The sequence below is a fragment of the Cohnella rhizosphaerae genome (assembly GCF_029525575.1).
Taxonomy (GTDB): Bacteria; Bacillota; Bacilli; order Paenibacillales; family Paenibacillaceae; genus Cohnella; species Cohnella rhizosphaerae.
This window is the reverse complement of the sequence record NZ_JAPDIA010000008.1, coordinates 113,766-1,036,511: the sequence shown is the minus strand read 5'-3', so window position 1 is coordinate 1,036,511 and position 922,746 is coordinate 113,766. Positions and strand designations below refer to the sequence as shown.

The window sequence follows — 922,746 nt, the reverse complement described above, 5'->3', positions numbered from 1 at the left end:
AGCGCGGCCGATGAACCGATCAGGCTCCTCGGGCCGGCCGGTATAGTCGCCGGATCCAGCGTATGGACCGTCAGCGTGATCCTGCGCGATCCGGCCGCCAACACGCCGCGCGCCGGGTCGACCGGGATCGCGACGACGGCCAGTCCGGTATCGATGACGATCTCGCGGATCCGCGCAGCTTCCTTAAGCACAAGTTCGACGGGCATGGCGATCTCTACGTTTCGGTAAGGCTGTCCGCCCTCCTCCCGCACGTCTATACGCAGTTGTCCGTTCGCCGATGCCTCAATCGCCCGCTGCAGATCGGCGGATTGCAGCTCGATTTTAAGCGTCCCTCCTGCGTTCGTCTGGCCCAACGCGGGCAGCCCGCCGCCCCCGCTGCCGGGGCGGATCGAGATGCTGGCCAGACGGGATGGCGCGTACTTGTCCGCCGAGACATCGGCATGCACGACTTTCACTTCGGACAGCGAGATGGATCCGCTCCCCCGCCTTTTTCGCCTGGAAAACGAATACCGCGAGCGGCTGATCGCCGCTGACGCCGGAGATTCGCCCGACCTTGGTATGGGCAAAGGTCACCTCGTTGCCGGAGATTACGGGCGTGATGGAGAAGCCGTTCGATTCGCCGGCGCTGCCTTTCGGCAAGGCGTTCCGCGCCGAGACGAAGGTGAATTGATCCGTGTCGAAGGTTACGACCGCTTCATATCCGTATACGTCGCTAAGCCCCTTGCCGCTGACCGTGAGACGAACCGTATCTCCCGCGGCGACCTCCGACCGGTCGGCGTCCAGTCCGAACGCGGTAGCGGCCGCATTCGCCGAAGGAGACGGAAAACCCATGATGGTCAGCAGCGCAGCCAAGCAGAGCAGCGTCCATTTGTTCGTCATCGCGTCAACCTCCACAAATGGAAGGAGGAAGAGAGACTCCCCTTCCTCCCGCCTGCGTTAATCTCCCAGAATAAGACGTGCGACGAATACCAGATCTTGAATATCGACGACGCCGTCGCCATTCACGTCGAGCTTCGCGTTCGACGTACCGTAGCCTGCGGCGAGAAGCGCGAGATCGCTCAAGCTGACGCGGCCGTCGCCGTTCACGTCGCCAGGGACCGTCGGTACCGTGTAGGTGATCTGTACGGCATGCGGAGCCCCGGGCACCGCCGATTCCTCCGCGGCGCCGTCCGACAAAAGCGCGCTCGCGATCTTAAATTCACCGCTCTTCGTTTCCGTCAGGGACTTCGCTTTCCAGTTCAAGCGCAGCATATCGCCGTCCGCGGTGACCGCATGCTGCTTCCCTTCGCTCGCCAGGAGGATCCGAACCGAGCCCGGCGTGTCGGACTTCGTCCCGACGATGGCGACGCCGTCGATCAGGGAGTCGGCTCCGACGAATTCGAACAGGGCCGGGTCGTATTCGATCCGTACGTCCTGGGCATAGACCGTCTTCGTAACGCCGGACAGGGAGAATGTCAGCGAGAACGCCGCTCCCGGACTCACGCTGCCGACGCCGGCGAGAGACGCAGCAACCTCCGCGGTCGTGGATGCCGGCGAGATCGCCAGCGTATGGGTCACGGAAGCGGTTCTGCCAGCGGCATCCGTCACCGTGATGGCGACCGTATACGGACTGGACGAATCCGCGCCTTCAGCGGGCGTGCCTGAGATTTTCTTCGCCGATGCGTCGAAGCTCAGACCTTCCGGCAATCCGGACGCGCTCCAAACGTAGGGCTCGGTGCCGCCGGTCGCCGCCAGTGCGAGCGATTGCTCATAGACGGTCCCGACTTGACCTGCAGGCAGTGCGCCGCCCGCCTCGGGATCGTTGATCTTCAGCACGCTCGTAAACGCGCTCGGCTTCCACAAATAATCTCTCGCGTAAATCGCGAACATCTGATTCCAGGTGTTAAAATCGTGTCCGCCGGCGACCACGATATTTTTATAATTCGCGATATTGTCCAATGCGGCGACTTGGGTCGGATTCGGCAGACCGAAATCATAGCGGCCGCCCGCAAAGAGAATATACGGCACATCCAGATGCTGCGAGGTGGCGCGTACGCCGACGCCGCCGCTCCATACGCCATAGTAGCCGAACTTCGTCGCGTCGAAGTTAATGATGTTGGCCGTCGCGATCCCGCCTGCCGACAGACCGGCGAACGACCGATCTTCCGCTTTCTTGGACACGTTATAGGTTTCTTCCACGAACGGCAGGATGATGTTGAACAAATTCGGATAGCCGGCGTTCGCGTTGCCAAGATACGTGGAGTCCGTCGTGACGACGACTGCGGGCTCTGTCAGACCCTGCGCGAGCAGGTTATCCATGATGTTCGGCACGCTGCCGATCGTCATCCAGTCGGACGCGTCCTGGCCGCTGCCATGCTGCATGTAGATCGTTTTGTAAGGCTCCGCCCGGTCGGGGTCATAGCCGTGCGGCAGGTACACGCCCAGATACCGCGTTCTGTCGTTGATCTGCGTCGGGATAGCTACATAATCCCACGTGCCTTTCTTGCCGTCGGTTCTCGGGTTTTCAATCTCGCGCGCCCCCATGAGCGCGTCCTGTTTGTCCGGATCGTTCGGCACATACACCGCGTTGAAGGCGCGTCTGGCGTTGCCCGTCAGGCCATCCGGCGCGAACTTCGGCGGATTCGCCGGATCCGGCGCCCAGAAGTTGCGGTTGCCGTCGATGTAGAACCAGTATTGATTGGCCCCGGCCGCGAGCGGCACCTCCGTCACCCAATAGCCGCCTTCGCGCTTTTCCATCGCAACCTCGTACGCGCCGCCCCCGCGCATCAGCCCGTGCTTGTATTCGCTAGGCTGGTACACCTTCGTGTCGGAGGGGTCCGCCCAATTCCGCAGCAGCATGTCGCCCGCGAACGTTACGCTGGTCGCATTTTCGTTCTTATAGACGAACCGCACGGTGTAGCCGGTCGGCGACTCGGCATCCTTGATCACGGTCGGTCCTTCTACCAGCTGCTCCTCGCCCGTAAATGCCTTGGGCTTCCACAGATAGTCTCTGGCATACATCGCGAACAGCTGGTTCCAGGTATTGAAGTCGTGACCGCCGGCTACCACGACATTCTTATACTTCGCGATGCCGTCCAACGTGGCTAATTGGGTCGGATTCGGCAATCCAAAATCATATCTGCCCCCGGCGAACAGAATATAAGGTTTATCCAGGTTCGCCGCGTTGGCACGAACCGTGCCGCCGCTCCACACGCCATAGTAGCCGAACTTCGAAGCGTCGAAGTTGATGATGTTCGCCGTGATGCCGCCGCCCATCGACAGACCGGCGAACGACCGGTCGGCCGCCTGCTTCGACACATTATAGGTTTGTTCCACGAACGGCAGGATGATGTTGAACAGATTCGGAAAGCCGGCGTTCGCGTTGCCAAGATACGTGGAGTCCGTCGTGACGACGACCGCGGGCTCTGTCAGACCCTGCGCGAGCAGGTTATCCATGATGTTCGGCACGCTGCCGATCGTCATCCAGTCGGACGCGTCCTGGCCGCTGCCATGCTGCATGTAGATCGTTTTGTAAGGCTTTGCCCGGTTCGCGTCGTAGCCGTACGGCAGATACACGCCAAGATACCTTGTCCTGTCGTTGATCTGCGTCGGGATGGCTACATAATCCCACGTGCCTTTTTTTGCCGTCGGTTCTCGGGTTTTCAATCTCGCGCGCCCCCATGAGCGCGTCCTGTTTGTCCGGATCGTTCGGCACATATACCGCGTTGAAGGCGCGCCTGGCGTTGCCCGTCAGGCCGTCCGGCGCGAACTTCGGCGGATTCGCGGGGTCCGGCGCCCAGAAGTTGCGGTTGCCGTCCACGTAGAACCAGTATTGATTGGCCCCGGCCGCGAGCGGCACCTCCGTCACCCAATAGCCGCCTTCGCGCTTTTCCATCTCAACTTCGTATGCGCCGCCTCCTCGCATCAGCCCGTGCTTATACTCGAACGGCGTGTAGACTTTCGTATCGCTTGGATCCGCCCAGTTTCGGAGCAGCATATCGCCCGCGAACGTTACACGGGTAGCGCTTTCATTTTTATACACGAACCGGACGGTATAGCCGGTCGGCGATGCTGAATCCTTGATCACGGTCGGTCCTTCGACAAGCTGCTCTTGAGCCGCAACCGCATTCGTCTTCCCAGCCGGATTCTGGTCGGCCAGTGCCGTCAACGGCATCCCCAATACCATCGCCAAAGCGAGTGCCATCACCGTGAGCTTGATGGAAATGGGGTTCTTGAATAAGAAGTTCATGATTGGATTATCATCCTCTGCGTTTAGATTTTTACTTTCCGCGCAGCAAAGGCGTTCATTCGAATTTTGGGTTTGCGGTGGCTTGAATACGCGCCATCCGCTATGGATTAACGATGGTCAGCTACATTGCTCTGATCGTATACGCCTTTCCCCCTCTCCCTTTGAATAAGGTTTGTGCGCCTGGGTCAAGCAAGACCCAAGTTAGAGCTGCATCAGCAGACTGACCTTGATGTTTATTTTAATAAAACCTAAAACTGTTTACGTTTTCATGATAATTACAATCCTGCCTTTCTGTCAATATTTATATAAAATCTATTTTCCTGTTAATTTCACCAAATCCCCTATTATTATGACACGGTTTATGCATATATGTGTTCATTCCTCCCTTTATAACTCTTCCATCTGTAAGAATATGACGATATTTGTATTTAAAAATCCAGTTTTAACTTTAGGTTTTATTAAAGTATTGGTGTACTTGGAGAGAAAAAAAATAGGCCCTCCGCCGGTTGGGCGGGAAGCCTATTCAGTGTTCGCTTGCTTTCGTTGAGAGCTTTGCGAAGCCGTTAACGGTTGCGGGTTCTCTTGCACTCATTCCACAGCAAACGGGATTTTAATCAGACCCTCGCTCAGTTTCCATAACCGAGCCGCCAATTCCGGATCGATCGCCCATGGACGAACACCGTCCGGACGGGGGCTGTCGGCGGGTACGGCTTCCGCAATATCCGCGTCTTCGCAATAAACGCCGCCCAAGCCTTCAAGTTGCGGGCTGACCGCGCACCATACGCTCGTCGCTGCACCCTGTTCCGCAGTCTTGAACACGGCATATTGTTCGTTGGAAACGGAGTGTCCCCGCTCGTCTTTGATCGGCTTCGGGCCCCGCTCTTCTTCAGTCAAGTCCCGCCCAAGATTCGTTTCGGGGATCAGGCCCGGATGGACTGAGAACGCTCGGACGCCATGCGCCCTGCCCCGTTTATCCATTTCCAAGGCAAACAAGATGTTCGCGCTTTTGGACTGGGCGTAAGCTTTCCATTTGTCATACGCTTTCCGCTCGAAATTCGGATCGTCAAAGTCGACACCCCCCAGCCGATGCCCTCTCGACGAAATCGAAACGACTCGTGCGCCATTAGCACGTTTCAGAGCCGGCCAGAGCCTTGCGGCTAGTTGAAAATGGCCGAGATGATTCGTGGCAAGCTGTGATTCATATCCTCGACGATCGCGCCGAAGAGGAGTCGCCATCACGCCGGCACTATTGATAAGGATGTGAAGCGGCCTGTCCGTAGCCAAAAAACGCTCGGCGAACCTGTCAATCGAGTCAGGATCCATTAAATCCATCGGTATTAATTCTGCACTCGGGATGTCCTTTAGTGCGGTCACCCCTTTCTCAAAGCTTCGTACTGGGACAAGAACAGTCGCGCCGGCATTTGCTAGAACCCGCGTCGTCTCCAAACCGATCCCTGAATATCCGCCGGTCACGATCGCAACCTTTCCCTGCAAGCTTACAGTTCCCAAGACCTCCTTCGCGGTTGTCCGAGAGCCGAAACCAGAATGGATCGGCGATTGATTTACATTTTTGCTCATATCACTCACTGCCTTTCTTGGAAGATGGGACTAGTCTATAATTTAAAGTGAACTTTAAGTCAATACCAAAGTCTTTTTCGAGAAAGAACGTGAGATGTAAAATGGCATATTCCGTAAAGGAAGTCTCGAAGATGTTTAATTTACCCCAACACACATTTCGATATTACGAAAAGGAGGGCTTGCTGCCTGCCATTGAGCGGTTGGACAACGGAAGACGGATTTACCGGGAGTCCGACCTGGCGAGAATTCGTATGATTATTTGCATGCGCGAAGCGGGGATGTCAGTCGACTCGATCAAAGCTTTTAATAGGCTTGACCTGCTCGGCGAGGATACGCTCCCGGATAAGCGCCGGATCATTCAAGAGCAGAAAACTCAGGTCGAAGACAAGATCCAAGAACTTCAAGAACTGCTTGAACTCTTAAACATGAAGCTTGACCATTACGACGAACGAATCGCCAAACGTGGATAGGACGTGACCAAATCTCTGCAAATCGAAGTAAAGGCAGCATGCCGACCGCCATCCCGGATGTATATGCCAGTTATTCCCCCATTTGCCGCTGCAAATTAAAAGGCCGCCTGGATTCAGCGGCCTCTCCTCTGATGAAATGGCTTAATTCAGCCAGAAGCTATAGCTTGCGCTGGATAACGTTCCGGTGTCGGACACGATAAAGTATGCTTTGCTTCCCGGACCAACCGTTATTTGAATCGAATCTAAACCGCCGATGCCGTTATCCCATGGATTAAGGTAAGTGACAGAGCCGCCCGGATTGTGTACCTCTACCCAATAGTTATAATTAACGTCTGAAGGGGAAAGTAGATTTGCCGTCGTCGTGATCGATTGAGCAGTGTTATTTTTGAATACGAAAATATCGGCTTCGCCGCCTTGCAGAAACGTTCCGTAGCCGGATCCGAGACTGACATTAACAGCCGTACTTACCGTATCCCCATATCCATATTGGGCATACGCGGAAGGCACGCCAAACAGCATCCCAAAGATAGACAGCAGAACGACGAACTTTTTCACGAATATACACCTCTCGCCTTCAGATTGAAAAACTGGCCGAGCTGTTTAAAAGCTTCTTTTTTTACACAGCTGATAGCACGACGTCGTCGATGAAGTCGGTGTTGTCTCCGGTTGTCGTACCGACGAAGCTAATCGTATGGGTGCCCGCCGTTGCCGTGAAATTGCTCGTCGTAAGGGCCGCGAACGTACCCGTCGAAGGCGTATAAGTGCCGATCAAGGTCGAATCGAACATGACCTTGAAGGTTTGCGTACCGCCGTAACTCGTTCGTTTGGCCGCCTTAAAGGTGACTTTGTACGTACCCGCCGCCAGACTGACGAGTTGGGACATCGTCCCGCTATTCTGAACGAATGCGGTCTGCACCCCCAGCGGAGCGGCCGAAGCGCCGAAGTCGCCGCCGTTGCGCTGAATGCCCGCATCGCCCGTAAACGTCCAAGTCGCGCCTAATGGCCTGTAAGCGAAGTTCGTGGTGGTCGGCGATTCAAAGCTTCCGTTCGACACGACGCCGGGGCTCGGGGTTTGCTCAGTCAGTTTAATGCCGATAACCGATTCGTACGGCGTCCAAAAGGATAGGGTCGCGTTCCCGCTCGCGTTCGTCGTGAACGAGGTCGTGAAGCTTACCGCCGTTCCGTTCTGCCACAGGCTCGCCTCGTAAGCCGCGGCTACATACGACGTGTTCGCTTTTAATCCGTTAAAATTAAAGTTCAGGTTATCCCCGCCCGAGGTGGATGTATTGACGACCCAAGCGACCGGATTCCCGCTCGCGTTGGTCGCGCCGCCCGCCACGATCGTCGATGCTCCGTTGACCCAAGAGCTGCCTCTCAAGGTGAAAGCGCCGGCCCCGAGTCCCAATTGTTTGGCCAATACGCGATAGGTGTTCATCTTCGGCGTCAGGCTTCCGTTCGAATAGATCGAATAGAAATCCGGATGCGTCGTTTGCTTGTTGAAGGCAAAGTAGCCGGTTCCCGCAGCGTTGTTCCATATCATATCGTTCAATCTTTGGGCGACGTAAGGAATGGCATGAATCGAATCATTGTTCATCGAAGAGCCGATGTACTGCCAATCCCAATTCCATTCGGTGATATAGATCGGCATATTGGAGACGCCGTTCGCGGCGGCCACGTTCCTTAAAGCCTGAATATTCGGCTCGCCGTTAGGGACCATCTGATATTGGTGATAGGACAGGAAGTTGACGTTCGGCTTAATGTTCGCGTCCTGAAGCAAGGCATTCGCCCAGCTCGTGTCCGTCGTCGACAACGAAGGCCCGCCGATCGGAATCGTGGCGTTGACGCTGCGGACCGCGTTGGCCGCATGCGTGTAGATCGCCTTGTAAGCCGCCAAGCTGTTGGCGTAACCGCTATTCGAAATATCGAGGAATTGGGCGAGATCCGGTTCGTTCCAAACCTCGATGAAATCGATCTTCCCTTGGAATCGCTGCGCGATTTTCTTAACGATGTCCTCGTAGACGGTCCAGTTCTTCGGAACGCCGTTATTCGCGTTGTTAGAAGACAACCAAACCACGTTATAGGACAGGATGATCATGGTCTTGAGCCCTTTGTTATGGTAGGTATCCACCCATCCGTACTGGCTCCAATCCCAATTGTTCGGGTCGTCCACGCCGCCCGCGACGGACATGTCCGCCAAATATTGCGCGACGGTCGTATTGGGCAGGATTTGGGATAAATAGACGTCGCGGCGGGCGAAGCTAATGCCTACGGAGCGAAGGGAATCCACGTCGGATGCGCCGTCCAGCTGGTTGATCGCGCCTCCGAAGACGTTCGGGCTGCGTTGACCCTGGCTCTGATTGAATTGAATCGTCGCGGACGTCGCCGCGAAGCCGACCTGCGGAAAGGACAAGAGAATCGTCATGGTCATGATCGCAATTAGCGCCAGCGAGATCCGCTTATTCCCATTCACGCCCTTGAACAAACTGTTCTTCCCGTTAGCCTGGTTCATTGAATTCACTCCTTCGTTTTATGAAAGCGATTTCAACATAAGGCGACTTGCTCGATCATCGTCACCTCCTTTCCATTAATTTACTTGGGTTAGGAACGAGCTGACCAGCTCGCTCGATATTTGCCGGACCCCAGAACGATTCGGTTGTCCTCCCTTACATAATCGACGCCCTCGAACAGCGGCTGCCCGCTTTCGAAGAGCGAGATCGACTCCCGCAAGCGATCCGGCAGCTCGATGACGATCGACCCGTTGACCGGCACGGCGGCTTCCAGCATCAATAAATCCCCGTCCCGCTTCCAGCCGGCGGCATACGTTCCTCTGATCGTCGAGATCTCCGCCTTGGCGAATGCGAGCTTCGAAGTAACCGGCGGCTTCACGACCATTCGCGCGAAAGCGACGGATTGTTCGCACATGCGCAAGCCCGCCACATGCTCGAACATCCAGGCGCTGATGCTCCCGAACATCGGATGATTGCGGGATTCCAGCCCGTCCCATCTCTCCCAGAGGGTCGTAGCGCCGTTTTTGATCATGAAGCCGTATCCGGGATATTCGTCTCGGACGGCCAGCGCGATCGCGGTATCCGTCTCGCCCCAATCGGCCAGCGCGTCGAACAGCAGACCGGTTCCGAAAATGCCCGTATCCACGCAGCCCCCCTTGTTCCTCCGCGTACTGCATCAGCAGCCGGTTTCGGATGACCGGTTCCCGTTCGGGCGGAACGCAGCCGAGCGCGTAAGCGAAAAGATCCGCTCCCTGCCTGCCGATCGAATAGCGATTCCGATCCGGGTCCAGAAACCGCGCATTAAACGCCAAGCAAATATCGGCGTATCGTGCCTCGTAGCGTCGCTGATCTTCTCCACTGCCCAGCACCTGCGCAATGCGTCCGAGCAATTGCGTGACATAAGCATGAAAATAAGTGTTCACGACGCGTTCCGGAAGTTCGATCGAACCCGGGATGCACCAATCGCCCAGGCACCAGCTCCCCGGCTCCTCTCGCTCGACGATGCATCCGTCATCCGTGCAGCCATGGAGATAGTCGACCCATCTCTTCATGCCCTCATAGTGGTCCCGAAGCAGGCTCAAATCGCCGTAAGCCCGGTATGCAAGCCAAGGCACGATGACATAGGCGCTTCCCCAACCCGGTCCGCCTCCGCCGCCGTTAAAGGGAGCGGTATGGGGAACGAAGCCGGTCCGAACGTTCTGCGCGTCGCCGATGTCTTGAACCCACTTCCGGTAAAAGGAGGCCATTCCGAAGTTATACATGGCGGCCTTGGCCGTAATATGGCCGTCCCCCGTGTATCCCAATCGCTCGCGATGCGGGCAATCGCTCGGAACGCCGCCGTGCAGGTTGCTCAGTTGGGACCAACGGTACATACGCTGAATACGGTTAAGCGTCTCGTCCGAGCATTCGAAAGAACCGCCGGAATCGACCGAAGCGTGTACGATAACGCCGATCGCGGCGTCGTCCGCCGGCTCGCCGGGAAATCCCGATATTTCAACGTAACGAAACCCGTGCCAAACGAATCTTGGCTCGTAATCTTCAATCGCGTCGCCTTTCGCAATATAGACGTCATGCTGAATTTGGTCCGTTCCGCCCGCGCTCGTAAAGTCGAGCGTGCCGTCCGGGTGCAGCTCTTCCGCAAACCTGAGGATATAGCGGGAGCCGGCGGGCGACGATCTCACCCGCAATCTGACCCATCCCGAGAAGTTTTGACCCATGTCGTAGACGTAACAACCGTCTCCGAGCTGCGTTCGGCTTATCGGCCGAATCGTGCCCATGACTTTATCCGCCGGAGACTGCTGCGCCCTTAACACACCGCTGGGCGCCGTCATGATTCGGACCGATTGCCAATCCGATTCGTCGAAGCCCGGCTCGCTCCATCCTTCGATCTCGCGCCTGGCGTCATAAACCTCGCCTACGAAAACATTGTCGTACAGGATCGGCCCGCATTCGCAGCGCCAGCTGCCGTCGCTTACGAAACGCTCCGCGCTGCCATCCGCGTATTGAATATTTAATTGAAGCAGGAAACGGGGAGTCCCGTAAGACATTCGGCCTTCGACCGTACGGGCGGTTTGATTGTAAAATCCGTTGCCTAACATCGCGCCGAAACGATGCTTTCCCACGGTCAATTCGGCAGTGATGTCGTAGGCCACGTAATAGACCGACTTTTTTCCGTTATCGTCATAAGGGTAAAGCAATCCTTCGATCGTCCGATCGTCGTAGTCGCTCCAGTTGGGATCGAGCACATGATCGCCGACTTTGCCGCCGTCCAAGTAGAGCTCCCCATATCCGAGGCAAGCGAAGTAAACCACGGCGCGCTCGCACGGCTTGCCGACCGAGAACGTTCCGCGGAATAACGGAGAGCCCGCGATATCCGGCGCGCCGATCCATTGTCCGGACCAATCCGCTTCATGCAGCAGCCCGATATGGAAGGAGGCCGTTTCGCTGGGCTCCCCCCTCGCGATCCGTTTCGTCCCAGGCGACGACGCGCCAATAATAGCGGGTATCGCTCTCCAACCGAATTCCCTCGTAGACGACGTGAAAGCTGTTATTCGAAATGACTTTGCCCGAATCCCAGTGCAAATCGCGCTGCGCGCTCAGCTTCCCCGGATCGTCGGCAACCGTGACCCGATACGCGGTTTGCGACCGATTGCGACCGTCGGCGCTTAATTGCCAGCTGAAGCAAGGCGATTCCGTCTGGATCGCTACGGGGTTCGGCAAGTATTCGCAAAGCAGATGCACCGAAAGAATGTGAATCGCCTCCTCCTTGCGTCGATCATCCGACCTTTTCTGCTATCCTTTGACGCCCGAGAACGCGACGCCCTTCTCGATATACTTCTGAGCGAAGACGAAAATGACGAGCAAAGGAATCATCGAAATAAACGAGCTGGCCATAATCATGTTCTGTTGGACGTTGCTCTGATTTTGCAGATCGTTCAGCGCGACGGTAAACGTCCAATATTGAGGCAGGTTGTTCACGACAAGCGGCCAGACGAATTCGTTCCAAACGGGGATGAACGTCAATACGCCGACGGCCGCGAAGATCGGCACGGATAGCGGAACGACGATCTGAAGGAACGTGCGAAATTCGGAGGCTCCGTCGACCCTCGCCGCTTGCAGGAGCTCCTTCGAGATTTGGTCGAAGAAGCCTTTGAACAGGAATATAACGATGCCCCAGGCGGAATGAGGCAAAATGATCGCCCAAAGCGAATTGACCAGATGCAAATCCTTCATGAGCAAATACAGCGGCAATAGCAGCGAAATATCCGGTATCATAATCGTCGCCAGGAAGAACATGATCCAAAAAGAACTGCCACTTTTTTGTTCGGAATCAGATGAGCGAGCGTATAACCGGCCAATCCCCCGAGCAGCAGCTGTATCGCCACCGAGGACAGCGTCACGATCGCGCTGTTGATGAAATATTTCGTGAATCCAAGCGGACCGGCCGCATTCATCGCGATCTTGTTCACCGAAATAAAGCTGTCGAACATGCGGATCCAGGCTTGTTTCTCCTCGATCGTCGCGACTTTTCCCTGAACGATCTCCGAAGAACCGTAAAAATCCGCGAACCGCGACGAAAGCTCGCTCTCCGCCACGCCCTTCCTGTCCGAAACGTCGCCTCCTCCGTCCCCGTACCAAGTAAACTTGGACAGCTTTTTCTCGCGAATCATCGGAAGCTTGCGATCCATCAACTGATCGGTAAACAACGTGGAAGGAACGATCGAGGGCTGTCCGGCCCGAAACGAGGACGAAGCCGTAAAGGCTTGGAAGATCCTCTTGCCGTCCCGGATGCCGGTAATTCTGACTTCGCCGATATTCTCCCGTATATTCTTCATCCAGGGAAACCAGGTCGCTTCCATGGCATCCTTTTCGTAATCCGCCCGCTCCATCGGTCCAAGTCCCGAATAATCGAGCGTGACCCGGATCGATTGGGGAATCTGAGGGATCCACTTGGGCGGATAGGCGTCGATGTCCTTATCCGATTTGAACGCCGAAGAAACCATCCATAGCACGGGAACAAGGGAAAAAACCGTAAAGAGAATCGTCACCGCGTAAGCCGTAAAGGTAAGAGACCGCTGCCCTTTCTCCGCCATGCGCGTTCGTTTCATATCGCTCAATCCTTTTCAGCGGAGATTTTGTTTTGCAGAACGGTCAATAAAGCGATCACGAAGAACATGAACAAGGACATGGCGCCCGAAATCCCGAAGCGCGATTGCTGGAACGCCGTGTTCACGACCAGCATCGATACGACGGTCGTGCTTCCCGCAGGGCCGCCTTGCGTCATGACGTAAATATTGTCGTAAGCCAGCAGGACGCCGGACATGAAGGCGATGAACTGGATCACGATTATGAAGCGGATGTTCGGCAGCAGCATCGTCCACATTCTTCTCCAAGGACTGGCTCCGTCTACTTTCGCCGCCTCCAAGATTTCCGTCGGAATCGATTTGATCGCCGAATAATAAAGCAGAAGCGAGATGCCGTTGCCCGCGAACACCGCGGGCAATACGATGGCCAGCTTCGTTATATTCAAGTCGTTGAGCCACATATACGGGCCAAGGCCGAAAAATTGGAGCCAATAATTCAGCAAGCCGTAGTCGGGGTTGTACATCCATTTCCAGACGAGTACGCCCGCGACCGCCGGCATGATCGTCGGCAATTGGTACATGAAGCGAAAGAACGCGTTCGCCTTGCGAATATCGCTGAGCAGCAGCGCTTGCACGATCGGTATCCAGAAGGTAAGACCCAGATAAAGCGCAAAAAACACGAACGTGTTGGATACGGCTTGCCAGAAGGTCGACGAGGAAAGAAACTCCGTATAGTTGGCCAGGCCGATGAACGCCCCTGGGGATTGACGATGCTGTAGCGAAAGAAGCTGACGCGGATCATGCTGAACAACGGATAGTATTTAAACAACAAATAGCACAGCACGGACGGCAACAGAAACAAGACGGGCATCCAACGGATGTTCGTTATTCTGGTCATACGGTTCGTTCACCCCTGGAACAGCATCGGGATTCCCTCTTCGAGAGAATCCCGATCCCCCTTATTTTTTTGACTTCCTCGTTATACTTGTCGATGACTTCCTTCTGCGCGAGATCCTGCGCCGTCTGCAGCACGGCCGACAGATCGGTCTTCTCGTCCAGGAGCGCCTGTTGGATCGGCTTGACGATATAAGGGCTCAGGCGCGCTTTAAGGAAATATTCCAGATGCGTGTCTTTCGCAGCCGATTGAACGCCGCTCACGACCTCCGCCGGGAGTCCGTCGACGAAATCCGTCACGTCGACGTCGGTCCGGACGGATAGCAGGTTCGGGAACATGCCGTTGTCCTTGTTGTATTGCAGCAACGATTCGAGGTATGCTTTCGATGTCACATAGGTCGCATACGTAAAGGCCGCCTGCTGCTTTTCGGGAGAAGACTTCGGATTGAGGATCCAGTAGCTTCCGCCGACCTGCGCCGGCGCTTTGCCGGAAGGACCGACCGGCAAGGCGGAGAAGCCGATGTTGTTCAGGTCCATGCCTTTGGCTACGAGGCCCCCGATCCAGTCGGATCCCGCGATCATGGAAGCCGCGCGTCCCGTATAGAAGTCCTTCTGATTGTCGTCAAGGCTCTGTACGACGTTCTTCTGCGTCGCTTTATACTTGAATTTTAAGTCTTTGTAGTATTGCAGGGCTTTGATCGTCGCGTCGGACGTGAACGTCAATTTGGCCGTGCCGTCCGGCTGCTTCTCGGTCAGATCGCCGCCCGCTTGCCATACGTAGTACTCGAAGAACCAATCCGCCCAATCCATGCCGAGGATCGCGTAGCCGTAAGTCCCCTTGGCGGCGTCCGTCATCTTCTGCGCGGCCGCTCCGAACGAGTCCCAGTCCTTCAAGGCCGCAGCCGGGTCGAGTCCCGCGTCGGCGAACATCTGCTTGTTGTACAAAAGTCCCGTGACGTACATATCGTTCGGAACGCCGTAGATTTTGCCGTCCACCGTTGCGGCGTTCAGGGACGAAGGCAGATAGCCGTCCTTCCCTTCGAAGCCGTTCCAAAGATCGGTAATGTCTGCCGCAATGCCCTGCGCGATGTAAGATTCCATGTCCGGATACGGGTTCTTGTAAAGATCGGGCTGCTCCCCGCCGGCTACCGCGGTCATGAATTGCTCGCGTTCTTTCTCTTTGGTCTGCTCGACGTGAGTGACCTTGATGTTCGGGTACTCCGCTTCGAAAGCGGCGAAAGCCTCTTCCTTAAAGGCTTTGTCGGCCGCGTCCGCGCTCGGTTTATCCCACACGACGATCTCTACGGGCTCCGCTTGCGCGGAAGCGCCCGGAGATTCGGAGGCCGATGCGGCGGCGCTGCTCCCAGGGGCGGCGTTCGTACTCGGAGACGCGTTTCCAGACGCGTTGCCGTTACCGTTGTTCCCTCCGCATGCGGCGGTCGTTAAAGCGATCGTCAGCAACAACATGGATGCAGCGGACATGCGTATCTTCTTTTTCATTCTAGCCAGCTTCCCCCTCGTGTACGTTTCGTCTTGCTTGTTTAAATTATAGGTCCGCCCATTCGAAGGTTTAAGCGAATATCTTAACGTTTTATTCCGATTCGATATGAAATTTTTAAGTTGAATGTAAGCGTTCCCGGTATTGCTTAGGCGTCTCGCCGTAACACTTGCGAAAGACGCTTCCGAAGTAGGCTGCGTCTTCGATGCCGACTCTTTCCCCGATTTGATGGATTTTTAAATCCGTGTCGCTTAGCAGCTCGGCGGCCATCTTCATTCGCAGCGAGGTTAAATATTCGATGAAGCTTTCGCCGTATTTTTCTTTGAACCGTTTGGAGAAGTAGTTCGGATGAATGGAAAACCGCTCGCCGATGGACTGCAGGGATAAAGGCTCGGCGAAGTGATGATCGATATACGCCCGCACGACCTCCATCACCTCTTTGCCCGACCGGTCTCCGCTTCTGGCAAGAACGCCGATCACGTTCGAAGCCAAACCGATCATCCGTTCTTCGATTTCGCCGATTCGCGTGACCTGCTGCAGCCAGCGCAGCAGATCGTCCAACTCGCCGATCGTCCATTCCGCGTTTACGGCATTGGCAAGCAAGTACTTGTTGAACAGCAGATAGAGATCGACGCAAAACCATTCGATTTGCACGAAAACGGAATTCGAATCCTGCGCGATCGCGCCCAGGCGCCGTTTCGTCCATCGAATGATTTGATCCGCATCCAGACGTTCCAGCCATTCCGCGAGCAATTTGCCGTCCTCGCTGCCGATGAGGGATTGCCTGTTTGCCTTATAGGGGAGCTGCGCGGTCCAATGCGACACCCTGTTGCCGCCATGGAGCACTGCGTTCCGAGCCGATTGCTTCGCTTCGCGGTAAATCTCCTGGATGCGGTCAAGCTTATCCGCGAACGGACCGATCCCGACCACCGCGTTGATTTTCAAATACTTGCGAACGCCGTAAGCGACCGTGTCGGCTGCGGAAAGGACGATTGAGCGATCCTGGCCCGCTTTGAGACCGAACACATAGACGAATTCGCAGCGGTTGAGCGAGCTATGAACGAGCAAGCCCGCGACGCCTCCGGCCTTAAACCCTTCCGTAATGATGTTTTTTACCGAGAACCAAATCAGGTCCTCTTCGTCCTCAGCGAACGAATAATGGGGCAATTTGACCGGCTCCACCTGCAAGACGACCGATGAAAAAGCAACGCAGCCGACGGACAGTTCGTCCAAATACGGATCCGCGATGTTCGTTTCCTCTTCGTTCAATAGCCGCGTGAGCGATTGTCTTCGCGCCGCTTCCTGCCCCGTCTCCGCTTGCTGCTGCAGCTTTAAGACCATTTTGTCGCGGTAGTTCTCCGCCTGCAGCCGTTCGATCAAGCCGCTCAAGGCCTCGTATAGTTCATCGTCCTCCACCGGTTTTAAGAGATAATGGCTCACGCCGTAGCCGATCGCCTTCTTGGCGTATTCGAAATCGTCGAATCCGCTCAGAATGATATATTCCATCCGCGGGTACAAGGTCTTGGCGTTGCGAATGAACTCCAAGCCGTTCATTTCCGGCATCTGGATATCCGTCAACACGATATCCGGCTTCGCCGATCGAACCAATTCAAGCCCCGATACGCCGTCGTCGGCCTCGCCCGCGAATAGCAGCGGCAATCCCGTCTGCCGAATTTTATGGATAACGCCCTGGCGTATGATCGGCTCGTCGTCAAGAACGATGTATCTCATTCTTCGTTTCCTCCCTTATGCACCTTGTTCCTTAACGTCAATGTAAACGTCGTCCCGTACGCGCTGGTGCTTTCGAAAGAAACGCCGCAATCGTCGCCATATAGCAGTCTGATCCTCGACTGAACGTTCAGCAAGCCGATGGAAGAACGGTTTTCGACCGTCGCTCCGTTTTTAGGCGTTCCGGCCAATCTTGCAAGGAGCCATTCCTGTCTTTCCGAATCGATCGGCATGCCGTTGTTCCAAATTTTCACCTGCACGCGATCTCCGTCTTCTCTTGTCGCTTCGATTCTGACGATTCCGGATTGACGGCTTCGGCTTACGCCATGGAGAATGCTGTTCTCCACGATCGGCTGCAGAAGCATCTTCGGAATCGGCGCTTGCTCCAACCCCGGTTCGACGTAAACCGAATAATCGAATTTCTCGTCGAACCGGATCTTCTGAATAGACAAATACAAACGGATTTGTTGAATTTCCGCCCCCCATCGTCGAGATATCTTCGCCGCTGATGTTGTAACGAAACATTTTGGCGAGCGATCTGCTGATAAACGATATTCTGGCATCTCCGTCGATGGCGGATAAACTATCGATGATGCCGAGCGTATTATAAAGAAAATGTGGATTGATCTGGGATTGCAAGCTTTTGATTTCCGCGTTTTTCTTGATGATTTCAGATTCGTATACCTTCATAATCAGACGGTTGATTTCCTTGGCCATTCGGTTGAACGACGACGTGATGTATCCCAACTCGTCATAGCTTCTAACCGGGAGGCTAACCTTGTAATTTCCGACTTCGATCGCCTTCATGCCTTTGCTTAATTCTTTAAGAGGCGTAATCGTCCGAGAATAGAACACCCCGGCTAACAGCATGGAGAAAAGCAAGCTTAAGGATCCGAATAACAGGGTACTCTTCGTAAAATCGTTCACCGGTTTAATGAGCAGCTTCACCGGCATCATCGTCACGAGCATCCAGTCGGAACGCTCCAATTTCTCGTATAGGACCAAAGCCGATCCAAAATCCCTTTTTGAATAGAAGTGTCCGCCTTTCGCTTTCTTGACGGATTTCAGATCTGCGGGACTAAGCAGGGATTCGCCCCTTTCCGCCGGAACGAGGGAATGCACGATGGTACCATCGGTCGCCTTGACAATATAAGTACGGTTAGACTGGTCTCCTTCTACTTTCTTGAACCATTGATCTAACGAATAGAAAGACAGATTGTACATCATGACGCCGATGATCGGACCCGGAGAAGTGAGCGAGATGCTGCGAATGGCCTGCGCAAAAGTGAGCGTTTGCTCCATCTGGTCCGCGTTCAATCCGTAAATGGTCGACGGCACCCATACGCCTTTGCCGCTGGCTTCGATGGCGATGCGGGCGATGCGCGCCTTCTCCTCCGGCAGCATATCCGGGATCGCGTTTCCGGCTCTTAGGGAAAATCCGTTTAATTGGTCGACGGTAATGGACCAAACGATGGGGTTGTCGTTCACGTAAATCGTAAAATCGCCCGTGTATTTGCTCAGCGCGTCCGGATTGCTGCCCATGCTTTGGACGAACTTCTGAAATTCAAAATCCCTGAAGTTGCTCCAGGCGAAGCCGCGAACATTCTCCAAATAAGAATTGAACGCGACCGCGGACTGCTGCATCGCTCTTTCGCTTGTCTCGACGGCCTGCCTTTTTTAAATCCCCCCGCCGTACGGGAATAAAAATTCGCCACGAGCGCCGACACCGTGAGCACGATAATGAGAAAGGACGTCAGCATCATTTTTCGGTACATGGATCTGCCGAAATAGCGGAAAATAAACAACGCAACCAGAGCCCGTCACCCTCCTAATCGAACTTGCTCTCTTGTCTACATCTTACATCAAATCCCGGTTCTTTTTTTTCAATCGTTCGGGCCCCGGAATATGAAATTATGAATGAAAGAATATGAAATTCATAAGGTCCGCGATATCCCGGTAACGTAATGAAACCGACCGCCCAAGCCCTTCAAGGAAGAGCGCGGACGGACGGTTTCATTCGCGGCCAATCGTTATGAATAAATGGTCTTCCGGTAACGGGCCAGTCCGAACATATAGAGCCCGTACGCTACGAACCCGAACGCCGCTACGCCGAGCAGCCAGCGGCCGTACGGCTGCAGCGCGAGCTCGGCGAGCGCGTCGTCCATGCCTTTCGTTTCTTCAGGATCGGAAAAGACGGCGGTGCGTACGAGAAAATAACCGATGAGGCCGAATACGACGCCCCTGGCACACAGACCGAACTTCGCCGTAGCCGCAAGGTATCGATACATAGCGGGTTGTATTTTATCCAATTTGAATGAGTCCGTAAAAGAGTTGCGTATCGCTTTGACCATCTCAATAATCCCATATATAGCGAAGCCAAGTCCGGCTGCAGCAATTAACGAAGCGCCAAGCGGCTGCCGCAGAAGTACGGCTGTCAGCGTCTGTTCGTTGTTATCCGAAGACGGCCGGCCGCCCAAGATCGTATTCGCCGCCTGATAGGTGATTACCGAATAGAAGATACCTCCGCCAAAACGAGAGGCGCGTACGAGGATTCCTTTTACGTCCCCTCCCTCGCCGTCCGGATCCGCGAATGCTTGGACAAACCGCCAAGCCGAGAATCCCGCCAGCCCGACGGCAAGTATGAGCAGGAGAATGCCGCCTAACGGCTGTGCGCCGATCGTCTCAATGGCACCCTTCGTATCCGACGTTTCCTTTCGATGCCCGACCGCGGTCATCATTGCCAATGCCCCGATTATGATATAGACGGTCCCTTTAGCCATGTAGCCCGCTCTGGCGAACTTATCGATCGCAGGCAACGCTTCGTGAATCGCCTTTCGCGATTTCGTTGTAGTCGAATCGTTTATATGCATGTTCTGCGCGTATTTTTCCGTTTGAAGGCCGCTCATCGTTCGGCGAAATTTTTAGTCTTCGCCTTCCCTCCCCCGCTGATTTATGCGTCCCTTTCGGTCACCATTTCTGGATTTTCATCTTGAAGTACCATTTGCCGGACATGTCGATATATCCGTTATCCGTCTTTGTCACGGCCCATGCGACATGATTTTGATACTGCTGGATCTCAGTGAATTGGAACGGCGTCAGCGCTTTGCCCGTCTGCTGGATGACCGCCCACAGACCGTTTTTCTTGACGCTTGCCAAGCCTTCCTGGAAAGTTGAAGCGTCCTCGTACTGCGCCGCGATGACAAGTTTGCCGGAGAGGTCGGCATAGCCCCATTTGCCATTCAGTTTGACAGGTGCCAATCCGGCGTTCGAGAAGCTTTTCGCTTCCTCATACCGAGGCTTGATCTTCCACGCGCCCGACTTGTCGATGAAGCCCCATTTGCCATTTTGCTTGACGGGTGCCGTCTGTATCGCAGCGAAGGCGCCGGCAGCGGCATATTGGGCTTTGACGGCGAATCGGCCCGTCGAATCGATGAAGCCCCATTTACCGTTCGTCTGCACGGCTGCCAATCCGTTCTCGAATCGCTGAGCGGCCGCGAATTGCGGCTTGATCTTCATTTTTCCGTCCAGCCCGAGATAACCCCACTTGCCGTTCACCAAGACAGGAGCGAGGCCGTTCGCGAATGAATCGACATTGGTGTAGCGGTCCTGATTCAACGGCTTGCCGTCCGTTCGGACAAAATGCCAGCCATCCTGGAGCTTTACGCCGGCCCTGTCCTGGTGGAAGTCCTTCACGATTATAAAATTGTCCGAAAACGCCGGCTTGCCGTCGGTCTTAATGAATGTCCACAGATTGTTGGACGCTCGCTGTACCGCCGCCTTGCCCTCCGAGAACGGCTTCACGCGCAGGTAAAGCTGATTGTCCTTAATTACGTTCCCCTTTTCGTCCAAAAATGTCCAGGTGCCAGGATCTCTCGGAATAGGGAGCGCGTAGTTGACGGACGGCACCGTAAAGGGCACCGGCGTCGGAGGCAGTATGTCGGCTCCCGCATTCGAGATCTCCCCGTTCCGGTTGCTGCCCCACTCGTATAGCGTGCCGTCCTGCTTAAGCGCTACGATGACCTCTTCCCCGCTCGTTATGTCGATGACCTGATCGATGCCGGTCAACAGAATCGGCTTTGGCGTAATCTTTTTCGTGCCGTCGCCGACCTGCCCATAGTCGTTCCGGCCCCAAGCCCAGACTTGGCCCTCCTTCGTGAGTGCATGCGTCTTGGACACCTTGACGATGTTCTCAAGGCTAGGAAGCCGCTCCGGATCGTCAAAGTAGGCGTATTCCGTAGACCCCGTTCCCAAGCTGCCCTGGTAGTTGATGCCCCACTTGGCGACCGTGCCGTCCTGCAGGATCGCGATCTCATCCGACAGCGATTGCACGCTGCTCAAACCCTCGAATCGCACGGGCTCGGCCGAAGGCGCCTCCTTGCATACGCTGTCGCACTTGAGCGCGGCTCCCCATCTCCATACGTTGCCGTCGGAAGTGACTGCATAGCCTTCGTTAAATGTCGCATAGATGGCCGTGACCCGGGGCAGAGATTGGATCTGCACCGGTTGCGATTCCTGCGCGCTGAAGCGCCCGATGCCCAGCTGTCCCTTTTCGTTTGCCCCCCATCCCCAGACTGTGCCGTCCTCTTTTAAGGCAAACGTATAGTAAGCGCTGTCCGCAATAGCCTGAACATGGTCGATACCTTGCACCTGCATCGGTTTAGCCGAGAAATCGAGCTTGTCCGGATCGACGCCCAGCGCGCCGGCCGCGTTCGACCCCCACTTCCAGACCGTTCCGTCCTTTTTGACGGCGGTCGAATGTCCGTATCCGGCGGAAATAAGCTTCACATCGCCGATCCCCTTTATCTTCGCGGGCACGACCAGATAGCTCTGATCCGATTCGCCGAGCTGATTCCCGATGTTCGTGCCCCATCCCCACACGTTGCCGTCGGTGTCCAGCGCCAGAAAGTGATAATATTCTCCAGCGACGTCGGTAAATATAGGCTTCGATTCGTTTGCATCGGCATTCTCCGCATATTGAGCGCACGCCCCGAACAGTAAGATGCCGAGCAGGGGAACCATAAGTCTAGCGATTGTAAGCCTTAATCGAAGAGACATGCCGAGACCCCCTTACAATGTAATTCAAAATGCTAATATTGAAAGCGCAAAAAAGACTCACCTTTATATTCCCCCCACCGCTAATACGATGAAGCCTCGCCAAATGTGGGCGTCGGTTCAGGCCAAAAAAATAAAACGCCTCTACACGAGGCGCTTAATCATTTTCTATCCTTGCTGTCCTTCGATGACAACCAACAGCACCGCTGCAGCCAGTCCTAACCTGCGGTCCAATTGGTTGCCCTTATCGAGAGAGAAGTCCAGCTTCAGTTTACCGACGAAAGGATTGAGGTCTTGCTTGAACAACGCAACAGGCGCGCCGCCCATCTCCACATGGAATTTTTGCGGTATCAAATTGGTCAAAAACCTTCTTAGCAGTGCCATGAGCGCGCTGTCTTCCTTTATGAGCCCGATCTCTCTCTCGCTGGTATCCAATATGGCCCATTCGTCCTTCAGCATCGACTTCACGCCCTTACGGCGAAGAGAACCGAGGCTTTCTCCGGTGGTCGAGTCGACGACGTCATAGATCGCGGAGAAATCGATGATGCTGCGCGCCTGAATCGAGATGAGCTCTTCCTGCATCGTATCGTCGGAAAACAGCCGAATATCTTCTTTTAGCTTGAACGCCTTCATTTGCGAAAATAATACCGGTTGTCCGCTGCCGTCGAAAATATCGATCTTTGCCCCCACCAACGACATTACTTGTTTTCTGACAAGGTATTGCGTATGCGTAAACTTAGGATTCATGGATAGCCTCCAGTGACTTGATTTTCATCTTAAATTCGACAAAACGATGGAAAACCCCTCCTAAAGGAAGGAAAACGACAGCCGCGCTTATGGGCCGGCTGCCGTCGTATGCTTAACGAAGGTTTAATACGTCACACCGTCACGCGCAGCGAATCCACCAGCATGTACGTGCCCGTCTTTTTTGACGGCCTTGATCGTATGGGTGCCGGCTGCCAATCCGCTTGTGCTGTAGATCGGCTGATTGACAAGGCGCGTCGCGTTGTACGTGTTCACCGTCGTCTGCAGGACGTTGTCGATATAAATGTCGATGTTGCCCTGATCCGATGCCTTCTCGCCCAACAGTTCGATCCCCGTTCCGTTAAACGTGTATTGCATGTAATCGTTGTTGGCGGCCGTGAACTGCACATCGTCGTTGTAATCCCCGTAGCCGCGGCTCGCGCTCAGGGACCAGGAGCCGGAGTACGTTATGCCTGCGTCCGTATTGTTCAGCTGAATGCGGCTGCTGCGGACACTCAGCTTGTCGAGCAGCATGTACGTACCCGACTTCTTCACGCCCTTGATCGTATGGGATCCGCTTGTCAAGCCGCGGATGCTGTAGACGGTCTGCTGCGCGAGCCGCGTCGCGTTGTAGGTGCTAACCGTCTGCTTGAAGACGCCGTCGACGTAGATGTCGATATTCCCTTGCGAAGAATCCTTCTCGGTAACGAGATCGACTCCCGTCCCATTGAAGGCATATTGGAAATAATCGTTGTTCGTCATCGTGTAATGGACGTCGTCGTGGTAATCTCCGAAGCCGCGCGCGGTACTGGTCGACCAGGAACCCGAGTACGTGATGCTAGCGTCCGTATCGTTCACTTCGATCGGCGCAGCTATGTTATACGAAAGCTTGTCGAGCAGCATATACGTACCGGTCTTTTTCACCGCCTTCAACGTATGGACGCCGTTAGCGAGCCCCGAAGCGCTATACACCTTCTGCTGCGTCTGCCGCGTCGCATTGTACGTGCTGACCGTCTGCTTCAGAACGCCGTCGACATAGATATCGACATTACCCTGCGACGAATCCTTCTCGGTATACAGATCGATGCCCGTTCCGTTAAACGCAAATTCGAAATAGTCGCCGTTCGTCTGCGTATAGTGAACGTCATCCTTAAAATCGCCGAGCCCGCGATTCCAGCTCCGCTGCCAGCTTCCCGTGTAGGAAATGCCCGTATCGTCGTCGTTTACGACGTTGGCGCCGCCGTTCGATACGACGCGCAGCATTCGGGACGCATGCGGAGCGAGATTAACGGAGCTGTAACCTGTCGCGTACGTGCCGAGGTCGGAATGCGTCCACAGATCGCGGACCGTCGCCGAGCCGTACAGGCCGATGTCGCTCCAGTTCGCCGTCACCGTCGCCGCAGCGCTGCCGAGATTGAACAGAGCGACCGTATAGCTGCCATCCCCGTTATTGGCGTACCATACCTGCTGGTTGGTCGCGGTCGAGACCGGATGCGCCGGGCGTCCCGCCTGATTGACCGCGATCACCTCGTCATTCGTCAACAACCCGATGCCGAAGCTGTCCAGATTGGTCAAGTCGTTGCCCGTATAGAGCTGCGCCGACGACATCGACCATAACGTCATCGCGGTTCGCCGCTCGTCCTGGGTCAGGCCGTCCATCGCTCCGTTGCCGACGTTCAGGGAGTCGAAGTCGTTCCAACCGCCCGGCCTCGCGTCGCGCCACCAGACTTCTGCGTCCGGAAATAGGCGGGCGATGTTGTTCCATTCGGTCAGCTTCACGCCTGGCTGATAAGCTTCGACGTCCCAATCGACGCGCCAGCCGTTGGCGTACTTCTTCCAGTAATCGACATAGCTATGGTCGAGCGCCCACGAGAGCTCGAACCAGATGCCATGCGGCGCCAGCGCGGTCGCCCACGCCTTCACGTCGTCGCGCGCGTCGATCGACGTATCGTTATGGCCGGAGCCCGGCGTCACGCTGTCGAACTTCACGAAGTCGATGCCCCAGGACGCGATCAAATCGGCGATGGAGTTGATGTAGCTCTGGGCGCAAGGATTCGAGAAGTTGATCTTGTATCCGATGTTCCAGTAGTCCGATGTCGTAAGCGGCTGGACGGCGATATCCTGCATGTGACAGGAAGTCGTGCCGTAAATCGGCAGATTGGCATTGTAAGCGTCCTTCGACAGCCCTGGAATGAGGTATATGCCGATTTTCTGTCCGTTATTGTGCACGTAGTCGATGACGTCCTGAAAGCCGTTCGGGTAAAGCGTCGTGCTCGGGACCGGCCGTCCGTATCCGTCCATGCTTCCGTTCCAGCCCGCGTCGATGTTGATATATTCGTAGCCGTGCGACTGCAGCGTGGCATGCATGGCATCCGACTGCGCCTTGATCTGGGCGGCCGTGATAAAGGGAGTGCTGCCCGAATAAACCTGCATGCTGTAGCTGCTCCAGCCCATATAGGGCTTCTGGCCGAGCCCATTGATGGCGGCGCTTGCGACTTGCGCTTGCGGAATCGCGATGCCCGCTTGTGCCGCGAGAAGGGCAATGGTCAGCAAGAGGATGCGAAGCTTGGACGAAAAGTTGAACATGACGAACATCATCTCCTTTTGAATGGGTCGTGAAGCCACGAACAGACCGCGAAAGGGCGCGTTGTCTTCCCTTCGGCCGCCATGCAGCTGCCTACCGTACGCTCCGCAACATCCCCCCTTTCCCAGTCAGGCTGACTCTTGAGCAAGAAATACCATGTAAAATCCAATATATGATAACGCTTACATAACAGGCTAGATTCATTATGTAAGCAATATGGCTTTAAAAATAGGTACAATTGCGCTTTTCGGCGTACCGATGTCCGATTTTCCGATAGAACCTGAACAAAAGCGGACGGAGAGACACTGGCTTCAGTGCTTCCCGTCCGCTTATGGTTTGATGGCGTGCTATGGCGTGTTTGGTTCATCACTTCATTTAGTAGTCTCTCCGCTTATGGAAACGAAACGCAACTGGCCTTAGCATGAAAAACCGGAGCGTTCGTAGACGCCGAGTGCCGCTTGAACGGCTTCGCCGGCAGGGAGCCGGAATCCGCAGCGCAGCAGCGTCGCCTCCAGCGCGCCGAGCGTATGCAAGACGTTCGTCTGCCTGCAGCTGTAGCCCATCGTGCCGATCCGCCATATTTTCCCTTTGAGCGGACCGAAGGCCCCGGCGATCTCGATGCCGAAGCCGTGCAGCAGCATGCCGCGCACGCGCTCGCCGTCGACGCCTTCGGGGACGACGACGCAGGCGACCATCGGCATCTTGTTCGCCGGATCGCCGAACAGCTCGAGACCCATGGCCGACAGGCCTGCCGTAAGCGCCGACTCGTGAAGGCGATGGCGGGAGAAACGGGCTTCAAGCCCTTCCGACAATGCGATTCGAACGCCCTCCCGCAGCGCGTACAGCATGGAGGTCATCTCCGTGTGGTGGTTCAGACGATGCGGGCTCCAGTAATCCTGCAGCTGGCCAAGGTCCAAGTAGTTGCTGCGTATGGGCGCCTCTTGTCCGGCGCGGTCTTCTTCGACAGAGATACGAAGTCCACGTTCGATCCGCTTGCGGGCAAGCAGCTTCCGTTCGGCCCGATCGTTGTACGTCAGCGGCGCCATGCCCGACGGAATCGACAAGCACTTCTGCGTGCCGCCGACGACGACGTCCAGCAGCCACGCGTCGGTGTCCACCGCCGTCCCTCCGATCGTCGCGACCGCATCGACGACGAGAAGCGCGTCGACCTCGCGGCAGACAGCTCCGATGCCGCCGAGCGGCTGCATCCGCCCGGTCGAAGTCTCGCCGTGAACGAGCGCGACCAGATTCGGCCGCTCCCGCCGGATCGCCTCCGCCAGCGTCTCGGGCGGGAAGACGCTCCCCCCACTCCCGCTCCATGGCGATCACCTGCGCGCCGCAGCGCTCCGCAATCTCGTACAGCAAATAGCCGAAGCGGCCGATGATCGGAACGAGGACGCGGTCGCCGGGCTCGATCAAGCTGACGAGCGCCGCTTCGAGGCCCGCGCGGGAAGTTCCGTCGATCGGATACGCCCGGCGATTCTCCGTGCGGAACAGATGCCGAAGCAGCTGCATCGTCTCGTTCATCAACGTCGTGAATTCAGGATCGAACTGACCGAGGATCGGATAGGACAGCGCCCGAAGGACGCGCGGATCCGCCTCGACCGGTCCGGGCGTCATGATGATCCGCTGGGATGGCGACAGCTCCGGATACAGACTCCGATCGAATTGATCGTTCAAATCGGCCACTCCTCTTCGTAGGCTAAGGCGTAGAGACAGGCGGTCAGCGCCGCGGCCCCTTCGGCCAGGAGCGCAGGGGACGTATATTCGTCCGGGGAGTGGCTCACCCCGCCCCGGCTCGGGACGAACAGCATCGCGGCCGGGCAGATTCGCGCGAACAGCTGGGCGTCGTGGCCCGCGCCGCTGACCATGGACCGGACGGACAGGCCCTTGTCGAGACAGACGCGCTCAAGCAAAGAAGCGAGGCCCGCGTGCATCGGCGTCGGCTCGGTCGTCAACCATGCCCGCCGCTTCAGGGCGAGGCCCCGACCGGCGGCGATCGCCTCGAACCGTTCAAGCGTCGCTCCGGCGAACCGATCCAGCGTCTCTTCTCGGTCGTGGCGAAGGTCCAGCGTGAACCGGACTTCCCCCCGGGATCACGTTCGGCGTATTGGGGACGACCTCCAGCCTGCCGACGGTTGCCACGAGCGGGTCTCCCGCCTCGGTCGCCGCGCGTTCAAGCGCCGCGATCATCTCGGCGGCGCCGGCCAGCGCGTCCGACCGCATCGACATCGGCGTCGTGCCCGCATGATTGCTCGCGCCGGACACCGTGAGCGCGTACCGTCTCTGGCCGACGATCGTCGTGACGAGACCGATCGCGTGCCCGGTCCGCTCCAGGACGACGCCCTGCTCGATATGAAGCTCGACGAAGGCGCCGAGGCCGGTCCGCAGGCAATCCGGCAGATCGCCGCGTCCGAATCCGCTCGACGTCATCGCCGCCTTCAGCGTGATGCCGTCCATGTCGACGGGGCCGGAGGCGTCCTCGAGCCGGTAGGCGCCCGTCGCATTGCCGGAGCCCCAGTACGCGAGCGGGAACCGGCTCCCTTCCTCTTCGCAGAGCGAGACGACTTCCAACGTTCGCCGCGGCGCGCCGCAGGTGCGCTTCAAATAATCCAGCGCCAACAGCCCCGCCGCGATCCCGTATGCCCCGTCGTACCGGCCGCCGGAGCGGACGGTATCGATGTGCGAGCCGGTCAGCACGACGGGCGCGCCAGGGAGCGACCCCGGCAGCCGGCCGTACAGATTGCCGACCCGGTCGAATCGAGCCTCGAGACCGGCCATTCGCATCCTCTCGGCCAAAAACGTCTGCGCGTCGAGCCAAGGCTGCGAGTAGAGCAGTCTCGTGACGGCGCCCCGTTCGTCGGCGCCGAAGGCGGCCAGGCGCTCCAGCAAAGGGGTTAATTCGGCGAATGCGTCCGCCTTCGGACCGGCTTTCATGCGCGCCCTCCTTTCGGTTGCCGTCAGGATGAATATCGAACGAGCGGATTATCCGTCGGCATGCCCGGGGCCGGGTATCGCGCCGAAGTGCCTGCCGGCGCCGGGACAGACGATGCCGTCCTCCGCCGCGTAGACGGTCGTTCCCCGGCATATGGCGGCGACCACCTTGCAGCTGAGACGCCTCCCGATGTAAGGACTGTGAGGGTGCCGATGCAGCAGCTCGGCGCGAGCGATCGTGCGGGGGCGGGAAGGATCGACGATCGCCAGGTCGGCATCGAAGCCGACGGCGATCTCGCCCTTGCGCGGATAGAAGCCGAATCTTCGGGCGGGATTGGCCGACAGCAATGCCGTCAATTGCGTGAGCGGCATGCCGCGCTTCGCCCACCCTTCTTCGAGCATCAGCTCCAGCGTGTGCTGCGCGCCGGCAATGCCGCCCCAGGCGTCGAAGAACGTCAGCCCCGGACCGAGCTTCATCTCCTCCGGACAAGGCGAATGATCGGACGCGATCAAATCGATCTCCCCGGCCTTCAAAAGCGCCCACAGCGCTTCGACCCGCGCGGCGTCCCGCAAAGGCGGGGCGCACTTGGCGACGGGACCGAGCGCCGCCATATGCCGATCCGTCAGCGTTAAGTAATGCGGGCAAGTCTCCGAACTGACGTCCATCCCGCGACCGCGCGCACGCGCGACTAGCCGAGCCGCCTCGGGCGAGCTGATGTGGACGAAGTGCAGCCGGCAGCCCGTAGCTTCCGCCAGCGCAAGCGCCTCCGCCACCGCGGACGTCTCGGCTTCGACGGGCCGGGAGGCGGCGTAATCGAGCGGACCCATGCGCCCTTCGCGCCGCATCCGATCCGCCAGGCCGGAGGTGATCGCCTCGCTCTCCGCGTGCAGCGCGAGCAATCCGCCGATCTGGGCGATCTTCTCCATGCCGGCGCGCAGTTCCGCGACATCGACTTCGCGGAACCGTCCTTCGCCTTCGCCGCCCGGATTGGACATGAACGCCTTGAATCCGACGACGCCGGCGTCCGCCAGCTCCCGCAGATGGTCCAGGTTCCCAGGCACGAGGCCGCCCCAGAAGCGGTAATCCACGGCCGAGCTGCCGGCCGCCAACCGCTCCTTCTGACGCAGCGCATCCAGATGCACAGTCGGCGGATTGCCGTTAAGCGGCATATCCGCATAGGCGGTGCAGCCTCCGGCGGCAAGCGCCGCGGTCCCGGTAGCGAAGCCCTCCCAGTGCCCGAAGTTCGGCTCGTTGAGATGGACGTGCCCGTCGATGACGCCGGCCATGACGAGGCAACCGTCCGCCATGATCGTCCGGGCGGCCAAGCGCTCGTCGATGCTGCCTTCGATCGCCGCGATCGCACCGTCCTTCACCGCGATGTCCGCTTCGACGACGTCGGCGGGCAGGACGACCGTCCCGCGCTTGACGAGTAGATCGTAGCGTTCGCTCATGGCCGGTCAACTCCCTCGATACGTGCTATAGCCGCCTGGCGCGACCAACAGCGGAATGTGATAATGCGCATCCGGGTCGTCCACGCGGAAGCGGACGGGCACCGAACCGAATATCGGCTTGTTGTTCGAGTCTTTCCCGTCCGCCGCTCTGCAGAAGTAATCGTTCGCATCGAACGTTAGTTCGTACACGCCCCGTTCCAATCCGCCATCCGCGAGCAGCGGCTCCTCCAGCCGGCCGTCCGCGTTCGTCTCCGCCTCCGCGAGCAGCAAGCCCGGCGGACCCTCGGCCTCATCGTCCGCGAGTCGGCGCAGCCGTACCTTGACGCCGGCGGCCGGCCTCCCTTGGGACAAATCCAGCACATGCGTCGTTAGGCGGCCCTTCACGACGGCATCTCCGGCGCCGACAGCAGATCGTCCCGGGTCATCGAGAAGCCCTGGAAGCCGTACGGCGGACGAGGCTCCGTGAACACCCCGGCAGATGTTCCATTTGCGGGCTCGATCACGGCTTCCCACGTGCGGTTGTTCGATTCGAACCGGACTTCGGCGAGCTGGGGAAAGCGGGTCAGGATGCGCTGGCCGATCAGCCATATCAAGTATTGGATCGAGGGGGGTGGCGAATTCGTAAAAAACGTTGTGTGCGATATCGCGAATCTGCTCGGCCGCCACGTACCTTCCCGTCTCGGGCTTGAGCGCGTCCTCGGTTTTTTTCGTATGTCCATAGGATGTCGAGGAAAATAAAAAGCGGGCGATCCTTCGCCTCGGGAAGTGTCGTATACTCGTCGCGGATAAATCCGTAGAAGGAGCTGCCGCTCACCTTGATCAGCTGCAGATCCGTAAGCTTGCACCAATGAGCGGCGATGCGCGCCCCCCGACGCGGTGTTTTCGAGCGTAAGCCCCGCGCTGGCGCACTCGTTATGCGACCGCCGGAATACGAGGCTGCTGTCGAAGAATCCCCCCCGGACCGGGGACTTCGACCGGCTGGAACGGCAGGCGGTCCGCGCTGATCTCGACCGACTCGATATGGGGATACGTTTCCAAAAAACGCTCGCCCAGGAAGCACAGAAGCTCTTCCGTGGCGCACCCTTGGAACGATGCGGCTTGTCGGAGCAGGAAGTTTTTCATCGAATCGGTGGCGACGACCTTGCCGTTATCCCCTTCCGTGAACGAGGTCAGCAGCGATTGTCCGCTGACGGCGAATCTGACGTTATGGGCGAAAATTACGTTGCGGTTGCCCGCGAACGGCGACTCCGGAATCGGAACAATTTCGAGCGGCTTGGCGTACGTTCGATAGACGAGGACGTCTCCTTTGCCGTAGTACAGCGTACGTCCGGAAGGTAAATTCAACATGAACGATGCCCCCCTCAATTGGATGTCAGGAATCGATCCCTATGCGGCTCAGGCGGATTTCGGCGATTCGGAGCACTTCCAGCATCGCTCGCGCTTCCTCTTCCGCTTGCCCGTTCTCGATGCGGAGCCCCATCGCCTCCGCGATCTGCTCCTTCGTTTTGCCGGATACCGCCATAATGAAGGGAAAGCCGAATTTGTCCCGGTAGGCGCGGTTCAGACCTTCGAAACGCCGAAATTCCTCCGGCGACAGCCGATCGAGCCCGGCCCCCTGCTGCTCGTCTTCCGACCATTCCGAGATTTTGAGCCGGGTGGCCAGATCGGGATGCGCCCGGAACAGATCAAGCTTCATTTCGTCCGGGCTGCGGAGCACCTGGCGTTTCATCGCCTCGAACAAGGCGTCCATTGAATCGAACGGTCTCATCGCCCACGCTTGTTCCGCCACCCAAGGCGAGTGCTCGAAGACAGCGCCGAACGTTTGCGAGAAGAACGCCCGATCCATCCTGTTTACCTCATCCATCGTGATGTTCATCGCCATCGCTCTCCCGTCCCTCCTCGATCGCTCGCTGAACCGCTCGAAGGATGCCTCCATAGCCGGTACACCTGCACAAGTTGCCCGACAACGCCTCCTGCACTTCTTCGGGCGAAGGGTCGGGGTTCGCGTCCAGCAGCGCCTTCGTCGATACGATCATGCCCGGCGTGCAGTAGCCGCATTGATAGCCGCCTTCTTCGAGAAAAGCCCGCTGCACCCGATGGAGCCCGCCAACTTCCGCGATCCCTTCGATCGTTACGAGGTCGCGGCCGGCGCACTGATAGGCCATCATCAAGCAGGCATTGACCGGCGCGCCGTCGACGAGCACCATGCAGGCGCCGCATCTACCGATCTCGCAGGCGCGCTTCGTTCCGGTGAGTCCCAGATCTTCCCGAACGATATCGAGCAGTCGCTTGGCTTGCGGCAGCTGCAACTGCACCGGCTTGCCGTTCACCGTGCATTCCCAAGCCGTAAACGCAGCAGGCGCTTCGAGTGCCGCATCGTGCAGACCGTTTACCGGCGAGACAGAGGCGCGGAGTTGAACCGGCTCCTTATCGTTCATCGCGCCTCACCGCCTTTTCTCCAATAGGCCATGCTTCCTGCAGCAGCGAAGGTTCGATTGGAAGCCGGTTGACGGAGAAGCCTGCGGCGTGCCGGACCGCCGACGCGATCGCGGCGGCCAAGCCGACCGAGCCGATCTCGCCGACGCCTCTCGGCCCGTGCGCGTCCCCCCTCCGGCAAATGTTCGATCGCCTGCACTTCGACGGGGCCGTTCAGATCGGCGATCGCGGGGATGAGATACGTGTCGAAATTGTTGGCGAGGTATTGACCTTGATTCATGACCGCCTCTTCAAGCAAAGCGTAGCCGAGCGCCATCGCGCTGCCGCCTTCGATCTGGCCGAGAAACCCCTGCGGGTTCATGACCGGGCCCGCGGCAACGGCGTGGTATTGCGAAAGAACGCGGAGCCGTCCGGTCAGTCCGTCGATCTCGATCTTGACGACGGCGGCCGCGTACGAATACAGGTAGTGGGCGCCGACAATGTCCGTATCGGGGACCGGGTAGCTTGTGCGCGTCTCGCATACGATCGGCTCCGTCAGCCGGACCGCCAGCTCCGTATAGCCGATCGCCCTGTCGCCGGATTCCCGGTCCCAAACGCCGCCAGGCCCCGGTCGCAGCCGCTGGACGGGCAAGCCGCAAACGTTCGCCGCTTCCGCCAGCAGTTGCGCCGTGAACGGCTTCTGCAGCTGATTTAGCGACTTCCACATCATGCTCGTGGCTCGCGACGCGGTGCTGGAGCCGCTGTCCGGAACGGCGTCGCTGTCGCCGATGACGATGCGCAGATCGTCGGCGGCGAAGCCGAACCGTTCGACGAGCATCTGCTCGAGCGTCGCGATCAATCCTTGGCCGCATTCTTCGAAGCCGAACGAGGCTTCGATCTTTCCGTCCTTTTGGAGCGCGAGCCTGCCGCCGGACGGGTCCGGGATTCCGTATCCAAGCCCGGCTCCGTGCATCACGAGCGCGGCACCGATGCCGATGCGCTTCCAGGGCAGGAGATCTTCGCCGTCCCGCATCGACGCCGTGCGTTCCTTCCATATGGCGCTTTCGGCAGCCGCAGCCCATACCTTCGCCAAGCCTTCCGTTTTCGCGATCGCCTGTCCAAAGGGCCCCGGATCCTCCGCCGTCTTCATGTTGAGCCGCCGAAATTCCCAAGGATCCATGCCGACCGCGTCCGCCAGCCGGTCCATCTGGCCTTCCAGCGCGAAAATCGCCTGGTTCCCGCCGAAGCCCCGGAACTCGCCGGACATGCCGTTGTTCGTGAAGACGGATACGCTCTCGACGTCGACGCAGCCGAACCGATACAAGCTGACGACGTGCTCGGTCGCGAAGTTCAGCACCTCGGCGCCAAGCGTCGCATCAGGGTCCCGTGTCTGCGACGATCCGCACCATGTGCGCGAGAATTCGTCCGCTCTCGTCCGTTCCGGTCTTCATGCGGATCGTCATCGGATGCCGCTTCAGCCCCGAGCGGACCGATTCGCGGCGGGAATTGTGAATTTTAACCGGACGGCCCGTCGCCATCGCCAGCAGCGCGCCGTACGGCTGCACGTTAAGCTCGTCCTTGCCGCCGAACGAGCCGCCGATCGGACTGGACACGACGCGAATGCGACGCTCCTGCATCGCCAGGATGCGGGACAGCTGCAGCCGGTCCATGAATCCGTGCTGCGTGGGCGCGTATACGGTCAAGCTGCCGTCCGGGCCAGGGACGAACAGGCCGCCCTCCGTCTCCATATAAGCATGCATCTGCCGCTTGGTGACGTACGTCTCTTCGACGACGTGCGCGCATCGTCCGAAGACCGCTTCGGCGTCTCCGCTTCTGTACGCTTTCGTGTGGAGGATGTTGCCTTCGGGATGCAGCCGAGGCGATTCAGGAAGAAGCGACTGCTCGGGATCGTCGACCGTCGGCAATGGTTCGTAGTCCACTTCGATCAAGTCCAGGGCGCGCCGGGCGAGCGACAGCGTCTCCGCCGCCACTGCGGCGACGGCGTCTCCGACGTACCGCGCCCGGTCTTCGCAGAACACCGGCTGATCCTGCCGGGCGATGCCGAATCGGTTCAGCCCGGGTACGTCCTCCCAAGTCAGAACCGCCTCAACGCCTTGCAGACTGCGCGCCGCCTCCGTCCGAATGGATACGATTCGCGCATGCGGGTGAGGGCTGCGCAGCACGAGGGCGTAAAGCATGCCGGGAGCGACCATGTCGGTCAAATAGGAGAGCGAACCGGTGACCTTGCCCGGGCCGTCCGGCCTGATGCGCCAACGGTCGCCGCTATTCCTTCGATTCAGCAGCATCGTTTCCCCTCCTCTCGCTGCGCGAATTCGCGAATGGCCCGCCAGAGATGGGAAGCGGCGACGTTCGCCGCGGTACGCTTCCGGTATTCATCCGATAAGAAAGGATCCGGCGCCGGGGCGTAATCTTCCAAGATGCCGTGAAGCATGCCGTGAAGCAGACGAACGGCATGCTCGTCGGCTATCGCGTTTTCTAGACGGGCTTCCGCCGCCGGATAGCGTCTCGGAATCGTCTTGCCGCCGCCGGCCGCGAGCCGAATGCGCCGCAAGCGGCCGCTTGCCTCGATCGTTCCCGTCAGCGCCGTCGTAACGGCCGACGGCGCGAACGAATCCCGCCTCCCGATCTTTGCGTAATAAGCGAACGGGTGCGCCGTTCCTTCTCCCCCCTGCGCCAGCTTCCGAAGCGTGGTTCTCGCCGCCGGTCGGATCCGGGTTCGCCGGCCCCGGCGGCAACGATACGCGCAGCAGCAGCGGATCGGTCCCGGCCGTTCCGTCCGCCGCCCGCATCAGCCAATCCTCGAGCGCTTCCGTCCGCTCGCCGCCGTCATCCAGCCAATCCAGACGCGCTTCGTAGACGAGCAGGGCGGGGAGCGAATCTCCGACCGCGGATAAGACGTTGCCGCCGATCGTCGCCAGATTGCGTATGGAAGGCGCGGCGATGGCGCGCGCCGCTTCGACGACCAGGGGATAACGCGCCTGAAGCCGAGGAGCGTTGCGGCAGTCGGTCAGCGTCATCATCGCGCCGAGCGCGAGCCCTCCGTCAGCCAGAGCGCTTTCCTTCCGTTCCGCTGCGCCCGACAGATCGATCAGGCAGCCGGGAACCGGGCTCGCGCCATTTTCCCAGTGCGTCCTAAGCAGCGTCCCGCCCGAGACATACGCAGCGTCGCGGCCGAACCGTTTCTTAAGCCCGTAGGCTTCCTCGGCGCGAAGCGGTCGCCATACGGCGGGGAAAGAGGCGGATGTCCGGACGGGATCTGACATGGCGACGCCCCCTTTCAGGAAGTCGATTGTTACAATCAATATAAGAAAGTGTCGACTTTACGTAAATATAGTTAACGTTGAATTGTGTGAATTACCCATGAATCAGAACTTTAATTGGTCTCGCTGCACAATTAATCGGATTAAATACGTTATGTTAAATAACATTCAATTGTGCGGCGATACGTCTCGCTCGCGCTAAATCATGAGGCGTATCCACGTCCAGCAAAAGCGCCGGTTCCTCGAACGGGCATTCCACGCCAATGAACCCGGCGCTTTGAATCAGCCGTTTGGCCCCCGTATCGCCTTCCAAATCAAGGATTCGCGAGAATGTCGAGCGGGCCAGCAGCACGGGAGGCGTCATCGCGTCTCCCGTTCCGCCGGCCGCATAATCGCTCGCGGGATTCGCCCGCCAACAGGCGATCAAGGCGCGCACCATCGCCGCCGTGACGAACGGCTGGTCGGCGAGCATCACGATCGCAGCCTCCTGCCCGGTAGCCACCGCCCGGCCGATGCCGCAGCGGAGCGAATGGGCCATCCCCCCGCTCCGCGTCGTTGCAGACGACCGTCTCAAGCGGCGTCCCGCGTTGCTGTGACGCCGCCCCCGCTTTCCATAACTTATCGGCCGTGTTTCTCGAGAGCCAATCGAACTCGGCTCCCGGCCTGACGATCGCATAGACGACGTCGAGTCCGGCCGTTAACAGCGTTCGGAGTGCGTATGCGCCAAGCGGCACGCCAGGCAATAGCTCCGCGGCCAGCTTCGGCCCGTTCATCCGGCTGCCCGCTCCGGCGGCCAGGTAGATGCCCGCGATCATGGCGACTGCCTCCCTTCTCCGTAGGAAGCGCGAAGCCGGCGGCGCCATTCGATCAGCTCCGCCGCGATGCTGACAGCAATCTCCGTTGCTCCCTCCGCAAGGATCGGAAGGCCGATGGGCGCCTTGACGAACGAAGGCGGCGCAGTCCCCTCCAACAAACGGCCGATGCGGGCCTTCGAGCCGACGATGCCGAGATAAGCGGGGCGCAAAGGGACGATTCGGTCATACATCTCCTTGTCCCGCCGCAGGTTGTGGCTCGCCAGCATGACAAAGTCGGTTTTCCCGACCTGAAGCTGCGCGACGATCTCGGCCGCGTCGCCGACAATCGTGCAAGACGAAGGGAACCGGCCCGGTCCGCAGAGCGCCGGGCGCCAATCGGCCACGATCGTTCGGAATCCGATGCCTCTCGCCAATTCTTCCGTCGCCGCCGCCTCTTCCCCCGCTCCGAAGATCAACAGACGCTCGCTCGGATAATGAAGCGATTCGTAGAACGGCGTTTCCGCGTCCCGGCGGCTTGTGTCCGAACCGACTGGAATTAAAGAAGGACGGACCTCGTATGCGAGCCGGTCGCCGTTTAAACGACGAACGAGCCGCGCTCCCCGGCCTTCGCGCACGGAGCGGACGACTTCGCCAAGCGCCGACCGCAATTCGTCCGTCAACGGCTCGAGCAAAACCCGCAACGTTCCGCCGCAGCCGATCTCTTCCCCCCACACGGCATCCTCCTCGGGCCTCAGATTGTACGCGGCGATCGCATGTCTGTTCGCGGTCACCGCCTCCTCGGCCTTGAGCGCAAGGTCCGCCTCCAGACAGCCCGGGCTGAGACTGCCGACCGTCTTGCCGCGAGACGTCAGGAGCATGGCAGCTCCCGCTTTGCGGTAGGAATGACCTTGGGCCTCGATTAGCGTGGCCAGCGCCGCGGGGGAGCGGCATCGTTCGGCAATCGCGAACAACGATTCTGTGTCCATGACCCATGCCTCCCCGTCAAGATTGCGATTTCCCCTGGCTCGTCGGCGCAAAGACGTCGTCAGGTCGTCGCCTGGCCTTGATCCCTTCGCGAAAACCTGTCGCTTACCCAGCGAAGCAGGCGTTTATCCCGCTGCGGACCGGCGATGAACGACAACCCGACTGGCGATCCGCCAGGGCCGTCGATCGGTATCGTCACTTGAGGCAGCCCGCCGAGACCGGCGATGCAGGAGAGCTGCATCGTTTTCGTTCGCGTCCGCTCCACTTCATCGTCCGGCAGCCCGATGCGAGGGGCGGGACCGGGCACCGTCGGAATGGCGAGCAAGCCGTTATCCCCCCAGCAGCGAAACAAGACGCTCCCGAACCTGATGCCGCTTGGGCAAGGCGCCAGCATAATCCTCCCGGCGAATCTTGCTCGCCCAAGCGAAACGCTCGGCGATGCCCCGGCCGAACCGCGGCTTCGCACGTTCGATCCATTCGCCGTGGGCCGCCCAGATCTCGAAGCCTTGAAGGGTACGGAACGCAGCCGCCCAGTCCGCCAGCCCTGTCGGGCTCAGCGCGATCGTCTGGGCTTCCATTTTCCGATCCCATTCATCAAGCGAAGCGCGAAGCGCCTGCCTGCAGCCGTCCTCGGCGATTTCCCAGGCGTCTTCCGCTACCAGCAGGCGGCCGAATTCGCCTGCGTCGTTAACGGCGTCGCCGATCAACGCTTCCCCGACGAGCCTGAGCGTCCGGGCGTCGCGCGCCATCCAGCCGACCGTGTCGAAGCTTGAGGCTAACGGGATCACGCCCTCGACCGGTACGAGGCCATGGGTCGGGCGAACGCCGAACAGCCCGCAATAGGCGGACGGAACGCGGACGGAGCCGCCCGTATCGGTGCCGAGCCCGAAGTCCGCGAGACCGGCGGCGGCGGCCACGGCCGAGCCGCTCGAAGAGCCGCCGGGAATGCATCCGGGCGCACGGGGGTTGACCGGCGTGCCGAAGTGATGGTTTTCGCCGTTCAGGCTGAACATCAGCTCATCCGTGACGGCCGCCCCTTGGAGGCGGGCGCCCTGCCGCAGAAGACGCGCTATGGCTTCCGCGTTTTTCCTGGCGGGCTCGTGGCTGTTCAGCCAATCCGGATTGCCCGCGGAGTTGGCGTGTCCGGCGATCCCGAACACGTCTTTAGCGGCGAATTTCAAATGGTCGAGCGAGCCGGCGCCGGTCGGTTCCACCGTTAAAGCTTCTTTGATATATGCGTTCCAAGCGCCCGGCATCGGCTTCCCTCCCTTTTTCGTTAATGTAAGTATATATAACATTAACGCCGCCAAACGAACGGGGGAGCGCTCGAATTGTAGGAAATTACAATAAATCACCCATTGATTTGTAATTCTTTATCGTCTAAAATGAGTGAAAATCAGCTCTCGTCTATTTGTGGCATGTAATCTCACGCGCATCCGACTTCAAAATCCATTTGCAGATCGTCCCCCCCTTCCCTCCGACCGACAGATCCGACCGCTGCCGTCCCGTCCGCGAAGAAGCCGCATTTATCGTGCCTTCAAGGTTAACGCAAGCTTAAAAAAGAATATCGGGAATTGCGATCGAGGAGGGATTCCGCCATGTATTTAACCGTGGAAGACGCGCTCAAAATTTACCCGCTGTCCGAAGGCAAACTTACGGCAGGGCAGAACGGCGTCAATCGGATCGTCAAGTCCGTCAATGTGATGGACGCCCCCGACATCGCCGATTGGGTTCGCGAAGGCGATATTCTGTTCACGACCGCTTATCTGATGAAGGACGCGCCGTCCGACGGGGTGCAGCTGCTTCGCAAGCTGGCTCGGATGGGCGCCGCAGGCATCGGCATCAAACTCGGCAGGTTCTGGGCGCAAGTGCCCGAGGATATGCTGGCGGAAGCCGACAGGCTTGGATTTCCGCTGATTGAGCTGCCGTTCCCCTTCACCTTCTCCGATCAGATGAAGGGACTTTTCAACGCCGAGCTCCAACGCAGTACCAAGCTTCTGCACGGCGTTCTCGACAAACAGAAGGCGTTGATGCGCTTCGCGCTGGCACCCGGTCCCGCGAGCGAGATGCTTCGGACGATCGACGCCATCCTGGGGGTGCCGATGGCCGTCGTCGGCCTTCGCGGCCAGGTCCTTCATTGCAGCTTGAACCCGTCGGAGCTGGATCCGATTCTGAAGCAGCCGCAAAAGCTGAATGCCCAATGGCTCAGGACGGAGAACGGCCGCCTGATGCGGCTGCCGCTGAAGAGCGCGGCCGCGGGGCAGGATACGATGGGCAGCGTTGTCTTCCAGCTTTCCCGAGGCTTGCCTCCCAAAGAGGAAGAAGGTTTGTACCATCAAGCGGCGGAGATGATCTCCCACCATCTGAACGCTGTCGAACGGCAGGATCTGGAGCAATCGACGCAGAACGAGTTCGTGTCGCTGCTCCATAATTACTTGAAGCGCCATATCTCCGTCGATACGCTGCTCGAATGCGCCTCGAGGCTCGGCATCCCGTTCGGCAGCGGGTCCTACCGATGCGCGGTGTTCCACGTCGGCGCCATCGGCGTGACGAAGAAGGAACGGCTGCTCCGGACGATCCGCCAGGAGTTCCGATACAATCCCTTGCTTAAAGAATCAAGCAATCTCCACTTCCAGGTCGGCGATTCGATCTTGTCGGTCCTGCCGACCGGCTGCTCCGCTTTCGCCGGAGGCAATGCTTCCTCCCTGCTCGCGCGCATTTTCTCCGACCTTGCTCTCGAACCGGGAGGCAAATTGCGAATCGCCCTCAGCTATGCGAAGCATAAGCCCGAGCAGCTCGAACAGGCGTACCGCGAATGCGTGGACGCCAGGGAAACGGCCGATCGGCTGGGCATGGACGCTTTATTGACGGAATATGAAACGGTCGAGATGGCCTACATCTTCCAATCGGTGCCGGAAGAGAAAATGCGCCGCTTCCTCGACATGACGCTGTCGCCGATCATCGACAAGTCGCCTGACTCCGCGCAGGATTTGCTTCGCACGCTCGAGCTTTATATGGAAAACAACGGTCAAATCAACGAGACTGCGAAGCAGCTTTATATTCACCGCAATACGGCCGCATACCGTCTCGATAAGATTGGCGAATTGCTTCAAGTCGACTTCAAGTCGCATGCCCATCTGCTGAAGCTGAAGCTCGTCCTTCTATTCAAGCATATGCTGAATCAGCAGCGCGCTTGACGGTCGCCAAGGGAGGCCGGAACGCGCAGGGCGGCGTCGGCTCTACCAGCCGATGGCCGCCCCGTCGCTGCGAGGATCGGCGCCGCCTTCCAGGAAGCCGGCTTCGTCCACTTTGATCGCGTGGGCGTGCCCCATTCTTCCGTCATAGGCGCCGACGACCCGCACTTCATGGCCGGCGGCGGCAAGGGCGGCGGCGACTGCCGGATCGATCCGCGATTCCAGCTTCAGCTCGCTCGTCGGTTCGCCCCACGTTCGCCCCCATAGCCAGCGGGGTTCGCTTACCGCACGCTGCGGATTCATGCCGTAATCGACCATTCTCGTAAAGACGGCCGTCTGCGTCTGAGGCTGTCCTTCCCCGCCTTGCGTGCCGTAGAGCAGGCATGGACGTCCGCCGCGCAACGCCATGGCAGGCATCAGCGTATGGAACGTCCGCTTGCCCGGCATCACGCAGTTGACATGGGCGCGGTCCAGCGAAAAAAACGAACCGCGGTTTTGCAGCAGAATGCCTGTGTCGCCCGCGACGACGCCGGAACCGAACTCGAAGTATAGACTCTGGATGAAGGATACGGCGTTCCCTTCCTTATCGACGACGGCGGCATACGCCGTATCGCTGCCCATCGGCTTGGCTTCGGCAGGCGCGGCGCTGTTCCGGCCGATGGCGGAGGCCAGCTCGGCCGCGTACGATTTGTCGAGCAGGCGCCCAAGCGGGATATCGGCAAAATCCGGATCGGTCAGCACCTCGTCGCGATCGCGGAAGCAGCGCTTGACCGCTTCGATCAGAAGGTGGTAATACGCGGTGGAGCCATGTTCGATCGCGCCCAGGTCGAACTTCTCCAAGACGTTCATCGCCATCAGTCCGACGAATCCTTGCGAATTCGGCGGCATCTGATAGATATCGTAACCCCGGTAGCCCGAAGTCAACGGCTCGACCCAATCGCCCCGGTGCGCGGCGATGTCCTCCCTCGTCAACAAGCCTTCTCGCTGCCGCAAGTAATCGGCGATCTCCGCCCCGATCTCTCCTTGGTAGAACGCGTCGCGTCCGCCGGCCGCGATCGTCCGGAGCGTGCGTGCGAGCTGCTTTTGAAGGAATCTCGTGCCGGCAGCCGGCACGCGTCCGTCCGGCAAGTAGATGGCCGATGTGCCGGGCGTCGCCATCAGCATCTGCCTATGCCGACTCGAATGGGCAGCTTGGTCGGCCGACAGCGGGAATCCTCCCTCGGCATAGGCGATCGCGGGCGACAGTACATCGGCCTGCGGCAAGCGTCCGTATTCGCCGTGAACGGCCGACCATGCGTCGACCATCCCCGGCACCGTGATGGCGCTGCGAACCCCGCGGGTCGGAATCGTCCCGCAGTTCGCGAACGCTTCAGGCATCGCCAAAGACCCGGCGCGCCCGCTGCCGTTGTAGCCCCGTACGCTGCCTTCGGCAGGTGAATAAGTTAACCAGAAGGAGTCGCCTCCGAGGCCCGTCATGTGGGGATAGACGACCGCCAGACAAGCGCTCACGGCTACCGCCGCATCGAAGGCGTTGCCTCCTCGCTCCAAGATCCGCGCGCCGGCCGCGGATGCCAGGGCATGCGGGCTGACCACCATCGCTTCCGTTCCGATCGCTGGCCGCAGCTCCTCCATCCCGTCCACTCCCCCTGAATCGAATGACACCCACCATATCATGACGAAAGTTAGTCGCACAATCGCGCACGACGACATTTCGTAACGACGAACAAGAACAGAAAAAAATTTCGTTATTTTTATTGCATCTTGCATCCCTCGCTTTCGCCCGTTCTTATGTCCGTTGCCGATAAGAAAAGACCGCTCTTTGACAGCGGCACTCCTAATGTCTCGGTTGTTCATTCATTGACCGGATACTTCGTCCGCAATTCGCTTCTGCTCGCTCCGATAGCGGCCCGGCGGCATGCTCAGCTTCCTGCGGAAGCTTTTGGAAAAGTGGTGCACGTCGGCAAAGCCGCAGTACAAGGCAATTTGCTCCTGGGACAGATCCGTATTGCGCAGCAAATCGCAGGCATGGGCGATGCGCATATCGAGCAAATACTGATGCGGCGTAACGCCGTATTGCGCCTTGAACACATCGTTGAACCGGGACGGCGACAGGTTGGCGCGATTGGCCATATCCTCGATGCCGATGTTCTGATCCAGGTGCAAAGAGAAATAGGAAGTAATCCAATTGAGCGTCAACTGAGGGGTGCGCAGCGATGGCCGGTCGGCTAAATGCTGTTCCAGCAGCATGATCGCCAATTCGGTCATCCCGGACTGCGCGCGAAGCTGCATCACCGGATCTCGATACTGCCAGTGCTCGACGACCTGCAGGAACTTGTCCCTGAACTTCGAAGCGGTACGAAGCTGTAGCTTGGCAGGGATGCTCACGCCCAGCAGCTCGTCAAGACGAGGCTGCAGCAGGTGCAGATATGACGTGAGCACGGTTTGTCCCGCTTTTGTCGGAAAGCTGTTTTCCCGCTCCGGGTGATAGAACAGATCGAAGTGTGCGAACGGCGTAACCGTGTTGCTGAGACCTTCCAGCACAGTCGTGCTGTTCGGTTGGATTAGACAAAAGTCTCCTTGTTCGAGCAAATAAGCCTTGCCGTCCACCCAAAACCGGCAGCGTCCGTTCTGAACGTATACCAGCAAATAATCGAGCAGCCGTCGTTCCGCCAAATGCCAAGGCGTGCGCACGGCGAAGTCGCATTGGCGAATATAAGGAACGATAGGATGGCGGGCGATAAAGTCGGCTAAATTTTGCATGGGCGGCTCCTTCGGCGATCCATGTTTCCTGAATTATAACAGATTGCTTCGCGCTCTAATCAGGTGTTTTTGACAAAACACTCGTTTGGATTTACAAAGCCCTTTTGAGCGATGAGAGATAAAATGAAAGCGATTCAAGGAATTAAGCGAAATCTACTCAAACGACTTCAGGAGGTAACGTCCATGAGCAAATTGTACGAATCGTCGTCGGATCTGAACGCGGAATATTCGTTGTCGGCCGAGCAGGTCGCCAGCTATCAGGAGAATGGCCACATTTATTTGAAAAACGTCGCAAGCGCGGAAGAAATTGCGGAGTACGAGCCTATCATTTCGGATTGGGTCATGAAGCTGAATTATCACGATAAGCCTGTATCGGAACGCGATACGTACGGCAAGGCCTTCATTCAAATCGGCAACCTGTGGGAAAAAAGCGAGGCATGCAGACGGTTCACGCTGGCGCGGCGATTCGCCAAGATCGCCGCGGAGCTGATGGGCGTGGACGGCGTTCGTATCTATCACGACCAGGCGTTGTTCAAGGAGCCTGGCGGCGGTCATACGCCTTGGCATCAGGATCAAATTTACTGGCCGTTGGATACGGACAAGACGATCACGATGTGGATGCCGCTCGTACCGATTCCGCAGGAAGTGGGTACGATGACGTTCGCATCCGGTACGCATCGCCTGGGCTATGTGAACAGGCAGGAGATTTCGGACGAGTCGCATAAGACGCTGGCGCAGTATATCGAAGCCAAGCGGTTCCCGACGGTCAATTACGGCGCGATGACCGCCGGCGATGCGACATTCCATTCCGGCTGGACGATGCACTCGGCCCCGGGCAATCCGACCGATCATATGCGGAAGGTCATGACGGTCATTTACTATGCGGACGGCACGCGCGTAGCCGAGCCCGACAGCAAAGCCAGAGAAAGCGACCTGCGAAGTTGGCTGACTGGCTGCAAGCCGGGCGACCTTGCAGCCGGTCCGCTCAACCCGCTTGTTTACGTTAATAAGAGCTAACTCATTTTTCCGAATAACGGGCAAAAAGCAACCGGGGCAACTCCTACGCCGTTTCGGTTGCTTTTTGGCTTCTAAGTTCAACGGGTTAATAACTCCCCGTTGCAATTGCGCCTGCGCGCTCATAATTTACGACGATAACGCCGTTCGAGGCGACCGCGCTGTCGGCCAGCATGAATGCCGCCGGGATCGCGCCGCCGGCGAACAGCCGTTTCCCGCCGCCGAGCGTAATGGGATAGATGATGAGCCAGAATACGTCGATCAAATCATGCTTCATCAGCGTCTGAACGAGTTCGCCGCTCCCCCCAAACGCGCAGGTCCGGTCCATCCTGCTGCTTGATTTTTGCGATTTTATCTACAAGATTGCCGTTTAAAAATTCATAAGGCCCCCATTCGCCCGATGTCATCGTGTTCGAGGCGACATACTTCGTGGCTTGGTTGGCATTGGGCCATACATCCGCGTGCCGCGGCCAATACGGCGCCCATATTTCATACGTTTTGCGTCCTAACAACAGATCGAAAGGCGCATTCATTTGCTTGCGCAGGCGTGTACTCACCGTCTCATTGCCATAAGGTGCCGTCCACCCGCCAAATGCAAAACCGCCGCTGGCATCCTCGTCCGGTCCGCCCGGGGCTTGAATGACGCCGTCAAGGGAGATATGTTCATGCACAATCAATTTTCGCATACTCGCTTTCCTCCTGCATCGTTATGTGTTCTCCTTTAAATAGACGTGCGACAATGGCCTTATTCATCGGAGTGGCAAGCGCGAATTAATCCATTGAAGCGGACTTAATCCCGTAACGGCTTTGAATACGCGAGAGAAATAATACGGGTCTTCGAATCCGACCTGCGAGGCGACGAACTTTACGGACAGCTCATCGCTGTATACTTTCTCGAATAATCGCTTGGCAGATTCGATTCGCAACGCAGTCAAATACTGAATCGGCGTCTTGCCCGTTTCTTTCTTGAACGTCCGCCGCAAATAATCGGTCGTTACGGGAAATTGCGCCATACAACGGTTCAGCTTGAAATTGACGTTGGCGATATTGCCGACAAGCGCTTCCTCCAACTTCTCCACGTATTCGCTTTTTTGCTGCCTGGCCGTCAGCGACATCGTATAAGCGTAAACGGTTGCAAGAATTTGCTCTGTAAGCGCTCTCCAGCGCGTGCGTTTCAATTGAAATTCTTTGTACAGCATCCCCAGCAGGACTCCGATATCGCCCGAAGGCGTATCCTTAAGCGCAATGACCGGTTCTCTTGCCGGCAAATCAAATTCAGACACGGTGAAATAAATATTGCGATAGCCGTTTTCGGAATGCTCGCTGTGCGCTGTGCCCGGCGGAAGACAGAACAGATCGCCGGGCTCGAAGGGCATGTCCCCCCTCATCCAGCCGCAGAATCCCCTTTTGCTCCGTGAAGTATAAAATTTCCCATACCGCATGGGAATGCCGCGGCGCAGTAATGGTCGTGATCGGGGTTAAGCCGGCGCCAATCAGATTTCTCATCGCTCTGATCTCCTTTAACGTTCCGGTGCGCTGGACCGGTCAGGTCTTTTTTTATCCATCCATTGGACTGAAACCTGCATTCCCTATCCGACGCCGTCCTCTTACGATGTATAGGAGAGGAAAAACGAACGAATGACACCGAATTTGCATCCCATAATAAAATCCGGCGGAGGAGCTGTATTAGTGGAACAGAAAGTGTTGAAAATCGGCCTTATCGGTCTGGGAGAAGTTGCGCAAGTGATCCATCTGCCCGTGCTTGAGCTTTATCCCGAATGCTTTCGCATAAGCGCGATCTGCGATATTTCTCCCAAGCTGGTGGAAAGCATCGGTCGGAAATATCGTGTCGACAACCTGTATACCGACGCGCACGAGCTCGTTCGTCAGCCCGACCTGGACGTCGTATTCGTGCTAAACAGCAATGAGTATCATGCGGAATGCGCCATAGCCGCTGCCGACGCTGGAAAACATGTGCTGATCGAAAAACCGATGTGCTTGACCCGATCCGAAGCCGAAGCTATCGTCGAGGCTCGGGACCGCAACAATGTACTTATCATGGTCGGCTATATGCGGCGATATGCCGCTCCGTTCGTACAAGCCGTTCAGGAAATCAAGCAAATCGACCGCATCCATTACGCGCGCGTTCGCGATATTATCGGACCGAACAGCAAGTTCATCAACCCCGTCAGCCGCGTACTTCGCTTCGACGACGTTCCGGCTTCATCGGCGGCAGACCGCAGAGAGCGCAGCGATGCCTTGATGCTTGAAGCCGTGGGAGAAAAACACGATGGCCGTTATGCTTCCTTATACGGCTTCCTCTGCGGCCTGTCAAGTCACGATTTATCGTCGATGCGGGAAGCGATCGGCATGCCGGTTGGCGTCGTCGGCGCCAACCGGTCCAAAAACGGGAATTTCCTTAACGTCATTTTCGATTACGAGTCATTTACCGTCACCTTCGAGACCGGGGTCGATGATCAGGGACGCTTCGATGCCCATATTGAAGTCTACGGCGCCAACAAATCGGTAAAAGTTCAATATAATACGCCATATATTCGTCATCTGCCAACCCTCCTTCATATTACGGAATCGGGCGACGAGCATTTTGCGGTCAAAGCGCAGCGTCCGACGTTTAAGGATCCATACAGGCTTCAGTTGGAGCATCTATACGATGCCGTCACGCAGGGGACTGCGCCTAAAACGACTCCCGAGGATTATATGGAGGACTTAAAGCTTTTTTAGCATGATTGTAGAAGCGGTTCGCCGATATGAGCAGCAAGCCGAGCGCTAAGGCGACAAAGGAAACGCGGTGCGACAAGGAGAGGCCGCGGTGGTCGTATACAAAAAAGCCGATGCACGAAAGCGTGCAATCGGCTTGGCACCGCAATCTTTATTTTCAAAAATAATCGTTAAGCGACGAGACTGATCAAGTTGTCGTCGGGGTCCTTTACGATCGCATACCGTTCGCCCCACGGCGTATCCCGCGGCTCGAGGCAGCCCTCGTGTCCAAGGGCCGTCAACTGAAGATATACGTCGTCGAGCGCTTCGCGACTGGAGAGCTGAAAGGCCAGCTCGGTCCGATTGCCGATAGGCGTATTCCAGCCTTCAATTATTCGTTTTACCGATTCCACCAGGTCGAATGCAAAAACGATGCCATCTTGCTCCACATCTACATGATGCGCTTCGTCGGCGTCGTCTGGAATGGTAAGCCCAAGCGCGCGATAAAAATCCAATGCTCGCTTCATTTGTTCCACGTAAATGCCGACTCGCTTCAGCCTTGCCGCCATACTGCCAGCTCCTCTCGATTTGCTTGCTGTTCACCCCCATTGTAGCGATTGTCCCGCGATCGCAACTAGTAAAAAACGGACTTCTTCACGCCTGCCTGGTCAGACGTTTGAGCGGCAACCCATAATAACGCATAAACGCGCTGGAGAAATGAGACTGATCGTAATATCCGTGCTGCAGCGCAAGGTCGGTCAAGCTGGCATAATCGCCGCTGTATAGCTCCTCCAGCACGCTTTGAAAGCGCACGATGCCCAGCATCTCCTTTGGACTGACGCCAAGCTCCCGATCAAAAGCCCGCCTTAGATGCCGCTCGCTGAAGTTCACTTTGTCCGCCAAATCCGTGACGGCAAGATTGCCCTTCGAATCGTATATATACTTCATGCTCTGATACACTAAAGCGTGCGCGGTCGGCTCGGCCGCAGCCAGGATTCGGTTCAATTGCCGCTCGACGACTTCGATCCTTTCTTGAACCGATTTGGCGACCAGCAGCTTTTCGACCCAATCCAGCCCCTCCTGCCCCCAGAGATCTTCTATATATACGCGCTGTGACTTGATTGCCGACAGGGGCGCCTTGAGAATCGCGCGCGCGCTTTCCGAATAAAGGCGAATGCCCCACACGGAACGCGCCTTTGTAAACTGGAGCACTTCAACTTGCGTTTCCAGCCCTACGACGTAAGCGGCCTGCCGGCTCGCGGGCGCCAGCAGATCCACGATAATATCGACGCAGCCGTCGGGAATGACGCGGTGTCCCGGATTGCCCGGTACCGGCTTGAAATCCACCGTCCAATAGGCGACCACATGCGACGACAGGCCGCGACTCGGCACGAACTCACGGAAGCTGTGCGAGCGGCGATGCTGATGCGGTTGTAATTGAGGCGCATGAAGAGGACGATAAGAATGCGGCATCTGCGTTTCTCCCTCCTGTTGCTGCTTACCTGATCGATTTTATCGTAGATACGCATGTTTAACTACATTTTAACCGATGACCGCTCGATAGGTGCAAAATTACAATAGTTATAGACATTCTCATGTTCCTCCATCTTTAGTATTGTATAGTCGAAAGGCGAACGGACCGCAAAAGGCGGGAAAACGGGAGGCGATGTCATTCTCGGGTGCCGTGTATATCGGAACGACAACTGGAACTGAAACGCGGGCATCGCAGTTAAAAAGCTTTGGGTCTTAATATCTTCTTGCGCCAAGGAGGCCGATCATGTCCATGCGTAATTCAATTCTGAAGAAGAGATCGTCGATCGCGTTAATGCTCACGCTATTGCTTGCCGTTTCGCAGCTGGGGTTTCATGCGGGCAGCGCCTCCGCTTCTTACAATCTGGCTTTGGGCAGCTATGTATGGGCCAGCAGCGGAGCCGGTCCGTCCAACGCCGTAGACGGCGTACAGAGTACCTTCTGGCAGCCGAATTACGGCGCGGCGGGCTGGATTACGGTCGATCTCGGCAGCGTGCAATCGGTCAATCAGATCGTCCTGAAAACCCCGACTTACGGACACTTCGTCGAAGCGGTAACGATTCAGACGAGCAATTCGACGGATGACGGCAGCTTTACGACGCAATCGACCAGCACGCAAGCTTTTTACACGGGGAACGGCTACATGGTCACCATCAATCTGCCGAGCGCCGTCAGCACGCGATACGTTCGCGTAAACCTCGCGCCGGTCAGCGGCGGCGGCACCGCAACCATGCTCGGCGAGCTCGAGATATACGGACCGTGAACCGCGATCGCAGGTATGCGTCGCACCTCCGCAGCAGGCACCCTCGGCCAAGCCTGCGATCCTGATCGGACAGTCAAAAGAAGAGCAGCCCGCGGGCTGCTCTTCTTTGACGTACCGTGATTTTTCCGAATCGCAGGCGCTTAAACAAGTTCGGAGCGGGCCGCAGCGACCGCATCGACAGCGTCTTCCCTTTGCTCCGTTGTCCGGTCCGAACCTGCCGCCGCGATTAAAAATGCCGCATCCACGACGCGCGATGCGTAACCCCATTCGTTGTCGTACCAAACGAGCAGCTTCAGTTCGTTTTCGTCCGTTTGCAAGCTTAGACCGTCTACGATCGCCGAATGCGGGTTGCCTATGTAATCGGCGGATACGAGGGGAAGCTCGCTGTATGCGAGAATGCCGCGCAGTTCGCCTTCGGCGGCGCGAACGAAAACATCGCGTATCTCCGAAGGCTTGGCTGCGGACCGCAGCCGAAGCACGAGGTCCACCAGCGATACGTCTTGGACCGGCACGCGAATGGATATCCCGTGGATTCGGTCGGCAAGATGCGGCAAAACCCTTTTTTAACGCTTTGCCGACGCCTGTGCTCGTCGGGATGATCGAATTCGTACACGCGCGAGCCCTCCGCAAATCCTTGTGCGAATTGTCCAAATGATTCTGATCGTTCGTGAACGCGTGAACGGTAGACATCCAGCCTTTTTCAACGCCGAACGCTTGATCGAGCGCATGCAGCACCGGCGCCAGACAGTTCGTCGTGCAAGACGCAGCCGACAAGATGCGGTGCCGTTCGGCATCAAAGCCGCTTTCATTGACCCCCATCAGCAACGTATAGTCCGCTTGATCCGCCGGCGCCGTCAGCAATACGCGATTCGCGCCCGCAGTCAGATGTTTGGAAGCGCCGATGCGATTGTTGAAGCGACCGGTAGCATCGATGGCCAGACCTATGTCCAACGCGCGCCACGGGAGTTTTTCCGGATCCTTCTCGGAGACGATCGCGATCTTCCTGCCATTGATCGCCAGTTCTCCCTCGGCAATCCGAATGTCCGCATCCCAGGTGCCGTGAACGGTATCGTACTTTAACAAATGTGCCAGCGCTTCGGCGGAGCCGGTCGTATTGATCGCCGCAAGTTCTGCTTTCCCAGGTGGACGATTCATTAAACTTCGAACAACAAGTCTACCGATTCTGCCGGTCCCGCTAAGTCCGATTTTCATGCATAGTCCTCTCCCTTCTCTATATAATACATCATAAATAAATCAAAATTGCAATATATGATTCATTTATATTTTAATTATTACGCATATAAATCCGTTTTATTTGCTATATCCGCCCTTTTAATGCGTCATAAATAGGTAAAAGCGAGATTGCCGAATGAGCAACCCCGCTTATCGTCCTCGCTTCTATCCGCGATAACAGCATCCTCACGTTTAAACACCATTCCACCGCAGCCTGTTGAAGATGGCGGAAAACAGCCCCTCCTCGTTGCTTGCTAAAAGCCTGAACGCGGCGCGCCGCGTCCGTCAAGCCGTTACACAAAACGGCTTCTTTTGCGGTATGTTCCGGGCTGCATGCCCGTATGCTTTTTAAACCATTTGCAAAAATGGTGCACGCTGCCGAACTTCATTCGCTCGGCGACCGCGGTGGAGCTCAGCTCCGTTTCCTCGAGCAGCTGACGGGCCGCTTCCAATCTCGCCTGGTTGTGATAGTCGCGCGGAGACTGCCCGAAGCATTGCTTAAATAACCGGGACATATAATCGTGGGTAAAAAGGCAGACCGTCCGTCAGCCATTCGGACCGATAGCTTTCCATCGCGTTGCGCTCCAGGCTTTCCTTGACGCGGACGATTCGCTTGTCCTGCGGCAGCGCACGATCGGGCTGGTCGACGACCCACCGCGCGACTCTGGCCAGCAGCTCGGTGATCAATCCGCTTAACACCATGGCGCTCAACGTCCTGCCCCCCCCCGATATTCCTCGATCAATCGTTCGAAATATGGCAGCGGCCATGCGCCCGTCTCCATCCGCGGAGGAAACGGGACGGGGACTTCGGGGTTCGTTTTTTCGAAGCTGTCCCAATCCACGTTCCGAATCATGCGCAAAACGTCCTCCAAACCAGCATGTCCTTCATACCCGAAGTGCAGTCCATAGAGCACGAGCGGTTCGTCCTCGCTCGAGCGGAACCAATGGGGCTGCCCGGGACCGTAAGTGAACAAACAACCGGCATATACGCGGAAGGACTCGCCGCCGATCCGCGCGCTTCCTTTGCCGCTCTTCACGTACAGCCACTGATAGTCCCCGATGATCCGCGGACCGAAGGATTCGCCCGGCGCGCCGACCCACCGGTTCGCAAAATGAACGACCGGCTTCGCCTTTTCGATCGCTTGAATAAACGTTTCCATCCGCGTGCCCCTCCCCATAAGTTCATACCGGTAAATGACAATGTTGTCCGCTGCCATCTAAATGATTTTACCGATTCGGATGCTATGATAGCAACATTACGAGAGGAGGAGTGTTACACAATGAATCCTGTTTTGGACAATGATCTCAAACCCGTCTCCGGCACCTACGCGGATTCGAGTCCGCTCATCGGCAAGCCCGATCTCCTGCGCGACAGAGCTAACGAAGACGGACTGCTTTTCTTCAAGGGACTTCTCCCGCGTACGCGCGTGCTTGACGTTCGACGGGGCGTCCTGGACATTCTGGACAGCTTCGGGGTGATGGATCGGAACTACCCGCTGATGGAAGGGATGGCAGATATCGAAGCCGTCAACCGCTATACCTCGGAAGAGCTGCAATGGAACGGCGTCGGCGTCACGCTTGAGATGTATCATCGGATTCAGAAGCTCGAAGCCTTTCATGCCTTGGCCCATTCGCCTGAAATCTTGTCGGTGTTCGCCGGCTTGTTCAATGAAGCGCCGTTTCCGCATCCGCGGAACATCGGCCGGATCATGCTGCCGCATCGCGAAACGAAAATCACGCCCTCGCATCAGGACTTCCTGCATATCCAGGGCGCGACCGACACATGGACCTGCTGGATGCCGCTCGGCGACGTATCGAGAGAATTGGGCGGCCTGGCCGTGCTCAAAGGAAGCCATAAGGCCGGCCTGCTCGGCGTATCGAGCAACCCGGGCGCGGGCGGGCTGGAGTCGATCTTGTGCGGTCTCGACTACGACTGGCAGACGGCCGACTACGAGGCCGGAGACGTGCTCGTCTTTCACAGCCATACCGTTCACAAATCGATGCCGAACCGCGTTCCGGGTCAGATTCGGCTATCGTGCGACTATCGCTACCAACCGGCAAGCGCGGTCATCGAGCCGGCATCGCTGAAGCCTCACGGCCCATTCGAATGGGATGAGCTCTACGAAGGCTGGGCAGACGAACGGCTGAAGCATTATTGGGCCGACAACCAATTCCAATTGACCGAATTCGACCATTCGATCCGCTGGCAAAAAGAAAAAATATGCTGATAGAAGCGAAGCTGCGCGCCGGATTGTCGGCGTCGCAGCTTCTGTCTTCCTATCAGTCGGCTTATCTATTCAATCCCCTCTTCCGCCGGGATACCGGTCCTGAAACCAGTGATACCGCGCGTCGGTCCGAAGCGGCTTCCCGTCTTGGGACGGGGCGCCTCGATGCCGCACGGGTTGTGCAAATATTCCGTTTTGAGATTCGTCGGAACGACGTCGCTCATGCTATCCCCTCCACTGGGGATACGCGAGGCCCTAGAGCAATTGGCCGATTCGCGGCTGGAACTGCGGGTCCTGCGGATCGTAGAACACCATCTCGCGCTCGAAGTTCGCGCCGAAGCGATCCAGCTTCGCGACGTCCAGATCGATGCCGAAGCCGGGGCGGTCCGGAACGGCGATTTTCCCGTCGTTAAAGACGAGCTCCTCGCGCAGCAGATCGCCCTTCATGAACTTCAGGTGGGTGTCGTTCGCGAACGGGAAATTCCGCGAGGAGGCGATCATATGCATGTTGCCGAGCGTGCCGATGCCCGTCTCCGCCCAGCTCCCCGTGGCGCACCAGACGCCCGCGTGATTGGCGAGATCGACGATCTGCCTCGCCTTGAGGATGCCGCCCGCTTCGGACGGGTAGACGAGGAAGCAGGCGCACGCCCGTTTGTCGATCAGCCGCAGCGCGTCCTCGTACGTGGCGCAGCCTTCGTCCGCGATGATCGGCACGTCGACGGCGCGGGCGACGGCGGCCATGCCGTCCACGTCGTCATAACGCGTCGGCTGCTCGACCATTTGCAGATCGTACTTCTCCATTTTGCGGATCGCCTTGATGGCGGTCGGCACGCTCCAGTTCTGGTTGGCGTCGATGCGGATCTTCATCTTCGGTCCGACCGCTTCGCGCACGGCCTTGACCCGCTTCGTATCCAGGTCGATGTCGCGTCCGACCTTGAGCTTCAGCTCCGTATAGCCGGCTGCCGCGAATTTGCGCGCTTCTTCGGCGTTCGCTTCGGGCGAATCGATGAAAATATAACCGGAGAAGGCGACCTCCTGCTTCACCTTGCCGCCCAGCAGGTTGTAGACCGGCGTATTCAAAATCTTGCCGCGCAGGTCGAGCAGCGCCATCTCGATGCCGGCCAGGCCATAGTTGCCGATTTGCTTCCAGTTGACGCAATATTCCTCGAGCCGGTGGAGGATCGACTCCAGCTCCATCGGATCGCGGCCGACGACGAACGGCGCGAACTCCTTGTCCACGACGGATTGAATAACCGGGATCGTCGGTCCGACCGATTCCCCGATGCCGATCAAACCTTCGTCCGTCTCGATCTGCACGATAAGCGACGGCGCGCTGTACCGGGTGCCTCCGGACCACTTTTCTCCCTTGAAAAAGGGGATTTTTACGGCTTTCGTATGCACGGCGACGATTTTCATGGCAATAACCTCCTAAGTTAGTTGAAACGGCAGCGCTGCCCGATCAAAGGGCGATCGCCGTATCGTAAGTCGTCAATGCGCCCGCGCTGTCCAGGATCGCAAACGACAAGGGCGCGAGCTGAACGGGATAATGGCGGTCCGCCCACTGGATCGTCCCCTGATTTTCCGATTCGAGCAGGTTAAACAAAAGACATTTGCCGTTGTCCTTGAGCCATATCAAGCCGATCAGGGCACCCTCGGCGAGCCTTGGGAAATCGCAGGCGCCTTGAGCCGCCAGCCGCTGCAGCGAGGCGATCTGTCCGGCGGATGGCCTGGCGGACGCTTCCTCCTCCCAAAAAGCGACAGATGTATCGGCCAGCTGCAAACGCTTTAAAATGTCCTCGTTCTTTTTCGCCGCCGTCTGGTCGAATATGACTTTTTTTGTATTTGGACAGCTGCGCCTGCCACTCCTCGCCCAGCCTGTAGTCCCCGAAAAACAGCAGCAGCGCCCCGCCTTCGCCGCTCTGGTCCGCCCGAACGGCCTTGGCCGGCAATCCGGCCAGCAACGGCAGGCTCGTCGGAACGAACGCCTCCGCGTAGGCGCCATGCGTGCCATAGGCGAGATGCACCGGGTAGGCTCTGCGCGCGTCAGCGGTCGCCCGGTAGAGTTCGCGCAATACGGGAAGCGCGTCGGCGATCGCCCGCCAATAGCGCTCGTCCAGCACCCAGGTGCCGCTCATGAAGAGCACGTTCTCGAGACCGGCCGCTATGGCCAGCTTCGCTTTGTAGACCAGGTTGTGTTCCTTTAAAGCGCGCGGCGGAAAAATCGTCGATTCGCTGTAGGCGTATTTTTTGTCGATAAAGCTCAAGTGGTACAAAATGCCGAGCAGCTCTTCCGCTTTTGCGTGCGGACTCGCGAATCGCTCGTCGTTGAATTGATATTCTCCGACGCGGAACAACGCGTGGGGCATTTGATCGCGAATCGAAGGAATATCGATCCCGTGCCGCTCGTCGCCGAAATGCATCACCATAATCCCCGGCTGCACCCCTTCGATATCCGTCGCCTTCACCACGTCCGTCACTTTTACGCATTGGAACGCCACCCAATCCTGCATGACCGCCGCATCCCGCTTCTGCGTCACATGGAGGAGCAGCGACTCCCTTGTCTCCCGGCGACCGAAGGTCTCGTTGAATTCCTGGATGCAAGCGTCGCAGTAACAGCCCTCTATAAATTCGTTGAAGTTGCCGGCCCGCAGATCGTCGTCCAGGAAGACCTCCTTGAAGCCCGCCTCGCGCAGCAGCTTGGCGGCCTTGCCGTTGTCTTCGATCAGACAGCGATCGATCGCTCCGCAGTAGTAGACGGTTTGGCCTTGGCTATCGACCCGGTAGTGCCAGTGCTTGGGAATCTCGAGATCCAGGTCGGGATCGTCCGGATTCAGCGCGTTGCCGGGGTGCCCGATCGGGATCGTCACCGCGCCGACTTCGAGGCCGTGCCCCTCCGCGAACGCTTTGGCCTCCTTCAACTGCTCGATATCGACCATCTTGCCGGAAAAAAAAGCCTGCGATCCAAATTTTTTCGATGCCGGCGTTTTTCATGTTCGCCACCAATCGTTCTCGCGTCGACGCGTTCAGCAGCGGCTCGTGCGCCATGCTATATTGCAGCTTCATCTATGAAGCTCCTCCCCGTTATAGGATGTTCGATGCCCCGAACCTGCCGTTTTTTCGCCCATCATATCAAGTTCACGTCCCGCGCCTCCCGGTCCGGAAGCGGCGGGAATGCCGCGTGAGGTTCCGACTGGTACCAAAACGCCGTGGAGGCTACGTCGTCCTGCAGGTGCATATATTTTTGTTTGTCTTCCGCGTTCACCTGCCAGCCTAGCGGCTGAACGGTCGCCTTAAAGTCTTGCCCGAAAAAAACGGGGTCGCGAATATGCCAGCGATACAAGCCGTGCCGCATGGAGGCCGACATAAAACCGTCGGGTTTGATGAGTTGAGGGTAGCCGAGATAAGGGGCGCTATAGGTCTCGTAAGCCTTTCGGTCGTTCGCGAAAAAGCCCCACGCCCCGCCGAAATAATCCTCCAGGCCCGTACCGCAATACGTCGGGAACGTCGTGTCCCCGTCGATATAAAACTTGACCTCGCCCTCCCCCCCACCAGCGGTTGTGGCGCTGCCCCCATGCCAGGTAGACGCCCGCGAACCGTCCTTTGCCGGCGATGCCGTCCACGATCGTGTAGGCTTCGCCGCACGGGACCGGATTTTTCCTGCGCCATTGCGCATGGAAATAGGCACTGTCTTGCGGGACGTCCGCGAGCGCATAGTCGATCTGGTAGAACAGCATGTCGAGATCGACAAGACGCGTGTTTTCGACCGTAATGCGCGCGGAGCGGCGAAAGGGCATCGGCCAGTAGCAGTTGAAGCCGCCGAGCGGGTTGACGTTGACAGGCTCGGACACCACGTTGACCGGCACGCCCCAGCCGTTGCAGAAGAAATCGCCATACGGCACCTCGACCGAAGGCGCCGCTTCGCCGTCCCAGTAAAAGCGAAGTACGAGATCGCGATAAAACGGCTCGCCGACAAGTGTCGTCCAAAGGTGCGTGACGATACCGGGACCCCGGATGTCCGCCAGCACGACCGTCTCTCCGGCTTTGACCGTAATATAAGGCTGCGCTTTCCAACCAATGCCCATGTCCGAGGCGGGTCCGTCCGGACTCGGCAGCGCCATCGCGCCCTTGCCCTTCTCCCCGGTCGGATTCTCGGCGGAGATCGAGCGGGATACGGCATTCGAAGCTTGAAAGATCGTGGACAGATCGAACGATATGCTCATCGTTAACCTCCGGTCATCTTGTTCGTGGATAGCGCGCGGTCGCCCTACGGAAGCAGGTGCGGACGCCCCGGGACCGGGAACATGGGCAAGCTGCGAAAGCCTTCGGCATATTTGAAGCCCGGCGCTACCCCGCGCATCGAGGCGACTCGGGCCATGTTCGCGACGATATCGGCGCCGTACACATGCTGCATCCAGACGTCCTGGCTTTCGTGGCATTTGAGCATCCGCGACTTGACCTCGAACGTTTCGGTAATATCGACGTAGGCCTCGGGCTGAAAATCCACGGCGCCGACGTTCTCGTACAAAAAAACGTGCGGCACGTTCGCCATCGCCGGATATTCCGTGACGATGAGCGGCACGGTCACCGGGATGCGGCAATCGATCGATATTTCCGAACAGACGCGATGATCCGGGTGGTAATCGTTGGGACTATGCACGAACATGACGTCCGGATTCGCCCTGCGGATGGCGTTGATGAAGGTCATTCTGGATTCGCGGTCATGGAACAAAAACTCGTCGTCGTAATCCAGCCAGATCAACTCAGCCCCGATGACGTCCGCTGCGGCCTGCGCCTCTTTTTTGCGCACGGCCGCGATTTCTTCCTTGCTCAGCGACGGCGAGCCGACGTTCCCGTTGGTCGCCACCATGATCGTCACTTCGTCCCCGCGCGCCGCATACTTCGCCAACGTGCCGCCTACGCAGCATTCCACATCGTCCGGATGGGCGCCGATAGCCAATATTCTCATTTGTATTTCACTCCTTGTGCTCTGCTTAGCAGGGATTCGAGGGCATCATTTCCCATACGTCGATCGTCTCGAAGGAAGCGGTGCCTCCCTCGCAGAACAGATAGACGCCCGTGCTGTCCGCTCTCTCCGGATACACCCGTCTTGCGATCGCTTGGCGCTCGTTCGCGAAAATCTCGATCACGCCTTTATCGATATAAATCGCTAATTCCAGCCGTTCGGACGCTTGCAACGCAAAAGGCGCGGCTTCCCTCACCTTCCAGCCGCCATCGCCGCTGCGCGTCGAATCGAAGACGAGCGTCTTCGATTCGGCATCGTAATAGAGCAGCGTCGCCTCCGCGCCGTCCGGAGATGCGCGTACCTGAAGACCGACCCTGCCGGCCGTTCCCGGCGCGATCGTCAGCCGAAGCTCGCAAGACTCGCCGTCGATGCCGTCAAGCGAGAACTTTTCTCCGGCGCACAGCGCGACAGCCGGGAAGCGCTTCGCGTTATACCGCAGCAAGGCCAGCTCGTCGACCGGCGCCATCCGCAGCGTCCCGTCGGCGCCTAACCAAAGGGAGCGCGGCAGGCTGTACACGCCCGACCACCCGAAGCTGGTCTCGTCGTCCAGATTATCGATGAGCCATACCCAGACGATTTGCCGGCCTTTGTCGTCCGTCAACGCTTCCGGCGCGGCGAACGCCCTGTCCGCCCATGTCATGCGTCCGTGGCTTTCCGGCCAGAACCGGTCGTCGCGGTATTCGCCGATATAATATTGGCAGCCTCTGTTATGCGACAGGAAGAGCTGCAGGTACTTGCCGCTCGGCGCCCCGCCCTGCCTGGACAGCGGCAGCGGGAGGAAGCTCGGGCACATGTCGTCCTCGGACTCCTCCGTCCATCGGTTCGAGCGATCCCTTTCGTAAAAGCGGTCTACGTATTCCCACGTCTTCAGATCCGCCGACCGGAATAAATCCGTCCAGTCCCCTCTTGCCTCGAGCGGGGAATCCGCGCTTCTTCCGTAATCGCCGAGCACGCAAAGATTTCCGGTTTGCAAATAATACATGCCGTCTTTTTTCCAGATGTTGCTCGGATCGCAGCTTCCCGCATGCACGAGCTCGCCGTTTTTGCCGACGACCTCCGTAATGCCGTTGGCCGTGCTCTGGATCGCCAGGGAATCGAACTTCTCCCAATGGTCGTAATGTCTGTCCGAGCTCCGTGCGATGCCGACGCCGCCGCCGGTCATCGTCTCCATGTCGATCGCCAAGCTGGAATATGCGAGATAGGCCGTTCCGTCGTCGTCGACGAACGCGCCTCCGCTGAACGCGCCGTTATCTCCCTCGCTCGGGACGATCGCGTCCGGGTGATGCCGCCAATGCACCAGATCGTGGCTCGATATATGTCCCCAGTTAAAGGCGCCGGTCGTGCTCGTATCATTTTGATAAAGGTACATGAGATGATATCTGCCGTTCGCGTAAAAAAGCGCCGTTCGGGTCGCCCGGCAATCCGTAGCCCTCGGGCATGGCAAAGTGATAGCCCGGACGGCGGCGGTCGCCGAGCAGCAGCGTTCTGAATCGCTTGACCGCCCGAATCGATTGGTCCAAATCGTTCTGGTCCAAATCGTTCTGCTCCCTCTCGTTCTGCTCCCTCTCGTTCTGTGCCATCTCCGGCATCTCCCGTCCTTCCATCACTATCGGAGTATTTTTAATATCGCGTTGCTCAGCACCCGATCGAACGCCCCCCAGTTCTGATCGACAAGCCCGTAGGGATGGTTGACCATATTGCCTTTAAGCTCCGTGATGAAGTACTTGCCGTATCGATGAAGATTGCTGAAATAGCCGTACGCGCCGACGAAGGCGAACCGGTATTCGGCTGCCAAGCTTCGGTACAAGTCGTGGTAACGCTGGAAGCTCGCGGACGAGCCGTGCCTGGAAAATAGGGGATTGGCGCCGTTGTTCGTCAGGAGGATGCAAGGAATGCCGGCGTCGCCGATGCTTTGCAAAATAAATCTTGCGGCTTCCTCCGTCTCGTCCGGCCGGCCGTGGCAGACATCGTTGATGAAATATTCCATCACGATCAAGTCGGGCGCGACGCTTAGCACCTCATGGTGGAAGCGATGCCGGCCATGGCGCATTTCCTCTCCGCCGTAGGCGATGACGGAAGTGGAGATGGCCGTCTGCGGGAAGGCTTGCCTGAGCGCGCTCACGACCTGAGCCGGCCATAGACCGTGCCTCGCATTGCTCGCGCCGAAGAATGCGATGCGCACCGGCCGCCCGGAAGCCGCCTTCTCCCTGAAGCCGTCCAGGCTGTCCCGCTGCTCCAGCGGGACGGCGTCCAGCGGATCGCAGCCGTCCAAGGCGTGTCTGCGATCGAAGATCATCTCCGGGTAGACCGTTACCTTGTACGTGCCGGACAGGTCGCCGCCGGCGGGTTCCTTCATAGTCGAGAAATCCAGCGCCAGCCCCCAGCCTACCGGATAACCGTACGCGGTTTGCAGCAGAAGCGGCAGCTTCGAATCGCCAGGGAGCGATCTGGCTTCCGTCCAACGCAACGTGTCCATCGTCAATGCGCGGTTCGTGCCGTAATCTTCTCCCGTCGCCCCGATGCTCGCCAGGAACCGCCCTTCGTCATCGTGCTCCGCATGACGTACCTCGACGACGTAGGTGCGTTCGACCATATCTTCGTATCTGCCCGCGAGTGCCGGCAGTCCATCCGTCGAACGCGCGGCCGTCAAGCGATCCGCGACGATCGCGCTTCCTCCGCCATAGACGCAGGTCTGCCCCCAGCCCGTGAATATATGGGCCAGGACAAACCCCCCGCTCCACCTTCGGCGGCTCGGGCAGCAGCAGCTCGCGGGATTCGGGCGCGTCGCAGTCTCCTTCGACGACGCTTATCGTACCGTCCTCAAGCAGCACGATCGCGTCGTATCGGCATAGCCATACGGCATAATCGATGGACAGCTCTTCGTCGATGGCGATGCCCCCTTGCGGGTTACGCTTGATGGAGCCCCAGTAGCTGTCCTGCGTATAATCGGCTTCCGGTACGTAACGTTTGCTCCGGTCCCTCGCATACACCTGCAGCGAGCCGGGCACCATGCGCTGGTATGGCATTCCCGCGGTGCCGCGAATGTTCTCGCCGTTCCAGCCGCTTGGGGATGCGGCGCCTTCCCCGACGATCCGATAGCGCTGGTCGTTGAACCGCCGTTGTCCGGCCACCCGAATGCATACCGTCGCGGCCTCGGCCAGCTCCACGACGCGGCTGCCCGTCATGATGCGTCCGGGTTCGACGATGACGTTCATGGAGGCCGGCGTCGTAGGCAGGACCGCCAGGCCCGTATAGGTCGTTTTCATGTATGGTCGCTCCCTGTCTCGATTCGCTACTTATTCTTTGTCAGCATTATCATTTGCGAGGTCAAAGCCGTATCCAGCTCGATCTCCAGTCCCTCTCTCGTCAATGCGTAACCGCCGGCCTCGAAGGCGCTCCCCTCCGGCTCGATCCGAACGGTATAGATCGCCTGCTTGTCGAGTCCTTTGAATTTCAGGACGTAGCGGTTTTCCTCCGCGTTGATGAGCCGGAACACGGTCGCGACCGCCTTGGTCCGATCTTCCGATACATACTCCAGCGCAGCCCAGCCGGTGCCGTCGGCGCCGGGGATGACCGGCGTATGATGATATACCTTGGCCGTCCGATGGAACGTCCGAATGAAATTTTTGTAGATGCCGATATATTTTTTCACGCAAGCCATCATGGCGGGACTCGCCGCCGCAAGAGACGGCACGACGCCGCACAGCATCGGATGCGCCATCATGATCGCATGCATGTGGGTGTCCAGATTCCCTTCCATCCCGGGCGTGTAGGATCTGTTGATGAATTCGGGCGGGAGCGCCATGCTCATGCCGTTCAGGATCCGCACCGTGCGCGGCATTTTGAACCAGTCGGAAACCCAGGTCGTCGTAAACCGGCTGACGATGCCGATATCCGTTCGTCCGCCGCCGCTGGCGCAGTTTTCCAGCTGAAGATTCGGATACTTTCTGCCGACCCGCTCGAAAATCTCGTAAATCGCCTCCATATGCCTCCAATGCGTGTTTTCGTTCCGGCCGTCCTTGAGGTTAAAGCCCCCTTCGTGCGAGCTTGAATTGTAGTCCAGACGGAACATGTCCAATTGATATTTGTCGACGAGCCGGACGATTTCGGATTCTACGAAATCCTTCACCTCCGGCTTCGACAGATCGAGCACCCGCGGGAACGTTTGGCCGTACTTCGTTAAGAACCAATCGGGGTGCGCCTGCGCCAGCTTCGATTTCGAGCCGGCCGTTTCGATCTCGACCCACAAGCCGCATTTCAGACCTTTTGCGCGCGCATACGCATACACGGGGTGCAGATCGTTCGGCAGGATGTCGGCGGCGTACCAGTCGCCCGTCGTATTCCCCCAATCGGCTCCCGCCGTCCCGTTGTTGCCGTACCAGCCGGCGTCGATCATGAATAGCTCCGCGCCAAGCTCCGCCGCGATATCGACCTCTGCTTGAAGTCCCGCTTCGCTCATCTCGGGCAGCTTGTAGCCGGGCACCATATATCCGGACTGGTTGTAGATGACGGGCTGCGCGCCGTCGCCCGCCTGTCGGAGCACGGATTGCCGCAAATAGGCGTGGAGGCTTTGGATCGCCGAATCCAGGTCGACGTGGTTCATGCCGAAATGCATGTCGGGCGCCGAGATCGTCTCGCCAGGCGCGATCAATCTGGCCGGAGCCGGCGTCACGGGCAGTACTTCGAAGTTCAGATTGATACGGTTCGGAAGACGGCTGTCGTTAAAATAGTCGGCGAAAAAGGCGGTCTTCCAATTGGACGACCACCCCATCTGGCAAACGAAATAGCCGCCGTTTATGTTGTTGCGCAAAATAAAGAAAGGGCTGCTGTGCCCGCTCATGCCGAAGGTCGAGTTAAAGAAGACGCCGGTGTTGACCGGTACGTCCTGCCAGGCGAATTTGCCCTCGTTCGCCCAATACAAATCTTTAAAGCGTCCGACGGAATAAGGCGAGACGGTGTCGTCCCGCAGATTGTCGGCGACGTTGTCCGTTATGCTCCACAGGCTTCCCTTGAGCGGCGTCACGTTCGTCAGCCCGCAGGTCGTATCGCTAGATAGATTGACGATCTCGACCGATCTTCTGAAGAAGCCGAATCCGCTGCATCGCGTGACGACTTTTAATCCAATCGGCTTTGCGGCATGCTGTAACGTCAACGTGCCGGTCGTGTTCCCGCGTTCGTCCGTAACCGAATCAAAATCGCGAAATTCCCATCCGTAATCCAACGATTCTCCGTCGATCGTCAGATCGAACGAAGGTTTATCCGCGATGTCCGCGTGTTCGTAGATGATGGTGCCATTGTCTTGAAAGCCGCAGAACAGCAATCTTCCGTCCGACAGCTTTTCTGTGTATACCGCCAGCTCCGACTTGTACTGGAAACGCATGCGCGCCAGATCGGCGATAATGGAAGTCGAATTCGTAGACACTTGTTTTCCCTCCCGTACGGCACCCTGAAGGCGCGAGTCAGTAGAAAAGGGACTACCTGTAGGCAGTCCCTTTTCAATTGCGCGCAATCGGCACCCGTTCCTATTCCAGATTGTTCTCTTTGACGAAAGCCTTGGCGTCGTCGATCAGCTTGTGGAATTCGGCATACGCTTTGTCCACGCCCATCGCTTTGAAGTCGTCGATGGCTTTGTTCTGCGCGGCTTCGAAGGCAGCGTCGTCCTTCGCCATGATATATTTCGCAACGTTCGCCAGGAAGTACGTTTCCGCCTTCGTCATCACTTGTTGATTCGGTTGGGACAACTGCTTGACGAATGCAGTGAACGCAAAGTATTTAGAGTCGGTGATGGCTTTTCCTTCTTTAATCAACTTATCGTATACTTGACCGGGATACAGCTCCGCGCCAAATTGCTGGGCCAATTCTTTTTCGGCAGTCGTAACCGTAGCCGGATCGATAACCAGCTTCAGGTCGAGCGGATAGCCGTCTTCTGCCGGCCATGCTTCATGAAGATTGGACAATTTGTTCAGCGTCGTCGTACCTACGCTCTTCAGATAGTCGCTGTATCCAGGATCGGAAGGCTTCGCCATCTTGCCGATCAATTGCGGCTTGCCGTCTACGACATCCCAATCTACGCCCTTGACGCCGGTGAACAGCAATCTTCCGCCTTCGTCGCCGCTAAGGAAATTAAACAACTCCATCGTGCGCTCCGGATACTTGTTGGCTTTCGTAATGGCGCGTGCCGGTCCCAGGAGATTGCCGCCCGGCGCGTCTTTTGGATACAACGCCATGTAGCCGGGGAACGGTCCGGGCAATTGCAGCAATTCCGCATTGGCAACGCCGGTATTGGAGACCAAATCGCTGCCGCCCATCCAGAAGCTTGCCGCCGAGTTATACACTTGGCCGTTGTTTAGCTTGGCGATGTATTGATCGATTTTTTGCGTGAATCCTTCCGGATCGAATATGCCCATGCGGTAAGCTTTGTTGAAAAACTTGATGCCGTTCCAGAATACGCCGTCTTTTTGCAGGAAATTGTCTTGAACGTCGCCATCGACCGCGCCGATGGAAGTATCGTACGACCAGTTGTTATATCCCATGGAGAACGGATAGGAGATCATGTACGGGAACATATCTCCTCCGGCCCATGCCGAGAACGCATAAGCTTTTTTGCCGTCTTTCGTCGTCGGGAACTTATCTTGAATTTCCTTGTTCACTTTCAAGAAATCGTCTTCGTTCGACATCGCCGGCGCGCCGATCGCTTTATACAGATCCCATCTGGTATAGAATCCGGCAAGCGCGCTGCTCAGCGGGACAGGATTGTCGCTGGCTTTATTCACCCGAACGGGCAGGAAATAAACTTTTCCCGTATTGTTGCTTGCCGACGCCTTCATGATTTCCAGCGCTTGCGGGGTATTCTTCTTGATATTCGGGCCGTACTTATCGATCAGATCGTCCAACGGAATCACTTGACCGCTCTGAATCAAAGAGTCCACCAGGTCCGAGATTCCGGCAGTCGAAAGAACGTCGGGCAAGTCTCCGCCGGCAACCAGCGTTTTCGCTTTAACGGCGTCGCCGGTAATCAAATCCAGCGTAATTCCCAGTTTTTCCTGAATGACCTTGGCGATCGACGAATTCCAAACGCCGTTCAAGCTCGCATCCGAACCGCCGATGAAAACTTTTAACGTAATCGGATCTCTGGGAAGCCCGGTTCCGGCCGAAGGATCGGCCGCCCCGCTTGATGCGGCCGCTTCGCTCGACGATGGCGCAGCGCTTGAAGCCGGTGCGGACGATGAAGCGTTGTTCGATCCGTTGTTGCCAGAACACGCCGTCATTGCCAGAAGAGACAAGCTGGCAACCATCGCGAGCAAACTCGTTTTCTTTTTCATCCCTGACATCGAATAACCTCCCAATGTGATTGACTTTCAGCTTTATCTATTGATACATGGTTTTCTAGAAAAAACCATCATATCCGAATTAACCTTTCACCGCGCCCAGCATAATGCCCTTGATAAAATTCTTTTGCAAAAACGGATAGACAAGGATGATCGGAAGCACCGAAATGACGGTGATGCTCATCTTGATCGTCTCCGGCGAGAGCTGGAGCTGTCTGCCCGAACCCGAATTGGCCGTCATGGCCGCAAGATCCTGAGACAAGCTTTGCGCTTCGTTCAGATAGCCGTACAGGATGACCTGTATCGTTTGCAGACTGGCTTTTTCGACCAGCAAGTAATTGTCGATCCAGTAATTCCAGCACCCCACCGAAGCATATACGGCTACCGTTGCGATGATGGGCTTGGACAAGGGAAATATAATGCGATTGAAGACGGTCATAAATCCGGCGCCGTCGATCTGGGCCGACTCTTCAAGCGAAGCGGGCAATTGCTCGATATAAGTCTTGACCAGGATGATATAGAAGGCGTTAATGATACCCGGCAGGACGTAAAGCAGGAAGGAATTGCGCAAACCGTACGTTTTCATCGTGATATACCACGGGATCAGACCGGAGTTGAGATACATGGACGATATTACGATGCGATACATGAGTTTGCGGTAAGGCATCGAGTGTTTCGTAAAGAGATAGGAAAGCATGGCCGAGAAATACACGCATAAAACGGTGAATATCACTGTTTTTTCTACCGAAACGAGAAAAGCATGCGGGATCGTATTTAAACTGAATATTTTAATATAAGCGTCGATATTGAAGTTGCCCGGCCATAGATAAATGCCTTTTTGCGCCAATCGCGGTTCGCTGATCGAATAAATAAACACATAATAGAACGGATAGATACAGATAAAGGAGAACAAGGCCATAAATACGTAGTTGAATTTGTCGAAAATCCGTTCGCCCAGCGAATGTTGGTTCTTTATCACAGGATCGACTCCCCCCTTCGTTTTCTTGGAGAGATAGTTGACGGCGAACAACAGCCCGATGCCGAGCAAGGACTTCACCATCCCCAAGACGGTCGCATAGGAGTAGTCGCTGACAGCCCAGCCGACCTGATAGATGAAGTAATCGAGCACGTTTAATTTGTCGGCGACGAGCGGGTTATAAAAGACGAGGAATTGATCGAGCCCGTTGTTCAACAAATTGCTGATCTGCAATAACAGGAGGACAAAAAAAGGTCGGCCCCAGGCCCGGTATCGTGATGTAGCGCATTAAGCCGAATTTGCCCGCGCCGTCGATTCGGGCCGCCTCGTACTGCTCGCTGTCGATCCCGGCGATCGCGGCCATGTAGATGATCATCGTCCAGCCGATCGTCTTCCAAACATAAAGCCCGGCCTGGAAAAACCAGGCGGCACCGTTGTTGCCCATGATTCCGATAACCGGAACGTCGAAATGCAGATTTCTTAAGAGGGTGTAATAGAGGCCATCGCTTGAAAAAACGGCGAACGTAAGAGAAAATACGACGATCCAGCTTATAAAATTAGGCAGCGTGGTCACGGTCTGAATAAATCGTTTGTACTTGCTGTGCTTAATTTCATTGATCATGACGGCCGCGATCAACGGCAACGGCGTAACCAGGATCAGGAGAAGACTCATCGCCAACGTATTTTTGAGGACCCGGTAAATTTCGCTTCGTTCGTTGTAGATCTTAACGAAATTATCGAAGCCTACGAACTTCAGCTGCGAGAAACTTAACGCCGGATTGTAGTTGTAAAAAGAATAGATCCAGCCGAATAACGGTACAAAATAAAAAAGCGATGACGTAAATCATAAACGGCATGGCGATGAGGAAGTATTTCCACCCGATTCTATTCTTTTTTTGATCGCATCGTTTCGTTCTCCTTGGATTGAATTGGTCTCTATTTGGTCTCTATATTGATTATAGAAAACGTTTGCAGGCATAAAAATGAACGATCTATTGAAATACACAACAAACCTGCGCGACTCGCGCGGCGTGTTTGCCGGCGCGCCGTAAAAGTTGTATTTTCTTTACGTTTGTTGCACTTTTGGGATCGTGAATTTCAATTCGGTTCCCGCCTGCTGTTCGCTATGAATGACGATGCCATGACGGTCGCCGAAGTGAAGCTGGATTCTGCGATTCGTATTGTATAGGCCGATACCCTTCTTTTCTGAAGCGGGTTCGCTGCGGCCATGGACGAGAGATTCCCTTACCTCCTGCAGCTTCGCTTCGGACATGCCTTCGCCATTATCGGATAGCGTCCAGACAATTTCGTTGTTATTTTCCTCGGCCGTAATCGTAATCGTACCGCCGTTGCGATTTTTCAAACCGTGCGTAATCGCGTTTTCGACCAAGGGCTGGAGCAGAAAACGGAGACACTGGCGGTCCATCACTTTCGAGGAAATGTTTTTTTTGGAGTTTTACGCCGCCCGCCATGCGATAATTCATAATCTTGATATAGTTTTCGATATAATCGATCTCTTCGCGAATGTTGCAGAGCATGCCTTGTTTAAACATCGGCTGCAAATAATCGCCTAACGTCGCGATGCTCTCGACGATATTGTCCGCCTTGACCATGATGGCCATCCATTTGATCGTATTTAACGTGTTGTAGAAAAAGTGGGGGTTGATCTGCGACTGCAGCGCGCCGATCTCGATCGTCCGCTTTTCTTCCTGAATGGATTCCTTCTGCTCGATCAGTTCTTGAATATTCCGGGACATTTTATTGAATTGCGCGATGAGAATCCCGAGTTCGTTTTTTAGATCCAGCTCCAGCGTGAGTCCCAGATTGCCTTGCCCCATCCTTCTGACGACGGTCGTCAGACTGTTAAGCGGCCTCGTTATTCTGCGGATCCAATATTTCGAGAGAATGGCCGCCGATGCCAAACTGAAAATAAACATCGTCACGACGATGAGTCTCAAGGTCAAAATATCCCGGATGAATAAACTTACGGGAATTTCGTTGACCAGGATCCAATCCAACGCGTTAATCCGATACGACATGATTTGTTTGCCTTTTCTTTCTTCGCTGGCAAACTTGTCGCTTATGCGCGCAGGATCATGAACTTGCGCAGGAACGTCCCCCCGCTTGCCCGATTTTTTCTTCGTTCCCGTGGGATACGACGCGGCCCGATTCGTCGACCAGATACAACTCGTTATTTTCAATATCGTTGGCATGATTGTAGATATCGTTGAAGTACCTCATGTCCATATTGAGGACAAGCGTAGCCGAGTGGTTATTCGAGTAAAAGCTGCGCGCGGCGGTAATATAGTGAGTCGGCTTCTTCGCTTTTTCGGACGGCGTTCCCGTATCGGCAATGTCAAAATCCCGATCGGTAAAGCCGCCGAACCAGACGAGCGTCTGCGCGGCCGATCTCATTTTGCCGTAAATTTGCGCTTGGTAAAAGGCATTCACTTTACTGGTCGAGTCGAACAAGATATCGTTTCTTTGCGCGGTCGTTCGGATCATGAAGCCGTTATCGCCAAAGTAACTGATCGAATCGATAAAAGGGTTGTCCGAGAGCGCTTCCGAGAAGTATTGAAACGCCGCCGAAACCTGCACGACGCTGTCCAACTCTCTCATGCTCTTGAAATTGATCAAATTTTGCAATTCGGCCTCTAAAAAAGAGCTGTTTTGAAACTTGGTCCACCTCGTTGACAAACACCGACAAATTATAATCGTTTTGTTTGAACTGCTGTTGATTCGTTTCGATCGCGTTTTTTTTTGAGCACGTTCATGATGCCGACATAAGCGAACAGCGAGCTGATCGTGAAAATAAAAAGAAAGATGATCAGGAACGAGAAGACCAATTGATTCGCCAGCGAATATCGGTTCGCTCTATTGAACAGTCGCATCATCCGCGCCATCTTCTCTTTCCTCCCTGCTGTCCACGAACCATTGCATCCGGAACTCATGGGGCCGCATGCCGGTAACCCGTTTGAAAATTCGGCTGAAGTAGCTGTCGTCCTTATATCCTGTCTTTGCGGCGATCTCATAGGATTTTAAATGCGTATTCATAAGCAGGTTTTTGGCCATATCGATTCGATAAGCGTTCAAATACTCGACAAAGCTCGTCTGCAGATGCTTTTTGAACAGCCTGCTCAAGTAGCTTGGATTCATTTGCACTTGATCGGCCAGCTGCTGCAGGGACAGGTCCTGGTCGTAGTGGGCCTGAATGTACTTGACGGCATCGGCGATTTCTTTGCTGATCGCCTTTTTCTTCTGGTGATAATTTTGAATCTGGCGCAAATATTGCGCAAAAACGGCGATATGATCGTCCAGCGTCGCGCTCTGATGGATTCGGCCGGCGTAATCGAGCGCCATGCTGGAAATGTCGTCGGCATAAAAGTTGAGATTGACGGTCGGCCAGTGGATCCAGCGTATCATCATGACCTGAATATCTTGCCTGGAGATGCTTTCCTGTTGACCGAGCGATTCGATTCCGGCTTCGATTTCTTTGAAGTACCGGTCGTTAAAGGGCTCGCGTTCGCGAATCATCTTGCCGAGCTTCGCGGCTACGCTTTTCGTAATGTGCTCCGCGTTCATGAGATCGGATCGGATATAAGCCGCATTTCCGAGCACGAATCGCAAGTCCAGCATGCGAAGACACTCGACGTACATCTGCTTGAGCGCGGCGTAGCCGTTGTGGATCGAGCTGATTCCGAAAGTGACGGAGGCGTTCAGGTAAGTTTTGACGACGCTGCTGATATGGGAAAGGATGTCCTGCAGCTGCCGGTAAATATTCGACTCGCTGACGATGTCGTGGAAGCTGAACGCCAGAATATATTTCTCGTCCCGCTCGTAGATGACCTCTCCGCGATTGTAGCCGGCGAGCAGCTCGCTCATCATGTTGAGAATGCTGAAACGGATCAAATTCCCGTGGCTGTCCATGAATTTGCTTTCCATCTGTTTGAAGTTGTCGATGGCCATGACGCATACGATGAGCCGCTCCGGCTGGAGACGAAAGCGCAGCTCCTTCGCGATAACGGCGAATTCCGCATCCGAATAGCGTCCGTAAGACAAATAATCCTTCATGGCGTTTTCCTTGAGGTTGATAGCGTTAAGCAGGTCGTGCCGGGGCTCCGGGGGAAGATTGCGCGCTTTTCGTTTTTAATTCGGTCTGCACTTTTTGCAGAACCTTCTCCATCTCGTCGATGGACATTTTGAACTTGAGGATATAGTCCGTCACGCCGAATCGGATCGCCTTGTGAACCCAATCGAACTCTTCGTAAGCCGTCAGAATGATGATCTTGGTCTCCGCATCGTTCTCCCTGATGCGGGAGATCAGCTCCATGCCGTCCATATTGGGCATTCGGATGTCGGTCAGAATAAGATCGGGCTTGGCCTGTGCATAGAAGTCCCAGGCCGCTTGTCCGTTCGAGAAGTCCGCGATTACCTCCATGTCCAGCTTTGACCATTCGATCGAGTTTTTCAGGCCGATTCGCACCAGCATCTCGTCTTCCACGATGATGACCTTGATCATGGCGCACACCTCATTCTTCAAGATGCATGAGCAGGTAAAGAGAAAGAGCCTATTCGGTTAATGAATCGGCTCTTTCGAACGAGGCAATCGATTAATTCTGAGGGGGAGACTATGTCAGTCTGATTTTTAAAAGGCGGTCGCCAGGCGCATACCAGCCTCGGGCGACGCCGGCTTTCATGCCGCTGCCTTGCCGAACGGCCCGGCCAGACGCGTCCAGTTCGACCGGCTCTTCCTCGGCAAGATCATAAGCCGGATGAGCGGGAAGAAAAACGACGCCGCGGTCCTGGACGATCCCGTACGATCCCGGCGAGATCGCGTCCAACGCCGTTCCGTACAGCCGTTCGCCGAATGTCCAAGGCTTCACCCCGTCCCCGATCAGCGCGACCGGGCTCCCTTTGCCGATCCGCGCCGTACCGATGTTCCGGACGAACCGGTGTAACGAAGGATCGCAGATGGACCATTTGCCTTCGCACAGCTCGTCGAAGGCGGTGGGAACGGAAGTGTAGCCGAGATCCGTCGTCGTGACGGCTTCCACATAATCGATCGAATTGCCGCGGAGCTCAAAGGTAAAGCTGGCCTGGACGTAGGAACGAAGCCGCTGCGGCGCGACGTCTTTCAGGTAAAGATAACGCAGAAATTCGGCTCTGCAGCCCTCGACGACGACGGTGTCTCTGCCGTAGGTGATCAGATCGCCGACCACGATATGAGTACAAATACAGTTGTAAAGCTCGAATCGGCAGCCTTCGCCGGCGTAAGGCTCGAAGCCGTTATGCATCCAGAGCATGCCGTTGGAATGGACGCCTCTGGCGACGACCCTTTGGCCTTGCCGCAGTCCGCAAGCGAGTCCGTTTTGATAATTGCCCATGTCCGGCGTGTTTTCGTTGATCAGCGTGCAGTCGACGAGTTCGATCGTTCCCTGCACGTGTTCGTCGTCGATATGCACGGGCGCCTTCAAATTATAGCTGACGATGGTCAGATTCCGGAGCGAGGCGTATTCGATCCGTTGTCCGTAGCAGGCCGTGTCGAACACGCTTTTCGCGTCGCTGTACTCGTCGTCCCGTTTGACGATTCGCACGCCGCCGCGGGATTGTCCGACGAGCTCCACGTAATTTTTCAAACCCAGGTAAAGGGCGCCGTCGTTCGAGACATCGTAGGTGCCGTTCATAATCCGCAGCACGTATCGCTTCCGGGCGGAATGATCCGCGATGTCGTCGAGCGCGGCCCTGATCGCCGTATAATCGCAGTCCTCTCCGACGGTGCCGCCGGCTTTTACGATCTTCTCGACGCGCTCGAAGTCGTCGCTCCTCATGGCTCGTCGCCTCCACTTCGCCTGCCGGCAGCAAGCGGTCGCTATAGAACGGTTACGCTTTTTTTAATCGAATGACGTTCCAGGACAGCTGCGGCAGTCTCGCGTGCAGGCGCCCGTCGCGAAGCGCGGTGCCGCTCTCGGCATGCGGCGTTACGTTGAACGGCTCGCTCGCCGTATTCCTTGCTTTCGGATCCGCATGGGTCAGCGCCAGATGTTCGACGACCCGGTAGCCGGCGAACTGCCGCAGGTCCGCTTCGACCTCAAGCGTCTCCGTCAGATCGCGATTGACCGCGAAAATCGTCAGCTGCCCGGCTTCCTCGTCGTAGACGACGGCCGACTCCAGGCACGGGACGTCCGTGAATTGCGCGCAATCGTACTTAGGACTTTGAACGATCGGCTTCAACGAGACGCCCCGGCCGTACATCGACGCATGCAGGTAAGGGTAAAAAAATCGTCTGCCGCCACGCGATGCCGTTATTCTCGGTCATGATCGGCGCGATCACGTTCACGAGCTGGGCGATGCACGCCATCCGAATGCGGTCCGCGCGCTTCAGCAGCGAGATGATCATGCAGCCGACTACGATCGCATCCTCGTGCGTGTATATGTCTTCGATCTGCGGAGGGGCGATCGTCCAGCGCTCGAGCTGGCGGTCCGCTTCCGCGCTGTGGTACCAGACGTTCCACTCGTCGAAGGAGAGCATCATCTGCTTTTTGCTCCGCTTCTTGGCCTTCATGTAATCGCAGACCGCGATGACGGAATGAATGTAGTCGTCCATCTCCAGCGTCTTCGCGACGAAGCTGGCGGTGTCGTCCTTGCGGTTCCCGTAGTACGTATGGAGCGACAGATAGTCGACCTGCTCGTACGTATGGTCCAGCACCGTCGCTTCCCACTCGCCGAATGTCGGCATGTCGCGCATCGAGCTGCCGCAGGCGACCAATTCGATCGACGGATCGACCCATTTCATGAGCTTCGCCGTCTCGAGCGCCGTGCGTCCGTATTCGTTCGCCGTCTTGTGACCGATCTGCCAGGGTCCGTCCATCTCGTTGCCCAGGCACCAGGTCTTGAAACCGTGCGGCGCTTCCTGCCCGTGCGATCTGCGCAGGTCGCTCCAGTACGTGCCGCCGGGATGATTGCAATATTCGATGAGATTGCGCGCATCCGCGGGTCCGCGCGTGCCCAGGTTAACGGCCATCATCACGTCGGCGCCGACCGAGCGCGCCCATGCGGCGAACTCGTTGGTGCCGACTTCGTTCGTCTCCAGGGCCCCCCCAGGCCAGGTCGAGCCTGCGCTTGCGCGACGCGACGGGACCGACGCCGTCCTCCCACTCGTAGCCGGACACGAAGTTGCCGCCGGGATAACGGATGATCGGAACGCCCAGCTCCCGGACCAATGCCATAACGTCCTTCCGGAAGCCTTGGGCGTTCGCCTCCGGATGTCCCGGCTCATAGATGCCGCCATATACCGCCCGGCCGACATGCTCGATGAACGAGCCGTACAGTCTGGGATCCACGGTACCAATGACGAAATGTTTGTCGACGATCAGTTCAGCTTTGCTCATTTGCGGCGTTATCCCCTTTTCGATGCTTGCTCCGGCTGCTGTGCGGTTGCGCTGGCGCCTGGGTCGGCGGCAGGCGGCAGGAACGCGGTTGCCGAACGGCTGCGGTTGGCCGGCGGACTGCAAGAATGCGGTTGCCGAACGGCTGCGGTTGGACGGCGGACTGCGAGAATGCGGTTGCCGAACGGCTGCGCGGTTGGCCGGCGGACTCCAGCGCCTTTATTATTGGCATGATAGACACTTTGCGGCCGTTCGCGGACTGGAGGGCCGTTAACCCGATCATTCATGCGCCTAAACCGTTACTTTAGCGAGAATAACGGCTGCTGAGTCCACATCCCCCGCTAAAAGGCCGATTACCCTGCAAATAACGGCCCCTGAGTCCTTCTGCTTGGCAAGTTTGTGCGGTGGTTTGGCAAAATGGTCGGAGTTGGCTCATGAACCTAATTTTTGAAGAAACCTTTCGCATAACGTAAGCGATTACAGCGAACGGAATCCATTCCTATCTTAGGTAAGTTGTCTGACCAATTTAAAGATAATATATGTGATTTCTCAAGCGCCGTCAATCTCTTTCAAGAACCGCGGCGAAGCTGGACTTCAAAAATTATCGCCAAGCCGGCAGTCAAGGGTCAAACTAAAAAAAGCAGCTGCCCCATCGGCAACTGCTCGGCTTCCATATCTTGCCGATCAATACTGTACGAGGAGGTGCGGCGTGTCAATCGCCTCGCCTCCGCTCGCGAGCGAGCGCATGCACGCATCGAGCGCGCCGGCGGTGAGTAGCGAGCGTTCGAACGCATGCGGCGGGTTGCGCGTATGAATAAATTTCTCGATCTCCAGCACAAGCCGGCCAAAATGAATGTAAGGCTTCTGCCCTTGCAGCAAAAATTCCCTGCAGATCGGAGATTCATGAGCATACACTTGATAGGCGGAGGCGAACGTCAACACTTCGGGATTGCTTGTCGCGATGCCGGACCGTAAACCGTCCGCGTAGTAAATCTCTACGAATGCGGGTTCGATTACCTCGTCCGGAAATGCATCGAGATCGCGAAGGTTGATAAATCCGCCAAGCGTCCGATACAAGCCGTTCCAATCTTCCGACAACAGCTGCGCTATCGCCGCTTTCCCTTTATAAGCCCGAACGCTTCGAATGCCCGACTCGCCGCATGCGCGGCGCTCTCCGACCGATTGCATCATCTCGATCGTATGATACATGTACCGTTCTAAAGGGCCGTAAGCAAACCCGAACATCTTATGCAGCGGAGAGCCTGCCGGAAACGGCTCTACGGATGGCCGCGTACGCGAATAAGGGACGACCGAGCTGGACATGAATGGGATCTGGCGCGTTTTGATCTGCCCGTACATCCACGCGATGTCTTCCTGGATGACCGCAAAGCCTTTGTCCGAGAATACGGGGACGATTCGGTCGAACTCCAGCATCACGTTCAGGCATTCCTCGAAAAAACGGCGGCGAGGGTACAGGGTCTGTCCGATCTCATTATCGAGATAATCGCCGTGTTCCCCGATAATGAGAATGCCGTCTATATCAAAAGAATCGCTGCCGACAAGTAGCGTTTCCCGGATGCTTGGCAAGATCGGGATGCCATGCTTGGCAGCCAGCTCGCGGCTCAAGTCGTTTTCCGGAAACTGATCCACGTAAATGGCCGCGATCTCCAGCGTCGATCGGTACAACCTGCCATCCAGTCGAAACCCCTCAAGCATTTTCGTGATGATGACGTCGGCGTGGCAAATATCCCAAAATTCCGTAATGACGGCTGCGACTCTCTTTTTCATGACACCCCTCCTCTTCTGTTGGTTTATGATCGGTCGGCACGGGGGAGGACCGGTTGATCTGTCTTATTTTTTGTCGACATCGGCTGCGCTTCACGTTCTTCATGCCGCTCCGTCTCCGGGTCGGCCAACAGCTCCTTCGACCCGCTCCTGAATTCGCGCAGCGTGCGTCCGAAGGCGCTTCCCAGCGCGGGGAGCTTGCTTGGACCGAATAATAACAACGCCACTAAAACAAGAAGTATCAAACCGGCGGAACCAATGTTAGGCATATCTATCCCTCCACTCGTTAATTGTCCACGATGACCTTGATCGTTTCGTCTCCGCCGGACATCGCGCAATTAATCGCTTGATCCAGTTGTTCATAAGGATAGCGGTTCGTAATCATCGGCTTGACGTCAATTGAACCTGAAGCAAGCAGCGCGATGACCCGCGGCCATACCTGCGGCGCGTTCGCGCTGCCTATGCAAGTCACTTCGCGCAGAATGAGATCCAAGACATCCACTTCGACCTTTCGTGCCGGAAGTCCGAACAGCAGCACGCGTCCCCGGTTGGCAACGAACCGCTGGGCAAGCTGAATCGTTTCCGGTTTGCCTACCGCTTCGATAACGACATCGTAGCTTTGTTGCACGGCAACGGATAACAAGTCTTGCTCTATTATATTAATCGCTTCATCCGCGCCGTAAGCCAGGGCCAGTTCAAGCCGCCTTGGCCGCGTGCCGGCAACCGTTAAACGCGAAACTCCCATAATCTTGCATAACCGGGCGAAAAACAATCCGGTCGGACCATCGCCGATAATGATCGCCGTCTCGCCCGCACGCAGACGGACCTTATCCATCCCGCCCAGACAAACATGAATCGTTTCAGCCTGCGAGGCTTCGTCGAATCCGATCGATTCGGGCAGCACATACACGTTTTTCTCCGAAACGATCACATGCTCCTGCCAGAAGCCCGACCGATTCAAGCCGTACTCCCCACTATGCGCGCATTGATGCTTGTCGCCTGCCAGGCATACATCGCAGCTGCCGCAGCCGACGCTCGGATCCAGCGCGCAGCGCTCCCCGACTTGAATTCGCGTGACGCCTGCGCCGACCCGAACGACTTCGCCTGCCGCTTCATGCCCGAGCGCATACGGCGGCTCCGCAAACGAAACGGAACGATTCATAATGTGCAAATCCGTCGCGCAAATGCCGATCGACCGTACTTTTACCATGACGTCATATTCCCGCAGCTCCGGCAATTCCAGGGATGTGAGTTCGGGAACGAGCGATCCGTTCCATACCCATGCTCTCGTTTCCATGACGCACGCCTTCTTTCTTGGACGATTCGGTAAGATCCGCGCTTAGCGCGGCAAATGAACTAACGGTCGCAACGGTATTTTTCGAGCGCCGCTTCGTTAATTTCGATCCCCAGGCCAGGCTTGTCGCTCACTTGCGCATAGCCGTCCCGGACGCGGATGTCGCTTTGCAGCAATTCCTGGCGAATCGGCGTTTCTGCGACGCAATATTCCAGCAGACTGCCATTGGGGATTGCCGTAATGAGGTGCAGCGAAGCCGCGATCACGATGCCGCTGCTCCAGGCATGCGGAACGCAGGTCAGATGATGCGCGTGGGCGAGCTGGGCGATTTTCTTGGCCTCGGTCAAGCCCCCGCATCGGGTCACGTCCGGCTGCACGATGTCGACGCCGCCTTGCTCGATCAACTGCCTGAACCCGTATCTCGTCGTTTCGTTTTCGCCTCCTGCAATGCGAATATTCGTCGATTCGGCCAGCTTGCGGTAGCCGTCGTAATCGTCGGCGAAAAGCGGCTCTTCGATCCAGTAGGGTTTATAAGGCTCCAGCTCTTGAATAAGCGCCATGCGGGAGGCGGCATCGATCGGATGATCGTCGGACGGAATAAATCCGAGGTCGAACAGTAGATCGGTGTTCGGACCGGCGGCCTCGCGGGATGCTTTGACCAATTCGACGATCTCGCGATTGCCTTGTTCGAATCCGCCCCATCCAAGCTTAATCGCCGTGTACCCCTGCTCGACCCATTTACGCGTTTCGTCAGAGGCTTCCTGGGGGGAATACGGCATAAGCGTACTCGCATAGGCCCGCACCTTCCCGCGTTGGGCGCCGCCGAGCAGCTTATAGATCGGCAGGCCCAGCGCTTTGCCCATGATATCCCACAAGGCGATATCGATTCCGCTCATCGCATGGACGACGACGCCCCGTCTGCCGTAGAACTGGCTGCCGACGTACATTTTTTCCCATATACGTTCGATCTCGAACGGATCTTCACCCAGGATCATCTCGCCTAGTCCGCGGCAAATCCGATGGGACGAGGGCGACTCGATGATCGCTTTAACGACCCAAGGCGCGGAATCCACCTCGCCGTAGCCGACAATGCCTTCATCGGTATGAACCTTGATGATAATACCATCCTGGGCACTGTCGTTGTTTAACTGAACGTCGTTTTTCTGACGAACCGGTATGGCTTCGACCTTCGTGATTTTCATTGAACCTGACCTCCGTGAATGGGATTTTAGGGAAGTAGATGCGGTCCGCCGGTAACGGGATACATCGGCAGCGTGCGGAAGGCTTCGGCATATTTCACGCCGATGGCCATCCCGCGCATCGTTGCCGACTTTGCCATATGCGTGACGATATCGATGCCGTAGAGATGCTGCACCCACGCGTCCTGGCTTTCATGGCAGCGCTGCATGCGGCATTTCGTTTCGAAGACGTCGGTAATGTCCACGTATAGCTCGGGATCGAAGCCGATCGAGCCGATGTTGTCCATAATAAATACATGCGGCACCTTATCCAGGTGCGGATGAGCCGTTTCGATCAAACGGACGGTAGCCGGTATTCTGCAGTCGCTGGCAATCTCGCCGCATATTCGATGATCGGGGTGGTAATCGTTCGTGCTGTGCACGAACATGACGTCCGGCTGCGCCTGCCTGATCGCGTCGATGAACAGCAATCTTGTTTCCTTGTCGTGGAACAAGAATTCGTCGTCGATATTGAGCCAGATGAGATCGGCGCCAATAACCGCCGCGGCATGCTCCGCTTCTTTGCGGCGGATCGCGCCGATTTCCTCCCTTGAGAGCGTGGGCGAGCCGACATTCCCGTTGGTCGCGACAAGGATGGTCACTTGATCGCCTCTCGCAGCATATTTGGCCAGCGTACCGCCGCACAACCCTTCTGCGTCATCCGGATGCGCTCCTACGGCTAAAATTTTCATGACGCGCCCCATCTCCTTTTCGACGGTTGTTCGACCTCAATTACTTCGTACTGTCGTAAACGTAAAGTTTCACCATTCCTCGCTCGCATAAGAGCCGTTCGATTCTCGACGCATCAGCAAGCAAGCGTCGGCAGGCAGCTCGACCCGATGCGTCCGCCCATCCAAATGGAGCGTTCCTACCGTTCGCGAACCGTGCATGTTGAGAAGAAATAACGCCTCTTTTTCCGGCAGCCAGATCAAGCCGATATTCAGGCCTTCCGAGAGATAGGGAAACTGCGGGTTTGTCGATGCGATCAGCTCTCGCAATTGCCGACCTTCCTCGTCCGCCGGTTTCGTTCCGACGGCGTGCGCCCAATAGACGATCGGAACATCGGCGAGCCCGGACAGCAGATCCTGATTGAAGGCGGCGGCGGTTTGATCGAGAATGATCGTACGATAGTTGGAAAGCGACCGGATCCACGGCTCTGTCATCCGGTATTTTCCGAAAAAAAGCAGAATCTCTGCCTTTTCCGCGATTTTCTCCGCTTCCAGGCCTCGAATGGGCTTGACCGGAATACCGGATAAAAAAGCCGATTGCGGTACTTCCGTCGGTTCCCCGCGGGCTCCTTCCGTTCCGTATGCCTGATGCACGGGAAAAACGCGGGCGACGCGCTCGTACGCGTCCGCAATTCGTTCTATCGCTTGTTTGCGGTCGATCCATGCCTGCCAGTAATCTTCCTCGATCATCCACGTACCGCTCATGAAAAAAATATTCGGAATTCCGGCGGCAACCGCCATTTTGACTTTGAATACGAGACTTGAAGGGCTTAGCGATCTGGGGGGGAATACGGTCGTTTCGCTGAATGCCTGCTCGCGAGGCACGAGGTTCAAAAAATGGAGGACGCTAAACAAGTCGTAGGCGCGCGCTTGCGGATTGCCGAAGTCCGCGTCGTTGAAATGTCCTTCGCCGACCCGGAACATGCAGCCCGGGTTGGCGTCCCTGATGCCGGGCACGTCGATGCCGTGCCGTTCGTCGCCGAGATGCATGACTTGCAGGCCGATACGGACGCCTTGCAGGTTCGAACGGTTCATCAAACGGCTGATTTTGCCGCAGAGGTATTCCACCCACTCCTGGGCGATATTAGAATCGCCCGGCTCATCGGGCCCCGGCAGCGACCGAACGAGCGCCTCCCGCGATAATCGGCGATTATAAGCTTCGTTGTACGCCTTCAAGCAATCGTCGCAAAAGCAGCCCTCGATGCTCGGCCCCCAATTCCCTTGTCGCAAATCGTCGTCGTAAAAAATCTGTTCGAAGCCCGCGTCTCTCAGCATTTCGATCGCCCGGACGTTGTCGCCCTGCATCGTATCGTCCAGATCGGCGCAAAAGTAAACGGGCTTCCCGTCGCGGCCGACGCGATACCGCCAACGCGAAGGTATCGATAAGTCGAGCGTATCGTCGTCCGGATTCAGGCTGTTGCCCGGATGACCGACCGGTACCTGCGCGACGCCGACCTCGAAACCGTTACGAAGGAGAATTTCTTTGGCCTTGATCATATCCGCCATCGGCGCCCACCAACGGCCGAAAAAATAGCCCCAAAGCCAGATCGTGCGGATTCCGCTTCGTTTGTACAAATCAAGCGTTTCCTGAACCTCCGCCTCATTGATAACCAGCTGCGGATTCATATTATAGTGGATATGCATGTCCGACCTCGCTTCCGATTCGGTTATCGATATCACCCATGGACATTCGCAAGGCCTAGCGCGTTCCCATCGATGGCTTGAAACTGGCCGTTCTCCGCTGACCGCCTGGCATTCAAACACATCAACGCACTTAGCAGACCATCGTGAAGCGGAAAAATCGACTTGCTGTTTCCTTGCATTACATCAATAAAATTGATCGCAAGCGCGTTGTCGCCGCCGGCGTGCCCGCCCGGTCCTGGTTCGATATCGTACGTTTCCACGCGATGGGTATGGTGCATGAACACTTTGATTTGATTCGTGTAAATATCGAATTCAAGCGTCCCTTTGTAGCCAAGCAGCCGGTAATGCCGCGTTGCCGCCTTTTTCCGCGCAAAGAAATTTTGCGAATAAGACGCGTGCATCCCCGTCTCGTAGCGAATCAACGCGCTGCCGGAATCCTCGTTGCCGGTGTCGACTGCATACGCGCAATACTCGCCGTGCGGATCGTCCCCTTTTTGACGCCGGAGCACCACGCTGTCCTGGCAGGTCAGCCGCTCGTCGCAGGCCTCGCAGCGCAAGCCAGCCGGCTTGTCGCCCTTGAAGATCTGCTTCGATGTCATCGCCGCGATTCCGGTCGGCCGGATGCCGAGCAGATGATTGATGCAATCGAAATCGTGCGTCGCCTTCTGCAGGAACAGACCGCCCGTCTCCCGCTCGTCCCTGTACCAATATTGAAAATAAACATGGCCGTAGGGCACGTTATTCGCGACTTGCATATGCTCGATCGTTCCGATTCGTCCGGATTCGACGATCTCTTTGGCCAGCCTGACATGCGGGGTTTCCCGCAACGGGAAGGAAACGACGACCTCCGACCGCGATCGTTCAAAAGCGTCCTTCAGCCGCAACAGATCGGCTTCGTTCGTCGCAACAGGCTTCTCAAGGAACAGCGGAATACCGCTAGGGAGCGCGCGAATCGCCATATCCGCGTGCAGCGAGCAGCGCGTTCCGATCAGGATGCCGTCCAGCTGCGTCCCTCCGATCATTTCTTCCGGCGTATCGAAGTAGACGATATCTTCGGAACGCGTCCGCTGACGCTCTTCGATACTCGTTCCTGCCAGTTCGGCGCGAATCGCTTCGTTGCGAATATCGGCGATCGCAGTCACGCGGCAAGCAGGCTCGATCCGGACGATCTCTTCGACGATATTTCGGATTCTCGTGCCATAACCAATTACGCCGAGTCTCATTTGCATTCTCCCTTGTTCCATACTCCTCTTGCCGTCCGGCAAGCTGACGAATGTCGCAATGCGCTACCCTTTAACGCTTCCGAGCACAATTCCTTTCATGAAAAAACGCTGCAAAAACGGATATACGATCAGAATAGGCAAGGTTCCGACAAAGATCTGCGCCGCCTTAACCGTTCGTTCGGTCACGTCGAGAAACGCGCTCAGGTTCGTAATCTGCAAAATATTCGGCTGCACGATCAACGACTGCAAATAGGTTTGCAAAGGATAATGAACCGTTTTGTTCATGTAAAGCAGACCGTCGAACCAGGCATTCCAGTGACCGACCATCGTGAACAGGGCGATCGTCGCCATCGCCGGCATGGATAACGGCAAGTAGATACGGAGCAGAATCGTCAGATGTCCCGCACCGTCGATAAAAGCCGACTCCTCCAACGGCTTCGGCAATCCGCGGAAGAAGTTGAGCAGCAGCACCACATGAAAGACGGCCACCGCTCCCGGCAGTACAAGCGCCCAGATCGAATCGAGCAAGCCGTAGTTGCGGATCGTCATGTAGGTAGGAACCATGCCGCCGCCGATCAGCATCGTCACGATGAAATACCAGACATACGCCGGTCGCGATCGAAAGGCAAGCGATTCCTTCGAAAGCGGGTAAGCCGTGAAAAGCGTCAGCGTCAGGCCGAGTAAGGTGCCCAGCAGCAAGCGTTCCAACGAAACAGAAAATGCGCGTATAAACGCAGGCTCTTTAAGAATGAACCTGTAAGCGTCAATGTTGAATTGTATGGGCCAAAACGTCACGTATCCCGCCGAAACCGCGCCGGCGCTGCTGACCGACATCGACCAAATATGGACGAACGGCAAGATGCACGCCAAGCCGAGCGCGGTCATGAACGAATAATTGGCGACGATAAACAGCCGTCGGGAGAGCGAGCGCGATTCAATCATGCTTCAAGCACCTCTGCCTAAAAAATTCTGTAATTGGCATAAACGTATGCAAGCCTGTAGGAGGTGACGATTAACACAAGGCTTATGACCGATTTGAACAATCCGACCGCCGTAGACACGCTGTATTGCGCCTCCACGAATCCGATCCGGTAAACCAGGGTATCGAGAATATCGCCGGACTCGTAGACTTGCGGGCTGTAAAGCATGAAGATCTGTTCGAAGCCTGCGTTCAAAATGTTGCCGAGACTCAGTACCGCAAGCAACAGGATGGTCGTTGCGATACCCGGGACCGTAATGTGCCAGGTTTGCTTCCAGCGACCCGCTCCGTCGACATAAGCCGCCTCATATTGCGTAGGATCGATGGAGGTCAGCGCCGCCAGATAAATGATCGTTGCGAATCCGAATTCCTTCCAGACGTCCGATACGACGATCGCAAAGGGGAACCAGTCGTTGCTGCCCAAAAAAAAAGATCGGGTCGATGCCAAAGGTGCCGAGGACGCGGTTGAATATCCCCTCCGTCGATAAAATATCGATCATGATTCCGCCTCAGGATGACCCAGGACAGAAAGTGCGGCAAATAAATCAGCGTTTGAACGCCACGCCTCATCAGCTTGTGTCTCATTTCGTTCAGCAGCAGCGCTGCGATAATCGGCACAATCAGGTTCAGAATGATCTTCATGACGGCTATATATACGGTGTTCCATATGACTTGACCGATGTCGGGCATTTGTAGCATATACTTGAAATTTTCGAGGCCGATCCATTCGGAGCCGAATAGTCCGCGATTGGGAATAAAGCGTTGAAACGCAATGGAAATACCGGCAAGCGGAACGTAGTTAAACAGAAATACCATAATCGCGCCGGGCAGGAGCATCAAGTGAAGCGGCAAATTCCTTTTCCATTTTGCAAATGTCATCCTTACTACCACCTTAAAGCCGGTAGGCGAGGAAGAAGCGCGCGACTTGCGGCCTCTTCCTCAATCGAGCCGGCTGTCATTATGTGCGCGAATGGCGATTGCGCCGGAACGGCCCTGTCGGGTCTATTGGCCGGCCGCCGCCGCCCACTCGTTGACTTCTTTGGTGATCTGATCGCCGCCGAGCTTTTTCCAGTCGCTAACGAACTTGTCGAACGCTTCGGTGCCGCCGGAACCGAGGATGATCTTGGTCATCATGACCTTTTCCATCTTATCCAGCGTGGCCATTTTCTCCGACATAGCCGGCGTGGACCCGCCCAGGAATGTCGTTTGCTGCAACTGATTGCCCACAACGTAGCTATCTACCGCTTCGAGTCCTGCATGATCCATGCCGAACACTTTGTAGAACATCCAGCCCTCCACATAGCTCGGATCTTTGCGCCATTTATCGATTTTGTCGTAATACATCTTTTCTTCGGAGTTGAGTCCGGCCGGATCGTTGGCGATCAAGGCGGCTTTCACTTTGCGGTGAGCGTCGATGTTTTTCATTACCTTGCTCGCTTGCACTACATTGTAGGGATAGTAAAATACGCCGGTTTCGGGGTTTTGGGAGATGGTGGGATCCGGATTCACCCAGTTTTTTTCGTTGTAGTAGTTCATCAGCTTGACAAGCGCTTCAGGATTTTTGAAACCCTTCTTGACGACATAAACGACGGTGATCGGCATGTTCATCGAAACTTTGGCCGGCGTTTCGTCGGCGCTCGGGATCGGGTATGCGTTCCAGTCCGCTCCAGGGTCGTTTTTCTTCGTTCCGTTATTGGCATACAAGGTGGCTGCCATATCGCCGTAGAACAGGCCGACCTTACCTGAATTGATCGACTCATACACTTTGCTGACGTCCTTGACGCCGAATTCCTTGTCGATCATGCCTGCCTTATACATTTCAGCCAGCTTGAGAATCGCGTCCTTCATTTCCGGCTGGATGCTTCCGTACGACAACTGACCGTTCGCATCCTTCACCCAAATGCCAGGATAGGCGTGAAAGGCGTTAAAGAAACCGCCGATGCTGGGGCTTCCCGATGTATTGAGCTCCTTCGAGAGCCCGATGCCGAAAGTGTCTGCTTTTTGATTGCCGTCCGGGTCTTGCTCGACGAACGCTTTGGCGATTTTGTACACGTCGTCCATCGATTTCGGATCGCTCAGTCCGAGCTTCTTTATCCAGTCGCTGCGGACCCATAGCACATCCGAACCGTCGATCGCGCTCACAGTCATAGGCAGCGCGTACAGCTTGCCTTGGTAACTGGAGGCTTTCATCGCCACGCCGCCGTCTTCCATGAACAGATCTTTCAGCTCTTGCGTCGCGTATTTGCTGTACACGTCCGTTAGATCTTCGATCATATCCGCTTCAACCAGCTTCTTCAGCTGCAGCGGGCTGACTGCGAGAATATCCGGAATGTCGCCGGAAGCGATCGAGATATTCGCCTTGTTCGTATACGCTTCCGCATTGTTGACGACCCACGAATTTTTGACCTGGATGCCGAGGTCGGCCATATACCTGTCGTATATTTCATTGTTGTCGATGCTGCGGCCCGAATCGAACTGCATACCTTGCTCGTTGCGTCCTGTCGTAATGGTGATGGGCGGATCAAATTTTCCCATCGGGTCGACTTTCTCCGGAGCCTGGCTGCCAGAAGCCGATGCCGATGTTGAAGCCGACGATTCCGATGGTTGTCCGGTCGGAGAACTGCTGTTGCCGTTATTGCTGCTGCATGCGTTTACGAATAGCAAACTGCCGACAAGCGCCAATCCGGCATACTGGTTAATTCGTCTTTTTTTTTCGATTCACTTTTTTTGTTGTCCCCCTCTTTATCGGTAGGTAAGTAGGTCGATCTAAGCTCATTCTCAGGGAGTTCGAGCCTGCCGAACAATCCAAATGTGTTGTCATTCCATGCACTCTGTTGCATAATCGGTTACTTCGATCCGCTCGCAGCTTCCTTCGTATCCTGCGGGATAGCGAATCTCGTACCGAAGAGAAGCGGGAGCCGACACGCGAATGTGAATCCGATCGGCGGCTTCGTCGATTCGCCAGGACACGTCGATCCGTCCGCCGCCGAATACCGGAACGGCGCCGCTGGCCCAGCTTAATCCGCATGGCTGGGGCGCGATGACTGCTTCCTTCCATCCTGGCGCCGTTCGGCGAACGCCAAGCACGATCGCGCCGAGGAAATAAGCGGGCGCAGCGGACCAGGCATGACAATGGCTGCGAGTCGGAGCAGCCGGCTTGGCGTCGGCTGCCTCTTGGGCCGGGTACATCTCCCAGCAGGTCGTCGCGTCATGTTCCAGCATATTGCCGTAATGGTGCCGAATATCGTCCACAATCCAACGATGTTGCCCGATCTTGTCCATGGCTTCGTAATAGAAAAACGACATAAAGGGACTGCCGATCGGCACAAATCCGACAGGCGGCTGCATCAGCGAACCTTCAACTGCGGCTGCTCGGTCCGAATCCGGCATCTCGCATAAATAGGCGGAGACTTGCGTTTGCATGCTGTAAGTATTCGACATCCGTCCGTCCGCATGTATGCAATCGGCATAGGCGTTGTTTTCCTCGGTCCACAGATGGCGGTTGATCGCCTTGCGGAGCTCCGACGACCGCCTGGTCCATTCCTCGGCCTCGGCTAGGCATCCTGCGGCCATGGCCAAACGGCTGGCGGCCAGCATCGCTTTGCGCAGGAAGACGTTCTGATGCGTGACGATGCCGTCATCCGGTTGATCGATCGGCGCCCAATCGAGGAAATTCCAGCCGCGCATATTCAGCAATCCAAGCGCGTCGATCCTCAGCACATAGTGCCGCAGCGTAAAACGGACATGCGGCCAAATCCGGGCAGCGAAGGTCGCGTCGCCGGTTTGCTCGAAATATTCCTGGCAGGCGATTATCCAAAGAAAGGTCCAATTGGGAATGACGCTGCTCAGGCCGCCCGGCAGTTGGTCCGCATACAGCGGCGTTTGTACGCTGGAGCCGGGGACGAGCTCAAGGCAGCGCTTGACCAGAGCTTCGGCACCGAACGTGTAGTAGCCGATCAGCGCCTCGTTTCGGCTGTCGCCGACCCAGAAAGTTTGTTCATAAGCTGGACAATCGACGAACGTATCCTCCATGCAAAGCTTTGTCGTATACGCGCTCATTTTCCAAACTTCGTTAAGCAGCGCATCGGAGCACCGGAACCGGCCGATATCGGCGACCGGATAATGGCTTTGGATGACGGAGATGCCGAACAATCTCACGGGCTTGACGCTCGCCGAAGGATGCCTGATCGTCAACATCAAGTAGCGCATGCCCCGCCGAATCAGCGACGAATAGCTCTGCCGGCCCGCCCGGCACGTGTAGCGTAACGTATTGTCCAGGCTGTGCGTATCCTGCCGCCAGCCGGCCCGCATATACTCGAAGCCGTAGCAATCGACGACCGTGCCTTCCTCAGCCGTCAGTTCGAATTCGATGTACCCGCTTAGCTCCCTTCCAAAATCGATGACGATCTCCGTATCCGCGTCTTTGAACCTCGGAATTTCAGCCGGCGCCCCGTTGGGCGCGACCAGCAGCTGTAAAGTTGCTGGAACCGTAACCGGACGCGCCTCTCTCTTCCAGATGCAGGAAGCAAAAACGTCGTCTTGTGCGACCAGGCTTACAGGAATCGGCGCGACCCATTCCATGCTTGCGGCAAGCGTGCCGGAATTCATGTTCCGGCGGACCTGCAAATATTCTTCGCCTTTCAGATTCAGCTCTTCTCCCGGTTCGTGATCGATGAACTTGACGGTATGGAAAGGGCCGATCGATACAAAGGCGGAATCGGCGCCGGTCCCGGCAGCGAGCGGAGATGCCCAATCGAGCGGGGCGTCCCCGTCCAGTCCGATATGAAACCCGCGGCCGTGCTCCATCCCGCTCACGTCCATCACGAACAAATGGTCTCCCGGTTCCAGATTGAGATCCAAAAAAAAGCGCAGGCTTTTCCCCGCGAAAATCTTCTTCTTCGAAAGCTTTGCCGTCAATCCAGCATGTGCCGAAATTGACCGCCGAGAAGATAAAGCCAAGCGTCGCATGGACCGGTCCCTCGGGAACACGGATCAATGTCGCCACGAATCCGGTGTAGCCGACGAGATGGGCATGCGCGGTGCTTTCCGGCACCATATGATTGCGTACATCGATGACGGTGGTCCTTCGGACCGGTACGACCCGCGCCAGCGACTCGACGCGCGCCGGATACACGGGTTCTTCCGTCAGCGGCGGAATCCCGCTCGCCTGCAGACTGTCCCACGGCCACGTTCCGACAGGTCCGAGCACCTTGCTATATTGCCAATCCGAATCGTCGAAGCCCCGCTCCGTCCAGCGCTCGTCCCTCAGCCGGCCGTCCACCCGCTCCGTGAACGCTTGCTGGCACGCCATTCGCGGAGCTCGCGGGTCCTGACCGGCGTAACGGACCGTTTTCCACGTCTCGTCCGTTCCGTATACCGCGAGACGCTTGCCGTCTCCATACGTTTCCAATTGCGCAAGCAATCCACCCTGACCCTTTACATAATAGAAATTAGGGATGCCAAAATGCAGTACGACGATGGCTATCGTATTAACAGAACCTGGGCGAAGCAAATAAGCGATGTCGTATTGATCGTAAGCCTGTTCGGAAGGCCAGGAGCGAACGGGACCGCGGCCTACCCGCTCCCCGTTCACATAAAGTACATATCGCGAGTCGGCGGAAATGCGCATGACAGCGGCTTCCACCGGATGCTCGTTAAAGTGCAGATTTTTGCGGAAACATCGCCATTCGTTGCGCGGACTCGCATCCGCGGCATCGTTCCATATCCATTTCGCCAACCATTCCGTAGTCATCGCAAGCTTGTCCTTCCTTGCCAATATGAGGTTATACGGCCGTGACCGTAATAGCGCCGGCATCGCTTACCGTGATGCGATACGGCGTGCCGTTAGGGGATTTCAGGATAAGACCCGAACCGTTGTAGTTCAGCGCTGCATTCATTCGGTTCATAAGTGAAGGTAGATATTTCGTTTGCAGCGAAAACAACTCAAGTCCGGTCAAGGCAAGCGTTACTGCGGCGCTTCCGTTCCCTTGCGCACCGGCCTGAAGCATGGCGAAATAAGCATCTGCGGGGACCGCGCCTTCGATGTAATATTCTTTCCAGGCATTGCTCAGCTGTCCCGCTCCGCTCGCATTCGACAGCAGAACGGTTTGAGGCGTCGTCGAAGATAAGGACGTACCGTTTTCTTTAAACCAAATGACCTTGACCAAGGTGTCGTTGCCTGCGGTGGCCGCGCTAATCTTCCCTTGCGTTTGGAAGGCGAAGGGCTCCTCGGGAACGACCGGGAATTTGGCCGAAGACGCGTACAAGTTATTGCCGGCTCCGTTGGCGCTGATTTCGATGGCTGAACGGAAGCCGGCGGGCATAGACGCGGTCGTCTTCCGGAAATAGTTCCCGCTCCCGCTTACGCTGAAGCCGGACCAACCGGCTTTGGTGGACATATCGGCCGCCTGCGACATTTGCTCCCCGGTCGTATCGACCGATTCGGCCCAGTTCACGGCTCCCTGCAGCCGATCGCAAACCCGCGTCGACGTTCCGGATACGGAGAAGGTTGAATTTGTCACCCGCACGAGGTCTCTGCGGCTGTCCGCGATTCTTTGCGCCGACCACTCGGTCAGCTGCGCGTTGTCCAATACGGCAGAATAGCCGGGAGCGCTTCCAAAACCGGCGATGAGCGCAGCGGTTGAAGTCAGACCGCCGGCGGGTCTCCGGCAAACGATGTTATCGAGCAGCAGTCTTCCCGCACTTCCCGCTTCGATCGTGAACAAATCGCGATCTAACTGGCTTAAATAACCGCCGGTGACGTCTCGGATAACCGCATCGCCCTGCAAATAGCCCCAATGCGTGGCAACCTCGATCGCGCAATCGAGCAGCTGGAAGTCCTTGCCCTTAAAGCCATAACCGAGATTCGACGCGGTTTTCAAAATTTCGCTGCTGACGATGGTCAACGTGGCCGTGCTGGCGCTGGGCTTCACCTCGAAGGCGGTCGCCAGGTTGTTGTCGAATGCGGAGCTCCAGGCGTATTGATTGCAATCGAATATGCCTCCGATCATTTTCAATACGCCATTAGGTTGGTAGCAATTCAAGCAGTTTTGAACTTCTCTCGTTCGGAAACCGTAGATTAAATTCTCGCTTTGAGGGGCGTCCGTCACGACATCCGTATAGTGAGAGCCGAATTGCAGGCCGACAAGCACTCTGGATATGAACATGCCGAAAACCGTATTATGCTGTGCGGCGTGGCTTGCGGATTGAGAATACCAGTGGATGCCGCATTTGTACGCGGTATTATAATTGCCGTATACAAAGACGTTAAATAAGTTCAGGTACCGGCCGGTGATTTTTAATATGGCGTCCTTGTCTGCGGCAGAATCGCTCGCGGCGCTGATGCCGAATAAATAATAACCGTTAAAGTCGACGGTCTGATTGTCGGCGCTTATTTCCACGGATCTTACATTGTAGCTTCGCGTGAAAACGACGGTTCGGCCGGAGTTGAAGGCGTCTTGAACGGCTTGCGTATCGTCGGTTCCCGTTCCGATCTTGTAAAAGTCCGGCGTCACCGCCCGATTCGCAAATTCGCTGTCGATCCGCTCGAAGTTATCGTTCATATCCGTTACGACGAGCGGGTCCGATTTCTTCAATTTCAAATTCGGAGTATAGGTTGTGGCTGCAAAAACTTTGCTTGGCAACAGATTGGCGCTACCTGCAGCCAGCACTACGCCGGCAGCGCCAAGTTTGGCCAAGAAGGTTCTGCGGTTCATTCGGGTTCGGTCCGTTTCCATTCTCTTATCCCTCCCCGTATCGTCATGCCGCCTTTCCGATCGCTTCCGCTCCTTTCCGCGTGGATGTCTTCATTTTAGTGCTCCCGAATCGGCCCAACAATCCGAAAGCATTGCGATCCCGTGTTCTTTGTTGTCATCTTGCATGGTCCCTGTATTCTTGCGGCGTCATCCCGACATGTTTCTTGAAGTATTTGCTGAAATACGAGAAGTTTTCGAAGCCCAATTCCAAGCTGACCTGCTGGACTTTTATAAAATCGTTGCCGAGAAGCTGCTTCGCCTTGGCAATTTTCAATTCGATCAATCGTTCGGCAAGCGTATATCCTTTTTCCGAATGATAGAGCCTGGATAGATAGTAGGGGCTTAAATGAACCTGCTTGGCCAACTGTTGGAGCGATAAATCCCCGTTTAGGTTTCGGATCATATAACGGTCGACGTAATCGACGATATGCTGTTTTTGATCGGTTTTCTTCATCTCCATCTGCCGAAAAAGAATGTCCGACAGCTTGACGAAGTAATCCAGCAATTCATCCCAATTCACGTGGGCTTTGAAATCGGATAAAAGCGCCAAATCGAGTCCGCTTTCTTTGACTTCGTTCACTAACCGCTTCTTGTTGATATAAGCGAGAAACATCGCCCCAAGGGAGCAATATACCTCCTGCTGATACGTATAATCGACGAACACCGTTTTCTGCGTATGACGAAAATAATCGATCAGCTCGTTCTTGAATGCTTCGGTCTCTCCCGATTCCAAAAGCGTTTGCAAGGCAAATACCGCTTCCTGCGGTCTTTTATCCAACTCGGGCGGCCGATCGACAGGCGGAACATCCACCAGAATGATCTCTTCTTCCAAACCGATTCCTTGCGAGAAGAGCTCGCTCATCGAACGATATTCGCTTCGCAAGCAGCGCCAGTTTTTCATCGGACGGCTGAGTACGATCGACAAAGGCAAGTTCAATATCTGCCGCACGGACACCTGAATTTTTTCAAGCATCTCTTTCACATAAAGGTACGTTTGTCCGGCATCCCGCAGCGGAACCCCGTTGTCCTCTGCCGGTTGGATCATCCAAAGCATATAGGTTTCCATTTTAACCGCAAGCCTCTGGCTGACCGGAGATAAATGTTCCAGCATGATATTGTTGCAAGCGTATTCCAGGAGCAGCCTATCGTTGCTCGTCAAATGGGGCGGCCAGCGATCGATTCTGGCCATCATCAGCATGACGGCATTGTCGCTTCGCATCGGACGATCGAGAAAATTTAATTGCTCCTGAATATCTGCCAATGAATCAATGCCTGGGCCAAGCAAGCGTTGAACAAAATCCTGCAATAGCAAGGGCTGGGCGCTTAGCAGTTGCGCTTTCGCTTTGGCCATCATCTCCATTTCGTCGATCTCGCGTTCGATCGTCTCGACGGCGCCCTCCATTAAGCCGAAGATGGCGTCTTCATCCGCCGGTTTTAATAAATAATCGTACGCTCCCTGACGCAAGGCGCCTTGTAAAAACGCAAAATCCGCATAACCCGACAAAAAAGATTATTTTACACCTGGGCCATTGCAGGCGAACCTGTTCGGCTAACTCCAGCCCTGTCATCCCCGGCATTTTTATATCCGTCAGCATGATATCGATGCGATTGCCGTCTAATATTTGCAGCGCCTCGCGGGACGATTCCGCTTTCCACACGACCAATTTAAGGTCAATTAATTCTTCCAGGATCTCCGCTATTCCATCGACGATGATTCTTTCATCGTCGACAACCAGCACATGATGCATCGGAGTCACTCCCCTTCGCCTGTTCGGTCGATCGTGATCATCGCCGTGACGCCGCCCAGCTCATTGTTTGCGAGACAGATTCCCGAGCCGCTGCCGTACAGCAGCTTCAGCCTTTTGTGAACATTTTCTAATCCGTGTATGCCGTCCTTCGTCGCATCCTCTTTGCGGGAAGACAACGCGATTCCCGCCTGCCAGCGTTCGAGCTGCTTCGGATCGATCCCGATGCCATTGTCCTTGATTCGGATGTTCAATTGACGGTCTTCCGCTTCCACCGCGACGACGATCGAGCCGCCCGTCTCTTTGTACTCTAATCCGTGAATAAAGGCATTTTCCAGAATAGGTTGAACGATGAGGCGAGGCACCTCCCAGCTATCGACGATTCCCGCCAACTCGAATCGGCAAGAAATTCTGTTTTGAAACCGGATTTCCTGTATGGCCGCATACATCTGCGCATGCTTAAGCTCTGCCGATAGCGGAATAAACTCCGATTTGTTATAGGTGATGAATTTGAAATATTCTCCGAGATACTTCGCCAGCTTTTTTAACGCCGTCAAGGTCTTCGCCGCGCGCCATCAAGTATAGGATGTATAAGCTGTTATAGAAAAAATGAGGATTGATTTGAGATTGCAAGAGCTTCAGCTCCGCTTGTTGACTGTAAATGGTTTTCTCGTAGACCTCCTGAATGAGTTCCTTCAGCTTCCCTGTCATTCGGTTGAACTGCGTATAGATGAATTGAAATTCATCAATTTCTTTGCGCTCGATCGTGACGTCCAACTCGCCGTGCTCGACTCTCCGGAAGCCGCCGATCAACTTCTTCAACGGCCGGTTGATGAGCCTGGAAATCGTGAGCGATGCAGCGATTACGATAATAAAAGAGAGAATGGACAGGTACCAGATCCACTTATTGATCGCGTACACCGGATGTAAAATTTCGTACTCCGGAATTAACGTCGTTAATGACCAATGGAGCGATTCCGAACGTTTCTCGAATACCATGTAGCGATGTCCATCGATCTGAATCCGTTTTTTTCCTGCTGCCGCCGTCAATATATTTCTACTGACTTGAGTATTGGCGCTTTCTCCGAACAGTGGAAAACGGTATCGCTCATCCATTAAAAATGTGCTCGAATGGGCGTACGGTTTGAGCGCGCTTATTTCTTTTCCGATGCTTGACAACGACATCTCTACGACGAGCATAAATGAAGATTGCGACGTTAACGGATAGCCTATCGGAAAAAACAACCGGTTTTTATAATAAAATGCCGCATAAGGCACCAGATTCGCGCTCTGAAAAGCTCCCCATTCCTCCGCATCGAGAGGGTCCACGCCCGTTCGCGAAGAAATGCGTTTTTCCGGAATCGGCATCATGGCGAACACTTCTTGGATGTACTTGCTCGAAGTGCCTAACATGACGATTTTGGCATGCAAATCGTTATATGCCTTTGTTCGTTCATACTCCGTCAAAGATTCCGAACGGATGCTAAGATCGTTCAGATCCGAATCGTTGACAAACGTTCGCATCAGATCGGTCACCCGGACTATTTCCGTTTGCAGCGAAGCGAGAATGTAAGCCGTTTTTTGATCCATCGAACTGGCGATTTCTTTCCGCACGATGCCGGCGCCATAGTCATTCATAAACAGACTGATTACATATACGGGAATAAGGATGATTAAAAAAAGTGCCCACGAGCTTATGGTAAATGCCGAGCTTTAGTCTTTTTCCAAAACCGCTCCCCCATTCCCTCTTGCTCCTTTCTTCGTGCGACGCACATAAATGCCAAAGACTGCCGAACTTATTCGGCAGTCTTCCATCTTTAATCCGGCCATGAGGTTTAACGGTTGGCGGCCGCGGAGACGCAGCCGCCCCCCCCGAATCACCCTGCCAGCCGAAACGTTCATAAACTTTCCGTTTTGCACGGCGATTTGCCCGTTTACGATGACGTATTCGATACCGGCGGGTTCAAGCAGAGGCTGGCTGTAAGTCGACCGATCCGCTACCGCAGCCGGATCGAAGATGACGACATCCGCATGCATGCCCTCTCGCAGCAGCCCCCGGTCCTTCAATCGCAGCAGTTGGGCGGGCGCGCCCGTCATTTGACGTATCGCCTGGGGCATCGACAGCGCGTTTAAATCCCGCACGTATCTTCCCAGGACACGCGGGTACGTGCCGTACAGTCTGGGATGAGGCTTGCTGCCGAAGATGCTGTCGGATCCGAAGAGTTGAAACGGATGCTTCATGGCCGTCATCACATCCGCTTCGACGCCCCAATGAACGATCATGGAGACGGCGCCCCGCTCCTCGACAATCAGATCGAAAGCCGCATCTGCGGGATCGATATTTCTGCGTTCGGCAATATCCGAGATGCTCATCCCTTCCATCGGCTTGTTGCGTTCGGAGTCGACCGATGCGATGACGATATGGCGCCATCCGCAGTTTTTCACCCAATTTTCGAAGCTGTCGTTGTCCAGAAAATCCTGCTTGATTCGATTGCGGATTCCGGCGTTCGCCAGTCTTTCAAGGCAGCGTTCGGACCCTTCTTCGTGCATCCAAGGAGGCAGTATCGTTTGCAGCAACGTCGATCCTGCCGTATATGGATATTGGTCGAACGTAATTTCCAATCCATTGGATCGCTCCTTGTCAAGCAGCGCCAGCGCTTCGGCGAATTTGTGCCGGTTCGCTTCCCCCGATCGCTTTAAAATGAGAAAGATGCAAACGAACGCCCGATGCGCGCGACACGTCGATCACTTCTTCAAGCGCCTCGATGAAATGACTGCTTTCGCTTCTGACGTGGACGACAAAACAACCGTCGTAAGTGGCCGCGCCTTTGCAAATCTCAATCAGCTCTTCCTTGTCGGCAAAAACGTTCGGCGGATAAACCAATCCGGTGGATATGCCAACCGCCCCTTCTTGCATAGCCTTTTCTACCAATCCGCGCATGCGAATCCGTTCTTCCTGCGTTGCTTTGCGGTCCTCGAAGCCCATAACGAGCGTCCTTACCGCGCCATGAGGCACCAGATACATGACATTGCCGGATAAGTCGGATTTGTCTAAAAAAGCTTAAATATTCCTTCACCGTGTTCCATGGCCAATCGCCGATATCGCCGTTCAGGCCCTTCAGCTGACTTTGCCATTGCGGCTTCGTCTGCGCGGACACGGGGGCGACGGAAATGCCGTCCTGTCCCAACAGCTCGGTCGTAACGCCTTGCAATACTTTTACATAATGGATCTCCGGTCTCGTGCACAACAAGTCGGAGTGCACATGGGCATCGATAAATCCGGGACAGACGGCGAGCCCTGCCGCATCGATATCCATGCGTCCATGAACGTTCGGCAAGCTGCCGACTGCCGTCAATTTCCCGTCTTTAATTCCAATATCCGCTTTTATCCATGGATTTCCCGTACCATCGTATACTTGTCCGTTTCGAATGACAATATCCATCATGGTTATTGCCCTCACTTTAATTGAATTGAAAGACTTGTTCGTATAAGGTGCGATCGCGAATGCGCCGGATCACCGGTTCAAAGCCGATGCCGGGTCGTTCGGGAACCCGGATCACGCCGTCTTGTATCGTGACTTCCGGTTCGATAATATCTTCCGACCAATAGTTGGAGGAAGCTGCCGTATCGCCCGGGAACATGAAATTAGGGAGCGTGGATATCGCGATGTTGTGCGCGCGGCCGATGCCCGATTCCAGCATGCCGCCGCACCATACGGGGATTCCCGCTTTATGGCAAACATCGTGCAGTCGAATAGATTCGGCAATACCGCCGACTCTTCCGATTTTTATGTTGATGATGCGGCAGCTGCCCAACTCGATCGCTTTCCTCGCATCCTCGCTTGAATGGATGCTCTCGTCCAGGCAAACGGGCGTTGCGATTTGTTTTTGCAGCACGCTGTGATCGACCATATCGTTGTAGGCAAAGGGCTGTTCGATCATCGTAAGTCCGTATTCGTCCAGCTTCTTTAGGCGATCGATATCCCCGAGCGAATAGGCGGAATTCGCATCCACCATCAAGGCGATCTGCGGGAATCGGAGGCGTACGGCTTCGACGATATCGATATCCCATCCCGGCATGATTTTGATTTTGATGCGCTTGTAGCCTTTAGCCAAGTTGCTCTCGATTTTTTCAAGCAATTCGGTTAAGGAAGCTTGAATGCCGATACTGACGCCGACATCAAGCTCTCGCTTATTGCCGCCGATCGCTTCGGTCAGGGTCAATCCGTTCAGCTTGCTGTACAGGTCCCAGCACGCGCTCTCAAGCGCGGACTTGGCCATGTAGTTTCCGCGAATATGGCGCCATCTTGCCGATATTTCGTTCGGATGTCCGATGGCCGATTGCTGCAGAAGCGGAATCAAAAATTGCTCCATCAGATGCCAGTTCGTTTTGAGCGTTTCTTCATTATAGGAAGGTTCCGGAAAAGCCACCGACTCGGCCCATCCCGATATCCCGTCGCGATCGACCGCTTCTACAAGGATAAAGGGCTTGTTCCGCATCGTACCGAAACTTGTCTTGAATGGGTGAATCAGATCCATGCTGACGTGCCGTAAAATGATCCTGTCAATCCGCATCGATTAATCCTCCTGCCCGGCAGCGAATATTTTTACGATGGACAAAGCCAATATCGCCGCGCCTATCTGAAGCGCCTCAAGATTAAAGCGCATATCGGGGTGATGAAGCCCGGGCTTGAGGTCGGCGCCTAATCCGATCATGGTCGCCTTGATACCGGGCTTGCGCTGCGCGTAAAAATGAAAATCTTCGCCTCCCGGCGTTACCGGCGGAGAGGCTAAGCCGTCGTCCCCCAAGATCTCCGCGATCGCCGAGGCGACCATGGATTCCATGTAGTCGTTCGGAACGGCGGCAACCGTTCGCATTCCCGTCTCCAGTTCCACGGTTGCGCCATTCGCCGTTCCGGCATGAGTCGCCGCGCGTTGAATTTTTTCCACCAATTCATCCATCGCCTCGTTAGTTCCGGCACGCACATCGATCGAAAATTCCCCCTGTATCCGGAATGATGTTGCTGCTCGCGTTGGCCACCAGAAGACGAGTTACCTTGCAGGAGAACGGAACGCTCGGATCGGTTTTAACGGCGTTGACGGCCTGGACGATCGCGGCAGCTGAATCTATCACGTTAATCCCCTCGTTCGGCCGGGCCGCATGCGCTTGTCTTCCCATGATTTTGCCGTTCAGCGTTGCAGCCGCGCCATGGTAGATGGCGCTTGAGGCCTTACCCATGGGCAGCTCCTTAACAGGGCGAAGATGGATGCCGAGCATATACTCCACTTGATCGAGCACACCGGTGTCAAGCAGCTTCAAAGCCCCTTCTCCCGTTTCCTCGGCAGGCTGAAAAACGGCGGTCAGCTTGCCTGAAGGCTCATAGCCGATGTTTATCAAACACTTCAGTGCATACAAAGCCATCGTCATATGCGCATCATGTCCGCAAGAATGATTGGCTGTCCACTTGCCGCCAACTTGCTGCCATAAGGCATCGATATCGGCGCGGACTGCGACTGTCGTCGACCGAGGCGCTGCTCCCGACCATTCTGCCATCACGCCCGTATGCCCTTCAAAGGTCCGGGTCGGTAAATGAATTTGTTTCAAAGCCTGCTGAAGATAAGCAGTCGTTCGCTTTTCTTCCCAACTGATCTCGCCGAGCTCATGCAACTCCCGGTAAGCGCTCTCCAATTCGGCTTGATGCTGCTTAAGCCAATTTACAATCGCCTGCTTCATCGACGGGCCTCAAGCAAATAATGATGGCTGTGCCCGTTCGTTCGAACGAGATTCACGACTTGAAATCCCCGGCTAAATGCTTCGGCGACATGCTCGCGCAAATGATTGTGCCAAGCGGCAAAAAGATCGGGCTGTTCCCGTTTGAGCAGCTTTCCGGATCTAGGCACGGGTATCGAACATCCGGATATGTTATCCAGAATTTGATTGGAATTTCGAATTCCTGCGATTCGGTTCCCGTCCGATTGCAAAACGAATAATTCAGGGTAATCGCCGAATTCGGCCGATACTTCGTTCGGATTGGCAATCGCGCTGACGACACGCTCGGAGAGAATCTCCCATTCGACCATGAAGCGGTCGATCGCCAGTCCATTTGAATCCTCTCCGTAAAACGAAGGAAGGAAGCGACTCACGATTCCTCCCAACTTGGCGAGGTTTAAATACCCGTTGCGCGCTTCGAATGGGTCATACGTCCAAACAATCTTCCGGTATCCGTATTGTATCGCCCACAAACGTTGCTCAAGTTTAAGCTGCATGCCTATACCTTTATCTCGATAATCCGGATGAATCGCCATCATATGCGAAGCAAGATACGTTACTTGTCCGTCATAGCCGGCAAATCCATAGTTAAACCCAATCAGCCTGCTCTCGTGGAACGCTCCGATCACTGAGCCGCCATGCAGGATGGCGGCTTGCATTTGAGGCATTGAAGTAATCGTGTCCTGCGACCACGCTGTCTTCTGCAGTTCTACGGCCGAATGAAGCTCCTTAACGTGTGTGAGCGGCCTATAAGAAATTGTCTCGTTACGATTCATAAGTTCATTCCTTTTCAAGCGAATAGGACGCAAGGGACGATGTGAAGTGACCTTTTTCTCCTATCTATAATTATAAAAGCCCGAACAGGTCGGGCAAGAAAAAAGCGTTGTCCTTTATGGCACTCGATTGCGCAATATTCCAATTGTACGGCATTTGCCGCATCCGTTTTTGACAAGTTAAATTCACACCCCGTACAATGAACCGCCATCCATGCGATACCACGCGTCTATCCGATAGGGCTGCTCTCCCGAACCGCCGAACCTATGCTCCCGGTATTGTACGCTTCCCGTGCCGCCAAGCGAATATATAATCTTCCCTTCTTGGACGTCGTACAAGTACGTCTTGCCATCGACCTTATACAACGCCTTGCCGTCCGGCAGTCCTCTAGTTTGATAATGGGATTGTCCTTCCCCTTCCCATTCGTGGACGACGGCGCCGTTTTTCCATTCATACGTCGTCGGCGAACCGTCTGCCGTTAACGTGTATACGACGCCTTCGACGGACAATCCGCCTTTCGTGATCATGCTTGAGGACCCGCTAGCCTCGTAAATCTTGACTTGGCTTTTATCGATCCGGTCGTAAAGCCAAAGGGCGTTATTGCCGGACTGCTTCCATAAAATACGTTTTTGGTCAAAGTCGAGTATCGTACCTTCGAAGCTGTAAAGCAGCGTTTCCGGCTTGGGGACCGGCTGATAGACGACGGTGACGATCGCTGCGGTTTTTTTCTCGCTTTCGTTGCCTGCGGCATCGACGGCGACCAGCGAAAAAAGGTAAGTCGATTTGGGAGATAATGCTTGCGCTTCATAGCTGTTCGCGGTTCCGCTCAAGGTCGCCAGCAGTTGATCGTTCTGGTAGAGCAAATACTTGGACACGCCTCCCTCATCGGCAGCCTGCTGCCAACGAAGGGCTGCGCTCGAATACGTGGCATGGGAAAAGGTCAGCACGTCCCCCTCGGGCCATGCCGGCGCTTCGGTATCTTCTGGCGGTTGCTGCTGTACGGCAAAGATCGTATCCCCCAGCAAATAGCGAAGCTGACCGTCGATCCATCGGACGACGCCGGCGGCTCCTGCGATTCGTGTCGAATTGTTGATTTCCCGGTCGTATCGGTACAATTGGCCATCGCGGTTAAAGATCAAGGTACCCGAGCCGTCTAAACAATGAATGTCGGCATTCGAATCGAAGTTCGTGGCTTGGGTCGCCGTACCTTCCGGGGATTGCAAATAAAGCTGTCCTTCCGAACCTGCATCCGGCTTCCGGAAGGCGATCCAGCCCTCGTTGATTTCATAGTCTTTATGGGGCGACCGCCGTTCGCCAACCGTTCCGGCATTCACTTCGGTTACCGTCCCATCCGCGAATTTCATCAATCGGCCGTCGTTCAGGGTGAACAATATGGCGCTGCCGTCGGTCACCGGACCGCGCGGCGCACCCGGATACGAGAAGGCGGTCGTCGCGCTGCCGGTTAAAGGATCGTAACGTACAATGTCGTCATTGTGCCCGTCGTTGCCGCTTGGCTCCAGAAGAAGCGTGCCGCCCGGCTCCAGCTCGAAGTTCAGATCGTATGCGTATGGAATATGGCGTACTGTTCCGGCCGCGGTATCGATCCAATGAAGCGTCCCAGCGTCCGAGCACGCGATATAGTTCCCTCTCGCCTGCCAGACCGCTCCCGACTCCAGCGGAATGGACATGAGCGACTCTCCGTTCCACCAAAAGAGTTTCAATTCATACCAACCCGTGTCAATTAAGAAAACGGCGCCGGCGGGCGTGAGTTTAAATCCGTCCGACCTATCGGTCGTAACGCCCTCTAAAAGTTCGGTCTCCGTGCCGTTCATTCGCTCCTTGACGATCAACGCCCCGTTGCGGAGCAGCAGCAGACGGGACGCATCCGCGTCCAGAATCTGCGCGTCGGGTTCGCGATCCGTCTCGGCCAACGCAGGGCTGGATTCGATATGAACGGTACGCTTCACGTTAACCCGTCGATTGTCTTCGCCGTCGGGAAGCCTGCCATCCGATATGGAATATTGAATATTCAGCGACTTGCCATCGTAACGCGTCACATCGTATACGCGATCGAACCGGCCCGCTCCCTGGTCGCTCTCGACGATATCCGGATACCGGAGATCTCTGCCAATCTGCACCAAAAACGAAGGCTGCGCAAGGTCGTCTTCGGCTTCGGCAAGGACTTGCAGGCTATTGCTTCGGATCACGGCATGATCGCTTGCCGGCTCCAGGCGCGTTATGACCGGAGGCTCGTCCGCAATGTCCGACGAGATCGCCGATGAAGCGGCTTCAGCTTCACGCGTTGTCTGGAAGAACACGGTCAGCGCAAGCACCAATGCCGAGCCGATCAGAAACAGGAACCTTCGATCCATTTTACTTCACTCCCATGGACGTTTTTATTAAACGTACCATAATCAGGAAAAAGTTGAATCACTCGTGCGAACCATCAACTATGCCACCAAGATCTACCTTTTCCCTCGCCCGCTTCGAATACGCAGCCTGATTGTTTCCTTTCTACAACAAAGTCAAAACTAGTTGCAAACATATGAAAAAAGGTTGCAAATCCCGCTAGGAATCGAGTTAAACACCCGTTTATAATAGAGCTTACGTCTGCCTTGATACGAATCACCTTTCAACGCGACAACAACAGGCAGGAGGCAAAAAGAAGTGCAGTTGGCGAAAAGAATTTTACACCTAGCGCTACCATCTATCGCTACGTTTTCATCGATGACATTTACGGGCTTGCTCGTATTGATGATTGTCGGGAAGCTGGGCGCGGCCGCGATCGCGGTCGTAGGCGTGACGAACATTCTCATCTACAACATGTGGGCGCTATGCGCCGGCATACAGAACGCGATCAACTATCTGGTCGCTCAGAACTACGGCTCCGGCGAGATGCGACTCGCCAATCAGCGAATGCAAATCGCGTTGGCGATGACAGGCATACTCGGCGTCATTTTGCTGGCGGGCAGCTTGCTTGCGCCCGAACTCATCCTGAGCGCGATGGGACTGAACGACGAGATCGTCGCACTTGGCTCCGATTATGTCATGATTCGCATGATCGCACTCATTTTCGGCATTTTTAGCGGCGCATTCTTCGCTTATCTTCGAGCGATCGGCGACACCAAGACGCCGATGACGATCGCGCTGATCAACAGCGGCCTGGTCGTCGTGTTGACGTATGTGTTGGCCTACGGCAAGTACGGCTTTCCGGACCTGGGGCTTCAAGGCGCCGCTTGGAGCATCTTGATCGCTGAGATCGTCACGGCCGGCATGTGCGTGTGGGTTTATTTCGGCTACTTGAACGCTACGCTGCTGACCCGAAGCTTCGAGCGATTCGATCGGAAGCAGGTCAAGCTGATGGTATTCGAGAGCGCCAAGCTCAGCATGATGGAAATGTCCAACAGCCTGGGCATGCTCGTATTCACGATGTGCATCTCTCGCTTGGGGACGGTCGCCATCGCGGCGAACGAGATCGCCTTGAACATTTTGTCCTTCGGGTTCATGCCTTCGAACGGCTTCGGCGCGGCTGCCACGATCGGCACCGGACAAGAAATCGGGAAAGGACATCACGCGGAAGCGAAGCGATTCGGCCTGATGACGGTCTTGCTGGGTCTGCTCCTGATGGTGCTCATCTCGATTCTCATGTTCGTCTTCGCCTTGCCGATCGCAAAGCTGTATACCCCCGAGCGAGCCGTCTATATGGCCGTCGTGCCGCTCATTCATCTCGCGGCATTTATCCAATTGTTCAATACGACGGGCATTATTTTCGGCGGCGGACTGCGCGGCATCGGCGATACGACGTATCTGTCCCGCGTGGCGTTCGTCCTGAACTGGATTATCTTCATTCCTTGTACGCTGCTGCTGACGGTCGTGCTGGACTATGGCCAGGTCGGCGCCTGGATCGCGCTCTGCGGCAACATGGTGTTTGCCGCGCTGGCCAACGGCTGGCGATACGTCAAGCTGGACTGGAGCAAAGCCCGCGTCAAGTCGGGGAAGGCGTCGGCGCCCGCGATGGTGTCGCATTGATTGCATGCAAAAAAGGACGGCGCCGCGGCGTCGTCCTTTTTGCATTTATTCCTCCGGTCTTCCAAGCTTGAAGCCGTTCAGCTTGCTAAGATTGGCTTTGGAGTTGCCCATCTTAGTCGGTGCGGCCGGCGGAGCGTTTTTTTTGAATCAGCTCGTATATTACTCCTTTCGATCCGGCGTTTCGCTTCCCTCCTTTAGACGTTGTTGAAAGGGGGGCGTTGCGGAAAAATGCGTTGTCCGTCAAGGAAGCGCCTATCGGGCAAAGCGCCTCATCGTCTCAAACCGCTCGAATCCGTATTGTTCGTATAACCCGTGTGCATCCCGCGTGTTGAGCCCCATGTGAACCCCCTGCAGGCTCGGATGCGCAACCAATACGCGCACCAGATTTTTTCCGAGCCCTTTTCCCCGGTCCCCCGGATCTACGATCACATCGCATATCCAAGCGAACGTGGCATAATCCGTAATGATTCGCATGAAGCCCGCTTGTCTGCCCGAACCTTCCTCATAGGCGCCGATGCACATCGATTGCTCGATGCTCCGTTCGATTTGTCCGCTGCTGCGCGCGTTGGCCCAGTACGAATCCGCTAACCAGTTCAGGATGCGGTCCATTTGAAGCAGCGTCTTATCGTCGCTAAATCTGTACCCGTCCATGTTGCAGTCCATCGTTAACACTCCAATCTGATCCTCTAATTTCGACGATAATTCAATCTTTATCTGAAGTATAATAAGAAACGAACGACATGTCTTCCATTAAACCGATTGTCTGTACGGGTACAGAAGAGGAGCGAAAGCATAGATGGTGTCGCGTCAGGACGATCGTCAACTTAAGTTTGAGTTCGTCGTCGACGAGCTTACCAGGCAATCTAAGGACGGCCGATTAAAGCCGGGCGATAAGCTTCCGTCCATCCGCAAGCTCACCGAAACGTATGGCTGCAGCAAAAACACGATTTTACGAGCCTATGCGGAATTAGAACGTCGTCATCTCGTTTACGCAGTTCCGAAAAGCGGCTATTTTTTGCTCGATTCCACCGCTTCCCCCTCCTCGCCGGCACCGGTTGGACTGCCGATCGATATGCGCTCCGCGTCGCCCGAGGGAGACTGGATGCCGTACTTGGACGTGCAGCAATGTTTAACGCAGGCGATCGAGCGCTATCGAGACGATTTATTCGCTTATGGCGATACGCAGGGGTTATTAACGCTTCGGTCCACCCTCACCCGTCATTTTGCCGATGATCAAGTGTTTGCGAAAACGGAGGATATTTTTGTCGTGTCCGGGTCCCATCAGGCGCTCAGCTTGCTGGTCGAAATGCCGTTTCCGAACGGAAAAACGAATGTTCTCATCGAGCAGCCGACCTATTTCGGAGCGATGCAGGCAGCCGGAGTAAAGGGAATAACGATGATCGGGATCGAACGCGCATGGGATGGAATCAATCTGGAGGAATTGGAACGGCATTTTCAGCATAACAACATCAAATGCTTCTATACGGTGTCCCGGTTTCACAATCCGCTCGGCTGCTCCTATTCGAAGGAACAGAAGCAGGCGATCGTCAGGCTGGCGGCCCAATACGACGTTTACGTGATCGAAGACGATTATTTGGCCGATCTGGATCCCGACGGAAAAGCGGATCCGATGTTTGCCTATGATCGGGAAGCGCATGTGATCTATGTCAAAAGCTTTTCGAAGGTCATGCTGCCGGGACTTCGGTTAGGCGCCGTCGCGCTGCCGAAAAAGCTCGCCGCCGCTTTTCACCGGTACAAGCAAGCGGCGGATTTGTTCACGCCGGCGTTGTCGCAGGGCGCGCTCGAGCTCTATATCGCAAGCGGCATGTTCGCGAGTCATACGAAGCGATTGCGCAAGCTCTATTCGGCACGGATGTCGGCCTTACAGTCCGCTTGCAGGCGTGCGCTCCCTTCGGAGGCGGCCATACAAGTACCGGAGAGCGGCGTGTTTGCCACGCTTGCGCTGCCTGAGCAGGTGTCCGCTTCGAAGCTTTGCGAGCGGCTCGAAGCCGAAGGGGTCTTGACGATGAACGTCGACCGTCTTCTGCTGCCGGCTTTCCGGCACGATCGGATGATCCGCCTCAGCGTCATGCGGGCGAACGAGCAAGCGATCGACGCCGGTATCGCGGCGATCGCCCGAGAAATGCAAAAACTGCGGATCGCAAAGCCGACAAGCCATTCTTTTCGCGAGCAGCGCATTTGATTTGCCGGAAAAGGCAAAAAAGAATCCGACTCACGGCCGGATTCTTTTTTGCTGTCCCTATGAAAGCTTTGCATGATTGCCCGGTCGCTCCGACTTCTAGCGCCCCTGCCTCATCTCGTACAGCTTGACGGCCAAGTGAAGCTGCAGCCGGTCGTTCACCTTTTCCGGGTCGAGCCCGAGCAGCTCGTACGCGCGTTCGATCCGGTAGGCGATCGTGTTGTAGTGCGAAAATAGCGCCTCCGCCGTCAGCTTGCCGTTCTCGTTGTGCTGCAGGTAACATTGCAGCGTTTTGAGCAGCTGCGTATTGTGCTTGCTGTCATAGTCGACGATCGGCTTGACGTTGCGGTCGAGATATTCCTTGACCTGCTCGGACGCCGGCAGCAAATAAAGCAGCTGATAGACGCCAAGCTGGTCGTACCGGATATGGGCGTCGCGAATGCCGCAGATCGAGCTGATAAAATGGATTTTGCGCGCTTGCTCGCAGCTGCGCCTTACCTCGTCCGCTGCGTCGACAGGATCGCCGATGCAAAAGGAAACGTCCGCCTTGGCGTCCAGTCCAAGCAGGTGCGTCAGCCGATACAGACATTTCTCGAGCTGTCGGTCCAGATGCTCCGCCTTCTCATGGGAGAGGAGCAGCGCCATATGTCCGTCGAGCTGCGTGGCCCAGATGCCGTCCCGCTCCGTGCCGAACCGGCGGAACTGCTTGATCGCCTTGGTCAGCAGCTTCGGACTCGCATGGCTGTCGGACAGCCTGACGTATACCGCGCTGTACGCGCCGTTGCGGGCGATCCGGCATCCGCAGGCGTCCGCCCTTGCCTCAATGTCCTGAATGGCGACGATGCGCCCGGTTAGCCAGTCCTGCAAAAACTGATCGACGTACTTGGATTCGACCTCCCGCCTCGCATGCAGATTGGCCAGCTCCAGGCTGACCAGCACGCCGATGCGATCCAGCGTCAGCTTGTCCGCGTCGTCCAGCTCCCGGTTCCACTCGAGCAGCAGCAGGCTGCAAGCATTGCCCTTGCCGTCTTCGTTCGAGATGTATACGCGTATGCGCCGGTCGCCTACGGTCATCAGGCTGACGCCCAGCTCGATGTCGTGGCTGAGCCTGGCCCACTCGTCGGAGTCCTCGTTTCCCGGGAAGAGACTTCTAGCCGTCGGCGAAAAATAAAGCTGATTGGCGTCGTCCATCAACACGACCGGGTTCGACAGCGTCTCGTCCAGCTCGCCCAGAAATTCCTCGATGCCTCCCCCCGTGCAGCAGCTTCTTGGACAGCTTCTGGTATCTGAATTGAAGCAGCGTCAAATGTCTCGCTTCCTGGACCAGCACCCGCTCCATGACCTCGCGGACGACATCGGAGAAGGAGGTCGGGAGCGGCAGCTCGATGAGCGGAATGTCGAATTGATCGGCCATCTCCAGCACGGACGGGGGGGATCTCCTCGATATATCTTCGCGTCTTGATGCCTAATGCGGCTACGCCTCGTTCCGCGAGCTGCGGGATCATCTCGGCGATACGATCCGGATTGTCGCGAAAAGGAAAGCCGCTCGTCACGAGAAACTCGCCGGGCCGCACCCAATCGATCACGTCGGGCACTTCCATGACGTTGACCCGATTGACCGCCCGATCCATCCCCTTATGACCCGCGCGAACGGTCGCGCCTTGCAGATTCGGAATGAGCAGCAGATCGCGGCAGGTGAAGGCCAACGTGTCGTTAATCATGATCCGAGCTTATCGGTATAGACGTCTTCGACGAGGTGCGTATTGAAGTAGGCGTTCTTGGGCGCAACGGCTTCCACGGGCAGGAAAATGCTGATCTGCTCGCTCGGCGAATCGCCGACGCATGCGACGGAATGGATGACGCCGGCCGGCACGTGGAAGGTATCTCCCGCTTTGTACAGCGTCCAGGTCCCGTCGCGCAGCAGCTTGACCTCGCCTGCCGTAATATGAATGATCTCGGCGACGTCGTGATAGTGAGGCAGGACGGCTCCCCCCGACTCCGATTTTCTCCCACAGCACCGAGCTGACCCTTACGCCGAGTTCGTCCGCTTGCGCGGCATTCACGATCTCCCGATGATACAGATGCCAGTGGTTGGGCATCAGTCCCCATTCCATGTCGGCTCCGACGACGACTTTTGTTTCCTCCGCTTTGATCATGCTGTCGCGCTCCTTTTATAGGTCTAGTTATTTTTGAGCAATTGTACGTTCCGCCAGCTCCCGGCAAAGGTCACGTCCTCCGTATCCGACGCCGCGTATCCTTCGCACACGAACCCGGGCACCTCGGTGCCGTCGGCCAGCTCGACCTTGCCGATGCCAAGCGGTGCGGGGATGAGCGCCGCGAATCGGCCAAACGCTGCGAGCGGCATCTCCCATATTTCCATCTCGATCGCGGAGCCGCCCTTCTCCTGCTTGACGAGCCCCGGCTTGGCCGGAGATGTCGGCAGACGGTAAAGCTTGTATTTGGAAGCCGTCTTCGCTTCCTTGACGAATGCGGCGCCATGCGCCTTCATTTGCGGCTCCAGCGGATAACCTCTCATATGAAGCCCGCATACGGCAACGAACGTCGTCATCGGCTGCTCCTCGGAAACATCGGATGAGCGTTGGCTCGCCTTCCCGGAAGGATCGGCCCAGCGGATCGCCAGCTTCGCCAGCATGTCTTCGCCGCCCGACACCGCAAACAAAGTAATGCCGAACGGCACGTCCGGCGCCGCTTCTCCCGCCGGAACCGCAAGGGCGCACAAATCGAGCAGGTTGCAGTGATTGGTCCACCGCCCCATGTCGCTGTTCGTCCGAATCGGATCGACCCGGACCTCGTCGCGAGACCATGTGCCGCCGGCCGTGGGCAGCAGGAGTGCCGCATCCTCGAGCAGCTTGGCCGCTTCATGCTTCAAGGCTTGAATCCGGTGCATGGCCGAAAAGACCGAAGCCGCATCGTGCCGGTCACCGGAGCCTGAGCGCAGCACCCGCTCCGTCACGGGGAACGCCGCGCCGGGATGGGCATCGATGAACGCGCCCAACGCAGACCAGCGCTCGGCGACCCACGGCCCGTCGTAAAGCACGGCGGCCGCCTCCGCGAACAACGCGTAATCGATCGTTTGAACCTCGATGCCGAGCTGTGCCGCTTTCCGCTCCGCCTGGCGCCAAGCCGCTTCGTACCGGGAGGCGTAAGGGCCGAAAAAAGGCCAATCGCCGCCAGGGAGCAACAAGCGCTTCGGTAGCTCCGGCGAACGCCGGACGATCGTGCGCGTCCAGGGATCCGCAGCATCCGGTCCGCGCGCGACCCCGTCGACGCGCATCGCGTCCTCCAGCTCGTGCGCGAACACGGTCACGCAGTCCAGACTCCGGCAAGCCGGCACGACGCCTCGCGTCGGCCAGGAACCGAGGCTCGGCTTTAAGCCAATCAAGCCGTTCAGGGCTGCGGGCACGCGTCCCGAGCCTGCGGTATCGGTGCCGAGCGCGAAAACGGCATGTCCTCTTGCGACGGCGACGGCCGAGCCGGAGCTGGAGCCGCCGCTGATCAGTTCGGGCTTCAGCGCGTTGTGCGTCTCGCCGAACGGGCTTCGCGTGCCGACGAGTCCGGTCGCGAATTGGTCCAGGTTCGTCTTGCCGAGCGGGATCGCGCCCGCTTCGATCAGCCGCTGAACGACGGCGGCGTGCGCATCCGGCGTATAGGCGAATGCGGGACAGCCCGCCGTCGTGGGGACGTTCGCCAGGTCGATATTATCCTTAATGGCAAACGGGATTCCCCACAGGGGCGCCGAGCGGTCCATCGTATCCAGCCGCTTCAGATAGGGCTCGATCGTCTCCGCATCCGGCGGCGCGATCCAGATGTTCATATGTTCATCGGCGACCGATCGGCGGATCATCTCCGCCACGACGTCGCGCGGCGCAAGCTTTGAAGCCGCGTATTGCTCCCGCAGCCAGGACGCGGTCATTCGAAGGGGGGAATTGTGCAGCAGTCATCTTCGGCCTCTCCTCCTTGGCGCTTGACGGCTGCGCCTGTACCGTACCTTTAAGTTTATTTGCTTGAACTACGTATTGGTGCGGCGGAAAATGACGGCTACCGGTCCGCCGCCCGCCGGCCCTTGATGCTCCGCGCCTCCGGAGACGTAGATCATCGGATCGCCGACGATGGAAGCCAGCACGGCGCCGACGGCCGCCCGCGCATGACGCGTATGGTTAATGTCCGAATCGTTAAGCATCGTATGTCTGCGGCCGCGGATGAGACCCGTCGGATCGGCCTCGGCCTTCGCCAGCACCTGCACGACCTCCGCTCCCGGGTGGTCAGCCAGCATCGCGAGCAGCGGCTTCGCATCGATCGCGTCGGTCATGACGCCGTGGCTCATGAACAGATCGCCGCTCGCCTGCGCCGAGTTGCCGAAGACGATCACCTCGCAGTAGGCGAGCTCGCTTCCCGCCGAGGTGGACGCCACTTCGCTGAATTTGTCCCACGAGTGGCAGACGTCGTCGTCGCCGATCTCTTCGCGGCCGATCTCCCCCGAGCGCCACGGCGGCGCCGAGCGCGGACGCGCCGCGGGAATAGCCCATCGACTTGTACGTATCGTCGACCGCGACTTCGGCGCCCCGGGCTCTGGCCTCCGCGATGTCGGCATCCGTCAGCAGCGGGCATTTGATCTGTACGAAATGCACGTCGGAAGCCGCTTCGATCCGCGCCTCCGCCATAGCTCGGCTAACGGCTGTCGACACTTCCTCGATTTGGGCCGAGCGTCCGAGCTCCTCCGGAAGGAAGCGCCGAGTATGCGCGACGCCGACCGCAAGCGACTTCAAGCCAGCGCCAGCCGGCCCTCCCTCCGCTTCGGATCGGCTGATGACCGTGAAGTGCGGCGCAAGCACGCCCTCCGTACCGCCCGACATAATAAAGGAGATCTGCTCCGCCGCTTCCGCGCCGATCAGTCCGGCGAAGAAGCCGCGAAGCGTTTGAACCGCGTACCCTCTCGTAAAATCGTTGACGCAGCCGTTGCCTTCCGTTTTGCCCAATACCGCGATCACCTGAGAAGGATGAATCGAGCCTGCTTCGATATGTGCCCGCAGCGATGCCGTATCGCTGGGAGACGCTGCCGGGACGCGTACGACCGAGATCCTCATACTTCATCCACCTTCTGCCAGAAAATGACTCTTTTTTCGACCGATGCAATGATTCCGAACAAGATCAGCCCCGCGACCGCGGCCGCGGCGATCGCCGAGAACATGACCGGCGTGTCTAGATGATAGGAAGACAACAGCACCAAGTAACCGAGCCCCTTGTTCGAACCGACGAACTCGCCGACGATGGCGCCCACGATCGCGAGCGAGCTTGAGATTTTGAGCGCGGACAGCACATAGGGAAGGCTGGTCGGCAGCCGCAGCTTCCAGAAGATCTCCGCCTTCGTCCCTTTATAAGCCGAGAATAGCTCCCAGGCTTCGTGCTCGACCGCCTTCAAGCCTTTAACGCTGTTAACGAGTATCGGAAAAAAGCAAATGATCATGGAAGCGGCCACTTTCGACCAATAGCCGGTGCCCAGCCAAATGACGAGCAGCGGCGCCAGCGCCACGACCGGCGTCGTCTTGAGCGCGATCGCGAGCGGGAAGATCCCCTTCTCGGCCGGACGGGAATGCACGAACAGAATCGCCGTCAAAAATCCAAGCACGTTGGCGAGCAGGAAGCCGAGCACCGCCTCATACAAGGTCGCGCCCATGTTGCGCAGCAGCTCGCCGTCGACGACCCGGGCGATGTCCGAGGGCGCGGGGAGCAAATAAAGCGGGATGTCGAATATGCGGACGACGGCCTCCCAGATCAAGATCAGACCGACGGCGAATGCGATCGGATAAAGAACGTCCTTGATTTTAGTCGTCATAGCGCCTTCACCTGCTTTCGAATTTCCCTGACCGTGCTCAGGAATGCCGGGAGCTCCTGCATCTCGGCTTCCCGCGGATGGGCGAGCGGCACCTGTACGATATCGCTAACGTTGGCCGGGCGCGGCGACATCATGACGATCCGGTCGGACATGAGCACGGATTCCTGAATCGAGTGCGTGACCATGACGACCGTGTTCAACTTGGTGTCCGGGTTCGCCCATAGGCGGAGAAGCTCGATATTGAGCTTCTCGCGCGTGAATTCGTCCAGCGCGCCGAACGGTTCGTCCATCAACAGAATCGACGGGTTCGCCGCCAGCGCTCTGGCGATGGCGATCCGCTGCTGCATCCCGCCGCTCAGCTGCTGCGGGTAGTGGTTGCGGAAGTCCGCCAGCCCGACGAGCTCCAGCGTCCACTCCGCCCGCTCGCGGCGTTCGGCCTTCGATTGCTTGGCGCGCTGCGGACCGATGTTCAGCGGCAGCTCGATATTCTGAATCGCGGTTTGCCACGGCATAAGCACCGGTTTTTGAAAAACGATGCCGATCTCCTCCCGGGGCACATGAAGCGTGATCCCGCCGCCTTGATCCGGCCGCAGCAAGCCGAGGATCAGCCGAAGGAGCGTCGACTTGCCGCAGCCGCTCGGACCGAGGATGGACATGAATTCGCCGCTTCGGACGTCGAGCGACACCCCGTTTAAGACGCGTACGCTGCCGAACGTCAGCGAGCAATTTTGTATGGAAATGGCGCTGGTTTGGAGGTGAGCGCCTGAGCTTGCGCCGGCACTGCCTCCGGCGTCAAAGGCTGCGCCGGCGGCGCGTTCTCTGACGGATCCTGCTAGGCTACTGATGGCCGCCATCGGCGATCACTCCTTTAAGGTTGAATGAATTCGTTCGTGAAGGCCGAGGCCAGGTCCTGCTTCTTCTTCAGGAAGCCGACGTCGATCAGGCTGTCCTGCAGCGTGCTCCACTGCGACTCTTCCATCTGACCGAGCGGTCCTTTGTCCGCTTCGAGCAGCGGAATGCTGGCTTTCATCATTTTCGTCTCATGCTCCAGGTTCAGCTGATCGCCGAATTGGACCGTCACCTGCGCCGCCTCATCCGGGTGGTTGATGGCATAATCCCAGCCCTTCATCGTCGCTTGAACGAAGCCCTTCACCGTCTCGGGGTCCTTCTGGATCATTTTTTCGGTCGTGAACAGCGTATCCGCGTAAAAATTAATGCCGTAGTCGCTCGGATAAATGACGTTTACTTCTTCTCCTTGCTCTTGGGCGGCGATCACTTCATTGATAACGTAGCCCGGCCAAGCTTTGACTTGTCCCGTCAGCAGCGGGCTGAGATCGAACTTGACGGGCATCTCGCTGATCGATTTGGCCTTCACGCCGGCCTTGTTGACCATGGCCCGGTACGTGAGCTCCTCGTTGCCGCCGAGCTTGACGCCAACCTTCTGGCCTTCGAGATCCTTCATGGACGTAATGCCGGAGCTCTTAAGCGTGAACAGCACGAACGGCGTCGAGCGGTAAATGACGGACAGCGCGACGACCGGCGCCCCTTTTTCGCGGGACATCAGAATCTGGTCGGCTCCCGTGACGCCGAAGTCTTCGCTGCCCGAGGATACCATCTGCACCGACGGGAAGTCCGAACCGCCCGGTCGAATGTCCACGTCGAGGCCGGCATCCTTGTAGTACCCTTTCTCCTTGGCCATGTAGAAGCCGGCGAATTGCGCCTGATTGATCCATTTCAGCCGGACGACGACTTTTTTAAGCTTCTGGGTACCCGCATCCATGCTCGCCGCCGAAGACGTAGCCGCCGTCGCGGACGAGGCCGAGCCGCCGTCCGGCGCCTGACTGCCGCTCGTTCCGTTGCTCGCAGAATTGCTGCCGCAGCCGGCAATCGCGACGATCGAAGACAATAATAGAGCCGACATCCATTTTCCGTTCACTTTACGCATGCTTGATTCCCCCCGTTGTTATGTTTTTATAGCGATTCAAGAGCGGTCAGCAACTTGCTAGAATCGGATACGCTGCCGAACACGCCGCCTTGCATCTGCACCATGCGAAGCGCGGCTTCGTGGTTGGAAGGATCGGTCGCTCCCGTGCAATCCTCCAGAATCAGGCATTCGTAGCCGCGGTCGTTCGCTTCGCGCATCGTCGTATGGACGCATACGTCCGTCGTGATCCCCGTCAGAATAAGGTGCGTGATCCCGCGCGTTTTCAGCAGCAGATCCAGGTCCGTCGCATAGAAGCTGCCCTTGCCCGGCTTGTCGACGATCGGTTCCCCCCGGCAGCGGCGCAAGCTCGGGAATGATCTCCCAGCCGGGTTCCCCGCGTACCAGAATCCGCCCCATGGGACCAGCGGAGCCGATCTCGGCTCCTGCCCTGGCGCTTCTCCACCGTTTGTTTTCCGGCAGGTCGGACAGGTCCGGACGGTGTCCCTCTCTCGTGTGGATGACCGTGAAGCCCGGAATTTCCCTCACTCCTTTGAGCAGCCGCGAGATCGGCCCGATCGCCCGCGCCGTCAAGGACAGATCGTAGCCCATTCGCTCGACGTAGCCGCCTTTGCCGCAAAAATCGGTTTGCATATCGATCACCAAAAGCGCCGTTTTGTTCGGATGAATTTTGCCGTCAAAGGGCCAAGCATAGGGTGTCGCCTCTACCGTCATGTTAGCTCCTCCTATCCCTAATGTCTTATCTCTTTGTTATGTGTCACATTATATCACGCAAATTTTTAATATTCTTTGTGTATTTCCCAAATATCTTTGCAATATTGTTGTAAAAATCACGAATCAGCTTAAATATATGACACACAATGTAATATAAATGTTGTGCCAAATGATTTATCTTTGAATTCCACTCTAAAAGAGACGGTTCGCGCCATTAGAAGAACCACTAACCTATGAAACTTTTAACAAAAAGTGGTCGTCTAAACCTAGACGCTTCTTGCGCTTAAAGTAGAAAATCTATTGCTGAACGATCCGAACTTCCAAGTTATGATGACGCGTCGCGACGACACCTTTGTCCCGCGGCCGGAACGCGCCTCGCTCGCAAATGCGGTACATGCCGATGCCTTCGTATCGATTCACGCCAACATCGCAGACGGCAAACCGACCGTGCGGGGTACGGAGACTTATTATTATATAAATAGCGGCAAAACGTTGGCGGACATCATGCATAAGCATGTACTGGGCGCAACCTGCTTCACCGACCGCAAGGTCAAGAACGCGAATTACCAGGTGCTGCGCGAGACGACGATGCCCGCCACGCTGCTTGAAGTCGGGTTCCTGTCCAATGCGACGGAAGAATCGATCTTGTTCAGCGACAGCTTCCAGAACCGGGTTGCGCAGGCGATCGTCTACGGGCTGCAGGAATACTTCGGCGTGAAATGATTTTTAAGCAATAAGAAGCCCGCGATTATCGCGGGCTTCGTTCATTTTACGGCTGAAAAAAACCTTTGGATATGTATTCCTCTCCGTCGCTCGAATGCAGATGCAATCCGTTCATTCTAAAAGACCTAGCTTTTCGTATACGGCCTGCGTAACGACACCGCTCGGGACGAGGCCGTTTTGACGCTGGAATTTTTTTTAACGCGATCGTCGTCGAAGATCGAAATCTGCCGTCGCACGGGCCATGGTAATAACCCGCGCCTTGCAATCGGTTCTGGACGAGCTGAACGACAGCGCCTACGTCCCCTTCGCTTACCGGTTTTAATTCTTGATTCGCTTCGCCGAGCACATGGCCGAATATGGTGACTTTTGTTCCGACCGGTATGATCTCGTACAGTTCTTCAACATCCCGGTTCCGCATGCGAATGCAGCCGTGGCTCGCGTGCTGGCCGATGGAAAAGGGCTTGTTGGTGCCGTGGATGCCGTATACGCCCCAGGGCACGTTCAAGCCGATCCAACGCGATCCGAACGACGGACCCCAGTTTTTCCCCTTATAGGTGACGCTGTATTCTCCAACGGGCGTAGGCGTTGAAGGATTGCCGACCGCGACCGGGTAGCTTTTGTACGGCTTATGGTCCAAATTTACCAATAACCGATGTCGATCGGGATATACTTCGATTGAGAGCAGACCGCTGTCTTTGACGATCGGCAGCGCCGGATTTGCTTGAATCGGCGCAGGATGCGGCGTTTGAAGCGCGAAAAAGAAGATCGTCAAAATCCAGGCTTGCTTTTTGCATCGACTCATTCCGTCACCCGTTTGTTTTTCTATATCGTGACCGGATCCCGGAAAATCATGCAACATAGGCCGGGTCCAAAGTTACCGATGCGTTTGCGCCGATTACGGACACGACGACCATCGGTCCGCCCGCAAACCGCGAAAAGAGGGCCGTCCCGCATGCACAGCCTCGCATTCAAGCGCATGCGGCGCCCTCTTAACCGTTTTAAAACGTATTATATACGTTCTCGCACTCCTGTACCGTCGGTTGATAAAAGCAATGCTTTTTCCATCGCCCGACGAGCGGCTGGTCGTACCAGGTCGGCGGGCACGGTCCGGGGTTTTCGAACGATCCCGGCCGGAAATACCATAGCGAGAATTCGGCCGGCCAGCTCCGCTCCCCGTCCACCGCCCGCTGCGCCAGACGGCGCTCCCGTTCCCTGGCGTTTTGATAATACAAACCGTGCTGCAAAGCTTCGAACGCATGCGGCTGCTCGATCATTTGAGGAATCGTCCGGATGCCTTTAAAATCGGAGCAATTCGCCCGGATTCGATTGATACCCACGTTTCCGACGAGGAGCATGCCCGTTTCGCCTTCGGTCTCCGCCTCGGCCCGCAGCAGCCTCGCCAACATGTCGATATCCTGTTTCCTGGCTTTTACGACTGCCATAGGCTCACCTCATTCGATTTCTAGGCCATCATATTAAAAGGCAAGCCGATGTGTGACTCATTGCGCATCGAGTCGATACAAATCGCCTTCGGCCGAAGTCAAATACAGCTCTCCTTGCCCGTCCAGGCCGAATGTCGTGATGTTCAGCCGGGACTCCAGCAGCAGTTCGTTGCGATAACGGCCGGTAGCCGCCTCGCGAAGCGCCCAAATGGCTCCCGAACCATAGTCGCCGTATACATACCAACCGGCAAGCGCCTTCAGTGCCGAGCCGCGATATACATATCCGCCGGTTACGGACTGGCCCGCCTCGCGCCCGTAGGACCAGACCGGATCGATGGCTTGCGTTTGCTCCGCCGCGGCCTCGCAGCCGCCAGCCGGCTCGAAGCAGGACTTGGCCTCCATGAGCTTCCAGCCGTAATTGCCGCCCTTGACGATCTTGTCGATCTCCTCGAACTGGTTCTGTCCGACGTCGGCCGCCCATAGCTCTCCGGTATCGGCATCGAAGCTGAAGCGCCAAGGATTGCGAAGACCGTACGCGTAAATTTCCTTCGCGCCTCCGTTCGACGCGAACGGATTGTCGGCGGGGATCGCGTACGCTTTGCCGCCTTCCGTCCGGCTCGCGTCGATGCGAAGTATTTTGCCCAACAGCGTCCGCTTGTTCTGAGCGTTGCCCTGCGGATCTCCGCTGCCTCCGCCGTCGCCGGTCCCTATATACAAGTATCCGTCGGGTCCGAATGCCAGCTGGCCGCCGTTGTGATTGGCATAAGGCTGTTCGAACGTCAGCAGCGCCTGTTCGTCGAGCGCGTCTCCCGACGATGCCTCGCCCTCCTTGGGCAACCGGTAACGGGCGATGACGGTGGCCGTTTTCGTCGTATAGTTGACGTAGATGAATCCGTTGTCATCGTAGCCGGGATCGAAGGCGAGACCCAGCAGCCCTTGTTCCGCGCCTTTGGCGTAGACGCGATCCGTTATGTCCAGTTCTGTATGAGGCGCGCCGCCCGCGTCGGCCTCGCCTGTCCGAAACGATACGATGCGCCCTTCCTGCTCCGTCACGTACATTCGGTCTCCCTTCGCTTCGATCGACGTCGGTCGAACGAGCCGAGTCCCATCGAACACGCGCGTGAGTTTAACCCTCGCCGGCTGCGAGTCGTTATTCGGGGCGTTGTCCGAAGCGCTGTTTTCGAAGTCTTCAGTCGTTCCGATGGCCGTTTCTCCCTGCGGCTCATTCGCGCAAGCTTGCGACGACGCCAAAGCAAGGCCTAGCAGCGCATAAAGCCCCCACTTGGATTTCATTTCATCCCCCCCTGTCCTGCGTTCATCGTGCCGCAGGTCGTTTCGGGCTTCTGCTTGAAGCCTTCCCAAAGGGCATGCGGCATATCGTGCTTGAACCTGCTGCGCGGGAAGGCTTCGACGACAGTCCGACTTATTTCTTCCCGAATGGATTCGAAGTTTTGCCGACGGCGTCATAGCGGATCATACATCGATAGCTGCTGGCTCCCTCGGATCGACGCGAACAAAATCCTGTTCCGCCTCTTCCCGCAGCCGCTTGAGATCGCTGATCGGCGGCAACCCGAACAACCTGGCGTATTCGCGGCTGAACTGCGAAGGAGATTCGTAGCCGACCCGGTAGGCGGCATCGGCGGCATCTAGCGATTCGGTCAACAACAGCCGGCGCGCCTCCTGCAGCCGAATCCGCTTCTGGTATTGCAGCGGACTGAGCGTCGTGACCTCCTTAAAATAGCGGTGCAGCGAAGACGGGCCCATATGGGCCATCCTGGCGAGCTCGTCGATATGGAGCGGCCGAGCGTAATCTTGTTTGATGCGGGCGATGACGTCCGCCACACGGCTTGTGCCGCTTCCGGCCAGCGCAATCTGCTTGAAGGCGCCGCCTTGTTCTTCGCTAAGCAATCTGAAGTAGATCTCGCGGAGGACCAGCGGTGCCAAATAAGCGACTTCGCGTGGCGAATCCAGCAATCGGACAAGCCGAACCGCTGCGTCCAGCAAGGCGGGACTCGTCCGATCGACGTACGCTCCCCGCTTCGACTCCCTTGCATCCTCTCGGTCCAGCTTTGCGTCTTTGATCACCTCGAGCACTTGAGCCGGATCCAGACCGACACGCAAGCACAAGTATGGCGATTCCGCAGAAGCCTGCAGCAGCCGCGAGGTCACCGGCAGATCGACCGAAACGACAAAGTGAGCCGACGGTCCATAAGTAAAGCTTTCCCCGCCCAGCATGACCACCTTTGCGCCGCGGGCCACGATCACGACGCCGGGCTCGTAGACCGTATGGACGGGTAATGTCGCCTGCGAGCTGCGAATCAAATGAATCGATGGAATGTCGGTACGGAATATGCCGTCTTTGCCCGTATGTCGTTCGATCAGCTCGGCCAGCACGGCGAGCTTGTCGGCAGTCTGCTGATCGAAGTCCGTAAAAAACGCTTCACCGCCGGACGGTGGAGCGGCAATCTGCGATTGCGGCATCTTCTTCCCTCCGTCGTTTTTCGGAAATAGGTTAACAATATTATAGCACCGAACGAGGACCTTATCTGATCAGTTGGAGGATTAGGCAACAACATGGTACGAACCGGCTACCGGATCTCTTGCCATTCGTCGCATAATAAAGGTGCAGCTCCTAAGACCTTAAACAGGAAAGGCGGAATCGAAAATGAGAAGAAGAAAGTTGGGCAACGGCGGACTGGAGGTGTCGACGCTCGGACTTGGCTGCATGGGCATGTCCGATTTTTACGCCGGCAGAGACGACGAGGCTTCGCTTCGCACCATCGACCGCGCGCTTGAACTGGGCATCGATCTGCTCGATACGGCGGATATGTACGGTGTAGGCAAAAACGAAGAGCTGGTCGGCAAAGCGATCAAAGGTCGCCGCGACCAAGTGGCGGTAGCCACCAAGTTCGGCAGCATGCGCAGCGAGGACGGCAAGTTTCTCGGCGTCAACGGCCGCCCGGAATACGTCAAGGCCGCCTGCGAAGCGAGCCTGCGAAGGCTTGGCGTCGATTATATCGATCTGTATTATCAGCACCGCGTAGACCCGAATACGCCGATCGAGGAAACGATCGGCGCGATGGCCGAGCTGGTGCGGGAAGGCAAGATTCGTTATCTTGGCATGTCCGAGGCGGCGCCGGCGACGCTCCGTCGTGCGGCTGCCGTCCATCCGATCGCCGCGCTGCAGACGGAGTATTCGCTCTGGAGCCGCGATGTCGAGGACGATATTTTGGCCGTATGCCGCGAGCTCGGCATCGGGTTCGTGCCTTATAGTCCGCTCGGACGCGGCTTCTTGACCGGGCAGATTCGCAAGTTCGAGGACCTGGCGGAGGACGATTACCGCCGCTTCTCTCCTCGCTTCCAGGGCGACAACTTCCAGCGCAATCTGGATCTCGTCGATCGGGTCTCCGAGATCGCCGCGGAGAAGGGCTGCGAACCTTCCCAGCTGGCGCTGGCTTGGCTGCTGGCTCAGGGCGAAGACATCGTGCCGATTCCAGGCACGAAGCGGATCAAGTACCTGGAAGAGAATGTCGGCGCGCTTGACGTCATGCTGACGCCAGAGGATCTCGCGAGGATCGACGACGCCGCACCGCGCGGAACGGCCTTCGGCTTGCGCTATCCGGAAGCCTCGATGAGCAGCGTCAATATTTGATGCGAACGAAAACGCTTTGTTCGGAGGTTTGTCCGGGCAAAGCGTTTTTAAGAATGTTGACTTGCTCGTCAGAAACGGTAAAGCATCCGGCTTATGCGCGAATTCGTTTGATCAAGTCGTACCAGACAACGCCGCCGTGCTGGGAAGCGGACCTGCCGTGGTTCGAAAACCCCAGCTTTTCGTAAAAGGCTGCCAAATCAGCCTTGCACGTTAGCGTGATGCCATCCCTCTCGTTTTCTTCAGCGAGCTTCTCCCAATTCTCCATTAATCGCTTGGCAATGCCTTGTCCTCTGGCTTCTCGGGATACGGCCAATCCCAGAACGCTTTGATAGCCGCCTTTCTTCGGATTCGCCTTGATTTCTTCGAACAGATCGTCCGTGATGTACGGCCTTGCGATGACGGGTCCATTGATGTAGCCCCATATTTCCCCTGCGTTTTCAGCCACGATAAACGTATCCGGGATCAATCGTATCCGCTGCGCGAAGGCCGCTTCGGTGGCGGCTTCCTCCAGAGGGAAGCATTCCTTTTTCAATCCGCACCAGTTGTTCCAAATCCGATGCTAACACGTTTCGAAGCGTGATCATGCCTGTCGTCCTCCCGATTATAGTCCACTCCCCATTCTAGACGAATTCGGCCGATCCTGCCCGTTCCTTTCTTCGCGCGCCAAAAAAGGCCGATGCAGCAGCGCACCGGCCTCCAAACGTTTATTCGGTTGCGAATCAGTCTCTCCAATAGCTTAAATGCGGATATCTGAACGTATTCGACGCCTTCCGTTCGCCGAGGACGAGCGCGCCGTCCGGACGGTAAACGAACGGCTCTTCGCCTTGCGCGTATGACGCGTCTGCCCGGCGGTCCAGGCATGAGAGCAGCATCTGCTGCTTCAAGCCCAAATACTCGCGCGTATGCGGTCCGTAGTTCCATTCGATCTCGCCGGGACGGAACTCGTAATAAACCGTGCGGCGAAGCGGATTGCCGTCTCCGGCCGGGGAGCCGTGCAGCACCGTGATATCGTGGAATATCGCGTCGCCCGCTTCCAGCGGAACCGGAATCGCATCCTCCGTGCTGAAGCGATCGGCGCCATCCTTCTCGATCCGCGCTTTGCACGCTTCCTTCGACCACTTGTTGCTGCCGGGAATGACCCACAGGCAAGTCGCGAGATCGGCCGCGTCCAGATAAAAATCGACGTTAAAGATCGGGCGGGGATCCGTGCAGCCGTCCGGCACCTCGGCATCGCGGTGCCACGGTACGATGATGCCTTCGTCCGGCATTTTGAGCACCATCGAGTCCCAGGTCGGGATAAAATTACGGCCCTGCAGCTTTTCGACCGAGCGCAAAATAAAAGGATGACCGAGCAGCGCTTTCATCGGATCGCTTTTGTCGATGATGTACTCGATGCGGCGCAGGATATTGCGGCCGGATTTTCCGCCTTTGCCGTACATATAGTCCGGGTCGTCCTGAACGCCCGCCACGCCTTTTGCCACCTGCTTCTCCATCTCGTCCTGAACGATTTTCAGCTCTTCGCCGTGAAGCACGCCTTTGATCACGAGGAACCCGTTGTCCAGGAAAAACCGGGCCTGCTCCTCCGTAATGCTGCTTTGCGAACGCGCGTCCGCATAGATCGCTTCCGTCTGCTGCTTGTTCATCGAATCGTCTCCTCTATAATCGACTGTTGTCCTTTCGAATTCGATTCTATCGGACCGGAAGACCGATGTATTTGGTCCGAACATTGATTCTTGTTGCCAAAATCACTTTCCGTTACGATAGTAAAAAAAGGGGCGATGACGATGAGCGGCGAGGAAGAGGTTCGGGCGGCGCCGGGAGGAACGCGAACGAACGATGCAAGTTCAGATCAACCGGATTTTCAATATCCTCCCTACATCACGCTGGCGCATCTGTTTCATGCGCCGGCCGGATGGGCGATTCATAACCGAACGATGGGACAGTACGTCCTTCAATATGTCGTGGAAGGCAGAGCGGATTATCCGGTTAGCGGACATCCGTATCCGACCGTCAAAGGCGACCTGCTGTTCCACCGGCCCGGCGAGCCGCATTCCATCCTGACTTTGGAGGGGGGGAGCCGTACGTTTGTCTTTCCTTCGTGTTCCATTTCGGCGCGAACGAATTCCCGATACGCCAGTTATTCGGCGAGACGCACCTGCTCGGCAATTTTGCGGGCTCGGCGCTCGAAAAGAAGCTCCTTCGGCTCGTGCAGCAGTATCGGCAGCCTGAACTTGCCGCGCAGCTGCAAGCGAAGGGCCTGCTGCTCGAAGTGCTGGGAGAGGCGGCAGCGGGGCTGTATGGGACGCAAGCAGGCTCCGCAGCGGAGGACCGGACGAAGGCCAAGCTGCTGCTGGCGCAAACCTACATCCGCGAGCATTACGCCGAAAATGTCCGGCACAGCGACCTGGAACGGATCGCCGGCTTAAGCCGCAATTACATCATCGTGCAATTCAAAAAGCAATTCGGTCTATTGCCGATGCAGTATTTGACGTTCGTGCGCATTCAGAAAGCGAGGGAGCTGGCGCTGCAGACGAATCTGTCGGTCAGCGAGATCGCCGAACAGGTCGGATACGCGGACGTCCATACGTTCGGCAAAATGTACAAGAAAAAAACCGGGACAAGCCTGTCCCAGTTTTGCTCGGCGCTCGTTACGTATAAGGTTTAATCTAAGATTTAATCGCCGCTTGAAAAATCACAGGCCGCTCCTCGCTGAAGGACTGTCGGGCGACCTGCCGATCAGTTTGGCTGAGACAGCGGATTGCTCGGATTTTCGACCATGACGCCGATCTCGCAGAAGTCGGAGCTGCCTCCCGAAGCTTCGAGTTCTGCGCGAAGATGATAAAATCCGTTGTGAAAACGGAGCGTATCGAGATAGAGCGGCTCGGGCGCTTCGGTGCCTTCGTACAAAACCTTGCTGCCGAACCGGAAGGCGAACCGCTTGATCGATTCTCCCGCCGGCAAGCCCGCTTCGACGTCGATTTTCATTACGTTATTTACTTTCTGCCGATCCTGTATGCCGCGCATATTGACGGCAGCCTTGGGCGCCGGGGCGACATAGACGCCGTCGATCCAAAGCTGCCCGTTTTTGCGTTCCTGCCGGCCTCCGGCGGGCGTTGCGACCAGGAGGACCGCGTCTTCGGCGGGCACGACGAATGTTGCGGTCCCTGTGACCGCCTTCGCCAGGAATCGGCCGCTCACCGTGTCGTAGAGATCGACCGCATCCTGACCGAGACCGTTGATCTCGACCGACTGTTCCGAGCCGAACGGATTGTAGTACAAGAACGTCGGATACGCCGCTTGATGGTAATAATCCGTTTTCAGGCAATCGATCTGCAATATTCCCTCGACGTTCGTCTTCCCGATCAAAGCGCCCATGAATCCGACATGGCTGCCGCTGTAGACCGAAAAGTCGAGCGGCCCCCACCCGATCACGGTGGCGTCTCCGCTCGCATAGGGCGACTTGCCGTCATATTCCTTTCGAATGCCCTCGTACGGAAGCGCGTGCTCGGGGTCGCCTTTCCAGTCCGCGCCCGACTGCTTGTCAGCGGGCAGACCGTCCGCATAGAACAAGCGTGATTGGTTAGCCACGTTCAGCATCCACTTGCCGACCGTGCGCGCATAGCGCGAATCGTAGCGCAGCAAAGGCGCCAGCGTGCTGAACAGGAAAAAGCCGTTCATGACGAAAATGTAGCCGCCGAAATCCTTCAAATTGCCGACCAACCCGTGCATGTCGTAATTTCCCCAACGCTCGATGCACATGCCCCAATCCGGGCGAATCTCCACCCCGCCGTCGAAAATCCAATTGATGTATTTCGTAATGTCATGGCGCGTCCCGTGCTCGACTTCCATACGGGCAGCCAAATAAGGCGAATAGTACATGAGCAGCTCGTAGTATGGATTGTCTTCCTGGTCGTCGAGAAAATCCAGGCATGCGTCGGCCGTATCCAGATACTTTTGGTCTCCGAAGCGTAGATAGGCCAGGTACATGAGCATCGCAACGCCTGAAGCCGCATCAGGCTCCTTCCATTTGCCGTTGTCGACAGGCTCCATATTCTTAAAATCGAACGAAGTATAATTGAAGTTGATTCGTTCGTCTTCATCCGTCATGACCCTCACCGCTTCGACCCAGCGGTCCGCGGACGAACGGACAAGCGCCTCCATCTCCGGCTGATTCGGATAAAAATAACTGATGACGGCGTACAGAATATTCGCTTGAATCTCGTACCAGAACGTATCCCCGCTCGGAATGCAAGGATACCAGACGAAGACGCCTTCCTCTTTTCGAAAAAAGGTTTGCAGCATTTTTACGTAGTTGCTGCCGTCCTGACCGCTCTTGTCGATGCCGACAAGCGTCGCGCCAAGCACGGAAGCCATGACCGTAATCGCTTCCTGCGAGCCGTTGCCGCCTTGATCCGACTTGCCGACGTAGGACATAAGGCCGAACGTATCCTCGTCCATATTGTAGTGCGTCCTGTCACGCCAAATGACGGGCAGGTAGTCGCCCTTGCGGTCGAAGTCGAAAGCGAACCGGTCGAACGCCTTCGCCTTTTCCCGCCAATCCCGGATCTCGAACGGTTTGGGCACCGTCGGCATGACTTGAACGAGATGGAGGTTTTTTTGAGGCGAGGGCGTCGCCGTTTCTTGCATCGATTTGCGCATGGGCAGCTGTGTAGCCATCCGACTTCGCCTCCTGAGTAATGTTGGTTGCCGCAACAATTTTTTACCCTGAATAGACGAATTGATAAAAAGAAAACGACATCCTAATATATGGAAGTCGCTGTGGGTTGCTTCTATGTAATTGTTGATCGTGGCCCAACGCCCTTAAGCGCGTTGGGCCATCTCGCCGCGCTATTTGTGCTTCAAATGCTCCAACGTCACCCGAATGATCTCTTCGATATGCGAATCGTCCAAGGAATAATAAACGGTTTTTCCGGCTTTTCGCCGTTTGACCATTCGCAGGTTCCTCAAATATCTCAGTTGGTGCGACACGGCGGATTGTCCCATTTCCAGCAGCTCCGACAAATCGTGAACGCATAGCTCGCGTCCCATCAGCGCGCTGATGATCTTTACCCGGGTCGGATCGCTGAGCGCTTTGAACCATTCCGCGATATCTTGAATGAGCGGTTCGCGGATCATCTCCGCCTTGATTCGAGCCAGATCGGCTTCCGAACCGCCGCACGGCACTTCGCAATCTTCCGCGATCGGCTGCTGCATTCCGGCACCTCGTTTCTTCCGTAAGCGATGATTCATTATACCAGACAGCCCTGTAATTAGAAAAGATTACGATTAGCCCGGTAGCGAATCCGCTTTCAACTATTTGAACGGCAATCCGTCGAATGGCTTGTCCTTAATCCGATGTAGACGGAAAGCGCACCCATCATGGACAATAGAATCGATGCAAAACGAAGGATGACGATGTCGAATCGATCTAAGGTGAAGGAGGCGTTACTGCAAGTGAACACGAATGAATCCGCGCCGGATCGGCGGCGTTCTCCATCCGGATGGCATGCGCTGCCTGAAGTCCTCGCGGTATCGACGAAGCTCGGTCTGACTTCGTTCGGCGGCCCGGTCGCCCATCTCGGCTATTTCCGCAACGAATACATACGCAAGCGCCGTTGGCTGGACGAACGCAGCTACGCGGACCTCGTGGCGCTCTGTCAGTTTTTGCCCGGTCCCGCCAGCAGCCAGGTTGGCATCGGCATCGGCGTCATTCGCGCCGGACTGCTGGGCGGACTGGCGGCGTGGTGCGGCTTCACGCTTCCCTCCGTCGTCGCGTTGGTCGGCTTTGCGCTGGTAATGAAAGGCATGGACATCAGCCAAGCCGGCTGGATTCACGGCCTCAAGCTCGTCGCGGTCGCCATCGTCGCGCAGGCCGTCCTCGGCATGGGTCAAAAGCTGGCGCCGGATAAAAAAAAGAGCCACCCTTGCCGTCGTGGCGGCATCGGTAGCGCTATTGTGGCAATCCGTGCTCAGTCAAGTGCTGATCATCGCGGCAGCCGGACTTGCCGGCTTGTGGATGTACCGAAAATCGGCTGCGGCGGAAGCGCCCGTTTTTGATATACCGATTCGCCGCGGCGTCGCTTATGTGTGTCTCGCCTTGTTTTTCGGGATTTTGATCGTTTTGCCGCTGCTTCAACGGCTGTATCCGTCGGACGGGCTCGCCCTGTTCGACAGCTTTTATCGATCGGGCGCTCTGGTGTTCGGCGGCGGCCATGTCGTACTCCCGCTGCTGGAGCAGGAAGTCGTTCCCTCCGGCCGGGTCGGCAAAGAAGACTTTCTGGCCGGGTACGGCGCCGCCCAAGCCGTTCCCGGTCCGCTATTTACGTTCGCCTCGTATTTGGGCGCGATGGCGAACGGGATACCGGGAGCGATTCTTGCCACCGCGGGCATCTTTTTACCGGCATTCCTTCTGATCGTCGGCGCGCTGCCGTTCTGGATTTCGCTTCGTAAAAGCGCGCGGGTTCAAGGCGCGCTGGTCGGCATAAACGCGGCTGTCGTCGGCATTTTGCTGGCTGCGCTTTACAATCCGCTGTGGACGACGGCGATTTTATCCGCTGCGGATTTTGCGCTCGCCGCCTTCTTGTTCGTACTGCTCGTTTTCTGGAAGGCGCCTCCCTGGATGGTCGTCGTGCTAGGCGCGGCCGGCGGGCTGTTGACTCAACAGGTATTCCATTAACGCGCGGATTGATAACGCCGGATTTTGTTGAAAATCGCGCGGTTCGGGTGCTTCAGGAAAATATACGGGTCAGGCTTGGTGTTGACCTCGAGAATCCACGGCTTCAGCGTTTTGTCCATCGCGATATCGAGCCCGATTTCCGAAATGCCGGGAAACGAATGTCTGAGCGAACGTCCGGTTTGAACGCCTAGCCGGGCCAGCGCCCTAAGCTTGGCATCCACTTTCGCTACGTGCGGCTTTAACAACGTTTCCGCCGTATAGATCTTGCCGCCATTGTGATAGTTGGTGACGATCTTGCCTTTGGCGGCCGCTCGGCCGATGATGCCGGTCGTTTCCCAACGCCTTTTCGGAGAAAGCTGGGTCATGACGCGCAGGTCGAAGCGGTTGCCGCGAAAGCGAAGCAGGTGAATGCCTCTTTGAACCAAATACGTTTTGCCCCGCGTTAACCGGCGCAGCGCTCCGAATAAAGCTTCGAAACTGCGAAACTTGACGATATTGCGGCCCGCCTGATAGCGATAGCCCGCTTCGTTCTTTTCGACCCGCACCACGCCAATGCCGTAGGAGCCTCGGTCGGGTTTGACATACACCATCTTATAGCGATCGAGCATGCGCTTTAAACTGCCGGCAGTCATTTTTGAAGTTTCGGGCAAGTATCGGGCGACCATCTTGTTGCGTCTCAGCGCGATCGTTTTCGCCCACTTGCTGGATATGCGTCGAACCATCGCCTGCTTCCCCTCCGCTAGATCTGAAGTCCCTCCTATCCTATTCGGCTTCGCCTTTGCCGTGTTGGCCTTCTATACCGGTTAGGCTTCGAAAGTTAAGGCTTAACGGACCGGCGGCGAAGCTTCGACGCCGTCCAGGACGTCGCGATGCCCAATGAATATATCAGCAGCGCAAGGAAAATGCAGCCCCCGACGAAAGGGACGTTCATCGCCGATACGAGGATGACGGCGCCGGCGCCGGTTCGTACCCATGCCGGTCTGTCCGCAGTCGCGCGAATCTGTTCGCCGAGCGTCTGGCCGACGATCGTTAGTCCGAGCGATAAAGCCGAGAGCGCAAGCAGGATAACGATCAGAATAAAAGGTATCGCCACGATCGACAGCAGCAGCAAGACGCTGACTGCGGCGAGCATGAGGGCCGCGAAAAAGCCGGCGGCGAACAAGGGGCCTCGCGGCGTCTGACGGTATCGGTCGAACAGAACGTCGGTTTTCCGTTTTCCGATCAGGACGATCAGCACGGGCAGGATGAGCATGAGCAGACTCGCCGCAAGCTTGACCGCCCCGTATCCGATCAGCATCCCCGAGCCGATGACAAGACTGTTCGCCGTGGCGCTGTCGAACGAGACGTTCACGATGTCGTTGGTGACGTCCGCCCCTTCCTCCAATATCAAGCTGCCTCCGATGAGGACGACGGCGCCTTTGATGCGGGCGGTCGAACGTACGCGCAAGTCGCCATGGACGACGACGACGGTATTGTTCACGGTTCCGGCGATGGAAGCGTCTCCGCCGACGACGACGACATCCTCGACCGTTTGCGAGGACGATACCGTCGTATCCTGATGCTCGAACAAGCTTTTGGCCTCCGTCGTTCCGGGAAACAACAGGAAGCACAGCAGCATGGGAATGGTAAGGATTCTTAAGGTCTTTAGCATCGTTCTCCCTTTCATGGCGCGGCGCTTCTCAGAATGCGCCTCAGCGATAAGCCGGATAAAATAAAAACGAAGGCGCTTAATGGCAAGACCGCCACCCATACGGCAGGCATCGTCGATGCGACCTTCGATGCGACGTAGGCGGCCGTCAACAGAAATTGCACCGCGATCGAAAACAATTTGAAAAAAAGTTCCGCCGTAAAGGAAGGCCAATACGATTAAAGCGGCCAGCGCGGCAATCGACACGGCGGCCAGCCCGGTCGACGCTGCGGCAGGCGACGCTTGTCGACGGTTCAGAGCGGCGATTACCTTATTTTCAAGATCTGGAGGGGCAGCCAACCTGGCATAAAAGCCCGCGATTTCGGCGCGCATGTCGACAAGATCGCGGGCCAGGCTCGCGCAAATCTCGCATTCAAGCAAATGCGCCTCGATCAGCCTTCGCTCCTCCGCTTCCAGCTCCTCGTCTACATAGGCCGACAACGATTCGGTCGGATGCCCGTTCATGATGGCTCACCTCTTTTCATCGCTTGGCGGAGCGCGAGTCTCGCCGCATTCAACCGGGACTTCACGGTCCCAATGGGGATGTCCAGCAATTGCGCGATCTCTTCATACCGGTAACCTTGCGCATCGTGGAGCAATACGACCTGTCGATGATCGGGCGACAGCCGGGCCATCGCCTCCTCGATCTCGCCTCTTAGCTGCTCGGTCCGGTATTGCTCACGCGCCTCCTTTCGATCCATGCCGGCCAACGCCGATTCCGAAGCCGCGGACGTCTTTTCCCTGCTTCGCTTTTTTGAGTCGATCCGCGCACAGATTAAATACGATCCGGTTGAGCCAGGAGACGAAGGCGAATTCGCTTTCCAATTTGGACAGAGACCCGTAACATTTTACGAAGACTTCCTGCGCCACGTCCTCCGCCTCCATTGTATCGCCCAGCATGCCGTACGCATAGCGATATACGTGATCCTTGAAGCGCCTGACAAGCGCGGCGAATTCCTCTTGATCGCCTTGCTTGGCGTTACGGATCAGGCGATGAAGTTCTTCATCCACACGAGATCGTCGCCTCCCGAGATCGAACTCTCTTTTTTATTTTAACGGGCGGCGGTCGTTTGCGCTTGGATTTTCGCGTTCGCCATCTTGCCCTGCATCCATTCGTACAAGATCGGAATGACCAGGAGACTGTTCAAGGTCGAGGTGATCATGCCTCCGATCACGACGATGCCGAGCGTCCGGGAGACGACGGCGTCTCCGCTCGAAGAGAGAGCAAGCGGGATCAAGGTCAGTACGGTCGTGGCGGCCGTCATCAAGATGGGGCGAATACGGGACGCGCTGCCTTGCACGACCGCTTCCCGAAGCGGCATGCCCGCTCTGCGGTTGCGCTCGATCTTGTCGATCAGCACGATGCCGTTCGTCACGACGATGCCGGTCAGCATAAGCACGCCGACGAGCGCCGGCAGGTTCCACTGGCCGTGAATGAGATACAGCGACAGCACGACGCCGGTTAAGGCGAGCGGAATGCTGACAAGCACGGCCATCGGCGCTTTAAGCCCGTGGAAGACGAAGCTGACGATGAGGAGCACGAGCAGGATCGACGCGGATACGGCGATGATCATCTCTTCGATCATCTGGCCGACTTGCTTCGAAATGCCGTTCATAGAGTAGATTACCCCCTGCGGCAGGTCGGTATGCGCAAGCGTCTTGTTCACTTCCTTCGCGATTTTGCTCATCGGGCTGCCTACGATCTCTGTCGTGACGACCGCGAAAGGCCGGCCGTCGCGCGCTTGAATGGTAGAAGGCGCATCGTCGACTTTAACGGCGGCCAGTTGGTCCAGCCGAACCGGCAGGCCGTCCTTGCCCAAGAACGTTTCCGCGGACAGCGTCCGAAGCACGTCCGATGCCCTTTCATAGCCCTTCGATTCGCCCGTCGCGACAGGGTCAAGATAGACATCGACCGGAATGTCGCCATTGGACGAAGGGACCTTAAAGTCCTTTCCTTTGGCGGTATAGCGCGCGATGACCCGGTTGATGTCGTCCGGATTCACGCCGTATTTCTTGATTCGGGCTTCGTTCAGCGCGATCGCGTATTTCGGCGCGCCGCCCGTCAGATCGGCTTTGCCGTCCACGCTCAGGCCGTCGATGGCGGCGAGCTTTTCCCGGATCGTTTGCGCCGCCTTGTCCAGCGTCTGCTGATCGCTTCCGGTCAGCGTAATTTTCATTTGCGCGTCGTCGCCCGCGATGTTCTGGTTGGAGACGGTTATGACCGAGCTGCCGGCGACCGGGTCGAGCGTATGCCGAAGCGCTTCGATATAGGCTTCCAGATGGCGCCGGTCATGCAGCTTAAGCGAGAGATTGGCGACGTTGGGTTGCCGGATAAAGCCTCCGCCCTGATCGAATACGTCGTCCGCCTCCGGCGTGCCGGCAGAACCGAACTCAGCGTCGTACGAAGCGACGTTCGGGTCGCCGCCAAGGACGCCCTCGACCTTCAGCGCCTCGGCATCCACCTCCGGCAGCGTGCTGCCCTTCGGCAATTCCACCTTCACGGCGACCTGCCCCGTTGCCGTGCCCGGAAGCAGGCTGAACGGGAGCTGCGAACCTCCTGCCGCCGCGAGCGCGAGCAGCGCCAGCGTGACGCCGATGACCGTCTTTTTGCGCTTGAGCGCAGCCAGAACGATCGGCTTCATCATCGGCTCAAGCGAGACCGGGTTCGCGCCGATTCCTTTCCCGCCCATGAAGGCCAGCGCTGGCAGCAGGAGCGCGGCAACGAAAAAGGAAACCGCGATCGCAATGACGACCGACCAGGCGAAGCCCGAATACGAGGCGCCGACGATCCCGCCGACAAACGCGATCGGGATATAAACGGCGACAGTCGTAGCCGTCGAGGCAAGTATGGCGGGCAGCATCTCTACAACGGCCGACGCCAGCGTCTGCAGCGCGGGCTTTCCTTTTTCATCCTGCGTCTTGCGGTACATGTTGTCTAAAATGACGATGGCGTCGTCCACGATTCTTCCCATGGCCACGATCAGTCCGGAGACGGTCAGTATGTTCAACGTGATGCCCATCGACTTCAGAATCGCCGTCGTCGCGAGCAAAGAGACGGGCAAGGACACCGCGATGACGAGCGTCGATCGGACATTGCGGAAAAAGAAGAGCACGCACAGCATCGAAAACAGGCAGCCCAGCAGACCTTCCCGCAGCAGCCCCTTCAGCGAATCGTTCAAGTCATGCGCGCGGTCCAGCGTCAGCGCTAGCGACGCGTCGCCGCTTTTTACCGCCGGCACACTGGCTGCCCGCTCTTTCACCTGCTTGGCGACGTCGATAATGTTGGCTGAAGGCGACTTGATCACGTCGATCCGGACGCTCGCTTGACCGTTCGTTCGCGACACCGTCTTTACGTCGGTGGGCGAATGCGAGATATCCGCGATCGCCGAGAGCGGGACGGCAATGCCGGCCTTGTTACGAATGAGAAGGCTGGCGAACGCCTGATCGCTCAGGTCCCAGCTCTCGATCTTGACCGGGATCGCCGCCCGAACGTTGGCGATGTTGCCTTGCGTCCAATTCGGCAGCTCCTTCGATACCGAATCGTTGAAATCGTCGATCGTAAGTCCCGCTTTGGCGAGGTCCTTCATGCGCACGTACACGACATAACCGTCGTTGGCGGCGCCGGTCGTATTCACGGCCGCCACGCCCGGCACGGTCTTCAGCGCGTTGACGATGTCCCGCTGGACGGTTGAACGCACCCCCTCGTCGCCCAGTTTGCCGCTCTTATCCGTCAGGCTGTAGCTCAAAATCGGGAAGGTGCTCGTCGTCAACCGGGTCACCGCCGGCGCTTTGACGTCATCCGGCAACGTCGCCGAGGCAAGCGCCTGTTTGGTGTCCGTCTCGGCTTTTTTCATATCGTAGTCCATCGGAAAATACAAATTCATCAGCAGCCCGCCGTCGTAAGACGTCGTCTCGATATTCGCCAGTCCGTCGACGTTCTTCAGCGCGTCGTCAAGCTTGTCGGCGATGCCCGCTTGCATTTGATCCGCTTGATAAGAAGAAGCCCGCAAGGACACCATTAGCGTCGTATTGTTGATGCCCGGCATATAATCCCGCTGCATATGAAAGGCCGCCGCGCCTCCCCAGGCGACGATCAGCAAGACGATAACAAGCATGACGACCGATCTTTGCATGACGGCTTGTAGCATTCGGTTCATGAATAAAGCCCCTTTCGGTTGGATATTTCAAAGGACTTTATGCATTGCGAGAATGTTCGCCTGCCCGGTAATCTTTTTTTTCAGCAGAAAAAAGGAACCAACGCGACGTTGGTCCCTTCAGTCTTGCTGCGTTTGTCCGGACGCTCATTGCGCCGTGTATCCTCCGTCGATCAGCAGCGCCTGACCCGTGATGCCTTTGGCCGCATCGCCGGCCAAATATAGCGCGAGCTCCGCGATCTCGCTCGCGTCGATCAGCCTGCGCTGGGGCACGAGCGGCAAGATCACTTTTTCAAGCGCCTCCTCGACCGTTACGCCGTGCAGGGACGCGAGGTCTGCGAGCTGATTGCGCACGAGCGCCGTATCCACGTACCCCGGACAAAGCGCGTTGACGGTGATGCCGTCCGCTGCCGTCTCGAGCGCCACCGCTTTCGTCAGGCCGATGACGCCGTGCTTGGCGCTGTTGTAGGCGGATTTGCCGGCAAAGCCGACCACGCCGTTGATCGAGGCGATATTGACGATTCTCCCGAATTTTTTTTGCCCGCATGCCCGGCACGACGTGTTTGATGAGCATAAAAGGCGCCGTGAGCATAATCCGGAGCATCCGTTCGAAGATTTCGGTCGGAAAGCGCTCGACCGGGGAGACATGCTGCATGCCCGCATTGTTGATCAGCACGTCGATGCCGCCCCATCGCGCTTCGGCGCTTCGCACCGTACGCTCGATCTCGTCCTCGCACGTTACGTCGAGCCGCATCCCTTGGACATCGTACCCTGCTTGTCTCAAATCCGCAGCCGACCGCATCGCGGCCGACTCGTTGAGATCCGTCAATACGACCGTCGCGCCCGCGGACGCGAATCGGCGTCCGATGTCGAGGCCGATGCCTTGAGCCGCCCCCCGTGATCAATACCACTCGTTTTTCGGTCATCGCGCGGTCCCCCTTTTAATACGCATCGAGAAGCAGGCGATCCGAGATCCGTAGCGGAGCGCCGGTCGATGCCGCAATCTCTTCTAAAGAGCATCCGCGCGCTGTCTCCATCAAGACGAGCCCTTCCGGCGCGACGTCGATGACCGCCCGATCCGTGATGATGCGGTGGACGACGGACTTCCCCGTCAGCGGCAGCGTGCATTGCCCGACGATTTTCGGTCTGCCGTCCTTGCTTACATGCTCCATTACGACCACGATCCGCTTGGCCCCATGGACCAGGTCCATCGCGCCGCCCATGCCTTTGATCATCTTGCCCGGAATCGTCCAGTTGGCCAGGTCGCCCGAAGCGGACACCTCCATGCCGCCCAGAATGGCCAGATCGATGTGGCCGCCGCGGATCATCGCGAAGGAAGCGGCGCTGTCGAAGTAAGAAGCTCCTGTCACGGCGGTCACGGTTTCTTTCCCGGCGTTGATCAAGTCGGGATCGACTTGCGACGGCTGCGGATAAGGACCGATGCCAAGCAGCCCGTTTTCGGATTGCAGCCAGACCTGTTTATTGTTCGGAATATAGTTGGCTACCAAAGTCGGCATGCCGATGCCCAGATTGACGTAATAGCCGTCCGCGATTTCCTTTTCGGCTCTCAGGGCGATTTTTTCGCGCGCAGTCGCGACGGTCATCGTGATCCACCTCCGGCTTCGGCTTGATTCGCGACCGTCAGCTTCTCGACGCGTTTTTGCTGCGCGCCGACGATCAGCGAATGAACGAATACGCCCGGCGTATGGATGCGATCCGCGTCCAGCCTGCCGGCTTCCACCAGCTGTTCCGTCTCCGCGATCGTGACGCGGCCGGCGGTCGCCATGATCGGATTAAAGTTTCTGGCCGTTTTGTTGTACGAGAGATTGCCGTAAATGTCCGCCTCATATGCGCGGATCAAGGCAAAATCCGCGGTTAACGCTTCCTCGAGCAAATACGTCTTGCCTCCGAAGACGCGCGATTCCTTCCCTTCCTCAAGAGGCGTGCCCACGCCTGCGGGCGTATAAAAGGCAGGGATGCCGGCGCCGCCCGCCCTGATTTTCTCGGCCAGCGTGCCTTGCGGCAACAGCTCGACTTCGAGCTCGCCGGCCAGCGCCTGGCGTTCGAATTGTTTGTTTTCGCCCACGTAGGATGCGACGATCTTCCTGATCTGCCTGTTGGCCAGCAGCAAGCCTAGCCCCCAATCGTCCACGCCGCAGTTGTTGGAGATGACCGTCAGTTCCTTGACGCCGGTCTCGGCCAGCGCCACGATCAGATTTTCAGGAATGCCCACCAACCCGAAGCCGCCGACCATGATCGTCGCGCCGTCTTGAATGGCCGCAACCGCTTCCGCAAACGTAGAATGAATCTTTTTCAATGTGTTCAGCCTCCTCTGTCCGATCTAGCCGCAGCGCTCGACGATCGCCGCGATCCCCTGTCCGCCGCCGATGCAAAGCGCGGCCAGTCCGAAGACGGACCCGCGGCGATTCATCTCGTGCAGCAAGGTGACCAGCACTCTTGCGCCGCTCGCCCCGATCGGGTGACCGAGCGCGATCGCGCCGCCGTTGACGTTCACCTTGCGCTCGTCCAAACCGAAGTGTTCGATAAACGGAACGACTTGGGCGGCAAACGCTTCGTTCACCTCGATCAGATCGATATCGGCCATGCGCAATCGCGCTTTTTCGAGCGCCTTCTCGGCTGCCGGGATCGGCCCCGTGCCCATATAGGCCGGATCCACGCCCGCCACCGCAAAGGCGCGGATGACGCCGAGCGGCCGAATTCCTTTCTCCGCCGCGCGCTTTCCGCTCATCAGGACCAAGGCCGCCGCGCCGTCATTGATGCCCGAGGCGTTGCCGGCTGTGACGATGCCGTCCGGCTTAAATGCGGGCCTCAGCTTGGCCAGCGCCTCCGGCGTCGTGTCCGGACGCGGATGCTCGTCTTGTTCCGCTACGGGGTGCGGTTCCTTTTTTGCCGGGCAGCGCGACGCCGACGATCTCATCGGCAAAAGTGCCTTTTTGAATCGCTTCGGCGGCTTTTCGTTGGCTGCCGAGCGCGGTTTCGTCCAACTGCTCGCGCGTCAGACCGAATTTGGCGCCTACGTTTTCCGCCGTGATGCCCATGTGATAATCGTTGACCGCGCACCATAAACCGTCTTTGATCATGCTGTCGGTCAGCGTTCGATCTCCCATTGCGTATCCGGCGCGCGCCCCCGGAAGCAAATAAGGCGCCTGGCTCATGCTTTCCATGCCGCCGGCGACGACGGTATCGCAGTCGCCCGTCCGTATCGACCGACTGGCCAGATAGACGGACATCAGGCCGGAGCCGCATACCTGGTTCACGGTCGTCGAAGGCGCCTCGACCGGCACCCCTGCCTGAAGCGCAGCTTGCCTGGCGGGATTTTGTCCGAGACCGGCCTGAAGCACGTTGCCCATATACACTTCATCGATATCGGAACCGGCGATGCCCGCCCGATCGATGGCCGACCTGATCGCGGCAGCGCCCAGCCGGACGGCCGGCACATCTTTGAACATGCCGTTCAATCGCCCGATCGGCGTTCGGACAGCGCTTACAATGACAACATCATGGTCGCTCATATGAGATCGACTCCTTTGTTCGCCTTTCCTTCAGGCTTCCTATTTACCATTGTAGGGCCAGCTTATTTATGTGTAAAATACAGATAGTGAATAGGATTTATTCAATATACGAATATATTAGGGAGGGCTACCATATGGAATATTTACAGCTGCGTTATTTCGCGGAGGTGGCCAGGCTGCAAAGCTTTTCGAAGGCTGCGGAGGCGTTGCACATCGCCCAGCCTTCGCTAAGCCGGGCGATCAAAAGTCTTGAAAACGAGCTTGGCGTCGTCCTGTTCGATCGCACGACCCGTTATATGCGGCTAACCGACGACGGCGAGATCGTGCTGCGCCATGCGACGGCCGCGCTGTCCATGATACGGGATCTGGTGACGACGCTGAACGAGGGCCGACAGCTGCAAAGCGGCGAGCTTTTGCTCGGTTTGCCGCCCGTTATCGGCGCCAGCATATTTGCCGGGATCATCGCCGGCTTCCGGTCCGAATACCCGGGGATCCGTCTGCGGCTCGTCGAGGAAGGCGGCAAAATCGTGGAACGGCTGCTCATTGAATCCAAGCTGGACGTCGGCATCGTCGTACTGCCCGTGGACGAAAAACAATTCGAGTCGCTGACGCTGACGGAGCGCAGGTTGTCGTTGGTGTTGAAGGCGGATCATCCGCTGGCCTCGAATGATTCCGTGCGATTGTCCGAACTTAGGGGGGAGTCGTTTATTATGTTTAAAAAAAGGCTTCTCTCTTTACGATCGCGTGAGAGAAGCCTGCATCGGGGGAAGGATTCGAGCCTCATATCGCTTACGAGAGCTCCCAATGGGATTTGATGGCGGAAATGGTAGGCGCAGGCCTTGGCGTTGCCTTGCTGCCGGACGTAGCCGCACGGAAGATTCAATCCGACGCGGTATGCATTATACTGCTGACCGAGCCGGCGATCCGCTGGGACATCGCCGCGATCTGGCCGCGCGACCGTTATTTGTCGCATGCGGCCAGGGGCTGGATCGCCTATATGCGCGAGTGGAAAAAAGGAAGGGACGCGAACGTCGAATCGCAGTCGGGCAAGCGTTAAAATTTTAGTTTTTCCGCCGCCTTCCGCTTGGCGTTCAACGCCATTCGGCCTGTCCGGATGAGCGCCATCGCATCCGGATTGTCCGCGACATTTTGGGCGGACTGGTTCAGACGTTTCGACAGCTTGCCCAGCGTACCGTTGGAATCGTTTAAAAACGCGTTCATATCGAACACGCTTTTGGGCAGCTTCGTCTTTTGAATCGTTTGAACCAATCTTCGTACCGCTGCCACCTGCCGTGCTTGCTTGTCCGCTCTGAGTCTTGCTATCTCTTCTTCGTCCATCGGTTTAAGCTCGGTCGTCGAGCCGGAACTCACGGCGTTCAGCAGTTCTTTGAACGCTTTTTTTATTGTGCGGCGTATGACTCATCTGGCGCTCGAGATTTTCCGAGTAGGCGAACGGATCCCGCAGTACCGCAGCCCCTCCGAGCTTATTGCCGCTGTGCTCGGCGCTCGGCGCGCCAAGGAACAAGCTGTCCATGCCGCCTGTCCCTTCGAAGAAGACGGCTTGCAAGGACGTTACCTTACCGTCGACGACCAGCTTCAGCATCATCTTGACGAGCGTCTCGGCGGAGTAGCCGGAGGCGCTGCCGTCTTTCTTTTTCTTCGATTTTTCCTTGGACCGTTCCTCTTTGCCGCCGGCTTCGAAGCTGCGCGTCAGTTCGGAGACGCCCGTGACGCTGACGAACTTCTGGAGATGCTCGGTCAGGTTGCTTCGGACGGTGTGCGATTTCGATACGTTGTGGTTGAGATAATACAGCATAATCGCCGCCAGTTCGCGGTCTTCGAACGTCGCTTTGTCGTCCAGCTCGGCACCCGTCGCCAGCTTGTACAAGGAAGCGGCGCTCGGATCCTTGGCCATTTTCAGCATCGCTTCAATGAGCTTGTCATAATCGGCGGGCGGCTCTTTAATCGTAGTGCCGCGCGCCTCCGCATTGCCGCCGGCTTGAATGAAGTGGCCGGTGCCTTCGCCGATTCGCAGCCGCTGCTCGCCGACAAAAAAATAATCCTGAGTCGTCAGATCGGCGATTTTCGGATTTTTGCTGCTGCGGTCTGCCGCATAAATTTTCCGATGGAGCGGCTCGTCGAACCGATGCTCGTCTTTTTTCGATTCCAGGGAAGACGATCGAAGGATTTCCATATTGGAAGCGGTCAGATTGATTAATATTCGCAGCTTCTGCTTGGCGTCCAGCTCCGTCGTTTCGTCGTCGCTGCTCTCCTCGACGTCCGAGGAATACTTCGTTTTTTTCGGTTTGACGTCGGCGTCCAGCTTTCGCTTTTTCTTGTCGGGTCTTCCGTCGCTTTCTTTGCGCTTGCGCTTTTGAGGCAGATCCTTGGCGTCTCCTTCTAAGTCCATGCCGCGCATGCGGAGCATATCCTCCGCGGCCGTAAGAGCCCCGCTGTGCCTGACAGTCCAGTCCGACAGCGACACCGGATCGTCGCTCCCGCGGCTGTCTTCGAAATCTTTGAGGACCGTCTCGAACACCGCCATCATGTCCGTATCATCGCGCTTCCATGCCATGAAGTCGCGGAGCAGCGCTTCGATTTTTTGCTCTTCCCGCTTGTCTTCGCCGCCGGTTTCCGTTACGAACTTCCCCTGCATAACCGGTTCCGCCGGGCCTGGCGCGCCTGTGTTCGCCGGCACCGGCGCGTTGGCGCCGCGCAGCATGCCGAGCAAGCCGCGATTGCCGACCGCTCGCTGCAACTGCAGTAAGCGGTGAACGGACTTCGGGCGATCGGCATCGCCTTTAATCGGACCCGCTTGGGCCGCTCGCTGCGGCGACTTTCTCGCGGACGGCTTGTTCGCACGATCGAACATCCTCGATTCCCCCCTATCGGCTCTGCGCTATTCCGCCGGCTTGATCCCCGTGATGTCTCGCCCGACGCAGATCGTCTGCACGATCTCTCCGGCTTCGTCCCGAACATAGTCGGACGTCGTCTCGTAAAGGCGGTATTCCCCGTTTTTATGGCGAACGCGCCCGATAAAACGGACCGACTCGCGATGAATATACGACAGGCCGCGAAATTCGACCAATCTCCTGATCTCGTCCGGATGGTTAAAAGCCGCCGCGGGCTTGCCGATGACTTCTTCCGGCAAATAGCCGAGCAGCGCAGTGACCGACGGCGATATGTAAGTGAACACCCCGTCCGCCGAAAAGACGGAGACGATGTTTTGTGGGCGCTCCAGCTTCTCGAGCGTGATGAGCCAGCCGGCTTGTCGATCGCCGCTTCGAAGCGGCACGCAGGAGAGCCTGATCTCGAGTTCATGTCCCTGCGAATGACGGGCGCTGCATTCAAGCTTCGAAGCGGTCATGCGGCCGTCGGCGAATGGGACTGCGCCGGCGGGTTCGATGTATCGATCAAGGGGCATTTGCAACGTTTCCTCCCGCACGAATCCCAGCATAGACAAGAGCGCTGCGTTGACCTGCTGAATGCGGCCGTCGGGATCGACGACGAGAAGTCCGTCCGGATGATCCTCAAAGTAATGTTGAAAAAGGCCCTGCGATAAAAGCACGTCGTTTTGCAGCATGTTTGTCCGCCCTCTGGTTGTTGCATAGGCTAATTATATACCGACTTTTCCGGTTCATAAAAGACAAACAAGTCAAAAAATGCGCATTTCGCCCAGCTTAGGAAGAAAAACGGCCCTTGCAGCCTTTGTTTGCGCAATGGCGCGCAGCGACCGGACTGAAGAGCCCTTATTTTTGTTCCTAACGCGATTTGCGGCCCGCTCGCGGACCCAGGGGCCTTTATGGAGGGATTGGAGACTTATTTAGCCCGGATCTGGGTGAATAACGACTCTCCAGTCCGAAATAATCGCAATTGCGCCATTTTTTTATGAAATAGCGTCATCGGAGTCCATCTGAGTCCGGCATCTTCGCTCGGCGTACATTCGGCTGCTCAGCAATTCTCAATTGCCTCTCAAGCTTACCTTTCCGCCTAACGTCATCGTAAGGTTAGAAAATGAAGTCGGCGGAGGGGATTGAATGCCGCCGCTCAAAAGACCCGGCCGAATCCGACCGAGTCCGACCGAGTCCGAACCTTAGTCTGGTTCTTGCGCTTTATTTTCCTGCGAGCAGCTTTCCTGCCAGAAGCATGCCCAAGGTGCGATACAGGAGTACGGCCAGAACGATGCTGAGCAAGCCCAATACGGCCGCGGACAGGAGCGTGAAAGGCCAGGCGTGCCTTAACAGCGCGTATTTTAATGCGGCGATGCTGAGCGCGGCCATCGGGAAACCAACGCCCCACCAGGAAGCGCCGAACGGAATGGACTTGTTGAACACTTTAAAGAACAGGACGGCGAAAAGAAATAAACCGAAGTAAAACAGCGCGGATGCGAGCGAATCGACGCGTCCCGCAACGTTCGAATACCCCAGAAATCCAACTTCGAACGGGGCGATCAGAATCAACAGGGAAGGCGTTATTCCAGCCGGCAGCGGGGCCTGATGAACCAATCTCGATAAAATCAGCGTGAAGTAAACGAACGCGATGAAGCCGCCGATCGCAAGCGACAGCAAATTGATCTCATGCGTCCAGGAGAATGGCATCGTGCCGCCCGCGACCGCGATATCGAGCGTACCGACGACGGGAACGAGCATAGCCGGCACCGTATGTCCTGGCTCGCGATGTCCGGTCAGTATTCTAGATACGAACACAAAGCTGAGCGTTAGCGTAGTCGCCGTCCCCGCGATCCAACAAGCTTGTCCGGCCAGCGGAAAATAGCGTCCGACGACGGAGGAAAGGAGCAGTACGGAAATCGTAATCGTTCCGAAAAAATTTCCGGAGATGGGGTGCTTGAATTCTTCCTTGACAGTGCGCGGATATAAAAAACATTTTGACAAATAGCCGATGCTCAGCGCCATGAATAAGACGACCGCGACCATTCCGCAAATATCCGCGATCTCGACAGGCGTCCCGAAGAGCTGGCTTGCTTCTCTCCATGCCAAGGAAAGGCCCGAAAATCCCATCACCGAGGCAAACAAATTGACGGGTAGAAACTGAACGGATCCGACTGTAGACAGTTTAAACTGTGCAGTTAACGCACGCATCGATGGCTCTCTCCCTTCTATTGTCGCTTCATTGTAGAGGGAGAAGGATCGATAGATCAATATTGCGTTTTCTATAAAAACGATAGACGCGACCCGCACTTCAGGTGTTTGACTTCAACCTTTTAACTCGTGCACGCATGAGTTCGATAAATCCCTGCGCGGCTTTACCCATATATTTATCGCGCACATAAGCGATTCCTACATCTCTCGTCAAGGCGGGATTATGAATCGGAATGGAAACTAAATCTTCGTATTCATACATCTCAATCAGCGTTTTGGACAAGACGGAGCCGCCTGCGCCTGACCGGACGAGCCCGAACAATGAATCGATCGTCGTCGTCTCGATCAAAGGCTTGAGCCTGAGTCCGGCTCGGGCGCAGGTCGAATCGACCAATTGACGGCAGCGATGGGATTCGGGGAAGGTCACGACCGGCACGCTCAAAATTTCCTCAAAATCGATGGCACTGCGGCCGGCATATGGATGTCCGGTTGTCGCGACAAAGTAAAACCGTTCGCGGTATAACGGAATCGTAACGATCCTCTCATCCTCGATCGGCAGTATCGTAACGGCGATATCCAATTCGTTTTGCAGCAGTCGGGTCGCGATATCTTCCACGCCTAAAATTTTTATCTGGACTTTGGGATAATCGCGGTGAAAATCGATCAGCAGGTTCGATACCAATTGGTTGAGCTCGCCCGGGAGCGCGCCGATCGACAGTTTGCCGCGCTCGATCTGCTGCAGCTCTTCAATTTGTTCTTTCGCGCTCGCGAGATTGCCGAACGCCAATTTGCTTTGCGCGTACATAATCATGCCGGCTTCGGTTAAAGCGATTTTTCTCCCGATCCGGTCGAACAAAGGAACGCCGATCTCGTCTTCAAGCGCCTTGATCTGATGACTCAAGGACGGCTGCGTAATTCCGAGCTTCTCGGCCGCTCTCGTAAAGTGCAGCTCCTCGCAGGTCGCGATAAAATAATCCAGCTGTCTTAATTCCAACGGGGCCGCCCCTCCTTCGCTTTACGGCTGTCGCCTCTTATTTATGAAAAGGAACCTTCAAACGGCATTGCCGTATCGTCGCTAACCGCCGACGCGAAGCTGCTTCGTAATCGCAAAATGATCGTTCGGATATATCAGATGAATCGTGATCGTATATTACCCGTCGGAAGGAAACGTATAGCCGGCCGTGTAGCCGTCGCCTGATTTTACGGCGTCGATCAGGCTGGGCAAATTGTTTTTGGAATTGATTTGAAATTGAGCCTCGGCTTCCAATGCGGCAAATTTCTCGTTATCGATCGTGGCGATCAGCTTGGCTGCCTGCCCCGCCTCGGGCGGCGACGGTTCGCTGCTAAGCGTAACTTCCGAAAATTTCAGCGTCCGCTCTTTCCCCGCTGCCCCGCAGCCGGCCAGCATCAGCAACGCGACGATTGCGAAAATGACGCATAGCGAGCGCCATCTCGCGTCGTGTATCTTCATGAGCGTTTCCCCCTGCTCTTGTCCTGTGACCATCAATCATACGCTTTTCATCCGGCATAAACAAACAGCCCTTTGCGTCCAAAGATCGCTAGGGCTCATCCGCTTTTGCATCAAAAGCTCAATATGGCATAGTCGCCTTAATCGTCCAGTCCTTTGCCTTCGAGCATTTTCTGCTTGTACTTTTCGATCCTGGCTTCTCTCGTTTTCGACTGCTTCGGCTGCGAAAAATGAAGCAGATAACCTCTTTGCCTCCCCGGCGTCAAAGACTCGAACGCAGCCTTGAGGTCGGGATTCTCGTCGAAGGCGCGTTGAAGCTCTTCGGCGACGGGGTATTCAGCGTTCTTTTTAAACGTGACTTCCAGCCCCGACTTCTCCACGTTGATCGCATCGCGAACGTACGCCTTTACGATTGCCTCTTGTTCCACGATTTCATCGACGCTCGTGAACCGGAGCTGGCGGCCGGCCTGCACGTTCTCCGTCTGCTGGATCAGAATCCCGTTCGGATCCTTCAGTAGAACGCCTTTATGGAACAACAGGGCGCAATATTCTTTAAAGCCGTGAATGAGGAGGACGTTTTTGCTCTGATACGTGTAGCACGGATGCATCCATTTGAAGTCCTCGGTCAGTCCGCAGTCCATGACGATTTCTCTTAATTGCTCGTATTCGGCCTTCCACCGTTTCGACTTTTCGAAAAAGGCGTCGGCTTTCGGATGCGTTTGGCGGTTGATCATGGAACAGCCTCTTTTCTGCTTTAAGCCAAATATTTGCCCGTGATCGACCTTTCCTCGCGTACGATCTGCTCCGGCGTGCCCTCGAACACAACTTGTCCGCCCCGGCTGCCCCCGTCCGGTCCCATGTCGATGATCCAATCGGCCTGGCTGATCACGTCGAGATTGTGTTCGATGACGATGACCGTGTTGCCGGCGTCGACGAGCCGGTTCATGATCTCGAGCAGATGGCCGATGTCCGACATATGCAGCCCAGTCGTCGGCTCGTCCATCACGTAGATGCTGCCCTTCTTGTGCAGCTCGCTCGCCAGCTTGATACGCTGGCACTCCCCGCCCGACAGCGTGCTGAGCGGCTGACCGAGCGTAAGGTAGTTCAGTCCGACGTCGCTCATCGCCTGGAGCTTGCGCACGACCTCTTTCAGCTTGAAGAAAGCGAGCGCCTCCTCGACCGTCATTTCCAGCACTTCCGCGATCGACTTGCCGTCCAGCTTGTACGCGAGCACTTCCTCCTTGAACCTTTTGCCGCCGCAAACTTCGCAGGGCAGCTTCACGCTGTCGAGGAACGCGAGGTCCGTGTATACGACGCCGAGCCCTTGGCAGTTCTCGCAGGCGCCTTTGGAGTTAAAGCTGAACAAGCCTTGGTTGACCTTGTTCGCGGATGCGAACGCCTTGCGCACGTCATCCATGATGCCCGTATACGTCGCCGGATTCGAACGTGTCGATACCCCGATCGCCGTCTGGTCGATCACGATCGCATCCGGATGTTCGCCGAGAAATACCTCGTTGATGAGCGTACTCTTGCCCGAGCCGGCGACGCCTGTCACGACGGTCAGCACGCCGGTCGGAATATCGACGCTCACGTCCCGCAGATTGTGCAGCGAAGCGTTGCGCACGGGTAGCTTGCCCGTCGCCTGCCTGCAAGCGCGCTTGAGCTGCAGCGGACGCCTCATGTAGTTGCCCGTCAACGTGCCTGCGTCAAGGAGGCCTTCGAAGCTTCCTTCGAACACGATATTTCCGCCCCGGCCGCCGGCATGCGGACCGACGTCGACGATATGGTCAGCCACCTTGATCACGTCGGGATCGTGCTCGACGACGATGACCGTGTTTCCTTTGTCCCGCAGCTTTTGCAGCAGCTCGTTCAACCGATGCACGTCGCGCGGATGCAAGCCGACGCTCGGTTCGTCGAAAATATAAGTGACGTCCACGAGACTGCCGCTCAGATGCTTCACCATCTTGACGCGCTGCGACTCGCCTCCGGACAGCGTATCCGTCTCCCGGTCGAGCGTCAGGTAGTCGAGACCGATGTCCACCAGATGCTGCAGCCGTTCCGTCAGCGATTGGACGATCGGCGCGGCTGCGGGATCTTCGATTTCGCGGATGACGTGAACGAGCCGCCCGACCTCCATCGCGGACAGCTCCGCGATATTGTAGCCCTGGACCTTGCAGCTCAGCGCGGCTTTGCTGAGTCTCGCGCCGTGACAGCTGGGGCAGATTCCTTCGGTAATGAACGGCGCGACCGTCTTCTGCGTTCGCTCGGACTTCGCTTTCAGATCCTGTTTGATATATTTATTGGTAAATTTCTCGAGCGCGCCTTCGACCGTAATATTCATCGCCTTGCCGGCGAAGTCCATCTTTACTTTCCTCGCCTTGCCATACAGCAGCTGGTCCAGCTCTTCCGCCGAATAGTCCTTCAGCTTCTTGTCCGGATCGAAGTCGCCCGACTGCAGGATCATGTTCAACTCCCAGCCGCCCGCGCCATAATCGGGGGAGCATGATCGCGCCTTCGTTCAGCGACCTGGACATGTCCACCGCCTTGCTCATGTCGACGCCGAGGCTGCGTCCGATGCCGTTGCACGCAGGACACATGCCTTGCGGATCGTTAAAGGAGAACAGGTTGACGGAGCCGACGCGGGGCTTGCCGATGCGGGAAAACAGCAGGCGGACGATGGGCGATATGTCGGTGATCGTCCCCATTGTGGAATGCGAGCCGCCGCCGAGCCGTTTTTGGTCGACGATGACGGCCATGCTTAAGTTCTCGATCGCATCCGCTTCCGGCTGCGGATATTTAGGCAAAAAGGTCCGCACGAACATGCTGAAGTTCTCGTTCAGCAGCCTCGTGGATTCCGCTGCGATCGTATCGAAGACGATCGAGGACTTGCCTGAACCGGACACGCCGGTGAAGATCGTAATTTTACGTTTGGGGATACGCAGCGAAACGTTGTTGAGATTGTTCTCCCGCGCGCCTGAGATGACGATATACTCCTGGTTGGGTGCGTTCATGATCGGCATCCTTTCCTATGTATTCGTTGCAAAAACGAGCCGGGCTTTCGGTATCGTGTCAATCTCGGAAACTGGCCATCGATCAACGATTAACATCTGACGTGCTTGCGTTTAAAACCAAGCTGATTTTTCTCGACGGCCTTGCGGATCGTGTCGGCGGCATTCAGATGCTTGCTCTTGCCCTTGGCGCCGTTCACTTCGACAGGGCCGACGGCAAGCGCCGTCTCCATTGCTTTGGCATGGAGCGGCAAGTAGGATATGGCCGTCGTATAAATGAACTGATTGATCGCGTATCTCGTCCGTTCCGGCGCGTCATGGATCGAATTTGCCGCAAGTTCAAGCATGCCGGCGAGCTTCCGCTCCGAAAAAGCGTCGTCCGTCCGATTGCCGATCAGCCAGCAATAGCAGTTCCAGCCTGCCGACATCTTGAGCTCGTCGCCGCTGGCGATCCAGACATCGGCGACGTCCTGCGCGATCGGCGCTTCGGATAAAGTCACGGCGACGACGAAGTCGGACAGCATATAAAAATAGGCCGAATCGATCCACCGTCCGAAGTCGGCCGCCGTCATGGCCTTCGGATCCGCGATGATGCCGGCGAAGTACATGGCGTCATAGTTGCCCGTCGCGTAGAGCTGCTCCGCGAGCGGCTGATTGATTTTAATTTTACGGAACAACGGCTTCATCTCGCCCGTCGCGACGCCGAACAGCGGCTCGCGCGCTCCGTTCGAAATATACATTTTTTTCAAGCGCTCCTTGCCCAGCGCCTCCAGCTCCTGCATGACCGTATCCAGCTCCATTCGCCGGCTCCCCTCCATCGCGAGATGCATCCTGTCGCTTTTTCTCATTATACAAGCTTCTCGCGAATCGCAAAACGATAGCATGTCGCTTGCCGTCTTCGTACGCGCGCTTGAGATCGTTCGAATCGGACAATGGCCGGTTTGCGCGAAAATCATAAACTGTACGAGACAAATTCCGCGCAAATCTCAAATCTGATGAAAAGCGCGATGTTACGAAACCGCCGAATGTGATAAAAATAAGGAATCGGAAGCTTTTAATCAGGGAGTTATCGTACATGGACAATGGCAGGAAATCGAACATCGGTACGGCAAAGGACAAAAATCCGTTCGAAAGAAGCTTCGACGGCTTGGAGATGTTGGCAGACGCGATCAGCGAGCATTTGCGATGCTCGGTCACGATCGAGGACGCCGGCCATCAATTAATCGCCTACAGCTCCCATCAAGGAGAGACGGACCCGGCGCGCATCTCGACCATCATCGGCAAAAGAGTGCCCGATAAAGTCGTGCAAGCGCTGTGGCGGGAAGGCGTAATCCCGAAGTTGATGAAAAGCGAAACGCCCCTCCTCGTTTCTCCGATCGACGAGATCGGGCTGGGCGAGCGGGTGGCGGTCGCGATTCGGAAGGAAAGCCAGGTGCTGGGCTACATTTGGCTGGTCGCGGGCGACAAAGACCTGAAGCCGGATTATATATGCGAAGAGCTGGCCAAGGCGGCCAAAGCCGCCAAGACGAAGCTGCTTCAGCTTCATCTGACGCACCGCAGAGCGGAAATCGGGCAGCAGGAATTTTTTCGACAGCTTTTGTCCGGCGATTTAAGGACGGATTCGGAGGTCAAGCGGCGGGCTGAGGAGCAAGGGCTCGCGCTTCCCTCTTTTTTACTGCGTGAGCATTCTTCCCTTTCCGGCGGAGGTCTCCGAGAAGCAGCAGCAGCAAATCCAGTACTTGATCGCGACGGCGCTCCAGAAGCGCATCGCGCTTCACGCGATCGATCGCGATCGGCTCCTCTTGCTCGAAGCCGTCCCCGCGCGGGAGCCTTCGGCTTCGACGACGTCGGCTCTGACGCTGTTGGCCGACCAATTGAGGCAGCGGTTCGACGCCCCCGCGCTTCCGGGCGGCAGCGGCGCCGTCTACGACGACTATGCGCGCGTATCCGCGAGCCGCGAGGAAGCCTGGACCGTCATTCGGCTTCGCGGCTCCTTTCCCGATGCATTGAAGGACGTCCATCGCTACGCAGAACTGGGCTACTACCGTCTGCTGCCCGACGTCCAGCATCACCGACAGGAGCATTATTATAAAAACGAATGCCTGCATCGCCTGGAAATATACGATCTCGAGCACAACGGCGACCTGCTGCGGACGCTGGAGGTTTATCTTGATCGGGACAGCAACCTGAAGGAATCGGCGGAAGCGCTCCACGTGCACGAGAATACGCTAAGCTACCGGTTGAAGCGGATCGCGCACATCGGCGGCATCGATCTCTCCCGCATGGATCAAAAGGTGACCTGTTACCTGGAATTCAAATCCAGGCGACTTCGTTAAAAACCACAAACCCCCGCTCTCCGATTCTCTTTTTCCGACAAACCGTCGCAGGACGCGCTCCCTTATACTGTTCATAAAACGAACGATAAGGGAGTTTTCGACATGATCATCGGCGTGCCCAAAGAAATCAAAAACAACGAAAACCGCATCGCGCTCACGCCCGGAGGCGTCTCTGCCTTTAAGCAGTCCGGTCATGAAGTCGTCGTCGAGCGCGGAGCCGGCGCGGGCAGCGGCTATCGCGACGACGATTTTGCGGCTGCGGGCGCCCGTATCGCGGCTCGGGCTTCCGAGGTCTGGCAGGCTTCGGACCTGATTTTGAAGGTCAAAGAACCGATCCCCGAAGAGTTTGCGTATTTCCGCAAAGACCTCATTCTGTTCACGTATCTTCATCTTGCGGCGAACCCCGAATTGGTCCAGGCGCTCACGCAAGCCGAGGTGATCGGGGTCGCCTACGAGACGGTCTCGCAAGGGAGAACCTTGCCGCTGCTCACCCCCATGAGCGAGATCGCGGGCCGCATGTCCGTTCAGATCGGCGCCCATCTGCTGGAAAAGATGCATGGCGGCAAAGGCATTCTGCTTGGCGGCGTGCCCGGCGTCCGGCGCGGCAAGGTGACGATCGTCGGCGGAGGCGTCGTCGGGACGAACGCCGCCAAGATCGCGGCGGGCATGGGAGCGCAGGTGACGATCCTGGACAAGGATGCCGACCGGCTGAGGCAGCTCGACGATCTGTTCGGCGCGAGCGTCACGACGCTGATGTCGAATCCGTCCCATCTTGCGGAGGCGGTCGCCGAAGCGGACCTGTGTATCGGCGCCGTGCTCATCCCCGGCGCGAAGGCGCCGAAGCTCGTGAGCGAGGATATGATCCGGTCGATGCAAGCCGGCTCGGTCGTCGTCGACGTCGCCGTCGACCAGGGCGGCGTGTTCGCGACGATCGAACGCGTCACCACGCACGACAGCCCCACTTTCGAAAAGCACGGCGTCATTCATTACGCGGTCGCGAATATGCCCGGCGCCGTGCCGCGGACTTCCACCATGGCGCTGACGAACGTTACCGTTCCCTATGCGCTGCAAATCGCCGATCAAGGCATCGCGAAGGCCGTCGAGCGTAACGCCGCGCTTAAGCTCGGCGTCAATACGGCGGCAGGGTACGTGACTTACGAGGCCGTTGCCCGGGATCTGGACCGCGAATACGTTCCTGTCGAGATGGCAATGCGCGGCGGAAAGCTCGTATGATGCCTGTCGGTTGCCGGGATACGCGGGCGGAGGTATCGCTCGATGCGATCGCTTACAATGTAGGCTTGTTCAAAGGGAAACTTGCGGAAGGCTCGCGGCTCATGGCCGTCGTCAAGGCGGACGCCTATGGGCATGGCGCAGTGCCGGCGGCGCGGGCCGCTCTCCAAGCGGGAGCCGATTATTTGGGCGTAGCGTTCGCGGATGAAGCCATCGCCTTAAGGGCTGCCGGCATCGAGGCGCCGATACTCGTCCTCGGACATTCGGCGCCGCGGGCGATCGAAGCCGCGATTATCCGACGGATCGCGATCGCCGTAACTTCTTGCGAGATGTGGGACGACGTCGTCTCCGTCGCGTCCAGGCTCGGCAAGCAGGCCGTCGTTCATTTGAAGGTCGATACCGGCATGGCCCGCTTGGGCTTTCAGCCCGAAGATGTGTTGTCCTTTTGCTTGGAAAGCGCGCATCCGCTCGTGACGATCGAAGGTATTTTCACGCATTTTGCCGATGCGGACAACCCTGATCCGTCGTTTACCAACGCTCAATTTGAGCGCTTCGTCTCCTTAACCGGCCAGTTGGCAGATCGCGGTCTTTCGATCCCGATCAAGCATTGCTGCAACAGCGCCGCTGCGATGCGGTTCCCCCGAGATGCGTTTGGATATGGCCAGAATCGGCATCGCGATGTACGGCCTTTCCCCGCTGGCAGGAGCGCCGCTTCCTTCCTTTCCGTTGCGGGAAGCGATGCAGCTGAAGACGAGCATTTCGTACATAAAACCCGTAAAAGAAAATCGGACTGTCGGCTACGGCTTATCGTACAGGACGCAAAGGGAGAGCCTGATCGCGACACTCCCGATCGGTTATGCAGACGGTTTGTCGCGTCAGCTATCGAACAACGGCTTCGCGCTCGTTCGGGGCGTTCGCGCGCCGATCGTCGGCCGCGTATGCATGGACCAGACGATGCTCGACGTCACCTCGGTGCCGGACGTCATGCCGGGAGACGAAGTCGTGCTGTTCGGATCTCTGGGAGACGAACGAATCTCCATTGGCGAAGTCGCCGCGCGCATGAACACGATCGCTTATGAGACCGTCTGCCTGATCGGCAAAAGAGTGCACCGAATTTACGTAAGAAACGATATCGTCACTGCACCGTGGCGCCCGCGTTCGCGCTGTTGAGATATTCCAGCTTGGCGAAGTTCATAGACATGATTCGATCTTTTTCCGTTCATGAACGCTTTCCCTCCCCGCCGAAGCTTGTGCAATATAATGTTAAACAACCCGAGCCTCAGAGGCATCGGGTTGTTAGCGCTGCTTCGCGTTGAATCAGGCGGCTAATAACTTGAAATAATCGATATTGCCGATTTCGTCGCCGGCCGCGTTCTCGAACGTGAGGTACAGGTTTTGAATGCCCGCGGCAGGCGCGAGCGCGATCTGCGCCGTTTTCCACGTCTGCAGGCCGCCCGTCGACGCGATATTAAGCGTGCCGATGACGGTGCCTGAAGGACCGCCGATCCGCAGCCGAACGATGCCCGTCTTGTCCGAAGCGAATTTAAACTCCGCTTTGGTCATTCCCGTCAGGTTCACGTTGGCGTAAGCCGTCCAATCGCCGGGCTTCAGGGCGCCGATATATTGCGCGCCGGTCGAGCCGGAGGCGATTGCGACGCCCAGCTGCGCGCCATATTTCTCGGCTTCGATCATGGTTGGAGCCGGTGCGGTCGCGACCGGCGCAGCGGCGCCGGCATGCAGGCTCTCCAGTACGGCATGCGCTTCCTTCATAGAGGCCACCATTTCCGTATAGGGCTGATCCTGCTGATTCACGAGACCGGTGTTGTAGCTCTCGCCGTCCGGCCTTCCCGTCACCGGCTGATCGTAGTACGAATACCAGCCGGATCCGACGAACAGCGGATTGGCCGCTTGGCTCTCGATAAACGTCTCGAACGCCCTGCCTCTGTCCGCGATGCTCTCCGTCTTCGTCGGAGCGCTAATATAGGTCAGTCCCCTGGTTGCGGTACCAAACGAGTATTCTTGATTCAAGAGCGGTTTGTCGTAAGCCGCGTATTTAGCCATCCAATCAGCGTTCTGCGTGTAGCTGTCCACAGAAAAGGCGTCGACGTAGGGCATGGCTCCTTGATCCCAATCCAAGCTCGTGCGCCAGGTCGGAACGACGGAGCTGCCGAGGAACAGATGGTTCGCATCGTACTTTTTGATGATGTTGCGGATCGTGGAATAATACGTTTTGGACGCCAGCCGGATATATTCGGATACGTCGACGGCCGGCACCTTGGCGATGTCGATTCTCGTATTCTTCAGCGCGACGAACGATGCGGCGCTCGTTCCGAGCAGTCGATTGACCGTTCCCAGGTCGCCCCTGTATCGGGCGGCCATAAAATCGACGAACGCACTTTTGGCGGGGGAGCTCTCGTCGTATTGCAAGATTTGCTTCACGATCTCGCTGTCCCAGCCCGCTTCGTTGTCATACGTATATCCGATGAGCCATGCGCTGCTTCTCGCAGCTTGAAGCTGCGTCTTCAGCGCGCTGTCGATGATCGTCTCGCTCTCCGGATCGAAGACGTCGTACGTCCACAAAATTCTCCGCAAGTTCGCAGGGTCCTGCAGCACTTGAACGTAAGGGAAAGTGACACCCTTCGGCTTTGTCCATTTTGCGAACGCGTTAAAGCCCCAATCGATCAACCGCTTCTTGGTGATGTCTTCCCATTTCGCCTCGTAGTTGTCGCCGTATTTTTTCATGACGTTGGCGACGACGAAGCTCACGTACTGGCCGTTGGTATCGTTGGTATAAGCCGGAGCATACAAGCTCTTGTCCGGCAGCTCGTCGAACACAATCCTCGGGCTCCCGTCGGCTTTGTTGACCGGCGTCTTGTAGCCGGCCTCCCACAGACTTGCCGCATCGACGCCTTTCATGATATACGGATAGCCATCGGGCGTGATGAACCACCATTTGCCGTCTATTTTTTTGCAGTCGGAAAAATCCGGTCGCTGCGTACTTGCCCATACTTTTAATTCCGCCGTAAGCGTCGTATTTAGCCAGGTTCAAAGCAGTCGTCGCCAGCTGAGTCGCTTCGTTCGCATACTCAAATTGAAGCTGCACGTCGTAGCCGACTTTGCCGGGCCACGTCTCGCTTATCCATTGACCATACTTGTCGACCATCAGCGCATCCTTGGACAGCTCGGCCTTGAGATCCGTCGCAGTAAGGGCGTCGGTCGAAATCTCGCGCGCTTCGCCGGTCCCTTTGTAAAACTCCACTTCCGTGAGCGGGATATGCTGATACTGCTGCGTTCGCCGGATTTCCAGGATGACATATCTGGCCGTTGCGTTGGCCATCGGCACGGTGACGGTATAATTCAGATTCGTGCCCGACCTGACATGCCTGGCGGCGATATAGTAGCCGAGCTTCGCTTCAGGCCGATACTTGACGGTGATATCTTTAAAGCCCCAATAAATGTTTTGGGAATTCATGACGATGTTGATCTGCTCCAACGGATAGTCCCTTAAGAGATCGAAAACGACTCTTACGGTCGTCAAAGCGGTCCCGCTGCCCATCCAACCGGCATAGTTGCTCAAACCGTCAACCAGCACGCCGTTCGCCGTCGATACCAGTCCGCTTGTCACGCGATCGGGAGAGCTGCCCGCGTCTGGCTGCGGGCTGTATAAATAATTGCCCGATTTGATCAACGTGCCTTCGGCATGGGCGCTTTCGTTCGGGAGCGCGGGTATTGCAATGATGAACGCCAAAACAACTGAAATAATAATCTTTAATTTCCTATTATATGAATTTTTCATCATAAACCTCCTTTGTTACCCTTTTATATCGGATGTCAAATCGATAATATTAATTTATATATATTAATATTATTCCCTCATAATGGATAACGTGAACACTCCCTTTTGTAAAATGCGTCAGATGACCCGGTAAACGATATACTTTTGCCGGATGGCATAGCATCTCTTTTCGCTTCGGTAGGCCGAACCGCACAAAAAAAAGGAGCCGAAAAGGCTCCTTGAGCCGCAAGGGCATAGCTCACCCTGACGGTGTTTGATTACAGCCACTGTCACCATATGGCCATCCCCGAGCGGCTACAGCAGTTCCTCCCGCAGCGCCTTCGGCAGCAGGAAGTCAAAATCGCAGCCCAAATTCGCCTGAAGCACCCGTTCGTGGAACAACAGGCCGTAACCCCGGTCGTCCTGCGGCGCAGGCGCCTGCCAGTGTTGACGGCGCTCCTTCAGCTCTTGGTCCGTGACCTTCAGCTCCAGCTTGCGGCGGTCAATGTCCAGCTCGATCCAGTCGCCCGTGCGCACCAACGCCAGATTGCCGCCGACCGCCGCTTCGGGCGCCGCGTGAACGATCAGCGCGCCGTAGGACGTGCCGCTGATTCTCGCGTCCGAGATCCGTACCATGTCGCGCACCCCCTGGACGAGCAGCTTCTTCGGGATCGGAATCTGCCCGATCTCGGGCATGGCCGGTGCCCCCCTTCGGCCCCGCATTCTTCAGCACGAGAACACTGTTTTCGTCCACGTCCAGATCCGGGTCGTCGATCCTGGCCTCCATATCCGCCGGGCTCTCAAAAACGACCGCTTGGCCCCGATGCTTTTTCAAGCGCGCGGTTACCGCGGTTTGCTTGACCAGCGCGCCATCCGGCGCAAGGTTGCCCCGCAGCACCGCGATACCGCCCTGCGCGTCGAGCGGCTCCGCCGCCGTGCGTATGACGTCGCGGTTCAGCGTCCGCGCCGAAGCGAGATTCTCTCTTATCGTTCGTCCGGTCACCGTCAGGCAATCGAGGTGCAGGTGCGCCTCGAGCTCCTTCATGAGAGCGGGTACGCCGCCGGCCTCGAAGTATTCCTCCATCTGGTACTTGCCGGAAGGCCGCAGATTCAGAATAAACGGCGTGGAGGCGCTGATCGCGTCGAACGTCTCCAGCGGCAGCTTGCGGCCCAACCGCTGGGAGATCGCGATCAAGTGGATAATCGCGTTGGTCGAGCCGCCGCTGGCCATCGTGACCGCGATCGCGTTCTCTAGCGCCTCCGCAGTCATGATGTCGCGCGGACGGATATCCCGGCGGACCAGCTCGACGATCTGCTTGCCCGTCCGTTCGGCCATATGCCTCCTGCGGCTGTCCGGCGCAGGGATGGCCGCGTTGCCCGGCAGCGCCATGCCGATCGCTTCCGCGATCGAAGCCATCGTGCTGGCCGTCCCCATCACCATGCAATGCCCGTCGCTTCGGCAGACCGCATTCTCCGCGATGGCCAGCTCTTCGTCCGTGATGTTGCCCGCCTTGTGCTCCAGCGTAAAGCCGTAGCAATCCGTGCAGGCCCCGAGCGAGCGGCCGTTCAGCCTGCCGTTCAGCATTGGGCCGCCCGTGAGCACGATCGCCGGAATATTGACGCTGGCCGCCGCCATGAGCTGTGCCGGCACCGTCTTGTCGCAGCCGCCGATGAGCACGACGCCGTCGATGGGCTGCGCCTTCATCATCTCTTCGGTGTCCATCGCCATCAAATTGCGAAGCAGCATCGATGTCGGCTTTATATACGGCTCGCCGATCGAGATCGTCGGGAATGCCATCGGAAGCCCGCCCGCCTGCCAGACGCCCCGTTTGACATATTCGACCAGCTCATTGAAGTGAGAATGGCACTTGTTCAGCTCGCTGAACGTATTGCAGATGCCGATGACCGGCTTGCGGAGATCCTCCTCGGTATACCCCATCGACTTCGTGAAGGAACGATGGATGAAGCCCCACAGTTCCTTTTCCTGAAAATACGACTCGCTCTTCAGCTTGCGGGCGGACGAAGCCTCAGCTTCGTGCTCGCCGTCTCCTTGCGCCATCGGACTTCTCCCCTTCTTCATTTTTGAAGCTGCGCCCTATGGAACAAGTCCGAGCAGCTCCGGCGTCGGCCGATGGATGATCGCCTCGACGACCGTATCCGGGACTCGCGGCAGCTTCGTTCCCTCTACCAGATCGTTGATGCGCATAAGCGATTCGATCGTCTGCCGCGTCGTGAAAAACGGATAGTCGGAGCCGAACAAAATTTTGTCCTGCACGCCGTACTCCAGCGCCGACACGAGTGCATTGTAGAATTGCCACGGCCGTCCGCCGAGCGCCGACAGGTCCATGTACAAATTCGGATGCTTGCGAACCAGCGATATGCATTCGTCCACCCACGGATGCCCCATATGCGCCACGATCATTTTCAGACGGGGAAAAGCTCTGGCGATCGGATCCAGCATCGCCGGACGGGACGCGTCCAGATAGCCTTCGGGCACGAACGACGTACCCTGATGCCACAGAATCGGCACGTCAAGCTCTTGCGCCTTGGCATAAAGTGCGAAGTGCGCTTGGTCATCCGGATAAAAGTTTTGATAGATCGGACCGAGCTTGAGGCCGCGCAGCTTCAGCTCCCGGATCGCGGTCTCGAACGCGTCCACGCAGTCCGGACGATTGGGATCGACGCTGGCGAAGCCGAACAGACGGTCCGGATCGGTCCGGCAATAATCGGCGACGTACTCGTTCGGCACGACCATGCCCGTCGCGTGCCCGGCAAAGGCAAGCACGATCGAGCCCCGAAGTGCCTTTATATTTTCCCGATGCTGCGCCGGCGTCGCCTCTACGTTCATATCCGGCCCCCCAGGCGCGCTTAATCGCCTGATCGGACGGACCGGACACCATGCCCGGACCGAACAGATGCGTATGACTGTCGAAAATCATGGGCTCGCCGCCTTCCTTGTTTGTTCCTCTTTTAAAGCTCGCTGCCGTTGGCCAGATGGCCGCCGTCGACGCGAAGCGTCGAGCCGGTCACGTATGAAGCTTCGTCGGAGGCGAGGAACAAAAAGACGTTCGCGATCTCCTCCACCGTGCCGCCCCGCTTCATCGGCGTGCGCGACGAATACGCCGGCAGGCCCGATTCCGCCCGGAGCTTGCGATCCAGCGGCGTGTCGACGAAGCCCGGCGCGACAGCGTTCACGCGAATGCCGTGCGCCGCGAGCTCGACCGCCATCGATTCGGTCAATAAAATGACCGCCGCCTTCGAGGCATTGTAATGGGCGAGCCAGCTGCTTGCGGCCAGTCCGTTTTTCGAGCTCATGTTGACGATCGAGCCGCCGCTTCCCTGAGCGATCATTCGGCTCGCAGCCAGTTGACCGAGCCTGAACGTCGCGCGCACATTGATATCGAAGACGGCGTTCCAGTGCGCGGAAGGGATCGACAGGAACGCCTCCCGGTAGGCGATGCCTGCGTTGTTGATCAAGATGTCGATGCCCCCCGAAGCGTTCGAAGGCGCATTGTGCCGCCCGCTCCAAGCCGGCTTCGTCGCCCAGGTCGCACGATTCGATCGCGACGCGCCCCGGCGATCGGGTCTCCAGCCGCGAGAGCGCCGCTTGAAGCTCCGTCTCGCTTCGGTCCAGCAGCACGACGCTGGCGCCCTCCTCGAGGAAGCGCTTGGCTATGCCTTCGCCGATGCCTCTTGTCGCTCCGGTCACGAGCGCCCGTTTACCCCGCAATCTCACGGCTGCCGCCAACCTCCTTTTTTCGCAAGTGCTTACAATACCCCGTACTTGTCGTAAACCTGACGCAGCGTCCTTCCTTGCAGCAGCTCGTCGCGCGTATGGTTCTCGCGGGTCGCCTTGTCCAGCGCACGCCTGAATGCCTCTTCTGCCAGCGCGGCCGGAATGACGACGATGCCGTCCCTGTCGCCGAAGATGACGTCGCCGGGATGGACGAGCACGCCGCCGCATTTGACCGGAATATCGTATTCGATGACGAGTCCGCGTCCTTGCGAATCGACCGGCTTCGTCCCCGTCGCGAATACAGGGAAGCCCAGTTCGAGAATTTTTTTCGTATCGCGGATGAGGCCGTCGACGATCGCGCCGCGCGCGCCTCTCATCTTGGATGCCGTCGAGAGCAGCTCTCCCCCACAGCCCGTTCTGCAGCGACTCGTTCGTGCAGCCGACGACCACCTCATTCGGCTTGATGCTGTCGACTGCCGCAATCTCCTGTTCATAGGGTTGATCCGGCAAGTAGTGCACGTCGACGGACAGGATCGTCTTGGCGCGTCCGGCCACGACCCAATCCGGATCGATCGGATTGATGTTTTCCCTCATCACTTGATTGCGGTAGCCCAGCTCGTCGAGCGTGTCGGACAGGACCGCCGAATAGAGCGATTCGCTCATGCGGTCGAACAGTTCTTGATCGTTCACGATTGTTATCCTCCATGGTTAACGCTTATTTTGTCGAACGTGCCGGCAGCAGGAGATTGCCTTCGCGATGCCTGATCGCCGCAGATTCGGGCGGCAGGGCGCTTCGATCCACGCCGCGTTCGACGTTTGAATCGTACAGCATGCAGCTCCCTTCGCCGAACGCGCCTTCGGACACCTCGAAGCGGCCGCCTTCAAAGGCGGATCCGGTCACGAAGCACGCGTGATCGGCGTCGTTGCCGGCGATGGCGAAGTGCGCCGTCGCCGGGCAGGCGGCCATGCTGCTCGCGCCGTCGAATCTCCAGCTCGTCGCGCCTCCTCCCGGCTCTCCGCTTCTGCTGAAAAACGCTTGCTCTCCGTTGCTCCCCCGAGATCGTCGCGCCCGATCCGACGTCCAGTCGGACTTCGCCGCCGCCGGTTAGTCGGAATCCTGAATTTCGAATCTCTCCGCCGCGAATCGTCAATCGCTTACCCGCAAATCGGATCGGGCGGGCGTCGGGTCCCGCCCCCCCTCGATTCGGCAATCCAGAAAGCGCAAATCCCCCCGTTCCCGCGAACGCGTTGCCGTCCGAGCCCGTGAACCGGCACCCGCGGAACGTCAGCTCGGACGCGACTTCCTCATGGGAGACGCGTCGCCCTTTCGTCAATGCAAAGGCGCAATTTTCCACGACGGAGGGGCGCCGAGAGCGCGCGGAGACCTGCTTGAATTTCACCATTTTTTCCGCCGTGCAGTTTTTCATCTGCACCCCGTCGGCATTGAGCCAGAAGGAGCCTGTATCCGCGGTATTTTCGACGCCGGCGCGCGCGTAGACATGCACGTCTTCGAGCGTCAAATCGGTCACCTTTCGAAAGGCCAGAAACCACGAAGCCACATGCTGCTTGACCGTAATCCGCTTCGCGCTCTCTCCCCAGGTCGGCCCGCTGTTGGCGAACGACATGAGGCCCGAGTTGCCGACATAGGTGAGATCGTGCTCAAATTGTCCGTGCGTCACGAACGCGCCGAGATCGTCCCCGTCGGCATGGCAGTTTTCGACATGGCAATAGGCCGAGCCGGTGAAGTCGTTCAAGTGCCTGCCGTTGCTCGTCAGGCAGTCCCGCACATGGCCGTACAAACAATAAATTTGCTGCGTCAGATAGCCGGTGCCTCCGACGACGACCTCGGCCGGATTCAGCAGCTGGCAGCGCTCCGTTACGTAAAAGGTGTTGTAGCGCCGCATGACGACCGGCCAATACGTGCCTGTCGCATCGATGCCGACGGCATCGCATTCGACCGCGTACTCGAAGGCGAGCGGATGCGAGCCGGACGCTTCGGTCGCGCCCTTCGCGACGAACTTCATGTTTCGCACGTTCGCCTGCACGATCGGCTTCACCCGCCGATACTCGAGGACGCGGCCCGCCTCCAGCGTCCATCCATTCTTGTACTGCAAGCGCACATGCTTCGGGTCCGGCACATCCGTCACCTTGACGAGCTTCTCCAGCTCCCGTTCGGCGCCGCCGGACAGCCGGTCGCCGCGCACGAGCCACCAATCGCCGACCTTGAACGCCGCGGCGTCCGCCACTTCGAAGCGATCTTCCAACTCCGACAGCGTCTCCGAGAGCACGACGCGCTGCACGTCGCCCGTCTCCTCGCCACGGAAGAAGAAAACCGCCGCGAACGGATTGTTTGGCGGTGCGGGCTCGATTCCCGTCGTTGTGACCGTGAAGCCGTTGAAATTCAGATCGATAAAGCCGCGGGCGATCCGGTGCCGCTGCGTGAAGTTCAAATCGCAGTCCGCTTCGATCCGCCGGATGGAAGGATGTGCGAGCATCGCATCGAGTGCGGTGTCCGCAGCGGTCTCAGGTCCGAACACGCCGAAGTAACTGAATTTTCCGACGCCTTCGTGCGCGACGATCCATCTCCCTCGCCCGCCGTCCGCCGGCGCGTGAACCAAGCCTCCATCGTCTTCCAGCTCGCATTCCGGATGCCACGCCACCGACTTCGCCCCGCCGTCTCCGGCCGCCGCGAAGCCGCGCACCAGAATCGTCTCGCCGGCCCGAATTCCGCCTGACGGCAGTCGCTTCAGCGCCGTCACATCGTCGGCCTGCCGTTGCCAACCGTTCATGTGCGCTCCCCTTTCGCTTCTTCATTCGACGAAGGCGGAGAGCCGGTGCCGGCTCTCCGCCTTCAGCTCTATCAAGGCGATCAGTTGCCCGCGTCGAAGCTCACCGTCGTACCTCGCGCCTCCGAAACTTGCTGCGCGTAGTAATCGAAAATTTCCTTGCCTGCATACTTCGTCATCAGCTCCTGGCGGTAAGCCGGCCAGTTGGCGGCGGTCTTGTCGTCGTAGAGCACCTTGATCTGGAGCTCGTTCATCCGCTTGCGAAGCGCGGCCAGGTCCATGCCTTCCTTGACGACAAGGCTGGTACCGACCGACGGTACAAGCTTGTAGGCGTTCATCGTCGCCACGATCTCCTTGTCGCGCTCGGTGATGTTCGGATCGGACACCTCGACGCCGAACGCCTCGGGTCCCGAGATCGGCGTGAACCATTGGTAGACGGACAGGAAGTTGCCCTGATCCGTGACGTTCGTCTTGTACGCTTCCTGGTTCAGCGTGATCGTGCTGCCGCTGCGCGCGTACTCCGAGCCTTCCCGGCCGTAGTGGGTCATCAGGAAGCCCTCTTCGCCCGCGAGCCAGTCGAGGATTTGCATCGAACGCTCGATTTCCTCATCCGTCGACTTCGAGCTGAACAAGAACGGGTTGCCGGGTACAGGCGTCAGGTACGTGCCCGTGTCGGCGAACGGATCGAAAGCCACCCAGTTTGCGGTCTCGACTTTGGTGATTTCCTTCGTTTTCGCTTGGAGCCCTTCCGGGTTGTTGTCGAACGCCAGGTTTTTGCCGAAGCCGAGCACGATGCCCGCTTTGCCCTGCTCCGCCTTTTCGAGCTGCTGTCCGTTCTTGTTAAGCAGCCAGTCCCGGTCGACGACGCCGAGATCCAGAAGCGCGCGGGTATCCGTCAACACCTGTTGCATGCGAGGATCCGTGCGGGTATCGATGAATCGGTCGCCTTCGACCATGAAGTCGCCGAACAGGCCGTTTTTTACGTAGGTCGGAAATTCGAGCGACATATTCGTTCCGTTGCCGTATGCGGTGAAGCCGTAAGTATCGTTTTTCTTGTTGCCGTCCGGATCTTTGGTCGTGAAGGCTTTCATGACCTCGACCATCTCGTCGTATGACTTTGGCACCGACAGGCCGAGGTTGTCGAGCCAGTCCTTGCGTACGTAATAAGAACGGTAATAATTTTTCTCGTAAGGAACCGGCGCGCGCGCGAACTTTCCCTGGACCTGGTACTTCGGCAGCTCTTCCTCGGTGACCCAGTACTTGAAGTAGTTCGGCATGTTGGCCGGCGTCACGAGGCCAGTCATGTCGCGGGCGACGCCGTCCGCAATGTATTGGTTCGAGGGGGATGCCTTCGGCGAAAAAGACGTCGGGAATATCGTTGGAAGCGACCAGCGAGTTGAATTTGTTCTGGAAGTCCGTTCCGAGCGGCATGTAGTCGATGACGAGGTCGACGTTGAACTTCTCGTCGATCGCCTTCTTGACGAAGTCGGCATCCCCTTTGGGAAGCAGGGCGTCCGCCGAGGCAATGACATACCAGTTCAGCTTGAGTTTCGCCGCGGCCGTGGCGGATGATGCGGAGGAGCCGGACGAGGAAGAGCCGGCGGACGGCGACGCGCCGTTGTCGTTGTTACCGCAAGCGGTAGCCAATAGCGATGCGGCGGCAAGGCTTGCCAGTATGGCGCTTGTACGTTTCATGTGGAATGACCTCCCTGGATTGGGTTGCTTGACGAGCCGGCTTGTTTGGAATGTGAGAAATGCCTTCTTTTGCATGCCTGTCGAATTGTGGATCGCCGGCGCCGAGGCGCTTCGGCTGACGCATTCCCCCCCTTGACGAGATGGACGGATCAGCCTTTGACGGCGCCGAGCAGCATCCCTTTGATAAAGTATTTTTGAAGAAAAGGATAAACGGCGATGATGGGGACGATCGCGACGACGACGGTCGCCATCTTGATCGATTCCGGCGGCAGCGCGCTGAGCTGGGATTGGGGCACGGACAACTCTTGGCTGACGCTGGGCGTGATAATCATGTTGCGGAGGACGACCTGCAGCGGGTACAGATCCCGGTCGTTCAGATACATGATGCCGCCGAAGTAGGCGTTCCAGTGGTTGACCCCGTAGAATAGTCCGAGCGTCGCCATGATCGGCATCGACAGCGGCAGCACGATCCGAAGCAGCGTGCCGACGTCCGAGCAGCCGTCCACCTTCGAGGCTTCTTCGATCTCGGACGGGAGCGATTCGAAGTAGGTTTTCATCACCAATAGGTTAAAAGTCGATACCATCCCGGGAATGATGAGCGCCCAGAGCGTATTCATCAAGCCCGTCGCCTTGACGGTGAGGAACGTCGGGATGAGTCCGCCCGAGAACAGCATCGTGAACACGATGCCCATGAGCACGGCGTTGCGTCCCGGCAAGTATTTTTTGGAGAGAGGATACGCGAGCAGCGTTGTGACGATCAGGTTCAGCGCGGTTCCTGCCAGCGTGACGAAGATCGTCACGTTCAGCGCCTTCGGCACGACGCCGCTGTTAAAGATCGCTTTGTAGGCGTCCCACGTGAACGTATTGGGTATCAAGAGGAAGCCGCCGTTGCGTAGCACTTCCGTATAAGGCGTAATCGAGACGACTGCGACGTAATAGAGCGGGAACAGGGTAGCCAGTCCGAATACGGAGAGAATGACGATGATCAACACGTCCACGATACGGTCTGGAATCGACTTTTTGAAAATATAGGGCAATTGCGCCACCTCCGTTCGTTGCTTGTTGGCCTCACCAGATGCCTGAGCCGCCGAATCGCTTCGCCAGCTTGTTCGCGCCCAGCACGAGGACGAAGCCGATCACCGACTTGAACACCCCGACCGCCGCCGGCACGCTGTAATTCATCTCCTCGATGCCGCGCCGGAAGATCCAGGTGTCGAGGATGTCGCCGACGTCGTAAACGCGAACGTTCAGGAAAATGTACACTTGCTCGAAGCCCGCATCCAGAATGCCGCCCAGCCGGAGAATGACAAGCAGCATGAAAACGTCCCGGACGCCGGGCAGCGTCACGTACCACAGCTGGCTCCATCGGTTGGCGCCGTCGATCGCGGCGGCCTCGTACTGCTCGTGGTTGATGTTAGCAAGCGCTGCCAAGTAGATGATGGCCCCATACCCCGTGCTTTTCCAGATGTCCGTCATGACGAGCATCGGCCGGAACAGCCCCGAATTGGTCAGCGCGTCGATGTCGCCCCAGCCCATATCACGGAAGAACGTCGTCACCAGGCCCGATCCCGGCGCGAAAAAGGAAAACATGATGCCGTACACGATAATCCAGGACAGGAAGTGGGGCCCGTAGGTTAGCGTCTGGATCGTCTTTTTGAACCATCTGACCCGAATCTCGTTCAGCATGAGCGCCAGCAGCAGATCGGGCAGCATGCCGAAGACGAGCCGGTACAAGCTGAGCAAGACGGTGTTTTTCATCAGCTGCGGGAAGTCGGGCGATTCGAATACCGCCTTGAAGTTGTCCCACCCGACCCAGGGGCTGCCGGTGACGCCTTTCATCAGATTGTAGTCCTGAAAGGCGACGACCAATCCGAACATCGGGACGTAATGATAGATGAGGTAATAAAGAATGCCCGGAACCATAAACACGTACAGCCAACGGTAGCGCCATAGCTTGGTTCCGAATGAAGGCTTATGCGCGTATCCGCTCGATACGTCCGCGGTTTGCGCGCTTCCTTTTAACATGCCGTTCACTCCTCTCCTGCCGCTCTAATCGAAATGGACGACGATGCCCATTCTGTTCTGGGGCGCCGAAGCGTACTGGCGGTAAAGCTCGGGCAGCTCGCGAAAAGACACTTGGTCGGAGATCAGCGACCGGATGTCGATGCGTTTCTCCTGAAGCATTCGAAGGAAGTCCTCCATGTTGCGTCCTTCCGTCCAGCGCACGTAGCCGATCGGATAATCGACGCCCCGCTGCTCATAGTCCGGTTCGTAGCGCCCCGGCCCGCCGGCCCGCGAGATGTGCACGCTCGCTTCCTTGGCAAAGAGCAGGTCGCGATCGAATGCGGTACCGGTGTCCCCGACGATGACGACGCGACCGCGGTCCCGGAGCCATCCGATGGCTTCGTCGATCAGACTCGCCTGCCGATTGCTGGCGCATACGAGCACGGCGTCCGCGCCGCCGGCGGCCGACGTCTCCCGCAGCGCGGCGGCGACCTCTTCGCCGTTTTTGCAGGCGTGGCGGATGCCGGCCGAGACGAGCAGCGACCTTCTCTCTGCAAAGGGCTCCAAACCGATCACACGGTAATTCGAGGCATGCGCGATTCGTGCGATGATCTGTCCCAGAATGCCGACGCCTACGACCAGCGCCGTTTCTCCGAACTTCAGCTCGGCCTGCCGAAGCGCGTGCACGGCGATCGCGCCGAGACCGGCGAATGCCGCTTCCTCCGGCGCGACGCCGTCCGGCACGGGAGCGGTAAGATGCTTGGGCGATAGCATGATCTCCCTGTGAGCCGGACTGCCGTAGCACGCAACCCGTTGACCGGGCGCAACGTGGTTGACGCCCTCCCCAACCTCCATGACGATCCCTGTCGCGCTGTAGCCGAGCGGAGCCCCAGGATTCGTGCGGATCATGAGCAGCTCGGTGCCGATGCTGACGGACGAATAATCGATTCTGACTTTCACATGCTGCGCTTTAATCTCGGGTTCTGGCAGATCGACGACTTCCGCCGTGCCGTTTCGGCTCTTGATCGCTCGCATTGGCGCCTCCTGATTCATGATTGATTTACATGTTAATCTTTGTAAATCGATCTTTTAAGGTTTTGATGTACATCTGATGTACTGATTATACACAGCCGGCAAAAAAGACCGTCAACCCTAAATCGTCGATTATTCCTCTTTTGTGGACCCCTGACAGACTTTGTCCGACTTCTTTGTTATGAATGCGGTAACATGTTGACGGGACAACGCTGTAATCGCTCTCAGAAATTTGCAGGAATGGACCTGATTTTACGGCTGGGACCGATCTTAGTCATGGGCGGCCTTCCCTTCTTGCACTCTGTCTTCCGACGATTCCTGCGGTATATTTCCCGTTTTCCCGTCATGAAAGGTCCTGAAAACACAAAAAAAACCGTTTCAATGTCACACTGGCGACATTAGAAGCGGCTTGTGATGTACGAAATATAAGTTAACGAGTTAGAATTTCACTCTCTGATGTATGCGGGTCTCCGGGCAACTTTCCTTTGCCGTACAGCTCCTTCAGCTTGGCGAGCAACATCTCCTCACCGATCATGCCGGACCAATATTCCTTCAGCCACTTGGTGAATTGCTTGAGATCCCTGATCTGAAGACCCATATCGCGGTGATAGGAAAAAGAGGGGAACATCTCTCGGAACATGGCGTATCTCGAAGGCTGGTTCCGCCCCTCCCCGATCGTCCGTTCCGCCGCCGACTTGCGAGCCGGTATGCTCGCGGTTCGCTCGCGGATGACATTTTGCGCGTCTGTCGAGGCCAGAAAGTCCAAGAAGCGCCGCGCCGCTTCCTTCGATTTGGAATGCCGGACGAGCGACATGCCGATGGAGAGCAGCAGCGTCCGCTGCGGATCGCCTCTCTGCAGGCTGGGCAGCGGACAGATGTCGTATTCAAGCGGCAGATGCGCGAATTCGTTCAGATTGAAGTACGTACAAAGGATGACCGACACCTGTCCTTCGGCGAACAGCTGGACGGTCTCGTCGTTGCCCTGCGCCCAATAATTCGGAAATACTTCCCGATTGCCGATCAGCCCGTCCAGCGCGCGCAGTCCCTTGAGCATGTCGCCGCTGGGATCGCGAGCGTTCGTACCGCTTGCGCGGCCGCTCATGCCCTGCAGCAGGAACACGGGATAACGGTTCTCGGATGCGGGCAGGAAGTACATGCCGTGTCGCCCTCTGGCCTTCGATAGGCGGGTCGATTCGCGCAGCAGATCGCTCCAGGTCCAATAGCTGTCGGGCTCGTGGATGCCGGCTTCTCGGAAATGCCGCTTGTTGTAGCAGAGGACGACCGGGGAAAAGGAGATCGGCTTCGCGTAGCTCGCGCCGTCCACCAAAAACGCTTCTTCGGCGATCGGATAAAGATCGGGGTCGGATTCGAGCTTTTCCAGGAGCGGGGTCAGCCCCTCCTCCGTCCACTCCTGGAATTGGGGACTGTTGAACGCGACGACGTCCAGCAGACCATTGTCGATCATCTCCTGCGCGGATTGGACGTAGCTTAAATGATTGAGCGTGATTCTGCGCACATGTATGCCTGGATTGCGCCGTCCGAACTCCGCGATGAGATCGTCGATCAAGAAGTCGGTGGTCAGCGAGATCGGGCAGCCGAAATTGAGCGTGATCGACGCCATCGGCCGCGGCGTCACCATGCTGCCGACCCGGTCGATTTTTTGGATAAGTCCCTCCTCCACCAATTGATCGAGTCCTTTTCGGATCGACTTGTTGCTCAACTGATACTGCTTTGCAAGCGCGCTTTCGGCAGGGAGGTAAGTGCCTTCCTGCCGGATGCCGTTTATTATATCCGTACGGATGACATTCACGAAATGGTCGAGTCTTTCCTGGAAAGAGGGGCGATCTGATTTATAGCTCATGTACAACTCACCTAACTCTCGAATAATAGACATCAGGTACATTCTCAAACATTTCATAAGAAAAGTCAACGCGACGATTTAAAAAGAAAAAACCCGCCTGGAAAAATCGCTTGTACAGCGATCTGACGACGTTTATGTTAAGAAGATGCTTGATTAGAGAAGATCAAGCGTCACTCATCTTGTTACGGTTGAGCCGGGAGCTGGGCGATAAGTGTTCAAAAGCAATTAATCGGCGCGCTAACCCGGGCTACGGAGGAAATAAGTGTTCAAATGTCAAATGCATTTATTTTTTTGTAATCCGGGCGAAAACGTTCGAATGCGAGTAATTAACTGCGCCTCAACACTTATTTGCCCTAGAACGTCGCGATCGGGGGGAAATAACGGCGTTTCAACAACTATTGGGTAGGGGAATAACGCAACAACGCCAGGCCCGATGGCTTGGCGTTGTTCAACGTTCAATATTGAGGCATTGCAGGCCATTCCTCGAGCGGATAGATCGTGAACAGAGAAGACGGTCATTCAAACGCGCCTCGCTAACGAGCCGCTCCGGAGACGTTGACGCGTTCTATCGTGCGTTCAGGCGATCCGGCGCCGCTCTGTTCGCTGGTCGTGAACGCGACTGCCGTAAGCGCCGTCAGGGCGATATACCCTGACGGTTTATCCTATCCTGCCTCGATCGGGAGCCACCGTCCGGCTTAGTCGTGGAAATTGGTACCGTCGGTCGTCGCCGCGATCACGCCGGCTCGGATGACGAAGTCGCCGAAGTGCTCCCCGCCGTTTCTTTCCTTCGCGTAACGCGGGAGCAGCGTGCCCAGCTCGCGCAGGATCTCGTCCTCGCCGATGTTTTCCCGATACATTTTGCTCAGCCGGCTGCCGTCGAACGCGGCGCCCAGGTACATATTGTACTTGCCCGGCCCCTTGCCGATGAATCCGATCTCGGAAAGCGCATGGCGCGCGCAGCCGTTCGGACAGCCCGTCATGCGGATCGTGATCTCTTCGTTGCGCAGTCCGTTCTCGTCGAGAATGCCCTCGATCTTATCGATCAGCACCGGCAGGTAGCGTTCGGCTTCGGCCATCGCCAATCCGCAGGTCGGCAGCGCGACGCAAGCCATCGAGCTGCGGCGCAAGCCGGAATACTGCTGCACGTCGATCAGTCCGTAGCGGCCGAGCAGCTCGGTGATTTCTTCTTTTTTCTGCGGCGAGACATCGGCGACGATCAGGTTCTGGTTGGCGGTCAGGCGGAAGTCGCCGGTGTGAACCTTGGCGATCTCGCGCAAGCCCGTCATCAGCTGGAAGCCGTCGTAATCCGCGATGCGGCCGCCCTGGACGAACATCGTGAAGTGCCACTTGTCGCCTACGCCCTGGACCCATCCGTAACGGTCGCCGTTGTCGTTGAAATGATAAGGCCTCGCGGCTTCGAGCGACCAGCCGAGACGGCTCTCCAGCTCGGCTTTGACGTTGTCCAGGCCAAGCCGGTCCACCGTGTACTTGAAGCGCGCGTTTTTACGCTGGGAACGGTTGCCGTAATCGCGCTGGATCGTAATGATTTTTTCGGCGACGTCGTAGATCTGCTCCGGCTTGCAGTAGCCGATGACCTTCGCCAGCTGCGGGTAGGTCTCCTTGTCGCCGTGCGCCATGCCCATGCCGCCGCCGATCGCGACGTTGAAGCCGGCGAGCTTGCCGTCCTCGACGATCGCGATGAAGCCCAGATCCTGGGAAAAAACGTCGATATCGTTAGACGGCGGAACGGCGATGCCGATCTTGAACTTCCGCGGCAGGTAGAGCGGGCCGTACATCGGCTCGTGAACTTCCTGCTCCGGCGTCGAAGCGACCATCTCCTCGTCCAGCCACAGCTCGTGATACGCTCTCGTCCGCGGCAGCAGGTCGTTGCTGAGACGCTTGGACCATTCGTAGACTTCGGCGTGAATGTCCGATTGGTACGGATTCGGGTTGCACATGACGTTGCGGTTGACGTCGCCGCAAGCCGCGATCGTATCGAGCAGCGACTGGTGGATCGACTGGATCGTCTTTTTCATGTTCCACTTCAGAATGCCGTGCATCTGGAACGTCTGGCGGGTCGTAAGTTTAAGCGTGCCGTTCCCGTATTTGCGGGCAAGTTCGTCCATGACGAGCCATTGTCCCGGCTGGGCGACGCCGCCGGGCATGCGGACGCGCAGCATGAATTGATAGGCGGGCTCCAGCTTTTGCTTTTGCCGTTCGTTGCGCAGGTCCCTGTCGTCCTGCAGGTAACTGCCGTGGAACTTCATCAGGCGGTTGTCATCGTCGGAGATGCCGGCGCTGAGCGGCTCCAGCATCGAAGCGGCCAGCGTACCGCGCAAATAGTTGCTCTCGCGCTTGATGCGCTCGACGTCGCTCGGATTGCCTCCCGGCGCGGTTAGTTTCGTGTTTGACATTCTGAACGGTACTCCTCTCTATCTCGCGATCAATATACGTCCCGTTGGTAACGGTGGCTTTTCTTCATGTCGGCAAGGTAAGCTTCCGCTTCCTCGAGGCTCTTGCCGCCTTCCGCGGAGATGATCTCCGCCAGCGTCTGGTGAACGTCCTTCGCCATGTTTTTCATGTCGCCGCACACATAGAAGACCGCGCCTTTTTCAAGCCACTCGTAGATCTCCTTGGCATGCTGCCGCATGCGATGCTGCACGTACACCTTCTCTTCCGTGTCGCGCGAGAACGCGACGTCCATGCGCGTCAGCACGCCGTCCTTGATCCAGCGCTGCCATTCGGTCTGGTACAGGAAGTCGGTCGTAAAGTGCTGGTCGCCGAAGAACAGCCAGGACGGTCCGGCCGCGCCGGTCTCTTCGCGCTCCTGCATGAACGAACGGAACGGCGCGATGCCCGTGCCGGGCCCGACCATGATGATCGGCGCGTTCGGATCTTCCGGCAGCTTGAAGTGATTGTCAGGCTGCACGTATACCGAGATCTTGTCGCCGGCTTCGAGGCGCTCGGCGGTTTGGGTGGAGCATACGCCCTTGCGCGCACGTCCGAACGCGTCGTAGCGGACCGCGCCGATCGTCAGGTGCACCTCGTCGGGATTCGCCGTCTGGGAGCTCGCGATCGAATACAGCCGCACCGGAATTTTGCGAAGCAGAGAGACGACGTCCTGCGCCGAGCCCTGCAGCGGGCCATAGTCGCGGACGAAGTCCAGCAGATCCCGGCCCTTGACGTAAGCCTTGAGCGCCGCTTCGTTCCCCGCCGCGGTCAGCTGGGCCAGGTCGGGGTTCGTGGCCAGCGGGGCCAGCTTTTCGAGCAGCGCTTTCGTCAGGACGGTAATCTCCAGGTGTTCGGTCAGGGCGTCGCGCAGCGGGCGCTTGTCGCCTTGCTTGCCTACGGATACTTCGGCCTGCGGGTCCCACTTCGTCTCCGCGAGCAGCAGATCGACCAGCTCCGGATCGTTGTGCGGATAGATGCCGAGCGCGTCGCCGGGCTTGTAGACGAGACCGGAGCCCTCAAGCGAGAGCTCGAGATGCCGCGTTTCCTTGTTCGAGCCGCGGCCGTTCAGATTGATGTTCGCGAGCACCTCGGCTTCGAACGGATTGGTCCGGGAGTAAGCGGATTCCGCAGCGGGAGCTGCAGGCGCGCTTGGCGCCCCGACCGCCGGCGCGACAGCCTCGCCGGCGCCTCCCAGCCCTTCGGTCAGGCGCGTCAATACGCCTTCAAGCCAGGCCTTCGTCGGCTCCTCGAAGTCGACGTCGCAGTCGACCCGATCGTGCAAGCGCACGGCGCCGAGCGCTTCGAGACGCGTATCGAACTCCTTGCCGGTCTGGCAGTATTGCTCATACGAGCTGTCGCCGAGCGACAGCACCGAATATTTGACGCCTTCAAGGCGAGGCGCGCGCTTGCTATGCAAAAACTCGTGGAAAGATATCGCGTTGTCCGGCGGCTCGCCTTCGCCGTGCGTGCTGACGACGACAAGCAGCTGCTCCAACTTTTTGAGCTGGTTCGTCTTAAAGTCGCTCATGGCGGACATAGTGACGCGGAAGCCCTTTTCCTCGAGCATTTTAGCCGCTTTCTTGGCAATGCCATGTCCGTTGCCGCTCTGGGAGCCGTACAAAATCGTAACATCCTTGCTCGCGGTCGCCGCGGCCGGCGTTCCTGCCGGTACGGCAGCGACAGGGGCCGCCTGCGTCGAAGCGTAAGCGACCAGATACCCGCTGAGCCAAATTTTTTGAGCGTCGTTCAGGCCGGGCAGCAGCTGATTCAGAAGATCGGCCTGCTCCTGGCTGAACGGACTGTTGGTTGCCTGCAATTGCAACGTTCTCCACCTCACGATAGTTCGAATGACGGGACGGCCCGGTATACGCTTGAGCGCGCCGCGCGATTCATGATCCTTTTGAAAACTATACCACATGTGCAGCGCCAAGAGGATAGATGCGAATATAAGGATTTTTGATAGTCGTTATAAAATCCGAAAGAACACGATTTTTAAATATAATTATTTACTTATATAAACGATCGCATATATAATAACAACGGACGCGGCGCGAACGGACGGTATTCGGAAAGGAGGTCACGCCATGACGTCTATCCAGGAAATGTCCGATGTTTTTAAGCTGCTCTCCGACAAAACCCGTCTCACTATCCTGGCGCTGCTCAAGCATAAGGAGATGTGCGTATGCGACATCGTCGAGATTCTGGCCACCACGCAGCCTAACGTAAGCCAGCATTTGAGAAAATTGAAAAGCGGCGGCCTCGTCCGCGAGACGCGCAAAAGCCAATGGATTTATTATGCGCTTGACGTTCAGGACAAGCCATATTTAAAACCGGTTATCGAGCAGTTGCCCTCCATGCAAATGCAGATCGATGCCGCAAAACCGCAAGCTTGTACTTAATCGGGGGGAAGATTTATGCTGGCGCTCGCATTATTCGTTTTTTTTACTAACGCTTTTGTTCGTGATCTGGCAGCCGAGAGGCCTCGGCATCGGCTGGTCCGCCTGCGGCGGCGCGTTGATCGCGCTGGCTTGCGGCGTCGTCGATTTTGCCGACGTCGGCGAAGTCACCCGGATCGTCTGGAATGCGACGCTGACCTTCGTCGCGATCATCATCATCTCGCTCGTGCTGGACGAGATCGGCTTTTTCGAATGGGCCGCCCTTCATGTGGCCCGGGCGGCCCGGGGCAACGGCAACCTCATGTTTGTTTACGTCGTGTTGCTCGGCGCCGCGGTTTCCTTCTTTTTCGCCAACGACGGCGCAGCGCTCATCTTGACGCCGATCGTCCTCGCCATGGTCCGGGCGCTTCGTTTCGACGAGCGGATGATCCTCCCCTTCGTCATGGCTAGCGGATTCATATCCGATACGGCTTCTCTGCCGCTGGTCATCAGCAATTTGGTGAACATCGTGTCCTCCGATTTTTTCGGCATCGGATTCGCGGAATACGCGGGGCGGATGATCGTGCCGACGCTGTTCTCCGTCGGCGCCAGCTTGCTCGTTCTCTACTGGTACTATAGAAGAACGATACCCAAGTCGTACGATTGGGCGCAGGCGAAGCGTCCGAGCGAAGCCGTCAAGGATATCCGAATGTTTAAATTTTCTTGGTTCGTTCTCGGCGCGCTGCTGGTCGCTTACTTGCTCAGCGCGTACATCGCCGTGCCCGTATCGGCGATCGCCGGCGCCGCGGCCATCGTCTTCCTGCTTATGGCCAGGCGGAGCGAAGCGGTACACACCCGCAAGCTCGTCAAAGGCGCCCCATGGGCGATCGTCTTTTTCTCCGTCGGCATGTATGTCGTCGTATACGGCCTTCGCAACGTCGGCTTGACCGACGAGCTGGGCAAGGTGTTCTCGTGGATCGGCGATCAGGGCTTGTTCGCGGCCGCGGTCGGCGCCGGCTTCGTCTCCGCGATCCTCTCCTCCGTCATGAACAACTTGCCGACGGTCATGATCAATGCGCTCGCCATCCAGGAAGCGCATGCGAGCGGCGCCGTGCGCGAAGCGCTCATCTATGCCAATGTCATCGGTTCGGATCTCGGCCCGAAGATCACGCCGATCGGATCGCTCGCTACCCTGCTCTGGCTTCACGTCTTGTCCGGCAAAGGCGTTAAAATCACCTGGGGCGCCTACTTTAAGACAGGCATCGTGCTTACCGTTCCAGTCCTTTTTTATTACGCTCGTCGGGCTTTACTTGTGGCTCGTCATCATCGGATGACAGACCGTCTGTGAAAATTCAATCGTTATCGGAGAGATGCTGCATGAACGAAAAACCGTTGGTCTACTTTTTATGTACGGGCAATTCCTGCCGCAGCCAGATGGCGGACGGCTACCTGAAGGCGCTTGGCGGCGACCGCTATGAGGTTAGAAGCGCCGGGCTCGAAGCGCACGGACTTAATCCGCGGGCCGTCGGCATCATGAAGGAAGACGGCATCGACATCGGCGGGCATCTGTCGGAAGTCATCGATCCGGCGATCCTCGACCGGGCAACCTACGTGATCACCTTGTGCGGCCACGCGGACGAGCATTGTCCGGTCATCTCGAACAAGAACGTCGTCAAATGGCACTGGGGCTTCGACGATCCGGCCAAGGCGACCGGCACGGAGGAACAAATCCTGGCGCAGTTCCGCGCGGTGCGAGACGCGATAAAGGCGCGAATCGAGACGTTCGTGAGAACAGGCGCCTAATAACGTCCGTCTCCTCCTTCTTTTCTATATGATGCCCGCGACGAAGAAGCCGCTGCCCCTGTATGCCAGGACGCAGCGGCTTCAACTATTTTCAATGGATTCGATTTAAGGCGAGATCTCCAATTCGTACACAAGCGGCGGCCTGCCGTATTTGTTGACCAGGACATAGACGCGTGCGCTGCCGGCTTCGAGCGGAATGGGGTAGATCCCGGAGCCCTGCGCAGTGGCGTTCACCCATTCCCACCAGCCGTTTTTGACCAAGTAGACACCCCCCGATATACGTGTCGGATAGCGCAGCGACAGGCGCCAGCATCGCTTGGGTCGCGCCCGCGGGAGACTGGCCCAGCCAATGCGCGGTTCGGGAAGCGTCCGGCGCCAATGCGATCGTTCCATTATTCGGCACGGCCGTACCGGACAAGCTTAACGAATAACCGTCCGGCGCGTCGTCTCCCTGATAGACGTCGATCGTATACACATCGATGACATCGCCGAGGCCCAGGCGGTTAAGGCGGACGACAACGCGGTTCCAGCCTTCGGACAGACTGACGAGGTAGCCGCTGCCGTCGTCGGCGATCGGCGCGTCGTTCGAGCGAACTTCAAGCGTGCTGTAGGGATCGGCCGCCTGGAACTGCATGCGAACCTGATTCGTGCCGCTCGACGCCGCCGCGGTGTAACTTCGGATCCCCGCATTGAACACCGGGACCGTCGCTCCGTTGGCGACCGCCGCTGGCGTGTACAGCGACAAGGCGGCGATGTACAACTTGAATTGAACCGTATAGCTCGTCGACGTTCCGTTGCCGTTATCCCGCGAATAAACGATACGAATTTGATTTTCGCCATACTTGAGATTCGACAATGCCGCATTGCCGCCCGCCGCAAGCAGGTTTACGTTATGATTCGTATTTTGATTGTCGTCGTAAATCAAGCTCGCCGCCTGGACGGAGCTGTCGAAGCGGTAAGACAAAGCGAGGGCGCTCGGCATTTGGTCGATATACTTCGCGTATTCGAACGTGCCGGACGTTTGCCCCGATTCGCCCAGTTAATACGGATCGACCGACGTTCCGTTCGCCGTCAGGTTCCAGAGCTCCAATCCGGCCAGCGCCGGCGCGGGAAGTTGAACGAAAATCGTCGCCGTCGCAGGCGCGGAAACGTCCGTGCCGTTAGATACGGTATAGTCGAACGTTACCGCGCCAAGCGCGTTCGCCGCAGCTTGGTATTCGAACGTCCCGTCCGGATGGAGCGCAAGCGATCCGAATGCGGGGCCGCTGCCCGACACCAGCGTATAGGCGAGCGGCAATCCCGCAGGGTCGCTTCCTTCCAGCTGCCCGGCAAGCGTCTGCCCCGCGATCGCGTCAAAATGCACGGAATTTCCCATGATCTTCTTGCTTACGATCCACGTGTAGATGTTCGTCGCGCTTTTGTCCGCGGATTGGATGACGATTTCGATGGCCGTTTCCCCGGTCGCATGGAGCGGAATCGTGTAATTGCTCGTCTGCGGGTCAGGATATAGATTCTGATCCGAGCCGGCCAGCCTTACGCGGATATAGCGCCAATACGGATCGCTCTGCGGGAATGTCGGCTGAAATTCGACGCTCGTTCGCGTCACGGGTACGTCCCAGGACATACGCAGATCGGAATCCGGCGTTAGCAGGCCCGTTTGCTGGCTGCCGTTCATCAGCTTGACGCCGCCGAGCGTCGCATCCGTGCCGGCGCCTGCCGGAAAGCGGTCCAGCGCTAGGACGTAATCGGTCGTCGTGCCGCTCTCCGATCGAACCGTCACCGCGATCTCTCCGATATTCGATGCGAGCGAGACCGGTGCGGACTGTCCGTAGCCGTACGAGATTCCGTTCAATAGGATCGTCGATCGGCTGTCCGAGGGCCAGAAAAAGAGCAGCCCCTCCGTCATTGCCGCCGGAATGGTCGTTCTGAACTTGCCGTCCTGTCCGAGCATGGCCCCAAAGTCGCGCTGTCCGTCCAGGCTCTTAATCGTCAGGCCCGACAGGCCGCTATTTTGAGACAAACGATTCGCATACAACGTATAGGTCTTGCTCCTGCCCCCGGCCGTCGCCGTGATGGCAATCGCGTTGTAGCCGGTCTGCATCGGCAAGGTGTAACGCCATGAGACGTTCGCCGCATTCGTGGATGCGGGCCAAGCAGTAACGGCTGTGCCATTAACGAGAATGACGGGAGCTTCCGCCGCGTCTAAAGTCATCTCCAGCGACGCGATGTCGCCGGGTACGGTGATCGGCGTCGACAGGCTGCCGCTCGCAAAGTCGATTTGCACATAGCCCGCGCCGATGGCGAAGTCCGCGGTCTCTAGGAGCTCCCCTCGCGATCACGAGGCTGTAATCGCGAACGAGCGAGCGATCCGGAGCGACGACGCGGATACCGATCGCGTTCGAGCCGTATGCCAGCGCAACCGTCGCCGCTCCGTCTGCCGGGGCTTGCCCGTTTACCGTGATCGTCGCCGCCGGATCCTGCGCCGCGGGCCGTATCGCTACGCTGGCGACGCCGCCGTTGACGATCGCCGTGTAGCTCGGTTGATTTGGCGAAAAGGCCGGACTCAACGTCGCGCCGGAAATCTCCAGCGAAGCGAGACGCGCTTCGGATGACGCCTGCGGCGACGGAGCGCCCGGCTCATTGGTCGGCGTATCGGCCGGCGTTGCCGGCGGCGCGGTAGACGCCGCCAGATTCTCCGTCTTGTCCGCCTGGAACCGCTGCTTCTGCGTCTCGGTCATTTGCGACAGCAATGCGGCCTCGGCCTTCGCCTGCGCGTCCGCCGCCGCCTTCTCGTTGGCTGCCAGCTGCGCCTGCTTCGCTTGTTCGATCGCCGGCAGCCGATCCGCCAGCCGATCCTGAAGCGACTTCAGCTTGGCCGCAGCTTCCTCCGCCTGCTTTGCGGCGTAAGTCGCTTCGCGCGCCTTGGCGGCTTCCTGCTTGAGCTTGTCCGATTCCGTCAGTCGGAGTTCCGCCTTCTCCAGATTGAAGGTCGTTCCTTTCTCACGCTCGATCCGCTTGATCTGGGCGGGATCGAGCTTTTTCTGCTCGACCGCTTGCCTGGCGAAGACGCCGGTCAGATCGAGCGCGTTTTGCAAGAACCGCTCCAGATCCTCCAAGGTCGCGCCGAGCGAGGACGGCAGCTTGTCTTGCGCGAACCCGGCCGCCATCGCTCTATTTTCATCGTCGATCTTGGCCTTGCTTCGAAGCAGCGAGACGACGACGGCAGGCGTCATCCCCCGGACGAGTTCGCCGATGTCCAGAAGCGTCACCAGGTCTTCCCCCGCCGGACTGCCGTCAGGCAGCGCGACCGTCTCCTGCGTCGGATACAGGTTAAGCGTATGGCCGGTCGAGGCCGCGCTGCCGGTCTTCGCGAACTGAACGACGCCCGACAGGACCGCCGTCGTCGTTGCTCCGGAATCCGGGCGGACCGCAGCATAAAAAGCCGTTCCGCGCACGCCCATGACCGCCGTCGGCGTCTCCAACCGGAAGTCGTCCTCCTTGCGCTTGATCGACTTCACGTCGACCCAAGCCGTTCCTTGCAGCATGCTCACTTTCGTGACCGTTCCCTTTTTATCCGACAGCTTGGAAAAACCGAGTGTCGTATGTTCGCCCACGCTGAGCAGGTCGTCCTCCGACGTCCCGTTGGCGAATTGCAGTTCGGCGGCCCCGTCGCTCCCCGTCATCAGCTTGTCTCCCTGGTTCAGACTCAGCTTCGCGAACGCTTTAAACATCTTTGATCCGCCGGCCTTTTGCACCTGAACGTCCCCGCTCATCGACCTGATCACCGCGATGCGCGAAGACGCGCCCGCGCTTTTGGACGCGCCGAAGCTCATCGATACAGGCACGCCGATCAGCAAAAATACGAGCGCGCAAATTCCCCAACTGCGAATCATGACCCCACTCCCTCTATGTACGCACAACAAGGCCGGCTTGAGCAGCGCGGTTTTTTTTGAAAAACTTGTCATAATTACTCGATTATAATTGAAATTATGGAAATTCAGCTACCTACTATTTAGGTTAGAAATAAAAGTCGTATGAAGTTGAACCTAGAAAAGCCGCTTATCGCCTTTCTTGTCGCAATGGCGCGCAGCGGACGGACTGAGGAGCCCTTATTTTTGTTCCGATCGCGCTTTACGGTCCGCTCGCGGACCCCGGAGCCTTTATTTCGGGATTGGGGACCTTTTTTAGTCTGGTTCTGGGTGAATAACGGCTCTCCAGTCCGATATGATCGCAATTGCACCGTTTTGGACGAAATAGCGTCATCTGAGTCCATCTGTGTCCGGTATCTTCGATCCGCTTGCCTTCGGTTACTCCCGCAGTTCTCATTTGCCTCTCACGCTTACCTTGCCGCTCACCTTATCCGCTTACCTCTCCGCCTATTGCCGTCGTCAGGTTAGCCAATAAAACACGCAGGAGCGGTGGGACGCCGCCGCTCCTGTTCACGTTCCGCATGCGCGAGGGATAACCTGTCAAAGCCTGCAAAGGATTGACTGGCGTTTCCGCCTCGGCTCGTCCTATCGGCTCAAAAAAGCCTGCGTTATCCAGCGTAATCCCCTTTCTGGCCTTGCGCGACGATGCGAGAGGGGCCGTAGGGGCACTACAGCGTTACCTGCCGATTTTATCGCTTTTTTACCATGCAAAAGAAGCACGCCGCAAATGCAGCGTGCTTCTTTTGCGTGAATGAACGCGCAATATTATTGCTGGCCGTCGATCCATTGGAAATGGAAGCTGCCCTCGCGGTCGAGCCGCTCGAACGTATGCGCGCCGAAGTAGTCGCGCTGCGCCTGGAGCAGGTTGGCCGGCAAACGCTCCGTCCGGTAGCTGTCATAGTACGCCAGCGCCGAAGCGAACGCGGGAACCGGAATGCCGTTCGTCACGGCCGCGGCGACGACCTTTCGCCATGCGCCCTGGTAGTCGCGCACGACGCCGCCGAAATAATCGTCCAGCAGCAGGTTTTGCAGCCCGGGATTGCGGTCGTACGCATCCTTGATGTTCTGCAGGAAGCCGGCGCGGATAATGCACCCTCCCCCGGAAGATCATCGCGATGCCGCCGTAATTCAGATCCCAGCCATAAGCGTCGGAAGCGGCGCGCATTTGCGCGAAGCCCTGGGCGTACGAAGCGATCTTGCTGGCGAACAGCGCCTGGCGTACCGCTTCGATAAATTCCTTCGGATCGCCCTCGTAGCGCGATACCTCCGGACCGGTCAGCTTGCGGCTCGCGACGGCGCGCTCCTCCTTCATCGCCGACAGGAAGCGGGCGAATACGGACTCGGTGATGATGGACAGCGGCACGCCCAGATCGAGCGCGCTCTGGCTCGTCCACTTGCCGGTACCCTTCTGACCCGCCGAGTCGAGAATGACGTCGACCATCGGCTTGCCCGTCTCCGGATCGGTCTTGGAGAAGATGTCTGCCGTGATCTCGATGAGATAGCTGTCCAGCTCGCCCTGATTCCATTCGGTAAAAATGTTGTGCAGCTCGCCGGCGTCCAGACCGAGCACGTCCTTGAGCAGGTGGTACGCCTCGCCGATCAGCTGCATGTCGCCGTACTCGATGCCGTTGTGCACCATCTTGACGTAGTGTCCGGCGCCGTCGGCGCCGATATACGTCGAACATGGATCGCCGTTCACCTTGGCCGAGATTGCGGTCAGGATCGGCTCAACGAGCGCGTAGGCGTCCTTTTGGCCGCCCGGCATGATCGCGGGGCCGTGCAGCGCGCCCTCTTCGCCGCCCGATACGCCTGCGCCGATGAAGCGGAAGCCCTTTTCCTGCAGGGCTTTATTTCTGCGCTGGGTATCGGGGAAGTACGCGTTGCCGCCGTCGATCAGAATGTCGCCTTGATCGAGGTAAGGCAGAAGCTGCTCGATCGTGTCGTCGGTCGGCTTGCCCGCCTTGACCATGATCAGGATTTTGCGCGGCGTTTCCAGGGATTGAACGAATTGTTCCACGCTGTAAGCGCCCACGAAGTTTTTGCCTTTCGCCTCTTCGAGCAGTTCCGTCGTCTTCTCGGGCGAACGGTTGTATACCGCGACCGAGAATCCTTTGCTCTCGATGTTCAAGGCCAGGTTTTTGCCCATGACCGCAAGGCCCACGACGCCGATTTGCTGCTTGCTCATTTTTCTCCATCCTCCCGGGCTTTCTGTTCTCTCTCTAAATTGAAATTTGATTGGCGCTGCGGCCGTCGATTATTGAACGGCTTTTTTCCAGTCGGCCGCGAATTTTTCCATGCCTTGCTCGGTCAGCGGGTGCTTGGTGAGCTGTTCGATGACCGAGAACGGAATCGTGGCGATGTGCGCGCCGGCCATGGCGACGCGGGTGACGTGGTCCGGATGGCGAACGGAAGCCGCGATGATCTGCGCCTCCAGGTTATGGATGCGGAACAGCTCCGCGATCTTCGCGACGAGCAGGACGCCGTCTTCGGAGATGTCGTCCAGGCGGCCGAGGAACGGCGACACGTACGTAGCGCCAGCGCGGGCGGCGAGCAGCGCCTGATTGACCGTGAAGATCAGCGTGACGTTCGTCTTGACGCCTTTCTTGGTCAGATAGCGGCAAGCTTCGAGGCCGGCCAGCGTCATCGGGAGCTTGATCGTGATGTTTTTGTCGTTGTTGTTGATCTTGATCAGTTCGTTCGCCTGGGCGATCATCTCTTCCGCCGTCAGGGCGTCGGGCGTTACTTCGGCGGATACCGATTCGACGTCCGGCACTTCCTTCAGGATCTCTTCGATGCGATCCTCGAACTTCACGCCTTCCTTGGCGACCAGGGACGGGTTCGTCGTGACGCCGGACAGGACGCCGATTTTGTACGCTTTTTTTGATGTCGGCCAGGTTCGCGGTATCGATGAAAAATTTCATTGCTCAAAAACCTCCGTTTATTTTGATTTTGTTTTGAATCGTTCCGAATACAGATTATAGCAGTTCTTTGGCGATGCGGACGACATTGGCGACGGAAAAGCCGAACAATTCCATGACCGCGCCGCCTGCGCCGGATGCGCCGAACGTATCGATGGCCAACACTTTGCCTTCCTTGCCCGCGTAGCGATCCCATCCGAGCGAGATGCCTGCTTCAAGCGATACGCGCCTTGCGACCGCGTCGGGAAGCACGGATTGCTTGTAGGCTTCCGGCTGGCGGTCGAACAGCTCGCGGCTCGGCATTGCCACGACGCGAACGGAGACGTTATCTTTTTCAAGCTCCGACTTCGCGTCGACGGCCAGAGATACCTCGGAGCCGGTCGCGATGAGAATGAGGTCCGGCTGCGCGTTCGTCTCGGTCAGTACGTATGCGCCCTTGGCGACTTGCTCGCGATTCGCCTTCGTTTGCTCGAAGGTCGGCAGATTTTGCCGGCTGAGGACGAGCGCGACGGGTCCCTCCTGTTGCGTCAGCGCATACGCCCATGCGCTAGCCGTCTCGTTGGCGTCCGATGGCCGGATGACGGTCAGGCCGGGGATCGTGCGCAGCGCCGCCAGATGCTCGACCGGCTCGTGGGTAGGTCCGTCTTCGCCGACCGCGATCGAATCGTGCGTGAATACGTAGACGACCGGGAGCTTTTGCAGCGCGGCAAGTCTGATCGACGGGCGCAGGTAATCGCTGAACACGAAAAACGTGCTGACGAAGGCGTTGACGCCGCCGTGCAGCGCCATGCCGTTGCCGGCCGCGCCCATCGCATGCTCGCGAACGCCGAAATACACGTTGCGGCCGGCGAAGGAATCGACCGCGAACTTCGGCTCGCCTTTGATGTCGGTCATCGTCGAGTGGGACAGATCCGCGCTGCCGCCGAAGATGGAGGGCACTTTTTTTGACGTAATGGTTGATCGCTTCGCCGCTTGCGACGCGCGTCGAGATCGCCTTCGCCGCGTCGAACGTCAGGATGTCGGCGTCCCCGAGCGTTACTTTGCCGCTAATCGCGGCGGACAGCTCTTGACCGAGCGCGGGATGCGCTTCGCCGTAAGCGGACAGCAGCTTCTGCCACGCTTCTTCTTTGGCTGCGCCTTGACGCTTCAGCAGCTCGAAGTGCGCGCGTACCTCGTCCGGTACCGTGAATTCTTCCTCGTAGGCCCAGCCGTAATTTTGCTTGGTCGCCTTCGCTTCCTCAAGACCGAGCGGGTTGCCGTGCACCTTGTGCGTGCCGGCCGACTTGCTGCCGTAGCCGATGATCGTGCGGATCTCGATGATCGTAGGCCGATCGCCTTGCGCCTTTGCCGCGGCGATAGCCGCAGAGATGGCTGCCAGATCGTTGCCTTCATCGACGCGCAGGTACTGCCAGTTCGCGGATTCGGCGCGTTTTTGCATATTTTCGCCGAAGCTGAGGTTGAGATCGCCGTCGAGCGAGATGTCGTTGGAATCGTACAGCACGATTAGCTTGCCCAGCTTCATGTGTCCGGCCATCGACATCGCTTCGTACGAGATGCCCTCCATCAGGCAGCCGTCGCCGACGAGCGCGTACGTATGATGATCGACGACCGGGAAGCCGGACTGATTGAACTTCGCGGCCAGATGCGCTTCGGCCATCGCCATGCCGACCGCCATCGCGATCCCTTGCCCGAGCGGGCCGGTCGTCGCGTCAACGCCGTCCGTATGACCGTACTCGGGATGGCCCGGCGTCTTGCTGTTCAGCTTGCGGAACTGCTTCAGATCTTCGATCGTTACGCCGTAGCCGAACAGGTGAAGCAAGCTGTACAGCAAGGCGGAGCCGTGTCCGGCCGACAGCACGAAGCGGTCGCGGTTGAACCATTTGGCGTTGGCCGGGTTGTGATTCAGATGCTCGGACCAGAGCGCGTACGCCATCGGGGCCGCGCCCATCGGCAGACCGGGATGGCCCGAGTTGGCTGCGTTAATGGCGTCGATCGACAGTGTGCGAATCGTATCGATCGACAGTTGTTCAATGGTTTGCGTGGTAGGCATAGTTGGCTCCCTCTTTGTTTTCGTTTTTCGGCAACGACTCATTTTCTTCGTCGAACCACCAGTGATACCCGTCCTCTGCCAGCAGAGCGTCTGACGCTTCGGGACCTCGGCTGCCGGCTGCATAGCTATGCAGCGGCACAGCGTTCTCGGCGAATGCGTCCAGCATCGGCTGCACATACTGCCAGGACAGCTCGACTTCGTCCCAATGCGCGAAGAACGTCGGATCGCCCTTCAGCGCATCGCCGATCAGGTTCTCGTAGGCTTCGGGCGAATCGGCCGGCGTCGAATGCAGGTCCACATGAATCGGCTTGAAGCCCCCATGCGCGCCGGCCTCCTTCGTGTTTAATTGGAGTGTGATGCTCTCGCCGGGACCGATCTCGATGACGAGCAGGTTCGGCGCGACGCCGCCCTCCGCTTGCGACCAGGCTTGCTTGAGCGGCTCCTTGAATTCGACGACGATACGCGTCGATTTCTTGTTCATGCGCTTGCCGGTGCGAATGTAGAACGGCACGCCGCGCCAATCGTTGTTGTCGATTCGCAAGCGGGCCGCGATGAAGGTGTCGTTCATGGAGTCCGCCGCGATGCCCGGTTCGGACTTGTAGCCTTCGACCGGTTGTCCGCCGATGCTGCCCGCCGCGTATTGTCCGCGCACCACCTGCAGCCCGACATCCTCCTGCGCGACGGGAACCAACGCCTCCATGATCTTCTTTTTCTTGAATCTGACCTTCTCGGAGCTGCTGTCGTACGGCAGGTGAATCGCCGCCATCATCAGCAGCTGAAGCAGATGGTTCTGGAACATGTCGCGGATCGCGCCGACGTGATCGTAATAGCCTGCGCGCTCTTCGACGCCGACCGATTCGCTGGCCGTGATCTGCACGTTCGCGATATACCGGTTGGTCCACAGTGCCTGGATGACCGGGTTGGCCTGCTGCAGCGATTCGAGGCGCTGAACGACTGGCTTGCCGAGGTAGTGGTCGATGCGGAAAATCTCTTCTTCGGCGAACGATTCCGACAGCTTCGCGTTCAGCGCGCGAGCCGATGCGAGGTCGTGGCCGAACGGCTTCTCGATGACGAGACGCTTCCAGCCGTCGGCGGAGCCGAGCCCGCTTGCGCGAATGTTGTCCGCGATCGGCTCGAAATGCTCGGGGCCGACCGACAGGTAGAACAGCCGGTTAGGCGGCATGTCGAGCGCTTGTTCGCGCGCTTCGACGAGCGCAAGCAGCTCGCGGTAGTCCTCCTCGCGTCCGATATCGAGCACGCTGTAACGGAAGGCTTCCAAAAAAGGCGTTCAGCTTTTCCTTGTCGGCCGGCTCCGTTCTGGAAAATTGATATAAAGACCGCTCCACGGCGGCTTGGAATACTTCGTCGGTCCATTCCCTTCTGCCGAGTCCGACGACGGAGAAGGCTTGCGGCAGCTTGCCGCGGACGAACAAGTTAAAGAGGGCGGGATAGATTTTGCGTTTGGCCAAATCCCCGGTCGCCCCGAACAGGATAAAAGTGGTCGGTTCCATCTTCCTTCTCCTTCCCCGAGCGAGGAGCCGCTCTGGTTTCTTTTTTTGTATTTTCACTATAATACGAATCGAAGCCATACAAGTAATCAATATATTTCACAGGAGATATAGACCATGTCTATGGGTAACAATTACGAGCTGTACAAGGTGTTCTATTGGGCAGCGAAAACGGGGAGTTTGACGCAAGCGGCAAAGGCGCTGTATTTGACGCAGCCCAGCGTGAGCCATGCCATCAAACAGCTCGAGGAAAGCTTCGGCGTCTCGCTGTTTTACCGCAACTCCAAGGGCGTCGAGCTGACGCAGGAAGGCATGGTGCTCTACTCGTACATCGAGCAGTCGCAGATTTTGATCACGTTGGCGGAGGAAAAAATGGCCGCGCTCAAAAACCTGGACAGCGGCGAGCTTCGAATCGGCGGCAGCGACTCGTTGTTCAAGCATTACGTGCTGCCCTATCTGGAGCAATTCCACAAGCTTCATCCGGGCGTCAAGCTGCATCTGAATCACGGCACGACGCCGGAGGTGATTACTTTTTTTGAAGGAAGGCCGCATCGATCTCGGCGTCGTGCGCATGCCGATCGTCGATCCGCAGCTCCAGGTGACGGAGAGCTTCCAGCTCCAGGACTGCTTCGTCGCTGGCGCGAGATACGCGAAGCTGAAGAACGAAGTGCTGACGCTCGATGCGCTCCTCCAGTACCCGATCATTCTGTTTTCCCGCAACAGCCGCGCCCGGATGACGATTACCGAGGTGTTCCACAACTACGGCTATTCCATCAAGCCCGAGATCGAAGTCGGCAGCGTCGACCTGCTCATCGAATTCGCCAGGCGCGGACTCGGCATCTCCTACGTGACCCGGGAATTCGTATCCAAGGAGCTCGAAGAAGGCTCGCTGTTCGAGGTGGCGCTCGACATCCCGCTCCCGCCGTCCCAGGTCGGATTGTTAACGATGCGAAATATGCCGCTCTCCAATGCGGCGAAAACGTTTATCGGGCTAGTGAAATAAGCGGGCGCAGTCGGGGACAAGCGAGCCGCGCGGCGGCGGCTGTTCGATTCGACGAGATCCGCACAAAAAAAGAGCAAGCAGAAGGATATCCGCTTGCTCGCTCGTTTGATTAATATCGTTAAATACCTTGATTCAACTCGATCACATGACCGGCCGGGTCGCGAAGATAAGCGACGCGGTGACCCCATTCAGGCGTATCGTGCGGCGGCCGAACAAAAGGGACTCCCTTTGTACGCAGCGCCTCATATACGTCATCGACGTTTTCTACGCGGAATACGAGCGCCACTTGATCCCGGCCGCTAAACGGCTTCGTCCTCGCTAAGGCTTCGGCAGGAGCGTCGGCCATCGGCGGTTCGAGCGCAAAGCTGACGTCCCCGGTGGCAAACTCCGCAAAAGGCGTCGTCTCGTCACCGTACCTCACCTCAAGACCGATGATGTCGCGGTAAAATAAAAAGCATTCATGGATATTCGGCGCCAACAGTCGAACATGGGAAAGCTTCAAAAGCGACCTCCACCCTTCGTTGCGGATGGATACAGTGTACCATTGCGAGAACGACGGCGTTTCTTTTCGATTGCTGAATTCGAAGCCGATTGAGATGGCGTCGTTCAAAACGGATCGCGGCCAGGTCTCGGGCGGATGCCCCAGCCATCTCCGCCAAACGACGGGCGGCGTTGTCGCCCGCCGTTCGGATCGAAGCCGCGGTCCCCGTGGCCCGGGTGTCCGCCATGTCCAGGATGGCCGCTTTGGCCCCTCCCGCGCGGATCGAAGCCTCGTGGCCCGAAGCCATGTCCATGATGCCCGCGACCGTCGCGGCGACCGTCTCCGCTTTCCGCAAAGTCCTCCTCGCCGACCAGCTGCCTTTCGAGCTCTCCGATCAACCGATCCAGATATTCGCCCATCGTGAGCTGCTCATCCTCGCTAAGACACTCGAACAGCTTGTTGTGACTCTCCTGCTGCTTCTCGATCTCGGCCGCCGCTTGCGCTCCCGCCTCCGTCAGCGTCACGTTCATCACCCGGCGATCCTGCTCCGAAGTCGTCCGCGTAATATACCCGCTTCGCTCCAGCTTGCCCAGCAGCTCGCCTAGCGATTGATTGCGCATATCGAGCAGATAGGACAGCTCCTTTTGTGTAATTTCCGGCTTCAGCTTGAGCAGCGACAAGACGCGTCCCTGGCCGCGAAGCGGATCGCCGCCCTGCGCGCCCTCCCTTAACAGGCGGTGCTGATATCGGCGCAGCAGAATGACGATGCGGAACAGCTGCTCCATCAAATTCGACTGGTTATTTTCCATGGCGTAAGCCTCCAATAATTTTATCAGGAACCTGATATTCAGGTGCCTTGTTATTTATAATACAGGTACCTTGTTATTTAGTCAAACCCTTTCCTTAAAAGAAAAAAAGCCTCTGCCATCGTACGGCAAGGCTTAGGTTAGCTTACGACAACAAGTACAGCGAGGAAGTCCCCTGACAGAAACAAACCCGGCTTTCACACCGTCACTCTGGCGGAAAAATCTCAGGTAGAAACAAACCACGCCGCACCTACCGCCACTCCAGCGGAGAAGTCTCAATTAGAAACAAACCGTGCCGAACCCACCATCACTAGGGCGAAGAAGTCCCGGTTAGAAACAAACCACGACTCATTCGCGACCACTCCGGCGAAGAAGTCTCATGTAGAAACAAACCACGCCGCACCCACCGCCACTCCGGCGAAGAAGTCTCAAATAGAAACAAATCGTGTCGCACCCGCCGTCACTCTGGCGGAAAAGTCTCGGTTAGGACCAAAAAGTCCGCCCCTCCCCTCACACCACTCGGTTGGCCGACTTCCCCGCCAAGAACGTCTCCAGATTGGCGACGGCCGTCTCCATCAGTCTCGCTCGCGCTTCGCGTGTGGCCCAGGCCTGGTGCGGCGTGATGATGCAGTTGGCGGCCGACAACAGCGGATGGTCCGCCGGCGGAGGCTCCGCGGACAGGACGTCCAGGCCTGCGCCTGCGATGCCGCCCGCGTTCAGGCAATCCGCGAGATCCCGCTCCGCGATCAAGCGTCCGCGTGCCGTATTGATCAAGAAGGCGGATCGCTTCATTCGAGAGAGGCTGTCGCGGTTGATCATGCCTTCCGTTTCCGGCGTAAGCGGACAGTGCAAGCTGATCGCGTCCGACTTTTCCAGCAGCTCGGACAAGTCCGTCCACTCAAAGCCTTCGAACGGCGGCGGCCCGTCGGGATGACGCTTGTTCGCCGCCACCTTCATGCCGAAGGCATGCGCGATGCGCGCGACCGCTTCGCCGATCCGGCCGTAGCCGACGATTCCCAACGTCTTGCCGCTCAGCTCCGTAAGCGGCGTTTTCCAATAGCTGAAGTCCGGACTGTCCGCCCAATCCCCCCGCCTTGACGGAGCGATCGTGCAGTCCGACATGCTGGCAAAGCTCGAGGAGCAGGGCAAATACAGTTTGAGCGACCGATTCGGTTCCGTAACCCGGTACGTTCGTAACGGCGATACCTCTTTTGCCAGCCGCCTGTACGTCGACGTTGTCGTAACCGGTCGCCAGCACGCCGATATATTCGAGCGCAGGCAGCTTCTCCAGCAGCTCTGCGGGAACCGGCGTCTTGTTCGTCAGCACGACGCGCGCCTCGCGCGCGCGTTCAACCGCGAGCTCGGATGCCGTCCGGTCGTATACCTCCACTTGGCCCAAACGCTCGAACCCGCTCCAGGACAGATCGCCCGGATTAAGCGTATAACCGTCCAGCACGACGATTTTCACATCGATACCCTCCTGTTCCTGGGGTCCGCGCCGTCGCAGCCCCTGCCCATAACATTATCGACAATCTATTTTGTGACTAAGCCGATCGTACTTATATCGGTTGCCGATCGAAACCTGCCCTCCGCGACGTTCGTCTTACCTATGTGATCGATTTAAACCCAGACCGTATTCGAGGTGCAGCCAAATGAATCCATCTCCCTGCCTCGTCGTTCTTCGCGGATATCCGCATGACGAGGGCGCAATGCTGATGCTTGCCCGGCCGATCGTCATACTCGGACGCCGAGACGCCGAATGGGCGCCCGATATCGGCTTCGACAATGCTTACGTATCGAGAAAGCATGCCGAGATCGCTTGCGAAAAAGGCATCTGCAAAATAACGGACCGCAACAGCAAACACGGCACCGAGGTGAACGGAATCCGATTGACGCCGTTCGAGCCTGTCGTTCTTCGCGCCTCCGACATCGTCGCGTTCTCCAAAGGCGCGGTATGTCTTTCCTTTGCCGATCGAAGCTGGGGGGATACGATGGAGATCGAGCTCGAACGCGACGCCGCGCTACCGGTCGCCGAATCGAACGATATCGCGCTTGATCCGATCCGGCAGGTGCTCACCGTCAACGGCACGCCCTTTTCGTTTACGGATAAGGAGTTCAGATGCGTCGAGCTGCTCCTGCGAAGGGAACGGAGATTCGTCGGAAAAGAAGAAATCGCCCGCTATGTGTGGCCTGAACGAACAGGCGAAGACGGGAGCCCCGAGGCCGGCGCCGAAGAGATCAACTCCCTTCTTTACCGCATCCGCAAAAAAACGGGTCCCGTCCTCGCCATCGAAAACGTACGCGGAAAAGGCTTCGTGCTCAGCCTTTCATCGCTTGCTGAAAAATTCGTTTGACCATCGGCGTGACGTACGTGCTGCCCCCGCGCCCGCTGACGCCTTCGACCATAACGGCCAGCAGCAGCTTCGGATCGTTCGCGTCGAAGCCGACGAACCAGCCGTTTTCCTCGCCCTTGACGCCTTTGCTCGCCTTGAGCTCGGCGGTGCCCGTCTTGCCCGCGATCGCCGCCCCTTGAATATAGGCGCCGTGACCGACGCCTTCCGGACTCGTCACCGCCTGGACGAGATCCTTCTTCAGAATGTCCGCCGCTTCGGGCGTCATCGCGGCCGCCTTCCATATTTGCGGCGAATCCGGATCGTCCTCCAGCGTCAGCCGCGGATAGGCGATATTGCCGCCGTTCACGACAGCCGAGAAGGCGAGCGCCACGTGAAGCGACGTCATCGTCACTTCGCCTTGACCGTAGCCCGAATCCGCGAGCTGGATCTCGCCTTTAATGCCTTTGTTCGACAGCTGCGACTTGGCCAGCGGATAGGCGATCGGGATTGCCTCGCCGATGCCGAATCTGGCGGCGCCCGACTCGAACTTGTCCTTGCCCAGCGCCAGCGCCGCCTGCGCGAAGTAGATGTTGTCCGAGTAAGTTAACGCCTTGGACAGATCGACCGGATTGACCGCATGCACGCGCTTCACGTAATAGCTGCCCCACGAGCCGTCCTTCGTCCATTTCAAGCCGGAGATGTCCACGCCCTTATTCGGATCGAGCGTCCCCTCGTCCAGCCCGATCGCCCCCGTGACGAGCTTGAACGAAGATCCGGGCGCGTAGCCTTTGGAAAACCGGTTCAGGAACGGATGGCGCGGATCGTCGTTCCAGGATGCGTACTGCTTGGCGGACAGGCCGCGCACGAAGGCGTTCGGATCGTACGACGGACTGCTGAGCAGCGCCAGCACCTCGCCGGTCCGGGGCTCGATCGCCGCAGCCGACGAAGCATCCGCCTTAATCTCGTCGTAAATCGTTTTTTGCAAGCCCGCGTCCACGGTCAGCTGAAACGAAGTTCCCGGCACGGCAGCCTTCTCGGCAAGCACCGCCTTCCGCTGGCCGGCGGCGTCTTCGATCGCGACGACGACGCCGGCCGTTCCTCTCAGCTTGTCCTCAAGCACCTGCTCCAGTCCCGCCTTGCCGATGACGTCGCCGGACTTGTAGCCCTTGTCCTTCAGGCGCTCCAGCTGCTCGGCGTTAATCTCTCCGACATAGCCCGTCAGATGGGCGGCGGCTTCGCCGAGCGGGTATTCGCGAAGCTTTTTCTGCTGAAAGACGACGCCGGGCACGTTGTCGAACGCAGCCATATCGGCTTCGTCCACGACGCCGATCGGCACGAACAACTCCGGCTTGACCCAGGAAGCGCCGAGCTTGCGATCGATATCCGCTACGGTAATGCCCAGCTTGGCGGCGACCTGAGCTTTGACCGAGGCAGGATCGTCTCCGAGCTGGCCGGGCACGATGCCGAGCTGGGGGGGCCGAGCCGTTCACGGCGAGGCCTTCGCCCGTTCGGTCGACGATCTCGCCCCGCTCGGAGGCGAGCGTCTGAACGCGTACCTTGTCCCCATCCTTCATCTCCGGGAAGATCATGGACGTATCCCAGTCGATCCGCCACTTCTGCGCTTCGCCATCCAGCGTTTTCCGCGCCGTGCCTTCGTGCTTGAAGGCGACGGGCCCGGCGATCGTCTCCATTTGAACGGAATACTGAAATTTTTGAACGACCGGACCGGCCGAAGCGGTCGCGGACGGCGCCGCCGAAGGAGAGCCGGCAGGCGACGGGGAGACATCCTCGACCTCCAGCTTCGACGCCTTGATGCCCTCGTATATTTTGCCGTAGCGCTCGGCGAACTGCTCCGCGGTCAGCTTGGCCCTCGCATCGGGCGTCAGCATCGCGTACATGCCCGCATAATCGAGCTGCTGCCAATCCTTGAGATAAGCGCCGATGGCGTCTTCGGCCGTCGGCTCCGGCGTCGGCTCGGGCGTCAGGTTATCGCTGCCGCCGTCTTTGCATCCGGCCAGCACCGTCAACGCCAGCAGGGCCGTTATTGCCCCATTGCGTATTTTCATAGTTCCGCCTCCCGGCTCGCGTTGTCCGCTATCGCTGCGTTTGAGACCGATCATAGGACGATCGATTCTACTGCTATCATAGATCGCCAGCTCTTCCCATTCAATAGAAGAAAAGTGATAGACGGCTGATAGACGCAGCATGAGCCGGGCGGTTCGCCCATCGTCGCGTTAACGCAAGGCGTCCCGGATCGCTTGATTGATTCGTTCCCGCCTGCGCAGCAGCCAGGCCGCATCGCGCGGGTACGCGGCAAACGTGAGCGGTTCATCCAGATCGCGCTCGACCAGCGCGATCGCCGCATCGCGGCCCGTCAGCCGCTCGAGCAGCTGCAAGGCGCGCTGGTCCTGGAGCGCTTCGCGCACCACTTTGAGCCGGATCGACTCGACCGGGCCGTCGCCTTCGTTGCCGGGATACACGAGAAAAGCGTCCCCGGACGGAAAAGCGCCGCCCGCGTCGGTCACCTCGAATGGCCGGATCGGCCGCTTCGAATACTGCTCGTACCAGAAATTGAAGCCCCAGTGCAGGAAGCCCTTGATGCCGAACTTATACAGCTGAAGGCCCAGAACGCGGCTGCGGGCGGAAGGCATGTCGAAGAAGCGGTTCGCGACGTCCTTGTATTGCGAGCAGCAGTAATAAGTCCATAGCTCCGGCACGCCGGCCGCAAGGAACGGATCGATCCGGTCGTTCGACGGGATCGGCTGCCCCACCAGTCCAAGCTCGTAGAACGCAAAGTCGGACAGTGCGTCGATGATCGGAAATCCGGACATATGCTTGCGCATGATGTCGGATGCGGCGCGATACGATTCCACGTCGGCCTCGTGCGGTTCGTCGGACACATGGAAATAGACGCGGTTTTCCAACCCGCGCGCGCGGATATATGCGACGAGCTCCGGCAAAAAAGCGTCTAGAAACCGGCGATACGGCGCGCCGGCCGCATCCGTATGCCAGCCGAAAAGCTTGATCGGCACGCCTTCCGCCAGCGCCTCGATCTTCGGGGCATGCTTCGCGCCCCACTGGGTGAACAGGTGGGAAAATTCAAAGTATCGGATGCCTTTGCGCAAGCCCATCTCGATCCAGCGGGTCAGCTTGTCGAAGCCGAAGCGGTAAACGTCCCCCTCCAGCCGGACGTCGACCAACTGGACCGTCGGCCGCTCGCCGCCGACCGCCGTGTCGAGCGGCGGCGTGAAGAGCGGCGTGAGCAGCATGTTCATGCCATGCTTCGCAGCGGTACCGACATAAGCCTCGATCAGCGCCCAGTGCCGGGCGCTGAAAATATCGACCCCGTATTCCGTGGCGAGACAATCGGCATGCAGCCATTCGGTATGGATCAGCTCCTGCTCCGGCAGCTCGGCAGGTATGACCTCCAGCGCGAACACCTCATGCGCAAGCGATTCGCCCGCCTCGGAGACGAACGCGATCTCGATCGCGTGCGCGCCCGCCCGGGCGTCTCGGCCGATCGCGGCTTCGATCCAAAGCGACCGCCACTGACGCGGCGGCACTTTGACCATGTCGTCCGGTCCGAGCGGCAGAAGCGGGTCCGGGTATAAGCCGGGGACGCCGCGCAAGATATCGTCGTCCGGATCTCCGTAGCAAGGCAGCGCAGACGGCGCGAGTCCGACGGCTTTGACTGCGATCTTGCCTTCAAGCCCCGGCGCGGCGACGCTCACGCATACCTTCGCGGTACGCGTCAGCTCCGGCGCCCTGTAGGCGATCTGAAACGAAAAATGCTCCCCCCGCAGCGCGGAGCCGAACCCCGATCGTTCGGCAGAAGCCGGCTCCGCATCGGGGAACACCTTGGACAGCGAACTCAAACAGCGGGTTTCAATCGCGATCTTCTCCGTCATCGTTGTGTACCTCCTCTGGATGAACGAATCCCGCAGCGCGGAACGCGCTCGCAAGATCCGCGATCAAGTCGGCCGGGTCCTCCAACCCCACGTACAACCGAACGACCGGTCGCACCGTGCGCGGTCGTCCCGCCGCTCCTTCCTGCAGCGAAACAAGGCTTTCGTAGCCGCCCCAGCTGAAGCCGATTCGAAAATATGCGAGCGAATCGACGAATCGCGCCAGGCGCGCCCGGTCTTTTCCGGCCTCGAACGAGAGCAGTCCGCCATAGCCGGACATTTGCGAGCGCGCGAGCGCGTGCTGCGGATGCGAGGTCAAGCCAGGATGCCGGACGCGATCTACGAACGGCAGCGAAGACAGGTAGGCGGCGACGGCAAATCCGCCGGCCTGGTGGCGCTCCATCCGCAGCGGCAGCGTGCGAAGGCCGCGCAGGATGACCGAGGCCGTCTGCGGCAGCATGACCGCGCCAAACAGCACGAGCTCGCCGCCGCTAAGCGCCGCGATCGCTTCGGCGCTGCCGACGACCGCGCCGCCCATCGCGTCGCTATGGCCGCCCGCATACTTCGTAAGCGAATGCACGACCAGGTCGATCCCGAGCGCGAGCGGATTCTGATAGCAGGGCGTCGCCCAGGTGTTGTCCACGATCGTGCGGATGCCGCGCTCGCGGGCGATCGCGGCGCACCGTCTCAGATCCTGGAGCTCGAACAGGAGGCTGCTCGGGCTTTCCAGATAGAGCAGCCTCGTCTCCGGGCGGATCGCCTTGACGATGTCGTCTACCGAAGCGCCGTCGACGAACGTCGTGTCGATCCCAAGCCGCTTCAGATAGCCGCCCATCAGCTCTCTGGCCGGACCGTACGCCTGATCTACGCATACGATATGGTCGCCCGTCCTTACGGACGACAGCACCGCCGCCGAGATCGCGCCCATCCCGGTGGCGAAGCAGCGGGCCCGCTCGCCGCCCTCGAGCTCGGCAAGCTTGTCCTCGAGCGCGCGGACGGTCGGATTGTTGCCGCGCGAATAGACGAACGCATTCGCATCCCCGCCCGCGCGCTCCATAGCGGCGAGGGTCGGGAACGTAAACAAGCTGCTGTCGTAGACCGGCGTGTGCACGGCGCCGAAGTGCCGTTCGTCATGCGGGTCGTGCGTCAAAGCCGAATAAACCGACTTGCCGCTCATCATCGCGCACCTGCTTCTGTCTTCGCGGCCGGTATGATTCGGAACTCGCCGCTCTTGGACGACCGCTCGGCTTCAAGGCAGGCGAGCGCGCTGGCAATGCCCATCGAGAGCGGCGTCGCCGACTTTTCCTTGCCTTCCATGACGCCGATAAAATTGCGCGCAAGCGCGGAATCGCCTCCGAAGTGCGGCAGCTTGACGGTTTCCAGCTTATAGTTTTCTACCCGCCGCGAATGGTGCATGAACACGTTAACCTCATCCCGGTAAAAATCGAATTCCGCCGTACCGTCATAGCCGATCAGCCGGGCGCCTCGCCGCGCGGCCGCTTTGCGCGCGTAGAAATTTTGCGAATAGACGGCGTGCATGCCGGATTCATAACGAATAAGCACGCTCGCCGAATCGTGATTGCCGGTGTCGACCGCGAATGCGCACTGGTCGCCGGTTACTTCTTCCGCGCTGAACTTCTGAAGCACATACGGACTTTCCGGGCAGACGCGATTGTCCTCGCAGTCGCCGCAGCGCAGACCCGCCGGCTTATTTCCCTTGAACACCTGCTTCGACGCCATCGCGGCGACCGATACCGGGCGCTGGCCGATGAGGTAGTTCAGACAATCCAGATCGTGCGTCGCCTTCTGCAAAAAAAAGGCCGCCGGTCTCTGCCTCGTCCCGATACCAGCTGTGGTAATAGACGCCGCCGTACGGCACGTTGTTGACGGCTTGGGCATGCTCGATCGTGCCCAGCCTGCCCGAGTCCACGATCTCCTTGACCAGCTTGACGAGCGGCGTGTTGCGGAGCGGGAAAGAGACGACGACCTCGGAGCGGGACGTCTTCGCCGCTTCGGACAATCGCTGCAGATCCGCGTCCGTAATGCCGACCGGCTTTTCGAGAAAAAGCGGCAGATGAAGCCGCATGACTTTGACCGCCATCTCGGCATGCAGCGCGCAGCGCGTTCCGATCATGACGCCGTCCAGCGTCTCGCGCGCCAGCATCTCGTCCGCGTCCGTATACAAGCTTACCGCCGGAGCTTCGATTCCTTTTTCCGCGAGCAGCTTCGCCGCCTTGGCGGTGTCGATATCCGCGACGGCCGCGACCTCGACGCCTGCATCCAGCTCCAGCAGCCGATCGAGAAAATAATGCATCCGGGTGCCGTATCCGATGATTCCGATTTTCATATGAAAATTCCCCCCTTCACCTCGTGACCGTCCGCTCGACTTTAGCGGCATTATCCGAGTTCAGCCGTATCCTGAAGCGTCGCCCGCGGCGACGACGTGCCGTGCAGCTCGAAGACGACGAGTTCGTTGATCCCTTGGCGCAGCAGCGGACCAGGTACATACAGTGTCTTCTGCGGCCCCTTTTCCCAGTAGCGTCCGAGATTGAAGCCGTTCACGAAGGCGACGCCCTTTTTCCAGCCGTCCAGGTTCAAGAAGGTATCGCGCTCCTCGTCCGCCTCGAAAAATCCGCGGTAAAAAGCGGGCTCCTCCGCTCGCGTCTCGCCGCTTAAAGGCGTAAACCGCAGGCCGGACAAGTCGTCCAGCGGCAGACAGCGCATCGTCCATCCGAACAGGAATTGATGGTACAGCTTCGCGCCCGCTTTGACGCCCTCGGTAATGCCCTTCGGGTCGTGCAGCTTCGCGCCGTAATTGATCCGTCCCATATTCTCGACCAGAATGCCAAGCTTCGCGCCGCTCTCCGGAATATTCGCTTTCACCGAATCCTCGCCGCTCCAGCGTTCGACCGTGCCGAGGTAGGCGCCGTCTACGTACACGGTTGCCCGGTCCCGCACCTCCTGCAGCATAATCTCGCAGTCCGCCTGCGGTCCGCTCACGTCCGTCTCGTACCAGATGAAGCCGTAGTCCTGGCCAAGCCGCTCCATCGTGTCCGGAACGACCGACTGCACGGCGCCGCCAAGCGAATCGAACGCATCGAACAGCGACACGCGCTCATCCATCAGCACCGAGCCGTAGCTTCGCTTCGCTGGCGTCGCGGGCGGTTCCTCCGGCAGCTCCGCGTAGCGGCCGATGACCTCGCGAATCGCCCAATATTTATCCGTCGGCTCTCCCGATTCGGACAGCAGCGCGTTATAGTCGTAGCTCGTCACCGTCGGCTCGTAATGCTCGATATGATTCGCCCCGTTGTAGAAACCGAAGTTCGTGCCGCCGTGGAACATGTAGAAGTTGACCGAAGCGCCCGCCGCCAGGATGCGGTCAAGCACGTCGACCACGTCGGCGAAGCCGCGCACGTGATGCTCGTCGCCCCAATGGTCGAACCAGCCGTTCCAGTATTCCATGCAGACGAGCGGTCCTTCGGGCCGGTATTCGCGCAGCTTGGCGAACGCCTGCTCGGGCTTCGAGCCGAAGTTCAGCGTGGCGAGGACGCCGGGCAGCGTGCCTCCCTGGAGCATATAATCTTCCGAGCCGTCGGACGTGAACAGCAATACGTCCATGCCGCCGTTTTCGAGCTTGGATTTTAGAAAATTCAAATAATTTTTATCGTTGCCGTAGCTGCCGTACTCGTTTTCGATCTGCAGCGCGATGACGGGACCGCCCGACGTGCACAGCAGCGGCTTCAGGCGCGGCAGCAGCTCGTCATAATACGCCTTTACCTTCGACAGGTAGGCCGGATGGCTGCACCGCAGCCGCATGTCGGGCTCGGCGAGCAGCCAGGACGGCAGTCCGCCGAATTCCCATTCGGCGCATATATAGGGGCTTGGCCGCAAAATGACGTGCAGCCCGAGCTCGCCCGCCAGCCGGACGAAGCGCTCCACATTGGCGATGCCGTCGAATCGGAATTCGCCTTCCTTCGGCTCGTGCAGGTTCCAGGCCACGTACGTCTCGACCGTATTGAACCCGCAGGCGCGCAGCTTGCGCAGCCGGTCCTCCCAATATTCCGGCACGATGCGGAAGTAATGCATCGCGCCGCTGATAATGCGGATCGGCTCGCCGTCATAGACGAAGCCGTCCCCTTGGATCGCGAATGTAGCCATGAGAGATCGCTCCTAGCCGTCGATCCTCCCGCCCCGGTATTCGTTGGGCGTGACGCCGACCGTTCGTTTGAACAGCTTCTGAAAATAAATTTTGTCTCCGTAGCCGACGATATGGGCGATCTCGTACACTTTAAGGCTCGGGTGATCGCGCAAAAACTGCTTCGCCTTGTCGATGCGCACCCGGTTCAAATAGTCCGTGATCGTCTCTCCCCGCTCGCGGCTGAACAGCTTGCTGATATAGCTCGCGTTGAAGCCGACCTTGTCCGCAATATAAGACAGATCGATCTCCTTGTTGTATTCTTGATCGATCAAGCGGCAGATGCGATCGGCCGTCGAGACGCTTTCGGCAGGCGCGACGGCGCCGGCGGCACGCGTCGGCTCCGCGTCGTCGGCTATGCCCCGGCGCTCGCGTTTCTGCGCCGCGAAGCGATCCAGCAGCTTGAACACCTCGACCTTGTCCATCGGCTTGAGCAAGTAGTCGGCCGCTCCCGCCCGCATCGCCTGGCGCGCGTATTCGAAGTCGTTGTAGCCGCTCAGCATGACGATCGATACCTCGGGCAGTTTCGCTTTCGCCTGCTCGATAAAGCGCAGACCGTCCATCATCGGCATCTCGATATCGGTAATGATGACGTCGAGATCGTCCGGCCCCATGTCCGACAGCCGGAGCATCGCCTCCAGCCCGTTGGCATGCTGCCCGGCGATCTCGAGTCCGCCCGGGTACCTGGACAATATTTTCGCGATGCCGAGCCGGATATGCTCCTCGTCGTCGACGATCATCACCTTCAGCATCGTTCGTCCGCCTCCTCTTCGTCCTGACGGCCGGGAATGGCAAGCTCCACCGTCGTCCCTTCGCCGGGCCGGCTGTCGATGCGAAGCCCGTAGCTTTCCCCGAACTGCATTTTGATTCGCTCGTGCACGTTGCGCAGTCCGATCCCTCTCCCGGCGACCGCGAGCGGACGCTGCCCGTATACATGGTCCCGAATTTCCTTAAGCTGGGTCTCGTTCATGCCGCTGCCGTCGTCGCTCACGGCAATGATGCACAATTCCCCCCTCGTGGCGGACGCCGATCCGGATCGTGCCCGGTCCGGTCCGCTGCTTGAAGGCGTGGTGAATGGCGTTTTCCACGACCGGCTGCAGCATCAGCTTGATCGACGGAAGGGCCAAGTCCCGTTCGGGAATATCTACGATCAGCGTATACTTGTTCGAGAACCGCATATTTTGCAGGGCGACGTAATTGTACAGATGCTCGAGCTCGTCCGCGATCGCGACCCGCTGTTCGCCGTGGTTGACGCCGTACCGGAGCAGCTTGCCGAGCGTGAACGTCATGTCCGCGACTTCTTCGTCGTCGTTCAGTTCGGCCTTCATCCGGATCGTCTCCAGTGTGTTGTAGATGAAGTGCGGATTGATCTGGCTCTGAAGGGCTGCGTATTCGGCTTCCTTCTTGCGCGTCTGCGTCTCCTTCACTTCCTCGAGCAGATCGCGGATTCGGGTCACCATGATATTGAAGTGTCGTCCGAGCAATCCGACTTCGTCGCGGTACTTCTGATTAAAGCTCACGTCCAGGTTGCCCGTCTGAACCTCCTGCATGAGCAGCTTGATCTTGCTAAGCGGCCGCGTCAAAGCGTACGAGATCGCGATGGCGATCAGCAGCGCGAGCAGGACGAAGGCGGCCGACGTGAGCAGCGTCACATTGCGCGTCACCGTCGCCTGCCGGGTCGCCTCAGCCATCGGAATATAGACGAACATTTTCCAGCCGGTGAGCGTCGATTTGGCGTACGTCGTAATATACTTTTTGCCGTCGATCTCATAGGGAAAAGCGCCTTCGTTCCCGGTCGCTTTCCGGATCGAAGCGTCGGCGGACAGGTCGTGCGTCGTGAGCCGGCCTTCGCTGTCGAACACGACGCGGTCGCGGTCGTCGACGAGCACCGTCTTGCCCTTGGTCACCTGATCGAAGTCCTCGATCTGACGCTTGATCGCCGTAATATTCGTGTCGAACACGATAAAGCCGATGGGGCTCAGATCCTTCGTCTGCTTCAGCTCTCGGATGACGGAGAACGCGTAATACGCCTCCTTGCCCGTCGACACCTCCTGCGTGCTGACGAGCATCGGTTTGCCGTCTCCCTGCGCCGCGATTTGCGCCCATTCGTTGCGTACCTGATCGAGATTGTTGCGTTTGCCGCCGGTCTTCACGTTCAGCATGACCGTGCCGAAGTTGTCGAACACGTACACCGACACCGTGTCCGGCTTGATCTTGTTCAAGTTCGTGATGTACAGGTCCATGCCCCTCGACTTGTCGAGCGAAGTCTCCGGGTCGGCCAGCCAGTTCAGGAAGTCTTTGTTGTAGAGCGGCATGGCGGACATGTTGTACAGATCGGTCACGTAGTCGTCCAGCTTGAGCAGCATTTTCGAGGTCATCTCGGTGCCGTAAGCGGACGTATTCGCTTTAATCGACTTCGTATAATAATAAGAGGAAGCGTAGCTGATCATGACCAGCGGGAGACAGACCAGCGTCAGGAAAACGATCAGCAGCTTCTGCTGCATGTTCAGGTTGGCGAACGCGAGCCACAATCGCTCTCCCGTCCTGCTGGCCGCTCCCTTTATGCTTCCTCTCATCCGTCGTATCCCTCCGTGTCCGCCCTGGCAAGTAACGTTATTTTACTGCACCGTTGACGATTCCGGCAAACACGTACCGTTGGAAAAACAGGTAGATGACGACGATCGGCACCATGATCATGAGGATCGCGGCGGACATGAGCTCCCACTCCGTGCTTCGCTCCGAAGAGAAGTTCATCAGGCTCGTGGAAACGACGGCGAGCTTCTGCGCGGGCATGTACAAATAAGGAATGAACATGTCGTTGTAAATGTCGATCGTCTTGATGATGACGATCGTCGCCGTCGCGGGCGTAAGCAGCGGAAAAATGATCGTGCGGTAAATGCGGAACAGGGAAGCCCCCTCCATCATCGCCGCCTCATCGAGCTCACGAGGAATGTTGTGCAGGAACTGCAAATAGATGAACAGCTGCAGGACGCTCGTGCCCAAGTGCAGCACGATCGAAGCCCAGATCGTGTTGTACAAATGCAGGTTGTGGACGACGGTGAACGTCGCCACCTGGGTCGTGATCGTCGGCACGAACGATACGGCGATGTAGGCGCCCAGGACGGTCTTCTTCAGCTTGAATTCGAAGCGGCCGAGGATGTACGCCACCATGGTGCCGAGCAGCACGTTGCCGATGACCGCCACGACGATGATCGTCAGCGTATTCAGGTACGCGCGGTCCAGATGCGCTCTCGTCATCACGGTGCCGAAGTTATCGAAGTTCAGGAAGCTGGAAGGCAGCTTGAACACGCTCGTTTGCGAAAACTCGGTTTTGCTCTTGAAGGCGTTCAGCACCAGAACCGACGGCGGGAAAAGGATCATGGCGACGGCGACCCATAGGATCGCGTGCTTGAAGACGGAAAACGGACCAAACTTCGCCCCGGTCAATCCGACCACCTCCTCGTCGCAAACCGCTGAATGCTGAGCACGACGATGACGGCGACGATCAAGGTGACGCTCATCGCGGAGGCCATGCCGAAATTGTTGAACTTGAACGCCGTATCGATCGTCTTGGTCAGGAAGGTCTCGCTGGCGCCGAGCGGTCCGCCGCCCGTCAGAATGAACGGCAGGTCGAAAATCTCGAGCGTGCCGATAATCGTCAGGAACAGGTTGAGCTCGATCACCTTCGTTATATTCGGCAGGACGACGCGCAGCGAAGTCTGCAGGCGAGACGCGCCGTCCATGCGCGCGGCCTCGATGATTTCCGACGGAACCGACTGAAGGGCTGCCAGATAAATGACCATGTTCAAACCCATGAACTTCCACAGCGTGATAAAGCCGAGTACGTGGTTGACCGCGTGCGGCGAGCCGAACCAGCTGATCGCGAGCGAGTCGAGCCCTACGCTGCGCAGCAGCGTGTTGAAGGAGCCGTACTCCGAGTTGAACACGTAGTTGAACATGTAAGCGACCGCGACGCCGTTCATGATATAGGGCATGAAGAGCATAACCCGGTAGGCGTTGCGGCCCTTGAGCTGCGAATTGAGCAGCAGCGCGAAAAACAAACCGAGCGCGTTCTGGAAAAGACCCCAGCCGAGATAGACGAGATTGTGGAGGAAGGCCGCCCAGACTTCCTTGTTTTCGAACACTTCTTTATAATTGCCGACGCCGACCCACGTCTTATCGGGACTGAAGCCGTCCCAACTCATGAAGCTGAGGTAGACCAGATAAAGGGCCGGGTACAGGGCGAACATCGCCAGCAAAACGATCGGCACGAGCAAAAACAGGATGATCAGCAATTTCTTCTGTTTGGCATACGATAGGCTTTCGGTCATCCGATTCAACTCCTTTCATCCGCACGCGAGAGACGACAAAACGGACGGCGCGGACCGGCCATCCGTTTTGTCGGTCGGAATCGGGCTGCGGAGCTTGTCGCTTGCTTACTTCGCGACGGCGGCTTTCGCTGCTTTCCATTTTTTATTGTAGTTGTCGAACACGCTCTGCATTTTGCCGACCGTCACTTCTTGAATGAACTTGAACGTATCGAATTGCATTTTGTTCTCGACCGCGGTCACTTGCTCGCTCACCGATTGCGCTTCAAGCATTTCCGGCTTGTTCGCCATGAAGTCTGCGATCGGCGCCAGGTCTTGCGGCTGGTCCTTAAGCGGCGAGATGATCATGTGATCCGCATAGTCGCCGGATTCCTCGATCATGAACTTGATGAACGCTTTGGCGAGCGGCTTGTTTTTGCTCGTGGAGCTGACGGCGTATGCCCAGTCGTTGCGCATCATGCCTTTGACCGTGCCGCTGTTGTCGTACGGCAGCGGCGCGAAGCCGATTTGTTCAAGCGGCAGACCGTTGTTGATCAGGTTCGAGATCGCCCAGTTGCCGATGTACATCATAGCGGCTTTGCCCGAGGCCAGATCCTTTTGCGTTTGGTCCCACGTCGCGGAGTATACGTCCTTCTCCAGCTCGCCCTTGTCGAACAAATTCTTCAGAATACCGAGGCCTTGCCCGTAAGGGCCGTCTACCGTGAACGGCGCGTCCGAGTTGATCTTGTCGTTGCGCAGGTTCGTGCTGCCGTAGATGAACTCGGCCGGATCCGTCCAGTACTGCAGCGTCCAGGCATCCTTGAACGCCGTCGCCATCGGGACGATGCCCGCGGCTTTGAGCTTGTCCGCGTCCGCGTACAGCTCGTCCAGCGTCTTCGGCGGCGCGGCGATGCCGGCTTTCTCGAATGCCTGCTTGTTGTAGAGCAGACCGTTGATCGCGACCTGCTGCGTAATGCCGTAAAGCTTGCCTTCATAGGAATTGTAGTCTTTGAAGTAAATGTTGTCGGTGAGGCCGAGATCGTCGAGCGGCTCGTAAAACTTCGGCAGGTCCGACTTCGTCGTTTCGACGAGCGACAGCACGTCCGGCAGCTCGTTCGCCGCCATGCGCACGCGGATCGTTTGCTCGTAATCCTTGAGGCCTTCGATCTTGACCTCCGTGCCCGGGTACTTCGCCTCGAACGCATCCACATACTTCTTCAGGTCGGTATCGACCAGCTCGGTACGGTGCGTCGCCCAGGTGATCGTACCCTTCAGGTTGCCCTCTGCCGCTTCTCCGCTCGCTGCGGAGCCGGAAGGGCTTGCCGCTGCGGATCCCGATGCGCTTGCCGCAGGCGAAGATGCCGATGCGTTCGTATCGTCGCTGCCGCTTCCGCAGCCCGCCAGCAGTCCGACGCCAAGTGCCATTGCCATAGTTGCCGCTACATTCTTTTTCATCTCTCGTATCTCTCCCCGTTTCAGCTTGTTGTCTGGCCTAACCTCATATTATGTAAATTTAAATCACATTCAAATGGCCGCAAATTGTTTTTATTAGCTTATTTTTGCCTGTTGTTCGGATTCGACAATGAAAAGAAGCGTTGTGTTCGCTTACATTTATTGGTGAAAGCGGATGCAGAGCAGAGAGTGCTCTTTATGTTACTTTTCATGACATAAATAAAGTTATAACCCCTTCCGGCGGTGCCGATTAAAGCCGTCTGTGGCCGAGAAGTTTTCGCACCAGGGCTTAGAGCGGACCGAGGAGACGCAATCCTTGCTCATATCGCGATTCGCGGCCCACGATCGGACCCAGTGGCCGTTATTTAGACCGTTTCGGCTCGATTCTTCACTGAGGGCGGCACATAACGTCCCTCCTGTCCGAAACGATCGCGAAAGAGACCGATTTTTACGAAATAGCGTCCCCTGAGTCCGCTCTCCCCCACTCCCCACTCTCCCCTATTCAATGCGACCACGCAACAGTTCCAATTCGCACCTTTCCGCATTACCTTCCCAGGTCCCTGGTCGGCACTCGAATCAACATGCATCCATGGACGATGTCATGACAATAGTCGTATGATGTTCATTTAGCCGTAAAGTTGTAGATTGGGGGATGAGCATGGAAATTATAATACGAGAAGTTGAAGCAGAAGATTATGCCGAGGTTGTTTTCTTATGGAGCGAGGTGCTTGGCGTACGCACGGTTACGAAGTGTACGGGGATGAAGCGAACTGGTGCTCATGCTTTCTATGAGCGTAATGGCTATGACAGAGATTCTTACTGTTTTGATAAAGTTATTAAGGTTTAACGACAACAGCGGAAGTCCAATACTTATTTTACAAGTCTTGGTCAGCCGCCGGTTGTTTGATTCCAAAGTCTGTTGTAGTCTACGGGGTGCGTTTCACGTCGCTTTTCGAGGTTTTAACGGTATCCCCTTCGCTCAGGATCGGAAGGTACATTAATATCCTTTGCCGCCGAGCGGCTTGACTTTAATGCCTCCCGCATTCGCGATCAGATGCCGACAGCGGCCGATCAGCTCGCGAACCTGCTCGTTTTGCAAGCTGGCCGCATGCGCTTCCCGGCTCTCCCACAGCTCTGTGATCCACAGCACGTCGGGCTCTTCCTCGGCTTCGTGGATAATATAATAAATGCACCCTTCCATTTCGCTCAACGTATCGTCGGACGCCAGCATCATATCGGCGAGCTCCCGGCGTTTTCCGGGCACGGCCGTCAACTTTCCGAACATCGCGAATTTGCTCATTCGTCATCTCCCTCTCCGTTATCGTTGACAGGCTCCATTTGTTCGTAGTGGGCAAGAAGTTTGGCACCCGCCTCCCGCATTCGACGAACCAGCAGCGGCGATTCGATCCGCAAAGCCGTCCCGTACGGCATCAAAAAATAGGGCACGTACGTCGTCAGCGTCGACCGCTCGAGCTTAAAGGTCGCCTTTTCCGGCTCGCGGCAGGTAAGCGCGTGTCCGAACAGCCAATGCCGGCACAGTTCGTTCAGCGCTTGCTCCTGACCATGAATGCTCACCGTCTCCCAACTCGTCCCCTCCGCGGAATCGCGAAGCAGCTGTCCGAGCAAGTAGTCCTTTGCGGAAAAGGACTCCGGGCGTTCGAAGCGTCCGTCCGTCCGACGAAGCCCGCGTATGCGGTCGACCCGGAAGCTTCTGACTTCGTCCCGGTATCCGCAATGTCCGACCGCATACCAGTTTCCTTTCCAATACACGATGCCGTAAGGATCGAACAAGCGCGGGGGCGATGGCTCGCCCCTGCCCTTGTCGTACGTCATTTCCACCGTGCGTCCCTGTCCGGCGGCCTCCTCCAGCTTCTGCAAGTAGGACCGGAATGCGCCGTCCAGCGGGGGATAAATGACCGACAGCCCACCGCCGTGCCGTTCCAGCGCCTCAAGCTGCGCTTCGTTCGCGTATTGCTTCAGCTTGTCCGTCGCGCGGTCCAGCGCTTCGGTATGCGGATAGCCGGCTTCTTTGGCGAATATGGCGGCATGGATCAGACTCTTCTGCTCCTCGGCGTCGAAGACGAGCGGGGAATCGGCAAAGCGGCTCAGAATCGTATATCCGCCGTTCGGCCCCGACTCCGCGACGATCGGCACGCCGCTCGCGCAGAGCGAATCGATGCACCGATAGACGGTCCTCACGTGAATATCGAGCGCTTCCGCCAGCTGCTTCGCCGTCTTGCGCTTGCCGGACCGGAGCATCCACAAGATCGACAGCATGTTATCCGCCTTGGTCATGGCGCTACCCGCTTCCGGTTGACATGAACCGTTTTCTTTCTATTGTAAGTCAATCAAGCGCGAGGCGCCATTCCCTGCGCGATCCAAACCTCGTAGATCGGTCCGTACAAACCTGGCGGCCGAAGTCCGGCTTGTCTCATCAGGACGGTCATCTGTCCGCGACGATGCGCTTGATGCGTCAGGGAGAAACGAAGCGAATCGCCGTTTATCCATGACTGGCCCGCGATCTCTAACCGGTCCAACGATCAGAAGTATAAGCCCTTAACGCTGACAGATACGGTCAGTGATTATAAAAAAATAATACCCGCGCCGTAGCGCGGGCATAAAAACGCTTTTTTTAAAGCCAGAATCTAGCGCGGATACGGCTATCTTCGCGCGCGCGGTCGTTTAGGAATGCCGGCTGCGATTAAGCGCGCTGGCGTTGGTATGACGATTCGGCCTGAAAAACATAGCGGTGAATAAAAAAATTCGGCGATGCCGGTAATGAGCGCGACGATAAAAATTTCTCCCGGACTGATCGTCCATTTCATCGTGGATGCCGCAACCCACAGCACCAGATAGCCCAGGATGCCATCGGATACGGTCGCGATTAAGTTGTTGGTGGACCGCAAAATAATCTGGTCGACGACCATGTACGCGATGATCGTCAGAATCGTCGCGGTCGTCACGGAGCCAAGGAACGAGGCATTGGAGTAATACATAAGCAAAGTCGTCGCGATGGTGCCGTTCACGAGCCACTTCAACAGAAATTTCATGGGGCGGGCCTCCCTTCGTTAGGCATGAAGCACTCACGGCTTATGATTATGATCGGGCCCGCTTAATTTGCCCCGATCGAACGTCGGGCATCCCGCAGCAAAATCCCCCATCGTTCGCCTGAAGGCGAATGACGGGGGACCGGGTTGACGTTAGCGAGAAGGAACAGCCAAGACGCGTATTTAGAGTCTGATCTCTTGTCCGCGCTCGGCGGATTCGTAAATCGCGGACAAAATCTTGATCATATCCACGCCGTGCTCGGGCAAGAAAATCGGAGACTCGTGGCCGAGCACGCATTCGACGAAGTGACGGATGTTGGCCGTATGCTGCGGAACTGCTGCCTCCGGGAACCTCGGCTGCTCGTCGATCAGCACGCCCTCCTTTTCCGTATACAGCTTCAATTTGTCGTTGATCAGGCTGAAGCCGCCTTCCGTGCCGCGCCATTCGAGGAACTTCTGCTCCTCCTCGATATTCGATGCCCAGCTGAATTCGATCTGAAGCGAAGCGCCGCTGTCGAAGCGGATAAAGCCCGCGGCCAGATCCTCGACGTCGAACGTGCCTTCGGGTACGTTGCCGGCGGCGTCGGGACGGTCCGCGAACTTCCGGTACGTGGAGCCCGACACGGTGACCGGCTTCGGATTGCCGGCGGTCCACATCGCCATATCGATCATATGCACGCCAAGGTCGATCAGCGGACCGCCGCCCGACAGCCCCTTGGTCGTAAACCAGCCGCCGCGCCCTGGAATGCCTCGGCGGCGGATCCAGCCGCATCTGCCCATGTACATCTCGCCCAGCTTGCCTTGCGTAATCAGCTTTTTTGATGAACTTCGCCTCTTCGCTAAAACGGTTGTTGCGCATCGTCATGAGCAGCCTGCCCGATTCGCGCGCGGCGTCCGCCATTTTTTGCGCCTCTTCGGCGTTGACCGCGTCCGGCTTTTCGCAGAATACATGCTTGCCCTTGCGCAGCGCCGCGATCGCGATCTCCGAGTGGTACAGGTTGGGCGTGCTGATGCCGACGATATCGATCGACGGGTCCGCGATCAGCTCGCGATAATCTTCGTATACCTTCGCCCCGGGAAAAGCGAGCGCAGCGGACTCGGCCGAAGCGCGGAAGGCGTCGCAAAAAGCGACGAGCTCCACTTCCTTGTGGGACAGCCAGCCCGGCAAATGCGCGAATTTGAAAATGCCGCCCGTTCCGATAACGCCAACCTTCAACATGATTCAATTATCCCCTTTAGGTATCGATTGTGGTCAAGCCTGTTCGTCGTTTCCTCCCTTATTTTAGACTGCGAGAGCCGGCGGATCGATTGCAAATTCGGTTCATTTTATACGGTATTGTATCATGGAGGCATCCTTCTCATGGCTCCAACGCGCGAAGGGCGCAAGTCATTCCTTCTTGAATGCAAGAAGAGACCGTCTGCGGGACGGGTGCTTCCTTTCGGAAACGACCCGCCAGACAGTCGGTCTCGTCGATTCGTTGCGAATGCTTTTCTCAGGCTTCGCCGAGACGTTTAAGCAGCTCGGCCTTTTTCGCTTCGAAGCCCGGTTTGCCCAGCAAAGCGAACATATTGACTTTATACGCTTCGACGCCGGGCTGGTCGAACGGGTTGACGCCAAGCAGCAAGCCGCTGATGCCGCACGCTTTTTCAAAGAAATAGACCATTTCCCCGTACGTATACTCGTTCAGCTCGTCCAGCTCGACGATCAGGTTAGGAACGCCGCCGTCCACGTGAGCCAGGCGCGTGCCCTCCGCGGCCTTGCGGTTGACCTCGTCCATCGACATTCCCGCCAGGAAGTTCAAGCCGTCCAGATTGCCCTCGTCCGCTTCGATCGTCCATTCCACGCGCGCCTTTTTCACCGCGAGCACCGTCTCGAACAGATCCCGCCGTCCCTCCTGCACGTATTGGCCCATGGAGTGAAGGTCGGTCGAGAAGTCGACCGAAGCCGGGTACAGCCCCTTCTGATCCTTGCCTTCGCTCTCGCCGAACAGCTGCTTCCACCATTCGGAGACGTAGTGGAGGGACGGCTCGAAGTTGGCCAGCAGTTCGATCGTTTTTCCCTTGCGATATAGCGCATTGCGGACCGCGGCGTATTGGTAGCTTTCATTGGCGGCGAGGTTCGGATCGGCATACTTTTTCGCCGCCGCGGCCGCCCCTTCCATCATTCGGTCGATATCCAGGCCGGCGGCCGCGATCGGCAGCAGGCCGACGGCGGTCAGTACGGAATAGCGTCCGCCGACGTCGTCCGGAATGACGAACGTCTCGTACCCTTCCTCGTCCGCCAGCTTCTTGAGCGCGCCCTTCTCGGCATCCGTCGTGGCGTAGATGCGTTTGCGGGCTTCCGCTTTGCCGTATTTCTTCTCCATATAATCGCGCAGGATGCGGAAGGCGATGGCCGGCTCGGTCGTCGTGCCGGATTTGGAAATGATGTTCACCGACAGGTCCTTGCCCTCCAGCAGCTCCAGCAGATGAGCCATATACGTGGAGCTGATGTTCTGTCCGGCGAAATAAACCTGGGTGCGGCCTCCCATCTGATTGTGGAACGTATGGGAGAGCGCTTCGATCGCGGACCTGGCGCCCAAGTAGGAGCCGCCGATGCCGATGACGACGAGCGCGTCCGAGTTGCCGCGTATTCTCGCGGCTGCCTCCTTGATGCGTGCGAATTCTTCCCGGTCGTAGGCAGCGGGCAGGTCCACCCAACCGAGGTAGTCCGAACCCGGGCCTTGCTTCTCGTGGAGCATGCGGTGCGCGGCGGCCACGAATTCGGCGGCATAGTCGATCTCGTGCTGCTGCATAAAGGACAGGGCATGGCTGTAATCGAAACGGATGGTCAAAGGGTTCTCCTCCTCTTGTCGCTTGCTCTGGATTCACTATAAATCAAATTCTAACCATAAAGGTAATTGATAGATCGGAGAAGTGGCATAGACCTTATCTATGGCATTGGCGAAAAACAGTCGGGATGTCATGGTTGACTGTGCGAATGAGGTGCTGTGGCTGCGGTTGCGGGGAACGCGAGGCAAACCTGGATAAGTGAAGCTGTGAGGCGTATGTAGGCGGGAGACCGCGGCCACGGGCGGCGAAGAGACGCTGTGTGGCGTCTCTTCGCAGGATATCGTCCCGAAATGCCGAAGCGAGGCTGCATGCGGATTAAGACCATTGACCTTGCGCGTTGCATCGCATTTTGCGAATGAAACACTTCAGGTGCCGCAAAACGTTCTGTATCTGCCGCATGACGGATCCGGCGGCGCGGCGTATGCGGCTTGCTCCGGCGCGTAGGCAAAAGGATCGCGGAGCGCATCGACCAGCCGATCGAGGACGCCGTAATCGCCGCGCTCTACGGCCGCCGCAAGCGCTTCTTCGACGCGATGGTTGCGGGCGATCGCGGCGGGATTGCTGCGCCGCATCGTTTGCCGCGAGCCGGCAACCGCTTCGTCCGCGCCGCCGATTCGGGCTTTCCATCTGCCTTGCCAGCCGGCGAACGCATCCGATTCGAACAGAGGTCCCCCCTGCGGCCGCGCCCGAGGACAAGCTCGCGAACGTGTTCGTAAAGTCGGCCCGATGCGTCTCCATCAGATCGAGCAAGTCCCGCGCAAGCGCTGCGTCTTCGGGCGCTTCGTCCAATATCCCGAGCTTCGCCCGCATGCCCGTCTGCCACTCGGCTTCGAACAGATCGGGAAATGCGGCGATCTCTTGCTCTGCCAAGGCGACCGCCCGCGCCTCGTCTTCGTCGAGCAGCGGGAGGAGCGTCTCGGCGAACCGCGCCAGGTTCCAGGCCGCGATCCGCGGCTGCTGGTCGTAAGCATAGCGCCCGTGGGCATCGATCGAGCTGAACACCGTCGACGGATCGTACGCGTCGAGGAACGCGCAGGGTCCGTAATCGATCGTCTCCCCCGCTTATCGCCATGTTGTCCGTATTCATGACGCCGTGCACGAAGCCGACCAACTGCCACTTCGCGATCAGCGACGCCTGCCGGCGGACGACAGCCTGAAGGAACGATAAATAATCGCCGGCATCAATATCCGGATAATGCCTTCGCAACGCATAATCGGCTAGCTCGCGAACTTGATCGGCCCCGCCGGCGCCGGCGGCGTACTGGAACGTCCCTACGCGAATATGGCTTGCGGCCACGCGGGCGAGCACGGCGCCAGGCAGCTCGTCCTCGCGATATACGGGCTCGCCTGTCAATGCTACGGCCAGGCTTCGCGTCGTCGGAATGCCCAGGCCGTGCATCGCCTCGCTGACGATATACTCCCGCAGCATCGGGCCGAGCGCCGCCCGGCCGTCTCCGCCGCGCGAATAGGGCGTTCTGCCCGAGCCTTTAAGCTGGATATCCAGTCGCTCGCCTCTCGGCGCGATATGCTCGCCCAGCAGCAGCGCGCGTCCGTCTCCGAGCATCGTAAGGTGTCCGAACTGATGGCCCGCATACGCTTGCGCGAGCGGCTCTGCGCCGTCGGGCGCCGCGCTGCCGGCGAAGACGGCCACGCTCGCTTCGCTGCGCAGCGCTTCCTCGTTCAAGCCGAGCGACTCGGCCAAGCGTTCGTTCAGCACGGCCAGCTTCGGCGAAGCGACCGGGCTTAGCGAAATTTTCGAATAAAAAAAAGGACGGCAGACGCGCATAGCTGTTGTCGAAGCGCCAGCCGGCCGTCGTCGTTACGGGTTGCATCATAACGTCTCCTTTCGCGTGCGTACATTCGGCTTAGTTTTTATCCGAATAAAAAAACATGTCTCGCGCTTAATTTGCCGTCCAGCGCCGTCATGATGCCGAACGAATACCGTGCCTGCCTTCGCTTGTCTGTCGGCGAGCCCGGATTAAAAATCAGCATGCCGCTCTTCGCGTCCCGCCGAAGCGCAGGAATGTGCGAATGACCGTACACGATCGCATCCGGGCGTTCGTCTTTAAACGCCGCTACGGCATGCGCCTCGGTCTTCGTCCGCAGCGCCGCGCCGTGTCCGTGCACGACGCCGATGCGGCAGCCGCCCAGCGTCAGCAGCGTTCGCATGCCGAACTTCGCCGCGATCTCCGGTCCATCGTTGTTCCCGATCACGCCGAACACCGGGGCGTACTCGGCCAACGCCTCGTATACCGACATTCGGGTCCAGTCCCCGGCGTGGATGATCGCCGCCGCGTCCTTCAGCTCGTATTGCAGCGCCGCAGGCAGCCGTTTGCTCATGCGAGGCATGTGCGTATCCGAGACGACCACGATCTTCATGCGCGACTCCTCGCTTTGCCAAATTGTCGGTTTAATTAATCTTACCCTAGCCGCGGTCATTCATGAAGACCGTTTGCGTTCTAATTTTCGCATGCTGTTCAGATCTCGGCAGCGGCCGCCAGTTCCCGCTCCACCTCGTCCGCGTAGTCTGAACGCTGCGCTTCGGTATATTGGAGCGCTTCGGTCATGTAAGCGACGACCGCCGCCCGGTTGCTTCTGACCCAGCCGATGTCGAAAAACATCGCGCCTGTCCGCCTGATCAGGAAATCGGCCGGCTTCGCCGCCATCTCCTCCTCGATCGCGTAGACGAGCATGCCATAGACCTCGTCCGGCAGTCCGGCGCTGCGCTCGCCGGCCTGCCTTCTCGCGATGCGCCGGAACACGGCGCCGGCGTTCGAGCCGTACCGGCAAGCGATTCGCAGCGCCGCATCGGCGTTCAGGCCGGCCGCTTGCCCTTCCGCAGCCGCCGTTCGCGCATATTGCGTGAAGCTTGCGGAGCCGCCGACGTCGCCGCCCGAGATCGGCAGCTTCCGCGTCGCGCAGGGACCGAACGGCCCGCGTCCGTCGGCGCGCAGCGATGCCGCCAGACGGTCGACGACGGTCTCGGCCATTTTGCGGTAGCCGGTCAGCTTCCCTCCGGCGATCGTGACCAATCCGGACGGCGACACGAAAATTTCGTCGCGCCGCGACACCTCGGAGGGAGATTTTCCTTCCTCGTAAATGAGCGGCCGCAACCCCGCCCAGCTCGACTCGACGTCCCGCGCGCCGAGCCGAAGAGACGGGAACATGCCGTTGCAGGCGGCCAGCAGATAGTCCCGGTCCTCGGGCGTCGCCCGCGGCTGCGCCGTATCCCCCGCATAGTCCGTATCCGTCGTGCCGACGTACGTCTTGCCGTTTCGCGGAATCGCGAACACCATCCGGCCGTCCGGCGTATCGAAGTAGATGGCCTGGCGCAGCGGGAAGCGAACGCCGTCGAAAACGAGGTGGACGCCTTTGGTAAGCCGCAGCGTCTTGCCCCGCTTCGACCGGTCCAGCTCGCGCAGCGCGTCGACCCATGGCCCCGCGGCATTGACGATCCGGCGCGCGCGGATGCGGTATTCGCCGCCGCCGATCAGATCGCGGACCAGCAGGCCCGTGGCCTTGCCTTTTTCATCGTATAAAAACCGCTCGGCCTTGGCATAGTTGACGGCCTTGACGCCCGATTCGGCCGCTTTCTTGAGCACCTCGATCGTCAGGCGCGCATCGTCCGTCCGATATTCTACGTACGAACCGCCGCCGCGCATGCCTTCCTTTTTTTAACAACGGCTCCAGCGCCAGCGTGTCCGCCGGGCTCAGCATGCGCCGTCGTTCGTCCCGCTTCACGCCGGCCAGAAAATCGTACAGGCGCAAGCCCAGCGAGGTGCTCAAACGACCGAACGTTCCGCCCTTGTACAAAGGCAGCAGCATGCGCTCGGGCATCGTGACGTGCGGCCCGTTCTCGTAGACGATCGCCCTTTCCTTGCCGACCTCGGCGACCATCTTGACTTCCAACTGTTTCAGGTACCGCAGTCCGCCGTGCACCAGCTTCGTCGACCGGCTCGAGGTGCCGGACGCGAAGTCCTGCATCTCGATCAACGCGGTTTTCATCCCCCTTTGCTGCGCGTCCAGCGCGATGCCTGCCCCGGTTATGCCGCCGCCGACGACCGCCACGTCGAACCATTCTTCTTCCATCTCCGCCAGCTTGCCGCTCCGGCCCTTCGCCGAAAATCCGTATGTCATGTCGATGCCCTCTTTCTTTCGTTTTCGAATACAGCAAAACCACGATGATGCAGACCGCGCCCAAGCGGCGCGGCCGATATCGTGGTTTCTCCTGATCTCCGACCGGATATGAACTTGTCGTTTATTTGAAAGCCATGGCGGCCCGAACCGCCTTGCGCCAGCCCGCATACAATCGCTGCCGCTCTTCGTCCTCCATGGCGGGCTTGAACGAGCGGTCGAGCCGCCAACTGTCCGCGATATCCCGCTTGCTCTGCCAATAGCCGACAGCAAGACCTGCCAGGTAAGCCGCGCCGAGCGCGGTCGTCTCGCCGACGGAAGGTCGCTCGACCTCCGCGCCGAGCAGGTCGCTCTGGAACTGCATGAGCAGGCCGTTGGCGACGGCCCCGCCGTCGACGCGCAGCCGCCGCAGCGGCAGCCCCGAATCCTCGATCATCGCGTCCAGCACGTCCTTGCTCTGGTAGGCGAGCGATTCGAGCGTGGCGCGGATGAAATGCTCCTTGGTCGTGCCCCGCGTCAAGCCGAAGATCGCGCCGCGTACGTCGCTGTCCCAATACGGCGTCCCCAAGCCGACGAACGCCGGGACGACGTAGACGCCTTCGGACGAATCCACCCGCGCGGCATACGTCTCGCTGTCGGCCGAACGCTTCAGCATGCGCAGGCCGTCCCGCAGCCATTGAAGCGCCGAGCCCGCGACGAAGACGCTGCCTTCGAGCGCGTACTCCACTTTTCCGCCGAGCCCCCCAAGCGATCGTGGTCAGCAGCCCGTGCTTGGACGCGACCGCGTCCGCGCCCGTATTCATAAGCATGAAGCACCCGGTGCCGTACGTGTTTTTAACCATGCCCTTTTCGAAGCAGGCTTGCCCGAACAGCGCGGCCTGCTGATCGCCCGCGATTCCCGCGATCGGAATGTTGCGCCCGAAAAAGTGGTGATCCACCGTATGCGCGTAGACTTCGGAGGAGGATCGAACCTCGGGCAGCATCCCGCGCGGCACGTCCAGCATGTCCAGCAGCTCTTCGTCCCATTCGAGCGTATGGATGTTGAACAGCAGCGTGCGAGAAGCGTTGGAATAATCGGTCACGTGCGCCTTGCCACCGCTCATCTTCCAGACGAGCCACGTATCGATCGTGCCGAAGAGCAGGTCGCCGCGCGCCGCCCGCTCCCTTGCGCCCTCCACATGATCGAGCAGCCACTTGATTTTCGTTCCGGAAAAGTAAGCGTCGACGAGCAGCCCCGTCTTCTGCCTGAACAAACCGTCCAGACCCCGTTGTTTTAACGATTCGCAAATCTCGTTGGTCTGCCTGGACTGCCACACGACCGCGCGATGGATCGGCCGTCCCGTATGGCGGTCCCAGACGACCGTCGTCTCGCGCTGGTTGGTGATGCCGATCGCTTCGATCTGCTCCGGCAGGACGTCGGCATCCGTCAGCGCGCGCGCGATAACGCCCAGGACGGACAGCCAGATCTCGTTGGCGTCGTGCTCGACCCAGCCGGGCTTGGGAAAGTACTGTTTGATCTCCTGCTGCGCCGCGGCGACGGCGCGGCCGCCCTTGTCGAAAAGAATCGCGCGGGAGCTCGTCGTCCCTTGGTCGAGCGCCAGAATATATCGATTAACCATATTCGCCCCCCTATCGTCTTCTATCGTCGCCCGTTCTCGTCCGTAACGTAATGCTTCCATAAGGCCGTGTTGGAGGTCGTAACCGCGGAAGCGCCGGCCGCAAGCGCTTGCTCCACATCGTTCACCGAGCGAATGAGACCGCCGGCGAAGACGGGAATGCCGGTGCGCGCGTGCACCTCGGCGATCATATGCGGAATGACGCCCGGCAGCACCTCGATATAGTCGGGCTGCGTCCGTTCGAACATCGTATAGCTCTTTTCAAGCGCGTTGGTATCGAGCAGGAAAAGGCGCTGGATCGCGAGCAGCTTGTTCTGCTTCGTCTTCGCGATGACGCTTGCGCGGGTACTGACGATGCCGGCCGGCTTCGCGATCTGGCAGATGAATTCGGCTGCGTATTCGTCGTTCTTGAGTCCTTCGATCAGGTCCGCGTGCACGATCGGCTTCTTGCCGTTCGACTTGGCCAGCTGCACGATCGGCTGCAGCTGCGCGACGTGCATGTCGAGCAGCACGATATACGCGTAAGGCAGCCGCAGCAGCTTTTCAAGATCCTTGACCTTGCGCGCCGCGGGAAGTATGCGCTGTCGGCTGAATGGCATGATGGGCGCCTCCGTTCGGTCTGTGAAAAAAAAGAAAAAGGAAATCACGAACTCGTCCCGTGGGGACCTGAGTCGCGTGCTCTCCTTTTCTCCGCCGCGCTTATGAACTTGACACGATTATATTACAGGATGCGAGCGGCGTCTACCCTGTCGTTAGGCGTGCGTCGAAACCTTGTGGTCGGACCTTGCTCGAGCAAAACAGTGCCGCAACGGTTAAGCGCGCTGCGTCGACCCGAGCCGGGTCGCCCGCACGAGCAGGCCGCCGAGCCGCGGCGCGAAGCGCGCCGCGGCCAGCGCCGTACGCGCCAGAGGCGGCTTGCCTGCAGCGCGCTGAAGCAGGTTCCCCCCACCGCAGCGGGCCGCTGAACGCGCCCCGAATCGCGAGGGCGTAAGCTTCCTCCCACTCGCTAAGGGACAGCGCGCCGCAAAGGTAGCGCTCGGCGGACGCCGCGCACAGCTGCGCGGCGCGCAGCGCCATCGACATGCCGTCCCCGCAGAGCGGGGGAATCGCGGCGCACGCGTCGCCGACGAGCGGGACGCCGTCCCAAGGGGTCGGCTTCGCGTACAAGCGCACCGGCGCGACTGCGGCCTGCGTGCCCGGAACGGGCGCCGCGCCGGCCAATCGCCTTGCGAGCGCGGGACAGCGGGCTCGCGCCAGATCGAGCCAGCCCTGCACGGCGGTCGGCGCCTCCCGGCACGCGCTTCTGTCGAACAGCGCGGCGGCGTTGACGATGCCGCCGCCCGCAGGCGACAAGCCCAGATAGCCGCCTTTAAAAAAAGTAGAGCTCGACCTCTTCCGCGGCTTCCATGCCCGCGAAATGCATTTTAACGCCGAGATAAGGCGAAAGTGCAGGTTTGCTCGTTCGTTGCCGGCCGGTTATATCCGGCACGCGTCCGTTGCCGCCCCACGCGCCGATGACGGCGCGCGCGCGCACGATGCGCGAGCGTCCGCCTTGCGCGAGATCAAGCGCATAGCCGTCCGCGTCGCGCCGCATCGCGGCGACGGCCGCGCCCGTCGCGATCGCTGCGCCGGCAAGTTCGGCTTCGCGGTGCAGCGTCGCGTCGAGGGCGTGGCGGCTCAGCCCCCCAGCCTGTACCGGGCAACGGCATGCGCAAAGGCGCGCCGCCGAAGGCATGGATTCGCGCCGCCCGGATCTCGGCCGGACCGAGCGCCCGGATCGCCGCTGCGAAGCCGAGCTCGGCGAGCATGCCGATCGACTCCGGCGACAGAAATTCCCCCGCATGCCTTGTGCCGGGGGGAACGTCTTCCTGTCGATCAGCAGCACCTTCCGCCCGCGGTCCGCGAGCGCCTTGGCGAGGCCGCTGCCCGCGATCCCCGCGCCGATGATCGCCGCATCCACCGAGTCCGGAAACGATGCCGAGCCGTCCTTAACCGCGATCAAGCGGCATCGCCCCCGTTTCTTTCGCTTCCTCCCTCGGAGGGGCAGCCTTCGGCACAGTAACGACGTACCGGAACAAAGGCCGCCAGCTGTAAGCAAGCCGCCGCTCGCCGAGCCGCTCGCGCAGCCGCTCCCAATCCGCGGCACGGAAGCCCTTCGCGACCGACAATGGACCGTCGTTGACGACATACCTGTTGCCGGATATGAGCCGGGACGCCAGCCACACGGCCGTCCAGGCAAGCCAGTGACGGTGGATATCCTGAATGACGATGCCGAGCCGGGACGCCTTCAGCATCGCGCTTGCGACGTCCGGCAGCTCCTCGTCCGCAAAATGATGAACGAACTGGGAAGCGGTCACGATATCGGCCGCCCCCCCTCCTCCAGCGCGAACAGCTCTTGCCGCAAGACGCGCACGCGAGGCTCGTCCGCATACAGCGCCCTGGCCTCGGCGCATGCCTCTTCCGTCCGATCCGCGAGCGTGATTCCGATCTTGACGCCGCGCGCATCGGCCCAACGGAGCAGCGCGGCGTTGACGTCCCCGGAGCCCGAGCCGACGTCGAGCACCGTCAGGCGTCTCGGCCTGCCTGCCAGCTCCCAGAGCGAGGCGACGCCGGACAGCGTTCTCCCGGATGCGGCGAACAGGCGGTTCAGCCTGCGCAAATGACGGAGCGCTTCGCGCAGCTCGGCTCCGCCCTGCGCCAGGTCGTCCATCAGCTCGGGCGCCCGGGCGCGAACCTCGAGCGGCCTAAACATGGGACGCTAACCGCGCTTCGCCGCTCGGCTCGCCATCGCGAGCGCCGGGCTCCGCATTCGAATGCGCCGGGCGCAGGCCGACTGGCCGATACGCAATCGGCAGCAGCTCGCACGACAGCCCCGGTCCGAAGGCGAGGCAGACGCCTTCCGTGCGCGGCGCCCCTTTTTCGCGTTGGGCCGCCCGAATGGCGTCGAGCACGAACAAGAGCGTCGCCGAAGACATGTTGCCGAAGTCGCGCAGCACGCCCCTGCTATATCCGGTGCGCGCTTCGTCCAGTCCGAGCTCCGCTTCGAGCGCGTCGATGATCCCTTTGCCGCCGGGGTGAATCGCCCAGATGCCGGGCCATGTCTCCCGCCGGCCAAGCAATTCGTCCAAGCGCTCCGGCAAATAACGCCCGATCAAAGCCGGGATGCGGGAAGACAAATAAAGGTCGAAGCCGTGATCGCCGACCTCCCATACCATCTCGCCTTCGCCCTCCGGCAGCAGCGCGCTGGTCGGCTTGCCCAGCTCGAAGACATCCCGCTCGTCGTCGGCCGACGCGCCGATCACGCAGGCGGACGCGCCGTCTCCGAAAAACGAGGCGCCGAACAGCGCTTCCTTCGCTGCGGAAGGCTGAATATGCAGCGTGCACAGCTCGACGCAGACGACCAGCACCGTCGCGCCCTGCTGTCCGCTCGCGATGTCGCGGGCGAGGCCGATCGCTTTAAGTCCGGCCGCGCAGCCGAGAAAGGTCAGCGGGATGCGGTTCACCGTGTCCTTTAAACCGAGCGTCTTGGCCAGCTCGGCGTCCAGCCCCGGCAGAAACTGCCCCGTACAGCTGACCGTCAACAGATGCGTCAGCGCGGAAGGCGAGACGCGCGCGTCTGCGAGCGCCGCGGAAGCCGCGCGAAGCGCTAGCGGCACGGACGCCTGCTTGTACGTCGCCATCCGCTGCGAGGTCGCCGGCACAGGCAGCCCCGACAGCTGGGCGAAATAACGGTTGCTCGCCGCCGGCTCAAGCAGCGCGGGCTCGCAAGTGTAGCGGGTTTGCACGCCGCACTGCTTGAACAGGCGTCTGGCCCAGCGGGCTGCGTCGGGCGTCTCCCGAAGGGCCTCCGCAAGACGCTGGGCCGTATCGAGCTGATCCAGCTTGTGCGCGGGTACCGCGGTTCCGATGCCGAGCATCGCGATGGAAGGCGCTATCGTTCGCATATAAGAATCCAACCCCTTTTCGTTCGGATATCGCGAGACAAGCTGCTATCCTTCACTGTATTCCGGGCAGGATTCGAATATGTGCCCGACTGTACCGTTGCTCGATGATGTCGGACAACTGCGCCATTGCGCAAAAAAGAGCCGCGCAAAGCGCGGCCCCTTGAACAAACGTTATCGGTTCAACGCATAAATCAGCACGGCAACGATCGCGATCGTGCAGATGACGTAGATCCAGCTCAGATTCGCCCATTTCTTGCCCGTCTGCCGGAAATAGTCCGGATTGCCTTCTTTATTGGCTCTGGATTGCCCGATCGCGATCGTCGCCGCGAAGCCGGCGACCATCACGACGATGACCAGAATGATCGGAAATGTCATATCCGCGCTCCATTTTTCGCAAGATGCGTTTATTATAGCAAACTCGGCTTAACGGGTGAACGCGATGCTGCCAGCTGTCCTACAGCAGTCGTTCGCGAAGCGCATCGGCCGCGTAAGGGGACAAATGTCCGAGCGGGATGTCGAATACGGTCTTCGCGCCGGCGGTCCCCTCGGAAGACAATCGCGCCGCCGCCCGGGCATAGGCAACGAGAACGCTTGCGGTAAACTCGGGATTGCTGCCCAGCTTCAAGCCGAATTCGATCAATTGCGGCGTGCCGTCTCCCGTCGCGCCGCTGCGGAGGACGAACCCGCCATGCGGCATCCCGCCGTGTTCCGCCTTCAGTTGCTCCTCGGAAATGAATTCAACCGTCGTGTCGTAGTCCGCGAAGTAATTGGGCATTTCTTTGATCTCGCGCGCGATCGCAGCCGTATCGGCTCCCGGTTCTGCGACCACGTAGCAAAGACGCTCGTGTTTGTCCCGCGTCGCCAGGTCGGGGTTCTCGCCGCCGCGCACGCTCGCGATCGCGCTCTCGACCGGGATCGTGTACTGGACGCCCGCTTTAACGCCGGCGACGCGCCGGATCGCATCCGAATGCCCCTGGCTGACGCCCTTCCCCCAGAACGTATATTCCTTGCCTTGCGGCAAGATCGCTTCCGCCAGCAGCCGGTTCATCGAAAAGAGGCCAGGATCCCAGCCTGTCGAAATGACGCTCACATTGCCTCCCCGGCGCGCCGCTTCGTCGACCGTCTTATAAAATTCGGGAATTTTCGCATGCGTGTCGAAGCTGTCGACCGTATTGAAAAGAGCCGCAATCTTCGGCGTCTGCTCCGGCAGATCCGTCGCCGAGCCGCCGCATAAAATCATGACGTCGATCTCCCCCCCGGAACCGTTCGATATCCGAGATCGACTCGAATCTCGCATTTGCGTTCGTTTCAGCGCTCATTTTGGCGGCATTGCGCCGCGTGAAAATCGCGATCAAATCCATGTCCTCGTTCTGTCCGATTGCCTTATGTACGCCGCGGCCCAGATTGCCGTAGCCGACGATTCCGATCCTGATCTTGTTCGACATGCGCGTCTCTCCCTTTAGCGAATATTCACAAAGTATAACTCACACGAGATGTTATACGCAAAGCTTGTTTTGTCGGCCTCGGACGCTGACATGTTTCTTTCATCTCCAGTCCAGACCCTTGATGCGATGGCGGATCGGCAAGCGACGCCGTCCGTGGGAGGCATTCCGCTACGAAGCTGTCCGGATTTCGGACGGCCCTTTCTTTTCGAAGCTCGAATCGTTTAAAGTATATAAAAAAGAGCTTGTATATCGAGTAAAGGATGAAGGAAGGAATGCACCTTTGAAGCCCCATCGCAGGAAAATCGCGGCGACCGCCGTCGCACTCTACGCTATGCTTATTTTGTTTTTTTATGTTTATTGCGTTCGATAGAACCGACCGTCTCAGCAGCGAATCTACGTTTATGCTCGTGCCGGAGTACCCGCCGCTGCGTTTTCCGGAGCCGACTTTTTTCTGGCTGTTCGATTTTGGCAACGTCGCTGCCTTTATTCCATTCGGCATGTTGATTCCCTATTTATGGCGATGGTCCTTCGGCAGGTTCTTCTTCGTCTTCGTACTCTCCATTACCGCCCTGGAGACGCTCCAAGCCTTGACTCGACTGGGTTCGTTCGCCATTGACGACATTATTTCCAACACGCTGGGCGCTTCGATCGGATATGCGGCTTGGCGATTCGGCTTTCGCTCCGGGCACAAGGCACGGCAATGGACGAGAGCTGTTCTGGGTGCCGTCGCGCTGCTGATCGTCTCCACGTTTGTTTCGGAAGGGATCGAAGCTTTTTTCAAAAAAAAAGGAAGGCCCGTTCCAAGCCGTAAGCGTTCCGGCACAACCGAATGCGGCGGCAGGAACACCTTTGCCCGTTTTTTCAATCGGAGGCGAATCGATATCGCCCCGGTACAACGCCATTACCGCCGTTCCGTCCGGCAGCTACACGTGGAAGCTTGGACAATTGAAAAACGTGCGCTTTTTCGCGGAATTCGGAATACCGGACGACAAGGCGCATGAAGGCAGCGTTTCCCTTTTCGCGGACGGCAAGCCATTCTTAGAATACAGCGCCGCATATATTACGGGAATGGAAACGATCGAAGTCCCCTTCGAGCGGATCGAGGAGCTTCGGATCGTCTTGGAGGGCAATGCGGTCCTGTGGGACGTAGGCTATCGCAGGATGCAGCATTGGTGGGAATAATATAGCGAACCGAACGGGACAGCGCGGAAACATGGAAAGGCTGCCCGAGCCTCAAGCTCGGCAGCCTTTCTTTCGTGTATAACGCCATGCATATCGCCTTATAAAATTTAGCCTAACGCCTTTAGCAGGGCGAGTGCTTCCTCGTGATCCGGCTCGAGCGTAAGCGCCCGTTGCAAATACGTTCGCGCCTCGTCCTCCCGCTCCATTTCCAGGCTGCAGATCGCCAGGCAAAAGTAAACGGTCGACACCGGATCGTCGTCGAATTGCGCCGAAGCGTCGAGCAGCGGCTTGGCATCCGCGTACATGTCCATCTCGAACAGGATCAGGCCGGCGTCGAGCGCCAGATCGTAACGTTGCGGCATCCGATAGAACGACGTCCACATCCGCAGGATGCCGTCGCGCAAATCAAGCTTCTCCTCGTCATTGGCTCCCTCCAGCAAGCTGGAGATGCGTTTGGCGGTCTGGATGAACCACTCCGCGTCATAGCCGCCAAGACGCCAAAATGCGAGAATTTGCTGAAGACGCAAATGATCGATCTCGCGGTCGACCCAAAGCTTCAGGCTGAAAAAATCGTCCGGCCCGAACTTTGCGACGCTCTTGCGATATGCGACTCTGGTGTTCACGTAGCGCTTGGGCGATTCCAGCATGAGGAGGCACGCCACATTGATGTTGTTATAATGATGCTCGGTAAAAAGCGCTTCCGCGCCTCTGCCCTCGAAAACGTGCTGGATCGCGTGATAATTCGCCGTCAGGGAGATGCTGCCGTGGTGGACAAGCTGCGGCGGCTCCGCGAATCGCCAGTTGTCCAGCCGGTGGTCTCCCTTGTCGGCCGTGATCATGGCGAAGCCGGCTTGCGACAACTGCCCGAGCCGCTCCAGGCAGCGCAGGCCGATCTCGGGAAACAGGACGTGCGAATCTTCGAGCTCGCGCTGATACAGCGCGATCGCGTCGCGGTACGGGTAGCGATCGTCCTCGAACCTAGGCGCCAGACTGTATTCGTAGGCAAGCGTCAGCCGCTTGAGCTGCTCCGATACGGTCAATCCCGGTTCGGGAGCGGCTTCGCCGACGACGACGTTGCAATCGTAGACGCGGCCTTCGCCGATATAGATGAGCTCCTGCGGAATGGCGTCAAAAAAAGTAATTCGCGACGACAATCAAAGGCTGCCGAAGCTGTCCCGGCACGATCTTGTCGCCGGAGACGATCAAGTTAAGCTCCGTATCGCGCTCGGCGTCGAACGTCGCGAAGTCAAGCATGCCAGCCTCGATAAAAGGCGCAAGCGCCGGGTGCGCGCGCCAGCCTTCCACGTTTTTGAGGGCGAGGTCGGTCATGACGTACCGCAAAGGCGGCAGCGCGACCTGCGCATAGTTCTGAAGAAGCGTCAGCTCATGCAGCACATGGTACGCGAGGCGTCCGGCGCCGGCGCCCAGCTCGACGAGGGTTACCGCCTCCTCCATCTCTCCTTGCGCCGCCCGGTCCTGCAAAAAAGCCGAAGATCAACTCCGCGTAGACCGCGCCGACCATCGGATTGCTCGTTATATATTGCGGGACCTGATCGTTGTTCCATGCCTTTAAGCCAAGCTGTTCGTAATAAGCGCGCTGCAGCTCCCACAGGGGTGCTTCGCTGAAGCGGTATTTCTGATTTTCCGTCGCTGCCATGCCGAGTTAACCTGCTTCCGTTTGATTTATGAGTCGTGGGGACTTTACGTCTTGGGCTTGCCATGCGAACCTCTGCGGGCAGCGCGAGCGTGATCTGATAGCCGCGCGACCGAGCGCTGTGCAGCACGTCGAACACGACGATTGCGCGACAGCGACGTCAGTTTCGTCTGACGCTCCTTTTTTAGTTCCTTCGACCTTAAGCTCGATCTTTCCATCGATCTTATATGAAAATTTCCTTGAAATCGTATGCGGCCTCGATCAGCGGGAATGCCGCGGCGGCTTGCTCGATGAGGGCTTGGACTTGCACGTCGTCATACCTGGCGCTGATGTGGCTGACGACGAGCCGCTTGGCTCCGGCAGCGGCTGCGGTTTCCGCCGCCTGCAAAAACGTCGAATGCCCGTATAGCGCCGCCTTTTCCTCCAGTCCGATACCGAACGTCGCTTCGTGGACGAGCACATCGGCGCCTTGAGCCAGTCGTGCCGCGTTTTCGCACTTTACCGTATCGCCTAAGATCGTAACGATCCTGCCGGTCGCGCCCGGCCCTACGGCGTCCGCAGCCCGAATAACGGCGCCGTCGGGCAGCGTGATATCCTCGCCGCGTTTGAGCTTGCCGTATAGCGGACCGGGCGCCGCCCCGCGGCTGGCCAAATATGCCAGATCAAGCTGTCCCGACCTCGGATGCTCCTCGATCCGGAAGCCGAAGCTGCGCACGCGATGCGAGAGCTCTCCGGCAACGATCCTGAATCGCCCGTCGTCGAACGCCTCGCCGTCGCGATCGAGCTCGCGGATATCGAGCTCGTAGTTCAAATGCGCTTCACTGTAATGCAGAACGCCTTCGACATACGCGCGCAAACCCGGCGGACCGTACAACTCCAGCTTGTCCGCGCCTTCAAAGTACGTCCGGCTGCTTAATATGCCGGGCAATCCGTATAGATGGTCTCCGTGCATATGCGTAATAAAAATCCGGTTCAGCTTACCCAGCTTCAGCTTGGACCTTAGCAGTTGATGCTGCGTGCCCTCGCCTGCGTCGAACAACCAAAACCGGTTTTGATTTTCCGGGAAGACGAGCGCGATCGACGTCACGTTGCGGTGAGCGGTCGGCCGGCCCGCGCTCGTGCCTAAAAAACAACAGCTTCATGAACCGCACCTCGCTTGGTGTCGCCGACGAACGGCAGGAATAAGGTTTAGGATGCCAAGCGAGCAGCGCTTAAATCCAAATGACCTCATTCGTCAAGGTTCAGCGCAGACGTATCGAGTCCGAGGTACATCTTTTGCAGCAGCGCCTGCAAAGTCTCGATCTCGTCCGCGGTTAAACGGGCCGTCAGCAACCGATTATAATCGTCTAATATCGCTTGCAGCGTCGGCTCGAAGCTGATCGCCCGTTCCGTCGGAAAAAGCCGGTACGAACGCCGATCCTGTTCATCGACCGTCCGCGTCACGTATCCCGCCTCTTCCAACTGCCGGATACAGCGGGTGGTCGTGGCTTTATCGAATTTGACGACGTTCGTCAATTTGTCCTGATTCATGCCGGGCGTCGCCAATATCGCTCTCAGATAGCTGTGCTGCCCCCCGCTGCCGATGTCGTGCGGCTTCAGCTTTTCGGCCAGCTCCCGCTGCGAGATTCGGTTGATCAAAGACATGAGCCTGCCTACCGTGTACGGTCTCATGTCGGGCCTCCTTCCGGCGAAACGATCGAATATTCCTAGCTTAGCGCAATGAAGTTGCTGTCGCAACTAAATTGAGTTAAACTAGCTTTATCTCGAATTTAGTTGCGCCCGCAACCAAGTGTCTGAAAAAGGAAGGTTGGCATGCGATGACCTACCAGGACGATCCGGTTATCCAAAAAAACAGATGGCTCATTCTTATCATTCTTAATCTCTTTACCTTCATGGCGACGCTGGACGGCAGCATCGTCAACATCGCCTTGCACGTCATATCGAAGGAGCTAAGCCTACCCGTCGCACAGACCGAATGGATCGTCACCGCCTATTTGATGACAATCTGTGCGGCCATTCTGTTTTTCGGAAAGCTCGGTGACATCGTCGGCAAAATAAAAGTATTCCGCACGGGCATGACGATCTTTACAGTCGGTTCGCTTTTGTGCGGGCTTAGCGACAGCCTGCCGGCAATCATCGCATCGCGTCTCGTCCAAGCGCTTGGCGCATCGATGACGATGGCGAACAGCCAGGGCATCGTTACCGATATTTTTCCCGGCAGCGAGCGTGGCAGAGCGTTGGGGCTGACCGGCACGTTTGTTTCGCTCGGCATAATCGCCGGTCCCAGCCTTGGCGGGCTTATTTTATCGGGACTCGGCTGGGAATATATTTTTTGGGTCAACGTTCCAGTCGGACTCGCAGCGCTGGCGATCGGCTGGCGCAAGCTTCCCGCCGACTTGAGCAAACTCAAAGTCAAGATCGACGCGGCCGGCAGCGCGCTGTTCACCGTCTTTATTTTGCTGCTTTTTGCAGGACTGCTGCTCGGGCAGCAATATGGTTATTCGCAGCCATGGATCTTAACCTCGCTTGCGGCTTCGGCGATCGTATTCGTTTCCTTTATCCGTTTCGAGAAAAGAACCCCGAACCCGCTGCTTCGGCTCTCCATGTTTCGTAATCCGCTTTTTTTCGCTCAGCATTTTATGCGGGTTTCTCGTGTTCGTCTCGAACGCCTGCTTCAACATCATCGCACCCTTTTACGTGCAGGACATTATTGGATTGACGCCGTCCCAGGCCGGATTACTCATGATGCTGTTCCCGATCGTCATGGTCGTCGTCGCGCCTCTCAGCGGCGCCCTCTCGGACAAGATCGGATCCGAGCTGCTGACGTTTTTCGGCCTCCTCGTACTGATCGCCGCCCAGTTGGGCATGGCCGCGCTCGGCCAGGACAGCTCGATTGCGCTGGCAGGCACGTGGATGGCGCTTCTGGGCCTGGGCAGCGGCTTGTTCCAGTCGCCAAACAATTCATTGATCATGTCCAAGGTGCCCAAGACCCAGCTAGGCATCGCAGGCAGCATTAACGCGCTGACCCGCAACATCGGCATGGTCGCGGGCATTACGCTCGCGACAACCACGCTCTTCGGCGTCATGAGCGTAAAAGCCGGCCGTCGGGTGCAGGACTTCGGCTCCGCCAGTCCCGATCTGTTCCTCGCGGGCATGCGCGTCGTATTTTTGACGGCATCCGTCATCTGCATGACCGGCGCGCTGTTAACCGGCTGGCGCCTCTGGTCCGCCCGCCGCAGTGCCCGCGCGAAGACGCTGAACGCTTAGCGCGACCTTCAGGATGCGTGCCGCGGTTCGTCAATTTTCTCCTCGCTTAACGGCAAAAAAGCATGGCGCTGTCCGCCATGCTTTTTCTCATGCCTCCAAGCCGCCTGCGGTATCTTTAGCCGTTTCGTCCAACGAAGACGCAGCCTTACGGATCGAACCGTATGTCTGCCAGACGCCGTAGCTTACGAGCAGCATAATCGCCGGGAGAAGATCGAGCCGGTATCGCGTCTGAATCTCGATGACCAAATGTACGCCTGCGTAAATCAACAACAGAAGGATATACAGGAGCGGCCCCCCTGTACATCCCGGCTCTCCATAACGCAAGCAGAGCAAATAAAGCAAACCCGCAAAAAAACGACGTATTGCGGCCGTTCGGCCTTGCTGAGCGACCGCTCCAGCTGGTTCCGACCGCTCCCTTCAAGACTCCAGTAAGCCGACGAATCACCGCTTCCCCACATGAGCGCCAGTTTCCTGCCCATTAAAGCCACGACCTGCGCTTTATCCTCGAGTCTCTCCTTGATTCGCAGAAGCTCCGCGCGATGCCGTTCATCGCCGAACGCAAAGCCGTTCGCGTACTGCGCATCCTCTTTGTTCCAGCCCCCCGTTGGCGTCGGCGTTAAGTCCAACCATGAACTTCCAATACTTATCTCCATCCGACAAGGCGTGCTGCGTGACGCCCGCATTGTGAAGCGAGACGTTCGCGGCCCATTGAATGGCGGCATAAATGCCGATCATCGCGACCAGCATGCCCGCTTGCCTCCAGGCTTTTCTCCTTCTTCCCTCGCGAAGCTTTTTCCACACTTCCAGCATGGCGAACAAAACGATGCCCACGATATATACGACGCCGATCGGCCGGATCAACTGACCGGCTCCGATGGCGAGCCCCGCCCACAACCAGGACAGCAGCGAGCCTCTCCGTTTGAGCAGCAGCGAACATCCGAGGAAAAACAAGAAGACGGATAAATGCTGGTTCGTAAGCACCGAGCACATCAAAATGTTCGGCAAATAAAAAGCGTAAAAGCACGAAGCGATTCTCCCGCACGTCTCGTTGAACAATCGAGCGCCCGTGAAATAAAGGATCACGGCGGTACCCATGTTGAAGGCGGCTCCGATCACCTTCAAAGCGACCAAAGAATCTCCAAATATCCGGATGATCATGGCTTCGTACATCGTAAATCCGAGCTGATAGGGAAAACTCGTAAAATAGGCCGATTCCGCAAAATCGAACTTCCCTGAAGCCGCTTCGCGCGCCGCCTCGTACAAAAAAAGAAAATCCGAGCGGGGCGGCGCCTGGTTGAACAGGATCCAACCGATTCGGACGCCCAGGCCGATCGCGACAAGCAGAACCAGAAACGCGTTGCGCCCAGGCCGTCGGTTCAGCACATGCGCGATCAACAGCGCTACAAGCGCGCAACAAACGGTCGAGGCAAGCGTTTGTGCGAACGAGCCGTAAGCATCCACCGTAAACACGAACGACGAAATAAAAATAATAGCCATAAACAGGCTGCCTATCGTAAGAAACAACCGCGCTCCATACATGTAAGACACTCCCAATAGCGCATTCGGGAATCAAAATCGTCTGCGCCTATCTTCTATTGGAGTCTAACACACTAACCTCGCTATTAGAAATTTTGTGCGTCCGCCAGGACGGAAGATGCCCTTTTCGCCCATTAAAACGATATCCCCGTCGCTCAGGAGCAAATCAATTCCAAGCGAGCGCCGCTTATTTTCGACGATAGCCGGCTAATGACTATGTAAATAATGGTTGCATATCGGCGACCCAGGTTCAACAGACGCAAAGCGAGGCAGAAAGCTTCGCCGATGCGTTTGACCGGTCCAACGAATCGAACGGACGCCGTACCGCTTGCGTACGAGCTCGGGTTGCGTAATCGTGCGAATACGGCCGCACAGGGATAGCAGCGAAGCGAACCCCTCCGTTCGTACGTTCACGCGAAAGCAGTATTCGTCCAGGTAAGCCTGCAAATGCTTGGGTCCGATGCCGCCGAACGTCCGCGCCAGCCAACCGATCGCGCCGCGCCAGACGACTCCCAACGCCGTCACGCCCTCGCAACCAGACGCCTTGACGACCTCGATGCGCCGATGACCCGCTTTGTCCTCTGCCGCATGCCGCCACAAAAATCCGCCGAACGAATCGGCGGCGAACGCACGGCGACTGAATGCGTCGGCGGACATTCGCTTGATCTTAACCCTCCGCCAGCGCTCCGCTAACCGGGTCGATCGAAGCGCCGGCAACGGCGGGCTCTTCCCGGTATGTCAGCGGATCCGCGGGACGGTTCGTCGCAGGCCGCGCATAAAAGTCCCCCCAACAACTGCAGATCTCCGATCAACGGCCGGCCCTCGTCGTGCACCTGGATCGCATAGCGAAGCTTGTGATTGATCAGCCAGGCGGTCTTGTACGTCACCTGGATCAGCTCCGACAACAGCTTGGCCGATATGCCGGTCTGCATCAGATACAACGCATGAAACCACTTCACGAGCGGCGTACGGGTGCCTTCAAGAATCGTGCCGGCCGTCAGCGAGGTCTGGCGAGCGCACGAGCGGCACTCGAACAGCCGCGGGCCGCGCGAACCGATCCGATAAAAGTCGGGTCCCCCGCATCGCGGACAACGAAAGCCGTCAGGCCACTTCGCACGAAAAAGGGCGGTCTCGCAATCTTCTTCGCAAAAAGTCGGCGCCTGCTCGCATATCCGGTTCGAAGCACTCATGACGTTCCCCCCAAATAAATAAGATCATATGTTCCCATTATACCTGTTTATTCCATGGATTGCAAATCCTTATTTACCTGTGCGAAAGGGATACCGGTGTTATGGTTTCATGAAATGCTGGATCAGTATTTGACCTGTACGAAAGGGATAGCGTTGTCACTGTCCTATCAGCACTTCCCCTGTGCGAGGGGGGATATCGTTGTAATTTGAAAAATAGAGGATATTGCGGAGTCTCAGCGTTCGGAAAAGTCGAAATCGTCCATTAATGCGAAGCAGTCTGCGGACAAATTAAAAAACCCGCTTGCGCGGGTTCGAATTATTCTTCCGTATCGACGTTGTGATAAACTTGCTGAACATCTTCGAGATCTTCGATCGCATCGAGCATTTTCTCGAACTGGGCTTGGGCATCGTCGGTTAACGTCACGTAGTTCTGAGGAATCATCGACAGCTCCGCGACGGCGAATTCGGTTATGCCGGCCTGCTTGAACGCCTCTTGCACCGCATGAAATTGCTCGGGATCGGCGTAAACGATAACGGTATCGTCTTCTTCGACCACATCGCGGACGTCGACGTCCGATTCAAGCATCAGTTCGATCACTTCGTCTGCGGTTTTGCCGGAAACGCCGATGACCGCGGATGCGTCGAACATATAAGCGACGGAGCCGTTTACGCCCATATTGCCGCCGTTCTTGCTGAACGCGGCGCGTACGGCGGAAGCCGTACGGTTGACGTTGTTGGTGAGCGTGTCGACGATGACCATCGAACCGTTCGGCCCGAAGCCTTCGTATCTCAGCTCGGAGTAACTCTCCTCGGAAGATCCCTTTGCCTTGTCGAGCGCCCGGTCGATGATCGCTCTGGGGACATTGTATGTTTTCGCCCGTTCAAGCACGACCTTGAGCGCGCGATTCGCTTCCGGATCCGGCTCGCCCTTCTTGGCCGCTACGTAGATCTCGACGCCGAATTTGGCATATACGCGACTTGTATTCGCGTCCTTGGATGCTTTTTTCTCTTTAATATTGTTCCATTTGCGTCCCATGCTTCTACCTGCCTTATCTCGATATAAAAAAGCCGCTTAGGCAATATTCTGATAGGACGGTATGCGAATGTCAAGCTTGGCATGAATGGAAGAGCAATTCGTCAAGAACCCGCATGGTCGCCATCAACTGGTCGAGCGGCGCTCTGCCGGCAGAGAGCCGAAGCGCGTTTTCCTCCGGCGTATCACCATGAACCGCATTCAGCCGGAGCGAATCGAAGCCGAAGCTGCCTCCGGAAATCAGATGCATGCCTGTCGGCGCAGCGCTCGCGCACGCATCGATGCGCGCTTGATAGGCTTTTTCGGACAGCTCACCGTGCAGTCTGATGTAGAAAACGGTGCCGATCCAATGCTCTCCCTCCAACGTAAAAGCGTCGGAGGCGTTAACGGATAAAAAATAATCTTTGATCCTGCCTTGTTTTTGCAGATAACGCAAATAGGCATTCATCCAATGCGCGTTACGATTGAGGCGTCCAAGCCGCGCTTCGATCGTCGAAAAGTCGGGAGCGGGCAGTTGACGAACGTGGAGCGGGCTCGCCCCTGCGTCCAGTATGGACAACAGCTCGACCCACCTTGCGCGATGCGACGCCTCCAACATCGCTTGGCCGCAGGCGACCAAATATCCGACGTTCGCAAGATCGAAGCCGTATTGCAGGTACTTGATGCCGCTCTCCACGCTCACAAGCACGATGTGCGAAGGCAATTCGTTCGCATAACGCTGGAACATCCGATTGGAGATGGAGGTCAGCGTCCTGTCCACCACTACAAATAGCCTTTCATTCCCGCAAGGCTGATGGCGGCGCAAACAATCGAACAGTCTGTCCAGGTCTACCGGCGGCCTGACAGGCCAGCACTGTCCGGGATCGACGATGAGGCATCCGATCTTTTGCGACGACTCGAGAATGCCGTATATTTCGTCGGGGGCTGCCACCCTGACGTCTTCCAGCAAAGTTTTTGCAAGTTCAACGCCTTCGCCATAGAAGCCGGATTGAATAATGCAAGGCAGACGCCGTTCCGAAAACGTACGAAACGCCGCGATGGCGAGCTCCAGCGCTTTCATGCCCGAAGTGGTCAGAAAAAGCGAGCTGCGGCTCAGCAAACCGTCCGGCATGCCGTAAAACGCTCGCAGCGCGGCATCCTCGTATGCTTTTACCGCCTCGCTGCCATAGCAGCGCTGGTAGGTGCCCTCCTCCGTCTGCGCAAACCCCGCTTCGTCGGTCAACGTCTGTCGCCCGCTGTGCGACTGCTTGCCGGGCGTTTGCCAGTCGCTGCCCGATACGATTCCGCCCAGCTGTTTGTATAGCTTGCGAATTTCGTATTTTAACGTTAAATAATCGTCCCAGGTCGACTTGGCCGGTCGTTCGATGAACGACGACGCTCGGCTGTCGAGCGTATCCACTTGGCGCGCGAAGGCGGCAGCCAGCTCGCGTTCGAAGGGGGCATCGGGATAAATATCGTTAAAATAAGCGAGCTCGCGCCGAATGCCTTTGAGCAGCCAATGGAGTTCCTCCGCATCCGACCGACGGTCGGCATCGCCGATTCGCGCGAGCGTGCCGGCAGCCGAAGCGTCTAGCGGTTGATTGTCCGCGATGCGGCGCCAGTCCCATGCGTTTGGATCGAGAGCCGTTTCCGAATAAGGTACCCCGCTGGACATGATTCGCTTTCCTCCTCGCGGATTAACGTTAGAATGGACTCTTTTACCCTTTCGCAAACTGCTGCAAACGCCAACGAGAGGTCCTTCCGGACCTCCGAATGCGGATAAGTGCGGCTTTATCCTTTCCAAAACTGCCGATAGCCTTCGTATTAGCCTTTGGCAGGCTGCGCGTCTTCTTTAGGGCGAATCAGGAACAGGGTCAGAAGCGCAGCCGCAAACGCGCAGGCCACCATGACCCAAAAAAACAGCGGTATGGATTGCTGCATCAGGACGGAAGCCGCCGGCGGGCCGCCCGCTACGCCGACGAAACGCATGCTGCTGTAAAAGGAACTGATCGACCCGCGCTGTTCTTTTTCGATGCCTTCGGTGACAAAGGCGTCCAAACATGGCAGAGCGGCTCCGATACCGAGTCCGGCCGCGCTAAAAAGCGAGATGCGCCCAACCGTCACATCCCACAGCAAACATCCCGCAACGGCAAGCGCCGTGATGAAAAAGCCGATGGTTACGGTCCATTTCATCAACTTTTTACGTCTGCCGATCCATTTACCGGCCGCAAAGGAAGCTGCGCAAAGAACGGCTAGCGGGATGGCCAGCACCAGCCCTTTAAGGATGCCTTTCATCTGGTGTTCCTTCTCGAGCGTTTCGGACAAATAAAACAAAAGACCGAAAAGAATGAACATCGTAAAGCAAATGACGATAAACAACGCCGTCAGCCAGCGGGCTTTTTCCTTGTAAAGCTCCCATACGGTACGAAGAAACAATTTGGGACTCGGCGGCTTCTCCTTTTTCTCTGTTTTCGGAGGACGGACGAGCCACAGCACCAGGACGATTGAAACGGCGCAAAGTACGGGAATCGACCAAAACGGCGTACGCCAAGCGATGAGGGCGAGCGCCGATCCTAAAATCGGACTAAGTACTTTTCCGAAGGTATTAAACGTCTCGATGAGGCCCAGTCCCGTGCTGATCCGCTCCTCGTCCTTGAACATATCTCCGACGAGCGGCAGCACGATCGGCATTGCGCCAGCGGCGCCGATCCCCTGCAGCGCGCGCCCGGCGAGCAGCAGGCCGTAGCTGTTCATGCCCGCCGCCCAGATGCAGACGCCTCCGCCAGCGGCAGCCAGGATCAGACTCGGAATGATGATTCGTTTGCGGCCGATCCGGTCGGACAAATATCCGGCCACGGGGATCAGGATGATCGCCATGATCGAATAAACGGTAATGACCAGGCTCGACTGAAGCGCGGATATGTTGAGCGCCCGCTCGATCGCAGGGAGAACGGGGATCAGCATGGAGTTGCCTAACGTCATGATCAGCGGGATGGAGGAAAGCGCAAGGAGTGCCGCGGTTTGTTTACGGTCTTGGGCATGCTTCATTTTCGGCAACCTTCTCCTCATCGTCGAAGTGATCCGTACATCAGCAAATGATCCTCGAATACTGTTTGCATCTAAAGGTCGATCCATACATGACGCCGCGTTCGGCCTGCCCGAAAACGCAAAAAGCCGGCTAAACCGGCTTTCAAAGCAATTTCCACTTGCATATCAAGCGTAACGTATGGCCGTTCATCTCGGCGGTCAAGAGGCCCCCCATCTTGCTCATCAGACCCCGCGCGATAGATAAACCAAGTCCCGAGGCAACGCCCGAACGGGAGGCATCCGCCATATAGAAACGGTTGAACAACAGCTCCGTATCCGTCCCGCTCAGCTGCGGGGCTTCGTTCGAGAGCGTGAAGATCGCCGCGTCCGAACGGACCTCCAGTCTGACGCCAAGCGTGCCGCGCGCGTGTCTGATCGCGTTGACGACGAGATTTTCCACCACTCTCCGCACCGCGGATTCGTCGGCTAGAACCGTTATGCTTCGCATGTCCAATTCGAATGACGGCGCCAGCCCCTTTTCCGCCATCTCGTCGTGAAAGCCCATCAGGATGTCCGGCAAGAGCTTGTCGAGCCTAAGCTTCGACGGCTTCAGCGTATAATCCGTTGAATCGATCATCGCCAATTCGTAGAAATCGTTAAGCAAAGCTTGGAGCCGCAACGTCCGTTTGCGAATGACGCCGATCGCTTCGTCACGCTCTTGGGCCGACAGATCGCGCGAATCGAGCATCTGGATATACCCGAAGATGGAAGTGAGCGGCGTACGCAAGTCATGCGAGATGTTGGCGACCGCCTGCCTGAGCTCTTCTTCGGTGCGTCCGCGTTCCGCGTTTGCCCGGACGATCAGATCCGTATGCCTGTTGATCTCCACCGCGAGCGCTTCCAGATCTCGATCCGGTATCCCCATCGTGAGCTTGGCGGCAGTTTCGCCGTCGTTGTAACGCCGAACCAGCTTCGTTAATCCGCGGATCTCTCGTTTCAACAAAAGCAGGCGCAGCAGACAGATCGCCGCCGCGAGCCCCGCGACGATGACGAATACGAGTCCCATGCGCCCGCCTCCTTTCGCAATGCGTTATCGGATTTCTTTGCGTCTGAATATGGCGACCGCAACGGCCCCAAAGGCAATAGCCACGAGCAAGGGAACGTATAAGCTCTCTGCAAAAAAAAGCTGCGCTCATTTGGGGATCCGCATAATGATTAATCAAGTTAAATATCGAATGCTCGTAAAGGGTCTCGACGAACGGAATATGCCTGCCGGCCATCACATAAAGGCCGTCCGCAAAAAAGTAAAATACGAACGCGAATCCGATCGTCTTCCCGCTGTCCGTAAGCAGCGTCGCGATGGCGCCGGTCAAAGCCGCAAAGGCGGCTGCGAACGCGAGCGTCAGGGCGAAAGATTGAATTAGATATTCCGATTCCGATACGCCCGGCAGATCTCCCAAGCCGAACAGCATTGTGCCAAGCGCAACGTTCACGGCCGGGAAGACGAGCGCGGTCAGCATGGATCCGAAAACGAATACGATCATTTTAGCCACGATATATTTTCCTCGGCCGTAGCCGGAAGCAACCGCGCGTTTGATCGTCCCCGTCGAATATTCGCTCGAGATGTAGAAGCCGGCCAACACGCTGAGTCCGATCTTGATGATATAGTTGTTGCCCCCCATCGCCGAGGTCAGCATATCGAGTCCGGTCGTGCCGGAAAGCGCGCCGCCGTCGTTGGGGTCGTCGAAATAGTTGAGCAGCACGTATGCTGCTGCCGAGAGAAACAAAAGCGACAGCAGCAGCCAAAACGAACGGTTCCGCAATAGCTTGTACCATTCCGATCGAAGCAGATTAAGCATGTTCGCCGCCTCCGATCCGCGACGTGAAGTAGCTCTCCAGGTCTTCGCCCATCGGCATGAATTGTTCGAGCGCGAGCCCCTCGCCGACCAGCGTCGACGAGACCGACGCCGGACGATCCAAATACGCGAACAAACGAATGGATCCGTCGTTCGTCACTTCGAATGCCGTCGTGGCCAGTTCCCGCTCGATGACGGCAGCGGCGCGTTCCGGACGATCGACCTTGATATGAATGAACTGCCTGCACTTTTCCTGAAGCTCCCTGCTCGTCAATTGCTCCAGCAGCTTGCCTTTATGGATAATGCCATAGTGCGTGGCCAACAGATGCAGTTCGCTGAGAATGTGGCTGGAGATGAGGATGGTGATGCCCATCTCCCGGTTCAGCTTCGTGAGCAGCTCTCGCATCTCCACGACGCCCATCGGATCAAGCCCGTTCGTCGGCTCGTCGAGAATGAGAAATTCGGGCGAACCGAGCAGCGCGACCCCGAGCGCCAATCGCTGCTTCATCCCGAGCGAGAAATTTTTCGCTTTTTTTCTGCCCGTACCCGACAAGCCGACCAGTTCGAGCGTGCGTCTCACGGCGTCCCGTCCCGGGATGCCTTGCTGCAGACGATGGGCCTCCAGATTTTCGGCAGCGGTCAGCTGCGGGTACAGCGCGGGATTTTCGATGGAGACGCCCATTCGCTTGCGCGCGCGGACCAGCTCCGATCCGCCCGTGGCGCCGAACAGCTCCACCGTGCCGGAGGTGGGGAAGGCGAGCCCCGTCACCAGCTTCATCAGCGTAGACTTGCCCGCCCCGTTCTGCCCGATGAAGCCGTAGATCGTTCCCTGGCGAATGGCGATGTCCACGCGGTCCAGCGCCGTCTGGTTTTTGTACTGTTTGGTCAGTTGATGCGTTCGAAGCACGTATTCGTTCAATTTTGTCAGCCTCCTCTTCCCTTTTCAAGTTTAGAGGCCGACTCATAAGACTTGATTAAGGCGATTCATAAGAAAAGCTTAAGATTTAAGACGATAGCCCATTCCCCAGATCGTCTCGATATATTCTTCCCGGGGATTCGCTTTGGCAAGCTTGTTCCTCAGGTTGCTCATATGGACGTTGACGACGTTCTCTCCGCCGCCGATATAATCCTCTCCCCAAACGCTCTCGAACAAATTCGCTTTGGCGAACAGCTTCTTCGGCGAGGACAGGAGCAGCGCCAGAATGTCGTATTCCCGGGCCGTCAGCGAAAGCCGGACGTCTCCCGCGCATACCGTTTTTGCTTCAGGATCGACCGTCAGATCTTTGTGGCGCAGCAAAGAAGGGCCGTTCGCCGGCGCAACAGACAGCCTCCGGTGCCGGCGAAGCACGGAGTCGATTCGCGCGGCGACTTCTTCGATATCGAACGGCTTCGTAATATAATCGTCCGCTCCCGCCTTGAGCGCCGTGATTTTGGATTGCTGTTCGCCTTTGGCGGAGATGACGATGACCGGACAGCCGTACCGTTCGCCGATCTCCTCCAGAAGCGATTCCCCGCGCATGCCGGGCAGCATCAGATCAAGCAGCACCAACGCCCATTCGCGCTGTTCGAGGTAAAGGGCCGCCTCCGTGCCCGAATAAGCCGGCTGCGGCGCATACCCGCTCGCGCGAAGCACGCTGCAGAGCAGCCGATTAATGTCGTCGTCATCCTCCGCGACCAAGATATGAAGGCGATCCGCCATATTCCGACACTCCTGTTCGACGATCCGAATGATCGCCATAATCGTATGATTTTCGCAAGCGAATAACAAGTGTTGCGCGCGAGAACAACGACAAAAAGCTTCGCGCTCGCGCGAAGCCCCGATCGATAGCCGAACGGTTAATTGCCTATTCTGCTTAAAAATCGATTCATGAGCACCGGCAGCGAGATCAAGATCGGCGGATCGTCGGGACGGGGCGGATACAGCTTCACCTGCTGAGGGGGAAGCCCGCCGAGCAGACCGACGAACAGCGGCGCTCTGGATCGGGTGCGCAGCGTCCGCTGCGGCAAAAGAAAATCCTTGGCCCGCATCTCCCAGGCAACCGATGTCGCCATGAGGTAATAGACGCCGGGTCGAACGTCTCTGAAGGCGAACCTGCCGAGTCCGGGCAGCAGCGTGCCGTAGATCGGCATCCCCCTCCGGTATCGGCTTGGCGAACAAGCCGATCAGCACGAAGCCGTCGAACGGCTCGTCGGCAACGACGGTGCCGGTCACCGACATGCCTCCCGCCTCTGAAGCCGCGGCATGCTCCTGCCAGTCCGACAGCTCGCGGAGCGCGCGCAAGTATCGGACGGCCTCAGGCTCCGACTGGCGGAACTCCCCCGGCGTCATCCCCACCCGCTCGGTGAAGCGCGTCGTAAACGTGCCGAGGCTCTGCTGTCCGATCTCGAGCCCGATCTGCCGGACGGACAAATTGGAGTTGAGCAGCAGATCCTTGGCGCGCTGCAGCCGCAGCGACGAAACGTAATACAGCGGCGGCAAGCCGATCCGTTCCTTAAAAATCCTCGCGAAGTGATAAGAGCTGAATGCGACGTGACGGGCGAGGCGCGACAACGGCAGAGGCTCGTCCAGATTCTGATGAATGTAGGCGATCGCCTCGTCGATCTCTGCATATCGGACGTTCATGTCTTCGGCCCTTTCCATCTCTTGGAATCGTATTCTTTTCCATTTTAAAGGGCTAGGTGCCGTTTTACAACCCTTTTATCGAACATTTGTTCGTTTTATTTAAACTGATCGCTTTTCAAGTTCGCCTCTTGCGGTTCTCCTTCGGCGGGCACGAATCGGAGCGCCGCCGAATTGACGAGGTAGTGGAGCTTGTCAGGGCCCGGGCCGTCGTATCGCAAATAGCCGAGTCGCGTGCCGCCCAGCCTGCTCGCGAGCGCCGTGCGCACGGCGCCTCCCCGATAATCCGCCTCCCTCCGCACCAGGCCTTCGTGCAAAGGCTTCGTAAAGCTGGGCCAGCCCGTTCCAGAGTCGAACTTGTCTTCGGAGCCGAACAGCGGATCGCCCGTCACGATGTCTACATAGATGCCGGGTTCAAATACATTCCAATAGGCGTTGTCGAATGCAGGCTCCGTCGCGCCTTTCTGAGTAACCTCGTATTGAAGCGGCGTGAGCCTTCGCCGAAGGCTCGTCTCGTCCCGCTTCGTCCGCCAAGCGCGCCTGAGGTAGTCCTCGCGTCCCGATCCTTCGGCATACAGTTTGTAATGCCTTACATGCGTCTTGTAATAATGCTGATGCTCGTCCTCTGCCGGAAAAAAAGGTCCGGCGGGGACGATCTCTGTGACGATCCGCGACTTGAACCTTCCGCTTGCGGCGAGCGCCTGCTTGGAAGCCAGCGCCAGCTCTCGCTGCCGCTCGTCGTGGTAGAAGATCGCCGTGCGGTAAGAGCTGCCCCGGTCGTTGAATTGGCCGCCGGAATCCGTTGGATCGATCTGCTGCCAGTAAATGTCGAGCAGACGTTCGTAAGGAAATATTTGCGGTAAAAAGGCGATCTGCACCGCTTCCGCGTGCCCCGTCGTCTCCGTGCCGACCGACTCGTACGTCGGGCGATCCGTATGGCCGCCGGTGTACCCGGAAGTGACGCTGATAATGCCCGGCAGCTCATCGAACGGCTTGACCATGCACCAAAAGCAGCCGCCCGCGAATGTTGCGAGCGCCATCGGCCCTGCGGTATCCGCTGTCATTCGCCATTCCCCCTTCTTCTTCCGATGCCCGCGGCCGACATGGTTAGATGCACAAGCTATCCCGTTTCATCCGCATAAAATAGTAACAAACCTGGAGCGTGGTCGCAGTCACCGGCCAGGCGATGCGTTCAAACGGCGTCGGTTCGAAGCCGTATATCGTTATCCTATACGATTCGGCCCGTCGAATAAAGGAGGTGATCGGCTATGGCGGTTCGGCCGAAAGCGCGGTCGCGCAAGCAGCTGCCAGGATACTGCGGACAGCCCGTATGCGTTTTGATGAAGGATGGGACCTATTACGTAGGGCTGATCGGAGAAATCAAACGCGGAGAGCTAACGCTATCCGGCGTGCGCGGAAAGGAAAAATGGAATCCGCAGGCGGCGAAGCGTTCCTGGCAAAAAGCGAAAATCAGCGCGCTTGGAGCGGCGGCGGCTCCTGCCGCTGCGGAAGTTCCGGTCGCGGCGGCCGGCTCAGGCGTCGCGGGTGCCGGCGGCGTCGGCCAGGGCCTCGGCTTGGGTGGACTCGGGGGCATCGACGACCTCATGGGCTTCATGCAGAAGGCGCTGCCGCTTATGAAGATGGGCATGGACATGATCAAGACGATCATGCCGCTCATGGGCGGATTGAAGATGTAAGACGGCCCCTGCCCCGCTATCGAACGAAAACAAGGGAGCGAACCGTCCCGCGCGGACGATCGCTCCCTTGTTTTCAGTGCCCTTTTTTTGCGAATCTGCTTGTCGTGGTCCTCGCCCCACTCCTTGGCCTTGGCCGTGGCGATCGAGATCGCCCGCTGCTCGGAGTAGCCGTCCTTCAACAGCTCGTTGGCGATATCGATCGCCTTGTTGCGAACGGGCGCCATGAAGTTTTTGAGCGAGTCGGGGTAATCGTCCTTGTCCCATGGCATAGCCATCCCTCCAGTCGTTGCGTCTTCTAATCTTTTGGACGTACGCGAACGGATTGAATCAGTCCGGCGCAGCGCTCGCGCAGGTTCCGGTTCAGGAAAGCTTCAAGCCAGGATCTCCTCGATGCGGTCGATCGTCTCCTGCGAGAGCGAGACGCCGGACGCTTTGACGTTTTCTTCGAGCTGGGACGTCTTCGTGGCCCCCCACGAGCGCGCTTGCCACGCTCTCGTGCCTCAGAATCCAGGCGATCGCGAGCGTCGACAGCGACAGGTCCAATTCCTTGGCGACGGCGTCGAGACGCTCTACCTTTTGCAGATGCGCATCGGTCAGGAAGCCTTTGATCCACATGTTCGTCTTCGGGTCCGCCGCTCGGCTGTCGGCCGGCAGCTGCTGACCCAGCCTGTACTTGCCCGTGAGCGCACCTTGCGCAAGCGGCGAAAACACGACCTGGGACAGCCCGTTCTTCTCGCTGACCGGCAGGACGTCGCGCTCGATATTGCGGTAAAACATATTGTACTGGGGTTGATTGACGACGATTCGGTCCAGCAAGTATTTGTCCGCGACCTGAAGCGCTTCTTGAATCTGCGCGCCCGTCCATTCGCTGACGCCGACGTATAGCACCTTGCCCTGCCTTACGAAATCCTCGATCGTCCGCAGCGTCTCTTCCAGACGCGTATCCGGATCGTAGCGGTGGCAGTAGAATATGTCTACGTAATCCTGCTTCAGTCGCTTGAGGCTGGCGTTCAACTGCTCATAGACGTGCTTGCGGGACAAGCCGCGGTCGTTCGGACCTTCGCCCATCGGCCAGTAAGCCTTCGTCGCCAGCACGTACGATTCGCGCGGGTAACGGGGCAGCACCTCGCCAAGCATGCGCTCCGCCTCGCCCCGTTCGTATACGTTTGCCGTATCGATGAAGTTGATGCCGAGCTCGAATGCGCGGTCGACGAGCTTGGCGCCCGTATCCTGTCCGACGGTGTGGCCATAGGTCATCCAGCTGCCGAAGCTGATCTCGCTGACTTTTAAGCCCGTAGGGCCCAACTTTCTGTACTTCATAATCAAACACCTCTTTCGCCCGGTATGAACACGCGTTTATAAGTGTATCACGTCTATCTGTCGCTATTCAAACGCCGGCGGACGCGCGAAAAGGAGAAGAGCGGGATACCCCTGCTCTTATAAGGCCGATGCCGCCGTCTGTTTCTCCGGCAAGGGCGTCTCATACGCGGGCGAGACCGGCAGGCGCAGCGAGAATGCGCTCCCCTTCCCCCTTTTTGCTTTGCAGAGACAGCGTCCCGCCGAGCAGCGTCGCCAGCTGCAGGCTGATCGACAGCCCGAGCCCAGTCCCGCCAAACCTGCGATTGATAGACCCGTCCTCCTGCCTGAACGCTTCGAAAATGAGTTCCTGCTTGCTCTGCTCGATGCCGACGCCCGTATCCTTCACCGTGAAAACGACATGGCCGATGCCTTCTCCGTTTGCCTGACGTTCAGCCGTGACGATCAAAGCGACAAAGCCGCTATCCGTGAATTTAATGGCATTAACGAGCAGATTGCGCAAGATCTGGCCCAACCGCAGCCCGTCGGACAGCAGCGTCTGCGGTACGTCTTCGTTCACCTGAAGACGAAGCTCCAGATTTTTCACTTCGGCGAGCGGCTTCATCTGGCGATGCAGCAGCTCCACCGTGTCGCTTAGGGACAAGATGTCCAACACGATATCCATTTTTCCGGCTTCCACCTTGGACAGATCCAAAATATCGTTGATCATGTGGAGCAGCTGTTCGCCGGACGCATGGATGATGTTCGCGTACCGGCGATTGTCTTCGACAAGGGCGTCGTCGGATTCGCCGATCATCTGCGACAGCAAAATAATGCTGTTGAGCGGGGTCTTCAGCTCGTGAGACATATTGGCCATGAACTCCGACTTGTACTTGGAAGCCTGAAGGATCAGCTCGGCCTTTTCCTCCAGCATTTTCTGAGACTCCAACAGCTCGCGCGTCCGTTTTTCCAGCGCTTCGTTCGTCAACTTCAACTGGACGGCGCGTTGTTGGTCCAGGAAGAAGTCGCGAATGATAAAAAAGGAAAAAGGTGCCGAGCAGAACCGTAACAGGCAATGTATACGGCATCATATGCGTCGCGTAAGCTACGCGATCGAGCGCGCCGTACGCAAGAATGCCCGCCACCTGCAGCGCGTTTATTGTCAATAGCGATATCGTCGCCTTGCGCAGGTACCCCCACTTCGGCCTGCGCCGAAACAGGCTGACAATCGCGGCGCCGGCGACGCCCAGCGTCGATATGTTGCAAAAAGCGGTAAAGGCGGACGCGGACATCCCGTTCACGCCGAACCGCGCCAAGGCGATGCCGAAGCCGATGGCAAGGATCGGCCTGGGATCGCGGAAAACGAGCGTGGCGAAAATGATCGGCACGTTGCGCAGATCGAAAATCGCCGATCCGTTGTAGCGAACGCCGAATTTCATGGCGATCCAACCCAGCGCGATAAAGCCGACGACCATCGCGATCTGCTTGACGGCTTCGGACGTATGCTGAAAAACGTATTTGTAAATGAGGTTAAATAAAAAAAGTAAACGTGATCAGGATGGTGATGCTCGTAAAAAAGGCAGCTCCGTTGTCCATGTCACACCTCCCGATTCTTCTAGTTTACATCATAAGAATCGGGAGCGTACAGCCATAAAATGAGGCGGACCGCACGGCTGGCGCTTATTTTAGAAACCGCAATATCGCTTCCAGCGACTGCTGCGGCGTTTTCGCGATCAAGTCGCCTTTCGCCGCCAGCCTCGCTTCGATCGTATGCAGGGTAAATTCGCGGGGGTCGACGTTTTTTCTCACTTCCTCCCAAGTTAAAGGCGTCGATACGGTCGCTTCCGGACGTCCGCGCGGCGTGTAGGGTGCGGACAGACTTTTGCCGGCCGCATGTTGTACGTAATCCACGTAAATCCGGTCCTTCCGGTTTTTGATAAGCCGCTCGATCGTGAACAGCTCCGGATACTTTTCCGACAAATATCGGCCTACGAATGCGCCAGCCTTGCGCAGCTCGTCAAAGCTGTAGCCCCTCCGCACGGGAATGACGATCTGCACGCCGGTGGCGCCGCTCGTCTTGGGCACGGAGTCGATGCCCATACCATCAAGCGCCTCGCCGATGAGCGACACCGCCTCCATGAGCCGATCGCGGAGCGATTCGCTCGGATCGATGTCGAGCACCCATTCGGCCGGCTCCTCGCCGCCAACGAATTCGAACGAAGGATGAAATTCGAGCGCGGCGAGATTGCCCATCCACAGCAGCGTGGGCAGCGAATCGGCAACGATGTAGCGTACCTGGTCTTTGACGGCCGTCCGTACGAATTCCGGCAGCGGATGCGGGGCGTTTTTCTGGTAAAAAGCTTTTCCTCCGGCGCCGTCGGGGTAACGGATCGCGGTCATATAGCGGTTTTTGCAATAGGGGAGCAAGTAAGGCGACAGCGCGACGAGCTTCTGCAAATACATCGCTTTGTGAATGCCGGCTTCGGGCCACATAAGCTTGTCCGGGTTCGTCACTTCGATCTGGAAGCCTTCCACTTCGATCGAATAGCGCTCCGCCGCGCTCATAACGGAATCCCCTCCAGATCGATCAATTTGGGATGGCGCAGCAAGCCCGCATCCGTAACCTCTCTGCCGCTCACTCTTCCGGCTAGCGGCGTGTCGAGCCATCGAACGTCGGCGCCGCGCAGCCCTTCGGGCAAAGCGTCCCAATAGTCCGCGCGCGTTCGGCCTGCAGGCAGCCCGCGAAGCGCCGCCTTCGCTCTCTCGTTCAAGCCGGACGACACGCGGCCCATGTAGCGATCGCCTTTTCGCATGACGAGGCTCGATACGCGTCCATCCTTCCAAATAATGCCGACGATGTCGACGTCCATATGGTGAACGGTTTTTCGCTTGATCCAGTCATGATGCGCCTTGCCTTCCTTATAGGACGACACCTTCTTTTTGCTCACGACGCCTTCCCAGCCGTTCGTTTCGACCCAACGCCACAGCGCTTCGCCGTCCTCGAACTCGTCCGCGACGTAAAAAGGCGACTGCCAACCCTGCGTCAGGCGCAGGCAGCCGCTCCCTTCGCTCGGCATAGGGAAGCTGCCGCAGGTCCTCGCCGTTCGCCGCCAGCAGGTCGAACAAAATGTATTGAACGGGGTGACGCCGGGCCGAAGCTTCGATCAGCCTGTCGCCGATCAGCTTGCCCCGCTGCTGCATGAGCTGGAAACTGGGCTTTGCGGTGCGCGGATCCAGGATGACCGCTTCGCCGTCGAGTATGTAGTCCCCCCGGATGGCCGGCGAACGCCGCCGTCAGCTCGGGGTAGGAATCGTTTTGCAGCAACATGCGTTTGGAGTACAGCCGGACGCGATCGCCCGCCATCTGGGCAATGAGGCGATAGCCGTCCCATTTCAGCTGATGTATCCAGCCGCTTCCCGTCGGGATGCGTTCCTCCGCGACGGGAGACATCGGGATGAATGGCTCCATCGGTCAACTCCCTGTTTTTTTCGTCCTTGCCTTGGAGGCCGTCGCCTCCGATTTTCCCTTTTTCGCTTTAGGCTCGTCCTTTTCGGCTTTGGAGGCGCTTCGTTTGCGCGCCGGCTTTTTCGATTCTTTTTTCTCTTCGTCGTCTGCGGAAGCTTCGCCTGATTGCCCCTTGTCCGGTCCGGCCTGCTTCAAGCTCGCCTTCAGCGCTTCCATCAGATCGATGACGTTCGTCTTCTTCTCCTCCGGCGCAAACTTGACTTCCTTGCCCTTGACCTTGTCCTCGATCGCGTCCATCAGCCGTTCCTTGTAGACGTCCTCGTACTTCTCCGGCTCGAAGGGCGCGCTTAGCTGCTCGATCAGCATGCGGGCCATTTGCAGCTCCCGTTCGTCCGCCTTCGTCTCCTCCGGCAGGTTCGGAATTTCTTTTTTTGCTGCGAATCTCCTCCGCGTAGAACATCGTCGACATCGAGAGGACGCCATCTATGATGCGGATCGCCGCCAGGCTGCTGCGCGAGCGGATGCTGACGTTGGCGATGCCGATCTTGCGGGTGTCGCTCAGCGCCTGCACGAGCAGATTATAGGCGTGCGTGCCGTTGCTTTCCGGCGCGAGATAGTACGTCTTCTGGTAATAGATCGGATCGATCTCTTCCAGATCGACGAAGTCGACAATGCGAATCTCACGCGTAGTCTCCGAGGCAATGTCCTCGAGCTCGTCCTTGTCGAAGGTCACGAAATGGCCCGGCTCGTATTCGTAGCCTTTGACGATATCGCTCCATTTTACCTCTTCCTCGCATTTCGGACACGTTCTGTGGTATTGAATCGGCACGTTAAGCTTTTTTGTGCAGCATGCGCATCGGCAGATCGTTGTCTTGCGTGGCCGTAAACATTTTGACCGGCACGTTGACCAGCCCGAAGCTGACCGCGCCTTTCCATATCGTTTGCATGGCGTCTTCCCCCTTCGCATTATTGCCGTCATCGAACCTGTATCATTCATTAACCGGAGCCGGCGGACGGTGAATCTTCCAACTCCTGTCCGTGTCGGAAGACGGCGGGCGAACATATGGTATGGCGAACGGAGGGAAAACGATTTGATCAACCGGAAAGGCATGCACATCGCGAACAAATGGGCGAAGACGGTCGCGGTGGCGAGGGACCCGTCCGTCGCGGCGCACGTTCCCGACACGCGGAGGATGAATCGGAAGTCGCTTGCAAAAATGCTTGACCGGTACGGCATGATCTACGTGAAGCCGGTCTCCGGCACGTTCGGCCGCGGCGTGATGCGAATCGAACGGTCCCCGGGCCATCGGCTGCCGTACAGCTGCCATGCCGGGCTCGACATCAAGCGCTTTGCGTCCGTCGACAAGCTGTACGGTCATATCTCGCGGACGCAGCGGCGCCGACCCTATCTCGCGCAGCGCGGCGTCCATCTGCTCAAGACGAACGGCAGGCGCTTCGATATTCGCGTCATGGTTCAAAAAAATCCGGCGGGCGCCTGGGAACCGACCGGCGTCATCGCAAGAGTCGCCCAGCGGGGCAAAGCCGTCACGAATTATCATGCCGGCGGCACGCCCGTCGCGCTAAGCCGACTGCTTGGGCCAAAACTTGGCGCTGCCGGCGCGAGTCGCGCCGAGGGAAGACTGAGGGCGCTTGGACTTCGCTCCGCCAGGGCGCTGGCAAGGGCCTATCCGCGAATCAATATGGTCGGCGCCGACATCGGTCTCGATACCCGGCTTCGACCGTGGATCATCGAGCTGAATACATCGCCTGATCCGTATCTTTTCCGGCATCTGAAGGATAAGTCCACGCACCGCAAAGTGATGCGGTACGCCCGCTTGCTCGGACGCATCCCCGCCCCGCGAACGAAGGATAGGACACTTGTGGCGAAAAGAACGCGCCGCAAACGTTAATAGGACGTGTCCGCTGTCGGACACGTCCTTCTTCACGCTTGCACGACTGACGCTAGTTCGCTCTCGCCGTCGCTTGGCCGAAACCCGAGACCGCCTCGCGCATCACGAATCGCTTCAGCAAGGCGCGTCGCTCGGCCTGCGTCGCTTTGCCAAGCTCTCCCTCGCAGTAGAACGCCAGCAGCGCCCGCTTGGCCGCCTCGCAGGCCGGCTCCTCCGCCTCGAGCAAATAATACGCCATCCGGTAGGCTTCGAGCTCCAGGCTGCGAAGGATATCGATGCGGCGGTTCACGAACGCAGCTCCAGATTGAGCAGCACGGTCTGGCTCAGCTCAGTCGTGGCCTTATTGCTCGGTCCGTCGTAGGCGACCTGCCCTTCGTAGACCGTTTTTCCGCTGCTCGCTTCAACGACGGCTACCTTCGTTGAAGCCCTACCGATTGATCCTTTCGCCTGCTCGCCGGGAACCACAAAGTAAAGCTTGCCGTCCTTAAACCTTGGTGTAAGAAGCACTTCGCCGCTCATATCCGAAGCAAGAAGCGTATAGGCAGCGGTCTGCGATTGCGCTTGGAGGTCCGTTTCCACGATAGAGAAGCTTTTACCTTTCCATCCGCTAGAATCGCCGGATGTCGTTACGGAAAATAACTTACTGCCGTCAACATAGTAATTCGTATTCTCCATATTGGTCGGAATCTTCAGATGAAGCGGCAGCAAACGCTCCTCGTCATAATCGTAAATAAAAGGTTCGTATTCGATAACGGGCCGTTGTTCGGAAGCGGCAGGCGCCGAACGATCGCCTCCGGCTGCTTTTTCTGTCGCTGCATCCCTGGACGCGAATATGACGGCATGCAATGACGTGACGCTAGTCCCCCCGATCGCCGTTTACCGACACGTTAAAGCCCGCCTTAATCGGCAGCTTGATCTCCCGCGAGCCGATCAATTTACCGGCTGCAAGATCGAACGTATAGTGAAACAGCTGCGGATCGCTCTGCCTATTGGACTGCGTCGTATTATAGCGTTCTAGCATGAAATGCGCGCGATCCCCCTCGATTTGCAAATCCGCCAGTCCGACATTCTCCCTTGGCTTCCACGGACCAGCATCCCAGACATAGTCGGTGGACTTTTCCGTTTTTTTGTTCAGGACGGACAGCTTTACTTTTGCAACCCCTTGCTTCGGGACGACCTCGACGTACAACAGCAGTTCGTCGGTCTGTTCCAACACCCCGTACTCCTTGCCTCGCATAAAGCCTCGATGCGCCTTTATTAGCGCTTCCGTAGACGCACTGTAGGTCTTGGAGAAAGGCAATATGAACAATCGGCCAACTCGGTTCGCGTCTGTATAGCGGTTTCCTTCGGCGTCAACCTTCATCGGCCGGTTGCCCTTTCGTCCGACATAGCTGCCGTCCAATACGATCGCCGCGCCGATCGTAGGATCTCCCTTCACCGTCTCCAGATGAAAGCTCGGCAGCCGTTCGTCGGACGCATAGCCGTAATAAACGCCAAGCGCAGCGATCGAGAATAAGGCGAGCGCGCCCACCCATACGTACCTGAACCGTCCCATTCGCTTTACGCGGATATTTTGCGGGTGATCAGCTTTAAGCTCAGCCATATCGCTCCTGCGACCTCCAATCCGAAAATCGTCAAACAGATGGCTATCGTTTCCGACGGGTACAAAGGAAGTTCGATGGTCATTGAAGCAAGAACCAGCAGCGTAATGTTGAGCGCCAAGTAAAGCGCCGCCATAACGATCCCCCCGAATCCGGTAGCTGCGTTCCAGTAAAATGCCGGCGAAAACGATCAGCACGCCGAGGAGACCTAAGCCGTAATTGATCAGGAACTGACTGAAATGCAGCGGCAGCAGCAGCTTAAAAATCTCGCTCGCATACATAGCGTCGGTGAAACGGCTCGGCTGCTTTAACAGTTCGGGCGTCATGATCGCATATTCGAGCTTTAAAATCGCCATGGCAGCCAGCTGCCAGGCCAGCAGCGAAAAGACGAATATAAATAGGGCAGTCAGCTTGGCAAAGTAAAGCGGGATACGTCCGCCGGGTATCATCAGTTGACGGTAAGCGAACGGGTGGCGTCCGAACCAGTCTCTGTACCAAATGATCAGCACGTAGGCGATCAATGCGGCTACCGGGATAAAGATCGCAAGCGCGAAGCCCTGTTGGGCATTGCCAATGATATCGGCGAACGAGATTGTGTTCGGCAAGACGCCTGGCTCCCGCGTTCCCTCTCTTATGCCGTAGCGGTTGGCGAAGTTACGGATCTCCCAAGCGACGGCCAAGCCTTCCACGATAAGCGTATAAAACATCATCCCGACTAACACATATCTGAATCTCCGAACCTCCAGCGCCAGCAGCTTGAAGTAATGGCTCATGCCCGGTACACCTCCCGCATCACGTCGAGCACGGACTTCCCCTGTTCGTCCCGTACCTGCTCGCAATCGATGTCGCGGGCGACCTTGCCGTCCTTCAGCAGCACGGCCCGATCGAGCAAATGCTCGACCTCGTCGATCTCGTGCGTCGTCACCAGCACGCCCCGATCCTCGATCAATCGGCTGGAGAAGACGTCGCCGATCATCTCCCGGCTGAATACGTCGATGCCGGAAAAAGGCTCGTCCATCAGCACGAACTCCGTATCCGCGGCAAGACCCAGCACCAAGCCGAACTTGGCCGCCGTCCCTTTGGACAGATTGCCGACGCGATCGCGCGGGTCCAGCCGAAAAAACGTCATCAGCTCCTGCGCGCGCGATTCGTTCCAGCTCTTGTAGTAGTCCGCCATAAACCGAAGCCCCTCTTCGAGCCTGAAGCCGCCCGGCATTGCCGCATGGTCCGGAATAAACGAAATTTTCTCGTACAGCTCTCGTTTCGAGCCGACGCCGTCGATGCGGATGCTGCCTTTGGATAATGGCGTCAGTCCCATGATCGCCTTCAGCAGCGTCGACTTGCCCGCGCCGTTCATGCCGACGAGGCAAGTGATCTGACCCTTCTCCGCGGAAAAGGTGACGCCGTCCAGCACCTTGCGCCAGCGGTAGCGCTTGTGCGCGTTCTCGATCCGAATCAAGCGCCGTCACCTCCCGGCCTTCGATCCCGGCTCCCGATGTCCGCTTCGTATTGTTCCTTCACCAATGCCACGATCTCCTGGAGCGGCACCTGCATATTGCGGATCGAGCCGACGAACGTCCGGACCGCTTCCCCCAACAGCTCCGACCGGATGCTGCGCAGCACGGCCTCGTCCCTCGTGATTCGGCTTGGCGAATTGCCTTCCGTGACGATCAAGCCTTGTTCCTCCATTTCCTTGTAAGCTCGCTGTGCCGTATTCGGGTTCATCTTGAGCAGCGAAGCGATCTCCCGTCTCGACGGGATCGCCTCTCCCGCCGCCAGCCGGCCCGTGACGATTCGTTCCTTGAACAGCCGGACGACCTGCAGGTATACCGGATCTCGCGTATTGAACGCCGTCTCCATCCAGCCGCCTTGATTATCCATCGCTCTGCCTCGCCTTGTCGTGGAGTGTGTGTACTAAGTAGTTCATACACTATGAGTGTATTATGCCCTTCATACACTTGGGCTGTCAATGCGGGATAAGCGAGCTTTAGGAAAAATTAAGGTGAACAGCGAGGCTCGCTTCCCACAAGTAAAGCCGCCCGCTGCCTTTGTTTGCGCAATGGCGCGCAGCGTACGGACTGAGGAGCCCTTATTTTGTTCCGATCGCGCTTTGCGGCCCGCTTGCGGACCCAGGAGCACCTGATATGAACGAAACTGTCAAGCGTCTCTGTTTGCACCCGTGTTTTTGACAATAGCGAATAGAAGCCTGTCAAGCGATTTTCTTTACAGGCGGTCGCATCATTTCCCATACTTTTCTGGATCTCCGGCATGGAAATGCCCGGAGGTGCCCCTACGGCGAGTAACGGGGTGCAGGGGGCGTCGCTCCCTGCGTTTCCCCTTTAGGGGACGGAAGGGGCCAATTCTTCTTTAGCTCAGAGGCAAAAGCAATTCGCTGGTCGGCAATCTGATATTCGTGGATTCACACATGTTATTCATACGTCTGGAGAGAGCTTACCCGCTAACTATTGACGAGCATAAGCATTCGCTTGCTCAAGCGGCTCACGCGGTTTTCTCTCCACCTTGCCTGATTTTGCCTCTGAGGTAAAAAAAGAATCGCTTCCCCTCAATCGCCTCCTTTGTTCGGACCCGTTGTTTACACCGCTGCTTGCAAACGAAGCTTCTCGATCTCCTTAGCAATCGCCCATACAAACCCCGCCAGTTCTCTGGCAATCGCGACCGCGATGCAACCCTTGTGCTTTCCTCTTCGCGCCAGACTCCAATACTTCTTGTGTAATCGATGCTGCGCGCTCCAGGCAATCGACTGAACCTCCGGTGGCAGCCCCTCGATACGGTCGCGCATTCTTCTGCGAATCGCGGGCGCGTGTCGGTAACTTTTCGCGGCTTCCACCAGTACCCGACGCAGATGCGCATTCCCGGCTTTCGTAATACGGCCTTGCCAGCGGCTGCCTCCCGAGGAGTATTCGCTGCTGACCAGTCCGCAGTAACTCATAAACGAAGAGGCGGAGTGAAAGCGGTCGCTGCTCATCATCTCGGATGAAAGCGTAACGGCTGTGACGGCTGCTACGCCTCGCAAGGCTTGCAGCGCTTGAACGACCGGCGCCTGCTCGCTTAAAGCGGCTTGTTCTTCAATTTGCTTTTCGTATCGTTTGATTCGCTCCTTCGTTTCCCAAATCGATTGGCGGTACTCCTGAAAGGTCATTTGTTTGCAGCTGTCCTCGGGAAAACGCAGCGTATCCAGCCATTCCTCGTACGCGAAAGTTCCGGGTTTGGCGCCTTTGGCGTCCTGAAGCTGGTGGCGAAGCAGAAACTTGCCCAGTCGTTGCTTAAAACGATTCAAATCCTCGACCGCATCCTCGCGTGCGCGAACGAGATCCCGCAAGCTTTCGTCTGCTGGCGTGGGCACGTATACCGGCGTCAGTTCTCCTGCGCGATACAGCTGTGCGAGTCGAATGGCATCCCGTTTGTCTGTTTTGACCCGGTCGCCGGCACGCTTGGGAATGAGCGAGGGCGCGACCACGCTGCAAGCGATGCCTGCCGTCAATAGCCAACGATAGAGCACATAGCCGGTGGGACCTGCCTCGTAACAGACCCTTAAAGTCACCTCCTCTTTCTCACCCGGACGACGCAGCCTTTGCAGGAGTTTCAATACCGCTTCCTTGCTATGCTCGATGACGCCAAAGTACCGTGCTTCTCCTCGTCCCTCATCCGCGAAGGCAACCGCGATTTTGGATTTGGATACGTCTAAACCTACGTACTTGATGGCCATACTCATACTAAACCGACTCCTTTTGCTTTGAGCTCTGTATTTGGTAAATGGGTGTTTCTGTAAACGCCATTTTTCCCAAATGTAACCTCCGAGATAAGCAAACAGGATGTCGGTTTCGTTCATGATAACTATTGCGGAATTTGAGACCTTTTTTTAGCCTGGATCTGGGAGAATAACGACTCTCAAGTCCGAAATGATCGCAATTGCACCGTTTTTTACGAAATAGCGTCATCTGAGTCCGCTATCCCTCCCCCGGCTTGCGCTGCTCCGGTTTGCAATCTGCCTACGCGAGGGATAACCTACGGCCTGCAAAGGATGGGCAGGCATTTCCGCCACGGCTCGTCCAGTCGGCTGAAAAGCCTGCGTTATCCAGCGTTGCCTCCTTTCTTGCCCCGCATGACGATGCGCGAGGGTCGTAAGGCGCTGTACAGCGTTACCTGTCGGGACTGTGGCGTATTCCGATTTTATAGCTTTCTATCCTATTGAAAAAAGCTGGATTGCGCGCATCCATTAGGATTCGCGCATCCCAGCTTCCCTTTTCCGGCTGCTCGAATTTGTAAAGCTCTCGCCTGCTAAGCCGCCAGTAACAATGCCCGCGCCGGCGGCATGGCTTCGGGCGCCTGCGTCCGGTCGCCTCGCATGGCGCGCGAAGCGGCGCCCTGAACGGGCAGCTGTCTCGCTTGCATGCGCGCTTCCCCGTTGGCCAGCGCAACGAGCGTGCCGATGTCTCCCTTGGCATAGGCTTCGGCCATCAGATGCGCTTCGATCCGTTCGTCCGCATCCGCCGGCAGACCCGGACCATCTTCCCGGACGAGCGACGCGCGCACGAACGCAAGCGATCTGCGCGCGCGCGCATGCGCGGCCTTGACCGCGCCTTCGGTCGTGCCGAGCCGGTCCGCGGTCTCCCTGATCGAATAGCCGAGGACGTCGCGCAGCAAAAACACCGTTCGCTGCAGCTTCGGCAAAAACGCGTTTAAAGCGGCGAACACCGGCGCGAGCTCGAGCGCCAGCAGCGGACGCTCGGTCGCCGCCTCCTCCGGCGGCGTCTCCATGATCAGCTTCGCCTTGCGCGCATCGCGGCGCAAGCCGTCGATCCACGCATTTCGCGCGACGCGCAACAAGAGCGCCTCCGGATTGGCATGACCGCCGTTCTCCCGCAGCGCGGGCAGCGCGCGGCTCCAGCTTTCTTGCGCGAGATCCTCCGCCGCGGCTTTCGAACGCACGAGCGACAGGCTGTACCTGCTCAAGCTGGCCGACAACCGCTCCACGTTTATGACAGAATCGATCACTCGCACCTCCTCCTTTCGCGGCACCACGCTGGACTTCAAGCGCAGGCAGCCCTTTTAATCAAGCAAACGAACGGCGTGACGAAAAAGATACGCGATAAAAATAATCTAGGCTGCCGTATCCTTTCGGCCCGTGCGGACGATTACCGGATCGAACGTCCACACCAACAGGCGGGAGGAATTCGCAATGAACGGCTATATCCCCTATGTCATCGACCAGACGGCGCGCGGCGAGCGCTCGTACGACATTTATTCGAGGCTGCTGAGAGACCGGATCGTCTTCCTGGGCGCGGCGATCGACGACGCGATGGCCAACGCCGTCGTCGCGCAGATGCTGTTCCTGGCCGCGGAAGATCCCGACAAACCGATCAGCATGTACATTAACAGTCCCGGCGGATCGACGACGGCAGGCATGGCGATCTACGACACGATGCAATTCATCCGGCCCGAGGTTCATACGATCTGCACCGGCATGGCCGCTTCGTTCGCAGCGATCCTGTTGCTGTCGGGCGAACCGGGCAAGCGCTTCGCGCTGCCGAACAGCGAAATCATGATCCACCAGCCGCACGGCGGCGCGCAAGGGCAGGCGAGCGATATCGCCATCAGCGCGAAGCGCATCCTGCTTATCCGGGAGCGGCTGAACCGCATTACCGCCGAACGGACCGGACAGCCGCTCGAGCGGGTGGAAAAGGACATGGACCGCGATACGTTCATGAGCGCGGAGGAAGCGGTCGCTTACGGCATCGTGGACCGCGTCATCGAAAGACAGCCTTAACCATAAGCGCCTCAACTTCCGTCTTCCGTCTAAACTTCCGTCTGCGCCGCCAGCTCGCCCAGCTTGTTCATCGTGTTCCAGTTGCGGGCGGTTAACGTCAGCTTCATTTTTTGGAACAAAATCGCGAAGGCGGAATCCAGGATGCTCGGCGTAAGCAGCAAATAGATCGCCCGATCCCCGATGACGCATTGTTCGCCCTCCGCGGACAGCTCGGCGATTCGGGCGATCTGCGCGTCGTCCGGCGGCTTGTCCAGCAAATTCACGTACAGCTGGCTGGCGGCCGCGATTTGCGCTTCGGAGAACGGGCAGTCGCGAAGCAGCCCGCTGCCATTCGTCGTTCGTGCGCAGCAGCGCCGTCGCCTTTTTGACGCCGAACCCTTCCTGCAGCTTCGACTCGATCAGCTCGCGGATCTCTTCCTGGGACCGGTCGGAACGGAAAACGATATTGCCGCTTTGGATATACGTGCGCACGTCTTCGAAGCCAAGCTGTTCGCAGGCGGACTTCAGCTCCGCCATCTTCACTTTATTGTGGCCGCCGACATTGATGCCGCGCAGCAGCGCGATTTGAACCGTCATCCGCACCCCTCCAAGACGCGATTCGAGACAGCGCGAACGCTCCGTGCACGCCCGGCATGCCGGACAGCCCGATCTTGTCACGAATTCGTCGGTACCCGTATCGGGTAAGATTAAGTTACGATAAGGGTAACCAAATCCGGAGGTGTTGGCAATGGTCTATGCTATTATTCTGATCGTCTGCATGTTCGTAGGCGGCGGCGTCATCGTGCTCGGCGGGAAAAGCGCCATCGAAGCGGGAGATTGACCGCCTCTTCCCCCGCATAAAAAACGCCCGCAGCCTCAGAGGCTGCGGGCGTTTTTCGCGTGGTCATGCGCGAATCTTGATCGAATACCGGGCGCGCTCCGTCACGAGCAAGGCGGCGCTTTCCGCCGTTTCCGTCAAGCTCAGTCCTTCCAGCGGAATCTCGAAGGCATCGTTCGGCAACGGCGCTTCCCTGCCTTCCGTGACGACGGTTCCGTTCCCTCTGAGCACCAGCGCGGCCCCGTTCGTATAGTCGTCGAGCGCATCCCTCCGTTCTCCCGTCCGCTCGATGCGGGCGAGCCGGATGACGGTCTCGTCGATATCGTCGTCCTCGTGTTTGGTAATGACCAGCTCTTTGTCCGTTTGCGATTCGAGCCATTGCGTGACATCTGCGATCGATGCGGGCATCTCGGGTCCTCCCTTCGTTGGCGGCGATTCATGGACGCCTATGCAGTCCCTTACCCCTTCCGGGCGCGCCTGCTACACAGCCATCCGCCCAAATTTAACCGGGCGGGTGTCCTTGGCGGCAATCGCGGAATAGGCTAACCCATCAATTGAAGAAATTGGAGGTTAGCGCCATGTACATCAATCCGCGGGGCTCGAACGGTCAAGGCTTCGGCTACGGCTACGTTCCGGCCTTTAATGGCTCCGTACCCGATTATTATGGATATCCGGGTCTCGCTTATTCGGCGGGCTATCCTTCGCGCCCCTATTACGCCGATTCGTATCAGCCGTACGCGCCTTATCCGGGACTCGAGCAGATGCCGATGCCGGTGCTTCCGCCCGAGCAGACCGGCCCCGACAGCGGGACGCATCATGCGGGCTTTCAGGCGCAGAGCCATATCGGGCCGATAGAGGCGGGCATGCATACGCAGGGTTACTACGGCGGCGGCCAAGGAGCCGGCGTCCATGCGGGCGCTTATTTAGGAGGCTATAACGGTCTTGGCGTGCAAGCGGGCGGGGGGGATCGGCGGCGGTCACGGCATTCACGCGAATATGGGCGGTCAGCTGGCGGGGCCTCACGGCGCCGGCGTTCAGGCCGGCGCTCAGATCGGCGGCGGCCAAGGCGCATCGCTGCAGGGCGGCGCGCAGCTCGGCGGCCCATACGGCGCAGGGCTCCACGCAAAAGGTCAATTGAGCGCGAACGCGGGAATCGAGGCGAAGGCCGGCGGCCAAGTCGGCGGCAAATACGGCGTCGGTCTCGAGGCCGGCGCGCACGTCGGCCCGCAAGGCGCCGGCATTCAGCTCGGCGGCCAGGCCGCAGGTCACGGCGCGGGCTTTAAGACCGGCATCAAGTGGGGATAACGCGACTGGTCGCCTTCCAAGGGCAGCCGTCCCGGCGCGCAGGAACGGCTTCGGTCGACCTGCGCGCCTAAACCGCGTTGAAGGCGCGTCTGCTCTGCCGCGAACGAAGCGGAACGGTCAGCGTAAAGCAGGAACCGCCGGGTCCCGTTTTCGTCAGATCGATGCTGCCGTCCATCAGCTCGGCGTATTGGCGGCAGATCGACAGACCGAGTCCGATGCCGCCGTAATTGCATTTGATCGATTTGTCGTGGACCTGGGAAAAGGAGCGGAAAAGCTGATCCTGACGTTCCGGCGCGATGCCCATCCCCGTGTCGCATACGCTGAAGGAGATCCATACCTCGCCGTCCGCGCCGGGCCGGTCCGCCGGTTCGATCTTCAGCGAGATTTCCCCCCCGCTCCGTGAATTTAACGGCGTTGCTGACGAGATTAATGAGGACCTGCCTGATTTTCAGACCGTCTCCTTCATAATTACCGAGCAGCTTGTCATCGATGGACAAACGGAGTCCGATGTTCTTTTTTCCCGCTTCGAAAGCATGCATTTGAATTACCTGCTCCGCGCATTCCTCCAGATTGAACGGTTCGGATGCCACGCACATTTTCCCCGCCGCGATCTTGGCATGCTCCAATATCTGGTTCAGCATCTCCATCAGCCCTTCTCCGCAGCCCTCGATGACGGAAACGTAGTTAAGCTGTTCTTCGGTCAGCGCCGTCGAACGGAGCAGATAGGCCATTCCGAGCACGCCGTTCATCGGCGTACGAATCTCGTGGCTCAGCACGGCAAGCAGATTGTCCTTCTCTTCGAGCGCGCGCATCGCCTGCTCCTGCGCCGTCTGCAGCTGCGCGACGGTTTCGTCCAGCGCCAGCACGTCGGTAAAAAAACGGGATAACGACAGAAGAAGTTCCACGTCCCGTTCCTCGAAACGATAAAATCGGTCGTCGAACGCGCACAGAGAACCGAATATTTGGCCGTCCGGGGTCAGCACCGGCACGCCTAAAAAAAGAACAGCCTCCGACGAATTGCGTTGCCGGCATGTCCCTGGTCAGCGGATGCGTCAGGTTATTTTCGATGACGAGCGGCCCCTTGGCTTTTTCCGTGACCAGCGCGCAATACGATTCCTCGTTGGCCACGACCAGTCCTTCCGTCAGGATGACCTTGTCGCGGTTGAAGGCGCCCAGGACAAGCGTGTTCGCGCGATCCAAATTCGCGATGCAAAACGTATTGGCCGGAATGAGCCGGCTGGCCGTCTGCATGACGTCCATGCCCGAATTGTACAATTTATCCGAGATTTTCGCGAAGACGTCCACGTAGTCGATTTTCATTCGTCCACACCACACCTTTCGATTGAAGGAACAGCATGCGCGGCGCCTTTTCGCTCGATTTGCTTGATATACCATCATATGAAAGAAGTTTCATTTTTTGCCGCCTGTCGTCAAGTTTTCAGCCACAGCACGAGCGACCGCATCTGTCTCTCCGCGCCTTCGGACAATAGCGCGCGACCGGCTTCCGTTTCGGCCGCCGCTTTGCCGTTCCACGCGTCCAGCTTCAGCTTGACCAGCTTCTGACGCCGGATGATCGTCTGGAAGGCGGCCTGGAGACGCTCCGTTCTGCCCCGCCCCTTCAGATCTTCCGCTTCCGGAGACAGGCTGAACACGCGCTTGCCGTTGTTTTCGATCCAGTAGAGCCACTTGTCCCCGTCGAGCAGCAAAAAGTTGCCTGGCTTGCGCGCGAACGACACGCCTTTCGATCCGGCCGGCCAGTCGGCGATCAGCCCGAAGGGATTGGCCGGATCGGCGGCGGACAAGACCGCCAGCTGTCCTTCGTCCCTGCCTGCGGGCCGCTTGACGGCGTCGCGGAATGCCGGCGTGGCGAACTGCAGGGCGTCAAGCCCGCGGATAAACGCGCCGCGCGTGACCAGCCCCCAGTCCTCGAGCTGTCTGAGCACGCCTTGAAGGACGTCCCAGGGATACGGCGATACCTTCGCGACCAGCTCCCGGTTGACCATCCCGTAGGTATCGAGCAGATGCTTCGTCCAGGCGAGCGCCGGGGATTGCTCGTCCGGTTCGCCGCTTTGGCCGGACGTGCGCACGGCTTCGCCGTTGTCGTCATGGCCCCCCGCATCAAGCAAGCTCGACACGGCGTACCATCTGCCGAGTCCCGAGCCCGTCTTGCCTTGCGCATGACGCCGGGCGCCGGCGGGATCGGCGTGGAGCCGGAGCGGCGCGAATTGGTCGTTGGAGACGAGCCCCTCCCAGGCCAGATCGATCAGCGCGGGCAGCAGCTCGGACGGACGGGTGTCGGTCTCCCTGGAGAGCTTCGTCAGGAAGCTCGCCCCGCCTTCCCTGACGAGCCGCGCCAAGCGCGGGTGGCGCGACCTCGCTTCCTTCCTCAGGGCCGCTTCAACGTAGGGCTCGTAGAGCGCTTTGTCGTCCGCGAGGAAAAAGGCGATCTTGCCTTCCCGCTCCTCCTCCTCGCGACGGCCGATCCAGAGCACCTCGCCCGTCGCGCACAGCAGGTCCAGATCCTCCTTGCGATACCCTTGCACGCGCGCGGGCAGGATGAGCGTCTCCCAATGGGACAGCGGCAAGAAGATGCCCTGCAGCTTGCCGATCGCGGCGAGCAAGCCTTCGCCGCCCTGCAGCTGCGAGCCGGGCAAAGCATGCTGAAGCAGCGCGATCTGGCTGCACCACCTTATCGCATCCGCCGGCTCGGCCTGGGCTCTCGCCTGCCGTACCGACCATCGGACGAGCTTCGCGGCGACCTGCGCGCTCGTCCACAGCCGCTCGTCCTCGCCGGAGGCGTGCGGCGCGCGTTGGATCAGCTGCCGATCGAGCAGCAGCCTGACCGCATCGGCCGCATGGACGAGGTCCAACTGCGGATAGCGCTCGACGAGATCCGCTTCGGTGAAGGACATCCGGTGATCCGCGTAGCGTCCGAGGATAAACAGGACCGCGGCCGGATCGTCCGGAAAATTCGCGTACAGCTCCGCTTCGTCCGCCGCGATATATCGGGGCTCCTCGGCGTCGGGCACGCTCAGCGCGGCGACGGCGCCGCGCTCCTCGAGCCCGCCCAGCCACGCGAGGCTGCGCTCGCCCGCGGCTTTTACGAGCTCGCCTGCCGTCAGGTCGCCTCTCGTCTTGAGCAGCGCGACGAGATCCGCCGGGCCTTGCGGCTCGCGCGCCTGCGGCGACAGGCTTGCTTGCATTTGCGTCAGCGCTTCTTCGGATACGGCCTGTCCGGCCTTTTCCCCGCCGAACAAATCGCGCGCCAGCGCCTGATTGATCTGCAGGATTTGCCGCCGGGTCGATTCGTCCAGACCGTCCCCTTCATAGATACGCATATTCACGTAGTCGGCCATAAATTGGGAGGCGAGCGGCGAAGGATAAGGCGTCTCGCGGACGACGATCTCGAGGCGTCCTTCTTCGACGGCCTCGAGCATGCGGCGCAGCTCGCCGTAGCTGAGATATTCGTGGAGCGCCTCGCGCATCGCTTCGCCCAGATAAGGGAACTGCGCGCCGAACGGAAGCGCCTTGCGAAGCAGCTCCTCGCTGCGCAGTCTCTTTTGCCACATCGGCGTCCGCGTGAAGCTGCGGGCGAGGAGCAGCGACGTTTCCGCGATCTTGCGGAAGGCGACGGCGAGGAGCGGCGACCCGGTCACCGCCTCCGACAACAGCGTTTCGACGTTGGACGTCGAAACCTGGCTCAAGATTCGCAGCCAGGAGGCGTCCCACTCCGGCAGCACGATCTCGATGCCGTTGTCCTTCGCGTTGCCGTACAGCCGATACGGCATGAGCAGCTCGAACTGCCGCTGCAGCGCCAGCAACCATGCCCTGTTCACGCTGCGTCCGAAAAAGTTGTGGATGACCATATGCGTCTGGTTCATCACGTCGCGGTAATGCTCGACGACGATTCGCCTGTCGGTCGGCAAGAAGCTGGCCCGGTGCTGCGCGCGTATGTGGCCGATCAGCGCTTCCGAAGCGGCTGCGTCCATGCCGAACGCGTCGCGCAGCCAGACGGTCGCCGCATCGTCGTATGCGCGCTCCCGCGCCGCATCCGCGGCATCGCCGTCATGCGCGTCCGCGTCAAGTCCGAGGCGCCCGGCGATCTCCCGCCAGAACGCGCCGATCTTCTCGCCGAGTTCATAAGAGCGCCCGCCCGCTTCGTTGCGCCAAAAAAGGCACCTCGCTGAACCGGTTGGCCGCTTCGGCGACGTAGACGCGGTCGTTTTTGATCTCGCGGATCATCCACGATCCCGCGCCGAGCTGGAAGACGTCGCCGACGCGACTCTCCTGGATGAATTCTTCGTCGAGCTCGCCCAGATGGGCCCTGCTCTCCATGTGGTGAACCGGATATCCGCCGCTTTGCGGAATCGTGCCCGCCCCGCGCACGGCGGCGGCCCGTCCGACCGCCCTGGCAGACAGAACATCCGTTCGCGCGTCCCAATCGAGCAGCGGCTTAAAGAAGGGATAGAATCCCGACAGCACCTTCAATACGTCCCTGAAGCGCCTTTCGTCGTATTCCCGATAGCAGTCGCTGCGACGGACAAGGCGCAGCAGGTCGTCCAGCCGCCAATCGTCCATGGAGACGATGGCCACCGTCTGCTGCGACAGGACGTCCATCGGCCCGTACGGGATCGCGATATCCTCGATCTCGCGCAGCGAGACAAGCCTGCTCAGCACGGCGGCCTCGGGCAGGAGCGCCTTGGCCCGCACGATCATGAGCCCGCGGCTCTCCTCGCCCACGGCATGTCCCGCGCGGCCGATCCGCTGAATGCCGCGATCGGCGGCAAGCGGCGTATCGATCTGTATGACGAGGTCGATATGCCCGATGTCGATGCCGAGCTCGAGCGAAGACGTCGCGACGATGCATCGCAGCTCGCCGTTCTTGAGCAGGCGCTCGGCTTCGAGCCTGCGCTCGCGCGCCAGGCTGCCGTGATGGGATCGCGCCATCTCGTAGCCGACATGGTCGTTGAGGCGAAGCGTCAGCCGCTCCGATAGCCGCCTGCTGTTCACGAACAGCAGCACGGAACGGCTGTCCGCCATCGCTTCCATGATCCGGTCGAGCAGCGGCTTCCACACGGCTTCGCGTCCTGCCCCTGGCGCCGTCGGCTCGGGCACGTTCACCTGGACGCGCAGCCGCTTCGTCATGCCGCTCTCGACGATCTCCACGGGCCGTGGCCTCATCGCTCCCGTGCCGCTAACCGGCGCTTCCTCCCAGCCGCCGAGAAACTGCGCGACGCGAGACAGCGGCTTTTGCGTCGCGGACACGCCGATCCGCTGGACGGGACGGCCGCACAGGACCGCGAGCCGTTCCAGCGATAGCGACAGATGCGCGCCTCGCTTGTCCGCGGCCAGATCGTGAATCTCGTCCACGATGACCTGCTCGACGGTGGACAGCATGTCCCGCCCTTTGACCGATGTCAACAGCAGATAAAGCGATTCCGGCGTCGTTACCAGCATATCCGGCGGGCGGCGCAGCATGGCCGCCCGCTTCGCAGGCGTCGTATCGCCGGTCCGAACCTCGCTCCGGATGCCCGGCCAGCGTTCGCCCCGCTCTGCGGCCCAAGCGTCGAGCTGGCGCGCGAAGTCCGTCACGTGATGATGAATATCGTTGTTCAGCGCCTTCAGCGGCGTCACGTACAGCGTGCGCAAGACAGGTTCCCGTTTTCCGACCGCATCGCGCTTGGCGATGCGGTCCAGGCACGGGAGCAGGGCCGCCAGCGTTTTGCCTGAACCGGTCGGCGCCGCGATCAGCGTATGCTTTCCTTCCGCGATCGAAGTCCAGGCTTTACGCTGTACGTCGGTGGGCTCCCCGAAGGAGGAGGCGAACCAGGCGGACAGCACGGGATGGAACGGCAGCTTGCGGTCCTCAGTCAACGGAATCGCTTCTTTCTTGTCCAGGGATCATCGTCCGAAAAATTTGCCGATCATTTCCTTGACCAGGCTCTTGTAAATCGGCTTGCTCATATATTCGTCCATGCCCGCGGCCATGAACCGTTCCCGGTCCCCCTTGAGCGCGTTCGCGGTCACCGCCACGATGATGGGACAGGTCTCGGCCGGCAGCCGATCGCGGATCATCCGCGTCGCCTCGATGCCGTCGACGCCCGGCATTTGAACGTCCATGAAGATCAGGTCGAACGCCTCGCGCGACGCCGCCTCGACCGCTTCGTTCCCGTGTTCGGCGATCAGAACGCGATGACCGAGCTTTTCGAGAATTTTCAGCATGACGAGCTGATTGATCTTGTTATCCTCGGCGACGAGAATCTGCAGCGGGCGCACAGCGCCCGATTCCTCCGCTTCGCCCGCCGGCTGGACTGCCGAAAGATCGGATGCAACCTCAGGTTCGAGCGCCACCGTAAAAGAAAACGCGGCGCCCTGCGTTTCAAGCTGCTCGAGCCAGATGTCGCCGCCCATAAGGACGGCAAGCTTCTTGCTGATCGCCAGCCCCAGGCCCGTGCCTTCGGTTTCCCTCGTGAATGGATTGTCGATCTGGTAGAACGGCTGGAAAAGCTTGGACGCCTTTTCCTTCGGAATGCCGATCCCCGTATCCTTCACCGTAAACTTGAGCCCGATCTTGCCCCGCTCGCCCGGGATCCGGACGACATTCACGTAAACGCCGCCCGACGTCGTAAATTTGACGGCGTTGCTCAGCAGATTCATCAATATTTGCTTTAACCGGCTGGCGTCGCCTACGGCAAGTCCGGGAACGTCGCGATCGACGGCCACTTCGATCCCAAGGCCCTTGTCCCTCGCCTTGGCCGAGACGATGTCGACCGATTCCGCGACGCAGGCGCGCACGTCGAACGAATCCAACGCCAGCTCCGTCTTGCCCGAGTCGATCTTCGAAAAATCCAGAATGTCGCCGATGATGGCGAGCAGCGTCTCTCCGCTCTTGCGAACGACGTTCAAATAGCTGCGCTGCGTATCGTTCAGGTTGTCGCCGTCGAGCAGGAGGTCCGTCATGCCGATGATGCCGTTCATCGGCGTGCGGATTTCATGGCTCATCATCGCCAGAAACTCGCTTTTCGCTTTGTTCGTCGACTCGGCGCTTTCCTTTTCGATCAGCAGCTTTTTTTTGCTCGGTAATGTCTTTGATGATTAAATAATAGCCAACGTTTTCGCCATGAATAATGATAGGCGCAAGCGTCGTCAGCACCTCGCGCGTGCTGCCGTCCTTATGCGTAATTTTGTCGTTCTGGCGAATCTCCGCCTCGGAGGTCTCGGCGTTGCCGCTAAGCGGAGCGAATCGCCTCCAGCCCGTGAAGCTCGCGATCGGATAACCGATCATCTCGCTAACCGTATAGCCGGTCAAGTCCTGGGCGACTTGATTGGCATTGATGACGCGTCCTTCCAGGTCGATGGAGACGACGGCGTCGTGATTGTATTTTTTGAGCGACGTATAGCGTTCGACGCTTTCTTGCAGCTTAAGCTCCACCAGCTTGCGATCGGTAATATCCTGAACGGAACCGACGAGCCCGGTCGCTTCCCCCCTGATCCGAACAGACGGCGGTCCCCCCGCACATGCAAGTATTTGAACGAAGCGTTCTTCATAGGCAATCGCGTCTCGAAGCTGATCTCTCCGCCGTTCGCGGCTTCCTTCGTCATTGCCTCAAAGTCTTGGCGATCGTCGGCCGCGACCAGAGTAGAGAGCGTCAGCGCTTCGCCCGGCGGACGATCGGACGCATTTTCGTAAATGCGGGCCAAATTCGCGGAATGGGAAAAACGTCCGCTCGCCGTTTCCCACTCCCAACTGCCGATCGCCGCGATCCGTTCGGCTTCCGCGGACATGCTTTCATGCTTTTTGCGCGCCGTAATCTCTCGGCCCACGAACAGCTTGAACGGGTTCCCGCTCTTGCCCGCAAGCGGTTTGACGCCGGCTTCGAACCAGAGCGATTTGCCGTCCTTGTGTCTGAGCCTGTATTCTTTTATCGTATGCGTCCTTGGACATTGACTTTGATAGCGCTGCAAGTCCGCCGGATCGAATAGGATACGTTCGTCCGAACCGACCAGTTCGTCCTGTCGATAGCCGAGCAGCGCATGGGCGTTCGGCGACGCTTCGAGAATCCGGCCTTCGCAATCGCATATGTAATAAAGATCGACGATATTTTCGCCGATGATACGCTGCCGTTCCCGAAGCGCTTCGAGCTCGTCTTCGGTGCGATTCTGATCCATTGCCGCGTAAAATTGCCAAATCGTGAGCCGCTCTCCCTCGGTCTCCGCCGGGATCGTCGCTGCGGCGGCGTCGAACCTGACCGGTCTGCCGCCGCTATCCTTAAGCGTAACGCCGAATACGTTGCTGCCACCCGTTTCAGACGCCGCCCGGCGTTCCGCTTCGGGCTGTCCCGCCGAAGCGAACAGCGCTTCGACGGGCATTTCAAGCAAGGCGTTTTCCTCGTATCCCAACAAGCTCGCCATCGCTTCGTTGACCGCGATCCACCTGCCGGCGGCATTCGCGATTCCGATGCCGTGGCGCGATAAATTAAACCATTGTTCCCCCCGTGCTGAGCAAGGACTGCGGCAAGCCCGACATCGCGTTAACCCCTTTCGCATGTCCGCCGATCGGTTTCAAGTCTACACGGACTGTCTATACCCCGTACGGCCGATCCTTAAACATTCAAACCACGAAAAAGACTGTCGATTGATCGACAGTCTGCACGCTACATCGATTATAACGCATCGTTACAATTTTCGGTAATCGCTTTTCATGATTCCTTTTACCTTTCCGGCCCAGCTTGAGCTCGCCGGGCAATACTTGGCAGCGACCTTGTCGATGGTCGTAAACCCTTTGTCCACGTATTTATCCGCCAGCAATTGTCCGAACTTGCGCACCGAATCGGCCTTCGTCTTGAAGCTGAACGCTTTATTGTTCGGATCTCCGCTCGTCGCGTTCAAGCCGAATAAATTGTTTTTTTGTACGGGACAGCTTGCTCTTCCCGTTGCCGCTCTCGAGCTTCATGACCGCGATCGTGAACAAAGCGTTGATACCGTAGTCCTCTTCGATCTCCAGGACGACGTCCTCGATGCCGTGTCCGGCAAGCGCCGTCCCTTTGAACAGCTTCGCAATATGCGCTTCCGTCAAGCCCGAGTCGGACTGGACGCGATTAGTCGGACTCGACGGATCCGGGAGCGCTTCTTGCGATTCGTCCGAGCCGGCGGCGCCTGCATCGTTCTGCGTGGGCTGCTGCGCCGGCTTCGTCTCCGGCGCAGGGAGGCCGTTTCCCGGGACTCGAACGGCCGGCTCGTCGGCATCGATCTTCGAGGCGTAACCCCCCATGAACGTAGCCGCCCCCGCTTAGACGAAGCCAGCCCTTGTCCGTGACGGCCGCAACCTCGAGGCGCGTGCCTTTTTCGACGACGCGCAGCACCTTGGAGCCGTTGTAGGGATTGGCGCGAACGTTTAAATAATATGCGGACACTTCGTATATCTCAACGGCCGGCGCTTGCGGACTCGCCTTTGGGACATCCGGGCCGTTTTTTTCGTCTTTGCCTGCGACCGTACCGGCCGCTTTGGTCCCGAGCTCTTCGTCGAGCGTAAATTTAAGCGGTTTTTTTCGATTGTCGGCGGGGAGCTCGTTGGGGTTGACGGAGGACGGACCGTCCTGGTAGGACAAATGTATCGTAACCGGCAGCGAAAGGACGGGCGAAGTCGGCTGCCGGGGCAGGCTCGGCTGTTGCGGTTCGGCATCGGCCGCCTGCGGGAAGGACGAAGGCTTCGAGATCGGGGCGGCGACGGCAAGGGGGGCTTGATCCTGCAAAGCACCGAACGAGGCCAGGCCAAGCGTTGCAAACAACGTCGCGACGATCAGTACGACAAGGGGGGAACCGCTTCTTATCTCCACGCATAACTGCACCTCTCTTCTTTTGATGAAGGACGAGCGAATCGTGAATATAGGATAGATTGTACAGACGCCCCCCTGAAAAACATGTCAATTCGTCAACGAATATTTACATTTCCTTTGTCGACGAAGCGTGCGAAAACGCGTCTTCTCCCTTTCCATGCGTTGTCATTCAACGTATTCCTTCAGGTATCCGTTCCCGCTGGCAGGTCGTGTCGTCTGCTGCTGCGTTCCGCGCAGACGTTCGCCGGCAAAGTCGGACGCTTCTTGACGCGCAAAAAAAAACAGGAACGCCTCCCTTCATCTGCCCGATGATTGGGGTAACGTCCCTGCTTCTATTCAGCTTCTATTCCTGCTCCTATACCTTCGAAGACATGCTCGCCAGGAGAAAATCAGCCCTCGCCGCTTAGCTGTCGTCGCCCCGATCCAGCCAGCTCCGCATCATCGCCAGCAGCTGCGCGCTGTTGACGGGCTTGGTGATGTAGTCGGAGGCGCCCGCCTCGATGCATAGCTCCCTGTCGCCCTTCATGGCCTTGGCCGTAAGCGCGATGATCGGCAAGTCCGCAAATGCCGGGTTCGCCCGGATCGCGCGAGTCGTCTCGTACCCGTCCATGACGGGCATCATAATGTCCATCAGCACGATGCTGACGTCAGGCGTCGCCTCCAGGATATCGATCGCAGCCTGGCCGTTTTCCGCCGGCAGCACGGTCATCTGGTGGCGCTCCAATATCGTCGTCAAAGCGAAAATGTTGCGTACGTCGTCGTCCACGACGAGCACCTTGCGCGATTGAATCGCTTCGTCGGATTGGTAGATCCGCTCGAGCGCCTCTCGCGAACCCGCCGGCAGCTCGTCCGATCGCCGGTGAAGGAAAAGCGTCGTCTCGTCCATCAGCTGGACGGCCGTGCGAACCTCCTTCACGACGGCGGACTTCAATATTTCCTCCCACTCTTCCTGCTCTTCCCCGCTCAGCTTGAGACCGCCCTCTACGACGACCGGAATTCGCCTTCCCGCCGACTTCTTCTGAATCTCGCGCAGGAACTTGGGCAACGGTATGTCGGCCAGTTCGCCTTCCGTCACGACGCAATCGAACGGCTTCACCCCGATCTGGTTCAGCGCTTTGCGCGCCGTGTCGACCGCGGTGATCTTGAGCGTGCCGCCCGCGAGCGAGTCGACGATCTGCTTCCTTCGTTCGGGCGACTTCACGACGGCGAGCAGCTGACGCTCCCCGCGCGACGCGAACGCGTTCAGGCTCTCAAGCGCCAGATCGAGCTCGTCGTTGGTGACGGGCTTGCACAGATAATCGTATACGCCCTTGCGCAGCAGCTCCGTCTTGTCCTCGTCGACGGTAATGACGCATACCGGAATGTGGCGGACCGACATATCGTTTTTGAGATGCTCCAGCACGAGCCAGCCGTCGGTGTCTCCCAGATGGAGATCGAGCGTGATCGCCATCGGATTGTACTTCTTGGCCAGCTCGAGCGCCTGAAGGCCCTTGGACGTGATCACCGTCTTGATGCCCTTGCGGCTCAGCGCATCCTGGACGATCTCGCAGAACTTCAGATCGTCTTCGACGATCAGGAAGACGGGGTCGCCCGGCTCGATCTCGTCCCGGTCGTCCCGGAGTACTTCGCCTTGCGACGAAGGGGTCAGACGGATCCGCTTCGGCGGAGAGACGTCGATAACTTCGGGCATATGCCGCGTCTTCGGTTCGGGCTGAACATCCCAGGCGTCGATCGGCAAATACAGGTTAAATACGCTGCCGCTGCCAGGTTCGCTGAACAGAGTGATCTCTCCGCCCAGCATCTCCGCGATCTCGGTCGAGATCGTGAGGCCCAGACCGGTGCCGCCGTATACCCGGTTCGTGCTGCCGTCCGCCTGCTGGAACGCCTCGAAAATGATCTGCTGCTTGTCCTTCGGAATGCCGATGCCGGTATCGCTTACGGTAAAGCATAGCACCGAGGCCGCCCGGTTAAGCCGGTCCGCGCTCTCGCTCCAGCCTTCCGTCGCCCTGCGAACCCGGAGCATGATTTCTCCCTTTTCCGTGAACTTGAAGGCGTTGGAGAGCAGGTTTTTCAGGATTTGCTGCAGTCGCTTCGAATCGCTGACGATGCGCGTCGGCACCTCGGGTTCGACCTTGATGCGGAACGCGAGCAGGCGCTCGTCCACCATATGCCGGAAGGAGCGGTCGAGCCCATCCGTCAGATCCCTGATGTTCAGCTCGCTGTACTCGGCCGACACCGTCCCCGATTCGATCTTCGACAGATCCAATATATCGTTGATCAGATTCAGCAGCTCGTGACCGGAATCCTGGATCGTCTTGGCGAACTTGACCTGATGCTCGGCCAGATTGCCGTCCAGATTGTCCGCAAGCTGTTCGGCGAGCAGCAGCAGCGAATTGAGCGGCGTGCGGAGTTCGTGCGACATGTTCGCCAGAAACTCGGACTTGTAGCGCGACGTCAGCGCCAGCTGCTCGGCCTTTTCCTCGAGGAATCGTCTTGCGACTTCGACCTCGTTGTTTTTGCTCTCGACCTCTGCCTTCTGGATGACGAGCAGCTTGGCCTTGTCCTCCAGCTCTTCGTTCGTGTTCTGCAGCTCCAGCTGCTGCTTCTGCAGCTCCTCGGTCAGCGACTGGGACTGAATGAGCAGCTCCTCGGTGCGCCGGTTCGCCTGCATCGTGTTGATGACGATGCCGATCGAATCCGTCAGTTGGTCCAGCAGGGCGATATCGATCTCGCTGAACGCCCTGAACGAAGCAAGCTCCAGTACGGCGAGCACCTGATCTTCGAAAATGATCGGGAGCAGGACGATGTTCAGCGGCGTCGCCTCGCCGATCGCGGAGGTGATCACCACGTAATCGCCGGGCACGTTGGTCAACAGGATCCGCTGCTTCTCGATCAGGCACTGGCCGACGAGGCCTTCGCCCGCGCGGAATTCGTTCGAGAGATGCTTGCGATTGTGAAAAGCGTAGCTTGCGAACAGCTTGAGCACGGACTGGCCGTTCACGACTTCGTTCATATAGAAGACGCCGTGCTGCATCGAGACGAGCGGCGCGAGCTCCGACAGGATCATGCGGCAGACGGCGTACAGGTCCCGCTGTCCTTGCATAAGCCGAGAGATCTTCGCGAGATTCGTCTTCAGCCAGTCCTGCTCGGTGTTGATCCGCGTCGTCTCCTTGAGATTGCGGATCATCTCGTTGATGTTGTCCTTCAGCGTCTCGACTTCGCCCGCCGCCGCCACGTCGATCGTCCGCGACAAGTCGCCGTTCGTCACCGCGGTGGCGACGTTGGTGATCGCGCGAACCTGCGTCGTTAGCGTGCTCGCCATATAGTTGACGTTGTCGGTCAGGTCGCGCCACGTGCCGGCGGCGCCAGGCACGCTTGCCTGGCCGCCCAGCTTCCCTTCGGCGCCGACCTCCCGGGACACGGTCGTGACCTGATCGGCGAAGATCGCCAGCGTGTCGGTCATGTTGTTGATCGTATCGGTCAGCTCCGCGATCTCGCCTTTCGCGTCGACGGTCAGCTTCAGCTTCAGGTTCCCGTTCGCGACCGCGGTCACGACCTTGGCGATGCCGCGCACCTGGTCGGTGAGGTTGGCGGCCATGATATTAACGTTGTCGGTCAGATCTTTCCAGATGCCGCCGACGCCGCGCACCTGCGCCTGGCCGCCGAGCTTGCCGTCCGTGCCGACCTCCCGCGCCACCCGCGTAACCTCGGACGCGAACGAATTGAGCTGGTCCACCATCGTATTGATCGTATTTTTCAGCTCGAGCAGCTCGCCTTTGACGTCGACGGTGATCTTCTTGGACAGGTCCCCGTTCGCGACCGCCGTCGTGACGCCCGCGATGTTGCGCATCTGGATGGTCAGATTGCTCGCCATATAGTTGACCGTGTCGGTCAAGTCCTTCCACATGCCCGAGACGTCCTTGACGTCCGCCTGCACGCCGAGCTTACCTTCCGTGCCCACTTCGCGGGCGACGCGCGTGACTTCGGACGCAAAGTTGCCGAGCTGGTCCACCATCGTATTCATCGTATTTTTCAGCTCGAGAATCTCGCCCTTGACGTCGACCGTGATCTTCTTGGACAGATCGCCCCGCGCGACGGCGGTCGTGACGTCCGCGATGTTGCGTACCTGGTCGGTCAGATTGCGGGCCATGTTGTTGACGCTCTCGGTAAGATCCTTCCAGGTGCCGCCGACGCCCTTGACCTGCGCCTGGCCGCCGAGCTTGCCGTCGGTGCCGACCTCGCGCGCCACGCGCGTAACCTCGGAGGCGAACGTCGACAATTGGTCGACCATCGTATTGATCGTGTTTTTAAGCTCGAGAATTTCGCCCTGAACGTCGGCCGTGATCTTCTTGGACAGATCGCCGTTCGCGACCGCCGTCGTGACGACGGCGATGTTGCGCACCTGATCGGTCAAGTTGGAGGCCATGTCGTTGACCGATTCGGTCAGGTCGCGCCACGTGCCGGCCACGCCTTTAACTTGGGCTTGTCCGCCCAGCATCCCTTCGGTACCGACCTCGCGGGCGACCCGCGTAACTTCGGACGCGAACGTCGACAACTGGTCGACCATCGTGTTGATCGTATTTTTAAGCTCGAGAATCTCGCCTTTGGCGTTGACGGTGATCTGCTTGGTCAGATCGCCCTTCGCGACCGCCGTCGTCACCTCGGCGATGTTCCGTACCTGGTCGGTGAGCGTGCCGGCCATGAAATTAACGCTGTCGGTCAGGTCCTTCCACGTGCCGGAGACGTCCTTGACGTCCGCCTGGCCGCCGAGTATGCCGTCATTCGATACCTCGCGCGCGACGCGCGTAACTTCGGAAGCGAAATTGCCGAGCTGATCGACCATCGTGTTGATCGTGCTTTTCAGCTCGAGAATCTCGCCCTTGGCGTCGACGGTAATTTTCTTCGACAGATCGCCTTTGGCGACGGCCGTCGTCACCTCGGCGATATTGCGAACCTGGTTCGTCAAATTCGAAGCCATATAGTTAACGCTCTCGGTCAAGTCGCGCCACGTGCCGGCGACGCCGCTGACCTCCGCTTGACCGCCGAGGATACCCTCGGTGCCGACCTCGCGCGCCATCCGCGTAACTTCGGACGCGAACGTCGACAGCTGGCCGACCATCGTATTAATCGTAACCTTCAGCTCCAGAATCTCGCCTTGAACGTCCATCGTGATTTGCTTGGACAGGTCGCCGTTCGCGACGGCGGTCGTGACGACCGCGATGTTGCGCACCTGATTGGTCAGATTCGAAGCCATGTAGTTGACGCTCTCCGTCAAGTCGCGCCACGTGCCGGATACGCCTTTGACGTCGGCCTGTCCGCCGAGCTTGCCTTCGGTGCCGACTTCGCGCGCCACGCGCGTAACCTCGGACGAAAACATCGACAGCTGATCGACCATCGTGTTGATCGTGTTCTTCAGCTCCAAAATTTCGCCCTTGGCGTTAACCGTAATCTGCTTGGACAGGTCGCCCTTGGCGACCGCGGTCGTCACGGCCGCGATGTTGCGCACCTGGTCGGTGAGATTGCTCGCCATGTTGTTGACGCTCTCGGTCAGATCCTTCCAGGTACCGGATACGCCCTTGACGTCCGCTTGTCCGCCGAGCTTGCCCTCGGTGCCGACCTCGCGCGCCACGCGCGTGACCTCGGACGAAAACATCGACAGCTGATCGACCATCGTATTGATATTGGCGGCCGTTCGTTGAAACTCGCCCGTCAGCGGCCTCCCTTCCAATTCGAGTTCGACCTTCTGCGACAGATCGCCCTGCGCGACCGCGTTAATGACCCGAACCATCGCGCTGGTCGGCTGGGTGAGATCGTCGATCAGGCCGTTCAGCGATTCGACCGTCTGATCCCATGCTCCCCCTTTGTGCTGCAGCGCGAATCTGCGCGACAGATTGCCCTCCTTGCCGACGACGCGAGCGAGCTGCTGAATCTCGTGAACCATGGATTCTTGAATATCCATGATCTCGTTGAACGTATCCGCGACCTTGCCGGCTACGCCCGTATAATGGTAAGGCATGCGATAGGCGAAGTTTCCTTTTTTCAAAGCCATCAGCGCGTTCAGCAGTTCTCCGCTGTCCGGCGGGTTCTCCCCCGACAGCCGATCCATATCCTTATCCGTCATGTCTCCTCATCCCCCCATGAAGCCTAAATAATTATCTGATTTGAAGGTTGCCGATCAATCGTTTGAGTCGCTCAAGGGAAATCGGTCTTTGTATATAATCGCGAATATCGTCGGCTTCTTCCGCCTCGCCGGCGCGCGCCGGCGTTTCTTCGTATTTTGCGCATAAGGCGACGATGTAAGGCGGTTCCCTCGGAACGCGGTTCGTTCGCCCTTTTCGATCCGCGCCTCCGGGCGCCGCGACCGTCGCCAGCAGCTCCTCGTCGGCGAATACGACGTCGTACTCGCCGACGCACAGCGCCTCGCGCAGCGCTTCCGCGTCCGCGGCGACCGTCGCGCCGATGCCGAGCATGTCCAGCATATGTACCAGCAAGGAGCGGTAGATGGGACAAGACTCGCCGACGAGCACGCGCAGGCCTTCGGGTATGCCCCCGCCTCCCTCGTAATGCCGTTCGGGCAAGACAGCCAGCGCTTCCGGACGCATCGGCTCCGAAGCGTCCCCGGGCACCCTGCCTGCTTTTACGGTGAATACGAACATCGCGCCCGGTTCCCGCGTATCTTCGATGCGGATCTCCCCGCCCATGAGCTCCACGAGCGATTTGCTGATCGATAGCCCGAGTCCGGTGCCGTCGAACTTGCGGTTCATCGACGTGTCGAGCTGGGCGAACGGATGGAACAGTTGACCGATCTTGTCCGCTGGAATGCCGATGCCCGTATCGAGGATGGTGAATTCGACGATCAGCATGCCGTCTGCTTCCGACAATTGCTTGACGAATATGTAGACGCCGCCTCTCTTCGTGAACTTTACGGCGTTGCCCACGATGTTGATCAGCACCTGTCTTAATCTGTTCTTGTCGCCTGTCAGTATCGTCGGCAGATCGGGATCCAGCACGACGATCAGCTCCAAATGCCGCTCGCGCGAAGCGGCAGTGAACAGATCGATCGTCTCGAGCAGGCACATCCTGAGGTCGAACGGCTCTTCCTCCAGCTCCATTTTGCCTGACTCGATCTTCGAAAAGTCGAGGATGTGATTGATAACGGACAATAGCACGTTGCCGCTCGTATGTATGATGCCGACCATGCTGGCGTATTCCTCCGGCAAATCCGAAGAGAGCAGCAGGTCCGACATGCCGATGATGCCGTTCAGCGGCGTCCGGATCTCATGGCTCATGACGGCGAGAAATTCCGATTTGACGCGAAGGGCGATCTCGGCCGTTTCTTTCGCCTGCACGAGCGCCTGGTTCGTCCGCTCCAGCTGCCGCGTCTGCTGCTGCAGCAGCTCGCTCTGTCTCTGCAGCGCTTTTGTCGTTTCGTACATGCTGACGTAGCCCGCGATCTTCGACCTGAAAATATGCGGCGCCAGCGGTCTCGTCAAATAATCGATGGCGCCGCCGGCATGTCCGTCGAAATCGTATTGGCCTTCGTGCGCGTCTTGCGAAACGAAAATGATCGGCACGACGCGCGATTTCTCCCGGGCCCTGATCATGGCCGCCGTCTCCAGCCCGTCCATATCGGGCATATGTATATCCATGACGATGACGGCAAACTCTTTTTCGAGCAGACAGCGCAGCGCCTCGATCCCCGAATACGCTCTTACGCACAGGTAAGGCTCTCCGGCCAATATGGCTTCGATGGCCATCAGGTTTTCCGGACGATCGTCTACTAGCAAGATATGGGCGGCGTCTTCCATTCCGCTCCTCCTTGAATTTCGATAGATTGTCGAACAAAATCTTATGGCGGATTCATCGCACAGCTGTCACGCTTATATACCCACGACGCTTCTGTCCGAAACGCTCGAGGTTTGGCTTTTTTATACGTTTTTTTTAAGGTGGCGGACGCACAAGTACGGGTAAATCGCAGTGTATCTAGTTTACATAACTTATTTAACGTCGTCTTATGGAAAACCATTGGACACAGGAGCCCTTATTATGGCTCAAATCGCCATTCGCAGCCCGCTCTCGGACCCAGATGCCGTAATCCGGTCATTGCCAGTCTTTTTTTAGCGTCGATCAGGGTTCATAACGTCTCTACGGTCCATAACGATCGTGTTTTGATTTGTTTTTACAGATATAACGCCTCCTGGGTCCAAAGCCCGGTACGCATAGCCTGCCCTGACTTTCACGCTATCTGCCGGGTCGTATTTGCGCCCTCCGTTCGCTTTCCGGCCATTCGTCGTCTTAAAGATAAAAAAAAGCAGCCCTGTTAAAGGCCGCTTTGGCATGGCTTATGTGCTGTCCGGCGTGCCGAACGCGTTATTCGAACGTGAGCGCCACGCCTTCGGGAAGGGCCGCGCGAAGCCTTGATGCGAGCGCTTCGTCGCCTTCGAGCGCAGCCTCCAGCACGACGATCTCCCCCGCGATCCTCGCGCGTTCGGATCAGACGCCCGATCCCCTGTCTGAATCTGAGCAGCATGTACGGCAGATCCACTTCCTTGTAGGGATCGTCCGCCTCCCTGCGCTTGGCGTCGAACACCGGATCGTTCGGCGGATACGGCAGCGCCCACATGATCGCGGCCGAGAGCGACGCTCCCGGGACGTCGAGTCCTTCCCATAGCGTGACCGCGCACAAGACGCTGCTCAAATCCCGTTGGAATTCCGAGATCAGCACCGTAATCTCCCGATCCCCTTCGAACAGGAACCGGCGGTCGGGCTTTTTTTTCCATCCCATCGTACGCCGCCTTAAACGCCGCCAACGTTTCCCTGGACGGAAAGAGCATCAGCGCTCCCCCCATCCGACCTGCGGATTGCCGCGAGCGCCGCTTCCGCCTTCCATGCCGTCCGTAACCGATCGTCTTCCTTAATAGAAGCATTCGGTCGCGGGACCGTGACCTTCATCCGGTCAGGATAATCGTAAGGCGAAGGAACGCTGAACGACAAATAGTTCGGCACGCCCAGACTATGCGCGAGGTAATCGAACGTTCCATCGGAAGAAAGCGTCGCCGAAGAAAATACGATCGGCATCGGTTTTGCGAACACCCGCTCTCCGAGCACCTCGCGCACCGTTCGAGGCATAATGACGAGCGTTAGTCCCGACAACCCGTCGACCGTCCAGCATATGGGCGGCTTCGGCGCCGCGAACAGTCCGAGCGCGGTCCGCATCATCTCGAGATGCTCCTCGACGATCCGCAGCTGGTAGCCGTCGAGGTTGAACAGCTCGCTCTCGAACACGAGATTTTCTTCGATGCGCTCCAGAACGGCGTCGAGCTCCGCGACCGACCTGAGCAGCGTCGGGTCTGCTTTGATCTCCATCCGGTCGGAGCCCGCGACCTTCGCGCTGCGCGCCGCCAGCGCCTCGAACAACAGCTCGCTCCGTTCGATCGCCAGGTCGATTTGCACCGCGAGCGACTCGCGTATATCGTTTTTAAGCAGCCGTGTGACCAGCTCCTCGAATGCGGCATGCTTCAGCCTGTAGGTGAGCGCCTTCTGCGCGGCGGCCTCTAGCAGATGGCCCTCGTCGAAGACGACCGAGCTGTGCTCGGGCAAGAGCGGCAGCTGGCCTTCGCGCTTGCGGCTGTCGTAAGTCCACACGTGCTCCATGTAAAAATCGTGCGAGCAAATGACGATGTCCGCCGCCTTGCGGTAATGCTCTCTCGACAGCGTCATGCCGCAGCGATGGCGCTTGTCGCACACGAAACAGTCGCGGAAGCTGTCCCAGCCGATGCGCCCCCACTGGACGTCGTCCAGATCCGGATATTCCTTGCGGTCGCCGTATGCGTGAAACGATTGAAGCGCTTCTGCTTTGCCTACGAACGGCGGCAGGCTCTCGTAGATGTCTTTGTAGAGTTCGGTATCCGCATAACCGAGCCGCGCGTCGTCCAGCTTTTGCAGGCACAAATACCGGTCCTGCGACTTGCCCAGTCTGGCGTCGACCGTCAGATCCAGATGCTTCGCCAGCTTCGCGAGGTCTCCCTCCGGCTTGGCCAACTGCTCGATCAGCGACTCGTCCGCGCAGGCGACGATCGCGGGCTTGCCGGTGTACCGCGCATAGCAGACGGCGTACAGCAAATAAACGAGCGTCTTGCCCGTGCCGACGCCCGCCTCGGCGAATATCGTTTTTTTTATCCGCATAGGCCCGTTCGACCTGGTAAGCCATGAAGATTTGCTCGTCCCGAACCTCGAATCCCGCTTCGGGCAAAATATCGTAAAAAACGTCCGCGACCCATTCCCCGACTTGCTCGATGAAAGGTTTGCCGCTTACGACCTCGAATGGATAACGCTTGCTCAAGCTTTATTGCCTCCAACCTTGTCTCGTATAGGTCTGACGAAAATGCCGAAGCACTCATTATACCACAATCGCGCACCGTCGAGGCTTCGATTAACGCGGTTCGCCTGCAGCGAAAACAACCGAAACGCGGGCGCGCTCCGGCCGGAAACCTGCGATATTCGTGCGAATCCGTCAAGACGATCCTATCGTTCATTCAAATCGCGATAATGCGCTTCAAGCCGGTCTTGTCGTGCCCCTGCGGATTAATTCCGACCGCGACGCCGTCAGCAGGCGCAACATTGACGAGCTCGAGCGCTCCCCCCGTCCGTCCGCAGACAAACGCCGACGATTCCTCCCCAGCCCTCGTTCTTCTCCAGAAAGTCGGCACCGAGGATGAACCGGCCGACGTAGGGCGCCAGTTCGCAGCGGTCCGTCCGCCATTCGTAAGCAAGACGGCGTTCCCCGCCGCGAGCCTGCACGTCTTTGGCAATCGGTGCGTTCATCTGAATCCGGTCGAGCGACAACCGGATCAAGCGACCGCTTGCGAACCCGATTTCAAGCCTAACGTCATCCAGCTCGAATACGATCGGCGAAGACGCGCACCAACGTTCGGCACCGATGTCCCATGCCGAAAAGACGTTGCAAATGCGAGCGCCGCGCAGCCCCTCCAAGTCGATTCCCGCGTCCGCCAAAAGCGACTGCGTATCGCCGAAACCCGGCGGATCGTAGCCCGGCCATTCGAAGGCCATCCGACTCCCCCCATTCTAACCGAACCAATGCGCGATGTAGATCATAATGATCAGACCGATGATAAACGAATAAGTCGATGGGCGTTCGTAGCCGTGCCCGTGACTTTCGGGGATCAGCTCCTTGTAAGCGATGAACAGCATGGCGCCGGCGGCGAAGGCAAGACCGATGCCGATCAATGAATCGACGTAGCTGGCCGTGAAGTAGCCGATGACCGCCGAGACGACCTCCATCAAGCCTGTGAGCGTCACGAGCGACAGCAGCTTGAGCTTGCCGACATTGGATCTGAGCAGAAACACAGCCAGTACGAGCCCCTCCGGCATATTTTGCGCGCCGATCGCGACGGCTACCATCGTGCCGAGCCCCTCGCTCGCGCTGGCATAGCTGAAGCCCGTGCTCAGCCCTTCCGGTATATTGTGTATAAAAAAGCGCTACCAATACTAACAAGGCCTTGTTGTCGAACCCGCGCACGCGCGCGCCGTTCTCGACGTCCACGTGCGGAATGTTTTTTTCGATCAAGTCGAGCGAAACGATGCCGATGAGCAGTCCCAAGGTAAGCAAGACGAGTCCCGATTCATTCAGCGATTGCGGGATCAGCCCGAACATGGACGCCGATACCATGATGCCGGCCGTAAAAGCGACCAGCATGTCCTTCCACTTTTCCGACAGCCTCTTGATGAACAGGATCGGGACGGCGCCGAGCACCGTCGCCATCGCGGAGATAAAGCTGCCGAGCAGCGCCGTTTCCAAGCGTCAGTTCTCCTTTCACATACGAAGCAATGGCCTCGCGTTTCCCTTATCGTATGCGAACGCAAGCCGTTTTTGACTTGACTCTCGCGAAGAGAAGCACGATAAACCGGATGAGATTAACAATAAACGATATACGCCCTTCATTCCAATCTATATATTTGAAAAAAAAAGAACGGGGCGCTCTGCCCCGTCCCTCGCATAACGCTTGCGATTATGGCTTGTCAGCTTATCCTTCGACCAACGTCAATCTCGCCTGACCTTCCTGCTTCCGCGCGATCTCCAGCTTGCGGATCCGGTTGCGGTCCTTGTCGCGGATGATGAACGCCAGGTTTTCCTCCTCGTAAATCCAGGGTACGTTCTTCGGCAGATCCGGCTGCATCGCGAACAGCCAGCCGCCGATCGTGTTGACCTCGTCGCTCGGAAGCTGTACTTCGAACAGGCGGCCGACTTCGTCGACGAGCGTCTTGCCGTCCACGAGGTATTTGTCCTCGCCGATCGCTTCGATCGGCTGAATCTCGTCCTCGTCGAACTCGTCGCGGATCTCGCCGACGATCTCTTCGAGAATGTCCTCGATCGTCACAAGGCCGGCGGTACCGCCATATTCGTCGTGCAGGAGCGCGATATGCTTGCGTTCGGCCTGCATGCGGATGAGCAGATCCTTGACCGGCATCGCATCGGGCACGGACAGCACCGGCTGCAGCAAGGCGCCGAAGTCGAAGTTCGGATTGTTGTCGTAACTCAAGAAAAACTGCTTCGTATTGACGAAGCCGATAATATCGTCTTTGCTCTCGCCGGCGACCATGAAGCGCGTGTACTGCTCTCGTTTGATCGTCGCCAGGTTTTCTTCCAGCGATTTGCCCCGATGCAAGCACACCATATCGGTACGCGGAATCATAATATCGCGCGCCAGCAGTCTGTCGAACTGGAATATACGATTCACGTAGCCGAATTCTTCCTCGTTGATCTTGCCGCTCTCGTAGCTCTCGGACAAGATCAGCCGGATCTCCTCCTCCGAGTGGGCCTCTTCATGCTCGCTCGCCGGCTTCATGCCGAACATCCGGATGAGTCCGTTGGCGGAGCCGTTAAGCGCCCAGATGAACGGGTACATGATCTTGTAAAACCAGACGATGACCGGCGCGACGAGAAGCGAGATCGCTTCGGCCTTCTGAATGGCAAGCGTCTTCGGCGCCAGCTCGCCGAGCACGACGTGCAGGTAGGTGATAAGCGCGAACGCGATGACGAAGGACAGCAGATGCCCGACGCTCTCCGAGACATGAAGCGAATGGAACAGCGGCTCGAGCAGCTTTTCGACCGTCGGTTCTCCCAGCCAGCCGAGACCGAGCGCGGTGATCGTGATTCCGAGCTGACAGGCCGACAGATAGCCGTCGAGATTGGCGATGACCCGCTGTACGGCGACCGCGTTTTTCCTCTTTTCCATGACCAGTTGGTCGACGCGGCTGGACCGGATACGAATAATCGCGAATTCGGTAGCGACGAAGAAGGCTGTAAGCAGAATGAGCAACGCAACCCAGACCAGATTCAGTCCTAGCATTCGCAGTCACCTCCTTCGATCGTCTTCAAGGCGATGGCTGCCGAGCGATTGACTAACGGTCGCAAGCTGCGTAAATCAGATTCTGTGTCCACGTACGATTGTCTCCTCCTGCTCCAAATGGATTGTCCATAATTGATCTAATTCATACATACGCAAAAAGTGCCGATTTAGATTCAAAAAAAATCCGATTTTTATCCCATACCCGTTCATTCGAAACTTAAAACAACGAACGAAGCGGTCATTATGCCATTGACAACCATAGCCGGCCTTGCTAATATGTAAAACAAATTATTCCTACATATTTTATCAGATTAAAAAACGCGAAGGGGACTGGATTTTATGAAAACATACGCGATCGACGCTCGCAAGCTGCTCGTATCCGCGCTCGTTGCCGCAACGCTTGCAGGCGGTTCGCATGCATGGGCGGCTGCGCCCGCTGCCACGGAGGTTCAAGCGCACGAAGTACTGGCGTCCGAGTACGCAGCCTTTCTGAAGGATAAATACGCGATCGCGATTACCTCAGGCGTCACGAAAGGTCAGTTTTTGTCCGCGCTGGCCGAAGCGCTGAAGGCGCAGCCCGCCGAGAATCCGCATGCCTTCACCGACCTCGCGGCTTCCGATCCGCTTTATGCGGATGCTGCCGCGTTGTACGCCCTTGGCGTCATTACGACCGACGCCGTAGGCGCCGGACAACGCTTGTCGGCCGTCAATGCGCTTCAGATCGCGGTTAAAGCGGCCGGACTCAAAGAACTCGCTTATACCTATCCTGCCTCGAAAACGGCAGCCGCGCTGGCCAAGGTCAAGCTGAAGTCCGAATGGCTGGGCACCACGGCGGCGCAGGAGGTGGCCGCAGCGGTCGACACCGGCCTTCTGCCTTCCTCTTTTTTACGGAGAAATCAAGCTGAAGGCAAGCGCAACCGCGGAGCTGGCCGAGGTGCTTATCGGACAAACGCTTAGCGTGCAAGGGCTTTACAAGCATTTTCTCGGCTACGCTTCCGACGCCGATATTTACGCCAAGCTTCAGGATGCGTTCGCCCAGTCCGATATCATCCAGTCGCCCGAGCTGCAGGCGGTCGTGGACGCCGCGCTCGAGCGCAATATCGTGACCGGCTACAATCTGAAGGACAGCCGTTACGAGGCGAACTTCATCGATCGCCTGTCGCTTGTCTACGGCCATTCCGATCTGAAGCACGCTATTCAACTGATCGGGCTGCTGCGCAGCGAAGGCATCGACGCCAAGGTACAGTTCGAGCCAAAAACGTCCGCCTTCATTTATTTGAAAGAATGGGGCGAGCCTGGCGAATCCGACCTGTACACGGTCAAGCAGATCGCGAACGGCAACTATATCGAATATGCCAAGGAATACGATCTTGCGTTCGAATTCGCGAACGCGGGCGACAAGCAGCGGTTCGACGGCATCGTGGCGGCCTACGCCAAGAAAAACGAAGACGGCCAGCAGGGCTTGCTTTACGGCTCTTGGTGGCAGCCTCTCTACTATTCGCTCACGGAGCTGCCGGGCTATCGGAAGATTACGAACAACAAGATCGCGTACGGTCATTATTATGCGCAATCTTTCTCTCTTCAAAGCAGCTCGCAAGCCGTCGCCGCCGGCTTCCGCGAGATCGATCCGAGCGTAACCGTCGCGAGCTACGACTTCTGGACGGACGTCCCGTTCTTCAACTATTTGAACGGCGAATCCAAGTAACGGGTTCGCATGCCGCATCGCGAATGAAGGACCGCTCCCCCCTGCGGTCCTTTTTACTGTGCATGAAATTGATCCGATTTTCCGTTTGCGGGTAGTATATGTAGGAAATCTTTTTTTTAACTCGATATCGCGCGCGGAGGTTAAAGGTATGGAAGTGTTCGAGATTATTTTGTTCATGCTCGCGATCATCGCCTTATCCAACATTGTGAACCGGCTCCTGCCGGCCGTTCCCCTGCCGCTTGTGCAGATCGCGCTGGGCATGGCGCTCGCGCTGCTCCCGCTCGGACATCATGCCAAGCTGAATCCGGAGCTGTTTTTCGTACTGTTCATCGCTCCCCTTCTGTTCAACGACGGACAGCGGACGCCGCGCGACGAGCTGTGGGCGCTGCGCTTCCCCATCCTGCTCATGGCGCTTGGCCTCGTCTTCGCCACGACCGTCGTCGTCGGTTATATCATTCACGCGATGATCCCTTCGATCCCGCTTGCCGCCGCCTTCGGCCTCGCCGCGATTTTGTCGCCGACGGACGCGGTCGCGGTGACGTCGATGGCCGGCCGCGTATCGCTGCCGAAGCGGATTATGCGGCTGCTCGAGGGCGAGGCGCTCATGAACGACGCATCCGGACTCGTCGCGTTCAAGTTTGCGATCGCAGCAAGCCGTTACCGGCTCGTTTTCGCTGGTAAACGCTACGGGCAGCTTCCTCTTGATTTCGATCGGCGGTCTGTTATGCGGCACGATTATGGCGGCGCTGCTCATCCGGCTGCGCCTGTTTTTAAGGCGCTGGGGCATGGAAGACGTGACCGTACATATGCTGATCCTGATCCTTACGCCCTTTATCATCTTCCTCGCGGCCGAGGCGCTTAACTTGTCCGGCATTCTTGCCGTCGTGGCCGGCGGCGTCGTGCATGCCGTCGAGAAGGACCGGATGGAGTCCCGCATGGTCGAGCTGCAGATCGTCTCGAAAAGCACCTGGTCCGTCATTTTATACGTGTTGAACGGGCTTGTCTTCTTGCTGCTGGGTTTGCAAGTGCCCGATGTCGTCAACGCCATTTTTTTCGAAAGTCCGATCAACAACGGCATCGTCATCGGCTATATCGCCGTCATTTTCGTATCGCTTATCGTCATACGCTTTTTGTGGGTGTACCTGTTCTGGGAAAATCGCTTTTCGCGAAAAAAACGGCCGTTCGATGCGCGAAGGACTGGGCATGTCGGCGCTCACGTCGCTGTCGGGCGTGAGGGGCGCCGTCACCCTGGCGGGCGCCTTCTCGATTCCTTACGTGCTGAACAACGGCGATGCGTTCCCCGAACGCGACCTCATCCTTTTCTTGGCTGCCGGCGTCATCCTCATCAGCCTGATCGTCGCCAGCATAAGCCTGCCGCTGCTCACGCGCAACGCCGACGAGGTGCCGACCGAAGACGAAGAAAAGCTCAACGCGGCGCAAATCGCCACGCTCAAGGCGGCGCTGCGTTTCCTCGCTCAATCGATGAACGAAGACAACCGACATGCGACCCATGCCGTCATCGCCCGATACGAGGCCAGACTGCGGAGTCTGTCCTTGCACGAAGAAGAACGAGCCGAAGGCTTCGAGCTCGCCGTCGCGGAGAACCAGGCCCGATTGATCGGACTTCAGGCGGAACGAAAAGAAATCGCGCGGATGTTCAAGGCCGGCGAAATTCCCGATTATGTAGCGAACCGGTTCAACGATTCTTTTGCGGCGCTTGAAACGTCGCTCTCACGGCGATCCAGAATGCGTGTCCTCTTGCTGACGCGGGGTCTGAGAAAACTGGGAGCGGCCATTATCAAGCCGAAGGAGGTAGAGCCCCGGCTGGATAAGGGCATCATCCGCAAAACGAAGCTGAAAACGTGTCAGGCCGCCATCGGCGCGATCCGCGCGCAGATGACGAAGGAAAACCGCAAAGCCTCGCTGAACGTCATCGGCCAGTACCGGGAGATCATTCGGGCGATCTCGCGCAAAAACGAAGATCCGGAAGACGAACGGCTTCAACGCAAGCTGCGTCAGGAGATCCAGCTGCGGGCCTATCAGGTGGAACGGGATGAGATTCAAGCGATGTACGAGCGAGGCGAAATCAAACGCGATATGGCCAACGCGCTGCGCAAAACGATCAGCTATGCGGAGGCGACCGTCTTGGAAGGAGAGCTGGCATAAGCCGGCTCTCCTCGTCGTTTGCGGAGGGCCTTCCAATCCTAGCGCCGCTTGGAGCGCGCCCGGCCAAGCCAAACGCGCCTGCCCAACATAGCGGCCGCGCCGGCGGCGAGCAAGACGCCAACCGCATAGACGGCAACGGATAACTTCGTTGAGGCGGCGGCATCGCGGCCGCCCTGAGCCGCTTCTGCATCTTGCCGGCCGGAAAAAGCGGAAATGGCGACTTCCTTTTTTGAGCGGCGACAGCTCGCCCGCGGCGTAGGTTCCTCGTTCGCTTTCCAGGAAGACCCGACCGTTCTCGTCGATCTTCATGACGGGCGACGCTCGCTTCGGATAGACGCCCCATATCGCGCGATCCGCGATCCATTCGCTCGCCTCTACCGCCCCATCCTGCCGCTTGTAGCGTTCGCCTTCCGCGAACAGGAGGCGGACGCCGAAATTTTCGAATCCGTAGTCGAGCATCGCGGCCATATCCGAATAGGCGATTTTTTTCGAGTCGGCCTTCAGCACGACGCCGATCAACGACATCCCGTCCCGCTCCGCCGATCCGACAAGCGTGTTGCCCGCAGCGATCGTGTAGCCGTTTTTAATGCCGGTGGCGCCCGGATAGTCGGTCAGCATTTTGTTGTGGTTTTCGAGCGTCGACGTCCATTCCTGTCCGGACCAAGGCAGCTTGCGCGTGGACACGATCCGTTTGAACGTCTCGTTGTCCATCGCGTACCGGGCCAGCTTGGCCATATCCGAAGCCGTCGTGTATTGATTCGGGTCGGGCAACCCGGACGGATTGACGAAGTTGGAATCGTAAGCCTTGATCGTGTCGCGCATAAACGCGTTCATCCGCTCGGCGAACTTTTCCTTCGAGCCGTCGATCCGTTCGGCGATCGCGGTCGCCGCGTCGTTGCCCGAGTTGAGCATCATGCCGTACAGCAGCTTTTCCATCGTGACCTGTTCGCCCTCGGCGAGATATACCCGCGTGCCCTCCTCGCCGCGAGCGGTCTTGGAGACGGTCGCCACGTCGTCCAGCGACGCCTGCTCGAGGGCGATGATCGCCGTGGCGATCTTCGCGATGCTGGCCGGATACAGCCGCTCGTCGCCGTTTTTAACGTACAGCACGTTCCCCCGTGCGCTGCTCGATCAGGATCGCGGCTTCGCTCTGCGCCGATGGCGGCGCCGCCCCTTCTGCCGGATCGGCAGCCGAGCTATGCGGCGGGCCCGTCAAAAACATCGTCGCTGCGGCGATCCACGCCAGCGCTGTCCGCTTGCCAAACACGCTCATCCTGCGCACCTCTCTCGCGCTTCGTCCCTCTTATTTCCTGCGTCTCTTGTAGATCGATACGACGATCAGCACGGTGACGATGAGCCCGATGCCGAATACGATGGTCGCCGACAGCGAAAATCCGGCTGCGCCGGCCTCTCCCGCATTTTCCTCGACGATCCGTTTGGCGCCCGATGGCCATTCGATGACGGAATTCAAGCTAAATCTCCTCTCGAAAACATACGAAAATATCGATCTGCAACAAGAAGGCGCCCTCTTCGCTAATCGAAGAGGGCGCCGGCCTGGCATGCCGCCGAATCAATCGAGCCCGTGCTCTTCGCGGATGCGGTACAAACCTTGAATCAACAAATCGGCGGGGTCGCGGTTGAGCAAGTAATGCGCCATCAGGAAGTGCAGCGGCATCGCGCACACGTTGTTCCCTTCCGTGATCGACGGGAAGCCCGCTTCCACGACCGGACCGTGCTCCTCGTGAAGCTCGAGATCCGCATGCACCGGCTCCGGCGCGAACTCCTCGCGAACCGACTTGACGCAGTGCGGGACGATGATCTTGTCGATCAGCGCCTTCGCCTCGTCCTCCGACTGCGGCGGCATCGGCAGCAGCCTGCCCTCCGGCGACTTCATCAAATCGACGAAAAAGGATGACATCCACTGCGAAGGATCCTGCTTCGTCTGGAAGCCCGCGATCATCTCTCGCAGGAAAAATCCGCTGACGTAAGGCTTGCCCTCCGCCGACTTCACCATATAAGTAAAGATCGGACCGTAAGCTTCGTGGTTCATCACCTGGCCTTCGACCTGTTCGTCGCCGAATTCCATTTTCAAAGCCGTCATGCCGTTGTAGTGAACGGCCGCGATGAGCTCCTGCGCCTTTTCGGCTTCGGTCTTGTCCGCGCCGGCCGTCTGCGCGTCCGGGCCCTTCTGCTCTTCTTTAAGCTCGTTGTCGGTTGTCATCTTCTTCATCTCCTTGCCTTGCTACCATGATAGCATCCCGCGCCGAGAAGTGAAAGCGCTCTTCGTCAGAAATTCCGATAGACGTACGGATCGTCGGGCTTGTCGATCGGCGCCCAATCCTTGACTTTAAGCACCGGAATCATTTGCTTGAACGGTTGATAGTATTCGCGCGTCAGCTTGCCGGTGACGCGAAGCCAGTCGTCGTCGGACAGCTTCGTGCCGGCCGGCATCTGGACGAGCATGCCGAACACGCCCGAATCCGCGACGCAATGAATGAACCCGAAGCGGAAAACGAAGTAGGACGAAGCGCCGATCTCCTCCCCTTTATAGGCGAATCCGTCGAACGTAATCGTCTTGTCCGCGAACGCGTCCGGGTAGTTGTACAGCACCTCCATGCCCTTCAAGTAGTTCGTATCGTTCAATTCGACGGCAGACTGGCCCGCAAAGTCGGCCATGTCTTTTTTGCTTGACCTTGTCGTAATTTTCGGCGCTGTAAAATACGCTCGTATCCGGACGCAAAAACTGGTGATAGCCGGCGTCCTTGCGCCGCTGGTCGAGCTCGGGAAACGAAAAGCCCTTCGCCTTGACGAAGCTGGAATCCAGCGTCGCGACCGGCAGGAAGATGCCGGTGAAGATCGGCACCGCGAGCACCCCATAAGTGAAGCCTCGCCGCCATTTCGTCCGGCCGATATGCGAATGCCCTGAATGCCCTTCGTGGTCGTGCGCATGGGCATGTGCATGATCGTGACGATGCGCATGCTCGCGTTGATGGCGAGCGCCGGCTTCCGGATGCGCATGACCGCTCTGGGCGCCATCCGCCGGATCGGCCGACATCGTCGCCTTCGCATCCTGCGCCGCCATCTCCTCGGCTCTTTTTTCCGCGCGGTACGCCACGACGAATTGATACAGACTGAGCAGCGCCAGCAGCACGATCGCGCTGACGGACAAATAGGCGTATCTCATATTGATGTATTTGTCGAGATCGCCGGTCCGGTGGAGCAGCAAAAACATGAATGCCAGGCCGAACAAAATCGCGAATCGGATCATCCGAACAACCTCCCTACGATCAGCGAACCGGCTACCGTAAATACCGCCACGAGCGCGATCAGCGAGACGACGAACCGCGTGCGGAAGGCGCTCAGCAGCATGAGCGTGTTTTTGATGTCGATCATCGGGCCGAATACCATGAAGGCGGAGAGCGAACCGACCGTAAAGCCTGCTGCGGAACGAAGACGCGATGAACGCATCCGCCTCCGAACAAACCGACATGACGAAGGCGAGGACGATCATGACGAGCGACGCCTTGAGCGGATCGCTGCCCAAATCGAGCAAATACGAGGTCGGGATATACGTCTGCATCGCCGCGGCCAGAAAAGCGCCGATGACCAGGTACTTGCCGACGTCGAAAAACTCGTCGATGCCATGCGATACGACCGATGACAGCCTGGCGCGGACAGAAGGCTTGACGGCCGTCGCGATGGAAGGCTCGAGCGCGGCCGCCACAGGCGCGGCGTATCCGCCGGCGGGCGCCGGCGCCAGGCGAAGCTGCGGTCCGCGGAAGAGAAGCGCGACGGCCAGCGATACGCAGAAGGCGACCGCGATCGCGAGCCCCGCGCGGATGCCGACCATCCGCCAGTCGTTGCCGAAGGCGATGAAGGTGGCGAACAGGACGATCGGGTTGACGATCGGCCCCGAGAGCATGAAGGCGACGCCGGCGTTGAGCGGCATGCCCTTCAGGACGAGCCTGCGGGTGATCGGCACGATGCCGCATTCGCAGGAAGGGAACAGCAGGCCGATGCCGCAGCCGAAGCAGGTTCGCAGCAGGACATTGCGCGGCATGATCCTGGCGATCCAGGCTTCCGTCACGAACGTCTGGATGACGCCGGACACGAGCACGCCGATCAGCACGAACGGGATGGCCTCCATGATCATGCTGATGAAGATCGTATTCAATTGCAAAAACGAAGTCATGAAAGGATCACTTCCGTCAAAATAGTATGAAGCCGATCCTTTTTATTATGGATATTATACGAAAAATAGCAAACCGCCCCGCAGTCCGCATTCGGCCTTGCGCCGCGGATGCGGCGGCTTAAACTTCCAGTTGCGAATCCGGCCGTTCGCCATTACAACATCTAATTTATGCTTGTCTGCCGAAAGGAACGTGCCTTCTTTGAACCCGATCTCTCCAAAGCCGCCAATCGCCCCCGCCATCCCGCTGCTCGTCGGCATGATCGCCATCTCTTTCGCGCCGATTCTCGTCCGTTATTCGGACGCGCCGGTGTCGGTGCAAGGCATGTGGCGCATGCTGTTCACGCTCGCCCTGATGGTGCCGTTTGCCGGAGGCAAGCAGCTTCGCGCCCTGCGGGCGATCAAGCGCTCCGACTGGTGGCTGCTCCTGGCCGCCGGCTTTTTTCTTGCCCTGCACTTCCTGCTCTGGATGGCGTCTCTTAGCTATACGTCCATCGCCAGCTCCACGCTCATCCTGTCGCTGGAGCCCGTCTTCGTCATGATCGGCGCCTATTTCCTGTTCAAGGACCGTCTCTCGGGAAAAGCGCTCGGCGGCCTCGCCGCCGCCCTCATCGGGATCGCGATCGTCGGGGCCGGCGATTCGGGCCTGTCCGAAGCGGCGCTGAAGGGCGACCTGCTGTCCTTCCTCGGCACGGCCGCCGTCGCGGTCAACATGCTGCTCGCCAAGCGAATTCTCGAACGGGTGCCATCCTTTTTTTATACAGCCTGGTCGTCTTCGCGGTTACGGCCTTTTGCTTCTATTTGTACAATGTCGGGATTGGCGCGGACATGACCGGGTATCCGCCGCGCGAATGGCTCGTTTTCGCGGGTCTTGCGATCGTGCCAACCGTTTTCGGCCATCTGATCTTCAATTGGCTGCTTCGCTACGTCAAGCCGGCGACGATCTCCATGAGCGTGCTGGCCGAGCCGGTCGGCGCGAGCGTATTGGGCTTCTTCCTGTTCGGGGAAGCGCTCGGGGCCTGGCAGCTGGTCGGCGGCGCCTTCGTCATCGCGGGCCTTACGCTGTATATGCGCTCGGAAGCCGAGGCGTACGACCGGCCGGCCGAGCCTGCATCCTGATCGAGCGACGATAGAGGCTGTCCCGAAGGCCTGCTCGACGCCTCCAATTTATCAAGGAACGGTTTCTATTTGTTTTGCAAGCAAAAAAAAGGGCGATCTCTCAGGCCGGTTTACGACCCTTTCGAGACAGCCCCTTCCTTTTATTGTGAAAATCGCTCGCGAACGCAATCGGTCATCCAATGGTTGACTTCCCACAGATCGGCGACGGGCGCGTTCGTGAACGGCAGCGTGTGCATATAGCCTGGCGGCCCGAATTCTGCCGTAAATGTACCGTTCGCCTCTCCTTTTAGACGCTTCGCGTTCAGTATTCGCCCCCACCAGCCGAGGTATAGCTCGAGTTCGGACCGGTATTCCGGCGCCGCCGGGTGCGGCACCTGCGGACCTTCCGGATAGCCGATCCGCCCATGGATATGAACGGCCCGTTCGATCGCCAGCGACACATTCTCCTCCTGGTCTTCGAGATGCGATTCGCATACGGTCATCCAATGGCTGAAGTCGGCCGTGATGCGCAGCTCCGGAAACTTGCGCAGGAGCCTCGCCGTCGTCCAGGGTGTGAACATCGCACGCACCCGATGCGTCTCGTGTCCGACCGTGACGCCAAGACGCGCCTCTGTCTCAAGCGCCGCTTCAAAGAAACGATCCTGCTCCGCTTCCGACATGCAGTCCCGCGCGCTGTGCGAGACGATCAGCGCCGGCTTGAAAGAGGCGGCATACGCCGCTCGCTCGGCGAAGCTGGCCGCGTGATCCTCGCTCGTAAAAATTTGCGCGATGTACGCCATCCCGTGCCGCTCCAGCAGGGCGGCGAACGCCTCCGCTTGCCCGGGCGCCGGGGTCGGCGCCTCGATGCCGTCGTACCCCGCTTCGGCTGCCCGTCCCACCTGTTCGGCCAGCGTCCCTTCCATGCCCCACAACGCTTTGAAATACTGAATACGCATTCCGATTCATCCTCCCCTGCTCAAGTTACTCTTCTTGATGTTCTGCCACGGGCATCATCATGCCGTTCGGCATCCCCATCATGCGCACGCCTGCGCTTTCCTCATGCCTTTCAGCCAAATAAACCTCCGTGCCGAACGACGGGGACGCATGCGGCAGATGCGTGGCGCCGCGCGCGAGGATCTGCTTCGCGTTGCCCGAGTCTCCTTCGAACCCGTCGTGATCCCAGGGCACCCACGATCTCGCATTGCAGTAATGACACACATAGGACCGCCGGAACCGGTCGGGCGACCGGTTCGGATAGGAACGATGGAACAAATGGGAGTCGAAAAACAGCACGTCGCCCGGCTCCAGCACGACCGGTATCGGCGACGGGTACCGGGACACGACGCGCGATAACGTGTTCACTTCGTCGTCCAGATGGCTGACGTTCTGCACCGGGTGCAGATCCTGAAAAGCATCGACCGCATGCACGTTTCCGCCGCCTATCTCTTCCGGCGGATAGACGGGCTCATGATTCGATCCCGGCACGACCCACAGACAGCCGTTTTCCTCGTCCGCCCGCTCGAGCGCGATCCAAGCGCCGATCAGCGTGTCAGGGTGCGTCTTGATGTAGCAGGCGTCCTGGTGCCAGCCTTGCCCGCCTTTGCCGGGCGGATTGAGGAACATCATCGATTGCAGCGCATAGACGTCCGGACCGATCAGCGCCTCGACGACGTCCAGCACGCGCGCGTTCAGCAGGCCCCGTTCCGCGGCGGCATCGATCCGCGAGAGCATATGCACGCGCGTCGCTTGCGCAAACTCTTCTTTCAACGGATCCCGGCCGTTTTCCTGCATGGCGGTTTGCCGTTTTTTCTCCATTCGCGTTCGCTCGGCCAAATCGAACAACTCTCCGACGGCTTCCTTTGGCAGAAGGCCGCGAACGATCAAATAGCCGTTGCGACGATAATGCTTGTACGCTTCGACGGTCACCTGGTGACGATCGTGATCTCTGGATTTTGGCGTATAGTAGACGGGCATGCCGGACACGCTCCCTTTACCGTTTGGAATAGTACAAATGTAAAGGTTTTCTTATCGCTGCGCCATGCACCAGATTAGCATTTTTGTATCTAGGAATGATCCTTTATTGGGCTTTGATATTCATGCTGTATCTCTTCTTGATTCGCTGGGCAATCCTCTTTATGATGGGCATGGAGGTGATCGACCGATGTTCGCCATGCCCGATTTATCGTTCGACCGGATAACCCATGCCGTCGCCGGCTCGATCGTCTATCCGCCCGGCAGCAGGTTCGGTCCGCGCATTCAGCAGGACGTTCAACTGGTTATGCTTTACACCGGCGAGATGACCGTCACGCTCTCGGGCCGGGCGCTACGCGTTAAGCCTGGGCATGTCGTCCTGCTCAAGCCGGGCTTGGAAGAGACGTTCGTTTTTTCGAAAAGCGAAGACAGCTGGCATCGCTGGATCGCCGTTCATTTCGAGGACTTGCCGGAGACGGCCGTCGAACAGCTAAGCGAACTTCCGGAGTGCCTGCCGTTATCCGAAGAGATGAACGTTCTCGTGGATCTCATGGTCCGTCTGAATCGCCGAAGCGCTCCGACGGACGCCGACGTGAGAAGTCTAGGGCTCGCCGCCCTCCATCTGTATCCGCGCGAATCCGGGAAGTCGCCGCTAAATCGCGAAAAGCACCCGGCCGTCTATGCGGCGCTCGCCGAGATTCGCGAGAATTACGCCCGCGAACTGTCGCTCGCGCAGCTCGCGCATGCCGCAGGCGCTTCGCCCGAGCACCTCGTTCGTTTGTTCAACAAGCACGAACGAACGTCGCCGATTCAGTTTCTGTGGCAATATCGCGTGAACCGCGCCGTCGAATTGCTCACCCATACGGGGCTGACCGTCTCGGAGATCGCGGCGCGGTGCGGCTTTAAAACTTCGCATCATCTGGCCCGACTCGTCAAAGAGACGACGGGACGCACCGCGACCGACATCCGTCGGGCGTCCTGGAGCGGCGCAGACGGCGTCCCGCCGCCCGTTTAATGGCCGGCCATCATGGCAGGGTCGGGTTTATCTGCGCCCGGCGTTCCTTCCGTCTGCTGCTTCGGCTTGCGCAGCAGCAGCGTAAGGGCGACGCCCGCCGCGACGATGCAGGCGGACAAGAAAAAGGTGTCGCCGTAACCCGCGACGACGGCGCCGAGCGGATTCGCGTCCGCGCCCGCACCGGCGGCATGCGCGGCGATCCGCGACGTCAGATACCCCGTCAATCCCGCGACCGCGAACGAGACGACGACTTGCTGGGCGGCCGTCGTCAGCGGCGTGACGCGGCTTACAAGACGGCGCGGCGCGGAATTCAACACATGCGTATTGAGCGGCATCATCGAAAAGCCCATGCCGAGACCGATGAAGCAGACGCACAAAATGATCTTCCATAGCGGCGTATCGACCGAGATGCCGGACAACACGAAGAGCGAGACGGAAATGACGGTCAATCCGGCAAAGGCGAGCGGTCGCGCCCCGATCTTGTCGAACAATCGGCCGCTGATCGGCATGGCAAGCCCAGCGCACAGCGCCTGCGGCATCAGAATCCAGCCCGTCTCGAGCGCGGAATAGCGCATGACGCCCTGCAGGTACAACGGCACGATCAACATCGCGCCGAACAGCGCGAGTTGAACGATCCACGTCAGCACGATGCTGCGCGTAAAGTCGGACGATTTGAAAACCTTGAGCTCAAGCAGCGGCTGCTTCTGCTTCAGCTCTACGAAAATAAAGGCGATGAGCGCGGCGCCGCCGACGGTCAGACCCGTAATTGTAGACGTTTGAGACCAGCCGGTCCCCCCCTTCGCTGACGCCGAACGCCAGCATGGAAAAGGCGATCGGCGCCAGGCACATGCCGACGACGTCCAGATGCGGCGCCGCATGCCGGTCCGACCGCGGCAAATATTTGGATGCGAGCACGAGGGCGATAATGCCGATCGGCAGGTTGATGATAAAGATCCAATGCCAGCTGACCGAATCGACCAGCCAGCCCGACAGCACCGGACCGAACGCCGGCGCCATCAGCATCGGTATGCCGAGCACGCCCATGATCGAGCCGCGGCGCTCGGGGGGCGCGATCTTGAACACCATGGCCATCCCGATCGGGGCCACCATGCCGCCGCCCAGGCCTTGGACGACGCGGAAGAGAATGAGCTGCTCCGGCGTTTGCGCGATGCCGCACAGCAGCGAACCGACGGTAAATAGAGCGATCGTCAGCATGAAAATTTGCTTGGAACCGAATTTATCGGTCATCCAGCCTGCAAGGGGGATAACGGCGGACAAAGCGAGCGTGTACCCGGTAACGGTCCATTGGATCGTCTTCAGGTCGGTCTGGAAGTAGTCGACGAGCTTCGGAATGGCATTATTGACGACGGTACTGTCCAAGATAACCATGATCATGCCGACGATAATCGCCATTAGCGGCGGCAGTATCGCCTTCAGCGAGAAGGGTTGCTCGCCTGCGGTCGGGCTCTGTTGGGTAGAAGCTGACATCGTTCCCTGCTTTCTGCTCATTGAGCGGGGTATTGTCGTGCTGAGACGCGAATCTTGCCGCTTGACAAATCAAAGCTCCCATTGTACAATTAAAGTGGAAATAGCATTCGGAAGCCCTTATATTTTGATTTGCCCAGTAGCGCTAGTGATTGTATCACGGCGTTATTTTTCGTGCAATGATTTTTTTTGCATCCAAAATGACCGACAGCTGACGCGCTTTATTCGCGGTCAGCCTCGGCTCCACTCGTATTTGCGTCGATCAACGGAAGACGCAGTCCTCCGTCTTCCGAATCCGATCATTCTTTCGACACGCCTTCGACGATCACGCCCCGGTAAACACCGCCGTTCAGACGATGCTTGAGCGCATCTTGATAAACAGGACTATAATACCAAGCCCTTGCTTCCTCCATGCTCGGAAATTCCAATACAGCTACGCCTTCCACTTCCGGTCCTTCGATCACTTCCTGCTTGCCATACATAGCAAGAGGTTTTAACGGATGACCGGCCAAGCCGGCCGGCGCCTTGGAAGCGTAAACGTTCAATTCTTCCAAATTGGTCGTTTTTTCTCTCATCAAAATCACATAAGCCGACATGGAAGTCCGTCCTTTCTGCGGTTATGATTGCTAACTGACGAAATCGCTACGTCCATCCTTGACTATAAACGCGCCATTCGCATTTGTATAATTCATGATTTTTATTTAATGAATTAATTTCATTCATATCAAAAAGTTCATTTGAACTTGTCTTCCACATATTCGACGAATTTCTGCGCAGCTTTGGATAGGAATCTGTTCTTTGGATATTGCAAACCCACTTCCCAAACCCAGCCTTCATCCTCGATCCCGATCCAGCGCAAGCCTTCCAACTCCAATCCGGCGGTTCTCGGCAACACGGATACGCCTAGTCCGGCCGATACAAAACCTGCCACCGTCGCCAGATCTTCAGCGTCGTAGGTCGATGCTAATGTGAAGTTCGTATGATGAACACGCGCCAAAAGCGAATCTCTGAGAGAACAATTATGCTTTAAGCCTACAAACGGCTCGCCGGTTATTTCTTTCAGTCGGATGGATTTCCGCGCCGCGAACGGATGCGCGGACGATACGACGAGATACAACGGCATCGAGACGATCGGCACCCAAGTATACGACTCCTCCTCGGGCCTTTCGGAAGTAATCATGACGTCCGAATCGCCGCGCTCGGTCTGTTCGAGGATCGTGCCTTTGTCCCCTTGCGACAAATTGAACGTAATTCGAGGATTGGCCTCCTGATATTGCCGGATCAGATGCGGAATTAAATCAACGCCCAATATATTTAAATACGATAGATAAATGACGCCGGCGTTTGGATCGGCGCTTTGTTCGATCTCCTGTTTTCCTCGCTCTACCTCCCTTAATATGGTTTCCACGCGTTTTGCGAACATGGTGCCGTAGCGGTTGATATGCAGCTTTCTGCCCTTCCGTTCAAATAACGGCACGCCGAGCTCCGTTTCCAGTTTTGAAATCGAGTGACTGAGCGCGGGTTGCGTGACGGACAAATGTTCCGCGGCTTTCGTTAAGTGTTCCATGCGGGCCACGGTCAAAAAATATTCCAACTGGGTAAGCTCCATAAAATCCTCCCGCATCATTTTTGGAGTTATCATACCGATTGTCTTCACGCGAAGCAAGCGCAAGAAATCATGTTGCTAATTAATGAATAATGTTTATTTATAATATTATTATTATGAATTAGATTTATTATTGTGATCGAAGTATGCTAAGGCATGTGATGATGAAAACTAATTCAAGCAATAGGAGGATACGAAGATATGGATAAAGCATCGTATGAAAATGAGTTTCAGGGCAAACGGGCTTTAATTACCGGAGGAACAAAAGGAATGGGCTCGGCAATCGCCAAACGATTGGCGGAAGCCGGAGCCGACGTGCTTACGACCGCACGCTCCATCCCGGCGAGTGACGCAGTTCCAGGCATCCGATTCGTTCAAGCCGACGTTACGAAGCCCGAAGGCACGGCATTGCTTGTCGAGGCCGTGAAGGAAAAGCTGGGCGGGATCGACATTCTCATCAACACGGTCGGCGGCGCCTCTACGCCTCCAGGCGGAGCGTTAGCCCTGACAGAAGAAGATTGGCTGGAAACGCTAAACTTGAATCTGCTCGGTTCTGTCCGACTAGACAGAGGTTTACTGCCGATGATGGTGGAGCAAGGGAAGGGCGTTATCATTCATGTAAGCTCGATACAAAGAAGAATGCCTTTATACGAAACGACTTTAGCGTATGCCGCATCAAAAGCGGCACTGACGAATTACAGCAAAGGCCTCTCCAAGGAATTTTCGCCAAAAGGAATACGCATTAATACGATTGCGCCGGGCTTTATTCAAACGGAAGCGGCAGATCGAATGATCGACCGGATCGCCACGGCCGCCGGCAGCCGCGAAGCGGCGCTGCAGGAACTGATGAGCTCCCTCGGCGGCATTCCAATCGGACGTCCCGGACTTCCCGAGGAAGTCGCTGAACTTGCCGCATTTTTGGTTTCCGATCGTTCGGCCTCCATTACGGGGAGCGAATTTACGATCGACGGCGGTACTGTACCTACGGTGTAACGGTCATTTTCGATAGCCAAAAAAAGGAGGTATTCTTTCATGATTCAATTGCCAAACGCCGTTAAAGCTTATTTTTCTGCTTCGAACGAGGAACGGCTGGATTCATTGATGGCCGCATTCGACGAAGATGCATACGTCTTTGACGATAACCGTGAATTCAGAGGAATCGAAGCGATCCGCCATTGGTGCGAATCTGACATTTTGGGCGCTCGGGTTCGATTTGAAGTTACCGACGCGACGGAACAAGACGGTACGTATGCGGTCATCGCATCGATTGACGGCGATTTCGATAAAACGAATCTCCCCAGTCCGTTTTTATTGAAGCATACCTTTAAGCTGTCTGCCGGCAAAATTCAAGAGCTGCATATCGCATTGCCTTCATTCGGGAAACGATGAACGCAAGGTTCTCCCACATCAATCGCTCCTCGCCAGGCGTTCTAGCTTGGTGAGGAGCGATTTTTTTTCGTTCCTTCGCTAAAAAAAGTCTTCACGTTAAACTTTGGATTTGATAAGATGAAGCGGAAATGAGTAATTACTCACTCATAAATCGGAGGTTGCATTGCGATGAAAATAGGCGGTTCGTCCAATGAAAGCGGCGAAACGTATGCCGCTGTCGGAAATAACGACGCATTCTCTCTGGAAATCGAAGGTGTCTCCCGCAGCTTCGGCGATCGCATGATTTTAAGGGAGGTCTCTCTGCGTATCGGCCGCGGCGAGCTGTTCGGCCTGCTCGGTCCCTCCGGATCGGGCAAGACGACGCTGATCAAGCTCATCACCGGCATTGACGCCGCCGACGAGGGGCGGATCGCGATATTGGGCGAGCGCGTCCCTTCGCTGCCGCTGCTCGGCAGGATCGGTTATATGGCGCAGGCGGACGCCTTGTACGGCGAACTCACCGCCAAAGAAAATTTGATGTTTTTCGGCGCAATGTTCGGGCTGGGCGGCTCCCGCCTTACCGAGCGCATCGGCGCAACGCTGGCGACGGTCGGGCTTGCGCAAGAAGCGGGCAAGCTCGTCTCGCGATTTTCCGGCGGCATGAAGCGGCGGCTATCGCTGGCTGTCGCGCTGCTCCACGAGCCGGAGCTGCTCATTCTCGACGAGCCGACCGTCGGCATCGATCCGGCGCTCCGGGTGTCCATCTGGACGTCGCTGCTGGCGCTGCGCGAGCGGGGCACGACGATCGTGCTGACGACCCACGTCATGGACGAAGCCGAGCGCTGCGACAGGATCGGTCTACTTCGGGAGGGCTCGCTGACCGCGGTCGGGCATCCCGATGCCCTCAAAGCGCGTACGGGCGCGGCGACAATCGAAGAAGCGTTTATCCGTCTGGGCGGTGATCGCGCATGAGAGTCCGCGCCCTGACCATGCGCATCTTCAGGCAATTCATGCGGGACAGACGCACGCTGGCGCTGTTGTTCGTCGCGCCGATCTTCATCCTGACGCTCGTCTACTTCATCTTCGGCGGTCCCGGCAGCGCGCCGAAGATCGGAACGGCCGGCTTGCCGGATACGATCGCCGGCGCCTTGCGCGCATCGTCCGCCGATATCGTCCCGTACGATTCCGCAGCCGCGGCCCGCTCCGCCCTTGACGAACGCAAGCTGGATGCCGTCCTCGCGGTGACGGAAGGCAAGCCGACGCTTCTGCTCGAGGGCAGCGACCCGTCGCGCAGCCGCGCCGTGCTGCTCGCCGTGTCGACCATGCAGCGAACGTCCGCTGCCACCGTTTTTCAGCCCGACATCGCCTATCTCCACGGCAAGCCCGGCATGTCCTCGTTCGACGCCTTCGGGCCGGTCATGATCGGCTTTTTCTCGTTCTTTTTCGTCTTCCTGCTTGCGGGTGTCGCCTTTCTGCGCGAACGCACGACGGGCACGATGGAGCGGCTTATGGCGACGCCGATCCGCCGGCACGAGGTCGTGCTCGGGTACCTGGGCGGCTTCGGCTTATTCGCGATTTTACAATCGGCGCTCGTCGCTTGCTTCGCGATCTATGCGCTCGGCATGTTCATGTCCGGCTCGATCTGGTTGATTCTGCTCGTCAACCTGCTTTTGACGCTTACGGCGCTCACGCTGGGGACGCTGCTGTCGGCGTTCGCGGGCTCCGAATTCCAGATCATTCAATTCGTGCCGATCGTCATCGTGCCGCAAGCCTTCTTTTCCGGACTGTTCCCGCTGGACGGCATGTCCGCCTGGCTTCACAAGCTAACCTACTTGATGCCGCTTTATTACGGCGGCGAAGCGCTGAGAGGCGTCATGATCAGAGGCGAAGGCTTCGGGGGCATCGGGGTCGAGGTCGGCGCGCTGCTGGGCTTCTCCCTGCTTTTCGCGGCACTGAACGTCATCGCGCTCAAGAAGCAGCGGGCCATTTAGCGCGTCGGCGCTGCGTATGATACGATAGGTTGGACAGGACGCCGCCTCGTGCGGCGCTCCGCGGCTTCAAGACGAATGAAGGAGCGACAGCTTGATGAACGCGAATGAAGGCTCGATGGAACCTTGGATGGAAGAGCTGCTGCAGGAGGGCGCGTTCGGCGAAGGGCAGCCGGTAAAGACCGAGAAACAGGCGCGCATTTTGGCCGCCGCGATCGAAGTTTTTGCCGAGAAGGGCTACGCCGGGTCTTCCACGAGCGAGATCGCGCAGCGCGCAGGCGTCGCGGAAGGGACGATTTTCAGGCATTACAGGACGAAAAAGGACCTGCTCGTGTCCATCGTCACGCCGGCGATGATGCGATTGATGGCGCCGTTCGTCATTCGCGGATTCGGCGACGTGCTCGATGCCGAGCACGACAGCTTCGAGCAGTTCGTCCGCCGGATGATCGACAACCGCATCGCGTTCGCGAGCCGCAACAAGCGGTTGTTCCGCATCGTCGCCCAGGAGCTTCCCTTCCATCCCGAGATGCGCGAGCAATTCAAATCGATCATCCTGACGCAGGTGCTCTCTCGCTTGACGACCGTGATCGAGAAGTTCCAGGGGGCTGGCCAGATCGCGCCCCTGCCCGCGCATACGGTCGCTCGGCTGACGGCCTCCGCGCTGATCGGCTACGTGCTCCCCCCGAATGCTCGTGTCCGGTGAATCCGGATGGGACGATGCGGCTGAGCGCGAAGCGACCGTCACCTTCTTGGTCAAGGGCCTGTCACCGTAGTTTAGGCTTCGGCCGGCACGGGTATATTTTAAGGTTGCGTACGCGCCAATTTTGACGGAAAGAAGGGATTCAGCTTGATCGTTACCTTTCTCGGACATGCCTGCGTGAAGCTCGAAAAAGACGGCCGTTCACTGATCATCGACCCCTACCTGACGGGCAACCCGTTAGCGGCCGCATCCGCGGACGACATTCAGGCGGACCACATCCTGCTCACCCACGGCCACGGCGACCATGTCGGCGACACGGTATCCATCGCGAAACGCACGGGCGCCCAGGTCGTAAGCACGCCGGAGCTGGCAACCTTTCTGGGCTGGCAGGGCGTCGCCGATACGGTCGGCATGAATATCGGAGGCACGTACGACCTCGGCTATGCGAAGGTTAAAATGGTGCAGGCGTTTCATAGCTCCGGCTACACGCTGGCGGACGAGCAGCGCATCGTCTACTTGGGGATGCCGACGGGCCTGATCGTCACCTGGGGCGGGCTCACCATTTTGCATGCGGGCGACACCGGACTTTTCGGCGACATGAAAATGATCGGCGAACGCCACGACATCGATCTCGCGTTCATCCCGATCGGCGACCATTTTACGATGGGGCCCGCGGATGCGCTGACGGCGGCCGAATGGCTGAAGCCGAAGCAGGTCGTGCCCGTTCACTACGACACTTTTCCGCCCATTCGCCAAGACGCGAACGCTTATGCGCAAGCGCTCGGTCAAAAGGGCATCCAAGGCACCGTGCTCAAACCTGGAGAACGTTTGGAGCTGTAAGCGGGACCGCGTGCACGAAAATAGACCCGAACGTCCGGCGCATGGCGCCGGTGTCGGGTCTATTTCTTTTTCGCGGACCAAGGATCAAGCATAGAACAGGTAGTAGACGGCCACGCCGATGGCGATGCCCCACAGCGCGCCGGCGAATACTTCGATCGGCCGGTGGCCGAGCAGCTCCTTCAGCTCCTTGACCGGATGCAGCTCGCCGTGCAAATCGGGCATTTTGCGCAAAAACCGGTTCAGCACGGATGCCTGCAAGCCCGCGTGCCGCCTGACGCCGGCTGCGTCGAACATAATGATCATCCCTACGACGGCCGCGATGGCGAATGCAGCCGAGCCGAGCCCCTCCTCGATGCCGAGCGCGGTCGCCAGCCCCGCCATGGCGGCGGAGTGCGAGCTCGGCATGCCCCCGGTGCTGAAGGCCATACCGCCCTGCCATGAGCGTCTGCCGACGAATTGGATCGGCACCTTGACGGCCTGCGCCGACAGAATGGAGACGATCGCTGCGACGAGCGGAAAGTTGGCGAATATGGACATGACGACGGTCTCCCTTCTCTCGCGTGAGCGCTACCGATACGCGGCGGCAGCCAATAGAGCTATTATAGCTTATTACACCGGAGGACGGACAACCGATTCGCCGCCTGTCAGCGGGGCTTCGACTTCACCTTTTTCACGAGCGCGGGCAGATGCTTCATCGTGCGGAGCATGTCTCCCTTGCACATCGGGCACTTCTGCGCCTCGGTCGCGAATTCCTCGCGCACCCATGCCTTGCAGTCGGGGCTTTTACACTTCCAGATCTTCGTTAAATACAGCTTGCCGCCTTCATCTTGCGATGCCAATCTCGCATGCCTTCCTTTCAAAACCGGTTTAAAGTCAACTGACCTAATATAGGACGTTCTGCCGCAAGAGTCAAGTTCGCGTCGCAGGCGTTCCGCCCGACAGGCCAGGCGCGGCGCCGACGCCGAATTGGCTCTCGAACATCCGGTAGTAAGCGCCGCGCCTAGCCATCAGGTCCGCGTGCGTCCCCCTTTCGGCGATGCCGCCTTCCGCGACGACGAGGATCTGATCGGCACCCCGGATCGTATTGAGCCGGTGCGCGATCACGAAGCTGGTGCGTCCCTTCATGACCGTCAGCAGCGCCTCCTGGATCTGCAGCTCCGTCCTTGTGTCCACGCTGCTGGTCGCTTCGTCCAGAATGAGGATCGAAGGTCGCGCGAGCATCACGCGGGCGATCGCAAGCAGCTGCTTCTGCCCTTGGCTTAAGCTGCCGCCGTTCTCGGCGAGGGTCGTGTCGTAGCGTCCCGGCAAACGCCTGACGAAGGCGTCCGCGCCGACGAGCCGCGCCGCCTCGATCATCTCATCGTCGCTCGCGCCGGGATTGCCGTATTTGATGTTGTCGCGAATCGTCCCGGAAAACAAGTACGTATCCTGAAGTACGACGCCGAAGGCGCTTCGCAGGCTGCTCCGCGAATAATCTCGGATATCGCGCCCGCCGATGCGGATCTCTCCTTCGGTCACGTCGTAGAACCTGTTCAGCAGCTGCACGATCGTCGTCTTGCCGGCCCCGGTCGGTCCGACGAGCGCGACGCTGGTGCCCGCCTTCGCCTCGAAGCTCACGTTATTTAAAATCGGTCGCGCCGGGTCGTAGCCGAAGGAAACGTCATCGAAGACGACGTCCAGCGCGCCCGGCCGAAGCTCGGCGGCGTCCGGACGGTCGGGGCGCTCCTCCGCTTCGTCGAGCACCTCGAAGACGCGTTCGGCGCCGGCTACGCCGGATTGAAGTACGTTATACACGTTCGCGATGTCGTTGAGCGGTCGCGCGAATTGCCTTGAATAGCTTAAAAAGCTGGCGATGACGCCGACCGATATATGGCCTTTGACAGCCAATACGCTGCCCACCACGGCCACCGTCGCGAAGCCGATGTTGTTGATGACGCTAAGCAGCGGCATGAGCAGGCCGGACCAGATCTGCGCCCGGATGCCGATCTCGCTTAAGGACCGGTTCACCTCGTCGAACTCGGCGACCGAGCGGCGTTCCCGGCCGAACGCCTTGACGAGCGCCAGCCCGGTGACGCTCTCTTCGATTTGTCCGTTCAGCCTGCCCAGGTAGGCTTGCTGTTCCTTGAACAGCTTGCCCGTCCTTCGGGTGACGACGCGCGCCAGCAGGTAGACGAGCGGCACGGTCACGAGTCCGGCCAGCGTCAGCAGCGGGCTTAAGACGAGCATCATGACTAGGGAGCCGACGATGGCGACCGCTCCGGCCATTAGCTGGACGACCGTCTGCGACAGACTCGCGCTCACGTTGTCGATGTCGTTGGACAAGCGGCTCATGAGCTCGCCGTGCCTGCGCGCGTCGAAGTAAGACAGCGGCAGCCCGTGAAGCTTGGCGAACAGCCCGCTCCGCAGCTTGCTCACGGCGCGCTGGGAGACGCCGGCCATCAGCCAGCTTTGGACGAACGTGAGCGAAGCGTCCATCGCGAACGCAGCGGTCATTAGAGCGAGGAGCACGTGCAGCGCGCCGAAGTCGACGCTTCCCTGTCCGTGCATCGCATCGATGGCGCGGCCGATCAAGTAAGGGCCGACGAGCGCGGCGCCCGCGCTCGCGAGCGAGAACGAGAAGACGACCGCGAGCAGCCTGCGCTCCGTCCGCAGATACGACAGCAGGCGGCGAACCGTCGGGCGGAACGCCTTCGGCTTTTGGACGGGCCCTCCTCTTCCCCGGGGACCGGCTCCGCCGCCGCCCGGGCGAACCGGCGCGGCAGGCGCTGGAGGCCGCTCGCTTGGTCGATCAGATGCCCGAGACATGCGGGATCGCCTCCTCTCCGAACTGCGAACGGCATATATCGCGGTATACGGCGCAGCCGAGCAGCAGCTCGTCGTGCGTGCCGAGTCCGACCAGCCGTCCGTCGTCGAGCACGGCGATCCGGTCGGCGTCGATGACCGAAGAGATGCGCTGGGCGATAAGCAGGCAGGTCAGCTTCGAGCCGTACGCCTTCAGCGCCGCCTTGACCTTGCTCTCCGTGACGGCATCGAGCGCGCTCGTGCAGTCGTCGAGGATTAAAATTTGCGGCCGCCGGATCAACGCGCGCGCGATGGACAGCCGCTGCTTCTGGCCGCCGGACAAATTGACGCCGCCTTGGCCGAGCATCGTATCGTAGCCGCCCTGCAGCGTCATGATAAATTCGTGGGCGCAGGCCGCGGCGGCCGCCGCCTCCAGGTCCGACTGCGAAGCCGTTTCGTCGCCCCAGCGCAAATTGTCCGCGATCGTGCCCGTAAACAGCACGGTGCGCTGCGGCACGATCGCCACCTTTTCGCGCAGGACCGATACGTCCAGCTGCCGGTGATCGACGCCGCCGATGCGCAGTACGCCTTCGGTCTGGTCGTACAATCGCGGGACCAGACTCACGAGCGTACTCTTGCCTGCGCCGGTCGATCCGACGATAGCGAGCGTCTCGCCGGGTTCGCAGGCGAGCGTCACGCCGCTCAGCGCGCGCTCCCCTCCCGACCCTTCGTACGAAAACCCGACGTCTTCGAAGGAGACGCCAGCCGCAGCCGCAGAAATGGCGGCAGAAGGAGCCGGAGGCGGCACGGCCGCGCCCCTCCCTTTCGCGCCGGATCCGTCGTCCGTGGATGCGGACTCCCCCCTCGGGCAACGCCAGCACCTCCGCGATTCGGCCGGACGAAGCGCGCGCGCGAATGAACATATTGAACACCCAAGAGATCGTCATCAGCGAAAAGAGAATCTGCGTCATGTAGTTGACGAAGGCAATAATGTTGCCGACCTGCATCCCGCCCTCGTTCACCCGGATGCCGCCCAGCCAGACGATGGCGACGACCCCCAGATTCACGACGAGCGCGATCGCCGGACCGAAGCCGGACATCGCGCGAAGCGTCGTCGTCGAACGCATCCGATATTCGCCGTTGATCGTCTCGAATTTGTCCGATTCGTATGCGGCGCGGTTGAACGCCTTGACCGATCGCACGCCGGACAAATATTCGCGCATCGCGCCGTTCAGGCGGTCGAGCGCCGATTGCACCTTGAGAAATAACGGGAATCCGACGCGCATGTTCAAAACGATGAGCAAGACGACGAGCGGCACGACGACGACAAGCACGAGCGACAGCTGCGGGTTCAGCCGGACGGCCATGAAAAGCCCGCCGACGCAAAGGAGCGGCGCCTTGGCGAATATCCGCATCATCCCGTTGGCGAAATTCTGTACCTGGGTGACGTCGTTCGTCAGCCGGGTCACGAGCGAAGCCCGGTCGAAGCGGTCCGCGTCGCGGAGGGACAAATATTGGACGCGGCGGAAAAGATCGCCGCGCAGATCCGCGCCGAAGCGCTGCGACACGCGGCTCGAGACGACGTTGCGTCCGAGCGCCGAGAGCGCGCCGACGGCGGTAATCGCCAGCATCCAGCCGCCGTACCTCGCCACGACATCCAGCTCGCGCGTTAGCACGCCCCGGTCGATCATGTGGGACATCAGCGTCGGCAGCAGCAGGTCGCATACGCCTTCGAGCGCGACAAGCGCGAGCGACAGCGTAAAAAGCAGGCCGTATTTCGATGCGTATTTGCGCAAATAGTCCAACTCGCTTGCCTCCCGTCCCCTTTACTTGCCGGCCGGGCGCCAGATCAGGAGCTTCGGCTCGGTGAGCTCCCCGATCGCGTACCGGACGCCCTCGCGGCCGAGACCGCTCTGCTTGACGCCGCCGTACGGCATATGATCGAGCCTGAAGGTCGGGATGTCGTTCACGAGCACGGTCCCGGCGACGAGCGCGTCCATCGCCAGCATCGCCGCATCGATGCGGTTCGTATAAATGCCGACCTGGAGGCCAAAGTCGGAATCGTTGGCGCGGCTGACGGCCTCCGCGATCGTCCGCACTTTATTCACCATTACGACGGGAGCGAACGCTTCTCGCCGCGACAGCTCGGCATCGTCGGGCACGCCGGTCAGCACCGCCGGCGGAAGCACGCCGCCATTCGGCGGGCCGCCCGCCAGCAGCATGGCGCCTCTGCTCACGGCGTCGTCGATCCAGTCCGCGGCTCGCTTCGCCTCCCGGGGCGCGATCATCGCCGAGAGGTCCGTCCTCGGGTCGAGCGGGTCGCCGACGACGAGCTTGGAAGCCGCGTCCGCGATGCGCGCGGCCAGCTCGTCCGCGACGGCCTCCATCGCGTAAATCCGCTGCAGCGAGATGCAAACCTGTCCCTGGTAGCCGAACGCGCCCTCCGCGCAGCGACGGGCCACCGCCTCGATATCCGCGTCGTCGTCGACGATGAGGGCGCTGTTCGAGCCAAGTTCGAGCGTCACGCGCTTCAGGCCCGCCCGGGCGCGAATGGCTTCGCCCACGGCGGCGCTGCCCGTAAACGAAACTGCGCCGACGCGCCGGTCTGCGACGATCTGCTCGCCGACGCGCTTGCCGTCGCCCGTCACGACGTTCAGCGCCCCGCCCGGAAGCCCTGCTTCGTGGAGCAGCGACGCGACGAAAAAGGCCGACAGCGGCGTCTGCGGCGCAGGCTTCAGCACGACCGCATTGCCCGCGGCCAGCGCCGGACCGACCTTGTGGGCGACCAGGTTCATCGGAAAATTGAACGGCGTAATGGCGCCGACGACGCCGATCGGCTCGCGCTTCGTATAGGCGATGCGTCCTTCGCCTCCGGGCGCCGCGTCCATCGGAACGGTCTCGCCATGCAGCCGCTTGGCCTCCTCGGCCGCGAACTTGTAGGTGGCGGCCGTGCGGTCGATCTCCGCGTACGCGGCTTTGAGCGGCTTCGCCGCCTCAAGGGCGACGATGCGCGCCGCCTCTTCCCTGCGCTCGGTCAGCAGATCCGACAGCCGCTCCAGGATCGCCGATCGCCGGTACGCCGGCAACGCCCGCATCGCCTTGGCGGCCTCCGCAGCGGAGGCGATCGCCCGGTCCACGTCCTCCGGAGCGGCATCGGCAATCTCCGCCAGCTGCGCTCCATCGTAAGGAGCCGTTAATACGACGTAAGACTCCGTCTCATATTGGGCGCCGCCGATCCACAAATGCTTGCGCAAGATCATTTTGCATCGCTCCTTCATAAAAAAGGATGTTAAACAACCATACTTCCAAGAATAGCACTTGCCGCGATGCGGTTCAAAAACAAACGCTGCCGATCGGACCGAAGCAGTTCTTCATCCGATCTTCATGTACCCGCCCGAGGTTTATGTTAAGATGAACTCAGAATTTAAATTAAGTCTAAATATAATATTTGGAGGGGATTTTTTATGAACGCAACCAAACAAGTCGAACAACTAACCGTCGTCCTGAACCGTCAAGTCGCCAACTGGACCGTGTTGTTCACGAAGCTGCACCATTTTCACTGGTACGTCAAGGGCAGCGAATTTTTTACGCTTCATTCGAAATTCGAGGCGCTCTATGAGGATGCCGCAGCGCGTATGGACGAGACCGCCGAACGTCTGCTCGCCATCGGCGGCCATCCCGTCTCGACGCTGAAGGAAAGCTTGTCGCTCGCGACCGTAGACGAAGCGTCAGGCGGCGAATCGGCGGCGCAAATGGTCGGCATCGCGATCGCCGACTATGCCAAGCTCGTAGAAGAGCTTGCCGCCGGCATCGCATCGGCGCAAGCGGCCGGGGACGAAGCGACCGCCGATCTGTTCATCGGCCAGACGGCCGACCTGCAGAAGACCATCTGGATGCTGAACGCGTTTCTCGGCAAATAAAGACGCAAAACGGCCGCTCCTTCGAAGGGAGCGGCCGTTTTTATTTTCGGTAGGCAAGCCTTCCGGATTCGGCTGCATGACGCCGGTCAGCTTTTCGTTCCCAGCAAGTCCGCGACCAGCTTCGCGTAAGCTTGCGAGCCGGCTTTGCCCAAATGCACGCCGTCCTTGCCGAAGTACTCGTCGTGGCCCGCGCTCGCGCCGTACCAGTCGCCGATCGAGACGTTCGGATAGTCGGATGCGACATCGTTCAGCATGTCGTTCACGGTATCCTGCCATTTGCGCGGGACGCGGGTGTTCATCAAGATCACTTCGTCCGCGTCGGCAAGCGCGTCCAGCAGCTTCGTCAGCTGTTTTTTCGTAAACGAGCCGTTCGTGCCCAGCTCGACGACGACGCGATCGCCAAGCTGCGCGTTGCGCTTAAGCGCATCGATCTCCGCAGGCGCCTCACGCATCTGCCGGCCGACCTCGCCGTCGACGACGATGCCGGGCAGCAGATCCTCCAGATAAGGCTTTACGTTCAGCATGACCGAATCGCCGATGACGGTAATGCCTGCTCCGCTGCGCGGCTCCGAAGCACTTTCGCTTCCCGGACTCTCCCTCCCCCTGCGCTTTGCTGCGGCGCCGGAGAGCCGGACGGCGTCGGCGAAGGCGATTGCGCGTGCTGTGCAGGCGGATTGGCGCCCGGAGATGGCTTAGGCGTCGGTTCGGACGCCGGCTTGGACGTCGGCGTCGCCGTCGGACCGGATGTTGGCTTGGTCGTCGGCTCGGACGTCGGCTTGGACGTCGGATCCGAGGTCGGCTTCGGTGTCGGTTTGGACGTGCCGACAGGACCTTTGACGGGTCGCACATCCGCGCCTCCGTTTCCTCCGCCGGCTGCCGGACCGCCCGAAGCATCGTCGGCGTCCGGGCCGGAGCCCGCGATAACGCCGGTTCCGTCCGAAGCGACAGCCTTAGCGCCCTCACTCAGCGGCTGCGCGCCGCCCGTGCAGGATACGCATAGCAGAATGAGCGCCGCGACGGACAAACACGCCGCCGGACGGCTCGGAGCGGACGGACGACCGGATCGGATGCCGCTGCCGAAGCTTGCTGCGGCGGCAAGCAAACCGTCCTTGACGGCGGCCAGACCGCGGCGTCGAATCGGATTTTCGACGAAGCGGTAGGAAAGCGCGGCCAGCGCGACGCTGACGGCGAGCTGAAGCGCGATGCGAAGCGGCTCCGGTCCGTCCGCGTTCACTTGCTTCTCGCTTAGGGCGATGACCGGATAATGCCACAAATAGATCCCGTAGGACCGCTTGCCGATCCAGCGCATCGGTCCGCAGCCCAGCCAGGCGCCAAGCCGGCTATCCGGATGAGCGAGCGCGGCGACGAGCGCCGCCGCAAGGAGCGAGAGCACGACCAATCCGCCCCGGTACAGGAAAGAATCGTATTCGCTCGTGTAGCGAATCATGAGCAGGATGCCCGCAAGTGCGGCAATGCCGGCACCGTCCAGACCGACCCGGTACCGCCCCGGCAAACCCGCGGACAGTCTGCCGCTCGGCCAGACGAGCGCGAGCGCCGCGCCGATCAGCAGCCCGAACGCCCGCGTGTCGGTGCCGTAATAAATACGGCTCGGATCGGCTCCGGGCACGTACAGCGCGGCCATCAGGACGGCCGACGCGGCGGCTGTCGCGGCGATGGCCAGCGCCGTCTTGCCCCGGCGTCCGAACAGGGCCGCCGCCGCCGGCAGGAGCAGCGGCCACAGCAGGTAGAACTGCTCTTCGACCGCGAGCGACCATAGATGTCCGAACGGCGAAGGCGGCCCGAAGCTCTCGAAGTAAGACACATGATGATAGATTAAGTACCAATTGCTTGTATAAGTGACGGCCGACCACACGTCGCCTGCCAGCGACGGCAGCCGATCACGGTCGAATAACAGTAAATAAAGCGATACGGCGGCCATGACGAGCAGCATGGCGGGCAGCAATCTGCGCGCGCGGCGAACCCAGAACCGTTTCAGGTTCAGACGGCCTTCCCGGTGGAGCTCGGAGGCGATCTGATCCGTAATGAGGTAACCGGACAGCACAAAGAACACGCCTACGCCCAATAGGCCTCCCGAGGCCCAGTCGAAGTCCAGATGATAGGCGATGACCGCGATGACCGCGATCGCTCTCAGACCGTCCAGACCCGGCATGTAGCGGGATGGTTCTGCTTTAGTTGTATGCATGCTTAGCGGACTCCTTTGGCAGCTCTTGACACTTGCTTGGATAATCGGATTGATTCTTCGTTAAAACATCGTTCGTCGTTCGATAGCCCCTTTGCCGGGGATGGTGCCTTTGCCGGTGCGAAAAAAAAATCCGGGCGATGCCTGATCATGCGGCGTTCTAGCGGTCACTTGCGTGTCAAGGACTAGCGCTGCGTTCGGTCTAACATCCGACTATGCGACTGCTCCGGCATCCCTCCCCCTTGTCCAGCCTATCGGACAAATTTCCAATGATTTTGACATTCAATCATTAGACGGCGCACCCCTGTCCATTGTTCAAGAAAAAAAAAGATTTTTTTTAATGATTTTTGTATACCGAAAAGAGGCTGACCCTAAGGGGAGGAAACCGCGATAGGCACATGGGGAACAACCGGGTTTTAGCCAATCTGGAACGGGCCGCCCGCAAACCGCGATCGAGCTGTCGGATCGGGGCGGAAGGATACGCGCCTGGCTCCGTTGAATGTTAGAAAGACGATTAGAAGGGGGGTATTGCCATGGAGATTGAACGCCGCATTAGCGAGATGGGCTTGTATCTGCCTGAGCCGGCCAAGGTGCCGGCGGACGTCATATTGGATTTTGCGTGGGCGCGCGTGCACGGGGATCGGGTTTACGTGTCCGGACACGGTCCGCAGGCGGCAGATGGCAGCGTCATCGGTCCGTTCGGACGCGTGGGGGCAGAAGTGACGGCGGAGCAGACGGCAGAGGCTGCCCGACTCGCGACGCTCGCGGCGCTGGGCAGCGTCAGGCGAGCCATCGGAGATTTGGATCGCATTACCGCTTGGTTGCGGGTCGACGGCTACGTACTGGCAGCCGGACTTTAACCGAACGACGAACGTCGTGAACGGATGTTCCGCGCTCCTTCATCGTCTATTCGGCCGCGAGATCGCCCAGCATGCCCGCACGGCGATGGGCGTCGCCGCCACGCCGCTGAGCTGCCCGGTCGTCATTGCGGCGGAGCTCGCGTTCAGAGCGTAGGTAGGTTAATAGCAAGCCTTCGAGGCCCTTCCGCGCGTGGCGATACATGATTTTGTCTTTAACGCCGGACAAGAAAGTGTATTCTCACAGAACAAAAAAGCCCAACTGCTTCGCGCCAGCATAGAAAAGCCGCTTGGGACCTTTGTTTGCGTTATGGCGCGCAGCGTACGGACTGAGGAGCCCTTATTTTTGTTTCGATCGCGCTTTGCGGACCGCTCGCGGACCCGGGAGCCCTTATCGCGGGACTGGAGACCTTTTTAGCATGAATCTGGGCGAATAACGGCTCTTCGGTCCGAAATGATCGCGAGGGCACCGTTTTTTACGAAATAGCGTCATCTGAGTCCATCAGCGTCTATCTGAGATCTGAGTTCGGTATCCTTGCCCGGCTTGCCTTCGATAACTACCGCAGTTGACGCGGACTTTATAAAATCCTATGTTCATATGCTCCGACTTCAGAGAAGAGCGCCTCTCAGTCCGATGCCCGGCTGCGCAGGCCGAAGCGCTGCCGGTAGCCGCATTTTCTGCACAGCTCCTCGACGACTTCGCGCCGGGAAAAGCCGTCGTACATGCGCTGCGCACGCTCGCCCTCGATGATGTCGGCGAAGGGTCGCTCGTGAATGTTGCCCAGATTGATGACGCCTTCGCCGTCCAGACAGCAAGGAATGACCGTGCCGTCTGACAGCACCCCCGCCTGATTGCGCAGTCCGTGGCAGAACCCTCTGCCTTCGTCCTCCGGCTCGGCGAGATCGGGCCACTTGAACTCATGGTCCTGGTTCAAATAGATGCGCTCGGCCAGCTTCAAGCCTTTGCCCCGCTCCCAGCTTTCCTCGATCGGACGTTCGAGTCCGAACGCCCGTTCGAGCAGCGCCAGAATGTCGCGATTGCGGCTTCGAACCGCGTTTTCCGCGTTGTCCAGCTCCAGATTCCACAGCCGCAGCGAGATCGTGACGCCGCTCGTCCGCACCGCCTCCTTCGCGAAGGCGACGATGCCAAGCACGTAATCATCCTTGTTCGGCTCTTCCATATGCGGCCCTTCGCTGTGCAGCGAAAAGTTGATCTGCCTCAGCGCCGGCTTGCCGAGCAGCTTCGGTCCCGCCTTGTGGAGGAGCGTGCCGTTGGTCGTCAGATTCACCTTAAACCCTTTGTCGTGACTCAGATCCATCAGTTGATCCAGCTTCGGATGAAGCATCGGCTCTCCCTTGACGTGCAGGTAAATATGATCCGTAAAGGGCTTGACCTGATCGAGCGTATGCGCAAAATCTTCGATCCGGATGAATTTCGCCTTCCGTTCGGTCGGCGGACAGAACGAGCAGGACAGGTTGCATACGCTCGTTATTTCGATATAAAACTTTTTTGAATCTTTTCAAACGAATGTCGCTCCTTCCGGGCGTCCGGCTTCAGACGCCTCTCGCCCTTCTGCGTTCCCGCAGCAATTGGGCCGCGAAAATGCCGGACAGCGCCGCGCAAAACAATAAATAGGTTCCGATAAGCACGCGGATATCGGTATCCGGGAATAAAATCGACGAGCTGACGATGCCGAACAGCCAGATGTGGGACATGACGCCGACCAGCGACGAGACCATGTAGGAGCGATGCGAAATTTTGGACAACGATGCCATGAAGGAGATGACGTTGTTCGGCATGATCGGCAGCGTACGCAGGAAAATGATCGACCACACGCCGTACTTCATGAAGTAGCCCTGCCATTTTTCATAACGATCGGCCTTCGCCTTCATCTTGCGCTCGAACCAGTCCGCGAACAAATATTTGCACGCATAATAGACGACCAGCGAAGCGACGATGCCGACGAGCCAGCTGGTGATCAGACCGTTGACCAGGCCTAACGCGGAGATCTGCAAAAAAATAAGCGTGGAAAAAGGAAATATGCCGAAAAAACCTTGTATGATCGCCAGAGGCACGGTGAGGAGCAGCACATAAAACCCCTGAAGGTTGGTCGTCTCCAGCAGCCAGTCTATGGCACTGTTAATCATATCGCTCAAGCTCCGTTCCTCCTTCGCCCGCTCTTCGGTTTGCTTCCCCCGTCATCGTTTTTACGCGCAAACTCTTCTTGTACCTTACCATGATGGCAGCCATGCAAGCAAAAAAGATTATACGCCGGACAGGACCGATCGATGCATCGCAAGCTTTCGTTTTTGACCGGAAGCCCGCTTTTTCACTAAAGATTTCCTTAAAGCGGCGATTTTGCGTTTGCGAAACGCCGTTGCGGTGTACATTCAACAAAGAAGTACCGCATTTATCTGCTTTGAACATCCGACAGAAAAAAGGGAGAGAGAGAAGTCATGAAAAACAAGGCGAATCGAACGAATTCCTACTTAAAATGGACGGCTCCGATAGGTCTGGCGCTGATCCTCGCGGCATGCGGAAACGGCAAGGACAACAATGAAACCGCTGCGACGGACAGTCCTTCCGCCACGGCGACCGCAAGCGTCTCCGCCAGTCCCAGCGCCAGCGTGGACGCGAGCGCAAGCCCCAGCCCGAGCGTTGATGCCGGTTCCGCATCCGAACCCGCCGCTCGACCAGCCGGGGAACTCAAATCGGGCTTCGAGCTGTACGAAGACGCCGACGACGGCTACAGCATCCAGTATCCGAAGGATTGGACCGTGCAGACCGACATTCAAGGCGTGAGCGCCGCTTTTCTGTCGCCGGCCGACGGCGATTCGGATCCCTTCAAAGAAAACGTGACGCTGGTCGTCCAGGAGCTGGGGGGCGCCGCTACGGGCTCGCTCGATCAATACGCGGCCGAGACGCAAAAAGCGCTTGAAAAAATGATTACGAACTTCAAGCTCGTCAGCTCCGAGAAGTCCGACGCGGACCACGCCTTTTTCCTCGAATATACCGGTACGCAAGGCCAGTTCGACCTGCATTGGCAGCAGGCGGCGATCATCGACGACGACAAGGCGTATATCGTCACCTACACGGCCGAACCGGGCAACGTGGAAAAATATCAGGATACCGTCGGCGAAATGATCGACACGCTCTCTTACGAGTAACCGCGCAAAAAAGATGCCGGAACGAATGCCAAAGGGACCGAAGTCCGCTTGCGAAGCGGACCGGTCCCTTTTTCACGGCGCATTCCTTTTTACTTGAACGATTTCCAGTCGAGGCGGCTGTTGTCCAGCAAATGCCCGAAGTCGCCGTCAAGCCGCTTCTCCTCGGCCCGCTTGGCCTCCGCTTCGGCCGCGCGCTTTTCCTCCGCCTGCTTCCGGTCTTCTTCCTTGATCGAATCCGCGTGCGCCTTCAGCTTTTGCAGCGTCTCCGCGCTGAGCAGCTCCTTCAGCGTCGATCCCGCCGCCGCCGGTTGCGCTTCACGGGCTTCCGGCCTGCGCGGCGCGCCCGATTTTTTCTTCGCCATCGCGATCACCTCGGTTTCTATTATAGCGCGGTTGTGGAAACTTCGTCCTGCAGGTATAATGATCAAACAAATGTTCGCATGCCTGTCCGCGCGATCGGCAATTCAGTTACGGAGGCGCACATCATGAAAGGTTCTACCCATCTGATCATCGGTCTCGTCGTCGGCGGCGCCGCCGCCTGCTATTATCCGCCCGGTCCCGTTCAGTCTTCCGCCTACGTAGCGGCCGCCGCCTTGTCCGCGCTCGCGCCCGACCTGGACGGGACGAATATGCTGAGCGCCAAGCTCGGCGGCCTCTCCAGAGCGATCCACCGCGGCGCGCTCGTCGGCGGCGTCGTTGCGGCCGCGGCCGCGCTTTACCTTTACGCGACCGGCCAGCCCGTGCCGGCGGTGCTCGGCTGGATCGGCATTCCGCTCATGCTCGTGCTCATGTCCGTTTCCTCGGGCACGATCCGCAACGGCCTCGTCTCCCTCGTCGGCATCGGACTGGCCGTCGCCGGCTACCGAAGCGGCGAGACGTGGCTCATCGGCCTCGGCGCTTATACGGCATGGGCGCCTTGGCTGAAGCATCGCGGCATGACCCATACCGTCTGGGCGCTGGCGATCTGGTACTGGCTTGGCCGGGAGCTCGAGACCGAGCGGGACATTCCCGGCATCGCCATCGTCGCGGCGGCAGGCTATGCCTCCCACTTGGTCGCGGATACGCTGACCTCGCTCGGCGTCAAGTGGCTGTATCCGCTCTACCGCAAGTCGATCAAGCTCCCTTTCTTTTGAACGCTCGGCCCGTCCTTGTCCCGGCTTATCGTTTGGGAAGCAAGCGGACATAGCGGTCCGACAATCCCATCAGCTTCATAATATAATCGTAGTCGCTCCGGTAAGGCGACAGGTCGTCGACTCGCTCCAGCGTGTCCAGCGATACGGCCGTGCCGTCTTCGAATCCCGCACCCGGCACGTACAGCACTTCATCGTTAAAAAAAGGAGCCCGTCGGCAAGTAATAGCGGCTGCCGACCACGTTCCGGTCGATATTCAGCAGGTCGTGACCGAAGGCGACGACGCCGGCGTCGCGCGGCTTCTTCCCGAGCAGGTTGGCGATCGTCGGCAGCATGTCGAGCTGCCCGCCGACCTGCTCTACTCTCTTCCCGGTCGGCTGACCGGGCGTATGCACGATAAACGGAATATTCATCCGGGAGATGCGCGAATCGTACTGGATGCCGAGGACGCTGCCGACCCATTGCGGATCGTTGTCGTCCGGCTGCAGGCCGTAATGGTCCCCGTAGACGGCGAGCGTCGTCCGGTCCCACAAGCCTTCTCTTTTAAGCCCTTCGATCAATTGGCCGATCGCATAATCGGTATAATTCGCCGCGATCAAATAATCCCCGAGCTGCGTGCCTTCCAGCGCGTCCGGCACCTTCAGTCTTCGGCGGTCTTCGGGCACCTTGAACGGAAAGTGGCTCGAAGCGGTCACGAATTGCGCGTAAAAAAGGCGTTCCCGCCTTGCTCGTCTTCGCCAGCTCCTCGACGCCGAAGCGGTACAGCTCTTCGTCGGACGCGCCGAACTCGTTGAAGTGGTCGTTCTCATAATAGGGCCGATCGAAATACCGGTCGAAATGAAGCGCCGGATACAGCCGGTTGCGATCCCAAAACTTGACGTCGTTCACATGGAACGTAAACGCCTTGTAGCCGTCCCGCTGCAGCAGCCGCGGAAGGCTCGGCAGCGCTTTGTCGCCGAATCCCGTGGACATCGCGATCTTCGCGGTCGGATAGATCGACGTGTTCGCCATGAACTCGGCGTCCGATGTATTCCCCTGTCCGATCTGCTGGTAGACGCGGGGGAAATAGTACGATTCGTCCGCCAGCTTGTTCAGCACCGGCGTCACCTCTCGCCCGTCGACCTTCAGATGAAGCGGGAAGTTTTGAAACGCCTCCAGCTGCAAGACGATCAGATCGCTGCCGGCAGCTTCGCCGAAATGCGCCGGCGCCGCGCCCGCGCTTTTTCGATAGGGGAACGACGCTTGCAGCGCGTCGATCTCGCTCACGGTCTGCGCGAGATCGGCCGCCGACGCTTGGCGGGATTCGCGGCCCGCCTTGATCGCGGCAATGACCTGATAGCTCAGGAAGCCTTCGCGGTCCGCGGCGGCCAGCTCGTTGTCGATGCCGAGTCCCTGGCGGACGCCTGAAGCGACGATGCCCGCGCAGGCGACGAGCGCGACGGCGGCCAGCCATCTGCGGGCGGCGGGCGCTGCGGCGCGAATGGCCGAACGCCTTCGCAAGACGAAGCCCGCCGCCGCCCATAAGGGCAGATCGGCGAAAAACGAATAGTACAGCGGGTCCATCGTCGATTGCACGCTGGCCTGGACTTGCGGAACCTGATGCAGCTCCAGGAGCGCCGTATACGTCGGCATCGAGCCGAAGTGAGCGAAATAAAGCGTCGCCGCGAACAATATCGCGGAGACGAGGGCGTCGAGCAGCCAGCAGGCGATGCCTCGGCCGCGGCCGGGCAGCATCAAGGCCACAAGACTCGTCAGTACCGCTACCGCGGCCGCGTCGGCGCCGATATGGCGCCAGGCGACCTCGCCGAACGTAAAGTAGCGAAGCAAACCCAGTTTGATCCACAGGAGAGCGGTCAGGACGACATAAACCGAAGGCGCCCGGCGCAAACGTCCGATCGCCGTTCTGCCGTTCGGCAAGCCGGCGGAAGCGGAGGCGCCGCCCGCTTCCGGTCCGATACCGCCGTCCGCGCGGTTACCGTTGAGCCGTAACATAAGCGATCAGCAGCGCCGCAGTTCCCATTATGGCGTCCGCGTGCGTGCGCTCCATGCCGTGCGAGGCGTGCACGCCGGGACCGATGAGCGCGGCGCGCACGTTGCTGCCGCCCCGAAGCGCGGCCGTGGCGTCCGAGCCGTAATGCGGGTAAATATCGACCGCATGGGCAATGCCTTCCCGCTTCGCGAGCTCGACGAGGCGCGTCGTCATGCCGTAGTCGTACGGCCCCGACGAATCTTTGGCGCAGATCGAGACATCCCGTTCCGTCGCGGACAGATCGTCGCCGAGCGCGCCCATGTCGACCGCGATCAGCTCCTCGATATCCGCGGGAATCCAGGCGGCGCCGTGCCCGACCTCCTCGTACGTCGAAAAGACAAGCTTAAGCGTCCTGACGGGCGCCCGGCCGGTTCGCTTCAGCCATTCGAGCAGCCCGAACAACGCGGCGACGCTCGCCTTGTCGTCCAGATGGCGAGATTTGATCCAGCCGTTCGGATACATCCTTGTCCGGGGATCCCAGGACACGAAGTCGCCGGGCGCGATGCCGAGCGCGAGCGCGTCGTCTTTGGCGCGGACGTCCTCGTCCAGCCGAATCTCCATGTTTTCCTCCTCGCGCTTCCATTCGCGCACATCCGCATGCACGTGAACCGACGGCTTCGTGGACAGCACCGTTCCCTCGTACTTGCGACCGTCGCGCGTATGTACGGTGCAGTATTCGCCTTCGACCGTCTGCATCGCATAGCCGCCGATCGGCGTAAACCGCAGCGTGCCCGCCGCTTTGACCGCTCGCACCATCGCGCCGAGCGTATCGACGTGCGCGGACAAACCGACGGCCGCCCCTTCCTCGCGTCCCGGCACCGTGACGATCACGTTGCCTTTGGGCGTCGTCTCGCTGGCATAGCCGAGTCTCGCGGCCTCTTCGCGCAGCATCGCGGCGATCTCCATGCAATAGCCACTCGGGCTCGGACAGCCGAGCAGACGCGCCAGCCATGCCAGTATGTAGTCCCGATCGAGCGACCGGTAAGCGGACTCCGTCATCTGAATGACCTCCTGTGAAACTCGCTGATATACTTGAATAGCTTCATGCCGTCCGGCGCCGGAAAACGGCCCGGCTCGAAGTAGCGGACCATCGCCCTGTAAGGCTCCGGCACCCAAATATATTGATGAACGTAAGCCGTGCGCGCGAACCCGCATTTTTCCCAAAACCGGATGCGGGCTTCATTTTCCGGCGTGTCCTCCGCTTCCGCTTCGATCAGAAGGCCGTCCAGGCCTTGCGCCTTGGCCCAATCGGCGATCATAGACACGAAGGCCGTGCCCGCCCCGCGTCCCCGGTCCGCCGCCCGAACCGCCAAATAATCGATCAGCAGCAGCTTCGGTTCCGCCAGAACGCCGCATACGGCCATCGCCTTCATGACGCCCTCTTCGCTGCCCGCAGCCAGAACGCCGAGCCGCTTTTCGAACATGCGGGCCAGGATCGCTTCGGGCTTGCGCCCTTCGGCCGGAAAGGCCGCGCGGTAAAGCGCCAACGCCTCGCGCCAGCTCGATTCGTCGGGCTTGTCCTGCAGCGTGAGCTCCATTCAAGCACCTCCCGAGCGTCCGATTTTTATTCCATAATATTAGTCCACCGCATTTGAAAAGTCCAACCGCGTCGCACGTCTTCGGCTCCATCTCGTCTTGCGAACAAAGGACGCTGGCGTTTTGCGGTTAAATGTGCGATTATAAATCACAGATAAATAACGCATGCTGGAAAAACAAATCCGATCGCCGAGGTGAAGGCTTTATGAAATTAAGCATATTGGATCAATCGCAAATCGCCGAAGGGCGAACCGCGACCGACGCGCTGCGCGAGACGACCGAGCTGGCCAAGGAAGCCGACCGGCTTGGCTACCACCGATACTGGGTGGCCGAGCATCACGCTTCCCATGCGCTCGCGTCCTCGAGCCCCGAGGTGCTCATCGCCCATCTTGCCGCGAATACGCAGCGCATCAAGGTCGGCTCCGGCGGCGTCATGCTGTCCCACTACAGCGCCTATAAAGTCGCCGAAAACTTTCGCGTGCTGGAGGCGCTCCATCCGGGCCGCATCGACGTCGGGCTCGGGCGCGCGCCGGGCGGCATGCCGATCTCGACCCGCGCGCTCCAGGAGGGCAAGATCTCGCACATCGACAATTATCCGCAGCAGGTTGCGGATTTGATCGGCTACTTGAACGATGCCCTGCCCGAAAAGCACAGATTCAAGGGACTGACGGCTTCGCCCTCCATCCCGACGGCGCCCGAGCTTTGGCTGCTCGGCTCGAGCTTCGGCAGCGCCGCGATCGCAGCGGAGATCGGCGCCGCCTACGGCTATGCCCAATTTTTCGGCGTACCCGACAGCGAAGTATCGGTGCAGCACTACAAGGACCGATTCAAGCCGTCCGCGCTGAACGACGCGCCGAAGCTGCTCGCCGCCGTATACGTCGTTTGCGCGGATACCGACGAGGAAGCGCGCCGCTTGGCTTCCAGTACCGAGCTGTTTTTCCTGTCGCTGGAGAACGGGCGCCTGCTCGACCGCTTTCCGAGCGTCGAGACCGCCGAAGCTTACCCATATACCGAATACGACCGTATGCGGATCGCGTCCGGCGCCCACCGCCGGATCGTCGGCACGCCGGCGTCCGTCAAGCGGCAGCTCGAGGAGATGTCCGAGCGCCTCGGCATCGACGAGCTGATGATCGTCACCGTGACGCACAGCTTCGAAGCTCGGCTGCGTTCTTATCGTCTCGTCGCCGAAGCGTTCGGCCTCGGCCCGGCCGGCATTTAAGCGCGTCCGCCCCTCATCCTCCTTTTGCGAACGACCAAAAAAGACGCGAAAAAGCCGCCTCGCAAGGCGGCTTTTTCTTCGGAATCGCGATGAATGAATGTCCCCGATCCGATTATTGCTTGTTGAACGTATCCGTCAGCACCGGCACGATCTGCGATTTGCGGGACACGACGCCCTTGAGGATCGCCTTGTTGCCGTCCAGCTTGACGCCGTAGGCCTGCTCGACGACCGCTGCGGACTTGCCAAGCGCGACGCCGACCGAATCGTTGTTCAGGATATCGGTCACGACGAACAGGAACAGGTCGAGCCCCTTCGCGGCGATGATGCCGTTCAGCTTGTCCTCGAGCTCGCCCTGGCGGGACAGCACGTCGTTCACGTCGACGGCGTTCACTTGCGCGATCTCGACCTTGGCGGCCCCCATGGAAAATTCCTTCGCGTCGAGGGAAACGAGCTCGTCGATCGACTTGTCGAGCAGGTTCGCGCCCGCTTTCAGCATATCGAGGCCGTAAGCGTCGGCATCTACGCCGGCGATCGAAGCCAGCTCGCGAGCGGCGTCGATGTCTTCCTGCGTGCAGGTGGGCGACTTGAAGAGCAGGGAGTCGGAGATGATGGCGGAAAGCATCAGGCCGGCGACGTTCTTTTCGATCTCGACGCCGTTTTCCTTGTACAGCTTCTTCAGGATCGTAGCCGTGCAGCCGACCGGCTCGGCGCGGTAATACAGCGGCGCGCTCGTCTCGAAGTTGGCGATCCGGTGGTGGTCGATGACTTCGATCACCTGTACCTGATCGATGTCGGCGGCGCTTTGCTGGCGCTCGTTGTGGTCGACCAGAATGACTTGCTTCGCTTCGGAAGCGACCGTCTCGACGAGGCGCGGAGCGGCCGCGCCGAACGTGTCGAGCGCGAACTGCGTCTCGGCGCTCACGTTGCCGAGGCGCACGGCTTCGGCTTCGACGCCCAGCTTGTTCTTAAGCGCCGCATAGGCGATCGCGGAGCAGATCGTATCCGTATCGGGATTTTTGTGACCGAAGATCAATACTTTTCCCATCTTCATACTCCTCTTTAATAGAATTGGCTTCAAAATTATAACGCACAAGAAGCGGACCAGGCAAGTCGCGCCGTCCGTATTTTGTCAGTCTTTGCGCTGGACGTACAGATCTTCCCCTTCGCTCCATTCGGCGTACAGCACGCTCTTGATGTCCTCGACGCCACGCCGCCCAAGCTCGCGGACGAGCCATCCGCCGTCTCTTCCGAGCTCGCGCAGGCTGGCCGCATCGATTCGCCCGTTGACGACGAGCGCCACCGGAAGCACGACCTCAGCGGTCGGCGGCTTCAGATCCGCTCTTTCTCCTTCCTTAACGTCGGATTTGAGCATGACGCTGAGGCTGCCGTTCGTCTCCAGCACCGCATACTCCACCTGGCCGATCGCGAACACGCCGCTCTGCCTGAGCATCGCATGCAGCTGCCCGAAGTCCAGGTTATTGCGTTTCATCGCTCCGTAAAGGATCTTGCGGTTATGTATGAGCAGCTCTGGTTTGCCGCTCGCGAGACGGCCCAGGCGCGGAAACAAGATGCTGAGCTTCTCCAGCCCGATCGACAGACAGGTCCAGAGCGCCAGCGCGTAAAGCAAGTGAACGAGCTTCGCGTCCTTGTCGTAGATCGTATTCCCGACCAGTTCGCTCAGCATGAGCGATGACACGAAGTCGAACGCGGTCAACTGGGAGATTTCCTTCTTTCCGAGCAGTCGCGTCATGGTCCACAGGCCGAAGATCGCGATGACGAGCTTGAACGTGATCATCTCAATCATGGATAAGTTCTCCTTTCCGTCCTTTGCCGGCGAATGCCTCTCATTACCCGCAACGTTCGGACGCTTAACCATGCCAAAATCCCCCCGATCGTCGCCGTCGGGGGATTCGCAAGCCATATTCGATGCGTTATGAGTTCAGGTCTTGACCGTAATAATTTTGGAGCGACTGCGCGATGCCGAGCGTGTTTTTAAGGAGCGACGATGCGCTGTAATAAATATCGCCCTGCACCATCGGGTGCGCGGCATTGTATTTAAGCTGATTAACGATCTCGCCCGCCGACTGCCAGCCGGCTTCCGCCGTGCCAAGCTTATACGTCGCATGGCCGACGTACAGCTTCACGCTCGTGCCCGCCACTTCGCCGGACCACCAATCGACCAGCTTGTCGTAGCGCGCGGCCGCATTGGACATGCTCCAGTAAATCTGCGGCGCGACATAATCGATCCAGCCTTGCCGGATCCATGTCCGCACGTCGGCGAACATGCTGTCGTACGCGGTCACGCCCGCCTTCGTATCGGAGCCGGTCGGATCGGCCGCGACGTTCCGCCATACGCCGAAGGGGCTGATCCCGAACGAGACGCTCGGCTTGGCCGCATGGATCGAGGCGCCGAGATCGCGCACGAACGTATTGATATTTTCGCGCCTCCAATCGGTCTTGAGCAGGATACGCGTAGGATTGTGAAGCGCGAACGTCGCGTCGTCGCTGAATAGGCCGCCCGAAGGATAGAAATAATCGTCCAGGTGCACGCCGTCGATATCGTAGCCGTTGACCACTTCCATAATCGTGTCGATGATGTGCTGCCGGGCTTCCGGAATGCCCGGATTGATATACGAAGCCGTACCCGTCGTCACGATCCATTCGGGATGCTGCATTGCCACGTGGTTGCCGGCGAGCGCGGCCGTTTTCGTGTCCGTATTCGCGCGGAACGGGTTAAACCAGGCATGGAACTGCATGCCGCGACGATGGGTCTCCTCGACCAGGTAAGCAAGCGGGTCGTAGCCCGGATCGCGACCCTGCGTGCCGGTGAGCACCTTGGACCAAGGCACGAGCGCCGATCGGTACAAGGCGTCCGAGGCGGGGCGCACCTGCAGGAATACGGCGTTCAAGCCCATTCGCTGAAACTGGTCCAGCATCGCCGAGAACTCCTGCTTCTGCTTGTTCGCGTTGCCGGAAGCGGCTGTTGACGGCCAGTCCAGGTTGTACACGGTCGATATCCATGCGCCGCGCAAGCTTTCGGACGTCGAACCGCCGCCGGGATCGCTGCCGGGATCGCTGCCAGGATCGGAACCCGGATCGCTGCCAGGATCGCCTCCCGCTTCGCCGCCTGCGCCTCCATTTTCGCCGCCGTTTTTCGAACGCATGACGACGGATCGAGCGGACGGGTCCCACACGACGTCGAGACCGAGATTTTCGCCGATAAAGCGAAGCGGCACCATAATCCTTCCGGCTTTGTTTTGAACGGACGCGTCAAGCGGCACCGGACTGCCGTTCACGGTCGCGGTCTTATTGCCGCTCGTAAGCACGATCTTGTCCCCGTCTTTGGCGATCGCGGCCGTCTGCGTCTTCTGCGTCCATACGATCGAAGCCCCCAGGCCTTCGCTAACGGTGCGGATCGGCACCATCGTGGCGCCGAGCTTGGGATCGATATAGGGCGGTACGTCGGCGGGCAGCTTCTCGCCGTCCAGATAAACGGTAATGTAGGCGAGCTTCGCGGCGGCCGCCGGTTGCCAGCCCGGCAAGCTCATCGACAGGGCGAACAAGAGCGGCAGCGCCAGTTTTAATATCCGTTTCAATCGAATAGCCTCCAAGCTCCCAAAGTATGATCGATATCGCTTATCGACGCTATGGGTATAGACGACAAAGCCCGCCAATTGTTGCTAAAATAAAAAACACGGCGCGATGAGAATGCTCTCATCCGCCGTGCCCTCTCTATATTGCCGCTCTATATTGCCGCATATCCGGTCATCGTTCCTGATCCGTCCCGGCGCCGGTCGACTGCGTATCCGAGGCGTTGCCGTATTCCTCCAGCGACTTCCAGGCATCCGCGTCGTCGAACCGTCCGGCCTGGCGCTGGCGATGCGCGCCGGCGCCCGTCGGGGGGCGCGTCATGACGTCCTCCTCGACCGGCCGGTAGTCATCCTGCGCCGTCTCTTCGCCAGGCACGTGCGCGATGCTGTACCGGGCGGCAGGCATCGCCTCAAGCCGTTCGTATCCGATCGGCTCCCCCGCTGACCTCGCACAACCCGTATGTGCCGTCTTCGAACTTGGCCAGGGCGCGCTCGACGTCATCTCTTCGTTCGAAATATCGCTGGTCGATCGCGGCGTCCCGTTCCCGCTCGAACGTCTCGGTGCCCAGATCCGCCGGATGATTGTCGTACGACGACAGTTCGCCCGTATCGTCGGTCATCGACGTCGTTCCGTCGTCGGCTTCCAGCGCGAAGTGACGGTCGATCTCCGACTTTTCCGCCAGCAGCAGTTCCTTCAGCCTGGCGAGCTGCTTTTCGTTTAATCCGTTCATCGCTTCACACCTCCCGGCACGCGTCCTTGACGATGCTCAAGCGGCTTGTCGGCCGCGATCAGATCGGCGACCGCTAGCGCCGCCGCCCGCGAGGATGCCGGATTTTGTCCCGTGACGAGACCGCCGTCGATCTCGACGTGCTCGGCGAAGTCGGGACCCGCGACGAACTTCGCCTCAAGCGCCTTCAGTTTCGTCTCAAGCAGAAACGGCAGCCTGCCCTTAAGCGGCGTCCCCTCCTCCTCCGCATTGGTGAAGCCGGTCAAGCGTTTGTTCTCGACGAGCGGATTGCTCGTGTCCAGCTTCGCGCCGACAAGTCCGGCGACGCCGTGGCAGACGGCGCCGATCGGCTTGCCCGCCGTGACGAAGTCCGTCAACAGGTTCTGCAGGTGGACGTCGTGCGGAAGATCGAACATGGCGCCATGCCCGCCGGCGAGAAAGATCGCTTCGTAATCCTGCGTCTTCGCTTTGCCGAGCGGCATCGTGTCCGACAGCCATTTTTTATAGGAATGCGCTCCGCCTTCGCCGGCCTCCTTCATGCTAGCCGGGTCGACCAGCGCTTCGCCTCCTTTGGGACTTGCGATCGTCACTTCGTAGCCGCGCGCGGCGAATTCCTCGATCGGCTCCGCGACTTCCGACCACCATACGCCGGCGAGCGGACCGTCGTCCAGCTGTTTGCCGTTCGTCACGACGATGAGCACGCGATTCGTTTGATTCATATTTAATCACTCCCAGGTGGCAGAATGGATAGTCATGCTACCTTCTTACCCGCTGAGAGAGATGCGTAATCCTGCGCAACAATGCGACGCGCCGAATTATGCTTCCGCAACGACGGAGCCGGCCGCCGACAATCTGCGCTTCGCTTCTTCGTATACGTCCGGCGACAGCTTCCCTTTTTGCGCCTGCGCGACATTTTCGCGAAGATGCGCCGGGTTTTTCGTCCCGATGATGATCGTCGAAATGTCCGGATGGCTCAGCGTGAAGCGCAGCATGAAGCCGGTCCGGGTCTCCCCGGCGCCAAGCAGCTCGTCCATGTTCGCGTCGTTCCAGTACGCCCATTGGTCCTGTTGGCCAAGACCCGCGCCGGGCTCGCCCCTGCCGACGCCGCCGCGAACGATGACGCCCGCGCCTTGGGCGGCCGCCTCCGACAGAAGCGACTCGTGCGCGCGCTCGATCGCCGAATACGGCATCTGGATCGTATCGAACTCGCCCGTCCGGATAAAATGCGCCGCGGCCGGCAAAAAGCTGGAGATGCCAATCCAGCGCACCTTCCCCGCCTGTTTAAGCGCCTGCAAAAACAAGACGAGCGACTCGCGCTCCGCATCCTCCGGCATCGGGCCGTGCAACTGAAGCAGGTCGACGTAATCCGTCTTGAGCCGCCGCAAGCTCTCTTCGAAGCTTTCCGTCAAAAAGCGCCGGTCCCAGCAGTGCGGCGTGTCGACGTAATCGCCGCGGTCGATGACTTCCCGGCCGCACTTGGTGGCGAGCAAATACTCGTCTCTTCGGTGGGCAATATGCTTGCCGATCGCCGCCTCCGCAATGCCGTAAGAAAAAGCCGTGTCGATAAAATTGATACCCTGATCCAGCACCTCGTTCAGCACGCGCCCCGCTTCCGCGTCGTCCACCGGCCTGCCGCTCCAAACGCGGTCTCCGCGCAGTTCCATCGAACCGTAGCCGATCGGCGTTACGCGCAGCCCGGTGCGGCCGAGCGTCCGCTTTTCGAATGGCATGGCGATTCCCTCCCATGGGTTTCAAATGCGTTTGTTTTATTCGTCCGTAGGCTCCACGTCGCACATCGCTGACGATTTCGCTACAGATCCCCGTTTTTGCCGAGCAGCCATTCGCCCGATATGCCTGGCGATGTCATATGGTAGGGGTCGAGGATGACATCGATCTCCTCGGGCGTGAGCAGCGCCCGCTCGAGAATGATGTCGCGGATCGGCTGTCCCGACTTGAGCGCTTCCTTGACGAGCCCCGCCGCAACCTCGTAGCCCAGATGAGGATTAAGCGCGGTCACGATCCCGAAGCTGTCGCGCACGTAGGCCGCGCAACGTTCGAGATTCGCCTCCATGCCGTCCAGCGCAAATTGTATGAAAACGTCGACGGCATTGCGCAAAATGCGAAGCGACTGCAGCAGATTGAGCGCGATGACGGGCCCCATGACGTTGAGTTCGAATTGGCCAGCCTCCGACGCCAGGCAGATCGTATGGTCGTTGCCGATCACTTGAAACGCGGTCTGGTTGACGACCTCCGCCATGACCGGGTTGACCTTGCCGGGCATGATCGACGATCCGGGCTGTCTGGGCGGCAGCGCGAGCTCGCCGAGCCCGGCGCGCGGTCCCGACGCCATAAGCCGAATATCGTTGCAAATTTTGGACAGGTTGACCGCGCAAACTTTAAGTGCGGCGGACAGCTCCGTATAGGCGTCCGTATTTTGGGTGGCGTCGACGAGATTGTCCGCGGACGCGAGAGCGATGCCGAGATCCTCGGCCATCAATCGTACGACTTCCTTTATGTATTCGGGCTTGGCGTTCAGCCCCGTGCCAACGGCCGTCGCGCCCATGTTCACCGTCAGCAGGTGCCCGGTCGCGCTGGCGATGCGCTTGACGTCGCGGCCCAGGACGGCGGCGTAGGCGCCGAACTCCTGTCCGAGCCGGATCGGCACCGCATCCTGCAGGTGGGTTCGGCCCATTTTGATAATGCCGTCCCACTGCAAAGCTTTGCGATCGAACCCCTCCTGCAGCGACTGCAGCGTATCCAGGAGCCGATGCGCCTGCTGGTACGCCGCGATCTTGATCGCCGTCGGTATCGCGTCGTTGGTCGATTGGGACATGTTGACGTGATTGTTCGGGCTGCAGTGGAAATAGTCGCCCTTCTGTTTGCCCATCAGCTCGAGCGCCCGGTTCGCGAGCACCTCGTTCATGTTCATATTAATGGAGGTGCCTGCCCCGCCCTGGATCGAATCGACGATGAACTGGTCGGCCAAACCGCCGAGTATGATCTCGTCCGCAGCCTGCACGATCGCGTCCGCGATGGGCTGCGTCAGCATATGCGTGGACGCATTCGCGCGCGCGGCCGCTTTCTTGACGTGCGCCAAAGCGATGATCAACTCATGATGCACGGAAATGCCGGTGATCGGAAAATTTTCGACCGCGCGCATCGTTTGAATGCCGTAATACGCGTCGATCGGCACCTCCTTTTCTCCGATAAAGTCGCGTTCGATCCGAAAACTCATTTCGCTTCTCCCCGCTTTCGCCGTTTTGAAATGCACGCGGCCGTGCCTTTGGTGCCGATTGTAACATAAGCGCGCAAATATCCATAATGGAGCGGACCGGAGGAATGCCGCACGCGGCCGATACGAAAAAAAGCGGGATCCCCGGCCATTCATCCGGCGGATCCCGCTTGGCGCCGCTTCTGCTTGGCGCGCTCCCTGCTTATTCCCCTGCTTATTTAACGCCCCTAAACAACCTGTTCGATCTTGATCAGATTGGTCGCGCCGGACTTGCCGATCGGCGTGCCAGCCGTGATGACGACGTGGTCGCCCGAGGCGATAAGTCCGCTTGCGCGGGCGTGCCGCACCGCCGCAGCGATCACGTCGTCCGTCGACTGCTCCTTCGTGCCTTTGACGGGAACGACGCCCCACAACAGACAAAGACGCATCAACGCTTTGTCGTCGTAAGCGATCGCGACGATCGGCGCCTTCGGACGGTATTTGGATACCATCCGCGCGGTGAACCCGCTCTCGGTCGGCGTCAGAATCGCCTTCGCGTTCAGCTCGAGCGCAGAGCTGACGACCGCCTGGCTGATGACTTCGGTCGTCGCCTGCGGCTGCACCTTGGCGCGCTGCAAAAACGCCTCCTTGTAATCGAGCATCGATTCGGCCTTGAGCGCGATATTCGACATCGTCGCGACCGACTCGACCGGGTACTTGCCGGCCGCGGATTCCCCGGACAGCATGACCGAGTCCGCGCCCTGGATGACGGCGTTGGCGACGTCGCTCACCTCGGCGCGCGTCGGACGCGGATTAACCTGCATCGAATCGAGCATATGCGTCGCGACGATGACGGGTTTGCCCGCGCGGTTGCACTTTTCGATCATCTGACGCTGGATCATCGGCACTTCTTCGACGGGGATCTCGACGCCGAGATCGCCGCGGGCGACCATGATGCCGTCGGAGACCTCGATGATCGCGTCCAGGTTTTCGACGCCTTCCTCGTTCTCGATCTTCGAGATGATCTGGATGTGCGTCGCGCCCAGTTCTTCGAGCAAGCCGCGAATTTGCAGGATGTCCTCGGCGCGGCGCACGAACGACGGCGCGATGATGTCGACGTTTTCGCCGACGCCGTATTTGATATGCATAATATCGCGCTCGGTCACGCCCGGCAGCGTCGTCTTGATGCCCGGCAGGTTGACGCCCTTGTTGGACTTGATGACGCCCCCCGTTCACGACGCGCGTAATGACCTCGGTATCCGTCACGTCCGTCACGGTCAGCTCGATGAGTCCGTCGTCGACGAGAATCCGGTTACCCGGCTTCACGACGAGCGGCAGCTCGTTATAGTTGACCGAGATGCGCTTCAAATCGCCCACGATCATCTCCGTCGTGAGCGTGAGCGTATCGCCGGCTTTCAGTTCGCCGGGCTCGGCCAGCTTGCCGATGCGGACTTCGGGACCTTTGATGTCCATCAGCACCGGCACGAGCGCGTTCATCTCTGCCGCCGCTTCGCGAATGCGCGCGATTCGGCCGCTGTGGTCGGCAAGCTCGCCGTGCGCCATATTGAGACGCGCGACGTTCATGCCGGCGCCGATCATTCTTTTCAGCGTCTCCGTAGTGTCGCAGGACGGCCCCATCGTACATACGATTTTTGTTTTTCGCAAGTTGCTCTTCCTCTCTTCATCGCCTGATTCGACATTATCCTTCTATATTAAACTTAGAATTGCCGATTGAATATGAAATATAGTACGATTAGTGCATTATTGTACGATTGGAAAGGGAGCTTTGGATGGCGCGCATCAGCTTGATCGATTTTCGGCTCGACCGGGGGCCCGAGCGCTTGAACCGGCAGGAAGCCGGGGAGACCTGCGATTTATTGGCCGTCGTCACATACGGCAACTTCCGCTTGCGCATCGACGGCGTGTCCTACGCCGCCTCGAAGGGAGACGTCGTATACGTCCCCGCGGTCGCGCAATGCGAAGACGATGCCGCCGGAAACGTTTTTCACGAAAAGTATTCGGCTTTGCTGGCGGCGCGGAATTCGGCAACCGGTCTCCCGCTGCTCGACGACGGCATGCCCCGGGTCGCGAAGGGCCTGCCGTTCGAATGGATGGCCGACCGGCTCCGGACGCTGCTGGGCGAGTGGCAGGAGCAAGCGCCTTACGCGACCGTACGCTGCGAGGCGATCTTGCTTGAGCTCGCTGCGTTATGGAGCCGTGAACTGCAAAAGGAACCGCCGAGCCCGTCCTCCCTCTTGCTCGCCGAAAGGATGAAAGCCTATATCGCGGGTCACTATCGGGAGAAAATCACGAAAGAGGAGCTCGGCGCCGCGATCGGCCGGACGCCCAATCACGCCGCGGCGCTGTTCAAGCGCGCGACGGGCCAGACGATCAGCGAGTATGCGCACGCGATGCGGATTAAAACGGCCGTTTACATGCTTAAGGAATCGCTGCTTACCGCAGGCGAAATATCCGAATATCTCGGCTACCGGGATCTGTCTTATTTCCACCGCATCTTCAAAAAACTGACGGGATTCCCGCCCGCCTCCTTCATGAATGAACGGAATATCAAATAACTAATGCCGTTAAACGTCGCCAAAAGTCGATTAATGACATAAAATGTTGCTTCACGTGAAACAATTCGTATCCTTAAAAGCTTCTTGGCGGCCGTATAGAAGGAACTGCCAATCGATATAATAACCTCCATCAACGGAGGTGATAGACATGTCCAGAAGCAATCAACTCGTAGTTCCAGAATGCCGCGCCGCGCTCGAGCAATTGAAGTTCGAAATCGCCAGGGAGCTTGGCATTCAGATCCCGCAAGACGGCTATTACGGCAACATGCTGACGCGCGAAGCCGGACAGATCGGCGGCAACATCACAAAAAAGGCTCGTGCAAATCGCCGAGCAGCAATTGGGCGGCCGATTCTGAATTTCGCCTGATGCGCCCATAGAACGAAAAAGGAGCCATCGGCGGATGGCTCCTTCGCAGGGAATCGCATTTTTTCTCGTTAAACGACGTCGTAGCCTTGCTCTTCAATCGCCGTCTTAATTTCCGAAAGTCCCAGCTTGCCCTCGTCGTAGCTTACTGCGACCGAACCCGACGCCAGATCCACCTTCGCCTGCGCGCCAAGCTTCTTGATCGCGCCCTCCACGCTATTCACGCAGTGCGCGCAAGACATGCCCGCTACTTTTAGAGTCGTATTCACGGTTAAAGGCCTCCTCGATTGGTTGATACTTTCAATGTAATATACCCCCGTAGGGTATGTCAAGCGAATCTGCCCGCCATCGGCCCGCAGGTTGCGTGCATGTCGCTGCATTCGCGTGCATGTCGCTGCATTCGCGTGCATGTCGCTGCATTCGCGTGCATGTAAAGTGCTTTCCAGCTTTCAAGCGGCAGTGCTTGTATCTTCGACTGTTCGTGGACACCATTGTGCTATCAATGGACAGCACTTTGCAGCTTCGACTGTACTAATGGCCCAAAGTGCTTTCCAAAGGCAGTACTTCGCGGCTCAAAAGGCTCCTCGGCCGGAGAGTGCTTTCATTCGAAAGCACTTTCCGGCTTCGACCGTTTGTTGCTCCTCAAGTGCTTTTATTCGAAAGCACTCAGCGCTTTAAATGGCTCGATCCTACTCAAGCGCTTTCGATCGAAAGTAGTTCGCGGCTGTGACGGAACGGTTCACAACGACGGTTTGCGATCGGCGGCGCTTGCAGAGCGATACAAAGTCAAGCGACCACAACGGCCAACAGAAGGTGCAGGCCCGCCATTCTCGGCTCTTCCACGCAACCAACACAACGCCAAAAGCCTTCAGCCCGATAAAAGGGGTCCTGAAGGCTTTCGCTTCATCGATTACGCTTAGCTTGGCACGTAACGGTTCAGCACCGTTCTGTACGCCTCGATCGGACGGAGCCCGACGAGCTTCTCGACGGGCTCGCCGTCGTTGAACACGATGACGGTCGGGTTGGACATCACGCCAAAGCTTGAAGCCGTCTCGGGCGACTCGTCCGTATCGACCTTCACGATGGACACCCGTTCGCCGTATTCTTCGGCCAGCGTCTCGATGACCGGCAGCAACGCCTTGCACGGCGGGCACCAGGTCGCTCCGAAGTCCACCAGCGTCACGCCCGTAGGCCGCACCGCAGTTTCAAAATTAACGTCGTTCGCTGCTCTCATCTCGCTTCGACACTCCTTCGCCCTGCTTGGATTCGCCGCGGAAGGAAGCGATCCGGTCGGTCAGATTGTCCCGAATGCGCGTCAGCTGCGCGATCTGCGCTTCGATGTCCGCCAGCTTGCTCTCGTATACCGGCAGCACCTCGGTGCAGAACGTCTCCGGACGGCTCAGCACGCAGTTCAGAAAACCGGCGATCTGCTCCGTCGTCAGCCCCAGCTGCAAATAAAAACGGATCGTGCGCACCTGCTCCTCGGCCAGCGTCGAATACTCGCGGTAGCCGTTCGATTCGCGCAGCGGCGCGATCAGACCTTGAGCTTCATAATAGCGAAGCGACCGGATGCTCGCGCCTGTCCTGCGCGACAGCTCGCCGATTTTCATATGCGACCGTCTCCCTCCTTCCAGGCTGAATCCAGCATACACCCTGCCATTAATGTCAGGGTCAAGCGGCGCCCGCAAGAACTCAATCGCGTTCGTAAATCGATCCGGAGCGGCTCGCGAAAAATTCGGCGTACACCTTTTCCGCATAAGCATCCGTCATGCCCGACAAATAGTCCGCCACGAGCCGCTCCCACTGCCAGCGTCCCTTGTGCTGTTCGTAGCTCTCGTGCCAGTCCGGCGGGATGATCAGCTTGCCTGCCTCGTATTCCTTGAAGCTGCCCCACAGCCTGCGAATCATCACTTCGCTGCGCTTGTGCAGCCGCTGTACGCGAAAATCCTTGATCAGCGTCACCCATGCCAGCTTCTTCAATATTTCCATCGTTCGCAGCAGCTCGATGTCCTGGGCGCCGTCGCGGATGAACGTCACTTTTTTCCATCCCCTCGCGGGGTCGTCCAGGATGCCCACCTGATTGGCGAATTTGCGCACCCAGCGCGCCTTCATCTCGCGCCTCGCCCGTGACGGTTCGCCTCCGCACTCGACATAGATTTGTTCCCATTGCTCGAGATACCCGCTTAGCACCGTGCGCACCATGGACGGGAGATCGATCTGCTCCCAATTCATGCTGTGGTTGCCCGGATCGTCCTTGATCTCCTGGATTAGCGCCGCTACGATGCGTTCGTCCTCGAACAGCGTCCGGCTCATCGGAATTTTCCCCGCGCGGATGCCGTCCTCGAGATCGTGGGTCGAATAGGCGATGTCGTCGCACAGATCCATAAGCTGGGCCTCGAGCGTCGCGCAGCCGTCGGGCATGCCCCACAGATCGCGCAGGTACCGGATGCCTTCCCATTCCATATGATAGACGCCCTTGAGCTGTCCGGGCATATCGAGATTGTACGGATACTTGTTGATGCCGAGCAGCACGGACGCGCTTAGATCGAGACCGCTGTCGCTCCCCCGCGCGCTTTTCGAGGAACATCAGAATGCGGTAATTTTGCGCGTTGCCCTCGTATTTAAGCCCGAACTCCTCCATCAACAGGTCGTTCAGCACCTCTTCGCCCTTGTGACCGAACGGCGGATGCCCGAGATCGTGCGCGAGCGCCGCCACTTCGACGACCTCCGGGTCGATCATAAGGCCGGGATGCTCCCGCCTGCTCAGCAGCTCGTACTGCTTGCCCAGCCGGCGAGCCACCTCCCGCGCGATCTGCGATACTTCGATGGAGTGCGTCAGACGCGTCCGGTAGTAGTCCCCGCTGCCGGCGCCGAACACCTGGGATTTTCCCTGCAGCCGCCGAAACGACGGGGATTGGATAAGCCTGGCATAGTCCTTTTCGTATTCGTCGCGGTCGTCGCCGGAGTGGATATTTTCGGTATCGAACAATCTCATTTTGCGGAGATTCGTTTGTCCTTTTTTGCAGGGTCATCGGCCTCTTGCTCCTCTGCGGTTTGAACGGCAGGCTTGGTCCAACCGGCATTGATATCTGGATTAGTATATGCGTCAGGCGGTCCTGAAGCAAGTAGGATGTGAGCTCCGCGGCAGCTTGTCTGCCCGATCCGCGGCGGTTGCGGTTATACGGCTGAATGGGTTAGTCTGAACAAAGGAATCTGCGGCGAAAAAAAAACCGGCGGATGACGCGCGATGGCGTAAATACGGCGGTTTGTCGGCGGAAGGTGCAGCGATGAAAAAATTCGGATGGGCTTTGGTCATCTATGGCCTGGTCGTATGGGTGGTTTGGCTATTCAAGAACGATTTGCTCGCGTTCATGCAGAGCGGTTCCTTTTCAATAGGGACGATGCTGCTGCTCGCCTTGACGCTCGCGTTGTTTCCCGTTCTTCCCTATAAATTGTTCATCGCGCTAGCCGCATACGCATACGGCGCGCCGGGGGGCGCGTTGATCAGCTGGTTCGGCGCGACGGTCGCGGCCGTGCTTATGTATGTGTATGCGCGCCTCTTCCTTGGTGAAGCCGCCTCGGGCTGGCTCGCCCGCAGCCCAAGGCTCCAGGCGTTCGCCGGCAAGCTGGACCGAAGGCCGTTCTGGTTCGTCTTCGTCGCCCGGCTCGTCCCCTTCCTGCCGCAGCCTCTCGTCAATCTGTACGCAGCGGCCGCCGGAATCCGGCCGTTGCCCTATATCGCGGGCACCGCGCTCGGCAAGCTGCCGATGATGGCGCTTTATGCGTTCGCGGGGGAGAAGCTGCTCGGCTTTTTGCTAGGCTGACCGCGAATATATTTATTCGCGACCGTGTCCCCGCTTACGGTTACGAAAGCCGCTCTAGAAATTCAAGTCGATTTTCAAACGGATCGTTTACATAAAAGCGTCGTACCCCTTCATCGGCCCTCGCTTCATCGTCAACGATCGGAATGAGCTGACAATGCAAATGTTCGCGCAACGCTTCCAAGTGACGCACAAGGAACGCCGGGTGCGCTTTCGTCGCTGGAATGAACTCTTTTTGAACGCCGACGTGAACTTGCTGCGTGCCGCATCGGAACCAAACGCCGCCGCGCTGTTGCAAATTCGCAGGCTTAGGAAGCTCGGGCCAACCTAATAAGCGACTAAAAAAAGTTCCGAGCCTCCGCTTCGCAGCCTTCCGGAGCTGCAAGTTGTACGTGATCAATTCCGAAAAATTCGTAAGCCATATTGCCCCCCCTATAGTACCGCGTGGTGAAACTTCGTTTCATTTTACAATTCCATTTTACACCAAAAGAAGCCATACGCCAGGACGATTTGTTTTTGGATTGCAGCGATTAGCGAATTGGACGCAGCCGTTTTTTGGTAGTAGCGATTTTTGGTAGAATCCGTTTGATGAAAACGATTACGGAATTATGCTTGATCAGCAAGGTTATGCGGTTGTCGATTACATGCGTTCAGAGAATGGGTTGGTCGGGGATTTGTTCTCCAGTAGGAACAAACAGCGGACTGCGACGGGGATGCTCGCGGATTTGTTCTCCACTAGGAACAAACAGTGCGCTGCGACGGGGACGCTCGGGGATTTGTTCTCCACTAGGAACAAACAGCGCGCTGCGACGGGGACGCTCGGGGATTTGTTACCCAGTAGGAACAAATAGCGCGCGGCGACGGGAACGCTCGCGGATTTGTTCTCCAGTAGGAACAAACAGCGCGCTGCGACGGGGACGCTCGCGGATTTGTTCTCCATTAGGAATAAACAGCGCGCGGCGACGGGGACGCTCGGGGATTTGTTCTCCACTAGGAACAAACAGCGCGCGGCGACGGGGACGCTCGCGGATTTGTTCCCCAGTAGGAACAAACAGCGCGCGGCGACGGGGATGCTCGCGGATTTGTTCTCCACTAGGAACAAACAGCGCGCTGCGACGGGGACGCCGAGGATTTGTTCTCCGTTAGGAACAAACAGCGGACTGCGACGGGGACGCTCGGGGATTTGTTACCCAGTAGGAACAAATAGCGCGCGGCGACGGGGACGCCGAGGATTTGTTACCTAGTAGGAACAAATAGCGCGCGGCGACTGCGGCTTCCCGACGGCTGAAAGCGATCTTGCCGCAGCAAAAGGACGAAGCGCGCGCGCCTCGTCCTTTCCTTTTCTGAACACGACTGCCTTACAGATGCCGCAGCAGCATGCGCTCCACGTGCGCGAGATGCTCGTTCATTCGCAGCGAAGCCGCGACCGGCTCTTGCTCCGCGACGGCGTCCAGAATCGCCGAATGCTCCTCGAACAGCCTACGCGCGACGGAACGATTCGCGTACAGCTCGACGCGGCGGATGTCGCGGATCGCCCGCTCCATCTGGCCCGTGATCGACGCGAACAGCGAGATCATGATGTCGTTGCGCGTCGACTTGGCGAGCAGCAGGTGAAACTCAAGGTCGGTCCGCTCCCCTTCGATGTCGTCGCCGATGGCGGCTTCCATCTCGATCTGCAGCGCGCGCAGCGCGGCAAGGTCCTCAGGCGTGCGCTTGGCGGCGGCGATCGAAGCGATCGACACTTCGAGCGTCTGGCGAACCTCGAGCAGCTCAAGCAGCGTCTTGCGGTCGTCCCGCAAGGACGACAGCTCGGGAGGCTCCAGACCGGCCGCGCCCATCGGCGCGGGGCCGGCCGGCAGGGCGGCAGCGACCCGGCAGCCCCCGCCCTGGCGGATGTCGATGAGTCCCATCGCCTTAAGCGCGCTGAGCGCTTCGCGCGTCGTCGACCGGCCGACGCCGAACTGCTCGGAGATCTCGCGCGTCGACGGCAGCTTGTCGCCGGGCCGGAGCCGCCCATCCTCGATCTGCCGGCGGATCTGCATCGCGATCTCCTCGTAATGATTGCGCTTGGTCAGTCGCTTCGCTTCGATCGGACTCGCCTCCTTGAACGGCCGCGCTTCAGCCGATGATGACCGCATAGACGACGCCGGGGCCGTGCACGCCGATCGTCAGATCGTTCTCGATATCCGAGGACCGGCTCGGCCCCGTGATGAAGTGGACGCCGGCGGGCAGCGCGTCGCGGCCGCCCTCGTCCATCGGAATGAGCGCTTCGCCAAGCCGCGTGCCGAGCCGCTCCGCCGGGATCAGGATGAACAGCACGGTCGGCAGCAACGAGACCGAACGGCCCTTGTTCGGCGCCGAACGGACGACGACCGTGCCCGTATAGGCAAGCGCCTGATCGGCGATCACGACGCCGATGTCCGCCTCCGCCGCGCGCGCCTTCCAGGCGACGTCCTCGTCCGCGTTCCAGACCGACACCTCGGCATCCGGCACGGAAGATTCCAGCCCGAGCGACGCCAGCTCCGCTTGATCCTGCCGCACGATGATGCGGGCGCTAAGCTCCTGCGCCCGCTCCGCGATAAAGCGGCCGGCTTCGGCCAGATCCTTCGCGCGCGCGGTATGCCCGCCGACGCTGCGCCAGTTCGCCTCGAAGCGCTCGACCCGTTCCTCCGGCGTCCAGTCGAACGTCCGCCAGAAGTCCGGCGCCCCGCGAACCGGCTGCGCCGGCTTCGACGTCATCCGCGGATGCCGCAGCCGGGCGGCGATGCCGTTCATGAACGTCTCCTGCTTGGCTCGGGACGCGCGTTCCATCTCCGCCAGCCATGCCGCACGTTCCGACTCGCCGCCTGCCGCACCAGTCTGCCTATTAATGTCCGCCATGTCCGCCGCCTCCTTTTCCCCGTTCCTTGACGATCTGCTCCATCCGGCGCTTCATGTCCGGCGCCATCTGCGGGCGATCGGCGTCGACTTCCCGATTGAGCTTCTCCCAGCGGTCGCGGAAGGAGCGCCTCGGCAGGCTCGGCGTCACCCGATAGCTGTTCCAGCCCTTGAGCGGACCGAGCTTGGTCCTGATCTCGCCGCCCCGCACGACGAGCCGCTGGCCGATCTTGCCGATCGCGAGCGCCGCCTTCATCGCCGCGCTCGAGCCCGTGAGCGCCGCAAATCCCTTCATGCCCGCCGTCTCGACGGCTTTGCCGTTGCCCGTCTCGACCTTGCGGCGACGCAGATAGATAAGCATCTCGTGAAGCGGTATCTTGACCGGACACGCTTCGTAACAGGCGCCGCACAGGCTCGACGCGTTGGCGATGTCGTCCCACTCGGCGACGTTCTTATTGAGAGCCGGCGTGAGCACCGCGCCGATCGGTCCGCTGTACGTGCTTCCGTAGGCGTGTCCGCCGATGTGGCGGTATACCGGGCAGGCGTTCAGACAAGCGCCGCAGCGAATGCAATTGAGCAGCTCCTGGAACTCGGGATCGCCGAGCTGCAGCGAACGCCCGTTGTCGACGATGATGATGTGCATCTCCTCGGGTCCGTCCGCGTCGGCCGTCCGCTTGGGGCCGGTGATCGCCGACATGTACATCGTCAGCTTCTGGCCGGTCGCCGAACGCGGCAGCAGCGTCGCCATCACTTCGAGATCCTCGAAGGAAGGAATGATGCGCTCCATCCCCATCAGCGTAATTTGCGTTTTCGGCACCGTCGTTACCATGCGCGCGTTGCCTTCGTTTTCGAACAGCACCATCGAGCCGGTCTCCGCGATCGCGAAGTTGCAGCCGGTCATCCCGATGTCCGCCTCGAGGAACTTCTCGCGCAGCTTCTTGCGCACGAAGCCGGCGAGCACGGTCGTATCCGCCTCCAGCTTCTCCCCCGCCACCTCGGAGAGCAGGTCGGCGATTTGATACCGGTTTTTGTGAATCGCCGGGATGACGATATGCGAAGGCATCTCGCCCGCCAGCTGGATGATGTACTCGCCGAGGTCGGTCTCGATCGCTTCGACGCCGATCTGCTCGAGCGCATGGTTCAGGTGCAGCTCCTCGGAAACCATCGACTTGGACTTCACGACGGTCTTGGCCGCCTTGCGCTGCGCGATGTCCATCGCGATGGCGACCGCGTCCTCGCCCTTGTCGGCGAAGTGCACGTGCACGCCGTTCGCCCGCGCGTTCTCGACGAACAGATTCAAATAGTAGTCGAGATGGGCGATCGTATGCAGCCGGATCTGCCGTCCCCGCTCCCGCCACTCATCCCAATTCCCGTGCTCCGCCGAGGCGTTTTTTTTCCCGTTGCGAAGCCGCTCGGTCGTGAACTTGACCGCCTTGACGAGAAACTCGTCGTTCAGCGCCAGCTCCGCCCGCTCCTTGACCGTCGCTCTGCCTTTTTGCGCGCTCATGCCAGACCCGCTCCTTCCGCCAGCACCTCTGCCAGGTGCATGACCCGCACTTGTTCGCCGCGATAACGCAAGTTGCCCGCGATGTTCATGAGGCAGGCCATGTCGAGTCCGACCAGCACCTCGGCCTCGGTCTCCTTCACGTGATCGACCTTCTCCGACACCATCGCGCCCGAGATGTCCGCCATTTTAACCGCAAACGTCCCGCCGAACCCGCAGCAGTCCTCCGCGAACGGCAAAGGTACGAATTCGAGACCGCGCACGTTCGACATGAGCGCCATCGGCTCGTTCTTGACGCCGAGCAGCCGCGTGCCGTGGCAGGACGGATGATACGTCACCTTGTGCGGGAAGCTGGCGCCCACGTCCGTCACGCCGAGCACGTTGACGAGAAATTGCGTGAACTCGTAAGATTTGTCCCGAAGGCGCTCCGCCCGCGCGAGCTGGACCGGATCGGACTCGAACAGCTTCGGATAGTGGTGAATCATCCCCCGTGCAGGAGCCGGACGGCGAGATGACGAAGTCGCTGTCCTCGAAGGCGTCGAGAATCGTCTTGGCGCTCGCCCGCGCCTCCTGCCAATAGCCGCTGTTGAAGGCGGGCTGGCCGCAGCAAGTTTGGAGCTTCGGAAATTCGAGCGACACGCCGTGCTGCGCGAGCACCCGAACCATCGCCTCGCCGACGCGCGGGTAAATGGCGTCTCCGAGGCAGGTGATGAACAATGAGACCTTCATAGTTTGACACCTCGCGGTTTCGAATGAATATGTCAGGTTGTCAGACAAGTTGGTGACGGGAAAAGCGCAGACGAATCTGCGCCAAAGCTGCTGTTCGACAATTCCATGCCGCATTCTTGTTGTTGCCTTGTTTGTGCGAAAGCCGCCGGAACGCAAGCGATCCGGCAGCATTTTATGGCGTCGGCCGATCCGGGCGGCACGTTCCCGATGCGCGATCGGCGTCAGGCGATGCTCACGGCGATGCCGCGGGACTCGAGCTCGCGCACGATCTCGCCCGGCAGACGCCGGTCGGTAACGATCCGGTCCACCCCGGACAGATCGGATACGTGCGTGAACGCCTGCACCCCGAACTTGCTTGAATCCGCCAGCACGTGCACTTGATCGGCCATGCCGATCATCTTGTGCTTGATTCGCGCTTGCAGCTCGTTGGACTCGCTGATGCCCCGCTCGAGATGGACGCCCTTGCACGAGAGAAACAGCTTGTCGACGTGATAGGCGTCGAGCGAGCGTTCGGCAAGCGGACCGACGTACGAGAGCGACCTTCGGGCAAGCTGTCCGCCCGTCGAGATGACCTCGATCTTCTCCTTTCCGGACAGCTCGAGCGCGACCTTGATCGAATTGGTGAGCACGGTGAGCGGTATATCCGGCATCTCGCGCGCCATGTACCACGCCGTCGAGCTCGCGTCGAGCAGTATCCGGTCCTTCGGAGAAATGAGCTTGATCGCCTCGATGGCGATGCGCCGCTTGTCGTCCGCGCGGATGATCTCCCGCTCGGAGTAAGGCGTCTCCGGCTGCGCATGCACATCCAGATCTTTGACGCTCACGGCGCCGCCGTGCGACCTTCGCAGCCGCCCGGCCTGCTCCAGCCGGTCGAGATCGCGCCGGATCGTCTCCTCCGTCACGCCGCATTGGTCGGACAGCTCGGACACGCGGATGCTGCCGCGTTCGTTAACGAGCTCTACGATTTTTTCATAACGTTCCGCGACGAGCATTCGGCGTCCTCCTTTCTTCTATCCTACTGCGACAACGACGTTATCCGCAAGAATTTTCGATAAGCGTCTTCCCACGCCGACGCATCTTCCGGCGCGTAGGTCACGACGTCGAACGATTCGCGGATGACCCGGCGCGCTTCGCGCAGGTCGGCCAGCTCGCCGGACGCGATCCACTGGACCGCGAGGTTGCCGATCGCGCTCCCCTCGGCCGGACCGGCCCAGACCGGTTTGCCGATCGCGGACGCGGTCCAGCGGCAGAGCAGCGTATTCTGGATGCCGCCGCCGACCATATGGAGGCCGCCGTAGCGCATGCCTGCCAGCTCCTCGACCCGCTCGAGCGCATAGCGATACTTGAGCGCGAGGCTTTCGAGAATGCAGCGCATCGTCGCACCTACGCCTTCCGGCGGCTGCTGCCCGGTACGGCGGCAGTATTCGGCGATCCGCCCGGGCATGTCCCCAGGCGGGAGGAAGACCTCGTCGTCCGGATCGATGAAGGCGCCGAATGCCGGCGCTCCCTCGGCCAGCGCGACAAGCTCCGGAAAGGAATACGCGCTTCCCTCGCGCTCCCACGCTCTGCGCGATTCGTTGACGATCCACAGCCCCATGATGTTTTTGAGCAGCCGGTACGTGCCGTAAGCGCCGCCTTCGTTCGTGAAGTTCAATTCGCGCGCGCGATCCGTAAGCACGGGCTCGGTCACTTCCGTGCCGATGAGCGACCATGTCCCGCAGCTAAGGTAAGCGAACTGCTCCTCAAGCGCAGGCACCGCGACGACCGCAGAGCCCGTGTCGTGCTCCGCGACCGCGTATACCGGGATCGCCGGCACCCCGAGCTCCTCGGTCACCGCTTGACTCAGCGAGCCTGCCCGGTCCCCCGGCGCGAGGACGGGGCCGAACCACTCCGCCGGCAAGCCAAGCTTCGCGAGCAGCGCTTGATCCCAATCCTTCGCCGTCGCGCTGAACAGCTGCGTCGTCGTCGCGTTGGTGAACTCGCCGTGCATCTCTCCCGTCAGGAAGTAACGCAGCAGATCCGGGATCATCAGAAAGCGCTTGGCTTCTCGCAGCAGCGGATTGCCCGCGGACTTCAGCGCGTAAAGCTGAAATATCGAGTTGAACGGCAAAAACTGAATGCCGGTGCTGGCGAACAGCTCGGCCTCGGGAATGTCGGCGAACAGCCGGGGCATGATGCCTGCCGTGTGAGCGTCGCGGTAATGATACGGGTTGCCGAGCAGCTCGCCGTTCTCCCCGGCGAAGCCGAAGTCGACCGCCCAGGAATCGATCCCGATGCTCTGGATCTCGATACCGCCGTGCTTGGCCTTAAGCAGCGTCTGCTTCATCTCGTGCAGCAGCCGCAGAATGTCCCAGTGGAGCCTGCCGCCGACCTGTACCGGGTCGTTCGGGAACCGGTGAAGCTCCTCCGTCTCGATCCGGCCGTCCTTCAGCCTGCCGAGCAGCGCCCGGCCGCTGCTCGCGCCCAGATCGTAAGCCAAAATGTCGGCCATTATCCGCTACCTCCCGTATCCGTCTTAGGCTTTAGGCGCGCGCGGCGAGCACGTCGCGTTCGTACGCCTTGACCTCTTCCAGCCAGCGCTCGCGGACCGGTACGCCTTGCGATTCGCAGTAGTAGTCCCAGATCGCGCCGAACGGGTACGTCTTGAACTCCTCGGTAAGCGCGAGACGCGACGTGTAATCGCCCTCGAGCTCGGCCTTGCGAAGCAGGTCCGTCGGCTCGAGCAGCGCCTGGAGCAGCGCCTTGATCGTGTTGCGCGTGCCGATGACCCACGCCGCGACGCGGTTGATGCTGGCGTCGAAGAAGTCCAGGCCGATATGCGTCTTGCCGAGCAGGTCGCCGCGGACGAGCTCCTTGCCGATCTCGTACAGCTCGTCGTCGAGAATGACGACGTGGTCGCTGTCCCAGCGGACCGGACGGCTCACGTGCAGCAGCATGCCTTCGGCGAACAGCGACAGCGAGGACAGCTTGCCGGAGATGACCTCCGTCGGATGGAAGTGGCCGGCATCCAGGCAGATCAGCTTGTTGTTTTGCAGGCCGTAGCCCATGTAAAACTCGTGCGAGCCGACCGTGTACGCTTCGGCGCCGAGGCCGAATACCTTGCTCTCGACCGCGTCGAGGTTGTGCGCCGGATTCAGCTCCTCCGCGAACACTTCGTCGAGCGCATCCTTCAGACGCCGGCGCGGGGCGAGACGATCGACCGGATTGTCCTTGAAGCCGTCCGGCACCCAGACGTTCGTGACGCAGGTCTGGCCGAGTTGTTCGCCGAAGTAAGCGCCGACGCGGCGGGAGCGCTTGCAGTGCTCGATCCAGAAATCGCGGATTTTCGGATCGGCATGGCTGAGCGTAAAGCCGTCCTTGGAATTTTCGTGCGAGAAGCAGGTCGGATTAAAATCGAGTCCGAGTCCCTGCGCCTTCGCCCATTCGACCCAACGCTCGTAGTGGCGAGGCTCGATCGCATCGAGGTCCACTTTTTCGTCGGTGTCCGCGTAGATGGCATGCAGGTTCACCTTGTGTTTGCCGGGAATGAGCGAGAACGCTTTTTCCAGATCCGCGCGAAGCTCGTCGGGGGTGCGCGCCGCGCCGGGATAGTTGCCCGTGACCGCGATGCCGCCCGTCAGATCCTGGTCGCGATTCATGAAGCCGCGTACGTCGTCTCCCTGCCAGCAGTGCATGGAAATTTTAATCTCGGACAGCTTCTTGAGCGCCGCGTCGACGTCGATGCCGTGTGCCGCGTATTGCGCCTTGGCCGCTTCGTATTGCTTGGTCGTATCGGTGGATGGCAAATGGGTCTCCTCCTTATTTAAGCCAGGCGAGCGACGCGGGTCATGCGCCGCGCCGCTCGGGCTTGCGATCGTTCGGTTATTGCTGTTGGGACAGGTCGGACAGGTCGGGCGATTAATGAATCGGAAACGCCATGACCGACATGAGCGCGTTTTCCGCCTGGGTCGCGTCGAGCCTGCTGTACTGCACGATGACCTTGATGTCGCTGCGCACTTCGATCGCGTACGGCACGCCGGGCGGGATGCTCTTGCCGTCCTTGGCCAGCGAGGAGGTGCGGATATGGCGCGTGCGACGTGCCGGGACGACGACCAGAATGTCCTCGATCGGCTCGCGGTCCTCGAAATAAATGGTGAACTGGAGCAGCGCGTCGTCGGATGCGGTATTCAGCACGCATACCGATTCGTGGCTCGTAAGCTGGCCCGCGCTATGCTCGGGAATGTAGGCGTCCGGAATGAACCAGCGCTTTTCGCCTGTCGCTTGAGGCATACGCGTATTCTCCTTCGTCGGCTATTGAACCGCCAAGCGGGCGATTAGCGCGTGAACGCGGCCGGTACGCCGCCGTCGATCGTAAGCATGCAGCCCGTCGTCTTTTCGGCCTTCGAGGAGGCGAAGAACGCGACGCCTTCCGCGATGTCGCGCGGATAGATGTTGACGAGCAGCGTCGTGCGCTTGCGGTAATACTCCTCGAGCTGGTCGGGCTCGATGCCGTAGGCCGCCGCGCGTTCGTTGCGCCAGCTGCCGTTCCAGATCGCGGAGCCTTGCAGGATCGCGTCCGGCAGGATCGTGTTGACGCGGATGCCGTGCTCGCCGCCTTCAGCCGCGATGCAGCGCGCCAGATGGGCTTCGAGCGCCTTGGCCGCGCTGTAGGCGGTGGCGTTTTTGCCGGCGTAGACGGAGTTCTTGGAGCCGATGAACACCATGCTGCCGCCGACCGCTTGCGCCTTCATCAGCTTGAACGCTTCGCGGGCGACCAGGAAATAGCCGGTGCCGAGCACGTTCATGTTCAGGTTCCATTCCTTCAGCGACGTCTCTTCGAACGGGCTGGAGGTCGCGAGACCCGCGTTGTTGACGATGATGTCGACGCCGCCGTAGGCAAGCGCGGTAGCCGCGTAAGCTGCCTGAACCGCCTCTTCGTTCGTCACGTCCATCTTGACCGCGATCGCGCGGCTGTCGCCGAAGCGGGCGTTGATCTCGGCCGCGACCTTCTCTGCGCCTTCGAGGTTCAGGTCAGCCAGCACGACGTGCGCGCCTTCGGATACGAGGCGGCGAGCCGTCTCGCTGCCGATGCCGCCAGCGCCGCCGGTGATGAACGCCACCTTGCGCGAAAATTCGGCTTCGGCCGGTGCAAGCGTCAGCTTGTAAAGCTCGAGCGGCCAGTACTCGACGTTATAGGATTCGTTTTCGCTGAGCGAGACGAATTCGCCGAGCGCGGTCGCGCCGCGCATAACCGCGATCGCGCGGTGGTAGAGCGCGCCGCTGACTTGGGACATCGCCCAGCTCTTGCCGGTGTTGATCATGCCGACGCCAGGGATCAGGATGACGCGCGGCGCAGGCTCGAACATGACGTCGCCTTCGTTTTTGTTGCGCTCGAAGTACGCTTTGTACTGCTCCTTGTAAGCGGCGACGCTATCCTTGAGGACCTGCTTCAGGCCTTCGACGTCGTCCGCGTTCGGCGTCCAGTCGATGAACAGCGGCACGACCTTCGTGTGCACGAGGTGGTCCGGGCAGGCGGCGCCGACTTGGGACAGCTTCGGCGAGCGTTCGCCGCCGACGAACGCCAGCACGTCGTCCGCGTCGTCGAACGACAGGATCATCTTCTTGGCGTCGGAGACGGCGCCGCGGATCGTCGGCATGACCTGCGACGCGATGCTGCGGCGAACGTCGGCCGGCAGCGCTTCGTGCTTAACGCCGCCGAACAGCGTCGCGGCGTTGACGCGCGCTTCGATGAACGCTTCGGCTTCGCTGATGATCTTGATCGTCTGCGCGTAAGCCTCCTCGCTCGTCTCGCCCCAGGTGACGAGGCCGTGCTTTTCCATCAGGACGAGCTCGGCGTTCGGGTTCGCCAGCACGCCTTCCGCGATCATCTTGGACAGCTTGAAGCCCGGACGGATGTAAGGCACCCATACGAAGCGGTCGCCGAAAATTTCCTTCGCCAGCTCTTTGCCGTTGTCGGCGCAGCACAGGCTGATGATCGAATCCGGATGCGTATGGTCGACGTGCTTGAACGGCAGGAACGCATGCAGCAGCGTCTCGATCGAGGCGCGCGGGTGCTTGACGTCGATCATGCAATTGACGAGATAGGCGACCATCTCTTCATCCGGCATCTCGTCCTTCTCGAACAGCGGGCGAATGTCGTCCATGCGCAAGCCCGTGAAATTGCCGGCTTTCATCGAAGCGAGATCGGAACCGCTTCCTTTCACGTACATGACTTCGACGTCGCGGCCGCGGAAATCCTTCACGATCGTCTTCGCGGACGTATTGCCGCCGCCCCAGTTGCAGACGCGGCGATCGGCGCCGATGATGTTGGAGCGATAAACGAGCTGGTCCAGCGCGTTTTCTTGCTTCGATGCTTCCGAGGAATTCCACAAGCTTTGAACCATGAGATGAGACCTCCGAGTATGTGTTTTGTTTTCTTTTGTTTTCACTATATCATCTTTGTTTGTTTTTGAATATGCATTTTCGCAGAAAAACAAAAAAAACACCCTCGCGAATGAGGATGTACATGCTAACATGAATGATTCATGAGGACGTATACAATAACAAAACCGGAGCAGCACCGATAAATCCCGCCTCCTCGTTTACCGGAAGCGTATAAAAGCATCAGCAGCACTGAGCAGCACTATTACTCGCCAAGTGCAGCGTTTTTTTTGAAATAGCGGCACGGGACACCCTTATTTCTCGTCGACGACGAGGTTTTGATGCAATAGCGGCACGGGACACCCTTATTTCTCGTCGTCGACGAGGTCTTGGTGTAATAGCGGCACGGGACACCTTTATTACTCGCCGACGACGAGGTTTTGGTGTAATAGCGGCACGGGACACCTTTATTTCTCGCCGACGGCGACGTTTTGGAGCAATAACGGCACGGGACACCCTTATTTCTCGCCGACGGCGACGTTTTGGAGCAATAGCGGCACGGGATACCCTTATTTCTCGTCGACGACGAGGTTTTGGTGTAATAGCGGCACGGGACACCCTTATTACTCGCCGACGACGAGGTTTTGGTGTAATAGCGGCACGGGACAACCTTATTTCTCGTCGACGACGAGGTTTTGATGCAATAGCGGCACCGGGCGCCGTTGTTACTCGCCACGAGACGGCCTGTTTAGCGACTAAACCTCCTGCGGAGTCTTCCGATCCGCTTCAGCCGACCCGCAGACCGACGATGACCAAATCCCGTTCGATGCCGTCGAGCTCCGCGACGCGGGGCAGCAGTCCCCAGCGTTCGAAGCCGTGCTTGCCGAGCAGGCGGAGGCTCGGCTCGTTGTGACCGAATACGAGCCCGACCAGCGTCTTGACGCCGAGCGGCGGAGCGGCCGCGATGGCATGGCGGATGAGCATGCCGCCCAGGCCACGGCCCCGTTCGGCTTCGGAGACGTAGATGCTGAGCTCGACCGTCGCATCGTATGCCGCCCTGCTATGGTAGGACGAGAAGCTTAGCCAACCGGCGACGCGCCCTTCCGCGCGCAATACCCACAAGGGATGCCGATCCTGCCGATGCGCCTCGAACCAGCCGATGCGGCTCTCGACCGATACCGGCTCCAGATCCGCCGTCACCTGCCTGCCCGGGATCGTGGCGTTGTAGATCGAGACGATGTCCGGCAGATCGTCGAACCGGGCGACTTCAATGCGAAAGGCTTCTTGCTGCGGCACGGCTTCCCCTCTTTTCCTAATAAATAAGTTAGTCCAGACGAATGCGAATGTAATGGTCGCTCTCCGGTTCCCGTTCGTAAAATTCGTTCAACGCGGCCTGCCACTCCCCCTGGGCCGGAGAACCCATAAACCCGACGACGTGATCGCCGATGGATTGCCATCGGACAAGCAGCATATAGCGGCCCTCCCGCTCCACGCATTTGTGAAGCTCATGCGAAATATAGCCCCGCGTGCCGGCGAGCAGCTTCTGGGCCTTGCGGAAGCTGCTCTCGAACTCGCTTGCCATGCCGGACTTGACGCTGAGCGTCGAAGATTGCAAAATCATCGCTACACCTCCGGAGGATTGGCATATGTACGACGCCTGCCGCCCTATCGCTCTGCCTAACGATCGTTCCCTTCCCCTGTCTGACGGATCGTTCGGAGCGAGATGCGGTCGTTTTCCCTAATGCCGGATAGACCGATCGCGCTCAGCATGACATAAACATGTCCTTCGCTCCAAAAGAGAGGCACGCCGTCGGAATAACGGTCGGAAGCGCGAAGAACGACCGTCTCGCGGTCCGGAAGCGCGAACGAATAACGGTTGTCGACGCTTTCGATATAATTTCGCAGCGCTCTCGACCGCACGTAAACTTCGCCGTTCAGCTCGATCCATTTGTACGGCGCGTCCGCCGAAGGATACACAGCTACGCCGATATCGGAGCCGTCGACGACGTACGCCGGCGCGTTTTTGATCAGGCTCCGGACCGTATCCGGCGTCGGCGCCAGGTTCAGGAGACGCGCCTGCACGTTTTCCGCGATGCCAATCAAATGCCCCAGGCCCAATAGGACCGGACCGCCGAAGAGACTGAGCACGACAAGCGTGACGGAACCGCTCGTCAAGCCGACGAACGTCCCGCCCGCCAATATCAAATAGCCGAACAAATCGATGATCGCCCGCATGCGACTGACCGCTCCTCGTTCGCTTTAGTCGTCTTCCTCTTCGTCCAAAGACACGGCGTACGCGCAGCGAAAACGTTCGATGCCCGGATATTTTTCGCCCAGGCTTTGCACGGTGAAGCCGATGCTGCGGTAAAAATTCACGCCTTCCTCGTCCGTCTCCGCTTCGATCCGTTCGGGATCGGCGGCGGTCAGGAGATGCAGCACCATGCCTCTGCCGTAGCCTTTTCCCCGCTCGTCCGGATGAACCGCGATATGGCGAATGGTCGCGACGCGGTTCGCATCCGTTTCGTAGCCGATGACGCCGATGATCTCCCCCGTTGTCCTCGAAGCCCAGCAGGCGCAAATCGTCATTTTCCCTGTATTCGTTCAGCACTTCAACCAGCCGGTCGGGGTCCGGAAAAACGGACAGCTCGAGCAGTTCGTAAATTTGTCGTTGTTCCAACCGTTCCTTCACGTCAACCAACATGCGTTCTACCATCCTTCGTTCATGAATTAACCCATTTAATTATCGCCATTAAATAGTTGTCTAGGATCGCCAACGCACAACACTCAGCTCCAGCCCCCCTATTCAACGTCGAAGTTAAAATACGTTTTCGGATAAGGCTCCTTTGCGAGCGTGTAATGCCACCATTCCTTGTCGTACGCCTTGAATCCCCGCTTCTCCATCGCCTTCTTCAGCAGGTTCCGGTTCGCCGTCTGCGCCGCGTTCGCAAGCTTCGCTCCATGCGCGGACACCGGTCCGAGGAAGTCGAAGCTGCCGCCCATATCGACGGCCTTGCCTGTCTTAAGGCCCGCGATCGACAGATCGACCGTGCTGCCTCGGGAATGCCCCGATTTGCTTGCGAGATAACCGAGCTTGAACAGCTTGCGCTTGTCGGTGTCCGGATAAAAGACGTCTTTCGTCTTTTGGTCTTTCGGGTCCTTCGACCAGCGGATGAAGTGATCCACCGCCTTTTGCGGACGGTACGCGTCGTACACCACCAGCTTGTAGCCTTTGGCGGCAAGATCGGCGGCGACCGCCTGCAGCGCCTTGGCGGCCTGCTGCGTCATAACCGCATAGGGCGCCTTGTATCCGTCTACGCGGGCGCCGACGAAGTTGTAATCGCTATAATATCGAATCTCATAGACGGCCGAAGGAATAACCTCGTCCAGATAGACGAATCCTTTAGGCAGCTTGCGCTGCTTGGCCGCCGGGGTCTCGGCGGGTTCGGACGATTTGACGCCGGATGCCCGGACGTCCGCGTCGGCCGGGACCGCGCTTGCCGAATCCGAAACGTTCGCTCCGATCCTGGCGCCTGCGGCGACAGCGGCCGCCGCGGAATCGCCAAGCGTAACGCCTGCCGCGACAGGTTGCGCGGCCGCCACCGCACAGGCGAGAGCCGCGAGCGGTAAGATCCGTTTGCTGCGCATGAGCAAGCGCTCCTCCTTCACGCGATCGTAACCATCATTATAACATCATTCCTTCGTGGAGGAATAACGCGTTGTTGCAGGTTGCCGAGCGACGGGTATAGCTTTTTTGTGTAAAAACAACTTGCCAATCGAAGGAGCGATCGAACATGGCTAACGCTGCGCAAGGCAGTGCCGGAAACGGCGATCTCGCAGGAAAGGTAGCGCTCGTGACCGGCGCCGCATCGGGCATCGGACTCGCGTCGGCCGTCAGACTCGCCCAAGATGGAGCGAAAGTGGCGCTGCTCGGACGGGGCGGCGACGACGAGCTGGAGCAGGCGGTACATAAGATCGCCGAAGCGGGCGGCGAAGCGATCCCGGTCGAAGCCGACATCTCCGTCGAAGCCGACATGCAGACAGCCGTAAAGAAGGTGCTCGATACGTGGGGCCGGCTCGACATCGTCGTCGCCAACGCCGGCATCAACGGCGTGCTTCTGCCGATCGAGGATATGGGCATGGACGACTGGAGCGCGACGATCGGCATTAATCTGACCGGCACCTTCCTGACGGTCAAGCACGCGGTGCCGGCGCTTAAAAAGCAGGGCGGCAGCATTATCATAACGAGCTCTATCAACGGCAACCGCGTTTTCTCCAACTTCGGCTTCAGCGCCTACAGCACCTCGAAGGCGGGACAAGTCGCGTTTATGCAGATGGCCGCTCTCGAACTCGCCAAGTATCGCATCCGCGTCAATGCGATCTGTCCCGGCGCGATCGAGACGAACATCGGGGAAAACACGGATCGCCGGCCGGAGGTCGACGAGATCGCGATTCCGGTAGAATTTCCCGAGGGCGACCAGCCGCTTCGCCACAAGCCGGGCAGCGCCAAGCAGGTCGCCAGCCTCGTGAAGTTCCTCGCTTCCGACGAGTCTTCGCACATTACCGGGACGCCCATTTACATCGACGGCGCGGAATCGCTCCTTCACGGCTGATCCCGGCTTCGCCGCTTGCGCGTCCGTACCGAATAAGCCAGAGCCGTCCGCCGCAAACATACTAGCCGAAGAAGGTGCGCGACATGCAGCTCGAATGCTTCTACCATTCCCCGCGCAGCAACTGGGCTTATTCCTACGACAAGGACACGTTCCATCTGCGAGTAAGGACCAAAAAAGGACGATGTCGACGGCGTCGTCGCCGTCACCGGCGACAAGTACGATTGGCAACGACACCGCCAAGATTGCCGCATGGAGAAAATCGCCGGCGACAGCTTGTTCGACTATTGGGAGTGCGAGATCAAACCCGAACGAAAACGGTTCTCGTACGGTTTCCGGATGATTTCCGGCGACGAACGGGTATGGATGATCGAGTCCGGCATCTTCCGGGAGGAGCCTTGTCCTCCCGGCGGCTATTACGAAATGCCGTTCATTCACGAGATCGACATCTTCAAACCGCCCGAGTGGACGAAGTCGGCCGTCTTCTACCAGATCATGCCCGACCGCTTCGCCAACGGCGATCCGTCGAACGATCCCGAAGGGGTGCTCCCGTGGGGCGGCAAGCCGACGCGAGAGAGCAACTTCGGGGGCGATCTCCAGGGCATCATCGACCGGATCGATTACTTGAAGGAGCTCGGCGTGACCGCCGTCTATTTGACGCCCGTCTTCGAGGCGCCCAGCAATCATAAATACGATACGATCGACTATCGAAAAGTAGACCCGCATTTCGGAGACGCGAAGACGCTTAAAAGATTGGTCGACGCCGCGCACGAAAACGGCATCCGTATCGTGCTCGACGCCGTATTTAACCATACGAGCGTAGACTTCCCCCCCGTTCAAGGACATCGTAAAGCATGGCGAAAAATCCAGGTACAAGCATTGGTATCATATTTACGATTATCCGGTTCGTATCGAGGAAGGCAATCCGAACTACGACACGTTCGGATTTTTCGCACGGATGCCCAAGCTCAACACGGCCAACCCCGAGGTCAAAAACTATCTGCTCGGCGTCGCCGAATACTGGCTCAAGGAAGTCGGCATCGACGGCTGGCGACTGGACGTCGCCAACGAGATCGACCATACGTTCTGGCGCGACTTCCGGCGGACGGTCAAAAGCATCAATCCGGATGCTTATATCATCGGCGAGGTATGGTCCGACTCGCTTCGCTGGCTGCTCGGCGACCAGTTCGATTCGGTCATGAATTATCCGTTCGCGGACCGGGTCAACGAATTTTTCAGTCCGGGCGAAGCCGATGCCGGCGACTTCGCGAGCAAGATCAACAACGTCCTGATGCGTTATCCGCAGCAGACGAACGAGGTCGTTTTCAACATGCTGAGCAGCCACGATACCCCGCGCATCTTGACGATGATGGGTTCGGACAAGCGACGACTCAAGCTGGCGATCGTGTTTTTGCTTACGTTTATCGGTACGCCCTGCATCTTCTACGGCGACGAGGTCGGGCTCGCCGGAGACGGAGACCCCGATTGCCGCAAGTGCATGGAGTGGGATTACGACCGGCAGGACCGCGAGCTGTTCGACTTCTACAGGCTGCTGATCGATCTTCGCAAATCGAACCCGGCGCTTCGCTCGGGACGCTTCCGCTTCCTGAAGGCCGAACCCGGCGACAGCGCGCTCGTCTACGAGCGGATCGACGCCGCGAATCATTTTACCGTATGGATGAACAACGCGGACAAGGAGACGATCATTGCCCACCCGATGCAAACGCACGATTGGGTCGACGCGCTGAGCGGCGATCCGGTCATGCCGGAGGACGGGCTGATGCGCATCGGCCTGGAGCCGCTCGGATACCGGATTTTGCGCCGTTCGATCGTCTGAATCGAATAAGGAGATGTTTGCATCGAGCATGCAGACATCTCTTTTTTTCGGACACATTTTGTTCACGATTGAAAAAAAAGTTCGAGTTTCAAGTTATATATGCGTTGGTTAATAACTATCTATGATTGATCTGGCAGTTATTTTCAAGGAGGAAGAGCAGAGAATGAGCAAGCAAAATGTTCTAGCCATGCTATTAGCCGGGGGGGAAGGCAAACGGCTGCATCCGCTGACGCAGCAATGGGCCAAACCGGCCGTACCCTTCGGAGGAAAACAACGCATTATCGATTTTCCGATCAGCAACTGCCTAAACTCCTTTATCGAAAATATCGGCATCGTGACCCAATACCGCGCAGAATCCATCCACCAATATTTGAGCGACGCCAAGCATTGGAGCGCCGGAGCGCACGCGCAGCGGGGCCAAACCTTGCTGCCGGCCGACCGTCTCGGCGGCGAAGGCTACTTAGGCACGGCGGACGCCATCTATCAAAATATAGATTATATCGACAGCCACGAACCCGAAGACGTCTTGATCCTCTCAGGCGACCATATCTACCAAATGGACTATGCTCCCCCTCCTCTCGGCTCACCGCGAGAGCGGCGCAAGCGCGACGATCGTCGTGAAAAACGTCGCCTGGGAGGAAGCGAGCCGATTCGGCATCATGAGCACGGACGATGAAGGCCGTATCGTCGACTTCGCCGAAAAGCCGGCCGCGCCGAAAAGCAACCTCGCATCCATGGGCGTCTACGTGTTCCGCTGGAGCGAGCTGCGCCGTCTTCTGCTGCTGGACGCGGCGGATCCCGGTTCCTCGCGCGACTTCGGCAAGGACGTGATCCCGCGGATGCTCGCTGAAGGCGATTCGCTCTACGCCTACAAGTTCGGCGGCTACTGGCGCGACGTGGGCACGATCGACAGCCTGTGGGAAGCCAATATGGATCTGCTCGACGGCGCCGTTCACGTCGGCACGCCGGAATGGCCGATGAACGCCTCCGCCCTGTCTTCGGTCGTTCACTTCTCTTCCGGCGTAGGCGCGCAAATTCGCGGATCGCTGATCCATCAAGGCGTGGCGGCGCGCGGCGAGATCGAACGCTCCGTCGTCTCGATCGGCGGCCAGATCGGCGCGAACAGCCATATCCGGGACACCGTCGTCATGCCGCACGCGAAGATCGGCAAGCATGCGAGAATCAATCGCGCGATCATCGGCGAAGGCGCCGTCATCGAGGATTACGCGGTGGTCGGCGACGGCTCGGACATCGTCGTGATCGCCCCGGGCGAGCGCGTCAAGGCGAACGTCTTCATGGCGCCGGCATTCGACCGCATCAAGGACATGAAGGACCGCATCGTGGCCGCGGGCAAGCTGGATCAACCCGCAGCGCTGCTTACGATCGCCGAATAGCCGATTTTCTCGCGAAGAAAGCGGGCCCCCGCTCCGGGGGCCCGCCTTCTTTTTGACGCATGGCTTGCCACGCCCGCGAATCCTAAAGCATGTTTAGAGCACGCTTCCTAAACTGCTCATACTCGCGGATGCGCACGCCGCCAAAAAAGCCTTCGCGATACGCGATAACGATCCGTTATCGCGAGCGCAGCCGCCTGCGGACTATCGCCCCGCCGGCTTAATCGGCTCCGGCTTGCCCCACAGATAGCCTTGGAACAGCCGGTACCCGAGCGTCTGGAGCCAGCGAAAATCCGCCTCGCGCTCAATGCCTTCCGCGAGCGGCACCGCTCCGACCTGACGGGCGACCCGGAGCAGCTCGCCGGCTATCCGCTGCTTGGCAGCATCGCCGCTCACCCCGTCCGCGGCGCCCCGGTCCAGCTTCATATAATGAGGCTTGATCTCGCGAAGCAGCTCCGGCGTGCTGAAGCCCTCGCCTACGTCGTCCAGCGCATAGCTGAACCCCTGTTCGGAGTAATAGGCCAAGATCGACTTCAAATGGTCGATGTCTTCGACCTGCTCGCTCTCCACGACCTCGAAGACGAATCTCGAAGCGTCAAGACCGAGCTCGCGCGTCAAAGCGGTAGTCGTCCGCAGACAGTGCTGAGGCGAATAAATCGACGTCGGAATGAAATTGATGAACACCTTGCCCTTTAAATGAACGGCGCTGCGCACGGCGGCGATACGGCACATGCGGTCGAGCGCATAAAGCCGATTGCGCAGCTTCGCCGCAGCGAACACCTCAGCCGGCGGCAGCAGATTGCCGTCGTCGGCCATAAACCGCGCGAGCACCTCGTACCCGTAGATGTCGCCGTCGCCCGTCATGATCGGCTGGGCGTAAGGCACGACGCGCTCTTCGGCGATGATGCCTTCCACCCACCTTTCGCGCAACGCATCCGGCAGCGTCGCCATCGGTTTCCATACCCCATCGTTCACGCGGTAATTCATCGACTCCGAAGTCATATGGTCGAGGCAAAAATCGTAAAAATCGGCGACCGCGGATTCGCGAAGCACGATTGCGTACGGTTGGCTTTGCTTCGGCGCGCCCCGCTCTTCCAGAAACCGCGCGATATCGCCGGCTACCGCCTCGTTGGCGGCGTCGGCGAACCTCATTTCGTACAAGGGCTCGCCCGCCATGCATTGTCCGCAACTCATCTGCACACTTCCTTCGATGTCTAGCGCGATTAAGGTCCGACTTATACATTCGCCGCATGCGTCTTTATTCCTACCTTTTCCGCAAAAGGAAATAAAAAAAGACAGCACAAAGGCCGTCCTGGATGCCAGAGCAGCAAACCGTACTTGACGATAGCCCTGGTTGTCCCGTCAACGCCGCAACATAAAGCATGCAAATATGGACAGCGTCGCATATCCGGTCTTCCCCTCGCCGAATCGCTCGGTTAAAGTAGAAGAACCGGTTAACGATTGGAGGCTTTATTTTGAATATGCCGTTATTGACAGAACGGATCGCCGCCGCCCGGCGTCGTCCCATCGCGGCCAGGGACCATGTGATTTTCGCCGCCGCGACGCTGCTCTACTGGGCGACCATGTACATTTACGTGCCGATCCTTACGCCTTTTCTCGAGAATCGCGGCCTGCCGTTGGGCACGATCGGGCTCGTCGTCGGCAGCTACGGACTGACGCAAGTGCTGATCCGCTTCCCGCTCGGCTTGTACTCGGACCGCCTCAGAAGGCGCAAGCCGTTTCTTTTCGCCGGCATGGCGGCCGGACTTTTGAGCTGCGCGCTGTTCATGTATATAGGCGGGTGGGCCGGGCCGCTGTCCGGCAGGCTTGTCGCGGGCATCTGCGCGTCGACCTGGGTGCCGTTCACCGTGCTGTACGCCTCGTATTATCCGCCGGCGCAATCGGGGAAGGCGATGAGCACGTTGAGCTTTCTGACGGTCGTCGGACAACTCGGCGGCATGACGTTGAGCGGCTATCTGGCGGGCTCGGGCGACTGGAACGCAGCTTTCGCGGCAGGCATCTTCATTGCCGCGGCCGGCGGCGCGCTTGTCGTATTCGTCCGCGAACCGGGCCCGGCCGCCGACATCGAGGCGAATGCGGGATTAAAAGCAGAGCGACTCGGCAAAAGGCGTACGCTTGCGCTTCTTCGGGACGCGCGGCAGCTGCAGATCGTATCATTGCTGTCGTTGCTCGCCCATTGCGTCTTGTTCATTACGATGTTCGGCTTTACGCCGCTGCAAGCCCTCGAATACGGCGCCGGCAAAAACGGGCTCACCGGCCTCGTCGTCGCCTTCATGGTTCCGCATGCGCTCGTCTCTCTGTGGACAGGCCGCTATATCGCGCCTCGCTTCGGCACGCGCCGCGTGCTGGTGTGCGGCTTTTTGCTGGCCGCTGTCTGTACGGCGCTTATCCCGTTCAGCGGCAGCTACGCAGGCCTGCTGGCTACGCAAGCGGTCAACGGCGCAGCGCAGGGCTTGTATCTGCCGCTTCTGCTCGGGCTTGCGATCAAGGATATTCGGCCTTCCGAACGGGCGACGGCGATGGGATTTTATCAATCCGTCTACGCCGTCGGCATGTTCGCCGGGCCGTATCTAGCCGGGTGGCTGAACGCCGGCGGCGGATTGAAGGCCGGGTTCGGATTCGGCGCGGCGATCGCCGCGGCCGCCGCCGTCGTTGCGCGGCTCGCCGCAAAGCCCTAACCTGCGGGTTCATCGCCGTTCCGCCCTGGATGAAGTCCAGATTCGTCAGGCGCGGCGGACATGCCTATCGGGTTCTCGCTTCCATACTTGAGCAGCGTTAAAAAATCCGGCCTTGCAGCGTCAAGCCCGCGCACGCCAGCGCGATCGAAGCCAGCAGCAGACTGTCGCGCGTCCGCCAGCGCAAGCGCTCGGCCTCGGCCGGCGCGTCTCGCCGTCCGATCCCGCGGCTCTCGAGCGCCAGCGTCACGGTCTCGCCCATCCGGAACAGCGACAGCATAAAAGGCAGTGCGGTGCTGCGCATCCTGCGAAGAACGGCGGCCGGCGAACGCCCGATGTCTTTGCCGCGCGCCAAGGCGATGCGCGCAAAGCGATTCCACTCCCCGAGCAGCTGCGGCACGAATCGCAGGAGCAGCGTCACGGTCAGGACGAGTCGCTGCGACCGTCTTCCCGCGCCGCCCTTTCGCGGCAGCGTCTGGGCGAGCGCGCGGCGAAGGCGAAGCGGCGGAATGGCGGCCGGCAGCGCGATTCCGATCGCGAGCACGAGCCAGGTTTTCGCGAACGAGCGGAACGTAGCGAGACTGTCCGCGGCGTGCCACCAGGCGCCGCTCTCACCGCTGCTCCCCGTCAAACCGGACAAGACGGCAGATCCGAGCGCGAACAGCGCGAACGCGAACAGCGGGCCTCTATATTCGACCAACGGCAGACGGGCGAACCCGACGACCGCCGCCGCCAGCGCGGCCGAAGCCGCCAGCCCGCTCCATCCTGGCGCCGCGAACATGGACAACGACAACGCGACATATCCGAGCCATATGGCCCTTGGATCGAAGGCGGACAGCCGATTGCGCGGGGCTACGGCCTTCGGGCGCGTTCGCGCCTTGGCTCGCGCGCCGACCTCGGTCTTCATCGCGGCGGCTGTACCGGCGCGACGTCCTTCTTCCCCCTTTTTCGCGTCTATTTCATCATCGCCATCTTGTACCCGCCCCCCCATAAAACGCCGCAAGGTCGGCCGCTTGCCACGCGTATCGTTCCGCCTGTCCAAGGCGCCATGCTTCACGGGCGGCCGCATACGATTCCGGCATGCGAAGCCCCGCCTCCGCCCACCACTCGGGATGCTCAAGCAGCGCGCCCCGCGCGCAGTGCCGGATCTCGCCGTCGTCGCCGAGCAGCAGCAGCTCGTCCGCAAGCGGCAGCGCCCAGTCGGGATCGTGGGAAACGAGCATAATGCCGCGCCCCCCTTCGCCTCTCTTGCGCAAGGCTTCCGGCCAGACGATCGCAGCCTTGCGCATCGAGGCCGGCCGTCGGTTCGTCCAGCAGCAGCCATGGCGCCGGCGCCGCCAGCGCGCAAGCGAGCGCCGTCCGGCGCCGCTCCCCGCCGCTCATGGCGAACGGATCCCGATCGAGCCAATCCGCTCCCCATCCCGCCGATTGCAGCGCATCGGTGATTCTATCTTTGCGCGCCTCTTTGTCCAGCCTGTAAGGGCGGAGCACGTAGTCGAGCTCTTCCTTGACCGAGCGCGCGAACAACTGATCCTCGGGCGATTGAGCGGCGTAGCTGTAAGCCAGCAATTCATGACGGCGCGCGCGCGTCTTGCCGCCGGCACGCGGCTGCGAAGGCAAGGCTTCGAAGACGGCCTGTACGTCATCGGCCTCGCGCAAGCCTGCCGCAAGTTCGAGCAGACGCGTCTTGCCCGCGCCGTTCGCACCGAGAAGAACGACGATGCGACCAGGCGTCAGCGTCAGCGAATCGCTCTCGGACCGGTCGCCGCGAGCGCCTACGCGCAGCCGCAAGCCGTCAAAGCGTATCGATTGCGGTTCATAATACGGCCGTTCGGACGGCCGTTCCGACGGCGGCGCAGCATCCGACGCTTGCAGCGCCCAGCCCTTCGGCCATGCGGATTCGCGCGGCGAAGCGGCGATGCGGGAGCGGCCGGCCGAGCGGCGCCGCAGCTCGATTTCCCGCGCCAGCTCGACGCGGAACGGCAGCCGAAGCCCGGCCAGCATACAAGGCGGCACGAGTGCGTCCGCCTTGTTCCGCGCTTCGCCGCGCAAAAATTCGTCCGCCTTGCCGTCAAAGATAAGCCGCCCGGCGGCAAGCGCGACGACGCGGCATTCGGGATCCTGCTCGAGCTCCTCGATTCGCTGCGTGATCCAGACGACCGCCGCGCCTTCGCGCCGCCTTTTTTGCGCCAGCTTCCGCACGAGCGCCTGCGAATCGCCGTCGAGCATCGAGGTTGCCTCGTCCAGGACGAGCAGCGGCGCATGTCCCGCCGCCGCGGCGGCGACGGCCGCGAGCTGCCGTTGGCCGCCGGACAGCGCGCTCCACGGCAGGTCCGCTGCCGCCGCAAGACCGGCTTCGTCCAGCGCCTCGTCCGCCAGACGATGGATGGCGGCGCCGCTCGCGCCGAGCCATTCGAGCGCGAAGACGATCTCTTCGCGCGGCGTCGTCGCGAAAAGCTGCGCGTCCGGCTGCTGCATGACGTAAGGCGCCGGACCGTTTCCCGCGAAGCCGCGCTCCCAACGCTCGGCGCGCAGCACGCCCGGTATGCCGAGACCCGCGACGATTTTCCCCAACGTCGACTTCCCGCTGCCGTTCGTACCGACGATATAGAGCCATTCGCCCGGCGACAGCTTCAGGTCGATCCGATCGAGAAGCGCGGCGGCATTCCCCAAAGGGTCGGCCATCGCATCCTCCCGGCTGGCGATCAATCCCTTGACGATAAGCGGCGAGCCGCCGGAGCTCGGAGCCGCGTCCGAATCTATCTTTTCCGTCATAGCCGAATTCCCTCTTCCCAAACCGGTAGTACCATGCTAGAATTCCAATTGTTAACCACCAAGATGATAACAGGTTAACATTTGAGAGGAGAATTGACAATGTCTCTACCGAATCAATCGCCTGCCGTGCCGGAACTTGTCGATCGCGACGCGGAACCGACCTTTATACGGCAGAACGCTCCGTCTGCCTGGATCGGCAAAACGGTATTCACCGCGCTATTCGCGGCGCTGTTCATCGCCTTCAGCTACGTGTCGGTTCCGCTGGGCTTCACGACCGTTCCCATCACGCTTCAGACGCTCGCCGTCATGCTTGCCGGCGGCTTGCTCGGCGCGCGCCTCGGCTTTTCCAGCATCGCCCTCGTCGTGCTGCTCGCCGCCGCCGGACTGCCCCTGCTGCATGGCCGGGGCGGGCTGGCGACCGTCTTCGGGCCGACCGGCGGCTTTATATGGATGTTTCCGTTGCAGGCGCTGTTCATCGGAATGACCGCGGATCGGCTGCTCGGCAAAGGCCGCAAGGCGACAACGCGTACATACGTCCTTCTCGCCGCATCGATCGTCGTGTTCGGCATCGCGCTCTCGTATGTCGGCGGCGTGCCCTGGTACGCCTATAAAGCGCATCTTTCGCTGCACGCGGCGTTGATCGGCGCCTGTTACCCGTTCCTGCCCGGCGATTTTGTCAAAGGAGCGGCGGCGATGATCCTGATCGCCGCGCTTCGCCCGGCGCTGGCCGTCACGCTCAGGCGGCTGTCGGGGCGCTGACCGCCCCCGTTCCCCGCCGGCGCCAGGCCCGCTTCGTCGCTGCTTCGCCCCTTCGATAGACAAAGATCGCCCTTCGACAGGCATAAGCCTGCGGAAGGGCGATCTTTGTTCGCCTGACGGCATGTTGCTTCAGGATGCCGCTGCCCGGTTGCCGGCGTGCAAGCCGACGCGCCGGGTATGCGGCGCCGGGAACGGCGCCTTCGCCGCTTGAACTTGACCTGCGGCGCGGGATGCCAACCCCATACAGGAAGTCGCCGCCGTCGGTCGCGATCAAAAAACCGTCAGCCCGCCGTATCTCGCCAGCTCCTCGATCAGACGCTTGTAGATCGGCAGCCGGAATTCCATCGGGCCCGCGCGATGAATGCCGCCGCGATGATGCACGACGACTTCTTTCGCATACACCGCGTAGTACGCGGTTCCCGCCGCGATCGAGCCGTAGGCGATCTCGCCGCTCGCCGTGCGGGCCGCGCTCATCGCCTTGCGGTCGAGACGGACGCTCTCGCAGGGAACGACGCTGACGATATGCTCGAATAAGATGTAATAATTCATATGCGGCTTCTGCACGACGAGCTCTCGCGTCGACAGCGTCAATCCGAAAGGGCCTTTTTTGTGAGACACTTTGAGTTCTCCGGTCAAGCCTTTGATTTGCAAAAAATCCGAAATCGGAAACACCTTCCTCCCTGGGATATACGCCAAGCGTCTCGTCTCCTTGCAGTCGGACGGGACGCTAGACGAAGGTACAGGCACCGGTCGGCCGTGCGGCATATCCTGATGACATGCGGCTGCCGCGCGGCAGCATAGTCCTGCAATCGGGAGCGTGAAACGTTGCGATGATCAGCAGCACACTGGACCTAATCGTCAGCGATCTGCCGGAAAGTACGGTCCAAATGACGTCCGGCTGCGCGTACGGCGAAGAAAATGCCTTGACGGAAATCGGGGACGGTACCGAGGTCACGCTTGTGAACGGCAATTACGCCGAAAAAGCGGTCTTACGCTTGCGCAGCGGGGGAGAATGCTTTTTCGGCAGCTTCGAACTCGGCGCCCCCCTTGGCGAAGCGGCTGCGGCTGAGCAGCGACAAGCGCTACAGACTAGTCTACGACGCAAAAAGCAAATCGCTCGGCATCGGACCGTCGCCCGTGTCGGCGGCATCCGCCCCGCTCGGCAGCGATACGAAGCTAGGCGCCGGCCGCCTGTCGATCGGCTACGCGCTGCTCAGCCGGCTCGGCTTGCCCGACGATCATCGGAATCTGGCGCTGACGCTTAAACATGGCGGCCGATCCCGGCGACTTGCCGTCCGTTCGCCCGCGAATTTATTCGAGGGCGGGCTGAACCTGCACCCGGATGCGATTCGCGCGCTCAATCTTCGGAGCGGCACGGCGTACAGGCTCAGCTACGATCAGCGGGCGAAGGAGCTTGTCGTGAGGCCGGTCGGCAGGGCGTCCGCCGACGCCGGCCCGGGCAAAGCCGATGCCCGCCGATCGCGCGACGTTAACCGATCCGGCGGCGCTGCCCGTTCTGGCGGCGCCAACCGATCAGACGGCGCAACCCGCCCGTCGGGAACGAACCGATCAGACGACGCGAACCGCTCGGCCGGCGCGAACCGCGGGACGGACATCAACCGCCCGGCCGGCGCGAATCGCCCGGCCGGCGGTCTCGCTTCCAGACGGCCCGCTTCTGCGCGACAAATCCCGCGAGGCGCCGCCGGCAAGCGCGCCGTTCCGCAGCCGCGGGCGGTAACGCGCAACCCGCCGGCGGCCGCAGCGCCTCCCGCCGACCGCCGGGCGTCCGCTCCGGTCTCGAAGCCTCAGCGGACAACAAGCGTCGCCCGACCGTCCGCCGTCTTCCCCGCGGCCCTTAGGGGCGGCGCCAAGCGGAGCGCGACCGGTTCCGCCGCCTTATCCAAGCCGTATATGCCGAAGGGCCGCGCATAAAGCCGCGGCCCTTCTTGCCGTTAGCCGAGCATTTCCTGCCGGGGCAGACTCGCGCTTCCTGGTTCTATCGTTTATCGTTCATGTCTTTTCCAAACTCAATCGATGCACGTCTCCGGCTCCTCGGCGGGCGGCGTCGCCGCTTCGACGTCGAGCTTCTCCGCGACCGTATCGCGAATGATGCTGACGACGGACTGAAGCATGTAGTTGACGTCCGTCTGGCTTTGCTGGAACTGCTGCACGACCGGCATGCCGTCCAGCTCGTCCTGCAGCGCCGCGATCTCGCCTTCGATCTTTTCGACCATCCCCGGATTTTTGAACGTCTTCTGGAAAGCCACGAGCTCTTTTTGCTTCTTTTTGATCTGGGAGATCAAGCCTTGCACCTTATCGTGGCGCTGAATGAGCCGCTCCGCGTTCTGGTACGTCTGCACCTCGTCGGCCGTCGTGATGAGCTGCGCCAGCTCCTTCGCACGGGCGAGGATATCGTCGCGCAGGATGAGCTCCCGATTGTCGAACTCGGGAATGACGTAGTCCTCGGGTTGTCCGAGATCGGGCACGCCGTGGCTGCAGTCGTCGTGGCCGTGATGATGATCGTGCGAATGCTGAGACATGTTTGGAGTTCCTCCCGAATGTGATCTGCCTTTAATTCGTTCAAACGCCGCCGGCGGTTTTCGGCCATTCGACCGCTTCTTCGGCAAGGCCGATCGCTTCGGCGCGAATGAACCAGGTTTGCGGCTGCGTAACGCGTACCATGGCGAACTGCCCGATCCAGGACTTGGGTCCCTCGAAGTGGATCAGCTTGTTGCTGCGCGTGCGTCCGGATAGCACGTTCGCGTTGTTCTTGCTCTCGCCTTCGACGAGCACCTCGACGATCTGACCGGCAAGCTCCTGGTTGCTGGCCAGGCTCATCTCCGCGATCACCTCGTTCAGACGCGCCAGCCTCCGCTGTTTCGCCTCGTAAGGCACATTGTCCTCCATCTCGGCGGCCGGCGTGCCGGCGCGGGGCGAATAAATGAACGTATAGGCCATCGAAATGCCCGCCTCGCGCACGACCTCGATCGTCTCTTCGAATTGCTCCTCGGTCTCGCCCGGGAAGCCGACGATGATATCGCTCGTCAGCACGGCATTCGGCATCGCGGCCCGGATGCGGCCGACCAGCGACAGAAACTGCTCTCGCGTATACTTGCGGCTCATCCGCTTGAGCACTTCGCTGCTGCCCGACTGGAACGGCAGGTGAATATGCTCCACCAGATTGCCGCCCTTGGCCAGCACCTCGATCAGACGGTCGTCGAAGTCGCGCGGATGGCTCGTCGTGAACCGGACGCGCGGGATGTCGATCTTGCGGATATCGTCCATCAGATCGCCGAATCGGTAGTTCCGGTCCGCGAAGTCTTTGCCGTAGGCGTTGACGTTCTGCCCGAGCAAGGTAATCTCCTTGAAGCCTTGGCGGGCGAGCTCGCGCACTTCGGCGATTACGTCTTCCGGCACCCGGCTGCGTTCCTTGCCCCGCGTGTAGGGTACGATGCAGTACGTGCAAAACTTGTCGCAGCCGTACATGATGTTCACCCAGGCGCGAAGGCCTTCCCGCTTCTTGGGCAGATTTTCGATGATGTCGCCTTCCTTGGACCACACCTCGACGACCATTTCCTTGCCGTAGTGCGCTTCCTTCAGCAGCTCGGGCAGGCGGTGTATGTTATGCGTACCGAAAATGAGATCGACATGCGGATGCTTTTGCAAAATGCGGTTGACGACCGACACTTCCTGGGACATGCAGCCGCACACGCCGAGCACAAGATCGGGCTTTTCCAGCTTCAGCCGCTTCAGGTGTCCGAGTTCGCCGAACACTTTGTCCTCCGCGTTCTCCCGGACCGCGCACGTGTTGATCAGAATGACGTCCGCCCGGGCCTTGTCTTCGGTAGCGGTGTAGCCCATCTCTTCGAACAGGCCGCGCATGATCTCCGTGTCGTGCTCGTTCATCTGGCAGCCGTAGGTGAAAATGCAGTAGTGCCGGCCCGCGCCGAACGTCTTCATGTCCTCGCCGATGCCGGTATCGTAGTGGACCCGGATCTCTTCCTTGCCGCGCTTCTTGCCTTCCCGCAGATCGGGAGGCGAAGAGATTTGAACGTTGCGGCCGTTGATGCGATATGTCGTCTTTCCCTCCTCCTCGGCGATGACCTTCGCGCCGGAGAAGTCGAAGTATTTGGCATAATCTTTAGCCGGACCGGCTGCTTGCCGTCCTTGGCCTTCCTTCGTCATGCGAAGAGATACCTCCTGTCGTGCGCCCTCATAGCGATGGGACCATTCGATTCTCCATTATAGCATAGCAATGTAAGCGGCCCAAGCCTATTCCGACGGCAAAAACGCGCCCGTTGCCGCAAAACGCGCGAAAAACCCGGCAGCGCTCGCTGCCGGGTCGTCGTTCGATCTTCTATTTGCGTAAATTGCGCGTGTCGATCATCCGATTCTGCCTGTCGGGGTGACTGTTGGTGCCGACCGCCCGCTGCTCCTTGACCGCCTCGAAATTCGCCTTCGCGCGATCCGCGTGCGCCTGCCATTGCTTGCCTTCCTCCTGCACGTCGATACCCTGCCTGTCCAACCTGCCGTTGTTCGTCATGCGTATCCACCTCCGGGTTGAATAAGGACTAGTCTTTTTTTACCCTTGGAAGCGCAATCTTAAGCAGGATTAAGCTCGATTTTCAGAGTTTCCGAGTTTCCGAGTTTCCGGGTTTCCGAGCCGTTACCGACGCCTCCAGCCGAACACGCGCACGTGGACGAGCAGCTTCGTTCCCCATTTCGACAGCATGTACGGCACGATAAACGGCGGCAGACGCAAAAAACGCGTCTCCGCTCGTATCGCGGAAACGCGCCCGTTCTGACTTGCTATTCCGGCAACAGCTCGGCGAAGTCGCCCGTCGCGGCGCCGGAGGCGTTGCCTTCGTCGGTGTCGATGTGCATGTCGAGCGAAAACGAAGGGGAGACGCGCGCGATGACGTTTTCGAACACGAGACCGCGATCGCCGCCGACGCGCACCTTGAGCAGCTGCTTGTCCGCGACGCCGAGCCGCTCCGCGTCCGACGTATGAAGATGAATGTGCCGGGCCGCCACGATGACCCCTTCGTCAATCGTCACTTCGCCCGCAGAGCCGACGATCCGAATGCCGGGCGTCCCTTCAATATGTCCGGATTCGCGCACCGGCGGCTTAAGCCCGAGCGAGAAGGCGTCCGTGCGCGATACTTCCAACTGCGTGGCCTTGCGGACCGGACCGAGGATGCGGACTTTCGGAAAAGAGCCTTTCGGACCGTATACCGCGACCGTCTCGTTCGCGGCGAATTGACCCGGCTGCGACAGCGGCTTCATCTCCGTGAGTTCGGCGCCTTCCCCGAACAGGACCCGGACATGCGCCTGCGTCAGATGAATGTGTCTGGCGGATACGCCGACCGGTATTTTTCTGTCTTCGTTCATCGTCATGACCTGCCTTCCGCGAGCGGCTTTTGTTTATTGAACCTTTACACGATGTCATTATAACGCAAACTGGAGACCTTACGCAGGAAGCGAACGCAAGTTCACGAACCGTCCACGCCATTGTCATATTTCTGCCTTATATTACGTGTTCCGCATCCAGCCAACGCTCCGCCTGCGCGATCCATGCGCCGTCTTCGTCGGCAAGCAGCGTTTTCCAGCCGAGCGCGGCGCCTTGCGGCAGGTTGCTTTTCGCATCGTCGACGTACAAGACGTCCGCGAAGCCCCGGAGCTTCGCATCCATCAGGCCGTAGATCTCCGGCTCTGGCTTGCGGCATCCCGCCTCCGCCGACACGAGCACATGGTCCGCGAGCGGGTAGAGGCGCTCGAGCACGGGCGCGATCCACTCGGTTCGGTGATTGCTCAGGATGTTCAGGCTCGCCCGGTCTCGCCATCCGGCCAGCCGCTCAAGCGCCGGCAGCGGCCGGATCTCCGAGATCAGCCTGGCCCTCGCGTCCGCTGCGTCGATGACCGGGAAGCAACCGGTCATCCGTTCCCAAAATGTCGTCTCGGCGATCGCGCCCGTTCATAGTTCCGCTCTGACGTCTTTGCGAAATTGCATCAGCGATGCGTGCGGCACCTTGTAGTCTTCCGCGAGCGATTCCCAAAACCGCGGCGTATAATTCGTGGCGAGCACGCCGCCGACGTCGAGCACAAGCGCTTTGCTTTTAGCCATCGTGATGATTCCTCTCCGTCTGTCGTCCATGAAAGTATATCATTCCAGGGCGACAAGTAAAAAACGGTTTCGCCGTCCTTAAAGACGGTGAAGCCGTTTTTATCGGAGACGATTCAAATTTAGGGATAGCAGTTGTACTGAATCGTTTACAAAAGCCCTTGCAGCCTTTTCGTTTACGCATTTACTACGCATTAGGGCGTCGAGAAAAGACTGAGGAGCCGTTATTTTTGTTCAAATCGCTATTGGCTTCCCGCTAACGGACCCGGGCGCCGCTATTGCGGGATCGCCTGCCTTTGTTAACCTTGATCAGGATGAATAAAGTCTCTCCAGTCCGCTACGATTGCCATTTGAACCGGTTTTTAAGAAATAACGTCTTCTGTGTCCTGCATCCCTGCCTTCTACGAGATTTCAAACGATTCCAAGCTTCATTTCAGCTTTATTTTTTTTCGTCCAGCGTTTTTCATTGCCGCTGTCGTCCTTGAACAAGAAGCTGACCTCGCCCTCTTGCCCCTTCAGCGCGTCCGGATAGAAGAAGCCCATGAACTGTCCGTCGCCGCTGATGTAAAATCCGTCCTCGCCGTTGCCGCCGTGCGCGATCGCGTCCTGCAGCGTGTTGACGATTTTCGTGTCGCCGGAGGTCCAGCTCATTTCGGACAAGGCATAGCCGCGAGGCACCTGCTTGACTGCGAAGTCGAAGCTGTTGCCTTCGATCGGCTTCTCCGTCTGGTCGATGACGATCAGAATTTTCTCGTTATCCGGCTCCCCGGACGCCGCCGCACCCGAACCTTCGCCGGACGAAGCCGGCGAAGAAGCGGGCGCGTCCGTGGATGCCCCGGCGGAAGACGAGGGCGACGGGGAAGCAGCCGGCGAAGCGGACGCGGAAGGCAAAGGCGTCGCTTGCGCGGCGGAAGAAGAAGCGCCCGCCGAAGCCTGCGTATCCGCATTCGTTTTTTCCCCGCAGGCGCTCGTCATGAGCAGCGCCGCCACCGCGGCGGTCATCATCCATTTTTTACGGTTCATCATTCGAATCTCCTCCGATTTCTTTTAATGTAAAGTAGAACGCTACGCCGCGCGGCGTATTGCGGACGCCGAATTCGCTTCCGTGAAGCGTCAGTATATGCTTCACGATGGCGAGTCCCAGGCCCGTGCCGCCGGACTTGCGGTCTCTTGAACGCTCGGCGCGGTAAAATTGCTCCCAAATCCGGTCCAGGTCGGGTTCGGCGATAGGAGGACCTTCGTTTTCGATCGTCGCGCGCACCAGGTCCGGCGATTGGCGCGTCACTGCGATCGCGAGCGCGCCGCCTTCGGCAGCGTGGCGAATCGCATTGCCCAGCAAATTCATGAGCACCTGCTCGATTCGCTTCGGGTCCGCTTCCACTCGCCAATCCTCGTCCGTACCCGCTTCCAGTCGAAGGCCCTTCTCTTCGATCTTTCCGGAAAACGACCGCAGCGCTTTTCGAATCAAATCCGTCAACGATATCGCTTCCGGCTGCAGCTTCACGGCGCTAACCTCGAAACGGGACAGCTCCAGCATATCCATAATGAGCGCGTTCATCCGATCCGTCTCCGTTACGATCAAGGACAAATACCGTTCCTTTTTATCGGCCGCTACGCCGTCCTGCAGTCCCTCGGCGAAGCCCTTGACGATGCCGAGCGGCGTCTTCAGCTCATGCGAAATGTTCGCGACCAGCTCCTTGCGCAACCGCTCGGCGCGTTCTTTTTCCTCGACGTCCCGCTTCAACTGCGCGTTCGCCTGCCTGAGTTCCGCGAGCGCCTTCTCCAGATTCCTGGACATTGCCGTCATGCGGCGCGACAGCTCGCCGAATTCGTCCTGCGACCTTATCTCCTCATGCCCGGCAAAATCGAGCTCGGACAGCCGCGTCGCCGAGCGGGTCAGCCGAACGAGCGGACGCGATACCATTCTCGAATAAACCCACGATAATAAAAGTCCGATTACCAATACGACCGGCGCCAAAAACGCAATGTACCGCTTAAGCGTATCCACGGCTTCGCCAACCGGCTGAAGAGACGTCATGGCGAACAAATAGCGAACCTCTCCGCTCCCCGGCGCCACAGGCTGCAGCAAGACCGCATAGCGAAGCCCGCTCCATGGATCGGTCCATTCCGTTTTCGCCGTTCCTTTGGCCATCGTCCGGATCGAATCCCGTTCCGCACTGGCGGTCCACGCCGACAACGCTTCTTTCATTTTCATATCCTGATAAAAAAGGATTGTACGAACGGCGCTCCGGCACCAGCAGATCCGCGATCGTCCCGTCGACCCTTACGAGCCCGTCCTCAAGCGCGCGTTTCTCCTGTCCGATGGCGATCGGCTGCATGATCGTATCTTCCTCGTCCATATAAATGCCGTCGATCGTCAGCCGATCCCCGATCTTCAGACCTTGCGGGAGCGCGTCGGCGGTCATCCCTTCGCTTGCGAGCGGCACGGTGACCGTCTTGCCGTCCGCGCGCAGCTTCAAAAAGTAGGGATTAACGGCAACGAACTCGAACCTTTCATTCAGCAGCGCCACACTCGCGTCGCTTCGGTTCATGAGGTCGCCGAGGAGGCGCGCGCCGCTGCCCGCTTTCGTTTGCTCGGCCTGCCGGTACGCCTTTCCGAACGCCGTCAGGCTTCTTTCGATCGCCTCGTTTTTGGACGCGCGGTAAAACCGTTCGAAAAATAATCCTTCCGCGAGAAGCAGGAGCACGAAAAGAAGGAGAACGAGCGAAGCCGTCACGGCGAACAGCTTAAAAACGACGCTGCGACCTTTCATGATGACCGCTCGAATTTGTATCCGGTACGCACGACCGTGGAGATCAGCCGGCCTTCGGGACCGAGCTTGGCGCGCAGCTTTTTGACATGCGTATCGACCGTGCGCGGATCTCCGTCGTATTCGTAGCCCCATACCGAATCCAAAATATATTCGCGGGCCAGCACCTTGCCTTCGTGCTTCGCGAGAAACGCAAGCAGCTCGAACTCCTTCGGCGACAAATGGAGCGCCTCCCCCGGATATGGCGGCGGCATGCGCATGCCTGTCGATCGACAGTTCGCCGAACACGAGCCGTTCTCCGTCGCGTCCGACCGTCCCTTCGGTCCGGCGCATAAGCGCAGAGGCTCTGGCGACGAGCACGCGCGGGCTGAGCGGTTTTGTGACATATTCGTCGGCGCCGAGCTCGTACCCCAGGATCTGGTCGTCGTCCTCCGTTCGCGCCGTGATGATGATGACGGGCACATCGGACTTTTCCCGGATGCGCCGGCAGGCCGTCCAGCCGTCCAGCTCCGGCATCATCAGATCGAGCACGACCAGATCGACGGCGTTCCGTTCGAACAGGTCCAGCGCCGTTCGACCGTTATCCGCCTCGAGCACGCCCCATCCTTCTCCTGCGAAATAATCCGTAATAAACTCCCGCATGAGCGCATCGTCTTCCGCCAGCAGAATCGTTCGCTTCATCGCCTCTCCCCCCTCTCTAACCCGCCATGCGGTACGACTCTAACTTTATCCTACCCTTGTGTCCATCGTGTGTACGCCGAAAACCCAAAAAAATAGCGGCAGCCGGGACAAACTTGCACGTCCCGGCTGCCGCTATACGAGGTCTTGCCGTTCTTATCTGAATTCCGCGAGCAGCTTGTCGAATTCCGCTTCGGGAAGCGTGAGGTCCTGCTTCGCGAGCGCTTCGGGCTTGAAGCCGACCGCCATGTCCTCGTACGACTTGCGCGTGGTGTCCTGGTAGATCAGGCCCGTCAGCATGCCGTTCGTCTCCATGATCTTCGTCATCGCCGCGATCCGGTTGCCCGGATCGTAGTCGGGGAACTGCTCCAGGTTGACGATGTTCTCCTTGAACCAGTCATACGTGTTGACTTTGTTGAACGTGACGCACGGCGAGAAAACGTTGATAAGCGAAAAGCCTTTGTGCCGGATCGCCTGCTCGATCAGCGAAGTCAGCTGCTTCAGGTCGCTGGAAAACGATTGGGCGACAAAGGTGGCGCCTGCGGACAGCGCGATCTCGAGCGGCGACAGCGTCGTCTCGATCGAGCCTTCCGGCGTCGACTTCGTCTTGAAGCCTTCCGCGCTGCGGGGAGACGTCTGGCCCTTCGTCAGGCCGTAAATCTGGTTGTCCATGACGATGTAGGTGATGTCCAGGTTCCGGCGGATCGCATGCACCGTATGGCCCATGCCGATCGCGAAGCCGTCGCCGTCGCCGCCGGAGGCGATGACGGTCAGCTCGCGGTTCGCAAGCTTGACGCCTTGGGCGATCGGCAGCGCGCGGCCGTGAATGCCGTGCAGCCCGTACGCGTTAATGTAGCCGGAGATCCGGCCGGAGCAGCCGATGCCCGAGACGACGGCAAGCTGTTCTGGCTCGAGGCCTACGTTCGCGGCTGCGCGTTGAATCGAAGCCTGCACCGTGAAGTCCCCGCAGCCGGGGCACCAGTTCGGCTTGACGTTGTTGCGGAATTCCTTGAAAGTCGCCATTACAGCTTCAGCTCCTTGCAGGCTTGATAAACTTCGGAAGGCAGGAAAGGCGTGCCGTCGTATTTGAGCAGATTCACGATTTTGTCGTGAAAGCCGACGTTTTGCTTGATCAGGTTGGCGAGCTGGCCCGTCGCGTTATTCTCGAGCACGACGACCTTGCCGGCTCGCTCCAGATAAGGGGCGAGCAGGTCGCTCGGGAATGGATGCATCTGGCGCACCGTCACATGGCTCGTCGCGATACCCGCCTGCTTGAGCCGGCTTTGGGCCTCGTTAATCGTGCCGCCCGTGGAGCCCATCGACACGATGAGCAGATCGGCAGGCTCGCTCGGCCCGTCCGACTTCACGGCATCGGTCATGCGCAGGGCATTCAGCTTGTTCAATCGCTTATCCATCATCTTGCGGCGGTTGACCGCGCTCTCGGACGGACGGCCCTCCTCGTCGTGCTCGACGCCGGTCACATGGTGAATGCCGTGCTTCGCCCCCGGCAGCACGCGGGGCGATACGCCGTCTTCGGTGAATTCGTAGCGCTTGAACAGCTTGTTCGGCTCCGCCGGCGCAAGCTCCTGCTCGAGCGGGATAAGCTTGCCGCGCTTGATCTCGATGCGGTTGTAGTCGAGCGGCTCGCACGATTGCTTGCCGAGGGACAGCTGCAGGTCGGTCGCCACGATGACCGGCACCTGGTATTCCTCCGCGATGTTGAACGCTTCGATCATATCGTAGAAGCATTCCTCGATCGTGCTCGGCGCGATGACGACCTTCGGGATCTCGCCGTGCGTGCCGTAGATCAGCGCGTTGATGTCGGACTGCTCCTGCTTCGTCGGCAAGCCGGTCGAAGGCCCGCCGCGCTGCGTATCGATGATGACGAGCGGCGTCTCGGTCATGCCCGACAGGCCGATCGCTTCCATCATGAGCGACAGGCCCGGGCCGGCCGAAGCCGTCATCGTCCGCACGCCGCCATAGTTGGCGCCGATCGCCATCGTGACCGCCGCGATCTCGTCTTCCGTCTGCACGACGGTGCCGCCGAACTTCGGCAGCTTTTTGATCAGATACTCCATCACTTCCGACGCGGGCGTGATCGGGTAGGCGGACATCAGCCGGCAGCCGGCAGCGACGGAGCCGAGGCCCAGCGCCTCGTTGCCGATCATGAACAGCTTCTGTTTGCCGTCCGCTTCAGCCAGCTTGAACGCTTCGATCGGACCGCCGGCCTGCGCGAGCACGAATTCCGCGCCGCGGCGCACGGCTTCGACGTTTTTCTCGACGACGGCCGCGCCCTTGCGCCCGAACTCCTCTTCGACCGCCCGGTTGAACACCTCGATCGGCAGACCGAGCAGCGCCCAGGAAGCCCCGGACGCGACCATGTTTTTCATCAGCGACGTGCCGAGCTCCTCGGCAATCGCCGTGATCGGCACGGCGAACAGCTGCGCGTCCACGCCCTCCGGCACGGCCGGCGCGAACTTGGCGTCCGCGACGATGACCCCGCCCGCGCGAAGCTCCTTCGCGTTCAGGTCGATGCTCTCCTGGTCGAACGCCACAAGAATGTCCAGATCGTCCGAGATCGCGCGAATCGGGTGCGTGCTGATACGGATTTTGTTGTTCGTGTGACCGCCCTTGATCCGCGAGGAGAAGTGGCGATAGCCGTATAAATAGTAGCCGAGCCGGTTGAGCGCCGTCGAAAAAATACGGTCCGTACTCTCGACGCCCTCCCCCCTGCTGGCCGCCTATTTTCCAAGAAAGTTGCTCGATCAATGCTTCCATCTCCTCATGCATAGGGTGACTGGTATCGATAATAGCCATGCTCGAACAATATGCGATATACTTATTCGCTTTCGACATAAACAAGGCGCTGATCTAATAAATTTTATGATTCGTCCTGTCAAATTGCAATAGTTTCAGTCGAAATGCACGACGATACTTTTTACGTACGGTCATCGTTTTGCCTTTAGATTCACCAGGTTTTTGCGTTATTTCAGATTGTCGGTTAAAAAGCGCCGCGCATGTCCCGACAGCCAGCCGCGAACGAGCCGCTCGGGGTGTCGCGCCAGCAGCGCATCCGCTAACGCAGGATAATCGGCGGGGCCGGCAAGGCCTTGCGTATACGTATCGATACCGTCGAAGTCCGAGCCGAACGCGATGTGGTTCGCTCCGCCGAGGGCGCACACATGCTCGACATGCCGCAGCACGTCGTCGATGCCGGCGGGTCTTAGCGCTTGGAGAAAAAACGGAACGAACGTGATGCCGATCAATCCGTTCGCCGCGACGAGCGCGCGGATCTGATCGTCCGTCAGGTTGCGCGGGTGCGGACAAAGCGAGCGGGCGTTGGCGTGCGAAGCGACGAACGGCCGTCTCGCGAGCTCCGCCGTATCCCAGAAGCCTTTTTCGGACAGATGCGCGACGTCGACGAGTATGCCGAGCGCTTCGCATTCCGAGACGAGGCTGCGCCCTTCCTTCGTCAAGCCGGCGCCTCGGGGTTCCATGATGCCGTCGCATGCCCAATTCGCCTCGTTCCAGGTGAGACCGAGCATCCGAAGCCCGAGCCGATGGAGCAGGCGAAGCGCCCACCGCTCTCCGCGCAGCGCGTCCGCGCCTTCGAGCGTTAGCAGCGCCCCCTCTCTGGGATGCCTCCGGAGCGAGTACCGCTTCCACGTCCGCGCCGCTCCGCACGAGACGCATGCCTGGCGCGGACAGCACTTTGTCATGGAAAAGCGCCGCTTGGCGCAATGCGCTTTCAGGCGTTTTCGGCATACCTGCCGGCACCCAGATCGCGAACGCCTGAAGACCGACATTCCCCCTCGTCAATCCTTCGGCGGTCACGTCCAATCCGCCATTGGGCGCTGCGCTCCAATCCAGCTTCGGGTCGCGATCGAGCTTGCTGAGCGCGTCGCAATGCAGATCCGCGATTCGCATGCCATCTCCTCCTCCGATTTTCGGGCACAACAAAAAACCTGCGGGCGCGCGAGAAGCGAGCTGCGCGGCAAGCTCCGCGGCATCCGCACCCCTGCGAGGCAGGTTAACGCTTGTTATCGGACGATCGCTTCCGGCCGGTTATCTGGGCTCCACGATGAGCTTGATGGCCGTGCGGTCTTCCCCGTCGATGACGATATCCGTAAACGCCGGTATGCAAATCAAATCGACGCCGCTCGGCGCGACGAATCCTCTCGCGATCGCCACCGCCTTGACCGCCTGGTTCAGCGCGCCGGCGCCGATCGCCTGCAGCTCCGCCCCTCCACGCTCACGTAGCACCCCTGCCAATGCGCCTGCGACGGAGTTTGGGTTCGATTTTGCCGATACCTTTAATACATCCATGACCAGTTCCTCCTTGGGGTTAAGGATGGGCTCACTAACCGATCATATTCGGGACGACGAGGATTAATTCCTGCCCTTCCGGATTGGCGCGGCGATCTATTTTCGAATTATTCAGAAAATGATACTTACAATTGAAAAAAGGCGCTTCAACATGCGAAAAGCCGCGCTCCCGGGCGCGGCTCCGCTTACGTCGTTCGTGTTCGCTGTCATCGCGCGACTTGCCTGCTTGGCGTCACGCAGGAATCCAGCTGTCTTCGTCCACGCGTATCGTTCGGACGCTGACGGCTTTGCCCGTCGTTTCATCGATGTCGACGAACAATCCGTTCAGATGCCACTTCGTCTCGGCCACCTGAAACCGGGCGGGCATGCCGGTGATGAACTTGCGCAGCACGCTCTCCCGCTCCATGCCGAGCACGCCGTCGCGCGGTCCCGTCATGCCCGTGTCCGTCACGTACGCGGTGCCTTCCGGCAGAATCCGGTCGTCGTTCGTCTGCACGTGCGTATGCGTGCCGAGCACGACCGAGGCGCGTCCGTCGAGGTGCCAGCCCATGGCGATTTTCTCGCTCGTCGCCTCGGCGTGGAAGTCGACGAGGATGCACTTCGTCTTGCGCCGCAGCTCGTCCACGATCTCGTCCGCCTTGCGGAACGGGCAGTCGGACGGCGGCAGGAAGGTGCGCCCGATCAAATTCACGATGGCCAGCTCCCGGCTGCCGCTCTTGATGATCGTATAACCCCGGCCTGGCGTGCCCGGGGGCAGGTTGGCCGGACGAACCATCCGGGCTTCGTCGTCGATAAATTCAAAGATCTCGCGATTGTCCCAGGTGTGATTGCCCATCGTGATGCCCTGCACGCCGGCCGCGAACAGCTCGCGCGTGATCGCGGCGTTAATGCCCCGCCCGCCTGCGGCGTTTTCGCCGTTGGCGATGACGATATGCGGCTGGTACCGGTCCTTGAGCCACGGCAGCAGACGCTTGACGGTATCCCGGCCGACTTGGCCGACGATATCCCCGATAAAAACGACTTTCATGTCATCCACCTTTCTGTCGCTCGGCCTGTCTATTCCCGCAGGTCCGAGAACGGAGAAATGGCCGCCAATCGTGGCGGCCACTCCCCCGTATAGCTTTGCTGTTACTTGGCGTATTCGACCGCCCGCGTCTCGCGAATGACCGTGACCTTAATATGTCCCGGATAATCGAGCTCGCTCTCGATCTTCTTCGTAATATCCCGCGCAAGCCTGAATGCTTCGCCGTCGTCGACCTTTTCGGGCTGCACCATGACGCGAACTTCGCGTCCGGCCTGGATGGCGTACGACTTCTCGACGCCTTCGAACGACTCCGAGATGGCTTCGAGCTTCTCCAGCCGGCGAATATACGTCTCGAGCGTCTCGCGGCGCGCGCCCGGACGGGCCGCGCTGAGCGCGTCGGCTGCGCCGACCAGCATCGCGATGACCGAAGTCGCCTCCACGTCGCCGTGGTGGGACGCGATACTGTTGATGACGACCGGGTGCTCCTTGTATTTCTTCGCCAATTCTACGCCGATCTCGACATGCGAACCTTCCACTTCGTGGTCGAGCGCCTTGCCGATATCATGCAGCAAGCCGGCGCGTTTGGCGAGAGAAATGTCCTCTCCGAGCTCGGCTGCCATCAGTCCGGTCAAATATGCGACCTCCATCGAATGCTTAAGCACATTCTGGCCGTAGCTCGTACGGAACTTCAGGCGACCGAGAATCTTGATGAGGTCCGGATGGAGACCGTGAACGCCCACCTCGAACGTCGCTTGCTCGCCGTACTCGCGGATCCGCTCGTCCACTTCGCGACGGGACTTCTCCACCATCTCCTCGATGCGGGCCGGGTGAATGCGTCCGTCTGCGACGAGCTTTTCGAGCGCGGTGCGCGCAATCTCGCGGCGGATCGGGTCGAAGCCCGACAGGATAACGGCCTCCGGCGTATCGTCGATAATCAGGTCGATGCCGGTGAGCGTCTCCAGCGCGCGGATGTTGCGGCCTTCGCGGCCGATGATCCGCCCCTTCATCTCTTCGTTCGGCAGCGTAACGACGGATACCGTCGTCTCCGCCACGTGATCCGCGGCGCAGCGCTGAATCGCGAGCGAGATGATGTCCCGGGCGCGCTTGTCGCCCTCTTCCTTCGCCTGCTGCTCGATGTCTTTGATCAGTTGAGCGGTCTCGTGACGCACTTCCTGCTCGACCGTGGACAGAATCAGCTGCTTCGCGTCTTCCATCGTCAGGTTCGAGATGCGTTCGAGCTCCGTTATTTGCTGCTTATGAAGCGTCTCGATCTGTTCTTGGGTCTCTTCGATCCGTTTCTCTTTGTTGGCGACTTGCTCCTCCTTGCGTTCCAGCTGCTCCAGCTTGCGGTCCAGCGATTCTTCCTTCTGAACCAGCCGTCTTTCCTGCCGCTGAATCTCGTTGCGGCGCTCTCTAATATCGCGTTCCGCTTCGTTCCGGAGCTTGTGCACCTCGTCTTTGGCTTCCAGTACCGTCTCCTTGCGGAGGGCGTCGGCTTCTTTTCTCGCATTTTCTACGATTTGCTTGGCCGCCTCTTCGGCACTGGATATTTTAGCTTCCGCAATGGACTTGCGTACAACATAACCGATCCCAAAGAAAAGCACGCCAACAACGATGACGATCAAGACCCAGATCCATGACTCCATGGTCTTCACCTCCTCGTTGTATCACCAAGGCAAATCTTGGGACACCTATTCAATTGTGCGCCGGTTTCAGAACCGTTCCGTAATCTCGCGTAAATCGTCGAAAATTCACTATCCGAATCGTTTTTTTGGAAGGAAAAAGAATCGGTAGCGCGATGATGGAATACTCATTCATTGTATCTTTTGTGAAAATGGATTGTCAAGCAATGCAAGGACGCGCTCTTCTCGCTCGTCCTCAGATTCGGTAGCGCCCGACGAAAGCGTCTCCGTCGGCTCGGCAGGCGGCACAGGCGGCAGGCGGCGAGGCAGGCCGGAGCAGCCCGCTTGAACGCCTTAATCCAGCCCGTCCTCTTCGTACGGCTCCTCCGGCGCATCCCACTCCTCCGCGTCGGCTGCCGCTTCGGACGCTTTGCGCACGGCTTCGCGAGCCGCCGCGCCGGGAAATCCTCTTCGCAGCAGGATGTTCATCAGCTTCATCTGCCGCTCCCGTTCGCTCTTCCCTTTTACGGAAGGCCAGCGCTTCAGGGCAAGCGCCAGCGCGGCGCTTCGCTCCGCATCTTCGTCGATTCCCTTGATCGCTTCGTCGATCTCGCGCTTGTCGACGCCGCGCTGCATCAGCTCCTGACGGACCAGTCGGCTCCCTTTCTTTTGCCCGGACACGCGCTGCTCGGCAAATCGCTGCGCGAACATGGCGTCATTGACGTATCCTTGTCTCGCCAGGCGCTCAAGGCAGCCTTCGATCGCCTCGGCCGCATAGCCTTTGCGGGCCAGCCCCCCGCCGGAGCTCCGCTTGCGTGCGGGCTTTAAAATCGAGCATATAAAGCGCCGAGCGGTACGCCTCTTCCTTTTCCTGCTCTTTGCGGAGCATCTCCCATTCTTCCGGCGACAGGCGCCGGTCCTTCAGAAGCCGCCAAGCGACAAGCGTGTCCTCGTGGACGCTGATCAGCGCCTGCTCCGCCTGACCCTCTACCGCGATCGCAAGCTTGTACATGGCAGGCCGCTTCGCATCCGCCTCCACCGCCACGATAACGGCGGATGCGGAACCCGAAGACGCAGCCGGCGCTTCATCGCTGTTCGTCTCTTCTTTTAAAGGACGTTTCGGCGAAGCCGCGCGCCGCGTGCGCGAACGCTCCCACTCCCGTTCGTCGGAGATATCGACGACACCGTCCGCCGGATTCGGTTTTCCTTTTTTTCTGACCATCGCCGGTCAACCTCCCAGCCTGCGTATGCGGCGGCGCGTTTGAGCCGCCTATGTTCAAAAGGGCATCCGCGGCTGCGGACGCCCTCAAGCTGTAACGCTTATTCGTTTTCGAAGTCAGGCTCTTCCTCGTCTTCTTCGTCCTGCGCGGCGTTCGTACGGGCCGCCACGGCCACTTCGTTCAGTGTGGCCTCGCGAATTTGCCGCTCGATCTGCCCGCAAAGCTCCGCATGATCCTTCAGGAACTGCTTGGAATTTTCCCGTCCCTGACCCAGGCGTTCGCCATTGAAGGAGAACCAAGCGCCGCTCTTCTGCACGATATCGAGCTCGACGCCGATGTCGATGATGCTGCCTTCGCGCGAAATGCCTTCGCCGTACATGATGTCGACCTCGGCTTGCTTGAACGGCGGAGCGACCTTGTTCTTCACGACCTTAATGCGCGTCCGGTTGCCCACGATATCGTTGCCCTGCTTGATCGATTCGATCCGGCGCACGTCCAGACGCACGCTGGCGTAGAACTTGAGCGCGCGGCCGCCGGGCGTCGTCTCGGGATTGCCGAACATGACGCCGACCTTCTCGCGAAGCTGGTTGATGAAGATCGCGATCGACTTCGACTTGCTGATGGCGCCGGACAGCTTGCGCATCGCCTGCGACATCAAACGGGCCTGCAGGCCGACGAACGAGTCGCCCATGTCGCCTTCGATCTCCGCCTTCGGCACGAGCGCCGCCACCGAGTCTACGACCACGATATCGACAGCGCCGCTGCGCACGAGCGCTTCCGCGATCTCCAGCGCCTGTTCGCCGGTATCCGGCTGGCTCAGCAGCAGCTCGTCGATGTTGACGCCCAGGTTCCGCGCATACATCGGATCGAGCGCATGCTCGGCGTCGATAAAGGCGGCTTGTCCGCCGGACCTTTGCACCTCGGCGATCGCATGCAGGGCGACGGTCGTCTTACCGGAGGACTCCGGTCCGTATACTTCAATAATCCGGCCCCGCGGGAATCCGCCGATCCCGAGGGCGATATCCAAAGCCAGCGCTCCGCTGGAGTAGGTCTCGACTTGGAGGTTGGCTTGCTCTCCCAGCTTCATGATAGAACCCTTGCCGAATTGCTTTTCAATCTGGCGCAATGCCATCTCTAATGCGGCGCGACGATCGGACAACACACCCACATCCTTATCCTTTGATAGTTATATTATAACTTTTTACGAACCGTTTGCCAAGCATTTTGCGAACATTTGTTCGAAAAACTTCCAAAAAAAGAACCGTAGCAAAGTATTCTTCGCTACGGTTCTTCCGCAACTTTCCTATTAAATCTATCATAATTCGACTATTGGCGCAAGCATTTGCGCGCGATGCGATTTTATTAAAGACTGCCGATCGATAGATAAATTCCCCCGGAATCGCGAAACCCGCCAGCGGCCACGCGACGGCCATCTCGCGCAAAGCGCGCGATGCAACCGATCAATCCTTGCCGGTCAACCGCAGCCAAGCCATGTAAAGCGCTCGCTTCGCGGCCCGAATCCGGATGCCTTCGCGGTCGCCCTGCAGCTGGAGCTTCTCCGCGCGAACCGGCTTGCCCCGCTCGGCGATTCCGATGAAGACGAGGCCGACCGGCTTGCCTTCGGAGGAAGCGGGACCGGCCACGCCGGTCACCGACAAGGCCAGATCCGTGTCGGTCGCCTGACGGACCCCCTCCGCCATCGCCTTCGCCGTCTCCTCGCTGACCGCGCCCGGCGCCCCGTCGCCTTCGAGCAGCGCCTCGTCGACCCCGAGCAGATCCCGCTTCACGGGATTGCTGTAGCTGACGACGCCGCCGAGGAAAGCGTCCGCACTGCCCGGCACCGTCGTCAGCAGCGTCGCGATCAGGCCGCCCGTGCAGCTCTCCGCGCAGGAGATCGTCCGCCGCTGCTCCGCGAGCAGTCGGATAACCTCGGCCTCCAGCGCCACGTCGCGCTCGGCGTATAGGTACCGCTCGCCGCGTCTGCGAATCTCCTGAAGGGTCGGCGCCAGCCTCGCTTGCGCCTCTTCGGCGGTCAACGCCTTCGTCGACACGCGAAGCGCGACCTCGCCTTCCTTGGCGTACGTCGCGAGCGTCGGATCGCGCTGCGCCTCGATCAGGTCCTTGAAGAGCTCTTCGAGCGCGGACTCGCCGATTCCGCAGAAGCGAAGCATAACCGAGTGAAGCGATGCCGCCTCGCCGAGCTTTTCCTTCAGCCAGGCGGTGCCGTCGTTCAGGAACATCGGCTTCATCTCGCGCGGCGGGCCCGGCAGCAGCATATAATGCGTGCCGCCGGCCGCGAGCGCGCTGCCGACGGCGAGACCCGCGTCGTTGCGCAGCGGCGACGCTCCCTCCACGAGCATCGCCTGGCGGCGGTTGATCGCGATGAGCGAAGGCTCCCTGCCCGCGAACATCGCTTCGATCTTGGCCAGCGTCGGCTCGTGCATCTCGATGCCGACGTCAAGATGGGCGGCCAGCGCATCGCGCGTAAGGTCATCCATCGTCGGGCCCAGACCGCCGGTAAAAAGAACGAGATCGGCCCGCGACTCCGCGACAGCGATCGCCTGTCTCAGACGTCCTTCATTGTCCCCGACGACCGTTTGAAAATAAACGTCGATCCCGAGCTCCGCAAGTCGCTGCGACAAAAACTGCGCGTTCGTATTGACGATCTGACCGAGCAATAGTTCCGTGCCGACCGCGATAATCTCCGCTCTCATGCGCCCGGACGCGCCCCCTTGCCGTCGCCGCCCGGTGGATCGGACAGCGGGATCAAATTTTTGTTTTTAACGAAGTAATCGACGCCCGAGTAGACGGTAATAGCCGCTGCGGCCCAGACGGCGATCGTATCGAGCGGAAAGTGCACGTAAATGAACGGAAAGTTGTTCAGCAGCAGCACGATGATCATCGCGATTTGAATCGCCGTTTTCCATTTGCCCCACTTGCTGGCGGCAAGCACGGCGCCTTCGAGCAGGGCGACCTGCCGAAGGCCGGTGACCGCCCATTCGCGGCTGATGATGACGATGGCGACCCAGGCATCCAGCTTGCCCATCTCGACGAGCGAGATCAGGACGGCCGCCACGAGCAGCTTGTCCGCGAGCGGGTCGAGCAGCTTGCCGAGGTTCGTGACGATCTTGTGCTTGCGGGCGATATATCCGTCGAGACCGTCGGTGCTCGCCGCGATGATGAAAAGGAGCAGCGCGAACACCTGGTTGTAGGAAATCGAATAATCGCCGAAGGTAAGCGGAGACACGTCCAGCTTGATCAGCAGGAAAAAGGTCATGATCGGCACGAGGAAGATGCGGACGAGCGTGATGCGATTCGCCAGATTCATGCGGACACCTCCCCATCGTCATGCCGGCCGCGCGCTTGCGCGGCGGGGTGCGGGTTGCGGAGCCATTGTCCGCGGACTGTCTCTACCATGAATGACTTCCCCCCAGGTTTTTCGCCAGATTAAATGTTCATGTCAGTATAAATGAAGGCTCGCCGCAGTGTCAAAAACGGTCGAATCGCAAGCGGACGCTCAACGGTAATTCGTGAATTGAAGCTCGAGCGGCAAGTCCGCGCCCGTCAGAAGCGACATGACCGCCTGCAGATCGTCCTTGCTCTTGCCCGTCACGCGAAGCTGATCGCCCTGGATCTGGCTTTTTACCTTCAGTTTGGAATCCCGAATCAGAATATTGATTTTTTTCGCGTTTTCCTGATCGACGCCCTGCTTGAGCTTGATATGCTGGCGAACGGTGCTGCCGGACGCGGGCTCGATCTTGCCGTAATCCAGATTGCGAATCGGCACGCCGCGCTTGATCAGCTTGCTCTGCAAAATGTCGATGACGCTTTTGAGCCGATATTCGTCGTCCGAAGCGACGGTCAGCGCCTCGCCTTCGAGCGCGATGCTGCTTTTGCTTCCCTTGAAGTCGAACCGGGTCTCGATTTCCTTTACCGCCTGCTGTACCGCGTTGTTCACTTCTTGGAGATCAACCTTGGAGACGATGTCGAACGAATATTCGGATGCCATATGTAGTCTTCCTTTCCCTTTCATCGATTGTGTACATTATAAACGATATGCGCCGGGGTTTCCAAGACGACGGGGCCAGGCGCGATTGCCGCCGCCGCAAAAAAAAAGAATGAGTGCTTTTTCGCGCTCATTCTCCTTCCCGGTTCGGCTATCTGCCGCGGGCCGGCTCCCGAAACAAATCGAGCACGCCGAGTACGATCCACGCCAGCCCGAAGCCCAGAATGCCGTAACCCCAGGCGCTCGGCGTCATCACCCAGCCCAGCAGGCCGACAACGACGCCGATCGCGGCCACGATCCAACTGACTGCCATTCGCCCCCCACCTCCACGCTAGCGTATCCGTTGCTTACACTAGCCTGTCTCTTCGGGGTTGCGAATATTCGCCGTCATCGTCTGTCAAGGCGTCGGGGTCGCCGATGGTCCCGCATCGCCGACCACCGTGAAAATGAATCTTCTGCGGCCCGGAACGTCCTCGTCGTCGACGGCGATGCCGTCGATCTCGATCTGCGCGCCTTTGGCGAAGCCCAGGTTCACGTACAGCGGCGTCTCGCCGAGCTCGAACGTCAAAATCTCGCTTTGCTCGGGCGTTTTCCCGTAAAGCGACTTGCCGGACGAGTTGTTCTCGTTCACGCCGACCCAGCTCTTCCCGCCGGGGAACGTAATCTTCAACTGGTGCGTCCCCGCCGGAGAGACGTCGAAATAATAACGGCTGTTCTTTTTCTCGCGGAACGTCACGGTCGTCTGCGGCGGCGTAGGCGTCGGCGTAGGCGTCGCGGTAGGCGTCGGCGTCGGCGCCCCGGCGGAGGACGGCAAAGCCGTCTCCGTCGTAATCGACGGCGGCGACGACGCCGGCGGCTTGTTCGTCTCCGTCTTATTGTTCGCGTAATAGACGTAGATGACGACGGCGATCAAGATCGGGAACAGCCACATGAGCGAAGTGACGACCACTTTGCCGATCCGGTCGTTGTGCTGGACCCTGCGGCTCTTGGGCTGTATATAAGAAGGCTCCGGCGAACCGGCTTCCGGCGCCTGCGCCTTCGGCAATTCCTTGTGATAAAGGCGAAGTACCTCTTCGGCGTCAAGCCCTACCGTCTCGGCATAGGTCTTGACAAAGGCGCGAACGTAAAACGATCCGGGAAGCACTTTATAATCGCCCGACTCGATGGCTTCAAGGTAGCGTTTGCGTATTTTCGTAATTTCCTGGATGTCGTCGAGGGTGTACCCCCGCTGCTCCCTCGCTTTGCGAAGCAGCAATCCCAGATCTGACACACACTTCACCTCCCTGCCGTTTCCGTAAGAATCTGCTCCAAGCCGTTAAAATCGAATTCGTCAAAAACCGCCGTCGAGGCCCGCGGTCGTAAAGTTCTCGTACGTAATCTCCTCGTCGGGCGTATTGCGCAGCTCGATGATGCAATCGAAGACGTCGTAGTCGAAGCTCGATTCGCGGACGAAAATGTCGGGATGCTCGATCACCTTCGTCGAAGGCATCGCCATGATGTCCTGCAGCAAGCCGTAATGCTTGTCGTTGGAGCGGATCGTGCTCACGATGCCGTCGATGATGAACACGTTGTGCGGATTCATCTCCTCCTCGGACAGCTGGCTGCGCACCGTCTGCCGCAGCAGCGTCGAGGATACGAACGCCCAGCGCTTGTTCGCGCAGACGCTGCCGGCGATGATCGATTCGGTCTTGCCCACGCGCGGCATGCCGCGCAGCCCGATCGTCTGGTTCCCATCCTGCTTGAACAGCTCTCCGAGAAAGTCGACCAGCAGGCCAAGCTCGTCGCGCGTAAAACGGAACGTCTTGCGATCGTCGGAATCCCGTTCGATATATCTTCCGTGGCGCACGGCCAGAATATCCGTCAGCCGCGGCGGACGAAGCGTCACGATCGATATATTTTCGACCTTGGCCAGCATTTTGCCGAGCAGCTCGATTTTTTCGTCGTCGTCGGTCTGCAGCAGCATGCCCCGCGTCCGGTCTTCGACACCGTTGATGGTCAGGATGTTCACTTCGAGCATGCCGAGCAGAGACGCGATATCTCCGAGCAAACCCGGACGGTTTTTATGTATCTTATATTCCATATACCACTGTTTCGTATTCATTAGACACCTCGTCGCCGTTTCCTTCAAACTTCATTCTACAACGGTGGACCCGCTCCTGCAAAAGTCAGCATAAGATTCCTACTAAAGTCCTATACGGTAAACCACGCCGCTCGGAGCCGGCAGGTCCGCGCAAGTCCGAATAGAAACAAAGAAGACTCCGCCACCGATCGGCAGAGCCTTCCTTCTTGTCCGTCGTCCAGCTTAGCTATGCTTGGCGAGCTTGACCATAAGCGCGGCCATCGTCTTGCGTTCGGACTCGTCGCCGACGTCCCAAAGCTCCTTCAGGACGCGCTGTTCTTCGTTTTTCGGGTCGACCTTGTTGTCGAGGAATTCGCCGATCTCGTACGCGAGCTTGGCAATCGCGTCTTCGCCGATCCCCAAGTCCTTCGCGGCCTCGATCCGGTCGCCCAGGAATTTTTTCCAGGACTCAAAGTTGCTCAGCACGGTAGACATCCGACATCCTCCTTGATGGGTGAGATCAATGCATGGATAGGATGTCCCCGGACGCCGCGCATTATTCGGCTCGCCCTGCCGCTACATTCGCCATCCGCCGGTAAGGCCGATGACCTGGCCCGTAATATAACCGGCGTCTCCAAGCGTCAAAAAGCGCACGAGCTCCGCCACCTCGTCCGGGTCCGCGAACCGCTTCATCGGCACCTCCGCGCGAAGCTCCGCGAGCTCCGAAAGCGCAAGCTCCGCCAGCATGTCCGTCTCGACGAGGCCCGGCGCTACGGCATTGACCGTGACGCCGGCAAAGGCCAGCTCCCTCGCCAGCGCCTTGGTCAAGCCGTTCAAGCCGCCTTTGGCCGCGGAATACGCGGCTTCGCCGGCGGCGCCGACGACGCCCCACACGCTGCTGACGTGCACGATCCGGCCGCTCCGTCGCCATGACATCGTCGGCCCGAAGCGCTTGGCCAGTCCGTAAGCGGCTTTGAGGTGGACATGCTGAATGTCGTCCCACGCCTCTTCCTCCAGATCCTCCAGCAGCCCGTAGTGCGCCGTCCCTGCCGCATGCACCAAAATATCGGGCATGCGGCCGGCTTGCTCAAGCGATTCCTTGAGCGCCTGGATATCGGCGCTCGACCGAACGTCGGCGGACGCCACCTGCGCGAACGGGGCGCCGAGCGCCAGACACTCGGCAGCCACCGCTTCGGCGCGGTCACGCGAACTGTGGTAATGCACGATCAAGCCGGCGCCGTCTCTGGCTAGCCTGCGCGCGACCGCCGCCCCGATGCCCCGGGAAGCGCCGGTGACAAGCGCGCAGCAGGGCGCGCGGCGGGCGCTTGCCTCATGCTCCGCCAACGTCACTCGGCGTCCGATCGGACGATGCAGACCGATCTGCTGCCGTCGTCGCCCAGCAGACGAAGCCGATCATGAACCTCGTCCAGCGTGATGCTCTCGTACAAACGCACGACGTCGAACAGATCTCCGCCCTTGAAGCGGTAGCGGGTAAATTCGCCGGCGATCGCTTCGGGACTGTTCAACATTCGCAAATAGGCGCCGATCTTTTTCGCCCGCGTGCGCTCGAACGACGCTTGCGGGAGACCGTTCTTGATCGCTTCGTCGATCGCCGCCGCGACGCGCTTCAACAATTCGTCGGGATCCCGCGTATCCCCGCCGATGACCGTAAACGCGTAGCCCGGGCCCGTGTTGTACTCGTGTCCGAAGCTGTCCGAGATGAGATTGTCGTCATAAAGTCGCTGGTAAACCGGCGAGCTCGAGCCGATCAGCACGTCGAGCATCAGCTTGGCCGCGAGCTCTCTGCGGATGCCCGCCTCCCCGTCGGGGAACGGGCCGGATTCCTTGAAGCCGATCATGCACTTGGGAAGCGATACCGGCAGTTTGACGACGCGGCGCTTTTCGCGCGCGCCGGACGGTTCGGCTTCGAACAGACGCTCGATTTGGCCGCCGGGGGCAAACGTTTTGCGCGCCTGATTGCGCCTGACCCGTTCGAGCGTCGCCTCCGGTTCGATCCCCCCAACGACGAACAGCGTCATGTTGGAAGGATGATAAAACGTCCGGTAGCAATCGTAAAGCTGCTCCTTCGTGATCGAACGAACGGACGCTTCCGTGCCTGCGATGTCGATATTCACGGGATGCTTCTCGTACAGCGCTTCGATCAAGCCGAAGTAGACGCGCCAATCCGCATTGTCCTTGTACATGTTGATTTCCTGGACGATAATGCCTTTTTCTTTTTCCACGTTCTCGTCCGTAAAATACGGATTCTGCACGAAATCGAGCAGCGTATCCAGGCTCGCGAGCGGATCGCCCGCCGTCGAAAACAAATACGACGTCCGGTCGAAGCTCGTGAAAGCGTTGGCGGAAGCACCCTGTTCGGCGAAGCGGGAAAAGACGTCGCCTTCGGGCTCTTCGAACATTTTGTGCTCGAGGAAATGGGCGATGCCGTCCGGTACCGCGCGCGCCTCCTGCCCTTCGGGGCGGAAATGATTGTCCACCGAGCCGTATCTGGTCGTAAAGGTCGCGTACGTCTTCGTAAAGCCGGGCTTCGGCAGTACGAATACCTCGAGACCGTTGTCCAGTATCTCGCGGTAGAGCGTCTCCTGCAGCTTCGGATAATCAAGCTTGGACATGGGCCGCCTCCTCCTTCAGGTCGCGCAGGAAGTAGATCGTATCCAGTCCGACGCCCCCGGCTACCGCGGCGGCGCTTTCCGCCGTCACGGACGCGATCGCCGCGATCAGTTCGTCCGCGCTCCGCTGCTTGCCCGATACGACGCCGTTAAAGTCGAACGCAATGCGCTCGAATGCCGAGTCCTGAATCTCGCGCAGCTGATTGACGAGCATCGCCTTCGTCTTGGAAAGCTCCTGCTCCTCGATGTTGCCCGCCCGCATCTGGTCGAGCTGCTCGCGGATAATGTCAAGCGCGCGTTCGTAATTCGCGATCTCGATGCCCGACTGGATCGTGAGCAAGCCTTTGTGGCCGTCGAGACGGGAAGAGGCGTAATAAGCGAGACTGGCTTTTTCCCGAACGTGGATAAAAAGCTTGGAATGCGGGAAAGCGCCCAATACGCCGTTGTATACGAGCAAATCCGGGTAGCGGTCGTCGGAATAGGCAATCCCGGTCCGCAATCCGAGGTTAAGCTTGCCTTGGCCCACGTCCAGCCGTTCGACGATCGTCCGCGGCGCCTCGGAAGCGGGCTTGATCTCGGCGGCGCGATAGCCGCCCGGCTGACCGTCCGGAAGCTTGAAGTACTGCCCGGCCCATGCGGCCACTTGTTCGAGCGACGTATCGCCGGACACGTACAGGTCGAACACCGCTTCGTCCAGCCATCGTCGGTAGCTCTCGTATAACGTTGCGGGCGTGATCTGCGGCAGCTCTTCCTTGCGGCCGAGCGCGAGCAGCCTGTAAGGCTCGTTTCTGCACATCTCCTCGAGGCAGCGCTCCGCCGCATAGCGGATTTTATCGTTGATAATGGACTCGATCCGTTTTAGTACGGTCGTTTTTTCCGATTCGACGTACTTGGCGTTAAAGGCGCCGCCCTCCAGGGCCGGCTCCGTCAACGCCTCGCCGAGGAAACGCAGCGCCTCTTCCAACAGCGACTGGCTCGAGGACACGAATGCGTCGTTAATGATATCAAGGCGGAATTGAACGATCTGATAGTCGCCCCGTTTGTAAATATCGAAGCCGAAGCCGGCGCCGTATAACTCGTCGAGGCGCTCGCGGAACTGGATCGTCTCCGGGTAGGACCGGGTGCCGCGGCGAAGCACGAACGGCGCGAGCGCGACCGGCGTGACGGTCGATTCGCTCAGCGGAACGCCGGCGAACAGCGACAGTGAAAAGGTCTTGAACCGGGTGGTCGGCAATACGTGGATGCGCATCCGGCCGACTGCGCCGCGCTGGAACACTTCAGTCTGCAAGGCCTCAGATCCCTTCCCTGATTCTGGATTCAAGCCCATTCTAGCGCATGGTCAAGCCCGAAGCAAATAAGGCGCGGCAGAAAAAAAGATCAGTTGCAAAAAATATGCTGCCCGATCGTCTTGTACTGCGGCCTCGACCAGATCCACTTCGAAGTCGCCGTCTTCGGATTGAAATAATACAGGCAGCCGTCCGTCGGATCCCAGCCGGACAGCGCGTCCTTGACGGCTTTGGCGGCCGTCTCGTTGGGGGTCAGATAGATCTGGCCGTCCGCCACCGCGGTGAAGGCGCCCGGCTGGAAAATGACGCCCGATACGGTGTTGGGGAACTCCGAAGCGCGAACGCGGTTCAAGATAACCGCCGCCACGGCAACCTGCCCTTCGTAAGGCTCGCCGCGCGATTCGCCGTATACGGCGTTGGCCATCAGCTTCAAGTCGTTGGCCGACAGTCCCATATCGTTCGACGCGGGCAGGTTGGCCTCGTTCGATCCGCCGCCGCCTCCGTTACCGCCGCCGGCGTTTTGTCCCGATCCGGTCTCCTTGCCGAGATCGGCAGCGGTGGGCTTCCAATCCTTCGTCGCTTCCCACAACTTCAGCTTCGTCTTGCCGCCCACGACGCCGTCCGCCTTCATCCCGAACTTCCATTGGAACCACTTGACCGAATTCAGCGTGGCCGACCCGAAATTGCCGTCCACTTTACCGCTAAAGTAGCCTAAGTATTTAAGTCTGCCCTGGAGCTCGTAAACGTCCTTGCCCGATGCGCCGCTTTTGATGACGGCACTGCTGAACACCTCGCGCGCCGCGTGCGGCTTGTCGAGCCGGTTCAGCGTATAAAGCCCGAACAGGCAGCAGACCAGGCACACGGTCAAAATAACCAAACGATAGCGCATTTTCATTCACGCCTTCCTCTCCTTAATCGTCGTTCGTGCGCGCAGCCCTGGTGGGCCGCGGGCATGCTTGAGGATAGTATGAGGAAGGTCATGGATGGCTATTCATGGACAAAAAAAACGCCCTCCCGACGAATCAGGAAGAGCGCTGTTGGAATTGTTCGAGCGTGACGAGCACCTCTCTGGGCTTGCTGCCTTCGTACGGACCGACGACGCCCCTCGCCTCCATCGAGTCGATCAGGCGCGCCGCGCGCGTGTAGCCGATGCGCATGCGGCGCTGCAGCAGCGAAACCGAAGCCTGCTTGGCCTCGAGCACGATGCCGACCGCCTGATCGAACAGCTCGTCGAGCTGCTCGTTGTCCGCGGCATCGTCCGACTCCTCGATCTCGGGAACGAGCTCTTCGTTGTACTCCGCTTCGGCCTGGCCGCGCGCATAAGCGACGACGGACTCGACCTCGTTGTCCGACAGGAACGCGCCCTGCACGCGGATCGGCTTCGAGGCGCCCATCGGCAGAAAGAGCATGTCGCCCCGACCGAGCAGCTTCTCCGCGCCGACCATGTCGAGGATCGTGCGCGAGTCCACTTGCGAGGAGACGCCGAACGCGATCCGGCTCGGAATATTCGCCTTGATGACGCCGGTAATGACGTCGACCGAAGGACGCTGCGTCGCGATGATCAGGTGGATGCCGGCCGCCCGCGCCATCTGCGCGAGACGGCAGATCGCGTCTTCGACGTCGCCGGCCGCCACCATCATCAGGTCCGCGAGCTCGTCCACGATGACGACGATATAAGGCAGCACGCCATCCGGATTGTCCCCGCTCAGCATCAAATTGTTGTAGCCTTCGATGTTTCTCGTCCCGGATTTGGAAAACTTTTCATAGCGCTTTTCCATTTCGACGACGATCTTCTTCAGCGCGAGCGAAGCGCGCCGCGGATCCGTGACGACGGGCGCCAGCAGATGCGGAATGCCGTTGTAAACGTTAAGCTCGACCATCTTGGGATCGATCATCAGAAACTTCACTTCGTCGGGCTTGGCTTTGTACAGCAAACTCGTGATGATCCCGTTGATGCATACGGACTTCCCCGAGCCCGTTGCGCCCGCGACGAGCATATGAGGCATGCGGGCGAGGTTGCCGACGATCGGCTGACCGGAGATATCTCTGCCGAAGGCGATCGTCAGCTTGCTCGGCGCCTCCTGGAAGGTCGGCGTCTCGAGCACTTCGCGCAGCGTCACGACGCTGACCTCGTTGTTCGGCACCTCGATGCCGATCGCCGACTTGCCGGGGATCGGCGCTTCCATGCGAATATCCTTCGCCGCGAGCGCCAGGGCGATGTCGTCGGTCAGGCTGACGATCCGGCTGACCTTGACGCCGACGTCCGGCTGCAGCTCGTAGCGCGTGACGGCGGGTCCGCGGGCCACGTCGAGCACCTTCGCGCGCACGCCGAAGCTCTCGAGCGTCGCCTCCAGCTTGCGCGCGACCTCGCGGCCGCCGTCCCCCGCGCCTCCCTTGCCGCCGCCTTGCGGCTTGCCGAGCAGATGTATCGGCGGCATGCGGTACACCCGCTTGGGCTTGACGGGAGCCGCAGCGGCGGTCGCCGTCGCGTCGTCCGCGATCGAACCGTCCGGTCCCGAACCCGGCGCGGCAGCTTGTACGGGAACGGCTTCGCCTGCCGCCGTATCCGGCAGTACCGCCGCATCGATCTCGTGACCGACGCCGGCCGGATCGTCCAGCTCCAGCTCGGATTGGGTCCAGGCCGACTCGTCGGCATCGCCGAACGAAGGTACTTGATCGGCGAAATCGTGGAAACGCGGACCTGGGTCAGGCTCGGCGAACGTCCGCTCCGGATCGTCTTCGGGTTCTATGTAGGGGGCTTGAACGGCCGGCGCGACAGGCTCTTCCATCGGCACGAACGCGGGCTCCGCTTCCTTCTTCCGGCTCTTGCCGCGCCCCTCCGGACGGGCCGCGATGTTGACCGCGGGAGCGGACGGATACAGGGCGGGTTCGCCGTCCAGATCGTCAGGCTCCGCAGCCTCCGGTCCCCCGGGCTTGCCGTGAAACAGTTGGAAGAAATAAGGCTTCTTCGCATCCGCGTTCCGTGCGACGGGTTCGTCCTGAAAATCGTCGTCGTCGATCCCCGCCATCGCCGCGGCGACCTGTCCTTTCTTCGCCCTTGGCTTGACCGGCACCGCCTTCGCCTTGGCCAGCTTGCGTCCGCCGGACAACCGCTGCGCGAGCAAGGGCAGCAGGCGCTTGCCGAACGTGCGAATCCCTTTCATCATGTCGACGTAGGAACGGTTCGTCAGCAGCATGAAGGCGATCACGAACTCGACGATCAACACGAACTTCGCGCCGTAATAGCCGAACAGCCAGTAAAATATCGAATATTGCATCGCGCCGAGCAGTCCGCCGCCAATATCTTTTCCGGTGATCCGGGCTTCGTTTTCGATCGGCGCATTCCACAGCTGCTCGTACAGCTGGTGCGTCGTCTGGCTGAAAATCGCCGAGGGCCGAATCGCCTCGAGCGGGCCGAGACGCGAATCGACGAAGCTCATGGAACTGAGCAGCGTCAAACCGCAGCAGACCATGACGAAGCCGCTTCGGCGGATCGTCCAGCCTCGCGGCCAGGCTCTGCGGATCATGACATGCAGTCCGAGCCAGATGCCGGCGATCGGAAGCAGAAAATAAAATTTGCCCAGCAAATAGCCGAACAGCTTGGATAGCGAACGCCCGCCTGCGGCTTCGCCGTACATCGCGATGACGGATATCGTAATCAGCAATATGCCGTAGATCTCGTATTTGAGGCTTGCGCCCAGCGTATCTTTTTTTCGTTTGCGCTTGGCCAACTCCGCCACCTCCGGTCACCCATTATACCATAGTTTACCGAAGCGTCGCATGAGCCCAGGATCGGCCGTCAGGCGGTCTAAAGTCCCCGTTCCCCGTCGCCGATCGACGGCGTTCCCGGTACCGGGTTCGACGAAACCGAGCCGAAGCAAATCAGCTTGCCGGGCTCGAGGGACGGCATCAGATACGCATCGAGCGGCGCCGAGACAAGACGGACGAGCTTCCCGACGCCAGGGGCGACCGGGGTCAGCAGCATGCGAAGCGAACCGAGTTCCACCTCGATCATCGGCGCCTGTCCGTCGCTCCACCCTTCGAGCACGAGCTCCATCGGCATCGGCGTATACAGCGTCATTGCACCTCGCCCCCTTGCGGCGCGGCGAACGCCAACTTGCGCTCGGCGATTCGCCGGTTGAGCTCGCGCAGCGCCTCGCCGATTCCCCCCGATCGCGTCGATCAGTCCGTACGACACCGCGTCCGGCCCGACGACCGTCGTCCCGATGTCGCGGGCAAGCTCGCCCGTCTTGAACATCAATTCCTTGAACTTCGTCTCCCCGACTCTGCTATGCCTCGTGACGAAGCGAACGACCCGCTCCTGCATTTTGTCCAAATATTCGAACGTCTGAGGAACGCCGATGACGAGACCGTTCATTCGGATCGGATGAATCGTCATCGTCGCGCTTTCGGCGATCAGCGTATAATCGGCCGCTACAGCGATCGGCACGCCGATCGAGTGCCCGCCGCCGAGCACGACCGCCACCTTCGGCTTCGACAGCGACGAGATCATCTCCGCGATCGCAAGGCCCGCCTCGACGTCGCCGCCGACCGTGTTGAGCACGATCAGCAAACCTTCGACCTTCGGACTCTGTTCTGCGGCCACCAACTGCGGGATAACGTGCTCGTACTTGGTCGTCTTATTTTGCGGCGGCAGCATCATATGTCCTTCGACCTGGCCGATGATCGTCAGGCAAAACACGTTCGACTCGGCCTGCGGCACGCTCGCCGTGCCGAGCTGGACGATATTGTCCGCCGCGACCGAGCCTTTGCGCGCTTCGTCCGGCGTCGCGGGCTGCTCCGACACGCGAGGCGTTTCGTTGTTCGTCAAGTTGCCACTTCCTTCCCCAATCCTGCGGTTGCGCCGCGCTGCGGTAGGCGCAGGCGACGGCGGTTCGACATAGTATGGGCGCAATGACGCGCATTATGCGATTTCGCGGCGCTCGGCGAGCGGGAGGCGCAGCGCCAAAAAAAGCCGCCTGCCCGGACTTATCCGGGGGAAGCGGCCTTTGGTTTGAGTGTGCGGGTTGCTAGGTTTTCCGTTTATACTTCCATGATGATCGGCAGGATCATCGGTCTTCTTCTCGTTTGCTCGTACAGGAAACGCCCGAGCGCGTCCTTCACGTTGGTCTTCAGCGAAGCCCACTCGTTGACGTTGTCGCTCATCAGCTTGTGCAGCGTGCCCGTCACGATCCGATTGGCTTCTTCGAGCAGGCCTTCGGATTCGCGCACGTACACGAAGCCGCGAGAGATGATGTCCGGGCCGGACAGGATCGTGCCGTCCTGCTTGGACAGCGTGACGACGACGACCAGAATGCCGTCCTGGGAGAGCAGCTTGCGGTCGCGAAGCACGATGTTCCCGACGTCGCCGACGCCAAGTCCGTCGATCAGTACGTTGCCGGACGGAATCTTGCCAGCCTTGCGCGCGGTGCCGTTCTGGAATTCGACGACGTCGCCGATGTCGCACAGGAAAATATTTTCGCGGTCGATGCCGACGGACTCGCCGAGGTTGGCATGATGACGAAGCATCCGGTATTCGCCGTGGATCGGAATAAAGTACTGCGGACGAATCAGGTTCAGCATGAGCTTCAGCTCTTCCTGGCTGCCGTGACCCGATACGTGCACGCCGGACACGGAACCGGGTCCGTAAATGACGTGCGCGCCCAGACGCATAAGCTCGTCGACCGTACGGCCGACATATTTCTCGTTGCCCGGAATAGGCGTCGCCGAAATAATGACGGTGTCGCCCGCAAGGATGTCTACTTTGCGGTGCGTCGAGCGCGCCATGCGCGACAGCGCGGACATCGGCTCGCCCTGGCTGCCCGTCGACAGGATGACGACGCGGTCGGCCGGCAGCTTGTTTACTTCTTCGGGCTCGATGATCATGCCCTCGGGAACGTCCAGATACCCCATCTCCGAAGCGATCGTCACGACGTTCACCATGCTGCGGCCCACGACGGCCATCTTGCGGCGCGTCTCGGCGGCCGCATTAATGACCTGCTGTACCCGATGAACGTTCGACGCGAACGTGGCGACGACGACGCGCTGCTTCGCCCGGCGGAAGATCTCCTCGAATTCCTTGCCGATGTTGCTCTCCGACGGCGTGAATCCGGGGCGCTCCGCGTTGGTGCTGTCCGACAGCAGCGCGAGCACGCCGCGCTTGCCGATCTCGGCCATCCGCTGCAGGTCGGCGTACTGATCGTTGACCGGCGTATGGTCGAACTTGAAGTCGCCCGTATGCACGACGACGCCTTCCGGCGTCTCGAGGCAAACGCCGACCGAATCCGGAATACTGTGGTTCGTGCGGAAGAAGGACGCCTTGATCGCGCCCATCTGCACTTCCGAATCCGCGGTGATCAGGATGCGCTTCGTATCGCCGAGCAATCCCGCTTCCTTCAGCTTGTTTTCGATCAGGCCGGTCGTCAGACGCGTGGCGTAGATCGGCACGTTCAGCTGCTTCAAAACGTAAGGAAGCCCGCCGATGTGGTCCTCGTGTCCGTGCGTGACGAGGATGCCGCGAACCTTCTCGCGATTGTCCAGCAGGTGGGTAATGTCCGGGATGACGACGTCGATGCCGAGCATCTCTTCTTCCGGAAATTTCAAGCCTGCGTCGACGACGACGATGTCGTTCCCATACTGAACGACATACATATTTTTCCCGATCTCGCCGACGCCGCCAAGCGCGTAAATCAATAATTTGTCTGTGCTGTTTTTCTTGGACAAGTCTGAGTACCTCCTACGATAATTCGACGATCCCGATCTATGGAATTGTCAAGTTGCAAATTTTGGCCGCACCCATTCACTCCCCCCTCATTATACATGATGCCAATCCACTCGTACAAGTCAGGCTAACGAATACGGCCGAATACGATTAATTTCTCCATTTAACGCAAAACCGATGCCGGAGGCATCGGTCGCTCGAAAAGTTATGGAACAGGCGTCCGCCCAGCGGCCTGACGCCTTAGTTAAATAAGGCCTCGATAAAAGCTTGTTCGTCGGCCGAAGCGGGAGCGAGCGGCAATCGGACGCCGCCGACGTTCAGTCCCTTGACGGTGAGGGCATGCTTGACCGCGACCGGATTCGGCACGGGATGCGGACACTGGAACAGACCTTTGAATACGGGATACAGCTTGGCATTGAGCTGCGCCGCCTCGTGTATGCTTCCCGCGAGGAACGTATCGATCAGTTGCTTCATCTCCGCGCCGACGACATGGCTCGCCACGCTAATGATGCCGTAGCCGCCGACGGCCAGCGTCGGAAGCGTAATGCCGTCGTCCCCGCTGTATACGACAAAGCCATCGGGCGCTTCTGCGACCAACTCGGTAATTTGCTCGACGGACACGCATTCCTTGGTCGCCACCACGTTCGGAAGTTGCGCAAGTCTCAGCGTCGTCGCGGTCGACAAGCTGACGACGGTGCGTCCCGGCACATTGTAAAGAATAACGGGCAGCTTCGTCGCTTCGGCGATGGCCTTGAAATGCAAGTACAAGCCTTCTTGATTCGGCTTGTTGTAATAAGGAGCGACGAGCAGCAGGCCGTCGACGCCCGCTTCTTCGGCGAGCTTGCTCAGATGGATGGAATGGGCCGTATCGTTGCTGCCGGTGCCGGCGATGATCTTGGCACGACCGGCCGCGCGGCGCACCGAGAACCGGAATAGCTCCAGCTTCTCTTCTTCGGTTAAGGTGGGCGATTCGCCGGTCGTGCCCGATACGACCAGGCTATCCGACTTCTGTACCTCGATCAGCTCGTCGATCAGCCGACCGGTCGCTTCCCAATCAATCTGCAATTGCTCGTTAAACGGCGTCACCATCGCCGTAATCAGGCGGCCGAAATCCATACCCGTATCCTCCTTCGTCTATAAGCCGATCCTTGGCGCACATTCGTCATAAACTTCATGATACCGCATGCAAGGCAAAAGCGGAATGGAGCGCGGTTAACGCAGCCGCCATATCCTCCTCGCGCACGAGCACCCATATCGTCGTATTGGAGTCCGCGGATTGCAAGATCGGGATCTGACGCTCGGCAAGCGCCTCCACGATCTTCGCCATGACCCCCGGCTCCCCGTTCATGCCTCCCCCCGATGACCGACACCTTCGCGCAGCCACCGCGCACGCGCGGCTCGAATCCCATCTCCGCGAGCAGCCGCAGCGCGAGCGGCGCATCCCGGTCCGTCACCGTGTATAAAACGCCGGCAGGCATCACGTTGATGAAGTCGACGCTGATCCCGTTTTTCGCCATCGACCGGAACACCTCAAGCTGCGGATTAAGCGAGGCGCCCTCGGCCGAGATCGAGATCTGCGTGACGCCTCGCACATGCGCGAGCCCCGTCACCGCGCGATCGCTCCAGCCGATATGGCCTTCCGCCGCGTTGGCATGCGTGACGAGCGTCCCCTCCCCCGTCCGAAAAGGTGGAGCGGACGCGCACCGGAATGCCGGCCTTCATCGCGATCTCGACGGCTCTCGGATGGATGACCTTGGCTCCGTTGTGCGCCATGTTGCAAATCTCGTCGTAACTGACGACCGCCAGCTGCCGCGCTTCCGACACGACGCGCGGATCGGCCGTCAGTATGCCGTCCACGTCCGTGTAAATATCGACCACGTCGGCTTGGAGCGCGGCGCCGAGCGCGGTAGCCGACGTATCGCTGCCGCCGCGTCCGAGCGTCGTGATCTCGCCGTCGGCCGTGGCGCCTTGAAAGCCCGTCACGACGACGATCTTGCCTTGCGCAAGGCAGGCGAGGATGCGCTCGGTCTTCACCTCGACGATGCGCGCGGCGCCGAACTTGCCGTCGGTGACGATGCCCGCTTGGGCACCGGTAAGGACGACGCTCGGCAGATCATTGGCGTTTAGCAGGCTGCATAAAGTAGCTGCGGAGATTAACTCTCCGCAGCTCATCAGCAAGTCCTTCTCCCGTTCGCCCAGTCCGGCTCCGTTCGCGCCGGCCCACTCGAGCAGCGTATCCGTCGCGTACGGATCGCCCCGGCGTCCCATTGCCGACACGACGACCACAAGGCCCGCGCCGGCCTCGTATTCCCGCCGAATATGACGGAGGACGTGCGCCCGAGCGTTAGCGTCGGACAGCGACGTCCCTCCGAACTTTTGTACCGTAACCATCCATGCATCCTTCCTCGCCTCAATAATGTCGGAACCGCGGTGTCTGTGGCGCCGCTCGGAGAGGGAATGAAGCTGCATCCGTCAGTCAGCCCTCCCCGGCTTCGGGAAGGGCTGGGGCTGGCGATTTATGCGCGAGAGGCTGCGATGTGTTCGGCGATCTGAACGGCGTTCCAGGCGGCGCCCTTGAGCAGATTGTCGGAAACGATCCACATATTCAGCGCGCGCGGGTTGGACAGGTCGCGCCGGACGCGCCCGACGAACACTTCGTTTTTGCCCGCCGCGTCGGTCGCCAGCGGATAAAGCTGACTGTCCGGATCGTCCTGCAAAACGAGGCCGGGCGCGCCTGCGAGCAAGGTCTTCACTTCGGCGACGTCGAAATCCTGCTTCAGCTCGACGTATACGGATTCGGAATGGCCGTATACGACCGGTATGCGTACGCAAGTCGCGGTCACTTCGAGCGTCTCGTCGCCCATGATCTTTTTCGTTTCCCGGATCATCTTCATCTCTTCGAGCGTGAAGCCGTTGTCCTGGAACTTGTCGATCTGCGGGATCGCGTTAAACGCGATCTGATGCTTGACAGGCAGCGAGCCGACCGGCAGGATATCCGGCTTCGGATCGCCTCCGGCAAGCACTTCCTTCGACTGGCGCAGCATCTCGTCGATCGCGCGCGCGCCGGCGCCGGAAACGGCCTGGTACGTCGATACGATGATACGCGAGATGCCGAAGCGGTCGTACAGCGGCTTGAGCGCCGCCACCATCTGAATCGTCGAGCAGTTCGGATTCGCGATGACGCCCTTGTGCTCGGCGACCTTATCGATGTTGACCTCCGGCACGACCAGCGGCGTCCCGGGATCCATGCGATAGGCGTTCGTATTGTCGATGCAGACGGCCCCGCGCTCGATCGCATGCGGGATGAGCGCCTTGGAGACGTCGCCGCCGGCGCTGAACAGCGCGATCTCGACGCCCTTGAAGCTGTCGGGCGTCGCTTCTTCGACCGTATAGGTCTGGCCTTTGAATTCGATCTTCGTTCCGGCGGAGCGCGCCGAAGACAGAAGCTTCAGTTCCTTGATCGGGAAGTTGCGCGCTGCGAGCTGCTTCAAGATCTGTTCCCCAACGGCGCCGGTGGCTCCCACGACGGCGACGTTAAACAACGTAGGCGTAGACATGATGATGACTCTCCCCCTCTAATCAAGCGACAATCTCTATATGGATAAGTTCAAGCGTATAAAAACCGTTCGATAATCATCGGCTGCAGCTGCTTGCCCTGCAGAGCGGCTTCGCACGTATCGATCGCGAGGTCCATCCGGGCGACGAGCGAATTCGGCTTCTGAGCCGGATTGTCCTGGCCGAAGGGCACGAAGTAAATGTTCTTCGCGACGAGCAACCGGGCGATATTCGCGGCGTTCAGACCGAGGCCGTCGTTCGTGGAGATCGCCAGCACGAGCGGCCTGCCGTTGCGCATCTGGGCCTTGGCTGCCATCAGCACCGGTCCGTCCGTCATGGCGTTCGCCAGCTTGCTCGTCGTATTGCCCGTGCAGGGGGCGATGATCATGACGTCGAATCGCTTGGACGGACCGAGCGGCTCCGCGTCCACGATCGTGCTGATAATCTCGTTGCCCGTCATGCGGGTCAATTCGGACCGCCAATGCGCGGACTCGCCGAAGCGCGTATCCGTCGTCAGCACGCTCTGACTGACGACCGGCACGACGTTCGCTCCGGCGTCGACGAAGCGCTGAATCTGGGGCATAATCTCCGGCAACGTGCAATGCGAGCCGGATAACGCGTACCCGACCGTGATTCCTTGCCAATTCATGGCGCTTCCCCCCTGTTTGTAGTCGTCCAGAATGCTCTGGCACAGACTATTCGCGATAATGCGTCCTGCCGTCTTGGGGGCGACGATGCCGGGCAATCCGGGCGCCAGCAGCGCCTTGATGCCGCGCTTCTCCGCGAACCGGAAATCGGTGCCGCCGGGCTTGGATGCAAGGTCGATAATGACCGCGCGAAGGGGGAAGTTTGGAGATCACTTGTGCTGTGACTATCATATTCGGTATCGTATTAAAAATCAAGTCAATATTCCCCGCCAGACGCGCCAAATCAGCGATGTAGAAGGGCTCGAAGCCCATCTCGTACGCCCTCGCGAACGCGTCTTCCCGACGCACGCCCGCCATTACGGACGCCCCCAAGCCCTGCAGCACGCGAGCCATCGTCATCCCCGTCCGGCCGAGTCCAAGCACCATGCATTTCGATCCGTGAATCGTGATGTCCGTATGCTGAATCGCCATCATCAAGGCGCCTTCCGCCGTTGGTATCGAGTTATAAATGGCCACGTCGTCCCTCTCGAACAGCTCTACGACCGTCAGCCGATGTTTCTCGCCGAGCTTGCGCAGATGGTTCCTCGCGAGTCCCGTATATACCTTGCAGGTTTTCGGCAATGCCGCGGCGAAATCGTCCGTCAGTTTCAGCTCTTGATCCGTGAAGATCGCCGAAATCGCGCCGTCCTCTTCCGTTCCGGCCACCGGCAGGAGCAGCGCGTCCGCGCTTCGCAGCGCATCGGGCGTCCACTCCCCCTTTGGTCACGCCCGAAAAAGGCGTGTCGAGACGCTCGAATCCCATCAGCGTTACCGTCGCGTCCAGTTCGGTAAGCCGTCTAATGACCTCGAGCTGCCGCGCGTCGCCTCCGGCGACGATAATATGCACGCCCGTAAGCATGACTTCTCCCTCCTTTGCCCTTGGCGCCTGGCGGCTTCCTCAGCGCGAGACGGCCGAGGTCGATGCCTCCCGGGCGATGGCGTCGCGGCTCGGGCGGCACGCATCGCGACTTGCATAACTCATCGTATGCAACCGCCCCCCGGCGGGTGCGGAGCCAGTCGCGGCGGCCTCGCAGGTTCTCGAAGGGCATAAAAAAAACGTCTTGCGGGGCATGCGCGCCCTGCAAGACGTTCCTGAACAAAATTCAAACGCCCGTATGTCCGAAGCCGCCTGCGCCCCGTACCGTATCCGGCAGCTCGTCGGTCTCCTCGATCGTAACCTGCGGCACGCGCTGGAACACCATCTGCGCGATGCGCTCCCCCCGTTCGATCGCGAACGGCTGCTGTCCCAGGTTCACGAGCAGCACCTTCACCTCGCCGCGATAATCGGCATCGATCGTGCCCGGCGAATTCAGGCAGGTAATGCCGTGCTTGTAGGCCAGCCCGCTGCGCGGCCTGATCTGCGCTTCAAGCTCTGCCGGCATCGCCATCGCGAAGCCTGCGGGGATCAACGCCCGTTCGCCCGGCGTTAGCACGACCGGCTCCGCGACCGCGGCGTGCAGATCGAAGCCGGCCGCCCATTCGGACATGCGGCGCGGCAGCGGAACGTCTTCATTCCCCGGCAGCCGCTTCAACTGGATTGGATACAACGAATTCCCTCCCCTATTCCCGCCAACGCCTTCTCCTGCGAGCCGACGAGCGCCAAAGCCGCCGGCTGGCTCATAATGCGTTTCATCATGTTGGCGACGTCGTCCATCGTGACCGCGTCGATCCGTTCGATCATCTCGTCGAGCGTCAGATGGCGTCCGAGCATCAGCTCGTTTTTGCCGAGCCGGTTCATCCGGCTGCTCGTGCTCTCCAGACTCAGGATCAGGTTGCCTTTGAGCTGCTCCTTGCCGCGGCTCACTTCGGCTTCGCTTAATCCGCTGGCATACGCCGCGTTCAACATTTCCATCGTCAGATCGTAAACGTCCCTCGTCTGCTTGGGCGCGGTACCCGCATAGACGGTGAACAGCCCGCAGTCCGCGTAGCTCGTATGGTACGAATAGACCGAATAGGCCAGTCCGCGCTTTTCCCGGATTTCCTGGAACAGGCGCGAGCTCATTCCTCCGCCCAGCGCGTTGTTGAGCAGCGTCATCGCGTACATTTTCGGATCGTCGATCGGACAGCCCGGAAACGTGAGGCACAAATGATTCTGCTCCGTCTTTTTGCCATGGAAGAGCGCGTCCGGCCTAAAGTCGGGGGCCGACAACGTCGGCGCTTCCGAATGGATCGCGAAGGCGCCGAAATGCTTTTCGAGCAGTTCGAGCACGCCCTCATCTACGTTGCCCGCGAGGCTGACGACCGTATTTTCGATCGTGTACCTGCGCTTCATATAACCTCGCAGATCCTCGGGTCCCATCGCATGCAGGCGATCGGCCGTCCCCAGGATCGAATAGGCGAGCGGATGATCGCCGAACGCGGCCGTCGACGCCAGATCGTGCACCGTATCGTCCGGCGTATCGTCGTACATCGCGATCTCTTCGAGGATGACGTTCTTTTCCTTGGCCAGCTCTTCCTCGGCAAGCTGGGATTCGAAAAACATATCCGACAAAATGTCCACGGCGATCGGCAGATGCTGGTCGAGCACCTTGGCGTAATAACAGGTGTACTCCTTGGCGGTGAAGGCGTTGACGTTGCCGCCGATCCCGTCGAAGCGGTCGGCGATATCCTTCGCCGAATGGCGGCGCGTGCCTTTGAACAGCATATGTTCGACGAAATGCGAGATTCCGTTGTCCGTCTTCGTCTCGTAGCGGGACCCCGTCTTCACCCAAATGCCGAACGCAACCGACCTGCTGGTCGGGATATTCTCGATCATCACGCGCAAGCCGTTGTTCAGCGTGTACTTGTTCAACCGTTCTCCCCCTTGCCATGAATGATAACATGATATCAAAAATCGACATCCCTCACAACCGAAGAAGCGCCGCGAATCATCTCCGCGAACATTTATTTACCCGCTGACGAACCGTCCAACCGGCGTTCGGACAGGACCTCCGACACGGTTCCGGGCACGAGCCCCTTGGCCCTCGACGCGCGAATAATGCCTTTGAGCGCTTGCTCGGTCGTCGGCGTCGGGTGCATTAAAATAAGCGTTCCCGGACCTACGCCCGCCGCGATCTTGGCGACGACGCCGGCCGCGGGCGGTCGCTTCCAATCGACGGTATCGAGCGTCCACAGAACCGTCGTCAGTCCGAGCCCTGCCGCGATTCGCACCGTTCTGGCGTCGAAATCGCCGGAAGGCGGGGCGAACAGGCGGTTGTCGACGTCCAGCGTCTTTTTTGAGCAGCGTCTGCGTCTTGGCGATCTCTTCGAGCTGCTTGGCATCCGTGATCGTACTCATGTTTTTGTGCGAATACGCATGATTGGACACCTCGTGACCGCGCCGTTTGATCTCTTCCGCCGCCGCCTCGTTTTTGCTGAGCCAGCTTCCGTCGAGGAAAAACGTCGCTTTCGCATGCTCTTCGTCCAGCGTATTTAATATAGAAGCTAAATATTCGTTGCCCCATGCCACGTTGATCATCAGTCCGACCGCGGGCTTCGCGGGATTGCCGCGATAAACCGGCGATGGCGGCAGATCCTGCAGCGATACCTGAGGCGCGATCTCCCGGTAAACCCAGGGAATCTTCTCCGGATCAGCGCTCGCGGAAGCGGCCGTCCATCCCGCAGCGGCTGCCTTGGCGTAGGTCGCGTCGACGTCCACCGCCTTTCCGTTATAACCCGGCATTGCTTTCCATACCCGGTCGACGACGGCATTTTTCGGCTTGACCGCGCGCTTTTTCGCTTCCGCCGTCAGCCAAGCTTTCAGCGCTCGTTCTTCGGTCGTTTGCGCTTCTTCCGCCGTCTGCCGCTCGTTGTTGCCGAGAAATCCCGTCTCCGCGTACGTCGCTTCTCCGCTTGCGGACTTGGCGGATTCCACGTAAGCGCGCAACGGACCGTACCTGCCCGCCCCGAGCAGCAGGACAAGCAGCGCCAGCATGACCGCGGACGGCCAACGCGTTTTGCTCATGGCTGATTCCCAGCTCCCATCCGGGCGCGGACGCGCCCTCGCTTGTCTACAGCCTATGCCGCTCGGACGAAAAATATGAAAAACCGCAAGGAGGAGCAACCGCTGCAAACGGAGTCAACCGAAAAAAAGGAAATAAAAAAAAGAGACTGAAAAAACCGGTCTCTTTTGGCTTAACCTATGCGATTGGAGAAACGAGGCTGCGATTACTGGCCGCTCTGCACTTGTTCGGCCGTGAGCATCGCCTTGCGCGACAGGTTGACGCGTCCCATATTGTCGATCTCGGTGACCTTGACCATGATCTTGTCGCCGATGGCGACGGCATCCTCGACCTTGGCCACGCGCTCGGTCGACAGCTGCGAAATGTGAACGAGGCCGTCTTTGCCCGGCAGAATCTCGACGAACGCGCCGAACTTTTCGATGCGTTTAACCGTGCCGAGATACGTCTCGCCGACGATGACTTCGCGGACGATGCCTTCGATGATCGAACGCGCCTTGTCGTTGGCCGCCGCATCCGAGGACGCGATGTAGACGGTGCCGTCCTGCTCGATATCGATCTTGACGCCGGTATCCTCGATGATCTTGTTGATGATCTTGCCGCCGGAGCCGATGACGTCGCGGATCTTGTCCGGATTGATGTGCATCGTGATGATCTTCGGCGCGTATTTGCTCAGTTCCTTGCGCGGCTCGGACATGACTTCCATCATCTTGCCGAGGATGAACATGCGGCCTTCCTTCGCTTGCTCGAGCGATTGCGTCAGAATGGAGCGATCGATGCCGTCGATCTTGATATCCATCTGGATCGCGGTGACGCCCTTTGCCGTGCCGGCCACCTTGAAGTCCATGTCGCCGAGATGGTCTTCCATCCCCTGGATGTCCGTCAAAATCGTGAAGTGGTCCCCGTCCTTGATGAGACCCATCGCAACGCCCGCGACAGGCGCCTTGATCGGCACCCCGGCGTCCATCATCGCCAGCGTGCTGGCGCAGATGCTTGCCTGGGACGTCGAGCCATTGGATTCAAGCACTTCGGAAACGAGGCGAATCGTATAAGGGAACTCGGCTTCCGACGGGATGACCTTCAGCAGCGCGCGCTCGCCGAGTGCGCCATGACCGATCTCGCGGCGCCCAGGGGCGCGGAGCGGACGGGCTTCGCCGACCGAGAACGGCGGGAAGTTGTAGTGATGCATGAAGCGCTTGGATTCTTCGAGGCCGATGCCGTCGAGAATCTGCACTTCGCCGAGCGGACCAAGCGTACAGATGCTGAGCGCCTGGGTCTGTCCGCGGGTAAACAGGCCGGAGCCGTGCGTGCGCGGCAGCAGCGATACGTCCCCCGAGATCGGACGGATCTCTTCCGGCTTGCGGCCGTCGGGACGTACTTTGTCGTGCGTGATCAGGCGGCGCACTTCGTTTTTGACGATATCGTAGAGCACTTCCTTGACGTCGCCAAGCTTGCCGGGCTCGTCCGCGTAAACGGCGGAGAAATGCTCGACCGTCTCGGCGTTGATCGCGTCGATCGCTTCCTGGCGGGCATGCTTCTCTTCGATGCGGACGGCTTCGACGAGTCTCGCTTGGGCATACGCGTTGACGTCGCTCTCGACGGCTTCGTCTACGGCATGCAGCTTGACTTCCATCTTCGGCTGGCCGGCGACGGCAACGAGCTCGTTGATCTTGTCCACGATCTTCTTGATCTCGTCGTGGCCGAACATGATCGCTTCCAGCACGTCCGCTTCCGGCACTTCGTCGGCTTCGGCCTCGACCATCATGATCGCGTCCTTCGTGCCTGCCACGACGACGTGCATGTCGCTTTTTTCTTCTTCGGCGACCGTCGGGTTGATGATGAATTTGCCGCCGACGCGTCCGACGATGACGCCGCCGATCGGGCCGTCGAACGGAACGTTGGAGATGGCAAGCGCCGCGGACGTGCCGATCATCGCCGCGATCTCAGGCGGGCAATCCTGATCCACGCTCATGACGAGGCTGACGATTTGGACGTCGTTGCGGAATCCTTCGGGGAACAGCGGGCGAATCGGACGGTCGGTCAGACGCGAAGCCAGGATGGCTTTTTCGCTGGGACGGCCTTCGCGCTTGATGAAGCCCCCGGGAATTTTGCCGACGGCGTACAGCTTTTCTTCATAGTTGACGGTGAGCGGGAAAAAATCCAGGTCTTTCGGTCCGGAAGAAGCCGTGACCGTGGATAAAACGACCGTATCTCCGTAGCGGACGACAACGGCGCCGTTCGCCTGCTTCGCCAGACGTCCCGTCTCCAATGATAACGGGCGGCCGCCGAGCGACATCTCTACTTGGTGTGCCAGTGCAATCCCTCCTCTAAATTAGACATATGTAAATTCGACATACGCTCTATTATTTCCTGCCGGACGAATCTTAGGCGCGTAGAACAAGCCCTAAGCTTGAAAAAAAGCAACCCGCCGCCCCGGACCGATGCCCGATTGGCTAAGCAGGTTGCTTGTGTCGCGAAGCGAATTAACGGCGCAGGCCGAGCTTCTCGATCAGCGCGCTGTAACGCTTGACGTCCTTGTTCTTCAGGTATGCCAGCAGCTTGCGACGTTGGCCGACCATCTTAAGCAGGCCGCGGCGCGAGTGGTGGTCCTTTTTGTGGGACCTGAAGTGGGTCGTCAGGTTGTTGATGTTCTCCGTCAGGATCGCGATTTGAACTTCCGGGGATCCGGTGTCCGAAGCGTGCGTCTTGTGCAGCTCGATCAGTTCTTGTTTGCGCTCTTGCGTCAATGCCATCCCAATCACCTCCGTGTTCGATTTGTCTAATCGCCTGTGGCCGAGCTGGCGCCGGTGAGAGCGTCCGGCCAAGCCAAGGTTCAAGTGAAGCCGGCATTGCCGACAACGTTCAATAGTATAGCACAATGCCTATGATCATAGCAACAAGCGTATTAAACGAGCGAATGCGCAGCTTCAGCGCAAGCCGAGAGAGCGCAGCTCGTCGCGGGCTCGCTCGGCGTCCCTGCCGATCTGCGTCTTGAGCTCGTCGAACGAAGAGAACTTCGTCTCCGGGCGCAAAAAGCGGTGGAACCGCACGGTGAGCTCGCGTCCATACAGATCGCCTTCGAAATCGAACAAATTCGTCTCCAGCCTCGTGGCGCCTCCCGGCGCATCGAACGTAGGCCGGACGCCCACGTTAATGACGCCTCCGAGCTCGCGCGTCCCGTTATCCGCCCCGCCTACGGTCACCGCATAGACGCCATGCCGCGGAATGACGTACGGGACGGCCGTCAGCATGTTCGCCGTCGGAAAGCCGAGCAAGCGGCCGCGGGCGTCGCCGTGGACGATCTCGCCCGATATCGCATAAGGGCGTCCGAGCAGCATGGCCGCCGCTTCGCAATCGCCGGCCGCGAGACATTCGCGGATCCGGGTGCTGCTGATCTTGGCATCGCCCTCGAATACCGGCTCGACGACGCGAACCGAGATCGCCTCGTCGCTCAATCGCCGGAGCGCCTCCGCATCGCCTTGCCCCCGGTGCCCGAACCTGAAGTCAAAGCCGACGACGGCGGATCGAACGCCAAGCGGAAGGAGCAGACGCCGGACGAAGTTCTCCGCCGACACTTCGGCGAAGCCCCGGTCGAACGCCACGACGTAAGCCAATTCGACGCCCAGTTCGGCGAACAGCTTCAGCTTGTCCTCGAGCGGCGTAAGAACCGTATGGTAACCGTCCTTGCCGAGCACGGTCCGCGGATGCGGGCTGAACGTCAGCACGGCGGGCGCGAAGCCCCGCTCTCTCGCGGACGCCACCGCCTGGCGGATCACCTCGGCATGGCCTCTGTGCACGCCGTCGAAGAAGCCGATCGCCATCGCGACGCGGTCGCGGCAGGCGCCCGGCGGCAGTCCGCCGCCTTGCGTCAACATCGTATGAGTCAAATCGTAACGTTCCACCCTGCTGTCCTCCTGCATCTTCGAAAGAGCGCGGAACGCCGCCCGGCGGACCTTTAAGTCACTCTTCCGGATGAAATACTTTGACAGCCTTGAGCCGCCGGCCCTGCATGTCCGCTTCGAACAGGCCCAGAAAAGCGCCGTCGTCGCGATACAGTCGCCATAAGCCGTCATGGCCGGGCGCCGGCGACAGCAGCTCGAACGGAATCGGCTTCCCCCTGGCGCGCGTTCGAGGCCGCCGATGCGTCGCCGGTCGCCAGCGGGAACGGAAGCAGGCTGTCAGCCTGAATCAGACGGCTTCCTAGCGCTCCGCGCTCCCGCAGCTCAGCCATCTCCTCGAGCGTCAAGCTGTCTCCCGGCGCAAGTCCAGCGCTCTCCGTCCGTTTCAGAACGGCCATCGCCGCCGGAAACCCCAGCTTGCGCCCGATATCTACGCATAACGTACGAATATAGGTGCCCTTCGAGCAGCGAACGGAGAACGACGCTTCGGGCTGCGGCACGCCGGTCTTGATGTCAACGATCCGAATGTCGTAAATCGTCACCGGACGGGCAGGCCGTTCGACCGTAACGCCCTCCCTCGCCAGCTCGTAGAGCCGTTTGCCGTCGACCTTCAGGGCGGATACCATCGGGGGTACCTGCATGATATCCCCCGCAAAGGAGAGAATGGCCTCCTTGATCGCGCCTTCGCTTAATTCGCCGGCATCCCGCGTTTCCAGCACTTCGCCGGTTAAATCTTCGGTGTCCGTCGCGATGCCGAAGCGGATCGTCGCCTCGTACGTCTTGGGCAGCTCCTGGAGGTATTCCACCATGCGCGTCGCCCTCCCGATGCAAATCGGAAGCACGCCGGTCACGGCCGGGTCCAGCGTGCCGGTATGGCCGATCCGCTTGACGCCGAGAATGCGCCGCGCTTTGGCCACGACGTCGTGGGACGTCCAACCCGCGGGTTTCCATACGGCCAACACGCCTTCGCAGCTATGCGTTTTGGCTTGCGTCATGCGATTCCAGCGCCTTTCCTACCGCCGCCGTCAGCCTGCCGATCGCATCCTCGAGCGCGGCGTCGACCCTGCAGCCGGCCGCGCGGACATGACCGCCGCCTCCGAACAGCTGGGATACCGCCGCGACGTCGACCTTGCCCGCCGAGCGCAGGCTGACTTTGACCGAATTTTCCGCGTTTTGCTTGAACAGAATGCCGACCTCGACGCCTTCGACGTTGCGAGGGAAGTTTACGATGCCTTCCAGGTCCTCGTTCCTCGCGCCGGTGTCCGCCATGTCCCCGGGCGTCACCCAGAGCCAGGCGATGCGCTTGTCCGCGCTGAACGTCAGCCGGGACAGCGCCCGCTGCAAGACGAGCATCTGCTGAAGCGTCATCCGTTCCAGCAGATGCTCGGCCAGCATCGGCCCGTCCACACCCAGATCGATCAGTCGCGATGCGATCGAGAGCACGTTCGGCGTCGTATTGCTGTAGCGAAATCCGCCGGTGTCGGTAAGCATGCCGGTATAGATCGCCGTCGCGGCATCCTTGTCCAGCGCCGTGCCCGTGCGTTCTATCAATTCGTACAAAATCTCGGCCGTCGCGGCTGCGTCCGAGCGAAGCACGTTAACGCGTCCATAGCCGTTGTTGGTCGGATGATGGTCGATGTTCAGCAGCTCGAAATTTTCTTCGAAGCGTTCCGTCGCATTGCCGACCCGGCTGAAATCGGCGCAATCGACCGCGATGACATGACGATAGGCACGTCCGGCTGCGCCGGACGCGTTCGTCTGAATCCGTTCGCTCCCCGTCAGGTAATGCAGACGGTCGGGAACGGGCCCTTCATTGTACATGGTGTAGCTTTTGCCCAGCTTGTCCAGCAGCCAGGCGACCGCCACCGTGGAGCTGATGGCGTCGCCGTCCGGCTGAACGTGCGAGACGACGAGGAAGTCGTCCCGCTCCCGGATAAAGTCGACTGCGGCGTCGAGCTGCGCGATCCAGTCGTTCATGAATGCTGGTTCCCTTTGTTGATGTCCGCCAGCAGCGCCTCGATCCTGCTGCCGTAAGCGATCGAGCTGTCGAACCGGAATTCGATCTCGGGCGTATGCCGCAGCCGCATGCGGTTGCCAAGCTCCGAACGCAAAAATCCTTTGGCTCTCGCGAGCGCATGCAGCGTCGCTTCCTTCTGTTCGTCGTTGCCCAAAATGCTGAGATATACGCGAGCCTGGGAAAGATCCCCGGTCACGTCCACGCCCGTCACCGTGATAAAGCCGATGCGCGGATCCTTCAGCTCGGTCTGGATCAGCGAGCTGATCTCCTTCTTGATCTGTTCGCCGACTCGGCCGACGCGGAATTTAGCCACTGTCCATCCCCTCTTCCCTGCATCGTACGCGGATTAACGCTCGACGGACTCCATGATGAACGCCTCGAGCACGTCGCCGATCTGTAGATCGTTGAACTTGTCGAGCGTAATGCCGCATTCATAGCCTTCCGAAACTTCCTTCGCGTCATCCTTGAACCGCTTGAGGGAATCGATCTTGCCTTCGAAGGCGACGACGCCCCCCGCGCACGAGACGCACTTCGGCATTCCGGGCGACCTTGCCGTCCGTGACCATGCAGCCGGCAATCGTGCCGACCTTGCTGACCTTGAACGTCTCGCGGACTTCGGCGTGGCCGATGACCTTTTCCTTGAAAACCGGATCGAGCATGCCCTTCATCGCCTGTTCGATCTCCTCGATCACCTTGTAGATGATGCGGTGGAGACGCAGGTCGACCTTTTCCTGCTCCGCGGCCTGCGCGGCGCGCGGCTCCGGACGGACGTTAAAGCCGATGATGATCGCCGCCGATGCGAGCGCGAGCGACACGTCCGACTCGGTGATCGCGCCGACGCCGCTGTGGATCGTCTTGACGCGCACGCCTTCGACCTCGATCTTCTCGAGCGAGCCCTTGAGCGCTTCGAGCGAGCCTTGAACGTCGGCCTTCAGGATGACGTTCAGATCCTTGATCTCGCCTTCCTTGATCTTGCTGAACAGATCCTCGAGCGTAACCTTCTGGTTGGAGCGCATCGATTCCTGGCGCGTCTTGATCGACCGCTTGTCGGCGATCTCGCGCGCTTTGCGCTCGTCCTCGAACACCATGAACGGATCGCCGGCTTGCGGCACTTCCGTCAAGCCCGTGATCTCGACCGGCGTCGACGGACCGGCTTCCTTGACGCGGCGTCCGCGGTCGTTGGTCATCGCGCGGATCCGGCCGAAGCAGTCGCCCGCGACGAATGCGTCGCCGACCTTCAGCGTGCCGTTCTGAACGAGAATCCGGGCGATCGGTCCCTTGCCCTTGTCGAGCTCGGCTTCGATGACCGTGCCGCGCGCCCGCTTGTCGGGATTGGCCTTGTAGTCGTTCACTTCGGACACGAGCAGAATCATCTCGAGCAGCCCGTCGAGGTTCAGGCGCTGCTTGGCGGACAGTTCGACGAAGATCGTGTCGCCGCCCCAGGCTTCCTGAACGAGACCGTATTCGGTCAGCTCCTGCTTCACCTTGTCGGGATTCGCGCCCGGCTTGTCGATCTTGTTGACCGCCACGATGATCGGCACGTTCGCCGCCTTGGCATGGTTGATCGCTTCGACCGTCTGCGGCATGACGCCGTCGTCGGCCGCGACGACCAGAATCGTAATATCGGTAACCTGGGCGCCGCGCGCGCGCATCGTCGTGAACGCTTCGTGACCCGGCGTATCCAGGAACGTGATCTTCTTGCCGTGCACTTCGACCTGATAAGCGCCGATGTGCTGGGTGATGCCGCCGGCTTCGCCGCTCGCGACCTGCGTCTCGCGGATCGCGTCAAGCAGCGTCGTCTTGCCGTGGTCGACGTGGCCCATGATCGTGACGACCGCGGGACGCGTGATCAGATCGGCCTCTTCGTCGGTTTCCTCGATCGTCTCGAAGTTCGTGTCTTCGACCGCGATCTTGACTTCGACTTCGACGCCGAACTCGCCGGCGATGAGGAGGATGGTGTCCATGTCGAGATCCTGGTTGATCGTCGCCATGACGCCCATCATGAACAGCTTCTTGATGACCTCGGAAGCGTCCTTGTGGAGCAGCTTGGCCAGATCCCCGACGGTCATCTCGCCGCGAACGATGATCTTCTTCGGCGTGTTGTCGATCTTCTCGCGCGGAGGCAGGTTGCGGCCCTTGGCGTTCTTGCCGCCCTTGCCCTTGCGCGGCCCGCCGCGTCCGGTCTCCTCGAAGCGCCGGTTAAAATCGTTGTCCTTGCGCTTCGCGCCGCCGTCGCGGTTGAATCCGCCTTCGCGCGATCCGCCGCGGTTGTCGCTGCGCTGGCCGCCCGGACGGCTGCCGAAGCCGCCGCCTTGACCGCCGCGTCCCGCTGCCGCCGCCGGCGCCGGTGCCGGGCCTCTGCCCGCGCCGCCGCCGAAGCCGCCGCCTTGGCCGCCCGCCGGACGGTTGCCTTGGTAACCGCCTCCGCCTTGACCGCCCGCCGGACGGTTGCCTTGGTAGCCGCCGCCTCCGCCTTGGCCGCCTGCCGGACGGTTGCCTTGGTAACCGCCGCCTCCGCCTTGACCGCCCGCCGGACGGTTGCCTTGGTAACCGCCTCCGCCTTGGCCGCCTGCCGGACGGTTGCCTTGGTAACCGCCTCCGCCTTGACCGCCTGCCGGACGGTTGCCTTGGTAGCCGCCTCCGCCTTGACCGCCTGCCGGACGGTTGCCTTGGTAGCCGCCGCCTTGACCGCCCGCCGGACGGTTGCCTTGGTAGCCGCCTCCGCCTTGACCGCCCGCCGGACGGTTGCCTTGGTAGCCGCCTCCGCCTTGACCGCCGCCTTGGCGGTTGCCTTGATAGCCGCCTCCGCCTTGACCGCCGCCTTGGCGGTTGCCTTGATAACCGCCTCCGCCTTGACCGCCGCCTTGGCGGTTGCCTTGATAGCCGCCTCCGCCTTGACCGCCGCCTTGGCGGTTGCCTTGGTAGCCGCCGCCCTGACCGCCCTGGCTGCCTTGACCGCCGCCTTGCGGACGATCCGAAGCAGGCGCGGATGACGCCGCGCCGCCGGACGCGCTAGGCTGCGAAGGCGCCGCCGCTTGCGAAGCCGGCGCGGATGCTTGCTGCGCCGCGGGCGCCGGAGCAGGCGCCGGGGACGGTGCCGTCGGCGCAGGCTGCGCCGGACGAGACGCGACCGAAGCCGTCTCCTCCGATCGGCGCGCCGGCTGCTGCTGCCCGCCGCCCTGGCGGTTCTGGCCGCCTTGGTCGCCCGCAGGGCGATTGCCGGCCGGCTTGTTCTGCGCCATCTTGGCCGCCGCGTTCGCCTTCACGTCGCGGAAAAACTTTTCCACGGAAGCGACCATGCCGTCTTCCATGACGCTCATATGGTTGTTGACCGGCTTGCCGACCCGCTCGAGAATTTTCTGGACCTCTTTGCTGCTCATATTCAGCTGCTTGGCGTATTCGTACACCCGCAGCTTATCTTTGTTATCCGATTGTTTATTACTCAATATTCTCCACCTCCGAATGTTGAACGAAGCCCTCGCGAACGAGATTCGCGAAGCCTTGGTCCGTGACGGCGAACAGCACGCGTTCGGGCTTGCCGACGGCGCCTCCCAGGTCGTACCGGGAGTAGCCGGCGAGCAGCTCTACGCCATAGGTTGCGCATTTGTCCGCCACTTTCTTGCGCGTATTGTCGGAAGCGTCGCGGGCGATCACCACCAGCTTCGCTTCGCCCGCGCGAATGCTCTTGAGCACCGTCTCGTCCCCGGAGACGAGCTTCCCGGCCCGCATGGCGAGCCCCAGCCGCGACAGCGTCTTGTCGCTAGTCGTCATCGCCGTCATCCAACTCCTTCGCGGCGATGAATTCGCCCTCAAGCTTCAAAAACTCTTCTTCCAGCCGATCGTAGACCTCGGGCGGCACGGGCGCCTTGAGCGCGCGTTCCAGCGCCTTCGTCTTCTTGGCCAGCTTGAAGTAGGACAGCTTGCCGCACAGATAGGCGCCCCTACCGGGTTTTTTACCCGTCAGATCGAGGGAGATCTCCCCCCGTCGGCGACCGGACGATGCGGATGAGCTCTTTTTTTAGGCATCATTTCCTGGCTGGCGATGCATTTGCGCTGCGGTATCTTCCTCGGTCTCAAGGTTTATCGCCTCCCATGCGGACCGTCTATATGATTGCCGCTTGAAAATTAATCGATCGTCACGCTGTCCTGGTGCATGGCAATGCCTTCCGTCCGCGGACGGCCGTACTCCTGCTCCGCCTGCGTCTCGCTCTTGATGTCGATCTTCCATCCGGTCAGCTTCGCGGCGAGCCGCGCGTTCTGACCCTTGATGCCGATCGCGAGCGACAGCTGGTAATCCGGCACGATGACGCGCGCCATCTTTTCGGCTTCGAACACGATGACCTCCAGCACCTTGGAAGGGCTGAGCGCGTTGGCGACGTATTCTTCGACGGCGTCGGACCAGCGGACGATATCGATCTTCTCGCCCTTCAGCTCGTTCACGATCGTCTGTACCCGCACGCCCTTCTGTCCGACGCAGGAGCCGATCGGATCGACCTCTTCCGTGCGCGAGTGAACGGCGATCTTCGAGCGGAAGCCCGCTTCGCGCGCGACCGAACGGATCTCGACCGTGCCGTCGAAAATCTCGGGCACTTCGAGTTCGAACAGCCGCTTGAGCAGCCCGGGGTGCGTGCGCGACAAAATGATCTGCGGCCCCTTGCTCGTATTCTCGACCTTCGTGATATAAGACTTTACCCGGTCTCCCTGCTTGAACTTGTCGGTCGGCATCAGCTCGGTGAGCGGCAGCGCCGCCTCGACCTTGCCCAGGTCGACGTAAAGGTTGCGCATGTCGATGCGCTGGATGATGCCGGTCACGATATCCTGCTCTTTGTCCACGTACGCATGGTAGATCAGTCCGCGTTCCGCCTCGCGGATGCGCTGGGTGACGACCTGCTTGGCCGTCTGGGCCGCGATCCGTCCGAAATCCCGCGGCGTCACCTCGATCTCGGCGATATCCTCGATCTGATAGTGCGGGTTGATGGAGCGGGCAGCGTCGATCGCGATCTCGAGGCGCGGGTCGAGCACCTCGTCGACGACGGTCTTGCGCGCGTACACTTTGATCAGGCCGGTATTGCGATTAATGTCGACGCGGACGTTCTGCGCCGTATTGAAATTGCGTTTATAGCTGGAGATGAGTGCCGCTTCGATGGCCTCGATGAGGACATCCTTGGCGATGCCTTTGTCGCGTTCGATCTCGCCCAAGGCTTCAATAAACTCCATGCTCATAGCTCCTGCTCTCCTCCTCTCGCAAATTAAAAGACGATGGCCAGCCTCGCGGAAGCCACTTTATCGTAAGGAATCTCATGGCGCTTGCGCCCGACGGTCACGGTCATCACGCTGCCGTCGAAGCCGTCCAGGCTGCCTTCGAATTCCTTGGCGCCGTCCACCGGCTCATAGGTCGTAACGAATACATGTTTGCCGACAGCAGAAGCGACGTCCTCCGCTTTCTTCAGGGGACGTTCGGCGCCCGGCGAGCTCACTTCGAGGAAGTAAGCTTCGGGGATCGGGTCGGCTTCGTCGAGCTTCCCGCTTAAATATTCGGACACCCGGCCGCAGTCGTCGATATCGATGCCGCCCGCCTTGTCCACGAACACGCGCAGAAAGTAATTGCTGCCTTCCTTGACGTATTCTACATCCACCAGCTCGAAGCCGTTCTCCTCCACGAAGGGGGCGACCAGCTGCTCGACCGCGGATTTGATCTTCGAAACGCTCAAATGACCAGACCTCCCGATTGCTTCAAATGGATATCTGCAGCATCGCACATGCAAAAGTGCCTATGCAAAACGTAAAAGAGTGGGTTTCCCCACTCTTCTGCAGACAGTGATATCCACATGATTACCAGAAATAATATACCATAACCGCCAGGCCCCTTGCAATGCAATATTCAGGAAGCCCCGGCCGGGCGCAGACGCCGCCTTGCCCCCCGCTGTCGCGCAAGCCTTAGAAAAGCGCCAGTTGGTTCGACTCCGGCAAGCCGCGGAAGCAGCCCATCGTCGTCAGCAGCTCGATGATCGTCTTCGTCGCCTTGGAGCGCTGCTGGAAGTCTTCGATCGACAGGTAGTCGCCGTCCGCGCGCGAGGCCGCGATGTTGCGCGCCGCGTTTTCGCCGATGCCGGCGACCGCCGAGAACGGCGGGATGAGCGCGTCGCCGTCCACGATGAACCGGGTAGCGTCCGACCGGTACAGGTCGAGCGGCTTGACCTTGAAGCCGCGCGCCGTCATCTCCAGCCCCATCTCGAGGATCGGAATCATGTTTTTCTCCTTCGGCAGCGCCTGGAAGCCCTTCGCCTCGATCTCGGTCATCGCCTTCAGGAGCGCTTCGTAGCCCTGGCAGAACAGCTCGACGTCGAAGTCGGCCGCCCGCACCGAGAAGTACGTCGCATAGTAATGGATCGGATAATAAAGCTTGAAGTAGGCGGTCCGCACGGCCGAGATGACATAGGCGGCGGCATGCGCCTTCGGGAACATGTACTCGATCCGAAGACACGAATCGATATACCATTGCGGCACGCCGCAGCGCTTCATCTCTTCGATCCATTCGGGCGTAAGCCCCTTGCCCTTCCGCACGCTCTCCGTAATCTTGAACGCGAGCGACGCGTCCATGCCCGCTTTGTAGATGAGAAACAGCATGATGTCGTCGCGACAGCCGATAACGGTCTTGATCGTGCACGTGCCGTTCTTGATCAGTTCCTGCGCGTTGCCGAGCCATACGCCCGTCCCGTGCGACAGTCCCGATATTTGCAGCAGATCCGCGAACGACGACGGCTTCGTCTCCTCGAGCATCTGGCGCACGAACCGGGTGCCCATCTCCGGCACGCCGAAGGTGGCGACCTGGGACTTGATCTGGTGCGGCTGGATGCCGAGCGCCTCGACCGAGTTGAACAGGCTCATGACCTTCGGATCGTTCATCGGGATCGTCGTCGGATCGACGCCGGTCAAATCCTGAAGCATCCGCATCATCGTCGGATCGTCGTGTCCGAGAATATCGAGCTTGAGCAGGTTGGCGTCGAAGGCGTGATAGTCGAAGTGGGTCGTCTTCCACTCCGCGCTCGTATCGTCGGCCGGGTACTGGACCGGCGTAATGTCCTCGACTTCCATATAATCGGGAACGACGACGATGCCGCCCGGATGCTGGCCCGTGCTCCGCTTGACGCCCGTCACGCCCTGGGCGAGACGGTTCAGTTCGGCGCCGCGCCAGTTTTTGCCGTGCTCCTCCTGGTACTTCCTCGCGAACCCGAAGCCGGTTTTTTCCGCGACCGTCCCGATCGTGCCCGCCCGGAATACGCCTTTTTCCCCGAACATCTCCTTGGTGAAGTTATGCGCATGCGGCTGGTATTCGCCCGAGAAGTTCAAGTCGATATCGGGTACCTTGTCCCCCTTGAAGCCGAGGAACGTCTCGAACGGGATGTCCTGGCCTTCGCCGCGCATCATCGTGCCGCAGTCCGGGCAAGCCTTGTCCGGCAAGTCGAAGCCGCTGGGCACGCTGCCGTCGAGGAACCATTCCTGATGCTTGCACGCGGGGTTGCGGCACAAGTAATGCGCGGGCAGCGGGTTGACCTCGGAAATGCCGAGGAACGTCGCGACGACGCTCGAGCCGACCGAGCCCCGCGAACCGACGAGATAGCCGTCGCGGTTGGACTTTTTTGACGAGCCGCTCCGAGATCAGATAGTTCGCCGAGAAGCCGTACTTGATGATCGGGACGAGCTCCTTTTCCAGCCGGTCGATGACGACCTGCGGCAGATCTTCCCCGTACAGCTCGCGGGCGGTCGCGTAGCACGTATTGCGAATCTCTTCGTCGGCCCCTTCGATGTTCGGCGTGAACAGCTCGTCGGGGAACAGCTTGATGTCCTCGAAACGGTCCGCCAGCTCGTTCGTGTTGGTCACGACGACCTCGAACGCTTTGTCCTTGCCGAGGAAGGCGAAGGCGTCGAGCATCTCCGTCGTCGTCCGGAAGTGCGCGTCGGGCTTGCGCTGGTCCTTGAGCGGGCTGAAGCCCGTAATCCCGTGGATCGTAATGTCGCGGTACAGCTTGTCCCGAGGCTCCAGATAATGCGTATTGCCGGTCGCGATGACCGGCTTGCCGAGCCGTTCGCCGATGGCGACGATCTTGCGCAGCGACTGCTCGAGCTCCGCCCTGCTGCCGACAAGCCCTTTGTCCAGCAGGTGCATGTAAAAATCGAGCGGCTGAATCTCGAGAATGTCGTAAAATTGCGCGACCTCGGCAGCCTCTTCCTCCGACTTGTTCAGCACCGCTTCGTAAAATTCGCCCTTCTCGCAGCCCGAGACGACGAGCAGCCCTTCCCGATGCTCGATCAGCTTGCTACGGGGAATGCAGGCGACGCGGTGAAAATAGTCCGTATGCGACAGCGAGATGAGCTTGTACAGGTTCTTCTTGCCGGTCGCGTTCAGCATGTAGATGCAACAGTGGAACGGACGGGTCGTTTTCCAGCTGTTCTCGTTCACCTCGTTGAGGCGCGCCATCCGGGTAATGCCGCGGGTCTGCGCGTCCTTCAGCAGCCCCTCCAGCACGCCGGCCAGGGCGATCGTGTCGTCGATGGCGCGGTGATGGTTTTCGAGACTGACCTTATACAGGTTCGCCAGCGTGTTGAGCCGGTGGTTTTTCATCGACGGATGCAAATACCGGGCCAGTTCCAGCGTATCCAGGACGGGGTTCGTCGGCTGCGGCAGTCCGAGCTGCTTGCAGTTGTGCTGAATGAAGCCGATATCGAAGCGGGCGTTGTGCGCGACCAGCACGGCGTCGCCCGCGAATTCGAGAAACTCGGTCAGCTTCGGCTCGAGCTCCGGAGCGCCCGCGACCATCTCGTCCGTGATGCTCGTGAGCTGCTGAATGTTGTACGGAATCGGCTCGTGCGGATCGATGAACGTGGAAAAGCGTCCGATCTCCCTGCCTTCCTTCACTTTGACGCCCGCAAGCTCGATGATCTTGTTGGCCGTGACCGACAGGCCGGTCGTCTCGATGTCGAATACGACGAACGTCTCTTCCGCGAGCACGGTGTCGCGGGCGTTCAGCACGATGTCGACCGCGTCGTTTACGACGTTGGCTTCCACGCCGTAGATCATCTTGATGCCGTTTTTCTTGGCGGCCTTCGCGGCTTCGGGAAAGCATTGCACGTTCGCGTGGTCGGTGACCGCGATCGCCTTGTGCCCCCACTTGGCCGCCGTCTTGATATAGGCGTCGACCGGCGCGATCGCGTCCATCGTGCTCATGGACGTGTGCAGGTGGAACTCGACGCGCTTGTCGCCCGACTCGTCCTTGCGCGGCTTCGGACCATTGATCTCCTTGAGGTCGCTCGGCATCATGACGAGCTCCGGCGGGTTGAGGAAGCGGTCGTATTCGACGCGCCCGCGGAGCTTCACCCATTTGCCGTTCGCGAGCAGGTTCAGCATTTTGACGTCTTCCTTCGTCTTGCCGAACATCTTGACGGTGAGCGAATCCGTGTAGTCGGTCACGTGGAACTGATAAAGCGTGTTGCCGTTGCGCAGCTCCTTGACCTCCAGGCCGAACACCGTGCCCTGCACCGTCGCTTTCTTTTCTTCCTCCTGGATGTTCTGGATCGGCACCGCATCGTCTTTGATCTCGTAGCCGTGCTGGAGCGTCTGCGGCGCTTCTCCGCCCGAATCCTCCGGCGGCGCCTCCTCGGGCATGCTCTCCATCAGCTTGCGGACGTGCATCCGCTCCTCCTCGAGCTGCCGCTGCATGAACGCCTCGACGGCCTCCTGCTGCTTCTCGCCTACGGCGAGCTTGATGCGGCAGGCACGGCCGAACCGCTCCTCGAAAAACTTGGCCGCGTACGTGTCGACGGTCTTCTTGCGCGCCATTTCCAGGCTCGCCTCGTTCAGCATGAACAGCGTCAACAGTTCGCCTTCCGTCTCGGGCCTTGCTTTGCCCAGCCAGCCGTTGACCGAAGCGAACTCGCTTTGCATCCACTCGACGAACAGCGGCCAATAATGCAGCAGCAGCTCGCCCGTGGCGATCGTCTCCGCGTAACGAACGCACATTTCGATCTGCGCGAGGTGACCGAGCTTGTCCCTGACGCGGCTGTGAAAACCGGCATAGACCGGCGGCGGCAGCAGCGATTCCTTGACGAAGTGGAAGCGCCAGCTGCGGTTCGCCTTGCTCACTTCGACTCTCTCTATGTAACCGTCGCGGAAATGGGCGTCGATCCAGTCGCCCGGTATCTCCGCTTGCGCCAGCAGCAGTTCGAACCTTTTCCTCTGATCGGGCTTCGGCAACATATTCGAAAGATTCATCCCTTTCAACAACAAAAGCCCCCCGACCGCGCTCCCGCAAGGCGAATGCCTGCGGCAGTTAAAGTCGGGAAGCTTTCTGTTCTCGTACTTGTTCTATTATTCTACCTGATAGACTTTGCGGCAGCAATAGTCAAAGAACGACATTCCGGGGACGATCAGGCGTTGTTCGCGGGGCCGACCGTCGATATCGGCGCTCCGCCCGCATGAAGACTGCTTTCCGCGGCCTCCAGAAACCGGATGATCGCCAGCGTCTCTTCGAGCGGAACCGGCGCGACGCCAGAGTCGAAAAAGGAAACCGCGTCCGCCACCAGTCCCGCATAATGCATGTTGAAGTCGGACGAGATCGGAAGCGGCATGCGCGCATCCCCGCTCCGGACTTCGGCCTCGTAACTGTAGCCCGCCTCCGGCCGCCTGCAGATGGCCGTGCCCGTCCGGCCGCCCTCCCACTCGCCGACGATGCGGTCGCATTCGTCGCAGCGCTCGGTCCTGACGGACAGGCAGTCCGGCCCGAGCAGCGTGAAAAGCATCTCGGCGAGATGAATGCCGTACCAATAGTAGACCGACTGCGTCGGCTCGATATGAATCGGACCGCTGACGGTCGCTTCGAGTACAGGCGTCCCTGACGCCCAGACGCGCCGCATGGCTTCCTGCACGGCGTAACGGAGGGCGGAAACGCTGAAAACCGGGACGCCGTGCGTCCGGGCAAGCGCCTCGACCTCCGCGGCGCCCCGTCCGGAAATGGCCAGCGGCTTGTCGATAAAGACGGGTTTGCCGTACGGCGCAATGCGCCCGAACAGTTCGGTGCGCGACCGGCCGTCGATCGACAGCAGCATCAGCGCGTCGCAGGACGCCGCAACCGCCTCCGGCGACGCCGCGCGAACGACGCCAAGCTCGGACGCTAGACGTTCCATGATCGCGTCGACGCGCGACGCGCTGAGCGGAAAATCCGGCGAACCGCCCGGCCAGGCGGTCGTCACGCGGTAACCGGGCACGTGCAGCGGGCGGCTCGGGTCGTTCAACAGCTCTGCGAACGCCGTCGCGTGGGAGGAATCGGTACCGATCAGCCCGATCGTTCGAAACTTCATCGGGCGTCGCCTCCTTCCGCTTGCGAGCCGGATGCGAGCGGTCCTTCTTCCAGCCTGCGCGCCGCGATGCCGGCTAGCAGCGCCGCGCCGAGCGGCAGGCAGTCCTCGTTCAGCTCGAAGCGGGGATGGTGCAGGCCGAATGCGCGCTCCGCATGTTCGGTCGGACCCGAGCCCAGCCAGAAGAAGCAGCCGGGGACATGCTTCAGATATTCGGAAAAGTCCTCGCCGGCAAGCGTCGGAACGGCTTCGAGCCTTCTGCCCGGCCCCGCCACCGCGTCGATCGCCGCGCCGACGCGGCTGGCCGCTTCGGGATGGTTGACCAATACTTGCGTCTGGCGTATATAAGCGACGCCCGCACGGCAGCGGTAGCCGTCCGCGATTCGCGTCACGATCCGCTCGATGCTTTCCGGCAATCGCTCCCTCACGTCGGGGTCGAACGCCCGGACGGTGCCCGTCATTTTGCAGACGGACGGAATCACGTTGTTAGCGTCTCCCCCCGTGGATGCTGCCGATCGTTACGACGACGGGTTCGAACGGCGACGTCTCGCGGGAGACCAGGCTCTGCAGCGACATGACGATCGCGCTGGCGCAAACGATCGGATCGATGCCTTGATCGGGAATGGCGCCGTGTGCGCCCTTGCCCTCGATCTCGATCTCGATCCGGTCGACCGAGCCCATCAGCGGACCGGGACGAACGGACGCAAAGCCCGCGGACAGCGTCGGCAGGTTGTGAAGACCGTAGATCTCGCCGACGCCCTCCAGCACGCCTTCGCGAATCATCGCCTTCGCGCCCGCGTTGATCTCTTCAGCGGATTGAAATATAAGCCTGACCGTGCCTTTCAGCGTCGACCGGCTCCGGACCAGCAGCTCGGCGGCTCCGAGCAGCATCGCGGTGTGCGCGTCGTGCCCGCAGGCATGCATCGCGCCGGGCCGCTCGCTGGCGAACGGCAGTCCCGTCTCTTCGGCGATCGGCAGCGCGTCCATGTCGGCGCGGAGCGCGATCGTCGGCCCCGCCGCGTCGCCGACGATATCGGCGACGACCCCATGCCCGCCGAAGCCCGTGCGGCACGTCAATCCGAGCCGGGCGAGCCGATCGGCGACGAGACGCGCCGTCTCGCGTTCCTCGAAGCTGAGCTCGGGAAAACGGTGCAGCTGTCGTCTTACGGCGATCAGGTCGTCCGTCAGCGGCGCCGCCGCGCCGTTCCAATCGATCGGGTTCGCGCTCATGACCGGCCGCCTTTCTTGCGAAGGTCGCTTAAGATCGCTTTGCCCGTAGGCGTCTGGGCAAGTCCGCCCTTCGCCGTCTCCCGGTGCGCCTCGGGCATGGCCGCGCCGATATCCTTCATGACGCCGATGACTTCATCCGACGGAATGACGCTGCGCACGCCGGCCAGCGCCATATCGGCCGCCGCGAGCGCCGTCACCGCGCCGAAGCCGTTGCGTACGATGCACGGAATCTCGACGAGGCCGCCGACCGGATCGCAGATGAGGCCAAGCGAATTTTTGAGCGCGAGCCCGACCGCATGGACGGCTTGCTCCGGCGTGCCGCCGCGCAGCTCCGTCAGCGCGCCGGCCGCCATGCCGACCGCGGACCCGACCTCGGCCTGGCAGCCGCCCTCCGCGCCGGAAATGAACGACTGATTGGCGATGACGTAGCCGATCGCGCCGGCCGCGAACAAGGCTTCGACCATCCGGTCGTCGGTCCAGCCGAACCGCTCCTGCGTGCTGACGAACACGCCCGGAATGATGCCGCAGGAGCCGGCGGTCGGCGTGGCGATGATGCGCCCCATCGAGGCGTTGACCTCGGATACGCCGAGCGCATAAGCGAGCGCCGCGCTCGCTTCGTCGCCGAGCGCCGTTCCCCCCGAGCTCGCGGTGCGCCATCACCCGCTTCGCGTCTCCGCCCGTCAGCCCGCTTCGCGATTTCGTGTCTTCCGTCGTGCCTTTTCGCACCGCTTCCTTCATGATCTGATAGTAGCCGGCCATCTGGCCGAAGACCGCTTCCTCCGATTGATCCGATTCCCGGACCTGCTCCTCGATCATGTAGCGGCCGATCGTCTTGTTCGCTGCCCGGCATTGCGCCGACAGCTCCGCGAGCGTGGCGAATCTCATCCTTGCCCCTCCCCCTCGTTCAGATCGATGAGTCGAACCCGCTCGACCTGCGGAAGCGCCTGAAGCTCGCGTCTCACCTCCGGCGGCACCGCCTGGTCCATCTCCATGACGGTCAGGGCGCGGCCGCTTCTGCTCTGGCGGTCCACTTCCATCGCCCGGATGTTCAGGCCTACCCGTCCCACGATCAACGCCATCGCGGCGACGGTGCCCGCCATGTCCTGGTGGTTGACGAGCAGCGTCGGACAGTCCGCGCCGAACTTGACGTCGAAGCCGTCCACGTTCACGATCTCGACGTTGCCCCCGCCGATCGAGCATCCGATCATCGTCGTTTCTTGCTCCCCCCATGCGCAGCGCGAACCGGACCGTATTGGGGTGACCGCCGGGCCGAAGCTCCGTGCCGAAGCGCAGCCGCATCCCGGCCGCCTCGGCCAACGCGATCGATTCGCGTATCCGGACGTCGTCCGGCGCGCAGCCGAGCAGACCGGCGGTCACCGCAAGATCGGTGCCGTGACCGCTGTACGTTTCCGCGAACGAACCCGAAAAGACGATATGCGCTTCGTCCGGCCGGCCCCCGAGCGCCTGGCGCGCCGCAAGTCCAAGCCTCGCGGCGCCCGCCGTATGCGAGCTGGAGGGGCCGATCATACTGGGACCCATAATGGAAAACACGTCTTTAAATCGCATGTCCGCCCCTCTCCCTTCGCACCGTCGATCTGCGAGTTAACGTTCCTGCAGCCATTCTTCCAGATGCGCCGCGACGAAGGCGTCGTCGTTCAGATCCGGATACTGCGCGTATACGCGGTCGATCTCCTCCGATTGGCCCGGCGACAGCTCTTCGTGCGGGTTGAGACACCAGGTGCCTTGAAGCAAGCCTTGGCGGCGCAGCACCTCGTGAATGCCGGGAATGCACCCCGCGAATTGATGCGAAGGATCGAAAAATGCGGCGTTGGCGTCGGTTACCTGGATATTGCGGACGAACCATTCCTTCGCGATCGCAGGCGCTCTTCTTGCCGTCTTGATCTCTTCGAGAAGCGCGACCGCCTTGTGCGTCCATACCGCCCAGTGGCCCAACAGACCGCCGACGACCTGCTTTTCGACCGTATGGCCGTCGATCGCAAAACGGTACGTCGTGAACAGGTCCGCGACGATGTTGTCGTCGTTGCCGGTGTAAAGCGCGATCTCGTCCTTGCGGGACGAGTGGCAGACGGCGCGGGCGACATCCAGCGACTGGTAACGGTTGAACGGCGCCATCTTGATCGCGACGACGTTCGGGATGTCGGCGAAGGCGCGCCAGAATTCGTAAGTGAAAATCCGTCCGCCGACCGACGGCTGCAGGTAGAAGCCGATGACCGGCATGACTGCGGCAACCTGCCTCGTCCGCTCGAGCAGCGCTTCCTCCGTCAGTTGTCCGAGTCCGCCCATGCTGAGCAGCACCGCGTCGTAGCCCAGCTTAAGCGCCGTCGCCGTCTCGCTTAGCGCTTGCTCAACGGGACCGCACACGCCGGCAACCTTGATGAACGGGCGGGAAGGCGCGGCCTTGTCGACTTCCTCCGCCGCCATGCGCAGCACGGTCTCGTACAGATCGTGCTCCGGATCGCGAATCTCGAACTGCGTCGAATGAACGCCGACGGCGACGCCGCCCGCGCCCGAGGCGACGTAATAGCGCGTCAGCGCCCGCTGCCGCCGCTCGTCGAGCTTGCGGTCCGCATCGAGCGCAAGCGGATGAGCGGGGATAACCAGGCCGTCCTGCAGCGCCGCGTTCAGCGCATCCGGCAAATATACGGTCGCCATTAGAATTTCCCCTTTCGTTCCTGGAAGTGCGTCGGCTTGTTCCAAGTCGCGCCGCCCTGCAGCACCCATTCCGCCGTCCAATCGATCATCTGCAGCAGCGAGACGCCCGGATAGCCGAACAGCTGGTGGGACTTCGAAGCATTGTTCAGCAGCGCCGTCTCGGATTCCTTGCCCTCGAACGTCGCTTCCTTGCCGATTCGCTTGGACAGTTGACCTGCCGCCCATCTGATGGACATCGTCTCGGGTCCGGTCACGTTCAGAATCGCCGGCGGACTCGAAGCGATCGACAGGCCGCGCAGCGCCATCGCGTTGGCGTCGCCTTGCCAGATAACGTTCGCATAGCCGGTCGTCAGGTCGATCGGACGCTCTTCGTTGATCGCCCGCGCCAGCTCCAGCAGCACGCCGTACCGCATGTCGATCGCGTAGTTCAGCCTGAACATCGTCATCGGCGTGCCGTACTTGTGCGAGTGGTATTCGAAAATCCGTTCTCTCCCCAGCGTCGATTGGGCGTATTCGCCGAGCGGCTCCGGCGCGACGGATTCGTCAGCGCCGCCGCCGCCGACCGGAACGAACGGATAAATGTTGCCCGAAGAAAAGACGACGATTCGCGAATCTTTGTATTTTTCCGCGACGCGCCCGGGCAAATACGTGTTCATCGCCCATGTGAAATGCTCGCGGCCCGTCGTGCCGAACTTGTTGCCCGCCATATAGATGACGTTCGCCGTGTTCGGCAGCGCCTTCAGCGCCTCGTCGTCGAGCAGCTCGCACGAGATCGTCTCGACCCCTGCGCTCTCCAGCTCCTGCCGCGTCTCGCTGCTGCTGAAGCGCGATACGCCGATGACGCGCTTGCGCAGTCCGCCGGCGCGTACGGCATTGGCGGCCAGCCTGGCCAGGCTCGGGCCCATTTTGCCGCCGACGCCGAGCACGACGATGTCCCCGTCGATCGCCGACAGCTCTTTGATTAGCGCCTCCGACGGTTCGGCCAGCTTTGCTTCCAGTTGTTCGATCGTATGCATGAGACCAGTCTCCTCTCGACTTGTACCTGATCCCATCATACGTGCGATCTTCATATAAAGACAGGTCCATTTATCGTCTTTAAATAATCGGAACAATGGCTTCGCCTGCCTAAGCAGACCCAGACATCGTTATAAATAATGATCCGCAAGAAAGGAAAAGCGATAAACCTGGCGCGGTCTGCCCTTCGGCATTTTTTCCATGCCGGCGACGCCGACCAGTCCCGCGTCCGCCCATTGGAGGAGCAGCCGATGCGCGCTGCGCACCGTCACGTTAAGCATCGCCGCCAGCTCGTGAACCTGGTAGTCGTACTTGCCGTGGCGGGACATATAGGCGAGCAGCTTGCTCAAATAGGCGCCCGTCATTCCCGCCTCCTCGGCCCGGCGCAGCAGCTGCGGATCGAGCGGCGCCATGATCGACGCGACCGGATCGGCCATCTCCAAAGGCCCGATAAGCGTTCGATCCTCGCGTACGATAAAACAGGCGTTGCCCCCCGCCGCTACCGATTTGCGAAGCGCGCTCCGCGCGTTCGATCCGGCCTCGCTGGCCGTCGCTCCGAAGCCGATGCCGATGCTGAGCGAAATGCCGTACGACAAATTGGCATCCTTGGCGAGCGGGATCGTCTTGTAGCCGCCCGTCTCCCGCTCGAAAATGCCGCGGGTCGTAAAAAACAAATATTCGTCGCCGCCGACCGACGTTAAATAGCCGTCCAACGATTCGACGTAGTCGAGCACCATCCGGTGAATGTCCAGCTTGAGCTTCTGAATCCCGTGCTCGCTCGCGCTCCGCTGGACGAGCTTGCCGAACTCGTCGACCGTGACCATGCCGACGACGATCTGCGACTCCTTGCCCTTGCGGGACTCGGTCGACAGCAGCGCGCGTTCGAGCGTGACGATGATATCCTCGTCGGAAGGGAGCAGCAGCGCGTGCGGAATGCCCGTCCGCGCCAGCTCTTCCGCGACCCGCTCGACGCCGGTGAAGGCGAATACGCAATCGTGCGCGGCGGCGATCTTGCGGTGATGGGCGATCAGCTTGTCAGGCGCAGCGTACGAAGGACCGTCGTATACGGCAACCGTCAATTCATCGAGCGACAGGTCCCGCAGCGTCCGCATCGTCATCGTCTTGGTCAGCGAATCGACGGATAGAACGGCCTCCGTCCCCAGCCGCCCTGCCCGCTGCGCTTCGAACAATGCCTTGTACAAGCCCGCCCCCGTCAGCGGAACGTGATGCACCGGTACGGCAACCGGCTTTTTCTCCTTAAGCAGCCGCTGCGGCGCAGGCCCGGATAGCAGCAGCGCCTCTACCTCGTCTTCGAGCGCGGCCGCCGTATCGGGCGCCTCCTGCTCCTGCCCGACCACCCGGACGACCGGCTCGAACGATGGGAACGCATTCAAAACTCTCAGTACGCGCGAAACGACGGACGCCGTCCCCACGATTCCGATCTTGATGTGCATCCGGTATTCCTCCTGTGAAAAAGACCCCCCGAAGCGGCGCTGTCGGGAGTCCTTGGTTGTTGGCGAAATCTCGCTTAGTACGCTCTCGCGAATACGACCGTATGCGCCGCCGGCTTGCCGCAGCACAGGCACGCGGTCTTCGTCGTCTGGGGCTCGAACGGGATGTTGCGGCTCGTCGCGCCGGTCTCTTCCTTCACCTTGCTCTCGCAGGCGTCGTCCCCGCACCAGCCTGCGTAGGCGAAGCCGCGCTTCTCTTCGAAAGCGGCCTTGAGCTGGTCGAGCGTCTCGACGTCGAACAGATGCGACTCGCGGAATGCGAGAGCGCGCTCGTACATCTGCGCGTGAACCTCTTCGAGCATCTCGGCCACGGAAGCCGCCAGACGATCGAGCGGCACCTGCTTCTTCTCGCCCGACACGCGGGAGACGAGCACGCAGACGCCGTTCTCCAGGTCGCGCGGCCCGAGCTCGAGACGGATCGGAATGCCGCGCATCTCGTATTCGTTGAACTTCCAGCCCGGCGATACGTCGGAGCGATCGTCCACGCGGACGCGGATGCCCGCTTTTTTCAGTTCGGCGAACAACTCGTCCGTCTTGGCGATGACCGTCTCGCGCGTCTTGGGCGGACCGATCGGAATCATGATGACCTGCGTGGGCGCCACCTTCGGCGGCAGCACGAGTCCGCGGTCGTCGCCGTGAACCATGATCAGCGCGCCGATCAGGCGCGTGCTGACGCCCCAGGACGTCGTGTGGCAATATTCCTGGGTGTTCTCGCGGCTCAAGTACTTGATGTCGAACGCGACCGCGAACTTGGTGCCAAGATAATGCGAGGTGCCGGCCTGCACGGCGCGTCCGTCCTTCATCATCGCCTCGATCGAGTACGTGTCGACGGCGCCCGCGAAGCGCTCCGAAGGCGTCTTCTGGCCCTTGATGACCGGAATCGCCAGCACGCTCTCCACGAAGTCGGTGTAAACGTCCAGCATCTGCATCGTCTCGCGGCGGGCGTCCGCCTCGTCTTCGTGCGCCGTATGCCCTTCCTGCCACAGGAACTCGCTCGTCCGCAGGAACGGCATCGTCCGCTTTTCCCAGCGAAACACGTTCGCCCATTGGTTGATGAGCAGCGGCAGATCGCGGTACGAATTAATCCACTTGGCGTACATATGCCCAAACATCGTTTCCGACGTCGGCCGCACGGCCAATCTTTCCTCCAAAATCTCGCCGCCCGCTTCCGTTACCATCGGCAGCTCCGGGTTAAAGCCCTCGACGTGCTCCTTTTCCTTCTGGAAAAAGCTCTCCGGAATGAGAAGCGGGAAATACGCGTTGCGGTGCCCCGTCTCCTTGAAGCGACGGTCCAGATCGCGCTGAATGTTTTCCCACAGTTCGTAGCCCTCGGGACGGAATACGATGCAGCCGCGCACCGGCGAATAGTCCATGAGCTCGGCTTTTTTTGATGACATCGATATACCAGCGGCTGAAGTCCTCGGCCTGCGGCGTTATTTCGGTTACGAATCCTTTATCCTTAGACATAAGCTCCCCTGCCTCTGACAACCTGATATTTAGCCTTTTACCAATCTGAGAATATCGTTGTACGTGACGACGACCATGAGCAGCATCAGTGCGGCAAAACCGATAAAGTGCACGAGGCTCTCGCGGTTCGGATCGACCGGACGGCCGCGGATCGCCTCGATGCCGATGAACAGCAGCCGGCTGCCGTCGAGCGCCGGAATCGGCAGCAGGTTAAAAATGCCGAGGTAAAGACTAAGAATCGCGCCCCACCACGTCAGCTGCGTGACGCCCTGCTTGGCGATCTCTACGGTCACCTGCGCCGTGCCGACCGGTCCGTTGAGCTCTTCGAGCTTGACTTCGCCGAATATGATCTTGCGGAAGCCGTCGAAAATTTTCTTCGTGCTGTCGACCATCGCATGGCCCGCCAGCGAAAACGTCTCTCCGAAGCCCGGATGACGCATCTCTGGCGCCATGACGATGCCGACCTTGCCCGTATCCGCATTCGGCGTGACCGTTAATTTCATTTGCTGCCCGTCCCGGTTCACGATCCAGTCCATCGGCTTGCCGGCGCTGCCCGTGATCGCCTGAGACAGCTTCTGGCTGTCTCCCTCGACGGCGATGCCGTTAACGGAGACGACCAGATCTCCTTTTTGAAGACCGGCAGCCTTGGCCGCGCCGTCGGCGGTCACTTCGTTGATGAAAATTTTCGTATTCGGTTCGACCGCGACGCCGTACGACTGGAAAAAGACGGCGAACAGCACGAAAGCCAAAATGAAGTTCATCAGCGGTCCGGCGAAAATGGTCATCGCCTTCTTGCCGGTCGAAGCGCTGCCGAACTGACGGTCGAGCGGCGCGATCTGCGTGTCCCTGCCCTTTGCGACGATGAGCGCCTGCGGATGTACGTCGAACCGCTGCACGTCGCCGTCCACGTCCAGCGTCAGGTACAAATGGCGCTCGAGATCGATCGCGGTGACTTCGCCCCGCAAAATCTGGGTGCGCTCGTCAAGACGGTCGAGATAGATGCGGGTGATCTTGTCGTCCTTGATCCGGACGCCTACCGTATGCCCCGCCTGCACGTCGACGACCTCCGGATCTTCGCCCGCCATCCGCACGAAGCCGCCGATCGGCAGCAGCCGAAGCGTGAACCGGCTCTCCCCCGCGCTTGATCGAGAACAGCTTCGGGCCGAACCCGATCGCAAACTCCCGCACGAGCACGCCCGCCCGCTTGGCAAAGTAAAAGTGTCCGAACTCGTGTATCGAGACGAGCACGAAAAAGACGAGAACCGTTAAAAAAAACAACCTGTACCATCTCCATGCAAGCAACCCTCCGTCCGCCTAACGGCTGTCCTTAGATTAACATTATTCGCCGAGGCGATACAAGAGAATACGGGCGTTGCGAAAGGTCGTTGCTATTTGCGCCACCGGGCCGCCGCATCCCGCGCCCGCCCGTCCGCGAAAGCGATCTCTTCGAGATCGGGCTCCGGGATCGCCTCGTGCGCGGCGAGCGCCGAGGCGATGATGTCTTCGATCGCCAGGAACGGAATCTCGCGGTTCAGGAAGCGCGCGACGGCGACCTCGTTCGCCGCGTTGAATACGGTCGGCGCGGTCCCTCCGGCTCTCCCCGCCTCGTAGGCCATCTTCAGGCAAGGATAGCGAGCGAAGTCCATGTCTTTGAAATGGAGCGTGCCTGCCCGCAACAGATCGAGCGGTGACGCGGGCGACGGACGACGCTCCGGATAGGTGAGCGCGTATTGGATCGGCACGCGCATGTCCGGATTGCCGAGCTGCGCCATGACGCTCGTATCGACGAATTCGACCATCGAATGCACGATGCTCTCCGGATGAAGCATGACGTCGATCCGGTCGTACGGAAGATCGAACAGCCAGTGAGCTTCGATCACTTCGAGCCCCTTGTTCGCCATCGTCGCCGAGTCGATCGTAATCTTCGCGCCCATCGACCAGTTCGGGTGCTTCAGCGCGTCCTCGACCGTCACGCCGGCGAGCTCGCCCCGGCCGCGGTCGCGGAAGCTTCCGCCGGAAGCGGTAATGACGAGGCGCCGTATCGTGCCGCGATCTTCGCCGTTCAGGCATTGAAAGATCGCGGAATGCTCGCTGTCGATCGGGAGAAGCGGAACGCCGCGCTCCGCCGCCCTGCGCATGACGATATGACCGGCCGTGACCAGCGTCTCCTTATTGGCCAAACCGATCGTCGCGCCGGCATCGATCGCGGCCAGCGTGGACTTCAAGCCGAGGCTGCCCAATAGCGCGCATACGACATAGTCCGCGCCGGCGCCGGCCGCGGCTTCGATCAAGCCTTCTTCGCCCCAGACGAGCTTCGTGCCGGCAGGCAGGTCCCCCCCTGATCTTGTCGGCCAGCGCCTTCGACCCGATCGAGACGAGCTTGGGCCGGAACCGACGGGCTTGTTCGAGCAATTGCTCGTGGCGCGTTCCGGCCGCCAGACTGACGACCTCATAGGCGTCCGGTTCCCGCGATACGACGTCAAGCGTCTGGGTCCCGATCGAGCCGGTGCTGCCGAGCACCGCTACTTTCTTTTTCAAGCCGTTCCCTCCGTTATGTATGGCTAGGATGCATGTGCAAGCCGTCCCGGCGCCAAGCGAATGCATCGGCTATGGTTCGCCGCTCAGATCAACCCGAGCAAATGAATGAGCGGGAAGACGATCAGCCAGCTGTCCGTGCGATCGAGCACGCCGCCGTGCCCGGGGAGCAGACTTCCCGAGTCCTTTACCCCGCGCAGCCGCTTGTAGGCGGATTGGATCAAATCGCCGAGCTGTCCGGCAACCGCCGCGGCGATCGCGACGGCGATCGCGGTTCCGTAACCGATCCAGTCCGGCCACGCAACGGCGAACACGAGCGATACGAGCAGCGCGATGACAAGGCCGCCCAGCGCGCCCTCGACCGTCTTGTTCGGACTGATCGAAGGCCAAAGCTTCGTTCTGCCGATCGCCTTGCCGACGAAGTACGCGCCTGCGTCCGAAGCCCAGATGCAAAAAAAAGACGAGCAGCGGCCAGAACATGCCGTGGGGCATCTCGCGGGTCAGGGCCATGTAGCGAAACCCGAGTCCGATATAAAATGCGCCGACGAACAGCAGCGCCGATTGATCGAGCGTGATCTTGTTTTTGCTGAAAACGGTCGCCGACAACAGCGCGAACATGAGTACCCAGCAGACCGCTTCGACACTCGGCGTCGACCAGCCGAAAGGCAGGCGCGGCAGGGCAAGCACGAGCGCAGCGGCAAAGCCGAGGAGCACGTCCGGACGGTTCGCCGGCAGCTTGTTGAGCTTGACGAATTCATGATAACCGATAAGCGCGAGCGCTGCGAGCATGAGCGAATAGTACCAGCCGCCCAGTGCCAGCAAAGCTAAAAACGCGGCGCCGGCGACGACGCCCGTCACGATCCGTTGCCCCATCGCCTTAAATCCCTCCGTAGCGGCGCGCGCGCCGCTGGTACTCGCGAATCGCATCGTGAAAATGCGATTCGGAAAATTCCGGCCAATACACGTCCGTAAACCAAAATTCGCTGTAAGCCAGCTGCCAAAGCATAAAATTGCTAAGACGAAGCTCGCCGCTGGTGCGAATGAGCAGATCCGGATCGGGCAGGTCTCCGCTGAGCAAAGACTGCTGGAACGTTTGCTCGTCGATCTCGTCCGGCGTCAGCTCGCCTGCCGCTGCGCGCTTCGCGATCGTCCTGGCCGCTTCAACGATTTCCATCCGGCTCCCGTAATTAAGCGCAAAGTTAAGGACGAGGCCCGTATTGTCGGCCGTGCGCCGAACCGCCTCTTCGATCGCGTCGAGCGTGAAGTCGGGCAGCAGATCCCGGACGCCCATCATCTTGACTTGCACGTTGTTGCGAATCAGATCCTCGAGCTCGATCGACAGAAACTCTTGCGGAAGCTTCATCAGAAAATCGACTTCCGCTTTGGGCCGCTTCCAATTTTCCGTCGAAAACGCGTACATCGTCAAATATTCCACGCCCAGACGGTCCGCGGCCTGGGTGATGCGTTTGACGGCTTTCATGCCGCTATGGTGTCCCGCCACTCGCGGCAGTCCGCGGGCTTTGGCCCAGCGTCCGTTGCCGTCCATGATGATGGCCACGTGCCGGGGAATTCGGCCTTCCTTCAGCAACTCTTCGGACGCGTGGGACTGCGAGCTTCCCGCTCGGCTTTGCCCGCCGTCCTCCCGTTTGCCGAACAGACCGCCTAAGAATCGATTGCTCATGGCTGTTCCCCCTGGATCTGGCGACCATTAAATAGCCCCACCGAGTGGGGCTTCGCGTTTGGGCCTGACTGAAGTTCGCATGGGAGGCTCCCCAAAATTCAACGAACCCCACCTTTCGGAGGGGCCGGTCGGGAACTTACACTTCCATGATCTCTTTTTCTTTGGCGGCCAATATTTTGTCCACCTCGGCGACGAAACGGTCCGTCGACTTCTGGATATCGTCCTGATGGCGGCGCGATTCGTCTTCGGAGATCTCGCCCTTTTCCTTCTTCTTGATATCGTCGTTGGCGTCGCGGCGAATGTTCCGAATGGCGACCTTCGCTTCTTCGCCGAATTTCTTGGTCGACTTGGCGAGATCGGCGCGACGCTCTTCGGTCAACGGCGGGATGTTCAGCCGAATGATCGTGCCGTCGTTCGCGGGAGTCAGTCCGACATCCGACTTGAGTATCGCTTTTTCGATCGCGGCCAGCGCCGACTTGTCCCATGGCTGGATAATAAGCGTGCGGGAATCCGGCGTATTGATCGTGCCGAGCTGGTTGACCGGCGTGAGCGCGCCGTAATACTCGGCTTGCACGCGGTCGAGCATCGCTGCGGATGCGCGTCCGGCGCGAAGCGTAGACAGGTCGCGGCGCAGCGCGGCCAGCGCTTTTTCCATTCGTTCTTCTGCGTTTTTCTTGATCGTTTGAGGCACTTAATTCACGCTCCCCTTGACGATTGTTCCGATTTTCTCGCCCAATACCGCGCGTTTGATGTTGCCCGGCTCGGTAATCGCGAAGACGAGAAGCGGAATGTTGTTGTCCATGCAAAGCGAGGACGCCGTCGAATCCATGACGCCCAAATTTTTGTTAAGCACGTCCAGATACGTCAACTGCTCGTACTTCTCAGCCGTCGGGTCCTTGAACGGATCGGCGCTGTACACGCCGTCGACCTTGTTTTTGGCCATGAGGATGACTTCGGCTTCGATCTCGGCCGCTCTAAGCGCGGCCGTCGTATCGGTGGAGAAAAACGGATTGCCCGTTCCCGATGCGAAGATGACGACGCGTCCCTTCTCAAGATGGCGAATCGCCCGGCGGCGAATGTACGGCTCCGCGATTTGCTGCATGGCAATGGAGGATTGTACGCGAGTCGGCACATCGATCTGTTCCAGCGCGTCCTGCAAGGCAAGCGAATTCATCACTGTCGCCAGCATCCCCATGTAGTCGGCCGTCGCGCGATCGATGCCCTTCTGGCTGCCCGAGATGCCTCGCCAGATGTTGCCGCCTCCGCATACGATGGCGACTTCTACGCCAAGCGCCACGACTTCCTTGATTTGTTCGGCGATCGAGACGATCGTCGTTGCGTCGATCCCGTAACCGGTCGATCCGGACAACGACTCTCCGCTTACCTTCAACACCACGCGTTTGTAGACGGGTCGATTCAACGTTAGTACCTCCACCATGGTCGATTTCTTTAGGGGAAACGAGCTCCCCCGCACTACCTTAATCGTTTAGCGCTCTTTAAAAAAAGGGAACACCGCGTGTCCCCCCCGACATTTCGATTAAACTTTGACTTGCGCCATAACTTCTTCGACGAAGTTGTCTTGCTTCTTCTCAAGACCTTCGCCAAGCTCGAAGCGAACGAAGCGGCGGATCGAGATTTGTTCGCCGATCGTGGAGATTTTTTCGTTGAGCAGCGTTTGGATCGTCTTGTCCGGATCTTTGACGAACGATTGCTCGAGCAGTACGTTTTCTTCGTAGTACTTGTTCAGACGGCCTTCGACGATCTTTTCGACGATTTTCTCCGGCTTGCCTTCGTTCAGCGCCTGGTTGCGAAGAATCTCGGCTTCCTTGTCCAGGTCGGCTTGTTGAACTTCTTCGCGGCGGACGACGAGCGGGTTAGCGGCAGCGATATGCATCGCGATGTCGCGCACCAGTTCCTTGAACTGATCGGTCATGGCAACGAAGTCGGTCTCGCAGTTGACTTCGACGAGCACGCCGATGCGGCCGGCGCCGTGGATGTAAGATTCTACGCGGCCTTCGGTAGCGATGCGGTCGCCCTTCTTGGCTGCAGCGGCAAGTCCCTTCTCGCGGAGCAGGTCGGCTGCCTTCGCGATGTCGCCGCCGGCTTCCTCCAGCGCCTTTTTGCAATCCAACATGCCTGCTCCCGTTCTTTCGCGAAGCGCTTTTACGTCTGCTGCGTTAACTGCCATGGGATTCCCTCCTGGTATGTGCCGCCGGACGCAAGACGCGCGGACGGCTATCGATTGGTTTATGTTTTCAAAAAAAGGGCGGTGAGAAGGTTCTCTTCTGACCACCCTTGACCTCGCAATGCTGTAAAACCGGCTGGCTTAGGCGGTCGTTTCTTCGCCTTGGCGGGATTCGACGATGGCGTCGGCCATCTTGCTCGTCAGCAGCTTAACGGCGCGGATCGCGTCGTCGTTGCCCGGAATGACGTAGTCGATCTCGTCCGGATCGCAGTTCGTGTCGACGATGCCGACGATCGGGATACCCAGCTTGCGGGCTTCTGCGACGGCGATGCGCTCCTTGCGCGGATCGATGATGAACAGCGCGTCAGGCAGTCTGCGCATATGCTTGATGCCGCCGAGGAACTTTTCGAGACGCTCTTTTTCCTTGCGAAGGATGATGACTTCCTTCTTGGGCAACACTTCGAACGTGCCGTCCTGCTCCCACTTGTCGAGCTGGTGCAGACGATCCGTACGCTTTTGAATCGTGGAGAAGTTGGTCAGCGTGCCGCCGAGCCAACGTTGGTTGATGTAGAATTGGCCGCTGCGCTCCGCTTCTTCCTTAACGGAATCCTGCGCTTGCTTCTTCGTGCCGACGAACAGCATCGTGCCGCCTTGCTCGCCGAGCTGGCGAACGAAGTTGTACGCTTCGTCGACTTTCTTGACCGTCTTTTGCAGGTCGATGATGTAGATGCCGTTCCGTTCGGTAAAGATGTACTTGTCCATCTTCGGGTTCCAGCGACGCGTTTGGTGACCGAAGTGTACGCCAGCTTCGAGAAGCTGCTTCATCGAAATAACTGCCATTTTAACTTGCACCTCCGTATGGTTTTGGATCGTGAATCTCCTCCGCCGGTTCGCGCTTTCCGCCAGAACTTCGCGCTTGCGAAGCACCGCTGACGGAATTGAACGGCGTGCGTTTTTTCACACCGTTTAACAATATAACATACGGATGGCCGGCTTGCAACACAAGCCGGCCATCCGTTCGGCGCCGCCGTTCGGAGCGGCGGCGGCCGTTTATTTGTTTTTGTCGCGCAGCAGCTCCGCGATGATCTCGTCGTACGTCACCCGGCCTTCGAACACGCTGAGACCGACCCGCATTTTGCCGCTGAACGGTTTGGCCGCCTTCACGAAGGCCGTTTTGTCGCCGATAACGCCGAGCGCCTTCAGGCCTGTCGCGACCTTGTCGAGCGAATCCCCCGGCAGCGACGTACAGGCCGAGCCGCGCTTCGGGAGACGCTCCCGATTCGGGAGGCGCAGGGGTTGGAGAGGCGCCAGGCGCAACCGTGCCCGTTGGCTTCGCGGACTCGCCGGCAGCTTGCTCCGGCTTTTCGTCCGCGGCCGCCGACGCATCAGCTTTGGCCTTCGCGGCTGCCGCGTCGAGCTGCGCCTGCGTGTACATCGGCTCGCTCAGCTTGTACATCGCGTAGCCTTCGCCTCTGGCCTGCTCCTGAAGCTGTTCGACCGTAAGCTGCACGGGCATCGCCGTGCCCTCGCTTAAATCTTCTCCGTAGTTCATCAGCTGCAGCAGGGCTGCGCCGGCCATCAAGCCGACGCCGAAGCCGACCAGCAGCGCGCGGCGCTTGTTCATGGCCGATTCGCCTCCCGCTTGGCGAGCTGCAAAATAAGCTGCACTTCGCCCTTGTTCATATTCATCGCCTTCGCCACCTGCTCCACCGAACGCCCCCGTTCGTACAGCTCCAGCAGTTGCGCGTAGCGATCGCGGATGAGCGCCGGCCTGTCGGCCGCTCCATCGTCAGGAACCGCCGAAGCTTCGTTATCGGCCGCATGATCGGCCGCATGTCCGCGAAGCGGAACGGCGTCTGCTTCCTTGCTCGCCCGTGCCGCAGAACTGCCAGCTTGTGCGTGCAAGTCATCGGCCGCCCGCACGGCTCGCCCCGCGCCTTCCGCGGATTCGCCGGCTGGCGGCCGGATATCCGGCGCCTCCGGAAGATAGATGGCGGGTTCAGGCCTTGTCGGACCAAAGCGCTCATTCGCCGCCGCCGGCTCCGCTCGGCCGTAGATATCCGCCTTCCTGTACGCGGCGGATTCCTCCATCTGGCGCTCCAGCTCGCGAATGCGCCGGCCGAGACGGCTCACCGTGTCGTCCTGTTCCCGCTTGAAGGCTGCCACCGCGTCCACGAGCTCGCGATTTTCAGTCTCCAAATCTTCGAGCAGCCTGTCGTAGGCTTCTTCATTGACCACCGAAGCTGCCTGCTCCTTCGGTTCGGGCTTCAGCCAGCCGTAACCCGCGATCGCGGCCCCGGCGATGACGAGCGTAACCCACGGATCCATGTCCAATACTCTCTCACCTTCCCGATGCTATAGCGACAGGTCGATATGATGTCCTTTGTAAGGGTGTTCGGCCTCATGCGTCTCGGTCCGCTCGCGCTCGTGCTCGTCCGCCCGCTTTTTTGGGGCGAAAGGTCTCTTTTGACGGCTTTCCTTCGGATCGTCCTCGTCCGAAATCGATTTATGTCCGGTGCCTTCCGACTTGGCGTTCCGTTTGGCGTCGCGCTCGGCGAGCTTCTGGGCCTGCGCGCCGAGCGCGGCCTGGTCGGCAGCCTGGCGCAGCTGCTGGGAAGCCTGCAGGGGCGTCAATTCGATCGAGCGAGGAATCGAGGTTTGCACGTCGAGCGGCTTATAGCTCATGGCCGTTCCCCTCCTGTCGCATTATAACAGCGTCGCCATCGCGATCTCGCCTTCTTCGTAACGGAAGGTTACGCGTTTGGCGCTATCCTTGACAAAACGCGTGTAGCGCCCGATGACGATTTTCGTACCGCCGTAGACCGTATGTAAGACATTCACCTTCGCCTGATCCGTATCCTCGAGCGTGCGCTCGATCTCGAGGATGTTCGCCTTCGCGGCCTTGAGCTCCTCGGTCACTTGTCTGCGCGTCGAATTCAGCTTGATCCGCATCGTCAATCGATCGGCGGACAGCTGGCCTGCCGCGGCAAGATGATCCAGCATGACGAGTGCCTTTTCCGTTTTATCCAAATTTTCGGACATTTGACGAACCTGCTGCCTGAGGTCAGTCAGCTCCTGCCGCAGTTCGGGCTTTAGGCCCACCTCGACGGAGGTGACCGTGGACATCGAATTGCCGATCGTGCGGGCCACGACAAGGTCTCCGGCCTGGAGCAAGCCGCCGACGACCAAGCCTTTGGCGCCTTCGCAGCGAATGCTCCGGACCGCCCGAATGTTCGAATGCATGATGCTCTGGGACACGAGCACGTCCTGTCCGGCCGTGACGTTGCTCTCCTGCACGAACGAACACTTGACGTCGACGCCCGCTTTGACGTGGCCTTTGCCCGAACCGATGATGCCGCCGGAGATCTCGATCGAGCCGTCCGACTCCAGGTCCGCGCCTTCTACGCCCCCGGTGACCCGAATGTCCCCCCGAGGCGCGGATGCGAAACCCGGTCAGCACGTTGCCGCGAATGACGACGGTGCCCACGAAGTCGATGTTGCCCGTATGATAATCGACGTCGCCGTTGATCTCGAAAACGGGAAAAACGTTCAGCTTTTCCTTGTCGGTCCACGTGACGAGTCCGTCCATCGCGGCATACATGGCCGTCTTGTCCGGATTGACGACGACGTTTTTCCCCACCTTGAAGCTTGCTTCTTTGCCTTCCTTCGGCGCGACCGTTTCTCCCGTCACCGTCGTTCCCGCAGTGCCCGGGAGCGGAGGCACCCGCGTTGCGATCAGCTGGCCCGTTTTGACGTTGGCGAGCTGTCTCATCTCCCTGTAATCGACGCTCCCGTCTTCGCGCTCCGCCGGCCTCTTCTGATCCTGCTCCTCGAACAACACCTTGACGTAGCCGTTGACGCCCGGCGTCGGCTGCAATCCGACGGCCACGACGTTGTCGGTATAAAAATACGCTTGCGGATTTTGAGCGATTCGAGCAAGCAGCTCCTGTTGAACGCCGTAACGGACGCCCGAAGCGGCAAGCAACGCCTCGAGCTGCCGAACGCTCGCCTCCTTCGCGTCTTCGATCGGCTTGATCGACAGGCTGGCCGTCATGCGGTCTTCGGAAATTTTAACCTCAAAGATCTGGCCGATCGCAAACGCCTCTTCCCCTTGCATAATAAATCCCCCCTTTCCGGTTTATTTTTGGAGCAGTTGATCTCTTTGTTTGCCGAGCGCGCCCCGCAACCGCAAAATCGCCTTCGAATGAAGCTGCGAGATCCGGGAAGGCGACAAAGACATCACCTCGGCGATCTCGCTCAGAGACAGATCCTCGTAATAAAAAAAGAGAGACGACCGTTCGCTCCTTCGGCGTGAGCTTGTCGATGCCGGCCGCGAGCGAGTCCCGTAAATAGGTCTCGTGCACTTTCGACTCCGGGCTCTGCGCCTTGTCGTCCACGAGCAGCGACATGCGCGTCTCGGCGTCTTCCTCGCGAATGGGCTCTTCGAGCGAGCCGACCGTCGCGACGGCGACCTCCTGCAGCATTTGCTGGAATTCTTTGTCCGTTATATTTAAATAGTTGCATATCTCTTCGTCGGTGGCGGAACGCAGGTTGCGCTGCTCGAGGACGGCATATGCATCTTCCATTTTTTTCGCTTTGTCCCGGACGGACCGCGGCACCCAATCGCCCTGCCTCAGCCCGTCGATGATCGATCCGCGAATGCGCCAGGAAGCGTAAGTCTCGAACTGCAGCCCCCCGCAGATGATCGAATTTTTCGATTGCGTCGATCAGGCCCATGGAACCGTTGCTGACCAGATCGTCCTTGGATACGTTTTTGGGCAATCCGGCCGCCATGCGGCTGGATACGTAATCGACGAGCGGAATGTACTTTTCGATCAATCCTTTTTTTAGCTTCGGTATCGCCTTCTTCTTTCCAGCGACACCACAGGTCGTAATGGGACAGCTTGGAACTTTTGGGTTCTGCCATCGCTGCATCACCTTCCTTAATCGTCGTTCAGACGCCGGATCGCCTGTGCGACTTGTTCCGGATTCGGGTCGTCGATCGAGACGAGCCTTGGGGGCTTGAGCGGCTCGAAGCCGGCGGATTGCGGCTCTTCGTTGCCCGTCCATTGTTCACGCATAAGCCGCGATAGCGATTCGTCGTCTTCCGTAGGCGTCGTCACGTCCAAAACGATTCCGCGTTCCTCTTGCGCGCGCTCTTTGTCTCCGCCAAGCGTTTTGGCGGGCTGCAGCAGCTGCTGCAGGACGACGCGGGAGAAGAAGCCGAGCAAGCCGAACGCCAGGAAGGCGTACAGGCCCCTCACAAGCGAAGTGAGCGGCGGATTGCTGGACGAGGAGATCAAGAAAACCAAGACGGCTCCGAAAATAGCGAACCCAAAGTTCCATCGCCATGGCACGCTCATTTCAAATCTCCTTTACCCCATTCTGCACGCTGCGGATCGTCAAAATCCCGCTCGCGCTGCTGAATTCGATCGTTCTGCCGAAATTGCCTCCCGTATCCTCGGCGACGACGGGAATATCGTACGCCGCGAGCGCCAGTTTCGTGGATTCCACGTTGCGGGGGCCGATGCGCATGCTGTCGCTTCCGCTCGCGAACGCGAACATTTGCGCCCCTCCCGCCAGCTTCGCGACAAGCCTTCGCAAGTTGGCGCCGCCGGCCTTGAGCCTGGACAGCAGCTCGGGAACGGCAGTATCCGCATACTTCGCGATATTGATCTGTCCTTCTCTGGCGATATCCGAGCTCGGAAGCATAATATGCGCCATCCCCGCGATGCCGATGGTCGCGTCGTGCAGCGTTAGTCCGACGCAGGAGCCGAGCCCGGTCGTCTTTAGCGCGTCTCCGCCCGAGGCGACGTTCAAGTCCGCCATTCCGATTTTCACGATAATGACTTCTTTCATTAGATAGGCACTCCTAGCGCGCGGAACAAGCGCTCGAACGACTCGGGATCGGGAATAAAGAAAAAGTGGCCCTCCGCCCGCCGATCGTCCTCCAAAAATGTCGTATCGATGAGCAGCGCCTCGTCGCCCATCGTGCCGAATTGAACCAGTCCGTAGCTTAAGATCGCTCCCGCCATATCGACCGCGATCGCCGGGACGGTCGGCGACAGCGGCAAACCCGTCAGATCCGCTAGCGACGACAGATACGAGCCGGCAAGAATGTTGCCGATCTCGCTCAACGCGGACAACTCCATTTCCGAGTACTCGGGGCCTTCCGACAGTTCGAAGTGCAGGAGACCCTGCAGCAGCACGCGCGCCTGATTCTGGCTCATCAGAAAAAACATGTTGCCCGGCGCCTCGCCTTCGACGCGAAGGAAGATGGCGACGACGACTTCCTCGGCGCCGCCGACGCGGTCTGCGATATCCTCGAAGGGAATGAAGCTAACTTTAGGGACGGCCATGTCGATCGGCTTGTCGAGCAGGCGGGATAGCGCGGTGGCCGCATGCCCCGCCCCGATGTTGCCGACCTCGCGCAGCACGTCCATTTTGAACTCGGCGTTGTGGCTGAACAGTTCCATGCGGTCAGGCTCCGAATTGTTCGAGCTGGATAATCTCCGATCGGTTAAGAACTTCGGACAGATTCAGCAGAATAAGCAGCCTGTCCTCGCCGAACTTGGCCACGCCGCTCAAATATTTGGCTTTGATGCCGCCGACGACTTCAGGCGGATTCTCGACCATATCCGTATTCAGATCGATGACGTCGTTCGCCGAGTCGACGATAAATCCGACTTCAAGCTCGTTCGCCGCGACGATGATGATTCGCGAGTTTTCCGTCGGTTCGGATTCGGGAAGCCCGAACCGGCTCCGCAAGTCGATGACCGGCACGACGACGCCGCGCAGGTTGATGACGCCTTTTACGAATGCCGGCGTCTTCGGCACGCGGGTAACGGGCGTCATGCGTTCGATCGTACGCACCTTGTCGACCTCGATGCCGTATTCCTCGTGAGCGAGCGTAAACACGATAACCTTGAAATCTTCTGCCATGACAGCATCCTCCTCGAATAGAACTTTATTTGATGAGTGCGTTCGGATCTACGATGAGCGCGACTTGACCGTCGCCCAAAATCGTCGCGCCGGAGATGACGTCCAGGTTCGTGAGATATTTGCCGAGCGTCTTGAGCACGATCTCGCTTTGTCCGATCAGCTCGTCCACGAGCACGGCTGCTAGTTTTTCGCCTTTTCGGATGACGAGCATTTCCGTCTCGAGCTCGTTTTCTTCCGAATAATCGGGCGAGTCCAGCACGGCCGCCAGCGACAATACCGGAATAATCGACTTGCGGTATTCGATGACCTTCGCGCCGTGCAAATCGCGAATCGCGCTGCGCTTCACGATGCCCGTCTCGACGATGGAGGACAGCGGAATCGCGAACTTTTCCGAACCGAGCTTGACCAGCATGGCCGTGATGATCGAGAGCGTAAGCGGCAGTTGAATCGACCATTTCGAGCCTTGTCCCGCCTTGGAGGTGACCGATGCGACGCCGCCGAGCGACTCGATCTTCGACTTGACGACGTCCAGGCCGACGCCGCGACCCGAAATGTCCGAGATTTTGTCCGCCGTGCTGAAGCCCGGCGCAAAGAGCAGCATGTTGATCTCGTCGTCGCTCAGCTTTTTTGGCTTCTTCCGGGGGAAACGATGCCTTTCTTGACGGCGATGTCGAGTACCTTCGGCTGGTTGATGCCGCGACCGTCGTCCTCGATCTCGATAAACACGTGATTGCCGCTGTGGAACGCCCTTAAGTTAACGACGCCCGTCTCCGGCTTGCCCGCCTCGCGGCGGCCTTCGATCGTCTCGACGCCATGGTCGACGGAGTTGCGGATCAAGTGCACGAGCGGATCGCCGATCTCGTCGATGACCGTCCGGTCCAGCTCCGTCTCTGCGCCGGTGATGACAAGATCCAGCTTCTTGCCGAGCGACTTGGCCAGATCCCGAACCATGCGGGGGGAAACGGTTGAACACGCTGTCCACCGGCACCATTCGCAGCTTCAGGACGATGTTTTGCAGATCGCTGCTCACGCGCGCCATATGTTCGACCGTCTCCGTCAGATCGTTGCGGCGAACTTCGCTGGCAAGCTGTTCGAGTCTGACGCGGTCGATAAGCAGCTCGCTGAACAAATTCATGAGGGAATCGAGTCGCTCGATGTCTACCCGAATCGTCTTGTTCGCCACGGGCGCGGACGCGGGCGCTCTCGCAGGCGGCGCATCGGACGCAGCGGGCTTGTCCGCGGCTGCGGCCGCCGCGGGAGCGGGCGCCGTCGCCGTTGCGGCCGCTTGTTGAACGGCCTCCTGGATCTGCTGCTCCGCGGCGCGCGACTCGTCAAGCTCGCTTAAGCTCTCGAGGTCCAGCGGAACGATGCTTACCGACTCGAGCTCGGAGATTTTGTCGAGCGTGTCGCGCAGCTCTTGCTGCGGAATCCGGGAAATGTAATAGACGGAAAATTGATGCCCGAACTGCTCCTGCTCGATGTCCTGCACCGACGGATGGGACTTGACGAGCTCGCCGTTGCGTTCGAGCGCATCGAATACCATATAAGCCCGAACGCCCTTCAGCAGGCAATCCTCGCGGATGACGACTTCGATATGAAAAGCGGGACTGCCGTTTTCGATCGATTGCCGAAGCACGGATAGCTGATATTGGTCGAGCAGCAAATGCGTGGCGACCATCGCGAGCTCCGATGCGCCGGGAGCGGCGGACGCTTGCACGGCCGCGGCCGGCGCGGCAGGCTCGCCTTTGACGATCTGCTTGAGCTGGGACACGAGCTCCTTGACGTCCGCGCTTCCGGTGCCGCCGCCGACGACGTCCTGAACCATGCCTTCAAGCGAATCGAGGCATTTGAACAGCGTATCGAAAATATGGCCGTTCATTTTCAGCTTGTCGTTGCGCACCAAGTCGAGCACGTTCTCCATCTCGTGCGTGAGCGAGGCCAGATCCTCGAAGCCCATCGAGGCGGACATGCCTTTAAGCGTATGGGCGGACCGGAAGATGATCTGAACGATGCTGATATCCTCAGGTTGCTGTTCGAGACGCAGCATGTTTTCGTTAAGCGACTGCAGATGCTCGTTCGCTTCGTCGATAAAAATGGACAAGTACTGATTCATTTCCACTGGGCGTCACCTCCTGAATGGCACATCTGCATTAAAGCTGCTTCGCTTTAGGCTTTTCGACCGACCGGACCAGCTCCGGGGCGATGCGCTGCAGCGGCAGCGCCGTCTGCGCCGCGCCGTTTTCCACCGCTGACCGCGGCATGCCGTAAACGACGCACGTTTCTTCGGATTCGGCGATCAGCGTCGCCGCCCCGTCGTCTCGCAGCGCCTTCATGGCTTTGGCTCCGTCGCTGCCCATGCCGGTCATGAGAACCGCATGGCGTCTCAGCTCCCGCCTTCCGACGAGCGAGCCGAACATGACGTCGACCGACGGCCGGTGACCGCTGACCGGATCTTCCTCGGTGAGATTGATCTTGTAGCCGCCGTTCGCCTCCCGGATCAGCTTCAGATGCTTGCCGCCCGGCGCCAGGTAAGCTTTTCCCGGCAGCACCCGATCGCCGTCCGCCGCTTCTCGCACCTCGATCGCCGAGCAGGAATCGAGCCGCTGCGCCAGCGAATGCGTGAACTTGGGCGGCATATGCTGCACGATCAGAATCGGAGCCGGAAACGAAGCGGGAATCGACGACAGCACTTCGTGCAGCGCCCGCGGTCCGCCCGTCGACGTCCCGATCGCGACGATATCGGTAAACGAATCGGCCTGGCGAAGCGGCGAGGCGGCGGGCGGCTTCGGGAGCATGTCCGGCGGCGGCGCTTTGGACGCTCGATCCGGGTCCGGAGCAGAGCGCTTAAGCGGCTTGGTCGCATTCCCGACTTTAGCGCTCTGCTCCGGCGCGGTTTTACCGGTCCCCTCCGGTTTGCGGAGCAGCCGGTTTTTCTCCTCGTCTTTGCCTGCCGCTCCAGTCAGCGGCGAACGCGGCGGCGCCTTCTTCGCCGGCGGCAGCTCCCGCAGCGGCTTGCCGGGCGCTGCCGGACGTTCGATCGCGGCAGCCGTCTCCTGTCGTACGTCGGCATCGTTCGCATGGCCGGGCTTAGGCTCCGATTCCGCGCGATTGGCCGAAGACGCCGGCGGCAACCGATCAATGTCGGGCGGCGGCGATTGCGCAACAGTCTCGTTCCCGGTGCGCGGAGGCGCCGGCGGCTTCGCCTTTGCCTGCTGCGGCGCCTTCTCTTCCTCGGCGGCCGCGATCTCGGCAGCAGCCTCGGCGTCGGATTGTGCGACAGCGGCTTCTGCGCTTTCCTCCGTCATTCGCCTTAGTCTCAGCTCGCCGGAAACCAGCAGTTGTTTGACGATATGCAACTTTTCGATCAACGTCTCGCCCATGTGCGAAACATCGAGCTTAAGCGCACCGTCGGGCTTCCGCACGAAATCGAATGCGCCGTATTGGAGCGCGCGGATCGTATCCCGCGTCCCTCTGTCCGTCACCGCCGACATCATGATGACCGGCGTCGGGCATTCGGCCATGATCCGCTTGAGCGCTTCCAGCCCGTTCACTTCCGGCATTTCCAGATCCATGACCGCCATATCCGGCTTCAGCTTGCGCACCTGCCTCAAGGCGTCGGCACCGTCGGCTGCCGTCCCTACGACCTCGAATGCGGCGTCGCCGGCCACCAGGTCTCCGACCAATTTCCTCATGAAAGGGGAATCGTCAACGACCAGCACCGTAAATGCCTTCATGCTTTCTCGTCCCCTTTCGCTCTCGTCCGGTACGTCAGCTCCACAGCTTGCGAACGCGCTGGAGGAAGCCTTTGATGCTCGTCTGAACCGATGTTTTCCGGCTTTCGTTTAAATATTCGGCGGCAATGCCGTCAATTCCTTTGGACGCAGGACAATCGGGGTATAAATATGACAAGGCCGTCTGTTTTTTGACGGCTTTCGACACATGCGCGTCGTCCGGAACGAAGCCCAGCAGCGGGATTTCAAGCGATAAGTAGGTTCTGGCGACCTGCCGAATGTTGTCGGAGGTCTGAAGTCCCTCCCGCTCGTCGCCGACCCGATTGACCACCAGCCGGAACTGGGCCTCTTGTCCCATCGTCCTCACCATCTTCATAAGCGCGTAAGCGTCGGTGATGGACGTCGGTTCCGGCGTCGTCACGACGATCGTCTCGTCGGCCGCCTGGATGAATCGCAGCGTCTCCTTGGACAGTCCGGCGCCCGTATCGAACAAGACGTAATCGACTTCGCCGTACAGCTTGGCGATCTCCGAAGCGAAATACTCGAGCTCCTCGTCGCTCAGCCGGATCAGATCCTTGAAGCCGGAGCCGCCCGCGATGAACCGCAAACCGCCTGGGCCTTCCTGGATGATTTCCCAGATCGACTTGTCCCGCTTCAGCAAGTGAAACAGGCTGTATGCCGCCGGCGTGCCGAGCAGCACGTCGATGTTCCCCATGCCGATATCGGCGTCGAACAACAGTACGCTATAACCTCGTTTCTGCAGCGCCAGCGCGAAGTTCAAGCTGAAATTGGATTTGCCGACGCCGCCTTTGCCGCTCGTGACCGTCAATATCCGCGTTTGCTTGACCCCGTCCGACTCGCGCGACAGAACCATATGCCGAAGCGCCTCCGCCTGATCACGCATGAGCCGGCGCTCCTTCCAGCAGCTTGTCCGCCAGCCATGCCGGATCGAACGCCCGAATGTCGTCCGGAACCGTCTGGCCGAATGTGACGTAGGGAATGCTGAATCCGAACTCGCGTACCAAATTCAGGATCGCGCCGTACGAATCGGTCTCGTCCATCTTCGTGAGCAGCAGGCGGGACACGCCGTATTTGACGAACTGGGCGGATACCTGCCTCATGTCCAGATATTTATGGGTCAGGCTGAGGACCAGGATCTTCTCCGCCTCTTGGCCCGGCGACAGCAAGCTGTTCACTTCGGAAACGTACAGCTCGTTGCGGTAATTTCTTCCCGCCGTATCCATCAGCAGCAGATCTCTATCCTCCAGCTTTTTGTACGCTCTGGCGAGCTCGGAAGGCGAAAAGACGACTTCGAGCGGCACGTTCAGAATATCCGCGTACGTCCGCAGCTGATCGACGGCGGCGATTCTGTACGTATCCGCCGTAATGAATCCGACGGCTCGTCTTTGCGACAGCGCTTGCTCCGCACCCAGCTTCGCGATCGTCGTCGTCTTGCCTACCCCCGTAGGGCCGACGAAATGCACGATGCGCGTATCCGGCGCGATGCCGGCATCCCTGGCAGGAGCGAGCCAAGCGTAAAGCAGTTCGCGCGCTTCTTCGTTTGCGATCCGATCAAGGTCGCTTTCGCTTTCATTTCCGTCCTCTTCTTCTCGCGCTTTCAGCTTTGCGGTCAAGGCGCCTGCGAATTCCTCGATATAAGCCGGCTCCACGCCTTGCTGCGCAAGCAGACGGCTTAAGCGCAGCACGGGCTCGGGCATGCGCTGCGGGACCGATTCGCGAACCGACTGCTGGCGAAGGAGATCCTTCATGGCCCTCAGCTCGGCCAACAATTCTGCCGCTTCGTCCTGCGGCAAAGCGGCGGCGTGCGATGCCTGCCCTGTTGAGAGCGGCGGCTCCGCAGCTGCAGGCGGAGGGGTACCGGCCTCCTGTCGGGGGTCGCTTGCGATACGATCCGACGCACCATGCGCGCGCGCAGACGCGAGCGCGCGGATCATGGCGTCGTCGAAGGCCGCTTGCGAGCGCGTGCGCGACTCGTGCGATTCAATCGGCACGTCAGGCCGCCGGGTTAACCCGTCTGCGTCTTCGCCGGCTTCGCGCAAGACGCCGACCTGGCCGCCTGCCAAAGGCAGCGAATCCGAATGGTCTGCGGGAGCGGGAACGCCGGAGGCGGCGCCCCCGTATCGTTGCCGCACGGCGCTCGCGGGCAGCGGCTGCGCTGCCGGCTCGGAGGCGCCGCGCACCGGTTCCCGGTCTACAGCCGGTTCGCTTACTGTCTGCGCGGCCGGCTGCTTTTTCAACGGCTCTGGCTGCGGGCGTAAAATCGGCTTCGCGGAAGGGCGCGACTGCGGTTTGGCGGACTCGTCGACCGCCGCGATCACTTCCATCCGTTTTTTGCGGAACATGCCAAGAAACCCGCCAGTGCGGATTTCCTTGGTGTTCAAGATGACGGCATCGGAGCCGAGCTCGCTTCGGATTTGTTGGACGGCCTGCGGCAAATCATCGACTAAGTAGCGTTTTACCTTCATGCGTTCACCACCCCGACGCTTTGTACTTCGATATTGGGTTCAAGCTCGCTGTAGGAGAGCACGGGAATGTCTTGCAGGCTGCGTTCGATCAATTGGCGCATGTACATTCGAATGTTCGGAGACGTCAGGATAATCGGCTGCTGACCGGCTTGCAGCGTTTTGTTGATCTGCTCGCTGAGCCTGTTGTAGATGGCCTGGGTCGACGATGGCTCCATCGCCAGATAGCTGCCTTGCTCCGATTGCTGAACGGATTCGGCGATCCTTTTTTCGACGCCCGGGCTGATCGTGATAACCCGCAGCGGCTCGCTAGGATTGGCGTATTGCTGCGTAATTTGCCTGGACAGCGCCTGCCTGACATACTCGGTCAGCACGTCCGGATCCTTGGTGTACTTGCCGTAGTCGGCCAGCGTTTCGAATATCGTGACAAGATCCCGAATCGAAATTTTTTCCTTCAGCAGCTTCGCGAGCACCTTCTGGATATCCCCGATCGTGAGGATGTTCGGAACGAGCTCTTCCACGAGCGTCGCATAGCTCTCCCGCACGCTCTCGACGAGGGACTTCGTCTCCTGACGGCCGAGCAGCTCGTGCGCATACCGCTTGATGACTTCGGTCAGATGCGTCGCGACGACCGATGGCGGATCGACGACGGTATAGCCGGATAGCTCCGCGCGCTCCTTCGTCGCCTCGTCGATCCATAGCGCCGGCAACCCGAAGGCAGGCTCCTTGGTCGCGATGCCCGTGATCGAATCGTCCTCGAAGCCCGGACTCATCGCAAGGTAATGGTGCAGCAGGAGCTCGCCGCGCGCCACCGTATTGCCTTTCATCTTGATGACGTATTCGTTCGGCTTCAATTGAATGTTGTCCCGGATTCGAATGACCGGTACGATGAGCCCAAGCTCAAGCGCGCATTGCCGGCGGATCAGAATGATTCGGTCGAGCAGATCTCCGCCCTGCGACGTATCGGCCAGCGGGATGAGACCATAGCCGAACTCGAATTCGATCGGGTCGACCTGCAGCAGGCTGATGACGCTCTCCGGACTGCGCACTTCCTCGATTTCCTTTTCCTCGACAAGCTGCTCTTCGGCTTTTTGACGCTTCGCCACGTTCAACTGCATGCGATAGCCGGCAATCACAAGGAGGACCGAATACGGAAGCGTGGCAAACAGACCGATGGGGGTTGCGACACCGAGCAGCAAGATCGTTCCGGCGACGATGTACAACAGCTTCGGATAACGGAACATCTGCTTGGTGAGATCCTCCGCCATATTGCCTTCGGATGCGGCGCGGGTAACGATGATGCCTGTCGCGGTACTGATGAGCAGTGCCGGAATCTGGCTGACGAGTCCGTCGCCGATGCTGAGAATCGAATACGTACTGAGCGCTTCGTTGATCGACATGCCGTGCACGGCCATCCCGATAATGAAGCCGCCGATAAGATTGATCGTTACGATAATGATACTGGCGATCGCGTCGCCCTTGACGAACTTGCTCGCGCCGTCCATCGCTCCGTAAAAGTCTGCTTCGTTTTGGATTTTTTCGCGCCGTTCTTTGGCTTGCGTCTCGCTGATCATGCCGGCGTTGAGGTCGGCGTCGATGCTCATCTGCTTGCCGGGCATCGCGTCGAGCGTGAAGCGCGCCGCGACTTCGGCTACGCGCTCGGAGCCTTTGGTGATGACGATAAACTGCACGACGACGAGAATGAGGAAAACGATAAATCCGATCGCGAGCTGTCCGCCGGCGACGAAGCTGCCGAACGTGGCGACGACCTTGCCCGCTTCGTGCTCCGACAGAATCAGGCGCGTCGTCGATACGTTAAGCGCCAGCCTGAACAAAGTCGTAATCAGCAGGAGCGTCGGGAAAATCGAAAAGTGCAGCGCATCCGTCGTATTCATCGCGATCAGGATGATCATGAGCGCCGCCGAGATGTTGACGATCAACAGCAAATCGAGCAAATGCGTCGGGATCGGGACGACCATCATCAGGACGATGCCGATGATGCCGACCAAAATGCTAATGTCCCGAACCTTCACTGGTCTTCCCTCCCCGCTTGAATGTCTATACTTGAACTTGGGCCTCGATTAAACATGACGTCGGCCTTTAAGTCTATATACATACGCCAGCACCTCGGCTACCGCCTGGAACAGGTCCGCGGGAACCGCGTCCCCGATGTCCGTCCGCTGGTATAGCGCGCGCGCAAGCGGCTTGTTTTCCATCGTCATGACGCCATTTTCTTTGGCGATCTGCCGAATCCTGAGCGCCAGATAGTCCTGGCCTTTTGCGATCACTCTCGGCGCGTCCATTTTGGATGCATCGTACTGAAGCGCGACCGCGAAGTGCGTCGGGTTCGTGATGATGACGTCGGCCTTCGGCACTTCCTGCATCATCCGCATGAGCGCCAGCCGGCGCTGCTTTTCTTTGATCTTGCCTTTAATGAGCGGATCTCCATCCGCGTTTTTATGCTCGTCCTTGATATCTTGCTTACTCATCTTAAGGCTCTTGTCGTGCTCGTATTTGTGATAGTAGTAATCTCCGATCGCCAGAATAAACAACGTAATCCCGACCAGCAATCCGAGTCTCACCGTCAAACTCGCCGCATAAGAAAAAATATCCGCTACGGGCACATAGGATAAAGACATAATCTTGTCGTGCTCCGCCCATATCGTAACGTAGACGATCGTACCGACGGCCAACAGCTTTAATGAGCTCTTGAGGAACTCGATAACCGAACGAAGTCCGAACAAATTTTTGAGGCCTTTAAGCGGATTAAGCTTGCCGAATTTGGGCTGGATAGGCTGAAGCGTGAAAAGCCAGCCGATCTGCGCGTAATTCGTGCCGAGCGCGATAATAATCGTTACGATAAGGATAGGAGCAAGAATGAGCAGCAACTGAAGAACGTAGTTGGCGAACAAGCCCATCACATTGGCGTCGGTCACTTCCATCGACAGCTGTCTTCTGAAAACGTCGCCGAACAGGGCGAATACGCGCTCATGAAAAAACGGCCCTAACGCCATCAGGATGCTAACCGTCCCGACTAGTATAATGGAACTGGCGAGCTCGGCGCTCTTGGCGACCTGACCCTTTTGCCTCGCATCGTTATATTTTTTCGGCGTTCCTTTTTCCGTCTTTTCACCGGCAAAGAGCTGCAAATTCATCCGCAAACGATTGGCGGTCAACGATTCCTCTCCCCCTTCGCGGCGGAACATCACCGATCAACCGGATCAAGTGGCCTTCATGATGACGAACATCTTCTCGAGCGCGTTGAACATGCGGTCGAATATGATCTGGAACAGCGTGCTGAATCCCGGCATCAACAAAATTAATAGCGCGAACCCTATTAAAAGTTTGATCGGTACGCCGATAACAAAGACATTGTACTGCGGTGCCGTACGCGCCAGCAGCCCGAGTCCGATGTCGGTAATAAACATGGCGACGACTAAGGGAGCCGCGATTTGCAGAGACAGCATAAACGTATCGGCGAACGTTCGAACCAAAAATTCAGTTAAGCGTCCCTCGTATACGGTCTGAAACAATCGGTTGTCGAGCGGAAGCCATTTATAGCTGTTCATGATCGCGCCAAGCAGGTAATGATGGCCATTCATCGACAGAAACACGAGCATCATCAGCATGAACTTCAAATTGCCGAACAGCGGTGCCGATACGCCGGATATCGGATCCAGGATGTTCGCCATCCCTAGACCGATCTGCATATCGATAAAGGTGCCGGCCGTCTGAATTAAACTGAAAAATAACGAGGCCGTATAGCCGATGAGCAAACCCGCTACAATCTCCTTCAGCACAGCTAAAATGTAAGTGGCGTCGGTCGGTACGGGATGATCGAAGCCTACGGTCAAAAAAACGAGCAAAGCGATAAACACGCTCATTCCCGCCTTAAAAGGCCTGGGCAGGGAACGGGACGAAAAAAATCGGCGCTACGACAACAAAGGAAGAAATTCGACAAAGAACGAGCATGTAGGCAGGCAATAGCTGCATCACTTGATCGATCGTCATATCAGCCGATATAGCTCGACAGATTGCCGAGCAAATGACTGGTGAAGTCGACCATCGTGTTTAACATCCAAGGTCCGAACACCAGAATGGCAACGAATACGGCGACGATCTTGGGTATAAAAGCAAGCGTCTGCTCCTGGATCTGCGTCGTCGCCTGGAATATGCTGACGAGCAAGCCCACGACCAATCCGATGACCAGCATCGGCGCGCTGACTTTAAGAACGGTGAACAGCGCCTGTCCGGCCAGCCCGATTACGAATTCCGCACTCACTTTTTATCTCCCCCTCTTGCTCCATCAAGTTTGAAAACTCGTCAGGAGCGATTTGACGATCAGATACCATCCGTCCACGAGCACGAACAGCAGGATCTTGAACGGCAGCGAGATCATGACGGGGGGCAGCATCATCATCCCCATGGCCATCAACGTACTGGCGACGACCATATCGATTACGAGAAAGGGAATAAAGATCATGAATCCCATTTGAAACGCGGTCTTGAGTTCGCTGATCGCATAGGCGGGCACGAGCACCGTGATCGGAATATCCTGATAAGACGCAGGCTTGGCCGTCTTCGTGTAGTTCAAAAACAACAGCAAGTCCTTCTCGCGCGTATGCTTGTACATAAAAGCCTTCATCGGTACCGACGCTTTCTCGAGGGCGACCGTCTGGGAAATCTCGCCTTTCAGGTAGGGTTGAACCGCCTGCTCGTTCACCTGCGAGATCGTCGGAGCCATAATAAAGAAGGTCAAAAACAACGCGAGGCCGATCAAGACTTGATTGGGCGGCGTCGTCTGCGTACCAAGCGACGTGCGGACGAAGCCTAGCACGATGACGATACGCGTGAAGCTCGTCATCAGCACCAAAATCGAGGGCGCCAGACTCAGCACGGTCAGCATGAGCAGCAGCGACAAAGACGAAGCGCCCACTGGCTGAGTGCCGTCGCCGAGCGAAATATCGATGATGGGCTCGGCGTAGACGGACGAGGCCGCGGCGAATAACGTGCCGGCACTCAATAGGAAACTAAACATTAATTTGCGTTTCATGGCTCTTCCGTCCGATCCGCTGGCCGGCTGTCCGACAGCAGGCGATCGACCTGCTGCTTGCGCTCGGACAGCTGACGCAGGCGTTTTTCCAACGTTTGTTCAAAGCTGCTCGTATCGGCACCTCGCTCGGCGACGCCGGAAGCTTCGGCATTGCCGCTTTTGCGGTTCAGCCATTGCTTGAGCCAGGGCGGAACCGGAGATTTGGCGGACGCATCGGCATGATCATATTGGGCGATAAGCGCCGCCACGAGTTCGGGGTCGGTGATAGACTCCAGCAGTTGTACGTTTTCCCCTACGCCCAGCACGTAGATGCGATTGTTCCACTCCACGATCTGCATCGACTTGTTCGTGCCGAGCGTCAAACCGCCGAGCGAGCGCATCGAACGGTTGACCCACCAACCGCGATTGCGTCTGCCGACGAATCGCAGCAGCATCACGATGCCGCCGATCATGAGCAGCAGCACGAGCAGCACCCACAACATATCCCAAGATGAAGTCATGCCGTTCGTTCGCCGATCAACCCAGCGTTTTCTTGATCGCTTCGATGACGCGGTCCGCTTGGAAAGGCTTTACGATAAAGTCTTTGGCGCCAGCTTGAATCGCGTCGATGACCATCGCTTGCTGGCCCATTGCGGAACACATGATCACTTTGGCGTTGGAATCCATCTTGCGGATTTCCTTCAGCGCAGCGATTCCGTCCATCTCGGGCATCGTAATGTCCATCGTGATGAGGTCCGGAGACAATTCCTTGAATTTTTCGATCGCCTGCGAGCCGTCCTGCGCCTCGCCCACAACCTCATAGCCGTTTTTCGTCAAGATGTCTCGAATCATCATGCGCATGAATGCTGCGTCGTCCACGACCAAAATACGATTTGCCATAACGATTTCCTCCCAGGATGCTGATTATTGGATTTTTTTGAACGCGATCCCACTGACTGACGATGTCCGTCACCCGAACGCCGAAGTTTTCGTCGATGACGACGACTTCTCCTTTGGCGATGAGCTTGTTGTTGACCAGAATATCCACCGGCTCGCCGGCCAGCTTGTCCAGCTCGATGATCGAGCCCTGGGACAGCTCTAGAATATCCTTAATTTGTTTGTGCGTCCGGCCCAACTCTACTGTGACTCGCAGCGGTATGTCAAGCAAAAGATTCAGGTTGGTCTCATCCGCATGCGCGCCGCCCCCCGTCGGGAATCCGGCGAATTGAACGGGCTGCACGTTGACGTTGCGTCCGGCCGGTCCGCCGAGCGTCTGCGGCTGCTGCGGCGGCATGGCGTATTGCGGCTGCGCGTACTGCGGTTGTGCGTACTGCGGCTGCGCATACATCGGCTGCTGCGGCGGATAGCCCGGCGGCGGCGGGTAGGCCCCCGGCGGCGGGTAGTCGTACGCCGGCTGAGCCGGCTGCTGAGGCGCCGCGGCTTGCGGAGGCGGCGCATACTGCGGCGCTTGCTGGGAAGGCGCGGTAGGGGCGCTAGGCTGCGGAGCGGGCGCTTGCGCCGCCGGGGCAGGCGTTTGGTCGATGCTGCCGATCAGCGAATGTACGAGCTCCTTGGCGAACGCCACCGTCAGCAGCTGCATGATCGTCGAATCGATCAGTTCGCCGATTTTCAGACGGAACGATATTTTCACGAACACTTCGTCCGGCGGAATCTTTTCGATGCCGGTGTTTTTTTTGAACGTCCATCACGTCGACCGCCGGCGGCGAGATGTTCACGAAGCGATTGAAGATCGTCGACATCGACGTCGCCGAAGATCCCATCATTTGATTCATCGCTTCCTGAACGGCGCTGATATGAATCTCGTTCAGCTCTTCCGTCTCCACGTTGCCTTCGCCGCCCAGCATCAGATCCGCGATAACCTGCGCGTCATGCGTCTTGATGACCAGCGAGTTAATGCCTTCGAAGCCGTCTACATAATCCACGTGAACGGCGACGTGCGGTCTTGGAAACTCGCTGACGAACTTGTCCCGCGAGATCATGGACACTTTGGGCGTCGTAATGTCGACCTTTCTGCTCAGCAGCGTCGATAACGCGGTCGCCGCGCTGCCGAACGTTATATTGCCGATCTCCCCGAGCGCGTCCTGTTCCAGCGGCGTGAGGAAGTCGTCGATGTGCATCTCCGCCTTCGCGGCGGGCGCTTCTTCCTGATCGCCGGCTGATTGTCTCAGCAGGGCGTCAATCTCCTCCTGGGACAAGTAATCCTTACTCGTCATGGGCTTCTTCCACTCCTTCGTCGATGATCTCGAGGATCTGGACCGCGATCTTGTCTCGAACCGTACCTGGGCTGCCGATGTACTTCAGCTTATCCCCGACTTTAATATCCAGACCGCTGTCGACGCTCTTGCCGAGCGTAATGACGTCGCCGATGCCGAGATTTAAAAATTCGTGGATCGAGATTTGAGAGGTTCCGAGTTCCGCCGTGATCGGCAGCTTCGCTTTCGTGACCCGCTGCTCCAACTGTTTAAACTCTTCGGGCGCGCGCGATTTTTTTTGGGATACGAACCAGTGATGCACGGAAAGCTTGGACATGATCGGCTCGATGACGACGTGCGGTATGCACAGATTGATCATTCCGGTCGTATCGCCGATCTTGGTGCTGAGCGAGATCAAGGCGATGGTCTCGTTCGGAGAAACGATCTGCATGAACTGCGGGTTCGTCTCCAGCGCCTCGAGCCTCGGCTCGATATCGATGACCGTCCGCCAAGCTTCCTGCAGCGTCTCGAGCGCGCGGCTGAATATTTTCTCCATGATGATGTTCTCGATCTCGGTCAAGCTGCCGATCTTGGTCGGCGCGACCCCCCGTGCCGCCCAGCAGCCTGTCGAGCATCGCGAACGCGACGTTGGGATGAACTTCCAGCACCATCCGTCCCTCGAGCGGTTCCGCTTCGAAAATGTTCAATATCGTCATCTTCGGGATGGATCGGATGAATTCGTCGTAAGGCAGCTGTTCGACCTGTACGACATTGATCTGAACGAACGTCCGCAGTTGAGCAGAAAAATAGGTCGTTAAAAACCGCGCGAAGTTTTCATGGATACGCGTCAAGCTTCGGATATGGTCTTTGGAAAATCGCGTCGCCCGCTTAAAGTCGTAAGCTCTGACCTTCTTCTGGGTATCTTCCTTGCGAAGCTCCTCCGCATCCATCTCGCCGGAGGACAACGCGGCCAGCAAGGCGTCGATCTCGTTTTGCGACAGAACGTCAACCAATTTTGTTCACCCCTTTCCCCTATCCGGCGCGACTCAAAGCTCTTGCATTAAAAAAGTTCGTAATTCCGATCTTGACGACGTTGCCTTTGGTGAGTACCGGATTGATCTCGTTGAGCAGCTCCGCTACCAGCTCGTCCTTGCCCTTCGTGCCCTGCATGTCGTCCGGCGTCGTATTCCAGAGCGCGCGATTGATGATGGGCTTAATGACGCTTTCTTTGATCTCGTCGAACTCAACTTTCGCTTTGGCGTTTTCTAGTTGAAAGGTGAAGCCGAAGATGACGATGTAGTTCGTGTCGGACAGATTCGTTTTTATATCGTTTAAATCGGATGTGACCTTGCTCCGTTCTTCCGCGGAGAGCGCTTCGGCCTCTACGTGCTTCACGCTATCCTGCACAGCCGTCGCCGTGTCTACGGCTTCTTTCTTGCCGTAGAAGGTTTTCCAGGAATAGAGCCCGGCGATTACGATCAACGTGATCGCCAGAAGCAGAGATACAAGCCAAGGCAACATTTTTTTCATGAAGAAGCTCCCTCCGTTTGCGTATCGGACGGACTCGTGAGCGCAGCCATGATGCCAATGCTTCGCAGATAATGGCGAATGGAGCGGATCACATCCGAACTATTTTCGACGACGATGTATTTTTTGCCGGTCGTCAGCGTGACCAGCGTATCAGGCGTCTGCTCGATCGATTCGATCAGCAGCGCATTGATGAAAAATTGCGAGCCGTTAAGCCGCGTTACGGCGATCATGGGAATCCCTCCGTGATTGGGGAGGGATTCCCCCCTCCCGCGGTGATTCTAGCCTTGCGTAAATTCAGCTCGATTCGGATACTACGATTAGCGCTTCAGGTTGACGACTTCTTCGAGGATCGAGTCGGAGGTCGTGATGATGCGGGAGTTCGCCTGGAAGCCGCGCTGCGCGACGATCATCTCCGTGAATTCGCTCGTCAGGTCGACGTTGGACATTTCAAGCTGGCCGGCAACGATCGTGCCCGTGCCGCGTTCCGCGTCCTGCGCGGCTCCGAGGTTCAGCTCGCCTTCCGGATTCGCATTCGGCGTGACGCGGTACAGATTGCCGCCGATCTTTTCAAGACCGCTCGGGTTTACGACCTTTGCGACGCCGATCTGAATGCCGGTATCCGTCTGATTGCCGTCCTGGTCGATCGAGACGATGCTTCCGTTTTGAGAGATAGAGAACGAGGTTACGCCTTCATCCAGGGTGATCGGAGCGTCTCCGTCGGCGGATACGACGAACATCCCGTCGCCGTTGACCAATTGTCGGTTCGCATCGAGCGTGAAGTTGCCGGCGCGCGTCAGGTAGGTGGCATCGGAGTCGCCGCTCGGCTTAACCGCGAAAAATCCGTCGCCGTCGATACGCAGGTCGGTCGGCACGTTCGTAGTCATCGCGCTGCCGGCCGTATGCACGTTGTCGATCGAAGCGACCGATACGCCCAGACCGATCTGCTTGGCGTTAACGCCGCCCGACGTTCCCTCGACCGGCGACGTGACGCCCGACATCGACTGGCTCAAAATGTCCTTGAACATAACGCGGCCCGCCTTGAAGCCGACCGTATTGACATTGGCGATATTGTTGCCGATAACGTCGAGCTTGGTTTGGAATCCCCGCATGCCGGATACGCCCGAATACATGGAACGCAACATTAATATTCACTCTCCATTTAAGTTTCCTTCGCAGACGAACCGCTTCCTTCATTCCACGGTTCAGGCCTCCTCGGGAGGTCCGGCCCTTATCTGCCTGGCTATTTGACGAAGACGGCGCTATCGATGTTGGTGAATACGTGCTGCTGCATCGACTTGTCGTCCATGGCCGTTACGACGGTGCGGCTCGGCACGTTGACGATCATCGCCACGTTCCGGTAAAGCACAAGCGAGTCCTTGGCGCCCTTCGCGGATGCTTGATCCAAGGCCGATGCGATCGCGCTAAGCTGTTCGGGACCGAGCTCGATGCCCCGCTGGGATAGTCGCTGCTCGGCATGATGGCTGAATTTCAGCGATTCCGCGGCAAGCATCGTTTTAAAAGCATTGCCGTCATGCGACTTCGTTTCTTCCGTATTCCGCAACCTTTGAGGCGTTGCGGCCGTCAATGGTACGATAGCTCTTCCTGGATGCCCGGCGTTCAGACCGGACAGCGGATCATTCACCGGATTCCGCCTCGCCCTCCTGCGCGGCGATGGTCACGGACGTCAAGTCCTTGATCGCCACTTCGTCTTTGCCGATAACGGCGAACTGGTCTCCGTTTTTCATTTTGATCGAATCGACAATGCCCGATTTGGTTACCGTCGCGCCGTTATTCGTCGCGCCGAGCCATTCGACCTGCTTGCCGATCAGACTGGAGGCGAGCGCCGCGGACTGGCTCAGGCTATGCAGCTCGGTGGCCATGTTCATCGTTTGTTCGAGCGAGGAGAAGGTCGCCATTTGCGCAATAAAATCCTTGTCCTGCATCGGCTGCATCGGGTCTTGGTTCTGAAGCTGGGTCAGCAGGATTTTCATAAACTGATCCTTGCCAAGCTCGGCTCCGGCGCCGGTCGGTTCCGTCTTATTGAAGGTCGAATAGTTCGACCACACCGTTTTTGAGATCGTCGCCATCGTGTTGGGTCACCTCCCTGGTTCGCGTTAAGCCTTGACGTTAAGGGAACCGCCGAAGCCCGCTTCTCTTAAAGTAGCGGAACGTTCAAGCTCTTCTTCGAAATCCTCCAAGGTCTGCGCGCCGTCCGTCGAGCGCTTCGCTTCGCCCTCGCCCTGGGATTGTTGTCTTCGTTGCTCCTGGTTCATGAACGAAGGGCTGTCCGCGGCGGTCTGCGGCTGTTGTTGAACGACCTCGACGCGATCGACCTGGATGCCTTGATTCTGAAGCGAGCCTCTTAGCTGGGCCATTTGGTTTTCGAGCAATTCCTTGGCCGCTTCGTTGTGCGCAACGAATTGTGCGTTCAGAACCCCGTTCTGAATCGTCAGGCGAATCTGGACTTCGCCCAAATGCTCCGGACGCAGGTTGATGTTCGCTTCGGAGATGCCGTTACCGCTTGTCAGCTTAAATTGCTTGACGAGAAACTTGTCCATCTGTTCCGCGAACTGGCTGGCCGGCACCGTAACCTGCGGCTGCTGCTTCGCGCCGATACCTCCATCCGGTTTAACGCCGGCATCCGAGGCGATTTGCTGCCAATTAAGAGCGACCGGTTGTTGCTCCGCTTCTGCGGCTGCATCTGCGATCGCGGCTTGTTCGGCGGAGACGGCTTCGCCTTGCGCCGACGAAGCATGCAGGTTCCAATACACGACCGGTTCTTTGAACACCGGGAAGGATCGCTTGACTTCCGTATGCGAGACGGCAGCCTCGACGCTTTTCGCGTCCGGCTCGGCGGTTTGGACGGCGGTCGATCCTTGCGTCGTTCCGGCAGTCTTGCGGTCGGTTTTGATCGTCGAAGGACCCGGCTGTTCCGTTTGCAGGACCTGCCGTATTCCCGTCACGGCTTCGGCTGCCGCGGCAGTCGACAATTGACCGCTCTGCATCATCGACCTCAGCGACTGAATGACGTCGCGTAGCGCAGGCACGATGATCGAAGCTTGAACTTGCTCGGCCAACGGCGCGTTCGCCGCGACTCCGCCTTGCGAATCATCCGACACGGCGCTCCCCATGGCGGCTTGTCCCGCATTTTGTTGCAGCAGCGCTTGGAGGCTGGCAAGCAGTTCCGCCATTTTTTGAAGCAGCGAATCGGATGGCTGTGCCTCCTGCTCAACCTGGGCCAGCTTGTCCTCCAACCCGTTCAGCAACTCGGAGAGCTCTTTTTGACCAGCCGCCGTCTCTTCGCCATTCGAGTCTGCAGGCGTTGCGCCGAGCACGGCAGTCAACATGCCGAGCAATCCGGCCATCGGATTGGATGCGGCATTTCCCGCACTGCCGGTCGTTTCGGCCGCATCGATCTTTTGCACCAGCACGCCTTGAAAAAGGCCGGCAGCGGCTGCGTTTTTGGACGCGCCGGCCCCTCCCCCCGTTCGCGGTCGCAGTGGCGTTCGTGGATTGAACATTCATTGTTTTCACCTCCCTTCGAAGACAATCGGTGTGCGCGCTTCGCTTAAGGATTCGCCGGCACGAGCTTGCCCACCAGTTGAGCGGTCTTTTCCGCATCCTTCTTCGACATCGCCGCGAGCACGCCGGACCTGGCGGTATTGTCCATCCCGCTCAAGATTCGCAGCGTCTTCGTTTGCTCGCTGCTTGCCATCTTGAGCAGGAGATCCGCGGCGCTGGCCGCGTCCATCGAAGAAAACGTGCTTGCGAGCGCCGCGCTGTCAAGCGAACTCGATGCGGTCTTCGTTTGGCTTTCCAGTTGTTTGACTCGCGCCTGCAGCGCCGCGATCTGCTGGTTGGCGACCCCGTCGGAATCTTTCAGACGCATCGTAATGTCCGCGGCTACCGCCGGCGTCATCTTTTCGAGTATGCGGCCTCTGGAAGCGTCGTTCATCGCGCCCATCACGAGCGCCGCCTCTTCTGCCGTCAAACTTTCCATGATCGGCGCCGCCTTGCCCGGCGTCATCTTGCCGTACATATCCGCGAGCGAACGAATCTTGGCCTGGTAGGCGTCCACGTTGATTTGATGATCGCCGGCCTGCTTGTCGAGCGCGGCGATTTTTTCCTGAAGGTCCGCGATCGTCTTTTGCTGCGAGACGCTTTTGGCGTCCGCGGCCTTCAACGCGGCGTCGCGCTGGGTCAAAAGCGCCTGCAGCTCGGACAGCTTCGACCGCGCTTCGCTCACCGACTCGACCTCCGATTGCTGCGCGGGATCCTCGGCGATTTTTACGTCGGGCACGAGCGAATCGATGACCGGTATTTGATTGCCGATCTTCTGCGCCTTTTCTCTCAGGGACGGATTGAAGATGATGAGAAGCACTAGCAGCAGAATCGCCGTAAAAACGATCGGCGTTATAAAAAAAGAGAAAACGTTCAAAGCCGGAATAGCCGCTTTTTTCCGCGCTGGCATCCGCCACGGCCTCCCCCCTCCATTCACAAAGCTGACTAAGTTACCTTCTGGCCGAAGCTCTTCGCAGCGCAATCTCGTCCAGTTCGTTCTGCTCGCGAATGAGCGCTTCCTGACGGTACTTTTGCAGCGATTTGGAGCGTGCGTTCTGCCATACCTTCTCGTCCACCATCTTGTCGGTGAGGAAGACCTGACGCTGCTGGACATGCTCTTCGGCCGCGCGCACGCCTTGTCTTTGTTGCCTGATCCTGTCGTCCAAAAAAAGAGATGTAATCCTGCAGCAGGTGAAGCTCCGCGAGCGCCGTCGGCTTGGACGAGCGTTCGGTCAATTCCCGTTCGTAAGCGCCGCGCTCTTGGCGAAGCTGATCCAGCTGTTCTTCTTCGCTTCTGAGGCGTCCCAGCGACGCGGCATACTCCCATTCCGCCATCGACTTCTCGCTTCCCTTAAGATCAACGATCTTTTGCAATGGATATCGGAATCGCAAGAACATTCAGCCTCATCTCTTGTAGAAGTCAATGACCAACCGTTCCTGCGCCTGCTGCAGCGTCAGCTTTTCCGTCGTTCGCTGTTTGCAGTAATCGTTGATGGCTTCGATAAATTGAATGGCTTTGTCGATCTGCGGGTTCGTTCCCCGCTGGTAAGCGCCGATATTGATCAGGTCCTCCGAATCGCGGTAGACCGATAACAAACGTTTTAATTGTTCGGCGGCCTCCTGCTGTTCGCTTGCGACGATATCCTTCATGACGCGGCTGATGCTGGCCAGCACGTCGATGGCCGGGAAGTGGCCTTTGTGCGCCAAATGCCTGCTCAATACGATATGGCCGTCCAAAATGCCGCGTACGGCGTCCGCGATCGGTTCGTTCATATCGTCGCCGTCCACCAGAACGGTATAAAACGCGGTAATCGATCCGGCCGGTCCCGTCCCCGCCCTTTCGAGCAGCTTGGGCAGCGCCGCGAAAACCGAAGGCGTATATCCGCGCGTCGCCGGCGGCTCGCCGATGGCGAGTCCGACCTCGCGGAGCGCCATCGCGTATCGCGTGACCGAATCCATCATCATCATGACGTTCATGCCGCGGTCCCGGAAGTATTCCGCGATCGACGTCGCGATGAGCGCGCCTTTGATCCGGATCAGCGCCGGTTGATCGGACGTCGCCACGATGACGACCGACCTCGCGAGCCCTTCAGGCCCGAGATCGCGCTCGATGAATTCGAGCACCTCCCGCCCTCGCTCGCCGATCAAGGCGATGACGTTGACGTCCGCGGACGTGTTGCGCGCGATCATGCCGAGCAGCGTGCTCTTGCCGACGCCCGACCCTGCGAAGATGCCCATCCGCTGCCCTTGACCGACGGTCAGAAGCCCGTCGATGCAGCGCACGCCCGTACCCAGCGGATCGGTCACGCGCGGACGCTTGAGCGGATTGCTCGGTACGCTTTGCGTCGAGTACCTCGGCATTCGTGCCGGCAGTCTGCCGCCATCCAGCGGCCTTCCGAGTCCGTCCAGCACTTGTCCGAGCAGTTCGGATCCGACTTGCACGGTGAGCGGCCTGCCGGTCGCGACGACGTCGCAGCCAGGTCCGATCGCCTGAAGTTCGCCGAGCGGCATGAGCAGCACCCGGTTGTCGCGAAAGCCGACGACCTCGGCTTCGATCGGCGAACCGCCTCGCACCGGGTAGATCAGGCAGACCTCGCCGATCGCGGCATCCGGCCCTTCGGATTCTACGGTGAGGCCGATGATCTGCGCCACCTTTCCGTTCACGCGAACCGGATCGATATGCTTAAGCGCTTCTGCGTATTTCCCGAGATCAAGCGCCATCGGGCGTCGCCCCTTCGTCGGAAGAATGAGCCGCGATCTGCAGCAGTTCCTCGCGAATCGTCTCCAGCTGCGTATCGACTCTCGCATCGATGCTGCCGTATGCCGATCGGATCACGCAGCCTCCGCTTTTTACCGTCGGGTCCGGAACGATCTGGAGCTCCGCTTGCGAATCGACGGCCAGCGCAAGCTCATCTTTGGCCGCTTCGACGAATTCGAACTGATCCGGCGCCACGCATAGCGTGATCGTCCCTTGCTCCTTGCGCCGCGACAATGCTTGCTTCATTAGGTCCAAAGCCATCTCCGGCGCGCGTTCCAACGCGCCGCGCACGATTTTTCCGGCGATGTCGCAGCTTAGTTCGACGACGAACCGTTCGGCTTCGGCGATGATTCTCGCCTTGGCTTCGTAAGCCTGGGACACGACGCGCTGCGCTTCCTGCATCATGTGTTCCAACCTGGCCAGCGTCTGATGCTCGGCTTGCTCGGCACCGCTCGCGAAGCCTTCCTCATAGCCTCTGCGCTTCGCCTCGTCGACGAACGCCGCATCTTCGGTACGACGCCCCTCCCACCATGCGGTAGCTTCCGCTTCGGCTTCGGTCTGGATTCGGCTCGCTTGCTCGGACGCATCCTGCAGAATGATCTTCGCCGTCTCCTCGGCATCGGCCAATATCCGGTCCTTTAACTGAAGCGTCTCTTCGTCAACCGCTCCCGCATCGTCCGCATCGACGCCGCCCGTCTTCATCGCGTGAGAGACGAATCGAATTTGCTCCAGACGCTTCAGCTCTTCGACGGAAACGACATGCGAGGATTTGATCAGGTTAGACAATGATATCGTCTCCTCCGCCGCGAGCGATGATGATCTCGCCGGACTCCTCGAGTCTGCGGATCGTCGCTACGATGCGCGTCTGCGCTTCCTCGACGTCGCGCAAGCGGACGGGACCCATATATTCCATCTCTTCGCGGAATGTCTCGGCCATACGCTTCGACATGTTGCGGAAAATCGCGTCACGCACTTCTTCGCTCGCAACCTTGAGCGCCAGCTGCAGATCGGGGCTTTCGACGTCGCGAATGATCCGTTGGATCGAACGATTGTCGAGATTGACGATATCCTCGAACACGAACATCCGTTTCTTGATCTCTTCGGCCAGCTCCGGGTCCTGAATCTCAAGCGAATCGAGGATGGTGCGCTCCGTACCGCGGTCTACGCCGTTCAAAATCTGAACGATCGCTTCGATGCCGCCGGCATTCGTGTAGTCCTGGGTGACGGTCGACGACAGCTTCTGTTCGAGCACCCGCTCCACCTGTGCGATGACATCCGGCGAAGTACTGTCCATCAGCGCGATTCTTCGCGCGACATCGGCTTGCTTTTCGGTCGGCAGGGAGGACAGAACCGCCGACGATTGCTCGGGCGCAAGGTAAGAGAGCACGAGCGCGATCGTTTGCGAATTTTCGTTTTGAATAAAATTCAAAATTTGCGTCGGCTCCGCCTTGCGCGCGAAGTCGAAAGGCCTGACCTGAAGCGTCGCCGTCAGACGATTCAGGATGTCGTTCGCCTTTTGAGATCCGAGCGCCTTCTCCAGAATCTCTTTGGCGTAGGTGATGCCGCCCTGCGTCAAATATTCCTGCGCTACGCATATTTGATGAAACTCGCTGAGAATCGATTCTTTCTCGATATGATCGACTTTGCGGACGTTGGCGATTTCGAGCGTGAGCTGCTCGATCTCTTCCTCCCGGAGGTGCTTGAAAACTTGAGCCGACACTTCGGGACCGAGCGTGATGAGCAGAATCGCCGCCTTTTGCCGCCCGCTGAGCTGCGTTTGCGTTCCTTTAGCCATGTATGCCACCTCTATTCATCCACCAGCCATGTGCGCAAAAGATTGACGAATTCGTCGGGCTTGCGCTTCGCGAGCCCTTCAAGCTGCTTGCGAACCTGGCTCTCGTTCGTGACGCTCTCGATGTCGATCGTAGGCAGCTCCGCGCGCGGGGCGTCGAGCAGCTCTTGCGCCGCCGCCTCGGCTTCCCTTGCGTTTTTGCGTCTGCGGTATACGAGATACCCGGCACCGCCCAGCAGTGCCAACGCCGCGACGCCGATGCCCGCCAGCCAGAGCGACGAAGCGGATACGCCACCGCTTCCGGCCGCGTCGTCCGAGAATGCCTGAGAGACGACCGACACCCGATTCGCAAGGTCTGCGTCGGACAGCGATTGTCCGGAATCGGCCAGCAAAATTCGCACGTTGTTGCGGAGCATCTGCTCGAGCTGCGTCTGCTTCTCCGGCGTCATGACCGTCGAATCTACGGCTACGCTGATCGCAAGATCCTTGACCTGGTAAGGCGCGTAGGCGATGTTCGTCGTTTCGCGGCTCGGCTCGTAGTTCGTCGTGCTGCTAGCGGTCTCGGAGCTCGCCGTGCCGGTAGTGCCGCCCGACGGATAATTCGGCACGTCGGTAGACCCTGTGCCCGCGACGCCGCCGGCCGTGCCCGTGCCGCCTGTCGTCGATTCGGTTTGCGTCTGCTCGCTGATGACGATGCCTTTGTTGTCGTTGTTATCGAGCGGCTTGACCAGGTTGAGCTGCGTGGATCTCTGATCGAAGTTCAAAGTCGATACGACGCTGACGACGAAGTTGTCCATGCCGACCGTCTTGGCCAATATCGACTGAATGTTCGTCTTTACGCCGCTCTCGTATTGCTTCTGAATCGCGAACTGCTCGTCGAGGGCGCTGCCCCCGACCGCTCCCGTCCCGCCCAGCTTGGCGGACGGCGCGAGATCTCCCGTCGTGCTGGTGATGGTGATGCCTTCGTACTCGAGGTTCGGCACCGAAGTCTTCACCAGCTTGTAGTAGCTGTCGATCTCTTCCTGCTTCGGCCGATAGCCTGGCTTGAAGGTGATTTGCACGGATGCCGTGGCCAGCTCCTTGTCCGAATCGTTCAGGAATACGGACTCCTCGGGCAGATTGACAAGCACCTTCGCTTTCTTTACGCCCTGCATGCCTTGGAGCAGCTGCTGCACCTCGCCGTTCAACGCATTGCGATATTTCACTTTGAACTCCTGATCGGTCGTCCCGATCGTCGAGGAGGACTTGCTAAGTTCGTCGAACCCGATGCTGCCGTTCTGCACGAGACCTTGAGAGCCGACGTCCACTTTGACCTTGTCGGCCGCCGCGCTCGGAACGGAGATGCTCGTGCCGCCGTCGCCAAGCTTGTAAGGAATGCCGCTGCCGTTCAAATATTCCATGATGGCCGCGGCGTCGCCGCTGTCGAGATCCTGAAAGGCCAGCTCGTACTGCGTGCGCGTAAGCAGATATGAAATGAAGATGATAAAAATCAGGATAAATGCCGCGGAAGAAGCTAAAATCCATTTTTGCTTTTTGCTGTACTGATTCCAAAAGCCGATCGTTCTATCTCTCAAGCGGGCCCATCTTTCGTTCACAATTTCACCTCATCTGCGGACTTTGGATGCTCGTCTTACCCAAGTTACATCTGCATCCGCATGACTTCTTGGTAGGCCTCGACCACTTTATTGCGAACCTGGGCGGTCATCTCGAGACTGAGTTCGGCTTTGGTGGAGGCGATCATCACGTCGCTCACGTCCGCATTGCCCACAATAAACTGATCGGTCACGGCATGCGAATTTTCTTCTTGGGCGGCGACGCTGTCGACGGCCTTTTTCAGAAAGTCCGCAAAGCTTGCCGTCGCCTCGGAAGGCGTCGTACCGGCCTGCGCATTTTGAAGAGGAGACATTGAGGCGGCCGAGATGCCGGAAGCGCCCAAAAGATTATTAATAATCATGATTCAATCCATCCTCGCGTGGGTAATGATGTTTAAGTGAACCGGGTTACATACATAATTTAAGTGTTTTTGCCGATTTCAAGCGTTTTGGAAAACATCGATTTGCTTGCGTTGAGGGCCGTGACGCTGGCTTCGTAGGAACGCGTGGCCGAGATCATATCGACCATCTCCTTAAGCACGTCGACGTTTGGCATGCTGACCATGCCGTTCACGTCGGCGTCCGGATGCGTGGGATTGTAGACTTGCTTGAACGGCGTCTGATCGTCGGTGATCGCAGTCACTTTCACCCCTTGGGCGCCCGTAGCGTCCAACTTGTCGTTCAATAAGTTCTGGAATGTGGTATCGACAGGCGCGACCTCTACCATTTTGCGTCTGTAGGGAACGAACTTGCCGTCGACGTAGGAGGCGCGCGTCGTCTCCGCGTTCGCGATGTTCGACGAGATGACGTCCATGCGCAGCCTTTGCGCGGTTAAGGCGGAAGCGCTGATATCGAAGCTTCCCAAAATCATTAATGCCCCTCCTCGAGTGGGTCTTTTGTCGAATTATGGCGTAAATTTATTTGCCCATGCCAACGCGCATCATTTTGACGTCATGATTCAGCTGTTGAATATATAAGGAATATCGCAGTTGATTTTCGGCAAGTTTCGTCATCTCGCTGTCGATATCTACGTTGTTGCCGCTGTTGTTGAAGACCGTCGTCTTGTCCGACGTCACTTTGGCGTCGGGGAGCGATCCCGAAGCGCCGATCGCGATATGTCGTTGATCCGTCCGCTTTCCGATCAGTGCGGATTGCCCGCTGTCATTCATCGCCTGGCTCAGCAGTTGCTCGAATTGAACGTCCGACCTTTTAAAATTAGGCGTATCGACATTGGCCACATTGTTTTGCAGAACGCTCTGCCTTAACGAAGCCGCATGCAATGCGCCCTCAAGCCGCTGGTAGCTCACGCCGCTCAGCAAATCCATGTCTCTACCCCCTTTTATTAGAATTCTGTCACTTCTCTAATAATAACTTCGTCCTATAAATCCAAATTCCTCTTTTTTTTCGACAAAGTCTTCACCGGGAGTGGAAAAAAGTCGATATATAGGAGATTAAAAAAATTCTAAAGATATCATCTATTAGCGGGCCTAATATGACAATAAGAAAAAAGCCCTAATCTTCAAAATGAAGATTAAGGCAAAAATCGCTTTAATTTTGGAATAATCAGGATTTTCTGGACGCCAATTCTGGCAGCAGCTTGGGGTTCATGATTCGAATGTAAGTCCCCTTCATGCCGAGCGACCGCGTCTCGATGACGCCCGCGCTTTCGAGCTTACGCAGCGCGTTTACGATGACCGAGCGCGTGATGCCTGCCCGATCCGCGACCTTGGAAGCGACGAGAAGCCCTTCTTTTCCCTCTAATTCCTCGAAAATATGGTCGACTGCCTCCAATTCGCTAAACGATAAGGAGCTGACCGCGATCGCGACCACCGTCTTGCTGCGGGATTCAAGTTCGGCTTCCTCGGCACGTTCCCTTAAGATTTCCATGCCGATTATCGTCGAACCGTACTCCGCGAGGATGAGGTGATCGTCGCCGAAATGGCCGCCTTCGCGGGCAAGGACTATAGTCCCTAATCGGTCTCCCCCCCAATAATTGGTACAATTGTCACATGCGTGCCCGCGAAAGCGACGTCTACCGGCGCCAGTTGCGCTTGGACGTCTACGTCTACCGCCGTCGCTTCGATTCGAAGCAGACGCGCGTTCGTCTCGTTCGGGAAGCGGTACTCTTCCTGCCCTTCCGGCTTCAGCATCCAATCCTGAAAATGGGATGGCAAAGCCGCACCCAAAATTTTACCGCGCCTGCTGACGACGAACACGCCGCCCGTAAGCGTTCCCCGCAAGCCTTCCGCCATCTCGCGAAAGCTAAGCGATTTTCCCGCGGCCTTCTGCAGCAGCGCGTTGAGCGAGCGGGTTTTTTCCAACAGCGTCATGACGGCTTCCTCCTGCCTGACTTAAACACCGGCTTTTACAATATATACTGGCTTAAATCGCGATTGCTCGCAATCGTGCCGAGCTTTTCCCTCACGTATTCGGGCGTAATCTCCAGCCGTTCGAGCTGAAGCTCGGGCGCCTCGAAAGACAAATCTTCCAGAAGCTTTTCCAAAAGGGTATGGAGCCGTCGCGCGCCGATATTTTCGGTGTTGCGGTTCACTTCCTGCGCCATGTTGGCCAGCTCCGCGATCGCCTCGCCCGTGAACACGACCTCGATGCCTTCGGTACGCAGCAAAGCCGCGTATTGCTTCGTCAACGCGTTTTCCGGCTCCGTCAAGATCCGGACAAAGTCTTCGTCCGTCAGACTGCTCAGCTCGACGCGAATCGGAAAGCGGCCTTGAAGCTCCGGAATCAAATCCGACGGCTTCGCAACATGAAAGGCGCCTGCGGCGATAAACAAAATGTAATCCGTCTTCACGGGACCGTACTTGGTGACGACGGTCGAGCCTTCCACGATGGGCAAAATATCGCGTTGAACGCCCTCGCGGGATACGTCGGGTCCTTGTCCGCGTCCGTTGCTGGCAATTTTGTCGATCTCGTCGAGAAAAATGATGCCGGATTGCTCGGCTCGCCGGATCGACTCGGAGACGACCTCGTCCATGTCGATCAACTTGCCCGCTTCTTCCTGCACGAGCAGCTTGCGGGCATCCCGGACGGGCAGCTTGCGCTTTTTGCGTTTTTTGGGCATGAACTGACTCAACATTTCCTGCATGTTCTGGCCCATTTGCTCCTGGCCGGGGCCGGAAAACAAATCCATCATCGAAGGCGTCTGGTCTTCGACTTCGACCTCGACAAGCTCGTTTTCCAGCTTGCCGCCTTCAAGCTTGTTCAGCAGATCGGCGCGCTTGGAGACCAGATCGGGATCAACGGGATCGGGTTCTTCTGCCTGGACGTTCGAATTGCCGCCGAATAGCATTTCCAGCGGATTGCGCTGCGACTTCGCCTTGGCCGGAGAAGGCGCGAGCAAGGCGGCCAGCCGTTCGTTGGCAGCGCGGACGGCCTTGTCCTTGACCTTTTCCGTTCGCTCCTCTTTCACCATGCGGATCGAAGTTTCAAGGAGATCCCGAATCATCGATTCCACATCGCGCCCTACGTAGCCGACTTCCGTAAACTTGGTCGCTTCGAGTTTAATGAAAGGCGCATGCACGAGCTTCGCAAGCCTGCGCGCGATTTCCGTCTTGCCGACGCCTGTGGGCCCGATCATCAAAATGTTTTTGGGCACGACTTCGTCCCGAAGCTCGTCCGGGAGCCTGCTGCGGCGATACCGGTTGCGCAGCGCTACGGCCACCGAACGCTTGGCGGGCTTTTGACCGACGATATATTTGTCCAGTTCGGCCACGATCTGCCGCGGGGTAAGTTGATCGTTCATCGCTATCCCTCCACTTATCCGATTCAAATCTCTTCGACGACGAGATTGTCGTTCGTGAATACGCAAATTTCGGAAGCGATCTGCAAAGCGTTTCTTGCGATCTCCGCGGCCGTCAGCTGCGGCGCGTGACGCTTCAGCGCCCGGGCCGCGGAAAGGGCGAAACTGCCGCCGGAGCCGATCGCAAGAATCCCGTCGTCGGGCTCGATCACTTCGCCGTTACCGGACAGGAGCAGCATGCCCGTGGCGTCGACGACGAGCAGCATTGCCTCAAGGCGGCGCAGCACGCGATCCGAACGCCAGTCCTTGGCGAGTTCCACGGCCGCCCGCTGCAGGTTGCCATGATGCTCCTCCAGCTTGCCTTCGAACTTTTCGAACAACGTAATCGCGTCAGCGACCGAGCCGGCAAATCCGGCCAGCACCTGGCCGCGGTAAAGCCGGCGCACCTTTTTTGGCAGAAGCTTTCATTACCATGCTATTGCCGAACGTGACCTGGCCGTCCCCAGCGATCGCGCCTTTTCCGTTGTGCCTGACGGCGCAGATCGTCGTTGCGTGAAAAGCTGCGTCCATGCTAATTCCTCCCTCTCTTATCTAGCCAAAGCGTAAACCGCACGAATCGGACACGGACTATAAAATAGAAAACGATAGGTTTTGCGCCAAAGAAGCGGCCAGCTCGTCGCACGCTGCCGCCGCCTCGACTGCCTATAGCTCTAAGAGCCGACTAACCGCGATTCCTCGGCGAACGCATGAACCGCCTCAAGCGCGCGCTGCGCGATCGCTTCGTTTTTCTCCTTCTTGCTCTTCACCTTCCTGCCAAGCGGCGGGAACAAGCCGAAGTTCGCGTTCATAGGCTGGAAATGGCGAAAATCCGCCGTCGTAATATAATGCGCCATGCTGCCAAGCGTCGTGTGCTCCGGGAGCGTCAGCGGCTCCAAACCTCGCGCGAGTCTGCCCGCGTTCAACCCGGCGATCAAGCCGGACGCCGCCGATTCGACATACCCCTCTACGCCTGTCATTTGCCCTGCGAAAAAGAGCGTCTCTCTTTCGCGATATTGATACGTTGGCTTAAGCAGCTTCGGAGAATTAATGAACGTATTCCGATGCATGACGCCATAACGGACGAATTCTGCGTTTTCGAGTCCGGGAATCAAGGAGAACACGCGCTTCTGTTCGCCCCACTTAAGGTGGGTCTGGAAGCCGACGAGGTTGTACAGCGTACCGGCGGCGTTATCCTGCCGCAGCTGAATGACGGCGTGCGGCAGCTTGCCCGTCCGGGGATCGACAAGACCTACCGGCTTCATCGGCCCGAAAAGCACGGTCTGTTTGCCGCGGCCTGCCATAACTTCGATCGGCATGCAGCCCTCGAAGTACATTTCCTTCTCGAAGTCCTTGATTTCGGCCGTCTCGGCAGTCGTGAGCGCTTCGTGAAACGCGTCGAATTGCTCCTCCGTCATCGGACAGTTCAAATAAGCGGCTTCGCCTTTGTCGTACCGCGAAGCCAGAAATACTTTTTCCATATCGATCGAGTCTTTCTCGACGATCGGCGCCGCCGCGTCGTAGAAATAAAAGTATTCTTCGCCGAACAAGTCCTTGATCTGCGCGGACAGCTCCGGAGAAGTCAACGGACCGGTCGCGATAACGACAATTCCGTCCCGCGGAATCGAGGACAGCTCTTCGTTGACGACGGTGACGAGCGGATGCTCGCGCAACCGGCTCGTCACTTCGCCGGAGAAGCCTTCGCGGTCGACTGCAAGGGCGCCGCCAGCAGGCACGGCATGGCGATCTGCGGCCGATAAGATTAGCGATTGCAGCAGTCTCATTTCTTCTTTAAGTACCCCGACCGCATTGGTCAGGCCGTTGGCTCTTAAGCTATTGCTGCATACGAGTTCGGCGAACCTGTCGGTATGGTGCGCCGGCGTCTTGCGAACGGGCCTCATCTCGTACAGCTTGACCGGGACGCCTTGGGAAGCGATCTGCCATGCCGCTTCGCTGCCTGCAAGTCCCGCCCCCCACCACCGTCACGACTGGATAAGAATTCACGATCAGTTACCTCCTGCCCTGCAAATGCATTCGGCTCTCGCGACCGGCAAGACGCGCTTGCGATCTGGAGAGCCGCCTTTTCTAGTCGAGCGCTTCTTCGAGTTCGGCCGCTTCCTCATGGTGGGTACATGCGGTGCAGTGCCATTCCGTCTGGCCCCGCACGCGTTTTTCCACCATCATGCCTCCGCAATCGGGACAAGGTTTAGGTACCGGTTTATCCCAAGAGACGAAGTCGCATTCCGGATATTTATCGCAGCCGTAAAACATGCGTCCTTTTTTGCTGCGCCGCTCGACGACTTGCCCGCTCTTGCACTTCGGGCACGTGACGCCGGTCGCCTTGACGATCGGCTTCGTATTGCGGCATTCGGGAAACCCCGAGCAAGCGAGAAACTTGCCGAATCTGCCCATCTTGTAAACCATCTGGCTGCCGCATTTTTCGCAAATCTCGTCGGAAGGCTCGTCTTTGATTTCGATTTCCTTCATTTCTTCCTCGGCCACTTCAAGCCGCTTCTCGAACGACTTGTAAAACTCGCCGATGACGTCGACCCAATCTTCCTTGCCGTCCTCGACGTGGTCGAGGTCGCCTTCCATATGCGCCGTGAACTCCGCATCCAAAATCTCCGGAAAAAACTCCTCCATGAGCTGAATGACGAGCTCGCCGAGCTCGGTCGGAAAAAACTTTTTTTCCTCGATGGCCACATAATTGCGCTTTTGGATCGTCTCCAACGTCGGTGCGTACGTGCTCGGCCGGCCGATGCCGAGCTCCTCGAGCGCTCGAACCAGCCGCGCTTCGGTATACCGCGGAGGCGGCTGCGTAAAATGCTGCTTGGGCTCGACGGACTCGGTGAGTACCTTGTCTCCGGTCGTCAGGGCGGGCAGCAGCCGTTCTTCGTCGGTCGTGTCGTCATCGTTGCCTTCGACGTAGACCTTCATGAATCCGGCGAACTTCAACTTGGAGCCCGCGGCGCGGAACGTCGCTTCTCCGTTCACCAGGTCCACCGTCATCGTATCGAGCACGGCGGAAGACATCTGACTGGCGACGAAGCGCTCCCATACGAGCTTGTACAGCCGGAGCTGATCGCGCGACAGAAACGATTTGACTTCTTCGGGCGTGCGCAGCACCGAGGTCGGCCGAATCGCCTCATGCGCGTCTTGCGCGTTGGCGTTCTTCTTTAAGTAGACGCGCGGCGTTTCGGGATAGAAGCTCGCGCCGTATTTGGCCACGATGAACTCCTTGGCTTCCTCCTGCGCGATCGGCGAGATACGCGTCGAGTCCGTACGCATGTACGTGATAAGACCGACAGTGCCCTCTACGCCGAGATCGACGCCTTCGTACAGCTGCTGAGCGACCTGCATCGTCTTGGAGGCGCGGAAGTTCAGCTTCCGCGCGGCCTCCTGCTGCAAGGAACTCGTAATAAACGGCGGCGAAGGGTTGCGCTGTCTTTCCTTTTCCTTGATCTCGCCCACGGTAAAGGGATTGTTGCCGATTTTCTCCAGTACCTTGTTGACGTCTGCTTCCGTGTGCAGTTCGCTTTTGTCGCCGGACAGCGAATGGAACTTGGCTTCGAACGCCGACGCTCCCTGCTTCAAGTGTGCGGTGATGCTCCAGTATTCGACGGGCTCGAAAACTTTAATCTCGTTTTCCCGGTCCATGATCAGCTTCACCGCAACGGATTGAACGCGGCCAGCGCTCAATCCCTTCTTCACCTTTTTCCAAAGAAGCGGGCTGATCTTGTAGCCGACCAGACGATCGAGCACGCGCCGGGCTTGCTGGGCGTTCACGAGATCCATGTTGATCGGGCGGGGCGTCTTGAAGGCGTCCTTGACCGCCTGCTTCGTTATTTCATTAAATACGACGCGGCAAGCGTCCTTTTCGTTCAACTCCAAATAATGGGCGAGATGCCATGCGATCGCTTCGCCTTCGCGATCGGGGTCGGCCGCGAGATAGACGCGCTTGACCCTTTTGCTGGCGTCCTTCAGCTCTTTGAGGACGCTCCCCTTGCCTCTGATCGTAATATACTTCGGTTGAAAATCGTTTTCCACTTCCACGCCGATCTGGCTTTTCGGTAAATCGCGGATGTGCCCCATGGATGCCTTGACGATGTACTTGCTGCCTAAGTACTTGCCGATCGTCTTGGCCTTGGCCGGGGATTCTACGATGACGAGTGAATCCGCCACGTCAAAACCTCCTCTCCTACGGTCAACGGGCCCTTGGCCGGACCGTCGCCCGCTGGAAATGGGGGATCGACGGGACGGCTCATAGGGCTATATATACGGAACCGGGCTGCTGGTGTATTCGTTGCTTTATTTGTAAAGATATCAGAACCGCGTGTAAAAGTCCAAACGTGAGGCCGCTGCGATGACTTAATTCTTCCGCCGAAGCCGGCCCGTCGGACAGCAAGCGGTATATTCGCGCCTCCTGTTCCGTAAGCTCGGGCTCGCTGTACGAAGGCATTTCGGGTATTCGAACGCCGTTTAGATAGCGCCGATACTGCTTGATCACATCCTCCGCGTCAAGCACTTGGGCAGCCGCTCCGTCGCGCAGCAGTTCGAGCGTGCCTCGGCTGCGAGGCGAATTGATCGGACCGGGCACCGCAAAAACGTCGCGATTTTCCTTGATCGCTTCGTTCGCCGTGAGCAAGGCCCCGCTGCGCGATGCCGCTTCCACGACGACGACCCCCCAGCGACAATCCCGCGATAATTCGATTGCGCATCGGGAACATGCCGGGATGGATCGGGACATCCGGCGGCGTCATGGAGACGATCAGACCTTCTTCTGCGATTCGTCTGTAAAGCATGCGATTTTCCGGCGGGTAGACCACGTCGGCCGGCGATCCAAGCACCGCTACCGTCCCGCCGGCGCCGCGAAGCGCGCCGGCGTGGGCGGCGGCATCGATTCCCTTTGCCATCCCGCTCGTCACCGCGAGTCCCGCATGGCTGAAAGCGTCGGATAAAGTCTCGGCCGCGCGCTTGCCGTAAATCGTCGCTTGTCGCGTGCCGACGACGGCGACCTGCGGTCTAGCAAGCAATTCCAATCGTCCAATATAATAGAGCACCCAGGGCGGTCTGTAAATATGCCGAAGCAATTCGGGATAATCCGGATCCATCTCCGTCACGATGGACAGTCCGGTTTTCTCCCACCTGGCGCGGCGCCGCTCCATCCGGCGGCTGTCCAGGCTGGCGACGATCGCCTCCGCTCGGCGGGCGGATAGCCCTAATTCCCGCCACTCGCCCGGCCTGCGCAAAGCGGCGTCCTTCAATCCGTCCTTTGCCAAAATCGTGTTGATCGTTTCCCAGCCGACGCCTTCCGTCTCATGGAGCGCCGCCAGCGTGTCGCGCATCTGATCGAGCAATCCGGACACACCCTTTCCGCTTTTCAAAAAAAACAAACAGCCCTCCACGCTCCGACCGGAGCGCGGAAGGCTGCCTGCCATCCGAAAATCACGTATATGGACTAAAAATATGGTCTAAAAATCAGCTCTTGCATTTTTCCAGCATGCCGCGCTCTTCGAGAACCGCGACCAAAGTCGCGCCCATGTCGGAAGGCGTCGGCGCAACGCGAATGCCGCATTCCTCGAGCACCTTGATCTTCTCGGCCGCGGTGCCTTTGCCGCCCGAGATGATCGCGCCCGCATGGCCCATGCGCTTGCCGGCCGGCGCCGTCGCGCCGCCGATGAAGCCGACGACGGGCTTGGTCATATTCGCCTTGACCCACTCCGCCGCTTCTTCCTCTGCCGTACCGCCGATCTCCCCGATCATGATGACCGCGTACGTATCCGGGTCTTCGTTGAACAGGTTCAAAATGTCGATGAACTCGGAGCCTTTGACGGGGTCGCCGCCGATGCCGACCGCGGAAGACTGGCCGATGCCGCGCGTCGTCAATTGATGAACGGCCTCGTAAGTCAGCGTTCCCGAGCGGGATACGACGCCGACGTGGCCCTTCTTGTGGATATACCCCGGCATGATGCCGATCTTGATCTCGTCCGGCGTGATGACGCCAGGGCAGTTCGGCCCGATCAGTCGCGTCTTCTTGCCTTCCATATAACGCTTAACCTTGACCATGTCAAGCACCGGGATGCCTTCGGTGATACAGATGACAAGGTCAAGCTCCGCGTCGACCGCTTCGATGATCGAATCGGCGGCGAACGGCGGCGCGACGTAAATGACGGACGCTGTCGCCCCGGTCTTTTCGACGGCTTCGCGGACCGTGTTGAAAATCGGCAGCGTTACCTTCGTGCCGTTCTCCAGATCGAAATCGATCGTTTGGCCGCCCTTGCCCGGCGTTACGCCGCCGACCATTTGCGTGCCATACTCGAGCGCGCCTTTGGCGTGAAACGCGCCAGTCGCCCCCGTGATGCCTTGGGTAATAACTTTCGTATTTTTATCGATCAAGATGCTCATGACTTCACACTCCCCGGTTCTCCCTGATTATTTCACCAGCGCGACGATCTTTTGGGCGCCGTCCGACATCGAATCCGCGGCCACGATATTGAGGCCGGAGTTGTTCAAAATCTCTTTGCCGAGCTTGACGTTCGTGCCCTCGAGACGAACGACGAGCGGCTTGTCGAGGCCCAGCTCGCGCGCTGCGGCCACGACGCCTTCGGCAATGATGTCGCACTTCATGATGCCGCCGAAAATGTTGACGAAGATGCCCTTGACGTTCGCGTCGGACAGGATGATCTTGAACGCTTCGGTTACTTTTTCCTTCGTCGCGCCGCCGCCGACGTCCAGGAAGTTGGCCGGCTCTCCGCCGAAATATTTGATAATGTCCATCGTAGCCATGGCGAGGCCCGCGCCGTTGACCATGCAACCGATGTTGCCGTCAAGCGCGATGTAGGACAGATCGTATTTGGAAGCCTGGATTTCCTTTTCGTCTTCTTCGTCCAGATCGCGAAGCTCTACGATGTCCTTGTGGCGGAACAATGCGTTGGAGTCGAAATTCAGCTTGGCGTCGAGCGCCATGACGTCGCCGCCGCCGGTAACGACGAGCGGATTGATCTCCGCGATCGAGCAGTCCTTGTCGACGAACGCTTGGTACAGAGAGAGCATGAACTTCGCCGCTTTGTTAACGAGCTCGTTCGGAATGTTGATGGCGTATGCGATGCGACGCGCCTGGAACGTCTGCAGACCGATCGCAGGATCGACGACTTCCTTGATGATCTTCTCGGGGGGAGTGCGCGGCGACTTCTTCGATCTCCGTGCCGCCTTCTTCGGAAGCCATCAGCACTACGCGGCCGGTGCCGCGGTCGACGACGAGGCCGACGTAGTATTCCTTCTTAATGTCGCAGCCCTCTTCGATCAGCAGGCGCTTGACTTCCTTGCCCTCCGGGCCGGTCTGGTGCGTGACCAGAACCTTGCCGAGAATGTCGGAGGCGTACTGGCGAACCTCGTCCAGGTTTTTGGCTACCTTGACGCCGCCGGCCTTGCCGCGTCCGCCGGCATGAATTTGCGCTTTGACGACCGAGACGGCCGTGCCGAGCTCTTCGGCAGCCTTGACCGCTTCGTCGACCGTAAACGCGACCTTGCCGCGAGGTACGGCGACGCCGTACTGTCTCAAGACTTCCTTGCCCTGATACTCATGAATATTCATGGCCCTGCATCCTCCCGTTTAAACCGCATCATAACAACCTTGTAGGCGCTTCGAACAAGCACCAAACCTAACCCATTGTATCACTTTTCGACTTGGCGTTCCTCTGTTTTTCATCAAATTTTTAGATGACTTTGGCAACGATTTCATCTAAAAAAGGAGAATGGAAAGCATTCCAAACAGTCGCACAATCTTTAACATGGCCCAATTGGGAGTCGCGATATTCATCGGCCGGTTCCATCGTCGCTGTCGCAAACGGCTTGCCCGGCTTGATTTGGAGCGCCTTGCGTTCCCGGTCGTTTACGTCCCTTCGCAGCACGGTCGCTTGCCGAAGCGGCCGCCGCTTCGTTCCGTGCCCGAGCCGCTTGCTTTCCCCGGATCGCGCCGTGTTCGAAGTCTGGCATTGTTCTGTCCAGCGCACGGTATTGCACCGCCTCCGCGACATGCTCGAGCCTTACGTCGCCGCAATCTTCGAGATCCGCGATCGTACGGGACAGCTTCAGGATGCGGTCGTGCGCGCGATAGCTTAGGCCAAGCCTGCTATACATGCCGGTCAACAGCGCCTCCGCGTCGCCGGGGAGCCGCGCATGAACGGCCAGCAGGCGTCCCGACAACGCGCTGTTCCAGCGAATTCCGGTATCGGCATATCGTCGGCACTGCCGCTCGTAAGCCGCTTCCAGCTTTCCCCTCGCCTCTTCGGAGGTCATCCCGCCGCCTCCGAAGCTGACGGGCTGCCTGGGAATCTCGACCTGAAGGTCGATCCGGTCGGCGAGCGGTCCCGACATCCGGGCGCGATATCGCGCCAGCGATCCGACCGAGCAGGTGCAGGGCCGCTCGCTTTGGTCGCCGCCCCAGAAACCGCACGCGCAAGGATTCATCGCCGCAGCCAGCATAAAACTTGCGGGAAATCGCGTCACGCCGCGCGCACGCCCGATCGTCACATGACGGTCCTCTAGCGGCTGCCGCAGCGACTCGAGCGCGCTTCTCCCGAATTCGGGCAGCTCATCCAAAAAAGAGAACGCCCCGATGCGCCAGCGTCACCTCTCCGGGCTTGGGGACGGGTCCTCCTCCGATCAATCCCGACGTCGAGATCGTATGATGGGGCGCTCGAAACGGACGTTCGCGAATCAACCCGGCGCGCGCGCCGGGGAACTTGCCGCTGACGCTGTAAATTTTGGTCACCTCAAGCGCCTCTTCGTCGGCGAGCCGCGGGAGCAGCGAGGGCAGCCGCCTGCACAGCATCGTCTTGCCCGTGCCCGGGGGCCCCATGAACAGAAGGTTGTGCATCCCGGCCGCGGCGATGAGAAGCGCACGCTTGCCCTGCAATTGACCGGAGACGTCCGCCAAATCCGGCGCTGCGCCGTTAGCGCGCTCGCGAATCTCGTCGGCCTCTGTCGCCGGCGGCGAAGCGGCGCCTCCCCCCGCTCGGGCCCCGGATCCAATCCGCCAGCGAAGAGACGGATCTAACCTCGATGCCTTCGATCAACCCCGCTTCGCTCGCGCTCGCCGGCGGCACGTATATGCGCCGCAAACCGGCCGCTCGCGCGTTCTCGGCCATCGCGAGCACGCCGGGGACGGCCTTCACCGCTCCGTTCAAGGACAACTCGCCGATAATAAGAGCGTCGTCGAGCTCTTGCTGGCGCATCTGACCGCTCGCGCAAAGAATGCCCGCCGCGATCGCCAGATCGAACGCGCTTCCTTGCTTGCGCATGTCCGCCGGCGCCAGATTGACCGTGATGCGGTCGAGCGGAAACTTCATTCCCGCATTTTGTATGGCTGCCCTTGCTCTATCGATCGACTCGCGAACGGCCGGGTCCGGCAATCCGACCACGTTGACCTGAGGCAAGCCGGCCGCGATGTCCACTTCGACCTCGATCAGCCTGCCTTCAACGCCAAGCACGATGGCGCTCAGCAGTTTGCAATACATAAAAAACACACCTTCCCCTCCGCAACGTAGATTCGTCGCCGGAGCAAGGTGCTTCCCTGCTTCCCGTATCGTTTTAATCCTTGTTTATTACTTTAATGAGCTTTCGGCCGCTTGTCAACCTCTGCCAGAAGCGACTTGCGATTCAGAATTGCCGCCTTTCGTTCAATCTTCGCCATACGGCGACATTGCTCAAAATGCGCCGACCAGATGCCGCACCTCCTTCACGCCGCCCGTCTCGTCGTTCGTCACCGCTACGACGTCGAACCTTATTCGGGCCCCATCCAGACCCGCGAAGCGCAAATAGACTTGCGCCGTCGCGCGAACCTGCATGCATTTGCGCGGGGTGACGGCCTCGACCGCCGTGCCGAACCGGCCGTTCTCCCTACGCGACCGGACCTCCACGATGACCGTCGTGTCGCCGTCCGTCGCGACGATATCCAGCTCTCCCGTCCGGCAGCGCCAGTTGCGCTCCCGTATGCGATAACCCAGACGTACCAAAAAAAGCGGCGGCTTCCGCTTCCGCCCGATCCCCGCGCATTTTGCGAAGGTCCGGCTTCCTTATGCCCGAACTCGGATCGCGCGTCAATTCGGCCGACCTCCGTTTCTTTGCGACGCCCGCTTATCGGACCGGTAGACGAAGCTAAGCACTTCGGCCACGAGCTGGTAAAGCTCCTGCGGGATTTCCTGCTCCAGGTCCAGCTTCGACAGCACTTCGACGAGCGAGGCGTCCTCCTGAATAGGCACGCCGTTCTCCGCGGCGCGCTTCAAAATCTCCTCGGCAACGGCGCCTTTGCCTTTGGCGACGACGACGGGGGCGGTCCGAAGCTCGGGATTGTACTTTAGCGCGACGGCTTTTCTGGGAACGTATCTCCCGCCCTCGGCCGCATCCCGCGCTCCGTCTGAATGGCCGGCTGCTCCCGCCTTCCGTCCTTTTTCCTTCGGCTGATCCATTCGATCTCCACCTTGGTCTTTCCGTATGCGGACCGTTTAAGCCCGGTAATCGATCCCTTTATAAAGCCTGGCGGCGTAGGCGCCGCCAGGCGCCTGGCTCGCTTCGGATACGTTCGCCTCGGCGGAGACGCGCTCCGGATAAGGAGCGGCCGTCAACGACATCAGCCGGTAGCCGGCCGATTGCAGCCCGTCGGCGGCTTCGTCTTTCGACGCTTCGATCAGTTCCGCGACGTCGGGGTCGTCGTTCAGCAGCCGAAGCGAGACCGATCGGTCGACGACTTGAACATCGACGACGGTCCGCCCCATATGCCGCATGTCGAGGTCGAAGAGCAGCCTGCAATTGTCCGCGTCCAGCTCGCCGCGCCGCCCCCCGCCGGGCTTCGATATGGACTTTGGCCGTCGTTTCTCCGTCCTGGCCTTTCATCGGAACGAACAGCGTCAAATGGCTCATCATCGCCGTATTTTGCCGCTCCGCGGACAGCAGGAGCTGCTGCCCCGTAATTTGCTGGACAAGATTTTGCGCCGCCTCGCGCAGCGCGGGCGGCGCGTCGTCGCTTGCGCCGAGCGCAAGCAGCGCGCTCTTGAGCGAATCGCCCTGCCGCATCGTCGCCTCGCCCGTTCCTTGCTCCCCGCCGTTCGACAGACCGGACTGCGCCTCGCTCCAGGCGCCGCTTTTGAGCGCCGCATGCTCGTGGCTGACGCCGAGCGCGCTCAGCAGCTTGCCGATCCAGGACGGCTCCTTGTCCGCGTTCGTCAGCGCAGACGGCTCGCCCGGGACTGCGCCGCCAGCCGGACGCTGCGACGCCGCGCTCGCCCCCGCCGCGCCGGCCCGTCCGCCGCCTGCGGCAGCATCGCCCGCTGCTTCATGCGCGCCGACCGCGCTCCGCGATGCCGCCGCGGCCGCCGAATCCGGCGACCGCCGGCCCGCGGGCTCGGCGGCGGACTGCGCCGCCCCTTCGGCTTCAGCCGCGGAAGCGGTCTGCGGCAAGAGATTCCCGCGGCCCACGCTCTCCTGGCGCGCGTCTGCTTGCCGCAAAGGCCCTGCCTGCCCGGCGGGCCCGCCGCTGCCGTCCTGCCGCCTTACGACGCCGGGCTCCGCCTCCCGCGCCGCCGCGCCGCCGCTTCCTGCCCGCTCGCCGCCGCGAGAAGCCCTATCCGCCTCCTCGAAAGCCTGTCCCTCGACCAGCGTTGACACTGCTTTGAGCAGCGTCAAGATCCGCCGCGCTGCCTCTGACGTCTCGGTCTTGACCGAAGGATCGGCAGCCGCGCGTCCCGCGAGCGCTTCGAGCGTCGACAACTGTTCGTGCAGCGGCGGCCCGTACAAAGCCTGCCTGAGCGAACCGACCGTCGTCTCCGTAGGCTGCAGCCCGCGCCTGAAGGCGACTCCGGCGGCATTCATCCACTCCTGCGCATCCGCAGCGGCCGGCTTGGCAGCGGCCGCCTGCGCGAACCAGTCCGCCGTCTCGCGCGTGACGGGATAGCCGTCGCGCGCGAGACCGCGAAGCAGCTCGCGGCTCCACGGCTGCTCGGGCAGACCGAAGGCCTTGACGCCGTCGCGCGTCAGCGTCTCGTCGGCCGCATCCGCCTGCGCGGCGTCCGGCAGCGGCCGCAGGGAGATCAACCCCGTAGAAGAGTCGGGCCGCACCTGGAGCAGCGTGCTTTGGCCGACGGACAGATCCGCCTCGAGCCTCGCTCTGACAGGCACGCCGTTAATGTTCATGAGCGCATCCTGGCCGTCGAGCATCTCGATCAGCACGCCGCGCACGATTTGTCCGATTCGCAGCTCCAACGCTTTGACGTCGGTCGGCTGACCGTCCTTCATGAGCGCCCTCATCAAAGAACCGATGTTCATGTCCAATCTGGCGCAACTCCCTTCCTCGAGTCTGCTCCCGGCATGACCGTAGGTTATGTATCCGTTTATCGGCTGCGGTCCGTCAATCCGTTAAAAGAGCGTCTGCTGCTCGATGGCGTACTTCGATAAAAACGACCTGCGGTGCAACGGCGTCGGCCCGAGCGCGAGCAGCGCTTCGCGATGAACCTTCGTCGCGTATCCCTTATGATCCTTGATCCCGTACCCGGCGTAGTTCAGATCCCATATTTGATCGCATAGCCGATCCCGCGTCACCTTGGCGACGATCGAGGCCGCGCCGATGGACTGGCTGAGCATGTCTCCCTTGATAATCTTCGTTTGGGGAAGCGGCAGCTCGACGGTCTCGGCGTCGATCAGCAAGTGCTCCGGCCGAACCGCGAGTCCTTCGACCGCGCGCTTCATCGCCAGACGCGAAGCCTGCCGGATATTGATCTTGTCGATCGTCGCGGCGTCTGCGCGCCCGACCGACCAGGCGACCGCATTCGCGAGAATGACGTCGTACAGCGCGTCCCGCTTTTTCTCGCTGAGGCGCTTGGAGTCGTCGATTCCTTCGAGCACGAGGCCAGGCGGCAGGACGACGGCAGCGGCGACGACGTCGCCGAACAAGCAGCCTCGGCCGACCTCGTCCACGCCGGCGATCGCCAAGACGCCTTCCGCCCACAAAGCCCGCTCGTACGCCAATCTGTCGATTACGATCGGTATTTCGGTCTTCAATTCCCATTCCACCTTCGATGCCGTTGTTCGTTTTGTTCTGTCTTCTATTGTCCGACAACGGCGCCGATCCGGCAACTGTTTTTCGATCTTGTGCAAGAACCGAAAAAAGCGCGCCGACCGAAGTCGACGCGCCATGATCATCCTGCAGGAGATTCGAGCGAAATTCGTCCAAGCTTGCCGGATCGCAGGTCGCGCAGCAGGACGCCCGCAGCCTTGCCGTAGTCCACATGACCGCCGCTGCCCAGACATCCCCGGCGCCGGCCGATATCGGCCAGCACGTCCGCCGCCGAAGCCGTATCAGGCAGCGTCGCCGGGAGCGCGTCCAATCCGTAGCGCTCGACCAGCGTGTCCCTGTACGCGTCCGCCAGATAGCGGATAAGCGTGCAGCCGACCTCGTCCACGTGAAGCACTTCTTCCTTGATCGCGCCCGTCGCGGCCAGCCTGAAACCGACGTCGGCATCCTCGAACTTCGGCCATAAGATGCCCGGCGTGTCAAGCAGCTCAAGTCCCCCCGCCCGTTCGGATCCACTGCTGGCCCTTCGTAACGCCCGGCTTGTCGCCGGTCACTGCCGCGCTTCGCCCTGCCAGTTTGTTGATCAGCGTAGACTTCCCTACGTTCGGAATGCCGACGATCAACGCCCTGGCAGGCCTCGGCTTAAGGCCTTTGGCGATCTGCCGGTCCGTCTTTTCCTTAAGCAGCGCCTGTACGCGTACGGCGATATCCTTGACGCCCGTGCCGGTGCTCGAGTCGATCAATAGCGCGCTGTGTCCGAGCGATTGGTAGTGGGCGAGCCAAGCCGCGTTCGCGGCCGGGTCGGCCAGGTCCGCCTTGTTCAGCAGGATCAGCCTCGGCTTGCCGCCGACGATCTCGTCGATCATCGGATTGCGGCTCGCTTCGGGAATTCGCGCGTCCAGCAGTTCGAATACGACGTCGATCAGCTTGAGTTTTTCTTCGATTTGCCTTTTGGCCCGGGTCATATGACCGGGAAACCATTGGATGGTCAAATGAAACAGCCTCCTCTCGTGTGCGCCTCGGTAGCGCAGGTCCCTCCGGCTTAAGCCGTGGGCCGAGACGCATCGCGTCAGATTCGGCTTAGTAGCCTTTACCGATATATTTGATCTTGTCGAGCGGCCAGAAGACGAGCTCTGCACGGCCGACGACGCGATCGATCGGCACGTAGCCGATCATGCGGCTGTCCTTGCTGTTCGGACGGTTGTCGCCCATTACGTACAGCATGCCGTCCGGCACCTTGCCGTCCGGGAACGTATCGTTCGGAAAGTCGCTGCTCCATTTCTCGTCATTGTACAGTTGACCAGATGCGTGCATTTCGTCGTACGTCGCCTGCAAATACGGTTCCTTGATCTTCGTGCCGTTGACGTACACGTCGTCGCCTTGAACCTTGACGGTATCGCCGCCGACGGCGATGACCCGCTTGATATAGTCCCGATGCTCGTCCGGCACGTGAAAGACGATCACCTCGCCGGCCTTCGGCTTGCGGATGTCGTACAGCGCCTTGTTCACGATGATGCGTTCGCCGTTCCAGAAGTTCGGCTGCATCGACTCGCCGTCGACGATAAACGGATTGAACAGAAGCCAGCGAATCAGAATGACGAGCACGCCGGCGATCGCCAGCGCCTTGACCCATTCGACGGCTTCTTTGCCGGCTTTCGATTTTCCTGCGCCGGGCGCGGGCGGAGACGCCCCATTCAATCCGGGTTCCCCGGGAGAAGCTTCCGGAACCGTGTGCCCGGAAGGCGAGCCGGGTACGGAGGAACCGCCGAACGCAGTCTCCGTTTGCTCCAATTCATTCCGTTTGTCGGATTGATCCATAAGCTCGCCTCGTTTCTGCCTCAGCTAAGTATACCCGTCGCAGGGTATGTATCTCGCATGCGCGAAGAACGCAAAAGAGGGCTTGAACGAATGCCAAGCCCCCTTGCTTTTTCATTATCGAATTTCCTTGATGCGAGCTGCCTTGCCGCGCAGGTTGCGCAGGTAGTAGAGCTTCGCACGGCGAACCTTGCCGCGGCGCGCCACTTCGATCTTCTCGATGCGGGGCGAATGAACCGGGAAAGTACGCTCGACGCCGACGCCGTAGGAAATCTTGCGAACCGTAAAGGTCTCGCTGATCCCGCCGCCGCGACGCTTGATCACGACGCCTTCGAAAAGTTGTACCCGCTCGCGGGAACCCTCGACGACTTTGACGTGAACCTTCAGCGTGTCGCCAGGACGGAAAGTCGGGATGTCCTTGCGCAGTTGCTCTTGGGTAATCGTTTGAATCAGACTCATGGGGGTGTCCCCTCCTTCCGCCATAGACGTTCGTGCCGCTCCCCCGAATGTTCGAATCCGGATCTTAGCGCGCAGAGGACCGCCCGATTAATCATGCCTTAACCTGTCGGCCACCAGACCGGGCATAGGCTTCGGCATACACAACATTTGAAATTCTATCACAAACGCCCGTCGTATTCAAGTCCGAATTCTATTAACCCGGCATCGCCTCGCGGACCGCCGGGAATCAGCGAGCGGCGTTGTCGCGTTGCGCTTTAACCGCGTCTTCGAGCCACTTTTTCTCTTTGTCGGACAACGCCGCACCTTCAAGCAGCTCCGGCCGGCGCGCATGCGTCCGCAGCAGCGACTGCTGCCTGCGCCATTTGTCGATCTCCGCATGATGGCCCGACAGCAGCACGTCCGGAACTTGAAGGCCGCGAAAATTAACGGGCCGGGTATAGTGGGGGTATTCGAGCAGGCCGTCGCTGAACGAGTCGGTGACGGCGGAGCTCTCGTTGCCGAGCACGCCGGGCAGCAGCCTGACGACGGCGTCTACGACGGCCATGGCGGGCAGCTCGCCGCCCGTGAGCACGTAATCTCCGATCGACAGCTCGTCCGTCACGAGGTGACTGCGGATCCGCTCGTCGTAACCCTCGTAATGGCCGCAAATAAAGATGAGATGCTCCTCCCGCGACAGCTCCTGCGCCTTCGTCTGCGTGAAGGTTTCTCCCTGCGGGCACATGAGAATGACGCGGGGCGGACGCGAGCTTTCCATCTCTGCTTGTCCCTCTATCGCCGCCTCTTGAGCATGCGCCCTAGCCTCGGCCGGATCGTCGTCCGGTTCTGTCGGCGTCATTCGTCCCGTCACCGCTTCGACCGCCGCGAAGATCGGGTCCGGCTTCAGCACCATGCCGCCGCCGCCGCCGTACGGCGTATCGTCGACGGTGTTGTGCTTGTTGTTCGCGTAGTCGCGGAAGTTCACCGTATTCAGCGAGACGAGCCCGCGCTCGCGCGCTTTTCCCAGAATGCTGCTGCCGAACACGCCTTCGAACATCTCGGGGAAAAGCGTCAGAACGTCTACGCGCATCGTCAGAGCAATCCTTCCATCAAATGAACTTTGACCTTGCGGGCGGCGACGTCGACTTCCTTGACGACATCGTCGATAAACGGCAGCAGCAAATCTCCGCCCTTCGGACGTTTGACGACCCAGACATCGTTCGCGCCGGGGGACAGAATCTCCTTGACGAAGCCCAGCTCCTCGCCTTCCTCCGTGAAGACGGCGCAGCCGATAATATCGCTCAGATAGTATTCGTCTTCCTCGAGCTCCACGCGGTCCTCGGCTTCGACCTTAAGCTCCCAGCCCTTATACTTCTCGATCTGGTTGATGTCGTCCCAGCCCTTCAGCCGGACCACGAACATGTTTTTTTGTTCGCGGGCGCTGACGACCTCGACCTCCGAGGTATGCCCGCCGGCTTCCGGATTCACGAGAAGCAACTTGCTGCCCGCGCGGAACCGCACGTCCGGGAAGTCCGTCTGCGGCCATACTTTGATCTCGCCCCGCACGCCGTGCGTATTGACGATTTTGCCGACGTTCAGCAGTTGTCGCTCCGACAAGGGAACGCCCCCCCCCTTTTTACGATAGAATATCCCGATCCGCTGCCTGCGCATACGACAACGCGACGCACAAGGACGAAAAAGCCCGGTACGCTGTTCGCGCGCCCGGACTTCAGCTGCCTGCTATTCGGATACGATGTCCACGATGACGCGTTTGTGGGTCTTGACCGCGGCGGACGAGACGACCGTGCGCAGCGCCTTCGCGATCCGCCCCTGCTTGCCGATGACCTTGCCGACATCGCCGGGATGAACGGTAAGCTCGTACACCAGGCCTCGCGCGTCTTCCTTGACCTGAATTCGTACGTCTTCCGGATGATCCACCAATGCCTGTGCAATAACCCGTATGAGTTGTTCCATGGCCGTCAGCCTCCGGGAAATCCGACGTCTTACTTCGAGAGCTTGGATTCGTGGAACTTCTTCAGAACGCCAGCCTTGCTCAGGAGATTGCGGACCGTATCGGACGCTTGCGCGCCGGATTGCAGCCACTTCAGTGCCTTCTCCTCGTCGATCTTCACTTCGGCCGGTTGAGCGACCGGGTTGTAGATGCCGATCTCCTCGATGAAGCGGCCGTCGCGCGGGGAGCGGGAATCAGCTACGACCACGCGGTAGAAAGGGGCTTTGTGAGCGCCCATACGCTTAAGACGAATGCGAGTTGCCATTTTAAACTTTCACCTCCTTAACGAGATCTCGTTGCCTTCGAATTAGAAAGGAAACTTCATGCCCTTGCCGCCTTTGCCGCCAAGCAGATTCTTGAGGCCCTTCATCCCGCCTTTGGGTCCCTTCGGTCCCATCATGCCGGAAAATTGCTTCATCATCTTCTTCATGTCCTCGAACTGCTTGAGCAGCCGGTTCACGTCGGCGACGGTCGTACCGCTGCCGGCCGCGATCCGCTTGCGCCTGCTGAAGTTAATCATGTCGGGCTTCTGCTTCTCCGCCTTCGTCATCGACTTGGCGATCGCCTCGGTGCGCGAGATCTGCTTCTCGTCGATCTTGAAGTTCGGATTGGCCTTCAGCTTGTTCATGCCGGGCATCATGTCGAGCAGTTGGTCGAGCGGCCCCATCTTGCGGACCTGCTCCATCTGCTCGAGGAAGTCGTCGAAGGTGAACTCGGCCGTGCGCATCTTGCGCTCGAGCTCCTTCGCCTTCTCCTCGTCGATGTTCGTCTGCGCCTTCTCGATCAGCGACAGCATGTCGCCCATGCCGAGAATCCGGGACGCCATCCGGTCGGGGTGGAACGCTTCGAGCTGATCGATCTTCTCGCCCGTGGAGGCGAATTTGATCGGGCAGCCCGTCACCGCCTTGACCGACAGCGCGGCGCCGCCGCGGGTGTCGCCGTCGAGCTTGGTCAGCACGACGCCGGTCAGCGCGAGCTGATCGTGGAAGCTCTTGGCCACGTTGACCGCCTCTTGCCCGGTCATGGCGTCGACCACCAGCAGCACCTCGTCGGGGTTGACCGCCGCGTGAATCTGCTTGATCTCTTCCATGAGCGCCTCGTCGATCTGCAGTCGGCCCGCGGTGTCGATGAGCACGTAGTCGCGGCCCTCTTCCTTGGCGCGCGCCACGCCCTGCCGGGCGATCTCGACCGGGCTGACCTGGTCGCCCAGGGAGAATACCGGCACGTCGATCTGTCCGCCGAGCACCTGCAGCTGCTTGATCGCGGCGGGGCGATAGATGTCGCCGGCCACGAGCAGCGGCTTATGATTCTGCGACTGCAGCAGCTTCGCCAGCTTGCCGACGAGCGTCGTCTTGCCCGCGCCCTGCAGGCCCGCCATCAGAACGACCGTCGGCGGCCGGTTGGCCTTGGCCAGCTTGGACTGCGTCCCGCCCATCAGCTCGATCAATTCCTTGTGGACGATATCGACCACGACCATGCCGGGCGTAAAGCTCTTCGTCACTTCCAGGCCGACGGCCTTCTCCTTCACCTTGGCGATGAAGTCCTTGACGACCTTGAAGTTGACGTCGGCCTCGAGCAGCGCCAGCCGAACCTCGCGCATCGCTTCGTTGACATCGTCTTCGGACAGCTTCCCTTTGCCGCGCAGCTTGCCGAACACGTTCTGGAGCCTTGTCGTCAATCCCTCGAATGCCATAAGCCGGTCCCTCCCTTCTTCAAAAATCTCGCCTCTATTCGTTCAATCATATCATTTGTCGGGTTCGCGTTCAAAACTCGCCGTCTTCCGAGCCGCGAAGAGCGGCGGCCGTCCTGGCCAACGCTTCGCGATGCGGCTCCGGGAGCCCGCCGATCTGCCGGTCGAGCGCGTCCAGCCAGCCGTGCAGCCGCACGTGCCTCGCCATCAGTCCGAGCTTGTCCTCGTAGCCTTCGAGCGCCTGCTCCGCCCGCTTCAGGTGCTCGTAGACCGCCTGCCGGCTAATCTCGAAGTCAGCGGCGATCTCGCCGAGCGAGTAATCGTCATGGTAATAAAACTTCAAAAAAAGTCTGCTGCTTGTCGGTCAGCAGAGGCCCGTAAAAATCGAACAGCATGTTCATCCGGGTCGTCTTCGCGAGTGCGCGTTCTCCCTGCATCACGATCACTCCTATGCTGTCAAGGGAAACGACTTGACACGCCGCGTCCGAAAACTATCATAAGCTTTCGCCCGCACCTTGTCAAGGCAAACACCTTAACACGCAAAAAAGAATCCGCGCCCTCATTCGAGGGACAACGGATTCCGTACGCCTTCGCGATTAACGTCTTATGAAATAGCCGAGCAGCTTCTCCGTCTCCGGATCGAACACGATCGTCAACGGCCCGATCAGCGCGTCTTGATCCGTGCTGTAATAGACGGCGATCAGCTTGCCGCCGGCTGCCTTGATCGCTTCGATGCGCTTCTTCGCCGCTTCGTCGGCGGGCATGATACCGGCGCTGTCCGGCTCGATGACGGCCACCTGGGCTTCTTCCTTCTTGGTCAGCAGATGCGGCAGTTGCTCGGCCGGCACGAGCTTCCAGGCGATCTCGCGGTAGGCCGCGATCTGCTCGGCCGTAGGCTGCCGCTCCAGTACGACGACCGTATCCAGCGCCGCGACCTGACCTTCGGTAATCGTCGGGCCGTAATAAGCGCGAACCGGCGTCCCCGGCTTGATTTGCGTCCAGTCGGCAGCGCGCCCTTCCTTGTCCACGAGACGCGTCTCCTTGCCGGATTGCAGCGTAAGCGCCGGCGTCTCGACGCCGTCCTTCAGCTCGGAAAACTGGATGCGCCAGCCGCCGTCCGCCTTTTCGACCGTATAGACCGCCTGTTCCTTGACCAATCGCTCGGCCGTCACGTTGACGGATGCCGCATGCGATTGTCCGGGATAGCTCTTCGCGACGATCGGTCCGTATTCGGCGATAACGTGCATGCCGGCCTTCAGGTCTCCGGCTGCGAGCTTCTTGCCGTCCGCGCCCGCGATCGTCGTCTTGGCGTCCGCCGTCAGGACGATCCACGGATTTTGCCCGGTGCCAAGCACCTCGAGCCTGACGCCTCCGTCCGCGTTCGCCGTCGCGCTCGCGACGACCCCGGAGGTCGTAATATAGCCGGCTTCTTCCGCCGGGGGCGTTTGTTTGCTTGTCAGATCCAGCTGCTTTTGATTCCACGCGATGCCGTAGCCGAACGCTTCGGCGGCATCGCGGACCGGAATATAAGCCTTGCCGTCGATATAGACGGGGTGAAGCTCGGTTTGCTCTCCGTTAACCGTGACCGAGATGTCTCCGCGAAGCTGGCCCGTCACTTTCTCGATGAGCCCCGCCGCGCTCGCGCCGGTCGTCGCGAGAAGTCCTGCCGCTGTCGCGAGTATGATCCATTTCTGCTTTTTCATGTGAGATGCTCCCTTCTGAACGCGAGATGCGCAGCGATCGCGCTTGCATGGTCACTGACGCGCCGTTGCGTCCAAAAGTTACACCCGTTGAGCGGTTTCGCCCATTTTTTTATAAAGAAATATCCAGCTCCCGGGCTACGGAACGAATATAACGCGCCGCTTCCTCGCCTTCTTCGGGCGCATGCAGATGTTCGACGATCAGCGACGTATCCGGGTCCAGCTTGTTCAGTTCCCGGAGGAAGGTCCGATAGTCCAGACCGCCGCGGCCGGGCACGACCTCGTCCAGATGCACCGTCAGCTTGCCGGCCAGCTTGATGTCCTTGGCATGGCAGTTGCGGATATGCGGTCCGAGCTTCGCGAAAAAGTCGCGGATCATATCGCCGTTTCTATAGAAGGTTCTCGGGCTCGAGATTATGTTGACCGGGTCGAAGTGAACGGCGAACGCCCGGCGGTCGATCGCCTTTAGCAGCGCAACGTACGTATCGGCGGAATCCGGAAAAATCCACGGCATCGTCTCGAGCGCGAAAAACGTGCGCTTCGGCGACACGGCGTCGATAATCTCGCGCACGGTGTCGACGATAAGCGCGAAGGTGTCGTCCGTAAAATTATCCGGATGGGGCCCGTCCCATTGCTCCCCGCGAGAACCGGCGATATTGACGCAGCAGCGCGCGCCGACCGTATCCGCGAGCGCCAATTGCCGCTTGCAGCGATCCAGCGCCTCCTGCCGTACCGCCTCGTCCGGACTGATCGGATTGCTCCAGGCGCCGACCTCCGAGATCGTAATGTCGCTGGCTTCCGCCGCGCGCACGTATGCCCGCACGACATCCTCCGGCGCATCGGTCAGATCGGGACAGACGGCGGACCGGTATCCGCCTTTGCGCACCTCGTTCACCCACGATTCGGGCGTGCTCGTATCGCCGAAAAGCTGGCTGCCCAGTCTCATGTTTTACACCCTTCCCCGTTCGTTTTCGATTGGCGCATCGTTCAGTACGAGCGCCTTAAGCAGCGTGTCGTCGCCGCCCATGACCTTGCCGAATTCCGACGGCAGGTCCGTTAGACGGAACCGGTGCGTCACGAACGCGAGCAAATCCAGCTCGCCCGCGACCGCCATCCGCTGCAGTTCGGCGCCGTCCGCCATCGACGAATAGAGCGATCCGACTAGCGTGAGATGCTTGTGGATGAGACGGCTCGAGTCGAACGCGAACTTCGCGCCTTCGCCGATCGCGACGATCGTGCCGCCGATGGCGATGAGCTCGAAAATAAGCGCGTAGGATGCCGCCTTGCCCGAACAGTCGACGCCGTAGCCGAAGCCGGACGCGCCGGTAAACTCGCGCAGCCGTCCGGACGCGGCCTCGTCCGGGGACACGGCGATCGAAGCGCCGAGACGCAGCGCGGCCGATCTGCGCGCCTCGATCGGGTCGACCGCCGCAACGACGGCGCCTTTGGCCTTGCACAACGCAACGGCCGCGAGTCCGATCGGTCCGCAGCCCGTGACGAGCGCGAGGTCGCCGGCGCCGATCCGCGTTCGCTTCAGCGCCGCATAGGGCGTACCCCAGTTATCGAACAGCATCGCGCCTTGCTCGAAGCTGATCGCAGGATCGAGCGGCAGGCAGTTGCGCGCAGGCACCGCCATCCGCTGGGCGAACCCGAAGCCCATATGGACGAGCGGCGCGCCGCCGCAGCGCACGAACCGTCCCGCGCGGCATTCGGCGCACTCGCCGCAGCCCTTGACGTTGTTGACGGCGACCCTGTCGCCCGGCTTCAAGGCGGTTACGCCAAGGCCTGTCTTCACGATTACGCCGGCCGCTTCGTGCCCGGCCACGTCATCGCTCGGCGTCTCGACGTGCCAGAACCATTTATCCGACCCGCAGATGCCGCAGGCCTTCGTCTCGATCAGCACCTCTCCGAAACCCGGTTCGGGATCGTCGATATCGACGACGCGCAGGTCCTGCGGTCCGAAGGCTTTGATCAGTTTCACCGAAAAATGCACCTCCACAACCGCCCATTCGTAAACGCGCGTTCATGCAATTAGTATAGCAGAGGTTACTCCTTCTTCAAAACGGTTGTGCGCTTGCCTGCAGCCGCTTCGCGGTTCCGCCAAAAAAAATCGGATCGGCCGAAGCTAGCCGCCCAGCGACGCGACTTCCGCTTCGAGCCGTGTCGTCCGATGCGTTAGCGCTTCCGCCGTCACTATGCTTCGTCAGGCGCGGTTTTCGAACCAGCCGCACACCGCGCCGAGCAATCTGCCGAGCGGCTCCGCGGCGTATTCGTTGACGGGCGCTTCGAAATAATCGCTATCCGACGTCCAATGAATTTTGCCGGCCCTGACGGCGGGCAGATCAAGCCATTCCTTCGTGCGCGACATACGCTTCCACGCCTGCGCCGAGCCCGGATCCCGGCTTCGGTGAACGACGATCCGGTCCGCCCCCAACCGGTCGAGCGCAGAGACGTCGATCGCTCGCGTCCATGCGATATTTGGCTCCCGAACGCCCTCGGGTTCGGCAAAGCCCAGATCGTCGTACAAAAAGGGTAGCCGCGCGTCGTCCGCAAGCTTCCGGACCGCGTCCGCCGACCTTGAGCACGAGCACGGCGTCTTCGCCGACAATTTTCGCGAGCCGTTCGCGGGCCGCGGCGACGGCGTGCTCGTATCGAACCAGCCATCGCTCGGCTTCGCCCTCGCGATTCAAAAACGCCCCCCACGCGCCGAAGATGGCTGCGCCAATCCTCTTCCCAATTCAGGAACAAGGCCGAGGCGATTTCCCGCAGCCTGTCCTGCTCTTCCTTCGGGATAAATGAGCCGACGCCGACGATCTTGTCCGGCCGCGACCGCAGCAATACGTTGCGGTTGAATTCGTATTGATGGCTAAGCGGCGCCTCCACCTCCCAACTGAACCGTTCACGGTAATACGCCGTCCAGTATTGGTCCGTCGGCGCGGCGTACGGAATGGTTTTTAACGGCAGCACCTGTCCGACATTGACCCAGCTGTATGCGGCTACCCGCAGCTTTTGGTTGCGCTGGTAAACCGCGGGCGAGACGCCTGTCTGTTTTTTGAACAAGCTGCTGAAGTAGCTCTCGCTCGTGTATCCGACCCGTTCGGCAATCTCGCCGAGCGGCGGGCCGTCGCGTCCGGTCAGCAGCCGCTTCGCATCCCGCAGACGAAGCGCCGTCCGGTACTCCATGACACCCTTGCCGTATCGTTCCTTGAACTGCCGCATGAAATGGAACCGGCTCAGCCCCGCCGCCGCGGCCAGCTCATCGATCGTTACGTCGCCCGTATAGCGAAGCTCGAGTTGTCCGCGCGCGGCCTCCAGCGCCCTTTCGGTTTGCTGCTCCCCGCAGCTCAGCGCCAGGCTGAGCAGCTCCAGCAGCGCGGCCTCGCACCGTAGACGGTCCGACGGCAGTCCCGCTTGCCAGGCCGCGCCGATCAAGCCGTAGAGACGGCCGGCATCCGCGGCGGAAAGCTGCGCAAAGGGCGGAAAAGGCAGCTTCGACGGATCTCGCTGATCGTCGCGCTGCGCAGCATCCGGATCAGGCGGAAAAAAAGCGTTAAATTCAAGCATAAGCAGTTCGGTCGAAAGACCGGAATAGTTCGTCAGCTCGACCAGGCAGCCCGACATGCACACGAACATCGACCCGGATCTCAGCTCGAAGGATCGTCCGTCGACGGCCAGACGTCCGCCGTTCGCGGCGGACAACAGCAGCGCGGGCGATTTCGTCTCGATGAAGCGCCGCCGCGCCGGACCGGTTTGCGGCTCTTCGCGGATCGGGACGACGTCCAGCAGCCGATAGCAGAGCAGACCTGCAGCCTCGGGCTGCAGGTCTGAGACCGCCTTACGCATGAAGATCCTTGAGCACGTCATCGATGATCAAGCCGCTCGCGATCGAATTCAAATTGAACCAATACCCCGAATCCGCTTCGTAAACGCGTCCTGCCTTAACGGCTTTTAATGCCTTCCAGAGCGGGTTGTCGGACGGCGGCGCCGCGCGGCCGGGACCGGAGAGGACAAAAATGTAATCGACGTCCGCGAGCTCGGCGAGCTTTTCGATCGAATACGTCTCGTAATTGCCGCTTACCGCGGCCGGCTGCTGGAAGCCGAGCGCCTGGTACAGCGTAACGCCGCCGTAAAAGTTCGGACCGAACAGCTTGAAGCCCTTCTCGTCGACGCCTTGCAGCAGGACGGCCGTCTTGTCCTGCGGCAGGTCGCCTAGCCGCGCCTTGGCTTCCGCCAGCTTGTCGTCGTAAAGCTTAAGCGCCGCGGCGGCGCTGCCCTCATCGTTCAGCAGCTTGCCGAGCTTTTCCAGATTGCCGCGCCAATCCGAATCGTTGTCGGACAGCACGAACGTAGGCGCGATTTTCGCGAACTGATCGTAGCTCCCTTCCGGCACGTATGCCGGCGACAAAAATACGATCAGATCGGGATTATAGGCCAGCGCCTCCTCGGGCTTTAAGCCGCCGTCCATTTGGAGCGCCGGAACGTCTGCCAGCTTGTCCTGCAAATATTGCTGGGGAACGCCGCCTGCGCTCCACTGCGCGACGGGCTTCATGCCCAGGGCGACCAGCGGATCTTCCAAGAAAGGTGCGATGATGCGCTGCGGATGCGTCGGCACCTTCACCTCGTGCCCGGCGGCATCGGTCAGCGCGCGGTATGCCGCGTCATCGCCATCGCTATCGGCGGACGCCGATGCGCTGGATGCTGTCGCTGCGGCAGAAGTCGGCGATCCTGTTCCGGATGCCGTTCCTATCGCGGGGGGAGCCCGCATTCGAGCTACCGCATGCGGTTAGGACGGTAATGAGAAGGACGACTGAAAACAATGGCGTAAAGCGGATGATTCTGTTCATGTTCGAGTACCCCTATACTATTGATATTGATTATCATTCTTACGATAGTATAAAGTCTTTTTCGCCGATTGTGAATCTTGGATCGTGCTGTTCTTTTTCTCGTTTCCGCATTATGACTGGATGTGCGGGTTCCCTGTTTGGCAGTTGAACAAAAAACGCCCATGACCGTTAAGTCATGGACGCGGCTGCGACCGGCTTATTTCAGTAGCGCTCCAAAATCTTTGTCGTTTTGAGTCCGTCCTGAGGTAAAAACCAGCCTTCGGAAATCAGCTTGTTTTTCAGGGAAGCTCTCTTCGCCGAAGCGGTCGCGTAGTCGTCTTCCTTGAAGGAAGCTTCTACGAGATATTCATAGCCGCTGCCCGACGCCTTTTTGATTTCCCAAACTTCGATATAAAGCGCCTCGCCGTCCCACTCGCCGATCGACCGCTTTGCGCCGACAGGTCCGTAGACATGGGCGTCGTGAAGAATGTCCGCCGCCCAATCGCCCGGCTGCCAATCTTCCAGCTTGCCCGGAATCAGATCTTCGGCGACCTCTCTCGCGTCTCCCTTGTCAGGCAGCTCCATGCCGTCGTAGCCGTCCAGCTCAGCGTCCTTCTTGTTGCTGAAGCTGAGCGTTTGCGACGAGTAGCCCCAATCGACCTGGGCTTCGTAGTCGTCCTCATCCGCGTCGAAGCCGTCCGCAGCGGCTGCGTTCAATGCCGCCTGAACGTTGCCGCCGACGATCGGATAACGCATTTTGTACGTGACCTCGAATTCCTCGTCGCTGTAGGACTCCATTTTCCGGATTCGAACGTTCCATCCTTCGGCGTTCAAGTCCAGATCGTCGCCGTCAAGATACGCGACGTTCATCTTTTCGACCGTGGACGGCATGTCGAACGCGCCGAGCACCGCGCTCTTCAGCTTGTGGTCCGAACCCAGCACCGCGGCCGGGTCCAGATACCATTTCACTTCGTAGTCCGGCGTCGCGACGCCCGCGGCGCGAACAGTCCGGCTGCCGGACCAGCCGGGCAAAAGCGTGCCGGCGCCGAGGACGGCGCAAGCCAGGAGCAGCGTGCTTCTTTTCATTCATGATTCCCTCCTTTGATTGCCGGCCCGTTTAGCATGCGTCCCATCCATCGGCGACGGTGCAGGTCCGGCTTGCTATAACTGTATCAAGCGAATATTCGATTGGGATTCGAAAGCCGTAAACGGCAGATCAAGCCCATTTCGGCATATTGTTGGTTCTTATCGAATGGATCTATAAGATTCGAAAAAAAGAAACGCAAAAACGCCTCGCGGGCGGGAACGATCTCCCGCGCAAGGCGTCTTCTTCGCCGGCGATTAACGCGACGACTGGACTTTGGATCGGGCTGATTCTGCTTCTGCTTTGGCGTTTTCTTCCGACTTGAGCACTTCATGATGGGGCTTTACCTTTCGAATAAAGAAGGCCAGCACGAGCGCGGCTACCGTGATCCACGTCGCTACGACGAACGCATGCTGAATGCCGTACAGCGTCGCTTCCTTGCCGATGTCCACCAACTGAGCCGCATTCGCCTTGTCGGTCGGATCGATCCCCCGCGGCTCTCGTGAGCGCTTGGCCTTCATCCGCCGCCCTGTTCGTCATGATTGTCACGAGCAAGGCGGTGCCGAGCGCGCCGGCGACGTTGCGCAGCGTCTGCGACATGGCCGAACCATGCGAATTAAGCGTCTGCGGCAGTTGGTTCATGCCCGCCGTCTGGATCGGCATCATAAGCAAGGACATGCCGAACATCCGCGCCGAGTAGATAAGAATGATATGCGTGTAAGTCGAGTCCAGTTGGATTCGGCTCAGCTCCCACGTCGTGAACGCCGTGATGAGAAGACCGAGGACGGCCAGCCAGCGCGCGCCGATCTTGTCGAAGATCATGCCCGTGATCGGGGACATGATCCCCATCAGAATGGCGCCCGGCAGCAGCAAGAGACCGGATTCGAGCGGCGTGAAGCCGCGAATATTTTGCAGGTAGATCGGCATGAGCACCATCGCGGAGAACATCGCCATCGTGACGATGACGTTGATGACCGTCGTCAGCGAGTACATGTCGAATTTGAATACGCGGAATTCGAGCAGCGGCTTTTTGGCCACGAGCTCCCGCCAAACGAACAAAATGAGCGCCACCGCGCCGACCGCCAAGCTGACGATGACGCGGCTGCTGTCCCAGCCGTCGTTGCCGGCGTCGCTGAAGCCGTAAAGGATGCCGCCGAAGCCGAGCGTCGACAGCACGACGCCGAGCACATCCAGCTTGGGTTTGGACGTTTGGGTGACGTTTTTCATCGCGAACGAGCCGTAAATCAGCGAAAACACCGCAAGTGGCAAAACGATGTAAAACAGGACGCGCCACGAGTAATGCTCCACGACCCAGCCGGAGAGCGTCGGACCGACGGCCGGCGCGAAAATCATGGCGAGACCCATCATGCCCATCGCCTTGCCCCGCTGCTCGATCGGGAAAATCGTCAGAAACACGACCGACATGAGCGGCATCATGATGCCGGCGCCGACAGCCTGAATGAGCCTGCCGGTCAGCAGCGTGCCGAAGTTGGGCGCAACTGCGGCCACGACCGTGCCGACCGTGAACAGCCCCATGGCGACGATATACAATTGACGCGTTGAAAACTTCGAAATCAAGTATGCGGTAACGGGGATGACGACGCCGTTGACGAGCATGTAGCCCGTCACGAGCCATTGAATCGTATTGGACCCGATCTCAAGGTCCGCCATCATCTTCGGCAGCGCGACGTTCAGCAGCGTCTGGCTTAGCAGCGCGACGAAGGCGCCGATCAGGAGCGATGCGACGATCGGACCTTTTCTCAGGGTGGAGACTATGGCGTTACTCATCTTTATTTTCCTCTCTCGCTTTGTGTAATATGTGCACGATGCGTCCATGAATGCGCAGCAGGTCGTTCAAGTCTTCTTCGCCGAGCTCGTTCAGCGGCTCCAGCATCATTTTGCGGCGCTCGTCGATTTGCAACCACAAGGCCTCGCCCTCAGGCGTCAGGCGCAAAGAGATCGAACGACGATCGTTTTCCGGACGCTCCCGCGATACGAGGTTCGCCTTGACCATCCGTTCGACGATGCCGCTTGCGGTGCTCGGTCCGACGAACAGGCATTCCGCGAGCTCCGACAAGCTCATCTGCGGCTTGCTCCGCAGCGTCTTCAGGACGAGCAGCTGAATCGGGGTGACGCCGAGATGCTGTCCGGCCCGCTGCATCGAGTGGTAAAAAAGACTGATTCACTTCCCTGAAGGACGTAAACAACTCTGAAATGAGCGACTGATCCTGCATATCCCTCCTCCTTATCCGATGTAATAGAACGAATGCTTAGAACCATTGCCTTACAAACAATTGCTTAACAAATAATTCGCATACGAAGTATATTAGTACAGTGCGCTTTGAGGGTCAAACTTTATTTTTGCCCAAAAACAAACGAAAACCGCAGCGATCCGCCCTGAGGGCGGCCGCTGCGGCCAGATGTTCAACATATACGTGATTGACGCGTTATTGCTCTTCTTCGGCAGAAGTCTGTTCCTCGGCCAAGCCGGCGAACAGCGCGTGTACGAACTGCTCGGCGTCGAATTGCTGCAGGTCGTCCATTTTCTCGCCGAGTCCGACGAATTTGACCGGCAGCGACATCTCGCGGCGGATGGCGATCACGATGCCGCCTTTGGCCGTTCCGTCGAGCTTGGTCAGCACGAGGCCGGAGACGCCGCTCTTCTCGCCGAACAGCTTGGCTTGCTGGAGCGCGTTCTGTCCCGTGGCGGCGTCCAGCACGAGCAGCGTCTCGTGCGGCGCGCTCGGAATCTCCCGCTGGATGACGCGGTAGATTTTGGACAGCTCCTCCATCAGGTTCGCCTTGTTCTGCAGGCGTCCCGCCGTATCGCAGAGCAGGACGTCGACGCCGCGCTGCTTGGCGGCCTGAACGGCATCGTACATGACCGCCGCGGGATCGGAGCCGGCCTGCTGGCTGATCACTTCGACGCCGACGCGCTCGCCCCATACTTGCAGCTGCTCGATGGCGCCGGCGCGGAACGTATCGCCTGCGGCGAGAAGCACCTTTTTTGCCTTCCTGCTTGAAACGGTGCGCGAGCTTGCCGATCGTCGTCGTCTTGCCGACGCCGTTGACGCCGACGAACAAAATGACCGTGATGCCGTTCGGATTCATTTTAAGCTGCGAGGATTCGCCGCTCTCCGTCAACAGACCGACCAGCTTCTCGGACAAAATAGGCTGAAGCTCCGACGGCTGCTCGATGCGGCGCTTTTTCACCTCGTCGCGCAAATCCTCGATCAGTTCCATGACGGTATTGACGCCTACGTCGGCGCCGATCAGAATTTCCTCGAGCTCTTCGAAAAACGCCTCGTCGATTTTTTTTGCGCCGGCTGAACAGGTCGGTCACCTGGCCGACGAAGGCGTCGCGCGTCTTCGAAAGGCCCTCCTTGAACTTGTTCGTTACGGCTTCTGTCTTCGAGGCGATGCTTTCCTTCAGTCGTTTAAAAAAACTCATCTTCGTTCCTCCTGCCGGTCGGCCCGCCGCTCAAAACCGCTCGGCGTCCGTCCCGTCCTTCGATATCTTCGATATGAATCGTCGCGCCAACCCGCCGCTCGTCAAGCCGTCGCCTCCGCCGTGAACGCTTCGCTCTCCTCGAGCTTGACGGATACGAGCTTGGACACGCCGCCTTCCTCCATCGTCACGCCGTACAGCATATCCGCTTCCTCCATCGTGCCCTTGCGGTGCGTGACGACGATGAACTGCGTCAGCTCGGAGAAGTCGCGCATATACCGCGCGTAGCGGGCCACGTTCGCCTCGTCCAGCGCCGCCTCGACTTCGTCGAGCACGCAGAACGGAACGGGCTTCACGTTCAGGATCGCGAACAGCAGCGCGATCGCCGTCAACGCCCGCTCTCCGCCGGACAGCAGCTGCAAGTTTTGCAGCTTTTTGCCCGGGGGCTGTGCGACGATCTCGATGCCCGTGTCGAGCGGGCGCTCCGGCTCGCTCAAGATCAAATCCGCGCGGCCGCCGCCGAACAGCTTGGAGAAGACGACGACGAAGTGGCCGCGAATCTGGTCGAACGTCGTGCGGAAACGTCTCGACATTTCCTCGTCCATCTCGTGGATAATGGCGTGCAGCTTGCTTTTCGCTTCCATAAGGTCGTTTTTCTGCGCGTCCAGAAATTCATAGCGCTCGCTGACGCGCTTGAATTCGTCGATGGCGCCCAGATTGACCTCGCCGAGCATCGTAATTTTGCGCTTCAGCTCGCGCACGTCGTTTTGCGCGGCGGGCACGTCTTCGGGAACGGCGTACTTTTCCTTCGCCCACTCGTAGCCGATCTCGTACTCCTCGCTAAGCTTGCGCAGAAGGTTGTCGAGCTCGACGTCCATCCGGTTCGAGGAGATCTCCGCCTGGCGAAGCTGGTCCTCGACTTGACGGAGCTGGGTGCGCTGCTCGCGCGTCTCGTTTTCCTTGCGCTCGAGCTCGCGCTGCCGCTGGGCCCGGTCCGCGCGCCGGAATTCGATCCCTTCGGTGTATTCCTTCTTGGCAAGCCGCAGCGCGTTCAACCGTTCGCGCTGCTGGTTCTGTTCGGCCGAGGTGCGTTCGGTGTCCGCCGCGTTTTGCGCGAGCGTCTCCTTCAGCTGGCGGGACTCGGCGGACAGCCGCATCTCTTCGCTGCGATGGCGACCCGATTGCTCGGCGATCGAAGCGCGCTCTTGCTCCATGCGCGCGATCGACACCTTCATCTCGGTCAACTGCGCCTGCAGCTCTTCCTTCGCGCTCGCGCTCCGCCGCTTGAGCTCCTCCGCCTCGCGAATCGCCCGCGACAGCCGCTCCTCCTCGGCGGTGTGCTTCTTAAGCCGCGCTTCGGCCTCGGCGCGCGCGCCGGCAAGCTCGGCCTTCTCGCGGCCGAGTCCCCCTTCGTCGCCGCCGATCGCGGCGAGCTGCGCTTCGAGCTGCTCGTGCTCCTCGGCGTGGCGCTGCCGCTGGGCCGACGCCTGCTGCTCTTCCATCCGGGCGCGCTCGCCGGACTCCCGAAGCTGCTCGATATTTTGCTGCGCCAGCGCAAGCTCCTTTTTCAGATCGTCGAACTCGGCGCGCAGCTTAACCCGCGCCTGCTCCGCCGCTTTGATCTCCTTGGCCAGCTCTTCGAGCTGGCGCTGGCGGCCGAGCAGGTTCGACGATTTGCGCGCCATGCTGCCGCCCGTCATCGAGCCGCCCGCGTTGACGACGTCGCCGTCCAGCGTCACGACCCGGTAGCGGTATTGGAGCCGCGAGGCGATCCGGTTCGCATGCTCGAGCGTCTGCGCGATCATGACGTTGCCGAGCATGCTGCCGACGATGCCCGCGTACCGCTGCTCGAAGCCGACGAGCTCGGCGGCCACGCCGACGAAGCCGTCCAGTTCGGCTACGCTGCGTCGGTCGCCGTCTCCGACGTTCCGCGGCTTGATGACGTCGAGCGGCAGGAACGTCGCGCGTCCCGATTGGCGCTGCTTCAAGTAGCCGATCGCGGCCCGCGAGGTCGATTCGTTTTCCATGACGATATTCTGAAGCGCGGCGCCGAGCGCCGTCTCCACGGCCACTTCAAGGTGAGCCGGCACGGTCACGAGCTCGGCGACCGCGCCGTGAACGCCGTGCAGATGTCCGCGCTTCGCGGCCTTCAGCACTTCCCGGACGCCGTGCTGGAAGCCATCGTAATCGTTCGCGAGCTCCGCGATCGTATCGCGCCGTGACACGAGCGCCTCGCGCTTCTGGTCCCAGCGGCGGCCTTCGCCCTGCGTCTCTTCAAGACGCCGCTGCAGATCGGCGACGCGCGTGCCTTCCGCGATATACCGGTCGCGCGTCTTGGCGACCGCCTCCGCGCAAGCCGCGACCCGCAATTCAAGCTCCGCGCCGCGCAGCTTCAGCGCTTCGCGCTGTTCTTCAAGCTTGGCCCGTTCGCCGGCCGTGCGTGCCGACTTGCGCGCGAGCTCCTCCCGCTGCTGCTCGCAATACCGAATATCGTTGCGCGCCTGGGCCATCGCGTTCATCGTCTCGAACAGGTCCGTCTTCAGCCGCTCCTCGGCATCCTCGCTGCCGTCCGCGATCGCGAGCTTCACTTCCTCCTCGATCAGCTTCGACTGCAGCGCCTCGAGCTCGCCTTCGACTTGCGCGCGACGGGTCTCGATTTTCTCTCCCTCGGCCTTCGCCGCGGTCAATCGCTCGGTCACGAGCGCCAGACTCTCATCGAGCTGCGCGCGGCCGCGCGACAAATTCGCCATCCGCTCGGCGAGCAGCTCGCCGTAGCCTTCGCTTTTCTCCGTCTCCTCGGTCGTCCGCAGCAGCTCGTCCTGCAGGCGCTCTAGCGCTTCCTCGAGGCGCTGCAGCGCCTGGCGCTCCTCTTCGAGCTGGGCGTCGTGCGCCGACACGACCGTCGACAGCTCGAGCTGTTCCTTTCGGAGCTTCTCGAGCTTGCCGTTCGTCTCCGCCCAGGTCTTGTGCACCGTGTCGATCTGGTGCACGTACAACGCGATCTCTTTGTTTTTGAGTTCTTCCTTCAGCAGCTTGAACGACTCGGCCTTGGCCGCCTGCTTGCGCAGCGGCTCGACCTGGCTCTCGAGCTCGACGACGAGGTCGTTGATCCGCAGCAGGTTGCCTTCGGTGTCCTCAAGTTTGCGCTGCGCTTCCTTTTTGCGCGACTTGTACTTGACGATGCCCGACGCTTCCTCGAAAATGCCGCGCCTGTCCTCGGAGCGCGTGCTCAAAATCTCTTCGATGCGCCCCTGGCCGATGATCGAATACGCTTCTTTGCCGATGCCCGTGTCCATGAAAAGCTCCGTAATGTCCTTCAGTCGGCACGGCTGCTTGTTGATCAGATATTCGCTGTCCCCGCTCCGGTGCACGCGGCGCGTGACCGTCACCTCCGCGAAATCGAGCGGCAGCGCCTTGTCGCTGTTGTCGAGCGTGAGCGATACTTCGCCGAAGTTGACCGCCTTGCGAGCGTCGCTGCCGGCGAAGATGACGTCCTGCATGTTGCCGCCGCGCAAGCTCTTGGCGCTCTGTTCGCCGAGCACCCAGCGGATGCCGTCGGAGATATTGCTCTTGCCGCTCCCGTTCGGGCCCACGACCGCCGTGATGCCGCGACCGAATTCGAGCTGCGTCCGGTCCGCGAACGATTTGAAGCCGGCGAGCTCAATGCCTTTCAGATACATGGGGATCCCTCACCTTTTGTCTCTCGCTGCCGGCAGCCTGCCCGCCGCCCGTCTCGGCGTCCGTCCGCAGCTGACGCAGCGCCTGCGCGGCCGACTGCTGCTCGGCTTCCTTCTTGGAGCGCCCTGCCCCTTGGCCGAGACGCCGATCGCCGATACGGACCTCGACGACGAACTCCCGGTCGTGCGCGGGTCCCCGCTCCTCGAGAATCCGGTAATCGAGCGTCCCGAGACCCAGATGCTGCACGCGCTCCTGCAGCTCGGTCTTGTGGTCCTTGATCGGCGCCTGGCCTTCCTTGGGCAGATGGGCGAAAAGATGCTCGCCAAGGAAACGGTTCACCTCGGCCAGTCCCTGATCCAAATATAGCGCGCCGACGAACGCCTCGAAGGCGTCCGCCAGCAGCGACGGACGGCTCCGCCCGCCCGTCTGCTCCTCCCCTTTGCCGAGCAGCACGACCTGCCCGAATTCGAGCGCCTCGGCAAAACGGACAAGCGACGGCTCGCATACGATCGCGGCCCGAAGACGGGTAAGTTCGCCCTCGGGACGTTCCGGATACATCCGGTACAGCGCCTCGGACACGGTCAATTGCAGGACGGCGTCCCCCAAAAACTCGAGCCGCTCGTTGTGTTCGACGCGGGAGCCACGCTGCTCGTTCACGTAGGACGTATGGGTAAAGGCCTGCCTTAACAGCGAGACGTTGCGGAAACGGACGCCCGCTCGCTCCTGCAGCCGGTTCATGACTTCGCTCATGTACGGCATCCTCCTTTTTCACCTTCCGCAAGCTGACGTATCGCCCCCTTGCCGGCGGGCGATACGTCTTATTTTGGAAAAAACGCAGGCGGCACGCCGCCTGCGTTAGGGCCGATCGCTTACGTTCAAGCCTCGTATTTGCGCAAAATAACCGTGGCATTGTGACCGCCGAAGCCGAACGAATTCGACAGGGCTACCTTCACGTCCGCTTGGCGCGGCTCGTTCGGCACGTAATCCAGGTCGCACTCGGGGTCCTGGTTGTCGAGATTGATCGTCGGCGGAAGCACGCCGTTCTGGAGCGCCAAGCCGACGATCACCGCTTCGACTCCGCCGGCCGCGCCGAGCATATGACCGGTCATGGACTTGGTCGAGCTGACGGCCAGCTTGTGCGCATGCTCGCCGAACGTGCGCTTGATCGCCTCGGTCTCGGACTTGTCGCCGACTGGCGTCGAGGTGCCGTGCGCGTTGATATAGCCGATCTCCTCGGGCGCGATGCCCGCATCCTTGATCGCTCTGGCCATGCAGCGCGCGGCGCCGTCCGGATCCGGCTCGGTCATATGGTGCGCGTCGCCGCTCATGCCGTAGCCGATCACCTCGGCGTAAATGCGCGCGCCGCGCGCGGTCGCATGTTCAAGCGACTCCAGAATGAGCACGCCCGCGCCTTCGCCCATGACGAAGCCGTCGCGATCCGTATCGAACGGACGGCTCGCCTTCCCGGGCTCCTCGTTGCGCGTGCTCATCGCGCGCATGTTGGAAAATCCGGCGACCGCGATCGGTCGGATCGTCGCCTCGGCGCCGCCGCAAATCATGACGTCGGCGTCGCCGCGCTGGATGAGCTTGTACGAATCGCCGATCGAATGCGTGCCCGTCGCGCAAGCGGTGACGGCGGTCGTGTTGGGACCCTTGGCCCCCGTCACGATCGAGATCTGGCCGCTCGCCATGTTCGCGATCATCATCGGAATAAAGAAAGGGCTGACGCGGCGAGGCCCCTTTTCCATCAGGATCGTATGCTGATCCTCCCAGGTGCCCAGACCGCCGATGCCGGAGCCGACGCTCACGCCGACGCGGTCGGCTTCGGCGTTGACGCCGATCTCGAGACCCGCGTCCTTCACGGCGCTGAGCGAGGCCGCCAGGCCGAACTGCACGAAGCGGTCCATGCGGCGCGCTTCCTTCTTGTCGATTCCGTGCGCTTCCGGATCCCAATTTTTCACTTCGGCCGCGATCTTCGTCGGATAGTCGGCCGTATCGAACGCCTCGATCAGGCTCACGCCCGACTTGCCGGCGAGCAGGCTGTCCCAAAACGTATTCAAATCCGTGCCCAGGGAGGTGACGACTCCCATGCCGGTAACCACTACACGATGTGCCAAACCATGTTCACCTCTTCAGCCGATGCGTAAACGTTCGGCGCCGCCTTTGACGGACGAGCCCGTTTCGCGTAGAAATCCGGGCGATCCGGATGTAAGCGTCCGAATCCCCGGAACGTTGACTAGCATAACCGACGAACGTCGGGCCGGCGCCCGCGCGAGGACGGATCCCGTCATTTATTGCAGCGATTCGTCCTAGCCGGAAGAATCGTTCTAATAAATACGGCGTCCGACGCAATCCCGCGTCCAGGCGACCCTATGCAGGTAGCGACGGCCCGGGACCGTCCTCACGGATGGCCGCCGGGCCGCAGACCCAAAATCGATGCATAATGTGGAGAAGTCCCGCTCTTCGAAGCGGGACCTTGTCAGATCAGTTAGGCATGAGATTGTATGTAATTTACGACTTCTCCCACCGTAGTGATCTTCTCTGCATCCTCATCGGAGATCTCCAAGTCGAATTCGTCTTCGAGTTCCATTACCAGTTCGACGACATCGAGAGAGTCGGCGCCCAAGTCATCCTTAAAGTTCGCTTCGTTGGTGACTTCGGCCTCTTCTACGCCCAGGCGTTCGACCACGATGCGTTTAACGCGATCATATACATCGGACATCCGGTTCACCTCCCTTTTGGTATTATACGAGATAGATGGACAAAAAGCCAGCGCGTAAACGGTTCCGCGAAAGCCCCTTCATCCGGTGCGCCGCACGCCCGCGGATCCAGGTCCGCCGGGGTACGGCAGCGTTTTACATATACATGCCTCCGTCGACATGGATCGTCTGCCCGGTCATGTAAGACGCCCCATCCGACGCCAGGTAGAGCACGCTGGACGCGATCTCCTCCGGTCTGCCCATGCGGCCGAGCGGAATGTCCTTCAACATCGCTTCGCGAAGATCGGCCGGCAGCTTGTCGGTCATGTCCGTCTCGATGAAGCCCGGCGCGACCGCATTAACCGTGATGCCGCGCGACGCCAGCTCCCTGGCGGCCGACTTCGTCAATCCGATGACGCCCGCTTTGGCCGCGACGTAGTTCGCCTGTCCCGCGTTGCCGAGGACGCCGACGACCGAGGAGATGTTGATGATGCGCCCGTAGCGCTGCTTCATCATCGGACGGGTGACCGCCTTGATGCCGTTGAACACGCCCTTGAGGTTGGTCTCGATGACCGCGTCGAATTCTTCTTCCTTCATGCGCATGATCAGGTTGTCCCGCGTGATGCCGGCGTTGTTCACGAGAATGTCGAGTTTGCCGAACGCTTCGATCGCACGCTGCACCATCCCGTCGAACTCCGCGGCCTTGCCGACGTTCGCCTGAACCAGGATCGCCTTGCGGCCGAGCGCTTCGATCGCATCCGCCGTCTCTCTTGCGGCGGCTTCGCCGCCCGCATAATTCACGGCGACGTCGCAGCCCGCCCCCGCGAGCGCGAGCGCGATGGCCCTGCCGATGCCGCGCGAAGCGCCGGTCACGAGCGCGGCTTTGCCGCTTAGATCAAACTCCGCCATACTATTACCCCTCTCGCGTTAGGCATAATCACCAATCTCGCAGCCGCGCCGAACGGCGCAACCGCGCTAACCGAGCTCCGCTTCGTTCACGCCGGCCGCGTCGTTCACGGAAACGACCCGCACCGTCTTGTCGATCTTCTTGATCAGTCCGGCCAGCACGCTCCCGGAGCCGATCTCGACGAACGTATCAACGCCTTCGGCAATCAAATACCGGACGCTGTCTTCCCACAACACGGGGGATACGACCTGCTCCACGAGCAGCTCCCGAAGGCGCGCGCCTTCGCCGACCGCGGTCGCCGTCACATTGGCCACGACCGGCACCTCCGCATCGCGGAAGGCGACTTCGTCGAGCTTCGCTGCGAGCCGGTCGGCCGCGGGACGCATGAGCGACGAGTGGAACGGGCCGCTGACGTCCAGCGGTATCACCCGTTTGGCGCCGGCTTCCTTGCCGCGCTCGACGACAGAAGCCACGCCGGCCGCCGTGCCGGATACGACGATCTGTCCCGGGCAGTTGATGTTGGCAAGCTCGACCGGCGCGCCGGCCGCGGAGATGTCCCGGCAGAGCGCGTCAAGCGCCTCGCGCTCGGCGCCGAGCGTCGCCGCCATCGCTCCCTGGCCGCCTGGCACCGCTTCTTCCATGAACGTGCCTCGCGCCCTGACGAGCCGGATCGCATCGGCGAAGTCGAGGACGTTCGCGGCGACGAGCGCGCTGTACTCGCCGAGACTGTGGCCGGCGACGAAGTCCGGTTTTACGCCGCGCGCTTTGAACGCCTCGAGCAGCGCGACGCTTGTCGCGAGCAGCGCGGGCTGGGTGTTGGCCGTCTGGCGGAGCGAATCCTCCGGCCCTTCGAAGCAAAGCGACGAAACGGAAAATCCGAGCGCCCGGTCCGCTTCCTCGAAAACGCCGCGCGAAGCTTCGAACGCTTCGGCGGCGTCCTTGCCCATGCCGACCGCCTGCGCCCCTTGTCCGGGAAATACGAATGCGATTTTGCCCATGATCGTTCGTCAGCCTCCTCTATCCTTTACCAGACCAGTACCGAAGCGCCCCAGGTGAGGCCGCCGCCGAAGCCGACCATCGCGATCGTGTCGCCCTCGCTTACGCGGCCTTCTTCCACGGCCTCGGCCAGCGCCAGCGGGATCGAAGCCGCCGACATGTTGCCGTACCGATCGATGTTGATCACGCACTTCTCCGGCGGCAGCTCGAGCCGCTCGAGCGAAGCCTGAATGATGCGGATATTCGCCTGGTGCGGCACGAGCAGGTCGATCTCGGACTTGTCCACGCCGGCCTTGCGGAGCGCTTCCTCGGCCGCATTGCCCATGATGCGCGCCGCGAACTTGAATACTTCGCGCCCGTTCATCTCGATGAAGTGGCGCTTGCCGGCTACCGTCTCCTCGGACGAAGGCTGACGCGAGCCGCCGCCCTGTATGCGAAGATGCGGACCGCCGGCGCCGTCGGCCCCGAGCTCGAACGACTTGAAGCCGCGACCCTCCGGCACTTCCCCGATGACGACGGCGCCCGCGCCGTCGCCGAACAGCACGCAGGTGTTGCGGTCGGTGTAGTCCGTGATCCGGGACAGCGTGTCGGCGCCGATGACGAGCGCATATTTGTACATGCCGAGCGCGATGAAGCCGGATGCGTTGGCGAGCCCGTAGATGAAGCCGGAGCAGGCGGCGGACAGATCGAACGCGGCCGCCTTCTTTGCGCCGAGCCGTTCCTGCAGGATGCAGGCGGTCGACGGGAAAAACATGTCCGGCGTAATCGTCGCGACGATGATCAGGTCGAGCTGATCCGCCGCGATGTTGGCCGACGCCAGCGCCTTGACGGCCGCTTCGTACGCCAGGTCGCTCGTCGCCTCGTGCTCGGCCGCGATGCGGCGCTCGCGGATGCCGGTGCGGCTCACGATCCATTCGTCGTTCGTCTCCACCGTCCGCTCGAGCTCTTGGTTCGTCAGTCTGCGCTCCGGCGCGTACTTGCCGATGCCGAGGACGCCTACGGGAATTCCATTCATCGTCTTCTCTCTCACTTTCCGCCGAATTCTTCGGCCAATGCAGGGATGAGTCCGTTATCGATCGCGGCGACCGTGTGTCGGATCGCGTGCATCGTCGCGGTGGCGTCCGAGGAGCCGTGGCTCTTGACGATCAGACCGCTCACGCCAAGCAGCGGCGCGCCGTTGTAAACCTTGTAATCCATCATTTTGCCGACGCGCCTGAAGTTCGGCCGCAGCACGGCCGCCGCCAGCTTCGAACGCAGGCTGCTCGTCAGCTCCTGCTTCAGCAGGCCGAACACCGTCTCGGCGGCGCCTTCGATCGCCTTTAGCAGGATATTGCCCGAAAACCCGTCGCAGACGAGCACGTCGCAGCTGCGGCTCAGCACGTCGCGCGCTTCGACGTTGCCGATAAAGTGGATCGGCGCCGTCTCGAGCAGCTCGAACGCCGCTTTGCTCAGTTCGTTGCCTTTGGCCGCTTCGGTCCCGACGTTCAGCAATCCGACCTTGGGCTTCGCCAGCCCGTGCACCTTTTGCCTGTACATGCTGCCCATGAGCGCGTATTGCAGCAAATGCTCCGGCTTCGCGTCCATGTTGGCGCCGAGATCGAGCGTCAAGACGCCTTTGCCGTCCGTCGTCGGGAACAGCGAGGTCAGGCCCGGCCGGTCGATGCCTTTGAGCCTGCCGAGCACGAGCAATCCCGCGGCCATAAGCGCGCCGGTATTGCCCGCCGAGATCATCGCGTCGGCGGCGCCTTCCTTCACCATGCGGGCGGCGACGTTCATCGAGGCGTCCGGCTTGCGGCGCACGGCGCGCACAGGCTCGTCGTCCGGCGCGATGATATCGGCCGCGGGCACGACCGTCACGTTCGGAGGCTTGCCGGCGCCCAGCAGCGGATTCAGCGCTTCCGGCCGGCCGACGAGCAGCAGCTCCGCCTTCGGCCACTGCGCGGCCGCGGCCACCGCGCCCTCTACCGTCGAGCGGGGCGCATGGTCGCCGCCCATCGCGTCTATGGCGATTTTCATGCCTCTCCCGCTCCTTCCTCGTCCGCAGCGCCTGCGGAGCGATAAATCACAAAGTTGCCTTGAAACACCATTTCGTCGCCGACGTAGGTGAACACCTCCACCTTCGCCTTCCCTTTCTGCACGCCGCTCGATCTCACGTACGCCTTGGCGATGCACTTCTCCCCCGAGTCTCGCGGGACGAATGAACCGGATATCCGCCGAAGCGGTCAGCGCGATCTCGTCGTTGATGACGGCGACCGCCAGCGAGTTCGCCTGCGCGAATACGTGGTGTCCGCGCGCGATGCCGCTGCGGGAGAAGACGTGTTCTTCCCGGATCTCGAACATGGAGATGCCGCTCTTGTCCAGTTGAAGATCGAGGATGTCCCCGATCACCTCGTGCAGCGGCAGCGATCGGACCGGATCGTAGGAGCGCTCCGCCATCAGCTTCAGCCGCTCGCGCAACTCCGGAATCGCCAGCTCCAGCCGGTCGAGCCGGATCGTCTGAATGCTGACTTTGAGCAGGCGCGTCAATTCCCGGTCGGTCAGGAACGGATTTTCTTCGATGAGGCGGGCGAGCTGCTGATGGCGTTGCTTTTTTGGGCATGCGTTCCATGGGCGACACCGCCTTATATGTTCATACTGATACCTGGTGCCAATCCGATATAAAGAAAAACGCGCCTTGACGCTAGTCACGCCGGGACGCGTTATTTCATTATTGCTTGATGATTTCGCGGGATTTGTACGTGCCGCAAACCTTGCACACGCGGTGCGAGATTTTCAGTTCTCCGCATTGTTCGCATTTGACCAAACCCGGAACGACCAATTTGAAGTGCGTCCGACGCTTGTTTTTGCGGGCTTTGGATGTTTTGCCAAAAGGTACTGCCATGTTCCCACCTCCTTACCAGAGTCGAAAGCGAAAGCGGCCTCTATCGGCATTCCTATTTCGATGTCGTTATGAACGTTCGGAATCGAACCAGCCTTTGAGCGCCTCCAGCCTCGGGTCGATCTTGACCGGCCTCGGCCGCTCGGGCTTGCCGTTCAGGTCTTCGCCTGTCTCCGGGTCCAGTCCCTTGCAGTCTTCGCTGCAGGTCGGGGACAGCGGCAGATTCAGCAGCAGTTCGTCCTGCAAGTAAGGGCGAAGCTCCAATTGATCGCCGTGGAACGGCACGAAGTCCTCGTCGTCCTGCTCTCCGAGATCCGCCACTTCCTTCGGGACTTGCTTAAAGCGCTCGTCGTAAGTAAAGTGAAGCGGCTCTTCGAACTTGGTCAAGCAGCGAACGCATGTCCATTCGAGATTGCAGTCCAACCGGCCGGCTACCTTGACGAACTCGCCGAAAGGCTCGGCCGCGACGTCCGCTTCGAGCGGACCGGCCGGACGAACGCCGGGCACCTGCGACAGCAGATCGGCGACGTCGATCGTCTCGCGCAGCGTCAGTCTGGCCTTGGCTGCCTTCAGCTCCTGTACATTGAGCAACATATGATCACTCCAAACAAACAAAAGTAATTATAGACGCGGCACGGCGCTTTTGTCAACATTTAACGCGTCGGACCGCACGAGCCGCCCGAATGGGAAATCGAGCCTTCTTTCATGTTATCATATCCTTAATTCGCGCTTCAAAGGAGCGTAGCCCATGTCCACCGTCGGCCTTGTCGTCGAATACAATCCGCTGCACAACGGTCATCTCTATCATATACAACAATCGCGCAAAATAACGGATGCCGATTCCGTGATCGCCGTCATGAGCGGCCACTTTTTTGCAGCGCGGCGAGCCTGCCATCGCGGATAAATGGTCGCGGGCGGAAATGGCGCTGCGCGCGGGCTGCGATCTCGTGCTCGAGCTGCCCGTCGCCTACAGCGCGCAGCCGGCCCAATGGTTCGCCTACGGCGCGGTATCCGCGCTGGCGGCCACCGGCGTCTGCGACGCGCTCTGCTTCGGCAGCGAGAGCGGGGACGCCGAGGCGCTGTCCCGCATCGCGGACCGGCTGTCCGCGGAGCCCGAGTCGATGCGGCTTCGGCTCGGCGCCCTCCTCAAGGAGGGCCTGCCGTATCCGAGCGCATACGCCGCGGCCGCCCGGGAGCTGCTGGAGGCGGCAGGCGAAGCCGACGCCGCGTTCGGCCTGTCGGAGCCGAACCATACGCTCGGACTTCATTATTTGCTCGCGCTGCGCAAGCTGGGCAGCCCGATGCGGGCGCTTTCCATCCGGCGCGAAAAGTCCGGCTACAATCAAACCGCGATCACCGACACCGCCATCGCCAGCGCGACGGCGCTGCGCAAGCTCGTCGTCGAAGCGGGCGGCGGGCTGGACGGCCTCGCCCCCTACGTGCCCGCTTCGACGCTCGCGGCGCTGCGCAGGGAAGCGGCCGCCGGCAGGGCTCCGGTAACTTGGGAGTCTTTCGCGAGGCCGCTGTTCCACCTGCTCGCCTCGCTGCCCGCATCGGAGCTGGCGGCTTATGCAGAGGTAACCGAAGGGCTGGAGCACCGCATCAAAGGCGCGCTTCGGGATTTACGCGCGTGGCGGGTGGAGGAGCTGCTCGACCTGCTCAAGACGAAGCGGTATACGCGCACGAAGCTGCAGCGGACGCTCGCGCGCATCCTGCTCGGCCACCGCAAGGAAGAGCTGGATGCCGGTCGGCTGGCGGCCGGCGTCCAATACGTCCGCGTGCTGGGCTTTACGGCACGCGGCCAGGCGCTGCTCAAACGGATGAAAAAGACGGCCGCCGTGCCGGTCGTCCACACCGCGGCGGACGGCGACTGGCCGTATCTCGCGATGGACGCGCGGGCGACGGCGGTCTATGCCGCGGCGCTCTCCGACTCGCGGCCCGCCGACGCCTGGCGGGATTATACGGAGCCTCCGGTGCGGGCTTAAACGACGACGGCAGCCTTACAGATCCTGTGACATCCGGATCATGTCCCGGCACCGGATTCCGTTTTCGAAAATCGGCTCGTCGTAATGCCTTGCAAAGAAATCAAGGTCTACGCCGACGATGCGGAATCCGCATTTTTGATAAAGCGCCAGCTGTCCGACGCTCGAATTGCCGGTCCCCGCCTCGATCGTCCGATAGCCTTCGCGCCGGGCGGTATCGATGGCGTGGAGGACGAGCGCTTTGCCGATTCCGTTTCCTTGATGGCGCTCGTCGACCGCGACGTTCACGAGCTCCGCCGTGTCCGGCCTCGTAGGCAGAAGGACGTAAACGCCGACAAAGTCCCCGTCTTCCGTCTTGGCGACATAGCAGTCGCCGCGTCGCAAATACTGCGCGATCAGCTTTTCCGACGGATCGGCGAGCAGCAGCAAATCCATCGGCGGCCTTTCCTCTTGAGTATGCCTTTCGATAAGAAGCCTTTCGATTCGCATATTCCCTCTCTCCTCTTGCCTTCCCGCTTACCGCGCAAGCCTGCGCGGACAAGGCTGGTCTAACGCCGGACGGGCATGCGTACATTGTACCATGTCCCATCGAGCGGCCATGGCTTTGTCCTGCGCTTTACCGGCGCTTTGCACCACCAGCCATCCGTTAGACCCGAATGGGCGTGAGGAGGCGGCGTTCATGCCGGAATCCGCGTCGCGCAAAAAATCGTTTCTCATTTCCGTTTTTCTCGGCGGCTGCGCGCTTGCGCTCGTCGCGAGCATCGTAAAATCGCCGGACGAGGCGTTCCGCGCTTCGCTGGGCGGTCTGCAGATCTGGTGGGACACCGTCTTCCCCGGCCTGCTCCCGCCGCTCATGCTCGCCGAGCTGCTCGCCGCCTCGGGTCTGCTTCACGGCGTCGCGGCCCTGGGCAGTCCGGCATTCCGCCGGCTGTTCAAGCTGCCTGCTTCGGCGGGATGGGTCGTCGCCTTCGGCTGGACGGCGGGCCTGCCCGCCGGCGCCAGAGAGACGGCGCGCCTGCGGGACCGAAGCCTGATTCGCGGCCGCGAGGCCGAGTCGCTGCTGCTGCTCTCGCACATGCCGAATCCGTTTCTCGTCATCGTCGTCGTCGGAAGCGGATTTTTGCATGCCCCCGTCTACGGCTGGGCGATCGTGGCGGGGCTGTGGATATCCGGCATCGCGGCGGGCATGCTGTGGCCGCGGTTGTCCGGTCGCGATCCGGCGGCTGCCGAGCCGTCCGACGAATCGTCTCGCGACGGCGACGCTTCCCGGCAGCCGGCGGATTCCGCTCTTCGCCGCGCCTTTCGGGCGATGCAGGAGGCGCGTCTTGCCGACGCGCGCCCTTTCGGCAAGCAGACCGCGGACGCCGTCACGAGCGCCGTCGCCACGCTTTTCGCGATCGGAGGTTTGATGATGATGAGCGCCGTGGTGCTGCGCATTTTGCAGACGGCGCTGCCGGGCACCGACGCTTGGCTGACGATCCCGAGCCTGTACGAAATGCACCTCGGCGCCTATGCCTCCGGCCGCTCGGCGCTGTTCGAGTCCGCGCCGGCCAAAGCCGCCGCGCTGATCGCGGCTGCGCTCGCCTGGAGCGGCGTAAGCGGCCTGCTTCAAGCCAGAGCCGCCTGGACCGGCAGCCGGTTCCCTTGGTCCCGCTTCATCGCCGGCCGCCTGCTTCACGCCGCGCTCGCACTTGCCGCGACCTATCCGCTGGCGGTCGCCGCGCAGCGCGGCTGGCTGGCGCCGCTCGCCCCGGCGTGGCTCGGCATCTCCGGTCCGATCGCGGCGTCCGAACCCGCGGCAGGCCCGCTCCCGTCGGGCTGGGCGTTGCTGCCCGGTACGACGCTCGCCGCGATCGCCTGCCTGGGCATCTTCGTGCTGCTCGCCCTGCTCGCCGCCCTGATCTCGCCCCGCCGGCGGGACGGCAAGCGCCGCCCGAAATAAGGCGCGCAGGCGCCGAATACGACCGATGGACGCCTTCTGCGACAACTTCGCAAAAAGGCGCCCATCTTGCCGGTCGTCAGTCCCGCTTGCCGAACTTGCCCCGCAGCGCGGCTTCCACCGCTGGCGGCACGAGATCCTGCACCGCGCCGTCGAACTTGGCGATTTCTTTGACGATGCTCGAGCTGAGGTACGAATATTTGGGATTCGTCATCATAAAAATCGTCTCGATCCCTTCGTCGAGCTGACGGTTCGTCGAAGCCATCTGGAGCTCGTACTCGAAGTCGGTGACCGAACGGATGCCCCGCACGATCACCTGGGCTTGCTGCGACCGCATGTAGCGCACGAGCAGATCCCTGAAGCTGTCGATTTCCACGTTCGGCAGGTCCTTCGTCACCTCGAGCAGCAGGCTCCTCCGCTCTTCGACGGTGAATAACGGGCTTTTGCTCGTATTGTTCAGCACCGCCACGATCAATCTGTCGTACTGCTTCGCCGAACGCCGGATAATGTCGAGATGCCCGAACGTGACCGGGTCGAAGCTGCCCGGATACACCGCGATGCGATGCTCGCTTTCCGGCCGGTTCGATTTGGCGTTCATCTATTCTTCGCCTCCGTATCTATAGATCGCAATCGCGGTCTCGCCGTACAGGGCGAGCCGCCGCCGCTCGAAGATGCCGATGCGCTCTTCGTACGCGAATCCGGATTCATGCTCGATGATCGCCACCGTGTGCTCGCCGGCGAGACCGCGCGCCGTCAGCTCCAGCAGAAGCGCGTCGCCATTTTTCATGGCATAGGGCGGGTCGAGAAATACCAGATCGAACGGCTCGCAGCCGCGCTGCTCCAGCAGTCTGATCGCTTTGCCGGCGTCCTGCCGGTAGACCTCCGCCTTGTCCGCGAGACGCGTCGCAGCCAGGTTGGCGCGAACGACGTCGATGCTGCGCATGTTCGCGTCGACGAAGACGGCTCGTCCCGCCCCTCTGCTAAGCGCCTCGATCCCGAGTCCGCCGGTGCCGGCGAACAGGTCGAGCACGCGCTCTCCGTCAAAATACGGCCCGATCATGCTGAAGAGGGCTTCCTTGACTTTGTCCGTCGTCGGACGGGTCGTTTGCCCCGGCACCGCCTTAAGCGGCCTCCCCCTGGCCTCTCCGGATATGACTCTCATCTGTGAAGTTCGACCCCCCGCGTGCATGGTATGCCCCGATTTGACAGCAAGACAGCCGCGGGTCCGCCGCGGCTTGGATGAGGCTTATGTTACCATATCGAGCCGCCTGCGGGAAGCCTGTCTCCTGGACGCCGAACACGTGCGCGCAAATTTTTGCACGGTCGCGTATATTTTCCCAGCATGCGGCGATACTGCTACTACCGGCGTCGAGAGACGCCGGGGATAACCGCGGAGAAGGCTTACGTTTCCCCATAAGTTCTTCGTCCGGTTTCTCCTCTCCCATGAGGCCCTCGTCGCGAGACGGGGGTCGTTTTTTGCGTCTTTTAGCCTTCAAAAATGTAACCGCAGTCACAGAAACAAATCGCATCGCCATGGTATTCTTAGAAAGAAGCTTAATCATGTAAATCGATACTAATGGCGACGGAGTGTTGTTCGAATGAAAAAGAAGATCGTACTGCTTACCTTGATCGGCCTGCTGGCAGTCGGCGGCGTCGTCAGCGCAGCCAGCTTGTGGGGAACGTACAAAGGATTCCCGAAAGTCAGATTGACGCTCGGCGGGCAGGCGATTGCGACGCAGGGTACGCCGGCCATCAATCTGCAAGGCTCGACGATGGTGCCGCTGTCCGCGCTGAAAAGCGCAGGTGTCAGTTACACCTACGACGCCAAAAAGCAGACGGTCGACCTGAAGCCTGCCGGCGCCAATCTGGTGAAGCTGACGGAAGACGTCATGGCGCTCGGCGGAGACGGAATTACGCTGACGGACATCGAGGGCGACATGACGGCGGTCGTTTATTATCCGTCCATGTACGGCTTTGACGAAGATTGGACGGATATCGACCAGATTTTCAAAAAAACTCACGCCGCTCGGCGCCGTATACATGCGGGTTTTCTACACCGAGAACGACGAAGAGAACATGATCGAGATCAAAACGTCCGACTACGACAAATTCCTGAAGGGTGCGATCACGGACGACCAGCTTCAGCAGCTATGGATTACGAGCGGTCCCCTGTTCGACGACGAAGAGGATTCGGGCGACGCGGAAACGCTCGGCTAACGCATCCCTTATCGAATCGCTCCATCTCGCGTTCTGGCAATCCATGTTACGTAAGGCCCAGGACCTCCGCAGGGAGGTCTTTTTTTGCGCACTTTAAAAATATAACGCTTGACTTTTAGGCCGGAGCGAACGGGCTCTTGAATCGAAAATTGCAACTTCGGCGGCGCGGATCTGTTCGTCTCTAAGTTCGATCGCTGCAAAATGATGGGCTCGACGTTCTTCGGCGCTACTTTGGACGGCATCTCCATCCTTCATGGCGACTGGTCTTATACGAATCCGAGACAAGCCGATCGCCGATCTCTCGCTGTCGCCTGGCGGGCATGCGCGCTGATCGCGCCGATCGTTCACAAACGCGTCATTTCATTTCTCCCGGCATCGTCCTGTATAATAGAAGCATTAAGTACTGGGCGGTGAATCGACATGAACGGTCCGAAAGCGGTTGGGCTCGTGCTTGGCTATTGCCTGGCGGTATTTTTGTTCGTCTTGGTCATTTATTTAACGATCCGGTTTTCTACCTGACGCGTTGCGCGCGAACGGCCGGCCCTTCAGCGGGGCCGGCTTTTTCGCATCCGCTCCGGGCCATACGATGCCGTCCGTTGCGGTTTGCGTCGATTCGTGTCCGTCTTCGTTTCAACCAGTCCCCGGATGTGTAAGAAAAAAATAACAGTCCACGCGGGAAGGAGGTGTGATGACGCATGAAGCAGCAACGTCTCTCGCTTAGAAATTACTTGGCGTTCTTGGTGACCGAGGTGTCGGAAACGATCAAGCAGGATCCGCAATCCACGCCGCGTTCGCGCCGCTGATTCGTCATCGCGCCCTTCCAGGCAGACCGAAGCCGCCGCACCGGCGGCTTTTTGCCGTTCTTGCCGACGGTTCCCGGCGACGGGCGATCGACAAGCCAAACATTGTCTCCGTCCGAGGAAGGATAGACGCGTCCCCTGGTCCATATGGTAAACTAAGCGCATCAAACGATCCCGAAAGGACGATCCTTCATGAACCAAGCCGCGCAATACGCGGTCCCCATCCTGTTAGTCGCGTTTATTTTGTACCGACGCATCCGGCGGACGGTCGGCTTCCAGCTCCTTCGACCGCGGAGACTCCAGATTCGAATCGGCATCTTCTCCGTCATCGGCATCATCCTGATCGCGGCGGGATTCGTTCATCCGATCGTATTCGCCGCGGACGCCGCGGGACTCGCCCTCGGCGGGCTGCTCGCCTGGTTCGCCATCCGGCACAGCATCGTGGAGCGCCGCATCGACGGACTGTACTACCGGACGCACGTCGTCATCGAGTCGCTTGTCATCGCGCTGTTCATCGGCAGAATCGCCTACCGGTTCCTGTTCGCGATGCAGGGCGCGCAGACGGCCGCGAATGCCGCCGGCGGCCCGGACACGCTGGAGCAATACGGCCGCGATCCCTGGACGGCGGCCATCTTCTTCATTTTGATCGCGTATTACGCAGGCTATTACCTGTACGTGCTGCGCGCGGCGCCCAAGCGGGCGGCCTGACGGCCAGCCGCTGACGCCCGTCGCCGCACGATACGGAAAGGACGTCGCACTTGAGAACCGCGGACCAAGTCAAACGGAAGTATCATGAGCTGGCTTCTCGCAAGCAAGCCATCGAGGCTTTGTACGAACAAGCCGGCGCGGAAGCCCGGCCCGAGCTGCAGGCGCAAGCCGAGCGGCTGGAAGAGCAACTGCTGCTGCTCGAATGGGTGTTGAACGCGCCGATGGGCAGCTACCACGGCTGAGCGGCCTACGGATGCGCCCTGCTTCAATCAAGCCCCATCTATTAAAAAGCAAGCCTTGCGGTCCTTTTGAAGGAAGGACGCAAGGCTTGCTTTTGGCGATGGCAGCGGCCTCATTCGAAACCGTAAAACGCCGCCGTATTGCGGTCGAGCATCCGCTCGGCCGCTTCAGGCGCAAGCCCGCGCAGCGCCGCGATCTCGCGCGCAACCGCAAACGTCATGGCCGGCGTCGTCTCCATCCCCCGCGAACGGACCTTCGAACGGCCAAGGGCCGTCCGTCTCCGCCATCAGCCGGCCGAGCGGATAGGTCGCGGCCAGCTCCCGAATCTCGGGCTCGTACAGCACGTCGGGCGTAATCGAGATAAAAGCAGCCGCGCTCGGCGAGCCGCGCCGTCGTCTCCGGCGAGCCCTTATACCAGTGAAAGTGCGCCCTGCGCACGCCCCGCCGGTCCAGTATGGCAAGCGCCTTGTCCGCGTCCTCATAGACGGCGTGGAGCGCGATCGGCCGGTCCAGCTCGGCGGCAAGACGCACAAAATCGTCGAGCTGCGCGAGGTAAGGCGCTTCGTCGAACGCTTCGCCGCGCGCCTCGGCCTCCGTCCGCGTATAGTACGGCAGGCCGACCTCCCCCGATGGCGAACGCCTCGCCGTCGGCGGCAAGGCTGCGTATCCAGTCGCACAGCCGATCGCGTTCGACCGGCCCGAGCGGCGGCTGCTCGGGATGATGGCCATAGGCGGGCATGATGCGTCCGGGCCGCAAAGCGGCGAGCCTCCGCGTTTCCGCGCAGGAGTCCGGATGCATCGAGACGGCGACGATGCCGCTCACGCCCGCGGCGAACGCTTCGGCGAGCAATGCTTCGCGGCGCCCGGGCGCATATTGGTCGGCGTGCAGATGCGCGTCATAGGCCATGTTCGCCGCCCCCCCCGCTCCAGCAGCGCCAGCACTTCTTCCTTCAGCGCCACGAATGCCGGCTCCTTCCACACATCCGCCCTTCTCGGCCGCTCGAAAGGGACGCGAATCTCCCGCAGCACGGTCGCCGGCGCCTTGGACAGCACGTAGATGCGGTCCGACAGCGTCAGCGCCTCCTCGATGCTATGCGTGACGAACAGCACGGAGCGCCGTTCCTCCTCCCACAGCCGCAGCAGCCATGCCTGCATGTCCGCGCGCGTGAGCGCGTCCAGCGCGGCGAACGGCTCGTCGAGGCACATGACGCCGCGCGGCATGAGCAGCGCACGCAAAAACGACACGCGCTGCTGCATGCCGCCGGACAGCACCCGCGGATACTCGTTCGCCACGTCGCCGAGACCGATGCGATCGAGCCACTTCGCTGCCAGCGCCTCGGCTTGCCTCCGCTCGACGCCGGCCGTCGTCAGCGCGGAGGCGATGTTGGCGCGGACCGACAGCCAGGGAAAAAGCGAAGCCTGCTGCGGCATGTAGCTGATCTGCCCGCGCCGGCCGGTCGTCTCCGCGCCGTCGATCAGAATGCGCCCCGCATCCGGCCGCTCGACGCCGCCGATCAGGCGGAACAGCGTCGATTTGCCGCTGCCTGACGGTCCGAGCAGCGTGACGAATTCGCCGTTTGCGACCGTAAGCGAGATGCCGCCCAGTACGGGATGCGCTTTTTTGCCGCGCGAATATTGATGATGAATATCGATCAGTTCGAGCTTCGCTTGCCCGCTCATCGCGCGCCTCCTTCCCGGCCCGCCGGCCGCCAGCGAACGACGAGCCGCTCGAGCAGCGCCGCGATGCCATAGAACGCCAGCGCCATGCCCACGATGCAGACGATCGCGCCGAATACGCTCGTCGTATCGTAGCCTTTCGACTTCAGCACCAGATAATAGCCGATGCCCTCGCTCGCGCCGAGCCATTCGGCCACGATGGCCGCCGTGATGCTGTACGTCGCCGTGATTTTCAGTCCGGAGAAGAAGTACGGCAACGATGCGGGCAGCTCCAGACGCCGCAGCACCGTGAGCCGGCTCGCGCCGATCATCGCGAGATATTCGCGCAAGTTCGCGTCCGCCTGCCCGAGACCCGTCAGCATCGACCAGGCGATCGGGAAGTAGCAGACGAGCGCCAGCAGCACGAGCTTCGGCGCGATGCCGAAACCGAGCCAGATGATAAGCAGCGGTCCGAGCGCGATGAGCGGAATGTTCTGCGTGATGATGATGATCGGCGACAGCGCCGCCCGGACGACGGGAATGAGGTGAAAGACGATCGCCGACAGCACGCCGAGCGCGATGCCGAGCCCGATGCCCTTCAGGGCAAGCCGAAGGGTCGAGCCGCTCTGCGCGAGCAGCCGGTCGCGCTGCTCCCACATCCGCTCGCCGATATGCAACGGCGACGGCAGCTTATAAGGCTTGATGTGCCATAGATCTACGCAAAGCTGCCACAGGACGATCGCGCCGATCAACGTCGCGACCGGCAGGAGCCACCGCCCGATTTTACTGTCCATCGGGATATTTGCGCAGCAGGTGCGCCATCGAGGCGCCGTCCGAGCCGTGCACGAGCAGCTTGATTTGCGACAGGACGGACGGGCTGCCTTTCACGAACATCGCCCGGTTCATTTCCTTAACGATGTCGAGCAGCCGGTCGAGGTCGCCTTCCATCGTCGTCTCAAGCGGTCCGACGCGGTACGCGACGCCCGAAGCCTTGATGATCTCGATCGCCCGGTCGACGTACAGATGCGTGTCGTCCTCGGGCTTTGCGGCTTTAGGCAAAATTTGAATGCTGAGCAAAGCTTGCGCCATTTCTTAATCCTCCCCGTTCAAGTCCTCGTGCGTCCTTGCATATGATTTAAGGCTTGCGGCAAAAAGTCGTTCGTAAACATCGCGTCATAGTCCAGGTCTTTCGTCAGCAGCTTGTTCTCTTTAAGGAACTCGGCGTAGCCGGACCACACTTCGCGCTTCTGCTCGCCCCATCGAGACGCGTCGTCCTTGTACTTCGGGCTCAGCCAGGCCTGGCTCGCCTTGACGAGATCCGCGTTAAGATCGGGATTGGCCTTGATGAGCATGTCCGCGGCCTCCGAAGGATGGTCGATCGCGTACTGATAGCCTTCCGACGCCCCTTCGACGAATGCGCGGACGACGTCCGGCTTGTCCTTGATCATTTTTTCGCTCGTCGTCAGCACCGGCGTGTAATAATCCAGCCGCTTGTCGAAATCCGAGAGGTAAACCATGTTGAGCTTGATGCCGCGCTGCTCGGCTTCGATGCCGGTCCAGGCGTAGAAAATCCATTCAAAGTCGATATCCTTCTGAACGGCGGTGAAAAAGTCGGCTGTACCCGCGTTGACGAACTTGACCTTGTTCACGTCGGCGCCCTGCTTCAGCATCATCGAGCCGATGACGGCCTGTTCCGCCGGCGACCCCCATCCGCCGTAGCTGTGGCCTTCGAAGTCTTTGGGCTCCTTGATGTTTTTGTCCGCCGGCGAGGCGAAACCCGACGTGTTGTGCTGAATGATGGCGGCCAGAGAGACGATCGGCATATCATTCTCCCGCGCCAGGGTAAGTCCCTCCTGCGCGCCCACGCCGAAGTCCGCCGCGCCCGTCGCGACCATCTGGTCCGCGCCGCTCTCCGGCGGCAGCACGATCTCGACGTCGAGGCCGCGCTTTTTCCAATAGCCTTGGTCGGCCGCGACGTACAAGCCCGTATGGTTCGTGTTCGGCGTCCAGTCGAGCACGAGCTTTACCTTGCCGAGATCGGCTGCATGGCCGCCCGAGGCGGATGCCGAAGCGGAACCCGGCGCGCTCGGCGAAGCCGCGGCCGAACCGCTGCCTCCCTCGTTGTTCCCGTTCCCTCCGCAGCCCGCCAGGATCAGCAGCGCCGCGACCGCCGCCGCGACCTTGCCGCGCCAGCTTTTGCCTAACATACCCATTTGTCTCTACTCCCTCTCCATGCCGTCCGGCACGCAGACATTCAAAAAACGCCCCCCCGTATACGGAGGGCGTCCTTAATAAACATGGACAAAACGCGCGAATCCGATTCGCGCTTCCCGCCTCCCTACGCTGGTACTAACCAGATCAGGTTAAAGGGTCTGCATCGTCGATGACGGGATGCACTCTCAGCCGGCCTTACCCAGCTCCCCCCGGGGTTTGTTCGATTGTCGACGTACTTGTCGGCGTTAATTGATAACGCTCCTCATTATAGCAGAAGATCGGATTCTGTCCAGCAATTGCCGGTCCGACATCCGTCCCCGATTCCTCAATGCGGGTATAACGTCTCGAATTCGACGCCGCACGGCCCGCCGTCCGCATTCGGCTCCAAATCGACTTCCGTCCCGTCGGCATGATAGAGCGGACGATAATGTTGGCCGATGCGCGTCGCGGACGCATTCGCGTAGTGGCAGATGAACGCGCGGCGGAAGCGATCCTTCGTCTTGTTCCGGTACGATCCGTGAATCAGATTGCCGTTAAAAAACAGTACGTCTCCCGCTTCCATGACGACGGGCATCGCTTTTTGGTCCTTCGGCGGCTTCACGAAGTGGGTCGTGAACGACTCCTTCGCATCGGCGCGCTCGGGACAGACGATCTCGTAATCCTGCGTTTTCGGCACGACCAGCATCCCGCCGTTCTCCTCGTCCGCCTCGTCGACGGCCGTCCATGCGGCGATGCAATTGCCGGGCTCCACCTTCAGGTAGAAGTTGTCCTGATGCAGCGCCTGGCCTTTGGCGCCGGGAGGCTTGTAGTAAAACATGCTTTGCGCGGCAAGCGGCGGCTCCTCGTACAAATCCTCCAATACGGCTAGCACCGGCCGATGCAGCATGTATCGTTTCGCCGTTTCGTTGAAACGGTGCGGGTGCATCACCCTCGGATACCGCTTCAGCGGATCGTCGTCGCCCGCGGCCATGTCCGGGTCGTAATAGCCCGGCACCCCAGTGCGGCCGATTTCTTCGAAAGTGTCCTTGATTTCCTGAAGCTGCTGCGGGTCGTACAGCCCCTTTTACGATCAGAAAGCCTTCCCTGCCGAACTTATCTTTTTGCTCCGCGGTCAAGCTTTGAAGCGCTTGCGACATGTCTTCTCCTCCTCCGAAACGATTATGCCGGCCTTCCGGTCCTGCAGGTCCAGTATATTTTTTTCGCTCGCGGCCGGGGAGTAGCAATCCTGCTTTTCGCTCACACGATTCTGCTGACCGCTGGATTTGAGCCGCGACGCGCGCTATGCTGTTAGTAAACGACAGCGGCTGGGAGAGAACATCTGTGGAAAAATACAACGAACCGGCTCAATCTAGCGAATTGACTTCCGGCATTATTCTGGCTGGACATTTTCAAGTCGACGACAGCTACATGACCAACCGGCCCGGGGGGATGGAAGATTGGCTGATCGCCTATACGCTTGACGGCAGCGGCTACTTTACGGTTCCGGGCGAAAAGAAAACTTGCGCCGGCGGCGACATCGTTCTGGTGCGCGCGGGTACGCCACATGCGTACGGGACGACGAGAGGGGGAGGCCTGGAACTTCGTATGGGCGCATTTCTCTCCCCGCTCGATCGGGGAAAAGCTGCTGCCGGACGAGCCGTTGTCCTTGCAAGCGTTGGAGCCCGGTTCCGTGCAAACGAGAATATACGAGGCTTTTCGCAGAATCCTGTTCGATTCGCGAGAAAGGAGCGAGTACTGGCACGATCTGTGCCTGAATTCGCTCCGGGAAATCTTAATGCTGCTGGCAGAGCGGCAAAGCCGGAAGCTGGATCCGCGGGTCGTGGAAGCCATGCGATTTTTGTCGGAGCACATGCGCAGCCCAATTCAAATCGAAGCGCTGTCGAAGGAGATCGGACTGTCTCCCTCCCGTTTGTCGCACTTGTTCAAGGAACAGACGGGAGTGTCCGTCATCGATGCGCTCAACCGGATGCGTATCCGGCAAGCCACGCTTCTCCTTGCGCACACGGATCGCAGCGCCTCGGAGGTAGCCTACGACGTCGGTTTCCACAACTACAACCACTTTATGAATCAATTTCGCAAATGGACGGGAACGAACCCGAGCGCATTCAGGAAGCAGGATCGAACGGACGGCGTATGAGTCTGCAGCAAGGGGAAGCGGCAAAAAAAGAGCGGACGGTTCCGCTCTATTTTGTCATACGCGTGTCTTGCTTGACCTCAGCCATCGCGCCGGGGCTTCGAGCTTCCCAAGTGAGCTTGTGATGGAGACATATACCTGTCTCCGCGACGTTTTAACGATATCCCCTTCGGCAAGGATGGGCAATTTCGGCGAATGTCAAAGGTTTTACTCGCTTCGCGTCCAATGCCGCCACCTCCCCTTCCCCGATGCTCCGATTAAAAATACCCTTTCTTTAAAAAATCGCTTTACCATCCATCCGGCTTTTGTTAAAATAGGAACATACGTTCTAATCGGAGGGATCGCCATGCCCAGCCGTATTTCGATACGGGATTCTTTGCCCGTCTATAAGGAGGACGACTGCGAGGGCGCTCTTTTCGCTGCAAAATGGCCGCACGGCTTCCGCTGTCCCCGCTGCGCGCATCCCTGCTACTATGGGGTGTCGTCACGCAACCGGCGGCTTTTTGAATGTCGCTGCTGCCGCCATCAGACCTCGCTGACGGCCGGCACGGTGCTTGAAGGCTCGCGCACGCCGCTAACGAAGTGGTTCCAAGCGATGTACCTGATGCAGATCGGCATCAGCGCCAAGCTTCTGGCCGAACTGATTCAGGTAACTTATAAGACCGCGTGGCTGATCAATCATAAGCTGCGTCACGCCATTGGCCAGTGGGATCGGGACCGCCCGCTCGACGGGGCCGTTCAACTCCTTGGCGAATATTACGGCTACGAATACCAACGTCAGCTTGGCGGCCCCAACGCCCAAGGGACGCTGAAGCCCCAGCCGGTCATGGCAGGCGCCTCCATCGACGAGACCGGACAGCTTGTCCAGCTCAAAATAAAAGCGGTCGACGGACCCGAAGGGGACGATATGGCCGGAAGAGACGTGACCGACGGCGAAGAAGCAGCAGAGCGTTTTGTACAAAAACATGTCGCTGGCGGGCTCGCAGCAGGATCTGCTACGATGCTCCCGAGCGGCCATCATGGACGCACGGCGCTCCATCTCGCTTGGCGGGACGCTGTACGGTGGCTATCCTGGACGTTCGGCGGGATCGGCCCCAAGCATCTGCAAGCTTATTTGAACGAGTTCGGATTTCGCCTATCTTCCCGCTCCGCGCTGCTTGCCGATCTTATCGAATGCTGCGGCTCGTATCGTAAAATTACATATCGAGGTCTGGTAGGCACTAGATCGGGCATTCGTCCGTTAATGTGGCGATATAGGGGTCATGCGCGACATGAACGCGGTGCCGGATGAACGATAAATAAGTCTCCCTTCTTACCCTTGCCCTCTGTTTCAACTCCGCATGAAAGATCCGGCGCCCTGCTTAGCTCCCGCCCTACGGAAGACGGTTTTCTAGTCCCGTCCTGCCTACCGAGAGAGCTTCTTCGTCCTGTATCCGTAGAGCGACTCGCCGTCCTTTCTCCCTGGAACGACTCGCCGTCCTTTCTCCCTGGAACGACTTGCCGTCCCCTCTCCCTAGAACGACTTGCCGTCCTCTCTCCTTGGAACGACTCGCCGTCCTGCCTACCGAGAGCGATTCGCCGTCCTGCCTATCCGAATAAGCACGTCTTCAACCTGACGCACGGGGATATCGTTCAAACGCGGCAGGAGGACATATACGCTCTCCGAAGGCACTTCCGACAATTGTAGGGAATGGGCGGCAACGCAACTTGCTTATGCGACGAAAAAGCAGCCGGTTCGTCATCCGGCCGCTCCTTCCTGCTGCGCTTATAGCGCCTTCGCCCATTTCCGCAAAATGTCGGCTTGCTCGGCCGTCATTTTTTTTGCCGGAGAGCGCGGACACCGATTGATCGTACGGTTTCAAAATCCCGTACTTGGCGGCTTCGTTGCCTCGCTCCTCCGCTTGCTCCGACTTTAGTTGGATCTCGCATGCGTGGCGCCGAACGGATCCGCGGAAGCTAACGAGAATTTTACGGCGTCTGCGATCGTATACTCTGTTGTGGAAGTCGACTTGATTTTTACATATTGATTCGTCCCGGCTTCGAACGGATAGGTACCGATGAACACCCATAGATTGCCGTTCGTCTTCTGATTCACCGTCTTGGTCGTATCGATCCCGCCGTCGTACCCGATCTCCAGGCTCGCGGAGGCGGCGCGGTCCGCGCTAGCGTTCCACACCATATAGACGTTGTACTCTCCCGGGACCGTGACGTTCGGCGTCCACGTCGCCTGCTTGTTCGCCAATTTATTGCTGTGGACGTAGTCTGCGCCGAAGCGAGCTGCGGAGTAGGTGCTGGTCACCCAGCCCGCGTCTGCGGCAAATTCGGCGTCCCGATTGTCGACGATGATGTCCAACGGCTCCTCCGGCTCCGTCGGAACTTCGGCATCCGCGTGAACGGCCTCAAGGCCGGCATTGGTCGTTTTCATGACCGCGATCATATCGGCATACGGCTGATCCTGCTGGTTGAGCAGGCCGATGTTGAAATTTTCGCCGTCCTTCCTACCGGTTACGGCTTGATCGTAGTAGGAAAACCACCCGGAGCCGACGAACAGCGGGTTGCCCAGCTGCCCTTCCGTGAACGCCTTGTAGCGGAGCCCGCGGTCCGCGACGGTTGGAACGTGCGTCGCTCCGTTTACTGCGGACAGACCGTGCTCGGTCGTGCTGAACGTGTACTCGAGATTAAGCAGCGGTTTGCCGAACGCCTGGTACCGCGCGATCCAATTCGGATCGTTCGTATAGTTGTCGACCGAGAATGCGTCTACGAATTCCATCGACGCCGCATCCCAATCGAGGCTCGTGCGCCAGGTAGGCACGATCGACGAGCCGAGCAACAAATGGTTCGTATCGTAGCGGTCGATAATCGTGCTGATCGTGGAATAAAACGTTCTGGACGCCAGCTGGATATAAGCCGATACGTCTGCGGCGGGCACTTTGGACAGCGAAATCGGAACCGCTTTCAAAGCTTCGAAAGAAGCCGCGTTCGTTCCCAAAATTTGATTGGCCTCCGCAAGATTCCCGTTATGCCGCTCCGCGAACAGGTCGACGAAGCTTCCCTTCGCGGGCGACTCGGCGCCGAAGGCCAGCACCTTCGCGACGATGTCGGAGCTCCAGCCCGCTTCGTTGTCGTACGTGTAGCCGATGAGCCACGGATCGCTCGCCGCCGCTTCAAGCTGCGGCTGAAGCGAAGCCTCGATGATCGATTCGGCCTGCGGATCGAACACGTCGTACGTCCAATCGATTCTGCTTAGCGTCGGCGGGTCCTGCAGCACCATGATATAAGGAAACGTCACTGTATTGGGCTTCGACCACTTGCTGAACGCGTTGAACCCCCAATCGATGAGCCGCTTTTTCGTGATGTCCTCCCATTTCGCTTCATAATCGCTGCCGTATTTTTTCATAATATTGGCCGTCAAAAAAGCTGACCCGCTCGCCGTTGGCGTCATTGGAATACGCTTCTGCATAGACGTTCGGGTCGGGGAGCTCCTCGAACACCCTTCGCGGCGTGCCGTCCGTCTTCTTGAGCGGCGTCCCGTAGCCCCACTCCCAGATGCTGGCGGTATCCACGCCCTTTAATATAAAGGGGTACCCGTCCGGCGTAATAAACCACCAAATGCCGTCGATCTGCTGAAGCCTGAAGTAACCGCTGGCGGTCTGCTGCCCCATCGCTTTAAGCCCGCCGTACGGATCGTAGACGTTCGAATCCAGCTCGACGCCCGCGAGCGCGGCGGCTTCCGTCGCATACTCCTGCTGCAGCTGCGTGTCCGTCGTCACTTTACCCGGCCAATCCTCGTAAATCCATTGTCCGTACCGGTCCGCCATCAGGCCGTCCTTTTTCATTTCCGCCTGCAGCTCGGAAGCGGTCAGCGCCGGCCCGGGGTTCGTCCCTTCGTCTCCGACGCCCCGGTAAATCTGTACCTCGCTCAGTGGAATGTGCTGATACGCATGCGACCGCTTCATGTCGATGACGATAAACCGGGCGACGGCGTCGTGCAGCGGAAATTCGACGGCGTAATTGAGCGCGGTCCCGGTTCGGACATGCTTGCCCGCCAAATAGTAGTAGTCCGTATTTGCCTCGGAACGATATTTGACGGTCATCTCCTTAAAGCCCCAGTAGCTGTTCGGAGAATTCATGACGACGTTGATCCGGTCGAGCGGATAGTCCTTTAGCAGATCGAATACGACCTGCACCGTGCCGGGCAAGCTGCCGTTACCCATCCATCCCGCATACGTCGTCGTCGACCCGTCGAGCAGCTTGCCCGTCTGGGCGGACACGATCCCCGTCGCGTTGTAGTCCGGGGAGCTGCCCGCGTTCGGCGCGAGACTGAAATAATAGTTGCCGGTTCGCAGCAAAGCCCCCCGGTTGTTCGCCATGCGCGCGAGCGGCCGGAACAAGCCATGCGGCTGCCAATACGAAAGCCAGGAGGAGCGGCCAAAAACAAAACGGATGCCGGGTTTCCAAGGTGTATTCGCCTCCTTATGGTCGTTTGCCTATTCGATAAAAAAAGAAAGCACCGTAGACGGGATTCGTCTGCAGTGCTTTCCGCGGATTAAACAGCGTGAGATTCCAATTCAGACCTGGTACAGCGCCTTGAGCGGCACCATGGATTGTTGCGGGACGTAGTATTTGAACTTGTCGTCGCTGATGTCTCCGAGCAGCTGTCGCCGGATCGGGTCCGCGCCTTTGAGCAGCTTCGCGGAAGCTTGATGGTAATCGATCGGCCGCATCCAGAGCGGACTGTAGCCCATGAACAGCTGCCGTCGGGTAAACGATGACGTATTCGGCGCGCCGGCGTGCCAGACGTTTTGCGCGAACAGGAATACGTCTCCCGGCTTGCCGCACAGTTGCAGTTCGTCCGCGAGCGCGACGTTGACGTCGGTTTGGTTCGGGTTAAAGGGCTTTCTGTGACTGCCCGGGATGAGCTTCGTATTGCCGCGGTTCGGCTCCGACATGTCGCTCAGCACGTAGCAGGCCTTAATATAGTACATCGCGGTCAGTCCGTTCGTCTTCGGAAACTGCGGATGCGGACCGTCCTGGTGCCAATCGATAAAGCTGTTCGTCGTCGTCTTTTTCAGCTCGGGATTCGGCTTCCTCACCGTCAGATGCGAGATATGAAGCTGAATGTTGTACCCGAGCAGATTCACGACCAGCGGCAGCACCGTCGGCTCGTCGATCAGCGACAGAAATTCAGGGTGACGCTCCACGCTGTTATAAATATTGTAGGACAGACTCTCCTCTTCCTCCGCCAAAACGGCGTCAACCGCCTCGTTCAGCCGCCGCACCCGATCCTCGCTTAATACGCCGGTCAGCTGCAGGTAGCCTTGCTCCTCGAACTGCTTTTTCAGCGCCGGTATGTCCAGTTGCATGCGGTCGGTCTCGTTGCTCACTTCGCCTGCACCTCCGTTCTTTTTATTTGCTTCCGTAGCCGAGCGCGGTAAGCTGCTTCTCGGCCGCGTCCATGAACAGCTTATACTTCATCGTCGTTTCGAGCGTTTTCAGGAACTTGTCGTATTCGCCCAAATCCCGCTGCCCGTACGCGAACTTCGCCAGCTCCTCCTTGATATACCGGTCCGCGTCGGAGGCGACGTAGCCCTCCGGCAGATCGACGAAGCCATTCAGCGTCTGAATGCGCGGCTGGTCGCCCGCGAACTTGATAAATTCGGCCTGCGGCACGAATTTCGTCTGCAAATAGGACAGTTCCGGACGGCCGGTGAACTGGTACAGCCACGAATAGCCGACTTCGCCCGCCTTATCCGTCATGACGATTTTGTCGCCGTCCTTCGTGAAGTGCGTGCCTTCGACGCCGAACTGCACGAGCAGCGATCCGGTCTTCGGATCGGACACGTAGTTCAACAGATCGAATACGCGCTGCAGCTTCTCCGGATCCTTCTCGAGCGCCTTCGGAATCGCGTACCGTCCCGGCGTATTGCCGATCTCCCAGGAGCCGTCGAACTTCCCGGCCGGGCCCGCCGGGGGCTCGATCTGAATCCATTCCGCCTTCGGATTGACGGCTTTGATCTGCTCGATCATGTTTTCCTTCGTCATGTTCGGCCAGTCGATCCAGACGATGCCGGCCTGGCCCTTGAACGCCTTCTCCTGATGCTGCAGCGCCGTGTTGGCGAGCAGCTCCGGATCGACGGCGCCCGTCGCGATCATGTCCTTGATGAAGGTGAGCGCATCCTTCATGGCCGGGTCGTACAGCGCGTTCACGAGCTTGCCGTCCTTCTCGTAGACCGTGCCCGGCGTGCCGACGCCGAAGGCGCCGAATACCGGCGCGAATGCCCCGTTCAGCTCGGCCCCCCGTCAGGCCGAACGTATCCTTCTTGCCGTTCTGGTCCGGATCGTCGTTCGTGAAGGCGACGGCGACGGCCTTCAGGTCTTCAATCGTTTTCGGCACCTCCAGCTTCAGATTGTCGAGCCAGTCCTTGCGGATGAAGTACGTATTGTAAGGAATTTGCGAGCTTTTGGAGATCGCGAATATTTTCCCGTCGACCGCCCCCTTCTTCACGTTTTCCTCGCCGATAAAATCGGTCGCCTGCTTCAGACGGTCCATATAGGGCGTCAAATCCAGAAGCAAGCCCTGCTTGGAAAATTCGATCAGCTGCTGCCGGTCGAGCGCGAACAGATCCGGGAAGTTGCCGGAGGCCATCCGGACGTTTAGTTGGTTTTTGTAGTCGTCGCCCGAGGCGTAGACGGTCAGGTTAAAGTCGACGTTAAGCGCTTTGTCAAGCTCCTTCTTGATGACGTCCTGGTCCGGAGCGGGCAGATTGTTGCCGGTCTCGATGACCTCCAGCTTGATTTTTTTTGCCGGATTCGGCGCTCGCTTGCGGCGTATTGGTCTCCGTGCCGGCCGGCGACGAAGCCGAAGACGAGCCGGATGGCGACGAGGAGGCCTCGTTGCCGCCTCCGTTGCCGCAGCCTGAGACGACGGCGCCGAGCAGCGCGACTGACATGAGGAGCGCGGACGTTCGTTTGATCGAATTCGAGGACATGGCGTACCCCTTTCATACCCTGTATTGGAGCGGCCTTCTATCGTCCGGCCTATGGCCGTCCGCGGGCCAATTCACCCTTTAATCGAATCACCCTTTGATCGAACCGAGCAGCATGCCTTTGGTAAAGTATTTCTGGATAAACGGATAGACGACGAGCACCGGCAGGCTGGCGATCATGACGGCGGCCATTTGCAGCGTCTGGGTGGGCGTGATATTGTCGGCGTTTTCGAGCGTCTGCTGGCTCTGCATGAGAATCTCGCGCACGATCACCTGAAGCGGAAACAGCGTCCGGTCGGTCACGTAGAAGATCGCCTGGAAAAACTCGTTCCAGTGGCCGACGAGGTAAAACAAACCGATCGTCATGATCACGGGAACCGACAGCGGCGTCACGATTTGAAACAGGATGCGGAATTCCTTCGCCCCGTCGATGCGGGCGGATTCGAACAACTCCTCGGGCAGGCCCTCGAAAAAGCTTTTCATGATCAGGACATTAAAGCTCCATATCGCGTTCGGCAAAATCATCGCCCAGATGGAATCGATCAGCCCGACGGACTTGACGATCAGGTAGGTCGGAATGAGGCCGCCGCTGAAAATCAGCGTGAACACGATCATGAGCAGGAATATCCGGCGGCCCGGCAAATTTTTGCGGCTGAGCGGGTACGCCATCAGTCCCGTCAATATCAGGTTGACCGCGGTGCCGACGACGGTGATGAGCACTGTGATTTTAAACGCCTGCGGCAGATTCGACTGCGTCAGCAGCGTCCTGTAGGCCGACAACGTGACGTCCCTCGGAATGAGAATAAACCCGCCGTTGCGAAGCACCTCTCCGAAAGGCGTGATCGATACGGAGACGACGTACAGGATCGGGAAGATGGCCAGCAGGGCGCAAAAGACGAGCACGGCGTAGACGAAGACGTTGAACAGCCGGTCTTCCAAGCCCTTTACCATATCCCTTCCCCCCATCTCTTGGCCACGTTGTTGGCAAACAGGACGAGCGCCATGCCGATCAGCGATTTAAACAGCCCGACGGCGGAGGCGAGGCTGAAATTCAGCTGCTGCAAGCCGGTCCGGTATACCCAAGTGTCCAAGATGTCGGCGACCGGGTACACCTGGATGTTGTAGAGAATGTAAATCTGATCGAAGCCGGCGTCGAGCAGATGCCCGAGCTTTAAAATAAAGAGCAGGACGATGACGCTGCGAATGCCGGGAATCGTAATATGCCAGATCATCCGCAGCCGGCTCGCGCCGTCCACCCGGGCCGCTTCGTACAGCGTCGGATCGATGCCCGCGATCGCTGCGAGATAGATGATCGCGCCCCAGCCGAGATTTTGCCACACCTCCGAGCCGACCAGGACGCTGCGGAACGTAGCGGTCGACGTCAGGAACGGGTAGGAGCTGCCGCCGGCCTCCACGATCCAGCGGTTCACGATGCCCCCCGTTTTGCGAGAACAGCGCGATCAGAATGCCGAAAATGATCACCCACGATAAAAAGTGCGGCATATAGGTGAGCGTTTGCACGATGGAGCGGAGCCAGCGGATCCGGCATTCGTTGAGCAACAGGGCGAGCAGAATCGGCGGGACGGTGCCCCAGACGAGCTTGTATAGGCTGATCAGCAGCGTGTTCCGGAGCAGCTCCCCCGAAGTAAGGCGATTCGTAAAACGTCTGGAAATGTTTGTACCAGGGATTCGCCCAGGGGCTGCCCAGAATGCCGTCCATGATCGAGAAATCCTTGAACGCGATCACCATGCCGTACATCGGAAAGTACCGGAAGACGAGATAAAAGATTACGCCGGGCAACAGCATCACATAAAAGGGCCAGTATTTGCGCAAGGCGGCGAGTGCCATACTTTCCTCCTTTCAGGTTGTTCGGCTTGAATGTAAGCGTTATCTGCATTCAGTGTATGACAGACTCGGCCACGCCCGTTATGCGCAATTCCCGTTAAAATGTTCGATTTTCCAACCCTACATAGGCTGGGATAGCGGCAGCTCCACGCGCACGACCGTGCCTACGCCCTTCCGTCCGCCGATGCGCAGGCCGTACGGCTCGCCAAAGTGGATGCGAATGCGTTCGTGGACGTTCGCGAGGCCGATGCCGGTAAAGGCGTGCCGCGAAGGTTCGGCCGCCTGCTTGCGGTACACGTCCCGAATGTCGTCGCGGCTCATGCCGACGCCATCGTCGCGGACGTACAGGCGCAGCCTGCCGTCGCGAACGCCGCCCGTTACGACGACGGTGCCTCCGCCCTTGGGCGCGAGTCCGTGGAACAGCGCGTTTTCGACGAGCGGCTGCAGGGTCAGCTTGAGCAGGCGCAGCTCTAGCAGCTGCGGCTCGATCTCGATCCGGCAGCCGTACTTGGCGCCGTATCGGACTTGCTGGATGTGCATGTACATCCCGAGGCCTTCGAGCTCCTCCTCCAGGGCGACGAACTCGCCCTGCCTGTCGAAGCTGAAGGTGAGCAGGCCGACCAGCGACCGGATCGTCTGCCGGACGTCGTCGATCCTCCGCTGCTTGGCCAGGCTGCTGATGCAAGCGAGCGTATTGTACAAAAAATGGGGCGCGATCTGGCTGCGCAGCATCTTGAGCTCGTATTCTTTCTTTTTTTCCTCCGCGCGCTTCGTCTCGTGAAGCAGATGCTGGATGCGCGCCAGCATCGCGTTGAAGCTGCTCGCAAGCTTGCCGATCTCGTCGCGGCGGTCCTCGGGCAGCTTGGAGACGACCTGAAAGTCGTGCAGCCGGTCCATCTTGTTCACGAGTCCGCGGATCGGCCGGGTCAGCGTCCGCGACAGCATGAGAGCGCTGAAAAGCAAGATGACGACCCAGAGCACGGTCGCATTGCGATAATTGCCGTAGAGCGGCTGCAAATCCTTGTAAAAGCTATCCTCGGGGATAAAAGCGATAAGCGACCAGCCGAGCCGGTTTTTCGCCGATTTGACGGCGATGAGCCGCTCGCCGTTTACGTTCATGCTGTCCGCTCCGGTTTTTAAGCCTGGCAGCTTGGCCGTAAAATCGGGAAGCAGCTCTGGCGGATAGGTGCCCGGCATGACGGGAAGCAGCCGTTCGCCGGCCTCCATCCGGTTGATGACGTTTCCGCTGGCGGTCACAAGCGTGAACGATTGATAGATGAGGGGGGGGGAGATGCGGGAAACAAGCAGATCGAGTCCCAGCTCGGCGACGATGACGCCCCGCACCTCGTTGTTCCGGTCTTTGACCGGCATCATGTATGCGAGCGTGCGCCCGGACAGCGGGGATACGTACGGCTCGCTGACCTGGATCGAGCCGTAGTTGCCCAGCGCCTGCGCGTACAGCTCCTCTAGATGGGGATTGCCGATAATGTCGTAATTGACCTGGGTGTTGGAGAACACCTTGCCGTCGCTCCGCACGAAGTATAACGTCCGGACGACGGAGCTGTTGTAGTCGGCGAAGCTTTGCAGCGTTCGGACGGCCTCCGGGTCGTTGCCGTCTTCCTCCAGCAGATCCTGTCTCGTCGAGAGCAGGAGCAAGATGTTCTCGACGTTGTCCAGCGTCGCATCGATGTATTGGTTCGTCCTCGCCACGAGCAATTCCGCGTCCTTCGTGACCTGATCCTTGAGCAGCGCCTCCGCTTCGTTCAGATTGCTCCACGCCAGTAGCATAAAAAGAAGCAGCGTGACCATAAACAAATAAAAAAAACTGCTTCGTCGCGATTCCCAAACGGCCAAGCCGTCCGATGAGCTTCATGTTCGGCGCTCCCTTTCGTCTTCGCTATGCTCCGCCGGATAGGCCAGGCGCTTCACGTCGCTAGGCGCCGCCCCCGCCCAGTTGCGGAACGAGGACGTAAAGTAGCGGTAATTCGGAATGCCTACCGCGTCCGCGACCTCGTAAACTTTCATGTCCGTCTCCCGCAGCAGCTTCAGCGCCTTTTCCATCCGAAGCCGCAGGACGAGCTGGTGCACCGACTCTCCGGTCTCCTCCTTGAACAGCCTGCCGAAGTATTCGGCCCCGAGGCCGATTCGCCGGGCGACGATCGGCAGCGACAGCGGCTCCCGCAGATGCGCTTCGATCCAGCGCCGCGCCTCGACGATCTCCCTGCGCGGCCCCGCCTTGGGCGCGGCCCGCACGATGTCGGCCCACCTGGCTTCGAGCTCCCCCCCAGTCCGAAGCGCCGACGAGCTCGGCATGGGGATCGGGACAGCCCGGTCGCGATCGAGACAGCCATTCGGAGGTCCAGTCCGCGAGCCAACGCTTCAGCGCTGGGGGACGAAAGCGGCGCTCGGCGCACCAAGGCGCCACTTCGCCTTGCATCGCCTGCAGGAGGCGGTCGGCGTTCATGCCGGCTTGGCCGAGCAGGCCGGCCAGATGACGCCGGTGCGCGGGCTCAAGCTCGGACAGCGGCCCAGGCGCCCCGATTCTGATGCGCGGCGACGGAGCCGCGTCGTAAAAGTCCGCCTCCTGCCAGCCGGACGCAGCCTCGAGAATGGTCCAAACGTCCGTACGGCTCCCGGCCAGGTCTCCGACCGTCGCGGACAAAGCGACGCCTTGCCGCTCGATCGGCTGCGTCCCCTTGTTCTCCGCTTCGGCTAGCAGCGCGTCAAGCAGCCGTTCGAGGCGCGGCCTTACCGCCTCCGGCTCCGCGGCTTCCGAGAACCAGACGGCGTATTCGCCGCCCCTCATCGGAAACCAGGCCTTGCAGGACGGCGTTCGCCGTTCGAATTCGAGCAAGCCGTCCTGAACGGCTTCCTGCGCGAGCCGGAGCTCGTCCTCCGGCGCCGTCAGCCGAAGGAGTACGAATCGCAAAGTCAGCGGGTCGTCCGCGAAGCCCAGAAGCCGCCAGTCGTCGGCGGAAAGGTCCGATTGCGCTGGCGGACGCCCTTTGCCGGCTGCCGCGCGATGCGCCTTCAGCCGCGTCTCCAATCTTCCCGCCGCCTTCAGCCGGCGAAGCACGATCTCCCTGTTCCGATATCCCCGGTCGCGCTGCAGCGCGTCCCGCGCCTTCCGCAGCGCCTGCATCAGCTCGTCTTCGTCCAGCGACACCTTCAAAATATAATCCGACGCGCCAAGCGCGATCGCTTCCTTCGCATAAGCGAAATCGCCGTGGCAGGTGAGCAGGATGATCTGCGTGGCGGGATGCTTTTTTCGCAGCTCGCGGATAAAGGTCAAGCCGTCCATGATCGGCATCGCGATATCGGTCACGACGATGTCCGGTGCGTGCCGCTCGCACAAGGCCAGCGCCTCCTCGCCGTTTTCAGCCTCGCCGATCAGAACCGCGTCGCAGGCTGCCCAGGGAAACGCGCGCAGCTCCTCGCGGATCGGACATTCGTCGTCCACGATCAATACGCCGATCGGTGTCATCGTCATGTCGCGCCAAGCCTCCCGTCCTTTCTTTGCTTTATTTTTATGCGCGCGATCGCTTAAAATGGCAAAAGCAAACAGGACGAAGCCGGATTCGTCCGTTTCGTCCTGTTTGTCTCGTCTCTTTCCTTGCAAAATCTATCTCATGCCGCCCGCGCCTAGCCGAACGGATAAGGACCACTCGCACGCTTGTCCGGGCGCGATCGTCTGCGCGGTGCCGTTCGCCCTCGCCCGGTCGAGGCAATCGTAGAAGCCGATCGACGGCTCCAGCGCGACCGCGTTTTGAACGTTGAACAAACCTTCGTCAATCCACACGCCGACGTAGGGGATGCGCTGCGGATCGAAGACCATCCGCAGCCAGTTGCCGCTGCGTCCGCAGGAGAGGCCGCACCAGCCATCGGCCGCCCGGCCGGGCGCATAAAACTTGCGTCCATCGCCCGTCGGCTTTTCGTCCACGTCCGCCTCCGCCGTCCACGCATACGTCGCGCCTTCCTGCCGCGAGGAGCCGCCGTACACGCAGAGCATCTCCGGCATTGAAGGCGGCAGCACGATGCGCGTCGGCTCCGACACCGCGAACTGCGGATGCGGCACCCAAAGGAACGGCAGCGGCGCATCCCCCAAGTTCTCCGCACGGTAATCCATCCGAACCGTGTCCGCAGCCGAGAACGCAAGACGCCTGCTAAGCCCGTAAGGCATCGCAACGCCGCGAACCGCGCAATCTACGTGCTTCTCGCTTACGCTGGCGTCCCAGGACAGCGCCCACACTTCCCCGTGATCGGGGAGCGAGCGCCCTCCTTCTCCCGCTGCCGCGGCAGGCGATATCGTCGGGAAGCATTCGTCCCAGCCGCTCATATCCGCGTCGACGAAGGACGAGCCGTAAGCTGGCTGCCCCAGCTCCTTCAAGTCCGCTTGCACGAGCCATTCCTTGCCCGTCGGCTTGTAGACCAGAGAGACGATCTTGGCGCCGAGTCCCGGAACCAGCTCGATCCGAGCCTCGGACGTCTCCATAACGATGGATTCGCGATTTTTATATACAGAAGGACGTATATGAACGTCTGACGGCAAAGGCTTCCCTCCTCCTTCAATCCCATATGGCGAAGTCCCCATCCGGCAAGCCGATGCGACTCCTTTTATAACCTTACTTTACGAAAAGACGTCTTTCGCGCCCATTCACGATATTCGGCTATTGATGGAGGATGTTCGGAATCGGCACCTCATATGCCTCGAATCCGGCGTCTTGCTTCCAGCGGGTGGCCGATCACGGGAAATTCCCCCGATTCGCAGTTTGGCGCCGCCGTAGGGCACGAGGACAAGGTCCACGACCGGTTGACCGTCCGCGTTCGGATGAAGCGGAGGCGTTCCCGCGCTGTTGCCCTCCATTCTCCAATCGCGGATCAGACGACCTTTCGTTTTCAGGCGGACCGGCGATTGGCCGGCCATAAACGGTTGGTAAGGAACCTCGGACGTTTCGACCGCGAATTCGGCGCCGGACAGCAAGCCGTATTTCCATGGAGAACCGGGATAGATCTCCCAATCGTGGAACCGCTCACGCTTCGTGAGCAGCTGCCAGTTTTCCTCGATCGGCAGCGCATAGACGAGCGGCCCTCTTTCGACGCTTGCCGCATATAAGTTCCGACCTTCCGTCTTCGCCGTCATCGGCAGGTCCAGGGTCAATTGGTCTCCGCTCTCCCAAAGGCGCGTCACTTTGGCATAGCCGTCTTTCGTCTCGAGATCGACCCGCTCGCCGTTGACCGTCAGCGTCGGCGTCGCGCACCACGCGGGAATGCGAAGCGAGATCCCGAACGATGCCGGCCTGCTCAGCTTCAGCGAGATCGCCACCGCTTCGCGGAACGGATAGCTGCCGGAAACCTCGAGCTCCGCGATCGTGCCCCGCTCCGCGCCTTGTCCGACCTCTGCCCTCGCCGTGCAAGGTGCATAAGAGACCGCCGCCAACCCGCCCGCGCGATCCGTCATCCATAGATGCGAGACGAACTTTGGCCACCCCTGATGCATGTTCGCCGTGCAGCAGCCGAAATGCGGCTCCAGCCCGAACACGTTCGCGTCCGCGCCGTTGCTCCAGGCGCGCGGCGCGACGTTGCACATGATCTGGTTCACCTGCTGATCGTATTGATGGGACGTCCAGTCTCCGGAGATCGCCGCCGGCAGGGCGTTAAACGCCACCTTTTCCAATATGTCGCCGAATCTGCCTTCCCCGAACACGCGCGCGAGCTGCGCCAGGGAGAACATATATTCGACGACGGCGCACAGCTCGACGCCTTGGCTCGGATGCGTGCCGGACAGCCATTCGTCGCCCGAGAACATGCCGTGCGCCTGCCCGTGGTACGTCATCAGACTGTCGATTCCGCGGTGCGCCGCCTCTTTTTCCTTCGCGTCTCCCGTCAGTTCGTAGCGAACGCCCGGCGCCTTGATACCCATCGCGACGTTCACTACGTGCGTCTTCGGATCCCACTGCTCGACCTTGCGCCAGAACGGAAAGTCGCGGAACACTTCGGTCCAGCCCGTCGTCTGCCCGGCCACGATCTCTGCGAGCTCCAACAAAAAGGCATCGTTCGTCTTGCGATGGAGCCACTGGATGCTGAGCAGCATCTCCATGCCGCGGGCCTCCGCCCACTCAAGCAAGGGCTGTCCTTCGATCGTCCGGCGCACGTATCGGAAAAACGACGTCATAAACGGAACGATCCGCGGATCTTCGGTCGCCTCGGCGTATTGCGTCATGACCTTGAGCATGATCATGTAGGGCCACCAGTCATGATTTTTGTCTATGCCGCTTGCCATTTCCTTCATCGGCGGACCGAATGAGCCGTCTTCCCGCTGACTGGCGAGCGACCATTCGACCCAGCGCTTCGCCTTGGCGATCAGCCGCTCGTCCTCGAGCAGGTAAGCCAGCGGCAGCAGCCCGTCCACGTAATACGGCCCCCGTTCCCAGCTCTCTCCCGTTCCGCCGAGCCAGCCGTTGTCGTCGCCGACGTCCGCCCAATGCTCGTCGAGATGGCCGGTGAATCCGTCCGCCTGAATGCGCAGTTGATCGCGCAGCCACGCGCGGGGCTTGATCGCGCCGAGCGGCAGCGCTTCGAATGCCGTGCAGGTTGTCGTCACAGTTCTCGCTCCTCGCTTGTTCGGTATGCGTATCTTTGGCAAGATCCGTCTTTTCCGAATATAGCACGCGTTCTCCATGACCGCCGATAGCCTAACGCACACAAAAATGTTTCGATCGCAATCTTTCTGTCTTACCCTTGCTGACTTGCACGCGCCTTTCTTTTATACTGTAATGCAAGCAACAAGAAGACGAAGGTTACCTTTCATGGAGGATACCGAATGTTCCGATTCATCTCTCCGCCCTTGCCGCACCTCATCTACTGCGGGGAAGACACGTATCCGGCCTCCGGGCGGCATTCCGATCGCTCGGGCATCGGCGTCTTCGACCTGCTGATCGTGACTCGCGGCTGTCTCTACATGGCCGAGGAGTCGGTATCGCTCGAGATTCCGGCGGGCTCGTTCGCCCTGCTCCGGCCGGACCGCGCGCATCGGTCGGCCGCGCCTTGCCGGGAAGAAACGCACTTTTACTGGGTCCATTTCCAGACGCTCGGCAGCTGGCACGAGACAGATCAAGCGCCGGCTTCCGCAGAGCTTCGACCGGACGACGTGCTTTACGAGATTCATCGCTTCGCGTTTTATTTGCCGCGCTCCGGGAAGCTGTCGTCGCCGGATGCCGCGTACGATTGGCTGCGGCAGCTGTTGGCCCTGCAGGCGGACGCCGGTTCTTCCTCGCAATGGCGCCGTCAGCTCGTCTTCCAGGAGCTGCTGATGCGCCTGCAGGCGGACGCGACGCTGCCCGAACGCGATTCGTACTTGACGATCGCCGAAGAGGCTGCGGCGTTCCTGCGCCGCCATTACCGGGACGCGATCAACTACAAATCGATGTCGGAGACGCTTCATTTTCACGCCAACTATGTCTCCCTCTGCATGAAGCGCGCCTTCGGCTGCACGCCGCTCCAATATTTGACCCGTTATCGCGTCGAACTGGCGAAGCGGCTGCTGATCGATACGAACGAACCCGTCGGCCGCATCGCCGAAGAGACCGGCTTCGGCACCTTTTCGTATTTCGTCCGCTGCTTCGGCAGACAGGTCGGCACGACGCCAAGGTCCTTCAGGATGCGCTATCGCCAAGGCTGAAGGTGAATCAGGCACGCGCCAAACTTATTGAATCACCTGCAGCTGCTTCGTAAACGCAAAATGCGCGTCCTCGTAATTCATGTGAATCGTAATCGTGTATTCTCCGGCGGAAGGAAACGTATACGACGATGTGTAGGCATCGCCCTCCAAGGCGGCATCGATCAGGCTCGGCAGCTCGTTTTTGGCATTGATCTGAAATTGCACCTCGCCCTCAAGCGCGGCATACTTGGCATTGGCGACCGTCGCGACCAGCCTGGTCTCCTGTCCCGCCGCAGGCGGCGAAGGCTCGCTTGACAGCGTTACCTCCGAAAACTTGAGCGCCTGCTCCCTCCCCCGACGCCCCGCATGCGGCGAGCAGCAGCAGACCGACCAGCGCGGCTGTCGCGCCAAGCGTGCGTCTTGCAAACCTGAATCTGAATCGAAGCATCACGACTCTCCTTCCCGTTCCATCGGCGCGCCGCTCGCTACAATCCGGTCGAATGCCCCGTACAAGCCGCCCGCGCCCCGATATTGTTCTTTAAGCGTATCGACTTTGCCGGAATATCGTACATATCCCGACGCCATAAACAAAGCGCTGTCCGCATAGGATTCGGCAATGTTCAGCTGGTGCGTGGAGAAGACGACGGCTTGCCCGCCGCCTGCCGCCTTACGGATCAGCTTGCCGAAAGCTTCCATCCAGTAGGGGTCCAGCCCGTTGGTCGGCTCGTCCAACAGCAGCAGCGCAGGCGTCGCCAGCATGGCTTGGGCGAACAAAAGGCGCTGACGCATCCCCTTGGAAAAAGGTGGATATCTTGCGATCCCGCACTTCGAGCAGCCCCACCGTTTCCAGCAGCTCCAGCACGCGCCCGCGTCCGACGCGCCGCAGCGAAGCGTAAAAGCGCAACGTCTCGAACGCCGTCAACGCAGACCCGAAATGGAATTCGTCCGGCATGTAGCCGACTCGGTTCGCGTAGCCGACGCGGTCTTCCGACCAGGAGACGCCGTTCAGCAAAATGGCGCCCGACGTCGGTCTGGAAATGCCTGCGATCATATGAAGCAAAGTGCTCTTGCCCGCCCCGTTGCCGCCGCAAAGCGCGACGATCTCTCCTTCCTGCACCGAGAACGAACAGGGATGAAGCAGCGTCGATTTGCCGATCGATTTGGTTACGTTGTCAAGCTGAAGAAGTTTATGATCCACGCCTGCGCCCCCCTCTCCCACAAGCCTGTCGCCGCTTCCGCGTAGATGAGGACCCAGAGGATCAGCACACCCGCGAAAATCAGGCCGCCCATCGGCTGCTGTATCCATTTGACCCATTGATAATATTCGAGGCCAAGGATGGAGCCTCCGCCCATCTTGACGATGAGGAACAGACGATTCAGCTCGGCAGGATTGGCGAAGATCAGCGCGACCAGCGTCGGCTTGATGAACAGGTAAGGCAGAAATCCCAGCACGGCGATAAGAATCGTCGGCCAGCCCAGGATCAAAAAAGAACCAGATGCCCACGCCGTAGGTGAGCGCCTGCCAGCGATTGCGGCAAAGCGCGCCAAGCAGCACCGATATGCCGAGAAACTGGACGATGATCAACACGGAAAAGAGAAGAAACAAGCCGAACGTCCGCAGCGAGAAGCCCCGACCGAACAGCGAGCCCACAATGCCGGAAAGCCCGAAGCCGAAGGCGACGATAACGGTCAGCACGACGGCCAGCCCTGCGTATTTGCCCCATATAAAAGCGCGGGTGCGGAGCGGGAAGGAAGACAGCAGCCGCCACCCGCCCTCCTCCTTCTCCGAAGTGAGCGAGAACGAGCCGAGCAGGAGCGTCATGAGCGGCAGCAAATAAACAATCAGATTGATCATCGTCCCGGTCGTGCTCGTATATCCCCCCAGACTGGCTTGCGACTGAATCAACAGCAGCGCCAGACTGAACAGGGCGAACAGCGCCATGAACGAGTAAGACCAGGGATTGCGGAAGCCGAGCTTGATCTCTCTTGAGGCGATCGTCTTCAGGTGAAGCACGGTATTCAACCCCTTACTTCGAATCTGAATTGTTTTTCATGCCGCCTTCTTCCATGCCCATCCTGTCTTTCATCTCGCCCGCATGCTCCTCCATCATCGCCTTCATCATGTCCTCGTTGGATGCCCACGCGTGGCTTTCCAGCTCCTTCGCGGTCATGATTCGGCCTTTGCCTTCTTTGGAGACGAACGCATCGGCGTCGCTCTTTTCCTTGAACGATATAACGTTAAAGGCCATCGGCGTCCGAATGGACTTGTCGTACACGTAAGTGGCATCGGACAGCTTGACCCATTCCTTTGTGTTGTAATCTCGCACGAACTGTTCGCCGATTTCCTTCGTTCCGTTTTCCGCCCGCCACACATGCAGATCGCCGAGATCGTCGAACTTGAGCGCTTTTTTGTTCTTAAGAATGATCTCGACCGCGAACTGGTCGTCCGCGACCGCCATGTTGCATACCGGGCATTTGTCCACCGTCTCGTCGATGGCCGCAGGCTCGTATGACGTTTTGCCGCACCCGGCGAGCAGAGAGAGAACGAGCAGCAATGCGATAATGCCAGCCAAACACTTTTTCATGATTTTTTTGTACCCCCATCGGTATAGGATTGTTAGAGCGGCTAACAACAGCAGACATCCCGGCAACCAGGTCCGACGGCTGTCCGCCGGGAATTCTGTCTCCGGCGAAGCAAAAGGCGGTTCAAGCAGCGGGCTTGGATCTTTGAGCCAGTTGGCCGTGTCGGCATGGAACATCTGCGCGAGAAACGGCAGGCCGGGCGATTGGAAAAATACCTGAAAGGCGTCGATATCCGCGGTCAGCTGAAGGAAAAAAGGATCGATCTCGTAGCTCAGATCGCTGAAGCCGTCTCCGTCCGCGTCGAGCGCCTCGAAGTCGTCCCAGTAATTCCCCCTGTAGCGTGTTGTTGTGGCTGTCCGTGGACTGCGCCTGGTTGACGTTCGCGGCAAACAGGCTGTTTAGCAGCCGATTATCGCTGGACCGGATCATTTGCATGCCGATAAAGTTCTGAACGACCTCATTGTCCGCGAGCGTATTGTCCGTCGATTGCTCGATATAGAGACCGACGCGGTTGTCGACGACACGGTTGCCGCTGATCTCGGAGCGATGGACGTCGAACAGCAGGATGCCCTGCGAGTTGACGTTTTCCGTCTGCTTCTCGAAGCGATTGCGTTTGACGACGGCACCTTCCACGCTCATCACCATCCCGCCGGTGACATTGCCTTCCCCGACATTGTCCGTGAGCTCGGTATTGCCCGAAAACATAACATGGTAGCCGTACCTCGAGTCGGTCGCGACATTGCCCCGCATGCGGGTCTCGTTGCTGCTCTCGGCGTACACGCCGTCGTGGACGTGAACGATCGAGTTGCCCTCGATGACGTTGCGCGCCGATGCGAGCAGATCGATCCCGTTGCCGCGACGGGAATACGGCTCGTCCGGGTCACCGGGACGCGCGCCTTCGATGCGGCTGTTCAGAATGCGATTGTCGTTCGCTTTCCTCAGAAAAATACCGCCGCCCTGGGACTTGATTCGCAGTCGTTCCAGCCGGTTGCCGTCGGACTGCACCAATATGGCCGGCTTCTTGGGATCGGTCTGGCTGTCGCTAACGGCGATGTCCTGCAGCACGATACGGTCCGCAGCCAGCGTAAGCGCTGGACGGTTGCCGTCGTTCTTCACGACGGCCTCGCCGTCCGAGGAGATCGTGATGGCCGCCGAGATGACGGCTGGCCCCGTATAAACGCGGTCCCCCGACAGAACCAGCGTCTGCCCCGCCGGCGTCGCATCGATAAGCGGCTGCAGCGGTATGGCTTCCGTCGATGCCGACACCGCGCGCGCTTGCGGAGAGGCAATACCTGTGAAGCACACCAGGGCAAACACTACGGCCGCGATCGTCCTCTTAAAAAAACGATGCCGAATGACATTCCACACTCATTTCACCAACTTTCGAAGCCGAAGTACGCGCCGGCGCACCAGCCCATGCATGAGCGTCGTCGATCGCCCGCTCTGCGACTGGCTTCATTGTACCGAACCTGCTGCCGGGGGCGTATGCCCCGATCGGGCTATCGAATGGAGCGAATATGCGTTAATTGTTGATCAAATTCCGAACTTCCGGCCTGTCGGTTATTCGGGTTAAGGGCGATCCATCAAAAAAAGCATCAGATCAAGACCCGAAAAATAAAGTCTCGAACCGATGCCCTTATCGTTAAATCACCATCATAGACGGAACCGGTAGCCCGCCCCCCACACTGTCTCGATATAGACGGGCGCCGAAGCGTCCTTCTCGATTTTTTCCCGCAGCTTGCGGATATGGACGGTCACCGTCTGGGTGTCCGCCGTCGCGTCGATGCCCCACAGACGGTCGAACAGATGGTCTTTGCTGAACACCTGATTCGGATGCTGCGCAAGGAAGTGCAGCAGGTCGAATTCCTTGGCGGTAAGCGATACCTCCTCTTCCCGGACAAAGGCCTGCCTTGTGTTCCCATTAAGGCGCAGCTCGCCGATCTCCAAGTCGCCGGCTCTCGCATTCCGCCCGGTCAGCCTGTCGTAGCGGGCCAGATGCGACTTGACGCGCGCGACCAGCTCGGCCGGCTTGAACGGCTTGCCGATATAATCGTCCGCGCCGAGGCCCAGCCCTCGGATGACATCGATATCTTCCCTGCGCGCGGTCACCATCAGGATCGGGACGTCGAACGCCTCCCTGAGCGCTTGGCATACTTCGAAGCCGCTTAGCTTCGGCAGCATCACATCCAGCACGACCAGGTCGAATCGGCCCGTCAGCCCGAGCTGCAGACCCGCTTCGCCATTATCGGCGAGGACCGTCTCGTAGCCGCTCATCTCCAGGTAATCTCTTTGAAGCTCGGCGATGCTCGGCTCGTCCTCCACGATCAATATCCTTTTATTTGCCGCCATCGTCCCCGCCTCCGTCGATCGCCATCGTCAAAATCAAGCGCGTCCCTTCCCCCCGCCACGCTCTCCGCCCTTATATCCCCTTCGTGAGCCATCATGATCTGCTTGGCGATGGCCAGACCCAGCCCGCTTCCGCCCGTGCGGGCGTTCCGCGACCATTCGGCCCGATAGAACGGGTCGAAAACGAGGGGCAGCGCCTCCGCCGGAATGCCGCTCCCGTTGTCCTCGATGACGATCTCGACCGCTTCGTTTATCGTGCGGGCGGACAGCCGAATCGACGGTCTTGCTTTATCCATGTATTTCAGGCTGTTTTGAATGATGTTGCCGAGGACGCGCTTGAAGGAATCCGGGTCGACCCGAACGCATACGGCCGCCGGCAGGTCGAAGTCCCTTTCGAGCGTCACGCCGTTTTTTTCGAGCTCGAACCCCAGATCCTCCGACCAATCGTTCAGCAAGCCGCGAACGGACATCGGCTGCATGGGGAAAGGGACCTTTTGCATGTCCAGCTTCGCGTACAGGAACAGCTCGTCGATCAGTTTATCCAGCTCGTCCGCTTTCGAAGCGATCGTTTTCATATAGCGCTCATGCTTCTCCGGGGTATCCGCGATGCCTTCCAGAATGCCGTCGACATAGCCCTTAATGGCGGTTATCGGCGTTTTAAGATCATGCGAGATGTTGGCGATAAGCTGTTTGCGATTTTTCTCGTATTGCATCTGCAGCGAGACCGATTCCTTCAACCGCACCCGCATGTTCTCGAAAGTGACGCCCAGCTGTCCGATCTCGTCTTTGCCTTTAACCGCGATCGGCACCTCGAGCTCGCCCTCCGAGAAGCGGCCCGCGGCTTGACGCAGCGCGAGGAGCGGCCGGATGATGCGGGTCGACATGTAATAGGTCAGGGCGGCATTCGTCAGGATCAAGGCGGCGACGGCAGCGGCAAATACAATTGGGAACCATCGTTTCGCGAAATGAACGAGCGGGTCGATCTTCGTCAGCAGAAACAAGCTGACCGGCTTGCCGTCGGCCGCCTTCAAATCGTATTGGACGATTTGATACCACACGTCGTCGATCTTGACCGTCGTATCCTTGCGAAAATCGGGATGCGCATACGGCGGCAAATCCGACGTCAAGACGGGATCGCCGGCGATGGCGCTCGAAGCGTAAACGGTCCGGCTTTCCTCGCGGACGAGCAAGGAGACTTGCCGCGCAGCGAGTTCGGCGGACAGCTCCCGCAAATAAGCGGTATCCGTCAACAGCTGCGGGTTCTGCGCAAGCGTGCGCTTGACCAGCCGATTGTAGTCGTTCTCCTCGATCCCTTCGATTTTCGATTCGTAAATGGAATGAATGCTCCGAACGTCGCCCCGGAAAACGATCAGCAGCAGCGCGGAAATCAGCACCAGAAACATCAGCGGAACGATCAGCATCGCCGCATAAGACCAAAGCAGCTTCCATCGAATCGACAAAGTCCCGCTCTCTCCTCTCGCTATCCGTCGATTAAGCCGCTCTTGTCGCTACCGACAATTTAGCATTGGGCTTGCAGAAATACAACGATGCATTTGCCTTTAGCGATAAATACGGCAAGAACGATCCATCTCAAGGAATTATACGCGAAGGTCTTCTTCTTCTCGATTATTGCCGTCTTGGGCATGCTATGGCACGCGTGGAATAAGAACAACTCCCGGAGCGATGGATTCGAATCTGCGGCAAAGCGCGCAAAAGTTAAGATCTTTTTAATAATTGCTTGTTAAAGTAACCCTGCCAGCACCTCAAAATCAAGGAGGAAGTCGATTGCTAAACGATATCGTGAATCACGCGCATCCCATTTTTGTCCACTTTCCGATCGTGCTCATAACGCTCGGCATGCTTTACGACCTCGTCGTATCGATCCGACGGCGCGCGCTGCCTCTTAAACAGGGAATATGGATTTGGCTTGCCGCCGTTTTATCGGCATGGCTGTCCGTCGCGACGGGCCCCGAAGATGACGCTCGCGGCAATACGTCTTTTCTGGAACTCCATAGTACCTTGGCCGATATTACGGCGTGGGTCGTCAGCATTTTGGTCGCGGCCAGACTGTTCATGTTGTTCCGCGGCAAAACATCCCTGATCCGCTTTTCGCTTGTCGCTTACCTTGCGGTCGCCGTCGCTTCTTGCGCGTTAGTGCTTGGCACGGGCTATTACGGGGGCAAGATGGTTTACGACAACGGCATCGGCGTCAAGGTAGAGGGCACCCCGGTGAATCCGCCGAAGGGACATCATGATTAATATCGCATGACAGGCAAGGCGTTGCTGGTCTCCGGCAATAACCAAAAGGGACGACGCGGAGGAATCTCCTGCTTCGTCCTTTTTTGGTGTTCCTTGCTTAGCCGTTTGTTTTGGAGCAATATTAGGACGATACTGGGGCCATTTCTCGACTTTTTTTGTGATAAGATAAAGACAATGATGCGTAAAGGAAACGGAGAAGTAAGGATTTATTCCGAAGCGTACGGGGTAATTACCCTATGCTTATTTTTTCCCTGGCAGGAGAAAGGAGGTGTTGGTCGTGAAGCGCAACGAAGAAGACGTGCTTCTTCTCCAGGCGATGAAGGATACGCAGGACAAACGAATGTTTCAACGCTACCAGGCCGTTTTTATGTACAAGAGCGGTTACGCGGTCAGAGATATTCAAAGCGTCTCCCAGCTTAGCGAGAAGACGATCTATACGTATATCCGCTCGTACGAGCAGTCCGGTCTTGAAGGTCTGGCCATCGGAAGCTCGCCGGGAGCGCCTCGCAAACTGACGGCGGAGCAGGAGACTCGCCTGATCCAATTGGTCACGTCCAGGCGGCCCGACGAACTGGAACTTGCCGGACAAGCGAGGTGGACGCTCAAGCTCGTATCGGCTTTGATCGAGCGCGAGTTCAACCAAACGTACACGCCCAGGGGAACGTCAAGGCTGCTGCAGGACTTGGGACTCGTATATTCGGATCCCCGGACGGCGCAAGCGCTCGGCGATAAAAAAGAAAAGCCGCCCTCACCGTACGATACGCATCCCCACGATCTTCCTCGTGCATAAGCCCCAACCGGACAACGACTCGCATCGGCGGTTTATCGAGAACACGCTGCAGTTGTATCCGACGGGCCGAATCGCCCTGATGCTCGATTCGGAGGCGCGGGCAGAGCCGAACGCCGAAGAAGGGCTGTACGAGCTTATGTATTACCATCCCGTAGGCAGGCCGTGAACCGGGCGGCGACCGGCGCGCCCTGCCCCGCTATCAAGAGGTTGCCCCCGGTCGGTTTCGCGACTGCGGGACAGCCTCTTTCGGACTCTACGGCCATTTATGGGAGCCGGCCCGCGTCGAACAGCACTTCAAGCGATTCGACGCTGTCCCACGTTTTCTGGAGCATCTCGATCGAGGCGGTGTCGACGGGAATCGCGCTACCCTGCTCCCGCTCTTCCGCCGCTTTTTCGGCCGGATTACTCCGCGTATAGAAGATGATATGGTCCGCGTCCTCGCCCTTCTCCAGGAAGATCGACTCGACCACGATGTTTTCGCTTCTCATCGTCTCGTACACGAATTCCATCTTGTTTACCTGCATATCTTTGACGAAATCTATAAATTCCTGGGTCATCCCCGGCTTGATTTTTACTTTCAGACATTGAACTTCCACGTGAATCCCACCTCTCATTATGAATGGCGAGCGCTTGAACGAGGTCAATCTGGTGTATTTAATTCTAAAATTAACCGTTCGTCTGCGGGATGAAACCGAAGCCCTGCGGCAGACGTCATGCGACCGTCCGAACCTTCGTCTTCTTTTCGATTGTTTCGCACCGCTGCCGGGCACCTGTAAGGCTTTTATTTATGAATAAATGATTTACTCATTCGCGCGCGTCCGAAATCTTGTTTTTAAGCCTTTTTTTAATCCATTTGAGGTCGTTATCGTCAAACCCATTAATTCAACTTTCACAGAAAACGAGGCGTCTCCCTCAATTGCCGATCCCGGCTCCGGCCCGCAGCCCGGCCACGACGCCAGCCCGCAATCAAGCTGCCCGCCAAACGCTGCGGCGAAGCGTCATCAATCAGAAGCAAATCGCTCGGGCATTCCCCGCCGACAGCGCCCGCGGCTTCATTCCTGCGGAACCTTCGGATCGCTTTTGCCGAAGCGCACGGAAAAAACGAAAACCGTGCCGGGTTCGCCGGACGGTTCTATGCGGATGCTTCCTTCCATGAGCTCGCACAACGTTTTGCAGATCGACAGCCCTAATCCGCTGCCGCCGTACTTGCGGGTCGTCGAGACGTTCGCCTGCGAGAAAGGCAAAAACAGCCGGTCGATCTCATCAGCGGCGACGCCGATGCCGGTATCCTTCACGACGAATTCGAGCGCGACCCGCTTATCCGTCTCTTCAAGCACGCTTACCCGCACGCTGATGCCGCCTTTGTCCGTAAACTTCACCGCATTGCCGACCAGATTGATGAGAATCTGCTGCAGACGGAATCGGTCCCCGCGGACGCGTTCGGGAACGCCGGGTTCGACGGCAACCGTATAGGCGAGTTTTTTTTCGCGCAATTGGGCCGTGAACATTTTTCCGACTTCATCCAGACAGTTATCCAGCAAAAAAGAGTTCCTGCTCCAGCTCCATCCGGCCGGCTTCGATCCGGGACAAATCCAGCACGTCGTTGACGATTTTCAAAAGCGTATTGCCGTTATTGGCCACGATCTCTGCCAGCTCTGCCTGTTCGGACGTCAGTCCGGATTCGCGAAGCAGGTCCAGCATCCCTATAATGCCGTTCAGGGGCGTGCGGATTTCGTGGCTCATGAAGGTCAAAAATGCCATCCTCGCCCGGGAAATCCGTTCGGCCGCTTCCTTCGCTTCGCGCAATGCTTGCTCCGACTGCTTGCGGCGCGTAATATCGCGAACGGTACAGGCCAGCAATCCGGGATCTCCGGCGGCCATGCCCCAGTGGACCTCGGCGGGGAAGGACGTGCCGTCCTTGCGGCGCGGCTCCGCTTCCATCAGCTTGCCGAACGGCGGGTTCCGATGTGCGCCCGTACGCTCGGCCGAAGGGAGCAGCAGCGATACGGGGGAGCCCGTGCAATTCGCCATGGTCGTACCCGAACATAAGGGCGGCTGCGGGGTTCGCTTCCAAAATGACGCCAGACGCATCAAGCACCAGCATCGCGTCGATGGAAGTGTCCAGCACCGCGCGAGCCTGCGCCGCTGCCTGCGCGGTCTCCCGGTTCAAGCCTGCCGGCTCACGCGGCTGCAGGCTTGAACTTCTCCGTTCGCCGTAAAGTCCTGCCAGAACCTTGATCTTGGCCTTGAATATGAGCGGATTGATCGGTCTGATCAAATAGTCGACAGCGCCGACGGAATAGCCGGTCGCCAGATGATCGGCATCCGCGACGGCTCCGGATATAAAAATGACCGGTATGAATTCAAATCTGCCGTGGGACTTGATATAGCCGCCCGCCTCGAATCCGGACATGCCCGACATATGAACGTCGATCAGGATGACGGAGATCTCCTCGCGCAGCAGACAGCGAACCGCTTCGATCCCGGAGCTTGCGCGGACGTATCGATAAGGTTCGCCGTCCAGTGCGGCTTCGATCGCAAGCGAATGCGCCGGATTGTCGCCGACGACGAGGATGTTCGCGGAATAGTCCCGTTCCACCTATTCCCCTCCTCTTGTTGTGTAATGGATATTGACATGCGCTTGAATGCCGCTCGCGGTCATTTTCGAACCGGTATACGGCTCAACCCAGATCGTGGCGGAACCCCCGGCATAGTTGTAGAATTAATTCCCATTTTCATATTATACGGGGTTGATAATGCAGGTTCAATGCGATATTCGAAATAGACCCAAAAGAATTTTGTAATTAATATTTACCTATCTCAAAATAGAGCTGCTGCGCATTGGCTGGATCCGCCGCTTATTTTTCCTCTTGTACAGGAACGTAAGTTCGTATTATTATAAGAACAGACGTTCTACAACAAACCTCGCTTCTCCGAGGCGCAAGGAGGAATGGCCGTGCAGGTCGATATCGAAAAGTATGTCGGGAAAAGCGTGGAAATGATTTACGAGGACAGCAAAGGACGCTTGACCCAGCGAACGGTCGCGATATTTTCGGTGCGCGGGGGCAAGGTGCGCGTGCTGGATTGGGGAAAACGGGCGTTTCGCACGCTGTCCGCGAGCCGCATTCTGGGCGCCCGGCCGGTGAAGCATAGCGTCTCCTGAACGGGAGGCTGGCGCTCCCGCTGTCCGCCGGCCTTCTCTTCGCACGCCGCGGCCTTTCGGGTATACTACTTTCTATACGAGGACTGCCTTGACGAGAGAGAGTAGGTGGCACGCGGATGTGCGGACGTTATACGATCACGATTTCGTTCGAGGAACTGCTCGCTTATTATTCGGCCGACGACGCCGCCGGCTCGCCCTACGGCCCCCGGTACAATATCGCGCCCGGGCAGTTGGTTCCCGCGATCGTCAGCGACGGCTCCCGCAACCGGCTGGGCCTGCTCAAGTGGGGGCTCGTTCCGCCTTGGGCCGAAGACCCGAAGGTCGGCGGCAAGATGCTGAACGCCAGGGTCGAGACCGTCGCGGAGCGGCCCGCCTTCCGGGAAGCGCTGCGACGCAGGCGGTGCCTCATCCCGGCCGACGGCTACTACGAATGGCGGCAGACCGCGGGCGGCAAGCGTCCGATGAGAATTCGCCGCAAGGACGGAGCCTTGTTCAGCATGGCCGCCATTTACGAATCGTGGACCGCTCCGGACGGCTCGAGGCTCCGTACATGCGCCATCTTGACCGCGCCTGCAAAGGGACATCTGGCCGACATCCACGACCGCGTGCCCGTCATCCTGAACCGGCGGTCCGAGGCGGCATGGCTCGACCGCCGGATCCAGCGTCCCGACGAAGTCCTTCAGCTCGCGATTCCGCTGGATCCGGCTGAGCTCGTCGTCGACCCGGCCAATCGCCGTGTCGGCAACGTAACCAACGACGATCCCGGCTGCCTCGTGCCTGACGAAGAGCAAGGCGAGCTGTTTTAAGCGCTCGCGCGAATGACCAAAAGACCCTGATTCCCGCTGTTTGCCGGGAGCCAGGGTCTTTTGGAGATGACGCGATGGCCCCGATCGCCTGTTATTCAACAGACGATGGCCCGCATTTTTCCGTCGCGGACTAGCGGAACATCGCCCACAGCTTGATGAGATGGAGCGTGCTCTTCGGATCGATTTTTTTGCGCGATGACGAAGTTCACCAGTTGCTCCTCTTGCAGATCGGTCAGCGGTTCGCCAAGCACTTTGGCGGACGACTTGACGAGGCGCTTCACTTTCGAGCGGTCCTGCAGATCAAACTTCGTCACGCCGTCCAGCAGCGCTTTGATTCTATCCTTCGTGGCGGGATTTTTCATCTTTACCTTGACGCGCTCCACCAGATCCGGCCGAATGCCGAACTTTTGCCAACTCACGGCTGCCCACTTCCCTTCGCGAGGCTTTTATATTGTATGCGGCAGCCTAAGGGAAATGTCAGCGCGCAAAAAAGCAGGCCAGCCGAATGTCCGGCCGGCCTGCCCGCTCGTAAAATCGCCCCGCGCAAAGACGCGCCTAATCCAGCGGCTCGCTGTAGTCCGGCGCCTCGCGGCGCAAGTATTCCCGCAGCCCCGCGTAAGCCTGCGCCGTCCAGAACGCCGGCTCCGCGGTGAGCGCGGCCGCGTCGTCGCGCGCCTGCTCGAGCGTCTCGAAGTCGTTCATCAAGTTCGCGAGCCTGAACTCCGGCACCCCGCTCTGCTTCGTCCCGAAAAACTCGCCGGGTCCCCGCAGCTCGAGATCCCGCCGCGCGATCTCGAAGCCGTCGTCCGTATCGGTCATCGCCTGCATCCGCTCGAGCCCGTTTTCCGACTTCGGATCGGCGATGAGGACGCAGTACGACTGATGGTCGCTTCGCCCGACCCGGCCCCGCAGCTGGTGCAGCTGCGAGAGCCCGAAGCGGTCCGCGTCCATGACGATCATCAGCGTCGCGTTCGGCACGTCGACGCCGACCTCGATGACCGTCGTCGAGACGAGCACCGTCAGTTCTCCCGCCGCGAACCGCCCCATCGCCTCGTCCTTCTCCGCCGACGTCATTCGCCCGTGCAGCAGCCCGATCGATAGCTCCGGCATTGCCTGCCGAAGCTGCATGTGAAGATCGATCGCGTTTTGCACGTCCAGCTTTTCCGATTCCTCGATAAGCGGGCAGATGAAAAACGTCTGCCGGCCAAGTTCCGCCTCCCGGCGAATGAAGCCCAGCACGCGGTCCATCTTGTCGTGCTTGACCCAATACGTCAGAATCGGCTTGCGGCCCTTGGGCCGCTCGCCGATCGTGGACACGTCCATGTCGCCGAACACGGTAATGGCGAGCGTGCGCGGAATCGGGGTGGCCGTCATCATGAGCACGTCGGGATTAAGCCCCTTGCGCCGCAGGATGCTGCGCTGGTTGACGCCGAAGCGGTGCTGCTCGTCCGTCACGACGAGTCCGAGCCGCCGGAAAAAGACGTCCTCCTGGATGAGCGCGTGCGTGCCGATGACGATGTCGATGAGCCCCATCTGAAGCGAAGCCAAAAGGTCCCGCCGCTCCCGCGCTCCCCGGTTCCCGGTGAGCAGCGCGACCTGAATGCCGTACGGCTCGAACAGCCGCCCCAGCGACTTGGCATGCTGCTCCGCCAAAATCTCCGTCGGCACCATCAGCGCGCCCTGGCAGCCGTCCTTCACCGTCGCGTACAGCGCGATCGCGGCCACGACCGTCTTGCCCGAACCGACGTCGCCCTGCAGCAGCCGGTTCATCGCATACGGCCGCTTCATGTCGCGCGTAATCTCGTTGACGACCGACTTCTGCGCCTCGGTCAGCTCGAACGGCAGATTCGCCGCGAACGCGCGAATGTCGTCGCTGCTGATCTTGTGCGCGATGCCGTCGGGCGCCTTGCGGTTCATCGCGCGGTAAGCCTGCAGCCGCAGCTCGAACAGGAACAGCTCCTCGTACACCATGCGTCGCCGGGCCTCCTGGCCCTCGCGCGTGTTTTCCGGCCGGTGAATCCGGTGAATCGCTTCGCGCCTCGGCATCAGCCCGTGCCGATCGAGCAGCTCCGGCGGCAGCAGCTCCGGGATCATCGCGCCGTAATGCGCGAGCGCGAGCTCGATGCGCTGGCGCACCCACGCCTGCGTCAGGCTGCCGCCGATCGAGTACACCGGCTGCAGCGTCCCCGTGCGGCCGGCCCCTTTGTCGGGAAATTCCGACTCCGCCACCGTGAGCTGGCGCCGCCGCTGATCCCATTTGCCCGTCAGAACGATATCCCGCCCGACCTCCATCTGATCCTTCAGAAACGCGCGGTTAAACCAGACGGCCGTCAGCAGCATTCCCTCCACCGTCACCCGGCAGAGCAGCCGCGACTTGCCGCCGAAACGCTGAAGCGAAGGCGGCGTCTCGACCCGCCCTTGCACGGTGATCTTCTCCCCGTCCTTCACCTCGAGAAGCGGCCGCAGCCGATAATCCTCGTAGCGGAACGGATAATATTCGATCAGCTCGCCGACCGTAGAAACACCCAAGGCGTGAAGCTCCCCCCGCCTTGGGGGCGCTCACGCCTTTGATCTTCGTGACCGGTATGGCGAACAGATCCGTCTCTTCTGCCGAACGTTCGGCCATCCTCCATCAACTCCGAATCGCGCCGCAGGCGGGACGGTCGTCCTTAGACGACATGCCCCGAGCCTGCGGGAAATACGAACAAGCCTGCCGTGCCGGGTCCGGCATGGGTGCCGATCACCGATCCGATCTCCGAGCGGTGAAAGCCGGCGATCTTGAAGCGCGCCCGGAGCGCTTCGACGAGATCGTCCGCCGCTCCCACCTCCCCGGGCGTATCGACCACGGCGAGATCGATCGCCGCGCCCGGGCCGAAGTCGGACTCCAGCAGCTCGACGATCCGCGCGACCGCTCGCTTTTGTCCCCGGACCTTGTCGATCGGGAAAATCACGCCGTCGTCGCCGATCGTCAGGATCGGCTTAATGTTCAGCAGCGTGCCGAAGATCGCCGCCGCCTTGCCGATCCGGCCGCCCTTTTGCAAATATTCGAGCGTGCTCACGAGGAAGTATAGCTTCATCTCGCCGCGCAGCCGCAGCACCTCCGCCTCGACCTCTTCCCGGGAAGCGCCCCGCGCGGCCGCTTCGGCGGCGGCGACGACCAGCGCGCCGTAGCCGTAAGAAGCCGATCTCGAGTCGATGACGGTCACCCTGCTGTCGTCGTCCAGCATCGACCTTGCAATCGTCGCGGACTGATAAGTCCCGCTCATCGCCGAGGACAGGTGGACCGACACGACCGAACTGCCCTCGGCGATGAGCCGTTCATACACCTCGAGGAACTGCGCCGGCGAGGGCTGCGAGGTCGTAGGCAGCGCATTCGCGTTCTTCAGCTTGTCGTAAAATTGAGCGGGCAAAAGCCTCACGTTGTCCAGGTAGCTCTCTTCGCCGAAAATGACGCGCAGCGGCACCATCTCGATGCCGAGCCGCTCCCGCGTCGCCAGCGGGATATCGGACGTGCTGTCCGTTACCAAAACAACTTTGCTCATCGTAGCCACCCCCCCGCGCCTAATCCGACTTCTCCACCATGATGAGGTAAGGATATACATTCTGTCCGCCCTCGTGCCGTTCCACTTCCGCATCCGGATAAGCCTCGCCAAGCCAGGAGACGAGTCCCGCGGTATCGGCTTCCTCGGCGCCTTCGCCGGACAACAGCATCACCGTCTCGTCGCCGCTCGCGAGCATCCGCGCAAGCAAGCCTCTCGCGGCGGCCGCCACCGTCTCCTCCGAGGCGACGATCTGTTTGTCCAATATGCCGATATACTCGCCGCCGCGAATGTCGATGCCGTCCATGACCGTATCCCGGACGGCGCGGGTGACCGAACCTGTCAGCACGCGGTCGATCGCCCGCAGCATGCGGTCCTCGTTGACCGACGCCGGCTGCTCCTCCTGGAACGCAAGCATCGCCGCCAATCCCTGCGGAATGCTGCGCGTCGGCACGACCGTAACGGGACGGTCGACCAGCTCCTGCGCCTGCTTCGCCGCCAACAGAATGTTCGCGTTGTTCGGGAGGACGAAAATATGATCCGCCGCGAGCGAGGAGATCGCCTGCACCAGGTCCTCCGTGCTCGGATTCATGCTCTGGCCGCCCGAGATGATCGCGTCGACGCCGAGACTGCGGAACAGCTCGTCGTTGCCGGCGCCTACGCTGACCGCGACGACGCCGTAGTCCGCCATCTCGAAGGCGACGGGATGCGCCGGCTCGACGTCCTGCGATGCCGCTTCCGCCGCTCTCAGCTCCGGCATATCCGGAATGCCCGACGCAGCTTCGAGTCCCATCGGATCGGCCGTCTCGCCAGCGGGCTCCGCGCCCGAATCCGGATGCAGCAGTTCGCGGTGCTGATCCCGCATGTTCAAAATATGAAGGTTTGTCAATTCGCCGTACGCGACCGCCGCGTTCAGCACGTCTCCCGGACGTCGGGAATGCACGTGAACCTTCACGACGTCCCCGTCGGCGATCAGAATGATCGAATCTCCGTCCCGCTCGAGCGCTCTGCGGAAGGACGCTTCGGAAAAGGCGGTGCGCCCCTGCAGGCGAATGAAAAACTCCATATCGTACGGAAACTGGATGGACGCGGTCGCGATTCTCGCCTGGGCCGGCGACGCCTGAGTCGCGGCGGCCGCCGCATGCTGCGCCGGGACGGGCGAAGACGAGGCAGGGACGACCGGCGCGTATGCCTTCCAGCCGCTCCCGTACGTGTCCGAAACGCCGCCGCGCAGTTCCGCGTTCAGGTACTGAACGAAGCCTTCATAAATACAGACGAGCCCCTGCCCTCCGGAATCGACGACGCCGACCTGCTTGAGCACCGGCAGCATATCCGGCGTCCGGGCCAGCGTCTCGGCCGCTTTGTCATGCACCTCGCCCATCCATTCGGCGATGTCCTCGGTGCGCCTCGCGATCGATTCGCCGTGCTTCGCCGCTTCGCGGGCGACGGTCAGAATCGTACCCTCGACGGGCTTGACCACCGCTTTGTAAGCGGTATCAACTCCTTGCCTTAAGGCGGCTGCGAACAGCGGCACGGTGATCTCCCGCTGGCCGGCGACCGCGCGGGCGAACCCGCGGAACAGCTGCGACAAAATAACGCCCGAATTGCCGCGCGCGCCCATCAGCAGCCCCTTCGACAGCACTTCCGCAGCGCGGCCGATGTCGGCCGAAGGTTTATTTTTCAATTCGGCCACGCCGGCCGTCATCGTTAAGTTCATATTGGTCCCCGTATCCCCGTCCGGAACGGGAAATACGTTCAGCGCGTTGATCAGCTCCGCCTGCTGCGAGAGTCGCTCCGCGCCGGCCAGCACCATGGCCGTCCAGTCGCTTCCGTTCAAAAGCCTCGTAGTCAATGAAAATTCCCCTTTTCGAAGGCGCGACGCCGGCCTCTCCGGCAGGAGAGCCCGGCAAGCCAAGGTGAGATCGGATAATCGCGCAAGTGGTTACGATCCGGTCTTCGCCTAGCGAATGACGCGCACGCCCTGAACGAAAATGTTCAGACGGTCCACGGCAATCCCGACGACTTCCTCCAGCACGTACTTGACTTTGGATTGGATGTTGTGGGCAACCTCCGAGATCTTCGTGCCGTAGCTCACGATCACGTACAGATCCAGATGAAGCTCTTCCCCTTCGCGGCGCACTTCGACGCCCCGCGCGAGATTCTCGCGGCCGAGCAGCTCGGCGATCCCGTCCTTTAATTGCTTCCTGGAGGCCATACCGACGAGGCCGTAGCAGTCGAGCGCCGCCGAACCCGCGATGACGGCGATGACCTGGTCGGCCACGTCGATTTTGCCGTTTTCCGTCGATAGCTGCATAGACATGGCCACACGCTCCTTTGGCGGTTCTCGAACGCCGTCCGCGATAGACGGCTCCATGGGTGAACCTTTTCCCATTGTACTATAAAAAAGATTCGGTTTGAAGTCAGCCGGTGACATTGCAAGCCGACTGGGCCTGTGTTATGATAGGAAAAGTGTGTGCAAGGTCTGGTCAGGGAGGTGGATTTACATGGCTCGCAAATGTTATATTACGGGGAAGAAGCCGGCTTCCGGCAACAACGTTTCCCACGCCAACAATCATAACAAACGCTCTTGGGGCGTCAACGTGCAGAAGGTTCGCATCTTGGTGAACGGCAAGCCGAAGCGCGTATACGTCAGCACTCGCGCCCTGAAGTCCGGCAAAGTCGTTCGCGTATAAGCAACTGCCCGTTCGCCCCGGCGGACGACAGCCCATGGCAAAAGCACCTGGACATCCAGGTGCTTTTTGTTTTACCGCGCCTTCCTCGCTGCGCTTCGGAGGGCTCGCTTTAATCGTTCATCGTCAATGCGCGCCGCGAAAGCGCATGTCGCCCGGAGCGTCCGGCCGCAGCCGGCGCAGGGCGCCGCTAGAACATCCCGGATCGCCCGCCTATGGCGGGGCTGCCCGTACCGGGGACGGGTACACGAGCCTTGCAAGGCCGCGGGATCCATCACCCGGGAGGCATCAGCTTTTCTGAAACGTATTCAGGATCGCTTTGACGAATCCGCCCAAAAACTTCGGCAGCTTGATGGTGTAAAACTTCATCGTTCCCACCCCTCCTCCGGTCCGATGCGTTGCCCGCGGCCCTACGGGCCTTGCATGGGGCGGCGCAGCGCCCGAAGGCGCGCGCTGTTGATAAATGTGTATGCGCGCGCGGAGTTGTCCTATTCCTGGGGCAAAAGGAAAGGGACCGACCGGAGTCAGTCCCTGAGCGATGCGATGGCCGCGGCGCGATCCGCGTGCCCGAACACGTAATTGCCGGCGACGAGCACGTCCGCGCCTGCCTCGCGCACAAGCTTGGACGTCTCGGCGTTGATGCCGCCGTCCACCTGGATGTGGACGTCTCCCCGTCCGCGCGCGACGAGCGTCTGCCGAAGCTGCTTGATCTTGGGCAGCATGCCATGGATGAAGGACTGTCCGCCGAAGCCCGGATTGACGGTCATGATGAGGACCAGCTCGACGTCGTCAAGGACGTAGTCGAGCACGGACAGCGGCGTATGCGGGTTAAGCGCGACGCCCGCCCCTTTCCCGAGCTCGCGAATCGCGTGCACGGTCCGGTGCAGATGCGTGCTCGCTTCGGCATGCACCGTGATCCGGTCCGCGCCGGCCGCGGCGACGTCCGCGAGCAGCCGGTCCGGCGTTTCGACCATCAGATGCGCGTCGAACGTCAATGCCGTGCAGGAGCGGATCGCCGCGACGACCGGCGGTCCGAAGGTCAGGTTCGGAACGTACTGTCCGTCCATAATGTCGATGTGAATCCAGTCCGCGCCGGCGACTTCCGCCGCACGAACCTCCTCGCCGAGCCGAGCGAAGTCGGCCGACAGGATCGATGGTGCGATGATGGCCATGTGCTAGTACCTCCGCGGTTTATCTTTCCATTCATTCATGAATTCCTTGTAGTGGCGGTACCTGCTCTCCGCGATGCCTCCCGCCTCCAGCTCGGCCAGCACGGCGCAGCCCGGTTCGTGGGTGTGCGTGCAGCCCCTGAACTTGCAGCCCTGCGCCAGCTCCCTGAACTCCCGGAAGCACGAGCCGATCTCGTCGATGCCGAGCTCCTGAAAATCCAGCTGGCTGAATCCCGGCGTATCCGCGACGAACCCGCCGCTCGGCAGTTCGACAAGCTCCACGTGCCGCGTCGTATGCTTGCCGCGGCCGAGCTTTTCGCTGATCTCGTTCGTCTCCATCGCAAGACCCGGCACGAGCGCATTGAGAAGCGAAGACTTGCCGACGCCCGACTGGCCCGCGAACACGCTGACATGATCGGCCAGCAGTCCGCGCAGCTCTTCAAGGCCCGTACCCTGGCGCGCGCTGACGGCAAGCACCGGGTAGCCGATGCCTTCGTAAAGCGCCACCGCGTCGTCGATATCGCGTCCGATTCGCCCTGCGTCGTCGGATCGCTCGGCCGCGTCGAGCTTGGTCAGCACGATGAGCGCGTCCAGTCCCGCATGCTCGATATGAACGAGAAACTTGTCGAGCAGCTGCAGGTTAAGCTCGGGCCGAATGACGGAGAACACGAGCACCGCAAGATCCGCGTTCGCCACGGGCGGCCGGACAAGCTCCGATGTCCTTGGCAGGATCCCGTTTACGGCGCCTTCTCCGTTTTCCGTTTCCTCATAAACGACTCTGTCTCCGACAAGCGGAGATTGTCCGCGTTTTTTGAAGATGCCGCGCGCCCTGCATTGAATCGTCGTATCGAGTTCGTCATCGACCACGTAATAATAGCCGCTAAGCGCCTTGACGATGATGCCTTCGCGCTCTTTCGATGTCGGACGCGCTGCGTCGTTGCCTTTGTTTTTCATCGGTTAGCCGCGTCCTTTGTCGATTTCCTCGCTCTTGGCCTTGTCTTTATTCGGGCCTTTTCCTTTATCTTTTCCGTTAGCCGCGCCAACAGATGCATTCTCGTTGCCGGGGCCGTCTCCAGGAGGCGTCGCGCCATCGTCGGTCGGCTGTTCGATCGTCCCGTCCGCCGGCGTATCGGCCGGCGGCGTCGGCGTCTCCTCGGGCGGCGTCGGCGTAGGATCCGGCGTCTGCTCCACGTCCGCGTAAGGCACCTTGATCCGGTCGAGGAACTGATCGTCGCGATACACCGTAATCTGGCCTTCCTTGTCAGGCGACAGAACGAGGTTGATCGGGAACGTCTGCGACGTCTTGATCTTCTTCGTACCCCACTCGCTATCGCCCCGCGCGTCGGTCAGCAAAATCTTGATCGTGCTCGTCTTACCCTCGACGGCCGGAGATACCGTGACGTTCCAGGTTTTTTCCTTGGCGTCCGCCGGATAGCCGCTGCTGATCCAGATCGTCACTTCCGTTCCCGGCGTCACGAGCTCGTTCTGCTCGGCGGGGAACTGCTTGAACACCTTGCCCTTGGTCGTGTAGCTCGGCTCCTGCAGCACCTTGTCGTTCGGCAGCGACAGATTGCTCTTGGTGAGCTCCGCCCGCGCCTCGGACAAGGACATGCCGATCAGATTCGGCATCGGGAACGACTCGGGACCCTTGCTGACGTTGAGGGTGATCGTATCCTTTTCCGGATCGTATGTGCCGCCCGGAGCCGGCGACTGGCTGAGCACCGTGCCCGCGGGCACCTCGTCGTCGAACTTCTCGACTTTTTCGATGTTGTCGGCCTTGGCCCCCCTGCGCCTTCAGCGCCTCGACGGCGTCGTCGTACAGCTTGCCCGTATAGTCGTCGAGCGTCGGCAATTCCTTGCCCAGACTGACCGTCAGCGTGATGAGCGACCCGCTCTTGACCGGCATGTCCTGCTTGCTCTGCCTGATGACGATATCTTTGTCCACCGTATCGCTCGGCTCGTACAGGACCGGATCCGCGACCTTGAGTCCGGCCTTCTCCAGCTCCGCTGTCGCAGCTTCGAGCGTCTTGTTCACGACCGTCGGCACCTGCACGTCAGGGGAAACGAGCTGTCCCTTCAGCGCGAAAATGGCCCAGATGAGGATCGCGATCAGAATGGCGGCGATGACGCCGAATACGGTGGGCAGCACCCACTTTTTGCGTTTGCGCTTCTCGGGCGCGCCGCCGGCCGTCCGCTCGTCCTCCGACCGCCCGTTTTTTCTTGCGCCCTTGCCGGCGAGCGTCTCCTCGGCGGAGGAGCGCATCTCCGGACGAATCGCCGGAATGACGCGCGTCTGCTCCTCCTCGTCCGCGTCGCTCGGAAAGCGCACCTTCGGCTCGTTCAGCCGCTGGGGCTGCAGGCAGGTCGCCAGGTCGTCGAGCATATCCTGCGCCGAGGCATAGCGCTCGAGCGGATTTTTGCGCATCGACCGCAGGATCACGTTTTCCACGCTTTGCGGAATCGATTGATTCACGAGGCGAGGGTCCTCGAACGGCTCCTGCAGATGCTTGAGCGCGACGCTGATCGGGCTCTCCCCGAGAAAAGGAAGCCTGCCAGTCAACATCTGGTACAGCACGATGCCGAGCGAATAAATGTCCGACTTTTCGCCGGTGGCCACGCCTTTGGCGTGCTCGGGCGAAAAATAATGGACCGAGCCGACGACGGAGCCGGTCTGCGTAATCGTCGACGACGTCGCGGCGCGCGCGATGCCGAAGTCCGTCACCTTCACCCGGCCGTTCGATCCGATCAGAATGTTGTGCGGCTTGATGTCGCGATGAATGATCTGGTTGTGATGCGCGTGGTCCAGCGCGTCGCATATCTGCGACGCAATGCGGACGGCCTCGCCCACCTCCAGCGGCGCCCGCTCGCGGATGATCTCGTTTAGGTTCGCGCCGTCGATATATTCCATAACGATGTAATGGGTGTCCTCTTCCTGGCCCACATCGTAGATGCTCACGATATTCGGGTGGGACAGCGCGGCCGCCGACTGGGCTTCGCGCCGAAAGCGGCGCACGAACTCGTCGTCGTGCATGAACTGCTGCCTGAGCACCTTGACCGCGACGAACCGGTTCAGCAGGATGTCGCGGGCTTTGTAGACGAGCGCCATGCCCCCGCCGCCCACGCGGCCGAGCAGCTCGTATCTGCCTCCGAGCAAATGTCCGATCGTGCTCATGGCGTCCCTCCATCCCGCGTCACGGTCTCCGCCTCGTATTCGATGAGGGCGACCGTCACGTTGTCGTCGCCGCCGGCGGTAAGCGCCAGCGCGATGAGACGGTCGGCGCGTTGATCCAGGGTGACGCCTTCGGTATTCATCGTATCGAGTATGAGTGCCTTGTCGACCAGGGCGCTTAAGCCGTCGCTGCAAATCAAAAGGCGATCGCCCGGCAGCATGTCGATCCGCTGCAGGTCGACCGACACGTCCGCGTCGGTGCCGAGCGCGCGCGTAAGTACGTTGCGCCGGGGGTGGTTCGCCGCCTCCTCCCGGCTGAGCTGGCCCGACCGGGCGAGCTCGTTGACGAGCGTATGGTCGTCCGTCAACTGCTCGATGGCGCCGCCTCGGACCCGATAGGCGCGGCTGTCGCCGATATGGCCGATCAGCCCCTCCCGCTCGTCAAGGAGAGCAACGACGACCGTCGTGCCCATATTATGATATTGCGGCTTCGTCGAGGCGGCTTCGAATACGGCTGCGTTCGCCGCGAGCACGATCGCCTTGAGCTTTTCTTCCGCCTCGATGGCAGAGACGACGCCTTCCCATGCGGACAGCGACTTCGACAGACTGTCGATCGCCAGCGTGCTGGCAACGTCGCCCGCATTGTGCCCGCCCATGCCGTCGGCCACCGCGGCGGCCGTCAGCCCGCCGGGCGTCGTGCCGACCCAAGCCCTGTCTTCGTTCAGTTGCCTGACTCGTCCGATATGACTCCGTACAGCGGTCTTCAACCCCGTCACCTCGCCTGCTTCTCCATATGCTTCGCCCGCAGCTGGCCGCATGCCGCCGCGATATCGTGCCCCTGCTCCCTGCGGATGGTCGCATTGATGTTCCTTCGCTCCAGGATGCGGTGAAATTCGAAAATATCGTCGCGCGGCGTGCGGACGTAATCCCGTTCGGGCACGTAATTGACGGGAATCAGGTTCACGTGGCACAGCATGCCCTGCAGCACCTCGGCCAGCTGCTCCGCATGCTCGGGGCGATCGTTGACGCTGCCGATCAGCGCGTACTCGAACGTGATGCGGCGCCCCGTTTTTTCGATATAGTACTTGCAGGCGTTCATCACTTCCTCGAATGGATACCGCCTGTTGACCGGCATGAGCTTCGAGCGGAGCTCGTCGTTCGGCGCGTGAATGGAGATCGCCAGATTGATCTGCGTATTCTCGTCCGCGAACTTCAAAATGTTCGGCACGATGCCGCTCGTCGATACGGTAATATGGCGCTGTCCGATGTTCAGCCCCTTCGGATGGGTCATCGTCCGCAGGAACGTCATTGTCGGCTCGTAGTTCTCGAACGGTTCGCCCGAACCCATGATGACGATGCTCGATACGCGTTCGCCTTCCGGATCGAGCAGCTGCTGCGCCTTGACCACCTGCGCGATGATCTCGCCGGCGGTCAGGTTGCGCTTCAGGCCGCCCAGCGTCGAGGCGCAGAACGTGCAGCCGATCCGGCAGCCGACCTGCGTCGTCACGCAGACGCTGTTGCCGTAATTGTGCCGCATGATAACCGTCTCGATCGCGTGGTTGTCGGCCAGGCCGAACAGGAATTTGACCGTCCCGTCCTTCGATTGAAGCTTGGTGATCTCGGTCAGCGTGACGAAGTTGAAGCCGTCCGCGAGCTTCTCCCGCAGCGCCTTCGGCAGGTTCGTCATCTCCTCGAACGTGCTTACCCGCTTCACGTAAAGCCAGTCATAGATCTGCCCGGCGCGAAAAGCCGGCTCTCCCGCGGACTTCACCCAGTCCTGGAGCCGGTCCAGCGTATAATCGTAAATAAAAGGTTTCCCGTCGGCGGGAACGTAATCTTTATTTTTTTAATCCAATCAAGGATAGTCACCACCATTCGCTCTATTTTACCATAAACGCCGCCTTCGCAGTAGAAGGCGGCCGATTGCGCCGCATGGGAGCCGTTGCCGCGGCTCGTGCGCGATTGTTGCCGAAGTGCCGAAGACGCTCGCATCTAAAAAGATAAGGGACGCGGTTAGGAGGTCGAAGCCGTATCGGGAAACGCAGGCCGTCAATCCGCCCGTGCCAGCCGCGCGATGAAAAAGCCGTCGCTGCCGAAATGCTGAGGCAGCAGCTGGGCCATGCCTGCGAAATCGCCGTCCACGACGCCGGCGTCGCGAAGCGGCGCAAGCGTCTCTTCGGGCCATGCCGGATCGAGCCGGAAGTCCGGATGCGCGTTCAGAAAGTCGCGCACCGCCTCCTCGTTCTCCTCCGGCGCGATCGTACACGTGCTGTACACGAGCCGGCCGCCCGGCTTCACCATGCGCGAAGCGGATTCGAGCAGCCTTCGCTGCAGCGACGCGAGGCTTGCGATATCGTCCGCCGACTTGTTCCACTTGATCTCCGGCTTGCGCCGGATGACGCCTAGTCCCGAGCACGGCGCATCGAGAAGCACGACGTCCATCGAGCCGGGCGCGATACGCTCGGGGAGCGAGAGCGCATCCGACACGGTCGTGACGACGTTCGGCAGGCCGAGCCGTTCCGCCTGTTCCCGGATGAGCGCTTCCTTGTGCGGATGCACGTCGTTGGCGGTCACGCGGCCTTCGCCTGCCATCCGCTCCGCCATATGGGCGGCCTTGCCGCCGGGCGCGGCGCAGCAGTCCAGCACGTTCATGCCGGGCTGCGGATCGCAGACGGCGGCCACGAGCATCGAGCTCTCGTCCTGCACCGACAGGCGGCCGGACGCGTACCAGGGCGTCTGCGCCAGGCTGCCGGCGCGCGCCGCCACGATGCCGTCGGGCGACAGCTTCGACGGCTCGGCGTAGACGCCCGCGCTCGCGAGCTCCGCGAGCAGCGCGTCGCGCGTGCCACGCAGCCGGTTCGCGCGCACGGACATGTGCGGCGGCTCGTTGCCCGCCGCCATGAGCGCCTCGGCGCCGCCTTCGCCGTAGGCGGCGACCCATCGCTCGGCCAGCCACAGCGGATAGCTGTGGGCGAGCGAGAGCCGCTCGGCCGGCGGCAGCCCGGCCGGCAGGGGTGGCGTCACGCCCTGGCGCAGCAGGGCGCGCAGCGTGCCGTTCACGAGGCCGGCGATGCCGCCGTGGCCGCGCTTTTTCGCGATGCGCACGGCTTCGTCGGTGACGGCGTGCGCCGGCACGCGGTCGAGCCAGCGCAGCTGGTAGTAGCTTAGGCGCAGCAGGCAGCGGACCCATGGCTCGACCTTGTTCGGCCAGCCCTTGACGCGGGCCGCCAGGACGTGATCGATCGTCAGCCGGCGCTGGATCGTGCCGTAGACGAGCTCGGTCGCGAGCGCCGCGTCCGGGCGGGACAGGCCGGCATCGGTCAGCACCCGATTAAGCTCCAGGCCGCTGAAGGCGCCTTGCTCTTCCACGCGCAGCAGCACCCGCAGCGCCACCTCGCGCGCGGTCTGCGGCTTGCGCAGCGGCGGAGGCGAAGGCTGGCCCGCAGCGGGCGGGCGCCGGCCTTGCTGCTGTCCGGAGCGTTGTGCAGACCGCGTCGCTGCGCCGGACTTTGGCGCTGCCGCCGACCTTGACGCTGCGGCGGACTTTGGCGCTCCAGCGGTCCTTGACGCTGCGCTGGACCTTGGCACTCCAGGGGTCCTTGACGCTGCGCCGGACCTTGGCACTCCAGGGGTCCTTGACGCTGCGGCGGACTGCGGCGTTCCAGCGGACCGCGCGGCCGCGGACCGTGGCGCTGCGGTGGACTTTCGCGCCTCAGCGGACCTTGACGCTGCAGCGGACTGCGGCGTTCCCTCGGACCGTGGCGAGGATGTCGATCGTCCTGCGGAGTTAAAATATTGCGAACGGCCCTGCCCTCCGCGATTTGGCGCTCCGCCGCCCACTCCCCCGCGCGCCAGACGGCCTGCCCCCAGCGCCTGCCGTTTTCCCGTTTTCCCGGTTGGAGGACGCCGTCTTCGGCGGTTGATTCGGATTTATCGGTTGACTCATTTTCACACCTCTTTAATCCGCTCCCTAGCGGGAGCTCGAGCGAGCAGACGGACGCGCGATACTGCCTATTTCTAGCATGCCCGCTCGCGCCGCTCTCTTTTCATGCATTCAAATATAGCACAAAGTACGCAAAGGTTCATATGAATAGGCATATTATTGCATTTATGAGGCGGTATGGATTAAGTTTGCTGCGGGTGGCGGGAAAATGACGAAGTCGCGTGGAGGAAATCGAAATGATTGTTAGCAAGAATGCCATAGTCCTTTCGAAAGACGTCGCATCGACACGAAGGTTTTGATTCCAATATGAGGACCCTACCTGCAAAACGCCGCACGCCTCGGACTGATCTGTTTCTAACCGAGACCATTATAGCTGAGGCGGATATTACGTCAACCAGCTTGTTCCTATCCGAGACCAACACGACGTAAGCGCGTAGAACCCAGACTGATTTGTTCCTATCTAAGACTAACTCGACATTAGCCCGCAGTACCCAGACTTCATTAGATCCTATCCGAGACTAGGACAACATAAGCCCGCAGTACACAGACTGATTTGTTCCTATCCGAGACCAATACGACATTAGCGCGCAGAACCGGTACTCATTTGTTCCTATCTAAGACTAACTCGACATTAGCCCGCAGAACATGGACTCACTTGTTCCTATCCAAGACCAAATCGATATAAGCTCGCAGTACCCCGACCGATTAGCTCCTATCCAAGACCAACGCGATATTAGCGCGCAGAACCCCGACTCATTTGTTCCTACCCAAGAACATCGCTGCAAAAGCGCGCGCGCTCAGCTTGATCTGTTCCCAACCGGAACCATTCAAGCAAAACGACGCCGCCCTCGGACCGATTGGTTTCTAACGGAGACTTACCGAGCGACGAAAACCACTGGCCCTTCTTGCTTTGTTGCTAAACAAGACGCACGCCGCCGTTCACAAACACTAAAAAAAACGACGCCCGGTTAACCGAGCGTCGTTCCCGGAGCCAGCCTGGCCCCACGCGCGTAATCCGCGGCCGACAGCCGCTTCTTGCCCGCCGGCTGCACCTCCGTCAGCACGACGCTGCCGTCGCCGGAGCGAACGCGGATGCCGAAGGCGCCGCTATCCAGAACGGTGCCCGGCGCGGCAGCCTGCCAATCCGCCTTAAGCTTAAAGTCCGCCTCCGTAGGCACGGCGATGCCCCATACCTTGAACACCTCGCCGCCGAGTATCGTGAACGCGCCCGCCATCGGAGACAAGCCCCGCACGCGGTCGAACAGCTGCCGCGACGAGGCGCCGAAGTCGAGCCGCTCGTCGTCGCGCGTCAGATTCGGCGCGTAGGTCGACAAAGCGTCGTCCTGCGGCTCGCGCGGCGCATCTCCCGCGATGAGTCGCGGCAGCCACTCGCCTAGCAGCTCGGCGCCGGCGACGCTAAGCTTGTCGAACATCGTGCCGGACGTGTCGGCGTCGGTGATCGGCAGCTCGACGCGGGCGATCATATCGCCCGTATCGAGACCTTCGGCCATGAACATCAGCGTGACGCCGGTCGACTTTTCTCCGTCGATGACCGAGCGCTGGATCGGCGCCCCGCCGCGGTAGCGCGGCAGGAGCGAACCGTGCACGTTCACGCAGCCGAGCCGCGGGATGTCGAGCAGCGACTTGGGCAGAATTTGCCCGTACGCCGCGGTAACGATCAGGTCGGGCGCCAGCTCGCGCACCGCCTCGACCGCTTCCGGCGCGCGCATGCGCTCCGGCTGCAGCACCGGCAGCCCATGCTCCAGCGCGAACGCCTTCACCGGCGGCGGCGTGAGCTCGCGCTTGCGCCCCTTCGGCCGGTCCGGCTGGGAGACGACGGCGACGATCCGAACGTCGTCGCGCGCGAGCAGGAGCCGCAGGGAAGGCACGGCGAATTCCGGCGTTCCCATGAATACGATCCGGATCATGCCTTACGCCTCGCCCTCTTCTGCAGGCTCGGGGGCGCGGCGCTCGTAGATCGATTCGGCAAGGTCGATGAACAGGACGCCGTTCAGATGATCGATCTCGTGCAGGAAAGCTCTTGCGAGCAGCTCCGTTCCCTCGAACGCCACCGGGTTGCCGTTGCGGTCCTGTCCCTTGACCTTGACCTTGAGAGGACGGCGCACGTCGCCCTGGAGCCCCGGGATGCTGAGGCAGCCCTCCGGTCCGAACTGCTCGCCCTCCGAAGAGACGACCTCCGGATTGACAAGCTCGATCAGGCCGTGCTCCTCGTCCGCGTCTACCACGATCACGCGCTTGGAGACGCCCACCTGCGGCGCCGCCAGACCGACCCCGTCGGCATCGTACATCGTGTCCGCCATATCGTCGAGCAGCTTGTGCAGATTGGCGTTAAACTTCGTCACTTCCTGCGCTCTCTCGCGCAGCACGTCATCAGGGTGCTTCACGATCAATCGGATCGCCATGCCATCCCCACCTTTCAGTCTATATCTAGTATAAAATGCCGGTAATCATGCGCGGTTAAAGCATCATCTGCGGATCGACGTCGACGCCGAGCTGCACGCCGTGACGCTTCGCGCCGTCCTGCAGTTCCTTCAGCACCTCGGCCGTCCAGCCGGGCACGTCGGGATTTCCCTGATATTTTATCATAACTTGAAAACGGTAGCGATCCTTAAGCCGCGCGATCGGAGAAGGCACGGGGCCAAGCACCTCGACGGCGATTCCTCCGGGTCCGGGCTTGCCGTCCGCCTTCGCGCCTGCGGCTGCCGCCCGCTCCCGCATCTTGGCCGCGAACGTCTGCCCGATGGACAGCAGCAGCGGCACCTGCTCGTGCGTCAGCGTGAGCGTGAGCAGCCGCCCGTAAGGCGGGTAGCCGAGCGCGCGGCGATGCCGGAGCTCCTGCTGCGAGAAGCCGCGGTAATCGTGCCGCTCGACGGAGGCGATCGAAGCGTGTTCGGGCTCGTAAGTCTGAACGATGACCTCCCCGGGAAGCTCGTGCCTGCCGGCTCGCCCCGCGACCTGCGTCAGCAGTTGGAACGTGCGCTCCGCCGCCCGGAAGTCCGGCAGCCGCAGCGCGGCGTCGGCGGCCAGGACGCCGACGAGCGTCACGTACGGAAAGTCGAGGCCTTTGGCGACCATCTGCGTGCCGAGCAGCACGTCCGCCCGGCGCTCCCGGAATTCCGTCAGCCAGCGCTCGTGCGAGCCCTTTTCCGTCGTCGTATCGACGTCCATCCGGATCACGCGGATGCCGGGAAACGTCGCGGCGAGCGCCTCTTCGACCTTCTGCGTGCCCGTTCCGAAAAAACGGATGTGCGGGCTCGCGCAGGAGGGGCAGGCTTCAGGCTCCCGCTCGGAGTAGCCGCAATAGTGGCAGCGAAGGTTGCGCGAGCCGCGATGATAGGTTAGCGCGATGTCGCAGTGCGGACACGAAGCCGTGTACCCGCAGGAGCGGCACATGACGAACGTCGCGTAGCCGCGGCGGTTCAGCAGCAGCACCGACTGCTCGCCTCGCGCGAGCCGCTCTCGCAATGCGTCCGCGAGCGCCCGGCTGAACATCGCCCGGTTGCCGAGCCGCAGCTCCTCGCGCATGTCGATGATGGTTACGCGCGGCAGCGGGCGGTCCGCGACCCGCTCGGGCAGCGGCACGTAGGCGGGTACGACCTCTTCGCCGCGTCCGCCGATTCCCGGCGCGATCTCGATCGCGGCGCCGTACGTCTCGAGCGACGGCGTAGCCGAGCCGAGCACGACGGCCGCGCCGTGACGCTGCCCGCGCCGCACCGCGACGTCTCTCGCATGGTACTTCGGACTCTCTTCCTGCTTGTAGGTCGTCTCGTGTTCTTCATCGATGATGATCAGCCCAAGCCGGGAAAAGGGCGCAAAAATCGCGGAACGGGCGCCGACGGCCACCGTCGCTCTTCCCTCGCGGATTTTGCGCCACTCGTCGTACCGCTCGCCGCTCGACAGCCGGCTGTGCAGCACCGCCACCCGCGCGCCGAAACGGCTCTTGAACCGCTCCACCATTTGCGGCGTAAGCGCGATCTCGGGCACGAGCACGATCGCTTCGCGTCCTTGCCGCAGCGCTTTGTCGATCGCCTGCAGGTACAGCTCGGTCTTCCCGCTGCCGGTCACGCCGTGCAGCAAAAATACCCGGTGCGCCTCGCGGTCGACGGCGTCGGCGATCGGCGCGAACGCCTGCTGCTGCGCGGGCGTCAGCGCGAGCGGAGCCGACGGCGCGAAGCTCCGGCCGGCGTACGGATCGCGCTCCACGGTCGTCTGCTCGATCCCGATCAGCCCCTTGTCCGCGAGGCTGCGGATGACCGCCGTCGTCGTGCCGGCCGCCTCGGCCAGCGCCTGCTGGGCGATCGGCTCGCGATTGGCAAGCAAATACGCGAGCACCTCGCGCTGCTTGGCGGCCCGGTTCGGCAGCCCGAGCAGCGCGCTGCGCAGCTCGGCCTCGGACGGCGGGACGACCGTCAGCACCGTCTTGACCGACAGCCGGTCCTCGACCTGCTGACGCTCCTCAAGCTTGCCCTCCGCGAGCCAGCGCTTGACGGCCGCGCCGCGCTCCGGATGCTGCTGAAGCAGCTGCGACAGCTTCAGCGTACCGTGCCGCTCCAGCGCATCGAGCAGCTCGGGCTGCTCGAAACGGTCCAAAGGCGACCACTCCGCGTTCGGCGCCGCCGAAATATATTTTTCGGCTTTGCCCTTGAGCGCTGCGGGCAGCATCGCCTGCAGCGCCACGGTGAGCGGGCACAGCCAGCGTTCGCTCATCCAGACCCCCCAGCTCCACGAGCTCGGGCGACAAGGGCGGCACGGCGTCGAGCACGTCGGAGATCGGCTTCAGCCGCCGGCGGTCCACCTCCGAATCCTCGGGCAGCGCCAGCACGATGCCCTGCAGCGTCCGGCCTCCGAAGGGAACCGCCACCCGGCTGCCGACCTCCACCCATCCTTCCAGATGCGCGGGCACGGTATAGTCGAACGGCCGGTCGGCGTCGCGCGTCGGCACGTCTACGCTGATTCTGGCGACGCTCATGCCCGCGGAGCTCCTGCTTCGCCGTCCACGGCGCGCAGACCCGGCGCGCGCGCAAGCGCGATTCGCCAGATGCGGCCGGCCGCCTCGCGCTTGGACTGGAGCGGCAGCGATTCGACGAGGCCCTCGGCGCCGAATAGCCGCAGGATGTTCGTATCCGTGCCGAAGCCCGCGCCCGGCTCGGATACGTCGTTGGCCGCGATCAGGTCGCAGCGCTTGCGGCGCAGCTTGTCCAGCGCATAGCCCTCCACGTCGCCCGTCTCGGCCGCGAAGCCGATCACGTAAGGCTTGTTCGCGCCAGCGCCGCCGCCTTCATGCTTCCAGTCCCCGATCGCCTGCAGAATGTCCGGATTGCGGACGAGCTCCAGCGTCAGCTTGTCCGGTCCCTTTTTCATTTTGACCTTCTCGCGCTGCACCGGCCGGTAGTCCGCGACGGCGGCCGCCTTCACGACGACGTCCATGGCAGGAAGCCGCGCCATGACGGCGTCGTACATCTCCTGCGCGGATTCGACGCGCACGACCTCGGCGACGGGCGGCGGCGCAAGCTCCGTTCGCGCCCAGACGACGGTCACTTCCGCGCCGAGCGCGCGCGCTTCTTCGGCGAGCGCGAAGCCCATTTTGCCGGACGAGTCGTTCGTAATGTAGCGGACGGGATCGAGCCGTTCGATCGTGCCGCCGGCCGTGATCAGCACCCGCTTGCCGGCAAGCGGCTTAGGACCGGCGAGCAGCTCGGCCACGACCTGCACGATCTCGTCCGGTTCGGCCAGCCGACCCTTGCCGACGTAGCCGCAGGCGAGCTGGCCGGTGCCGGATTCGACGAACCTTACCCCGCGGCGCGCCAGCGTATCGAGATTGTCCTGCACGGCCGGATGCGCCAGCATGTGCACGTTCATCGCGGGCGCGATCAGCACCGGCGCCGTCGTCGCGAGCAGCGTCGTGCTGAGCATGTCGTCGGCGATGCCGTGCGCGAGCTTCGCGATGCTGTTCGCGGTCGCGGGAGCGACAACCACCAGATCGGCCGCATCCGCCCAATCGATGTGTTGCACAACGGCCGCATCCCGCTCGTCGAATACGTCCGTCGCCACCGGATGCCGCGACAGCGTCTGAAGCGTCAGCGGCGAGATGAACTTCGTCGCCCCTTCGGTCATGATGACGCGCACGCTTGCGCCGAGGCCGACGAGACGGCTGCACAGCGTGGCCGCCTTGTATGCCGCGATGCCGCCCGTGATGCCCAGGATGATCGTTTTCCCCGAGAGCGAATAATTCATTTAGAGCGCCCCTCCCTCGCGATTCTGAAAAAAAAACAACCTCGAAGGGTTGTTTGCAGCCGTTTATGCTTGTTCTTCATACTTCTCGTCTGTGGCGTCCTCTTCGGAGATCGCCTCGACCGTGATGTAATCCTTGAAAATCTCTTCGAGCGCGACGCCTACGACCTTGTGGGACTTGGGCGCGTGCAGCTTGCTGCTCTGTCCTTCGCGCAGCGACCGCGCGCGCTTGGAGGCCGCGACGACCAATGTGTATTTGCTGTCCACCTTGCGGACGAGCTCGTCGATCGATGGGTATAGCATCTAATCACCTCTCCGGTATGTTCTGCTTTTCGCGCAAGCCTTCGAGCTCGACGAACAGCTCGTGCAGGAAGCGCTCGCGCTTGCAATGCTCGGCGATCATGATGCTCTCGATGCGGCGGCAAGCCGCGTCGATCTCGTCGTTGACGACCGCATAATCGTAATGCTCGAGCAGGTTCATCTCCTCGACCGCGACGGAAAGGCGGTGATCGATGGTCGCCTGGGTCTCCGTGCCCCGGCCCGTCAGCCGGTCCTTCAGCTGCTGCAGCGACGGGGGAAGCAAGAAGACGAGGACGCCCTCGGGAAATTTCTCCCGCACCTTGACCGCGCCCTGGACTTCGATCTCGAGAATGATGTCCTTGCCCTCGGACAGCGTCTTCTCCACGAAGTCGCGCGGAGTGCCGTAGTAGTTGCCTACGTACTCTGCGTGCTCAAGCAGCGCGTCGCGTTCGATCATATCCTTGAACTGCTCGCGCGTCTTGAAAAAATAGTTGACCCCGTCGATCTCGCCGGCCCGCGGAGACCGCGTCGTCGCCGAGACGGAATAGGTCAGTTCGGGCAGCTTGCGGCGCAGCGCCGCGCATACCGTCCCTTTCCCGACGCCCGACGGACCGGACAATACGATCAGCAAACCTCTGTTCATGGACTTCCCCGATTCATTCGTCATGTTCGTCGTCTTTGGTGGACAGGCGATGCGCCACCGTCTCCGGCTGGACCGCGGACAGTATCACGTGATCGCTGTCCGTAATAATGACGGCGCGCGTGCGGCGGCCGTACGTCGCGTCGATCAGCATATGCCGGTCGCGCGCTTCTTGAATGATCCGCTTGATCGGCGCGGACTCGGGACTCACGATGGAGATGATCCGATTCGCCGATACAATATTGCCGAATCCGATGTTGATGAGCTTGATCGCCATGCCACTATTCCCTCCGGTCCATGTCTTGCTGGCAGCGGCCGGATGGCGCCGGATAGGCACCATTGTTGCCACTGCGGCGCTCCCGCATACCGCAATCGATGGAATACGCTTGGCACCGTCCGCGTTCGGCTTGTAGATAACGTTCGAACGCGGCAGGCCATATTGACTCATTTTACTTGATAATCGTTGGGCGGACAAGAGGCGCAGCCGCAATTGTCGGCATGAACGCCGCTTTTCTCCTTGACGTAACGCGTCAATTCGACCGTCATCTCGTAATGAAGGAACGGGGTCATCAGATAGATGCCGTTAAAATGCTTCATCGCCGCGTCGAGCAGTTCCTTGGCGACAGCGATCCCCTCGGCTTTCCCTTCGGCGCCCTCGAGGCCGCGCATCCGCTCGCGCACGGCGTCGGACAGCTGGATGCCGGGCACCTCGTTGTGCAAATATTCGGCGTTGCGGCCGCTCGCCAGCGGGAAGATGCCGAGGAAAATCGGAACGCCGATATGTCTGGTCGCCTCGGCGATGCGCGCGATCAGCTCGGGATCGTACACCGGCTGCGTCATGATATAGTCCGCGCCGGCGGCCACCTTCTTCTCGAGCCGCTGCACCGCTTTGTCCAGATGCTTGACGTTCGGGTTGAACGCCGCGCCGATGACGAACTTCGCCTTCTGCTTGAGGGCGCGGCCGGAGAACGCGATGCCTTCGTTGAGCTGCTTGATCATCTTGATGATCTCGAACGAGGTCAGATCGTAAACCGAGCTCGAGCCCGGCAGGTCCCCGAACTTCGCAGGGTCGCCGGTCACGGCCAGCACATGGTCGATGCCGAGCGCGTCGAAGCCCATCATAAGCGACTGCGTGCCGATCAGGTTGCGGTCGCGGCAGGCGATGTGCACGAGCGGCCGGATGCCGACCCGTTCCTGCACGAGGGCGCCGAGCGCCATGTTGCTCATGCGCGTGACCGCAAGCGAATTGTCCGCCATCGTCAGCGCGTCGGCGCCGGCGTCCCGAAGCGCCGCGGCGCCGTCCATGAAGCGGCCGATGTCGAGATCCTTCGGCGGATCGAGCTCGACGATGACGGTATGCCGCTCGCGGACGAGCTGAACGATGTTGGCCGGCTCTTCGACGCCGCCGGATGCCGAATCGGACGTCTGCCGGGACGGCGCGACGCTCGACTCGACGGCCGTCGCCGGACGCTGCGACGCAGCCTCGTTGGGCGCGTAGCCGCGCAAAGCCGCGGCGATCTCGGCGATATGCTCGGGCGTCGTTCCGCAGCAGCCGCCGATCAGACGGACGCCGTTGTCCGCGAACGTCCTGGCGTTGTCGCCGAAGTAGGCCGGAGAAGCGGAATAGACGACTTTGCCGTCCTCGTAATCCGGCAGGCCGGCGTTCGGGAAGGCGCTGAGCGGAAGACCGAGATCGAGCGGGATGTTCTGTACGGCCCGGAGAATGCCGTTCGGGCCGCTGCGGCAATTGAAGCCGACGACGTCGGCCCCCTCGTCCCGGAGCCTGCGCAGCGCTTCGCCCATCGGCACGCCGTCGCGCGTCACCGCGGGATCGTCCACGGCGAACTGGCAGACGACCGGCAGATCGCCCAGCCTGCGCGCGACGCGCAGCGCCAGCATCAGCTCGTCGAGCTCGAAAAACGTCTCGAGCAAAATGCCGTCGGCGCCGGCGCCGACCAGCGCGCCGATCTGCTCCTCGTAGTCGCGGGTGATCTCCGCCGTCCGCGCGTTTTTGCGCTGGCCGGCCCGGATCGCGCCGACCGCGCCAAGTACGTAGGACGCGTCGCCGCCGGCCTGCCGCGCGAGCGCGACGCCGGCTGCGTTGATGTCGGCGGTCCGCTTTTCGAGACCGAACCGCACCAGGTTGCCGTGCTGCGCGGCGAACGTGTTGGTCTCGAGGACTTCGGCGCCGGCGGCGACGTAGCGGCGGTGAACCTCCAGGATCATCTCGGGCTTGATCAGGTTATATTCTTCGAACGCGACGCCGATCGGGAATCCGAGCTGGTAGAGGTAGGTTCCCATCGCCCCGTCGCCGACGAGCGGCCGCTGGCTCAGCGCTGTGCGAAAATCCGGTTTCAAGAGGCTTCCCATCCTATCTATGTCATAAATGATGTACGCGCAATCGTTCTATTAATGTAGCATACTTCTTCCCCTCTCGAAAATGGCAGCCGCGCCGCTGCAAGCCCCGATCGCCGATCAGCCGCCCGAATATGGAGAAAGAACCCGGACGAGTCCGGGTTCCCGAAAGTGGAGGAGCGGGCGCCTGCGGCGTTTCGCCGCCGCGTCTTGATCAGACCGTGCCGGTATATACCGCTTCGGCCGGACCGGTCATGTAGACGCGGTTGTTGTCCTCGCTCCACTCGATGTACAGATCGCCGCCGGCAAGCGAGATCGTCGCCGATCGGCCGGTCAGTCCGTTCAGCACGGACGAGACGAGCGTCGCGCAGGCGCCGGTGCCGCAGGCGAGCGTCGGGCCCGCGCCGCGCTCCCAGACGCGCATGTCGACTTGCTCCGCGGAGTTGACCTTCGCGAATTCGACGTTGATCTTGCGCGGGAACAAGGGATGCGTCTCAAGCTTCGGTCCCCAGGTCGCCAGGTCGAACCCGACCGCGTCGTCGACGTAGATGACCGCGTGCGGATTGCCCATCGAGACGGCGGTGAACTTGAACGCGCGGCCGTCGATCTCGACCGTTTGCCCGATGACGGGATTGGCGTCGATCGTCGTCGGCACGTCAAGGCCGTTCAGGATCGGCTCGCCCATGTCGACGCGGACGCGGCGGACGCTGCCGCCCTCGACTTCGAGCTGGACGGGCTGCACGCCCGCGCCCAGCGTCTCGATCGTGATCGCTTCGCGGCCGATCAGTCCGTTGTCGTACACGTACTTGGCGACGCAGCGGATCGCGTTGCCGCACTGCTCGGCTTCCGAGCCGTCCGAATTGATGATGCGCATTTTGAAATCCGCGCGCTCCGAAGGCAGGATATAGACGAGCCCGTCGGCGCCGATGCCGAAATACCGGTTGCAAAGCTTGACGGCGCGTTCGGCCGCGTCGGCCGGGAGCGAGGTTTCGCCGTGCACCACGATGAAGTCGTTGCCGAGGCCGTGCATTTTCGTAAATTGCATAGGGGTATGCCCTCCTGGTATAAGTTCGATGTCGGACCTGTCCTTCCGTGTCCCTATCATACCGCAACGCGACTTCGCTGCGCATACAGGATTCGCAAATTAGTTTGTACTTTTCCGCATGGATACCGCCCGGACGGACGCGCGCGATCGCGCAGCGTAAAATGCAATAAGCCCGCTCGCGCGAGCGGCGCGAACGGGCGGACTATCCAAACAGCGACAGCGAGAGCTTTCGGCGGAACGGCGGTCAGAAGGGCCGGCCAAGCCGCAGCCGAGAATCAGCGGGCGACCGTCTTGACCGTGCCTGCGCCCCGGCCGCCGTATGAGATGCGGCCGCCGCTGCGGCGGCGGCGCGACGAGCCCCATACGCTTCCGATGCCCATCGCGAACGTGGGGATGCCGGCGGCCACGAAGACGAGCGCCCAATCGCGGAGATCGAGCGGCACGGTCTTGAAGACCGGCTGCAGCGGCTCGAAGTACAGGACGGCGAGCAGAAGCAGCAGCGAGGACAGGACGGCCAGTACGAGAAACTTGTTTTCGAAAAACCGGCGATGGAAAATGGAGCGCGAGCTGCGGCAGTCGAACACATGGATCAGTTGCGCCATGACGAGCGTGGCGAACGCGACGCTCTGCGCGTGGACGAGCGCCGCGGCGTCCGCGTCCCGGCCGCCGAGAGCGAGGACGAACGCCGCCAGCGTGCAGGCGCCGATCAACACGCCGCGGCTGACGATTTTCCAGCCCAGACGCCGCGCGAAGATGTTCTCCTTGGCCGATCTCGGCTTGTGCCGCATCAGGTCGCTCTCGGCCTGATCGATGCCGAGCGCCATCGCGGGCAATCCGTCGGTAACCAGATTGACCCACAAAATCTGGATCGGGATGAGCGGCAGCGGCAGCGCGGCCATCATCGCGAAAAACATGACAAGAATCTCGCCGACGTTCGAAGCCAGCAAATACCGGATGAACTTGCGGATATTTTCGTAGATGCCCCGTCCCTCTTCGACCGCCGCGACGATCGACGAGAAATTGTCGTCGGCCAGAACGAGCGCCGAGGCTTCCTTGGTCACGTCGGTGCCGGTAATGCCCATCGCGATGCCGATGTCCGCCGCCTTGACGGCCGGCGCGTCGTTGACCCCGTCTCCGGTCATCGCCACGACGTGTCCGCGCCGCTGCAGCGATTGCACGATGCGAAGCTTGTGCTCGGGGGATACGCGGGCGTAAACGTAGACGTCGTCGGAAATTTTGTCCAGTTGCTCGTCGGTCATGCCCGCCAGCTCCGCGCCGCTGACGGATTTGCCGTCGCGGGGCAGAATGCCCAGCGTACGTGCGATCGCCTCGGCGGTCATCTGATGGTCGCCGGTGATCATCACCGTCTTGATGCCGGCCGCCTTGCATTTGACGATCGCATCGTGCACCTCGCGGCGCGGGGGATCGATCATGCCGCCGAGGCCGACGAAGACGAGCCCCTCTTCCGCCTCGTCCTCGGATTCGCAATTTTCGCCGCCTTTGGCGTCGCGATACGCGAACCCGAGCACGCGCAGCGCTTCATTGGCCATCGCTTCGTTCGCGCGCAATACTTTTTGCCGAAGCGTCCCCGTGAACGGTACGACCTTTCCGTCCCACAGGGCATAGGCGCAGCGGTCGATCAGAAGGTCCGGCGCGCCTTTCGTGCAGACGAGGCGTCCGCCCTGGTGCGATACGAGCACCGACATGCGCTTGCGGTCGGCGTCGAACGGAAATTCCTTCACGCGCGGATACAGCGCTTCTAGCGAGGTTCTGGGCAGTCCCGACTTGGCCGCGAGCGCCAGCAGCGCCCCTTCCGTGGGGTCTCCTTTGACCATCCAGTCGGTATCCTCGAGCGCTTCCTCCTCGCCGCGCTCCGCCTTCCGTCCCCTTTGCTCGGCGCCGCGGTCGGCCTTGGCCAGCTCGGCGTTGTTGCAAAGCGCCGCCACCTGGATGAGCCTGCGCAGCGATGCGTCGCCCTTCACGTCTACCGCGCTCCCGCGTTCGAGCAGCTGGCCTGCCGGTCCGTAGCCTTCGCCCGTGACGTCGATGTCCCGGCCGCCGGTCCAAACTTTGGTGACGGTCATCTTGTTTTGCGTGAGGGTGCCCGTCTTGTCGGAGCAGATGACGGACGCGCAGCCGAGCGTTTCGACCGAAGGGAGCTTGCGGACGATCGCCTTGCGCCGGATCATGCGCTGCACGCCGAGCGCGAGCGCGATCGTGACGATCGCGGGCAGCCCTTCCGGAATGGCCGCGACGGCGAGGCTGACACCGGCCAGGAACATGCCGTAGAGCGGCTGGCCGTGCAGCACGCCGGCGGCGACGACGAGCACGGTAAGCGCCAGAGCGACGACGATCAGGATCTTGCCGAGCTGCTCCAGCCGGTGCTGAAGCGGCGTCTCGGCTTCGTCCGTCTGCTGGATCAGGTCGGCGATCTTGCCCATCTCGGTGCTCATGCCGGTGCGCACGACGACGCCGCGGGCGGTGCCGCGCGTCACCATCGTGCCGAGGTAAGCGCAGTTTTTCCGGTCGCCGAGGGGCAGCTCGGCGGCATAGAGCGGCATGGACTGCTTGGCCGCCGGCACGGACTCCCCGGTGAGCGCGGCCTCCTCGATCATGCACTGGCTGCTCTGCACGAGCCGAAGGTCGGCGGGCACCCGGTCGCCGCTCTCGAGCACGACGAGATCGCCCGGCACCAGCTCGCTGGCGGGCACCACCTGGAGGCCGCCCCCCGCGAATAACCTTGGCATTCGGCGCCGACAGCTCCTTGAGCGCCCGGAGCGAGCGCTCCGCCCTAAACTCCTGATAAAAGCCGAGCAGCCCGTTCAGAACGATGATGGCGATGATCGTGAGGGCGTCCAGCATCTCGCCCAGCAAACCCGACACGACCGTCGCGCCTGCCAGCACGAGCACCATGAAGTCCTTGAATTGATTGAGCAGCAGCTTGATCGGAGACTCCCTGCGCTTCTCCGCCAGCTCGTTTTTCCCGTGTCCCGCCAGCCTCTCCTGCGCGGCGCTCGGCGCCAGCCCTGCCTTCGTGTTCGTCTGGAGCAATACGGCTAGCTCGTCTTCGCTTAGCTGATGCCAGGCCTTCCCTTCCACGACGGGTTCCTCCTCCCGGATATCGCCCTCCGGACGAAGCCGGACAGCCTACTAGCCTATGTCTATTCGGCCAAGCCCGGAAATATCCCCTTGTCCGGCGCCTTTCCCTTTGAGACCATCTGTGGCATCATAAAGGAACGGAAATTCCGAAATTCGCATCGGTCAGGAGTCATGCCTTTATGTCACTCGACGGCATCGTCGTGCGCGCGCTCGTCCACGAGCTGGGAGAGATCGTCGGCGCCCGCATCGCCAAAATCTATCAACCGACCGAAAACGAGGTCGTTCTGCATATCCGCGGCCAGGGCTTCGGCCGCAAGCTGCTGCTGTCCGCCCATCCTTCGATGCCGAGGCTTCATTATACGGAGCAGCCCTGGGCCAATCCCCAGGAGCCGCCGATGTTCTGCATGCTCCTGCGGAAGCACTGCGAGGGCGGCATTATCGAAGCGGTGCGCCAGCTCGGCGCCGAGCGGATCGTCGAGATCGACGTCCGCCACAGGGACGAGCTCGGAGACCTGTCGCTCAAGCGGCTCGTCCTGGAGATCATGGGCCGCCACAGCAACCTGGTGCTGCTCGATCCGGCGACCGGCATCGTCCACGACAGCATCCGGCACGTGACGCCCGCCATCAGCAGCTATCGGGTCGTGCTGCCGGGCGTCCGTTATGTGGCGCCGCCGGCTCAGGACAAGCGCAATCCGCTCGAAGCGACGGCGGCGGACGTCGAGCGCGCGTTGTCCGAGTCGGCCGGGTCGCCGCCCGCCGGCGCATTGGTCGAAGCCTTCACGGGCTTCAGCCCGCTGCTCGCCAAGGAGATCGTCTTCCGCGCCGGCGGTCGCGAAGCCGACATTCCCGCCGCCTTCGCCGCGCTGATGGCCGACGCTGCGGCCCATCGCTACGCGCCGTCCATCGTCGAAGAGCCGTCAGGCCGCACCCTGTTTCACGCTTTGCCGCTGACGCATGCGCAGGGCGAAGTTCGCGGCTGCGATTCGATGCACGCTTGCCTCGAAACGTACTATATCGACAAGGCCGCGCGCGATCTCGTCCGTCAGCGGACCGTCGATCTGACCCGCCTGCTGCAGAACGAGACGGCCAAAAACGTCAAAAAGCTCGAAAAGCTCCGCCAAACGCTGGAGGAAGCGGCTGGCGCGGACAAATATCGCCGGATCGGGGAGCTGCTGACCGCGCATTTGTACGCCATGAGCAAAGGGGATAAGCAGGTCGAGGTGACCGATTATTACGAGGAAGATCAGCCGACGGTGCGCGTGCAGCTGGACCCGCTGCTGACGCCCAACGAGAACGCCCAGCGTTATTTCCGCAAGTATACAAAAATGAAAAACAGCCGCGACGTCGTCACTGAACAGATCGAGGAGACCGGGCGTGAAATCGCCTATCTCGAATCGGTGCTGCAGGGGCTGGACACGGCGACGCCGGCCGACATCGAGGAGATCCGCGCGGAGTTGACGGAGCAGGGCTACATTCGCGCGCGCGGCGGACGCAAGGGCGACCGGGGCAAAAAGAAAAACGACCGGCCCGCCATCCTCTGCTATACTTCCAGCGAGGGCGTGCCGATCTACGTAGGCAAAAACAATACGCAAAACGATTATGTGACCAACCGGCTCGGGCAGCCGAACGACACCTGGCTGCATACGAAGGACATGCCCGGATCGCACGTGCTCATCCGCGCCGCCGACTACGGCGAGCAGACGCTCAAGGAAGCCGCCATGCTGGCCGCGTACTACAGCAAAGGCAAGGAATCGAGTCTCGTACCGGTCGATTACACGAAAATACGCCTCGTTCGCAAGCCGAGCGGCGCGAAACCGGGGTTCGTCATCTACGAAGGGCAAAAGACGCTGTTCATCACGCCGGACGAGTCGCTCGTTCGCGAGCTCGCCGGCGTCGTCAAAAAGGCGTAAACCGCTTGCGGGAACCGGCCCTTCAGGCGGTTCAGGCGCGTTTCCCGGGCCAGACCGGAAGCTCCTCGTATTCGACCGCCACGACCGTGTTCCATTCGTCCAGCAACGCCTCCGGCAGGTCGATCGAGAGGCGCTGGATGCTGTGATGACCGTCGACGCCGCCCGAGAAGCCGCTGACGACTTCCGTCCGGTAGTTGAGCGGCTCCCCCCGTTCTGACCAGCCTCACGTTCCGAACCCGGCCGCCCATCTCCCGAAGCTCGAGCGGGAACCTCGGAATATCCCTGACATGCAAATAAACCGTTTTCGATTTGACGGTCGTCGGACCGTAGAACGCCGGAGGAAAATGCGCCGGCGTTCTTTGCGTGCCGTAAACGCTCTCGCCGGAATGCCGCAGCCAAGCGCCGATCGCTTCCAGCCGCGCCAGCGCCGGCTCTGGCCAGGTGCCGTCCGGACGCGGGCCCACGTTCAGAAGCAGATTGCCCCCCTTGGTCGCGACCTCGAGCAGCGTATCGAGCAGCGCCACGGGCGGCTTGTACGTATCGGGATCCGAATGATACGCCCATTGATCGTTCATCGTCAAACACGTCTCCCACCACTCGTCCGGCGGATGCAGCGGCACGAATTGCTCCGGCGTCTCGTAATCGCCCGCGTCGGGCAGCCGGTCGTTGACGACGAGATGCGGCTGGAGGTTCAGCATCATCCGCTTCACCTCGTGGCTGCGCCAGCGGTCCGCGCCGAAGCCCGGCACATCGAACCAGATCAGGTCGATGCGCCCGTAGCCCGTCAGAAGCTCCCGCAGCTGCTCGACGAAGCGTTGATGAAACGACCACCAGCGCAGCGGATCGTAAACGTTCGGTTTGGGAGACGCAAGCCAGGACGCGATCGGAATCGTCGCGAAGTCCGGATCGTGCCAGTCGATCGTCGTGAAGTAGAGACCGACCTTGAGGCCCTCATCCCGCATCGCTTCGACGTAAGGCCCGATCAGGTCGCGCTTCGGCCCTCGCCGGGCGGCATTGTAATCCGTCGTCTTCGTGTCGAACAGACAAAATCCGTCGTGATGCTTGGCGGTCAGCACGACGTACTTGGCCCCGGCTTCCTTCGCCGCGCGCGCCCAAGCCTTGGGATCGTAGCGCGCCGGGTTGAATTCGTCCGCCAGCGCCTCGTAGGCTTCCACGCCGATCGCCTTGTCGCTTTTGTCCAAGAGCGGCCACGACGCTTCGATCTCCCTCAAAGAATAAGGTCCCCAGTGGATAAACAGGCCGAATCTCGCTTCGTCGAACCACTGCGCTTCCGGATGCGACGCTCTCATGCCCAAGACGCTCCTCCCCATGCGGTTTCGCGGTATTCCGCGCTCCACGGCCGTTTATTTAACGCGATACTCCTCAAAATAACGCGGCAAAATCGTCGTGGACGCGCCGGGCAGCTCCGGCAGCTTGTAAAATCCGTTCGCCACCTCGATCGGCTCTTCGAAAATATGGCGAATCCACGGAATGTATTCGAGCATGACCGCGTTCGGCGTCGCCGCGACGAGATGCTGGTGAATTTGTCCCATATCGCCGACGTGCGGGCAAACCGGCAGATCGTACGCGGCGGCCATGCCGGCCACCTGCAGCCACTCGGTCACGCCGGCGACCCGCGTCACGTCCACCTGGACATACTCGACGGCGCCCTGCGCGATGTAATCGCGGAACGCGTATTTGTTGTATACATGCTCGCCGAGCGCGATCGGCACGTTCAATTCGTCCGCCAGCTTGCGATGGCCCGGAATGTCGTCGGGATTAAGCGGCTCCTCGAGCCAGATCAGGTCGAACTGCTCCAGCTTTTTGCCCCATGTCATCGCCGTCGTGATATTCCACTGCTGGTTGACGTCGATCATGAGCCCCGCCTCGTCTCCGATCGCCTTGCGAACGGCCTGCACCCGGTCGAAATCTTCGCGCGGGTCCGGCTTGCCCACCTTCATTTTCACCGCCGTGAAGCCCTGCTCCAGCATCGCGGTCATGTCGGCGATCAGCCGCTCCTTGCTCCAGTTCAGCCAGCCGCCGTTCGTGTTGTACGCCTTGATCTTGTCCGGCTTGTGTCCGCCGAGATACTGCCAGAGCGGCTTGCCCGCCGCCTTGGACATGATGTCCCACAGGGCGACGTCCACCGCCGCGAGCGCCATATGCGTAATGCCCGCGCGTCCGATCCAGTGCATCGGCCCGAAGCGCAGATCGTCCCAGATGCGCCTGACCATAAAAGGGTCCCTGCCGATCAGCGCGGGCGCATAGTAGCGGTCGATCGTATCCGCGATCATCTCGTCGCCCTTGGCGGTCGTCCCGGTATAGCCGTAGCCGACGATGCCTTCGTCCGTCTCGATGCGTACGCCGGTAACGCCCCAGTGCGTCGCGACGTTGATGGCGTCGGTGATGGGCGGCGTGATCGGCACGTGTAAAATAAAGCTTTCGGCTTTCGTGATTTTCATGGGTATCCTCCTAAGTGTAAAAAGTGCGTTAATAGCCGAGCGAGGCGCCGCCGTCGACGGGCAGCGCGACGCCCGTAATGAACCGCGCGCCTTCCGAGGCCAGATAGAGAGCGGCGTCGGCGATCTCCTCGGACGTAGCGGGGCGCCCGAGCGGATGCATGTCTGCGAGCAGCCGGGTCGTCGCCTCGGGATCCGGCTGCCGAAGGCGCCACTGCTCCAGCAGCGGCGTCATGACGCCGGCGGGGCAAAGGCAATTCACGCGGACGCCGTCCGGCGCGTAGTCGAGCGCCAGCGCCTTCGTCATCGCGATGACCGCCCCCCTTCGTGGAGGCATAGACGGCGTTCTGCTTCTGTCCGACAAGTCCGTTCAGCGAAGCCATGTTCACGATATTCCCCTTCGAGCGGCGCAGCGCGGGAATCGTATGCTTGATCGTCAGGTACACGCTCTTCAAGTTGATGGCGATGACGCGCGTCCATTCTTCCTCGCTCACTTCTTCTAGCGGCTTGGGAAGGATGGTCGCCGCATTGTTGAGCAGCACGTCGATTCTGCCGTACGTCCGCAAAATCTCCGCCGCGGCGCTTGCGACATCCGCCTCCGACGAGACGTCCGCGCGCACGGCGCTTGCGCGCCCGCCTTCGTCCGCGATCGCATCCGCGACGCGGCGCCCGCCTTCGGCGTCGATGTCGACGATCGCGACGATCGCGCCTTCTGCGGCGAAGCGGCGGGCGGTCACCTCGCCGATCCCCGAAGCGCCCCCTGTGATGAGGCAAACCTTGTCGTTTAGCAGCATGGGCTTGTTCTTCCTTTCTCCGGCAGCCGCCGGTTCGATAATAGGCGCCGCCGGTTCCCGTTCCATCAATCGCTTCGGATCATCTGCGCGATCGATGCGATCCACTCCTTTAGAAAAGACTCGTGCGACCTTTGTTTGCGCAATGGCGCGCGATGAACGGACTGAGGAGCCCTTATTTTTGTTCCGATCGTGCTTTGCGGCCCCCTCGCGGACCGAGCGAGGAGCCCTTATTGCGGGATTGGAGACCTTTTTTTAGTCTTGATCTGGGTAATTAACGACTCTCCAGTCCAAAATGATCGCAATTGCACCGATTTGTAAGAAATAGCGTCCATCTGAGTCCGATATTTTTCGCTCGGCTTGCATTCGGTTACGCCCGCAATTCTCATTGCCATCTCCGCTTACTTTGACGCCTAACAATCGGCTGGAAGCCTGCGTTATCCAGCGCTATCCGCTTTCTCGCCTCGCGCGACGATGCCAGATGGGGAGTTATTCGCTGCACAGCGTTACCTGTCGGGACATCGGCGTATTCCGGACCAAGAGGCGCCGAAGGGCGTTACATGTCAATTATATATTTTCGATCCATTTAAATAGCGAGACTCTTCCGGTTCAGAAGAGTCCCGCGCTTGTCAGTCCGCCAACGGATCAATCCGCCGCGGCTTCGAGCAGATCGGCCAGCGCCCAGTGTCCCGCGGGCACGTCGGACCATACGGAGACGCCGCCCGATTGCGCGGGCACGCGGCCCAGCACGCGGTTCAGCAGCGTCACCGCCTCAGCGCGCGTCAGCGCCTGGCCGGGACGGAAAGTGCCGTCCGCGTAGCCGGCGATCCAGCCAGCGCCTTGGGCCTGCTTGATCGCCGCTTCGGCCCAGCTGCCGGCCGTGTCTTTGAAGCCGGCGCCCGGCGTGCCGGAAGGCTGCGCGAGCTTCGCGGCCAGCGCCGCCATCTCGGCGCGCGTGACCGCCTGATCCGGACGGAACGTGCCGTCCGCGTAGCCGTTCATGAGTCCGAGCTTGCCGACGGCAGCAATGTCTGCCGCGGCCCAATGGCTAGCGGATACGTCCGCGTAAGACTTCGCTTGGCCGTTGCCTCCGCTGTCCGTACCCGCGGTCAGTCTCGCCACGATCGTCGCGATTTGCGCCCGCGTCAGCGCCGCAGCAGGTCTGAACGTGCCGTCCGCAAAGCCTTTAATATAAGCTTGATGAGACGCGGAAGAATGATCGCCCAGCCTCAGCAGCGTAAAGGTGCTGAACTTGTTCACGGTAATTTTGAAGCCTTTCCCCGTGCCCAGATCGACGATCTCGCCGCGCTTCAGCTCGGTGGAACCGTCGCTGTGCTCAACGAAGACGCCCAGTTGCTTCGCGACGGCGCTTGCGGCTTCGCCGAGCGGCAGCACGACGTCGACGTTGCGTCCTTGCACGTTCGTATCGATCGCAAGCGGGCGCCCGATGACGGCCGCTTCTCCGCCGTACGCGGCCTTGACGACGCTCGACGCGTTCGCGCGGCTCTGCGCGGCCGATCGATCGGCCGCGCTCTTCAGCGGCTTGGTCGTAAAGACGAGATCCCCGCCGGCTGCGCCGAGCGATGCCGCCGGTACGACGATCCTGGAGCCGCCGATCGCAAGACTAAGGTCAAGCCGGCCGTCCGCGAGCTGCTTGGCGATGTCGGTCGGCACCGTCACTTTGGTCTCGGACACTTCGTCATTCGCATCTGGAATGACGAGCGCGATCGACGCGGCGCCCGAAGCCGCCTGCTTGGCGATCGCATCCTTGACGGACGCGCCCGAGAGCGTCAATTCGTCCCGCTTCGTGCCGTCGCCTAGCGTCGTACGGCTGACGTCTACGGAGATGGCGCCGCTGCCGGAAGCGCCTCCTACGCTGCCTTGAACCTTTTCAGGCGCAGGCGTCTGCGTGACGGGACCGGACGGATTTTGCGGCACGACGTCCGCGCTGCCCACCGTATAAGCCATCCCGTCCGCGAGCAGCAGGTCGCCGGATTTTTTGACGACCTTAACGGTATGCGTGCCGTCCGTCAAGCCGTCCAACTGGAAGACGTTTTGCTGAAGCTTCAAATCGGCGCTTTCCGCATCGCCCGTCCCTTGCGATACGCCGTCCACGTACACCTCGAATTCGCCCTGAGACGGACCGGTAGGCATGCGTAGCGCAAAGCCCGTTCCTTTAAACGTATAGCTGTAGAAATCTTCGTTTTTTGCCGTATAGTGAATGTCGCTGAACGCATCCCCTTTAAAGCCGAAAGTAAGCGTAGTCGCCCCGGACGGCAGCGTCGCCAGATAAGAGGAGCGAATCGTCACCGTATTGCCGGTCAAAGTATAATCCGTTTCCGCCGACAGCGTTTTGGTTCCGTTCCTCACGTCGACAAGGCTGCCGCTGTCCCGGAGCAGGGTTACCGCCGCATCCGCCGGCTGCGCCGGATCGAATCCGACCGCTTCCTCGCCGAGCAGGCTCGGCTTTTCGATTCGAAGCGCGTCAAGCAGCATGAACTGGCCGTTCTTCTTGACGCCCTTCAGCGTATGCTGGCCGTTCGGCAGACCGGAGACGCTGTACACGGTCTGGAAGCCCTTGCGTACCGCGCTGCGCGTATCGACCGTCGAGACGAGCTGTCCGTCCAGATACACGTCCATATCGCCTTGGGAATTGTCCATCTCCGTAACGATCCCGATGCCCGTTCCCGAGAACACGTACGTGAACGAATCGCCGTTGTTTTCCGTAAATTGCACGTCGCCCTGGTAATCGCCGTACGGACGGCCGCCGTTGTTGTTCCAGGAGCCGCTGTACGCGATGCCCGCATCGCTGTTGTTCACGAGCACGTACCGCAGTCCCGACGTATCGGTCACGTTAATCGTCAGCGTCTGCGGCGCACCGCCGCTGAACGAGAACGCGAGCTGCGCGCTGCCGACAGGCAGCGTGGCCAGATAAGACTTCGCAATCTTGACCGTCGTCCCGGCGACCGAATAATCCGTACCGGCCGTCAACGCCTTGTCGCCGTTCGCGATGCCGACAAGCGAATTGCCGTTCAGCGTCAGCGTGGTCGACACGTCAGATTGATTCGCGGGCTTCTTGTCGAAGGAAGCGGTCTTCGGGCTGATCGCGCTGCTCTGGCCGCTGATCGTAACGGTCTTCGACTCCGAATCGCCGCCCGCGAAGGCGAAGGCGAGCGTCGCATCGCCGGCCGCGAGACCCGCGAAGGCTTCTTTTTTCACCGTTACCGTACCGCCGGCTACCCTGTAGTCCGCAGGATTGGCGAGCGAGCTCCCGTTCAGCGTCACGCTGTTCAAGTAGCGGGCGTCGACCTTGAGCGCGGTCTGAACGTCCGCCGGCAGCTCCGAGTCGAACGATGCTGCCGCCGGATCGATCAGATGGTCGACGCGCACTTTGAGCGCATCCAGCAGCGCATAGCCGCCGGACTGCTTCACGCCTTTCAGCGTATGCGCCTCGCCGTCCAGCCCTTCGATCCGGTAAACGGTCTGCTGCACCGAACGCCCGTCGTCCTTGTGCGTGTCGGCCGTGCCCTGCAGCGCGCCGTCCAGATAGATGTCGACATTGCCCTGAGCGCCTTCCGTTTCGGTAATGTAGTCGATGCCCGTACCCTTAAAAGTCAGTTGAAACGAATTGCCGTTCCCGTCCGTCCAATGAACGTCGTTCGCGTAATCGCCTAAGCCCCGATCGCCGCTGTCGTTCCAGTTTCCCTGGTACTGAATGTCCGTATCGTCGTCGTTCAGTACGTAATAATGATCGGCGGCCGTTAACGCTTGCGCGTTCGTCGCCGGATCTTGAACGTTGCTTACGTCTTCCTGCGGAGCGGAAGCCGTCAGACCAGGCGCCGTCGTCCCCACGTTCACCGTCAGATCCTGCGACTCGGCGGACACTTCCTTGCCGCCGTTGCGCGTCCAGTCGCCGTCATAAATGAAGCCCGTGTCGTCGTCGTTGACGAACGACGTTCCGCTCTTCGCCGTTACCTTGAACAAGCGCGACGCATGCGGATCGACGCTTTCGGCCGTATAGCCCTTCTCGAACGTACCGAGCTCGCTGTGGCTCCACAGATCGCGAACCGATGCCGGCCCGCTAAGTCCGATATCGCGCCAGTTTACCGTGATGGATTCGGCTTTGGTTCCAAGGTTGAACACCGCGACGTTGTAGGTGCCGTCGCCGTTGTTCGCGAACCAGACCTGCTGGCTGGTCGCGGTGGACACGGGATGCGCCGGACGGCCCGCCTGATTGACGGCGATAACCTCGTCGTTCGTCAGCAGTTGGAGACCGAAGCTGTCGAGGCGCGTCAGATCGTTGCCCGTATACAGCGGCGCCGCCGATACGGACCAGAACGTCATCGCCGTCTGGCGCTCGTCCTTGGTCAGACCGTCCATCGCGCCGTTGCCGACGTTCAGGGAGTCGAAGTCGTTCCAGCCGGTGCGGGGACCCGCGTCCCGCCACCAGATCGCGGCGTCCGGGAACAGCCGGGCGATGTTGGCCCACTGCGTCAGGCCGACCTTCGGGTCGTAGGATTCGACGTCCCAATTGACGCGCCAGCCGTTAGCGTACTTTTTCCACACGTCCGCATAGTTGTGGTCAAGCGCCCAGGACAGCTCGAACCAGATCCCGTGGCGAGCGAGCGCCTTGGACCAGGCCGCCACGTCGTCGCGCGCGTCGATCGTCGTGTCGTTGTGGCCGGAGCCCGGCGTCACGCTGTCGAACTTGACGAAGTCGATGCCCCAGGAGCCGATCAGATCCGCGATCGAATCGATGTAGGCCTGCGCGCATTCGGGATTCGTTTTAAAGTCGATTTTATAGCCGATGTTCCAGTAATCCGCATATTGGACGGGCTGTTTCGTGATGTCCCGAATGTGGCAGCTTTCCGTGCCGTAAATCGGCAGGTTCGCCTCGTACGCCGCCGGCGACAGCCCCGGGATCAGATAAATCCCGATCTTCTGCCCATTGGCGTGAACGTAGTCGATGACGTTCTGAAAGCCGTCCGGATACAGCGTCTCGCTCGGAATCGGCCGGGCGTATTCGTCCATGCCGCCGTTCCAGCCCGCGTCGATATTGATGTAGTTGTAACCGTGCGACTGGAGCTTTTCGTGCATCGCGTCGGACATCTGCTTGATCTTGGCAGCGGAAGTCCAGCCGCCGGACGGACCGTCGTACACCTGCATGCTGTAACTGCTCCAGCCCATATAGGGCTTCTGCGCCAGCTCCTTGTCGGCCGCGGCGGCCCTTTTCGCGCCGGGGGCGACGAGACCGAGCTGCGCGAAGAGCGCGACGACGAGCAGCAGGATGAGACTTCTTCTCTTAACGATTCGATGCAAACGGATCAGCTCCTAATCGAATGATGGCTTCCATCTTGAACCGGCACAAGCCGCAGCGCCGTTCCCGCCGGCATGTCGAACGCCAGAAGCGCGCCGTTCGCCCGCTCGGCTGCGCCGTCCCGCAGAACGGCCGCATCGGCCGTCCACGGATTGTAGATTTGAAGGGGAGCGCCGGCCTCGCTGAAGATGTCGATCCAACTTACCTGGCCGTTCTCGAGCGAAGCGCTTACGAGAAAACCGCCCGCCGCCCGCAGCGTCGAGAACGAAGCCGGCAGGTGCTTGGGCCAATTGGGAAACAGCCGCAAAACGCCGTTATAACTCTGCAGCAGACACTCGTTGATGACGGCCGGCAGCGCGAAATTTTCAAACCAGATCCCCATCTGCCCCATATAGTCGAAAGGCGTCGTATCCGAATAGCGGCCGCCCGCCTCCAGGAGCTTGTCGGTGCAGGTCCCGTTGGGCAGCATGCAGTATTCGATCTGTCGTTTGAACCGTTCGAGATCGAGCAGGCCCAGACGGGCGCCGGCCATCGCGAAAAACACCAGGTCGTTGCCGCCTTCGTTGCGATGGTTGAGGTAGCTGTTCGCCGCGATCGCATAGTCGTCCGGCGGCGAATGCAAGCCGTGGTCCTCGCCGGGAAATACCGTAGCGACGCCGTTCGGCACGTTGTACACGACCTCCGGATCCTCACCCGGGACCGAGACGAAAACGGTGCCGCGCGCCGACTCCGCGGTCGGATAGTCCGGAAAATGCGACAGCACCTCCTCTACCTCCGCGAGCAGTTCCGCCTCCTCTTGCGTCCGCCCTAGCGCTGCGCAAGCTTGCCCGAATGCGCGGTACAAGAACTTCGTCAGCGTCAGATCGACGATACAATCCCGGTTCAAACGAAAGCCCGGCGTCAGCTCGTACAGCTCCGGGGCGACGGTCGGATAAACGTGATAGCGTTCGTCGCCCCAAGCTTCTCCCCGCGCGTCCGGACGTTTCATGTAATCGACCATGAACAGCGCGGCGTCGCGGATCGGACCGAACGCGCGTCCGGCGAGAAAATCGAGATCCATCGTGTACAGGTAATGCCACCACAGGCTTTGCACGGTCCATGGCGTCTCGCAAATTTCCCAGCCCCAATGCGGGACCGGATACGGCATCATCGTCATCTCGACCGGGTAAGCCGAATGCGGGTAATACGCGCCTCGCGACCCGTAATATTCGCTCGCCCACTTGCGGCTGACCGGTCCGATCCGTTCGACCATGTCCACGTAGGCAAGATGCTTGTCGACGTGGTTGCTGGAGAAAGCCAGCCAGAACGGCTGCTGCGTGTTGTAGTTCATATGATAGTCGCCGTGCCATTCGGAGCCGATCTTGCCGTAGCTCCAGTTGGCGAACAAGCCCGGACAAATGGCATCCGGCGAGACGGCGCAGTTGAAAAAGTACAAGTTGCGGTACCAGGTTCGCTCAAGAAAAGCGTCGCCGAGCGCCACGCCGGAGCGCGACCAGAAGCGCGACCAGCTGTCCGCCGCCTGCGCGAATGCACTTGCGAATCCGGCGTCGCCAGCCTGCTGCGCGGCATCCGGCTCCGGTACGTCGGCGTCGAATCCCTCGTCGAGCGCGACGCGCACCTCGAACCTGCCTTCCGCCTGAACCGGGTTCAGCAGTCCTTCCCAGGAGGAAACGCCTGCCTGCAGGACAGCCTTCGGTTCGAACGTCGCCGTCAGGCGGAAAGCGCGGTCGGTTGCCCTTCCGTCATCTTCCGGCTCCCCGCCGGTCGCGGCGGGCAAACGCTGGCGAAAAGCCATCAGACCCCGCTGCGCATCGATATAGGGTTCCGGAGCAGGCAGCTCTTGCGGCGTCCGTGGATCGGCGATCAGCTTGACGCGGTTGAAAACGATCTGTACGTCTTCCGGTCCGCCATCCGCCCTGAGCGCCAGTCGCAGCGCGTCCGAATCCTGCTCGACGAACGTCAAAAGCTGCATTTGCTTGCCGTCCGCGAGCAGATCGATCTCGCACATGCCGTCGTGGATGCGAAGCGTATGGCCGAGCACTTCGATCCGCCGGCGGTCGAAGCCGAGCAGCAGCGAGCCGCAGGGCATCGGGCGCGGATAAGGCCGGGCGTAGTTTTCTGCTGCCATCTCCACGTATTCGCGGTACCAGGGATCATCGGAAAGCGAGCCGTAGTGCGAGGGAATTTCCTTGAGCCTCGAGAAAAGACTCTCGAAAGTGCCGATCTTTTCTTTATTGTTTTCCGCGATGCGAATGTCCCACACGTTGTTATGTCCGAAGTGAATGACGATCGCGTCGGGCCGGGTCGTGACGACGGCGCCGAGCTTGCCGTTGCCGAGCAGCGCGCCCTCGAAAAACGTCGCGGCCGGACGGTCGTAGCGGATGCCGTGGGCGGCTGCCCTTTCCATGACGTTCAAGCGAAGCCCCCCCATTGCATGTTTCATGCTTTGCTTACGCGGTTTCACAAGCCCGCCTCCCCCTCGAATTCCTTTTTCGGGCATGACGAGCCAGACCTTCCGGCTTTAGGGCCAGAAGGCCTGTGCTGCGCGTTCCTATGCCGGCCGGCTCGTGCTTATTTCGCGGCCTTGTCGTACGCTTGCTGCAGGATTTCCAGGTAGCGGTCCAGCTTCAGGTCCTTCAAGCCTTTCACGTAGCTGTCCCAGTCTTTGTTCAGGTCGAGGTTGCCCGTGATGAATTGAAGCTCGCTGCGCTCGATGTAGTTCTTCAAGTTCGTTTGCAGGATGCTGGCTTCGTCGGTGAGCGTAGGATCGATCCACAGCGACCAGAGCGGGAACAGCTCCTTCGGCTCGTGGCCTTGATACTCGAGGGTCGCTTGGTACAGTCTGCGCTCATAGCCGGCCGAATCGTAGATGTCCGTCGCCGAGACGAAGCTGTCGCGGTATTCCTTCGGTTGGTAGAAGTGGGCGACGCCGCTCCAGCCCGCATTGCGCGGCGCTTCGCCTTCGGTCGCCGGAATCGGCTTGAATTGCGCCTTGATGCTCTCGTCCAGGGCCACGTCGTCCGGGCCCGGCTTCTCCCAGTCGATGCCTTCCATGCCGGATGCGCCGTTCGTCTGGCCTTCCGGCGTGAACATATAGTCGACCATTTTGATCAGCGCGACTTGCGCTTCTTTGCTGGCCTTGTTCGTGATGACGAACTTGGCGCCCGGGTCGACGCCGCCGCCGTCATGCGTCGCGAACGATGCGTGCGGACCGGTCAGCGGAGGCAGTGCGTCATAGTCGGCGGAGAAACGGTTGCCTTTGTCGATGTTGACGAAGATAGCGGGGTGCATGCCCGCGCCTGCGCCGAGAATTTGCGCGTCGCCGTTTTCGCCGATCTTCTTGAACGCTTCGGCGTTTTGCGTGAAGGCGCCCGGATCGATCAGCTTCTCGTCGTACAGCGACTTGATGTACGCGAGGCCTTCCTTCCATTCCGGCGTGACGGCGGCGGAGACGACCTTGCCGTCCTTCAGGTTCAGGTAGTTGCGGTCGTCGTCGTAGACGAAGCCGTTCATCAGGTAAGGCACGACGCGAACGCCGAAGTCTTCGATGGAACCGCTAAGCGGCACTTCGTCTTGCTTGCCGTTGCCGTTCGGGTCCTTCGTCTTGAACGCTTCGAGCATCGCTTTGAATTCTTCGGTCGTCTTCGGCGGCTCGATTCCGAGCTGCTTCATCCACTTGGTGTTGACCCACATCTTGTTCGGGTACGAGCAGTGGAAGCATTGCGTGTAGGATACGAGGCCGTAAATGTTGCCGTCCGGCGCCGTGATGTATTGCTTCAGGTCGGGATGCGCTTCCATCGCCGCCTTGATGTTCGGGCCGTATTGGTCGATCAGGTCGTTCAGCGGGACGATGACGCCCTGCTTGCCGTACTTGAGCAGATCGGCTTGCGAGAAATGATCGATGTAGGAAGGCAGGATGTAGGCGTCGGGATAGTCGCCGCTCGCGAGCGAGATCTGGCGTTTTTCCTTCGCGCCGTCGGACGGGTTAAGCTGCCAGTCGAACTTGATGTTGAATTTATCCTCGATAAACTTGGAAAATTTGTTCGTCGTAAGATCGATATTGGACTCCTGGATCGAGAATACCTTGATCGGCACCGGCGCGGCGGACGCCGAAGCGCTTCCCGATGCGGCGGCGGAAGAAGTCGAGGCGCCGCTAGACGAGGCGGGCGAATTTTCGTTTTTGGCGCAGGCCGCCAGTGCCATGCTGAGGGCGATGACGATCGCCAGCAGACTTACGATTCTCTTTTTCAATTGGGTCGCTCCCTTTTCTTGGATAGTTGCAGGCTAAGTTTGCGGCAGCGTGCTACATACGCATCCCCCCCTCTCACATTCGCCGCCGGACGGCGTTATCCCTTCACGGAGCCGACCAGCATGCCCTGTACGAAATACCGCTGCACGAACGGATAAATAATGAGCACGGGCAGCGTCGCCACCACGATCAGCGAATACTTGAGCAGCTCGGACAGCTGCTGCCGCTCGACCATTTTCATCGCGTCCATCATGCCGGAGCTGTTGTTCTGGATGATGATGCTGCGCAGCACGAGCTGCAGCGGGAACAGGTTCGCGGACTTCAGGTAGATCAGCGCGTCGAAGTAAGCATTCCACTGACCGACGGCATACATGAGCACCAGGACGGCAAGAATCGGCTTGGAGAGCGGGATGACGACGCTGCGCATGAAGCGCAGGTCGCTGCAGCCGTCGATCTCGGCGGCTTCGGCGAGTTCATCGGGTATCGAAGCTTGGAAAAACGTGCGGGCGATGATGACCTGCCACACCCAGATCGCGTTCGGGATGAGCAGCGCCCACCGGGTATCGATCAGATGCAGCGACTTGACGACCATGTAGGTCGGGATCAGGCCGCCGCTGAAAATCATCGTAAAGGTGACGATCATCATGAGGGCATTGCGTCCGAAAAACGTTTTGCGCGACAGCGGGTAGGCGATCATCACTGTCAGCGCGACGCTGATCAGCGTGCCGGCCGCCGTGTAGAAGATCGAATTGCCGTACCCGGTCAAGATGGCGGGCGTGTTGAACAGCGTCTCGAAGCCTTTGAAGGAAATGTCCACCGGCCACAGGAAGACGCGTCCGGACGTGACGGCGGCGGGGCTGCTGATCGAACTGCTGAGGATGTAAATGAGCGGATACAGGACGGCGATCAGAACGATCGTGAGGATCGTATAGACGACGGCCATGAACAGACGGTCCCCGGTCGATTCCCGGATGGCCGTTCGCTTGGTTGCGGCTTGTGCCTGCATGTTCGAATCTCCTTTCTACCAGATGCTGCTGTTCGTCAGGCGCTTGGCGATGCCGTTGACCAGGAGCAGCAGGACCAGATTAATGACCGAGTTGAATAGTCCGACCGCGGTGGCGAAGCTGTAGTTGGCGTTCAGCAGGCCGATGCTGTAGACATAGGTCGCGATGATTTCCGAGGTCGACTGATTCAGCGGATTTTGAAGCAGATACACCTTTTCGAAGCCGATCGCCATGACGTTGCCGACGTTCAGGATCAGAATGACGACGATCGTGGGCAGGATGCCCGGCAGATCGACATGAACGATCTTCTGGAACCTGGACGCGCCGTCTACCTTGGCCGCCTCGTACAGCGTCGGATCGATGCCCGCCAGCGCCGCCAGGTAGATGACCGCCGAGTAGCCGGCCGTCTGCCAGATGTCGGACCAGACGTAGATCGAACGGAACATGCCGGGCTCGCCGAGGAAGTTGATCGAATCGAAGCCCAGGTGGTTCAAGGCGACATTGGCGAAGCCGAGTCTCGGCGCCAGGAACAGCATGATGATCGACACCATGACGACCGTCGAGATAAAGTAAGGCGCGAACGTCACGAGCTGCACGATGCGCTTGAATCGCCCGCTGCGGATCTCGTTCAGCATGAGCGCGAGCAGAATCGGGATCGGGAAGCCCGCCAGCAGCAGGTAGCCGCTCAGCAGGATCGTATTGCGGATCAGGTCCCAGAAGATCGGGTTGTCGAAAAAGAGCTTGAAGTTCCGCATCCCGACCCAGGGACTTCCCCAGATGCCTTTAATGACGTTGTAATCTTTGAAGGCGAGCACGGCGTTTGCCATCGGGTAATACTTGAAAATCAAAAAAGAACAAAAGCGGCGGCAGCACGACCAGGTACAGCTGCCAATGTTTCTTGAAGCTTTTCCTGGCTTCGAGCGTCCGGCTCCTTTTCGTCCGCTTGCGGATCGGCTGCGGCTGCGCGTTGCCTTCCCATGCGATTTCTCCATCCATCTTGGACGATCCCCTCCTATCGTTCCCTAGCGCCGATTTGTCTTGGCAGCGCTTTCTACAGGTCCGATGATAGCGCATCCAAATCGCCCTTCGGTAGGTACAAATCGGTATTTCTACGTACCAAAAACCCGATTTCGGGGAGCCGATTCGCCTTAGAACGGCCCATTTTCCGCGACGGGACGCAGGGACGGCCCATTGGAGAAGGGTACGGTCGATCGGGACGCGCCGGAGCGGGAATTCGGCTTGGATAAGGCGCGTTTCGCTGCAAAGCGCAAAAAAAACGTCAAGGGAATCCCCCCTGACGTTCATTAAAAAAAAAGAAAAACAAAATCAATCGAAAGACTGCCTGTACGCGCTCGGCGATACGCCCGATACCCGCTTGAACGCCCGCCGGAACGAATGCGAGCTGTTGTAGCCGACCTTGTACGCGATCTCGTCGATCGTGACGCTCCGGTCCCGCAGCAGCTCGGCCGCGCGATCCATGCGGATTTTTTCCAGATAGTCGGACAAGTTGGTGCCGGTGACGTCCTTGAAAAGCTGCGAAATATATTTCTCCGGACGCTCCACCTGTTCGGCGACCTTGTTAAGCGTCAGCTCGGCATCCGAATACTTCTCGGCGATGTACTTCTTGATCTCCTCTACCGTCTTGTGATGCAGATCATTCTTCTTCGCGGCCACGACGCCGCACAGCGTGTCGGTGATTTGGCCGATCTCTTCGCGGACCGCCTCGAGCGAATCCGATTCCTGGATGGCGAGCGTCCGGTTTTTGACCGCTTCGAACGATTCGGCGGATTGAAACGTCTTCTGATCGAGCACTTTTAGCAGCGTTCCTTTTAATTCGCCGATCAGTTGCCGCTTCATGTCCGGGGATAGCTCGCGGCTCTCGGCGTTGCGCGCCAGCAGCTCCTCCACCATCCGCCGCGCCTCTTCCCGCTCCCCCGCCCGGATCGTGCCGATCAGCCGAAGCTCCGTTTCCAGCGGATAATAATAGGTCGCGCTCTCGGAGCGGATGTCGCGATGCCATAAAATGTCCTTGCGAACGGCATAATCCGCATACTCGAGCGTCTCCCGCGCCTGCTCGCACGAACGGCTGACCTCCAGCGCCGTGGCGAAACGCTCGCCGAACGCGGCGGTGACGGAAATTTTGTACTCGTCGAACAAGCGAACGGACAGCGGCCGCAGCAGACGCTCGATCTCGCGTTCCCCGGCTTCTTCTTCCGGCTGCTCGGGCGAACAGCCGAACAGCGCGGCCACCCGGTCCGAACCCAAATCCGTCATTTGCAGGTCGGGGAACAGATCCCGCAGATTCTGCTTGACGAGCAGGCGCGCGGCGTTCAATTCGTTCAAAATCTCGACTGTGTCGATGCCCGCGTACCCTTCGATACGCAGGATGCCGACCGCGCCCGACGCGAAGCCGAACCCAAGACCGGCTTGCTCCGCAGCGGCCTCGGCCTCGTCGCGCGTCTGGAATTCGCCCGCGAGCAGCCGCTTCAAATAGGCGTCCTGCACGAGCGGGAGCTGCCGGTCGAGCTCGCTTTGCAGCCATTTGTTGTTGGTCAGCATATTGGCGACGTTGCCATGCAAAAATTCGTAGGCATTGCCGAGCGTAGGCTGATCCTTGGCGAACTGGTCGCGAAAAACGCCGAGCAGCCGGTTGATCGGGGCGCTGTTCCGGTACGACAGGACGATGCCCGCCAGCAGCCCGACGACAAGCGCGATCGCCGTGACCGTCCAGCTGATGAATTTGATATGGTTCGCGTTTTCCATCAGTACGGCGCGTGGAATGCCCGCGCGATACGTCCATCCCGTCTTGTCCGACTGGATGGCGATAACGAGGTCGTCGCCGTAAAACTGGTTTTGGCGGTCCGCGCGCAGGCCGTCCGGTCCGTTCAGCTCGGCGATCTCCTTTTCCTCGATGCCCTGGCGGCTGATCGTCTTGCCTTCGCGGTCGCTGATGTACGTCCATCCGCCGTAGCGTTCCTTCACCCCCGCGAGCAGGCGCTGGATCGTCTTCTCGTCGATGATGACGACGACGGTCGCCGGCGAGACGTCGACGAAGCTGTCCAATGGAAGCGATTGCATATATGAAATGACGGACGTTTGCCCGTCGCCGTCCTCGAACGGGCTGAGCGGCAAAATCTCCCGGCTGTGCGGCTTGTTCAATATCGTATTGCGCCAGTCGTCCATCGTCATATTGCGATAATGCGCCGTCTCGTAATAATGCTCGGGACGGAAATAAGCGGACCCCGGCGTCAAAACGACGTTATAGTTGCGCAGATAAATGTAATAGTTGCGCAGAAAGTCATTGGTTTGTCCGAAAACCATCACATTCCGCAGTACGTTCCAAATGCTGTACAAATTGACGTCGCCGTCGCTCTTTTTCTCGTTCATCAGCACGAACAGATCCTGGTTCAGCGCGAGCTGCCGGGTGAACCCCTCGACCTCGGCCATTCTGCGCTCCAGCAGCTGCTGCGCATTCTGCAGCTGGGTGACGCCGTTCTCGATCGAGATCGTCTGCGTGACTTCGATCGATGTCCGGTAGGACATGTAACCCGCGATGCTGGGCAGGATCAGGATGACGAGATAGGAGAGCAGAAAGTTCCGGTAGATCCTCGAATGCTTCGGCAACGTCCGACCCCCCCTTTTCTAGTAGCACCATTATACACGAAAGACAACTACCGGTCCGCCATCGTCGGCAGCCCCGTAGTTGTCGCAGCTTTGCGTCCTATGATCAGGTTCGGTTCGCCGACGACGCGATCAGTTCGGCGTTCAGGTCTGCCGTCTCGCCGGCCCGCAGGTTCAAGCGTTTCTCGCGGTTCCCGTACCGCAGCGCAGCCCGCAGCGGAGAACCGGCGCGGATCGTCGCCTTCGTCAGCGCGCCGTCCGACCAGGCGAGGTCAACCTCGGCGTTGCCTCTCGCCTTTAGCCCCCCGGATGCTGCCGGTATGCCAGCTGGCGGGGAGCGCGGGCAGCAGATGAATGACGCCCCCCATGGCTTTGCATCAGCATCTCCGCGAAGGCGGACGTCCCGCCGAAGTTGCCGTCGGCGACGAATATGTTGCTCTCCGCTCCCGCGATGCCGGCCTTGGAGTAGGTCAGCAAATTGTCGAAGCAGAGCCGCCCGACGAGATAGGACAGCTGGCGCAGCGCCAGCTCCCCTTCGCCAAGCCGGGCGAAGCCGCCCGCGAACAGCGCGAGCGTGAACTCGACGTCCTCGAGCTCGGCCGCGTCCATCCGGTTGGCGAGCGTACGCTTCGCCGCTTCGGCCAGCTCCGGCGTGTCGCGCGGCGTCACTTGGGCGCCAGGGTAAAGCGCATGCAGATGCGATACGTGCCTGTGGTCCGGCTGCGCCTCGCCGTAGTCCTCCAGCCATTCTTGCAGTTGCCCGCCCGCGCCGATCTGCAGCGGCGGCAGCAGGCGAATCGCCTCGCGCAGCTTCAATCGGAAGTCTTCGTCCGTACCCAGCCGCTCGGCCGCGTCCAGGCAAAACGCGAACAGATCTCGCACGAGTACCTGATCGAGCGTGGCGCCCATCGACAGCGCGTAGCTGCGGTCGCGGCTTTCCCCGACGTAAAAGCTGTTTTCCGGCGAATTGGAAGGCCCGGTCACGAGCCGGCCGGTGTCCGGGTGGACGCTCATGTAGTCCAGGAAAAACAGCGCCGACTCCTTGAGCACCGGATACGCGGTCTTCCGCAGGAACGCTTCGTCAAGTCCGTATTCGTAATGAACGCGAAGCTGCTCGGCCAGCCACAGCCCGCCCGTCACGTTCAGCCCCCACGAATAATGCCAGCCCGGCGCGGTAAAGCCCCAAGCGTTGGAAAACACATGCGCTACCCATCCGGGCGCGCCGTAGAAGTCGCGAGCAGTCCGCCGCCCCGCTTCGGCCAAACGCTCCACGTAGCGCAGGAGCGGCATATGACATTCGGCCAGGTTGGCCGCCTCGGTCGGGAAGTAGTTCATCTCCGTGTTGATATCGAGATGATAATCGCAGCTCCAGGCCATGCGATTCGCCTCGCCGTCGTTCCAGATGCCCTGCAGGTGGAGCGGCAGCGCCGAATCCTCGCGCGAGCCGGCGATCGTCAGATAGCGTCCGTATTGGAAAAACAGCGCGAACAGGCCGGGATCGTCGCTTCCTTCGCGCAAACGGCTCATCCGCGCGTCGGTCGGCAGCCGAACGCCTTCCGGCGCCTCGCCAAGCGAGACGCCCACGCGGCCGAACAGCTTCCTGTAGTCCGCGATATGATCCTCGCGCACCTTCGCATACCCCTTCGCCGCCGCCCGTTCGACCGCAATCGCGCATTCGGCGCGCCAGTCCTCGCCCGCCCTGCCGTAATCCGTGCTTGCGGCGACGTAGATCCACGCCTCGTCCGCCCCTTCGACGACCAGCCGACCGCCTTGCGCCGTAATCCGCCCGCCGCGCGCAACGACCCGGACGCGTCCTTCGGCCCGCACGCCGCACTGTCCGTCGCTGTGCATCGTCTCGGTCGCCCGGCCGGAGAACGACAGGACGCCGGATGCGGCATCCGCCGACGAAGCGAAGCGGTCCGTGCGGCCCTCTAGCGCCAGCGCGAACGATACGCCGCCAGGCCCGGCGCTGGCCAGACTGCCTGCGATGACGCCGTCCGCATGGCTGGCCAGCGCTTCGCGGCGGATGCCGGTCCGATCCTCGCAGGCAAACGCGTACAGCGCCGTCTCCAGATCGAGCTCCCGCTTGAAGGCGCCGACGATCGCATCCGTGAACGTTACGATCAGATCGCACATCGGCATATTCGTGCCGAAATTCCCTTTTTCCGATTGGAGCAGCTCCGCGGCGCGTTCCTCGCCTGCGGCATAGTCGCCCCGCCAGAACGCGCCTCTGAGCGCTTCGAGATCGGCCTTGTTCCGCGGCGCGAACGGCGTCTCTTCCGGCTTGCCCGACCAATAGGTGACTTCGGTCAAGCTCCAAACCTCGCGCGCGGCGTCTCCGTAAATAACGGCGCCCATTTTTCCGTTGCCGAGCGGCAAGCCTTGCTTCCAGCCGTCCGCGCCCTTGTCGTACCACAGCTTCGTATCGCTCATATCCGTTCACCCTTCGCGTTTCGATCGCTTGCGCCGATGGCTTTGTTGCGATTTCATTTGTTTGATCGTCCGCAGTCAGCAGCGAACGCTTTTCATATCGTCATCGATATCGTACCATGAGAGGAGCGTTTCGTATTTGTTAGCGCATCCACTAATTTGACGATTCATCCGGTCATTTTCTAACGCATGGAGGTTTCAGTTATGAGAAAGCTGTCCGAAATGACGCCTTACCTCGGCGATCTGATGCCTTACGTCTATGACGGCAGCGCGAACGAAGGGCTTCGGGTTTGCAGCGTGTACGCGATGCATCTGTTTCCGGAGGGCGGAGCGGAGATGGAGATCGAAGGCGCGCGATATCCGCTCGACAAGCGGGCGCTCGTTTTTTTTGCGTCCCGGCCAGCCGCATGCGTTTCATATCTCGCCGGAGCGACCGCTCGCCTCCTTCAATTTTTACTTCGACCTGTGGGATGCCAAAAATCCGGTTTCGCTCAATCGCATTTTTATTTATGCGCCCGAGCCCTTCCGGCTCGACGCCGTCTCCGTCGCCGGTCCCTGCGCCGAGCTGGACGCCCTTCCCGGCGTGTCGTCGCTCCAGGACGAGCCGCAGCTGTATGAGGAGCTGCTGCGCATCGTCGGGGCACACGAACAATCCCGCTACTACCGCAGCGAGATTTTGAACAGCATGATGTACGCGTGGATGCTGAACTGGTACAACGCACGCCATACGCGGCGCCCGAGCGATTACCGGATCGTAAAGCTGCTGGAGCGTCTCGAACGCGACCCCGGCCGTCGCGAGCGCGTCGGCGAATGGTGGGAGATGTGCGGACTGAGCCGCACGTATTTTCACGAGCTGTTCCTTCGGGAAACGGGGTTCACCCCCAAAGCCTACCAGCATCGTCTTCGCATGCGGAGAGCGGCGATACTGCTGCGGGAGAGCGACCTTACGATCACCGCCGTCGCGGACAAGCTCGGTTACCCGTCGATTCATCCGTTTACGCGCCACTTCGGCGCTTACTACGGCCTCAGTCCGATGCAGTACCGCCGTCGCCCGGCGAGTCCGACAGGCGCGCCGCCCGCCGATCCTTCGCCCTCCCCATAAGCGCGCGCACGACGTCCGCGTCGGCCGATCGCGAACCGATCGGGCCGTGATATACCCGCCCCTTGCGCTCGCCGTGGAAGTCCGAACCGCCGGTCGCGACGACGCCGTAGCGCGCCGCCATGTCCGCATAACGCCGTTCGTCCTCGGCCGTGTGGTCCGAATGGTACGCCTCGACGCCGTCCGCGACGCCGTCACGCAGCAGCGCTTCTACGGTGTCGTCCGCCCCGTACAGTCCGGGATGGGCGACGACCGCTGCGCCTCCGGCTTCGTGGATCCAGGCGATCGCCTCGGCCGGCGCGATCCGCGGGGGCAGCACGTAAGCCGGCTTGCCTTCGGCCAGATAGCGGTCGAACGCCTCCTGCAGCGAACTTACCGCCCCCATCCTCACCAGCGCTTCGGCGATGTGGGGCCTGCCGACCGTCTCGTCCGGTCCTCGATCCCTTCCCGCCGCGTCCAGCACGGCTTCCCAGGACAGTCGCACCCCAAGCTCGTTCAGCCTGGCGACGATCAGTTCGTTGCGCGAATCGCGCACCCGCCGCTGGGAAGCGAGCCTCGCCAAAAATACCGGATCGCGGTCGTCGGCGAAATAGCCGAGAATGTGGATATCCTGGCCGTCATGGGCAGTGCTTATCTCAACGCCCGGCACGACTTCGACGCCGTACGTCCTGGCGGCTTGGCGCGCTTCGTCGAGCCCGGCTACCGTATCGTGATCCGTGATGCCGATGGCGGCGAGGCCCGCCTCCGCCGCCATGCGGACGTTGTCGGACGGCTTGTGAAGACCGTCCGACGCGGTCGTGTGGGTATGCAGGTCCGCTCTGTTCAAGCTTGAATCCCCCTTAAGTAATCTAGCAGCGCAGCGCCAGCGATCGGCAGGTCCGACGACTGCTGGCGAACGGCGTAGAACTGCCGGCGAAACGACACGCCGCTTATCTTCACCGGCGCGAGCAGCGAGAGCGCCGTCTCATGTCGGATCGTCCATACCGATACGAAGGACAGTCCAAGTCCCGCCTCGACGGCCGACTTCACGGCGCCCGTGCTCCCGAAGTCGCTCACGACCCGCAGATCGGAAGGCTGCGCGCCATGCCGGAGAAGCTCCTCCTCCATGACCTGCCTCGTGCCGGAACCCGTCTCGCGCAGCACCATCGGCTCCTTCAGCACTTCTTCGAGCCCGACCTCGCCGCGCGCCGCGAACGGATGACCCGCGGGTGCGACGAGCACGAGTTCGTCGTTCATGACGGGCTCGGCGAGCAGGCCCGGCCCTTCCGCGCGTCCCTCGACCAGCCCGAAGGCGAGGCCGTGGTTTTCGATCTCCTCGATAATCTCTGACGTATTGATGATCCGCATGCTCAGCGACAGCCCGGGATACCGCTTCAAAAATGGGGCGAGCAGCCTCGGCAGCACGTATTCGCCGATCGTCAGGCTGGCGGCGAACTTCAGCCGCCCCTTGAGCTGTTCGGCATGCGCGGCCATGATCGCGTCGGTCTCCCGCATCAGCTCCATCGCCTTGCGCGCTTGCGGCAGCAGCGCGCGTCCCGCATCGGTCAGCTCCAGCTTCTTCGCGGACCGCTGGAACAGCTTCGCCCCGAACCGCTCCTCTAGCGCTTGAATCTGCATCGTCACCGCGGGCTGCGTCATATGCAGCGTCTGGGCGGCTGCGGAAAAGCTCCCCCTTTCCGCCACGGCGTAAAAGGTGTGGAGTTGATGCACGTTCAGCGCCATAGGATCGTATTCCTGCCTTCCGGACATTTTAAAGCATTATAACACAATCGGACGCCGTGATCTTCGCGTCTTCGGCCAGCGGCATTTTCGATGCAAAAAAAAGCATGCCGCGCGGCATGCTTTAATATGAATAGGTTTAGCGACGCTTGCGGTTGTTCTTGATCAGCGTCATGCGACGCGAATGCCGCAGCCAGGAATAGTACGTCTTCAGATCGCGCAGCTCCATCGTCTCCGACATTCGGCCGAGGAAGGTCACGACGATCATCTTGTGGAGCGGATTGCCGATCAGATCCACTTCCTTGTCAGAGACGGCGAACTCCGCCACGAACACGAGGTCGTCGTCGATCGTGTAGACATCCTCTTCGTTGCGATAGTAAGATACGACGCGGCCTTCTTTCAGACACTGCCACAAAAACTCGGCGATATCGGAAAATCCCGTTTTTTCGGATTCGACGCGGTCGGTCCAACGAACGCGAGCATGATTCGTAATGATGATGTCCGCGACTTTCTTATCCCCAAGCTCAACGAAAAAAGGCTCGTACGTGCTCCAACGCTCCGTTTGCTTGTCTTTCACGGGACTTCCCTCCCTCGATCGCATGAGCCAAAAGACCTATAAAGGGTAAAAGATGCTAGGCATATATATACATTCTATCGCAATTATTCCCGTACATTCAACATTAAAAAAAAATAGATTCCATACTTTACAATTATTTTATGTTCGCGCTCCCAAAACGACGAATATAAAAAAAGAGCGCCGCCCCGTCGCCGGCGCGGCGCTCCAATCGCTTGCCACTCGCTTAGAGCCCGTAAAACCGGGTCTTGTCCGGCACGTTGCTCTCGTACTCGGTCTTGATCTCGCCACGGAAGGATCGCTCGATCTTGCGGACGTAGGGCAGCCGCTGCATGTTGCGGACCGTGTCCTCCGAGGTATCCGCGTCCATGTAAAGGACGGCGTAATTCATCTTCCGTGACATATAATGCAGGCTCCCGTACTTGTCCAGCGCGCGCGCCGCCTTCCAATCGCTGAACCATACGATGTAGCCGATCCGTTCGGCGAACATGTCGCTCCTCCGTTCCGCAAGCCGGCCGAAGCCGGCGTCGTGATTATCCGCAGCCCCCGCTGCCGCAGGAGCAGCTGCCGCCGCTGCCGCAGCCCGATGCCTTGGGATTCGGATCGTTGTCCGGCACCTTGATCGTCTCGGACACCGAATGCGCGATCAGCAGCGACACTTCGTGAAGCAGCAGGTCGACCGCGCGCTCCGCTTCCTTGAAGCGGCGAACCGCCTCGATCTCCTCGAGCTTCGCCTCGGCTTCGTACAGTTTGTCCAGCGCCTCGTTGTAATCCGGATGAAAGCGGCCGAAGCGCTCGCACTCGCTGAACTTGTCCTTGGCCTTTAGAAACTCGCGTATGCGTACCTGCGCTTCGCCGCTGCCCGCCACGGAACGCTTCCAGTATACGTAATCCTCCGTCAGAGCGGAGTGCTTTATCAAATCTCCCAGCTCGAAGGCGCGTGCCGCGATCGCCGTCAGGTCAACCGCGGGATCCGGCGAATATCCGACGGACGCCTCCGCCGCAGGGAGGGATTTAACCATGGTCAAGATTGAACCACCTTCCCCTCATGCGCTTGGGATACATGGTCTATCATATCACATATTCGCGGCGTGGGGTCAAGTGATCGGCCGTGAAGCGTCGATGCGCGCCGCTTCGGGAAGCAAAATCATGAGCGCGCCGATCTCCGCGGCTTCGAGCGCGACCGGATGCTCGGCGAGCGCCGGTCTGCAGCTGACGGCCTCCCGGACGAACGGCCTGCCCCAGACGCGCCAGCCGCCCGTGTCGGCAGGCATGACGCGTTCCGGCGCGAAATCGATCCATCCGCTCTTCCTGCTGAGCCGCAATCCGGCACGCCAGGCGATCGCCCGTTCCACGATCTCTTTGCGCGTGGAAACGTGATAGGCCGCCGGCTGCCGGAGCCAGCCGGACGGCACGCGTTCGGCGCCGGGATAAAGCTTGAGCGAGAGGACGGGCGGTTTTGCGTCCCAGGCGCGCGACTGGGACGCTTCGCGTTCAAGGCCTGCCACGGCGGCATCCCCGAGGAAATCGTCGTCAGACGCCGCCTCGGGGCGCTCGCCGACGCGGTCGCCGGCATGCGGCCCGCCGGCGACCGCGTCAGGAGACGCCCCCCTCCGGCGGGAGCGCCGCGTCGCGCTGCGAATCACGCCGTCCTGCCGGAGGCGCCTGCGCGGCAACAAACCAGTCGCGCAGCGCGATGTCCACCGCGTCCGGCAGCGGCGCGCCCGAGCCGCGCTCGAGCATCGCGCGCGCCTGCGCGTAGCCCGTCCCGCCCGCAAGCGCCCGGCGGCAAGCGTCCGCGTCGATCCGATACACGGCCACCACGTCCTCGGACAGGCGGCGCGCCAGCAGTTCGAGCTCCCACCTTGCGCCGGGCGGCGCCTCCGGCGGCACGATCGCTTCGAGATCGGGCATGAGCTCGTAACGGTCGTAACCGTCCCCGGGTGCCGCCGGCCGCCCGGGATACGGCTCGATGGTCCACCGGAGCGCGGCGCCTTCTTCGCAGCTCGCCGTCTCCATCCAGCCGGCCGCACGCAGGAAACGGATCCAAGCTGCCGCCGCCCCGGCCGCTTCCTGCGTGGGCAGCGCCTTAATCACATCCGCCTCCAAGTGCCAGCGCATCGGCGCCAGATCGCGCAGCGATTCCGCGGCCAGCCATGCGCCTGGCTCGTCCGCCCCGAGCAGGCAGTCCGTCGCAAGCCCGAGCAGCCGAAGCTCCGCTTCGGCGGCCGGGAGCGCCAGCCATGCCTTCGCACCCTCGTTCGGCTCCGCGGCGACCGCCTGGCCGCGCCGTCTCAGCATGCCGACGGCGCGGCCCAAACGGAGCGCGAATACGGCGGAGGCGGGCAGCGCCTCCCAGGCTTCCGATACGTTCTGCGGCGGGATGTCTTCGGAAGCGAGGCGCATCGCGGCCGCGAGCCGGGCCGCGTCCTGCTTTCGCGGCGCCCCCCTTGGCCGTCAGCTGCAGACCCGATCTTCGAATGACGGACCATGCGGCGATCAGCTCGTGGGACAAGGGCGATGCGGCGGCGCCGCATCCGTCCGTCCACGTCGCCTCGGGGAGCGGTTCGGCGCGCAGCGGAAGCAGCAGTCTGCGCCATACGGCGCACATGTCCGACGGCACGAGCAGCAGCCGGTCGCCCCATGGCCGGTCGATCGCGAACAATATGCCGTCGCGCCGCAGCAGCTGGACGGCAAGCCGCAGCTCGGCCCCCCGTCCAGCCGAACGGCGGCCTGCCGCCTTCAGGCGCGAGCTTCGCCTCCGCGAACGGCGCGGGACCGAAGCGCTTGACGATCAGCGCGAGCGTATCCCGCGCGAGCGGCGGCGCCTGCTCGGCCCATTCGGCCGCGCGGGACGGATCCGCCAGCGCATCCGCGAGGCTGCCGCCCTCCGCCAGCCGTCCGGCCGTCCAGGGACCTTCCCGCAACCAGCTTAGCGCGTCTTCGGGCAGCTCGCAGACGATCTCCCGCGTGTTCATCGCGCGCGTTCAGCGGCCGGCCGCCCGGCCGCGCTCCCGTCTTCCGCCCAGCGCCGCACCTCGTAGCGGTATCCTTGCTGCACGAGAAACCGCTGCCTGCGGCGCGCGTATTCGACCTCGTCCGTATGCTCGCTGACCAGCGAGTAGAACGCGGCGCCTCCCCCCGTTCGCCTTGGGGCGAAGAATACGCCCGAGGCGCTGGGCCTCCTCCTGCCTGGACCCGAAGCTGCCGGAGATTTGGACCGCCACCGCGGCATCCGGCAGATCGACCGCGAAGTTCGCGACCTTGGACAGCGCCAGCGCGCGCAGCTCGCCGCGATTGAAGCGGTCAAACAGCGCTTGCCGTTCGCCGTGCGGCATGTCGCCAGTCACGAGCGGCAGCCCCAGCTCCCTGGACACGCGGCGAAGCTGGTCGAGATATTGACCGATCACGAGCGCCTGCTCGCCCTCGTGACGCGCCAGCAGCGCGCGTACGACGTCGGCCTTGCGCGGGTTTTCGCCCGCGATCCGGCTGCGGAGGCGCGCCGGAGCTGCCGCATATCGTTCGGCGCAGCCGGGCTCAAGCGGCACGCGCACCTCGCTGCAGGCGGCTTCCGCGATCCAGCCGGCCTCCTCCAGGCTTTTCCACGGCGCCTCGTATGCCTTCGGGCCGACCAGCGCGAAGACGTCGCCCTCCCGGCCGTCCTCGCGCACGAGCGTAGCCGTCAGCCCAAGCCGGCGCGTCGCCTGCAGCTCGGCGGTCAGACGAAAGACGGGCGCCGGCAGCAGATGCACCTCGTCGTAGATGATGAGCCCCCCAGTTGCGGTCTTGGAACAGCTGCCAGTGCGCGTTGCTTCCGCGCTCGCCGCCTCGGGCGGTCAGCACCTGGTAAGTGGCCACCGTCACGGGACGTACTTCCTTGCGGTCTCCGGTATAGGCGCCGATCTGGTCGTCCCCGAGCGTCGTCGCCCGTCGCAGCTCGCGCATCCACTGAGTGACCGACACCGTGTTCGGCGTCAGGATCAACGTCTCGCAGCCGAGGCGCGCGAGCGCGCCGATGCCCACCCACGTCTTGCCGGCGCCGCAGGGCAGCACGACGACGCCGCTGCCGCCCGCGACGGCCTGGGAGGACGCGCCGACGACGGCAGCGCCTGCGGGGGCATCGCCTGCGGGGGCATCGCCGCCAGCCGCAGCGGCGCCGGCATCGCCGGCAGATGCCTGGCCTGCGTTGCCGGCCGCGCCTTGCCCGTCGCCGAGCAGCGCATCCAAGGCCGCCTGCTGATAGTCTCGCAGCCCGGCCGCCGCGCCGCTGCCGCGCAGCGACACGGGCAGCGGCTCGCCGCTGCGGTAGCCGGCCTCGTCGATGACCGGGTACCCGGCGAGCGCCAGCTCGCGCTTGAGCCAGCCCCTGGCATCGGAGCGCACGGCCGCGTAATGGCCCTCCGCGGACGGAAGCAGCCAGCCGGACACCGACTTGATTTCGGCGACGGCCGCAAGCAGCGCCGGCTCCTTTGCATGCAGGCGGAGCTCTCCGTCATGCACGCCAAGCCTCAGCTGCCCGTAGCGGGTGAACTGCGCCGCGAGATCCCGCTCGAGCGCCGCGGGCACCCCGTATCTGGACAAGGTGCGCAGGCTTGTCAGGGCGCGGGCGGCGGTCCAGCCCGAAGCAGCCGCGTTCCAGACGGTGATCGGCGTTATGAGATACGTATGCAGGTGGCCGGGGCGCTTCTGAAGCTCCGCGATCGCGCGAAGCAGCGCCTGCGCTTCGACGAATCCCGGCAGCCGTTCGTCCAGCAGCAGCGTGCCGTCCGACCGGGCGATGATCGGAGCTGCCGTCTTGCGAGAGAGCGTCATAGGTCGGTCGCCTCCTTTTTATACCAAGGATGCCCCGATCTTCGCTTTTATAAGCGCCACCCCATACAGCAGACTCATTAATGCGATGAGCAAAATGAGATCGAACACAAGAGCCGTATACCGAAGAAAGAGATAGACCGCTCATTTCTACGAAGTACAAATAACAAACAAACTCGTGGGAATACGCGCCCCTACGAAGTAGCATAGCGGCACACAATACCGTTATCGTCTCCGGCAGCCGGCCGCCCGTACCGCTTATCGGCACCGGATGCCGTTATCGCCCCGCCTTTCGCTAACCCGAGCAAATTAGCGGCATGCGATGCCGTTATCGCCCCGGCCATTCGCCAGCCCGAGCAACTTAGCGGCACGCGGAGCCCTTACTGCCTCTCTCGTTTTCGCACCTAACTTAATAACCTTACTTTTGTAGCGCCTCCGTTCGCCGGCAGCAAACAAGCCGCCCCTTTTCGCATCGCGCGAAAAAGAGCGGCCTGCCCGTTTCAAAGAGATTTCGCATTTGTCTTACAAGACTGCGAAGACGGCGCCTTGGCGCCCTTTCGCCACCCTGCAAACTACGCTTGCGTCGCCTCCGCCGCCGCGTCGTCCGCCACCGCGATCAGCAGCTTGATCGCATGCCGCAGCGCGCGCTCGTCGATATCGAAGCCCGGATGGTGATGCGGCGCGGACGAACCGTCGGCGCGGCCGGCGCCGACGAAGAAAAAGCAGCCCGGCCTTTCCTTCAAATAATAGGAAAAGTCTTCGCCGGCCATGATGCGTTCGCACTCGCGCACCTCGCCTTCGCCATGCGCCTTTGCGGCGACGCGCAGGACGCGCGCCGCTTCGCGCGGGTCGTTGACGACGGGCGGATAGCCTTCGTAAAATTCGAACGTATAATCGACGCCGTGCATCGCGCAGACATGACGGATGATGTCGTCCATCCGGCTGCGCACGAGCTCTCGCACCCGTGGATCGAAGCTCCGCACCGTGCCGCTCAGCTTGCAGCTGTCCGCGATGACGTTGCGCGCGGTGCCGGCCTTGAATTGGCCGATCGACAGCACGGCCGCCTCGAGCGGATCGACGCTGCGCGAGACGACGGTCTGCAGGGCGACGACGAGATGCGCGCCCGCCACCAGGGCATCCTTCGCTTCGTGGGGCAATCCGCCGTGCCCCCCGCGGCCGCGGATCTCGATCTCGAACTCGTCCGGCTCGGCCATCAGCGGGCCGGGCCGGGTCGCGACCGTGCCGACGGGCAGCGGCGTCCATAGATGGATGCCGTATACGACGTCCACGCCATCCAGCGCGCCGTCCGCGATCATGCCGATCGCGCCCCCCGGGCAGCACTTCCTCGCCGGGCTGAAACAAGAAGACGCGCGTTCCCGCCGTTTCCTTTTGATGTTCCGCATAATGCTTGGCCGCCGCGAGCAGCTGCGCCGTGTGTCCGTCGTGCCCGCAGGCATGCATGACTCCCGGCACCTGCGACGCGTACGGGACGTCCTTGGCGTCCTGGATCGGCAGCGCATCGATGTCGGCGCGCAGGGCGACGGTTCTGCCGGGCAGCGCGCCCTTCAGCTTCGCGACGACCCCGGTCCCCGACACGCCGCGCCTGACCTCAAGCCCCCCACGATTCCAGCAGTTCGGCGATCATCGCCGCGGTATTCGTTTCCTTGAACGACAGTTCGGGATGCATGTGCAGATGCCTGCGCCATTCGACGGCTTGCCCATGCAGCGAATGCAATCGTTGTTCATCGATGCCCACAGCGTCCGCCTCCTCTACGTAGCTCTCCATTGTTTCCTGATTGTAACAGATCGGCGTCCGATCCGACACGCCGCCGACCCGTTCCGGGAGCCGCGGCAGGGCGGAAGAACGCTTGCAGAAGGTGTCCAAACCGTCTATGATGGAGGGTGGAAACAAGCCTTGCCGCATTTTTAAAGGAGGAACTTTGGATGTTAATCGAAAATACCGGATTGAACGGGACGCAAGTCGATCTGGCCACGCTGGACGAGTCGGCCGAAAAAGTGGGCTTCATCCGCTGGCAGTGGGAATATACGCGCGCTACATACGATCTGAAGCTTACCGACGCAGGCACGAACAGCGACTACTTCCTGCGCTTCAGCACGCGCGCGGTCGAAGGCCGGCTGGAAAATCCGGACGCGATCTTGGCGATCGAGGCGGTCTACATCGGACGCGCTACGTTCCCGCACGGCATGGAGTACGAATCGCCGGTGCCTCAGCCGATCCTCAACACCGCCACCTTGCGCCTGAACGAGCTCAGACAGCTGCTCGCTTGACGTTCCGGAGCGACAGACGATGAAGACCTCCGAAGGCTCGCGGGGCGCGCCAGACTTTCTGCTGATGATTTTGACGCTGGCGCTGGTCGGTTTCGGTCTGGTCATGGTTTTCAGCGCGAGCTCCAGCATGGCCGGGGCATCGGAGAAGTTCGGCAACGACGCGCTGTTCTTCACCAAACGACAGTTCATGTTCGCGGGACTCGGCACGTTTTTGATGCTCGTCATCATGAACGTGCCGTATGTCAAGTTCAAGAAGCTTTTTCTGCCGCTCATGCTGCTCACGATCGCGCTGCTGATCATGGTGCCGTTTTTCTCGGCGATCAACGGCGCGAGCAGCTGGATCCGGTTTGCGGGGGTCGGCATTCAGCCCACGGAGCTGGCCAAGCTCGCCGTGATCCTGTACCTGGCGGCGATCATTACGAAAAAGCAGGACAAGTTCCGCGAATTCAAGCGGGGCCTGCTTCCCGTCATGATCGTGGTCGGCTTTATCGTCGGACTGATCATTTTGCAGCCCGACTTCGGCTCGAGCGTCATCCTGATGCTGACGGCGACGATCATCATCATCGCGGGCGGCGCCAACCTGAAGCAGGTGCTGCTGTCCGGCGCCGTCCTCGGCGGCCTGGCCGCGCTTGTGCTCAGCATCTACTTCCTGGCCTCCGGCAATGACGGCGGTTACCGCATGGAGCGGATTACCGCTTATCGCGATCCGTTCTCGGATCCGCAAGGCAACGGCTTGCAGCTGCTTCGTTCGCTCGAGGCGTTCGGCCACGGCGGCTTCTGGGGCGCAGGACTTGGGAACAGCGTACAGAAGCTGTTTTACTTGCCCGAGGCCTACAACGACTTTATTTTTTCGGTCATCGCGGAGGAACTCGGCTTTTTCGGCGTGACGGTGTTTTTGATTTTTTACGTACTCTTCCTCTGGCGGGCGCTGATCGTCTCGCTGCGCTGTCCCGACATCTACGGCACGCTCGTCGGCGTCGGCCTCGTGTCGCTTATCGGCATTCAGGCGCTGATCAACATGGGCGGCGTCAGCAACGCGATACCGATGACGGGGGTCACGCTTCCGTTCATCAGCTACGGGGGCTCCTCGCTCTTGTCCCTGATGATCGGGATGGGCATCTTGCTCAGCATCTCCAGGGAATACAACCGGGCCTCGGTCCAGCGGTCCGAACCCCGCAAAAAAAAGCGCGTCGCTGCACGTATAAGCAGCAATGCGCTTTTTTTGTCGCCTTTATGTATGCGCCCCGTTCACTTGACCCGAACGGTGAGCGCCTCCTCTTGTTCTGCTCCGGCTTCGTCCTTGAAGGCGACGCCTTCCACCTTGACGTTCACTTCGACGACGCGAAGTCCCGTCATATTTTCCACGGCTTCCCGCACGTTCTCCTGAAGACGGCGGCCGACCTCCTGGATCGGGCTGCCGTACAGCACGACGATGCGCAGATCGATGGCGGCTTCCAGCTGGCCGACTTCGACGGATACGCCCTTCTGCGCGTTTTTGCCGCTCAGACGCTTGGCCAGGCCTTCGGACATCCCGCCGGACATCGCGGCGACGCCGGGCGTCTCCAGCGCGGCCAGGCCGGCGATCGTCGCGACGACGTCGTCGGAGATTCGTATGAGGCCTTCCTGCATTTGTTCCGTCATCCGCGGACCACGCTCCCGTTACGATATTTGACTACATTGTAATGGAAGATGAGGATGCGCGCAACCAATTGGGTATTGTACAAGTAGGGCCGCATTGGATATATTAAGAAATGCCGGTTCGTTACATATTTTTCCGACGCGAGGTGTCCCAGGTTGAAAAAGCTGTTTTTCCCGCTCTTGGCCGTCTTTTTCGTGCTAAGCGCCATCGCGCATTACGCGCACATGAACACCGTGTTCCAGTTCGTCGTCTCTGCCATCGCGGTCGTGTTCGTCGCCGGCTTCCTCGGCAAGTCGACCGAAGCGGTCTCCCATTACGCAGGGCAGCGGCTCGGCGGTTTTCTGAACGCCACGTTCGGCAATGCGGCGGAGCTCATCATCGCCATCTTCCTCGTCAAGGAAGGCCTGTTCGAGATGGTGAAGGCGAGCCTGACCGGCTCCATCATCGGCAATCTGCTGCTCGTTCTGGGCGCCAGCGCGTTCGCAGGCGGACTCAAGTTCAAGGAGCAGAAGTTCAACGTCCACTTGGCCGGGCAAAACGCTTCGCTGATGCTGCTCGGCGTGATTGCGCTGTTCGTGCCGGCGATCTTCGTCAAGACGGAGCATATCGGCGGTACCGACGCGTTCCGGATGAGCGAGATCGTCTCCGGCCTGCTCATCGTTGCCTATATCGGCTGGCTGATCTATTCGATGATCACGCACAAGAGCTTCCTGGAAGATCATGCGGACACGCAGGCGGCGCACGGGGAAGTGCCTACCTGGTCCAAGAGCCGCTCCATTCTGTTCCTGATCCTAGCTACGGTAATGGTCGCTTTCGTGAGCGAATGGCTGGTCGGCACGCTCCACACGTTTACGGCGGACTACGGCATGTCCGAGCTGTTCGTCGGCGCGTTTATCGTCGCCATCATCGGCAATGCGGCCGAGCATAGCGCGGCGATCATGCTCGCCATGAAAAACAAGATGGGCGCAGCCGTCGAGATCGCGGTCGGCAGCAGCCTGCAGATCGCCTTGTTCGTGGCGCCCGTCCTCGTCTTCGTCAGCTTGCTGTTCGCGGAGCAGATGGACCTGATCTTCACGACCGTCGAGATCGCGGCGATCGCCGTAGCGGCGCTGATCACGACATCGGTATCCCGCGACGGCTCCACGACCTGGTACGAAGGCAAGCTGCTGCTGATCGTCTATATCATGCTCGGCGTCGCTTTTTATTTCATCTGATCGCAGGAAGAAGAAAAGACCTTCGCTCGCGGCTTAGTGCCGCGAGCGAAGGTCTTTGTCGTGCGCGGGAACTTCAGGCCTCAAGCTCCGCCTTCTGCGCCAACGCTTCGTATAACAGCGCGAGATTGCGCTCCAATTGACTGATCAATTGCTTGCCTTCCGCTTCCTCTACGAGGCCCGCACGCACCGCAAAGTCGACCGCCCGAGAAAAGCCGTACATCTGCGTGTCCAGCACTTCTTCGTAAAGCGGGCATTTGCGGGTGGCCAGGTTCTCCATTTGGATGGCGATCAGTTTCTCGATCTTGCCGGCGTCGTCCTGCAGGAGGCGAAACGCCTTCTCGTTCAGATTCATCATGACATCCGATGAAGCCATTCCCACTCCCCCCTGTGCCTATCATGCCGATTCAATTGCAAACGGCAGAGCCGCCTCTTGTATACGATATGATGCTTCACTATTCATATTAGACGAAAAGCGGCCCAAGCACAAGGACGGGGAAGAGAAAGAAGGCGTCAGCGCGTCCGAAAAACCGCATCAGCCGCTATTTCTCCGAATCGCGTAACGACGGAACATAAGAAGAAGCGCGCCCACGCCCGCAAACAGCGCAAACGCCATGACCGCCTCGCGCTGAACGTACAAGGCGCTCTCCCGCCAGTGTTCGCCGAGGAGCACGCCGAGCAGCTCGAACGCACTCGTCCAAGCGAGCGCGCCAAGGGAGGCGTAAAACAAGAATGGCCGGTATGGATGCTTGCCCAGACCGATGAACAAGGCCGTCATATGCCTGAGACCCGGCACGAAGTATCCGGCCAGCACGAGGACGTGTCCCCACTTGGCAAAGCGCGCCTCGTGCCTCGCGAGCTTGTCCGGCGTGAGCCGCAGCAGCGGTCCGAACTTCGTCAGCAGCGGCCGTCCGAGCCATCTGCCGAGCAAGTAGCTGAGCGACATGCCGGCCACGCTCCCCGTGATCGCCGCCAGCATCGTGAAGCCGAGCTTCATATGGCCCTGGGCCAGCATATAGCCCGCGGCGGTCAGCAGCGCTTCATCGGGAACGGGGATGCCGACCAAGCCGAGCGCCATTGCAAGAAACAATCCGACGTAGCCGTATTCGAACACGAGCCCTAGCAAGGAATCGGTCATGGATCGTCTGCATCTCCTGGTGCGGGCAGCGCGCTGCCCGGATATGTATCGCGTAGTCTCGCAAGTCCTCAGAAGACAAACACCCCGTCCGAATGGACGGGGGGAAGCCGATATGGCACTGCCTGGCACGCTGGCCCGAAGGCGTCAGTCTACGATCGTGACGTTCAGGCTGTGCTTGGCGAACACGTCGCCGAGCTCCTTCTTCGCCTCGTCCGCATCGGGACCGTGAACGTGCAGCTCATACGCATGTCCGCCCACAAGCGTGGTGAACAGGCCCAGAATGCTTTTCACGTCGATGTACTTGTTGTCGGCTTGAAGAACGATTGAAGAACGGAACTTGTTCGCAGTTTGTGACAATTCCACGATTGCAGCGTTGTTGGTCAAGGCAATCCCTCCAAGAATTAGGGTTCACGATTTCATTACCCATCATACTCTGTATCGCGGAACGGTGGCAAGGGGTAAACGCTTCATTTCAGGTTGTCCGGATTTAATCCTTCCAGCTCGGGCAGGACGAACAGTCCGTCTTTGCGAATCAGGACGTCGTCGAAATAAATCTCTCCGCCGCCGTATTCGGGGCGCTGGATGAGGACGAGATCCCAATGGATCGCGGAGCGGTTCCCGTTGTCGCAATCCTCGTAGGCCTGCCCGGGGGTGAAGTGCAGGCTGCCCGCGATTTTCTCGTCGAACAGCGTGTCCTTCATCGGGTGAAGGATGTACGGATTGAAGCCCAAGCTGAACTCGCCGATATACCGTGCGCCTTCGTCGGTATCGAGCAGCGCGTTGATCCGCTCGCCGTCGTTCGCGGTCGCTTTGACGATTTTTCCGTTTTCGAACGTAAATGTGATGTTTTCATAAGCGAATCCGTTGTAAACGCTCGGCGTATTGTAAGCGATCGTGCCGTTCACCGAGTCGCGGATCGGACACGAGTACACCTCGCCGTCCGGAATGTTGCGGGCGCCGGAACATTTTTTCGCGCCGATGCCCTTGATCGAAAAGGACAACTCGGTGCCCGGCCCCGTTATCCTCACCTTGTCTGTCTTCTTCATCAGCGCATGAAGCGGGTCCATCGCCTTGTCCATCCTGGCATAATCCAGGTTGCATACGTCGAAGTAAAAATCCTCGAACGCTTCGGTCGAACGGCCGGACAGCTGCGCCATGGAGGCGTTCGGATAGCGGAGCACGACCCACTTCGTATGCTTGACGCGCTGCTCCAGATGGATCGGGTGACGGTGCGCGCTGTCGAAAAGCGCCATCTTGTCCTTCGGAACGTCGGACAGCTCGTTCACGTTGTCCCCGGAACGGATGCCGATATAGCCCTGCATGCGTTTCATCCGTTCCATCTCGTAAGCTGCCCACGTCTCGACCATCTCGGGACGCGCATGGCGAAGCAGCTCCCGCGTGACGGAGCGGTCTTCGATCTCTACGTGCGGATGCCCGCCGCGCTTCGCGACCTCTTCGACGAGCGCCTTGAGCAACTCCCGCTCGGGCCCGATCATCTCGATGAGCACATGCTCCCCGGGCTGCACGTTAACGGAATATCCGGCCAGGTTGGCCGCCAATTGCTGAATACGCGGATCGCGCATCGATATGACCTCCGATTGTCTGGACTTTTGCGTGCTAACATTGTACCACCGCGGACGTCTTAATCAAAAATGCCGCCGCGCAAAAAGGACAAGCGGAGGTCTCCCTCCCTTGTCCTGGGCCGAGCTTCGCGTTCAGCCGACCGTCACGCAATTGCGGCCTTGGTGCTTGGCTTCGTACAATGCCATGTCCGCGCGGTAAAACAGCGATTCGACGCTGATCCGTTCGTCGCCCGTCGACCACTCGGACACGCCGCACGACACCGTAACCTTGGGCGCGGTCTCTTCCTCGACGCGGCTGCGGATACGCTCCGCCACCTTGAGCGTCTGATCGAGGCTCAGCTGCGGCAAGTAAATGGCGAGCTCCTCGCCGCCCCAACGCGCCGCGATATCGCTCTCCCGGATCGCGCTGCGAATGATGGAGCTCACTTGGATCAGAATGGCGTCGCCCACCTGATGACCGTAGGTGTCGTTGATTTTTTTTGAAATGATCGATGTCGACGACGATGAGCGAACCCGACGCGTCCTTCTCCTGCTTGCGCTGAATCCGTTCGTTCAAGTAATGCCGCGCGTACAGTCCCGTCAGGTTGTCCGTGATGACCATCCGCCGCACCTCGGCATGCAGCGACGAATTCGACACCGCGAGCCCGATATGCGCCGACAGCACCTGTAGCAGCTTGTAATTTTCGTAAGAAAAATGGTTCGGCTGACGGTGCGTGACCATGATCGCGCCGATCACTTCGCCGTTCAGCAGCAGCGGGGACGCGATGAGCGAGCGCGAGCGCGTCGATTCGAGCAGCCGGGATCTCACGGGCGTCGCCGAGTGATAATCCGACAGGATGATCGGCTCCTTGGTCGCCAGCATGACGCCGCAAAAACCGTAATCGATCGTAAAAACGTCGTTGTTCAGCTCGGGCACGTTGGACGAGATGACATTGAAGTGATTCAGCTGCATGTCGAGCTGCAAGATAAAGCAGAAATCCGCGTTAAAAATCGTCAACAGCTCGGACGTGGCGAACTGAATCGTGTCCGACAGCCGCAGACTGCTGTTGAGGCGCTGGGTCAGCTCGTTGATGAGACGCAGCTCCCCGATCAGGACGTTCGCCTGCTCGTGCATCCGCGCCTTCTCGAAGGCCGTGCCCGCCCCGCTTGTCAGCGTCGAGACGAAGCGCAGATCGAGATCGTCGAACGGCTCGCCCGCCAGGTCGAGCCGCAGGACGCCGTATACGCCTTGCTTGCCCGCCAGCGGGAAAGCGATCCGGCGAAAATCGCCCGTGCCGTCCTCGCGCCGTTCGCCGTCCATGAACGCTCTCCAGCACAAATCCATGTCCTGGTGATGAAAAGCGAGCGGTTGCACCCGCTCGTTGATGCTGCTGTAATCCTGGGACAAAAAGAGGTTCGTCCTGCAGGTCGGATACATCTGCTCGAGACTGCTGAACACTTCGGCAAGCACGTTCTCCACGTCGATGTGGTCGTTCATTCGCCGCATAATTTCCAGCAGCCGGTCCTTGCGCCGGTCTTCCCTGCTTGCCTGACTGGCCGCATGCAGCTGATCTTCGACGAACAGATGCTCGAAGCGCCGGTACAGGCAACTCTTGAAATGCAGGGCCGCTGCCTGCAGAAGCTTGAGCTCTCCGGCGCCCGCCGCGCCGGCCGGCGCCGAGCAGGCGATCGCCGCGCACACGAATCCGGACGATCGGCTGAAAATCGGTACGGCCATCGTATCCCGGCTTCTTAGCGCAGGATGCTCGTGCTCGTCCGCGCGCATAAGGGCGGGCCGGCACGACTCGAGCGCCATGCCGGCCGCGGTCGGACCGGCCGACTCGCGTCGCCACGAAACGGGAAGTCCGTCGATAGCGGTCGCGCCCGCGACGGCGACTACGGTATAATCGGGATGAAGCAGCTCGATCGGCCATCCCGACAGCCAAGGAAAGCCCTCGCTCTGCTCCACCCAGTCTCCGAAGCTAAGTTCCAACAGCGGATGTATGTAAGGAAGATCGGCTTCCGTTAAATCCTGGCCTGTGATCCAAGACGGCAAGTCATCCGCTGCGCGCTTGAGCCCAATTGCCGCACGAGGATGTCGAACCGAGTCTAAATTTTCCCTAGGTTGAACCATCCCGGACCCTCCTCGCCGCGCTTCTATATTAACTATACAATGGACTCGTGATTTTTGCACTAGAAAGCAATCAAATATCGGGACTTGCGTCTTGCGTCTCGACACTTATATATCTTACTTGTTTTTCAAAAAAAAGCAAGCCCCATTTAAGTCTGCCAGCTGTAAGTGCGGATGCCTTGACATTCGCCTTGTTTTTCTTATAATATCTATAGTTGAACATTGGGCTCATTGTTTGTGTCACCCTCACGAACGGTTCCCTCGGCGGGCAGCGGCTGAACTTCTTGCCGGGAAGAAGAAGGGTTGATCCCTTCCGACTTTGTGGAATGCGTTCGGCGCAACGACAACCCATTTTCAAAAAATTCCCTTTTTGAAAAAGGAGTCACACATTCATGTCCAGATATACCGGTCCTAAATTCAAACTGAGCCGCCGCCTCGGCATTTCCCTGAGCGGTACCGGCAAAGACCTCAAGCGCGCATTCCCTCCGGGGCAGCACGGCGCCAACCAACGCCGCAAGATCAGCGGCTACGGCCAGCAATTGCTCGAAAAGCAAAAGCTTCGCCATATGTACGGCCTGAACGAAAAGCAATTCCGCAACCTGTTCGACCGCGCTTCCAAGCTGAAGGGCAAATCGGGCGAAAACTTCATGTTCCTGCTTGAGAGCCGCCTGGACAACCTGGTCTATCGCCTCGGCTGGTCCAACTCCCGCGCAGGCGCGCGCCAACTCGTGTCGCACGGCCACGTGACCGTGAACGGCAAGAAGGTCGACATCGCTTCGTACACGGTACAAGTCGGCGATATCATCGGTCTTCGCGAGCGCAGCCGCGGCCTGAAGGCGATCAAGGAAGCTTCGGATTCCCGTCACCACATCGCCGGCTACCTGGACGTCAACCAAGCCGCTATGGAAGGCAAGTACGTTCGCCTGCCTAGCCGCGAAGAGCTGTCCCAAGACATCGACGAACAACAAATCGTCGAATTCTACAGCCGCTAATCGTCCCGTCATCGCAAGCAAGCGCTCCGGCCCTGCCGGAGCGTTTTTTTTATTGAAAATCAAGTTTGGGCGCAGCCAAAGGCACTCGGCCATTGCCTGCTCGAGCGCGAATCCGGAACGAAGCGCCCTGCTCTCGAACACGCGGGGGGATTAAAAACCGCCTGCGGCTTTTTGGCTTTCGCACATCCTGCGTAGCGAACGGACCGAGGGGACGTTATTTACGTTCCTATACCGATATTAGGCCCGTTCGCGGACCTAGGCGCCGCTATTGCGGGATTGCCGGCGTTTTTCAGCCTTGATGCGGGTACATTACGTCCCTTCAGTCCGAAACGATCGCCATTGGGACTGTTTTTTTTAGAAATAACGTCTCCTGAGTCCGATGCGCTCTGTCTGACTTGTATACGGCGGTAAAGTGCAGTTACATCCAGAACCGTCTTCTCCGGAGGGTATGCAGGCAGAATCAGCCCGTCCGCTGAAGCGGACGGGCTGATTGACGTTCAAACAAGGATAGATCAGTTCAGTCGGCGAGCGAGCGTTACGACTTCGCGCCTTGCGAACCTTCGCCGAGCGGCGACAGCGCGACGGGCGCGGGTGCAGGGGCCGCAGCCTGCGCCGATGCAGGCTGTCCCTGCTTGGTCAGGCGCTGGATGAGCTGCCCGATGTCGATGCCGGATACGTTCTTCAGCATCTCCGGCGCGGTCGCCATGAGCGAGGTCACGTAATTGCTGACGCGCGCCGCCCCTTCGCCATGTCCGGTGTCGACGACGGTGAGCTTGTCGATCGCCGAGATCGGCTCCGCCACCTTGCCGGCGAGCTCAGGCAGCATCTTCACGATAATGTCGAGCACCGCCGCCTCGCCGAACTTCTCGAACGCCTGCGCAAGCTTTTCCTTGGCTTCGGCTTCGGCCAGACCGCGCAGCCGCACGACTTCCGCATCGGCCGTACCTTTCGCTCTTGCCGCTTCGGCTTCGGCCAGACCGTTCAACCGTTTCTGCTCGGCGTTCGCCTTGGCCTCCGCCTCGATGCGGTACTTCTGGGCGTCGGCTTCGTTGATCTGCCTGGCCTTGTCGGCTTCGGCCGCCTGGACGACCGCGTAGCGGTCCGCATCCGCCTTTTTCTTGACCTCGGCGTCGTACTGCTTCTCGCGCCGTAAAATTTCCTTCGCCTCGAGGTCGATCTCCCGCTCCTTGCGTACGATCTCGACCTGCATCTGCTCCTCGACGACGCTCTGCTTCGAGCGCGCTTCCTGAATCGAATAAGCTTGATCCGCTTCGGCCTTCGCGAGGTCCGATTCCTTTTTAAACGAAGCGACCTTCAGTTCTTTTTCCTTGGTGGCTTCGGCAACGTTGGTGTCGCGCAGCAGCTCCGCCTTCTGGCCCTGCTCTTCCGCCGCCGCCTTCTGTATCCGCGAATCGCGGATCGCCTCGGCCTCGGCGATGTCGGCGTCCCGCTTGACGGCCGCGATCCTCGGCTTGCCTAGCGCTTCGAGATAGCCATGCTTGTCGCGGACGTCCTTAATCGTGAACGAGACGATCTGGAGACCCATTTTCTTCAAATCGCGCGCCGCCTGCCCTTGAACCTCCTGCGCGAAGCGCTCGCGGTTGCGGTACACCTCTTCGACCGTCATCGTGCCCAGTATCGCGCGCAGATGGCCTTCGAGCACTTCCTGGGCTTCGCTGCGCAGCGCGTCCGTCGGCTTGCCCATGAACTGCTCGGCCGCCGTCGCCACGTCCTCCACCGAACCGCCGATCTTGATGATCGCGACCGCGTCGGTCAGCACCGGCACCCCTTGTTCGGTGTACACTTCAGGCGTGCTCACGTCGAGTTTGTGCGACAGCAGCGACAGAAATTGAGCTTGCTGGAAGATCGGCAAGATGAACGCGCCGCCGCCGCGCACGATTTTGATTCTGCGGCCCGATTCGTCCACCGACACGTTTTTGCTGCCGAGGAACGAACCGGTCACGATCATGGCCAGGTCCGGCGCCACCGTCTTGTACCGCGCCCAAAAAGCGATGCCGAGCACAAGCAGCACGGCGACGACAATGATCGGGATATAAAGCGCTTCATCAATCGTTTGCATTTGCATTCTCCTCTACTCGCATAAGTATGAATTGTTGTTGCTACTCCAGCCGCGCGACGCCGAGCACGTCGTCCTTCACCCGGACGACGACGACCTTCGTCCCTTCGGCCAGCGCTTCGCTGTCGAAGCTTTCGGCGATGTGGTTGGCGTTGCCTGCGCCTACGCGGACGAGCACTTCGCCGAAGCCGACGGCCGGAATGGACGTGATGACTTCGGCCCGCTTCCCCTCCAAGTCCCGAATCGAGTACGCGACCGAATTTTCGCTGTTCTTCATCGGTCTTACGTAAACGAAGTGCATCGCAAGACCCCCCAAGCGCGGCTGCGGCTCCTGCGCAAGCATATACGCCGCCGGCCTGTATGGCGGCATAACGGTCGAGGAGAAGCCCCGCGCCGCCGAAGATCGTGATGCCGCCTGCCAGAACGACGGGCTCGAACAGATCGTGGGGGAGAAAATCGAACGCGCCGCCGATATCGCCGACGATCAGCGTCGCCAGCGCCATCAGCACGCCGAACGCCAAACAACTCCAGAACACGATTTCCACGCTACCCTCACCCTCTCCTTCTTCGCCGGAAATCCGTCATCGTCGACATAAATACATACGACAAGCATTCCCAAAAGTTTCTCGCTCCCGCCTTAAATCGTCCATTCGGAGAATATTTTGGAAGCGCTTGTCCGTTCGGTACCCGCGACAAAGCGCGAACGGAGAAGCGTGAAGTCAAACAAAGGCCTATTGTGGTATAATAAGTCTGTTTTGTTGAAGGAGGATACATAAATGAACGATAGCAAGCAGCCTTCCAAGAAGCCGAAACGAAAAAAAACGCTCGCCATGGGTCATGGCCGCCAAATTGTTCTCTTATACGATCCTGTGGCTGATCTTGTTCGCCGTGCTCGCTGGCCTGGCCGCGGGCGGCGCTGTCGGCGGATATATCGCGGCGCTGGTCAAGGACGACCCGGTCCGTTCCAGAGCGCTGATCGAGGAAAAAATCAACGAGAACAATGCAACCGGTTTCGTCTATTTCCGCGACGGAACTTTGATCGGCCAGCTGCGGACCGAGGAAGACCGGCAGCCGATCACTTACGACAAGATTCCAAAGGTCATCATCGATTCGGTCTTGTCCATCGAAGACAAAAATTTCTTCAACCATATCGGCGTAGACACCAACGGCTTGTTCCGCGCAGTCAAGCAGCAGTTGCTGAACGAGGACGTGCAGACGGGCGGCAGCACGATCACGCAGCAGCTTGCGCGACGGGTATTCCTGAGCCTCGACCAGACGCAAAGCCGCAAAGCGAAGGAGATTTTCCTTTCGCTTCGGCTCGAGCGTTTTCTCGGCAAGGAGGAGATCCTTACCGCCTATCTGAACAAGATCCCCTACGGCAACGGCGCTTCCGGCTACCAGGTTTACGGCATCAAGGCCGCGGCCAAAGGAATATTCGGCATCGAGGACCTGAGCAAGGTCAATCTGGCGCAGGCCGCCTATCTGGCCGGGCTGCCGCAGCGTCCGTCCGCCTATTCGGCCTTTACGGGCAAAGGCGACTTTAACGAAGCCAACTTCAAGCGGGCGCTCGCCAGACAGAAGCTCGTGCTTCAGAAAATGCTCGAATACGGCAAGATCGACCGGCAGCAGTACGACGAGGCGATCGGCTTCGATATTTACGGCTCGCTCGCCAAGCCGACGGAAAAGGCCTACAACACGTATCCTTATCTGATGCTGGAGGTCGAACGTCAAGCCGCGATGCAGCTCGTGCTGCAGCAGAACCCGACATTGACCATCGACGACTTGAAGAAGAAAGAAAACGCCTCTCTTATCGAAGACGCGCGCGAGCAGCTTCTGCGCGGAGGCTACAAGATCACCACGACCATCGATAAAAAAGTGTACGATACGATGCATGCGGTCGCCGAAGATCCGAAAAACTTCTCGCCGGACAGCAAGACGAAGGGCGTCGAGCAAACGGCCGCCGTCATGCTGGACCACAAGACGGGCGCCATTCTCGGCATGATCGAAGGCCGGGACTTCCACATCGAGCAGCTCAACTTCGCTACCCAGATGGAGCGCCAGCCCGGTTCGGCCATGAAGCCGATCGGCGCTTATCTGCCGGCGATCGACAAAGGACTCGTCAGCCCGGCCAGCATCCTGGACGACGCCCCGATCATTTTGAAAAACGGCAGCGCCGGGATGCACATTCCGAAAAACTCGAACAACCGGTATTCGGGGCTCGTCACGGCGCGGTACGCGCTCAACCAATCGCTCAACCTGCCGGCGCTCAAGGTATTCCTCGACAAGGTGACGATCAAGGGAGCCTGGGACTTCGCGCGTCAGCTCGGCATTACGACGCTCGTACCGGAAGACGACTACGCGCAAACCGGCGTTATCGGCGGCCTCAAATATGGCGTCACCGTCGAAGAGCTGACCAACGCATACGGCGCCATCGCCAACAAAGGCGTGTTCAACGATGCGTACCTGATCGAGAAATTAAAGGATTCGTACGGCAACATCGTGTATGAGCACAAAGCGACCCCCCAAGCGCGTCGTCTCCGAGCAATCGGCCTACCTGATGACCGACATGCTGCGCACGGTCGTCACGGACGGAACGGGCAAATCCGTCAAAAACGGATTTAAAAACTACGGCAAGATCCCGATCGTCGGCAAGACCGGCACGACTTCCAATTATGCGGACGTCTGGTTCGAAGGCTTCACGCCGGATATCACCCTCGGCGTCTGGGCCGGCTACGAAAAGTCGGTCAACACCCTGTCCACCGACGGGCATGCCCGCGCCCGGGAAATCTGGACCAAGGTTATGAACGAAGTCACCGAAGCGAAGCCCGAGCTGTTCCCGACGAAGGAATTTACGAAGCCCGACGGCATCGTATCGATGACCGTGTCCAGCGTCAGCGGCAAGCTGCCGACCGACCTCACCCGGTCAGCAGGGAAGCTCGTCACCGACATCTTCAACAAAAAATACATTCCGACGGAGGAAGACGACGCCCTCGTCGCCGTCAAGTATATCTCCTACAACGGCGTGAACTATCAGCCGTCGCCGGAGACGCCGGAGGATATGCTCCGGGAATCGATCATGACGAAACGCGAAAAGCCGCTCGACGCGCTCATCGAAGAGCTCAAGGCCGCGCTGGACAAAGTGCCGGCTTCGAGCCGGAAGCCGCTGTCCTACTATTTGCCGAAGGATGCCTCCGGCGGCGCGCCGTCGAAGCCGGATCCGCGCGTCGACGACGGCTCGGCGCCCAGCGCGCCCGGCAACATCACCGTCGAACAGCTGGGCGGCGGCAAGGCGCGCATTTCCTTCGCCAAGAGCCCGCAAGCCGACGTCGTCGGCTACCGCCTCTACCGCTCTGTAAACGGCGGATCCTACGTAAGGTCAGGCAAATCGGTGCTGACCGGGGAAGAGACGCGCTTTATCGACTATTCGTCCTCGGGCAGCGTCAGGTATGCGGTCACGGCTGTAGACGTCGCCGGCAACGAATCCGGACGAAGCGAATCCGCTTCGTCCGGCGGCGGCGGAGGCGGAGACGCGGGCGGAGATACCGGGAACCCGGACGAAAGCACGCCGCCGATCGGCGGCGTGGACGGAGGCCCGACCGAGCCGGTCACGGACGGCGGCGTACCTTCGAGCGATCCCGGACAGCCGCAAGCAGCCGCGCCTGCCGCGCCTAGCGGTCTCGTCGCCCAGGGCTCGGCGGGCGGCGCAACGCTCAGCTGGAACGCCAATCCCGCCAGCGACAACGTAACGCGGTACGAAGTATGGTACAGCGCCAGCGAGCAAGGCAATTACCGGCGCGTCGAATCTACCCAGTCGACCCAATACGCGGTGTCCGGCAACAACACGGCCGGCTGGTATCGCGTCAGGGCCGTGAACGATACGGGCGCTTCCGACGCCTCGCCGTCCGTGGAGATCAAGAACAGCTGACTCCCGGACACGGAAAAGAACGCTTCGGCAGGTTACGCCGGAGCGTTCTTTTTTTTGCGCAAAAAAAAGCCTCCCTTCCGGAAATTGGCTTCTCCGGAAGGGAGGCCGCGCCGTTCGGCATCAGTCCTCGATCGTGGACAGATCGCCCGTCGGCAGATTCAGCTCCCATGCTTTAAGAACGCGCCGCATGATCTTGCCGCTGCGGGTCTTGGGCAGTTTGTCCTTGAACTCGATCTCGCGCGGCGCGGCATGCGCCGACAACCCGATCTTGACGAACTTCGAGATGTCCGCTTTGAGCTCCTCGGAAGGCTCGAAGCCTTCGCGCAGCGAGATAAACGCCTTGATGATCTCGCCGCGGAGCGGATCGGGCTTGCCGATGACGCCGGCTTCGGCGACGGCCGGATGCTCGACCAGCTTGCTCTCCACCTCGAACGGTCCGACGCGCTCGCCGGACGTGTTGATGACGTCGTCGATCCGTCCCTGGAACCAGAAGTAGCCCTCTTCGTCCATGTAGGCGGAGTCGCCGGACACGTACCAGCCCGGAATGCGGAAGTATTCCTCGTACTTGGCCGGATTGTTCCAAATCTTGCGCATCATCGAAGGCCATGGCGTGCGAATCGCGAGGTTGCCCATCCGCATCGGCGGCAGCTCGTTGCCCTGATCGTCGATGATGGCCGCCTGAACGCCAGGAATCGGCCGGCCCATGGAGCCCGGCTTGATCTCCATGCTCGGGTAGTTGCAAATAAGCTGTCCGCCCGTCTCCGTCATCCACCACGTATCGTGAATGCGCTGGTTGTACACCTTGAGACCCCAACGAACGACCTCGGGGTTCAGCGGCTCGCCGACGCTAAGCACATGCCGAAGATTGGACAGATCGAACGAGCCGACGGCATCGTCGCCTGCGCCCATCAGCATGCGGAAAGCGGTCGGCGCGCTGTACCATACCGTGACCTTGTACTTCTCGAGCGTGGCGTACCAGTCCTGCGGACTGAAGCGTCCGCCGCGGATGACGTTCGTCACGCCGTTCAGCCAAGGCGCGAACACGCCGTAGGAGGTGCCGGTGACCCAGCCCGGATCGGCCGTGCACCAGTATACGTCGCCTTCCTTCAGGTCAAGCACGATGCGCCCGGTATAATAATGCTGGATCATGGCGTTTTGCACGTGGTAGACGCCCTTCGGCTTGCCCGTGGAGCCCGACGTATAATGCAGGATCAGGCCGTCTTCGCGTTCGAGCCATTCGATCTCGGCCGTTTCGGACGCCTTTTCCATCTCCGCCTTGAAATCTACGATGCCATCGCCGGCCGCGACGCCTTCGCCGTACACGATCAGATGCTTCAGCTCCGGCAGCTCCGCGCGCGAAATGCGGGGCAGCAGCGCAGGCGTCGTCACGATCGCCACGGCTCCGCTGTCCTGCAGGCGATCCCGGACGGCGGTCTCCATGAACGCTTCGAACAGCGGTCCGACGACGGCGCCGATCTTCAGCGCGCCGAGCAGCGCGAAGTACAATTCGGGCGTTCGCGGCATAAAGATGAAAACGCGATCGCCCTTGGCGATGCCGAGTCCGCGAAGCACGTTGGCAAAGCGCGCGGACTGCCTCGACAGATCGGCGTACGTGTAGCTCTCGTCTCGTTGCGCGTCGCTATAGTGCAATGCGATCGTGTCGCCTCTGCCCGCTTCGACATGGCGGTCGATGGCCTCGTACGCCATATTGACCTTCCCGGTCTCGGACCAGGAAAATTGTTTTTCAATGTTCCCCCCAGTCAAAGTTGCGCACCGCGTCTTCATAAGAGCCGAGATTCGCGGTTGTCGCCGTTGCTGCCAATTTTTCATCCTGACTTAACGTCATTACCGATCACCTTCCCATTGATTTGCTGCAAACCCGATGCCAAGTATACGAATGCGCTTACACGAAGAACAAAGCCATTTGGCTTGCTTTTGCCATTATACCACGCGTCTTACATGCCAACGCAACCGAAGAAGGGAATTTTTCTCCGAACGACGGACAAGGATGACGCATGCGTGCTGCCCCCCTCAAAAAAAACGCGCGTTAACGGCTTTGCTGTATAATGCTGTATAATAAAAATCGTCGAAGCCCGGCGCTAGACCTAATTGATTCGGCAAAAGGAGCGTGCGGCATGGAACATTACAAGCGCTATCAGCGCGTCGCCAGGCCCGGACGAGCGGGTCCGATCGTCATCGAGGGCCCGGTCGAGCCCGAGCGGCTGAAAGGCTACCGGCTCCACGACAAGCTCGATGCCTTCCGGAGGCCGCGCGAGCAGCACGAGGCGCTCGTAGAGATCGCGGGACTGCCAGAAGGCAGAATCATCGTCGCCCGCGAAGAAGACACGATCGTCGGCTACGTCACCTTCCACTATCCCGACGAGCTCGAGCGCTGGTCCGAAGGCGGCATGGACGACCTGATCGAGCTCGGCGCCATCGAGGTGGCCGACGAGTACCGGTCGCTCGGTCTCGGCAAAGCGATGATCGTAGCGGCATTCGCGGAGGAGCAGCTGGACAATGCGATCGTATATACGACCGAATATTATTGGCACTGGGATCTGGAAAAGAGCGGACTGAACGTCTGGCAGTACCGCGAGATGATGGAAAAATTGATGAAGTCCGTCGGCATGGTCTGGTTCGCCACGGACGATCCCGAGATTTGCGCGCATCCGGCGAATTGCCTTATGGTGCGTATCGGCAAGGACGTGCCGCTGTCGTCGGCCGAGCAGTTCGACCGCGTAAGATTCCGTCAGCGGTTTATGTATTGACGAAAGGCAGGCGACCCCTGTGTCATCGAAAAGCGATCACGCGCGCTGGATCGATTGCAGCGCCGTACGTCGGTACTCGTTTCGCGAAGATCACCCGTTCCACCCCATCCGGCTTGCCTTGACCGAGGAGCTGCTCGAAGCTTGCGGCGCGCTCGGACCGGCAGACAAACTGATGCCGACCGCGGAAGGCGCCGCCGAAGCCGTGGACGCCATCCATCGGGCCGACTACATCGAGACGGCGCGCGCGCTCAGCGAGCCCGCACCGGCCGTTTCATACCAGGACGTGGCCGAACAGTACGGTTTGGAAGAGGACGGCGACACGCCCTACTTCCCCGGCATGCACGATGCTGCGCTGGCCATCGTTCAAGGCTCGCTGAGCGCCGCCGAAGCGGTCATGTCGGGAGCGACGCGCCATGCGCTGCATCTCGGAGGCGGTCTGCACCATGCCTTTCGCGAACGCGGGGCGGGCTTTTGCGTCTACAACGACGCCGCATGCGCGATCTCGTGGATCCACCGCAAATACGACGCCAAAGTGCTTTACATCGATACCGACGTGCATCACGGAGACGGCGTCCAGTGGAGCTTCTATACCGATCCGGACATCTTCACCTATTCGATTCACGAGACGGGCAAGTTTCTCTTCCCCGGCAGCGGGTTCGCGCATGAACGCGGCGAGGGCAGCGGCTACGGCGCCTGTCTCAACATTCCCGTGGAACCGTATACAGAGGACGAGTCCTGGCTCGAGAGCTTCGAGAGCGGCCTCGCGCAGGTCATGCGCGCCTTCAAGCCCGACGTCATCGTAAGCCAGCATGGCTGCGACGCCCATGCGCGCGATCCGCTCGCGCACGTTCACTGCAGCATGCGCATCTACCGGGAGATGCCCAGACTCATTCATCGGCTCGCGCACGCGCATACGGACGGCCGCTGGATCGCGCTGGGCGGGGGCGGCTACGAGCATTGGCATGTCGTGCCCAGGGCATGGAGCCTGCTGTGGCTGGAAATGAGCGATCATCCGCTGCTGGCGTCCATCGACGCCTCGCCCGACGGCGGTCCACTCCCGTCCTCGTGGCCGCGCCTGACGTCCGCCAGCCGTCCTGAGGAGCTCCCGCGTACTTGGCTTGACGATACGTCGTTATGGACGCCGATGCCGCGCAGGACGGAGATCACGGCCAAAAATCGGGAGATCGCCGCGCTTGCCGTGCAGCATTTGGGTTAACGCCCGCGCTTGTTGCCATCATCCCGTCAGAATTGAAAAAAGCGGAGGGCGTCTCGCCGGTTTGACCGGACAAGACGCCCTCTGCTCTACCTCGCACCGCTATTCGTCCAAATGCTGCAGCATCTCGTCGACGATCGCGAACGAGCGGTTGGAGGCCGTCACCGTAAACGCCGCGAAGTTCACGTCGGCCGAACCGTCCGCCTTGTCCGAGATCGACCGGATGACGACGTAAGGCACCTCGTTCATCGCGCACACCTGCGCGACGGAAGCCCCTTCCATCTCTACGCACGAACCGTTCAACTCGTCCCGAAGACGCGCGACCAGATCGCGATCGGCGATGAACTGATCGCCCGACAGCACCTTGCCCGTCCTGATATGGCCCGGGAACAGCTTGTCGCCGGCCTCGCGAGCCGCCTTGACCAGCGCCTCGTCCGCCGCCCAATCCGACGTCTCCTGATAAGGGATGACCCCGCGCGCGAATCCGAGCGCGGTCACGTCGATATCGTGCTGCAAGCTGCTCGAGGATACGACGATATCCCCGATCTCCAGCCCGGGATCGAGCGCGCCGGCCACGCCTGTAAATATCACCTTGTTCACGTTGAAGCGGTCGATGAGCACCTGCGTGCAGATCGCCGCGTTAACCTTGCCGACCCCTGACTTGCATACGACGACCTTGCGACCGTGCAGACTGCCCGCGACGTAGCGAATGCCGGAGCGCTGCATCTCCACCGCGTCCTCCAAGGCGCCGAGCAGCAGGTCGATCTCTTCCTGCATCGCGCCGATAATGCCGATCATGCGCATTTCTCCTTCGATTCGAATAAGAAGCCCCGCGGCGGGAGAAAAGTCCCGCGCAGGGCGATCAAGCTGGTTATAGTCCGGTCAGAGCCGGACGGCATTCGGCGATCAGCCGCGCGGCGCGACCGAATTGCGCACGATCAGCTCGTGATGAAGCGTCACTCGCGCCTGCTCGACGTTTTCCTTTTTCATCAGCTTGGTGAGCAAACGCATCGAGACGGCGCCGATATCGTACATCGGCTGGGCGACGGTCGTGAGCAACGGACGTACCATCGAAGCCAGGCGAATATTGTCTACGCCGATGACGGAAATATCGCCCGGCACCGACAGGCCGGCATCCTGGATGCCGTGAATGGCGCCGATCGCCATCTCGTCGGTGGCCGCGAACACGGCCGTGGGGCGCTCCGCCAGCTCCATAAAGTACTTCACGGCCTCAATGCCGGATTCGTACCGGTAATTGCCGACGCGAACGAGCGTCTCGTCGAAGGCGATGCCGCTCTCTTCGATCGCGCGCTTGTAGCCCTGGTAGCGCGCATAGCCGTTGGCCGGGTCCTGAAGCGTGCCGCTAATCATTGCGATGCGCGTATGGCCTTCGTCGATCAGCTTGCGGACCGCGTCGTAAGCGGCCGTCTCGTGGTCGATGTCGACCGAAGGCATCGTGCCCTTCTCGTCGGTCGTCGCGCAAAGGACGATCGGCACGTTGGACGTATTGAACGCCTGAATATGCTCGTCCGTCACGACGCCGCCCATGAAAAGGAGCCCGTCCACCTGCTTTTCCAGCAGCGTGTTGATGACGCGGATTTCCTTCTCCTTGCGTTTGTCGGCGTTGCACAGGATGATGTTGTAGTGATACATGTTCGCGATATCTTCGATGCCGCGCGCGACCTCGGCGAAGTTGGCGTTGGCGATATCGGGGATGACGACGCCGACGGTCGTCGTCTTCTTGCTGGCAAGGCCCCGGGCTACCGCGTTCGGCCGATAGCCGAGACGCTCGATCGCTTCGTACACTTTTTTCCGCGTTTGCGGCTTCACGTTAGGATTGTTGTTGACGACGCGGGATACTGTCGCCATGGATACGCCGGCCTCGCGGGCTACGTCATAGATCGTTACCGTCACATCTCACCGCTCCATTTGTTCATGTCAGGTCTTTGTCCGGTTGAAGGACCCGTCCATGGTATATTAAGGTAATGATACGACAAAAGGGGCGATTCCGCAATGGCAAGCCCCGACATCAGTCGCGTTCTAGCCTTCCGCTCCGACGCGTTCGTTCAAAAAATCCGAAGTAATTCGCCAGTGCGATTCGTTCCAAACGGATCGTCCGTCGCGGACCAGAATCGCCTGCGGGGACTTGTGCTGCACCTGCAGCGCTTCCGCGATCGCGTTGCTCACGGGGCGTTCCTCGATGACATGCACGATGGCGACGTCGACGGGCAACGCGGCGCTCCCGCCCACGAAGCGGTCCAGCTCGTCGTGCGCGCCGGCGCTGATCGGACAGGAGGTGCTGTGCTTGAAGACGAGCAGCGGTTTGTCCGACGTATGCTTAAGCGCTTCTTCCCACTGTTCGACGGTCTTCAGTCTCTTCACTTCGGACATCTCATGCAGCCTCCTTGAAAAGCGTTTCATTGATTTTCATGGTATCAGAAATGAAAAAGTTTCGCAAAAAAAGAAAAGAAGCGCGAACGCTCCTCCATGTTTCGACTAGGTTATGTATTGTCCGTTAAGCTGAGAAAGCCTGCCTTCCAGCTCGCGCTTCCAAGCCGTATCGTCCAGGGAGGACGCGATCAGCAGCAGATCGAGCAGCTCGTTTGTCCGCTCTTCCGTTAATTGGACGATTCTGGCGCCGCTCAGCGGCAGGCTTGCGGAAGAAGCCTGGCTCAGCATACGGGCCCATTCGTGCAATTCGTCGAAGCGGATCTCCCGAGGCAAAGGCTTGGGTCCGAGCTCCGACAAAAGCCGGCTCAAATCCGATTTGACGCCCGGGTACACTTCGCTGCGCGAGCATTGTCCGCAAGCGTATACGGGCACGCCGGAGATGCCGACCGTCTTGGAATATAAGACTTGGCGGAGACCGAGCGCCATCGCTTCCCCGCATATACACCGTTTGAACAAACTGACTCTCTCCTTACGCGCCGCGCGCGCGGTTCCAAATCCCCGGGAGGGACGTTGAAAAAGTATATTCGCCGATTCCTCCGCCAACTCCTTCTTAGCAATTGACTGTAAATTATGGAAGTAAAACGGTATTAAAACCATACTTGCGGCCGGATGCTCCCGCCGTACGATTGTGCTAGGATAGAAGCTATGGATGCGCCAAGGCGCCGTTACCGTTAATTGCCGAAGTCGCGCAAACGCCTGAAAGAGGAGGAATCGAAATTGACCGAAGCCAAACGCGTCATCTGCCTGATCGACGACGAATTCGAAGACTTGGAATTGTGGTATCCGGTATATCGCGCCCGCGAAGAAGGCGCGGTCGTTCAATACGCCGGTCCGGAAAAAGGACGCAAGCATATCGGCAAATACGGGGTGCCTGCCGTCGCCGACCTGTCCTACGAGGAGCTGGACGCCGAGCGCTGCGACGGCCTGCTCGTGCCGGGCGGCTGGGCGCCGGACAAAATTCGCCGAAGCGAACGCGTGCAGGCTTTCGTGCGGGAGATCGACGCCGCCGGCAAGCCGATCGGCCAGATCTGCCACGCGGGTTGGGTGCTCATCTCCGCCAAGATGCTCCAAGGCCGCAAGGTCACTTCCACGCCGGGCATTCGCGACGATATGGAAAACGCGGGCGCAATCTGGTTCGACGAAGCCGTCGTCGTGGACGGCAACCTGATCTCCGCGCGGCGACCGCCGGACCTGCCGGAATACGCGAAGGCGTTCTGCGACGTTTTGTACGGCAGACGCTCCTGATTCGCTGCGTCCGGCGACGAAAAAAGATCCGCATTCGGGCGACTGTCTCCCGTTTTGCGGATCTTTTTTCGCTGCCTGTATTCGTTTTATCGTTTGCCCGGATGGAGGCGTTCGTCCTGTACGGCGGCGCCGGCGTGGAAACGCTCCAGCCGCTCCTTGATCTCGGCGGCCGTTCCGAGCGCGAACAGCTCCTCCGTCACTTTTTTTGCAGGCCATGGCATTCGTGCGCAGCATCGTCGCCTTCACCGGCAGCACCGATTGAACGGACATGCTGAGCATCTGAATGCCGAGACCGACCCAGAGCGGGATCGCGCGGACATCGCCGGCCATCTCTCCGCATACGCTGACCGGGATGCCGCTCCTGGCGGCCGACTCCGCGACGGTGCGGAGCATGCGCAGCACGGCCGGATGATAGGGTTCGTACAGATGATTGATCTGATCGTTCATCCGGTCGACCGCAAGCGTAAACTGGATCAAATCGTTGGTGCCGATGCTGAGGAAGGCGACTTCCTTCGCGAGCAGATCGGCGATCATCACGGCGGCGGGCACCTCGATCATCGCCCCGGTCTGCAGCCCGCCCCGGAAGGGCAAGCCTTCCGCTTCCAGCTCCCGCTGGGCTTCGGCCAGCAGCGCATTGGCCGCCCGAACCTCGTCCACCGACGCGATGAGCGGGTACATGATGCGGATGTTGCCGAAGGCGGCCGCCCGCAGGATCGCGCGCAGCTTGCGTCTTGAACAGGTCGCTCCGGTCGAGACTGAAGCGGATGGCGCGGTAGCCGAGAAACGGATTGTTTTCCTCCGGCATATCGTAATAATCCAGCTGCTTGTCTCCGCCGATGTCGAGCGTGCGTATCGTCAGCGCGGCGCTGCCAAGACGTTCGGCCGCCGCCTTGTACACCTCGAACTGCTCATCCTCCGTCGGGAACCGCGAACGGTCCATGTACAAAAACTCGGTGCGGAACAAGCCGACGCCGTCGGCGCCCCGCGACAACGCCGCATCCAGCTCCTTGATCGAGCTGATGTTGGCCGCCAGGTACAGGCGCTCGCCGTCTGGCGTGACCGAAGGCACCTGAACGAGCTCCTCCAGCCGTTCCTTGGCATCCAGATGCTGCTTGCGCAGCTCCGTATATTTGCCGACCGTCTCCGCGTTCGGCATGACCGCAAGCGTGCCGGCGCCCCCGTCCAAAATGAGCAGATCGCCCGTCACGATCGGTTCGGACAGCTTGCCCTCGACGCCCATCACAAGCGGGATGCCGAACGCCCGGGCCATGATGGCCGAATGCGAGGAGGCGCTGCCGATCATCGTCACGATGCCGAGGACGACGTCCGGTTTGAGATGGATGAGCTGCGACGGCGTGAGTTCCCGCACCACGAGGATAAACGGCTGCGTGTCCGTGGGCAGCGCGATCTCGGGGGCGCCGAGCAGATGCTTGAGCAGCCGGTTGCCGACATCCTTGATATCCAGCGCCCGCTCCTTCATATATTCGTCGTCGAGCAGGTCGAACATCGTCACGAAGTGGTCGATCGCTTCCTTTACCGCCACTTCGGCCGCTTTGTACTGCCGTTGAATGATGCCCTGGATCTCGTTCATGAAAACGGGGTCGTCCAAGATTGCCAGATGCGCGTCGAAAATGCTGGCTTCCCCCCGCGCCGACCGCTTCGTCGAGCTCGCTTTTCATCTGGCGGATCTCGGTCTTCGAACGTTTGACGCCTTCGTACAGCCGTTCGAACTCGAGCGCGAGGTCGAGCGCGTCGATCTTCTGTTCGGGCAGCTCCCATTCCCAATTGGGCAGCACGAACGCCTTGCCGATGGCGATGCCCTCCGAGCCTCCGATCGCTTGGATCATATGTCCGCCCCCCCGTTTTCTCTCTCTTTTACGACGACGGACATGACCGCCGCCTGACCCTTTTTAACCGCCTTGAACGGCGCGAAGCGCCAGGAGCGGACGATATCCGAATTGGTGATGACCATCGGCGTCGCCAGCGACTTGGCATGCGCTTTGAGCGTGGGCAGGTGAAACCGGATGAGCGGCTGCCCCGGCATGACCTCGTCGCCCTCCTTGACGAGCGCCGTGAAGCCTTCTCCGTTCATCTGGGACGTATTGATCCCGATATGAAGCAGCACTTCGAGCCCTTCCGGCGTCTCGATGCCGAGCGCGTGCTTGGTCGGGTACAAATGAATGATTTTTCCGCGCACCGGCGCGACCAGCTCTCCCTTTTCGGGAATAAAGGCCACGCCCCTGCCCACGAGCTTTTGCGCGAAAATCGGATCGTCGACTTCCTCCAGCGGGATCATCCGCCCCTGCAGCGGCGCGTGGAACTGGACCTGGTGCACGTCCAGCTGCATCAGCTTGACGATCTCGCCCCGGATCAGGTCCGAATAGGTGCCGAACACGACCTGCACATGGCCGCCTCCCAGCCGAATGACGCCTGCCGCCCCCAGATGGCGCAAGCTTTTCGCATCGACGCGCCGGTCGTCGTTCAGCGTCAGGCGAAGCCGCGTGATGCAAGCTTCGATCCGCGAGATATTGTCCTTGCCGCCGAGCGCCTGCAGAACGAGCGGCGCCCGGTACGGGATATCGCCGCCCCAATCGTCCAGCCGCGTGGAGTCCTCGCGGCCGGGCGTGGACAGCTGGAACTTGCGAATGCTCCAGCGGAACATCACGTAATAGACGACGCCGACAGCGAGGCCGATCGGGATGATCAGCCATCCCCGCTCCGACAGCCTGAAGTTGATAATATACTCGAGCGCGCCAGCGGAGAACGTGAAGCCTTCGCGAATGCCCAGCTCGTAAGTGAGCCACATGATGCCGCCGGAGAGCAGCGCGTGCACGATAAAAAGATACGGCGCCACGAAAAGAAACGCGAACTCGACCGGCTCGGTCACGCCCGTGACGAAGGCCGTCAGCGCCGCCACTCTGAACTGCTTGGCGGTCTTCGGCTTCAAGTCCTCGCGCGCTTCGTGAATGATCGCGAAGGCGATGGCCGGCAGGGCGAACATGATAACCGGATACAGCCCGGTCATATAGACGCCGGCGGTCGGATCTCCGGCGAAAAACCGCGGCATGTCTCCAAAATATACGCTGCCGTCAGGCGCCGTATAATCTCCGATCTGGAACCAGAACAGATGATTAAGCAGGTGATGCAGGCCGAAAGCGACCAGAATGCGATGCAAAAACCCGTACAGGAATATGCCGAAGCCGCCCGCCGCATTCACCAGCCCCCCCGGTCGCGCCGATCCAGGCCAACAGCCCCTGGCCGATCCCGATCATGAGCCATGCGAAAAGGAAACCGAAAGCGCTCATAAAAATCGGCACGAACCGGGTCCCGCCGAAAAACTGCAGCGATTCGGGCAGCTGGAACGACTTGAAGCGTTCGTTGGCCCAGCCGGACAGCATTCCGATGACGACGCCCGCAAACATGGAGGGCTGAACGCCGCCGGGGTCGTAAGCCTGCGTCACGGCGCCGAAAAGGATCATCGCGACGAGGGACGCCATGCCGGCGTGCACGGATTGGTTCGACAGGCCCAGCGCGATGCCCACCGCAAACACATACGGGACGTAGGCGAATATCGCCATCCCCGCCGCATGCAGCAGCGAAGGCGCCGACTGAAGGCCGACGGCGTCCCAGGGCAGCCGCGACAGCATGAGGAAAATCGCGGCCGCGGGCAAAACCGTCATCGGCAGCATCATTGCCCGGCCTAGCCTTTGCAAGTAGCCGATTCCGAACATGCGACGATCTCCTCCTCCTCTCCCGCGGTTCGTACATCATATAATGACGGTAATACAAGCCGTCAAAAGAAAAGACGGACCGACCCAGCGCGAATCGCTTGAGGCGCGGCCCGTCCGCGGCTGCGAACGTCGATCAGCTTCGCCCTTGAGGAAGCAGGATCGAATCCTCCACCTTGATGCAGCGGTCCATGATGACGGTCAGACCGCCGTTCGCCGCGATGGCGGCCGCTTCTTCGTTCGCGATGCCAAGCTGCAGCCAAAGCACCTTGGCCCCAACGGCCACGGCCTCCGCGGCGACCTCCGGCGTATGCTCCGGACGGCGGAATACGTTCACGATATCGATCGGATCCGGGATGTCCGCCAGCGACTTGTAGCATTTCTCGCCGAGAATCTCGGTCTCCTTCGGATTGACGGGGATGATGCGGTAACCTTTCGCCTGCATGGCGGCGGACACCATATGGCTGGTCTTGTCCGGGTCGCCCGACAGGCCGACGACGGCAATATTTTTCGTTTCCAGCAAGATGCGCTTGATCTCGTCGCGGCCGGGATTTTCGAACGGCATGCTGTTCTGCCTCCTAAGGATCGATTAAACGCTTGTTCGGCGGTTCGCAAGGAAGTTCGTAAGGCGCTGCTTACGAACGCTAGTCCGCCGGCTTATTCCGACCAGCGCACGTTGGCGCCGAGCGCGGTCAAATGGTCGAAGTAATTCGGATAGGACTTCGCCACGTGATGCGCGTCCTTGATCGTCAGCGGCGCCTTCGCGCGGAGTCCGACGACCGTGAGCGCCATAATGACGCGATGATCGAAGTGCGCGTCGATCGTCACGCCGCCTTCAACGCCTTCGGGACGACCGTGAACGATGATCTCGTCCCGCTTCTCCTCGACGTTCGCGCCGGCCTTGCGCAGCTCCGCCAAGTAATCGGTGATGCGGTCGCATTCCTTGAAACGGAGGTTCTCCACGTTGTAAAAGCGGGAAGTGCCTTCGGCGAACACGGCCGCGGCGACCATCGCGAGCACGCCGTCCGTGAATTCGTCGCCGTCGAATTCGACGGCGCGCAGCTTGCCGTTGCCCTGGACATGGACGACGCCGTCCTTGTGCGAGAGCGGCGTTCCCATCGCCTTCAGCACGTCGACGACCGCCCGCTCGCCCTGCTTGCTCTCCTCGAGCAGCCGGTGAACGGTGACGTCGGACTCGGCGACGGCGGCAGCCGCCAGGATCGCGGCCGATCCCGGATAGTCGCCCTGCACGACGTACTCCTGCGCGCGGTAGCGCTGGCCGCCCGGCACCTTGAAATGCATCAGGTCGCTTGAGGCTTCGACCACGATACCGGCCTGAGCCAGCACTTCAAGCGTCTGGCCGACGACGACCTTCGACTTGAGGTCGTTCAGCACCTCGATCTCGCTGTCTTCCGCGAGCAGCGGCGTCAGGAAAAGAAGCGCGCTTAAAAATTGGGAGCTGACGCTGCCGGATACCTGAATCTTGCCGCCGCGAACGGCGTCGCCGCCGCGGATCGTGATCGGCAGCTTGCCTTCGCGGTGCTCGATCGTCGCGCCCATGCCTTCGAGCGCCTTAATCAGATCGTCGTGAGGGCGCTTGCCGAGGGATTCCGGATATTTGTTGACGAACGTCACCTCGGGCAGCAGCGCCGCCACGGCCATCAGGAAGCGAAGCACCGCGCCGGCGTTGCCGACGTCGAGCTCCTTGACCGGCTTCGGACGGCTGCCGAAGCCCGTGACGACGATCTTCTCGTCGTCTTCTTCGAGGACGGCGCCCAAGTCCCGCACGCAGCGGCGCAGCGCGTCGCTGTCCTCGCTGTGCGCCGGATAGCGGATGACGCTCGTGCCCTCCGCCAGCGCGGCGACGAGCAGGTACCGGGTCGTATAGTTTTTGGACGATAAGGCTTGGATCTCTCCCGCGAGCCGCGGGGTCGGCGTGACGATCATATCCATTTTGGCAGCGTTCTCCTTCCGTGTATGAGGGGAATCGGTTATGTAGGTCGTTCATATGCCGCGCAAGTTGACTTGCGCCGCATGGTGTCCGTATGATGGGACTGAAGCCAATCGAGCGATGGAGGAAAATCCAGATGAGCACCTATGATACGACGACGGTCGAACAGCTCAAAGCGCGGCTGGACGCCGGCGAAAAGCTGCACCTGATCGACGTCCGCGAGGACGAGGAAGTCGCGGCGGGCATGATCCCCGGCGCCAAGCACATCCGTCTCGGGACGCTGCCCGACAGACTGTCCGAGATCCCGAAGGACGAGGAAGTCATCTTCGTCTGCCGCAGCGGCGGACGCAGCGGCAGAGCTTGCGAATACTTGAGCGAGCTCGGTTACGGCCGCACGGTCAATATGATCGGCGGCATGCTGGCCTGGAACGAACTGTAGGCCGGCAGCGACAGCAGGGACGCAGATCGCGCGTACGGCGCGGCCTGCGTCTTTTTTTTCGATTCCGGACTTCCAAGCGAATGCCTCGCCCTTCATCATAGCATATTCGGCGCATTCCTACCCGCAGTCCGTCGCGACCGCATATCGCAGGGACGGCCGAAGGAGTCCCGGACTAGATGGGCTCGATCGGCCGTCCTGAAAATGACGATGCGGGCTTGCGGTTAATTGTGCAGCCAGTTGTGGTGGAACGTGCCTTCCTTGTCCAGCCGCTTGAACGTGTGCGCGCCGAAGTAATCGCGCTGCGCCTGAAGCAGGTTGGCCGGCAGACGCTCGGAGCGGTAGCTGTCATAGTAGGCCAGCGCGCTAGCGAACGCGGGCACCGGAATGCCGAACTTGACCGCTGACGCGACGACTTCGCGCCAAGCGTCCTGGTAAGACTCGACGACGCCCTTGAAGTACTCGTCGAGCAGCAGGTTGCGCAGGCCCGGATCGCGGTCGTAGGCGTCCTTGATGTTCTGCAGGAAGCGGGCGCGAATGATGCAGCCGCCGCGGAAGATCATCGCGATGTTGCCGTACTGCAGATTCCAGTCGTACTCCTCGGAGGCGGCGCGCATCTGCGCGAAGCCTTGCGCGTAGGAGCAAATCTTGCTCGCGAACAGCGCCTTGCGCACGCTCTCGATGAACGCGGCGCGGTCGCCGGCGAACGCCGTCTTGGCCGGTCCCTTCAGCACCTTGCTGGCGGCGACGCGCTCTTCCTTCATCGCGGACAGGAAGCGCGAGAAGACGGATTCGGTGATGATGGACAGCGGCACGCCCAGGTCGAGCGAGCTTTGGCTCGTCCATTTGCCCGTGCCCTTCTGGCCGGCGGAGTCGAGGATGACGTCGACCATCGGCTTGCCGGTCTCCGGATCCTTTTCAGCGAAAATGTCGGTCGTAATCTCGATCAGGTAGCTGTCGAGCTCGCCCTTGTTCCACTCGCCGAAAATCTCGTGGAGCTCGTCCGGCTGCACGCCGAGCACGTCCTTCAGCAGCTGGTACGCTTCGCAGATGAGCTGCATGTCGCCGTACTCGATGCCGTTGTGGACCATCTTGACGTAGTGGCCCGCGCCGTCCGGACCGATGTAGGTGCAGCAGGGATCGCCGTTCACCTTGGCGGAGATGCCCGTCAGGATCGGCTCGACCAGCTTGTACGCTTCTTCAGGGCCGCCCGGCATGATGGACGGGCCCTTGAGCGCGCCCTCTTCGCCGCCGGATACGCCGGTGCCGATGAAGTGGAAGCCGCGCGCGGTCAGATCGTTGCTGCGGCGCTGCGTGTCCGGGAAGTAGGCGTTGCCGCCGTCGATGATGATGTCGCCCTTGTCGAGATGCGGCACGAGCGATTCGATCGTCGCGTCCGTGCCCGAGCCGGCCTGGACCATGATCAATATTTTGCGCGGCTTTTCAAGCGAAGCCACGAACTCCTCGACCGAATAGGCAGGCACGAGGTTCTTGCCCTTTCCGTCCGTGTTCATGAGATCGTCCGTCTTCTCCCGCGAACGGTTGTACACCGCTACCGTAAAGCCGCGGCTCTCGATGTTAAGCGCCAGGTTGCGTCCCATGACGGCCATGCCGACGACGCCGATGTTTGCATTAGACATGTTTCGATTCCTTTCTCCAAGCCGTTAAGCCGTTATTTTCTGCGCGTTTTCAGCCAGCCCTTATTGTACTCTTTTTGGCTGAAGATGAAAACCGGCCGCCGCGGCGCGCGAAAATCGTCGGCGCTTCGTTCGAGGACAGGCCGCGACACGGCGCCGTTCACCCCTTCGCCGCCCCGTCCCACGAGAAGTCCAGCGCGTCGAGGAACGCCTTCGCCAAGGCAATATGTCCCGTCGCGCTCGGATGGACGCGGTCCCAGGCGATCGTCGCGGGGTAGATGTGCGCGAGGATCTTGTCGAACGCGGCCTGCGTATCGACGAACAGCGTGCCGTGATTCTTGGCGATCCGCTTCACGATTCCGCCGTACTGGTCCATCGTGCGTCGCATCGCGTCGCCGCGGTTCGGCTCGAGGTAAAAAGGCGTCATGAGCACGATTCCTTTGACGTGGGTAAGCGTCTTTTCGACCAGCTCGCTAAGCGTCTCCTCGTATTCCTCGGCGTATACGTGAGACTCCTTGATGTAGGGCTGATCGTACTGCCGCCAGACGTCGTTCGTGCCGATCATGACGGATACCCAGTCCGGCGACAAATCCAGCACGTCGGTCTGCCAGCGTCCGGCCAGATCTCGCGCCGTATGCCCGCTCGTGCCGACGTTGACAACCCGCACCGCGAGCTCCGGATACACGCTTTGCAGCAGTCCCGCCGCAACCGACACGTAGCCGGTGCCGAGTCCCGCGCCCAGTCCTTCGCCGAACGGCCTGCCCCGTCCGCAATCCGTAATCGAGTCGCCGATCATGACCAGTTTGTCATTTGAAGATAGCTTCATTCGAATCTCCCCCCTCCGAGTCGCAACATATCATTTTGGCTTGCAATCGCTGTCGTCTCTAGCCGATCCCCGATGCCCTGCCATGTTTTCTCAATCTTTACATCCCACATTTTAACCCGCTGATGCGTCGCAGGACAACACCAATCGCGTATTTCGGCCGCAAAAAAAGACGCCCCTTCCGGAGCGTCATAAGTTTTATGCGAAAGCGTTCGTTCTAAAGCTCGAGCTGAAGGCTCTCGAGCCTCATCGAGGCGAGCTTCGCCTTGGAAGCTTCGACGCCTTCCGCGTCGCCCGACTGGATCGCTTCGTGCAGAACGGCCAGCTCGTAGTCGATCTCAAGCCGCAGTACGCCTGCGCGCTGCTCGGCACGCCTCGATTTGTAAGCCTGTATCATATCTTCTACCGTGATCTGAGGGCGCTTCTGGAAGATTATCCGATGCTCCATGCCTGACACCTCCACGAGTCGTATGATTTCGCCGAACATAATATTTTCGATCAACAAGTGACGGTCGCGAAAACGCTTGACGACGGCATGGCCTCTCGAATCGTTGATCAGCTTCTCCAGCCAAAGCGCGAACTTCTCGTCCTTGACCAAATAATCCCCGACCATCTTGTAGCGTCCGCTGGTTCGCTGGAAACGCAGCTTCAGCAGCCTTCTTCCCGTGCGGACGGAAACGAGAAAATACGACTCGCTCTCGTTCCAGTACAAGGAATAGCCTTCTTGGATCAAATCCCGAATCAAACTCTGAATCTGTCCGCGATCGAATCGTAGCTCCAAGTTGCAATATTCGACTTCATGGCTGCGGGTCACGGCCATCCCCCCCTCCTGCGGTATGGGCAGCGATCGAGTTGTTGACCGAATGTTCAGATAATTTGTTCTTACCCTTATCTTATACTTCATCTTATGTTATGGCAACTTGGTTTCTTGACTATTTTCCGGTATAGTGAGGGCAAAATAGCAAACCGAAATTTGCTTCAAGAGGTGACAGGCATGTCCACACTAATCAACGCCGGATTCGCTGGTTTTGCGGATTCGGATTTCGACGCCTTGGCCGTTCCCGGTCTCGAAGGACGAATGGCGGCGATCGTCCGGCAGGTCAGGCCCAAGCTCGAAGGGCTTGGGGCCGCATTGGCGCCCTATCTGGCGGAACTGTGCGCAGAGCCTATGTATCCGCACGTGGCCAAGCACGCCAGGCGGTCGGTCAATCCGCCGAACGACACTTGGGTCGCGTGGTCGCGTCATCCCCGCGGCTACAAAGCGCATCCTCATTTTCAGATCGGACTGTGGTCCACGCATTTGTTCATCCAGTTCGCCATCATCTACGAAAGCGGCAACAAAACGGTGTTCGCGGATCGGGCGGCGCACGAGCTCGATTCGATCCGCGCGGCGATCCCCGCTTCGTTTGTATGGTCCAAGGACCATACGCTGCCGGACGGCACGCCGCATGCCGACCTCTCCGACGAATCGTTGACCGAGTGGCTGGCCAGGCTCAAAACGGTCAAGGCGGCCGAGATCACTTGCGGCCTTCACATCGCGCGCGGCGACGAACGTCTGCACGATCCGGACCTCCTGCTGCAAGCGGCCGAGGAAGCCTTCAGGCGGCTGCTGCCGTTGTACAAGCTATCCTTCTGACGGATGATTGAACTGTCGTCCGCCCTACTCATTCATACACCAAAATTCGCCAAAACCAAACAGCGCGCGCTCAAAAACAGCCCCTCCGGAACCCGGAGGGGCTGTTTGCTGCGCCGTCCTGCCGCTCGCGGCCGGATCAGGCCGCGGCCGACTGGCTCGCCGCGCGCCGCTGGCGCTTCGCCTTGCGGAAATGGAGCAGCTCGTAGACGCAAGGCACGAGCACCAGCGTAAGCATCGTCGCCACGATCAGGCCGCCGATCACGACGATGGCGAGGCTCTGCGACACGATGCTGCCGCTCTCCGACGTTCCGAACACCAGCGGCAGCATGGCGCACACCGTGGCGATCGCCGTCATGAGTATCGGACGCATCCGCGTGCCGGCCGCTTCGATCAGCGCTTCGCGGATCGGCATGCTCGCTTCGTTTTTCTTCACGCGGTCGATGAGCACGATCGCGTTCGTGACGACGATCCCGATCAGCATGACGACGCCGAAAATCGCGGTGAAGTCGGGCGTCACGCCAGTGACGATGAGGCCGAGCACGGCGCCGATCGGCACGAACAGAATCGAAGCCATAATCGCGAGCGGCGCCCGCAGCGTCTTGAACGTAAATACCATGATCAGGTAGACGATGCCGATCGAGACGAGCATCATCGTGAACAGGCTGGCGAAGTCCGCGTTCTGGTCGGCGGACGCGCCGCCAACGTACAGCTTCACGCCTTCCTCCGGCTCGATGTCCTTCATCGCGTCCGAAATTTTGCCGCCGACGATCGACAGCTGCGCCGGCTCGACCGTGACGCTGACGCGAATATACGTTTTGCCGTCCTTGCGGTAGGCTTCGGTCGGCTGGTCGCTCTTGACCCACTCGGCGATCTGGGACAGCTTCTTCGGACCTTCGTCCGTCGCGACCGTCAGCTCGTTCAGCTCGGCGGAAGCGCCGGGCTTCAGCAGCGGCTCGAGCGATACGGTGAGCCGCTGGCCGTCCTTGACGACGCTGCCGAGCGGCACGGCGTTCAGCATGCCCTGCAGCTGCGACGCGATGTCCGATGCCTTGGCGGCGGCGGGATCGACCTGCAGCGTATAGACGGTCTTGCGTTCCTGCTGGTTGCTGGCGACCTTGAGCACGTCTTTGATCGGCTTGATCTTGCCCATGACGAGGTCGGCCGTCTTGGTCAGCGCCGCCGGATCGTCGCCGACGATGTCGACGAACACCTGACTGCCGCCGCCGCCGAACATGAACGATCCCGCCGACGCGGACAGATCGGCGCCCGGATAGTTCGCGCGCTCTTTTTTGACCGCTTCGATGATTTTTTCCGCGTCGGCCTTCGGCTTCATCTGAATCGAATAGTCGACCTGGGTAGGCGACTTGACGTTGCCGTACATAGCTGCGTCCGCGCTGTTGCCCATGTCCATGTTGACCCATTCCTGACCTTCTTGCTTCATGAGGAACGCTTCTAGCTTCTTGCCGTTCTCAAGCACGTCGCCTACCGGCGTATCCTGCGGGTACGACAGCTTAACGCTGATGTTCGACGCGTCGGACGAATCGATCGCGCCCTTAGGCAGGCTGAAGTATGTCGCGATCGAGCCGACGAGAAGAAACAGCGCGAGTAGCAGCGGCAGCCACTTATGCTTCAGGTTCCATTCGAGGAAACCGCCGAAACGCTTGGAGGGGCTGTGTTCCTTGATCTCGGAGCGCTTCAGCAGTCCCGCGCTCATGAGCGGGATGACCGTCAGCGCGACCAGCAGCGACGACAGCAGCGAATAGGTGACCGTGAGCGCGAAGGGAAGCAGGAACGACTGCAGCGAGCCGCGCAGCAGCCCCATCGGCAGGAAGACGGCAACCGTCGTAAGCGTCGAAGCGGTAATCGCCGTAGACACTTCCTTGGTCGCGTCGATGACGAGCGAAACGGAGAATTTTTCCTTTTGAAGCCTGCGGAATATGTTCTCGATAACGACGATACTGTCGTCCACGAGCCGTCCGACGGCGACGGCCACGCCGCCGAGCGTCAGGATGTTGAGGCTGATGCCCGACAGGTCGAGCAGGTACAGCGTCAGACCGAGCGACAGCGGGATGGAGACGATCGTCACAAGCGTCGCGCGCAGGTTGCGCATGAACAACAGGATGACGACGGTGGCGAAAAGCGCGCCCATGAGCACTTCGCGCATCATGCTGTTCACGGAGTGGACGACCTGGTCCGAGGTGCTCATGATGACCTTGAGCTCCATGTTGCCGTCCTCTTTCATCAGCCGGTCGGCCGTCTTCTCGACGTCCTTGCCCACGCTGACGGCGTTCGCGTTCGCGCCTTTGGAGACGACGATCATGAGCGCGTCCTTGCCGTCGATGCGGCTCACGCTTTCTTTGTCGTCGGACTGCGTCACGGCGGCGACGTCCGACAGCTTGACGCCCGGCGCTACGGGCAGCTTCGCGACGTCCTCCGCGCTGCCGAGCTCGGCGGTTACGTTCAGATTGACGGCCTCGCCGTCGAGCACGGCAGCGCCGACCGATGCCGACGCGGTGCGTCCCTGCAATACCGCATACAAGGCCTGCACAGGCACGCCTTTGGCGGCAAGCTTGGCGGCATCCGGCTTGATCGCGATGCTGGGGCTCGACTTGCCCGCCAGCTGTACCTGGCCGGCGCCGTCGATCGCCCGGAAGGCGTCTACCGCGCGCGCTTCGGCTTCTGCCTTCTTCGCGTCGCTAAGTCCATCCTTGAACGTCAGCGACAAAAAGGAGATCGGAATCATCGACGTGTTGTACTGGATGACGTAAGGCTTCGATACGCGTTCGGGCAGTTGCACGGCGGCCGCCGCTTTCTCGACCTCGTTCTTCGCCTCCGACATGTCGGTTTTCGCGTCGAAATTCAGATTGACCTGCGCGTAGCCGTCTCCCGACGTCGACAGCATGCTCGTCTTGCCCTTGATCGCGGACAGCGCCTGCTCGAGCGGATCCGTCACCTCCCGCTCCATCGTGGCGGTGTTGTAGCCCGGGCCGATGACGCTGACCGTCACCTGCGGATTGTCGGCTTCGGGCAGAAATTCCATGGGCAGCTTGAAGTAGCTGAACACGCCCAGGCCCAGCGTCATCACGACCAGGATGACGACCGCCGCCTTGTTTTTGAATACGCCTTGAATGAATGAACTCACGTTAAATAGCCCCTCTCCTCGTGCTTGCATCAGCTACGATCAAGCATAAAGGAGAAGGGGCCGGCGACGACAACGGCCAGAGACCGGACCTTCTCTCAGACTTAAGTCTGAGAAGGAATCGGACTTCGGCCGCTTCCAATGTCTTCCTGAAGCCAAACAAAAACCGCCCCCCGAGAGGCGGTTCGGTGCGGCTCTGCGATCGGAGGGTCAGGCTCGCTGCGAACGAGACGCCGCGCGGTCGGAGCTGCGGTAGCCGGCGAGCAGGCCCAGCGCGCCGAGCGACAGCAGGCCGGATACGATGAACGGAAGTCCGGCCTGCGCGGACAGGAGCGCGGCGCCGAGCAGCGGCCCTACGATACGCCCGAGGCTGTCCATAGAGGAGCTGAGACCGGAAGCGACGCCCTGGGAGACGGTCGTCTTCTGGGTGATGAGCGAGGTGACGCAAGGCTTGATCAGCGAATTGCCGACGCCGAAGATGCACAGGTACACCGAAGCGGCGATCCAATTCTGGGCCGTCAGCAGCAGGAAGAAGCCGACCGCGGAGATGACGAGCCCGATCGCGATATAGCGGCTCTCCTGGCCCTGCTTGACGCGCCGCCGGACGATTCCGCCTTGCACGAGCGCGCCGACCAGGCCGCAGAAGAAGAACATGAGGCCGATCTTGCGCGGCGTGACGTCGAACTTGTCGATGCCGTACAGCTGCAGCGTGCCTTCCAGGATAGCCAGCGAGAACGTGACGAAGAAGGCAAGCACGTAGAGCTGCTTCAGCGGCCCCTGGAAGGCGGTCCAGCGGGATACGCGCTTACCCAGTCTCGCCGCTTCGCGCTTCTCCGCCGTGAGCGATTCGGGCAGCTTGAGCCAGGCGGCCAAAAGCGTGATCAGCGACAGCGCGGCAGCGGCGAAAAAAGGCGTGTTCAAGGAGAACGAATGGCTCAGCTCGCCGCCGATAAACGGGCCGAACGTAAAGCCCATGCCGATGCTCATGCCGACGACGGCCATTCCCTTCGTCCGGTTCTCCTCGGACGTAATGTCCGCCACGTAAGCGACGATGCATGCGGTGACCGCGCCGGAGAACAAACCGCCGAGCAGCCGCGACGCATACATGATCCACAGGTTCCCGTCCGCGAGCCCGAACATCAGGAAGCTGACGGCGAAGCCGAACACGCCGATCATAATGACCGGCCTGCGTCCGATTCGTTCGGAAATGCCTCCCCATACGGGAGACAGCAGGAACGACACGAACGAATAAAGCGACAGCATGCCGCCCGTATGCCAATTTGCCGATTCGGGGCTGGCGTTCGTCACCAGTTGCGGCAGGATCGGGATGATGATGCCGAATCCGACGAATACGGTGAACAACATAAGTCCTACGATGATCAGCCTGCTTTTCACGTTTTTTTCTCCTTTAACCCTATTAAAGACCAGCGCCCGAAATCGCTCGGGAGCCGGCCTTCATCTATACCCCATATCGTAGCACAACGCCCGGTCCGTTCCAAATGAACGCGCATGACGTTTTCGTGACGGACCGACGCCGCCCGCATGCGCTCCGCCGTGCTTCTGCGAGCGTTCTATTTACGCTTCGCCGCTTGTCCCGGCGGGGTCTTCCACGGTTGCAATCCCCCGCGGTTTTGCTATACTCATGCTTGTTCGCAATCTATGTTCGGCATTGAAAGGCAGTGAAACCACAGTGGACCATTCCCGCACGCCCTTGTTCGACGCGCTGCTGCGCCACAAGGAACGCAATCCCGTCCAGTTCCATATTCCCGGCCACAAGAAAGGCGCGGGCATGGATCCCGAATTCCGCAGCTTCGTCGGCCAGAACGTTCTGGACATCGACCTGATCAATATCGCGCCGCTCGACGACCTCCACCAGCCGGTGAGCGTCATTCTCGAGGCGCAGCGGCTTGCCGCGGACGCCTTCGGGGCAGACGCGACGTTTTTCTCCGTCCAGGGCACCAGTACGGCGATCATGGCGATGATCCTGTCCGTATGCGGCCACGGCGACAAGATCATCGTTCCTCGCAACGTGCACAAGTCGATCCTGTCGGCGATCATCTTCGCCGGCGCGCGGCCCGTCTTCCTGTCTCCCGCGCGCGACCGCAATCTCGGGATCGATCACGGCGTGACGACCCAATCGGTCCGCAGGGCGCTCGAGCGCCATCCGGACGCGTCGGCCGTACTGGTCATCAATCCGACCTATTACGGCGTGTGCGCCAACCTGAAGGAGATCGTCGATCTCGTTCACGAATACGACATCCCGGTGCTCGTCGACGAAGCGCATGGCGCGCTGATTCATTTCTCGGACGAGCTGCCGCTGTCCGCGATGGCCGCCGGCGCGGACATGGCCGCGACGAGCGTGCACAAGCTCGGGGGCTCGATGACGCAGAGCTCGGTGCTTAACGTCAAGGGCGCGCTCGTCAACGTTCAGCGCGTGCAGACGATTTTGAGCTTGCTGACGACGACGTCGACCTCTTATCCGCTGCTTGCTTCGCTGGACGCGGCTCGCCGCCATCTGGCGACGAACGGCCGCGAGCTGGCGGCGAACGCCGTCGCGAGAGCCTCGCAGGCGCGCGCCGAGATCAATGCGACGCCGGGACTTTACTGCTTCGGCGAAGACATACTGGGCGAGGAAGCGACCTTCGATTATGACCCGACCAAGCTGACGATTCACGTCCGCCATCTGGGCATCACAGGCTACGACGCGGAGAACTGGCTGCGGGATCGCTACCGTATCGAGGTCGAGCTGAGCGATATGTACAATATTTTGTGTCTCGTGACGCCCGGAGACGACGACGAGACCATGGGTATCCTAGTCGCGGCGCTGCGCGAGCTGTCGGATACCTACATGGGCAAAGGCGAAATTAAGGAATTGATCGTCGAGATTCCGCAAATTCCGCATCTCTCCCTGACGCCGCGAGACGCTTTCTACGGCGAGACGGAGATCGTGCCGTTCCGCGCGTCGGCGGGCCGGATTATCGCCGAATTCATCTACGTATATCCGCCGGGCATTCCGATCCTGCTGCCCGGAGAAGTCATCTCCCAGGACAACATCGACTATATCGTCGACCACCTCGAAGTCGGGCTGCCCGTCAAAGGACCGGAGGACCGCAACGTGGAGTACGTCAAGGTGATCGTCGAAGAGACGGCCATCTCTTAAGCGGACGCAAAAAAAAGAGCCAATCGTTCGAATGGCGGCTTCGCCCCCCATTCGAACGCATTGGCTTTTTTCGCGCGAGTCTTCAGTCCGCTTCTTGCGCGGCCAGCTCCTCGTACACCTTCATGACGCGTTCCCATTCTTCGTCGTCCTCGATGTTGACCAGGACTTCGTCCTCGCCGTCTTCCTCGATCCGGAAGATGACCCCGTCGTCGTCCGGGTCGTTGCGGTCGAGCAGCACCGCGTAGGCTTGGTCCCCGCTCTCGAACGTATACACCAGCACCATCTCGTGCTCGTTGCCATCCTCGTCGGTCACGACGAATACGGCTTCGTCGTGCTCGTGATCGCAGTTTTCGTCATGAACATGGTCGCTCATGGGAGAACCTCCGTTCATCGGTTAAATTAGTCTTCGCCCTATCCTATCACTAACCCGATACCGGGTCAAACGACGCGCCAAAAGCCGCGATCCGGGCTCGCGGCTCCTGCTAGATCCCGCGCCAGACGCGGGTTTATTTGGCGAATACGGTCTTCTCCGACACGACCTGAAATGCTCCGCCGTCCGCCGACTTCATCCAAAAGCGGATCGTATACTTGCCTACGCTGCTAAAGTTGTAGGCGTACTCGCCGCTCGTAAACCAAAAGTTGTCTTTGTCCGTCGGAAAGTCGCTCTCTTTGCTCGTGTGCGTCTCGATTTCCTTTTCGTCGCCGTAAGGGTCCGCGATCGTCACTTTGAACGCATTGATCGACACCGTCAGATTGTCCACCTGCGAAAAGACTTTAAAGCTCTTCTTGCCGCGCTCCACGCCTCCGAACGGCTTGCTGCCGTCCATCAAAAACATGTGTACGTTCGGCTTGACGATCGATACCTTCTTCGCGGCGTCGTCCCAAATGACGAGCGCCTTCATCAGGTCGCCCAGGCTGCGCACGCCTACGTACGCTTTGCCGTCCTCAAGCATGCCCTGGTCGTCCAGCTCCTGCTTGTTGATGACGATCCGAACCTTCTGCGCGATCGTGTCCGCGTATATCGCGGAGCCGCCGGCCAAGGAGAGCGCGACCGTCAATATCAGAAGCTTGCGCAGCTTCATTACAAATCCCTCCGTATTCGCCGCAAGTTGACAAAGGCCATTTTTCTGTTATGTAAACGTATATACCGCGGTCGCGCGCAAAAGTTGCGGTAAGGGGAGAGATTAAAGTTTCGGGACGATTCGACCGATAATCCGAAGTGTCGGCAGGCCGGCTCGGAATGTGCGGTTGCCCGGGAAATGCTCTCCCTCTCCCCTTCCGTTTATTTCCCCGCTTGCTTCATCCTTTTTTTGGGAAGCGTAAGAACGCAAGGGACACCCTTGCCCAGCGCGCCCGGCTTGCTCATCCGCTCGAGATAAGCGATGCCCCTCGCGCAAGGCGTCGCGCAGACGGCGCATGCGTCGGACAGAACGACCTTCATCTGCGGCTGGACATGCTCGGCATGCACTTTCTTTTTCGCGCCGCCCTTCGCGCTTTTGCTCTGGCTGGCTGGCTTGCTCATCTCGCGCTTCTCCTCCGGCGGCCGTGTGCGGAGCGCCAGAATAACATATGCATGCCGGAGCCCGGACGCCACTGCCGGTCCGGTATGCGATTTGATATCTTCTGCAACCTCATAAATTATGGTACAGTAATTTAGAATTTACGGTCGGAGGCTCGTTGGGACTGGTCACGGGAGGCTGCAGATGGATATTCGGATGTTGGGTTGCGGAAGCGCGTTCGCCAAGGAATTTTACAATAACAATGCGATCGTATACGCGGGAGACAAGAAGCTCCTGCTTGACTGCGGGACGACCGCGCACGTTGCCCTGCGCAAGCTCGGCGTCTCCCTGCCTGAGCTCGACGGCGTGCTGATCACCCATATTCACGCGGATCATGTCGGCGGGCTGGAAGAGCTCGCCTTTCAATTGAAGTTCCAGTTCAAACGGCGGATTCCCTTATACATCGCGGATACGCTGACCGGCATACTGTGGGAGCACTCCCTTCGCGGCGGCCTCGAACAAGAAGGACTGCTCTCGCTCGCCGATTACTTCGACGTGCGGCCGATCCGCGAAGGCGTACCGTACGAAGTGCTGCCCGGGCTTACGGCCGAACTGCTGCGAACGCCGCATATCCCCGGGAAGCTCAGCTATTCGATCTTGTTCGGAACGTCTTTCTTCTACTCGTCCGACATGATTTTCGAACCGGAGCTGCTTCGGCGGCTTGTCGCGGAGCGAGGCGTGGAGACGATATTCCACGATTGCCAGCTTGAGCCTCCGGGCGTCGTACATACTTGCCTTCCGCAGCTGCTGACGCTGCCCGAAGACCTGCAGCGCAGAATCTATCTCATGCACTACGGAGACGCCCAGCCGGCGTACGTCGGCCGCACCGGGCGAATGACGTTCGTCGAGCAGCACCGTCTGTACAGCTTTTAGGCATGCGGTTAAGACGCCGGGAACGATCGTACCGGAAGGAGGCGAAGCGAATTGGTTGGCTTGTGGATCGGAGCGGCGATCGTCGTGGCCGTCATCATCTGGCTGACGATCTGGGTAACGAAAAAAGCCTATTCCAAAAAGTGGGAAGGCGATAACGACGAATAGACATCGCGTTCTACGGACGGCGCATAGGGCGCAAATGGCGCATATACGGTCGTCAACACGGGAGCCGTGTCATCGGGCTTCGGGAACAGGCTGCAGCCGGCAAGCGTTGCGGCCGTTCCGGCGATGATCAACGACTTGGCCGCCCTTGCCATGCGACTTAGCTTGCGATCGTTCATCGGGGATTCCTCTTTTCTGATATCGGATATCCCCAGTCTTTGCCGATTGCGCCGCTTCTATCCTTCGCGATCGAGCAGGCGAACGACCGCCGTCAGCACGGTGCCGATCAGGCCGAACAGCAAGACAAGCCAAAGCGTTAATAACGGGATATTGTCCATTCCCGGGAAGCGCCTCCGATTCTGGCCAAGATAACCTTAGATGCCGGCACATCCATTTTACGCCGCTTCCGGGCGATTCATCCCGAATCGACTAAAATTTCGCGAAAAGAGTCTGTTGACATCGATAGCTTGTCCTGCTATTATATAAGAGTTCCTTCCGATACGATCTGATAGCTCAGCTGGGAGAGCACTACCTTGACAGGGTAGGGGTCACAGGTTCGATCCCTGTTCAGATCACCATACTTAACCATGATAGAAGCCTTGCGTTGCAGGCTTCTTTTTTTATTTGCTTCCGCCTCTGCCTCCCTCCCCTTCTTCCTTAAGCGTCCCGGCTTCTTCGCGGTTCTTTTTCCTGTCATTTCTTTTCACCCCGTTTAAAGTCACGCTCTCCTGCTCACAATAAGATCCGAAGGAGGGAATTCACCATGTTAAAAACATCACGCCGCAACGCGCTGTCCGCAGCGGCGCTGCTGCTGGCTCTCGTCTCTCCGACGATGGCAGGCAAAGCAAACGCAGAGGCTCCAGCCGTAAACGGTCCGACGGCCGCGCAGCAGCTTCAAACGCCCGCCGCAGCCGCGCCGGCGCCTCACGCGGAACGCGTGCATCGCGAAGGGCAGCATCACCATGGCCGCAAGCACCATCGCCGCCTGAACGATATCGCCGAAGTGCTGGGCATGACGCCGACGCAGCTGGTCGACGAGCTGAAAAAGGGCAAATCGATCGCTCAAATCGGCAAAACCAAAGGCATGAGCGAGGATCAGCTGATCGGCAAGCTGCTCGACAAGGAACGCATCCATCTAAAGGAACAAATCAACCGTTCCTGGACGGCCGAGGTCAGAAAAAACACGTAAGTCGACCGGGTCCAAATCGACGTGCCTGCGCTTCGCCCGCCCGCCGATTTGGGCTTTGTCTGTTTTATTAAAATTATTTTCCGAAAAAACACTTTACAGCGCGTTAATCTTCCTCTATAATCAATCAAGTCGCCACCACACATGATCTGATAGCTCAGCTGGGAGAGCACTACCTTGACAGGGTAGGGGTCACAGGTTCGATCCCTGTTCAGATCACCATACTTAACATCACGGAAGCCCGCGAGGCTTCCTTTTTCGTTTTCTGCAACCTTTCGACGCGCGCATGCGTTTGAGTGGATGAGCGTTCGGGAAAACCATCCATACGAGGAGGACATCATCATGAAAAAGCCGTACAAGAGCTTGTTCGTTCTACTCGCCGCCTTGCTGTTCGCACTGACCGCAAGCGGTTCCGCCTTCGCCTTCAACGATATCCAGAAGGACGCGGGAAAAATCTACATTGAGCAGCTTCAAAAGAAAGGCTTGATCAAAGGCGACGGCAGCGGGATGTTCAAGCCGAAAAGCGCATTGACGGCGCAGTCGGCCGTTCTGCTCATCGTTAACGGCTTCGGTCTTAACATCGACAACATCCGGTTTATCAAGGAGCCCAAGGCAAGCGACTACTTTACGAAGGTCAAGGACGATGCGTATTACGCCAAAGCCTTTATTATCGCGAACCTGAACGGGCTCGAGATCCCGCGCGATATCGACCCGAACGGAAAAGTAACGCGGGAGCAATTCGCGCACTGGATCTTCAAGGCGATCAGCAAGAAGGGCGACTATGCGTGGATCGAGATGTATCAAACGTTCAAAGACGAGGATAAAGTGACGCAAGGCTACATGGACAGTGTCCAAAAGCTGCTCATCGGCAAAATCGCTACGCTTGACAACGGAAAATTCCGTCCGAAGGATGCGATTACCCGCAGCGAAGCGGCGGTCATACTCGCCAAAGCGTTATCGTTCGTCAAAAACACGCAGCCTATGCCGCCCGCGCAACCCGAGCAGCCGGTCTCGCCTTTGACCGAAGTGAAGCTGACGAGCGAGGCATACGGCAGCGAAGCGCTGAAAGTGACGGTATCCGCCCAAGCCCCGCATCCAGGTTACGGGATCGAGATCGCGAACGTTGCCTTTAAGGATAAGCAGGCGGTCGTTACTTACCGGATCATAAAGCCCGATCCTGCCGCGCTTTACCCGCAAGTGATCACGACGGTCAAAGCGTCCGTCTACGTGAGCAACGGCTACACCCCGGTTCTCGGCGGCGAAGCCCAATAATCGATATACTTAAAGGAGCCGTCGGGAAGATCCCCGACGGCTCTTTTTTTCATTCGTACGGTTTAATCGCGGGCGCCCGAATCGAATGCCTCCGCCGATGCCGCGGTCTCCTGGCGCATTCGCTCTCGCTCCCCCCGCCGCCAGCTCGGGCACGCACCAATCGATCGGCGCAAGTCCGGCTTGCTTCAAATAGTCGTTCGCCTTAGAGAAAGGCCGGCTGCCCAGAAATCCGTTGTGAGCGGACAAAGGGCTCGGATGCGCCGAGGCGATCACGAAATGCTTGCGTTTATCGATGAATGCCGCTTTTTTCTGCGCGTGGCTGCCCCACAAGATGAACACAAGCGGCTCTTCCCGCTCGTTCAGCGCCGCGACGACGGCGTCGGTGAACCGCTCCCAGCCTAAACCTTTGTGAGCGTTGGCCTCGCCTTCCCTTACCGTCAGCACCGCGTTCAGCAGCAGCACGCCTTGCTTCGCCCAGTGCGACAAATTGCCGTGACTCGGCACCGCGCAGCCGAGGTCGCTCTGAAGCTCTTTAAAAATATTGCGCAGCGACGGGGGCTGGCGCACGCCGGGCAGAACGGAAAAGCTGAGTCCGTGCGCCTGTCCCGAGCCGTGATACGGATCCTGGCCCAGAATGACGACCTTGGCGTTGCGATACGAAGTGAGATGCAGCGCTTCGAAAATATGGTGCATGTCCGGATAAACGGTCCGTTCCCGGTATTCGGCAGCCAATTGCGCCCTAAGCGCCTTATAGTAGGGTTTGTCCAGTTCGGGCTGGAGCAACGGCTCCCAATCGTTTTTGAACACCGCTGGCATGAGGCATGCCTCCTGATTTATGATAGCTATGAAGCGATTCTATTATAGCAGAATCGATCTGTTCGCCCAAAAGGCAAAGGAGACGCGTCCATGACTTCGATCTATTGGCACGACAACGCATTCCTGCCCGAGGAGGATGTGCGAATCTCGCCGCACGACCGCGGCTATAATTTCGGAGACGGCATTTACGAGGTATTCCGCGTCTATGGCGGCAAAATCTTCGAAGCCGAAGCCCACTTCGAGCGGCTGCGGCGGAGCGCGGAAGGTCTGAAGCTCGCGCTGCCCTGGGGATTGGACGGCCTGCGCGCGGCCATGACGGAATTGGTCGAGCGAAACGCGCTATCCGAAGGAACCGTCTACCTGCAGATCACCCGCGGTACGGCGCCCCGCAACCATCTCTTCCCTGCCGATACGGCGCCTTCGGCGCTTGCCTACACGCGCGAGGTCGCGCGCCCCGTTCAATCGATGGAACGAGGGATCTCGGTCGTCACGCTGGAGGACATCCGCTGGCTGCATTGCAACTATAAGACGCTGAATCTGCTGGCCAACGTACTCGCGAAGCAGGAAGCGGCGGATCGCGGCGCGGCGGATGCCGTTCTGCACCGAGACGGGGTCGTCACCGAGAGCAGCGCGTCCAACGTCATGATCGTGAAAGACGGCTTACTGATCACGCATCCCGCCGACAATCTGATCCTGCACGGCGTCACGCGCGCCGTGGCGCTTCGTCTGGCGCAAGCCGCGGAGATCCCCTACGCGGAGCGCCCCTTCACGCTGGACGAGCTGTATGCGGCCGAAGAAGCGTTCGTCACGGGGACGACCGTTGAGATTACGCCGATCGTCGCCGTCGACGGCCGCGAGGTCGGTTCCGGCAAGCCGGGCCCGATCACCCGCCGGCTTCAGCGCGAGTTCGCCGCCGCCATCGGGCGCTAGCGGTCAACGAAAACGGCTCCGGGCGCGCCATCCGTGCCGCCGGAGCCGTTTTTTTAGTCCACTTCTATGCTGAATACGACATATCGGTTCAGCTGTTTCTCATCCTTCTCCGCTTTATCTACGACCCGGTAGGTTTCGGAGCCTTCCTCCTGAACGACGAAGTACGACCGCTCATGCTCCCTGTACCATTTTTTGGCCAGATCGATCGCGTATTGCTTCATCACAACGTTACACCCCATTCAATTATTCAGACTAAACTATTCAACGCCGCCTTGTCGATTTCCTTCTCGCTGCTCTATGTACGGACGACAGATCGCCGTCAAAGCGAAGCGCCGGATGCGGTAGTCGCATTCGGCGCTTTGAAGGTCACGCTATTTTACGATGGCTTTCATCCGTTCGCAATTGCGATTAGGAGCGTCCGCCCTTGCGGCCCGCTTCTTCCCGGCTCATGCCGTCGCGGTCGTCGCTTTGGCTGCGATTGTTGCTGCCGCCGCGGGCTTCGCCGCCCTTTTCGCCGATCTCTTGATAGAACTCCTTGTCGTGCGTCCTTGCCGTCGCTTCTCCACCCATGCGTCCTGCTTCCTCGCGGCTCATCTTGTTGTTGTCGTCGTTGCGTGCCATTCAGAATCACTCCTTTGGGTTTGTCGGGCCCGGACTTGCCTGCCCACGGTATATATACTCGGCGAGGAGATGCGTAAACGGCAATTAGAGCTTTCTCATCCGGGCTTGCTATGTGCTTGGAAACGCTTGCCGATTCAGGTAAGATGAAAGGGTTCGTTTAAAAAAACTTTCTAGCACGAGGGATTAAAAATGTATCAAGTATTGATCGTGGACGACGAGCCGCAAATCATACATGGTCTCCACAAGCAGGTCAACTGGGAAGAATTCAACATGTCGGTCGCCTTTACGGCCACCGGCGGCGAAGAGGCGCTTAGCATTCTGCAGTCGAACCGCGTGGACCTGATGGTCGCCGATGTTTGCATGCCCAGGATGGACGGGCTCAAACTGATTACGGCTGCGAAAAAAATAAATCCTGCCCTGCGATGTCTTATTATTAGCGCATTCAACGAATTCGAGTATGTAAAAGCGGCGCTTCAGCTCGGCGTCGATAACTACCTGCTCAAGCCGATCAGCGGCGACGAGCTGTTCGATACGTTGGTCAAAACGCTCGCGAATCTGGATAACGATCGGGCCGCTGTCGGTCTGCAGTCCCCGGCCGTCCATGTATTCCGGTTCAACATTCTCGAACGCTGGGCGGACGGCTCCATACAAGAAACCGAGCTTTACGATCGCGCGGAAATGCTGCAAATTACGCTGACCGACCCCGAATACCGGGTCGTCGTTTTCGAATTTTCCGGCGCTGACGCTTGGCCCGACCGGATTCAATTCATGTCCGGGTGGCTGGAGCAGTGCCAGTCGAAGCTGTCGGCCTTTTGTCGCGGCGAGTTTTTTTTAAACGCGTCGCTGCAGGTCGTTTGCATTTTGCACGGACAATCGCTCGACGGCGACAATGATCTCCTCGCGGCCGCAGTCGGTCAATTGGCTGCCGCCGTCCCGTCCAAGCGCCCGCTTTTTTTTTTGCTCGATCGGGCCGGTCGTTTCCTCGTACACGGGCGTCCATGCCAGCTGCGCCGCCGCTCTGTTTTATTTAAACTACCGTTATCTCGATACGGACGCCGTTTACCTCTTTGCCGAATCCTTAAGCGGCCCGAAGGATCGATTGTCCAACGAACCTTCCGTGGCGGTTTTAAAATTTGAAAACGCCCTGCGGGACGAAAATACGCAAGCGGCCGTCCGTCTGGCCCAAACTTACACATCCGGGACAAGCCTCGCTTCCTTCCGCGAAAAGAAAGCAGCCCTGCTGCCTTTGGTTTTGTCCGTCGTTCGGATGCTTATGGGATCGGGCCGGATATCCGACGAATTGCCCGAATCGATCGTCCGGCGTTTGGCCGAATTTTCTCGCATGGATAACCCGGAAAAACTGACAAGCTGGATGACCGCGACGATCGGGGAAGCGATGACCGTCATTCACGGCCGCCATCGGTCGTATCATCTGCTCGTTCACCACGCGATGACGCAGATCCGCCAAAATTATCATGCTGGACTATCGCTCAAAACGCTGGCTTCCGCTTTTAACGTGAGCCCCGCTTATTTAGGACAACTGTTCAAAGAAGAGACGGGCAAATACTTTCACGATTATTTGATCCAGACGCGATTGCAGGAATCGCGGACGCTGCTCGTCGATACCGATTTGAAAGTCGGAGAAATCGCACGACGAATCGGCATTCCCAATCAAAGCTACTTTAATCGGATATTTAAAAATGAATACGGGGTATCCCCTATGGAGTACCGTCACCGGACGCAGAGACCGTGAAGCTCGCGTTTAATTGCCCGGACGACAACATCGGGATTCGCACGCTCACGCACGTTCGCACGTTCACTTCGCTTTCGAGCCGGATGCCGTACGCATTTCCGTAGACGAGTTGAATGCGTTCGTGCGCGCTGTATATGCCATAATTGGAGCGGCCTACGGGAGACATCGCTTCAAGACTGCTTTGCACTTCTTCCAGACGCGCCGGGTCCATGCCTTTTCCATTGTCCTCGATCTCAAAGAGAAGGTCCCCTTCTTCTATGCGTCCCCGAATAACGAATCGATTATTTTCGTCCTTTTCGCGGATACCGTGCACAAAATAATTTTCAATAATCGGCTGCAGCAGATTTTTAGGGATGCCGTAAATCAACATCTTCGGATCTACGTCGACTTCGTATTCGAGCAGACTGGCGTAACGCAGCGAAAATATTTGAATATACATGTCGCAGATGCTGAGCTCCCTGCTAATCTGAATAAACGTGCCATCCCGCACGAGGCTGCGGTACAGGCCCGCCAACAGCACGATCATCTGGGCAACGCGTTCGTTACCGTCATCGAACGCCTTGATGCGGATCGCTTCGAGCGTATTATACAAAAAATGAGGATTCAGGCCCGCCTGCAGCGCCTTTAGTTCGGCGTTCTTTTTGCGGAGCTGGCTAAAGTACTCTCGATGAATCGTCTCCTGCAGCTCGTCGCACATCATGTTAAACCGTTCTGCCAAATCCTCGAATTCATCCGCTTTTCCCTTTAACGGAATGCGATAGGACAAGTTGTTCGAGCCAACGAACTTCATCGCTCTGACTAATTCGCGAACGCGGCGCGACGCCAGCGAGCCTGCCAAAAAATACAAGATCGCGCATAGAACCGCCATGGCGGTAACGGCCCCGACAATGATGAAGAGCAGACGATCGCCCTTTTGGTCGACGAGCTTTTTGGGGACGAGGTTCGCCGCGATATAATTTCTGTTGACCGACTTAACGACCTGCGCAAAATATTTCTCGCCATCGATCATTATCGTATTTTCTCCCTGCTTCCAATCCTCCCAGTCCAGCCGGCCCTCATGACCGTACCGATTGTCAGAATCGTATACCCATTCCCCATCCTCGGCGACGATGATGAACCGGCCCAGCGTTTTGTCGTTCGAGGCCTCGTAAATCCGCTGAAGCGCCTGCGTGTTGTAGGTAATTAGAATTTGTCCGGCATTCTGACGAATATTCGCCGTCCCGAGCGTTCCTGCAATCCCGTATACTTGAACGAACGAAGAGTTGGACTTGCCGCTGTCGATAGGCCTCGTACCATATAACGACCTGCCGAGCTTTTTGCGGCCCAGTTCAGCGAAAAATGGGCGGTCGTCGGCGACAAGCGACAAGGTTCTGCTCTGGGAGTTGTAAACGTACTGGGCGCCGGTCAGATTTTTACGCAATTGCACGGATACGATATCCGGATCGCGGACGGCGATGCTTTCCAGCAGGCTGACCATTTCCTGTTTGACGAAGGGATCGTTCTCATAGTCGAGCTCGGACGACGCTTCCATCAATCTGCTCATAACGCTGTAGTTATTTTGAATTTCATATAACGGGAACAGCAAAAATAAAAAATGGTCGTTTTTGCTCGTGTAATAATTGTTAAGTGCGTTAAGTACGTCATGACTCTGCTGCAGTTGGGTCACTTTATTGAACTTCATGGCGTAATGGGCAGCGACCAACGCGAGCGAATAAGCGACGATCAGAAAAATCAGCGTATTGTAAAGCATAAGCCGGTAATGGAAGCGCATACGAAAGGAGCTCCGCAGCCTGCTCGAACGTCCTGTTGCAAATTGCATAGCCGCGCGATAACCTCCTCTTCATAAAAGCAAGGAAAAGACTGCAACATGGGCGCCATGTTCGCAGTCTTACCCTACTGAACGTTCAGATGCGTGCGAGCCGAAGCCGCCGCCCCTGAATCCTCTACTTATATTTATCGGCTACAGATTGCGCTTGTTGCCAGGCCTCTGCATCCCAATCCAAAACTTTTTTGCAGCCCTAACTTTTCGGCTTTGCTCGTCATCTCGTCGATCGCCCGATTAAAGTCGGCATCGTTTTTGGCAAAGACGGCCAGCCAGGAGTTCGTTTTGACGATGTCGCCGATCCGCGCCGCCGTCGTGTTAATCTCCTCCGGAACGGTCGGAACCAGCTTCATCGCCGGCAGCGAGTACGTGAACGTTTTTTTCGCCTGCAGCATTTCCGTCTGGTTTTTGTAGCCCATCGTTTGCTGCCAATCGAGATCCAGCTTGGAAGGGTTGCGTTGAATCGTGGACGGCCATAAGGCGTAATTTAAAGGCGCGTTCGTGTCCGCATTGACGACGGCACCGGACAAGCCCATCGCGTTCAGCGCATTCGTCGCATCCGCAAGCTTGCCTCCTCCCGGCAATTCTTTGTTGTTCTCGATGATGTCCCAGCCTTGATCCGTCACGTAAGGCTCTCCTTGATCGTTCATATCCCAAATGACGCCTTTCGGACCGTTCATGATCAATTGCAGGCCTTCCGTCGAATACATGTAGTCCAAGTATTTGAGCGCGGCGTCCAGATGCTTTGTCGATGCGCTGATCGCGAACGCCCAGCTGTCTCCGAACGGATTGTCTCCGAACCACGTTCCTTTATAGGAATCGAACGGCACGAATTCAAAGCCCGAGGGCACTTCCGCGTTGACCAGTTCTTTCTGGTTGTTGCTGAACCACGGCCAGAAGGAGAACAGTACACGGCCCTGGTTCATTTTCTCGACGGCCGTATCCCAACGCTGCGTCAGCGAGTCGGGGTCGACAAGGCCCATGCGATTGGCTTGGTTGTAAAATTTCAAGGAACGGATATATTGGCTGTTTTTATCCAATATGCTCATCGTGTCGCCGGTCGCAAGATCCACCTGCATAAACGGAAGCGCACCGCCCAGTTGATCTCCCGTATCGATCCCCATAAAGTTCGAAGGCTGGGAGGCGAGCATCATTTGATTGGAATCCCAGTCCTGCCACAGGGAGAAAGCGTAAACCTTTTGGCCGTCGGCGTTTTTAGGTTCAAGGTCCTGCATCTGCTTCAGAACCGGCAGATAGTCTTCCAATTCCTTGATTTGAGGCATGCCAAGCTTTTTTGTACAGATCCCAGCGAATGACCGGGCCATAGTTGATGTTCGCTCCGACTTCGCTTGGACCGATCTTGTTCGGAAGCGCATAGGCCTTTCCTGAACCATTGCTGACCGCATCCCGATAATACTGCAAGGCAACCGACGCGTTTTTGGAGACGTTCGGCAGCTTGTCGAGATGCTCGTCGAGATTTTCCAGCATGCCGGCTCGCACTGCGTCCTCAACTTGCCGCTTCGTCTTGAAGACGACGATATCGGGCAGCTCCCCGCCGGCCATCAGCGCTTGCAGCTTTTGGTCGCCCTGGTCCCCGGCAGGAAGCAGCTCGAGATTGACGCCAACCTTTTCCCGGAGGATGTCGGCGAACCAGCCCTGCTGCATCCCCGAAGTGTTCGAGGGCATGGAAAACACTTGCAGCGTTACGGTTTCTGCCGGCTTGGCGCCTTGCGAGCCTCCGCTTGCCTGGCTCGAGGCTCCATCGTTTTCGGAAGAAGAATTGCCGCTGCAGCCGCTCAGCGCCGTTCCCAGTATTGTTACAGCGAGCAATGCCGTCTTTCGAGAGGCCCCCCATCTTTTTGCGCATCGACTTGTCTCCCCTTCTGATTGGTTAATAACATATATGGCTATAAAAAGAATCGCCGTCTGCGCGCGCTGCATCCGGTTATCCTTTTACTGCGCCCAGCATAAGTCCCTTCACGAAGTAACGCTGAAGGAAAGGGTACACGAACAAAATCGGCAGAACCACGACGATGGAGATCGTCATGCGAATCGAAGTGGCGGTAAGCAGGCGGGACGGGTCTATGAGCTGTCCTTGCGAGGAGCTTCTGAGCGAAGCCGCCACCGCATTCACCTCGTTCAAATATTGATAGAGCAAAAATTGAAGCGTATACAGCTTGGAGCTGCGAACGAGGAACAGCGTATCCATAAAGCTGTTCCACTGATTGACGCTCGTAAACAGCAGGATCGTTGCCAGGATCGGCGTCGACAACGGTAAAATAATGCGAAAAAAGCGGATTCGATAACCTGCCCCGTCGATTTGCGCCGATTCCTCCAGCGATGGCGGAATTTGCTCGACGTACGTTTTGAACAATACGACAAAAAACGGCGCAACGATGGATGGCAGGACATAAGCCCAAAAGTTGTTTACCATCCCCAGGTTCTTCATCGTGACAAACCATGGAATGATGCCTGCGTTGAAGTACATCGTAATTATGACGAAACGGTACCACGATTTGCGACGCCAATATTCCGGTCGGCTGAACGCATAGCCGAGAAATGCGGTGCCGATCACCGTAAAAGCCGTGCCGATGACGGTCCGCAGGACCGAAATCAATGCCGCGTCCCATAATCCCCGAATGCCGAACACTTCGGTGTAGTTGTTGAAATGAATGCCTTTCGGCAAAAATAAAATTTGTCCCGAAGCAGATAACGTATTGTCGCTAATGGTGTTTATGAAAATGTAGTAAAAAAGGAAATATACAGATTAGAGTGAATATTGCGAATATTAAGTAGTTGATTGTACTGAATGCAACGGATCCGAAACTTCGTTGATTTTCAACCATCCGGCCTTGCCTCCGTCATTAAATTATGGATTCCTTGCGCAGAAGCTTGGACAGGGTGTTCGCCAGAAACAGCAGCGCGATGCTTACCAGCGACTTCAGCATGCTGACGACCGTCGCGTACGAGGTGCTCTGTCCGACCATGCCCTGGTTGTAAACATACAGATCGAGCACTTCGATTTTGTCCTTGTTGAGCGGATTTTGAAATATGAAATATTGTTCCATGCCGTTGTTGACAAAGTTGGCGATCGACAAGAGCAGCAGGACAAAAAAAGGTCGGCATAATCCCAGGCACGGTGACATGCCACATTTTCTGAAATCGCCCCGCTCCATCTACCGTAGCCGCTTCATATTGCTCGTGGTCGATGGAAGCGATCGCTGCGAGGAAGATGATGGCGCCCCAGCCCAGCCCCTTCCACAGCGAGTAGCCGAGCATCGTCAGCCACACGTGGTTGGAGGATGCGAGAAAGTTGATCTCGGATGCGATCAGATGAAGCTTGAGCAGCAAGCGATTCAAGAAGCCGTCGCCCACGGAGAAGATCGACCAGGCGACCGCATACACGAGAATCCAGCTGATGTAGTTCGGCAAAGTCGTCAGCGTCTGCACGACTTTTCTGAACTTGCTTGACTTGATCTCTAGCAAAAAAGATGGCGAACAACGCCGGCAGCGGAGAAGTTACGATCCCGAGCAAGCTCAGGGCAAATGTGTTGCGCAGCACGCGCAGGATCTCGCTTGCCACGACGGGATTATCGAACAGCTCGGCGAAATGCTTGAAGCCGACAAATTCGGACTCGGATAACGGAATCCCGGCGTGAAAATCGTAAAACGCATACATCCAGCCGTAAAGCGGCAGATAAGAAAACAAAAATACGATCGCCAGCAGCGGCAACGATAGCCCGAAAAGGCGCATTCCCGCCGAATTCCACGTCGAACGGTTTTTCAATCCGTCCACTCCCCCCTCTGTCCCCTCGATCTTTTTAAGCGCTTGCATTTCAGAGCGCCCGGCTTAGAGCCTGTCGAATCGTTCGACTGTTTTTTATTATAGGTTTGCGGTCTCGATGCCGAAATAATAAAAACTTCGTTTTTTTTGCACAAACTATTGCTTATCTGGTGCGTATCCATCGATTCATCGATTCATCGGTTCATCGAAAACCACATGGCGTTTCGCCTTCTTAATACATGTCAAAGTTCCAGCCTCCAATGCTAGATTAATATCGATATCTAAGAATGGAGGACCATTTAAATGAAAAAATCGATCTATCGGCAGTTCACCATTGCGGCGCTTGCGCTGATAATGGCATTCTCGAACCTTCCTCTGGCCGCTAAGCCGGCAGCCGCCGCGCAAGCAGGACCACCGATGTTCCAGGATGACTTCGAAGGCACGAATGCTGCGGCTTGGACGATAGGCAGCGGCACCTGGGTCACGGAGGAAGGCAATAACGAACCGTTGTTCTCGGACGACTTCGAAAATGGAAACGCTGCCAAATGGACAAACAACGGCGGCTCCTGGTCTGCGGTTCAGAACGGCACGTCTACCTCGTACGGGCAAAGCGCCGGAGGCGCCTCCGAGTTGATCGCGGGGGACGCTTCATGGACGAATTACGTTTACGAGGCGGACGTCAAGCTCGTAAACGGCGCCGGGGCGATGATGGATTTCCGCTATCAAGACAGCCTGCATTTCTACTATTTGTACATGAGCGAGACCTACATCAGACTCATGAAGCAGAACGGAAGCGATCAAGACTGGATATCAGCCTACGACGGCCCGTCGCTTCAGACGTCGGCAACCGTTCGGATTAAAGTCGAGGCGATCGGCAATCAATTCAAGATATACCGCGACGGAGAGCTTGTTCTCTCGACCGCGGACAACGCTGATCCATACCTATCGGGAAAAATCGGACTCGCCACATGGGCGACCTCGGTGGAATACGATAACGTATCGGTGTTGAATACGACGGCCAACCATGTATTCGTTCAATCCGACGACAACGGCGGCGAAGCCGTCTCGGGAGAACTCTCTTGGTCCAACTATTCCGTTCAGACGCGCCTCGCGCTCTCGTCGCTCAACTCTGACGGTTCGGCGGGCATCCGCCTGCGGCAACAAGATTCCGGCGACGGATACGACATGCGCTATTTATCCGACAGCGACGGCGGCAAGCTGCAGATCTTGAAGCGGATAAACGGAGAAGAGACGATTGTCGCGGAAGCTCCCTTCTCCATGCAAACGGGGCGGTTCTATGTTTGGAAAGGCGTCGCGGCCGGCAAATATCTTGACCTTTACATCGATGGAAATAAATATCTTTCCGTGGCGGATTCGACCTATACCACCGGTAAAATCGCTTTAATGCTCTTGAACGCAACGGCAAGCTACGACAATGTGATCGTTGAGCAAGTGTCCGTTCCGGTCATCTCCGACGGCAATACGACGTTCTACGTCAGCTCCAGCATGGGCGACGACAACAACGATGGATTAAGCGAAGCGACTGCCTGGAGGACACTGGAGAAGGCAAACGAAGCCGAGTTCCATGCCGGAGACAATCTCCTGTTAAAGTCGGGAGATCGTTGGAACGAACCTCTGATCCTGCAAGGCTCGGGCACGGCCGAATATCCGATTAGGGTTAGCGCTTATGGCACGGGAGATAAACCCGTCATCGCCTGGAATGCCCCTCATGGAGGAAGCGTCCTGTCAGGACGCAACCTAAGCAACTGGGTAATTCAAGGATTGGCCTTGCAGATTATTCCCTCCTCGACCCAATCGTGGAGCAATATCACGGCGGGCATTCAACTCTATTACGATAACTCGAACGGTCACGGGAACGTACTTATCGACGGGAATGATGTGTACAGCTCGACCTATGACAGCAACACGAACGGCATCGTCATCTCGGCCTCTGTTCCGGGGACGGACAACAAGGAAGTAGCAAGAGACCTGACGATCTCCAATAACACGGTTCACGATATTGGCTGGTACGCGATAACGACGACAGGCTGGGATACGGAGAAGAACGAAGAATTGCGTTCGCAGCTGATGTACGGCAATGTCAAAGTTTCCGGAAACGAAGTGTACAACACGGCCAGCCAAGGTATCGTCGTGCAGAATGCGCACAACTCGGTCATCGAACGGAACGTCGTACACGACGGAGGACTCGGCACGGATACTTGGGGACCGGGAGGATTATGGTTTATCGCCTCTCGGGATTCGGTCATCAAATTCAATGAAATTTATAACATGAAGGACGCCGATTCCGGATTTGACGGAGCTGGCCTTAACATCGATTGGTATTGCGACAACATCACCGTGCAATACAACTATTCGCACGATAATAAAGGCAACGGCATCACGACCATGAGCAATTACGGAACCAAAATCGTCAACAACAAAGTCAAAGGCAACAAAGCGCAGCAATCGAACGGGAACGGCCAAATTGCCCTCGGCAACTTCACGGGAAGACCGGATCTCTCTTCCGGCCTGCACAACGTAGAAGTCGCGAGCAATACGATTCTCGTGGACGTCGACGGTACTTCGGCGATCAACAGCGCATCCAATCCCTATGGGACTTGGACAGGAATAACGATTCATGACAACAACGTTGTTATCGGACAAGGAATGCCGGATAACGAAGTGTTCAGCATCGCGCCCAATACGAGCATAAGCGCTATTGACGGGAACCGGATATACAGCGATTCTTCCGCATTCCGCTCGATCCTGCACGGGACGGTATATACCGGCTTAGCCTTATGGCAAGCGGGTACGGGATACGATCTGAATAGCCAAGCGCTTCCGCAGGACCAAACCGCTCCTTCTTCCGTCAGCAACGTAGCCGCAGCATCGGACGGATATGTGCAGCTTACTTGGGAGCTCGCGGAGGATCAAGGTTCAGGGATCGCACACTATAATGTTTATAGAAGCGTGACGCCTCAGTTCGAACTGACTTACGCCAACATGGTAGGCGAATCCGCGTCCGCTTCATTCGAGGATCGGGAGGATGTGCAAGTGAACACGACTTATTATTATCGGGTAGAAGCGGAAGACCGGAACGGCAACGTCGGCCTCGCATCGGATACGATCGGCATTACGACCGGGGCGACCGTCCCCGCGCCCGAACAGCCGAAGTTGGTCGACTTCATGGCTCCTCGCGATCAAGATATCGTCAGCTTAGCCAGCTTGATCGCGAAGCCTTACCTGTCGGGCATCCCGAATGTTCGCAGCGTACAATTGTTCGTAGACGATCGACTGGCGCAAGAATCGGACTCGTACCCTTACGCCTTCCTTCTGGAGGGATTAAAGAACGGCAAGCATCGATTGCAGTACAAAGTGCATGATACGAACGGCGGAGTCACCGAATCGGCACCGATCACCATTGACAAGCAAGTCGTCGCCCTCCGAAGTCTCTACGCGACAACGGCTCCGGCCATTGACGGCGATCTATCGGATTGGGATGCCGCGGATTTCCGCATGGATCAACGTTCACAGGTTAAGAACATCGACAGCGCGTTCTCCGATAACTGGACGCCTCAGAAGCTGAAAGCCGCAGGGAATACTCGCTGGGACGATACGAATTTATACGTGGCCGTTTCGGTAACCGAAGATGAGCACCATCTGTCCATTACGAACGCTGCCGATCTGTGGAAAGGCTCCAGCATTCAGATCGCGATCGATCCCGACCGGGGGAGCGCTCCTGGAAGCAAGGGCTATACCGAGTTCGCGTTCGGGCTAACGGACGACGGAAGCGCACTCGCCTATCGCTACCATGCAATCGACGGCAAAGTTGCCGGAGCTTACGCTTCGGGGCAACTCTCGATCGTGCGCAACGAGTCGACCAAACTTACCGACTATGAAATCGCCATCCCTTGGAGCGAGATCATTCCTTCCGGCACTCCGATCGGAGACGGTTCTTCGCTCGGCATCTCCGTGCTGGTCAATTATAGCGACGGTACCCATGTGAATCCGGCTTCCGGCGACGCGCGCAACGGGTGGATCGAATATAATAGCGGAATCGGTGCCGGGAAGGCCCCCCGGATTATTCGGCTATTTATTACTCGGCCACCAGCTTCTTACGGCGCCTGCGATCGGCGGAACCGCGATGCCGGGAGGCAAAGTATCCTTGCTATGGCCCGAGGTCGCCGGCGCAACCGGTTATACGCTGAAATACGGCACGGCCAGCGGCACTTACACCCATACACGCGAACTCGGCAACTCGACAGCCGCCGAGATTGAAGGACTGTCCATCGGAACGACCTATTCCTTCGCGGTCGAGGCTTACGATGCATACGGAGTCAGCGAACTCTCCAATGAGCTGCGCCTTACGCTTCTTGCCGACGACATTACGATTCCGTCCGGAAACCCAGGGAGCACTGACCATTCCGATCCGACGGTTGCCGTCATTCCGGTGTCCACGATCGGAGATACTCCCTTTACGCTCGAAATCGGACAAGCGACGATCATCTTGTCGCCTTCCTTGCTGAAGGCGTGGATCGGACAATCGGATCAGCTGGAAGGAGCGACCATCGAAGTAAGGGCCGTACCCGTCACCGATTCTAAGAAGGCAAGCATCCCCACTTCAGATGGCCGAGCCATGCTCCGGGCCGCAAGTCAAATGATCGATATCAGCGTTAGCCTGCTCACCTCCGAGGGAAAGCAAGCTGCCGTTGAACCCTACAACGGCGGCCTCTCTCTCGCGCTTCCGTACGATACGGATGCGAACGAAGAGCTGCTCGGCATCTATGGGTACGACGAAGTCGCGAAACGGTGGGCATACATCGGCGGCGATATCGATCCGTCGCAGCATCGGATTACCGTCGATACGCCGTATCTCGGTCTATACGCCGTCGTTGCGTACAAGTTGACATTCGAGGACGTCTCCTCGGGTCATTGGGCCGCACGTGCGTTGCAAGCGCTAGCCGCCAAGCATATCGTGAAAGGCGTGACCGATGCGAGATTCAATCCGTCAAGCGCTACGACCCGCGCCGAATTCGTCGCGCTTCTCGTCCGCGCGCTGCATCTGCAAGCAACCCATGCGGATACCGCTTTCACCGATGTACGATCGGATGCCTGGTACGCGGACGCCGTCGCGGCAGCCGTGGAAGCCGGCATCGTGGTAGGCAAGGCTGATCATCGATTCGCCCCGCAAGAGCCGATCACCCGCATGGAGATGGCGGCCATGATCGTACGCGCGATCGGCCTGCCGACGACAAATGACGAGGCCAAGTACGCTGACGTTAACGACATCCCCCCAATGGGCAATTCCATTTGTCGTCGCCGTATCGGAAGCCAAGCTCATGCAAGGCAAGGGAGACAACCGGTTCGCGCCGGGGCACGAAGCCACTCGTGCAGAGGCTGCTCAACTCCTATACAACTTGTTGAACGACAGTCGCAAATAAACAAAACCCTTCTCCAACCATAAGAGGTCGGAGAAGGGTTTTCTATCGATAGAAAGTCGACTATTCTTTGATAACCCCGCAAGCCTTCAGCCAATTCATCGCCATGAACCAATTGCCGGTCGAGTTCATGTGCACCTGATCGACGGTGAGCGTTCTCCTCCGTTGCTCCCGCAGGTATGACGTGAATAATCGATTCTGCGGTACGAGTATCGTCCCGAACTGTAGCGCGACTTCCCTGATCGCTTGATTATAAGGCACTAAACGCTCGTTTTTGCCATCGTCCGGATCCTCCGAGATAATCGTCGTCTCCATCAAGATGAACGATGCCCCCGTCCGTTTCTTCGTTTCCTCCAGCAGTTCGCAATACGTGTCCCGATACTTCGTTAAGCCGACTTCCTTCCATTCGTCGTTAATGCCGATCGATATCGTTAACCAATCGGGCTTCAACGCGATCACGTCCTCTTGCCAGCGTGCATGCAGATCAAGTATCGTTTCCCCGCTTACGCCCCTGTTCTCGATCTGTAAGCAAACCGCCGGATGAGCGATCGAGAGATAATCCCTCGCCATCCGAACATACCCTCCTCCGATCCCGTCGGGATCGTCCTTCCGTCCGCTATCCGTAATGCTGTCTCCGATAAATAAGAGCTTCTGTCCATCCTGAAAGATCATCTGTATATCCTCCTATGTCAAAAGTAAGGGACTATCCGCAGAATCTTGCGCCTGGAATAGTCCCTCGATTAACGAAGCTCGTTGGCGTTCGATTAACGCCCTTCCGCTACGGCTTCTTTATTCGTTTCTTCGATCACCTTCGTGCCGCCTTTAGACAACCAGGCATCCTTGAATTTCGCGAAATCCGCATTGACGTCCTTGGATTCGACAATGAGCTTGATGATTTCTTCGTTAACGTAGTCATTCAACTGATTAGGAATGCTTGGATCCAACGCATCCTCGCTGATATTCAAGTAAGCCAACGGATTAGGTACGGCATAATCGCCCGTGGATTTAGACAAGGCCACGATGTCTTCCTTGTTCGGCGTGCTGTCGGGTAAATAATCCGTGTTCCAAGAAACGAGCGCCTTCAGGCTGAATCCCTTGTCCTTGGACTTCTCTTCATCCGACAGCAAAGGAACGATCTTGTCTCCTTCTTTCTTGTAATGCACGCCTTCGACGCCGTTGAGCATCAGATTCTGGCCTTCATCGGAGAGCAAGTAATCGAGAAGCTCCAGCGCTTTCTTTTGTTTCTCTTCGGAGATGCCGGCATTGATCGAGGTTTCGCACCAGAAGTTATTGAAGCCGTCCATCCGTTGAATGCCCGACTTCCCCTTTAACGTGCCGACCCAGGTGAAAATGGATTTCGGATCCGCATCCGGACTTGCCTTTAAAAATTTATTGTAGATATCGTTGTAGAACGTTGCATTGGCATTGTGAATGATCATGCCGACTTTGCCCGTCACGAATTTCTCGATTTTCTTGTCATCCGTATTCAGCATGAATTCGGGATCGAGGATCTTCTCATTATACATTCCATTCAAGAACGTTACGGCATCCTTCGTTTCATCGGAGATGACTTCCGGCGTCCATTGTCCGTCTTTGTTCTCCCAACGCTCCGTGCTCGTGTCGAACGCGTTAAAGATCGGGTATTGCCACCATACTCCGCCGGAGCTGGACGTATAACCGTAAGTATCCTTCTTGCCGTTGCCGTCCGGATCGTTCTCCGAGAATGCCTTGGCGACGGCGTAAAATTCATCGATCGTCGTCGGCACTTGAAGGTTTAGCTTGTCCAGCCAATCTTTGCGAATCAGGATGTTATGCCCGCTGACCGCATCTTTGCCGCTGCCCGCTTCGTTATAAATCGGCAACGCGTATTGCTTATTTCCCGTCGTCTTGGCCAATATTTCGAAGTTGGCTAACGAATTCTTGATATTAGGATATTGGTCGGCATAATCGGATATCGGAAGCACCATGCCTTCTTTAATCCACTGACGATATTGAACCGGACGGTCGATCCCGTAGGAGACAAAGACGTCGGGCATTTCCCCGGAGGCAATCATGACGTTCAGCTTCTCTTCCCAGTCGTTCCAAGAAGCCGTAATCGGCTTGATTCGAATGTTCAGCTTCTCCTGAAGCTGCTTGTAAATAACCGAATCCGGCGCGTCCGCCCCCCTCGAACATCCAACTGAACACGCTCAGTTCGACCGGCTCCGCCGACTCGCTTGTCTCCGCGCTGCCGCTTGCCGTCGCGGCGCTTGGCGCCGATGAGGCCGCACCGTTGTTGTTGTTGCCGCAACCCGAGAGAACGCTTCCAAGCGCGAATGCAGCCACGACTGCGAATACGAGTTTGTTTCTTCTGTTAAACATGCGTACCAGCTCCCCCTAGTTATAGTTAGATTACGGATTTCCAGTGAAAGATTCAACTCTTGATCGAACCGATCATCACCCCTTTCACGAAGTGCTTCTGGATGAAGGGGTACACGACAATAATCGGAACGACGGATACGATGACGACCGCGTTCTTGATCGTGTCGCCGAGCATGAATTCCTCGCTGACGAAGCTGCCTCCGCGGGTGAGCTCCATATTGTTGTTGATAAGGATATCCCTCAATACCATCGCTAAAGGCCAAATCTCTTTATCGTTCAGGAACAGCATCGGCGTATACCAGTTATTCCATTGTCCTACCGCAATGAACAAGGCGATCGTCGCCAGAGCGGGGACAGACAACGGCAGAATGATTCGAAAAAATATTTTCATATATCCTGCGCCGTCCATCTTCGCCGATTCCTCCAGTTCGATCGGAATGTTCTGGAAGAACGTCTTCAGGACGATCATGTTATAGGTGCTGATCGCGGCGGGGATGATCATTACCGCAAGACTATTCACCAATCCCAGATTCTTGATCAGCAGGTAATAAGGAATCAGTCCTCCGCCGAAAAACATGGTGAAGATGATAAACAAGAAAATCGCCGACCTGCCGGGAAGATCGTGTTTGATCAGCGGATAAGCCGTGATCGCCGTAACGAATAGTTGGTACAAGGTTCCCGCGACCGTCACAAATAAGGAGACAAGAATGGATCTCATGATCGTATCCTTGGAAAATACGAATTCGTAAGCCTCGAAAGATATTCTCCTAGGGAACAAATGCAAGGTGGATCGAATCGATTCCTCGTAAGGCATGACCGAGCCTACCAGCACGTGCCAGAAGGGATACAGCGTAATCAGCGCCATGAATACGAGAAACAGGACGTTCAGAGAATCGAATATTTTCCCGGATAGACTTGTCGACTTTACGATGGTTGCTCACCGCCTTTAATAAATTCCTTGTCCGCTCATTTTCTTGGAGGCGCTATTTACGACGATAAGCAGGACGAAATTGATGACATTCAGAAACAGACCGATTGCCGTTGCCATGCTGTATTTCCCTTGGGTTAATCCGATCCGGTACACGTAAGTGTCGATGACATCGCCGCTTTCGTATACCATCGTGTTATACAGGTTGAATACTTGGTCGAACCCGCCGGTCATCATACTTCCGAAGTTCAATATAAGAAGAATAGAGATAATAGGAAGCAAGCTCGGCAGCGTAATATGAACGATTTGTTTGAACCGGTTCGCCCCGTCCACGGTAGCCGCTTCGTACAGATCCTGATTAACGCCCGATAAAGCGGCCAAAAAAAATGATCGTGCCCCAGCCGATTTCTTTCCATATGCCGGAGAGGACGAGAAGGGGACGGAACATGCCGTTGCTCGTCAGGAAGTTGACGCTGTCTCCTCCGAAAGCCGCAATGACTTTATTAACCAGCCCTTCATTGGAGAGCAGCGAGAAAATAATGCCCGAGATGGTAACCCAGGAGATGAAGTGCGGCAAGTAGACGATCGTTTGGATCGAACGTTTGAACCATTTAAGGCGCACCTCATTTAATAAGATGGCTAGGAGGATCGGAGCCGGAAATCCGAATACGAGTCGCAGCAGGTTGATCTCGATCGTATTGCGGAACACTTGCCAGAACTTATCGGTCTTGAACAACTGCTCGAAATGATCGAACCCGACCCACGGGCTTCCCAGAATCCCTTTCGTGATCCAGAAATCTTTGAACGCGATCGACGCGCCGTACATCGGAATGTAGTTAAATACGAATAAGAACACGATTGCCGGCAGCAGCATGACGTATAGCATTTTGTATTTCATCATTCGCTTCGTCATGTCGGCGGTCACCTGCCTTCTTCGGCGAATCCGGTATTATCGCGCAAAGTAACGCTTCGGCTCGTATTCGGTTCGATGTAGATATGACTCTCCATCGTCGGAATGATCGATAGCCTTCGGTTATTCTCGATGTAGACGTCGTTGCAATGACTGGCCATCAGACTGCCACGATAATATTCGCGGTTCGAGACGCAATTCTCATCTCCGTCTTGCGCCGTCTTCAACGGCCCGGCATTCGGGTTCAACAACGCATTATTCCGAAGGAATACGCGCTCGCAGGAAGACACGTAAATCGCTTGCTGCGGACAGTTCACGATCGTGTTGTTCTCGATCCGGATATCCTGGAAGATCGGATAGTCCGTTCTGCCTTGGTCCAGATACACCCCCATATAGATGACGGCCATGTTCCAATGGTTCACGTCGCTGCTCTCGATCCAATTATCGCGAATCACTAAATTGCGTACGCCGAAACCTTCCGCCCAGCGCTCTTCCGCGCCGCATTCGATTTGTATAGCGGACCCCTGATTCCTATAGAAGCGGTTATTTTCCACTAGACCCTCGCCGGCATGGAGCAGGATGCCTCTGGCCCGATTCTGATGGAAGAAATTATGGCGCACGACGTAGTGTCCGGAATCGTATCTTCGATTAAAAAAGAATGGATCGGTCGTTAAGCTCGGCGGGAAGCTCGCTTGCGAATTCAAGCTCGCATTGCTCTCGCCCTTCGTCCCAGCTTACGGCGGCAACATTCGCCGCAATTCCGGCCGGCGATAAATCCGCATGGCGGAACTCGACTAGATCCCCCGGGCAGAACGGATTGCGCCACCTTTGCACGCGGCTTAACCTTATCGTCTTGTCATCGATTCTCCGGAACCCTTGAACGGAATTGTCATGAATGTTCAAGCAATCGTCGCCGTTGTAGCTGAAATCGCAACGATCGATGATAAAATAGCCTTGCGAATTGCTAATGTGGCATCCGTCTGCCGTTGCGGTAATGCAACGGGTCGTTCCGGGTCGCTTCACGATCCTGCATCGCTCCAGCTTCCAATGATGCTGGTCCCCTGTCGATATGAACGCATGGCCCGGAGCGGAATATATCGTCACGTTCGATAGGGTCAAGTGCGCGTTGCCGTGCAGCTCTATCGCATTCGCGTCGTATACGTAGTGACGCACAATATAGGCTTGATCTTGCTTCAGGAAGCGGTACGATTCGGGCCTCGGGAGCTCGACGCGCACGACGTTGCCTCCCATGGCGCACGCCTTGCCCAGATGGATCCCGTTGAACTCGTGCCCCAGCTCGCAGCCCGGCGTGAGCGTAGCCGGGTTCATAGGGTTAAATGTTCGAAGAGGGAACTCCTCGGGAACCGTATCGTATTCGGGAAAGACAAGGTCAAAAGACGTCCCGTCTTCGGCAACTCCCCGTACGAGCCCAATGCTTGCGAGCTGCTTAACCTCCCAATCCCAGTCGACTGCAAAATGGCGGAATTCGACCCGCTCGCAGTTCCGAATATCGACAAACGCCTTCAGTGTAGAAAAGATAAATTCGGAGTCCCCTCCATCGAAGCGAAAATCGCTTAGGCCATCGAAAGTCGGATGATTTCCATCGCGGAAATAGTACACCCCTTTAGGCACGGTTAGTTCCGAGATTCCTTCGCTCTTGCAATACTCGATTGCACGCTGGAACGCCGCTCCGTTGCAACGCTTCCCCTCGGCTCTAGCCCCGAATTCCGTCACGCTGACTTTCTTGTATTCCTTCCAGGAAGGACTCGTAATTTCGATGTCCATGCGATCTCTCCTTCTATAACGCCGCGTTAACCTAATGGCTACTATTATTGTGCCACAGCGCGTTTCGGGGTCACATGTGCTCAGTTCGGAAGAATGATTGTCGTTTGTTACGATGTTGGATCGCAAGCAAAAACGCCTCGCGCGCGGCGAGGCGTCTCCCGATCTGTGCTAAAGCTCGATCACCTGAACGTTATCGAACAAGACGGTTGCTTGATAGGTTTCCAATCCGATCTGTCCTTTGGTGTATATATATTGGAACCGCTTACACAAATCGTGCCATACACTCCTTTCATTTTCGATGTGTTAATCCGCTTTTGCCGCATGTCGTAACTTGCGTTGTTTGTAATCGACAGGAGACTGTCCGACATGCTTCTTGAACAATTTGCTGAAGTGGGCATAATCGTCGTAACCGACCATCCGCGCCACTTCATAGAGCGAGATGTCTTTCTCTAGTAAAGCAATGGCCGCGTCCAGCCTTTTTTTGAATCAAATAATTAATAAAACTTAATCCTTTCTCCTGCTTAAACAGATGGCTTAAATAATTCGGACTGATAAAGTATTTCTGCGCCAGATCCCTCAGGGAGATGCGATGCGCATAAAGGCGGTCCAATTCTCTCGTAATCTCCTCGACGATGAGCTGCGCATTCGAATCGTCCGGCTTCTTCTTTTGCTCCGCGATCATCATCGCGATATCTTCCAGCAAATCATGCGGATTCCCGTAATTCAGAACGAGGTCTTGCGCCGTATTAGCATCCATGGCATCAACATCGCGCGAAGACAAGTTCGCAATCGCCGAGACGAAGAGATTATAGAGCTCGGCAAGCCCGCTGAGATGAACGCGTCCCGCATCGATCCCTCTATGGACGTCGATTAATGCCGCCTCCAAATGCTCCAACCTCGATGCCTTGCCAATCCGCTCTCTCAGCGCCGGCACGTCGGCATTTACTTGGACGCGATAACGGTATAGGCCGATTTTGTTATTCAATGCCGACGTATCGGCCATCATATTCGATTGATGATACAATCGGCCAGCCCTTCCGGTCGAATCGCTCCATGAACTTAATCCGACATCCCATCCGAGCTCTTTAAAGACGCGCACGATATCCTTGTATATGCTTGTATAAACGTTTGGAGTAACCTTCGGAACGCCTACTAAATAACTCCATTTGCATGGACTGAATCGCCCGCTCCAGTAGGAGAAACCGTAATTTCGAAGCATGGAATGAAAGGGATTAAGCGCTTCGTCCCCTATTGCGGAACTGCTTTTTACAGTCGCGAAAATAAAGCGAGAATGCTCTTTAAACGGCAATCCGAATGGCTCGAACGTGTCGACCATCCGCTGAATCGTCGAATCCCTTTCGATTGCTTCCAGGAACTTCATCGTCTGATCCGCGACCCTTCGGGCATTCCGTTCTTTATCCTTCTCTGCCAGCCGCAGCTGACATCTGTCCAACGTCATCTGAAGCTCTTCGACGTTAACCGGCTTGAGCAAATAGTGAAAACAGCCCTTCTCGAGCGCTTGCTTCGCATAAGAAAACTCGCTATAGGCGCTCATGAACACAACTAACGTGTCGGGAGATACCCGGTTTACGAACGCCAAGAGATCAAGCCCGCTCTTACCCGGCATTCGGATATCGCTGATCAAGACGTCTATGCGTTGGCGTTTTATCAGACTCTCGGCCGCATTTGCGTCATTAACCTTCGCGACGATACGGAACCCGGATTCGTCCCAATCGATAATTCTTTCCATGTCTTTCAATATCCAAGGTTCGTCGTCTACAAGTAAAACGTTATGCATGACTGTCATCCTCCCCGATGCTGAGCGGAACTTTAATCGTCACGACGGTCCCTCTGTCTTGCCAACTCTTTATCGCTAAACCGTATGTCTCGCCGTAATAGATTTGGATTCTTTTATGAATATTGACTAAGCCGATTCCTTGCCCCAGATTGCCGCTCTCGGACGTCGAAGTCGATTCGCCGGCAAGCGTGGCATTCAAACTCGCCAGCTTCTCCTCGTTCATTCCCAATCCGTTATCCATTACTTTGATCAGAATTTCGTCATCCGCATCCGTCCTATTGGCGTGAATCTTAATCATCCAACGCCCGCTTTTTCCCTCAAGACCATGGAATAACGAGTTCTCTACAAGAGGTTGCAAAATCAGCTTCACGATGTATTGACGCTTGAGCGCGGGATCCATGGATATTTTGAATTGCAGCCGTTCTCCGAACCTGATTTTCTGAATGGCGACGTACGTATCCAGATGCTCCAGCTCTTTGAACAGAAGTACATATTCGTCGGTACGGGTAATGTATCGGAAATAAGAAACGAGATTGTCGATTGCCGCGGCCACTTCTCTTTTGGCATTGGACAAAGACATTCCCCGAATCGAATGAAGGACGTTATATAAAAAATGAGCATTGATCTGGCTCTGCAGGCCATTTAGTTGATAGCGTTGCTTGTCCATCTCCGTCTCGTGAAGCTGCTGCTGCGACTGCAGTAAATGCTCCGTCAGCTTCTTGATCTGATCCAGCATGTTATTGTAGTGGTCTTGGATGACGGTGATCTCGTTCTTATAACCGAATCTCAACTTGGCGTCGAAGTCGCCGCTTGCCGCGCTATCGAACGCATCCGCCATTTTGGTAATCGGATGCGTCAATCGGAAATTAAACGATACGACGACAAGAATTACGATAAAGATCATTAAGACTATCGCCGCGATTAAGGTATAGGGGATAACCGTCGCTCTTTCAACGAGCTTATCCGTATTGATCAGGGCAATGAACTTCCAGCCTAAACTCTGGATTGGAATCGATCTATACAAGTATTTCGTTTGATCGATTCGGATATTGGAAACTTTCTCGTCCATTATTAACGCGGAGAGAGCTTGGATCTTCGAATATTCAAGCTGGTTCGTCGAGGAACCGATCAAATCGCCGTTCTCATTCACGATGTAAAGATACGCTTTATCGTTCCAATTCCCCGTTTGCAGAATTTGACGTATCCATTCGATATCAAGCTGCATGACCCCGATGTATAGACCTTGCAAATAACTGTTCTGCTGGACGGATTTGATTTGCCTGAAGGCGAGCAGCCCCTTCTCGTCTTTTATCGTTTCGAGCGGCGGAGAGATTTGGATCTGGGACTTTACCAGATTGGATTGCTGCTTCATCCGAATATAATCCAGCATCTCACCCGTCATGAGCTGCCCCGTAGAGACGATTCGAAAATCTTCGGAGTTGATCATACCGACGCCCTTGATCGTCGGGTCCAATGACATGTACGCGTTCAAGTTTCTAAGCAGCGCATCGGATTCCTGCCACGACAGGTTCTCCAGCATGATTTGCTGCACGTTTCGATTATAGAAGATGGACTTGGACAGCAGATCCATCCGGCCAAAATACTCGTCAAATCGATTGTTGGTTTGAATGACGAACCGATCGATTCCGTCGAGCGCATTCTGTTTCATCATGTGGATGTACGAAAAATAACCCACCGATCCTAACAGGATAATGGGCAATACGGCAATGCAAATATTCGTCACGATCATACGGTAACTCAATCTATATTTCTGGGTGTAGGAGATGATCTGCCTGAACACGAGTGCTTCCGCCTATCGCTCATGAGGTATGAACCGAACCATTTATCGCCTCCATCCTATCATATTTATGTTAGATCTCCCATGTATAATTTAGCTGAGAACGCTTGTGGTTTTGTGTGGAAGTCCTTTGACCATGTGGGTTATCGGTACTTTTTCACATTTCATCTCTTCCATTTTGTGGATGTTGATTATAGAGCCAAGTTAGCAAGAAATGTTAGCGAAGCTGCTCCGCAAACGAAAAAAGATTCCAGCCGCTTGAGCTGAAATCCCTTGATATTCTTGATGTTAGTGGTGCCGAGGACGGGGGTCGAACCCGTACGATGGTCACCCATCGCAGGATTTTAAGTCCTGTGCGTCTGCCAATTCCGCCACCCCGGCATGGATGGATGCGGGAGCTTGACCGTTCCTCGCTGTGGTGGGCCCTGAGGGACTCGAACCCCCGACCAATCGGTTATGAGCCGACAGCTCTAACCACTGAGCTAAGGGCCCTCGTCATGATCCTACGAGGAAACTAAAATTGGTTGCGGGGGCAGGATTTGAACCTGCGGCCTTCGGGTTATGAGCCCGACGAGCTACCGGGCTGCTCCACCCCGCGTCGTAAATCGATCAAGTGTCCCTCAATGGCGACAAGAATTAATATACCGCATAGGCCGGCAATCCGTCAAGAAAAATTCGTTATTCATTATTATTTTTTTCCGGATTTCCATTGGTCCCGTTCTCAGACGCTGCGCCTGCTTCTTTCTCGGCCATCTCAGCCAGCTTCTGCAGCAAAATATGCTGCGGCATATGCATCAGATGCTCCAACGGCACCTTCAAATGCGCGGCCAGCTTCTGCGCGGTATCCGCGGACAGCGGCATTCTCCTCATTGCTTTCCCTCCTATCGAAACTGTCGTGCCGACACGGCGATTCCGTCGACATCCCCATCGACGATACCACAGCAACAGGACCCGCCGCAACCGTCGGCTGCAGCAGGTCCTGCGCAATTCATGTCAAGGCATGTACCGAACGCCGAACTTCCCTTTTCTGGAACGGTACACTTCGACTTCCCTCGGCATTTCGACGCCGAACAGCCAGCCGTCGCTTTCGATGCGGCGCACGAGGCAGCCCGCTTGGAATTTGCTGTCGTACAGCCGCGACCAGTACACCCAATTCATGCCCGATCCGTCCCTCCGGATTGTGGTCGTTATGGGTATAGGATGCTCGTTTTAAACCCGGATTAACCCCTTGGCACGCTTACTCCGCCACCGCTTCCCCGGCAGCCGCCCGCAGGATGTTTTTCATGCCCGATTGCGCGGCATCCCTGTATTCCTGCAGCTCGGCGGACAGATCGCCCTTCGGATTTTGCTTGATCTTCTGCAGCAGCTCGTTGCCTTTGCGATCCCATTCGGCCAGCGCCTCGTCGATGGTCTTCTTGCCGTCCGCCGCCTCTTGAAACAAATAGCCGCCGAGCTCCGAGACCAGATTCAGGTTCGGCCGCTCCAGATACAGCTGTTGATCGGCTTCGTTCAGATCGCCGCTGTACGCCTTCACGTTCGTGAATGCTTCGATGTGATAGTTCGCTCCATCCTTGGGCTTGATGAACTTCTGGCGGACGCTGAGCTCGCCCTGGCTCCTCGCCTTGAACTTCGCCACGTCTTCGCTGTTCAGATGTTTGATGAACGCCCATGCGTCGTCCGGATTCGCGCTTTTCGCGTTGATCGACGCGAGATTGGACAGGTACAACCCGCTCACGTCTCCGCCCTCGACCTGCGGTGCCGTGACGACGTCCCAATCGAGGGCCTTGGCGTCTTTCATTTTGCTCACGTTGTTGTTGTAGTTGATCAGATCGTTGACCATATAATAGCTGCCTACCGTCATTGCGATTTTCCCGCCGATAAAGCCGTTGCCTTGATAAAGATTGTAGGCGAAGCTTCCGTCGCCAGACGCCATCGAGGCAGTTGGCTGCATGTCCTCCTGACGCGGAATGACCTTGTCTTTGTAAAGCTGAATCGGCTTGGACCACGCGTCCGCCCACGCCTTCGTGTGCACGGTCATTTTCTCGCCGGCCGCATCGAAAATGCGCATCTTGGACGAGCCTCCGTACGCGTTTTGAGCGTCGTAGAAGCTCACCCCGCCGCCATAAGTGTTGAAGGAAAATCCGTATACGGCATCTTTATCCTTGCCGCTCTTCAGGGACTGCGCGAGCGCGAACACCTCGTTCCAGGTCATGCCGTCGGTAGGCGGCGCGATCTTGGCATCGGCAAACAACTTTTTTATTATAAAACAATGCGGTGCTTGAAAAGGTAGGCGAGAGCCCGTAAATTTGTCCGTCGCCCTGCGCTTTGAGCGTATCGATGACGGCCGGCAAAAAATCGTCGAGATTCACCTTGTCCCGCTTGATGTAGTCGTCGAGCGGCTTGAGCAGATTTTCCGACGACAGCTTCTTCATCGAGACGATATCGGTCATGACGACGTCCGGCGGATTGTCGCCCTCCATCAGCTCTTTCAATTTCGCGTGCGGGTCGACGTTCTGATTTTTGCGCTCTTCGTCCGTCGCGAACCGCATATCGTTATAGTCGATTCCGTATACGAACTCGACGTCGATGTTCCCGTGGTCTACCTCGAACATGTCGGTCATCTGCTGACGGACATACGACTCGTTATCCTTGCTCCCGTACACCATGCCGATCCTAAGCGTTCTGCGCTCTTTGTCGCTGCGCTCCGGGCCATCCGTGCAAGCGCCGAGCACTGGTACGGCTACAAGCAGCGATGCCATCGCAAAGCTCCAGCTTTTGTTGAATTTCTTCATCCTGAAGAAGTCCCCTTTCAGCTTCCTTAATCGGAAATATATTCCGTACAACGGTAAAAAAGAGCGCGATCAGCCCATCGGTGACTGATCGCGCAATGTGAGTCGTTCATGGTGAAAAGCGAAGTCGCAACTTCATCCGAATATTTATTGTTTATAAGTTCGTTAAGATCAGTCAAGCGGTCTTACTACGCCGCCGCCCCCGTAAACGTCCCCGCCGATGCCCGGATCGAACTGTCCTTTCGGATTCAGCTTGATCTTCTGCAGCATGTCGTTTCCTTTTTCTTCGTATTCCTTGAGCGCTTCCTTGACGGAGAGCTTGCCGCTCATCACCTGCTGGAATTCGGAGCTGCCGAGCTGGTTGATAAAGTTCAGGTTCGGACGCTCCTGCATCAGCTTGGCGTCTGCCAGGGACTGTTGAGGCGCCGGCTTCAACTGCGTAAAGGCGTTGATGTTGTAGCTCATGCCGTCGCGCGGCTTGATGAACGACTTGCGTGCCGTCATTTCGTAGCTGCTGCGGGACTTCAGCTTCGCCCAGTCTTCGCCGTTCATGAACTTGACGAACTCCCATGCGTCGTCCGGATTGGCCGCCTTCGCATTGATGCTCGTCAACGCGCTCAGCGTGATGTTCGTGCCGATGCCGGGCGCTTCGTTGACGAACTGAGGCACCGTCACGACGTCCCAATCGAGCTTCGTCATCTTGAGCTTTTCATAGTTTTTGTTGTACGTCTCAAGATCGTTCAGCATGTAATACTGTCCGAGCACCATCGCCAGCTTGCCGGAGAAAAAGAGCTGGTTCTGGTACGGGTTATATATTTGGCCGCCGTCGCCGCCCCCCGACGACGTCTTTGCTTTGCGCCTCGTAAATCTTTTGCATGTCTTCCTGCGTCGGCACGACGTGCTTCTTGTATAGATCGGCGATCGTCGTCCATACCTTTTCCCATTGCGGCGTATTGACGAGCATCTTTTCGCCTTTCTCGTCGTAAACGCGCAGGCCCAGCGGCGCCGCATACTGCGTCATGTCGGAGAAGCCGTCGCTCCCTCCCCATTGGTTGAAGGAGAAGCCGAACGTCGCGTCCTTGCCGCCCTTGCCGTCGCCGAACCGCTTGGCCAGGTTGATCACTTCGTCCCAGCTCATGCCGTCGCGCGGCAATTCGATGTTGTTTTTCTGGAACAGCGTCTTGTTGTAGAACAGCGCGGAAGGCACGAACGTCGGCGTCAGGGCGAACAACTGGTTGTCGCCGACCTCCTTGATGCCGTCGATGACGGAAGGCACGTAGTCGCTCAGATCGATTTTGTCTTCCTTGATGAGCGGATCGAGCGGCTTCAGCATGTTCTCCTGAACGAGCTGGCTCAGCATCGACGTGGAATCGACGATCATGATGTCGACCGGGTTGGCGCCCGTCATAATTTCCTTGACCTTGGCGAGCTGGTCGACGTTCTGCTGCTTGTCTGGCGTTTCGAACTGCTGCTCCGACCAGTCGATCGCGGGAACGAGCTCGATATCGATGTTTTTATGCGTGTATTCGAACAGGTCGGTGTACTGCTGGCGATAATACGATTCGTCCTGCGAGCTGCCGTACATCATGCCGATGCGCAGCGTGCGGCGATTGTTCGGATCGTCCTCGCTCTTGTCGTTGCACGCCGCGAGCAGCGGAACGAGCAGGCTCAGCGTCAGGCCGCCGGCCACGACGCGTCTTACGGTTCTCTTTCTTTGGTCCATCATGCGGATTCCCCCTCGTTTGATTTGGGTGCGCGGATGACGATTTTGTCTCCGTCGAACTCCATCGTTGCCTTGTCGCCGATCTCGAGCTGCTTCAAATATTCCTTGGGCACCTGCAGCCGTCCGACGCGGTCCACGACGACGAACGCTTCGTGCACGTCGTCGTTCACCCCCACGCCGCTGAGCGGCGGCGCGCCGTCCAGGTTCGGATTGCGCTTGATAAACTCGGTGCTCGTCAGTCCGTCGCGGATCGCGACGACGCGGTCGACCTTGCCGGCGAGCGACAGATCGTGCGTGACGATGACGATCGTCAGTCCAAGCTCGCGGTTGAACTTGCGGAAGATGTCCATGATGATGTCGGACGTCCGCGAGTCGACCGAACCCGTCGGCTCGTCGGCCAGCAGCATCTTCGGGCGGTTGGACAGCGAGATCGCGATCGCGACCCGCTGCTGCTCCCCCCCGGATAGCTGCGTCAGCTTGTTGTGCATCCGGTCCTTGAGGCCGACCCACTCCAGTAGCTGCTTGGCGTAAGCCCGATCCACCTTGCCGTTGAACATCATCGGCATCTCCACGTTCTCAAGCGCCGACAAATACGGCAGCAGATTGCGGGCGTTGTTCTGCCAGATGAAGCCGACGGTCTCGCGCTTGTACTTCACCAGGTCATGGTCCGATACCTTAAGCAGATCCCAGGGACCGACCCGTACCTGTCCCGCGGACGGCCGGTCCAGCCCGCCCAGGATGTTGAGCAGCGTCGACTTGCCGCTGCCGCTGTTGCCGATGATCGCCATCATCTCGCCGTCCTTGACGGACAGGTTGAGCCCCTGCAGGGCGACGACTTCCAGATCGTCGGTCTTGTAAATCTTGACGAGTCCTTCGCAATCGATCATGGATTAGCGCTCCTCTCCCAGCTTGACGGCCTGATGGACGCGCAAGCGGCGGATATGGGTGACCAGCATCAGAATGCCGATCAGCATCATGAAGCCGACGACGATATACAGGCGGTAAGTATCCGTCTGCTCGAAAATGACGCGGAACGGCGGCACCTGGCCGGCCGTATTGTCCGTCGTCTGCAGGAACGGCAGGAACAGCAGGCTCGCGAGCTTGCCGATGCCGATGCCAAGCCCGATCGACAGCCCGGCCGTGAATACCTGCTCGAGCAGCAGCATGCCGGTCAGTTGGCGCCTGGACAATCCCATCGCGCGCAGGATGCCGATCTGCACGATCCGTCCCGACAGGTTAAAGAACCAGTAAAGGATGTAACCGGACAGCGTGACGATGATCGTGACCATGAATCCGAGACTCAGGATGCCGAACACGCCGCCGCGGGCCGGATGCTTGCTCTGCGCGATCAGGTCGCTGCGGGCGTCGGAGATCGAAGCGATCTCCACGCCCTTCTTCTGCAGCGCAGGGATGAGCGGCGCCGTCTTGGCGTCGGGATCCATTTTGAGCCAGACGTCGTAAGGGATGAGCGGCATGTTGTCGTAAAGGTAATCGAGATTGGCGACCAGGAACGGAGATTCGTCCGGGTACTGCGCCGGCCAGTAGGGCAGCGACGCCGCGATGATGAACGGAATCTTCTGGTCCTGCAGAATCGCGTCGATCTGGTCGCCGGGCTTCAGATTGTACTTTTTAGCCAGGTTGCTGGAGACGAGCGCGTAGCCCGCGGATCTGCCCATGACGGTCAAGTACTTGTAGAAGCCCGCCGGGTACAGGTCTTTGCGGTACCAGGCCACTTGGGCGAAGTCGACGTTGTCGATGCCGACGATGGTCGCCTGGCCAGCGGTCCGGTCGGCGACCGTCAGGCTCGCCTTCGCCTGCAGCACCCGGGCCGCATGCACGACGCCCGGCAATTGCCGGAACGTCTCGAACGGCGGCTCGTTGTAGTTGATCTTGGTCGGCAGCGGGCGCGATTGTCCACCGCCACCGCCGCCGCCTGAACCGCCGCCGCCCGATCCGCCCCCAGAGCCGCCGCCGCTTCCTCCGCCCGATCCGCCGCCCGACGGCTGCGACACTTCGGCGTTGCCCTCCCAGGCTGCCGAGATGACGACGTCCGCGCCGTGCTGGTATAGGATGCGCTCTTCCGAATTCAGCCCGATCGTGCGGGCCGCGGACGCATTGTACACGCCGAGGCCGAGCGTCAGGATAAGCAGAATCATGAGCGGATAATACGACTTGGCCGAACGCGACAGCTGCGTCAGCGTCAGGTAGAGCGGCACGGGCAAAAACGAGCGGCCCAGCCAGCCGAACAGCGCCAGCAGCAACGGAAACAGCCGCAGGAACACGAGACCCGCCGCGAAGATGCTGACCGCCGGCACGAAGAACAGGAAAGGCTGTACGTTGAGCTGGTCGGTCGTCATGCCCGTCTTGAACGAGATCATCTGCCGCTCGTTGAAAAGGTACCAGCCGTACGCCGCCACGCCGACGAGCACGACGTCGAGGAACCAGCGCTGCCAGAAGGGCCTGCGGTCGCCGCGCGCCATTTTGCGCTTGTAATCGACGATCGACGTGCGCGTGAATACGAGCGCCGGGATGACGGCCGCGCCGATCGCGACAATGACGGCCGCCGCGCCGGCCAGCACGCTATCCGACGAGAAGCCGACCGGGATCGACTTGCGGTTGACGAATTCGAGGAAGCCGCTCGCCGAGCCGATGCTCTTCGCCATGTACCAGCCGATGAACGGCCCTGTGACTAGCGCGACGACGCCGAGCAGGATGCCCTCGAGCAGGAAGAGCAGGAAAATCTGCCGCGTCCCCGCCCCCCGGCTTCGCAGCACCGCGATGTCGGAGCGCTGCTTTTCGAGCGACTGCTGCGCGTTCATCGTGATAAAGTAGAACACCATCGCGATCATCGGCGCCGCAAGCGTGAACAGCATCGTCTGCAGCTGCACGCTTTGCTTGCGGAACTCGCTCAACATCTCCGCGAAGGAGATGACGACCTGCGTATCCTTAAGCAGCTGATTTGCTTCGATGTCCGCCCGCGAGAGCGTATGCGCGAGCGGCGTGAGCTGGCTGGTCTGGATGTTCCGCAGGTCGTAGGCGGAGTACCAGGCCGCGATCTGCAGCGGAATTTTCTGCTTCGCCACGAGATCCTCGAGCATGGCCGGCTCCGCGATGAACAGCGTGCCGAGCAGCGTATCGAGGCCCTGGTACCAGTACGAGGCCGAGTCCGCCTTCGGCTTGAAGCTGCCGACGATCTCGACGCGCAGCGTCAGATTCAACCCGCCGTAGATCGGGTACAGGAGCACGTCGCCGACATGCAGATCGAGGCGAAGCATCGCCTCCTCCATCATGACCGCCTGAAGCGTGCCGTCCGAACCCGCGCGGTCCGCGAACCACTTGCCGCCGGCCATCTCGACCTGACCCTTCAGACCGCCGAAGGACGAGATCGTCATCTTGCGCGTGCGGCTCGCGTCGACCTTGCCCGGATCCTCGGGCTGCACCTCCGCCGAACGGATCGACAGGCTCCGCTGATCGGCTTCTTTGGGGAAGCCTACGCGCGCGGGCACTTCTTCATTAATATAGCGGTCAACCGCGGCGAAGCTCGCCGGATCGGTCTTGCCGTCGCTCGACTGATAGCGGAAGAGCAGCGAGCCTGCCGGCAGCCCCTGGCTGTTCTCCTTCAGCGAGTTCGCGACGACCCGCTTGAGCGCGCCGTCCGCGTACATCGGGATACTCGTCGTGAAGGCGACGGCCACGAGCAGACCCGCCAGCGTGCTGAGCGTGAGCCAGCGGGTGTTCCACATTTTGCGGAATAAGAACCGGATGAGCGCCATAGCTTAGGAGCCTACGACTTTCTGTCCCGGCGTCAGACCTGACAGCACTTCGATATCGGTCGCCGTCTGCTGGCCGACCTCGATGTCGACTTCGCGCTTGCTGCCGTCCGCTTCGGCGACCTGCACGTACGTCCGCGCGCCGGCCGTGCGAAGCGTCGAACGCGGGATGACGACCGCATTCACCTTGCGGTCGACGACGATGGAAAAGCTGAGCGGCGTGCCGCGTGCCGCCCCCGCCGGCAGCTTCGCCACCGAGATTAGCAGGTAGTCGCTGAGATTCGTGACCTTCGGTCCCTGCCCGCCGCCTCCGTTCCCATTGTCTGCTTTGGGTACGGGCAGCGACTTGATCTTGCCCTTGACGGTGCCGGCGCTGTTGATATCGACGGTCGCCTCCATGCCGACCGCGACCTGCTGAAGATCGTCGGAAGCCATCTCGCCCGCGACGATCAGGCTGCTAGGGTCGGCAAGGACGCATAGCGGATCGTATACTTTGATCGCCGCGCCCTCCTGGACGCTGACCGATACGACCGTACCGGAGAAGGGCGCCGTCAGCACCGCGCTTGCGATGTCGGCCTCCAGGTCGCTGATTTTCTGCCGCGCCTCTTCGAACGCGATCTGCTTCTGCTCGAAGTCGATCGGGTCCATCTCGTCCTTGTCCCGCAGCGTCTGCTTCATTTGAAGCTCCTGCTGCCGGAACTGGAGACGCTGGTCGCGCAGCTGCTTTTTCATGTCCTCGACGTCGAGCTCCGCAACGGTCTGGCCGGCCTTTACGACGTCGCCGGGCTGTATGTACAACTTTTTAAGACGCATGCCCTCCATCGCCTTGGCGGAGTAGTACAGCGTCTTCTCCTGCGTGGACAAAATTTTGCCCGAACCGGACACCGTCGTCTCGAGCGTCTTGGTCGTCACCTCGTATTCGGGCTTCTTCGAAATCTCCGGCAGCTGGATCTGCGACAGATCCTCTTCTTCGGGTTCGTCCGGCAGCAGCGAGCAGCCGGCTACGGCCGTGGACAGGGCGACGGCTGCCAGAATGCCCGCGGCGCGGCGCATGCCGCTTTTCTTTTTTAGCCTGCGACGAAGACGCCGTCCACCATTTCATAGACATGGTCTGCAACCTCCATAATCGTGGTATCGTGCGTGGTCATGCAGATCGTGACATTTTCCGTGCGGACGATCTCCCGGAATACCGCCATGACCTGCGCCGCCATCTGCGAATCGAGCTCCGCGGTCGGCTCGTCGGCCAGCAGCAGGCTTGGCCGATGCGCGATCGCCTTGGCGATCGCGACGCGCTGCTGCTCGCCTCCTGACATCTCGAATGGCCGGTGGTGCATCCGCTTCCCCAGTCCTACGAGTTCAAGGCAGGCGGTCACCCGGGACTTCCATTCGCCGCGCGGCTTTTTTGGCCATTCGCATCGACAGTTCGACGTTCTCGTAGGCGGATAACAAGGGCATAAGGGCGTAGGCCTGGAAAATAAAGCCGATATCCTTGCGGCGGATCTCCGTCCGCTTGTCGTCGTTCCATTGGTGAAACGGCTTGCCTTGAAAAAAAATCTCTCCCTCTGTCGGCCTGTCGAGGCCCCCCCATTAAATTCATCAGCGTCGTCTTCCCGGAACCGGATCGGCCCTTCAGCATGATCAGCTGGTTCGGCTCGAGGGTCAGATTAATGCCCTTCAGCACGCGCAGCTTCTGTCCGCCGACGTCGAAGGATCGCTCCACGCCCCTGACGCTAAGCAGCGGCTGCCGCTCGGGAACATCCATTGCCTTTCCTCCCTCGGTCTGCCATATTACAGTTCAACATTATAACGAGACGTTTCGAGAAAAAGTTACGTCTTTAGATTAAATTTATGAGAAATCTGAAAAAATGCTGAAAGTTTTGGCATTCGGGCGCATCTCCCTTCGCCGCGCCGTTTTTTTTGACCAAAGTCTTTATAAGGAAGGGTATAATTGTGTATCATGAATAAATAACCTCGCAGCATAGAAAGGTCGGGTCGCCGTGGACAAAACAGCCGATAATAAAACTTCATCCTCCAACTTCATTAAGAACATCGTCATCGACGATCTGGCAGCGGGCCGCGTCAAAGAAATCGTCACCCGGTTCCCGCCGGAGCCGAACGGCTACCTGCACATCGGCCACGCGAAGTCGATCTGCCTGAACTTCGAGCTCGCCGACGAATTCAAGGGCCGCACGAACCTTCGTTTCGACGACACGAATCCGGTCAAGGAAGACGTCGAATACGTCGAATCGATCAAACAGGACGTCAAATGGCTCGGCTTCGAGTGGGACGGGCTGTTCTTCGCGTCGGACTACTTCGGCGAGATGTACGAGCGCGCGCTGCTGCTCATCCGCAAGGGACTCGCTTACGTGGACGACCAATCCGCCGACGAGATTCGCGAATCCCGCGGCACGCTGACCGAACCAGGCAAGCCCAGTCCGTACCGGGACCGCACGCCGGACGAGAACCTCGCGCTGTTCGCGCGCATGAAGAACGGCGAGTTCGCGAACGGGGAAAAGGTGCTCCGGGCCAAGATCGACATGGCCTCGCCGAACGTCAACATGCGCGATCCGGTCATCTACCGGATCGTGCACGCGCACCATCACAATACCGGCGACGCCTGGTGCATCTATCCGATGTACGCCTTCGCCCATCCGCTCGAGGATGCCATCGAGGGCGTCACCCACTCGATCTGCACGCTCGAGTTCGAGGACCAGCGGCCGTTCTACGACTGGGTCGTCGCCGAGTGCGAGATGCCGAGCGTGCCGCGCCAGTACGAGTTCAACCGCCTGAACCTGACCAACACGGTCATGAGCAAGCGCAAGCTCAAGCAGCTCGTCGACGAGCAGGTCGTGGACGGCTGGGACGATCCCCGCATGCCGACGATCTCGGGGCTGCGCCGCAAGGGTTATACGCCCGAGGCGATCCGCGCCTTCTGCCGCGAGATCGGCGTCGCCAAGAGCTACGGCGTCGTGGACGAGCGCATGCTCGAGCATTTCATCCGCGAGGACCTGAAGCTGAAGGCGCTGCGCACGATGGCCGTCCTGCGGCCGCTCAAGGTCGTCATCACGAACTATCCGGAAGGCCAAACCGAGTGGCTGGATGCCGAGAACAATTCGGAAAACGAAGAAATGGGCAGCCGCAGCATTCCTTTTTCCCGCGAGATCTATATCGAGCAGGACGACTTCATGGAGGTGCCGCCGCCCAAGTACTTCCGCTTGTTCCCCGGCAACGAGGTGCGCCTCAAGCACGCATACTTCATTAAATGCGAGGAAGTCGTAAAAAACGAGGCGGGCGAAGTCGTCGAGCTTCGCTGCACGTACGATCCGGAGACGAAGAGCGGCTCCGGCTTCACCGGCCGCAAGGTCAAGGGCACGATCCACTGGATCGAGGCGACCCACGCCGTTCCCGCCGACTTTCGCCTCTACGAGCCGCTTATTATGGACGAATCCGACGAGGACGACGCGGAGGACAAGTCGTTCCTCGAGCGCATCAATCCGAATTCCCTCGAGACGTTGTCCGGGTTCGTCGAGCCCGGCATGAAGGCGGCCGCCGCGCAGGAGAAATTCCAGTTTTTCCGCCACGGCTACTTCAACGTCGATCCGAAGGACAGCGCGCCCGGACGGCCGGCGTTCAACCGGATCGTGTCGCTCAAGAGCTCCTTCGACGCCGCCAAAGCCTGATCCGAATCGCAGCTCGGACGAACCCATATTCCGATCCAGCCCCTTCGCCGCAACCGCGGCGGGGGCTTTTTCACTCAGCCGGCCCAACATCAAAAGGAGGTTCATTATGTCCCGCAACAAAGTCGTCCGTTCGCCGCTGTCTTTCCCGCTTCAATCGCTGCGCGCCGTAGCCATATCCGCCGCCGCGATCGCGCTTCTGGCCGGCTGCGGCGGCCCTTCGGGCTCCGCTTCCCAGACCGATCCGGCGAGTCCGTCGGTCTCCGCGCCGGCGACGACGCCCGGCGCGTCCCCGTCCGTCTCGCCCTCCGCCTCGAATTCGGCCGAGCCTTCGCCCGGCGCATCCGCGTCCCCTTCTCCTTCCGCGTCGGCTTCGCCTGCCGCCAAGCCGACGGAAGGCTCCGCTTCTTCCGATCCGATCAAGGATCGGATCGCAAAAATGAGCCTAGAAGAGAAGATTGGACAGATGATTCTGGCCGGCTTCGAAGGCGCCGCGGCGCCGGATGCCTCGACGCTTCGCATGATTCGCGAGGACCGCATCGGCGGCGTCATCCTGTACAAGGACAATATCGCGGACGTCGCGAAAACGGTGAAGCTCATCAACGCGATCAAAGCCGCGAATGCCAAAGCCGGCAACGCGCCTCTCTTCGTGAGCGTCGACCAGGAGGGCGGCAAGGTCAGCCGCCTGCCGTCCAGCTATAAAAAAATACCGGATGCGGCCGTCGTCGGAAAAACGGGCGACGAAAAGCTGGCGACGCGCATGGGCGAGCTGCTGGCGCGCGAAGTCCGCTCGGCCGGCTTCAACGTCGACTTCGCGCCGGTGCTCGACATCAATAGCAATCCCGACAATCCCGTGATCGGCACCCGCTCGTTCGGAACGACTGCCGGCCTGGCGACGCGCATGGGGCTGGCGGCCATGCGGGGGCTGCGCGAGGAAGGCGTCGTTTCCGTCGTCAAGCACTTTCCCGGCCACGGCGATACGGCGGTCGATTCGCATCTCGACCTGCCGGTGCTGAACAAGACGGCCGAGCAGCTTGCGAAGCTGGAATGGGTACCGTTCCAGGCGGCGATCGGACAGCATGCGGACGCCGTCATGGTCGCGCATATTTTGTTCCCGAAGATCGATCCGGAAGCGCCCGCTTCGTTTTCCAAAGTCATCATCGGCGATCAACTGCGCGGCAAGCTCGGCTTCAAGGGCGTCGTCATCACCGACGATATGACGATGGGCGCGATCGCGAAGCACTACGATCTGGCGGACGCCGCCGTCAAGAGCGTGTCGGCCGGCAGCGATATCCTGCTGGTCGCCCATGGGTACGACGTCGAACGCAAAGTGTACAAGGCGCTGCTGAACGCGGTTCATGGGGGCAAGTTGACGGAAGCTCGCATTGACGAGAGCGTGACGCGAATATTGACGCTGAAGGCGCGCTACAAGCTTAGCGACGCTGCGACCGCCGTGCCGGAGCTGCAATCGCTCAACGCGGACATCGGAGCTTGGCTGAACGACGTGACGAATGCGAACCGTTAGCGGACGACGCCCTCAGAAGGCAAAGCGTTCAAACGATTCGATAAAGGAGGCTCCCGCCGCATGTACCGCATCATGATCGTCGAGGACGACGAGAAAATCGGCGCGCTGCTGCAGGATTACATCGGAAGGTACGGATTTGAGACGCATGTCGCGAGCCGCTTCCGCGACCTCGCCGCCGAATTCGAGGACGTGCGGCCCCACCTGCTGCTGCTCGACATCAACTTGCCGTACTTCGACGGCTACTACTGGTGCAGGCAGATCCGGCTGCGATCGAATGTGCCGATTATTTTCCTGTCCGCGCGGTCGGGCGAGATGGACCAGGTGATGGCGATCGAAAACGGGGGCGACGACTACGTCGCGAAGCCGATCCCGCTCGACCTGCTCATGGCCAAGATCAAAAGCGCGCTGCGGCGCGCCTACGGCGAATACGCCGGCGGTCAGGCGCAGCCCGGCACCGATACGGTCGCCGCCGGCAGCCTCGCGCTCGACATCGGCCGCAGCGAGCTGTCGTGGCGGGGCACGCGCGTGCCGCTGTCTAAGAACGAGCGTCAGCTCGCGCACGCCTTGCTCCGCCAGGCCGGACGCATCGTCTCCCGCGAGGAGCTGCTCGAGGCGCTGTGGGACGACGTCCAGTTCGTCGACGACAATACGCTTACGGTTAACGTCACCAGGCTGCGCCGCAAACTCGAGGAGCTGGGACTTAAAGAGGCGATCGACACCGTCCGCGGCCAGGGCTACCGTCTGCAGGCGGACCCGGCCGAAGACGGCGGATCGGCGGTCGCCCATGAGTGAGCGCGGCGCGGACGGCAAGGTCCCGTATACGTTAAAGGATTATTCAGTCGACCGAATCCCCCCATGTCGCCGCGCTCGCCGTCGCGGTTCTGCTCGCGCTGTCCTTTGTCCAGCTTCTGCTATGGAATGTCGGCCTGCCGCTATCTTGGGCGGACGACGCCTATATCGCGCTGCTCGTCGCGCTCGTCGTGGCCGCATGGCTGACCGCGGGCTGGCTGCGGCGCAAGTCGTTCGCGCGCGAGCTGGACGAAGCCTGGCGGCAAGCGGCGGCCGGCGACGCTGCCGCCTCGCTCGCGCTCGCCTCGCCCGCGACGCGCGAGCAGCGGGCGCTGGTTGCCCTGTTGGAACGGCTGTACGCGGTCCACGCGAACGAGCTGAGCGAACTTCGAAGGCAGCAGGAGTTCCACCGTCATTTTACGGCGCGCTGGGTCCATCAGATGAAGACGCCGCTGTCGGTCATCGAGCTGCTCATGCAGCGGCATCCCGATCAAGGCGCAGCCGCGGGAACGCGCGATATCGAACGCAGCGTCCTGGAGGAGACCGACCGCCTGCGGCATGGTCTTGATATGATGCTCCACACGTCCAGGCTGGACAAATTCGAGCTGGACGCGTCGTTTCGCGCCGCGTCCCTTGCCGAGATCGCGCGCGCGGTGCTGGTCGAACACAAGCGGCCTTTTATCCGGCGTTCGATCTTCCCCTCGCTCGAGGGCGACGCCGTCGTGGAGACGGATGCCAAGTGGCTTTCCTTTATCCTCGGCCAGCTCGTATCCAACGCGATCAAATATGCCAAAAAGGACGAAAGCCCGCAGCGTCTCCTGATCCGGATCGAAGAAAGGCAGGACGGGTCGGCGCTGCTTCGCATGACCGACGAGGGCATCGGCATCGCAGAAGAGGACCTGCCCCGGCTGTTCGAACCTTTTTTCACCGGAAGCAACGGCAGGCTGACCGGCGAATCGACGGGCATGGGACTCTACCTTGCCAGGCAAGCCTGCGCGCGGCTCGGCGTCGGCCTGCGCATCGACTCCGCGCAGGGCGAGGGCACGACCGTCACGCTTGAATTTCGTCCGTCCGGCATCCACCGCCTGTCCGGGGATAACGTCCAAACGTGACAATTTTGTAAGGTTGAAGCGCCGGAAATGAAAGCAAAATCGATGGGCCGGCCCTCCCGACGCCGCTATACTTGAAGCATAAAGACAACAGGCAGGAGGGTTCACCCGCATGCAAGTGCTTAAAACGCAAGGCTTGTCCAAAGTATACGGCGCCAAGGGCGGCGTCGCCTATCACGCGCTCGATCAGATCGACCTATCCGTCGACAAAGGGGAATTCGTCGGCATCATGGGCCCGTCGGGGAGCGGCAAAACGACGCTGCTCAATCTGCTCGCCACGATCGACAAGCCGACGTCCGGAACGCTCGAGATCGGCGGCACGAATCCCGTAAACTTGAGCGAGCGGGACATCGCCTTGTTCCGCCGGCGCGAGCTCGGCTTCGTCTTCCAGGATTTCAACCTGCTCGACACGCTGCCGATCAAGGAAAACATCATTCTTCCGCTCGTGCTCGAAGGCGCGAAGCCGGCGGTCATCGAGCAGAAGCTGCGGCCGATCGCCGAACTGCTCGGCATCCAAAACATTTTAAGCAAGCGGACCTACGAGGTCTCCGGCGGTCAGAAGCAGCGGGCCGCGATCGCCCGCGCGATCATCCACGAACCTTCGCTGCTGCTCGCGGACGAGCTGACGGGCAACCTCGATTCCAAGTCCGCCAAGGACGTCATGAGCGCGCTTCAGGACTTGAACGATCGCCTGTCCGCGACCGTGCTGCTCGTGACGCACGATCCGTTCTCCGCGAGCTACTGCAAGCGCGTGCTGTTCATCAAGGACGGCAAGCTGTTTTCGGAGATTCGCCGCGGCGTGAACCGGCAGGCGTTTTTCCAACAAATTTTGGATGCGCTCAGCGTGCTGGGAGGGAATTTCGATGACGTTCCGTTCGCTCGCGCTTAGCAACGTCCGCGGCAATTGGCGCGCATACAGCGCCTTTATTTTAAGCAGCGTGTTTTCCGTCCTCATCTTCTACCTCTACGCGGCGTTTCTGCTTCATCCCGACGTTCAAAGCGGCGAGATCAAGGGCGCGCTTCAAGTGAAGCAAGGCATGCTGGCCTGCGAATTTCTGATCATCGTCTTTTCGTTTTTCTTTGTCCTCTACTCGAACTCGGCGTTCATGAAGACGCGCAAAAAGGAATTCGGGCTGTTCACGCTATTCGGCATGACACGCGGCCAAATCCGCAAAATGGTGCTGTACGAGAGCGCGTCCATCGCAGCGGTGTCCATCGCGGCCGGCATTGGACTTGGCATGCTGTTCAGCAAGCTGTTTTTCCTGGCGCTCGGCGCGCTGCTCGGCTCGGGCGAGACGATTCGCTTTGCAGTGCCTCCCGCGGCCTTATGGATGACGGCGGCCGGCTTTTTCGCCTTATTCATGATCATTACGCTGCTGACGCTCTTTCGGGTCGGCCGCTCCGAGATCGTCGAGCTGCTGCGCGAAGCGCGCAAGCCGAAGCCGGAGCCCAAGTTATCCGTTTGGGCTGCCGTTCTTGGTTTTCTGACGCTTGGAGGCGGCTATGCGCTCGCGATGACGATGACCTCCCGCACCTTTCTGGTTCTGTCGCTGCCCGTCATCGGACTCACCGTCGTCGGCACCTATTTTTTGTATGCCCAAGGCAGCGTCGCGATCCTTCGCCTGCTTATGCGGCGCAAACGGTTTTACTACGATCGGACGAAGATGCTGACCGTCTCCCAGCTCGTCTACAAAATGAAAGACAATGCGCGGCTCCTGTTCGTCATCACGGTCATGAGCGCGGTCGTGCTGTCGGCCTCGGGCACCGTCTACGTCCTGCAGCAACTTCAAAAATCGCAAATTCTCGATCATGCGCCATTCGCGATCGGCTTCATCGAACGCGGCGAAGGCGCCCATCAAGTCATCGACCCCGCGGAGGTGGTTCGGATCGTACGCGAGGAAGGTTTGCATATCACCCGGCAGCAAGAGCTGTCAGGCCTGCTCGGCGAGCATCTCGCCAAGGAAGGCTCGACGGCCCGAAAAGACGAGTTCGACGCGATGATCGTGTCCGAGAGCGACTACAACCGCGAAGCCAAGGTGCTTGGCCGCAAGACGGCAGCTCTCGCAGGCGACGAGGCCGTGCTGATCCTGCCCTATCAAGAAATGGAGAGCTATCGCCCCATCCAGAACGGCGCGATTCGCCTTTCGATAGGCAACGAAAGACTCAAGCTGCAATTGACCGATCAATTGGCTGGCGCAGTGACAAGTCCCGTCTTGTTCGCGACCTACCTGCTCGTCGTAGACGACGCACGCTATGCACAGTTGAACGCCTCTGCCGCTCCCCCGGAGTCGGCTCGTCAGCTACGGCTACGACTGGTCCGACTGGGAGCATAGCGAGGACACGGTAGCCAAGATCGACAAAGCCATAGATCCGGCTTTCATCTCGCAAGCGCAGACTTATCGCGTGCCAAGCTACGTGTCCACCAATCAATCGATTTCGCTGACGCTGTTCATCGGCTTGTTTATCTCTCTGCTCTTTTTTATCGCGATGGGCAGTCTGATCTACTTCAAGCTGTTCACGGAGCTGCAGGACGACCAGGCGCAGTTCAAGGCGCTGTCCCGCATCGGCATGACCGCCGCCGAGATCCGGCGTATCGTCGTCACGCAGGTCGGACTCGTCTTCCTGATCCCATGCGTCGTCGGCAGCGTTCACGCCCTGTTCGCCATTCAGGCGCTGGGCAACCTGCTCGGGAGTCCGATCCTTAAATACGCGGCCGTCGTATTCGGCATCTACCTCGTCATGCAGGCCGCCTACTTCGGCGTCACCTGCGCCACCTATTTGCGGAGCATCCGCAGCGGCGCTCGCTCGGCGACCTCGTAAGAAGGAAGGCGACGAACAAATATATTGAGGCTCGCCTAAATCCGAATGAAGAAGGTTTTCGCACAATTATTCCCTCCCCGCACGCATAACCTGTCTTATCGGATAGGAGGTGATTGATATGGCGATCACGATTCTGGATTATAGCGCCAGCGTGCCCGACAGCTTTAGCGGCGGGGCGGCACCCGTCACGATTCCCCAGGTTCCGACGCAGCTTCAGCTGGCGGACCTGGGGATCTTTATTCCCCAAGCATCCGCCGATACCGCATCCGGCAATGTATTGTTATCGGTCGATGTCGGCGTTCAAAATCTTGGACCTACGTTCAACAACGCCCTCCAATTTCATTTGTATCGCGACGGGCAGGAAATTTTCAATACGCAGCTCGGCACGCAAACGATCGGGGCGACCAGCAACTATTTTTATAACGTCAGCTTCAGCACGGTCGACCAGAATGTGCCCCTCGGATTTCACGTCTACTTGCTGAACGTATCCGCCATCATCTCGGTTGCGGGGCAGTCGACCGTACAACTGTTCGGCCCTGTGACACTCAGCGGATTGGCTATCACGTAAAAAATTCTGCAGAAGAAAGGAGGCATTCGACTATGGCCGTGAGCATTTTAGCTGCAGCCGCAAGCGTGCCTTCGAGAACCGCGGCGGGCACGCCGCCCATCACGATCCCCTTGTCGCCGTCAACGCAGGTCCTGGCTTCTGTCACGATCGCGCTGCCCGCCGGCAGTCCGCCGAATAACCGGGTAGAGCTGGACGCGACGATCGGCATCGCCGCTACGCTTAACGTTCCGCAAGTCGTCATCTCGTTTTTCAGGGACGGCTCGCTTATTTTCAGATCGCAGCAAGGACTTCAGAACGGGGCCGAGCAATTTTATTGCGTGCGCGCCATTACGGCGGATTTTAACGTGCCGGTCGGCGCCCATATTTATTCGCTTGCAGTGAGCAGGCTGTCAAGCAACGATCCCGCCTCCGTGGCCGGACCGATAACGCTCAGCGCATTGGCATTCGGTCCAGTACCGAATTAACGGGGGAGGTGATGAAGGATGAGCAACGATCTGTTGGACTACAAAGCTAGTGTACCAAGCAGCGTGCTCGGAGGTACCGCGCCGTTGACAATTCCCGTGGCGCCTGGCTTGCAGCTGGCCAATTTAGGCATCTTTATCGTGCCTCCGGTTCCATTAAGCAATCGCGTAGAACTGAAGGGCACGGTTGGCATCCAGGCGACGGCCGGAAATCCCGCTATTACGATTCGCGTTTTTCGAGTTCCGGACAATGTGGGTTCCGGCATCCAGATCTTTTCTAAAGCTTTGAACGTGGAGTCCGGTGCGCTCGCCGAAAGATTTTACACCGCTTCGTTCAGCACGATCGACTTTAACGTTGCTGCGGCTACGGGCTTTATCGTCTACAATCTGACCATCGAAGCGTCGGCAGCCGCCTCAGCCAATGTGATCGGTCCGATTACGTTTACCGGCCTTGCGATCGGCAATGTTTGACTTTATGCGTTCCGCTTTGCGTTAAACGTGCAGCATCTGCCATACATGAAGCATACGTTGCCCTTGCTGGCCAAGATCGACATAGCCGTCGTCAGACCGCTATCCACTTCTTGCGCGCAAGGGCCTTTTTCCGTTCTAAATTGCGTTGAGGCGAATATGCATGCAAAGAAAGAGAGGTGAACGAATTGTCGCAAATTATCGTGCTGTCGACAGGCGTCATCGACAACCGCGCCGCGGTGCCCGGGGGCGCTAGGCCGGTGCAGAGTCTTGTTATCCGCGTGGAGAACAATCAGGCCGTGCTTCAGTCCGCCGAGGGGCTCCCCGTCGTGGCGATTGAAGTGTTTTTCGAGCGTCAGATCGGCGGAGGATTCGGCGTTCAAGCCACGTACGCCGTTAACCAAATTTCGCTCGCGGATGTCAACCAACCGATGTCGACGTTTACGCTCGATCATGTGTTTGCCGATCTGGACGCCTTCGGCGTACGCTGCACCGTTACGTCGTCCGGCCAGTTGATCACGTCGATTCCGACCGTTACGGTTACCGGAAAAAGCGCCGACGGAACGATCGTTCGCACGTACGCGGTGCTGCCCGTCACTTAGACGCTTTTCCAGCGAAAGGAGTTGAAATTGTGGCGGGACCCGTCATACTGTCGACTGGATTGATCGAAAATCGCGCGCCTTCGAACGGGGGCGGCAGACCGGTAACTTCCCTTGTCGTCAAAGTCGAAAACAATGCGGCCACCTCCCAAACGGTCGAAGGCAGTCCGATCGTCGTGCTTGAGGCCTTTACGGCAGCGCCTGCAGGCGCAGGCTTCGGCAGCCAAGATACTTACGTCCTCTATCAGGTCGAGCTCGGAGACGTCAACCAGTTGTATTCGACGTTTACGATCGACCCCGTATTCGCCAATCTGGACTGCTTCGGCGTCCGATGCACCGTTACGAACCGGGGGCCGACGCTTACCTTCCTGCCCACCGTGACCGTCACCGGCAAAAACGCTCAAAACGCGACCGTCGCGGTTTTCGGCCTTACGCAAGTAACGACGGCCCCCTGCGGACTGCCATCGTGCCATTGGGCGGAGTACCCGGGCGACCCGGTTTATTCGCCCGCGACGGACGCCTACTATCAGACGGTTCGCTACGATGCAGCGGGATTTGCGCCGAATGGCGGCTTTGCTTTTTTATAAAATGTGGTACGATTATCAAAGCGCGGGCGGCATCGCGTATGCGACCTCCCCGAATGGCATCAACTGGACCTTTCAGACGAATGTGACGGGCCTGGTGAGCACGGCGCGGCATTCGCGCGTGCTCTATGATCCGAACGGATTCGGGATCGGGCAGCCCTATCGCATCTGGTACTGGAATTCAGCCTTTACCGATTACAACGCTTGTCCTTCCCCGCCGAACGTCTGCATGATCCGAACCGCCAATTCGACCGACGGCACGTTCTGGTCGTCGGATCGGCCGATCGTTCAAGACGTAGCGAATCCGTTGTTCGCCGCTCCTGTCGGAGGCGCGCCGACCTATAACGCCGCATCCTTCGGCCCCGCGGATGTGTTGTACTTCCCCCGAAAATCCGGCAACGCTTAATGTGGCCAGTCCGATGAGTAACCGTTATGTGATGTATTATAGTATCGTGACGCGCAACGACATTACGGGCATCTCGTTCGAACAGCTCGCGCTTGCGGTCTCCACGGACGGGATCACCTGGAGCAAAGCCGGCCCGGCAGTCGTTATTCCGCACGGCACCGTGAACGATTGGGATTATCGCTATGCCACCGTGGGCGCGAACGTACTGAAGCTGTCGGACAATCTGTACAAATTGTGGTACAGCGGCGGAAATACCCAATCCTACGAAGGCATCGGCTGCGCGACTTCGACGGACGGCCTCAACTGGGTCAAAAACGCAACGAACCCGATTTTGTACTATTTTAACGGCGTTGCCTGGCGCAATATGCGTACCTACAATCCGTGGGCGCTATTCGATCCTGCCAGATTCAACGGTCACGGCGACGCCGTCTGCTACAAGTTCTGGTTCACCGGATCGCCCAAGACGACGGACAAAAAAAAGCATCGGCTACGCGCTCAACGATACAGGCGGATCATGATGCAAAAAAAAACAAGCCGGCCCGGTGAATCCGCTGGACCCGCTTGTTTTTCATTTTTATTAAGATTAAGCCGTGAAAAGCAGATCTTCCATCATCGTCATCAGGCGGTGACGCATCCGGATGAGCTTCTCGATCGCTTTGGTGCGGAACATCTCGCTCTCGCCCATCCAACGCAAGCTGCTGATCATCTCATGCGTCTGATCCATCTCGATAATTTCGTCGGTGTGAACCATGTCCCGGTCGTAAATGCGCACCCGGTAGAGCAGATCCTCGGTCTCGGTCAGCAGTTGTTGGTAGATGTCGGTGTTCATGATTCAATCAACCTCTCTTTGTCGTTGTTATCTATTCGTTCAAGCCTTCGCGTTTGCACCGTATTGATGTTCATTAACCTTGCGAGCGCAATTTGAATCAACGACAAAGAAAGGTCGAGATTAATCCGGACGATGTATTTGGATAACAATAAAAATAGGTGGAGCAGCGAAGGGCTGTTCCACCTATTGTTTTACTCCCAGACGAACGCCTTCGGGTCCTTGCGCCACTCCTGCAGCAACGCCACGTCCTGCTCGCGGACCGCTCCGCGCGCAAGCGCGACGTCGATAAGCGCGCCGTAGCTCGACAGCGTATCGAGCGGCACGGACTCGGCCGCGAACGCGTCCAGCGCATTTTGGAACTGGTACGTGAAAATCGCGATGACGCCCTGTACCTCGCAGCCCGCGTCGCGCACGGCGATAGCGGCCTTGAGCGAACTTCCGCCGGTGGAGATCAGATCCTCGATCAGCACGACCTTTTGTCCCGGCTTGAAGTGACCTTCGATCTGGTTCGTCTTGCCGTGGCCCTTGGCCTTGTCCCGCACGTACAGCATCGGCAGGCCGAGGATGTCGGCGATCCACGCCGCATGCGGAATGCCGCCGGTCGCGATGCCGGCGACGGCCTCGCAGTCCGGATATTTGTCGCGGATGACCGCCGCGAAGCCTTCCGCGATCGTGCGGCGAATCGCCGGGTAGGACATCGTCAGCCGGTTGTCGCAGTAGATCGGCGACTTGATGCCGCTCGTCCAAGTAAACGGGTCTTGGGGGCGCAGCGATACGGCGCCGATGTCGAGCAGCGCGCCCGCGATGACGGACGGCAGCTGCGCAAGGTTAACGGATTCGCTCATGCTTCGGTCAGCTCCTTCAATATGGATTCCAACGCCTGCGCCGGATCCGGCGCGGCAACGATCGGACGGCCGATGACGAGATAGTCGGAGCCGCCATCGACCGCTTCCCGCGGCGTCGTGACGCGCGCCTGATCGCCGAGCGCCGCGCCGGCCGGGCGGATGCCCGGCGTCACGGCAAGGAAGCCCTCGCCGCATGCCGCTTTGATGGCCTCCACCTCGAGCGGCGAGGCGACGACGCCTTGCAGACCCGCATGCTTCGCCAGCACGGCGTAGCGCACGACAGCCTCCTCTACGCTGCCCGCGATGCCGATCTCGCCGTTCAGCGTCTCCCGGCTCGTGCTCGTCAGCTGCGTGACGGCGATGACGAGCGGCGCCGCTTGCGCTTCGCCAGCCGCCACCGCCTCGCCGACGCCCTGCATCGCCGCTTGCATCATCGCACTGCCGCCGGCCGCATGCACGTTGAACATGTCCACGCCCATACGCGCGATGCTGCGCGCGCCGCCGCGCACCGTGTTCGGGATGTCGTGCATTTTCAGGTCGAGGAAGATCTTGAAGCCGCGGTTTTTCAGTTCCTGCACGATCTCGTGGCCGGCGGCGTAAAACAGCTCCATGCCCACTTTAACCCAGCAGCCCGTGCCTTCGAGCCTGCCTGCCAGTTGCAGCGCGGACTGGGCGTCGGGCTTGTCCAGCCCGACCATGATCCTGCCCGCCGCTTCTTCGCGCGTCAGCGTTAACGTCATCGTCTTCTTCCGCCTTCCCGTTTCGGTTTTGAACGTCCCTTTAAAGCTTTTTTGCCTGCCTTCGCCCATATAGAAGCCCGATCCGCCGCCGATGAAGCTGGCGGAAGACCGGGCATGGCGCGCTATTATTAATATACCGGCATCGGTTCGCTGGAGAAGCGCAGCGCCTGCAGCATGTGCAGCAGCGCGCTCACCGTGTCGAGCGACGTGAGGCACACGACGCCGTTCTCGACCGCCTCGCGGCGGATGCGGAAGCCGTCGCGCTCCGGCGTCTTGCCCTTCGTCAGGGTGTTGACGACGAATTGCGCCTGGCCGGTGCGGATCAGGTCGACGATGTTCGGCGAGCCCTCGCTCAGCTTCGCGCAGCGCTTGACGCGCATGCCGGCCGCTTCGAGCGCGTCGGCCGTGCCGCCGGTCGCGATCAGCTTGTAGCCGAGGCTGTAGAAGCCCTTCAGAATCGAGATGGCTTCTTCCTTGTCCTTGTCGGCGATCGTCGCGATGATCGAGCCCGATTGGGGGATCTTCATGCCCGAGCCGATGAGGCCCTTGAACAGCGCCTTGGCGAAATGGCGGTCGCGGCCCATGACCTCGCCCGTCGACTTCATCTCCGGCGTCAGCGTCGGGTCGACGCGGCGCAGCTTGGCGAACGAGAACACCGGCACCTTAACGGATACATGCTCGTCTTCCGGCCACAGGCCGTCCTTGTAGCCCAGGTCGGCCAGCTTCTCGCCGAGAATCGCGCGGGTCGCCAGATTCGCCATCGGGATGTTCGTCACCTTGGACAGGAACGGCACCGTACGCGAGGAACGCGGATTGACCTCGATCACGTACACTTTGTCCTGCCAGACGACGAACTGGATGTTGACGAGGCCGACCGTCTTCAGCGCCTTGGCGATGCGGATCGTGATGTCGACCGCCTGCTGCTTGATGTCGTCCGACAGCGTCTGCGGCGGATAGACCGCGATCGAGTCGCCGGAGTGGACGCCGGCGCGTTCGACATGCTCCATGATGCCCGGGATAAGCACCGTCTCGCCGTCGCAGATCGCGTCGACTTCGATTTCCTTGCCGAGCATGTAGCGGTCGATCAGGACCGGGTGCTCCGGATTGATCTTGACCGCGACTTTCATGTAGGCGAGCAGCTCGTCGTCGGAGTAGACGATCTCCATCGCGCGTCCGCCGAGGACGTACGAAGGACGAACGAGCACCGGATAGCCGAGCTCCTGCGCCGTGCCGACCGCCTCGTCGACGGAAGTGACGGTGCTGCCCTTCGGCTGGGCGATCTCGAGGCCGCGCAGCAGCGCTTCGAACCGCTTGCGGTCTTCGGCTTCGTCGATGCTGTCGAGCGAGGTGCCGAGGATGCGCACGCCGGCTTTGGACAGCGGGCCCGCCAGGTTGATGGCGGTCTGGCCGCCGAATTGGACGATGACGCCGAGCGGCTGCTCCTGCTCGATGACGTTCATGACGTCTTCGAAGAAGAGCGGCTCGAAGTAGAGGCGGTCCGACGTGTTGAAGTCGGTCGATACCGTCTCGGGATTGTTATTGATGATGACGGCTTCGTAGCCCGCGTTGCGGAGCGCCCAAACCGCGTGCACGGTCGAGTAGTCGAACTCGATGCCCTGGCCGATGCGGATCGGGCCGGAGCCGAGTACGATGACCTTTTGCTTGTCGCTCGGAATCACTTCGTTCTCGGTCTCGTACGTCGAGTAGTAGTAAGGCGTCGTCGCCTCGAACTCGGCCGCGCAGGTGTCGACCATCTTGTACACCGGCTTGAGGCCCTGGGCGAGACGGTGCGCGCGGATGTCGGCTTCGACCGTCAGCGCGGCGGACGCGCCCTGACCCTCGCGGCGCAGCTCCGCGATCGCGCGGTCCGTGAAGCCCATGCGCTTCGCCTTGTACAGCGTCTCGGGCGTCAGTCCCGGCTCGCGGCGAATGACGTCCTCGAACGCCACGATGCGCTCGATCTTGTCGAGGAACCACCAGTCGATGCTCGTCGTGTCCTGGATCTTCTGCAGCGACCAGCCGCGGCGGAACGCTTCGGCGATCAGGAACAGGCGCTCGTCGTCGGCTTTGGCCAGGCGCGCCGTCAGCGTCTCTTCGTCGAGCTCGTCCGCGCCTTTCAGCAGCAGGCGATGGACGCCGATCTCGAGCGAACGCGCCGCTTTGTGGATCGACTCCTCGAACGTGCGGCCGATCGCCATGACTTCGCCGGTCGCCTTCATTTGCGTGCCGAGCTTGCGGTTCGCGTCCGTGAACTTGTCGAACGGCCAGCGCGGGATCTTGCTCACGATGTAGTCCAGCGTCGGCTCGAAGCAAGCGTACGTCTGGCCCGTGACCGGGTTGACGATCTCGTCGAGCGTATAGCCGACCGCGATCTTGGCCGCCATCTTGGCGATCGGGTAGCCGGTCGCCTTGGAGGCGAGCGCCGAGGAGCGGCTGACGCGCGGATTGACTTCGATGACGTAATATTGATAGCTGTGCGGATCGAGCGCGAACTGCACGTTGCAGCCGCCTTCGATGTTCAGCGCGCGGATAATCTTGAGCGATGCCGAACGCAGCATCTGATACTCGCGGTCGGAGAGCGTCTGGCTAGGCGCCACGACGATCGAGTCGCCCGTGTGGACGCCGACCGGATCGAAGTTTTCCATGTTGCAGACGACGATGCAGTTGTCGTTCGCGTCGCGCATGACTTCGTATTCGACTTCCTTCATGCCGGCGATCGACTTCTCGATCAGGCATTGGCCGATCGGGCTGTAGCGCAGGCCGTTGGCTACGATCTCGCGCAGCTCTTCTTCGCTGCCTGCGATGCCGCCGCCCGTACCGCCCAGCGTATAGGCCGGACGCACGATGACCGGATATCCGATCGTCTCGGCAAAGTCGACCGCTTCCTGCACGGTCGTGACGATCTCGCTCTCCGGCACCGGCTGCTCCAGCTCGCGCATCAGTTCGCGGAACAGATCGCGGTCCTCGGCTTTTTCGATCGCGGTCAATTGGGTGCCGAGCAGCTTGACGCCTTCGGCTTCAAGCACGCCCGCGCGCGCCAGCTCGACGGCCATGTTCAGGCCGGTCTGGCCGCCGAGCGTCGGCAGCAAGCCGTCCGGACGCTCCTGGCGGATAATCTGGGAGACGAACTCGAGGTTGATCGGTTCGATATATACCTTGTCGGCCATGTTCGTGTCGGTCATGATCGTGGCCGGGTTGCTGTTGATGAGGACGACCTCGAGGCCTTCTTCCTTCAGCGCCTGGCAAGCTTGCGTGCCGGCATAGTCGAACTCGGCCGCCTGGCCGATGACGATCGGACCGGAGCCGATGACGAGAATCTTTTTTGAGTTCTTTATTTTTGGGCATAATGCAGTTCTCCTCTCAGCATCTCCGACAGTTGCGCTTGCCGCGGGCGTTCGGGGTTATTCAGCTTGTGCGCGCGGATCGACTCCAGGAACTGGTCGAACAGGTAGCTGTTGTCGAACGGACCGGGAGCGGCTTCCGGATGGTACTGGACGCTGAAGGCCGGGTACTTGGCGTGCTTCAGGCCTTCGATCGTCTTGTCGTTATTGTTGATATGCGTCACGACGAGGTCGGTGCCCGCGACGGACGCTTCCTTGACCGTATAGCCGTGGTTTTGCGAAGTAATATAGCAGCGGCCGGATTCCAGATCCTTGACCGGGTGGTTGCCGCCGCGGTGGCCGAACTTCAGCTTTTCGGTGTCCGCGCCGCATGCCAGGGCGAACAGCTGGTGCCCGAGACAGATGCCGAAGATCGGATATTCGCCGAGCAGCTGGCGGACCGTCTCGACCGATTCCGGCACGTCCTTGGGATCGCCGGGGCCGTTGGACAGCTGGATGCCGTCGGGATGCAGACGGCGGATCTCGTCGGCCGTCGTATTGTGCGGCACGACGATGACGTCGCAGCTGCGCTGCGTCAGCTCGCGCAGGATGCCGCTTTTCGCGCCGTAATCGATCAGCACGATGCGTTCTTTGGTGCCCGGGCTCGAAAATACGTTTTTGGTGGACGTCCAGGCGACCTGGTTGCGCGGCAGCGGCGTCGCGCCCATGCGCTCCTGCAGCTCTTCGACGCGCTCGCTGCCCGTCGTCAGAATCCCCTTCATGACGCCGTGGCGGCGAATGATCCTAGTCAGCATCCGGGTATCGACTTCGCTGATGCCGATGATGCCGTACTCTTTAAGAAGATGGCCGAGGGAATCCTGGGCGCGCCAGTTGCTCGGCACTTCCTCGTAGCGGCGGGTGACGAAGCCGTGTATGAACGGGCGCACCGACTCGAAGTCGTCGCGCGTGATGCCGTAGTTGCCGATCAGGGGGGAACGTCATCGTGACGATCTGCCCGCAGTAGGAAGGGTCCGAGATGACCTCCTGGTATCCTGTGATGCCTGTATTAAATACGACTTCGCCGACCGAAGCGCCCTCTGCGCCGAACGATTGTCCCGTAAACAGGGTGCCGTCTTCAAGTAAAAGTCTCGCTTGCATCCCGATCACTCCTCGCTGCTCTTAAGTATGCCTTGCTTTTCGCTCCAGACCGTCTTGCCGCCGACCATCGTCCGCACGGGCCAGCCCGCGAGCTTCCAGCCCGTAAATGGCGTATTGCGTCCCTTCGTCAGGAAGCCCGCCGGATCGACCTCGCGTTCGCCGTCCAGATCGATCAGCGTGATATCGGCCGGCGCACCGACTTCGAGCTTGCCGGCGTTCAAGCCGAACACCCGCGCCGGATCGCTCGTCATCCGGCTGAGCAGGAACCCGAGCGTCCAGCGGCCGGTCTTGACGAACTTCGTATACAGCAGCGGGAACGCCGTCTCGAAGCCGACGATGCCGAACGGCGCGCGCTCCATGCCCTTCGCCTTCTCTTCCTCGCTGTGCGGCGCGTGGTCGGTGACGATGATGTCGATCGTCCCTTCCTCGAGCGCCTTGATGCAAGCCTCCACGTCGCGCGGCGTGCGCAGCGGCGGGTTCATTTTCCAGTTGGCGTCCATGCTGTCCGGAATATCCTCGTCCGACAGCAAGAGGTGATGCGGACAAACCTCCGCGGTGACGTTTACGCCGACCGACTTGCCCAGCTTGATGAGCCGGATCGACTGCTCGGTGCTGACGTGGCAGACGTGATAATGCACGCCGGTCGCTTCCGAGAGCAGGATATCCCGTCCAACATGGATCGCTTCGGATTCGTTCGGGATCCCCTTCAGGCCGTGCTTCTTCGCGAAAGCGCCCTCGCTAACCGCCGCGCCCACGACGAGCGAATCGTCCTCGCAGTGCGCGATGATCGGCATGTCGAGCGACTTCGCCAGCGCCATCGCGTTTTTCATCATTTGCGCGTTTTGTACGCCGACGCCGTCGTCGGTGAAGCCGATCGCGCCCGCGTTTTTAAGCGCCTCGAAGTCGGTCAGCTCGCGGCCGAGCTCGTTTTTGGTGATCGCCGCATACGGCAGGACGCGCACGCCGCAAGCGGCCCCGGCCTTGTCCGACACCAGCTTCACCGTGTCCGGCGTGTCGATGACGGGCCGCGTGTTCGGCATGCAGGCGATCGTCGTGAAGCCGCCCTTCGCCGCCGACGCCGCGCCGGTCGCGATCGTTTCTTTATGTTCGAAGCCCGGCTCTCGCAGGTGCACGTGCATGTCGATCAATCCGGGCGATACGAGCTTGCCATTCGCATCGATCACTTCCGCGCCGTCCACGTCCGGCTCGGCGGAACCGTCGAGCCATTCGGCGACCAGGCCGTCGTCCAGCTTCAAGTGCTTCTTGACCGTAAGTCCGGTCTCGGAATCGATCGTAAGTCCGTTAAGTATCCAGGTCGTCGTCAAAGGATGTTCTTCCTCCTTTTGCTAGTTGGGCAGCTCAGCCCGTTACGAGACGTTCAGCCTCCGATTTCCGCTTCCCGCGGGTGCTTGATCATCACCCGGTCGTCGCCGTCGATCTCCGTCAGCGACACCTCGATCTGTTCGTGCTTCGACGTCGGCACGTTTTTGCCGACGTAGTCCGGCCGAATCGGCAGTTCGCGATGTCCGCGGTCCACGAGCACGGCCAGCTGGATCGACTGCGGCCGTCCGCAATCCATCAGCGCGTCCATCGCCGCCCGGATCGTGCGGCCCGTATAGAGCACGTCGTCGAACAGGATGATTCGCTTGTCCTTCACGTCGAACGAGCGGTCTCCGTCGCTGCATACGACGCCGGGGGACGCCGCGTCCGCGAGCGGGCGATCGTCGCGGTAGCGCGTGATATCAAGCTCGCATGCCGCGATCGGACTCCCTTCGATCTCGCGAATCCGCTCGGCGATCCTTCGGGCCAGGTACACGCCCCGCGTCCGGATGCCGACGATGGCGCAGCCTTCGATCCCTTTGTTTTTCTCCAAAATCTCGTGCGCGATCCGCGTCAGCGCCCTGCGGATGGCGGCCTCGTCCATAATGATGTTCGGGGATTCCTGCACGGGTGCGCCTCCTCCTCGGTAAGACGGCATCAAAAAAACCTCCTTGGCAGCCAAGGAGGTCGGGACATACGAAGATGATGACGGCGGAAAAGCGGACCGCATAGCCGGTCCAAGTACGATTCGCGTCGGATCTCATCCGTAGTATTCGCGCCACCTTGCCAGTCTCACGGGACTGAATTAAAGGTACGGGTTCATTGACGCTTATTATCTCATTTTCGACAGGGGCTGTCAACAAAAAGCGGGAGCACATTGGCTCCCGCTTAAGCGAACGATTAGAATTCGAATTCGACGTCCGTCAGACGGCGCTTGATCTCGCCGATGACGCGGCGTTCTTCTTCCTCGCCCGCGGCAAGGAACGTGACGGAGAAGCGGACGAAGTGGCCCGCGTCGTCCCACGGAACGGAAGAGATCAGCTTTTCGCGAATGAGGAATTGGGAGAAATCTTCGCCCGACTCAAAGCGTTGACCGCCCTTGATGCCCTTCGGCGCTTCGACGTACAGGAAGAACGAGCCTTTCGGCTTTTCGGCCTTGAAGCCGATCTCGTTCAACGCGGCGACCAGCAGGTCGTGACGGCGCGAATACTTCTGCGCGATCGCTTCCGTGATCGACGGATTCGCCAGGCCGTAGGCGGCAGCCTTCTGGATGGCGATGAACTGGCCGGAGTCGTTGTTGTCCTTGATGTCGCTGAACGCCTTGACGATCAGCGGGTTGCCCGCGACGAAGCCGATCCGCCAGCCGGTCATATTGTAAGACTTGGACAGCGAGTGCAGCTCGACGCCGACATCCTTGGCGCCAGGCACGGACAGGAAGCTAAGCGGCTTCACGCCGTCATAGGTGAGCGCCGCGTAAGGCGCGTCGTGCACGACGACGACTTCGTTTTTCTTCGCCCATTCGACGACTTCTGCGAAAAATTCGGGCGTAGCCGCAGCGCCTGTCGGATTGTTCGGGTAGTTCAGGTACAGCAGCTTGGCGCGCTTCGCGATGTCCGCCGGAATGGCGGACAGATCGGGCAGGAAGTTGTTTTCCTTCGTGAGCTTGACGTTGTAAACTTCGCCGCCGAGATACTTCGTATGCGTGCCGAGCACCGGATAGCCCGGTACGGTCATGATGGCGACGTCGCCCGGATTGATGAACGCCGAAGGCATCATGGCGAGCGCGGGCTTGGAGCCGATCGAGTGGACGATCTCGGTGACCGGGTCGATGCCGTCCACCGCGAACACTTCCTTCAGGTACTTCGCCGCGGCAGCCTTGAATTCGGGGATGCCGTTGTCGGCGTAGCCGCGGTTTTCCGGCTTGGCCGCTTCTTCCGCAAGCTTCGCGATGATGCCGTCGTCGGCCTTCTCGTCGGGTTCGCCGACGCCGAGGTCGATCAGCTCGATGTCCGGGAACGCGGCCTTGGCGGCAGCCTTGGCGCGCTTGATCTTTTCGAATTTGTAGATGTTCGTATCCTTGCCGTAGTTCGCGCCGCCGATGCGGTCGGCGAATTGCTGTTGAATAAAAGTTCCTTGGTATTGTTCGACGCTCACTCGATGACACTCCTTGTCCGGATGGCGGACGTGTGATGGGATCGCTTGCTCATGATACCAATATGCCTTATATCCGCCGCTCGCCGCCATGGACAAATCCGTCGATCATTTGCAGAAATTCTAGCGCGTGCGGAGCATATGCAGCGCATGCTCCATATCCTCTGGCAGCGGCGCTTCGAACAAATGCCGCTCTCCGGTGCGCGGATGATCGAAGCCCAGCACGCCCGCATGGAGCGCTTGTCCCTGCATGCCCAGCGTACGGCCGGCGCGACCGCCGTAGAAAGGATCGCCGACGATCGTGTGGCCGATGTATTTCATATGCACGCGGATCTGGTGGGTGCGTCCGGTCTCGAGCTGCAGCTCGACGAGCGTGTAATCCCCGAACCGTTCGATTACGGTAAAATGCGTAACGGCCCGCTTCGCTCCCTTTTCCGTGACGGTGAACAGCTTGCGGTCGTCCTTGTCGCGCCCGATCGGCGCGTCGATCGTGCCGCGATCATGCGGTACGTTGCCGTATACGAGCGCCGTGTAGCGCCGCGTGACGGAGTGATCCTTAAGCTGCCGGGCGAGCGAGGCATGCGCCAGATCGTTTTTCGCCGCCATGAGCAGCCCCGACGTATCCTTGTCGATGCGATGAACGATGCCGGGACGAACGCTTCCGTTGATGCCGGACAGGTCGCGGCAGTGATGCAGCAGCGCGTTGACGACGGTGCCCGAGGCATGCCCCGGCGCGGGATGGACGACGAAGCCCCGCGGCTTGTCGATGACGATGACGTCCCCGTCTTCAAAGACGACGCTAAGCGGGATATCCTCCGGCTGCGCCTCGATCGGCGCCGCGTCGGGCATGTTCAGGGTCAACACGCTGCCGGGTTGCAGCCTGGCGTTGGGCTTCACCTTCTGGCCGCCCACTTGCGCATGCCCGTCGCGGATCCAATCCTGAATTTGCGAGCGGGACACGGCATCGTCTTCGATCGCGCCGGCGAGGAACTTGTCGATCCGTTGTCCCGCAGCCTCTTCGCCGATCTCCCAGGTCAACGTATTCAAAGCGCCTTCATCGTCCTCATCGGACACGACGAGCGAACGCTCCCCTTCCGGAAGCGCCGTCAACGTCGTTTCATCTGTTTCAGACCGGCTGGTGTTCGCTCGGTTCGTTTGATTTTTCATTCTTGGTCTCCTGTGTCGGTGTGGGGGTAAGCAGCGAATCGAGAATAATCAGGCACACGCCGACGACGATCGCGGAATCGGCGATGTTAAAAATCGGAAACGTATAAGATCCGAAGTTGAGCTGCAGGAAGTCGACGACTTGTCCGTAAAACGCGCGATCGAGAAAGTTGCCGAGGGCACCGCCTAAAATAAGCGACAGCGCGGCGAGCATCAGCCTTCTGTTGTTCCGGTGGGACCGGTTCAAATAGATGACGATGGCAGCTACGACGACGACGGTGATCAGCAAGAAAAACCAGCGCTGCTCCTGCAAAATGCCGAAAGCCGCTCCCCGATTGTGAATGAACGTAATGAGGAAAAAGTTGCCGATGACCTTGATCTGCTCGTTCAATTCCAGATTGTGCTCGATGATCTTCTTGGATACGTAATCGATGGCGAATACGACCGCAGCCGCCAGATAGTACACCCATAAGCCGATTTGACGTCGTTGCATGTCCGGATTGCCGCCCTTCCGCGAATGATTCTGACCGCTTTGGCCGAATGCACTGATTTTAACATAACGCCGGAGCGGGCGTCCAACGTCTTTCGCCAATTCGCGGCAGCGTCCCCAATACATGCCCTCCCCCTTGCCCGACATGATTTTTCGCCCCGGCGAGCAAACTAGCTGTCGTATGGAGAGCCACGTCGCTTCGCGACAAGATCAAGGAGGGATCGGCATGCAACGCACGTTGTCCGACAGCTTCATGCCCGAGCAGCGCCGACGGTTGCTGGCGCTGCGGGCCGACATCGAGAGCCGCGTCGGCGCGAACGGGCATTTCGGCCTGACCGACAGCTACCGAGATGCCACGGGCGAGCTGAGCGGGATCGACAATCACCCCGCCGACGCCGGCACGGAGACGTTCGAGCGGGCCAAGGACATCGCCTTGCTTGAACGCGAAGCGCTGACGCTGGAAAAAGTAGAAGCCGCGCTGCGCCGCATGGAAACGGGCGAATACGGCATTTGCGAAGCGTGCGGCAAATTCATTCCGACGGAACGGTTGCTGGCGATGCCAACGGCGGTTTACTGCGTGGAGCACGAGCCGGTTCAGGCCGAAAAAGAAGGACGGCCGGCGGAAGAACTCTTCTTGCATCCTCCGTTCGGACGCACCAGCCTGGACGAGAGCGACGAGCAGAACGGGTTCGACGGCGAAGACGCCTGGCAGATCGTCGAATCGTGGGGCAACTCCGACAGCCCGGCCATGGCCGAGGGCAATAATAACGACGATTACGGAGCCCTTTATATCGAGTCGGACGAAAACGACGGCTTCGTCGAACCGCTCGAGAGCTTCCTTGCCGCGGACATCACCGGCCACCCCAGCGGCATCGTCCGCAATAGCGCCTATCGCAGGTACCTCGAAGCGCATGAAGGCGAAGGACTGCTCGAGCCGTCCGACTGGTCGGCCGAGCAATCGATCGATTAGGCCGACGCCTGCCTCCGGGCGGGCGTCCTATCTTTTCGGCGCAAGTCGCCGCAAGCATCGCATACGCAGCCCATAGCGTTCAATAATGCTCGATTTCCAGCTGTCGCTGCACGATTTTGACGATCTCCGCGATGTAGTCTCCGATGATCGGCAAATTCAGCGCGCCGAGGATCTGAAGCAGCCATACGATCGTCGCCGCGAAAAAAGTGAAGCCCAAGGCGATGCCGATGCCTCTGGCGATTCCCGACAGCCAGTTGCGCCAGATGAGCTGCCAGGGCCTGCTCATCAGGTTCACGTAGTCTTTGAGCTGGGCTTTTTCCATCTGCACCGCCAATTCCTCCAGCCGCTTGGACAATCCCTCGAGCAGGCGCCGCAGGGCGCTCGCTTCCTCCGCCAGCGTCTTCAACCGAGGTTCCGATCCCGCGCCGGGCTTGTTCTCGCTCATGCCGCTCTTCCGCCTCCCCCGCGCAAAAACGAGCCCTGCCGCCGGAACGTAAGGCCGGATAGCCGTCGTTCGCTTGCGGACAGGACTCGTTATCGTTTCCTGCTCTTATTCAGGTTGGCTCAAATCGCGGCGGTTCATACCCGATCGATGCGGAACGGCCGGCGACTGAAGCAGCTTCGCCGGAACTTACCGGAACTTACCGGAGCTTGCCGGCGCGCAACCGCCGTTCAGCCGGCGACGATCGCGATGCCGATCCGCAGCTCGCCGGCCTGCACCGTCTCCGTCGCGTCGGTGCGCCCGAACGATACGTCGTTGACGAGCACGTTGTCGCGCAGCACGTCGCCAAAGGCGCGGAGCGCCGCTTCGGTCTCGGCCTCCGCTTCGAGCACGAGGTCGACCCTTTGCTCGATCGGCAGATCGAGCTTTTTTGCGCTGATCCTGCACCGCCCGGATCACTTCGCGCACGATGCCTTCCTGCACGAGCGCCGGCGTCAGCTCCGTGTTGAGCGCGACGGTGACGCCGCCCCCCGAAGCGGATGCGAAGCCAGGCTTCGCCTGCTTTTCGACAAGCAGTTCGTCCAGCGCCACCGTGAGCGCCTCGCCCTCCGGCGAAACATAGGCCAACTCGCCGGAAGATACGATGGCCCGCGCCTCGTCGGCGGACAGCGACTTCAGCTTGCCCTGGATCGGTCCGACGTGCTTGCCGTACTTTTTGCCCGCCAGCTTCAGGTTCAGCTTGAGCGTATAGTCGACGAAGCCGCTGTCTTCGGTCACGAGCGTGACGGCTTTGACGTTGATCTCGTCTTTGACGATCTCTTCGTATTCGGCGGCGTCGAACGGCACGCTCAGCGCCACGAGCAGCTCGGACAACGGCTGGCGCGTCTTGAGGCCGGTCTCGTTGCGCACGTTGCGCGCGAGTTCGACGATGCCGCGCGCCGTCTCCATGTCGCGCTCGAGCGCGGCGTCGATCGCGGCTGCGTCGGCGACCGGGTAGTCGGCCAGATGGACGCTGCCCTTGCCGCCGAGGTTGCCGTACAGATCTTCGGCCAGGAACGGCAGGTAAGGCGCGATCAGCTTCGACAAGGTCAGCAGCACGGTGCCGAGCGTCTGATAGGCCGCGACCTTGTCCTCGCCCAGTCCGCTTCCCCAGAAGCGGTCGCGCGAACGGCGGACGTACCAGTTGGACAGCTCGTCGACGAAAGCTTCGATGCGCTTGGCCGGATTGAGGAAGTCGTTGGCGTTAAGACCTTCGACAGTCGCGCCTACAAGCGAGTTGAGCCGCGACAGAATCCAGCGGTCCAGCTTGTTCGCCGACGGCTTCGCGGCATGCGTCTCCGGCTCGTAGCCGTCGATCGTCGCGTACAGCGCGTAGAACGCGTGCGTGTTCACGATCGTGTCGACGACCTTGGACTTCGCCTCGGCGACGATGCCCTTCGAGAAGCGCTTGCTGTTCCAGGGCGCGCTGTCGGCGAGCAGCGCCCAGCGGAACGCGTCGGTGCCGAACTCCTCGATGATGTCCCAGGGATCGATGACGTTGCCCTTGGACTTGCTCATCTTTTGCCCGTTCTCGTCGAGCACGTGCCCCGTCGAGATGACCGACTTGTACGGCGCCCTGCCGTTGTATAGCGTCGATACGGCCAGCAGGCTGAAAAACCAGCCGCGCGTCTGGTCGATCCCCTCGCAGATGAAGTCGGCGGGATACTGCTCCTCGAAGCGCTCCTTGTTCTCGAACGGATAATGCTGCTGCGCGAACGGCATCGAGCCGCTGTCGAACCAGACGTCGATGACTTCCGGCGTCCGGTGCATCGTGCCGCCGCAGTCGCAGCGCAGCGCGATCGCGTCGACGTAGGGCTTGTGCAGCTCGATGTCCTCGGCCACTTCGCCCACGGCCGCCGCGCGCAGCTCCGCGATGCTGCCCGGCGACTTTTCCGCGCCGCAGTCTTCGCAGGTCCAAACGTTGAGCGGCGTGCCCCAGTAGCGGTTGCGGCTGATGTTCCAGTCGACCAGGTCCTCGAGGAACTTGCCGAACCGGCCGTCGCGCAGGTGCTCCGGATACCAGGCGATGCCTTTGTTGTTCTCGATCAATTGATCCTTGACCGCCGTCGTCTTGATGAACCAGCTCTCGGTCGCGTAATACAGCAGCGGCGTCTTGCAGCGCCAGCAGAACGGGTAGCTGTGCTCGTGCTTTTCCTTGTGGTACAGCAGGCCGCGCTCGGACAGCGACTTCACGATGTCGATGTCGACCTCCGGATCCTTGACGAAGCGTCCGGCGAAGCCTTTCACTTCGTCGGTATATCGGCCTTGGCCGTTGACCAGCTGCAGCATCGGCACGCCGTGCTCGCGGGCGACGCGGTAGTCGTCTTCGCCGTGCGCCGGGGCGATGTGGACGATGCCCGTACCGCTCGAATCGGAGACGAACGCCGCGTCGATGATGCGGTACGCGCCGTCGAGCGGGCCGCCTGCATAAGGGAACAGCGGCTCGTAAGCGAGGCCGACGAGATCTTTGCCCCGCACGGTGCCGAGCGTCTCGTATTCGCCCTTCATGACTTTGTCGGCCAGTGCGCCGGCCACGATAAACGTCTCGCCGTTTTGGCTGACGCGCGCGTACGCGATGTCCGGATTCACGGCGAGCGCGACGTTGGACGGCAGCGTCCACGGCGTCGTCGTCCAGGCGAGGACGAATTCGCCGCTGTCCTTCAGCTTGAATTTCGCCGTCGCGGTCAGGTCCTTGACGTCCTCATAACCCTGCGCGACCTCGTGCGAGCTGAGCGTCGTCTGGCAGTCGGGGCAATACGGGCTGACGCGATGGCCGCGGTAAAGCAGTCCTTTGCCGTGGATCGCGGACAGCAGATGCCATACGCTTTCGATATATTTGTTTTCCAGCGTGATATAGGGATTGTCGAGGTCGGTCCAATAGCCGATCGCCTCGGTCAGTTCGCGCCACTGGCGCTCGTACTCGAACACGCTCTCTTTGCATTTCTTGATGAACGGCTCCACGCCGTAATTCTCGATCTCCTGCTTGCCCGAGATGCCGAGCTGCTTCTCGACGCCGAGCTCGACCGGTAAGCCGTGCGTGTCCCATCCGGCCTTGCGGGTGACGCGGTAGCCGGACATCGTCTTGTAGCGGCTCACGAAGTCCTTGATGACCCGGCCGAGCACATGCCCGATATGCGGCTTGCCGTTTGCCGTAGGCGGGCCCTCGTAAAATACGAAGTTCGGCTTGCCGTTGCGGTTTTCGATGGACCGGCGGAACGTATCCTCGGCCTTCCATTGCTCCAATACGCGCAGCTCGCGGCTGCGGGCTTTTTCTTTAACGTCCACGCGACGCATGACCATCATTCCTTTGCTCGTCGATTTGATTGAAGGCTGAAAATAAAAAAAAGCCCGTCCCCTAAGAAGGGACGAGACATCGCTCGCGGTACCACCCTTGTTCAGCCGCTGCCTCGCCCGAATGACGGTAGGAGCGGCGCTCAAGCCGGACGGCCCGGCATGCGGTCTGCATGGCGGTCGAACCGGTATCCCGTAACGAGGGAAAGCTCGGCCGGTCTTAATGATCCGGCGCAATCGCCGGACGTTCGGATCGGCGTCTCGGGGAGGATGGGCGACGCGGCGTCCAACGTTGGCTCGCAGCAGCCGCCAACTCTCTGGGATGGTTCATCCGCACGCCGTTCCCGTCATCGACGTTAACGCGTATAACCCATTTATACGGCGAAGAAGCCGATTTGTCAAATCGGCGTTCGCCTATCCTGGCCGCGGTTCGCGTCCGATTATTCGACGATCTCGCGCACCCGGGACTCGTTGTCCCGCGCGCGGGATTCCGGCGGCTCGAGCTTTTCCCATCCGTCCTGCGTAAGCAGGTCGAGCTGCGTCTCGACGAGCGTGCGGAAGCGCGCCCGGTAGATCGCCGCTTGCTTCTTCAGCTCTTCCACTTCGAGCGCGTATTTGCGCGACTTCGAGAGCGACTCGTTGATGATGCGGTCGGCGTTTTTCTCCGCTTCCTTAACGATCAGCTGAGCTTCCTTTTTTGGCGTTGTTCTTCACTTCGTCGGCCGCTTCCTGCGCGACGATGATCGTCTTGCTCAGCGTCTCCTCGATGTTCGCGAAGTGGCCGAGCCGCTCCTGAAGTCCCGTGATTTGGTTCTGGAGCTCTTTGTTGTCGCGGATCATCGCTTCGTAGTCCTTGATGATCTGGTCGAGGAACTCGTTCACTTCGTCTTCGTCGTAGCCGCGCAATCTGCGGCCGAATTCCTTGTTATGAATATCCAATGGGGTCAATGGCATTGGCCGTACCTCCCGTGCGTCATGTACTTGATTGGCGACAGGTCGCAAGATCGCTATGTAAGGCAGATTCGACGCAAGGCGCGGAATTCCTGCTTGTTTCTACACATATTTGCCGATGCGCAGACGAATCCTTCCGCTTTTCGAGACTCCTTCGGCCGCAATCACGCGGAATCTCCCGAATCCTTTGAACGACACGATGTCGCCTTCGCGCAGCTGCGCGGACGGATCCTCGACCGTTTTGAAGTTGACCCGGCAGCGCCCCGCGCGGATCGGATCCATGATCTTCGCGCGGCTGACGCGCAGCACGTCGCTCGCGATCCCGTCGAGCCGCATCGAGGCGACGGAGATCGCGCTTTCCTCGAGCTTCACCGGAACGGCTTGAAGCCGTTCGAGCGGCAGCACCGACGCCGTCGTCTCGATCCGGTGCACCTGCCTCAGATGAGCGCGCAAAAAGTCGCCGATCTCGCTGACGATCAGCACGTGGCAGCCGTCCTCCCGGACATGGATGTCGCCGATTTTCTCGCGCTTGATCCCAAGCCCGAGCAGCGCGCCGAGATAGTCGCCGTGGTCCAGCTCCGATTGGCGACGATCGTCGCTCGCGATATCGAGCACGGCGATGCCCGCATCCTCGTCCTCGAGCGGGCGATAGTCCGGCGCGATGAGCGCCCGGACCCGCTCCGCGCCGTCATAGCCGCCTTCGAGGCGAATCGCGGCGTCCGGGTGCCGGTTCGCCAGCGCATACAAAATATGCGCCTGGCGCGGGTCGAGAAAATCGGTGCGCCGGAGCTCATGCTGCTCGGCGGCCCGCTCGACCCACTCCCAGGCGCGGTCCACGAAGGACTTTTCTTCAGGAAGGAAGTGTGCGTAAATGTCGCTCTTGCTCATGCTGGTTCGATCCTTTCCGTTTAGGACACGCCGAACAGTCCGGCGACGAAGCGGATGACCTCTTCGAGGCCTCTCATCAAAAATCGAAGCGCGTACCACGCGATGATCGGCGAAATGTCCAGCACGCCGCCGATCGGCGGAATGATTCTGCGAAAAGGCTTCAGATAAGGCTCTACGATCTTGCCCAGCAGCTCGCCGATGTAGCTCTGCCTCACGTTAGGCAGCCAGGACATCAGCACGTAAATTAGAATAAGCCAGCTGTAAATGAGCTGCAAACTGTAAAGATAGCTAATGACCTGATCTAAAGCCGTCAATGCTGCTGTCACCTCATTTTAGTATAATCGGCATCCTCCGCGAGCATCTCCGAGATCGTCCCCGTAATCTCGACCGAGTCGGGCGTACACAGGAAAATGTTCGGACCGAGCTTGGAAATATGACCGCCGAGCGCGTAAACCGTGCCGCTCAGGAAGTCCACCATCCGGATCGCCTGATCCCGGCGCACCCGCTGCAGATTCACGACGACGGACCGCCTGGATTTGAGATGGTCCGCGATCTCCTGCGCTTCGTTGTCGTACGTCCGCGGCTCCGTCAAGATGACCCGAACGTTTTTCTGCGAATGGATGCTGACGATATTATTCTTTCCCGTAGGTTTACGCGGCTCGAAGGCTGAGGTTTCAACTTCCGGCTCATCTTCGTACCCCATCGGCTCTTCGCGCTCCCGTTCCCGCTCTTGTTCGTCCTGAAGGCCGAGATAGTTCAAAAACTTGTTCACCACGCCCATCATGATCCCTCCGTTATCCGTCGTTCTCTTCGTGCCCGACCAGAACGCTGCCCAGACGCACCCAAGTGGCGCCTTCTTCGATCGCGACTTCAAAATCGCCGGACATCCCCATCGACAGCTCCGTCAAAGGCTCGTCCGACAACGACATGCCGTTGATCTCCTCCAGCAGCTTGCGCAAACCGGCGAATACGGGCCTTGCTTCTTCGGCGTCGTCCACGATCGGCGCCATCGTCATCAGGCCGACCGGCCGAATGCCCGGCAGCTTGCCGAGCGAGGAGACGAACGCGGGAACCGCTTCGGGCGCCAGTCCGTGCTTGGAATCCTCTCCGGAGACGTTCACCTGGAGGAAACAGGGCACCCGGATGCCGAGCGCTTCGGCGCGCTTATGAACCTCTTCGGCAAGCGACAAGCGATCCAGAGAATGAACGTAGTCGAACTTGCCGATCACGTCCTTGACTTTTCTGCTCTGGAGCGAACCGATATAGTGAAAAACGGCCCGTCCCTCGAGCAAGCGCCACTTTTCCTCCGCCGCGGGCCAGCGGTTTTCGCCGATATGGCGCATCCCCGCTTCGACCGCGCGCTTGGCCGCGGCCGCGGATACGTACTTTGTCACGGCTACGACGTTCACGCTTCCCGGATCCCGGCCGCACCGCGCGCAAGCTTCCGCAATGCGGCGTTCTACGTCCATGAGCCGCTGCTCCAACGCCATCGGCGGCATTCACCTCTATTTCTTCTTACCCAGCCAGCTCATCATTCGCCCGGTTTGCCCCCGTTCCTTGCGATGGGAGAAAAACAAATCCGTGCTGCAGCTGGTGCACCACCCAGACATTTCGATGCGGCTCGGCAATATTCCTGCTTTAATCATAAGATGCTTGTTGATTTCTTTCAAGTTTAGCCGATATTTGCCTTCGGAAGACGGAACGTGGAAGCGCGCGTCCTCAGGCACGTCCACCAATACGCGGTTCTTGACGATATCGTCGACTTCGAAACAGCAGACGCCGATCGCGGGTCCGATCGACGCGTACAAATCCGAAGGCGCAGTGCCGAACGCATCGCGCATCGCGCGAATCGTCTCCTTCGCGACGTCGGCTGCCGTTCCCTTCCAGCCTGCATGCGCGAGGCCGAGAGCGCCATGTTCGGGATCGTAAAAATATAAAGGAACACAGTCCGCGAAGTACATCGCAAGTAAAATGTCCGGCTCGTCCGTAATCAGCGCATCCGCGTCCTGTATCGCGCTCTCGCGGGACAGCCCGCCCATGCCCCGCTCCTCGTCCGTCACCCGGACGACGCGGCTGCCGTGCACTTGCTCGGCGCACGTCCAAGCTTCGAACGGCCACCCCAGCGCCTCCGCGATCGCGCGGCGGTTGGCAATGACCGCCTTTTCGTCGTCGCCTACGTGAAGCGCCGTGTTCAAGCCGTCTCGCGGCGGCAGGCTGCCGCCGCCCAACCGCGTGGAGAACCCGGCGGTCAAGCCTTCGAATCGCGACCAAGGCGCCATATTTAAAAGTCCGGGCGCTCGGCGCTCGGATTCCGATGCTGCGGTCCGATATGCGAACGGTTCCATAAGGCTCCACCTCCGCAACAAGTTTAACACAGTGCGGCCGCGGAGGCGATATTCGTCAGCGTCCGCCGTTTTCGGCCTCGATGCTCTTATAGGGCCTGGCTTCCTCCAACCGGACCAGCACGACGTCGGTACCGATCTTGACGATGCTTCGCCAGGGAATGACCACGTCCTCGCCGCCGCCGAAAATACCGAGCACGCGGCCGCCGACCGGCACGACGATCGCGTCGATTCGCCCTTGCCGCAGATCCAGCTCCAGATCCGCCACATGGCCCAACTTTTTGCCGTCCACGATATTAATAACGTCCTTCGCCTGAAAATCGGATATTTTCATGCCGGTACACCCCCGCTTTCCGCGGCCCCGGACGAATAAGATCGCTGGACCCGGTCAACCGCCCATAACTCAATATATGAGCCATGCCCGGAAATGTTGACCGATAAGCCCTAGCTTCGGGCGGTCGTGCGAAAACGTCAAAAAAGACCGGAGTCGCCTCCGGTCCCGCAAGCCGCTTCAGGCTTACGATCAAGTTTTGACGTGCTTTTGCATTTGCTGGATCGCCGACTTTTCAAGCCGGGACACCTGCGCCTGCGAGATGCCGATCTCGTCGGCCACTTCCATTTGCGTCTTGCCTTCGAAGAATCGCATGGACAAGATCATTTTCTCCCGGTCGTTCAGCTTGCGCATCGCTTCCCTGAGCGCGATCTCCTCGATCCATTGAATGTCCTTGTTGCGTTCGTCGCTGATCTGATCCATCACGTAGATCGGGTCCCCCCCGTCGTGATAGATCGGTTCGAAGAGCGATACGGGGTCCTGAATCGCGTCCAGGGCGAACACGATATCTTCTTTGGGAACGCCGAGCACTTGCGATATTTCCAGTATCGTCGGTTCGCGGGAATGACGGTTCGTCAGTTGGTCGCGGACCTGCAACGCTTTGTAGGCAATGTCGCGCAGGCTTCGGGATACGCGGATCGGGTTGTTGTCCCTCAAGTATCTGCGGATCTCTCCGATAATCATAGGCACGGCATAGGTGGAAAAACGGACGTTTTGACCTAGATCGAAATTGTCGATGGCTTTCATCAGGCCGATGCATCCGACCTGGAACAGATCGTCCACGTATTCGCCGCGATTGTTGAACCGCTGGATGACGCTGAGCACGAGGCGCAGGTTGCCGTTGACGAGTTTTTCCCGGGCTTCGAGTTCACCGCGGGTTTGCAGAGCTAGGAACAGTTCCCTCATTTCGGCGTTGGTGAGGACGGGCAGCTTCGAGGTGTCCACTCCACAAATCTCCACTTTGTTGCGGGTCAAGTTGTTTCCCTCCCGGGAGCAGCATTACTGTAAAGTATCTCCTGGGATGGGCTTTTTTATTCCGAACTCCTGTCGAATGGCCGCCGATCAAACCATCTTATTGAACTCCTTGCGAAGACGTTTGATAATTCTTTTTTCTAACCTGGAAATGTAAGATTGCGAAATGCCGAGCAGATCGGCAACGTCTTTTTGCGTCTTTTCTTCGCCGTCGGCCAGGCCGAACCGAAGCTCCATGATCGTGCGTTCGCGGTCGGCGAGCTTGTCGAGCGCCTTGTGCAGCAGCTTGCGATCCACCTGCTCTTCGATATTGCGATAGATCGTATCGTTTTCCGTGCCGAGCACGTCGGACAGGAGCAGCTCGTTGCCGTCCCAGTCGATATTAAGCGGCTCGTCGAAGGACACTTCGGTCCGGGTCTTGCTGTTGCGGCGCAGATACATCAAAATTTCGTTTTCGATGCACCGGGAGGCATAGGTGGCAAGCTTGATTTTCTTTTCCGGATCGAACGTATTGACGGCTTTTATCAATCCGATCGCTCCGATCGATACGAGATCCTCGATATGGATGCCGGTATTCTCGAACTTGCGGGCGATATAGACGACCAATCGAAGATTGCGCTCGATCAGCATCGCGCGGATTGCCGCGTCGCCCGAAGGAAGCCGTTCGAGCAGATATTCTTCCTCTTCTCGCGTCAGGGGCGGCGGCAGCGCTTCGCTGCCGCCGATGTAGTACACCTCTTCGCTTTTCCAGCCCAGCCAGAACAACAGGCGATAGTACGTCAGCTGATACATCAACTTCAATTTAACGGGCACTTGCACAACCTCCTGTTAAGCGGTCTGGGTTGATGATGCCGGCACTTCAACGCTTGCGAGCGTCAGATCGGCGTGGACGATTGCGCGATACGCGCCCTCCGCGGACAACGCGCCGCCGTCGAGCCCGACGAGCACCCTGCGCTGCACGCACGGTTCCTCGTTCCCGGCAGGGTCCGCGATCGTCACGCTGTCCGGCTTTATGGCCAGCATGAGCTTCGCGTTTCCGCCGGCAGCCCGGTAAGGCACGAGACGGTAACGATCCCTGAAGGAAGGCAAGCCGCCCTCGGTTTCCTCCAGCTCGCCGATCAATCGATCCGCGGACTCGGACTTCAGACGGTCCGCCCAGCCTTTCGGAAGCTCGTCGCGCCAGAGCGAGGCCTCCAGGATCATGACCGGAATGCGCGTCAGCGGGTCATAGAGACGATTGCCCGTATCGACGAGTCCTCTGCACGTCCATTCCCGATCCCCGATACGAATACTCACGTCGACGACGAGCGTCTCCAGCCGCTTCCTGCTTTCCCTGCTCTCGGCTTCGCTTCTGTACAACCAGATCGCCATGGCAAGCGTCGCCGCGAGCAAAATGGCCTGTACGTCAAACGACAGCACCATCCCCCCCCCCTCGGCCGTGAAAGCAATCCCTCTCCAAGGCGAACCCGACCACTTGGCCAGCGAGGAGATGCCGATCACCGCGCCGAGCGTCGCAAAGTTCACCAAGTAGAACGAGCCGATTGTCCTGACGAACTTGAGGGGACCACCGTAGCCGAACGCTAGAAAAACCATCAAAGCGGAAATCATGAGTTTGACGCCGAACGAATACAGATAAGGTACGGACGTCACGAACATGGCGGCCGCGTAAGCCGCTCCGACGCTGGCCGACAGCGCGAGGCGTCTTCGGCGCGGCCGAAGATGCCTCACTTTGGCTGTCGTCATCAGGATGGACGCGTCGATCGTCAGATTGGACAAAAAGACCAAGTCCACATAAACCGTCATCCGCGCCACGCCCTTCCATGCAAACCCATCGCTTACGTTTGTCCCGCTGACGAAATGGATTGCTCTCAGTATAAAATGGCGCCTATGAGGTGTCTGTCTAAACGCGCCGCAGGTTCGGCTGTTTTTTTTGTCGAGCAGAATCGGGCTGGAAGCGTTCTGAACTAGCCCTTTAGATGCTGTAAAATTATCCCACGCTAGTCGTGCGATAAGGTTTCCGACGCGTTTTCGGCCTTATCCCCTTCGCTCACTTTGACGTAAAATGTCATTCAGACGCCGGTTAAACTGCTATGATTTTAAAATCGTATTCTGGGGCGTACATCGAGGAAGAAATGTCCAACGTATCGAATCCATATCATGCGCAACCTTATCCCCTTCGTTCAATAAAGCCTAGCATTACCGCTGCTCACATTTATACAATCCTCAATATCTTGATTCTTTAACTTGTCAAGGTTAGCTCGCGATACGTTATCCGCGCTCTGGTTGCACATAAACGCAGCATATAAGGAACGACCTTTTGAGCTTTTCTGGAAATATTGAATACAAAGGACTGATGATTTAAATAAGCCTGAAGATGCTTAGGCCCGATGCCCTGGAGCGTATGATCCAACCAGTGGAGCGTGTGCATCAAGACAGCCGACAGAGGGGCCAATTTATTCATTCCGAAATAAGGAAAAGCTCTGACCGCCTTAACATCGTCCGATACGTGAGCGTCCGAAAACTTCATATGCGCCATTCGGCTTATTAAACGTGAGCTTCCGGTCTCGCGTTTGCTCAGATGCGCCATCTTAATCTCGCGGATGTCTTCGCCACCTTCCACCGTACCGCCGATAGCTACGGGCTGATCCGTCGGCTGTACAGCGAGACTGCTGGAGGCTCTCCTCCAACCATAGATTCCGCCCGTTACGGCCACCAACCCTGATAAAAGTTGCTCGTTCGATTGTTGGGTCAGTGCATCTCGAAGCTTTTGGCCAATGAGCCATGCCGTCTTGTAAGTAACACCCAATATTTCGGAAAGTGCGACTGAAGTAGCTTCTTCGGCAAGCCAGATCATAGCCCTGAACCACATTCTGAGCGGTGTGCGCGTACCGTGGAAAACGGTGCCGGCCGTTAGAGAAGTCTGATGGCGGCAAGAAGCGCAAACATACAACGGATGCTTGCGGGATCTTAACACCGAGCAATGCGCATACGAACAGCGCGGGCAGCGGAACCCCTGCGGCCAACGTGCATGGTATAGCGCCTCCATGCATTGCTCTTCTGTCCAAGATTCCCACGAGCCATCAGGAAATGTAAAGTGATTCACCTTCCATCCCCCTCCACAAAATAGAACGTTTGTTCTTATTTTATGGTAAGGAAACGAACGCGTCAATCTTTTCCAGAACAAAAATTGAGCGAACGGGATAAGGACGATAAGGCGGCAATTCCATGCTGAGCGAACGGGATGAGGTTCGTAAAGCAACAAAAAAGAGGATAACGAGTTGCCAAGATTGAGCGAAGGGGATAAGGTCGATAAAGGGAAAAAAGGGAGGTATTATGCCCCTCACCTCTCTCCTTTCGCGCCAACAATCAAAAAGCCCTCGCCATTAGCGAAGGCTGCATCCTATGGCCGATCGTCACGCTTGCAGATCGCGCATGTTACCGCGCCTTAAACGACTTTGGGAAGCAATTCCTCGAGCGACAAAAACTGAATATCTTGTTGCGACAGTTCTCGAACACGCTCCAGCGTATCTGAGGGTAACTGCATGAACGCCTCCACCGCCGCAGGGCAAAATTGGGTTCCCGCGAATTTCTTTATTTCTTCGATGGCCGTCTCATGGGACTTGGAAGGACGATACGGACGATCGGACGTGATGGCATCGTAGGTGTCGCAGACGGCGAAAATTCTGGCGCACAGCGGGATCTGTTCGCCGCTCAGACCTTCTGGGTAACCGAGGCCGTCCCATCGCTCATGATGGTAGCGGACGACATCCAATGCCGGTCTTAAAAATTCGATATGCGCCAGCATTCGAACGCCCATGTTGACGTGAGTACGCATGATCGCCCACTCCATCTCGTCCAGCGGTCCTTCCTTGCGCAGGATAGCGTCGGGGATGCCGATCTTGCCTACGTCGTGCAGCAGGGCGCCCCGATAAAGCATCTCCAATTGTTCGCCTTCGATGCCCATTTGTCTGCCGAGCAGCCAGGCATAGGCGGTGACGCGCAGAGAATGGCCTTGCGTCTCGTTGTCTCTGCTGTCCAACGCGCTGCTCATCGCCTGCAAAGATTCGTCATAGGTTCGGTGCTCGCGTTCCAGCATGTCGCTAAGCGCTTTGTTTTGACGCGCGATGACGCGCGACGAGCGCAAAAAGATATGCCGCAGGCTAAAGAAAAGCAGCGTCATGCCGGCCGCCAGCAAACCGACGATTGTCAAACTGATATGCAATATTTTCGCACGCTGCGCAGTCCAATCTTTGGATACTTCGACAGCGCCTGCCCAAGTTCCGTCAACCGAGGAGATCGGTATCCACAGCTTAAGAACACCGTCCAGTTTCCGATTCAGCATCTCCCCCTGTAGCCATGGCACTGTCGAATCGCTCTCGTTCGCGCCCGGTTAAAGCGCTGCCCGTTTGAACGGGGGCGTAGCTGACCCCTACACGTCCGTCGCGACTTACGAATCGAACTTCTCTGATTCCATAAGGATCCAAGGCTGCGCGAACGTCTGTCGCAAGCGCCGCTGCATCCGATTCGGAGGAGAATCCGATCCCCCCCTTCGCTCCCGGTTCCCCCCGAGGGCAGTTCGATCCCAGGCGGATGGCTCGAAGAGCGCTGTCCTGTCAGGCAGGCCCTCGATATACTTCATCACCGCATTGCGCGTCGAGTCGCTTGTCTCATGGATCAGCTCTTGAGAGATAAATCTGAAGGTAGTCGCGGAAAGAAGCACTCCGAAGATAACCACGAATGATGCCAGCATAGTTGTAAAGGAACGATACGGATTGGTCATCATTTGCCTCCTGTACGCATACTGCCGCGCTGTGCTGTGAGTTCGACAGGCAAACGGCGTTTACCTGCTTCGCGGAGCCAAAAAAAAGAAGACCGCATATTGAGCCGGTCCTCGACTTGAAATGATGTTATTCAGTTAAAAGCCGCTTCTAATCGATTACAATCGAATGTTAACGGTCGCCGCGCGGTCGATTCCGCAAAAACGCGGGAATGTCGAGCTGCTCGCTGGATGTCGAGCCGCCGCCGAACGGACGCAAGTTGTGGCCGCTCGCGCGGCTGTCCTGATGTTCGGTCTGGGAAGGCGGATTCGATTGCGGCGATGAAGAGGACATAGGCCGGCGTACCGGTCCCTTGTGTTCAAAGCCGGTCGCAATAACCGTAACTTTGATATCGTCCTTCATGCTGTCGTCGATGCTGGCGCCGAAGATCATGTTCACTTCGGGATCCGAGGCCGAAATGACGATTTCCGCCGCTTCGTTCACCTCGAAGAGCGACAGATTCGAGCCGCCCGTAATATTCATGATAATCCCGCGCGCGCCTTCGATCGACGTCTCGAGCAACGGGCTCATGATCGCCTTGCGCGCCGCGTCCATCGCGCGGTTCTCGCCGGAGGCGACGCCGATCCCCATCAGGGCGGAGCCGCGCTCCGTCATGATCGTCTTGACGTCCGCAAAGTCGAGGTTGATCAGTCCGGGCACGGCGATCAGGTCGGAGATGCCTTGAACCGCCTGACGAAGGACATTGTCCGCTTCGCGGAACGCCTCCATCATCGGCGTCTTCTTGTCGACGATCTCCAGGAGCCGGTCGTTCGGGATGACGATCAGCGTATCGACTTTTTCCTTGAGCGCTTCAATGCCAAGTTCGGCCTGTCCGGAGCGCTTGCGGCCTTCGAACGTAAACGGCCGCGTCACGACGCCGACGGTCAGCGCGCCGCATTCCTTGGCCAGTTCGGCGATGACCGGCGCTGCGCCGGTGCCCGTGCCGCCGCCCATGCCGGCCGTAACGAATACCATGTCCGCGCCTTTGAGCGTGTTCATGATGCCGTCGCGGGATTCTTCCGCCGCTTTTTTGCCGACGTCGGGGTTCGCGCCCGCTCCGAGGCCTCGCGTCAGCTTGTCGCCGATCTGCAGCTTTTGCTCGGACTTGGTCAGGTGCAGCGCTTGCGCGTCGGTATTGACGGTAATGAATTCGACGCCCTTGACGCCGTTTTCGATCATGCGGTTAACTGCGTTGCTGCCTCCGCCACCGACACCGATGACTTTAATTTTCGCGAGCGGTTCCATTTCAAAATCAAATTCCAACATATTTCAATACTCCTCCTCGCTTCGCTGGTGAATCACGTCAGTGGCGGCTTATATGAATTCCTTGAACATATTCTTAAACCACTCCATGACGCCCGTCTTGCCGGCCGGCGCGCTGGCCGCGGCCGTCTTGCTCTTCGCGGGCCGCTTGGCCGGCGGAGCTCCCCGGGTTCGCACGTACTTCATCACGTACTGGATCATGCCGACGCCGCTGCTGTAAGAAGGATCCCGCACCCCGATAAAATCGGGAACCGCGATCCGCACGCTTGCTTCGAGCTCGATCTGGGCGAGTGACAGCACGCTTGGCATAGATACGGAGCCGCCCGTCAGGACGTAACCGTTGAGCTTGTCCAGATACCCAAGGCGCTTGACCTCTTGACGGATCATATGGAAAATCTCCTGCATGCGCGGCTCGATGATGTTGGCCAGATCAACCTGGGAAAATTCCTTTTCCACGTTGCTGCCGACCCGCATCACCTTGAAGCGGACATCTTCCGCCGCCTCGTCCTGGCGCGCGCAGCCGTACTTCAGCTTGATCTTCTCGGCGTGCTCGGTCTGCGTCTTGAGACCGTAGCAAATATCGCTCGTCACGTAGTCCCCGCCGATCGGCAGCGTCGATACCGCGGCAAGGCTGCCGCCTTCGAATACCGCGATCGTGGTGGAACCAGCGCCGATGTCGGCCAGTACGGTCCCCATTTGCTTTTCGTCCTTCGTTAATGCCATCATGCCGGACGCAAGCGACATCAGCACGATGCCGGAAATGCGCAGGCCGGCTTTCTCGACGCAGCGCATGAGGTTATGTACGGCTGCCTTCGTCCCGGTAATGATCGTGCATTCGACTTCCAGCCTCACGCCGATCATGCCGCGCGGATCCTGAATGCCCGCAAGTCCGTCCACGAGAAACTGCTTGGGCAGCAGCCCGATGATCTCCCGTTCGGGCGGCAGCGCAACGACCTTGGCGGCCTGCAGCACGCGTTCGATATCGTCTTCGCCGATCTCCCGGTCTTCGTTCGAAACCGCGACGACGCCGTGGTTGCTCTGCAGCGCGATATGGTTGCCCGCGATGCCGACGTACACTTCGCCGATGGTGATGCCGACCATGCGTTCGGCATGGTCCACGGCGTTGCGGATGGACTGGACCGTCTGGTCGATATCGACGATGGCGCCTTTTCGGATGCCGTCCGAGTCCGCCGATCCTACGCCGATAATATTGATAGCTCCGTTGCTTATTTCTCCGATAATCACCCGAACCTTAGAGGTTCCGATGTCCAGACTGACGATGAGGTCGTTGTTGCTCAACCGGTGGCACCTCCCGTAAATACATCAAAACTTTGCAATCCGGCCGTCCGGCCATTCGTTAGTTTGGTCGCGACTTATTGAAATCCGTTGCGGAATGAGGAGTTGTTCAAGGGGTTCCGAACGAAGCCAAATCGGTACACATTCAATACTTATTCAACACAGACGGGATTTTCCCTCTTTTTTTCAACAAAAATTTTAGTTCCCTCATTCTAGCAATTATGCTAACATTTCCGCTTCGCCGCCGACATTCTCTCGGCGAAAGCATACGAAAATTCTAGCATTAAACCGCACGGTTGAGTAGAGTCCTTTTCCTTAAGTTAAGGGGCTTCTTCGTCGACGGACGGGTCCGTTTGTGCCGAATAAGGCGAGTACGTGTCCGAATCGAGCAGGACGACCGTTCCCGGCTCCCTGTTCTCCACGAGTTCGCCCAGAATCGTAATCTTGTCCTTAAGCTTGCCGACGGTCGTCAGCACGTCGAAGCCGGAGCGCGTGAAAATGCGAATCCTGTCCGGATACGCGCTGGATGGGTCCGGCGAGATCTCCGAAAAGTCTGCGATCCCTCCGGCGGGCAAGCCGCCCAGCGCCCGGCACAGCGCGGCCCGCTCCGGGTCGTCCTTCGACCAGCCCGTAAGCACGGGCTTGGCCGGCAACGCGCTGCCGGCCGCCGGCTGCGCGCCGATGCCGTTCGCCAGCACGACGGCGACGCCGCCCTTGCCGTCCATTTCGATCGCCACGGGTTCGTATTCTTGTACCGCGACTTTGAGCTTGCCCGGAAAATGCTTCGCGACGCGGACGTCCTTGATCTGAGGCAGCCGCTTGACGCGCTGAGCCAGCTTGTCCGACGCCGGCATAAAAAAAGAGTCTCCGATCCCGACGCCGAGCTGAGCCTCGACCTGATCCCGTTTCAAATAAGACAGGCCTTGGATCTCGATCACGCTGATACGGGAGAGAGAGGATCTGAAAAACAATACGATCAATACCGCGACGAACAAGGCAACGACGATCCACAACAGCTTCCCGCCGCGGCGTCTCGTCCCCGTACGTTCCCGCGGCAAAGCGGGAATTCGTTCTATCATCTTGCGCGCACTCCTCTCGACAGCCGGCGGAAACGCATAGCCTGTCCCAAATCCGAAAAAGCAAAGGCGGCCCGCCGGGCGGCCGGTCGAAAGCGAAAGTTCCGTTCCCCGCCGGCCCGGAAGCGGATAAGCGAAAAGCGCTTATCCCTCCCGGTCGATCGTCGCTTCGTTGGTCTAGCCGTCGGAGACGCGAGAGATATCTCCGCCCAAGCTCGCGAACATTCGCTCGATCTCGTCGTAACCCCGGTCGATATGATGAACCTGCTCGACGATCGTCCTGCCATGCGCGGCAAGTCCGGCGATGACGAGCGCGGCGCCCGCGCGAAGGTCCGTCGCTTCGACCGCGGTCCCGTAGAGTCTGGGCACGCCCCGCACGATCGCGGAGTTCAGGTCGATGCGAATGTCCGCGCCCATGCGGCATAATTCGTCTACATGCTTAAAGCGTCCCTCGAACACCGTCTCCTTGATGACGCTGACCCCGCCCGCCAGCGACAGCAGCACCATCAGCTGCGCCTGCATGTCAGTCGGAAAAGCGGGATAAGGAGAAGTGACGATGCGGTCGACCGCTCGCGGCCGGCCTTTGGCGCCGACTCTTATTATACCATCCTCGGTCTCGATGTGAACACCGGCGCGCCGCATGACGTGAATGAGAGAGATCAGATGGGCGGATTCGGCGCCTTCGAGCGTGACCTCGCCGCGGGTTGCCGCCGCGGCTACCATCGCCGTGCCCGTCACGATCCGGTCGGGAATGATCTGAAAATCGCAGCCGCCAAGGTTATCCGTGCCGTCGACCGTGATCGTGTCCGTGCCCGCGCCCCGGACCTTGGCGCCGATCGCGTTAAGAAATCGCTGCAAATCCTGAATCTCCGGCTCGCGGGCTGCGCCGATGATCGTCGTGCGTCCGTCCGCCATGACGGCGGCCATCATGATGTTCTCCGTAGCGCCGACGCTGGGGAAATCCAGGCTGATCTCGGCGCCGGTCAAGCGGGCGGCCTTGCATACGATACGGCTGCCCGTCTCTTCGATCTTCGCGCCAAGCGCGGCCAGGCCGCGAAGATGGAGGTCGATCTTGCGTTCGCCGATCGCGCAGCCTCCCGGCTGGTAAACCTGCACTTCGCCGAAACGGGCCAGCAACGGGCCCATCAAAAATACGGAGGAACGCATCAAGCGCATCAAACGTTCCGGTACGTGCGACGAGTCCGCGACGGTGCCGTCGATCGTTACGACGTCCCCGCGGCGGAGCACGGCACAGCCAAGATCCCGCATGATGTCCAGCATGACTTCGATATCCAGCAGCTTCGGAATGTTGCGAAGAGTTACCGGCTCCCGGGCGAGCAGCGTCGCGGCCAGGATCGGCAGGGCGGCGTTCTTGGCTCCATGGATGCGGATGGTGCCCGAAAGCGGTTTGCCGCCTTCAATCACCAGTTTGTCCAAGGAATTCACCTCCGGAATTACCGCTCGCCCATCAGGAGCACCTCGGGTGCGAGTAAAATGCCGAACCGTTCGTTCACGGTCCGTCTCACGCGTTCCATCAAGGCGAGCACGTCTTCGGCCGTCGCATGGTCCTCGTTGACGATGAAGTTGGCGTGCAGCTCCGACACGACGGCTCCGCCCTCCCTTGCGCCCTTCAGTCCCGCGGCTTCGATCAATCGCGCGGCGTGGTCTCCGTCCGGATTGCGGAAGACGCTGCCCGCGCAGGCCAGCTGCAGCGGCTGCGTGCGCAGTCTTCGGTCCTTGTAGGAAGCCAGCATGGCGGCGATCTCCTTGCGATCTCCAGGCGCCAGGGCGAACACCGCCTCGGTGACGATGCCCCTTTTTTCGTGCAAAATCGAATGACGGTAGCCGAAGCGAAGTTCCTCGTTGCCGTACGTCCCCTTCGAACCGTCTTCCCAGACGATGTCGGCCGACTTTAAGATGCGCGAAACGTCCGAATGATGCGCCCCGGCGTTCATATACACCGCTCCGCCTACGGTTCCGGGAATGCCGCCGGCGTATTCCAGCCCGGTCAGCCCTTCCTTTCCCGCCATGACCGACAGCTTGATGAACGAATACGATGCGCCTGCGATCGCGAGGTTGCCCTCGAACCGCAACCGGTCGAACCCTTCGCCAAGCTTGATCACGGCGCCGCGGACGCCGCGGTCGGAGACGAGCGTGTTGGAGCCGCGTCCGAGAACGGTCCAGGGGACGCCGTGCCGGCTCAGCGCGGCGATGGCCGATGCCAGCTGCTCCGCGTCGGCCGGCACGAGGAACAGGTCGGCGGGCCCGCCGATTTTCCACGTCGTGTAGGGCGCCAGCGGCTCGGCTTGCTTAACGACCCCCCGAATACGACCGTTCCAGGTCCGCGATCAACTGCTCCATCCAATATCTCCTCCAATTCAATCTAAGGAGCTGCGGGTTAAGCGCGGGCGTCTGGTTCATCATTGCGGACAGCCGCGACCACACCCTATCGTATGTCGCGCCGCCCGGCATGGTGACAATCGCCCAGTCGCCGTGGATGCCGCACGCTTCAGCGGCGGTCCCGCAGTCCTATTAAGCTGATTAAGCCCGCGAGCTGCGGACGATACGCTGCAATTGCTCGAATATAACGCCGGCCGCTTCGGGCATGCCGATAGACTTGGCCGCTTCCGCCATCTTGACGCGGCGTGTTTCGTCGCCCATGATGCCTGCGACCGTCTCGAATAACTTGGCGCCGGTGAGATCCCGCTCCAGAATCATCATGCCGCCGCCGACGCGGACGACGCTCTCGGCGTTCGCCTGCTGATGATTGTTCGTCACGTTCGGCGAAGGGACATAAACCGCCGGCACGCCGAGCGCGGCGAACTCGGCGATAAACGACGCGCCGGCGCGTCCGACGACGAGCGACGTCGCCGCGAGCACTTCCGCCATATTGCTTATGTACGGCCTGACATGGAGCCTGCTCGCGACCGACGGATCCTTGATTCGGCCGAGCTCCGCCTTCAGTTCCTCATAATACCGCTCTCCGGCAGCGAACACAAAGTGCACGTCCGGCAGACCGCCCAGCTTGGCCGCGGCTTCGGCGGCCGCTCGGTTCAGCGTCTGCGCGCCCCTGCTGCCGCCGACGACGAGCACGAACCGCGTGCCCGGCGCAAGACCGAGCGATTCGTAGCCGCGCATCGGGTCTCCCCCGAGAATCGCCGTGGCGCAAGGATTGCCGGCGTATTCTACGCTTTTGACTCTGGCGAAATGCGGCTTGGAGTCGGCGAAACTGACGGCGACCGCATCCGCATAGCGGCTTAAAAACTTGTTCGTCAGACCGGGAACGACGTTTTGCTCGTGCAGCAGCGTCGGGATGCCGAGCTTGGCCGCCGCATAGACGACAGGCCCGCATACGTAGCCGCCTGTGCCGACGACCGCGTCGGGCCTGAATTCCCGCAGCAGCGATTTGGCGCGCCGCACCCCGCGGACGAACCGCAGGGCCGTGCGAATGTTTTCCAGGGACAGCGATCTTCGGATGCCGGTAATGTCGATGCTCTCGAAGCGCACGCCCCGCTCTGGCACGATCCGGCTCTCGAGCCCCCGCTTCGTGCCGATGTACAGCAGCTCGCTGCCCGGATCGCGCCGCTCGGCTTCGCGGCCGATGGCGAGCGCGGGATAAATATGGCCGCCGGTACCGCCGCCTGTCAACACGATACGCATAGCGTCACCTCGCAAATCTGGATAAGTTAAGTAAAATGCCGAGCGCCGTAAGCAGCAGCGTCAGCGACGAGCCGCCATAGCTGACGAGCGGCAGCGTAATGCCCGTCACGGGCATGAGTCCGATGACGACGCCGATGTTGATCAGCACCTGGACGGCGATGATGCCCACGATGCCCGCCGCCAGGAAGCTGCCGAACGGGTCGTCGATGGCGATCGCCGTCCGCATGCCGCGCCAGATGAGCAGCAGGAACAGCACGAGCAGGAGACTGCCCCCCGATAAAGCCAAGCTCCTCGGCCAAAATGGAGAAAATAAAGTCCGTTTGCGGCTCGGGCAAATAATTGTATTTCTGGCGGCTCATGCCGAGGCCGAGTCCGACGAGGCCCCCCGGCCCGATCGCATAAAGCGACTGGATCGATTGATAGCCCGCGCCGAGCGGGTCCTGCCACGGATCGAGGAACGCCGTGATCCGCTGGAGCCGGTAGGGCGCGGCGGCGATCAGGCCGACGAGGCCGACGACGCCGAGCAGCGCGAGTCCCCCCCAGATGCCCGATTCGGGCCCCGGCCGCGTAAATGACGAGCAGCGCGGCGCCGATCATGACGGCGCCCGTGCCGAGATCGGGCTGCAGCATGATCAGCCCGAACGCGCCGAGCAAAATGCCGAGCGGCGGCAGAAGCCCTCTCGTGAACGACACGAGCTTTTGCTGCCGTTCGGCAAGAAACCGGGCGAGGAACAAAATCATCGCCAGCTTCATGAACTCCGAAGGCTGGATGCCGAAGCTGCCGATGCCGAGCCAGCTGCGCGCGCCGCCGCGCACGACGCCGACGCCCGGCACGAGCACGAGCAGCAGCAGGCCGAAGCACAGCAGCAATCCGGGCAGCGCCCAGCGCCGCAAGCGGCTGTAGTCCACGTTCATCGTGACGAACATCATGAAAATGCCGAGCGCAGCGAATAGCAGCTGCCGCTTCACGTAATAAAACTTGTCTCCGTAATCGTGGAATGCGGCTACCGCGCTCGCGCTGTATACCATCACGATGCCGACCGCCAAAATGCCGAGCGTCGCCGCGATCATCCAAATATCGGGGGCCTTGCGGACCTTGGCCATAACCGGACACCTCGCCAAACGAAGAAGTGGGGACGAGCCCCCCTTCTTACAGCGTATGCGCCGATTGCTTAAAAATGCGCCCCCTCACCTCGTAGGAAGGGAACATGTCCCAGCTTGCGCACGCGGGCGAAAGCAGCACGATATCTCCCGGCTCCGCCATGGCGGCGGCTTCCAGCACGGCTCTGTTCAGCGTCTCGGCGGCATCCTCTACAGGTTCGACGACAGCGACGCTCGTTAAACCGGCTTCTTCCGCGACTTTGCGAATCTTTTCGCGCGTCTCCCCCGAGCGCGACGACGCCCTTGACGCGATCGCGGAACAGCGGTATCAGCTCGCGATAGTCGGAGCCCCGGTCGAGCCCGCCCGCGATCAGGATGAGCGGCGCGGGCAGCGAGGATACCGACATGATCGTCGCCGTCGGGTTGGTCGCTTTGGAATCGTTGTAATAGCGCGCTTCGCGGAAGGTTCCGACGAATTCCAGGCGATGCTCGACGCCCATGAATCCTTCCAGCGGCTCCCGCAGCGCCGAGGGCTCGGCGCCTGCCGCCAGCGCGATCGCGACCGCCGCGAGCGCGTTGGCGCAATTGTGCCGGCCCGGAATGCCGAGCCGGCCGACGGGAACGATCCGCTTCTCCGCGCCGCTGCCGTCGCGGGCGACGATCCAACGCGGAGCGGAGGTGTTCGCTCCCGCTTCGTCCTCCGCATTAGCCGGAAAAGGAGGCTCGACCGATACGCCGACTTCAAGCCGCTTCGTCAGCGAGAACGGCCAATGGCGTCCGGCCGAAGCTTGACCGATCTCCGCGCAGACGGCGTCGTCCGCGTTAAAAATGGCCGTATCCCCGTCGCTCAGATTGGCGAACAGCTTCGCCTTGGAAGCGACGTAGTCTTCCATCGTGCCGTGATAGTCCAGATGCGTCTCGGCCAGGTTCAGCAGACAAGCGATCCGCGGATGAAAGTCGGTCGTTCCTTTAAGCTGGAAGCTGGACAGCTCGGCCACGAGCCAACCGCCGGGACCGATCTCCTGCGCCGCGTCGACGAGCGGACGTCCGATGTTGCCCGCCACGATCGGCGAGAGACCGGCCGCTTCCAGAAGCGCTCCGGTCCACGTCGTCGTCGTCGTTTTCCCGTTGGAGCCGGTGATGCCGACGATGGGCGCCGGAGACAGCTGCCCCGCCACTTCGACCTCGGTCACGACCTCGACGCCAAGCGCCTCGGCTTGCCGGATCGGCGCGGCCGTGTACGGAATGCCCGGATTTTTCACGACAAGCGCCGTATCCGGCGTCACCAGGTCGTCCGGATGGCCGCCGCAAACAACAGAAATGCCCAAAGCCTCAAGCTCCGAGGCTTCGGGACAGGCTTCCCTCTCTTTGCGATCGTTCGCGGTCACGACGCTGCCCGCCTGATGGAACAGCTTCGCGGCCGCGGCGCCGCTGCGGGCGAGGCCCAGCACGACGACCTTGCGGCCGCGGTAATTCGCCAGTGGCATCATAGGTTCCCAATCCCCTTATACAGAATCAGACCGATCGCGGCGAAAACGAGCCCCGCCAGCCAAAAGGTCATCACGACGCGCCACTCGGACCAACCCGTGAGCTCGAAGTGATGATGGATGGGACTCATCTTGAATACCCTTTTACCGCGCGTCTTAAACGACCCCACTTGAATAATGACCGACAGCATCTCGAGCACGAACACGCCGCCGATGACGATGAGCAGCAGCTCGGTCTTGGTCAGAATCGCGACCGCGCCGATGCCGCCGCCAAGTCCGAGGGAGCCCGAATCGCCCATGAACACCTTGGCCGGATGCGCATTGTACACGAGGAAGCCGAGCACGGCGCCGACGACGGCCGCCGAGAAAATCGCCGATTGCTGCTGCGTCGCCTCAAGCGCCACGATGGCGAACGCGCCGAACGCGAGCGCGCTTGTCCCCGACAGCAGGCCGTCAAGGCCGTCGGTGAAGTTCACCGCGTTCGTGGCCGCGAAAAAAATAACGACGACCAGTATGTAGTACGCCCAGCCGAGGTCGAGCGACCAATCCGTCCCGGGCACCGCGACCGCGGTGCTGAGATCCATCCGGTAGATGATGAAGCAGAAGGCGACGGAAACGACGAGCTGTCCGAAAAGCTTCTGCATGGCCGTTAGACCCAGCGAGCGCTTCAGGGCGATCTTGATGAAATCGTCCAGAAAGCCGACGAGGCCGAAGCCGAGGCTCGCCACGAGCAGCGCCCAGAACGGCCAGCCGCGATCCGAGAACTTCAGAAAAGCGACGGTCATCGCGAGCAGGATGATGATGCCGCCCATCGTCGGCGTGCCGCTTTTTTTCAGATGGGACTGCGGTCCGTCGTCCCGCACCTGCTGCCCGAATTTCAGCCGGCGAAGCATCGGGATGCAGAGCGGGCCGAGCAGCACGGCGAGCAGGAAGGAGACGCCGAGCGTCCAAAGCGTAGAGGCGTAGTCCATCAGCGTCCTTCCTCCTTCCCTGCAGCCAGGCGCCGCACGATCTCTTCGAGACGCATGCCGCGCGAAGCTTTGACCAACACGAGATCGTCCGGCTCCACGAGCGTCAGCAGCGCATCGGCCAGCTCGTTTTTGTCTGTGAAATGCCTTACTGTGCCGGACGGCATCGCCTGCGATGCGGCTTCGGCCGTATGGGCGGACCGCGGCCCGTAGGCCAGCAAGCCGTCGGCCTGGCCCCGCGACAGCTCCCGCCCGATGGCGGCGTGGTACGCCGCCTCGTCCGGGCCCAGCTCGAGCATGTCGCCGAGCACGAGCCATTTGCGGCGGTAGCCCCGCAGCTGCGCGACGAGCGCGATCGCCGCGCGCACGGAAGCCGGGCTCGCATTGTACGCGTCGTTCAGGACGAGCGCGCCGTTCTTCGCTTGGACCCGCTCGATGCGCATGCCCGTCAGCTTCGCTTCGGCCAGCCCGCGCGCGATGTCCGCGTCGGCGACGCCGAGCCGGCGCGCGACCGCGATCGCCGCCAGCGCGTTGACCGCGTTGTGCCGGCCGGGAATCGGCACGGCAAAGCGGGCAGCCAGCGCTTCGCCCTCGCGATCAGTCGAGCCGGGCGCGCCTGCGTCGCCGTCCGGCGCGTCCGCATCGACGCCCCTCGAAGCGATAAACGTCGCGCATTCGGCGTCCGTCGCGATATCGAGGGCGCGCAAATCGCATGCCTCGGATTCGCCGAACGTAATCGTCCCGAGCGCGCCCGGCGGCAGCGCGAGCGCCGCAAGCTCTTCGCGAAGCAGCGGCTCGTCGCCGTTGTAAATCAAAGTTCCGCCGTCCTTCAGCCCCTCGGCGATCTCCAGCTTCGCCTGCGCGATGCCGCGCCGCGAGCCGAGATGCTCCAGATGGGACTCGCCGATGTTCGTGATGACGGCGATGTCGGGCCTTGCGATGCGGGAGAGCAGCGAGATCTCGCCGAAGGCGCTCATCCCCATTTCCAGCACGAGAACCTCCGTATCGCGGTCCGCCCGGAGGATCGTCAGCGGCAATCCGATATGATTGTTAAAATTGCCTTCGGTTTTCGCCGTCCGGTAGACGGTGGCGAGCGCCGAAAAGATCAAGTCCTTGGTCGTCGTCTTGCCGTTGCTGCCGGTAACGCCGACGACCTTCGGCTTCCAGCTCGCCAGGTACGATGCGGCCAGCCGCTGCAGGGCGGCGAGCGTATCGTCGACGAGCAGCAGCGGCAGCCCGGTCTCCGACGGCAGCGCGCGGCCGCGCTGCCAAAGCGCGGCCGCAGCGCCGGCGCTCGCTGCCGTCTCTATGTAGTCGTGTCCGTCGAATCGTTCGCCCGCGATCGGCACGAACAGTTGACCGGCCCCGATCGAACGCGAATCGATCGATACGCCGGCAATATCCGGCTCCGCGCCCGCCGGCGTTCCTTGAAGCTCGGCGCCGCACCACGCGGCCACTTCGCTAAGCGTCGCTCTTATCACAGCATCGTGCTCCTTATCGCGTCGCGCGCCGTCAGCCGATCGTCGAAGTCGTGCGTCACGCCGCCGATAATTTGGTAGGTCTCATGCCCTTTTCCCGCTATCAATACTACATCCCCGGGGCCGGCCATTTCAACCGCTTTATGGATCGCCGCGCCGCGGTCGGGCTCGAGCTCGTAGCGGCCAGGGTCGACCGCGTCTTCCTTCAGTCCGGCTTCGATATCCCGCAGGATCGCCAGCGGATCCTCCGAACGCGGATTGTCGCTCGTCACGAGCAGGACGTCCGCAAGCGCGGCCGCGATCTTGCCCATGATCGGGCGCTTCGTCCTGTCCCTGTCGCCGCCGCAGCCGAACACGCAGATGACCCGTCCCTCCGCGATCTCGCGCACCGCGCGCAGCACGTTGTCCAGGCCGTCGGGCGTATGCGCATAATCGACGACGACCGCGTAAGGCTGCCCCTCGTCCACGGCTTCGACGCGCCCGGGAACGCCGGGCACCGCCTCCAGGCTCGCCACCGCGGCGTCAAGCCCGATGCCTTCGCACAGCGCGGCGGCGAGCGAAGCGAGCGCGTTGTACACGTTGAACTTGCCGACCATGCGCAGTTGCACGCTTTTGGCGCCCCGAAACGTCTCGACGTCGAACGATGTGCCCCGGGACGAGATGCGCACGTTCCGCGCGCGCACGGCCGCATCCCGCTCGATGCCGTAAGTGACGACTTCGGCCGCGGTAAGCTTCGCGAACTTCGCCGAGACGGGGTCGTCCGCGTTCAGAACGGCGTATGCGCGTTCCTCGAGACTGGCGCCGTAATCGTTGCCGAGCCTCGAAAAAAACAGCCCTTTCGCATCGGCGTACGCCTCCATCGTCCCGTGATAATCGAGATGATCCTGCGTCAGGTTCGTAAAGATCGCCGTCCGGAAGCGGGTTCCCCACGTCCTGCCCTGCTCCAGCGCGTGCGAGCTGACCTCCATGACCGCCCGCTCCGTGCCCGCGTCCGCCATGTCGCCCAGCAGACGCTGCAGCGGCAAAATGTCCGGCGTCGTCCCCGACATCGGATAGCTCGCGCCGGCGTATCTCGCTTCGATCGTGCCGATGACGCCGGGCGCTATGCCGGCATCGCTCAGCATGCGCTCGATCAAGTAGGTCGTCGTCGTTTTCCCGTTCGTGCCGGTCACGCCGATCGGTCGAAGCTTGCGCGAAGGATGTCCGTACCAGCTGTCGGCCAGCACGGCGAGCGCCCTTCTCACGTCGGGCACGATCAGCTGCGGCGCGGGCAGCGGCAGTTCCCGCGATACGACGAGCGCCGCCGCGCCGCGCGCAAGCGCCTGCGGCGCGAAGTCGTGGCCGTCGACGGTATGGCCCGGCAGGCAGAAAAACAGCTGGCCCGCCTTCACCGCTCTCGAATCCGCCTCGATTCCCAGAATCGCGACGCCGCCGTCGCCGACGATCCGATGCAGCAGCAGTTCCTTGGCTAAATCATTCAATTGCATCGCTCGTTCAGCTCCTTGGACTCCAGCAAAATGACTATTTTTGCGTTGATCGGAAATGAAAACCGTTTGATTTTCCTATGCGTACATTATCCGCCAGGACGACTTTTCAAACAAGGGCAAGGAAACACTTGGCAGCCGGGACGGCATCAATCTCGGATAAGCGCTTTTACCTGCGCCCCCCTTCGGCCTCCGCGACGGCTTCGCTTCAATCCGCGCCTTCCGATGCCGGCGCCCGCTCCCCGTCGCTTCCCAGATAAATGCGGATGACCGAGCCTTTCTGCACCCGCTGCCCGGCTTCCGGCGCCTGGCGCAGCACCGTGTCCCCCTTGCCCGAGGCGGATAGCTGAAAATTCATGTTCATGTCCTCGTACAAATCCGATACCGACTTGCCGACGAGGTTCGGCACGTTCACCATCGGCAGCTCGCCAAGCTTGTATTCCTTGCCGATCTGGTCCTTGCGCGGCTCGACGCCGAGATACGGCAGCGCGTCGGCCATGATGTTGCGGACGATGGGCGCCGCCACGACGCCGCCGAACTGGATGCCCTGCGGATTGTCGACGGCGACGTATACGATCAGCTGCGGATCGTCCGCCGGCGCGAAGCCGATGAACGAGACGATATGCTCGCTCGCCGAATACACGCCGTTAATAACCTTTTGCGCCGTCCCCGTCTTGCCGCCGACCCGGTATCCGTCCAGAAACGCGTTGCCCCCCCCGTGCCCTGCGCCACGACGCTCTCGAGCGCTTCGCGCACCTGCTTGGACGTCTCGGGAGAGATGACCTGCCGCACCAGCTCAGGCTTGATCTCCTGCAGCGTCTCGCCGGTATCCGGGTTGACCCAAGCCTTCGCGACATGCGGCTTGAACAGCTTGCCCCCCGTTGATCGCGGCGGCGACCGCGGAGATCTGCTGAATCGGCGTCACCGATACGCCCTGGCCGAACGCCGTCGTGGCCAGCTCGACCGGACCGACGTTCGCCAGCTTGAACAGGATGCCATTCTCTTCTCCGCCGATATCGATGCCGGTTCTTTTGCCGAAGCCGAAGTTTTTAATATACTCGAACAGCTTCTCCTTGCCAAGACGCTGCCCCAGCGCCACGAAGCCCGGGTTGCAGGAGTTTTCGACGACCTCCAGAAACGACTGGCTGCCGTGTCCGCCCTTTTTCCAGCAGCGAAGCCTCGCGCCGCCGACCTCGACGTATCCGGGATCGTAAAACGACTCGTTTTTTAAATTGACTTTGCCTTCCTGAATGGCGGCGGACAGCGTGATGATCTTGAACGTGGACCCCGGCTCGTACGTCATCCAGATCGGCAGGTTGCGATTGTACACTTCCGGCGCGACTTCCTGATAGCGGTCCGGCTGGAACGTCGGCCGGCTGCCCATCGCCAGTATCTCTCCCGTCTTCGGGTCCATCGCGATCGCGATGACGTCCTTCGCCTGATACTTGAGCATCGCCTGATCGAGCTCGCGTTCCACGATCGACTGGATTTTCTGGTCGAGCGTCAGCTGCAGCGTCAACCCGTCTCTCGGCGGCTGGTAGGCTTCGGAGGAATTCGGCATCTGGCGGCCGGCAGCGTCCGTCAAAAACGAGATGTTCCCTCGCGTTCCCGACAGCAGCTGGTTGTACTGCTTCTCCACGCCGGTAAGGCCGCTGTCGTAGCCGGTGATGCCAAGCACCTGCGCGGCCATCGTACCGAACGGATAAAAACGCTTGTTGTCTTCCGCCACATAGATGCCCGGCAGCGCCAGATCCCTGATTTGCTGGGCCAGCTCCAGCGTAATCTTGCGTCCGCCCGGACGGAGATTAACGTTGCTGACCTTTTTCTTCAGCAGCTCAAGCACCTTTTCCCGGGTCATGCCGATCAGCGGCGCGAGCTTGCTTGCCGTCCCTTCCTTGTCCTTCACCTGCGCCGGCACCGCGTATACGGTCGGCGAACTGACGTTGTAGGCAAGCTTGATGCCCGTGCGATCGGTGATCGTCCCTCGCTTCGCTTCGAACGGAATCTGGCGGCGCCACGATTCTTCGGCCTGCTCGGCCAGCTTGCCTCCCTTGACCAGCTGCACGTATGCGAGGCGCGCGATCAGCGCCGTGAATCCGATCCCTACCGCGAGCAGCGCCAGCAGCAGGCGCCGCCTTACCGTCACTTGCGAGATTCTCACGCAGGTCAGCCCCCCTCCCCGGAATATCGGTGCGTTACTCCCACCCTATTCCATGGAGAAGGGGCTTAGAACAAGCTATGCCTGTCCGGCCGGACAAAGCCAAGGCGCAAGACGCTTCAATCGCCCGCTTCCTCCAACGCGCTGTCGTCAACCTCAGCCGCGTTGTCGCCCGCGTCTGCGTCTGCGGCTGCGGATTCATCCTGCTTGCCTGCCGAAGTCTGACCGCCTGTCGGTTGGACGGTCGTGCCGGCCGGCGGCTCCAGCACGATCGCGATCGACAGCTTGCCGCCGTCCCGGTTCGCCTGCTGACCGGAAACGTAGCCTTGACCGGTCGCCGTGCAGGAAGCCCCGAGCAGCGAGCACATGTCAAGCGCGTCGCGCAGCGACAAGCCCTTCATGCTGGGTACGCTGCCGAGCGTTTTTTCCGTCATCAAATATACGTGCTGCGAAGTCGGGAGAACCGCGCCCGGCTTGGGCAGCTGCGAGACGACCTTGTCGCCCTTCCCGAGCACGATCGCGTCGAACCCGCTGGTTCCAAGCTTGCTTTTCGCCTGGGCCGCGGTCATGTCCTTTACGTCGATCACCTTGGCCGTGACCGGCGCAGGCGTCGCCGATGCGTTATCCTTGTTCTTTTTGTCGGCTTCCGCATCCTTCGAGGGAGTCGGCAGGACGCCGAGATGAAGCAGCGACTTTTGCATGATTTCCTTAAAGATCGGCGCCGCGCCGGAGCCTCCGCCGAGCGTCTTGTCTTCGGGCTCGTCGACGAGCACGTACAGGACGATCTTCGGATCCTCGACGGGCGCGTAGCCGATGAACGATACGACGAATTTGTCTTCGGCGTATACCCCGTTAATTACTTTTTGCGCCGTGCCGGTCTTGCCCGCGATCCGGTAGCCGTCGATGTAGGCGTTGCGGCCCGTGCCGATCTCTCTGTCGCTGACGACCTGCTCGAGATACTCGCCGACCTTTTTGGACGTCTGCGCCGAGATGACCTGGCGGATGACCTTCGGCTCGGTCACGACCTTTTCGCCGGTGTTCGGATCCGAGACCGACTTGATAATGTGGGGCGTCATCAGCTTGCCGCCGTTCGCGACCGCGGCGACCGCGGCGACCTGCTGAATCGGCGTGACGGACACCGCTTGCCCGAAAGTCGCGGCCGCGTAGTCGCGTTCCCATGTCAGCTGCGTCGTGCCGGCGATCTCGCCCGCAAGCTCGATACCCGTTTTATGCCCGAACCCGAAGTTGTCGATGTACTGCTTGAACTTTTCTTTGCCCAGCTTCTCGTAGCCCAGCTTGACGAAGGCGACGTTGCTCGAACGCTTCAAGCCTTCGAGATAGGTAATCTCGCCCCATCCGCCCCGTTTGATGTCGTTGACGGGCTTGGACTTCGGGATCGCCACGCTGCCGGACATGTACTTGTCGTTCGGGTTGAACAGTCCTTCCTGCACGGCGGCCGCCAGCGTCATGATTTTAAACGTAGACCCCGGTTCGTAAATGGACTGCACCGCGTTATTCTTGAACGCGGACTGGTCCTTGGCGTAATCCCAATAGTTGTTCGGATCGAAATCCGGCAGGCTGACCATGCCGAGGATGTCCATCGTCTTCGGATCGGCCGCGATCGCGGTCATGCTGAGCGGACGGTACTGCGCATAGGCCGTTTTCATCGCCTGTTCCATGTAGTACTGAATATCCCGGTCGATCGTCAGCGTGACGTTTTTGCCGTCCACCGCCTGCTTGGCTTCGATCTCCCCGTCGGCAAGCTGCGTTCGCTTGCCGTCCTTCTGATAGGTAATGGAGCCTTCCTCGCCCTTGAGCTCATCGTCGAGCGTCCGCTCGAGTCCCATTTTCGCGACGCCCTCTTTGCTCACGTAGCCGAGGATCTGAGAGCCTAGCGAGCCGTTCGGATAGTAACGCTTCTTGTCTTCGACCAGATAAATGCCGACGTCCTTTTTGCCGGTCAGCTCGCGCAGCTGATCGCGGAAGGCGGTCAGCCTGTCGGCGACCTCCTTGTCCATTTTCCAGCCTTCCGGCTGGACCTCGCGCTGCACGTAGTAGACGCCCTTTTCCGTCTTGGCGTCCATGATCTTGCGGATCTCGGCCTCCGGCTTGCCCAGAATATTGTTCACCTTCGCCGCGATCTGGTCGATCAGCTTCCAATCGGGATGGCCGGCGTCCAGCTCGTGGATGACCTTCGGGCTGAGCGCGAGCGTGTACGCCGCCGCATCCGAAGCCAGGACGGCGCCCGACCTGTCGGTGATCGTGCCGCGTTCCTGGACGAGCTTCTTCGTCGTCACCCACGTATTGCGCGCCTGCTCCGCCCAGAACTCCGCATGCGCGACCTGGACCCAATAGATACGCCCCCATAAAGCGACAAACAGGAGGGTGATTAGCCCTCCCGCCAGCAGCGTGCGCAGTTTGATTCGTTTCGTCATGTCCCTCACCTTCCGTTCACTCTCGGGCGATCGCCCGCATGCATGATTCTAGTCTCCTTTGGCGGACAGCGTGATCGGCTTTTGGCCGTTGGGCTGGACAAAACCAAGCTTGGTGGCGAGATCGTTGATTCTCGCAGGATCTCTCAGCTTGTCCACTTCGCGCTGCAATTCCTTCGATTGATCGACGCTCGTCTCGTACTCGTTCGTAATTTTTTGAATGTCCCGGTTCATCTCGTACAATCCTGCGTTGCGGTACAGAATAAGCCCCGCGACGGCGACGAAGACGAACACGGTCAGCAAATACAACAGCTTTTCTCCGACGGGAATGCTTTTGCGGCGAACTTGGGACGCCGTCTGCGGCGCCGCGGCGCGCTGCTGTTTTTTGGGCTCCGGCTGACGCTCCTCGCGAACCGCCAGATTGCCATAATATCGCATGTACCTTGCTCCCCCCGCGCTTGGATGTCTCAAGCTTTTTTTATTTGAAATAGCGGCAAACCGTCTTCCGCAACAAAGCGCGGATGTTAGCTTCGCTCGTCCGGCGCTTCCGGATCCAGCTTCTCTGCGACTCTAAGCTTGGCCGAGCGCGCCCGGTTGTTCAGCTCGAGCTCGGCATCCGAAGGCACGATCGCCTTGCGCGGCGTCAGCTTCAGCCTGCCTTCGCCCCAGACGGTCACCGGAAACCCCGGCGGACTGATGTTGGCCGGCACTTCCTTGACGAATGTCTCTTTGCAAATCCGGTCCTCCAGCGAGTGAAACGTAATGACGGCGATGCGTCCGCCCGGGGCGGCGCAGTCGATCGCCTGCTCGAGCGCGTCGCGAAACGCCTCCAGCTCGTCGTTGACCGCGATTCGAATCGCCTGAAAGGCGCGCTTCGCCGGATGGCCCCCCCGTGCGCCTGGCGGCGGCAGGGATCGCGGTTTTAACCAGCTCGGCGAGCTGCGCGGTCGTCTCGATGGGCGTCTTGGCCCTTGTCTCTACCAAATGGCGGGCGATTTTGCGCGCGAACTTTTCCTCGCCATAGTCGCGCAGGATTCGCGACAGCTCCCGCTCGTCCCACTCGTTCACGATCTCTCGCGCGGTGAGCGGCTGCCCGCGGTCCATGCGCATGTCGAGCTCCGCGTCATGATTGTAGCTGAAGCCTCTGTCGGCTTCGTCCAGCTGCGGGCTCGATACGCCCAGATCGAACAGGATGCCGTCTACCTGGGGCACGCCGTCTTTTTCCGGTACGCCCGCTTGCCGCAGCGCGTCCGCGAGATGCCGGAAGTTGCTTTTCACCAGCGTCACGATGTCGCCGTACGGCGCCAGTCGCTCCCGCGCATGGGCGAGCGCGGTGTCGTCCTGATCCAGACCGATGAGCCTGCCCCCGGGGGCGAGACGCGAAGCGATCAACTCGCTGTGTCCGGCTCCTCCCAAGGTGCAATCGACGTAGATGCCGTCTTTGCGGATATTCAGACCTTCTACCGCTTCTTCTTTAAGCACGGTGATGTGGTGGAACAAAGTATGGCCTCCCGGCAACCCTCGCGGTCATGCTTGCGGTTGCTTCTGTCTATGTAGTGGTGATGTGTAAACGAACTTCAAGGCTACGCGACGGTCGTCCATGCGCTTAGAAATGAAAATCGAAATCGACCAGCTTCTCCGCGATCTCGTTGAACGATTCCTCGGAGGCATGACTGTAGGCTTCCCAAGTCGCCTTGTCCCAAATCTCCACTCTCGTGGATACGCCGATAATCGTGCATTCCTTGTCCAGCTTGGCATAGTCTCGCAGGTGGCTGGGCAGGTTGACCCTTCCCTGCTTGTCCCATTCGCCCTCGGAAGCGCCGGAGAACAGCAGCCGGGAAAAAGCTCTCGCGTTGGCCGCCATCGACGGCAGCGCGCGAAGCCGCTGCTCCAGTTGCGCCCACTCTTCGCGGGGATAGACGAACAAGCAATTGTCGAGCCCGCGGGTGACGATAAAGTCGGCGCCCAGCGCGTCGCGAAATTTAGCGGGAATAATGATTCGGCCTTTGTCGTCGATCGAATGCTGATATTCCCCTAAAAACATGACCGCTGCGCACCCCCTCCATATTCCACCACTCGGCCCCACTTTAAACCACTTATGATGACTATTCGCGCAAAAAAAAAGAAATCCTGCTTCGATAGCAGGATTTCCTCAAAATATTTTAGGTTATTAAAAAAATCGTCATTATTCGTGTCCGGCCCAGCTGTCCAGGTACGATTTTTGCTCTTCGCTCAGGGTGTCGATCGAGATGCCGAGGGATTCCAGCTTCGCTCTCGCCACCTGTTCGTCCAGCGCGTACGGCACCTTGACGACCTGCTTGCCGATCGACTCGTAATTGTCGTTGACGTAGCGCAGGGAGAGCGCCTGCAGCGCGAACGTCATGTCCATGATCTCCGCAGGGTGGCCGTCGCCGGCCGCCAGGTTCACGAGGCGCCCTTCGGCGAGCACGTAGATCTTGCGACCGTCCTGCAGGCGATACTCCTCGATGTTGCGGCGAACGGTGCGCTTCGACACCGACATCGCCTCGAGCTCGACGAGGTTGACCTCGACGTCGAAGTGGCCCGCGTTGGACAGGATCGCGCCGTCCTTCATCTGCGCGATATGCGCGCCGGTGATGACGTCCCTGTTGCCCGTGACGGTGACGAAAAACTCGCCGACTTTGGCCGCCTCCTCCATCGAGAGCACCGTGAAGCCGTCCATGTAAGCTTCGACCGCCTTGATGGCATCGACTTCGGTGACGACGACGTTCGCGCCCAGCCCCTTCGCGCGGAGCGCCACGCCTTTGCCGCACCAGCCGTAGCCGTTCACGACGACCGTCTTGCCCGCGACGACCAGGTTGGTCGTGCGATTGATGCCGTCCCACACCGATTGGCCCGTGCCGTAGCGGTTGTCGAACAAATATTTGCAAAACGCGTCGTTGACGGCGACCATCGGGAACTGCAGCGAGCCGTCCTTCTCCATCGCCTTGAGGCGCAGGATGCCGGTCGTCGTCTCTTCCGCGCCGCCCCGGATGCCCGGAAGCAGGTCGCGGCGCGTCGTGTGAAGCATCGTGACCAGGTCGCCGCCGTCGTCGATGATGAGATCCGGCTTCGTCTCGAGCGTCCGCTCGAGCAGACTGTGATATTCCTCGGGAGACGGGTTGTACTTGGCGAACACGGCGATGCCGTCCTCGACCAGCGCGGCGCAGACGTCGTCTTGCGTGGACAGCGGGTTGCTGCCGGTAATCGCGACTTCGGCGCCGCCCGCCTGGACGACCTTCGCCAGATAAGCCGTCTTCGCCTCCAGATGGAGCGAGATGGCGACCTTCAGCCCTTTGAACGGTAGATCCTTGGCGAACTGCTCGCGAATCCGGTTCAGCACCGGCATATGCGCCTGGACCCAATCGATTTTCAGTTTGCCCTCGGGGGCCAGCGACGGATCGCTTATGATGCTGGACAGCGTCGTTTTCATGAACAACAAACCTCCTGGTGTCGGCCGCCGGGCTCGGCCTGCTGTTGGACCATCAAACGATGGCCGCCCGTGACGTCGAACGGAATGCAGCGGAGGGCGGATAGCCAGCCCATGCCGTAGCGGTTAATAAAATGAACGATGCCGTAGACGCGTTCCTGCGGCTGCCCGAGCGGACGGAGCGAATGCAGCATCCGGTCCCATTGGCGCAGCGAGGACTCGTGACGCCCCGCCAGCGCGCCGTTCGTGCGCTGCTCGAGATAGGCGATCTGCTCGAGAATGAGCGCCAGGTTGCTCTCGCCCAGCTTGACGAGACCTTTGTCCACCTGGGATACGGTCTCCAGCACCGGCGCGTACAGCTCGCCGAATCGGGCCTTGACCTCGGCGAACCGGCCGCCGATGTCCCAAGTGTCCTGCGCGGCGAGCCAATCCCGCTTGAGCCGCTCGCCGTCCGCGGCGATCTGCTCCGCGCTGACGCCGTACCTGCCCAGCAGCTTCTCCACCTGCGGTTCGAGATAAGTGAACGACTGCCGCGGCACGATGACCGGCATCTCCAGCCCGAACGCCGCGAAGGACGGTCCGAGCGACGCCCAGTAGGCGATCTCGGAAGGGCCGAGCACGGTGGCGAGCACGGGAAGCAGGTAATCTTGCATGAGCGGCCGCGAGAGCGCGTTGTTGCTGAGCTGATCCGGGCGTTCGGCGGCCATCCGCAGCAGCTCGCTTCTGTCGTAGGAGAGTCCGCCCTTGCGGTCCTCGAAACGGTCGCCCTGCCTGAAGAGCAGCGTGCGTCCCTGCTCCGCGTGCACGAACAGGTTGGCGCCGTCCGGCGCGGACTCCGCCTGAATGGGGTAGCCCAGCCGCTTGACGGCCTCTTCGCCCGCGGCGAGCGCGGCGCTCAGGCGCTCGCTGCCCGTCACGAGCTCGCCGAACATGCCGCCTTCGAGCCGGCGGATCGCCGGATCGTCCGCGTCCAACAGGACGAGGCCGTCGTCCGCGAACCAATCGGACAGCAATCTCGCGAACGCTAGCGTCAAGGTCGGCGCATCGCTCGCATATAATCTGATTTGCCGAAGCAGATTCGGTTTAAATTCGGTATCAGGGAGCGTCAGCGCAAGTTCGGTGAGCGCGATCTCCCAATCGACCGCGGACAGCGGCGTTCTGCTCACGGCATGGCGGGGCCCTTCCGGCCGGCCCAGCTTGACCTTGCGCGGTTCGCCTTCGCCCGGCGAAACGTACAAATGGTTGGCTTCTTCGAAGTCGTGATCCTCGCCGGCGATCCAGAATACCGGCACGACCGTCCTGCCCAGGCTGCGCGAAGCGTGCTTAGCCGCCTGAACGACGGTCAGCGCTTTGTAGGCGATCAGGAGCGCGCCTCCGAACAGCCCAGCCTGCTGGCCGCCGACGACGGCGAGCGCGCCTTCGCCCGCCAGCGCCTGAATGTGCTGCAGGACGAGCGGGCTCTGACTCGGGCTCAGCCGGCGCTGGTAATCCAGCAGCGCCTCGCCGAGCCGCCTTCTGTCGGCGCGGCCTCCCGCGCCTTGATCGAGCCGCGCGGCGCGCCGGCTCCAAGCTTCTATATCTTTGCAGTGGGCGCTTCCGAACAGCGCGGCGACCTGGTCGTCGCCGCGCCTGTATGCTTCGGAGAGAGACTGCGCCGTCCCGTCATTAAAGGGAGTCGTATTCATCCCGGACATCCTCCCGTCCGAATGGTGTCATTCTCGATTGTACATGAAGCGGCCGGATATCGTCAAAGAAAGAAGGAGGAAGAAATATGCCTTTGCATTGGCGCATTCTGAACGCGGCCGGCTGGCTCGGCGTCGTCGCGGTCAACGCGGCCGCCGCCACGGGCGGCCTGCTCGGCAAATCGTCGGGCGAAATCTCCGACCAGGTACCGACGCTCGTCACGCCCGCCGGCTATGCCTTTTCGATCTGGAGCGTCATTTATTTGCTGACGCTCGGCTATGTCGTCGCCGCCTTTTTGCCGAGCCGCCGCGGAGACAAGACGATGGGGGCGACGGCGCCCTGGTTTTTCGCGAGCTGCCTGTTCAACGTCGGCTGGCTGTTCGTCTGGCACTCGGAGCGCTATACGGCGTCCGCGTTCGTCATCGTCGGCCTGCTGCTTACGCTGGTCGGCGCCTATCTCTCGTCGAGACCCGCCGCGCGCGTCGCGCACGACCGCGCCGGTTTTTTCCTGATCGCGCTCCCCCTTCTCCGTCTATCTCGGCTGGGTGACGGTCGCGACGATCGTCAATATCTCGGTCGCGCTGCGGGCGGGCGGCTGGGACGGCTGGGGCGTGCCCGACCGGACCTGGGCCGTGGCGCTGTTCGTCGTCGCCGCGCTGCTCGCGGCGCTGGCCGCTCTCAGGGACAAAGATCCTTGGTACCCGCTGACGATCGCCTGGGCGCTCATCGCGATCGGCGTGAAGCAGCAATCCGCCTCGCAATTGGTCGCCGTCGCCGCCTGGACGGCAGCCGGCATCGCGATCGCAGCCGCGCTGTTCAAGCTGCGCGGCGTCGCGGGCCTTAAGACGCGAAATACGTAACGGGCATGTCGGATCTGCGATCGTTCCGCCCGCACGTCAACGACTCGCTCCTCGCTTCGGCGACGGCGGGTCTTTTCTATACGCGCCCTTACTCCCACTCCCCGCCGGCGAGGAACCGCACGATCTCGACGAGCATCAGCAGCACGTATAGCGCCGCCAACCCGAAAAACGACAACCGCCAGATCGCGCGGAAAAGCTTGGTACCGTCCACCTTGCCGCGAAGCCGGTACTGCGCATTGCCGATCAGGCCGGCGCCAAGCAGCATAAAAAGCAAAATGAGGTAGAAGCCCATATGAATGCCGAATACCCGATTGAGCAAATAACTCACGACGCCGATCAGAAAAACCGTCGTCATGTCCATCGCAAGGCCCATCGCCCGTTTTTTGTCGCCCGTCTGCATCGACGAGATGCCGTATACGGCAGCGAACGGAACGAATGAGCCGATGGCCAATACGGCGTAAGCGGATATGATCGCATTCCACATTGCGCGCTCACTCACCCTTCTCTGTCGTCGCCGCCGAGCGCCGCAACCAGCGAGGCAAGCGATTCGTTATAAGGAGCGGCCGCCCCGAGACGCGCGGCCATTCGCGCGACGGCGCCGTTGATCGCTTCGATCTCCGTGGGCCGGCCGGCCAGCACGTCCTGCAGCATCGACGAGCGGTTGGCGGCCGTCCGCTCGCACAGGTCGAGCAGATCAATCCACAAGCGATCGTCTCCCGGCAGTCCGCCGGCTTCGAGCACCGACAGCGTCTCGTCGAACAGCGTCCGCATCAGCGCCCTGCGCTCCGGCGTCCGGACCAATGCGCCGTTCGGCACGCGAAGCAGCGCCGTCAGCGGATTAATCACCGCGTTGCTCAGCAGTTTCCGCAGCATTCTCTCCGCCATATCATTCGACAGCGACGCGGAAAATCCTGCCTGCTTCAACATCGACGCCAGTCGCTCCGCTTCGGGCGCCTCCCCGGGCGCCACAGCTTTATCGACCCCCCTCGAACAACGGCGCGCGGCCGAGCCGAATGTCGCCCCGTCCGGTATGCCGCACGGTCGTCGCATCGATTCGAAGCGACGCCTCCGTCGTCACGGCCGCATAAATGCGCCTGCCGGGCAAACGCGCCGCCAACAGATCGGTATGGCCGATGCCATTGCAAAAGGCGGTCAGCGATGCCCCCGGGGGCACAGCCGCGTCAAGCTGATCCAGAAAAGCCGGCGTCAGCGCCGTCTGCTTGACGGCGAGCAGACCGCAGACTGGCGGCGCAGTCGACCGGTCGCCGAGCGGCGCGGCTTCCAAGCCGACCCGCATCTCCGTATCCCCCAGCGCCGACTGAAGCAATACGCCGTTCTTCGCCAGCGCATCCGCTTGCGCGCGGGTTCTCGTTCTTACGCATACGCGATTGCCCGACGCCGCCAGCCTGCCCGCGAGCAGCAAGCCGATCGCTCCGCCGCCGATAATATGGACGCTCGCCACCGCGCTTCCTCCTTCGTTCATAAAGTTAAACTTCTCTTCCCGTTCAATCCGCCCGATGCCCAGTAAATACCATACCGCGTCTCAACCGTCCGCACAACGGCGGATTGCGCCGCCGAACGCGAAAATGCCGTCCCCGACGCGCTTGCGCGGGAACGGCATTCCAAAAAAGTTACGCCGCAGGCTATTCGATTCGCTCCAAGTTGCCGTTGGCATCCATCTTGAATCTCGCTTTTTCTTCCTCCGATTCCTCGGACAAAATCGCCAGCCTGCGCGCCCGATCCATAATCCGGATCAGCGCCTTATAATCGTCGTTGACGACTTGATAATCCGTCTGCGCCGCGTCTGCCTGCTTCGACAGACGGTCGTTGACTTCCCGGAGCGAACGAAGCTGTTCGTCCTTTTCTCTCAATTCCTTTTCGAGCTGCTTCACCTGTTTGCCTAGCTCCTGAACGGAACCCTTCCATTGCTTCAAATACCGGATGACCGCTTCGAGGCTGAGCGCATCGGCGCCGACCAGCTCGCCTTTGCCCGCGCCTTCCTCCTCCGCGGATGCCGAAGCCCGTTCGTCGGTCGGCAACGCCACGACGCCCTGCTTTTTGAGATAATTGCGCTTTTGCCGCTGCTGCTTCGAAATGCTGATCGCATCGTCGTAACGCTTGCGTACGCAGCTGTTCCAACGGAATCCGCAGGCCGCGGCGGTCCTTGCGATCCGCTGCCCGACCTCCTCGAACGCGGCGAGCTGCGTGCTCCCCTCCCGTATGTGGCGAAGCGTAATCTCCGCCAAAATCAGATCGTCATCCGCGCTCCATGCATCTTGTCTAATAGCCGCCATGCGGTCTATTCCCCTCCTCGATCGCTCGCATAACTTGCTTTCTTTTTTTTATCTGTATGCCCGTGATAGAAATCATAGAATCTATCGGATACTTCTAGGTATATCCATTTTTGAACGTCGTATACCTATCGTTTTCGAGCGAAGAAAACTTGCGGGAGACGAAGCGAATAGCGTCTCGCCGGGAAGGCATACTAGGCTTGGACGAAAAGTTTGCCATTTCGTCACGAATCACCGTTTACACCGCCCCCCGAACCGTGGGTATAATATGCTGTAGAAAAATGGTTAGCGAAACGCTGAAGGGGGGATTACCATGGCACGCATGTTCCGGATGCTCGGTTTCTGGACGCTCGCGATCGCGCTCATGTCGTTTGCTGGCGATATGTATGAAATGGCGCTTCTGTTCTTTATCCAGACGGCCGCCTTCTTCTTGCTCGGTTACCTGAAGTTCACGGAGCGCACATACGTCTTCATGTTCTGGGGCTATATGATCATCGCGTTCCTCGGCTTTACCTACTGGTCCGTATTCGAGATGGGCTTGCCGGCATAATTCAAGGCGCGCCTGAAGGCCGGAGCTAACCGCTCCGGCCTTCTTATTTTTTTCGTTAACGAATACGGGCGCACGATCGGGCTTCTTCCCGTTCGCCCCTCTCTCGCGAGGGGCTCTTTCGTCTATAATGAGGTAGAAACGCATAAGCTGGACTGCATAGGCTTGACCGCCGCCGCACCCGCTGCCAGAGAGAAAGGAGGGCCCGATGCGGAGATTAGCGCTGTTTGCCGCCGCCGTCGTCTTTCTCGCGATGCTGATACCCGGCAAATTCGTGCCGACGCCGCCTCCGGCGTACGCGGAGCCGCTCTCCGAGACGACCCGTCAGCTGCTCGAGAAAGGACTCAGCGTCGTTGAGATCGACCGAGAGATCGAACGGATCTCGGGTCTCCGGGAAGATACCGAACGAACGATCGCGCAAAACGAAACGAAGCTCGCGGAGCGCCAGGTCGCCATCGCGGCGCAGCGCGAAAAAGCGGGCCGCGTGCTGCGAGCCTACTATATGGGGCGGAAGGAAGCGATGCTGGGAATGCTCGTCAACTTCAAATCGCTCGCCGGACTGCTCAGAAGCTGGGACTTGATGGATACGATATTCGAGTCCGACCGGCGCACGCTGGCCGACTTCAACCGGGAATACGAAGAAATCAGAAAGGGTCAAGACAAGCTGAAGAAGGACAAGGACGAATTGTCCCGCGTCGCCGCCGAGCTCGCAAGCCAGCGCGAACGGGTCGCTGCGCTGCAATCCGAAATTCAAAGTGCCATCGACGGCAGCGAAAACCCCGCGTTGGCGCAAAAGCAGCTGGAGGAGATGCAGGCTTACTGGAAGTCCGCGGGATTGTACGAGGTGCGGCGTCACTTCAGCGCGCTGGCCAAAGCGATGAACAAGCTGCCCGAATGGATGAAGGACCATCCGGAAGCGCTAAAAACGAAAGGTTTGTCGACGACGCTCACTTTGACCGACGCCCAGCTGAACGAATTTTTACGCGGGCAAAGCGAGCTTCTGAAGGACTTTACCGTTGCGTTCAAGCCGAATCTTGTATCTCTGCATGGAAAAAGCGGCGCGCTGGAGGTGGCCGTCACAGGCACTTATACGGTTGAAAACGAGCCGAAAAACGCCATTATGTTCCATATGGGCTCGCTCGTTTTTAACGGGCTGACGCTGCCCGACACGACCCGCGACGATCTGGTGCGCGACTTCGACCTTGGATTTTATCCGCAGCAGATGATGGCTTACTTGAAAGCGGACAGCGTGTCTCTCGAGGACGGCAAACTAATCGTGAAGCTGAAGATCGGCAAGTAATCCGTTCCATCTCGCCGGCCAGTCGGCAAGCGCGAGCCTGCCCTGCCGCCAGTCCGTCCAGAAAAGACCGAGCTTCTTCATCAGGAGCGGCCAATCGGGGCCGACCTCGGGCGCCCAGTTCGGGAACTGCTGCGGGCCTCTGTCCGTCAGCTTCGGCATCGCTTGCCGATCGTCATAAGCGGAACGGTAAACGGGCAAAAAAACCCGTCGCGTCATAATTGTCGAGCTGCAGCTTGGCTTCGGTCATCGCCGCGATCCAGTTTTTTGCCGCGCTCTCGCGCTGCGTGCCTGCGCCGATGACGAATGAAGCGCCGCCGTCGAATACGTAGGCTTTGTCCCAGCCGCTGCGGTCGATGGACAGCCCCGCGGCCGATGCGGGCGCCAAGCTCGCGATGCCGGCTTCCGCGACCGACAGCGGCGCGACGGCGGCCGCATATTGCCCGGCGGCCATCGCTTGCCAGAACGCGGCGCTGTCGTCCGGCGCACGCAAGCTGACGGAGCCGCGCAGCGTGTTAAGCATAGCCGCGGAAGACCCCGTCCCCCACGTGCCCTGCGAATCCCCCAGCAGCAGATCCGGCCTTAGCCCGGTCGCCGCGCCCAGCCAAGTGAGAAGCGCCGCCGGATCTCGCTCGTCGATGGCGAGCCAGGGCCGGCTCCCTTCGCTTGCCATCGACGCGCCGAGCGTCGACCAGTCCTCGGTCCCGAGCGGCAGCGTCAAAGCGCTGCCGTCCTGGCGCGCGGCCGCGGACAGGCGGGCGCGATTCCATACGACGACGTAAGGGTCCAGATGATGCGGAACCCCCCACATAAAGCCATTCCATTTGAGCGGCGCGGCGATCGCTTCGAATTGCTCGGACAACGCGTCGCCTTCGAACGCCGAGTCAGCCGGCAGCAGGATGCCGGAAACGGCCATTCGCTTCACCCATAAACTCGGCACCAGCGCGACGTCGGCGCTTCCCGTCCGCTCTTGCCAGTCGTCGGGCACGCTCGACGCGTCGGCCGCATCGCCCCGCTCCAGATGGACGCGTATGTCGGGATGGCTGCGCTCGAAGACTTCCGACTGACGTTCGAGCAGTCGAAACGTTGCTTCGTCCTGCATGATCTTGACGGTCAGTTCCGCACGCTGCTCGGCGAATACGGGCGCCTCCAAGGTCGCCTCCTGACCTTCGGGCGCGGCGTCCGGCGCAAGGTCCGGCTTGGGCGCCGAAGCCCAGGGCGCGGTCAACAGAACCGCCAGCATGAGCAGCATAAGCACGACGACATACTTCCGGCGCGTCACGGTTAAGCACCTTCCTCCGCCCGCTGCCGCGGGCGACATTCGTTTTTACCATGATAGCAGGATTGGGACGGCTTGTCGCCTTTTTCATGCAAACGCTTTACGCGCGAAGCGGATCTAAACCGCCGTTCCGCCGCCTACTCCGCCATATTCCGACCTCGCTCGGACATGAAGCGGGCCGAACGCGCATGCGCGTTCGGCCCGCCTTGCGATGCCGACAAGCCAATTCCGTCAAAGTTTCTCTGCGGCCAGCTGGGCGAGCTTGGACCGCTCTCCCTTTTCAAGCGTGACATGCCCGCTGATGCCCTCCGCCTTGAAGCTCTCCACCAAATAGGTGAGGCCGTTGCTCTGCGCGTCCAGGTAAGGATGGTCGATCTGCTCCGGATCGCCCAGCAGCACGATCTTGCTGTGCTCGCCGACGCGGGAGACGATCGTTTTTACCTCGTGCTTGCTCAGATTCTGCGCTTCGTCGATGATGATCAGCTGACCGGGTATCGAACGTCCGCGAATGTAGGTAAGCGCCTCGACTTGAATGCTGCCGAGACCCATCAAGATTTTGTCCAGGTCCCCCCGATTTTTTTCGTATCGAACAAAAACTCCAGATTGTCGTAGATCGGCTGCATCCAAGGCCGCAGCTTCTCTTCCTTCTCCCCGGGCAAATAACCGATATCCTTCCCCATCGGCACAACCGGACGGGCGATGAGCAGCTTTTTGTACTTGTGCTCGTCCTCGACCTTCATGAGGCCCGCGGCCAGCGTAATGAGCGTCTTGCCCGTTCCCGCCCTCCCCGTCAGCGTGACGAGCGGAATATCGTCGTTCAGCAGCAGTTCGAGCGCCATGCGCTGCTGCGCGTTGCGGGCGGTAATGCCCCATACGGGCTCGTTGGACAGATGCAGCGGCTCGAGCCTCGCACCGTCCTGGCTCACCTTCAGAAGCGCCGACTTCGACGTCCCGAGCTCGTCGCGAAGGATGACGAATTCGTTCGGATGGAGCTTTTGCTTGAGTCCCATTTGGTTGATGCTCAAGAAACGATACGTATAAAATTCATCGATCTGCGCCGGATGAACGTGCAGCGTGACCTGTCCCGTATAGTGGTCGGTGCCTTCGGCGATCCGGTCCGACAGGTAGTCCTCGGCCGTGACGCCCAGCACGTCCGCCTTGACGCGAACGAGCACGTCCTTGCTCACGAGGATGACGGGGCGGGCGGATTCGGGCTGCTCCTGCTCCTCGAGATGATAGTTCAGCGCGACCGCCAGGATGCGGTTGTCGTTAGTCATTTCCCCGAACTGCTCCTGCACCCGTACGAAGCGGCGATGATTCATTTCCACCTTCAGCACGCCGCCGTTTTCAAGAGCAACCCCGTTGTGCAAATGCCCGATCTCCCGCATGCGGTCGAGCTCCCTGGATACGAACCGGGCGTTGCGCCCGATCTCGTCGGCCAGCCTCTTCTTGGAGTCGATCTCCTCGAGCACGACCGAAGGAATGACGACCTCGTTCGCGCCGAAGGCAAACAAAGCGAGCGGATCATGGAGCAGCACGTTCGTATCGAGCACGTAAATTTTTTTCACGGCGGTTCCTCCCGGTTGAGACGGATTGTGTCGTAGTTACATACCGGCGCATGGGACAGGGAATCATAGTGCCAGGTGGAGCTTGGTTGAAGCCTGATCAGAGACTTCGGACATCCCCCCCTTACAAGAATGAATACCCGACGAGGATGGTGATCTCCCGCATGTACGTTCGCAAGCCGGTCAAAGCCGGATTGCTCTTGCTGCTGGCTTCGGCCCTGCTGTCTGCCGCCGGTTGCGGCAATCGGAACGCCGCTCCCGCAGGCCCAGGCGAAGACCGTCTGCACGTCCGCAGCGCGCCGGGCGGCGATGTGTCCGCACGCGACGGCAGCGTCGCGGTCCGGCCGAACGCCAAGGCCGTTGCCAGTCATCTCGAGCAGCTGGCCGAAGGCGTCCAAGGCGTTCGCCACGCCAACTGCGTCATCTTCGGCAAGTACGCCGTCGTCGGCATCGACGTCGACCCGAAGATGGAACGCTCGCGCGTCGGGACGACCAAGTATGCGGTCGCCGAAGCGTTCCGCAAGGATCCGTACGGCATCGACGCGCTCGTGACGGCTGATATGGATATGGCGCAGCGGATTCGCGAGATCCGCGCCGATGCGAAGCGAGGCCGGCCGATCGCGGGCTTCGCCGAGGAAATGGCGGACATCGTGGGCCGGCTCGTACCCCAAGTACCGCGCAGCATCGTGCCTCCGGCCTCGCCGGACGGCAACGGACCGGCCGCCAAGGCGCCGGCGAATACGTCCGCAAATACGCAAAGAACCCAGTGAAGTCACTGGGTTCTTGTCCATACCGCATATCGATTCCGCAAGGCGTCGCGCAGGCAGCGAAGACAGAAGGCGCGAAGACGACCCTGCGCCGCAAGAAAGGGCCGGGACAAGCCTGCCGTTCCGCAAGGACGGCCCCCGAACGCAATCGCACGATCCGCTCTCTCTCCGGTCTCTTCCTGCCATCCGCAACACTCCCTCGTCACCGTGTTCAAAGGTCATGGCACTATGCATTGGAATAACGTTTGATTTCAGTATAGCACAGCCTTTGCCGGGAGGCCAAGCGATACCCGCCCGCGCTGCGCGGCCCGGTCGTACCCGGCTGCTTCGCATCCGGTTACTTCGCTTCGCCGTCCGTCGCCGCGGCCGCGGTGCGGCCTTCGGGCGACATCTCTTCGGCAAGCGCGGCCTTGGCCTCCGCCACCGAATCGTTGTCCAGATAAACGTAAGGGCTCTTCCAGACGCCGGTGAGCGGAATGAACCGGATGTCCTCGCGATTGATATCATAATATGTTTTTAACATGTTCGTGATCTGCGCTTTCGGAATATCCGTCACAAGATTTTTGCCGGCAACGTCGATGACGCCGCCCAGCTTGGTCAAGCCGCCGAACGACTTCATCTTGTCGACGATGGCGCCAAGCACTTGGCTCTGGCGCTCGTTGCGCTCGAAGTCGCTTGAGGCCGCCGTGCCGCGGTTGGACTTGCGGTAACGCACGAAGCCAAGCGCGTCCTCGCCCTTCAGCGTCTGTTCTCCGGCCTTCAGATCGATGTTGGTCCCGTCCGCGTTGTCCACGTAACGCATGTCCTTGTCTACGGTAACCTTTACGCCGCCTAGCTTGTCGACGACGTCAATGAAGCCCTGGAAGTTTAGAACGGAAGCGTACTTGATGTCGATATCGAAAAATTTGCCGAGCATCTGCTTCATTTCGTCGCGGGCGTAGGCGTCGGCCGCATCGCCTTTGGCGTCGCTCTTTTTATGGAACCTGGCATAAAAGGCATTGATTTTCTGCGTCGAATAACCATCGAGCTCCAGATCCGAATCCCGCGGAATCGTCACGACCGTCGCCGTATTCGACTTCGGATTGAAGGCCGCCACCATGACGACGTCCGTATTCATGCCGCCGATCTTGGGGCGGTAATCCATGCCGAGCAGCAAAAGCGAGATCGGTTTGACCTGCGCCTTTTCGCCTTCCGGTACGGTCTGCGTCGCCGCGCCGGAGGAAGCGTCGTCCAGCGCGCCGTCCACCTGTCTCCATAAGGAGTATGCATAAGCGCCCAGGCCTAGAATGACAAGCAGGATCAAGGTAAAAAGAACGCGCGGCCATTTCTTTTTTTTCTTTTTCGGAGGACTCGTCCTGACAGTTGCGTTCGCGGCGCCAGAACTGCGGCGCGGCGGCAGCGGCGTGTTGGAACTCATCGCTTCACCTCTTCCGTGAATTAAAAAAGGCGAATCCCTGAAGAGCGCGGGCTCTCCCGGGGTTCGCCGCAAGCTGCATTCGATTCTAGGATTCCGTCCGCTTGACGGCCGCTTCGGCGCCGCCCCGCTTGGCCCGCCATTTGTCGTACATCTGGCGGCCGCGAAGCATCAGCATCATGACGACGGCGACCGACATGCACTGAATGATCGGCAGCTTGTCGAGCTGGAGCAGGAGGAGCACGAGGCAACCGATCGCCATGATGATATGCACGATGATCTCCTTCAGAATCGGCAGCTTGCCCATCCTGAAGACGGCGTTGAAGATATAGATCGTAAAAGCCAAGATCAGCAGGTACGAAACGATGGGGTGATCATGAAACCACGTTTGCACTGGTGCCCCTCCTCGTTGCTAGGCTGCCGGCCGGATCAGACGCCGGATTCGGCCATCATCTTGCGCTGCTTGTCGTAGCGGTCCCGCTCGCTCTTGTTCAGCAGCTTCTTGCGCAGGCGGATCGACTTCGGCGTGATCTCGCACAGCTCGTCGTCGTTCAGGTACTCGAGCGCTTCTTCCATCGACATGAGACGCGGCGTCTTCAGCTTGACCGTCTCTTCCTTGTTCGCCGTACGGATGTTGTTCAGCGCCTTTTCCTTGCAAATGTTGACGATGATGTCGTTGTCGCGGGTATGCTCGCCGACGATCATGCCTTCATAGATATCCGTACCGGGCTCGACGAACATGATCCCCCGGTCTTCGACGCCCATCATGCCGTATACCGTCGACGATCCGGATTCGCTGGCGACGAGCACGCCCTGGTGACGGCCGCCGACCTGGCCGCCGACGACCGGCCCGTAGCTGTCGAACGCGTGGTTCATAACGCCGTAGCCGCGCGTCATCGTCAGGAAATTGGTCCGGTAGCCGATCAGGCCGCGGGCCGGAATCAGGAACTCCAGACGAACCTGGCCGTTGCCGTTGTTGATCATGTTGACCATGTCCGCCTTGCGGGTGCCGAGACTCTCCATGACGTTGCCCATGCTCTCCTCCGGCACGTCGATCAGCAGGCGCTCGATCGGCTCGCTCTTGACGCCGTCGATCTCGCGGATGATGACTTCAGGCTTCGATACCTGCAGCTCGTAGCCTTCGCGGCGCATGTTCTCGATCAGAATGCCGAGATGCAGCTCGCCGCGGCCGCTGACGACGAAGGCGTCGGGGCTGTCGGTCTCGTCGACGCGCAGCGCCACGTCCGTCTCGAGCTCCTTGAACAGGCGCTCCCGCAGCTTGCGCGAAGTGACGTGCTTGCCTTCGCGGCCGGCGAACGGGCTGTTGTTGACCAGGAAGCGCATCTGCAGCGTCGGCTCGTCGATCTTGAGCACCGGCAGCGCCTCCGGGTTCGCCGGGTCGGCGATCGTCTCGCCGATGTTGACGTCCTTGATGCCGGCGATGGCGATGATGTCGCCGGCCGCGGCTTCTTCCATCTCGACGCGCTTCAGGCCTTGGAAGCCGAACAGCTTTTCGATGCGCGCCTGGCGAATCTTGCCTTCGCGGTCGAGGACGGCGACGGGTTGTCCCTGGCGGATCTTGCCGCGGTTGACGCGTCCGATCGGAATGCGGCCCAGGTATTCGTTGTAGTCGAGCAGCGTCACGAGGAATTGCAACGGCGCGTCCTGATCTTCGGTCGGATGCGGGATCTTCTCGATGATCGTCTCGTACAGCGGCTCCATCGTCGTGCCGAGCGTGCCGGCGTCGAGGCTCGCGATGCCGTTCAGGCCGGATGCGTAGACGACAGGGAATTCGAGCTGCTCGTCGTTTGCCTCAAGCTCGATGAACAGCTCGAGCACTTCGTCGATGACTTCGGCCGGACGGGCCGCAGGACGGTCGATCTTGTTGACGACGACGATCGGGGTCAGGCCCGCCTCGAGCGCCTTGCGGAGCACGAACTTCGTCTGCGGCATGCAGCCTTCGAACGCGTCGACGACGAGCAGAACGCCGTCGACCATCTTCATGATCCGTTCGACTTCGCCGCCGAAGTCCGCGTGTCCGGGCGTGTCGACGATGTTGATCAAGTGATCCTTATAACGAACGGCGGTGTTTTTGGCCAAAATGGTAATGCCGCGCTCCCGTTCGAGATCGTTGGAGTCCATCGCTCTATCCTGGACTTGCTCATTTTCGCGGAACGTGCCTGATTGGCGCAGAAGCTGGTCGACGAGCGTCGTTTTCCCGTGGTCGACGTGCGCGATAATGGCGATATTGCGGATTTGATCTTGTTGCATGGTTCCACTCCTTGTAATTTTTATATCTGTATCCATTACGATCGGCAGGCCCGCTTCGACTGTCGCGAACATGCCGCCCCTAATATACCGTGTCCAACACAAAACGCCGACGCGAGGCCGACGTTGTCTACATCCCTTCAATTATACGCTAAGCGCGCCCGATTGCCAACCCTCTCTTCCGGATCTCCTCCGGATCGGGTTAGCGGCGGCGCCTGCGCGGCTTGCGCCTGCTCATAACAAGCCAGACTCCGAATCCAATCAAGGCGACGGCAAGCAGGTAGATGCCCCAAGTCCATAGCAGCATGATGGCGAAGAGCAGAAGCGAAAGCGCCCCGATGCCCATCGCGGCGTTCCATACCGTGCGGTCCTTGCCGATGCCGAATACGGCGTATTCGTACAGGCCGATCGCGATCGAGAGCAAGAACAGCGGCCACAAATACCGCATCGATCCCCAGCCGAACCAGTTGCCGACCATGAGCAGCAGCGACGAGCCGGTCAGGATGCCCGCCGGCACCAGCGTGACGGCCGGCAGGATGCCGCCGAAATAAAGCACATGCAGCAAAATGCCGACGATTAAAATCAGAATCGGCCAAAATATGGCTCCGATAAATGAAAAGACGCCCAGCTTGCCGAGCAAAATGATCAATCCCGCAGCCAAAATCCAGATTCCGACCGCGGCGGATTGCTTGTTCAACGCGTCTCCCCCACTTCGCTTGTCTATTGCGAACGAACGAAATTCGTTTCTTTTATCTAACAGTTTAATGGAAGTCGGGGTAAAAAACTAGTTCGACGCCTTTAAAAAAAGTTGAAAAGCCACAATGCTGTCACGAATGCACGCGGCTTTTGCGCTTCATCCAAAGCGCCGCGAACAGAAGCGCGGCCACCGTGGCGAAGGGCAGCGCCCGCAATCCGTTGTCGCCGAGCTGCGCGATTAGCGGCGCAATCCCCTTATCCTTCAACGCCATCTCGCAAGCGGCATAGGCCAGCAATCCGCCGCCAAAGTACAAAAGGACAGGATACCGGTCGAGCAGATGCATAATAAACGAGCTTCCCCAAATAATGATAGGTATGCTCATCGCGATGCCGATCAGGAGCAGCGCCGTATCCCCGCCGGCGACGGCGGCGACCGCGAGCACGTTGTCCAAGCTCATGACGAAGTCGGCGACCACGATCGTCCATACGGCGCCCGCTAGCGTGGAAGCGCCGGCGCCGGCGTTCATCTCTTCCTTATGATCGGTCAGCAGCTTGTATGCGATGACGAACAACAGGATGGCGCCGGCCGTCTGCAAAAATGGAATGTCCAGCAATAAAGCGGCCAGCACGGTGAGCGCGCAGCGGAGCAGCACGGCCGCTGCCGCGCCCCACCACACGGCGCGCCGTCGCTGCGCGGGCGGCAGCCTTCGGCCGGCCATGGCGATAACGACGGCATTGTCGCCGCTGAGCAACAGATTAATAAGCACGATTTGCGCGAACACGACCAATTGACCCCACAAATCCATGGCGCGCACCCCCTCCCCAAGTTATATGTACAGGCCCGTATTAATATGAAAGGCGCAGACGCCGCATTTTTTTGAATCCTTCTCGTCCGCCCGCCGTATAAACGTTTATCAATTCAACGCTGGAGGGTCGGAAATGGATTTTTTTGAACGCCGAATTTTTTACCGCTTTGATCACGATCGTCTTGATCGACTTGATGCTCGCGGGCGACAACGCGATCGTGATCGGCCTGGCTGCCCGGAACTTGCCCAAGGCGAGCCAGAAAAAAGCGATTTTGTGGGGAACAGCCGGCGCCGTCATCATTCGTGTGATCGCGACGCTGCTGATCGTATATTTGCTTAAAATCCCGTTCCTGCTCGCGGTCGGCGGCGTCGTGCTGATCTGGATCGCCTACAAGCTTCTCGTGCAGGAAGAATCGCACGAGCACGTCGAAGCCGGCAACAATCTATGGAGCGCCATCCGCACGATCGTCATCGCCGATGCCGCGATGGGCCTCGACAACGTCATCGCCGTCGCGGGGGCCGCTTCCGGCGGCGGCTCCGCGGATCACAGCACGCTGCTGGTCATCCTCGGCCTGCTGATCAGCATCCCGATCGTCGTATGGGGCAGCACGCTGTTCGTCAATTTAATCAAGCGGTTCCCGTGGATTATCTACATCGGCTCCGCGGTACTCGCGTATACCGCGGCCAAGATGATCACCCACGAAAAGAAATTCGAGCAATTGTTCGACAACGATGCGACGAACTGGGCGTTTATTATCGTGATCGTCGTTGCGGTGCTGGCGCTCGGCATCTGGAGCAACGCCGCCAAAAACCGCAAAAACGAAGCCAAGCTGAATTCTCCGAACACGCCGTAACCTTATGCCAGTCGAACAGCCGAGCCCCGATCGGGGCTCGGCTGTTTTTTTGCTTGCGTAAAAAAAAGCCTGCGCGGGGCGACGGCCGGTCCGCATAGGCTATTGTTTGTTTCGCTTAAAACCACCGGTCCTCGGGCGCTGCCGTTGGACGTTTTTCTTCTTCCTTTCCCTGCGGCGTCATGACGACCGTCTCCGTGCCCGCGACCGCCTCGGCAACCAGACGCTCCAGCTGCTCGCCCAGCGCATGCTCGATGCCTTCGACGACGCGCAAATTCGGATTGGTCGCCGGCGATTTGGGCACGAACAGCGTGCAGCAATCCTCGTAAGGCAAAATGGACGTCTCATACGTACCGATCCGTTCGGAGATCCGGATGATCTCGAGTTTGTCCATCATCACGAGCGGGCGAAGCAGCGGCAATGAAGCCGTCCGCCCGATGACGTTCATGCTGCCCAGCGTCTGGCTGGCGACCTGGCCGAGGCTGTCCCCCGTGACGAGGGCAAGCGCGCCCGAGCGCTCCGCGAGACGCTCCGCAATTCGCAGCATCGACCGCCGCATCAGCGTAATGATGAGATGATCCTGCTTCTGCTGCGCCAGCAGCGTCTGCAGCTCGGTGAACGGCACGAGGTGGAGCTTGATGCGCCCGCCGTAATGAGCAAGCCGCTGTGCCAGGGCGACGACCTTATCCGTCGCCTGCTGGCTCGTGAACGGGTAGCTGTGGAAATGCACCGCTTCGATCTCGAGCCCTTTGCGCATCGCGGTCCAGCCGGCTACGGGGCTGTCGATGCCGCCCGACAGCAGCAGCATCGCCTTGCCGTTCATGCCGAGCGGGAAGCCCCCGGCTCCCGGCACGACCGTGCAATATACGAAGACGCCCTGGTGCTGGATATCGAGCCTGAGCTCGACTTCGGGCTCGCGTACGTCTACCCGAAGCGAAGGCGAATTGCGGAGCACGTGGGCGCCGACCAGATGGTTCATTTCCATGGAGTCGTGGGGGAACCCTTTCCAGGCGCGCTTCACGCTCATTTTAAAGGTCGAAGGAACCGGCCGATGCGCGTCCATGACGGCGAGCGCGGCCTTGCGGATGTCTTCGAGATCGTGCTTCGTCTTGACGACCGGACTGATCGTCCAAATCCCGAACACGTCGGTCAATCTGGAGAGGACGCGCGTACCGTCCGCCCCGTTCAACTTAATATAAACCCGGCCGAACGCGCTCTCGTATGTCAGCTCCGGGTATTGCGCAAGCGCCTGCTTGATCTTGCCGAGCATGAGCGACTCGAACTTGCCGCGGTTGCGCCCTTTGAGCGTGAGCTCGCCGAGCCGAACGAGCAAATAGTCAAAATTCATCGTCTAGTCCCTTTCCAGCGGCTTCAGCTTGGCTACGGTCATCCGCAGCCGCTCGGCCAGCGTATCGATATCTCCGGTCGTATGCTCGTCTCCGAAGCTGATCCGGATGCTGCCGGCCCCCCCCTCGCTTCTCCGAGGCCCATCGCCATCAGCACGCGGCTCGGCTTCAGGCTCTTGGACGAACAAGCCGACTGCGTAGATACGAGCACGCCATGTTCTTCGAGCATATGAAGCAAGACTTCCGGCCGCATACCCGGATAGGACAAGTTAACGATCTGCGGGGAGGCGACAGCCGCGTCTTCGGGGCTGTTCAGCACGAGCTCCGGCATGTCCTTCAAGGCGTCTATCAGCCTTCGCCTCAGCTCGTACATGCGCGCGCGCCGCTCCGGCATCGATTCGAGGGCGAGCCGAAGCGCCTGCGCCATGCCTACGATGCCAGGCAAATTGTGCGTGCCGCTTCGGACGTCGCTCTCCTGGCCGCCGCCGGCAAGCAGCGGGCGAAGCTTGAGCCCTTCGCGCACGAGCAAATATCCGGCGCCCCTCGGGCCTCTGAACTTGTGAGCCGAAGCGCTGTACAGATCGACGCGCGACCGCGTCCATTCGAACGGCACCTTGCCTACCGCCTGTACGCCGTCCACATGGAACCGGATGCGCGGATGACGCCGGAGGAGTTCGCCGATCGCCTCGATCGGCTGCAGCGCGCCGGTCTCGTTGTTCACGTGCATGACGCTCACCAGCGCGGTATCTTCGGTAATGGCCGCGGCGACGTCGGCCGGGGCGATCCGGCCTTGCGCGTCAGGCATCAGGTACGTGACGCGCACGCCTTCGCGCTCGAGCTGTTTGGCCGTCGCGTGCACCGACGAATGCTCGATCGCCGTCGTGACCAGGTGCTTGCCCTTGCGGCCCGTATGCCCCAGTATGCCCTTCATTGCCAGATTGTTGCTCTCCGTGCCGCCCGACGTGAAGACGACTTCGCCAGGCGTCGCGCCGAACAGCGCGGCGACTGCCGATCTGGCGCGTTCGACCAGCTTGCCGGCCTCGGTACCGGCCCGGTGAAGCGCCGAAGGATTCGCATAGTGCTCGGTCATCAGCTCGGCGACCGTTCGTATCACGGATTCGTAGGGCGGCGTCGATGCGCTATGGTCGAAGTAGTAGGTTTTCAATAGGACGATTTCCTTTCTTTGCCGAAAACAAAGAAAAAGATCAAAGGCGGCACGAAGCCGCCCTGATCCCCTCTCGCGCCAGCGCTAAGTAATCCGGTGAACCGTCGTTTTACGGCAGCGTCCAACCGCTGCGCGCCGACAACACTTTGCCGATATACGCCTGCGTCTCCGCCGGCAGCTCGGACAACCGGGCCGCTACGTCCTCGTCGGTACGGAGGCCGATGCGGTCGACGCGTCCCGGCCCTGCGTTGTAAGCCGCAAGCGCGGTCATCTCGCTGCCGTCGTACTTGCGAAGTAGGTACGAAAGATAGCGGCTGCCGCCGTCGATATTTTGCGCCGGGTCGAACGAATCCGCGACGCCGAGGCCAGCCGCGGTGCTATCCATCAGCTGCATGAGCCCCTTGGCGCCTGCCGACGAACCTGCGGTCGGATTAAACGAAGACTCGATCTGTATGACGCCCTTGATCAGCGCGGGATCGATCCCGTAGCGCGCCGCGGCGGCTTGAATCAAGCCGTCGTATGCCGACGTGGACGCGCTCCCGTCCGCCGCGAGTTCGCCCGAGCCGACGCCGCTCAGAAGGCTCGTCCCGAAAGACCGGGAATTCAGGGAGGACAGCCCAAGCCCCGCACCGTCAGAACGGGCGTTCAGGGACAACAGGCCGAGGCTCGCATAATCGGATTCATTGCCAGAGGTACCGGTCAGCGGGTCCGAGTTGGCGCTACCGAAAACGCCCGTGCCGCCCATGTATTGCGAAAGCAATTGGGTGAACAAATTGTCGTCCCCGGCGCCCGAGGTCACGGCGTCGGCGCTTCCCGCGAACGGATCGATGCCCGAAGTGAGTTGCGCAAGCAAAAGCTGCTTCAACATCCGCGGGTCGACGCTTCCCGTGATGCCGTTCATATATGTCATCGACGAATCCGCCCTTTTGTTCGACATTTTACTTTTTTCATTGTACAACACTTCGCGGCGCACGACCAGCGCATCGCCGCGAATATTCCGTTAAAAACGCAATCGCCGCCCGCTTCGGGAAAACCCGGCGCGGACGGCGATCGGCGATTACGAAAGATCAAGATTGCGGCTTAAAGGTCAGGCAGCAGGTGCTCTTCGAGCTGGCGGCCTTGTCGCGGTGATCGGCGAAAGACTCGTCCGCGAACTCCTCGTTCCAGTCGGCCTTGGCGTGCGCGTCGATCTCGATGGCGATCTGTTCTGCGCCGCACCGGTTGCCCTTGTCCCAGAACGCGCAATTGCTGACGCTGCAAGCTACGCCACTAGGCATAACGGAATCACCTCCGCCGCTTAGTGTGGCCACGAAAGGCCGGCGCATGCGGACGGCGGTCAGGGATATGCAGGCTTGCTTGGCCTTATTTGGACTGCTGCAAGCGGCATTGAATCAGGTATTCGCTCTCATAATAAGCGAGGTCTTCCCGAAGCTCCTCGTAGACGCGCGATACGCCGAGCACGAGATCGCGCACCGCGCGCACGGGCTTGGCGCGGAAGCGAATCGCGTCCTGGCCGGTGTAAGCGTAGCGGCCGTCTTCGGAATACCCTTCGTTCTTCGGATAAAAAAAAGGCGTTGACGCAATAATGATATACCTCGTAAAGCGAACGCTCGGCGGCCTTCTCGTCGAAGTTCGGCCGACGCAGCAACGCGCCCAGCTTCTCGTATGACACCTCCGAAAATACGAGCAGGTGGCGGAGATCGGACAGCAGTCCGGCGTAAAAAGATTCGGTGTTATCTTCGGCAACCAACTGCGGGAGCGCGTGTCCGTTCAGGAAGGTCTCAAGTGGATCGATGGCCGCTTTCAGTTTGTCGCGGCTGGACTCGGCTAACGCCTTCACGTTGGCGGATGGCATAGATTGCTTTCCCCTTTCCATATATGCACATGCATGGGGCGCCTCACAGAGTTCCCGAGAGACGCAATGAACTTATCGTAACATAAAACGCCCCTGAAAGGTACTGCGCCGCCGCAATTCCCCCCGTATAATTTTTGCCCTGTATCAAAGCCTACAAAGGACGGATTCAAAATCATTGCGTTCATCTTCACATGACAAAGGAGTCGATACGCTCATGCGTCGCCGATACGCGTTCATCGGATTATTATTTACCGTCGCCGTGGCCGTCTTCGCCGTGCCGCTCGTCGTGCCTCAGCCCGCCGTTCGGGACCGTTCTGCGTCTCCGTCGGCACTCCCCCCGGAAAATCATTACGCGGCGGCGGCCAAGGTGGAGCGCGCCCTGAAGCTTGGCACCGTCGAGCGGGATATGGAGACGACCGGCATGCTGTGCCGGATCGAATGCAGCAGCGATATGCGCAAGCTCGCGGCCGCCGCTTCCGGATCGGGCTCCGGCCCGCTGTCCGATGCTCGAAAAAAAAGCGCTGATGAACGACCTGATGTCCGCCAACCCGCACTTTGAAGCCATGGCCTGGACGTCCGGTTCTGCCGGCGCTTCGGACGCCGCCGCCGGCGCGAAGCTGGCGCCATACGACCGCAAGGTTCGGCAGGCGTGGCAGGAGGCGAAATCCGCGGTTCGTCAGGGACGCAGCTACGAATCCGCCGCCCTTGCGATCCGTGGCGACAGCGGCTTCGTGCTCGGGGTGCCGGACGGCAGCGGCGGCCAAGGTCTGATCGCCCTCATCCACGCGGACGCCGTCGACGAAGTCGGCAAGCACCAGCGCCGCAACATGCGGCTCGTGCCCTATCCCGACAACGGCCGGTTCAGAACGCAGGCGACGGAACCCGGCAGACTGAAAGACAAGCAGGTCACGTCCGGCGATGCCAACGGCAACGCCAGCCATTATGCCGTCAACGAAGTCGTCGTCAAGCTGCGGCGTCAGCTTACGCCTCGGGAACTGCTCCAGCTGCGCAAAACGTTGAATCTGTCGGTCGCCCGCGAGCATCGCAGGCAAACGTACGTGTTTCGCTCGAAGACGCTCGGGACTGCCCAATTGATCGACTATTTCAAGAAACATTGGAATCCCGTCTTTGCTGAACCGCATTACCTGTACTTGACGAACGACGGCAAGCCCGCCGGACGACTGACGCCTCTCGGCTCGGGCAGTCCGCTCCAAGCGGACATCGTCCCGAACGATACGCTGTACGGGCAATACCAGTGGAATCTGCCGGAGATCGCGACGGAGCGCGGCTGGAACGTCACCCGCGGCAAGCAGGACATTATCGTCGCCGTCGTCGATACCGGCGTGCAGCTGGACCACCCGGATCTGAAGGGGCGTCTCGTCAAAGGCACGAATATCGTGGATCCTTCGGCGCAGCCCGAGGACGACGTCGGCCACGGCACCCACGTGGCCGGCATTATCGCCGCCGAAGTGAACAACAACGAAGGCGTCGCGGGCATGACCTGGTACACGAAGGTGATGCCGGTCAAAGCGCTGGACAATTCAGGCGCGGGCACGACCTATTCCGTCGCCGAAGGCATCATCTGGGCGGCGGACCACGGCGCGAATGTCATCAATCTAAGCCTCGGCAACTATGCGGAGGCACAGTTCCTTCACGACGCGATCAAGTACGCCCACGGCAAGGGCGTGCTCGTCGTCGCCGCCAGCGGCAACGATAACACGGATCGGCCCGGATACCCGGCCGCCTATCCGGAGGTCGTCGCCGTCGGCGCGACCGGCTCCGACGAGCTGCGGGCGCCGTATTCGAATTACGGCGACTACATCGACGTGGCCGCGCCAGGCACCTCCATCGCCAGCACGTATCCCGGCAGCCGCTATGCGGCGCTGTCCGGCACGTCGATGGCTACGCCGCACGTGTCTGCGCTCGCTTCGCTCATGCTGGCGGCGGACGGCGGCTTGACGAACGACCGGATCGCGGAGCTGCTCGGCAAAACCGCCAAGGACCTGGGCGCAGCCGGCAAGGACGCGGAATTCGGCTACGGCCAGATCGACGTACGCGCGGCCGTCGAAGCGGCTGCCGGCCAAAAAGCGGCTGCGGCCGCACCCGATCGGACCGCCGAAACCGATGTACAAAACACGGGCCGGCCCGACGTCGTCGAGCAGCGGCTTCTTGAAAGACTGCAGAACCTGTTGTCCAATCTGTTGGGTCATTGACGTCCTTGCAGGATTGCCTCTCTCTTCGCTACCCTGGCGCGCGAACCGGGCCTCCGTTCCTTATTTAACGCGCGGCGCCAATAAACCGTTCTGCTTCAAAGCACGGGACGTTCGTCCCAAGCTGCGAAGGGAACGGTTTTGATTTGCCGTCTCGAAAACTACGATTTGTCGTTTGACGCCCGGACTTCTATAATAGAGAGAAGCGCGACCTCCACGGTCGCCGAAATTGCGATGAATATTCATCCGTTACGAAGGGGTCGAACGCATTGGACAAGGCACAGCGCAAGAAAGAGGAAAGGCTTAAAAAAGAAGAGCTGGCGCGCAAAAGGCGCAAGCAGTCGCGGATCTGGGTTTGGACGACGGTCGCGGCCGCCGTGGCGATCATCGCGCTGGCGATCGTGTTCCGGCCGCAGCCCGAAGATTTGAATTTCGATTACGATACGCTGCCTACGATCGGCCAGGCCGATGCGCCGGTCAAGCTCGTCGAATTCGGAGACTTCAAATGCATTACGTGCAAATATTTCAACGACGAGATTTATCCGAAGCTTAAAGCGGACTTCATCGATACCGGCAAAATGTCGCTCAGCTTCATGAACTTTACGATCATCAGTCCGCAGACCGACTCGCGTACCGCAGCGCTCGCCGCGCAGGCGGTCTACCATCAGAGCAACGACGATTTCTGGAACTTCTATCATGCCGTCTACGAGAATCAGGGCGCCGAGAGCGCGACATGGGCGACTTCGGACTTCCTCGTCAAGCTGGCGAAGGACAAGTCGCTGAAGCTCGACTTCGACAAGCTCAAAAAAGGATATCGACGACGCGACATACCAATCCGAAGTGGACAAGCACAACAAGATCGCGCGCGACAACAAATTCACCGGCACGCCGACGCTCGTCCTGAACGGTAAGAAGCTGTCCGACGACCAGGCGCTGAACTACGACAATCTGAAAGCCGAGATCGAAAAAGCGCTGAAGGCGTCGCCCGAAGCGCCGGCCGCTTCGTCCGCAGCCGCTTCCGCCTCGGCCTCCTAAGGGGGACGCTTCAGGGATGCGCTCGTTTTTCAAGGCTAACTTTCTCTACCTGGCATGGGTCGTCTCGCTCGTCGCGACCGGAGGCAGCCTCTTCATGAGCGAGGTGCTGAATTACGCGCCCTGCAAGCTTTGCTGGCTGCAGCGGATCTTCATGTATCCGCTCGTGCTGCTGCTCGGCCGCGCCGCCATCCGCGGCGATCGGCGCATCGTCGGCTACGTCGCGCCGCTGATCGCGATCGGCGGATTCATCTCCCTTTATCACTACGGCGAGCAAAAGGTGCCTGGCATGGCGAGCATCCTTCCCTGCACCGTCGGCGTTCCCTGCAGCGAAGATTACCTGGACTGGTTCGGCGTCATTACGATCCCGCTGCTCGCGCTTACCGCTTTTATTCTGATCGGTCTGCTGCTGTGGTACGGGAGCAGGACGCAAGATCGCGACGGCTGGTCCGATGCCGAAGGGTCGGCGTTCGACGATCGTTAAGCGAGCGACGGCATTCATACAAAAAAAGGTTGGCCGGCAGTTGCCGGTCAACCTTTTTTGATGTCCGATTTTTACGCCCAATTGCCGTTTCTGAAAATAGGCACGATCGTACCGTCTTCCAAGAAACCGTCGATGTCCATCTCGGCGGAACCGACCATGAAGTCGACGTGGGCGACGCTCGCGTTAACCCCGTTGGCCGCCAGCTCCTCCGGCGTCATCGTCTTGCCGCCTTCGACGTTGAAGGCGTAGCCGCTGCCGATGGCGAAGTGATTGGACGCATTCTCGTCGAACAAGGTGTTGTAGAACAAAATGTTCGACTCCGAGATCGGCGAACGGTGCGGCACGAGCGCCATCTCTCCAAGATAATGCGAGCCCTCGTCTGTCTCGACGAGCTGCCGCAAAATCTCTTCGCCCTCCTCGGCTTCGACCTGCACGATCCGCCCTAGCGCGAACGTGAGCTTGAACCGATCGATGATATTGCCGGCGTAGCTCAGCGGCTTCGTGCTGCTCACGTAGCCGTTCACGCCGTCGCGCTTCGGCGCCGTGAATACCTCTTCGGTCGGCATGTTGGCCATAAAGCTGACCCCGGCCGGCGTCACGCTCGAAGCGCCGACCCACAGATGACGATCCGGCAGCTCGACCGTCAGGTCCGTACCCGCGGCCTTGTAATGCAGCTTGCGGAGTCGCAAACCGTTCAGCCAGTCGACTTTGCCGTGCAGGATGCGATCGTGCTCGCGCCATGCCTGTACCGGGTCGTCCGCATGCAGCCGCACCGCGTCGAAAATCGCCAGCCACAGCTTGCCGAGCGCGATCTCCGGCGCGTCACCCGGAAATACTTTTTGCGCCCAATCGTTCGACGCCGCCGCCGCGACCGTCCAAGCGACCTTGTCGGATTGAATCGCCCTGCGGAAATCGGAGAGCCCCGCGCCCGCCGCTTTTTGATAATCGCCGATCCGCTGCGGGTCGACTCCCTTCAGCACGTCCGGACCGGACGAGACGAACGAGATGAAGCATGCCTCCTTTTCGACGAAGTGATTGCGCTTTAAGGTCTCCCAGGAAGGAAACGTACGGAATACTTCAGGCGCCGCATGGTCGTACTTCAGGCGGGACACCTTGTCGTCGCTCCAGTCGACGTGGACGTTGGAGGCGCCGGCGTCATAGGCCGCCGCCGCGACGAGGCGCGTCAACTGCGCCGTTTCGATCTGGCTGACGACGAATACTTCCTGCCCCTGCCGGACGTTCGCGCCGACCTTGACGATCAGCTCCGCGTACCGGGCCAACTGCTGCTCGAATGGTTCCACAAGATCATCCTCCCGATCGTTGTTAAATGACAGGCTGCGCGTACGTCAGTCCGCCCAGTTCCCGTTCCGGAATACAGGCACCGCCGTTCCGTCCGCCCGAATGCCGTCGATGTCCATGTCGGCCCTTCCGATCATGAAGTCGACGTGGACGACGCTGGCGTTGACCCCCCGCTTCCCTTAGCGCCTCGGGCGACATCGTCTTGCCGCCTTCGAGCGTGAACGGAAAGCCGAGTCCGATCGCGAGATGGTTGGACGCGTTCTCGTCGAACAGCGTGTTGTAAAACAAAATGTTCGCGTTCGAGATCGGCGAACGATGCGGCACGAGCGCCACTTCGCCTAGATAATGCGAACCGTCGTCGGTCTCGACGATCTGCCGCAGCATCTCCTCGCCTTCTTCGGCCTCGACGCCGACGATGCGTCCTTCCTCGAACGTCAGCTTGAAGCGGTCGATGAGCGTGCCGCTGTAGCTGAGCGGCTTCGAACTGCTCACATACCCGCTGACGCCGTCGCGGTACGGCACCGTGAACACCTCTTCGGTAGGCATGTTCTTCATAAACCCGACGCCGTCCGGCTTCGTGCCGCCCGCGGTCATCCACAGATGTCCCTTCGGCAGTCCGATCGTCAGGTCCGTCCCCGGCGCCCGGTAGCGCAGCTTGTCGAACCGCTGTTCGTTCAGCCAGGCGGCTCTGTCCTGCAGATTCGCGTCGTGGGCGCGCCAATTTTCAACCGGATCGTCCGCGTGCAGACGGACGGCATCGAAGATCGACTGCCAAAGCTTGCGGACGGACATCTCGGCGGATTCGCCGGGAAATACCTTCGCGGCCCAAGCCTTGGTGGCGCTGCCCGCGATCGTCCAGGCGATCTTGTCGGAGGCGGTCGCTTGCCGGTAGACGGCGAGCGCCTCGCCGGCGGCCTTTTGGTAGCTGCCGATCTTCTTGGGATCGACGCCGCTTAGCAGATCGGGATTGGACGAGTTGAGGAAAATAAAGCAGCCTCCGCGCTCGACCACTTCGTTGCGGCGCAGCTTCTCCCATTCGGGAAACTGCGTGAAAACTTCAGCCGCGGCATGGTCGTACTTCAGCCGGGTGAGCGTATCGTCCGCCCAGTCCACGACGACGTTGCCGGCCCCGGCCTTGTAAGCGTGCTCCACGACCAGGCGCGCGAGCCGCGCTCCTTCGATCTGGCTGGACACGTATACGTCCTGGCCTTGCTGCACGTTGGCGCCGATCTTGACGATCAGCTCGGCGTACTTGGATAAATCGCGTTCGAACTCCGGCATGTCCCACGCTCCGTTCTCAGAATGCAAGGCGTTTCACTATATTGTACCGAATTCGGTCGTCGTTCACAAACTGAACTGATCAGTCAGTTTAAAGGATAGAACGCTGTGGATTAGCTGGCCGTTTGCGAGCGTGCCGATGAAGGCTCTACCGATGCTGCTCACTTCTCGCCGACACGCAACCGCAACACATACGAATGACCATAATGGCTCTGTCAATCGAACCCCGGATATCCCCGGGTTTGGTTTGCCCGTCAGCATGCCGCATCCACATCACCGTATTCCCGCATGGCATCCTCACACCGCATTCCATGTCCCACCGGACCGGAGAGGCGTTATTTTGCGGATAAACGTGGAATAGAGCAAGTTGCGGACCGGAAAGTCGTTATTCGTGCCAGTGTCGCTTGAAATCGCCCGCGATCTTGAAAATAGCGGCAACTGGGTCCGCGGAGCCGTAAAAGTGGGCGGAACGAAAGAAATAAGGGCAACTGGGTCCGCTCACGGCAAGCGTCCTAATGATCCGCGAAAAGGCCGCCGGCTCTTGCGCCGACGGCCTCTTCTAAGTTGCGAGAGCCGTTATAATGTTATAATGCGGTTCCGAGGCCACGGGACAGAAGGACGTTGGTTATTCCATCAACGCTTTTTCGAGCGCGGCCAGGTTCCTTTTCATCAAGCCGATATAATCGAGCCCTTGCGCTTTATCGTCCTTCGTCAGACCTTCGATCGGATCGAGCACGTCCGTCTTCGCGCCGGTCTCGCTCGCGATCGTCTCCGCGACCTTCGGGTCGACCAGCGCCTCGAAAAAAGATCGTCGAAATGCCCAGCGACTGGATCTCCTTCACGACCGAAGCCATCTGCGCCGGCGTCGGCTCCTGATCCGGAGACAGGCCGGAGATCGGCAGCTGCGTCAGTCCGTATTCGCGGGCCAAATAGCCGAATGCCGCATGCTGCGTGACGAATGTCTTGCGCTTCGCCGGGCCGAGCGCCGTGCGGAACTCCGCGTCGAGCTGCCGCAGCTTCGCGATATAGGCTTCGGCGTTCGCTTCGAAGTCTGCGGCGTGCGCCGGATCGGCTTTGGACAAGCCGTCGCGGATACGCTCGACTTCCCGCTGCGCAAGCGCCGGACTGAGCCACACATGCGGATCCGCTCCAGCCGGCTTGCCGTCCGGCGCTTGCTCGCCTCCCGGGACATCGGTCTCAAATCCGGCCGAAGCTTCGACGTCGACGCGGTCCCCGCGACCTGCGCTGGAGATCGCCTGCCCGGCCCAGCTCTCCACGATGCCGTTGTAGACGAAAACGTCGGCTTTGGACAGCAGCGCCATATCCTTGGGCGTCGGTTCCCAATCGTGAGGCTCCACGCCGCCCGGCACCATCAGAGTTACTTCGGCGAGGCCGCCGGCGACCTGACTGGCGAACTCGTACATCGGGTAAAAGCTTGCCGCCACTTGAAGCTTGCGCTGCGCGCCAGCGTCGGTGCCGGCGTTCGCATCGCCCTTCTTCGCGCCGCCTTGCCCGCACCCCGCGAGCGCCATCGACACGGCCAACGCCGCAAGGGCCGCTTTGGCCAAGTACGACTTCATCCGCGCGACTCCCCCCTTGTCTGCGACGCGCGCCGTGCTGCTGAACCGTGCCGCTTCGTAAGGCGCTTCCTCCGCCGCGGCGACGTTTTGGCCGAGCCTGCTCTTGCGCTTCGCCGCGCGAAGCGCGCCTTTTTTCAGACCGATGCCGACGAGCAGGATCGCGAGCAGAATCAGCGCGATCGTCGCGCCCGGCGGCGTGCTGAAGGCATAGGAGGCCGAGAGACCGGACCATACGCCGCCAAGGCCGAACGCCATGGAGAAAACGATCGCCATCGAGAAGCTCGAGGCGAGCCGGATGGCGAGCGCCGCAGGCAAAACGACAAGCGAAGAGACGAGCAGCACGCCGACGATCGGCATCGCCGCCGCGACGATCATCCCGGTTACGACGCTGAACGCAAGCGACAGCCAATTGACCGGCAGTCCGGACGTTTTGGCCGTATCTTCGTCGAACGTCATCTGATAAAGCGGACGGCGCATCAAAATGAAGAATAAGGCTGCAAGCACCGATACGGCCAGCATCAGAATAAGCTCGGTCCGGTTGACGGCTACGACCGAGCCGAACAAATAAGACGAAAAGCTCTTGTTCACGCTCTGGTTCAGGTTCATGATGATGACGGCGCTCGACAGTCCGCCGACCATGATGATCGCGACGGAGATCTCGCTGTACGTCTTGTAGGAACGACGGACGTATTCGACGGCGACCGCGCCGACGATCGCGATCGCAAAGCCGGTCAGGGTCGGATTCCAGTGGAGATACGCGCCGGCCGCGATGCCGGCGAGCGAGACGTGCGAGAGCATGTCGGCCATGAGCGCCTGCCGCCGAAGCATCAAGTAGACGCCCAGCGCCGAAGCGACGAGCGCTATGAGCGCGCCGGCGAGAAATGCCCTCTGCATGAAGTCGTAGTGCAGCATCTCCACTTGCCATCCTCCTTCCTTTCCAGCTCGACGATGCGATCCAGATACGGCGATACCTCATCCAGCCCGTGCGTGACCATGACGACGGTGCGTCCGTACTGCTCCGTCTGCGTCTTCATCAGCTCGTAAAAACCGAACCGGCTATCCCGGTCCATGCCCGTCGTCGGTTCGTCCAGCACGAGCAGGTCCGGCTCCATCGCCAGCGCCCGCGCGATGCAGATCCGCTGCTTCTGGCCGCCGGACAGCTCGCCGATCTTGCGGTGCCGCAGATGCCACATCCCCACCTGCTTGAGCGCCAGCTCCGTCTGCTCATGATCGCGGGCGTTCATTTTCCTCAGCCAAGAACCCTTCGTATAGCGGCCGGACCGCACGAACTCCAGGATGCTGCTCGGAAATCCGCTGTTGAACGCGGAGATCTGCTGCGGTACGTAACCGATCTTCAGCTTGCCGCCCCCCTTGCCTCGGGAAGCCAGGCTGATCTTGCCTTTCCAGGGGGCCAGCAGACCCATCATGAGTCGGAGCAGCGTCGTCTTGGATGCGCCGTTCGGTCCGGTCACGGCGACGAATTCCCCTGCGCCGATCTCCAGATTCACGTCCTCCAGGCTCGGCACGTCGTCGTACCCGAACACGACCTGCTCCATCGCTACGAGCGCCATTTGCGTTCTCCTCCTCGTCCTTTATCGTAAAAGTTACGCTTATATCGCATAACGAAAGCCCGCTTCGCAGCCGGCTTCAGCACACTCGTATCCTTTTTATCCGTAACAATTACACTTAAACAATATAACAGTAGGCCGTAAAACCGTCAACCGCGCATTCGCTTCACGGCTAGCGGGCGATCGTCTTCGCGCCTTCTTGCTGGCATTCCTCGCATACGCCGTAAATCTCGAAGCGATGGCTCAGCACGCGGTAGCTGCCGGGCAGCTCGAGATCTTCCTTCATCGGGCAGTAATCGAACGACAGCGTCTTCTCGCAGTTCGTGCAAATCAGATGATGGTGATGGTGCTTGGCGCAGTTCGCCCTGAACTTGAGACCGCCGTCCATAAAATAAAATTGCTCCAGCACGCCCATATCGCTGAGCATCCGGAGATTGCGGTAAACGGTGTTGAAGCTGACGCTCGGATACTTCACGGAGAGCTGGTCGTACACGTCCTTCGGAGACAAATACCCTTCGGTATCGGCGAAAATGCGGGCAAGCGTCCGGCGCTGATCGGTAATGCGCCATCCGGCCCTGCTCATCATGGACACCATCTCTTGTACCGTCGCGGCTTCGCCGGCCGGCTCTTCGTCATGACCGCATGCTTCGTTATACTCGTGCACGCTCACCTGTCTCGACCTCCTATCCTTTATGTAAAAAGCAAGGACGGATTCATTGGCGCATAATCGGAAAGCGCGACGTAAGCCGGGTTCTGTACTTCCGGTGGTAAGACGGACCGGGCGGTCCTCCCACGGATGGAAGCGACAATCATCTATCTAGGCCGTACGTTGCCGCACGGCTCGAGCGACCAACCCGAACGCGCCCCGGGCAAGGGCCGCGGCTCAAGGCCGCTGCGTTCCTCTTCGGTCTTGCTCCGGATGGGGTTTACCAGGAGCAAAGTCGCCAGTGCTCCTCGTGGTCTCTTACACCACGGTTCCACCCTTGCCTGATCCGCGACGCGTCGCGGCCATCGGCGGTCCGTTTCTGTGGCACTATCCTTCGGCTCGCGCCGACTGGACGTTATCCAGCATCCTGCCCTGCGGAGCCCGGACTTTCCTCTCGCGGCGCGAAGCCGCCAGCGATTGTCTGTCGAACTTTCCGATATGCACCGATAAGTATAACCAATATCGCGCCGATGCACAATGGCAGCGTCGCCCACAGTCTTAAAGCAGACTGTCATACGGGCTTGTACGCCTATATTCAGGCCTGCGGGACCAGATAAGTTTCTTTGCAGGTAAAGCGTCGGTTGGGAGTCTCTTCCGGCTTCCGGCTTTCGGCTATTTCAGCCTGAACGGATCCGTATGCACCTCGGAGGCGAATACTTCGGTCGCATACCCCTTTTCCGCGAGCCGTTCGCGCAGCCACTGCGCGGTCTTGGGACGCATGATCTTCTCCGCGTAGTGACCCGGATCGACGATCGCGAGCCCGCCCGCTTCGGCGTCCTGCGCCGAATGGAAGTCGATGTCGCCCGTGACGAGCACGTCCGCGCCCATGAACATCGCCCGCTTGATGTAGCTGCGGCCCGAGCCGCCCAGCACGGCGACTTTGCGCACCTGCCGCGCGCCTTCGCCGACCACGCGGACGAACGGCATGCCCAAGCGATCCTTGACGAGCTCCGCGAAGTCGTCCAGCGGCATGGCCGCCTGCAGCTTGCCGACGCGGCCCAGCCCGAAGGAGCGACCCTTCAGGTCGACGCCGTACAGATCGTAGGCGACCTCCTCGTAAGGATGCGCCTTCAACATCGCCTGCACGACCGCCTTGCGCGCGCTCTCCGGCACGATGATCTCGATGCGCGTCTCCTCGGCGGTCGCCAGCATCCCGTTTTCTCCGATGTACGGATCGCTCCCCTCGCGGGGCATGAACGTGCCGACGCCGTCGACGTTAAAGCTGCAATGGCTATAATTGCCGATCCATCCGCCGCCCGCGCGGAACATGGCGTCGCGTACGGATTCCGCGTGGGCGCGCGGTACGAACACGGCCAGCTTGTACAGCTTGTCCGTATGGACCTCCTCCAGCACGTCCCGGCCTTCCAGGCCGAGCGCCTCCGCCATCCAATCGTTGAGCCCGCCCTCGGCCGTGTCCAGATTCGTGTGCGACACGTAAACGGCGATGTCCCGCCTGATCAGCTCCGCGGCCAGGGCGCCGGCGGGCGTATCGGTCTGCAAATGGGCAAGCGGCCGGTAGATGATCGGATGATGGGCGACGATGAGCTCCGCGCCCAGATCGACCGCTTCCTTGACGACGCCAGGATTGACGTCGAGCGTCACCAGCACGCGTTTGATCTCCTTGCGCAGCGAACCGACCTGCAGGCCGATCTTGTCTCCTTCGACCGCGAAGTGCTTCGGCGCGAGCCGCTCCATCAATTGGGCGATCGTCTCTCCCCTTGCAAGCATGCCAGCACCTCCTCGATGTCCTTCGTCGTACGCGTCCAGACTTCCAGCTTGGCCCGCGTGTCCGCGGCTTCCGATTGCTTCATTCCTTGCGCGATGCGCTCCCGCTTCGCCAGCTCGCCGCGCCACTTCGCCATGAACGCCTTGTCTGGCGAACGGAGCAGCAACGGCCCCATCTCGTACAGCAAGTCCGCCGGAACAGCTTGGCAAGCATCTCCCAGCAGCTTCGCATCGTACAGCGCGGCGTGAACGGCTTCGGAGGACGCGGCGCTCGCCGCGCGCTCCGCCCGCAGCAGCGTATAGATCTCGCCGTCTTCTTCGACGAGACGTTCCAGCTCAAGCACATAGCGGTTCGCCTCCAGCCAGCGCCGCACCTGATCTTCGGCCACGTGCGGCGACAGGATGAGCGTCGTCACGCCGGACAGCGCATCTCCCGCTTCCTCGAGCAGACGCACCATCAGGCTGCCGCCCATCCCGGCGATGCAGACGGTGTCGACTTCGTCCGGGGCAAGCACCGACAGTCCGTCTCCATGACGAACCGACACGATGTCTCCGACGCCGGCAGCCAGCACCTGTCGGCGCGCCGCCTCAGCCGGGCCGGCATTGACGTCGCCAGCGACAGCATAGGCGATCGTGCCTGACAAAGCCAAATGCACGGGCAGCAGCGCGTGGTCGGTGCCGATGTCCGCGAACCGCGCGCCTTGCTTCACGAGGCCGGCGAGCGCGGCAAGGCGTTTGGACAGCTTCGGCGCCTCCTGCGAGACTTTGGAAGCTTCGCTCGAGACTTTAGGAGTAGCTTCATTCGAGACTTTTGAAACTTCTACCGCGACTTTGTTTTTATCTTCCTTCATACTCATGCAACCCATTCCATCCATTGTCTGCGCAGCCGGAACATGAGCGTGCCGACGAACGCGATTTTAACGATCAGCTCAACCTGGATCCAATTCCGGTCGACGCCGAACAGCGCCGAATACACTTCGGGCATAAACCATAGGATCAACGCCGTCGCGAACAGCACGGCGCCGGTCGCCTTGAACTTGATGTGCGAGAACCAGCTGAGCCAGGCGAACAGCAGCGCCGCCGGCACCCAGAACACCTGCACCTCGAGCCAGCTCGGATCGGGCACCTGACGCGAGAGCACCGACGCATAGAGCGCGATGACGCCCATCCAACCGAGCCAGTGCAGCACGGCGAAGCGCTCCGCGATGCCGCATAGGATCCAGACGAGTGCGCTGGCCAGCAGCAGCACGAACAAACCGGGCCCGTCCTTCCAGCCCTGCACGTAGAGGATCGCGGTCCCCGAAGCGGGCAGCAGCAGCATACCCGCGCTCAGCAGCGCCAGGCCGCGTGCGGGCAGTCGCTCCCTGTAGCGCGACCCCAGACCGACGAGCCCGCCGGTGCCGATGACCGCCACCGCGATTTGCAATGCCAGCGGAAACGCGCTAAAATGAAGGACAACAAGGCAGATCAAGGAAAATATGCCAATGACATACAACCATTGCTTTCCGGAAGCCTGACCGATCTGACGCAGCTTTTCGCCCGTCGCGCTCTTGGGCCGGACCGTCAGATCGTCCAAATACAAATTCAGCAGGAAATCGCAATACTGTTCGGGCAGCATCTTCGCCCGGCGCCAGGATTCGATCTCCCGCACGACCCATTTCCTCTTGTCCTCGTCCAATGGAGGCATGTCGACAGCTCCTCTCGCTACGTGGCACCCCGGATGCCAAGAGGACCTTGCAGCCCATGGATCGGCGCAAGGTCCTCTGCATGAACGCAGTACGGCGTTCGGTTGTTATTCCAGGAAGTCCTTCAGACGCTTGCTGCGGCTCGGGTGACGAAGCTTGCGCAGCGCCTTGGCTTCGATCTGCCGGATCCGTTCGCGCGTAACGCCGAAGACTTTGCCGACTTCCTCAAGCGTCCGCGTGCGGCCGTCGTCGAGACCGAACCGCAGCCTGAGCACGTTCTCCTCGCGTTCGGTCAGGGTGTCGAGCACGTCCTCCAGCTGTTCCTTCAGCAGCTCGTAAGCCGCCGCGTCCGCCGGCGCGAGCGCCTCCTGATCTTCGATGAAGTCGCCCAGATGCGAGTCGTCCTCTTCGCCGATCGGCGTCTCGAGCGAGACCGGCTCCTGCGCGATTTTCATGATCTCGCGAACCTTGTCGACGCTCAGTTCCATCTGCTCCGCGATTTCTTCGGGCGCAGGCTCGCGTCCGAGCTCCTGCAGCAGTTGACGCGATACGCGGATCAGCTTGTTGATCGTCTCGACCATATGCACGGGGATCCGGATCGTACGCGCCTGGTCGGCAATCGCCCGCGTGATCGCTTGGCGAATCCACCATGTGGCGTACGTACTGAATTTATAGCCCTTCGTATGGTCGAATTTTTCGACGGCTTTGAGCAGGCCCATGTTGCCCTCTTGAATGAGGTCAAGGAACAGCATGCCTCGTCCGACATACCGCTTCGCGATGCTGACGACCAGACGAAGGTTCGCCTCGGCCAGACGCTTCTTCGCTTCCTCGCCGCCCTCGCCGCCGATCTCGATCTTCTTCGCCAGCTCGACCTCGTCGTCTGCGCCGAGCAACGGCACGCGTCCGATCTCCTTCAGGTACATGCGAACCGGATCGTTGATCTTGATGCCCGGCGGGAGCGACAGATCGTCGTCGAAGTTGAACTCGTCGCGTTCGTCCTCGTCGCGCTCGCGGTCGCGGCCGCCTCCGATCTCATCGTGGTCGTTGACGACCTCGATGCCGTGATCGGCCAGCTGCTCGAAGAAATCGTCGATTTGCTCGGCGTCCTGGTCGAACGGAGACAGCTTCTCCATGATGTCTTTGTAGGTCAGTCCGCCCTTTTTCTTGCCTTGTTCGATGAGCAGCGACTTGACCTGCTCCAGCGAGCTCTCCGTCTCGAGTCCGGTGTGTTGATCGTTCGCCATTTCCGACTCCCTCCTCCCTGCAGCGGCGGCTTCAGCTTTCCTTCTGCCGTCTCTCCAGGGCGATAATCTCTGTCAATATTTGCGCGGCGCGCAATGGATCACCGGTACGCTCCGCTCTGTTCATTTCTTCGTACAAGCTCTGCAAATCGTCCTTTTTCGTCACCTGGCGCTCGACCGTTCGCATACAATCGGCAAGTTCGCGTTCTCCGAAGGGCACTTCGATCAGCGCGATGGCGCTGGTGGCGCGCTCCAGCCGATCGTCCTGCAGCGTGGCGATGAATCTTCCTATGTCAGGCTGGTGGCCCTGCGCGTAATAGGCATATAGATAAGCAGCGATTGCCGCGTGATCCTCTACATGGAAGCGATCGTCCAACCGTTCCCGGACGATGTCCGCCGTCTCGCGATCCTGCAGCATCCAGGACAGGAGGTACTGCTCGGCCTTGACATAGTCGACCGACACTTTGGGAAGCTTGGCCGAACTGCGGTTATCATTCCATTCATTATTCCACGATCCGCCCGGAATATCCCCAGCCGTTCCCAATTTCTCCTGCTGCCTGATCTTGAATACGTCCTGCTTCAAGCTGTCCGTCGAAGCCCCGAATTCCTGCGCCAGCTCCTTGAGCGTCAATTCCCGTTCGGTAGCCGATTCCCGCCTGGCTACGAGCTTGATGGCGTCTTCGAGATACCGGAGCTTCCCGTCTTCTTCTAGCAGTATATGGGATTTCCTCAAATAGATGAGCTGAAATTTGAGGGCGGATACCGCGCCTTCGACGATCTCCCGCATGTAGGCTTCCGAGCCGTACGCCGTGATGTATTCGTCCGGGTCCATCTTGCCGGGCAGCACGCCCACCCGCACCCTGAAGCCGGCGTTCTCCAGCAGCGGAATGCTCTTGCTCGCCGCGGCCATCCCCGCATCGTCTCCGTCGTAGCAGACGATCGCCTCGTCCGCGTAGCGCTTCAGCAGGGAAGCGTGCTCGCCCGTGAGGGCGGTCCCCATCGTCGCGACGCCGTTGTGCACGCCGGCCGACCATGCCTTGATGACGTCCATGTAGCCCTCGAGCAGCACCACCTGCCGGCTCTTGCGGATCGCGCCTTTCGCCGCGTGGAACCGGTAGAGCGTTCTGCTCTTGCTAAAAAGCGGCGACTCGGGCGAATTCAGGTACTTCGGCTGGCCGTCGGACATGAGCCTTCCCGCGAAGGCGATAATCTTGCCGTCGCCGTCGTGAATCGGGAACATGACGCGATCGCGGAAGCGGTCTACGAAGCCTTCGCCTTCATGCCGCCTGGAGAGCAGTCCGCCCCGGTCCATGTCCGCGAGGTCGAAGCCCTTCTTGTCCAGCGCCTGCGCCAGCGTGTCCCAACGCGCGGGCGCGTAGCCGAGCCCGAACTCCTCGATCAGCTTGTCCGTCATGCCGCGGTCCCGAAGATAGTTCATCGCGCCGGTGCCCGCCGCGGTATTGCGCAGCACGGCATGGTAGAACTTCGCCGCATAGGCGTGCGCCTCCGTCATGACGGAGCGCTCCTTCTGGCGCTCGGACTGTTCGCCGTCGGGCGCCTGCCAGGAGATCGGGATCCCCGCCTCCTCGCACATGCTCTTGATCGCTTCGGGAAACGTCTCGTTTTCGATTTCCATGATGAACTTGACGACGTTGCCGCCCTTGCCGCAGCCGTAGCAATGAAAGATCTGCTTCTCCGGCGTCACCGTGAAGGAAGGCGTGCGTTCGGAATGGAACGGGCACAACCCCTTCAAATACTTGCCGTTTCTGGACAACTGAACGTAACGACCGACGGTCTCCGCAATGTCGTACCGCCGAAGAACCTCGTCGATCGTCTCTTGTGGAATCATGCCGTTATTCATATTAAGCCATCCGCCCTGCCGTTCGATTTCGGCACGTAATACAATTCGCTAAGCGAACGAATTCTCCTGCAACCTCCGAAGCAGCTTTGTCAGTTTTTGTTGAAAGCGGTCGCGGTCCTCGTCCGTAAACGGCTTCGGGCCTCGCGTCCGCATCCCGCCGCGCCGCTGCTTCGCCGAAAAGTGCCGCTGCGCGAGCAGCTCGTCGATATTCTCCTCGTCGATCGTCTTGCCGCGAGGCGTCAGCACGGCCGCTCCGCGGGCGAGTCCGAGCGCGGCCAACCCGTAGTCGCCGGTGACGAGAATGTCGGACGCCTTCAGCGCGTTGGCGATATACAGATCGGCCGCTTGATCGCTCGCGTCCACCGTCACGACGTCGACGCCTTCCTCGGCATGAAGCACATGCGCATGCGAAGATACGAGCAGCGCTCTCGTCCCCGCCGCCCTCACGCATGCGGCGATCTCCGGCTTCACCGGGCAGGCGTCCGCGTCGACAACGACCCGGACCGGATTTTGCAGCATTCGACACCCCGTTCATCGATGTTATTGTGAGTCCCTATTATATACGCTACCGGGGCGATAAATCCTTCCTGATCCACAAAATTTAAGACCGCGTTCCCGTAAGAAAGCAACAACCAGCCGCCTTGGAGGCATGCCGGTTGTCCGCCGATTTTGTCGAAAAGCGTCTATTTTTCCAACTGCTCCATGATCAGGCTCGCCGTTTCTTCGACCGCCTTGTTCGACACGTCGATAATGACGCAGCCCAGCTTTTTCATGATGCCGTGCGCGTATTCGAGCTCTTGCTGAATCCGCTCCGCCGTCGCGTACGAAGCCGTGTTGGGCAGGCCGAGCGCCTTGAGCCGCTCGACGCGGATCGCGTTCAGCGCGTCCGGCCGGATCGTCAGTCCGAAAACCTTGGTCTTCGGCACGAGGAACAGCTCCCGGGGCGGCGTAAGCTCAGGCACGAGCGGCACGTTCGCGACTTTGTACGTGCGATGCGCGAGCACCATGGATAGCGGCGTCTTCGACGTCCGGGAGACGCCGGTCAGCACGATGTCGGCCTTGCTCACGCCGGTCACGTCGCGGGCGTCGTCGTAACGCACCGCGAATTCGACCGCTTCGACCTTGCGAAAATAGCCTGCGTCAAGCACATGGTTCAATCCCGGCTCGTGCCTCGACCGGCAGCCGAACCGCTGCTCCATCTGGTCGATGAGCGGGCCGAGCAGATCGATCGCGGAGATGCCCCGCCGGGCGGACTCCGAAGCCATGTAGCCGCGGAGCGCGTCGATGACGAGCGTATACAGCACGACGGCGCGCTCGCTCTGCGCCGCCTCGAGCACGGCGTCGATCGCCGCCTCCCGCTGGATAAAGCCGGCGCGCCGGATTTGCACCTTGAGCGGGTGAAATTGGGCGGCTGCCGCCCGTACCGCAAGCTCGCCGGTGTCGCCGGCGGAGTCGGATACGACGTAGACGGTTACGCTTGTTGCTTCGATGGTGCATCCCTCCGTTCGAGTGGCCGCGGCGCGGCCAGGATTAGCCCGCGAGCTTGGCGAAGTCGGCGAAGCCCCGCACGTCGTCGGCGATCAGACCGAGCAGCGCCAGCCGGTTGCGGCGGATCGCCTCGTCGTCGGCCATGACCATGACGGCCTCGAAGAACGCGGCGATCGGCCCGCTCAGCGCGGACAGCGCGGTCAACGCGTCGGACAGCCTCGTCTCGGCGGTCGCGGTCACGATCCGGCCGTGCGCGTTCATCCACGCCTCGTAAAGCGCGCCTTCGGCCGGATCCGCGAACAGCGACGCGTCCACCTGGCGCGAATCTCCGCCCTTGGCCGCGAGATTCGCGACGCGGCCGAACGCTTCGGCCGCTGGACGGAACGACTCGCGGCCGTCGCCGCCGGCGGCGGCTTGCAGCGCCTGCGCGCGCAGCACCGTCCGGCGAACGTCGTCGCAGCCCGCGCCGAGCACCGCGTCGGTGACGTCGTAGCGGATTTGCTGCTCCGTCAATACGTTCTTTACCCGCAACGCGAAAAATTCGCTCAGGTCCTTGGACACGTCGAACGCTTCGCGCTTGCCGAGACCGGCTGCCGCATAGACGTCGAGCGACAGCCTGAACAGGTCCGACAGCTTGAGCTCGAGTCCGTGCGCAAGCAGCGTCGACACGATGCCGGCGGCCTGGCGGCGAAGCGCGTACGGGTCCTGGGAGCCGGTCGGCACGATGCCGATCAGGAAGCAGCCGACGATCGTGTCGAGCTTGTCGGCGATGCCGACGATCGCGCCCACGAGCGAAGCCGGCGGATTGTCCGACGCGTTGCGCGGCGAGTAATGCGCGTTGATCGCCTCGGCGACCGCCGGCTTTTCGCCGAATTTAAGCGCGTAATCTTCGCCCATGATGCCCTGCAGTTCAGGGAATTCGTATACCATCTGCGTCACCAGGTCGAACTTGCAAATGTCCGCGGCGCGCGAGACGTCCGCGCGTACCGCTTCGTCCGCTCGAAGCAGCTCGGCGAGCTTGTCGGCGGTCGCGCGGATGCGGCGCACCTTGTCGGCGACCGTGCCGAGCTCCTCGTGATAAACGATGCTTTCGAGCTTCCGCAGGAAGCCGTCGATGGCTCCCTTTTGATCTTCCGCGTAGAAGAACTTCGCGTCAGACAAGCGGGCGCGCAGCACCTTTTCGTTGCCCTTGGCGACGGCAGCGAGCGCGGCGTCGTCCCCGTTGCGAACGGTGACGAAATGCGGCTGCAGCTTGCCCTGCGCGTCCAGCACCGGGAAGTAGCGCTGATGCTCGCGCATCGACGTGATCAGCACCTCCTGCGGAATGTCGAGGAAGGCGGGATCGAACGAGCCGGACAGCGCGGTCGGCGTCTCGACGAGGAAGAGCACCTCTTCGAGCAGATCGTCCTTGATCGCGATCTCCCAGCCTCGGGACTTGGCGAGCTCGCCGAGCTGCGCCAGGATCGCTTCCCTGCGCTCCTCGACATCGGCGATCACGTGCTGCTCGCGCAGCTTCGACGCGTATTCGGACGGAACGGATATCTCCGCGTCCGCGCCGAGGAAGCGATGTCCGCGGGTCGTGCGGCCGGTCTCGACGTCCGTGATCGCGAATGGCACGATCGCCTCGCCGTGCAGCGCCACGAGCCACCGGATCGGACGCACGAAGCGAAGATCGTAGGCGCCCCAGCGCATGTTTTTCGGAAACGTCATCGACGTGATGATCGCAGGCAGCGCCTCTGGCAGCAGGCCGGCCGTCTCGACGCCGACGCTGGATTTGTTGGCATAGACGTATTCGACGCCGCCGAGTTCCTTGAAGAACAGCGCTTCGGGCTCCACCGCGTTGCTGCGGGCGAAGCCGAGCGCGGCCTTCGTCCAGGCGCCGCTCTCGTCCAGCGCGATCTTGCGCGCCGGTCCTTTGACCTGCTCGCTGACGTCCTCCTGGCGGTCCGCCAAGCCATTGACGACGACGGCCAGCCGGCGCGGCGTCGCGTAGGCGGTCACGCCTTCGTGAGCGAGGCGGCTCGCTTCGAGCCATTTTTCGATTTTTTCTTTCAGCTGTTCCATCGCGCCCCGCACGAACCGCGCGGGCACTTCCTCAAGGCCGATCTCGAGCAGCAGATCCTTAGGCATTGTCGTTCGCCTCCTTCTTCAGCAGCGGGAATCCGAGCCGCTCGCGCTCCTGCAGGAACGTTGCGGCGACCGAGCGGGCCAGATTGCGCACGCGTCCGATATAACCCGTACGCTCGGTGACGCTGATCGCGCCGCGCGCGTCGAGCAGGTTGAACGTATGGGAGCATTTAAGGACGTAATCGTAAGCCGGGAAAACGAGATTCTCGTCCATCGCGCGCTTCGCCTCGGCCTCGTAGGTCGAGAACAGATCGAACAGCATCGCGACGTCGGATACCTCGAACGTATACTTGGAATGCTCGTATTCCGGCTGCTTGAACACGTCGCCGTAGGCAACGCCTTTCACCCATTCCAGATCGAATACGTTTTCCTTGTCCTGAATGTAGGAGGCAAGCCGCTCCATGCCGTACGTGATCTCCACCGCGACCGGATGGCAGTCGATGCCGCCGACTTGCTGGAAGTACGTGAACTGCGTAATCTCCATGCCGTCCAGCCACACTTCCCAGCCGAGCCCCCAGGCGCCGAGCGTCGGCGATTCCCAGTTATCCTCGACGAACCGGATGTCGTGCTGCAGCGGATCGATCCCGAGACGCTTCAGACTCTCGAGGTACAGCTCCTGAATGTTGTCCGGCGAAGGCTTCATGATGACCTGAAATTGATGATGCTGATACAGCCGGTTCGGATTTTCGCCGTAGCGTCCGTCCGCCGGACGACGGGACGGCTCTACGTAAGCGACGTTCCACGGCTCCGGCCCGATCGTACGCAGAAAGGTCATCGGATTCATCGTGCCCGCGCCCTTTTCGGTGTCGTAAGGCTGGACGACGATGCAGTCCTGCTCCGCCCAGAATTGCTGCAGGGTCAATGTCATATGCTGAAAATTCAAGTGCGCCACTCCTTCGTAATTTGGGGATCGAATCCGCTGAATCCGCGGCGCCGGGACGCGACAAAAAGCTCCCGTCCCACGTCTGCCGCGCAGACATAGGGACGGGAGCTTGATCCCGCGGTTCCACCCTACTTGACGCCCGAAGATACCGTCGCGACAATCGCGTCCGCTCATCGCGGCTCGCTCACGCGCGCCTTCGTTTGCCCGCTCTTTGGTATGGCCGTTCTCTCCGGAGCGCCCTTCGCCGATTCGTCGCGCCGGGCTCGCACCGCCCCCGGCTCGCTGCAGCTGCCGACAGGCAACCGGCTACTCTCTCCTTCAACGAGACGCATGCCATCGTTATGTCACATTTTAGCCGATAGACGCCGGGCGTGTCAAATGCAAAGCGCCTATTCCCGGATTGTCACCTTCACCGGCGTATACTCGGCGATGACCGTCTGGCCGTGCACGGACACGCTGCCCTCCGGCGACAAATCCTTCTCCGTCATGATGCCGAGCGCGATCGTGAAGCGGTTCATCTTGACCGGCACCCCGCGCTCGCGCCGCACTTCGGCGCCGTTCAGGTAAAAGACGACCTCGTCGTCGGAGCGGTTGTATACGATCTTGTACGTATTGAATTCGCGCGCCTTGAAGTTCGTGTCTTCCTGGAATACGCAGAAAAACCGGGTCTTGTCCGACTTCGGTACCTCGACGCCCGGGAAGGGCAGCACCGCGTACACGGAAGCGTACTTGTCGTTGCCCGCGAAAAAGTCGAGCGCGGCGCCCGTCGTGAAATCGAGCAGGTTCAGCGACACGTAGCCGTCGTACAGATCGCCCGGCGCCGTGCCCGCGCTGCGCGCGCGAATGTCGAGCTCGAAGCTGACCTCCCCGTTTTCCGGGACGACGACCTCTTCGACAGAATAGTACATATGCTTCGCGTTGTCGAGGATCTGCACGCGGTCGTGGCTGCGGCTAAGCTGGGCGCGGACGTAAAGGATGCCGTTGCGGACGATGACGACCGCGTCGGGCTCGCGATACTCCCAGAACGAGCCGTCGGGCAGCGGAAAACCGCCGATTTTCCACGTTTCGCCTTCCGATAAAATGCGGTGAAAATCGCCGAATACGAGCTGCTTTTCCATGGTTGCGGTCACTTCCCGTAGATTATTGGATGAGTCCTTGAACGATCAAACAGACGATCAGTACCGAACCGCAGCGATTGGCGGCCTTGACGGAAGCGCCCATGAGCGGCAAGTAGGCGCGGGAGCTGTTCTGCTCCTGAAGGCGCCCGTAGACCAGGTACAGCGGAATCGCCGTGAGCAGCCCGACCAGCGCATAGGCGGGCAGCGCCCCCGCGAGCGCCGCAACGACGAGCGATAACGCCGCCAAGCCGAGCAGCAAACGCGAAAATTGCAGCGCGCGGCGTTCGCCCCAGACGACGACAAGCGTGCGTTTGCCGGCCGCCCGGTCTGCCTGCCAGTGAAGGAAGTGGTGGTTAAAAAAGGATCAACGTCGTGAGCAGTCCGATCGGCAGCGACAGCAGGATCGCCCGGTAATCGAACGTAGAGGTCTGTACATAATAGGAGCCGAGCACCGGCAGCACGCCAAACGCGAGCAAGATCGCGAACTCGCTGTAGCCCTTGCCCCTGTACCCGAATCGGATCGGCGGCGCGACGTAAAAATAAGCGATGAGTCCGCCGAGCGCGCCGAAGACGAACGCCCAGATGCCGCTCAGGACAGCCAACGCGATACCGCTCGCGGCCGCGAGCGCGAACAAGCTCCAGGTGACCGACGCGAACGTGCGCATGCTCCAGACGCCGTTCGTCAAATAACCCGAATTGGTGCCGATGGCGTCCGCCGTATTTTTCGCGGCTTCGTCCGTCCCGTTCTTATAGTCCCAGAGGTCGTTGATCATATTCGAAAACAGATGGGCCGCCCCGGAGCCGACGAGCGTGAGCAGCAGCAGCCAAATATCGAAGACGCCGTCCCACACGTAAGCGCCAAGCGCCCCAAGCGCGACGGGCATGAGCATGACCGGGATGACGCGCATGCGCGAAGCCTTCATGAACCGCTTGAAAGATTCCATCTTCCGCATCCCTTCCTAAAATCGAATAATTGCGCATAAGAAAACGGCCTCGCCGACCTGTCGAAACAGCGAACCCGTCACACAGCTTGCATCGCGTATGTTACTTACTATAGTATAGCACGTTCTGTCGAATTAGGGTACCGGTTTGAAGAAATCGTCTCCGCGTTCCCATTGGTCCAAAAAATGCCTGGACTTCAAATTCAGCGCCAAATGATGATCGAACCACCTGCGCATGACCGTCGCCAGCTGCTTGGCAGTCGATTCCTTCACGGTCACGTTGCCGAGTCTGCGCATGTCCATCGCCGAGAAAACGCGCAGCAGCTTCCATACGCCTTCCTCCAGCTCCATCGCCCGCGGATCGCGATGACGACACCGGGTACACAGGGCGCCGCCGCCCGCCGCGCTGAAATAAAACGGCCCTTCCTCCCGCCCGCAGCCTGCGCAAGCGTCCAGCATCGGCGCATAACCCGCAACGGATGCGATCTTCATCTCGAACAAGCGGGCGACGATCCGCGGGTCTTTGCCTTCCGATATCGCCGTCAAACCGGCATGGAGCTGATGATATAAAAAAGCGCCCGCGTCTTCGTCCTGAATGGCGCGGTCGCACAGCTCGACCAAATAGGAGGCGTAGGCGGCCTGATCGAGACCTTCTCTGAGCCCTCTGAACGATTCGACGATCTCGCCGTTGTTCAGGCTGCCCGAGGCCGCCGCCCTTGTAAAAGGAAAAATCGCCGAGCGTAAACAGCTGGGCGAGCGATGCGTAACGGCTTTTCGGTTTGCGGGCGCCTCGGATGACGATGCCCTGCTTGCCCAACGACGGCGTCATGATCGTGACGATCTTGTTGCCTTCCCCGTAATCGATGCTGCGAATGACGATGCCTTCCGTCCGATAGAGCAACGGCCTCTCCCCGTTTCTGTGCGCCGTGTAGGACCGGGTCGCGCGCCGCTGACGGTGCGCGACGATCGCGGGCTGAAGCCGGTCAAGGTTACTTCAGGCTCCCGCTCCGCTCTCTTCCCCTTCGCCCTCTGGAACCGGTTCTTCCGACGCCAGGCCGGCGGCTCCGGGCTGAATCATTTCCTTGTAAAGCAGGTAGGCTTCGATATCGCCGGTCTGCGTAAACACGTGCCACGTGAAATCCCGCATAGCGCTCATCCTCCCCCGGTGGAAATGAAATCTTCCCAAATCGCCACCGTTAGAATGCCACCGCCGTCGTGCGGGTATGCCTGACACATTTGCCCTGAACGACGGTCGCGCTTGGACCGGGCACGAAGATCGTGCTTTAGTCGTGCCGGAAGCCGAGCGTCTTCAGGACCGATTCTCTGTTGCGCCAGTCTTCCTTCACTTTGACCCACAGCTCCAGAAAAATCTTGGAACCGAGCAGCCGCTCCATGTCATGCCGCGCCCGCTTGCCGACTTCCTTGAGCGCCGCGCCGTTTTTGCCGATGATGATGCCCTTCTGCGACGGCCGTTCTACGTAGATGACCGCGCCGATGTTCACCACGCCATTGTCACCGGTCCCCATGCTCTCGATCTCGACGGCGATCGAATGCGGAATCTCCTCGCGGGTCGTCTGCAAAATTTTCTCGCGGATGAGCTCCGCGCAGATGAACTGCTCCGGATGGTCCGTGATCTGGTCGGCCGGGTAGTACATCGGACCTTCGGGCAGATAGCGCCCGATCTGCTCGAGGAGCGTCGTTACGTTGTTGCCGTCGCGCGCCGATACGGGCACGACCTCGGTAAAGCCGTGCAGCTTGCTGTATTTGTCGATAATCGGCAGCAGCACTTCCGGCTGGACCTTGTCGATCTTGTTCAGCACGAGGAAGACGGGCGTGTTCACCTTTTTTGAGCTGCTCGATAATAAAGCGGTCGCCGCCCCCCGAGCTCCTCCGACACGTCGGTCAGGAACAGGATCGCTTCGACCTCCTCGAGCGCTCCGAGCGCCGATTTCACCATGAAGTCCCCCCAGCTTGGAGTTGGACTTGTGAATGCCCGGCGTGTCGAGGAACACGATCTGCTTGTCGTCCGTCGTGTACACGCCATGAATCTTGTTGCGGGTGGTCTGCGGCTTGTCGCTCATGATGGCGATCTTCTGGCCGATCACCTGGTTCATCAGCGTCGACTTGCCCACGTTCGGCCTGCCGACGATGGCGACGAAGCCCGACTTGAACTTGCCTTTTGTCTCGCTCATTCTATATTCCTTCCCTCCGCCAGCTTCGCCGGCGTGAATGCGCCGGGCAGCAGCTCGGCGACCGTCATAATCGAAACGTCTCCCTTATCGTTGCCCATAATGACCGGCAACTCCGGTCCTCCCAACTCGATGAGCACCTGCCGGCAGACGCCGCAGGGCGTGATCGGCCCGTCCGTGCGTCCGGTGACGGCGATCGCCCGGAAGCTGCCGGGCGCATGGCCGTCCGCGATCGCGCGAAACAGCGCGGTGCGTTCTGCGCAGTTGCCCGGACTGTAGGCCGCGTTTTCGACGTTGCAGCCATAATGCACGGCGCCTGTGCCGTCGACCAGCGCCGCGCCGACCTTGAAGCCCGAATAAGGCACGTAGGCCTTTTCCATCGCCTTGGCCGCCTCGGCCAGCAGCTGCTGCGGCGTCCAGCCGAGCGCCTCTATATTGATGTCCCCCATCTGTCATCCTCCGAATCGGACCTTGCGCGGCCCGAAGTCCATTATCCCGAGATCCGCTCCCACAGGGGCGGCAAAAGCACGATCAACCCGACGGCCGCCGCGAATACCGAAGCGATCAGCACCGCGCCTGCGGCCGTATCCTTCGCCGCCTTGGCCAGCTCGCTCCGCTGCAGGGAAGCGTGGTCGACCGCGCGCTCCACGGCCGTATTGACCAGCTCCGCGCACAGCACGGCCGTACACGCCGCGAGCAGCCACATCCAGTCCCCGCGCGGAAGCCCGAGCCAGGCCGCTGCGACGAGCACGACAGCGCTCGCTCCCAGATGGAACCGCATATGCGGCTCCGTCCGGAGCGCGTGCCCGATTCCGATGAGCGCTTGGCGGAACGACGCCAGCTCGGACTGGTTGCGGCTCACCGCGTCAGGCCCGCCCGGGCAAGTACTGCTTCTTGCTTGGCGAACATCGCGCGCTCCTCTTCCTCCGTGCCATGGTCGTAGCCCATCAGGTGAAGGAAGCCGTGCACGAACAGGAAGCCGAGCTCGCGTTCGGCGCTGTGACCGTACTCGACGGCCTGCTCGTGCATCCGCGGCACCGAGATGACGATATCCCCGAGCAGCTCTTCGATCCGGCCGGCAACCGTGCCGAGCTCAGCGTCCGGCGTTTCTTCGTCTTCCGCTTCGGCGTTCAAAATATCGACCGTCGTCGTCTCGTAATCGTCGTCGTACAAAATCTCGAATTCCTCCGCGCCCTGCTCGCGCATCGGGAACGACAGGACGTCCGTCGTTTTGTCCAGTCCCCTGTAAGTCCGGTTCAACTCGCGGATGCCTTCGTTGTCCGTCAACGTCAGCGTGACGATCCCGCTTGCGACGCCTTCGGCTTTTGCCGCCTCGTCCAGCAGCCGCGTCAACAGAGACGGCCAGCCCGCTTCGCCCGCCGAGACCGCCTCGCGCTCGTCCACCCATTCCAGCTTCAGGCTCATGCTTCCCGCTCCTTTTTTTCCGTGTCGTCTTTGGCGCTCTCCTCCGGATATTTGATCCGGGAGTGGAACATGCCGATGACGGTCGTCTTCAGCGTCTCGGCGATCTGGTTAAGCTCGCGCACCGTCAAGTCGCATTCGCTCAGCTGCCCGTCGTCGAGCCGGTCCTTGATGATCTTGGCGATGATCGACTCCACCTGCTCCACCGTCGGCGCTCCGAGAGAGCGGACCGCAGCCTCCACGCTGTCCGCGATGCCGACGATGGCCGCTTCCTTGGACTGCGCTTTGGGACCCGGATAGCGGAAGTCGTCCTCGGTCCATTCGTTCTCCACGCCGTCCTGCTCCGCCTGCTTAACCGCCTTGTAATAAAAAAATTTAAGAAAAGTCGTGCCGTGGTGCTGCTCCGCGATGTCCCGGATCTGCTTGGGCAGCTTGTGGGCCTTGAGCATCTCCGCGCCGTCGCGGGCGTGCGCGATGATGATCGAGGCGCTGACCCTCGGGTCAAGCTTGTCGTGCGGATTTTCCCCGCCGTTTTGATTTTCGATAAAGTAGAGCGGACGCTTCGTCTTGCCGACGTCGTGGTAGAAGGAGCCTACCCGGCAGAGCAGGCCGTTCGCGCCGACCGACTCGGCCGCCGCCTCGGACAGATTGCCGACCATCAGGCTGTGGTGGTAGGTGCCCGGCGTCTCGGTCAGCAGCTTGCGAAGCAGCGGGTGGTTCGGGTTGGACAGCTCGACCAGCTTGAGCGCGGACAGGATCCCGAACGTCATCTCGAAAAACGGCATGATGCCGATGACGAGGACGGCGGTGAGCAGGCCGCTCGCGAACATGAAGCCGACCGACTGGACGAGCTGGGTCCGGTCCGGATCCGGTCCGACCAGCGTCAGCGCGGTCACCGCGAACGAACCGAACAGGCTCACCATGATCCCCGCCTTCAGAATGGCGGAGCGCTGGCTCGCCCGGTGGATCGCCAGCACCGAGGTGAACAGCACGACCGCGGCGACGAAGCCGAAGCGGAAGTCGAACAGGCTTGTCTGCTCGACGTTCATGACGATGCTCGCATGAACGGTAAACAGAAGCGAGCCTACCATCGCCGTCTGAACGTCGATGAGCAGCGTCATCAGCATGCTGCCCAGCGCGAGCGGCGCGATATAGATGATATACGGCCACGCTTCGCTGTGCGCCAGCGCGACCAGATGCATGACGAGTATATTGATGGCGAAAATGAAAAAAAGCATCAGCCAATCGACGTTCGTCCGCTTCATCGCCGGCTTGGCCGCGGATGCCGTCAGCTCCGCATAGCTGTATAGCGCGAGCATGAACAGCACCGACAGCATGAGCGCGCCGAGCTGCGGCCAGTACGTTCGCTGCTCCTGAAGCAGGCCGAAGCCGTCGAGCCGCTCGTACGTTTCCTGATCGATGACTTGTCCGGCCTTGACGATCACGTCGCCCTGCTTGATGACGACGGGCGGCGTATTCTGCTTGGCCTGGACCTTGGCTTCTTCGGTCGCGTCCTTGTCGTAGAACTTGTTCGGCGTGAGCACGAATCTCGACAGCTCCTGGACGATCTCCCGCTGCGTCTTGAGCGCCAGCGAACTGCCGTTGACCAGCTCCGCCACCTTGGCGCGCGCGGCTTCGGCGTCCGTGATCGGGTCCGCCATCAGCCTGCGGACGACGTCGCGGCCGACGGTCCGCATCTCCGCGATCTGCTCCGTCGTCAGCTTCGGCAGCTTGTAGAACGTCTCCTCGGGAATCCGGTACGCCTGCGCTTGAACCGCCTTTTTCATTTCCCCGAACAGACTCGCCGAATAGTTGTCGGAGCCCGAATTCGCGCTGATGAACGTATCGATGAACTGATCCACGCGGTCGGGCAGTTCGGTGCGGTAGATCTCGATCTTCTGCTCGAGCGTCACCTGGTCGTCCTGATTGAGCTGGTCGATGCGGACGAGAATGCTGTCGATGAGATTCTCGCTGTGCAGCGCCACGTACGGATAGATGGCGCCGATCTTCTCGGCCGCTTCCTCCTGGGCCTTGAGCGTCGCCTTCTCGTCGGTCGCCTGATGCGGCGCCTTGATGTCGTGCTCGCTCTTCGCGCCCAGGGTAATATCGTAGGTCTCCGGTACGAGGCGCGTCGCCAGGCTGAAATAAAACAGCAGGACGAACGCGAGCAGCAGCAGTCCCTTGACCGCCGCGCTCTGCTTCCATCCTGCAGCAGCAAAGGAAGATAAAGCACCCGCCGGGCCGCTTCGTGTCCGATTCATCCGGCGCTCGCTCCTTTACGTATTGGTCTCGTCGTCCTTCTGATAGGCAACGATGATCTTCTGGACGAGCGCATGCCGGACGACATCCTGCTCGGAGAAGTACACGAGGCCGATCTCCGGAATATCCTTCAAAATGCGCTGCGCTTCGTTCAGGCCGGACTTCTTGCCCTTGGGCAAGTCGATCTGCGACACGTCGCCGGTGATCACCATCCGCGAGCCGAAGCCGAGCCGCGTCAGGAACATCTTCATCTGCTCGCCGGTCGTATTTTGCGCTTCGTCGAGGATGACGTACGAATCGTCGAGCGTGCGTCCGCGCATATAGGCGAGCGGCGCGATCTCGATCATGCCCCGCTCGAGCGCCTTGGCGACGCCTTCTGGCCCGAGCACGTCGTTCAGCGCGTCGTAAAGCGGGCGCAGGTACGGGTCGACCTTCTCCTGCATGTCACCCGGCAGGAAGCCCAGATTCTCTCCGGCTTCCACGGCAGGGCGGGTGAGCAGGATGCGCTTGACGCGCCCTTCCTTCAGCGCGGCGACCGCCGATACGACGGCCAAATAGGTTTTACCGGTGCCGGCGGGGCCGATGCCGAACACGATGTCCTTTTTGCGGATCATCGTAATGTAGTGGCGCTGGCCGAGCGTCTTCGGGGCGATCGGCTTGCCCCGGAAGGTCGTCGTGATCTCCCCCTGGAACAGCGCCAGCAGTTGGTCGGCCTTCATCTCCCGGGCCAGCTCGAAGGCGTAGCGCACGTCGCGCTCTCCGACGGTCAGTCCGCTGCGGATCAGCTGGAGGACCGTCTCGAAAAATTGTTGAAGAGACCGCAGGTCGCTCTCCGCGCCCTCGACGGTAATCTCCGCGTCGCGGGAATGGATGACGGCTGCCGTCTCCTGTTGGATCATGCGTAGGTACTTGTCCTGCGGACCGAACAAAGCCAGTCCCTCCGCGGCGTTGCGGAGAGGAATCGTAATGAAATGCCTGCTGTCTGTCAAAAAGCCTCATTCCCCCTGCGTCTTGGGATCGGTCGCGATCGGGCGCCGTACGGCAATCGATTGTTCGATTTCGAATAGTACGCGTATCATCACTTTACCATTCTCCGTTTGTTCATGCAAAATTTTTTCCGCTTTGACGACGGCGCCTTTGCCCGCGGCGGACAACGCCTCCGCACGCGCCTGCGCCAGCCCTGCCGCTCTCGCCGCGCCCGGGGTCAGCCGTTCGCTCCGTTTCTCGACCGCCATCTCCTTTTCCTTCAGGATCGCGACGGGCAGCGTCCAGCTTCCCCACTTGAACGATCGCCAGTCCGCGAACGTTTTCGATGCCGCATACGGCTCCTGGCCGTAGCCGCTCGTCTGCAGCGCCCGGTCGCCGATGACCAGGTAGGTCCGGTCCGCCGAATCGCCCGTATAATAGTTCGTGCTCCGCGCAAGCGGCGACACGATGCCGTATTCGTACCAGACGAGCCCCCCGCACCTCGCCCGCCGAAGCGACCAGCTTGACCCGGTCGGCCTCGCCGAGCTGCCCGGAGATCAGCGTCTCTCCCTTGCGCACGCGCGCGTTGCGCGCGACCAGCGGTTTGCCGCTCTCCGCGACGATGCGCGTCACGACGGCGTCCGCCTTCGCGATCAGATCGCTCGGCCCGCTTTCTTTGTTCACTTCGGGCTTGTTCGATCGAATGACGTTGATGACATAACGCGTCCCGCTTTTCTCCACGCCTACCCATGCCGCGTCGGGCAGCCTGCGCGCGAGCCGGTGCGCCAGCTCCGTGGCGTCCGGCAGGCGGGGAGACCATTGCAAAGGCCGAATGCCTTCGGCTGCGGCGGCCTTGCGGATCTCCGCTTCGGGAACCGTCTCGTCCGTATGGATTTGAACGTCCCAGACGAGCGTAGACAGCGCGAACAGCGCAGCGACGAACAACAAGAGGCCGCCCGCGAACGTCTTGCGCCGGGACAGGCGGCCGAGCTTGAACGGCAATCCGCGGCGCTCGAGCACGCGCGGGCGGCTGCCTGCAGCGCGAAGCAGCGGGCGCAAAGCGAAAAAATCCGGCACGGACACCCAAAACGACAAGCGCCCTTCCCTGTCGTAGGCGATCCCCCCACAGCTCGATCCGATGCGAGCCGGCCGCGTTCAAAAAGATTCGGGTGTCCCCGCCAACGAGCCTGACGCGGACGCTGCCGCGCACAAAACTTAACCATTGCCCCTTCAACGGCTTCTCCCCCTCTGCAGGCTTGTCCTCCGCTTGGACGCCGGCAACCGCCCTGGCGGCGCCGCGCTCCCGTCTATGCGAAACCCATGCGGCGCTCCGCGCCCCTCGTATGCGCAAGGGCGCAAGGGCGTCGCCGCCGTCGCCAGCGACGTCTAATCGCCCGGATGCAGCAGCACGCCGGTAATTTTCCCTTCGACGAATACTTCCTCGCCGCCGATGAGCCGGATGACCAGATCGCTCCCGACGATCTCCAGCTCGCCGCGGTCCATCGCGAGCCGCAGCCGATCCTGCGAAAAATGAAGCACGCCGCGATGATTTTCCACCGTCAGCTGGAGTCCCGCGATCATCGTGATACGCGGTACGTCCAATACGACGTCCTGCGGCAGATCGAGGACGCGGGCCGTCCATTTGCGCAGCTTGCGTCCGACACGCGGCATGACGCGTCCCCCCTCCCATACGTTCCATCTATATGCGGAAGAAACGCCGAATATGAGAATGGCGGCAACGGCGGCGAGCGCCGCATAAAGAAGCCGCCAAGCCTGACGTGCAGGCTGGCGGCGCATTGGCAAGCGGTATTTGGTTTGCGGGACGCTTCGCTTATCGCGAACCGGCGAATACGCGAGCGGCTAGCGATCCGACGCGGTCCCGCTGTCGAATCCAACTAATTTTTTTTAACGTACGCGCATCCTTCAAAAACTGTTCGGCCTCTCCGTCCTTCACGAATTCCAGCAACGCATAACGAGGCTTGCCCGAGCGCTTCAGCGCGTCGACGTATGCGCGCCACTCCGCTTCTCCGGCCTCCAGCGGCCGATGCATGCGCTGCATATCGTAGTGGAACACATGAACGTTGGACAGCCAGGGCAAAAAGGCGGCCAGCGTCGACAAGTTACTTTGCGGGGAAACCGCAATCCGAGGCTGCCAGTAAAGGCTTACGTTGTCGCTGGCGATCGATCGGATGAGCGAAACGGACGAAGTCTCCGTATCCGCCAGCGTGCCGTCGTGAAATTCGAGCGAAAGTCCGATCCCCCTCCGCTTCGACAGCTCCGCGATGCGCCGGATTTCTTCTGCGATGCTAATGCGCATGGCCTCGTCCGCTTCGGCCGAGCCTACGCTGCCAGCCCAGATTCGGACGTTCGGCGCGCCGAGCGCTTCGGCGGTGTCCAGGACGATATTGAAATCGTCCCCGCCGCCGGCACGATAATAAGAGCCGTAGGAGGGAACCTGCAGCCCGGCCGCTTCCGTCATTGCGCGAACATCTCGGGCGTGCCGCAGCTCGCCGGGAAGTACGTGGACATCCCCTCCCCCATTCGATCCCGTCAAGGCCGGCTTGCGCGGCGAGCGAGACGATATCCTCGGGGGATAGCTTGCGAAAAGTTACGGATACGATGCCGGTGGATAACATACGAGCGACGATCAATCCTTTCGGTTAAGATACGAACGAAGCGCCTGCCAGTCCATTCCAGTATACGCGATACGCGCAAACCCATGCGCAAATCATCTAACGCCTAGACTTCGCCCGAATATCGGCGGCGAGAACAAATCCGCTTGGTTCAGGGCGTCGCTGCATAACGGTAGTCCCATATAGCTAAGAAAGGGCGAAGTCTGCGCTTTTACCCCGAAACTTATTAATTCTGATTAATTGAAAAAGCCGTCCTGCCGGGACATGCCCGATCAAGACGGCTTCGCTTGCTTAAGGCGACCTGCGGTGCGCGCTATCTGCGAAAAGGCTTGCGCGAGCGGGGCGGCCCTGAAATCTCGGCCCAAACCACTGCGCGGGCCAGCTCGCTGCGCTTCGGTCGCGCAGGCCCCGGAGCGTCCTGCGTTTGCGCGGCTGCATAGAGCGGGGATGCGTTCGCGGCCGCATGGTAGGCCGCATCCTCGCGCGCCGCTTGAGCCGCGGACGCCGAGGGCACGCCTTCGCCGCCCGATTCGCCCTCGCCCGCCCAAGGCACGGGCGTCGGCGGGGGGACTGCCCGGGCTGCGGTATACGATCTGCCTGTCGCCTGCCGGCGCGCCGCTTCTATCTTCGGCCGGTTCCGCGCTTCGCGGACGCGCGGGCAGCGTCACGACAGGCGGCGCCCTCCGCTCGGAAGCGGCCGGACCCTCCCGCCGTTCGACAGGCTGCTGCGCCGTCGTCGGCCTTGAAGCCGGCTTTGGCGCCGATGTCGGCCGCATCGGGCGGGGCATTCCGCCGCCCCCCGAAGTCGGGCATGCGCCCCGCGGGGCGGTTGCCCGACTTCGGGGGCGGCTTTTCAAGCGGCGATTTGCGAAAGAGGACGTACAGAACACCCGCAATCACGAACACATAATAAATGTTTCCGAATAGAAAGCGAATGAGTTGCTCCATGGCGATCAGCGCTCCTCGCCGTTGCTAGAACCCGCCTCGCTCTTGCCGATCGAGCCGCGCATTTGCGTATCCGCCTCGAGGTTTTTCAGATTCATATAGTCCATAACGCCCATCTTGCCGCCGCGCAGCGCTTCGGCCATGGCGAGCGGCACATCGGATTCGGACTCGACGACTTTCGCCCGCATCTCGACGACGCGCGCCTTCATCTCTTGCTCCTGCGCGACGGCCATCGCCCGGCGTTCCTCCGCCTTGGCCTGCGCGATGCGCTTGTCGGCTTCCGCCTGCTCCGTCTGAAGATGGGCGCCGATGTTTTTGCCGATGTCGACGTCCATGATGTCGATAGACAGAATCTCGAAGGCGGTGCCGGCGTCAAGGCCCTTCGAAAGTACGGTTCGCGAGATCAGGTCGGGATTTTCGAGAACGACCTTGTGCGTGTCGGCCGAGCCGTTCGTGCTAACGATGCCCTCCCCCGACGCGAGCGATGATCGTCTCCTCGCCCGCGCCGCCGACGAGACGGTCGATGTTCGCGCGCACGGTGACGCGCGCCTTGACCTTCACTTCAATGCCGTCCTTCGCTACGGCCGATACGATCGGCGTCTCGATGACCCGCGGGTTAACGCTCATTTGTACCGCTTGAAGCACGTCGCGTCCGGCCAGGTCGATCGCGGCCGCCCGTTCGAATGGAAGCGGAATATTGGCCCGCTGCGCGGCGATCAGCGCGTTGACGACCCGATCGACGTTGCCCCCTGCGAGAAAGTGGCTCTCAAGTTGATTGATGTTAAGACCGAGCCCCGCCTTGGTCGCCTTGATCATCGGGTTGACGATCCGGCTCGGTACGACGCGGCGAAGCCGCATGGCGACGAGTGTGATGATGCTGATCCTCACGCCCGAGGCAAGCGCGGAAATCCAGAGCATAAACGGGAAAAAGCTGAAAAAAACGGCCAATGCGATAATAATCAAAGCGCCGATAATCAAAAGCTGAACATTCGGGTCCAAATAAATCCCTCCGCATCATAAATTGTAATCTCACTGTTCCTGCTGCACGGCTTTGACCAGGATTCGAGTGCCGTCTACCGAGACGACTTCGATTCGCTGGCCCGCGTTCAAAAATTGCCCGCTCGTTATGACGTCGACGCGTCTGCCGCCGATCTCCGCGACGCCAGACGGTCGCAGCGGCGACAGCGTCACGCCGTCGCTCCCCACGAGCAGCTCGCGATCGTCACCGCTCGGAACGAAGCCCTGCTCCGCGGTGAGACGATCCTGCAGGATGAACCGGTTCCATATTCCTCGCTTGCGAAAGACATAGGCGACGAAGACGACGAGCGCAAGCGCGATCAACAAGGCGTAGCCTAGGGATTCGAATGCATTGCCCGTGTCGTAGGCGGCCGTCACGACGCCGCTGACGATGCCCGCGCCGCCCAACAAACCGAGTATGCCGAAGCTTGGGACGAACATCTCCAGAACGATAAAGACAACGCCAGCTACGAACAGTACGATCGATTCCCGCCCGGCGAAGCCGGCGACCTGCTGCCCGAAAAAGTACAGCCCGAACGACAGCAGTCCTAAAATGCCGGGCACGCCGAAGCCGGGGACGATGAGCTCGATGAGCACGCCGGCAATGCCGACGATAAGGAGCAGCGTCGAGACCGCCGGACTCGTCAGCGCCTGCGAGACGCGCTCGGCCAGGGTCGGATTTTCGTGAATGACCGTGAGCTTGGCTAGTCCTTCGGCTGCGATCGCCTGCTCGGCCGTTTCCGCTTGCCCTTCCGCATAGCCGGCCATCAGGGCTTCGTCGGCGCTTAAGGAAATGATCTCTCCTTTTTGCTTCGTCCGGTTCAAGCCTTTGATCTCGACGACGGCGTTCGGATCCACCATACCGACCGCGATCTGGCCGTCGCGGCCGTTCATCTCGGCCGCAGAACTCATCTGCTTGCTCCAGAAGGAAACGATCTTCGGGCTTTCGACGGCTTCGCCGGCGGCGTTCACCACCATAGCGGCGCCGATCGTGGAGCCGGGCGACATATAGAGGCGATCCGCGTTCAGCGCAATGTACGCGCCTGCCGACGCAGCCTTGCCTTTGACAAACGCCATCGTCGGCACCTTGGCGGAACGGATTCGCTCTCCGATCCGTTCCGCGCTCTCCAAGCTGCCCCCCCGGCGTATCGATCTCCAGCACGGCAAGCGCTGCGCCGGCATCCTCCGCCTCCTTCAACGCCCGATCCAGAAATGAGGCGAGCCCGCGTTCTACCGTCATTTTAACCGGAATGACGTAGACCGAATAGCCTTCGTTCACGGCGGGCGATGCCTTCGTCTCTGCCCCGGCAAAGACTCCGCCCGTCGTCAACGCAAACGTCATCAGCATGAGCGCAGCCAGCGGCCCCAGCAGTCGTGCGAACGTACGTCTTTTTTATTCCTCCATGACGGGTCAAATAGCTTCTCCCCCTCCCTCGGGAAACTCGGGTTGCGGTTTTCATGCCCGCATGATGCAGCCCCGTATGACTTTCAGTACGTTATGTAAGGGCTTTACGTTTCATGAATCCGAAGCGCGACGTCCCTTTCATCATACCCTAAAGCGGACGCAAAGACGCAAAAAGCACTCTCCGCGAGGAGAGTGCCTGTCGTTCTCGAGATAATCATTGCAGTAGTTGTTGGACGATCTGGTTGACGAGCTTGCCGTCCGCGCGTCCCTTCACCTTGGGCATCAAAGCGCCCATCAACTTGCCCATATCGGCTTTGGAAGAAGCACCGGTCTCTTGAATGGTCTGTGTAACGAGAGTCTTGATTTCTTCTTCGCCTAGCTGAGTGGGCAGGTACGCGCTGATGATGTCGATCTCCGACGCTACGGCCGTGGCCAGATCGTCGCGGCCCGCTTTGCCGAATTCCTGGAGGGAATCCTTGCGTTGTTTGACTTCGCGGCTCAGGATCTCGATCACTTCGTTATCCTCGAGCGGGCGGCGCAGCTCAATCTCTTGATTCTTGACCGCCGCACGAACCATGCGAATCGTGGTCAGGCGAAACTTATCCTGCGCCCGCATCGCCTGCTTCATGTCTTCGTTCAAACGGTCCGCGAGGTTCATAATGCGTAATTCCTCCTAGAACTTGCGTTTACGAGCAGCCTCGGACTTCTTCTTCCGCTTAACGCTCGGTTTCTCGTAGTGCTTGCGTTTTTTCAGTTCCGCGAGAACGCCGTCTTTAGCGATCGAACGCTTGAAGCGGCGGAGTGCAGCGTCGAGTGTTTCATTTTTGCGAACTTTCGTTTCGGACACCTGTTTTCCCTCCCTCCGGAACAGACCACAACACACGGTTATCAAACTTCATTATAGGCGAACAGGAAAGGCAGTGTCAACTTTCCCGCAGGCAATTTTGAAAGGAATTATGCTTGCGCCGGACGAGCGTTGAGCGGCCCCAGTTTTTCCCCGCCCATCACGTGAATATGCACGTGGTATACTTCTTGCCCGCTGTCGGGATTGCAGTTGTTGATCAGCCGGTAACCGCTCTCGGCGATGCCCGCTTCCCTGGCGACCCGCTGGGCGGCAAGCATGAGCTTGCCCAGCAGAAGCGCGTCCTCCGGCTCGGCCGCGTCCATCGTCGGAATAGGCTTTTTTGGGAATGACCAGCACATGCACGGGCGCCTGCGGACGGATGTCCTTAAAGGCCAATACATCGTCGTCCTCATACACGATATCGGCCGGAATCTCGCGGTTGATGATCTTGGTAAACAGCGTATCCATAGGTTCAGCCTCCAGCAATAAAGTCGTTCAATCCTATCATACGCTACGCGAATCTGCTCGTCCAATCGCGATAGACGCTTGCGCGCAGCGTTCGAACGGTTTGACCCGACTTTGGCCAAAACATAAAAAAGTGCGCTCCCCCCTGCCGATTTCATACGTTCCGTTGTTCCAAAAAAAAGCCCGCCCGGTAATGGGCAGGCTCCTGCTCGCGAGATTGCGGTCGGGTCGATCCTCAATAATAAGGAAGCAACGACAGCGCGGTCAAAGTGTATAACGGCAACACAAGTCTGCTAAAGCGTCTTGGCCGGAAAGGAAAGGGGCCAGGACCGAATCCTGGGCCGAATCCCGGACCAAATCCGGGGCCGAAGCCAGGTCCGAATCCCGGGCCGAAGCCGGGACCGAACCCCGGACCGAAGCCAGGTCCGAACGCCCTCTGTTCTCCGATCGCGCCCGGCACGGCCAAACCCAACGTATGATCGTCAATATATTCTACGATGCCGTCGTAACAAACGCCGTTCTGATCCTGCACTTCGACGTACCGGTGCATATGCGCCTCGCATAACGCCTTCATATCCGTTCTTAGCATGAACGATGCCTCCCCGTATGGCCGCTGCTTGCTATCAGCATATGCCCATGCGGGCGTTCGGCTACCGGCGGCATGCAAATTATAGCGAGCGCGTTAAACGCGGAAGCGGCCAATCGGTCAAGGCCGTTATAACCGGGTCATTGGATCGAGGCGGCGGAATCGTTCAGTTCGTTGATGAAACGCTGCACGACGGGCACCCAATCGACGCCGGCCTGCATCTGTCTGAACCGGTCGTTGCCGGTCGGCGGCGTATAGTCCTTAAGGATGGCGGCCAGCCTGTCCGCCGAAGTCGCGATCGAGGTCAGCCTGATCCGATCTTCGTCGGTAAGCGCGCCAGCCCTGTTGCCCATCGGCTCCAAAGCTTCGTTGATTTTTTGCAGCGGCATGGAAACGGCCGGGACGGCCGATTCGTCTCCCTGTCCGGTACGAATGCCAGCTTGAACGAGCACGCCCGACGCGCACTCGCCCCCCGGCCAGCTTGAGCATGCCCTGGGCCCTGACGGCCTCCATTCGCGACGTATCGTCGCCCGCTTCAAGCAACCCTGTCGACGCTCGCTTGACGCTGTCTGCATAGATCAAGCAGTAATTGTAGCTGGACGCCAGGCGAATGCCGCGCTCGGTTTTGAGCGTTTGTCCGTCCAGCAGCACCCTGGAGAACAGCACGACGATCAAAAACGTCAACAACGTAATGATAACCAGCAAAACAGGTACGGTATATTTTCTTTTGACCGACATGACTCCATTCCTTTCCAACGAATTCGGAAGGTAATACGGTCCGGCTTCCGGACGGTTGCGGGAAAATTCATGCTAGTAGAGACGCTCCCAATCCCCGCTCGCCACAAAATAAATGTGGCCCTCGTCCACTTTTCTCCCCAGGATGCCCTCGATCGCGCGCGCGTACATCTCCATCTGGAACCTGTGCTTCTCCGCCGCTTCTTTCCAATTCCCGTCGGGCACCGCGTCCGTCTTGTAGTCGACCAGCACCAGCCTGTCGCCGTCGTCGAACAAGCAATCGAGCACGCCCTGGATGAGCGCCGTCTCCCCGGCCAGCTCGTCCGGATTCGCCGATGCATGCGCTTCGGCGGCGGGAATGCCCGCGCTGAAAGGCCACTCTCTCCACAGCCTGCGCGCTCCGCTCATTCGGGCGTACAACGCCGTCCGGCAAAAGCCGGCGATATTGACGCTCCGCACCGCTTCGGCCTGCTCAGGCGTCAGGATCAGCTGCAGGATCAGCCGGTCGAGCAGCGCTTCCACCTCGGCTTCCGCGCTGTCCGGCGCGATGCCGAGCGGAAGATGCTGCATGACCAAGTGCACGGCTGTCCCGCGCTCCGCCGCCGTCATTTGCCTCGCGGACATGAACCTCGGCCTGCGCATGCGATAGGTCCAATAGTCGGAGTCGGGCACGTCCTCCGGATTGAAAGCCGGATGGCGCATCTCCTCGAGATCGGAGGCGTCAAGCGTCTCCTCGCGCATAGGCGGCGCATCCAGCGCCGAAGATCCGTCAACGCCGTCCGCTTCCCCGCCCGCGGTCCTTTCCATTGACAGCTGCAAGGGACCGGCTCGGCCCGCAGACATCGCCGAGCGGGCGGCAAGGCCGTCGAATTCGCGCGCGGACTTCATCGCCGTAATCGACGTCTTTGCCGCCGCGCGCGCGGCCGCTGCATGCGGGTCGGTCCATGAGAGCGCGGCGTAAACCGCCTCTCCGGCAGGTGATGCGGGACCCGGCAGCGGCTCCAGGCGCGCCGCCAGGTTCCAGAGCGGCTCGCCAGCTTCTGCCTCTCTGTCCGGCGTCCTCGGCGCCGTAAGCGCGCGTGCGGGCAATACGCGGCACGACCACGGCGCCGGCCGCCGCTGCGCGTCCGGATCGCCTGCCGCCGCGGCCGGCGGCGCGCCGTCGGCCGACGTGAGGCCGCCGATATCCCACTGCGCGCCCGACAAGATCGAAGCCGGCCCCAGCCAATCCAAATAACGGCCCGCGGCCGCGACGGTATAATCCGAAAGCCGGTCCGTCGCGTCCTCGGCCGAACGGCGCCAGTTCTCCAGATCGCCGGCCGCGTTCTTGGTCGTGCCGACGAGAATGAGCTTTTCCTTGGGCCGTGTCAAGGCGACATAAAGCACGCGCATCTCCTCGGCCAACAGCTCGGCCTTCATGCGCCTGCGGATCGCCAGCTGCGGCAGCGTCGGGTAGGAGACGCGCGTCACCCGCTCGACCATTCGCGGTCCGAAGCCGAGCTTCTTGTGCCGCAGGAACATGCCCGTCAGGTCCTGACGGTTGAATCTGCGCCCGAGTCCCGCCGCGAAGACAACCGGGAACTCGAGTCCCTTGCTCTTGTGGATGGAGACGACGCGGACGACGTCTTCCTGCTCGCCGACCGCCCGCGCCGCGCCAAGATCGCCGCCCGTATCTCGCATCCGGCCCATAAACCGCAAAAACCGAAACAGGCCGCGATAGCTCGAATTGCGCTCGTACTGTCTGGCGCGGTCGATCAGCGCGCGCAGGTTCGCCTGTCGCTGCGCGCCTCCCGGCAGCCCCCCCGACGAAGTCGAAATAACCGGTATCCCGGTAAAGGACGCGGAGCAGTTCGCCGAGCGGCTCCCGCCGGGCGAAGCTCCGCCAGCCCTCGAGCCGGGATACGAAGCCGGCCAGACGTTCCCGCAGTTCGTCGTCCTCGATGCCGGCGGCGGCGGTCCGCACGGCCGACCAGTACGAGCCCGCGCGATCCGCGATCCGCACGGCGGCCAGCTCGTTCGCGCTGAGTCCCACGATTGGCGAGCGAAGCACGCCCGCGAGCGGAATGTCCTGATCCGGATTGTCGATAATGTGAAGCAAAGACAGCACGACGTCCACCTCGACGGCGGCAAAATAGCCGGTCGCGAGATCTGCGTAAGCCGGTATGCCTGCCGCCCGCAGCTCTTCCAGCACGACGGGCGCCAGGGAGGTCGCGGCGCGAAGCAAAATTACGATGTCGCGATAAGCGAGCGGCCGATGCAGGCCGCTTCGGCCGTCGTATACGGCAAACGGCGGCCGTCCCGTCCCGTCCGTGCCCGTCAGCCTGGATATTTCGGCCGCGATGCAGCGCGCCTCCAACTGAGCGCTTTCCAGCTCCTCCTCCTCAATCGCCGCGGCGCCTCCATCCGCGTCGCCGCCGTCCGCTTTTCCGCCGGCGGATTCAGCGCCCGACTCGGCGAACGTCGGGGAGACGCTCGCCTTCGCGCCGTCCGCGCCCGTATCGATGAGCAGCATGTCCACCGAATAGGAGGCCAGCGCTTCCGCCCCAGGCGAACCGGCAGCCGACGCCTCCGGCGGATAGCCTTCGCCGTAGATCAGCTCCGCGCGGCGGTCGTAATCCATTTCGCCGACCGGTTCCCGCATGATCAGCCTGAATACGTGGTTGACCGCGTCCAGCACGCGGCTGCGGCTGCGGAAGTTGCGCGCCAGGTCGATTCGGAGTCCCGCCGCGCCGCCCCCGGACTCTGCGGCAGCCGCGCCGCGCGCCCGATCTCCGTCGGGCTCGTCTTGCCCGGCGGGCTCCGGTCCCCGCGGCGTCCAAATATCGTAGGTCTTGTACTTCGCCAGGAACAATCCCGGCTCGGCCAGGCGGAAGCCGTATATGCTCTGTTTGACGTCGCCGACCATGAACACGTTGCCGGGATCGCTTCGCGCGATCAGCGAGACGATCGCCTCCTGCACCTCGTTCGTATCCTGATACTCGTCAAGCAGAATCTCCCTGAAGCGCTCCCGGTAAGCCAGCGCGGCATCCGACGGCGCGGCCGCTTCCGGCGAAGAGCCGGGCGCCCGCAGAATGCGAAGCGCATAATGCTCCAGGTCGCCGAAATCGAGCAGTCCCTTGCCGCGCTTCGCTTCCTCGTAGCGCCCTGCGAACGCGATGACGAGCTCCGCGATTTCGGCCATTTTCGGCGCGAGGGCGGCGAGCTCCTCCGCGTACTGCGCCGGAGAACGCACGAACCACTCTTCGGCCAGCCTGTTGACCGTCTTTTTCGCCTCGTCCCGCATCTCCTTGACACGTTCCTGCAGTGCCGGATCGTACCCGTCGCCGCGGCAAGCCTTGAGCCGGCCGAAGGCGGCCGAAGCGAACGCCTCCCGCCACTTCGTCCAAGGCTGCCCGGTCACCGCATCGGCCAGCGCCGCCACGAGCGCCGCATCCTCGGCCAGCGTGGACGCATACGGCTCGGGACCTCCCGGCGCCTCGGCCAGTTCCCGCGCGCCGCGCAGCAGTCCCGCCGCGCCGGACAACGACAGCAGGACGTCCGCCTGCATGCTTTTCACCCACGGAGACGAAGCGAGCTCCGCCTCTCCGTCGATGTCGAAGGCCGCGGCCGTGGCCCGCAGCCACGCGTCGGGCCACGGATGGCTGCGCGAGAAATCGTACAGCTCCAGCACGAGTCGATGCAGCGGTTCGTCGCTCCGCTGGCCGCCGTACATGTCCGCCAGAACCGCCAGCGCGCCCTCGTCGCCGAGCGCGAGCTCCCGCTCGTAGCGCTCCTCGAACAGCTCGTCGAGCGTATCCATGCGCAGCAGCTCGGCTTCGGTCTCGTTCGCGATTCTAAAGCCCGGATCGAGCCCGATGAGCGGCGCGTACCGCTGCACCGCTTCCATGCAGAACGAGTGCAGCGTCGTAATCGATGCCCGCGGCAGCAGCGCGAGCTGTCTGCGCAAATGCGCGGCGTCCGGCGTCTGCTCGAGCTTCAGCTCGAGCGCCGTCCGGATCCGCTCCTTCATCTCCGCCGCCGCGGCCTTGGTGAAGGTCGCCACGAGCAGCGCGTCGACGTCGAGCGGGTTGTCCTCGTCCGCGATGCGGGAGATGATCCGTTCGACCAGCACGGCCGTCTTGCCGGAGCCCGCCGCCGCCGCGACGAGCAGATGGCGGCCGTCAGCCGCGATCGCCGCCCACTGCTCCGCGGTCCAGCGGCTGCCTTCCGGCCTTGCGTACGTAGCCGCCAATCCCTCGTCGGGCCGGGCGAAGCCTCCGCCCTTGCGCCGGCCGGCAGCCGCGTCCGCGCCATAGGATGCGTCGTCCTCTCCGGACGGGCCGCCTTCGCCTTCGCCTTTGCCGCCGGGCGTCGCAGGCCGCTCGCGCAAACTCTCGTGCTCGAAGAAGCCTTCCCAATCGAAGGCGAGCTGTTCGTCGTCACCGTCGTTTCGCGATGCGCTCATGTCTCGTCCGCTCCCTCTTCCTCATCGGTCTCGCCAAGCCACTGCCATACCTCGTCCTTGTTCGCCGGCCGGCGAAGCGCATGATGGCGGTTGCCCTCGAGTTGCCCGTCGAACTGGCATACCGGCCTGAACTCGCACACCGTACAGGGGCTCCGCTTGCCCAGCCGATAAGGCGCGATATCGACGTCGCCGTCCACGATGCGCTTGCCGATCTTGGATATGTTGCGCCGCACCGCCTTGCGCAGCGTCTCCCACTGGGCGCCGTCGGCCACCTGGGAGCGGGCGGAAAAGCTGCCGTCCTTCTTGTACTCGACGGGCACGACCGACGACTTGGCGCCGCTGTCGAGCGACTCGTCCATGAGCTGGACCGCCTCTCCGTCGGCCAGCACGAGCCCTTCCATGCGGTATTCCTTGCGGATCGCCTCCTCCGCTCCGGACTCGTCGAGACCGTTGGCCGTATGCAGCAGCGGATTGTGCACGTGAAGATAAAGCACGCCCGCCGGCTTCGCCGGACGCCCGAGCCAATGCGGCGCGTGCGTGACGACGACGTCCAGATAAGTGAGCATTTGCAGCGAAAGGCCGTGCGCCACCTCGTCGAGCCTCAGCTTGACCGCGCTCGATTTGTAGTCGAGAATCCGCAGCAGCGTGCCGTCCTGCGACTCCGCCGCGTCGACCCGGTCGATCCGCCCCGCGACGTCCATCCATCTGCCGTCCCCCAGATACAGGCTGAGCGGCGGCATGATGCCCTGCGGCCCGAAGTCCACTTCAAGGCCGACCGGACGAAAAGCGGACAGCGCGGCGTGCTCCCCCGAGCATCGCGGACGTCTGCGAGACGATGCGGCTGAGCTTGCGCGCCATCGTGCGATGGCGGTTCGAGGAGAGCAGAATCTGCGACTGGACGCGCGGCAGCAGCCGTTCGACGGCCGCGGCGGCTTCGCTGTGCCAAAGCCCGGCCTCCCCCGTCGTCGGGACCGCCCATGAGCAGCTTCTCCGTCGTCTGCCGCAGCGCCGCGTGGAACAGCTGCCCGATATCCGGCGCATCGACCCTGAACATGCGCCGCTCCTTCAAGCGCAGGCCGTGCGCCGCGTAATGTCGGAACGGACAGGCGACGAAGCGCTCCATCCGCGACACGCTGGCCAGCAGCCGCTCGCCGTACAGCAACAGGCTCGTCTGCGGGCGAAGCGGACGCTCCTCGTTGGTGAAGCGCAGCGAGGAGAGCAGGACAGAGAGGCGCGAACGCCAAGGCTCATGCTCCGTCAGCCAACGGTAGGCCGATCGCCAGCCCGGCGACAGCGCGTCCCCCCTGCCGGTGCCTGCGAAGCATGGCCACGGTGTGCGTCAGCGCGCGCCCGGGTCGAACGGCGAACGACAGCTGCGCTTCGTCCGGCGCGCCCGGCTGCGGCTCCGCCGATTCGCCCTGAACCGGAATGCCGGGGAACCAGGCGCGAATGCGGCCGATGAGACTCGACTTGATCAAGCCGGAGCCCTCCTCGTCCGCAAGCGCATAGCTGATCCACAGATGCCGCGAGGGCGCCGTCAACGCCAAATATGCAAGAAACTCCTCGTCGAGCAGCCGACGCCTGGCGTTCGGCGCCAAGCGCAGGCCGGATTCGGCCAGCTTGGTTCGCTCTTCCTCCGAAAGCAGTCCGTCGTCCTTGATCGCCATCGGCAGTACGCCCTCATTCACACCGAGCAAATACAGCACCGATATCCGGTCCGTACGCGTGCGCTCTGGCGTTCCGATGAGGACCCGGTCGAGCGAGGGCGGCACGACGCCGAGCCGGATCGACTCGAGTCCCGCGTCGAGCATACCCGCGAACAGCGCCGTATCGGCGGGCTCGTCGCCCATCAGCTCCACGAGCTGGTCGAGCAGCCCGATCGCGCCGTCCCATAGCTGCCGGTGCATGCGGGCGCGCAGCGGCTCGCCGGCCAGCTCGTCGCTGCGGCTCCACAGCTCCAGCCTGTCCGGCGCTGCCGTCTCCTCCAGCAGCATAAACAACGCCCGGCACAGGTCGGCCTGCGACTTGGCGCGCTTGATGCGCCGCTCCAGCGTTCGCAGCGGCGACAGCAAAGCGTCGCGCGTCGACCGGATCGCCAGCATGGACGGACTGCCTTCGCGCGATCCGTCCTCGTCCGCCTCCTCGGCGTCCAGATCGCGTCCGGACAGCGCGTACCAGCTGCGGTCGTCGTGCCAGCGCCAGCCGTCGATGCCCGCCGCGAGCACGTAGTTCTCGAGCGCGTCGACCGCGTCCCGCGGCACGCTGTCGTTCGGCGGGTGGAGCAGGTCGGTCTTCGCGCAGCGGAAAAACGCCTCGTAACGCCATCCGCCGATCACGCATTCCAGCGCCGAACGGATGAACTCGACGAGCGGATGGTGCGAAGCCTGAGCCTTGCCGTCAATAAAATAAGGAATGCCGTAGTCGTCCAAAACGGAAGCCAGCAGGTCGCCGTAGTCCGCGAGATTGCGGGCGAACACGGTCATGTCCCGCCAGCGCGCGCGGCCCTCGCGGACGCGTCGCAGCATGTCCCTGGCCGCGGCTTCGGCTTCGGCCCTGCGGCTGGCGGACTCGTGGACGGACAGCCCGCAGTTCGGGTGCGCGGGCTGCAGCATCGCCTCGCCGCCGGACCATCGCCCGCGGCCGTCCATCGCCCGCTCAAGATGGCCCAGCATCGGGCAGTCCGCAAAGCGCGGCAGCACCTCGGGCGCCAGCACGACCGGCGGCTCCAGCTCGGCGCCGGCCGCTTCGGCGATTCTGCACAAGCGCGCGGACGTATCCGCGGTCTGATAGAACAAGTCGAGCTCGTCCGGCGCTTCCCCCCGCGCCGTACGGGCGATCCAGGCAGAGCGAGGCGGAAACGCGGACGCAGCGGCGGAGCAGCTCTTCTACGACGGCGTATTCCGTCGGCGTGAACCCGTGGAAGCCGTCAAGCCAAATCTCCGCCCCTTCGAGCAGCGCGGACGAACGCGCCCCGCGTATCAGGAACCCGAGCGCATCCTCGCCGTCCAGATAATGACCGTCCAGCTCGCGCTCGACGTCCTCGTATAACAGCGAGAGATCGTGCAGCTTGTCCGACAGCAGGCCCTCGGCAGCCGCCTGCGCCCTGCCGTCCCGCTCCGCCCCCCCCGGTCGAAGCCGCACCGGCCGCTAGCGGGACCGATCGCAGCGCGTCCGGGCTCGTGCCGTATCGCTTCCACTCGGTCAACTGCTCGCCGATCCGCTCGGCCAGCCCGGCGCCGCCGGTTCCGCTGCGGTACAGCTTCAGCTCGCCCTGCCTGCGCACGAGCGCTTTGTGGACCAGCATCGACTTGCCGTTGTCTCCGATCGGTACAACGGCCGAGCCGCCCGACTCCTGCATGACGCGGAACGCGAGCCGCCTGAAGCTCGACACCTGCAGTCGCATGAATCCCCGCGCCCCTGGCGACGAAGCAAACGCGTATTCGGTCTGAAACGTCGCTTGCTCGGGTACGATCAGCAGAAGCGGCGGCCCCGCCGGCTCCCTGGCGATCCGCTCTGCGATCTCGGTCTTGATCAGATGCGACTTGCCGCTGCCCGAGCGTCCCGCGATCAATCTCAGTTTCATGGCCTGCCCCCCCGTTTCCCCAATCGTTTTCGTACGATCTTCCGTGCGCGCTGCGATTCTAGCGATCATTGTACCACACCTGATCACACGCGCACAGACGTTCGCACCGAACTAAAAGAACCGCCCGCACCGCGATCAGGCGGAACGGACGGCCGACGATTATGCGATCACAGCGCTTTGCGGCTTCTGACTTCGAATATGCCGAACTTCAGGTAATGGCCTTCTTCGACCCCCACCAGCTGCGGATGATCGCGTCCGGCCCCGTTCCAGACGATGCGCCGGAGCACCTTGCCCGCGTCCCGCGCCGCTTCGAGCAGGGTCTCCATGAACAGCTCCGGCCGGACGTGGTAAGAGCAGCTCGCCGTGACCAGGTACCCGCCTTCGTTGATCAGCTTCATCGCCTGCAGGTTGATGTCCTTGTAGCCGCGGATCGCGCCCGGCACGGCGCGCTTCGTCTTGGCGAACGCAGGCGGATCGAGAATGATGACGTCCCACGTGCGCCCCTGCTTGCCCAGCGGTTTGGAGGTGTCCACTTTGGCCGCAGGCTTGACGCCGTTGGCGCCGCCTTCCGCGCCGGCTCTCGCCGCGCGCTCTTCGCGTCCCTTGACCTGCTCGCGCAAATATTCGAACGCGTCGGCGACGACGAATTCGACGCGGTCCTCGAACCCGTTGTCCGCCACGTTCGTTCTGGCGGTGTCGATGCCGTGCTCCGAAATGTCGAGACAGGTAACGCGCTTGGCGCCGTACTTGCACGCATGAAGCGTGAAGCTGCCGGTATGCGCGAAGCACTCCAGCACGGTGGCGCCGTCCCAGTAAGGGAACGTGACGACGCTCCCGTTGGCGTTGATCGGCACGGGCCTGACGCCTTCTTCCGTAGCCCGCTCCTCGAGGGAGATGCCGCTTCGTTTGCCCCAGCCGCTCATGAGCGGCGCGATCGCCGCGCGGTTTTCCCGCTGATCGAAGAAGTAGCCGGTTTTTTGGCCGCCTTCGATATCGACTTGGACGGTCAGTCCGTTTTCCAAGATCCGCAAATAACGCGGGCATTCGCCGTAGAGGACGCCCGTGCGCTCCTCGAGCCCTTCGAGCGTACGGACGCCGACGTCGCTTCGTTCGTAGACCCCTCTTGGCGCGAACACGCGCACGAGCGCGGACAGCCAGGCGTCGCGCGCCTGGTCCATGCCGAGCGTCAGCACCTGCACGACGAGCACACCGTCGAACCGGTCGACGACGAGCCCCGGCAGGAAGTCGGCTTCGCCGAATACGAGCCTGCACGAATCGTCGTCCGGCACGAATCGCCTTCGGTAGTCCTGACACGCGCGGAAACGCGCTTCGAAGAACGCTTCGTCCATCGCGTCCAGCGGCCCGTAAGCCACGATCCGGATCGCGATCTGCGAAGCCGGGTTCCAGTAGCCGGTCGCCAAAAATTGCCCGCGGTGATCTCGCACCTCCAGAAGTCCGCCCGGCCCGGGCTCGCCTTCGACGCGTTCGATCTCATTCGCGAAAATCCAAGGGTGCCCCAGCTCCAACCTGGGGCGGCGCGAGCGGGTCAGCACGGCAAATGGCTTGTTGTCGGTCGGCATGCGCTCAGTCCTTTCTCTATCATGTCTCTTGCGATCGCCGCATACGATTGAATCGAGACGGGACAAGTCGGTCCCTTCCGTCCTTCGGTTCTGCCGTTCGCGGCTATGTAATCCTTAAAGGAGAATCGGTCCCATGACGCTATATTTGATCTCGCTGTCGGTGGTCGGCCTCGCGCTGCTGCTCTCGGGCATGAAGGTGATGGAGGCCGCGCTCGCAAGCTGGGCAGGCGACCGCATGGCGCTCGCCGTCGCGCGCTCGACGTCGACGCCGCTCCGGGGGTTCGCCCTCGGCACCGCTTCGAGCGCGCTGCTGCAAAGCGGCACCGCCGTCACGCTGCTCACGATCAGCCTCGTCAACAGCGGCATCCTCCCGTTCGCGCGCTGCTTCGGCATCCTACTCGGCACCAACGTCGGCACCTGCCTGACGACGGAACTCATGAGCCTGGAGCTTCATCGCTACGGCTTGCCTCTGTTGGGCGCGGGCACCGCCCTGTGGCTGTTGTCCCTCATGTCCGGCGAGTGGCGCGCGCTGCCGCCGATGCCTCGCCGTATCCACGACGCCTGCCGCTTCGGCGGAGCGGTGCTCGCCGGCTTCGCCCTGCTGCTCGCCGGCTTCGCGCTGCTCCGTACGATGGGACCGCTGCTCCAACGGCAAGGCACGTTCGCGCATCTGATGGACATGGCTGCGCAGCAGCCTGCGCTCGGCGTGCTCGGCGGCGCCGTGCTCACCGCCCTCATCCACTCGGGCGCCGCGGTCGTCGGCATGTCCATGGGCTTCGTATCCGCTGACGCCATGAGCCCGGACACAGCCGTCGCGATCGTGCTCGGCGCCAATGTCGGCACCTGCGCGACCGGGCTGCTCGTCTCGCTCGGCGGCAGCCGCGGCGGCAAGCTCGTCGCGCTGTCGCAGATCGCGCTGAACGTCGGCGGCGTGCTGCTGTTTTACCCGCTGCGGCACGAGCTGCTCGCCGCCGCAGCCTACGTCGCGCCGGGCAATGCCGCGGCCCAGATCGCGCATGCGCAGACGATCTTTAACGTCGCCTGCTCGCTGCTGGCGCTGCCGCTCGCCTATCTGATCAAGCCGCCGGCCAAGCCGGTTGCGCCCGGCGCCGCGGCTTAAACGGCAGCGCGAGCCCCGCGCGCCGCGTCAGTACGCGCCGGCCGCCGCCGGGTCGCCGCCGACGATCTCGATGCCCGAGCTCGTGCCGATGCGGCTCGCCCCGGCGAGCAGCATCGCTTCGGCCGTGGCGGCGTCGCGGACGCCGCCCGACGCCTTCACGCCGAGATGCCCCGACACGGACGAACGCATGAGCCGGATGTCCGCCTCCGTCGCCTTGCCCGGGCCGAAGCCCGTCGACGTCTTGACGTAGTCCGCGCCCGCCGCTTCGGAGAGACGGCATGCCTCGCGCTTCAGCTCGTCCGTCAGCGCGCCGGTCTCCAGGATGACCTTGACGAGCGCGCCGCCCTGCACGGCCCGTACGACGGAAGCGATGTCGCGCTGAACCGAATCGAAGTCCCGGTCGAGCAGCTTGCCGATCGACAACACCATGTCGATCTCGGAGGCGCCGTCCTCGACGGCCGCCGCCGCCTCGAACGCCTTGGCGCGCGTCGCGGCAGCGCCGAGCGGGAAGCCGACGACGGCGCATACTTTGACGTTCGTCCCGCCGAGACGTTCGCGGCTCAGCCGCACCCATCGGCCGTTCACGCACACGCTGTAAAACTGATAGGCGAGCGCTTCCTGGCACAGCTGTTCGATGTCGGCAGTTTGCGCCTCCGCCTTCAGCAGCGTATGGTCGATGAACGTAGCGATCGACCGGCCAGGCGTCCAGATCGGGAAGCGGCCCGCCGCGACGACATGGCCGTCCTGGGGCTCGAAGCCGAGCTGGCGCAGCGCTTCGCGCAGCACCTCGTCGTTGTTGTCGTATCCGCCGCTGCGCTGCAGCCGCCAGCTGTCCTCCGGCGAATACCACGCAACGCCTTTAATCTCCTCGACCTGCGCCTGCAGCGTGCCCTCGCTCGCTTCGACGAGATAATAATGCACTTCCTTCTGCACCGTCGCCCTGTCCGCCGATTCGTACTGGTAGCGGATGACGGAGAGCGGCGAACGAATGTCCCCGCGAATCCCCGTCTCCTCCATGATTTCCCTCAGCGCCGTCTGTTCGACGGTCTCGCCCGGCTCCATCTTGCCTTTGGCCAGCGTCGTCTTGCCGAAGCGGTCCTCGATCATTTGAATCTCGATCTTGCCGCCGCTCTGGCGGTATACGACGCCGCCTGCCGATATCTCCAACATGCCGTTATCCTCCTAATTAAGCCTGCATGGCAGGCATAAGCCCTGCCGCCGGCGCCTCGAGCAGCTCGCCCTTGCATTCGTTCGCGCCGCCTTCGACGATCCTTACCCGGCACAGCTTGCCGACAAGGGACGGATCGCCTTTAAATACGACGTTCAAATAATTATCCGAGTGGCCGCTCATCAACCCGCTGCCCGCCGGCCCCTTTTCGCCGCGCTCCGGTATGATCTCCAGCACTTCTCCGACCCATCGCTTCGCGTATTCGGCCTGCATCCGCTCGGACAGCTCGATCAGCTGCTGGACGCGCCCGTGCTTCACGTCGTCTTCAACCTGATCGTCCATGCGCGCGGCGGGCGTGCCCGTCCGTTTGGAATACGGAAATACATGCATCTCCGCGAAGCCGATCTCCTCCATAAAGCGGTAGCCGCGCTCGTAATGCGCGTCCGTCTCGCCCGGGAACCCGACGATGACGTCGGTCGTGATCGCCACGCCCGGCATCGCCGCCTTGATGCGCCGTATCTTGTCCGCGAATTCGGCCGTCGTATATTTGCGCCGCATGCGCTTCAGCACCTCGTCGTCGCCCGCCTGCAGCGGGATGTGAAGATGCCTGCACATTTTTTAGAGCCGTTCAGCACCTCGATCATGGCGTCGTCGATCTGGCTCGCTTCGATCGAGCTGATGCGGATCCGTTCGAGCCCATCCACCTGGTCCAGATCGCGCAGCAGGTCGGCAAGCCGGTAATTCTCGAGATCGTCGCCGTAGCCGCCCGTATGGATACCCGTCAGCACGATCTCCTTGTAGCCCGAAGCGACCAGCTGCCGCGCCTGGGCGAGCACGCTCTCGGGGCTGCGGCTGCGCGACAGGCCGCGCGACCAGGGGATGATGCAGAAGGTGCAAAAGTTGTTGCAGCCCTCCTGAATCTTGAGAAAGGCGCGGGTATGATCGGCGAAATCGGGCACGTCGAGCTCTTCGAACTCGCGTGTCTTCATAATGTTGCGCACCGCGTTGACCGGCCTGCGCTCGGCCTGGATATCCGCGACGTACGTCATCAGCTTGTCCCGGTCCTGCGTGCCGACGACGAGATCGACGCCTTCGATCGCGAGAATCTCGGCGGGCGACGTCTGCGCGTAGCAGCCCGTCACCGCGATGACGGCGTCCGGGTTGCGGCGCACCGCGCGCCGGATGATTTGCCGGCTTTTCTTGTCGCCGGTGTTGGTCACCGTGCACGTATTGATGACGTATACGTCCGCCGCGCGCGACTCGAAGTCCACCTGTTCATAACCTTCTTTTTTAAAAAGCTGCCACATCGCTTCCGTATCGTAGAAGTTGACCTTGCAGCCGAGCGTATAAAATGCCACCTTAGACATGGCGAGCTTCCCCCATCTCTCCGGATTCGTATCCGATCGCGGCCAGCGCCACGAGCGCCGCCGTCTCCGTTCGCAAAATGCGCTTGCCAAGCCCGACGCAGACCGCGCCCGCGGCCTCCGCCTGCCTGGCTTCGTCTTCGTCGAAGCCGCCTTCCGGGCCCACGACGACGAGCAGGCTCGGCCGCGATGCCGCTCCGGCATCCTCGCGCAGCCGCCCCGCGAACGCTTCAAGTTCGGGCTTCAGTCCGGCGCCTCTGCGTCCTTCTTCCTCATAACAAAGCAACACGCGGTCGTAGGCCCCGAACCGGGCGAGCAGCGCCTTCCAGGACGCGACCTCCCCGATGTCGGGCACGATGCCGCGATGCGCCTGCTCGGCGGCTTCCTTCGCGATCTTGCGCCAGCGGTCGAGCCGCTTCGCCTCCTTGCGCGCGTCGTACTGAACGACGGTACGCTTCGAGATGAACGGCAAAAACGCGGATGCGCCCGCTTCGGTCCCCTTCTGAATGACCGTCTCGAGCTTGTCGCCCTTGGGCAGGCTCTGGGCGACCTCGACGCGCCAAGACATCTCCGCCTCGGACGCGCGCGCGCGCAAGACGCGCGCTTCGACGCGTCCGCCCTCTATGTTCACGATCTCGGCCAGACACTCCCGGCCGGACCCGTCGCAGGCGATGAACTCGTCGCCGGCCTTCGCCCGCATGACGGTTGACAGATGCCGGGCATCCTCCCCCAGCAGCACGACGGCATCGCCGTCGATCTGGCCGGGATCGATAAAGTAACGCTGCATTCGCTTGAAGCCTCCACGATCGATTCAAGTTCCACCGTCCATCATACCGCGAATCGCGTTCAGGCGCTAGCTTCGGGGCTTTAGCAGACGGCCGAACGGCGCAAAAAAGGCCTCCGGGACGAACCCCGAAGGCGTATCAGGACAAGACTTGTTCCGCAAGCTGGCTTATGCAAAACCGTAAAAAGGCGTCGTGATATGAAGCAGCTTCGCGATCCACAATGTCGCATGGCGAATGATCGGATCGCCCAGCGAAAACAGCGGCGTGAGCGTCACGGCCTTCAGCGGCGGCAGGAATACGAAAAGCAGGAACAAGAACATCCCCCACTGCTCGAACTGCATCATCTTAAGCCGCAGCCTAAGCGGCGCGAACTCTTCGACGATCCGGTAGCCGTCAAGCGGCGGCAGCGGGATCAGGTTAAACAAAAACAGCATGACGTTGATCGGTACAAAATAACGAAAAAAAGTCCAGACGGTCTCCTGCGTCGCGAATTGACCGAGCGCGCCAAGCTTGACGAGCAGGAGATAAATAAACAAACCGACGAAGGCCAGCAGCAGGTTGCTGATCGGACCCGCGGCCGTAACCGCGATGCTCATCAGCCGCGGACGCTTGAACCGGCTTCGCCGGACCGGCACCGGCTTCGCCCAGCCGAAGCCGGCCACGAGCAGGAACAGGATGCCGAACAGATCCAGGTGCGCCATCGGATTGAGCGTGACGCGCCCTTGCTCGTAGGCGGTCGGATCGCCGAACTTGTATGCCGTCCAGGCGTGCGCGAACTCGTGCACGGTGAACGCGACGAGCATCGTCAGCAGGACGAACGGCAGCTCGTTCAGCGGAAACCAAAAAAAGCTCATTCGTCCTCACCCTTCGGTTTGCCGCATACGAACGCGATCCAGTCGTCCTGACGCACGCGATCGACGATCTCGAAGCCGGCCGCCAGCAGCCCGGCTTCGACGTCCTCTTCCTTGTTCTTGTAGATGCCGCTCGCGATATAGATACCGCCCGGCTTCAGCACGTCGAATACGTCCGCGATAAAAAAGCAGGATGATCTCCGCTAAAATATTCGCTACGACGAGATCGACGGGCGGCACGACGCTCGAAGCGCCCGCGTCGCCCGCGGCTGTCTCGCCGGCGCGCAGCACGCCGAGCAGGTCGCTGAGCCGCACCTCGATGTCGTCCTGGAGTCCGTTCAGCTTCACGTTCTCCGTCGCGCTGGACACCGCCACCGGATCCAGGTCGAGCGCGAGCACCCGCGAGGCGCCCAGCTTCATGGCGCCGATCGCGAGAATGCCGGAGCCGGTGCCGACGTCGATGACGGTGTCGCCCGCGTTGATCGCGCCTTCGAGCGTGCGCAGGCAGAGCGCCGTCGTCGGATGCGTCCCGGTGCCGAACGCCATCCCCGGGTCCAGCTCGATGATGAGTTCGTCCTCGCGCGGCGTATATTCCTCCCAGGTCGGCTTGATCGTGAGACGCTCGGATACCGGCAGCGGCTTGAAGTACTTTTTCCACGCGTGCGCCCAGTCGTCCTCGTTCACTTCTCGTGTCTGCACGGTAAAGTCGCCGGCGTCGTAACCGAACTCCGGCAAGCCGCGCAGCAGCTCGGACAGCTCGGCGACCAGCGTTTCTCCGAAGATATCTTCCGGAAAATAACCCGCGATGACGGCCAGGCCTGCCGGAATGTCGTTCAGCGGCTTGTCGTACCATTGCCCCAGCGACGTGTCTCTCGGCTTATCCTCCGACCACGATTCTTCTATGGATACGCCGCCCGCGCCCAGTTCATGCATGTAGTGCGCGACCATTTCCTGCGCTTGCTCGTTTGCCACGATCGTAATTTCATACCAACGCAATTCCGTATCCCCCCTAAACGACTCGTCGTTAGCCCCCATTATACAACTAGCTTTAAATGGCAAGCAAAGCGCCCGCCGTACGACTTGCTAGACGATTTTCACCAGACTGTAGTTTTTCTTGCCTTTGCGGATAATGACGAACTTGCCGCCGATCGCGTGATTCGCGCCCACTTCCAGCTCCAGATCGCTGACGCGCTCGCCGTTCAAGTAGATCGCGCCCTTGGTAATGTCCTCGCGCGCCTGCCGCTTGGAAGGCTCGATCCCGAGCTCCACCAGCCAATCGACGATATTTTTCGCTTCCGCCGTCGTCTCGAAGGTCGGCATTTCCTTGAAGCCCTGCTCGATCTCGTCGGCGGTCAGCGCCTTGATATCTCCGCTGAACAGCGCGGCCGTGATGCGCTTGGCTTGGTCGAGCAGCTCGTCTCCGTGGACGAACCGCGTCATTTCCTCGGCCAGCGTCTTTTGCGCTTCGCGCTTGTGCGGCTCGGTCTGCACCTTATCCGCCAGCTCGTCGATTCGTTCCTTGGACAGGAACGTGAAGTATTTCAAGTATTTGACGACGTCGCGGTCGTCGGTGTTGGCCCAGAACTGGTAAAACTCGTACGGCGTCGTCTTGTTCGGGTCGAGCCATACCGCGCCGCCCGCCGTTTTGCCGAATTTCGTACCGTCGGCCTTCAGCATGAGCGGGATCGTAAGTCCGAACGCCTTCGCCTCCGAACCTTCCTTTTTGCGAATCAAATCGAGACCGCTCGTGATGTTGCCCCACTGATCGGAGCCCCCGATCTGAAGCTGAACGTCCTCTTCTTGGTACAGGTGAAGAAAATCGAGCGACTGCAAAATCTGGTACGAAAATTCGGTGAAGGAGATGCCGCCGTCGAGCCGGCTCGCCACGACGTCCTTGGCCAGCATCGCGTTAATGCTGAAGTTTTTGCCGTAGTCGCGCAAAAATTCGATGACGTTGATCTTGTGCGTCCAATCGTAATTGTTGACGATGCGCATCGGCGCTTGGTTCGTGTCTTCCGTCAGAAACAGCTTGGTGAGCTGCGCCGCCAGCGATTCTACGTTCGCCTGAATCTGTTCCAGCGTCTGCAGCGAGCGCTCGGTCGTACGCCCGCTCGGATCGCCGATCGTGCCGGTCGCGCCTCCGATCAGAATGACCGGACGGTGGCCGGCCAGTTGGAACCGCTTCAGCACCATGAACGGAATCAAATGCCCGATATGCATGCTGTCTCCCGTCGGATCGACGCCGCAGTACAGCGAGACCGCCTTCTGGCCCGTCAGTTCGCGAAGGCCTTCCGCATCCGTCTGTTGATTGATCGCGTCGCGCCATTCGAGTTCGTCGATAATGTTCATGCTCATTTCTTCCCGCTCCCCTTGAGTGAAAATAAAAAATCGCCCCTTGTCTACGTAGACATAGGGACGATTGGAACACCGCGTTACCACCCAAATTGCACCGACGGACGCCGCGCGGACGCGCGCCGTGGATGCCGCTCTCGGCGAGATATCGATCGCCACGCCGCCCGGCATTACCCGGGTTACTCCGGAACGTAATTCGCTGGCCAGCGTGTGTACCGGGTCTCATCGACCCCCGGCTCTCTGAGACAGGGACGAGGCAGCTACTGATTCCTTCACCGTAAATACGCATATGAGTTACAGACAGTTTATTGATATTAACGGGCAATGTCAACCTCGAACGCTAAGTTCGACGGTTATGCGAGCGTGCCGCCCGTATCCTGGATGACGCGGCGCGCCTGCTCGACGGATTCGCCAGGCATATCCGCCGTCAGATGGATCGCGGCCGCCTTCGATGCCGCCGGGCTGTATTCCGCCGCGCCCGTGCCGAGCTCCTCCGCTGCCTCGAGCTCCGCGCCGCCGTACAGCATCGCGCTGGCGACGCCGCTAGCGATCGCATCGTTGCGCGTCGCCATCGAACCGAAGTCCGCGCCGGCAGCCGCGCTCTCCATGCGAAAGCGGTCTCCGCGCAGGGCCGTCAGCTTGCGAACGGCGGCTTCCGCGTCCTCCTGCGAGTCGAAGCTCGCCTCAAGCGTCGTCTTGTCCACGTCCGCTCACGTCCCTTCGTATTGCTGTGCGCGGCGGTCGGCTTCCTCCGAGCGCGCCAGCGCTTCCAGGTCGTCCGCGTCGGCGCGGTCCGCCGCGAACGCGACGTCTTCGGCTTTTGCGACGGGTAACTGCTCGTTGCTCTCGTTCCGCTTGCCCATCGATGTCGATCCTCCCGTAATGGCGAATAAAATGCATGCAGTCGACGTTTAGGATGCGCGAACGGAGGCGGCTTATGCATCGGAAAGCGGATTCGACGCGTGTCGGCCGGTCACAAAACATTCATGATCCTGCCGGGTCACAGGCTATGATGAATATCTCATCGTAGCCTTTTTTTAGTGATTTCTAAGATACTGAAGTTGACCAGGTCAAGTTCGTGGTTTTTTGCGGTGGATCTTACCCCGAACACAAAACTGAATGGACAACCTTCGAAGCACAGGCTATTGGACTGCGAGTCCGGATAAAAAATTTTCACGTTTCAGGTTGTCTTCCTGGTTTTCATGATGGAAAGGAGCGCATGGGTATGCTTGAAGCCATTCTAGAGCGTTGTGCTGGACTGGACGTGCACCAGGAATCCGTCGTCGCTTGTGTGCTGTCCGGTCCGCTTGACCAAAAGCCCAAGTGCGAAATTCGCACGTTTGGCACGATGACCGACGAACTGCTGGCCCTTGGCGAGTGGCTGTCGGAACAAGGTTGTAGTCAGGTCGCCATGGAAAGTACCGGCGTGTACTGGAAGCCCGTTTGGAACGTGCTGGAATCCTTCGATTTCGATCTGCTGCTTGCCAATGCACATCATATCAAGAATCTACCCGGCCGTAAGACCGACATCAAGGATGCTGAATGGATTGCCAAGCTGCTTCGCTGCGGTTTGATCGAGAACAGCTTCGTCCCCCCCGGTCGATATTCGCGAATTGCGTGATCTGACACGATACCGCAAGAAGTTGGTCCAGGAAGCGACAGCGGAGAAAAACCGCATTCACAAGCTGCTGCAGGATGCCAATGTGAAGCTGACCTCGCACATGTCCGACATCTTCGGCGTTTCCGGCCGCCTGTTGCTCCAGAAGATTGTGGATCACGAGGTCATCACGATGGATTTTCTGGAGACGCACATGAAGGGTGCGCTAAGGCATAAATCTCCCAAGCTGCTTCAATCGCTTAACAGCCGCCTTCGCGCTCACCATCGCAGCATGATCCGTATGTCCTGGGAGCATTTGCAATACATCGAGTCCTCCATCGCTCAGATGGAAACGCATATTCGCAACTACACCAAAGACAAAGAGGAGAGCTTCAACCTGCTGCTGACCGTACCGGGAATCAACGAAAACGCGGCGGCCGTGATCTTGGCCGAAATCGGAACGGACATGAGTCAATTCAAAAGCGACCACAGTCTGGCAGCTTGGGCAGGTATGAGCCCGGGCAATCACGAGAGTGCGGGTAAAAAAAACGGCAGCGGGCAAGGTCCGGAAACAGTCAACTAAAAGCGATCCTTTGCGAATGTGCTTGGGCGGCCTCGATGACACGAAATACAAGGCTTTCTGCCCGTTATTGGTCGTGGGTAAAACGACTGGGCAAGAAGAAAGCGTTGGTTGCGCTGGGCCATACTTTGCTTCGAATCGTCTATCACCTCCTGCTTCATCGCCGTCCGTATCAGGAGTTGGGACCCGATTACCTGGATCGGCATCGCGCTGAACGTCAGCTTCGCAAGCAGTCTCAAATGATTAAACAGCTTGAAGAAAGCGGCTTTTCCGTCACCAAATTGGCTTAATGAATACTGACTCTACAACCCCCTAAGAACTTCCAAATCGGCAGTTCTATTTTTGCATGCGCGTCGAAGGCAGTACGTGCATGGCGATATTCATAAAAAAAAGACGCCCCTCCTGCGGAGGGGCGCCGGTACGTATATATCAATCGCCTAAAATCGCTTTTTTCATGCGCTCGAAAATGGATTTGTGCTGCTCGTGGGTCGCCTCGCCGGTCGTCGACCCCAACTCCCGCAGCAGCTCCCGCTGCGCGTCGTTCAGGTTGGTCGGCGTGACGACCGTCACTTTGACGTGCTGGTCGCCTTGCCCGTAGCCCCGCAGTTTCGGCACGCCTTTGCCTTTGAGGCGGAAATACGTGCCGGTCTGCGTGCCCGCCGGAATCTTGAGCTTGACCTTCTCGGTCAGCGTCGGAATCTCGATCTCGTCGCCGAGCGCCGCCTGCGCGAACGTCAGCGGAACCTCGCAGTAAATATCGTCGCCGTCGCGCTCGAAAAAGTCGTGCGCCTTCACGCGCAGGACGACATACAGGTCGCCCGCAGGTCCGCCCCGCGTCCCGCCTTCGCCCTCGCCGCTTACGCGAAGCTGCGATCCGTCGTCCACGCCCGCCGGAATTTTAACGTGAATTTTGCGCTGTTTTTTCACCTGGCCGCTGCCGGAACAAACTTTGCAGCGGTCCTTGATAATCTTGCCGCGCCCGCCGCAGGTCGAACACGTTCTGCGGTTGACGATGCGTCCGAAAGGCGTATTCTGCGCGACTTCCTGCTGCCCGGTGCCGCGGCAGGTCGGACAGTTGTCGACCTTGGAGCCCGGCTCGGCGCCGCTGCCGTGACAGTGGTCGCAGCTCTCGGTGCGCGGGATCGTGATGTCGAGCTCCTTGCCGAAGACGGCTTCCTTGAACTCGATCGTCATCGTATACTGCAGGTCATTGCCGCGCTGCGGCGCATTGGGGTCGCGCCGGCCGCCGCCGCCGCCGAAAAACATATCGAAAATGTCGCCGAAGCCGCCGCCGAAGTCGCCCTGTCCGCCGCCCATGCCCGCCATCGGGTCTTCATGGCCGAACTGGTCGTAGCGGGCGCGCTTCTGATCGTCGCTCAGCGTATCGTACGCTTCCTTGACTTCCTTGAACTTGGCCTCCGCGTCGGCCGCCTTGTTCACGTCCGGGTGATACTTGCGGGCGAGGCCGCGGTAAGCCTTTTTGATCTCGTCCGCGGATGCGCCCTTGCCGACGCCGAGCACCTCATAAAAATCCCTTTTGTCCGCCACTATTCAACCTCCATCTCCATGACAAAGTCAAAGCGGGTTCCGCCGCGCGCCGTAAAGGCAGCGCCGGGCGGAACCGGCTTTGACTACTCGCTGCCGCCGGCAGCCGGCTATCTATGCTTTATTTCTTGTCTTCGTCCACGACTTCGTAATCGGCATCGACCACGTTGTCCTTCTTCGCGGAAGAGGAACCTGCGTCGGCGCCGCCGGCTTCGCCTTGCGCGGCTTGGGCTTCTTGCGCCGCTTGCTCGTAAACCTTGACGGACAGCTGCTGCACGATGCCGGACAGCTCGTCGGAAGCGGCTTTGATCTCGTCGAGATTGTCGCTCTCGAGCGCCTTCTTGACCTTTTCCTTCGCCGCTTCGACGTTCGCGGTCTCGGAGGCGTCGACCTTGTCGCCGAGATCCTTGACGGCCTTGTCGGCCGCATAGATCAGTTGGTCCGCGCCGTTCTTCGCTTCGATCAGCTCGCGGCGCTTGCTGTCTTCTTCGGCGTGCAGCTCGGCTTCCTTCTGCATGCGCTCGATCTCTTCCTTGGAGAGACCGCCCGAAGACGTGATCGTGATCTTCTGGCTCTTGCCCGTGCCCTTGTCGAGCGCGGAGACGTTCACGATGCCGTTGGCGTCGATGTCGAACGTGACTTCGATCTGCGGCACGCCGCGCGGTGCCAGCGGAATGTCGGTCAGGTTGAAGCGGCCGAGCGTCTTGTTGTCCTTCGCCATGGCGCGTTCGCCTTGAAGCACGTGGATCTCGACCTGCGTCTGGTTGTCCGCGAAGGTGGAGAACACTTGGGACTTGCTCGTCGGGATCGTCGTGTTGCGGTCGATCATCTTCGTCAGGACGCCGCCCGCGGTCTCGATGCCGAGCGACAGCGGGGTGACGTCGAGCAGTACGACGTCCTTGACGTCGCCCGTCAGGACGCCCGCTTGGACCGCGGCGCCGAGCGCGACGACTTCGTCCGGGTTAACGCCCTTGTGCGGCTCTTTGCCGGTCAGGCGCTTGATCGCTTCCTGAACGGCCGGGATCCGCGTAGAACCGCCGACCAGCACGATCTTGTCGATCTGCGAAGCGGACAGCCCCGCATCGGACATCGCCTGGCGCGTCGGTCCCATCGTGCGCTCGACCAGCGAGGACGTGATCTCGTCGAACTTGGCGCGCGTCAGATTCATCTCCAAGTGCTGCGGCACGCCGTCGACGACGGTGATGAACGGCAAGGAGATCGTCGTTTGCAGGACGCCGGACAGCTCCTTTTTCGCCTTCTCGGCCGCGTCCTTCAGACGTTGAACGGCCGATTTGTCCTTAAGCAGATCGATGCCCTGCTCCTTCTTGAATTCGGCCGACAGCCATTCCATGATCGCTTGGTCGAAGTCGTCGCCGCCCAGGTGGTTGTCGCCGCTCGTCGCCTTGACTTCGAAGAAGCCGGAGCCGAGCTCGAGGATCGAGACGTCGAACGTACCGCCGCCGAGGTCGAAGACGAGGATCGTTTGATCTTCGGCTTTTTCGAGGCCGTAAGCGAGCGCCGCCGCGGTCGGTTCGTTGACGATGCGCAGCACTTCGAGGCCCGCGATGGCGCCGGCGTCCTTCGTCGCTTGACGCTGGCTGTCGTTAAAGTAGGCAGGAACGGTGATGACGGCTTGCGATACCGTTTGGCCCAGATACGCTTCCGCGTCGGCCTTCAGCTTTTGCAAAATGATCGCGGAGATCTCCTGCGGCGAGTAATCCTTGCCGTCGATCGACTCCTTGTGGTTAGAGCCCATGTGACGCTTGATCGAGATGACGGTGCGGTCGGGATTGGTGATCGCCTGACGCTTCGCCGTATCGCCGACGATGCGCTCTCCGTCCTTCTTGAAGCCGACGACGGAAGGGGTGGTGCGGTTGCCTTCCGGATTCGGGATGACGACGGCTTCGCCGCCCTCCATGACCGCTACGCAAGAGTTGGTGGTACCCAGGTCGATGCCGATGACTTTGCTCATGATTCAAGTCCTCCAGTCGTAAAATGCGTGAATTTGAAATTCGGTTAAGTAAAAATTACCCGCTGACCTTGACCATCGCGGGACGGATGACCTTGTCGCTCAGCCAGTAGCCCGGTTGGACGACCTCGACGACGATGCCTTCTTCGTATTCGTCCGATTCCACCTGCATGATCGCCTGGTGAAGCTCGGGATCGAACGGCTGGCCGACCGGCTCCATCGCCTTCAGCCCTTCGGCCTCAAGCACCTGCCAAAGCTGGCGGTTGATCATGTCGATGCCCTTGACGAACGAGTCGCTCTCGGCGCCCTCGGACGACGTCTGCAGCGCGCGGCCGAAGTTGTCCAGCACGGGAAGCAGGTTCGTCACGAGCTTGACCGAAGCGTACTTCTGAAGGTCCGCCGTCTCCTTGAGCGTGCGGCGCCGATAGTTGTCGAAGTCGGCCTGCACGCGAAGCTGGCGCTGATAAGCCTCTTCGGCTTGGCGCTTCAACTCGTCGAAACGGTCGTCCTCCGGCGCGGCCGAAGCTTGTTCGGCTTGCTCCGCTTGCGCTCCGGGCGTCTCTTCCGTCTCCGGCGCGGCTTGTTCGGACACGTCAAGGTTAGGCTCTTGCTTCAAATCCTGTTCCATGGCTCGGCTCCTTCCTCATCGGAATCATTTTGCGCGTTCGCGCGTTATTTGTACAATCGGGTGTAAAGACGGGTCAAATCTCCGGACAAATAATCCAGCAGGCCAATGACCTTGCCGTACTCCATGCGCGTCGGCCCCAATATGCCGATCGTGCCGAGCAAATGACCGTCCGCGGAGATCGTCGCCGTCACGAGACTGCATTGGTTGATCGCTTCTACGCCGTTTTCCGTCCCTATGCGTACCTGTATCCCTTCGGACAACGACTGAAACAACTGCATCAGGCGCGGCGTCTCCTCGAGCACGTCCAGGATGCCTTTGACCTTGTCGACGTCCTTGAACTCCGGCTGCGTCAAAATGTTGGTCGCGCCGCTCAAGAACACTTTGGGCTCGGTCTCTTCCTTCAGCGTGTCCTCAAGCAGGGACAGAATATGCTCGCAATGGTCGATATAACTGCGAAGCTCGTTGGCCACTTCGGTATAAAGCACCGTCTTCACCTTGTAAAAGGGAACGCCGGTCAGCTTGTCGTTAAGCAGGCCCGCAATTCTGCGCATATCGTCCATGCTCACGCCCTCGGGCAGCGTGATGGTCCGGTGCTCGACATGCCCCGTGTTGGCGACGACGATCGCGACCGCCGTCGTCTCGGTCAGCGGCAGCAGCTGGAAATGCTTGAGACTCGTATGGAACGAGTCCGGTCCGAGTACGATCGACGTATAATTGGTCAGCTGCGACACGATCGACGCGGCATGACTGACGGCGCCCTCCCAGTGGTTCATCTTCTCCGCGACAAGGCCCCGCAGACGCTTCACGTCCTGCTCCTTCACCCCGCCGAGCCGGATCAGATGGTCCACGTAATAACGATATCCCTTAATGGAAGGGATGCGGCCGGCCGACGTATGCGGCTGCTCGAGCAATCCGAGCTCTTCGAGATCGGCCATATCGTTGCGGATGGTGGCGGGGCTGAACGACACGTCGCTGCGCTTGGAGATGCTGCGCGATCCGACGGGCTCCGCGGAGCGGATGTAGTCGTCTACAATGGCGCTTAATATCATACGTTGACGCTCGCTGAGCATGAATCGTTCCCCCCTCCTCGCCGTCGTTAGCACTCAACGATCATGAGTGCTAATCACTATTACAAAAATACCAAACCGCGCCTGCCGTGTCAAGACGGCCGCAGCGGTTTGGCATCGTTTAAAATGAACGCTATTTTTATCGCGTCTATTCGATAATCCGCACGACCGCGATCTCGTCGCAGTTGTTGCGCTTGGTGCAGTGAACGCAGTCCGTCCACACTTTTTCGGGAAAAATCTCTTTGTCGACGACGCTGAAGCCGTTTTTCAAAAAAAAACTTCACTTCGTAAGTAAGCGCCATGACCTTCGGTATATTCATGCGGCGGGCTTCGTCGATCAGCGCGTCGACGATGCGCGAGCCGATGCCCATGCCTTTGTAGCCTTCGCTCATCCCGAGCGAGCGGATCTCGACCAGATCGGAGCCCAGACGAAACAACGAACCGCAGCCGATCAGCTTGCCGGCGTCCTCGACGACGACGAAGGAATCGATATGGCGCAGCAGGGCTTCTCTCGATCGGGGCAGCATGATTCCCTTTTCCGCATATCCCTGAATCAATTCGAACAGCGCTTCTACGTCTTCCGGCTTCGCCTTGCGGCTCAAGATCGTCGTGTTCATGGTCTCCCTGCTTTCCTTCCGCGCCGACGGCGCCCGTTAATAAGATGATGTGAATAAATATACATGATAACGAATGAATTCTCAACATCATTTTTCTCAGGGGCTGGTCGTCGCATGACGGATTTGCAAATAATGATTGACACTCTGATTATTACCCATTCATAATAACGATCATTAAGTCGTATTTTAAAATACCACTACATAAGAAGGCGGAGGTTCCATGATCGAAAAGCTAAAACGGCTCGGACTGTCCGAGCTGGAAGCGCGCTGTTATGTGACGCTTCACGAGGAAGCGGCCCTTTCCGGCTATGAAGTCGCCAAACGCGTCTCGGTATCGCGAACCAACGTCTATGCGGCGCTGCGGTCGCTGGTGGACAAAGGCGTATGCAGAGCCGCGGACGGCGATCCGGTCATGTACGCGGCCGTGCCGGTCGGCCAGGTCATCCGCATGCTCCGCTCCGAATTCGACGAGATCGCGGACGTGCTCGTCAAAGCGCTCAAACCGAAACCCGCGGCGGCTTCCTTCTATAATTGGTCCGGCGAAGCCGGCATCCGCTTGTCGCTGAGACGAATGATCGCGAGCGCGGAACGTTCGATCGTCGTCGACATCTGGAGCGAAGACTTCGCCGAGTTCGAGCCGCTGCTGCTCGAAGCCGAGGCGAGGGGCGTCGTCGTCGTGGCGATCACGCTGGGCCAGGTCCGCTCGAAGCTGAAGCGCGTGCGCACGCACAAGCGGATGGAGATGTGGCTGCCGCGGGACGCGCGCGACTATTACGTGCTATGCGACTGGAAAGAAGGCTTTATCGGCAGCTTCGGCGCCGCAGGCAAGTCGACCGCGCTCGAGACGAACCACCCCGCCGTCGCGCATGTGCTCAAGCAGGCGTTCCAGCACGACGTCATGATGATGGACATCGAACGGGACTTCGGCCCCGAGCTCGAACGCGCCTACGGCGGCGATTACGAGAAGCTGCTCGAACGCTATCGCGAACAATACGGACTCGATTGAAGCTCAAAAGGAGAGAAGCTCGCTCATGAAAACCGCAGTCGCGCGCACGCTGCCCGTCAGCGCTACCGTGTTTCCGATCCTTTATATGATCAGCACGGTCCATCTGCTCAACGATTCGATGCAATCGACCGTTACCGCGCTGTTCCCCGTGCTCCGGGAGTCGCAGCATCTCAGTTACGGACAAATCGGCCTTATCGCTTTTATGATGAACATTACCGCGTCGTTGTTGCAGCCGCTCATCGGCTGGTTCGCGGATAAGAAGCCGCGTCCTTTCATCTTGCCGCTCGGCGTCTGCTTCACGCTGCTCGGCGTCGTCATGCTGGCGCTCGCGCCGAACTTCGCGACGATCTTGTTGTCCGTCACGGCCATCGGCATCGGCTCCGCCGCTTTCCATCCCGAGTCTTCGCGCGTCGCCTACCTCGCGGCGGGCAACAATCGCGGCCTGGCGCAGTCTATCTTCCAGGTCGGCGGCAATATCGGCAGCGCGCTCGGTCCCGTCATGACGGCCACCATCTTCATTCCGCTCGGGCAAAAGGGGGGTTCTGTTGTTCATCGTCGCAGCCGTGGCCGGCATCGCGCTGCAGACGCTGGTCGCGCGCTGGTACGCCTCGGTCGGCGCGGCGCCCAAGCCGAAAAAGACGGCGCAGACGGACCGCGCCACGATCAAGCTTACCGCAGGCAAGGTACGCATGTCCGTCGGCATTTTGATCCTGCTCGTATTTTCCAAGCACGTCTACCTGTCCAGCTTCACAAGCTTCTACTCGCTTTATTTGATCGACGACTTCGGCGTCGGCAAACAAGCGGCGCAGTGGTATCTCTTCGCGTTTCTCGTCGCCTCCGCGGCCGGCACCTTCATCGGCGGTCCGCTCGCCGACCGGTTCGGCAGACGCAACATCATCTGGCTCTCCATCCTGGGCACCGCGCCCTTCTCGATCGCGCTGCCCTATGCCGACCCGCTTTGGTCCGCGGTATTGTGCGTTTGCGCCGGGTTCGTGCTGTCCTCCGCCTTCTCGATCATCGTCGTCTATGCGCAGGAGCTGCTGCCTGGCAAGATCGGCCTCGTGTCCGGCCTGTTTTTCGGCCTCGCCTTCGGTCTTGGCGGACTCGGCTCCGCCTTGCTGGGCGAGATCGCCGACCACACCAGCATAGCGACGGTCATGCATATTTGTGCCTATCTGCCGCTGCTCGGCATATTCACGCTGCTGCTGCCGAAGGATGCGGAGCTGCGCGGGCGCTGAGCTGTTGAAAATGCAAGAGCCCTTGCGCGCAGCGCAAGGGCTCTTCTTGTATTCATATCCTAGCTCGGCGCCGTCAATCGCTCCAGCTCTGCCAAATACGCAAACGCATCCTCATCACGTGCACCGCACATCTCTGCGGAAGCTTGAAGCTGTCCGCAGACGGCGGGCCGTTCGGGAAGACCGAATATCGAACAACGATTGTCTTTGGTGAGCTGCACGCAGCGCACGCCCGCCGGCTTGCCGTCCGGCATCCCGGGGATCGGCGAAGAGATGGAGACGACGATGCAGCACGCGCCGCAGCCTGGCCTGCATTCCAAACCGATCCCCTCCCCCCTCTAAAACTGATCGACCCGCGACTCCGCTCGCCATACCGCCCCAAGTTGCAAGGTTTTTCCCGGCTAACTCCGCCTCGGCTGCCCCGCCGTCCCGCTCTCTCAAGCGATAAATGCGCCGAACACCTCGTTGCCCAGCGGCACGCCGGCTTCGCTGAGCCGGTAGCCATCGTTCTCCGGCGTTCGTTCGAGCAGCCCCTGCGCCAGCAGTTTGTCCAGCGTCGGTCCGAATATCGCCTCCAAGCGCGCCCCGCCGAATTGAAGCGCGAAGTCGGCTTCCCGCACGCCGGCCCGCAGCCGCAGTCCGACCATCATAAAATCCTCCATCGCTTCCCGCGCGGACACGGCGTTGCGCTCAAGCCGCGGCAGGCCCGCCAGCGCGGCGTCGATATAAGGCTGCACGCCTTTTATATTGAGATGCCGCTCGCCGAGCGCATAGCCGTGCGCCCCCCGCGCCGAGCCCGTAATAAGGCTCGTTGTGCCAATACGCCGAGTTGTGGCGGCTCTCGAAGCCGGTTCGCGCGAAGTTGCTGATCTCGTAATGGCCGTAGCCCGCTTCGGTCAGCCGACGGCGTAAATGCGCGAACATTTCGACCTCGACGTCTTCCTCCGGCAGCGGCAGCTCGCCGCGTTCGTACAGACGGTGGAACAGGGTGTTCTCTTCCACCTTCAGACTGTACAGCGAGTAATGCGGCAGATCCAGCTCGAGCGCCCGCTCCACGCTGTCGGCCAACTGCTGCAGCGTCTGGCGGGGCAGACCGAACATCAGGTCGATCGACAAATTCGTAAAACCCGCAGCCTTGGCGTTCGCGATGCTGTTCACGACGTCGTCCGCCTCGTGGATGCGGCCGATCGCGGCGAGCAGCGCATTGTCGAATGTCTGCGCGCCGAAGCTGATCCGGTTGACGCCGCCAGCGCGCATCGCCGCGAGCTTGTCCGGGTCGGTCGTGCCCGGATTCGCTTCCATCGTGAATTCGGCTCCCGCCGCGATCGGAAAATGGCGGGTAACCGACTCGAGAAAACGCGTCATCTGGACGGGATTCAGCACGGTGGGCGTACCGCCGCCGACGAACACCTTGCCGATCGTCTGCGGCGGAAGCGCCTTGACCGTGTTCTCCATTTCCCGCTCCAGCGCGTCCAGATAGGCGTCGATCGGCTGACCGGCGGCCACGTAGGAATTGAAGTCGCAGTAATAGCATTTGTTCGTGCAAAACGGAATGTGTATATAAAGCGCCCGTGGCGTCCACGCATGAAGCGCGGGGGCCGTCGCGGTTGAATCCATCGGTCATGCTCCTTTCGAATGCGGCGAACATGCTCAGGCGAGCGATGCGCATAGGAAGCAAAAGCTCCCCCGGGACGCCAGTCCTTCGGAGAGCTTGCCGCAAGCTTTAATCTGTCAAATGTCGCTTGGCGCGGACGAGAGCGTCGATCATCTCCTGGAGTTCCTCCGCCCTCTCGACGTACAGGGATACGTACCGTTCGCGGTAGCCCGTGCTGGACAGCTCGATGTGCACATGTCCTTTGGCCGGGTCCGCGCTGATCAGCAATTGTTCGCCTGCGTAGATCGGCACGATCGCCATGATGCCGCGCCTCCGTTCTTCCTATGAGACTAGTCGTCCAGCTTCAGCACCGCCATGAACGCTTCCTGCGGCACCTCGACGTTGCCGACCTGCTTCATGCGCTTCTTGCCTTCCTTTTGCTTCTCGAGCAGCTTGCGCTTCCGCGAGATGTCGCCGCCGTAGCACTTGGCCAGGACGTTTTTGCGCATCGCCTTGATCGTCTCGCGGGAGACGATCTTCTGACCGACCGCCGCCTGGATCGGCACCTCGAACATCTGACGCGGGATCAGATCCTTCAGCTTCTCGCAAATGACGCGTCCGCGCTGATAGGCGCGGTCCCTGTGCACGATAAAGGAGAGCGCGTCCACCTGCTCGCCGTTCAGCAAGATGTCCATCTTGACGAGGTTCGACTGGCGGTAGCCGGTCAGCTCGTAATCGAAGCTGGCATAGCCCTTGGTGCTGGACTTGAGCTGGTCGAAAAAGTCGTAGACGATCTCGGCGAGCGGGATGTCGTACTTCAGCGTGACGCGGTTGGCATCGAGGTACTGCATGTCGATAAATTCGCCGCGCTTGCCCTGGCACAGCTCCATAATCGCGCCGACGTAGTCCTTGGGTACGATGATCGACGCCTTGACGTAAGGCTCTTCGACGAAGTCGAGTTTGCCCGCCTCCGGATATTCCGAAGGGTTCGAGATGTCGATCTGCGCGCCGCTGGTCAGCGTGACCTTGTATACGACGCTGGGCGCCGTCGTAATGAGCGGAATGTTGAACTCGCGCTCGATCCGCTCCTGGATGATCTCCATATGCAGCATCCCGAGGAAGCCGCAGCGGAAGCCGAAGCCGAGCGCCTGCGACGTCTCCGGCTCGAAGCGCAGCGACGCGTCGTTCAGCTCGAGCTTCTCGAGCGCGTCGCGCAAGTCGTTGTAGTCGGACGACTCGATCGGGTACAAGCCGCAGAACACCATCGGATTGATTCCGCGGTAGCCCGGGAGCGCTTCGGCGGTCGGACGCTTCGCGTTCGTGATCGTATCGCCTACGCGCGTGTCCTTGACGTTCTTGATCGAAGCCGTCACGAAGCCGACGTCGCCCGGTCCGAGCTCGTCCACGATCGTCGAGCGCGGCATGAACGTGCCGACCTCGACGACGTCGAACGTCGCGCCGGTCGCCATGAACTTGATCGGCGTGCCCGCGCGCAGCTTGCCGTCGATGACGCGGATGTAGCAAATGACGCCCTTGTACGCATCGTAATAGGAGTCGAAAATGAGCGCCTTGAGCGGCGCTTCGGGATCGCCCTGCGGCGCGGGCACCTTGTGCACGACCTGCTCGAGAATCTCCTTGATCCCGATCCCGTTCTTCGCTGACGCGAGCACCGCTTCGCTGGCGTCGAGGCCGATGACGTCCTCGACCTCCTGCTTGACGCGTTCGGGCTCCGCGCTCGGCAGGTCGATCTTGTTGATGACGGGGAGAATCTCCAGATTGTTGTCCAGCGCCAGATAAACGTTCGCCAGCGTCTGGGCTTCGATCCCCTGCGCGGCGTCGACGATCAGCAGCGCGCCTTCGCAGGCGGCGAGACTCCGCGACACTTCGTACGTGAAGTCGACGTGTCCGGGCGTATCGATCAGGTGCAGCGTGTAAATCTCGCCGTCGTCGGCCTTATACTTGAGACGGACGGCCTGCAGCTTGATCGTGATGCCGCGCTCGCGCTCGAGGTCCATCGAGTCGAGCACCTGGTCCTGCATCTCGCGCGCGGTCAGCGTGCCCGTATATTCCAAAATGCGGTCGGCCAGCGTGGACTTGCCGTGGTCGATATGCGCAATGATGCAAAAATTGCGAATATGGCTTTGCTTGTGTTGGATGTCTGCCATCTTCTTTGTCCTTACCTCCACCGATACATGCCGTTGTCCGGCTATCCCATCTATTATATCAGCAGGGCCCTGGAGCGGCAATCGCGACGTCCGGCGATCTTGAACGGGACGAAAACGGCGCATGTCCCTCCCGTCTGCGAAGGTCGACATGCACCGCAATTTTCGAAGCTTATTCCGTTATCGCGAAACGATCCGATTCGCCGGCGCCGATCAAAACGTTGCTCAGCGCGCCAAGCTTCTCGATCCGAATCTCCACCTTGTCGCCGGCCTTCAAGTAAACCTGGCGTTCCTCCGGATACCCCATGACTACGCCTTCGGGCGTTCCCGTCAGAATGACGTCGCCAGGCTGCAGCGTCATATGCCGGCTGACGTAGCTGACGATCGTCTTGCAGTCGAAAATCATGTCGCACGTGTTCGAGCTCTGCCGCCGCTCGCCGTTCACGTAGCTCTGGATCTCCAGCTTATTCGGGTCGCCGACCTCGTCCGCGGTCACGAGCCAGGGCCCGAGCGGACAGAATCCGTCGAGGCTTTTTCCGAGCATCCATTGGGAGGTGCGCAGCTGCAAATCGCGCGCCGACAAGTCGTTCGCCGCGCAATAGCCGAATACGAAGTCGAGGGCGTCGTCCTCGCTCACGTTAAAGGCGGTTTTTCCGATGACGATCGCAAGCTCCGCTTCGTAGTCCATCTTGGAGGTTACCTCGGGGACGCGGACAGCGGCGCCGTGAGCGGTAAGCGCGTTGGCGAATTTATTGAAAAGAATGGGGAAGGCGGGGATCGCCGAATTCGTTTCCTCCGCGTGCTTTTTGTAGTTCAAGCCGACGCAGACGATCTTCCCGGGCTTAGCGACGCAAGGCGCCAAACGCGTATGTTCGGGATCGAGCGCGGAAGCTCGTACGAGCGTCTCGTCGCGAAGCGCTTCTCCGATGCGGTCGGCGAGCGCCGCAAACGCTGCGTCGTCCAAAGCGATCAGCTCGTCCGTCGATCGAACGGACTGCGCCGTATTCGCTTCGGCCGTCAACCGCTCCGCGTCCAGCAAGCGATCGTTTTCGACTACGCCCAGTCTGAGCTTCCCGTCATCGTCCCAGTAGTTTGCCAGCTTCAACGTTCATTCCTTCCTTCTTTCTTTAATTTAAGGCTGCAGCAAAATCTTGGCGATCGACCCCGGACCGCCGATCAGCGTCTCGAAGCATTCGCCGCCCTGCTCGAGCGGGCGCTGCATCGTCCAAGGCAGCAGATCGACCTTGCCCTCGGCGATCCAATGCAGCGCTTGCTCGAAATCCTGCGGATCGTAAGCAAAAGCGCCCAACAGCTTCAGTTCCTCGCGAATGATCGTATTGACGGGCAGCGTGCTGTCGGCCTCGTGCAGTCCGGTAAGACCGATCCGCGCCCCTCTGCGCGCCGAGGCGATGCACCGCAGCCGCGTCGCCTGCAGGCCGACGGCATCGACCGCCGCATCGAAGCCCTCGGCAGGCTTCAGCCGCTCGATCTCGGCGTCGCCGTTCGCGGGAATGCCGCCCAGCTCGGCGGCGATTCGCAGCCGGTCGGCGTTCAGGTCGGCCACGACGACTTCGCGCACGCCGAGCAGCCGGGCCGCCGCGACCGCGAACAAGCCGATCGGTCCGGCCCCCATCACAAGCAGCCGGTCTTCGGGCTTCAGCGCGATCAGCCGGCACAGATGGACCGCGCACGCCAGCGGCTCGGCCATCGCCGCCAGATCGAAGGACAACGCGTCCGGAATGGCATATACGTTCGATTCGGACACGACGGCATATTCGGCGAACGCGCCGGGCAAGTGCGCGCCGAGCAGCTTGCGGTCCGGACACAGCTGCGCTTCGCCGCTCAGGCAATCCCGGCACTTGCCGCAGGTCTGAAGCGGATTGACCGCCACGCGGTCGCCGGGTTTAAAGCGCGACGCGCCTTTCCCCGTCCCGGCGACCGTCCCCCGCGAATTCATGCCCCATGACAAGCGGAGGCTTGCGCAGCGAGTTATGCCCAAGGTAGCCGCTCAGCTCGGAGCCGCAGATGCCGACCCGCTCGATCTTGACCAGTACTTCTCCAGCCGCCGGCTCCGGCACCGGAATCGTCCTCATGTTCATCAGTCGCGGTCCTTCGTAGACCAGCGCCCGCATCGTCTGCGTCATGCGCTTATTCCTCCTATCGGACTCTGTAGCGGTTCAACACCTGCTCGTCGATCTCGATGCCGAGTCCGGGTCTGTCCGTCGGCACGGTAACATAGCCGTCCTTGAACGCGATCTCGCGGCTTACGAGGTCGCGGGCGAGCGGCGAGTTCGATACGGTGTATTCGATCATGAAGCCGTTCGGAATCGCGGCAGCGAAGTGCGTGCTCGCCGCGACGAGAATGCCCGTCTTGAACGCATGGGGCACGACCTTCTTGTGCCGGTCGTAGGCCAGATAAGCGATGCGCTTGCCTTCGGTCAGGCCGCCGACGCGGGCAAGGTCGGGCTGAATGATATCGAGATGGCCCTCGTCCAGCAGCCGCTGGAACGCCATCCGTCCGCTCTCCTGCTCCCCGCCCGCGATCGAGATGCGGCTGCGGTCCGCAAGCGCGCGGTAGCCGGCGATGTCGTTCGAGTGCACGGGCTCCTCCAGCCAGTAGACGCCGTATCGCTCGTACACCTCCGCCATGCGCAGCGCGCCCTTCAGATCCCAGGCGAGTCCCGCGTCGATCATGACGTCGACGTCGTCCCCGACGGCTTCGCGGATCGCCTTGATCTGCGCTTCGTCGAACTTGGCGTCCCGTCCGATCGGCCCCCAGCCGAACTTCATCGCCTTATAGCCCAGCTTGGCGTACTGCTCGGCCATGGCCGCGGCTTCCGCGATCGTCTCGGGCATTAGGGCGCTTGCATAGGCCTTGAGCTTGCGGTTGAATACGCCGCCCATCATCTCGCACACCGGACGGTTCATCGTCTTGCCCAAAATGTCCCACAGCGCGATATCCACGCCGCTGATCGCGTGCAGCGCGGGACCGGTGCGGCCGAAGTAGATCGTGCCGCGGTACATTTTGTCCCACAAGCGCTCGATCTCGATCGGATTTTCGCCGATCAGCAGGGTACGCAGACCCGTCGCGATCGAATGCGAGGCGGGCGCCTCGACGACGGCCTTGGCGACCAGCGGAGAAGAGTCGACCTCGCCGACGCCCACGATGCCTTCGTCCGTATGAATGCGGATGACGAGCGTATCCTGCGTGCCGTCGCACTGCGCGGCGTCCAGATCGGGTATGCTCAAATAAATCGCTTCGACTTCGGTAATTTTCATATGACCAGCTCCTCTTCTATCGTTAGCTTCCCAGCAGATCCTCGCGCAACGGCGTGAACGCTTCAAGCACCAGCGAATCTTCCAGCGCTTCGACCGAATGAGAGACGCCGCCCGGAACGACGACCTGCTCCCCGGCCGCGACGACGATCTCGACGCCGTCCAGCAGCATCCGGATTTTGCCCGATACGACATAGCCCAGCTGCTCATGCGGATGCGCGTGCTCCGGTCCGATGCCGCCCTTCTTAAATTCGATCGCCATGCTCATCAGCCGCTCTCCCGGCGGAAATACTTTGCGGCGGATGAGCGGATTGATCTGTTGCCACTCGTCGATCGGCATAACGCCCCTACCTTTCTAAAACGTAATCGACAATCCCCCCGTCGACGGGCACGATTGCGCCCTGAACATACGAGGCCGCATCCGAAGCGAGAAACGCGATCACCGCCGCCACTTCCTCGGATTGGCCGGGGCGCGCCAGCGGTATCTTGCGTTCCCCTACGTAATAACGCTTGAACCACTCGGTCTCCAATTCGTTCTCCCCGCCGACGACCGACAAGCCGGTATCGATAAAGCCCGGCGCCACGCCGTTCACCCGGATGCCGTGCGGCGACAGCTCCGCCGCGGTGCATCGCGTCATCTGATCGAGCGCGCCCTTGGCCGAATTGTAATGGCTCGACCGGTTCAAGGCGCGGACGCCGTTGATCGAGGAGACGTTGACGATGACGCCGCCTCCCTGCTCCTTCATCTTGAGCGCGGCTTCGCGCGTGCACCAATAGGTCCCGTTCACGATCGTGTCGAACACCGCTCGCCAGCGGTCCGTCGTCTCTTGCAAAAAATCGCTCTCGTAAAACATCGCCGCGTTGTTGATCAGCACGTCGATGCGTCCCGCATGCGTCATCGTGCGTTCGATCAAGTGCCGGACGGCTTCTTCGCTGCCGATGTCGGTCCGGACAAAAAGCGGCCTCCCGCCCATAGTCGCGAGCTCAGCCAGGGCTGTCGCCCCGCGACCTTCGTCCCGGCCCGCGATGACAACGTCCGCCCCTTCCGATGCAAGCAGCTTGGCCGTGGCGAATCCGATGCCGGTCGCGCCGCCGGTGACGATCGCCGTCTTTCCTTTGAATCGGCTCATTATCGCCTCTCCTTTCGTCAGCTCGAAATGCGCGACAGGCTCAAGGCAGCAGCGTGCCCACGATGTTGCGCGGATAGGCCTTGGCGCGGATAAAACCTTCCGCGTAACGTACGCCGCACTGGATGCCGCGGTACCGCGAGGTTACCTCGACCATTTCCATCGCATTGGAGCCGTATTGATCCTGCAGCCAGTCGCCGACCTGGCTTTCGTGCGCGGCGAGCATTCGTTTTTTCGTATCGATGTAGTCCGTGATGTCCACGTATTCGTCGGGCTGGAACCCGATGCCGGCCATGCTGTCTACGAAATAAACGATCGGAATCTTCTTCAGCACGGGACTTGCGGTCACGATATTCGGGACGGTCGTCATAATGGCGACGTCGTTGGCAATCCGGCCGGTCAGCGTATGGTCCGGGTTGTACAGGTCGTCCGGCCAATGCGTCAGCACGACCTCCGCCCCGCTGGCCCGCATCGCCTCGATAAAATCCAGACGCGTCTTTTCGGTATCGAAAAGGAACTCGTCCGGGTAACCCAGCCAAATCAGGTCCGCGCCGATCAAATCCGCCGCGGCCTTCGCTTCCTGCCGGCGCGTCTCGGCGATCTCCGGCTTGGACAACGTCGGCGAACCGACTTCGCCGTTGGTCGAGATCGCGATCGTCACTTTGTCGCCGCGCGCCGCATACTTCGCCAGCGTGCCGCCGCACAGTATCTCGGCGTCGTCCGGATGCGCGCAAATGGCCAATACGTTCATCTCCGTTTTCCTCCTCGTATGCGATTAAAGGTGATGAGCCCATCTTAAATGCGGAATTGGTAGATTGTCAACAATCGATCATCGTCAATTGATCGTTGAATTTAATGTTGCGCTGAACTATACTTGGGGCATCGCGAATCGAACGTAGAACTAAACCATGCTGGGAGTCTTCGCCATGAACCCCTATCAATTTAAAAGCCAGGAAAACCTGTCGCTGCGGCAGCGCGTGTTCGCCGATATCCGGGACGCGATCGTGCGCGGCCACCTGAAGCCGGGCGACAAGCTGCGGGAGCTCGATATCTCGAAGCAAATGAACGTCAGCCGCGGTCCGCTTCGCGAGGCGCTTCGGGATCTGGAGGCGCTCGGTCTCGTCGTGAGCGCCCCTTACCGGGAGACTGCGGTCGCGGACGTACGCAAGGAAGAGGTCGTGGGGCTGCTGATTCCGGTAAGGCTGCAGCTGGAGTTGTTCGTGCTGAAGCAGACCCGGGGCAAATGGGACGAAGCGTTTTTTGCGGCGCTTGAGGAGATCGTGGCAGAAATGAAGCGTGCCGCGGCGGACAACGACTTGTTCGCGCTGATCGAAGCCGACATTCGCTTCCACGAGCAGGTGTTGTCGCTCGACGATTCGACCCATACCCAGCAAATCTGGCTTGGCATCGTGAACCGGCTGCGCCTGCACTTCATTAAAAATACCGGCGCGTTCGGAGACCTCGGCCGCGTGCCTGCCGAACATGCGGCGCTGCTGTCCGCGCTGCGGGACGAGAGCGACGAACGGATCGAGGCACTTTGGACCCGTCATATCCGGGACGAAGACTGCCTGCTTTGCTTTGACGAAAAGACGGATTAAGGGGAGATACGGATGACCGAAACGCGAGAAGCGCATCTGAAGCAATTGGGCGAGCCATACGTTAAGCTGACCGGCGAAGAAGGCGGAACGCTGCTCGTCCTCGTGCGCGGCGGACGCGTGCACGATATGTCCGTGACTGGCGGACAAGCGGGCGCGTCCTTCTGGACGAATCCTGCGGCGCTTGAGGCAGGCGGCTGGAATACGGGCGGGGACCGCACCTGGGTCAGCCCCGAGATCGAATACTTTACGGACAGCGCAGGCAGCTACGCGATTCCGCCGCAGCTCGATCCGGGTCGGTGGACGCTGGTCTCGTCTACCGGCAGCGAAGCGCTTGTGCGGATGACCTGCGAGCTGCCCTACCGCGCCTCTGCCGCCCGAATCCGGTTGGACCTGGAAAAACGGTTCGCGGCGCTGCCGAATCCGCTGCGCTTGAACGCTTCCCTGGCCGCGCGCGACTGGACAAGCGTCCGCTACGTCGGGTACGACGTTCAAACGGAGCTGGAATTGACGCCCGTCGCCCAAGAAGGAAGCGATGCGCGCGCAAATTCCGGCTACTGCAGCCTTTGGAGCATCATGCAGGTGCCGGCCGGCGGCGTCGCGCTAGTCCCCACGCGCGGCCCAGTGGCGCCGATGACGATGTTCGCGCAGCGGGAACCGGACGACATCGCGACGACGGCCGGCGGCGTCCGCATTCCCTGCGGCGGCAGCTACAGCTTCAAGCTGTCGTTCGATGCCGTCGCTTCGACGGGCCGCTACGGCTATCTGCGCAGGCTCGGCGCCTCGGAGAGTAGCCTCGTCGTCCGGCAGTTCCGCGTCAATCCCGCCGGCCTCTACCCCGATTATCCGCCGGACCGGCCCGATTATTTGGGCTCGTGCATGCAAGTCTACAACGACGGTGGCCACTTGGGCGGCTTCGCCGAGCTCGAATATCAGTCGCCCGCTCTGCCGATCGACAGGCCCGGGCGGACGAACGATGCGTCGCAAGTGTTTCATTTTACGGGGCCGACGAAGAAAATTCGGGAAATCGCGGAGCTGCTGCTGGGGATGGACGATGTTTCGCCTGATCTAAGCTAATCAACGGGTCAACGCGCGAACACCTGCCTAATTGTTACGCATTCGGGCTTAGCGAACGGACCGAGAAGCCGTTAATTTTGTTCCTAACGCCATTCTCGGCCCGCTCGCGGACCCAGGCGCCGTTATTTCGGGACAGCCGGCCACTTTTAGCCTTGATCCGGATTAATAACGTCCCTCCAGTCCGATACGATCGCAACTTGGACCCGATTTTACGAAATAGCGCCTCTTGAGTCCGATGCCTCATGCCTGACACTCGTTTAAAGGTAACCCGCACTTCATTTTGCATTCACACGCTTACCTTCATTCGGTCAATAAAAAAACCGCATCCCTTAAAGATGCGGTTTGCGAACGATTGCAATGTATTCGCGCGCGATTTATGCAGGCGACTTATGCAGGCGATGTATGCGCAGCAACACTGCTTCATGCGGCTGCCAATAATCTTATTCCAGTTCCTTCCGCTCGATCTTCAGCCCCTCGACGTGCCGCTTGCCCATCAGGCTGCGTTTCTTGCGGTTGTCGACCGAGTCGAAGACGATATTCATGTCGTAATCGTCGGGGTACAGGTGCCTGCTCTCGATTTGAAGCTGCACCCGTTTGCGATTGATTAGCTGCTTGACGCCGTGGACTTGAACGATGAGGTTGCCCCGCTCGTCGGCGAGCCGGTAGACGACGCCGCGCCGGCCGAGCGACGGAATCCAGACGACGTCGCCGATCCCGAGTTCCGGCTGCCGAGAGGCCGTCGTCTCCCCACGCTCCCCCCGCCTCATGCCCATTATGTCCCGCCGCCTGACCATTATGTCCTGTCTGCCCTTTATCGTCTGCCTTCTCCCGGCGTTCGCCCGCCGCCTCTCCTGCGCCGAAGCTCTTAGCCGTTCGTGCCGCTTGCCGCGCGGCGGTCTCTGCTTCCATCGGCGCCGGGGGCAAAATACCCTGCACGCCTTCACGCAGCGCGCCCCCCCGCTTCCGACGGCGCCCGTGCCGCCCTTCAGCCCCCGCGCGATCTCCTTCGCCCGGCCGATGATCGTCTCGCCGATGCCGAACTTGCGCGCGATGACGAACGCATAGCTGTCGCCCGCTTCGCCCATGTCCAGCCGGTACAACGGCTGCAGCGAATCCTCGTCGAACGCCATACGCGCGTTGCGGAAGCCCGGGGCGAGCCGGGCGTATTCCTTGATCTCGTTGAAATGCGTCGTCGCGAGCACGGCGGCGCCGCGCCGGTACAGCTCCTCGAGCACGGCGATCGACAGCCCGACGCCTTCGCCGGGGTCGGTGCCCGTCGCGAGCTCGTCGAGCAGCACAAGCGTCGAACCGACGGCGACGGAGAGAATGTCGGTGACGTTGCGGATATGCGAAGAGAAGGTACTGAGCGAGCGGTCCAGGCTCTGCCCGTCGCCGATATCCGCTTCGATCGCGTTGAATACGCCGACGCGGCTGCCCGCGGCGGCCGGAATCAACAGGCCGGTCTGCGCCATCAGCGTCAGCAGTCCGACAGTCTTCAGAGCGACGGTCTTGCCGCCGGTATTCGGCCCGGTGATGAGCAGCGATCGGTAGCTCGCGTCCATGGCGATGTCGAGCGGCACCGGCGTGGCGCTTAGAAAGGGATGCCGCGCCGCGCGCAGCTCGAACGTGCCGTCGTCCGCGAGCGACGGCGGCAGCGCGCCGATCGCGAGCGCCCACTTCGCCTTCGCCAGCAGAAAGTCGTAATGCGCCACCGACTCCGCGTTCACGGACAGCTGCGGCAGCGCCAGCTCCGCTTCGCCCGTCAGACGCGCGAGCACCTGCAGTTCCTCGCGCTGCTCCTCGGCGCGGAGCGCGGACAGCTCCATCTGCAGGCCCGCCGTCTCCGAAGGCTCCACGAACACCGTCTGCCCGCTCGCGGACTCGTCGAGCACCGTACCGGACACCTTTCGCCGATGCTCTTTTTTGACCGACAGCACGTAACGCCCGCCTCGCGTGCTCACGATCCGGTCCTGCAGATGCCCGGCATGCTTCGACAGCAGCCCGTCCAGCCGCTTTTGCAGCTTTTCCTCCGCCTGCCGCAGCTTGCGGCGGATGCGTCCGAGCTCCTGGCTAGCGCCGTCCAGGATCCGTCCGCGGTCGATGCAGCCTTCGATCTCGGCGAGCAATCCGTCCAGCTCGTGCATGGACGACGCATAGGCGGCGACCGTCGGCGCGAGGGCGGCTTTGGAAGCCATGAACCTGCGGAGCTGGCCGCAGCTGCGGACGAATTGGGCCAGTTGGCCGAACTGCCGCTCGTCGGGGACGTAGCCGGTGCCGAGCAAGCCCAGCAGCTCTTCCATGCCGTCCATGGACGGCAGCGAGACATGCATGCCTTTGTCGATCATCGCGCGCGTCTCTTCGGTCTCCGCGAGGCGCGCGGCGATGACGCGGGCGTCCGTCAGCGGAGCCAGTCGTTCCGCGAGCCGGCGGCCCAAATACGTGTTGGTTCGGGATACGACGGCCTCTACGGCGCGCGCGTATTCTAATTTATCGAGGGAAGTTTGTCTCATGATAAAGGGGATGCTCCTTTGTTTTAAAGGGATTGGGCGAACATTCGAACACGGCGAAAAATGCGCAAAAAAAAACCGTGCCTGTTGGGCACGGTTCGCATTCCCGCTCCTCGCCGCAGCGATGGACGGAATGTCGGACAGTTCCTCCCTGGCAATCAGAGCCGCCGGGCAAACGCAACGAAATAAACGGGCCGAATCGATTCGACCGTCCAAGCGTTCGCTCTAACGGGCTATCCAATTGATCAGTTCAGAACCATCGCAGACATCAAGGTGTTCCCCTTTAGATAAACAAAGTTAACAACAGTTTACCACGACTTACATCTCGTTCACAAGCCATTTTTCCAGACCGGCACGATCCTTGACCTGAATCATCTTCTGCTCGATCTCGATCATTCCCTCGTCCTGCATGTCCTGCAGCACCTTGGACACCGTCTCGCGCACGGCGCCGACCATGTCGGCGAGCTGCTGATGCGTGAGCTTGATCGGTATTCGTACGGACGCGGTCGGATCCGAAGCGACGCCGTACTCTTCGCACCAGGCGACCAGCCGCTTGATGATCCGCGAACGGACGCTGAGAAAGGTCAGATCGTAAATCTGCTGGTTCGCCTTGCGAAGCCGGTTCATCGTATCTTCGACGAGATAGTGCAGCAGGTTGCGGTCGTTCTCGAAAAAGAAGCTGGAAATGCGAGCGGCGCAGCGAGAGCAGCCGCGTCTGCGAAGCGGTCTCCGCCGTAGCCGAGCGCACGAGACCGGGCTTGATAAGCGCCATTTCGCCGAAGTAGTCCCCTTCGTGAAAAAACGCGAGCACGACTTTTTTTGGATTTGTTGATCGTGTGGATGCTGACCGAGCCGGAGAGGATAAAGTAAATCTCGTCGCCTTCGCTGCCTTCAAGAAAAATAATCGCGCCTTTGCGATACACTTGTTCCTGGACGTACGGGAGGACGCGGTCGAACAAAGCAGGGTCGATGCCCTTGAAAAACGGAATCGCCCTCAGCTTGGTGGCGGTAATCGGCATAATGGCCCCCCTTGCGCGTATGTGCAGCTGCGCCGAGCGTCCCCCTTTAGACGACAGCCTCCACCATAAAGCTTGGATGCTCCATCAGGTTGAACTTCGTGCCGAACTGGGTCAGCCGGACGATCGGCCGGGCCAGATGTCCTTTGTTCAGTTCGACGACCGTCGCGTGAAGACCTCCGGTCAGCCGGAGCTCGGTTCCGACCGGATACGGGACGAATGCCTTCAGGAAGCCGCGGACGACGACATAGCTGTATGAAGTATCTATTTTCGACATGACGTATTCAATTCCTCCACAAGGAAGCTTGTCCGCGAGCCGATCGTTCATAAAATAGTCGAAATCGCTGCATAACCCGCAAATTTGCGCTTCCTCCGAAAGTTCCGCGCCCCTCGTCCCGTGCGGGAAGCCTCTGCCGTCCAGCTGTTCGTGGTGCTGCATCACGATGCGGAGCGCAGGCGGCTCTACGCCCGGGGTCTGCCGAAGCAGGTCGTACCCGACCTGCGGATGGTTGATCAGCATCGTACCGTCGTGAGGCCTGAACAGCCCGATATCGTGCAGCAGACTGCCCACGGCGACGTTCTGAATCCGCTGCTTGTTGTAGCCGAGCGCTTTGGCCGTCAGCATCGACAGGAAACATACGTTGACGCTGTGCGCGATCAGATTGGCGTCTCCGCGCAGCAGATCTTCGAAGTGATACAGCAAGTCTCGCTCTTCCATGACGATCCGCGACATATGCTCGGACCATTCGAGCACCGGCTCGACGGGTACCGCGCCGCCGCGCAGGACGGTATCCATCACGAGATTCAGCAGGTCTTTCATTTGATCCCGCAGATTTTCCTTCAGCGCTTTAGGGTCGGCGCCCCATGCCTCCGTCGTCTCGATCATTAAATAGCGGAGGCTGCGCTTTTTCAAGCCTTCGATCAAACGCCGGTTGAGCACGACGCCTTGCCTCAATATGAGACGTCCATCGGCCGTATACAAGCTTCTCCCCAGCTTGTCGCCTTCCGCCAGCTGGTCTGCACGAACTAACCGCACAGTCTCTCACTCCCGATCCTTGATTGTCTCTCTATCGTGATTCGATATTACTATCGATAACCGGTATATTTCTGTAACTCAGATCACACAAAAAGGCAAAAAGTCTCAGGAAGATCGCGGTGATATATAGTCCTTACGAACCGGAAAGCTTGTCGAAGAGCGAAACGACAGCCCGTACGCCGCTTTGGGACAGCTTCTGCAGCGTGGAAGCCGTCTTGTCCGCCAGGCTGTCGACCAGCGGCTCTCCGTCCGGTCTCGGGATCGCATACGGATCCTGCGTCTCTCCGCCGGCCTGCCCGCCGCGCGCCGATTCAGTCGAGTCCCGCCCTCGCGCTGCGCCCGATGCCGGCGCTTCGGGTTCGACCGATCGGCCTTCGTATGCGATGCCTTGCGGCTCCTCCGCATAGTAGCGGCTGCGCTGATCCGCACGGCTGTCCGCCGCGCTCCCGCCGTCTGTGATCGCGGCGCCGTTGCCGCCAACCGGCCCGTATACGGTACGGATGCCGTCGTCCGCCATTTCCATGCCGAACAGTACGGCGAGCGCGATCAGCGCCGCGATTAGCATGAGCCTTCCCATCGATCGTCCCATGACGCATTCCTCCCTTATTGGTCCGTCGCGGCCTATCGCGCCCCGGCTCCGGCCGCCTCGGCATTTTGGCTCCGCCAGTAAAGATCAGAGATCGTCTTCGCGAGCGCGTCGGCCGTGCGATAGCACTCCTCGAGCGTATTGTCCACCCCGCCGATCTCGATGAGCACGCTGTCCGGCGCGAGCGACTGATTGTATTCGCCGTTCCCCGTCGCCGCCGTCTTGCCCCAGATGCCGCGCGACAAGCCGGGATACGATGCCTCCAGCTTTTCGTGAATCTCGTTCGCAAAGCTCTCGTTTTGCTTCCAGTTCGGATTGCGCTGTCCGATGATGAAAAATACTTGCGCGTAGTCTTTGCCGCCGATCGTGACGGTCGATTCCTTGCGGCGAAGCGAGTCTCTATGAATATCGAAGAAAAAGGTGAGATCCTTGTCGCCCGCCATCGCCTGCGTGACCGTCTGCTTGGAATACTTGTAGGATTGGTTCCAATCGTAGTCTTTAACCGTGCCGGCGTAATCTTTGGAAGAGTGCAGCGCGCCGATCCCCCGTTTCTCAAGCTGATCCGCGAGACGTTTGCCGACCTGCGTCACGTTGACCTTGCCAGAATTGGGATCCTTGGTGCCCGAAGGCAGCTCGGGATAGTAGGATTCGCGGTTGTGAGAATGATAGATGAACACGACCTTGCGGCCTTCCGTCGTCTTCGATTGATTCGGAGGCGCGTCCTCGCCGTCCGGCGCCGGCGTCGGAGCGGGGTCGCTTTGCTGGGTTCCCGGCGTCGCGGACGCGTCCGGCGTGTCGGCGCCCTTGTCCGGTTGCTTGTCCGGTTGCTTGTCCGGTTGCTTGTCAGGTTCCGCGCCGTGATCGTCCGTCGCGCCCGCGGCCGGCGGGCTATAGTCCTCCGGCGCGCTGTCCGAGCCGCCGGAGCCCGTCCGGAACAAAATCGGTTCGTCTCCGCCAGCGCCGGGCATCTCTGCGGCAAGCAGGCTTTTCGGATCGCCCGGATTGACGTCGGTCAGGAACCGCAGCAGAAAGGCCGCGATCCGCTCGCCGTCCATCCTTCCACCCTTGCCCTGCTCGGCCATCTGCGGCAGCTCGAGCCCGAGCATCGAAGTGAAAAACGTGTCCGAAACTGACGCCGCTAAGCCCTTCATCGACTGCGCGGGCGAAGCAGCCAACTTGATCTGCAGGATGCCGCCGAGGCCGAGGAGGACGAACATGACCATCGAGCAAAAGCTGAGCAGGAAAAATGCGCGTCCCGACGCCAAAAACCTTCGGAACTGCCTGCGCCAAACAGGCCAATAATGCGATAGCGCCGCACGGAACATTCCGCACCTCCGTCTCCCCTCCCGGGGTTCTCTTCAACGTTCTATTCTTCCGGCTTGCGAAAGCGATAGTGAAGTCTATGAGAAATTAAGAGATGCTAGAACGGCACATAGGCAAAAAAAACGGGAATCTCGAACTTGTCGTGACGGGCAAAGGATGAGGTGAGAATAGTTCGCGTAACATTGGGGGGGGATGTGGATGACCGGCAAGCGTTCGACGTGCCGATATACGGAGAACGAACGCGGGTGCACTTCAGAAAAGACTTGTGGCGGCGGATGATCGCGGCAAGGAACGACAGGGCGGGCGGGTTGGTCCTGGTGGAGACTTCTTCAAGCTGGTAGACGGCGACTATGCGCAGGATGTTCTCAGTTAGGACTTCTATCGGCACAGTGACAGCGACGGAGAGCCGGTTGGTCCTGGTCGAGACTTCTTCAAGCTGGTAGACGGCGACTAGGCGCGGGGGGGGGTCTCAGTCAGGACTTCTTGCGGCGGAGTGACGGCGACGGAGAGCCGGTTGGTCCTGGTCGAGACTTCTTCAAGCTGATAGACGGCGACTAGGCGCGGGGTGTTCTCAGTCAGGACTTCTTGCGGCGAAGTGACGGCGACGGAGAGCCGGTTGGTCCTGGTCGAGACTTCTTTCCGCGACGAAAAACCTCCCGGCGGGTGCCGGGAGGCTTAGGATGACGGTGTCTTGCGCCGTCGCTATGCGGTTCTGGCTGAAGCGTTAAACGCGACTTGCCTGCTCGCAGTTCTGGCTGCTGCATTAGACTTGGCTTGCCTGCTCACGGCTTAATAGCCGAGTTCCTTGCGCGCCTTCGCCCACTTGGCGTTCAGGTCGTCGAACGCTTTTTTCAGATCCTTCGCCACGATCAGGTCTTGGTCGACGGAGCCGGTGCCCAGCGCGATCTCGGCCTTCTTGGCGATCTCGTTGTAGCGAGGGTCGACGGCGACGCTCTCGATGTACGTCGGGTTAGCCGCGTTGAACTCGGCCAGCTGCGGCACTTCAGGCGTCTTGGTCTTGTCGACAGGCAGGAAGCCCGAGTCGGTGTCGTAGCCGGATTCCTTGACGAAGAAGTTCACCCAGGCGATCGCCAGATCCTTGTTCTTGCTGTCCTTGCTTACGCCGACGAAGTAGTCGCCGCCGAGCGGCGCGTTATACTTGCCGCTGTTGTCGTAAGGGAACGGGAAGAACCCGATGTCTTCGGAAGCGGCGCCAGCGCCGATAACTTGCGGAATGACCCAGTTGCCGAGGAAGTACATCGCGGCTTTGCCGGATGCGACTTCACCCTTGGACATTTCCCAGTTGTTGGTGGAAAGGTCGGACTCGACCCATTTGTTCTCGACGAATTTGCGCGCGATCGTGATCAGTTGCCCCCCAAGGTCCGTCGACGGTAAACGGCGTGTCCGTCGTGATGCGAGTGTCGGTCCACTTCGCGTCGCCCGCTACGTAAGTGTAGGAATTCTCGCCCCAGTTGCCCATCGGCCATTGCGCGCCGAAGTTCATGTACAGCGGCACGATGCCCGCGTCCTTCAGCTTTTGCGCGTCGGCGTATAGCTCGTCGAGCGTCTTCGGCGTGGACGTAATGCCCGCCTTCTCGAACGCCTTCTTATTGTATACGATACCCTGGGTGTTCACGCCCGAGGTGATGCCGTAACGTTTGCCTTCGAATGCGTCATAGTCCGCGAAGTAGACATTGTCGAACATCGCGTCCGGCAGCGGCTCGTAGTACTTCGGAAATTCGCTGGCGGCAAGCGCCGATGGAATCATGTTGACGTCGCCGGCTTCGCCGGTCGTCAGACGCGTATTGATGTCCGTGGCGTAGTTGGTCAGGCCTTCGAATTCGACTTCGGCCTTCGGATATTTTTCTTTGAACTTGGCGACGTACTTGTCGAACGTGCCATCGCTGATGTAGTCGGTACGGTGAGTCAGTACGAGAATCTTGCCGGAAAGGTCGGCGTTCGCTTCGCCGTTCGATGCGGATGCGGATGCCGAAGCGCTCGCGGACGGAGATGCCGATGCGGAAGGAGATGCGTTGTTATTGTTGTTGCTGCCGCAAGCGGAGAGTACGGCGGAAGCCGTCAGCAACGACAAGATGGCAAGCGTGCTTTTTTTCATTTGTTTGACCCCCATATTGATGGTTTTAGCTGACGATCCAGCTTTGTAAGCGCTGCGTTGGGATCGCTTACATGACCTAATTATACGCCGTTCCCTTTGCAAAAACAGGCAATCGTTTTGTTTTTATTGTCATCTATTATGATAACAAATAAAAACTTTTAGCTTAAAATCCCCTAACCGGGCATTAGTATGTGCCGATTAGGGGATTTTTACCCATTCGATTCGGTTGGCTTGCGAAAACGATTAGCCGCGCTTTAAAAACGCGTATTCCGGAAGGTCCAGCAGCTTAAGGTTGCGCGCGATCAGCGCGTAACGCGTCTCCACGCTGGCGCGCGAGCGAAGGCCATCCTCCGGGGTGTTCGTTACGTAATCGAGCATGCGGTCGATCGTCGTCGAGGCCACGTGCAGTCGGGTGTCGGACGAAGCATAGTAAATGTACAATTCGCCGGTCTCCTCGGCGATCAGCCCGTTCGTGAAGACGACGTTGGACACGTCGCCGACGCGCTCGATGCCTTCCGGCGCGATCAGATGTCCGGCCGGGGCGTGAATGACGCGGCTCGGGTCGTCCAGCGCGGTCATGAACGCATAGATGACGTAGCGGAGGCCAGCGGCCGTGTTGCGAACGCCGTGGGCGATATGCAGCCAGCCTTTGGCCGTCTTGATCGGCGCGGCGCCTTGTCCGTTCTTCACTTCCTTTATCGTATGGTATACCTTCTCGTCTACGATCGACTCATGGTCGACGACCGCCGGATTCATGCTGTCGGAGAGCCCCCAGCCGATGCCGCCGCCCGCGCCCGTGTCGATGAAGCCGTCCTGCGGACGCGTGTAGAACGCGTATTTGCCATCTACGAATTCGGGATGCAGCACGACGTTGCGCTGCTGCGGCGAAGGGGTCTGGAGATCCGGCAGACGCTCCCAGTCGATCAGATCCTTCGTCCGCGCGATGCCGCCTTTGGCGTTGGCGCTGGACGTATCGCCTTTCGGCGCGTCCGGGTCCTTGCGCTCGCTGCAGAACAGGCCGTAAATCCAGCCGTCCTCATGCTGCACGAGACGCATGTCGTATACGTTGATGTCCGGGTCTTCGGTCTCGGGGAGCAGCACCGGAAAGTCCCTAAAGCGGAAGCCTTCGGTCGGCTTGTCGCTCTCCGCGACGGCGAAGAACGATTTGCGGTCGACGCCTTCGACGCGAACCATCAGATAGTACTTGCCGTTCAGCTTGATCGCGCCCGCATTGAAGGCCGCGTTGACGCCGATCCGCTCCATCAGGTACGGATTCGTCTCGGGGTTCAGGTCGTAGCGCCAGTAGAGCGGCGCGTGCCCGTTCGTCACGACGGGGTGCTCGTGGCGCCAGTAGATGCCGTTGCCCGGTTCGACCTTCGGGTTCGGCTGCGCGATCAGCTTTTCGTATTGCTCGTTCAGTTGTTTGATTTGATCGAGAAAGTCGCTCATGAATTATACCTCCGATTTCAAATGTTCGAGTCTCTCCAGCGCTTCGATGCACGCCCGGCTGTTGTGGTACGGGCACTTCCATTGGCCGACCTTGGGCTGGTTCGCCTGAACGACAGGCTCTCCGGCGCGCGTAACCTGCCAATGCCATTCCCCGCCCTCGCGATCGCTCACGAATTTCGAGATGAACGACCAGCTGTGCTTGGCCGCCTCCAAATACTTCGCTTCGCCCGACAGCTGGTAGGCGTTCAGGAAGCCGACCATCGCTTCGGCCTGCGGCCACCAGTCCTTGCTGTCGTCCAGATGATGTCCGTCGTACTCGTTAAACAAGCCGCCGTCTTCGTCCACGCCCTGCTCAAGCGTCGCATGCGCCATGCGGACGGCCGCTTCCTTGACGTGCGGCAGCAGCGATGCGTCGCCGAGCACCTCGGCCGCTTCCCACAGCAGCCAGCTGCCCTCGATATCGTGACCGTACGAGATATGGGGCGCTTTGGAATGCCACTCGTCGTCGAAAAACAGCAGGAAGTGGTCGGTTTTCGCGTCGATAATCTTGTCCAGGTGAACCTCGATGAGCTCCTTGAGCTTGGCCTTGAGGCCTTCCGGCTTCCAGACGCGGTACAGGTTCGTATAAGCCTCGAGGACGTGGAGATGCGTGTTCATCGACTTGCGTTCGTTCAGATCTTTGCCGGAAAGGCTGAGCTCGTCGGTCTCGGTCCAGTCGCGCGCCAGCGCTTCGATATAACCGAGGTGTACCGGATCGTAAGCGTGCTTTTCGAGCAAACGGTAGATCTCCTCCGCCCAGGCGAGCGCCTCTGGATCGTCGGTCACGCGAACGTATTCGGACAAGGCGTAGATGACGAACGCTTGGCCGTACACTTGCTTCTTATCGGACACCGCCGCTCCCTTGACGTCGATCAGCCAGTACAGGCCGCCATGCTCCGGATCGCGAAAATGCGTTCTTAAAGCCTCGTATGCGCGCTTCGATGCGGCGAGATACTTTTCATCTTTGTAAAGGCGGTAAGCAGAAGCGAACGTCCACATGATGCGGGCGTGCAGCACGAGCCCCTTGTCCGCTTCCGGCAGCTTCTCGCCGCTGCTCGCGATCTCGCCGATATAGCCGAAGTATTTTTCGTCGACCGTATTGTTCAGCCAGTAGCCGAGGATGTTGTCTTTAAGCTCCGCGGTCAGCTCTTCCTGCCACCGCGCGCCCGTCAATTGCTGCGTCATGCGTTAGTCCTCCTTGTACCGATCCGGCACGAACCGCTCGGATGCTCAGGCGTTCAAGCCTTCCGGCTGTTGACCCGACTTGTAATAATCGCTCACCGTCTTCGCTGCCGGCTTGCCGTACATGCAATAATCGTCGTTGGCCGACGCGTCCTTCGCTTCGTACAGCTTGGCCGGCCAGTCCCACAGCATGAAGCCGCGCATCCAGTCGCGCTTGGCGCATGCGCCGAACATCGCCTCGTAGTAGCGCTTCTGCTCCTCCTCCGACGGTCCGCCGGGCAGCGACCAGTCGTTCGGACGCAGCGGCGAGCCTTCGCGGCTCGGGCAGCCGGCTTCCATGAAGAAGAACGGCTTGTTCCACTGCGCGAGCACGCCCTCGATGCGGTCGAGATGCGCCTCCCACTCGTGGATCGGGTAGTAGCCGCTCGAAGAGATAATGTCGACCGCGTCCCACCACTTGACCCGGCCCTCTTGATATTTGTCGCAGTTATAGGTGATCAGGCCCGAGTAGATCGGACGGATATCGGCGATGAGCGCCCGCCATTCGGCTTCCCGCTTGTCGGTTTGCACCATCTCGCAGCCGACGCACAGCATCTCGCAGCCCTCTTGCTCCGCGATCGCCGCGTAGTGGGCGATGAACTTGCCGTAGCTCGCGAACCACTCGGCCCAGCTCGGCTCTCCCGGAACCTCTTCGTCGAAAAAGCCGATGTGCGCGCGCCAAGTCCCGTTTTTCACGTTGACGACCGGCTTAAGGCACACCTTCATGCCAAGCGACTTGGCCTTGCGAATGGCTGCGCGCACCTCGTCGTCGGTCACCGTCGGCGCTTCCCAGTAAGGGATCTCCGTCGACTGCGGCGTCTCCTGCAGCGCCGACAGCGCGATGGCCGTCCAGTTCACGCCAAGCTTCGCCATCTCCGCCATCGAGAAGTCCGCTTCGCTCCCCGTCCACGTGCCGCGCGTGCCGACCCAGCCCCAGGTCATGCCGCTGACGGTCTCGTTCCATGTCTGTTTGCTCATGCATGCAGCTCCTCTTTGACAAAACTTTTTGTAAACCTTTATTAATTTATTGTTATCTATTTTGTTAGCTTTTTTAAGATAACAATATTCTAAATGTGATTTTATCACCTGGGACAGAGAAGTCAACAACATCCGAGCGTAAAAAAGGCGCCATCTTCGACGACGACGGCAAAATTATTCCTGTCTTGGTGACGGAAAATGCGACGTCTATTCAGTATGCGGGACAGGCGTCCGCCTTACTCGTCGTTCGCCAAGACGGTACGGTTTGGACGACGGGCCCTCATAGCGACCGCTTCAAATTAACGACGCAGGTTCAAGGTCTGTCGGATATTGAATAAGTCGTCATCGATAAAAAAGACCTAAAAAAAGCGGAATGTCGGTTTGACCGACATTCCGCTTTTTTTATTGACATTTACATGCTCAATCTTCGTTCGCCAGCCCGGTCGACTGCCTGAACACCAGATCCCCCCGACAGCAAAATCCGCTCCTTGGGACTTTCCGGATGGTTGATGCGCCATAGCAGCGTCTCCACCGCCCGTTGGCCGAGCGCCTCCTTGTTGACGTTGACCGTACTGAGCGTCGGCGTCGAAAGCGCGGCGTCGTCGATGTTGTCGAAGCCGGTGACGGAAATGTCTTCGGGCACGCGGATACCGTGCTTCATGAGCGCCGTGACGACGCACAGCGCCAGCGAGTCGTTCGCGCAGACGAACGCGGTCGGCAGCTTTTCGCGCGCCTTCATGTCGCCTATGACTTCCGTGAGCGCCTCGGTGTGCTCCGAGCGATTCTCCCCCTCGAGCGAGACCAGTCCCGGCTCCTGTTCGAACGGCACCTCCTGCTCCTCGAGCAAGGAACGATAGCCGAGCCAGCGGTCGTAGAAGCTGCGGGAATAACGCGTATTGCCGACGAACTGAAGCTTGCGGTGGCCGCTGCCAAGCAAGTAGTTGGTCACGCGGCGCATGCATTCGTAGTTGTTCATGAACAGCGCGTCCGACGGGATCAGCGGATCTTCGTGATCCACCATGACGAAGGGAATCGACAGGTTGCGAATCTCAAGCAGGAGCTGGTTCGAGATGTGACCCACGCAGACGATGCCAAGCACGCCGTCCGGGTTGATCAGCTTGATAAAGTTGTCCGTAATATGCTCCGTAACGATCATCATCCCGAGCCGATGCTGCTCGAGGCCGGTCGTGATCCCGTCGATGATGCGTCCCCAATAGAAGGAATGCCGGTTCTGCTCGCGGATGTTCGGGATCAGCACGATGATCGTATCCCGCTGCGCGCTGCCCGTTGGATCCGCCGAGGGCCTGGACGCCGAGCTCTTGATCCGCTTGCCCGCGAAGTATCCGAGCTGCGTCGCCGAGCTGATGATTTTTTCCCGGGTCTCCGCGCTCACGCCGGATTTGCCGGCTAGCGCCTTGGAGACGGCGAATTTGGAGACGCCGACGTGATCGGCGATCTGCTGCATCGTTACTTTCTTTGACATCTCGCTTACGACCCTTTCCGCTCATCAAAAATCCGAATGCGTTGATAACAAGATTAATTGTTATCATAACACATTCGGATCGTTAGCGTCATGGCTTGAATTCGTCCATTACTTTAAGGCTATTTAACCGCGCCGTTCGTGACGCCCGCGAAAATATAGCGCTGCAGGAACAAATAAATGACGAGCGTCGGGATAAAGATGATCAGGATGCCCGCCGAAATGACGTTGATCTGCGCGGCATTCGGCCCGACGAACGAATAGATCGCGGTCGAGACGACCTGCAGCTTGCGGCTCGGCATGTACAAATACGGCGTATAGAAGTCGTTGTAGATCGAGATCGTCTTCATGATGATCAGCGTCGCCGTCGCAGGGGCGAGCAGCGGGAAGATGATCGACCGATAGATCTTGAACAGCGACGCGCCTTCAACCATGGCGCTCTCGTCAAGATCGCGCGGAATGTTGTTGACGAATTGCAGATAAATGACGATCTGCAGCACGTCGGCGCCCAGGTACAGCAGCATCGGCGCGTAAATCTCGTTGTAGGCGCCCAGGAACTTGATGACCTGGAACGTCGCGACCTGCGTCGTGATCATCGGGATGACCTGCGCGACGAGGTACATGCCCATGATCGGCTTCTTCATCTTGAAGTCGAAGCGGCCGAGCGCGTAGGCGACCATCGTGCCGATCAGGACGTTGCCGGCGAGCGACACGACGAGGATGATGAAGATGTTTTTGAAGCCAAGGCCGAGACGTCCGACCTTGAACACTTTCCTGAAGTTGTCGAAATTGAACCAGTCGTGCGGCAGCTGCAGGCCCGAGTTGTAATATTCGGTCTGCGTCTTGAAGGCCGAGATGAACACGGAGTATATCGGAAAGAACACGATGAACAGTCCGATCGCGATCGTGACATAACGGAAGATCGTCCACGCTTTATTTTGGCGTTCCATCGCTTATTTCTCCTCTCTGAACAGCAGCTTGCGCTGGAGGATGATGAAGGCGATGACGATCAGCAGCAGGACGACGGCCATCGCGGACGCGAGTCCGGCTTGCTGGAACTTGAAGGCCATGTCTACCGTCTTCGAGACGAAGGTATGCGTGTCGTTCGCGCCGAGCATCATGATGTACGGAATGTCGAAAGCTTCGAGGGCGCCGGTCAGCGTCAGAATGAGCATCAGTTCGAGGACGCTGCGGATGCTCGGGAGCGTGATAAAGCGGAACGTTTGCCAGCCCGAGGCGCCGTCGATCTTGGCTGCTTCGTAATTGTCGGCCGGTATGGACTGCAGCGCGCCGATGAAGATGACCATCGTGAGGCCGAAGTACTTCCAGATGGAGATAAAGGCAAGCGAGAAGTTGACCAGATGCGGATTGCCCAGCCACTGCTGCTGCCAGGAACCAAGACCGATCGCTTCAAGGAAAATGTTCAGCGAGCCGTATTGGACGTGATAGACGTTGCGAAACATGATGACGATGGCGACGCTATGAAGCACGTAAGGAATGAACAGCATCGAACGGAAAATGTTCCGTCCCTTGAGCCTGCTGGTCAGCACGATCGCGAAATAAAGGGCGACGGCCGTCTGTAGCAAGCCCCCCTACGAAATAATACGCGTTGTTTTTGAAGACGCCGAAAATTTCCGGACGGGAGAAAATTTCCTTGTAGTTGTCGAATCCGACCCAATTCATGTCCCAACCGAGGCCGCTCCAGTCGGTAAAGCTGTAGTAAAGCAACGACAGCGCCGGATAATACGAAAAGGTCAACGACAAGAGTACCGGAATCGTGAGGAATCCGAACAGAATAAGAATCCGCTGCGTTTTGTAGCTCAGGTTAAACATAGACACCCCTGCTTTCGTCGTCGGTCAAGTCACCGTATGGAAATCGCTTACAATGATTATACCCGATTCGGTTATGCCTTTTAAGGTTCTACGTTTGTTTTCCTTGTCTTCAATTTGGATAACTATAACCTAACACGCTCACGGTATTCTTTGGGCGTCAGTCCGACGACCTTTTTTGAAAACCTTGTTGAAGTAAGCCGGGTCTCCGTATCCGACCAGCTCCCCGACCTCGTACGTTTTCAGCGCGGGGTTGCGGATTAGATGCTCCTTGGCATGGGCGATGCGCACGGAAATGATGTAATCCGTGATCGTCTCGCCTGTCTCCGTTTTGAACAGCTTGCTCAAGTAGCTGGGCGTCAGGAAAACGCGGTCCGCGAGCCGCTGCAGCTCGAGCTCCTCTGTATAATGCTCCTGCACGTATGCTTTTACGGTTTCGACGACGCGATTTTCCTGTCTGGCTTCTTTAAGTATGTGAAGCAGAGCGGATGCCGACTCCATCAATTCCGATGTAAATGTATGCCAGCTCACGAACCGGCCCGGCGACAGCCGCAGCTGCTCGTCCTCGCTCTCTCCGGCCGGAAGCCGGGTCTGCCGGCCGCTCAGCTCGCCGCGAAGCAGACCGAACACGGCGGACGCAGCCTCGCTCAGCGCGGGCCAGGCCGGACGCAGCTTGCCGGCTTCCTCCAGCCAACCCCGCAGCGCGTTCTCCGCCCGCGGCAGATCGAGAAGTTGCAGCGCCGGACGGAAATCTTTGTCGAGCAGCCGAAGCAGTCCTGACACGTCCTCCGGCCGCCGCGACAGATGGAGGTAGTCGTTCATCGCCTTGATGCCGTCCTCGTACCATACCTGCTGCATGGCGGCTTCCGCTTCCAGGTAGGCGTCGCGCAGCTTGAGCGGCCCCTGGTGAACCGCGCTGACGCCGATGCGCGCTTGAACGGCGTGCGGAATGCGCTGAAGCAGCGTCGAAGCGATGCCGCGGGCGGTATCGTCATGGTCGCCTTTTCCGATCGCCACGACGATGACGGACTGACGCGGCTCCCAGACGAAGCTCCGATGCTCCCGATTCCATGCTTCCATATAAAAAGCGAGCCGTTCGCCCGTGAGCTCGGGATCCGTCCGCAGCAGGACGACCGCGAAGTGCTCCCTGAACAAGCCGATCTGCGACAGCTCGCGCCCCGCCCCCTCCGTCATATGGCCGGGCAAATGCCGGACGTCGCTGCCGAGCAGCAGGCGAATATGCTCCTCCGCCGCGACAGCCTTGCGGTAGCGCTCCAGCTCAAGATTGTTTTTGACGCGGCGGAGCAGCGCCTCGAGCTCGTCCTGGTCCACCGGCTTAAGCAGGTAATCCTCGACGCCCTGGCGGATCGCGCCTCTGGCGAACTCGAAGTCGCTGAAGCCGCTCAGGACGGCGAACTTCACCTTCGGCCGTCGGCGCTGCACCTGCTCGATAAGCTGCAGTCCGTTCATCTGCGGCATTTTGATGTCGGTGAAGACGAGGTCGAGCTCAAGGCTTCCCAGTTCGCCGAGCAGCTCCAGCCCTCCCGAATAGACGCCGACGATCTTGTATTCGTCGCCGGTCATTTCGATTAATTTGGCGAGCCCTTGTCTGATTTTTTCTTCGTCGTCGACGACGGCGATGTGGACGATCATATTGCTTTTCCCCCTTATCGTACTGCCGGCTCCGTCGGCAGGCGGACGGTCACGGTCGTACCCTGACCGAAGCTGCTGCGGATCGATAGCCCGTACGTTTCCCCGTACTTCAGCTTGATGCGCTCGTTGACGTTTCGAAGACCGATGCCGGTGTTGTCTCCTTCCGGCGCCTGGAGCAGCGAAGCCTGAAGCTTGCGCAGCGTCTCCTCTTCCATGCCCTCGCCGTCGTCCGCCACCTCGAACAGCAGATCTTTTCCTTCCTGCCTGCACTGAACGCGGATGCGCATGCCGCTGCGTGACTCGTGAAGCCCGTGGTAAACGGCATTTTCCACGATCGGCTGGAAGAGCAGCTTGATCACGCATAAACCCTCCGTCTCGCGCGTGTCGGGCAGTTCCAGCTCGAACCGGCTGCCGTACCGGTAATTCAGCAGCTGCACGTAGATCCCGAGATGCTCCCACTCCTTGGCGATCGGCACGCTCTCGAGCCCGCCGTGAATGCTGTACCGGAGCAGCTTGCCGAGGAGCTGGGTCATCTTGGCCACTTCCTTATTGTCGCTGAGCACGGCCGTCATGCGGATCGATTCGAGCGTATTATAAATGAAGTGCGGATTGATCTGGTGCTGCAGCGACTGCAGCTCGGCTTCCTTCTTCCGCTCTTCGACCGCGTAGATGTCCTGGATCAACGTCTTGATCCGGTCGATCATGCGGTTGAACGCGCTGCCGACGAGTCCCGCTTCATCGCGGCTGACGACAGGAAAAGCGACGTCGAGATTGCCCGTCTGCACTTCCTTCATCATGCGGACGAGCCCGCGGAGCGGCCGCGTGATCGCGAACACGAGCACGAGCGAGATCAGCAGGGCGAACGCCATGATGGCGAGCGCCGCCGCGATCGTATACGTCCGGGTCCGCAGCGCGTCCGCCATCAGCTCGTCTTCGGGGATCGTGATCAGCACTTTCCATCCCGTGACCGAGGATTCCTTGAAGATCGCCAGCACGCCTTTGCCGTCGATCTTCGTATGAAAGCTGCCCTGCTCGGTCAGCGCGCCGGGCATCAGCTCGCTGTTTTTGAGATTTTGCCCGATCAGCGACTTGTCGCTGTCGTAAACGACGCTGCCGCTTTCGTCGACGACGAGCGTTTTCCCGTGCGTGGACTTGTCCAGATCTTTGATGATGTTGTCAATGACGCCGATATTCGCGTCGATCGCGATCATCCCGATCGATTCGAACGTTCGCGGATCGATGATCTTGCGTACGACCGTGAACACGTAGCGGCTGCTCGTCGCCCTGCCCGCGACGTCCTGCGTGCTGACGAGCACCGGCGTGCCGTTCGCGTCCTCGGCTAGCTGCGTCCATCTGGGCAGCACGTCCTGCAGGTCGGAGCGGATGGCCGTATTTTTAATGGCGAAGTACGGATGGCCGTAAACGTCGAACAAATAGACCACGTTCGTGCTGCTTTTGATATTGTTGATAAAATAAATGCTGCTGCCGATCTTGCGGTCGATGGCGAGCCGCGTCCGCTCCTGCTCCGTCAGTACGCCGCTGCCGCCCGCTTCGCCCCCCCGATTGTCCGCCGTAGAAGCCGTTCGACATTTTGAGTCCTTCCATAATATCCGCCTGATACGACGGGATGATCGATATTTTTTTCATATCTTCAATGTAATCGTCCATCTTCCCCATCATCTGATCCGACAGCTGGGAGACGAACGTGACCGTATTGCGCTCGATCGAATTCGAATAACGCTGCGCAGCGACGTAGGTAAGCACGCCGATCGGCAGGATGATCAGAAACACGAACACGATGATCAACTTGCTCTCCATCCGTTCGGGCCACCATTTCCGCGGCCGAGCGAGCCGCCGGTTCCCTTTTCTCATGAGCCACTCCCCGCAGAACGACGCGCCTTGAAAAGGTGACGCGTTATGTCCGGTTATCGTTAGCGATACTCATTATACATAACAAATACTAACGAGGTAAGCGAATACGTGGAGAAGCGGTAAAATTCCATCGCACACCGCGGCTTCGCCTGATCGTACAAGCAGAACCAAATCGCCTACCGCTATTGTCGCCTAACAATAGGAAAGTTCCTCTATGGTCCACCAGCTGAGGGGCGGGCATTCGCTCGTTGTTCCTAGGTGGGACTTGATTCGAAGGGCGGGGTGCGGGCGTACGCTAGTTGTTCCCAGGTGGGACTTGATTCATGGGGGGGGGCGTGCGGGCGTACGCTCGTTGTTCCCAGATAAGACTTGATTCGCTGGCGGAGGTACGCTCGTTGTTCCCAGGTGGGACTTGATTCGCGAGGTGGCGTGCGGGCGTACGCTCGTTGTTCCCAGATAGGACTTGATTAGCTGGCGGAGGGGCGGGCATTCGGCTGTTGTTCCCAGGTGGGACTTGATTCGAGGGGGGGGCGTGCGGGCATTCGCTCGTTGTTCCTAAGTGGGACTTGATTAGCTGGCGGAGGGGCGGACATTCGGCTGTTGTTCCCATATAGGACTTTATTCGCGAGGTCGGGGGGGGGGGGGGGTCCGAGCGCCAGACACGGCTATCGCATGCGAAAACAAAGCCGCCTCCCGGCAGCTTGCGGGCTGCGCGAAGAGACGGCTCGTGCGGACTTCCGGGCATGCGTTTCAGGGCATGCGTTTCAGGGCATGCGCGTCCGGATCAATGCGTGTAAGCAGCCACGTTGTCCGTGTCGATCGCCTGGTGCATCGCCGCGTTCAGACCGCTGGCGACGATGTTGCCGAGATCCTCGATGAAATCGTCGATCTCCTTCGGCGTGACCAGCAGATCGTGGCCGACAGGCTGCAGCACCTCTTTGACCAGCTGAAGCCGCTCCTGGCCCGCCATCGTGCCGAACACGCCGAACAGCGGATCCGTATCGCGCGTATGCTGCTTCATATGTTCCAGCACCATGTCCATCGCGTCGTTGACGATCGTCGAAGCGTACAGCACCGTCGGCACGCCGATCGCCAGCACGGGCACGCCCAGCGTCGCGCGCGTCAGTCCCTTGCGTTTGTTGCCGATGCCGGAGCCTGGATGGATGCCGGTGTCGGCGATCTGGATCGTCGTGTTCACGCGCTCGAGCGATCTGGCCGCCAACGCGTCGATCGCGATGACGAGCTCCGGCTTCGCCTGCTGCACGGCGCCGAGCACGATGTCGCTCGACTCGATGCCCGTCGTGCCGAGCACGCCGGGCGCGATCGCGCTGACGGGGCGATAGCCTTCGCCGACCTGGTCGGGCATCAGCTCGAAAAACTGGCGCGTCACCATCAGATTGTCGACGACGATCGGACCGAGCGCGTCCGGCGTCACCTTGCCGTTGCCGAGGCCGACGACCATGACGGACGTTTTCGGACCGACGCCGATCCGGGCAAGAAACGCCTCGAATTCTCTGGCGAACGCCGTCGCGACGCGGTTCTGAAGCTCCGTATCGCCGCGCCTCAGCTCCGGCACCTCCAGCGTGACATAATTCCCCTGCATTTTGCCGATCGCCTGCGCGCCTTGCTCCGTCTGAATCTCCATCCGCGTGACGGTGATGCCGCCCTCGCGCTCGGTCTCGGTCCAGACGCCGGGAATGGTGCCGCCCGACAGCGATTCCGCTCTCTCCTTGGCCTCGAGCGCCAAGTCCGTTCTGACGTCGTACATGCTTAAATCAAGCTCGCTCAACGCGTATTCGCTCCTCTCCGACTGCTGAACGGGGCATCGCGGTCCGCATGCACGCGGGCCGCGCAATCGCGACTCATAGACGCAACCGCACAGGCTCCGCGATTGTCTTGCGTTTTGCCCCCTTGCATGATAGAATGTTACAAGTTGTGTGGAGAAATACTTGCAGTTTTTGCAGGAGGTGAAATCAATGCCGAACATCAAATCCGCGATCAAGCGTACCAAGACGAACGAGAAGCGCCGCCTGCGCAACGCTTCCCAGAAGTCCGCTCTTCGTACCGCCGTTAAGCAAGCGGACGTAGCCGTAGTGGGCACGGACGTCGAAGCAGCGAAGAATGCGCTTCAAGTCGCACAGAAGAAGCTGGACAAGGCAGTAACCAAGGGCCTCATCCACAAAAACGCGGCTTCCCGCAAGAAGTCCCGTCTCGCCAAGAAGTTGAACGCGCTGTCCGCGCAAGCGTAAGACGGTGCCTTAATCCATAATGGCGTTTAAAAGCCGTACCCTCCGGGGTACGGCTTTTTTTGACTTTATGGCGTCTCGGGGGATCCCGGCCGTTGCGACTCCGCTCCGCTTTTCCGCTCGACCACACGGAAGGACGCGGTCGCCATCGACGACAGCTTGCCGTCCGCCGTGTACAGCCTGCCCTCCGCAGTCACGATCCTTCCGGACATATGCACGACGGCCGCGGTCGCCCGCACCCTGCCCACCCGCGCCGGCGCCGTAAAATGGACGTTTAGGCTCGACGTCACGACATCCTCGTCCGGCAGCGCCGCCATCGCGGCCAGCCCCATCGCCGAGTCCAGCAGCGCCGTATGCACCCCGCCGTGCATCATTCCGATCAAGTTCATATGCCGCTCCTCGACATCCAGCTCGACGACGGTCTCGCGCGCGTCCCGCCGAATCAGCTCGCAGCCGAGGTATCCCCAGAACGTGCGGCGGGCCCGCTCGACCATTTCCGCATCGGACCCGGACGCGAGGTTCGGTCCTTCCATGGCGCTCCCTCCTCCCGGGCCGCCCGCGCTAGCGGCGCCCGGCGCATTATAGGTCGTTGGAATGCCGGCCGGCTTTCTCCTCTTCCTCGAGCAGTTTTCGCCGCAGCACCTTCCCGGCCATCGTTTTCGGCAGGCTGCTTCTGAATTCGTAAATGCGCGGCACCTTGTAGGCTGCGAGGCGCTCCTTGCACCAGGCCCTGAGCTCCGATTCGGTCAGCATCGCTCCGGGTCTCAGCACGGCGTACACCTTCACCGTTTCCCCGCGATACGGATCGGGCACGCCGAGCGCTGCAGCCTCCTCGATCGCGGGATGCTCGAACAGCACCTCCTCGATCTCCCGGGGAAATATATTGTAGCCGCCCGCGATGATCACATCCTTCATCCGATCCATGATATAGAAAAATCCTTCCTCGTCCATGCGCGCCATGTCGCCCGTGCGCAGCCAGCCGTCCCGAAGCGCCCGCGCCGTCTCCTCCGGCCGGTTCCAGTAGCCCTTCATCACCTGCGGCCCCTTTACCGCGAGCTCGCCCGTCGACCCGACGGGCAGATCCTCCCCGGTTTCGGGATGCACGATTTTGGCAAGCGTATCCGTAAAAGGCAGGCCGATGGACCCCTTTTTGCGATATTCCCAGATGTTGTTCGCGTGGGTGACCGGCGACGCTTCCGTCAGCCCGTATCCTTCGATGAGCCTGCCTCCTGTGATTTCCTCGAACCGCGCCTGCACCTCATAGGGCAGGGGCGCCGCGCCGCTGATGCAAACGTTGATCGAGGACAGGTCGTAATCCTTGACCCTCGGGTGGCCGATAAGCGCGATGTACATCGTCGGGGCCCCCCGGAAATACGGTCGGCTTTTGCTTGTCGATGATGCGCAGAATGTCGCCCGCCTCGAATCGCGGTACGAGAATCAACTCGCCCCCCCAGCATGATCGCCTGGTTCATAAGCACGGTCAAACCGAACACGTGGAAAAAAGGAAGCGCCGCCAAATAACGTTCCCGGCCGGGCTCGCTTTTGTAAAACCACAGACTCGTTTGAATCGTGTTGGCGACGAGGTTGGCGTGCGTCAGCATGACGCCTTTGGCGACGCCCGTCGTACCGCCCGTATATTGAAGGAGCGCCAGCTCCCGCCCGGCGTCCACCTCCGCGTGAATCGGCAGCGGCGGCATATCGCGCAGCAGCTTGGCGTAATGATGGACGCGCGGTCCGTAGGACACCTGCCGGTCGAGCCCCTCCCGCCTCGCCTTGATCGGATACAGCCAGCTTTTCGGAAAAGGAAGTCCGTCTTTAATCGAAGTCACGATGATGTGCAAATCGGGCAGCGATTGCGCGGCGTCCCTCGCTTTGCGGAACAGCAGGTCGAGCGTCAGCATGGCGACGGCGCCCGAATCTTTGAGCTGATGCGCGATTTCCCGCTGCACGTACAGCGGGTTCGTCATGACGACGACGCCTCCGGCGAGCAGCGTCCCGAAATACGCGGCGACGAGCTGCGGACAGTTGGGAAGCATGATCGCGACTCGCTCGCCGCGTCGGACGCCAAGCTTTCCCAGCACCCCCGCGAACCGGTACGCCGAGTCGAGCAGCCCGGCATACGTTGTTTTTTTGCCCAGGAAGCTGAGCGCCGTGCGGTCGGGAAAGCGTTCGGCGGAAGCGATGAGAAAGGCGGCCAGATTATGCTGCGGATACGGGCAGGTCCGGGGCACTTCGCTAGGGTAATGAACATACCAAGGCGTTTGTGACAAACCCATCACCTCACGGTCCGGCATCTATCGCTTTGTTAGCTGACGAAGCCTTCTTCCCGGACGACGGCCGCCGCCACCTGACGCTTCAGCGCCACCGTATCCACCGGGCCTCGGCGCGCCAGCTTTTTTGAGCGCCGACAGCTGCGTCCGCAGCGAATCGCCGACTTCGACGGCCGCCAGCGTCTCTTGGGCGAGCGCTTCGATCCGCCCGAAAGCGTCGTGCGCGAACGCCCGCGTCATGGCGACGGCGAGCGCAGCCCGTTCCTCTCCCTGGCCCGCAAGCTGCTTTTTGGCGCGAAGAAGGGCGCTCTCCATCGCGTACAGCTGAATCAGGATGTCCGCCAGCGCCGCAAGTATCTCCTGTTCCTCCTCGAGCCTCGGGCCGTAGCGCTGGACGGCGGCCGCCCCGGCCATCAGAAATATTTTTTTGGCCATCGCCGTCAAGTGCGTCTCTTCTTCCAGCGTTCCTTCGAACGTACGCCCCGGCACAAGCTGGAGCAGCTCGGTCTGAAGCGCCTGCGCCTTTTGCAGAAGCGGCAGCTGTCCCTTGAGCGCGCGCTTCACGAGCGTCCCCGGGATGAGCAGCCGGTTAATCTCGTTCGTGCCCTCGAAAATGCGGTTGATGCGCGAGTCGCGATAAATGCGCTCGATTTTGTACTCCTGGATGTAGCCATATCCGCCGTGAATTTGAACGCCTTCGTCCGCGACGAAGTCCAGCGCTTCGGAACCGAATACCTTGTTGATCGAGCATTCGATGGCGTATTCCGCGATCGCCTTGGCCGATTGAACGCCGGAATCCGACGAAGCATGATCGATCCCGGACAAGCCTGCGTCGATTAACCCCGCGGTACGGTAAATGACGCTCTCGAGCACGTAGGCGCGCGTATTCATCTCCGCGAGCTTCTTGCCCACGAGCGGAAAAGCGGAGATCGGCTTGCCGAACTGGATTCGTTCGTTCGCATACTTCGCGCTTAAGGCGATCGCCTCCTTGGCGGCGCCCAGACAGCCGACGGCAAGCTTGAAGCGGCCGATATTCAATATATTGAAGGCGATCAGATGGCCCTTGCCGACCTCCCACAGCAGGTTTTCGGTCGGCACCTTCACGTCCTCGAGCACGAGCGGACGCGTCGAGCTCCCTTTGATGCCCATCTTTTTCTCCTCGAGTCCGACGCTCACCCCCGCCATCGCGCGCTCGACGATAAAGGTGCTGAAATGCTGGCCGTCGACCTTCGCGTATACGATGAAGAGATCCGCAAAGCCCGCGTTCGTAATAAACTGCTTCGTCCCGTTCAGCACGTAATGGCTGCCGTCCTCGGACAGCCGGGCCGTCGTACGGGCGCCGAGCGCGTCCGAGCCCGACGAAGGCTCGGTCAGGCAGTATGCCGCGAGCAGCCTGCCGCTAGCGAGATCGGGCAAATACGTTTGCTTCTGCGCCTGCGAGCCGAAGTAGACGATCGGCAGCGTGCCGATCCCGACATGCGCGCCGATCGACAGGGCGAAGGAAGCGGCGCGGGACAGCCGCTCGCTGATGAGCGCGGAGCTGATCTTGTCGAGACCCAGGCCTCCGTATGCCTCGGGGACGTCCGCGCCGAGCAGGCCGAGCTCGCCGGCCTGACGCATGAGCTTCACGGTCAGCTCGTAATCGAGCCCTTCGAGCCGTTCGTCGTGCGGCAGCACGTCGCGGTCGACGAACGCTTCCGTCGTTTCGGCGATCATGCGCTGTTCTTCGGTCAAGTCCTCGGGCGTCGCGACCGACGCATAATCGGCGTCCGCGACGACGAAGCCGCCGCCCGCCGTTTTTTCGAACGATTTTTCGGTCATTTGCGAGAAACCTCCCTTGAACGCTTATCGCGCTTCGGTCATGCGGCGAATCGCCGGTCCGGCTACCCGCTAAGCGGGATAGACCTCGAACGCGCCGGCCGCGCCCATACCGCCGCCGATGCACATCGACACGATCCCGCGGCCGCCTCCGCGGCGGCGCAGCTCGTAGATCAGGCTCGCCGACAGCTTCGCGCCCGTGCAGCCGAGCGGATGGCCAAGCGCGATCGCGCCGCCGTTGACGTTCACCTTGTCTTTGTCCAGCGCCAGCGCGCGAACGACGTGCAGGCATTGCGAAGCGAACGCTTCGTTGATCTCGAACAGATCGACGTCGGCCATCGACCAGCCCGCCGACCGCACCGCCTTCGGAATCGCCTCGACCGGCCCGACGCCCATCACGTCAGGATCGACGCCGGCCAGAGCGAACGACCTGAACGCGGCGAGCGGCGCGAGCCCGAACGCCTCCGCGCGCTCGCGGCTCATGACGAGCAGGGCGGCCGCGCCGTCGCTCATCTGGGAAGCGTTGCCCGCCGTAACCGTGCCGCCCGCCTTGAAGGCCGGCTTCAGCCTTGCGAGCGCCGCCGGCGTCGTATCCGGCCGAACGCCTTCGTCCGCCTCGAGCACGAGCCGCCGCTCCCAGGGCTTGCCGTCCGCGCCGAAGCCGCGGACCGACGTCGCCACGGGCACCGTCTCCTCGCGGAAGACGCCCGACGCCTGCGCCAGCGCGGCCTTGCGGTGGCTGTCCGCTGCGAACCGATCCTGATCCTCGCGGGAGATGCCGAAGCGTTCGGCGACGTTCTCCGCCGTATGGCCCATCGCGATATAAATATCGGGCCGCTCGTCGACGATCGCCGGATGCGGCGAAGGTTTGAATCCGGCCATCGGCACATGGCTCATGCTCTCGACGCCGCCCGCGACGATGACGTCGGCGCCGCCGGCGGCGATCCGCTCGGCCGCGAAGGCGATCGCCTGCAGACCGGACGCGCAAAACCGGTTGATCGTAATCGCAGGCACGGCGGACGGAAAACCCGCGTAGAGCGACATGATGCGCGCGAAATTGAGGCCCTGTTCGCCTTCCGGCATCGCGCAGCCGACGATAATATCCTCGACGTCCCCCCTTGGAGACGCCGGGCGCACGCGCGATGACCGCTTCCAGCACGGTCCGCCCCAGATCCTCGGCGCGCGTATGGACGAAGCTTCCTTTTTTGGCGCGGCCGACGGGCGTGCGCGCGGCCGACACGATGACTGCTTCTCTCATGGGACATTCGGCCCCCCTTCGCTCGTTAGTTGCGCAGCGCCTTTCCCTTGGCGAGCATATGCTGCATCCGCTGCCGGGTTTTCGGCTCGCCGCACAGGCTGAGGAACGCCTCGCGTTCCAAATCCAGCATGTATTGCTCGGTCACGTACGTGCCTGCCGGCACGTCCCCGCCGGCGAGCACGTGCGCGAGCTTGCCGGCGATGAGCAGGTCGTGATCGCTGATGTATCCGCTCGTATGCATGCCGCGCGCCCCCAGCTTCATGACGGCTTTGCCCTCCGCGCCGACCACGCGGATTCGCTGCGGCACGGGCGTCCCAATGCCCGTCTGCGCAAGTCGAAGCGCGCTTTGCTTCGCTTCGTAGATCAGGCGCTCCTGGCTCATGACGATCCGGTCGCCCGCCCGCAGATAGCCGAGCTTCCTCGCGTCGTGGGCGCTCGTCGACACTTTGGCCGTACCGATGTTCAGGAACAGCCGGTTCACGTGCGGCTGCAGGTCGATCTCCGGATCCGGATGGTCTCCGCTGACCCGCAGCGCAAGCTCCTTGCAGCCGCCGCCCGCCGGAATGAGGCCGACGCCGGCTTCGACCAGTCCGAAGTACGTCTCGGCCAGCATCGCGATCTCGTCTGCGGGCAGGCATACCTCCACGCCCCCGCCGAGCGTCATCCGGTGCGGCGCCGCGACGACCGGCTTTTCGAAGCGCTTCAGCTTCGTCATCGTGTCCTGGAACAGCCGGATGATCGCCTCCACTTCATCCCATTCCTCGTTCTGGGCTTCCATGAGGAGCAGCATGAGGTTCGCGCCCACGCAGAAATTGCGCCCTTCGTTCGCGATGACGAGGGCGTCGTAGTTGCGCCGCACCTCCTCGACGCTCTCCCCCGATCATCGCCAGGATGTCGCCGCCGATCGCATTGCTGCGCGAGTGAAATTCGAGCGCCGCCACGCCTTCCCCCGATGTCGATCAGACTGGCGCCGGCATTCGACCGCACGACCCGGCTTTTCTCCTTCAGCCCGCGCAGCGAGATCGCCTCCGGCCGCTCGTCGAGCTCGCGGTAAGCGCCGCGGTAAGCATAAGCGGCGCGTCCTTCTTCCCGGCGATAAAACGACGCGTGTCCCGCCGCGATCCAGTCCTTCACCCAGGCCGGCACGAGCGTGCCTTCCGCTTCCATCCGGGCTGCGGACGCCACGAGCCCGATCGCGTCCCACAGCTCGAACGGGCCGAGCTCCCAGTTGAAGCCCCATCGCATCGCCTTGTCGACGTCGTCGACCGAGCCTGCGATCTCGCCGACTTTTTCCGCCGCATAGACGAGCGTTTGCTTCACAATTTGCCATGCCAGCTCCGCATGCCGATCCTTTCCGTTTAGCAGCGCCTTCGTTTTTTCCTTCGCGCCCCTGGCCGCCGCCGCGGCATCCAGCGACGCCCCGCTCGGCTTCGCCGCCGGGACGTACGTCATCGTTGCGGGGTCGAGCGACAGAATCTCGCTGCCGGCCGCGCCTTTCACTTTTTTGTAGAATCCCGCGTCCGCTTTCTCGCCGATCCACCCCCGCGAAGCCAGTTCATGCAGCAGCTTCGGCGGCTCGAACGCCGCTTTTTCCGCCGGATCGTCCGTCTTCTCGAACACGTTGTTCGCCACGTGCAAGAACGTGTCGATGCCGACCAGGTCCAGCGTACGCAGCGTCGCGCTCTTCGGACGGCCCATCGCCGGACCGGTGACGGCGTCCGTCTCTTCTACGGTAAAGCCGCCGGCCTCCATCGCCCGAAGCGTCGCGAGCAAGCCGTAAGCGCCGATCCGGTTGGCGATGAAGTTGGGCGTATCCCTGGCGACGACGACGCCTTTGCCCAGGATACGCTCGGCGAATTCGGCCATTCGGCTGACGATCGCCGGATCGGTCTCGTCTCCGGGAACGAGCTCGAGCAGCTTCATGTAACGGGGCGGATTAAAAAAAGTGCGTGCCGAGAAAATGCGCTTTGAACGCTTCGCTTCGTCCCTCGGCCATCTCCCGGATCGAAACGCCCGACGTATTGGAGCTGACGATGACGCCCGGTCGCCAATCGCGTTCGATTCGCATCAACACGTCTCGTTTGACGGACAGCTTTTCGACGACGGCCTCGATGACCCAGTCGACCTCCCGAATCCGGTGCAGGTCGTCCTCGAGATTGCCCGGCTCGATCAAACCCGCGAAGGCGTCGTCGTAAAAGGGGGAGGGCTGGACGGACGGCAGCCTCGCGAGCGCGCCCGCCGCCAGCCGGTTGCGGACCGCGGCATCGGCGAGCGTCAATCCCTTGGCTTCCTCATCCGGCGCGAGCGAATCGGGGACGATGTCCAGAAGCAAACTCGGTATGCCCGCGTTCGCCAGATGCGCGGCGATGCTCGCGCCCATGACGCCCGAGCCGACGACCGCCGCTTTTCTGATGTTAAAAGCCATACGAGAACCTCCTCATCCTGGTTTAAATGGCTCGAAGCGCCTCAAGTCGCGCCGAACACCGCCAGCTCCAAAATCTCCGCGACGTCCCGCGCCTTGACACGGTCGTCCGCTTTCATTTGCTTCGTGCCGTCCTCGAGCATCGTCAGGCAATAAGGGCAGGCGCTCCCGATCATCGTCGGTTTCGTTTGCAAGGCCTGCTCCGTCCGCGCCGCGTTGACCCGTTTGCCCGCCGTTTCCTCCATCCACATCAGGCCGCCGCCCGCGCCGCAGCACATCGCATTTTCGCGCGAACGATCCATTTCCAGCAGCTCGAGTCCCTCGATCGCGCGCAAAAGATGCCTCGGCGCATCGTATTCGCCGTTGTAGCGCCCAAGATAGCAGGAGTCGTGATAGACGATCCGCTCCTTGACGGAATGCGAGGGCGCGAGCCTTCCTTCCCGCAGCAGCCGATCGAGCAGCTGCGTATGATGGAGCACCTCCACTCCCACGAGTCCGAAATCGGGATATTCGTTTTTCAGCGTATGAAATGTGTGCGGACAGGCGGTCACGATCCGGCGAACGCCGTATTTGCGGAAGGTGGCGATATTTTCCGCGCACAGCTGCTGGAACAGCAGCTCGTTGCCCATTCGCCGCGGGGCGTCGCCCGAATTTTTTTCCTCGTTGCCGAGAATCGCGAAGTTGACGCCCGCCTCGTGCAGCAGCCGAACGAAGGCGCGCGAAATTTTACGGCTTCGGTTGTCGTATGCGCCCATCGAGCCGACGATAAACAGCGTTTCGAAACCTGGATTGTCCTTCACCGTCGGCACCGGGATGCCGCCGATTTCTCCGGTCCACCGTACCCGGTCGTTTCTGCTGATGCCCCAGGGATTGCCCTGACGCTCGATGTTCTGCATCGCGCGCTGCGCTTCTTGCGGCACGCTGCCTTCGGTCAGGACGAGATAGCGCCGCAGATCGACGATCTTGTCGACATGCTCATTGCCGACCGGACACTGATCCTCGCAGCTGCGGCAGGTCGTGCACGCCCAAATTTCCGACTCGCTTACGACGTCCCCGATCAGCGACACCTCCTCCGGCTTGCGGTCGGTCACCGTCCACCGCTCCCGCTGCCAGTCCAGCGTCGGCCGAATATCGGTGACCGCGCCGCCGGCTGCGTCTTCCTTCCATTCGGGATTCGGGAAAAAGGGTGGAGGCGAACCGGCATCCGCGGACATGCTGTGAACGCTTACATTAGAAAACGCGAAAGTCGGCACCCATGGCGATTTGCTTGTGATCGCAGCTCCCTTTTCCGTCAGATGGTCCCGCAGCTTCGTGATGAGATGCATCGGCGACAGCGCTTTTCCGGTGCCCGCTGCCGGACACACGTTCGTGCAGCGGCCGCACTCCACGCAGGCATAGAAATCAAGCATTTGCCCCCTGCGAAAATCTTCGATTTTTCCGACGCCGAACGTCTCCGCCGTCTCGTCTTCCAGGTCTAGCGAACTCAGCTTGCCTACGGGCTCGGCCCGGCCGAGGAACAGATTGATCGGCGCGGTAATCAGATGAAAATGCTTCGACTGCGGCACGTACACGAGAAAGGTCAGCAAAACGAGCAGATGCGCCCACCAGCAGACGAAAAACGCGTTCTTGGCGGCGGCCGGCGTCAGCGTCAGGCCCGACGCGGCTTCGGCGATCAGCGAGGAAACCGGCGCAAAGGCGGACGCGCCGCGTCCTTCCCAAACGCGGTAAAAACCGAGCGACAGCAGCACCGTCAGCATCAGGACGCCGATGAGGAGCAATACGATCGCGGGCTTCCACCCTCGCTTCAGGCGCGCGAGCTTCTCGCCGTACCGGCGATAGGCGGCATAGCCTGCAGCGATAAGGACAAGCAGCGCGGCGATCTCCTGCGTCAGCCCGAATGCGGTTCGTCCCGGCATCGGAAGCGGCTCGCCGCCCGACAGCCCGGTATAAATCAGATCGAGCGCGCCGAATTGAAGCACGATGAAGCCGTAGAAGACGACCAGATGCATGATCCCGCTTCGTCGATCCTTGAGCAGCTTCGTATGCCCAAGCGCCTGCGCCGCCATTTCGCGCGCGCGTTTTCGCCAGTCCGGCGGTTTGACAGAGGCCTTCCCCAGCTTCATGTACGCATAGCGGCGATAGACCGCTTGGCAGAACAAACATAGGGCATATCCCGTTACGAGCAGAAACAGCAATCCGTTCAGCCAGGACGGCAGCATGAGCCCCCCTCCCTCCTCCGAGGTCGCTTCGCCGGCATGCGTAAACCGCCAATGTCGTGGCGCGACGCAGAACGCAAGTCATTTTTCGCCGGCACTTAAATATAGATCTAGAAATGAATGAGTATTCATTTCATTTTAAAGAGACTCGTTCGGGAGGCGGGCGCATGGCGGTCGGGAGGCTGCAAAAATTCGAAGGGATTCTGGACGCGGCCGTAAAGGTGTTCGCCGAGCGCGGGTATCGCGGCTCGCAAATCTCGCGAATCGCGAAGGAAGCCGGCGTCGCGGACGGCACGATTTATTTATATTTCAAAAACAAGGAGGATATCCTCGTTTCGCTGTTCCGGGAACGGCTTGGCGCTCTGATCGGCAAGTTCGAGTACGCCGTGCGCGCGTCGAAGACTGCGGAGGAAGCGCTGCGCTTGATATGCGAACTGCACTTTGCCGAACTCGAGCGCCACCCGCTGCTCGCGCATGTCACGCAGATCGAGCTGCGGCAGAGCGCGTTCGAACTGCGCAAGGAGATCGGCAAGACGCTGAAGCCCTACCTGCTTCTCATCGAGGGCGTCCTCCTCCGGGGCATCGCGGACGGCGCGTTCAGGCCGGAGATCGACGTGAAGCTGTCTCGCCAGTTGATCTTCGGGGCGATGGACGAGGCGGTGTCGTCCTGGCTGCTCTCGGAGCGCAAGTACGCGCTTGCGGCGCAGGTCGACGGCACGGTCGATTTTTTCTGCGCGCGCTGCGGGCCTGAGGTCGATGCGCAAAACGAACGGCCTTTTTTTCCATCACCCCAATAAGGGAGGCGCATATCGGATGAATATGGCGGTGCTGTTGAAGCAGACGTTCGATACCGAGGAAAAAATCGTGCTAAGCGGCGGCAAAGTCGTCGAGGAAGGCGTCAAGTTCGTCGTGAATCCGTACGACGAATATGCGATCGAGGAGGCGATCCGGCTTAAAGAAACGCATGGCGGACAGGTGACGGCGATCTCGCTCGGTCCGGCCAGGGTCGCCGAGGCGCTGCGCACCGCCCTTGCGATGGGCGCGGACGAGGCGATCCACATCGACGACGCCGGTCTGCCACAAGACGAATTCGCGTCCGCAGTAGCGATCGCCGCCGTTCTGCGGCAGCAGTCCTACGACGTCGTGCTCGGCGGGAGCTTCTCCGTCGACACCGGCGGCGCCCAGGTCGCCGTGCGCGTGGCTGCCGCGCTGGGCCTCCCGCATGTCACCTCGATCACGAAGCTGACGGTGAACGGCGGGACGGCAAGCGCCGAGCGCGACGCCGAAGGGGACGTCGAGCGGATCGACGTGCGCTTGCCGGCATTGTTCACGGCCCAGCAAGGACTGAACGAGCCGCGTTATCCGTCGCTGCCCGGCATTATGAAAGCTAAGAAAAAGCCCTTTAAATCGCTGACGGCTGAAGAACTGGGCTTGGCCGGCGGGCCCGATGCGGCGAGAACCGTCCGCGTCTCGTTGTCGCCGCCGCAGGGCCGGCAGGCCGGGCAGCTGCTGCAGGGGAACCCGCAGGCGCAGGCGGAAGCGCTCGTCGGCTTGCTGCGCGCCGCTTCCCGAGCGATCTGACGCGCTCGTAACCGCCATCGCCACAAAGGAGGCATGCAAGTTGAGCAAAACGTATTTGATCGTAGCGGAGCACCGGGACGGCAAGCTTCGGCGCGTGGCGCTGGAAGCGCTTCGGGCGGCCGCGGACGTTGCGGATGAGGGAGACGCCATTCATGCCGCGCTGCTGGGCGAGCGCCTGGACGGCTTGGCCGCGGAGCTGGCCGCCTACCCGCTCGCGCAGGTGCATGCGATCGAGGGCGAGGCGCTGCGGCACTACAATCCGGAAGCGTACGCCCGGGCGCTTGACCCGCTGCTCCAATCGCTGCGGCCGGACGGCCTGTTCCTCGGGCATACCGCGTTCGGACGGGACTTCGCGCCCGCGCTTGCGGCCAAATTGTCCGCAGGCCAGATCTCCGATGTGATCGCGATCGAACGGGACGGCGATGAGACCCTGTTCGTTCGCCCACTTTACGCCGGCAAGGCGATCGAGCGCAGAGCGTTTACCGCTTATCCGCAGGTGGTAACGATCCGGCCAAGCAATCTCCCCGCGGCCGAGCCGCGCGCGGACGGTCTGGCCGCGGATATCGCCAAGCGGTCGGCGGACCACGCGGCGGACCTGCGTACCGTCGTCAGGGAGGTCGTCCGCAAGACCGCGGGCGCGATCGATCTGACGGAGGCCCGCATCGTCGTCGCGGGCGGGCGCGGCGTGAAAAGCGCCGCCGGCTTTCGCCCGCTCGAGGAGCTGGCGGAGCTGCTCGGCGGCGCCGTCGGGGCATCGCGCGGCGCCTGCGATGCCGGCTACTGCGGCTATGGCCTGCAGATCGGCCAGACGGGCAAAGTCGTCACGCCCGAGATCTACATCGCCTGCGGCATCAGCGGCGCGATCCAGCATCTGGCCGGCATGAGCGGCTCGCGCATCATCGTCGCGATCAACAAGGACCCCGAAGCGCCCATCTTTGGCATTGCCGACTACGGCATCGTCGGCGACCTGTTCGAAGTCGTCCCGCTGCTTATCCAGGCGTTTCGCAAGGCGCTCCAGCAATAAAGAAAAACGGCCAGGGCAGAAATAAGCCCTGGCGGGCCTTGCTGCAAGCAGTCCCCTGTGTAATGGTTAAAAAGCCGTTATTTCCCCACATCGCGACGGTCTCGGGCAAATAAGTGTTGAAGCGCATTTAATTTCTTGCGTTCGAACGTTTTAACCCGGTTTTGAACAAATTAAATGCCGTTGAACACTTCTTCCTTCGGGTGCCCCGATCAGCGCATCGATTAACTGCTTTTCAACAATTATCGCTTCCTCCTAGACGTATCAAGATCTCCAGCTTGAGGTGTGTCGGCGCATGTCGGCTGTCAACGTTCATGCTTTCATTCCTGCACCCGACCCGGTCCGCAGCAGCCAGAGCTCCAGGCCGAGCGTCTTGTCCACGCGGCCTGTCTTCATCTCGTAGTCGAGCTCGGCGAGGCCGCCGAGGAGCGCGGTCAGCCGTTCGATGCTGAACGCCTTGGCCTGATCCGCGGTCACCTTGACCCCGTAGGGGTGCATGCCGAGCTGGCCCGCCATCTGCTGCGGCGAGTAGCCTTGCTTGCCCAGCTCCTTGACGTACAGCATGCTGCGGAACTGTCTGACGAGCAGCGCAGCCAGCTTGATCGGCTCCTCGCGGCGCCTGAGCAGGTCGTGATAAAGCGCGATCGCTTTGTCGGTCCGCAGCGAAGCGATCTCCTCCGTCAGCTTGAACACGCTCTGCTCCACGCCGGCCGGCACGAGCTCGGCGACGGCTTCGGCCGTCACCGTGCCGCCTTCGCCCGCATGCAGGCACAGCTTGTCCGTCTCCGACGACAACGCGCCCATCTCCGTGCCCGCGCGGCGGATCAGCTCTTCCGCTGCCGTCCGGTCCATCGTACGGCCCTGCTTGGTTGCGCGGCCCATGATCCACTGGAGCAGCTCGTCGGGTCCGAGCGGAGAAAAATTGACGGCGATGCCGTCCTGCTTGGCCGCCTTCGACGTCTTTTTGCGTTCGTCGAGCTTGTCGTGCGGCACCATAAAGACGAGCACGGTCGTCTCGAACGGCTTGCGCATATACGCAAGCAGCCGCTCGGGCCGATGCTCCGTCTTCGCCGACTCCTTGGCCGACCCGAATACGACGCTGTCGCGCACCAGCACGAGCTTGCTCGGCACGAGAAAGGGCATCGTCTCCGCCTCTTCCAATATAACGTCGAGCGAATGCTCCGCCGTATCGAAGCGCTCGATCGCCATGTCGCGATGCTCGGGCTCGGCCACGGCGGCGACGAGACGTTCCGCGAACTCGTTCATGCGGTAGCTCTCCGTGCCGAAGCATATGTACACGGGACGGATTTGTCCTTCCCGGATTTCCTTAAAAGCTTGTCTCGATTCCAATACGACCACCTCGCACCCCATTATACAGCAAAGAGACCGCGCCCGTTAACGTCTGGCGCGATCTCTTTGTCCTTGGAATCTATGTCAACGTTCGACGTGCAGGCCCATGGTGCCTAGCGCGAACGATCGTGACTGCGCCTCCAGGGGGCGCGGCGACTTTTATAATCCCACTATACGCGGCAGCCGCTCGATTGGTGACAGCCGGTCAGCGCGCCTGCTCGCGATTTTCTTTGGCGTTCCACCACAGGTCCGTCGCCTTGCCCGAAGCATCCGTCCAGGTGTAATAAAGATCCTGCCCGTCCTGGCCCCAGGTGACGTCGGACACCGCGCCGTCGCGCTTGTCGCTCTCGAAAACCGTCCCGGAACCGTCGGGCTTGACGATCCGCAGTCCGCCGTCGAACGCGATCGCCGTCAGCTTGCCGTCGGGCGATGCCCATGAAGGCGTGTATTGTTCCGCTGCCGAAAACGCGACGTTCGGTTCGACTGCAAGCGATGGCGGTTCCGTAGCGGCAGGCGCGGCGGCCGAAGTGCCTCCCGCGTCCCGCGCTGCTTGATCCGACTTGTCCGTTACGTCTGCCGACGCGGCGGCGGATGCGGAAGCGGATGCCGGCGGCGTCAAGCCTTGCCGGGCGCCACCTTCCGCGGCGGAAGGCGCATCCGACGAGGCTGCGGCGGGCGTCTTCGTCTCGATCTTGGCCGTCGGCGCCGCGGCGGCCGAACCGGCAGAAGTGCCGGATGCGCCGCCGTCGGTCCCGTTCAGGCTCGTGCCGCCGACCGACGCGTTGTTTTCGTCCGCCGTGGCTTCGGAGACGTTCGAGCTTGAACGCTGTTGGCCGGACGAGCTTGCGCTGTCGCCAGCCATATCCGGCACGGCCTTTTCGTTCACTACGCTCTTGCGCAGCAGGTCGGACGACGCCGCTCCCTGCGCGGACCCGGCCGCCGACTCCTGCTCCAAGGCGGCCTTCTGCTGATCCGACTGCAGCGAGAAAGGCTGGGCGATCAGCAAGACGCCGGCGACGACGCCGGCCGCGACGACCGCGGCCAGGCCGCGGTAGACGGACTTGCGGCCGCCCGTTCTCCGGGAACGCGGCTCGTATGCGGCTTCGGCGTCCGGCGCTTGCTCGGCGTCCGGCGCCGGATCCGGCACGAGGCGTTCCAGTTGGGGCAGGATCGCGTCGACCAGACTGTATTTGGGCGTGACATGCGGCAGCTGCGTCAGTTCCTCGGACAGCCGGGTCAGCCGTTCGAGGAGCGCGGCGCACTCCGGATAATTTTGCAGGTACATTTGCAAGCGCGACGACTCTTCCTCGTTCAAATCGCCGTCGATCGAACGCTGCACGAGCTCCATCCCCTCTTCGCGGTTCATCCCCGGACACCCCCTTTGCGATAGTCATGCAGCAATGTCTGCAGTTGCTGCCGGGCGCGGAATAAGTAAGACTTGACCGTATTCAACGGCAAGTTGAGCGAATCGGCGATCTCGTTATAAGAGAAATCCTGCAGATAACGAAGCACGACCACGGTGCGGTGATGCTCCGGAAGCTTGCCGATCGCCTCGCGAATGTCTTCGGAAGCGTATCCGCTCATCACCTCGGCCTCGACGTCTTCGTTAGCCTGAAATACCATCTCGTGTTCGTCGATCGAAACGGAAGGTCGTTTGCGACGAAACTTGTCGATGCATATATTCGTTACGATGCGCTGAACCCACGTGCGGAATTGAGCCTTTTCTTCGTAGGAATTGATCTTCGTGTATACCCGAATCAATGCTTCCTGCGCGGCGTCCATCGCATCCTGCTCGTGGTTAAGCAAATAATAGGCCGTACGGTAAACCTGGTGTTCGATCTCGCGAAGCAGCGCGACGAGCGCTTCCCGATCGCCGGCCTGCGCAGCTCTGATCAATTCCGGCTCCACCACGGGAGATCCTCCTTCTCTCGCATCCCCTCTGACGCAAGCGTGCGCCAAAAGGTTGCAAAAAACGCTAGGTATAATCTTACAAAAAAATAAAGGCGTAAACGCCCTTCGATTAACGCATGTGTCCATTATTAGGCAATGCTCTATATACTCGGCGAACGGCCGAAAAGTTGTGAAATAAGTCCTGTTCCAGTCTATCATACGCGCCGCGTTTTGTCCTCAAGGCCGCTTGACGCGCCGCTCGAGCCGGCCGTCTGTCCGGATGCGATAGACGATCTCACCCTGAACGTCGGTCCGCTCGAGCGATGCGCCTGACCGAAGGATCCTTTCGACGACCTCGGCGTGCGGATGTCCGTACAAATTGTTTTTGCCGGCCGACACGACGACTTCGTGCGGCTGCCACCAGGCAAGCCACGCTGCGGTCGTCGACGTTTTGCTGCCGTGATGTCCTGCCTTGAGCACGTCGATAGCGCGCGACTCCTCCCCTTGCCGTCGGAGCTCGCCTAGCACCGCGGATTCGCCCGCCGCCTCCAGATCACCGGGGAGCACGAACACGCGGCCGTATATCGCCAGCCGCAGCACGACGCTCCTGTCGTTCTGCTCGCCGATCGCCGGTATCCGGTCGCCGGATGGCGACTTCGGCGGATATAGCGCTTCAAGCGTCGCCGACGCGTCCACATGCCATTGGCCGCCGGCTTGGACCGCATACATCGGAATACCCGCGTCTTGCGCCTCATGAAATAGACGAAGCACGTCGTCATCCGGTTTAATCGTTCCGTTGAATAGGATGCGACCCACCTGCAGCTCCCGGATCACGGCATGGGCGCCTCCGATGTGATCGGCATCCAGATGCGTCAGCACGAGCGCGTCCAGGCGCCGAATGCCGCGCTGCTTCAGCAGCGGAACCAGCGTCTTGCGGCCAACCTCGTAGGGATCTTTGCGCAGACGCCAAGCCTCCTTCGGCGTGCCGAACGCGATCGTGCCGCCCGCGTCTACGAGGACATGTCGGCCGCTGCCGGTCGTGATGAGAATGCTGTCGCCCTGACCGACATCGAGAAAAGAAACGACGGCCGTCCGATCGAGCTTGACGGGCGGCGCTTCCCAGGCGACGATGCCTATCCAGCTAAGAGATAGAAATGCGGCGAAGAGCCGTCTCCTCCGTCGCTCGCCGAACGACAACCCGAACCCCCATGGTTGTCCCGCAGATGTCCGTAGCGCAGCTTGCATCACGGGTCTAAGACTGACAGGCGCGCCGCCCGAATCGACATCGGCAGCCCTTTCTTCGCGCAGTCCCTGCAGCGGCTCCGTCCAATCGCCTTCGCTTGGCGCTCGCCCGGCATATGCGGCTATCCGCGCAGCGCGCTCGTTCGGATCGAACGGATCCGATACCGCGATTTGGGCCGCTACGGCTTCGGCGGTCGCCGCCGTCTCAGCCCGAAGCCGAAGCGAACGACGCGCGAAGGCCAGCGTCGTCAACAGCAGCGCATAAAAGGCGATCACCCAAAACAAGCCAGGTTGTTGCCATACGGTCGAAAGCGCCTTGACCGATCCCAGCCATTCCGTCGCCGCAAAGGTCGCGCGGTTGCAAAGCGCCGCGAGCTTCGCGGGTACGACACCGAGCGGCAGCCAGATTCCGCCCAGCACGAGCGCAGCCATCCCGAGCGGCAAGACGACGAAGCTGATAAACGGCACAAGCACGAGGTTCGCAAGCAGCGACAGCAAATGCAGCTGATGGAAATAAAAAGCGGTAACCGGGAAAGAAAAGAGCTGAGCGGTCAACGCGACGGCCAGCGAAGATCGTATGAATGCCGATCGTATGCGGAAGGCCAGCAGCTCCGTCATGACCGGTACGCAGAGCAAGAGGCCAGCGGTCACGATAAAGGATAGCTGGAAGCTGACGTCTTCCACGACGGACGGACGCCAAACAATCATGAGGAGCGCGGCCGCGGCAAGCAAGTGAAGCCCGTCCTTCAGCTTGCCCTGCCGCGCGAGCCACAAGGCGATCATCGACATGAGACAGGCTCTTACGGCAGACGGGGAAGCGCCGGTAATCAGCATGTATACGGGCATCGCCGACGCTGCGAACGCAAGCGTTCGCTCCCGGGTCCAGCGTGCCAGCTTGCCGAGCGTCAGCAATATGTACACGACGACGGCGACGTGAAGGCCGGATATGGCGAGTACGTGCGTAAGCCCGAGCCGGGAAAAATCATCGTATTGTTCCGGATCGATGTCGTCCGCGATGCCGGCTACCAGACCTTTCATATATCCGGCGTCCGCGTCGTCATACAACCGTTCCGTCAGCCTTCCGATCGCCGCCCGGGATTCGTCGAACGCGCGAAGCGCCCGGTCTATGACCGATACGCCTTCCGACTGGAACGTCACGGCGTCGGCGCCTTTGGCGAATACCGTCCAGTGAATGTTTTTACGGTTCAAATAGCGCCTGTAATCAAAGCCGCCGAAATTGCCCGCATCGGCCGGAAGCTTCAGTTCGCCGGCGACCTCGACGGAGCTTCCTCGCTTCCAGGATGCAGCGACAGCCAGCTCTTCTTCGGCGGACAGCCGAACGCGGACCAGCAGCTTCTCGTCGACGCGCAGCGCTCCATCTTCGGATCGGACATTATGCGCGCGAATCGGAAACGTTACCGTATCGCCGTCGATCGCCGCCGGCTCGAGCAGCCGGCCCGTCGCGATCACCGCTCTTCCTTCCGGCGCCGTCCACGCCGCCGTCAGTTCGGAGCCGTGCCCCGCCTCGCTCCATACCCGCAATCCCGCCGACAACAGCAGTGCCAGCGCGCACAATCCGCCCGTACGAAGCCGAATCCGCCCCGCCAGGACCAAGGCCGCCAGCGCCGCGACGATGCCGACGAAGACGAGCGTCGCCGGCATGCCCTGCCGGATCGACCAGATGCCGCTGCCCGCGGCCCAGAACCCCGCTGCGCATACGAGCGGTCTGCGATCCATCGATTCACGCCCCTTTCTAAAAAAGCTTCCATCGGCCTTTTGCATAACCATTCGCGCTTAGCATAGGGCCCCAGGCGCCGATGCTTGTTCCTATCGCGATTTGCGGCAGCACGCGGACCTAATAGCCGTTATGCTTGTTCCTTTCGCGATTTGTGGCCTGCCCGCGGACACAGGGCCGTTATGCTTGTTCCTATCGCGATTAGCGCCCAGCTTGCGGACCCAATAGCCGTTATGTTTGTTCCTATCGCGATTAGCGGGCTGCCCGCGGACCCAGGAGCCGTTATTGCGGGAATTCCGTTCCTGTTTTGCCTTGTTCCGGCTGAAAAACGTCCCTCCGGTCCGATACGATCGCCGTTTACATCGGTTTTTAAGAATTAACGTCTCCTGTGTCCGGTATCCCCTGCCTGACTTGCATTCAGCGGCTACCCGCAGTTCTGATTTGCACATCCTCGCCTACCTTCTCGTTTACCTTCTCCTCGATCTTTCCGTCAGGTTAGAGCGTGATGCCGATACGTTCTGAAAGGTCGGACCGGCAAAAACGATTTCGCCTTCCTTTACAGATGGCGCTGCGTTTTTATCGGAGACGAATCGGATGCGCATAGGTGAAACTTGCGAAAAATAAAAGAACCCTGCGCGTTTAAGCAGGGTTCTTCCCAGGGCTTGCTCTCTATTCGGATATCGGTCCGCTAATCGGCATCCTTCACTTCCGTATCCTGCGGCGGCGCATAATCCGGTATCGTCCTGAAAACGATCCGGCGCTCGGCCATGAGCGCGGATACTTTGTCATGGTCCTTCGGATACCCGCGGTGAAAAACGATCTCGACGATGCCGCTGTTGGCGAGCATGTTCGCGCAGGTCCAGCAAGGCTGGTCGGTCACGTATACGGTCGATCCCTCGCGGTCGATCCGGTCCGTGAACAGCAGCAGATTTTGCTCTGCGTGGATCGTCCGGATACAGCGCTCCTTTTTGACCATGACGCCCGGTTCGCCGGACGGCGCTGGCGCGAATTCTTCGACGATCATGCAGCCGGCTTCCGAGCAGTCGGGCACGCCCATCGGCGCGCCGTTGTAAGCGGTGCCCAGCAGCTTCTTGCCCTGTACGAGCACGGCGCCCACGTGACGCCTCGGACAACGCGAACGCGTCGATGCCATGAAGGCGATGTCCATAAAGTAAGTGTCCCAATCCTTGCGAACCGCCAGAGCCATCCGGCTTCGCCTCCTGTCTTATAGTTACCGGACGCCCCCAAGATTAGCCGGCCTTGACGAGCGGCAGAAGCTTCGCGAGCAGCTTGTCTCCAATTCCCTTGACGTCCGTCAGCGCCTCCGGAGATCCGAAACGCCCATTCGCTTCCCTATACCGTACGATCGCTTCGGCTTTGGCCGGTCCGATGCCGGGCAGCGCATCCAGCTCGGCTGCGGTCGCCAGATTAATATCGAGCCGCCCGTCCGCAGCCGCCTCAACCGGCTGCCGCTGCGGCCCGTCGCCCGCGTCGGCGGACTCGCGGGTGCCAACTGCCGTTTCCGCGCTTAAGGGAGCATCCCCCCGTATTTACGGCATTCGCCTCCGAAGCCGGAGCGGCCGAAGCGCCCGCATTCGCTTCCGAAGCCGAAACGGCCGCTGCGCCGGACACTTCGCCCGCCGGTTCGGCAACGCCCGCGGTGTCCGCGGGCCGGTCGGTCGCCGCCGTTGCCGCCGCATGCGCTAAGCCCGCCTCCCCGCCCGCTCGCCGCGCCTCGCCTTCTCCGATCTCCGCATCGGCGACCGCCGCAGCGACCTGCGCGTTCACCGGCTCCCAGCCGGGCACGCTCCCATCCGCAGGCGCAAGCCATCCCCAGGCGAGCAGAACGACCGCGGCCGCGCCTGCCAGCAGCGCTGCCCGGCTTCGTTGCCGGACGTCCCGCTCCGCATTTTTTCGCATTCGCCTCTCCTCCATGATCTTCTTGAATACGACTGGCATGCCTATCTATTCAATACGCATAAAAAATCGAGTCATGTCGGCCAAACCTGCTGGCATACAATGGAAAGTAGCCATGCATAATGTCAATTGCGGGAGGGGGACCTCAGATGAAGGTCGGCTTCATCGGCGCCGGAAGCATGGGCGGTCTGCTAGCGGGAGCCTTGCTGCGCGCCCGGGCTTTTGAGCCGTCGGAAGTGACGATCGCGACCCGCACCTCCTCCAAAGCGGAACGTCTGGCGCATCAGTTTCCGGGCCTCCGGATCGGACCGACCAACGCGGCAGCCGTCCGTGAGGCGGATATCGTCTTTCTCTGCGTGAAGCCGCTCGACTACCGCGCGGTCATCGGCGAGATTCGGGAAGCGCTCCGGCCGGAGCAGCTCCTGGTGTCGATTACAAGTCCCGTCACGCTGGAGCAGCTTGAGCGACTGACGCCCTGCAAGACGGCGAAGATCATTCCCAGCATCGTTAACGGCGCCGCAAGCGGCGCCTCGCTGTTCATGTTCGGCACGCGGCTTGCTCCGGCCGACAAAAAGCAGCTCATTTCCATGTTCGCGCGCATCAGCGAGCCCATCGAAGTGCCGGAGGACAGCGTCCGCGCAGCTTCGGACCTGTCGAGCTGCGGCCCCGCCTTCATGGCGTACCTGCTGGAGCAATTCGTGGAAGCGACGGTCGAATTCGCAGGGCTCGCGCCCGATGTCGCGGCCAAGGTCGGCGCCGAGATGCTCCTCGGTACGGCGAGGCTGCTGGAGCAAGGCTGCACGACGCGGGAACTGCAGGAGCGCGTATGCGTACCCGGAGGCATCACTGCGGTGGCGATGGAAGAGCTGCGTCTGTCGACGCAAGACGCCTTCCGCAAGGTGATGCGGAAAACGCACGACAAATTCGCGGAGGACCTGGTCAAGGTCGAAGCTTCGCTGTCGGAGCAGTCCTTTCGCTCCGATTAGCGTCCGAATCCTAGCCGAAGGTGCCCGCAAGAAAAGTGCCAAGGCTGCCGAACAGCGCAAAGGGCGACCCGGTGAATTCATGCGGGCCGCCCTTGACGTGTCAGTTCGCTACGATGTTGACGAGTTTGCCCTTGACCGCGACGATCTTGCGCACCGTCTTGCCTGCCGTGACGGCTTTCACTTTTTCAAGCGCGAGCGCGGCTTCCTGCAGCGCCTCTCCCTCGAGATCCGCCGCGACAAAGACGCGGTCCACGATCTTGCCGTTGACCTGAACGGCGATCTCGACCTCGGCGTCGACCGTCAAAGAAGCGTCGTAGGACGGCCAAGCGGCATAGGTCACGCTCTCGGTATGGCCGAGCTTCTCCCAGAGCTCCTCGGCGATATGCGGCGCGATCGGCGACAACATCTGCACGAAATGCGCCATCGCCTGCCTCGGCAGCACCTCGACCTTGTACGCCTCGTTGACGAAGATCATCAGCTGGCTGATCGCCGTGTTGAACCGGAGTCCCTCATAATCCTCGGTGACTTTTTTTGACCGAGCGATGCCACGTTCTGCGGAACGCTTCTTCGCCAGCCTCGTCCTTGATCTTTTCGCTCAGCTCGCCGTTCTCTCCGACGAACAAGCGCCAAACGCGGCCGAGGAAACGATACATGCCCTCGACGCCGTTCGTATTCCAAGGCTTCGTCGCTTCGAGCGGACCCATAAACATTTCGTACACGCGCAGCGTATCCGCCCCGAACTCGCCGACGATGTCGTCGGGATTGATGACGTTGCCCCGCGACTTGGACATCTTTTCGTTGTTCGTGCCGAGAATCATGCCTTGGTTGACGAGCTTGTGGAACGGCTCCTTGGTCGCAACGACGCCGATGTCGTAAAGCACCTTATGCCAGAATCGCGCATAGAGCAAGTGAAGCACGGCGTGCTCGGCGCCGCCGATGTACAGATCGACAGGCAGCCATTCCCGCTGCTTGGCCGGATCGCAGATCGCATCCGCGTTTTTCGGGTCGATGAACCGCAGGTAATACCAGCAGCTGCCCGCCCACTGCGGCATCGTATTCGTCTCCCGGCGCGCCTTGCGGCCGTCCGGCAGCGTCACGTTCACCCAGTCCTCGACGGTCGCGAGCGGCGACTCGCCCGTGCCCGAAGGCGTGATCGCGTCGACCTCCGGCAGCAGCAGCGGAAGTTCGTCCTCGGGCACCGTCTCCATGCTCCCGTCCTCGAAGTGCAGCACCGGGATCGGCTCGCCCCAATAGCGCTGACGGCTGAACAGCCAGTCTCGCAGCCTGTAGGTGACCTTGCCCCGTCCTTTGCCTTGCTCCTCCAGCCAGGCGATGCTCTTCGCGATCGCGTCTTGCGTGGACAGGCCGTTCAGGAAGCCGGAGTTGACGTGCGCTCCTTCTCCCGTATGTGCCGCTTCCTCGACGTTGCCGCCGCTGACGACCTCGACGATCGGCAGCCCGAACTTCTTCGCGAACGCCCAGTCCCGCTCGTCATGGCCCGGAACGGCCATGATCGCGCCCGTGCCGTAGCCGCCAAGCACGTAGTCCGCGATCCAGATCGGTACGAGTTCGCCGTTCACCGGATTGACGGCGTAAGCGCCGGTGAACACGCCCGTCTTATCCTTCGCCAGATCGGTACGCTCAAGATCGCTCTTGCGCGCGGCCTGCTCGACATAAGCCTCGACATCCGCCTTCTGCTCGGCAGAAGCAATCGCGGACACGAGCTCGTGCTCCGGCGCCAGTACGCAATAGGTCGCGCCGAACAGCGTATCCGGACGGGTCGTGAACACGGTGAGCGAAGCGTCGGCGTGCCCGTCGATGGCAAAGGTAACCTCCGCGCCGGTCGACTTGCCGATCCAGTTGCGCTGCATGTCCTTGATGCTCTCCGACCAGTCCAGTTCCTCGAGATCCTCGAGCAGCCGCTCGGCGTATTCGGTAATCTTGAGCATCCACTGGCGCATCGGCTTGCGGATGACCGGGTGGTTGCCGCGTTCGCTCAGCCCGTTGATGACCTCTTCGTTCGCGAGCACCGTACCGAGCGCCGGGCACCAGTTGACCGGAACCTCGGCGACGTAAGCGAGGCCTTTTTTTATACAGCTGAATAAAGATCCACTGGGTCCACTTGTAATAATCCGGATCGGTCGTGCTGAACTCGCGGTCCCAATCGTAGGAGAAGCCGAGCGATTTGATCTGTCTGCGGAAGTTGTCGATATTCTCCACCGTGATCTCGCGCGGATGGCGCCCCGTCTGGAGCGCGTACTGCTCGGCAGGCAGGCCGAACGCGTCCCAGCCCATCGGATGGAGCACGTTGTAACCGCGCATGCGCTTGTAGCGGCTGACGATATCGGTCGCCGTGTAGCCTTCGGGATGTCCGACGTGCAAGCCGGCGCCAGACGGGTACGGGAACATATCGAGCGCGTAAAACTTCTCCTTGCCCGGATCCTCCGTCGTGCGAAACGTCTTGTTTTCGTCCCAGTAGCGCTGCCACTTGGGCTCCAAGGTCTGCGGCTTGTAGCCGGCTTGATTGTTGTCCTGTACCATCGTTCATGCTGCCCCTTCCGTTTGACTGCGCGTTAAAAGCCAAAAAACCTCCCGCCCCCAGCGAAATTACGCTAGGGACGAGAGGTTAAACTCGCGGTACCACCCTAGTTGACGCCAGCCCTGCCCGGGCATGTCGTCCACTCTTCCTCCTTAACGCGGAGGGACTCGCCGCGATTGCCCGCCAAGGCATGCAGCCTGGCATGGATTAAACGCGGAGCTCCAAGGCGAGTTCGTCGCTGACGTCAGCCGGCTTGCACCATCCGCCGGTTCTCTGAGTGACGCTGAGCGATTACTTTTCCTCTTCTTAGCCTTTATTTCTTCGATTATAGCGGCTGCCGTCGATCGATGTCAAGCTCTCGTTCAATGTCAAGCTCGCGGTCCGGCCCCCTGCCAAAAAAAGATCGACGATCCGTACGGGCAGGTCTTCCCTTCGCTCGCCGTCGGTGTCGCGCCCCCCCCACCATCAGCAGCGACGAAAAGGCATGCGCCAGCAGCAGCGGCTCCTCTCCTCCCCGCATCTCGCCGCGCGCCGCGGCATCGGCGAAGCATTCCGCCAGTACCTCGTGGATGCGATGCTCCGCTTCGCGAATGTCGCGCCGCTGCTCCTCGTTCAGCGAGGCGATCGCCTCGCGCATCATCGATTCGAACTCGACGTGCGTACTCGCCATTTTCACCGTCGCCACCCTGATCAGCCGTTCCCGAAGCGTGCCCTCCTGCTCAAGGATCTGGCGCGTAAATCCGCGGATACGTCCCATCATCTCGGTCACCGAAGCGGCGAACAGCTCCGACTTGCCGCTAAAATAATAGTAGATCGAAGCCTTGGTGACGCCTGCCCGCTCGGCAATCTGATTCAGGGACACCGGCTCGTAGCCGAACTCCATAAAAAAGAGCGGATGCGGTGCGCAGCAGCAAATCGCGGCTGTCCGTATTGCCCTTGGGTCGACCGGGAGCCCGTCTCGTTCGTTGTTGTGTCACTTGTTGCGCCTTCCTTTCGAAAAGATTCAGACGAAAGAGTTGCAATATTAACCTTCCGGTATATATAATTATCAATGCGCTCATTATAGCACATTATAACGCAACCGAAACCCGAGGGGGAGAAGACGTGAAGGAAGTTCGCGTTCAAGGCAAAGGAATAACGGGCCCTGTCGGCCGCTGGGTAACACTTGCGATTTGGATCGTCGCCGCCGCCCTGTTGAGCGTGCTGCTGCCGCAGGTCGGCAAGCAGGAGACGAACAATGCGCCCAATCTGAGCGACAGCAGGCCCTCCGTTCAGGCAGCCGCCGTCGCAGAACGTGAATTCACCAGCGGGGCGGACGTGCCTGCGTTGCTCGTATGGCACAAGCAAGGCGGCCTTAAGGACGCCGATCTGGACATCGTCCGCAAGCTGGCGGAACAATGGACGAAAGCGCCCGTGCCGCATCAGACGGCGGTTCCGCCGCTGCATCAACTGCCGCCGGAGGCGCTCAAGGCGCAGCTGTCCAAGGACGGCAGCACGCTCGTCACGCCCGTTTTTTTCGATAAAAATGCGGATACGGAGCAATTGAAGGAAGGCGTCGAGGCGCTCAAGAATCAAGCTGTTGCTTTGATCGGCAGTGATCCGTTTACTGTGGATACGGACCAAGGCGCGCTTAGCGCGCGGGTCACCGGTCCGGTCGGCATCCAGATCGATGCGACGGGACTTTTTTGAAAATGCCGACTTCGCGCTGCTGCTCGGAACCGTCCTGCTCGTTCTCGTGCTGCTGCTGATTATTTACCGGTCGCCGATCCTTGCCTTTATTCCGCTCGTCGGCGTCGGTTTCGCCTACGGGGTCATCAGTCCGATCCTCGGCTGGATGGCCCGCGAAGGCTGGATCGTCGTAGACTCGCAGGGCATATCGATTATGACGGTACTGCTGTTCGGCGCCGGAACGGACTACTGCCTCTTCCTGATCTCGCGGTTCAGACAGCTTCTCAAGCATGAGCCCGATAAAGGGAAGGCGCTGCGCGCCGCGCTGTCGGACGCTTCCGGCGCCGTGGCGATGAGCGGCATCACCGTCGTCATCGCCTTGCTCACGCTGCTGCTCGCCGAATACGGCGCCTTCCGCCGGTTCGCCGCGCCTTTCAGCATCGCCATTTTTATCATGAGCATCGCAAGTCTGACGCTCGTGCCTGCGCTGCTCGCCGTCATCGGCCGCGCCTCCTTCTGGCCGTTCGTGCCGCGCACGCAGCAAATGCGCGAGGAACGCGCCGCGAAGCGCGGCAAGCCAAAGCCTGCTCCTGAAGCCCCGCCACGCAACTTCACGGGCAAGATCGTCGTGAAGCGTCCGGGCCTGATCGCCGTCTTGTCCGTCGTCTTCCTGGCCGTGCTGGCCGTGACGGCAAGCCAGATTAAATTTACGTACGATATCTTATCGTCGTTCCCCTCCACGATGGAGTCCAGAGAGGGCTATGCGCTGATCGGCTCCCAGTTTTCCGAAGGCGAGCTCGCCCCTGTCAAAGTCATCGTCGACACGGGCGGCAAAGAGACCGGCGTTGCGCAAAAACTGGCCGACCTGCCTTATGTGAGCCGGGTCTCCGAACCCGTCCAAGGGCAGCAAAATCCGCAGATTGTCGCCTATGACGTCGAGCTGGCGCTCAATCCTTACGCGCTGGAGGCGCTGAACAAAATTCCGGATCTTCGCGATACCGCCCATGCGGCGCTCGCCGCTTCCGGCGACGCGAATGCGGCCGATCACGTATGGGTCGCAGGCCAAACGGCCGATCAGTACGACACGAAGGAAACCGGAGAACGGGATACGCGTCTCATCTTGCCTGTGATCATCGCGCTGATCGCGCTGCTGCTGCTCCTCTACTTGCGCTCGGTCGTAGCGACGGCTTATCTGGTGGGCACCGTCATCCTGTCCTACATTTCCGCCCTCGGGCTGGGCTGGCTCGTCATCCATTATCTGTTCGGCGCAGACGCAATCCAGGGCTCCATTCCGCTCTACTCGTTCGTGTTCCTGGTCGCGCTCGGAGAGGACTACAACATCTTCATGATCTCCAGTATCTGGCGCAAGCGCAAGGAGATGCCGCTGAAGGACGCGATTCGCGAAGGCGTCGGAGAAACGGGCGGCGTCATCGCTTCGGCGGGCCTCATCCTCGCCGGCACGTTCGCCGTGCTCGGGACGCTGCCGATCCAGGTGCTCGTGCAATTCGGCGTCATCACCGCGATCGGCGTGCTGCTGGATACGTTCCTCGTCAGGCCGTATCTGGTGCCGGCCATTACGGCGCTGCTCGGCGACCGGTCGTTCTGGCCGGGACGGAAGCATCTGACCGAAAAAGCGAAGCTGCGCGGTTAAAATCGTTCATATGCAAAGAGCGGTCCCTGTCGTCGATGACGAAGGGGACCGCTTTTTTTGCGAAAAAGATTCGAAGGACGAACGATAGCGCGCTTCGCCTTCTCGACGTCAGGCGATGAACGATGTGTTCCCCCCATCCGCCGCACGCTGCCCCCAATAAGAAAGAGACCGTCAGGCAAATGCCCGACGGTCCCTTTGCATTCCCGCTTTAAGCCGGGCGTCTCGCGACAAAAAAACAATCGTTCGCTGGACGCCGTAGGCGCGCTCCAGGAAAAGTCCGCGCAGCGGTGGAGCAGCTCGAAGCCAGTCTCCGCCAATCGCTCCGCGATCCAATCAGGCTCGTAGGCGCGCTGCACATGCCCCTCTTCGAACCGCCGGTACAAGCCTGCGCCGGCAGCGCCTTCTTCCCGCACGAAAAATGTGAGCTCGTGCTCCACCTCTTGGCGTTCGGGATCGTACTCGCACGTCCACAGGTAGGCGATATCCTTGTCGTCCAGCACGAACGGCTGCTCCTCCCCGTAACGGGCGAGCTGCGACGGCGCATGCACGTCGAAAAGGAACAACCCGCCGGGCCTGAGGCCGGCATACGTATGCTTGAACGAGGCGATGACGTCCTCGGGCTCCGTCAAATAATTCAAGCTGTCGCAAAACGACAGCACGCAGTCGACGTGCTCGGGAATCTCCCAATCGCGCATGTCTTGCTGCAGCCAGCGGATGCCGCCCTCCTCGCCGCCGGAGGCGCGTCCGATGCCGCGCTGAGGCACCGATTCCCACTTGGCGCGGGCGACGGACAGCATGTCCGCCGACAGGTCGATGCCGAATATGCGAAATCCGGATTTGGCAAGCGGGATGGCAATATTGCCGGTTCCGCAGCCCAAATCGACGACTGTCTTGGGCATGCCGTATTTTTCCCAGCATCCTCTGGCAAAACTCAGCCATTCCGGATACGGCATATCCTCCATCAGTCGGTCGTAAACCGAGGCGAACTCACGATAGCTGCGCATGGTTGTCTCCTCGTCGTCGGCCCCGGGAGCCGGTCGAACATAATCCCGGGGCCGGTTTTATTTCGTTGGCGCGGACGCCTTGGCGAAGCGAGTCGTCTGAAGCGGTCGCGACAGGCGGAATCGTCAGCGCCGCTCTCAGTCCGGCTCGTTCGCACCGGCGGAATTCTTATCGGGCGAAGCCCCCGCATCCTGCGCGCCGCTTTCGGCCGCCGCCAGCCGGGTCCAATTGCCGTCCTGCACGACGAGCCTGTCCTTCATCAGCTTGCCGAGCGCGCGCTTGAAGGCGGATTTGCTGAGCCCGAACCGCTTCTGGATGACGTCGGCTGGCGTCGAATCCGAATACGGCATCGCGCCGCCCGGCCTGGCCTGCAAAAAAGGCCAATATGCGGTCCGAGTCCTCCAGACGTCCGACCTCCTTGGCCGGCCGCATGGACAGCGTCACTCTGCCGTCGTCCCGCACCTGCGTCACGCGCGCGGTCGTCTTCTCCCCAAGCCGCAGCGGGTGGATCATGGATGCGTTCGGCAGGTAGCCGAGCGCCCCGTAACCGAGTACGCCGCCATTCGCCAGCATGAAAACGCCGTCCTTGTAGATGTCCGTCACCCAGCACTCCCGCTGCTCGTGGTGCCACGAGGACGGCGCGCGGAACACGACGCGCTCGTAATCCTCGATCTTGGCGAGCCGTGCGAGCATGCGTCCTTCCTTGTCGTGCTTCATAATGACATGAAGCTCGTCGCCCGGCTGCGGCCAGCGGTCGCGGTTGTCCGGCAGCTCCTTGATCGGCAGCAGCAGTTGACGTCCGATGCCGAGCTCCAGGAAGCAGCCGAACCGCGGATGAAAGTCGGCCATCGCGAGCCGGCCCATTTGCCCCAACTGCAGCAGCGGCCGACGGTTCGTCGCCGTCAAGCGGCCTTTGTCGTCATGGAAGAGGAAGACGTCCGCCGAATCGCCGACCGAAGGACGGTTGCCCGCCGCTTCGCCGTAAGGGAGCAGCACTTCGGGCGTATCCGCCGCCTCGTCTTCGGCCAGAAACCAGCCGTAAGGCGGAACCTCGCGCCGCACCAGCAGACTGACCGTCGTGCCGGCGGCGAGCGTCATGCGAATTCAACCGCCTTCGCGTCGGACCACAAGCGCTCGAGCGCATAATATTCGCGCTCGTCCCGGTGAAAGACGTGCGCCACGACGTCGCCCATGTCGATGAGCACCCATCTTGCCGTATCCATGCCTTCGATCCGGACGCGGGCGCCCGATTCCTCCGCGCGTTTCTTGATCTCGGTCGAGATCGATTGCACCTGCGTATCCGAATTGCCGTGGCAGATGACGAAGTAATCCGCTACCAGCGAGATATGCTGCAAATTAAGCGCCACGATGTCGTTCGCTTTTTTTATCGTCGGCCGCATCCACGACCTGCCTCATTAACTGTTCCGATTTTGCCATCGTTCAGCCTCCTTTAAGATTCGATCGTTGTGCCCGCCGCGCGGATTTCTCTGACCAGGTCGTTGCGCGCCAATACCGTCAGCGGGAAAACCGTTTTGCCTTTTTCCAATAAATGAACGATCGTCGAATCAAAACCCGCGACCAACGCTTCGTTAAGGCTCGTCTCGGCCAGCGCGCGAATTCGCTCCACGCCGGGAAACGCGCGGCTCGGCTCCATGTAATCCGCAAGACAGACGATGCGGTCCAGCAAAGTCATGTTCTCGCGTCCCGATGTATGATAACGTACGGCATCCAGCACTTCTTCATCCGCGATGCCCAGCTCCTCGCGGACCGCCCATGCCCCGACATGCGCATGCCATAGCTCCTTGTCGTACGCCAGCAGTTCGGGCGGAAGGCCTTGCTCGCGGATGATCCGCTCCATGCGGTCCGTCGGCCATGCCTTGGCATAATCGTGCAGCAGCGCGGCGAGCCAGGCTTTGTCCGGATCGCCGCCGAACCGCTGCGCCAGCATGAACGCCGTGTCGACGACGCCGGCGACATGCCGGTACCGCTTTTCGGGCATTTGGCGCTTGACGGCCTCAATCAATAGTTCGCGATCCATACAATCCCATCCTTTCGATCTCCGTCCTTACCCGCTCGGGCACCATGTACCGGATCGTTCGGCCTTCCGCGCAGCGCCGGCGGATATCCGTGGACGAGATCCCGATGCCCGGCATCTCCCCGCGCACGATCCGGCCCCGCAAGTAATCGGGAAGCGCAGGCTCAGCAACGGCAACCTCGCCGGCCGCTCCAGGACGCTCCAGCGCGATAAAGACGACAAGTTCCGCCAGCTCCTCGATGCGTCGCCAATGCGGCAGATCGTCCCGCATGTCGGAGCCGACGATCCAGTAAAACGAGACGTCGGGGTACCGTTCCCGCAATTCGAGCACGGTGTCGATCGTATACGAGGCGCCTTGCCGATCGAGCTCGGCGGCCTCCACCCGGAACGACGGATGCTCCGCGATCGCCGTCTCGACGAGCGCCCGGCGCTGCGCGCCCGAAGCCCCGGGCTGAGGCTTGTGGACCGGGACGGAGGTCGGGATGAACCAGACCTCGGACAGATCCGCCGCCTCGCGCGCCGCTTCGGCCGCGAGCAAATGGCCGATGTGTACGGGGTCGAACGTGCCGCCCATCAGCCCGATGCGTCTCATGCGCGTACCTCCCTTAAGGAAGCTCGATCTGCTTGTTGTCGCGCGATTCCTTGTAAAGCACGATCGTCTTGCCGATGACCTGCACGAGCTCCGCGCCGGAGCGATCGGACAGCTCCTTCGCGACTTCGTAACGGTCGTCGTCGTTGTTGTTCAGGATCGACACCTTGATCAGTTCGCGCACCTCGAGCGCTTCTTCGATATGGCGGATGAGATGGTCGTTCGTGCCGCCCTTGCCGACCTGGAAAATCGGGGTCAGGTGATGGGCCTCGGAACGCAAAAATCGTTTTTGTTTGCCGGTCAGCATGCGTAGTCCCTGCTCTCTGATAGATAAATGTTCAAACCTTCGCCGCTTCGGAAAAGGAAGCCAGCACCGCTTCGCGCATCGCCGCGGCCGGCGCGGGACGCCCCGTCCAATATTCGAACGCATAGGCGCCTTGGTAAACGAACATGCCGAGACCGCCGTGAATGCGGCAGCCCCGCCGCTGTGCGCCATGCAAAAAAAGCCGTCGTCAGCGGATTGTATATGAGATCGCTTGCGACCGCGCCGGGGCGAAGCCAGGACGGATCGGCGGGAATCGCTTCCGTCTGCGGGGACATCCCGACGGACGTCGTATTGATGACGATGTCCGCCGCTCCGCACGCCTCCGCCAGCAGATGCCAGGGCACGGACTTCAAGCGGCCGCCCGATTCGAACGCCGCCGCAAGCTCGTCCGCCCGCGCGTCGGTCCGGTTCGCGACGCGCACCTCGGCCGGCGATTCTCGCAGCAGCGCCCAGACGATGCCCCGCGCAGCGCCGCCGGCGCCCAGCACGAGCACGCGTTTGCCGGTCAGCTCCGGCTCCGCTTCTTCCTTCAGCGAACGAACGTAGCCGATGCCGTCCGTATTGTAGCCGGTGAGCCTGCCGCCCTCGTTAACGATCGTATTGACCGCGCCGATCGCTCTGGCGCTCTCGTCGATCTCGTCCAGATAATTCATGACTTCGATCTTGTGCGGGATCGTCACGTTCAGGCCTCGGAAGCCGAGCGCGCGAATGCCCCGGATCGCGTCGCCGAGCCGGTCGGGCGCCACGTGGAAGGCGCCGTAAGCGCCGTTCACGCCGCTCTCTTTAAACGCCCTGCCCAGCATAACGGGCGATCTGGAATGACGGATCGGGTCTCCGATGACGCCGTATAATATCGTATGACTGTCCATGCCGACGGCTTCCTCCCGACTTACAAAATGCAATCCCTGAGCAACACCTTGACGCCCTTGGGCGCATAGACGTCCACGACGGCGCCGGTCGAGCCGTTCGCCTTGATCCAGCCGAGCCCGGAAACGAATACATCCTTTGGCCCGCCTGGCGGAATGCGCAAATTATGCCGTACGAGCGGCGGCATGTCCGCCAGCTCTTCGCGGGAAGGCGGAGCCAGCATCTCGCCGCGATGGTTGTCGTACAGCTCGTCGGCCCGCTCCTGCTTGGTACGGTGAACGGGAATGCCGGACGACAGGTACGCTGTGAACGACTGGCGTTCGCCCGCCGTAAAGTCGAAACGGGCCAAGCCGCCGAAAAACAAAGTCTGCTTTTCGTAAAATTGATATGTCAACGGCTTAAGCGGTTTGTCCGGCAGCAGCGCGTGCAGCGTCTCGCGGGGTACGATCTCCGACAAGCGAGACTTGTACACGATGCCCGGCATGTCGATAATGCTGCGGCCGTCGTCCAGCGGTATGCTGATCGCATCCAGCGTCGTGCCCGGATAACGCGATACCGTCAATTCCCTGCGCAGGTCGCTGTAATCGGCGATGAGCCGATTGACGAGCGTGCTCTTCCCGACGTTGGTCGCGCCAACGACGTAGACGTCGCGGTCGCCCCGCAGTTGCCCGATCGCCTCGACGACCCGGTCGAAGCCGATGTTGCGGCGCGCGCTGCACAGTACTACGTCGACAACGCGCAGTCCGCCCGCCTTGGCTTGCTTCTGCACCCAGTTGCGCAGGCGGTTCCAGTTGGTCACCTTGGGCAGCAGGTCGATCTTGTTCACGACGAGCAGCACCGGGTTGTTGCCCACGAAGCGCTGCAGGCCCGAGATCATCGAGCCCTCGAAGTCGAACAGGTCGACGATGTGCACGACAAGACTGTTCGTCGAGCCGATGCCGCCGAGCAAACGCAAAAAATCGTCCTGATCGATGGCGACCGACGAGGCGTCGTTGTAATGTTTGATTCGGAAGCAGCGCTGGCAAATGATCGGCTCGCGCTCGCGCGCGGCTTCGGGCACGAAGCCGGGTCTCGCTGCGTTCTCGACCTGCAGCGCAACGCCGCAGCCCGCGCACTTTTTCGTATTCCAGTTATCCTCGATGGTCGGCAATGCTACTTGTCCCCCTTATCCGGCCACAAGCCCTGCTTGGTCAGCCTTGACAGCGCAATCTTTTCGATTCGGCGGTTCACCTTCGTGCCCCAGCCTTCCTCCGCTCGCGCGATCGGCGTCACGAGTATCGTATGGAGACCCATCCGGCGTCCGCCGAGCACGTCGGTCATCATCTGGTCGCCGACGACGACGGCCTGATCGGCCTTCAGCTCCAGCAGGCTTAGCGCCTGCCTGAACGCCTTGTTGAACGGCTTGCGCGCAGCGGGGATAAACGGAATGCCGAGCGGATCGGCGAACTTCGCCACGCGCGTCAGGTTGTTGTTCGACAAAATGACGACCTTGAACCCGAGCGACTTGACCTCGTCCAGCCAAGCGATCAGTTCGGGCGTCGCGAGCGCGGTTCGCGCGCTGACGAGCGTATTGTCCAGATCGGTAATGATGCCGCGTACGCCCATGCTAGCCAGCGACGCCAGATCTATATCGAAGACGGTGCCCACGAGTTGATGGGGCAGCAATCGTTCAAACATGACGCAGTGCTCCAGTCTTTATCGGATTGTTCAAAATATACCACACCCGTCCCGGCCTTGCAAAAGGGAGCGCCGCGGCGCGGCGCTCCCTTCGAACGCAAATAGCTAAAGGGACTTGCGGATCTTGTCGGCCATCGCGTTAAATTGCTCCACGTCTCCTTCGCCTCCGGCCTGTCCGCCGTAGCGGGCGGACTCGAACTTGCGCAGCACGCCTTCGAATTCGGGCTTCAGCGAGGCGAAACGTCCGCCCCAAGCGGTGAACGATTCGCGCAGCGTATCGTGCTGGCTGCGCTTCAGGCCGCGCCGGCCGAGGAACGCGATCAGGCGCTCCATCTCGCGCACGATCCGCTGGTTCGGCGTCGCGCCGCGGTAGCGGACGCGGCGCCATGCCGTCGCCGTCCAGTCGCGTCTGCGAACGAGCAGCGCGGCGGCGCCGACGACGAGCAGCGAGCCGCCCGTGATCGTCCAGGCCGCGGCGGACCAGCCGCCGCTTGGGGTAGCCGACTCGGTCTCTTCGGCGGCCCCGCCGTCGGCGTCGACCGGCAGATCCGGCGTCGCGACCGGTTCGGCTTGGGCGACCGGCTGCGGGACGCTGAAGCCGGCCGTCGGCTCGAACGGAACCCAGCCTACCCCTTCGAAGTACACCTCGGCCCAGGAATGGGCATCCGCGTTGCGGACCGTATACGTGCCGGCGCCGTTCGGATCGGGGACGTACCCGATCCCGTTGCGAATGCCTTCCTCGTCGATCCGGTTGGAGCCCGTGGCATACCCCTTGACCCAACGCGTCGGCAAGCCAAGGGAACGGGCGAGCACGACAAAAGCGGTCGAATAATAATCGCAGTACCCCTCTTTGATCTCGAACAGGAAGGCGTCGGCGATATCTTTGCTCTTCTGGAGGCTCAGGTCCGGCGTATTCGTGTAGGGATACGTATTTCTAAGGTAGCTCTCGAGCGACTTGGCGGCATCGTAATCGCTGCCCGCTTCCGCCGTTATCGCGGCTGCCAGCTCCGAAACCCGGCTCGGAACCTCGGGCAGCTGTTCGTAGGGGGCCAGGTCGAACGGCGCGTCGGCAGCCTTGGCCCGGGTCGTCCGCAGCTTGTCTTCGTCGATGACGATCATGTCGGAGACGACCGTGTAGGACTCCACCGCGGCGGAGCGCTGGAACTTAAGCTCCTGCTCTTCCTTGTTCCATGTCAGTCTGGCGTTGCCGTTCACCCCCTGCCATTCGGCAAGGCCGCCGATCGGACCCGCGCCGAACAGGACGGGAAGCCGGTCTTTGCGCAAAATATGGAACGTCTGCGTAACCTCTTTCGTTTCGATCCCCTCTAGCGTAGGTTTGTCCGCCGGCAATTCGTCTTCGCCAGGCGACGCGGGTGTCGTCGCCATGCCTTTGCGGTCGGTCCATCCCTGACCGGTATAGATCGCCTTCGTCTCGCCGCGCCAGTAGGCCTTCTGGCTCGTGTCCACCGTCATGACGGGCGAATAGTCGAATTCGAAGCCGCCGCCGATCTTGGCGTCGCTTCGTCCGTAGCCGGACTTGGACGAGGCCCCCCGAGCCCGTACCGTCGCTGTCGCCGCCGCCGATATAGCCGCCTTCGCCGGAAAACGCAGGCACTTCCTTGTTCCGGGCCTGGAGCCATAGCGTATATGGATCCTCCAGCAGCACGGGGGCGCGCGGAACCGCGATGCCCGCGAGCATGAGCAGCCCGATGACGATGACCGCCGGCACCGCGAGCTCGAACGGGCGCTCGGCAAGCGCGCTCCAGCTGTTGAAGTGCCGGTCTCTCAATTGCCTGAGATGCAGCACGACGAGCCATCCCAACCCTGCCACGACGGCCCAGGCGATATTCGTCCACAGCTCGAGCGGAAAAAAGGAATCGATGATGGCCAGCGTGGCGATCGACATTAGAATAAAGCCGATCGCCCTGATTTTGTTCGTGCCCAAGTACGCCATATAATGAATGATCAATACGACGCCTGCGGCGATCTCGAAAAACGGGTGAAGCGGCTTGCCGTTCGCGACCGCGAACGCGCGGAGCGCTTCCCATCCTTTCAAGCCGTCCGGCCAACCCGACCATACGTAGGGCGTAAAAAAGCAGGACGGCCGCGAGCACGGCCGCCATCTGCAGCGCGAACCTGAGCGCGAACGCCCGGCTGACCAGCAGCTCGATCGCAGCCGCCGCCGCAACGGAAGCATAGACGACCGCGTACGTTTCGGGCCACCAGTAATTTTTGAAAACCTGTATCAACTGCAGCACGATCACGATCACGAACAGCCGGTGAAGCCGCTCCAGCACGAGTCTCCGGAAATAGCCGCTCTCCGCCCGGCGACCTGCGTTTGCGATCATCGTATTCAAGCGGTGCCCGCCTCCAATGCCTTCGGAAGATCTTCCAGGCGCGTAATCGAGCAGAGCTCCCACTGCCTGCCGCGGAATGTCCGCGACCACTGCAGCAGACGCTCGGACGGATCAAGCTGCGGCGTCCGCTCCGCGATATGGATATGGCTGGGTCCCGTCCGTCTGGCCGACAGCCCCTCGAGCGCGAACAGCGTCTCGTCCTCCATGGACGGACTGACGAGCACGTAGCTCGCCCCGGCCTCGAACTTCTCCGCCGTCTTGCGGAGCGCGCGATCGAACGCCTCTTCTCCGTCCGCCTCGACGTCGATGAGATGCTCCATCAACAGCTCCCGGTTCACCGGCATCTTGCCCGCGCCGAACCAGGCCGTCTCCTTGCCCGCTGACACGAAGCCGACCGGCATGCCCCTTCGCAGCGCGAGATTCAGCAGCGAGGATGCCGTCGACACGGCCAGCTCGAACGACTCTGGGCTGCGGTACGCGCCGGCCCTTCGGTCAAGGACGATGACGAAGCGGGGCAGCGCCTCGCGTTCGAATTCCTTCGACTTCCACTCCCCCGGTCCGGGCGGTGGCGTTCCAGTGAATCCGCGACATGCGGTCGCCGTGGATATATTCCCGGACGCCGTCGATCTGCGTCGTCTCCCTTGCCCAGAGGGAGCTGGCGCGCTGCTCGATCTGGCCGGTGCGCGCCTTCCTCAGATGACGCCACTCCTGCAGCTCGACCGTTCGGGGAAGCACCATGATCTGCAGCTCTTCCCGGAATGCGCCCTGATGCTCGAACAGGCCGAAGATGTCCCGGGTCGAGCACTTCGTCTCCAAAAATTTGTAGCGTCCGCGCCGAAGCGGCGCGGATTCGTATTCGACCTGGCCCCGCCGCTTGTAATCGGGCACGAAGGACAGCTCGTACTCCTGGAGATCCGAGCCGCTTAAGCGAACCAGCCGTTCCCGCACGATGACGTAGGGCAGCGGCCAGAAGCCGGGGACATGCATCTGCAGGCGCACTTTGAGCCGGGAGCCGGCCGCATACAGGCCGTCTTGGCCCGAAGCCGCGCCGAGCGCGCGCTTGCCCTGGATGCCGCCGATGCCGCTCCATCGTCCTAGGAGCAAATACAGGCCGAGGCCGTTAATGATGACGAACAGCATCAGCGACGTTTTGCCGCCTTGAAAAACGACGAAAGATAAGGCCGCCAAATACAAGATTCCGCAAAACCAGCCGAAGCGCACCTGAGGCAGGCGCTTCATCCTCAGCGCTCCAGCGCCACCGGCACCGGCAGCTGCTTCAGGACTTCCTGCAGGACGCCTCCGGCCGTGGCGCCCTGCATGCGGGCTTCGGACCGAAGGTGGAGACGGTGCGCGAGAACGAACGGCGCGGATATCTTGATATCGTCCGGAATGACGTAACTGCGGTGCTGCAGGAAGGCGTATGCCTTGGCGCAGGCCGCGAGCGCCACCGACGCGCGGGGGCTGGCGCCGAGCAGCACCGAAGAATGCTTGCGCGTCGCGCGGATCAGCTGCACCAGATAGTCGGCCACGCCCCCCGTCCAGATGGCAGCCTGACGCGAGCCGCTGAATGCTCACGACTTCCTCCGCCGTGGCCACGGATTCAAGCTGGTCCGCCGCGCGCGACGTGCCGGGCTCTAGCACCAGCCTTTTCTCCGACTCCTCGTCCGGATAGCCGAGCGAGATCTTCATCAGGAAGCGGTCCAGCTGCGCCTCCGGCAGGTTGTAGGTGCCTTCGAACTCGATCGGGTTCTGCGTGGCGAACAAAATAAACGGCTGCGGCAGCGGGTAAGTGACGCCGTCGACGGACACGTGACGCTCCTCCATCGCTTCGAGCAGCGCGGACTGCGTCTTGGTCGTCGCGCGGTTGATCTCGTCGGCAAGCAGCAGGTTGGACATGACCGGCCCCGGCCTGAACACGAACTGCTCCTGCTTCGGATGATAAATGGACACGCCGGTGATGTCCGTGGGCAGCAGATCGGGATTGCACTGAATCCGGTGGAACGAACCGCCGATCGATCGGGCGAGCGCCTTGACGAGCTGCGTCTTGCCGGTGCCCGGCACGTCTTCGATCAACACGTGCCCTCCTGCGACCAGCGCGGTCAACAGCCAGGCGATCTCGTCTTTTTTTCCGTATATGCAAGATTCCATATTGCGTCTGATCGAATCTAACAACTGCATGGCGGTCTGCTGTTCCATTGAGGTCCCTCCTAATGGGATCTGGCGGTAGTCGGGCGCTACTCTACTATTATACTTGATGGGGATTCGGGACTACAATTTTGCAAAACTCCAAATAATCATAGAAAAAAAAGCCAATTCGCGCTAGGCGAACCGGCCGCTGGAAATGAGCTTGCGTGTTGGAAAACGGTACGGCGCGCGGCAAAACGCGCCCGCAAGCGAATCCCGCAGACTCGTCTTGCAGACGCGTTTGATCAAAACGACGCCCCGGCGCCCCCCACCTAAAATTTACCTAAATTGTCGCTCAGCCCTTCGGTTTGACCGCCAGCGCCGCCAAAAACGAGAAAATGATCGCCGCCGATATGCCGGCGCTCGTGATCTGGAAGATGCCTGTAATGATCCCGATCCACCCGACCTCCTGCAGCTCGCTCAGCGCGCCGTGGACGAGCGCGTTGCCGAAGCTGGTGATCGGGACGGTAGCGCCCGCCCCGGCGAAGTCGACGAGCGGATCGTACAGGCCGAGTCCGTCCAGCACCGCGCCCGCGACGACCAGCGCCGCCATCGTATGGGCGGGCGTCAGCTTGGCGACGTCGAAGAGCAGCTGGCCGACGACGCAGATCGCTCCGCCGATCACGAATGCCCACAAATATTGCATCGGTTAGTCCTCCTTCGGATCGATTAGCGTTCGATGGATACGGCGTGGGCAATGCAGGGAATGCTCTCGCCCTGCTGAAAGGAAAGCGGCGAGAGCAGCGCGCCCGTCGCCACGACGAGCAGCCGGTTCAGCTGTCCGCTCGCGAGCCGCTTGAGCAGGTGCCCGTATGCGACGGTCGCCGAGCAGGCGCACCCGCTGCCTCCCGCTTGAACCGTCTGCCGTGCGATATCGTAAACGAGCAGGCCGCAGTCATTGAACTGCGTCTCCGCGATCGGCACGCCGTGCCGCTTGAGCAGGTCCGCGGCGATCGGATGTCCGACCGACGCCAGGTCGCCGGTCACGATCATGTCGTAGTACCCCGGATCGCGCCCGGTCTCTTGCAGATGCGCCTGAATCGTGTCCACGGCGGCCGGCGCCATCGCCGAGCCCATGTCGAACGGGTCCTTAAGTCCAAGATCCATGATCCGTCCGACGGTGGCCGAGGTAATCCTAGGCCCGTCTCCCTCCGCCGCGACGACGGCGGCGCCGGCGCCCGTCACCGTATACTGCGCGGTCGGCGGCTTCTGGGAGCCGTATTCGGTCGGATAGCGGAACTGCTTTTCGGCCGTACAATTGTGGCTGCTGGTGCCCGCCATCGCGTAGCGCGCCGCTCCCGTCGACACCAGCAGCGCCGCCAGCGCGAGCGACTCCATCGAGGTCGAGCAGGCCCCGAACACGCCCAAGTATGGCGCGCCCAGCGTGCGGGCGGCGAACGTGCTGCTGATGATCTGATTGATCAGATCGCCGCCGACGTAAAAATTGATCTTGTCCTTCGACAGCGCCGCCTTGGATAAGGCGATGTCGGAGGCTTGCTCGAGCATGAGGCGCTCCGCCTTCTCCCAGCTCGGCTGCTGGATCGTCATGTCGGGGTGCACCAGGTCGAAATCGCCGCCGAGCGGACCTTCGCCCTCGTCGGGACCGACGACGGTGCCCGTGCCGACGATGACCGGGGGCTTGTCGAACATCCAGGTGCGCCTGCCCTGCAGCATCAGTGGCTCACCCCCAGGATCCAGTAGACGATCCCGACGAAAAACGCCGCGACGGTACCGAAAACGATGACGGAGCCCGCCAGCTTGAACATGTTGGCGCCGACGCCGTGCACGAGGCCCTCGCTGCGATGCTCGATCGCGGCCGAGCACATCGAATTGGCGAAGCCGGTGACGGGTACCGCCGTCCCCGCGCCTGCCCATTGCGCAAACTTGTCGTATACGCCAAGGCAGGTCAAAATGACCGAGATCAGGATCATGACCGCGACGGTCGGATTGCCCGCCTGCCTGCTCGACATGTCGAAGGCGGCCATAAAAAAAGCGTTGTACGCCTTCGCCGATCAAGCAGATCACCCCCCCGACCAAAAACGCGCGGACGCAATTGGCGAAAACGGGGCGGGAAGGCTGCCTGCTTTTCGCGAATTGCTGATATTCCTTGGGCGACATGGACAACGGCTTGTAAGAAGCGGGGCCTTTTCCGGCCTCTTTGGTCGCCATGGCTGCCATCCCCTTTCCGGTTCGGACTGTAGTCCCATTCATTATTTGCCGAGGGAGTGAAGGTTATGGATGGGAAAAGGTGGGGAGGATGGCTCCGAAGCGTTCGGAGGCGCCACGCTTTTTCCCCCTGACAGGCACGGATGGGCGTGGGCCCACATACAATGGTAATGGTCGCGCGTTAACCTGAAAGAACAACCGGAGGAGGCCGTCACGTGCCCGGATTCTTTACCTCGATTGCGCTCTTCATCAAGCAGCTTTCCCTGCTCGTCTCCTATGTCAAAAACAATGCTTTTCCCCAGCCCTTATCCGAGCAGGAAGAAAGCAAATACTTGGGACTCATGGCGGAAGGCGACGCCCGCGCGCGCAACCTGCTGATCGAGCACAATCTGCGGCTGGTCGCGCATATCGTCAAGAAGTTCGACAATACCGGCGAGGATCTCGAGGACCTGATCTCGATCGGCACGATCGGCCTTATCAAGGCGATCGAGAGCTTTCAGGTCGGAAAAGGCACGAAGCTCGCCACGTTCGCGGCGCGTTGTATCGAAAACGAAATTTTGATGCATCTGCGGTCGCTCAAAAAAACGCGCAAGGACGTGTCCCTTCACGATCCGATCGGAACCGATAAAGAAGGCAACGAAATTACGCTGCAGGACATTCTCGGCAGCGAGCCCGACGACGTCGTCGAGAAGGTACAGCTGAAAATCGAAAAAAGCAAAATCTATCAAAATCTCGACATCCTCGACGAGCGGGAGCAGGAGGTCATCCGGGGCCGGTTCGGCCTGGACGGCAAGGGCGGGGACGAACGCACCCAGCGCGAGATCGCGCGTGAGCTCGGGATCAGCCGAAGTTACGTGTCGCGCATCGAAAAGCGGGCGCTGATGAAGCTGTACCACGAGTTTTACAAAGCCAAAAAATAGCGCGCTTGCTTGATTTGCCTCGTCTCTAAGCAACGTGACAGAATGCGCTTGACGCAGAACAAATCCGCTCGGGCCAAGCGCCTCTGCGTCCCGGTAGTCCCATGTAGGAACAAATCCGCTCGGGCCAGGCGTCCCTGCGTCTCGGAAGTCCCATGTAGGAACAAATTCGCTCGGGCCAGGTTCCGCTGCGTCTCGGTAGTCCCATGTAGGAACAAATTCACTCGGGCCAAGCGTCGCTGCGTCTCGGTAGTCCCATGTAGGAACAAATCCGCTCGGGCCAAGCGTCGCTGCATCCCGGTAGTCCCATGTAGGAACAAATCCGCTCGGGCCAGGCTCCGCTGCATCTCGGTAGTCCCATATAGGAACAAATTCACTCGGGCCAGGTTCCGCTGCGTCTCGGTAGTCCCATATAGGAACAAATTCACTCGGGCCAAGCGTCGCTGCATCCCGGTAGTCCCATATATGAACAAATCCGCTCGGGTCAAGCGTCGCTGCGTCTCGGTAGTCCCATATAGGAAAAAATTCACTCGGGCCAAGCGTCGCTGCATCTCGGTAGTCCCATCTAGGAACAAATCCGCTCGGGCCAGGCTCCGCTGCGTCTCGGAAGTCCCATGTAGGAACAAATCCGCTCGGGCCGGGCATCGCTGCATCTCGGAAGTCCCATGTAGGAACAAATGATCTCGCTCCGGGCGTCGCTGCGTCTGGGAAGTCCCATGTAGGAACAAATCCGCTCGGGCCGGGCGTCGCTGCGTCTCAGAAGTCCCATGTAGGAACAAATCCGCTCGGGCCAAGCGTCCCTGCGTCTCGGAAGTCCCATGTAGGAACAAATGCGCTCGGGCCAAGCGCTGCGTCTGTGGAAGTCCCATGTAGGAACAAATGATCTCGCTCCGGGCATCGCTGCTTCTCGGTAGTCCTAAATATTGTAATAAAAGATTGAAGTCTGAGCTTCACCCCGAAAGTTATCCATTCTGATATGTTTAGAAAAGCCCACTGCAGCCTTTGTTTCTGCAATGACGCGCAGCGGATGGACTGAGGAGCCTTTATTTTTGTTCCGATCGCGCTTTGCGGCCCGCTCGCGGACCCAGGATCCTCTATTGCGGTGTTGGAGACGTTTTTTAGCCTGGATCTGGGCGAATAGTTATCATGAACGAAACCGACACCCTGTTTGCTTATCTCGGAGGTTACATTTGGGAAAAATGGCGTTTACAGAAACAACCCATTTACCAAATACAGAGCTCAAAGCAAAAGGAGTCGGTTTAGTATGAGTATGGCCATCAAGTACGTAGGTTTAGACGTATCCAAATCCAAAATCGCGGTTGCCTTTGCGGATGAGGGACGAGGAGAAGCACGGTACTTTGGCGTCATCGAGCATAGCAAGGAAGCGGTATTGAAACTCCTGCAAAGGCTGCGTCGTCCGGGTGAGAAAGAGGAGGTGACTTTAAGGGTCTGTTACGAGGCAGGTCCCACCGGCTATGTGCTCTATCGTTGGCTATTGACGGCAGGCATCGCTTGCAGCGTGGTCGCGCCCTCGCTCATTCCCAAGCGTGCCGGCGACCGGGTCAAAACAGACAAACGGGATGCCATTCGACTCGCACAGCTGTATCGCGCAGGAGAACTGACGCCGGTATACGTGCCCACGCCAGCAGACGAAAGCTTGCGGGATCTCGTTCGCGCACGCGAGGATGCGGTCGAGGATTTGAATCGTTTTAAGCAACGACTGGGCAAGTTTCTGCTTCGCCACCAGCTTCAGGACGCCAAAGGCGCCAAACCCGGAACTTTCGCGTACGAGGAATGGCTGGATACGCTGCGTATTCCCGAGGACAGCTGCAAACAAATGACCTTTCAGGAGTACCGCCAATCGATTTGGGAAACGAAGGAGCGAATCAAGCGATACGAAAAGCAAATTGAAGAACAAGCCGCTTTAAGCGAGCAGGCGCCGGTCGTTCAAGCGCTGCAAGCCTTGCGAGGCGTAGCAGCCGTCACAGCCGTTACGCTTTCATCCGAGATGATGAGCAGCGACCGCTTTCACTCCGCCTCTTCGTTTATGAGTTACTGCGGACTGGTCAGCAGCGAATACTCCTCGGGAAGCAAGCCGCTGGCAAGGCCGTATAACGAAAGCCGGGAATGCGCATCTGCGTCGGGTACTGGTGGAAGCCGCGAAAAGTTACCGACACGCGCCCGCGATTCGCAGAAGAATGCGCGACCGTATCGAGGGGCTGCCACCGGAGGTTCAGTCGATTGCCTGGAGCGCGCAGCATCGATTACACAAGAAGTATTGGAGTCTGGCGCGAAGAGGAAAGCACAAGGGTTGCATCGCGGTCGCGATTGCCAGAGAACTGGCGGGGTTTGTATGGGCGATTGCTAAGGAGATCGAGAAGCTTCGTTTGCAAGCAGCGGTGTAAAACAACGGGTCCGAACAAAGGAGGCGATTGAGGGGAAGCGATTCTTTTTTTACCTCAGAGGCAAAATCAGGCAAGGTGGAGAGAAAACCGCGTGAGCCGCTTGAGCAAGCGAATGCTTATGCTCGTCAATAGTTAGCGGGCAAGCTCTCCAGACGTATGAATAACATGTGTGAATCCACGAATATCAGATTGCCGACCAGCGAATTGCTTTTGCCTCTGAGCTAAAGAAGAATTGCCCCCTTCCGTCCCCTAAAGGGGAAACGCAGGGAGCGACGCCCCCTGCACCCCGTTACTCGCCGTAGGGGCACCTCCGGGCATTTCCATGCCGGAGATCCAGAAAAGTATGGGAAATGATGCGACCGCCTGTAAAGAAAATCGCTTGACAGGCTTCTATTCGCTATTGTCAAAAACACGGGTGCAAACAGAGACGCTTGACAGTTTCGTTCATATCAACGGCTCTCCAGTCCGTAATGATCGCAACTGCACCGTTTTTTACGAAATAGCGTCATCTGAGTCCATCTGAGTCCGGTATCTTCGCTCGGCTTGCCTTCGGTCACTCCCGCTGTTCTCATTTACTTCTCAAGCTTACCTTGCCGCCTAATACCACATCATCGTCAGCTTAGCGGGAGCGATGGGACACCCCCCCCTCCTGTTCGCAATCTGCCTGCGCGAGGGATAACATGCGAATGCCCGCAAAGGATGGGCACGCATTTCCGCCTCGGCTCGTCCAATCGGCTGAAAACCTTCCGTTATCCAGCGTTATCGTCTATCCCGCCTCGCGACGATGCGAGAGGGGGGCGTAAGGCGCTGTACAGCTTTACCTGTGGGGACTGCGGCTTATTCCTGGTCAAGAGGCGTTACTGTCGGGACTGCAGCTTATTCCTGGTCAAGAGGGCGTTACTGTCGGGACTGCAGCTTATTCCGGGCCAAGAGGCGTTATTGTCGGGACTGCGGCTTATTCCTGGTCAAGAGGCGTTACTGTCGGGACTGTGGCTTATTCCGGGCCAAGAGGCGTTACTGTGGGACTGTGGCTTATTCCGGGCCAAGAGGCGTTACTGTGGGACTGTGGCTTATTCCGGGCCAAGAGGCGTTACTGTGGGACTGTGGCTTATTCAGGGCCAAGAGGCGTTACTGTGGGACTGTGGCTTATTCAGGGCCGAAGAGGCGCTGAAGGCGTTACCTGTCGATAATATTCTTTCTATCCTATCGATAAAGGCGCCGGTCGTCGCGACCGGCGCCTTCGAAGTTGGGGGGAGATGTCGGGCGACGGGGGTCCCTCTTCTACTCCCGCTCCACGTTAACAAGCGCGATTTTCTTTAACGAATACGTTCCGAACAGCTGCTCTTCCTTGAGAACGTTCAACTTCACGAGACCCGCGAGCTTCGACGCATCCGCGCGCGAGACGAGCCGCCACAGCTCGTCGTCCGGGAGCGCTGCCTTCAGCTTTTCGTCGTCGTACTCCCTTCGCTCCTGCTGCACGATTTTCACGCTGTACCCGCCGACGTCCGCCTGCGACAACCCTTCGATCTCGCAATAGGTCAGGATTTGCCCGCGCAGCTCCGACAGTTCCTTTTCGATTTCCTTCTGTTTGCTTTTCAAATCGTAAAACCGCTTGACCGCAGCCTTGTCCAAACGTCCCACACCTCTCGTCTTTTTGGTTCATGTATATGACGGGAGGCGCGGGGATAGACAGAAGTTTCCCGGCATCGACGAAAGAAGGATCAACCGATGCGAAACTTCGTATAGCTGCAGCCGTCGGCCGACTTTTTCACCTCGAGCACGGCCGGTATCGCTTGCTTGAGCTCCTGCACGTGGGAGATGATGCCGATCATGCGGCCGGTCTGCTGAAGCTGCACGAGGGTGTCGACCGCCTTGCTCAGCGATTCCTCGTCCAGCGAGCCGAAGCCTTCGTCGATGAACATCGTCTCGAGCGAGACGCCGCCCTCGTAGGCCTGGATGACGTCGGCCATACCGAGCGCAAGACAGAGCGATGCGTTGAATTTTTCGCCCCCGGAGAGCGTCTTCACGTCGCGCAGCTGCCCGGTGTAGTTGTCGAAGACGTCGAGACCCAGGCCGCTCTGCTTGCCGTGCTTTTCCCTGCGGTCGCTGCGCACGAGATAGAACTGTCCGCCGGATATCGTCCGCAACCGCAGGTTGGCGGCAGATAAGATGCGGTCGAGAAATTCGACGAGCAGGTAGCGCTCGAATGAAATCTTATGCCGGTTGTCGCCGCGCACGACGTCGTACAGGTCTTTGACGAGCTGAAAATCCCGCTCGGCCTTCCGCCACTGCTCTTCCGCTTCAAGCAATTTGGCGCGGCCCTCCGCGCCTTTCTCCAAATGCGCCTGCGCCTCGCGCAGGGAAGCCCGCGTCTCCTCCGCCTGCCGCTCCATCCGCTCCGCTTCCTCGGCGATCGCGGCCAGATCGGCGCGTTCCTTTCCTTGCAGCTGAGCGCCTAAATCCTCGAGCTGCCGCGCGACCGCGGCGAGCGCTGCCGCAAATCGCTCGATCTCCGCCTTCATGTCCGTCATGTCCCGCTCCGGCAGCTTGGCCGCGCGATAGTCGGCCTCCGAGGCGAAGCCTGCCCGGGCGAGCTCCGCGACGAAGTCGCGCTGCGCCTCCGCTTCACGGGCATTCGCGTCGGCCAGCTGCCGCTGCGCGCCGTCCAGATGGGCCGCGGCCGCCGCATGGCGCTCACCTGACTGCCGCAGCTCCTCCTGCGCCAGACGCCAGGCCGCGTCAAGGCGCTCCTTTTCCTGCTCCGCCTCGCGCAGCATCCGCTGCAGCGCCTCAAGCGTCCGATGACCCTCCGGCAGGCCCGCCAGCGTCTGTTCAAAAACCGCTTGCGCAGCGGCGTACGCCGTCCGACGCTCCTGCGCGAAGGCGGTAAGCCGCTCCTTGTCCGACGCCGCGGCTTCCATGGCGGCCTCCGCCTCCGCCAGCTTGCTTCGAAGCGCGTCCAGCTCTGCTTGCTCCGCCTTGAGCCCGTCCACCTGGACCCGCATCCGCTTGCCGCTCTCGACGAGCTCGGCGTATGCCCGCTCGGCCTGGACCGGGTTGCGCCCGCCCCGTTCGATCTCGCCGGCCTTGTCCCGCAGCTGCGCTTCCGTGTGCTCGCGCTTCGCCTTGGCCGCCAAGTAGCGCGTCTCCCGCTCCCCCCCTTGTCCGCGCGCAAACGGTCGAGCGCTTCCCTGGTCGGCATGTCCGCCGGCGGCTCCGCCGGACGGGGATGCGCCTCGCTGCCGCATACGGGGCACGGCTTGCCGTCGTGCAGATGCGCGGCCAGCTGCCCGGCCTGGCCCTCCAGCCATCCCGCTTCAAGCGCCAGATAGCGCTTGGCGGCTTCCTCGTGCGCGAGGCGCAGCCCCGCTTCCTCCTCCGCCTGCGCGGCGGCCGCGCGAGCGAGCAGCACGTACTCGCGCAGCAGCGTCGCCTCTTGCAGCATCCGCTCGAAGCGTTCGGCGAGCTCCGGCAGCCCGCGCACCGTCTCCTCGGCCTGCCGCGCGCGCTCGGTCAACGCCTTGCGCGTCTCCCGCCTGGCCGCCGCCGCCGCCTCGGCCGTCTGCTGCTCCCGCAGCGACGCCGAGGCTTCGCGCTCCAGCCGGCCGAGCGCCGCGCGTCGCTCTTCCAGCTCGCGTACGGCCGGCAGATCGCGCGACAGACGCTCGAGCTCGCGCACGAGCGCCTCTCTCCGCTCGCCGCGTCCTTCCTCCCGCGCATGGCGCTCCCGCGCGGCGGCAAGCTCGGCAGCGGCGCGGCCGGCAGCCGCTTCGGCCGTCTGCCGAAGCTCCGCCGCAGCCTTCGCCTGCGCCCGGGCGCTTTCGCGCATCCGCTCCCGAACCTCGAGCGGCAGCGTCTTTTCGGCCAGGGCAAGCCGCCGCTTTTTCGCCTCGATCTCCGGGATTCGCGATTCGAGACCCTCTTTTTCCGACGTCTTGCGATCGAACTCGCCGTACAGCTCGTTCACGCGCGCGGCCGCATGGTAGCGGTCGACGAGCGCTTTATGCCGCCGGCTGTCTTCTTCGAGGCGGGCCTGTCGAACCGCCTTTTCGCCTTCGTAGTGCGCCATCTCCTCGTCCAGCGCCTCGATTACCTGGTGCACGTTGAAGTGTTCCTGCCCGAGCACGCGCGCCAGCGCCGAATTTTCCCGCTGCGCCAGGACAAGCTTGAGGTTCGCCGCCTGCATGTCGAGATCGCGCCTCGATAGCTCCCATTCGGACTGGGACGCTTTGCGCTTCTCGTTCAAATGCTCGGCGACGAATTTGAACAGATGCGTGCGGAAAATACGCCGCATGATTTCCTCTTTGTTCTCGGTATCCGAAGTGAGCAGCTTGCGGAATTCGCCCTGCGGCAGCATGACGATCTGGCCGAATTGCTCCTTGGTCAGCCCGAGCAGCGTCTGCATCCGTTCGTTGATCTGCCGGACGGCATGCCGGTCGACCATCATCGTCTCCTCGCCGCCGGTCGTCTCGACGAACTCGTATTTTTCGCCCGTTGCGCTTTTGTTGCCCGTCTTGACGTGCGGCAGCTGACGCAGGATGCGATACGTCCGGCGCTTTAGCTCGAACTCGAACGCGACGGACGTGTACAGATCGTCCGAGGCGAATTGGCTGCGCAGCATGCGGACGTCGCTGCGGTCCTCGCCGCTCGCCTCGCCGTACAGCGCGAAGCAGATCGCGTCGAAGATCGACGTCTTGCCCGCGCCCGTATTGCCCGACACGAGGAAAAGACGGTTGCCCGACAGCTCCGCGAAGTCGATGACCTCCTTGTCCTTATACGGCCCGAACGCCGTCATCGTCAGCCGTACCGGCATCATGACGTTCAACCTCCTCGTTTTCGATATCCTTGAGCGCCGCAAGGAACAGGCTTTCCGTTTCCGCCGACGCCTCCGCGCCTTTTGCCTCCAGATAGAACGCGCGGAAAAGCGTCAGCATGTCCATGCCGGCTTTGGCGCCGGCCGAAGTCCCGTTCTCCGCGGCGGCCGCGACCTGCTGCATCGCCAGCTCCCGCTCCACGTGCATCGCGTTCGGATAGACCGACCTGACGCGCTCCATCGGAGACAGCACCGGCTGCTCGTCCAGCAGCCTGACGTATATGTAATCGTCGCTCGGCGCCTGCCGCTCGATCTCCTCGATATAGCCCCTCACGGTTCGCATGTCGCGCTTCGGAACAAGCAGTCGCTTTTCGACCGCGGCATTGCCTTCTCCGTCCAGCTCCACGATCAGGTAGCCCTTCTGGTGGCGCTCCTCGGAGATCGAGTACTTCAGCGGCGAGCCCGCGTAGCGGACCGTCTCCGAGCCGACGAAGTGCGCCTGGTGCAAATGGCCGAGCGCCGTATAGTGGAAGCCGCGGAAATGCGCCGCGCTCACGTGCTCCGTGCCGCCGATCGAGAGCGGACGCTCGGAATCGCTCGTATTCGGCTCCGCTTCTCCGCGCGGCGTCACGAAGGCATGCCCGACGAGCACGTGCCGCGCCGCGGAATCTATGGAACCGCGGATGCGTTCCGCGATCGCGGCCATCGCGCCGTCGTAGGAGCGGATCGTCTCGTCGCGCAGCGCGAGGCGCACCGCTGCCGGGTCCGCGAACGGCACGAGGTGAAAATGCACCGGTCCGTGCGCGTCGCGAAGCGCGACAGGGGCCGCCCCCGGATCGAACTCTCCCGCGATATGGAGACCCGCCGCCTTCATAAGGCCGCTCCCGAAGTTCAGCCGGCTCGGACTGTCGTGATTGCCAGCGATGGCGATCACCGGCGTCTTGAGCTCCAGCACGATGCGCTGCAGCGTCCGATCCAGCAAGCTCACGGCGTCCGTCGGCGGCACCGCCCTGTCGTACAGATCGCCCGCGATCACGACGGCGTCGGGCCGTTCGGTCTCGATATCGCGCAAGAACCGCTCGAGCATGTATTGCTGGTCCTCGGTCATGTATACGTTCTGGATCAATTTCCCGAGATGCCAATCCGCCGTATGGAAAAATTTCAAAGCGAAACACCTTCTTGTCATTCTTTTTGTACATTATACAACACCTTCGGCGCGCGAAGCGTCGCGGGAAGGATTTCGAAATCGTGACGGTGGCGTCCCGGTGCCGCCGATCCGGCCATGACTCGTCATAGGTGATTGTCATTAAAAATCGTGACAGCTTGGCGAAAAATACCGTGTTAGCATGGGATTATTCCGGAATTATTCCATTGGAACGAGAGGAGAACGAATAAACAATGTCTTTGACCGGTTACGCTTATTTAGAGGAAAATTGGCTCGGCATCCTGGTCGCGATTCACGTGATCTCCGCGGTCGTCGGCATCGGACCGACCTACTTCGGCCATGTCCTGCTGCGCAAGGGCCAGACGCTTGGGCAGCTGCGCGATTCGCTCAGGCTGTCCGCCAAACTCGAGATGTTTCCCAAAATTCTCGGCTCGCTCGCCGTCCTGTCCGGCCTGCTGCTCGTCTGGCTCGGCGACTACGGCTGGGACCAGTTGTGGATCGTCGCCGCCATCGTCGATTACGTGCTCATTCAGATCGTCGTCGTCGCCTTCATGTCCCGGGCGGCGGCCGACGTGGCGGCCAGGGCGCAGGCCGATTCGGGCCCGGCCGACAGGCAAGCCTCCGCGGAGCTCCAGGCCGGCGTCGCCAAAGTCAACGCGTTCAACTATGCGGCAACCGTCCTCGGCATCGTTCTTTTTCTGCTCATGTTTTTCAAACCCACGCTTTAATCGGCGTATTTTCCGTCCGGACACGATGCCGGCGATCGTCCCTTTCCCGGGGCGGCCGCCGGCATTTTGCCGTTAACACCATGACAAATAATTGACGGAGGTCTATAATACGTAAAGCCGGACCAATAATTACGCGAAGTTCCGCGAGGCAAGCCCGCGCGCGGACGGCCCGAGGTGTGATTCTTTGACTTACATTGTGTATGACCTGGAGATGACCGTTCGCCGGAAAAAGGGACAGATTGCCGAGATCATCGAGATCGGCGCGGCCAAGATCGGCCTCGTCGACGGCGTTCCCGGCATTCTCGATACGTTTCAAGCGTTCGTCCGGCCGACCGTCGTGCCGACGCTTTCCACCGATACGACCGCCTTCACGGGCATCACCCAGGACGACGTCGACGCCGCGAGCCGGCTTCCCGAAGCGCTGTCCGCCTTCGTCTCCTGGATCGGTTCCGACGAGTATTATTTGTGCGCCTGGGGGCCGGACGATCTGCGCCAGCTGCTGCAGGAATGCCGCCAGATGCAGATCGATACGAAGTGGATGATCAACCACAACAACCTGCAAAAAATGCTGTCGAAGGTGTTCAAGCTGGAGAAGCACCAGCAAATGGGACTTAAGGCCGCGCTCGAAATGCTCGAGATTCCGTTCTCCGGCTCCCATCACCGCGCGCTCGACGACGCGCTCAATACGGCGCAGGTGCTCGTAAAGCTTTACGACCGCTTGTCCTTCCGGCGCAACAAGCCGGCCGAGGAGCCGCAGACCGAGTCCGAAGTCGTCTACAAAACGGGCCACTTCGAGAACTTGCCGTTCGCGGCGCTGTCGGGCCTGTTCCCGCCCGATTCCGACCAATGACGCGCCGTCGCCGACGCCCGCCCTCTGCCTCCCGGCAGGGGGCGTTCGCGCAGCGTCGGTCCGCGCGTCGTCAGGGTGCGATCGCCTTGGCGGCACAGTAGCCGTTTGACGTCATCATGTGATAAAATTGTTTCTATTCGCACTTGTCCTACCCAAGTCCTAGCACGGCATTCATAAGAAACGGGGGATTATCACCATGGCTTCCAAAATGCGCTCCGATATGATCAAAAAAAGGCTTCGACCGCGCGCCGCACCGCAGCTTGCTGCGCGCGGCCGGCGTCAAGGAAGAAGACTTCGGCAAACCGTTCATCGCCGTCTGCAACTCTTACCTCGACATCGTTCCGGGTCACGTTCACCTGCAGGAGTTCGGCAAAATCGTCAAAGAAGCGATCCGCGAAGCCGGCGGCGTCCCGTTCGAGTTCAATACGATCGGCGTCGACGACGGCATCGCGATGGGTCACATCGGCATGCGCTATTCCCTCGCGAGCCGCGAGATCATCGCCGACTCCGTCGAGACGATGGTCAACGCCCACTGGTTCGACGGCATGGTCTGCATCCCGAACTGCGACAAGATCACGCCCGGGATGATGATGGCAGCGCTGCGCGTCAACATCCCGACGCTGTTCGTCAGCGGCGGCCCGATGAAGGCCGGTCGCACGAAGGACGGCCGCGCCATCTCCCTCACCTCCGTCTTTGAAGGCGTAGGCGCCTACATGACGGGCAAGATCGACGAGCAGAGCCTGACCGAGCTCGAGCAGTTCGGCTGTCCGACCTGCGGCTCGTGCTCCGGCATGTTCACGGCGAACTCCATGAACTGTCTCGCCGAAGTGCTCGGTCTCGCGCTGCCGGGCAACGGCACGATCCTGGCCGTCGCGCCCGAGCGCCGCGACTTCGTCCGGAAGTCCGCCGCTCAGCTGATGGAGCTCATCAAGAAGGACATCAAGCCGCGCGACATCGTCACGCTCGATTCGATCGACAACGCGTTCGCGCTCGACATGGCGATGGGCGGCTCGACCAACACCGTGCTGCACACGCTCGCGCTGGCGCACGAAGCCGGCATCGAGTACCCGATCGAGCGCATTAACGAAGTGGCCAAGCGCACGCCGTATTTGTCCAAGCTGGCGCCGGCTTCCGATCACCACATCGAAGACCTGCACAACGCGGGCGGCGTGAGCGCCATCATCAACGAGCTGTTCAAAAAGGAAGGCACGCTGAAGGGCGACGTCATGACGGTGTCGGCCAAGACGCTCCGCGAGAACGTAGAAGGCGCCGAGATCACCGACCACGCCGTTATTCGTCCGATCGACGACCCGCATACGAAGGAAGGCGGCTTGTCCGTCATGTTCGGCAACCTCGCGCCTGGCGGTTCGATCATCAAGGTCGGCGCGGTGGACAAATCGGTCGGCGGCTATCACCGCGGCCCCGCCATCTGCTTCGATTCGCAGGACGACGTGCTCCGCGGCCTGGCCGAAGGCAAGGTCAAGGAAGGCCACGTCGTCGTCATCCGCTACGAGGGCCCGAAGGGCGGCCCTGGCATGCCCGAGATGCTCGCGCCGACGTCGCAGATCGTCGGCATGGGCCTTGGCACGAAGGTCGGCCTGATCACCGACGGCCGGTTCTCAGGCGCTTCCCGCGGCATCGCGATCGGCCATATCTCGCCGGAAGCGGCCGAAGGCGGCCCGATCGCGTTCGTCGAGGACGGCGACATGATCGAGCTGGACATGAACAACCGCACGATCACCCTCGAAGTCAGCGACGAGGAGCTGGATCGCCGCCGCGCGAACTGGCAGGGCTTCGAACCGAAGATCAAGCGCGGCTACCTGGCCCGTTACTCCGCGATGGTTACCAACGCCAGCCGCGGCGGCGTGATGAAGATGTAACGATCGATATCCGCGATTCCGATCATACGGGATTCGCCCCAAGAAGCGGGAGCCGTCGGCTCCCGCTTCTTTTTTATGAATATCGCCATGCACGTACTGCCTTCGACGCGCATGCAAAAATAGAACTGCCGATTTGGAAGTTCTTAGGGGGTTGTAGAGTCAGCATTCATTAAGCCAATTTGGTGACGGAAAAGCCGCTTTCTTCAAGCTGTTTAATCATTTGAGACTGCTTGCGAAGCTGACGTTCAGCGCGATGCCGATCCAGGTAATCGGGTCCCAACTCTTGATACGGACGGCGATGAAGCAGGAGGTGATAGACGATTCGAAGCAAAGTATGGCCCAGCGCAACCAACGCTTTCTTCTTGCCCAGTCGTTTTACCCACGACCAATAACGGGCAGAAAGCCTTGTATTTCGTGTCATCGAGGCCGCCCAAGCACATTCGCAAAGGATCGCTTTTAGTTGACTGTTTCCGGACCTTGCCCGCTGCCGTTTTTTTTACCCGCACTCTCGTGATTGCCCGGGCTCATACCTGCCCAAGCTGCCAGACTGTGGTCGCTTTTGAATTGACTCATGTCCGTTCCGATTTCGGCCAAGATCACGGCCGCCGCGTTTTCGTTGATTCCCGGTACGGTCAGCAGCAGGTTGAAGCTCTCCTCTTTGTCTTTGGTGTAGTTGCGAATATGCGTTTCCATCTGAGCGATGGAGGACTCGATGTATTGCAAATGCTCCCAGGACATACGGATCATGCTGCGATGGTGAGCGCGAAGGCGGCTGTTAAGCGATTGAAGCAGCTTGGGAGATTTATGCCTTAGCGCACCCTTCATGTGCGTCTCCAGAAAATCCATCGTGATGACCTCGTGATCCACAATCTTCTGGAGCAACAGGCGGCCGGAAACGCCGAAGATGTCGGACATGTGCGAGGTCAGCTTCACATTGGCATCCTGCAGCAGCTTGTGAATGCGGTTTTTCTCCGCTGTCGCTTCCTGGACCAACTTCTTGCGGTATCGTGTCAGATCACGCAATTCGCGAATATCGACCGGGGGGACGAAGCTGTTCTCGATCAAACCGCAGCGAAGCAGCTTGGCAATCCATTCAGCATCCTTGATGTCGGTCTTACGGCCGGGTAGATTCTTGATATGATGTGCATTGGCAAGCAGCAGATCGAAATCGAAGGATTCCAGCACGTTCCAAACGGGCTTCCAGTACACGCCGGTACTTTCCATGGCGACCTGACTACAACCTTGTTCCGACAGCCACTCGCCAAGGGCCAGCAGTTCGTCGGTCATCGTGCCAAACGTGCGAATTTCGCACTTGGGCTTTTGGTCAAGCGGACCGGACAGCACACAAGCGACGACGGATTCCTGGTGCACGTCCAGTCCAGCACAACGCTCTAGAATGGCTTCAAGCATACCCATGCGCTCCTTTCCATCATGAAAACCAGGAAGACAACCTGAAACGTGAAAATTTTTTATCCGGACTCGCAGTCCAATAGCCTGTGCTTCGAAGGTTGTCCATTCAGTTTTGTGTTCGGGGTAAGATCCACCGCAAAAAACCACGAACTTGACCTGGTCAACTTCAGTATCTTAGAAATCACTAAAAAAGGCTACGATGAGATATTCATCATAGCCTGTGACCCGGCAGGATCATGAATGTTTTGTCGCTCTTAATATTGGTCTGCCTGACCCATTGCATGTTCCTCTCTCCTTAACGTTCCCTCCGTCATCGCCTGAATTTGAGCATCACCCATACGTTCCCGACTTCCGCCGCATCTTCTATAGCATCACAGTGAAGGTGGTGGCGGCATATGCCCAAGATCAGTCGAAATATCCGATTGCAGCGTCCCTGCAAGTTCGTCCGTTCCGACAAGGCGCAAGGTTCGGCTGTCGGCTGGACGTCCAGCAACTGGAGCGGTTATGCGCAGTCCGGCCGCAAAGGCGCATACAACCGAGTATCCGCGAATTGGACGGTCCCTTCTGTAATCCCCTCCGCGCAGCCGGTTTACTCATCGGCTTGGGTCGGCATCGACGGCTACAACAACACCAGCCTGATCCAGACCGGCACGGCGCACGATTTTGCGAACGGCGTCGCGAACTATTACGCCTGGTGGGAGATTTTGCCCGCCGCGGAGACGGTCATTCCGTACGCTGTTCATCCGGGAGACCGGATGCGCGCCGTCATTGCGAAGTTAAATCACGGCAAGTGGTCGATCTCGCTGCGCAACTTGACGCGGGGCTGGCGGTTCCGTACCGTCCAAGCCTATAAAGGACCGCAGACATCGGCGGAATGGATCGTCGAAGCCCCGCAGGTCGGAGGATCGATCAGCACTCTCGCGCGACTGACGCCCGTCGTCTTTTCTTGCTGCCGCGTGAACGGACGCAACCCCCGGCTCAAGCTGTCTCAACGCGGCATTATGATTCAGAATGGCAAAAAGGTATCCATTCCTACGCGTCCGAACCGGGCAGGCGATGCGTTTCTCGTTAAAGGCAGGCGGTTATGAACGCAACGAAAAGCGGCTTCGTCGTCCCTTAAAGACTTCAAAGCCGCTTAAATCGGCGACGTTTCGAATACGTACGGGTAAACCTTATGGCGCCCGCGCGCGACCATCAAAAAAAACCGCAGGAAGAAGGCGATGCGCCTCCCCTGCGGTCGTTTGACGTCCATATCGACGCGATATCCGATCGACGATCCCGGATCAAGCCCGGTCGCCGGTTCGCCCTTCGCTGCCAAGCCTTGCTTCGGAATCGCTGTAGCCCGCGGCTCCCACGGCCGCCATCCCTTGCTCGATCTCGGCCTTCGAGGCCCGCGCCTTGGCGGGCGAATACGTCCCCTTCTCCCATTCCATAAGCTTGGTTCTCGGCATAAGGAGCATACGCGGCTCCATGCGCTCGCCGTGCGCCTTCACCCGCGTCCGGCCCTGCGGATGAATAATGGCCGTCAAC

The 922,746-nt window shown here is 59.9% G+C and carries 768 protein-coding genes, 5 tRNA genes, 1 other RNA gene, 167 pseudogenes, 1 riboswitch and 1 other annotated feature (2 of these 943 running past the window's edge); of the genes and pseudogenes, 149 read left to right on the top strand and 792 right to left on the bottom strand.

The annotated features are described in order from the left end of the window. The 5 genes from OMP40_RS28340 to OMP40_RS28320 form a co-directional block, all read right to left on the bottom strand. Window positions 1-206 carry the start of an S-layer homology domain-containing protein gene (locus OMP40_RS28340; protein WP_277538077.1) on the bottom strand. It extends 781 nt beyond the left edge of the window, so the window shows 206 of its 987 coding nt (coding positions 1-206); it begins with the start codon at window positions 204-206; its stop codon lies off the left edge, out of view. A gap of 115 nt (window positions 207-321) precedes the next feature. Next, window positions 322-879, bottom strand: a complete 558-nt coding sequence (locus OMP40_RS28335; RefSeq protein WP_277536334.1) for a cohesin domain-containing protein — start codon at window positions 877-879, stop codon at window positions 322-324. A 57-nt stretch (window positions 880-936) separates the two neighbouring features. Beyond that, entirely contained in the window at window positions 937-2,523 is a 1,587-nt protein-coding gene (locus OMP40_RS42410) for a cohesin domain-containing protein (RefSeq protein WP_277538075.1), read from the bottom strand. A gap of 904 nt (window positions 2,524-3,427) precedes the next feature. Continuing rightward, window positions 3,428-4,228, bottom strand: a complete 801-nt coding sequence (locus tag OMP40_RS28325) for an early set domain-containing protein (protein WP_277536331.1) — start codon at window positions 4,226-4,228, stop codon at window positions 3,428-3,430. Between the two features lie 588 nt (window positions 4,229-4,816). After that, window positions 4,817-5,806 (bottom strand): oxidoreductase, encoded by a 990-nt coding sequence (locus tag OMP40_RS28320; protein ID WP_277536330.1) that lies wholly within the window; start codon window positions 5,804-5,806, stop codon window positions 4,817-4,819. A gap of 101 nt (window positions 5,807-5,907) precedes the next feature. Between OMP40_RS28320 and OMP40_RS28315 the strand changes: the two genes are divergently transcribed. After that, window positions 5,908-6,276, top strand: coding sequence for a MerR family transcriptional regulator (locus tag OMP40_RS28315; RefSeq protein ID WP_277536329.1), 369 nt, complete (start codon window positions 5,908-5,910; stop codon window positions 6,274-6,276). 141 nt (window positions 6,277-6,417) lie between these two features. Here the strand turns inward: OMP40_RS28315 and OMP40_RS28310 are convergent, their stop codons facing one another. From OMP40_RS28310 to OMP40_RS28175, 34 genes and pseudogenes are all read right to left on the bottom strand, one after another. Next, entirely contained in the window at window positions 6,418-6,831 is a 414-nt protein-coding gene (locus OMP40_RS28310; protein ID WP_277536325.1) for a hypothetical protein, read from the bottom strand. A gap of 61 nt (window positions 6,832-6,892) precedes the next feature. Beyond that, a complete protein-coding gene (locus tag OMP40_RS28305) occupies window positions 6,893-8,785 on the bottom strand; it encodes a GH39 family glycosyl hydrolase (RefSeq protein ID WP_277536323.1) in 1,893 nt (630 codons plus the stop codon). An 89-nt stretch (window positions 8,786-8,874) separates the two neighbouring features. Then, window positions 8,875-9,429: an alpha-L-rhamnosidase-related protein gene (locus OMP40_RS42405; RefSeq protein ID WP_420872086.1), complete on the bottom strand. Its 555-nt coding sequence runs from the start codon at window positions 9,427-9,429 to the stop codon at window positions 8,875-8,877. 31 nt (window positions 9,430-9,460) lie between these two features. Further along, window positions 9,461-11,095: pseudogene (locus OMP40_RS28300) on the bottom strand (family 78 glycoside hydrolase catalytic domain); the annotation flags it as partial. A gap of 97 nt (window positions 11,096-11,192) precedes the next feature. Beyond that, a complete protein-coding gene (locus OMP40_RS28295) occupies window positions 11,193-11,525 on the bottom strand; it encodes a glycoside hydrolase family 78 protein (protein ID WP_277536317.1) in 333 nt (110 codons plus the stop codon). Between the two features lie 51 nt (window positions 11,526-11,576). Next, the gene (locus OMP40_RS28290; protein ID WP_277536316.1) at window positions 11,577-12,080 is read right to left on the bottom strand and encodes a carbohydrate ABC transporter permease; all 504 of its coding nucleotides are present in this window, start codon (window positions 12,078-12,080) and stop codon (window positions 11,577-11,579) included. Further along, on the bottom strand, window positions 12,056-12,892 hold the full coding sequence (locus OMP40_RS28285; protein ID WP_277536314.1) for a hypothetical protein: 837 nt from the start codon (window positions 12,890-12,892) through the stop codon (window positions 12,056-12,058). The genes OMP40_RS28290 and OMP40_RS28285 overlap by 25 nt, the downstream gene beginning before the upstream one ends. Window positions 12,893-12,897: 5 nt before the next feature. Continuing rightward, a complete protein-coding gene (locus OMP40_RS28280) occupies window positions 12,898-13,548 on the bottom strand; it encodes a carbohydrate ABC transporter permease (protein WP_277536312.1) in 651 nt (216 codons plus the stop codon). 214 nt (window positions 13,549-13,762) lie between these two features. Further along, window positions 13,763-15,262 (bottom strand): extracellular solute-binding protein, encoded by a 1,500-nt coding sequence (locus OMP40_RS28275; protein WP_277536310.1) that lies wholly within the window; start codon window positions 15,260-15,262, stop codon window positions 13,763-13,765. A 115-nt stretch (window positions 15,263-15,377) separates the two neighbouring features. Continuing rightward, a complete protein-coding gene (locus OMP40_RS28270) occupies window positions 15,378-16,991 on the bottom strand; it encodes a response regulator transcription factor (RefSeq protein WP_277536306.1) in 1,614 nt (537 codons plus the stop codon). Then, on the bottom strand, window positions 16,988-17,353 hold the full coding sequence (locus tag OMP40_RS42400) for a sensor histidine kinase (RefSeq protein ID WP_420872050.1): 366 nt from the start codon (window positions 17,351-17,353) through the stop codon (window positions 16,988-16,990). Before OMP40_RS42400 ends, OMP40_RS28270 begins: the two co-directional genes overlap by 4 nt. A 148-nt stretch (window positions 17,354-17,501) precedes the next feature. Then, window positions 17,502-17,858: pseudogene (locus OMP40_RS42395) on the bottom strand (sensor histidine kinase); the annotation flags it as partial. Window positions 17,859-19,018: 1,160 nt separating this feature from the next. Continuing rightward, a complete protein-coding gene (locus OMP40_RS28260; RefSeq protein ID WP_277536300.1) occupies window positions 19,019-19,804 on the bottom strand; it encodes a DUF1206 domain-containing protein in 786 nt (261 codons plus the stop codon). Between the two features lie 151 nt (window positions 19,805-19,955). Continuing rightward, entirely contained in the window at window positions 19,956-22,043 is a 2,088-nt protein-coding gene (locus tag OMP40_RS28255; RefSeq protein WP_277536298.1) for an RCC1 domain-containing protein, read from the bottom strand. Window positions 22,044-22,208: 165 nt separating this feature from the next. Continuing rightward, window positions 22,209-22,787 carry an LURP-one-related/scramblase family protein gene (locus OMP40_RS28250; RefSeq protein ID WP_277536296.1) on the bottom strand — a complete coding sequence of 193 codons (579 nt, stop codon included), beginning with the start codon at window positions 22,785-22,787 and terminating at the stop codon, window positions 22,209-22,211. 123 nt (window positions 22,788-22,910) lie between these two features. Beyond that, entirely contained in the window at window positions 22,911-25,370 is a 2,460-nt protein-coding gene (locus tag OMP40_RS28245; RefSeq protein ID WP_277536294.1) for a glycoside hydrolase family 27 protein, read from the bottom strand. Between the two features lie 414 nt (window positions 25,371-25,784). Beyond that, window positions 25,785-26,988, bottom strand: a pseudogene (locus tag OMP40_RS28240) (pyridoxal-phosphate-dependent aminotransferase family protein). Window positions 26,989-27,044: 56 nt separating this feature from the next. Continuing rightward, window positions 27,045-27,326, bottom strand: coding sequence for a M20/M25/M40 family metallo-hydrolase (locus tag OMP40_RS28235; protein WP_277536291.1), 282 nt, complete (start codon window positions 27,324-27,326; stop codon window positions 27,045-27,047). Between the two features lie 55 nt (window positions 27,327-27,381). Further along, window positions 27,382-28,305, bottom strand: coding sequence for a hydantoinase/carbamoylase family amidase (locus OMP40_RS28230; RefSeq protein ID WP_277536289.1), 924 nt, complete (start codon window positions 28,303-28,305; stop codon window positions 27,382-27,384). Between the two features lie 48 nt (window positions 28,306-28,353). Further along, window positions 28,354-29,754: an allantoinase AllB gene (gene allB / locus OMP40_RS28225; RefSeq protein WP_277536287.1), complete on the bottom strand. Its 1,401-nt coding sequence runs from the start codon at window positions 29,752-29,754 to the stop codon at window positions 28,354-28,356. Between the two features lie 6 nt (window positions 29,755-29,760). Then, window positions 29,761-30,138: a hydroxyisourate hydrolase gene (gene uraH / locus OMP40_RS28220; RefSeq protein ID WP_277536285.1), complete on the bottom strand. Its 378-nt coding sequence runs from the start codon at window positions 30,136-30,138 to the stop codon at window positions 29,761-29,763. Then, window positions 30,135-30,347 carry a tunnelling fold family protein gene (locus OMP40_RS28215; protein ID WP_277536284.1) on the bottom strand — a complete coding sequence of 71 codons (213 nt, stop codon included), beginning with the start codon at window positions 30,345-30,347 and terminating at the stop codon, window positions 30,135-30,137. Before OMP40_RS28215 ends, uraH begins: the two co-directional genes overlap by 4 nt. After that, complete coding sequence (locus OMP40_RS40545; RefSeq protein WP_338131253.1) at window positions 30,344-30,568, bottom strand: hypothetical protein; 225 nt, start codon at window positions 30,566-30,568, stop codon at window positions 30,344-30,346. Before OMP40_RS40545 ends, OMP40_RS28215 begins: the two co-directional genes overlap by 4 nt. A 98-nt stretch (window positions 30,569-30,666) precedes the next feature. Further along, window positions 30,667-31,101, bottom strand: a complete 435-nt coding sequence (locus OMP40_RS28210) for a hypothetical protein (protein WP_277536282.1) — start codon at window positions 31,099-31,101, stop codon at window positions 30,667-30,669. A gap of 25 nt (window positions 31,102-31,126) precedes the next feature. Next, window positions 31,127-31,636: a 2-oxo-4-hydroxy-4-carboxy-5-ureidoimidazoline decarboxylase gene (gene uraD, locus OMP40_RS28205; RefSeq protein ID WP_277536280.1), complete on the bottom strand. Its 510-nt coding sequence runs from the start codon at window positions 31,634-31,636 to the stop codon at window positions 31,127-31,129. After that, window positions 31,611-32,192, bottom strand: coding sequence for a (2Fe-2S)-binding protein (locus OMP40_RS28200; protein WP_277536278.1), 582 nt, complete (start codon window positions 32,190-32,192; stop codon window positions 31,611-31,613). Before OMP40_RS28200 ends, uraD begins: the two co-directional genes overlap by 26 nt. Then, a pseudogene (pucD, locus tag OMP40_RS28195) lies at window positions 32,182-34,475 on the bottom strand (xanthine dehydrogenase subunit D). The gene OMP40_RS28200 and the pseudogene pucD overlap by 11 nt, the downstream one beginning before the upstream one ends. Continuing rightward, window positions 34,466-34,759 carry an FAD binding domain-containing protein gene (locus OMP40_RS42390; RefSeq protein WP_420872085.1) on the bottom strand — a complete coding sequence of 98 codons (294 nt, stop codon included), beginning with the start codon at window positions 34,757-34,759 and terminating at the stop codon, window positions 34,466-34,468. The pseudogene pucD and the gene OMP40_RS42390 overlap by 10 nt, the downstream one beginning before the upstream one ends. 172 nt (window positions 34,760-34,931) lie before the next feature. Further along, window positions 34,932-35,453, bottom strand: a pseudogene (locus tag OMP40_RS42385) (FAD binding domain-containing protein); the annotation flags it as partial. A 154-nt stretch (window positions 35,454-35,607) separates the two neighbouring features. Continuing rightward, window positions 35,608-35,988 (bottom strand): nucleotidyltransferase family protein, encoded by a 381-nt coding sequence (locus OMP40_RS42380; RefSeq protein ID WP_420872049.1) that lies wholly within the window; start codon window positions 35,986-35,988, stop codon window positions 35,608-35,610. 106 nt (window positions 35,989-36,094) lie between these two features. Next, a pseudogene (locus tag OMP40_RS42375) lies at window positions 36,095-36,265 on the bottom strand (NTP transferase domain-containing protein); the annotation flags it as partial. After that, window positions 36,262-37,230 (bottom strand): XdhC family protein, encoded by a 969-nt coding sequence (locus OMP40_RS28180; RefSeq protein ID WP_277536274.1) that lies wholly within the window; start codon window positions 37,228-37,230, stop codon window positions 36,262-36,264. The gene OMP40_RS28180 and the pseudogene OMP40_RS42375, both read right to left, overlap by 4 nt. Window positions 37,231-37,289: 59 nt before the next feature. Beyond that, complete coding sequence (locus OMP40_RS40540; protein WP_338131252.1) at window positions 37,290-37,553, bottom strand: hypothetical protein; 264 nt, start codon at window positions 37,551-37,553, stop codon at window positions 37,290-37,292. Between the two features lie 4 nt (window positions 37,554-37,557). Further along, window positions 37,558-38,484 (bottom strand): amidase family protein, encoded by a 927-nt coding sequence (locus OMP40_RS28175; RefSeq protein WP_338131251.1) that lies wholly within the window; start codon window positions 38,482-38,484, stop codon window positions 37,558-37,560. A gap of 342 nt (window positions 38,485-38,826) precedes the next feature. On the opposite strand from OMP40_RS28175, the gene OMP40_RS28170 reads away from it, so the two are divergent. Beyond that, window positions 38,827-40,425, top strand: a complete 1,599-nt coding sequence (locus OMP40_RS28170; RefSeq protein WP_277536272.1) for a PucR family transcriptional regulator — start codon at window positions 38,827-38,829, stop codon at window positions 40,423-40,425. A gap of 42 nt (window positions 40,426-40,467) precedes the next feature. On the opposite strand, the gene ggt is transcribed toward OMP40_RS28170, so the two are convergent. Together ggt and OMP40_RS28160 are read right to left on the bottom strand one after the other, a co-directional pair. Further along, a complete protein-coding gene (gene ggt, locus OMP40_RS28165) occupies window positions 40,468-42,054 on the bottom strand; it encodes a gamma-glutamyltransferase (protein WP_277536270.1) in 1,587 nt (528 codons plus the stop codon). A 222-nt stretch (window positions 42,055-42,276) separates the two neighbouring features. Continuing rightward, window positions 42,277-43,182: a helix-turn-helix domain-containing protein gene (locus OMP40_RS28160; protein ID WP_277536267.1), complete on the bottom strand. Its 906-nt coding sequence runs from the start codon at window positions 43,180-43,182 to the stop codon at window positions 42,277-42,279. Between the two features lie 183 nt (window positions 43,183-43,365). Between OMP40_RS28160 and OMP40_RS28155 the strand changes: the two genes are divergently transcribed. Continuing rightward, complete coding sequence (locus tag OMP40_RS28155; protein ID WP_277536265.1) at window positions 43,366-44,199, top strand: phytanoyl-CoA dioxygenase family protein; 834 nt, start codon at window positions 43,366-43,368, stop codon at window positions 44,197-44,199. An 85-nt stretch (window positions 44,200-44,284) separates the two neighbouring features. Here OMP40_RS28155 and OMP40_RS28150 read toward each other — a convergent pair whose 3' ends face one another. From OMP40_RS28150 to OMP40_RS28140, 3 genes are all read right to left on the bottom strand, one after another. Continuing rightward, complete coding sequence (locus OMP40_RS28150) at window positions 44,285-44,473, bottom strand: dihydrofolate reductase family protein (protein ID WP_277536263.1); 189 nt, start codon at window positions 44,471-44,473, stop codon at window positions 44,285-44,287. Further along, on the bottom strand, window positions 44,463-44,882 hold the full coding sequence (locus tag OMP40_RS28145; protein ID WP_277536261.1) for a dihydrofolate reductase family protein: 420 nt from the start codon (window positions 44,880-44,882) through the stop codon (window positions 44,463-44,465). The genes OMP40_RS28150 and OMP40_RS28145 overlap by 11 nt, the downstream gene beginning before the upstream one ends. Before the next feature lie 63 nt (window positions 44,883-44,945). Continuing rightward, window positions 44,946-45,572: a helix-turn-helix domain-containing protein gene (locus OMP40_RS28140; RefSeq protein WP_277536260.1), complete on the bottom strand. Its 627-nt coding sequence runs from the start codon at window positions 45,570-45,572 to the stop codon at window positions 44,946-44,948. Between the two features lie 313 nt (window positions 45,573-45,885). Between OMP40_RS28140 and OMP40_RS28135 the strand changes: the two genes are divergently transcribed. Continuing rightward, a complete protein-coding gene (locus OMP40_RS28135; RefSeq protein ID WP_277536257.1) occupies window positions 45,886-46,938 on the top strand; it encodes a Gfo/Idh/MocA family protein in 1,053 nt (350 codons plus the stop codon). A gap of 167 nt (window positions 46,939-47,105) precedes the next feature. On the opposite strand, the gene OMP40_RS28130 is transcribed toward OMP40_RS28135, so the two are convergent. Together OMP40_RS28130 and OMP40_RS28125 are read right to left on the bottom strand one after the other, a co-directional pair. Then, window positions 47,106-47,483, bottom strand: coding sequence for a VOC family protein (locus OMP40_RS28130; protein ID WP_277536256.1), 378 nt, complete (start codon window positions 47,481-47,483; stop codon window positions 47,106-47,108). A gap of 85 nt (window positions 47,484-47,568) precedes the next feature. Further along, the gene (locus OMP40_RS28125) at window positions 47,569-48,387 is read right to left on the bottom strand and encodes a helix-turn-helix transcriptional regulator (protein WP_277536255.1); all 819 of its coding nucleotides are present in this window, start codon (window positions 48,385-48,387) and stop codon (window positions 47,569-47,571) included. Window positions 48,388-48,697: 310 nt separating this feature from the next. Between OMP40_RS28125 and OMP40_RS28120 the strand changes: the two genes are divergently transcribed. Next, entirely contained in the window at window positions 48,698-49,207 is a 510-nt protein-coding gene (locus OMP40_RS28120; RefSeq protein ID WP_277536254.1) for a discoidin domain-containing protein, read from the top strand. A gap of 140 nt (window positions 49,208-49,347) precedes the next feature. Here the strand turns inward: OMP40_RS28120 and gap are convergent. The 4 genes and pseudogenes from gap to OMP40_RS28100 all read right to left on the bottom strand — a co-directional run bounded on the left by gap (window position 49,348) and on the right by OMP40_RS28100 (window position 51,600). Further along, window positions 49,348-50,419, bottom strand: a pseudogene (gene gap, locus OMP40_RS28115) (type I glyceraldehyde-3-phosphate dehydrogenase). A gap of 314 nt (window positions 50,420-50,733) precedes the next feature. After that, window positions 50,734-50,955 carry a helix-turn-helix domain-containing protein gene (locus OMP40_RS28110; RefSeq protein ID WP_277536253.1) on the bottom strand — a complete coding sequence of 74 codons (222 nt, stop codon included), beginning with the start codon at window positions 50,953-50,955 and terminating at the stop codon, window positions 50,734-50,736. Continuing rightward, window positions 50,939-51,151, bottom strand: coding sequence for a hypothetical protein (locus OMP40_RS28105; RefSeq protein ID WP_277536251.1), 213 nt, complete (start codon window positions 51,149-51,151; stop codon window positions 50,939-50,941). The genes OMP40_RS28110 and OMP40_RS28105 overlap by 17 nt, the downstream gene beginning before the upstream one ends. Next, window positions 51,148-51,600, bottom strand: coding sequence for a cupin domain-containing protein (locus OMP40_RS28100; RefSeq protein ID WP_277536249.1), 453 nt, complete (start codon window positions 51,598-51,600; stop codon window positions 51,148-51,150). Before OMP40_RS28100 ends, OMP40_RS28105 begins: the two co-directional genes overlap by 4 nt. Window positions 51,601-51,720: 120 nt before the next feature. On the opposite strand from OMP40_RS28100, the gene OMP40_RS28095 reads away from it, so the two are divergent. Continuing rightward, window positions 51,721-52,668 carry a phytanoyl-CoA dioxygenase family protein gene (locus tag OMP40_RS28095; protein WP_277536247.1) on the top strand — a complete coding sequence of 316 codons (948 nt, stop codon included), beginning with the start codon at window positions 51,721-51,723 and terminating at the stop codon, window positions 52,666-52,668. Between the two features lie 65 nt (window positions 52,669-52,733). Here OMP40_RS28095 and OMP40_RS28090 read toward each other — a convergent pair whose 3' ends face one another. From OMP40_RS28090 to OMP40_RS28030, 13 genes are all read right to left on the bottom strand, one after another. Then, complete coding sequence (locus OMP40_RS28090; protein WP_277536245.1) at window positions 52,734-52,889, bottom strand: hypothetical protein; 156 nt, start codon at window positions 52,887-52,889, stop codon at window positions 52,734-52,736. A gap of 31 nt (window positions 52,890-52,920) precedes the next feature. After that, window positions 52,921-54,081, bottom strand: a complete 1,161-nt coding sequence (locus OMP40_RS28085; RefSeq protein ID WP_277536244.1) for a mandelate racemase/muconate lactonizing enzyme family protein — start codon at window positions 54,079-54,081, stop codon at window positions 52,921-52,923. Between the two features lie 43 nt (window positions 54,082-54,124). Continuing rightward, window positions 54,125-54,268, bottom strand: coding sequence for a hypothetical protein (locus OMP40_RS28080; RefSeq protein WP_277536242.1), 144 nt, complete (start codon window positions 54,266-54,268; stop codon window positions 54,125-54,127). Continuing rightward, the gene (locus OMP40_RS28075; protein ID WP_277536239.1) at window positions 54,261-55,601 is read right to left on the bottom strand and encodes a hypothetical protein; all 1,341 of its coding nucleotides are present in this window, start codon (window positions 55,599-55,601) and stop codon (window positions 54,261-54,263) included. Before OMP40_RS28075 ends, OMP40_RS28080 begins: the two co-directional genes overlap by 8 nt. 188 nt (window positions 55,602-55,789) lie before the next feature. Continuing rightward, window positions 55,790-56,185 carry a DUF2961 domain-containing protein gene (locus tag OMP40_RS28070; RefSeq protein ID WP_277538073.1) on the bottom strand — a complete coding sequence of 132 codons (396 nt, stop codon included), beginning with the start codon at window positions 56,183-56,185 and terminating at the stop codon, window positions 55,790-55,792. After that, window positions 56,076-56,885, bottom strand: a complete 810-nt coding sequence (locus OMP40_RS28065; protein ID WP_277536238.1) for a glycoside hydrolase family 172 protein — start codon at window positions 56,883-56,885, stop codon at window positions 56,076-56,078. Before OMP40_RS28065 ends, OMP40_RS28070 begins: the two co-directional genes overlap by 110 nt. Before the next feature lie 44 nt (window positions 56,886-56,929). Continuing rightward, window positions 56,930-57,631, bottom strand: coding sequence for a PIG-L deacetylase family protein (locus OMP40_RS28060; RefSeq protein ID WP_277536237.1), 702 nt, complete (start codon window positions 57,629-57,631; stop codon window positions 56,930-56,932). A 25-nt stretch (window positions 57,632-57,656) separates the two neighbouring features. After that, window positions 57,657-59,057 carry a glycoside hydrolase family 32 protein gene (locus tag OMP40_RS28055; RefSeq protein WP_277536236.1) on the bottom strand — a complete coding sequence of 467 codons (1,401 nt, stop codon included), beginning with the start codon at window positions 59,055-59,057 and terminating at the stop codon, window positions 57,657-57,659. Then, window positions 59,038-59,268: a hypothetical protein gene (locus tag OMP40_RS28050; protein WP_277536235.1), complete on the bottom strand. Its 231-nt coding sequence runs from the start codon at window positions 59,266-59,268 to the stop codon at window positions 59,038-59,040. Before OMP40_RS28050 ends, OMP40_RS28055 begins: the two co-directional genes overlap by 20 nt. A 26-nt stretch (window positions 59,269-59,294) precedes the next feature. Continuing rightward, window positions 59,295-60,281, bottom strand: coding sequence for an SGNH/GDSL hydrolase family protein (locus OMP40_RS28045; protein WP_277536233.1), 987 nt, complete (start codon window positions 60,279-60,281; stop codon window positions 59,295-59,297). Further along, entirely contained in the window at window positions 60,232-60,954 is a 723-nt protein-coding gene (locus OMP40_RS28040) for a hypothetical protein (protein ID WP_277536232.1), read from the bottom strand. The genes OMP40_RS28045 and OMP40_RS28040 overlap by 50 nt, the downstream gene beginning before the upstream one ends. Window positions 60,955-60,980: 26 nt before the next feature. Further along, entirely contained in the window at window positions 60,981-63,110 is a 2,130-nt protein-coding gene (locus OMP40_RS28035) for an alpha-galactosidase (protein ID WP_277536230.1), read from the bottom strand. Window positions 63,111-63,210: 100 nt separating this feature from the next. After that, entirely contained in the window at window positions 63,211-64,773 is a 1,563-nt protein-coding gene (locus OMP40_RS28030; RefSeq protein ID WP_277536229.1) for a type 2 periplasmic-binding domain-containing protein, read from the bottom strand. Here OMP40_RS28030 and OMP40_RS28025 point away from each other — a divergent pair. Beyond that, window positions 64,742-65,026: a hypothetical protein gene (locus tag OMP40_RS28025; protein ID WP_277536227.1), complete on the top strand. Its 285-nt coding sequence runs from the start codon at window positions 64,742-64,744 to the stop codon at window positions 65,024-65,026. The genes OMP40_RS28030 and OMP40_RS28025 overlap by 32 nt on opposite strands. A 72-nt stretch (window positions 65,027-65,098) precedes the next feature. Here the strand turns inward: OMP40_RS28025 and OMP40_RS28020 are convergent, their stop codons facing one another. The 35 genes and pseudogenes from OMP40_RS28020 to OMP40_RS27850 form a co-directional block, all read right to left on the bottom strand. Continuing rightward, entirely contained in the window at window positions 65,099-66,211 is a 1,113-nt protein-coding gene (locus OMP40_RS28020) for a carbohydrate ABC transporter permease (RefSeq protein ID WP_277536225.1), read from the bottom strand. Continuing rightward, on the bottom strand, window positions 66,171-66,665 hold the full coding sequence (locus OMP40_RS28015) for an ABC transporter permease subunit (RefSeq protein WP_277536223.1): 495 nt from the start codon (window positions 66,663-66,665) through the stop codon (window positions 66,171-66,173). Before OMP40_RS28015 ends, OMP40_RS28020 begins: the two co-directional genes overlap by 41 nt. A 393-nt stretch (window positions 66,666-67,058) precedes the next feature. Further along, entirely contained in the window at window positions 67,059-67,355 is a 297-nt protein-coding gene (locus OMP40_RS28010) for a sensor histidine kinase (protein ID WP_277536221.1), read from the bottom strand. Next, window positions 67,306-68,031: a sensor histidine kinase gene (locus OMP40_RS28005; protein WP_277536219.1), complete on the bottom strand. Its 726-nt coding sequence runs from the start codon at window positions 68,029-68,031 to the stop codon at window positions 67,306-67,308. Before OMP40_RS28005 ends, OMP40_RS28010 begins: the two co-directional genes overlap by 50 nt. A 55-nt stretch (window positions 68,032-68,086) precedes the next feature. Beyond that, window positions 68,087-68,629, bottom strand: a complete 543-nt coding sequence (locus OMP40_RS28000; protein ID WP_277536217.1) for a hypothetical protein — start codon at window positions 68,627-68,629, stop codon at window positions 68,087-68,089. A gap of 71 nt (window positions 68,630-68,700) precedes the next feature. Further along, window positions 68,701-68,895 (bottom strand): hypothetical protein, encoded by a 195-nt coding sequence (locus tag OMP40_RS27995; RefSeq protein ID WP_277536216.1) that lies wholly within the window; start codon window positions 68,893-68,895, stop codon window positions 68,701-68,703. Then, a complete protein-coding gene (locus tag OMP40_RS27990) occupies window positions 68,867-70,063 on the bottom strand; it encodes a helix-turn-helix domain-containing protein (protein WP_277536213.1) in 1,197 nt (398 codons plus the stop codon). Before OMP40_RS27990 ends, OMP40_RS27995 begins: the two co-directional genes overlap by 29 nt. Before the next feature lie 25 nt (window positions 70,064-70,088). Continuing rightward, window positions 70,089-70,511 carry a response regulator gene (locus OMP40_RS27985; RefSeq protein ID WP_277536211.1) on the bottom strand — a complete coding sequence of 141 codons (423 nt, stop codon included), beginning with the start codon at window positions 70,509-70,511 and terminating at the stop codon, window positions 70,089-70,091. A 109-nt stretch (window positions 70,512-70,620) separates the two neighbouring features. Beyond that, complete coding sequence (locus OMP40_RS27980) at window positions 70,621-71,820, bottom strand: hypothetical protein (RefSeq protein ID WP_277536208.1); 1,200 nt, start codon at window positions 71,818-71,820, stop codon at window positions 70,621-70,623. A gap of 52 nt (window positions 71,821-71,872) precedes the next feature. Then, window positions 71,873-73,380: pseudogene (arfA, locus tag OMP40_RS27975) on the bottom strand (arabinosylfuranosidase ArfA). Window positions 73,381-74,061: 681 nt separating this feature from the next. Next, on the bottom strand, window positions 74,062-75,165 hold the full coding sequence (locus OMP40_RS27970; protein WP_277536207.1) for a hypothetical protein: 1,104 nt from the start codon (window positions 75,163-75,165) through the stop codon (window positions 74,062-74,064). A 23-nt stretch (window positions 75,166-75,188) separates the two neighbouring features. Continuing rightward, entirely contained in the window at window positions 75,189-75,431 is a 243-nt protein-coding gene (locus OMP40_RS27965) for a twin-arginine translocase TatA/TatE family subunit (RefSeq protein ID WP_277536204.1), read from the bottom strand. A 17-nt stretch (window positions 75,432-75,448) separates the two neighbouring features. Further along, window positions 75,449-76,459 (bottom strand): zinc-dependent alcohol dehydrogenase, encoded by a 1,011-nt coding sequence (locus OMP40_RS27960; RefSeq protein ID WP_277536203.1) that lies wholly within the window; start codon window positions 76,457-76,459, stop codon window positions 75,449-75,451. 59 nt (window positions 76,460-76,518) lie between these two features. Next, window positions 76,519-77,658 (bottom strand): mandelate racemase/muconate lactonizing enzyme family protein, encoded by a 1,140-nt coding sequence (locus tag OMP40_RS27955; protein WP_277536201.1) that lies wholly within the window; start codon window positions 77,656-77,658, stop codon window positions 76,519-76,521. A 26-nt stretch (window positions 77,659-77,684) separates the two neighbouring features. Next, the gene (locus tag OMP40_RS27950; RefSeq protein ID WP_277536199.1) at window positions 77,685-78,386 is read right to left on the bottom strand and encodes a PIG-L deacetylase family protein; all 702 of its coding nucleotides are present in this window, start codon (window positions 78,384-78,386) and stop codon (window positions 77,685-77,687) included. Window positions 78,387-78,455: 69 nt separating this feature from the next. Beyond that, the gene (locus tag OMP40_RS27945) at window positions 78,456-80,066 is read right to left on the bottom strand and encodes a hypothetical protein (protein WP_277536198.1); all 1,611 of its coding nucleotides are present in this window, start codon (window positions 80,064-80,066) and stop codon (window positions 78,456-78,458) included. Between the two features lie 32 nt (window positions 80,067-80,098). After that, window positions 80,099-81,289: a Gfo/Idh/MocA family protein gene (locus tag OMP40_RS27940; RefSeq protein WP_277536196.1), complete on the bottom strand. Its 1,191-nt coding sequence runs from the start codon at window positions 81,287-81,289 to the stop codon at window positions 80,099-80,101. Between the two features lie 63 nt (window positions 81,290-81,352). Then, complete coding sequence (locus OMP40_RS27935) at window positions 81,353-82,231, bottom strand: carbohydrate ABC transporter permease (RefSeq protein ID WP_277536194.1); 879 nt, start codon at window positions 82,229-82,231, stop codon at window positions 81,353-81,355. A gap of 17 nt (window positions 82,232-82,248) precedes the next feature. Then, a pseudogene (locus tag OMP40_RS27930) lies at window positions 82,249-83,147 on the bottom strand (ABC transporter permease). A gap of 123 nt (window positions 83,148-83,270) precedes the next feature. Continuing rightward, window positions 83,271-84,803, bottom strand: a complete 1,533-nt coding sequence (locus OMP40_RS27925) for an extracellular solute-binding protein (RefSeq protein WP_277536191.1) — start codon at window positions 84,801-84,803, stop codon at window positions 83,271-83,273. A gap of 282 nt (window positions 84,804-85,085) precedes the next feature. Next, a complete protein-coding gene (locus OMP40_RS27920) occupies window positions 85,086-87,185 on the bottom strand; it encodes a family 78 glycoside hydrolase catalytic domain (RefSeq protein ID WP_277536190.1) in 2,100 nt (699 codons plus the stop codon). Window positions 87,186-87,249: 64 nt separating this feature from the next. After that, window positions 87,250-87,897 (bottom strand): annotated as a pseudogene (locus OMP40_RS40535) (alpha-L-rhamnosidase N-terminal domain-containing protein); the annotation flags it as partial. A 154-nt stretch (window positions 87,898-88,051) separates the two neighbouring features. Continuing rightward, entirely contained in the window at window positions 88,052-90,004 is a 1,953-nt protein-coding gene (locus OMP40_RS27910) for a twin-arginine translocation signal domain-containing protein (RefSeq protein ID WP_277536188.1), read from the bottom strand. 133 nt (window positions 90,005-90,137) lie between these two features. Then, complete coding sequence (locus OMP40_RS27905; RefSeq protein ID WP_277536185.1) at window positions 90,138-91,526, bottom strand: response regulator transcription factor; 1,389 nt, start codon at window positions 91,524-91,526, stop codon at window positions 90,138-90,140. Then, a complete protein-coding gene (locus tag OMP40_RS27900; protein ID WP_277536183.1) occupies window positions 91,444-91,770 on the bottom strand; it encodes a response regulator in 327 nt (108 codons plus the stop codon). The genes OMP40_RS27905 and OMP40_RS27900 overlap by 83 nt, the downstream gene beginning before the upstream one ends. A 5-nt stretch (window positions 91,771-91,775) precedes the next feature. After that, entirely contained in the window at window positions 91,776-92,324 is a 549-nt protein-coding gene (locus OMP40_RS27895) for a sensor histidine kinase (RefSeq protein WP_277536181.1), read from the bottom strand. Next, window positions 92,263-93,381, bottom strand: coding sequence for a sensor histidine kinase (locus OMP40_RS27890; RefSeq protein ID WP_277536180.1), 1,119 nt, complete (start codon window positions 93,379-93,381; stop codon window positions 92,263-92,265). Before OMP40_RS27890 ends, OMP40_RS27895 begins: the two co-directional genes overlap by 62 nt. 99 nt (window positions 93,382-93,480) lie before the next feature. Further along, window positions 93,481-94,389 (bottom strand): N-acyl-D-amino-acid deacylase family protein, encoded by a 909-nt coding sequence (locus OMP40_RS27885; RefSeq protein WP_277536178.1) that lies wholly within the window; start codon window positions 94,387-94,389, stop codon window positions 93,481-93,483. A gap of 19 nt (window positions 94,390-94,408) precedes the next feature. Continuing rightward, on the bottom strand, window positions 94,409-94,753 hold the full coding sequence (locus tag OMP40_RS27880) for an amidohydrolase family protein (protein ID WP_277538219.1): 345 nt from the start codon (window positions 94,751-94,753) through the stop codon (window positions 94,409-94,411). A 205-nt stretch (window positions 94,754-94,958) separates the two neighbouring features. Beyond that, window positions 94,959-95,210, bottom strand: a pseudogene (locus OMP40_RS42370) (N-acyl-D-amino-acid deacylase family protein); the annotation flags it as partial. 19 nt (window positions 95,211-95,229) lie between these two features. Next, entirely contained in the window at window positions 95,230-96,342 is a 1,113-nt protein-coding gene (gene menC / locus OMP40_RS27870) for an o-succinylbenzoate synthase (RefSeq protein WP_277536176.1), read from the bottom strand. Between the two features lie 3 nt (window positions 96,343-96,345). Next, entirely contained in the window at window positions 96,346-96,729 is a 384-nt protein-coding gene (locus OMP40_RS27865; protein ID WP_277536174.1) for a M20/M25/M40 family metallo-hydrolase, read from the bottom strand. Between the two features lie 7 nt (window positions 96,730-96,736). Further along, window positions 96,737-97,501: an amidohydrolase gene (locus tag OMP40_RS27860; protein WP_277536172.1), complete on the bottom strand. Its 765-nt coding sequence runs from the start codon at window positions 97,499-97,501 to the stop codon at window positions 96,737-96,739. Continuing rightward, window positions 97,498-98,313: a GNAT family N-acetyltransferase gene (locus OMP40_RS27855; RefSeq protein WP_277536170.1), complete on the bottom strand. Its 816-nt coding sequence runs from the start codon at window positions 98,311-98,313 to the stop codon at window positions 97,498-97,500. The genes OMP40_RS27860 and OMP40_RS27855 overlap by 4 nt, the downstream gene beginning before the upstream one ends. A 183-nt stretch (window positions 98,314-98,496) precedes the next feature. After that, on the bottom strand, window positions 98,497-100,683 hold the full coding sequence (locus tag OMP40_RS27850) for a fibronectin type III domain-containing protein (protein ID WP_277536168.1): 2,187 nt from the start codon (window positions 100,681-100,683) through the stop codon (window positions 98,497-98,499). A gap of 295 nt (window positions 100,684-100,978) precedes the next feature. On the opposite strand from OMP40_RS27850, the gene OMP40_RS27845 reads away from it, so the two are divergent. Next, entirely contained in the window at window positions 100,979-102,340 is a 1,362-nt protein-coding gene (locus OMP40_RS27845) for an MATE family efflux transporter (RefSeq protein ID WP_277536166.1), read from the top strand. A gap of 252 nt (window positions 102,341-102,592) precedes the next feature. Here OMP40_RS27845 and OMP40_RS27840 read toward each other — a convergent pair whose 3' ends face one another. Continuing rightward, window positions 102,593-103,003: a GNAT family N-acetyltransferase gene (locus OMP40_RS27840; protein WP_277536165.1), complete on the bottom strand. Its 411-nt coding sequence runs from the start codon at window positions 103,001-103,003 to the stop codon at window positions 102,593-102,595. A gap of 133 nt (window positions 103,004-103,136) precedes the next feature. On the opposite strand from OMP40_RS27840, the gene OMP40_RS27835 reads away from it, so the two are divergent. Beyond that, window positions 103,137-104,543, top strand: coding sequence for an aminotransferase-like domain-containing protein (locus OMP40_RS27835; protein WP_277536163.1), 1,407 nt, complete (start codon window positions 103,137-103,139; stop codon window positions 104,541-104,543). Between the two features lie 96 nt (window positions 104,544-104,639). Here OMP40_RS27835 and OMP40_RS27830 read toward each other — a convergent pair whose 3' ends face one another. The 12 genes and pseudogenes from OMP40_RS27830 to OMP40_RS42365 all read right to left on the bottom strand — a co-directional run. Continuing rightward, window positions 104,640-105,731, bottom strand: coding sequence for a PucR family transcriptional regulator (locus tag OMP40_RS27830; protein ID WP_277538071.1), 1,092 nt, complete (start codon window positions 105,729-105,731; stop codon window positions 104,640-104,642). After that, window positions 105,691-105,963: a hypothetical protein gene (locus OMP40_RS27825; protein ID WP_277538218.1), complete on the bottom strand. Its 273-nt coding sequence runs from the start codon at window positions 105,961-105,963 to the stop codon at window positions 105,691-105,693. The genes OMP40_RS27830 and OMP40_RS27825 overlap by 41 nt, the downstream gene beginning before the upstream one ends. Before the next feature lie 64 nt (window positions 105,964-106,027). Next, window positions 106,028-106,171 (bottom strand): annotated as a pseudogene (locus tag OMP40_RS27820) (PucR family transcriptional regulator ligand-binding domain-containing protein); the annotation flags it as partial. 86 nt (window positions 106,172-106,257) lie between these two features. Beyond that, a complete protein-coding gene (locus OMP40_RS27815; RefSeq protein ID WP_277538070.1) occupies window positions 106,258-106,485 on the bottom strand; it encodes a cupin domain-containing protein in 228 nt (75 codons plus the stop codon). Window positions 106,486-106,719: 234 nt separating this feature from the next. Continuing rightward, window positions 106,720-108,474 (bottom strand): allophanate hydrolase, encoded by a 1,755-nt coding sequence (gene atzF, locus OMP40_RS27810; RefSeq protein ID WP_277536161.1) that lies wholly within the window; start codon window positions 108,472-108,474, stop codon window positions 106,720-106,722. 96 nt (window positions 108,475-108,570) lie between these two features. Beyond that, window positions 108,571-109,152 (bottom strand): ring-opening amidohydrolase, encoded by a 582-nt coding sequence (locus OMP40_RS27805; RefSeq protein WP_277536160.1) that lies wholly within the window; start codon window positions 109,150-109,152, stop codon window positions 108,571-108,573. Further along, a pseudogene (locus OMP40_RS27800) lies at window positions 109,100-109,645 on the bottom strand (ring-opening amidohydrolase); the annotation flags it as partial. The pseudogene OMP40_RS27800 and the gene OMP40_RS27805, both read right to left, overlap by 53 nt. Beyond that, window positions 109,642-110,394 carry an ABC transporter permease gene (locus OMP40_RS27795; protein ID WP_277536158.1) on the bottom strand — a complete coding sequence of 251 codons (753 nt, stop codon included), beginning with the start codon at window positions 110,392-110,394 and terminating at the stop codon, window positions 109,642-109,644. The gene OMP40_RS27795 and the pseudogene OMP40_RS27800, both read right to left, overlap by 4 nt. Next, window positions 110,391-111,248 (bottom strand): ABC transporter ATP-binding protein, encoded by an 858-nt coding sequence (locus OMP40_RS27790; RefSeq protein WP_277536156.1) that lies wholly within the window; start codon window positions 111,246-111,248, stop codon window positions 110,391-110,393. The genes OMP40_RS27795 and OMP40_RS27790 overlap by 4 nt, the downstream gene beginning before the upstream one ends. Window positions 111,249-111,262: 14 nt before the next feature. Then, on the bottom strand, window positions 111,263-112,339 hold the full coding sequence (locus OMP40_RS27785) for an ABC transporter substrate-binding protein (protein WP_277536154.1): 1,077 nt from the start codon (window positions 112,337-112,339) through the stop codon (window positions 111,263-111,265). 26 nt (window positions 112,340-112,365) lie between these two features. Next, window positions 112,366-112,683: a cysteine hydrolase family protein gene (locus tag OMP40_RS27780; protein WP_338131250.1), complete on the bottom strand. Its 318-nt coding sequence runs from the start codon at window positions 112,681-112,683 to the stop codon at window positions 112,366-112,368. Between the two features lie 112 nt (window positions 112,684-112,795). After that, window positions 112,796-112,969, bottom strand: a pseudogene (locus tag OMP40_RS42365) (cysteine hydrolase); the annotation flags it as partial. 369 nt (window positions 112,970-113,338) lie between these two features. On the opposite strand from OMP40_RS42365, the pseudogene OMP40_RS27770 reads away from it, so the two are divergent. After that, window positions 113,339-113,773, top strand: a pseudogene (locus OMP40_RS27770) (N-acetylmuramoyl-L-alanine amidase family protein); the annotation flags it as partial. 111 nt (window positions 113,774-113,884) lie between these two features. Here OMP40_RS27770 and OMP40_RS27765 read toward each other — a convergent pair. From OMP40_RS27765 to OMP40_RS27750, 4 genes and pseudogenes are all read right to left on the bottom strand, one after another. Further along, window positions 113,885-114,539: pseudogene (locus tag OMP40_RS27765) on the bottom strand (L,D-transpeptidase family protein). A 232-nt stretch (window positions 114,540-114,771) separates the two neighbouring features. Further along, window positions 114,772-115,215, bottom strand: coding sequence for a cell wall hydrolase (locus OMP40_RS27760; RefSeq protein ID WP_277536152.1), 444 nt, complete (start codon window positions 115,213-115,215; stop codon window positions 114,772-114,774). Window positions 115,216-115,272: 57 nt separating this feature from the next. Further along, window positions 115,273-116,508 carry a PQQ-dependent sugar dehydrogenase gene (locus OMP40_RS27755; protein ID WP_277536149.1) on the bottom strand — a complete coding sequence of 412 codons (1,236 nt, stop codon included), beginning with the start codon at window positions 116,506-116,508 and terminating at the stop codon, window positions 115,273-115,275. Between the two features lie 180 nt (window positions 116,509-116,688). Further along, window positions 116,689-117,696 carry an AraC family transcriptional regulator gene (locus OMP40_RS27750; protein WP_277536147.1) on the bottom strand — a complete coding sequence of 336 codons (1,008 nt, stop codon included), beginning with the start codon at window positions 117,694-117,696 and terminating at the stop codon, window positions 116,689-116,691. A 184-nt stretch (window positions 117,697-117,880) separates the two neighbouring features. On the opposite strand from OMP40_RS27750, the gene OMP40_RS27745 reads away from it, so the two are divergent. Continuing rightward, window positions 117,881-118,867, top strand: a complete 987-nt coding sequence (locus OMP40_RS27745; RefSeq protein WP_277536144.1) for an aldo/keto reductase — start codon at window positions 117,881-117,883, stop codon at window positions 118,865-118,867. A gap of 91 nt (window positions 118,868-118,958) precedes the next feature. Here the strand turns inward: OMP40_RS27745 and OMP40_RS27740 are convergent, their stop codons facing one another. Further along, the gene (locus OMP40_RS27740; protein ID WP_338131249.1) at window positions 118,959-119,399 is read right to left on the bottom strand and encodes a GNAT family N-acetyltransferase; all 441 of its coding nucleotides are present in this window, start codon (window positions 119,397-119,399) and stop codon (window positions 118,959-118,961) included. 187 nt (window positions 119,400-119,586) lie between these two features. Next, a complete protein-coding gene (locus tag OMP40_RS27735; RefSeq protein ID WP_277536142.1) occupies window positions 119,587-120,510 on the bottom strand; it encodes a phytanoyl-CoA dioxygenase family protein in 924 nt (307 codons plus the stop codon). 135 nt (window positions 120,511-120,645) lie between these two features. Between OMP40_RS27735 and OMP40_RS40525 the strand changes: the two are divergent. Then, window positions 120,646-120,864 (top strand): annotated as a pseudogene (locus tag OMP40_RS40525) (hypothetical protein); the annotation flags it as partial. Between the two features lie 101 nt (window positions 120,865-120,965). After that, entirely contained in the window at window positions 120,966-121,532 is a 567-nt protein-coding gene (locus OMP40_RS27725; RefSeq protein ID WP_277536141.1) for a helix-turn-helix domain-containing protein, read from the top strand. 71 nt (window positions 121,533-121,603) lie between these two features. On the opposite strand, the gene OMP40_RS27720 is transcribed toward OMP40_RS27725, so the two are convergent. Together OMP40_RS27720 and OMP40_RS27715 are read right to left on the bottom strand one after the other, a co-directional pair. Further along, a complete protein-coding gene (locus OMP40_RS27720) occupies window positions 121,604-123,544 on the bottom strand; it encodes a hypothetical protein (protein ID WP_277536139.1) in 1,941 nt (646 codons plus the stop codon). Window positions 123,545-123,715: 171 nt separating this feature from the next. Further along, window positions 123,716-124,081 carry an ArsR/SmtB family transcription factor gene (locus OMP40_RS27715; protein ID WP_277536137.1) on the bottom strand — a complete coding sequence of 122 codons (366 nt, stop codon included), beginning with the start codon at window positions 124,079-124,081 and terminating at the stop codon, window positions 123,716-123,718. A 201-nt stretch (window positions 124,082-124,282) separates the two neighbouring features. Here OMP40_RS27715 and OMP40_RS27710 point away from each other — a divergent pair. Further along, a pseudogene (locus tag OMP40_RS27710) lies at window positions 124,283-125,543 on the top strand (chromate transporter). Here the strand turns inward: OMP40_RS27710 and OMP40_RS27705 are convergent. The 9 genes and pseudogenes from OMP40_RS27705 to OMP40_RS27665 form a co-directional block, all read right to left on the bottom strand. Next, window positions 125,540-126,265, bottom strand: coding sequence for a YheC/YheD family protein (locus OMP40_RS27705; RefSeq protein WP_277536136.1), 726 nt, complete (start codon window positions 126,263-126,265; stop codon window positions 125,540-125,542). The pseudogene OMP40_RS27710 and the gene OMP40_RS27705 overlap by 4 nt on opposite strands. Window positions 126,266-126,360: 95 nt before the next feature. Further along, window positions 126,361-127,695, bottom strand: a complete 1,335-nt coding sequence (locus OMP40_RS27700; protein WP_277536134.1) for an anti-sigma factor family protein — start codon at window positions 127,693-127,695, stop codon at window positions 126,361-126,363. Then, a complete protein-coding gene (locus OMP40_RS27695; RefSeq protein WP_277536132.1) occupies window positions 127,692-127,931 on the bottom strand; it encodes an RNA polymerase sigma factor in 240 nt (79 codons plus the stop codon). Before OMP40_RS27695 ends, OMP40_RS27700 begins: the two co-directional genes overlap by 4 nt. Next, window positions 127,909-128,241: a sigma-70 family RNA polymerase sigma factor gene (locus OMP40_RS27690; protein ID WP_277536130.1), complete on the bottom strand. Its 333-nt coding sequence runs from the start codon at window positions 128,239-128,241 to the stop codon at window positions 127,909-127,911. Before OMP40_RS27690 ends, OMP40_RS27695 begins: the two co-directional genes overlap by 23 nt. A gap of 41 nt (window positions 128,242-128,282) precedes the next feature. Further along, on the bottom strand, window positions 128,283-131,387 hold the full coding sequence (locus tag OMP40_RS27685; protein WP_277536129.1) for an efflux RND transporter permease subunit: 3,105 nt from the start codon (window positions 131,385-131,387) through the stop codon (window positions 128,283-128,285). Window positions 131,388-131,531: 144 nt separating this feature from the next. Then, window positions 131,532-132,310, bottom strand: a pseudogene (locus OMP40_RS27680) (3-hydroxybutyrate dehydrogenase). A gap of 15 nt (window positions 132,311-132,325) precedes the next feature. Continuing rightward, complete coding sequence (locus OMP40_RS27675; RefSeq protein ID WP_277536128.1) at window positions 132,326-132,988, bottom strand: CoA transferase subunit B; 663 nt, start codon at window positions 132,986-132,988, stop codon at window positions 132,326-132,328. Continuing rightward, complete coding sequence (locus OMP40_RS27670; RefSeq protein ID WP_277536127.1) at window positions 132,985-133,701, bottom strand: CoA transferase subunit A; 717 nt, start codon at window positions 133,699-133,701, stop codon at window positions 132,985-132,987. Before OMP40_RS27670 ends, OMP40_RS27675 begins: the two co-directional genes overlap by 4 nt. A gap of 24 nt (window positions 133,702-133,725) precedes the next feature. Further along, window positions 133,726-134,854: pseudogene (locus OMP40_RS27665) on the bottom strand (acetyl-CoA C-acetyltransferase). Window positions 134,855-135,051: 197 nt separating this feature from the next. On the opposite strand from OMP40_RS27665, the gene OMP40_RS27660 reads away from it, so the two are divergent. Together OMP40_RS27660 and OMP40_RS27655 are read left to right on the top strand one after the other, a co-directional pair. Next, on the top strand, window positions 135,052-135,732 hold the full coding sequence (locus OMP40_RS27660) for a LysR family transcriptional regulator (protein WP_277536126.1): 681 nt from the start codon (window positions 135,052-135,054) through the stop codon (window positions 135,730-135,732). After that, window positions 135,732-135,974, top strand: a complete 243-nt coding sequence (locus OMP40_RS27655; RefSeq protein WP_277538066.1) for a LysR substrate-binding domain-containing protein — start codon at window positions 135,732-135,734, stop codon at window positions 135,972-135,974. The genes OMP40_RS27660 and OMP40_RS27655 overlap by 1 nt, the downstream gene beginning before the upstream one ends. Here OMP40_RS27655 and OMP40_RS27650 read toward each other — a convergent pair. From OMP40_RS27650 to OMP40_RS27605, 10 genes and pseudogenes are all read right to left on the bottom strand, one after another. After that, a complete protein-coding gene (locus OMP40_RS27650) occupies window positions 135,971-136,255 on the bottom strand; it encodes a hypothetical protein (RefSeq protein ID WP_277536125.1) in 285 nt (94 codons plus the stop codon). The genes OMP40_RS27655 and OMP40_RS27650 overlap by 4 nt on opposite strands. Window positions 136,256-136,259: 4 nt before the next feature. Further along, window positions 136,260-137,789: a hypothetical protein gene (locus OMP40_RS27645; protein WP_277536123.1), complete on the bottom strand. Its 1,530-nt coding sequence runs from the start codon at window positions 137,787-137,789 to the stop codon at window positions 136,260-136,262. A gap of 27 nt (window positions 137,790-137,816) precedes the next feature. Then, window positions 137,817-138,500, bottom strand: coding sequence for a PAS domain-containing protein (locus tag OMP40_RS27640; protein ID WP_277536121.1), 684 nt, complete (start codon window positions 138,498-138,500; stop codon window positions 137,817-137,819). A 529-nt stretch (window positions 138,501-139,029) separates the two neighbouring features. After that, window positions 139,030-140,016 carry an SLAC1 anion channel family protein gene (locus OMP40_RS27635; RefSeq protein WP_277536119.1) on the bottom strand — a complete coding sequence of 329 codons (987 nt, stop codon included), beginning with the start codon at window positions 140,014-140,016 and terminating at the stop codon, window positions 139,030-139,032. A 100-nt stretch (window positions 140,017-140,116) separates the two neighbouring features. Next, a complete protein-coding gene (locus tag OMP40_RS27630; protein ID WP_277536117.1) occupies window positions 140,117-141,010 on the bottom strand; it encodes a LysR family transcriptional regulator in 894 nt (297 codons plus the stop codon). Window positions 141,011-141,166: 156 nt separating this feature from the next. After that, the gene (locus OMP40_RS27625; RefSeq protein ID WP_277536115.1) at window positions 141,167-141,487 is read right to left on the bottom strand and encodes a hypothetical protein; all 321 of its coding nucleotides are present in this window, start codon (window positions 141,485-141,487) and stop codon (window positions 141,167-141,169) included. Between the two features lie 137 nt (window positions 141,488-141,624). Beyond that, window positions 141,625-142,218 carry a YdeI/OmpD-associated family protein gene (locus OMP40_RS27620; protein ID WP_277536113.1) on the bottom strand — a complete coding sequence of 198 codons (594 nt, stop codon included), beginning with the start codon at window positions 142,216-142,218 and terminating at the stop codon, window positions 141,625-141,627. Between the two features lie 20 nt (window positions 142,219-142,238). After that, window positions 142,239-144,495 (bottom strand): annotated as a pseudogene (locus OMP40_RS27615) (ATP-binding cassette domain-containing protein). An 89-nt stretch (window positions 144,496-144,584) separates the two neighbouring features. Beyond that, entirely contained in the window at window positions 144,585-145,292 is a 708-nt protein-coding gene (locus OMP40_RS27610) for a DNA alkylation repair protein (protein WP_277538064.1), read from the bottom strand. A 419-nt stretch (window positions 145,293-145,711) separates the two neighbouring features. Then, a complete protein-coding gene (locus OMP40_RS27605; RefSeq protein WP_277536111.1) occupies window positions 145,712-146,038 on the bottom strand; it encodes a hypothetical protein in 327 nt (108 codons plus the stop codon). A gap of 133 nt (window positions 146,039-146,171) precedes the next feature. Between OMP40_RS27605 and OMP40_RS27600 the strand changes: the two genes are divergently transcribed. From OMP40_RS27600 to OMP40_RS40515, 4 genes and pseudogenes are all read left to right on the top strand, one after another. Next, window positions 146,172-146,828, top strand: coding sequence for a PucR family transcriptional regulator (locus OMP40_RS27600; protein WP_277536110.1), 657 nt, complete (start codon window positions 146,172-146,174; stop codon window positions 146,826-146,828). Window positions 146,829-146,930: 102 nt separating this feature from the next. Further along, window positions 146,931-148,061 carry an alanine dehydrogenase gene (gene ald / locus OMP40_RS27595; protein ID WP_277536107.1) on the top strand — a complete coding sequence of 377 codons (1,131 nt, stop codon included), beginning with the start codon at window positions 146,931-146,933 and terminating at the stop codon, window positions 148,059-148,061. Next, window positions 148,058-148,651: pseudogene (alr, locus tag OMP40_RS40520) on the top strand (alanine racemase); the annotation flags it as partial. The gene ald and the pseudogene alr, both read left to right, overlap by 4 nt. 64 nt (window positions 148,652-148,715) lie before the next feature. Beyond that, a complete protein-coding gene (locus tag OMP40_RS40515) occupies window positions 148,716-149,228 on the top strand; it encodes an alanine racemase (protein WP_338131248.1) in 513 nt (170 codons plus the stop codon). Between the two features lie 147 nt (window positions 149,229-149,375). On the opposite strand, the gene OMP40_RS27585 is transcribed toward OMP40_RS40515, so the two are convergent. The 11 genes and pseudogenes from OMP40_RS27585 to OMP40_RS27540 all read right to left on the bottom strand — a co-directional run bounded on the left by OMP40_RS27585 (window position 149,376) and on the right by OMP40_RS27540 (window position 159,659). Further along, window positions 149,376-149,750 carry a carbohydrate-binding protein gene (locus OMP40_RS27585; RefSeq protein ID WP_277538061.1) on the bottom strand — a complete coding sequence of 125 codons (375 nt, stop codon included), beginning with the start codon at window positions 149,748-149,750 and terminating at the stop codon, window positions 149,376-149,378. Window positions 149,751-150,723: 973 nt separating this feature from the next. Further along, window positions 150,724-151,746 carry a hypothetical protein gene (locus OMP40_RS27580; protein WP_277536106.1) on the bottom strand — a complete coding sequence of 341 codons (1,023 nt, stop codon included), beginning with the start codon at window positions 151,744-151,746 and terminating at the stop codon, window positions 150,724-150,726. A 402-nt stretch (window positions 151,747-152,148) separates the two neighbouring features. Continuing rightward, window positions 152,149-152,529 carry an IlvD/Edd family dehydratase gene (locus OMP40_RS27575; protein ID WP_277536105.1) on the bottom strand — a complete coding sequence of 127 codons (381 nt, stop codon included), beginning with the start codon at window positions 152,527-152,529 and terminating at the stop codon, window positions 152,149-152,151. A 52-nt stretch (window positions 152,530-152,581) separates the two neighbouring features. Then, window positions 152,582-153,892: pseudogene (locus OMP40_RS27570) on the bottom strand (dihydroxy-acid dehydratase); the annotation flags it as partial. A 36-nt stretch (window positions 153,893-153,928) separates the two neighbouring features. Next, window positions 153,929-154,681 (bottom strand): amidohydrolase family protein, encoded by a 753-nt coding sequence (locus OMP40_RS27565; protein ID WP_277536104.1) that lies wholly within the window; start codon window positions 154,679-154,681, stop codon window positions 153,929-153,931. 122 nt (window positions 154,682-154,803) lie between these two features. Beyond that, window positions 154,804-155,319 carry an SDR family NAD(P)-dependent oxidoreductase gene (locus tag OMP40_RS27560; RefSeq protein ID WP_277538060.1) on the bottom strand — a complete coding sequence of 172 codons (516 nt, stop codon included), beginning with the start codon at window positions 155,317-155,319 and terminating at the stop codon, window positions 154,804-154,806. Window positions 155,320-155,341: 22 nt separating this feature from the next. Beyond that, window positions 155,342-155,542, bottom strand: a pseudogene (locus tag OMP40_RS42360) (SDR family NAD(P)-dependent oxidoreductase); the annotation flags it as partial. 59 nt (window positions 155,543-155,601) lie between these two features. Then, window positions 155,602-156,024, bottom strand: a complete 423-nt coding sequence (locus OMP40_RS27555) for an RraA family protein (protein WP_277536102.1) — start codon at window positions 156,022-156,024, stop codon at window positions 155,602-155,604. Window positions 156,025-156,284: 260 nt separating this feature from the next. Continuing rightward, the gene (locus OMP40_RS27550) at window positions 156,285-156,470 is read right to left on the bottom strand and encodes a hypothetical protein (protein ID WP_277536100.1); all 186 of its coding nucleotides are present in this window, start codon (window positions 156,468-156,470) and stop codon (window positions 156,285-156,287) included. Next, window positions 156,451-158,358 (bottom strand): hypothetical protein, encoded by a 1,908-nt coding sequence (locus OMP40_RS27545; protein ID WP_277536099.1) that lies wholly within the window; start codon window positions 158,356-158,358, stop codon window positions 156,451-156,453. The genes OMP40_RS27550 and OMP40_RS27545 overlap by 20 nt, the downstream gene beginning before the upstream one ends. A gap of 80 nt (window positions 158,359-158,438) precedes the next feature. Further along, a complete protein-coding gene (locus OMP40_RS27540) occupies window positions 158,439-159,659 on the bottom strand; it encodes a type 2 periplasmic-binding domain-containing protein (protein ID WP_277536098.1) in 1,221 nt (406 codons plus the stop codon). Here OMP40_RS27540 and OMP40_RS27535 point away from each other — a divergent pair. Further along, entirely contained in the window at window positions 159,658-159,927 is a 270-nt protein-coding gene (locus tag OMP40_RS27535; RefSeq protein WP_277536096.1) for a hypothetical protein, read from the top strand. The two genes, OMP40_RS27540 and OMP40_RS27535, sit on opposite strands and share 2 nt — an antisense overlap. 272 nt (window positions 159,928-160,199) lie before the next feature. Here the strand turns inward: OMP40_RS27535 and OMP40_RS27530 are convergent, their stop codons facing one another. The 6 genes from OMP40_RS27530 to OMP40_RS27505 form a co-directional block, all read right to left on the bottom strand. Further along, window positions 160,200-161,087, bottom strand: a complete 888-nt coding sequence (locus OMP40_RS27530; protein WP_277536093.1) for a carbohydrate ABC transporter permease — start codon at window positions 161,085-161,087, stop codon at window positions 160,200-160,202. Between the two features lie 31 nt (window positions 161,088-161,118). Next, a complete protein-coding gene (locus OMP40_RS27525) occupies window positions 161,119-162,075 on the bottom strand; it encodes an ABC transporter permease (RefSeq protein WP_277536091.1) in 957 nt (318 codons plus the stop codon). 24 nt (window positions 162,076-162,099) lie between these two features. Then, window positions 162,100-163,089, bottom strand: a complete 990-nt coding sequence (locus tag OMP40_RS27520) for a zinc-dependent alcohol dehydrogenase (protein ID WP_277536090.1) — start codon at window positions 163,087-163,089, stop codon at window positions 162,100-162,102. A gap of 427 nt (window positions 163,090-163,516) precedes the next feature. Next, window positions 163,517-164,896 (bottom strand): extracellular solute-binding protein, encoded by a 1,380-nt coding sequence (locus OMP40_RS27515; protein WP_277536088.1) that lies wholly within the window; start codon window positions 164,894-164,896, stop codon window positions 163,517-163,519. A gap of 746 nt (window positions 164,897-165,642) precedes the next feature. Next, complete coding sequence (gene cysI / locus OMP40_RS27510; RefSeq protein WP_277536087.1) at window positions 165,643-167,361, bottom strand: assimilatory sulfite reductase (NADPH) hemoprotein subunit; 1,719 nt, start codon at window positions 167,359-167,361, stop codon at window positions 165,643-165,645. Between the two features lie 29 nt (window positions 167,362-167,390). After that, a complete protein-coding gene (locus OMP40_RS27505; RefSeq protein ID WP_277536086.1) occupies window positions 167,391-169,220 on the bottom strand; it encodes an assimilatory sulfite reductase (NADPH) flavoprotein subunit in 1,830 nt (609 codons plus the stop codon). A 262-nt stretch (window positions 169,221-169,482) separates the two neighbouring features. On the opposite strand from OMP40_RS27505, the gene OMP40_RS27500 reads away from it, so the two are divergent. The 3 genes and pseudogenes from OMP40_RS27500 (at window position 169,483) to arsC (ending at window position 171,576) form a co-directional block, all read left to right on the top strand. Further along, window positions 169,483-169,797: an ArsR/SmtB family transcription factor gene (locus OMP40_RS27500; RefSeq protein ID WP_277536084.1), complete on the top strand. Its 315-nt coding sequence runs from the start codon at window positions 169,483-169,485 to the stop codon at window positions 169,795-169,797. Window positions 169,798-169,812: 15 nt separating this feature from the next. Continuing rightward, a pseudogene (locus OMP40_RS27495) lies at window positions 169,813-171,107 on the top strand (arsenic transporter). 43 nt (window positions 171,108-171,150) lie between these two features. Then, on the top strand, window positions 171,151-171,576 hold the full coding sequence (gene arsC / locus OMP40_RS27490) for an arsenate reductase (thioredoxin) (protein ID WP_277536082.1): 426 nt from the start codon (window positions 171,151-171,153) through the stop codon (window positions 171,574-171,576). A 91-nt stretch (window positions 171,577-171,667) separates the two neighbouring features. On the opposite strand, the gene OMP40_RS27485 is transcribed toward arsC, so the two are convergent. From OMP40_RS27485 to zwf, 7 genes and pseudogenes are all read right to left on the bottom strand, one after another. Continuing rightward, a complete protein-coding gene (locus OMP40_RS27485) occupies window positions 171,668-172,540 on the bottom strand; it encodes a cadherin-like beta sandwich domain-containing protein (protein ID WP_277536080.1) in 873 nt (290 codons plus the stop codon). 75 nt (window positions 172,541-172,615) lie between these two features. Further along, window positions 172,616-173,860, bottom strand: coding sequence for an Ig-like domain-containing protein (locus OMP40_RS27480; RefSeq protein ID WP_277536070.1), 1,245 nt, complete (start codon window positions 173,858-173,860; stop codon window positions 172,616-172,618). Beyond that, window positions 173,748-175,469 (bottom strand): FecR domain-containing protein, encoded by a 1,722-nt coding sequence (locus OMP40_RS27475; RefSeq protein WP_277536069.1) that lies wholly within the window; start codon window positions 175,467-175,469, stop codon window positions 173,748-173,750. Before OMP40_RS27475 ends, OMP40_RS27480 begins: the two co-directional genes overlap by 113 nt. A gap of 801 nt (window positions 175,470-176,270) precedes the next feature. Beyond that, window positions 176,271-177,690 (bottom strand): annotated as a pseudogene (gene gndA, locus OMP40_RS27470) (NADP-dependent phosphogluconate dehydrogenase). 69 nt (window positions 177,691-177,759) lie between these two features. Further along, window positions 177,760-178,426, bottom strand: a pseudogene (gene fsa / locus OMP40_RS27465) (fructose-6-phosphate aldolase). A 54-nt stretch (window positions 178,427-178,480) separates the two neighbouring features. Further along, window positions 178,481-180,473 (bottom strand): annotated as a pseudogene (gene tkt, locus OMP40_RS27460) (transketolase). Continuing rightward, window positions 180,451-181,984, bottom strand: a pseudogene (gene zwf / locus OMP40_RS27455) (glucose-6-phosphate dehydrogenase). The pseudogenes tkt and zwf overlap by 23 nt, the downstream one beginning before the upstream one ends. A gap of 120 nt (window positions 181,985-182,104) precedes the next feature. On the opposite strand from zwf, the pseudogene OMP40_RS27450 reads away from it, so the two are divergent. After that, window positions 182,105-182,984, top strand: a pseudogene (locus tag OMP40_RS27450) (LysR family transcriptional regulator). A gap of 118 nt (window positions 182,985-183,102) precedes the next feature. Here OMP40_RS27450 and OMP40_RS27445 read toward each other — a convergent pair. The 3 genes and pseudogenes from OMP40_RS27445 to OMP40_RS27435 all read right to left on the bottom strand — a co-directional run bounded on the left by OMP40_RS27445 (window position 183,103) and on the right by OMP40_RS27435 (window position 185,739). Further along, complete coding sequence (locus OMP40_RS27445; RefSeq protein WP_277536067.1) at window positions 183,103-183,594, bottom strand: VOC family protein; 492 nt, start codon at window positions 183,592-183,594, stop codon at window positions 183,103-183,105. Continuing rightward, window positions 183,591-184,274: a MarR family winged helix-turn-helix transcriptional regulator gene (locus OMP40_RS27440; RefSeq protein WP_277536065.1), complete on the bottom strand. Its 684-nt coding sequence runs from the start codon at window positions 184,272-184,274 to the stop codon at window positions 183,591-183,593. The genes OMP40_RS27445 and OMP40_RS27440 overlap by 4 nt, the downstream gene beginning before the upstream one ends. Before the next feature lie 507 nt (window positions 184,275-184,781). Continuing rightward, window positions 184,782-185,739, bottom strand: a pseudogene (locus tag OMP40_RS27435) (D-2-hydroxyacid dehydrogenase). Window positions 185,740-185,980: 241 nt separating this feature from the next. Here OMP40_RS27435 and OMP40_RS27430 point away from each other — a divergent pair. Continuing rightward, window positions 185,981-186,625 carry an FHA domain-containing protein gene (locus OMP40_RS27430; protein WP_277536063.1) on the top strand — a complete coding sequence of 215 codons (645 nt, stop codon included), beginning with the start codon at window positions 185,981-185,983 and terminating at the stop codon, window positions 186,623-186,625. On the opposite strand, the gene OMP40_RS27425 is transcribed toward OMP40_RS27430, so the two are convergent. The 31 genes and pseudogenes from OMP40_RS27425 to OMP40_RS27275 form a co-directional block, all read right to left on the bottom strand. Continuing rightward, the gene (locus OMP40_RS27425) at window positions 186,591-188,063 is read right to left on the bottom strand and encodes a penicillin-binding transpeptidase domain-containing protein (RefSeq protein ID WP_277536061.1); all 1,473 of its coding nucleotides are present in this window, start codon (window positions 188,061-188,063) and stop codon (window positions 186,591-186,593) included. The two genes, OMP40_RS27430 and OMP40_RS27425, sit on opposite strands and share 35 nt — an antisense overlap. 160 nt (window positions 188,064-188,223) lie before the next feature. Beyond that, window positions 188,224-188,502, bottom strand: a pseudogene (locus OMP40_RS42355) (NTF2-like N-terminal transpeptidase domain-containing protein); the annotation flags it as partial. Between the two features lie 336 nt (window positions 188,503-188,838). Continuing rightward, window positions 188,839-190,512, bottom strand: a complete 1,674-nt coding sequence (locus tag OMP40_RS27415; RefSeq protein WP_277536060.1) for a DUF4091 domain-containing protein — start codon at window positions 190,510-190,512, stop codon at window positions 188,839-188,841. Then, the gene (locus OMP40_RS27410; RefSeq protein WP_277536058.1) at window positions 190,490-191,689 is read right to left on the bottom strand and encodes a trans-sulfuration enzyme family protein; all 1,200 of its coding nucleotides are present in this window, start codon (window positions 191,687-191,689) and stop codon (window positions 190,490-190,492) included. Before OMP40_RS27410 ends, OMP40_RS27415 begins: the two co-directional genes overlap by 23 nt. Then, entirely contained in the window at window positions 191,686-192,321 is a 636-nt protein-coding gene (locus OMP40_RS27405) for a Gfo/Idh/MocA family protein (protein WP_277536057.1), read from the bottom strand. The genes OMP40_RS27410 and OMP40_RS27405 overlap by 4 nt, the downstream gene beginning before the upstream one ends. Further along, window positions 192,218-192,856 (bottom strand): Gfo/Idh/MocA family protein, encoded by a 639-nt coding sequence (locus OMP40_RS27400; RefSeq protein WP_277536055.1) that lies wholly within the window; start codon window positions 192,854-192,856, stop codon window positions 192,218-192,220. Before OMP40_RS27400 ends, OMP40_RS27405 begins: the two co-directional genes overlap by 104 nt. Before the next feature lie 50 nt (window positions 192,857-192,906). Further along, window positions 192,907-194,667, bottom strand: coding sequence for a beta-galactosidase (locus tag OMP40_RS27395; RefSeq protein ID WP_277536053.1), 1,761 nt, complete (start codon window positions 194,665-194,667; stop codon window positions 192,907-192,909). Window positions 194,668-194,679: 12 nt separating this feature from the next. Then, window positions 194,680-195,456, bottom strand: a complete 777-nt coding sequence (locus OMP40_RS27390) for a response regulator transcription factor (RefSeq protein ID WP_277536051.1) — start codon at window positions 195,454-195,456, stop codon at window positions 194,680-194,682. Further along, on the bottom strand, window positions 195,450-195,674 hold the full coding sequence (locus tag OMP40_RS27385; protein ID WP_277536050.1) for a sensor histidine kinase: 225 nt from the start codon (window positions 195,672-195,674) through the stop codon (window positions 195,450-195,452). Before OMP40_RS27385 ends, OMP40_RS27390 begins: the two co-directional genes overlap by 7 nt. After that, complete coding sequence (locus tag OMP40_RS27380) at window positions 195,655-197,280, bottom strand: cache domain-containing sensor histidine kinase (RefSeq protein WP_277536049.1); 1,626 nt, start codon at window positions 197,278-197,280, stop codon at window positions 195,655-195,657. The genes OMP40_RS27385 and OMP40_RS27380 overlap by 20 nt, the downstream gene beginning before the upstream one ends. Before the next feature lie 37 nt (window positions 197,281-197,317). Beyond that, window positions 197,318-198,160 (bottom strand): carbohydrate ABC transporter permease, encoded by an 843-nt coding sequence (locus tag OMP40_RS27375; RefSeq protein WP_420872048.1) that lies wholly within the window; start codon window positions 198,158-198,160, stop codon window positions 197,318-197,320. Next, window positions 198,148-199,035: a carbohydrate ABC transporter permease gene (locus tag OMP40_RS27370; protein ID WP_277536043.1), complete on the bottom strand. Its 888-nt coding sequence runs from the start codon at window positions 199,033-199,035 to the stop codon at window positions 198,148-198,150. Before OMP40_RS27370 ends, OMP40_RS27375 begins: the two co-directional genes overlap by 13 nt. Window positions 199,036-199,140: 105 nt before the next feature. Further along, window positions 199,141-200,466: an ABC transporter substrate-binding protein gene (locus OMP40_RS27365; RefSeq protein ID WP_277536042.1), complete on the bottom strand. Its 1,326-nt coding sequence runs from the start codon at window positions 200,464-200,466 to the stop codon at window positions 199,141-199,143. A 994-nt stretch (window positions 200,467-201,460) separates the two neighbouring features. After that, complete coding sequence (locus tag OMP40_RS27360; RefSeq protein WP_277536040.1) at window positions 201,461-201,763, bottom strand: putative quinol monooxygenase; 303 nt, start codon at window positions 201,761-201,763, stop codon at window positions 201,461-201,463. Continuing rightward, window positions 201,760-202,758, bottom strand: coding sequence for a helix-turn-helix transcriptional regulator (locus tag OMP40_RS27355; RefSeq protein ID WP_277536039.1), 999 nt, complete (start codon window positions 202,756-202,758; stop codon window positions 201,760-201,762). The genes OMP40_RS27360 and OMP40_RS27355 overlap by 4 nt, the downstream gene beginning before the upstream one ends. A gap of 53 nt (window positions 202,759-202,811) precedes the next feature. Then, the gene (locus tag OMP40_RS27350) at window positions 202,812-203,000 is read right to left on the bottom strand and encodes a DinB family protein (protein ID WP_277536038.1); all 189 of its coding nucleotides are present in this window, start codon (window positions 202,998-203,000) and stop codon (window positions 202,812-202,814) included. A gap of 123 nt (window positions 203,001-203,123) precedes the next feature. Then, window positions 203,124-203,513, bottom strand: coding sequence for a DUF2512 family protein (locus OMP40_RS27345; protein WP_277536036.1), 390 nt, complete (start codon window positions 203,511-203,513; stop codon window positions 203,124-203,126). A gap of 180 nt (window positions 203,514-203,693) precedes the next feature. Next, window positions 203,694-204,290, bottom strand: coding sequence for a Gfo/Idh/MocA family protein (locus tag OMP40_RS27340; RefSeq protein ID WP_277536034.1), 597 nt, complete (start codon window positions 204,288-204,290; stop codon window positions 203,694-203,696). Window positions 204,291-204,432: 142 nt separating this feature from the next. Further along, window positions 204,433-204,729: pseudogene (locus OMP40_RS27335) on the bottom strand (Gfo/Idh/MocA family protein); the annotation flags it as partial. A 274-nt stretch (window positions 204,730-205,003) separates the two neighbouring features. After that, window positions 205,004-206,344, bottom strand: coding sequence for a glucose-6-phosphate isomerase (locus OMP40_RS27330; RefSeq protein WP_277536032.1), 1,341 nt, complete (start codon window positions 206,342-206,344; stop codon window positions 205,004-205,006). Between the two features lie 363 nt (window positions 206,345-206,707). Beyond that, a pseudogene (locus OMP40_RS27325) lies at window positions 206,708-208,177 on the bottom strand (protein adenylyltransferase SelO). A 37-nt stretch (window positions 208,178-208,214) separates the two neighbouring features. After that, on the bottom strand, window positions 208,215-208,721 hold the full coding sequence (locus OMP40_RS27320) for a metallophosphoesterase family protein (protein WP_277536030.1): 507 nt from the start codon (window positions 208,719-208,721) through the stop codon (window positions 208,215-208,217). A 98-nt stretch (window positions 208,722-208,819) separates the two neighbouring features. Continuing rightward, window positions 208,820-210,479, bottom strand: a pseudogene (locus OMP40_RS27315) (glycerol-3-phosphate dehydrogenase/oxidase). 121 nt (window positions 210,480-210,600) lie between these two features. Further along, window positions 210,601-212,095: pseudogene (glpK, locus tag OMP40_RS27310) on the bottom strand (glycerol kinase GlpK). 20 nt (window positions 212,096-212,115) lie between these two features. Continuing rightward, window positions 212,116-212,691 carry a glycerol-3-phosphate responsive antiterminator gene (locus OMP40_RS27305; RefSeq protein WP_277536029.1) on the bottom strand — a complete coding sequence of 192 codons (576 nt, stop codon included), beginning with the start codon at window positions 212,689-212,691 and terminating at the stop codon, window positions 212,116-212,118. A 142-nt stretch (window positions 212,692-212,833) separates the two neighbouring features. After that, the gene (locus tag OMP40_RS27300; RefSeq protein WP_277536027.1) at window positions 212,834-213,445 is read right to left on the bottom strand and encodes an NAD(P)/FAD-dependent oxidoreductase; all 612 of its coding nucleotides are present in this window, start codon (window positions 213,443-213,445) and stop codon (window positions 212,834-212,836) included. Window positions 213,446-213,461: 16 nt separating this feature from the next. Continuing rightward, window positions 213,462-214,094, bottom strand: a complete 633-nt coding sequence (locus OMP40_RS27295; protein ID WP_277536025.1) for an NAD(P)/FAD-dependent oxidoreductase — start codon at window positions 214,092-214,094, stop codon at window positions 213,462-213,464. Further along, window positions 214,081-214,844: pseudogene (locus tag OMP40_RS27290) on the bottom strand (methyltransferase domain-containing protein). The gene OMP40_RS27295 and the pseudogene OMP40_RS27290 overlap by 14 nt, the downstream one beginning before the upstream one ends. Beyond that, window positions 214,837-216,036, bottom strand: coding sequence for a type III polyketide synthase (locus OMP40_RS27285; RefSeq protein ID WP_277536023.1), 1,200 nt, complete (start codon window positions 216,034-216,036; stop codon window positions 214,837-214,839). The pseudogene OMP40_RS27290 and the gene OMP40_RS27285 overlap by 8 nt, the downstream one beginning before the upstream one ends. A gap of 171 nt (window positions 216,037-216,207) precedes the next feature. Continuing rightward, window positions 216,208-216,411 (bottom strand): hypothetical protein, encoded by a 204-nt coding sequence (locus tag OMP40_RS27280; RefSeq protein ID WP_277536022.1) that lies wholly within the window; start codon window positions 216,409-216,411, stop codon window positions 216,208-216,210. A 79-nt stretch (window positions 216,412-216,490) separates the two neighbouring features. Then, window positions 216,491-217,481, bottom strand: a pseudogene (locus OMP40_RS27275) (diaminopimelate dehydrogenase). A 290-nt stretch (window positions 217,482-217,771) separates the two neighbouring features. Between OMP40_RS27275 and OMP40_RS27270 the strand changes: the two are divergent. Further along, on the top strand, window positions 217,772-218,482 hold the full coding sequence (locus OMP40_RS27270; protein WP_338131330.1) for a VanZ family protein: 711 nt from the start codon (window positions 217,772-217,774) through the stop codon (window positions 218,480-218,482). 288 nt (window positions 218,483-218,770) lie between these two features. Here OMP40_RS27270 and OMP40_RS27265 read toward each other — a convergent pair. The 3 genes and pseudogenes from OMP40_RS27265 to OMP40_RS27255 form a co-directional block, all read right to left on the bottom strand. Beyond that, window positions 218,771-220,320, bottom strand: a pseudogene (locus OMP40_RS27265) (SAM-dependent methyltransferase). 220 nt (window positions 220,321-220,540) lie between these two features. After that, window positions 220,541-221,440 (bottom strand): annotated as a pseudogene (rnz, locus tag OMP40_RS27260) (ribonuclease Z); the annotation flags it as partial. A gap of 104 nt (window positions 221,441-221,544) precedes the next feature. Beyond that, window positions 221,545-221,988, bottom strand: coding sequence for a MarR family winged helix-turn-helix transcriptional regulator (locus OMP40_RS27255; protein WP_277536019.1), 444 nt, complete (start codon window positions 221,986-221,988; stop codon window positions 221,545-221,547). A gap of 146 nt (window positions 221,989-222,134) precedes the next feature. Between OMP40_RS27255 and OMP40_RS27250 the strand changes: the two are divergent. Next, window positions 222,135-223,584: pseudogene (locus OMP40_RS27250) on the top strand (MFS transporter). An 87-nt stretch (window positions 223,585-223,671) separates the two neighbouring features. Here OMP40_RS27250 and OMP40_RS27245 read toward each other — a convergent pair. The 13 genes and pseudogenes from OMP40_RS27245 to msrA form a co-directional block, all read right to left on the bottom strand. After that, a complete protein-coding gene (locus OMP40_RS27245; protein WP_277536017.1) occupies window positions 223,672-223,830 on the bottom strand; it encodes a hypothetical protein in 159 nt (52 codons plus the stop codon). 300 nt (window positions 223,831-224,130) lie between these two features. Continuing rightward, window positions 224,131-225,081 (bottom strand): ArnT family glycosyltransferase, encoded by a 951-nt coding sequence (locus tag OMP40_RS27240; RefSeq protein WP_277536016.1) that lies wholly within the window; start codon window positions 225,079-225,081, stop codon window positions 224,131-224,133. A gap of 246 nt (window positions 225,082-225,327) precedes the next feature. Beyond that, a complete protein-coding gene (locus OMP40_RS27235; protein ID WP_277538216.1) occupies window positions 225,328-225,777 on the bottom strand; it encodes a hypothetical protein in 450 nt (149 codons plus the stop codon). A 32-nt stretch (window positions 225,778-225,809) separates the two neighbouring features. Continuing rightward, window positions 225,810-226,310: an IS1595 family transposase gene (locus tag OMP40_RS27230; RefSeq protein ID WP_277536015.1), complete on the bottom strand. Its 501-nt coding sequence runs from the start codon at window positions 226,308-226,310 to the stop codon at window positions 225,810-225,812. 316 nt (window positions 226,311-226,626) lie between these two features. Then, window positions 226,627-227,346 carry a YebC/PmpR family DNA-binding transcriptional regulator gene (locus tag OMP40_RS27225; RefSeq protein ID WP_277536014.1) on the bottom strand — a complete coding sequence of 240 codons (720 nt, stop codon included), beginning with the start codon at window positions 227,344-227,346 and terminating at the stop codon, window positions 226,627-226,629. Window positions 227,347-227,416: 70 nt separating this feature from the next. Next, on the bottom strand, window positions 227,417-228,997 hold the full coding sequence (locus OMP40_RS27220) for a hypothetical protein (protein WP_277536011.1): 1,581 nt from the start codon (window positions 228,995-228,997) through the stop codon (window positions 227,417-227,419). 149 nt (window positions 228,998-229,146) lie between these two features. Next, complete coding sequence (locus OMP40_RS27215) at window positions 229,147-230,370, bottom strand: MFS transporter (RefSeq protein WP_277536010.1); 1,224 nt, start codon at window positions 230,368-230,370, stop codon at window positions 229,147-229,149. 142 nt (window positions 230,371-230,512) lie between these two features. Further along, on the bottom strand, window positions 230,513-231,415 hold the full coding sequence (locus OMP40_RS27210) for a sensor histidine kinase (RefSeq protein WP_277536008.1): 903 nt from the start codon (window positions 231,413-231,415) through the stop codon (window positions 230,513-230,515). Window positions 231,416-231,599: 184 nt separating this feature from the next. Next, window positions 231,600-232,208 (bottom strand): annotated as a pseudogene (locus OMP40_RS42350) (ABC transporter permease subunit); the annotation flags it as partial. Further along, window positions 232,201-233,124 (bottom strand): ATP-binding cassette domain-containing protein, encoded by a 924-nt coding sequence (locus tag OMP40_RS27205; RefSeq protein ID WP_277536007.1) that lies wholly within the window; start codon window positions 233,122-233,124, stop codon window positions 232,201-232,203. The pseudogene OMP40_RS42350 and the gene OMP40_RS27205, both read right to left, overlap by 8 nt. Window positions 233,125-233,202: 78 nt before the next feature. Then, a pseudogene (locus OMP40_RS27200) lies at window positions 233,203-233,874 on the bottom strand (response regulator transcription factor); the annotation flags it as partial. A 167-nt stretch (window positions 233,875-234,041) separates the two neighbouring features. After that, window positions 234,042-234,828: pseudogene (locus OMP40_RS27195) on the bottom strand (helix-turn-helix domain-containing protein). Between the two features lie 95 nt (window positions 234,829-234,923). Then, entirely contained in the window at window positions 234,924-235,889 is a 966-nt protein-coding gene (gene msrA, locus OMP40_RS27190) for a peptide-methionine (S)-S-oxide reductase MsrA (protein ID WP_277536004.1), read from the bottom strand. 204 nt (window positions 235,890-236,093) lie between these two features. Here msrA and OMP40_RS27185 point away from each other — a divergent pair, with 204 nt between their 5' ends. Then, window positions 236,094-236,522, top strand: a complete 429-nt coding sequence (locus OMP40_RS27185) for a hypothetical protein (protein WP_277536003.1) — start codon at window positions 236,094-236,096, stop codon at window positions 236,520-236,522. A gap of 371 nt (window positions 236,523-236,893) precedes the next feature. Here OMP40_RS27185 and OMP40_RS27180 read toward each other — a convergent pair. The 7 genes and pseudogenes from OMP40_RS27180 to ku form a co-directional block, all read right to left on the bottom strand. Further along, window positions 236,894-237,842 (bottom strand): annotated as a pseudogene (locus OMP40_RS27180) (aldo/keto reductase family protein). A gap of 160 nt (window positions 237,843-238,002) precedes the next feature. Beyond that, window positions 238,003-238,812, bottom strand: a complete 810-nt coding sequence (locus OMP40_RS27175) for a sensor histidine kinase (RefSeq protein ID WP_277536002.1) — start codon at window positions 238,810-238,812, stop codon at window positions 238,003-238,005. 193 nt (window positions 238,813-239,005) lie between these two features. After that, window positions 239,006-239,293, bottom strand: a pseudogene (locus OMP40_RS42345) (sensor histidine kinase); the annotation flags it as partial. Between the two features lie 205 nt (window positions 239,294-239,498). Beyond that, a complete protein-coding gene (ligD, locus tag OMP40_RS27165; RefSeq protein WP_277535999.1) occupies window positions 239,499-240,383 on the bottom strand; it encodes a non-homologous end-joining DNA ligase in 885 nt (294 codons plus the stop codon). Next, window positions 240,380-240,895, bottom strand: coding sequence for a DNA ligase-like domain-containing protein (locus OMP40_RS27160; protein ID WP_277535997.1), 516 nt, complete (start codon window positions 240,893-240,895; stop codon window positions 240,380-240,382). The genes ligD and OMP40_RS27160 overlap by 4 nt, the downstream gene beginning before the upstream one ends. Before the next feature lie 37 nt (window positions 240,896-240,932). Further along, window positions 240,933-241,055 (bottom strand): annotated as a pseudogene (locus OMP40_RS42340) (DNA ligase); the annotation flags it as partial. Window positions 241,056-241,290: 235 nt separating this feature from the next. Next, a pseudogene (gene ku, locus OMP40_RS27150) lies at window positions 241,291-242,231 on the bottom strand (non-homologous end joining protein Ku). Window positions 242,232-242,375: 144 nt separating this feature from the next. On the opposite strand from ku, the gene OMP40_RS27145 reads away from it, so the two are divergent. Beyond that, window positions 242,376-243,194 carry a YheC/YheD family protein gene (locus tag OMP40_RS27145; RefSeq protein ID WP_277535993.1) on the top strand — a complete coding sequence of 273 codons (819 nt, stop codon included), beginning with the start codon at window positions 242,376-242,378 and terminating at the stop codon, window positions 243,192-243,194. Window positions 243,195-243,246: 52 nt separating this feature from the next. On the opposite strand, the gene OMP40_RS27140 is transcribed toward OMP40_RS27145, so the two are convergent. The 7 genes from OMP40_RS27140 to OMP40_RS27110 all read right to left on the bottom strand — a co-directional run bounded on the left by OMP40_RS27140 (window position 243,247) and on the right by OMP40_RS27110 (window position 249,811). After that, window positions 243,247-243,483 (bottom strand): hypothetical protein, encoded by a 237-nt coding sequence (locus tag OMP40_RS27140; protein ID WP_277535991.1) that lies wholly within the window; start codon window positions 243,481-243,483, stop codon window positions 243,247-243,249. Further along, window positions 243,480-243,902 carry a hypothetical protein gene (locus OMP40_RS27135; RefSeq protein ID WP_277535989.1) on the bottom strand — a complete coding sequence of 141 codons (423 nt, stop codon included), beginning with the start codon at window positions 243,900-243,902 and terminating at the stop codon, window positions 243,480-243,482. The genes OMP40_RS27140 and OMP40_RS27135 overlap by 4 nt, the downstream gene beginning before the upstream one ends. 148 nt (window positions 243,903-244,050) lie before the next feature. Next, a complete protein-coding gene (locus OMP40_RS27130) occupies window positions 244,051-245,568 on the bottom strand; it encodes a hypothetical protein (RefSeq protein ID WP_277535987.1) in 1,518 nt (505 codons plus the stop codon). Further along, window positions 245,565-246,254 (bottom strand): ABC transporter ATP-binding protein, encoded by a 690-nt coding sequence (locus tag OMP40_RS27125; protein ID WP_277535985.1) that lies wholly within the window; start codon window positions 246,252-246,254, stop codon window positions 245,565-245,567. The genes OMP40_RS27130 and OMP40_RS27125 overlap by 4 nt, the downstream gene beginning before the upstream one ends. Then, window positions 246,251-246,655 (bottom strand): GntR family transcriptional regulator, encoded by a 405-nt coding sequence (locus tag OMP40_RS27120; protein ID WP_277538059.1) that lies wholly within the window; start codon window positions 246,653-246,655, stop codon window positions 246,251-246,253. Before OMP40_RS27120 ends, OMP40_RS27125 begins: the two co-directional genes overlap by 4 nt. A gap of 733 nt (window positions 246,656-247,388) precedes the next feature. Beyond that, window positions 247,389-248,528, bottom strand: coding sequence for an IS110 family RNA-guided transposase (locus OMP40_RS27115; protein WP_277529358.1), 1,140 nt, complete (start codon window positions 248,526-248,528; stop codon window positions 247,389-247,391). Between the two features lie 566 nt (window positions 248,529-249,094). Beyond that, complete coding sequence (locus OMP40_RS27110) at window positions 249,095-249,811, bottom strand: RNA polymerase sigma factor (RefSeq protein WP_277535984.1); 717 nt, start codon at window positions 249,809-249,811, stop codon at window positions 249,095-249,097. A 184-nt stretch (window positions 249,812-249,995) separates the two neighbouring features. Between OMP40_RS27110 and clpP the strand changes: the two genes are divergently transcribed. Continuing rightward, window positions 249,996-250,583: an ATP-dependent Clp endopeptidase proteolytic subunit ClpP gene (gene clpP, locus OMP40_RS27105; protein ID WP_277535983.1), complete on the top strand. Its 588-nt coding sequence runs from the start codon at window positions 249,996-249,998 to the stop codon at window positions 250,581-250,583. Window positions 250,584-250,612: 29 nt separating this feature from the next. Here clpP and OMP40_RS27100 read toward each other — a convergent pair whose 3' ends face one another. The 3 genes and pseudogenes from OMP40_RS27100 to OMP40_RS27090 all read right to left on the bottom strand — a co-directional run bounded on the left by OMP40_RS27100 (window position 250,613) and on the right by OMP40_RS27090 (window position 251,808). Beyond that, entirely contained in the window at window positions 250,613-250,846 is a 234-nt protein-coding gene (locus OMP40_RS27100) for a hypothetical protein (protein WP_277535982.1), read from the bottom strand. A 73-nt stretch (window positions 250,847-250,919) separates the two neighbouring features. Next, window positions 250,920-251,099: pseudogene (locus OMP40_RS42335) on the bottom strand (DUF1697 domain-containing protein); the annotation flags it as partial. A gap of 367 nt (window positions 251,100-251,466) precedes the next feature. After that, window positions 251,467-251,808: a hypothetical protein gene (locus OMP40_RS27090; RefSeq protein WP_277535980.1), complete on the bottom strand. Its 342-nt coding sequence runs from the start codon at window positions 251,806-251,808 to the stop codon at window positions 251,467-251,469. Window positions 251,809-252,342: 534 nt separating this feature from the next. On the opposite strand from OMP40_RS27090, the gene OMP40_RS27085 reads away from it, so the two are divergent. After that, window positions 252,343-252,705: a hypothetical protein gene (locus tag OMP40_RS27085; protein WP_277535979.1), complete on the top strand. Its 363-nt coding sequence runs from the start codon at window positions 252,343-252,345 to the stop codon at window positions 252,703-252,705. On the opposite strand, the gene OMP40_RS43210 is transcribed toward OMP40_RS27085, so the two are convergent. Further along, window positions 252,666-253,694, bottom strand: coding sequence for a sensor histidine kinase (locus tag OMP40_RS43210; RefSeq protein ID WP_459076924.1), 1,029 nt, complete (start codon window positions 253,692-253,694; stop codon window positions 252,666-252,668). The genes OMP40_RS27085 and OMP40_RS43210 overlap by 40 nt on opposite strands. A gap of 92 nt (window positions 253,695-253,786) precedes the next feature. On the opposite strand from OMP40_RS43210, the gene OMP40_RS27070 reads away from it, so the two are divergent. After that, the gene (locus OMP40_RS27070; protein ID WP_277535977.1) at window positions 253,787-254,014 is read left to right on the top strand and encodes a hypothetical protein; all 228 of its coding nucleotides are present in this window, start codon (window positions 253,787-253,789) and stop codon (window positions 254,012-254,014) included. A 121-nt stretch (window positions 254,015-254,135) separates the two neighbouring features. On the opposite strand, the gene OMP40_RS27065 is transcribed toward OMP40_RS27070, so the two are convergent. The 15 genes and pseudogenes from OMP40_RS27065 to OMP40_RS27000 form a co-directional block, all read right to left on the bottom strand. Next, a complete protein-coding gene (locus OMP40_RS27065) occupies window positions 254,136-256,694 on the bottom strand; it encodes an Lhr family helicase (RefSeq protein WP_277535975.1) in 2,559 nt (852 codons plus the stop codon). A 148-nt stretch (window positions 256,695-256,842) separates the two neighbouring features. Beyond that, entirely contained in the window at window positions 256,843-258,579 is a 1,737-nt protein-coding gene (locus tag OMP40_RS27060) for a DEAD/DEAH box helicase (RefSeq protein ID WP_277535974.1), read from the bottom strand. 27 nt (window positions 258,580-258,606) lie between these two features. Further along, a complete protein-coding gene (locus OMP40_RS27055) occupies window positions 258,607-259,710 on the bottom strand; it encodes an ATP-binding protein (protein ID WP_277535971.1) in 1,104 nt (367 codons plus the stop codon). Continuing rightward, the gene (locus tag OMP40_RS27050; RefSeq protein ID WP_277538055.1) at window positions 259,697-260,062 is read right to left on the bottom strand and encodes a PAS domain S-box protein; all 366 of its coding nucleotides are present in this window, start codon (window positions 260,060-260,062) and stop codon (window positions 259,697-259,699) included. The genes OMP40_RS27055 and OMP40_RS27050 overlap by 14 nt, the downstream gene beginning before the upstream one ends. Beyond that, entirely contained in the window at window positions 260,011-261,252 is a 1,242-nt protein-coding gene (locus OMP40_RS27045) for a PAS domain-containing protein (RefSeq protein ID WP_277535969.1), read from the bottom strand. The genes OMP40_RS27050 and OMP40_RS27045 overlap by 52 nt, the downstream gene beginning before the upstream one ends. A gap of 129 nt (window positions 261,253-261,381) precedes the next feature. After that, the gene (locus OMP40_RS27040; RefSeq protein WP_277535967.1) at window positions 261,382-261,594 is read right to left on the bottom strand and encodes a hypothetical protein; all 213 of its coding nucleotides are present in this window, start codon (window positions 261,592-261,594) and stop codon (window positions 261,382-261,384) included. After that, window positions 261,563-261,781: a hypothetical protein gene (locus OMP40_RS27035; RefSeq protein WP_277535965.1), complete on the bottom strand. Its 219-nt coding sequence runs from the start codon at window positions 261,779-261,781 to the stop codon at window positions 261,563-261,565. Before OMP40_RS27035 ends, OMP40_RS27040 begins: the two co-directional genes overlap by 32 nt. 22 nt (window positions 261,782-261,803) lie before the next feature. Beyond that, a complete protein-coding gene (locus tag OMP40_RS27030; protein ID WP_277535963.1) occupies window positions 261,804-262,541 on the bottom strand; it encodes an SH3 domain-containing protein in 738 nt (245 codons plus the stop codon). Window positions 262,542-262,944: 403 nt separating this feature from the next. After that, window positions 262,945-268,662 (bottom strand): HAMP domain-containing protein, encoded by a 5,718-nt coding sequence (locus tag OMP40_RS27025; RefSeq protein WP_277535960.1) that lies wholly within the window; start codon window positions 268,660-268,662, stop codon window positions 262,945-262,947. A gap of 31 nt (window positions 268,663-268,693) precedes the next feature. Next, window positions 268,694-270,349 (bottom strand): hybrid sensor histidine kinase/response regulator, encoded by a 1,656-nt coding sequence (locus OMP40_RS27020; RefSeq protein WP_277535958.1) that lies wholly within the window; start codon window positions 270,347-270,349, stop codon window positions 268,694-268,696. A gap of 512 nt (window positions 270,350-270,861) precedes the next feature. Then, complete coding sequence (locus tag OMP40_RS42330) at window positions 270,862-271,326, bottom strand: helicase C-terminal domain-containing protein (protein ID WP_420872047.1); 465 nt, start codon at window positions 271,324-271,326, stop codon at window positions 270,862-270,864. An 11-nt stretch (window positions 271,327-271,337) separates the two neighbouring features. After that, window positions 271,338-272,726 carry an ATP-dependent DNA helicase gene (locus tag OMP40_RS27015; protein WP_420872046.1) on the bottom strand — a complete coding sequence of 463 codons (1,389 nt, stop codon included), beginning with the start codon at window positions 272,724-272,726 and terminating at the stop codon, window positions 271,338-271,340. Window positions 272,727-273,146: 420 nt separating this feature from the next. Continuing rightward, window positions 273,147-273,611: a hypothetical protein gene (locus OMP40_RS27010; protein ID WP_277535956.1), complete on the bottom strand. Its 465-nt coding sequence runs from the start codon at window positions 273,609-273,611 to the stop codon at window positions 273,147-273,149. Window positions 273,612-273,626: 15 nt separating this feature from the next. Beyond that, window positions 273,627-274,359: pseudogene (locus OMP40_RS27005) on the bottom strand (ZIP family metal transporter). 226 nt (window positions 274,360-274,585) lie between these two features. Next, the gene (locus OMP40_RS27000; RefSeq protein ID WP_277535954.1) at window positions 274,586-275,911 is read right to left on the bottom strand and encodes a hemolysin family protein; all 1,326 of its coding nucleotides are present in this window, start codon (window positions 275,909-275,911) and stop codon (window positions 274,586-274,588) included. 339 nt (window positions 275,912-276,250) lie between these two features. Here OMP40_RS27000 and OMP40_RS26995 point away from each other — a divergent pair, with 339 nt between their 5' ends. The 3 genes and pseudogenes from OMP40_RS26995 to OMP40_RS40510 all read left to right on the top strand — a co-directional run bounded on the left by OMP40_RS26995 (window position 276,251) and on the right by OMP40_RS40510 (window position 279,782). After that, complete coding sequence (locus OMP40_RS26995; protein ID WP_277535952.1) at window positions 276,251-276,868, top strand: hypothetical protein; 618 nt, start codon at window positions 276,251-276,253, stop codon at window positions 276,866-276,868. Next, window positions 276,846-277,616, top strand: a complete 771-nt coding sequence (locus OMP40_RS26990; protein WP_277535950.1) for a hypothetical protein — start codon at window positions 276,846-276,848, stop codon at window positions 277,614-277,616. Before OMP40_RS26995 ends, OMP40_RS26990 begins: the two co-directional genes overlap by 23 nt. A gap of 148 nt (window positions 277,617-277,764) precedes the next feature. Further along, window positions 277,765-279,782 (top strand): annotated as a pseudogene (locus OMP40_RS40510) (Na+/H+ antiporter). 552 nt (window positions 279,783-280,334) lie between these two features. Here OMP40_RS40510 and OMP40_RS40505 read toward each other — a convergent pair. The 7 genes and pseudogenes from OMP40_RS40505 to OMP40_RS26945 form a co-directional block, all read right to left on the bottom strand. After that, window positions 280,335-280,892 (bottom strand): annotated as a pseudogene (locus tag OMP40_RS40505) (D-alanyl-D-alanine carboxypeptidase family protein); the annotation flags it as partial. Further along, on the bottom strand, window positions 280,879-281,055 hold the full coding sequence (locus tag OMP40_RS26970; protein ID WP_277535948.1) for a hypothetical protein: 177 nt from the start codon (window positions 281,053-281,055) through the stop codon (window positions 280,879-280,881). The gene OMP40_RS26970 and the pseudogene OMP40_RS40505, both read right to left, overlap by 14 nt. Window positions 281,056-281,085: 30 nt before the next feature. Beyond that, window positions 281,086-281,253 carry a hypothetical protein gene (locus OMP40_RS26965; RefSeq protein WP_277535947.1) on the bottom strand — a complete coding sequence of 56 codons (168 nt, stop codon included), beginning with the start codon at window positions 281,251-281,253 and terminating at the stop codon, window positions 281,086-281,088. Window positions 281,254-281,352: 99 nt separating this feature from the next. Then, the gene (locus OMP40_RS26960; RefSeq protein ID WP_277535945.1) at window positions 281,353-282,003 is read right to left on the bottom strand and encodes a hypothetical protein; all 651 of its coding nucleotides are present in this window, start codon (window positions 282,001-282,003) and stop codon (window positions 281,353-281,355) included. A gap of 65 nt (window positions 282,004-282,068) precedes the next feature. Beyond that, window positions 282,069-282,425: a TIGR03943 family putative permease subunit gene (locus OMP40_RS26955; protein WP_277535944.1), complete on the bottom strand. Its 357-nt coding sequence runs from the start codon at window positions 282,423-282,425 to the stop codon at window positions 282,069-282,071. Further along, complete coding sequence (locus tag OMP40_RS26950; protein WP_420872084.1) at window positions 282,328-283,014, bottom strand: DUF1980 domain-containing protein; 687 nt, start codon at window positions 283,012-283,014, stop codon at window positions 282,328-282,330. The genes OMP40_RS26955 and OMP40_RS26950 overlap by 98 nt, the downstream gene beginning before the upstream one ends. Before the next feature lie 32 nt (window positions 283,015-283,046). Continuing rightward, window positions 283,047-283,974 (bottom strand): annotated as a pseudogene (locus OMP40_RS26945) (permease). A gap of 199 nt (window positions 283,975-284,173) precedes the next feature. Here OMP40_RS26945 and OMP40_RS26940 point away from each other — a divergent pair. Continuing rightward, window positions 284,174-284,803, top strand: a complete 630-nt coding sequence (locus tag OMP40_RS26940; RefSeq protein WP_277535940.1) for a DMT family transporter — start codon at window positions 284,174-284,176, stop codon at window positions 284,801-284,803. Further along, complete coding sequence (locus OMP40_RS26935) at window positions 284,773-285,090, top strand: EamA family transporter (RefSeq protein ID WP_277535939.1); 318 nt, start codon at window positions 284,773-284,775, stop codon at window positions 285,088-285,090. Before OMP40_RS26940 ends, OMP40_RS26935 begins: the two co-directional genes overlap by 31 nt. A gap of 140 nt (window positions 285,091-285,230) precedes the next feature. Here OMP40_RS26935 and OMP40_RS26930 read toward each other — a convergent pair whose 3' ends face one another. Together OMP40_RS26930 and OMP40_RS26925 are read right to left on the bottom strand one after the other, a co-directional pair. Next, window positions 285,231-286,025, bottom strand: a complete 795-nt coding sequence (locus OMP40_RS26930; protein ID WP_277535937.1) for a sugar phosphate isomerase/epimerase family protein — start codon at window positions 286,023-286,025, stop codon at window positions 285,231-285,233. Window positions 286,026-286,050: 25 nt separating this feature from the next. After that, the gene (locus OMP40_RS26925; protein ID WP_277535936.1) at window positions 286,051-287,043 is read right to left on the bottom strand and encodes a phytanoyl-CoA dioxygenase family protein; all 993 of its coding nucleotides are present in this window, start codon (window positions 287,041-287,043) and stop codon (window positions 286,051-286,053) included. A 187-nt stretch (window positions 287,044-287,230) separates the two neighbouring features. Between OMP40_RS26925 and OMP40_RS26920 the strand changes: the two genes are divergently transcribed. Next, complete coding sequence (locus OMP40_RS26920) at window positions 287,231-288,055, top strand: AraC family transcriptional regulator (protein WP_277535935.1); 825 nt, start codon at window positions 287,231-287,233, stop codon at window positions 288,053-288,055. Here OMP40_RS26920 and OMP40_RS26915 read toward each other — a convergent pair. The 3 genes and pseudogenes from OMP40_RS26915 to OMP40_RS26905 form a co-directional block, all read right to left on the bottom strand. Next, window positions 288,052-289,543, bottom strand: a pseudogene (locus OMP40_RS26915) (DHA2 family efflux MFS transporter permease subunit). The gene OMP40_RS26920 and the pseudogene OMP40_RS26915 sit on opposite strands and share 4 nt — an antisense overlap. Window positions 289,544-289,839: 296 nt before the next feature. Next, complete coding sequence (locus OMP40_RS26910) at window positions 289,840-290,136, bottom strand: DUF1330 domain-containing protein (protein ID WP_277535934.1); 297 nt, start codon at window positions 290,134-290,136, stop codon at window positions 289,840-289,842. A gap of 137 nt (window positions 290,137-290,273) precedes the next feature. Continuing rightward, window positions 290,274-291,149: a LysR family transcriptional regulator gene (locus tag OMP40_RS26905; protein WP_277535933.1), complete on the bottom strand. Its 876-nt coding sequence runs from the start codon at window positions 291,147-291,149 to the stop codon at window positions 290,274-290,276. Window positions 291,150-291,347: 198 nt separating this feature from the next. On the opposite strand from OMP40_RS26905, the gene OMP40_RS26900 reads away from it, so the two are divergent. The 6 genes from OMP40_RS26900 (at window position 291,348) to OMP40_RS26875 (ending at window position 296,042) form a co-directional block, all read left to right on the top strand. Further along, entirely contained in the window at window positions 291,348-292,139 is a 792-nt protein-coding gene (locus tag OMP40_RS26900) for an SDR family oxidoreductase (RefSeq protein ID WP_277535932.1), read from the top strand. Window positions 292,140-292,178: 39 nt separating this feature from the next. After that, window positions 292,179-292,535: a nuclear transport factor 2 family protein gene (locus OMP40_RS26895; RefSeq protein WP_277535930.1), complete on the top strand. Its 357-nt coding sequence runs from the start codon at window positions 292,179-292,181 to the stop codon at window positions 292,533-292,535. Window positions 292,536-292,703: 168 nt separating this feature from the next. Continuing rightward, window positions 292,704-293,486, top strand: a complete 783-nt coding sequence (locus OMP40_RS26890) for an ABC transporter ATP-binding protein (protein ID WP_420872045.1) — start codon at window positions 292,704-292,706, stop codon at window positions 293,484-293,486. Continuing rightward, on the top strand, window positions 293,483-294,505 hold the full coding sequence (locus OMP40_RS26885; protein WP_277535928.1) for an ABC transporter permease: 1,023 nt from the start codon (window positions 293,483-293,485) through the stop codon (window positions 294,503-294,505). Before OMP40_RS26890 ends, OMP40_RS26885 begins: the two co-directional genes overlap by 4 nt. A gap of 94 nt (window positions 294,506-294,599) precedes the next feature. Next, on the top strand, window positions 294,600-295,205 hold the full coding sequence (locus OMP40_RS26880; protein WP_338131247.1) for a TetR/AcrR family transcriptional regulator: 606 nt from the start codon (window positions 294,600-294,602) through the stop codon (window positions 295,203-295,205). 144 nt (window positions 295,206-295,349) lie between these two features. Next, the gene (locus tag OMP40_RS26875; RefSeq protein ID WP_277535926.1) at window positions 295,350-296,042 is read left to right on the top strand and encodes a metal-dependent hydrolase; all 693 of its coding nucleotides are present in this window, start codon (window positions 295,350-295,352) and stop codon (window positions 296,040-296,042) included. Window positions 296,043-296,126: 84 nt separating this feature from the next. On the opposite strand, the gene OMP40_RS26870 is transcribed toward OMP40_RS26875, so the two are convergent. From OMP40_RS26870 to OMP40_RS26850, 6 genes and pseudogenes are all read right to left on the bottom strand, one after another. Continuing rightward, complete coding sequence (locus OMP40_RS26870) at window positions 296,127-296,579, bottom strand: divergent PAP2 family protein (protein ID WP_277535924.1); 453 nt, start codon at window positions 296,577-296,579, stop codon at window positions 296,127-296,129. Between the two features lie 107 nt (window positions 296,580-296,686). Further along, window positions 296,687-296,881 carry a cold-inducible protein YdjO-related protein gene (locus tag OMP40_RS26865; RefSeq protein WP_277535923.1) on the bottom strand — a complete coding sequence of 65 codons (195 nt, stop codon included), beginning with the start codon at window positions 296,879-296,881 and terminating at the stop codon, window positions 296,687-296,689. Window positions 296,882-296,951: 70 nt separating this feature from the next. Beyond that, on the bottom strand, window positions 296,952-298,847 hold the full coding sequence (locus OMP40_RS26860) for an ABC transporter ATP-binding protein (protein WP_277535922.1): 1,896 nt from the start codon (window positions 298,845-298,847) through the stop codon (window positions 296,952-296,954). Next, window positions 298,831-299,631, bottom strand: coding sequence for an ABC transporter ATP-binding protein (locus OMP40_RS40500; RefSeq protein ID WP_338131246.1), 801 nt, complete (start codon window positions 299,629-299,631; stop codon window positions 298,831-298,833). Before OMP40_RS40500 ends, OMP40_RS26860 begins: the two co-directional genes overlap by 17 nt. Before the next feature lie 202 nt (window positions 299,632-299,833). After that, window positions 299,834-300,523 (bottom strand): annotated as a pseudogene (locus OMP40_RS40495) (ABC transporter permease); the annotation flags it as partial. Window positions 300,524-300,649: 126 nt separating this feature from the next. After that, window positions 300,650-302,077, bottom strand: a complete 1,428-nt coding sequence (locus tag OMP40_RS26850; protein WP_277538052.1) for an aldehyde dehydrogenase family protein — start codon at window positions 302,075-302,077, stop codon at window positions 300,650-300,652. Between the two features lie 210 nt (window positions 302,078-302,287). Between OMP40_RS26850 and OMP40_RS26845 the strand changes: the two genes are divergently transcribed. Continuing rightward, the gene (locus OMP40_RS26845; protein ID WP_277535921.1) at window positions 302,288-302,743 is read left to right on the top strand and encodes a Dps family protein; all 456 of its coding nucleotides are present in this window, start codon (window positions 302,288-302,290) and stop codon (window positions 302,741-302,743) included. 86 nt (window positions 302,744-302,829) lie between these two features. Here the strand turns inward: OMP40_RS26845 and OMP40_RS26840 are convergent, their stop codons facing one another. Together OMP40_RS26840 and OMP40_RS26835 are read right to left on the bottom strand one after the other, a co-directional pair. Beyond that, complete coding sequence (locus OMP40_RS26840) at window positions 302,830-303,267, bottom strand: SGNH/GDSL hydrolase family protein (protein WP_277535920.1); 438 nt, start codon at window positions 303,265-303,267, stop codon at window positions 302,830-302,832. Further along, a complete protein-coding gene (locus OMP40_RS26835; RefSeq protein WP_277535919.1) occupies window positions 303,261-304,946 on the bottom strand; it encodes an acyltransferase family protein in 1,686 nt (561 codons plus the stop codon). The genes OMP40_RS26840 and OMP40_RS26835 overlap by 7 nt, the downstream gene beginning before the upstream one ends. Window positions 304,947-305,476: 530 nt before the next feature. Here OMP40_RS26835 and OMP40_RS26830 point away from each other — a divergent pair. Then, window positions 305,477-305,803, top strand: coding sequence for a RidA family protein (locus OMP40_RS26830; protein ID WP_277535918.1), 327 nt, complete (start codon window positions 305,477-305,479; stop codon window positions 305,801-305,803). Window positions 305,804-305,819: 16 nt separating this feature from the next. Next, the gene (locus OMP40_RS26825) at window positions 305,820-305,957 is read left to right on the top strand and encodes a RidA family protein (protein ID WP_277535917.1); all 138 of its coding nucleotides are present in this window, start codon (window positions 305,820-305,822) and stop codon (window positions 305,955-305,957) included. Window positions 305,958-306,426: 469 nt separating this feature from the next. Here the strand turns inward: OMP40_RS26825 and OMP40_RS26820 are convergent, their stop codons facing one another. Both OMP40_RS26820 and OMP40_RS26815 read right to left on the bottom strand, forming a co-directional pair. Next, window positions 306,427-307,299 (bottom strand): radical SAM/SPASM domain-containing protein, encoded by an 873-nt coding sequence (locus OMP40_RS26820; protein ID WP_277538050.1) that lies wholly within the window; start codon window positions 307,297-307,299, stop codon window positions 306,427-306,429. Window positions 307,300-307,354: 55 nt separating this feature from the next. Further along, window positions 307,355-307,948: a TVP38/TMEM64 family protein gene (locus tag OMP40_RS26815; protein ID WP_277538049.1), complete on the bottom strand. Its 594-nt coding sequence runs from the start codon at window positions 307,946-307,948 to the stop codon at window positions 307,355-307,357. A 309-nt stretch (window positions 307,949-308,257) separates the two neighbouring features. On the opposite strand from OMP40_RS26815, the gene OMP40_RS26810 reads away from it, so the two are divergent. Then, entirely contained in the window at window positions 308,258-308,968 is a 711-nt protein-coding gene (locus OMP40_RS26810) for a PsbP-related protein (protein ID WP_277535916.1), read from the top strand. Window positions 308,969-309,057: 89 nt separating this feature from the next. Here OMP40_RS26810 and OMP40_RS26805 read toward each other — a convergent pair whose 3' ends face one another. Continuing rightward, complete coding sequence (locus OMP40_RS26805) at window positions 309,058-309,330, bottom strand: YqkE family protein (protein WP_277535915.1); 273 nt, start codon at window positions 309,328-309,330, stop codon at window positions 309,058-309,060. A gap of 123 nt (window positions 309,331-309,453) precedes the next feature. Between OMP40_RS26805 and OMP40_RS26800 the strand changes: the two genes are divergently transcribed. Further along, complete coding sequence (locus OMP40_RS26800) at window positions 309,454-310,101, top strand: metal-dependent hydrolase (protein WP_277535914.1); 648 nt, start codon at window positions 309,454-309,456, stop codon at window positions 310,099-310,101. A gap of 25 nt (window positions 310,102-310,126) precedes the next feature. On the opposite strand, the gene OMP40_RS40490 is transcribed toward OMP40_RS26800, so the two are convergent. The 5 genes and pseudogenes from OMP40_RS40490 to OMP40_RS26785 all read right to left on the bottom strand — a co-directional run bounded on the left by OMP40_RS40490 (window position 310,127) and on the right by OMP40_RS26785 (window position 313,665). Beyond that, window positions 310,127-310,288, bottom strand: a complete 162-nt coding sequence (locus OMP40_RS40490) for a hypothetical protein (protein ID WP_338131245.1) — start codon at window positions 310,286-310,288, stop codon at window positions 310,127-310,129. 7 nt (window positions 310,289-310,295) lie between these two features. Then, window positions 310,296-310,907 (bottom strand): LTA synthase family protein, encoded by a 612-nt coding sequence (locus OMP40_RS40485; protein ID WP_338131244.1) that lies wholly within the window; start codon window positions 310,905-310,907, stop codon window positions 310,296-310,298. Continuing rightward, a pseudogene (locus tag OMP40_RS40480) lies at window positions 310,879-311,661 on the bottom strand (LTA synthase family protein); the annotation flags it as partial. The pseudogene OMP40_RS40480 and the gene OMP40_RS40485, both read right to left, overlap by 29 nt. Window positions 311,662-312,070: 409 nt before the next feature. Next, a complete protein-coding gene (locus tag OMP40_RS26790) occupies window positions 312,071-313,126 on the bottom strand; it encodes a M42 family metallopeptidase (RefSeq protein ID WP_277535913.1) in 1,056 nt (351 codons plus the stop codon). Beyond that, window positions 313,123-313,665, bottom strand: a complete 543-nt coding sequence (locus OMP40_RS26785; RefSeq protein WP_277535912.1) for a GNAT family N-acetyltransferase — start codon at window positions 313,663-313,665, stop codon at window positions 313,123-313,125. The genes OMP40_RS26790 and OMP40_RS26785 overlap by 4 nt, the downstream gene beginning before the upstream one ends. 203 nt (window positions 313,666-313,868) lie before the next feature. Between OMP40_RS26785 and OMP40_RS26780 the strand changes: the two genes are divergently transcribed. Further along, complete coding sequence (locus tag OMP40_RS26780; RefSeq protein WP_277535911.1) at window positions 313,869-314,882, top strand: LLM class flavin-dependent oxidoreductase; 1,014 nt, start codon at window positions 313,869-313,871, stop codon at window positions 314,880-314,882. Window positions 314,883-314,994: 112 nt separating this feature from the next. Here the strand turns inward: OMP40_RS26780 and OMP40_RS26775 are convergent, their stop codons facing one another. The 9 genes and pseudogenes from OMP40_RS26775 to pyk form a co-directional block, all read right to left on the bottom strand. Beyond that, window positions 314,995-315,927, bottom strand: coding sequence for a manganese-dependent inorganic pyrophosphatase (locus tag OMP40_RS26775; RefSeq protein ID WP_277535909.1), 933 nt, complete (start codon window positions 315,925-315,927; stop codon window positions 314,995-314,997). 84 nt (window positions 315,928-316,011) lie between these two features. Then, window positions 316,012-316,686: a DUF421 domain-containing protein gene (locus tag OMP40_RS26770; RefSeq protein ID WP_277535907.1), complete on the bottom strand. Its 675-nt coding sequence runs from the start codon at window positions 316,684-316,686 to the stop codon at window positions 316,012-316,014. Window positions 316,687-316,813: 127 nt separating this feature from the next. After that, a complete protein-coding gene (locus tag OMP40_RS26765) occupies window positions 316,814-318,430 on the bottom strand; it encodes a family 10 glycosylhydrolase (protein WP_277538048.1) in 1,617 nt (538 codons plus the stop codon). A gap of 217 nt (window positions 318,431-318,647) precedes the next feature. Then, window positions 318,648-318,878 (bottom strand): hypothetical protein, encoded by a 231-nt coding sequence (locus OMP40_RS26760; RefSeq protein WP_277535906.1) that lies wholly within the window; start codon window positions 318,876-318,878, stop codon window positions 318,648-318,650. 4 nt (window positions 318,879-318,882) lie between these two features. Then, window positions 318,883-319,203 carry a TraR/DksA C4-type zinc finger protein gene (locus OMP40_RS26755; RefSeq protein WP_277535904.1) on the bottom strand — a complete coding sequence of 107 codons (321 nt, stop codon included), beginning with the start codon at window positions 319,201-319,203 and terminating at the stop codon, window positions 318,883-318,885. After that, complete coding sequence (locus OMP40_RS26750) at window positions 319,200-319,919, bottom strand: type 1 glutamine amidotransferase domain-containing protein (protein WP_277535902.1); 720 nt, start codon at window positions 319,917-319,919, stop codon at window positions 319,200-319,202. The genes OMP40_RS26755 and OMP40_RS26750 overlap by 4 nt, the downstream gene beginning before the upstream one ends. A gap of 96 nt (window positions 319,920-320,015) precedes the next feature. Then, window positions 320,016-320,930: an aldo/keto reductase gene (locus OMP40_RS26745; protein WP_277535900.1), complete on the bottom strand. Its 915-nt coding sequence runs from the start codon at window positions 320,928-320,930 to the stop codon at window positions 320,016-320,018. A gap of 80 nt (window positions 320,931-321,010) precedes the next feature. Continuing rightward, a complete protein-coding gene (gene aspA, locus OMP40_RS26740) occupies window positions 321,011-322,435 on the bottom strand; it encodes an aspartate ammonia-lyase (protein WP_277535899.1) in 1,425 nt (474 codons plus the stop codon). A 224-nt stretch (window positions 322,436-322,659) separates the two neighbouring features. Beyond that, window positions 322,660-324,076, bottom strand: a pseudogene (gene pyk / locus OMP40_RS26735) (pyruvate kinase). Between the two features lie 125 nt (window positions 324,077-324,201). On the opposite strand from pyk, the gene OMP40_RS26730 reads away from it, so the two are divergent. Both OMP40_RS26730 and OMP40_RS26725 read left to right on the top strand, forming a co-directional pair. Then, window positions 324,202-324,987: an AraC family transcriptional regulator gene (locus OMP40_RS26730; RefSeq protein WP_277535898.1), complete on the top strand. Its 786-nt coding sequence runs from the start codon at window positions 324,202-324,204 to the stop codon at window positions 324,985-324,987. A gap of 148 nt (window positions 324,988-325,135) precedes the next feature. Further along, window positions 325,136-325,343, top strand: a pseudogene (locus OMP40_RS26725) (small, acid-soluble spore protein, alpha/beta type). A gap of 79 nt (window positions 325,344-325,422) precedes the next feature. Here the strand turns inward: OMP40_RS26725 and OMP40_RS26720 are convergent. The 4 genes and pseudogenes from OMP40_RS26720 to OMP40_RS26705 all read right to left on the bottom strand — a co-directional run bounded on the left by OMP40_RS26720 (window position 325,423) and on the right by OMP40_RS26705 (window position 328,346). Continuing rightward, window positions 325,423-325,620 carry a cation transporter gene (locus OMP40_RS26720; protein ID WP_277535897.1) on the bottom strand — a complete coding sequence of 66 codons (198 nt, stop codon included), beginning with the start codon at window positions 325,618-325,620 and terminating at the stop codon, window positions 325,423-325,425. Between the two features lie 647 nt (window positions 325,621-326,267). Next, window positions 326,268-326,585 carry a thioredoxin family protein gene (locus OMP40_RS26715; protein WP_277535895.1) on the bottom strand — a complete coding sequence of 106 codons (318 nt, stop codon included), beginning with the start codon at window positions 326,583-326,585 and terminating at the stop codon, window positions 326,268-326,270. Next, the gene (locus OMP40_RS26710) at window positions 326,563-326,961 is read right to left on the bottom strand and encodes a MerR family transcriptional regulator (RefSeq protein WP_277535893.1); all 399 of its coding nucleotides are present in this window, start codon (window positions 326,959-326,961) and stop codon (window positions 326,563-326,565) included. Before OMP40_RS26710 ends, OMP40_RS26715 begins: the two co-directional genes overlap by 23 nt. 82 nt (window positions 326,962-327,043) lie before the next feature. Then, window positions 327,044-328,346: pseudogene (locus OMP40_RS26705) on the bottom strand (deoxyguanosinetriphosphate triphosphohydrolase family protein). A gap of 292 nt (window positions 328,347-328,638) precedes the next feature. Between OMP40_RS26705 and OMP40_RS26700 the strand changes: the two are divergent. After that, window positions 328,639-329,175, top strand: coding sequence for a TVP38/TMEM64 family protein (locus OMP40_RS26700; protein ID WP_277535892.1), 537 nt, complete (start codon window positions 328,639-328,641; stop codon window positions 329,173-329,175). A 40-nt stretch (window positions 329,176-329,215) separates the two neighbouring features. Here OMP40_RS26700 and OMP40_RS26695 read toward each other — a convergent pair. The 15 genes and pseudogenes from OMP40_RS26695 to OMP40_RS26625 form a co-directional block, all read right to left on the bottom strand. Next, a pseudogene (locus OMP40_RS26695) lies at window positions 329,216-329,594 on the bottom strand (VOC family protein). 936 nt (window positions 329,595-330,530) lie between these two features. Then, on the bottom strand, window positions 330,531-331,310 hold the full coding sequence (locus OMP40_RS26690; RefSeq protein WP_338131243.1) for a FadR/GntR family transcriptional regulator: 780 nt from the start codon (window positions 331,308-331,310) through the stop codon (window positions 330,531-330,533). Continuing rightward, window positions 331,291-332,052 carry a LutC/YkgG family protein gene (locus tag OMP40_RS26685; protein WP_277535890.1) on the bottom strand — a complete coding sequence of 254 codons (762 nt, stop codon included), beginning with the start codon at window positions 332,050-332,052 and terminating at the stop codon, window positions 331,291-331,293. The genes OMP40_RS26690 and OMP40_RS26685 overlap by 20 nt, the downstream gene beginning before the upstream one ends. Beyond that, window positions 332,039-333,556, bottom strand: coding sequence for a LutB/LldF family L-lactate oxidation iron-sulfur protein (locus tag OMP40_RS26680; protein WP_277535889.1), 1,518 nt, complete (start codon window positions 333,554-333,556; stop codon window positions 332,039-332,041). Before OMP40_RS26680 ends, OMP40_RS26685 begins: the two co-directional genes overlap by 14 nt. Continuing rightward, window positions 333,553-334,282: pseudogene (locus OMP40_RS26675) on the bottom strand ((Fe-S)-binding protein). The gene OMP40_RS26680 and the pseudogene OMP40_RS26675 overlap by 4 nt, the downstream one beginning before the upstream one ends. A gap of 221 nt (window positions 334,283-334,503) precedes the next feature. Continuing rightward, a complete protein-coding gene (locus OMP40_RS26670; protein WP_277535887.1) occupies window positions 334,504-335,274 on the bottom strand; it encodes a DeoR/GlpR family DNA-binding transcription regulator in 771 nt (256 codons plus the stop codon). A 23-nt stretch (window positions 335,275-335,297) separates the two neighbouring features. After that, window positions 335,298-336,773 carry a rhamnulokinase gene (locus OMP40_RS26665; RefSeq protein WP_277535885.1) on the bottom strand — a complete coding sequence of 492 codons (1,476 nt, stop codon included), beginning with the start codon at window positions 336,771-336,773 and terminating at the stop codon, window positions 335,298-335,300. Between the two features lie 31 nt (window positions 336,774-336,804). Then, window positions 336,805-338,067, bottom strand: a complete 1,263-nt coding sequence (gene rhaA, locus OMP40_RS26660; protein ID WP_277535884.1) for an L-rhamnose isomerase — start codon at window positions 338,065-338,067, stop codon at window positions 336,805-336,807. Between the two features lie 112 nt (window positions 338,068-338,179). Then, window positions 338,180-338,551 carry a sensory rhodopsin transducer gene (locus tag OMP40_RS26655; protein WP_277535882.1) on the bottom strand — a complete coding sequence of 124 codons (372 nt, stop codon included), beginning with the start codon at window positions 338,549-338,551 and terminating at the stop codon, window positions 338,180-338,182. A gap of 44 nt (window positions 338,552-338,595) precedes the next feature. Then, on the bottom strand, window positions 338,596-340,665 hold the full coding sequence (locus OMP40_RS26650) for a bifunctional aldolase/short-chain dehydrogenase (protein WP_277535880.1): 2,070 nt from the start codon (window positions 340,663-340,665) through the stop codon (window positions 338,596-338,598). 763 nt (window positions 340,666-341,428) lie between these two features. Further along, entirely contained in the window at window positions 341,429-341,938 is a 510-nt protein-coding gene (locus OMP40_RS26645; RefSeq protein ID WP_277535878.1) for a GNAT family N-acetyltransferase, read from the bottom strand. Between the two features lie 28 nt (window positions 341,939-341,966). Continuing rightward, a complete protein-coding gene (locus tag OMP40_RS26640) occupies window positions 341,967-342,263 on the bottom strand; it encodes an antibiotic biosynthesis monooxygenase family protein (RefSeq protein ID WP_277535877.1) in 297 nt (98 codons plus the stop codon). Window positions 342,264-342,319: 56 nt separating this feature from the next. Then, complete coding sequence (locus OMP40_RS26635; RefSeq protein WP_277535876.1) at window positions 342,320-342,877, bottom strand: hypothetical protein; 558 nt, start codon at window positions 342,875-342,877, stop codon at window positions 342,320-342,322. Between the two features lie 24 nt (window positions 342,878-342,901). Next, on the bottom strand, window positions 342,902-343,228 hold the full coding sequence (locus OMP40_RS26630; protein ID WP_338131242.1) for a GNAT family N-acetyltransferase: 327 nt from the start codon (window positions 343,226-343,228) through the stop codon (window positions 342,902-342,904). A gap of 213 nt (window positions 343,229-343,441) precedes the next feature. Continuing rightward, a complete protein-coding gene (locus tag OMP40_RS26625) occupies window positions 343,442-344,287 on the bottom strand; it encodes a M15 family metallopeptidase (RefSeq protein WP_277535874.1) in 846 nt (281 codons plus the stop codon). Window positions 344,288-344,433: 146 nt separating this feature from the next. On the opposite strand from OMP40_RS26625, the gene OMP40_RS26620 reads away from it, so the two are divergent. From OMP40_RS26620 to OMP40_RS42325, 3 genes and pseudogenes are all read left to right on the top strand, one after another. Further along, window positions 344,434-345,252 carry an SDR family oxidoreductase gene (locus OMP40_RS26620; protein WP_277535872.1) on the top strand — a complete coding sequence of 273 codons (819 nt, stop codon included), beginning with the start codon at window positions 344,434-344,436 and terminating at the stop codon, window positions 345,250-345,252. A gap of 83 nt (window positions 345,253-345,335) precedes the next feature. Next, window positions 345,336-347,086 (top strand): annotated as a pseudogene (locus tag OMP40_RS26615) (alpha-glycosidase). 163 nt (window positions 347,087-347,249) lie between these two features. Beyond that, window positions 347,250-348,480, top strand: a pseudogene (locus tag OMP40_RS42325) (sugar phosphate nucleotidyltransferase). Between the two features lie 201 nt (window positions 348,481-348,681). Here OMP40_RS42325 and OMP40_RS26600 read toward each other — a convergent pair. Next, entirely contained in the window at window positions 348,682-349,671 is a 990-nt protein-coding gene (locus OMP40_RS26600; protein ID WP_277535866.1) for an EAL domain-containing protein, read from the bottom strand. A 287-nt stretch (window positions 349,672-349,958) separates the two neighbouring features. Between OMP40_RS26600 and OMP40_RS26595 the strand changes: the two genes are divergently transcribed. Beyond that, window positions 349,959-351,176, top strand: a complete 1,218-nt coding sequence (locus OMP40_RS26595; protein ID WP_277538045.1) for an MFS transporter — start codon at window positions 349,959-349,961, stop codon at window positions 351,174-351,176. 97 nt (window positions 351,177-351,273) lie between these two features. Here OMP40_RS26595 and OMP40_RS26590 read toward each other — a convergent pair whose 3' ends face one another. Together OMP40_RS26590 and OMP40_RS26585 are read right to left on the bottom strand one after the other, a co-directional pair. Then, window positions 351,274-352,080 carry an energy-coupling factor transporter transmembrane component T family protein gene (locus tag OMP40_RS26590; RefSeq protein ID WP_277535864.1) on the bottom strand — a complete coding sequence of 269 codons (807 nt, stop codon included), beginning with the start codon at window positions 352,078-352,080 and terminating at the stop codon, window positions 351,274-351,276. A gap of 209 nt (window positions 352,081-352,289) precedes the next feature. Then, entirely contained in the window at window positions 352,290-353,948 is a 1,659-nt protein-coding gene (locus OMP40_RS26585) for an ATP-binding cassette domain-containing protein (protein WP_277535862.1), read from the bottom strand. 99 nt (window positions 353,949-354,047) lie between these two features. On the opposite strand from OMP40_RS26585, the gene OMP40_RS26580 reads away from it, so the two are divergent. Next, window positions 354,048-354,707 (top strand): biotin transporter BioY, encoded by a 660-nt coding sequence (locus tag OMP40_RS26580; protein WP_277535860.1) that lies wholly within the window; start codon window positions 354,048-354,050, stop codon window positions 354,705-354,707. A 270-nt stretch (window positions 354,708-354,977) separates the two neighbouring features. Here the strand turns inward: OMP40_RS26580 and OMP40_RS26575 are convergent, their stop codons facing one another. Further along, window positions 354,978-355,325, bottom strand: a complete 348-nt coding sequence (locus tag OMP40_RS26575) for a hypothetical protein (RefSeq protein WP_277535859.1) — start codon at window positions 355,323-355,325, stop codon at window positions 354,978-354,980. 429 nt (window positions 355,326-355,754) lie between these two features. On the opposite strand from OMP40_RS26575, the gene OMP40_RS26570 reads away from it, so the two are divergent. Beyond that, the gene (locus tag OMP40_RS26570; protein ID WP_277535858.1) at window positions 355,755-356,639 is read left to right on the top strand and encodes a hypothetical protein; all 885 of its coding nucleotides are present in this window, start codon (window positions 355,755-355,757) and stop codon (window positions 356,637-356,639) included. 95 nt (window positions 356,640-356,734) lie between these two features. Here the strand turns inward: OMP40_RS26570 and OMP40_RS26565 are convergent, their stop codons facing one another. The 155 genes and pseudogenes from OMP40_RS26565 to OMP40_RS25820 all read right to left on the bottom strand — a co-directional run bounded on the left by OMP40_RS26565 (window position 356,735) and on the right by OMP40_RS25820 (window position 506,165). Next, window positions 356,735-357,247, bottom strand: coding sequence for a YlbF/YmcA family competence regulator (locus tag OMP40_RS26565; RefSeq protein ID WP_277535856.1), 513 nt, complete (start codon window positions 357,245-357,247; stop codon window positions 356,735-356,737). 40 nt (window positions 357,248-357,287) lie between these two features. Next, window positions 357,288-358,892 carry a tRNA (N6-isopentenyl adenosine(37)-C2)-methylthiotransferase MiaB gene (gene miaB, locus OMP40_RS26560; protein WP_277535853.1) on the bottom strand — a complete coding sequence of 535 codons (1,605 nt, stop codon included), beginning with the start codon at window positions 358,890-358,892 and terminating at the stop codon, window positions 357,288-357,290. 172 nt (window positions 358,893-359,064) lie between these two features. Next, entirely contained in the window at window positions 359,065-359,250 is a 186-nt protein-coding gene (locus OMP40_RS26555) for a hypothetical protein (protein ID WP_277535851.1), read from the bottom strand. A 266-nt stretch (window positions 359,251-359,516) separates the two neighbouring features. Beyond that, window positions 359,517-360,098: a phosphate propanoyltransferase gene (pduL, locus tag OMP40_RS26550; RefSeq protein ID WP_277535849.1), complete on the bottom strand. Its 582-nt coding sequence runs from the start codon at window positions 360,096-360,098 to the stop codon at window positions 359,517-359,519. Window positions 360,099-360,234: 136 nt separating this feature from the next. After that, the gene (locus OMP40_RS26545) at window positions 360,235-360,645 is read right to left on the bottom strand and encodes an HAD-IA family hydrolase (protein ID WP_277535847.1); all 411 of its coding nucleotides are present in this window, start codon (window positions 360,643-360,645) and stop codon (window positions 360,235-360,237) included. 36 nt (window positions 360,646-360,681) lie between these two features. Next, entirely contained in the window at window positions 360,682-360,831 is a 150-nt protein-coding gene (locus tag OMP40_RS26540; RefSeq protein WP_277535846.1) for a hypothetical protein, read from the bottom strand. A gap of 408 nt (window positions 360,832-361,239) precedes the next feature. Beyond that, complete coding sequence (locus tag OMP40_RS26535) at window positions 361,240-361,854, bottom strand: hypothetical protein (RefSeq protein WP_277535845.1); 615 nt, start codon at window positions 361,852-361,854, stop codon at window positions 361,240-361,242. Then, complete coding sequence (locus OMP40_RS26530; protein WP_277538044.1) at window positions 361,841-362,866, bottom strand: sensor histidine kinase; 1,026 nt, start codon at window positions 362,864-362,866, stop codon at window positions 361,841-361,843. Before OMP40_RS26530 ends, OMP40_RS26535 begins: the two co-directional genes overlap by 14 nt. Beyond that, the gene (locus OMP40_RS26525; protein WP_277535843.1) at window positions 362,823-363,602 is read right to left on the bottom strand and encodes a hypothetical protein; all 780 of its coding nucleotides are present in this window, start codon (window positions 363,600-363,602) and stop codon (window positions 362,823-362,825) included. The genes OMP40_RS26530 and OMP40_RS26525 overlap by 44 nt, the downstream gene beginning before the upstream one ends. Continuing rightward, window positions 363,599-364,280, bottom strand: a pseudogene (locus OMP40_RS26520) (response regulator transcription factor). The gene OMP40_RS26525 and the pseudogene OMP40_RS26520 overlap by 4 nt, the downstream one beginning before the upstream one ends. A gap of 153 nt (window positions 364,281-364,433) precedes the next feature. Continuing rightward, a complete protein-coding gene (locus OMP40_RS26515; RefSeq protein ID WP_277535842.1) occupies window positions 364,434-365,300 on the bottom strand; it encodes a 2-oxoacid:ferredoxin oxidoreductase subunit beta in 867 nt (288 codons plus the stop codon). Next, window positions 365,300-367,046 (bottom strand): annotated as a pseudogene (locus OMP40_RS26510) (2-oxoacid:acceptor oxidoreductase subunit alpha). The gene OMP40_RS26515 and the pseudogene OMP40_RS26510 overlap by 1 nt, the downstream one beginning before the upstream one ends. A gap of 215 nt (window positions 367,047-367,261) precedes the next feature. After that, window positions 367,262-367,996, bottom strand: coding sequence for a dipeptidase (locus OMP40_RS26505; RefSeq protein ID WP_277535841.1), 735 nt, complete (start codon window positions 367,994-367,996; stop codon window positions 367,262-367,264). A gap of 346 nt (window positions 367,997-368,342) precedes the next feature. Continuing rightward, window positions 368,343-368,603, bottom strand: coding sequence for a stage V sporulation protein S (locus OMP40_RS26500; RefSeq protein WP_044877525.1), 261 nt, complete (start codon window positions 368,601-368,603; stop codon window positions 368,343-368,345). Window positions 368,604-368,835: 232 nt separating this feature from the next. Further along, a complete protein-coding gene (locus tag OMP40_RS26495) occupies window positions 368,836-369,630 on the bottom strand; it encodes a TIGR00282 family metallophosphoesterase (RefSeq protein WP_277538043.1) in 795 nt (264 codons plus the stop codon). A gap of 101 nt (window positions 369,631-369,731) precedes the next feature. After that, window positions 369,732-371,273 carry a ribonuclease Y gene (rny, locus tag OMP40_RS26490; RefSeq protein ID WP_090115788.1) on the bottom strand — a complete coding sequence of 514 codons (1,542 nt, stop codon included), beginning with the start codon at window positions 371,271-371,273 and terminating at the stop codon, window positions 369,732-369,734. A gap of 330 nt (window positions 371,274-371,603) precedes the next feature. Next, entirely contained in the window at window positions 371,604-371,960 is a 357-nt protein-coding gene (locus tag OMP40_RS26485) for a regulatory protein RecX (RefSeq protein ID WP_420872044.1), read from the bottom strand. A gap of 34 nt (window positions 371,961-371,994) precedes the next feature. Beyond that, entirely contained in the window at window positions 371,995-372,471 is a 477-nt protein-coding gene (locus OMP40_RS26480; RefSeq protein WP_277535838.1) for a regulatory protein RecX, read from the bottom strand. 98 nt (window positions 372,472-372,569) lie between these two features. Continuing rightward, a complete protein-coding gene (gene recA, locus OMP40_RS26475) occupies window positions 372,570-373,628 on the bottom strand; it encodes a recombinase RecA (protein WP_277535837.1) in 1,059 nt (352 codons plus the stop codon). Window positions 373,629-373,929: 301 nt separating this feature from the next. Continuing rightward, window positions 373,930-375,183 (bottom strand): competence/damage-inducible protein A, encoded by a 1,254-nt coding sequence (locus OMP40_RS26470; RefSeq protein ID WP_277535836.1) that lies wholly within the window; start codon window positions 375,181-375,183, stop codon window positions 373,930-373,932. After that, the gene (gene pgsA, locus OMP40_RS26465) at window positions 375,180-375,797 is read right to left on the bottom strand and encodes a CDP-diacylglycerol--glycerol-3-phosphate 3-phosphatidyltransferase (protein WP_277535835.1); all 618 of its coding nucleotides are present in this window, start codon (window positions 375,795-375,797) and stop codon (window positions 375,180-375,182) included. The genes OMP40_RS26470 and pgsA overlap by 4 nt, the downstream gene beginning before the upstream one ends. A gap of 189 nt (window positions 375,798-375,986) precedes the next feature. Continuing rightward, on the bottom strand, window positions 375,987-376,478 hold the full coding sequence (locus tag OMP40_RS26460) for a YajQ family cyclic di-GMP-binding protein (protein WP_277535834.1): 492 nt from the start codon (window positions 376,476-376,478) through the stop codon (window positions 375,987-375,989). Window positions 376,479-376,626: 148 nt separating this feature from the next. Then, window positions 376,627-376,788, bottom strand: coding sequence for a hypothetical protein (locus tag OMP40_RS26455; protein ID WP_277535832.1), 162 nt, complete (start codon window positions 376,786-376,788; stop codon window positions 376,627-376,629). 84 nt (window positions 376,789-376,872) lie between these two features. Continuing rightward, on the bottom strand, window positions 376,873-377,745 hold the full coding sequence (locus tag OMP40_RS26450; protein ID WP_277535831.1) for a helix-turn-helix domain-containing protein: 873 nt from the start codon (window positions 377,743-377,745) through the stop codon (window positions 376,873-376,875). A 60-nt stretch (window positions 377,746-377,805) separates the two neighbouring features. Next, window positions 377,806-378,576: a DUF3388 domain-containing protein gene (locus tag OMP40_RS26445; RefSeq protein ID WP_277535829.1), complete on the bottom strand. Its 771-nt coding sequence runs from the start codon at window positions 378,574-378,576 to the stop codon at window positions 377,806-377,808. Between the two features lie 201 nt (window positions 378,577-378,777). Next, on the bottom strand, window positions 378,778-379,029 hold the full coding sequence (locus tag OMP40_RS26440) for a DUF3243 domain-containing protein (protein WP_090115780.1): 252 nt from the start codon (window positions 379,027-379,029) through the stop codon (window positions 378,778-378,780). Window positions 379,030-379,110: 81 nt separating this feature from the next. Next, window positions 379,111-379,878 carry an elongation factor P 5-aminopentanone reductase gene (gene ymfI / locus OMP40_RS26435; RefSeq protein WP_277535828.1) on the bottom strand — a complete coding sequence of 256 codons (768 nt, stop codon included), beginning with the start codon at window positions 379,876-379,878 and terminating at the stop codon, window positions 379,111-379,113. Window positions 379,879-379,880: 2 nt separating this feature from the next. Further along, the gene (gene yfmH, locus OMP40_RS26430; RefSeq protein WP_277535826.1) at window positions 379,881-381,167 is read right to left on the bottom strand and encodes an EF-P 5-aminopentanol modification-associated protein YfmH; all 1,287 of its coding nucleotides are present in this window, start codon (window positions 381,165-381,167) and stop codon (window positions 379,881-379,883) included. Continuing rightward, the gene (gene yfmF / locus OMP40_RS26425; protein ID WP_277535825.1) at window positions 381,154-382,452 is read right to left on the bottom strand and encodes an EF-P 5-aminopentanol modification-associated protein YfmF; all 1,299 of its coding nucleotides are present in this window, start codon (window positions 382,450-382,452) and stop codon (window positions 381,154-381,156) included. The genes yfmH and yfmF overlap by 14 nt, the downstream gene beginning before the upstream one ends. 89 nt (window positions 382,453-382,541) lie before the next feature. Then, window positions 382,542-383,339: a spore cortex-lytic enzyme gene (gene sleB, locus OMP40_RS26420; protein ID WP_277538040.1), complete on the bottom strand. Its 798-nt coding sequence runs from the start codon at window positions 383,337-383,339 to the stop codon at window positions 382,542-382,544. A gap of 133 nt (window positions 383,340-383,472) precedes the next feature. Further along, window positions 383,473-386,181, bottom strand: a complete 2,709-nt coding sequence (locus tag OMP40_RS26415; RefSeq protein WP_277535823.1) for an FtsK/SpoIIIE family DNA translocase — start codon at window positions 386,179-386,181, stop codon at window positions 383,473-383,475. Window positions 386,182-386,258: 77 nt separating this feature from the next. Next, window positions 386,259-386,513 (bottom strand): YlzJ-like family protein, encoded by a 255-nt coding sequence (locus tag OMP40_RS42320; RefSeq protein WP_420872083.1) that lies wholly within the window; start codon window positions 386,511-386,513, stop codon window positions 386,259-386,261. A 14-nt stretch (window positions 386,514-386,527) separates the two neighbouring features. Next, window positions 386,528-387,281, bottom strand: a pseudogene (locus OMP40_RS26410) (ClpP family protease). Window positions 387,282-387,493: 212 nt separating this feature from the next. Beyond that, window positions 387,494-389,173 (bottom strand): ribonuclease J, encoded by a 1,680-nt coding sequence (locus OMP40_RS26405; protein WP_277535819.1) that lies wholly within the window; start codon window positions 389,171-389,173, stop codon window positions 387,494-387,496. Between the two features lie 238 nt (window positions 389,174-389,411). Further along, complete coding sequence (gene dapA, locus OMP40_RS26400; RefSeq protein WP_277535817.1) at window positions 389,412-390,287, bottom strand: 4-hydroxy-tetrahydrodipicolinate synthase; 876 nt, start codon at window positions 390,285-390,287, stop codon at window positions 389,412-389,414. Between the two features lie 55 nt (window positions 390,288-390,342). Beyond that, window positions 390,343-391,562 (bottom strand): annotated as a pseudogene (dapG, locus tag OMP40_RS26395) (aspartate kinase). 125 nt (window positions 391,563-391,687) lie between these two features. Then, window positions 391,688-392,728, bottom strand: coding sequence for an aspartate-semialdehyde dehydrogenase (locus tag OMP40_RS26390; RefSeq protein WP_277535816.1), 1,041 nt, complete (start codon window positions 392,726-392,728; stop codon window positions 391,688-391,690). 50 nt (window positions 392,729-392,778) lie between these two features. Continuing rightward, window positions 392,779-393,375, bottom strand: a complete 597-nt coding sequence (locus OMP40_RS26385) for a dipicolinate synthase subunit B (RefSeq protein WP_277538038.1) — start codon at window positions 393,373-393,375, stop codon at window positions 392,779-392,781. Window positions 393,376-393,396: 21 nt separating this feature from the next. Then, a pseudogene (gene dpaA / locus OMP40_RS26380) lies at window positions 393,397-394,271 on the bottom strand (dipicolinic acid synthetase subunit A); the annotation flags it as partial. Between the two features lie 244 nt (window positions 394,272-394,515). Next, window positions 394,516-394,959 (bottom strand): dUTP diphosphatase, encoded by a 444-nt coding sequence (dut, locus tag OMP40_RS26375; protein WP_277535815.1) that lies wholly within the window; start codon window positions 394,957-394,959, stop codon window positions 394,516-394,518. After that, a complete protein-coding gene (locus tag OMP40_RS26370; protein WP_277535813.1) occupies window positions 394,941-396,203 on the bottom strand; it encodes a M16 family metallopeptidase in 1,263 nt (420 codons plus the stop codon). Before OMP40_RS26370 ends, dut begins: the two co-directional genes overlap by 19 nt. A 96-nt stretch (window positions 396,204-396,299) precedes the next feature. Then, window positions 396,300-397,355 carry a polysaccharide deacetylase family protein gene (locus OMP40_RS26365; RefSeq protein ID WP_277535811.1) on the bottom strand — a complete coding sequence of 352 codons (1,056 nt, stop codon included), beginning with the start codon at window positions 397,353-397,355 and terminating at the stop codon, window positions 396,300-396,302. 203 nt (window positions 397,356-397,558) lie between these two features. Continuing rightward, entirely contained in the window at window positions 397,559-399,664 is a 2,106-nt protein-coding gene (gene pnp, locus OMP40_RS26360) for a polyribonucleotide nucleotidyltransferase (RefSeq protein ID WP_277538036.1), read from the bottom strand. A 169-nt stretch (window positions 399,665-399,833) separates the two neighbouring features. Continuing rightward, window positions 399,834-400,103 carry a 30S ribosomal protein S15 gene (rpsO, locus tag OMP40_RS26355; RefSeq protein WP_090115765.1) on the bottom strand — a complete coding sequence of 90 codons (270 nt, stop codon included), beginning with the start codon at window positions 400,101-400,103 and terminating at the stop codon, window positions 399,834-399,836. Window positions 400,104-400,277: 174 nt separating this feature from the next. Next, entirely contained in the window at window positions 400,278-401,252 is a 975-nt protein-coding gene (locus tag OMP40_RS26350) for a bifunctional riboflavin kinase/FAD synthetase (RefSeq protein ID WP_277535807.1), read from the bottom strand. A 167-nt stretch (window positions 401,253-401,419) separates the two neighbouring features. Then, window positions 401,420-402,244 (bottom strand): tRNA pseudouridine(55) synthase TruB, encoded by an 825-nt coding sequence (gene truB / locus OMP40_RS26345; RefSeq protein WP_277535805.1) that lies wholly within the window; start codon window positions 402,242-402,244, stop codon window positions 401,420-401,422. Next, the gene (locus tag OMP40_RS26340) at window positions 402,222-403,226 is read right to left on the bottom strand and encodes a DHH family phosphoesterase (protein ID WP_277535802.1); all 1,005 of its coding nucleotides are present in this window, start codon (window positions 403,224-403,226) and stop codon (window positions 402,222-402,224) included. The genes truB and OMP40_RS26340 overlap by 23 nt, the downstream gene beginning before the upstream one ends. Then, window positions 403,223-403,579: a 30S ribosome-binding factor RbfA gene (rbfA, locus tag OMP40_RS26335; protein ID WP_277535800.1), complete on the bottom strand. Its 357-nt coding sequence runs from the start codon at window positions 403,577-403,579 to the stop codon at window positions 403,223-403,225. The genes OMP40_RS26340 and rbfA overlap by 4 nt, the downstream gene beginning before the upstream one ends. 33 nt (window positions 403,580-403,612) lie before the next feature. After that, window positions 403,613-406,712 (bottom strand): annotated as a pseudogene (gene infB, locus OMP40_RS26330) (translation initiation factor IF-2). After that, window positions 406,705-407,037, bottom strand: coding sequence for a L7Ae/L30e/S12e/Gadd45 family ribosomal protein (locus OMP40_RS26325; protein ID WP_217595966.1), 333 nt, complete (start codon window positions 407,035-407,037; stop codon window positions 406,705-406,707). Before OMP40_RS26325 ends, infB begins: the two are co-directional and overlap by 8 nt. Continuing rightward, a pseudogene (gene rnpM / locus OMP40_RS26320) lies at window positions 407,027-407,343 on the bottom strand (RNase P modulator RnpM). Before rnpM ends, OMP40_RS26325 begins: the two are co-directional and overlap by 11 nt. A gap of 48 nt (window positions 407,344-407,391) precedes the next feature. Continuing rightward, window positions 407,392-408,489, bottom strand: coding sequence for a transcription termination factor NusA (gene nusA / locus OMP40_RS26315; RefSeq protein WP_277535798.1), 1,098 nt, complete (start codon window positions 408,487-408,489; stop codon window positions 407,392-407,394). 26 nt (window positions 408,490-408,515) lie between these two features. Then, complete coding sequence (gene rimP, locus OMP40_RS26310) at window positions 408,516-408,977, bottom strand: ribosome maturation factor RimP (protein WP_217595963.1); 462 nt, start codon at window positions 408,975-408,977, stop codon at window positions 408,516-408,518. A 226-nt stretch (window positions 408,978-409,203) separates the two neighbouring features. Continuing rightward, window positions 409,204-413,521: pseudogene (locus OMP40_RS26305) on the bottom strand (PolC-type DNA polymerase III). Window positions 413,522-413,691: 170 nt separating this feature from the next. Then, a complete protein-coding gene (locus OMP40_RS26300; RefSeq protein WP_277535795.1) occupies window positions 413,692-414,621 on the bottom strand; it encodes a Gfo/Idh/MocA family oxidoreductase in 930 nt (309 codons plus the stop codon). Then, window positions 414,618-415,100, bottom strand: a complete 483-nt coding sequence (locus tag OMP40_RS26295; RefSeq protein WP_277535792.1) for a M20/M25/M40 family metallo-hydrolase — start codon at window positions 415,098-415,100, stop codon at window positions 414,618-414,620. Before OMP40_RS26295 ends, OMP40_RS26300 begins: the two co-directional genes overlap by 4 nt. 4 nt (window positions 415,101-415,104) lie before the next feature. After that, the gene (locus OMP40_RS26290) at window positions 415,105-415,848 is read right to left on the bottom strand and encodes a M20 metallopeptidase family protein (protein ID WP_277535790.1); all 744 of its coding nucleotides are present in this window, start codon (window positions 415,846-415,848) and stop codon (window positions 415,105-415,107) included. Further along, a pseudogene (gene sdaAA, locus OMP40_RS26285) lies at window positions 415,845-416,733 on the bottom strand (L-serine ammonia-lyase, iron-sulfur-dependent, subunit alpha). The gene OMP40_RS26290 and the pseudogene sdaAA overlap by 4 nt, the downstream one beginning before the upstream one ends. Next, on the bottom strand, window positions 416,730-417,056 hold the full coding sequence (locus OMP40_RS40475) for an ACT domain-containing protein (RefSeq protein WP_338131355.1): 327 nt from the start codon (window positions 417,054-417,056) through the stop codon (window positions 416,730-416,732). Before OMP40_RS40475 ends, sdaAA begins: the two are co-directional and overlap by 4 nt. 160 nt (window positions 417,057-417,216) lie before the next feature. Next, window positions 417,217-417,375: pseudogene (locus OMP40_RS40470) on the bottom strand (serine dehydratase beta chain); the annotation flags it as partial. Between the two features lie 75 nt (window positions 417,376-417,450). Beyond that, on the bottom strand, window positions 417,451-418,521 hold the full coding sequence (locus OMP40_RS26275) for a dihydrodipicolinate synthase family protein (protein WP_277535788.1): 1,071 nt from the start codon (window positions 418,519-418,521) through the stop codon (window positions 417,451-417,453). Further along, entirely contained in the window at window positions 418,521-419,537 is a 1,017-nt protein-coding gene (locus tag OMP40_RS26270) for an NAD-dependent epimerase/dehydratase family protein (protein WP_277535786.1), read from the bottom strand. Before OMP40_RS26270 ends, OMP40_RS26275 begins: the two co-directional genes overlap by 1 nt. 129 nt (window positions 419,538-419,666) lie before the next feature. After that, complete coding sequence (locus OMP40_RS26265; RefSeq protein WP_277535784.1) at window positions 419,667-420,989, bottom strand: hypothetical protein; 1,323 nt, start codon at window positions 420,987-420,989, stop codon at window positions 419,667-419,669. A gap of 74 nt (window positions 420,990-421,063) precedes the next feature. After that, window positions 421,064-422,513, bottom strand: a pseudogene (gene proS, locus OMP40_RS26260) (proline--tRNA ligase). Between the two features lie 29 nt (window positions 422,514-422,542). Beyond that, window positions 422,543-423,807, bottom strand: a pseudogene (rseP, locus tag OMP40_RS26255) (RIP metalloprotease RseP). 94 nt (window positions 423,808-423,901) lie between these two features. After that, window positions 423,902-425,051, bottom strand: a pseudogene (locus OMP40_RS26250) (1-deoxy-D-xylulose-5-phosphate reductoisomerase). A gap of 83 nt (window positions 425,052-425,134) precedes the next feature. Next, window positions 425,135-425,455, bottom strand: coding sequence for a phosphatidate cytidylyltransferase (locus OMP40_RS40465; RefSeq protein ID WP_338131329.1), 321 nt, complete (start codon window positions 425,453-425,455; stop codon window positions 425,135-425,137). Between the two features lie 112 nt (window positions 425,456-425,567). Further along, window positions 425,568-425,921, bottom strand: a pseudogene (locus OMP40_RS40460) (phosphatidate cytidylyltransferase); the annotation flags it as partial. A gap of 4 nt (window positions 425,922-425,925) precedes the next feature. After that, window positions 425,926-426,729 carry an isoprenyl transferase gene (locus tag OMP40_RS26240; protein WP_277535782.1) on the bottom strand — a complete coding sequence of 268 codons (804 nt, stop codon included), beginning with the start codon at window positions 426,727-426,729 and terminating at the stop codon, window positions 425,926-425,928. Window positions 426,730-426,865: 136 nt separating this feature from the next. Then, on the bottom strand, window positions 426,866-427,420 hold the full coding sequence (frr, locus tag OMP40_RS26235; protein WP_277535781.1) for a ribosome recycling factor: 555 nt from the start codon (window positions 427,418-427,420) through the stop codon (window positions 426,866-426,868). Next, a complete protein-coding gene (pyrH, locus tag OMP40_RS26230) occupies window positions 427,421-428,149 on the bottom strand; it encodes a UMP kinase (RefSeq protein WP_217595948.1) in 729 nt (242 codons plus the stop codon). A gap of 117 nt (window positions 428,150-428,266) precedes the next feature. Further along, the gene (gene tsf, locus OMP40_RS26225; RefSeq protein WP_277535778.1) at window positions 428,267-428,917 is read right to left on the bottom strand and encodes a translation elongation factor Ts; all 651 of its coding nucleotides are present in this window, start codon (window positions 428,915-428,917) and stop codon (window positions 428,267-428,269) included. A 138-nt stretch (window positions 428,918-429,055) separates the two neighbouring features. Then, window positions 429,056-429,754 (bottom strand): 30S ribosomal protein S2, encoded by a 699-nt coding sequence (gene rpsB, locus OMP40_RS26220; RefSeq protein ID WP_090117358.1) that lies wholly within the window; start codon window positions 429,752-429,754, stop codon window positions 429,056-429,058. Window position 429,755: 1 nt separating this feature from the next. After that, complete coding sequence (locus tag OMP40_RS26215) at window positions 429,756-430,538, bottom strand: hypothetical protein (RefSeq protein ID WP_277535776.1); 783 nt, start codon at window positions 430,536-430,538, stop codon at window positions 429,756-429,758. Continuing rightward, window positions 430,535-431,242 carry a hypothetical protein gene (locus tag OMP40_RS26210; RefSeq protein WP_277535774.1) on the bottom strand — a complete coding sequence of 236 codons (708 nt, stop codon included), beginning with the start codon at window positions 431,240-431,242 and terminating at the stop codon, window positions 430,535-430,537. Before OMP40_RS26210 ends, OMP40_RS26215 begins: the two co-directional genes overlap by 4 nt. 27 nt (window positions 431,243-431,269) lie before the next feature. Then, window positions 431,270-431,599 carry a hypothetical protein gene (locus OMP40_RS26205; RefSeq protein ID WP_277535772.1) on the bottom strand — a complete coding sequence of 110 codons (330 nt, stop codon included), beginning with the start codon at window positions 431,597-431,599 and terminating at the stop codon, window positions 431,270-431,272. 21 nt (window positions 431,600-431,620) lie between these two features. Continuing rightward, window positions 431,621-433,031, bottom strand: a pseudogene (locus tag OMP40_RS26200) (DUF342 domain-containing protein). A 21-nt stretch (window positions 433,032-433,052) separates the two neighbouring features. Further along, a pseudogene (locus OMP40_RS26195) lies at window positions 433,053-433,841 on the bottom strand (FliA/WhiG family RNA polymerase sigma factor). Between the two features lie 16 nt (window positions 433,842-433,857). Beyond that, window positions 433,858-434,277: a hypothetical protein gene (locus OMP40_RS26190; RefSeq protein WP_277535770.1), complete on the bottom strand. Its 420-nt coding sequence runs from the start codon at window positions 434,275-434,277 to the stop codon at window positions 433,858-433,860. 1 nt (window position 434,278) lies between these two features. Next, the gene (locus tag OMP40_RS26185) at window positions 434,279-434,773 is read right to left on the bottom strand and encodes a chemotaxis protein CheD (RefSeq protein ID WP_277535767.1); all 495 of its coding nucleotides are present in this window, start codon (window positions 434,771-434,773) and stop codon (window positions 434,279-434,281) included. After that, the gene (locus tag OMP40_RS26180) at window positions 434,773-435,390 is read right to left on the bottom strand and encodes a chemotaxis protein CheC (RefSeq protein ID WP_277535765.1); all 618 of its coding nucleotides are present in this window, start codon (window positions 435,388-435,390) and stop codon (window positions 434,773-434,775) included. The genes OMP40_RS26185 and OMP40_RS26180 overlap by 1 nt, the downstream gene beginning before the upstream one ends. A 4-nt stretch (window positions 435,391-435,394) precedes the next feature. Beyond that, window positions 435,395-435,856: a chemotaxis protein CheW gene (locus OMP40_RS26175; protein ID WP_277535763.1), complete on the bottom strand. Its 462-nt coding sequence runs from the start codon at window positions 435,854-435,856 to the stop codon at window positions 435,395-435,397. Between the two features lie 25 nt (window positions 435,857-435,881). Continuing rightward, window positions 435,882-437,975, bottom strand: a pseudogene (locus tag OMP40_RS26170) (chemotaxis protein CheW). Window positions 437,976-438,006: 31 nt separating this feature from the next. Next, a complete protein-coding gene (locus OMP40_RS26165) occupies window positions 438,007-439,590 on the bottom strand; it encodes a chemotaxis protein CheB (protein WP_277535761.1) in 1,584 nt (527 codons plus the stop codon). 34 nt (window positions 439,591-439,624) lie between these two features. Further along, window positions 439,625-440,491, bottom strand: coding sequence for a MinD/ParA family protein (locus OMP40_RS26160; RefSeq protein ID WP_277535759.1), 867 nt, complete (start codon window positions 440,489-440,491; stop codon window positions 439,625-439,627). After that, window positions 440,484-442,073, bottom strand: a complete 1,590-nt coding sequence (flhF, locus tag OMP40_RS26155; RefSeq protein ID WP_277535757.1) for a flagellar biosynthesis protein FlhF — start codon at window positions 442,071-442,073, stop codon at window positions 440,484-440,486. Before flhF ends, OMP40_RS26160 begins: the two co-directional genes overlap by 8 nt. Beyond that, window positions 442,070-444,103, bottom strand: coding sequence for a flagellar biosynthesis protein FlhA (gene flhA / locus OMP40_RS26150; RefSeq protein ID WP_277535756.1), 2,034 nt, complete (start codon window positions 444,101-444,103; stop codon window positions 442,070-442,072). The genes flhF and flhA overlap by 4 nt, the downstream gene beginning before the upstream one ends. 48 nt (window positions 444,104-444,151) lie before the next feature. Continuing rightward, entirely contained in the window at window positions 444,152-445,276 is a 1,125-nt protein-coding gene (gene flhB, locus OMP40_RS26145; RefSeq protein WP_420872043.1) for a flagellar biosynthesis protein FlhB, read from the bottom strand. Between the two features lie 15 nt (window positions 445,277-445,291). Then, window positions 445,292-446,075: pseudogene (fliR, locus tag OMP40_RS26140) on the bottom strand (flagellar biosynthetic protein FliR). Between the two features lie 7 nt (window positions 446,076-446,082). Next, window positions 446,083-446,352: a flagellar biosynthesis protein FliQ gene (gene fliQ / locus OMP40_RS26135; RefSeq protein WP_277535755.1), complete on the bottom strand. Its 270-nt coding sequence runs from the start codon at window positions 446,350-446,352 to the stop codon at window positions 446,083-446,085. Between the two features lie 24 nt (window positions 446,353-446,376). Further along, complete coding sequence (fliP, locus tag OMP40_RS26130) at window positions 446,377-447,108, bottom strand: flagellar type III secretion system pore protein FliP (protein WP_420872082.1); 732 nt, start codon at window positions 447,106-447,108, stop codon at window positions 446,377-446,379. A gap of 11 nt (window positions 447,109-447,119) precedes the next feature. Next, window positions 447,120-447,623 carry a flagellar biosynthetic protein FliO gene (locus tag OMP40_RS26125; protein WP_277535753.1) on the bottom strand — a complete coding sequence of 168 codons (504 nt, stop codon included), beginning with the start codon at window positions 447,621-447,623 and terminating at the stop codon, window positions 447,120-447,122. A gap of 16 nt (window positions 447,624-447,639) precedes the next feature. After that, window positions 447,640-448,002, bottom strand: coding sequence for a response regulator (locus tag OMP40_RS26120; RefSeq protein ID WP_090117377.1), 363 nt, complete (start codon window positions 448,000-448,002; stop codon window positions 447,640-447,642). A gap of 34 nt (window positions 448,003-448,036) precedes the next feature. After that, a pseudogene (fliY, locus tag OMP40_RS26115) lies at window positions 448,037-449,336 on the bottom strand (flagellar motor switch phosphatase FliY); the annotation flags it as partial. Further along, window positions 449,326-450,328: pseudogene (gene fliM / locus OMP40_RS26110) on the bottom strand (flagellar motor switch protein FliM). The pseudogenes fliM and fliY, both read right to left, overlap by 11 nt. A 19-nt stretch (window positions 450,329-450,347) precedes the next feature. Continuing rightward, entirely contained in the window at window positions 450,348-450,845 is a 498-nt protein-coding gene (locus OMP40_RS26105; RefSeq protein WP_277535752.1) for a flagellar basal body-associated FliL family protein, read from the bottom strand. Then, window positions 450,842-451,075 carry a flagellar FlbD family protein gene (locus OMP40_RS26100; protein ID WP_277535751.1) on the bottom strand — a complete coding sequence of 78 codons (234 nt, stop codon included), beginning with the start codon at window positions 451,073-451,075 and terminating at the stop codon, window positions 450,842-450,844. Before OMP40_RS26100 ends, OMP40_RS26105 begins: the two co-directional genes overlap by 4 nt. An 87-nt stretch (window positions 451,076-451,162) precedes the next feature. Then, window positions 451,163-451,987, bottom strand: a complete 825-nt coding sequence (gene flgG / locus OMP40_RS26095) for a flagellar basal body rod protein FlgG (RefSeq protein ID WP_277535750.1) — start codon at window positions 451,985-451,987, stop codon at window positions 451,163-451,165. Window positions 451,988-452,085: 98 nt separating this feature from the next. Then, entirely contained in the window at window positions 452,086-452,487 is a 402-nt protein-coding gene (locus tag OMP40_RS26090; RefSeq protein ID WP_277535749.1) for a TIGR02530 family flagellar biosynthesis protein, read from the bottom strand. Next, a complete protein-coding gene (gene flgD / locus OMP40_RS26085; RefSeq protein ID WP_277535748.1) occupies window positions 452,480-452,932 on the bottom strand; it encodes a flagellar hook assembly protein FlgD in 453 nt (150 codons plus the stop codon). The genes OMP40_RS26090 and flgD overlap by 8 nt, the downstream gene beginning before the upstream one ends. Before the next feature lie 27 nt (window positions 452,933-452,959). Continuing rightward, a complete protein-coding gene (locus OMP40_RS26080; RefSeq protein ID WP_277535747.1) occupies window positions 452,960-454,366 on the bottom strand; it encodes a flagellar hook-length control protein FliK in 1,407 nt (468 codons plus the stop codon). 47 nt (window positions 454,367-454,413) lie between these two features. After that, window positions 454,414-455,316, bottom strand: coding sequence for a MotE family protein (locus tag OMP40_RS26075; RefSeq protein WP_277535746.1), 903 nt, complete (start codon window positions 455,314-455,316; stop codon window positions 454,414-454,416). A 40-nt stretch (window positions 455,317-455,356) separates the two neighbouring features. Beyond that, window positions 455,357-455,572 (bottom strand): flagellar FliJ family protein, encoded by a 216-nt coding sequence (locus tag OMP40_RS26070; RefSeq protein WP_277535745.1) that lies wholly within the window; start codon window positions 455,570-455,572, stop codon window positions 455,357-455,359. A gap of 238 nt (window positions 455,573-455,810) precedes the next feature. After that, window positions 455,811-457,127 carry a flagellar protein export ATPase FliI gene (gene fliI, locus OMP40_RS26065; protein ID WP_277535744.1) on the bottom strand — a complete coding sequence of 439 codons (1,317 nt, stop codon included), beginning with the start codon at window positions 457,125-457,127 and terminating at the stop codon, window positions 455,811-455,813. Next, a complete protein-coding gene (locus OMP40_RS26060) occupies window positions 457,117-457,950 on the bottom strand; it encodes a FliH/SctL family protein (protein WP_277535743.1) in 834 nt (277 codons plus the stop codon). Before OMP40_RS26060 ends, fliI begins: the two co-directional genes overlap by 11 nt. Further along, window positions 457,943-458,959, bottom strand: a complete 1,017-nt coding sequence (gene fliG / locus OMP40_RS26055) for a flagellar motor switch protein FliG (protein ID WP_090117389.1) — start codon at window positions 458,957-458,959, stop codon at window positions 457,943-457,945. Before fliG ends, OMP40_RS26060 begins: the two co-directional genes overlap by 8 nt. 11 nt (window positions 458,960-458,970) lie before the next feature. After that, a complete protein-coding gene (gene fliF / locus OMP40_RS26050; RefSeq protein ID WP_277535742.1) occupies window positions 458,971-460,551 on the bottom strand; it encodes a flagellar basal-body MS-ring/collar protein FliF in 1,581 nt (526 codons plus the stop codon). A 44-nt stretch (window positions 460,552-460,595) separates the two neighbouring features. Beyond that, the gene (gene fliE / locus OMP40_RS26045; protein ID WP_277535739.1) at window positions 460,596-460,910 is read right to left on the bottom strand and encodes a flagellar hook-basal body complex protein FliE; all 315 of its coding nucleotides are present in this window, start codon (window positions 460,908-460,910) and stop codon (window positions 460,596-460,598) included. A gap of 59 nt (window positions 460,911-460,969) precedes the next feature. Then, complete coding sequence (gene flgC / locus OMP40_RS26040) at window positions 460,970-461,419, bottom strand: flagellar basal body rod protein FlgC (RefSeq protein WP_277535737.1); 450 nt, start codon at window positions 461,417-461,419, stop codon at window positions 460,970-460,972. Window positions 461,420-461,465: 46 nt separating this feature from the next. Then, on the bottom strand, window positions 461,466-461,873 hold the full coding sequence (gene flgB / locus OMP40_RS26035) for a flagellar basal body rod protein FlgB (RefSeq protein WP_277535736.1): 408 nt from the start codon (window positions 461,871-461,873) through the stop codon (window positions 461,466-461,468). A gap of 238 nt (window positions 461,874-462,111) precedes the next feature. After that, window positions 462,112-462,878, bottom strand: a pseudogene (gene codY, locus OMP40_RS26030) (GTP-sensing pleiotropic transcriptional regulator CodY). A gap of 35 nt (window positions 462,879-462,913) precedes the next feature. Further along, a complete protein-coding gene (hslU, locus tag OMP40_RS26025; protein WP_277535734.1) occupies window positions 462,914-464,308 on the bottom strand; it encodes an ATP-dependent protease ATPase subunit HslU in 1,395 nt (464 codons plus the stop codon). Between the two features lie 23 nt (window positions 464,309-464,331). Next, window positions 464,332-464,875, bottom strand: a pseudogene (gene hslV / locus OMP40_RS26020) (ATP-dependent protease subunit HslV). A gap of 140 nt (window positions 464,876-465,015) precedes the next feature. Continuing rightward, window positions 465,016-466,314: pseudogene (gene trmFO / locus OMP40_RS26015) on the bottom strand (FADH(2)-oxidizing methylenetetrahydrofolate--tRNA-(uracil(54)-C(5))-methyltransferase TrmFO); the annotation flags it as partial. A gap of 112 nt (window positions 466,315-466,426) precedes the next feature. Beyond that, the gene (gene topA / locus OMP40_RS26010) at window positions 466,427-468,523 is read right to left on the bottom strand and encodes a type I DNA topoisomerase (protein ID WP_277535733.1); all 2,097 of its coding nucleotides are present in this window, start codon (window positions 468,521-468,523) and stop codon (window positions 466,427-466,429) included. A gap of 79 nt (window positions 468,524-468,602) precedes the next feature. Next, window positions 468,603-468,965, bottom strand: a complete 363-nt coding sequence (locus OMP40_RS26005) for a DprA-like winged helix domain-containing protein (RefSeq protein WP_277538032.1) — start codon at window positions 468,963-468,965, stop codon at window positions 468,603-468,605. Continuing rightward, entirely contained in the window at window positions 468,859-469,725 is an 867-nt protein-coding gene (locus OMP40_RS26000; RefSeq protein WP_277535730.1) for a DNA-processing protein DprA, read from the bottom strand. The genes OMP40_RS26005 and OMP40_RS26000 overlap by 107 nt, the downstream gene beginning before the upstream one ends. A gap of 94 nt (window positions 469,726-469,819) precedes the next feature. Then, a complete protein-coding gene (gene sucD, locus OMP40_RS25995; RefSeq protein ID WP_277535728.1) occupies window positions 469,820-470,746 on the bottom strand; it encodes a succinate--CoA ligase subunit alpha in 927 nt (308 codons plus the stop codon). A 27-nt stretch (window positions 470,747-470,773) separates the two neighbouring features. Further along, a pseudogene (sucC, locus tag OMP40_RS25990) lies at window positions 470,774-471,935 on the bottom strand (ADP-forming succinate--CoA ligase subunit beta). A 221-nt stretch (window positions 471,936-472,156) separates the two neighbouring features. Continuing rightward, window positions 472,157-472,942 (bottom strand): ATP-binding protein, encoded by a 786-nt coding sequence (locus OMP40_RS40455; RefSeq protein WP_338131241.1) that lies wholly within the window; start codon window positions 472,940-472,942, stop codon window positions 472,157-472,159. Continuing rightward, complete coding sequence (locus tag OMP40_RS40450; protein WP_338131240.1) at window positions 472,935-473,279, bottom strand: ATP-binding protein; 345 nt, start codon at window positions 473,277-473,279, stop codon at window positions 472,935-472,937. The genes OMP40_RS40455 and OMP40_RS40450 overlap by 8 nt, the downstream gene beginning before the upstream one ends. Window positions 473,280-473,295: 16 nt before the next feature. After that, a complete protein-coding gene (locus tag OMP40_RS40445; protein WP_338131239.1) occupies window positions 473,296-473,859 on the bottom strand; it encodes a magnesium chelatase domain-containing protein in 564 nt (187 codons plus the stop codon). 189 nt (window positions 473,860-474,048) lie between these two features. Beyond that, complete coding sequence (locus tag OMP40_RS25980) at window positions 474,049-474,357, bottom strand: YraN family protein (RefSeq protein WP_277535726.1); 309 nt, start codon at window positions 474,355-474,357, stop codon at window positions 474,049-474,051. 84 nt (window positions 474,358-474,441) lie between these two features. Beyond that, window positions 474,442-474,810, bottom strand: a complete 369-nt coding sequence (locus tag OMP40_RS25975) for an EscU/YscU/HrcU family type III secretion system export apparatus switch protein (RefSeq protein WP_277535724.1) — start codon at window positions 474,808-474,810, stop codon at window positions 474,442-474,444. A 58-nt stretch (window positions 474,811-474,868) separates the two neighbouring features. Beyond that, window positions 474,869-476,668: a hypothetical protein gene (locus OMP40_RS25970; RefSeq protein WP_277535722.1), complete on the bottom strand. Its 1,800-nt coding sequence runs from the start codon at window positions 476,666-476,668 to the stop codon at window positions 474,869-474,871. 84 nt (window positions 476,669-476,752) lie between these two features. Continuing rightward, window positions 476,753-477,394 carry a ribonuclease HII gene (locus OMP40_RS25965; protein WP_277535719.1) on the bottom strand — a complete coding sequence of 214 codons (642 nt, stop codon included), beginning with the start codon at window positions 477,392-477,394 and terminating at the stop codon, window positions 476,753-476,755. Between the two features lie 137 nt (window positions 477,395-477,531). Next, window positions 477,532-478,399, bottom strand: a pseudogene (gene ylqF, locus OMP40_RS25960) (ribosome biogenesis GTPase YlqF). An 88-nt stretch (window positions 478,400-478,487) separates the two neighbouring features. Further along, the gene (gene lepB, locus OMP40_RS25955) at window positions 478,488-479,225 is read right to left on the bottom strand and encodes a signal peptidase I (protein ID WP_277535718.1); all 738 of its coding nucleotides are present in this window, start codon (window positions 479,223-479,225) and stop codon (window positions 478,488-478,490) included. 114 nt (window positions 479,226-479,339) lie between these two features. Beyond that, window positions 479,340-479,681 (bottom strand): 50S ribosomal protein L19, encoded by a 342-nt coding sequence (rplS, locus tag OMP40_RS25950; RefSeq protein WP_277535716.1) that lies wholly within the window; start codon window positions 479,679-479,681, stop codon window positions 479,340-479,342. Between the two features lie 226 nt (window positions 479,682-479,907). Continuing rightward, window positions 479,908-480,747 (bottom strand): tRNA (guanosine(37)-N1)-methyltransferase TrmD, encoded by an 840-nt coding sequence (gene trmD, locus OMP40_RS25945; protein WP_277535714.1) that lies wholly within the window; start codon window positions 480,745-480,747, stop codon window positions 479,908-479,910. Between the two features lie 2 nt (window positions 480,748-480,749). Further along, window positions 480,750-481,274 carry a ribosome maturation factor RimM gene (rimM, locus tag OMP40_RS25940; RefSeq protein WP_277535711.1) on the bottom strand — a complete coding sequence of 175 codons (525 nt, stop codon included), beginning with the start codon at window positions 481,272-481,274 and terminating at the stop codon, window positions 480,750-480,752. 123 nt (window positions 481,275-481,397) lie between these two features. Beyond that, entirely contained in the window at window positions 481,398-481,631 is a 234-nt protein-coding gene (locus tag OMP40_RS25935) for a KH domain-containing protein (protein ID WP_090117411.1), read from the bottom strand. Window positions 481,632-481,660: 29 nt separating this feature from the next. Next, window positions 481,661-481,933, bottom strand: coding sequence for a 30S ribosomal protein S16 (gene rpsP, locus OMP40_RS25930; protein ID WP_090117412.1), 273 nt, complete (start codon window positions 481,931-481,933; stop codon window positions 481,661-481,663). Between the two features lie 42 nt (window positions 481,934-481,975). Further along, window positions 481,976-483,361, bottom strand: a complete 1,386-nt coding sequence (ffh, locus tag OMP40_RS25925) for a signal recognition particle protein (protein ID WP_277535708.1) — start codon at window positions 483,359-483,361, stop codon at window positions 481,976-481,978. A 70-nt stretch (window positions 483,362-483,431) separates the two neighbouring features. Next, window positions 483,432-483,795, bottom strand: a pseudogene (gene ylxM, locus OMP40_RS25920) (YlxM family DNA-binding protein). A gap of 159 nt (window positions 483,796-483,954) precedes the next feature. Continuing rightward, the gene (locus tag OMP40_RS25915; RefSeq protein WP_277535706.1) at window positions 483,955-485,061 is read right to left on the bottom strand and encodes a stalk domain-containing protein; all 1,107 of its coding nucleotides are present in this window, start codon (window positions 485,059-485,061) and stop codon (window positions 483,955-483,957) included. Between the two features lie 109 nt (window positions 485,062-485,170). Continuing rightward, window positions 485,171-486,004 (bottom strand): sugar phosphate isomerase/epimerase family protein, encoded by an 834-nt coding sequence (locus OMP40_RS25910; protein ID WP_277535705.1) that lies wholly within the window; start codon window positions 486,002-486,004, stop codon window positions 485,171-485,173. Between the two features lie 3 nt (window positions 486,005-486,007). Next, complete coding sequence (locus OMP40_RS25905; protein ID WP_277535702.1) at window positions 486,008-487,039, bottom strand: zinc-dependent alcohol dehydrogenase; 1,032 nt, start codon at window positions 487,037-487,039, stop codon at window positions 486,008-486,010. 212 nt (window positions 487,040-487,251) lie between these two features. After that, window positions 487,252-488,901: a helix-turn-helix domain-containing protein gene (locus OMP40_RS25900; protein ID WP_277535701.1), complete on the bottom strand. Its 1,650-nt coding sequence runs from the start codon at window positions 488,899-488,901 to the stop codon at window positions 487,252-487,254. Further along, entirely contained in the window at window positions 488,894-489,823 is a 930-nt protein-coding gene (locus OMP40_RS25895) for an ABC transporter substrate-binding protein (RefSeq protein ID WP_277535699.1), read from the bottom strand. Before OMP40_RS25895 ends, OMP40_RS25900 begins: the two co-directional genes overlap by 8 nt. A gap of 280 nt (window positions 489,824-490,103) precedes the next feature. Continuing rightward, complete coding sequence (locus tag OMP40_RS25890) at window positions 490,104-490,967, bottom strand: hypothetical protein (RefSeq protein WP_277535696.1); 864 nt, start codon at window positions 490,965-490,967, stop codon at window positions 490,104-490,106. Window positions 490,968-491,222: 255 nt separating this feature from the next. Continuing rightward, window positions 491,223-492,753 (bottom strand): annotated as a pseudogene (locus OMP40_RS25885) (DHA2 family efflux MFS transporter permease subunit). Next, window positions 492,746-493,126, bottom strand: a complete 381-nt coding sequence (locus OMP40_RS25880) for a MarR family winged helix-turn-helix transcriptional regulator (RefSeq protein ID WP_277535694.1) — start codon at window positions 493,124-493,126, stop codon at window positions 492,746-492,748. The pseudogene OMP40_RS25885 and the gene OMP40_RS25880 overlap by 8 nt, the downstream one beginning before the upstream one ends. A 286-nt stretch (window positions 493,127-493,412) precedes the next feature. Then, window positions 493,413-494,416 (bottom strand): annotated as a pseudogene (ftsY, locus tag OMP40_RS25875) (signal recognition particle-docking protein FtsY). A gap of 101 nt (window positions 494,417-494,517) precedes the next feature. Beyond that, window positions 494,518-498,093 carry a chromosome segregation protein SMC gene (smc, locus tag OMP40_RS25870; protein ID WP_277535692.1) on the bottom strand — a complete coding sequence of 1,192 codons (3,576 nt, stop codon included), beginning with the start codon at window positions 498,091-498,093 and terminating at the stop codon, window positions 494,518-494,520. After that, the gene (gene rnc, locus OMP40_RS25865; RefSeq protein WP_277535690.1) at window positions 498,074-498,841 is read right to left on the bottom strand and encodes a ribonuclease III; all 768 of its coding nucleotides are present in this window, start codon (window positions 498,839-498,841) and stop codon (window positions 498,074-498,076) included. The genes smc and rnc overlap by 20 nt, the downstream gene beginning before the upstream one ends. A 125-nt stretch (window positions 498,842-498,966) precedes the next feature. Next, window positions 498,967-500,208, bottom strand: a complete 1,242-nt coding sequence (fabF, locus tag OMP40_RS25860; protein ID WP_277535688.1) for a beta-ketoacyl-ACP synthase II — start codon at window positions 500,206-500,208, stop codon at window positions 498,967-498,969. A 371-nt stretch (window positions 500,209-500,579) separates the two neighbouring features. Continuing rightward, window positions 500,580-500,813, bottom strand: a complete 234-nt coding sequence (acpP, locus tag OMP40_RS25855; RefSeq protein ID WP_090117455.1) for an acyl carrier protein — start codon at window positions 500,811-500,813, stop codon at window positions 500,580-500,582. 133 nt (window positions 500,814-500,946) lie between these two features. Then, entirely contained in the window at window positions 500,947-501,699 is a 753-nt protein-coding gene (fabG, locus tag OMP40_RS25850) for a 3-oxoacyl-[acyl-carrier-protein] reductase (RefSeq protein ID WP_277535683.1), read from the bottom strand. A 66-nt stretch (window positions 501,700-501,765) separates the two neighbouring features. Then, complete coding sequence (gene fabD / locus OMP40_RS25845; protein ID WP_277535682.1) at window positions 501,766-502,695, bottom strand: ACP S-malonyltransferase; 930 nt, start codon at window positions 502,693-502,695, stop codon at window positions 501,766-501,768. A 26-nt stretch (window positions 502,696-502,721) separates the two neighbouring features. Further along, window positions 502,722-503,708: a beta-ketoacyl-ACP synthase III gene (locus OMP40_RS25840; protein ID WP_277535678.1), complete on the bottom strand. Its 987-nt coding sequence runs from the start codon at window positions 503,706-503,708 to the stop codon at window positions 502,722-502,724. Between the two features lie 11 nt (window positions 503,709-503,719). Beyond that, a complete protein-coding gene (gene plsX / locus OMP40_RS25835) occupies window positions 503,720-504,709 on the bottom strand; it encodes a phosphate acyltransferase PlsX (RefSeq protein WP_277535675.1) in 990 nt (329 codons plus the stop codon). Then, window positions 504,696-505,318: pseudogene (fapR, locus tag OMP40_RS25830) on the bottom strand (transcription factor FapR); the annotation flags it as partial. The gene plsX and the pseudogene fapR, both read right to left, overlap by 14 nt. 82 nt (window positions 505,319-505,400) lie before the next feature. Further along, entirely contained in the window at window positions 505,401-505,574 is a 174-nt protein-coding gene (gene rpmF / locus OMP40_RS25825; RefSeq protein WP_090117460.1) for a 50S ribosomal protein L32, read from the bottom strand. 66 nt (window positions 505,575-505,640) lie between these two features. Continuing rightward, the gene (locus OMP40_RS25820) at window positions 505,641-506,165 is read right to left on the bottom strand and encodes a YceD family protein (protein ID WP_277535669.1); all 525 of its coding nucleotides are present in this window, start codon (window positions 506,163-506,165) and stop codon (window positions 505,641-505,643) included. A 154-nt stretch (window positions 506,166-506,319) separates the two neighbouring features. Between OMP40_RS25820 and OMP40_RS25815 the strand changes: the two are divergent. Beyond that, window positions 506,320-507,556 (top strand): annotated as a pseudogene (locus tag OMP40_RS25815) (nucleotidyltransferase). 15 nt (window positions 507,557-507,571) lie between these two features. Here the strand turns inward: OMP40_RS25815 and OMP40_RS25810 are convergent. Beyond that, window positions 507,572-507,988: a GNAT family N-acetyltransferase gene (locus OMP40_RS25810; protein WP_277535667.1), complete on the bottom strand. Its 417-nt coding sequence runs from the start codon at window positions 507,986-507,988 to the stop codon at window positions 507,572-507,574. Between the two features lie 244 nt (window positions 507,989-508,232). On the opposite strand from OMP40_RS25810, the gene OMP40_RS25805 reads away from it, so the two are divergent. Further along, on the top strand, window positions 508,233-509,495 hold the full coding sequence (locus OMP40_RS25805) for a hypothetical protein (RefSeq protein ID WP_277535665.1): 1,263 nt from the start codon (window positions 508,233-508,235) through the stop codon (window positions 509,493-509,495). A 76-nt stretch (window positions 509,496-509,571) separates the two neighbouring features. On the opposite strand, the gene coaD is transcribed toward OMP40_RS25805, so the two are convergent. Further along, on the bottom strand, window positions 509,572-510,090 hold the full coding sequence (gene coaD / locus OMP40_RS25800; protein WP_277535663.1) for a pantetheine-phosphate adenylyltransferase: 519 nt from the start codon (window positions 510,088-510,090) through the stop codon (window positions 509,572-509,574). Next, window positions 510,091-510,654, bottom strand: coding sequence for a 16S rRNA (guanine(966)-N(2))-methyltransferase RsmD (rsmD, locus tag OMP40_RS25795; protein ID WP_277535661.1), 564 nt, complete (start codon window positions 510,652-510,654; stop codon window positions 510,091-510,093). 436 nt (window positions 510,655-511,090) lie between these two features. Here rsmD and OMP40_RS25790 point away from each other — a divergent pair, with 436 nt between their 5' ends. From OMP40_RS25790 to OMP40_RS25775, 4 genes and pseudogenes are all read left to right on the top strand, one after another. Next, window positions 511,091-511,828, top strand: coding sequence for a hypothetical protein (locus tag OMP40_RS25790; RefSeq protein ID WP_277535659.1), 738 nt, complete (start codon window positions 511,091-511,093; stop codon window positions 511,826-511,828). A 28-nt stretch (window positions 511,829-511,856) separates the two neighbouring features. Further along, window positions 511,857-512,000 (top strand): annotated as a pseudogene (locus OMP40_RS25785) (pentapeptide repeat-containing protein); the annotation flags it as partial. A 701-nt stretch (window positions 512,001-512,701) separates the two neighbouring features. After that, complete coding sequence (locus tag OMP40_RS25780) at window positions 512,702-513,217, top strand: hypothetical protein (protein ID WP_277535658.1); 516 nt, start codon at window positions 512,702-512,704, stop codon at window positions 513,215-513,217. 50 nt (window positions 513,218-513,267) lie between these two features. Continuing rightward, on the top strand, window positions 513,268-513,459 hold the full coding sequence (locus OMP40_RS25775; protein WP_277535656.1) for a hypothetical protein: 192 nt from the start codon (window positions 513,268-513,270) through the stop codon (window positions 513,457-513,459). Between the two features lie 214 nt (window positions 513,460-513,673). On the opposite strand, the gene OMP40_RS40435 is transcribed toward OMP40_RS25775, so the two are convergent. The 7 genes and pseudogenes from OMP40_RS40435 to OMP40_RS25745 form a co-directional block, all read right to left on the bottom strand. Continuing rightward, window positions 513,674-514,186, bottom strand: coding sequence for a TatD family hydrolase (locus OMP40_RS40435; protein WP_338131236.1), 513 nt, complete (start codon window positions 514,184-514,186; stop codon window positions 513,674-513,676). After that, window positions 514,146-514,364 (bottom strand): annotated as a pseudogene (locus OMP40_RS40430) (TatD family hydrolase); the annotation flags it as partial. The gene OMP40_RS40435 and the pseudogene OMP40_RS40430, both read right to left, overlap by 41 nt. Then, complete coding sequence (locus OMP40_RS25765) at window positions 514,277-515,137, bottom strand: ABC transporter ATP-binding protein (protein WP_277535655.1); 861 nt, start codon at window positions 515,135-515,137, stop codon at window positions 514,277-514,279. The pseudogene OMP40_RS40430 and the gene OMP40_RS25765, both read right to left, overlap by 88 nt. After that, the gene (locus OMP40_RS25760; RefSeq protein ID WP_277535653.1) at window positions 515,134-515,907 is read right to left on the bottom strand and encodes an ABC transporter permease; all 774 of its coding nucleotides are present in this window, start codon (window positions 515,905-515,907) and stop codon (window positions 515,134-515,136) included. The genes OMP40_RS25765 and OMP40_RS25760 overlap by 4 nt, the downstream gene beginning before the upstream one ends. Then, a complete protein-coding gene (locus tag OMP40_RS25755) occupies window positions 515,897-516,202 on the bottom strand; it encodes a thiamine-binding protein (protein ID WP_277535649.1) in 306 nt (101 codons plus the stop codon). The genes OMP40_RS25760 and OMP40_RS25755 overlap by 11 nt, the downstream gene beginning before the upstream one ends. Before the next feature lie 17 nt (window positions 516,203-516,219). Beyond that, window positions 516,220-517,326, bottom strand: a complete 1,107-nt coding sequence (locus tag OMP40_RS25750) for an ABC transporter substrate-binding protein (RefSeq protein ID WP_277535647.1) — start codon at window positions 517,324-517,326, stop codon at window positions 516,220-516,222. Window positions 517,327-517,431: 105 nt separating this feature from the next. Continuing rightward, a riboswitch (TPP riboswitch) is annotated at window positions 517,432-517,547 on the bottom strand. A gap of 105 nt (window positions 517,548-517,652) precedes the next feature. Next, window positions 517,653-518,463: pseudogene (locus tag OMP40_RS25745) on the bottom strand (phytanoyl-CoA dioxygenase family protein). Between the two features lie 145 nt (window positions 518,464-518,608). Between OMP40_RS25745 and OMP40_RS40425 the strand changes: the two are divergent. The 3 genes and pseudogenes from OMP40_RS40425 to OMP40_RS25730 form a co-directional block, all read left to right on the top strand. Beyond that, a pseudogene (locus tag OMP40_RS40425) lies at window positions 518,609-518,854 on the top strand (cupin domain-containing protein); the annotation flags it as partial. Window positions 518,855-518,870: 16 nt separating this feature from the next. After that, complete coding sequence (locus tag OMP40_RS25735; protein WP_277535645.1) at window positions 518,871-519,464, top strand: helix-turn-helix domain-containing protein; 594 nt, start codon at window positions 518,871-518,873, stop codon at window positions 519,462-519,464. Between the two features lie 343 nt (window positions 519,465-519,807). Continuing rightward, window positions 519,808-520,752 carry a transposase gene (locus OMP40_RS25730; RefSeq protein ID WP_277535643.1) on the top strand — a complete coding sequence of 315 codons (945 nt, stop codon included), beginning with the start codon at window positions 519,808-519,810 and terminating at the stop codon, window positions 520,750-520,752. A gap of 621 nt (window positions 520,753-521,373) precedes the next feature. On the opposite strand, the gene OMP40_RS25725 is transcribed toward OMP40_RS25730, so the two are convergent. The 13 genes and pseudogenes from OMP40_RS25725 to OMP40_RS25670 form a co-directional block, all read right to left on the bottom strand. Further along, window positions 521,374-522,873: a golvesin C-terminal-like domain-containing protein gene (locus OMP40_RS25725; protein ID WP_277535641.1), complete on the bottom strand. Its 1,500-nt coding sequence runs from the start codon at window positions 522,871-522,873 to the stop codon at window positions 521,374-521,376. Then, on the bottom strand, window positions 522,833-523,852 hold the full coding sequence (locus OMP40_RS25720; protein ID WP_277535640.1) for a hypothetical protein: 1,020 nt from the start codon (window positions 523,850-523,852) through the stop codon (window positions 522,833-522,835). Before OMP40_RS25720 ends, OMP40_RS25725 begins: the two co-directional genes overlap by 41 nt. Window positions 523,853-524,029: 177 nt before the next feature. Next, window positions 524,030-524,824: a phytanoyl-CoA dioxygenase family protein gene (locus OMP40_RS25715; protein WP_277538031.1), complete on the bottom strand. Its 795-nt coding sequence runs from the start codon at window positions 524,822-524,824 to the stop codon at window positions 524,030-524,032. 43 nt (window positions 524,825-524,867) lie between these two features. Then, window positions 524,868-525,668 carry a type 2 periplasmic-binding domain-containing protein gene (locus OMP40_RS25710; protein WP_277535639.1) on the bottom strand — a complete coding sequence of 267 codons (801 nt, stop codon included), beginning with the start codon at window positions 525,666-525,668 and terminating at the stop codon, window positions 524,868-524,870. 181 nt (window positions 525,669-525,849) lie between these two features. Beyond that, a pseudogene (locus tag OMP40_RS25705) lies at window positions 525,850-526,158 on the bottom strand (extracellular solute-binding protein); the annotation flags it as partial. A gap of 25 nt (window positions 526,159-526,183) precedes the next feature. Continuing rightward, window positions 526,184-526,450: a hypothetical protein gene (locus OMP40_RS25700; RefSeq protein WP_277535637.1), complete on the bottom strand. Its 267-nt coding sequence runs from the start codon at window positions 526,448-526,450 to the stop codon at window positions 526,184-526,186. Window positions 526,451-526,537: 87 nt separating this feature from the next. Beyond that, the gene (locus OMP40_RS25695) at window positions 526,538-527,398 is read right to left on the bottom strand and encodes a carbohydrate ABC transporter permease (RefSeq protein WP_277535635.1); all 861 of its coding nucleotides are present in this window, start codon (window positions 527,396-527,398) and stop codon (window positions 526,538-526,540) included. Continuing rightward, window positions 527,392-528,296: pseudogene (locus tag OMP40_RS25690) on the bottom strand (ABC transporter permease). Before OMP40_RS25690 ends, OMP40_RS25695 begins: the two are co-directional and overlap by 7 nt. Window positions 528,297-528,413: 117 nt before the next feature. Then, a complete protein-coding gene (locus OMP40_RS25685; RefSeq protein WP_277535633.1) occupies window positions 528,414-530,081 on the bottom strand; it encodes a sensor histidine kinase in 1,668 nt (555 codons plus the stop codon). An 81-nt stretch (window positions 530,082-530,162) separates the two neighbouring features. Then, window positions 530,163-530,606 carry a helix-turn-helix transcriptional regulator gene (locus OMP40_RS42315; protein WP_420872081.1) on the bottom strand — a complete coding sequence of 148 codons (444 nt, stop codon included), beginning with the start codon at window positions 530,604-530,606 and terminating at the stop codon, window positions 530,163-530,165. Between the two features lie 829 nt (window positions 530,607-531,435). Beyond that, window positions 531,436-531,777: pseudogene (locus OMP40_RS42310) on the bottom strand (response regulator); the annotation flags it as partial. 138 nt (window positions 531,778-531,915) lie between these two features. Next, on the bottom strand, window positions 531,916-532,785 hold the full coding sequence (locus OMP40_RS25675) for an aldose epimerase family protein (protein ID WP_277535630.1): 870 nt from the start codon (window positions 532,783-532,785) through the stop codon (window positions 531,916-531,918). 162 nt (window positions 532,786-532,947) lie between these two features. Further along, window positions 532,948-534,894 carry a beta-L-arabinofuranosidase domain-containing protein gene (locus tag OMP40_RS25670; protein ID WP_277535629.1) on the bottom strand — a complete coding sequence of 649 codons (1,947 nt, stop codon included), beginning with the start codon at window positions 534,892-534,894 and terminating at the stop codon, window positions 532,948-532,950. Between the two features lie 219 nt (window positions 534,895-535,113). On the opposite strand from OMP40_RS25670, the gene OMP40_RS25665 reads away from it, so the two are divergent. After that, on the top strand, window positions 535,114-535,971 hold the full coding sequence (locus OMP40_RS25665; RefSeq protein WP_277535627.1) for a helix-turn-helix domain-containing protein: 858 nt from the start codon (window positions 535,114-535,116) through the stop codon (window positions 535,969-535,971). A gap of 24 nt (window positions 535,972-535,995) precedes the next feature. Here the strand turns inward: OMP40_RS25665 and OMP40_RS25660 are convergent, their stop codons facing one another. The 8 genes and pseudogenes from OMP40_RS25660 to OMP40_RS25630 form a co-directional block, all read right to left on the bottom strand. Next, the gene (locus OMP40_RS25660) at window positions 535,996-536,361 is read right to left on the bottom strand and encodes an Ig-like domain-containing protein (RefSeq protein ID WP_277535626.1); all 366 of its coding nucleotides are present in this window, start codon (window positions 536,359-536,361) and stop codon (window positions 535,996-535,998) included. A 36-nt stretch (window positions 536,362-536,397) separates the two neighbouring features. Further along, window positions 536,398-536,724, bottom strand: a complete 327-nt coding sequence (locus tag OMP40_RS40420; protein WP_338131235.1) for an AAA family ATPase — start codon at window positions 536,722-536,724, stop codon at window positions 536,398-536,400. Further along, entirely contained in the window at window positions 536,618-537,067 is a 450-nt protein-coding gene (locus OMP40_RS40415) for an ATP-binding cassette domain-containing protein (RefSeq protein ID WP_338131328.1), read from the bottom strand. The genes OMP40_RS40420 and OMP40_RS40415 overlap by 107 nt, the downstream gene beginning before the upstream one ends. A 47-nt stretch (window positions 537,068-537,114) precedes the next feature. After that, window positions 537,115-537,892: pseudogene (locus OMP40_RS25650) on the bottom strand (ABC transporter permease). Between the two features lie 85 nt (window positions 537,893-537,977). Further along, window positions 537,978-538,535: a nitrous oxide reductase accessory protein NosL gene (locus OMP40_RS25645; protein WP_277535624.1), complete on the bottom strand. Its 558-nt coding sequence runs from the start codon at window positions 538,533-538,535 to the stop codon at window positions 537,978-537,980. A 121-nt stretch (window positions 538,536-538,656) separates the two neighbouring features. Beyond that, window positions 538,657-539,799, bottom strand: coding sequence for a right-handed parallel beta-helix repeat-containing protein (locus OMP40_RS25640; RefSeq protein WP_277535621.1), 1,143 nt, complete (start codon window positions 539,797-539,799; stop codon window positions 538,657-538,659). Window positions 539,800-540,186: 387 nt separating this feature from the next. Beyond that, the gene (locus OMP40_RS25635; RefSeq protein ID WP_277535619.1) at window positions 540,187-540,882 is read right to left on the bottom strand and encodes a response regulator transcription factor; all 696 of its coding nucleotides are present in this window, start codon (window positions 540,880-540,882) and stop codon (window positions 540,187-540,189) included. Continuing rightward, complete coding sequence (locus OMP40_RS25630; protein ID WP_277535617.1) at window positions 540,858-542,339, bottom strand: sensor histidine kinase; 1,482 nt, start codon at window positions 542,337-542,339, stop codon at window positions 540,858-540,860. Before OMP40_RS25630 ends, OMP40_RS25635 begins: the two co-directional genes overlap by 25 nt. Window positions 542,340-542,664: 325 nt before the next feature. Here OMP40_RS25630 and OMP40_RS25625 point away from each other — a divergent pair, with 325 nt between their 5' ends. The 3 genes from OMP40_RS25625 (at window position 542,665) to OMP40_RS25615 (ending at window position 544,094) form a co-directional block, all read left to right on the top strand. Next, a complete protein-coding gene (locus OMP40_RS25625) occupies window positions 542,665-543,138 on the top strand; it encodes a DUF2231 domain-containing protein (RefSeq protein WP_277535615.1) in 474 nt (157 codons plus the stop codon). Window positions 543,139-543,415: 277 nt separating this feature from the next. Further along, complete coding sequence (locus OMP40_RS25620) at window positions 543,416-543,928, top strand: helix-turn-helix domain-containing protein (protein WP_277535613.1); 513 nt, start codon at window positions 543,416-543,418, stop codon at window positions 543,926-543,928. Continuing rightward, complete coding sequence (locus tag OMP40_RS25615; protein WP_277535611.1) at window positions 543,921-544,094, top strand: hypothetical protein; 174 nt, start codon at window positions 543,921-543,923, stop codon at window positions 544,092-544,094. Before OMP40_RS25620 ends, OMP40_RS25615 begins: the two co-directional genes overlap by 8 nt. Window positions 544,095-544,191: 97 nt before the next feature. Here OMP40_RS25615 and OMP40_RS25610 read toward each other — a convergent pair whose 3' ends face one another. The 4 genes and pseudogenes from OMP40_RS25610 to OMP40_RS42300 form a co-directional block, all read right to left on the bottom strand. Continuing rightward, window positions 544,192-544,524: a DUF6176 family protein gene (locus OMP40_RS25610; RefSeq protein WP_277535608.1), complete on the bottom strand. Its 333-nt coding sequence runs from the start codon at window positions 544,522-544,524 to the stop codon at window positions 544,192-544,194. Window positions 544,525-544,980: 456 nt separating this feature from the next. Beyond that, a complete protein-coding gene (locus tag OMP40_RS25605) occupies window positions 544,981-545,469 on the bottom strand; it encodes an ATP-binding protein (RefSeq protein WP_277535607.1) in 489 nt (162 codons plus the stop codon). Next, window positions 545,459-545,809 (bottom strand): histidine kinase dimerization/phospho-acceptor domain-containing protein, encoded by a 351-nt coding sequence (locus tag OMP40_RS42305; protein WP_420872042.1) that lies wholly within the window; start codon window positions 545,807-545,809, stop codon window positions 545,459-545,461. Before OMP40_RS42305 ends, OMP40_RS25605 begins: the two co-directional genes overlap by 11 nt. A 142-nt stretch (window positions 545,810-545,951) precedes the next feature. Beyond that, window positions 545,952-546,527: pseudogene (locus OMP40_RS42300) on the bottom strand (response regulator); the annotation flags it as partial. 357 nt (window positions 546,528-546,884) lie between these two features. Here OMP40_RS42300 and OMP40_RS25590 point away from each other — a divergent pair. Then, window positions 546,885-547,091: a hypothetical protein gene (locus OMP40_RS25590; RefSeq protein WP_277535602.1), complete on the top strand. Its 207-nt coding sequence runs from the start codon at window positions 546,885-546,887 to the stop codon at window positions 547,089-547,091. Window positions 547,092-547,207: 116 nt separating this feature from the next. After that, entirely contained in the window at window positions 547,208-547,897 is a 690-nt protein-coding gene (locus OMP40_RS25585; protein ID WP_277535600.1) for an SOS response-associated peptidase, read from the top strand. 130 nt (window positions 547,898-548,027) lie between these two features. Here OMP40_RS25585 and OMP40_RS25580 read toward each other — a convergent pair. The 5 genes and pseudogenes from OMP40_RS25580 to OMP40_RS25560 form a co-directional block, all read right to left on the bottom strand. Beyond that, window positions 548,028-548,316, bottom strand: a pseudogene (locus tag OMP40_RS25580) (stage VI sporulation protein F). A gap of 136 nt (window positions 548,317-548,452) precedes the next feature. After that, a pseudogene (recG, locus tag OMP40_RS25575) lies at window positions 548,453-550,523 on the bottom strand (ATP-dependent DNA helicase RecG). 43 nt (window positions 550,524-550,566) lie between these two features. Next, complete coding sequence (locus tag OMP40_RS25570) at window positions 550,567-551,439, bottom strand: DegV family protein (protein ID WP_277535598.1); 873 nt, start codon at window positions 551,437-551,439, stop codon at window positions 550,567-550,569. Window positions 551,440-551,458: 19 nt separating this feature from the next. Next, the gene (locus tag OMP40_RS25565; RefSeq protein ID WP_277535596.1) at window positions 551,459-553,288 is read right to left on the bottom strand and encodes a DAK2 domain-containing protein; all 1,830 of its coding nucleotides are present in this window, start codon (window positions 553,286-553,288) and stop codon (window positions 551,459-551,461) included. 108 nt (window positions 553,289-553,396) lie between these two features. Continuing rightward, window positions 553,397-553,756, bottom strand: a complete 360-nt coding sequence (locus tag OMP40_RS25560; protein ID WP_277535594.1) for an Asp23/Gls24 family envelope stress response protein — start codon at window positions 553,754-553,756, stop codon at window positions 553,397-553,399. A 184-nt stretch (window positions 553,757-553,940) separates the two neighbouring features. Here OMP40_RS25560 and rpmB point away from each other — a divergent pair, with 184 nt between their 5' ends. Beyond that, window positions 553,941-554,129, top strand: a complete 189-nt coding sequence (gene rpmB / locus OMP40_RS25555) for a 50S ribosomal protein L28 (RefSeq protein WP_090115426.1) — start codon at window positions 553,941-553,943, stop codon at window positions 554,127-554,129. 285 nt (window positions 554,130-554,414) lie between these two features. Here the strand turns inward: rpmB and spoVM are convergent, their stop codons facing one another. The 19 genes and pseudogenes from spoVM to OMP40_RS25460 all read right to left on the bottom strand — a co-directional run bounded on the left by spoVM (window position 554,415) and on the right by OMP40_RS25460 (window position 576,098). Next, window positions 554,415-554,495, bottom strand: a complete 81-nt coding sequence (gene spoVM / locus OMP40_RS25550; RefSeq protein WP_040711006.1) for a stage V sporulation protein SpoVM — start codon at window positions 554,493-554,495, stop codon at window positions 554,415-554,417. Between the two features lie 155 nt (window positions 554,496-554,650). After that, window positions 554,651-555,298, bottom strand: a complete 648-nt coding sequence (rpe, locus tag OMP40_RS25545; protein WP_277535590.1) for a ribulose-phosphate 3-epimerase — start codon at window positions 555,296-555,298, stop codon at window positions 554,651-554,653. A gap of 3 nt (window positions 555,299-555,301) precedes the next feature. Next, the gene (rsgA, locus tag OMP40_RS25540; RefSeq protein WP_277535589.1) at window positions 555,302-556,249 is read right to left on the bottom strand and encodes a ribosome small subunit-dependent GTPase A; all 948 of its coding nucleotides are present in this window, start codon (window positions 556,247-556,249) and stop codon (window positions 555,302-555,304) included. A gap of 3 nt (window positions 556,250-556,252) precedes the next feature. Beyond that, window positions 556,253-556,771, bottom strand: coding sequence for a hypothetical protein (locus tag OMP40_RS43205; RefSeq protein WP_277538214.1), 519 nt, complete (start codon window positions 556,769-556,771; stop codon window positions 556,253-556,255). 21 nt (window positions 556,772-556,792) lie between these two features. Further along, window positions 556,793-557,017: pseudogene (locus OMP40_RS43200) on the bottom strand (PASTA domain-containing protein); the annotation flags it as partial. 94 nt (window positions 557,018-557,111) lie between these two features. Continuing rightward, a pseudogene (gene pknB / locus OMP40_RS43195) lies at window positions 557,112-558,398 on the bottom strand (Stk1 family PASTA domain-containing Ser/Thr kinase); the annotation flags it as partial. Window positions 558,399-558,463: 65 nt separating this feature from the next. Beyond that, window positions 558,464-559,231, bottom strand: coding sequence for a Stp1/IreP family PP2C-type Ser/Thr phosphatase (locus OMP40_RS25520; protein ID WP_277538028.1), 768 nt, complete (start codon window positions 559,229-559,231; stop codon window positions 558,464-558,466). Window positions 559,232-559,236: 5 nt separating this feature from the next. Next, window positions 559,237-560,280, bottom strand: a pseudogene (gene rlmN / locus OMP40_RS25515) (23S rRNA (adenine(2503)-C(2))-methyltransferase RlmN); the annotation flags it as partial. 233 nt (window positions 560,281-560,513) lie between these two features. Beyond that, window positions 560,514-561,845, bottom strand: a complete 1,332-nt coding sequence (gene rsmB / locus OMP40_RS25510; protein ID WP_277535587.1) for a 16S rRNA (cytosine(967)-C(5))-methyltransferase RsmB — start codon at window positions 561,843-561,845, stop codon at window positions 560,514-560,516. Between the two features lie 1,530 nt (window positions 561,846-563,375). After that, window positions 563,376-564,332 (bottom strand): methionyl-tRNA formyltransferase, encoded by a 957-nt coding sequence (fmt, locus tag OMP40_RS25505; protein ID WP_277538027.1) that lies wholly within the window; start codon window positions 564,330-564,332, stop codon window positions 563,376-563,378. Window positions 564,333-564,338: 6 nt separating this feature from the next. Continuing rightward, window positions 564,339-564,830, bottom strand: a complete 492-nt coding sequence (gene def / locus OMP40_RS25500; RefSeq protein ID WP_277535585.1) for a peptide deformylase — start codon at window positions 564,828-564,830, stop codon at window positions 564,339-564,341. A 55-nt stretch (window positions 564,831-564,885) separates the two neighbouring features. Next, window positions 564,886-567,397 (bottom strand): annotated as a pseudogene (gene priA / locus OMP40_RS25495) (primosomal protein N'). Beyond that, window positions 567,394-568,662, bottom strand: a complete 1,269-nt coding sequence (gene coaBC, locus OMP40_RS25490; protein ID WP_277535582.1) for a bifunctional phosphopantothenoylcysteine decarboxylase/phosphopantothenate--cysteine ligase CoaBC — start codon at window positions 568,660-568,662, stop codon at window positions 567,394-567,396. Before coaBC ends, priA begins: the two are co-directional and overlap by 4 nt. 63 nt (window positions 568,663-568,725) lie before the next feature. Beyond that, complete coding sequence (rpoZ, locus tag OMP40_RS25485; protein WP_277535580.1) at window positions 568,726-568,962, bottom strand: DNA-directed RNA polymerase subunit omega; 237 nt, start codon at window positions 568,960-568,962, stop codon at window positions 568,726-568,728. A gap of 4 nt (window positions 568,963-568,966) precedes the next feature. Next, window positions 568,967-569,602, bottom strand: a complete 636-nt coding sequence (gene gmk, locus OMP40_RS25480; protein ID WP_277535578.1) for a guanylate kinase — start codon at window positions 569,600-569,602, stop codon at window positions 568,967-568,969. A 13-nt stretch (window positions 569,603-569,615) separates the two neighbouring features. Beyond that, on the bottom strand, window positions 569,616-569,876 hold the full coding sequence (gene remA / locus OMP40_RS25475; protein ID WP_027084220.1) for an extracellular matrix/biofilm regulator RemA: 261 nt from the start codon (window positions 569,874-569,876) through the stop codon (window positions 569,616-569,618). A gap of 167 nt (window positions 569,877-570,043) precedes the next feature. Further along, the gene (locus OMP40_RS25470; RefSeq protein ID WP_277535577.1) at window positions 570,044-571,957 is read right to left on the bottom strand and encodes a bifunctional homocysteine S-methyltransferase/methylenetetrahydrofolate reductase; all 1,914 of its coding nucleotides are present in this window, start codon (window positions 571,955-571,957) and stop codon (window positions 570,044-570,046) included. 211 nt (window positions 571,958-572,168) lie between these two features. Continuing rightward, a complete protein-coding gene (gene dapF / locus OMP40_RS25465) occupies window positions 572,169-572,999 on the bottom strand; it encodes a diaminopimelate epimerase (protein WP_277535576.1) in 831 nt (276 codons plus the stop codon). Window positions 573,000-573,274: 275 nt separating this feature from the next. After that, a pseudogene (locus OMP40_RS25460) lies at window positions 573,275-576,098 on the bottom strand (calcium-translocating P-type ATPase, SERCA-type). A 179-nt stretch (window positions 576,099-576,277) separates the two neighbouring features. Here OMP40_RS25460 and OMP40_RS25455 point away from each other — a divergent pair. Then, window positions 576,278-578,008, top strand: a complete 1,731-nt coding sequence (locus OMP40_RS25455; RefSeq protein WP_277535573.1) for an Rqc2 family fibronectin-binding protein — start codon at window positions 576,278-576,280, stop codon at window positions 578,006-578,008. On the opposite strand, the gene OMP40_RS25450 is transcribed toward OMP40_RS25455, so the two are convergent. The 11 genes and pseudogenes from OMP40_RS25450 to OMP40_RS42290 form a co-directional block, all read right to left on the bottom strand. Further along, a complete protein-coding gene (locus tag OMP40_RS25450; RefSeq protein WP_277535570.1) occupies window positions 577,927-579,318 on the bottom strand; it encodes an alpha-L-fucosidase in 1,392 nt (463 codons plus the stop codon). The genes OMP40_RS25455 and OMP40_RS25450 overlap by 82 nt on opposite strands. A 54-nt stretch (window positions 579,319-579,372) precedes the next feature. Next, a complete protein-coding gene (locus OMP40_RS25445) occupies window positions 579,373-580,470 on the bottom strand; it encodes a mandelate racemase/muconate lactonizing enzyme family protein (RefSeq protein WP_277535566.1) in 1,098 nt (365 codons plus the stop codon). Further along, complete coding sequence (locus OMP40_RS43190) at window positions 580,467-581,261, bottom strand: SDR family NAD(P)-dependent oxidoreductase (protein WP_459076923.1); 795 nt, start codon at window positions 581,259-581,261, stop codon at window positions 580,467-580,469. The genes OMP40_RS25445 and OMP40_RS43190 overlap by 4 nt, the downstream gene beginning before the upstream one ends. 642 nt (window positions 581,262-581,903) lie before the next feature. Then, a complete protein-coding gene (locus OMP40_RS25430) occupies window positions 581,904-586,577 on the bottom strand; it encodes a X2-like carbohydrate binding domain-containing protein (RefSeq protein ID WP_277535564.1) in 4,674 nt (1,557 codons plus the stop codon). Window positions 586,578-586,582: 5 nt separating this feature from the next. Continuing rightward, entirely contained in the window at window positions 586,583-588,982 is a 2,400-nt protein-coding gene (locus tag OMP40_RS25425; protein WP_277538025.1) for a glycosyl hydrolase family 95 catalytic domain-containing protein, read from the bottom strand. A gap of 164 nt (window positions 588,983-589,146) precedes the next feature. Further along, window positions 589,147-590,826 carry an extracellular solute-binding protein gene (locus OMP40_RS25420; RefSeq protein WP_420872041.1) on the bottom strand — a complete coding sequence of 560 codons (1,680 nt, stop codon included), beginning with the start codon at window positions 590,824-590,826 and terminating at the stop codon, window positions 589,147-589,149. Window positions 590,827-590,921: 95 nt separating this feature from the next. Next, window positions 590,922-591,830, bottom strand: coding sequence for a carbohydrate ABC transporter permease (locus OMP40_RS25415; RefSeq protein WP_277535562.1), 909 nt, complete (start codon window positions 591,828-591,830; stop codon window positions 590,922-590,924). A 15-nt stretch (window positions 591,831-591,845) separates the two neighbouring features. Then, window positions 591,846-592,824: pseudogene (locus OMP40_RS25410) on the bottom strand (ABC transporter permease). A 330-nt stretch (window positions 592,825-593,154) separates the two neighbouring features. Beyond that, window positions 593,155-595,452, bottom strand: coding sequence for an AraC family transcriptional regulator (locus OMP40_RS25405; RefSeq protein WP_277535560.1), 2,298 nt, complete (start codon window positions 595,450-595,452; stop codon window positions 593,155-593,157). A 103-nt stretch (window positions 595,453-595,555) separates the two neighbouring features. Beyond that, on the bottom strand, window positions 595,556-595,771 hold the full coding sequence (locus OMP40_RS40410; RefSeq protein ID WP_338131326.1) for a glycoside hydrolase family 95-like protein: 216 nt from the start codon (window positions 595,769-595,771) through the stop codon (window positions 595,556-595,558). A gap of 116 nt (window positions 595,772-595,887) precedes the next feature. Then, window positions 595,888-597,807 (bottom strand): annotated as a pseudogene (locus tag OMP40_RS42290) (glycosyl hydrolase family 95 catalytic domain-containing protein); the annotation flags it as partial. Between the two features lie 460 nt (window positions 597,808-598,267). Here OMP40_RS42290 and OMP40_RS25395 point away from each other — a divergent pair. After that, window positions 598,268-598,981 (top strand): helix-turn-helix transcriptional regulator, encoded by a 714-nt coding sequence (locus OMP40_RS25395; protein WP_277535556.1) that lies wholly within the window; start codon window positions 598,268-598,270, stop codon window positions 598,979-598,981. Here OMP40_RS25395 and OMP40_RS25390 read toward each other — a convergent pair. The 11 genes and pseudogenes from OMP40_RS25390 to OMP40_RS25345 all read right to left on the bottom strand — a co-directional run bounded on the left by OMP40_RS25390 (window position 598,905) and on the right by OMP40_RS25345 (window position 607,866). Further along, the gene (locus OMP40_RS25390; RefSeq protein WP_277535554.1) at window positions 598,905-599,804 is read right to left on the bottom strand and encodes a PHP domain-containing protein; all 900 of its coding nucleotides are present in this window, start codon (window positions 599,802-599,804) and stop codon (window positions 598,905-598,907) included. The genes OMP40_RS25395 and OMP40_RS25390 overlap by 77 nt on opposite strands. Further along, entirely contained in the window at window positions 599,801-600,700 is a 900-nt protein-coding gene (locus OMP40_RS25385; protein WP_277535553.1) for a LysR family transcriptional regulator, read from the bottom strand. The genes OMP40_RS25390 and OMP40_RS25385 overlap by 4 nt, the downstream gene beginning before the upstream one ends. A 136-nt stretch (window positions 600,701-600,836) precedes the next feature. Beyond that, complete coding sequence (locus OMP40_RS25380) at window positions 600,837-601,274, bottom strand: hypothetical protein (RefSeq protein WP_277535552.1); 438 nt, start codon at window positions 601,272-601,274, stop codon at window positions 600,837-600,839. A 223-nt stretch (window positions 601,275-601,497) separates the two neighbouring features. Further along, window positions 601,498-601,761, bottom strand: coding sequence for a YlbG family protein (locus OMP40_RS25375; RefSeq protein WP_277535551.1), 264 nt, complete (start codon window positions 601,759-601,761; stop codon window positions 601,498-601,500). Window positions 601,762-601,804: 43 nt separating this feature from the next. Beyond that, entirely contained in the window at window positions 601,805-602,293 is a 489-nt protein-coding gene (locus OMP40_RS25370; RefSeq protein WP_277538023.1) for a YlbF/YmcA family competence regulator, read from the bottom strand. Window positions 602,294-602,368: 75 nt separating this feature from the next. Further along, window positions 602,369-602,917 carry a hypothetical protein gene (locus OMP40_RS25365; RefSeq protein ID WP_277535550.1) on the bottom strand — a complete coding sequence of 183 codons (549 nt, stop codon included), beginning with the start codon at window positions 602,915-602,917 and terminating at the stop codon, window positions 602,369-602,371. Then, window positions 602,868-603,677 carry a helicase-associated domain-containing protein gene (locus OMP40_RS25360; protein ID WP_277535549.1) on the bottom strand — a complete coding sequence of 270 codons (810 nt, stop codon included), beginning with the start codon at window positions 603,675-603,677 and terminating at the stop codon, window positions 602,868-602,870. Before OMP40_RS25360 ends, OMP40_RS25365 begins: the two co-directional genes overlap by 50 nt. After that, complete coding sequence (locus tag OMP40_RS25355) at window positions 603,566-604,249, bottom strand: hypothetical protein (RefSeq protein ID WP_277535548.1); 684 nt, start codon at window positions 604,247-604,249, stop codon at window positions 603,566-603,568. Before OMP40_RS25355 ends, OMP40_RS25360 begins: the two co-directional genes overlap by 112 nt. Then, window positions 604,246-605,591 (bottom strand): annotated as a pseudogene (locus OMP40_RS42285) (DEAD/DEAH box helicase); the annotation flags it as partial. The pseudogene OMP40_RS42285 and the gene OMP40_RS25355, both read right to left, overlap by 4 nt. 102 nt (window positions 605,592-605,693) lie before the next feature. Further along, window positions 605,694-606,083 (bottom strand): annotated as a pseudogene (locus tag OMP40_RS42280) (helicase-associated domain-containing protein); the annotation flags it as partial. A 569-nt stretch (window positions 606,084-606,652) separates the two neighbouring features. Further along, a pseudogene (locus OMP40_RS25345) lies at window positions 606,653-607,866 on the bottom strand (M20 family metallopeptidase). Between the two features lie 158 nt (window positions 607,867-608,024). On the opposite strand from OMP40_RS25345, the gene OMP40_RS25340 reads away from it, so the two are divergent. Both OMP40_RS25340 and ftsW read left to right on the top strand, forming a co-directional pair. After that, window positions 608,025-608,369 carry a YugN family protein gene (locus tag OMP40_RS25340; RefSeq protein ID WP_090115382.1) on the top strand — a complete coding sequence of 115 codons (345 nt, stop codon included), beginning with the start codon at window positions 608,025-608,027 and terminating at the stop codon, window positions 608,367-608,369. 19 nt (window positions 608,370-608,388) lie between these two features. Further along, window positions 608,389-609,501: pseudogene (gene ftsW, locus OMP40_RS25335) on the top strand (putative lipid II flippase FtsW); the annotation flags it as partial. Window positions 609,502-609,617: 116 nt separating this feature from the next. Here the strand turns inward: ftsW and OMP40_RS25330 are convergent. Next, window positions 609,618-610,010, bottom strand: a complete 393-nt coding sequence (locus tag OMP40_RS25330; protein WP_277535545.1) for an Asp23/Gls24 family envelope stress response protein — start codon at window positions 610,008-610,010, stop codon at window positions 609,618-609,620. A gap of 153 nt (window positions 610,011-610,163) precedes the next feature. Here OMP40_RS25330 and cax point away from each other — a divergent pair, with 153 nt between their 5' ends. Further along, window positions 610,164-611,222: a calcium/proton exchanger gene (cax, locus tag OMP40_RS25325; protein ID WP_277535543.1), complete on the top strand. Its 1,059-nt coding sequence runs from the start codon at window positions 610,164-610,166 to the stop codon at window positions 611,220-611,222. Window positions 611,223-611,295: 73 nt separating this feature from the next. Here the strand turns inward: cax and OMP40_RS25320 are convergent, their stop codons facing one another. The 5 genes from OMP40_RS25320 to OMP40_RS43185 all read right to left on the bottom strand — a co-directional run bounded on the left by OMP40_RS25320 (window position 611,296) and on the right by OMP40_RS43185 (window position 615,975). Continuing rightward, on the bottom strand, window positions 611,296-611,595 hold the full coding sequence (locus tag OMP40_RS25320) for a YlaN family protein (RefSeq protein ID WP_277535541.1): 300 nt from the start codon (window positions 611,593-611,595) through the stop codon (window positions 611,296-611,298). A gap of 159 nt (window positions 611,596-611,754) precedes the next feature. Beyond that, the gene (locus tag OMP40_RS25315) at window positions 611,755-612,357 is read right to left on the bottom strand and encodes a DedA family protein (RefSeq protein ID WP_277535539.1); all 603 of its coding nucleotides are present in this window, start codon (window positions 612,355-612,357) and stop codon (window positions 611,755-611,757) included. A gap of 144 nt (window positions 612,358-612,501) precedes the next feature. Further along, a complete protein-coding gene (locus tag OMP40_RS25310; RefSeq protein ID WP_277535537.1) occupies window positions 612,502-612,741 on the bottom strand; it encodes an HPr family phosphocarrier protein in 240 nt (79 codons plus the stop codon). A gap of 83 nt (window positions 612,742-612,824) precedes the next feature. Further along, window positions 612,825-613,940, bottom strand: coding sequence for an aminopeptidase (locus OMP40_RS25305; protein WP_277535536.1), 1,116 nt, complete (start codon window positions 613,938-613,940; stop codon window positions 612,825-612,827). 34 nt (window positions 613,941-613,974) lie between these two features. Then, window positions 613,975-615,975 carry a GAF domain-containing protein gene (locus tag OMP40_RS43185; protein ID WP_277535535.1) on the bottom strand — a complete coding sequence of 667 codons (2,001 nt, stop codon included), beginning with the start codon at window positions 615,973-615,975 and terminating at the stop codon, window positions 613,975-613,977. Between the two features lie 467 nt (window positions 615,976-616,442). On the opposite strand from OMP40_RS43185, the gene rpsD reads away from it, so the two are divergent. Next, the gene (gene rpsD / locus OMP40_RS25295) at window positions 616,443-617,042 is read left to right on the top strand and encodes a 30S ribosomal protein S4 (protein WP_277535533.1); all 600 of its coding nucleotides are present in this window, start codon (window positions 616,443-616,445) and stop codon (window positions 617,040-617,042) included. A gap of 535 nt (window positions 617,043-617,577) precedes the next feature. On the opposite strand, the gene OMP40_RS25290 is transcribed toward rpsD, so the two are convergent. Further along, window positions 617,578-619,122, bottom strand: coding sequence for a flotillin family protein (locus tag OMP40_RS25290; protein ID WP_277535532.1), 1,545 nt, complete (start codon window positions 619,120-619,122; stop codon window positions 617,578-617,580). Between the two features lie 40 nt (window positions 619,123-619,162). After that, window positions 619,163-619,420 carry a hypothetical protein gene (locus OMP40_RS25285; protein WP_277535531.1) on the bottom strand — a complete coding sequence of 86 codons (258 nt, stop codon included), beginning with the start codon at window positions 619,418-619,420 and terminating at the stop codon, window positions 619,163-619,165. A 142-nt stretch (window positions 619,421-619,562) separates the two neighbouring features. Here OMP40_RS25285 and OMP40_RS25280 point away from each other — a divergent pair, with 142 nt between their 5' ends. Then, window positions 619,563-619,715, top strand: a complete 153-nt coding sequence (locus OMP40_RS25280) for a hypothetical protein (protein ID WP_277535529.1) — start codon at window positions 619,563-619,565, stop codon at window positions 619,713-619,715. Window positions 619,716-619,956: 241 nt separating this feature from the next. After that, window positions 619,957-623,044 (top strand): annotated as a pseudogene (locus OMP40_RS25275) (transglycosylase domain-containing protein). Between the two features lie 120 nt (window positions 623,045-623,164). Here the strand turns inward: OMP40_RS25275 and acsA are convergent. Next, window positions 623,165-624,890 (bottom strand): annotated as a pseudogene (gene acsA / locus OMP40_RS25270) (acetate--CoA ligase). A gap of 289 nt (window positions 624,891-625,179) precedes the next feature. On the opposite strand from acsA, the gene OMP40_RS25265 reads away from it, so the two are divergent. Further along, a complete protein-coding gene (locus OMP40_RS25265) occupies window positions 625,180-625,812 on the top strand; it encodes a GNAT family N-acetyltransferase (RefSeq protein ID WP_277535527.1) in 633 nt (210 codons plus the stop codon). 19 nt (window positions 625,813-625,831) lie between these two features. Continuing rightward, the gene (locus OMP40_RS25260) at window positions 625,832-627,028 is read left to right on the top strand and encodes an acetoin utilization protein AcuC (RefSeq protein ID WP_277535525.1); all 1,197 of its coding nucleotides are present in this window, start codon (window positions 625,832-625,834) and stop codon (window positions 627,026-627,028) included. A gap of 99 nt (window positions 627,029-627,127) precedes the next feature. Here OMP40_RS25260 and OMP40_RS25255 read toward each other — a convergent pair whose 3' ends face one another. The 4 genes from OMP40_RS25255 to OMP40_RS25240 all read right to left on the bottom strand — a co-directional run bounded on the left by OMP40_RS25255 (window position 627,128) and on the right by OMP40_RS25240 (window position 629,932). After that, window positions 627,128-627,823, bottom strand: coding sequence for a 5'-methylthioadenosine/adenosylhomocysteine nucleosidase (locus OMP40_RS25255; protein WP_277535524.1), 696 nt, complete (start codon window positions 627,821-627,823; stop codon window positions 627,128-627,130). Window positions 627,824-627,931: 108 nt separating this feature from the next. Beyond that, window positions 627,932-628,939 (bottom strand): catabolite control protein A, encoded by a 1,008-nt coding sequence (gene ccpA / locus OMP40_RS25250; protein ID WP_277535522.1) that lies wholly within the window; start codon window positions 628,937-628,939, stop codon window positions 627,932-627,934. 126 nt (window positions 628,940-629,065) lie between these two features. Next, window positions 629,066-629,416: a bacillithiol system redox-active protein YtxJ gene (gene ytxJ, locus OMP40_RS25245; protein ID WP_277535521.1), complete on the bottom strand. Its 351-nt coding sequence runs from the start codon at window positions 629,414-629,416 to the stop codon at window positions 629,066-629,068. A 105-nt stretch (window positions 629,417-629,521) separates the two neighbouring features. After that, the gene (locus OMP40_RS25240) at window positions 629,522-629,932 is read right to left on the bottom strand and encodes a hypothetical protein (RefSeq protein ID WP_277538213.1); all 411 of its coding nucleotides are present in this window, start codon (window positions 629,930-629,932) and stop codon (window positions 629,522-629,524) included. Window positions 629,933-630,193: 261 nt separating this feature from the next. On the opposite strand from OMP40_RS25240, the gene OMP40_RS25235 reads away from it, so the two are divergent. Beyond that, entirely contained in the window at window positions 630,194-630,721 is a 528-nt protein-coding gene (locus tag OMP40_RS25235) for a type 1 glutamine amidotransferase domain-containing protein (RefSeq protein WP_277538022.1), read from the top strand. An 86-nt stretch (window positions 630,722-630,807) separates the two neighbouring features. Here OMP40_RS25235 and ptsP read toward each other — a convergent pair. From ptsP to aroA, 5 genes and pseudogenes are all read right to left on the bottom strand, one after another. Then, window positions 630,808-632,568: pseudogene (gene ptsP / locus OMP40_RS25225) on the bottom strand (phosphoenolpyruvate--protein phosphotransferase). Continuing rightward, window positions 632,565-633,938 (bottom strand): glucose PTS transporter subunit IIA, encoded by a 1,374-nt coding sequence (locus tag OMP40_RS25220; RefSeq protein WP_420872040.1) that lies wholly within the window; start codon window positions 633,936-633,938, stop codon window positions 632,565-632,567. The pseudogene ptsP and the gene OMP40_RS25220 overlap by 4 nt, the downstream one beginning before the upstream one ends. After that, window positions 633,853-634,452, bottom strand: a complete 600-nt coding sequence (locus tag OMP40_RS42265; protein ID WP_420872039.1) for a PTS transporter subunit EIIC — start codon at window positions 634,450-634,452, stop codon at window positions 633,853-633,855. Before OMP40_RS42265 ends, OMP40_RS25220 begins: the two co-directional genes overlap by 86 nt. A gap of 133 nt (window positions 634,453-634,585) precedes the next feature. After that, complete coding sequence (locus OMP40_RS25215; RefSeq protein ID WP_277535519.1) at window positions 634,586-635,014, bottom strand: CoA-binding protein; 429 nt, start codon at window positions 635,012-635,014, stop codon at window positions 634,586-634,588. Between the two features lie 92 nt (window positions 635,015-635,106). Then, window positions 635,107-636,402, bottom strand: a complete 1,296-nt coding sequence (gene aroA / locus OMP40_RS25210) for a 3-phosphoshikimate 1-carboxyvinyltransferase (RefSeq protein ID WP_277535518.1) — start codon at window positions 636,400-636,402, stop codon at window positions 635,107-635,109. Window positions 636,403-636,536: 134 nt separating this feature from the next. Between aroA and OMP40_RS25205 the strand changes: the two genes are divergently transcribed. Then, window positions 636,537-636,839: a rhodanese-like domain-containing protein gene (locus tag OMP40_RS25205; protein ID WP_277535517.1), complete on the top strand. Its 303-nt coding sequence runs from the start codon at window positions 636,537-636,539 to the stop codon at window positions 636,837-636,839. A gap of 221 nt (window positions 636,840-637,060) precedes the next feature. On the opposite strand, the gene gndA (OMP40_RS25200) is transcribed toward OMP40_RS25205, so the two are convergent. From gndA (OMP40_RS25200) to OMP40_RS25190, 3 genes are all read right to left on the bottom strand, one after another. Further along, on the bottom strand, window positions 637,061-638,476 hold the full coding sequence (gndA, locus tag OMP40_RS25200; protein WP_277535516.1) for an NADP-dependent phosphogluconate dehydrogenase: 1,416 nt from the start codon (window positions 638,474-638,476) through the stop codon (window positions 637,061-637,063). Window positions 638,477-638,633: 157 nt separating this feature from the next. Beyond that, window positions 638,634-639,299: an SGNH/GDSL hydrolase family protein gene (locus OMP40_RS25195; RefSeq protein ID WP_277535515.1), complete on the bottom strand. Its 666-nt coding sequence runs from the start codon at window positions 639,297-639,299 to the stop codon at window positions 638,634-638,636. 214 nt (window positions 639,300-639,513) lie between these two features. Then, window positions 639,514-640,110 (bottom strand): hypothetical protein, encoded by a 597-nt coding sequence (locus tag OMP40_RS25190; RefSeq protein ID WP_277535513.1) that lies wholly within the window; start codon window positions 640,108-640,110, stop codon window positions 639,514-639,516. Between the two features lie 180 nt (window positions 640,111-640,290). On the opposite strand from OMP40_RS25190, the gene OMP40_RS25185 reads away from it, so the two are divergent. Further along, window positions 640,291-640,932 carry a YktB family protein gene (locus tag OMP40_RS25185; protein WP_277535512.1) on the top strand — a complete coding sequence of 214 codons (642 nt, stop codon included), beginning with the start codon at window positions 640,291-640,293 and terminating at the stop codon, window positions 640,930-640,932. A gap of 136 nt (window positions 640,933-641,068) precedes the next feature. Here OMP40_RS25185 and OMP40_RS25180 read toward each other — a convergent pair whose 3' ends face one another. Both OMP40_RS25180 and OMP40_RS25175 read right to left on the bottom strand, forming a co-directional pair. Continuing rightward, complete coding sequence (locus OMP40_RS25180; protein ID WP_277535510.1) at window positions 641,069-644,074, bottom strand: efflux RND transporter permease subunit; 3,006 nt, start codon at window positions 644,072-644,074, stop codon at window positions 641,069-641,071. A gap of 207 nt (window positions 644,075-644,281) precedes the next feature. Continuing rightward, entirely contained in the window at window positions 644,282-645,466 is a 1,185-nt protein-coding gene (locus OMP40_RS25175) for an MFS transporter (RefSeq protein ID WP_277535509.1), read from the bottom strand. A 295-nt stretch (window positions 645,467-645,761) separates the two neighbouring features. Between OMP40_RS25175 and OMP40_RS25170 the strand changes: the two genes are divergently transcribed. After that, window positions 645,762-647,231 (top strand): aminotransferase class I/II-fold pyridoxal phosphate-dependent enzyme, encoded by a 1,470-nt coding sequence (locus OMP40_RS25170; RefSeq protein ID WP_277535508.1) that lies wholly within the window; start codon window positions 645,762-645,764, stop codon window positions 647,229-647,231. Window positions 647,232-647,313: 82 nt separating this feature from the next. Here OMP40_RS25170 and OMP40_RS25165 read toward each other — a convergent pair whose 3' ends face one another. The 3 genes from OMP40_RS25165 to OMP40_RS25155 all read right to left on the bottom strand — a co-directional run bounded on the left by OMP40_RS25165 (window position 647,314) and on the right by OMP40_RS25155 (window position 648,753). After that, window positions 647,314-647,604 (bottom strand): DUF1292 domain-containing protein, encoded by a 291-nt coding sequence (locus OMP40_RS25165; RefSeq protein ID WP_090115327.1) that lies wholly within the window; start codon window positions 647,602-647,604, stop codon window positions 647,314-647,316. Between the two features lie 133 nt (window positions 647,605-647,737). Continuing rightward, window positions 647,738-648,313, bottom strand: coding sequence for a copper amine oxidase (locus tag OMP40_RS25160; RefSeq protein WP_277535506.1), 576 nt, complete (start codon window positions 648,311-648,313; stop codon window positions 647,738-647,740). Between the two features lie 200 nt (window positions 648,314-648,513). Beyond that, complete coding sequence (locus tag OMP40_RS25155; protein WP_277535504.1) at window positions 648,514-648,753, bottom strand: hypothetical protein; 240 nt, start codon at window positions 648,751-648,753, stop codon at window positions 648,514-648,516. 175 nt (window positions 648,754-648,928) lie between these two features. Between OMP40_RS25155 and OMP40_RS25150 the strand changes: the two genes are divergently transcribed. From OMP40_RS25150 to OMP40_RS25130, 5 genes are all read left to right on the top strand, one after another. Next, the gene (locus tag OMP40_RS25150) at window positions 648,929-649,663 is read left to right on the top strand and encodes an MBL fold metallo-hydrolase (protein WP_277538021.1); all 735 of its coding nucleotides are present in this window, start codon (window positions 648,929-648,931) and stop codon (window positions 649,661-649,663) included. A 664-nt stretch (window positions 649,664-650,327) separates the two neighbouring features. Further along, window positions 650,328-650,403: transfer RNA gene (locus OMP40_RS25145), tRNA-Val, on the top strand. Window positions 650,404-650,588: 185 nt separating this feature from the next. Next, complete coding sequence (locus tag OMP40_RS25140) at window positions 650,589-651,014, top strand: hypothetical protein (protein WP_277535502.1); 426 nt, start codon at window positions 650,589-650,591, stop codon at window positions 651,012-651,014. Window positions 651,015-651,157: 143 nt separating this feature from the next. Continuing rightward, window positions 651,158-651,233 (top strand) — tRNA-Val (locus OMP40_RS25135). 120 nt (window positions 651,234-651,353) lie between these two features. Then, window positions 651,354-652,283, top strand: coding sequence for an S-layer homology domain-containing protein (locus OMP40_RS25130; protein WP_277535500.1), 930 nt, complete (start codon window positions 651,354-651,356; stop codon window positions 652,281-652,283). 9 nt (window positions 652,284-652,292) lie between these two features. Here OMP40_RS25130 and OMP40_RS25125 read toward each other — a convergent pair whose 3' ends face one another. Next, entirely contained in the window at window positions 652,293-653,099 is an 807-nt protein-coding gene (locus tag OMP40_RS25125; protein WP_277535498.1) for a uracil-DNA glycosylase, read from the bottom strand. 90 nt (window positions 653,100-653,189) lie between these two features. Here OMP40_RS25125 and dat point away from each other — a divergent pair, with 90 nt between their 5' ends. Continuing rightward, window positions 653,190-654,029 carry a D-amino-acid transaminase gene (dat, locus tag OMP40_RS25120; RefSeq protein ID WP_277535497.1) on the top strand — a complete coding sequence of 280 codons (840 nt, stop codon included), beginning with the start codon at window positions 653,190-653,192 and terminating at the stop codon, window positions 654,027-654,029. Between the two features lie 53 nt (window positions 654,030-654,082). On the opposite strand, the gene OMP40_RS25115 is transcribed toward dat, so the two are convergent. Continuing rightward, on the bottom strand, window positions 654,083-654,253 hold the full coding sequence (locus tag OMP40_RS25115; protein ID WP_277535496.1) for a hypothetical protein: 171 nt from the start codon (window positions 654,251-654,253) through the stop codon (window positions 654,083-654,085). Between the two features lie 184 nt (window positions 654,254-654,437). Next, window positions 654,438-654,650: a KGG domain-containing protein gene (locus tag OMP40_RS25110; RefSeq protein WP_277535493.1), complete on the bottom strand. Its 213-nt coding sequence runs from the start codon at window positions 654,648-654,650 to the stop codon at window positions 654,438-654,440. A gap of 189 nt (window positions 654,651-654,839) precedes the next feature. On the opposite strand from OMP40_RS25110, the gene OMP40_RS25105 reads away from it, so the two are divergent. Beyond that, window positions 654,840-655,787 carry a response regulator gene (locus OMP40_RS25105; protein WP_277535492.1) on the top strand — a complete coding sequence of 316 codons (948 nt, stop codon included), beginning with the start codon at window positions 654,840-654,842 and terminating at the stop codon, window positions 655,785-655,787. Between the two features lie 163 nt (window positions 655,788-655,950). Then, the gene (locus OMP40_RS25100; RefSeq protein ID WP_277535490.1) at window positions 655,951-656,403 is read left to right on the top strand and encodes a helix-turn-helix transcriptional regulator; all 453 of its coding nucleotides are present in this window, start codon (window positions 655,951-655,953) and stop codon (window positions 656,401-656,403) included. Here OMP40_RS25100 and OMP40_RS25095 read toward each other — a convergent pair. From OMP40_RS25095 to OMP40_RS25070, 6 genes and pseudogenes are all read right to left on the bottom strand, one after another. Next, on the bottom strand, window positions 656,369-658,174 hold the full coding sequence (locus OMP40_RS25095) for a sensor histidine kinase (protein WP_277535488.1): 1,806 nt from the start codon (window positions 658,172-658,174) through the stop codon (window positions 656,369-656,371). The two genes, OMP40_RS25100 and OMP40_RS25095, sit on opposite strands and share 35 nt — an antisense overlap. Window positions 658,175-658,356: 182 nt before the next feature. After that, a complete protein-coding gene (locus tag OMP40_RS25090) occupies window positions 658,357-659,508 on the bottom strand; it encodes an extracellular solute-binding protein (RefSeq protein WP_277535487.1) in 1,152 nt (383 codons plus the stop codon). After that, window positions 659,447-660,055: a type 2 periplasmic-binding domain-containing protein gene (locus OMP40_RS25085; protein ID WP_277535482.1), complete on the bottom strand. Its 609-nt coding sequence runs from the start codon at window positions 660,053-660,055 to the stop codon at window positions 659,447-659,449. Before OMP40_RS25085 ends, OMP40_RS25090 begins: the two co-directional genes overlap by 62 nt. Before the next feature lie 115 nt (window positions 660,056-660,170). Beyond that, window positions 660,171-660,911, bottom strand: a complete 741-nt coding sequence (locus tag OMP40_RS25080) for a carbohydrate ABC transporter permease (RefSeq protein WP_277535479.1) — start codon at window positions 660,909-660,911, stop codon at window positions 660,171-660,173. Window positions 660,912-661,089: 178 nt separating this feature from the next. Then, a complete protein-coding gene (locus OMP40_RS25075; RefSeq protein WP_277538211.1) occupies window positions 661,090-661,371 on the bottom strand; it encodes a hypothetical protein in 282 nt (93 codons plus the stop codon). A gap of 10 nt (window positions 661,372-661,381) precedes the next feature. Beyond that, window positions 661,382-661,675 (bottom strand): annotated as a pseudogene (locus OMP40_RS25070) (ABC transporter permease subunit); the annotation flags it as partial. Window positions 661,676-661,688: 13 nt separating this feature from the next. On the opposite strand from OMP40_RS25070, the gene OMP40_RS25065 reads away from it, so the two are divergent. The 3 genes from OMP40_RS25065 (at window position 661,689) to OMP40_RS43180 (ending at window position 667,473) form a co-directional block, all read left to right on the top strand. After that, a complete protein-coding gene (locus OMP40_RS25065) occupies window positions 661,689-661,868 on the top strand; it encodes a hypothetical protein (protein ID WP_277535477.1) in 180 nt (59 codons plus the stop codon). A gap of 444 nt (window positions 661,869-662,312) precedes the next feature. Then, window positions 662,313-666,287, top strand: coding sequence for a right-handed parallel beta-helix repeat-containing protein (locus OMP40_RS25060; RefSeq protein WP_277535475.1), 3,975 nt, complete (start codon window positions 662,313-662,315; stop codon window positions 666,285-666,287). Beyond that, window positions 666,175-667,473 (top strand): S-layer homology domain-containing protein, encoded by a 1,299-nt coding sequence (locus OMP40_RS43180; protein WP_277535473.1) that lies wholly within the window; start codon window positions 666,175-666,177, stop codon window positions 667,471-667,473. The genes OMP40_RS25060 and OMP40_RS43180 overlap by 113 nt, the downstream gene beginning before the upstream one ends. Before the next feature lie 37 nt (window positions 667,474-667,510). On the opposite strand, the gene OMP40_RS25050 is transcribed toward OMP40_RS43180, so the two are convergent. From OMP40_RS25050 to OMP40_RS40390, 24 genes and pseudogenes are all read right to left on the bottom strand, one after another. Beyond that, window positions 667,511-668,119 carry an SGNH/GDSL hydrolase family protein gene (locus OMP40_RS25050; protein ID WP_277535472.1) on the bottom strand — a complete coding sequence of 203 codons (609 nt, stop codon included), beginning with the start codon at window positions 668,117-668,119 and terminating at the stop codon, window positions 667,511-667,513. Between the two features lie 92 nt (window positions 668,120-668,211). Further along, complete coding sequence (locus tag OMP40_RS25045; RefSeq protein ID WP_277538020.1) at window positions 668,212-669,588, bottom strand: extracellular solute-binding protein; 1,377 nt, start codon at window positions 669,586-669,588, stop codon at window positions 668,212-668,214. A gap of 272 nt (window positions 669,589-669,860) precedes the next feature. Next, a complete protein-coding gene (locus OMP40_RS25040; protein ID WP_277535470.1) occupies window positions 669,861-670,526 on the bottom strand; it encodes a carbohydrate ABC transporter permease in 666 nt (221 codons plus the stop codon). A 228-nt stretch (window positions 670,527-670,754) separates the two neighbouring features. Beyond that, a complete protein-coding gene (locus OMP40_RS25035; RefSeq protein ID WP_277535468.1) occupies window positions 670,755-671,117 on the bottom strand; it encodes an ABC transporter permease subunit in 363 nt (120 codons plus the stop codon). Next, a complete protein-coding gene (locus tag OMP40_RS25030; protein WP_277535466.1) occupies window positions 671,095-671,649 on the bottom strand; it encodes a hypothetical protein in 555 nt (184 codons plus the stop codon). The genes OMP40_RS25035 and OMP40_RS25030 overlap by 23 nt, the downstream gene beginning before the upstream one ends. A gap of 8 nt (window positions 671,650-671,657) precedes the next feature. Continuing rightward, window positions 671,658-672,350: a right-handed parallel beta-helix repeat-containing protein gene (locus OMP40_RS25025; protein ID WP_277535465.1), complete on the bottom strand. Its 693-nt coding sequence runs from the start codon at window positions 672,348-672,350 to the stop codon at window positions 671,658-671,660. Then, complete coding sequence (locus tag OMP40_RS25020; protein WP_277535463.1) at window positions 672,295-672,975, bottom strand: right-handed parallel beta-helix repeat-containing protein; 681 nt, start codon at window positions 672,973-672,975, stop codon at window positions 672,295-672,297. Before OMP40_RS25020 ends, OMP40_RS25025 begins: the two co-directional genes overlap by 56 nt. A gap of 759 nt (window positions 672,976-673,734) precedes the next feature. Next, window positions 673,735-673,857, bottom strand: a complete 123-nt coding sequence (locus OMP40_RS42250; protein WP_420872038.1) for an AraC family transcriptional regulator — start codon at window positions 673,855-673,857, stop codon at window positions 673,735-673,737. Between the two features lies 1 nt (window position 673,858). Next, window positions 673,859-674,812 (bottom strand): AraC family transcriptional regulator, encoded by a 954-nt coding sequence (locus OMP40_RS25015; RefSeq protein WP_277535462.1) that lies wholly within the window; start codon window positions 674,810-674,812, stop codon window positions 673,859-673,861. Window positions 674,813-674,896: 84 nt separating this feature from the next. Further along, window positions 674,897-675,229: pseudogene (locus tag OMP40_RS42245) on the bottom strand (response regulator); the annotation flags it as partial. Then, on the bottom strand, window positions 675,222-677,030 hold the full coding sequence (locus tag OMP40_RS25010; RefSeq protein ID WP_277535461.1) for a sensor histidine kinase: 1,809 nt from the start codon (window positions 677,028-677,030) through the stop codon (window positions 675,222-675,224). The pseudogene OMP40_RS42245 and the gene OMP40_RS25010, both read right to left, overlap by 8 nt. Window positions 677,031-677,319: 289 nt before the next feature. Then, window positions 677,320-677,408: transfer RNA gene (locus tag OMP40_RS25005), tRNA-Leu, on the bottom strand. A 35-nt stretch (window positions 677,409-677,443) separates the two neighbouring features. Continuing rightward, window positions 677,444-677,519: transfer RNA gene (locus tag OMP40_RS25000), tRNA-Ile, on the bottom strand. Window positions 677,520-677,548: 29 nt separating this feature from the next. Further along, window positions 677,549-677,625: transfer RNA gene (locus tag OMP40_RS24995), tRNA-Met, on the bottom strand. 80 nt (window positions 677,626-677,705) lie between these two features. Next, window positions 677,706-677,897: a YycC family protein gene (locus OMP40_RS24990; RefSeq protein WP_277535459.1), complete on the bottom strand. Its 192-nt coding sequence runs from the start codon at window positions 677,895-677,897 to the stop codon at window positions 677,706-677,708. A gap of 123 nt (window positions 677,898-678,020) precedes the next feature. After that, window positions 678,021-678,185, bottom strand: coding sequence for a hypothetical protein (locus OMP40_RS24985; protein ID WP_277535457.1), 165 nt, complete (start codon window positions 678,183-678,185; stop codon window positions 678,021-678,023). A gap of 79 nt (window positions 678,186-678,264) precedes the next feature. Further along, window positions 678,265-679,239, bottom strand: a complete 975-nt coding sequence (locus tag OMP40_RS24980; protein ID WP_338131233.1) for an extracellular solute-binding protein — start codon at window positions 679,237-679,239, stop codon at window positions 678,265-678,267. Continuing rightward, window positions 679,184-679,819 carry an ABC transporter substrate-binding protein gene (locus OMP40_RS24975; RefSeq protein ID WP_277535455.1) on the bottom strand — a complete coding sequence of 212 codons (636 nt, stop codon included), beginning with the start codon at window positions 679,817-679,819 and terminating at the stop codon, window positions 679,184-679,186. The genes OMP40_RS24980 and OMP40_RS24975 overlap by 56 nt, the downstream gene beginning before the upstream one ends. Window positions 679,820-679,987: 168 nt before the next feature. Next, the gene (locus OMP40_RS24970; RefSeq protein WP_277535453.1) at window positions 679,988-680,584 is read right to left on the bottom strand and encodes a type 2 periplasmic-binding domain-containing protein; all 597 of its coding nucleotides are present in this window, start codon (window positions 680,582-680,584) and stop codon (window positions 679,988-679,990) included. A gap of 40 nt (window positions 680,585-680,624) precedes the next feature. Next, the gene (locus tag OMP40_RS24965; RefSeq protein WP_277535451.1) at window positions 680,625-681,542 is read right to left on the bottom strand and encodes an ABC transporter substrate-binding protein; all 918 of its coding nucleotides are present in this window, start codon (window positions 681,540-681,542) and stop codon (window positions 680,625-680,627) included. Beyond that, window positions 681,539-682,426 carry an ABC transporter ATP-binding protein gene (locus tag OMP40_RS24960; RefSeq protein ID WP_277535450.1) on the bottom strand — a complete coding sequence of 296 codons (888 nt, stop codon included), beginning with the start codon at window positions 682,424-682,426 and terminating at the stop codon, window positions 681,539-681,541. The genes OMP40_RS24965 and OMP40_RS24960 overlap by 4 nt, the downstream gene beginning before the upstream one ends. Before the next feature lie 3 nt (window positions 682,427-682,429). Further along, window positions 682,430-685,312, bottom strand: a complete 2,883-nt coding sequence (locus tag OMP40_RS24955) for an ABC transporter permease (protein WP_277535447.1) — start codon at window positions 685,310-685,312, stop codon at window positions 682,430-682,432. Window positions 685,313-685,315: 3 nt separating this feature from the next. Next, entirely contained in the window at window positions 685,316-686,362 is a 1,047-nt protein-coding gene (locus OMP40_RS24950) for an efflux RND transporter periplasmic adaptor subunit (protein WP_277535446.1), read from the bottom strand. 14 nt (window positions 686,363-686,376) lie between these two features. After that, window positions 686,377-687,071, bottom strand: a pseudogene (locus OMP40_RS40390) (ABC transporter ATP-binding protein). A 235-nt stretch (window positions 687,072-687,306) separates the two neighbouring features. Between OMP40_RS40390 and OMP40_RS24935 the strand changes: the two are divergent. Then, entirely contained in the window at window positions 687,307-688,989 is a 1,683-nt protein-coding gene (locus tag OMP40_RS24935; protein ID WP_277535443.1) for a glutamine--tRNA ligase/YqeY domain fusion protein, read from the top strand. A gap of 150 nt (window positions 688,990-689,139) precedes the next feature. Here the strand turns inward: OMP40_RS24935 and OMP40_RS24930 are convergent, their stop codons facing one another. Next, entirely contained in the window at window positions 689,140-689,409 is a 270-nt protein-coding gene (locus tag OMP40_RS24930) for a hypothetical protein (protein ID WP_277535442.1), read from the bottom strand. 16 nt (window positions 689,410-689,425) lie between these two features. On the opposite strand from OMP40_RS24930, the gene nagZ reads away from it, so the two are divergent. From nagZ to OMP40_RS24865, 13 genes are all read left to right on the top strand, one after another. After that, a complete protein-coding gene (gene nagZ, locus OMP40_RS24925; protein WP_277535441.1) occupies window positions 689,426-690,511 on the top strand; it encodes a beta-N-acetylhexosaminidase in 1,086 nt (361 codons plus the stop codon). A gap of 60 nt (window positions 690,512-690,571) precedes the next feature. Continuing rightward, the gene (locus OMP40_RS24920; protein ID WP_277535439.1) at window positions 690,572-691,303 is read left to right on the top strand and encodes a response regulator transcription factor; all 732 of its coding nucleotides are present in this window, start codon (window positions 690,572-690,574) and stop codon (window positions 691,301-691,303) included. Between the two features lie 188 nt (window positions 691,304-691,491). Continuing rightward, a complete protein-coding gene (locus OMP40_RS24915) occupies window positions 691,492-692,412 on the top strand; it encodes a sensor histidine kinase (RefSeq protein ID WP_277535437.1) in 921 nt (306 codons plus the stop codon). 109 nt (window positions 692,413-692,521) lie between these two features. Continuing rightward, the gene (locus OMP40_RS24910; RefSeq protein ID WP_277535435.1) at window positions 692,522-693,298 is read left to right on the top strand and encodes an ABC transporter ATP-binding protein; all 777 of its coding nucleotides are present in this window, start codon (window positions 692,522-692,524) and stop codon (window positions 693,296-693,298) included. Next, window positions 693,273-694,742, top strand: a complete 1,470-nt coding sequence (locus OMP40_RS24905) for an FtsX-like permease family protein (protein ID WP_277535433.1) — start codon at window positions 693,273-693,275, stop codon at window positions 694,740-694,742. The genes OMP40_RS24910 and OMP40_RS24905 overlap by 26 nt, the downstream gene beginning before the upstream one ends. A gap of 70 nt (window positions 694,743-694,812) precedes the next feature. Then, window positions 694,813-695,229 (top strand): FtsX-like permease family protein, encoded by a 417-nt coding sequence (locus OMP40_RS24900; RefSeq protein WP_277535432.1) that lies wholly within the window; start codon window positions 694,813-694,815, stop codon window positions 695,227-695,229. 118 nt (window positions 695,230-695,347) lie between these two features. Next, complete coding sequence (locus OMP40_RS24895) at window positions 695,348-695,797, top strand: hypothetical protein (RefSeq protein ID WP_277535431.1); 450 nt, start codon at window positions 695,348-695,350, stop codon at window positions 695,795-695,797. A 32-nt stretch (window positions 695,798-695,829) separates the two neighbouring features. After that, complete coding sequence (locus tag OMP40_RS24890) at window positions 695,830-696,261, top strand: exosporium protein C (RefSeq protein ID WP_277535429.1); 432 nt, start codon at window positions 695,830-695,832, stop codon at window positions 696,259-696,261. An 18-nt stretch (window positions 696,262-696,279) separates the two neighbouring features. Continuing rightward, window positions 696,280-696,729 (top strand): exosporium protein C, encoded by a 450-nt coding sequence (locus tag OMP40_RS24885; protein ID WP_277535427.1) that lies wholly within the window; start codon window positions 696,280-696,282, stop codon window positions 696,727-696,729. Window positions 696,730-696,914: 185 nt separating this feature from the next. Next, the gene (locus OMP40_RS24880; protein WP_277535426.1) at window positions 696,915-697,328 is read left to right on the top strand and encodes a hypothetical protein; all 414 of its coding nucleotides are present in this window, start codon (window positions 696,915-696,917) and stop codon (window positions 697,326-697,328) included. A 29-nt stretch (window positions 697,329-697,357) separates the two neighbouring features. Next, complete coding sequence (locus OMP40_RS24875; protein WP_277535425.1) at window positions 697,358-697,912, top strand: hypothetical protein; 555 nt, start codon at window positions 697,358-697,360, stop codon at window positions 697,910-697,912. After that, window positions 697,890-698,315 (top strand): hypothetical protein, encoded by a 426-nt coding sequence (locus OMP40_RS24870; protein WP_277535423.1) that lies wholly within the window; start codon window positions 697,890-697,892, stop codon window positions 698,313-698,315. Before OMP40_RS24875 ends, OMP40_RS24870 begins: the two co-directional genes overlap by 23 nt. A gap of 1 nt (window position 698,316) precedes the next feature. Further along, window positions 698,317-699,240: a glycoside hydrolase family protein gene (locus OMP40_RS24865; RefSeq protein WP_277535422.1), complete on the top strand. Its 924-nt coding sequence runs from the start codon at window positions 698,317-698,319 to the stop codon at window positions 699,238-699,240. Between the two features lie 95 nt (window positions 699,241-699,335). Here the strand turns inward: OMP40_RS24865 and pyrE are convergent, their stop codons facing one another. The 9 genes and pseudogenes from pyrE to lspA all read right to left on the bottom strand — a co-directional run bounded on the left by pyrE (window position 699,336) and on the right by lspA (window position 710,335). Further along, window positions 699,336-699,989 carry an orotate phosphoribosyltransferase gene (gene pyrE / locus OMP40_RS24860; protein ID WP_277535421.1) on the bottom strand — a complete coding sequence of 218 codons (654 nt, stop codon included), beginning with the start codon at window positions 699,987-699,989 and terminating at the stop codon, window positions 699,336-699,338. Continuing rightward, window positions 699,986-700,729 (bottom strand): orotidine-5'-phosphate decarboxylase, encoded by a 744-nt coding sequence (pyrF, locus tag OMP40_RS24855; protein ID WP_277535419.1) that lies wholly within the window; start codon window positions 700,727-700,729, stop codon window positions 699,986-699,988. Before pyrF ends, pyrE begins: the two co-directional genes overlap by 4 nt. Before the next feature lie 128 nt (window positions 700,730-700,857). After that, window positions 700,858-704,016 carry a carbamoyl-phosphate synthase large subunit gene (carB, locus tag OMP40_RS24850; RefSeq protein WP_420872078.1) on the bottom strand — a complete coding sequence of 1,053 codons (3,159 nt, stop codon included), beginning with the start codon at window positions 704,014-704,016 and terminating at the stop codon, window positions 700,858-700,860. 44 nt (window positions 704,017-704,060) lie between these two features. Then, a pseudogene (carA, locus tag OMP40_RS24845) lies at window positions 704,061-705,207 on the bottom strand (glutamine-hydrolyzing carbamoyl-phosphate synthase small subunit). A 5-nt stretch (window positions 705,208-705,212) separates the two neighbouring features. Continuing rightward, a complete protein-coding gene (locus OMP40_RS24840) occupies window positions 705,213-706,532 on the bottom strand; it encodes a dihydroorotase (protein ID WP_277535416.1) in 1,320 nt (439 codons plus the stop codon). A gap of 53 nt (window positions 706,533-706,585) precedes the next feature. Beyond that, window positions 706,586-707,155, bottom strand: a complete 570-nt coding sequence (pyrR, locus tag OMP40_RS24835; RefSeq protein WP_420872037.1) for a bifunctional pyr operon transcriptional regulator/uracil phosphoribosyltransferase PyrR — start codon at window positions 707,153-707,155, stop codon at window positions 706,586-706,588. A 272-nt stretch (window positions 707,156-707,427) separates the two neighbouring features. After that, complete coding sequence (locus OMP40_RS24830; protein ID WP_277535413.1) at window positions 707,428-708,681, bottom strand: LL-diaminopimelate aminotransferase; 1,254 nt, start codon at window positions 708,679-708,681, stop codon at window positions 707,428-707,430. Window positions 708,682-708,801: 120 nt separating this feature from the next. Continuing rightward, complete coding sequence (locus OMP40_RS24825) at window positions 708,802-709,845, bottom strand: RluA family pseudouridine synthase (RefSeq protein ID WP_277535411.1); 1,044 nt, start codon at window positions 709,843-709,845, stop codon at window positions 708,802-708,804. Continuing rightward, entirely contained in the window at window positions 709,805-710,335 is a 531-nt protein-coding gene (gene lspA, locus OMP40_RS24820) for a signal peptidase II (RefSeq protein ID WP_277535409.1), read from the bottom strand. Before lspA ends, OMP40_RS24825 begins: the two co-directional genes overlap by 41 nt. A gap of 223 nt (window positions 710,336-710,558) precedes the next feature. On the opposite strand from lspA, the gene OMP40_RS24815 reads away from it, so the two are divergent. Next, window positions 710,559-711,302: a TraR/DksA C4-type zinc finger protein gene (locus OMP40_RS24815; RefSeq protein ID WP_277535407.1), complete on the top strand. Its 744-nt coding sequence runs from the start codon at window positions 710,559-710,561 to the stop codon at window positions 711,300-711,302. A gap of 79 nt (window positions 711,303-711,381) precedes the next feature. Here OMP40_RS24815 and OMP40_RS24810 read toward each other — a convergent pair whose 3' ends face one another. From OMP40_RS24810 to bshC, 33 genes and pseudogenes are all read right to left on the bottom strand, one after another. Further along, on the bottom strand, window positions 711,382-711,747 hold the full coding sequence (locus OMP40_RS24810; RefSeq protein ID WP_277535405.1) for a DUF5665 domain-containing protein: 366 nt from the start codon (window positions 711,745-711,747) through the stop codon (window positions 711,382-711,384). Between the two features lie 227 nt (window positions 711,748-711,974). Further along, a pseudogene (gene ileS / locus OMP40_RS24805) lies at window positions 711,975-715,077 on the bottom strand (isoleucine--tRNA ligase). Window positions 715,078-715,514: 437 nt separating this feature from the next. Beyond that, window positions 715,515-716,028 (bottom strand): annotated as a pseudogene (locus OMP40_RS24800) (DivIVA domain-containing protein). Window positions 716,029-716,127: 99 nt separating this feature from the next. Further along, window positions 716,128-716,913 carry a YlmH family RNA-binding protein gene (locus OMP40_RS24795; protein ID WP_277535403.1) on the bottom strand — a complete coding sequence of 262 codons (786 nt, stop codon included), beginning with the start codon at window positions 716,911-716,913 and terminating at the stop codon, window positions 716,128-716,130. A 20-nt stretch (window positions 716,914-716,933) separates the two neighbouring features. Continuing rightward, window positions 716,934-717,227, bottom strand: a complete 294-nt coding sequence (locus tag OMP40_RS24790; RefSeq protein WP_277535399.1) for a YggT family protein — start codon at window positions 717,225-717,227, stop codon at window positions 716,934-716,936. Window positions 717,228-717,235: 8 nt separating this feature from the next. Further along, the gene (locus tag OMP40_RS24785; protein ID WP_277538016.1) at window positions 717,236-717,694 is read right to left on the bottom strand and encodes a cell division protein SepF; all 459 of its coding nucleotides are present in this window, start codon (window positions 717,692-717,694) and stop codon (window positions 717,236-717,238) included. 13 nt (window positions 717,695-717,707) lie between these two features. Beyond that, a complete protein-coding gene (locus tag OMP40_RS24780) occupies window positions 717,708-718,403 on the bottom strand; it encodes a YggS family pyridoxal phosphate-dependent enzyme (protein WP_277538015.1) in 696 nt (231 codons plus the stop codon). 15 nt (window positions 718,404-718,418) lie between these two features. Continuing rightward, window positions 718,419-719,258, bottom strand: coding sequence for a peptidoglycan editing factor PgeF (gene pgeF, locus OMP40_RS24775; protein ID WP_277535397.1), 840 nt, complete (start codon window positions 719,256-719,258; stop codon window positions 718,419-718,421). A 55-nt stretch (window positions 719,259-719,313) separates the two neighbouring features. Continuing rightward, complete coding sequence (locus OMP40_RS24770) at window positions 719,314-719,589, bottom strand: YlmC/YmxH family sporulation protein (RefSeq protein ID WP_090115208.1); 276 nt, start codon at window positions 719,587-719,589, stop codon at window positions 719,314-719,316. A 189-nt stretch (window positions 719,590-719,778) separates the two neighbouring features. Then, entirely contained in the window at window positions 719,779-720,561 is a 783-nt protein-coding gene (sigG, locus tag OMP40_RS24765) for an RNA polymerase sporulation sigma factor SigG (RefSeq protein WP_090115206.1), read from the bottom strand. A gap of 87 nt (window positions 720,562-720,648) precedes the next feature. Next, window positions 720,649-721,371: an RNA polymerase sporulation sigma factor SigE gene (gene sigE, locus OMP40_RS24760; protein ID WP_090115204.1), complete on the bottom strand. Its 723-nt coding sequence runs from the start codon at window positions 721,369-721,371 to the stop codon at window positions 720,649-720,651. A gap of 15 nt (window positions 721,372-721,386) precedes the next feature. Continuing rightward, the gene (locus tag OMP40_RS24755) at window positions 721,387-722,361 is read right to left on the bottom strand and encodes a sigma-E processing peptidase SpoIIGA (RefSeq protein WP_277535395.1); all 975 of its coding nucleotides are present in this window, start codon (window positions 722,359-722,361) and stop codon (window positions 721,387-721,389) included. A 436-nt stretch (window positions 722,362-722,797) separates the two neighbouring features. Then, window positions 722,798-723,412 (bottom strand): hypothetical protein, encoded by a 615-nt coding sequence (locus tag OMP40_RS24750; protein ID WP_277535394.1) that lies wholly within the window; start codon window positions 723,410-723,412, stop codon window positions 722,798-722,800. Between the two features lie 78 nt (window positions 723,413-723,490). Beyond that, window positions 723,491-723,661 (bottom strand): annotated as a pseudogene (locus OMP40_RS42240) (transposase); the annotation flags it as partial. Between the two features lie 342 nt (window positions 723,662-724,003). Beyond that, window positions 724,004-724,900 carry an HD-GYP domain-containing protein gene (locus OMP40_RS24745; protein WP_277535392.1) on the bottom strand — a complete coding sequence of 299 codons (897 nt, stop codon included), beginning with the start codon at window positions 724,898-724,900 and terminating at the stop codon, window positions 724,004-724,006. Window positions 724,901-725,507: 607 nt separating this feature from the next. After that, a complete protein-coding gene (gene ftsZ / locus OMP40_RS24740) occupies window positions 725,508-726,641 on the bottom strand; it encodes a cell division protein FtsZ (RefSeq protein ID WP_277535388.1) in 1,134 nt (377 codons plus the stop codon). A gap of 48 nt (window positions 726,642-726,689) precedes the next feature. Beyond that, window positions 726,690-727,937 carry a cell division protein FtsA gene (gene ftsA, locus OMP40_RS24735; protein WP_277535386.1) on the bottom strand — a complete coding sequence of 416 codons (1,248 nt, stop codon included), beginning with the start codon at window positions 727,935-727,937 and terminating at the stop codon, window positions 726,690-726,692. A gap of 317 nt (window positions 727,938-728,254) precedes the next feature. Then, on the bottom strand, window positions 728,255-729,013 hold the full coding sequence (locus tag OMP40_RS24730) for a cell division protein FtsQ/DivIB (protein WP_277535384.1): 759 nt from the start codon (window positions 729,011-729,013) through the stop codon (window positions 728,255-728,257). 174 nt (window positions 729,014-729,187) lie between these two features. Further along, on the bottom strand, window positions 729,188-730,447 hold the full coding sequence (murA, locus tag OMP40_RS24725) for a UDP-N-acetylglucosamine 1-carboxyvinyltransferase (RefSeq protein ID WP_277535382.1): 1,260 nt from the start codon (window positions 730,445-730,447) through the stop codon (window positions 729,188-729,190). Between the two features lie 17 nt (window positions 730,448-730,464). Continuing rightward, window positions 730,465-731,371, bottom strand: a pseudogene (murB, locus tag OMP40_RS24720) (UDP-N-acetylmuramate dehydrogenase). Between the two features lie 180 nt (window positions 731,372-731,551). Then, entirely contained in the window at window positions 731,552-732,670 is a 1,119-nt protein-coding gene (gene murG / locus OMP40_RS24715) for an undecaprenyldiphospho-muramoylpentapeptide beta-N-acetylglucosaminyltransferase (protein ID WP_277535379.1), read from the bottom strand. Window positions 732,671-732,674: 4 nt separating this feature from the next. Then, window positions 732,675-733,774 (bottom strand): annotated as a pseudogene (gene spoVE, locus OMP40_RS24710) (stage V sporulation protein E). A 46-nt stretch (window positions 733,775-733,820) separates the two neighbouring features. Beyond that, window positions 733,821-735,261 (bottom strand): annotated as a pseudogene (gene murD, locus OMP40_RS24705) (UDP-N-acetylmuramoyl-L-alanine--D-glutamate ligase). After that, window positions 735,258-736,229: a phospho-N-acetylmuramoyl-pentapeptide-transferase gene (gene mraY / locus OMP40_RS24700; protein WP_277535378.1), complete on the bottom strand. Its 972-nt coding sequence runs from the start codon at window positions 736,227-736,229 to the stop codon at window positions 735,258-735,260. Before mraY ends, murD begins: the two are co-directional and overlap by 4 nt. Further along, complete coding sequence (locus OMP40_RS24695; protein ID WP_277535377.1) at window positions 736,229-737,707, bottom strand: UDP-N-acetylmuramoyl-tripeptide--D-alanyl-D-alanine ligase; 1,479 nt, start codon at window positions 737,705-737,707, stop codon at window positions 736,229-736,231. Before OMP40_RS24695 ends, mraY begins: the two co-directional genes overlap by 1 nt. Beyond that, window positions 737,704-739,191 (bottom strand): UDP-N-acetylmuramoyl-L-alanyl-D-glutamate--2,6-diaminopimelate ligase, encoded by a 1,488-nt coding sequence (locus OMP40_RS24690; protein ID WP_277535375.1) that lies wholly within the window; start codon window positions 739,189-739,191, stop codon window positions 737,704-737,706. The genes OMP40_RS24695 and OMP40_RS24690 overlap by 4 nt, the downstream gene beginning before the upstream one ends. Window positions 739,192-739,396: 205 nt before the next feature. After that, window positions 739,397-741,349: pseudogene (locus OMP40_RS24685) on the bottom strand (stage V sporulation protein D). 116 nt (window positions 741,350-741,465) lie between these two features. Continuing rightward, complete coding sequence (locus OMP40_RS24680; protein ID WP_277535371.1) at window positions 741,466-743,781, bottom strand: penicillin-binding transpeptidase domain-containing protein; 2,316 nt, start codon at window positions 743,779-743,781, stop codon at window positions 741,466-741,468. A 48-nt stretch (window positions 743,782-743,829) separates the two neighbouring features. Next, window positions 743,830-744,216: a cell division protein FtsL gene (ftsL2, locus tag OMP40_RS24675; RefSeq protein ID WP_277535369.1), complete on the bottom strand. Its 387-nt coding sequence runs from the start codon at window positions 744,214-744,216 to the stop codon at window positions 743,830-743,832. 86 nt (window positions 744,217-744,302) lie between these two features. After that, a pseudogene (rsmH, locus tag OMP40_RS24670) lies at window positions 744,303-745,278 on the bottom strand (16S rRNA (cytosine(1402)-N(4))-methyltransferase RsmH). Window positions 745,279-745,384: 106 nt separating this feature from the next. Continuing rightward, a complete protein-coding gene (mraZ, locus tag OMP40_RS24665) occupies window positions 745,385-745,822 on the bottom strand; it encodes a division/cell wall cluster transcriptional repressor MraZ (RefSeq protein WP_217596143.1) in 438 nt (145 codons plus the stop codon). A gap of 141 nt (window positions 745,823-745,963) precedes the next feature. Beyond that, complete coding sequence (locus OMP40_RS24660) at window positions 745,964-747,229, bottom strand: adenosylhomocysteinase (protein WP_277535366.1); 1,266 nt, start codon at window positions 747,227-747,229, stop codon at window positions 745,964-745,966. Further along, a complete protein-coding gene (bshC, locus tag OMP40_RS24655; RefSeq protein ID WP_277535364.1) occupies window positions 747,226-748,911 on the bottom strand; it encodes a bacillithiol biosynthesis cysteine-adding enzyme BshC in 1,686 nt (561 codons plus the stop codon). The genes OMP40_RS24660 and bshC overlap by 4 nt, the downstream gene beginning before the upstream one ends. A gap of 86 nt (window positions 748,912-748,997) precedes the next feature. Here bshC and OMP40_RS24650 point away from each other — a divergent pair, with 86 nt between their 5' ends. Beyond that, complete coding sequence (locus OMP40_RS24650) at window positions 748,998-749,753, top strand: TspO/MBR family protein (RefSeq protein WP_277535362.1); 756 nt, start codon at window positions 748,998-749,000, stop codon at window positions 749,751-749,753. A 104-nt stretch (window positions 749,754-749,857) separates the two neighbouring features. Here the strand turns inward: OMP40_RS24650 and OMP40_RS24645 are convergent, their stop codons facing one another. The 4 genes from OMP40_RS24645 to OMP40_RS24630 form a co-directional block, all read right to left on the bottom strand. After that, window positions 749,858-750,268 (bottom strand): DUF3397 domain-containing protein, encoded by a 411-nt coding sequence (locus OMP40_RS24645; RefSeq protein ID WP_277535360.1) that lies wholly within the window; start codon window positions 750,266-750,268, stop codon window positions 749,858-749,860. Continuing rightward, on the bottom strand, window positions 750,265-750,738 hold the full coding sequence (locus OMP40_RS24640) for a ketopantoate reductase family protein (protein WP_277535358.1): 474 nt from the start codon (window positions 750,736-750,738) through the stop codon (window positions 750,265-750,267). The genes OMP40_RS24645 and OMP40_RS24640 overlap by 4 nt, the downstream gene beginning before the upstream one ends. 4 nt (window positions 750,739-750,742) lie before the next feature. After that, window positions 750,743-751,252: a ketopantoate reductase family protein gene (locus OMP40_RS24635; protein ID WP_277535356.1), complete on the bottom strand. Its 510-nt coding sequence runs from the start codon at window positions 751,250-751,252 to the stop codon at window positions 750,743-750,745. Window positions 751,253-751,412: 160 nt separating this feature from the next. Continuing rightward, the gene (locus tag OMP40_RS24630) at window positions 751,413-752,063 is read right to left on the bottom strand and encodes an RsfA family transcriptional regulator (protein WP_277535354.1); all 651 of its coding nucleotides are present in this window, start codon (window positions 752,061-752,063) and stop codon (window positions 751,413-751,415) included. Between the two features lie 310 nt (window positions 752,064-752,373). On the opposite strand from OMP40_RS24630, the gene OMP40_RS24625 reads away from it, so the two are divergent. Both OMP40_RS24625 and OMP40_RS24620 read left to right on the top strand, forming a co-directional pair. Then, the gene (locus OMP40_RS24625) at window positions 752,374-752,610 is read left to right on the top strand and encodes a DUF2626 family protein (RefSeq protein ID WP_090115152.1); all 237 of its coding nucleotides are present in this window, start codon (window positions 752,374-752,376) and stop codon (window positions 752,608-752,610) included. Window positions 752,611-752,815: 205 nt separating this feature from the next. Next, the gene (locus OMP40_RS24620; protein ID WP_277535351.1) at window positions 752,816-753,907 is read left to right on the top strand and encodes a coiled-coil domain-containing protein; all 1,092 of its coding nucleotides are present in this window, start codon (window positions 752,816-752,818) and stop codon (window positions 753,905-753,907) included. On the opposite strand, the gene OMP40_RS24615 is transcribed toward OMP40_RS24620, so the two are convergent. The 3 genes and pseudogenes from OMP40_RS24615 to OMP40_RS24605 form a co-directional block, all read right to left on the bottom strand. Beyond that, entirely contained in the window at window positions 753,878-754,066 is a 189-nt protein-coding gene (locus OMP40_RS24615; RefSeq protein WP_277535349.1) for a hypothetical protein, read from the bottom strand. The two genes, OMP40_RS24620 and OMP40_RS24615, sit on opposite strands and share 30 nt — an antisense overlap. Before the next feature lie 13 nt (window positions 754,067-754,079). Continuing rightward, window positions 754,080-755,186, bottom strand: a complete 1,107-nt coding sequence (locus tag OMP40_RS24610; RefSeq protein ID WP_277535347.1) for an extracellular solute-binding protein — start codon at window positions 755,184-755,186, stop codon at window positions 754,080-754,082. A gap of 228 nt (window positions 755,187-755,414) precedes the next feature. Then, window positions 755,415-756,751: pseudogene (locus OMP40_RS24605) on the bottom strand (PhoH family protein). 161 nt (window positions 756,752-756,912) lie between these two features. Here OMP40_RS24605 and OMP40_RS24600 point away from each other — a divergent pair. Next, on the top strand, window positions 756,913-757,518 hold the full coding sequence (locus OMP40_RS24600) for a YhcN/YlaJ family sporulation lipoprotein (protein ID WP_277535345.1): 606 nt from the start codon (window positions 756,913-756,915) through the stop codon (window positions 757,516-757,518). 334 nt (window positions 757,519-757,852) lie between these two features. Here the strand turns inward: OMP40_RS24600 and OMP40_RS24595 are convergent, their stop codons facing one another. The 5 genes from OMP40_RS24595 to OMP40_RS24575 all read right to left on the bottom strand — a co-directional run bounded on the left by OMP40_RS24595 (window position 757,853) and on the right by OMP40_RS24575 (window position 762,699). Beyond that, on the bottom strand, window positions 757,853-758,932 hold the full coding sequence (locus OMP40_RS24595) for an LCP family protein (protein ID WP_277535343.1): 1,080 nt from the start codon (window positions 758,930-758,932) through the stop codon (window positions 757,853-757,855). Window positions 758,933-759,017: 85 nt separating this feature from the next. Further along, window positions 759,018-759,323, bottom strand: a complete 306-nt coding sequence (locus OMP40_RS24590; protein WP_277535341.1) for a YlaH-like family protein — start codon at window positions 759,321-759,323, stop codon at window positions 759,018-759,020. 35 nt (window positions 759,324-759,358) lie between these two features. Then, entirely contained in the window at window positions 759,359-761,200 is a 1,842-nt protein-coding gene (gene typA, locus OMP40_RS24585; protein WP_277535339.1) for a translational GTPase TypA, read from the bottom strand. Window positions 761,201-761,399: 199 nt separating this feature from the next. Next, on the bottom strand, window positions 761,400-761,894 hold the full coding sequence (locus tag OMP40_RS24580; protein ID WP_277535337.1) for a hypothetical protein: 495 nt from the start codon (window positions 761,892-761,894) through the stop codon (window positions 761,400-761,402). 130 nt (window positions 761,895-762,024) lie between these two features. Continuing rightward, window positions 762,025-762,699, bottom strand: coding sequence for a TerC family protein (locus OMP40_RS24575; protein WP_277535336.1), 675 nt, complete (start codon window positions 762,697-762,699; stop codon window positions 762,025-762,027). 194 nt (window positions 762,700-762,893) lie between these two features. Here OMP40_RS24575 and OMP40_RS24570 point away from each other — a divergent pair, with 194 nt between their 5' ends. Continuing rightward, window positions 762,894-763,553: a TerC family protein gene (locus OMP40_RS24570; RefSeq protein ID WP_420872077.1), complete on the top strand. Its 660-nt coding sequence runs from the start codon at window positions 762,894-762,896 to the stop codon at window positions 763,551-763,553. A gap of 115 nt (window positions 763,554-763,668) precedes the next feature. Here the strand turns inward: OMP40_RS24570 and thiI are convergent, their stop codons facing one another. The 5 genes and pseudogenes from thiI to OMP40_RS24545 all read right to left on the bottom strand — a co-directional run bounded on the left by thiI (window position 763,669) and on the right by OMP40_RS24545 (window position 767,916). Further along, the gene (gene thiI, locus OMP40_RS24565; protein WP_277535334.1) at window positions 763,669-764,898 is read right to left on the bottom strand and encodes a tRNA uracil 4-sulfurtransferase ThiI; all 1,230 of its coding nucleotides are present in this window, start codon (window positions 764,896-764,898) and stop codon (window positions 763,669-763,671) included. A gap of 38 nt (window positions 764,899-764,936) precedes the next feature. Then, window positions 764,937-766,061, bottom strand: a complete 1,125-nt coding sequence (locus OMP40_RS24560) for a cysteine desulfurase family protein (protein WP_338131232.1) — start codon at window positions 766,059-766,061, stop codon at window positions 764,937-764,939. Window positions 766,062-766,170: 109 nt separating this feature from the next. Beyond that, a complete protein-coding gene (locus OMP40_RS24555) occupies window positions 766,171-766,971 on the bottom strand; it encodes a lytic transglycosylase domain-containing protein (RefSeq protein ID WP_277535331.1) in 801 nt (266 codons plus the stop codon). Between the two features lie 157 nt (window positions 766,972-767,128). Continuing rightward, window positions 767,129-767,338, bottom strand: a complete 210-nt coding sequence (locus OMP40_RS24550) for a DUF1540 domain-containing protein (protein ID WP_277535330.1) — start codon at window positions 767,336-767,338, stop codon at window positions 767,129-767,131. A gap of 85 nt (window positions 767,339-767,423) precedes the next feature. Then, window positions 767,424-767,916, bottom strand: a pseudogene (locus OMP40_RS24545) (YpuI family protein). Window positions 767,917-768,130: 214 nt separating this feature from the next. On the opposite strand from OMP40_RS24545, the gene OMP40_RS24540 reads away from it, so the two are divergent. From OMP40_RS24540 to OMP40_RS24520, 5 genes are all read left to right on the top strand, one after another. Beyond that, window positions 768,131-768,475, top strand: a complete 345-nt coding sequence (locus OMP40_RS24540) for a hypothetical protein (RefSeq protein WP_277535328.1) — start codon at window positions 768,131-768,133, stop codon at window positions 768,473-768,475. Next, window positions 768,420-770,129: a S8 family peptidase gene (locus OMP40_RS24535; RefSeq protein ID WP_338131231.1), complete on the top strand. Its 1,710-nt coding sequence runs from the start codon at window positions 768,420-768,422 to the stop codon at window positions 770,127-770,129. The genes OMP40_RS24540 and OMP40_RS24535 overlap by 56 nt, the downstream gene beginning before the upstream one ends. A 266-nt stretch (window positions 770,130-770,395) precedes the next feature. Continuing rightward, window positions 770,396-771,037 (top strand): thioredoxin domain-containing protein, encoded by a 642-nt coding sequence (locus OMP40_RS24530; protein WP_277535326.1) that lies wholly within the window; start codon window positions 770,396-770,398, stop codon window positions 771,035-771,037. Continuing rightward, window positions 770,967-771,161 (top strand): DsbA family protein, encoded by a 195-nt coding sequence (locus OMP40_RS24525; protein WP_277535325.1) that lies wholly within the window; start codon window positions 770,967-770,969, stop codon window positions 771,159-771,161. Before OMP40_RS24530 ends, OMP40_RS24525 begins: the two co-directional genes overlap by 71 nt. A 16-nt stretch (window positions 771,162-771,177) precedes the next feature. Then, window positions 771,178-771,642, top strand: a complete 465-nt coding sequence (locus OMP40_RS24520) for a disulfide oxidoreductase (protein ID WP_277535322.1) — start codon at window positions 771,178-771,180, stop codon at window positions 771,640-771,642. A 71-nt stretch (window positions 771,643-771,713) separates the two neighbouring features. On the opposite strand, the gene OMP40_RS24515 is transcribed toward OMP40_RS24520, so the two are convergent. The 49 genes and pseudogenes from OMP40_RS24515 to OMP40_RS24300 all read right to left on the bottom strand — a co-directional run bounded on the left by OMP40_RS24515 (window position 771,714) and on the right by OMP40_RS24300 (window position 816,215). After that, a complete protein-coding gene (locus OMP40_RS24515; protein WP_277535321.1) occupies window positions 771,714-772,943 on the bottom strand; it encodes an aminopeptidase in 1,230 nt (409 codons plus the stop codon). 45 nt (window positions 772,944-772,988) lie between these two features. Beyond that, window positions 772,989-774,222 (bottom strand): annotated as a pseudogene (locus tag OMP40_RS24510) (aminopeptidase). A gap of 622 nt (window positions 774,223-774,844) precedes the next feature. Beyond that, window positions 774,845-775,799 (bottom strand): annotated as a pseudogene (locus OMP40_RS24505) (metal ABC transporter substrate-binding protein). An 87-nt stretch (window positions 775,800-775,886) separates the two neighbouring features. Further along, window positions 775,887-776,717: pseudogene (locus OMP40_RS24500) on the bottom strand (metal ABC transporter permease); the annotation flags it as partial. Further along, entirely contained in the window at window positions 776,660-777,370 is a 711-nt protein-coding gene (locus OMP40_RS24495; protein WP_277535318.1) for a metal ABC transporter ATP-binding protein, read from the bottom strand. The pseudogene OMP40_RS24500 and the gene OMP40_RS24495, both read right to left, overlap by 58 nt. A 169-nt stretch (window positions 777,371-777,539) precedes the next feature. Continuing rightward, complete coding sequence (locus tag OMP40_RS24490) at window positions 777,540-777,962, bottom strand: Fur family transcriptional regulator (protein WP_277538006.1); 423 nt, start codon at window positions 777,960-777,962, stop codon at window positions 777,540-777,542. A 132-nt stretch (window positions 777,963-778,094) separates the two neighbouring features. Beyond that, window positions 778,095-778,506, bottom strand: an RNA gene (rnpB, locus tag OMP40_RS24485) — RNase P RNA component class A. Between the two features lie 179 nt (window positions 778,507-778,685). Beyond that, a complete protein-coding gene (locus tag OMP40_RS24480; protein WP_277535317.1) occupies window positions 778,686-779,801 on the bottom strand; it encodes a Nif3-like dinuclear metal center hexameric protein in 1,116 nt (371 codons plus the stop codon). Beyond that, window positions 779,768-780,655: a tRNA (adenine(22)-N(1))-methyltransferase gene (locus OMP40_RS24475; RefSeq protein ID WP_277535316.1), complete on the bottom strand. Its 888-nt coding sequence runs from the start codon at window positions 780,653-780,655 to the stop codon at window positions 779,768-779,770. Before OMP40_RS24475 ends, OMP40_RS24480 begins: the two co-directional genes overlap by 34 nt. Continuing rightward, window positions 780,652-781,485, bottom strand: a complete 834-nt coding sequence (locus tag OMP40_RS24470) for a hypothetical protein (protein ID WP_277535315.1) — start codon at window positions 781,483-781,485, stop codon at window positions 780,652-780,654. Before OMP40_RS24470 ends, OMP40_RS24475 begins: the two co-directional genes overlap by 4 nt. Window positions 781,486-781,590: 105 nt before the next feature. Then, window positions 781,591-782,727: an RNA polymerase sigma factor RpoD gene (rpoD, locus tag OMP40_RS24465; protein WP_090115104.1), complete on the bottom strand. Its 1,137-nt coding sequence runs from the start codon at window positions 782,725-782,727 to the stop codon at window positions 781,591-781,593. Between the two features lie 31 nt (window positions 782,728-782,758). Next, window positions 782,759-784,585 carry a DNA primase gene (gene dnaG / locus OMP40_RS24460; protein ID WP_277535314.1) on the bottom strand — a complete coding sequence of 609 codons (1,827 nt, stop codon included), beginning with the start codon at window positions 784,583-784,585 and terminating at the stop codon, window positions 782,759-782,761. 48 nt (window positions 784,586-784,633) lie between these two features. Continuing rightward, window positions 784,634-785,104, bottom strand: a complete 471-nt coding sequence (locus tag OMP40_RS24455; protein ID WP_277535312.1) for a YaiI/YqxD family protein — start codon at window positions 785,102-785,104, stop codon at window positions 784,634-784,636. Window positions 785,105-785,268: 164 nt separating this feature from the next. Then, the gene (locus OMP40_RS24450; protein WP_277538004.1) at window positions 785,269-786,075 is read right to left on the bottom strand and encodes a pyruvate, water dikinase regulatory protein; all 807 of its coding nucleotides are present in this window, start codon (window positions 786,073-786,075) and stop codon (window positions 785,269-785,271) included. A gap of 40 nt (window positions 786,076-786,115) precedes the next feature. Beyond that, complete coding sequence (gene glyS, locus OMP40_RS24445; RefSeq protein ID WP_277535310.1) at window positions 786,116-788,203, bottom strand: glycine--tRNA ligase subunit beta; 2,088 nt, start codon at window positions 788,201-788,203, stop codon at window positions 786,116-786,118. Beyond that, window positions 788,196-789,083 carry a glycine--tRNA ligase subunit alpha gene (glyQ, locus tag OMP40_RS24440; RefSeq protein WP_277535308.1) on the bottom strand — a complete coding sequence of 296 codons (888 nt, stop codon included), beginning with the start codon at window positions 789,081-789,083 and terminating at the stop codon, window positions 788,196-788,198. Before glyQ ends, glyS begins: the two co-directional genes overlap by 8 nt. 389 nt (window positions 789,084-789,472) lie before the next feature. Continuing rightward, window positions 789,473-790,201 (bottom strand): DUF6081 family protein, encoded by a 729-nt coding sequence (locus OMP40_RS24435; RefSeq protein ID WP_277535306.1) that lies wholly within the window; start codon window positions 790,199-790,201, stop codon window positions 789,473-789,475. Between the two features lie 22 nt (window positions 790,202-790,223). After that, window positions 790,224-790,481: pseudogene (locus OMP40_RS24430) on the bottom strand (prenyltransferase); the annotation flags it as partial. Between the two features lie 73 nt (window positions 790,482-790,554). After that, the gene (locus tag OMP40_RS24425) at window positions 790,555-791,145 is read right to left on the bottom strand and encodes a prenyltransferase (protein ID WP_277535303.1); all 591 of its coding nucleotides are present in this window, start codon (window positions 791,143-791,145) and stop codon (window positions 790,555-790,557) included. Window positions 791,146-791,277: 132 nt separating this feature from the next. Then, a pseudogene (gene recO, locus OMP40_RS24420) lies at window positions 791,278-792,043 on the bottom strand (DNA repair protein RecO). A gap of 93 nt (window positions 792,044-792,136) precedes the next feature. After that, the gene (locus tag OMP40_RS24415; RefSeq protein WP_277535301.1) at window positions 792,137-792,289 is read right to left on the bottom strand and encodes a YqzL family protein; all 153 of its coding nucleotides are present in this window, start codon (window positions 792,287-792,289) and stop codon (window positions 792,137-792,139) included. A 136-nt stretch (window positions 792,290-792,425) separates the two neighbouring features. Next, the gene (gene era, locus OMP40_RS24410; RefSeq protein WP_277535300.1) at window positions 792,426-793,334 is read right to left on the bottom strand and encodes a GTPase Era; all 909 of its coding nucleotides are present in this window, start codon (window positions 793,332-793,334) and stop codon (window positions 792,426-792,428) included. Continuing rightward, window positions 793,331-793,780 carry a cytidine deaminase gene (cdd, locus tag OMP40_RS24405; RefSeq protein ID WP_277535298.1) on the bottom strand — a complete coding sequence of 150 codons (450 nt, stop codon included), beginning with the start codon at window positions 793,778-793,780 and terminating at the stop codon, window positions 793,331-793,333. Before cdd ends, era begins: the two co-directional genes overlap by 4 nt. A 41-nt stretch (window positions 793,781-793,821) precedes the next feature. Further along, window positions 793,822-794,193: a diacylglycerol kinase family protein gene (locus tag OMP40_RS24400; protein ID WP_277535296.1), complete on the bottom strand. Its 372-nt coding sequence runs from the start codon at window positions 794,191-794,193 to the stop codon at window positions 793,822-793,824. Then, window positions 794,190-794,756 (bottom strand): rRNA maturation RNase YbeY, encoded by a 567-nt coding sequence (gene ybeY, locus OMP40_RS24395; RefSeq protein WP_277535293.1) that lies wholly within the window; start codon window positions 794,754-794,756, stop codon window positions 794,190-794,192. The genes OMP40_RS24400 and ybeY overlap by 4 nt, the downstream gene beginning before the upstream one ends. Next, window positions 794,753-797,014, bottom strand: coding sequence for an HD family phosphohydrolase (locus tag OMP40_RS24390; RefSeq protein ID WP_277535291.1), 2,262 nt, complete (start codon window positions 797,012-797,014; stop codon window positions 794,753-794,755). Before OMP40_RS24390 ends, ybeY begins: the two co-directional genes overlap by 4 nt. A 15-nt stretch (window positions 797,015-797,029) precedes the next feature. Further along, complete coding sequence (locus tag OMP40_RS24385) at window positions 797,030-798,001, bottom strand: PhoH family protein (protein WP_277535290.1); 972 nt, start codon at window positions 797,999-798,001, stop codon at window positions 797,030-797,032. Between the two features lie 6 nt (window positions 798,002-798,007). Beyond that, on the bottom strand, window positions 798,008-798,445 hold the full coding sequence (locus OMP40_RS42235; RefSeq protein WP_420872036.1) for a sporulation protein YqfD: 438 nt from the start codon (window positions 798,443-798,445) through the stop codon (window positions 798,008-798,010). A gap of 40 nt (window positions 798,446-798,485) precedes the next feature. Further along, window positions 798,486-799,097 (bottom strand): annotated as a pseudogene (locus OMP40_RS42230) (sporulation protein YqfD); the annotation flags it as partial. Between the two features lie 267 nt (window positions 799,098-799,364). Beyond that, window positions 799,365-799,649 (bottom strand): sporulation protein YqfC, encoded by a 285-nt coding sequence (yqfC, locus tag OMP40_RS24375; protein ID WP_090115073.1) that lies wholly within the window; start codon window positions 799,647-799,649, stop codon window positions 799,365-799,367. Between the two features lie 160 nt (window positions 799,650-799,809). Continuing rightward, window positions 799,810-800,532, bottom strand: a complete 723-nt coding sequence (locus OMP40_RS24370) for a sugar phosphate isomerase/epimerase family protein (protein WP_277535286.1) — start codon at window positions 800,530-800,532, stop codon at window positions 799,810-799,812. Between the two features lie 700 nt (window positions 800,533-801,232). Next, window positions 801,233-801,559 (bottom strand): hypothetical protein, encoded by a 327-nt coding sequence (locus tag OMP40_RS24365; RefSeq protein WP_277535284.1) that lies wholly within the window; start codon window positions 801,557-801,559, stop codon window positions 801,233-801,235. Between the two features lie 5 nt (window positions 801,560-801,564). Further along, window positions 801,565-802,555, bottom strand: a pseudogene (floA, locus tag OMP40_RS24360) (flotillin-like protein FloA). Between the two features lie 30 nt (window positions 802,556-802,585). After that, window positions 802,586-803,755, bottom strand: a complete 1,170-nt coding sequence (locus OMP40_RS24355; protein ID WP_277535283.1) for an NfeD family protein — start codon at window positions 803,753-803,755, stop codon at window positions 802,586-802,588. Between the two features lie 437 nt (window positions 803,756-804,192). Next, entirely contained in the window at window positions 804,193-804,636 is a 444-nt protein-coding gene (locus tag OMP40_RS24350; protein WP_277535281.1) for a GatB/YqeY domain-containing protein, read from the bottom strand. 15 nt (window positions 804,637-804,651) lie between these two features. Then, window positions 804,652-804,825, bottom strand: coding sequence for a 30S ribosomal protein S21 (gene rpsU / locus OMP40_RS24345; protein WP_080840534.1), 174 nt, complete (start codon window positions 804,823-804,825; stop codon window positions 804,652-804,654). Between the two features lie 107 nt (window positions 804,826-804,932). After that, window positions 804,933-805,290: pseudogene (locus OMP40_RS24340) on the bottom strand (histidine triad nucleotide-binding protein). 232 nt (window positions 805,291-805,522) lie between these two features. Next, entirely contained in the window at window positions 805,523-805,876 is a 354-nt protein-coding gene (locus OMP40_RS24335) for a hypothetical protein (protein WP_277535279.1), read from the bottom strand. Between the two features lie 137 nt (window positions 805,877-806,013). Further along, window positions 806,014-806,325, bottom strand: coding sequence for a hypothetical protein (locus OMP40_RS24330; RefSeq protein ID WP_277535277.1), 312 nt, complete (start codon window positions 806,323-806,325; stop codon window positions 806,014-806,016). Window positions 806,326-806,683: 358 nt separating this feature from the next. Further along, entirely contained in the window at window positions 806,684-807,415 is a 732-nt protein-coding gene (locus OMP40_RS40380; protein WP_338131321.1) for a PD-(D/E)XK nuclease family protein, read from the bottom strand. Window positions 807,416-808,006: 591 nt separating this feature from the next. Continuing rightward, window positions 808,007-808,738 (bottom strand): annotated as a pseudogene (locus OMP40_RS40375) (3'-5' exonuclease); the annotation flags it as partial. Between the two features lie 754 nt (window positions 808,739-809,492). Further along, a pseudogene (locus OMP40_RS40370) lies at window positions 809,493-811,052 on the bottom strand (UvrD-helicase domain-containing protein); the annotation flags it as partial. After that, window positions 811,049-811,918: a PD-(D/E)XK nuclease family protein gene (locus OMP40_RS24320; RefSeq protein WP_420872076.1), complete on the bottom strand. Its 870-nt coding sequence runs from the start codon at window positions 811,916-811,918 to the stop codon at window positions 811,049-811,051. The gene OMP40_RS24320 and the pseudogene OMP40_RS40370, both read right to left, overlap by 4 nt. Next, window positions 811,818-812,093, bottom strand: a complete 276-nt coding sequence (locus tag OMP40_RS42225; RefSeq protein ID WP_277535273.1) for a hypothetical protein — start codon at window positions 812,091-812,093, stop codon at window positions 811,818-811,820. Before OMP40_RS42225 ends, OMP40_RS24320 begins: the two co-directional genes overlap by 101 nt. Continuing rightward, a pseudogene (locus tag OMP40_RS42220) lies at window positions 812,038-812,175 on the bottom strand (PD-(D/E)XK nuclease family protein); the annotation flags it as partial. The gene OMP40_RS42225 and the pseudogene OMP40_RS42220, both read right to left, overlap by 56 nt. 124 nt (window positions 812,176-812,299) lie before the next feature. Further along, complete coding sequence (locus OMP40_RS24310; protein ID WP_277535271.1) at window positions 812,300-813,847, bottom strand: helicase-exonuclease AddAB subunit AddB; 1,548 nt, start codon at window positions 813,845-813,847, stop codon at window positions 812,300-812,302. Window positions 813,848-813,938: 91 nt separating this feature from the next. Then, window positions 813,939-814,193, bottom strand: a pseudogene (locus OMP40_RS40365) (hypothetical protein); the annotation flags it as partial. A gap of 73 nt (window positions 814,194-814,266) precedes the next feature. Next, window positions 814,267-814,635 (bottom strand): annotated as a pseudogene (locus OMP40_RS40360) (helicase-exonuclease AddAB subunit AddB); the annotation flags it as partial. Between the two features lie 167 nt (window positions 814,636-814,802). Continuing rightward, the gene (locus OMP40_RS24300) at window positions 814,803-816,215 is read right to left on the bottom strand and encodes a class I SAM-dependent rRNA methyltransferase (RefSeq protein WP_277535267.1); all 1,413 of its coding nucleotides are present in this window, start codon (window positions 816,213-816,215) and stop codon (window positions 814,803-814,805) included. A gap of 133 nt (window positions 816,216-816,348) precedes the next feature. Between OMP40_RS24300 and OMP40_RS24295 the strand changes: the two genes are divergently transcribed. Then, window positions 816,349-817,335 carry a Na/Pi symporter gene (locus OMP40_RS24295; RefSeq protein WP_277535266.1) on the top strand — a complete coding sequence of 329 codons (987 nt, stop codon included), beginning with the start codon at window positions 816,349-816,351 and terminating at the stop codon, window positions 817,333-817,335. Window positions 817,336-817,362: 27 nt separating this feature from the next. Here the strand turns inward: OMP40_RS24295 and deoC are convergent, their stop codons facing one another. From deoC to OMP40_RS24250, 8 genes and pseudogenes are all read right to left on the bottom strand, one after another. Then, window positions 817,363-818,505, bottom strand: coding sequence for a deoxyribose-phosphate aldolase (deoC, locus tag OMP40_RS40355; protein ID WP_338131230.1), 1,143 nt, complete (start codon window positions 818,503-818,505; stop codon window positions 817,363-817,365). A 16-nt stretch (window positions 818,506-818,521) separates the two neighbouring features. Beyond that, window positions 818,522-819,870, bottom strand: a pseudogene (gene mtaB, locus OMP40_RS24280) (tRNA (N(6)-L-threonylcarbamoyladenosine(37)-C(2))-methylthiotransferase MtaB). Beyond that, the gene (locus OMP40_RS24275) at window positions 819,863-820,654 is read right to left on the bottom strand and encodes an RsmE family RNA methyltransferase (protein ID WP_277535264.1); all 792 of its coding nucleotides are present in this window, start codon (window positions 820,652-820,654) and stop codon (window positions 819,863-819,865) included. Before OMP40_RS24275 ends, mtaB begins: the two are co-directional and overlap by 8 nt. A 165-nt stretch (window positions 820,655-820,819) precedes the next feature. Then, the gene (locus OMP40_RS24270) at window positions 820,820-821,506 is read right to left on the bottom strand and encodes a site-2 protease family protein (protein WP_277535263.1); all 687 of its coding nucleotides are present in this window, start codon (window positions 821,504-821,506) and stop codon (window positions 820,820-820,822) included. Beyond that, window positions 821,503-822,499, bottom strand: a pseudogene (prmA, locus tag OMP40_RS24265) (50S ribosomal protein L11 methyltransferase). The gene OMP40_RS24270 and the pseudogene prmA overlap by 4 nt, the downstream one beginning before the upstream one ends. 87 nt (window positions 822,500-822,586) lie before the next feature. Beyond that, entirely contained in the window at window positions 822,587-823,852 is a 1,266-nt protein-coding gene (tyrS, locus tag OMP40_RS24260; RefSeq protein ID WP_277537999.1) for a tyrosine--tRNA ligase, read from the bottom strand. A gap of 356 nt (window positions 823,853-824,208) precedes the next feature. Then, window positions 824,209-824,559, bottom strand: a complete 351-nt coding sequence (locus OMP40_RS24255; protein ID WP_277535260.1) for a hypothetical protein — start codon at window positions 824,557-824,559, stop codon at window positions 824,209-824,211. A gap of 6 nt (window positions 824,560-824,565) precedes the next feature. Continuing rightward, the gene (locus tag OMP40_RS24250) at window positions 824,566-824,718 is read right to left on the bottom strand and encodes a YfhD family protein (RefSeq protein WP_277535258.1); all 153 of its coding nucleotides are present in this window, start codon (window positions 824,716-824,718) and stop codon (window positions 824,566-824,568) included. A 362-nt stretch (window positions 824,719-825,080) separates the two neighbouring features. On the opposite strand from OMP40_RS24250, the gene OMP40_RS24245 reads away from it, so the two are divergent. From OMP40_RS24245 to OMP40_RS24235, 3 genes are read left to right on the top strand one after another with little or no spacing between them, the layout of a single operon-like run. Then, a complete protein-coding gene (locus OMP40_RS24245; RefSeq protein ID WP_277532978.1) occupies window positions 825,081-825,476 on the top strand; it encodes an IS110 family transposase in 396 nt (131 codons plus the stop codon). Then, window positions 825,469-826,035, top strand: a complete 567-nt coding sequence (locus OMP40_RS24240; RefSeq protein WP_277531187.1) for a transposase — start codon at window positions 825,469-825,471, stop codon at window positions 826,033-826,035. Before OMP40_RS24245 ends, OMP40_RS24240 begins: the two co-directional genes overlap by 8 nt. A gap of 35 nt (window positions 826,036-826,070) precedes the next feature. Next, window positions 826,071-826,322: a hypothetical protein gene (locus OMP40_RS24235; protein ID WP_277528396.1), complete on the top strand. Its 252-nt coding sequence runs from the start codon at window positions 826,071-826,073 to the stop codon at window positions 826,320-826,322. Between the two features lie 139 nt (window positions 826,323-826,461). Here the strand turns inward: OMP40_RS24235 and dnaJ are convergent, their stop codons facing one another. The 5 genes and pseudogenes from dnaJ to OMP40_RS24210 form a co-directional block, all read right to left on the bottom strand. Continuing rightward, the gene (gene dnaJ, locus OMP40_RS24230; RefSeq protein ID WP_277535257.1) at window positions 826,462-827,580 is read right to left on the bottom strand and encodes a molecular chaperone DnaJ; all 1,119 of its coding nucleotides are present in this window, start codon (window positions 827,578-827,580) and stop codon (window positions 826,462-826,464) included. A 118-nt stretch (window positions 827,581-827,698) separates the two neighbouring features. Beyond that, on the bottom strand, window positions 827,699-829,549 hold the full coding sequence (gene dnaK / locus OMP40_RS24225) for a molecular chaperone DnaK (RefSeq protein WP_277535254.1): 1,851 nt from the start codon (window positions 829,547-829,549) through the stop codon (window positions 827,699-827,701). 55 nt (window positions 829,550-829,604) lie between these two features. Beyond that, window positions 829,605-830,174, bottom strand: a complete 570-nt coding sequence (gene grpE / locus OMP40_RS24220; protein ID WP_277535252.1) for a nucleotide exchange factor GrpE — start codon at window positions 830,172-830,174, stop codon at window positions 829,605-829,607. Between the two features lie 44 nt (window positions 830,175-830,218). Continuing rightward, window positions 830,219-831,244, bottom strand: a complete 1,026-nt coding sequence (hrcA, locus tag OMP40_RS24215) for a heat-inducible transcriptional repressor HrcA (protein ID WP_277535250.1) — start codon at window positions 831,242-831,244, stop codon at window positions 830,219-830,221. A 145-nt stretch (window positions 831,245-831,389) separates the two neighbouring features. Next, window positions 831,390-831,858, bottom strand: a pseudogene (locus OMP40_RS24210) (N-acetyltransferase). Window positions 831,859-832,078: 220 nt separating this feature from the next. On the opposite strand from OMP40_RS24210, the gene OMP40_RS24205 reads away from it, so the two are divergent. The 3 genes and pseudogenes from OMP40_RS24205 to OMP40_RS40345 all read left to right on the top strand — a co-directional run bounded on the left by OMP40_RS24205 (window position 832,079) and on the right by OMP40_RS40345 (window position 834,102). Next, complete coding sequence (locus OMP40_RS24205) at window positions 832,079-832,864, top strand: TrmB family transcriptional regulator (protein ID WP_277535248.1); 786 nt, start codon at window positions 832,079-832,081, stop codon at window positions 832,862-832,864. 25 nt (window positions 832,865-832,889) lie between these two features. Continuing rightward, a pseudogene (locus tag OMP40_RS40350) lies at window positions 832,890-833,318 on the top strand (MFS transporter); the annotation flags it as partial. Between the two features lie 91 nt (window positions 833,319-833,409). Further along, window positions 833,410-834,102: an MFS transporter gene (locus OMP40_RS40345; RefSeq protein WP_338131229.1), complete on the top strand. Its 693-nt coding sequence runs from the start codon at window positions 833,410-833,412 to the stop codon at window positions 834,100-834,102. Window positions 834,103-834,161: 59 nt separating this feature from the next. Here OMP40_RS40345 and OMP40_RS24195 read toward each other — a convergent pair whose 3' ends face one another. The 11 genes and pseudogenes from OMP40_RS24195 to OMP40_RS24145 form a co-directional block, all read right to left on the bottom strand. Beyond that, the gene (locus tag OMP40_RS24195; RefSeq protein ID WP_277535246.1) at window positions 834,162-834,419 is read right to left on the bottom strand and encodes a YkgJ family cysteine cluster protein; all 258 of its coding nucleotides are present in this window, start codon (window positions 834,417-834,419) and stop codon (window positions 834,162-834,164) included. A 117-nt stretch (window positions 834,420-834,536) separates the two neighbouring features. Then, window positions 834,537-835,716: pseudogene (gene hemW / locus OMP40_RS24190) on the bottom strand (radical SAM family heme chaperone HemW). A gap of 106 nt (window positions 835,717-835,822) precedes the next feature. Next, entirely contained in the window at window positions 835,823-836,014 is a 192-nt protein-coding gene (locus OMP40_RS24185; RefSeq protein WP_277535245.1) for a hypothetical protein, read from the bottom strand. A gap of 29 nt (window positions 836,015-836,043) precedes the next feature. After that, a complete protein-coding gene (gene lepA / locus OMP40_RS24180; protein WP_277535244.1) occupies window positions 836,044-837,858 on the bottom strand; it encodes a translation elongation factor 4 in 1,815 nt (604 codons plus the stop codon). Window positions 837,859-838,027: 169 nt separating this feature from the next. After that, the gene (locus OMP40_RS24175; protein WP_277535243.1) at window positions 838,028-838,960 is read right to left on the bottom strand and encodes a fumarylacetoacetate hydrolase family protein; all 933 of its coding nucleotides are present in this window, start codon (window positions 838,958-838,960) and stop codon (window positions 838,028-838,030) included. 27 nt (window positions 838,961-838,987) lie between these two features. Then, entirely contained in the window at window positions 838,988-839,812 is an 825-nt protein-coding gene (locus OMP40_RS24170; protein ID WP_277535242.1) for a zinc-dependent alcohol dehydrogenase, read from the bottom strand. Next, complete coding sequence (locus OMP40_RS24165; protein ID WP_277535239.1) at window positions 839,760-839,999, bottom strand: alcohol dehydrogenase catalytic domain-containing protein; 240 nt, start codon at window positions 839,997-839,999, stop codon at window positions 839,760-839,762. Before OMP40_RS24165 ends, OMP40_RS24170 begins: the two co-directional genes overlap by 53 nt. Before the next feature lie 13 nt (window positions 840,000-840,012). Then, the gene (locus OMP40_RS24160) at window positions 840,013-841,134 is read right to left on the bottom strand and encodes a mandelate racemase/muconate lactonizing enzyme family protein (protein WP_277535237.1); all 1,122 of its coding nucleotides are present in this window, start codon (window positions 841,132-841,134) and stop codon (window positions 840,013-840,015) included. Between the two features lie 22 nt (window positions 841,135-841,156). Beyond that, a complete protein-coding gene (locus OMP40_RS24155; RefSeq protein WP_277535235.1) occupies window positions 841,157-841,471 on the bottom strand; it encodes a cupin domain-containing protein in 315 nt (104 codons plus the stop codon). A 7-nt stretch (window positions 841,472-841,478) separates the two neighbouring features. Further along, on the bottom strand, window positions 841,479-842,261 hold the full coding sequence (locus tag OMP40_RS24150) for an SDR family NAD(P)-dependent oxidoreductase (RefSeq protein WP_277535232.1): 783 nt from the start codon (window positions 842,259-842,261) through the stop codon (window positions 841,479-841,481). Window positions 842,262-842,301: 40 nt separating this feature from the next. Then, window positions 842,302-843,009 (bottom strand): PIG-L deacetylase family protein, encoded by a 708-nt coding sequence (locus tag OMP40_RS24145; RefSeq protein ID WP_277535230.1) that lies wholly within the window; start codon window positions 843,007-843,009, stop codon window positions 842,302-842,304. Window positions 843,010-843,184: 175 nt separating this feature from the next. Between OMP40_RS24145 and OMP40_RS24140 the strand changes: the two genes are divergently transcribed. Both OMP40_RS24140 and OMP40_RS24135 read left to right on the top strand, forming a co-directional pair. Continuing rightward, window positions 843,185-843,856, top strand: a complete 672-nt coding sequence (locus OMP40_RS24140; RefSeq protein WP_277535228.1) for a GntR family transcriptional regulator — start codon at window positions 843,185-843,187, stop codon at window positions 843,854-843,856. Window positions 843,857-843,868: 12 nt separating this feature from the next. Further along, the gene (locus OMP40_RS24135; RefSeq protein ID WP_277535227.1) at window positions 843,869-844,930 is read left to right on the top strand and encodes a DUF6786 family protein; all 1,062 of its coding nucleotides are present in this window, start codon (window positions 843,869-843,871) and stop codon (window positions 844,928-844,930) included. A gap of 440 nt (window positions 844,931-845,370) precedes the next feature. Here OMP40_RS24135 and OMP40_RS24130 read toward each other — a convergent pair whose 3' ends face one another. The 7 genes and pseudogenes from OMP40_RS24130 to OMP40_RS24100 form a co-directional block, all read right to left on the bottom strand. Further along, window positions 845,371-847,440, bottom strand: coding sequence for an endonuclease MutS2 (locus tag OMP40_RS24130; protein WP_277535225.1), 2,070 nt, complete (start codon window positions 847,438-847,440; stop codon window positions 845,371-845,373). A gap of 315 nt (window positions 847,441-847,755) precedes the next feature. Further along, window positions 847,756-848,064, bottom strand: a complete 309-nt coding sequence (locus OMP40_RS24125) for a Crp/Fnr family transcriptional regulator (protein ID WP_277535222.1) — start codon at window positions 848,062-848,064, stop codon at window positions 847,756-847,758. 100 nt (window positions 848,065-848,164) lie between these two features. Continuing rightward, window positions 848,165-848,248: pseudogene (locus OMP40_RS24120) on the bottom strand (Crp/Fnr family transcriptional regulator); the annotation flags it as partial. Window positions 848,249-848,315: 67 nt separating this feature from the next. Further along, window positions 848,316-848,456 (bottom strand): annotated as a pseudogene (locus tag OMP40_RS24115) (Crp/Fnr family transcriptional regulator); the annotation flags it as partial. A gap of 46 nt (window positions 848,457-848,502) precedes the next feature. After that, window positions 848,503-849,489 carry an HD-GYP domain-containing protein gene (locus OMP40_RS24110; protein ID WP_277535220.1) on the bottom strand — a complete coding sequence of 329 codons (987 nt, stop codon included), beginning with the start codon at window positions 849,487-849,489 and terminating at the stop codon, window positions 848,503-848,505. Between the two features lie 133 nt (window positions 849,490-849,622). Beyond that, window positions 849,623-850,078: a hypothetical protein gene (locus OMP40_RS24105; protein ID WP_277535217.1), complete on the bottom strand. Its 456-nt coding sequence runs from the start codon at window positions 850,076-850,078 to the stop codon at window positions 849,623-849,625. A gap of 32 nt (window positions 850,079-850,110) precedes the next feature. Further along, window positions 850,111-851,340 (bottom strand): stage II sporulation protein P, encoded by a 1,230-nt coding sequence (locus tag OMP40_RS24100; RefSeq protein WP_277535215.1) that lies wholly within the window; start codon window positions 851,338-851,340, stop codon window positions 850,111-850,113. 252 nt (window positions 851,341-851,592) lie between these two features. Between OMP40_RS24100 and OMP40_RS24095 the strand changes: the two genes are divergently transcribed. Then, a complete protein-coding gene (locus OMP40_RS24095; protein WP_277535214.1) occupies window positions 851,593-851,739 on the top strand; it encodes a hypothetical protein in 147 nt (48 codons plus the stop codon). A gap of 448 nt (window positions 851,740-852,187) precedes the next feature. Here OMP40_RS24095 and OMP40_RS24090 read toward each other — a convergent pair whose 3' ends face one another. The 12 genes and pseudogenes from OMP40_RS24090 to gpr form a co-directional block, all read right to left on the bottom strand. Further along, window positions 852,188-852,757 carry an extracellular solute-binding protein gene (locus OMP40_RS24090; protein ID WP_277537998.1) on the bottom strand — a complete coding sequence of 190 codons (570 nt, stop codon included), beginning with the start codon at window positions 852,755-852,757 and terminating at the stop codon, window positions 852,188-852,190. Continuing rightward, entirely contained in the window at window positions 852,681-853,514 is an 834-nt protein-coding gene (locus OMP40_RS24085; RefSeq protein ID WP_277535211.1) for an ABC transporter substrate-binding protein, read from the bottom strand. Before OMP40_RS24085 ends, OMP40_RS24090 begins: the two co-directional genes overlap by 77 nt. Before the next feature lie 243 nt (window positions 853,515-853,757). Further along, window positions 853,758-854,963, bottom strand: a complete 1,206-nt coding sequence (locus OMP40_RS24080; RefSeq protein ID WP_277535210.1) for a glycoside hydrolase family 130 protein — start codon at window positions 854,961-854,963, stop codon at window positions 853,758-853,760. A gap of 3 nt (window positions 854,964-854,966) precedes the next feature. Continuing rightward, window positions 854,967-856,187, bottom strand: a complete 1,221-nt coding sequence (locus OMP40_RS24075; protein ID WP_277535207.1) for an AGE family epimerase/isomerase — start codon at window positions 856,185-856,187, stop codon at window positions 854,967-854,969. Between the two features lie 45 nt (window positions 856,188-856,232). Beyond that, window positions 856,233-857,201: a glycoside hydrolase family 113 gene (locus OMP40_RS24070; protein WP_277535205.1), complete on the bottom strand. Its 969-nt coding sequence runs from the start codon at window positions 857,199-857,201 to the stop codon at window positions 856,233-856,235. Window positions 857,202-857,613: 412 nt separating this feature from the next. Next, on the bottom strand, window positions 857,614-858,684 hold the full coding sequence (locus OMP40_RS24065) for a LacI family DNA-binding transcriptional regulator (protein WP_277535204.1): 1,071 nt from the start codon (window positions 858,682-858,684) through the stop codon (window positions 857,614-857,616). Between the two features lie 119 nt (window positions 858,685-858,803). Beyond that, on the bottom strand, window positions 858,804-859,631 hold the full coding sequence (locus tag OMP40_RS24060; protein WP_277535202.1) for a carbohydrate ABC transporter permease: 828 nt from the start codon (window positions 859,629-859,631) through the stop codon (window positions 858,804-858,806). Window positions 859,632-859,634: 3 nt separating this feature from the next. Then, window positions 859,635-860,514 (bottom strand): annotated as a pseudogene (locus tag OMP40_RS24055) (carbohydrate ABC transporter permease). Window positions 860,515-860,652: 138 nt separating this feature from the next. Continuing rightward, window positions 860,653-862,164, bottom strand: coding sequence for a response regulator transcription factor (locus tag OMP40_RS24050; RefSeq protein WP_277535200.1), 1,512 nt, complete (start codon window positions 862,162-862,164; stop codon window positions 860,653-860,655). A 14-nt stretch (window positions 862,165-862,178) separates the two neighbouring features. Then, window positions 862,179-863,606 carry a sensor histidine kinase gene (locus OMP40_RS24045; RefSeq protein WP_277535198.1) on the bottom strand — a complete coding sequence of 476 codons (1,428 nt, stop codon included), beginning with the start codon at window positions 863,604-863,606 and terminating at the stop codon, window positions 862,179-862,181. Next, window positions 863,560-864,036, bottom strand: a complete 477-nt coding sequence (locus OMP40_RS24040) for a hypothetical protein (RefSeq protein ID WP_277535197.1) — start codon at window positions 864,034-864,036, stop codon at window positions 863,560-863,562. Before OMP40_RS24040 ends, OMP40_RS24045 begins: the two co-directional genes overlap by 47 nt. A gap of 784 nt (window positions 864,037-864,820) precedes the next feature. Beyond that, window positions 864,821-865,804, bottom strand: coding sequence for a GPR endopeptidase (gene gpr / locus OMP40_RS24035; protein WP_277537997.1), 984 nt, complete (start codon window positions 865,802-865,804; stop codon window positions 864,821-864,823). Window positions 865,805-866,012: 208 nt separating this feature from the next. Between gpr and rpsT the strand changes: the two genes are divergently transcribed. Continuing rightward, the gene (gene rpsT, locus OMP40_RS24030) at window positions 866,013-866,285 is read left to right on the top strand and encodes a 30S ribosomal protein S20 (RefSeq protein WP_090114936.1); all 273 of its coding nucleotides are present in this window, start codon (window positions 866,013-866,015) and stop codon (window positions 866,283-866,285) included. 65 nt (window positions 866,286-866,350) lie between these two features. Here rpsT and OMP40_RS24025 read toward each other — a convergent pair whose 3' ends face one another. From OMP40_RS24025 to OMP40_RS23995, 7 genes and pseudogenes are all read right to left on the bottom strand, one after another. Further along, on the bottom strand, window positions 866,351-866,815 hold the full coding sequence (locus OMP40_RS24025; RefSeq protein ID WP_277535194.1) for a PaaI family thioesterase: 465 nt from the start codon (window positions 866,813-866,815) through the stop codon (window positions 866,351-866,353). Window positions 866,816-866,861: 46 nt separating this feature from the next. After that, window positions 866,862-868,558: pseudogene (locus tag OMP40_RS24020) on the bottom strand (long-chain-fatty-acid--CoA ligase). Window positions 868,559-868,587: 29 nt separating this feature from the next. Beyond that, window positions 868,588-870,373: pseudogene (locus tag OMP40_RS24015) on the bottom strand (acyl-CoA dehydrogenase family protein). 69 nt (window positions 870,374-870,442) lie between these two features. After that, window positions 870,443-871,628: pseudogene (locus OMP40_RS24010) on the bottom strand (acetyl-CoA C-acyltransferase). Window positions 871,629-871,653: 25 nt separating this feature from the next. Next, window positions 871,654-872,487 carry an enoyl-CoA hydratase/isomerase family protein gene (locus tag OMP40_RS24005; RefSeq protein WP_277535192.1) on the bottom strand — a complete coding sequence of 278 codons (834 nt, stop codon included), beginning with the start codon at window positions 872,485-872,487 and terminating at the stop codon, window positions 871,654-871,656. A 362-nt stretch (window positions 872,488-872,849) separates the two neighbouring features. Further along, window positions 872,850-874,008: pseudogene (locus tag OMP40_RS24000) on the bottom strand (3-hydroxyacyl-CoA dehydrogenase family protein); the annotation flags it as partial. 86 nt (window positions 874,009-874,094) lie between these two features. Next, a complete protein-coding gene (locus OMP40_RS23995; RefSeq protein ID WP_277535190.1) occupies window positions 874,095-876,269 on the bottom strand; it encodes a heterodisulfide reductase-related iron-sulfur binding cluster in 2,175 nt (724 codons plus the stop codon). Between the two features lie 164 nt (window positions 876,270-876,433). Between OMP40_RS23995 and OMP40_RS23990 the strand changes: the two genes are divergently transcribed. From OMP40_RS23990 to OMP40_RS23980, 3 genes are read left to right on the top strand one after another with little or no spacing between them, the layout of a single operon-like run. Further along, window positions 876,434-877,063: a TetR/AcrR family transcriptional regulator gene (locus tag OMP40_RS23990; protein WP_277535188.1), complete on the top strand. Its 630-nt coding sequence runs from the start codon at window positions 876,434-876,436 to the stop codon at window positions 877,061-877,063. A 16-nt stretch (window positions 877,064-877,079) separates the two neighbouring features. Then, the gene (locus OMP40_RS23985; RefSeq protein ID WP_277535186.1) at window positions 877,080-877,847 is read left to right on the top strand and encodes an electron transfer flavoprotein subunit beta/FixA family protein; all 768 of its coding nucleotides are present in this window, start codon (window positions 877,080-877,082) and stop codon (window positions 877,845-877,847) included. Between the two features lie 40 nt (window positions 877,848-877,887). Next, window positions 877,888-878,871 (top strand): electron transfer flavoprotein subunit alpha/FixB family protein, encoded by a 984-nt coding sequence (locus OMP40_RS23980; RefSeq protein ID WP_277535184.1) that lies wholly within the window; start codon window positions 877,888-877,890, stop codon window positions 878,869-878,871. A 309-nt stretch (window positions 878,872-879,180) separates the two neighbouring features. Here OMP40_RS23980 and holA read toward each other — a convergent pair whose 3' ends face one another. The 7 genes from holA to OMP40_RS23945 all read right to left on the bottom strand — a co-directional run bounded on the left by holA (window position 879,181) and on the right by OMP40_RS23945 (window position 887,005). Beyond that, window positions 879,181-880,218 carry a DNA polymerase III subunit delta gene (holA, locus tag OMP40_RS23975; RefSeq protein WP_277535182.1) on the bottom strand — a complete coding sequence of 346 codons (1,038 nt, stop codon included), beginning with the start codon at window positions 880,216-880,218 and terminating at the stop codon, window positions 879,181-879,183. Window positions 880,219-880,423: 205 nt separating this feature from the next. Beyond that, window positions 880,424-881,584, bottom strand: a complete 1,161-nt coding sequence (locus tag OMP40_RS23970; protein ID WP_277535180.1) for an anti-sigma factor family protein — start codon at window positions 881,582-881,584, stop codon at window positions 880,424-880,426. Further along, a complete protein-coding gene (locus OMP40_RS23965; protein WP_277535178.1) occupies window positions 881,581-882,129 on the bottom strand; it encodes an RNA polymerase sigma factor in 549 nt (182 codons plus the stop codon). Before OMP40_RS23965 ends, OMP40_RS23970 begins: the two co-directional genes overlap by 4 nt. Before the next feature lie 216 nt (window positions 882,130-882,345). Beyond that, a complete protein-coding gene (locus OMP40_RS23960) occupies window positions 882,346-885,087 on the bottom strand; it encodes a ComEC/Rec2 family competence protein (RefSeq protein WP_277535176.1) in 2,742 nt (913 codons plus the stop codon). Between the two features lie 686 nt (window positions 885,088-885,773). Further along, complete coding sequence (locus tag OMP40_RS23955) at window positions 885,774-886,292, bottom strand: deoxycytidylate deaminase (RefSeq protein WP_277535174.1); 519 nt, start codon at window positions 886,290-886,292, stop codon at window positions 885,774-885,776. 43 nt (window positions 886,293-886,335) lie between these two features. Next, window positions 886,336-886,518, bottom strand: coding sequence for a ComEA family DNA-binding protein (locus OMP40_RS23950; protein ID WP_277537996.1), 183 nt, complete (start codon window positions 886,516-886,518; stop codon window positions 886,336-886,338). A 25-nt stretch (window positions 886,519-886,543) separates the two neighbouring features. Next, the gene (locus OMP40_RS23945) at window positions 886,544-887,005 is read right to left on the bottom strand and encodes a hypothetical protein (RefSeq protein WP_277535173.1); all 462 of its coding nucleotides are present in this window, start codon (window positions 887,003-887,005) and stop codon (window positions 886,544-886,546) included. Window positions 887,006-887,151: 146 nt separating this feature from the next. Between OMP40_RS23945 and comER the strand changes: the two genes are divergently transcribed. Beyond that, window positions 887,152-887,988: a late competence protein ComER gene (comER, locus tag OMP40_RS23940; RefSeq protein ID WP_277535172.1), complete on the top strand. Its 837-nt coding sequence runs from the start codon at window positions 887,152-887,154 to the stop codon at window positions 887,986-887,988. Between the two features lie 100 nt (window positions 887,989-888,088). Here comER and leuS read toward each other — a convergent pair. Both leuS and OMP40_RS23930 read right to left on the bottom strand, forming a co-directional pair. Beyond that, window positions 888,089-890,529, bottom strand: a pseudogene (leuS, locus tag OMP40_RS23935) (leucine--tRNA ligase). 70 nt (window positions 890,530-890,599) lie between these two features. After that, window positions 890,600-890,844: a binding site (T-box leader), on the bottom strand. 8 nt (window positions 890,845-890,852) lie between these two features. Further along, window positions 890,853-891,410, bottom strand: coding sequence for a TetR/AcrR family transcriptional regulator (locus OMP40_RS23930; protein ID WP_277535171.1), 558 nt, complete (start codon window positions 891,408-891,410; stop codon window positions 890,853-890,855). Between the two features lie 221 nt (window positions 891,411-891,631). Here OMP40_RS23930 and OMP40_RS23925 point away from each other — a divergent pair. Then, window positions 891,632-893,846: pseudogene (locus OMP40_RS23925) on the top strand (MMPL family transporter). A 230-nt stretch (window positions 893,847-894,076) separates the two neighbouring features. Here the strand turns inward: OMP40_RS23925 and OMP40_RS23920 are convergent. The 17 genes and pseudogenes from OMP40_RS23920 to spoVAC all read right to left on the bottom strand — a co-directional run. Then, a pseudogene (locus OMP40_RS23920) lies at window positions 894,077-894,850 on the bottom strand (class I SAM-dependent DNA methyltransferase); the annotation flags it as partial. Window positions 894,851-894,985: 135 nt separating this feature from the next. Next, window positions 894,986-895,946 (bottom strand): annotated as a pseudogene (locus OMP40_RS23915) (CvfB family protein). Next, a pseudogene (gene rsfS, locus OMP40_RS23910) lies at window positions 895,943-896,285 on the bottom strand (ribosome silencing factor). The pseudogenes OMP40_RS23915 and rsfS overlap by 4 nt, the downstream one beginning before the upstream one ends. Before the next feature lie 13 nt (window positions 896,286-896,298). After that, entirely contained in the window at window positions 896,299-896,886 is a 588-nt protein-coding gene (gene yqeK, locus OMP40_RS23905) for a bis(5'-nucleosyl)-tetraphosphatase (symmetrical) YqeK (protein ID WP_277535170.1), read from the bottom strand. Beyond that, window positions 896,864-897,475 (bottom strand): nicotinate-nucleotide adenylyltransferase, encoded by a 612-nt coding sequence (gene nadD / locus OMP40_RS23900; protein WP_277535169.1) that lies wholly within the window; start codon window positions 897,473-897,475, stop codon window positions 896,864-896,866. Before nadD ends, yqeK begins: the two co-directional genes overlap by 23 nt. A gap of 13 nt (window positions 897,476-897,488) precedes the next feature. Beyond that, window positions 897,489-897,779, bottom strand: coding sequence for a ribosome assembly RNA-binding protein YhbY (gene yhbY / locus OMP40_RS23895; protein ID WP_277535168.1), 291 nt, complete (start codon window positions 897,777-897,779; stop codon window positions 897,489-897,491). A gap of 31 nt (window positions 897,780-897,810) precedes the next feature. After that, window positions 897,811-898,666 (bottom strand): annotated as a pseudogene (locus OMP40_RS23890) (shikimate dehydrogenase). 20 nt (window positions 898,667-898,686) lie between these two features. Beyond that, window positions 898,687-899,805: a ribosome biogenesis GTPase YqeH gene (gene yqeH / locus OMP40_RS23885; protein WP_277537995.1), complete on the bottom strand. Its 1,119-nt coding sequence runs from the start codon at window positions 899,803-899,805 to the stop codon at window positions 898,687-898,689. 11 nt (window positions 899,806-899,816) lie between these two features. Next, the gene (locus tag OMP40_RS23880; RefSeq protein ID WP_277535167.1) at window positions 899,817-900,341 is read right to left on the bottom strand and encodes a YqeG family HAD IIIA-type phosphatase; all 525 of its coding nucleotides are present in this window, start codon (window positions 900,339-900,341) and stop codon (window positions 899,817-899,819) included. Window positions 900,342-900,446: 105 nt separating this feature from the next. Further along, a complete protein-coding gene (locus tag OMP40_RS23875; protein WP_277535164.1) occupies window positions 900,447-901,625 on the bottom strand; it encodes a DUF4129 domain-containing transglutaminase family protein in 1,179 nt (392 codons plus the stop codon). Next, entirely contained in the window at window positions 901,507-902,397 is an 891-nt protein-coding gene (locus OMP40_RS23870) for a hypothetical protein (protein ID WP_277535163.1), read from the bottom strand. Before OMP40_RS23870 ends, OMP40_RS23875 begins: the two co-directional genes overlap by 119 nt. Before the next feature lie 297 nt (window positions 902,398-902,694). Continuing rightward, window positions 902,695-903,144, bottom strand: coding sequence for a DUF58 domain-containing protein (locus OMP40_RS23865; protein WP_277535161.1), 450 nt, complete (start codon window positions 903,142-903,144; stop codon window positions 902,695-902,697). A gap of 46 nt (window positions 903,145-903,190) precedes the next feature. Then, on the bottom strand, window positions 903,191-903,937 hold the full coding sequence (locus OMP40_RS43175) for a DUF58 domain-containing protein (RefSeq protein WP_459076922.1): 747 nt from the start codon (window positions 903,935-903,937) through the stop codon (window positions 903,191-903,193). Between the two features lie 2 nt (window positions 903,938-903,939). Then, a pseudogene (locus OMP40_RS23855) lies at window positions 903,940-904,894 on the bottom strand (AAA family ATPase). 283 nt (window positions 904,895-905,177) lie between these two features. After that, on the bottom strand, window positions 905,178-905,528 hold the full coding sequence (spoVAE, locus tag OMP40_RS23850; protein ID WP_277535158.1) for a stage V sporulation protein AE: 351 nt from the start codon (window positions 905,526-905,528) through the stop codon (window positions 905,178-905,180). Window positions 905,529-905,551: 23 nt separating this feature from the next. Beyond that, window positions 905,552-906,556 carry a stage V sporulation protein AD gene (spoVAD, locus tag OMP40_RS23845; protein ID WP_277535156.1) on the bottom strand — a complete coding sequence of 335 codons (1,005 nt, stop codon included), beginning with the start codon at window positions 906,554-906,556 and terminating at the stop codon, window positions 905,552-905,554. Next, window positions 906,556-907,051 (bottom strand): annotated as a pseudogene (spoVAC, locus tag OMP40_RS23840) (stage V sporulation protein AC). The gene spoVAD and the pseudogene spoVAC overlap by 1 nt, the downstream one beginning before the upstream one ends. 212 nt (window positions 907,052-907,263) lie before the next feature. Between spoVAC and sigK the strand changes: the two are divergent. The 3 genes and pseudogenes from sigK (at window position 907,264) to OMP40_RS42205 (ending at window position 910,370) form a co-directional block, all read left to right on the top strand. Next, window positions 907,264-907,968, top strand: a complete 705-nt coding sequence (sigK, locus tag OMP40_RS23835) for an RNA polymerase sporulation sigma factor SigK (protein ID WP_090114873.1) — start codon at window positions 907,264-907,266, stop codon at window positions 907,966-907,968. Window positions 907,969-909,229: 1,261 nt separating this feature from the next. Continuing rightward, window positions 909,230-910,003, top strand: a pseudogene (locus OMP40_RS42210) (IS110 family RNA-guided transposase); the annotation flags it as partial. Between the two features lie 73 nt (window positions 910,004-910,076). Then, window positions 910,077-910,370, top strand: a complete 294-nt coding sequence (locus tag OMP40_RS42205; protein ID WP_420871956.1) for a hypothetical protein — start codon at window positions 910,077-910,079, stop codon at window positions 910,368-910,370. Between the two features lie 1,281 nt (window positions 910,371-911,651). On the opposite strand, the gene OMP40_RS23825 is transcribed toward OMP40_RS42205, so the two are convergent. The 4 genes from OMP40_RS23825 to OMP40_RS23810 all read right to left on the bottom strand — a co-directional run bounded on the left by OMP40_RS23825 (window position 911,652) and on the right by OMP40_RS23810 (window position 916,348). Then, complete coding sequence (locus tag OMP40_RS23825) at window positions 911,652-912,011, bottom strand: hypothetical protein (protein ID WP_338131228.1); 360 nt, start codon at window positions 912,009-912,011, stop codon at window positions 911,652-911,654. Between the two features lie 80 nt (window positions 912,012-912,091). Next, window positions 912,092-912,901 carry an SbcC/MukB-like Walker B domain-containing protein gene (locus OMP40_RS23820; RefSeq protein ID WP_277535150.1) on the bottom strand — a complete coding sequence of 270 codons (810 nt, stop codon included), beginning with the start codon at window positions 912,899-912,901 and terminating at the stop codon, window positions 912,092-912,094. Continuing rightward, window positions 912,898-915,186: an AAA family ATPase gene (locus OMP40_RS23815; protein WP_277535149.1), complete on the bottom strand. Its 2,289-nt coding sequence runs from the start codon at window positions 915,184-915,186 to the stop codon at window positions 912,898-912,900. Before OMP40_RS23815 ends, OMP40_RS23820 begins: the two co-directional genes overlap by 4 nt. Beyond that, entirely contained in the window at window positions 915,143-916,348 is a 1,206-nt protein-coding gene (locus tag OMP40_RS23810) for an exonuclease SbcCD subunit D (protein WP_277535147.1), read from the bottom strand. Before OMP40_RS23810 ends, OMP40_RS23815 begins: the two co-directional genes overlap by 44 nt. 233 nt (window positions 916,349-916,581) lie before the next feature. On the opposite strand from OMP40_RS23810, the gene OMP40_RS23805 reads away from it, so the two are divergent. The 3 genes and pseudogenes from OMP40_RS23805 to ilvD all read left to right on the top strand — a co-directional run bounded on the left by OMP40_RS23805 (window position 916,582) and on the right by ilvD (window position 919,806). Continuing rightward, window positions 916,582-917,076, top strand: a complete 495-nt coding sequence (locus OMP40_RS23805; protein WP_277535146.1) for a DUF2269 family protein — start codon at window positions 916,582-916,584, stop codon at window positions 917,074-917,076. Window positions 917,077-917,260: 184 nt separating this feature from the next. Beyond that, entirely contained in the window at window positions 917,261-917,926 is a 666-nt protein-coding gene (locus OMP40_RS23800) for a 3'-5' exonuclease (RefSeq protein WP_277535144.1), read from the top strand. Window positions 917,927-918,134: 208 nt separating this feature from the next. Next, window positions 918,135-919,806, top strand: a pseudogene (gene ilvD / locus OMP40_RS23795) (dihydroxy-acid dehydratase). A gap of 169 nt (window positions 919,807-919,975) precedes the next feature. On the opposite strand, the gene OMP40_RS23790 reads toward ilvD, so the two are convergent. Then, window positions 919,976-920,227 carry a hypothetical protein gene (locus OMP40_RS23790; protein ID WP_277528396.1) on the bottom strand — a complete coding sequence of 84 codons (252 nt, stop codon included), beginning with the start codon at window positions 920,225-920,227 and terminating at the stop codon, window positions 919,976-919,978. 35 nt (window positions 920,228-920,262) lie between these two features. Further along, complete coding sequence (locus OMP40_RS23785; protein WP_277528394.1) at window positions 920,263-921,216, bottom strand: IS110 family RNA-guided transposase; 954 nt, start codon at window positions 921,214-921,216, stop codon at window positions 920,263-920,265. 395 nt (window positions 921,217-921,611) lie between these two features. On the opposite strand from OMP40_RS23785, the gene OMP40_RS23780 reads away from it, so the two are divergent. Further along, entirely contained in the window at window positions 921,612-922,304 is a 693-nt protein-coding gene (locus OMP40_RS23780) for a G1 family glutamic endopeptidase (RefSeq protein WP_277535142.1), read from the top strand. Window positions 922,305-922,499: 195 nt separating this feature from the next. On the opposite strand, the gene OMP40_RS42200 is transcribed toward OMP40_RS23780, so the two are convergent. Next, on the bottom strand, window positions 922,500-922,746 hold the 3' portion of the coding sequence (locus tag OMP40_RS42200) for a YkoP family protein (RefSeq protein WP_420872075.1). Its footprint extends 155 nt past the window's final position; only the last 247 of its 402 coding nucleotides appear in the window; its start codon lies off the right edge, out of view; the stop codon is at window positions 922,500-922,502.

Bases quoted from the DNA above. Each gene is read 5' to 3' on its own strand.
- era (WP_277535300.1), bottom strand. From the start codon at position 793,334: ATGAGCGAGACAAAAGGCAAGTTCAAGTCGGGCTTCGTCGCCATCGTC.
- OMP40_RS26120 (WP_090117377.1), bottom strand. From the start codon at position 448,002: ATGGCAAATCGTATTTTGGTCGTGGACGACGCAGCATTCATGCGCATG.
- OMP40_RS24245 (WP_277532978.1), top strand. From the start codon at position 825,081: ATGCTTGAAGCCATTCTAGAGCGTTGTGCTGGACTGGACGTGCACCAG.
- OMP40_RS26100 (WP_277535751.1), bottom strand. From the start codon at position 451,075: ATGATCGCCGTAACGCGGCTTAACGGCTCGCAATTTTTCATCAATGCG.
- OMP40_RS26890 (WP_420872045.1), top strand. From the start codon at position 292,704: ATGAAAATAGGCGGTTCGTCCAATGAAAGCGGCGAAACGTATGCCGCT.
- OMP40_RS40475 (WP_338131355.1), bottom strand. From the start codon at position 417,056: ATGATCGGATGCTCGATCGGCGGGGGCAACGTCGAGATCGTGAACGTG.
- OMP40_RS26180 (WP_277535765.1), bottom strand. From the start codon at position 435,390: ATGGAACTGTTCAGCCACAACGCCGAGTTCAAAATGGACGTGCTGCGC.
- OMP40_RS25075 (WP_277538211.1), bottom strand. From the start codon at position 661,371: ATGTCACCGTGCCTGGGATTATGCCGACCTTTTTTTGTCCTGCTGCTC.
- OMP40_RS26600 (WP_277535866.1), bottom strand. From the start codon at position 349,671: ATGAGTTGCGGACAATGCATGGCGGGCGAGCCCTTGTACGAAATGAGG.
- OMP40_RS23970 (WP_277535180.1), bottom strand. From the start codon at position 881,584: ATGAACCGCGAAGAGGGGATGGAGCTCGTGCAGCGTTCGATCGACGGC.
- gpr (WP_277537997.1), bottom strand. From the start codon at position 865,804: ATGTACGACGTCAGAACGGACTTGGCGCTCGAGGCCAAGGAGAGAGCG.
- OMP40_RS24770 (WP_090115208.1), bottom strand. From the start codon at position 719,589: ATGAAAATATCCGATTTTCAGGCGAAGGACGTTATTAATATCGTGGAC.
- OMP40_RS27850 (WP_277536168.1), bottom strand. From the start codon at position 100,683: ATGGATCGAAGGTTCCTGTTTCTGATCGGCTCGGCATTGGTGCTTGCG.
- OMP40_RS26845 (WP_277535921.1), top strand. From the start codon at position 302,288: ATGAACGCAACCAAACAAGTCGAACAACTAACCGTCGTCCTGAACCGT.
- OMP40_RS28125 (WP_277536255.1), bottom strand. From the start codon at position 48,387: ATGCCGCATTCTTATCGTCCTCTTCATGCGCCTCAATTACAACCGCAT.
- hslU (WP_277535734.1), bottom strand. From the start codon at position 464,308: ATGAACGATCAACTTACCCCGCGGCAGATCGTGGCCGAACTGGACAAA.
- OMP40_RS25645 (WP_277535624.1), bottom strand. From the start codon at position 538,535: ATGAAAAAGTGTTTGGCTGGCATTATCGCATTGCTGCTCGTTCTCTCT.
- OMP40_RS25215 (WP_277535519.1), bottom strand. From the start codon at position 635,014: ATGCCGTTCGAAAATCCCGGCCGCGACGAGATCAAGCGCATCTTGCTG.
- OMP40_RS25040 (WP_277535470.1), bottom strand. From the start codon at position 670,526: ATGAGATCCATTCTTGTCTCCTTATTTGTGACGGTCGCGGGAACCTTG.
- OMP40_RS27090 (WP_277535980.1), bottom strand. From the start codon at position 251,808: ATGCCCGCATCGATCGCAGATGTCACGCAATGGCTCGAATCGCAAACG.
- OMP40_RS26440 (WP_090115780.1), bottom strand. From the start codon at position 379,029: ATGTCTACCGTGCTGAGCAACTTTGAGTCCTGGAAAAAATTCCTGGGC.
- OMP40_RS26075 (WP_277535746.1), bottom strand. From the start codon at position 455,316: ATGCCAGCGCGGAAAAAAGCGGCTATTCCGGCTTTGAACGTTTTCTCT.
- OMP40_RS26770 (WP_277535907.1), bottom strand. From the start codon at position 316,686: ATGATTGAGATGATCACGTTCAAGCTCGTCATCGCGATCTTCGGCCTG.
- OMP40_RS27540 (WP_277536098.1), bottom strand. From the start codon at position 159,659: ATGACTGGCCTCGTGACGCCGGCCAACATGCCGAACTACTTCAAGTAC.
- OMP40_RS27645 (WP_277536123.1), bottom strand. From the start codon at position 137,789: ATGTTCGATCGTGCGAACAAGCCGTCCGCGAGAAAGTCGCCGCAGCGA.
- OMP40_RS24130 (WP_277535225.1), bottom strand. From the start codon at position 847,440: ATGAGACAAACTTCCCTCGATAAATTAGAATACGCGCGCGCCGTAGAG.
- dnaK (WP_277535254.1), bottom strand. From the start codon at position 829,549: ATGAGCAAAGTCATCGGCATCGACCTGGGTACCACCAACTCTTGCGTA.
- OMP40_RS28095 (WP_277536247.1), top strand. From the start codon at position 51,721: ATGAATCCTGTTTTGGACAATGATCTCAAACCCGTCTCCGGCACCTAC.
- OMP40_RS24625 (WP_090115152.1), top strand. From the start codon at position 752,374: ATGGCACGCATGTTCCGGATGCTCGGTTTCTGGACGCTCGCGATCGCG.
- OMP40_RS25935 (WP_090117411.1), bottom strand. From the start codon at position 481,631: ATGGAACAACTCATACGGGTTATTGCACAGGCATTGGTGGATCATCCG.
- OMP40_RS26185 (WP_277535767.1), bottom strand. From the start codon at position 434,773: ATGAAAGAAGTCATTATCGTGAAAATCGGAATGGCGGACTTGAACGTC.
- OMP40_RS24480 (WP_277535317.1), bottom strand. From the start codon at position 779,801: ATGCTTGCAAGGGGAGAGACGATCGCCCAATTGATGGAGCGGCTCGCG.
- OMP40_RS28040 (WP_277536232.1), bottom strand. From the start codon at position 60,954: ATGAAAACGACCTATACGGGCCTGGCGGTCCTGCCTACGACGCCGGCC.
- OMP40_RS27755 (WP_277536149.1), bottom strand. From the start codon at position 116,508: ATGAAATCCAAGTGGGGGCTTTATGCGCTGCTAGGCCTTGCTTTGGCG.
- OMP40_RS27965 (WP_277536204.1), bottom strand. From the start codon at position 75,431: ATGCCTAACATTGGTTCCGCCGGTTTGATACTTCTTGTTTTAGTGGCG.
- OMP40_RS24985 (WP_277535457.1), bottom strand. From the start codon at position 678,185: ATGAATTGGGTGTACTGGTCGCGGCTGTACGACAGCAAATTCCAAGCG.
- OMP40_RS24390 (WP_277535291.1), bottom strand. From the start codon at position 797,014: ATGAATCGGACACGAAGCGGCCCGGCGGGTGCTTTATCTTCCTTTGCT.
- OMP40_RS26160 (WP_277535759.1), bottom strand. From the start codon at position 440,491: ATGCGTGATCAGGCGGAGGCGCTTCGGCATATGGTTCTGTCGCGCGAG.
- OMP40_RS28290 (WP_277536316.1), bottom strand. From the start codon at position 12,080: ATGTTCTTCCTGGCGACGATTATGATACCGGATATTTCGCTGCTATTG.
- OMP40_RS24070 (WP_277535205.1), bottom strand. From the start codon at position 857,201: ATGAGCAAACAGACATGGAACGAGACCGTCAGCGGCATGACCTGGGGC.
- OMP40_RS25255 (WP_277535524.1), bottom strand. From the start codon at position 627,823: ATGATCGGCATTATCGGCGCGATGCAGGAAGAGATCGACCTGCTGCTC.
- OMP40_RS24955 (WP_277535447.1), bottom strand. From the start codon at position 685,312: ATGGCGCTCATCCGGTTCTTATTCCGCAAAATGTGGAACACCCGCTGG.
- rplS (WP_277535716.1), bottom strand. From the start codon at position 479,681: ATGAGTCTGATTCAAACGATTACCCAAGAGCAACTGCGCAAGGACATC.
- OMP40_RS27000 (WP_277535954.1), bottom strand. From the start codon at position 275,911: ATGCTAGGACTGAATCTGGTCTGGGTTGCGTTGCTCATTCTGCTTACA.
- dapA (WP_277535817.1), bottom strand. From the start codon at position 390,287: ATGGATTTCGGCCGCCTGATTACGGCGATGGTGACGCCGTTTAACGAG.
- OMP40_RS26700 (WP_277535892.1), top strand. From the start codon at position 328,639: ATGAAAAAATTCGGATGGGCTTTGGTCATCTATGGCCTGGTCGTATGG.
- OMP40_RS26790 (WP_277535913.1), bottom strand. From the start codon at position 313,126: ATGACGGAGTCCGCTTACCGGTCGCTCGATCGGGACTACATACTGGCA.
- OMP40_RS25585 (WP_277535600.1), top strand. From the start codon at position 547,208: ATGTGCGGACGTTATACGATCACGATTTCGTTCGAGGAACTGCTCGCT.
- OMP40_RS27395 (WP_277536053.1), bottom strand. From the start codon at position 194,667: ATGGCTACATTCGCGATCCAAGGGGACGGCTTCGTCTATGACGGCGAG.
- OMP40_RS24815 (WP_277535407.1), top strand. From the start codon at position 710,559: ATGCAACGCACGTTGTCCGACAGCTTCATGCCCGAGCAGCGCCGACGG.
- OMP40_RS25205 (WP_277535517.1), top strand. From the start codon at position 636,537: ATGAGCACCTATGATACGACGACGGTCGAACAGCTCAAAGCGCGGCTG.
- ggt (WP_277536270.1), bottom strand. From the start codon at position 42,054: ATGGAGGAGCTGCGGCCAGCGATCGGAACGGAAGCGATGGTGGTCAGC.
- OMP40_RS42315 (WP_420872081.1), bottom strand. From the start codon at position 530,606: ATGCCGAGCTCGTCGGCGCTTCGGACTGGGGGGGAGCTCGAAGCCAGG.
- OMP40_RS25765 (WP_277535655.1), bottom strand. From the start codon at position 515,137: ATGAGCGGGCAAGCGAAGCTCGAACTGATCGATATTCATCATCAATAT.
- OMP40_RS27655 (WP_277538066.1), top strand. From the start codon at position 135,732: ATGGCGGAAATGGTAGGCGCAGGCCTTGGCGTTGCCTTGCTGCCGGAC.
- ligD (WP_277535999.1), bottom strand. From the start codon at position 240,383: ATGAGCGCGGCGGAGCGCTATTCGATCGAAGTGGAAGGCTTCCAGATC.
- OMP40_RS26765 (WP_277538048.1), bottom strand. From the start codon at position 318,430: ATGAGCTTGCCGGGCTGGCAACCGGCGGCCGCCGCGAAGCTCGCCTAC.
- rpmB (WP_090115426.1), top strand. From the start codon at position 553,941: ATGGCTCGCAAATGTTATATTACGGGGAAGAAGCCGGCTTCCGGCAAC.
- OMP40_RS24960 (WP_277535450.1), bottom strand. From the start codon at position 682,426: ATGATCGATTGCGAAGGACTCGTCAAGATTTACAAGACCGACGATCTG.
- OMP40_RS27840 (WP_277536165.1), bottom strand. From the start codon at position 103,003: ATGGACTGCAACATGGACGGGTACAGATTTAGCGACGATAAGACGCTG.
- OMP40_RS27230 (WP_277536015.1), bottom strand. From the start codon at position 226,310: ATGAGTGCTTCGAACCGGATATGCGAGCAGGCGCCGACTTTTTGCGAA.
- OMP40_RS27940 (WP_277536196.1), bottom strand. From the start codon at position 81,289: ATGAGACTCGGCGTAATTGGTTATGGCACGAGAATCCGAAATATCGTC.
- OMP40_RS25915 (WP_277535706.1), bottom strand. From the start codon at position 485,061: ATGAAAAAGCAGAAATGGATCATACTCGCGACAGCGGCAGGACTTCTC.
- OMP40_RS28075 (WP_277536239.1), bottom strand. From the start codon at position 55,601: ATGGTCGATATCGAGCAGTTGAAGGAGGCCAAAGCGTTCGCGGAGGGG.
- OMP40_RS25750 (WP_277535647.1), bottom strand. From the start codon at position 517,326: ATGGGTATGTTAGGCAAAAGCTGGCGCGGCAAGGTCGCGGCGGCGGTC.
- OMP40_RS26390 (WP_277535816.1), bottom strand. From the start codon at position 392,728: ATGTCTACGCCTACGTTGTTTAACGTCGCCGTCGTGGGAGCCACCGGC.
- OMP40_RS40485 (WP_338131244.1), bottom strand. From the start codon at position 310,907: ATGAGAACGACCACTTCAACGAGTTCGGCGCGTCCGACGAAGAGCTGT.
- OMP40_RS24295 (WP_277535266.1), top strand. From the start codon at position 816,349: ATGACGCTATATTTGATCTCGCTGTCGGTGGTCGGCCTCGCGCTGCTG.
- OMP40_RS28180 (WP_277536274.1), bottom strand. From the start codon at position 37,230: ATGGACACAGAATCGTTGTTCGCGATTGCCGAACGATGCCGCTCCCCC.
- aspA (WP_277535899.1), bottom strand. From the start codon at position 322,435: ATGAGTTTTCGGATCGAACGCGACTTTATCGGAGAAAAGGAGGTGCCG.
- OMP40_RS27535 (WP_277536096.1), top strand. From the start codon at position 159,658: ATGTCGCGGGCGACGCCGTCCGCAATGTATTGGTTCGAGGGGGATGCC.
- OMP40_RS28090 (WP_277536245.1), bottom strand. From the start codon at position 52,889: ATGAGCGACGTCGTTCCGACGAATCTCAAAACGGAATATTTGCACAAC.
- arsC (WP_277536082.1), top strand. From the start codon at position 171,151: ATGAACGAAAAACCGTTGGTCTACTTTTTATGTACGGGCAATTCCTGC.
- OMP40_RS27285 (WP_277536023.1), bottom strand. From the start codon at position 216,036: ATGCGAACGATAGCGCCTTCCATCGCGATGCTCGGCATCGGAACCGCG.
- OMP40_RS25780 (WP_277535658.1), top strand. From the start codon at position 512,702: ATGAACCAAGCCGCGCAATACGCGGTCCCCATCCTGTTAGTCGCGTTT.
- OMP40_RS28255 (WP_277536298.1), bottom strand. From the start codon at position 22,043: ATGTCTCTTCGATTAAGGCTTACAATCGCTAGACTTATGGTTCCCCTG.
- OMP40_RS28015 (WP_277536223.1), bottom strand. From the start codon at position 66,665: ATGAGTCTTCTCCTGATCCTGGTTACGCCGTTGCCGTTGATCGCGGCC.
- OMP40_RS24680 (WP_277535371.1), bottom strand. From the start codon at position 743,781: ATGACGAAACGAATCAAACTGCGCACGCTGCTGGCGGGAGGGCTAATC.
- OMP40_RS26505 (WP_277535841.1), bottom strand. From the start codon at position 367,996: ATGACAAAGTGCTGTCCGCGCCAGGCATGCGTCTCGTGCGGAGCGGCG.
- yqeK (WP_277535170.1), bottom strand. From the start codon at position 896,886: ATGGATCGCGAACTATTGATTGAGGCCGTCAAGCGCCAAATGCCCGAA.
- OMP40_RS28170 (WP_277536272.1), top strand. From the start codon at position 38,827: ATGTATTTAACCGTGGAAGACGCGCTCAAAATTTACCCGCTGTCCGAA.
- OMP40_RS27130 (WP_277535987.1), bottom strand. From the start codon at position 245,568: ATGAGCCATTACTTCAAGCTGCTGGCGCTGGAGGTTCGGAGATTCAGA.
- OMP40_RS25895 (WP_277535699.1), bottom strand. From the start codon at position 489,823: ATGCGGGCTCCCCCCGCGATAGGAACGGCATCCGGAACAGGATCGCCG.
- OMP40_RS24755 (WP_277535395.1), bottom strand. From the start codon at position 722,361: ATGACGGTTTATGTGGACTTGGTCTTTTTGTCCAATCTGACGATCGAC.
- OMP40_RS25715 (WP_277538031.1), bottom strand. From the start codon at position 524,824: ATGCAACTGGACATACCGGCGCTGAAAAAGCAGTTCGAGGAGCAAGGC.
- msrA (WP_277536004.1), bottom strand. From the start codon at position 235,889: ATGACAGCGGATACCGCAGGGCCGATGGCGCTCGCAACATTCGCGGGC.
- ytxJ (WP_277535521.1), bottom strand. From the start codon at position 629,416: ATGTCCGAAGTGAAGAGACTGAAGACCGTCGAACAGTGGGAAGAAGCG.
- OMP40_RS24075 (WP_277535207.1), bottom strand. From the start codon at position 856,187: ATGACGCAGCAATTGACGGGCGCGCGGTGGCAGGAAGAGCTGACCGCG.
- OMP40_RS24080 (WP_277535210.1), bottom strand. From the start codon at position 854,963: ATGAGCGACTTTCTCGATCAAATCAAACAACTGAACGAGCAATACGAA.
- OMP40_RS26885 (WP_277535928.1), top strand. From the start codon at position 293,483: ATGAGAGTCCGCGCCCTGACCATGCGCATCTTCAGGCAATTCATGCGG.
- OMP40_RS27745 (WP_277536144.1), top strand. From the start codon at position 117,881: ATGAGAAGAAGAAAGTTGGGCAACGGCGGACTGGAGGTGTCGACGCTC.
- OMP40_RS26530 (WP_277538044.1), bottom strand. From the start codon at position 362,866: ATGACGTCTCTTCAGCCGGTTGGCGAAGCCGTGGATACGCTTAAGCGG.
- OMP40_RS27750 (WP_277536147.1), bottom strand. From the start codon at position 117,696: ATGCCGCAATCGCAGATTGCCGCTCCACCGTCCGGCGGTGAAGCGTTT.
- OMP40_RS28130 (WP_277536256.1), bottom strand. From the start codon at position 47,483: ATGGCGGCAAGGCTGAAGCGAGTCGGCATTTACGTGGAACAAATGAAG.
- OMP40_RS24170 (WP_277535242.1), bottom strand. From the start codon at position 839,812: ATGAATTCGCGGGGGACGGTCGCCGGGACGGGGAAAGGCGCGTCGCGC.
- OMP40_RS27640 (WP_277536121.1), bottom strand. From the start codon at position 138,500: ATGCTGCAAAACGACGTGCTTTTATCGCAGGGCCTTTTTCAACATTAC.
- OMP40_RS27995 (WP_277536216.1), bottom strand. From the start codon at position 68,895: ATGGCGCGGATGATGCGACTGTTCAATAGAGCGAACCGATATTCGCTG.
- OMP40_RS26325 (WP_217595966.1), bottom strand. From the start codon at position 407,037: ATGACGACTAGCGACAAGACGCTGTCGCGGCTGGGGCTCGCCATGCGG.
- OMP40_RS26125 (WP_277535753.1), bottom strand. From the start codon at position 447,623: ATGACTTCATCTTGGGATATGTTGTGGGTGCTGCTCGTGCTGCTGCTC.
- OMP40_RS27970 (WP_277536207.1), bottom strand. From the start codon at position 75,165: ATGAAAAAGAGAGTCGCAGCCGTCATTACGGAATTTTGGGATATTTGC.
- OMP40_RS27785 (WP_277536154.1), bottom strand. From the start codon at position 112,339: ATGCGTAAAGTGAACGGAAAATGGATGTCGGCTCTATTATTGTCTTCG.
- OMP40_RS42225 (WP_277535273.1), bottom strand. From the start codon at position 812,093: ATGCGCCGGATATCGGGCAGCTGTTCCACGCGGCGCTGCGGCAGACGA.
- OMP40_RS26625 (WP_277535874.1), bottom strand. From the start codon at position 344,287: ATGCGCAGCAAACGGATCTTACCGCTCGCGGCTCTCGCCTGTGCGGTG.
- pgsA (WP_277535835.1), bottom strand. From the start codon at position 375,797: ATGAATCTGGCGAATCGCATCACGCTCGTCCGCATCTTCCTCGTGCCG.
- smc (WP_277535692.1), bottom strand. From the start codon at position 498,093: ATGTATCTGAAAGGCATTGAGCTCGCCGGCTTCAAATCGTTCGCGGAC.
- flgG (WP_277535750.1), bottom strand. From the start codon at position 451,987: ATGTTGCGTTCCATGTATTCGGGCGTATCCGGCATGCGGGGATTCCAA.
- OMP40_RS25635 (WP_277535619.1), bottom strand. From the start codon at position 540,882: ATGGCGGCAAATAAAAGGATATTGATCGTGGAGGACGAGCCGAGCATC.
- OMP40_RS26780 (WP_277535911.1), top strand. From the start codon at position 313,869: ATGAAATTAAGCATATTGGATCAATCGCAAATCGCCGAAGGGCGAACC.
- comER (WP_277535172.1), top strand. From the start codon at position 887,152: ATGAAGGTCGGCTTCATCGGCGCCGGAAGCATGGGCGGTCTGCTAGCG.
- yqfC (WP_090115073.1), bottom strand. From the start codon at position 799,649: ATGCCGCGTGTCGGACGCAAGCTGCGCAAATGGACGGCCCGCGTCCTC.
- OMP40_RS25165 (WP_090115327.1), bottom strand. From the start codon at position 647,604: ATGAGCGACCATGTTCATGACGAAAACTGCGATCACGAGCACGACGAA.
- OMP40_RS28250 (WP_277536296.1), bottom strand. From the start codon at position 22,787: ATGAATCCTAAGTTTACGCATACGCAATACCTTGTCAGAAAACAAGTA.
- OMP40_RS25900 (WP_277535701.1), bottom strand. From the start codon at position 488,901: ATGCGTAAGGCGGTCTCAGACCTGCAGCCCGAGGCTGCAGGTCTGCTC.
- OMP40_RS26515 (WP_277535842.1), bottom strand. From the start codon at position 365,300: ATGGCGACTTTCAAGGAATTCCGCAACAACGTCAAGCCGAACTGGTGC.
- OMP40_RS24185 (WP_277535245.1), bottom strand. From the start codon at position 836,014: ATGGCGATCGTGCCGATCTACGCAGGCGAACAATTGCTGATCAGCGCG.
- OMP40_RS24785 (WP_277538016.1), bottom strand. From the start codon at position 717,694: ATGGGCGTGGTGAACAAGTTTTTGAACTATCTCGGCCTTCAGGACGAA.
- OMP40_RS27860 (WP_277536172.1), bottom strand. From the start codon at position 97,501: ATGAAGCAGGCGATTGTAAATTGGCTTAAGCAGCATCAAGCCGAATTG.
- OMP40_RS26950 (WP_420872084.1), bottom strand. From the start codon at position 283,014: ATGTTTTTGCTGCTCCACCGGACCGGCGATCTCGACAAATACATCAAT.
- OMP40_RS26580 (WP_277535860.1), top strand. From the start codon at position 354,048: ATGTCTCTACCGAATCAATCGCCTGCCGTGCCGGAACTTGTCGATCGC.
- OMP40_RS25030 (WP_277535466.1), bottom strand. From the start codon at position 671,649: ATGACGAAGCGAATGATGAAATACAAAATGCTATACGTCATGCTGCTG.
- sucD (WP_277535728.1), bottom strand. From the start codon at position 470,746: ATGAGCATCTTGATCGATAAAAATACGAAAGTTATTACCCAAGGCATC.
- OMP40_RS43190 (WP_459076923.1), bottom strand. From the start codon at position 581,261: ATGCTGCTAAACGACAAGGTTTGCCTCATCACAGGGGGCGCTTCGGGG.
- OMP40_RS25975 (WP_277535724.1), bottom strand. From the start codon at position 474,810: ATGGATCAGCCGAAGGAAAAAGGACGGAAGGCGGGAGCAGCCGGCCAT.
- remA (WP_027084220.1), bottom strand. From the start codon at position 569,876: ATGGCGATCAAGCTCATCAACATCGGATTCGGCAATATTGTATCGGCG.
- OMP40_RS27370 (WP_277536043.1), bottom strand. From the start codon at position 199,035: ATGACCGAAAGCCTATCGTATGCCAAACAGAAGAAATTGCTGATCATC.
- OMP40_RS28145 (WP_277536261.1), bottom strand. From the start codon at position 44,882: ATGCGAAAATTGATTGTGCATGAACATATCTCCCTTGACGGCGTCATT.
- OMP40_RS27440 (WP_277536065.1), bottom strand. From the start codon at position 184,274: ATGGAAAATAACCAGTCGAATTTGATGGAGCAGCTGTTCCGCATCGTC.
- OMP40_RS27635 (WP_277536119.1), bottom strand. From the start codon at position 140,016: ATGCGTGCGTTAACTGCACAGTTTAAACTGTCTACAGTCGGATCCGTT.
- OMP40_RS24415 (WP_277535301.1), bottom strand. From the start codon at position 792,289: ATGCGGGATTTCACGTGGCACGTGTTTACGCAGACCGGCGATATCGAA.
- OMP40_RS40380 (WP_338131321.1), bottom strand. From the start codon at position 807,415: ATGGAAAGGACCGCGGGCGGGGAAGCGGACGGCGTTGACGGATCTTCG.
- OMP40_RS28110 (WP_277536253.1), bottom strand. From the start codon at position 50,955: ATGTCCCGGTTATTTAAGCAATGCTTCGGGCAGTCTCCGCGCGACTAT.
- OMP40_RS25125 (WP_277535498.1), bottom strand. From the start codon at position 653,099: ATGCCAGCGGTGTTCAAAAACGATTGGGAGCCGTTGCTCCAGCCCGAA.
- OMP40_RS26635 (WP_277535876.1), bottom strand. From the start codon at position 342,877: ATGCGGGCGATCATCGATTTGTTCGGCTATTTGATATTGGCGGGCGGG.
- allB (WP_277536287.1), bottom strand. From the start codon at position 29,754: ATGAGCGAACGCTACGATCTACTCGTCAAGCGCGGGACGGTCGTCCTG.
- OMP40_RS24135 (WP_277535227.1), top strand. From the start codon at position 843,869: ATGACCGAAACGCGAGAAGCGCATCTGAAGCAATTGGGCGAGCCATAC.
- ybeY (WP_277535293.1), bottom strand. From the start codon at position 794,756: ATGAGCCTGAAGCTGGAATGGGTGGACGAGCGCGAGGCGGTCTCGGCG.
- OMP40_RS27935 (WP_277536194.1), bottom strand. From the start codon at position 82,231: ATGATTGAATCGCGCTCGCTCTCCCGACGGCTGTTTATCGTCGCCAAT.
- lepA (WP_277535244.1), bottom strand. From the start codon at position 837,858: ATGGCAGACATCCAACACAAGCAAAGCCATATTCGCAATTTTTGCATC.
- OMP40_RS24155 (WP_277535235.1), bottom strand. From the start codon at position 841,471: ATGCCGATCGACGAGTGGCAACAGATCAATCCGCTCATCCGCCGCAAA.
- OMP40_RS25760 (WP_277535653.1), bottom strand. From the start codon at position 515,907: ATGGACAGTAAAATCGGGCGGTGGCTCCTGCCGGTCGCGACGTTGATC.
- OMP40_RS28320 (WP_277536330.1), bottom strand. From the start codon at position 5,806: ATGAGCAAAAATGTAAATCAATCGCCGATCCATTCTGGTTTCGGCTCT.
- OMP40_RS27225 (WP_277536014.1), bottom strand. From the start codon at position 227,346: ATGGGACGCAAATGGAACAATATTAAAGAGAAAAAAGCATCCAAGGAC.
- OMP40_RS27390 (WP_277536051.1), bottom strand. From the start codon at position 195,456: ATGCTGAAGGTGATGATCGTCGACGACGAGGAGCATATCCGGCTCGGC.
- OMP40_RS24425 (WP_277535303.1), bottom strand. From the start codon at position 791,145: ATGGAATCTTTCAAGCGGTTCATGAAGGCTTCGCGCATGCGCGTCATC.
- OMP40_RS27215 (WP_277536010.1), bottom strand. From the start codon at position 230,370: ATGAAGCATGCCCAAGACCGTAAACAAACCGCGGCACTCCTTGCGCTT.
- OMP40_RS26670 (WP_277535887.1), bottom strand. From the start codon at position 335,274: ATGCTCGTCGCGGAACGTTATGAAAAAATCGTAGAGCTCGTTAACGAA.
- OMP40_RS25140 (WP_277535502.1), top strand. From the start codon at position 650,589: ATGTTAAAAACATCACGCCGCAACGCGCTGTCCGCAGCGGCGCTGCTG.
- OMP40_RS26300 (WP_277535795.1), bottom strand. From the start codon at position 414,621: ATGAAGTTTCGAACGATCGGGCTGATCGGTACCGATTCCTCCCACGCG.
- OMP40_RS27365 (WP_277536042.1), bottom strand. From the start codon at position 200,466: ATGAAAAAGAATGTAGCGGCAACTATGGCAATGGCACTTGGCGTCGGA.
- OMP40_RS24150 (WP_277535232.1), bottom strand. From the start codon at position 842,261: ATGAGCCGATTCAAAGGAAAGACGGCGATCGTCACCGGCGGCGCGACC.
- OMP40_RS24165 (WP_277535239.1), bottom strand. From the start codon at position 839,999: ATGACGCAGACGATGCGGGCGCTGGTCTACGAAGGACCGCGACTGATG.
- OMP40_RS27120 (WP_277538059.1), bottom strand. From the start codon at position 246,655: ATGGAGACGGCGTTCAATACGCGAGATCCGGTATACCTGCAGGTCGTC.
- fabG (WP_277535683.1), bottom strand. From the start codon at position 501,699: ATGGCGGAGTTTGATCTAAGCGGCAAAGCCGCGCTCGTGACCGGCGCT.
- cdd (WP_277535298.1), bottom strand. From the start codon at position 793,780: ATGGGGGACATCAATATAGAGGCGCTCGGCTGGACGCCGCAGCAGCTG.
- rpmF (WP_090117460.1), bottom strand. From the start codon at position 505,574: ATGGCAGTACCTTTTGGCAAAACATCCAAAGCCCGCAAAAACAAGCGT.
- OMP40_RS27985 (WP_277536211.1), bottom strand. From the start codon at position 70,511: ATGATCAAGGTCATCATCGTGGAAGACGAGATGCTGGTGCGAATCGGC.
- OMP40_RS25755 (WP_277535649.1), bottom strand. From the start codon at position 516,202: ATGGCGCAAGCTTTGCTCAGCATTCAAATTTTGCCTAAAGCCGCAAAG.
- OMP40_RS24455 (WP_277535312.1), bottom strand. From the start codon at position 785,104: ATGCTGCAAAATCCGGTCCGGGTCGTTGTCGACGCGGACGCCTGCCCG.
- OMP40_RS26755 (WP_277535904.1), bottom strand. From the start codon at position 319,203: ATGAACGGATTAAACGAAAAGCAGCTCGCCAGGCTGAAGGAACTGCTG.
- OMP40_RS24160 (WP_277535237.1), bottom strand. From the start codon at position 841,134: ATGAAAATTACCGAAGTCGAAGCGATTTATTTGAGCATACCCGATCTG.
- OMP40_RS28270 (WP_277536306.1), bottom strand. From the start codon at position 16,991: ATGAGATACATCGTTCTTGACGACGAGCCGATCATACGCCAGGGCGTT.
- OMP40_RS25130 (WP_277535500.1), top strand. From the start codon at position 651,354: ATGAAAAAGCCGTACAAGAGCTTGTTCGTTCTACTCGCCGCCTTGCTG.
- OMP40_RS26930 (WP_277535937.1), bottom strand. From the start codon at position 286,025: ATGCGTATTCAGTATTTCAAAGCGTTGTGGGGCATGGAAGGGACGCTG.
- OMP40_RS26340 (WP_277535802.1), bottom strand. From the start codon at position 403,226: ATGAACGACTGGATCGCGCAGCTCGACGCCGCAGTCGACTTTATCCGG.
- OMP40_RS27660 (WP_277536126.1), top strand. From the start codon at position 135,052: ATGGAATATTTACAGCTGCGTTATTTCGCGGAGGTGGCCAGGCTGCAA.
- OMP40_RS27830 (WP_277538071.1), bottom strand. From the start codon at position 105,731: ATGGACGACGCCAATCAGCTTTATTTTTCGCCGACGGCTAGAAGTCTC.
- OMP40_RS27235 (WP_277538216.1), bottom strand. From the start codon at position 225,777: ATGTCCGCCGACGCATTCAGTCGCCGTGCGTTCGCCGCCGATTCGTTC.
- OMP40_RS24990 (WP_277535459.1), bottom strand. From the start codon at position 677,897: ATGAGGAGAATGCCGCTGTCCGCGGATACCGCGCAGAAGCTGGCCGCG.
- OMP40_RS24660 (WP_277535366.1), bottom strand. From the start codon at position 747,229: ATGAAAACGACGCTGTCCAGCATCATAAGCGATCCGTCGCTGGCCCCC.
- OMP40_RS27650 (WP_277536125.1), bottom strand. From the start codon at position 136,255: ATGGACGAAGAAGAGATAGCAAGACTCAGAGCGGACAAGCAAGCACGG.
- tsf (WP_277535778.1), bottom strand. From the start codon at position 428,917: ATGGCAGTTAACGCAGCAGACGTAAAAGCGCTTCGCGAAAGAACGGGA.
- OMP40_RS24065 (WP_277535204.1), bottom strand. From the start codon at position 858,684: ATGTCAAAGAAAGTAACGATGCAGCAGATCGCCGATCACGTCGGCGTC.
- OMP40_RS26880 (WP_338131247.1), top strand. From the start codon at position 294,600: ATGAACGCGAATGAAGGCTCGATGGAACCTTGGATGGAAGAGCTGCTG.
- OMP40_RS25730 (WP_277535643.1), top strand. From the start codon at position 519,808: ATGCCCAGCCGTATTTCGATACGGGATTCTTTGCCCGTCTATAAGGAG.
- OMP40_RS27185 (WP_277536003.1), top strand. From the start codon at position 236,094: ATGGCGGTTCGGCCGAAAGCGCGGTCGCGCAAGCAGCTGCCAGGATAC.
- miaB (WP_277535853.1), bottom strand. From the start codon at position 358,892: ATGACGAAGGAAGGCCAAGGACGGCAAGCAGCCGGTCCGGCTAAAGAT.
- OMP40_RS26690 (WP_338131243.1), bottom strand. From the start codon at position 331,310: ATGCGGTCATCATCGGCTGAAGCGCGGCCGTTCAAGGAGGCGAGTCCG.
- OMP40_RS25890 (WP_277535696.1), bottom strand. From the start codon at position 490,967: ATGAAAAGAAGCACGCTGCTCCTGGCTTGCGCCGTCCTCGGCGCCGGC.
- nusA (WP_277535798.1), bottom strand. From the start codon at position 408,489: ATGAGCATGGAGTTTATTGAAGCCTTGGGCGAGATCGAACGCGACAAA.
- fliI (WP_277535744.1), bottom strand. From the start codon at position 457,127: ATGGCGCTTGATCTCGGGAAATACGCAGAAGCGCTTAAGCATATCGAT.
- OMP40_RS27055 (WP_277535971.1), bottom strand. From the start codon at position 259,710: ATGATGAGCCATGAAATCCGCACGCCGATGAACGGCATCATCGGCATG.
- OMP40_RS24795 (WP_277535403.1), bottom strand. From the start codon at position 716,913: ATGAGCAAGAGCGACATTTACGCACACTTCCTTCCTGAAGAAAAGTCC.
- glyS (WP_277535310.1), bottom strand. From the start codon at position 788,203: ATGCCTAAGGATCTGCTGCTCGAGATCGGCCTTGAGGAAGTGCCCGCG.
- OMP40_RS28325 (WP_277536331.1), bottom strand. From the start codon at position 4,228: ATGAACTTCTTATTCAAGAACCCCATTTCCATCAAGCTCACGGTGATG.
- OMP40_RS25265 (WP_277535527.1), top strand. From the start codon at position 625,180: ATGGAACATTACAAGCGCTATCAGCGCGTCGCCAGGCCCGGACGAGCG.
- OMP40_RS27380 (WP_277536049.1), bottom strand. From the start codon at position 197,280: ATGAGAGGAAGCATAAAGGGAGCGGCCAGCAGGACGGGAGAGCGATTG.
- OMP40_RS42330 (WP_420872047.1), bottom strand. From the start codon at position 271,326: ATGGGATGGAAAAAAAAGCCCGACCGCCGGTTCCTGTTCGAAGGGGAT.
- OMP40_RS26655 (WP_277535882.1), bottom strand. From the start codon at position 338,551: ATGCCTCAAGCGACAGGCGAAAAGCGCTGGTTCATTCCGGACGCCTAC.
- OMP40_RS27415 (WP_277536060.1), bottom strand. From the start codon at position 190,512: ATGACGGAGAAGATCGCGATTGAAACCCGCTGTTTGAGTTCGCTGTCC.
- OMP40_RS26925 (WP_277535936.1), bottom strand. From the start codon at position 287,043: ATGCCCGTCTACTATACGCCAAAATCCAGAGATCACGATCGTCACCAG.
- OMP40_RS24575 (WP_277535336.1), bottom strand. From the start codon at position 762,699: ATGGATTTGTGGGGTCAATTGGTCGTGTTCGCGCAAATCGTGCTTATT.
- OMP40_RS25160 (WP_277535506.1), bottom strand. From the start codon at position 648,313: ATGAAGCTGCGCAAGCTTCTGATATTGACGGTCGCGCTCTCCTTGGCC.
- flhF (WP_277535757.1), bottom strand. From the start codon at position 442,073: ATGAAGGTAAAACGCTACTTAGTCGATGATTTGCCGCAGGCCGTCCAA.
- OMP40_RS27400 (WP_277536055.1), bottom strand. From the start codon at position 192,856: ATGAAAATCGGAATCATCGGATACGGCACCCGGATGCATTATTTTCTC.
- OMP40_RS26750 (WP_277535902.1), bottom strand. From the start codon at position 319,919: ATGAATCAAACGAATCGCGTGCTCATCGTCGTGACGAACGGCAAACAG.
- OMP40_RS26590 (WP_277535864.1), bottom strand. From the start codon at position 352,080: ATGAAGACCGAGGTCGGCGCGCGAGCCAAGGCGCGAACGCGCCCGAAG.
- OMP40_RS24555 (WP_277535331.1), bottom strand. From the start codon at position 766,971: ATGACATATATGAACGGCATCACGGGAAGCGTCGACCCGCGGATGTTG.
- murG (WP_277535379.1), bottom strand. From the start codon at position 732,670: ATGCGTATCGTGTTGACAGGCGGCGGTACCGGCGGCCATATTTATCCC.
- OMP40_RS24975 (WP_277535455.1), bottom strand. From the start codon at position 679,819: ATGAAGAAATTCAACAAAAGCTGGAGCTTTGCGATGGCATCGCTGCTT.
- OMP40_RS26910 (WP_277535934.1), bottom strand. From the start codon at position 290,136: ATGTCGGCTTATGTGATTTTGATGAGAGAAAAAACGACCAATTTGGAA.
- OMP40_RS27625 (WP_277536115.1), bottom strand. From the start codon at position 141,487: ATGAAGATACACGACGCGAGATGGCGCTCGCTATGCGTCATTTTCGCA.
- hrcA (WP_277535250.1), bottom strand. From the start codon at position 831,244: ATGCTCAGCGAGCGTCAACGTATGATATTAAGCGCCATTGTAGACGAC.
- ftsZ (WP_277535388.1), bottom strand. From the start codon at position 726,641: ATGTTGGAATTTGATTTTGAAATGGAACCGCTCGCGAAAATTAAAGTC.
- OMP40_RS27255 (WP_277536019.1), bottom strand. From the start codon at position 221,988: ATGAGACCGTACACGGTAGGCAGGCTCATGTCTTTGATCAACCGAATC.
- OMP40_RS26540 (WP_277535846.1), bottom strand. From the start codon at position 360,831: ATGGCTAAAAGCAAAGCGCTTGTGCTCGACGTCGGCGGCGTGCTCGCC.
- OMP40_RS26870 (WP_277535924.1), bottom strand. From the start codon at position 296,579: ATGTCCATATTCGCCAACTTTCCGCTCGTCGCAGCGATCGTCTCCATT.
- OMP40_RS24470 (WP_277535315.1), bottom strand. From the start codon at position 781,485: ATGCCTCCATTGGACGAGGACAAGAGGAAATGGGTCGTGCGGGAGATC.
- tyrS (WP_277537999.1), bottom strand. From the start codon at position 823,852: ATGAACATTATCGACGAACTCGAATGGCGCGACGCGATCAATCAACAG.
- OMP40_RS28305 (WP_277536323.1), bottom strand. From the start codon at position 8,785: ATGAACCAGGCTAACGGGAAGAACAGTTTGTTCAAGGGCGTGAATGGG.
- OMP40_RS27715 (WP_277536137.1), bottom strand. From the start codon at position 124,081: ATGCAGCAGCCGATCGCGGAAGATTGCGAAGTGCCGTGCGGCGGTTCG.
- OMP40_RS26545 (WP_277535847.1), bottom strand. From the start codon at position 360,645: ATGACCGGTTGCTTCCCGGTCATCGACGCAGCGGACGCGAGGGCCAGG.
- OMP40_RS26585 (WP_277535862.1), bottom strand. From the start codon at position 353,948: ATGACGGAAAAGATAGATTCGGACGCGGCTCCGAGCTCCGGCGGCTCG.
- truB (WP_277535805.1), bottom strand. From the start codon at position 402,244: ATGACGCAAGCCAAAACGCATAGCTGCGAAGGCGTGTTGGCCGTATGG.
- OMP40_RS23880 (WP_277535167.1), bottom strand. From the start codon at position 900,341: ATGTTTGAACGATTGCTGCCCCATCAACTCGTGGGCACCGTCTTCGAT.
- OMP40_RS24435 (WP_277535306.1), bottom strand. From the start codon at position 790,201: ATGGAAAAGCAGCTCGTATTCGGCGATTTTCACCGCATTTTATCGGAA.
- OMP40_RS25020 (WP_277535463.1), bottom strand. From the start codon at position 672,975: ATGAACCCGGCTACGCTCACGCCGGGCTGCGAGCTGGGGCACGAGTTC.
- flgC (WP_277535737.1), bottom strand. From the start codon at position 461,419: ATGATTTTGGGAAGCTTCGATATCAGCGCTTCCGCCTTAACCGCGCAA.
- OMP40_RS26785 (WP_277535912.1), bottom strand. From the start codon at position 313,665: ATGGAGCTCACGCTGCAGGACAAGCCCGACGAATCGAGCTGGCGCGAG.
- OMP40_RS24810 (WP_277535405.1), bottom strand. From the start codon at position 711,747: ATGAGCGAGAACAAGCCCGGCGCGGGATCGGAACCTCGGTTGAAGACG.
- OMP40_RS27010 (WP_277535956.1), bottom strand. From the start codon at position 273,611: ATGGCCTTCGAATGGCCGGGCTACGATCCGCCGGGTTTCGGCGATACG.
- OMP40_RS27700 (WP_277536134.1), bottom strand. From the start codon at position 127,695: ATGAACGGGCATCCGACCGAATCGTTGTCGGCCTATGTAGACGAGGAG.
- OMP40_RS23785 (WP_277528394.1), bottom strand. From the start codon at position 921,216: ATGCTTGAAGCCATTCTAGAGCGTTGTGCTGGACTGGACGTGCACCAG.
- OMP40_RS26495 (WP_277538043.1), bottom strand. From the start codon at position 369,630: ATGAAAGTCGTTTTTATCGGGGATATCGTCGGCCAAGTCGGCCGGGAT.
- OMP40_RS24965 (WP_277535451.1), bottom strand. From the start codon at position 681,542: ATGATGGACCAAAGAAAGAGAACCGTAAGACGCGTCGTGGCCGGCGGC.
- OMP40_RS27575 (WP_277536105.1), bottom strand. From the start codon at position 152,529: ATGCCCGAGATCGGGCAGATTCCGATCCCGAAGAAGCTGCTCGTCCAG.
- OMP40_RS27025 (WP_277535960.1), bottom strand. From the start codon at position 268,662: ATGACGGATAAGGATATGGATCGGCTGTCGGGGGAGAACCCGCCGGAC.
- OMP40_RS27880 (WP_277538219.1), bottom strand. From the start codon at position 94,753: ATGGGCTTCGAGGACCGCAAAGCAACGCAGGAAGAACGGATTCGCATG.
- yfmH (WP_277535826.1), bottom strand. From the start codon at position 381,167: ATGTCCAAGCTTGATTATCCGAAGCTGCAGGAGACGCTCTACCGCGAG.
- OMP40_RS26630 (WP_338131242.1), bottom strand. From the start codon at position 343,228: ATGACGATTTGCGCCTGCTGGGCTTCGAGGACAACGGGGGAGATCATC.
- OMP40_RS24550 (WP_277535330.1), bottom strand. From the start codon at position 767,338: ATGCCTAGTGGCGTAGCTTGCAGCGTCAGCAATTGCGCGTTCTGGGAC.
- OMP40_RS25455 (WP_277535573.1), top strand. From the start codon at position 576,278: ATGTCACTCGACGGCATCGTCGTGCGCGCGCTCGTCCACGAGCTGGGA.
- rnc (WP_277535690.1), bottom strand. From the start codon at position 498,841: ATGAGCGAAGTCATGAACCGGCTGCAGGAGCGAGCGGGCGTCCGTTTC.
- OMP40_RS23805 (WP_277535146.1), top strand. From the start codon at position 916,582: ATGTCTTTGACCGGTTACGCTTATTTAGAGGAAAATTGGCTCGGCATC.
- OMP40_RS27705 (WP_277536136.1), bottom strand. From the start codon at position 126,265: ATGGTTCGACGCATATCCAGCAAGTGGGCGAAAACGATCGCGCTGAGA.
- OMP40_RS27220 (WP_277536011.1), bottom strand. From the start codon at position 228,997: ATGTCCAGCGGGGTACCTTATTCGGAAACGGCTCTCGATCCAAACGCA.
- OMP40_RS26445 (WP_277535829.1), bottom strand. From the start codon at position 378,576: ATGAATACGAAACAGTGGTATATGGAATATAAGATACATAAAAACCGT.
- OMP40_RS26275 (WP_277535788.1), bottom strand. From the start codon at position 418,521: ATGGCGACCGTATATTTGCCGGATGCGCTGAACGCGGCGCTGCAGGAC.
- OMP40_RS24920 (WP_277535439.1), top strand. From the start codon at position 690,572: ATGTACCGCATCATGATCGTCGAGGACGACGAGAAAATCGGCGCGCTG.
- OMP40_RS26895 (WP_277535930.1), top strand. From the start codon at position 292,179: ATGATTCAATTGCCAAACGCCGTTAAAGCTTATTTTTCTGCTTCGAAC.
- rpsB (WP_090117358.1), bottom strand. From the start codon at position 429,754: ATGGCAGTTATTTCGATGAAGCAGCTTCTCGAAGCTGGCGTACACTTC.
- OMP40_RS27160 (WP_277535997.1), bottom strand. From the start codon at position 240,895: ATGCCGAGCGAAGGGAGCGGCTGCCTGCGCCTGACGCAGGGTTGGCAG.
- OMP40_RS42380 (WP_420872049.1), bottom strand. From the start codon at position 35,988: ATGGCCCATTCGCTCCGCTGCGGCATCGGCCGGGCGGTGGCTACCGGG.
- OMP40_RS26860 (WP_277535922.1), bottom strand. From the start codon at position 298,847: ATGTCTCGGGCATCTGATCGACCAAGCGAGCGGCCTCCAGCGCCTGCC.
- OMP40_RS28200 (WP_277536278.1), bottom strand. From the start codon at position 32,192: ATGAACGATAAGGAGCCGGTTCAACTCCGCGCCTCTGTCTCGCCGGTA.
- OMP40_RS24140 (WP_277535228.1), top strand. From the start codon at position 843,185: ATGAACCCCTATCAATTTAAAAGCCAGGAAAACCTGTCGCTGCGGCAG.
- rpe (WP_277535590.1), bottom strand. From the start codon at position 555,298: ATGGCCATCATCGCACCATCGATCCTGTCGGCCGACTTCGCTCGGCTC.
- OMP40_RS27045 (WP_277535969.1), bottom strand. From the start codon at position 261,252: ATGCGAAAGGGGTTAACGCGATGTCGGGCTTGCCGCAGTCCTTGCTCA.
- OMP40_RS24105 (WP_277535217.1), bottom strand. From the start codon at position 850,078: ATGGGACGATCGATGGGAAGGCTCATGCTAATCGCGGCGCTGATCGCG.
- OMP40_RS26760 (WP_277535906.1), bottom strand. From the start codon at position 318,878: ATGCCTGCCGCCCGGTACAGCATCGCGCACGTGCCTGGCGAAGAGACG.
- OMP40_RS27355 (WP_277536039.1), bottom strand. From the start codon at position 202,758: ATGACCAAGGCGGATAACATGCTGTCGATCTTGTGGATGCTCCGGTCC.
- OMP40_RS24050 (WP_277535200.1), bottom strand. From the start codon at position 862,164: ATGATCGTCCACATCGCCGTCGTCGACGACGAAGAAAAAATCAGACAA.
- OMP40_RS26215 (WP_277535776.1), bottom strand. From the start codon at position 430,538: ATGAACAAGCGCCGCGCGCTGCTGGTCGGCTTCGGCGTCGGCTTGATG.
- OMP40_RS26775 (WP_277535909.1), bottom strand. From the start codon at position 315,927: ATGGGAAAAGTATTGATCTTCGGTCACAAAAATCCCGATACGGATACG.
- OMP40_RS24890 (WP_277535429.1), top strand. From the start codon at position 695,830: ATGGCCGTGAGCATTTTAGCTGCAGCCGCAAGCGTGCCTTCGAGAACC.
- OMP40_RS25285 (WP_277535531.1), bottom strand. From the start codon at position 619,420: ATGCACTTCGTTTACGTAAGACCGATGAAGAACAGCGAAAATTCGGTC.
- OMP40_RS27620 (WP_277536113.1), bottom strand. From the start codon at position 142,218: ATGATCAACCGCCAAACGCATCCGAAAGCCGACGCCTTTTTCGAAAAG.
- OMP40_RS27720 (WP_277536139.1), bottom strand. From the start codon at position 123,544: ATGGCTACACAGCTGCCCATGCGCAAATCGATGCAAGAAACGGCGACG.
- OMP40_RS24250 (WP_277535258.1), bottom strand. From the start codon at position 824,718: ATGGGCAAGCGGAACGAGAGCAACGAGCAGTTACCCGTCGCAAAAGCC.
- rpsO (WP_090115765.1), bottom strand. From the start codon at position 400,103: ATGGCATTGACGCAAGAGCGCAAACAAGAACTGATCGAGCTGCACAAG.
- OMP40_RS28055 (WP_277536236.1), bottom strand. From the start codon at position 59,057: ATGTACCTTTATCAAAATGATACGAGCACGACCGGCGCCTTTAACTGG.
- OMP40_RS26565 (WP_277535856.1), bottom strand. From the start codon at position 357,247: ATGTCTCAGCATTCGCACGATCATCATCACGGCCACGACGACTGCAGC.
- ald (WP_277536107.1), top strand. From the start codon at position 146,931: ATGATCATCGGCGTGCCCAAAGAAATCAAAAACAACGAAAACCGCATC.
- OMP40_RS25360 (WP_277535549.1), bottom strand. From the start codon at position 603,677: ATGCGCCTCGCTTCCGAAGACATCCCGCCGCAGAACGTATCGGAAGCC.
- OMP40_RS28275 (WP_277536310.1), bottom strand. From the start codon at position 15,262: ATGAAAAAGAAGATACGCATGTCCGCTGCATCCATGTTGTTGCTGACG.
- OMP40_RS26460 (WP_277535834.1), bottom strand. From the start codon at position 376,478: ATGGCATCCGAATATTCGTTCGACATCGTCTCCAAGGTTGATCTCCAA.
- coaBC (WP_277535582.1), bottom strand. From the start codon at position 568,662: ATGAATTATTCGCTCTCGGGGAAAACGATCATCCTGGGCATCACGGGC.
- mraZ (WP_217596143.1), bottom strand. From the start codon at position 745,822: ATGTTTTTAGGGGAATATCAGCATTCGATCGACGACAAAGGCCGAATC.
- OMP40_RS28150 (WP_277536263.1), bottom strand. From the start codon at position 44,473: ATGAAGCATGATTTGATCGACGTATTCTGGCTCATCATCTATCCCATT.
- OMP40_RS27790 (WP_277536156.1), bottom strand. From the start codon at position 111,248: ATGGCGGCCATCAGTAGCCTAGCAGGATCCGTCAGAGAACGCGCCGCC.
- OMP40_RS26960 (WP_277535945.1), bottom strand. From the start codon at position 282,003: ATGACAACCGACAACGAGCTTAAAGAAGAGCAGAAGGGCCCGGACGCG.
- OMP40_RS26830 (WP_277535918.1), top strand. From the start codon at position 305,477: ATGGAGATTGAACGCCGCATTAGCGAGATGGGCTTGTATCTGCCTGAG.
- OMP40_RS25375 (WP_277535551.1), bottom strand. From the start codon at position 601,761: ATGTTCGCCGAACGGATCGGCTACATCGTATGGTTCAGCGATTGGAAG.
- OMP40_RS28285 (WP_277536314.1), bottom strand. From the start codon at position 12,892: ATGAAACGAACGCGCATGGCGGAGAAAGGGCAGCGGTCTCTTACCTTT.
- OMP40_RS23815 (WP_277535149.1), bottom strand. From the start codon at position 915,186: ATGATGCCGGTACGGCTGACGATGACGGCGTTCGGGCCGTATAAGGAC.
- OMP40_RS24620 (WP_277535351.1), top strand. From the start codon at position 752,816: ATGCGGAGATTAGCGCTGTTTGCCGCCGCCGTCGTCTTTCTCGCGATG.
- OMP40_RS28005 (WP_277536219.1), bottom strand. From the start codon at position 68,031: ATGTCGTATCGGATTAACGCGTTGGATTGGATCCTGGTCAACGAAATT.
- OMP40_RS25450 (WP_277535570.1), bottom strand. From the start codon at position 579,318: ATGAGAGCGTCGCATCCGGAAGCGCAGTGGTTCGACGAAGCGAGATTC.
- OMP40_RS24350 (WP_277535281.1), bottom strand. From the start codon at position 804,636: ATGAACCTCGCGGACCGTTTGAACGAAGACATGAAGCAGGCGATGCGG.
- OMP40_RS23995 (WP_277535190.1), bottom strand. From the start codon at position 876,269: ATGCTGCCGTCCTGGCTGAACGGATTGCTGTTTCTGCTCGTAACGGGA.
- OMP40_RS27065 (WP_277535975.1), bottom strand. From the start codon at position 256,694: ATGGACGCAGCCGCTTCGGAAGCGCTGATCGGCCACATACGCGCGCAG.
- OMP40_RS27950 (WP_277536199.1), bottom strand. From the start codon at position 78,386: ATGAAAATTTTAGCCGTAGGAGCGCATCCGGATGACGCAGAAGGGTTG.
- OMP40_RS26190 (WP_277535770.1), bottom strand. From the start codon at position 434,277: ATGAGCGTGCCATGGCGATGGAACTTTGGGTTCGCTATTTTCGGAGCC.
- OMP40_RS24570 (WP_420872077.1), top strand. From the start codon at position 762,894: ATGCTCGCGGGCGACAACGCGATCGTGATCGGCCTGGCTGCCCGGAAC.
- pyrE (WP_277535421.1), bottom strand. From the start codon at position 699,989: ATGAGCGAATCCGTTAACCTTGCGCAGCTGCCGTCCGTCATCGCGGGC.
- OMP40_RS25665 (WP_277535627.1), top strand. From the start codon at position 535,114: ATGTTCCGATTCATCTCTCCGCCCTTGCCGCACCTCATCTACTGCGGG.
- OMP40_RS24730 (WP_277535384.1), bottom strand. From the start codon at position 729,013: ATGATAGAACGAATTCCCGCTTTGCCGCGGGAACGTACGGGGACGAGA.
- OMP40_RS26905 (WP_277535933.1), bottom strand. From the start codon at position 291,149: ATGGAGCTTACCCAGTTGGAATATTTTTTGACCGTGGCCCGCATGGAA.
- OMP40_RS26715 (WP_277535895.1), bottom strand. From the start codon at position 326,585: ATGAGAGCAGCGAACGACGTTAATTTTGAAACTGCGGTGCGGCCTACG.
- gmk (WP_277535578.1), bottom strand. From the start codon at position 569,602: ATGAACAGAGGTTTGCTGATCGTATTGTCCGGTCCGTCGGGCGTCGGG.
- OMP40_RS25735 (WP_277535645.1), top strand. From the start codon at position 518,871: ATGCGTACGGGACGACGAGAGGGGGAGGCCTGGAACTTCGTATGGGCG.
- OMP40_RS23960 (WP_277535176.1), bottom strand. From the start codon at position 885,087: ATGGATCGCAGACCGCTCGTATGCGCAGCGGGGTTCTGGGCCGCGGGC.
- OMP40_RS40435 (WP_338131236.1), bottom strand. From the start codon at position 514,186: ATGGCCATCATCCCGAGCAGCCGCCGCTCGGGCCGGTCGAACGCGATC.
- grpE (WP_277535252.1), bottom strand. From the start codon at position 830,174: ATGGAACAGGATTTGAAGCAAGAGCCTAACCTTGACGTGTCCGAACAA.
- dat (WP_277535497.1), top strand. From the start codon at position 653,190: ATGACTTCGATCTATTGGCACGACAACGCATTCCTGCCCGAGGAGGAT.
- OMP40_RS40515 (WP_338131248.1), top strand. From the start codon at position 148,716: ATGGCCAGAATCGGCATCGCGATGTACGGCCTTTCCCCGCTGGCAGGA.
- OMP40_RS24060 (WP_277535202.1), bottom strand. From the start codon at position 859,631: ATGGAACGCCAAAATAAAGCGTGGACGATCTTCCGTTATGTCACGATC.
- OMP40_RS25355 (WP_277535548.1), bottom strand. From the start codon at position 604,249: ATGAACACGCGGGAGATCGTCTGCGAGCTGCCCGAAGACGCGCTAAGC.
- OMP40_RS27605 (WP_277536111.1), bottom strand. From the start codon at position 146,038: ATGAAGCTGAAGCAGCTTCGTCTTGGCGGCTTTGGCCGCCTTGGCCAG.
- dnaG (WP_277535314.1), bottom strand. From the start codon at position 784,585: ATGAATAACGGCATGATTCCACAAGAGACGATCGACGAGGTTCTTCGG.
- OMP40_RS27305 (WP_277536029.1), bottom strand. From the start codon at position 212,691: ATGCCATTCAGCCGACAGCGCATACTTCCCGCGGCGCGCAAGGTCAAG.
- OMP40_RS26805 (WP_277535915.1), bottom strand. From the start codon at position 309,330: ATGGCGAAGAAAAAATCGGGCGCGCCGCGCAGGCCGGAAGCCCGTGAA.
- OMP40_RS24535 (WP_338131231.1), top strand. From the start codon at position 768,420: ATGCTCGAAAAAAAAGCGCTGATGAACGACCTGATGTCCGCCAACCCG.
- OMP40_RS25050 (WP_277535472.1), bottom strand. From the start codon at position 668,119: ATGATCTTTCAGGATGGACAGAAGCTCTTATTTATCGGAGACAGCATT.
- rpsT (WP_090114936.1), top strand. From the start codon at position 866,013: ATGCCGAACATCAAATCCGCGATCAAGCGTACCAAGACGAACGAGAAG.
- OMP40_RS25810 (WP_277535667.1), bottom strand. From the start codon at position 507,988: ATGGATTTGCTGCTGCTCGCCGATCCGTCGGAAAAGCTGATCGCGCAG.
- OMP40_RS27545 (WP_277536099.1), bottom strand. From the start codon at position 158,358: ATGAACGGTTGGCAACGGCAGGCCGACGATGTGACGGCGCTGAAGCGA.
- OMP40_RS27210 (WP_277536008.1), bottom strand. From the start codon at position 231,415: ATGGGACTCGTATTCGTCATCGTCGCGGGGCTCGCGGCGGCGATCTGT.
- OMP40_RS42410 (WP_277538075.1), bottom strand. From the start codon at position 2,523: ATGGGGGCGCGCGAGATTGAAAACCCGAGAACCGACGGCAAGAAAGGC.
- OMP40_RS25330 (WP_277535545.1), bottom strand. From the start codon at position 610,010: ATGACGGAACAAATGCAGGAAGGCCTCATACGAATCTCCGACGACGTC.
- OMP40_RS27990 (WP_277536213.1), bottom strand. From the start codon at position 70,063: ATGAAGGATTATTTGTCTTACGGACGCTATTCGGATGCGGAATTCGCC.
- OMP40_RS26485 (WP_420872044.1), bottom strand. From the start codon at position 371,960: ATGTTCGCGCAGCGATTTGCCGAGCAGCGCGTGTCCGGGCAAAAGAAA.
- OMP40_RS25560 (WP_277535594.1), bottom strand. From the start codon at position 553,756: ATGTCTATGCAGCTATCGACGGAAAACGGCAAAATCGACGTGGCCGAC.
- OMP40_RS28160 (WP_277536267.1), bottom strand. From the start codon at position 43,182: ATGCAAAATTTAGCCGACTTTATCGCCCGCCATCCTATCGTTCCTTAT.
- OMP40_RS26815 (WP_277538049.1), bottom strand. From the start codon at position 307,948: ATGATTAACAGTGCCATAGACTGGCTGCTGGAGACGACCAACCTTCAG.
- OMP40_RS26270 (WP_277535786.1), bottom strand. From the start codon at position 419,537: ATGCATACGATCGAACAACTGGAAGCAAAGCTGGCCGAACCGTCGGAG.
- OMP40_RS24870 (WP_277535423.1), top strand. From the start codon at position 697,890: ATGGCGGCTTTGCTTTTTTATAAAATGTGGTACGATTATCAAAGCGCG.
- rsmD (WP_277535661.1), bottom strand. From the start codon at position 510,654: ATGAGAGTCATATCCGGAGAGGCCAGGGGGAGGCCGCTTAAGGCGGTG.
- OMP40_RS26800 (WP_277535914.1), top strand. From the start codon at position 309,454: ATGAAAGGTTCTACCCATCTGATCATCGGTCTCGTCGTCGGCGGCGCC.
- rny (WP_090115788.1), bottom strand. From the start codon at position 371,273: ATGGAGTCATGGATCTGGGTCTTGATCGTCATCGTTGTTGGCGTGCTT.
- OMP40_RS27805 (WP_277536160.1), bottom strand. From the start codon at position 109,152: ATGCCGACATCGCGGAGGCCAGAGCCCGGGGCGCCGAAGTCGCGGTCG.
- OMP40_RS24750 (WP_277535394.1), bottom strand. From the start codon at position 723,412: ATGATCTGGCTTGCCGAAGAAGCTACTTCAGTCGCACTTTCCGAAATA.
- OMP40_RS26385 (WP_277538038.1), bottom strand. From the start codon at position 393,375: ATGAATTGGCAAGGAATCACGGTCGGGTACGCGTTATCCGGCTCGCAT.
- gndA (WP_277535516.1), bottom strand. From the start codon at position 638,476: ATGTCTAATGCAAACATCGGCGTCGTCGGCATGGCCGTCATGGGACGC.
- OMP40_RS27520 (WP_277536090.1), bottom strand. From the start codon at position 163,089: ATGCGAGCGATCAAGAGCCGAAACGGCACGGCGGAAGTCGTCGATCTG.
- uraD (WP_277536280.1), bottom strand. From the start codon at position 31,636: ATGGCGATGAACATCACGATGGATGAGGTAAACAGGATGGATCGGGCG.
- lspA (WP_277535409.1), bottom strand. From the start codon at position 710,335: ATGCAACGACGTCAAATCGGCTTATGGGTGTACTATCTGGCGGCTGCG.
- flhB (WP_420872043.1), bottom strand. From the start codon at position 445,276: ATGTTCCGCCGCGAAGGGGGAGAGGAATCGTTGACCGCCAATCGTTTG.
- sleB (WP_277538040.1), bottom strand. From the start codon at position 383,339: ATGCGCTATCGTTTGGTTATTTTGACCGTGTGCCTGGTCTGCTGCCTG.
- OMP40_RS24885 (WP_277535427.1), top strand. From the start codon at position 696,280: ATGAGCAACGATCTGTTGGACTACAAAGCTAGTGTACCAAGCAGCGTG.
- OMP40_RS25820 (WP_277535669.1), bottom strand. From the start codon at position 506,165: ATGTTGCTCAATGTACAGGAGCTGAAGGCAGCCAAGGCCAGACTGACG.
- OMP40_RS27910 (WP_277536188.1), bottom strand. From the start codon at position 90,004: ATGGAAACGGACCGAACCCGAATGAACCGCAGAACCTTCTTGGCCAAA.
- OMP40_RS28085 (WP_277536244.1), bottom strand. From the start codon at position 54,081: ATGAAAATCGTCGCCGTGCATACGAAAGCCGTAAAAATCCCCTTTTTC.
- OMP40_RS42305 (WP_420872042.1), bottom strand. From the start codon at position 545,809: ATGGCCGCCGGAGATCCCGGATTGCTGGCCTGTACCGTTCGCGATATT.
- atzF (WP_277536161.1), bottom strand. From the start codon at position 108,474: ATGACCGCGTCCTGGCTGCGGGAGCAATACGCGGCTTCAAAGCTTGCG.
- OMP40_RS27410 (WP_277536058.1), bottom strand. From the start codon at position 191,689: ATGATGAGCGGCAAGTCGGTTTATTCGGCTTTGACGCACGACCCGCAT.
- OMP40_RS27795 (WP_277536158.1), bottom strand. From the start codon at position 110,394: ATGACGACTAAAATCAAGGACGTTCTTTATCCGATCGCATTCGCCGTC.
- thiI (WP_277535334.1), bottom strand. From the start codon at position 764,898: ATGAATTTTGACTATTTGCTCGTTCGGCTCGGCGAGCTCACGCTCAAA.
- OMP40_RS26650 (WP_277535880.1), bottom strand. From the start codon at position 340,665: ATGGTTCAAAGCTTGTGGAATTCCTCGGAAGCATCGAAGCAAGAAAAC.
- OMP40_RS23790 (WP_277528396.1), bottom strand. From the start codon at position 920,227: ATGACACGAAATACAAGGCTTTCTGCCCGTTATTGGTCGTGGGTAAAA.
- OMP40_RS26500 (WP_044877525.1), bottom strand. From the start codon at position 368,603: ATGGATGTATTAAAGGTATCGGCAAAATCGAACCCAAACTCCGTCGCA.
- yhbY (WP_277535168.1), bottom strand. From the start codon at position 897,779: ATGCTGACCGGCAAACAAAAACGATTTTTGCGTTCCGAGGCCCATCAC.
- plsX (WP_277535675.1), bottom strand. From the start codon at position 504,709: ATGAAAATCGCCATAGACGCGATGGGCGGCGACCATGCGCCCCGCTCG.
- fliG (WP_090117389.1), bottom strand. From the start codon at position 458,959: ATGGCTAAAGGAACGCAAACGCAGCTCAGCGGGCGGCAAAAGGCGGCG.
- OMP40_RS27585 (WP_277538061.1), bottom strand. From the start codon at position 149,750: ATGATCGAAGCCGAGAAATATGGCGCGCAGCTGGGCGTCGCAATCGCC.
- OMP40_RS26745 (WP_277535900.1), bottom strand. From the start codon at position 320,930: ATGCCATTCGAAAAGCGGACGCTCGGCCGCACCGGGCTGCGCGTAACG.
- OMP40_RS27430 (WP_277536063.1), top strand. From the start codon at position 185,981: ATGCTGATGCTTGCCCGGCCGATCGTCATACTCGGACGCCGAGACGCC.
- OMP40_RS26995 (WP_277535952.1), top strand. From the start codon at position 276,251: ATGAAAACATACGCGATCGACGCTCGCAAGCTGCTCGTATCCGCGCTC.
- OMP40_RS42320 (WP_420872083.1), bottom strand. From the start codon at position 386,513: ATGCCGATGGAGCTCGTGCTCGAAGGGTGGAGCGACGGACAGGCGCCG.
- trmD (WP_277535714.1), bottom strand. From the start codon at position 480,747: ATGCGCGTAGACGTTCTGACGCTTTTCCCCGAGATGTTCGAAGGCGTG.
- OMP40_RS25095 (WP_277535488.1), bottom strand. From the start codon at position 658,174: ATGCGCTTCCATTACCGGCTTATGCTTTACAATACGCTGATTTTTCTG.
- OMP40_RS26920 (WP_277535935.1), top strand. From the start codon at position 287,231: ATGTTCGCCATGCCCGATTTATCGTTCGACCGGATAACCCATGCCGTC.
- OMP40_RS26840 (WP_277535920.1), bottom strand. From the start codon at position 303,267: ATGCTGAACGTAAAGCCTTATCTGGAGGATCTGCTGCCCGGCATCGTC.
- pduL (WP_277535849.1), bottom strand. From the start codon at position 360,098: ATGAACGAAGACAGAAAAATACCGGTCGGCGTATCCGCCAGACACATT.
- OMP40_RS25155 (WP_277535504.1), bottom strand. From the start codon at position 648,753: ATGAGCAAGCCAGCCAGCCAGAGCAAAAGCGCGAAGGGCGGCGCGAAA.
- OMP40_RS27020 (WP_277535958.1), bottom strand. From the start codon at position 270,349: ATGGAAGACGCCGCCCATATCTTGCTAGTAGACGATCGTCCGGAAAAC.
- aroA (WP_277535518.1), bottom strand. From the start codon at position 636,402: ATGGATATGATCGTCACGCCGACCCCGCGGCTCGCGGGAGAGATCCAA.
- OMP40_RS26595 (WP_277538045.1), top strand. From the start codon at position 349,959: ATGCCGTTATTGACAGAACGGATCGCCGCCGCCCGGCGTCGTCCCATC.
- OMP40_RS26470 (WP_277535836.1), bottom strand. From the start codon at position 375,183: ATGAGAGCGGAGATTATCGCGGTCGGCACGGAACTATTGCTCGGTCAG.
- OMP40_RS28230 (WP_277536289.1), bottom strand. From the start codon at position 28,305: ATGAAAGCCGGTCCGAAGGCGGACGCATTCGCCGAATTAACCCCTTTG.
- OMP40_RS27760 (WP_277536152.1), bottom strand. From the start codon at position 115,215: ATGGCAGTCGTAAAAGCCAGGAAACAGGATATCGACATGTTGGCGAGG.
- OMP40_RS27320 (WP_277536030.1), bottom strand. From the start codon at position 208,721: ATGAAGATCGTGGTCGTCTCGGATACGCACATGCCTCGCATGAGCAAA.
- OMP40_RS26685 (WP_277535890.1), bottom strand. From the start codon at position 332,052: ATGGCGGACATTAATAGGCAGACTGGTGCGGCAGGCGGCGAGTCGGAA.
- OMP40_RS27340 (WP_277536034.1), bottom strand. From the start codon at position 204,290: ATGGGCAGATGCGGCTGGATCCGCCGCCGAGGCATTCCAGGGCGCGGC.
- mraY (WP_277535378.1), bottom strand. From the start codon at position 736,229: ATGGACTACGCCTCTACGCTTTGGACGCTCGGCGTCTCCTTCCTGCTC.
- OMP40_RS40445 (WP_338131239.1), bottom strand. From the start codon at position 473,859: ATGTATTGCAAACTGCTGAGCGCCATCGTGCTTGGCGTTGAAGGCAGG.
- OMP40_RS27525 (WP_277536091.1), bottom strand. From the start codon at position 162,075: ATGTTAAAAGGAAGCGCGCAAACCGCGGACGTATCGAGCGGATACGCG.
- OMP40_RS26555 (WP_277535851.1), bottom strand. From the start codon at position 359,250: ATGACGAACAACGGCAGGTTGGACAGGCAGGGTATCGACGTGCAGGAG.
- OMP40_RS26240 (WP_277535782.1), bottom strand. From the start codon at position 426,729: ATGAGCAATCGATTCTTAGGCGGTCTGTTCGGCAAACGGGAGGACGGC.
- OMP40_RS23955 (WP_277535174.1), bottom strand. From the start codon at position 886,292: ATGGCTCTGGCGGTTCGCAAGGATTGGGACACTTACTTTATGGACATC.
- OMP40_RS24980 (WP_338131233.1), bottom strand. From the start codon at position 679,239: ATGACCTGGAACGAGGTGTTCGCGCTCGCGCAGTCCCTGAAGAGCGGC.
- OMP40_RS26210 (WP_277535774.1), bottom strand. From the start codon at position 431,242: ATGGATCCGTGGGTTACGCTCGTCATCGCCGGGGCCGCGATCGCGGGT.
- spoVM (WP_040711006.1), bottom strand. From the start codon at position 554,495: ATGAAGTTTTACACCATCAAGCTGCCGAAGTTTTTGGGCGGATTCGTC.
- OMP40_RS28175 (WP_338131251.1), bottom strand. From the start codon at position 38,484: ATGCCGGGCGCTTGGAACGCATATATCAAAGAAGCTTTAACGGTGGAA.
- deoC (WP_338131230.1), bottom strand. From the start codon at position 818,505: ATGTTGGAGATATCGGCAGGCGGCGTCGTATACCGCCAGAGCGGCGGC.
- OMP40_RS25340 (WP_090115382.1), top strand. From the start codon at position 608,025: ATGTTAATCGAAAATACCGGATTGAACGGGACGCAAGTCGATCTGGCC.
- typA (WP_277535339.1), bottom strand. From the start codon at position 761,200: ATGCAACAAGATCAAATCCGCAATATCGCCATTATCGCGCACGTCGAC.
- OMP40_RS27960 (WP_277536203.1), bottom strand. From the start codon at position 76,459: ATGGAAACGAGAGCATGGGTATGGAACGGATCGCTCGTTCCCGAACTC.
- rpoD (WP_090115104.1), bottom strand. From the start codon at position 782,727: ATGGCGAACGATCAACACACCGGACTCGAGACGGAGAGCTCGCTGGAG.
- OMP40_RS28155 (WP_277536265.1), top strand. From the start codon at position 43,366: ATGAGCAAATTGTACGAATCGTCGTCGGATCTGAACGCGGAATATTCG.
- flgD (WP_277535748.1), bottom strand. From the start codon at position 452,932: ATGGCGACGATCTCAAAAACGGTGTGGTCGAACTATTCGACCTTCAAT.
- OMP40_RS23930 (WP_277535171.1), bottom strand. From the start codon at position 891,410: ATGGAGTTCGGCTACGAGCCGGTGTCCCTGAATCAGATTGCCGAGCGG.
- OMP40_RS27675 (WP_277536128.1), bottom strand. From the start codon at position 132,988: ATGACCGTCGCGACTGCGCGCGAAAAAATCGCCCTGAGAGCCGAAAAG.
- OMP40_RS25290 (WP_277535532.1), bottom strand. From the start codon at position 619,122: ATGCAAACGATTGATGAAGCGCTTTATATCCCGATCATTGTCGTCGCC.
- OMP40_RS27955 (WP_277536201.1), bottom strand. From the start codon at position 77,658: ATGAAAATCACGAAGGTCGAAGCCATACCGGTTCGTCAGAAAAACGAC.
- OMP40_RS23945 (WP_277535173.1), bottom strand. From the start codon at position 887,005: ATGCGAAAAAATGCGGAGCGGGACGTCCGGCAACGAAGCCGGGCAGCG.
- OMP40_RS28065 (WP_277536238.1), bottom strand. From the start codon at position 56,885: ATGAGCATATCGTTCGATCTGTCCACGATCTTTCAAGCTTCGAATGCC.
- lepB (WP_277535718.1), bottom strand. From the start codon at position 479,225: ATGGATCAATCCGACAAACGGAATGAATTGGAGCAAACGGAGACTGCG.
- OMP40_RS24025 (WP_277535194.1), bottom strand. From the start codon at position 866,815: ATGGAAGGACCGAACCTCGCGTCCGGGTCCGATGCGGAAATGGTCGAG.
- OMP40_RS24690 (WP_277535375.1), bottom strand. From the start codon at position 739,191: ATGCAATTGAATGATTTAGCCAAGGAACTGCTGCTGCATCGGATCGTC.
- nagZ (WP_277535441.1), top strand. From the start codon at position 689,426: ATGAGCCTAGAAGAGAAGATTGGACAGATGATTCTGGCCGGCTTCGAA.
- dapF (WP_277535576.1), bottom strand. From the start codon at position 572,999: ATGCAATTTACGAAAATGCACGGCCTCGGCAACGACTTCATCGTGGTG.
- flgB (WP_277535736.1), bottom strand. From the start codon at position 461,873: ATGGATTTGCTGAGCGGCGTGAGCTACCAGCGGCTTGAGGGCGCATTG.
- pyrF (WP_277535419.1), bottom strand. From the start codon at position 700,729: ATGACGTTAACGCTGACGCGCGAAGAAGCGGCGGGCAGGATCATGGTC.
- OMP40_RS26970 (WP_277535948.1), bottom strand. From the start codon at position 281,055: ATGAGCGTGTTTGGCAAGCGGACAGCGCTGGCGTGGATCGCCGCAGCG.
- OMP40_RS42400 (WP_420872050.1), bottom strand. From the start codon at position 17,353: ATGCTTCTGCAGCCGATCGTGGAGAACAGCATTCTCCATGGCGTAAGC.
- coaD (WP_277535663.1), bottom strand. From the start codon at position 510,090: ATGAACGCCAAATCGAACCGGCCGGAAAGCGAGCATCGCATCGCGGTG.
- OMP40_RS24235 (WP_277528396.1), top strand. From the start codon at position 826,071: ATGACACGAAATACAAGGCTTTCTGCCCGTTATTGGTCGTGGGTAAAA.
- OMP40_RS23820 (WP_277535150.1), bottom strand. From the start codon at position 912,901: ATGACGGACATGAAGGCGGAGATCGAGCGATTTGCGGCAGCGCTCGCC.
- OMP40_RS43175 (WP_459076922.1), bottom strand. From the start codon at position 903,937: ATGAAGCGCCTGCCTCAGGTGCGCTTCGGCTGGTTTTGCGGAATCTTG.
- OMP40_RS28315 (WP_277536329.1), top strand. From the start codon at position 5,908: ATGGCATATTCCGTAAAGGAAGTCTCGAAGATGTTTAATTTACCCCAA.
- OMP40_RS24825 (WP_277535411.1), bottom strand. From the start codon at position 709,845: ATGAAAAATCAAACGAACCGAGCGAACACCAGCCGGTCTGAAACAGAT.
- OMP40_RS24475 (WP_277535316.1), bottom strand. From the start codon at position 780,655: ATGAGTATGAAGGAAGATAAAAACAAAGTCGCGGTAGAAGTTTCAAAA.
- OMP40_RS25185 (WP_277535512.1), top strand. From the start codon at position 640,291: ATGTCCACACTAATCAACGCCGGATTCGCTGGTTTTGCGGATTCGGAT.
- OMP40_RS26535 (WP_277535845.1), bottom strand. From the start codon at position 361,854: ATGATGAACCGTAAAAAATGGATGATGACCGCCGCGGTGGCGGCGCTG.
- OMP40_RS28245 (WP_277536294.1), bottom strand. From the start codon at position 25,370: ATGTTCAACTTTTCGTCCAAGCTTCGCATCCTCTTGCTGACCATTGCC.
- OMP40_RS25445 (WP_277535566.1), bottom strand. From the start codon at position 580,470: ATGAAAATCACGAAAGCCGAAAGCTTTATTTTACACGTGCCGATCACG.
- def (WP_277535585.1), bottom strand. From the start codon at position 564,830: ATGGCGATCCGATTGATCGTGAAGCACCCTGATGACGTGCTGCGCGAG.
- spoVAD (WP_277535156.1), bottom strand. From the start codon at position 906,556: ATGCTGCAGGGCAGGCGCACCTGGATGTTCGACAAGCCCCCGGTCATC.
- OMP40_RS25425 (WP_277538025.1), bottom strand. From the start codon at position 588,982: ATGGAAAGGGCAGCCGCCCACGGCATCCGCTACGACCGTCCGGCCGCG.
- fabD (WP_277535682.1), bottom strand. From the start codon at position 502,695: ATGGGCAAAATCGCATTCGTATTTCCCGGACAAGGGGCGCAGGCGGTC.
- OMP40_RS24490 (WP_277538006.1), bottom strand. From the start codon at position 777,962: ATGGTGTCCATGATGAGCAGGGCCGGATGGCGCATTACCGATCAGCGC.
- OMP40_RS24275 (WP_277535264.1), bottom strand. From the start codon at position 820,654: ATGCAGCGTTACTTTATCGATCCCGGCCAGATCGACGGCGATGCCGTC.
- OMP40_RS26175 (WP_277535763.1), bottom strand. From the start codon at position 435,856: ATGGCAGAAGATTTCAAGGTTATCGTGTTTACGCTCGCTCACGAGGAA.
- OMP40_RS27855 (WP_277536170.1), bottom strand. From the start codon at position 98,313: ATGAATCGTAACGAGACAATTTCTTATAGGCCGCTCACACACGTTAAG.
- OMP40_RS24300 (WP_277535267.1), bottom strand. From the start codon at position 816,215: ATGCCGACCGACAACAAGCCATTTGCCGTGCTGACCCGCTCGCGCCGC.
- OMP40_RS25315 (WP_277535539.1), bottom strand. From the start codon at position 612,357: ATGACCGATTCCTTGCTAGGGCTCGTGTTCGAATACGGCTACGTCGGA.
- OMP40_RS24895 (WP_277535431.1), top strand. From the start codon at position 695,348: ATGGCGATCACGATTCTGGATTATAGCGCCAGCGTGCCCGACAGCTTT.
- OMP40_RS28060 (WP_277536237.1), bottom strand. From the start codon at position 57,631: ATGAGAATATTGGCTATCGGCGCCCATCCGGACGATGTGGAATGCTGC.
- OMP40_RS25110 (WP_277535493.1), bottom strand. From the start codon at position 654,650: ATGGCACGCAACGACGACAACAACAAGATGAGCCGCGAGGAAGCAGGA.
- OMP40_RS24910 (WP_277535435.1), top strand. From the start codon at position 692,522: ATGCAAGTGCTTAAAACGCAAGGCTTGTCCAAAGTATACGGCGCCAAG.
- OMP40_RS28140 (WP_277536260.1), bottom strand. From the start codon at position 45,572: ATGCCCTTCGAGCCCGGCGATCTGTTCTGTCTTCCGCCGGGCACAGCG.
- ffh (WP_277535708.1), bottom strand. From the start codon at position 483,361: ATGGCATTCGAGGGATTGACGACAAGGCTCCAGAACGTGTTCGGCAAG.
- OMP40_RS24270 (WP_277535263.1), bottom strand. From the start codon at position 821,506: ATGAGCTTTTTTTGGTTTCCGCTGAACGAGCTGCCGTTCGTCCTGCTG.
- fliE (WP_277535739.1), bottom strand. From the start codon at position 460,910: ATGATTATTAATAATCTTTTGGGCGCTTCCGGCATCTCGGCCGCCTCA.
- OMP40_RS25880 (WP_277535694.1), bottom strand. From the start codon at position 493,126: ATGCAGCGGGCCGGACAGCATCTCGGCGTCACCCCGATTCAGCTGCTC.
- OMP40_RS28120 (WP_277536254.1), top strand. From the start codon at position 48,698: ATGCGTAATTCAATTCTGAAGAAGAGATCGTCGATCGCGTTAATGCTC.
- OMP40_RS26480 (WP_277535838.1), bottom strand. From the start codon at position 372,471: ATGGTCAGAAAAAAAGGAAAACCGAATCCGGCGGACGGTGTCGTCGAT.
- cysI (WP_277536087.1), bottom strand. From the start codon at position 167,361: ATGTCAAACACGAAACTAACCGCGCCGGGAGGCAATCCGAGCGACGTC.
- OMP40_RS28045 (WP_277536233.1), bottom strand. From the start codon at position 60,281: ATGGTCGAACGCACCTACGTCGTCGAGGTACGTCATGCGGAGCACGAT.
- OMP40_RS24335 (WP_277535279.1), bottom strand. From the start codon at position 805,876: ATGCTAAGAACGGATATGAAGGCGTTATGCGAGGCGCATATGCACCGG.
- OMP40_RS26810 (WP_277535916.1), top strand. From the start codon at position 308,258: ATGAAAAACAAGGCGAATCGAACGAATTCCTACTTAAAATGGACGGCT.
- OMP40_RS25060 (WP_277535475.1), top strand. From the start codon at position 662,313: ATGAAAAAATCGATCTATCGGCAGTTCACCATTGCGGCGCTTGCGCTG.
- OMP40_RS26105 (WP_277535752.1), bottom strand. From the start codon at position 450,845: ATGAAAAAAATGTTGCCTTGGCTTGTATCTCTGCTTCTGGCGATCACG.
- spoVAE (WP_277535158.1), bottom strand. From the start codon at position 905,528: ATGCAATATTTGTGGGCATTCGTGATCGGCGGAGCGATCTGCGTCGTC.
- OMP40_RS24520 (WP_277535322.1), top strand. From the start codon at position 771,178: ATGCGCTCGTTTTTCAAGGCTAACTTTCTCTACCTGGCATGGGTCGTC.
- OMP40_RS26620 (WP_277535872.1), top strand. From the start codon at position 344,434: ATGGCTAACGCTGCGCAAGGCAGTGCCGGAAACGGCGATCTCGCAGGA.
- OMP40_RS25570 (WP_277535598.1), bottom strand. From the start codon at position 551,439: ATGAGCAAAGTTGTTTTGGTAACGGACAGCACGTCCGATATCCCGCTG.
- OMP40_RS25370 (WP_277538023.1), bottom strand. From the start codon at position 602,293: ATGGTTAAATCCCTCCCTGCGGCGGAGGCGTCCGTCGGATATTCGCCG.
- OMP40_RS28210 (WP_277536282.1), bottom strand. From the start codon at position 31,101: ATGTTGAATTTACCTTCCGGACGTACGCTGTACTACGGCAAAGGAGAC.
- OMP40_RS25105 (WP_277535492.1), top strand. From the start codon at position 654,840: ATGTATCAAGTATTGATCGTGGACGACGAGCCGCAAATCATACATGGT.
- OMP40_RS25320 (WP_277535541.1), bottom strand. From the start codon at position 611,595: ATGGCTTCATCGGATGTCATGATGAATCTGAACGAGAAGGCGTTTCGC.
- OMP40_RS26680 (WP_277535889.1), bottom strand. From the start codon at position 333,556: ATGAGCGCGCAAAAAGGCAGAGCGACGGTCAAGGAGCGGGCGGAGCTG.
- OMP40_RS23990 (WP_277535188.1), top strand. From the start codon at position 876,434: ATGGCGGTCGGGAGGCTGCAAAAATTCGAAGGGATTCTGGACGCGGCC.
- OMP40_RS26835 (WP_277535919.1), bottom strand. From the start codon at position 304,946: ATGCATACAACTAAAGCAGAACCATCCCGCTACATGCCGGGTCTGGAC.
- acpP (WP_090117455.1), bottom strand. From the start codon at position 500,813: ATGTCCGATGTATATGATCGCGTTAAACGCATCGTGGTCGAACGCCTG.
- OMP40_RS27945 (WP_277536198.1), bottom strand. From the start codon at position 80,066: ATGCATATCCACTATAATATGAATCCGCAGCTGGTTATCAATGAGGCG.
- OMP40_RS24650 (WP_277535362.1), top strand. From the start codon at position 748,998: ATGCCTTTGCATTGGCGCATTCTGAACGCGGCCGGCTGGCTCGGCGTC.
- OMP40_RS27280 (WP_277536022.1), bottom strand. From the start codon at position 216,411: ATGACATTTCCGATCATTCTGGTCATCGTCGTGATGGTCGCCGGCTTC.
- OMP40_RS27685 (WP_277536129.1), bottom strand. From the start codon at position 131,387: ATGAACCGAATGCTACAAGCCGTCATGCAAAGATCGGTCGTCATGCTT.
- OMP40_RS28335 (WP_277536334.1), bottom strand. From the start codon at position 879: ATGACGAACAAATGGACGCTGCTCTGCTTGGCTGCGCTGCTGACCATC.
- OMP40_RS24635 (WP_277535356.1), bottom strand. From the start codon at position 751,252: ATGAACGAAGGAGGAAGCGCGGTGGCGAGCGTCCATATTATCGGCGGC.
- OMP40_RS24905 (WP_277535433.1), top strand. From the start codon at position 693,273: ATGACGTTCCGTTCGCTCGCGCTTAGCAACGTCCGCGGCAATTGGCGC.
- OMP40_RS26665 (WP_277535885.1), bottom strand. From the start codon at position 336,773: ATGGCCGACATTTTGGCTTACGATCTGGGCGCGAGCAGCGGCCGGGCG.
- OMP40_RS27475 (WP_277536069.1), bottom strand. From the start codon at position 175,469: ATGATTCGCAGTTGGGGAATTTGCGCGCTCGTATTTTTGCTGATCGGC.
- OMP40_RS27610 (WP_277538064.1), bottom strand. From the start codon at position 145,292: ATGGAGCTGGATACGGTCATGCAGGAGCTGGAGGCGCTGGGCAAGGAG.
- OMP40_RS24540 (WP_277535328.1), top strand. From the start codon at position 768,131: ATGCGTCGCCGATACGCGTTCATCGGATTATTATTTACCGTCGCCGTG.
- OMP40_RS27500 (WP_277536084.1), top strand. From the start codon at position 169,483: ATGACGTCTATCCAGGAAATGTCCGATGTTTTTAAGCTGCTCTCCGAC.
- OMP40_RS25415 (WP_277535562.1), bottom strand. From the start codon at position 591,830: ATGCAGGCACAAGCCGCAACCAAGCGAACGGCCATCCGGGAATCGACC.
- OMP40_RS25700 (WP_277535637.1), bottom strand. From the start codon at position 526,450: ATGTCCTCGAATTCGATCAAACGAACGTCCGCGCTCCTCATGTCAGTC.
- rpsP (WP_090117412.1), bottom strand. From the start codon at position 481,933: ATGGCAACTCGCATTCGTCTTAAGCGTATGGGCGCTCACAAAGCCCCT.
- OMP40_RS26525 (WP_277535843.1), bottom strand. From the start codon at position 363,602: ATGAAAGGTCGCAGCGTCGTTTTTAAGCTGTTCGCCGTGACGGCTTCG.
- pgeF (WP_277535397.1), bottom strand. From the start codon at position 719,258: ATGGAACCGTTCGCATATCGGACCGCAGCATCGGAATCCGAGCGCCGA.
- clpP (WP_277535983.1), top strand. From the start codon at position 249,996: ATGAACGGCTATATCCCCTATGTCATCGACCAGACGGCGCGCGGCGAG.
- OMP40_RS25840 (WP_277535678.1), bottom strand. From the start codon at position 503,708: ATGAATGGAATTCCCGTAGGCGTCCTCGGCATCGGCAAGTACGCGCCG.
- OMP40_RS24600 (WP_277535345.1), top strand. From the start codon at position 756,913: ATGTACGTTCGCAAGCCGGTCAAAGCCGGATTGCTCTTGCTGCTGGCT.
- rpoZ (WP_277535580.1), bottom strand. From the start codon at position 568,962: ATGCTATACCCATCGATCGACGAGCTCGTCCGCAAGGTGGACAGCAAA.
- OMP40_RS26290 (WP_277535790.1), bottom strand. From the start codon at position 415,848: ATGAGCGCGAACCCGATCGATTGGAACGGCGCGGCGGCGCCGCTGACG.
- OMP40_RS25195 (WP_277535515.1), bottom strand. From the start codon at position 639,299: ATGAAGCTATCTTCAAATGACAAACTGGTCATGATCGGCGACTCGATT.
- OMP40_RS24495 (WP_277535318.1), bottom strand. From the start codon at position 777,370: ATGGCGCTCGTAGCGATGGAGCAGGTCGTGTTCGGGTACGACGACGTG.
- OMP40_RS42265 (WP_420872039.1), bottom strand. From the start codon at position 634,452: ATGTTCGGAATCGGCTACTTGCAAAGGCTAGGCCGGGCAATGATGCTG.
- OMP40_RS27980 (WP_277536208.1), bottom strand. From the start codon at position 71,820: ATGAGGAGCGACGACTTCGAGCGCGTCGAGAAGATCGTAAAAGCCGGC.
- OMP40_RS25805 (WP_277535665.1), top strand. From the start codon at position 508,233: ATGCCGGAATCCGCGTCGCGCAAAAAATCGTTTCTCATTTCCGTTTTT.
- fliP (WP_420872082.1), bottom strand. From the start codon at position 447,108: ATGTTTAGTTTCCTATTGAGTGCCGGCACGTTATTCGCCGCGGCCTCG.
- OMP40_RS24595 (WP_277535343.1), bottom strand. From the start codon at position 758,932: ATGAGTTCCAACACGCCGCTGCCGCCGCGCCGCAGTTCTGGCGCCGCG.
- OMP40_RS24630 (WP_277535354.1), bottom strand. From the start codon at position 752,063: ATGGCGGCTATTAGACAAGATGCATGGAGCGCGGATGACGATCTGATT.
- OMP40_RS25090 (WP_277535487.1), bottom strand. From the start codon at position 659,508: ATGCCTCAAATCAAGGAATTGGAAGACTATCTGCCGGTTCTGAAGCAG.
- OMP40_RS27115 (WP_277529358.1), bottom strand. From the start codon at position 248,528: ATGAGTATGGCCATCAAGTACGTAGGTTTAGACGTATCCAAATCCAAA.
- OMP40_RS24950 (WP_277535446.1), bottom strand. From the start codon at position 686,362: ATGCGCCGCGCCGCGGGCATTCTGGCAGCCGTCGCCCTGTCCACGGCC.
- OMP40_RS25790 (WP_277535659.1), top strand. From the start codon at position 511,091: ATGAAAAAGAAGATCGTACTGCTTACCTTGATCGGCCTGCTGGCAGTC.
- OMP40_RS28100 (WP_277536249.1), bottom strand. From the start codon at position 51,600: ATGGAAACGTTTATTCAAGCGATCGAAAAGGCGAAGCCGGTCGTTCAT.
- OMP40_RS27925 (WP_277536191.1), bottom strand. From the start codon at position 84,803: ATGGGAAAATTTGATCCGCCCATCACCATTACGACAGGACGCAACGAG.
- ftsL2 (WP_277535369.1), bottom strand. From the start codon at position 744,216: ATGCGATATTATGGCAATCTGGCGGTTCGCGAGGAGCGTCAGCCGGAG.
- OMP40_RS25305 (WP_277535536.1), bottom strand. From the start codon at position 613,940: ATGCGCGATCCGCGTATTCAGCAATTGGCGGCCAACCTGGCCGGATAT.
- OMP40_RS26710 (WP_277535893.1), bottom strand. From the start codon at position 326,961: ATGAAAATCGGCGAGCTGTCGCGCAGGACAGGCGCGAGCATCCGGTCG.
- OMP40_RS26730 (WP_277535898.1), top strand. From the start codon at position 324,202: ATGGCGCGCATCAGCTTGATCGATTTTCGGCTCGACCGGGGGCCCGAG.
- OMP40_RS24745 (WP_277535392.1), bottom strand. From the start codon at position 724,900: ATGCTGAATCGGAAACTGGACGGTGTTCTTAAGCTGTGGATACCGATC.
- OMP40_RS27240 (WP_277536016.1), bottom strand. From the start codon at position 225,081: ATGGCTATTATTTTTATTTCGTCGTTCGTGTTTACGGTGGATGCTTAC.
- OMP40_RS23780 (WP_277535142.1), top strand. From the start codon at position 921,612: ATGCCCAAGATCAGTCGAAATATCCGATTGCAGCGTCCCTGCAAGTTC.
- OMP40_RS27865 (WP_277536174.1), bottom strand. From the start codon at position 96,729: ATGGATGAATTGGTGGAAAAAATTCAACGCGCGGCGACTCATGCCGGA.
- OMP40_RS24970 (WP_277535453.1), bottom strand. From the start codon at position 680,584: ATGGTGCTCGGACAGTATTACATGCTGAACGATCTTGAGACGTACAAC.
- OMP40_RS26900 (WP_277535932.1), top strand. From the start codon at position 291,348: ATGGATAAAGCATCGTATGAAAATGAGTTTCAGGGCAAACGGGCTTTA.
- rpsD (WP_277535533.1), top strand. From the start codon at position 616,443: ATGTCCAGATATACCGGTCCTAAATTCAAACTGAGCCGCCGCCTCGGC.
- OMP40_RS27565 (WP_277536104.1), bottom strand. From the start codon at position 154,681: ATGAACGTAGAGGCGACGCCGGCGCAGCATCGGGAAAATATAAAGGCA.
- OMP40_RS26080 (WP_277535747.1), bottom strand. From the start codon at position 454,366: ATGTTCAATCCACGAACGCCACTGCGACCGCGAACGGGGGGAGGGGCC.
- rsgA (WP_277535589.1), bottom strand. From the start codon at position 556,249: ATGAAAAACAAAGGCAACGACGCAGCGCGTCCGACATCGAAAGAGCGC.
- OMP40_RS27735 (WP_277536142.1), bottom strand. From the start codon at position 120,510: ATGAACAAGCAGCAGACGGAAGCGATCTATGCGGACGCGCGTTCGCAA.
- OMP40_RS23985 (WP_277535186.1), top strand. From the start codon at position 877,080: ATGAATATGGCGGTGCTGTTGAAGCAGACGTTCGATACCGAGGAAAAA.
- OMP40_RS24615 (WP_277535349.1), bottom strand. From the start codon at position 754,066: ATGCCGAAGCTGACGGACAGAGGCCCGCAGCAGTTCCCGAACTGGGCG.
- OMP40_RS25385 (WP_277535553.1), bottom strand. From the start codon at position 600,700: ATGGCGCTGAACGTGCATCAACTCCACACCTTTTACGCCGTGGCGGAA.
- OMP40_RS26205 (WP_277535772.1), bottom strand. From the start codon at position 431,599: ATGAGCTATAAGCCGCTCGACGTGCAAACCTCGATTCCTCGCTCGATC.
- OMP40_RS25685 (WP_277535633.1), bottom strand. From the start codon at position 530,081: ATGCTACTGGCGTGGAGCAATCTGAACGAAGCGGAGGCGCTGCTCAAG.
- OMP40_RS24780 (WP_277538015.1), bottom strand. From the start codon at position 718,403: ATGGCGTTGGAGCAGCGGCTCATGGACGTAGAACGCCGCATTGCGGAA.
- OMP40_RS24085 (WP_277535211.1), bottom strand. From the start codon at position 853,514: ATGAAAAAAAGCACGCTTGCCATCTTGTCGTTGCTGACGGCTTCCGCC.
- OMP40_RS26640 (WP_277535877.1), bottom strand. From the start codon at position 342,263: ATGATTTTGCAATCTTCGACGCTCAGCGTCAAGTCCGGCATGGCAAGC.
- OMP40_RS25015 (WP_277535462.1), bottom strand. From the start codon at position 674,812: ATGAAGTTCCTGGAAGCAATCGAAAGGGATTCGACGATTCAGCGGATG.
- OMP40_RS27345 (WP_277536036.1), bottom strand. From the start codon at position 203,513: ATGAAATTTCTGTTGAAGTGGCTCGTGAACGGCACCATCGCGACGACT.
- OMP40_RS24145 (WP_277535230.1), bottom strand. From the start codon at position 843,009: ATGAACGTATTGGCCATTTGCGCGCATCCGGACGACGCCGAGATACTG.
- OMP40_RS27900 (WP_277536183.1), bottom strand. From the start codon at position 91,770: ATGCATCATGTGCTGGTTGTCGACGATGAAAGAATCATCGTCGATGGA.
- OMP40_RS27015 (WP_420872046.1), bottom strand. From the start codon at position 272,726: ATGCGGATAAAAAAAACGATATTCGCCGAGGCGGGCGTCGGCACGGGC.
- OMP40_RS26365 (WP_277535811.1), bottom strand. From the start codon at position 397,355: ATGAGCAAAACGCGTTGGCCGTCCGCGGTCATGCTGGCGCTGCTTGTC.
- OMP40_RS27360 (WP_277536040.1), bottom strand. From the start codon at position 201,763: ATGAGCAAATTCGCGATGTTCGGAAAGTTGACGGCCGTGCCCGGAAAA.
- OMP40_RS25675 (WP_277535630.1), bottom strand. From the start codon at position 532,785: ATGGAGACGTCCGAGGCTCGGATCGAGCTGGTTCCGGGACTCGGCGCC.
- OMP40_RS27555 (WP_277536102.1), bottom strand. From the start codon at position 156,024: ATGAGGTGGTCGTCGGCTGCACGAACGAGTCGCTGCAGAACGGGCTGT.
- nadD (WP_277535169.1), bottom strand. From the start codon at position 897,475: ATGAGACGCATCGGGCTGATGGGCGGCACGTTCGACCCCGTACACATC.
- OMP40_RS26455 (WP_277535832.1), bottom strand. From the start codon at position 376,788: ATGGCAGTCAGTTGGATCGTGGCCGCGATCGGCGTCGTTGTCGGCCTG.
- bshC (WP_277535364.1), bottom strand. From the start codon at position 748,911: ATGAATACGACTCCCTTTAATGACGGGACGGCGCAGTCTCTCTCCGAA.
- OMP40_RS27385 (WP_277536050.1), bottom strand. From the start codon at position 195,674: ATGAACGAGACCCAGCTTAAGGAAATTCGGGACCATGTATACGGGCAG.
- OMP40_RS27695 (WP_277536132.1), bottom strand. From the start codon at position 127,931: ATGGATCGAAAGGAGGCGCGTGAGCAATACCGGACCGAGCAGCTAAGA.
- OMP40_RS26165 (WP_277535761.1), bottom strand. From the start codon at position 439,590: ATGAAGGCATTTACGGTGCTGGTCGTTGACGATTCCCCTTTCATGAGG.
- OMP40_RS24125 (WP_277535222.1), bottom strand. From the start codon at position 848,064: ATGAACCGGCTTCGCAAGGCGAACCAGCAGATTTACGATCTGACCTTT.
- OMP40_RS27835 (WP_277536163.1), top strand. From the start codon at position 103,137: ATGGTGTCGCGTCAGGACGATCGTCAACTTAAGTTTGAGTTCGTCGTC.
- OMP40_RS24205 (WP_277535248.1), top strand. From the start codon at position 832,079: ATGATCGAAAAGCTAAAACGGCTCGGACTGTCCGAGCTGGAAGCGCGC.
- OMP40_RS24365 (WP_277535284.1), bottom strand. From the start codon at position 801,559: ATGGAGCAACTCATTCGCTTTCTATTCGGAAACATTTATTATGTGTTC.
- OMP40_RS24355 (WP_277535283.1), bottom strand. From the start codon at position 803,755: ATGCCGGCGCAGCGCTTGCCGTGCTGGAGATCGATACGCCGGGGGGGC.
- OMP40_RS28050 (WP_277536235.1), bottom strand. From the start codon at position 59,268: ATGGCACAGAACGAGAGGGAGCAGAACGAGAGGGAGCAGAACGATTTG.
- OMP40_RS26265 (WP_277535784.1), bottom strand. From the start codon at position 420,989: ATGCACATCAAGATCGGAATCGTGGGGACGGCGTCCGTCGTTTCGCGC.
- OMP40_RS25910 (WP_277535705.1), bottom strand. From the start codon at position 486,004: ATGAGACTGGGCAGCCAGCTTTTCGGCGATACGAGCACGCCCGAATCG.
- menC (WP_277536176.1), bottom strand. From the start codon at position 96,342: ATGCGGATTGACAGGATCATTTTACGGCACGTCAGCATGGATCTGATT.
- OMP40_RS25695 (WP_277535635.1), bottom strand. From the start codon at position 527,398: ATGGTAAAGGGCTTGGAAGACCGGCTGTTCAACGTCTTCGTCTACGCC.
- OMP40_RS24040 (WP_277535197.1), bottom strand. From the start codon at position 864,036: ATGAGAAAAGGGAACCGGCGGCTCGCTCGGCCGCGGAAATGGTGGCCC.